Source organism: Microbulbifer maximicatervae (SeqCode) (genome assembly GCF_052467825.1).
This window is the reverse complement of the sequence record NZ_CP174327.1, coordinates 4171173-5093918: the sequence shown is the minus strand read 5'-3', so window position 1 is coordinate 5093918 and position 922746 is coordinate 4171173. Positions and strand designations below refer to the sequence as shown.

At 47.9% G+C, this 922746-nt stretch carries 735 protein-coding genes, 12 tRNA genes, 4 pseudogenes and 2 riboswitches (1 of these 753 cut by a window edge); of the genes and pseudogenes, 475 read left to right on the top strand and 276 right to left on the bottom strand.

Annotation, left to right across the window (positions count from 1 at the left end; genetic code table 11):
• Positions 1-336, top strand: partial view of a protein YgfX gene (locus tag ACJJII_RS22305; protein WP_444917779.1) — the 3' portion only. It extends 117 nt beyond the left edge of the window; 336 of the gene's 453 nt are visible here — the last part of the coding sequence; its start codon lies off the left edge, out of view; the stop codon is at positions 334-336.
• A gap of 46 nt (positions 337-382) precedes the next feature.
• On the opposite strand, the gene nadB is transcribed toward ACJJII_RS22305, so the two are convergent.
• A complete protein-coding gene (nadB, locus tag ACJJII_RS22300; RefSeq protein ID WP_413662753.1) occupies positions 383-1990 on the bottom strand; it encodes an L-aspartate oxidase in 1608 nt (535 codons plus the stop codon).
• A 178-nt stretch (positions 1991-2168) separates the two neighbouring features.
• Here nadB and rpoE point away from each other — a divergent pair, with 178 nt between their 5' ends.
• The 5 genes from rpoE to ycjG all read left to right on the top strand — a co-directional run bounded on the left by rpoE (position 2169) and on the right by ycjG (position 6339).
• Positions 2169-2783: an RNA polymerase sigma factor RpoE gene (gene rpoE / locus ACJJII_RS22295; protein ID WP_282931954.1), complete on the top strand. Its 615-nt coding sequence runs from the start codon at positions 2169-2171 to the stop codon at positions 2781-2783.
• A 118-nt stretch (positions 2784-2901) separates the two neighbouring features.
• Positions 2902-3606 (top strand): sigma-E factor negative regulatory protein, encoded by a 705-nt coding sequence (locus ACJJII_RS22290; RefSeq protein WP_444898008.1) that lies wholly within the window; start codon positions 2902-2904, stop codon positions 3604-3606.
• Between the two features lies 1 nt (position 3607).
• Positions 3608-4846, top strand: a complete 1239-nt coding sequence (locus ACJJII_RS22285; RefSeq protein WP_444917778.1) for a MucB/RseB family sigma factor regulatory protein — start codon at positions 3608-3610, stop codon at positions 4844-4846.
• Between the two features lie 12 nt (positions 4847-4858).
• Positions 4859-5308, top strand: a complete 450-nt coding sequence (locus ACJJII_RS22280; RefSeq protein WP_282931957.1) for a SoxR reducing system RseC family protein — start codon at positions 4859-4861, stop codon at positions 5306-5308.
• Between the two features lie 83 nt (positions 5309-5391).
• On the top strand, positions 5392-6339 hold the full coding sequence (gene ycjG / locus ACJJII_RS22275; RefSeq protein WP_444917777.1) for an L-Ala-D/L-Glu epimerase: 948 nt from the start codon (positions 5392-5394) through the stop codon (positions 6337-6339).
• Here ycjG and mpaA read toward each other — a convergent pair.
• Positions 6327-7031, bottom strand: coding sequence for a murein tripeptide amidase MpaA (gene mpaA / locus ACJJII_RS22270; RefSeq protein ID WP_444917776.1), 705 nt, complete (start codon positions 7029-7031; stop codon positions 6327-6329). The genes ycjG and mpaA overlap by 13 nt on opposite strands.
• A gap of 171 nt (positions 7032-7202) precedes the next feature.
• On the opposite strand from mpaA, the gene ACJJII_RS22265 reads away from it, so the two are divergent.
• From ACJJII_RS22265 to acpS, 8 genes are all read left to right on the top strand, one after another.
• Entirely contained in the window at positions 7203-8597 is a 1395-nt protein-coding gene (locus ACJJII_RS22265; RefSeq protein ID WP_413662747.1) for a Do family serine endopeptidase, read from the top strand.
• A gap of 134 nt (positions 8598-8731) precedes the next feature.
• Positions 8732-10537 carry a translation elongation factor 4 gene (gene lepA, locus ACJJII_RS22260; RefSeq protein ID WP_413662746.1) on the top strand — a complete coding sequence of 602 codons (1806 nt, stop codon included), beginning with the start codon at positions 8732-8734 and terminating at the stop codon, positions 10535-10537.
• A 50-nt stretch (positions 10538-10587) separates the two neighbouring features.
• Positions 10588-11355, top strand: a complete 768-nt coding sequence (gene lepB / locus ACJJII_RS22255) for a signal peptidase I (protein ID WP_413662745.1) — start codon at positions 10588-10590, stop codon at positions 11353-11355.
• Between the two features lie 53 nt (positions 11356-11408).
• Positions 11409-11849, top strand: coding sequence for a DUF4845 domain-containing protein (locus ACJJII_RS22250; RefSeq protein WP_444917775.1), 441 nt, complete (start codon positions 11409-11411; stop codon positions 11847-11849).
• A complete protein-coding gene (gene rnc / locus ACJJII_RS22245; protein ID WP_282931964.1) occupies positions 11842-12522 on the top strand; it encodes a ribonuclease III in 681 nt (226 codons plus the stop codon). The genes ACJJII_RS22250 and rnc overlap by 8 nt, the downstream gene beginning before the upstream one ends.
• A 123-nt stretch (positions 12523-12645) precedes the next feature.
• The gene (gene era, locus ACJJII_RS22240; protein WP_444917774.1) at positions 12646-13545 is read left to right on the top strand and encodes a GTPase Era; all 900 of its coding nucleotides are present in this window, start codon (positions 12646-12648) and stop codon (positions 13543-13545) included.
• A gap of 26 nt (positions 13546-13571) precedes the next feature.
• Positions 13572-14324 (top strand): DNA repair protein RecO, encoded by a 753-nt coding sequence (gene recO, locus ACJJII_RS22235; protein ID WP_444917773.1) that lies wholly within the window; start codon positions 13572-13574, stop codon positions 14322-14324.
• Positions 14321-14707 carry a holo-ACP synthase gene (gene acpS / locus ACJJII_RS22230; RefSeq protein WP_413662741.1) on the top strand — a complete coding sequence of 129 codons (387 nt, stop codon included), beginning with the start codon at positions 14321-14323 and terminating at the stop codon, positions 14705-14707. Before recO ends, acpS begins: the two co-directional genes overlap by 4 nt.
• Here acpS and ACJJII_RS22225 read toward each other — a convergent pair.
• On the bottom strand, positions 14704-17535 hold the full coding sequence (locus ACJJII_RS22225) for a response regulator (protein WP_444917772.1): 2832 nt from the start codon (positions 17533-17535) through the stop codon (positions 14704-14706). The genes acpS and ACJJII_RS22225 overlap by 4 nt on opposite strands.
• A 298-nt stretch (positions 17536-17833) precedes the next feature.
• Between ACJJII_RS22225 and cysM the strand changes: the two genes are divergently transcribed.
• The 10 genes from cysM to ACJJII_RS22175 all read left to right on the top strand — a co-directional run bounded on the left by cysM (position 17834) and on the right by ACJJII_RS22175 (position 29272).
• Positions 17834-18730, top strand: a complete 897-nt coding sequence (gene cysM, locus ACJJII_RS22220; RefSeq protein WP_444898001.1) for a cysteine synthase CysM — start codon at positions 17834-17836, stop codon at positions 18728-18730.
• Positions 18731-19369: 639 nt separating this feature from the next.
• Positions 19370-21616: a GTP diphosphokinase gene (gene relA / locus ACJJII_RS22215; RefSeq protein ID WP_444898000.1), complete on the top strand. Its 2247-nt coding sequence runs from the start codon at positions 19370-19372 to the stop codon at positions 21614-21616.
• A 19-nt stretch (positions 21617-21635) separates the two neighbouring features.
• The gene (gene mazG / locus ACJJII_RS22210) at positions 21636-22463 is read left to right on the top strand and encodes a nucleoside triphosphate pyrophosphohydrolase (protein ID WP_444897999.1); all 828 of its coding nucleotides are present in this window, start codon (positions 21636-21638) and stop codon (positions 22461-22463) included.
• A gap of 176 nt (positions 22464-22639) precedes the next feature.
• Positions 22640-23293 carry an adenylate kinase gene (gene adk, locus ACJJII_RS22205; protein ID WP_282931972.1) on the top strand — a complete coding sequence of 218 codons (654 nt, stop codon included), beginning with the start codon at positions 22640-22642 and terminating at the stop codon, positions 23291-23293.
• 169 nt (positions 23294-23462) lie between these two features.
• A complete protein-coding gene (hemH, locus tag ACJJII_RS22200; RefSeq protein ID WP_444917771.1) occupies positions 23463-24461 on the top strand; it encodes a ferrochelatase in 999 nt (332 codons plus the stop codon).
• Positions 24462-24727: 266 nt separating this feature from the next.
• Complete coding sequence (locus ACJJII_RS22195) at positions 24728-25525, top strand: hypothetical protein (protein WP_444897997.1); 798 nt, start codon at positions 24728-24730, stop codon at positions 25523-25525.
• 160 nt (positions 25526-25685) lie between these two features.
• Positions 25686-26384 carry a tRNA (adenosine(37)-N6)-threonylcarbamoyltransferase complex dimerization subunit type 1 TsaB gene (tsaB, locus tag ACJJII_RS22190; protein ID WP_444897996.1) on the top strand — a complete coding sequence of 233 codons (699 nt, stop codon included), beginning with the start codon at positions 25686-25688 and terminating at the stop codon, positions 26382-26384.
• Positions 26385-26390: 6 nt separating this feature from the next.
• Positions 26391-27188, top strand: a complete 798-nt coding sequence (locus ACJJII_RS22185) for an undecaprenyl-diphosphate phosphatase (protein ID WP_282931976.1) — start codon at positions 26391-26393, stop codon at positions 27186-27188.
• A 5-nt stretch (positions 27189-27193) separates the two neighbouring features.
• Entirely contained in the window at positions 27194-28075 is an 882-nt protein-coding gene (locus ACJJII_RS22180; protein ID WP_444917770.1) for an NAD(P)-dependent oxidoreductase, read from the top strand.
• Positions 28076-28141: 66 nt separating this feature from the next.
• Entirely contained in the window at positions 28142-29272 is a 1131-nt protein-coding gene (locus tag ACJJII_RS22175; RefSeq protein ID WP_444911197.1) for a tRNA-queuosine alpha-mannosyltransferase domain-containing protein, read from the top strand.
• Positions 29273-29377: 105 nt separating this feature from the next.
• On the opposite strand, the gene ACJJII_RS22170 is transcribed toward ACJJII_RS22175, so the two are convergent.
• Positions 29378-32401 carry a cellulose binding domain-containing protein gene (locus ACJJII_RS22170; protein ID WP_444917769.1) on the bottom strand — a complete coding sequence of 1008 codons (3024 nt, stop codon included), beginning with the start codon at positions 32399-32401 and terminating at the stop codon, positions 29378-29380.
• A 757-nt stretch (positions 32402-33158) separates the two neighbouring features.
• On the opposite strand from ACJJII_RS22170, the gene ACJJII_RS22165 reads away from it, so the two are divergent.
• From ACJJII_RS22165 to ACJJII_RS22120, 10 genes are all read left to right on the top strand, one after another.
• Positions 33159-35240, top strand: coding sequence for a neutral/alkaline ceramidase (locus ACJJII_RS22165; protein ID WP_444917768.1), 2082 nt, complete (start codon positions 33159-33161; stop codon positions 35238-35240).
• Between the two features lie 857 nt (positions 35241-36097).
• Positions 36098-40090 (top strand): DUF6531 domain-containing protein, encoded by a 3993-nt coding sequence (locus ACJJII_RS22160; RefSeq protein WP_444917767.1) that lies wholly within the window; start codon positions 36098-36100, stop codon positions 40088-40090.
• A 1296-nt stretch (positions 40091-41386) separates the two neighbouring features.
• Positions 41387-42358, top strand: coding sequence for a GlxA family transcriptional regulator (locus ACJJII_RS22155; protein WP_444917766.1), 972 nt, complete (start codon positions 41387-41389; stop codon positions 42356-42358).
• A 1088-nt stretch (positions 42359-43446) separates the two neighbouring features.
• Complete coding sequence (locus ACJJII_RS22150; protein WP_444911193.1) at positions 43447-43932, top strand: hotdog fold domain-containing protein; 486 nt, start codon at positions 43447-43449, stop codon at positions 43930-43932.
• 167 nt (positions 43933-44099) lie between these two features.
• Positions 44100-44567, top strand: a complete 468-nt coding sequence (locus tag ACJJII_RS22145) for a hypothetical protein (protein ID WP_444917765.1) — start codon at positions 44100-44102, stop codon at positions 44565-44567.
• 103 nt (positions 44568-44670) lie between these two features.
• Positions 44671-45069: an MAPEG family protein gene (locus ACJJII_RS22140; RefSeq protein ID WP_444911191.1), complete on the top strand. Its 399-nt coding sequence runs from the start codon at positions 44671-44673 to the stop codon at positions 45067-45069.
• A 215-nt stretch (positions 45070-45284) separates the two neighbouring features.
• Entirely contained in the window at positions 45285-45683 is a 399-nt protein-coding gene (locus ACJJII_RS22135) for a BlaI/MecI/CopY family transcriptional regulator (RefSeq protein WP_444911190.1), read from the top strand.
• A 3-nt stretch (positions 45684-45686) separates the two neighbouring features.
• Complete coding sequence (locus ACJJII_RS22130) at positions 45687-47174, top strand: M56 family metallopeptidase (RefSeq protein WP_444917764.1); 1488 nt, start codon at positions 45687-45689, stop codon at positions 47172-47174.
• Positions 47175-47183: 9 nt separating this feature from the next.
• Complete coding sequence (locus ACJJII_RS22125; RefSeq protein WP_444917763.1) at positions 47184-48563, top strand: M23 family metallopeptidase; 1380 nt, start codon at positions 47184-47186, stop codon at positions 48561-48563.
• Positions 48564-48692: 129 nt separating this feature from the next.
• Positions 48693-49562, top strand: a complete 870-nt coding sequence (locus ACJJII_RS22120) for an alpha/beta hydrolase (protein ID WP_444917762.1) — start codon at positions 48693-48695, stop codon at positions 49560-49562.
• Positions 49563-49630: 68 nt separating this feature from the next.
• On the opposite strand, the gene ACJJII_RS22115 is transcribed toward ACJJII_RS22120, so the two are convergent.
• From ACJJII_RS22115 to ACJJII_RS22095, 5 genes are all read right to left on the bottom strand, one after another.
• A complete protein-coding gene (locus tag ACJJII_RS22115; RefSeq protein ID WP_444917761.1) occupies positions 49631-50218 on the bottom strand; it encodes an endonuclease dU in 588 nt (195 codons plus the stop codon).
• On the bottom strand, positions 50218-50778 hold the full coding sequence (locus ACJJII_RS22110; RefSeq protein WP_413662718.1) for a DUF1415 domain-containing protein: 561 nt from the start codon (positions 50776-50778) through the stop codon (positions 50218-50220). The genes ACJJII_RS22115 and ACJJII_RS22110 overlap by 1 nt, the downstream gene beginning before the upstream one ends.
• A gap of 8 nt (positions 50779-50786) precedes the next feature.
• Positions 50787-51320, bottom strand: a complete 534-nt coding sequence (locus ACJJII_RS22105) for a DUF2058 domain-containing protein (RefSeq protein WP_444917760.1) — start codon at positions 51318-51320, stop codon at positions 50787-50789.
• A gap of 134 nt (positions 51321-51454) precedes the next feature.
• The gene (locus ACJJII_RS22100; protein ID WP_413662716.1) at positions 51455-52549 is read right to left on the bottom strand and encodes a PaaI family thioesterase; all 1095 of its coding nucleotides are present in this window, start codon (positions 52547-52549) and stop codon (positions 51455-51457) included.
• Positions 52550-52672: 123 nt separating this feature from the next.
• Positions 52673-54142, bottom strand: coding sequence for an alpha/beta hydrolase (locus ACJJII_RS22095; protein ID WP_444917759.1), 1470 nt, complete (start codon positions 54140-54142; stop codon positions 52673-52675).
• Between the two features lie 2317 nt (positions 54143-56459).
• Here ACJJII_RS22095 and ACJJII_RS22090 point away from each other — a divergent pair.
• From ACJJII_RS22090 to gnd, 3 genes are all read left to right on the top strand, one after another.
• On the top strand, positions 56460-56975 hold the full coding sequence (locus tag ACJJII_RS22090; RefSeq protein WP_444907717.1) for an RNA polymerase sigma factor: 516 nt from the start codon (positions 56460-56462) through the stop codon (positions 56973-56975).
• A 317-nt stretch (positions 56976-57292) separates the two neighbouring features.
• Positions 57293-60280 (top strand): TonB-dependent receptor, encoded by a 2988-nt coding sequence (locus ACJJII_RS22085; RefSeq protein WP_444917758.1) that lies wholly within the window; start codon positions 57293-57295, stop codon positions 60278-60280.
• A 1275-nt stretch (positions 60281-61555) separates the two neighbouring features.
• Positions 61556-63076, top strand: coding sequence for an NADP-dependent phosphogluconate dehydrogenase (gene gnd / locus ACJJII_RS22080; protein WP_282932002.1), 1521 nt, complete (start codon positions 61556-61558; stop codon positions 63074-63076).
• Positions 63077-63136: 60 nt separating this feature from the next.
• Here the strand turns inward: gnd and rdgC are convergent, their stop codons facing one another.
• Complete coding sequence (rdgC, locus tag ACJJII_RS22075) at positions 63137-64129, bottom strand: recombination-associated protein RdgC (RefSeq protein WP_444907720.1); 993 nt, start codon at positions 64127-64129, stop codon at positions 63137-63139.
• Between the two features lie 1589 nt (positions 64130-65718).
• On the opposite strand from rdgC, the gene ACJJII_RS22070 reads away from it, so the two are divergent.
• Positions 65719-72105: an RHS repeat-associated core domain-containing protein gene (locus ACJJII_RS22070; RefSeq protein WP_444917757.1), complete on the top strand. Its 6387-nt coding sequence runs from the start codon at positions 65719-65721 to the stop codon at positions 72103-72105.
• A complete protein-coding gene (locus ACJJII_RS22065; RefSeq protein WP_444917756.1) occupies positions 72099-72494 on the top strand; it encodes a hypothetical protein in 396 nt (131 codons plus the stop codon). The genes ACJJII_RS22070 and ACJJII_RS22065 overlap by 7 nt, the downstream gene beginning before the upstream one ends.
• A 680-nt stretch (positions 72495-73174) precedes the next feature.
• Here ACJJII_RS22065 and ACJJII_RS22060 read toward each other — a convergent pair.
• The 7 genes from ACJJII_RS22060 to ACJJII_RS22030 all read right to left on the bottom strand — a co-directional run bounded on the left by ACJJII_RS22060 (position 73175) and on the right by ACJJII_RS22030 (position 81232).
• Positions 73175-74161: a transposase gene (locus ACJJII_RS22060; protein ID WP_444917755.1), complete on the bottom strand. Its 987-nt coding sequence runs from the start codon at positions 74159-74161 to the stop codon at positions 73175-73177.
• Between the two features lie 243 nt (positions 74162-74404).
• Positions 74405-75529: an alkaline phosphatase family protein gene (locus ACJJII_RS22055; RefSeq protein ID WP_444917754.1), complete on the bottom strand. Its 1125-nt coding sequence runs from the start codon at positions 75527-75529 to the stop codon at positions 74405-74407.
• Positions 75530-75701: 172 nt separating this feature from the next.
• Entirely contained in the window at positions 75702-78059 is a 2358-nt protein-coding gene (locus ACJJII_RS22050; RefSeq protein ID WP_444917753.1) for a TonB-dependent receptor domain-containing protein, read from the bottom strand.
• Between the two features lie 284 nt (positions 78060-78343).
• Positions 78344-78682 carry a hypothetical protein gene (locus ACJJII_RS22045; protein WP_413662708.1) on the bottom strand — a complete coding sequence of 113 codons (339 nt, stop codon included), beginning with the start codon at positions 78680-78682 and terminating at the stop codon, positions 78344-78346.
• A gap of 10 nt (positions 78683-78692) precedes the next feature.
• Positions 78693-79214 (bottom strand): hypothetical protein, encoded by a 522-nt coding sequence (locus ACJJII_RS22040; protein ID WP_444917752.1) that lies wholly within the window; start codon positions 79212-79214, stop codon positions 78693-78695.
• Positions 79215-79303: 89 nt separating this feature from the next.
• Positions 79304-80398 (bottom strand): alpha/beta hydrolase family protein, encoded by a 1095-nt coding sequence (locus tag ACJJII_RS22035; protein ID WP_444917751.1) that lies wholly within the window; start codon positions 80396-80398, stop codon positions 79304-79306.
• A 435-nt stretch (positions 80399-80833) separates the two neighbouring features.
• Positions 80834-81232, bottom strand: a complete 399-nt coding sequence (locus tag ACJJII_RS22030) for a VOC family protein (RefSeq protein ID WP_444917750.1) — start codon at positions 81230-81232, stop codon at positions 80834-80836.
• Between the two features lie 363 nt (positions 81233-81595).
• On the opposite strand from ACJJII_RS22030, the gene ACJJII_RS22025 reads away from it, so the two are divergent.
• From ACJJII_RS22025 to ACJJII_RS22015, 3 genes are read left to right on the top strand one after another with little or no spacing between them, the layout of a single operon-like run.
• Entirely contained in the window at positions 81596-82672 is a 1077-nt protein-coding gene (locus ACJJII_RS22025; RefSeq protein ID WP_444917749.1) for a bile salt hydrolase, read from the top strand.
• 31 nt (positions 82673-82703) lie between these two features.
• The gene (locus ACJJII_RS22020; protein ID WP_444917748.1) at positions 82704-83576 is read left to right on the top strand and encodes a GNAT family N-acetyltransferase; all 873 of its coding nucleotides are present in this window, start codon (positions 82704-82706) and stop codon (positions 83574-83576) included.
• Positions 83576-84475: a polysaccharide deacetylase family protein gene (locus ACJJII_RS22015; protein WP_444914291.1), complete on the top strand. Its 900-nt coding sequence runs from the start codon at positions 83576-83578 to the stop codon at positions 84473-84475. The genes ACJJII_RS22020 and ACJJII_RS22015 overlap by 1 nt, the downstream gene beginning before the upstream one ends.
• Here ACJJII_RS22015 and ACJJII_RS22010 read toward each other — a convergent pair.
• The 3 genes from ACJJII_RS22010 to ACJJII_RS22000 form a co-directional block, all read right to left on the bottom strand.
• Positions 84468-85265 (bottom strand): class I SAM-dependent methyltransferase, encoded by a 798-nt coding sequence (locus ACJJII_RS22010; protein WP_444917747.1) that lies wholly within the window; start codon positions 85263-85265, stop codon positions 84468-84470. The two genes, ACJJII_RS22015 and ACJJII_RS22010, sit on opposite strands and share 8 nt — an antisense overlap.
• Positions 85266-85435: 170 nt before the next feature.
• Positions 85436-86908, bottom strand: a complete 1473-nt coding sequence (locus ACJJII_RS22005; RefSeq protein ID WP_444917746.1) for an aminoacyl-histidine dipeptidase — start codon at positions 86906-86908, stop codon at positions 85436-85438.
• A 124-nt stretch (positions 86909-87032) separates the two neighbouring features.
• Entirely contained in the window at positions 87033-89000 is a 1968-nt protein-coding gene (locus ACJJII_RS22000; RefSeq protein WP_444917745.1) for a VacB/RNase II family 3'-5' exoribonuclease, read from the bottom strand.
• Positions 89001-89519: 519 nt separating this feature from the next.
• Between ACJJII_RS22000 and ACJJII_RS21995 the strand changes: the two genes are divergently transcribed.
• Complete coding sequence (locus ACJJII_RS21995) at positions 89520-90608, top strand: Glu/Leu/Phe/Val dehydrogenase dimerization domain-containing protein (protein ID WP_413662699.1); 1089 nt, start codon at positions 89520-89522, stop codon at positions 90606-90608.
• A 218-nt stretch (positions 90609-90826) separates the two neighbouring features.
• Positions 90827-93643 (top strand): M16 family metallopeptidase, encoded by a 2817-nt coding sequence (locus ACJJII_RS21990; RefSeq protein WP_444917744.1) that lies wholly within the window; start codon positions 90827-90829, stop codon positions 93641-93643.
• 42 nt (positions 93644-93685) lie between these two features.
• On the opposite strand, the gene ACJJII_RS21985 is transcribed toward ACJJII_RS21990, so the two are convergent.
• Positions 93686-94297: a glutathione S-transferase family protein gene (locus ACJJII_RS21985; RefSeq protein WP_444897963.1), complete on the bottom strand. Its 612-nt coding sequence runs from the start codon at positions 94295-94297 to the stop codon at positions 93686-93688.
• A 90-nt stretch (positions 94298-94387) separates the two neighbouring features.
• Between ACJJII_RS21985 and ACJJII_RS21980 the strand changes: the two genes are divergently transcribed.
• Positions 94388-95752 carry a metal-dependent hydrolase family protein gene (locus ACJJII_RS21980; protein WP_282932018.1) on the top strand — a complete coding sequence of 455 codons (1365 nt, stop codon included), beginning with the start codon at positions 94388-94390 and terminating at the stop codon, positions 95750-95752.
• 184 nt (positions 95753-95936) lie between these two features.
• Here the strand turns inward: ACJJII_RS21980 and ACJJII_RS21975 are convergent, their stop codons facing one another.
• Together ACJJII_RS21975 and ACJJII_RS21970 are read right to left on the bottom strand one after the other, a co-directional pair.
• Positions 95937-96647 carry an SIMPL domain-containing protein gene (locus ACJJII_RS21975; protein ID WP_444917743.1) on the bottom strand — a complete coding sequence of 237 codons (711 nt, stop codon included), beginning with the start codon at positions 96645-96647 and terminating at the stop codon, positions 95937-95939.
• A gap of 161 nt (positions 96648-96808) precedes the next feature.
• Complete coding sequence (locus ACJJII_RS21970) at positions 96809-97975, bottom strand: aminotransferase class V-fold PLP-dependent enzyme (protein WP_444914284.1); 1167 nt, start codon at positions 97973-97975, stop codon at positions 96809-96811.
• Positions 97976-98050: 75 nt separating this feature from the next.
• On the opposite strand from ACJJII_RS21970, the gene ACJJII_RS21965 reads away from it, so the two are divergent.
• The 8 genes from ACJJII_RS21965 (at position 98051) to ACJJII_RS21930 (ending at position 107090) form a co-directional block, all read left to right on the top strand.
• Complete coding sequence (locus ACJJII_RS21965) at positions 98051-98491, top strand: VOC family protein (RefSeq protein WP_444893272.1); 441 nt, start codon at positions 98051-98053, stop codon at positions 98489-98491.
• Positions 98492-98547: 56 nt separating this feature from the next.
• Positions 98548-99651, top strand: a complete 1104-nt coding sequence (locus ACJJII_RS21960; protein ID WP_444917742.1) for a hypothetical protein — start codon at positions 98548-98550, stop codon at positions 99649-99651.
• 2 nt (positions 99652-99653) lie between these two features.
• Positions 99654-100319, top strand: a complete 666-nt coding sequence (locus ACJJII_RS21955; protein ID WP_282932023.1) for a GntR family transcriptional regulator — start codon at positions 99654-99656, stop codon at positions 100317-100319.
• 210 nt (positions 100320-100529) lie between these two features.
• Positions 100530-101879, top strand: coding sequence for an aspartate aminotransferase family protein (locus ACJJII_RS21950; protein WP_282932024.1), 1350 nt, complete (start codon positions 100530-100532; stop codon positions 101877-101879).
• Positions 101880-101995: 116 nt separating this feature from the next.
• The gene (locus ACJJII_RS21945) at positions 101996-103381 is read left to right on the top strand and encodes a glutamine synthetase family protein (RefSeq protein WP_413662690.1); all 1386 of its coding nucleotides are present in this window, start codon (positions 101996-101998) and stop codon (positions 103379-103381) included.
• 462 nt (positions 103382-103843) lie between these two features.
• Entirely contained in the window at positions 103844-105220 is a 1377-nt protein-coding gene (locus ACJJII_RS21940; RefSeq protein ID WP_444917741.1) for a glycosyltransferase family 4 protein, read from the top strand.
• The gene (locus ACJJII_RS21935) at positions 105220-105981 is read left to right on the top strand and encodes a class I SAM-dependent methyltransferase (RefSeq protein WP_444917740.1); all 762 of its coding nucleotides are present in this window, start codon (positions 105220-105222) and stop codon (positions 105979-105981) included. The genes ACJJII_RS21940 and ACJJII_RS21935 overlap by 1 nt, the downstream gene beginning before the upstream one ends.
• Complete coding sequence (locus ACJJII_RS21930; RefSeq protein ID WP_444917739.1) at positions 105978-107090, top strand: prenyltransferase/squalene oxidase repeat-containing protein; 1113 nt, start codon at positions 105978-105980, stop codon at positions 107088-107090. Before ACJJII_RS21935 ends, ACJJII_RS21930 begins: the two co-directional genes overlap by 4 nt.
• Here ACJJII_RS21930 and ACJJII_RS21925 read toward each other — a convergent pair.
• On the bottom strand, positions 107019-107636 hold the full coding sequence (locus ACJJII_RS21925; RefSeq protein ID WP_282932028.1) for a class I SAM-dependent methyltransferase: 618 nt from the start codon (positions 107634-107636) through the stop codon (positions 107019-107021). The genes ACJJII_RS21930 and ACJJII_RS21925 overlap by 72 nt on opposite strands.
• 116 nt (positions 107637-107752) lie before the next feature.
• Here ACJJII_RS21925 and ACJJII_RS21920 point away from each other — a divergent pair, with 116 nt between their 5' ends.
• Positions 107753-108475, top strand: a complete 723-nt coding sequence (locus tag ACJJII_RS21920) for an acyltransferase (RefSeq protein ID WP_444917738.1) — start codon at positions 107753-107755, stop codon at positions 108473-108475.
• 19 nt (positions 108476-108494) lie between these two features.
• Complete coding sequence (locus ACJJII_RS21915; protein ID WP_444907744.1) at positions 108495-109010, top strand: shikimate kinase; 516 nt, start codon at positions 108495-108497, stop codon at positions 109008-109010.
• A 63-nt stretch (positions 109011-109073) separates the two neighbouring features.
• On the opposite strand, the gene ACJJII_RS21910 is transcribed toward ACJJII_RS21915, so the two are convergent.
• Entirely contained in the window at positions 109074-109544 is a 471-nt protein-coding gene (locus ACJJII_RS21910) for an Lrp/AsnC family transcriptional regulator (protein ID WP_020413378.1), read from the bottom strand.
• Positions 109545-109821: 277 nt separating this feature from the next.
• Between ACJJII_RS21910 and ACJJII_RS21905 the strand changes: the two genes are divergently transcribed.
• Positions 109822-113379, top strand: a complete 3558-nt coding sequence (locus ACJJII_RS21905) for an indolepyruvate ferredoxin oxidoreductase family protein (RefSeq protein WP_444917737.1) — start codon at positions 109822-109824, stop codon at positions 113377-113379.
• A gap of 53 nt (positions 113380-113432) precedes the next feature.
• Here the strand turns inward: ACJJII_RS21905 and ACJJII_RS21900 are convergent, their stop codons facing one another.
• Both ACJJII_RS21900 and ACJJII_RS21895 read right to left on the bottom strand, forming a co-directional pair.
• Complete coding sequence (locus ACJJII_RS21900) at positions 113433-114707, bottom strand: OprO/OprP family phosphate-selective porin (RefSeq protein WP_444917736.1); 1275 nt, start codon at positions 114705-114707, stop codon at positions 113433-113435.
• A gap of 134 nt (positions 114708-114841) precedes the next feature.
• A complete protein-coding gene (locus ACJJII_RS21895; RefSeq protein ID WP_444917735.1) occupies positions 114842-115732 on the bottom strand; it encodes a TraB/GumN family protein in 891 nt (296 codons plus the stop codon).
• Between the two features lie 170 nt (positions 115733-115902).
• Between ACJJII_RS21895 and ACJJII_RS21890 the strand changes: the two genes are divergently transcribed.
• Positions 115903-117000 carry a glycosyltransferase gene (locus tag ACJJII_RS21890; RefSeq protein ID WP_444917734.1) on the top strand — a complete coding sequence of 366 codons (1098 nt, stop codon included), beginning with the start codon at positions 115903-115905 and terminating at the stop codon, positions 116998-117000.
• 54 nt (positions 117001-117054) lie between these two features.
• Here ACJJII_RS21890 and ACJJII_RS21885 read toward each other — a convergent pair whose 3' ends face one another.
• From ACJJII_RS21885 to ACJJII_RS21875, 3 genes are all read right to left on the bottom strand, one after another.
• The gene (locus ACJJII_RS21885) at positions 117055-117639 is read right to left on the bottom strand and encodes an acyloxyacyl hydrolase (RefSeq protein WP_444917733.1); all 585 of its coding nucleotides are present in this window, start codon (positions 117637-117639) and stop codon (positions 117055-117057) included.
• A 99-nt stretch (positions 117640-117738) separates the two neighbouring features.
• Positions 117739-118887, bottom strand: coding sequence for a sigma-70 family RNA polymerase sigma factor (locus ACJJII_RS21880; RefSeq protein ID WP_444917732.1), 1149 nt, complete (start codon positions 118885-118887; stop codon positions 117739-117741).
• A 204-nt stretch (positions 118888-119091) separates the two neighbouring features.
• Entirely contained in the window at positions 119092-119514 is a 423-nt protein-coding gene (locus ACJJII_RS21875) for a hypothetical protein (protein WP_444917731.1), read from the bottom strand.
• 240 nt (positions 119515-119754) lie between these two features.
• Here ACJJII_RS21875 and ACJJII_RS21870 point away from each other — a divergent pair, with 240 nt between their 5' ends.
• Complete coding sequence (locus ACJJII_RS21870) at positions 119755-120054, top strand: hypothetical protein (protein ID WP_444917730.1); 300 nt, start codon at positions 119755-119757, stop codon at positions 120052-120054.
• Between the two features lie 82 nt (positions 120055-120136).
• On the opposite strand, the gene ACJJII_RS21865 is transcribed toward ACJJII_RS21870, so the two are convergent.
• From ACJJII_RS21865 to ACJJII_RS21850, 4 genes are all read right to left on the bottom strand, one after another.
• Positions 120137-120895: a YciK family oxidoreductase gene (locus ACJJII_RS21865; RefSeq protein ID WP_444917729.1), complete on the bottom strand. Its 759-nt coding sequence runs from the start codon at positions 120893-120895 to the stop codon at positions 120137-120139.
• Positions 120896-120947: 52 nt separating this feature from the next.
• A complete protein-coding gene (locus tag ACJJII_RS21860; protein ID WP_413662676.1) occupies positions 120948-121607 on the bottom strand; it encodes an HAD family hydrolase in 660 nt (219 codons plus the stop codon).
• A 12-nt stretch (positions 121608-121619) separates the two neighbouring features.
• Positions 121620-122321 (bottom strand): bifunctional 2-polyprenyl-6-hydroxyphenol methylase/3-demethylubiquinol 3-O-methyltransferase UbiG, encoded by a 702-nt coding sequence (gene ubiG, locus ACJJII_RS21855; RefSeq protein ID WP_444917728.1) that lies wholly within the window; start codon positions 122319-122321, stop codon positions 121620-121622.
• 66 nt (positions 122322-122387) lie between these two features.
• Entirely contained in the window at positions 122388-123713 is a 1326-nt protein-coding gene (locus ACJJII_RS21850; RefSeq protein ID WP_444917727.1) for a TRZ/ATZ family hydrolase, read from the bottom strand.
• A 192-nt stretch (positions 123714-123905) separates the two neighbouring features.
• On the opposite strand from ACJJII_RS21850, the gene gyrA reads away from it, so the two are divergent.
• The 13 genes from gyrA (at position 123906) to ACJJII_RS21785 (ending at position 140302) form a co-directional block, all read left to right on the top strand.
• Positions 123906-126467, top strand: a complete 2562-nt coding sequence (gyrA, locus tag ACJJII_RS21845; protein ID WP_108733855.1) for a DNA gyrase subunit A — start codon at positions 123906-123908, stop codon at positions 126465-126467.
• 167 nt (positions 126468-126634) lie between these two features.
• Positions 126635-127714, top strand: coding sequence for a 3-phosphoserine/phosphohydroxythreonine transaminase (gene serC / locus ACJJII_RS21840; protein ID WP_444917726.1), 1080 nt, complete (start codon positions 126635-126637; stop codon positions 127712-127714).
• 46 nt (positions 127715-127760) lie between these two features.
• On the top strand, positions 127761-128864 hold the full coding sequence (pheA, locus tag ACJJII_RS21835) for a prephenate dehydratase (RefSeq protein WP_282932042.1): 1104 nt from the start codon (positions 127761-127763) through the stop codon (positions 128862-128864).
• Positions 128864-131095 carry a bifunctional prephenate dehydrogenase/3-phosphoshikimate 1-carboxyvinyltransferase gene (locus ACJJII_RS21830; RefSeq protein ID WP_444917725.1) on the top strand — a complete coding sequence of 744 codons (2232 nt, stop codon included), beginning with the start codon at positions 128864-128866 and terminating at the stop codon, positions 131093-131095. Before pheA ends, ACJJII_RS21830 begins: the two co-directional genes overlap by 1 nt.
• 74 nt (positions 131096-131169) lie before the next feature.
• Complete coding sequence (cmk, locus tag ACJJII_RS21825; protein ID WP_444893290.1) at positions 131170-131859, top strand: (d)CMP kinase; 690 nt, start codon at positions 131170-131172, stop codon at positions 131857-131859.
• Between the two features lie 168 nt (positions 131860-132027).
• A complete protein-coding gene (rpsA, locus tag ACJJII_RS21820) occupies positions 132028-133707 on the top strand; it encodes a 30S ribosomal protein S1 (RefSeq protein WP_444917724.1) in 1680 nt (559 codons plus the stop codon).
• A gap of 141 nt (positions 133708-133848) precedes the next feature.
• The gene (gene ihfB / locus ACJJII_RS21815) at positions 133849-134157 is read left to right on the top strand and encodes an integration host factor subunit beta (RefSeq protein ID WP_282932044.1); all 309 of its coding nucleotides are present in this window, start codon (positions 133849-133851) and stop codon (positions 134155-134157) included.
• Between the two features lie 93 nt (positions 134158-134250).
• Complete coding sequence (locus tag ACJJII_RS21810) at positions 134251-134559, top strand: lipopolysaccharide assembly protein LapA domain-containing protein (RefSeq protein ID WP_413662669.1); 309 nt, start codon at positions 134251-134253, stop codon at positions 134557-134559.
• A gap of 1 nt (position 134560) precedes the next feature.
• A complete protein-coding gene (gene lapB / locus ACJJII_RS21805) occupies positions 134561-135754 on the top strand; it encodes a lipopolysaccharide assembly protein LapB (RefSeq protein ID WP_413662668.1) in 1194 nt (397 codons plus the stop codon).
• A gap of 70 nt (positions 135755-135824) precedes the next feature.
• The gene (pyrF, locus tag ACJJII_RS21800; RefSeq protein WP_444917723.1) at positions 135825-136532 is read left to right on the top strand and encodes an orotidine-5'-phosphate decarboxylase; all 708 of its coding nucleotides are present in this window, start codon (positions 135825-135827) and stop codon (positions 136530-136532) included.
• 141 nt (positions 136533-136673) lie between these two features.
• Positions 136674-136982, top strand: a complete 309-nt coding sequence (locus ACJJII_RS21795; protein ID WP_444917722.1) for a ComEA family DNA-binding protein — start codon at positions 136674-136676, stop codon at positions 136980-136982.
• 408 nt (positions 136983-137390) lie between these two features.
• The gene (locus ACJJII_RS21790) at positions 137391-138275 is read left to right on the top strand and encodes an MraY family glycosyltransferase (RefSeq protein ID WP_444917721.1); all 885 of its coding nucleotides are present in this window, start codon (positions 137391-137393) and stop codon (positions 138273-138275) included.
• A gap of 62 nt (positions 138276-138337) precedes the next feature.
• Positions 138338-140302 carry a polysaccharide biosynthesis protein gene (locus ACJJII_RS21785; RefSeq protein ID WP_444917720.1) on the top strand — a complete coding sequence of 655 codons (1965 nt, stop codon included), beginning with the start codon at positions 138338-138340 and terminating at the stop codon, positions 140300-140302.
• A gap of 71 nt (positions 140303-140373) precedes the next feature.
• Here ACJJII_RS21785 and ACJJII_RS21780 read toward each other — a convergent pair.
• Positions 140374-140449 (bottom strand) — tRNA-Asn (locus tag ACJJII_RS21780).
• 46 nt (positions 140450-140495) lie between these two features.
• Positions 140496-140571, bottom strand: a tRNA-Asn gene (locus ACJJII_RS21775).
• 241 nt (positions 140572-140812) lie between these two features.
• Here ACJJII_RS21775 and uvrB point away from each other — a divergent pair.
• From uvrB to ACJJII_RS21710, 13 genes are all read left to right on the top strand, one after another.
• A complete protein-coding gene (gene uvrB / locus ACJJII_RS21770) occupies positions 140813-142822 on the top strand; it encodes an excinuclease ABC subunit UvrB (protein ID WP_444917719.1) in 2010 nt (669 codons plus the stop codon).
• A 176-nt stretch (positions 142823-142998) separates the two neighbouring features.
• A tRNA-Val gene (locus ACJJII_RS21765) sits at positions 142999-143075 on the top strand.
• Positions 143076-143173: 98 nt separating this feature from the next.
• Positions 143174-145102: a threonine--tRNA ligase gene (gene thrS, locus ACJJII_RS21760; RefSeq protein ID WP_444917718.1), complete on the top strand. Its 1929-nt coding sequence runs from the start codon at positions 143174-143176 to the stop codon at positions 145100-145102.
• Positions 145103-145123: 21 nt separating this feature from the next.
• Positions 145124-145669 (top strand): translation initiation factor IF-3, encoded by a 546-nt coding sequence (gene infC, locus ACJJII_RS21755; RefSeq protein WP_444898242.1) that lies wholly within the window; start codon positions 145124-145126, stop codon positions 145667-145669.
• Positions 145670-145815: 146 nt separating this feature from the next.
• Positions 145816-146010: a 50S ribosomal protein L35 gene (gene rpmI, locus ACJJII_RS21750; protein WP_020413351.1), complete on the top strand. Its 195-nt coding sequence runs from the start codon at positions 145816-145818 to the stop codon at positions 146008-146010.
• Positions 146011-146046: 36 nt separating this feature from the next.
• Entirely contained in the window at positions 146047-146406 is a 360-nt protein-coding gene (gene rplT, locus ACJJII_RS21745; protein WP_108733840.1) for a 50S ribosomal protein L20, read from the top strand.
• A 193-nt stretch (positions 146407-146599) separates the two neighbouring features.
• The gene (gene pheS, locus ACJJII_RS21740; RefSeq protein ID WP_108733839.1) at positions 146600-147613 is read left to right on the top strand and encodes a phenylalanine--tRNA ligase subunit alpha; all 1014 of its coding nucleotides are present in this window, start codon (positions 146600-146602) and stop codon (positions 147611-147613) included.
• 129 nt (positions 147614-147742) lie between these two features.
• Entirely contained in the window at positions 147743-150118 is a 2376-nt protein-coding gene (gene pheT / locus ACJJII_RS21735) for a phenylalanine--tRNA ligase subunit beta (protein ID WP_444917717.1), read from the top strand.
• Positions 150119-150247: 129 nt separating this feature from the next.
• Complete coding sequence (gene ihfA / locus ACJJII_RS21730; protein WP_108733837.1) at positions 150248-150553, top strand: integration host factor subunit alpha; 306 nt, start codon at positions 150248-150250, stop codon at positions 150551-150553.
• Positions 150534-150902: a MerR family transcriptional regulator gene (locus ACJJII_RS21725; RefSeq protein WP_108733836.1), complete on the top strand. Its 369-nt coding sequence runs from the start codon at positions 150534-150536 to the stop codon at positions 150900-150902. Before ihfA ends, ACJJII_RS21725 begins: the two co-directional genes overlap by 20 nt.
• A 114-nt stretch (positions 150903-151016) precedes the next feature.
• Positions 151017-151093, top strand: a tRNA-Pro gene (locus ACJJII_RS21720).
• Between the two features lie 588 nt (positions 151094-151681).
• Positions 151682-154234 carry a DUF8727 domain-containing protein gene (locus ACJJII_RS21715; protein ID WP_444917716.1) on the top strand — a complete coding sequence of 851 codons (2553 nt, stop codon included), beginning with the start codon at positions 151682-151684 and terminating at the stop codon, positions 154232-154234.
• A gap of 14 nt (positions 154235-154248) precedes the next feature.
• Positions 154249-156108, top strand: coding sequence for a hypothetical protein (locus ACJJII_RS21710; protein WP_444917715.1), 1860 nt, complete (start codon positions 154249-154251; stop codon positions 156106-156108).
• A gap of 914 nt (positions 156109-157022) precedes the next feature.
• Here the strand turns inward: ACJJII_RS21710 and ACJJII_RS21705 are convergent.
• Positions 157023-157346 carry a hypothetical protein gene (locus ACJJII_RS21705; protein ID WP_444917714.1) on the bottom strand — a complete coding sequence of 108 codons (324 nt, stop codon included), beginning with the start codon at positions 157344-157346 and terminating at the stop codon, positions 157023-157025.
• A 487-nt stretch (positions 157347-157833) separates the two neighbouring features.
• On the opposite strand from ACJJII_RS21705, the gene ACJJII_RS21700 reads away from it, so the two are divergent.
• The 4 genes from ACJJII_RS21700 (at position 157834) to ACJJII_RS21685 (ending at position 162099) form a co-directional block, all read left to right on the top strand.
• Positions 157834-158457: an IQM protein middle domain-containing protein gene (locus ACJJII_RS21700; protein WP_444917713.1), complete on the top strand. Its 624-nt coding sequence runs from the start codon at positions 157834-157836 to the stop codon at positions 158455-158457.
• Positions 158458-159808: 1351 nt separating this feature from the next.
• Positions 159809-159988 (top strand): carbon storage regulator CsrA, encoded by a 180-nt coding sequence (gene csrA, locus ACJJII_RS21695; RefSeq protein ID WP_444893306.1) that lies wholly within the window; start codon positions 159809-159811, stop codon positions 159986-159988.
• A gap of 870 nt (positions 159989-160858) precedes the next feature.
• Positions 160859-161212, top strand: coding sequence for a hypothetical protein (locus ACJJII_RS21690; protein WP_444917712.1), 354 nt, complete (start codon positions 160859-160861; stop codon positions 161210-161212).
• Between the two features lie 344 nt (positions 161213-161556).
• Entirely contained in the window at positions 161557-162099 is a 543-nt protein-coding gene (locus tag ACJJII_RS21685) for a hypothetical protein (RefSeq protein WP_444917711.1), read from the top strand.
• A gap of 1407 nt (positions 162100-163506) precedes the next feature.
• Here the strand turns inward: ACJJII_RS21685 and ACJJII_RS21680 are convergent.
• Entirely contained in the window at positions 163507-164370 is an 864-nt protein-coding gene (locus tag ACJJII_RS21680) for a LysR family transcriptional regulator (protein ID WP_444917710.1), read from the bottom strand.
• Positions 164371-164545: 175 nt separating this feature from the next.
• On the opposite strand from ACJJII_RS21680, the gene ACJJII_RS21675 reads away from it, so the two are divergent.
• The 4 genes from ACJJII_RS21675 to ACJJII_RS21660 all read left to right on the top strand — a co-directional run bounded on the left by ACJJII_RS21675 (position 164546) and on the right by ACJJII_RS21660 (position 169291).
• Positions 164546-165967 (top strand): aromatic amino acid lyase, encoded by a 1422-nt coding sequence (locus ACJJII_RS21675; protein ID WP_444917709.1) that lies wholly within the window; start codon positions 164546-164548, stop codon positions 165965-165967.
• The gene (locus ACJJII_RS21670) at positions 165964-166821 is read left to right on the top strand and encodes a TauD/TfdA dioxygenase family protein (protein ID WP_444917708.1); all 858 of its coding nucleotides are present in this window, start codon (positions 165964-165966) and stop codon (positions 166819-166821) included. Before ACJJII_RS21675 ends, ACJJII_RS21670 begins: the two co-directional genes overlap by 4 nt.
• Positions 166822-166840: 19 nt before the next feature.
• Positions 166841-168163, top strand: coding sequence for a phenylacetate--CoA ligase family protein (locus ACJJII_RS21665; RefSeq protein WP_444917707.1), 1323 nt, complete (start codon positions 166841-166843; stop codon positions 168161-168163).
• A 258-nt stretch (positions 168164-168421) separates the two neighbouring features.
• The gene (locus ACJJII_RS21660) at positions 168422-169291 is read left to right on the top strand and encodes a hypothetical protein (protein WP_444917706.1); all 870 of its coding nucleotides are present in this window, start codon (positions 168422-168424) and stop codon (positions 169289-169291) included.
• Between the two features lie 540 nt (positions 169292-169831).
• Here ACJJII_RS21660 and ACJJII_RS21655 read toward each other — a convergent pair.
• A complete protein-coding gene (locus tag ACJJII_RS21655; protein WP_444917705.1) occupies positions 169832-170419 on the bottom strand; it encodes a hypothetical protein in 588 nt (195 codons plus the stop codon).
• Positions 170420-171451: 1032 nt separating this feature from the next.
• On the opposite strand from ACJJII_RS21655, the gene ACJJII_RS21650 reads away from it, so the two are divergent.
• Positions 171452-172567, top strand: a complete 1116-nt coding sequence (locus tag ACJJII_RS21650; RefSeq protein ID WP_444917704.1) for a manganese-dependent inorganic pyrophosphatase — start codon at positions 171452-171454, stop codon at positions 172565-172567.
• A gap of 361 nt (positions 172568-172928) precedes the next feature.
• Here the strand turns inward: ACJJII_RS21650 and ACJJII_RS21645 are convergent, their stop codons facing one another.
• The 3 genes from ACJJII_RS21645 to ACJJII_RS21635 all read right to left on the bottom strand — a co-directional run bounded on the left by ACJJII_RS21645 (position 172929) and on the right by ACJJII_RS21635 (position 176581).
• The gene (locus tag ACJJII_RS21645; RefSeq protein WP_444917703.1) at positions 172929-173150 is read right to left on the bottom strand and encodes a hypothetical protein; all 222 of its coding nucleotides are present in this window, start codon (positions 173148-173150) and stop codon (positions 172929-172931) included.
• Positions 173151-173254: 104 nt separating this feature from the next.
• Positions 173255-174232 (bottom strand): trypsin-like serine peptidase, encoded by a 978-nt coding sequence (locus tag ACJJII_RS21640; RefSeq protein ID WP_444917702.1) that lies wholly within the window; start codon positions 174230-174232, stop codon positions 173255-173257.
• Between the two features lie 771 nt (positions 174233-175003).
• Entirely contained in the window at positions 175004-176581 is a 1578-nt protein-coding gene (locus ACJJII_RS21635; protein ID WP_444917701.1) for a phytoene desaturase family protein, read from the bottom strand.
• Positions 176582-176783: 202 nt separating this feature from the next.
• Here ACJJII_RS21635 and ACJJII_RS21630 point away from each other — a divergent pair.
• Positions 176784-177311 (top strand): annotated as a pseudogene (locus tag ACJJII_RS21630) (serine hydrolase); the annotation flags it as partial.
• A 127-nt stretch (positions 177312-177438) separates the two neighbouring features.
• On the opposite strand, the gene ACJJII_RS21625 reads toward ACJJII_RS21630, so the two are convergent.
• Positions 177439-178548: an NADH:flavin oxidoreductase gene (locus tag ACJJII_RS21625; RefSeq protein ID WP_444917700.1), complete on the bottom strand. Its 1110-nt coding sequence runs from the start codon at positions 178546-178548 to the stop codon at positions 177439-177441.
• A 100-nt stretch (positions 178549-178648) separates the two neighbouring features.
• On the opposite strand from ACJJII_RS21625, the gene ACJJII_RS21620 reads away from it, so the two are divergent.
• A complete protein-coding gene (locus tag ACJJII_RS21620) occupies positions 178649-179545 on the top strand; it encodes a LysR family transcriptional regulator (RefSeq protein ID WP_444917699.1) in 897 nt (298 codons plus the stop codon).
• 108 nt (positions 179546-179653) lie between these two features.
• On the opposite strand, the gene ACJJII_RS21615 is transcribed toward ACJJII_RS21620, so the two are convergent.
• From ACJJII_RS21615 to ACJJII_RS21600, 4 genes are read right to left on the bottom strand one after another with little or no spacing between them, the layout of a single operon-like run.
• On the bottom strand, positions 179654-180262 hold the full coding sequence (locus ACJJII_RS21615; protein ID WP_444917698.1) for a DNA-3-methyladenine glycosylase I: 609 nt from the start codon (positions 180260-180262) through the stop codon (positions 179654-179656).
• Positions 180263-180267: 5 nt separating this feature from the next.
• Positions 180268-180573 (bottom strand): YciI family protein, encoded by a 306-nt coding sequence (locus tag ACJJII_RS21610; protein ID WP_444917697.1) that lies wholly within the window; start codon positions 180571-180573, stop codon positions 180268-180270.
• A gap of 26 nt (positions 180574-180599) precedes the next feature.
• Positions 180600-181172 carry a TetR/AcrR family transcriptional regulator gene (locus tag ACJJII_RS21605; RefSeq protein WP_444917696.1) on the bottom strand — a complete coding sequence of 191 codons (573 nt, stop codon included), beginning with the start codon at positions 181170-181172 and terminating at the stop codon, positions 180600-180602.
• Positions 181173-181182: 10 nt separating this feature from the next.
• Positions 181183-182268 carry an alkene reductase gene (locus ACJJII_RS21600; RefSeq protein ID WP_444917695.1) on the bottom strand — a complete coding sequence of 362 codons (1086 nt, stop codon included), beginning with the start codon at positions 182266-182268 and terminating at the stop codon, positions 181183-181185.
• A 174-nt stretch (positions 182269-182442) separates the two neighbouring features.
• Between ACJJII_RS21600 and ACJJII_RS21595 the strand changes: the two genes are divergently transcribed.
• The 3 genes from ACJJII_RS21595 (at position 182443) to ACJJII_RS21585 (ending at position 186368) form a co-directional block, all read left to right on the top strand.
• Complete coding sequence (locus tag ACJJII_RS21595; RefSeq protein ID WP_444917694.1) at positions 182443-183150, top strand: alpha/beta hydrolase; 708 nt, start codon at positions 182443-182445, stop codon at positions 183148-183150.
• Between the two features lie 286 nt (positions 183151-183436).
• Complete coding sequence (locus ACJJII_RS21590) at positions 183437-184600, top strand: serine hydrolase domain-containing protein (RefSeq protein ID WP_444917693.1); 1164 nt, start codon at positions 183437-183439, stop codon at positions 184598-184600.
• Between the two features lie 283 nt (positions 184601-184883).
• Positions 184884-186368: an APC family permease gene (locus tag ACJJII_RS21585; RefSeq protein ID WP_444917692.1), complete on the top strand. Its 1485-nt coding sequence runs from the start codon at positions 184884-184886 to the stop codon at positions 186366-186368.
• Between the two features lie 401 nt (positions 186369-186769).
• Here the strand turns inward: ACJJII_RS21585 and ACJJII_RS21580 are convergent, their stop codons facing one another.
• From ACJJII_RS21580 to ACJJII_RS21545, 8 genes are all read right to left on the bottom strand, one after another.
• A complete protein-coding gene (locus ACJJII_RS21580; protein WP_444917691.1) occupies positions 186770-187417 on the bottom strand; it encodes an MOSC domain-containing protein in 648 nt (215 codons plus the stop codon).
• A gap of 586 nt (positions 187418-188003) precedes the next feature.
• Entirely contained in the window at positions 188004-189164 is a 1161-nt protein-coding gene (locus ACJJII_RS21575; protein ID WP_444917690.1) for a patatin-like phospholipase family protein, read from the bottom strand.
• Between the two features lie 622 nt (positions 189165-189786).
• On the bottom strand, positions 189787-190317 hold the full coding sequence (locus ACJJII_RS21570) for a hypothetical protein (RefSeq protein ID WP_444897854.1): 531 nt from the start codon (positions 190315-190317) through the stop codon (positions 189787-189789).
• 11 nt (positions 190318-190328) lie between these two features.
• On the bottom strand, positions 190329-190643 hold the full coding sequence (locus ACJJII_RS21565; protein ID WP_413662626.1) for a hypothetical protein: 315 nt from the start codon (positions 190641-190643) through the stop codon (positions 190329-190331).
• 155 nt (positions 190644-190798) lie between these two features.
• A complete protein-coding gene (locus tag ACJJII_RS21560) occupies positions 190799-191782 on the bottom strand; it encodes a right-handed parallel beta-helix repeat-containing protein (RefSeq protein ID WP_444917689.1) in 984 nt (327 codons plus the stop codon).
• A 119-nt stretch (positions 191783-191901) separates the two neighbouring features.
• Positions 191902-191978, bottom strand: a tRNA-Arg gene (locus ACJJII_RS21555).
• 435 nt (positions 191979-192413) lie between these two features.
• Positions 192414-192668: a hypothetical protein gene (locus tag ACJJII_RS21550; RefSeq protein ID WP_444917688.1), complete on the bottom strand. Its 255-nt coding sequence runs from the start codon at positions 192666-192668 to the stop codon at positions 192414-192416.
• A gap of 64 nt (positions 192669-192732) precedes the next feature.
• A complete protein-coding gene (locus ACJJII_RS21545) occupies positions 192733-193530 on the bottom strand; it encodes a potassium channel family protein (RefSeq protein WP_444917687.1) in 798 nt (265 codons plus the stop codon).
• A gap of 337 nt (positions 193531-193867) precedes the next feature.
• On the opposite strand from ACJJII_RS21545, the gene ACJJII_RS21540 reads away from it, so the two are divergent.
• The gene (locus ACJJII_RS21540; RefSeq protein ID WP_444917686.1) at positions 193868-194062 is read left to right on the top strand and encodes a hypothetical protein; all 195 of its coding nucleotides are present in this window, start codon (positions 193868-193870) and stop codon (positions 194060-194062) included.
• A gap of 274 nt (positions 194063-194336) precedes the next feature.
• On the opposite strand, the gene ACJJII_RS21535 is transcribed toward ACJJII_RS21540, so the two are convergent.
• From ACJJII_RS21535 to ACJJII_RS21500, 8 genes are all read right to left on the bottom strand, one after another.
• Positions 194337-194413 (bottom strand) — tRNA-Arg (locus ACJJII_RS21535).
• Positions 194414-194664: 251 nt separating this feature from the next.
• Positions 194665-195306 carry an outer membrane beta-barrel protein gene (locus tag ACJJII_RS21530; RefSeq protein WP_444917685.1) on the bottom strand — a complete coding sequence of 214 codons (642 nt, stop codon included), beginning with the start codon at positions 195304-195306 and terminating at the stop codon, positions 194665-194667.
• Between the two features lie 209 nt (positions 195307-195515).
• Positions 195516-196004 carry a DUF1993 family protein gene (locus ACJJII_RS21525; protein WP_444917684.1) on the bottom strand — a complete coding sequence of 163 codons (489 nt, stop codon included), beginning with the start codon at positions 196002-196004 and terminating at the stop codon, positions 195516-195518.
• Between the two features lie 62 nt (positions 196005-196066).
• Positions 196067-198286: an ATP-dependent helicase gene (locus ACJJII_RS21520; protein WP_444917683.1), complete on the bottom strand. Its 2220-nt coding sequence runs from the start codon at positions 198284-198286 to the stop codon at positions 196067-196069.
• 66 nt (positions 198287-198352) lie between these two features.
• Positions 198353-200083 (bottom strand): SulP family inorganic anion transporter, encoded by a 1731-nt coding sequence (locus ACJJII_RS21515; RefSeq protein WP_444917682.1) that lies wholly within the window; start codon positions 200081-200083, stop codon positions 198353-198355.
• Positions 200084-200178: 95 nt separating this feature from the next.
• Positions 200179-200613 carry a DUF6691 family protein gene (locus ACJJII_RS21510; RefSeq protein WP_444917681.1) on the bottom strand — a complete coding sequence of 145 codons (435 nt, stop codon included), beginning with the start codon at positions 200611-200613 and terminating at the stop codon, positions 200179-200181.
• On the bottom strand, positions 200613-201056 hold the full coding sequence (locus ACJJII_RS21505) for a YeeE/YedE family protein (protein ID WP_444917680.1): 444 nt from the start codon (positions 201054-201056) through the stop codon (positions 200613-200615). The genes ACJJII_RS21510 and ACJJII_RS21505 overlap by 1 nt, the downstream gene beginning before the upstream one ends.
• 4 nt (positions 201057-201060) lie before the next feature.
• Positions 201061-201375, bottom strand: coding sequence for an ArsR/SmtB family transcription factor (locus ACJJII_RS21500; RefSeq protein WP_282932131.1), 315 nt, complete (start codon positions 201373-201375; stop codon positions 201061-201063).
• Between the two features lie 92 nt (positions 201376-201467).
• On the opposite strand from ACJJII_RS21500, the gene ACJJII_RS21495 reads away from it, so the two are divergent.
• The 3 genes from ACJJII_RS21495 to ACJJII_RS21485 all read left to right on the top strand — a co-directional run bounded on the left by ACJJII_RS21495 (position 201468) and on the right by ACJJII_RS21485 (position 204640).
• Positions 201468-202346, top strand: a complete 879-nt coding sequence (locus ACJJII_RS21495) for an MBL fold metallo-hydrolase (RefSeq protein ID WP_444897842.1) — start codon at positions 201468-201470, stop codon at positions 202344-202346.
• 55 nt (positions 202347-202401) lie between these two features.
• On the top strand, positions 202402-202815 hold the full coding sequence (locus ACJJII_RS21490; protein ID WP_444917679.1) for a protein tyrosine phosphatase family protein: 414 nt from the start codon (positions 202402-202404) through the stop codon (positions 202813-202815).
• A 91-nt stretch (positions 202816-202906) separates the two neighbouring features.
• Entirely contained in the window at positions 202907-204640 is a 1734-nt protein-coding gene (locus ACJJII_RS21485) for a SulP family inorganic anion transporter (RefSeq protein ID WP_444917678.1), read from the top strand.
• A gap of 50 nt (positions 204641-204690) precedes the next feature.
• Here ACJJII_RS21485 and ACJJII_RS21480 read toward each other — a convergent pair whose 3' ends face one another.
• From ACJJII_RS21480 to ACJJII_RS21470, 3 genes are all read right to left on the bottom strand, one after another.
• The gene (locus ACJJII_RS21480) at positions 204691-205932 is read right to left on the bottom strand and encodes a patatin-like phospholipase family protein (RefSeq protein WP_444917677.1); all 1242 of its coding nucleotides are present in this window, start codon (positions 205930-205932) and stop codon (positions 204691-204693) included.
• A gap of 810 nt (positions 205933-206742) precedes the next feature.
• Complete coding sequence (locus ACJJII_RS21475; RefSeq protein WP_444917676.1) at positions 206743-208026, bottom strand: phthiocerol/phthiodiolone dimycocerosyl transferase family protein; 1284 nt, start codon at positions 208024-208026, stop codon at positions 206743-206745.
• Positions 208027-208143: 117 nt separating this feature from the next.
• On the bottom strand, positions 208144-208647 hold the full coding sequence (locus ACJJII_RS21470) for an ester cyclase (RefSeq protein ID WP_444917675.1): 504 nt from the start codon (positions 208645-208647) through the stop codon (positions 208144-208146).
• 1056 nt (positions 208648-209703) lie between these two features.
• On the opposite strand from ACJJII_RS21470, the gene ACJJII_RS21465 reads away from it, so the two are divergent.
• Complete coding sequence (locus ACJJII_RS21465; RefSeq protein WP_444917674.1) at positions 209704-211077, top strand: MFS transporter; 1374 nt, start codon at positions 209704-209706, stop codon at positions 211075-211077.
• A gap of 246 nt (positions 211078-211323) precedes the next feature.
• A complete protein-coding gene (locus ACJJII_RS21460; protein WP_444917673.1) occupies positions 211324-213102 on the top strand; it encodes a sulfatase-like hydrolase/transferase in 1779 nt (592 codons plus the stop codon).
• 180 nt (positions 213103-213282) lie between these two features.
• Here ACJJII_RS21460 and ACJJII_RS21455 read toward each other — a convergent pair whose 3' ends face one another.
• From ACJJII_RS21455 to ACJJII_RS21445, 3 genes are all read right to left on the bottom strand, one after another.
• Positions 213283-214371: a hypothetical protein gene (locus ACJJII_RS21455; RefSeq protein ID WP_444917672.1), complete on the bottom strand. Its 1089-nt coding sequence runs from the start codon at positions 214369-214371 to the stop codon at positions 213283-213285.
• A 487-nt stretch (positions 214372-214858) separates the two neighbouring features.
• Positions 214859-216082 carry a hypothetical protein gene (locus ACJJII_RS21450; RefSeq protein WP_444897801.1) on the bottom strand — a complete coding sequence of 408 codons (1224 nt, stop codon included), beginning with the start codon at positions 216080-216082 and terminating at the stop codon, positions 214859-214861.
• Positions 216083-216279: 197 nt separating this feature from the next.
• Complete coding sequence (locus ACJJII_RS21445) at positions 216280-216750, bottom strand: hypothetical protein (RefSeq protein ID WP_444917671.1); 471 nt, start codon at positions 216748-216750, stop codon at positions 216280-216282.
• A gap of 199 nt (positions 216751-216949) precedes the next feature.
• Here ACJJII_RS21445 and ACJJII_RS21440 point away from each other — a divergent pair, with 199 nt between their 5' ends.
• Genes ACJJII_RS21440 through ACJJII_RS21430 form a run of 3 tightly spaced genes read left to right on the top strand, consistent with a single transcriptional unit; the run spans position 216950 to position 221181 of the window.
• A complete protein-coding gene (locus ACJJII_RS21440) occupies positions 216950-218335 on the top strand; it encodes an MFS transporter (RefSeq protein ID WP_444917670.1) in 1386 nt (461 codons plus the stop codon).
• Positions 218336-218375: 40 nt separating this feature from the next.
• Positions 218376-219755 (top strand): MFS transporter, encoded by a 1380-nt coding sequence (locus ACJJII_RS21435; protein ID WP_444917669.1) that lies wholly within the window; start codon positions 218376-218378, stop codon positions 219753-219755.
• Between the two features lie 52 nt (positions 219756-219807).
• On the top strand, positions 219808-221181 hold the full coding sequence (locus tag ACJJII_RS21430) for an MFS transporter (protein ID WP_444917668.1): 1374 nt from the start codon (positions 219808-219810) through the stop codon (positions 221179-221181).
• Between the two features lie 28 nt (positions 221182-221209).
• Here the strand turns inward: ACJJII_RS21430 and ACJJII_RS21425 are convergent, their stop codons facing one another.
• From ACJJII_RS21425 to acnB, 3 genes are all read right to left on the bottom strand, one after another.
• Positions 221210-223009 (bottom strand): alginate lyase family protein, encoded by a 1800-nt coding sequence (locus tag ACJJII_RS21425; protein WP_444917667.1) that lies wholly within the window; start codon positions 223007-223009, stop codon positions 221210-221212.
• Between the two features lie 758 nt (positions 223010-223767).
• Positions 223768-224574: a sulfotransferase family 2 domain-containing protein gene (locus ACJJII_RS21420; RefSeq protein WP_444917666.1), complete on the bottom strand. Its 807-nt coding sequence runs from the start codon at positions 224572-224574 to the stop codon at positions 223768-223770.
• Between the two features lie 124 nt (positions 224575-224698).
• A complete protein-coding gene (gene acnB, locus ACJJII_RS21415; protein WP_413662548.1) occupies positions 224699-227314 on the bottom strand; it encodes a bifunctional aconitate hydratase 2/2-methylisocitrate dehydratase in 2616 nt (871 codons plus the stop codon).
• 304 nt (positions 227315-227618) lie between these two features.
• Between acnB and ACJJII_RS21410 the strand changes: the two genes are divergently transcribed.
• On the top strand, positions 227619-228068 hold the full coding sequence (locus tag ACJJII_RS21410) for a DUF1289 domain-containing protein (RefSeq protein WP_413662547.1): 450 nt from the start codon (positions 227619-227621) through the stop codon (positions 228066-228068).
• Between the two features lie 43 nt (positions 228069-228111).
• Here ACJJII_RS21410 and ACJJII_RS21405 read toward each other — a convergent pair whose 3' ends face one another.
• Positions 228112-229047: a hypothetical protein gene (locus ACJJII_RS21405; RefSeq protein WP_444917665.1), complete on the bottom strand. Its 936-nt coding sequence runs from the start codon at positions 229045-229047 to the stop codon at positions 228112-228114.
• Positions 229048-229267: 220 nt separating this feature from the next.
• On the opposite strand from ACJJII_RS21405, the gene ACJJII_RS21400 reads away from it, so the two are divergent.
• Together ACJJII_RS21400 and ACJJII_RS21395 are read left to right on the top strand one after the other, a co-directional pair.
• Complete coding sequence (locus ACJJII_RS21400) at positions 229268-229894, top strand: MiaE family protein (protein ID WP_413662545.1); 627 nt, start codon at positions 229268-229270, stop codon at positions 229892-229894.
• Between the two features lie 1879 nt (positions 229895-231773).
• Positions 231774-231992, top strand: a complete 219-nt coding sequence (locus ACJJII_RS21395; protein WP_444917664.1) for a hypothetical protein — start codon at positions 231774-231776, stop codon at positions 231990-231992.
• Between the two features lie 293 nt (positions 231993-232285).
• On the opposite strand, the gene ACJJII_RS21390 is transcribed toward ACJJII_RS21395, so the two are convergent.
• Positions 232286-232546 (bottom strand): DUF3081 family protein, encoded by a 261-nt coding sequence (locus ACJJII_RS21390; RefSeq protein ID WP_413662543.1) that lies wholly within the window; start codon positions 232544-232546, stop codon positions 232286-232288.
• Between the two features lie 70 nt (positions 232547-232616).
• Here ACJJII_RS21390 and ACJJII_RS21385 point away from each other — a divergent pair, with 70 nt between their 5' ends.
• From ACJJII_RS21385 to ACJJII_RS21375, 3 genes are all read left to right on the top strand, one after another.
• The gene (locus ACJJII_RS21385) at positions 232617-233081 is read left to right on the top strand and encodes a DUF3429 domain-containing protein (protein ID WP_444917663.1); all 465 of its coding nucleotides are present in this window, start codon (positions 232617-232619) and stop codon (positions 233079-233081) included.
• 54 nt (positions 233082-233135) lie between these two features.
• Positions 233136-233765, top strand: a complete 630-nt coding sequence (locus ACJJII_RS21380; protein WP_444917662.1) for a malonic semialdehyde reductase — start codon at positions 233136-233138, stop codon at positions 233763-233765.
• Positions 233766-233840: 75 nt separating this feature from the next.
• Positions 233841-234821 (top strand): hypothetical protein, encoded by a 981-nt coding sequence (locus tag ACJJII_RS21375; RefSeq protein WP_413662540.1) that lies wholly within the window; start codon positions 233841-233843, stop codon positions 234819-234821.
• 17 nt (positions 234822-234838) lie between these two features.
• Here ACJJII_RS21375 and ACJJII_RS21370 read toward each other — a convergent pair whose 3' ends face one another.
• Positions 234839-235294 (bottom strand): DUF2269 family protein, encoded by a 456-nt coding sequence (locus ACJJII_RS21370; protein WP_444917661.1) that lies wholly within the window; start codon positions 235292-235294, stop codon positions 234839-234841.
• Positions 235295-235423: 129 nt separating this feature from the next.
• Here ACJJII_RS21370 and ACJJII_RS21365 point away from each other — a divergent pair, with 129 nt between their 5' ends.
• On the top strand, positions 235424-235894 hold the full coding sequence (locus tag ACJJII_RS21365; protein WP_444917660.1) for a YpsA SLOG family protein: 471 nt from the start codon (positions 235424-235426) through the stop codon (positions 235892-235894).
• 390 nt (positions 235895-236284) lie between these two features.
• On the opposite strand, the gene ACJJII_RS21360 is transcribed toward ACJJII_RS21365, so the two are convergent.
• The 8 genes from ACJJII_RS21360 to ACJJII_RS21325 all read right to left on the bottom strand — a co-directional run bounded on the left by ACJJII_RS21360 (position 236285) and on the right by ACJJII_RS21325 (position 251355).
• The gene (locus tag ACJJII_RS21360; RefSeq protein ID WP_444917659.1) at positions 236285-238213 is read right to left on the bottom strand and encodes an FG-GAP repeat protein; all 1929 of its coding nucleotides are present in this window, start codon (positions 238211-238213) and stop codon (positions 236285-236287) included.
• A 341-nt stretch (positions 238214-238554) separates the two neighbouring features.
• Positions 238555-240465, bottom strand: coding sequence for an FG-GAP repeat protein (locus tag ACJJII_RS21355; protein ID WP_444917658.1), 1911 nt, complete (start codon positions 240463-240465; stop codon positions 238555-238557).
• A 313-nt stretch (positions 240466-240778) separates the two neighbouring features.
• Positions 240779-242707 (bottom strand): FG-GAP repeat protein, encoded by a 1929-nt coding sequence (locus ACJJII_RS21350; protein WP_444917657.1) that lies wholly within the window; start codon positions 242705-242707, stop codon positions 240779-240781.
• A 133-nt stretch (positions 242708-242840) separates the two neighbouring features.
• Complete coding sequence (adiC, locus tag ACJJII_RS21345) at positions 242841-244322, bottom strand: arginine/agmatine antiporter (RefSeq protein ID WP_444919293.1); 1482 nt, start codon at positions 244320-244322, stop codon at positions 242841-242843.
• Between the two features lie 8 nt (positions 244323-244330).
• Positions 244331-246634 carry an Orn/Lys/Arg family decarboxylase gene (locus tag ACJJII_RS21340; protein WP_444917656.1) on the bottom strand — a complete coding sequence of 768 codons (2304 nt, stop codon included), beginning with the start codon at positions 246632-246634 and terminating at the stop codon, positions 244331-244333.
• A gap of 41 nt (positions 246635-246675) precedes the next feature.
• Entirely contained in the window at positions 246676-248388 is a 1713-nt protein-coding gene (locus ACJJII_RS21335) for a thiamine pyrophosphate-dependent enzyme (protein WP_444917655.1), read from the bottom strand.
• 25 nt (positions 248389-248413) lie between these two features.
• The gene (locus ACJJII_RS21330; RefSeq protein ID WP_282932184.1) at positions 248414-250096 is read right to left on the bottom strand and encodes an FMN-binding glutamate synthase family protein; all 1683 of its coding nucleotides are present in this window, start codon (positions 250094-250096) and stop codon (positions 248414-248416) included.
• 98 nt (positions 250097-250194) lie between these two features.
• Positions 250195-251355, bottom strand: a complete 1161-nt coding sequence (locus tag ACJJII_RS21325) for a saccharopine dehydrogenase family protein (RefSeq protein ID WP_444917654.1) — start codon at positions 251353-251355, stop codon at positions 250195-250197.
• A 210-nt stretch (positions 251356-251565) separates the two neighbouring features.
• On the opposite strand from ACJJII_RS21325, the gene ACJJII_RS21320 reads away from it, so the two are divergent.
• Genes ACJJII_RS21320 through ACJJII_RS21310 form a run of 3 tightly spaced genes read left to right on the top strand, consistent with a single transcriptional unit; the run spans position 251566 to position 254671 of the window.
• Complete coding sequence (locus tag ACJJII_RS21320) at positions 251566-252870, top strand: condensation domain-containing protein (protein WP_444917653.1); 1305 nt, start codon at positions 251566-251568, stop codon at positions 252868-252870.
• Between the two features lie 34 nt (positions 252871-252904).
• Complete coding sequence (locus ACJJII_RS21315; protein ID WP_444917652.1) at positions 252905-253705, top strand: glycosyltransferase; 801 nt, start codon at positions 252905-252907, stop codon at positions 253703-253705.
• A gap of 24 nt (positions 253706-253729) precedes the next feature.
• Positions 253730-254671, top strand: a complete 942-nt coding sequence (locus tag ACJJII_RS21310) for an NAD-dependent epimerase/dehydratase family protein (RefSeq protein ID WP_444917651.1) — start codon at positions 253730-253732, stop codon at positions 254669-254671.
• Here ACJJII_RS21310 and ACJJII_RS21305 read toward each other — a convergent pair.
• Entirely contained in the window at positions 254668-255393 is a 726-nt protein-coding gene (locus ACJJII_RS21305) for a UDP-2,3-diacylglucosamine diphosphatase (RefSeq protein WP_444917650.1), read from the bottom strand. The two genes, ACJJII_RS21310 and ACJJII_RS21305, sit on opposite strands and share 4 nt — an antisense overlap.
• 35 nt (positions 255394-255428) lie before the next feature.
• The gene (locus ACJJII_RS21300) at positions 255429-255938 is read right to left on the bottom strand and encodes a peptidylprolyl isomerase (protein WP_108733726.1); all 510 of its coding nucleotides are present in this window, start codon (positions 255936-255938) and stop codon (positions 255429-255431) included.
• 213 nt (positions 255939-256151) lie between these two features.
• Between ACJJII_RS21300 and ACJJII_RS21295 the strand changes: the two genes are divergently transcribed.
• The 11 genes from ACJJII_RS21295 to ACJJII_RS21245 all read left to right on the top strand — a co-directional run bounded on the left by ACJJII_RS21295 (position 256152) and on the right by ACJJII_RS21245 (position 269402).
• Complete coding sequence (locus ACJJII_RS21295) at positions 256152-257825, top strand: glutamine--tRNA ligase/YqeY domain fusion protein (protein ID WP_444893394.1); 1674 nt, start codon at positions 256152-256154, stop codon at positions 257823-257825.
• Between the two features lie 87 nt (positions 257826-257912).
• The gene (gene cysS / locus ACJJII_RS21290) at positions 257913-259289 is read left to right on the top strand and encodes a cysteine--tRNA ligase (protein ID WP_444893395.1); all 1377 of its coding nucleotides are present in this window, start codon (positions 257913-257915) and stop codon (positions 259287-259289) included.
• Positions 259290-259403: 114 nt separating this feature from the next.
• Positions 259404-259592 (top strand): DUF3012 domain-containing protein, encoded by a 189-nt coding sequence (locus ACJJII_RS21285; protein ID WP_108733723.1) that lies wholly within the window; start codon positions 259404-259406, stop codon positions 259590-259592.
• Between the two features lie 15 nt (positions 259593-259607).
• The gene (locus tag ACJJII_RS21280) at positions 259608-261035 is read left to right on the top strand and encodes a Wadjet anti-phage system protein JetA family protein (protein WP_444886516.1); all 1428 of its coding nucleotides are present in this window, start codon (positions 259608-259610) and stop codon (positions 261033-261035) included.
• Entirely contained in the window at positions 261028-261792 is a 765-nt protein-coding gene (locus ACJJII_RS21275; RefSeq protein WP_444917649.1) for a DUF4194 domain-containing protein, read from the top strand. Before ACJJII_RS21280 ends, ACJJII_RS21275 begins: the two co-directional genes overlap by 8 nt.
• A gap of 154 nt (positions 261793-261946) precedes the next feature.
• Positions 261947-265594 carry an ATP-binding protein gene (locus tag ACJJII_RS21270; protein WP_444917648.1) on the top strand — a complete coding sequence of 1216 codons (3648 nt, stop codon included), beginning with the start codon at positions 261947-261949 and terminating at the stop codon, positions 265592-265594.
• Between the two features lie 42 nt (positions 265595-265636).
• Positions 265637-266839 (top strand): Wadjet anti-phage system protein JetD domain-containing protein, encoded by a 1203-nt coding sequence (locus ACJJII_RS21265; protein WP_413662524.1) that lies wholly within the window; start codon positions 265637-265639, stop codon positions 266837-266839.
• 168 nt (positions 266840-267007) lie between these two features.
• Entirely contained in the window at positions 267008-267469 is a 462-nt protein-coding gene (locus ACJJII_RS21260) for a hypothetical protein (RefSeq protein WP_108735279.1), read from the top strand.
• A gap of 131 nt (positions 267470-267600) precedes the next feature.
• The gene (gene msrC / locus ACJJII_RS21255) at positions 267601-268074 is read left to right on the top strand and encodes a free L-methionine (R)-S-oxide reductase MsrC (RefSeq protein WP_413662523.1); all 474 of its coding nucleotides are present in this window, start codon (positions 267601-267603) and stop codon (positions 268072-268074) included.
• Positions 268074-268820, top strand: a complete 747-nt coding sequence (locus ACJJII_RS21250) for a spermidine synthase (protein WP_413662522.1) — start codon at positions 268074-268076, stop codon at positions 268818-268820. The genes msrC and ACJJII_RS21250 overlap by 1 nt, the downstream gene beginning before the upstream one ends.
• Positions 268821-268946: 126 nt before the next feature.
• A complete protein-coding gene (locus ACJJII_RS21245) occupies positions 268947-269402 on the top strand; it encodes a hypothetical protein (protein WP_282932198.1) in 456 nt (151 codons plus the stop codon).
• A 49-nt stretch (positions 269403-269451) separates the two neighbouring features.
• Here ACJJII_RS21245 and ACJJII_RS21240 read toward each other — a convergent pair whose 3' ends face one another.
• The 3 genes from ACJJII_RS21240 to folD are packed head-to-tail and all read right to left on the bottom strand — an operon-like array spanning position 269452 to position 272019.
• Entirely contained in the window at positions 269452-270468 is a 1017-nt protein-coding gene (locus ACJJII_RS21240; RefSeq protein ID WP_444917647.1) for a class I SAM-dependent methyltransferase, read from the bottom strand.
• Between the two features lie 8 nt (positions 270469-270476).
• The gene (gene rsuA / locus ACJJII_RS21235; protein WP_282932200.1) at positions 270477-271181 is read right to left on the bottom strand and encodes a 16S rRNA pseudouridine(516) synthase RsuA; all 705 of its coding nucleotides are present in this window, start codon (positions 271179-271181) and stop codon (positions 270477-270479) included.
• Entirely contained in the window at positions 271174-272019 is an 846-nt protein-coding gene (gene folD, locus ACJJII_RS21230) for a bifunctional methylenetetrahydrofolate dehydrogenase/methenyltetrahydrofolate cyclohydrolase FolD (protein WP_282932201.1), read from the bottom strand. The genes rsuA and folD overlap by 8 nt, the downstream gene beginning before the upstream one ends.
• Before the next feature lie 340 nt (positions 272020-272359).
• Between folD and ACJJII_RS21225 the strand changes: the two genes are divergently transcribed.
• The 5 genes from ACJJII_RS21225 to ACJJII_RS21205 all read left to right on the top strand — a co-directional run bounded on the left by ACJJII_RS21225 (position 272360) and on the right by ACJJII_RS21205 (position 275119).
• A tRNA-Pro gene (locus tag ACJJII_RS21225) sits at positions 272360-272436 on the top strand.
• An 18-nt stretch (positions 272437-272454) separates the two neighbouring features.
• A tRNA-Arg gene (locus ACJJII_RS21220) sits at positions 272455-272531 on the top strand.
• Between the two features lie 115 nt (positions 272532-272646).
• Positions 272647-272722, top strand: a tRNA-His gene (locus tag ACJJII_RS21215).
• Positions 272723-272917: 195 nt separating this feature from the next.
• Positions 272918-273379 (top strand): hypothetical protein, encoded by a 462-nt coding sequence (locus ACJJII_RS21210; protein WP_444917646.1) that lies wholly within the window; start codon positions 272918-272920, stop codon positions 273377-273379.
• Between the two features lie 774 nt (positions 273380-274153).
• Positions 274154-275119, top strand: coding sequence for a hypothetical protein (locus tag ACJJII_RS21205; protein ID WP_444917645.1), 966 nt, complete (start codon positions 274154-274156; stop codon positions 275117-275119).
• A gap of 38 nt (positions 275120-275157) precedes the next feature.
• Here ACJJII_RS21205 and ACJJII_RS21200 read toward each other — a convergent pair.
• Both ACJJII_RS21200 and ACJJII_RS21195 read right to left on the bottom strand, forming a co-directional pair.
• Positions 275158-275280, bottom strand: a pseudogene (locus ACJJII_RS21200) (helix-turn-helix domain-containing protein); the annotation flags it as partial.
• Positions 275281-275434: 154 nt separating this feature from the next.
• Positions 275435-275791, bottom strand: coding sequence for a site-specific integrase (locus ACJJII_RS21195; RefSeq protein WP_444917644.1), 357 nt, complete (start codon positions 275789-275791; stop codon positions 275435-275437).
• Between the two features lie 33 nt (positions 275792-275824).
• Between ACJJII_RS21195 and ACJJII_RS21190 the strand changes: the two genes are divergently transcribed.
• The 9 genes from ACJJII_RS21190 to ACJJII_RS21150 all read left to right on the top strand — a co-directional run bounded on the left by ACJJII_RS21190 (position 275825) and on the right by ACJJII_RS21150 (position 283780).
• Complete coding sequence (locus ACJJII_RS21190; protein WP_444917643.1) at positions 275825-276004, top strand: hypothetical protein; 180 nt, start codon at positions 275825-275827, stop codon at positions 276002-276004.
• Positions 276001-276288, top strand: coding sequence for a nuclease domain-containing protein (locus ACJJII_RS21185; RefSeq protein WP_444917642.1), 288 nt, complete (start codon positions 276001-276003; stop codon positions 276286-276288). Before ACJJII_RS21190 ends, ACJJII_RS21185 begins: the two co-directional genes overlap by 4 nt.
• A gap of 215 nt (positions 276289-276503) precedes the next feature.
• On the top strand, positions 276504-277154 hold the full coding sequence (locus tag ACJJII_RS21180; RefSeq protein ID WP_444917641.1) for a hypothetical protein: 651 nt from the start codon (positions 276504-276506) through the stop codon (positions 277152-277154).
• 392 nt (positions 277155-277546) lie between these two features.
• Complete coding sequence (locus ACJJII_RS21175) at positions 277547-279709, top strand: winged helix DNA-binding protein (RefSeq protein ID WP_444917640.1); 2163 nt, start codon at positions 277547-277549, stop codon at positions 279707-279709.
• 376 nt (positions 279710-280085) lie between these two features.
• Positions 280086-281042, top strand: coding sequence for an alpha/beta hydrolase (locus ACJJII_RS21170; protein ID WP_444917639.1), 957 nt, complete (start codon positions 280086-280088; stop codon positions 281040-281042).
• A 757-nt stretch (positions 281043-281799) separates the two neighbouring features.
• Positions 281800-282660: a hypothetical protein gene (locus ACJJII_RS21165; protein ID WP_444917638.1), complete on the top strand. Its 861-nt coding sequence runs from the start codon at positions 281800-281802 to the stop codon at positions 282658-282660.
• Positions 282661-282840: 180 nt separating this feature from the next.
• Positions 282841-283218 (top strand): D-Ala-D-Ala carboxypeptidase family metallohydrolase, encoded by a 378-nt coding sequence (locus tag ACJJII_RS21160; RefSeq protein WP_444917637.1) that lies wholly within the window; start codon positions 282841-282843, stop codon positions 283216-283218.
• 107 nt (positions 283219-283325) lie between these two features.
• Positions 283326-283586 (top strand): 3TM-type holin, encoded by a 261-nt coding sequence (locus tag ACJJII_RS21155; protein WP_444917636.1) that lies wholly within the window; start codon positions 283326-283328, stop codon positions 283584-283586.
• Positions 283583-283780 carry a phage holin family protein gene (locus ACJJII_RS21150; RefSeq protein WP_444917635.1) on the top strand — a complete coding sequence of 66 codons (198 nt, stop codon included), beginning with the start codon at positions 283583-283585 and terminating at the stop codon, positions 283778-283780. Before ACJJII_RS21155 ends, ACJJII_RS21150 begins: the two co-directional genes overlap by 4 nt.
• A 110-nt stretch (positions 283781-283890) precedes the next feature.
• On the opposite strand, the gene ACJJII_RS21145 is transcribed toward ACJJII_RS21150, so the two are convergent.
• Positions 283891-284058: a hypothetical protein gene (locus ACJJII_RS21145; RefSeq protein ID WP_444917634.1), complete on the bottom strand. Its 168-nt coding sequence runs from the start codon at positions 284056-284058 to the stop codon at positions 283891-283893.
• A gap of 310 nt (positions 284059-284368) precedes the next feature.
• Between ACJJII_RS21145 and ACJJII_RS21140 the strand changes: the two genes are divergently transcribed.
• The 10 genes from ACJJII_RS21140 (at position 284369) to ACJJII_RS21095 (ending at position 290454) form a co-directional block, all read left to right on the top strand.
• Positions 284369-284935 carry a terminase small subunit gene (locus tag ACJJII_RS21140; protein WP_444917633.1) on the top strand — a complete coding sequence of 189 codons (567 nt, stop codon included), beginning with the start codon at positions 284369-284371 and terminating at the stop codon, positions 284933-284935.
• Complete coding sequence (locus ACJJII_RS21135) at positions 284919-285542, top strand: hypothetical protein (RefSeq protein ID WP_444917632.1); 624 nt, start codon at positions 284919-284921, stop codon at positions 285540-285542. Before ACJJII_RS21140 ends, ACJJII_RS21135 begins: the two co-directional genes overlap by 17 nt.
• 68 nt (positions 285543-285610) lie before the next feature.
• Complete coding sequence (locus ACJJII_RS21130; RefSeq protein WP_444917631.1) at positions 285611-286411, top strand: terminase large subunit domain-containing protein; 801 nt, start codon at positions 285611-285613, stop codon at positions 286409-286411.
• Positions 286411-286671: a hypothetical protein gene (locus ACJJII_RS21125; protein ID WP_444917630.1), complete on the top strand. Its 261-nt coding sequence runs from the start codon at positions 286411-286413 to the stop codon at positions 286669-286671. Before ACJJII_RS21130 ends, ACJJII_RS21125 begins: the two co-directional genes overlap by 1 nt.
• Positions 286638-287831, top strand: a complete 1194-nt coding sequence (locus ACJJII_RS21120; RefSeq protein ID WP_444917629.1) for a DUF4055 domain-containing protein — start codon at positions 286638-286640, stop codon at positions 287829-287831. The genes ACJJII_RS21125 and ACJJII_RS21120 overlap by 34 nt, the downstream gene beginning before the upstream one ends.
• The gene (locus ACJJII_RS21115) at positions 287824-288381 is read left to right on the top strand and encodes a hypothetical protein (RefSeq protein ID WP_444917628.1); all 558 of its coding nucleotides are present in this window, start codon (positions 287824-287826) and stop codon (positions 288379-288381) included. Before ACJJII_RS21120 ends, ACJJII_RS21115 begins: the two co-directional genes overlap by 8 nt.
• The gene (locus tag ACJJII_RS21110) at positions 288336-288734 is read left to right on the top strand and encodes a hypothetical protein (RefSeq protein ID WP_444917627.1); all 399 of its coding nucleotides are present in this window, start codon (positions 288336-288338) and stop codon (positions 288732-288734) included. The genes ACJJII_RS21115 and ACJJII_RS21110 overlap by 46 nt, the downstream gene beginning before the upstream one ends.
• Positions 288735-288753: 19 nt before the next feature.
• Entirely contained in the window at positions 288754-289146 is a 393-nt protein-coding gene (locus tag ACJJII_RS21105) for a hypothetical protein (protein WP_444917626.1), read from the top strand.
• A 298-nt stretch (positions 289147-289444) separates the two neighbouring features.
• Entirely contained in the window at positions 289445-289669 is a 225-nt protein-coding gene (locus tag ACJJII_RS21100; protein ID WP_444917625.1) for a hypothetical protein, read from the top strand.
• Positions 289670-289854: 185 nt separating this feature from the next.
• A complete protein-coding gene (locus tag ACJJII_RS21095; protein ID WP_444917624.1) occupies positions 289855-290454 on the top strand; it encodes a hypothetical protein in 600 nt (199 codons plus the stop codon).
• A gap of 191 nt (positions 290455-290645) precedes the next feature.
• Here ACJJII_RS21095 and ACJJII_RS21090 read toward each other — a convergent pair whose 3' ends face one another.
• Positions 290646-292010 (bottom strand): IS4 family transposase, encoded by a 1365-nt coding sequence (locus ACJJII_RS21090; protein WP_475708115.1) that lies wholly within the window; start codon positions 292008-292010, stop codon positions 290646-290648.
• A gap of 546 nt (positions 292011-292556) precedes the next feature.
• Here ACJJII_RS21090 and ACJJII_RS21085 point away from each other — a divergent pair.
• Together ACJJII_RS21085 and ACJJII_RS21080 are read left to right on the top strand one after the other, a co-directional pair.
• A complete protein-coding gene (locus ACJJII_RS21085) occupies positions 292557-293384 on the top strand; it encodes a hypothetical protein (RefSeq protein ID WP_444917622.1) in 828 nt (275 codons plus the stop codon).
• A 475-nt stretch (positions 293385-293859) separates the two neighbouring features.
• Complete coding sequence (locus ACJJII_RS21080; RefSeq protein WP_444917621.1) at positions 293860-294303, top strand: HNH endonuclease family protein; 444 nt, start codon at positions 293860-293862, stop codon at positions 294301-294303.
• A gap of 140 nt (positions 294304-294443) precedes the next feature.
• Here ACJJII_RS21080 and ACJJII_RS21075 read toward each other — a convergent pair whose 3' ends face one another.
• The 3 genes from ACJJII_RS21075 to ACJJII_RS21065 all read right to left on the bottom strand — a co-directional run bounded on the left by ACJJII_RS21075 (position 294444) and on the right by ACJJII_RS21065 (position 296367).
• Positions 294444-294725, bottom strand: a complete 282-nt coding sequence (locus ACJJII_RS21075; protein ID WP_444917620.1) for a hypothetical protein — start codon at positions 294723-294725, stop codon at positions 294444-294446.
• 664 nt (positions 294726-295389) lie between these two features.
• Positions 295390-295584, bottom strand: coding sequence for an imm11 family protein (locus ACJJII_RS21070; protein WP_444917619.1), 195 nt, complete (start codon positions 295582-295584; stop codon positions 295390-295392).
• A gap of 504 nt (positions 295585-296088) precedes the next feature.
• Positions 296089-296367 (bottom strand): hypothetical protein, encoded by a 279-nt coding sequence (locus ACJJII_RS21065; RefSeq protein ID WP_444917618.1) that lies wholly within the window; start codon positions 296365-296367, stop codon positions 296089-296091.
• Between the two features lie 802 nt (positions 296368-297169).
• Between ACJJII_RS21065 and ACJJII_RS21060 the strand changes: the two genes are divergently transcribed.
• Positions 297170-298000: a glycerophosphodiester phosphodiesterase family protein gene (locus tag ACJJII_RS21060; protein WP_444917617.1), complete on the top strand. Its 831-nt coding sequence runs from the start codon at positions 297170-297172 to the stop codon at positions 297998-298000.
• Positions 298001-299727: 1727 nt separating this feature from the next.
• Complete coding sequence (locus tag ACJJII_RS21055) at positions 299728-300123, top strand: universal stress protein (RefSeq protein WP_444917616.1); 396 nt, start codon at positions 299728-299730, stop codon at positions 300121-300123.
• Between the two features lie 117 nt (positions 300124-300240).
• Here the strand turns inward: ACJJII_RS21055 and nhaA are convergent, their stop codons facing one another.
• A complete protein-coding gene (nhaA, locus tag ACJJII_RS21050) occupies positions 300241-301671 on the bottom strand; it encodes a Na+/H+ antiporter NhaA (RefSeq protein ID WP_444917615.1) in 1431 nt (476 codons plus the stop codon).
• A gap of 2209 nt (positions 301672-303880) precedes the next feature.
• Here nhaA and ACJJII_RS21045 point away from each other — a divergent pair.
• The 4 genes from ACJJII_RS21045 to ACJJII_RS21030 all read left to right on the top strand — a co-directional run bounded on the left by ACJJII_RS21045 (position 303881) and on the right by ACJJII_RS21030 (position 307657).
• Complete coding sequence (locus ACJJII_RS21045) at positions 303881-304804, top strand: haloalkane dehalogenase (protein ID WP_444917614.1); 924 nt, start codon at positions 303881-303883, stop codon at positions 304802-304804.
• 147 nt (positions 304805-304951) lie between these two features.
• Positions 304952-305404, top strand: coding sequence for a GFA family protein (locus tag ACJJII_RS21040; RefSeq protein WP_444917613.1), 453 nt, complete (start codon positions 304952-304954; stop codon positions 305402-305404).
• 42 nt (positions 305405-305446) lie between these two features.
• Complete coding sequence (locus ACJJII_RS21035; RefSeq protein ID WP_444917612.1) at positions 305447-306610, top strand: alpha/beta hydrolase; 1164 nt, start codon at positions 305447-305449, stop codon at positions 306608-306610.
• A gap of 123 nt (positions 306611-306733) precedes the next feature.
• Entirely contained in the window at positions 306734-307657 is a 924-nt protein-coding gene (locus ACJJII_RS21030) for a DMT family transporter (RefSeq protein ID WP_444917611.1), read from the top strand.
• Positions 307658-307787: 130 nt separating this feature from the next.
• On the opposite strand, the gene ACJJII_RS21025 is transcribed toward ACJJII_RS21030, so the two are convergent.
• On the bottom strand, positions 307788-308711 hold the full coding sequence (locus tag ACJJII_RS21025; RefSeq protein ID WP_444917610.1) for an alpha/beta fold hydrolase: 924 nt from the start codon (positions 308709-308711) through the stop codon (positions 307788-307790).
• 182 nt (positions 308712-308893) lie between these two features.
• Between ACJJII_RS21025 and ACJJII_RS21020 the strand changes: the two genes are divergently transcribed.
• The 6 genes from ACJJII_RS21020 (at position 308894) to ACJJII_RS20995 (ending at position 314430) form a co-directional block, all read left to right on the top strand.
• Positions 308894-309244, top strand: a complete 351-nt coding sequence (locus ACJJII_RS21020; protein WP_282933302.1) for a winged helix-turn-helix transcriptional regulator — start codon at positions 308894-308896, stop codon at positions 309242-309244.
• A 271-nt stretch (positions 309245-309515) separates the two neighbouring features.
• Entirely contained in the window at positions 309516-310289 is a 774-nt protein-coding gene (locus tag ACJJII_RS21015) for a class I SAM-dependent methyltransferase (RefSeq protein WP_444917609.1), read from the top strand.
• Between the two features lie 314 nt (positions 310290-310603).
• Positions 310604-311410: a right-handed parallel beta-helix repeat-containing protein gene (locus ACJJII_RS21010; RefSeq protein ID WP_444917608.1), complete on the top strand. Its 807-nt coding sequence runs from the start codon at positions 310604-310606 to the stop codon at positions 311408-311410.
• 170 nt (positions 311411-311580) lie between these two features.
• Complete coding sequence (locus ACJJII_RS21005; RefSeq protein ID WP_444917607.1) at positions 311581-312033, top strand: cupin domain-containing protein; 453 nt, start codon at positions 311581-311583, stop codon at positions 312031-312033.
• Between the two features lie 348 nt (positions 312034-312381).
• Entirely contained in the window at positions 312382-313239 is an 858-nt protein-coding gene (locus ACJJII_RS21000; RefSeq protein ID WP_444917606.1) for a hypothetical protein, read from the top strand.
• A gap of 324 nt (positions 313240-313563) precedes the next feature.
• The gene (locus ACJJII_RS20995; protein WP_444917605.1) at positions 313564-314430 is read left to right on the top strand and encodes a NosD domain-containing protein; all 867 of its coding nucleotides are present in this window, start codon (positions 313564-313566) and stop codon (positions 314428-314430) included.
• Between the two features lie 179 nt (positions 314431-314609).
• Here the strand turns inward: ACJJII_RS20995 and pgmB are convergent, their stop codons facing one another.
• Both pgmB and ACJJII_RS20985 read right to left on the bottom strand, forming a co-directional pair.
• Entirely contained in the window at positions 314610-315308 is a 699-nt protein-coding gene (pgmB, locus tag ACJJII_RS20990) for a beta-phosphoglucomutase (RefSeq protein WP_444917604.1), read from the bottom strand.
• Positions 315308-317725: a glycoside hydrolase family 65 protein gene (locus ACJJII_RS20985; RefSeq protein ID WP_444917603.1), complete on the bottom strand. Its 2418-nt coding sequence runs from the start codon at positions 317723-317725 to the stop codon at positions 315308-315310. The genes pgmB and ACJJII_RS20985 overlap by 1 nt, the downstream gene beginning before the upstream one ends.
• Before the next feature lie 362 nt (positions 317726-318087).
• On the opposite strand from ACJJII_RS20985, the gene ACJJII_RS20980 reads away from it, so the two are divergent.
• The 3 genes from ACJJII_RS20980 to ACJJII_RS20970 all read left to right on the top strand — a co-directional run bounded on the left by ACJJII_RS20980 (position 318088) and on the right by ACJJII_RS20970 (position 322007).
• A complete protein-coding gene (locus ACJJII_RS20980) occupies positions 318088-319347 on the top strand; it encodes an MFS transporter (protein WP_444917602.1) in 1260 nt (419 codons plus the stop codon).
• 71 nt (positions 319348-319418) lie between these two features.
• Entirely contained in the window at positions 319419-320498 is a 1080-nt protein-coding gene (locus ACJJII_RS20975; protein WP_444917601.1) for a LacI family DNA-binding transcriptional regulator, read from the top strand.
• A 111-nt stretch (positions 320499-320609) separates the two neighbouring features.
• On the top strand, positions 320610-322007 hold the full coding sequence (locus ACJJII_RS20970) for an MFS transporter (RefSeq protein ID WP_444917600.1): 1398 nt from the start codon (positions 320610-320612) through the stop codon (positions 322005-322007).
• A gap of 1 nt (position 322008) precedes the next feature.
• Here ACJJII_RS20970 and ACJJII_RS20965 read toward each other — a convergent pair whose 3' ends face one another.
• The 7 genes from ACJJII_RS20965 to ACJJII_RS20935 form a co-directional block, all read right to left on the bottom strand.
• A complete protein-coding gene (locus ACJJII_RS20965) occupies positions 322009-322665 on the bottom strand; it encodes a hypothetical protein (protein ID WP_444917599.1) in 657 nt (218 codons plus the stop codon).
• A gap of 194 nt (positions 322666-322859) precedes the next feature.
• The gene (locus tag ACJJII_RS20960; RefSeq protein WP_444917598.1) at positions 322860-323621 is read right to left on the bottom strand and encodes an amidohydrolase family protein; all 762 of its coding nucleotides are present in this window, start codon (positions 323619-323621) and stop codon (positions 322860-322862) included.
• Between the two features lie 21 nt (positions 323622-323642).
• Positions 323643-324593, bottom strand: a complete 951-nt coding sequence (locus ACJJII_RS20955) for an alpha/beta hydrolase (protein WP_444917597.1) — start codon at positions 324591-324593, stop codon at positions 323643-323645.
• A gap of 99 nt (positions 324594-324692) precedes the next feature.
• Positions 324693-325415, bottom strand: a complete 723-nt coding sequence (gene arsH / locus ACJJII_RS20950; protein WP_444917596.1) for an arsenical resistance protein ArsH — start codon at positions 325413-325415, stop codon at positions 324693-324695.
• 254 nt (positions 325416-325669) lie between these two features.
• Positions 325670-326170: a P-loop nucleotide/nucleoside kinase family protein gene (locus ACJJII_RS20945; RefSeq protein ID WP_444917595.1), complete on the bottom strand. Its 501-nt coding sequence runs from the start codon at positions 326168-326170 to the stop codon at positions 325670-325672.
• Between the two features lie 273 nt (positions 326171-326443).
• Positions 326444-327004 (bottom strand): hypothetical protein, encoded by a 561-nt coding sequence (locus ACJJII_RS20940; protein WP_444917594.1) that lies wholly within the window; start codon positions 327002-327004, stop codon positions 326444-326446.
• A gap of 311 nt (positions 327005-327315) precedes the next feature.
• Positions 327316-327999: a hypothetical protein gene (locus ACJJII_RS20935; protein WP_444896816.1), complete on the bottom strand. Its 684-nt coding sequence runs from the start codon at positions 327997-327999 to the stop codon at positions 327316-327318.
• Positions 328000-328755: 756 nt separating this feature from the next.
• Here ACJJII_RS20935 and ACJJII_RS20930 point away from each other — a divergent pair.
• Both ACJJII_RS20930 and ACJJII_RS20925 read left to right on the top strand, forming a co-directional pair.
• Entirely contained in the window at positions 328756-330924 is a 2169-nt protein-coding gene (locus tag ACJJII_RS20930; protein ID WP_444917593.1) for a jacalin-like lectin, read from the top strand.
• A 146-nt stretch (positions 330925-331070) separates the two neighbouring features.
• Positions 331071-331520: a phosphate-starvation-inducible PsiE family protein gene (locus ACJJII_RS20925; protein WP_413665304.1), complete on the top strand. Its 450-nt coding sequence runs from the start codon at positions 331071-331073 to the stop codon at positions 331518-331520.
• Positions 331521-331645: 125 nt separating this feature from the next.
• On the opposite strand, the gene ACJJII_RS20920 is transcribed toward ACJJII_RS20925, so the two are convergent.
• Entirely contained in the window at positions 331646-332731 is a 1086-nt protein-coding gene (locus tag ACJJII_RS20920; RefSeq protein WP_444917592.1) for an NAD(P)/FAD-dependent oxidoreductase, read from the bottom strand.
• 135 nt (positions 332732-332866) lie between these two features.
• On the opposite strand from ACJJII_RS20920, the gene ACJJII_RS20915 reads away from it, so the two are divergent.
• Positions 332867-333727: a LysR family transcriptional regulator gene (locus ACJJII_RS20915; RefSeq protein WP_444917591.1), complete on the top strand. Its 861-nt coding sequence runs from the start codon at positions 332867-332869 to the stop codon at positions 333725-333727.
• On the opposite strand, the gene ACJJII_RS20910 is transcribed toward ACJJII_RS20915, so the two are convergent.
• Positions 333658-334569: an EamA family transporter gene (locus ACJJII_RS20910; protein ID WP_444917590.1), complete on the bottom strand. Its 912-nt coding sequence runs from the start codon at positions 334567-334569 to the stop codon at positions 333658-333660. The genes ACJJII_RS20915 and ACJJII_RS20910 overlap by 70 nt on opposite strands.
• Before the next feature lie 119 nt (positions 334570-334688).
• On the opposite strand from ACJJII_RS20910, the gene ACJJII_RS20905 reads away from it, so the two are divergent.
• Together ACJJII_RS20905 and ACJJII_RS20900 are read left to right on the top strand one after the other, a co-directional pair.
• On the top strand, positions 334689-336089 hold the full coding sequence (locus ACJJII_RS20905) for an aminotransferase-like domain-containing protein (RefSeq protein ID WP_444917589.1): 1401 nt from the start codon (positions 334689-334691) through the stop codon (positions 336087-336089).
• 135 nt (positions 336090-336224) lie between these two features.
• On the top strand, positions 336225-336995 hold the full coding sequence (locus ACJJII_RS20900; RefSeq protein ID WP_444917588.1) for a hypothetical protein: 771 nt from the start codon (positions 336225-336227) through the stop codon (positions 336993-336995).
• Between the two features lie 65 nt (positions 336996-337060).
• Here the strand turns inward: ACJJII_RS20900 and ACJJII_RS20895 are convergent, their stop codons facing one another.
• A complete protein-coding gene (locus ACJJII_RS20895; RefSeq protein ID WP_413665310.1) occupies positions 337061-337441 on the bottom strand; it encodes a VOC family protein in 381 nt (126 codons plus the stop codon).
• 571 nt (positions 337442-338012) lie between these two features.
• Here ACJJII_RS20895 and ACJJII_RS20890 point away from each other — a divergent pair.
• The 9 genes from ACJJII_RS20890 (at position 338013) to ACJJII_RS20850 (ending at position 348640) form a co-directional block, all read left to right on the top strand.
• Positions 338013-339881, top strand: coding sequence for a carotenoid oxygenase family protein (locus ACJJII_RS20890; RefSeq protein ID WP_444917587.1), 1869 nt, complete (start codon positions 338013-338015; stop codon positions 339879-339881).
• 118 nt (positions 339882-339999) lie between these two features.
• On the top strand, positions 340000-341583 hold the full coding sequence (locus tag ACJJII_RS20885; RefSeq protein ID WP_444917586.1) for a D-arabinono-1,4-lactone oxidase: 1584 nt from the start codon (positions 340000-340002) through the stop codon (positions 341581-341583).
• Between the two features lie 450 nt (positions 341584-342033).
• Positions 342034-342663: an adenylyl-sulfate kinase gene (gene cysC / locus ACJJII_RS20880; protein ID WP_444917585.1), complete on the top strand. Its 630-nt coding sequence runs from the start codon at positions 342034-342036 to the stop codon at positions 342661-342663.
• A gap of 195 nt (positions 342664-342858) precedes the next feature.
• The gene (locus ACJJII_RS20875) at positions 342859-345225 is read left to right on the top strand and encodes a DUF6351 family protein (RefSeq protein WP_444917584.1); all 2367 of its coding nucleotides are present in this window, start codon (positions 342859-342861) and stop codon (positions 345223-345225) included.
• A 100-nt stretch (positions 345226-345325) separates the two neighbouring features.
• A tRNA-Val gene (locus ACJJII_RS20870) sits at positions 345326-345401 on the top strand.
• Between the two features lie 27 nt (positions 345402-345428).
• A tRNA-Asp gene (locus ACJJII_RS20865) sits at positions 345429-345505 on the top strand.
• A gap of 406 nt (positions 345506-345911) precedes the next feature.
• On the top strand, positions 345912-346889 hold the full coding sequence (locus ACJJII_RS20860) for a 1-aminocyclopropane-1-carboxylate deaminase/D-cysteine desulfhydrase (protein ID WP_444917583.1): 978 nt from the start codon (positions 345912-345914) through the stop codon (positions 346887-346889).
• A gap of 180 nt (positions 346890-347069) precedes the next feature.
• Positions 347070-347939, top strand: coding sequence for an NAD(+) kinase (locus ACJJII_RS20855; protein ID WP_444917582.1), 870 nt, complete (start codon positions 347070-347072; stop codon positions 347937-347939).
• A gap of 401 nt (positions 347940-348340) precedes the next feature.
• A complete protein-coding gene (locus tag ACJJII_RS20850; protein ID WP_444917581.1) occupies positions 348341-348640 on the top strand; it encodes a hypothetical protein in 300 nt (99 codons plus the stop codon).
• Between the two features lie 463 nt (positions 348641-349103).
• Here the strand turns inward: ACJJII_RS20850 and ACJJII_RS20845 are convergent, their stop codons facing one another.
• Genes ACJJII_RS20845 through ACJJII_RS20815 form a run of 7 tightly spaced genes read right to left on the bottom strand, consistent with a single transcriptional unit; the run spans position 349104 to position 356548 of the window.
• Positions 349104-350252, bottom strand: coding sequence for a hypothetical protein (locus tag ACJJII_RS20845; RefSeq protein ID WP_444917580.1), 1149 nt, complete (start codon positions 350250-350252; stop codon positions 349104-349106).
• A 1-nt stretch (position 350253) separates the two neighbouring features.
• Positions 350254-352035 (bottom strand): glycosyltransferase family 2 protein, encoded by a 1782-nt coding sequence (locus tag ACJJII_RS20840; RefSeq protein WP_444917579.1) that lies wholly within the window; start codon positions 352033-352035, stop codon positions 350254-350256.
• 13 nt (positions 352036-352048) lie between these two features.
• Positions 352049-353164 (bottom strand): UDP-galactopyranose mutase, encoded by a 1116-nt coding sequence (glf, locus tag ACJJII_RS20835; RefSeq protein WP_444917578.1) that lies wholly within the window; start codon positions 353162-353164, stop codon positions 352049-352051.
• Positions 353161-354096 carry a glycosyltransferase family 2 protein gene (locus tag ACJJII_RS20830; protein WP_444917577.1) on the bottom strand — a complete coding sequence of 312 codons (936 nt, stop codon included), beginning with the start codon at positions 354094-354096 and terminating at the stop codon, positions 353161-353163. The genes glf and ACJJII_RS20830 overlap by 4 nt, the downstream gene beginning before the upstream one ends.
• 42 nt (positions 354097-354138) lie before the next feature.
• The gene (locus ACJJII_RS20825) at positions 354139-355149 is read right to left on the bottom strand and encodes a hypothetical protein (protein WP_444917576.1); all 1011 of its coding nucleotides are present in this window, start codon (positions 355147-355149) and stop codon (positions 354139-354141) included.
• Positions 355146-355844, bottom strand: a complete 699-nt coding sequence (locus ACJJII_RS20820; RefSeq protein ID WP_444917575.1) for an ABC transporter ATP-binding protein — start codon at positions 355842-355844, stop codon at positions 355146-355148. The genes ACJJII_RS20825 and ACJJII_RS20820 overlap by 4 nt, the downstream gene beginning before the upstream one ends.
• The gene (locus tag ACJJII_RS20815; protein WP_444919292.1) at positions 355841-356548 is read right to left on the bottom strand and encodes an ABC transporter permease; all 708 of its coding nucleotides are present in this window, start codon (positions 356546-356548) and stop codon (positions 355841-355843) included. The genes ACJJII_RS20820 and ACJJII_RS20815 overlap by 4 nt, the downstream gene beginning before the upstream one ends.
• A 278-nt stretch (positions 356549-356826) precedes the next feature.
• Between ACJJII_RS20815 and ACJJII_RS20810 the strand changes: the two genes are divergently transcribed.
• From ACJJII_RS20810 to ACJJII_RS20785, 6 genes are all read left to right on the top strand, one after another.
• Complete coding sequence (locus tag ACJJII_RS20810) at positions 356827-357885, top strand: glycosyltransferase (RefSeq protein ID WP_444917574.1); 1059 nt, start codon at positions 356827-356829, stop codon at positions 357883-357885.
• Positions 357878-358969, top strand: a complete 1092-nt coding sequence (locus tag ACJJII_RS20805; protein ID WP_444917573.1) for a glycosyltransferase family 4 protein — start codon at positions 357878-357880, stop codon at positions 358967-358969. The genes ACJJII_RS20810 and ACJJII_RS20805 overlap by 8 nt, the downstream gene beginning before the upstream one ends.
• A gap of 359 nt (positions 358970-359328) precedes the next feature.
• Positions 359329-360195: a glycosyltransferase family 2 protein gene (locus ACJJII_RS20800; protein ID WP_444917572.1), complete on the top strand. Its 867-nt coding sequence runs from the start codon at positions 359329-359331 to the stop codon at positions 360193-360195.
• Between the two features lie 77 nt (positions 360196-360272).
• Positions 360273-361388, top strand: coding sequence for a GDP-mannose 4,6-dehydratase (gene gmd / locus ACJJII_RS20795; protein WP_444917571.1), 1116 nt, complete (start codon positions 360273-360275; stop codon positions 361386-361388).
• Between the two features lie 3 nt (positions 361389-361391).
• Complete coding sequence (locus tag ACJJII_RS20790) at positions 361392-362348, top strand: GDP-L-fucose synthase family protein (RefSeq protein WP_444917570.1); 957 nt, start codon at positions 361392-361394, stop codon at positions 362346-362348.
• An 81-nt stretch (positions 362349-362429) separates the two neighbouring features.
• Entirely contained in the window at positions 362430-363200 is a 771-nt protein-coding gene (locus ACJJII_RS20785) for a glycosyltransferase family 2 protein (protein WP_444917569.1), read from the top strand.
• A 38-nt stretch (positions 363201-363238) separates the two neighbouring features.
• Here ACJJII_RS20785 and ACJJII_RS20780 read toward each other — a convergent pair whose 3' ends face one another.
• From ACJJII_RS20780 to ACJJII_RS20755, 6 genes are all read right to left on the bottom strand, one after another.
• Positions 363239-365008 carry a BatD family protein gene (locus ACJJII_RS20780; protein WP_444917568.1) on the bottom strand — a complete coding sequence of 590 codons (1770 nt, stop codon included), beginning with the start codon at positions 365006-365008 and terminating at the stop codon, positions 363239-363241.
• Positions 365002-366882, bottom strand: a complete 1881-nt coding sequence (locus tag ACJJII_RS20775) for a vWA domain-containing protein (protein WP_444919291.1) — start codon at positions 366880-366882, stop codon at positions 365002-365004. Before ACJJII_RS20775 ends, ACJJII_RS20780 begins: the two co-directional genes overlap by 7 nt.
• Before the next feature lie 2 nt (positions 366883-366884).
• On the bottom strand, positions 366885-367925 hold the full coding sequence (locus tag ACJJII_RS20770) for a vWA domain-containing protein (RefSeq protein ID WP_444917567.1): 1041 nt from the start codon (positions 367923-367925) through the stop codon (positions 366885-366887).
• The gene (locus ACJJII_RS20765) at positions 367918-368463 is read right to left on the bottom strand and encodes a DUF4381 domain-containing protein (protein ID WP_444917566.1); all 546 of its coding nucleotides are present in this window, start codon (positions 368461-368463) and stop codon (positions 367918-367920) included. The genes ACJJII_RS20770 and ACJJII_RS20765 overlap by 8 nt, the downstream gene beginning before the upstream one ends.
• 127 nt (positions 368464-368590) lie before the next feature.
• Complete coding sequence (locus ACJJII_RS20760; RefSeq protein ID WP_444917565.1) at positions 368591-369568, bottom strand: DUF58 domain-containing protein; 978 nt, start codon at positions 369566-369568, stop codon at positions 368591-368593.
• Positions 369568-370539 carry an AAA family ATPase gene (locus ACJJII_RS20755; RefSeq protein ID WP_282932305.1) on the bottom strand — a complete coding sequence of 324 codons (972 nt, stop codon included), beginning with the start codon at positions 370537-370539 and terminating at the stop codon, positions 369568-369570. Before ACJJII_RS20755 ends, ACJJII_RS20760 begins: the two co-directional genes overlap by 1 nt.
• Before the next feature lie 315 nt (positions 370540-370854).
• On the opposite strand from ACJJII_RS20755, the gene ACJJII_RS20750 reads away from it, so the two are divergent.
• On the top strand, positions 370855-375744 hold the full coding sequence (locus ACJJII_RS20750) for an NAD-glutamate dehydrogenase (protein ID WP_444919290.1): 4890 nt from the start codon (positions 370855-370857) through the stop codon (positions 375742-375744).
• A gap of 104 nt (positions 375745-375848) precedes the next feature.
• Complete coding sequence (locus tag ACJJII_RS20745; RefSeq protein ID WP_444911035.1) at positions 375849-376886, top strand: quinone-dependent dihydroorotate dehydrogenase; 1038 nt, start codon at positions 375849-375851, stop codon at positions 376884-376886.
• A gap of 64 nt (positions 376887-376950) precedes the next feature.
• Here ACJJII_RS20745 and rmf read toward each other — a convergent pair whose 3' ends face one another.
• On the bottom strand, positions 376951-377202 hold the full coding sequence (rmf, locus tag ACJJII_RS20740; RefSeq protein ID WP_108733677.1) for a ribosome modulation factor: 252 nt from the start codon (positions 377200-377202) through the stop codon (positions 376951-376953).
• 434 nt (positions 377203-377636) lie between these two features.
• On the opposite strand from rmf, the gene rlmKL reads away from it, so the two are divergent.
• Positions 377637-379835: a bifunctional 23S rRNA (guanine(2069)-N(7))-methyltransferase RlmK/23S rRNA (guanine(2445)-N(2))-methyltransferase RlmL gene (rlmKL, locus tag ACJJII_RS20735; protein WP_413662443.1), complete on the top strand. Its 2199-nt coding sequence runs from the start codon at positions 377637-377639 to the stop codon at positions 379833-379835.
• A gap of 260 nt (positions 379836-380095) precedes the next feature.
• Here the strand turns inward: rlmKL and ACJJII_RS20730 are convergent, their stop codons facing one another.
• A complete protein-coding gene (locus tag ACJJII_RS20730) occupies positions 380096-382486 on the bottom strand; it encodes a bifunctional serine/threonine-protein kinase/formylglycine-generating enzyme family protein (RefSeq protein ID WP_413662442.1) in 2391 nt (796 codons plus the stop codon).
• Between the two features lie 17 nt (positions 382487-382503).
• On the bottom strand, positions 382504-383421 hold the full coding sequence (locus ACJJII_RS20725; protein ID WP_413662441.1) for a PP2C family protein-serine/threonine phosphatase: 918 nt from the start codon (positions 383419-383421) through the stop codon (positions 382504-382506).
• A 319-nt stretch (positions 383422-383740) separates the two neighbouring features.
• Between ACJJII_RS20725 and ACJJII_RS20720 the strand changes: the two genes are divergently transcribed.
• Both ACJJII_RS20720 and ACJJII_RS20715 read left to right on the top strand, forming a co-directional pair.
• Positions 383741-384601, top strand: a complete 861-nt coding sequence (locus ACJJII_RS20720) for an FHA domain-containing protein (protein WP_413662440.1) — start codon at positions 383741-383743, stop codon at positions 384599-384601.
• Positions 384598-384852, top strand: a complete 255-nt coding sequence (locus tag ACJJII_RS20715) for a glutaredoxin family protein (protein ID WP_413662439.1) — start codon at positions 384598-384600, stop codon at positions 384850-384852. The genes ACJJII_RS20720 and ACJJII_RS20715 overlap by 4 nt, the downstream gene beginning before the upstream one ends.
• 1 nt (position 384853) lies before the next feature.
• Here ACJJII_RS20715 and ACJJII_RS20710 read toward each other — a convergent pair whose 3' ends face one another.
• Positions 384854-386860, bottom strand: coding sequence for a transglycosylase SLT domain-containing protein (locus ACJJII_RS20710; RefSeq protein ID WP_413662438.1), 2007 nt, complete (start codon positions 386858-386860; stop codon positions 384854-384856).
• Between the two features lie 156 nt (positions 386861-387016).
• On the opposite strand from ACJJII_RS20710, the gene ACJJII_RS20705 reads away from it, so the two are divergent.
• Complete coding sequence (locus tag ACJJII_RS20705) at positions 387017-388882, top strand: ATP-binding cassette domain-containing protein (protein ID WP_413662437.1); 1866 nt, start codon at positions 387017-387019, stop codon at positions 388880-388882.
• Positions 388883-388935: 53 nt separating this feature from the next.
• Here ACJJII_RS20705 and ACJJII_RS20700 read toward each other — a convergent pair whose 3' ends face one another.
• The gene (locus ACJJII_RS20700; RefSeq protein WP_282932316.1) at positions 388936-389379 is read right to left on the bottom strand and encodes a universal stress protein; all 444 of its coding nucleotides are present in this window, start codon (positions 389377-389379) and stop codon (positions 388936-388938) included.
• Between the two features lie 145 nt (positions 389380-389524).
• On the opposite strand from ACJJII_RS20700, the gene ACJJII_RS20695 reads away from it, so the two are divergent.
• From ACJJII_RS20695 to ACJJII_RS20680, 4 genes are all read left to right on the top strand, one after another.
• Positions 389525-390055 (top strand): hypothetical protein, encoded by a 531-nt coding sequence (locus ACJJII_RS20695; protein WP_413662436.1) that lies wholly within the window; start codon positions 389525-389527, stop codon positions 390053-390055.
• Between the two features lie 207 nt (positions 390056-390262).
• Positions 390263-392950 (top strand): type I DNA topoisomerase, encoded by a 2688-nt coding sequence (gene topA, locus ACJJII_RS20690; RefSeq protein ID WP_444917564.1) that lies wholly within the window; start codon positions 390263-390265, stop codon positions 392948-392950.
• A 3-nt stretch (positions 392951-392953) separates the two neighbouring features.
• Positions 392954-393445, top strand: coding sequence for a DUF6586 family protein (locus tag ACJJII_RS20685; RefSeq protein ID WP_282932319.1), 492 nt, complete (start codon positions 392954-392956; stop codon positions 393443-393445).
• 354 nt (positions 393446-393799) lie between these two features.
• Positions 393800-394057, top strand: coding sequence for a hypothetical protein (locus ACJJII_RS20680; protein WP_282932320.1), 258 nt, complete (start codon positions 393800-393802; stop codon positions 394055-394057).
• A gap of 63 nt (positions 394058-394120) precedes the next feature.
• Here the strand turns inward: ACJJII_RS20680 and lexA are convergent, their stop codons facing one another.
• Positions 394121-394726, bottom strand: a complete 606-nt coding sequence (lexA, locus tag ACJJII_RS20675) for a transcriptional repressor LexA (RefSeq protein WP_413662434.1) — start codon at positions 394724-394726, stop codon at positions 394121-394123.
• Positions 394727-394886: 160 nt separating this feature from the next.
• Here lexA and ACJJII_RS20670 point away from each other — a divergent pair, with 160 nt between their 5' ends.
• The 5 genes from ACJJII_RS20670 (at position 394887) to ACJJII_RS20650 (ending at position 399191) form a co-directional block, all read left to right on the top strand.
• Positions 394887-395525 (top strand): LOG family protein, encoded by a 639-nt coding sequence (locus ACJJII_RS20670; RefSeq protein WP_282932322.1) that lies wholly within the window; start codon positions 394887-394889, stop codon positions 395523-395525.
• Positions 395526-395808: 283 nt separating this feature from the next.
• Positions 395809-396438 (top strand): TetR/AcrR family transcriptional regulator, encoded by a 630-nt coding sequence (locus ACJJII_RS20665; protein ID WP_282932323.1) that lies wholly within the window; start codon positions 395809-395811, stop codon positions 396436-396438.
• 33 nt (positions 396439-396471) lie between these two features.
• On the top strand, positions 396472-397488 hold the full coding sequence (gene nagZ / locus ACJJII_RS20660) for a beta-N-acetylhexosaminidase (protein ID WP_444917563.1): 1017 nt from the start codon (positions 396472-396474) through the stop codon (positions 397486-397488).
• Between the two features lie 81 nt (positions 397489-397569).
• On the top strand, positions 397570-398676 hold the full coding sequence (locus ACJJII_RS20655) for a mechanosensitive ion channel family protein (protein ID WP_413662432.1): 1107 nt from the start codon (positions 397570-397572) through the stop codon (positions 398674-398676).
• 299 nt (positions 398677-398975) lie between these two features.
• Complete coding sequence (locus ACJJII_RS20650) at positions 398976-399191, top strand: cold-shock protein (protein WP_020413094.1); 216 nt, start codon at positions 398976-398978, stop codon at positions 399189-399191.
• A gap of 514 nt (positions 399192-399705) precedes the next feature.
• Here the strand turns inward: ACJJII_RS20650 and ACJJII_RS20645 are convergent.
• Together ACJJII_RS20645 and mfd are read right to left on the bottom strand one after the other, a co-directional pair.
• Positions 399706-400701, bottom strand: coding sequence for a CsiV family protein (locus ACJJII_RS20645; RefSeq protein WP_444917562.1), 996 nt, complete (start codon positions 400699-400701; stop codon positions 399706-399708).
• Between the two features lie 123 nt (positions 400702-400824).
• A complete protein-coding gene (gene mfd, locus ACJJII_RS20640) occupies positions 400825-404304 on the bottom strand; it encodes a transcription-repair coupling factor (protein ID WP_444917561.1) in 3480 nt (1159 codons plus the stop codon).
• A 304-nt stretch (positions 404305-404608) separates the two neighbouring features.
• Here mfd and ACJJII_RS20635 point away from each other — a divergent pair, with 304 nt between their 5' ends.
• The 14 genes from ACJJII_RS20635 (at position 404609) to ACJJII_RS20570 (ending at position 420052) form a co-directional block, all read left to right on the top strand.
• Positions 404609-406069, top strand: coding sequence for a glyceraldehyde-3-phosphate dehydrogenase (locus ACJJII_RS20635; protein ID WP_444916215.1), 1461 nt, complete (start codon positions 404609-404611; stop codon positions 406067-406069).
• A gap of 374 nt (positions 406070-406443) precedes the next feature.
• Positions 406444-407784, top strand: a complete 1341-nt coding sequence (locus tag ACJJII_RS20630) for a Na(+)-translocating NADH-quinone reductase subunit A (RefSeq protein WP_444917560.1) — start codon at positions 406444-406446, stop codon at positions 407782-407784.
• Positions 407785-407786: 2 nt separating this feature from the next.
• Positions 407787-408998 carry an NADH:ubiquinone reductase (Na(+)-transporting) subunit B gene (locus tag ACJJII_RS20625; protein WP_444917559.1) on the top strand — a complete coding sequence of 404 codons (1212 nt, stop codon included), beginning with the start codon at positions 407787-407789 and terminating at the stop codon, positions 408996-408998.
• Complete coding sequence (locus ACJJII_RS20620; RefSeq protein ID WP_282932330.1) at positions 408991-409773, top strand: Na(+)-translocating NADH-quinone reductase subunit C; 783 nt, start codon at positions 408991-408993, stop codon at positions 409771-409773. The genes ACJJII_RS20625 and ACJJII_RS20620 overlap by 8 nt, the downstream gene beginning before the upstream one ends.
• 2 nt (positions 409774-409775) lie before the next feature.
• The gene (locus ACJJII_RS20615) at positions 409776-410432 is read left to right on the top strand and encodes an NADH:ubiquinone reductase (Na(+)-transporting) subunit D (RefSeq protein ID WP_282932331.1); all 657 of its coding nucleotides are present in this window, start codon (positions 409776-409778) and stop codon (positions 410430-410432) included.
• Positions 410433-410435: 3 nt separating this feature from the next.
• Complete coding sequence (gene nqrE, locus ACJJII_RS20610) at positions 410436-411044, top strand: NADH:ubiquinone reductase (Na(+)-transporting) subunit E (RefSeq protein ID WP_020413086.1); 609 nt, start codon at positions 410436-410438, stop codon at positions 411042-411044.
• Between the two features lie 17 nt (positions 411045-411061).
• Positions 411062-412285, top strand: a complete 1224-nt coding sequence (gene nqrF / locus ACJJII_RS20605) for an NADH:ubiquinone reductase (Na(+)-transporting) subunit F (RefSeq protein WP_108733652.1) — start codon at positions 411062-411064, stop codon at positions 412283-412285.
• A 14-nt stretch (positions 412286-412299) separates the two neighbouring features.
• Positions 412300-413361: an FAD:protein FMN transferase gene (locus ACJJII_RS20600; RefSeq protein ID WP_444917558.1), complete on the top strand. Its 1062-nt coding sequence runs from the start codon at positions 412300-412302 to the stop codon at positions 413359-413361.
• Complete coding sequence (nqrM, locus tag ACJJII_RS20595; protein ID WP_282932334.1) at positions 413358-413600, top strand: (Na+)-NQR maturation NqrM; 243 nt, start codon at positions 413358-413360, stop codon at positions 413598-413600. The genes ACJJII_RS20600 and nqrM overlap by 4 nt, the downstream gene beginning before the upstream one ends.
• A 147-nt stretch (positions 413601-413747) precedes the next feature.
• A complete protein-coding gene (sthA, locus tag ACJJII_RS20590; protein ID WP_108733649.1) occupies positions 413748-415145 on the top strand; it encodes a Si-specific NAD(P)(+) transhydrogenase in 1398 nt (465 codons plus the stop codon).
• Positions 415142-415606: a thioesterase family protein gene (locus ACJJII_RS20585; RefSeq protein WP_282932335.1), complete on the top strand. Its 465-nt coding sequence runs from the start codon at positions 415142-415144 to the stop codon at positions 415604-415606. The genes sthA and ACJJII_RS20585 overlap by 4 nt, the downstream gene beginning before the upstream one ends.
• A gap of 96 nt (positions 415607-415702) precedes the next feature.
• On the top strand, positions 415703-416341 hold the full coding sequence (locus ACJJII_RS20580; protein WP_444917557.1) for a LysE family translocator: 639 nt from the start codon (positions 415703-415705) through the stop codon (positions 416339-416341).
• A 765-nt stretch (positions 416342-417106) separates the two neighbouring features.
• Positions 417107-417808, top strand: a complete 702-nt coding sequence (locus ACJJII_RS20575; RefSeq protein WP_444897692.1) for a YopT-type cysteine protease domain-containing protein — start codon at positions 417107-417109, stop codon at positions 417806-417808.
• 660 nt (positions 417809-418468) lie between these two features.
• Positions 418469-420052, top strand: coding sequence for a bifunctional AfsR/SARP family transcriptional regulator/alpha/beta hydrolase (locus ACJJII_RS20570; RefSeq protein WP_444917556.1), 1584 nt, complete (start codon positions 418469-418471; stop codon positions 420050-420052).
• A 99-nt stretch (positions 420053-420151) separates the two neighbouring features.
• Here ACJJII_RS20570 and ACJJII_RS20565 read toward each other — a convergent pair whose 3' ends face one another.
• Positions 420152-420487, bottom strand: a complete 336-nt coding sequence (locus ACJJII_RS20565; RefSeq protein WP_444917555.1) for a hypothetical protein — start codon at positions 420485-420487, stop codon at positions 420152-420154.
• A gap of 1046 nt (positions 420488-421533) precedes the next feature.
• Here ACJJII_RS20565 and ACJJII_RS20560 point away from each other — a divergent pair.
• Both ACJJII_RS20560 and ACJJII_RS20555 read left to right on the top strand, forming a co-directional pair.
• A complete protein-coding gene (locus tag ACJJII_RS20560) occupies positions 421534-422487 on the top strand; it encodes a helix-turn-helix transcriptional regulator (RefSeq protein WP_444917554.1) in 954 nt (317 codons plus the stop codon).
• A gap of 104 nt (positions 422488-422591) precedes the next feature.
• Positions 422592-423041, top strand: a complete 450-nt coding sequence (locus tag ACJJII_RS20555) for a GyrI-like domain-containing protein (protein ID WP_413662422.1) — start codon at positions 422592-422594, stop codon at positions 423039-423041.
• A gap of 32 nt (positions 423042-423073) precedes the next feature.
• On the opposite strand, the gene ACJJII_RS20550 is transcribed toward ACJJII_RS20555, so the two are convergent.
• On the bottom strand, positions 423074-425041 hold the full coding sequence (locus ACJJII_RS20550) for a DUF3604 domain-containing protein (protein WP_444917553.1): 1968 nt from the start codon (positions 425039-425041) through the stop codon (positions 423074-423076).
• 282 nt (positions 425042-425323) lie between these two features.
• On the opposite strand from ACJJII_RS20550, the gene ACJJII_RS20545 reads away from it, so the two are divergent.
• The gene (locus ACJJII_RS20545) at positions 425324-427003 is read left to right on the top strand and encodes an NAD-dependent malic enzyme (protein ID WP_444917552.1); all 1680 of its coding nucleotides are present in this window, start codon (positions 425324-425326) and stop codon (positions 427001-427003) included.
• Positions 427004-427047: 44 nt separating this feature from the next.
• Here ACJJII_RS20545 and ACJJII_RS20540 read toward each other — a convergent pair whose 3' ends face one another.
• The 3 genes from ACJJII_RS20540 to ACJJII_RS20530 all read right to left on the bottom strand — a co-directional run bounded on the left by ACJJII_RS20540 (position 427048) and on the right by ACJJII_RS20530 (position 432600).
• Positions 427048-428352: a patatin-like phospholipase family protein gene (locus ACJJII_RS20540; protein WP_444893513.1), complete on the bottom strand. Its 1305-nt coding sequence runs from the start codon at positions 428350-428352 to the stop codon at positions 427048-427050.
• Between the two features lie 529 nt (positions 428353-428881).
• A complete protein-coding gene (locus ACJJII_RS20535) occupies positions 428882-429502 on the bottom strand; it encodes an NHL repeat-containing protein (RefSeq protein ID WP_444917551.1) in 621 nt (206 codons plus the stop codon).
• 962 nt (positions 429503-430464) lie between these two features.
• On the bottom strand, positions 430465-432600 hold the full coding sequence (locus ACJJII_RS20530) for an acylphosphatase (RefSeq protein WP_444917550.1): 2136 nt from the start codon (positions 432598-432600) through the stop codon (positions 430465-430467).
• Between the two features lie 522 nt (positions 432601-433122).
• On the opposite strand from ACJJII_RS20530, the gene ACJJII_RS20525 reads away from it, so the two are divergent.
• On the top strand, positions 433123-433326 hold the full coding sequence (locus ACJJII_RS20525) for a hypothetical protein (RefSeq protein ID WP_444917549.1): 204 nt from the start codon (positions 433123-433125) through the stop codon (positions 433324-433326).
• A 499-nt stretch (positions 433327-433825) separates the two neighbouring features.
• Here ACJJII_RS20525 and ACJJII_RS20520 read toward each other — a convergent pair whose 3' ends face one another.
• Entirely contained in the window at positions 433826-434071 is a 246-nt protein-coding gene (locus ACJJII_RS20520; protein ID WP_444917548.1) for a hypothetical protein, read from the bottom strand.
• Positions 434072-434463: 392 nt separating this feature from the next.
• On the opposite strand from ACJJII_RS20520, the gene ACJJII_RS20515 reads away from it, so the two are divergent.
• Positions 434464-435033, top strand: a complete 570-nt coding sequence (locus ACJJII_RS20515; RefSeq protein WP_444917547.1) for a hypothetical protein — start codon at positions 434464-434466, stop codon at positions 435031-435033.
• A gap of 46 nt (positions 435034-435079) precedes the next feature.
• Here ACJJII_RS20515 and ACJJII_RS20510 read toward each other — a convergent pair whose 3' ends face one another.
• The 3 genes from ACJJII_RS20510 to ACJJII_RS20500 form a co-directional block, all read right to left on the bottom strand.
• Positions 435080-435826 carry a siderophore-interacting protein gene (locus ACJJII_RS20510; RefSeq protein WP_444917546.1) on the bottom strand — a complete coding sequence of 249 codons (747 nt, stop codon included), beginning with the start codon at positions 435824-435826 and terminating at the stop codon, positions 435080-435082.
• Between the two features lie 5 nt (positions 435827-435831).
• Positions 435832-436281: a MarR family winged helix-turn-helix transcriptional regulator gene (locus ACJJII_RS20505; RefSeq protein WP_444917545.1), complete on the bottom strand. Its 450-nt coding sequence runs from the start codon at positions 436279-436281 to the stop codon at positions 435832-435834.
• A gap of 168 nt (positions 436282-436449) precedes the next feature.
• Complete coding sequence (locus tag ACJJII_RS20500) at positions 436450-438174, bottom strand: hypothetical protein (RefSeq protein ID WP_444917544.1); 1725 nt, start codon at positions 438172-438174, stop codon at positions 436450-436452.
• A 438-nt stretch (positions 438175-438612) separates the two neighbouring features.
• On the opposite strand from ACJJII_RS20500, the gene ACJJII_RS20495 reads away from it, so the two are divergent.
• The 4 genes from ACJJII_RS20495 to ACJJII_RS20480 all read left to right on the top strand — a co-directional run bounded on the left by ACJJII_RS20495 (position 438613) and on the right by ACJJII_RS20480 (position 442056).
• On the top strand, positions 438613-439005 hold the full coding sequence (locus ACJJII_RS20495; RefSeq protein ID WP_444917543.1) for a hypothetical protein: 393 nt from the start codon (positions 438613-438615) through the stop codon (positions 439003-439005).
• Positions 439006-439190: 185 nt separating this feature from the next.
• Positions 439191-439964 (top strand): type 1 glutamine amidotransferase domain-containing protein, encoded by a 774-nt coding sequence (locus ACJJII_RS20490; protein WP_444917542.1) that lies wholly within the window; start codon positions 439191-439193, stop codon positions 439962-439964.
• 933 nt (positions 439965-440897) lie between these two features.
• Positions 440898-441263 (top strand): hypothetical protein, encoded by a 366-nt coding sequence (locus ACJJII_RS20485; protein WP_444917541.1) that lies wholly within the window; start codon positions 440898-440900, stop codon positions 441261-441263.
• A gap of 358 nt (positions 441264-441621) precedes the next feature.
• Positions 441622-442056: a hypothetical protein gene (locus ACJJII_RS20480; RefSeq protein WP_282932369.1), complete on the top strand. Its 435-nt coding sequence runs from the start codon at positions 441622-441624 to the stop codon at positions 442054-442056.
• An 82-nt stretch (positions 442057-442138) separates the two neighbouring features.
• On the opposite strand, the gene greB is transcribed toward ACJJII_RS20480, so the two are convergent.
• Both greB and ACJJII_RS20470 read right to left on the bottom strand, forming a co-directional pair.
• Complete coding sequence (gene greB, locus ACJJII_RS20475) at positions 442139-442639, bottom strand: transcription elongation factor GreB (RefSeq protein ID WP_444893530.1); 501 nt, start codon at positions 442637-442639, stop codon at positions 442139-442141.
• A 38-nt stretch (positions 442640-442677) separates the two neighbouring features.
• Positions 442678-444624 carry a S9 family peptidase gene (locus tag ACJJII_RS20470; RefSeq protein WP_444917540.1) on the bottom strand — a complete coding sequence of 649 codons (1947 nt, stop codon included), beginning with the start codon at positions 444622-444624 and terminating at the stop codon, positions 442678-442680.
• Positions 444625-444887: 263 nt separating this feature from the next.
• Between ACJJII_RS20470 and ACJJII_RS20465 the strand changes: the two genes are divergently transcribed.
• Together ACJJII_RS20465 and ACJJII_RS20460 are read left to right on the top strand one after the other, a co-directional pair.
• A complete protein-coding gene (locus ACJJII_RS20465) occupies positions 444888-445742 on the top strand; it encodes a beta-keto acid cleavage family enzyme (RefSeq protein WP_444917539.1) in 855 nt (284 codons plus the stop codon).
• Between the two features lie 247 nt (positions 445743-445989).
• Positions 445990-447456 carry an alanine/glycine:cation symporter family protein gene (locus ACJJII_RS20460; RefSeq protein WP_444917538.1) on the top strand — a complete coding sequence of 489 codons (1467 nt, stop codon included), beginning with the start codon at positions 445990-445992 and terminating at the stop codon, positions 447454-447456.
• 43 nt (positions 447457-447499) lie between these two features.
• Here ACJJII_RS20460 and ACJJII_RS20455 read toward each other — a convergent pair whose 3' ends face one another.
• Both ACJJII_RS20455 and ACJJII_RS20450 read right to left on the bottom strand, forming a co-directional pair.
• The gene (locus ACJJII_RS20455; protein WP_444917537.1) at positions 447500-447874 is read right to left on the bottom strand and encodes a SirB2 family protein; all 375 of its coding nucleotides are present in this window, start codon (positions 447872-447874) and stop codon (positions 447500-447502) included.
• 257 nt (positions 447875-448131) lie between these two features.
• Positions 448132-449004 (bottom strand): M91 family zinc metallopeptidase, encoded by an 873-nt coding sequence (locus tag ACJJII_RS20450; protein WP_444917536.1) that lies wholly within the window; start codon positions 449002-449004, stop codon positions 448132-448134.
• 544 nt (positions 449005-449548) lie between these two features.
• On the opposite strand from ACJJII_RS20450, the gene ACJJII_RS20445 reads away from it, so the two are divergent.
• The 5 genes from ACJJII_RS20445 to ACJJII_RS20425 all read left to right on the top strand — a co-directional run bounded on the left by ACJJII_RS20445 (position 449549) and on the right by ACJJII_RS20425 (position 453760).
• Positions 449549-449710 carry a hypothetical protein gene (locus ACJJII_RS20445; RefSeq protein ID WP_444917535.1) on the top strand — a complete coding sequence of 54 codons (162 nt, stop codon included), beginning with the start codon at positions 449549-449551 and terminating at the stop codon, positions 449708-449710.
• A 65-nt stretch (positions 449711-449775) separates the two neighbouring features.
• Positions 449776-450201: a hypothetical protein gene (locus ACJJII_RS20440; protein WP_444917534.1), complete on the top strand. Its 426-nt coding sequence runs from the start codon at positions 449776-449778 to the stop codon at positions 450199-450201.
• A 270-nt stretch (positions 450202-450471) separates the two neighbouring features.
• The gene (locus ACJJII_RS20435; protein WP_444897661.1) at positions 450472-451467 is read left to right on the top strand and encodes a zinc-dependent alcohol dehydrogenase family protein; all 996 of its coding nucleotides are present in this window, start codon (positions 450472-450474) and stop codon (positions 451465-451467) included.
• Between the two features lie 250 nt (positions 451468-451717).
• On the top strand, positions 451718-452674 hold the full coding sequence (locus ACJJII_RS20430; protein ID WP_413662399.1) for an antibiotic biosynthesis monooxygenase: 957 nt from the start codon (positions 451718-451720) through the stop codon (positions 452672-452674).
• Positions 452675-452812: 138 nt separating this feature from the next.
• Positions 452813-453760 (top strand): DUF5996 family protein, encoded by a 948-nt coding sequence (locus ACJJII_RS20425; RefSeq protein WP_444917533.1) that lies wholly within the window; start codon positions 452813-452815, stop codon positions 453758-453760.
• Positions 453761-453778: 18 nt separating this feature from the next.
• On the opposite strand, the gene ACJJII_RS20420 is transcribed toward ACJJII_RS20425, so the two are convergent.
• The 4 genes from ACJJII_RS20420 to ACJJII_RS20405 form a co-directional block, all read right to left on the bottom strand.
• Positions 453779-454258, bottom strand: coding sequence for a low molecular weight protein-tyrosine-phosphatase (locus ACJJII_RS20420; RefSeq protein WP_444917532.1), 480 nt, complete (start codon positions 454256-454258; stop codon positions 453779-453781).
• A gap of 41 nt (positions 454259-454299) precedes the next feature.
• Complete coding sequence (locus ACJJII_RS20415; RefSeq protein WP_444913355.1) at positions 454300-454926, bottom strand: hypothetical protein; 627 nt, start codon at positions 454924-454926, stop codon at positions 454300-454302.
• Between the two features lie 126 nt (positions 454927-455052).
• Positions 455053-455721, bottom strand: a complete 669-nt coding sequence (locus tag ACJJII_RS20410; RefSeq protein ID WP_444917531.1) for a class I SAM-dependent methyltransferase — start codon at positions 455719-455721, stop codon at positions 455053-455055.
• A gap of 212 nt (positions 455722-455933) precedes the next feature.
• On the bottom strand, positions 455934-456845 hold the full coding sequence (locus tag ACJJII_RS20405) for a LysR family transcriptional regulator (protein WP_444893545.1): 912 nt from the start codon (positions 456843-456845) through the stop codon (positions 455934-455936).
• A gap of 106 nt (positions 456846-456951) precedes the next feature.
• On the opposite strand from ACJJII_RS20405, the gene ACJJII_RS20400 reads away from it, so the two are divergent.
• A complete protein-coding gene (locus tag ACJJII_RS20400) occupies positions 456952-457251 on the top strand; it encodes a GFA family protein (RefSeq protein WP_444917530.1) in 300 nt (99 codons plus the stop codon).
• A 67-nt stretch (positions 457252-457318) separates the two neighbouring features.
• On the opposite strand, the gene ACJJII_RS20395 is transcribed toward ACJJII_RS20400, so the two are convergent.
• The 6 genes from ACJJII_RS20395 to ACJJII_RS20370 all read right to left on the bottom strand — a co-directional run bounded on the left by ACJJII_RS20395 (position 457319) and on the right by ACJJII_RS20370 (position 462556).
• The gene (locus ACJJII_RS20395) at positions 457319-457762 is read right to left on the bottom strand and encodes a YtoQ family protein (protein WP_444917529.1); all 444 of its coding nucleotides are present in this window, start codon (positions 457760-457762) and stop codon (positions 457319-457321) included.
• Positions 457763-457918: 156 nt separating this feature from the next.
• The gene (locus tag ACJJII_RS20390) at positions 457919-458386 is read right to left on the bottom strand and encodes a nuclear transport factor 2 family protein (protein ID WP_282932387.1); all 468 of its coding nucleotides are present in this window, start codon (positions 458384-458386) and stop codon (positions 457919-457921) included.
• Positions 458387-458552: 166 nt separating this feature from the next.
• Positions 458553-459434 carry a phosphotransferase gene (locus ACJJII_RS20385; RefSeq protein ID WP_444917528.1) on the bottom strand — a complete coding sequence of 294 codons (882 nt, stop codon included), beginning with the start codon at positions 459432-459434 and terminating at the stop codon, positions 458553-458555.
• 9 nt (positions 459435-459443) lie between these two features.
• On the bottom strand, positions 459444-460097 hold the full coding sequence (pnuC, locus tag ACJJII_RS20380) for a nicotinamide riboside transporter PnuC (RefSeq protein ID WP_444917527.1): 654 nt from the start codon (positions 460095-460097) through the stop codon (positions 459444-459446).
• Positions 460090-460353: a hypothetical protein gene (locus tag ACJJII_RS20375; RefSeq protein WP_444917526.1), complete on the bottom strand. Its 264-nt coding sequence runs from the start codon at positions 460351-460353 to the stop codon at positions 460090-460092. The genes pnuC and ACJJII_RS20375 overlap by 8 nt, the downstream gene beginning before the upstream one ends.
• Before the next feature lie 61 nt (positions 460354-460414).
• On the bottom strand, positions 460415-462556 hold the full coding sequence (locus ACJJII_RS20370; RefSeq protein WP_444917525.1) for a TonB-dependent receptor: 2142 nt from the start codon (positions 462554-462556) through the stop codon (positions 460415-460417).
• Between the two features lie 55 nt (positions 462557-462611).
• Positions 462612-462727, bottom strand: a riboswitch (TPP riboswitch).
• Positions 462728-462788: 61 nt separating this feature from the next.
• Here ACJJII_RS20370 and ACJJII_RS20365 point away from each other — a divergent pair.
• From ACJJII_RS20365 to ACJJII_RS20355, 3 genes are all read left to right on the top strand, one after another.
• Complete coding sequence (locus tag ACJJII_RS20365; protein WP_444913351.1) at positions 462789-463625, top strand: SDR family NAD(P)-dependent oxidoreductase; 837 nt, start codon at positions 462789-462791, stop codon at positions 463623-463625.
• Positions 463626-463658: 33 nt separating this feature from the next.
• Positions 463659-463952 (top strand): hypothetical protein, encoded by a 294-nt coding sequence (locus ACJJII_RS20360; RefSeq protein WP_413662386.1) that lies wholly within the window; start codon positions 463659-463661, stop codon positions 463950-463952.
• A 427-nt stretch (positions 463953-464379) separates the two neighbouring features.
• The gene (locus ACJJII_RS20355; protein WP_282932393.1) at positions 464380-465330 is read left to right on the top strand and encodes a DUF2608 domain-containing protein; all 951 of its coding nucleotides are present in this window, start codon (positions 464380-464382) and stop codon (positions 465328-465330) included.
• A gap of 425 nt (positions 465331-465755) precedes the next feature.
• Here the strand turns inward: ACJJII_RS20355 and ACJJII_RS20350 are convergent, their stop codons facing one another.
• Both ACJJII_RS20350 and trmA read right to left on the bottom strand, forming a co-directional pair.
• Positions 465756-468521: a di-heme oxidoredictase family protein gene (locus ACJJII_RS20350; RefSeq protein ID WP_444917524.1), complete on the bottom strand. Its 2766-nt coding sequence runs from the start codon at positions 468519-468521 to the stop codon at positions 465756-465758.
• A 994-nt stretch (positions 468522-469515) separates the two neighbouring features.
• Complete coding sequence (gene trmA, locus ACJJII_RS20345) at positions 469516-470604, bottom strand: tRNA (uridine(54)-C5)-methyltransferase TrmA (protein ID WP_444917523.1); 1089 nt, start codon at positions 470602-470604, stop codon at positions 469516-469518.
• 53 nt (positions 470605-470657) lie between these two features.
• Between trmA and ACJJII_RS20340 the strand changes: the two genes are divergently transcribed.
• Entirely contained in the window at positions 470658-471062 is a 405-nt protein-coding gene (locus ACJJII_RS20340; protein ID WP_444917522.1) for a secondary thiamine-phosphate synthase enzyme YjbQ, read from the top strand.
• Between the two features lie 27 nt (positions 471063-471089).
• On the opposite strand, the gene ACJJII_RS20335 is transcribed toward ACJJII_RS20340, so the two are convergent.
• Positions 471090-472115 (bottom strand): Gfo/Idh/MocA family protein, encoded by a 1026-nt coding sequence (locus ACJJII_RS20335; RefSeq protein WP_444917521.1) that lies wholly within the window; start codon positions 472113-472115, stop codon positions 471090-471092.
• 1658 nt (positions 472116-473773) lie between these two features.
• On the opposite strand from ACJJII_RS20335, the gene ACJJII_RS20330 reads away from it, so the two are divergent.
• The 6 genes from ACJJII_RS20330 to ACJJII_RS20305 all read left to right on the top strand — a co-directional run bounded on the left by ACJJII_RS20330 (position 473774) and on the right by ACJJII_RS20305 (position 527770).
• Positions 473774-512026, top strand: a complete 38253-nt coding sequence (locus ACJJII_RS20330; RefSeq protein WP_444917520.1) for an Ig-like domain-containing protein — start codon at positions 473774-473776, stop codon at positions 512024-512026.
• A gap of 375 nt (positions 512027-512401) precedes the next feature.
• Positions 512402-513256, top strand: a complete 855-nt coding sequence (locus ACJJII_RS20325; RefSeq protein ID WP_444917519.1) for a peptidylprolyl isomerase — start codon at positions 512402-512404, stop codon at positions 513254-513256.
• Positions 513257-513267: 11 nt separating this feature from the next.
• Positions 513268-514161 carry a peptidylprolyl isomerase gene (locus tag ACJJII_RS20320; RefSeq protein ID WP_444917518.1) on the top strand — a complete coding sequence of 298 codons (894 nt, stop codon included), beginning with the start codon at positions 513268-513270 and terminating at the stop codon, positions 514159-514161.
• 68 nt (positions 514162-514229) lie between these two features.
• The gene (locus tag ACJJII_RS20315; protein WP_444917517.1) at positions 514230-520079 is read left to right on the top strand and encodes a fibronectin type III domain-containing protein; all 5850 of its coding nucleotides are present in this window, start codon (positions 514230-514232) and stop codon (positions 520077-520079) included.
• A 184-nt stretch (positions 520080-520263) separates the two neighbouring features.
• Positions 520264-526716: an Ig-like domain-containing protein gene (locus ACJJII_RS20310; RefSeq protein ID WP_444917516.1), complete on the top strand. Its 6453-nt coding sequence runs from the start codon at positions 520264-520266 to the stop codon at positions 526714-526716.
• The gene (locus ACJJII_RS20305; protein WP_444917515.1) at positions 526706-527770 is read left to right on the top strand and encodes a hypothetical protein; all 1065 of its coding nucleotides are present in this window, start codon (positions 526706-526708) and stop codon (positions 527768-527770) included. The genes ACJJII_RS20310 and ACJJII_RS20305 overlap by 11 nt, the downstream gene beginning before the upstream one ends.
• A gap of 283 nt (positions 527771-528053) precedes the next feature.
• Here ACJJII_RS20305 and ACJJII_RS20300 read toward each other — a convergent pair whose 3' ends face one another.
• Together ACJJII_RS20300 and ACJJII_RS20295 are read right to left on the bottom strand one after the other, a co-directional pair.
• Positions 528054-528491 carry a S26 family signal peptidase gene (locus tag ACJJII_RS20300; protein ID WP_444917514.1) on the bottom strand — a complete coding sequence of 146 codons (438 nt, stop codon included), beginning with the start codon at positions 528489-528491 and terminating at the stop codon, positions 528054-528056.
• Positions 528492-529074: 583 nt separating this feature from the next.
• The gene (locus tag ACJJII_RS20295; protein ID WP_444917513.1) at positions 529075-530061 is read right to left on the bottom strand and encodes a transposase; all 987 of its coding nucleotides are present in this window, start codon (positions 530059-530061) and stop codon (positions 529075-529077) included.
• 211 nt (positions 530062-530272) lie between these two features.
• Between ACJJII_RS20295 and ACJJII_RS20290 the strand changes: the two genes are divergently transcribed.
• Positions 530273-531742 carry a YncE family protein gene (locus ACJJII_RS20290; protein ID WP_444917512.1) on the top strand — a complete coding sequence of 490 codons (1470 nt, stop codon included), beginning with the start codon at positions 530273-530275 and terminating at the stop codon, positions 531740-531742.
• Between the two features lie 175 nt (positions 531743-531917).
• Here ACJJII_RS20290 and ACJJII_RS20285 read toward each other — a convergent pair whose 3' ends face one another.
• From ACJJII_RS20285 to ACJJII_RS20275, 3 genes are all read right to left on the bottom strand, one after another.
• Entirely contained in the window at positions 531918-532559 is a 642-nt protein-coding gene (locus ACJJII_RS20285; RefSeq protein WP_444919289.1) for a S26 family signal peptidase, read from the bottom strand.
• Positions 532560-532957: 398 nt separating this feature from the next.
• Positions 532958-533236 (bottom strand): hypothetical protein, encoded by a 279-nt coding sequence (locus ACJJII_RS20280; protein ID WP_444917511.1) that lies wholly within the window; start codon positions 533234-533236, stop codon positions 532958-532960.
• Between the two features lie 99 nt (positions 533237-533335).
• Positions 533336-534451 (bottom strand): agmatine deiminase family protein, encoded by a 1116-nt coding sequence (locus ACJJII_RS20275; protein WP_444917510.1) that lies wholly within the window; start codon positions 534449-534451, stop codon positions 533336-533338.
• A 1037-nt stretch (positions 534452-535488) separates the two neighbouring features.
• Between ACJJII_RS20275 and ACJJII_RS20270 the strand changes: the two genes are divergently transcribed.
• The 4 genes from ACJJII_RS20270 to ACJJII_RS20255 all read left to right on the top strand — a co-directional run bounded on the left by ACJJII_RS20270 (position 535489) and on the right by ACJJII_RS20255 (position 537968).
• On the top strand, positions 535489-536292 hold the full coding sequence (locus ACJJII_RS20270; protein ID WP_444917509.1) for a hypothetical protein: 804 nt from the start codon (positions 535489-535491) through the stop codon (positions 536290-536292).
• Positions 536293-536303: 11 nt separating this feature from the next.
• Positions 536304-536777 (top strand): hypothetical protein, encoded by a 474-nt coding sequence (locus tag ACJJII_RS20265; RefSeq protein ID WP_444917508.1) that lies wholly within the window; start codon positions 536304-536306, stop codon positions 536775-536777.
• Between the two features lie 89 nt (positions 536778-536866).
• Positions 536867-537631: a hypothetical protein gene (locus ACJJII_RS20260; RefSeq protein ID WP_444917507.1), complete on the top strand. Its 765-nt coding sequence runs from the start codon at positions 536867-536869 to the stop codon at positions 537629-537631.
• On the top strand, positions 537624-537968 hold the full coding sequence (locus ACJJII_RS20255; protein WP_444917506.1) for a hypothetical protein: 345 nt from the start codon (positions 537624-537626) through the stop codon (positions 537966-537968). Before ACJJII_RS20260 ends, ACJJII_RS20255 begins: the two co-directional genes overlap by 8 nt.
• A gap of 258 nt (positions 537969-538226) precedes the next feature.
• On the opposite strand, the gene ACJJII_RS20250 is transcribed toward ACJJII_RS20255, so the two are convergent.
• From ACJJII_RS20250 to ACJJII_RS20210, 9 genes are all read right to left on the bottom strand, one after another.
• Positions 538227-538562, bottom strand: a complete 336-nt coding sequence (locus ACJJII_RS20250; RefSeq protein WP_444907987.1) for a TusE/DsrC/DsvC family sulfur relay protein — start codon at positions 538560-538562, stop codon at positions 538227-538229.
• A 6-nt stretch (positions 538563-538568) separates the two neighbouring features.
• Complete coding sequence (tusB, locus tag ACJJII_RS20245) at positions 538569-538862, bottom strand: sulfurtransferase complex subunit TusB (RefSeq protein ID WP_444917505.1); 294 nt, start codon at positions 538860-538862, stop codon at positions 538569-538571.
• A gap of 1 nt (position 538863) precedes the next feature.
• Positions 538864-539226 carry a sulfurtransferase complex subunit TusC gene (gene tusC / locus ACJJII_RS20240; RefSeq protein WP_444917504.1) on the bottom strand — a complete coding sequence of 121 codons (363 nt, stop codon included), beginning with the start codon at positions 539224-539226 and terminating at the stop codon, positions 538864-538866.
• A gap of 2 nt (positions 539227-539228) precedes the next feature.
• Positions 539229-539621 carry a sulfurtransferase complex subunit TusD gene (tusD, locus tag ACJJII_RS20235; protein WP_444917503.1) on the bottom strand — a complete coding sequence of 131 codons (393 nt, stop codon included), beginning with the start codon at positions 539619-539621 and terminating at the stop codon, positions 539229-539231.
• 65 nt (positions 539622-539686) lie between these two features.
• Positions 539687-540367 carry a Bax inhibitor-1/YccA family protein gene (locus ACJJII_RS20230; RefSeq protein ID WP_413662363.1) on the bottom strand — a complete coding sequence of 227 codons (681 nt, stop codon included), beginning with the start codon at positions 540365-540367 and terminating at the stop codon, positions 539687-539689.
• Between the two features lie 239 nt (positions 540368-540606).
• A complete protein-coding gene (locus ACJJII_RS20225; RefSeq protein ID WP_444917502.1) occupies positions 540607-543036 on the bottom strand; it encodes an endonuclease/exonuclease/phosphatase family protein in 2430 nt (809 codons plus the stop codon).
• Between the two features lie 10 nt (positions 543037-543046).
• A complete protein-coding gene (locus ACJJII_RS20220) occupies positions 543047-544321 on the bottom strand; it encodes a glycosyltransferase (protein ID WP_444917501.1) in 1275 nt (424 codons plus the stop codon).
• Positions 544318-546561, bottom strand: coding sequence for a glucosidase family protein (locus tag ACJJII_RS20215; RefSeq protein WP_444917500.1), 2244 nt, complete (start codon positions 546559-546561; stop codon positions 544318-544320). The genes ACJJII_RS20220 and ACJJII_RS20215 overlap by 4 nt, the downstream gene beginning before the upstream one ends.
• Complete coding sequence (locus ACJJII_RS20210) at positions 546561-547268, bottom strand: TVP38/TMEM64 family protein (RefSeq protein WP_444917499.1); 708 nt, start codon at positions 547266-547268, stop codon at positions 546561-546563. The genes ACJJII_RS20215 and ACJJII_RS20210 overlap by 1 nt, the downstream gene beginning before the upstream one ends.
• Before the next feature lie 367 nt (positions 547269-547635).
• Here ACJJII_RS20210 and ACJJII_RS20205 point away from each other — a divergent pair, with 367 nt between their 5' ends.
• The 8 genes and pseudogenes from ACJJII_RS20205 (at position 547636) to ACJJII_RS20170 (ending at position 557109) form a co-directional block, all read left to right on the top strand.
• On the top strand, positions 547636-548958 hold the full coding sequence (locus tag ACJJII_RS20205) for a TolC family protein (protein WP_444917498.1): 1323 nt from the start codon (positions 547636-547638) through the stop codon (positions 548956-548958).
• A 3-nt stretch (positions 548959-548961) separates the two neighbouring features.
• Positions 548962-550071: an efflux RND transporter periplasmic adaptor subunit gene (locus ACJJII_RS20200; RefSeq protein ID WP_444917497.1), complete on the top strand. Its 1110-nt coding sequence runs from the start codon at positions 548962-548964 to the stop codon at positions 550069-550071.
• A gap of 10 nt (positions 550072-550081) precedes the next feature.
• A pseudogene (locus ACJJII_RS20195) lies at positions 550082-550654 on the top strand (efflux RND transporter permease subunit); the annotation flags it as partial.
• Between the two features lie 36 nt (positions 550655-550690).
• Entirely contained in the window at positions 550691-553762 is a 3072-nt protein-coding gene (locus ACJJII_RS20190; RefSeq protein WP_444919288.1) for an efflux RND transporter permease subunit, read from the top strand.
• 215 nt (positions 553763-553977) lie between these two features.
• Positions 553978-554256: a hypothetical protein gene (locus ACJJII_RS20185; protein WP_444917496.1), complete on the top strand. Its 279-nt coding sequence runs from the start codon at positions 553978-553980 to the stop codon at positions 554254-554256.
• Between the two features lie 202 nt (positions 554257-554458).
• Positions 554459-555349: an AEC family transporter gene (locus tag ACJJII_RS20180; RefSeq protein WP_444917495.1), complete on the top strand. Its 891-nt coding sequence runs from the start codon at positions 554459-554461 to the stop codon at positions 555347-555349.
• Between the two features lie 139 nt (positions 555350-555488).
• Positions 555489-556013, top strand: a complete 525-nt coding sequence (locus ACJJII_RS20175) for a hypothetical protein (protein ID WP_444917494.1) — start codon at positions 555489-555491, stop codon at positions 556011-556013.
• A gap of 127 nt (positions 556014-556140) precedes the next feature.
• Positions 556141-557109, top strand: coding sequence for a UDP-glucose 4-epimerase family protein (locus ACJJII_RS20170; RefSeq protein WP_444917493.1), 969 nt, complete (start codon positions 556141-556143; stop codon positions 557107-557109).
• A gap of 30 nt (positions 557110-557139) precedes the next feature.
• Here ACJJII_RS20170 and ACJJII_RS20165 read toward each other — a convergent pair whose 3' ends face one another.
• On the bottom strand, positions 557140-557691 hold the full coding sequence (locus ACJJII_RS20165) for a hypothetical protein (protein WP_444917492.1): 552 nt from the start codon (positions 557689-557691) through the stop codon (positions 557140-557142).
• A 274-nt stretch (positions 557692-557965) separates the two neighbouring features.
• Positions 557966-558631 carry a class I SAM-dependent methyltransferase gene (locus ACJJII_RS20160; protein ID WP_444917491.1) on the bottom strand — a complete coding sequence of 222 codons (666 nt, stop codon included), beginning with the start codon at positions 558629-558631 and terminating at the stop codon, positions 557966-557968.
• 509 nt (positions 558632-559140) lie between these two features.
• On the opposite strand from ACJJII_RS20160, the gene ACJJII_RS20155 reads away from it, so the two are divergent.
• Positions 559141-559650, top strand: coding sequence for a hypothetical protein (locus tag ACJJII_RS20155; RefSeq protein ID WP_444917490.1), 510 nt, complete (start codon positions 559141-559143; stop codon positions 559648-559650).
• Positions 559651-559726: 76 nt separating this feature from the next.
• Here the strand turns inward: ACJJII_RS20155 and ACJJII_RS20150 are convergent, their stop codons facing one another.
• Positions 559727-560140 (bottom strand): MFS transporter, encoded by a 414-nt coding sequence (locus tag ACJJII_RS20150; RefSeq protein ID WP_444917489.1) that lies wholly within the window; start codon positions 560138-560140, stop codon positions 559727-559729.
• Between the two features lie 562 nt (positions 560141-560702).
• Between ACJJII_RS20150 and ACJJII_RS20145 the strand changes: the two genes are divergently transcribed.
• Complete coding sequence (locus tag ACJJII_RS20145; RefSeq protein ID WP_444917488.1) at positions 560703-561068, top strand: DUF2793 domain-containing protein; 366 nt, start codon at positions 560703-560705, stop codon at positions 561066-561068.
• Between the two features lie 70 nt (positions 561069-561138).
• Here ACJJII_RS20145 and ACJJII_RS20140 read toward each other — a convergent pair whose 3' ends face one another.
• Positions 561139-561723, bottom strand: coding sequence for a hypothetical protein (locus ACJJII_RS20140; protein ID WP_444917487.1), 585 nt, complete (start codon positions 561721-561723; stop codon positions 561139-561141).
• A 95-nt stretch (positions 561724-561818) separates the two neighbouring features.
• On the opposite strand from ACJJII_RS20140, the gene ACJJII_RS20135 reads away from it, so the two are divergent.
• The 5 genes from ACJJII_RS20135 to ACJJII_RS20115 all read left to right on the top strand — a co-directional run bounded on the left by ACJJII_RS20135 (position 561819) and on the right by ACJJII_RS20115 (position 563927).
• A complete protein-coding gene (locus tag ACJJII_RS20135; protein ID WP_444917486.1) occupies positions 561819-562001 on the top strand; it encodes a hypothetical protein in 183 nt (60 codons plus the stop codon).
• Positions 562002-562017: 16 nt separating this feature from the next.
• The gene (locus tag ACJJII_RS20130; RefSeq protein WP_444917485.1) at positions 562018-562458 is read left to right on the top strand and encodes a DUF2793 domain-containing protein; all 441 of its coding nucleotides are present in this window, start codon (positions 562018-562020) and stop codon (positions 562456-562458) included.
• Between the two features lie 120 nt (positions 562459-562578).
• A complete protein-coding gene (locus tag ACJJII_RS20125) occupies positions 562579-563088 on the top strand; it encodes a hypothetical protein (protein ID WP_444917484.1) in 510 nt (169 codons plus the stop codon).
• A gap of 83 nt (positions 563089-563171) precedes the next feature.
• Positions 563172-563462 carry a hypothetical protein gene (locus ACJJII_RS20120; protein ID WP_444917483.1) on the top strand — a complete coding sequence of 97 codons (291 nt, stop codon included), beginning with the start codon at positions 563172-563174 and terminating at the stop codon, positions 563460-563462.
• A 117-nt stretch (positions 563463-563579) separates the two neighbouring features.
• Positions 563580-563927: a hypothetical protein gene (locus tag ACJJII_RS20115; RefSeq protein ID WP_444917482.1), complete on the top strand. Its 348-nt coding sequence runs from the start codon at positions 563580-563582 to the stop codon at positions 563925-563927.
• A gap of 111 nt (positions 563928-564038) precedes the next feature.
• Here the strand turns inward: ACJJII_RS20115 and ACJJII_RS20110 are convergent, their stop codons facing one another.
• Positions 564039-564989 (bottom strand): IS5 family transposase, encoded by a 951-nt coding sequence (locus ACJJII_RS20110; RefSeq protein ID WP_444917481.1) that lies wholly within the window; start codon positions 564987-564989, stop codon positions 564039-564041.
• Between the two features lie 305 nt (positions 564990-565294).
• Here ACJJII_RS20110 and ACJJII_RS20105 point away from each other — a divergent pair, with 305 nt between their 5' ends.
• From ACJJII_RS20105 to ACJJII_RS20095, 3 genes are all read left to right on the top strand, one after another.
• Positions 565295-565567 carry a hypothetical protein gene (locus ACJJII_RS20105; RefSeq protein WP_413662294.1) on the top strand — a complete coding sequence of 91 codons (273 nt, stop codon included), beginning with the start codon at positions 565295-565297 and terminating at the stop codon, positions 565565-565567.
• Positions 565568-565695: 128 nt separating this feature from the next.
• The gene (locus ACJJII_RS20100) at positions 565696-566148 is read left to right on the top strand and encodes a hypothetical protein (protein ID WP_444917480.1); all 453 of its coding nucleotides are present in this window, start codon (positions 565696-565698) and stop codon (positions 566146-566148) included.
• Between the two features lie 462 nt (positions 566149-566610).
• Entirely contained in the window at positions 566611-566925 is a 315-nt protein-coding gene (locus tag ACJJII_RS20095; protein WP_444917479.1) for a hypothetical protein, read from the top strand.
• A gap of 88 nt (positions 566926-567013) precedes the next feature.
• Here ACJJII_RS20095 and ACJJII_RS20090 read toward each other — a convergent pair whose 3' ends face one another.
• A complete protein-coding gene (locus ACJJII_RS20090; RefSeq protein ID WP_444917478.1) occupies positions 567014-567331 on the bottom strand; it encodes a helix-turn-helix domain-containing protein in 318 nt (105 codons plus the stop codon).
• A gap of 221 nt (positions 567332-567552) precedes the next feature.
• Here ACJJII_RS20090 and ACJJII_RS20085 point away from each other — a divergent pair, with 221 nt between their 5' ends.
• From ACJJII_RS20085 to ACJJII_RS20075, 3 genes are all read left to right on the top strand, one after another.
• Complete coding sequence (locus ACJJII_RS20085) at positions 567553-567750, top strand: hypothetical protein (RefSeq protein ID WP_444917477.1); 198 nt, start codon at positions 567553-567555, stop codon at positions 567748-567750.
• Between the two features lie 100 nt (positions 567751-567850).
• The gene (locus ACJJII_RS20080; protein ID WP_444917476.1) at positions 567851-568240 is read left to right on the top strand and encodes a LexA family protein; all 390 of its coding nucleotides are present in this window, start codon (positions 567851-567853) and stop codon (positions 568238-568240) included.
• Positions 568240-569493, top strand: coding sequence for a Y-family DNA polymerase (locus ACJJII_RS20075; RefSeq protein ID WP_444917475.1), 1254 nt, complete (start codon positions 568240-568242; stop codon positions 569491-569493). Before ACJJII_RS20080 ends, ACJJII_RS20075 begins: the two co-directional genes overlap by 1 nt.
• A 258-nt stretch (positions 569494-569751) precedes the next feature.
• Here ACJJII_RS20075 and ACJJII_RS20070 read toward each other — a convergent pair.
• Together ACJJII_RS20070 and rne are read right to left on the bottom strand one after the other, a co-directional pair.
• Positions 569752-569839: transfer RNA gene (locus ACJJII_RS20070), tRNA-Ser, on the bottom strand.
• 165 nt (positions 569840-570004) lie between these two features.
• Positions 570005-572971 (bottom strand): ribonuclease E, encoded by a 2967-nt coding sequence (rne, locus tag ACJJII_RS20065; RefSeq protein WP_444917474.1) that lies wholly within the window; start codon positions 572969-572971, stop codon positions 570005-570007.
• A 784-nt stretch (positions 572972-573755) separates the two neighbouring features.
• Between rne and rluC the strand changes: the two genes are divergently transcribed.
• Positions 573756-574751, top strand: a complete 996-nt coding sequence (gene rluC / locus ACJJII_RS20060) for a 23S rRNA pseudouridine(955/2504/2580) synthase RluC (protein ID WP_444896969.1) — start codon at positions 573756-573758, stop codon at positions 574749-574751.
• A 14-nt stretch (positions 574752-574765) separates the two neighbouring features.
• Positions 574766-575407: an HAD-IA family hydrolase gene (locus tag ACJJII_RS20055; protein WP_444917473.1), complete on the top strand. Its 642-nt coding sequence runs from the start codon at positions 574766-574768 to the stop codon at positions 575405-575407.
• Here ACJJII_RS20055 and ACJJII_RS20050 read toward each other — a convergent pair.
• On the bottom strand, positions 575404-576000 hold the full coding sequence (locus tag ACJJII_RS20050) for a Maf family protein (RefSeq protein WP_444917472.1): 597 nt from the start codon (positions 575998-576000) through the stop codon (positions 575404-575406). The two genes, ACJJII_RS20055 and ACJJII_RS20050, sit on opposite strands and share 4 nt — an antisense overlap.
• Before the next feature lie 106 nt (positions 576001-576106).
• On the opposite strand from ACJJII_RS20050, the gene ACJJII_RS20045 reads away from it, so the two are divergent.
• From ACJJII_RS20045 to ACJJII_RS19945, 21 genes are all read left to right on the top strand, one after another.
• Positions 576107-576649: a YceD family protein gene (locus ACJJII_RS20045; protein ID WP_444896972.1), complete on the top strand. Its 543-nt coding sequence runs from the start codon at positions 576107-576109 to the stop codon at positions 576647-576649.
• Positions 576650-576722: 73 nt separating this feature from the next.
• Positions 576723-576917, top strand: a complete 195-nt coding sequence (rpmF, locus tag ACJJII_RS20040) for a 50S ribosomal protein L32 (protein ID WP_108733564.1) — start codon at positions 576723-576725, stop codon at positions 576915-576917.
• 3 nt (positions 576918-576920) lie between these two features.
• Positions 576921-577979, top strand: coding sequence for a phosphate acyltransferase PlsX (gene plsX / locus ACJJII_RS20035; protein ID WP_282932473.1), 1059 nt, complete (start codon positions 576921-576923; stop codon positions 577977-577979).
• Positions 577980-578030: 51 nt separating this feature from the next.
• Positions 578031-578975 carry an ACP S-malonyltransferase gene (fabD, locus tag ACJJII_RS20030; RefSeq protein WP_444917471.1) on the top strand — a complete coding sequence of 315 codons (945 nt, stop codon included), beginning with the start codon at positions 578031-578033 and terminating at the stop codon, positions 578973-578975.
• A 56-nt stretch (positions 578976-579031) separates the two neighbouring features.
• The gene (gene fabG, locus ACJJII_RS20025) at positions 579032-579775 is read left to right on the top strand and encodes a 3-oxoacyl-ACP reductase FabG (RefSeq protein WP_282934677.1); all 744 of its coding nucleotides are present in this window, start codon (positions 579032-579034) and stop codon (positions 579773-579775) included.
• A 225-nt stretch (positions 579776-580000) separates the two neighbouring features.
• Positions 580001-580237, top strand: a complete 237-nt coding sequence (acpP, locus tag ACJJII_RS20020) for an acyl carrier protein (RefSeq protein ID WP_020415205.1) — start codon at positions 580001-580003, stop codon at positions 580235-580237.
• A 191-nt stretch (positions 580238-580428) separates the two neighbouring features.
• Complete coding sequence (fabF, locus tag ACJJII_RS20015) at positions 580429-581670, top strand: beta-ketoacyl-ACP synthase II (RefSeq protein ID WP_413662282.1); 1242 nt, start codon at positions 580429-580431, stop codon at positions 581668-581670.
• Positions 581671-581715: 45 nt separating this feature from the next.
• Complete coding sequence (locus ACJJII_RS20010) at positions 581716-582486, top strand: aminotransferase class IV (RefSeq protein WP_444896975.1); 771 nt, start codon at positions 581716-581718, stop codon at positions 582484-582486.
• Between the two features lie 29 nt (positions 582487-582515).
• Positions 582516-583547 (top strand): endolytic transglycosylase MltG, encoded by a 1032-nt coding sequence (gene mltG / locus ACJJII_RS20005; RefSeq protein ID WP_444919287.1) that lies wholly within the window; start codon positions 582516-582518, stop codon positions 583545-583547.
• Positions 583547-584167: a dTMP kinase gene (gene tmk / locus ACJJII_RS20000; protein WP_282932477.1), complete on the top strand. Its 621-nt coding sequence runs from the start codon at positions 583547-583549 to the stop codon at positions 584165-584167. The genes mltG and tmk overlap by 1 nt, the downstream gene beginning before the upstream one ends.
• A gap of 47 nt (positions 584168-584214) precedes the next feature.
• Positions 584215-585240, top strand: coding sequence for a DNA polymerase III subunit delta' (locus ACJJII_RS19995; protein WP_444917470.1), 1026 nt, complete (start codon positions 584215-584217; stop codon positions 585238-585240).
• 104 nt (positions 585241-585344) lie between these two features.
• Positions 585345-585698 carry a PilZ domain-containing protein gene (locus tag ACJJII_RS19990; protein WP_413662279.1) on the top strand — a complete coding sequence of 118 codons (354 nt, stop codon included), beginning with the start codon at positions 585345-585347 and terminating at the stop codon, positions 585696-585698.
• Positions 585699-585705: 7 nt separating this feature from the next.
• Positions 585706-586482 carry a TatD family hydrolase gene (locus ACJJII_RS19985; protein WP_444917469.1) on the top strand — a complete coding sequence of 259 codons (777 nt, stop codon included), beginning with the start codon at positions 585706-585708 and terminating at the stop codon, positions 586480-586482.
• 27 nt (positions 586483-586509) lie between these two features.
• Positions 586510-587133: a dUTP diphosphatase gene (locus tag ACJJII_RS19980; RefSeq protein WP_444919286.1), complete on the top strand. Its 624-nt coding sequence runs from the start codon at positions 586510-586512 to the stop codon at positions 587131-587133.
• 133 nt (positions 587134-587266) lie between these two features.
• A complete protein-coding gene (locus ACJJII_RS19975; protein WP_282932481.1) occupies positions 587267-588247 on the top strand; it encodes a malate dehydrogenase in 981 nt (326 codons plus the stop codon).
• A gap of 72 nt (positions 588248-588319) precedes the next feature.
• Positions 588320-588958, top strand: coding sequence for a DUF2244 domain-containing protein (locus ACJJII_RS19970; RefSeq protein ID WP_413662277.1), 639 nt, complete (start codon positions 588320-588322; stop codon positions 588956-588958).
• Between the two features lie 83 nt (positions 588959-589041).
• Positions 589042-589518 (top strand): thioredoxin-dependent thiol peroxidase, encoded by a 477-nt coding sequence (gene bcp / locus ACJJII_RS19965; protein ID WP_282932483.1) that lies wholly within the window; start codon positions 589042-589044, stop codon positions 589516-589518.
• 416 nt (positions 589519-589934) lie between these two features.
• Positions 589935-590381 (top strand): helix-turn-helix domain-containing protein, encoded by a 447-nt coding sequence (locus tag ACJJII_RS19960; RefSeq protein ID WP_020415217.1) that lies wholly within the window; start codon positions 589935-589937, stop codon positions 590379-590381.
• Between the two features lie 111 nt (positions 590382-590492).
• On the top strand, positions 590493-590825 hold the full coding sequence (gene yajC / locus ACJJII_RS19955; protein WP_282932486.1) for a preprotein translocase subunit YajC: 333 nt from the start codon (positions 590493-590495) through the stop codon (positions 590823-590825).
• Positions 590826-591188: 363 nt separating this feature from the next.
• Positions 591189-592214, top strand: a complete 1026-nt coding sequence (locus ACJJII_RS19950; protein ID WP_444917468.1) for a D-cysteine desulfhydrase family protein — start codon at positions 591189-591191, stop codon at positions 592212-592214.
• Between the two features lie 109 nt (positions 592215-592323).
• Positions 592324-593982, top strand: coding sequence for an alanine/glycine:cation symporter family protein (locus ACJJII_RS19945; protein ID WP_413662275.1), 1659 nt, complete (start codon positions 592324-592326; stop codon positions 593980-593982).
• Between the two features lie 132 nt (positions 593983-594114).
• Here the strand turns inward: ACJJII_RS19945 and ACJJII_RS19940 are convergent, their stop codons facing one another.
• Together ACJJII_RS19940 and ACJJII_RS19935 are read right to left on the bottom strand one after the other, a co-directional pair.
• Positions 594115-596271 (bottom strand): M4 family metallopeptidase, encoded by a 2157-nt coding sequence (locus tag ACJJII_RS19940; RefSeq protein WP_444917467.1) that lies wholly within the window; start codon positions 596269-596271, stop codon positions 594115-594117.
• Positions 596272-596692: 421 nt separating this feature from the next.
• Positions 596693-598027, bottom strand: a complete 1335-nt coding sequence (locus ACJJII_RS19935) for a glutamine synthetase family protein (protein ID WP_444917466.1) — start codon at positions 598025-598027, stop codon at positions 596693-596695.
• Between the two features lie 168 nt (positions 598028-598195).
• Between ACJJII_RS19935 and ACJJII_RS19930 the strand changes: the two genes are divergently transcribed.
• Complete coding sequence (locus ACJJII_RS19930; RefSeq protein WP_444919285.1) at positions 598196-599485, top strand: NAD(P)/FAD-dependent oxidoreductase; 1290 nt, start codon at positions 598196-598198, stop codon at positions 599483-599485.
• 60 nt (positions 599486-599545) lie between these two features.
• Here the strand turns inward: ACJJII_RS19930 and ACJJII_RS19925 are convergent, their stop codons facing one another.
• Entirely contained in the window at positions 599546-601351 is a 1806-nt protein-coding gene (locus tag ACJJII_RS19925; RefSeq protein ID WP_444917465.1) for a M4 family metallopeptidase, read from the bottom strand.
• Positions 601352-602210: 859 nt separating this feature from the next.
• On the opposite strand from ACJJII_RS19925, the gene ACJJII_RS19920 reads away from it, so the two are divergent.
• Together ACJJII_RS19920 and cysB are read left to right on the top strand one after the other, a co-directional pair.
• Entirely contained in the window at positions 602211-603113 is a 903-nt protein-coding gene (locus tag ACJJII_RS19920) for a 5'-nucleotidase (protein ID WP_413662270.1), read from the top strand.
• A 313-nt stretch (positions 603114-603426) separates the two neighbouring features.
• Positions 603427-604398, top strand: a complete 972-nt coding sequence (gene cysB / locus ACJJII_RS19915; RefSeq protein ID WP_282932493.1) for an HTH-type transcriptional regulator CysB — start codon at positions 603427-603429, stop codon at positions 604396-604398.
• A 45-nt stretch (positions 604399-604443) separates the two neighbouring features.
• Here cysB and ACJJII_RS19910 read toward each other — a convergent pair whose 3' ends face one another.
• The 3 genes from ACJJII_RS19910 to ppsR form a co-directional block, all read right to left on the bottom strand.
• On the bottom strand, positions 604444-604737 hold the full coding sequence (locus tag ACJJII_RS19910; protein ID WP_444896984.1) for a hypothetical protein: 294 nt from the start codon (positions 604735-604737) through the stop codon (positions 604444-604446).
• A 175-nt stretch (positions 604738-604912) separates the two neighbouring features.
• Positions 604913-606244: an aminodeoxychorismate synthase component I gene (pabB, locus tag ACJJII_RS19905; protein ID WP_444917464.1), complete on the bottom strand. Its 1332-nt coding sequence runs from the start codon at positions 606242-606244 to the stop codon at positions 604913-604915.
• 73 nt (positions 606245-606317) lie between these two features.
• A complete protein-coding gene (gene ppsR, locus ACJJII_RS19900; RefSeq protein WP_282932497.1) occupies positions 606318-607145 on the bottom strand; it encodes a phosphoenolpyruvate synthetase regulatory kinase/phosphorylase PpsR in 828 nt (275 codons plus the stop codon).
• 189 nt (positions 607146-607334) lie between these two features.
• On the opposite strand from ppsR, the gene ppsA reads away from it, so the two are divergent.
• From ppsA to rraA, 3 genes are all read left to right on the top strand, one after another.
• Positions 607335-609698, top strand: a complete 2364-nt coding sequence (gene ppsA, locus ACJJII_RS19895; protein ID WP_282932498.1) for a phosphoenolpyruvate synthase — start codon at positions 607335-607337, stop codon at positions 609696-609698.
• A 430-nt stretch (positions 609699-610128) separates the two neighbouring features.
• Positions 610129-610698, top strand: a complete 570-nt coding sequence (locus ACJJII_RS19890; protein ID WP_444914000.1) for a L,D-transpeptidase family protein — start codon at positions 610129-610131, stop codon at positions 610696-610698.
• Between the two features lie 135 nt (positions 610699-610833).
• Positions 610834-611313, top strand: a complete 480-nt coding sequence (gene rraA, locus ACJJII_RS19885; protein ID WP_413662263.1) for a ribonuclease E activity regulator RraA — start codon at positions 610834-610836, stop codon at positions 611311-611313.
• A 69-nt stretch (positions 611314-611382) separates the two neighbouring features.
• Here the strand turns inward: rraA and ACJJII_RS19880 are convergent, their stop codons facing one another.
• Complete coding sequence (locus tag ACJJII_RS19880; RefSeq protein ID WP_444917463.1) at positions 611383-612822, bottom strand: di-heme oxidoredictase family protein; 1440 nt, start codon at positions 612820-612822, stop codon at positions 611383-611385.
• 154 nt (positions 612823-612976) lie between these two features.
• Here ACJJII_RS19880 and ACJJII_RS19875 point away from each other — a divergent pair, with 154 nt between their 5' ends.
• From ACJJII_RS19875 to ACJJII_RS19865, 3 genes are read left to right on the top strand one after another with little or no spacing between them, the layout of a single operon-like run.
• Positions 612977-613216 (top strand): hypothetical protein, encoded by a 240-nt coding sequence (locus ACJJII_RS19875; protein WP_444917462.1) that lies wholly within the window; start codon positions 612977-612979, stop codon positions 613214-613216.
• Positions 613164-615398, top strand: coding sequence for an acyl-CoA dehydrogenase (locus ACJJII_RS19870; protein WP_444917461.1), 2235 nt, complete (start codon positions 613164-613166; stop codon positions 615396-615398). The genes ACJJII_RS19875 and ACJJII_RS19870 overlap by 53 nt, the downstream gene beginning before the upstream one ends.
• A gap of 22 nt (positions 615399-615420) precedes the next feature.
• Positions 615421-617628 (top strand): acetyl-CoA hydrolase/transferase C-terminal domain-containing protein, encoded by a 2208-nt coding sequence (locus ACJJII_RS19865; protein WP_444917460.1) that lies wholly within the window; start codon positions 615421-615423, stop codon positions 617626-617628.
• A 6-nt stretch (positions 617629-617634) separates the two neighbouring features.
• On the opposite strand, the gene pta is transcribed toward ACJJII_RS19865, so the two are convergent.
• The 3 genes from pta to ACJJII_RS19850 form a co-directional block, all read right to left on the bottom strand.
• Positions 617635-619809 (bottom strand): phosphate acetyltransferase, encoded by a 2175-nt coding sequence (gene pta / locus ACJJII_RS19860; RefSeq protein ID WP_444917459.1) that lies wholly within the window; start codon positions 619807-619809, stop codon positions 617635-617637.
• A 2-nt stretch (positions 619810-619811) separates the two neighbouring features.
• A complete protein-coding gene (locus ACJJII_RS19855) occupies positions 619812-621014 on the bottom strand; it encodes an acetate/propionate family kinase (protein ID WP_444917458.1) in 1203 nt (400 codons plus the stop codon).
• 235 nt (positions 621015-621249) lie between these two features.
• Complete coding sequence (locus ACJJII_RS19850) at positions 621250-622848, bottom strand: isocitrate lyase (RefSeq protein ID WP_282932507.1); 1599 nt, start codon at positions 622846-622848, stop codon at positions 621250-621252.
• A 114-nt stretch (positions 622849-622962) separates the two neighbouring features.
• On the opposite strand from ACJJII_RS19850, the gene ACJJII_RS19845 reads away from it, so the two are divergent.
• The 11 genes from ACJJII_RS19845 (at position 622963) to asnB (ending at position 637653) form a co-directional block, all read left to right on the top strand.
• The gene (locus ACJJII_RS19845; RefSeq protein ID WP_108733532.1) at positions 622963-623898 is read left to right on the top strand and encodes a LysR family transcriptional regulator; all 936 of its coding nucleotides are present in this window, start codon (positions 622963-622965) and stop codon (positions 623896-623898) included.
• A gap of 176 nt (positions 623899-624074) precedes the next feature.
• Complete coding sequence (locus ACJJII_RS19840; RefSeq protein WP_444917457.1) at positions 624075-626249, top strand: malate synthase G; 2175 nt, start codon at positions 624075-624077, stop codon at positions 626247-626249.
• Positions 626250-626501: 252 nt separating this feature from the next.
• A complete protein-coding gene (locus tag ACJJII_RS19835; RefSeq protein WP_444917456.1) occupies positions 626502-627038 on the top strand; it encodes a Rieske (2Fe-2S) protein in 537 nt (178 codons plus the stop codon).
• Between the two features lie 225 nt (positions 627039-627263).
• Positions 627264-628112: a right-handed parallel beta-helix repeat-containing protein gene (locus ACJJII_RS19830; RefSeq protein ID WP_444917455.1), complete on the top strand. Its 849-nt coding sequence runs from the start codon at positions 627264-627266 to the stop codon at positions 628110-628112.
• 86 nt (positions 628113-628198) lie between these two features.
• Positions 628199-629047, top strand: a complete 849-nt coding sequence (locus ACJJII_RS19825; protein WP_444917454.1) for a NosD domain-containing protein — start codon at positions 628199-628201, stop codon at positions 629045-629047.
• 325 nt (positions 629048-629372) lie between these two features.
• Complete coding sequence (locus ACJJII_RS19820) at positions 629373-631553, top strand: FUSC family protein (protein WP_444917453.1); 2181 nt, start codon at positions 629373-629375, stop codon at positions 631551-631553.
• 17 nt (positions 631554-631570) lie between these two features.
• Positions 631571-631783 (top strand): DUF1656 domain-containing protein, encoded by a 213-nt coding sequence (locus ACJJII_RS19815; RefSeq protein WP_353057030.1) that lies wholly within the window; start codon positions 631571-631573, stop codon positions 631781-631783.
• 2 nt (positions 631784-631785) lie between these two features.
• The gene (locus ACJJII_RS19810) at positions 631786-632907 is read left to right on the top strand and encodes an HlyD family secretion protein (RefSeq protein ID WP_444917452.1); all 1122 of its coding nucleotides are present in this window, start codon (positions 631786-631788) and stop codon (positions 632905-632907) included.
• A 40-nt stretch (positions 632908-632947) separates the two neighbouring features.
• Entirely contained in the window at positions 632948-634408 is a 1461-nt protein-coding gene (locus ACJJII_RS19805) for an efflux transporter outer membrane subunit (RefSeq protein WP_444917451.1), read from the top strand.
• Between the two features lie 133 nt (positions 634409-634541).
• On the top strand, positions 634542-635582 hold the full coding sequence (locus tag ACJJII_RS19800; RefSeq protein WP_444917450.1) for an aspartate/ornithine carbamoyltransferase family protein: 1041 nt from the start codon (positions 634542-634544) through the stop codon (positions 635580-635582).
• A gap of 31 nt (positions 635583-635613) precedes the next feature.
• Complete coding sequence (gene asnB, locus ACJJII_RS19795; protein ID WP_444917449.1) at positions 635614-637653, top strand: asparagine synthase (glutamine-hydrolyzing); 2040 nt, start codon at positions 635614-635616, stop codon at positions 637651-637653.
• 252 nt (positions 637654-637905) lie between these two features.
• On the opposite strand, the gene ACJJII_RS19790 is transcribed toward asnB, so the two are convergent.
• Positions 637906-639081 carry an alpha-hydroxy acid oxidase gene (locus ACJJII_RS19790; RefSeq protein WP_444917448.1) on the bottom strand — a complete coding sequence of 392 codons (1176 nt, stop codon included), beginning with the start codon at positions 639079-639081 and terminating at the stop codon, positions 637906-637908.
• Positions 639082-639353: 272 nt separating this feature from the next.
• On the opposite strand from ACJJII_RS19790, the gene ACJJII_RS19785 reads away from it, so the two are divergent.
• Complete coding sequence (locus tag ACJJII_RS19785) at positions 639354-639680, top strand: hypothetical protein (protein WP_444917447.1); 327 nt, start codon at positions 639354-639356, stop codon at positions 639678-639680.
• A 95-nt stretch (positions 639681-639775) separates the two neighbouring features.
• Positions 639776-640279 carry a GNAT family N-acetyltransferase gene (locus ACJJII_RS19780; protein WP_444913316.1) on the top strand — a complete coding sequence of 168 codons (504 nt, stop codon included), beginning with the start codon at positions 639776-639778 and terminating at the stop codon, positions 640277-640279.
• 82 nt (positions 640280-640361) lie between these two features.
• On the opposite strand, the gene ACJJII_RS19775 is transcribed toward ACJJII_RS19780, so the two are convergent.
• Positions 640362-640790 (bottom strand): Rrf2 family transcriptional regulator, encoded by a 429-nt coding sequence (locus tag ACJJII_RS19775; protein ID WP_444917446.1) that lies wholly within the window; start codon positions 640788-640790, stop codon positions 640362-640364.
• 116 nt (positions 640791-640906) lie between these two features.
• Here ACJJII_RS19775 and ACJJII_RS19770 point away from each other — a divergent pair, with 116 nt between their 5' ends.
• Positions 640907-641806 (top strand): NAD(P)/FAD-dependent oxidoreductase, encoded by a 900-nt coding sequence (locus ACJJII_RS19770; protein WP_444917445.1) that lies wholly within the window; start codon positions 640907-640909, stop codon positions 641804-641806.
• Between the two features lie 107 nt (positions 641807-641913).
• Here the strand turns inward: ACJJII_RS19770 and ACJJII_RS19765 are convergent, their stop codons facing one another.
• From ACJJII_RS19765 to ACJJII_RS19750, 4 genes are all read right to left on the bottom strand, one after another.
• Entirely contained in the window at positions 641914-643299 is a 1386-nt protein-coding gene (locus ACJJII_RS19765) for an L-serine ammonia-lyase (protein WP_444917444.1), read from the bottom strand.
• A 188-nt stretch (positions 643300-643487) separates the two neighbouring features.
• Positions 643488-644465 (bottom strand): tRNA 5-methoxyuridine(34)/uridine 5-oxyacetic acid(34) synthase CmoB, encoded by a 978-nt coding sequence (gene cmoB / locus ACJJII_RS19760; protein WP_444917443.1) that lies wholly within the window; start codon positions 644463-644465, stop codon positions 643488-643490.
• Between the two features lie 7 nt (positions 644466-644472).
• The gene (cmoA, locus tag ACJJII_RS19755) at positions 644473-645216 is read right to left on the bottom strand and encodes a carboxy-S-adenosyl-L-methionine synthase CmoA (RefSeq protein ID WP_444917442.1); all 744 of its coding nucleotides are present in this window, start codon (positions 645214-645216) and stop codon (positions 644473-644475) included.
• Between the two features lie 100 nt (positions 645217-645316).
• Positions 645317-648226, bottom strand: coding sequence for an insulinase family protein (locus ACJJII_RS19750; protein WP_444917441.1), 2910 nt, complete (start codon positions 648224-648226; stop codon positions 645317-645319).
• A 177-nt stretch (positions 648227-648403) separates the two neighbouring features.
• Here ACJJII_RS19750 and ACJJII_RS19745 point away from each other — a divergent pair, with 177 nt between their 5' ends.
• The 3 genes from ACJJII_RS19745 to ACJJII_RS19735 are packed head-to-tail and all read left to right on the top strand — an operon-like array spanning position 648404 to position 650241.
• A complete protein-coding gene (locus tag ACJJII_RS19745) occupies positions 648404-649135 on the top strand; it encodes a DUF599 domain-containing protein (protein ID WP_108733516.1) in 732 nt (243 codons plus the stop codon).
• Entirely contained in the window at positions 649122-649457 is a 336-nt protein-coding gene (locus ACJJII_RS19740; RefSeq protein ID WP_444917440.1) for a nucleotide pyrophosphohydrolase, read from the top strand. The genes ACJJII_RS19745 and ACJJII_RS19740 overlap by 14 nt, the downstream gene beginning before the upstream one ends.
• A complete protein-coding gene (locus ACJJII_RS19735; RefSeq protein WP_444917439.1) occupies positions 649450-650241 on the top strand; it encodes a methyltransferase in 792 nt (263 codons plus the stop codon). Before ACJJII_RS19740 ends, ACJJII_RS19735 begins: the two co-directional genes overlap by 8 nt.
• On the opposite strand, the gene ACJJII_RS19730 is transcribed toward ACJJII_RS19735, so the two are convergent.
• On the bottom strand, positions 650238-650747 hold the full coding sequence (locus ACJJII_RS19730; RefSeq protein WP_444917438.1) for a DnaJ domain-containing protein: 510 nt from the start codon (positions 650745-650747) through the stop codon (positions 650238-650240). The genes ACJJII_RS19735 and ACJJII_RS19730 overlap by 4 nt on opposite strands.
• A gap of 348 nt (positions 650748-651095) precedes the next feature.
• Between ACJJII_RS19730 and msrA the strand changes: the two genes are divergently transcribed.
• The 8 genes from msrA to ACJJII_RS19690 all read left to right on the top strand — a co-directional run bounded on the left by msrA (position 651096) and on the right by ACJJII_RS19690 (position 663092).
• Positions 651096-651719, top strand: a complete 624-nt coding sequence (msrA, locus tag ACJJII_RS19725; protein ID WP_282932528.1) for a peptide-methionine (S)-S-oxide reductase MsrA — start codon at positions 651096-651098, stop codon at positions 651717-651719.
• A 328-nt stretch (positions 651720-652047) separates the two neighbouring features.
• Positions 652048-652722 (top strand): YopT-type cysteine protease domain-containing protein, encoded by a 675-nt coding sequence (locus ACJJII_RS19720; RefSeq protein ID WP_444917437.1) that lies wholly within the window; start codon positions 652048-652050, stop codon positions 652720-652722.
• Positions 652723-653267: 545 nt separating this feature from the next.
• Positions 653268-654044, top strand: a complete 777-nt coding sequence (locus ACJJII_RS19715; protein ID WP_444917436.1) for a hypothetical protein — start codon at positions 653268-653270, stop codon at positions 654042-654044.
• A 1036-nt stretch (positions 654045-655080) separates the two neighbouring features.
• Positions 655081-656451 (top strand): DUF1254 domain-containing protein, encoded by a 1371-nt coding sequence (locus ACJJII_RS19710; protein WP_444917435.1) that lies wholly within the window; start codon positions 655081-655083, stop codon positions 656449-656451.
• Positions 656452-657349: 898 nt separating this feature from the next.
• Positions 657350-658129: a hypothetical protein gene (locus tag ACJJII_RS19705; RefSeq protein ID WP_444917434.1), complete on the top strand. Its 780-nt coding sequence runs from the start codon at positions 657350-657352 to the stop codon at positions 658127-658129.
• Positions 658130-659386: 1257 nt separating this feature from the next.
• Positions 659387-660223, top strand: coding sequence for a hypothetical protein (locus tag ACJJII_RS19700; RefSeq protein ID WP_444917433.1), 837 nt, complete (start codon positions 659387-659389; stop codon positions 660221-660223).
• Positions 660224-660749: 526 nt separating this feature from the next.
• Entirely contained in the window at positions 660750-661277 is a 528-nt protein-coding gene (locus ACJJII_RS19695; protein ID WP_444917432.1) for a hypothetical protein, read from the top strand.
• A gap of 951 nt (positions 661278-662228) precedes the next feature.
• Positions 662229-663092: a hypothetical protein gene (locus ACJJII_RS19690; protein ID WP_444917431.1), complete on the top strand. Its 864-nt coding sequence runs from the start codon at positions 662229-662231 to the stop codon at positions 663090-663092.
• A gap of 280 nt (positions 663093-663372) precedes the next feature.
• On the opposite strand, the gene ACJJII_RS19685 is transcribed toward ACJJII_RS19690, so the two are convergent.
• Both ACJJII_RS19685 and ACJJII_RS19680 read right to left on the bottom strand, forming a co-directional pair.
• Entirely contained in the window at positions 663373-663981 is a 609-nt protein-coding gene (locus ACJJII_RS19685) for a YopT-type cysteine protease domain-containing protein (protein ID WP_444917430.1), read from the bottom strand.
• Between the two features lie 885 nt (positions 663982-664866).
• Complete coding sequence (locus ACJJII_RS19680) at positions 664867-665376, bottom strand: hypothetical protein (RefSeq protein WP_444917429.1); 510 nt, start codon at positions 665374-665376, stop codon at positions 664867-664869.
• Between the two features lie 1259 nt (positions 665377-666635).
• Between ACJJII_RS19680 and ACJJII_RS19675 the strand changes: the two genes are divergently transcribed.
• The 4 genes from ACJJII_RS19675 to ACJJII_RS19660 all read left to right on the top strand — a co-directional run bounded on the left by ACJJII_RS19675 (position 666636) and on the right by ACJJII_RS19660 (position 672860).
• A complete protein-coding gene (locus tag ACJJII_RS19675) occupies positions 666636-668555 on the top strand; it encodes a VCBS domain-containing protein (RefSeq protein ID WP_444917428.1) in 1920 nt (639 codons plus the stop codon).
• A 37-nt stretch (positions 668556-668592) separates the two neighbouring features.
• Positions 668593-668898: a hypothetical protein gene (locus ACJJII_RS19670; RefSeq protein WP_444917427.1), complete on the top strand. Its 306-nt coding sequence runs from the start codon at positions 668593-668595 to the stop codon at positions 668896-668898.
• A 407-nt stretch (positions 668899-669305) separates the two neighbouring features.
• Positions 669306-671201, top strand: coding sequence for a histidine kinase (locus ACJJII_RS19665; protein WP_444917426.1), 1896 nt, complete (start codon positions 669306-669308; stop codon positions 671199-671201).
• Positions 671202-672251: 1050 nt separating this feature from the next.
• Positions 672252-672860, top strand: a complete 609-nt coding sequence (locus ACJJII_RS19660) for a hypothetical protein (RefSeq protein ID WP_444917425.1) — start codon at positions 672252-672254, stop codon at positions 672858-672860.
• Between the two features lie 403 nt (positions 672861-673263).
• Here the strand turns inward: ACJJII_RS19660 and ACJJII_RS19655 are convergent, their stop codons facing one another.
• The 4 genes from ACJJII_RS19655 to ACJJII_RS19640 all read right to left on the bottom strand — a co-directional run bounded on the left by ACJJII_RS19655 (position 673264) and on the right by ACJJII_RS19640 (position 678876).
• Complete coding sequence (locus tag ACJJII_RS19655) at positions 673264-674181, bottom strand: helix-turn-helix transcriptional regulator (RefSeq protein WP_444917424.1); 918 nt, start codon at positions 674179-674181, stop codon at positions 673264-673266.
• Between the two features lie 1465 nt (positions 674182-675646).
• A complete protein-coding gene (locus ACJJII_RS19650) occupies positions 675647-676036 on the bottom strand; it encodes a hypothetical protein (RefSeq protein ID WP_444917423.1) in 390 nt (129 codons plus the stop codon).
• A gap of 597 nt (positions 676037-676633) precedes the next feature.
• Positions 676634-677764 carry a hypothetical protein gene (locus tag ACJJII_RS19645; RefSeq protein ID WP_444917422.1) on the bottom strand — a complete coding sequence of 377 codons (1131 nt, stop codon included), beginning with the start codon at positions 677762-677764 and terminating at the stop codon, positions 676634-676636.
• A gap of 623 nt (positions 677765-678387) precedes the next feature.
• Entirely contained in the window at positions 678388-678876 is a 489-nt protein-coding gene (locus ACJJII_RS19640; RefSeq protein WP_444917421.1) for a hypothetical protein, read from the bottom strand.
• A gap of 1331 nt (positions 678877-680207) precedes the next feature.
• On the opposite strand from ACJJII_RS19640, the gene ACJJII_RS19635 reads away from it, so the two are divergent.
• On the top strand, positions 680208-681788 hold the full coding sequence (locus tag ACJJII_RS19635; RefSeq protein WP_444917420.1) for a bifunctional AfsR/SARP family transcriptional regulator/alpha/beta hydrolase: 1581 nt from the start codon (positions 680208-680210) through the stop codon (positions 681786-681788).
• 185 nt (positions 681789-681973) lie between these two features.
• Here ACJJII_RS19635 and ACJJII_RS19630 read toward each other — a convergent pair whose 3' ends face one another.
• Positions 681974-682306, bottom strand: coding sequence for a hypothetical protein (locus tag ACJJII_RS19630; RefSeq protein WP_444917419.1), 333 nt, complete (start codon positions 682304-682306; stop codon positions 681974-681976).
• A gap of 1162 nt (positions 682307-683468) precedes the next feature.
• Between ACJJII_RS19630 and ACJJII_RS19625 the strand changes: the two genes are divergently transcribed.
• From ACJJII_RS19625 to ACJJII_RS19595, 7 genes are all read left to right on the top strand, one after another.
• Positions 683469-683660 (top strand): hypothetical protein, encoded by a 192-nt coding sequence (locus ACJJII_RS19625; RefSeq protein ID WP_444917418.1) that lies wholly within the window; start codon positions 683469-683471, stop codon positions 683658-683660.
• Positions 683661-684501: 841 nt separating this feature from the next.
• A complete protein-coding gene (locus ACJJII_RS19620; protein ID WP_444917417.1) occupies positions 684502-684864 on the top strand; it encodes a hypothetical protein in 363 nt (120 codons plus the stop codon).
• 86 nt (positions 684865-684950) lie between these two features.
• Positions 684951-685859 (top strand): hypothetical protein, encoded by a 909-nt coding sequence (locus tag ACJJII_RS19615; protein ID WP_444917416.1) that lies wholly within the window; start codon positions 684951-684953, stop codon positions 685857-685859.
• 146 nt (positions 685860-686005) lie between these two features.
• Positions 686006-686350, top strand: a complete 345-nt coding sequence (locus ACJJII_RS19610; RefSeq protein ID WP_444917415.1) for an OTU domain-containing protein — start codon at positions 686006-686008, stop codon at positions 686348-686350.
• Positions 686351-686538: 188 nt separating this feature from the next.
• A complete protein-coding gene (locus tag ACJJII_RS19605; protein ID WP_444917414.1) occupies positions 686539-687174 on the top strand; it encodes a hypothetical protein in 636 nt (211 codons plus the stop codon).
• A 321-nt stretch (positions 687175-687495) separates the two neighbouring features.
• Positions 687496-688308 (top strand): hypothetical protein, encoded by an 813-nt coding sequence (locus ACJJII_RS19600; protein WP_444917413.1) that lies wholly within the window; start codon positions 687496-687498, stop codon positions 688306-688308.
• Between the two features lie 540 nt (positions 688309-688848).
• Positions 688849-689241, top strand: a complete 393-nt coding sequence (locus tag ACJJII_RS19595; protein ID WP_444917412.1) for a hypothetical protein — start codon at positions 688849-688851, stop codon at positions 689239-689241.
• 432 nt (positions 689242-689673) lie between these two features.
• Here ACJJII_RS19595 and ACJJII_RS19590 read toward each other — a convergent pair whose 3' ends face one another.
• Positions 689674-689814, bottom strand: coding sequence for a hypothetical protein (locus ACJJII_RS19590; RefSeq protein WP_444917411.1), 141 nt, complete (start codon positions 689812-689814; stop codon positions 689674-689676).
• Positions 689815-690412: 598 nt separating this feature from the next.
• Between ACJJII_RS19590 and ACJJII_RS19585 the strand changes: the two genes are divergently transcribed.
• The 29 genes from ACJJII_RS19585 to sctL all read left to right on the top strand — a co-directional run bounded on the left by ACJJII_RS19585 (position 690413) and on the right by sctL (position 716528).
• The gene (locus ACJJII_RS19585) at positions 690413-691672 is read left to right on the top strand and encodes a hypothetical protein (RefSeq protein ID WP_444917410.1); all 1260 of its coding nucleotides are present in this window, start codon (positions 690413-690415) and stop codon (positions 691670-691672) included.
• A gap of 59 nt (positions 691673-691731) precedes the next feature.
• Complete coding sequence (locus ACJJII_RS19580) at positions 691732-692010, top strand: hypothetical protein (RefSeq protein WP_444917409.1); 279 nt, start codon at positions 691732-691734, stop codon at positions 692008-692010.
• 12 nt (positions 692011-692022) lie between these two features.
• The gene (locus ACJJII_RS19575) at positions 692023-692553 is read left to right on the top strand and encodes a SycD/LcrH family type III secretion system chaperone (protein WP_444917408.1); all 531 of its coding nucleotides are present in this window, start codon (positions 692023-692025) and stop codon (positions 692551-692553) included.
• On the top strand, positions 692540-693724 hold the full coding sequence (sctE, locus tag ACJJII_RS19570; RefSeq protein WP_444917407.1) for a type III secretion system translocon subunit SseC family protein: 1185 nt from the start codon (positions 692540-692542) through the stop codon (positions 693722-693724). Before ACJJII_RS19575 ends, sctE begins: the two co-directional genes overlap by 14 nt.
• Before the next feature lie 46 nt (positions 693725-693770).
• A complete protein-coding gene (locus ACJJII_RS19565; RefSeq protein WP_444917406.1) occupies positions 693771-694517 on the top strand; it encodes a hypothetical protein in 747 nt (248 codons plus the stop codon).
• 72 nt (positions 694518-694589) lie between these two features.
• On the top strand, positions 694590-695486 hold the full coding sequence (locus tag ACJJII_RS19560) for a helix-turn-helix transcriptional regulator (RefSeq protein ID WP_444917405.1): 897 nt from the start codon (positions 694590-694592) through the stop codon (positions 695484-695486).
• Positions 695477-696262: a hypothetical protein gene (locus tag ACJJII_RS19555; protein ID WP_444917404.1), complete on the top strand. Its 786-nt coding sequence runs from the start codon at positions 695477-695479 to the stop codon at positions 696260-696262. The genes ACJJII_RS19560 and ACJJII_RS19555 overlap by 10 nt, the downstream gene beginning before the upstream one ends.
• 35 nt (positions 696263-696297) lie before the next feature.
• Positions 696298-697416 carry a TyeA family type III secretion system gatekeeper subunit gene (locus ACJJII_RS19550; RefSeq protein WP_444917403.1) on the top strand — a complete coding sequence of 373 codons (1119 nt, stop codon included), beginning with the start codon at positions 696298-696300 and terminating at the stop codon, positions 697414-697416.
• Entirely contained in the window at positions 697409-697786 is a 378-nt protein-coding gene (locus ACJJII_RS19545; protein WP_444917402.1) for a hypothetical protein, read from the top strand. The genes ACJJII_RS19550 and ACJJII_RS19545 overlap by 8 nt, the downstream gene beginning before the upstream one ends.
• Positions 697787-697789: 3 nt before the next feature.
• On the top strand, positions 697790-698185 hold the full coding sequence (locus ACJJII_RS19540) for a hypothetical protein (protein WP_444917401.1): 396 nt from the start codon (positions 697790-697792) through the stop codon (positions 698183-698185).
• Positions 698186-698554: 369 nt separating this feature from the next.
• On the top strand, positions 698555-700678 hold the full coding sequence (gene sctV, locus ACJJII_RS19535) for a type III secretion system export apparatus subunit SctV (protein WP_444917400.1): 2124 nt from the start codon (positions 698555-698557) through the stop codon (positions 700676-700678).
• Between the two features lie 11 nt (positions 700679-700689).
• Entirely contained in the window at positions 700690-702099 is a 1410-nt protein-coding gene (sctN, locus tag ACJJII_RS19530) for a type III secretion system ATPase SctN (RefSeq protein ID WP_444917399.1), read from the top strand.
• Between the two features lie 143 nt (positions 702100-702242).
• Positions 702243-702710: a type III secretion system stalk subunit SctO gene (gene sctO / locus ACJJII_RS19525; RefSeq protein ID WP_444917398.1), complete on the top strand. Its 468-nt coding sequence runs from the start codon at positions 702243-702245 to the stop codon at positions 702708-702710.
• Positions 702711-702718: 8 nt separating this feature from the next.
• Positions 702719-704467, top strand: a complete 1749-nt coding sequence (locus tag ACJJII_RS19520) for a hypothetical protein (protein ID WP_444917397.1) — start codon at positions 702719-702721, stop codon at positions 704465-704467.
• The gene (gene sctQ, locus ACJJII_RS19515) at positions 704464-705516 is read left to right on the top strand and encodes a type III secretion system cytoplasmic ring protein SctQ (RefSeq protein ID WP_444917396.1); all 1053 of its coding nucleotides are present in this window, start codon (positions 704464-704466) and stop codon (positions 705514-705516) included. The genes ACJJII_RS19520 and sctQ overlap by 4 nt, the downstream gene beginning before the upstream one ends.
• A complete protein-coding gene (gene sctR / locus ACJJII_RS19510; protein ID WP_444917395.1) occupies positions 705506-706168 on the top strand; it encodes a type III secretion system export apparatus subunit SctR in 663 nt (220 codons plus the stop codon). Before sctQ ends, sctR begins: the two co-directional genes overlap by 11 nt.
• 51 nt (positions 706169-706219) lie before the next feature.
• Positions 706220-706474, top strand: coding sequence for a type III secretion system export apparatus subunit SctS (gene sctS / locus ACJJII_RS19505; protein ID WP_444917394.1), 255 nt, complete (start codon positions 706220-706222; stop codon positions 706472-706474).
• Position 706475: 1 nt separating this feature from the next.
• Entirely contained in the window at positions 706476-707276 is an 801-nt protein-coding gene (gene sctT, locus ACJJII_RS19500; protein WP_444917393.1) for a type III secretion system export apparatus subunit SctT, read from the top strand.
• Positions 707273-708331: a type III secretion system export apparatus subunit SctU gene (gene sctU, locus ACJJII_RS19495; RefSeq protein ID WP_444917392.1), complete on the top strand. Its 1059-nt coding sequence runs from the start codon at positions 707273-707275 to the stop codon at positions 708329-708331. The genes sctT and sctU overlap by 4 nt, the downstream gene beginning before the upstream one ends.
• 25 nt (positions 708332-708356) lie before the next feature.
• Positions 708357-708821, top strand: a complete 465-nt coding sequence (locus ACJJII_RS19490; RefSeq protein ID WP_444917391.1) for a type III secretion system chaperone — start codon at positions 708357-708359, stop codon at positions 708819-708821.
• A 1249-nt stretch (positions 708822-710070) separates the two neighbouring features.
• Entirely contained in the window at positions 710071-711912 is a 1842-nt protein-coding gene (gene sctC / locus ACJJII_RS19485; RefSeq protein WP_444917390.1) for a type III secretion system outer membrane ring subunit SctC, read from the top strand.
• A 19-nt stretch (positions 711913-711931) separates the two neighbouring features.
• Positions 711932-713362 carry a type III secretion system inner membrane ring subunit SctD gene (gene sctD / locus ACJJII_RS19480; RefSeq protein WP_444917389.1) on the top strand — a complete coding sequence of 477 codons (1431 nt, stop codon included), beginning with the start codon at positions 711932-711934 and terminating at the stop codon, positions 713360-713362.
• Between the two features lie 13 nt (positions 713363-713375).
• Positions 713376-713591, top strand: a complete 216-nt coding sequence (locus ACJJII_RS19475; RefSeq protein ID WP_444917388.1) for an EscE/YscE/SsaE family type III secretion system needle protein co-chaperone — start codon at positions 713376-713378, stop codon at positions 713589-713591.
• Between the two features lie 45 nt (positions 713592-713636).
• Positions 713637-713885 (top strand): EscF/YscF/HrpA family type III secretion system needle major subunit, encoded by a 249-nt coding sequence (locus ACJJII_RS19470; protein ID WP_444917387.1) that lies wholly within the window; start codon positions 713637-713639, stop codon positions 713883-713885.
• Positions 713886-713893: 8 nt separating this feature from the next.
• The gene (locus tag ACJJII_RS19465; RefSeq protein ID WP_444917386.1) at positions 713894-714259 is read left to right on the top strand and encodes a hypothetical protein; all 366 of its coding nucleotides are present in this window, start codon (positions 713894-713896) and stop codon (positions 714257-714259) included.
• Positions 714260-714269: 10 nt separating this feature from the next.
• Positions 714270-714593, top strand: a complete 324-nt coding sequence (gene sctI / locus ACJJII_RS19460) for a type III secretion system inner rod subunit SctI (RefSeq protein ID WP_444917385.1) — start codon at positions 714270-714272, stop codon at positions 714591-714593.
• Positions 714593-715195: a type III secretion system inner membrane ring lipoprotein SctJ gene (gene sctJ, locus ACJJII_RS19455; RefSeq protein ID WP_444917384.1), complete on the top strand. Its 603-nt coding sequence runs from the start codon at positions 714593-714595 to the stop codon at positions 715193-715195. Before sctI ends, sctJ begins: the two co-directional genes overlap by 1 nt.
• Positions 715196-715230: 35 nt before the next feature.
• Entirely contained in the window at positions 715231-715929 is a 699-nt protein-coding gene (locus ACJJII_RS19450) for a hypothetical protein (RefSeq protein WP_444917383.1), read from the top strand.
• Complete coding sequence (gene sctL / locus ACJJII_RS19445; RefSeq protein ID WP_444917382.1) at positions 715908-716528, top strand: type III secretion system stator protein SctL; 621 nt, start codon at positions 715908-715910, stop codon at positions 716526-716528. The genes ACJJII_RS19450 and sctL overlap by 22 nt, the downstream gene beginning before the upstream one ends.
• Before the next feature lie 360 nt (positions 716529-716888).
• Here sctL and ACJJII_RS19440 read toward each other — a convergent pair whose 3' ends face one another.
• The 3 genes from ACJJII_RS19440 to ACJJII_RS19430 are packed head-to-tail and all read right to left on the bottom strand — an operon-like array spanning position 716889 to position 720109.
• Entirely contained in the window at positions 716889-717719 is an 831-nt protein-coding gene (locus tag ACJJII_RS19440; protein WP_444917381.1) for a sulfurtransferase, read from the bottom strand.
• 59 nt (positions 717720-717778) lie between these two features.
• Entirely contained in the window at positions 717779-719431 is a 1653-nt protein-coding gene (locus ACJJII_RS19435) for an alpha/beta fold hydrolase (RefSeq protein WP_444917380.1), read from the bottom strand.
• A 60-nt stretch (positions 719432-719491) separates the two neighbouring features.
• On the bottom strand, positions 719492-720109 hold the full coding sequence (locus tag ACJJII_RS19430; RefSeq protein WP_444917379.1) for a trimeric intracellular cation channel family protein: 618 nt from the start codon (positions 720107-720109) through the stop codon (positions 719492-719494).
• Between the two features lie 215 nt (positions 720110-720324).
• Between ACJJII_RS19430 and ACJJII_RS19425 the strand changes: the two genes are divergently transcribed.
• On the top strand, positions 720325-721224 hold the full coding sequence (locus ACJJII_RS19425) for an EamA family transporter (protein WP_413662327.1): 900 nt from the start codon (positions 720325-720327) through the stop codon (positions 721222-721224).
• Positions 721225-721634: 410 nt separating this feature from the next.
• Here ACJJII_RS19425 and ACJJII_RS19420 read toward each other — a convergent pair whose 3' ends face one another.
• Positions 721635-722819 carry an acyl-CoA dehydrogenase gene (locus tag ACJJII_RS19420; protein WP_282932536.1) on the bottom strand — a complete coding sequence of 395 codons (1185 nt, stop codon included), beginning with the start codon at positions 722817-722819 and terminating at the stop codon, positions 721635-721637.
• A gap of 320 nt (positions 722820-723139) precedes the next feature.
• Between ACJJII_RS19420 and ACJJII_RS19415 the strand changes: the two genes are divergently transcribed.
• The 4 genes from ACJJII_RS19415 to ACJJII_RS19400 all read left to right on the top strand — a co-directional run bounded on the left by ACJJII_RS19415 (position 723140) and on the right by ACJJII_RS19400 (position 732933).
• Positions 723140-724576, top strand: coding sequence for an efflux transporter outer membrane subunit (locus ACJJII_RS19415; RefSeq protein WP_444917378.1), 1437 nt, complete (start codon positions 723140-723142; stop codon positions 724574-724576).
• On the top strand, positions 724576-725814 hold the full coding sequence (locus ACJJII_RS19410) for an efflux RND transporter periplasmic adaptor subunit (RefSeq protein WP_444917377.1): 1239 nt from the start codon (positions 724576-724578) through the stop codon (positions 725812-725814). Before ACJJII_RS19415 ends, ACJJII_RS19410 begins: the two co-directional genes overlap by 1 nt.
• Positions 725807-728965: an efflux RND transporter permease subunit gene (locus ACJJII_RS19405; RefSeq protein ID WP_444917376.1), complete on the top strand. Its 3159-nt coding sequence runs from the start codon at positions 725807-725809 to the stop codon at positions 728963-728965. The genes ACJJII_RS19410 and ACJJII_RS19405 overlap by 8 nt, the downstream gene beginning before the upstream one ends.
• Positions 728966-729381: 416 nt before the next feature.
• Positions 729382-732933: an amino acid adenylation domain-containing protein gene (locus ACJJII_RS19400; RefSeq protein WP_444917375.1), complete on the top strand. Its 3552-nt coding sequence runs from the start codon at positions 729382-729384 to the stop codon at positions 732931-732933.
• A 105-nt stretch (positions 732934-733038) separates the two neighbouring features.
• On the opposite strand, the gene ACJJII_RS19395 is transcribed toward ACJJII_RS19400, so the two are convergent.
• Entirely contained in the window at positions 733039-734274 is a 1236-nt protein-coding gene (locus tag ACJJII_RS19395; RefSeq protein WP_444917374.1) for an MFS transporter, read from the bottom strand.
• Positions 734275-734712: 438 nt separating this feature from the next.
• Between ACJJII_RS19395 and ACJJII_RS19390 the strand changes: the two are divergent.
• The 3 genes and pseudogenes from ACJJII_RS19390 to ACJJII_RS19380 all read left to right on the top strand — a co-directional run.
• Positions 734713-735006, top strand: a pseudogene (locus ACJJII_RS19390) (helix-turn-helix domain-containing protein); the annotation flags it as partial.
• 438 nt (positions 735007-735444) lie between these two features.
• Positions 735445-736170 (top strand): hypothetical protein, encoded by a 726-nt coding sequence (locus ACJJII_RS19385; protein ID WP_444917373.1) that lies wholly within the window; start codon positions 735445-735447, stop codon positions 736168-736170.
• A 1312-nt stretch (positions 736171-737482) separates the two neighbouring features.
• On the top strand, positions 737483-738232 hold the full coding sequence (locus ACJJII_RS19380; protein ID WP_444917372.1) for a sporulation protein: 750 nt from the start codon (positions 737483-737485) through the stop codon (positions 738230-738232).
• Between the two features lie 195 nt (positions 738233-738427).
• Here ACJJII_RS19380 and ACJJII_RS19375 read toward each other — a convergent pair whose 3' ends face one another.
• Positions 738428-738787, bottom strand: a complete 360-nt coding sequence (locus tag ACJJII_RS19375; protein ID WP_444917371.1) for a winged helix-turn-helix transcriptional regulator — start codon at positions 738785-738787, stop codon at positions 738428-738430.
• Between the two features lie 110 nt (positions 738788-738897).
• Between ACJJII_RS19375 and ACJJII_RS19370 the strand changes: the two genes are divergently transcribed.
• A complete protein-coding gene (locus ACJJII_RS19370; protein WP_444917370.1) occupies positions 738898-739308 on the top strand; it encodes a GFA family protein in 411 nt (136 codons plus the stop codon).
• Positions 739309-739721: 413 nt separating this feature from the next.
• On the opposite strand, the gene ACJJII_RS19365 is transcribed toward ACJJII_RS19370, so the two are convergent.
• The gene (locus tag ACJJII_RS19365) at positions 739722-740051 is read right to left on the bottom strand and encodes a winged helix-turn-helix transcriptional regulator (RefSeq protein WP_444913541.1); all 330 of its coding nucleotides are present in this window, start codon (positions 740049-740051) and stop codon (positions 739722-739724) included.
• An 87-nt stretch (positions 740052-740138) separates the two neighbouring features.
• Between ACJJII_RS19365 and ACJJII_RS19360 the strand changes: the two genes are divergently transcribed.
• Positions 740139-740438, top strand: a complete 300-nt coding sequence (locus tag ACJJII_RS19360) for a YciI family protein (RefSeq protein ID WP_444917369.1) — start codon at positions 740139-740141, stop codon at positions 740436-740438.
• Positions 740439-740819: 381 nt separating this feature from the next.
• Positions 740820-741113 (top strand): YciI family protein, encoded by a 294-nt coding sequence (locus tag ACJJII_RS19355; RefSeq protein WP_413665500.1) that lies wholly within the window; start codon positions 740820-740822, stop codon positions 741111-741113.
• Between the two features lie 54 nt (positions 741114-741167).
• Here ACJJII_RS19355 and ACJJII_RS19350 read toward each other — a convergent pair whose 3' ends face one another.
• Positions 741168-741902, bottom strand: coding sequence for an SDR family oxidoreductase (locus ACJJII_RS19350; RefSeq protein ID WP_444917368.1), 735 nt, complete (start codon positions 741900-741902; stop codon positions 741168-741170).
• Between the two features lie 108 nt (positions 741903-742010).
• On the opposite strand from ACJJII_RS19350, the gene ACJJII_RS19345 reads away from it, so the two are divergent.
• Entirely contained in the window at positions 742011-742613 is a 603-nt protein-coding gene (locus ACJJII_RS19345) for a TetR/AcrR family transcriptional regulator (RefSeq protein WP_413665502.1), read from the top strand.
• A gap of 49 nt (positions 742614-742662) precedes the next feature.
• Here the strand turns inward: ACJJII_RS19345 and ACJJII_RS19340 are convergent, their stop codons facing one another.
• Together ACJJII_RS19340 and ACJJII_RS19335 are read right to left on the bottom strand one after the other, a co-directional pair.
• Positions 742663-743211 (bottom strand): DUF934 domain-containing protein, encoded by a 549-nt coding sequence (locus ACJJII_RS19340; RefSeq protein WP_413665503.1) that lies wholly within the window; start codon positions 743209-743211, stop codon positions 742663-742665.
• Positions 743195-744856, bottom strand: a complete 1662-nt coding sequence (locus ACJJII_RS19335) for a nitrite/sulfite reductase (RefSeq protein WP_444917367.1) — start codon at positions 744854-744856, stop codon at positions 743195-743197. Before ACJJII_RS19335 ends, ACJJII_RS19340 begins: the two co-directional genes overlap by 17 nt.
• A 1500-nt stretch (positions 744857-746356) precedes the next feature.
• Between ACJJII_RS19335 and ACJJII_RS19330 the strand changes: the two genes are divergently transcribed.
• Complete coding sequence (locus ACJJII_RS19330) at positions 746357-747319, top strand: hypothetical protein (protein WP_444917366.1); 963 nt, start codon at positions 746357-746359, stop codon at positions 747317-747319.
• Between the two features lie 618 nt (positions 747320-747937).
• On the opposite strand, the gene ACJJII_RS19325 is transcribed toward ACJJII_RS19330, so the two are convergent.
• Both ACJJII_RS19325 and metH read right to left on the bottom strand, forming a co-directional pair.
• The gene (locus tag ACJJII_RS19325; protein WP_444913547.1) at positions 747938-748156 is read right to left on the bottom strand and encodes a DUF2970 domain-containing protein; all 219 of its coding nucleotides are present in this window, start codon (positions 748154-748156) and stop codon (positions 747938-747940) included.
• Between the two features lie 4 nt (positions 748157-748160).
• Positions 748161-751856, bottom strand: coding sequence for a methionine synthase (metH, locus tag ACJJII_RS19320; RefSeq protein ID WP_444913548.1), 3696 nt, complete (start codon positions 751854-751856; stop codon positions 748161-748163).
• A 220-nt stretch (positions 751857-752076) separates the two neighbouring features.
• Between metH and ACJJII_RS19315 the strand changes: the two genes are divergently transcribed.
• The 8 genes from ACJJII_RS19315 to ACJJII_RS19280 all read left to right on the top strand — a co-directional run bounded on the left by ACJJII_RS19315 (position 752077) and on the right by ACJJII_RS19280 (position 759079).
• A complete protein-coding gene (locus ACJJII_RS19315; RefSeq protein ID WP_444912856.1) occupies positions 752077-752667 on the top strand; it encodes a TetR/AcrR family transcriptional regulator in 591 nt (196 codons plus the stop codon).
• A gap of 119 nt (positions 752668-752786) precedes the next feature.
• Positions 752787-753818: an NADPH-dependent curcumin/dihydrocurcumin reductase gene (curA, locus tag ACJJII_RS19310; RefSeq protein ID WP_444897568.1), complete on the top strand. Its 1032-nt coding sequence runs from the start codon at positions 752787-752789 to the stop codon at positions 753816-753818.
• Between the two features lie 33 nt (positions 753819-753851).
• Positions 753852-754532 (top strand): type 1 glutamine amidotransferase domain-containing protein, encoded by a 681-nt coding sequence (locus ACJJII_RS19305; RefSeq protein ID WP_444913550.1) that lies wholly within the window; start codon positions 753852-753854, stop codon positions 754530-754532.
• A 108-nt stretch (positions 754533-754640) separates the two neighbouring features.
• The gene (gene nfuA / locus ACJJII_RS19300; protein ID WP_282933143.1) at positions 754641-755231 is read left to right on the top strand and encodes a Fe-S biogenesis protein NfuA; all 591 of its coding nucleotides are present in this window, start codon (positions 754641-754643) and stop codon (positions 755229-755231) included.
• A gap of 256 nt (positions 755232-755487) precedes the next feature.
• Positions 755488-756360 carry a patatin-like phospholipase family protein gene (locus ACJJII_RS19295; RefSeq protein WP_444897566.1) on the top strand — a complete coding sequence of 291 codons (873 nt, stop codon included), beginning with the start codon at positions 755488-755490 and terminating at the stop codon, positions 756358-756360.
• A gap of 316 nt (positions 756361-756676) precedes the next feature.
• Positions 756677-757546 (top strand): patatin-like phospholipase family protein, encoded by an 870-nt coding sequence (locus ACJJII_RS19290; protein WP_413665511.1) that lies wholly within the window; start codon positions 756677-756679, stop codon positions 757544-757546.
• Positions 757547-757785: 239 nt separating this feature from the next.
• Complete coding sequence (locus tag ACJJII_RS19285; protein WP_413665512.1) at positions 757786-758661, top strand: patatin-like phospholipase family protein; 876 nt, start codon at positions 757786-757788, stop codon at positions 758659-758661.
• Positions 758645-759079 carry a nuclear transport factor 2 family protein gene (locus ACJJII_RS19280; RefSeq protein ID WP_413665513.1) on the top strand — a complete coding sequence of 145 codons (435 nt, stop codon included), beginning with the start codon at positions 758645-758647 and terminating at the stop codon, positions 759077-759079. The genes ACJJII_RS19285 and ACJJII_RS19280 overlap by 17 nt, the downstream gene beginning before the upstream one ends.
• Positions 759080-759112: 33 nt before the next feature.
• Here the strand turns inward: ACJJII_RS19280 and ACJJII_RS19275 are convergent, their stop codons facing one another.
• Both ACJJII_RS19275 and hrpB read right to left on the bottom strand, forming a co-directional pair.
• Positions 759113-760108: an endo alpha-1,4 polygalactosaminidase gene (locus tag ACJJII_RS19275; RefSeq protein WP_444917365.1), complete on the bottom strand. Its 996-nt coding sequence runs from the start codon at positions 760106-760108 to the stop codon at positions 759113-759115.
• A 202-nt stretch (positions 760109-760310) separates the two neighbouring features.
• Positions 760311-762875, bottom strand: a complete 2565-nt coding sequence (gene hrpB / locus ACJJII_RS19270) for an ATP-dependent helicase HrpB (protein ID WP_444917364.1) — start codon at positions 762873-762875, stop codon at positions 760311-760313.
• Between the two features lie 125 nt (positions 762876-763000).
• Here hrpB and ACJJII_RS19265 point away from each other — a divergent pair, with 125 nt between their 5' ends.
• The gene (locus tag ACJJII_RS19265; protein WP_444897561.1) at positions 763001-763465 is read left to right on the top strand and encodes a cupin domain-containing protein; all 465 of its coding nucleotides are present in this window, start codon (positions 763001-763003) and stop codon (positions 763463-763465) included.
• A 200-nt stretch (positions 763466-763665) separates the two neighbouring features.
• Complete coding sequence (locus ACJJII_RS19260; protein WP_444917363.1) at positions 763666-764616, top strand: D-alanine--D-alanine ligase family protein; 951 nt, start codon at positions 763666-763668, stop codon at positions 764614-764616.
• 152 nt (positions 764617-764768) lie between these two features.
• Here ACJJII_RS19260 and ACJJII_RS19255 read toward each other — a convergent pair whose 3' ends face one another.
• Positions 764769-765887: a KamA family radical SAM protein gene (locus ACJJII_RS19255; RefSeq protein ID WP_444917362.1), complete on the bottom strand. Its 1119-nt coding sequence runs from the start codon at positions 765885-765887 to the stop codon at positions 764769-764771.
• 997 nt (positions 765888-766884) lie between these two features.
• On the opposite strand from ACJJII_RS19255, the gene ACJJII_RS19250 reads away from it, so the two are divergent.
• From ACJJII_RS19250 to ACJJII_RS19235, 4 genes are all read left to right on the top strand, one after another.
• Entirely contained in the window at positions 766885-767214 is a 330-nt protein-coding gene (locus ACJJII_RS19250; protein ID WP_413665519.1) for a DMT family transporter, read from the top strand.
• A gap of 315 nt (positions 767215-767529) precedes the next feature.
• Positions 767530-768036 (top strand): DoxX family protein, encoded by a 507-nt coding sequence (locus ACJJII_RS19245; RefSeq protein ID WP_444905513.1) that lies wholly within the window; start codon positions 767530-767532, stop codon positions 768034-768036.
• A 94-nt stretch (positions 768037-768130) separates the two neighbouring features.
• Positions 768131-768568: a cupin domain-containing protein gene (locus ACJJII_RS19240; RefSeq protein ID WP_444917361.1), complete on the top strand. Its 438-nt coding sequence runs from the start codon at positions 768131-768133 to the stop codon at positions 768566-768568.
• A gap of 174 nt (positions 768569-768742) precedes the next feature.
• Positions 768743-769489, top strand: a complete 747-nt coding sequence (locus ACJJII_RS19235) for a putative adhesin (protein ID WP_413665522.1) — start codon at positions 768743-768745, stop codon at positions 769487-769489.
• Between the two features lie 174 nt (positions 769490-769663).
• On the opposite strand, the gene pcp is transcribed toward ACJJII_RS19235, so the two are convergent.
• Positions 769664-770332, bottom strand: coding sequence for a pyroglutamyl-peptidase I (gene pcp / locus ACJJII_RS19230; RefSeq protein WP_444913559.1), 669 nt, complete (start codon positions 770330-770332; stop codon positions 769664-769666).
• Positions 770333-770427: 95 nt separating this feature from the next.
• Positions 770428-770847 (bottom strand): ester cyclase, encoded by a 420-nt coding sequence (locus ACJJII_RS19225; RefSeq protein ID WP_444913560.1) that lies wholly within the window; start codon positions 770845-770847, stop codon positions 770428-770430.
• Positions 770848-771124: 277 nt separating this feature from the next.
• Between ACJJII_RS19225 and ACJJII_RS19220 the strand changes: the two genes are divergently transcribed.
• From ACJJII_RS19220 to ACJJII_RS19210, 3 genes are all read left to right on the top strand, one after another.
• On the top strand, positions 771125-772492 hold the full coding sequence (locus tag ACJJII_RS19220) for an efflux RND transporter periplasmic adaptor subunit (RefSeq protein ID WP_444917360.1): 1368 nt from the start codon (positions 771125-771127) through the stop codon (positions 772490-772492).
• Positions 772489-775614 (top strand): efflux RND transporter permease subunit, encoded by a 3126-nt coding sequence (locus ACJJII_RS19215; protein ID WP_444917359.1) that lies wholly within the window; start codon positions 772489-772491, stop codon positions 775612-775614. The genes ACJJII_RS19220 and ACJJII_RS19215 overlap by 4 nt, the downstream gene beginning before the upstream one ends.
• Positions 775615-775918: 304 nt before the next feature.
• Positions 775919-776365, top strand: coding sequence for a GNAT family N-acetyltransferase (locus ACJJII_RS19210; protein ID WP_444897554.1), 447 nt, complete (start codon positions 775919-775921; stop codon positions 776363-776365).
• 28 nt (positions 776366-776393) lie between these two features.
• Here ACJJII_RS19210 and ACJJII_RS19205 read toward each other — a convergent pair whose 3' ends face one another.
• The gene (locus ACJJII_RS19205) at positions 776394-777290 is read right to left on the bottom strand and encodes a LysR family transcriptional regulator (protein ID WP_444897553.1); all 897 of its coding nucleotides are present in this window, start codon (positions 777288-777290) and stop codon (positions 776394-776396) included.
• Between the two features lie 117 nt (positions 777291-777407).
• Here ACJJII_RS19205 and ACJJII_RS19200 point away from each other — a divergent pair, with 117 nt between their 5' ends.
• Both ACJJII_RS19200 and ACJJII_RS19195 read left to right on the top strand, forming a co-directional pair.
• Positions 777408-778349, top strand: a complete 942-nt coding sequence (locus ACJJII_RS19200) for a peptidyl-alpha-hydroxyglycine alpha-amidating lyase family protein (RefSeq protein ID WP_444917358.1) — start codon at positions 777408-777410, stop codon at positions 778347-778349.
• A gap of 31 nt (positions 778350-778380) precedes the next feature.
• The gene (locus ACJJII_RS19195) at positions 778381-778737 is read left to right on the top strand and encodes a 5-carboxymethyl-2-hydroxymuconate Delta-isomerase (RefSeq protein WP_444917357.1); all 357 of its coding nucleotides are present in this window, start codon (positions 778381-778383) and stop codon (positions 778735-778737) included.
• A 111-nt stretch (positions 778738-778848) separates the two neighbouring features.
• Here ACJJII_RS19195 and ACJJII_RS19190 read toward each other — a convergent pair whose 3' ends face one another.
• A complete protein-coding gene (locus ACJJII_RS19190) occupies positions 778849-779613 on the bottom strand; it encodes an SDR family NAD(P)-dependent oxidoreductase (RefSeq protein ID WP_444917356.1) in 765 nt (254 codons plus the stop codon).
• Between the two features lie 139 nt (positions 779614-779752).
• Between ACJJII_RS19190 and ACJJII_RS19185 the strand changes: the two genes are divergently transcribed.
• Both ACJJII_RS19185 and ACJJII_RS19180 read left to right on the top strand, forming a co-directional pair.
• Positions 779753-780673, top strand: coding sequence for a LysR family transcriptional regulator (locus ACJJII_RS19185; protein ID WP_444917355.1), 921 nt, complete (start codon positions 779753-779755; stop codon positions 780671-780673).
• A 319-nt stretch (positions 780674-780992) separates the two neighbouring features.
• Positions 780993-781367, top strand: coding sequence for a potassium channel family protein (locus ACJJII_RS19180; protein WP_444917354.1), 375 nt, complete (start codon positions 780993-780995; stop codon positions 781365-781367).
• A 54-nt stretch (positions 781368-781421) separates the two neighbouring features.
• On the opposite strand, the gene ACJJII_RS19175 is transcribed toward ACJJII_RS19180, so the two are convergent.
• The 3 genes from ACJJII_RS19175 to ACJJII_RS19165 form a co-directional block, all read right to left on the bottom strand.
• Positions 781422-782030 (bottom strand): OsmC-related (seleno)protein, encoded by a 609-nt coding sequence (locus ACJJII_RS19175; RefSeq protein WP_444917353.1) that lies wholly within the window; start codon positions 782028-782030, stop codon positions 781422-781424.
• Positions 782031-782180: 150 nt separating this feature from the next.
• Positions 782181-782636 (bottom strand): hypothetical protein, encoded by a 456-nt coding sequence (locus ACJJII_RS19170; protein ID WP_444913570.1) that lies wholly within the window; start codon positions 782634-782636, stop codon positions 782181-782183.
• A gap of 248 nt (positions 782637-782884) precedes the next feature.
• A complete protein-coding gene (locus ACJJII_RS19165; RefSeq protein WP_444913571.1) occupies positions 782885-783958 on the bottom strand; it encodes a 3-deoxy-7-phosphoheptulonate synthase in 1074 nt (357 codons plus the stop codon).
• Between the two features lie 1606 nt (positions 783959-785564).
• On the opposite strand from ACJJII_RS19165, the gene ACJJII_RS19160 reads away from it, so the two are divergent.
• On the top strand, positions 785565-789137 hold the full coding sequence (locus ACJJII_RS19160; RefSeq protein ID WP_444917352.1) for a sialate O-acetylesterase: 3573 nt from the start codon (positions 785565-785567) through the stop codon (positions 789135-789137).
• A gap of 425 nt (positions 789138-789562) precedes the next feature.
• On the top strand, positions 789563-790318 hold the full coding sequence (locus ACJJII_RS19155) for an aspartate/glutamate racemase family protein (RefSeq protein ID WP_444917351.1): 756 nt from the start codon (positions 789563-789565) through the stop codon (positions 790316-790318).
• Positions 790319-790517: 199 nt separating this feature from the next.
• On the opposite strand, the gene ACJJII_RS19150 is transcribed toward ACJJII_RS19155, so the two are convergent.
• Positions 790518-791414, bottom strand: coding sequence for a fatty acid desaturase family protein (locus ACJJII_RS19150; protein WP_444917350.1), 897 nt, complete (start codon positions 791412-791414; stop codon positions 790518-790520).
• Between the two features lie 23 nt (positions 791415-791437).
• The gene (locus tag ACJJII_RS19145; protein WP_444897538.1) at positions 791438-792241 is read right to left on the bottom strand and encodes a hypothetical protein; all 804 of its coding nucleotides are present in this window, start codon (positions 792239-792241) and stop codon (positions 791438-791440) included.
• A 461-nt stretch (positions 792242-792702) separates the two neighbouring features.
• On the opposite strand from ACJJII_RS19145, the gene ACJJII_RS19140 reads away from it, so the two are divergent.
• Both ACJJII_RS19140 and ACJJII_RS19135 read left to right on the top strand, forming a co-directional pair.
• A complete protein-coding gene (locus tag ACJJII_RS19140) occupies positions 792703-793173 on the top strand; it encodes a hypothetical protein (RefSeq protein WP_444917349.1) in 471 nt (156 codons plus the stop codon).
• 126 nt (positions 793174-793299) lie between these two features.
• Positions 793300-793524: a hypothetical protein gene (locus ACJJII_RS19135; RefSeq protein ID WP_444917348.1), complete on the top strand. Its 225-nt coding sequence runs from the start codon at positions 793300-793302 to the stop codon at positions 793522-793524.
• A 398-nt stretch (positions 793525-793922) separates the two neighbouring features.
• Here ACJJII_RS19135 and ACJJII_RS19130 read toward each other — a convergent pair whose 3' ends face one another.
• The 5 genes from ACJJII_RS19130 to ACJJII_RS19110 form a co-directional block, all read right to left on the bottom strand.
• Positions 793923-794372: a PaaI family thioesterase gene (locus ACJJII_RS19130; RefSeq protein ID WP_444917347.1), complete on the bottom strand. Its 450-nt coding sequence runs from the start codon at positions 794370-794372 to the stop codon at positions 793923-793925.
• Between the two features lie 24 nt (positions 794373-794396).
• Positions 794397-795326 (bottom strand): DMT family transporter, encoded by a 930-nt coding sequence (locus tag ACJJII_RS19125; protein WP_444917346.1) that lies wholly within the window; start codon positions 795324-795326, stop codon positions 794397-794399.
• Positions 795327-795408: 82 nt separating this feature from the next.
• On the bottom strand, positions 795409-797511 hold the full coding sequence (locus ACJJII_RS19120; protein WP_444917345.1) for a 3-hydroxyacyl-CoA dehydrogenase NAD-binding domain-containing protein: 2103 nt from the start codon (positions 797509-797511) through the stop codon (positions 795409-795411).
• A gap of 62 nt (positions 797512-797573) precedes the next feature.
• Positions 797574-798776 carry a 3-oxoadipyl-CoA thiolase gene (locus tag ACJJII_RS19115; RefSeq protein ID WP_444917344.1) on the bottom strand — a complete coding sequence of 401 codons (1203 nt, stop codon included), beginning with the start codon at positions 798774-798776 and terminating at the stop codon, positions 797574-797576.
• Positions 798777-798831: 55 nt separating this feature from the next.
• Complete coding sequence (locus ACJJII_RS19110; RefSeq protein ID WP_444917343.1) at positions 798832-800709, bottom strand: acyl-CoA synthetase; 1878 nt, start codon at positions 800707-800709, stop codon at positions 798832-798834.
• Between the two features lie 468 nt (positions 800710-801177).
• Here ACJJII_RS19110 and ACJJII_RS19105 point away from each other — a divergent pair, with 468 nt between their 5' ends.
• From ACJJII_RS19105 to ACJJII_RS19095, 3 genes are all read left to right on the top strand, one after another.
• A complete protein-coding gene (locus tag ACJJII_RS19105) occupies positions 801178-802377 on the top strand; it encodes an acyl-CoA dehydrogenase family protein (protein ID WP_444917342.1) in 1200 nt (399 codons plus the stop codon).
• Positions 802378-802404: 27 nt separating this feature from the next.
• Complete coding sequence (locus ACJJII_RS19100) at positions 802405-803532, top strand: acyl-CoA dehydrogenase family protein (protein ID WP_444894078.1); 1128 nt, start codon at positions 802405-802407, stop codon at positions 803530-803532.
• Positions 803533-803596: 64 nt separating this feature from the next.
• Complete coding sequence (locus ACJJII_RS19095) at positions 803597-805027, top strand: coniferyl aldehyde dehydrogenase (protein ID WP_444917341.1); 1431 nt, start codon at positions 803597-803599, stop codon at positions 805025-805027.
• A 35-nt stretch (positions 805028-805062) separates the two neighbouring features.
• Here the strand turns inward: ACJJII_RS19095 and ACJJII_RS19090 are convergent, their stop codons facing one another.
• Positions 805063-805863, bottom strand: coding sequence for an IclR family transcriptional regulator (locus ACJJII_RS19090; RefSeq protein WP_444908087.1), 801 nt, complete (start codon positions 805861-805863; stop codon positions 805063-805065).
• Between the two features lie 330 nt (positions 805864-806193).
• Here ACJJII_RS19090 and ACJJII_RS19085 point away from each other — a divergent pair, with 330 nt between their 5' ends.
• Positions 806194-806907, top strand: coding sequence for a hypothetical protein (locus ACJJII_RS19085; protein ID WP_444917340.1), 714 nt, complete (start codon positions 806194-806196; stop codon positions 806905-806907).
• Between the two features lie 166 nt (positions 806908-807073).
• Here ACJJII_RS19085 and ACJJII_RS19080 read toward each other — a convergent pair whose 3' ends face one another.
• The gene (locus tag ACJJII_RS19080; RefSeq protein ID WP_444917339.1) at positions 807074-808030 is read right to left on the bottom strand and encodes an MBL fold metallo-hydrolase; all 957 of its coding nucleotides are present in this window, start codon (positions 808028-808030) and stop codon (positions 807074-807076) included.
• 192 nt (positions 808031-808222) lie between these two features.
• Between ACJJII_RS19080 and ACJJII_RS19075 the strand changes: the two genes are divergently transcribed.
• Positions 808223-809068 carry an arylamine N-acetyltransferase family protein gene (locus tag ACJJII_RS19075; RefSeq protein ID WP_444917338.1) on the top strand — a complete coding sequence of 282 codons (846 nt, stop codon included), beginning with the start codon at positions 808223-808225 and terminating at the stop codon, positions 809066-809068.
• Positions 809065-809652 carry a flavodoxin family protein gene (locus tag ACJJII_RS19070; protein WP_444908091.1) on the top strand — a complete coding sequence of 196 codons (588 nt, stop codon included), beginning with the start codon at positions 809065-809067 and terminating at the stop codon, positions 809650-809652. Before ACJJII_RS19075 ends, ACJJII_RS19070 begins: the two co-directional genes overlap by 4 nt.
• Here ACJJII_RS19070 and ACJJII_RS19065 read toward each other — a convergent pair.
• Positions 809614-810942 (bottom strand): MFS transporter, encoded by a 1329-nt coding sequence (locus tag ACJJII_RS19065; RefSeq protein ID WP_444917337.1) that lies wholly within the window; start codon positions 810940-810942, stop codon positions 809614-809616. The two genes, ACJJII_RS19070 and ACJJII_RS19065, sit on opposite strands and share 39 nt — an antisense overlap.
• Before the next feature lie 461 nt (positions 810943-811403).
• Between ACJJII_RS19065 and ACJJII_RS19060 the strand changes: the two genes are divergently transcribed.
• Positions 811404-812009: a TMEM175 family protein gene (locus tag ACJJII_RS19060; RefSeq protein WP_444897520.1), complete on the top strand. Its 606-nt coding sequence runs from the start codon at positions 811404-811406 to the stop codon at positions 812007-812009.
• 49 nt (positions 812010-812058) lie between these two features.
• On the opposite strand, the gene ACJJII_RS19055 is transcribed toward ACJJII_RS19060, so the two are convergent.
• The 6 genes from ACJJII_RS19055 to ACJJII_RS19030 form a co-directional block, all read right to left on the bottom strand.
• Positions 812059-812481 carry a GNAT family N-acetyltransferase gene (locus tag ACJJII_RS19055; RefSeq protein WP_444917336.1) on the bottom strand — a complete coding sequence of 141 codons (423 nt, stop codon included), beginning with the start codon at positions 812479-812481 and terminating at the stop codon, positions 812059-812061.
• Position 812482: 1 nt separating this feature from the next.
• Positions 812483-813637, bottom strand: coding sequence for a JmjC domain-containing protein (locus ACJJII_RS19050; RefSeq protein WP_444917335.1), 1155 nt, complete (start codon positions 813635-813637; stop codon positions 812483-812485).
• A gap of 129 nt (positions 813638-813766) precedes the next feature.
• The gene (purB, locus tag ACJJII_RS19045; RefSeq protein WP_444917334.1) at positions 813767-815140 is read right to left on the bottom strand and encodes an adenylosuccinate lyase; all 1374 of its coding nucleotides are present in this window, start codon (positions 815138-815140) and stop codon (positions 813767-813769) included.
• A gap of 15 nt (positions 815141-815155) precedes the next feature.
• Positions 815156-815794, bottom strand: coding sequence for a high frequency lysogenization protein HflD (gene hflD / locus ACJJII_RS19040; RefSeq protein ID WP_413665869.1), 639 nt, complete (start codon positions 815792-815794; stop codon positions 815156-815158).
• A gap of 6 nt (positions 815795-815800) precedes the next feature.
• Positions 815801-816946 carry a tRNA 2-thiouridine(34) synthase MnmA gene (gene mnmA, locus ACJJII_RS19035; protein ID WP_444913223.1) on the bottom strand — a complete coding sequence of 382 codons (1146 nt, stop codon included), beginning with the start codon at positions 816944-816946 and terminating at the stop codon, positions 815801-815803.
• A gap of 97 nt (positions 816947-817043) precedes the next feature.
• Entirely contained in the window at positions 817044-817646 is a 603-nt protein-coding gene (locus ACJJII_RS19030; protein ID WP_444917333.1) for a pseudouridine synthase, read from the bottom strand.
• Positions 817647-817795: 149 nt separating this feature from the next.
• Here ACJJII_RS19030 and icd point away from each other — a divergent pair, with 149 nt between their 5' ends.
• Positions 817796-819046, top strand: a complete 1251-nt coding sequence (gene icd / locus ACJJII_RS19025) for an NADP-dependent isocitrate dehydrogenase (protein WP_020415259.1) — start codon at positions 817796-817798, stop codon at positions 819044-819046.
• 104 nt (positions 819047-819150) lie between these two features.
• Here the strand turns inward: icd and cspD are convergent, their stop codons facing one another.
• Entirely contained in the window at positions 819151-819450 is a 300-nt protein-coding gene (gene cspD / locus ACJJII_RS19020; RefSeq protein WP_413662225.1) for a cold shock domain-containing protein CspD, read from the bottom strand.
• 265 nt (positions 819451-819715) lie between these two features.
• Here cspD and clpS point away from each other — a divergent pair, with 265 nt between their 5' ends.
• Both clpS and clpA read left to right on the top strand, forming a co-directional pair.
• Complete coding sequence (gene clpS, locus ACJJII_RS19015; RefSeq protein WP_413662224.1) at positions 819716-820096, top strand: ATP-dependent Clp protease adapter ClpS; 381 nt, start codon at positions 819716-819718, stop codon at positions 820094-820096.
• A gap of 134 nt (positions 820097-820230) precedes the next feature.
• Positions 820231-822510, top strand: a complete 2280-nt coding sequence (clpA, locus tag ACJJII_RS19010; protein WP_413662223.1) for an ATP-dependent Clp protease ATP-binding subunit ClpA — start codon at positions 820231-820233, stop codon at positions 822508-822510.
• Positions 822511-822606: 96 nt separating this feature from the next.
• Here clpA and infA read toward each other — a convergent pair whose 3' ends face one another.
• The 4 genes from infA to trxB form a co-directional block, all read right to left on the bottom strand.
• Entirely contained in the window at positions 822607-822825 is a 219-nt protein-coding gene (gene infA, locus ACJJII_RS19005; protein WP_010130378.1) for a translation initiation factor IF-1, read from the bottom strand.
• A gap of 125 nt (positions 822826-822950) precedes the next feature.
• Complete coding sequence (locus ACJJII_RS19000; protein WP_413662222.1) at positions 822951-823670, bottom strand: arginyltransferase; 720 nt, start codon at positions 823668-823670, stop codon at positions 822951-822953.
• Positions 823663-824355, bottom strand: coding sequence for a leucyl/phenylalanyl-tRNA--protein transferase (aat, locus tag ACJJII_RS18995; RefSeq protein ID WP_444919284.1), 693 nt, complete (start codon positions 824353-824355; stop codon positions 823663-823665). The genes ACJJII_RS19000 and aat overlap by 8 nt, the downstream gene beginning before the upstream one ends.
• Positions 824356-824443: 88 nt before the next feature.
• Positions 824444-825391 carry a thioredoxin-disulfide reductase gene (gene trxB, locus ACJJII_RS18990; protein WP_444917332.1) on the bottom strand — a complete coding sequence of 316 codons (948 nt, stop codon included), beginning with the start codon at positions 825389-825391 and terminating at the stop codon, positions 824444-824446.
• A 409-nt stretch (positions 825392-825800) separates the two neighbouring features.
• Here trxB and ACJJII_RS18985 point away from each other — a divergent pair, with 409 nt between their 5' ends.
• The 8 genes from ACJJII_RS18985 to ACJJII_RS18950 all read left to right on the top strand — a co-directional run bounded on the left by ACJJII_RS18985 (position 825801) and on the right by ACJJII_RS18950 (position 835023).
• Positions 825801-826856 (top strand): methyltransferase domain-containing protein, encoded by a 1056-nt coding sequence (locus ACJJII_RS18985; RefSeq protein ID WP_282933071.1) that lies wholly within the window; start codon positions 825801-825803, stop codon positions 826854-826856.
• 225 nt (positions 826857-827081) lie between these two features.
• Positions 827082-829424, top strand: a complete 2343-nt coding sequence (locus ACJJII_RS18980) for a DNA translocase FtsK (protein WP_444917331.1) — start codon at positions 827082-827084, stop codon at positions 829422-829424.
• Between the two features lie 93 nt (positions 829425-829517).
• On the top strand, positions 829518-830129 hold the full coding sequence (gene lolA / locus ACJJII_RS18975) for an outer membrane lipoprotein periplasmic chaperone LolA (RefSeq protein WP_444917330.1): 612 nt from the start codon (positions 829518-829520) through the stop codon (positions 830127-830129).
• Positions 830122-831465: a replication-associated recombination protein A gene (locus ACJJII_RS18970; RefSeq protein ID WP_444917329.1), complete on the top strand. Its 1344-nt coding sequence runs from the start codon at positions 830122-830124 to the stop codon at positions 831463-831465. The genes lolA and ACJJII_RS18970 overlap by 8 nt, the downstream gene beginning before the upstream one ends.
• Before the next feature lie 23 nt (positions 831466-831488).
• Entirely contained in the window at positions 831489-831863 is a 375-nt protein-coding gene (crcB, locus tag ACJJII_RS18965; RefSeq protein WP_444908098.1) for a fluoride efflux transporter CrcB, read from the top strand.
• Positions 831864-831910: 47 nt separating this feature from the next.
• Positions 831911-833194 (top strand): serine--tRNA ligase, encoded by a 1284-nt coding sequence (serS, locus tag ACJJII_RS18960; RefSeq protein WP_282933066.1) that lies wholly within the window; start codon positions 831911-831913, stop codon positions 833192-833194.
• 92 nt (positions 833195-833286) lie between these two features.
• Entirely contained in the window at positions 833287-834681 is a 1395-nt protein-coding gene (cysG, locus tag ACJJII_RS18955) for a siroheme synthase CysG (RefSeq protein ID WP_444917328.1), read from the top strand.
• Positions 834682-834759: 78 nt separating this feature from the next.
• Positions 834760-835023 (top strand): hypothetical protein, encoded by a 264-nt coding sequence (locus ACJJII_RS18950; protein ID WP_444908100.1) that lies wholly within the window; start codon positions 834760-834762, stop codon positions 835021-835023.
• A 22-nt stretch (positions 835024-835045) separates the two neighbouring features.
• On the opposite strand, the gene ACJJII_RS18945 is transcribed toward ACJJII_RS18950, so the two are convergent.
• Positions 835046-837373 (bottom strand): penicillin acylase family protein, encoded by a 2328-nt coding sequence (locus ACJJII_RS18945; RefSeq protein ID WP_444917327.1) that lies wholly within the window; start codon positions 837371-837373, stop codon positions 835046-835048.
• Positions 837374-837698: 325 nt separating this feature from the next.
• On the opposite strand from ACJJII_RS18945, the gene ACJJII_RS18940 reads away from it, so the two are divergent.
• The 4 genes from ACJJII_RS18940 (at position 837699) to ACJJII_RS18925 (ending at position 843365) form a co-directional block, all read left to right on the top strand.
• Complete coding sequence (locus tag ACJJII_RS18940; RefSeq protein WP_444917326.1) at positions 837699-840248, top strand: TonB-dependent receptor; 2550 nt, start codon at positions 837699-837701, stop codon at positions 840246-840248.
• Positions 840249-840611: 363 nt separating this feature from the next.
• Positions 840612-841916: an ergothioneine biosynthesis protein EgtB gene (gene egtB / locus ACJJII_RS18935; protein ID WP_444917325.1), complete on the top strand. Its 1305-nt coding sequence runs from the start codon at positions 840612-840614 to the stop codon at positions 841914-841916.
• 2 nt (positions 841917-841918) lie between these two features.
• Positions 841919-842887, top strand: a complete 969-nt coding sequence (gene egtD / locus ACJJII_RS18930) for an L-histidine N(alpha)-methyltransferase (protein WP_444917324.1) — start codon at positions 841919-841921, stop codon at positions 842885-842887.
• Between the two features lie 28 nt (positions 842888-842915).
• Positions 842916-843365 (top strand): DUF411 domain-containing protein, encoded by a 450-nt coding sequence (locus tag ACJJII_RS18925; RefSeq protein ID WP_444919283.1) that lies wholly within the window; start codon positions 842916-842918, stop codon positions 843363-843365.
• Positions 843366-843374: 9 nt separating this feature from the next.
• Here ACJJII_RS18925 and ACJJII_RS18920 read toward each other — a convergent pair whose 3' ends face one another.
• On the bottom strand, positions 843375-844622 hold the full coding sequence (locus ACJJII_RS18920; protein ID WP_444917323.1) for an ArsB/NhaD family transporter: 1248 nt from the start codon (positions 844620-844622) through the stop codon (positions 843375-843377).
• A gap of 77 nt (positions 844623-844699) precedes the next feature.
• On the opposite strand from ACJJII_RS18920, the gene ACJJII_RS18915 reads away from it, so the two are divergent.
• Together ACJJII_RS18915 and ACJJII_RS18910 are read left to right on the top strand one after the other, a co-directional pair.
• Complete coding sequence (locus ACJJII_RS18915; RefSeq protein WP_413662210.1) at positions 844700-845953, top strand: MFS transporter; 1254 nt, start codon at positions 844700-844702, stop codon at positions 845951-845953.
• Between the two features lie 34 nt (positions 845954-845987).
• The gene (locus ACJJII_RS18910; RefSeq protein ID WP_444897503.1) at positions 845988-846980 is read left to right on the top strand and encodes a hydrolase; all 993 of its coding nucleotides are present in this window, start codon (positions 845988-845990) and stop codon (positions 846978-846980) included.
• Between the two features lie 25 nt (positions 846981-847005).
• Here ACJJII_RS18910 and ACJJII_RS18905 read toward each other — a convergent pair whose 3' ends face one another.
• Positions 847006-848052, bottom strand: a complete 1047-nt coding sequence (locus tag ACJJII_RS18905; RefSeq protein WP_444913969.1) for a methyltransferase domain-containing protein — start codon at positions 848050-848052, stop codon at positions 847006-847008.
• A 403-nt stretch (positions 848053-848455) separates the two neighbouring features.
• Here ACJJII_RS18905 and ACJJII_RS18900 point away from each other — a divergent pair, with 403 nt between their 5' ends.
• Positions 848456-849073: an RNA polymerase factor sigma-70 gene (locus ACJJII_RS18900; RefSeq protein ID WP_282933052.1), complete on the top strand. Its 618-nt coding sequence runs from the start codon at positions 848456-848458 to the stop codon at positions 849071-849073.
• Positions 849074-849075: 2 nt separating this feature from the next.
• On the top strand, positions 849076-849279 hold the full coding sequence (locus ACJJII_RS18895) for a zf-HC2 domain-containing protein (protein WP_282933051.1): 204 nt from the start codon (positions 849076-849078) through the stop codon (positions 849277-849279).
• 39 nt (positions 849280-849318) lie between these two features.
• Here ACJJII_RS18895 and ACJJII_RS18890 read toward each other — a convergent pair whose 3' ends face one another.
• Both ACJJII_RS18890 and ACJJII_RS18885 read right to left on the bottom strand, forming a co-directional pair.
• On the bottom strand, positions 849319-849807 hold the full coding sequence (locus ACJJII_RS18890; RefSeq protein ID WP_413662207.1) for a hypothetical protein: 489 nt from the start codon (positions 849805-849807) through the stop codon (positions 849319-849321).
• Complete coding sequence (locus tag ACJJII_RS18885; RefSeq protein WP_444917322.1) at positions 849804-850736, bottom strand: DUF2092 domain-containing protein; 933 nt, start codon at positions 850734-850736, stop codon at positions 849804-849806. The genes ACJJII_RS18890 and ACJJII_RS18885 overlap by 4 nt, the downstream gene beginning before the upstream one ends.
• A gap of 222 nt (positions 850737-850958) precedes the next feature.
• Here ACJJII_RS18885 and ACJJII_RS18880 point away from each other — a divergent pair, with 222 nt between their 5' ends.
• The 4 genes from ACJJII_RS18880 (at position 850959) to ACJJII_RS18865 (ending at position 857210) form a co-directional block, all read left to right on the top strand.
• The gene (locus ACJJII_RS18880; RefSeq protein WP_444917321.1) at positions 850959-851351 is read left to right on the top strand and encodes a hypothetical protein; all 393 of its coding nucleotides are present in this window, start codon (positions 850959-850961) and stop codon (positions 851349-851351) included.
• 84 nt (positions 851352-851435) lie between these two features.
• The gene (locus ACJJII_RS18875; protein ID WP_444917320.1) at positions 851436-852800 is read left to right on the top strand and encodes a TolC family protein; all 1365 of its coding nucleotides are present in this window, start codon (positions 851436-851438) and stop codon (positions 852798-852800) included.
• 8 nt (positions 852801-852808) lie between these two features.
• A complete protein-coding gene (locus tag ACJJII_RS18870; protein ID WP_444917319.1) occupies positions 852809-854050 on the top strand; it encodes an efflux RND transporter periplasmic adaptor subunit in 1242 nt (413 codons plus the stop codon).
• 13 nt (positions 854051-854063) lie between these two features.
• Positions 854064-857210, top strand: a complete 3147-nt coding sequence (locus tag ACJJII_RS18865) for an efflux RND transporter permease subunit (protein ID WP_444917318.1) — start codon at positions 854064-854066, stop codon at positions 857208-857210.
• Positions 857211-857499: 289 nt separating this feature from the next.
• Here ACJJII_RS18865 and ACJJII_RS18860 read toward each other — a convergent pair whose 3' ends face one another.
• Positions 857500-858774, bottom strand: coding sequence for a hypothetical protein (locus tag ACJJII_RS18860; protein ID WP_444917317.1), 1275 nt, complete (start codon positions 858772-858774; stop codon positions 857500-857502).
• A 546-nt stretch (positions 858775-859320) separates the two neighbouring features.
• Positions 859321-860607: a hypothetical protein gene (locus ACJJII_RS18855; protein WP_444917316.1), complete on the bottom strand. Its 1287-nt coding sequence runs from the start codon at positions 860605-860607 to the stop codon at positions 859321-859323.
• A gap of 447 nt (positions 860608-861054) precedes the next feature.
• On the opposite strand from ACJJII_RS18855, the gene ACJJII_RS18850 reads away from it, so the two are divergent.
• The 3 genes from ACJJII_RS18850 to ACJJII_RS18840 all read left to right on the top strand — a co-directional run bounded on the left by ACJJII_RS18850 (position 861055) and on the right by ACJJII_RS18840 (position 864121).
• Positions 861055-861990: an SPFH domain-containing protein gene (locus ACJJII_RS18850; protein WP_444917315.1), complete on the top strand. Its 936-nt coding sequence runs from the start codon at positions 861055-861057 to the stop codon at positions 861988-861990.
• 918 nt (positions 861991-862908) lie between these two features.
• The gene (locus ACJJII_RS18845) at positions 862909-863661 is read left to right on the top strand and encodes a class I SAM-dependent methyltransferase (protein ID WP_444917314.1); all 753 of its coding nucleotides are present in this window, start codon (positions 862909-862911) and stop codon (positions 863659-863661) included.
• Positions 863662-863767: 106 nt separating this feature from the next.
• Positions 863768-864121 (top strand): DUF1428 domain-containing protein, encoded by a 354-nt coding sequence (locus ACJJII_RS18840; RefSeq protein WP_444917313.1) that lies wholly within the window; start codon positions 863768-863770, stop codon positions 864119-864121.
• A gap of 217 nt (positions 864122-864338) precedes the next feature.
• Here the strand turns inward: ACJJII_RS18840 and ACJJII_RS18835 are convergent, their stop codons facing one another.
• A complete protein-coding gene (locus ACJJII_RS18835) occupies positions 864339-864707 on the bottom strand; it encodes a hypothetical protein (protein ID WP_444913958.1) in 369 nt (122 codons plus the stop codon).
• A gap of 562 nt (positions 864708-865269) precedes the next feature.
• Here ACJJII_RS18835 and ACJJII_RS18830 point away from each other — a divergent pair.
• Entirely contained in the window at positions 865270-865896 is a 627-nt protein-coding gene (locus ACJJII_RS18830) for a LysE family translocator (RefSeq protein WP_444917312.1), read from the top strand.
• A gap of 188 nt (positions 865897-866084) precedes the next feature.
• On the top strand, positions 866085-866726 hold the full coding sequence (locus ACJJII_RS18825; protein WP_444917311.1) for an SMI1/KNR4 family protein: 642 nt from the start codon (positions 866085-866087) through the stop codon (positions 866724-866726).
• A 185-nt stretch (positions 866727-866911) separates the two neighbouring features.
• Here the strand turns inward: ACJJII_RS18825 and ACJJII_RS18820 are convergent, their stop codons facing one another.
• Together ACJJII_RS18820 and ACJJII_RS18815 are read right to left on the bottom strand one after the other, a co-directional pair.
• Entirely contained in the window at positions 866912-868123 is a 1212-nt protein-coding gene (locus tag ACJJII_RS18820) for a M56 family metallopeptidase (protein WP_444917310.1), read from the bottom strand.
• Positions 868116-868487: a BlaI/MecI/CopY family transcriptional regulator gene (locus ACJJII_RS18815; protein WP_444917309.1), complete on the bottom strand. Its 372-nt coding sequence runs from the start codon at positions 868485-868487 to the stop codon at positions 868116-868118. Before ACJJII_RS18815 ends, ACJJII_RS18820 begins: the two co-directional genes overlap by 8 nt.
• A gap of 552 nt (positions 868488-869039) precedes the next feature.
• Positions 869040-869187: riboswitch (cobalamin riboswitch) on the top strand.
• 103 nt (positions 869188-869290) lie between these two features.
• Here ACJJII_RS18815 and ACJJII_RS18810 point away from each other — a divergent pair.
• From ACJJII_RS18810 to ACJJII_RS18760, 11 genes are all read left to right on the top strand, one after another.
• On the top strand, positions 869291-871147 hold the full coding sequence (locus ACJJII_RS18810; protein ID WP_444917308.1) for a TonB-dependent receptor plug domain-containing protein: 1857 nt from the start codon (positions 869291-869293) through the stop codon (positions 871145-871147).
• 36 nt (positions 871148-871183) lie between these two features.
• The gene (gene cobO, locus ACJJII_RS18805) at positions 871184-871798 is read left to right on the top strand and encodes a cob(I)yrinic acid a,c-diamide adenosyltransferase (RefSeq protein ID WP_444917307.1); all 615 of its coding nucleotides are present in this window, start codon (positions 871184-871186) and stop codon (positions 871796-871798) included.
• 12 nt (positions 871799-871810) lie between these two features.
• Positions 871811-873319 carry a cobyric acid synthase gene (locus ACJJII_RS18800; RefSeq protein WP_444917306.1) on the top strand — a complete coding sequence of 503 codons (1509 nt, stop codon included), beginning with the start codon at positions 871811-871813 and terminating at the stop codon, positions 873317-873319.
• Positions 873316-874338, top strand: a complete 1023-nt coding sequence (locus ACJJII_RS18795) for a FecCD family ABC transporter permease (protein ID WP_444917305.1) — start codon at positions 873316-873318, stop codon at positions 874336-874338. Before ACJJII_RS18800 ends, ACJJII_RS18795 begins: the two co-directional genes overlap by 4 nt.
• Positions 874338-875120: a heme ABC transporter ATP-binding protein gene (locus tag ACJJII_RS18790; RefSeq protein ID WP_444917304.1), complete on the top strand. Its 783-nt coding sequence runs from the start codon at positions 874338-874340 to the stop codon at positions 875118-875120. The genes ACJJII_RS18795 and ACJJII_RS18790 overlap by 1 nt, the downstream gene beginning before the upstream one ends.
• The gene (gene cobU, locus ACJJII_RS18785; protein ID WP_444917303.1) at positions 875113-875661 is read left to right on the top strand and encodes a bifunctional adenosylcobinamide kinase/adenosylcobinamide-phosphate guanylyltransferase; all 549 of its coding nucleotides are present in this window, start codon (positions 875113-875115) and stop codon (positions 875659-875661) included. The genes ACJJII_RS18790 and cobU overlap by 8 nt, the downstream gene beginning before the upstream one ends.
• Before the next feature lie 287 nt (positions 875662-875948).
• Positions 875949-876995, top strand: coding sequence for a nicotinate-nucleotide--dimethylbenzimidazole phosphoribosyltransferase (gene cobT, locus ACJJII_RS18780; protein ID WP_444917302.1), 1047 nt, complete (start codon positions 875949-875951; stop codon positions 876993-876995).
• Positions 876985-877590 (top strand): histidine phosphatase family protein, encoded by a 606-nt coding sequence (locus tag ACJJII_RS18775; RefSeq protein ID WP_444917301.1) that lies wholly within the window; start codon positions 876985-876987, stop codon positions 877588-877590. Before cobT ends, ACJJII_RS18775 begins: the two co-directional genes overlap by 11 nt.
• On the top strand, positions 877574-878407 hold the full coding sequence (gene cobS, locus ACJJII_RS18770; protein WP_444917300.1) for an adenosylcobinamide-GDP ribazoletransferase: 834 nt from the start codon (positions 877574-877576) through the stop codon (positions 878405-878407). The genes ACJJII_RS18775 and cobS overlap by 17 nt, the downstream gene beginning before the upstream one ends.
• A 30-nt stretch (positions 878408-878437) precedes the next feature.
• The gene (locus tag ACJJII_RS18765) at positions 878438-879361 is read left to right on the top strand and encodes a cobalamin-binding protein (RefSeq protein WP_444917299.1); all 924 of its coding nucleotides are present in this window, start codon (positions 878438-878440) and stop codon (positions 879359-879361) included.
• 186 nt (positions 879362-879547) lie between these two features.
• A complete protein-coding gene (locus ACJJII_RS18760) occupies positions 879548-879985 on the top strand; it encodes a hypothetical protein (protein WP_444917298.1) in 438 nt (145 codons plus the stop codon).
• Between the two features lie 69 nt (positions 879986-880054).
• Here the strand turns inward: ACJJII_RS18760 and ACJJII_RS18755 are convergent, their stop codons facing one another.
• A complete protein-coding gene (locus tag ACJJII_RS18755) occupies positions 880055-880960 on the bottom strand; it encodes an AraC family transcriptional regulator (RefSeq protein ID WP_444913199.1) in 906 nt (301 codons plus the stop codon).
• 169 nt (positions 880961-881129) lie between these two features.
• Between ACJJII_RS18755 and ACJJII_RS18750 the strand changes: the two genes are divergently transcribed.
• From ACJJII_RS18750 to ACJJII_RS18710, 9 genes are all read left to right on the top strand, one after another.
• On the top strand, positions 881130-881876 hold the full coding sequence (locus ACJJII_RS18750) for a cysteine hydrolase family protein (protein ID WP_413662181.1): 747 nt from the start codon (positions 881130-881132) through the stop codon (positions 881874-881876).
• A gap of 434 nt (positions 881877-882310) precedes the next feature.
• Positions 882311-882694: a BlaI/MecI/CopY family transcriptional regulator gene (locus ACJJII_RS18745; RefSeq protein WP_444917297.1), complete on the top strand. Its 384-nt coding sequence runs from the start codon at positions 882311-882313 to the stop codon at positions 882692-882694.
• Positions 882694-883647: a M56 family metallopeptidase gene (locus ACJJII_RS18740; protein WP_444917296.1), complete on the top strand. Its 954-nt coding sequence runs from the start codon at positions 882694-882696 to the stop codon at positions 883645-883647. The genes ACJJII_RS18745 and ACJJII_RS18740 overlap by 1 nt, the downstream gene beginning before the upstream one ends.
• Before the next feature lie 10 nt (positions 883648-883657).
• Positions 883658-884971 carry a TolC family protein gene (locus ACJJII_RS18735; RefSeq protein WP_444917295.1) on the top strand — a complete coding sequence of 438 codons (1314 nt, stop codon included), beginning with the start codon at positions 883658-883660 and terminating at the stop codon, positions 884969-884971.
• Positions 884968-886197, top strand: a complete 1230-nt coding sequence (locus tag ACJJII_RS18730; protein WP_444917294.1) for an efflux RND transporter periplasmic adaptor subunit — start codon at positions 884968-884970, stop codon at positions 886195-886197. The genes ACJJII_RS18735 and ACJJII_RS18730 overlap by 4 nt, the downstream gene beginning before the upstream one ends.
• Before the next feature lie 9 nt (positions 886198-886206).
• Positions 886207-889362, top strand: coding sequence for an efflux RND transporter permease subunit (locus ACJJII_RS18725; protein ID WP_444917293.1), 3156 nt, complete (start codon positions 886207-886209; stop codon positions 889360-889362).
• Between the two features lie 62 nt (positions 889363-889424).
• Complete coding sequence (locus tag ACJJII_RS18720) at positions 889425-890120, top strand: HupE/UreJ family protein (RefSeq protein ID WP_444917292.1); 696 nt, start codon at positions 889425-889427, stop codon at positions 890118-890120.
• Between the two features lie 64 nt (positions 890121-890184).
• Positions 890185-890733 carry a hypothetical protein gene (locus ACJJII_RS18715; RefSeq protein WP_282933020.1) on the top strand — a complete coding sequence of 183 codons (549 nt, stop codon included), beginning with the start codon at positions 890185-890187 and terminating at the stop codon, positions 890731-890733.
• 45 nt (positions 890734-890778) lie between these two features.
• Positions 890779-891114 carry a DUF6488 family protein gene (locus ACJJII_RS18710; protein ID WP_444917291.1) on the top strand — a complete coding sequence of 112 codons (336 nt, stop codon included), beginning with the start codon at positions 890779-890781 and terminating at the stop codon, positions 891112-891114.
• A 189-nt stretch (positions 891115-891303) separates the two neighbouring features.
• Here the strand turns inward: ACJJII_RS18710 and ACJJII_RS18705 are convergent, their stop codons facing one another.
• Both ACJJII_RS18705 and ACJJII_RS18700 read right to left on the bottom strand, forming a co-directional pair.
• Positions 891304-891717: an SRPBCC family protein gene (locus tag ACJJII_RS18705; protein ID WP_444913190.1), complete on the bottom strand. Its 414-nt coding sequence runs from the start codon at positions 891715-891717 to the stop codon at positions 891304-891306.
• Positions 891718-891729: 12 nt separating this feature from the next.
• Positions 891730-892743: an aldo/keto reductase gene (locus ACJJII_RS18700; RefSeq protein ID WP_444913189.1), complete on the bottom strand. Its 1014-nt coding sequence runs from the start codon at positions 892741-892743 to the stop codon at positions 891730-891732.
• Positions 892744-892973: 230 nt separating this feature from the next.
• Here ACJJII_RS18700 and ACJJII_RS18695 point away from each other — a divergent pair, with 230 nt between their 5' ends.
• On the top strand, positions 892974-893879 hold the full coding sequence (locus ACJJII_RS18695) for a LysR substrate-binding domain-containing protein (protein ID WP_444913188.1): 906 nt from the start codon (positions 892974-892976) through the stop codon (positions 893877-893879).
• Between the two features lie 323 nt (positions 893880-894202).
• On the opposite strand, the gene ACJJII_RS18690 is transcribed toward ACJJII_RS18695, so the two are convergent.
• Positions 894203-894835 (bottom strand): hypothetical protein, encoded by a 633-nt coding sequence (locus ACJJII_RS18690; protein ID WP_444917290.1) that lies wholly within the window; start codon positions 894833-894835, stop codon positions 894203-894205.
• Between the two features lie 1515 nt (positions 894836-896350).
• Between ACJJII_RS18690 and ACJJII_RS18685 the strand changes: the two genes are divergently transcribed.
• The 3 genes from ACJJII_RS18685 to ACJJII_RS18675 are packed head-to-tail and all read left to right on the top strand — an operon-like array spanning position 896351 to position 898830.
• Complete coding sequence (locus ACJJII_RS18685; RefSeq protein ID WP_444917289.1) at positions 896351-897154, top strand: iron-containing redox enzyme family protein; 804 nt, start codon at positions 896351-896353, stop codon at positions 897152-897154.
• Entirely contained in the window at positions 897132-897902 is a 771-nt protein-coding gene (locus tag ACJJII_RS18680; RefSeq protein ID WP_444913185.1) for a class I SAM-dependent DNA methyltransferase, read from the top strand. Before ACJJII_RS18685 ends, ACJJII_RS18680 begins: the two co-directional genes overlap by 23 nt.
• Positions 897895-898830: a TauD/TfdA family dioxygenase gene (locus ACJJII_RS18675; RefSeq protein ID WP_444917288.1), complete on the top strand. Its 936-nt coding sequence runs from the start codon at positions 897895-897897 to the stop codon at positions 898828-898830. The genes ACJJII_RS18680 and ACJJII_RS18675 overlap by 8 nt, the downstream gene beginning before the upstream one ends.
• Positions 898831-899055: 225 nt before the next feature.
• Here ACJJII_RS18675 and ACJJII_RS18670 read toward each other — a convergent pair whose 3' ends face one another.
• Positions 899056-899940 (bottom strand): SDR family oxidoreductase, encoded by an 885-nt coding sequence (locus ACJJII_RS18670; protein ID WP_444913183.1) that lies wholly within the window; start codon positions 899938-899940, stop codon positions 899056-899058.
• A 35-nt stretch (positions 899941-899975) separates the two neighbouring features.
• Positions 899976-901010 carry an alkene reductase gene (locus ACJJII_RS18665; protein WP_444917287.1) on the bottom strand — a complete coding sequence of 345 codons (1035 nt, stop codon included), beginning with the start codon at positions 901008-901010 and terminating at the stop codon, positions 899976-899978.
• Between ACJJII_RS18665 and ACJJII_RS18660 the strand changes: the two genes are divergently transcribed.
• On the top strand, positions 900988-902031 hold the full coding sequence (locus ACJJII_RS18660) for a LysR family transcriptional regulator (protein WP_444917286.1): 1044 nt from the start codon (positions 900988-900990) through the stop codon (positions 902029-902031). The genes ACJJII_RS18665 and ACJJII_RS18660 overlap by 23 nt on opposite strands.
• A 263-nt stretch (positions 902032-902294) precedes the next feature.
• Here ACJJII_RS18660 and ACJJII_RS18655 read toward each other — a convergent pair whose 3' ends face one another.
• The 4 genes from ACJJII_RS18655 to ACJJII_RS18640 form a co-directional block, all read right to left on the bottom strand.
• Positions 902295-903287: a zinc-dependent alcohol dehydrogenase family protein gene (locus tag ACJJII_RS18655; protein WP_444917285.1), complete on the bottom strand. Its 993-nt coding sequence runs from the start codon at positions 903285-903287 to the stop codon at positions 902295-902297.
• Between the two features lie 101 nt (positions 903288-903388).
• On the bottom strand, positions 903389-904234 hold the full coding sequence (locus ACJJII_RS18650; protein ID WP_444917284.1) for an enoyl-CoA hydratase/isomerase family protein: 846 nt from the start codon (positions 904232-904234) through the stop codon (positions 903389-903391).
• Between the two features lie 33 nt (positions 904235-904267).
• Positions 904268-905086 carry an SDR family NAD(P)-dependent oxidoreductase gene (locus ACJJII_RS18645; RefSeq protein ID WP_444917283.1) on the bottom strand — a complete coding sequence of 273 codons (819 nt, stop codon included), beginning with the start codon at positions 905084-905086 and terminating at the stop codon, positions 904268-904270.
• Positions 905087-905089: 3 nt separating this feature from the next.
• On the bottom strand, positions 905090-906058 hold the full coding sequence (locus ACJJII_RS18640; protein WP_444917282.1) for an LLM class oxidoreductase: 969 nt from the start codon (positions 906056-906058) through the stop codon (positions 905090-905092).
• Between the two features lie 258 nt (positions 906059-906316).
• Here ACJJII_RS18640 and ACJJII_RS18635 point away from each other — a divergent pair, with 258 nt between their 5' ends.
• Complete coding sequence (locus tag ACJJII_RS18635; protein WP_444908138.1) at positions 906317-907225, top strand: LysR family transcriptional regulator; 909 nt, start codon at positions 906317-906319, stop codon at positions 907223-907225.
• 124 nt (positions 907226-907349) lie between these two features.
• On the opposite strand, the gene ACJJII_RS18630 is transcribed toward ACJJII_RS18635, so the two are convergent.
• Positions 907350-908093 (bottom strand): glutathione S-transferase family protein, encoded by a 744-nt coding sequence (locus ACJJII_RS18630; protein WP_444908139.1) that lies wholly within the window; start codon positions 908091-908093, stop codon positions 907350-907352.
• Between the two features lie 706 nt (positions 908094-908799).
• Here ACJJII_RS18630 and ACJJII_RS18625 point away from each other — a divergent pair.
• Entirely contained in the window at positions 908800-910050 is a 1251-nt protein-coding gene (locus ACJJII_RS18625) for an anthrax toxin-like adenylyl cyclase domain-containing protein (RefSeq protein ID WP_444917281.1), read from the top strand.
• Positions 910051-910444: 394 nt separating this feature from the next.
• Here ACJJII_RS18625 and ACJJII_RS18620 read toward each other — a convergent pair whose 3' ends face one another.
• The 4 genes from ACJJII_RS18620 to ACJJII_RS18605 form a co-directional block, all read right to left on the bottom strand.
• Positions 910445-910867, bottom strand: coding sequence for a hypothetical protein (locus tag ACJJII_RS18620; protein ID WP_444917280.1), 423 nt, complete (start codon positions 910865-910867; stop codon positions 910445-910447).
• On the bottom strand, positions 910868-911431 hold the full coding sequence (locus ACJJII_RS18615; protein ID WP_444917279.1) for an alpha/beta hydrolase: 564 nt from the start codon (positions 911429-911431) through the stop codon (positions 910868-910870).
• Positions 911406-911561 carry a hypothetical protein gene (locus ACJJII_RS18610; protein WP_282933011.1) on the bottom strand — a complete coding sequence of 52 codons (156 nt, stop codon included), beginning with the start codon at positions 911559-911561 and terminating at the stop codon, positions 911406-911408. Before ACJJII_RS18610 ends, ACJJII_RS18615 begins: the two co-directional genes overlap by 26 nt.
• Positions 911562-911876: 315 nt before the next feature.
• On the bottom strand, positions 911877-912296 hold the full coding sequence (locus tag ACJJII_RS18605; RefSeq protein ID WP_444913174.1) for a TraR/DksA family transcriptional regulator: 420 nt from the start codon (positions 912294-912296) through the stop codon (positions 911877-911879).
• 124 nt (positions 912297-912420) lie between these two features.
• Here ACJJII_RS18605 and ACJJII_RS18600 point away from each other — a divergent pair, with 124 nt between their 5' ends.
• The 6 genes from ACJJII_RS18600 (at position 912421) to ACJJII_RS18575 (ending at position 917891) form a co-directional block, all read left to right on the top strand.
• The gene (locus ACJJII_RS18600) at positions 912421-912783 is read left to right on the top strand and encodes a MerC family mercury resistance protein (protein WP_413662162.1); all 363 of its coding nucleotides are present in this window, start codon (positions 912421-912423) and stop codon (positions 912781-912783) included.
• 9 nt (positions 912784-912792) lie between these two features.
• Complete coding sequence (locus tag ACJJII_RS18595; RefSeq protein WP_444913173.1) at positions 912793-913302, top strand: ZrgA family zinc uptake protein; 510 nt, start codon at positions 912793-912795, stop codon at positions 913300-913302.
• A gap of 3 nt (positions 913303-913305) precedes the next feature.
• Positions 913306-913773 carry a Fur family transcriptional regulator gene (locus tag ACJJII_RS18590; protein WP_282933007.1) on the top strand — a complete coding sequence of 156 codons (468 nt, stop codon included), beginning with the start codon at positions 913306-913308 and terminating at the stop codon, positions 913771-913773.
• Positions 913773-914813 carry a CobW family GTP-binding protein gene (locus ACJJII_RS18585; protein WP_282933006.1) on the top strand — a complete coding sequence of 347 codons (1041 nt, stop codon included), beginning with the start codon at positions 913773-913775 and terminating at the stop codon, positions 914811-914813. Before ACJJII_RS18590 ends, ACJJII_RS18585 begins: the two co-directional genes overlap by 1 nt.
• 121 nt (positions 914814-914934) lie before the next feature.
• Entirely contained in the window at positions 914935-917298 is a 2364-nt protein-coding gene (locus ACJJII_RS18580; RefSeq protein ID WP_444917278.1) for a M1 family metallopeptidase, read from the top strand.
• A gap of 107 nt (positions 917299-917405) precedes the next feature.
• Complete coding sequence (locus tag ACJJII_RS18575; protein WP_444917277.1) at positions 917406-917891, top strand: DUF6702 family protein; 486 nt, start codon at positions 917406-917408, stop codon at positions 917889-917891.
• Between the two features lie 158 nt (positions 917892-918049).
• Here the strand turns inward: ACJJII_RS18575 and ACJJII_RS18570 are convergent, their stop codons facing one another.
• From ACJJII_RS18570 to ACJJII_RS18555, 4 genes are all read right to left on the bottom strand, one after another.
• The gene (locus ACJJII_RS18570; protein ID WP_444913169.1) at positions 918050-918607 is read right to left on the bottom strand and encodes a hypothetical protein; all 558 of its coding nucleotides are present in this window, start codon (positions 918605-918607) and stop codon (positions 918050-918052) included.
• Between the two features lie 530 nt (positions 918608-919137).
• Positions 919138-919353, bottom strand: a complete 216-nt coding sequence (locus ACJJII_RS18565; RefSeq protein ID WP_413662157.1) for a hypothetical protein — start codon at positions 919351-919353, stop codon at positions 919138-919140.
• A gap of 165 nt (positions 919354-919518) precedes the next feature.
• Positions 919519-921831 carry a TonB-dependent receptor gene (locus tag ACJJII_RS18560; protein WP_444917276.1) on the bottom strand — a complete coding sequence of 771 codons (2313 nt, stop codon included), beginning with the start codon at positions 921829-921831 and terminating at the stop codon, positions 919519-919521.
• 42 nt (positions 921832-921873) lie between these two features.
• Complete coding sequence (locus ACJJII_RS18555) at positions 921874-922596, bottom strand: DUF1826 domain-containing protein (protein ID WP_444917275.1); 723 nt, start codon at positions 922594-922596, stop codon at positions 921874-921876.
• Positions 922597-922746 lie beyond the last annotated feature (150 nt).

The following is a 922746-nucleotide window of genomic DNA, read 5'->3' as shown; positions in this document are numbered from 1 at the left end:
TTCCTGGCGATCTTACTGGTCTGGTTGTGTAACCTGCCTTTAGTGTTATCAGGGCTGGCGAGCCTTTTTGTTATGGTTTACGCCGGGATAGAGTGGCGCCGGGTGAAAACTGTGAGCGGCCATTTATCGACCCGCGAGCGAAGGTGGTTTTGGCAGCCTGATGGCGCAGATCGTCGCGAATTCCAGTTTGTAAGTGAGCTGGTGTTGTGGTCTTGGTTGGTGGTGATAAATGGTCGGGACAGGGCTGGGCGCCGGCTCCGTTTGGTGTTGGCCAAGGATATGCTGGCGCCGCAGGATTGGCGTAGGCTACAAGTGGCACTGCGCTATTCCCGCTAGTTAGCTGGGTTGCCGTGGCGGGCCCAGTTGACTAAAAATTGGTCGGTTAAATAAATTGGCGTTGGCCGGCAAAGTTCTCTGGCACCAAAATCGTGTCCATAGCAAGTTCACGCAGTTGGGGGTAGTCGAGGGAGTAGTGCAGCCCCCGGCTCTCGCGGCGATCCAGGGCCGAACGAATAATCAATTCCGATACCAGGGAGAGATTGCGCAGTTCAACCAGGTCACTGCTGATGCGGTAATTGGCGTAGAACTCGCGAATTTCTTTCTGCAGCAACGTTACTCGGTGTTGTGCGCGCAAGAGTCGCTTGCGGGTGCGCACAATGCCCACGTAGTCCCACATAAACCGGCGCAGCTCATCCCAGTTATGGGAAATCACTACATCTTCATCGGAATCAGTGACGCGCGATGCATCCCAGTCAGGAGATGGGCGGGGCGCCTGTACCATACCCAGGTGCTCATCGATATGCAGGGCTGCTGAGCGAGCGTAAACCAGACACTCTAACAGCGAGTTACTGGCAAGGCGGTTGGCGCCGTGTAAGCCGGTAAATGTCGTTTCGCCAATGGCGTAGAGCTGGTCCAGATCTGTGCGCCCATGGCGATCGACCATAATGCCTCCACAGGTATAGTGAGCTGCAGGCACCACTGGAATAGGCTCTCGGGTGATATCAATGCCATATCGAAGGCAATTGTTATAAACCGTTGGGAAGTGATCGCGGACAAACTGTGGATCTTTGTGGGAAATGTCCAGATAGAGGCAATCTGCCCCCAGCCGTTTCATCTCGTGGTCGATAGCGCGGGCGACGATATCCCGTGGCGCCAACTCTCCTCGCTTGTCGAAGCGGTCCATAAACCGGCTGCCGTCGGGAAGCTTGAGTACAGCGCCTTCACCGCGCAAAGCCTCTGTTACCAGCAGGGCTTTGGCCTTGGGATGGTAAAGGCAAGTGGGGTGAAATTGATTGAACTCCATATTGGCCACGCGGCACCCGGCGCGCCAAGCCATTGCGATTCCATCGCCGCTGGCACCGTCCGGGTTACTGGTATAAAGGTAGGCCTTGCTGGCCCCCCCGGTGGCCAGGACGACGGCTTTAGCCTGGATCAGCTCGACCTCATCGTTGCTCTTGTTGAGTACATAGGCGCCGGCACAGCGAAATCGGCCTTTATCTGGATCCGGCTGGCGGATTAGATCGATGGCAACGTGGTGTTCGAAACAGTCGATATTGGGGCTGTTTAGCACCTTGGTGATCAGGGTGCTGTGTACCGCTTGGCCGGTGGCATCGGCGCTATGAATAATGCGCCTGTGACTGTGCCCCCCCTCTTTAGTGAGGTGGTAGCCCTGCTCCTCGCGGGTGAAGTCCACCCCTTGATCGATTAACCAGCTGATCGCAGCAGTGCTCTCCTCTACGGTAAAGCGCACTGAAGCGGGGTGGCAGAGTCCTGCACCCGCGTCTAATGTGTCTGCAATATGCGACTCAACCGAATCCATCTCATCCAGCACTGCAGCGATGCCTCCCTGGGCGAACCAGGTAGAGCCATCTTGCAATCTCTGTTTGGAGAGCAGGGCCACGCGATACTGGGAGGCGAGATGCAGGGCCAGTGTAAGGCCTGCTGCACCGCTTCCAATTACGAGAACGTCGTAGTTTGCCTGGGCATTCATAGATTTCAATTATGTTTAAGGGTCGCGTAGTATAGCGCCTCCTGATTATTCGTCGATTTGACGTGGAACTTATGTCCTATTGTCATTGTCATCAACACAGTAAAAGAAACGCCTGCGCCGGTGGCCCCGCAGTTAAATTTTGTGGCGCCCGCAGTGTGGCTGGATATGGGAGTTGGGGATGACAGCGCATCAGGCGTCAACGAGTGACCGTGAGCTGGTAGAACGAGTACAAAAAGGGGACAAACGCGCTTTTGATCTTCTTGTACTCAAGTACCAGCACAAAATTGTTGCTGTAGTGAGTCGGTTCATTAAGGACCACAGTGAAGTACAGGATGTAACCCAAGAAGCTTTTATTAAGGCTTATCGTGCTCTTGCCAATTTTCGCGGCGAGAGTGCTTTTTACACCTGGATGTATCGGATTGCGATCAATACCGCCAAGAATCACCTGGTTTCCCGCAGTCGTCGGCCGCCATCTTCCGATGTTGAACTGGAAGATGCTGAGTTTTACTCGGGCGCTGACCTGCTGCGTGACAACGAGACACCTGAAAGTCAGATGTTTCGCGACCAGCTGGAAGCGGCGGTGCATCGCGCTATTCGCGCACTGCCAGAGGATCTGCGCTCAGCGGTAACGCTGAGAGAGCTTGAGGGACTGAGCTACGAGGAAATCGCCGAGGTTATGGGATGCCCGGTGGGAACTGTGCGCTCTAGAATATTTCGCGCACGGGAGGCGATAGACCGGACAGTCCAGGCCGTGATGGCCGGCGAGCCGGAAACACTGGGTGACAGGGGTTAAAATTGCGGAAAATTTTCCCAGTCGGGGAAACCAACCGCTCAGACTCCGGTCATAACATGTAACCAAATATGGTGCTTGTGGGCACCGAATAAATGATTGCACAAGAGGGTTAACCCCTATGTCCCACGGGAATCATCAGGAACGTCTTAACGAGTCGCTCTCGGCGCTCATGGATGGCGAAGTCAGCGAACTGGAGCTGCAACGGCTTCTGAAGGCCAGCGCGGCCTCTGAAGAGTTCGGTGAGCGCTGGTCGCGTTACCAACTTGCGGCGAGTGTTATGCGCCGCGAACAGGTCGCGCCGGTCGACATCGGCCTTGCAGCGAGTATTTCTGCCGCCATCGATGAGGAAGAGCCTCTGTCGCAAAACGGCAATGGGGGATCTGCGGTTGCTGGCAATTTGGTCAACAATCGCTGGTGGCGTCCGCTGTCCCGTGGTGCTGTTGCTGCGACGGTGGCCTTTGCTGCCATTTTGGGTGTGCAGCAAATGACAGATTCTCCACAGAGCGCTATTCAGGGGGCAAACCAGCCGGTAGCTTCGGTAGAACGGGAGGCTCAGCCGGTCGTTCAGTCTGCACCGCAGCCTTCCGGTTTCTATGTGCCCGCCCCTTCCACGCGCTCAGTGAGCACTGCGGCTCCCCGCTTTGTGCCGGAACAACGCACCGGTGTTGTGGGGCAGGCCGTAATTCAGCAGGCCCCGACTCCCGAGTTGATGCGCCACCTGAATCGCGTAATGATTCAGCACTCAGAACAAGCCGCTCATGTGGGCAGTCAGGGCATGGTTCCCTTTGCTCGCGCCACTTACGGCGAACAGGTTGGAATGTAGTGTGACGAAAGTCGAAACCAGGGGGCGCCGAATTTTCAGCGGGATTCTCAAGGCCAACGGTCTACTGTTGGCCTCCTCGTTGTTGGCACCCATGTCATTTGCCCAGGTTGACACTGGGGTCGAACCCAGTGTCCCCACCACCATCAATCTCGATATGAGTACTGCTCCCGCAGCAGCCCCAGCTGTAGTGGAAATTGCTATGACAGACGGGGGCTCGGCTGAGGTGGAAAGTCCTGCCGCAGTACCGGCCGATCCTGCAACTGCAGCCCCGGAAGGCGCTGTTGGTACCGTGCCGGCGCAAGAGGCGGTGACATCTGGTGTAGTTAATCTCAATCCTGCGAATCTCAACCCTGCAGCGCAGAGCGGCCTGGTAAGCCCGGGTGTAGTGAGTAGCAACGAGGTTGAGCATTGGCTAGCCAAGTTGGCAAAAGCAGTAACTGAGCTTGAATACAGTGGTCTGGTGACCTTTGAGCATGCGGGCCTCCTGGAGACCTTGCAGGTGGTTCACGCGGTTCGAGAAGGTGAGCAGGTAGAGCGCGTGCGCTACCTCAGTGGTGAGCCTAGAGAGTTGATCAGCCACGGCAGTGCCGGAAATTGCGATGTCAGTGCTTCGCCAAGAAATCGTGCTACAACATGGAACTCGGCGGGCCAACAACAGGCTCAGCGCGCCTACCAATTTATTTTGCGGGGTGAGGAGCGAATCGCGGATCGCGATGCTGTTGTGATTGAGGCGCGACCGAGGGATCGCTATCGCCTGGGCTTGGTAGTGAGTCTCGATAAACAGACTGGGCTGCCGTTGAAGACCATGCTGGTTAGCACCCAGGGCCGCGTACTGGAGCGTTACCAGTTTGTACAACTGGATCTCTCCCCTGTAGAGGATGCCGCACTACAGGCGGTCTCCAATAATGCCCGGCGCATCGATAATCGGAATGAGTGTACGGCTTCACAGAGCCGCTGGCAGGTGGGCTGGTTGCCCGACGGTTTCCGGGTAGTGTCCGTCAAGCCCTTATCTGATGGCGATATGATGGTGTTTAGCGACGGGCTGGGAGTGTTTTCTGTATTTGTCCAGCGCCTCGGTCCAGAACTTGAGGGCTTTAAAGGTCGCGCAATCCGCGGAGCTACAACAGCCTATATGGACCGTCTGGAAATTGAAGGCGTTGCTTACACTGTAACAGTGGTGGGTGAAATCCCCGAAACTACAGCGCGCCGTGTCGCCAGCTCAATTACCGCAAAGAGCTAAGTGAGCATATAGGTGCTTCAAGAGCGTGGCCGGGTGGTGGCCATAGAGTCTGATGCTATCTGGGTGGAGACCACCCAGAGTAGCGCCTGTAATGGCTGTTCTACCAAGTCCAGCTGTGGGACTGGATTGCTGGGCGATCTGTTTTCTTCTTCGACCCGCGTTAAAGTAGCTCTCAACGGTTTTTCTGCTGATAAAATCCACCTCGATGATGTGGCAGTAATTGGTATTACCGAGAATGCCCTGACCAGTAGTGCCTTGCTGGTTTACCTCGTCCCCTTGATGTCCCTGGTGCTAGTTGCACTGATTGGGGATTCGCTCTTCGCTGAGCCCGGTGCTGTAATCGGGGCCTTGATCGGTCTGGTCTTCGGTGCTTTGGGAGTTCGCTGGTACAGTAGGTCCCAGTCGCAAAACCCCACCTACACCCCTGTACTTCTGCAGATTGAGCCCTCCCAAAAGAAATAGTCCGTCGCCTCCGCCTTCGCCAGCTAGCCCTCGTCTCCCTGACCTAAACTGAGAGTTCCTTTTATTGCCTGGAGGCTCTGCCAATGAGGGCTCGCTGTTTTGATGAGCGCTGGCCTCTACGTACTGCATTTGTCATCTCTCGTGGCGCGCGCACTGAGGCTCAGGTTGTGGTGGTGGAGCTTAGTGATGGTGAAGTCTCTGGCGTCGGTGAGTGCACGCCTTATGCTCGCTATGGAGAAAGTGCTGCCTCTGTTTTGCACCAGCTGCAGCCGATGCTCAAAGAGGTGAGCGATGGGTTGACCCGAGAGCAATTACAGCTGCGTATGCCTGCCGGAGCGGCGCGAAATGCATTGGATTGTGCGCTGGCAGATTGGGAGGCTAGAAAAGCGGGGCGTTTACATCCGGCTCCGGATTTTCTCCCTACCGTACAGACATTAGTTGTTGATAGTCCCGAGGCAATGGCAAGTGCTGCGAAAATTGCTGTGACTGCGGGAGCTGATGTTCTTAAGTTGAAACTTGATGACCAACATGTGCAAGAAAGGGTGTCGGCAGTACGCTCAGCAGCACCGGATGCCAGGTTGGTGATTGATGCCAATGAGGCATGGCGAAAAGAGACCTTGTTGCAGAGATGTCATGATTTAAGCAAGTTGGGGGTGGCGATGCTTGAGCAGCCACTTCCAGCGAGTGAAGATGAATTTTTGGAGAGCTTTGAGCACCCGCTGACGATTTGTGCGGACGAGAGTTGCCATACTCGGGAGGATCTGCCGAAGTTGCTTAAACGCTATGAGATGGTCAATATCAAGTTGGACAAAACTGGCGGGATTACCGAGGCCCTGGCACTGGCAGATGAAGCGACTGGTCTCGGCCTGGAAATTATGCTGGGATGTATGCTGTGTACCTCTCGGGCTATCCGCGCAGCCTGGCCCTTGGGAAGTCGAGCTAGCTTTCTGGACCTGGATGGGCCCACCTGGCTGGCTAGCGATGTGGAGCCCCCTCTGCGTTTCAAGGCGGGTAGAGTTTATTGGTCGTAAGTCAGCAGATCGATTAGCGCTTGCAGATAGTCTTCACTTGCCGCATCAGCTGATATTGGGGGGAATTCAAGGGTAATACAGGGCAGTGTTTGCTCGGCACACCAGGTGCCGAATGATCCTGGGGTCTGGTAACCCACATCCCCAACCAGAGGCAGCTTGAAATCACTGGCAAGCTGCATGCCCAGAGGGCTGTTGCTGGGATCCTCGACACAGGCAAGGGGCTCGTGAATGGAAACGGTCCAGGTCGGTCCCAGCTTTGCAAACAGCTGGCAAAGTGCAGAGGTCTCGGGTTCAGAGGCGGCGCTATCACCTGTACTTAACCTAACATCGCGTTTTTTCGCAGCACTGTTCCACCGGTAGACATTGCCGCTGCCATCCCAATTTGCAGTGGCAAAGTTGCGGTTGAGATCTACGCCGCGCGCGTTGGCCCTGGTGCCCAGCTGGCAGCCATCCGGATTGACAGCGAGGATTACGTGATGTCTCAATGAATTGGTGGCGAGGGCCCGCAACGCGCAGGATAGAGCGACGACTGCGGCGACTTCATCTCCGTGGGTGCCGGCCATTATGAGGCCGTGGTGGGTGCCGGTTTGCGCGGGAAAATAGAGTAGGGGGGCGCCCAAAACACTTTGGCCGTAGAGCTCGGTGGGCAGGTGAAACTGACCGCGTTCTGGGCGCGGGCGCATTTCGGACATCGTTAACTCTTTACACAGTTTTACAGTCTGTTGTAGAACTTTGGTGACTAGATCGCCACTAAGTCGTTACTGAGAGTCCCTAAGGGGCTGGACAAGCCAAGGCTCGCCCTTGAAAGGACTCGAAAATCCAATGGTTTCATATTAGAAGGGATCACTAGGGGTAACAAACCTATGGTTAAACGTTGTACACAATATCTACTGGTTCTTTGTCTGTTGGTTTCCGGGGCTGCCAGTGCCCGCGGACTGCCCGAACTTACGGAATTAATCGAAGATAACTCTCCGGCAGTCGTCAAAATCAACACGGTTGATCGCAACCGCACTAGTCGCAGTAGCCAGCCGCAGCTTCAACAGGAAATTCCCGATATCTTCCGCCACCTTTTCGAGCCGCGCCAGCGCCAGCAGCGCCCGGTAGCGAGTATGGGGTCCGGCTTTATCATCTCTGAAGACGGTTATATCGTAACCAATAATCACGTGGTCGATGGTGCAGACCAGGTAACCGTTACATTGACTGATCGTCGCGAATACGAGGCGCAGGTTATCGGCAAGGATGTGCGCTCCGACCTGGCCCTGTTAAAGATCGACGCGGAAGACCTGTCGTCAGTACGCTGGGGGGATTCCGAAGAACTGCAGGTGGGAGAATGGGTTGTCGCTATTGGTTCTCCCTTCGGCTTGGACTACTCCGCAAGCGCCGGGATCGTCAGTGCGATGGGGCGCAGTATCCCCAATGAGAGCCGCGAGAATTACGTTCCTTTTATCCAGACAGATGTTGCAATTAACCCCGGAAATTCCGGAGGCCCGCTGTTTAACCTGGATGGGGAAGTAGTGGGTATCAACTCTCAGATCTATACCCGCAGTGGCGGATCTATCGGGCTCTCCTTCGCTATTCCCGCGAGCCTTGCCCAGGATGTGGTTGCCCAGTTAAAGGAAAAAGGGCGGGTGGATCGCGGATGGCTCGGAGTGGGAATCAGTAATGTCGACCGCAATATGGCGGAAGCCATGGGCCTTGGTAAGCCCGCCGGGGCCCTGATCGATCAGGTGAGCCCTGGGTCGCCCGCGGCTCAAGCGGGAATTATGCCTGGTGATATCATTTTGCGCTTCCATGGTCAGAAGATAGGAGTTTTTGGTGACCTGCCGCACGTTGTAGGCCAGATTCGACCGGGTACACAGGCCCAGGTGGAGTTGATCCGCAATCGTAAACCCGAGCGCCTGAGTGTTACTGTCGGCACCCTGCCGGGTTCTGAAGATGAAGCGAGGCAAGTGGCAGCCAATCCCAGCTCTGGAGTGGGTGGGCGCCTGGGTGTCGTGGTTGAGGAAATTCCCGATATCCTGAAGCAACGCTGGAATGTGGAAACTGGGGTGCTGGTGAAGCAAGTGATTCCAGGCAAGCCCGGTGCCAAAGCAGGTTTGCGCAGTGGCGATATCATCGCGCAACTTGGTTTTGAAGAAGTTGGCGACATTAGTGACTACAAAACTGTCGTCAAGGATCTGCCGGAGGATGAGCTATTGCCGATTCGCTTCTTCCGGGCCGGGCAGTCCACTTTCCGTACAATTAAGATCGAAAGCTAGCCGCTTTCCAGCGATTGGTGGCCCATTGGGCCACCTAGCTCTCACCTCTGTCCATGAGTTCTGTTAGACTTGCGCCACACAGTTGGCACTATAGCCAGCTAATCATTTGATTTTGCAAGGGTTTTTATTCCGCAGTGGCCACAGATCTCTCTCATATCCGCAATTTCTCCATTATTGCCCATATCGACCACGGGAAATCTACCCTGGCTGACCGCTTTATCCAGGACTGTGGTGGCCTCTCCGATCGGGAGATGGCTGAACAGGTGCTGGACAGCATGGAGCTCGAGCGCGAGCGTGGGATTACCATCAAGGCGCAGAGTGTGACGCTCGACTATGAAGCGCGCGATGGTAAGACCTATCAGCTGAACTTTATTGATACCCCCGGACACGTGGATTTCTCCTATGAGGTGTCCCGTTCTCTGGCAGCTTGTGAAGGCGCGCTACTGGTGGTAGATGCCGCCCAGGGCGTTGAGGCCCAGTCGGTTGCCAACTGCTATACAGCCATTGAACAGGGGTTGGAAGTTATCCCTGTCTTGAACAAGATGGACTTGCCCCAGGCAGACCCTGAAAAGGTTGCCGAAGAAATTGAAGATATTATCGGTATCGATGCCGCCGAAGCGACTCGTTGCAGCGCTAAGTCTGGCCTCGGTGTTGAGGATGTACTGGAAGATCTGGTGCGCTTGGTACCACCGCCTGAAGGCGATGTCGATGCTCCTCTACAGGCGCTGATTATCGACTCATGGTTTGACAGTTACCTGGGTGTTGTTTCCTTGGTGCGTGTTGTACAGGGCACCCTGAAAACCAAAGAAAAGATTGTCACCAAATCTATCGGTCGTGCCCATGTTGTGGACAGCGTGGGAATCTTTACACCCAAACGCCACGAAACCGGTGTACTTCGCGCAGGTGAAGTGGGCTTTGTGGTGGCAGGGATCAAGGATATTCATGGCGCTCCTGTGGGCGATACGCTGACCCATGCTAAGGGCGCTGATGACATTGATATGCTGCCGGGCTTCCAGAAGGTTAAGCCCCAGGTTTATGCAGGCTTGTTCCCGGTTAGTTCAGACGATTATGAGGCTTTCCGGGATGCGCTGGAGAAGCTGTCGCTGAACGATGCCTCCCTGTTCTACGAACCAGAAACATCCGATGCCCTGGGCTTTGGTTTCCGTTGTGGCTTCCTCGGCATGCTGCATATGGAAATTATCCAGGAGCGTCTGGAGCGGGAATACGACCTGGATCTGATTACCACAGCGCCGACCGTGGTTTATGAAGTTGAGCAGTCAGACGGTGAGATAGTGATGGTAGATAATCCATCGCGCTTACCCGATGTAGGCTCCATCGAAGAGATGAGGGAGCCGATTGCCGAGGTGAATATTCTTGTACCTCAGGAGTATTTGGGCAACGTCATCACTTTGTGTGTGGAAAAACGCGGTATTCAAAAGGACATGCAATACGTAGGTTCACAAGTGTCCCTGCGCTATGAGCTGCCGATGAGCGAAGTGGTTATGGACTTCTTCGACCGTCTCAAATCCGTAAGCCGCGGCTTTGCCTCTTTGGATTACAGCTTTGTCCGCTTTGAAGCGGCCAAGTTGGTGCGACTGGATATCCTGATTAATGGTGACCGGGTGGATGCTCTGGCGCTGATTGTCCACCGCGATAATGCGCAGCAGAAAGGCCGCGCAATGGCGGAAAAGATGAAAGAGCTGATTCCCCGTCAGATGTTTGATGTGGCGATCCAGGCGGCTATTGGTGGTCAGGTGGTTTCGAGAACCACGGTGAAGGCGCTGCGCAAAAACGTGACGGCCAAATGTTACGGTGGTGATGTTACTCGTAAGAAGAAGCTGCTGGAGAAGCAGAAAGCGGGTAAGCGCAGAATGAAGCAGTTGGGCCGTGTTGAAGTGCCGCAGGAGGCATTCCTGGCGGTACTGAAGGTGGATCAGTAAGGCTTCGGCCCTGCGCCACGACGAAAAATAAGGGATAGTAGAGAAAAGTAATGGATATAAATTTACCTCTGATTCTGCTGTGGTTGGTTGTGATTAGTGGCGGAATCTGGTTAGTTGACAGTCTGTTTTTCGCCCGTCAACGCAAGAAAAATGTCGGGGACCAGCAAGAAGATCCGATCGTTGTCGAGTACGCGAAGTCTTTCTTCCCGATTCTGGCGATCGTATTTGTTCTGCGCTCTTTTATTGTCGAGCCCTTCCAGATTCCTTCAGGTTCAATGATTCCAACATTGGAAGTCGGGGATTTTATTCTGGTCAACAAGTATGCCTACGGTGTGCGCTTGCCAGTGTCCCGAACCAAGGTAATGGATGTGGGTGAGCCCAAGCGCGGCGATGTCATGGTGTTCTTTCCACCCCACAATAACGATACTTACTACATCAAGCGGGTGATTGGGTTACCCGGTGACAAGATAGAGCTGAAGAACAATGTGCTCTATGTCAACGGTGAGATGGCTCGCCAAGAATTGATCCGGGCCATCCCGCCGAGTAACCCGCAAACAGAAGTCATGTGGGAAGATCTCGATGGCTATCGCCACGAGATGCAGAAAAGTGTCCGCCCCCGGCAGTACAGTAACTTTAGTGGTGTAGTGCCGGAAGGGCATTATTTTATGATGGGCGATAACCGCGATAACAGCCTCGATAGCCGGGAGTGGGGCTTTGTCCCAGAGAAGGATATCGTCGGCAAAGCTTTCGCCATTTGGATGCACTGGGACAAGTTGCTCAGTTTGCCCAGCTTTAAGCGTGTAGGCTCAATCCAATAAAGAAACCAGCCGGGCGTTAGCCCGGTTATTTATAAAGGATAGAGGGCATAATTATGAGGAGTAAACTCAACCTTTCACTCCAGCAGCAGCGCGGTATGAGTTACTGGGGTTGGATACTAGTTATTGCATTGGCTGGTTTTACTTTGACTTGTGTTTCAAAAATGGCGCCGGCCTACGTAGATGCTCGTTACGTTAACGAAGGGCTAAAAACCCTGGGTCAAAACCCAAACCTGGAAGATATGACCACGGGTCAAATTAAAAAAGAGCTAGGCCGTTTTTTCCTGATTAATAATGTTCGGGGTGAGCCTACTAAATCTGTGCAGGTAGTTCGCGGCGCAAAGGGTTCTGTGGTGAGCATCAATTACGAGCTGCGCCAGCCGCTGATATACAACGTAGATGTTGTGATGAAGTTTAATAAGCAGCTCGACACAGCAAAGCCGGAGCTTTGCTGTGATGCGCTGATCGATCTGGAGCAATTCCGCAAACGTGACTGATCTTTTATTGGAACGCCTTTGCAAGCGCCTCGGCCATGATTTTGATCAGGCCGAGCTGCTTGAGTTGGCTCTTACTCACCGATCCCACGGGAGTCGTAATAATGAGCGCCTGGAGTTTCTTGGCGACTCGATACTCGGGTTCACTATCGGCGCGGCACTTTACGAGCAGTTTCCCAACGGGCGCGAGGGGCAGTTGAGCCGCTTGAGGGCACAATTGGTTAGCGGTGAAACCCTGGCAAAACTTGCGCGGGAGTTGGAAATTGGCGATTGCCTGCGCCTCGGTGAAGGTGAAATGAAAAGTGGTGGCTTTCGTCGGGCATCGATTCTGGCCGATGCCGTAGAGGCTCTTATTGGGGCCATCTATCTGGATGCCGGTTTGGAGGCTGCGCGCGCCCGGGTACTTGAGTGGTTTGCATTGCGCTTGCAGGGCCTATCATTAGAGACCGTGAAGGATCCCAAAACTCGCTTGCAGGAGTGGCTGCAGGCTCGAAAAAAACCTCTGCCGGAATATAAAGTCGTAGATGTTTCTGGCGCTGAACACGCACAGCATTTTGTAGTGGAGTGCCGTGTCAGTGGCCTTACGCAGCCCGTAAAAGGCGAAGCCAGCAGTCGCCGTAATGCTGAAAAGACTGCGGCGGTGGAAGCTTATAAGCTCCTCACCGGGCAGGACTAACCTTACAATAGAAACGACGCGCCGGATCCATTTCCCGCATCGTAATGACAGCCCCCTGTATCACTGGGGGCGCTTCTGGCTCCGGGGCTTCCCGGAGACCTCCAACTCTTTCGGAGAAATTTCTTGAGTGAACAACCTTCTCGCTGTGGCTATGTCGCGATTGTCGGCCGCCCCAATGTGGGAAAATCCACACTGTTGAACCACCTGCTGGGGCAGAAACTCGCGATTACTTCGCGCAAGCCGCAGACCACCCGCCACAATATGCTCGGTATTAAAACCGAAGGTCCAAACCAGATTATTTTTGTCGATACACCGGGTCTGCACTCCGATCAAGAAAAAGCGATTAACCGCTATATGAATCGAGCTGCCGCCAGTGCTGCGCGGGATGTGGATGTAGTGGTGTTTGTTGTAGAGCGCACTCGCTGGAGTGAGGCAGACCAGTTGGTGGCAGATAAGCTGCGCGGTATTAAATGCCCATTAATTATCGCCGTGAACAAGGTGGATCAGCTCGAGGATAAAGCTGATCTACTGCCCCAGCTACAAGCCCTGGCTGAGGAGCATCCAAAAGCTGAAATTGTTCCCATATCAGCCTTGCGCAACGTAAATCTGGATACTTTGGAAGAGGTTATTCTGAAGCACTTGCCTGAGGGGCAGCATTTCTTCCCCGAAGATCAAGTGACTGACCGCAGCTCGCGCTTTCTCGCAGCAGAAATTGTTCGCGAAAAGATTATGCGTCAATTGGGTGCCGAGGTTCCCTACCAAGTTACTGTGGAGGTAGAGGAGTTTGCCCAAGAGGGTAAGGTCTTGCATATCAGCGCTGCTATTTTGGTTGAGCGGGCAGGCCAAAAACGTATCATTATTGGAAATAAGGGCGAGCGAATCAAACAGATTGGCAGCCAGGCTAGAGAAGATATGGAGCGCATGTTTGATAGCAAGATAATGCTCAATTTGTGGGTGAAGGTGAAATCTGGTTGGTCTGATGATGAGCGGGCTTTGCGCAGTCTTGGTTATAGAGACGAGTAATCATCAGGGTAATTTCCCCTGAACCTATGAAAACGCCTCAACCGCCTCAACCCGCGTATATCCTCCATTCGCGGCCCTACAAAGACTCCAGCTTGATCCTGGAGCTTTTCACTCCCGATTACGGTCGACTGGGCTGTGTCGCCCGTGGGGCCCGCCGTGACAAGCAACGCCGCCAACAAGCGTTGCAGCCCTTCACCCCGTTGCTTGTCACATTGATGGGAGCGGGTTCACTTAAAACGCTCGGTCCAGTCGAAAATGTTGGTGTACCACTATGGCTCAAGAGCCGAGCGGTTTATGCGGGCCTTTATGCCAATGAACTGATGGTAAGGCTCCTTCCCGAGGGCGAGGCGCATTACACGCTGTTTGCAGCTTATCAGAGCCTGCTGGAATCTCTGTCTCAGCTGGAGGGACTCTCCAACGCTGAACTGGAAGGTCCGCTTCGTCGCTTTGAGTTACAACTGCTCCTGGAGCTCGGTACCTGCCCGTCCCTCAATATTAGCGGCCCGCGAGGAGACCCTGTAAGTGAAGATGGGGTTTATCGCCTGGATGATGAGTGGGGTTTAATTCCTGTTCACCGCTCCAAAGATGAGAGTCTGGGAGAGTGTTTTTTTTCAGGTGCCGAACTATTGGGGATGGACAGCGCTATGAATGGGGGTGGCTGGTCAGGTGAGGCTTTAGCACCTGCAAAGCGTCTTACACGTTTATTGTTGAGGAAAGTATTGGGGGATAAGCTTTTGCAGAGCAGAGAGCTTTTTCGGCAGGTTTACGGAAAAAAATGATTGTTAGTATTGGCACCGATATTTGTAACTACGACCGTATTGAGGTGGCGTGGCAGCGCTTTGGTGATCGCTTTGTTGAGCGTGTTCTTAGCAGTGCGGAAAGGAAGGACTTTTATGCTATGGCTGAGCCTATCCGCGCTGCATATCTGTGCAAGCGATTTGCGGCGAAGGAGGCTGTAGCCAAGGCCTTGGGCACAGGGATTGGTGAGGGGGTTTCCTGGCAAGACATCGATGTCCGTCGCCGCAAGGGCGCTGCACCGCAGGTGGTACTGGCGGGCGCAGCTGAGGAGAGGGCCGAAAAACTTGGTGTGGACAGAATCCACCTCAGCCTGTCTGATGAAAAAGACTCGGCCCTGGCATTTGTCGTATTTGAATCCTGCTAGGCAACTACCTCCAGGCCAAAGAGCGCATCCAAGTCTTGTTCAGAAGCCCACTCGCGCAGGGCCCGGATCTCCCTGAGAACAGCATTGAGTTTGCGCTGGTCAAAGGCTTGGGCATCGGAGCCTTGGATAGTGCGCAATGCCTCTTGTAACACGCAAGTTGATTCTCTCAAGCGTGAAACTCCGCAATAGCAGCAGCCACCGTGCATGCGATGAGTGAGTTCGAACATGCCCTTGTAATCTCCAAGGTTGTACAACCTTTCCAGTTCTCTCTCATCTGAACTGAGACCGTCAATCAACATGCGCAGCATGTCCCTGGCCAGCTTGGCATCGCCGTTGGCGAGGGTCAGGCATTCGCCAATGTCTACCAGGCGCATCTCCTCAATCTTCACTTTTTCTGCGGCCTGGGGAGTGATGATCTTAAGCCAGCGCTTGATCATATGGGAGAGCTGGGCCTCGCTAACAGGCTTGCTTAAGTAGTCGTCTAGTCCCGCAGACAGCAGGCGTGCTTTTTCTTCGGCGCCGGCGTGGGCGGTGAGGGCAATGATTGGAGTACGGCGGCCGGTCTCCTGCTCACGAATCAGACGTGTAGCTTCGATACCATCCATCTCGGGCATTTGAATATCCATAAATACCAAGTCGAAAGCTCCCTGCTGCCAGAGCTGTAGAGCTTCTTCGCCGCTTGCTGCAATAACGACTTCTACATCTTGTGCTCGCAGAAGTTCGCCGACCAGTCGGCGGTTTGCCGCGTGGTCATCCACTGCCAGCACGCGCGGTGGTGCGGGCCACGGTAGCGCCTGTACCCCGCCACTAACCCGCTGTTGCCCCTGCTGTGGTACTGCTCGTTTCAGGGATCGCAGCAAATTGTCTCGGGTGACGGGCTTGCTAAGGAAAGTGAGAGTGCGGGTGCGCAGTTGGTCGTAGCAGCGACGCAATTCAGCGGGTGGGCCCAGTACGATCACGCGGCACTGATAGGTATCAACCAGCGACTGCACTTTGCTACTGAAACTATCAAAACCACCTTTAGCAGTAGCTGTATCGATAATAACAGCATCCGGTAAGGCATCGTGCCGCCACATTTGCTCGATTGCCGGTTGCAGAGTATCGGTATCGCCGAGTTCTATGGGCTCCACTTGCCATTGGCTGAGTAGCTGGGCTACCTGGGTCCGTGTAACTGGGTTGGGGTCTGCAAGTAAAATTCGGCAGCCAGGATATTGAATACGCGGATACATGCCTCGATTACGTTCAGCCTGGAGGGAAATTTGCACCCAACAGGTGTTGCCGTCATTGGCTGTTTCTTCAATACCTGTGCAGCCGCTCATCCTCTCAACTAGGCTGCGGGCTATAGACATCCCTAAACCATTTGCGCTGATTTGTTGGGTGAGCTGTGGGGACTTGCTGGTGAGAATGTTCTCAATTTCTCGGCGACCAGCCTCGTCAATACGGTTACCCAGGCCGGTAACCGAAATACGGAGTACAAGTTCTGAGTTATTAATGCTATGTACTGACAAGCGCACGGGGATATTGCCATTTGCTGAGCTGCGCACCGCGTTACCCACCAAGTTTGTAAGTATTTGCTTAATTCGCAACGGGTCTCCGATTAAAGTGGGAGGGAGTTGAGAATCGATCAAGGGCACCAGTTCCAGATGGTGCTCATAGGCGTTTGGGGCCAGTATTTGCAGGGTCTCTTCAAGTAGTAAGCCAAGGTCCATAGGGATATGGTCAAGGACCAGATTGCCGGACTCAATGCGGGAAAAGTCCAGGATGTCGTTGATGGTAGTCAACAGGTTTTCCGATGAACGTAAAATGGTTTGCAGGTAATCCTGCTGTAGCTCATCAATTCCAGTTTTTAACAACAGGTTGGTAAAACCGATAATGCCATTTAAAGGTGTGCGAATCTCGTGACTGGTATTGGCTAGGAACGTCGATTTAATCCTGCTTGCTTCCTGCGCCCTTTTACGTGCTAAGTCCAGCTCAATATTTTGTTCTTCCATACTGTCCAGGGATTGGCGCAGGTCATCCATAGACTGGAGTAAGTTGGCTTTGTATTCCTGTTGGTAACTGGACAGGTTTTCAGCCATCTCGTTAATTTGGTTTCCCAGTTGAGCGAGTTCTCGATTCTCCGTTTCATGGGTGCGTCGATCAAATTCACCTCTGCCAATCGCCTCCAGAGTATGCCCCATTCTAATCAGGCTGTGAGCAAAGCGCTCAGACATGATGACCGACCAGGCCAGCGCGGCTAGGGTACAGAGAATCAACCCCACCAAGCCTACGAGTAAAACTTGGTAAGTTCCCACCAGGAAATAGGGGCGATGTAGCTCAATACTTATCCAGCAGGTGGTGATATCGCCTTTCAGTGGCTGTAAAACCTGAAGAGTCTCATCATCTTCAAAAATAAAGGGTTCGCGCTTGTTAAGGGTGTCCCTGCTAATGGGGGTGCGTGGACGCGGCCCGACACTGGCCAGCAAGCTGAGTCCGGTGCTGGGGTTGAGGGTTAGCTTGGGGCTGGGTTCGGTGGAGTAGACATGAACAGATCTGACCATATCTTTTTCCAGCATAAGCGCCAGCAAACTTTTACGCAGCCATTCCATTCTAAGTTCAGCTGGATGGCCCCCGCTCATCTCAATTAGTTCAGCTAGCTGTTCGGCGCTGGCTCGACCGTGGCTTAATAGTAATTGGCGACGATCGTGCATTTGCTGCAGGGTGAAAACGAGAGCGAGGAGCAAGGACAGAATTAGTGCGGGTGCTACAGTAAGGCGAAATACCAGGGTTCGTAAGGATCGAGGTTGCTCTGGTTCCTCGATTGAGAGAATAGGGTTGCCTGGGGCCATGTTAAGAGGGGCCTTGTACGATTATTTTTCCCTCATTTTACCGTTATGTACATCTGAGCGCACTCATTCACTTATCAGAAAACGCTTCTTTTTTGTCACAATATGCGCGTTTTAGAGGCTCAAAGATTCACTTTGCCAAGATTAGATAGCGCGGCATAGCCATCTGAATAATACCGCTTCAGGTATATCTCCCTTAATAACCTGGGTAGGGAGTAGACCAAAGTAGACGGTATTTAGTGCATAGTACCGCTTGCTGTACACTTGGACCCCGCGAGATTTTTCTGGAATTTATTGCATTATGGATTATCCAACAATTGCTGACTGCGTAGGCAATACCCCGCTGATTAAACTACAGCGCCTGCCAGGTGATACCAGTAATACTGTTTTGCTCAAGCTGGAAGGCAATAACCCTGCGGGTTCGGTAAAAGACCGCCCGGCACTTTCAATGATCAACCATGCGGAAGCTGCAGGATATATTTCTCCAGGAGATACCCTGATTGAAGCGACCAGCGGTAATACGGGAATTGCCCTGGCAATGGCTGCAGCGATTAAGGGCTATCAAATGATATTGATTATGCCCGACAGTGCTACCGAGGAGCGCAAGGCTTCAATGACAGCTTATGGCGCTGAGTTGATATTGGTTAGCGCTGAAGAAGGTATGGAGGGTGCGCGGGACTTAGCTTTGCAAATGCAAGAGGATAAAAAAGGATTGGTACTGAACCAGTTTGCCAATAGCGATAATCCCCTGGCTCACTATGAGGGAACCGGTCCGGAGATTTGGCAGCAGACCTCTGGAACGGTGACTCACTTTGTCTCCTCAATGGGTACAACCGGTACCATTATGGGATGCGGGCGTTACTTGAAGGAGCAAAATCCCGATATTCAAATCGTTGGATTGCAGCCAACTGAAGGCTCCAGTATTCCGGGGATTCGCCGTTGGCCGGAGGCATACTTACCTAAGATTTTTGTTCCTGAGCAAGTGGATATGGTCATGGATATGGACCAGCGAGAAGCTGAGGATATGACTCGCAGGCTAGCGAAGGAAGAGGGTATTTTTTGTGGCGTTTCCTCTGGAGGGGCGGTAGCCGGTGCTTTAAGGCTGTCTGCGCAGCTAGAAAATGCGACGATTGTTGCAATTGTCTGTGATCGTGGAGATCGTTATTTATCTTCAGGACTTTTTGCCTCCCCAAAATAGTTCTTACTTTTATTCTCTAATTTATCTTATTTTATTGATCAATGCTGGAAATAAAGTGCTTTAACTCCAGCATTGTGCCTGATATCTACTAGCAAAAACTTTGTGAGATTCGCAGCTTTGTAAAGTGATTCGCCAATCAATCTACAATCATCTCTCTTGCCCCTTTTTTTGGGGGGAGCCTCTAATCCTCCTGCTATATGTGCATTGCCAGTTAAAAAAGCAATAACTAAGCCGGTAAATACAAAAAAACTGATAGTTTGTAAAGTTCGGTAAAGCCTTGTTTTGTGTTCATGTAGAGGTGGAGAAATTCACTTTTAAGTAACAAATGCAACCTGTTCACTTCTCTCGATATTCCCCAATATCACAATTTTAGTTTTCTATAGGCATTGGTTTTGCAGGTTTACTGTTGGTTAAAAGGTCAACAAGCTGGACAAGACTTATACCTTCCCACTCAAATTGGTACGAAAAACTGCTGAATTTCGCGCAGCTTATTGAAATGTATACAGAAAATCATGGACTTTGGTGAGTTCAAACCTATGATAGAGAAGCGCTTAATCCAGCATGAGCACTGAGTAAATGTGCTGCTAAGCCAGGTAACGACAAAATTATGCCAATAACACAAATGACTCTTGTTAAAAGATGGTTCAAGTAAGAAAGCATCATTCCTTTGGTGGAGAAGGTGAACTCGACCTTGAATCCTGGTTGCGCCATGTACAGAAGCTCGCGGGCCTGGATGGTTCTGCGATAGTAACTTTGCGGCGCGCAGCTGAGGTGAGTGCCGAAGCAGAACAGCGCGCAATTGAGGCGGAAAATATCTGGGCTGAGGGCGCTAGCAGTTTTGCCTCAGGCCTTGAGATGGCTGAGATTCTCGCCGACTTACAAATAGACTCAGAAGCACTTGTCGCGGCGGTGCTGTACCGTGCCGTACGTGAAAAACGCCTGCCACTGCAAGCTGTGGAAAAAGAATTTGGTGAGCGAGTTGCCAAGTTGATTCGTGGTGTTTTGCGTATGGCTGCGATTCGCAGTCGCAGCGCAGATACCGGAGAAGAGAGCCCGAGTGGTGCGGTAGAGGAACATTCAGAGAATATCCGGCGTATGCTGGTGGCATTGGTCGACGACGTGCGAGTCGCTTTGATCAAACTCGCTGAGCGCACCTGTGCCATTCGTGCTGCAAAAAACTCAGAGCCGGCTAAACGCCAGAGAGTTGCTCGTGAAGTGGCCGATGTTTATGCACCCCTTGCCCATCGCCTGGGAATTGGTCATATCAAATGGGAATTGGAAGACCTATCATTTCGCTATCTTGAGCCGGAAGATTACAAGCAGATTGCTCGCTTGCTGGATGAGAAAAGACTGGCTCGGCAGCAGTATATTGATGAGGTATTGGAGCTATTGCGCTCTGAACTCGAGCGCGCCCATATTGAAGGTGATGTCTACGGGCGAGCAAAGCATATCTATAGTATCTGGCGGAAAATGCGCCGGAAAAATATCGGCTTCTCCCAGGTTTATGATATTCGCGCAGTGCGTATTCTTGTCCCAACAGTAAGGGATTGCTATGCGGTTCTGGGTATAGTGCACAACCTCTGGCGCAACATACCGAATGAATTCGATGATTATATCGCCTCCCCCAAAGAAAACGGTTATCGCTCTCTGCACACGGCTGTAATTGGCCCCGAGCGAAAGGTGCTTGAGGTTCAGATCCGAACTTTTGCTATGCATGAAGAGGCGGAATACGGTGTTTGTGCTCACTGGCGTTACAAGGGCACTGATCTTAAGAGCGAGAGTAAAGATAGCTACGAGCAAAAAATATCCTGGTTGCGTCAGGTGCTCGACTGGCATGAAGAGGTGGGAGGTAACCCACTACAAGATGATTTACGCTCCAGTGAGGCAGATTCACGTATTTATGTATTTACCCCCGGCGGTCATGTTGTAGACCTGCCTCGGGGTGCAACACCATTAGATTTTGCCTACAAGATCCATACAGAAATTGGTCACCGTTGTCGCGGGGCTAAAGTAGATGGCCGAATCGTGCCGCTCAACCACCGGTTGGAGACAGCCAATCAGGTTGAAATCCTCACAGGAAAACTCGAAGCGCCGAGTCGCGATTGGCTCTCTTCGGGCATGGCCTATATCACTACCTCCCGTGCCCGAGCCAAGATTATTCACTGGTTTAAGCAGCAGGCTCGGGATCAGAATATCGCCGATGGCCGCAGTATTCTCGACCGGGAATTTAAGCAGCTGGCGCTGAGTGATTTCGATTTCGATAAGTTGGCAGCCAAGCTCAACATGCATTCCCTAGAGGACCTCTATGCGGCAGTGGGTGCCGGTGATATAGGCGTGGGTCAGGTTCTCAACGCAGCCCAGCGAATGGTGAAGGTCGACAATGTGCCTCGGGTACCATCGCTGACGGCTCCAGTTGCCCGGGGAGAAGGCAAGGCAGATGTCTATATCGACGGAGTGGGTAATTTGCTCACCCACATTGCCGGCTGTTGTAACCCCGTTCCAGGCGATGAAATTATGGGGTATATCACCCTTGGGCGCGGGGTTTCTATACATCGTAAAGACTGCGCAAATATGCTGCGTATGCAGGTTGAGGAGTCTGAAAGGGTACTCCAGGTAAGTTGGGCGGAAAAACCCCGCGAACTTTACGCCGTTGAAATTATGATCGAAGCCTACGATCGCCAGGGCCTGTTGCGGGATGTCACGGTGATGCTGGACAGTCAGAAAATTAATATTACCGCTATGCAAACCCGCTCTAATAAGAACAAGCATACGGTAGAAATGATCGTGACTGCTGAGATCCACAACTTTGAAGAGTTGAGCCAAGTTTTACATCGGATCAATCAACTGCCCAATGTGGCAGCGGCAAAGCGGCGAATTCTGCGCTGAACGTTGAGTAAGGAATACCGTGGAAAAGAATTACTCTGTGGAGGACCTCCTCCACTTGATGGCTCAGCTTCGCAGCCCTGAGGGCGGTTGCCCTTGGGACCTGAAACAGGACTTTGCCAGTATTGTCCCCTCTACGATTGAAGAGGCCTATGAGGTAGCAGAGGCTATTGAGCAGGAAGACTTTGAGCACCTGCACGAAGAGCTTGGAGATCTGCTCTTCCAAGTCATTTTTTATGCCCAGTTAGGGCGTGAGAAAGACCACTTTGATTTCCCCCAGATTGTTGACACTTTGGTACGCAAACTAGTGCGCAGGCATCCCCATGTCTTTCCAAGTGGAACCCTCTACGGCGACCGCTCTGCCGAAGCTCTTGATGAAGCTGAAGTAAAGAGGAATTGGGAGGCGATTAAAGAGGCCGAACGCACTGCCAAAGGGGATGCAGGAACCCTGGCAGGAGTAGCTGTGGGTCTTCCGGCTTTGACGCGTGCGGCCAAATTACAGAAGCGCGCCTCCCGTGTCGGTTTTGACTGGCCCAATATTGATGGTGTCCTCGATAAGATTGAGGAAGAGGTTGCAGAGTTGCGGGAGGCCGTGACAAATGGGGATACGGAGCATGCAAAGGAGGAGCTGGGGGATCTGCTTTTCTCTTGTGTGAATGCATCCCGCCACCTGAAGGTTGATCCTGAGGCAGCTTTGCGGGGGTGTAGCAGGAAATTTGAGCGGCGTTTTGGTTATGTTGAGTCCAGTTTACACAGTGAAGGTCGGCAAGTATCAGAGGCAACGCTGGAGGAACTGGACAGACTTTGGGACAAGGCCAAAGTTCAGCGGAAGCCCGGTGCTGATAGCTAGGGATCTTAACAGGCTTACATAGAGCGGAGCTTTAAGCCCCTTTTAGTACTCTGTGGTTTGTATGGATTGTGGGGGTATCGGTAGCAATCTTGCCCAATCTGAGGTGTGAGTGTAAGGTAGCGCTCTTTTAGCGCGGCGGCTTTTGGTTCGTCGATAGTATTGGAGGCTTACTGAACATGCGAATTATTCTCTTGGGCGCGCCGGGAGCCGGCAAGGGCACTCAGGCTCAATTCATAACAGAGAAGTTCGGCATTCCGCAGATCTCCACCGGCGATATGCTTCGCGCTGCGGTGAAGGCGGGTACCCCTCTTGGCCTACAGGCCAAGGATGTTATGGACGCGGGAAAATTGGTTTCTGACGACCTGATCATTGCGTTAGTTAAAGAGCGCATTGCCCAGGAAGACTGCGCTAAAGGGTTCCTGTTCGATGGTTTCCCTCGCACCATTCCTCAGGCTGAAGCCCTTCTGGAAGCCGATGTACATATCGATCATGTTCTGGAGATCGCTGTTGACGATGAAGAAATCGTAAAGCGTCTCTCGGGCCGCCGGGTTCATGAAAACTCTGGTCGCGTCTATCACATCGTATACAACCCGCCCAAGGCTGAGGGTGTCGATGATGTGACTGGCGAGGCACTGATCCAGCGTACAGATGATACTGAAGAAACTGTTCGCAACCGTTTGGCGGTTTATCACGAGCAGACGGCACCGCTGGTAGGCTTCTATCGCGAGCTGGAAGCACGCTCTCCTGAAGCGGCTCCCAAGTACAGCAAGGTAATGGGTGTTGGCGGTATGGATGAGATTCGCGAGAAAGTGTTGGAAGCTCTCAGCTGAGATCATCGCTAACATTTTTTAAAAGCCCCCACTTGGGGGCTTTTTTGTATCTCCAGAAGTGATATAGAGCGAGTTGATCACGGCGGTATTGGCCTGGCAGTATGCGCTCTTCCCTGCCCGATAACTGGCAGGATTTCTTGAAAGGATAAGATTTCTAACGGGGCGGTTTATGTCTACGGCAATAATTTTGATGAATTTAGGTACTCCAGCTGAGCCTACACCTACAGCAGTAAGAAGTTTTTTGCGGGAATTCCTTTCAGATCCGAGGGTTGTCGAGATACCGCGGCCAATCTGGCTGACCATATTGAACTGCTTGGTACTGCCTTTTCGTCCACAACGTATTGCCCCTGCCTATGCGGAAATATGGAATAGCAGTGCAGATGAAACAAAAGTGGAAGGATCGCCGCTTCTCTACTATACGCAGAAGCAAGCAGAGCTGTTGCAGCAGTGTTTAAAAGTAAAAGGTTGCGATGTCGCTGTTGAATATGCCATGACTTATGGTGAGCCCCGCCTCGACAACACCATAGAAACTCTGCGCAAGAAAGGTTTTGAGTCTTTTATGGTGCTTCCCCTATATCCCCAATATTCGGCTACCACAACTGCAGCAATTTATGATCAGGTGGCGCAAATTTTTCGCAATAGTCGCGATATTCCGGATATTTCTCTGATTCGAGATTATTACCAAAATCCCCTCTACATAAAATCCCTGGCCAATTCAGTAAAAGAACACTGGGAAAAAGCAGGGCCAGCGGAAAAATTGTTACTTTCATTTCACGGTATCCCAAAAGCCAATGTTGATAAGGGGGACCCCTATTATCGCCATTGCATGGAAACCGCACGGTTATTAGCGGATGAACTAGAAATCAGTGAGGATAAGTGGCAAGTCACATTTCAATCGCGCTTTGGTAAGGCAGAGTGGTTGCAGCCATACACCGATAAGACCCTTATTGAATGGGGTAAAACAGGAGTTAGTAGTGTCGATGTAATTTGCCCGGCTTTTTCTGCGGATTGCCTGGAAACATTGGAAGAAATTTCGGTAGAGAATCGCGCTAATTTTATTGATGCTGGGGGCAGTGACTACCGATATATTCCTGCATTAAATTTGCGTGAGGATCATATAGAGGCGCTTGCGGGAATTGTGCAAACTAAGCTCAATGGGACAAAATAATTTCTACCAAAGTGCTAAAACGGGACCCAAAAGTGAAAATTGATAAGAAAAATATACTTTTTTTATAAAAAGTTTCTCATTTTTCGCTTTTTTACTTGCAATGCCGGGTATTTTTATTAACTTTGATAAAGTTGTATCGAAATAGGCGGTGCGGCGCTCTGCATAAGTAATAAAAACGGCCGATTCCAGTTTTTATTCGATAGCTAAAAGGCAATGCTGCCGGCACACTTTTGGATGTACTTCTTCTTTCAGTGAGGAGACAAGGGATGGCAAGAGTAGTAAAAAAAGGTACACGCGCGAAACGAGCAACTAGTGCGACCGCAGCGTCGCCAGCGGTCGTGAAAGCGCAGAAGGCGGTAGATTCAGCGACCAAATCGCTGGATGCGCAAATGGACCGTGTTGCTAAGGCTAAGGCTCGAGCGCAGAAAAGTAATGCGGCAACAGCGAAAACTTCGCTGGCCAGTGCCAATAGTAAGGCAAAGGATTTACGCGCCAAGCTGGCAGCGGCAAAGATGGATCTTGCCAAAGCTAAGGCTATGGATGCCGTACATATGGCTGAAGCTGCTGCAAAAGAAAAGGTGGAAAGTCTCTCTAAGAGCCTCTCCAGCAAAGCAGATAAAGAGTTAGCTGCCGCACTCAAGGCATTTGAAACACGCTGGGTAAAAACCAAAGAAAAGGCTCATGCCAAGAAATTGAAGGCTGCTGAGAAGAAGGCTGAAGCTAAGGTTAAAGCAGCTGCAAAGAAAGCTGCCGCTAAAGTTAAAGAGTTAGAGAAGAAGGCTAAAGCCAAATTAAAAGCCGAAACTCAAAAGGCCAAGAAGAAACCTGCAGCCAAGGCCACAGCAGCGAAAAAGCCCGGACGCCCCAAGAAGGCCGCTACAGCGACGGCGAAAAAAGCCGGCCGTCCAAAGAAGGCAACTTCAGCGGCTAAGCCAGCAAAAAGAGTCGGACGACCCAAGAAAGCGACTGCGACAGCAGCTGCTAAGAAGGCTCCAGCCCGTCGCGGCCGTCCACCGAAGGCTGGTGCTGCCCGTCGAGGTCGGCCACCGAAAAAGGCCGCCTAGGGTCATATATATGGGCTCAACGATGTGAACTTTGGCAGGCTCCTCATAAACCCCGGTTAGTCCGGGGTTTTTTAGTTGCGGGTTGCGATATTGGGCATGACTCCCCTCCGCTCCCGTGCCACAATTCCCTCCCTTTTTTATGACCAGGATTAAGAACGCTGTGAAAATACTTGCCCTGGATACAACGTCGGGCGCCTGTTCTGTTGCTCTCATATCTGATGGCCAGCTGATTGAGCGTTTTGTACAGGCAGAGCGCGATCACACCCGTCGCCTTTTGCCAATGGTGGATGACGTTCTCGCAGAAGCCGGCATAAAGCTGGCAGGCCTGGATGCTCTTGCTGTCAGCCGCGGGCCGGGGTCATTTACTGGTCTCCGTATAGCAATTAGTAGTGTGCAGGGGTTGGCTTATGCTGCAGATCTACCAGTGGTTCCGGTTTCCAGCCTCGCAGCCCTAGCACTTGGAGCTCGGCGATCGCACCCGGACTGGGGACAGTCACCGGTCGTGGCAATGCTGGATGCTCGTATGCAACAAGTATATTGGGGGGTTTACTCCAGTGACTCTCCCTGCGATAGCTTGATCCCGGAGGCGGTACAGAACCCGGAGGAGGTTCTGCTGTCTTTAGAGAAATCGGAGATTTGTACTCCGATCTATGGGGCGGGCCCGGGATTACATTATGAGGCTTTTGAAGGGGCGTTATTGGCTGCCGTTGATCAAGCCAGTCTCATTCACGCTCGGGATATAGCGCAGCTGGCAGTACCACTATGGGAGCAGGGTCATACAGTGACCGCTGAAGAGCTTGAGCCTGTTTATTTGCGCAATGAAGTGACTTGGAAGAAAAGACAAAAAATCCGATCTTAATAACACATGGAAACATTTCAGATTGTAATTTTGGCCCTGATACAGGGGCTGACAGAGTTTCTGCCCATCTCCAGTTCCGCGCACTTGATCTTACCTTCTGAGGTATTGGGTTGGCAGGACCAGGGGCTGGCCTTCGATGTTGCTGTTCATTTTGGCTCTTTACTGGCAGTAGTTTTCTATTTCCGCAAAGATATTTGGGTGCTGATTAGGGATGGTCTAGGAGGATTTACGGATAAACAATTTACCGATGAGGGGCGGCTGGCCTGGTTAATTGTTCTCGCCACTATACCTGTGGGACTGATAGGCCTGGTATTCAAAGGGTTCATAGAAACTCACCTGCGTTCAGCCGGTGTTATCGCTGCTACGACTATTGGCTTTGGTATTTTACTGTGGTGGGCTGATGCAAAGGGGCGCAGGGTCGAATCTCTAGCCCAGTTAAATTGGAAAAAAGCACTTCTGATTGGCTTATCACAGGTGTTGGCCCTAATCCCTGGCACCTCCCGCTCTGGTATCACAATGACTGCTGGTTTGATGCTTGGCATGAAGAGAGAGGCTGCAGCGCGCTTTTCGTTCCTGATGTCTATTCCTGTTATTGCCCTCAGCGCTATTTTGTTAACGATTGAATTACTTGCGCTGGAAAGTGTTCCATGGAATGACTTGCTGCTTGGTACCGTTTTATCTTGTATTAGTGCTTATTTGTGTATTCATTTTTTCCTTCAATTTATTAGCCGCATTGGGATGGCTCCATTCGCGATTTATCGCTTGGTTCTCGGTGTAATACTTATTTGGATGGTATGGGGGTAGAGGAAATGGCAACAGTTGCATTTATTGGCTTGGGGGTGATGGGATATCCCATGGCGGGGCATCTTTCTAATGCTGGCCACATGGTGCGAATTTACAATCGCACTGTTAGCCGTGCGGATCAATGGCTACAAGAATATGATGGAGAGAGCTTTGCAACGCCCGCTGAAGCCGCAAAGGGCGCGGAGGTTGTTTTTGCCTGTGTAGGCAATGACAACGATCTCCGCCAGGTGGTGACAGGAGAGCAGGGGGCATTCACGAGTATGGGTGACGGGGCTTTGTTTGTAGATCATACAACAGCCTCTGCCGATGTTGCTCGGGAATTGGCAGTTGCAGCTGGCGAAAAGGGAATCGGTTTTCTGGATGCCCCTGTCTCTGGAGGCCAGGCCGGCGCTGAGAATGGTGCTTTAACGGTTATGTTTGGGGGAGATAAGGCAGACTTTGATAAAGTGCAACCTCTTATCGACTGTTATGCGCGGGCGAGCAACCTGATGGGGCCAGTAGGTAGCGGCCAGCTGTGTAAAATGGTCAATCAAATTTGTATCGCGGGTGTCGTTCAGGGGCTTGCTGAAGGTTTACATTTTGCCAAGGCAGCTGGCCTCGATGGAGAGCAGGTTGTCAATGTGATATCCAAGGGGGCGGCACAGAGCTGGCAAATGGAAAACCGCTCAAAAACTATGTTAGCTGGCGAGTATGACCACGGTTTTGCTGTGGACTGGATGCGTAAGGATTTGGCTATAGTCCTTCAAGAGGCACAACATAACGGAGCTTTACTGCCCGTAACTGCCCTGGTAGACCAGTTTTATAGTGAGGTACAAGCTATTGGTGGTGCTCGTTGGGATACTTCCAGCTTGTTTGCACGATTAATGAATGTGCGCTCTTTCGATTAACCCCTCCGATCAATAGCTACCGGGGTTAAGTTTGATCCCGGTGCCGCTTCTTCTTGTTACTATTTAATGAAAGTTTTATTACTCTCCGCTTATGATGCGGACAGTCACAAGCGATGGCGTAAAGGGCTGGTAGCGGCATTTTCTGATTGGCAATGGACCGTACTAACCTTACCACCGCGATACTTTAGCTGGCGAATTCGCGGTAATAGCCTTTCCTGGGGCCGTGGGGAAACTGCGCAAATATTGAAGCAGCGTTGGGACCTTATTGTTACAACCTCAATGACCGATCTAAGTGCCTTGTGCGGTTTAGTTCCTGAAATCGTTAGGGTGCCTACAGTTGTATATTTTCATGAGAATCAATTTGCTTACCCAGTGAGCTCTGATGCGTTTCGATCGGTAGAACCCCAGTTGTTGAATATTTACACGGCCTTGTCCGGTGATCTGGTCTTGTTCAACTCTGAATACAACCGCAGTACCTTGTTAGGAGGAGTAAAGAAATTACTCAAGCGCTTTCCTGATTGTGTTCCTCCCGGAATTTGTGAGGAGATTGAGGAAAAGTCGCGAGTTCTTCCTGTGCCAATAGAAGACATCGTTTTTGATAGTGCGAAAACTGAAGAGGCCTTTTCCTGGAGCTCCTGCGCAGAGAGCATTTATGGGGGCGAGATAGGTCAAGATACTTTGATTATCAGTTGGGCGGCCCGTTGGGAATATGACAAAGGCGCGGACCGATTGCTGGATATCCTTCGGGGCTTGAAAGCCAGAAATGTTAAGTTTCTTGTTAATCTAATGGGGCAGTCATTTCGTAATAGCCCTGCTGAGTTTGCTCAAATACAAGAAGAGTTTGCCGACCATTTATTGGTACTCGGGTATCTCGAAAGCGCTAAAGACTATCGTCAAGTACTGCGACATAGCCATATATTCCTTTCTACGGCTTACCATGAATTCCAGGGGCTGGCGGTGATGGAAGCAGCTATTCTCGGTGCGACTCCACTGGTGCCAGATGAACAGTGCTACCCAGAGTTCTATTCCGAGAACTTCTGTTATTCAGACTGTAATGATGCAGTAAAAAAGCTGGAATCAATGTTTTTGTCAATTCTATCGGGTTCAAAATTAAAAAAAGTTGATTTAAGTAATTTCTCAGGGAAAGTGATTTGGGCAGAATATAGGAAGCAGTTCTTAAATCTGGTTCAGAGTTAGGCCGGCTACTATAGAAGGCGGGTTTATAAAGGCTCCCAAAGTTATTGGTGAGTAAAAGCAGCGCCCTGAAAATTTTTAATCAGGGCCTGTTAAGCGAAATCCTAGCTAATTGGATACATGATCTATTGCTTTCAATAGCCCTTTATCTGGGATGTTACTGGGAAGAATACAAGAAGGAATATCTGAATGGCCAAGATTTTTACCATAAAGTAAGTTGCAAGCCATAATCTTGTGGCCCTCAGTTGTAGGGTGTACCGGGTCTCCAGTTGGGACAATATTTTCTTGGTCTGCTAAGAAAATATTTTTGGTATTGGAGGCCTCTGATAGTGACTTCCTGATTTTTTGATTATAAAAGTCCGTACAGTAATTTTTCGGATCTTGTCCGTCTAAATCACTTCGGCGAGGGATAGTTGAAATTACGAATGCAATTTTCTCTGTTGGAATATCTATGCTCTCAAAGTAATTTTGTATTCTATCTGTTATTGATATGCCTTGAATATTATTGGGTGATGATATTATCTTACTAACGACCATATTTAGCTTCTGGGCGGATTCACTATTTTCTTCTATAGGAAGGCTACAATCAATCGCATTATTCATGCTAAGGAAGGTGATGTCGTTAGTCCCGAGCTGTATAGGTATGACAACGCTATCCTCAGAGGTTATATCCCGCGTTAAATTGCAGGCTTGATTAGTGAGCCAGCCAGAACTAGTTTCGCCCTCCATGCACATTTCGCTGAGAAATTGATTGAAGTTCTTGATGGAATTGAGGCAGTTGGTGAAATTGTAGCCTGGGGTGATTTGATGGCCTATCGGATCAAGATAGCAAAGTAAATCGCTGGTTGTAGCTCCAGGTATCCCAGAGTGCCAGTAATTCTTGGTCTGTTGAGACATATCATCAGGGCCTGTTGGTCCAGTGATAGTGCCAATCGTTTCTAGTTGTTTTCCATTGTATTTTAGAATTAGCTGCTCACTGGTAGATTCTTGATCTATAGGAAAGATTGAGTTGCCATCGGCCGCTTTGGCAAGATAGTCCCAGATCTGGCTACGAAATCCGTTTGAATTATAAGGGAGTGTTGTCATGCCGTAAGTAATCGAATCACCAATAAACCATAGCTTAATACTGCTATTATCTGAATGTTCATTGGGCTGATTGGGGGGCTGACTAGGTTGTGAAGGTTCAGTTGTGAGTGTACCCGTGCAGTTGCCAATTATAATTGGTGGGATGTTTTCTCCAGAGTAATCTGCATTAAACCCAAAAGCCTGGGCCTCTCCTGGCGGAATAGATGATTCACTAGTAACAGTTATTGTCCCGTTACTTTCTGCGATTTGTGCATTCCAGAAGTGTGTGATTGATTGGTTACCTTGCCAGTTCCACTGTAGCTGCCATTTATCAAGAGAAGTCTTTCCTTTATTATAAATAACCACATTTGCCATAAAACCATTCCCCCAATCGTTTTGAACTGTATATTCCACATTACACTGGCCTGAAGGTTCACCGGGTTCTTCCGGTACAGTAGGGGGAGTGTCAGGTTTGGGCTGTGGTGGTGGGGTTTTCGATGATTCAAACCATTTTAAGGCATAGGCTCGAAATTCACTTTCTGACGGAAGGGAGGAGTTTTCCATATAATAGTTATCTAAGAATGCTCTCGCATCCTTATAGTACTCTTGGTGAGTCTTATAAATCTCCTTTTTATTACCATCCTTGTCAATCAGCCAGTAGCCAGTGAATTCACTGATCCAGCTATCATATTCATTGTCATACATTTGCCAGTACAAAATAAATGGAGCACCCCACTGGAGCGCCGTTTTTATTACATTGCGTGATAGCAAATCCTGGGCTTCGCCAGAGCGGGCTCCCCAATCCTTAAACCAGGACTCTCCGTAACCATATTCGCCAATGAAAACCCGCTTTTCAAATGGCAGCCCAGATTTTTTGGGAAGATTTGAGTTGATAAATTCTAGAGCTGAAGTCAACTCACTATGTAGAGTGGCAAAATCTGAATGCTTTTCTTTGGTAGTGAGATCGTAAGCTGAATAAGACACTAAATCTACATTAGTATGGGGAAGTACGGCATTGGTTATCCGTTCTTTGCCCTGTATTGCAGATTCAACCCTATTGACCTCAATATAGTGATATAAGTTAACGTCAGAGTGGGTGATATTTGCTTTGGCATCGTCAATGGCTTTTTGTCGAATATTGATCCAGTCAATTAGACCCTGTAAACGCTTAGGAGGGATAGTTTCCTGACTGTCATCTCTAGTACCATCAGTTTTTTGAACCAGGTTCCAATCGCCTTCCCAATGCCCGATCATGAATGTCTTACCGGAGCCGTTATATTCAGTTAGTAAATATTCAGCCAACGAATAAATTTTGTCATATTGCCAGTTTAGCTCTTCTTCACTCATTCCTTTGTTATCCATCCAGGAACCTGAGTCCTCAACCCAAAACATGTAGATGGAGAAATCCATTTCCAAGACTTGCTGAAATTCTGGTATTTCTTTCAGTATTCGCTTGAATTGATAGTCGAGTCCAGAGTTACTTAGCTCGCTATATAGGCTCGGAGAAAGGGCAATCTTGAGTAAGTTAGAGCCCATTGAGTAAATGGCTTCAGCACTTTCAACAAGTGATCCCTTATCTGTAAATGTATACCTAGGGTTTATCGTTTGAGTGCCTAAAATTAAATTGTATTGTGAAAGGGGGTCTAGCAGGTCTTGTGAAGGTGGGGTCGGATCTGGTTTATTGATGGTGTTGTTGCAACTAGCGTTAATATGAGTAGGCGTCTTTTCACCACCCGAGTAGCGAATATTAAAACCAAAAGATTGGGCTTGGCCAACGGGTACTCTTACATAGCCTTGTTTTCCAACTACAGAGATCAGGTTTTCATCCTGGGCTGAAGTAGCATTCCATATATGTGTGACTTCTTGGTCTGAGGGCCATTGCCATGAAAGTTCCCAGTCACTTATTGGCTCGGTACCTGTATTACGTACAACCACTGAAGCCATATATCCGTCTTCCCATTCGCTCTGTATCGTCATTTGTACATCGCACTTTTGACCGGCCAGGGATGGTAGGGATAAGAAGGTCAATATGGAAAAAACTGAGAGGGGGAGAAGTTTAGCGTGCATTATTTATGTATCTATATGGATTACTGCAGAGTAATCAGATATTGATAGCTACATAAAGTTCACATATTTATAGTCAGGGGCGTCAAATGCTAAAAGGGCCGATTATCAATGTTATCCAACTTCCACCTTATTTCCTGTCAAGACAACTTTGAATGTTAAGTACAGATGTTTGCCTAATTAATTGTTAATTTAATTGTTTTTGTGAACAAGAGGTCAATCTATAGAATATAATTGGAAACTGGTTGAGTGCTAATTTTGAATAACGAAAGTTTTTTACATTTCCTCTCTAAACGCAATTCAAATCCCCTAATCTATCCTTTCTTTACAGTCATTTTTAGATTGTGCTTGCTTAAATTGTAAATATTTAGGTTTGCCGCAGTTCAGAAAATCTTCGCATATTTAAAATTATTTTACTTTCGAATCTAAATTAACGGATTTATGGCGGGCAATTACTCTGCGGGTGCTACCAAATACAGCCAGTTAGGGTATTCTGAACATGCGTACTAGAGCTGTACTCTCAGTTCCAGTGTGCTGACAGCAAGGAGGTTATGGCTACTATGTGTTTTTTTAGAATAATAAAGCCGCTTTTCAGGATGAGATAATAAAAGCCAAGATTACATTGGCTAACTATCTAGAGAGCCGCGTCCGAGTCGATCGGAAGTGGCTTATTCAGGTATCAATTTTCAACGAAAAGGATACGCCTTCACTTCTGTGAACTGGCGAATGTACTCCTGCGTGTATAGATTCTGGAGAAAAAATGAAAAAAATAATTAATGGTTACGTCATTGCTTTAATAGTATTTATTGGAGCTTCTTCCACTGTTAAAGCATCTGACTGGCGTGTTGGTGTTGGTAAGTATGATATAACTGGCCCGGCAGCAGATGTTGGAATGGTAGGATATGGAGAAACGGGGCAGACAACCAAGGGAATTCATACCCGTTTATGGTCCCGCGCATTCATAATTTCTGATAGCTCTGAAAATGAGCGTTTGGTATTCGTATCAGCAGATCTGCAAGGTATTCCGCAGGGCGTGAAGCAGGGTGTCGTTGATAAATTAAAAAATCTCTATGGTAATAGTAAGTACACCGAAAAGAATGTGATGCTGACTGCTACACATACCCATGTAGGTCCTGGCGGGTATGATCATTATGTCATGTTGAATATGAGTGCTCTCGGGTATGCGGAAGATAACTATGACGCGATTGTTGATGGTATTTTTCAGTCAATCGTTGAAGCAGATAGTGGACTAACTCCAGGTGATATCTTTATTGAGCAGGGGATACTACTCGATACCAGTATCAATCGAAACCCATACCCTTATTCAGAAAATACTGATGCAAGCGACCATCAATACGATACCAATAAAACCATGACCCAACTCAAGTTGGTTGATGCCAACAACAAAGCACTGGGGGTTATTAATTGGTTTGCAGTACACAATGTCTCTTTAGGGACAGGGCAGCGGCAACTTAGCGGGGATAATAAGGGGGCGGCGAGTCAATTGCTGGAGTCTTGGGCTGCCGAGCAGGGTGCTGCAAGTCAATTTACTGCGGCATTTGCCAATAGTAATTTAGGTGATGCGTCTCCGAATATTTGTGGCCCTAGGGATGGATGCGGAAATTCTGAGTATGAAAGTTTACTTTTATCTGCTGAAAAGCAAGTTGCAAAAGCTCAGTCTCTTTACCAATCAGCTACTGTGAAACTTGAAGGTGGATTAGATTATCGACATCAACATATCTATTTCCCTGGCTATACTGTAGCAGATGAATTTACCGGTGAGGGGCAAATAGATATTTGTGAAGGTGCTGTTGGCTGGTCATTTACTGCAGGATCAAGTTGGGACGGTCCCAGCAATATTGATGGTATTTTTGAGGGAATGTCTGTTGAAAATGAGGGGGTGGATTGGGATAGAGATGTGGGACTATTCGAATCAGCGATTAATGGTTATCCACTTTTTGGCCTGATGAGTGCATTCTCTGCAGCCGCTGTATATGAGGATACTCAGGATGACCCCTGCCAGTACCCCAAACCTACATTTGTAGAGCGTGAGGTAATAGGCCAAGCACTTTATACCCCTTACCTACCTTTCCAAATGTTTCGCATAGGCTCACTTGCTTTGGTCGCCGCGCCGGGTGAAATGACGACTATGGCAGGCCGACGTCTTGAAGCAGAAGTCTTGTCAGCTTTTGAAGGAAGCGGTGTAAACACTGTGGTGATTGCCGGTTTGGCAAATGCCTATTCCGGTTACATAACTACCCCTGAAGAGTTTGATAGGCAGCACTATGAGGGAGCACATACTATATACGGCCCCAATACCCTTGCAGCCTATAGACAGATTTATACCGAAATGACACATGCTATGGTCAATGGCGTAGATATTGCTGCAGGGCCTACTCCGAAAGATCTGTCTGATGACCAAATCATTAATGTAATTGGGGTTGTTTATGATGACAAACGCCTGTGGGAGTCTTTTGGTCAAGTCTGGGATGATGTAGGTACCAGCTACAGTGCTGGCGATACTGTATCTGTCACTTTCCGTTCTGGCCATCCCCGTAATGACCTGAAGACTGAGAGTACGTTCATTGAAGTACAGCGTAAAGTTAACGGTAGTTGGGAAACTTATCTTACCGATGATGATTTGGATACACGCTTTATTTGGACACGAGATACGGCTATTGATTGTATGGCCTGTTCATTTTCTGAAGGGCAGTGGATCATCGGAGAGGATACACCATCAGGCACTTACCGAATAAAGCACTTTGGTAACTGGAAGAGTGGTTGGACTGGGAAGATTTCCGGCTATTCAGGTAAGTCGAGTAGTTTTACTGTTAGCAATTAGTGCTCATTACGGATCGGTTGGATAATCCAGCCGATCTATTATGTCTATACCCATAACAGACGTACCTTTATATATAAATATTCGACTGCTGAATCGTTATCAATTTTGTATTATATTATTTGAGCGAATACTATAATTTACGCTGACAATTTAATGGGACTCAAGTGCTCTCTTTGAGATTAGTTTACCATCCATAACTTTAAACTATATTTAATGTCGCTAAATGGTACTTTTTTGTCAGAATATGCTGCCATATATCGCTTGACTGTGATTTTCTTTCTTTGACCCTAGTCAAATTTAATTGCACTATATGCAGTGTACTCTCCTGTAATCGTTTTTTCCTATCGCAACAATACAAATTAAGTTAGCTTTCACCTAATTTCTAGTTACTCCGAAAGACGGTGGTATGTTAGGTATCTTGGAGGATTGGCTTAGTAGCTATTAGATAGGAATTATAACTATTTCGTTTAGATCATTTGAAAAGTCTTTAGATGTGGATGAATTATGGTTTTCCTATTGGTATAGCTTTTGATGTTGCTATTTTGACTTTTAATATTTTGCTTGTGATAGTGAAGACTTGAATGTGAATCGAGAGCTTATTGTTCCCGGCTTTGAAACCCGCACTACTAAACTTCACACTCATTGTCAAAATTTTGGACGTAGAAACTGTTCTTGGTTCAGCCGATTTTTTAAAACCGATGTAAGAAGGCTGAAATATATTTCTTTGTCCTTTGAAAGAAAAATCGTCCCAGTAGAAATGATTATGTCGAAGTTGAGCACCTAGTTTAGGTGCTTTGAATGGATTCGTTTTTTGATGACCGCAGAATAGTCGGTCAGCGGTTGATAGGATTTAACTTTTGATACAGCTCTATATCGAAAACTCTCAGGGCTCTCGTTATACGGTGCGGCCTGGATGGATATGCCAGACGGGTCCCTCTAGAAAGATTGATGCTGCTGAATTATTGAGGATGTTCGATACTAACACTCTTCAGTTAGTATATGACCAGTACCTTGGCTTATACACAACCTTTGCGCCAGATATAGACCCTGAGCAAGAGCGTCCCCCATCTCAATCGCGATTAAGTAATGTGCCTGGCTATCTTAATGAGCGGGATAAAGCCATTTATCGGGCATTGGCTCAGAATCAACTGATTATTGAAGAGGCCCCATTGCCATATTCGGCATTGGGGGATCTACAAACAGAGTTGGTTGCTAAGATTCGTATGGGCTTGCAGAAAATTATTACGCAGGAAGTTGCAGATAAGGCTTTTATTAGCCAGCAAACTGATTGGAGTTGGGTGAAGCGTGTAACAACTGCAAAAAAGAAAGTAAAAGAAACTGACAGCTCTGTGTGGCGCTTATCGATTTGGTCAAAGAGTGCTGTTGATGTTGAGAAGATAGTAAGTCCAGCACGTCAATCATTTGAGTTTAGCTCTGCAGCAATCAATTATGTCTTATATGAAGAAACTCCAGAAGAAGAAGCTGATGAATGTGTAACCTCCCTGTATCGAGGTGTGATTGATGTACTAGGCTTTAATCCCAGTTCTGTTTCAAAAAAGCAGCTCCGCTTGAGTTTCAACATAGCCGAGGTTATTTATAGTGACCCAACTCTTCGGGGAGCAGTTTTTCATTTTGCCCAGGACTACATCAAAACACAACATAGCTTGCAGCACACAAACTTAACTGCAAGTGGTACTTTTGAGATCATTTTGACTATAGCACTTGCGGCATTGACTGAGGGAGATGTAGCTATAACATCCTTAACTAAGAATAAGCGCTTAGTGAATGCTTTCCGTAATATTGGCGATTTAATGTTTGATTTTGCTAGGACAAAAAAGCAAAGGAAAATACTTGCTAAAAATTCAGGATATTCGACAGTAGGCAAAAGCACTGCTGTATCCGGAAAGAAAACCCCCAAAATAGCTGCACCCCGAAAAAATAGTCGAAATTTAGTGCAAGTCAAAGTGGGTAACGAGCTGCGAGAAAATAAAAGGGGTAGTGAACAAGCTTTCACAGTGCCCCATGATGTAAAGTCTGAATTTTATAAGATAAATTGTGTCAGGGATTATTCATATGATACTGATAACCACATTAGCGAAGTAGGTGAAAATTATAACTCCGATATATGTCAGAGCGATAATGTTACTGGTGAAGTAACTAGGTCTGTAAATCTAAAAACTGGAGAGGTTCAGTTTACTTTAGAAGATTTGGTATTGGAGGGGGCACTACCCTTATCGGTAACTCGTACCTATCGCAGTAGTAATTCAAGAAATTTCGGATTGGGTTGTGGTTGGACTCATACATTTAGCGAGCGCTTGGTTTGGCGTCCAGGCAAACCCATACTCTTCTTTGATTCTGAAGGTAGAATAATTAGCTTGCCAGCTCCCGGAAATAGCTCGCGCAGTCATAATATTTATGAGAGATTAACTCTCACGCGAGTAAACGATGAGCATTGGATCATTACGACATATGGAATTTCCAATGGAGTACAAAGACATTTTAAAGCTACTGGTGAAACTGGTGCGTTAAAGCTCGCTGAGATTCGGGATGATAACGATAACTTTTATTTATTCAACTACTCAGGGGAGTATTTAAGATCGGTCGAGAGTAGTTCCGGTGAAATTTTATACATTAGCTCGCTTGATGAATCTCCTGAAAGTCACCTTATAAATACTTTGACAAAAGAAAATAATTCGGGAAGTTCTGAAGTAGTAGCTCAATATGTCTTTGATAGTGAAAATAATCTGACTGAAGCTGTAGACAGTGTTGGCAATAATGAAAAGTATGTTTATCACAAAGGCCTTATTAAACAAAGAACTTTAAAAACTGGTTATAGTTTCTATTTTCAGTGGGATGCTGAGGGTAGTTCAGCGCATTGTATACGGCAGTGGGGGGACCCTATTGACGAAAAAGCTGCTTACAGTTATCAATTTATCTGGGAGGAAAGTGGTCACGGAGCAACGATGTGTGACACGAGAGGGGGGCGGCAACGTTTTCACTTCAATAATCGCGGATTACTCACGTTCCATCAAGATGCTGAAGGTGGAGAAACGTGGTATGAATACAGCGATCTAGGTCACGTTACAAAAGTACGGCTACCCAGTACTGATGGGACTATACGTGAGGAGTTATTCCGATATGACAATCAGGGTCGCTTGACCGAGAAGATAGATGTGGCCGGTAATAATTATCAAATTGAATATAACAATGAAGGTCTCGCCACAAAGTATACTGATCCATCAGATAGCAGTTGGCAGTATAGTTACAACAAAAAAAGACAGCTGGTGCTAGCTGAAGACCCGCTCGGCAATCAAGTGAAATATGACTATACCTCTGCTGGCATGATTAATTCTATTAGTGACTCATTAGGTAATGTTACGAGTTATCTGTGGGGAAGCAGCAATAATCTATTAAGAATAAGTTGCCCCTTCGGACGATCTATTGATTGTAGATATGATGTTGATATTCGCACGGAATTGTTAACGCCTGCTGAGACGAAAGAGGCTTCTTGCAAGAATGAGGATCAGGGTCGGATCAATGTTAAGGTTGCTCAAAAAGATACAGATATTCAGTGCAGATTTAACCAGCATGGATTAGTTTCAGAAATATTAGATAAGGATGGGAGTTATACGCGTTATTCTTATAACGCACTCCATCAAATAAAGAGCAAGACTAGTTCCAGTGGCAGTCAATTAGAATATCATTATGATGGAGAGGGCAATTTAATTTGCCTTATAAATGAAAAGGGTGAGTGTTATCGGCTGAAATATGATCTCAATAACCGATTAATAGAAGAGGAGGATTTCTATGGTCGTGTTACCCACTATGCATATAATGTTGCTGGCCACTTAGTAAATTCTACGAAAGTAATTGCTTCTCAATCAGGCATTGGTACCGATATCTACTTTGAACGTGATTTGCTGGGCCAATTAATAAAAGAAACTACGCTAGAGGGCGCTAATAGCTTTAGATATAATTGCCTAGGGCAACTGATCGAAGCTAAAAATAATTACTGTAGTCTGAAGTGGGAATATGATGCTAGTGGTCGTATTGTAGCGGAATGGCAAGATGATAGTAAGCTCAGTTATAAGTATGATATTTTAGGTAATCTTACGGCAACTTCACTATCCAGAAAAGAAGATGTTAAATTTATCTTTGATCATTTTGTGGAATCTGAGAATTCACCCTTCTCCTCAGTAAATGGAAATTTCAATTCTTTGTTGATAAAAACAACCGAAGGGTTGAAACCTCTGGACAATTATGATCCTCAGGTTTATGTGCAAGGCTTTATTGTTAGTAAGTTTGAAAGGCCAATTGATACAGTTACAAATATTTTGAATTTATTGCCGAATAGTAGCTGTTCACTTGCCAGAGTTAATCATTCCGGCAAGGTTAATAAAAATATCTTTAATGTTCATAACTTTTGTAATAGTGATTCAGATCAGTTTCTTGCCTTCTTAATTTATGACCCCGCTGATAGTCTCCTAGGTAAGCTTAACTCGACGAGTAAGCTTGATAGTCAGATTCCTGGCAAAGAAGTTATTGAGAATAGAATCGTTGATAATGGCAATATATCCCGTGGTTATACCTCTTCTACAGGTCGTGTTGAAGAAGTTGGAGGGGAGGGGGCACAGAGGATTCGATACCATTATAATTGTCAGCAAAAGTTGATTAAAATAGAAAATCTAAAAGTAGAAAAAGGTGTAGAGAAATTTCAGGATGTGATTCGGTATCAATACGACCCCTTGGGGCGATGTGTAAGAAAGGAAAATTATGATGGTTGTGTCAGATTCTTTTGGTCTGGTGATACGCTTATTCAACAGCTTAAGAATGACGATCAAAGTAAATGAAGTATTATTTCGTAAAGGCTTATAAGTTGTCTGTGATATAGGGGGTTAACTCGATAGCTTGAATACGTTAATTTGCGTAAGTTTTTACAGCAGTATTGCATTTTGAGATAAATCATATTCAGTGCTTCTTTACATGAAGACAAGTTGCTGTCCTTTTTAGCTTATATAAGTCTATGCGGGTTAAATTGCTAGATAGGGCTTTCGGCAACATAAAGGGCAATAGCTTTAGTGTGTTATTTTCCATAAATAATGAAAACTCACTTTCTGAAGTCTTGGCTATCCTGCCAAGGTTGTCGGTAGTCATTGCTTATCCGCCCTGGAAGTAGCAGATTACCATGCGTAGCCTGAAGCCTATCTATATTTAATAACCCTCGAAAGTCCCAGCTATGGGGTTCAGCACCCAACCGACTGTAAGAATATGTTAGAGAGCTTGCTAAGCCTGAGGTTATTTGAGTCGATAAATTATTTAAATTTCTATGAGATCATCAATATTTTGATGCTCATATGAGCGAATAAGTAAGTGGTACGGCGGTGCACTTCTTGCGGGCTTTTAGGTCGTTATACGATAGAGCGAAGGCTTTAGGCGATAAATGTGAGTTTCTTTTGTTTCTTGCCTTGAATCAATTCATATTATCTGAGATGAATAGGAGTTTAGATATTTACAGCTCCTTTTATTAGGAATGATTATCTTTTTCCTTTAATGGCGTTAGGTCTTTGAAGCGGCTCTTCTGTTGATGTGGCTGGGTAGTGTTTCTTTGTTGTAATTATTGGCCGCAATCAAAGTTTATTTGGCAGGATGCAGGGCTGTTTCATATACGACTATATATTCCGAAAAAAAATATCGTTATTACTTTACAGAATAGAAAAAGCTGGTACCTTAGGGTCAGGATTGCTTAATTATACAGGATTAACAGTTTGTGATATTGGTTCTGAAGGTGCCTTATTAAATAGCATTTTTATGTATATGGATGATGAGAGTATGGCTGATGGATAGTGTGTTTGCCTGTAGTCTCTAATTGGGGTAAGAATCATCGTGTGATCAATTCTCACTATTGGGTAGTAGCCACCTGGTATATTACTCAGATCAAGTGAAGAATTAACTTATTAGTAGTGTTTCCAGTTAATCTGGATTTTATTTAGGTTTTATTCAGCTTCCGCTATGGCGTTTTTTCACCTTCCTCTGAGGTGGTTGGGCTACCCAAGATAGTATTCCTGAAGTTTCTTTTAATAAGTTAGTAATCCGCACAGTGATTTTTGAGTTTGGTATATAGTTTTACGCTTATTCTGTAATTTAAAATGAACTGTAAAAAGAAAGTATCTATCGTATTTTACCCTGGGGCACACTCATTAGATGTAATGGGGCCCGCAGAAGTGTTTTCGCTGGCAAATCAGCAGCTAAAGGATAGGGGCTTTAGTTGTGATGATCAGTATGAGGTTGAATTCTTAGCCGAAGATGGAGATACCAAGGAAATCTCATCAGGTTTAAGGATATGCTCAGATAGATGTTTTACTGATTCAAGAGGAATTCATACTCTCCTTGTGAGCGGTAATCTTAATGCTGCTGATGATTTGAATATCAGTGAATGTTTGAGTAGATGGCTTTCTCTTCAGTCTAGTTTAGTTAAGCGTATAGGCTCTATTGGCAATGGAGCTCTGATTCTCGCAAAAGTAGGTTTGCTAAATGGTCGGCGTGCCACTACCCATTGGAGATATATTGATCAGCTGAAGAGATTCCCAGAAGTGGATGTCGATTCAGAATCTGTATTTGTCAAAGATGATCATATATATACTTCTGCAGGTGTTAGTGCGGGGGTTGATATGGCTTTGGCAATGGTAGAGGATGATTTTGGTCGGGGTATTGCTTTAGCTGTTGCTCAATTAATGGTCTTATATCTCAAGAGAGATGGAGACCATAAACAGAGTAGCACTTATCTTATGAGCCAGTTAAAGAGTGATCGTTTTTTAGAGCTGGTGCAATGGATTCATAGTAATTTGGATAAAACTTTATGCGTTAATAGTCTCGCGGAAAAGACATCTATGAGCCCGAGAAACTTTGCTCGCTGCTTTACTCGGGATATGGGAGTAACTCCAGGTCGATTCGTTGAGAAAATTCGCATTGAAAAGGTTTGCCAGCTTTTAGCAACTCAAGCGTTAACTCAGGAGCGTATAGCTACTATCTGTGGTTTTAAGTCTCAAGAGCAGCTTAGAAGGGCATTTCGCCGAAATAAGGGTATGTTGCCGAGGGAATACCGTCGAAAGTTGTCGTGAAATAATTTATGGGACAGTCTATTCGGTAGGGCTGTCTCATTTTCAGAAAAGATATTTTTATCCTTGGATGCAAATATAAATAACATTTTCTGTTAGAGATTTTTGTTCTTCTTACCTAATTCTTGCTTGTCTTTCCTTTTGTAGATGCCTCCACTAGATTTACATCTGGGAAAAAATCTTTTAGCTGGCTTTTTATTCTTACTCGATAATTCACACAGCTTGATTCTCTCCATTATATAATCTTGCTAGGGTTGATTGAGTCGCTCCCATGAATAGGAATTAATTTGTTGTGTTAACTAGAAGCTCCAATTTTCACCGGTAGACTGCGAGCTTCTCGGTCTCTATTAGGACCAGGCCGGTAGCAATTGGTAAGTGATATAGCATAAAATCATATCCCGATATATATAGGTGTGGCGAAAAAATAGTGATAGATTTGCGGCTAAATAAAATTAGACCCATGAACGGAAGCCCTTTAGTGGTGTAGATATTCTGGGAATCTAATATTGTTGGTGCGTTGTGGGAGTCGCGATCATACCCTTCGCAATATTAAATTTCTGAAAAATTTATAATGTACCCTTAATTATGGTGGATATATTGAAAGTTAGATGTCTTAGAAATGGGAAAAGCAGGTGCTGCAGCGAGAAGTATAGTTAGAATTTAATCTAAGATTTCTGGCCTGACAATTTCCGATATCTAATCTTCAGTATTAATTGACATATAATTAGCTACTCAGTCTAAGCTTTTCTATAAAAGATTGTCTGAGAGAATTTTTTGGACATCAAAAACAATCTTTCAAGGTGTGCAGTAGCGATTGCCATTTAGTATGCCTCTCAGCTTGCAGATATACTTACTTTACCTATTAATGAATATGCTTTTAAGGAATACAAATTATTAGCTCTAGCCTTATTAGTTGCACTCGCTTATGAACCAAACCTCCTCTTGGGCATTTCTGCACTTGGAATAGCCTATGTCAATAAAACTGATAGATCTTATTATCCTGGACTACCGGAGGTTGATATATAGTGGCCTAAATAGGTTAAGACCGCCCATATAGAGTGGCGGTTCGATGTATAGGATGGAGAGGTAAGATGGACTATCAATCTTCTAAAAGCCCGGTACTTAATCTTTGGGGGCGATTTGGCGGCTCGGCATTGGGCCGCTGGCTGGTGTCTAAATTAGTGGCACTTAAGGCACCGTATTTTCGTTCAATCAAGCCGCGTTTCCTGGAATTATCACCGGGTAAAGTGGAGGTTTTACTGAATAAGCGTTGGAGCGTGACAAATCATATCGGTACTGTACATGCTATCGCTATGTGTAACGCCGCTGAATTAGCTGGCGGTGTTTGTTTGGATGTGTCTTTGGATCGACGCTTTCGCTGGATACCAGTAGGGATGGAAGTCAAGTACTTAAAAATGGCGAAGACTAATCTACGAGCCGTTTGTGAGTATCCAGGGTTTAAAACCATTGAGGCTGGCGATGTTGTTATGCCTGTGAGCGTTATTGATACTAATGGAGAGGAAGTATTTCATGCCGATATTACCATGCGTGTATCAGAGCGCCCCGACGCGAAGTAGTAGAGTTGTCATTTGAGGTCAACTCTTGGAGTATTTTCAAGGGGAATTGCCTTACTTTGAGCTTGAATATGGAGAAGAGTATGCAAGCTGGGAGGGGATGAAGTGTGCTCTACTCATAAATCTCGTAGAATATTTCTTTGTTCAGTCTTGATGTATTTGGAGGGTTTATGAGATTGGCTTGGCAGATAGAAAAGTCGACATGCCTCTTTGGTGGTGAAAATAAAACTGCTACGGAGCATGAGTTACACCGATCGGAAAGTACTGCCTTGGCGAATGATGATATTTATCAGGACCTTTCCGAGGTATTACAGCTCGCAATTTCCAAGCTTGATGAAAATGTAAGTGATACTTCTCTGTACTTCCTGATTAGTTGGGAGTCTGTATCTGCTTCTATGACGGTATCTGTAGTTGATGATAGCCGAAGCAATGACTCTAAAGTAGTTGTGCACTGTCACTTTGCTGGACTGGCTTCCCAATATGATGCTGAGCCGAAGAGGCAGGAAGCTTTGGTTAAATGGTCGGATGAACTTAGGTTTTGGTGTAAAGAGTATCTATCTACTGATCAAGGTTTTTCACAGTTTTCTCTGGTTGCATTGTTCGCGACAGGCTCCAGAGCTACTGCTCTGATTCTTTAAAATGTATCTGAAAACGATGCTTATATAGTGTGAACAACTAGGGCGGGGAGGCGAGGCTTAAAATGCCCTCCCTGTACAAATAACATAGGAAATGGAGATTTCTATGAATGTTTACTATTTGTGTATTGGGCTCTTAGCGGCATTATCCTTTCTGCTCGGCGCCTTGGTTACTGTTGGGCGCGGTAAGTATGAGGTTTTAGTTGGGCATTCTTTCGACCCCGATAATACCCTGCACAAATGGGTAAGGGCCCATGCAAATACAGCAGAATATGCTCCCCTTTTGATGGTACTTATTTACTTAGTGAGCTTAGGGCAGTCTTCTACCTGGGTTTGGTGGTTTGTTATTCTGCTGACCGCTTGTCGATTTCTTTTTGTTGCAGGCATCTTATTTCCCTCCACTATGGCAAAGCCTAACCCAATGCGCTTCTTGGGTGCCGTAGGCACTTATATCTTTGGATTGGGGCTTTGCTTGGCGCTGGTGCAGCAAGCCCTGAGGCTTTGAGTTGGTTGCAAGCGCTTTCAAACCTTATATTGGTTGGTGCTTAAACTGATCAAAATCGATTGGTCTATCGATAGCTTTTAACTTTTTGCCAGCCGGCAAGAACTGTTTACGATCCTTGCTGTATAAAAAACAACCTAACAAGTTTCCCTGCAGGGTGGTTGACCGAATGCGACACTTGTCGCACACTAGCCCTGACTGTCACACGGGAAGATAAAATGAAAAAGGTAAAACCGTCCCCATCAGAACTTGCGCTGTTGAAAGCCCTTTGGAGGCGAGAACCGCTGAGTGCCAGAGAGTTACATGATCGGGTGGGACCTGAATTGGGTTGGTCATACTCCTCTACTCGAAAGACACTAGATCGGATGCGGGATAAGTCGTTTGTGGCTCAATCTGAGATCCATGGAATCCATGTTTATAGGCCTGCGATTGAGAAGGTGGAAACTTTGGCGTCATATGCAAAAGATTTCGCTGAAAGAGTATTAGAGCTTGATGGCCCCCTTCCTGTGTCGATGTTTGCCGGCAGTAAGTTAATGAGTGATAAAGATATCGAGGAGCTTCAGGCAGTACTCGATTCCTGGCCTGACTCTGAGCCGGTCAGCAAGGATGGTGAATAGACTATGGCCGAGATAGTCTCTACAGTTCTACCATTTGCACTGGATTTTCTAGCTACTTCTTTCTTCTCAATATTGTGGGCGGGGTTGGTTTTTATTGTTATTTGGCTGGCAACAGCTAGAAATAAAGACAGTTTTAATGCGATATACCATTGGCGAAGTTTCTGGTTGTGTGCAATGGTCGCTGCCGGTTCCCCATTTTTTCTTGCGCAATTGAGCGACCAGTTAACGTTGGGTATTGCTCCAGATCTGGATTTTGAATTACCGCCAGCTTATGAGGCTACCTCTATACCACCAATTAACATAGTTCTGCATGAGTATGTATCTACCTCTTTGAGTTCTGTTGAATTACTGGCTTTTCTTTGGTTGCTTATATATCTGTGCGGGGTGTTTTTTACCTTATCTAAAACGGTAGTGAGTCAGTTTTTCTATGGCAAGAAATTGAGTTTAATAGCAAATAATAAGCTTTCTGTTGTTAAATTTGACCAGTTTTTTACTTCATCTCAAAGTGATTTTCTAATCAGAAGTAAAACTCAGGTATTTATAACACACTCAACGATTACACCATTTGTGATACAGCTATTCAGTCGCAAATTAGTGCTTCCCTCCTATATTTTATCAATGAATGAAACGGAGCGTCATCTAATCATTGAGCATGAAATTATGCACTTGAAAAGGCTTGACCCCTTGTTGATTCTGATTGTGCATATATTTACTTGCATCCTATGGTTCAATCCCTTCTTAGGGTGGATGAAGTCTCGATTCAGTTGGGCGATAGAGTTGGGGTGCGATCGCGAAGTTCTAAAGTCATGTAAGCGAGAATTGCACCGTGTTTATGCACAAGCAATGATTGACACTCTTCGACGGAACTCTTCACAAAGAACAAGTGACTGGGTTGTAGCTTTCTCTTTCTCTGGTGGTACGAGTCAGGCTCCTTTTTTCCGACGCAGACTTTTGAATATTATGGAAGCCTCAAGGGCGGGGGCTAATAATGGCGAATTAGGTGTCTATTTACGCGCTATGTTGTTCTGCAGTTTTTCGACCATTTTAATACTCGGAGGGCTACTGTTAAAACCGGGATTAACAATGGCTTCAGTGGAGGTTACCAAATTGACAGTCCCGGTTGAGAGTGCCCGTATTAGTAGCCCTTTTGGTGATTTCAGTAAAATTCGCAAAAAACCCCATGAAGGTACTGACTTTGCGGCACCGATTGGTACTCCGGTGGTTTCAGCTGAAAGAGGTGTTGTAATAGTCTCTACTGATGATTATAAGCATAAAAATTATGGGAAAATCATAATTATTGATCATGGTAATAATACGAAAACTCTGTACTCCCATTTAAATGAGCGGGAGGTTGAGGCAGGGCAGTCAGTACGTGCCGGCCAGGCGATAGGAACTGTGGGTATATCAGGGCGTGTAACAGGGCCACATCTTCACTTTGAACTTATCAAAGAAGGCAAGCGAATCAACCCAGACACTTTGCTTGCGAAGTAAGGGGGGAGTGTGATTTATTACTTAAGAAAAGTAGGGTTATCTGTGAGGCGATTAACTATTTTCTTTCTGATCGATATCTGGAGGATGGCTTTTTTGCTGGTTCTTTTGTCGGTTCAATCACTGGCGATAGCAGGGCCGTTGTTGGAAAACCATTCCAATGTTAAATCGGTACAATATGATTTATCTTTTACATTGCCCCTACTCAATGATCTATCCCTGGTGCATCAAGATGAAGGGATGCAGCGTAGGGAGGTGGCCCCTCCATATAGAGTTGAGGAAGAATATCTAGAGCGCACAAAAAAAGTTCAACTAGCTAAAAACCAAGGGGTTTTATCACTACTGGTGGATAGTGGAGTCGATCGTGCAGAAGCGTATAAAATAATTCAGGCTTTGTCGGAACATGTCAATGTCAGTATCCTACCAGTTGGTAAGGAATTTAACTTAACAATAGATACCACTGGAAAGCTTAATAAGCTTACCTTGGTTGTTGGCTTTGCAGAGAGTTTGGAGTTGGTTAGACATGGAGACAATTATAGAACTAATCAATTTGAATCTCCTGTCGATGCCAGGAAATACTACGTTAAAGGTGAAATTTCGGGCAGTTTATACCAAAGTGGAAAAGAGTCTGGCCTATCTAATTCTGTGCTCACAAAACTAAATGAAATATTTAGTTATTCCGTAGATTTTCAACGGCAGATTCGAGCAGGTGATCAATTCTCTGTTTTCTATGATACCTTGTTCAATAGCCAAACTGGAAAGGAAAAACTAAATAGAATTTTATTTGCTGAGCTTATTCTTAGTGGAGAAAAGATAAGTTTATATCGGTTTTCTACTGAGGGACCTCAGGGGGTGGATTATTTTTACCCTGATGGCCAAGGCTCTAGAGGGTTTCTAATGCGTACTCCGTTAGAGAATGCAAGGTTGTCATCTTATTTTGGGCGCCGCAAGCACCCAGTCCTAGGGTATACCCGAGTACATAAAGGTTTGGACTTTGGAGCCCCTTTGGGCACGCCGATATTGGCTGCAGGTGATGGTATTATTGAGCGAGCTTCTTATTTTGGTAGTTTCGGCAACTATATTCGTATTCGCCATGGCTCCGGGATAAAGACTATTTATGCGCACCTTAAGGGGTACGCGAAAGGAATTAGTAAAGGGGGAAGAGTAAAACAAGGGCAGGTAATCGGTTACCTTGGCGCTACAGGTCGTGTGCAGGGGCGTCACTTGCACTATGAGATTCATAAAAATGGTACGGCTGTTGATCCATTAAGGCTTGACCTCCCTATTAGTAAGGGGCTGGTAGGAGATTCTTTAAATCAATTTTCTCAACAGGTTCAAAAGATTCAAGATGAATTGATAAAGTACGCTCAACCAAATCAGTTTGATTCATAATTAAGCTTTTCTTTATCTTTTTTATTTCTCTCTCACCTTATTATATTCGGGGTTTAACTGACTTACATTTTGTTGGTGGCAAATTTTTTCTTAAAGCAATATTGAGTATAAAATTAAACTAGGTTAAATATGATTAGAGCTATTCTGCTGATAGCCATTCTGGTGCTGTCTAATTCACTAATTGCAAAGCCCCTCATTACCAAGGTTTCTGAATCTTTTGAGTTAAGTGGATCTAAAATATACACAGTTGACTCTGATATTCTCAAACGCAAATACGACTTGTACGTGAAGTTACCATCAGGTTACTCGAACGATGACAATAAAAATAAGACCTACCCGATAATTTACCTTAATGATGGGCCTCATACATTTAAGGTTGCCTCGGGTGTTACACACTTTAAGGATATGGATAAAGCCATCGTAGTTGCTATTTCATTCGCTCACGGAGAAAACGGGCAGTATAGTCGAGTTCGAGATCTCACGCCCGTAGTCGATAGTGGGTGGAAGCGTTATACAACTGGTGGAGCCAGTAAGTACTTACAGTTTATTGAAAAAGAAGTAATGCCCTTTATTGAGGGGAGCTTTAGGGGGGATCCCACACGTAGGATTCTTTCAGGTCATTCACTGGGTGGATCTTTTGGTGCTTGGGTATTACTTACCAATCCACAGTTGTTTTCCACTTATATCCTGACAAGTCCTTCTCTTTGGTTTAAGGGTGAAATGATCTTTGATTTGGAGAATAAATATGCAAGCCATAACAACACACTGCCTGTAAACGTCTATATTGCCACTGGCGCTTTGGAGACAATACAAAAGAGCCACATGCGTAATGATATGGTAGATGGGCATAAGAGATTTCTTGCTAAATTACAGTCGCGTAATTATCGTGGATTAAAGCTTAGTGGAGAGGTGGTGAGCGGTACGGACCACTATTCCACTTTCCCGGTGGGGTTGGCAAAAGGTTTAAGGTGGGTATATCAGGATTTGTGGGCAATATAATAATTCTCGCGGTAAAAGAAGAGCTATAGCTGCCCGTGACAAATGGTAGATCTGTTATGCTATTGGAATTATGCGCGTTTGCCACTTTGTCCGGTCATTACTGCCGCGCCAATCATATGGGCTAAACGTAGAGCTTCAGGGACATACCCAGTGTCAGTGGTTTGCTCTAACACCTGGGCGGCAATCTCCGGTTTACATCCCTGCACTTGAAAATGGAAGTTATTGTAGTTATGGATACTCCCAGCTTTCATCAGGGTTTCTTTACGCAGTAGATAGTCAGGAAAATTTTGCAGCGCTTTATCAATGGCTTGAATGTCTGGTGGTTTTCGCATTAACGCGATACAAGGGCGCTGTAAGATATCGGCCAGCTTGGGTAGATCAATAATATTGAAACCACCTACTGCTACTCCATCGGTCAATACGGCATTTACCTGGCTGTAGAATTTACTTTCTTTCAGCAGTGTGGCAAGTGTTTCTGTAGCTTCCATCCCATCTTTGCTTACCTGCCCCCAAAGCATTCCCTCAAAGCGAGTTTTGGTGCAGACAATACCGCTTACTTTTACCGGCGCGCCCCTTCGTTTTTCAAAAGGGGCGTCATCAAAACCGATAACTCGGATCTGCTTCCTTAATCGTAATAATTCTGCCAGAGGCTTCATTATTTCTTGTTGCCCTGAAGAAATAAGTAGGGAAATAACTTTAGTTTTTCCTCATGGCTTAATGATTCCATACGACGGATATTATTTTCTGGAATACTCTCTGGATCTGGATATAGATCAATCATTTTTTCCAGGTTTTCTTCTCTCAGCAGGTGTAAGATAGGATAGGGTGCGCGATTAGTTAGGTTTTCTGCATCGGCGGCTGCAGTGCCAGCAAATTGATAATCTGGGTGGAAGCTGGCTAATTGATAGGTGCCTACATAGTCGTTGCGTTCCAGTAACCACTCTGCTAAATCCAGGAACTGGTTGTAGTCGCTGAATTTCCCTAGGTGATTAGGGATAATCAATAAGGTGGTAAGCAATTCAGATTCCGAAGTGGTATCGAGCCGACGTAATTCCGACAATAGATCACTGAGTAGCGCCTCGTCTCCTGTGGCAGGACTCACCTTGAGTCGAATTTGCCCTGCACGCAGAGGTTTGCGTGCGAAAGGGCAGAGGTTGAGACCGACAACCACATCAGTAAGCCATTGTTCTACCGCCTGAGTAACAGCTTTTTCCATTTGACTGCTTACCACATAAGATCATCGGGGATCTGAAAGTCTGCATAGGGATCATCTTCATCTACCACTGCTGAACTTTCAGCAGGCCTGATTACGATATCGCTATTGCGCTCCGCAATTTTCTCGGCAATAACCCGTGGAACCAACTCAAATTGTTCTCCCTGGGCAACAATCATCAGGCGCCCCGCAATCAAGTGATCCCTTAATTCTTCGCTGACATAGATGGTTTTGATTTTTTTGTCGAAAGTGAAGTTATAAGTAATTTCACCAGAATAAGGTTGGCGATTTTTTTCCACCAATTGCTTGATTTGCGCGGCAATAGCTTTCTGCTGTGCAGCCGCATCGCGCTCAGCATTGAGGGCGCGATCACGAGCGGCTTTCTCTGCTTGAGCCTTTTGTGCTGCTAGCTTTGTTTCATCAATCTGGGGTTGTGAAGACTTCTTCGCAACTTTCTGTTGCTTCCGTTTATCTTTGCTGATTTGTTTGGCTTTCTTTTTATCGACAAGTCCTGCTTGGAGTAGTTGGTCTTGCAATGAGGCCATAGTCTCTTCCCCGTGAAAGTCTAAAGTTTCGGCAGCCTTTACAGGTATGCCTGATCAAATTTTCACCAACCATATGGGTTGATAGTTTGTGAGGGTATTTTACCTGAAGATGGTCCAACTACCGCTAAAGATTTTTATGGTGTCCAAGGCTTACCGGAGGTAGCAGTTGCGATGATTTCATCGGGTTCCTTGCCGTCACTCAGCATTTGAGCGCCCCCTGGAATTACCAGGGCTGAGCCAGTAGCAATAGCCACCCGCTTGCCACTGGGAGTATCAATGTTGCAAGAGGATACCCTCAGCTGCCGGCCGCGGTGGAGTACCTGCGCCTCCAGAATCAAGTCGCCACTGTTGAGCTTGGCTGGGCGAGCAAAGCGGATATGCATGTCCAGAGTAGCGAATATAGATCCTGCAGGCAGTGTGGAGTAGACCGCGCCTCCCATGGTGAAATCTGCGGCCCATGCCAAAAGTCCACCATATATAGAAAGGGTCCCATTGGAGAACCAGGGAGAGGAGGGCATAGTCGAGATACAGCGACCATTTTCAACCTCTATTGCGCGGTAACCTGTGAGCATCCAGATAGGGTGAGTTCGCCCCTCACTAATCGTGGTTCTCTGCAATTCGATAGGGACTTGCTCCGGTAAGTGTGCCATGTCGCAAAAGAACGTTTTTGGAGGAGGGCGAAGATAAGGGTCAGGTGTATCTGTTGGTCCTAGGTCGGGAATTGGAAGCTCCTGATCTGGGTTGACTGGAAAGTCGGCAATAAGACAGCGAGTGCTACCGAAAGCGAGGGTTCTCCCCTCCTGATCGTTAATCTGAATACTTGAGAGCCCCACCTGGTTGCCTGAATGAACGGTCGTAGCTCTACCAACAATATTTTGTGTACTGCTAGTGATGGGTCGAATAAAGCACATATTTAATTCTGATGTGCTCAAGACTTTACCAGCGGGTAAGGTTGTCCATATTGCGGAGGCCAAGGGGGCGTCTGCAAACATGGCATAGATCCCCCCCCAATAGATCCCGGTCCCATCAGCTAGCCACGGCGTAATAGGCATAGAATAGGTGGCCTTACCAAGGCCGGCCTCGGTGGGAGTCATACCCGTTAGTCGCCAAAAAGGGGGCCCGGGTAAGCTGCCGCGAATGTAACGTTTAAAGGTGTCGAGACCAGGTTGCTGCAACGCCCTGAGGTCACAGATGGCACCACGATGGACTTCGTCGGTGATATTGGTCATCCCCCAGCCTCCAGTTGCTTCTAGGACAAGGGTAATGTGAGGGTTTGTTGGATGCGAAAAAGGGAGAAAGCTGCGGAAGAGTCTTTTACCCTAACAGCGCAGCTATCGATCGGCGGATACTGGTTATGGAGCTAAGTTGGGTAGTTTGGCTACGATATGGGTATTCGGGATAGGCTGCCCTTCCATAAATAGGTTTATCGCATCCTGGACTTCAGGGGAAGCCATTAATAAATTATGCCCTGCATTTTCGACTGTTATTTTAGTGGCGTTTTTGAACCCTGAAATGGCTTCATATTGACCTTCCAGGTAAGTTCTTCCGTCCAAGGTCCCGCTAAATAGTAATACCGGAATATTGCTGACTGGCTTTTCCCGAAATTTATCCCCAAGATCCAACTCTGGCGCTAAATTATCGTAGTGCAGAGAGAAATTTAGGTAGTCTTTCAGTAGAGATTTTTGTGCCTGCTCTACAACCTGTGCTTTACGCTTCATATCAATTCCAGAGGCTATATCCATCGCCGTAGGCATCGGGCGCAGGGATATGGGTATGCCTGGTTGCAGAAATTCATCGGGGAAGTAACGTCTGGGCACCTTGTCGAAACTAAATGTAGCTCCTTGGTCCAAATCGCGATAAAACCTGAGTAGATGGCTGACACTTTTAGGGTCCGCAATGAATGCCGAGGCTAGTTGTTGCATATCCCTACGCTGTAGGAGGGATTCGACTTCCCTGCCATCCCGTTGAGGGATTTTAATTTTCAATGGTTGTGACTCAAGTTTTTTATGGACTCGGCTTATAAGTGCTTTAATATCTGGATAGGCTTTTTTTGCTGCGGGTTGCTGATTGATTGCCTGTTGTAGACGGTTTAGATAGTAATCTGTTCGGGCGGGCAGCTTGATGGTTTGGTCCAAACCCTCTGCACTGGATAAAATTAGCTTATCAATAGAACCTTCGATCTCCTTTACCGCTGCCAAAGAGAGATGGCTTCCATAAGATGTTCCCCACAATACTATTTTCTCTGCACCCAAATGGCTCCGTATGGCATCAAGATCTCGGGCATTTTCGCGAGTATTATAGGCATTTAGGTTTACACCAGTAAGCTCCCAAAAGTGTAAGCACTCTTTTAGGGCTTTGCGGTGGTAGTTGATATACTGGGTATCGGTGATTGGTTCAAGGGAAGGTACAATTTGCTTGGATTCACAATTGGGAAGGTCATTGGAACGGCCGCTACCACGTTGATCTAATGCGATAACATCACCAAATTGTCGCAACGCCATAAACATATCAAAGCGATAGTTAACGGCCGTAATTCCTGAGCCACCAGGGCCGCCTGCCAGGTAGATTATTGGTGGGCCCACTTTCTTTCCAGTTGCAGGAAACCTTACATATTGGAGGGTGATATTACGGCTATCTTTCTTAGTGCGATCTTCTGGTACCTCAATAAAGCCTTGATAGCCCTCTGCAGTTTGTTTGCTCCATGTAGTAAAGGTGTGCGGTTTTTCATTGTTAATGGACTTTGCTGATCCGCTGACAGGGCTCAGTGATAGCATTATTATTAGCGGAGCGAGAAGATGTGCTTTTTTGGTATTATTTTTCATTGTTTCGATACTTCCTTATTGTCGAACTTAGGCGAATGTTATTGTTTTAGATTGGGCTCTTATTTTCAAGTGGATAAAAAGTTTATTCGAGAACTCATGGGACTTTTCTCGATATAGATACCCCGTGAATATCGGTAATATAAGCTATTAACCTCTCACTAGGGATTTCGGTTTAATTAGGCTGTCAGACAGAAGTCCGAAAAATAGTAGGTGGATGTTTAAACCCCAGTACTAATGGGTTTATGGGGCCCGTGCAAGGTTATAATTATTGATAGGCAACATTGCTACTCTATGAAAGCTAGCTTTCCTTAAATTCACTATATAGCAATTAAGCTCTTGCTCTAAAATAACTAAAAAATGGTTCTACGCCTGGGGTGGCAAGTGTTCAGGTATTATGGGTTGTTATATAAAATCATTATGCTCAGATTCATGGGGCGCCTCTGATGTAGATATTTTACCTGAAGTAGGGGGTCTGAGAGCGAATCGTATGGCGATTTGAAATTCATCATCCCTAGATAATAGCTTTGGTAAAGTGAGGTTATAGTGTCAATGAAAAAATGCCAGCTATAACAATAAAGATAGCCTTTTTATCTTTGGTTTGTTCATCACGCCTATGAGATTTTTATAAATTTTAGTGGTTGTATATCGTTGATATAAAAGACCTTTGTATTGATAAAACTGTCATCTAGTAGCTCATATTTTTATTGCTCTTACATTCTCGTTATGTATAGCAAGCCAAGTCCTAAATGGCAGTAGTTGGGAATGAAGTGCCATGATTTGCTTCTGGAATAATGAGCAGTCGGGAGCTTACCTCTAGCCTTCTTCAATGATTAATTTTCTTTAGGGCTGTCTCGCTCCCCTTACCATGTCGTTGCGAGTTTGGCTTTTTTCTGGAGATTCTATGGCACCAACTCCAATAAACACCTTTCGGTGATTAAAGCTGGGAGTAGCTTTCACATTAAGGATTCTTGCACGATCGTGCCGCACTGATATCCTGCTGAGGATATAGTTATCAAAGCCGCTTAGCCTGGTAAGCAACATATATGTGCCAAATAGCCCGCCTAGAGAGTGCTCTATGAAGGTGTGTCCAATGTCAGATAGGCGATGTGATCTTGCTAGGAGGGGCAAAATGACGTCATGAATAAAAGTGGCATGCTCATAGGCCTTGCCAGTTAAATATTTCCAGTTTTTATCGCTGATGGGGGTAAAGTCCCGAATACGGCTGGCATGATTTTTGACCCTTTTGAGTAAGATAGTCCAACTAAAATGACTTCCTGCAGTTTGCCAAAATCCATCGGCACTTGAGTTGTACCTGAAGTGGCCTGAAAGGCTGAGTCTGCATCTGTCATAAGCACTAAAGGATATCGTTAGTCGAGGGTACTTTCGTAACTCTTAGGTAACTTAACGTAAAGTGAATAGGACCTAGTACTGATAGGATCTTTAACTCCAGGCTGCTGCTTCGAGGAATTTGGAACGGTGAGATGTCTGCGTTCACTGAAAGTGGAGGGACTGAACAAAGGCTGAGGGTGCAAAACAAGGTTGCTTAGGACCCTATCAGGGCTTTAGCACGGATAAAACGCTTGTACTTTTTGTATAGTGGCTTGACAGGCTCTATAAACGAAAGTGTCATTTTCTTTCCCAGTTGCGACTATGCCGGCGTGAACAAAAAGTCAGGAAAGTACTCTAGCATATAGAAATGATTCATCTTGAAAACTGTTCGCATAAGTTTTATTCAAAAGATAGCAATTTTTTTTGTAATAAGATAAAGAGTATGAAGCTCTCAATGTTTCTGTGGAAGTGTAAAAATCTACTTTACTACTACAAAAACGGAAGAAGTAAGTAATTCTATTTTTATATTTCGTAATGTAACTTTTTCATATCTACAATTATCCAAGTACTTGTTCCATTTTTCCCTCTTTTATTTTCCCTCCTTTTGAAGGTTAATAGTCTACGATTTGATTAGCCTTTAGGCGCTGAAGTTCATAGTAATACCTCTCCATGCTTGTAATTTAGGCGTTACTTTTTTCCAGCCGCTGGAGGTGGTCGTTTATCGTATGTTTTTTGTCTACTCTCTGTGTTTTTAGGGGAAGTTAACTTTAGTAAAACTAAAGACTTATATCGATTTAGCTAGTTGATACTCGATTTTGAAAAGAAGGCTAGTTTTGTACTACAAAAATAATTTGACCAAAAAATAATTGATCGATGGTTTGTTTTGTTCATTCTCTCTAGAGAGCCTCTGTAAGTTGTACTAAGTATTGCAAAATTTTCCAGAAGCTCAGGGAAACCGGTCGGTCACACGAGATGGTTTACTAGAAAAATGGAAAACTTTTATCAGGATGATGTGACGCAGTGGGTTGGTGAGTATGGATTGGATTTGAAACGTTACTTTTCTTCCCGAGTTAATCTATCTGATGTTGATGATCTAGTTCAGGAGGTTTTTATTCAGTTATATATTCGTATCAAAAAGTATGGAGGGCAAATCGAAAATCCAAGAATTTACATTTATGCCATGGCAAGAAATCTTTTGATTAGTCATGGTAGGCGTCAAAAGTCTAGGTGTGGAGGGTTACATGACTCTATTGATCACAAAGTCGATATCCCTTACATGATTAGTCCGGAACGGACGGTGATGGGAATACAGGCTTATACCCGAGTTCTGGAAGCTATTTTAGGATTGCCGCCAAGAGCTGGTACAGCTTTTCGCTATCATCGCTTTGAGGGAATGACTTATCAAGCAATTGCGGAGCAAATGGGAATCTCTAAGGATTCGGTTAAAGAGTTAATACAGCGTGCTTTGACCAAGGTTAGGCAGGTGGCAGAGGAAGCTCCTTGATGGCGCAAAATAGGTCATATTGTGCTGTAGGTTGTGACCTTTTTCGAGTAGATGTCTAACGGGACAACAAGCTCAACTAGAAATTTTTTGGTGAGTGATTCTGCTAGCGCTACGCCAGAGGTTTGGCTTTTTAGCTCTAACTGTTGCAGCTTTCTAAATATTTAGTTAATAATTCTGCTTTAGTCCCCCAAAAATCAAGTTTATTTTTTATCCCCCCTTTCTTTTAGCTCTCGCGTCTTAAATGTTGTTGAGCCTGAAATAGGTTTGTATCAGGTCAATAACCCAATAATACCGACAATAAAGAGAGACGTAGTGTGATGATGAAACCTGTCAAAAAGAAAACATTGATTGCACAAGCGATTTATCAATCTGGACATTCATGCCAAATTACTCCCTGGTACAGCTCCATTGTTGCCTCTTTGGCATTTGCAGTTGTTCCTACCATTTCCAGTGCCCAGGAGAGTGAAGAAGGTAAACACCCAAGACAGGTGATTGAGGAGATCACGGTTACTGCGCAGAAGATTGAAGAGAGTATTCAAGATGTGCCCATTGCAGTATCTGCACTCAGTGGTGACAGTATGGATGACCTTAAAATTGAGCGGGGGGAAGAGTTGCTACGAGCTGTCCCAAATGCCAATTTTTCTAAATCTAACTTCAGCACCTATAACTTCTCTATTCGCGGTATAGGCACTAAAGCTGTTTCTGCTGCTTCAGACCCGGCGGTTGCTGTGAGCTTCAACAATACTCCTTTAATTCGCAATCGATTATTTGAGCAAGAATTCTTTGATGTGCAACGGGTTGAAGTCTTGCGTGGCCCCCAAGGTACACTTTATGGCCGCAACGCGACAGCTGGCGTAGTTAATATGTTGCCAATTATGCCTGGAGATGAGTTTGCCTCTGAGATCAAGGCGGAGGTGGGCAGTTATAACACCAAGCGCGCCAGCGGAATGTTTAATATGCCATTGGGGGAGACCATGGCGTTGCGTTTCTCCGGGGCCATGACTAAGCGTGATGGTTTTGATTACAACACTTATACCGGTAACGATGTTAATGACCGCGATCTATATTCTACTCGTGCAATCTTTGAGTGGGAGCCCAGTGAATCCTTTAGTGCCAATTTAATATGGCAGCACTTTGAAGAAGATGATCGGCGCTCACGCACGGGCAAGCAACTTTGTACAAAAGATCCAGGCCGAACACATATTGGTGATACTGAACTAACAGGCTTTACGCCAGTGTTTTTTAGTCAGGGTTGTCTGCCTAGCTCGATTTATAGTGATGACGCTTACAGCGCACCCAATGCCCAGGGTTTTGCGAGCGTCTTGGCTACCGGATTAATTATCACTAGCTATGGTCAGGTAATTGACTGGTTTACTGACCCTTATGCGAATTCAACACAGTCGCGTGATCTTCGTAAAATTGAAACCAGTTATGATCCGGTATTTCGCGCAGAGAATGACTTAGTGCAACTGAACTTCGAATGGGGCCTGACAGACTCTCTCACATTTTACTCTCAGTCGACTTATGCTAAGGACGATTACTATTCATCCCAAGATTATAATCGTTATGTTTCAGATCCCATCTTTAATGATGGGGGTAATTTAGAACCTACACCGGGGGGAGTTTTTACTGATCCACAGTTGGGGCCCTCTGAAGGACTGTTGGCGGTTGATATTAGTCGATCAGATAATAAACAGTGGAGCCAGGAATTCCGATTGCAGACATCTTTCGATGGTCCTTGGAATTTTTCAGTGGGCACAAACTATTTAGACTTTAAAACCCAAGATGACTATTTTGTATTCAATAATATATTTAGTATGGTGGCGCAATATCTATATAATGCCGACCGCGATGAAAATTTCAACTTAGTATTTCAAAACTGTACTGATCCAGAAGTAAATGTTGGTTCAGATTGTATTTATGTTGACCCTAACTCGATAGAAAACATTGATGAGGAAGGACATAACTATTTCTTGAGCCGAAATTTGGTGGAAGTTAATTCTTGGGCATTATTTGGTGAAACTTATTGGCAAATTAATGATGATGTAAAGCTAACTACCGGCCTTCGCTATACAAATGATCGCAAGCGCTCTACTCCGGTACCCAGTCAGCTATTGTTAGGTACTTTTTATGATCCGGTAACGGGGGAAGTCTCCTCCGGTGAAGTCTCCGGGGGGCTTGTCCATCGAGGCTATCCGGAAGGTGATCCGGTTACGCAGAACTGGAAGGAGTACACCGGGCGCGCAGTTTTGGACTGGAGGACGGATCTGCCTTTTACGGATGAAACTATGCTCTATATGTCCTTTGCCCACGGCTACAAAGGGGGTGGTACTAACCCTCCCCGAGCCGAGGTTGATCCAGCAATAGTACAGTTTCAGCCTCTGGAAGATTCTTTTGAGCCGGAGTTTGTCAACGCAATTGAGTTTGGCAGTAAGAACATTCTTTTCGATGGTAGCTTATCGCTTAATGCTAGTGCCTTTTACTACGATTATACTGACTATCAAGTCTCTCAAATTGTTGACAGAATTTCTCTCAATGAGAATTTTGATGCGGAAACTATGGGGCTTGAGCTTGAGCTGGCTTGGCAGCTTACAGATGCAACACGAATAGATATGAATTTAGGGTACCTAAAAACCCGAATTGCAGATGGAGAGGAGTCTGTTGACGTGATGGATCGTACTCAGGGCAATGAAGATTGGGTACTGGTTCGTCCTAGCATCCAGGTGCCGTCTAACTGTATTGCACCTGTGGATTTAGTTGAAACGGTTATGGCTGCGCCTAATATTTTCGCTATTTGGTCGCTTTGTGCAGGTTCCGCCCAGTATGGTTCATTCTCTCCAGAAATCGAAGTCTCGGATGCATTGCGCCATGATATCAATTATGGAGTCGATCCCTACAACCCGCTAACCGATGCACCTAATGGGGGGCGTGGTTTTGCTGCTGATTTAAGTGGAAATGAGTTACCCAACGCACCACGTTTCACCGTTAATTTCGGAGTGGAACATACGATTCCTATTGAGAATTGGGATTTAACTCTACGAGCAGATTACTACCGCCAGTCGGAAAGTTATGCTCGTGTATATAATACTGAGTATGATCGTTTGAAGGCTTGGAGTAATCTCAATGCTTCAGTTAGCCTCAGCAATCCTGACTCTGATCTATATATGCAGCTCTACGTGAAGAATATTTTTGATGATGCGCCTATCACTGATATGTTCACTAATAGTGATGATTCAGGTCTTACTACTAATGTGTTTACATTAGAGCCTCGTATTGTTGGCTTAAGTGTTAGCAAAGGGTTTTGATTAATCCGGTGGAATCTGTGATTCATTGTTTAGATTTGATTGAATGAATATCTAGGTTGGTGAGAGGATTTCTTGCCAACCTATTTTTGCATTTTTATAGATGACTTCTGAAGTCTAGCGGTCTTGACTTTAGGGGCGCTGCCAGTTTTTGTACTACATATGAGTTTTGGGTTACAAAAATAGTCATTGATTATTATTGGCAGGTATATAAATTAACTGTTTCCGTAATGCTAGTGTTGTTAGCATCTAGGGCTATTAATTAAGGCGGGATAGACTTAGAGGCTGTATAGGTGAAATGAGAGCTTGTTGAAGTTACACTATTAATTTCCCTCTAGCTGTCTGACCCTGTGCTGGGAGTTTTGGTGCTGTTGAAGGTAGTTTTCCATTTGGCTGATTCAATGGTCTTATGAGGTCTCCAGTATATTCACCGGCTGTCGTCTTAATAAGTCTATTTTTAATGACCATGGTATTGCTCATGTACTTATAGGATAAATCGTGAGGATCCATCTTGCTGAAAAAATCAATTTATTTTCATCGTTTACTTCTTGCTTTCAGTAAGGTTAAGAGCTTTTATTTTACGCTTTGCTGTAGTGAAGCGAATATTGAAATGCCAGTATCGAGGTATCGGCGATAAATCCTGGAAGGCCAAATAATGGATTGATTGTATTTTATGGTTTATTTTATTGTTGGCTTTCATTTGTTAGTAAGCTCAGTTAAGTAGGGTGTCCAAGGTCATCCCTCTCAGTCAAATTTCCAAAGAATATGGGTTTTACTTTATTAAAATTCACATGCCTTGATTTAGTTAAAAATTCAATTTAATCGATAAAATGGATTTATAGGCAGATTAAGTAGTTGTGATGGAGGATTATGGGTTAGTAATGATAGTGCCACTTACGGTACATGGGGAAACCGGCTGCGTTATCGTTAGGAAACTCAGCCTCATCGGAAGCGATTTCCCCAATTAGCGTATTGGGCGGATATGTCCTTGCTCTTACAGTTCGTTATCAGCTTTTCTTATTAAGCATCATAGACTTGAAATAATTTATGGAGCTCTGGTGTCGGGGCAATTGAATTGCCAGCTGGCACCAAAAGATAAGATGCGCCAGGTCGGGAGTATTTGCCCATAGCGGACCACCTGCTATCGGCTTCTACACCTTGTAGGCTGTATTTGCTGCCCTCTGGGCAATTTTGTTTGGTTTTTGCTCTCCCTGCTCCAGATTCATATTGCTATACTCCGCGCCCTTGAAAGCCCCCTGTCTTTATATGGAGAACTTGATGTCTGATTCACAGTGCGATATTGGCTTTATCGGCGCCGGTGTGATGGGTAAGAACCTGATCCTGAACCTGGCCGACAATGGCTATAGGGTCTGTGCCTTTGATTTGGATCACAACCGGCTGAATGCGCTGCTGGAGCAGGACAAGAAAGAGCGTGGAGACCTGCCTGCGCGTGTTGAAGCCTGCAACTCTTACACAGAGCTGTTGGCGAAGGTTAAAGCCCCGCACTTGATTATTCTCTCGGTTCCGGCTGGAGCCCCCGTTGATGACGTATGCAGCAAGCTGCTCGATGCGGGCTTGAAGGCTGACGACATCGTTGTTGATACTGGTAACAGCCTGTGGACCGACTCTGTAGAGCGGGCTAAACGGTATGAAGGCAAATTGATTTTCTTCACCACCGCAGTATCCGGTGGCGAAGTGGGTGCTCGTTTTGGGCCATCCCTCATGCCCAGCGGCGACCGTTATGCCTGGAGTCGTATTGAGCCAGTTTGGCATGCTATTGCCGCCAAAGTGGATAAAGCCAGCGGCCAGCCGATTGAGCGCTTTGAGCCTGGCAACCCGGTTCGCGAAGGTGAGCCCTGTGCGGCTTATATCGGCCCGATAGGCTCAGGCCACTATGTGAAGATGGTGCATAACGGTATTGAATATGCCGATATGCAGATGATCTGTGAGGCCTACCATGTGATGCGCACGGCGCTGGGTATGGCCCCAGAGGAAATTGCAGAAGTATTCCGCGAGTGGAACCGAGGCCCGCTGAACAGCTATCTGATCAATATCAGTGCGGAAGTGCTCTCTACTTTGGACTCCGTGACAGAACAGCCGCTGGTAGACGTTATCCTCGACCGTGCAGGGCAAAAAGGTACTGGTCTCTGGACAGCCATGAGCAGCCTGGAAGTGGGCTGTCCGGCCCCGAGTATTGCCGAAGCGGTTTACGCCCGTTCATTATCTACCCGGAAGGTATTGCGCACCCGCGCAGCGAAGAAGCTGCAAGGGCCTGAGTTGACACCAGTGGCTCCAGAGCAACGGGAAGAGGTGATTGCACAGCTGCACGACGCTCTCTACTGCGCAAAAATCTGTGTTTACGCCCAGGGCTTCGATTTGATGAAGTTGGCTGCGCGAGAGCAGGGATGGCAGTTGAACTTCTCTGAAATTGCCAGAATTTGGCGTGCAGGTTGCATCATTCGAGCAGTGTTCCTGCAATCTATCAGCGATGCTTACGATCGAGATTCCAAGCTTTCCAACTTGCTACTGGATGATTTCTTCACCCAGCAGATTGCCGATCACCAGGCCAACTGGCGCCAAGCGGTGGCGAGCGCCACTCTGAATGGTATTCCGGTGCCGGCCCTGTCATCGGCGCTCAATTACTACGATGCCTTCCGCACCGAGTCGCTGCCGGCGAACCTGCTACAAGGACAGCGTGATTTCTTTGGAGCCCATACCTTTGCGCGTGTGGACCAGCCTGAGCAGCGCAAGTACCACGTCCAGTGGACCGAACCTGGCCGCCCAATGGTTGAGATCTGATTGGTGGGGTAGGGGGCAGGTGATACGTGCCTTTCAGGTACGCATCACAATGTGAGTTCCCTAAAGAACGACCTCTTCTACCTCTTTGGCCAGGGCCTCCGCCTCTTGGCGGCTGGCTTTGGCGACCAGTTCCTCAACGCTAGCCGACTCGGTGTTTACGCCACCGAAGGCGGAGAGCAAGTCTTTGGTCAGGGCTGAGATCTCCAGAGTCATCACCGCAAAATCTGCATCAAATCTCTGGGCTGCACTTTCTGCATCGGCACTATCGGCCTTCTCCAGAAGCTCGTCACTGAACTTGATACGCTTTAGGGACAACTGGTCATCCACCAGGAATTCAACGCCCCCACGCCAGGTCAGCCCCAGCTTGTGCACTTGTAGTCCCGCCACCAAGTGATTGTGAATTTCCTCTGCACAGAGGTCCTGGTTTTTACAGCGGATAACACTGCCGCTGTCTTTGGGATCGCGCAACTCGCATTCGTGGCCAAAATCAAACTGATGCGGTGCTTCAGGGGCACTGAGCCAGTGGGTCATCGTTTGCTGTGGCAGGTTCTTAGCGGAGAGTGGTACCACGGCAAGGCTACTGATAGCCTCGCGGAGGTTCTCCAGCAGTTCCTCGGCGGCGGAGGCAGAAGAGGCGTCAACCACTACCCAACCATCCTGAGGTGCAATATAGGCATATTGCAGACGGGAGCGAGCGAATGCCTTGGGGCGCATTTCAAGGAGAATCTCGTCTTTAAGGTTTTGCCGCTCCTTGCGACCTACCTGCCTGGCTTCTTTTTCAGAAATAGCTTGTGCCAGCTCTTCAACTTTCTCATTGACTACCGCAGCAGGAATCACTTTTTCTTGCTTCTTAGCACAGACCATTAGGTAGCCATTCGTTGCGTGCACCAACTGGCTGCCGTGGCGCCCTAGTGGAGGCACCCACCCATAGCGAGTGCTGTCCTGACTGCCACAGGGAACAAATGCATGGGGCTCCAGCAATTCGTTCAATTTTTCAGCATCCAGGGAAAATTCTTTCGTCAAACGATAAATACGGAGGTTTTTAAACCACATACATCAGGCCATCTGTTTTCAGTTGCGAGTGCGGCCTGCATTATGCGGAAACCGGGGCGGGGCAGCTAGAGCCTGTTAACACTAAATTGAAGGGATTTTTAATTTGTTATTAAGTACCAGGACACCCTCCCCTAACAATGCGATTAAAATTTGTTCGATCGATAATGGTAGATTTAGTTAACGGGGACTGCTTGAGAATATCGTCGAGTGCTTGACTACAGCTAGCTGGGTAAGGATTTAGCGATGTTACCAGGTTCCGGGTCGAAGCTAATGGTTAAATTGGTATTGTTCCAGTGTTGAGTTGGTGGTTGGAGTGTTTGGCTGAGGTCCGCGAGTATTATTTACAGGCGACTGTGCACCGCCAATAATGTTAAACTCAGTGCTTCCTGAAATGACTATACTCAGGGCGGGTGCGTAAAGGGCTTTTCTTAAAATTAATTAGATACTCCGTAGAGTCGGGCTAGAATTTTCTTGGTTGACAATCTAATTAATGCTTCTAATTATAATTTCACGATAATACTGGCATTTTGTTTTGGATTTGGTCTCTGTGCCAGATTGCACTGTAAATATAATTGCAAGGGATGGTGATGATAGGTTCTTATCTAAAACATAGGGTCGGTTTGGTTGGTATTTAAATTCAGTGGATATCGGTATGACATTGTGAAAATTGAGCTATTTTTAATAGCTGATTAATTGCGGTTGAGTTAGATTTAATAGTGGTTTTGCAGTATCTATATCGTCAATGCCGGCTATTAACCAGCTGGCCGAGTTTGTCTTTATAGTCAATAATCACTTGGTTTTTTAGGTTCGGTTACAGGTTTCGAATGTTCTTAGTTCTAGTGATTTTGAGTTTATTATCTTAATTATTGTTTTTAGAGTCTCGAAATTAGCCTTGATTGATGTTGTTTTGGTTTCTTGAATCAACCTATTCATTTTGTGAGTGGTTGCTTGTTTTTTGTTCGCCTTTTTAGTTTGGTTGGTATTCGTGTCTGTGAAATTTGGGGGTGTGGTTCGAAAGGATACTAGTGTAAGTCACGTAATTATTGTCTCGACATGTGTAGTACTAGATTTATTTCAGTAGGATCTAAATGTCTTGCAAGAATATGGATTTGGATTAAAAGCCACACACTCTCAAGTTTCTATGGGAGTGTTCCTTCCTATTTGAGTTATTCATGGATTGATAAGAGGTTTCATATATTCACAAATTATTGAATTCCGTCAAATATTTCGCAGAGTAAGGTTTGACAGTTTGGTTGGTTTTGTCAGGCTAAAATTTGAGTGTTAATTGTTCATGTGAGCTTAAGAGCAAAGTTAATTTATTCGATATTTATTATGTTTTTGTAAAATGATAGAGTGGGTTAATTGATTTTCTGTTCATGGATTGAATAATGTTTACAAGGAAAGGCTGGTTTTTTTTATTTTTAGTGGGACTTTCACAGTTTTCGTTTGCTAGTGTTAGTGGGTCAAATTCTAACAATAATGGAAGCTATTCTGTCAGCTATACCGTTGATCTACCTTTTACCTTTTTAAGGGAAATTGATGTAGTTAAAATTATAGAACGGAAAAATGGGTCATTTACTAGACAGTTTGTGTTTCCAAATGATGATGATGCTGGTTCTGAATCAATAACGGTATCCTCCAATGGTGTTTACACCTATGAGTTACAGGTTGTTCAGAGGGAATGTTATAGCTTAAGCGAAAGTTTTCCGATTAAATGTGAGCCTTGGGGATGGAAACCTCAAGAAACTATTAGCGATGGAACTCATACCGTTAACGTTGCTTTTCTACCTAACCCCTCCAGTTCCGTCAACTTTAAATCTAGTACGACTGACTCATCGATATTAGATCGTGATGGAGCTTTTACAGTTCAATGGGGGGCTTCGAGTTCTTCCACATCTAAGATTACCGGTTATCAGTGGTGTCAAAAAACTAATGGTTCTTGGCAGAGTATAAGTTCTTGTCCCTATGTGGGAACTGGTACCCTTTCAAGAGATAAAAGCGGTCTGTCTGATGCTTCATACCAGTACAGGGTGAGGGCTTATTCCAAGACGGGGAGTTATTATCAATATAGTGGCTGGGAGTATTCGCCGACTATCACGGTAGCCAAGCCACCTGCCAATGTAGCCACGATTTATGACCCAAGTGTTCCTCAGCCAGTTAATAGCAGCTTCTATTTACAATGGTCCTCTGTGTCGGGGGCGACTCATTATGAGTTTCAATGTTTGCCCCCCGGTGGCCAGTGGGGAGACTCTGCTTGTAGTAACAGCAGTGTTTCGTCTGCATCCCAGCTTATAGAACTTGAAGAAGGGGATAGTGGAAATTATAAGTTTCGTGTACGCGCCTGTATTACGGGGGCAAAAGGCTGCAGCATAGGTTGGGCAGAAAAAGAGATTGTCGTAAATGTCCCTCTCACTCCGCCTGCTGCACCCGAGATTACTGCTCCGGCGCGTGCAGAAAAACTCGACTATGAGATTAGTTGGAATACGCCCGTGGGGGCGACCAGTTATGAGCTTAAGCGTGCACGTTATAGCGGAAAGGAGGCTAACTGTACCCAAGAAAGCGACGGCTTTTGCTGGGTCAACGTTCCACTCTCTCAAACTAGCAAATATCGGCATCAAGGTGGGGAGCCGGACAAATACAAGTATAAACTCCGGGCGTATAAGCAGAATGTACCTTCAATCTGGTCTGAAAGTAACTGGATTGATGTTCACAATCTGAATGGTATTGACCAACCAGCAGCTGTTTCTACAGTTCTAGCGACTCAACCCGGTAGTATTCCCTATAGTGCGCATGTGAGTCCACAGGGGGACGCTATTGTTAGGGTTCCCCTTCAGGTAGCCCCAGGTATTAATGGATTAGTACCAAACCTATCTATTCTTTATTCCGGTGCTCGCTATCGTCAGAGGCATAATCAATCTCTACCCGAAGATACAATGGGATATGGATGGCGTCTGGGTGGTTTGAGTTCAATCCGCCGTTGCGTAACTGGGCGCCCCGATACCGATAAGATCTCACTAAATGCCAGTGACTCCATCTGTTTGGATGGAGAACCTCTTGTGTTGCTATCTGGGACTCACTGGGAAGCCGGCGCCAGGTATCGCACTCTACGAGACAGCTTTAAGCTGATTGAACTGAAAGAAACCGCTGATGACAAGCTCTGGTTTGAAGTGAAGGCCCCGGATGGTCGCACTAGTCAATATGGATTCAATTCTGATAGTCGCTTAAAAGCAGGTCAATTAGGTACGTTTTCTCCACATTTCGGCTGGTCGCTCTCAAAGGTTACCGACGCTTTTGGCAACCAAATGGAGTACAAATACCACCGGGATACGGTGCAGGGGATTAACTACCTTCTCGAAATTCTCTACGGAAACAATGGTGATGCCAAAATTGAATTTCAATATGGCACGCGCACAGACGCACCGCCGATACCTCTCAAGACTGATGAGATTGAGCAGGAACAGCTAGTACTTTTGCACCATATCCGGGTACATCTCGATAATATCCTGCAACGGGAATATTTACTGATTTCTGAAGAGGAGCCAGCAAATTCCGATGGTAGCTCTCACTACCGCCGTTTAAATCAAATTCAACTATGCGGTTATGATCTATATGGCAATAGTCGAGATTGTTTAAACCCCCTAGAGTTTGATTGGTCTGATTCGGAAAGTAATGATGGTATTACTGCGGCAACAGGTGTCAGCAAAGTCGTTGATGGTGTTGGTCAGAATGTTCACTTCAGATATGCAAAACTTAGTGAAACCGACCTTTTTGATGAGCTGCCATTTGGCCAGCCGATAGCACCTGATGTATCGGAAGCGGAGGAACTTCCTGACGAAGAGGGTAATGATCGCATTCTGGTTAGTGAGCTCCATAGAACCAATGGCCTCAGTGGACGCTGTACAGCCTTAAACGACTTCGGGTGTCATATAACCCGCTACGGTTATTCCGGGCGTGGTTTTGTTAGTAACAAGCACTGGGGGTTTCTTGGTTATTACGCGCAACGAGCCTACGACACTGCTTCTGATATAACGACTTACCGTCAGTATCGCCTGGATTTCCCTTATTTCGGCTCGGTTGCCCGTCTGTATCAGTACAAGGGTCACTTCCCCTCTCATAGTGAAAAGCTGACAGAGCAGGCCTTTGAATATGATACCGCGTCTATTGCACTCAATGGCAACAGCACGCTTTACCCTTACCTCAAAGCTAGCCTGGACACTGTCCTTGAAGGTGGGCAGAGCATTGGTTATCAGTACGCCACCAGCAATTATTCCTGGTTACCATATAACCAGTCTGGCAGTGGCAATGTGGGGGAGTTGATTGAAAGTGTTGAATCTTTGCAGCAGGCGGTAACTTCCGCGTCGGTTAACTCGAGCCAAAGTGTTTGGGGCGACTTACAGGTTACTGCCGGTGGAGCCCAGCGCAGCACCAGATCTCTTAGGAGTTTTTATCATCGTCCGGATGCTTGGCTAATTGGTTTTGTGGAGGCTGAAGAGGTAAGCCAATATAAAGGGGGTATCACGGCTTCACCGGAAAGGGTGAAAACCGTAATTGCCGCACCTTATGGCTCAAGCAATAAGGCCGGGGTGATCACTCAATATCCAGACGACAATCAATATGAGTTAACCATTACCCGCTCGTATGATGCCAACGGTAATTTGTCGGAAGAGACGGTCAGTGCACCGGACCAGGCAGATGATCGCTTGGATATCTCCAGCCGCAGTTTTTCAGTATCCAACTTTATTGATAAGCGTTACCCTCAGTCATTAACCAACGAGATTAATCACATAGTCACTGTGGATTATGATCCTCGCTTTGGTGCTGTGAGTAGTGTGACCGATACTAATGGTCGTAACGCGTCCATGACTTATGATGCATTTGGTCGTGAGACTAAATCCGTTAATGCAGACAATGTAACCTTTAATACCGACTACGGTTTCTGTGGCGCTGGTAGCTGCCCCGTGAGCGGAGATATGGAAGCTGGGTACTGGATAAAAACCAGTTCATTAATCACACCAACCTCGACACAGTACTACGACTTATTGGGCCGACTGATCCAACAAGATACAGAATCTTTTGATGGAGCTGAGGTATCGCGCCAGCAGTATAAATACGATGAGCGCGGTTTACTTTTCTCTGTTACTGAGCCCTTCTTCTATCCCAGCGGCATTGGTTACTTGACCCAGTATCAGTATGACGAAAGAAATCGGGTTAAGACCATTACCAAGCCCGATACCAGTATTGTCAAAGTAGATTATGTGCCTAAAGCAACGGATCGCCAGGTAATGGTGCAAGTGACTGACCACGTGGCAGATAGCCTCGGCAATCCAGCGGCTACCCATGTAACTCAGAGTTACTACGGCCTCACAGGGGATCTGGAAAAAACAATTGATGATGCAACTGGAGAAAGGGTGCATAGCCGATTTACCTATGATGGTAGCGGCTTGCTAAAGAGTGTGATTCTCGGCAGTAATGGTCTTGACGATCCCAGTACTGAGTCCACGTACCAGAAGGATCGTGCTGGTTATCGCACCAGTATGACCGACCCCAATCTAGGTACCGTACATAGCCTTTACAATGCTCTGGGGCAGTTGGTGTGGCAGAAGGATAATAAGGGTCAGGAGACAACCCTTGAATATGACAAACTGGGTCGCTTATTAAAGCAGGTAGACGAAGAAGGTACGGCGGAATGGGAATACGATGCGGCCAATGCCAAGGGGTTCCTGAAAAGCCGCACTTATAGTGAATATGGCGAGGTGGTATTTTCCGAATCCTACATTTATGCCAGCGACAGTAAATTGGAAACTATCACCACCAACCTCATCGCCGGTGGTGAGAGCAGGCAATTCAAACATCAGTATGGTTATGACGGACAGGGGCGTTTACAGCGGGTTACCTATCCTAATGGCATTGCCACTTATCATCAGTTCAATAGTCAGGGCTATATCTCCAGCCTAAGTGACAATGCCGCAGGCAATAATCCATTTAAGCGCTTTGACACCGTCAATGCACGTGGACAGGCCGAAGTTGAGATCTATGGCAATGGTCTTGTTACCAGTCGCACCTATGATCCCAAAACTGGCAGCCTGCAGGTAATCAATACCGATAGCGGTCGCATTCAAAACAATGAATATACCTGGAGAAGTAACGGCGCCCTGGAGAGCCGCCTGACCATGAATAGTGCTGGAGTTATTGAGAAGCATGAGGAGTTTAGCTATGACAACCTCAATCGCCTCACTGATGCGAGCCTGACAGTGGGTGGCAGTCGGGTATTGAGGACTCAGTATGATGACCTGGGTAATATCCTTGCTAAAACCTCATCAAATAGTGGTGATAGACAGGTGTCGGATTACCAGTATGGCGAGTTTGGTAATGCCGGCCCCAATGCAGTGAGCACCGTCAACATTAATGGTGTGGCCCACAGCCTGCACTATGACCTGAATGGTGCTATCGAATACTACGATGCCACTAGTGGCGACGATAAATGGATCAGCTGGAACGCCCGGCAACTACCAACTGAGATCGTGCTAGGCAGCACTCAGGGCGATGCCACACCCACTGCCAAAGATCGCTTCAGGTATGGCCCGAATGGTCAACGCTTCTATCGCGAATCCAGCTGGATGGAGGATGGGCAGCTAAAAACCGAAAAGGTTTTCATTGTTGGTGGATTTGAAGAAACCCTGCCACTGCACGATGCTTCAATCCAGAAAATCCAGCGGGTTAGCCTAGATAGTGCGGTCCAGCATGTGGCCATTACAGACCTCAGCGGTACCTTCGGCGAATTTCAATATTTGCACCGAGATCACCAGGGCTCTATTGAAAAGATTACCGATGCCGAAGGTATCGTCATCCTGAATATGGGCTTTGATCCGCATGGCAGTCGCAGGAAGGTGGATTGGAACGGGGATATTACCCAGGACCAACTAGCGGAGCTGCTCCTGCTCCAGGGTTACAGCACCAAGCGCGGTTACACCGGCCACGAGCACCTGGACAGAACCGGCTTGATCCATATGAACGGGCGCATCTATGATCCGACTTTGGGGCGTTTTCTTAGCCCCGACCCCATAGTGCAGGCACCGAGCAACAGCCAGAGCTGGAACCGCTACAGCTATGTATTTAATAATCCACTGCAATATACGGATCCTACGGGATTTGTTGCGAGTGATGATGCCCCTCCTTGTGAAGCAGATTGTGGCACTGGTAGCAGTACTTATGAATCTGAAGTGGAAGTTGTTGGCAACCCCCTTACTGCCACTGAAGGTTGGACGTTGTTGTCTTGGGGTGAGCCTCATAGTTGGGGGACGACCGTAATTAATGGAAATACTTATGTATGGAATGCGCGTAACCTAGTCCGTATTCCTAGCGTTATAGATCAGATATGGGCCGATATAGCTTCTGGGGCAACAGAGTTTGAACCGATTAAGCCCCTTATGCTGCCCTTTGGGAACCCGACAAGCCTTACACCTGGAGGCATTAAGCTTGGGAAACCTAAGATTGGTGCACAAAAGAGCCCATGGGGTGGGTTTCAGAAAGGTGTTTCTATTGCAGATCCTACGATTGGCGCCGCACAGCTATTTGGAGTGGCTGCAATTACCTCACTCGTGAATAGAAGTGGTGTAAATGGTATCGATGATATTAGAGCACAAAAATGGACGCCATTTCCTGTTGCAAATGCATTAGATACTTCTAAAAGTCTCCAAGCACTAAAACATGCGGGTGCAGGACTTTTTTATGTCAGTACTGCTATTTCACTTTGGAATGGTAGTCAGGCCTTAAGTAATGGGAATGGCTTTGGTGTATTTAATGCAGGCGTTGACTTAGCGTTTGGTATAGCAGGGTTTGCAGGGGGCACTGTGGGTGCAGTTGGTGCTGTTAGCTATGGTGGAACATCAGCAGCTATTAAATATATTCCTGGAGTGCATGATTATATTGTCAAACCTGGGACAGATTTCTTGTGCTGGTATACTGAGAATTGTTAGATCAAAATATGCTTAATTCTTTTTATTTTAAATTTTTTGCTCTATCCCAAAAAATCAATGGTGTGGGCAGGCATAATCATTACTATGCCTGCCTGTCCCTCTCTTTCTTTGAGATCGCCCTTTTTATAAACGGAGTTTTGCTTGCTCATATTTTTTTAGGGATAGGAGAGGTTTTTTCTGGTGTTACCAAATTTTCGGCAGTATTAATTTCCATTGCTGTTTTTTTGGTAAATTATATACTTTTTTCTATTCGAAGTCGCAGTAAGGTTTTTTTAGCTGAGAAAAAGGTTGTTCTCTGTAAACCCTCTGGATATGTGGGTGGAATGCTGAGCTTATTGGTTCCTGTAATTTGTATGTTTTCTCTAGCATACTTCTTGATTGAAAGGTGAGCTGCTGCACAAAAGAGCCCATGGAAGAACAAATCAGGGCACCCAAAGATTGGGTAGAAGTGCAAGTAATAATGCAGGTGTTTTCCCTGGCGGCTATTTTTCTTGACTTGATGCTAGAGCGTAATAAATGAGTCAAGAATTCAGCTTTGGATTTAAAAATTGTGATTTTAGGGAAAGCTGGGGGGAATGATGGTGCTGAAGGGCGGAATTAGTAGGGTGTCACAGAAAGGTAGCGTCGACAGTCGCTTATGCCGTGTACCCAGCGTTTATCTAGCTGGCTGCAAGCGTGTCGTACGGCCTCTGCAGACCCTACTAACCCTTTAAAGCGGCTTTCAAAATTTCGATTGAGATAGAGCCAGTGCTTTGGTGAGATTCCCAGTCGCTCGAGAATAGGAGGGGTGTTGTCAGGAATGGCACCGCACTTTTTAGGATCTAAATGTCGACCACTCCAGTCCACTAGTTCTAAATAGTGATCCAGCCGAAAGGGAAGCCCTTTAAGAGTAAATCAGGACACCCAAAGATTGGGTAGAAGTGCAAGTAATAATGCCGGTGTTTTCCCTGGCGGCTATTTTTCTTGACTTGATGCTAGAGCGTAATGAATGAGTCAAGAATTCAGCTTTGGATTTAAAAATTGTAATTTTAGGGAAAGCTGGGGGGAATGATGGTGCTGAAGGGCGGAATTAGTAGGGTGTCACAGAAAGGTAGCGTCGACAGTCGCTTATGCCATGTACCCAGCGTTTATCTAGCTGGCTGCAAGCGTGTCGTACGGCCTCTGCAGACCCTACTAACCCTTTAAAGCGGCTTTCAAAATTTCGATTGAGATAGAGCCAGTGCTTTGGTGAGATTCCCAGTCGCTCGAGAATAGGAGGGGTGTTGTCAGGAATGGCTCCGCGCTTTTTAGGATCTAAGTGTCGACCACTCCAGTCTACTAGTTCTAAATAGTGATCCAGCCGAAAGGGAAGCCCTTTAGGCATATTCAGTCGCTCACCGCCTACAAGTGGCAGTAGCTCTTTGGGCTGCTCGCCTGAGATTGCAGCACAAATACGCTGTTGAATGGAGGTGTGATCAGAGTCTTCTGGGGATTTTGCCATATTGGCGCGGATGGGGTTGAGATCAACATAGGCCATACAGGCAGCTAGGGCCTTTTCATCCAATAAAGCCTGGGATTTAAAGCGGCCTTCCCAGAAGCGGCCTGTACAATTGTCTTCCGCATTAGCCTGACGAGCAATAGATTCATTTAAGCAGCGCATAAACCAGCTGATATCCGTTAATCGTTCTCGCCATAGGCCGAGCAATTCTCTTAGTTTTTCCTTTTCACTGTGGTCAAGCGAGAGGCCCTGAATGAAACGCTGAGCCAGATTAGGGATTCTAAATAGCTCTTTCCAGCGGAAAATGACCTCGGAATCCGGCCAACTCAAAGCCGCCTCTTTATCGATAAAGAGTACGATGTGGTAGTGATTGCTCATTACTGCATAGGCAGCGATATCCAGCGCAAATATTCCAGCCAGCTTATGCATCCGAGACTTAATCCACTCGCGGCGATACTCATAGTCAATACCAGATTTCATATCTCTACCGCACAGAAATGCCCTGCGTACACAGCGGGTGACACAATGGTAATAGGGTGTGGCATCCAGAGAAACCTGGGCTTTGCGCGGTATGGTCATTGCCGGTTGTTATCTGTATTTATATACAGTATTTGATCTCGATATCTTAATTGTGTCAATATCCTTGGCGTTTATTGCTACGGCTTTTATGGGTATCCAGAATATATCGGGGGCGGGGCAGCTAGAGCCTGTTAACACTTAATTGATGGGTTCTTTAAGTTGTTATCAAGCTCCGGAATATTACTGGTCCAAGGCGGTGAAAATTTGTTCAGTCGAACTTGTCAGGCCTGGCTGAACAAAGGTTTATTTGAGAATACTGTCTATTGCTTTGCCACTATCCTGCGAGAACTCTTCTGACTTATGGCCGAGCAGTTGTAGTGCGGTTGCGGCTATCTGATCCTGAAAAACGGCTTCTCCCCTGGATACTTCTCCCAAGGCCTTAATGTCTGGGCCCAGTGCGGCAATCCAGATTTCATTGGAGCCGGGTATACCCGCTTTGTGGGGGTGGTCTTCTTTACCGAAGTATTGGGTCAGTGCAGGGCCACTGGCGTGGTGGGGCCAGGATTCAGCGGTGTTGCCACGCCCGTGGTCAACGGTAATGAGTAGGTTGGTATTGTCTCGGTATTGATCAAGAGATTGCAGTGTCTGCCAGAGTTTGGCGAGTATCATGTCGCTCCGATGTGCGGAGTGGAGATACTGGTGATATTCCTCATCATGGGCAAAATCGTCGGTTTCACCCAAGGCAATGTACATTACCTTGGGCTTTTTGCTAATTAAGTACTCTTTTGCAAATCCATAGGTAAATGCATCGGGCCGTACGTTCTCCCAAAAAACCGGCAGTTGCCCCTGCAACTCATTGAGAAACTCTGCTCTTTGGCTCAATTTTGGCCAATCGGCAGCTTCCAGGCCGGCGTTAATGTAAATACCACTGCGATCACGATTAAGTATCGAGGAGAATACTCCCCAGCTACCGAATGCAGCGATTTGGCCTTTGTACTCAGATTTGCTGTTTAGCCACTCGAGAAAGGTAATATTGGCATTGGGAGTTGGGTCGTTACTATTGATTTTGGGGTCGGCGGAGCCGGTTAAAATCTCATTGTAACCGGGATAGGAAAACCACCAGCTATTGGTAACTTGTGCTTTAGACCCCTTGTCGCGATTGCCAATTAAAACCCCTTCTTTAGCCACTGTTTGCCAGATAAAAGGCAATAATTTTTGACGTTTTTCGGTGAGTGAATCGCCGTGAAAGTGATTGATAAGGTCTTGTTTATTTTCAGTGAACTCTGTGTGGTTGAGAAGTTCAGGGTCATAACCGGAGAACACTTCCTGCCAGCGCAAGCCGTCGATAGTAACTAATACGAGGTTGTCTGCGGCAAGGGATTGAGTAGAAAGAAACAGGGCCAGGATTGCTGTAGTCAATCTGTTCATTGAAAGAGCTCTTTGCATACTTTTGGATTATTTATATTTGTCGCAAATAATCAAAATTATTTTTCGACTATATTTATTATTTATTGCACTTTATTGTTGAATCTACTGCTTGACTAAACATACGCACAATCGGCTAGCATTTCCAGCCGATTGTGTGGCTGCCAAAAAAATCTTAGAAATCAATAGTTGCAGAGAGTGAGGCTGTCCGTGGAGCACCAATCCAGGCACCGCCAGAAACGACAGTTCCTAAGTAATCCTCATCCAGTAAATTATTTATCACTAAATTCAGGTTGGCTCCCCGTAGTGCCGGGCTAAATTCTCCTAGATTCATGCCCAGGTAGGCATCGACAACTATATAAGAGTCAGCTGTCCAGCTATTGTCTAAGTCGACAAAACGATCTCCGGTAAACTTACTGGAGATGCCGCCGTAAAATATTTCAGAATTCCAATCCAGGCCAATCACATAGAGTTGATCAGCTATTCCGACTACGTCATTCCCTGGTGTTATTCCTTGAGTTTCATCTACTGCTGAGTTTCCTGAGCCAATATAGGTAGTGTCCAGCAGGGTATAGGATGTATAGAGATTTAGAGTTTCTGATAAATCGTAGTCCAGGAAAAGTTCCAGACCATCAGATTCGATTCCGCCGGCATTAAAATAGGTCCCATTGGTACCTATCAAATAGTTATTACCTGCGGAAGTATTGTTATCCAGGAAAATGATCCGGTTTTCAAAATCATTTTGAAAATAGGTGGCAGTTGCCGAGAAATTATCGGCGGTATAGCGAAGCCCTAGCTCTGTGGTCTCTGAGGTTTCCGGTTCGATATTGTCGAGATCTGAATCGGGCCGCTCTAATACGCTGTCTCCAATCGCCTTAAAGTTTTCAGCGTAGCCTGCGAACAGCTCTGCACCTTCCAGGGGTGTTTCCCAAATCAAACCGGCGGAGAGCAGGATATCTGAATCAGAGTCAACACTTGCATCGGAAGACTCCTGAAACAGATCTTCCCTTTCAACATCGACAAAGAACTGCTTGGCGCCCAGTGTCAAAGTGAGAGTGTCGATGGTCAGGGAGTTCTGTAAATACCACTTTGTGCTGGTGGAGGGGTAACTGCGGTCGTATTGCACCCAATAGGGTGTTGAATTGAAACTGGCACCTTGAGTTGCATCAGTGATTTTGTGCCAATCGCGGTGTTCGTCACGGGTGGAGTCTTCATACCAGAGGCCGCCTCGCAGCTCATTGTCTAACCCGGCGATGGTGGTAGCGTATGTAAAGTCTAGAGTCAGTCCGGCACGCTCTTTCTCATAATGAGTGTGCCGATAAGACATCGTGGGTATGGCGCCCTCTGCATAGCAATCTGGATTGTAGGCCGGTCCTGAATCGCCATAGATATTGGTGACTGACGCTGTACATGTTTCATCATAAGTAAGGGCATTGCCATTGGCGTCAACAAAATAAATGATGCCCGACTGGCTACCGCCGTAGGCAGTTGAGCCGCCGAGGAACTCGGACTCGCCCTGTTCACTGTCATCTGTAATATCAACCAGGTAAGGGGGCACCCAGTCCCCGCGGCCTTCGTTGCTGTGGTAATAGAGTCCGGCCTGTAGATTGAATGAATCTGTCAGGTCAAAATCGAACTGGGTGTAGGCTAGCAGGTTCTCACGCAAGGTAGACCAGCCACGGCGATAAAGTTGATCGATATAAGGAATACCGGACCAGTTGCCGGTAAGAAAATCGTTTTCAGGGTACGCTTCAAATTGGGCGTCCGAATAGACTCGTTGATAGTTATCTTCGTGGATATCGTCGTAAGATAGGTAGGCCTTAATGGTACCAGCTTCCAGGTTGGTCACTAGTTTTGCTGCGATGTGCTCTCGTTCATTCTCAGCGGTTTCAGTAATCCAGTCGGTCGCTTCCTGGTTAGAGTATGAGATCCAGGCTTTGCTGTTCCCGGCAAAAATACCAGTGTCATAGCGAAAATATACTCTCTGTGCATCAAACTCGCCTGCGGACAGTTCTATTCGACTGCGCTGTGTATCCAAAGGATCATCAGTACGATAATCAATAGTGCCTCCCAAGGCTTCGTGGGAACGTGAGGCGATATCTGAAGTACCCTGTGATACTTCTACTGAACCGATATTACCCGGATCAACAAAGCGGTTTGCTTTTGAGCCTCCACCGTAATTCGAACCGCCATTGGGAATACCATCGATGGTGGTGCCAATTTGCTGTTCATCTAAGCTGTTAGTAAATCCGCGAATACTGATATTGGTTGACCAGTCGTCAAAGCCGTAAGTATCTCCTTCATTGACTGAGACACCGGGGAGGTTATCGATCAATGCATTAACGCTGGTGATAGAGGACTGTTGCTTGCGCATTGCCTCAGATACTTCGCTGCTGTTAAAAGTGCTACCGGAGCCCAGAACCATTACTTCTTCAATTTGTGCGTTGCTGAGGTCTTCAGCGGTCACGGGACTGGCACTCATTATTGTGGCCACTGAAATGGCGGCTGCCAGGTAGGTCTTTTTAGTATTCATCGGGATACCCCAGTTTGTAGTGATTCAGCAAGTGTTAACCAGCCTGGTTAGTGGCTTGGGTTATTTGCGCGCGTACATTGACGCGTCTTGATGAATAATTCTTTACAGGGGGGTTAAACTCTTTTTACCCGTTGGTGAATGCTCAATAAATCCTGAGAGTCAGAGACATGAGCTGTTTCAGACTGACTGAATAGTGTCCTTGGTAGTGGGGGTGATCCGGTGAGTAATCTTGATTGAGTGCAGGGGGGGAGGGCTGAGTTACCCCAGCCCAATTTAAATAGAAATCAGATAGCAGCTTTCAAAGAAATGCCGGTGCAAGCTTCAATTGTTCCCCAGAGAACTCCCAAAACTGCATTCCAGACTTTCTCAATGGTGACTAACAGGAGTCCACGTAAAGTGTTGGCGAAGTTCTTGGCCATATCCTCCAGGGAGTCGAGAAAGTAATCTTGCAGATCGCCAGATATTTCATCAGATGCAATTGCTTTAGCAATCATTTTTGTTTGCTGAGCCATTGCGGATAACTGGCGCTCGGAAAATCCCCTGAGTTCAGAAATATCACTGTTAATTACCGCAGAAGCTGCCCCTTTGATATCTGCAACGAGTTGGTTAACGTCAATAGACATAGTAATTTCCTCAGCGATTCAGAAAAGACTCATAGGTGAGTGCTTGGTCCATGGAAACAACAATTTCATTTTTGAATAGAGAAACAGCAGTTGCGTTTAGGCCCTTATCTTCATCTACCGTGCGCATCATGTTCAAACTCTCTGAAATTTTCTCCAGTGACGCAACACTGGGGGGTTCCCGCTCAAAGCTAATATTCCTGCCGGAGGATTCCAAATAGTTGTTAATCTTTTTGAGTAGTTTACTTTCAGGTGCGGGGCGGGTTTTCGATTGCATTGCCAGCGCATCTACTTTGCCGATCAATGCATGGTATCTCTCATCTCTTTTTGAGTAAGAATCTTTGTTAGTTCCACTGGAAACTGAAGAGAAAAATTCCATTATCTCTACATTGACAGTGGTTAAATCTGAGTATAGCGCGGCATCATAGCGCGGCGCCATTTGTGAGCATCCGCTAACTAGAATTGTAAGAAAGGCTAAAACTGCAAAGATTGCTATTGGCTGCCTTATCATGATCGCTCCCTCTTTAATTTTCATTTTAATAGTCCTGCTCGGCCCTCTCCAGTCGCCGGAAGGGGCTGAGGTATAGATACATTTATTTCCGATTTGGTCGTCTGGGTACCCCTTTATACCGGTTCCAAAATCTCGTGCGAGGTTGGCGAAATACTGGGATCATTTTGCTTTTCAAAGTAAGTCAGCAGTAAGCGAACAGCCTCCTGATTATCGAAATATCGGGAGTGAACTCGGGCTGCCAGTTTGTCCGGAAAAGTACCGTAAGACCCAATAATTCTCTCATAACAGTGGTGGCGTGCTGGGACCGCAGAACCACTGGCAAACCAGTCTGAGTGAGACTTGATATCAATCCACTCGATTAGATCTTTTCTTTGTGACAGTTGCTCTACTTCATTCTGCAGCCAAGGAGCCTGCTTACCCAGAACTTCGATTAGGGACCCCATTGTTAGGATACGGATTGGTTTACCGATTGGCGGAAGATCGGCAAAAAGGTCTACAGTAACAACACTGCCAAAACTATGTCCGACAATTGTTACGGAATCGTAGTCGTATAGTTTAATACTGTTTTCGAGCTGTTCTCTGACCCGTCGGATAATCTCAAAGCGGACTGCAGGCTTGCCCTTGGCGGCCGGCTCGTTGGTGAGATAGCGCTTACAAAAGTCAGAAATATCTACTAGTAAGGCAACCGGCATCACGGCAACTACGGCAGTCGCAATCAGCCAGATCCGCCAACCCCCTATATACTCAACACCTTGCTTGAGCTGTTGTACTGCGGGATAAAACGGACTGTCGCTGGTGGGCTCAACAGCTTCGACAAACAAGATAATGGTACCTATGTACCAAACGATAAAGGCTAATGCTGAAAGGGTTAGACCAAAAGTCAGGTACTTTCGTTTAAGCACCCCTTTCCAAATATGGAGGTTGGCCAGCCAGAACCAGATTAGGGAGAAGCCTCGGGCTAAGCGGACTTTCAGGCTCTGCTGGGTAATGCTAGGAACCAAGTCGTTCCAGTAAGCTTCAACCAGATCAAGCTCCTGTTTATCGTTGACCCTCAGGCGGTTGATGCCGGCGGGGACGGTAGGATCAGAAATCTGAGTGAGAGGCATACGCTCACTGGCTGCGATCATTCCCTCGGTGAACTCTGACAGTTGGGCGGTGCTGGTGACTCGTGTCAGTCCGGGCACCAGCATAATTAAGCTTCTTCTCATTGTTATTCCAATTGGCTCTATTCTGGAGATATAACCTTCTGCCGAGGTTTGCTCCGGCCTTTGTTTTTTCTGTGTGAAAATCGTTTCAGTAAGTGAGTATTTCCATATATAAGTACGCGAGCCAGTAGCTAGCAGTGGTGTATCTCAGTGGTGAAATTTTGTGCGATAGTCAGCTTTACACTAATCGAAGGACATTGGACATAGAGACATGTCAACTGAGTGTTACTCGATTTATATGTGATACAAAACGAGATGTAAATATAGAAAAGAAAAAGATTTATTGATTGGAAGGGGGAAAGCCGCTTCGTGGCTCTTTCCTTAAATTGCTTATCGGAAGTTATCCCATCGCGGCTAAGGGGGTAGACCGGCGAGGGTGAAGATCTGTCGCTGCTTACACCGCACGCTATGGGAGCATCAGAAGCGACAGGTTAAAATTTACTCTACGGTTTCTTTTTGTAGTTCAACTAAAATAAATTCGTTGCCGTAGAGATCTTCAAAGTGGGCAAACTCTGCATCCCCTTCAGAAGTAGGTGGCTTGCTGAAGTGAACGCCATTTTTTGCAAGTTTTTTATACTCTCTTTCAAAATTATCTGTATAAATAACGGCACAAGGCTGCCCTGCAGTTTGTGCTCCCACTTTCTTTTGCTGGTTTTCAGAAGTTGCCTGAAGTAGCCATATACCCATATCTTTTTGTGCCGGAAGTCGAATATGAACAAATCGATGCGGTGCTGCTTGAGAGTCAATAAATACTTCAAACCCCAATTTGTCACGATAAAAGGCAATAGCTTCTTCATAGTTGTTGACTAGGATTACCAGTCTGCCAATTGAGTTCATTAGGGGCTCCGTGATTGGCCTTATTGCTACTTCGAAAAGAGGGATTAATTCTTTTTGGTTAATAGGTGTACAGTTTTCAAATGGTTTTTATTTGAGCAGCCTATACCAAAATGAATGCTTTTAGCGTGAAGCTGATTAGCTGTAAAAGTTTACTGAAGTTACAAGATATTTGAACTGTACATGTTGAAAGCGGTGTCAGTTTCTGGACCTTTACGCCAAGGTTGCCAAGTATTGGAATGAAAGACAGTCTCACCATTGTTGGCCATCTATGATGGAAACCGGACTTTCTATTGTTTATAGCCGATTACAGTGACTGTAAACGATCAGTATATTAATTAATGATTTCGAGGGATGGTTGGCAAAGTGAAAAGGATTTCATGTTTTTCTAAAGCTATAAACTCCGTTATGGTTTTTGTTGTTGTAGTGCTGTGCCTACTCGAGCCCAGGTCTTCGATTGCTTGTACCCGAATACTCTATGAAACTGGTGATAAGACCTATATTACTGCCCGTAGTATGGACTGGAGTGATACCGATGCAGCTATGGCATTTTGGGTTTTCCCTCAGGGGATGAAGCGCAATGGTGGCTTGGGCCCAAAATCTATTACTTGGACATCGAAGTTTGGCTCAATTGTTATCAGTATTTACGATGCGGCTACAACTGATGGGCTCAATGAAAAGGGCCTCGTAGGCAACCTTTTATACTTGGCTGAGGCAGATTATGGGAGTGCTGCCGATAGGGATAAGCCGACTATCTCTGTTGGGGCCTGGTTGCAATACATCCTGGATAACTACGCAACAGTTGATGCTGCGGTAAAGGGGTTAAAGAGTGACCCATTCACTGTGGTTGGCGCAGATCTTCCCAATGGGAGACCGGCAAGTACACATATTGCAATTTCAGACCCCAGTGGTGATTCCGCTATTTTTGAATATCTTGATGGTGTGCTAAAGATCCATCACGGTAAGCAGTTTACGGTAATGACTAATTCTCCTCCTTATGATCAGCAACTGGCAATCAATTCCTATTGGAATTCAATTGGAGGCCAAAACTTTCTACCGGGTACAATTAGTGCGGCGGACAGATTTGTACGGGCGAGTTATGCTTTAAAAACATCACCAGAATATAAAAAGTATCGCGATGCATTGGCATCCGCATTCTCCCAAATTCGTGCCGTCAGTGTGCCGCTGGGAATGGATGATCCCGATAAACCCAATATAGCCTCAACATTGTGGCGGTCAGTTATTGATCAAAAAAATAGCCGCTACTATTTCGATTCTGTTATTAATCCATCAGTAATCTGGCTGGATATGGATAGTGTTTCTATCGAGCCGGGATCTAAAGTAATGACAATGAAATTAGATACTCCAATGGATACTGGTGGGGAAGTGGCATCTAAGTTGAGTCCTTCAGAACCCTTTAAGTTCCTCGCTCCAGGTAGCTGAATAAATACGATAACGAGAAGAGTCTAAGTCAATGCATGAATCATTTACTGTTCGGGAGATGACACGTAAAGAAGTGGATTTACTGGTTGACTGGGCTGCACTTGAAGGCTGGAATCCGGGGTTGCACGATGCAGAAATTTTCTGGAAAACAGATCCAGAAGCTTACATTGCGGCGGAAGTTCGGGGTGATTTGATCGGTGGAGGGGCAATTACTGCGTACGGTGATGATTTCGGTTTTATGGGATTCTTTATCGTTAGGCCTGAATTCAGAGGTCATGGGTTTGGTAATAGACTTTGGTATATCCGACGGGACCGCTTAAAAACCCGGTTGAGGCCTGATGCAAGCATCGGTATGGATGGGGTATTTGCGATGCAGGATTACTATGCCCGCGGCGGTTTTAACTTCTCCCATCGGAATCTCCGTTATCGAGTCGAGCTTTCTGCTTTTGAGGGTGTGAGTACTCAATGCCCTGATGAAGTTATCCAGCTTAGTGAAGTTTCTTTCGATCAAATAATTGCTTACGACAGGACCTGCTTTCCCGCAAGTAGACGGGTATTTCTGAAAGGATGGCTTTCCCAGCCAGAGGCTCTGAGTTTGGGCTATGTCCAATTTGGGAGTCTTTGTGGCTATGGTGTAATCAGGCGTTGCCGCAATGGATGTAAAGTAGGTCCTCTGTTTGCAAATAGCTATAAAGTGGCAGATACGTTGCTGAAGCGACTGGTCTCATTTGCAGATGATGGGCCTATCTTTCTGGATGTGCCGGAAAATAATCCTGCGGCTATGTCGCTGGCCAAGCACTATGGAATGGAGGAAGTTTTTGGCTGCGCAAGGATGTACCTGGGGCCAATGCCAGATATTGCGCGGGACCGAATTTTTGGTGTAACGACATTTGAGCTGGGTTGATGCACAAGAGAAATCTGGAGGGTTACGCTGGGCGTCCGCCTCATCCCCGCTGGCCTGATCAGGCCCGCATTGCAATTCAGTTTGTCTTGAATTTAGAGGAGGGGTCAGAATCCACCAAGCTAAACGGCGATACCCAATCTGAATCTTACCTGCATGAACTTCCTGGCAGGCCTGCACGGGTTGGAGGGCGGGATTTCAGTGTAGAGAGTATGTATGAGTATGGTTCTCGCGCTGGTGTCTGGCGGCTTCTCGATATCTTTAATACTTACAACGTACCTTTAACAGTTTTTGCTACCGGTCAGGCGTTAGAGCTTAATCCGATTTTAGCGCTAGCCCTGGTTGAAGCGGGACATGAGATTGCTGGCCATGGATACCGGTGGATTGATTATAAAGATACTCCTAAGGGTCGAGAAAAACACGATATTCAGCTCACTGTTAAGATAATCGAGCAGTTAACCGCTAGGCCTCCGTTTGGGTGGTATACAGGCCGGGTAAGCTCCCATACTAAATCATTGGTACGAGAAATTGATGGATTACTGTATACGTCAGATTCCTACAGTGATGATTTGCCATTCTGGGAACAGAAATCAGATTCATTGGTGGTGATTCCCTACACCTTGGTGAATAACGATATTCAGTACCTGCTGCCCAGTGGGTGCACGACTGCCGATGATTTCTTTTTATTGCTAAAAGGCGCTTTCGATCAGCTTTGGCGGGAAGGGAGCGTGAGTCCTAAGTTGATGAGTGTTGGACTACATGGGCGAGTCAGCGGCCACCCTGCCAGGGCTGCTGGAGTTTATCGTTTCTTGAAATATATCCAGCGATTTGAACCCATTTGGATTTGTCGCCGCAACGAGGTAGCGCAACATTGGATCTCCAATTTCTCTACCGCTAGATAACTTGGGCGGTAGCTTTCCAAAGCGTTTGTGTGTGGAAAGTGTGTGCGGTAACTATACCGGCCTCTTGTTGTGCAGATTTCCATTCTTCAGGGGTGATTTTGCTCTGTGCAATTAACTCTGCGGATACAGGCTCTATAAGTCCAATGATATTTTCCAGTAAGTTTTTACACCTAATCCCGTCACTTTTTCCATTGGCATTGATCACATGGGGTGAAACTACAACTTCGCTGATCTTTAGGGAGGATAGTACTGGAAAAAGATTAACGGCTATTTCAGGAGAACCGCGCCCATTGCCGTAGGCCAGCGTATTACGTGCACGGAAGCATTTCATTAGGTTGAACTTGTCGGGGCCAGTGTAATAGGTTGCGTCGTAAGGCTCGTGAATAATAAGTCTGCCACCGGGGCGTACAACGCGAATCATTTCTTGCAGCATGGTTTTTGGGTTTGGAAGATGTATCAAAACCAAGCGTGCAAAAGCTGCATCTACCGATGAATTTGCTAACCCTGATTTTTCTGCATTACAGAGCTTAAATTCTGTGTTGCAAAGCCCCAACATTTGGGCTGTTTGCTCGGCTTTGTTTAACTGGGCAGGCTGGATATCGAGGCCAATATAACTACCAGCGGATACCTCTTGCGCAATCCAGAGATTGGCGCCTGCACCACAACCAAACTCTGCTACTTGATAGTTTGAAGGAAAATGTATGTCTTCTGTATCCCCGTAGATTTTCCTCTGTAACAGCAGGCGTTTCTGCTCTGAGGCTTTTGCACCAAGTGAATAACTCTCCTTCATTTTCCCGGGGCACCTGTGGAGTTAAGAAATATTAAAATAGCCCAGTGGCTCTCTAACAATAGCTAGAAAGCAGTTTTTAGTGTGGTTGATGCGTTGGGTGTAGTAATTGGAGGGCGGTGTGGAAAGGCAAGGTGTCGGGCCTCGGGGTAACCCGAGGCCCGATTGGGCGATTAGTCGCGAGTGGGAATTGCCTGGACCACTTTAATAAAGTAATCCCAGAAATTGGCGACACTCTGGATATGTACCTTCTCTTCAGGAGAGTGAGCGCGGCGAATGGTTGGGCCAAAGGAAACCATATCCCAGTTGGGGTAGGGTTTGGCCAGCAATCCGCACTCCAGGCCGGCGTGAATAACTTTTACTTCAGCTTCCTCGCCAGTCATCTCTTTGTAGACATCCTTCATCATCGCCAGCAGCGTTGATTCGGGATTTGGTGTCCAGCCAGGGTAGTCGTTGTCCAGTGTTGTTTCTGCACCTGCCAGCTGGAAGGTGGCGGCGACATTGAGGCCGTGTTGGTCGCGGGCACTGTCAGAGAGGCTGCGTACAAGACATTGGATTTTTACTCGATGCTCACCGTTCTCCTCCATTGTTACAACACGGGCCAGATTGTTGGATGATTCAGCAATGCCTTCGAGAGCAGTGCTCATTCGCTCAACACCATTGGGGCAGCAGCGGATTGCGCGAATAAGGGTCAACTGGCTATCTGCGTCGAGGGTGTTGGCTGGAGTTTCGGCAGCTTCCAGGGTGATGTCCAGTGCCGCTTCATTGTCCAGTTCACGGGCAACTTGAGCGCTTTCGCTTTTTACAATTTCCTGTACTTTATCGACCGCTACTGAAGGCACGACCAGGGTTGTGAAGGATTCGCGGGGAATCGCATTGCGCAGGCTACCGCCATCCAGGCTGGCAATACGCAGCTCGGGGACCTGGGTTAGAACGGCATGGATAATGCGGTTTGCGATCTTGTTGGCATTGCCTCGGCCTTTGTCGATATCCAAGCCTGAATGCCCGCCACGGAGGCCGCGAACAGAGAGTTTTACTGCTTCGGCACCGGGCAGGACCGCTTCTGGCGTATAGGGCAGGCTGACATTGACGTCGACACCGCCGGCGCAGCCGATATACAGCTCGCCTTCATCTTCAGTATCCAGGTTGAGGAGCAGGTCAGCTTCAAAATAGCCAGGCTTAAGATTCTTGGCGCCGGTCATGCCCGCTTCTTCATCGATTGTCAGCAGGGCTTCCAAGGCGGGGTGGGGAATATCAGTAGATTCCATCAGGGCCAGGATTGCGGCAACGCCAATACCATTGTCTGCGCCGAGTGTGGTGCCTTCCGCAGTTACCCAGTCTCCATCCACGTAGGGTTTGATTGAGTCAGTGAGAAAGTCGTGCTCAGTGTCGGCATTCTTCTGCGGCACCATATCCACATGGCTCTGCAGGGCCAGTGTCTTGCGGTTTTCCATACCAGGAGTGGCCGGCTTCTTGATAACAATATTGCCGATTTCATCCAGCTGAACGCCTAGGCCGCGTGCTTTAGCGAAGTTAACGATATGCTCCACTACGCGGTCTTCATGCTTGGATGGGCGTGGAATTTCACAGAGCTTGGAAAAGTGTGCCCACAGTGGAGTTGGGTTCAATTCAGCAATATTGCTCATGAGTGGCCTCGATTTATTCTATTGGTGCCGGAGCTATAAGCTAGCTGGCCGATCAAAGGCGGTGGGCTTTGGCCCCCGGCAGGAAAGCCCGGCGAGCGCCGGGCTTGGGTAAATGTGCAGGAATTTATTTCTGGGCCGCGTCGGCAGCCTCAGTTTTTTCAGCGTTCAGTTCAAAGGCGATGCGTCGTTTGTCTACATCGACAGACGCTACTTTAACTGAAACTTCCTGTTCTAGGTGGAAGCGTTTTTCATTGTGTGTAAGAACCAGGTGCTTGCCATCGAAGGTGGGCAGGTTCTTCTTATCGCCATTCATGCGCACAAAGCCGTCAATACCAAAGTCGTCGAGTCGCACGCCGATGCCTGCGCCGTTTACCAGGGTAATTTTCCCTGTAAATTCCTGGCCAACTTTCTTCTCGATAAATTGAGCGTAGAGCCATTGCTCCAGGGCTCGGTTGGCCTGGCGACCGCGAATCAGGCTTTCCTGCAGGGATTCAACTTTATCATCGGCCAGTGTGGAGGCTTTCTCTCCCTGCGCAGCAGCGCGCAGAACGCGGTGGTTGTGCAGGTCGTTGTACTTGCGAATTGGAGAGGTGACGGTGGCGTAGGCCTCGAGGCCCAGTCCCAGGTGAGCCCCTACCTTGTTATCGAGCTGGCCCGGGCGCAGCATACGCTTGAGCACGGCGAGCAGGTTGTTCATCTGCGGCTCTTCATGGTTTTCCAGGTGCTTAACCAGTGCAAGGTAATGCTCCAGTTGCCCCAGATCGGCCTCTGCATGCTCAGGCAGCAGTTCTTTCAGCAGGCTGCGAACTTCTCCCATGCGCTCTTCGCGGAAGCCCAAGTGAACAGAGAAGCAGCCCTGCTCAATCTCGGCGAGTTTGCCACCCATGCTGATATTGGTAGCGAGCATGGCTTCCTCGACCATTCGCTGAGCGATATTGCGTTCCTGCTTTTCGATACGCTCGATCTTGCGCTGATCGTTCAAGCGGATTTCATAGTCCGGGCGATCTTCCATTGCCAGTGAGTGGCTGGCACGGTATGCGGCGCGCGCTTCGTAGATCGCCGCCAAATTACGCAGACTGTCCTGTTGCTCCTGGGGCACGGCGGAGTCGTCACCCTCAATAAAGCGGCTGACTTGTTCATAGCTCAGTTTGTGCTGGGAGCGAATAGCGGCAAATTCATAGCGGCTATTGCCAATGGTGCCATCGCTATCGATATCGATATGGATAACCAGGGCGGGGCGCAGCTCGCCGGGAACCAGGGAGAGTAGGTTCTCACACAGGTTGCGCGGCAGCATAGGTAGGGTTTCGCCTGGTAAATACTGGCTGTGGGCCCGATTAAACGCCTCTTTATCCAGGGGGCTGTTCTCATCAATTAGCGACGATGGGTCTGCAATAGCAATGTGCAGGGTCCAGCCCCCGTCACGGCTGCTTACGGCCAGAGCATCGTCCATATCGCGAGTGGTTTCTGCATCGATAGTTGCGAAGCCCAGCTCGGAAAGTTCGGTGCGCTCACCGGTAACTGTTGTCAGTTTCTCCGCAATAGTGTCCGCCTGCTTTTGTGCAGCGGCACCAAATTGCTCAGGCAGCTTGAATTGGGCGACAACATAGGCGTGTTCGATACCGGGCATATCGGGCTTGCCGATAACGGTTTCCACCTTGGCCTGGGCTCTGCCGTCTTTAAATGGATGGCGGTTTACTTTGCAGGCAATAAACTCTCCCGGCTGGGCCTTGCCGCGAGCCTTGGGAGGGAGAAAAATCCAGCGGGACAGGCCATTTTGCGTGGGCTGGATAAAGTGGCCCTGGCCGCGCTGTACATACTGGCCAACAAGGTAGTCGAGCTGGCTGTCGATCAATGCATCGAGCTCTGCCGCGAGTTTACCCTTGTTCTCTTCGGAGAGACTTACTCGAACCCGGTCACCGGGAAATACACGCTCCATTTCATTGGGAGGCAGGAAGGCTTCCCTCCCGTCATCCAACTCAACGAAGCCAAACTTGCCGTTACTGCCGCGAACCCGGCCTTCGGCAAACTCCTTACTGGAGCGAATATCTGTTTTCAGTTGCGAAAGTTGTTTTAGAGCGTCGGCATTCAGCATCGAGTTTATCTCTATGGGTCGATTTGGGCGCGGATTCTACCAGACCATACGCAGAGGATGTAACGCGCTTAGGCGGTGGAAATGATCTTAGTTGTCAGTGTTGTGAGGTTTTCAAAATTTTTTGAAAAAGTAGACATATTAAGGAAGGCTTCAAAAGGTGGTTCTTTGCCAGAAGATTTATACAGGAATCGTGTTCTCTTTAGGGGCAGTTATAGGAAATTTATAAGAGAGCCGCCAGCGGTAAGAGAGGGTCCGGTATTCAATGCCAATTAATGGAGAAATAAGAGCGTAGAGCTAGCCGCCTAGATTAATGACTGGGCGGCCCAAGTTATTCTGAGGCAAACGAATATCCTAAAAATGATATTTTGGTGTGATGTTTTAGCTATTCTGATACTCATGTGTGCAAAATATGCAAACTTTGTCTGTGGGAGCTGGATATAATCTTATTCCAGATAAAAACAGATAAGGGCTGTGGTTGTTCCCCAGCTGTAGAACCGGCCTTCCGGAGAGGAACAGTTAATGAGTATTTTTTCCCATTCCGCCTACGATAAACACGAACAAGTGGCGTTTTACCAAGATGCAAAGAGTGGCTTGAAGGCCATTATCGCGGTACACAATACGAATTTGGGTCCCTCACTGGGTGGCTGCCGTATGTGGCCCTACGCCGACGATGGCGAGGCCCTGAATGATGTTCTCCGTCTTTCCCGGGGTATGACTTACAAGTCCGCAATGGCCGGCCTCAAGCTGGGCGGTGGCAAATCCGTAATTATTGGTGACCCGCGCAAGGAAAAGACGCCTGAGTTACTGCGCGCTATGGGTGAATTTATTAATACCTTGGGTGGCCGTTATATCACTGCTGAAGATTCTGGCACGAGCGTGGCGGATATGAGTGTTATCGGTGAGACAACCGAGTTTGTCTCCGGCCTGTTCGCGGGCTCCGAGTATGGTGGTGATCCTTCCCCTTCGACTGCTTACGGTGTGTTTGTTGGCCTGAAAGCTGCGGTAGAACACCGCTGGGGCAAGACTGACCTGACCGGCTTAAAAGTCTCTATTCAAGGCGTGGGCAACGTCGGTTTCCGCCTGGGTAAACTATTGAAGGATGCCGGTGCGGAACTGTTTGTCACCGATATTTTCCAAGACAATATCGATCGTGCGGTTACAGAGCTTGGTGCCATAGCCGTAACTGCCGACGAAATCTTTGACCTGGACGTAGATCTGTTTGCTCCCTGTGCGATGGGTGCAATTCTCAACGATGACACCATCAGCCGTTTGAAGGTTCAGGCGATCGCTGGCGCGGCTAACAACCAGTTGGCGGAAGAACGCCATGCTGAAGTGCTTCGCGAGAAAGGTATTTTGTACGCACCGGACTATGTCATTAATGCTGGCGGTATTATCGATGTTTACTACCAGCAGAAAGGCGATTACGACGCTGCAGAAGTGCGCGCTCATATCGAAGAGATTGGCAACACTATGAAAGAAGTGTTCGAGCGTGCCGATGAAACCGGCCAGACCACCGCTCACGTAGCGGACCGGGTTGCCGAGGAGCGCTTTGGTCACCATACGGTTGTAGGCGAGGCCGAAGACAAGTCTGGTACTGTGGCAGCGTAATGTTTTCAGCGCAGGAGTAGAGCTGGTGACCTGATTCCTTGGGCGATTGTCATCTCGCTTCTCTCTGTGATGTATTGATTTGGGCACTTCGGTGCCCATTTTTTTGCCTGGAATATTTGCTAAATTGCGGTTGGTAAAAGGTTTTGCTGACACTCTGGAGGAAAGCTGGCCTAAACTTGCCATCCTGAAATTGCGGTTTTTTAAAAGGGAGTGACAATATGGACTTGCGTCCGCTACTTATCAGCGTTGCCATCGCTATTACTGGCCTTACCGCTTGCGGAAAGTCTACCGATGATACGCCTCATGCGCTTTCGGTGGATAAGGAAGCAGCAGCCAGTAGTAAGGCTGCTGCATCCGATAAAGAGGCGTATGTCCCGCCACCCAAGTTGGAGATTCCTTTCCATAAGGAAGTATTGCCCAATGGCCTGACGGTGATTGTGCATGAAGACCACAAAGCCCCCGTTGTTTCTACCAATCTTTGGTACAAAGTAGGCTCTAAGGACGAGCCGCCAGGTAAAACCGGATTTGCTCATTTATTTGAGCACTTGATGTTTAACGGTAGCGAAAACTTCCCAGGGGAATATTTCGAACCCTTCCAGCGCTCTGGGGCCACCGATATGAATGGCACCACCAGCAATGACCGCACCAATTATTTTGTCACCGTGCCCAAAGGCGCCCTGGATATGGCGCTGTGGATGGAGTCCGACCGAATGGGGCATTTTAAAGGTGCAATTACCCAGGAGGTTTTGGATGAGCAGCGCGGTGTTGTAAAGAATGAAAAGCGCCAGGGGGAGAATGCACCTTATGGCAAAGCGTTCGATATTATTGCCAAGAGCACCTTCCCCAAAGGGCACCCCTATTCGTGGACGCCGATTGGCTCGATGGAGGACCTGGATAACGCCAGTCTTGAGGATGTCAAAAAATGGTTTGAGGACCATTATCAGCCCGCTAATGCAGTTTTGGTAATTGCGGGTGATGTTACGGTCAAAGATGCGATGGCCAAGGTACGCAAGTATTTTGGTGATATCCCGAGCACTGGAGTGCAACCGCGCATTAAGAATTGGGAACTACCCACCCAAGTGAAAAAGAGGGAGGTGGTTTACGACCAGGTGCCCCAAACGCGAATTTACAAGGTTTGGAATGTGCCCGCAGTGGGTAGCGAAGTGGAAGACGCGCTGGAATTAATGACTTCCCTTCTCGCCAATAGAAAAAACTCTCTTCTTTACCGCCGTTTGGTTCGTGATGAGCAAGTGGCTACCAGCGTCAGCGCTTTTTATTACGGCCGTCAGCTTGCAGGGCAGTTGATGATTATTGTCGACGTGAAACCGGGGCAGTCTGTAGAAAAAGTTGAAGACTTACTGAATAAAGAGTTAAAGCAATTCGCAAAAAATGGTGTGAATGCGGATGAGCTGCGCCGGGTTAAACAGAGTGAGTTTGCCGGGCTGGTAAAGGGGTTGGAAAAAACCGGTGGTTTTGGTGGTAAGAGTGACATCCTTGCCCAGTCGGAGTTTTATTTTGGCGATCCCGGAGCCTTGATCGAAGGCGTAGAGGATTATGCAAAAGTATCCGCTCTCGAAGTTCAAGAAGTGGCTGAGCAGTGGTTGAAAGAGGACTCCTACACCTTGATTATGGAGCCGAAGCAGAAGTATACGGCAGCGGCGGAGGGTGCTGACCGCAGCAAGCTCCCCGAGGTAGACAAAAATGTAGAGCTGGAACTGCCAAAACAAAAAGAATTTACCCTCAAAAATGGATTAAAGGTTGTTCTGGCCGAACGCCACGATACTCCCGTGGTACTGATGAATCTGCAATTTCGCAGTGGCGCTTCCGCAGATAGAAATAAGCCGGGTCTGGCTTCAGTTGCGGCGCAAATGCTGAACGAAGGTGCGGGTGATCTGGATAGCCTGGAATTTAGCTCCCGCTCAGAAGAGCTTGGTGTAAATATTGGTGGTGGTAGCGGCCTTGATTATAACAATATCAGCATGAGTGCCCTTAAGACGCAGCTGGAGCCATCGCTGGAGCTATTTGAGAAGGTGGTTACTGAACCTCGTTTCCCCGAGTCCGACCTGGAGCGGGTTAAGTCCAATCGCCTGGATGCAATAGCCCAGGAAAAAGCCCAGCCTCAGGGCTTGGCTATGCGTGAACTGCCGCCGCTGCTATTTGGAGAAAACCACCCTTATGGCTCTCCCTTGACGGGGTCGGGTACTCCTGAGGGAATTAAGTCCATAACCCGTGAGGATCTGGTTAATTTCCAAAAGACCTGGGTGCGTCCGGATAATGCAACCCTGACGATCGTGGGGGATGTTACTGAAAAAGAAATAGAGCCTCTGCTGAATGAAACACTCGGAAAGTGGACTGCTCCTAAATCAGAGCTTCCCAAAATTGAAGTTGCCAAGGTGCCCCGTCCGGAAAAGGCTCGAGTTTATTTGCTCGACCGCCCCGGCGCACAACAGAGTTATATCATGGCGGGTTTGCTGATGCCGCCTTGGCAGCCGCAGGGAGCTGAAGCTTTTGATGCGATGACGAATATTATTGCCGGAAAGTTCACTTCCCGGGTCAATATGAATCTTCGTGAGAACAAGCATTGGTCCTATGGTGCCCGCGCGGTTTCCCTCGATACAGAAGGGCAGCGTCCTTATATCCTCTTTGCTCCTGTGCAAACTGATAAAACAGCTCCAGCGATTAAGGAATTAGTAAAAGAGTATGAGGAATACTTAGGAGAGCGTCCTATTACTGCAAAAGAGCTTGAGGACTACCAAAATGACGAAGTCCTGAAGCAAAGTGCTCGATTCCAGACCAAAGGGCAATTACTTTCCAGTATTAATTGGCAGGTGGAGAAGGGGCTTCCAGAGGAATATATTGCCGAATATCCACAGCGGGTTTCAGCACTGAATAAGGAAAAAGTGGAGGCCTCCGCGAAGGAGTATCTTGCGCCAGATCAATTCACCTGGGTGATTGTTGGGGACCTGAGTAAGATTAAAGGCGAGGTTGAAGCCTTGGATATTGGCCCCGTTGAGGTGCTTCCTGCAAAGGACTGATTGGAATTATTTCCCCGCCCTGTTTGGGCGGGGAAATAGGGTTTAAGCTTTAAAACTGGGGCGCTCTTTAAGTTGTTCACGCCACCTGATTAGGTGAGAGTGCTTGGATGGATCGGGTCGAAGGTTTTGCACTTTGCCAAAATCCAGTCCGCAAACCATGCTGATATCGGCCACTGAAAAATAGTCACCAACCAGGTATTCATGGTCTGAAAAGTGGTTGTCGAGGGTATCCATAAACTTCAGGGCCCGCTTGCCTGAATCCTCACCAAAATCGGGATAAACATTCATCCGGTCCTTAAAGAAACCGGAAACGTGCTGGAAACACATCCCGACAGGAAACATAAGGTTAAAGTCGGCACGGCGATTCCACATTTCCACCAGTGCTTTTTCCTTGGGGGTGCGGCCGAAGAGTGGTGGCTCTGGGTGTAGCTCCTCAAAATAACGCTGAATGGCCACTGATTCCGCAATGTAAGTGCCGTCATCCAGCTCCATTACGGGTACTTTTTTATTGATATCTTTGCTTCGAAACTCTGAGCTAAGATTTTCCCCTTTTGTAATATCTATTCCGACATATTCTGCATCTAACCCCTTTTCTGCCATAAACATGCGAACACGTCGACAGTTTGGTGCTGCTGCGAACTCATAGATTTTCATAGAGGCTTCCTCTCGCCTGGGTAATTGCGTAGATTGTGCGATCTTGGTAAAGGACGTTGAGAATCTAAAAGAGATCTACTGGGGACGACAATGACAACAAAGACCAACCGAAGCTACTTTGTCAACCGCGCAGCCGCCGTGGCTTTGTCCGTATTTGCCGGGCTTTTTAGTTTACAGGCTGGGGCCGAGAGCATCGCAATTTACGCTGGCAAATTATTTGATAGCAGTAATGGAAAATTATTGGAAGACCGCACCATTCATATTGTCGATGGACGGGTTGAGTCAGTGCAGAAAGGGTTTGCCAAGCGCGATCGAGAGCGCTTGGTCGACTTGAGAGAATATACGGTATTACCGGGATTGATGGATATGCACAGCCATCTCACTTACGAGTTTGGGCCGCGTGCTTATATGGAGTCTTTCAGCTGGAATACTGCCGATTTTACCTTGCGCGGCGTGGATGCTGCTCATCGCACTCTACAGGCTGGATTTACCACGATTCGAAATCTTGGTGATCACGACAACGTGACCGTGAGTTTACGTAATGCAATCAACAAAGGCCTGGTGGAAGGTCCGCGTATTTATACGGCGGCAAAGACAATCGCAACTACCGGTGGGCACGCTGACCCCACCAATGGGCTCAGGCAGGACTTGATGGGGAACCCTGGCCCGGTGGATGGTGTTATTGATGGGCCGATCAGCGCGCGCAAAGCGATTCGTCAGCGCTATAAGGACGGCGCTGACCTGATCAAGATCACCGCGACTGGTGGAGTCTTGAGTGTGGCAAAGAGCGGCCAGAACCCTCAATTTATGCAGGATGAGTTGGAGGCAATTGTTGAGGCTGCTAAGGACTATGGTTTCACGGTTGCAGTACATGCCCACGGTAAGGAGGGAATGATCCGCGCAATTCGTGCTGGAGTGGACTCCATTGAGCACGGCACCTATATGGATAATGAAGTGATGGACCTGATGCGTCGTAACAACACCTGGTTTGTGCCGACTCTAATGGCTGGCGAGTGGGTGACAGAAAAATCGGCGATTGAAGGCTTCCTGCCGGACCTGGTGCGCCCGAAAGCCGCGACTATGGGGCCTTTAATGCAGGATACTTTTAGCCGCGCTCACAAGCGCGGAGTAAAAATTGCATTTGGAACCGATACCGGTGTTACCCGTCACGGCGATAATGCCCGTGAATTCTTATTGATGGTGCAGGGTGGAATGAGCCCGGCAGATGCACTGCGTTCAGCGACTTGGAACGCGGCCCAACTACTGCAAGTACAGGATGAGCTGGGCAGCATTAGCGAGGGCAAGATAGCCGATATTATCGCTGTGGCTGGAAATCCCCTGGAAGATATTTCGGAAATGCAACGGGTTCTGTTTGTAATGAAAGAAGGCGTTATTTACAAAGAGTCCAGCGAGCTGCCAAGTGATGTGTTTCTTGAGCAAGATATCAGCGGTTAGCCGGTAGAGAAGAATGGCAGTGAAACAGCAAGGCTGTTGGTGCTGTTTCACTGCTGACAAGACATTAGCTACTACGGGGCAGCAGGGAAGAATCGAAATGCTCTGTGAGTATATTCAAGCCCCGAATGGCCCCAAGCGCCGTGTATCCTTCCTGCCCCCGTATGTGAGTAGCTATTGCTCCGTATTAGTCCTCGAGTTCGTATACCAGATCCAGATTGACGGTAAGTGTGGTTTCTCCCGGTGAAATGGGGGTGGAAGCGCTGTCTTTCATGGCCGCCATTTCAGTGCGGTACATGGGGCGTGGCATACCGCCGTTGCCATTTTCTGAAATACTGACAATGCGACGCACTTTTGTACCCAGCGCTTTTGCGTACATTTCTGCACGTTCCTGGGCGTCTTCAAGGGCTTTCTCCCGGGCTTTGGCTTGAACTGGAGCAGGTTCACCAATTTCGAAGCTCGGACCGTTGATCTGGTTGGCGCCAGCGGCAGTAAGATTGTCCAAGACCTTGCCGAGTTCATCCAATTTGCGAACCTTCACGCTGACGGTATTTCGCGCGGTGTAACCAGTGATTCGGGGTTTTTTGTTTTGCTGGTACTGGTAGCGCGGAGACAGGTTAACGCCTGTGGTTTGAATATCTTTCTTGTTGATACCCGATTTTTTGATAGCGGTCATTAAAGACTCCATCTGATTGGCGTTATCGCGCATTGCCTGTTTGCTGTCCTCTGACTCGGTTACCACTCCGACAGAAATTTTTGCGATATCAGGAACCTGACTTGCCTCCCCCCGTGCAGCGATGGATACCATGGTCCCCCGGTCTTCTGGAGCCCGCTCGTTACCACAGGCGGTGGCGAGCAGGGCGAGAAGGGAAATTACTGAAATTTTTACTGCTTTCATAACGCTTCCTTATCCATTGAGTGCTGATTGTTGCGACGAAAATGGCGCCATTATTTTATAGATTGAATCCTGAACCGCAGCTGAGCCCGTGTGCCTTTTAGGTGTTAAATATGCTCTAGCGGCGGTGGTAAAAATCACTCTGTCCTCTTAGCTCTGAAGCTTTAAGAGTTAAAAACCTGCTGGTAAGTTTCATCCTTATCGTGATAGATGGCGAATCCCAGCCTGAGAAACTGTTGTCGGCGATCACACAGAACTGCTCGAGCCTTGAGTTCTTCCTGAACCCTCTGTGAGATTTCTGGTTGTGAGCAGTTAAATGTGAAAAAGTGGCCGTGACCTTCTTCCAGATCATGACAAATCAAGTTGTTGCGATTCAAGATGGGATGGTCTGAGTTATCCATGCTATTCAGGAATCGGGTTTGCGCATTGAGAACATAGCTGTGTATTTTCTCGATGGTAATGCCTTCGCGATGGAATAAATCGAAAATAGCCAGGGCTTTGTAGAGTGTTGAATAGTCCATGGTCGCCCCGGCAAAGCGCAGCCAATTGTCGCTATATCCGACTTCTCCCGAGCGATTCTCCAGCTCAGCCATTTCTGCGAACCAGCCGGTATTTACAGGGCGCAGTGTACAGTTCGCAGGAATTGTCATAAAACACAGGCCTTCACCGGCGCCTAGGTACTTATATGATCCTGCCGTAAAGAAAACCTTGTCTGCAACGGTTGAAAGATCGATTGGGCGAGCAAAAAAACCGTGATATCCATCGATAACGAATTGTGTGTCGTGCGGTTTCTGTGCCGCAACCTCCAGCAGCCGGGGAAATACCACACCGGAGTCAAAAAATACCAGGCTGGCATAGGCCAGATGGTATTCATTTTTATGTAGTTCGGTTTCAAATCTTTCTGCCAGGGTGGCGTAGGGTTCTTTGGCAACTCTCGTTACCTCTACTTGAGGAAGCTCTTCCAGACGTTGTAATTGGCGAGTAAAACTGTAGAACTCTCCGTCTGTAGTGAGAATGCGCAATGGTTTACTGGGATCGAATGAACTCAGTAGTCGATACACTAGTTCATGGGTATTTGGGGCTATAGCGATCAAGTCTGCCCTGGGTAGGTTGAGGGATTTTGCGATCGCCGCTTGCCATGAGGGTATCTTCTCCTCAAAAATTGGCCCCCATTTTTCATCGGCCAGAAGTGCTGAATCGCGCCAGTACTGCTGTACTGCATCAAGGGTAACATCGGGCCAGTAGTGGTGGGAGTGGCAAGCCATGTGCAGCATGGAAGAGGGACTGCCACTGGGCGCCTGAAGGAACTCGCGATAGAATTTTTTATACATATGCGTTTAGCTTTAAAAAGCCGATTTATTTGTTATGGGCTGATTGTAGAGCTTGGCAACAAGAAGGAGTAGAGGGTGAAGTACTTACACACCATGGTTCGCGTAACCAATCTGGATGAATCTCTGGCGTTTTACTGTGAAAAGCTGGGCCTGCAGGTCGTTAGTCGAAATGATTATGATAAAGGGCGTTTCACCCTAGTGTATCTCGCAGCTCCCGAGGATCTTGAAGCGGCCAGGGAGAATAAGGCCCCGACATTGGAACTCACTTACAATTGGGACCCGGAAAGCTACACTGGCGGGCGGAATTTCGGACACCTGGCATATCGGGTAAATGATATTTACGGGGTGTGCCAACGCATGATGGATCAGGGAGTGGTTATCAACAGGCCCCCGAGAGACGGCCACATGGCATTTCTTCGCTCCCCAGATGGGATTTCCATTGAGTTGCTGCAAAGTGGAGAGCCTCTCCCACCACAGGAGCCCTGGATGTCTATGGAAAATCAGGGTGAGTGGTAGTCCGGGATAGTTGAAACCTGAGATAAATTTTGACGGCCAAGAAAAAGAGTAAGTGAGTGAAAAATACCAGTTGTATTCTACTGGCCGGAGAGACGGCTGCGCGGCGCATACGTGAAGAGGGATTGTCCCAGAGACAATTTTCGACGCTGGTCGGCGCTTCCGGCGGTCCCAAGTGGCTGGTGATTAGCCAGTTGGATCGGGTATTGATGGGGGAGTTCTTCAAGGAGCGGAGCGAGCCAATTGTCACCTTGGGATCATCTATCGGTAGTTTTCGCAACATGTGTTACGCAATGGCAGAGCCGCTGTCAGCACTTGAACGATTAGAGCATCACTACATCTACCAAGCCTATTCTGACAAGCCCTCACCAGAGGAGATTACTGCCGGCGGTCGCAAGATGCTGCAGGCAGTGTTGGGTGCTGAAGGTGCGCGCGAGGTAGTGGAAAATCCCATTTGGCACAGCCACTTTGTGGCGGTCAGGGGCAGGGGGCCACTGGCCAGTGAAAACAAGGCGCTGTTGGCGCCGGCATTACTTGCCTCGGCACTGGCAAATGCTGTATCTCGCAACAGCCTGAGCGCTTTTTGGGAGCGGGTGGTTTTTCATTCGCAAGAGTCGGCAGGCATTCACTTCCAGAATCTGAGCACCGAAAATATTCCGCTTACCGAGCAAAATACCTGTGCTGCTGTACTGGCCAGTGGCTGTATCCCTTTGGTAATGACAGGGGTGCAGACACCGGAGGGAGCTCCACAGGGTAATTATCGCGATGGCGGTATCACCGATTACCACTTTGATCTGCGCTTCCGCCACCCCCAGGGCCTAGTGCTCTACCCGCACTTTTTCCCCTATATGGTGCCCGGCTGGTTTGATAAAGGGCTCTCCTGGCGACGGGTTCGCGGAGATGCCATGCAATCCACTCTGGTTGTGGCTCCCTCGCCCAAATTTGTTGCCTCCTTGCCCTATGGAAAAATTCCAGACCGCAATGATTTCTACAAGCTCGACCGTGAAGACCGTTTGAAGTACTGGGGGCGGGTGGTTGATCTCAGTCGCCGGGTGGCAGATGATTTTTATGAAATTTGGCAAAGTGGCCGAGCGGCTGAGCATTTAATTGAGGTGGGTGCGGAGGATGTCCCTCATATGTTGGAGCAGGTCAGGGCAGCATAGGTATGGTGCAGGAATTTAACAGTCCCCAGGAAGAGTACCGCACAACCCAGGAGAGGGTTTATTTTCAGGTGCGGGATGCCATTCTGCGGGGAAAGTTTTTGCCGGGTAGGGCGATTACTATCCGGGGTCTGGCCTCGGAACTTAATTGCAGTCCAATGCCGGTTCGCGAAGCGTTGCGTCGCCTGACCTCGGAGCGGGCCCTTGAGCTGTCAGATACCCGCCGGGTCAGAGTGCCGACAATGACCCCGGAAAAACTGGCAGAGATCTGTGCCGCTCGTGTGGCCCTGGAGTGTCAGGCCGCTGAACAGGCCCTGCCATTGGTAGGGGATGCTGAATTAGCGCAACTTCGGGAGCTGGATGAACGTGTAACAGAAGCTCTCGCTCAGAAAGACATCGAGCGCTATGTAACCACTAATCTGGAATTTCACTTCACCCTTTATCGCCTGGGGCAGCCCCATATCATCCTGTCCCTGATCGAGAGCCTGTGGCTACAGACAGCTCCCCTCCAGCACTTGGTTTTCCAGCGCTTTGGCGTGCAAGAGTTGCCAGACCGGCATCAAGATCTGCTCGAAGCTATTGCCAGTAAAGATGAGTTGAAGGTGCGCAAAGCCATTCAGCAGGATATTGAAGAGGGGCTCGGCTCTATCTCTGCAGAGGAGCTGCTGTAGCGGCTCCTCCCCCCCCAGTTGACTATTTAGTTCCCTTTTTTCTCCTCGCACTGGCGCAATTCGACCTTATGTTTTCGGTAAGGGCAGATAGACCTTGCGCTTCTGTCGATGGCCCCACTAGAATGTGATCACAAATTAGTGGTAACGATTTGGCCTTTTGAGCCCGATTGGTGGGCGCTGAGCAAGGCCTGTGAAAGCCAGGAGAGAAATATGAACAAGACTGAGCTGCAGCAACACGACCGTGAGCACCTGCTACACCCATTTACTGACTTCCATGACTTGGGCCAGCAGGGGACCCGTGTGATTACCAGCGCCGAGGGCGCTTACATCACCGATATTGATGGCAACAAAATGCTTGATGGCATGTCAGGCCTCTGGTGTTGCAACCTCGGCTACAGCCGCAAAGAAATCAGCAATGCGATCTACGAGCAGCTGAATACCCTGCCTTTCTATAACAGCTTCTTCCAGTGCACTACGGTGCCCTCGATTGAACTGGCCGACGCCCTGGCTGAAGTGACCCCGGCGCATATGAACAATGTGTTCTTCACGGGTTCCGGTTCCGAGGCAAATGATACTAACCTGCGCCTGATCCGCCGTTTCTGGGATATCCAGGAAAAGCCGGAGAAGCGCATAGTTATTTCCCGTAAGAATGGCTATCACGGCTCTACCATTGCCGGTGCCAGCCTGGGTGGTATGAGCGGTATGCACAAGCAATTCCAGCCGCTCGACTACATTGAGTACGTACAGCAGCCCTACTGGTTTGGTGAGGGCGGCGATATGTCTCCAGAGGAGTTTGGTATCCAAGCGGCTCGCAGCCTGGATGAGAAAATCCAGGAGCTGGGCCCGGATAATGTTGCGGCGTTTATCGCTGAGCCAATCCAGGGTGCTGGCGGCGTAATTATCCCGCCGGAAACCTACTGGCCGGAAGTCAAGAAGGTGCTGGACCAGTACGACATCCTGCTGGTGATGGATGAAGTGATTTTTGGTTTCGGTCGTACCGGTGAGTGGTTCGGTGCCGACTATTACGGCATGAAGCCCGACCTGATGACTTTCGCCAAAGCAGTAACCAATGGTTACTTTCCCCTGGGCGGTACCATGGTGAGTGATCGTGTCGCTGAGGTGATCAAAACCAAAGGTGGCGAGTTTACCCACGGTTACACCTACTCCGCGCACCCGGCTGCCTGTATGGCAGGTCTGGCCACTATCAATATTCTGCGCAACGAGAAGATTATTGAGAATGTCCGCGATGTAACCGGCCCCTACCTGTCCAAGCGCTGGGCTGAACTGGCGGAGCATCCGATCGTTGGTGAAACCCGCAGTTTGGGTATGGTCGGTGCCTTAGAGCTGGTAAAAGATAAGGCCAGCCGAGCTCGTTTTGATGATGACTGCACCGCTGGTGCGGTATGTCGTGACCTGAGTATCAAGCACGGTTTAGTGATGCGCGCCGTTGGCGATGCCATGGTTATCGCACCACCGCTGATTATGACCACTGAACAGGTCGATGAGCTGGTAGAAAAAGCGCACCGCGCCCTGGACGACACTGCTAAAGCACTGGCGTAACATAGCGGCAAGATACTCTGTTGCAGAGGCGGTCTGATACCCCGTTTTCCATGATTTGAATGGAAAAGGGATGCTGGGCCGTCTCTGCGTTTAGATTGGATCACCCCAGGCACCTTATGTCTCAAGAAAAAGAATTCACTGCCCAGCCCGATCTGCTGGAGCAGTCGCAAAAATTCCTGGCAGAGCACTCGGACCTAAAGTGGATCGAAGGCTTTATGTTCGATATTAATGGCGTGCCGCGAGGGAAGTGGTTGCCGGCAGAAGCTGCGGAGAAATTGCTCAAGGGCAGTCTGCAAATGCCGCGTAGCGCGGTCAGTCTCGATATCTGGGGGCGGGATATCGAAGACAGCCCGCTGGTATTTGCCAGTGGAGACAGCGACGGCGTTTGTCTGCCGGTTTCGCCTATTAGCCTGGCGCCCTGGCATCGCGAGTCCACTGCCCAGCTGCATATGCAGTTGCATGAGGCAGATGGCTCCTCTCTCTATGCCGATCCCCGCAGCCAGTTGCAACGCGTGGTAGAGCGTCTCGGCAAACTGGGTTATACCGCCGTGTGTGCGACCGAGCTGGAATTCTATCTGCTCCGCGATGAGGTGGATCATCTGGCGCGTCCGCGCCCGGTTAGCGATAACGACGCCGAGCTGGTGCCTTCCACCGACGTTTACGATCTGTCCGAGCTCAATGCACAGCGACACTTCTTTGCCGATGTGCGAGCTGCTTGCGAGGCCCAGGGTATTCCCGCAGATTCAGTATTGTCGGAGTGTGCGCCGGGACAGTTTGAAATCAACCTGTTGCACAGTGCCGATCCCGTTAAAGTAGCAGACCAAACATTACTATTTAAGCGCTTGTTAAAAGGGGTGGCGCGCAGTCACGGCTTCCGCGTGAGTACCATGGCCAAGCCTTTCGGGGATCAGGCGGGTAACGGAATGCACGTGCATATGAGTTTGATCGACGCCAATGGAAAGAACGTTTTTGATGACGGTTCTGACACTGGCTCCGATTTACTGCGTTATGCCGCAGCAGGAATGCTGGCGACTGCCAACGATGCGATGGCGTTTTTCGCACCTCACAGCAATTCCTATCGCCGCTTCCAGGAGAGCTCTCACGCACCGCTGAATCTCTGCTGGGGCTACGATAATCGCACTACAACTTTGCGTGTGCCCGCCAGTGATCCTGTGGCACGGCGTATCGAGCACCGCATTGCCGGGGCGGATGTAAACCCCTATCTGGTGTTAGCTGCGATTCTCACTGGTGTGTGTCATGGCATTGAGAACCAGATGGAAGCGCCTGCACCTGTGGAAGGCGATGCTTATCAGGTGGAGAGTGAGAAGCTGATCAATACCTGGAGTGGTGCACTGGAGCGCTTTGAGCAGAGCCCTTTGTGGCGCGAGTATCTTGATCCGCGCTTTGTGGAATTGTTCTCTCTGTTGAAAAGACAGGAGCAAGCAGAGATAGCTGCCCGCGTTACCGATGTTGAATACCAGAGTTATCTGCATCGGGTATAAAGATTGGCGGTGTGCTTTAGCGCCGATTGCCGTTTTAGTGAACGGCTTTCACGACAGGAGAGTCAGTGGGGGTATTTCCTCTGCTATACCTAAATTTAAGTGCGTAATGTGCTTGAAACTCTCCTCCTGAAAGTGTGTTCGAGAAATCTGGCCCGCCTTTTGGCGGGCATTTTTTTATTCTCGATTGACTTATTTTCACTTCCTGTTCGTGTTAATCCCTTCTTTTAAAGTCGCCATGGCTTGAGTGTATCGAATGACACGGTGTGCGGTTGCTGGGCTTTTGTTGCTATTTTGGCTTGCGAGCACACATCCTTGGGCCAGGATACCAAGAGTGTGGACCGCTTCCGCCTAGCAGTCATTTCTCCGCCAGTGTATTCTTCCGCTTTACCAGCGAGACACCCCAGACGGTCGGCTTTTAGACGTTGGCATTCGCAGAATGTCTGTGCGAGAGCGGATAATGTTATGGGGTATAAGAATATTGCAGATGGGGAAACTATGACCGCCTTGGGAAATTGTGCAGACGGTCCAACGGCTGGCGAGACGCAGCCACTAAAAATATGCCTTTTGGGGTATCGCAGCAATCCACACAGTGGTGGTCAGGGCATCTACCTGCGCTACCTGAGTAAAGCACTGGTTGATGCTGGTCACTCCGTGGATGTTATTTCTGGCCAGCCCTACCCAGAACTCGATGAGCGCGTAAAACTCATCAAAATGCCAGGGTTGAACCTCTATGAAGTTGAGCGTCCAGCGCGGGCCTTGAAACCTCGCCACCTGCTGTCGTGGGCGGATTTTTTTGAATGGTGGAGTAAGCTTACCGGCGGTTTTGCCGAGCCTTATACCTTTGGCCGTCGGGTAAATAAATACCTGCGCAAGCACGGCAAACAATACGACATTGTTCACGATAACCAATCACTGTGTTACGGCTTGCTGGATATCGAGAAAAATGGATTGCCTGTTGTCGCGACAATTCATCACCCCATTACCCGGGATCGTCAACTGGCATTAGATGCCGCCCCCGATTGGCGTTTTCGTTTGCTGGTACGTCGCTGGCATAATTTTTTGAATATGCAGATTAAGGTATCGCGGAAGCTTCGCCATATCGTGACAGTTTCCAGGCAATCTGAGCGGGATATTATCGAGCAGTTTGGCGTAGCTCCCGAGCAGATTCACCTGATTTACAACGGTATTGATACCGAATTATTCAACCCAGGGGCAGAGAATAAGCGCTTGCCTCTGCGAATTATGACCACCGCATCGGCAGACCAGCCGCTTAAAGGTCTGCGCTTTTTATTACAGGCGTTGGCGGAATTACGCCAGGAATATGAAAACATAGAGTTGTTGGTCGTTGGCAAATTACGCGAAGGTGGCGCCACGGAACACTTGCTTCACGATCTGGATCTTCAGGATAGGGTTCAGTTTGTCTCCGGTATTTCTAACGAAGAACTGGTCGATAATTACCGCAAGGCTACAGCGGTAGTTTGCCCATCGCTCTACGAAGGATTTGGTTTACCTGCCGGAGAGGCAATGGCATGTGGTGCTCCGGTAGTATCCAGTGACGGGGGTGCTTTGCCTGAGGTGGTTGGGGATGCAGGAATCGTGGTCCCTGCAGGAAATCACGAAGCTTTGGCCAATGCCCTACGCCAGGTTTTATCCAGCGAAGCGCTGCGAATAGAACTCAGTGAGAAAGGTCGCCAGCGCATTGAAAATAAATTTTCCTGGAAAATCGCTGCAGAGAGTTTGGTGAAATATTACCGGGAAATTCTCGGACATACATTGGCGGAACAGCCCAGTAGTCATGAAATAGAAACTCCGAATATGCGCAGTGCGGAGGCGGCTTGATGATTACTGTAGATCCCCAGCATTTAAATCTTCGCCCTGGCCAAAAAGTCCTCGACTTGGGGTGCGGTGAAGGGCGCCATTCCATTCACTTGATGATCACCGATGAGGTTGATGTTTACGGCATTGACCTGTGTTTTGATGATGTGCGCACTGCCAGTGAGCGAGCGGAACCTTTCCGCTCTCCCGAGCATTCAAAGGGTCGCTTGCAGTTCGGAGTTGCCAATGGCTTGCAACTACCATTTGCCGATGGGAGTTTTGATGTGGTTATCTGCTCAGAGGTACTTGAGCATATCCCCGATTACAAGTCTGTCCTGGCTGAGATTAACCGGGTATTAAAGCCCTCTGGTATTTTTGCCGCGACAGTACCGGCATTTTTTCCTGAGTGGGTGTGTTGGAAACTCAGCGATGAATACCATCAGGTTGAGGGTGGGCATATCCGGATATTCCGCGAGCGCGAGCTGCGAGAGGATATTGAAAAGCTGGGGCACCACTATTTTGCCCGGCATAAGGCCCATGCGTTACATGCACCTTATTGGTGGTTAAAGTGTTTGTTTTGGGACAAGCCCGATTCCCGCTTGGTCTCTGCCTATCACCGCCTGTTGGTGTGGGATCTGATGAAGAAACCAGCCTTTACCCGTATTCTCGAAAAACTATTGAACCCGCTGTTGGGAAAAAGTATTGCTCTCTATTTTGTGAAACCTGTCGGGTCGACACAACGAGTGGATGCGCCCCTCTCCCTGCCTGAGGGAGCTGAGGCATGAGTAAAATTTCTGTGCCGGCAAAAGCTTCTGGTCTTTTCCCTGAAGGATTTATCCAGGATAGCGCCGCCTATATTCTCTCCCAGCAACTCCCCGATGGCTCAATTCCCTGGTTTAAAGGGGGCTATGCCGACCCCTGGGATCATGTTGAGGCCGCTATGGGGCTCGCCATTGCCGGAGAGTTCAGAGCTGCTGAAAACGCCTATTGCTGGTTGGCTGAGATTCAGCTGGAGGACGGCAGCTGGTGGGCCGCTTATAAAGATGGCGATATTGACAACCGGGAGCGCCGTGAAACCAATTTTGTTGCCTATGTGGCAACAGGAATTTGGCAGTACTTCCTGATCAGTAGAGACACACTGTTTTTACAGCGCTATTGGCCGATGGTTGAGCGTGCAATCGAGTTTGTATTGCGCTTACAAACAGAATTTGGCGAAATTCATTGGGCGGTAGATTCAGAGGGCGCCCCTATGGAAGATGCCCTGATCACCGGTTGTTCTTCCATTTATAAAAGTCTGGAATGCGCAATTAATATTGCCCACCAGCTGGGGGTTGCTCGCCCCCAATGGATACTTGCCCGGGAAGCTCTGGGCGATGCGCTGCGCAATAAACCGGAGCGCTTTGATCGCACCTGGGAAAGCAAGGCGCGCTTTTCAATGGACTGGTTTTATCCCGTATTAACCGGTGCCTTTTCTGGTGAGGCAGCGCAGTTGCGGCTTCAGCAGCGCTGGGATGAGTTTGTCGTGGCTGGGTTGGGATGTCGTTGCGTCAGCGATGAGCCCTGGGTGACGGTGGCTGAGTCCTGCGAACTCACCATGTCCCTAATCGCTGCTGGCCAGCGTTCGCGGGCGGAAATTTTGTATCGCGGCTTGCACCGCTGGCAGGATAAAGATGGGGGCTACTGGACCGGTTATGTCTACCGGGATGAGGCCATCTGGCCGGAGGAAAAAACCACCTGGACTGTAGGAGCCATGCTTCTGGCTGCCGATGCGCTCGCCGGATTAACGCCAGCGAGCGAGCTGTTTACATCGGTGTGCCTGCCCTTAAATGCGGCGCAGGATTCCCAGGGTGTCGACAGTTTCGACGAGCTCGAATTGAGCGGAAGCCAGGGCTAGCTTGTAAATATCGTAGGGCGCCTGGCCGCCATCGGCGGGGTCCGGGAAAATATCGTGGATCGCCAGATAGCCGCCGGGCACGATATGGCGGGACCAGCTGCGATAATCGGTCATGGCCGCTTCCAGGGAGTGGCCGCCGTCAATAAATACGAGACCCAAAGGGGTATTCCAGCAGCGTGCAGCTGTTGCGGAGGGGGCGACGACGGGAACAACCCAGTCATCCAATTCAGCCGCGCGAATATTCGCGCGGAAAGTGCGAAAACTGTCCATTAAATTGGCCTGGCCATCAAACAGTTCGGGATCGTGATACTCCTCTCCGGGCTGGTGCTCTTCAGATCCTCGATGGTGGTCCACGGCGAACAGGACGTTATCGGTCAGCTTACAGGCACTGGCCAGGTAAATTGATGATTTGCCGCAGTAGCTGCCCACTTCAAGACAGGGACCCAGTGAGCTGGCTTCAGCTGCCAGGTGGTAGAGAGCTTCCCCTTCATGGGCGGCGAGGAAACCTTTAATTGCTCGAATATCAATAGGTAGATTTAGGGACATGGGTAAACGCTTGCTATTTTTCGTGGCCGAAACACTAAACTGCCACTAATACAAAAGCAATTGGGTTTTAACTCAGGGCTCCGTAAATCCCATAAAATATAAGTAGAAATTAAAATATGCGTAAGGATCACAGGCCCTATTGGCTCAAGCGACTGCAGCTGCGTTGGCGCAAATGGCGAACAGAGTATTTCCTTCTGCCACAATTCGATGCGGTTGGGGTTGAGCCGGAAGTGATGGACCCGGGTTCTGTCCATGTTTTTGGCGAAAATGTTCGGCTTGGAAATTACCCTCACTTAATCTCCAACAACGAGAAATGTATTCGCTTTACCACTTTTGGACACAAGGGGGGAGAAGCATTTATTACTATTGGGGATTTCGTATTGATATCTCCAGGGGTGCGTATTTCTGCGGCTCAATCTATTGAGATTGGCGATGCCTGTATGATCGCAGCCAATGTGTATATTTCCGATTCTGATTGGCACGGGCTCTACAATCGCACGCGGCCCTTCCGGTGTACCTCCCCGGTGCGCCTGGGTAACAATGTTTGGATTGGAGATAGTGCAACCATCTGCAAAGGTGTCACTATCGGTGATAATTCTGTAGTGGGAGCCGGCAGTATCGTCACCAAGGATGTCCCCGCAAATACGGTTGTTGCAGGCAATCCGGCAAAAACCATTAAATCAATTAATCCCAAGCGGCGAATGATTACCCGCGAGGCATTATTTGCCGATGCCTTTCGCCAAGCGCATAATCTGGATGAATTGGATAAGATGATGTTGGGTGGGAACACCTTATTGGGCTGGTTGCGCTCGGTATTCTTTCCCCGCCGTAGCGATTGAATGTGCAAGTATTAATAAAATGAAAAAAAGAAAAAGTATTGTCCTGATTGGAATGCCCGGCGCCGGTAAAAGTACGCTGGGGGTGTTGTTGGCAAAGGAGTTAGCACTGGGGTTTACAGATACTGATGTTCTGATCCAGTCCAGAGAGGGCAAGACTTTGCAGCAAATTATGGCTGAAAGTGACTATCTTAATCTCCGCGCCATTGAAGGGGAGGTATTAGCTGAGGCCACCCTCCCCAGTGATGTTATTGCCACTGGCGGAAGCGCAGTCTATAGCGATGAGGGTATGGCGAATCTACGCAGTCAGGGTGTGGTAGTGTTTCTTCAGTGTTCAGCGGAGGAACTGCGCCGGCGTATCCACAATTATGAAAGCCGTGGCATAGCGAAGGCGCCCGGGCAGTCTTTTGCGGACTTATTTGAAGAGCGACAGGCCCTTTACCGGCAATATGCAGAAATAACGGTGGATTGTGACAGTAAATCACTGCAGGAAACGCTTGATCATTTACTTAATGCGCTGCGGGAGCTTGCAGAGTAACCGAAATTTTCTCAGTAAGCCCCATGCGTTAAAGCAAGGGGCTTTACTTTTCACACTTTTGGCTTAAAGTGGCAGTTGGGTGGTGTACTTCACCTGCTTGAGGGCAAAGGTGGAGTTGACTGAGGCCACGTTTGGCAGGTGTACCAGAGAGCGCTTCAGTAATTGCTCATAGTGTTCCACACTATCCACTACAACGCGCAGGACATAGTCTTTGTCTCCGCTGGTGGAATAGCACTCTACTACCTCCTGGACATCCTGAACTGCTGATTCAAAGTTGTTCAGGGATTCCTCATCGTGATTGTGGATGGTAACGTAGCAGTATACGGTGACACCCAGATCCAATTTGCGTGGGTCCAGCAAGGTAACACGGCCACGGATAATACCTTCGGCTTCCAACCGCTTGATTCTGCGCCAGCAGGGAGTGTGCGAAAGACCGACTTTATCGCCCAGCTCTGCCATGGAGTAATCTGCGTTCTCCTGCAGCGCTCGCAGAATCTTACGGTCAAAATCATCCAGGTCTGTCGAACGCTTCATAAAGACTCCTATCCTATAAAAATTATCTATATCGAAACTTCTATCACAAATTTACGCATATTTGCGTGAATAAAGCAATGCTCTATTGCGCTTAACGAACTAGTATGACCTGACTAAACCGTTTCGGGATAGGTGCAGTGTGCCCTCAGCCGCTCTGGGACTTTGCGGCAAATATAAAAACAGGCGCATCTGACCACTGAAAACGGACTATTCGGAAGAATAATGACTAATAACTCGAACCGGGTTTCGAGAAGAATAATTAACCGGAAGTAGGTGTATGACTGAAAAAGTAACCAGTCCTCAAAGTACGGCGGATTCCCAAGTAAAAAAACAGGTTTCATTGGACGACCGCTACACCATGCTCAAGGGCCGTGTGCTCCTTTCAGGTATCCAGGCCCTTGTGCGCTTACCCATAGACCAGATGCGAATGGACCGGGATCGCGATCTCAATACCGCGACGTTTATCTCCGGTTATCGTGGGTCGCCCTTGGGTGGCTACGACCTGCAGTTATCCAGGGCGAAAAAACTGCTGGGAGAGTACAACATCCGTTTCCAGCCTGGCGTCAATGAAGAGTTGGCGGCTACGGCAGTTTGGGGTTCCCAACAGGTGGGCTTGTTCCAGGGCGCAGAAGTGGATGGCGTTTGCGGGATTTGGTATGGCAAGACACCGGGTGTCGACCGCTCCTGCGATGCATTTCGCCATGCCAACGCCGCTGGCTCCTCTCCTAAAGGTGGCGCGCTGATCGTTGCCGGCGATGACCACGGCTGTAAGTCATCCTCCTATCCCGGGCAATCTGAATTTGCCTTTGTAGATATGCATATTCCAGTACTTAACCCCGCCACCGTGCAGGAAGTGTTGGATTATGGTCACTATGGGCTGGAGCTGTCTCGCTTTAGCGGCTGCTGGGTGGCAATGATCACCCTGGCAGAAAATATGGATAGCTCTGCGACCGTGGAAGTGGACCCTGAGCGGGTCAAATTCCACTACCCGGATATTGAACGTCCCGAGGGCGGCCTGAATATTCGCAAGCAGGATAACCCTCTCGAGCAGGAAGAGCGCCTGTGGCGCTACAAGCGCCCTGCTGCGCTGGCTTTTGCCCGCGCCAATAAACTCAACAAGGTTGTACTGGAAAATCCTGAGGCGAGCCTCGGCATCGTCACCACCGGTAAGGCCCATCTGGACTTGATGCAGGCCTTCGAAGACATGGGTATCGATGAGCAGAAGGCCAAGCAGCTCGGTATCCGAATCCTTAAAGTGGGTATGACCTACCCGTTGGATGTGCCGGGTATCCAAGAGTTTGCCCGTGGCTTGGATACGCTGCTGGTGCTTGAGGAAAAACGTAGTTTGATGGAAGTACAGCTGAAAGAAGAGCTGTACAACGTCCATGTGAAGGACCCAAATTTCCCGCGTATTCTTGGTAAAGTGGACGATAGTGATCAGCCGCTGATGCCCGCTTATGGCGAGCTGTCGCCAGCGATTATTGCCCAGGTATTGGGTTTTGTTTTGGGTGAGGACAAGTTGGATGAAGGCGGCAAGCACCGCTTGATGCGCCTCAATGCCCTGGCTGAACGTATTTCCCAGCAGACGGGCTCAAGTGTGTCTCGCTTGCCTATGTTCTGTGCCGGCTGCCCCCACAACCGCTCCACCAAGGTGCCAGAAGGAAGCCGAGCCTTAGCAGGTATTGGTTGTCACTATATGGCTCAGTGGTTGGATAGGGAGACTTATACCTTCACCCAAATGGGTGCCGAAGGGGTCAACTGGGTAGGGCAGGCGCCGTTTACCAGTGAAAAGCATGTCTTTGTAAACCTGGGTGATGGTACCTATTTCCACTCCGGTATTTTGGCGATTCGCGCTTCCGTGGCTGCCAAGGTCAATATCACTTACAAGATCCTGTTTAACGATGCAGTCGCCATGACCGGCGGCCAGCCCCACGATGGTGAGTTGGCTCCAGATATGATCTGTCGCCAAGTTTTGGCGGAAGGGGTTCAGAAAGTTGTCCTGGTGATGGATAACCCGGATAAATACAAGGGTGCGCTGTCCTTCCCCAGTGAAGTTGAAATTCATCACCGGGATTACTTGCCTGTTGTAATGGATGAGTTGCGTGAGGTTGAAGGTTGTACCGTTATTATTTACGACCAGACCTGTGCCACTGAACTGCGCCGCAAACGCAAGCGCGGGCTACTGCCTAAAGCCGAGGGGCGCCCCTTCATTAACGAGCTGGTGTGTGAAGGCTGTGGGGACTGCGTCCAGCAGTCGAGCTGTATCGCTGTTGAGAAAGTGGAAACGGCGCTGGGCGATAAACGCAGGGTGAACCAAACCGGCTGCAACCAGGATATGTCCTGCGTTAACGGCTTCTGCCCCTCATTTGTCACGGTGAAGGGTGGCAATATTGCCAAGGGCGCCGGGGTAGGTGACGTGTTGCGAACTGAAGCGGCCAAGTTGCCTTCGCCACAGCTTCCGGGCTTACAGCAGCCGTATAACTTCCTGGTTACCGGCGTTGGCGGTACGGGTGTAGTGACCATTGGCGCCTTGCTAGCGATGGCGGCACATATCGAGGACAAAGCGTGCAGCACCCTTGATCAGACGGGATTGGCTCAGAAGGGCGGAGCGGTTTACTCCCATATTCGCTTTGCGGCTGCGCCCGAGTCTTTGCAGGCGGTACGTATTTCCGACGGTCGTGCCGATGCCTTAATGGCCTGTGACCTGATTGCAGCCGGCAATGTGGCAGCTTGTTTGGTTAAACTGGATAAATCGCACAGTCGCGCGGTAGTGAATACCCACTTGAGCCCAACGGCGGCAACGGTTCTCGGGCGTGAGGATGTCCACTCACCGCAAGCGGTATTGGATACGGTGAGTGGCGCGGTTAATGAGCTCAGCTCTGTAGAAGCGCATCGCCTGACCAAGGCAGCTCTGGGAGATACGCTTGCCGCCAACATTTTTATGCTCGGCTACGCCTGGCAGAAAGGGTTGATTCCGCTAACTGAAGCCTCCCTACTGGAAGCGATCCGCTTAAACGGTGTCGCTGTGGAAGGTAATCTGCAGGGATTTGCTGCAGGGCGGTTGGCGGCAGAAAATCGCAACGCTCTGGACAAACTGTTAACCCACGAAAAAGTTGCAGTAGAAGTACCACAAACTCTTGAAGCGATCGTGGCTCACCGGGTGGGGCACCTCACCGGTTATCAAAATGCGGACCTTGCCGAGCGTTACCGCAGTTTGGTCGATACGGTGAAATCTGCTGAGATCTTAAAAGTGCCCGGGAACGTGCAGTTGGCTGAGGTGGTTGCGCGCAATTATGCAAAGTTGCTTGCCTATAAGGATGAGTACGAGGTGGCCCGCCTATACACCGATAGCCGCTTTATCGAATCGCTAAAAGAGAACTTCAGTGGTGACTTTACCCTGGAGTTCAATTTGGCTCCCCCGTTATTGGCGCGCTTCGATAAAGGCTTGGGGCGTCCCCGCAAAATGAAATTTGGCGGTTGGATGTACAAGGCATTTGGTGTTTTGGCGAAGCTGAAGTTCTTGCGCGGATCGGCGCTTGATATTTTTGGCTATACAGCTGAGCGAAAAATGGAGAGGGCACTGATTAGCGAATATGAAGAATTGGTTAAGAAAGTTCTGGGCCAATTAAATTCGCAGAATCACGCTGCTGCTGTTGAGCTACTTCAATACCCGGATATCATCCGGGGCTACGGCCCGGTGAAGGAGGCCAATATTGAGAAAGCGAAAGAACAGCGAAATATCGCATTAAATCGATTTGAACACCCGGTTCGGGATATAAAACTATCAGCTGAGGTTGAGGTTTTTGACCCAGCTAAGGCACAGCAAGTAGGTTAATTGCCCGTTTGATAAAGTGGCTCAAGGACTGTCTTGAGCCACTTTATAATCCCCTACCAAACCCCTTGTAGTCGTATGGCGAATTGGTTGGTTTTGTCTCCAGTAAAATCGTTGTCGCCTAGGGTGATGTTCATCATTACCCGAACTTTGGGGTTGAAGTAATAGTTTACCCCTAACGTGAGATTACTTGCTCGTAGCTGGTGGAAATTGCGGTTTTCTATAGTTTGGTATCTTGCGGCAACTTCCCATGCGCCTTCTGGGGGGGATGGTTTAATTGACTTAAAAACCCCTTTCTTGTCGTCATATGGTTTGTGCTGCCCGGTAATTGCCCAGCTTCCCAAAATGTACCAGGAGTGAACATCCTGCCCGCCAATAAAGCACCCGGTGATAGGGTCACAGAAAAAATTCGGAGGCAAACCGAAAAACTCTTCATAGACCAATTCTGAGAGATATATTTTTCCTGAAAAGTGCCCGTAGGCGTATTCCGCCTGACCAAATAAGGGACCGTAGGTTGCAGCCAGCTCGAAACCGGTAATATTGACCCGCCCCCCACCGTCGCCGAGAAAAAATTCATCGTCACCAAAATCGCCAAAAAAATTAACTGATCCACCAGGTGAGATGGCTATAAGTTGCTCTGGCCCCCGCCGGCCCGCATAGGCGACCTCAGCAATAATATCAGGTGTATCTTGGTTAGCTTTTTCGTAACTACGGGATACACCCAGGTGAACGGTTGATATGGAGTCGCTGATTGGAGCCCAGGTTAATCGAGTTGCGGCGCCAAACCCCGAATTGCGTGGGTCACCGGGGTTTCGCAAGTTGAACAGGGTAAAACCGAAGGTATGGCAGCACCATTGTTTATCCCATTTGATCCCCTGTAAGTAGCCTCGTCCGTCGTAAATACCTGCAGAGCTGGAAAATGCTCGCTCCATAAGTACGAGGTCGTTTGAGCTGGTTAGTTGACTCATTGATCGACTGGGTTTGAAATTGCCAATAGTCAACTTTCCTGTATAGAACTTTGTACTTAAATAAACGTCACGCAACCCTGCGGTTCCACTAGTGGCAAAGTCTCTCTGAAGTTTGTATTCCCATTCCCAGATTTTGCCCCTCATTGTCAACCTAACCCGACGGAAGTCTGTTGTATTGACCGGATCTTCTAGGTCTTTGTCAAAAATGTATGTATCGAAGTGAATCCTTCCGCCGAGTTGTGCGGAGAAATCCCCATCGTCAGAGACAATTTTCAGTCCGCCCTTTGTCTCGGCTTCATCAGCAATAGCCGGGAAGCTAAATAAAAGAATTGATATGGCACAGTATGCTCCCCAGCATTTCATCGGACGCCTCTAGTTGAGAGTTGTCATTGGTCACGGGAAAAGTGCTATTCGAGTTTAGCAATAGAAAAGACTTTGGACGGGGAGGGGGGATGGGACGGCGCAGAAAATCTGCGCCGAGGGTTACTGGGCAGTGATTAAAGGCGTTCTAATTTGTAACCAGTGTCGCCTAGAAACTCGATAACACTGCGTTCGCCCACCAAGTGGCCAGCGCCGACAATGACAAACAGAGACTGGTAGTTTGGCCCCTTAAGGGCAATTTTCTCAGCCATCCTTTCATTGCGATTAAAAAAAAGTGTGTCATAGAGCGGCTTATATTCAGGGTTTTCAGTTAGGCCGTCGAGGATAATAAGGCGATTCAAAGCTTCTTCATCTCCTCGCTTCCATGCGCTGGTAAGTTTGGGTAAAAAGGTTGAAATATCCCCGATTTGCTCAAGGGTTTGCTGGAAGAGGAGCGCTGGGTTGTCGAGGTCATTTAACATCTTGAATTGTTGCAAGACACCTTCCAACTCCAGAACGGATTTCCCATCCTTTTTTGCTTTTTGTAAAAAGTGCCGATCAATGCCTAGTTCTGGATTGAGGCCGTGGGCTTGCATCTCAATCATGCTCATAGAGATCATGGCTATGGCGGGACGCTGCCGGATAAACATAGCCTCGGGCATACTACGCTTGTGCATCCACGACTTTAGTTGGCTGTATATCGCGGGTGGAAGTTCGTCTTTTAAAGTTCGCTCACCTTGGTAGATAGACTCCATCATGATTCGCTGCTGTAACAGGCTGTCGCCTTCTGCAGCGAGAATGTCAGCCTCGACGGCAATAGCATCACTATTGGAGTAGGCTTGTTCAATTTTTGATCTTAGAGGGTAGAAGTCCTCAGTTGCCAAGTGAATCGAGCCTAATAAGTAAACGGTTTTATTATCTTTAGTTGCTTTCCAGAAGATGCCTTTATCACTCTCAGCGGCTGAAGCTCCTATTGTTAGTAGAAGCAGTGTAAAGGCGAGAAAGTAACTTATTTGTCGCTGAAGCATTGTCGGGTCCCTGAGTAATTTGCCTTTGCAAATACTATCACTAACACCTTCAGGTGCCAGAGGGGCTTTTAGGCATCAAGTCACTGACTTGTAAATTAGTGATGATTTACTGGGAAATTATCCTATAGGAAGTCAAAATAGACCTTTTGGTCTGTTTCACGGAAGTCAAATTGAAAGTTGTACAGTTTTTGCCCAGCCTAGAGCCTGGGATCACAGCAACTCTTGCGCTTGAGTTTGCAAATGAACTGGTCAAAAAAGGCCACGAGTCCCTGGTGATTTCTACTGATGGACCATTGGAGGCGCGGTTTCGTTTGCACGGTAGTGACTTTATCAGCTTTCCAAAAATCAGTGAGTCAATCTGGTCTTTGCGGCACAAATCCCGCCTACGTAAGATTCTCGCAAGGTTGCAACCGGATATTGTCTATACCCATGGTCGCTCAACGGCTTTTCTAGCTTGGCGCGCCTTAAAGAGTGATCCAGCTACAAGTCGCCCTAAGCTGGTGCCGCTCGTAGATCAAGATTTTCCCAACAGTTATTTTAATAAAGGTATGCTGTCAGGAGATGGAATTATCGCAAGCTCCCGAGGGGTTGCAGAGAACCTGAAGAAGTCCTCCCCCAAAACTGCAGAAGACTCGATAGAGGTTATTTATCACGGTATCAATATTCGCGAGTTTGATCGCGAAAAACCGGTAGCGAGCCAGTGGCAACTGAAGCTTTTGAATAGCTATCCCCAGCTGGAAGGGAAAAACTGGTGGTTAATGCCTAGCGAAATCTCTGCAAATGGCGGGCAGGAAGAATTTCTACATATGTTGGCCCAGGCTGCGGTACAAAGAGATGATATTCACGGAGTGATTGTAGGAACTTTAGTCGAAAATGATTTGCGCTATCTGAAAAAGCTGGAAGGGCTCGCGCAAGAATTGGATCTCGGTGGCAAGGTAACTTTTCTCGGTGAACGCCGCGATATGCGTGAGTTATATGCGACTTCCCAGTTAGTTTTTCAACTCGCCAGCGAGAAGGATGAGAATGCAAAGTATTCCAAGGAAGCAATGGCGATGGGGCGCCCGGTAGTCGCTTATTCTGGAGGCTGCACGGGTGAGGTTTTACAGAATTATTTTCCTGAAGGATTGGTGGAGCGAGGTGATATTAAATCTTTAATAGAAACAAGTTTGAATTTGGCGAACAAGCCAAATAACTCGAACCCTCAAGAGTTTAGTTATGCAGCTTCAGCAGGAAAAACCATAGACTTTTTTCAGGGCCTGCTTAATTAAATTTAAAGTAATCTTAGTCGTTAGCAATCTGGAAAGTATTGAAAGATTACACCTCTAAAAGTTAAGGTGCCCGTTCAAAGAGGCGAAATCAAAACCGGGGTTGGGTGTATTGGTTCTAGCGTTCGAAAAATGACTGTACCTTAAAGATAGGACATGGCCTCTGGAAAAACGGTACCCAAGAGCAAAGTGCAGGGCAAAATTTAGTTTGGTGCTCAATCCGATATCACCGAAGTTCTTTTGGCTTAAGTAGGATGCCCCTGCACCTGCTTCAGCAAATCCACCCTGCAAATCACTCCGGGGGTACCAGCGCAAAATAGGTTTAATTTCGAAAATATTTTGCTGCTGTTTCTCACTTTGATGCTCAATTCGCATATGGGAGTAACTGCCTTGCCCCCACCATTGAAGTGAATTATTGCCGAGACTAAATGAAAGCAGTAAATGGGAGTAGCTAAATCCAGCCATTTCTGAGGCTGAGATAGAGCGATACTGCATCAACTCATTCCCAAGTCCTTTACCTGCACTTGCAATGAATTCGGATTCTGCATGGGTGGGCGGAGTAAGGAAGAGTCCGCCGGCAAAAAAATAGGCACAGTATTTAAAAACACTGCACTTATCGTTAAAAACCACTGGTTTACGCATATCTTCGCGGTACTAACTGATAGAGCTGTTTTAAAGACTAGTGGGAAAGGCTTCGATGGCAAGCTCTCCAAAGAGGCTTGCCATCGACTTCTTCCTTTTCTAGCGCCACTGCCGCTTCAGTTGTCGAAGTGCGTCAGAATGCAGTTGTCTCGCGCGCTCCTGGCTAAGCCCCAATTGCTCCCCAATAACTCGAAAAGAGCAGTCCTTGTCAGAAATTAATCCATACCTCAAGTTGAGGACTGTCCTTTGTCGTGCAGGGAGGCGGGCAACAGCTTCACGGAGACGTTGAGCTAGCTCTTGGTTGGTTACAAGCTCATCCGTATTGTAAAGCTCATCAGCAGGTGCGTAGTCCAGTCTGGTGCTGCTCTGGTCATCTGCAACCGGGTCATCGAGAGACCCTGTTGGTCCTGGGAGTTTTAATAAGCTTTGGATTCTCTCAATATCTAGTCCTGTGTGGCGGGCTAGATTGTCATCGGATGCAGGTTGTCCCTGAGCGCGGACTTCACCAATGGCTCTGTAAATCGCTCTTAAATCATCCTGGACATTGGCTGGTTGTCGGACAAGATCTTCGTTGCGTCTTAAGGCTAACTGAATCTCTTGCTGGATCCACCAGTAGGCATAGGTGGAAAAGCGGTATCCCATTTGCGGCTTGAACCGCTCAATAGCTTTCATTAATCCAACATTGCCTTCTTGAATTAAATCGATAAAGGGAACGGATGGATTGCGAAAGCGTTTTGCGATGGCAATAACCAGGCGCAGATTACATTGGATTAGTTTTTTCCTCTGTTTTTGAAAGCGCTGTAGGAGCCCGGTCAGCCTGCTGCGACCGCGCCTATCTAGGAAATTGCTGGTAAGCAGGATTTCGGTGTGGGCAATTATAAGTCCATGGTCGTAGGCGCCTGTACTTCCGCGCTGCTCCACTCCTTCGCTGCGTAGTTGGACCAACTCGGTGCCGCTCTCCTGAAGGTTGGAAATGAGCTTTTCTTCCAGGTCGCGCAATAGACAGGTGGTGCTGTGCTCCTCCTCCGGAGTTAATAGCTCAAGCCTGTAAAGGTGCTTGAGATAGCTCTGCATTGGGGTGGTACCGCTCTCGGAGAGGGTGTCACCCGCTGCGTGAATCTCTTCCGTGTCAGGGTCTCGCTCGACTTGAGGGTCGGGCTCGCTGGCGCCCTGGCAGGAGTCAGAGAGTGGTTCGCCTGTATCCTTCAGCCATTCTTCATCCCTTGAGTAAAAATGTTCTCGGGACAAGTGCTTAAACCTTTGTTGGCTGTGTAAGTGCTACACGCTATTGAAAGCTCTTCAGGCGTTGGTGGCGCCTATTACCTCTTCACTATAGATGAGTGCTGAGAAAACCGCTGGGATCAGGTGTGACTGGAAGGTTGCATAATGCTTGTAAGGGGCGACTGGAGGGGGGGGGGGTACTAGAGTTGTACCCGCCATAAATACGACTGTTTATTTAATGCGCTTTACCCGGAGTTTGCGGCCTCCGTCAGCAGGCTTCATAAAGAAGGAGCCCAGTAAGGCTCTCTCTATGATTACTGAGTCACCGACTTTCCAAAATACTCTACTTGAATCATTCTGTTTCCACAGTTGACCATTATCGAGTGTAATGAATCTCTTTTCGTGGGCACCGATATGAATATCTACTATCTTGGCGTCAATTTTTTGGGGTGCCTCTTCACTTATAAGCTTTTGCTCGTATCCAAACGCTACAGCTGCCTGGTGTTCTAAAGAGGCTGCGACTTGATCATAACAAGCGAGGCGGTTATCCCGGGGTTCAATCCCTGCACATGATTTGATTTGATTTGTGATTGACTCCGCGAACACGGAGGGAGCAAGGAGTACAAAGATGACAAAAATAAATGGTACTTTCATAGCTCGAAACGTTGACTTATTTACTAGTTATGAAATGGATTCTGCCATTGAAGTTGCAACTGGACAAATAGATTTGAGGAATAGCTCACACTTTTCTAATGGGCAAAATGAAAAAATTTGTGGCGAAATGTGTTTTGCCTAGATGTGGAGATATCTGGGAGTAGGGCGCTAAGAAAGTGAAATACATAAAACTATCAATTTTATAGTAACTATAGGCTTAGGCTATCTGGGGGTGGAAAAATGAAGGGGTTGCTAACACCTGCAGCACTGTTTGCTGTTGTGGTTGGGTACGAGGGGATAAGCCTTGCGGTATCTGATCGATCTGCAGCTTATGCTGTGGGGGTCGCGCTTAGTGAGCGGGATGAACAGTCCGTTGACTACAACCAGTACTCGGGAGATGCTCAAGATATAGAGCTGTTTGATGGCTCCAATATGATGGAGTTTGAAGGCGATGTATTTGCCGATGCTCCCGAGCATATGCCTCCAATTGGAGAGGGGGCGGACTCAAAAGACAGTGATGACAAGGGCTTCGGTGAGTAGCTATCAAGTGCAATGCCAATAAGGCTTACATGGACAAGTACCCGAGACCGAAGCCCGGATTCTTGTCCAGGAGACGGGGTCTCTATTTCTTCTGGGCGCTAAAATGCTTCCCGCTTACGCCGTTACTGTCTCTACCCATTAAATAGAGGTAGGTGGGCATAATATCTTCTGCAGAGGTTACCGACTGTGGGTTTTCTGCTGGGTAGGCAGTTGCTCGCATTGTTGTACGGGTTGCCCCTGGGTTTAGGGAGTTGACCCGGGTATTGGAAACCCCTTCCAGTTCATCGGCGAGTACCTGCATCAATCCTTCAGTGGCAAACTTCGATACTGAATAGGCCCCCCAATAGGCTCTCCCTTTAACCCCAACGCTGGAGCTTGTAAAGACAACAGAGCCTGCTTCTGATTCCTCTAGCAGAGGCAGCATTGCTTTTGTTAGCCCAAACGCTGCATTAACATTCACCTGCATTACTTGTTGCCAAGTGTTGAAATTGTAATTGCCTATAGGGGTGCGTTGCCCGAGTAGGCCGGCATTGTGCAGGAGTCCATCCAGGCGGCCAAACTCGTTGCGAATAGCTTCTGCGAGGCTCTCGAAATCCTCTATTTTTGCCGCACCCAGGTCCATGGGGAAAATAGCCGGCTGTGGTCCGCCGGCAGTCTCGATTTCGTCATAGACCGCTTCTAGCTTGGGGGTTGTACGGCCTAGCAAAATTACTGTCGCCCCGTGAGCAGCAAAAGTCTTTGCTGCAGTTTTACCTATGCCATCTCCGGCACCGGTGATAAGAATAATTTTGCTCTTTAATAGGTCGGAGGGCGCTTGATAGTCGCCAACAAAGTCTGACATGAAATATCCCGATACTGTCACCGGGCTTGGGTGCCCGGTATTACTTCAAGTTTCAAAAATAGTGTTGTTCTAGAAGGGGCCAAATTTCATTGGCGGAATTTACCAGGTGGTCTGCCCCCCAATTGGCGGGGTTATCTGTAGAGTCAATATAACCATACCCGCAAGCGATAGTCGGCATACCAGCCTTTTGTCCGGCGATGATATCGCGCTTGTGGTCGCCGATATAAATTGCTTCAGCGGGCGCGCAACCAATCTGGCTGCAGGCTAAAAATAGGGGCTCGGGGTCCGGCTTGGATTTGCTGACGTGGTCAGGGCAAACAATTGCAGAGGCTGGCGGTAGATGGGTAAAGGCTTCCATCAGAGGAGTGGTGTAGGCCTCCGGTTTATTGGTGACAATCCCCCAGGGAAGGTTTTTTTCAACCAGGTTGTCGAGCAGGTTGTCGATACCGGGGAAAGTGGTCGTCTTCTCTGCAAGATGTGCCAGGTAGAGGTCCAGTAACCTTTGCAGTAATCCTGGGAAGGCGGGGTCACCTTCTTCTTTGTTAAACCCCAATGTGACCAGCGCCCTGGAACCATTGGATACAGTTCCCCGGATCGTCTCGTCAGGCAGTGGAGGTAACTGTTCCTGTTGGCGCAGTTGATTTAATACAACAATAAAATCTGGCGCTGTATCAAGCAGGGTACCATCCAGGTCAAATAAAACGGCTTTCATTTTGCAGTTCACTTATTCTGGTTTGCTGGCATACATCAAATAATTGACGTCGACATCCCGGGGGGTCAATTTGTAGCTTCGGGTAACCGGGTTATAAGTCATACCGGTTATATCGTGCGCTTCCAGGGACTCATCGCGCAGCCAGGCGCCCATTTCTGAGGGGCGGATAAACTTACTGTATTCATGAGTGCCCTTGGGCAGTAAGCGTAGGACATATTCTGCTCCGACTACGGCAAACAGCCACCCTTTGGGGGTGCGGTTGATCGTAGAGAAAAATAGCTTGCCGCCAGGTTTTACAAGTTTCGCGCAGGCGCGAATGACAGAGGACGGGTCTGGTACATGCTCAAGCATCTCCAGGCAGGTAACAATATCAAAGCTCTCGGGCGCTTCTTCTGCCAGTTCCTCTACTGCCACTTTGCGATAATTGACGCTGACGCCACTTTCTAGGGCGTGGAGTTTGGCGACATTGAGTGGGGCTTCCCCTAGATCGATACCAGTGACATCGGCTCCCCTCTGCGCCATGGCTTCAGCCAGGATGCCGCCACCGCAGCCCACATCGAGGAGCTTCTTACCGGCAACCGGAGCATACCCGTCAATGTAATTTGCACGCAGTGGATTGATTTCGTGTAGTGGTTTGAACTCGCCTTCCTTGTCCCACCAGCGGCTGGCAAGTTGCTCAAATTTGGCGATTTCTGAGGGATCTACATTGCTCATGAACTTCTCTGCAAACTCCGTCGCTCGTAACCGGCATTTTTCAGTGATTGGGCCGGAATCAGTTATCTAGCGTAAATTTCCGCTGATTCTATCACGCCATATTTGCGCCCGCTGGATAACCTCAGTTTCGTTTAAGGTTTGTAGCTGGCGCTCCTTTAAAAGTTGTCGCCCGGCGACCCAGACATCGCTGACATTGTGTCCTCCGTTGGCATAAATCAACTGGGACACTGGGTCATGCAAAGGCTGCTGTTCTAGACCGCCGAGATTGATAGCTGCAATGTCTGCGCTTTTACCTACCTCCAGGCTTCCGGTTATATCTTCAATTCCCAGTGCTTTGGCTCCGTTGATGGTCGCCATGCTCAGTGTCTGATGCGCGGGTAGGGCTGTTGCGTTCCCGCTAACAGCTTTTGCCAGTAGTGCGGCTGTGTTGGCTTCGGAGAACAGGTCTTGGGTGTTATTGCTCGCAGCGCCATCGGTGCCAAGGGATACGTTGATGCCCGCTTCCAGCATGTCATAGGCTGGGCAAAAGCCTGAGGCGAGCTTGAGATTAGATGATGGGCAGTGAGAAACATGGGCGCCACTTGAACTCACTAGCTCAATGTCTCGTTGATTAGTGGCCACCATATGTACACAAAGTGTCTGCGGCCCCAGCAGCCCAAGGCGGAATAGCCGTTCGGTGGGCCGCTCTCCATTAGCGTTCAGGGCGCTTTCAACTTCAGCGTGGGTCTCGTGGAGGTGCATCTGCATGGGGATCTGCGCTTCGGCAGAGCAGACTGCAATTTTCTCCAGTGTTTTATCCCCCACGGTGTAGGGGGCGTGGGGTGCAAATACCACCTCAATTCGATCGTGCGCACGGTAATCATCGCGTAACGCCAATCCTTTGTGTAGGGCCTCGTCGCTATTGCGGCTCCAGGGGGTTGGGGCATCCAGCACGGGGAAGGCGATATGGGCCCTGATTCCGCTCTCCCGCGCAGCAATGGCGACGGCTTCCGGGAAGAAGTACTGATCAGAAAAAGTAGTAGTACCTGAGCGCAGCATCTCGGCAATCGCTTGCCGGCTGCCGTCAGCTACAAATTGCGGACCGACCCAGCGTTGCTCTGTCGGCCAGATGTGCTGCTCCAGCCATTCTTTAAGGGGGCGGTCATCAGCGTAGCCGCGTAATAGCGTCATGGGCGCATGGTTGTGAGTATTAATTAACCCTGGAATTAGTGCGTGTTGCCCCAGGTCGACTTCATCTGTTGCCTGAAAACGAATTGAGGCCTCAGCTGTGGGTACCAGGGCAGAGATTTTGCCCTTTTCTATTGCGAGCGAACAATTTTCGTACACTTTTTTCTCGGGTACGACGGGTATGATCCAGCGTGCGTGGATCAGGGTATCGACAGCTTGTTGCATGAGGACTTATCTGGTGGCTGCTGTGGGGGTGTTTTACTGTAGCCGCAGTCAATGGGGGCGACAACTGTGGTTTGTGCCGCAGTTGGATATCTCCGAGTCCTGCGGCTCCAAACATCTCAAACTATGGTAGAATCGCCCGCTTATCCCGGGCACAGTACGTACGCCCGCGCTATAAAAGGAACGCCGTAAGCCATGGGCGAATTAGCCAAAGAAATCTCTCCGATTAATATCGAAGAAGAACTCAAGCAGTCTTATCTCGACTATGCCATGAGCGTGATTGTCGGGCGCGCACTGCCGGATGTACGCGATGGCCTCAAGCCGGTACACCGCCGCGTGCTTTACGCGATGAGCGAGCTTAAAAACGACTGGAATAAACCTTACAAGAAATCAGCGCGTGTCGTTGGTGATGTAATCGGTAAGTATCACCCGCACGGAGACACTGCGGTCTACGACACTATTGTGCGTATGGCGCAGCCGTTTTCTATGCGTTACACCTTGGTAGATGGCCAGGGTAACTTCGGTTCTATCGATGGTGACAGTCCAGCTGCCATGCGATACACCGAAATTCGTATGGATAAGTTGGCCCACGAGCTGCTGTCCGATCTCGATAAAGAAACTGTTAATTTTGTCGATAACTACGATGGTTCCGAGCAAATGCCGGAGGTGTTGCCTTCGCGTGTGCCGAACCTCTTGGTCAATGGTTCCTCCGGTATTGCGGTGGGCATGGCCACCAATATCCCTCCCCATAACCTGGGTGAGGTGATCAAGGCTTGTCTGGCTCTGATCAATAATTCCGAGTTGACCGTCGACGACCTGATGGAGTACATCCCCGGGCCGGACTTCCCCACGGGCGCCATCATCAATGGCCGCGCCGGTATTCTCCTTGCTTACCGCACTGGCCGTGGGCGCATTTATGTCCGTGCCAAAGCAGATGTGATCCGCGATGACAAGACCAATCGCGAAACCATCATCATTACTGAGATCCCCTTCCAGTTGAATAAAGCGCGCTTGATCGAGCGTATTGCCGAACTGGTGAAAGAGAAAAAGATCGAGGGTATCTCTGAGCTGCGCGACGAGTCCGACAAAGACGGCTTGCGCGTAGTGATTGAGCTTAAGCGGGGAGAGCTGGGTGATGTGGTTCTGAATAACCTCTATTCCCAGACCCAGCTGGAAAGCGTCTTCGGTATCAATATGGTGGCCCTGGTCGATGGCCAGCCCAAGGTATTGAACCTCAAAGAGCTGCTCGAGCACTTTATTCGCCACCGCCAGGAAGTCGTTACCCGCCGTACGGTCTACCTGTTGCGCAAAGCCCGCGAGCGCGGTCATATTCTGGAAGGTCTGGCGATTGCCATCGCCAATATCGATCCGGTAATCGAGCTGATCAAATCTTCCGCCACACCGGCAGATGCCCGCGAGGCGTTGCTGGCTAAAGGCTGGCCTGTGGGCAATGTACAGCAGTTCCTGGAGCGGGCTGGTGCTGATGCCTGCCGTCCAGATGATCTGCCGCAAGAATTTGGTTTGCGCGACGATTCTTACTACTTGTCCCCGGCCCAGGCTCAGGCAATTCTCGAATTGCGCCTGCACCGCCTGACGGGCATGGAGCACGACAAGCTGCTGGCAGAATACCAGGATCGACTGGAGCAGATTGCTGAATATCTGCATATCCTCGGCAGCTTCGAGCGTCTGATGGAAGTGATCCGTGAAGAGTTAGAGCAGCTGTCAAAGGACTTTAACGATGAGCGTCGTACCGATATCGTTGCGTCTCGCCAGGATCTGACTGTTGAAGACCTGATTACCCCGGAAGACAAGGTAGTAACTATCTCCCACGGCGGTTACGCCAAGAGCCAGCCTCTGACCGATTACCAGGCCCAGCGCCGTGGTGGTATGGGTAAATCTGCGACCCAGGTAAAAGACGAGGACTTCGTCGAGCATCTATTGATCGCCAACTCCCATGACACCCTTCTGTGCTTCTCCAATAAGGGCAAGGTGTACTGGCTGAAAGTCTACGAAGTGCCCACCGCTGGCCGAGCCTCCCGTGGTCGCCCAATGGTTAATATGCTGCCCCTGGAAGAGGGTGAACGTATCAGCAGCATGATGCCGGTGTCCGAGTACGACGAAAATCACTTTATCTTCTTCACCACTGCCAATGGCACCGTGAAGAAAACCCCCCTCACCGCTTTTGCCCGCCCCCGCAGTGTTGGTTTGCGTGCAATTGAGCTGGAGGAGGGCGATCGCCTGGTAGCCACTGCGATTACCGATGGTGAGCGCGATGTAGCGCTGTTTACCAGCGCCGGTAAGGCAGCGCGCTTCTCCGAGTCCAATGTGCGCTCTATGGGCCGTGTTTCCCGTGGTGTTCGCGGTATTCGTATGCAGGAAGGTCAGCAGGTTATCGCTATGGTTATCCCTGAAGAGGGTGGCTCTGTGATGATGGCTACTGAGAATGGTTACGGTAAGCGCACAGCTATCAGCGAATTCCCCACCAAGGGACGCGGTACCCAGGGTGTTATTGCGATCGCGGAAAGTGAACGTAACGGTGCTTTGGTTGGGGCCTGTCAGGTGCACCCAGGTGAGGAGATGATGTTGATCTCCGACCAGGGCACTCTGGTGCGTACCCGTGTTGATGAAGTGTCTGTACTTGGGCGCAACACGCAGGGGGTGCGAGTGATTCGCCTGAAGACTGGCGAGAAGTTGGTTGGTCTCGGTCGCATTGAAGAGACCGAGGATGACGGTGAAGAAAACGGTGGGGAAGAGTGACCCACCGCTCCAGACGACTAAGAAAGGCTGCGTTTATCGCGGCCTTTCTTGCCTTTGGCTCCCACGAAAAACGCTAAAGGCGCGATATCTATCCCTATGAATGGCAATTTGTGCGTAGACACATCTAGTTGTATTTGAAACCTTTTTTGTATTGTGGAAATCAGCTCATGAGGAAGTTTAATTTCTGTGCAGGCCCTGCCGCTTTACCGCAGCCCGTACTGGAGCAGGCGCAAAGGGAGTTGCTCGATTGGCAAGGGCTCGGTTGCTCTGTAATGGAGGTCAGCCACCGCTCTCCAGAGTTTGTTGAGGTAGCTGAGCGGGCCGAACAGGACCTCCGCGATCTGCTCAGTGTGCCGAGCAACTACAAAGTGTTGTTTCTTCAGGGCGGGGCAACTGGGCAGTTCAGTGCTGTGCCCTGGAATCTTCTCGGTGCTGGCTCTACCAAAGCTGAATTCATTCATTCCGGTAGTTGGGCGGCCAAGGCGATCAAAGAAGCTCGTCGTTACGGTGAAGTAAATGTGGTCGCATCCAGTGAGGATCGAAACTTCAGCTATGCACCTGCAGCAGACAGCTGGCAGTCGAGTGGGGATGCGGCTTATTTCCACTATACCCCTAACGAGACGATTGGCGGTGTTGAGTTTGGCTATGTGCCGGAAGTGGAGTGCCCGCTAGTGGCGGATATGTCCTCAACTATTTTGTCTCAACCGATTGAGGTGGAAAAGTTCGGCGTTATCTATGCCGGTGCGCAGAAAAATATTGGCCCCTCAGGTATCGCTGTAGCTTTGATTCGAGATGATTTACTCGATCGCTCACTGGAAAATGTTCCTCGCAGTTTGAGCTGGAAGGTGGCGGCAGAAGCGGGCTCTATGGATAACACGCCACCTACTTTCGCTTGGTACTTATCTGGTCTTGTCTTCCAGTGGTTGAAAGATCAGGGGGGTGTTGATGCGATGGCTGAGCAGGCCGATGCTAAATCTAAAATGCTGTACGACTTCCTCGACAGCAGTGACTTTTTCTCCAGTCCGGTTGAGGAGGGAAGTCGCTCCCGCATGAATGTGCCCTTTGTGTTGGCTGACGACCGCTTGGATAAGCAGTTTTTGATTGAGTCAGAAGAAGCGGGTTTGTTGAGCTTAAAGGGGCACCGCTCTGTGGGTGGTATGCGGGCGTCGCTATATAACGCCGTTCCCATGGAGGCAGTGGAAGCGCTTGTGGCATTTATGGCGGATTTTGAAGCGCGTAAGGCTTAGGTGGTTAATTTAATCTTGATGATTTCTAGAGAAAGTAGATAAACGAATGGCAGAGGAAACTGTGAGTGGCGACCAGCGACTGCTGGAGCTGCGCAATCAGATCGACAGTATTGATGGAGAGATTGCTCGCTTAATTAGTGAGCGGGCTCGCTGCGCCCTGGAGGTTGCAGAGGTTAAGAAAGCTACTGGCGAGGATGCTCTCTATTATCGGCCGGAGCGTGAAGCACAAGTGCTGCGCAAGGCTATGGAGCGCAATAATGGTCCGCTGACTGATGAAGAGATGGCGCGACTGTTTCGCGAAATTATGTCGGCCTGCCTGGCCTTGGAAGAGCCTGTCAAGGTGGCCTACCTGGGCCCTGAGGGTACCTTTACCCAGCAGGCGGCATTAAAGCACTTCGGCAACTCTGCCCAGAGCCGGCCGCTGGCGGCAATTGATGAAGTTTTCCGTGAGGTAGAAGCAGGTGCCGTCAGTTACGGTGTAGTGCCGGTAGAAAACTCTACCGAAGGGGTGATCAATCACACCCTGGATAACTTTATGCACTCTAACCTGAGTATCTGCGGTGAGGTGGAGCTGCGTATCCATCATCACTTGATGATCTCAGATGTAACGCGCCCAGAGTCAATCACTCGTATTTATTCCCATGCGCAGAGTCTGGCGCAGTGCCGCAAATGGCTTGATGCTCATTATCCCAATGTGGAGCGTGTTGCAGTTGCCAGCAATGCGGATGCGGCCAAGCGCGTTAAGGGTGAGTGGAATGCTGCGGCGATAGCTGGCGATATGGCAGCGGAACTCTACGGGTTGAAGGTGCTGTCGGAGAAAATAGAAGATCGCCCGGATAATTCCACCCGCTTCTTGATTATTGGTACCCAGCAAGTGCCTGCGAGTGGGGATGATAAGACCTCATTGATGGTATCAATGCGCAATGAGCCAGGTGCTCTGCACGATCTCCTGGAGCCGTTTCGTCGCTACAGTGTCGATTTGACTCGGGTAGAGACCCGGCCATCGCAGTCTGGCAATTGGACCTATGTGTTCTTTATCGATTTTAGCGGCCACCGCGATACCCAGGGAATTGCCGAGGCGCTAAAAGAGGTTGGAGGCTGTGCCTCAGATCTGAAAGTGCTGGGTTCCTACCCTCGCGGAGTGCTGTGATGGCGCAAGCTCAAATTGGCCGACTGCTGGTTGTTGGGATCGGTTTAATTGGGGGGAGTTTTGCCCTTGCACTGAAAGCTGCTAGGGCTTGCCGAGAGGTTATCGGGGTCGCTCTGGAAGAGAGTGTCTGCGATGAAGCCAGGGCGCTCGGTATTGTTGATCGGGCCAGCACCAGTCTAGAGCTGGTATTGCCGCAGCTGGAGCCGGGCGATTTGGTGTTTGTGGCTGTGCCGACACTGGCGATTGAGTCTGTATTCGCGCAGCTTAAAGAACACCTGCCGGCGGGAGTCACTGTGACAGATGGCGCCAGCGTAAAAGGTAGCGTGGTGGCAGCGGCAGAAAAAGTGTGGGGAAGTGCTCCAGATTTTTTGGTGCCAGGGCATCCAATCGCTGGCTCTGAAAAAAGTGGTGTTACCGCGGCGAGAGATGACCTCTATAGGGATCACCGCATTATCCTGACGCCGCTTGCGAATACAGGGGCTGCTCATTTGCAGCTCGTGGAGCGAGCATGGCAGGCCGTGGGAGCTGAGCCCCTGACAATGTCAGTGGAGGAGCACGACGAGGTTCTGGCTGCTACGAGCCATCTTCCCCATGTCATCGCTTTTAGCCTTGTGGACACTTTGGCCCACGATGCGGAAAACGAAAATATCTTCCGTTATGCGGCGGGAGGCTTCCGTGACTTTACTCGTATCGCTTCCAGTGACCCGGTTATGTGGCGAGATATTATGCTCGCCAATCGGGATGCCATCTTAAAGGCCATCGACCTATACAGCCTCAACCTTTCTTCCCTGCGCGACGCTATTGCCTCGGGTGATAGCGCTGCCCTGATGGGGGTTTTTACTCGCGCCAAAGCGGCACGGGATCACTTTACCAAAATGTTGGCAAAACAAGCGTATTCGGAACCTATGCAAGAACAAGAGATTACTTTTATCGTGCAGCCGGGCGAGGCTGTAAATGGCAAGCTCAGGGTGCCGGGGGACAAATCCATGTCGCACCGCTCAATTATGCTGGGCTCCCTGGCCGAGGGAGTTACAGAAGTTGAGGGCTTTCTGGAGGGGGAGGATGCACTGGCAACCCTGCAGGCTTTCCGCGATATGGGGGTCGTAATTGAGGGGCCGGACAATGGTCGGGTTGTAATTCATGGCGTAGGACTTAATGGCTTGCAGGCACCGCCCGGACCGCTATATCTCGGTAACTCCGGGACCTCCATGCGCCTGTTGGCTGGATTGCTTGCCGGGCAGGATTTCGACGTAACACTCACTGGTGATGATTCCCTGTCAAAACGCCCGATGAATCGCGTGGCTAACCCCCTGCGTGAGATGGGTGCAAATATTGAGACTGGCCCGGAAGGTCGTCCGCCGCTTTTGATTAAGGGTAGTAGTGCGTTGAAAGGGATCGATTACCCGCTGCCGATGGCTAGTGCTCAAGTGAAATCAGCGGTATTGCTGGCTGGGCTCTATAGTGAGGGTCAAACGTCTACCGTTGAGCCGGCGCCCACTAGAGATCATACCGAGCGCATGTTGCAGGGCTTTGGTTATAAGGTGGAGCGGGATGGTGCTCAGGCTAAGTTGGTGGGCGGTGGCTCACTGAAATCCTGTCGCATCGATGTGCCTGCCGATATTTCTTCAGCCGCATTCTTTATGGTTGCTGCCGCTATCTCTCCCGGTTCCGATGTTGTGCTGGAGCATGTGGGGATCAACCCCACCCGCGATGGGGTTATCAATATCCTCCGTGCAATGGGCGGCAATGTTGAATTGCTGAATATGCGCGAAGTGGGCGGTGAGCCGGTGGCGGATATTCGTGTTCGCTATGCGCCCTTGAAGGGAATTCGCATCCCTGAGGATCAGGTGCCCCTGGCGATTGATGAGTTTCCCGCATTGTTTGTTGCGGCAGCTTGTGCAGAAGGTGAGACCGTCCTGACTGGTGCGGAGGAGTTGCGGGTCAAGGAAAGTGACCGGATTCAGGCGATGGCAAATGGCTTGATTGCACTTGGGGTAAAAGCTGAGCCAACACCGGACGGTATCGTGATCCAGGGCTGCAAAGAGGGTGTGGTATTTTCTGGAGGCACCGTCGATAGCTTGGGGGATCACCGTATTGCTATGGCGTTTGCAGTGTCATCGCTGCGCGCAAAGGATACAATCCGCATCCTTCGCTGCGCCAATGTGGCGACCTCATTCCCGAACTTTGCCGAACTGGCAACGGGCGCGGGTCTCAAGTTGCAGTTGGCGTGACACGGGCATTCAGGTTTGGGCGGTTGTGGTTCGCTTGAGTGCATCCGCCAGAGATGTTGAGTTGTAAAGAAAATATGAGTGATACAAACGGGTTGCCACCAGTAGTTACCATTGATGGTCCCAGTGGTTCGGGTAAGGGAACCATTGCAAAGCTTTTGGCTGATCGCTTGAGCTTTTCCTTGTTGGACTCCGGGGCCCTTTATCGGGCTGCCGCTTTGGCCGCACTTAATAAGGAGGTTGACCTCTCCAATGACAAGTTGCTGACTGAATTGGCGAAAGACCTCGATGTACGCTTTACCGTGAGTGCCGGTCAGTTGCAGGTGTGGCTGGAAGAGAGTGATGTCACCGCAGATATCCGTATGGAGCGGGTAAGCATGGCCGCGTCCAAGGTCGCGGCAATTCCCGGAGTGCGGGCAGCGCTGCTGCAGCGCCAGCGGGACTTCCGTCAAGCCCCCGGCTTGGTTGCCGATGGTCGGGATATGGGCACTACCGTGTTTCCCGACGCGCCGGTCAAGGTTTACCTAACCGCCAGCGCCGAGGAGCGCGCTAACAGGCGTTTCGCTCAGTTGCAGGATAAGGGGGTTTCTGTTAGCCTCCGCGACCTGCTGGAGGACATCCGTGCCCGAGATGCACAGGATATGAACAGAAAAGCCTCCCCCCTGGCTCCCGCTGAGGATGCGGTTGAGCTGGATAGTACGGGGGTGAGTATCGATGAAGTCCTCCGAAAAGTGCTCGATTTAGTTCAGGACCGTATTTCACCCTGAAGTTCGGGCAGTAAATAGTTTTCTAACGACAGCGGCCGGGATCAGCCAGAATCGCCCGGCCGTTATCGTAATCCGACCCGCGTGCTGGCAGCGCGGTTGGGGTCGCGGCTGGCGGTTGACTAGACTTAACAGTTACCAACGGCTGGACCCAGCACTATAGGTAATGTAATGAGCGAGAGCTTTGCTGATCTATTTGAAGAGAGCCTGAAAAGCGTTGAAATGGCACCGGGCGCAATTGTTACTGGTGTTGTAATCGACGTAGATAAAGACTGGGTTACCGTTCACGCGGGCCTGAAGTCTGAAGGCGTTATCCCTGCTGCACAATTCGCCAACGATAAAGGTGAAGTTGAGCTGCAGGTGGGCGACGAAGTGCAGGTTGCCCTGGAAGCTGTAGAAGACGGTTTCGGTGAAACCCGTCTGTCCCGCGAAAAAGCCAAGCGCGCTGAAGCCTGGAAAATCCTCGACGCAGCTCACGCAGCTGACGAAGTGGTTAAAGGTGTTATCAGCGGTAAGGTTAAAGGTGGCTTTACTGTTGATGTTGCCAATATCCGTGCGTTCCTGCCCGGCTCTCTGGTTGACGTTCGTCCGGTTCGCGACACTGCGCACCTGGAAGGTAAAGAGCTCGAGTTCAAAGTTATCAAGCTGGACTCCAAGCGCAACAACGTAGTTGTTTCCCGCCGCGCCGTTATGGAAGCTGCCACCTCCGAAGAGCGTGAAGCTCTGCTGGAAAGCCTGCAGGAAGGTATGAGCGTCAAGGGTATCGTGAAGAACCTGACCGACTACGGTGCTTTCGTAGACCTGGGCGGTATCGACGGCCTGCTGCACATCACCGATATGGCTTGGAAGCGCATCAAGCACCCGAGCGAGATCGTGAACGTTGGCGACGAGATCGAAGTAAAAGTACTGAAGTTCGACCGCGAGCGCAGCCGTGTATCCCTTGGCCTGAAGCAGTTGGGCGAAGATCCTTGGGTATCCATCAAGCAGCGTTACCCAGAGAACAGCCGCGTGAAGGCGGTTGTAACCAACCTGACCGACTACGGCTGCTTTGCCGAGCTGGAAGAAGGTGTGGAAGGTCTGGTACACGTTTCCGAAATGGATTGGACCAACAAGAACATTCACCCGTCCAAAGTTGTCCAGGTTGGCGACGAGGTAGAGGTGATGATCCTGGATATCGACGAAGAGCGTCGTCGTATCTCCCTGGGTATCAAGCAGTGCCAGGAAAATCCGTGGGATGCCTTCGCGCGTAAATTCGCTAAGGGCGACAAGATCTCCGGTAAGATCAAGTCCATTACTGACTTCGGTATCTTCATTGGTCTCGACGGCAGCATCGACGGTCTGGTCCACCTGTCCGACATCTCCTGGAACGAAGCTGGCGAAGAAGCTGTTCGCAAGTTCAAGAAAGGCGACGAAATCGAAACTGTTATCCTGGGCATCGATTCCGAGCGTGAGCGTATCTCCCTGGGCATCAAGCAGTTGGAGTCCGATCCGTTCTCCGACTACGTTACCACCAGCGATCGCGGCAGCATCGTTGTAGGTACTGTTAAGGAAGTTGACGCTAAGCAAGCAGTAATCACCCTGGCGGGCGAAGTAGAAGGCGTACTGCGCGCTTCTGAAATCAGCCGCGACAAGGTTGAAGATGCTCGCAACGTTCTGAAAGAAGGCGAAGAAGTAGAAGCTAAGATCACCAGCGTGGATCGCAAGAACCGCGTGATCAGCCTGTCTATCAAAGCCAAAGACCAGGACGACGAGAAGCAAGCTATCAAGGATCACAGCAAGAAGCAGTCTGAACAAGTTCAGCCTGCTACTATCGGTGACCTGATTAAGGCACAAATGAACAACAAAGACTAATTGTCTTTGAGTGTTCACAGCTCCAAATGGATCATTTGGAGCGACCCGAAAGCCGGACTGGGGTTGCCCAGTCCGGCTTTCTATTAGATGATTGGTGCTCTACTCCAGAATAATCAATGACTTACAAAGGTTGCGGAGCGCATGACCAAGTCCGAACTGATCGAAAGGATTGCGTTGAGGTTGGATCAGCTGCCAGTTAAGGATGTAGAGCTGGCGGTAAAAGTGGTGCTCGACACCATGTCAGATGCCCTGTCCCAGGGTGAGCGTATAGAGATACGCGGCTTTGGTAGCTTTTCTCTTCACTATCGAGCCCCGCGTACGGGTCGGAATCCCAAAACTGGGGACGCGGTTGATCTCGCCGGGAAATATGTCCCGCATTTCAAGCCTGGCAAAGAGTTGCGCGACAGAGTGAATCGAAGTATGCACGATGAGGCAAGTATCGAAGTATGATTAGACTCCCTGGCAGCAGTGTGGATACTGCCATTAATCGGGGTGAGCTTCGTCGTTAATCGATAAAGTTTTTTGTGGAACGTGGAGGTTCCCTTGTCATTTTTGCGTTGGCTGACACGCATCGTCTATGGGGTCGTCGCCCTGCTTTGCATCGCTTTGGGGATTTATTTCGCAGTTGCCAATCCGGAGACTATCAAGCCAAATATTGTAGGCTATCAACTGCCGGCGGGAAGTGTAGGCTTTTGGTTGATTGGTTTCTTGTTGCTGGGGTTGTTGCTTGGTTTTGTCGTTAGTCTGCAGCCTGTTTATGCCAAGCGTCGCCAAGTGCGGTCGCTCGAGAAGCAATTGAAGAAAATGGAGCGGGAATTACACACCGCCCACCGCAAGGCTTCTGGAGACTGATTTGCTCGATTTTACCTATTTCTTTTTCCTGCTTGCGGCAATCGCGATCGGCTGGGTGCTGGGGCGAGGCAGCGCCAAAAAGAAAGTGGCGGATTATAGTGAGCAAGAGCATGCGCTGGTGAGGTCTTACGCCCAGGGCTTAAACTATTTATTGAGTGAGCGCCACGACGATACCATCGATAAATTTATTGACTCTCTGGAAGTAAGTCAGGCTACTTTTGACACCCACCTGGCTCTTGGAAGTCTGTTGCGCCGAAGAGGAGAGTACGATCAGGCGATTCGAGTCCATCAAAATTTACTCGGGCGCCCGAGCTTGTCCAGGGTTAGTCAAAACAAAGCTCAACTTGAACTTGCCTGTGACTATATTTCTGCTGGCTGGCTGGATAGAGCTGAACGTCTGCTACAAGAGCTGGTTGAGACCTCTCAGGAGTTAAAGGCTGTTAGCCTGGAGCGTCTGATTGAAGTCTACCGGGATGAAAGGGAGTGGGCTAAAGCGATCCATGCTGTAAACCTGTTGCATGGTCGACGGTTCAAGCGCCTCTCGGCTGACTGGGCCCCGGTTCAGGCTCATTTTTGCTGCGAATTGGCAGAGGAGTCAATAGCGGCAAAGGATTACCTAAGTGCGAGGAAGCATATCGATTCTGCCTTGAGTTATGAGCGCAGCTCAGTGCGGGCAAATTTGCTGTGGGGTCGCCTCGAATATCTGCTTGGCAAGCCGAGAGAGGCCATTAAGGTTTTACAGCGGATCCCCAAGCAGAGTCCGGACTATATTCCTGAAATCCTTGAGTTGTTGATTACTTGTTATGGGGATTTAGGGGATGGCAAGGGGTTGGATCGCTATCTTGAATCCCTTTTGAAAGAGCACCCCTCTAATAGCGTATTGATTGCCCTGACTGAGCGTATTCAGCAGCAGGATAGTGAGGCTGCAGCGGCTGCATTTATGGGGAAGCAGCTGGCGCTGCGCCCGTCTTTGAGGGGATTGGGACGCTTTCTCGATCTGCATATAGATAGTACAGAGGGTAGGGCGAGAGAGAATCTCTCCCTACTCAAGACATTAATCGACCAGCTTATAGCGAGCCGCCCTCACTACCGGTGTAGCAATTGTGGGTTTTCGGGCAATCAGTTGCACTGGTTGTGTCCGAGCTGCAAGCACTGGGATTCGGTACGCTCCGTTAAGGGGATTGAGGGCGAGTAAAGTAATGACTGTCCTGTACATCGGGCTGACGGCCTGGTCGGGGCGGCTTTTGAAATGAATGAGGTTTTTCTTGCAGTCTAAAGTTTCTTCTCCGGTTATCGTTGCTCTGGATTACGACAATGCTGAGTCTGCACTGGCAATGGCAGATCAGCTCGATCCGTCGCTGTGTCGGGTCAAAGTTGGTAAGGAGCTGTTTACTGCCGCTGGTCCAGACTTGGTGAAAACGCTGGTTGACCGGGGCTTCCAGGTATTTCTGGACCTTAAATTTCACGATATCCCGAATACTGTTGCAAAGGCCGTTAAAGCTGCTGCGAAATTGGGGGTATGGATGGTTAATGTTCACGCAAGTGGTGGTGAGCGGATGATGTCGGCTGCCGCCGAGGCCCTGCGGGAATTTGGCGAGGATAAGCCTCTATTAATTGCGGTTACTGTACTTACCAGCACAACTGCAGAGGAGCTGGCTGCAGTTGGCGTGGCTGCTCCGCTGGAAAAGCAGGTGTTGCACTTGGCCTCTCAAGCTAAATCCTGTGGTCTCGACGGTGTAGTCTGCTCCGCACGGGAGGCTCAACTGCTGCGCAGTGAATGTGGGGTCGACTTTTCCCTGGTGACGCCGGGAATTCGTCCTGCGGGCTCTGATGCTGGGGATCAAAGACGAACACTCACCCCGTCCCAAGCGCTGCTTCAAGGTGCGGACTACCTGGTTATAGGGCGGCCTATTACAGGGTCTAAAAAGCCTATCGAGTCTCTTAAGACGATTCTGTCAGATATTGCTAGTTAGAACGGTTGTGTTGCTTAGCGGGGTGTAATGTTGTGTAATTAGGCCTGAGCCGACAGAAAGTAGCTGATTGGTATCATGGAGTGGCTTGGGGGAGGTACTTGCAGTCCCAAAGTGAACCTGATAATTCACTTGGAGCTAACCATGAAATTGACCTATCGATTACTTTCCGTTGTTTTTGCTTTAGCTTTTTCGCTCTTTCTGTCTCCCTACATAAATGCGGGGGAGCTAGAAAGTAGCAGTGCCACAGAGGTAGTATTGTCAGTTAATGTCAATAGTGCTTCGGCTACCGAGCTTGCTGATAAGTTGGGTGGTATTGGTAAAACGCGTGCTCAATTGATTGTTGAGTATCGCGAAGAGCATGGCCCATTCACTTCTATAGAGCAGTTGTTGAATGTAAAAGGAATAGGCGCGGCAACCCTGGAAAAAAACAGGGACATTATTCGGCTCTGAAGGTTTAGGGGCCCAACTGGCAGCTTTTATTGTTGTCAGTTGGGGTTTCAAGCTAATGAGCAAGAGTGCCCGAAGTGATGGTTTTTTCTACTGATAGTCATCGAATTACGCATAGTAAGCGTTATCCTCAAGTTCTTCGAAACAAAAGTGCACCTCCCCTCCTGAGGCTGCATATATCAAAACATTCTTTTGTATGCCCTCTTGCTCCTTGTGCAAGGCTCTTCATTTGCATCGCGTCGTAAGGTTGGTTTCTTGATGAAATCAGCCTTTTTTACTATTTGACGGTTGTGACTTTAATCCGGTGGGACTTTAGTTGGTTTTTGAAGGTCTTGCGGTTGGTATTTGTAGTGGTTCACTGGCGGGAGCTGGAGTAGTTGATATGATCACTTTTGTTGAAGGTTTAGTTGGTTGAGTGGGTTGACCTGGGAGTGGTTGGCGCCTCTATTTTTGGCTGTCGCTTTGAGCTTAGGTGCAAATTTTATATTTGCGCTGAAAATGCGAAATTTTGCTCTCGATCTACCCAATAATAGGTCAATGCATTCGGTGCCGGTTCCTCGCACCGGTGGGTGGGCGTTGCTAATTGGGTTGTCAGCCGCCTTGTTAGTCAGCCCTTTTACATTGTCACCTTTGATAACTGTTTCATTCATGTTGGTGTTAGCGGTATCGGCGCTAGATGATCTTCGAGATGTGCCTGCGCATTTTCGGCTAATTGCTCATGTGCTTGCTGTGATTCTGTTACTGCTTGCTTTACCGGTGAGGATGGATTGGTGGTATTACCCGATTGCTATATTGCTTGGAGTGTGGACTGTGAATCTCTACAACTTCATGGACGGTATAGATGGTTTGGCAGGCTCAATGACTGTTATTGGTTTTGGCTCTTTAGCTGGAGTCTGTTTTTTGGGGGGAGATGGCGAGCTGGCGTGGGTTTGTGGTTTATTTGTGATTTGCGCATTAATTTTTCTGATTTTTAACTGGCCATCAGCAAAAATATTTTTGGGGGATGCTGGTTCGGTTGGTCTAGGTTTGGCGGTAGTTGCTGTCAGTTTGTTTGGCTGGCAGCGAGGGGCTTTTGAGTTGTGGGTGCCGGGAATAATATTTATCCCGTTCTGGCTAGATGCAACTTGTACTTTGGCAAAAAGGGTGCTTGCCCGTCAGCGCTGGTGGGAGGCTCATCAAGAGCATTTCTATCAAAGGTGTGCTTTACGGATAGGAGTTAAAAATACTCTCTATCTGCAGTTGACCATGATGATTCTTGCAGCTTGTGCTGTGTTCGCAATTATTTTTTTGGGTTAGCGGTCAGTTAAGTTTGCTGTATTGGAGTTGACTGTGTTTGGTGGGTAATCTTGGAGAGCAGCGTGACAAGAATTTGGCTAAATTTAAAGAAGGCCCATAAGCCAGCGCTGATGTTGGCATTTGATATGTTAATGCTAAGCCTTGCTTTTTTGCTGGCTATGGCAATTCGACTCAATGGGGTTTCGGAATTCCTTGATTGGCAATTGTTTGCTTGTTTGGCGCTAACGCTTGGAGTTACCAGTTTTATTTTTCTGCGGCTTGGCTTGTACCGCACAATTATCCGCTACATGGGGCAAAAAGCCATTATTGCAGTTTTGCAGGGAGTAACCTTATCCGCAGGGGCGCTGGCGCTAGCTTCTTACTTGACTACGGCAGGTGTTCCTCGCTCAGTGCCAGTGATTTATTGGTGTTTTGCTTTTATTTCTGTGGGTGGGTCTCGTTGGTTGGTTCGCATTTACTACCAGACTGCATTGGAAATTCATAAAACCCGCGTAGCTATTTATGGTGCGGGCACAGCTGGTTTGCAAATGTATAAGGCGCTAGTGCATGGGCAACTATATAAGCCTGTTGCCTTCTTTGATGATAACACCTCAAAGCAAATGACCTTTATTGATGGCTTATTTGTGTATAACCCAGCTGATGTATTAGATGTCGTTGCAGATAAGGATATTGCTGAAGTTCTCCTGGCGATGCCAGGAGTGCCCAGGCGGCGACGCAGGGAAATTGCAAGGACACTTAGGGAGCGAGGTCTGTTAGTTAAGGCGATACCCGGAGTGGAAGAGTTGCTAAATGGAGTTGGGGATGCTGAAGATATTTCAAAGGCTTATGAGAATATTTTGGGGAGGGAGCCTGTTGAGCCAAAGAGGGATTTAATTTCAGGATCTATTAGCGGGAAGGTGGTGCTGGTTACAGGGGCTGGAGGCTCGATAGGTTCGGAGCTCTGCAGGCAGATTTCACAGTGGGAGCCGGCTCACTTGGTTGTGGTTGAGTCCTCTGAGTACGCGTTGTACCAAATTGAGCGTGAATTAATGCAGCAGCGCCAAGATGAGGGGGTTCAGTTTGAGGTGACGGCACTTCTTGGCGATGTTCGTGATAATGAGCGGATGAAGGAGATTATCACTGGTTTCTCTGTGCGTACGATATACCATGCCGCAGCTTATAAACATGTCCCGTTGGTAGAGCAGAACGTGGTCACAGGGGCAGATAACAATGTATTGGGCACGCTATCTATTCTTGAGGCGGCAGAAAGTTGCGGAGTGGAGCAGTTTGTTCTTATTTCCACAGATAAAGCCGTTCGCCCAACAAACGTCATGGGGGCAACTAAGAGATTCGCTGAGTTAATTTGCCAGGACTTCGGGCGGCGTTTTAGCAAAATGCGGGTTTGCATGGTTCGATTTGGCAACGTAATTGGTTCATCTGGTTCTGTAATCCCTTTATTTACGGCTCAAGTTAATGCCGGCGGTCCCGTGACTGTAACTCACCCAAAAGTCACGAGATACTTTATGACTATCCCGGAAGCGGCTCAACTGGTGCTACAGGCTGGAAATATGGGGCAAAATGGAGATGTATTTGTGTTGGATATGGGGGAGCCCGTACGGATTTATGACTTGGCGGAGCGCTTGATTCGTATTATGGGGCATTCGGTAAAAGATGAGGAAAATCCTGATGGAGATATTGAGATTAGCCTGACAGGGTTGCGCCCGGGTGAAAAATTATATGAAGAATTGCTGCTGGGGGATAATGTGCTTGGTACTGAGCACCCGATGATTATGCGAGCAGAGGAGGAGCGAATAGATAGTCGCACATTACAGGTTTTGCTTGGGGAGCTTAAATGGGCCTGCAAGTCCCGTGACTGCGAAAAGGTTCGGGAGATTTTGTGCCGTGCTGTCAAAGATTATACCCCCAGAAAAAAAATGGCCGATGTGGTCTGGGGGCGGCTAGAGGTAGAAAGGAGCTGCACTCAAAGGGAGGGGGATGTGAGGGCGCTGTCTCTGGTTGGCGGTGGAGATGCTAATCGAGCACCTTAATGTAGTTACGGCAGCCCTATCAAGCAGAAAAGAAAAAGCCCGGATAGATGGAATCTATCCGGGCTTTTGTTTGGCTCCGCCTGCTGGGCTCGAACCAGCGACCCAATGATTAACAGTCATTTGCTCTACCAACTGAGCTAAGGCGGAATTTAATCTAATTTATAGAGCGCAAATTAAGCTGCGCTTTGAAATTTGGCTCCGCCTGCTGGGCTCGAACCAGCGACCCAATGATTAACAGTCATTTGCTCTACCAACTGAGCTAAGGCGGAATATCTTTTCGGCTGTGCCGTTGAGATGGCGCGTATATTATAGAGCACTTCCGAACAGGTCAACCCCTTTTTTCATCTTTAACTAATTGATTTGTCAGGAAATTATTTTTTGGGGTCATGCGCAAAATGCCGCAGGTCAGAGTTGGGAAGGGTAGGACGCTATTCTCTTGTAATTGTGGGTCGTATGACGACAGCCTACAATCCTGTGTTGCATGAATGATTAAGCGGTTGGGGGAAGTGTATGGAGTCGCGACCTTTTAAGGTGGAATCCAAGTATCAGCCAGCGGGCGATCAGCCTCTGGCGATAGAGCAGTTGTCAGAAGGAATTGATGATGGTTTGAGCCATCAAACGCTGCTAGGTGTTACCGGTTCGGGTAAGACCTTCACTATGGCGAATATTATTGAGCGCCTGCAGCGGCCGGCCATTGTGATGGCTCACAATAAAACGCTGGCGGCCCAGCTCTACGGTGAGTTTAAAGAGTTTTTCCCGAAGAATGCGGTGGAATATTTTGTTTCTTACTACGACTACTACCAGCCGGAGGCTTACGTTCCCTCTTCGGACACTTTTATCGAAAAGGATGCATCCGTAAACGAACACATCGAGCAGATGCGCCTCTCGGCCACCAAGGCACTTATTGAGCGGCGCGACGTGGTTGTGGTCGCCACAGTTTCGGCAATTTACGGCTTGGGTGACCCCGACAAGTATTTGAAGATGGTGCTTCATCTGGATCGCGGTGATCTCGTTGACCAGCGCACTATCCTCAGGCGCCTGGCGGAGCTGCAATATACCCGCAATGATGCAGATTTCCGTCGCGCTACTTACCGGGTACGCGGCGATATTATCGATATCTACCCGGCAGACTCCGATTTGGAAGCGGTGCGCCTGTCTCTTTTTGATGAAGAGATCGAAGAGATCACCATATTTGACCCGCTCACTGGAGAGCAGCTCAAGAAGGTGCCTAGGGTTACTATTTTCCCCAAGAGTCACTATGTGACGCCGCGAGAGACCATCGTCAGTGCTATCGATGAAATCAAAGATGAGCTACGAGGGCGCCTCGAGCAACTGCATGGTAACAACAAGCTGGTCGAAGCGCAGCGGCTAGATCAGCGTACCCGCTACGATGTGGAGATGATGCAGGAGCTTGGCTACTGCAATGGGGTGGAGAACTATTCCCGCTATCTCTCTGGTCGCGAATCTGGCCAGCCGCCCCCCACGCTTTTTGATTACCTGCCCAATGATGCACTGTTATTTATCGATGAGAGTCACGTGACAGTGCCGCAAATCGGCGGTATGTATCGTGGAGACCGGTCGCGCAAGGAAACTTTGGTGGAGTATGGCTTTCGTCTGCCATCGGCCCTGGACAATCGTCCTCTCAAGTTTGAAGAGTGGGAGGGGTTGGCACCCCAGACGGTTTTTGTGTCCGCAACCCCAGGGGCCTATGAGCAAGAGAATGCAGGGCAAGTGGTCGAGCAGGTGGTTCGCCCGACAGGGTTGGTGGACCCGGAAGTCGAAGTTCGCCCAGCATTGACCCAGGTAGATGATGCCCTGTCTGAAATTCATCGCTGTGTGGACGCCGACCAGCGGGTGCTGATCACCGTATTGACCAAGCGGATGGCGGAAGACCTGACTGAATATCTCTCCGAAAGTGGTGTTCGTGTCCGTTACTTACACTCCGATATTGATACCGTCGAGCGGGTAGAGATTATCCGGGACCTGCGTATCGGCGAGTTTGACGTGCTAGTTGGTATTAACTTGCTGCGAGAAGGCCTGGATATGCCGGAAGTTGCCCTGGTGGCAATTTTCGATGCCGATAAAGAGGGCTTCCTCCGTTCCGATCGTTCGCTGATCCAGACCATTGGGCGGGCTGCTCGAAACCTGGAGGGGAGGGCGATTCTCTACGCGGACAAAGTCACCGGTTCAATGGAGCGAGCACTCGAAGAGACTCGTCGCCGCCGCGAGAAGCAGTTGGCCTTTAACGAGGAGCACGGCATTACTCCAAAAGGTATCCGCAAGAGTGTGGCGGATATTCTGGAGGGAGCGGTGGCCCCCGGTGTGCCCAAGAAAGGGCGCCGCAAAGTTGCCGAGGGTAAAGGTGAGTACAAGGTGGATGTTGAGGCCCTTACCGATAAGCAGCGCTGGGCCCGAATTGCCGAGCTGGAAGAGCAAATGTACCAGCATGCGAAGAACCTGGAATTTGAAGCGGCAGCAAAATTGCGCGATGAGATTACCCACTTAAAAGGTGTGGAATAATCCTTGCTGAAGGGCGGGACTTGGATCTACATTTTGATAGTCCCGCACTGCCTTGTTGGTGCTTGGTCGCTCTTAAAAAATTTCACACAAAAGTTCAGTAAGTTGTTGAAAACACTGAAAAGCGGTGCTAAAGTTCGCGCTCTTCACAGCACAGGGTTCCCCCGCTGTAGAGCTTTAGACCCGTAGCTCAGTTGGTTAGAGCGCTGCCTTGACATGGCAGAGGTCGGCGGTTCAAATCCGCCCGGGTCTACCACCTTTCAAAAGGATGGATAGCCCATCCAGATCAACAGTTTCATGAATGATTTCATGCGGTCTTTGGTAGGGATCGCCACTGAGAACAAAGGATAAACAATGCCCGTTGTTACTCTCCCCGATGGTTCCCGTCGAGAATTTTCTGCTCCGGTTTCCGTACACGATGTAGCCGCTGATATCGGCCCAGGTTTGGCAAAAGCCGCACTTGCTGGCGTTGTAGACGGCAAGGAAGTCGATACCAGTTACGTTATTGATACCGACGTAAATCTGGCAATTATTACTGATCGTCAGCCCGAAGGCTTGGAAGTGATCCGTCACTCCACAGCGCACTTGCTGGCACAAGCAGTTAAGCAGCTGTACCCGACAGCCCAGGTCACCATTGGCCCGGTTATCGAAAACGGCTTCTATTACGATTTCGCCTACGAGCGCCAGTTTACGCCGGAAGATCTCGAGAAGATCGAAAAGCGTATGGAAGTGCTGGCCAAAGAAGACATCACTGTCAGCCGCCGCCTGATGCCGCGCAAAGAAGCGGTGAAATATTTCCGCGAAATGGGCGAAGAGTACAAGGCTGAGATTATCGACAGCATCCCCAGCGATGAAGATATTTCTCTCTACCGCCAGGGCGACTTTGAAGACTTGTGTCGCGGTCCCCACGTACCTTCCACTGGCAGGTTGAAAGCGTTCAAGCTGACCAAAGTGGCCGGTGCCTACTGGCGTGGCGATTCCAGCAATGAAATGTTGACCCGTGTTTACGGCACTGCCTGGGCCAACAAAAAAGAATTGAAAGCTTACCTGCGTCGTATCGAAGAGGCAGAAAAGCGCGATCACCGCAAGCTGGCGAAGAAATTTGACCTTTTCCATATCCAGGAAGAGGCCCCCGGCATGGTGTTCTGGCACCCGAACGGCTGGACCATCTACAGCACTATCGAGCAGTACATGCGTCGGCGCCAGCGCGAATTCGGCTACAAAGAAATCAAGACTCCACAGCTGGTAGATTTCAGTCTGTGGCGTAAGTCCGGTCATGCCGATAAGTTCGGCGATGACATGTTCACTCTGACCAGTGAAGAGCGTCAGTTCGCCATTAAGCCGATGAACTGCCCTTGTCACGTACAGGTATTCAACCAGGGCCTGCGCAGCTACCGCGACCTGCCGTTGCGTCTGGCGGAGTTTGGCTCCTGTCACCGCAGCGAGCCCTCCGGTTCCCTGCACGGCCTGATGCGCGTGCGCGGCTTTGTGCAGGATGATGGCCATATCTTCTGTAGCGAAGACCAGATCCAGTCAGAAGTTTCTGACTTTATGGATCTGCTGCACTCCGTTTATAAGGATTTCGGTTTCCAGGACGTTATCTACCGTCTCTCCACTCGCCCGGAGAAGCGCGTAGGTTCCGATGAGAGCTGGGATAAGGCTGAGAAAGCCCTGGCCGACGCACTGGATGCCGCTGGCCTGCCGTGGGAAGAGCTGCCGGGTGAAGGCGCCTTCTACGGACCGAAGATCGAATTCTCCCTGAAAGACTGTCTCGGCCGTGTATGGCAGTGCGGTACCATTCAGGTGGATTTCTCCATGCCGGGCCGTCTGGATGCCCAGTTTGTAGCGGAAGATGGCTCGCGCCAGTCCCCGGTAATGCTGCACCGTGCAGCCCTGGGTTCCTTCGAGCGCTTTATCGGAATCCTGATCGAGCACTACGAAGGCGCGTTCCCCACCTGGCTCGCGCCGCAGCAGGTGGCGATCATGAATATCACCGATCGCCAGGCCGAATATTGTCGCAATTTGCAAGATCGTTTGGGTGAGCTGCAATACCGCGCCACAGCTGACTTGAGAAACGAGAAGATCGGCTTTAAAATCCGCGAGCACACGCTTCAGCGTGTTCCTTATCTATTGGTAATTGGCGATAAGGAAGTAGAAAGTCAAACCGTGGCAGTACGTACCCGTAGCGGTGAGGATCTTGGTACAATGACGTATGAGTCATTCCTCGAGATCCTCGAGCAAGACGTGAATCGTCGCGGTCGTTTGACAGAAGATAATGCATAACAACTTGGCAACTGGGAGACCATAGCTATTAAACGAGACACTAAGGGACGGTCCAAAAAGGCCCGCATAAACGATCAGATTGAAGCGTCAGAAATCCGCCTGATAGGCGCTGATGGCGAACAGGTAGGCATTGTCTCCCTGGATGAAGCGCTGGAAGCTGCACAGAAAGCTAGCTTGGATCTCGTTGAAATTGCCTCGGACTCCACGCCGATAGTCTGTAAGATCATGGACTACGGCAAGCACGTATTCGAAGCTAAAAAAGCTAAGAATGCCGCCAAGAAGAAGCAGAAGCAGCAGCAGATCAAGGAAATGAAATTCCGCCCGGGCACCGATGTCGGTGACTACCAGATCAAGCTGCGCAACCTGGCCCGCTTCCTGGAAGCGGGTGACAAGGCCAAAGTATCCCTGCGTTTCCGTGGCCGCGAAATGGCTCACCAAGAGCTGGGCATGGAAATGATGCAGCGCATCGAAAAGGACCTTGAAGAGCTGGGCACCGTAGAGCAGCGACCGAAAATGGAAGGTCGTCAAATGCTGATGGTGATTGCTCCGCTCAAAAAGAAAAAGTGAGGTCTGGGGAAGTCATTCCCGGGATCTCCTTTGAGAAGTGGTTGGGCGACGGCTGCCTCCCCACTCTCGCAGTGCCGGTAACTTCGGTTGTCGGCAGTTACTAAAGGTGCCTGTTTTACAGGCGAATATTAACTTTGGAGTACAAAATGCCGAAAGCAAAGACTCATAGTGGCGCTGCCAAGCGCTTCAAGAAGACGGCTGCGGGCTACAAGCACAAGCACGCTAACAAGAGCCACATCCTCACCAAGATGACCACCAAGCGCAAGCGTCAGCTGCGTGGCACCCAGACTATGAACAAGTCTGATGCTGGTCTGGTCGATCGTATGCTGCGCGCCAAGTAATTGGCCCAAATCGCAAAGGTTTAAGAGGATAGAAGTATGGCCCGTGTAAAACGTGGTGTAGAGGCGCGTCGTCGTCACAAGAAGATTCTGAAGCAGGCTAAAGGTTACTACGGTGCGCGTTCACGCGTATTCCGCGTTGCCAAGCAGGCAGTAATTAAAGCTGGTCAGTACGCATACCGTGACCGTCGCGTTAAAAAACGTAACTTCCGCGCTCTGTGGATTACTCGTATTAACGCCCAGTCCCGTGCTGAAGGCCTGAGCTACAGCCGCCTGATCGCAGGTCTGAAAAAAGCGGACATCGCACTGGATCGCCGTGTACTGGCTGATCTGGCTGTTTACGATAAAGTCGCTTTTGCTGCCGTAGTTGAAAAAGCTAAGGCAGCCCTGGCAGCGTAAGCTGTCACTTCAGTTGTAAAACTGAATACTCAAAATAGGGAAGGGCTGTAGTGGCCCTTCCCTATTTTTTTATGGAGTTTCCGCTATTTTTTACCGGTGGCGGTGCCTGGGGAAATTCCCTCCGGTACAGAAAGTACCGGCCGAACAAAGCAGAAAAAATTAATCGAAGTTGGATTCAAACGGGAACAGTTCGATGCAAGATTTGCAGTCCCTCACCGAGCAGGCTATGGAGCTGGTGGAGAAGGCCGATGGCCTCGCCGCGCTGGATCAGGTGCGTGTTGATTACCTGGGCAAAAAGGGCCAGCTGACGGCACTGCTGAAAGGCCTTGGCAAGCTGTCGGCTGAGGAGCGTCCGGCGGCGGGTGCCAAGATCAACGAAGCCAAGCAGCAGGTTCAGGAAAAAATTAACGCGCGCCGCAATATGCTGGAGCAGGCCGCCATCAATGCGAAGTTGGCCGAAGAGACCATTGATGTCACTTTGCCGGGACGCGGCGAAGAGCAGGGCAATGCCCACCCCATTACGCGCACCTTAAAGCGCGTGGAAGAATTCTTTGCGAGCATTGGCTTCTCTGTTGAGAACGGCCCGGAAGTCGAACAGGACTACTACAACTTCGAAGCGTTGAATATTCCCGCGCACCACCCCGCGCGCGCGATGCACGACACCTTCTACGTGGACCCCACCACCGTACTGAGAACCCACACCTCCTCAGTGCAGATCCGCACCATGGAGAAAAAGTCTCCACCGCTGCGTATTATCTGCCCGGGCCGCGTATACCGCTGCGACTCCGATGTCACCCACTCGCCTATGTTCCACCAGGTAGAAGGCCTGGTAATCGGCGAGAACATCAGCTTCGCCCACCTGAAAGGCACCATCGACCAATTCCTGCGCGCCTTCTTCGAAGCGGAAGTACCGGTGCGTTTCCGTCCGTCTTACTTCCCGTTCACCGAGCCTTCCGCAGAAGCGGACATCCAGTGTACCGCCTGTTCCGGTGAAGGCTGCCGCGTATGTTCCGGCACCGGCTGGCTGGAAATTCTCGGCTGCGGCATGGTGCACCCGAACGTCTTCGCCGCCTGCGATATCGACAGCGAAAAATACTCCGGCTTTGCCTTCGGTATTGGTATCGAGCGCCTCGCCATGCTGCGCTACGGCGTCAACGACCTGCGCTTGTTCTTCGATAACGATCTGCGCTTCTTGAAACAGTTCTAAGCCAAGTGACAGCGCGAATGGCAATGGCCCTTCGCAACAGCAGTCGAATTGTGGAGGCCTGGGAGGCGAAATAGCCCCAGGCGAAATGCGCACCAAGTTGCGCTGACGGAATACAGAAAGAGATCAACTATGAAAATCAGCAACTCCTGGTTGCGGGAATGGGTAAACCCGGAACTCACCACGCAGGAACTGGCCGATCAAATCACCATGGCCGGCCTGGAAGTGGACGGAATAGAAAAAGTTGCGGGCGATTTCTCCGGAGTGGTTGTCGGTGAGATTGTCGCCTGTGAACAGCACCCGGATGCGGACAAGCTGCGCGTGTGTAAAGTCGCTGGCCACCCCGACGGTGAAATGCAGGTTGTGTGCGGTGCTCCCAATGCGCGTACCGGAATCAAAATTCCTTTTGCCCTGGTAGGCGCCAAGCTGCCGGGCGATTTTAAAATCAAGAAAGCCAAGCTCCGTGGTGTAGAGAGCTTCGGTATGCTCTGCGCACAGACCGAACTGGAACTGGGCGAAGACAAAGACGGTATCTGGGAACTGCCAGAAGACGCACCCACCGGTACCGATCTGCGCGAATACTTGCAGCTGGACGATGAGACCATCGAAGTGGATCTCACTCCGAACCGTTCCGACTGCCTCGGTGTTGCCGGTATCGCTCGCGAAGTGGGTGTACTGAATCGCTGCGCCGTTCAGGGCCCGGAAGTTGCTCCGGTACCCCAGCAGATCGACGAGAGCATGCCCGTATCCCTGCTGGCCGAAGCCGCCTGCCCGCGCTACGTAGGTCGTGTTATTCGCAATATCGATATCAAAGCGGTAACACCTCTGTGGATGCAAGAGCGCCTGCGTCGCAGCGGCCTGCGCAGTATCGACCCGGTAGTAGATGTTACCAACTATGTTTTGCTGGAACTGGGCCAGCCCATGCACGCCTTCGACCTGGAGAAACTCTCCGGCGGCATCAAAGTGCGTATGGCAGAAGCCGGTGAAGAGCTGACCCTGCTGGACGGCCAGCAAGTCAAACTGAAAGAGGGCACCCTGGTAATTGCCGATGAGGAAAAACCTCTGGCGATGGCCGGTATTATGGGTGGCCTGGATTCCTCCGTGACAGCGGGCACCCAGCATATCTTCCTGGAGAGCGCCTTCTTTAGCCCGCTGGCCATTGCCGGCAAGGCTCGCTCTTACGGCCTGCACACCGACTCCTCCCACCGCTTCGAGCGCGGCGTGGACTACCACCTGCAAGAGAAAGCGGTGGAGCGCGCTACCCAGTTGCTGCTGGATATTGTCGGCGGTGAACCCGGCCCGGTACACGTGCGTGAGCTGACTGAGATTATGCCCGCCGAGCGCCACATTACCCTGCGCCGTGCGAAAGTAGAGTTAGGCCTGGGCATCAAACTGGCCGATGACGAAATCGTCGATATTCTCACCCGTCTGGGCCTGGAAAAAATCGACCAGAACGACGAAGGCTGGACCTTCCTCGCCCCCAGCTTTCGTTTCGATATCGCCATCGAAGCAGACCTGCTGGAAGAGCTGGCCCGTGTATACGGCTACAACCGTATCCCCAGCGAAAGCTTTACTGCCGAACTGGAAATCGCCCCGCGCCCGGAGAGCACTATTGCCCAGGACAACCTGGAGCAAACCCTGCTGAGCCGTGGCTACTACGAAGCGATTACCTTCAGCTTTATCGATAGCGACAGCGCCGCGCTGTTTGATCCGAAAGCCGATCCGGTGGCCCTGCAAAACCCGATCAGCGCTGAGCTGGCGGTTATGCGCACCACCTTATTGCCGGGCCTGTGCAAAGCGTTGCAGTACAACCTGAATCGCCAGCAAAACCGCGTGCGCCTGTTTGAAACCGGCCTGCGCTTTGTACCGGGTGCCGAATTGCACCAGGAGCAAATGATTGCCGGTCTCGCCTACGGCAACCGTTACGCAGAAAACTGGACTGGCAGCAAAGACGCCGTGGACTTCTTCGACGTGAAAGCCGATGTAGAAGCCCTGTTGGCTCGCACCGGTGTAGCCGATGAGTTCCGCTTTGTCGCTGGCCAACACCCCGCGCTGCACCCCGGTCAAACCGCCAGGATTATGCGCGGCGACCGCGAAGTAGGGGTTATTGGAGCCCTGCACCCGCAGTTGCAGAAGAAGTTGGATCTGGCCAAGCCCGCGTTCGTATTTGAACTGAGCCTGGAAGCGATCGGCGAGGGCAAAACCCCCGCTTTCCGTCCGCTGTCCAAGTTCCCGGAAGTACGCCGCGATCTGGCCCTGTTGATTGATGCAGAGGTTCCTGCCGCCAGTCTGGTGGAAACTGCTGTCGAAGTTGCAGGTGAAACCTTGACGGACCTCAAGATATTTGATGTCTACCAAGGCAAAGGTATTGATTTAAATAGAAAAAGTGTCGCTTTGGGGTTGACGTTTCAGCATTCGTCACGCACCCTTAATGACGACGAAATCAATGCCGCTGTAGATGCGGTGGTCGGAAAACTAGAAGAAAAATATAACGCTAGTCTGCGCTAGTAGAGCATGATGCTCTCGGGTGCAGGCTGAATTGCACCCCGAGAGCGTCTGCTACCGGGTTGAAAGCCGCCGCGGTTTGGGCCGCTTCCGATCTGGAGTCGACGCCTCTGAATCAATTGGTAGGATCCAATGACAGAGGCACTGACCAAGGCCGGGCTCGCCGAGAAACTGTACGAAGAGCTGGGCTTTAACAAGCGCGAAGCGAAAGAGATCGTCGAATATTTCTTCGAGGAGATCCGCAATGCGTTGGAAAGTAACGAGCAGGTCAAGCTCTCCGGCTTTGGCAATTTCGACCTGCGCGATAAAAGCCAGCGTCCCGGTCGCAACCCCAAGACCGGCGAGGAAATCCCCATCTCGGCCCGCAGGGTAGTCACTTTTAAACCCGGGCAAAAACTCAAGACACGAGTAGAAGAGCATGCTGGAACCGAGCAATAACGCTCAGCTGCCTGCAATCCCCGGTAAGCGCTATTTCACCATTGGTGAAGTGAGTGAACTGTGCGCCGTTAAACCCCATGTCCTGCGTTACTGGGAGCAGGAATTCCCCCAGCTGAAACCCGTCAAGCGTCGCGGCAACCGCCGTTACTACCAGCACCAAGATGTCATCATGATCCGCCAGATCCGTGCGCTCCTGTACGAAGAGGGCTATACCATTGGTGGAGCCCGCCAGCAGATCGAAACCGGCAGCGAGCGGGCAGAGGTGGTACAGCTACAGCAAGTACTACCCGAAGTGATCGCAGAACTAAAGGACGTAGTGGCCCTGTTGGAAGGGAAAAATAATTTATAAAAAACTGTAAACCTGGGCTTGCAATCCAGCCGCACTCAGGTATGATTCACGCCACATCGAGACACGATGTCTTTAAAAATCAATCACTTAGCGAAGTGAGCGATTTTTCAAAATCGGAGCGTAGCGCAGCCTGGTAGCGCACCACACTGGGGGTGTGGTGGTCGTCGGTTCAAATCCGGCCGCTCCGACCATATATATCGTTGCACAGCAACGGCCAAGAAACCCGCTTTTTAGCGGGTTTTTTTGTGGGTAAAATTAAATAATGAGATAGAAGCAGTAATCAGCTAACTCTGGTTTAATTTCAGATAAGACTGTTGGCTTATTGAATTACTAGCCCACCCCTTTCTTTTCCAAAACCAACTAGGCCCGGTGCCTGCGATACCTGGGATTTTGAAGCATGTTACCTTAGTTGAAGTTCGGACTGGTCTTTAGATGATTGAGGGGCTGGACATTTCGATTGCATAGAGGTTGAGATATAAGGGGTCAACCTTTCCGATCCTAATCAATAGGGGGCTAGATTCGAATATAAGGTTAGCAGTCGTTAATGTGAAATTTCTCTAAGCATGCGTTATTAGCGATTATTTTCTGTATAAAGAGTAACTTGTTCATGTGTATGTTGCTCAGAAAACTGGTGGCCTTACTTTGGGGAAAGCATATTTGTGGAGTTGACAATAATACTTTGTAATAGAGTGTGAAGCTCGCTTATTATTGATAGCCATTCGACAAGGAAATAGCAGTTTTTTTGACTATGTACGTATCATTATATTTACGGGGGTGGTATGTCTAAAGAACGTGAGTTGATAGTTGCTAAAGGTGGTCAAGCTAAAAACCCAGACATGGGTTCTTTGAAAATAGTTTTCGTTATTTCAGAAAACAATAGTGTAGATCAGCCAGATCAAAGTGAATTTCCGACAGCTGGGATATGGATAAGTAAGGGGTATCAAGAACTAGAAGCCCGTTTCAAGGAGGGAGAGCTCTTTCGATTAACCCGTTGGAATTTGCAAGATTCAGATAGATTAAGTGCCACTCCAGTTGGCGTTTTACAAAAGCATCGACATTGGGCTTTTGGGTCTTCGGTTAAGACTATCGATAACTCTGAATTTCTACCTATATTCCGTTGTCCTCCACCAGATAAAAATACTGGGCTAATGGAAGAAACTGTAGCCACCCACAACAAGCCATTTTTTGTTAATCATAACGGTTTTGTTTACGGTCCTTTCACGATAGCGGCGTATGAAGAAGATAAGGGGCTAAAAGTAGCTCCGTATCAACAATCTTTGTTCAGTCTTAAAAATCAATATGTTTTTAAGGTGGAATATTCTGCGTTAGATAATGCTCGTTCAGTTGCTAAAGCTCTTGGTTCAGACGGGCTAGGTTCCTATGAATACCTGATATCATTCAAGCGACTAAATGAACTGAGTGAAAATAGCTTAGAGCAAGAAGATTTTATTTCAGATGAACAGTTGATCTCATATTTTTCCAAGGCAAAGATTGGAAAGAAAAATGGAATTCTGAGTAGAAGGGAAGCCGAAAAGCTCAAAGCTGGCATTGCTGATTTGCTCAAGAAAAATCAGATCCAATCTAATAAGGAACGGACGAAGAGATTGTCGGAGTTGCTTGACCGTTATTTGTCTGATTCGGATGTTGGCGAGGAGATAGTAAGTGACTTTCTAACAAGCTCTATAGGGAAGTCATTTTTAAAGGGTTATGTTGATAAAAACCCAGCATTATTGGATCGATTTTTAGGTGAAGCAAAAAAGAAGGCGACGGAAGAAAAAGAAAGGCTTGATACCGAAATAGCTGAGCTTGAGGATAAAATTGAGACGTTGCGGGATCAGGCTTCTGCTCAGAAGACCCGGGTTGAAGAAGAGAAGAGAAAAGCTACCGAGGAGATTGAGGAGGTAAGGGTAGTTTCCAAGGCGCAAATTGAAAAAATTAGGGCGCAATCAAAAGAAGAGCTTGAAGAAGAACGAAAAATTCGATCAGGCCAATTGGAAACAGAGCTTTCAAATGCTCAAGAAAAATTGGCTGATGTAAAAGTTGATCTTGAAGAAAAATATAAAGAAATAAATGATGTAAAGTCCTATCAAGAGATCAAGCAAAAGATAGACTATTTAAAGCAGCATGAATACGAAACAAAAAAAGCTGTTGAAACTCAACAGCAGCTGTTGAATTCTACAAGTCTTGGGGAAAAAGCAACTGAAGTAAAAACAATTATCGATATTCTGAGGGGGCGCTCGATTGATGGTGCTGATGAAGAGAAGTATTCATTTACGCCGCCAAAGATGGCTGCAACAGTGCCAGTGAATGGTGAAGAATATATACAAACTCTAGTGGACTTGCTGGATGATGATTCTCACACACTATCATTCGCAGAACTATCTAATTTGTTAATTTGTATTCAGCAATCATTCCTTACGGTCCTGTCAGGACCCCCGGGGTCAGGAAAAACGTCTAGCATTCTTAAAATTGCTGAACACTCGGGACTAAGGGCTGGTACAGAGGATTGCTTTCTTAATGTTCCTGTGTCTAGAGGTTGGGTTTCGTCAAGGGATTTTATAGGCTTTAATAATTCATTGAAGGGAGTGTACCAGCCCGCAAAAACTGGTTTGTATCAATTTCTAAGACGGGGAGAGGATGAGGAGGCAAATAGCTACTTAAGACTAATACTTTTGGATGAGGCTAACCTAAGTTCTATAGAGCATTATTGGTCTGAGTTCTTATCGCTTTGTGATAAAGAAGGGCGATCACGTCCGATTGATACAGGAATCGTTGGCGATAAGCGTCTATTGAGGGTTCCGGATGGTGTGAGGTTCACCGCAACAATCAATAATGATAGTACAACAGAGGCGTTATCCCCTAGGCTGTGTGACCGTGTTCCGGTTATTTCAATGGCTGCTCCGCACTTTAGCAATATACAGCAAGTGGCATCCGGCACGCTCGATGGTGTGGTGAGTTATGCACAGCTAGAAAAGTGGTTTAATAGAGATGATTTTGAAGAAGCCCCCTCTCTTATAAACGATTTCATAGAAAGAATGGAGCGCCTCGATAGGGAGTTTGGTGGTGCTGTACGAATTAGCCCAAGGAAAAGAAATGCTATCAGTAAATATTATAGTGTTGCCTCCGGTTATTTGGGCCACCTGGGGGCAGTAGATTTTGCTATTTCTCAATATTTGCTTCCTTTGATATCGGGGCATGGAAAGCCATTTAGTAGGAGGTTGGAATCCTTATTGGAGTTGTCAGTAAGAAATGAATTGAAGCGAAGTGAATCAATAATAGATAACATTCTCAAAAGTGGTGAAATGTACGTAGATAGCTACAGCTTCTTTTGATCAGAGAGGTTGATTTGTTACTTATCATTAAGTTTCTTTCCGGTGAAAGGACGGGAAAAGAAATTCTCCTCGACAGCGGTGCTGCTAAGACAGGAGAATCAATTCCGTATATTCTAGAAACAGAGGCACTTCAGCTTAACTTTAGTTCTGAGGAGCTACTTGAGGACGTTAAACTACTTTTTGATGGGGTTGAATACGAATTCAGCTTGAAAGCTAGTGATGATTCCACTGGATATATATATTACCTGATGCCGAAAGTTCGACGTGGAGGTAAGGGATTTGAGGCTCTATTTTATAACTACTTCGGTGTAGCCAATTTCCAACTCAGTTTTTCTTCTGAAGGTTGTGCGAATAGCATCACTTTCCCCCCAGTTGAAATTCTTGCTCGAAAATTAACAGCTATACAAGCTGAAAATATGATCGAGTATATTTTTACAGAGGGCGATGGAAAGGTTTTTAGCTGTTTTAGTCCATCGAGTATGGGGTCTCGCTTTTGCCCTGGTGGAAATGAGCCTAAGTTCATTGAGAGGAAAGTCAACCAGCTACTGAATATTTTGGATGAAGTTCTGCCCTATATATTTGCGTCACCTATTACTAGGGTACTATCAGATACGCGAGTTGTTAGGGGGGCGGAATCTGAAGAGGTAGGTGAGCAAGGTATAGGCTGGTTAGTTGAAAATCTATCTGTACTCGAGCCATCATATGACCAAGAGATTTATCACTTAGAATATGATGATGAACGTTATTATGCTAACGAAATTCAAACTTCAATCACATTGGAAAAAAGTGATGTTTATGAAAATCGTGTGATTCACGGTTTCCTCCAGACATTGCAGGTTTATATTAATGAGCTGGCCGAGATAGCCTCTTCTGTAGAGCAAAGGTGCTCAGGAAATTCACATCAAGGGTATGTCAGTTTTTTCTCGGCGATGAATCGCTGGGTTGATGAAGGAGTTTTTAATGGCGGGATCAATTCCGCTAGCCTGCTAAGTCGTGTTGGAGCATTTATTTCCCTTGCAAGGCAGAGGATTCCTGTCACAAAAGTCGAAACGGGCCTTCCTGTAGTTACTCAAAAGGCAAAAGGAAATCGAGCATATATTACTGTGTTTAGAGCAGTTGCAGAGTGGTATAAGAATAACCGAATTGATTGGACTGTGAAAGATTTTCTACTTTCCATCAGAAGTATCCCGAAGTTATTTGAATATTATTCTGTGCTGAAAATTAAGAAGGCTCTATCGAGTTTGTGTATGCGGGTAAATGAAGACCTTGAGGGGCACTCAACTTTGTTCGCGGGAAAATATAAAAGTATTGACATTTCTATGCTCTATGAGCCTGACTACTGGATGTATGCCCATGATCAGCAATCCGGAAGTATTTTTAATTCAGAAATAAGAAGATTTGAGAAGGCTCTCAGGTCTAATGAGTATTCCCCACCTAATCATAAATTCTCTAAGCGAGTACCTGATATTGTGATTTCTCTAGAATATCAAGGGGAAAATTTCCTGGTTATTCTTGATGCAAAATACTCATCGCCGAAGACGTCTTTTGAGAAATACCTTCCGGAATGCACCAAAAAATACGTGCACGGGTTGAGTGCTGAAGGATACTCCCCAACACTAGCTCTTGTACTAATTTCACCATTCAGTCAAGACGCATTCGCCGATTTTCACGTGCCTCCATTTGGACTTATGGAGCATTCCACGGCTTTTCCTATACTTGGCGTGCATGGGGTTAAGATTGACGCGACAAATGTGTATGCTGGTAGCTATTCAACTCTTGAAATAATTCGAGAATTGCTTGATTCCTGTATGAGTCATCTAGGCATTCCACTAGAAGATCCGAGGATTACGCCTGAAATGCTACATGCTATTTAGTTGGCGGGACGGTTCTGAATACCCAATGCTATCCGTTAGGCTTGCCACCTAAGCTCTAGAGACTCTAAATCTCTGATTTAGAGGTGAGGGGGGAAATCAGCAAGCCTGGACACCCAAATGTCAGAGCAGGGGTGCTAGTTATGCGATGGACAGCCCATTAAGCACCCGTAGATCAGCCAGCGGAGTGGAAACACTAAGATATAAGTAAAGTTTGTACGTCACCATTCGGCAGGTGCTATATCAACTCCAATACAGATAGTGACTCGGTGCAGATAGCTTGGGTTTTTGAATAATTGAGAGATAGGTTTGGAGTGCCGCTATTCGCGAAAATGCTTTAGTCATCGTCGAGTGGATTTTCGGCTATTTAACTTGAAGCGGTGCTAAGATAAGTTGGTAATCTCCCAGTCCATGTGTCTAGCGCTTATTCTGCTGGGTACAGACCTGTCGTACCAATTCCGCCGAGTCTACTAAGCACTTAGAGCAGCTCTCAAAGTTGCGGTTTAGATAGAACCGGTGTATTGCTGGTATTCCCAACCGTTTAAGAATTGCAGGGATATTTTCATCAATAGCTTCCTGTTTCTGTGAGTTGAGTTGTCAGCCACTCCAGTTTATTGGTTCGAGATAGTGATTCGGCTGAAAGGGCAGCCCCTTGGGTATTACTTTGCGTTCACCGCCGAGCATCGGCAATAGATTGTCGGGCTGCTTACCATTAGCCACTGCGTTAACTCGCTGCCGGAACGAAGTGAAATTCGACCCCTCCGGAGTTTTGACTATTTTGGCTCGGATAGAATTTAAATCCACTCAGCCTGACAGAGCCCGCTTATCCAAGCAAGCTTGAGATTTGAATGCCTCCTTCCAAAAGTGGCGACCCTACCTCCCCTCATAGCAGTTAGGTGGAAGTTTGTTATGAAGCTCTACTCACTATGGTATTTGTCATAGCCCTCTGACCATTCTTGCTGATAGCCTTGCTTTTTGAAGTAACCTCTAAATATATGAAGTGCTTTTTCTAGCCAAGACTGAATATCTGAAATGCCCTCAATCATCTTGCAGTCTTTTTCGTCATCAACCGCTTGATCTGTCATTTCCCAGAAAAAGTCAGCCAAAGACTCTGCTTCCTCTTTACTATCTAAATAGGAGTTTCCAGAAACAACTGATCGAGCGATTTCGGAGTTTAGTTGTTTCGCGTAATGCAGAACTAATGTCTTCGCTGGTTGATTATATTCATTGAAATTCATCATGCTTTATGGGCCTCTAGTGGCACGTCATTCATTATGGCCATTCTTTAAGCTCATGGAGCTTTTCTATTTCGCTAGAATCGAGAGTGTACCCTTGAAGATAGCGTTGAGTTAGCACGGAAGTTCTAAAAACTCTTGCCAGCGAGTAATGACCTCGATGTCGGACCAAATTTTGACGGCTTCTGCGTCGATATAGAGCAGAATACAGTAGTGGTTTCTTATTACAGCATAGGCTGCAATATCGAGTGCAATGATACCGGCTAGCTTTTGCTTCCTACCCTCAATACACTGACGCCGATGCTCATAATCTCTTCCGGGTTGGGTATCTTTCCCACAAAGAAAAGCCTTGCGTATGTAACCGGAAACGCAATGATTTACATTGGATTCAAACTTACGAATGGAGATAGAAATACTCTTGAAATAGTTGTCAATATTACTAGCTATTATTGATGGATATCTATTAAGCGAATTTATAAAGGAGATAACTGCCATGCCATACAAAGAACTTGGAATGCTAAAAGATAGCGGTTTAAGTAAAGATACTTATAGTGGAGTTGCTGTGCCCTATATGAGTGAAGCTGAACGAGAAAAATATCAGGTTACTATACAAGATGGGCTTCTGTTTTGGCGCGGAGAGAGACTTAATACCAATCCTGGCGGATCTTGGGCATTTGTTATGGACAAAAATGGACGTATCTTTTGTGGTAACAAAAATGGTGACATTCAGCACCATTCAGCATTTTTTTCGGGGCGTCCAGTTGCTGCGGCTGGGCATATCTCTGTGGTAGGTGGAATAATAGAGCATATTAACAATTTCAGTGGCCACTACCAGCCCACTAGCGATTATATGGAGCAGTTTAAAGAAGAACTGGAAAAAAATAATGTTGACTTAAGTGAAACCGAAATGGATTTTGGGATTTCGTCAAAAACCTGTAAGTTGCGCTTAAAAAATTTTCAAGATCGTAATTATACAGGCAAATGGTATCAACGTTTTCGCGGTACTGTTGTTAAAGAGACTGTCGATGGGAGCGAGGATACTTATACCGGCCGTACACATATTCAAGGGCAAAGGTTAAGGCTTTATCCTGATGGCCCCAGGTGGCAGTGGCTTTGATGTAAATAGCCATGAGAGCTTTTTGCAGACTCTCCATCTCTGACATAGTGGCAAGGGAAGTGGAATACCAGAATTGGCGTTCAGGCTTTGGGAAGGCTGATTTGAGGTTAGGCCAGATTATAAGGAATACTGAGAGGAAGCTACTGGCAGTCACCTACAAACTTTAATCTGCTTTCAAAATATGGTTGCTACATAGCCAGTAGAGAGGTGAGGTATCAAGTATCTCGGATAGGAGGGCTGATACAGCACATCCTACCTCGTTTTTAAGGATCTAAATACCGGCCACTCCAGTTACTGGCTCGAAATAGCGTTCCAACTGAAAGGGGAGTGCTTTAGCTTCCTTCAAGCGCTCACCACCAATAAATAAAGTAGAGCTTTGGGTTGCTCACTAGATACGACCGTGCGAATGCGCTGTTGAGTACAAGTGTAATCAGAGTCTTCAATGTCTTGGCAATACTGGTAAGGAGAGAGCTAAGCCTGGAATTTAAAATGACCTTACTAGCGGCTACTTGTACGGTTGGTTTTAACCCAAAATAACCAAGCAATAGCACTAATGTGGAGAGGTGACTTGCAAGGTGGTAACTCCATGCTGAACTCAATATTTATCCCTACAACGGAATCCCGTTCTTCCAGTATTTAGCAATGGAGTGCGGATACGAGTATAAAACTAATGAGCCAATTAAATTATTAGTGAACTTTCACATTCCCCGGTTTTGCCTTTAGTTAGCTGTATGATTGAGAGCATTACTCTTTAATCTTTTAAGGAAAGCATGGGATGAATTTCAATGTAAATTGAGTTTTCCAATGGTTGATTGACATTTCCTCAGTCGAAATAACTAAAATATAGGCGCGGAAATAATCCTATTGAAATTTATTCAGTTTGTTTCGATCTCAAAGCTGCGTAAAATCGATAGATATTTTGGGTATTTTGGCCGTAATTGAGCGAGCCAACTATAAACGCTTCAGAAGTATAAAAGATTTTGAAAACTTCGAGAGAGCCAAGAGTTTTCCAAAAGACCCATCCCCTCAAAGGAGAACGGTAGCGTGACGTAAGAGTAAGTAAAAGGCGCTGACCCAAGGTGCTAGGAACACCCGGGGCCAGCTGACCAAATTGATAAGTACAGTATCAAAGTGGCTATATGGATAATACGCTAGAAACCCGCTCGTCTTCAATAAAGTGGAGTACATTCAGCGGCTTGGGGCCTGTTCCCAAGCTCTGGAAGCCTAGCGCCCGCCTTTTCCTCTTCTCTGCCTACCGCCCCCGCGCACCACCCCGCATTTCCTCCAAACGTTAAGCCCAAGCTTCCCCATCTCGGAAGCGCCCAAACTTTGACCATCGAAGGAAATAAGTATGTTGATCTTAAAGCGACGGACAGGTGAACTTCTAAGGATTGGAGCAAATGTCTCAGTCACAGTGCTGGAGGTTAAAGGCAATCAAGTGAAGATAGGCATAAGCGCACCCAAATCACTCCCCATCCACCGTGAAGAAATCTATGTGCGGATCAAAAAGCAGCAGAGAGCAAAGGCCTGAATATCCTAGGAGAGTGGAGCGGTTCTTGGCTCTCACAGATTGAGAAAGCGGGTTCTGAGTATGAACTTTGGAGCCGTTGTCTAGCAGACTACATACGGCTCTAATTCGAATTGGTAACAGAAGGCTCTTTCGAAGCTGGTGGAGCGTTAGATGGCCGGATCAATATCGTCATACTGGCCCCTGAAGGTGGCTAGTTAGCGGGGTGAAGGAGGGCAAAGAAGCCTGGCGGCCCCATAACCCGAGCATTGCTATATATCAATCAGTTGTATAAATTTCACTCATTCCGCCAAGTGTTTAAAGCTACAGTCTGAGGGGTAATCTAGGTAGATGCAGCTCCTTTTCGGAATACCCCCTACTGTCAATGGCTAGAGGAACTTTACCGTCAACCGTTCCTTGTCATATAGCGAAGTGACCTGATAGCCAAATTGGCTGCCAGATTACGGAAGCAAAATAGCCGATGAATCCAGTAGAAAAAAGTCAAAGCAATCCAACGTGCTACTGCATACGATTTTTTGAGATAAGAAATTTCTACATTGAAAGATTAGGCTAGTGATAGGTGATACTGAACACATCGTAGGTAAGCTATGTTCCCTCGACAAATTTGGCGAGCTTGATTTACTGAGAGCTCTCATTAATTGGAAATACAGTGAAGTTAAATTGGCTGCACCTAAGCTAAAAAAACAAAGGAAAGACACCTAAAGCCAAAGTTGATGATTCGTTATGGTTTTGCAACAAGTACCTTAAGCGTTATAATAAGAACAAGGTTCAAAATAATTTTTTATTTTACCCTTCGATGACTTAACAATGGTAGAAAACCAGAACAAGCAAGAATAGGAAGACGACCACCTGATTGGTTTTATCTACCGGTCTATGGTTGACAGTATTCATGAACCCTTGATTTCTGCACGAATGGATGACAGCGTAGGTATTACCAAGAGCGGCAAGCAAGAAATAGCAGGAGTATATTTTTACATGCCTTGCGGTGATAAAGAAGAGATTCAGTTCTCAGTAGCGAATACATTCGGCCCCCTTAATACTATCTCGTATTTAAGGAAAAACTCTTCAGATCGTGGCGAAGGATGGAAAATCCTGAAATTAGAGATGTATCCAGATCAAACGCAAAGCTTAATACTTGGCGATCCCTTAAAGTCAGGTGCAAGACTGTATGGTTGTGTCGCTCGGGCAGCAACAGTGTGTTTTGATTCCTCGTGTACACGTCGTTAGAAACTTAAAAAGCTTAACTATTAATGAGATGATTAAAAAACTAATTCTTTTGCCTTCCTTGTTCTTGATGGGCTGCGTATCAAATAGAGAGTGCTTAATTTATGAAGTTGAGCAGGAAACGACCTACCACGAGAAAAAATGTGATGGAATAAGGGCTGCGGGTGGTCCTTGTGTCTTTAATACTTTTGTAAAAGAGCAGCCTGTGCATAGATGTTTAATTTACAAGTAATGTGATCCATTAACCCAGCTTCTAAAAATTGTGGACAAAAAATTTCATGTGCTTGGGACCTGCAACAGGCTGCTTGCATATGCGGTGGCCATTATAAAAATATGATGAATAATTTATGAGAATATCTGCGCTGGCGATTTGTTTAGCTTTAATTTCATGTGCATCAATTGAAGTAAAGAAAATTGAAAAAGAAGATACTGTTATTGCACGAAACGATATTTTCGACGTCCATTCAATAAGAGCTTTACCGAATGATATGGGGTATCGAGTCTTCGTTAAGTACTTTATAAATGACTTTGACCCAATTAACAATAAATATGTTTGTTCTTACAAGCAGCTATATGATGGAGAGAGGAGTATTGTTAACCGAAACTGGAACTGTGAATTTGAAACTTCAGAAGGAACAATATTCTTTGATTGGAAGCCGGAAACAAAATATAGGAAGCTAAGTATTGTTCGTGTGGTCAAAGATGGTTCATACGTAACGCCGCCATACGAGATCTTAGATGTTGATCCTCCCTTTGAAATTCAGGTTCTATTAATGAGAACACCAAATAAGGAAACTTGTTGGAAAACAAGTATGAAAACTGGCGAACAGTATTGGGGTTGTGGTTATGGCCCATTAGCTGAATCCAGCCTGGCTAAGGCAGGGAGATAATCTGATTAGTTTTCCTATGTAAGGGCGCCAGAAGCGTAACGTACCCTTGATAGCAACTTTGAAGCAGTTTTCAAAGTTGTGACTTAAGAAGAGCCAGTGATTGGTGGAAATTCGGAATCTGTGCAATATGGGTGGAGTGTCGGTAGCAATAGCTCTACTTTTTCTTAGGTCTAAGTGCCATCCACCCAAATCAGCCATTTTTTAATAGTGATCTAACTGAAGTGGGGGTAGATATACCTTTCCGCTCGGCGTGTAATTGGCAGCAGCCCACTGCCGCTAGACCAATCTGCTGTATGCTAACCTGCTGAATCAATGCCATCCGGCCTGCCAAGTGCTTAAAGCTTCAGTCAAGGGGGAGCTAGGTAGATCCAGTGCCCTTTTGGTGTACCCATGCGGTCAAAGACTAGAGGAAGGACGCCGCCAATTGATCCTTGCCAGTTATAGAGGTCAATTAGTTCCAATTTGGCCCCCAGACTGCCCTAGATCTGATTTCAGGTAACGTATTGGAACCGCTGTAATAGCGTCAAGCAATGGGGCAAACAAGATCTTTTACCGTGTACTAATCGCTATGGCAGTTATCATAGCCCTCTGACCACTCTTGCTGATAACCTTGTTTTTTGAAGTAACCTCTAAATATATGAAGCGCTTTTTCTAGCCAGATTGAATGTCAGTAATGCCCTCAACCATCTTGCATTCCTTTTGGTCATCAACTGCTTGATCTGTCATTTCCCAGAAAAAGTAGGCCAGGGATTTTGCCTCTTCTTTACTGCCTAAATTAGAGTTTCCAGAAACAATAGACTCCGCGATTTCAGATCTTAGCTGTTTCGCATAATGTAGTACTAATGTCTTTGCGGGTTGATTAGCTTAATTGAAATTCATCATGCTTTTTAGGCCTCAAATTTGTACTCAGACTTTGTAACACTTTGTTTTTAAGCGAAGAGCAGTATCTATGAGTGGATATCTTGAACTTTTTCTCTAGTGGGTGTCCTGAAATCTCAGTGTTTGGTAGAACATTGCTGGAATATTGTTGAGTGCTTATTGTTCAATTTCTCTATAGAGCGATTGTTTTCAATTTTATCTTTCCATAGATCTGGTTTTATTGCTCTTCTGAAAATTGATAGGTATCTATCAAATGTGCAATGTTTAGCTGAGTAAAAAAGGCAAGATTGATTGTGGTATTTATACCGCGGAGCTAATATTTGACTGAAACTGTGGCTTGGGATGATTAATATCATCTCGGGAATATCTCGCTTGTGAGCGTAAACTATTCTTGTATTAAATGGATAAAACCCTTTATATTTTTACAATTGAAAGGCTGCTTAAATTACATGGATATTAACCAGCAGTGCTCTGCAGCTCAAAATATTATTGATAATTTTATGGTTTTGAGTTTTATTTCAATTGTATCTAATAGAAATTTTTCCCATAGTTGGTAAGTTTAAATTCTTCAATTAATTTCTTTGCACCCATGCTATGAGTTATCTCGCGCCGATATACAAGACATATTTCATCTTTAAAGCCTGGTTGGTCTTTATTAACCCATTCTAGCTGATTTCTTCCATGTGTCTGTGCAACTCGACCAGGAATAATACCAACCCCAAATCCCTCTAATGTCATTTTTGTGATTAGCTCGTGACTTGAAGACCTTATATATTGCTTATATCTATTGCTTTCAGATATGGTTTTCAGCAGCCAGTTCGTCTGCATCAGTGCTGGATCATATATTAGTACGTCTCTAGATTGAATTTTCTTAGGATTATGCCAAAAACTAACCACATCGTGACAAAGGTGCTTGATTACTAAGTCAGGATGAGATACAGGATTTACGACAATACCGATATCGATTTTCCAGCTGATCACGGCCTCTACAATTTCACGAGAAAGTGCATGCTGGAAGCTCAATTCAATACCTGGGTTTTGTGCGATAAAAGCAGGAAGGCTATCAGGTAGCATATGTAGTGAAATCGAGCTGTGACATCCAATGGTGAAATGACCAACGGCCTCTTTATTTTCTCGCAGCGCAGAATACTTAACCTCATCCCAATCATCTAATAGCTGCTGAGCGCTCTTTAGCAGCCTAAGACCAGCACGTGAAAGCTGAACACCAGTTTTTTCTCGTATTATTATTTCAGTCCCTAGCTGTCTTTCTAGCCTCTTGATAGCAGCGCTCAGACTCGGCTGCCTAATCCCCAATCTTTCTGCTGCCCTGGATATGTTTTTTGTTTTTGCAACTTCAATAAAGTAATTAAGTTCATCAGCGTGTGGAAACATAGAGCCTAACTTATTTAGCGACTTAATTTAAAAGCAGCTATCGAGTCTACATCGACATACTCTTGGTTGCCATAGATATTGTCTATGGCAACCAGCGCCGACTTCTATTTTTCATGTTTTTATACTCATGTTAATTTCTTTACTCCCTATTTATTCAAAAAGTTTTGGAGTTAGAGTGTCTAGGTCATCTCTCAGCTATCCCGTACCAGCGAATAGTAATGCAGTATCCTCTGATGCTAATTTTAGTTTAGCTTTAACTTTTCCTTTGCAGACTTGGTATGAGTGGGGATATCTACCCAACCCAATTCTCGCGAGTGACAAAGACATTTCCAGAGTTAAACGCTCCTATGCATTACTTCAAGATCAGATCGACGATACTGACAACCCCATTTATGGCCTACACACTAGCTATGGTGAGAATGAGCGAAATTCCTTAGATCCAAATCAATGGAAAAATACCCAAGTCAACTTATTGGAATATTTACAAGTTGGCATCGGTACTCCTCTGCCGAAGTCGGTCGTCAGACGCGCTTTGAAACTACAAGCTCGGAAAACGGCCTATGGCTTATCTGGCATCCATCCTTCCACTTATCAAGCACTTCTTAACCTGGCAAACAGTGAAGCTCTTCCCAGAGTTCCCCGAAAAGGTAGCTTGGGAGCCAGTGGTGACTTAATTTCTATGGCCCATGCCATATCTCCCCTATTCGAGGATGGACCAAAAGGCCCTCGCGACGTAATTGGTCTAGTAAATACCAATGCCATGATGGCTTCATGGGCTATCGAACATGATTATCAATTAAGGAAGGTATTAAGGGACTGTTTTAAATCTGTTGCGCTTATGTCCCTGGCGATAGGCACCGGAGATGAACATTTCTCGGAAGGTTTGCATTATGGGGAGGTACACACCAGCTACGCTCGGGCAGGTAACCTACTGACACAACTACGACGTGACTATTTAAAATCGCCGAAGATTGTCGAAGGCAAGAAAACTTTGTTACAAGCTCGTTATTCTGTTCGGTGTGCTCCTCAGATACTTGGACACTGCCTTGATTTATTGGATTACTCCGAAGCTAAAATTCGTTCCGAAGCTCTAGCCGTCGCTGACAACCCCCTAATTCTTGAGTCTGGTCCCTGGCATGGCGGACTCTTTTATGCGATTGGGCTGGCAGCTTCTGCTGAATTTATGCTGGAAATTATCCATCGTCTATCTGAAATGCTTGATCGACAAATATTGATTTTAATGGATCATCGCCTTAACGGAGGTTTGCCAGATAATTTAAGTGTTGAATCTTTCAATCACTGTAAAGGAATTCACCAGTTAACGTCGGCTTTGTTCCAGGAAATAAAGGCCAGGTCGACACCGGTGCGCCAGATGAGTTTCTCATGTGAAGGCAATAATCAGGACCTCGTGCCCTGTGGAATGGCCGCTCTTAACAATGTTAACGATCAGCTGGATACGTTAAAAGAAATTGTTCGCGCAGCAACTTTTTGTTCAGCTAGAGCCGCAATGATGCGCTCAACGGGTGGTTTACCCGAAGCATTAAAATTGTCGAACTGGTCACAATTCACAACAACTGAGATCGAGAGCATTTTATGAATTTTAACTATTTAACTGGTAATTTCGGGATTGAGATTCCAGCTAAAGAGCTGGCGGATTTGGATCAAAGTACAGGACTAACATTGCAAAACCTATGGCATGAGTATGAGCTATTGGTTATCAGGGATATGGACCTGGATACAAAAGCATTTGTCAATTTCTGCGGCTTATTTGGAGAACTTCAAAAAAATTATTTCTTCTTTCAAGGTCACTCTGAGGAGTACCCACAAGTTGCTAGGATTATCAAAGAGATCGGTGAAAAGCAAAATACTGGTGGGATCTGGCATCATGATCAGGGATATTATTCCAAGCCGGTAAAAGGTATAGCTTTGTATGGTATTGATATTCCCAACAGAGGAGGCGATACCCTTTTTACAAGTTCAACACTTGCTTACGAGAGCCTTTCAACTGCAATACAGCAAGTAGTTAAATCCCTCAATGTGATACATACCACAGAGCTAATGCTCAAAAAACAACCATCATCAAAGTTAATGGAAAGTTCAGGTGAGAGTAGCTCTGGTATAGAGCGGGCACTAAAATTAATGCCACTGGAGTCTGCAGTACACCCGGCAGTTTGTAGAAACCCTGTAACTGGTAAGCCTTTTCTCTACTTGAATCGGACTACCACCTCGCATTTTGAGGGTATGACACTTGATGAAAGTTCGGGGCTGCTAAATTATCTATTTAAACACATCGAAAAACCTGAGTTTAATTGCCGAGTGCAATGGCGCCCCGGCACACTAGTGCTTTGGAATAATCACCAAGTCTTACACTATGCAGTAAATGACTACAATCAACGACGGGAATTACACCGTGTGCATTTTTCTGCAGAACGACCAATTAAATATCTATAAATAGATTACTAGTGTATTTATGAACTATAGTGAACTACTGGCAGATTTTTTGCACCAAAACAGTCAGTCTAGAACTGAACAGCAGGCATTCAAAAATAATCAACTCAGGTGGCTGCTCAGTAAGGCTTTTGCAAAGTCTAACTACTATCGTGAATTACTTGAACAAAACAATGTTGATATAGAGGCAATTCAAAGCTATAAAGATTTACAACAACTGCCGATTATAAGTTCAGAAATATTTTCAAAGCCAATGACAACAGTGAGTATGGCTTTTGACGATATTATTCGCTACTGCCACACATCAGGTAGCACTGGTACTCCCAAACACGTACCTTATACCCGAAAAGATATTAATAATGCAATAATCTCACAAGCACGCAGTTTCTTATTTACAGGTGTCGAGCCGTCTCATAAGTGTTTGTGCGCAATGACTTATGGTCCCTGGCCCAGTGGTATGATTTGTCATGCTGCCGCTGAAATATTTGGCCTCACTATTCCTGCAGATTCATTTCTTGGGGTAGACCATCAGCTACAGAGCCTACAAAGGTATCAGCTGGATTATATAGTTTGCCTTCCCTCTTTATTACCTAGGCTGGAACGTCACTGCCTGGAGAAGCATATACCTCTAGCGTCCTTAAATATACGCAATATATTTATGGTGGGTGAACTATTCTCTGAAGAATTTCGGAGCCACTATGAGATGCTATTCAACGCCAGGTTGATTAATATGTATGCAAACACTGAGCTTGGGCTGATAGCAAGTGAATGCCAACATCATAATTTACATGTGTGGGAAGACTTCTTTCATGCAGAAGTTATTGACCCTGATACAGGAGAACCATGTGAAGATGGTGCTACTGGAGAATTAGTTATAACCGCTCTGCAACGTGAAGCCCTTCCACTGATTCGCTATAACACTCATGATCTGGTGGAGATGCACAAAGGCCCTTGCGAATGCGGCCATCCCGGGACCTATTTGGGTCCCATTAAGGGGCGTATTGATAATATGTTCACAATCAATGGTGGGAATGTCTATCCAATTGCGCTAGAAAAAGCTATCACTGCCGTCACGGGTCTTAGCTCATTTTACCACTGTATCATCGAAAAAGTTGATGGACACGATCATTTGGCATTTGAAATTGAAGCAAGAGAATCTGTCGATAATCGAGATAAAGATCATTTATCACGACAGTGTTATAAGAATCTCACCAGTTCAGATGTAACCCTTCGTATGATTTTCCTTGGACTCGAAGCAGCCTCAAGAATCAATATAGAAATTTTACAACCTGGAGAAATAAGTAACAAACTTGGTAAAGTAAAAAAAATTATTGATCGCAGATAGGTATTCCGACTACTGAGCGAGGCTTGTAGGTGGTTATGGCGACTCCTGTTAGTTTAACTAATTGTGCTTGTGGGAGTTGTATTAATGTCTAGATTTTTATAGCTGGCCTATTGAGCGGTGAAAGGAATTCGTGTCCGACTATGCCGATATAAATGTTAGCATTGCCTTGAATGATGTTTGAATAGAATTAAATGGGGGATTTTAAAAGTATTTAAAGTCACTGTGAAAGAAGTATAAGTTCAATTAAAAAGGATGATTATGAAACTTGATGCGATTTGCAGCCAACTTAAACTCCCAGAGGGCGCACTTGACTATGCAGCGCTTCGCTTGGGGATAAATAGGGAAAAACATATAACACGTTATGATCTTGACAGAATTTCCTCTTTCTTAGAGGTATATGGAGGTTATTCTAAAGCTGGTCTAGAGGCAATAAGATATTTCTTCAATATCGGAGATGTATTTTGGGATAGGGCTAATGAAGCTAAACAAACAGACAACAGTGAGATAAAAAGTATTCGTATCTCAACCTCTGGGTTCTCTTATCGAGTAGCCGGTGTGAAATATTTTAAAGCAACAACAAATGACGGAAAAAGATTTACTATAGAAGGAAGAGATGACCAGTGCGATGAATACCGAATTGGGGTGTACTGGCTTCCTTACGAAGCTAATAAAGTCACGCATACAAATCGCAGAGTTTATGAATCTTTACGGGATGTCAACTTCTTTTTAACCATGGAACTTTCCGGGTGCCGATTCACTATGACTGATCAATCCGTATGCCATGTTGCTTTCGACGCAGGGACGTCAACGTATCAAACACCAACCCCGAGCACCAGAGATGTTGCAGAGAATGCCGTCTTAAAAAGTAATAGTGATAAAAAATTGAAAATACGCAGATTGTCTATTGGGGGAGATGATAGCAATTCATATGGTTATGCTTTCTTTGGCCATGAAAAAAATAGAGCTACCGTTATTGGTGTACGGCAGAACAATCAAAAATGGGTATACAAAGCCTTTATGTACCATCGCGATTCACATTTATCGCAAAATACTACTAATACTCTTGTGCACATTCTTGATAACGTAAAATATTCAAGTAATAATTATTGGGCAGAAAACTTTTTATAAAGAATATCTAATTAAGCAGTTCCTGCTCATTATCAAAAATAGATGTAGAGATGATTCAGAACAGCCAAAGACTGAAGGTAGAAGTCAGTTATGCGACAAGAAACAGATTCTGCTGAATCTTCACTCTAATTTAGAATCAAAGGGTGTGAAATGATACGAGTTTGTGCCCAGACTCTAGAGAACTTGTCTATTGGATAGACATAAGGCGATTGTGGCGTGAAGTGTTTGGAGTAGGGCTTGATTAGTGAGAGGAAGCGCCGAAAGTCGCGTTTGCTGTACACCCAAAATATATTGATTTGGAGCTTGCTAAGACCGAAAGTGTTTCGCCAAGACTATAGTTTACAGAGGCTTCTTTACGTCTATGAACTAAAAGTCTCGGATGCTGGACGAGCCTAACTCAAAATTAGAATCTAGCACTATGGCAGCAGGCGATCCGCTTTCCAGATCGCCTGGAGATATACAAAAGCCTATAGGTGTTTGGCTGATACAGAGTTTTGAACACCCTTGCAGGTGTCTACAGTAACCTTTGGCTAATAACTATTAAGAAAAGGTCACCGCACGCTCATTCAAATCATAATACTTGGTATTAACCTTAATCTTGACAGAACTGCTAGTAGCGTCAAACCAACCAAGGTACCCAGTAACCTCTAGGCTTGTATGGGTAGTGGCCATCGCCTCACGTAAACGCTGCGCCCAGGGCCTTAACCTTTCACCGTCATAACCTGACCCACAAGCACAGAGATGCAGGTCAACAAAACTACCAGGCAAACCCTCTTTAACCAGGGTAGCTGCTAGCTGTGTCGGAGTATAGGTTTTCCATTCACCACCCTTCCACGACTCTACGCCCCTCTCGAAAACTTTGGTTTGTTTATTTTTACCGTTATTGCGTTGAGCACCAATTTGCTCAGCATCACCAGCGCCAGTACCATGAGAAACAATATAAAGAGTATCACCAGATTTGAGGCTACTGAGACACTTATCAATCCAGCGGTACATAGACTTACCAATACCAGATGTGACCTTGTTGGCAAGAATATGATTCTTCGGAATACTCCATGCGCTCGCCATATTCTCCGCAAACTCTAGCATTTCTTCACTGTTTACGGGGAGGTAAATATACTTTGCCATTTTTACACCTTGTTATTATCACAATACGAAAATTATAACACTAAGCGCCTTTCAGAAAGAATTATTAAGGACATCCAAAGATTTGAGTGAGGTATCAGTACTGGACAGGCATAAGTCATGAAGGCTGTCCATCTCTGATTTGGTTGTTAGGGCCGTGAAATACCGGTAAGCGGCCCCACATTCGCTTCAAACTTTAAGGTCCAAGCTACCAGCACCAATGGTGTTCAAACTTTGATCATTTAAGAAAGCGAGCATGTTGGTTTTAAAGTGACGGGCAGGAGAAAACTTAAGAAATTGTACTTGTGTCTCATCTGCAATACTGAGGGTTAAGGAGAGCCAAGTTATGATAAGTTTAAGCGCACCCAATTCATGGTGTAGAAGCTTATGTATGAGTCAAAAGTCACCGAAAGAGAAAGCTTGAATATGCTAAGAGAGCGCAACAACTCTGAGCTTCGGTAGTAAAAAGTCAGATTTTAAACAAGAGTATTTTTGCTCTTTTAAAATACATGACTTTAGATAGAGGCGGCGCGTTAGCGAGATATAGAACCCTTTGCTGATAAGAAGGCCATTCAGAGATATTGCATCAAGAGACTTCTTGGGGGTTCACGGTAGGGTTTCAGTCAATCATATTTATTTGTATAACTACCTAACGCTCTGCAAGATTCTTTTCATTTGTCAATAGGGCTGGCGGCTTATACTTAATATTCATAGGTAACTGATGTCCTTAGCGCGTATTTAGTTAAGAGTAGAATTGAATTATTAGGCAAAGCTTGTGAAGGAATATGCTTAGTTGTAGCCGCATGCGACAAATTGCAGCGGTATAGCAGGCATATAGCTGGCCCGTCCGTTAAATACTTGCACCTTGTCTATATTACGAACTGCCTACCTGTTTATTTAGAAAGGATTAATAATTTTACGATCTACTTAATATGTAGCCGGATGAGGAAATGGTATGGCTGGAGGCTGGTTGCAACATCGGCTATCTATCAAAGTTTCTATTTCACTGCCGGTAGATGACTGTGGAGGATGCCAATGAGATTTTTGATTTTATGTCTGGCGACATTAGGTAAGTACGGACCAAAGGGTTTTCCCAATCTGCTTTTGAGAGTCATATTTTCACTTAGCTTAGCTGTGGGTGTCACATCAAACGCGCAGGAATCCAGTTCTTCAGAGCTGGAGGGCGATAAGTTGTCTACTGCTGACTATTTGAGGAAGGAGTTAAAAAGCAGCCAGAATTTAGTTTGGATCGGGCATAAAGTTCCCGATACTGATTCTGTTAGCGGGAGCTTACTAGCAGCCTTTATTTATGGTGGTAAGCCTGGGACACCCAGTAAAGTTAATCCTGAAACTCGCTTTGCAATTGATCAATGTGGTGCTGATGAGCTAAAAATAATCGAAGATTTTTCAGGAAAGACTGTTGGCTTAGTTGATTTTAATCAAAGCACACAATTGCCAACTGGAATTGACCCAGACTCGATTGTAGCAATAATCGACCATCATGCGATTGGCGGATCACCAATTAATATTCCGAATGTAATTAGTATAGAGATAAGGCCCTGGGGATCGACCGCCACGATTTTGACTGACCATGCACGCATGTTTGACATTGAACTGCCGATTCATCTGGCGTGTATGGGGTTGGCCGCAGTTCTTTCGGATACGGTTAACCTGACATCACCTACCACAACTGAATACGACAGAGCTTATGTTCAAATACTGGCCAAGAGAGCTGGCATAGATGATATCAATAAATTCGCAGAGCGTATGTTGATGGCAAAATCTGATTTGGGTGGCTTTTCGGCTAAGGATATCATTTTACTCGACTATAAGGACTTTGAATTTGGGGGAAAAGAAGTTGGCATCGGTGTTGCTGAAACGCTGATAGCCCAGCCGTTGATTAATAGGAGATACGAGCTGCAATCTGCTATGGGCGAGATAAAGAAAGAGAAAAGTATCGATCATTTGATCTTCGCAATCGTTGACACTCGTGAAAATCGATCTTATCTGCTTTGGAGTGATGGCCAAGATAAGGCTGTTGTTATCTCGGCATTTGGAGATCATGTAGTCGATGACATGGTTGTTGCTGAGGGGGTGATCTCACGGAAGCGCCAACTTGGTCCTGCGATTCAACGAGCCCTAGAGAAGTAAAAAGGGAGATCAGAGAAATGAGAGTGGCTGGGCCTGTGTTAGTTGCGCGACTTCACTACTATCCCTCCTAAAAGAGCTATAGCAAACAGTAGGGACTATCACTTGACCGGACGATCTCGGGTTAGTGTTTCGAGCTGCATATGCTCTTATTGCTAGCTGAGGAGTAGATTTCTGTTTAAAGCTCATTATTCCTTGATTGGTGGAGCACTGCTATGATCGGAAAAAACCTGAGCTAGAATAACAAGGAGGAAAGGTCGTTAGATTAATTTCGGTGTTTTGGAACTATAATCTGCTGTGGCGGGTTTTTACTATTAACACGAACCTATAAAAAATTATCATTCGCGCGTAGGTAAAGAGAAAACTAGTGAGATGAACTATATTTATTTGACAGGGACTTCAGCTTCTCGGCTGTCTCAAAATCGGAACTAAACCATATCTGTAATGGATAGGACTCAAGAATAACTACATCTTTTACCTTTCCTAATTCTTCCAGACGCTGTACTTCCTGTAAAACTGGATCAGGTGTATTTAGGCTGCCTCTCACCATTATTCGCTGCCATTCGGGTTCATCATCTGCCATCATTCCACATGCACTTAGAAAAAATATTAAAGAAATTAACGTTCTCATACTTTTAAAAAAGGCGCCCAAGGGCGCCTTATTCTAAATTTGGGTGAATTAATTTTACTTTATGGGTAATTTTCAATCCAATCCTGCAAAGTGTTATAGACGGAACTGGTTATACGCGTTCCGCAGTTTTGCGAGGATGATCCAGTTGTGTGGATTCCGCGAACACTGTTGGACGTATCCTTAATCCCACTGCCACTCTGACCGCCAGCTGTATCTAATGTGTAACACACTCTGTATGTACTTGAAGACGTGCTACCGGAATCTGTCCACATAGTAGCAAATGGCTTATCTCCAGGGTATCCAGTAACACTATGAGTGCCGCCAGAATAGACACCCCATCCGGAATATCCATTGTGTGGTGGTTCCGCTAACACAATAATTGCATAGTCATAGTTCGTATCTGAATTATTATGCCAAGCACTGGTAGTCACAGCATTTGTCCAGGATTCACTCCCCCAGGGCTCATAATTACCAGATTGAGCCACTGTAAAATCAAGAGAACTATACCAGTTGCCGGAGCCATCAGAAACACAATGTCCTGCCGTTAGCACATGCTTTGCGGTAATCAATGTACCGGTACAGCCTACATCAATGCGGCCATTGTACCAGTGAGGATTTTGCACGGTATTAGTGATTTGAACTCTATCGTCGGTACCAATTACAACTGTGGGGAGCAGTTGTTCCTCACCACGAATCATGGTGGGCGCCTGTCCTTTTGATGAAAAAATCCTTGAATCCAAACCATGAGATTCAATAATTGCTATCGCTTGCTCCAATAGCGATAAGGATTCTTGATCTACTTCTGCAGTATATTGCCTACCGTCTGGAGTAACCGAAACAGCACTTAAAGAAGAGGTGCGTTCCATTAACGTATATTCTTTTCTTACTGCGGCATCATTGACTACCGGTTGTTTTGCAACATTATGACCGCTTATAAAACTTGCGGTTTGGTCTATCTCAACAAAGTTGTAAAGGGGGGCTGCATGGGATGCCCCTGAGAGCACTACCAATGAAAGAAAAATATGACTTCTGTTCATATCTGATCCCTCTAAATTAATAGGTTGGAAGTAGTGGTACAACCATTTTTGTTTTTGCACTTAATTTATGTGCGGGCGCATAATATAGTACCCTCGTACACGTTTACAACTCGATGATAGTTAATTTTAAAATAACCGGCGCCAGTTTTTATGCGAGAGAAGGCAGAAAATATTTGTCTAAAAGATTATATTAATTGCTTTAGGTGTTGAGGGTTTTGTGGTTGCTAATATTTGTTAAAGTATTGAGTGAATAAGCTAAGATTTTTTAGTATGCGAATATTAAATTAATTGGTTCATAGTGAGGTCTATGTCATTTATCCAATGTTTCTCGCAGCTGAAGATTATCACTTGCTCAGCTTATGGCTGCATATAATCTTGGTTATTATTTAAATATAAAGTGTTTATGTAAGAGATATAGAGATCGGAAGTGTAGGAACCAACAAGATAAATAAACTGTTATAGAAGTGCTGTTTTCTAAATCAGCTGCGGCGGCAGATACCCGTTAAAATCGTGAAGAACCTTGATGGCTATAAATGGTAGAGGGCGATAATCAAAATAAAGGTTTTTGTGGCGCTGGGCACTAGATATTCAATCATCCTCAAAGGAAATAACTGTTTGCCACTCATATATTTTGTAGCGTCAGAGGAATCTGTGAAGTGTTCGAAATAGGTGTTCCAACTATTTAAAATAGCAGAATCTTTAGAGCTACTAGTTGGAATCAAAGCTAATTGGTAGTAAAGCGATAAAGGGCCCGCATACTGCAGGCCACTCTTATCTATCTCTGAGAATCTCCATAGCAGCATTATGCCCAGGTACTCCAGTAACTCCGCCTCCCGGGTGGCTACCCGAGCCACAGAGATAAAGATCCTGTATCGGTGTGCGGTAATCTGCAAAGCCCATAAAGGGGCGATTACTCCACAGTTGGTCCAGTCCTAGGGCACCATGGAATATATCACCTCCCATGAGGCCAAATTTGCGCTCTAAATCTAGCGGTGAGTGAATTTGTTGGGCGATTACCGCATCACGAAAATTGGGGGCATAGTGGGTGACAGTATCGATAATTGTTTTTGCAGCTTGGTCACGATAGTCGTCCCAGCTTTTTCCTTGCGGAAGTTCTGGAGCGAATTGCTGGCAAAATAGGCTGGCGACATGTTTGCCTTCTGGAGCAAGAGTAGGATCGATGGTGGAGGGGATCAATATTTCTACAATGGGGTGTGTTGACCAGCCGTATTGAGTTGCATCGACAAAGGCCTGCTCCAAGTAGCTCATTGTTGGACCAATGACTATCCCAGATTGATGATGCTGTTGTAGGTGAGTTCCAGGCTTACAGATGAAGTCTGGGAGTTCAGACAGTGCTACATTCATACGGAAAGTACCGGAACCTACCCTGAATCCACGTACGCGGCGGCGGAACTCTGGCTCTAGGTGTTGTTCGTCAATCATCCGGGAGTAAAGCAGCTTGGGACCGACATTGGCGATTACTTTGTCGGCCGTAATAGTTTTTCCACTGCTAAGCCGTACGCCGTTGGTACGACTACGGTCTACCAGAACTTCTTTGACTTCCGCATCTGTACGAATATTGACCCCAAGGCGCTCAGCTTCTTTTCGCATGGCTTGAGTGATAGCGCCCATACCGCCCATAGCATGTCCCCAAGCGCCTTTCTCACCGTTAGCCTCGCCAAATACATGGTGTAACAGCACGTAGGCAGAGCCAGGAGTGCTGGGAGCTGCATAATTTCCGACTATAGAGTCGAAAGCAAATGCAGCTTTGACATGGCCATTTTCAAACCAGGCATCCAATACACTTGAAGCACTCTTGGTGAACAGGTCAAGTGCATCGCGACGAGATGACATACTTAACTTTTTCGCTCTTAAGCCAAAGCCCCCAGCACGAACTAAATCCACAAAGCCACCGCCCACATTAGGGGGAGAGCGGAGTAATTCCTCGCGCAAAATATCTGCTACGGTTTCCAGCATGGCATAAAAGTCAGGTAGGGTGGCTGCGTCCTTTTCTGAGAAACGTGCAATCTCAGCTTGTGTATCCAAGATATTTTTATGGAAAGAGAGACTTTCACTATTTGAAAGTGGAAAGAAGTTAGCTTGTGGCCGTAACTTGATTTCCAAGCCATGTTCACGGAGATTGAGATCTTCGATGATTTTCGGGTTGAGCAAACTTACTGTGTAGCTTGCTACAGAATTTCTAAAACCTGGGTAGAACTCTTCAGTTACTGCTGCCCCCCCGACTATAGACCGGCGTTCAAGGATCGTTACTTTTTTCCCTGCTTTTGCTAAATAACAAGCGCAGACCAGGCCGTTATGACCACCACCAATAATCACATAATCCTTCATTATTATTCTCTATATGGATAAGGACTAGTATGAATATTTACAGAAAACTATCAAAAGATAAAGAGGGTTTTTGGAGCTATAACTCTAGCCACTATCTATCTGTGTTACGGTGCTGGAGAAGCGGAATTTAAATGCCCAAACACCAGATAATTCTGCATCAGGAACTGAATTTAAGAAGTTAGCTTAAGAGGAAGCATTTGATCCTTTGAACCCCAAAAATAGTACTTTTGATGAAAACTCTCCCATAATTTCCCACAGGCAAAGAGCTTATTCTTACTGGGGAGGAAGTCTAATCAACTCTCCAGAAGTAAATAGTAGCTATAAATATGCCGGCGGAGGTATGCTCTCTACACCAAGTGACCTGGTTAGGTTTGCTATGTCACATCTTGATAGTGGCTATCTGAGTGATGAATCGCTTTCTGAGCTTTTTAGCCCAGGAACTCTAACAAGTGGTGAGGAAGTTAGCTACGGTATTGGTTGGATTGTTGACTTTATCAGCTTAAGCAATTGGTATGATCCGGAGGAGGATGCGGAGCTGATTAGCGTTATCGAGGAGCATCCAAACATTAAATTGATGAGCGGTGAAGGAGTTGGCGGAAGAACCATGCTAATGCTTTGTCCTGATCATGCCCGCTCCATAAGCGTTGTCAAGAATGTAGATAGTGATCAAACGGCTGACTTGATAGAGCTATCTCTGAAAACATTAGATATTTTCCATAATAAAAACTAATCAATTTAAGGTGTCAGAAAGCTAAAGTTGCTAATTTTAAGATTACCCTTCACTCGCTTAGAGCCATTGCCTGGTCTACAAAGAGGGGAAGGGTAATTAAATTCCTCCGCCGTCCTCAGGTAACTATTTAGCTGTTTCTTTGAAAATAATCGCGAGCACATTCCAGTGTCGCATGGGGTGAAAGCATATCAAAAGTGAAGTTCTTTGGGGACTGATTTCGTTTTATGGTATTGGGCCAGTCCTGATTGGCTAGGGCCGTTTTACCAAGCGAGATGATATCTGCTTCATTGTTTTTTAGGACCTGAGCTGCGAGTTTTGGGTCTGTAATTCCGCCGTTGGCAATAACCGGTAGAGTACTATATTTCCTTGCCAGACTTGCTAATGAGTTACTGTTTTCAAAGGCGGGAGTGTCTATTTTTGGTTCGGTGGTATGAATATAGTCGGCACCACATTGCTTCATTAGCTCGAAAACTTCAGCAGCTCCAGCTTCGCCTTCAGGCCAAATATAGTTGGTATCGTTCACTTTTTTCTGAGAGAAACGAACGCCCACTACAAAGTCCTTTCCGACCGCTGTCCTTACTGATTCAAGTGTTTCCTTGTAAATACGTAAACGGTTAGTGAGTACTCCTCCATAACAGTCTTTTCGTTTGTTGGTATAGGTGGTTAAAAATTGGTCTAACAAGTAGCCATTGGCACCGTGTATCTCAACACCGTCAAAGCCGGCAAGTTGTGCCAGGCGGGCAGCCTGAGCGAAGCCCTCAACAACCATTGCAATATCTCGCTGTGTCATGGCTTCCGGCATGGGATAGAGGCCTTCTCCATAGTAGAAGGGCATTTGACTTCCCTGGGGACGAACCATAGAGGGGCCAGCATTTTGATTGGTATAAGGGTTATATTGCGAAAGGGCGCCGGCATGCATCAATTGGGCATATATCCGGGCTCCTTGCCTATGAACTCTTGAGATAATCGGCTTCCAGCTCTGTGCATGATCGTGGCAGGTCATACCAGGTTGATACTTGTAACCCTGACTATAAAGTCTGTCAGTATATAATCCCTCGGTAATAATCAGCCCAAACCCTCCATGGGCAAATCCCTCATAGTACTCCTCCATCAATGGACCAACGCGACCATCCAGCCCGGCGCTGACCCGTGTCATAGGTGCGACTGCGAGCCTGTTGGGCATACGTAAGTTACCGATTTCAACGGTGTTGAATAGATTTTGATATTTGATAGCCATAAATATTTCTTACCCATTAAGATTTTTCATATTTTGACAATTAACGAATTTTTGTGTAAATCAGACATTAGGTAATTACAGTTTCAACTATTTATTGAATATGGCAGGAATTAATCAATTAGAGAGCTTGAGGGTTTTCAGTACGGTCGTGGAGTGTGGAAGCTTTACTAGCGCTGCAAAACGTTTGGGTGTGTCTGCAGCTTGGGTTTCTAAGTCGGTAGAGCGATTGGAATCTCGCCTGGGAACCACGCTTTTGCGCCGCAGTACTCGGCATATGCAGGTGACTAGCTCCGGGGAACGGTGTTACATGCGGGCACTTGAAGTGCTCAGCAAGTGGGATGCTTTAGAGGATGACTTGTGTGAATCCAATGAAAGCCCTAGAGGAAAGTTACGGATTGGCGTCCCGATGTCTTGGGGGTTATCCAAGTTCGGTTCCATTTTGAATATGTTTATGGATCGGTACCCGGAAATCCTTCTAGATATTCAAATGGGAGATCATTATGTGAATGTGCTAGAAGAGAAGTTTGATCTTGTGCTACGGCTAACTAATGAGCTAGCTGATAGCGCCTTGTTATGCCGAAAAATTACCAGTTATCATCGAGTTGCTTGTGCGGCGCCTGAGTACCTTAAACAATATGGGGAGCCAGGCCACCCCCGTGAGTTAAGTGAGCATCACTGTTTGGTATATACCTTACCGGGTAAACCCAGTGTGTGGCAGTTTAAAGATAAAGGTAAATGGCTCGATATTTATCTGGAACCTAGGTTGACTTCTAATAACAGTAAATTACTCCATTGTGCTTTATTAGAGGGGAAGGGCATTGCACTGATCCCCCATTTTATTATTGATGATGATCTTAGAGAGGGGCGATTAGTTCCGATTTTGACAGGCTTCCAAACTGCTGAGCTAAACCTTTATTCACTTAGGCCTGGGGACCGTATGTCCTCCTATCGGTTAAAATTACTATACAATTTTATATGTGAGCAGCTTGGTGAATAAGATAGGGGATGTATCAGAGGTAATATCTTTTACCTTGGGTTCATCCCCTATCAAGCTCTACCCTTTTATAGATTACCTATTATCGTGCGGGTTAGTTCTAGTCAAGCATCAGGGTTTTACAAACCTATTTTTTGCACTCTCTACCTTAGATCGCGTTACACATCCCTCTAGATGGTCATTAATTAATCCCATTGCTTGCATAAAGGCATAGACAGTTGTTGGACCTACAAATTTCCAGCCTAACTTTTTCAAATCTTTCGATAGTGTGATCGATTCGTTTGAGGTAGACATGGACTGAGGCTTGCCAAGCATCTCTTTTTTAGGTTCGTATCTCCAGAGAAATGATGCAAGAGATCCTTCGTTCTTTACGATTTCCCTGGCACATTTGGCATTATTAATAACGGCTTCGATTTTACCTCGGTGTCGGACTATTCCCTCATTTAATAGCAGCTTTTCCACATTTGTATTGGTAAAACGGGCTATTTTATTAAAATTAAATCCATAAAAAGCTTCCCGAAAATTTTCTCTTTTGGCAAGAATTGTACGCCAGCTTAAACCAGACTGAAAACCTTCCAGGCATAGCTTTTCAAATAGGCGAAAATCGTCACTAACTGGAAAGCCCCATTCGTTGTCATGGTACTCCAGGAAATCTGGTGCAGAAGCGCACCAGTTACAACGGTATTTACCATCATGGCTTTGAATAAGTTGCGCGGCCATACCAATTACCTAACCGTTGCCTCGGGTCTTAATAAGAATTTAAGCTGCGGACTAGCTTTGGATGAATTAATTTCTATGACATCGGCACTAACCACTTTTTCAGATACGAAAGGGTCTTGTTCGATGCGTATTAGCAATTCTTCATAAGTGGTGTTAAATGCTAGGATACCTCCACCAATTCCAGGTTTTATACTTCCAGACAGTATAAAAACTCCATCATCGAAACCTTTCTGTAACCACTCTCTGTGGCCAGTCATATATTTTGCTGCTTGTGATTTTTTTTCTGAAAATTTTAACAAAATAACAAACATATACTCACAGTTCCTTGTAAATAGCGCTAAGCTTTCGCCTTGTATGTGTCAACCCAAGAGCACATTTTATTGACTTCGTACTCAACATAGTCCTTGTCCTGAAAAGCATTTGCTAAGGTTGCAACACCCTGGCTCCAAGAGAGAACCTGTAGAGCTAGTTTATCGGTATCAGTGTTGGGATTTAGTTGTGTAAATTGTGTTTTTAGCCATTCCCGAAACAGACTGAAAATTTTATTGGCATCCTCTCGCCCTACATGGTTCAACTTGGCAAGTTCATTGGAGAGAGTACCTACGGGACAGCCGAAATCTCTGATCTTATCCCAGTTGGCAATGACAATACGGATATAACATTTTATCCGTTGCTCAGATGTATTCCCTTGTGTTTCCCATTCTTCCAGCATTGCTTGGGTTTTTTGCAATCTTCTCTCTATAACACCAGATAGAATTTGATCTTTAGTCTTGAAATGGTGGTAGAAGTTTCCGCGAGAAATATTTAAAAGATTAGCGATATCCTTGAATGAGGTATGCTCAAAACCCTGTTGATAAAATAAGTCATCTGCTATTGCGATGATTCGCTCGCGGGTGTCTAGTTTTTCCATATCGATTACTTTACTGAATTTCTATTTGGGTTGAGGCAAATGGGTAGTCAGTGTAGCCTTTTTCATCTCCACCGTAAAAAGTTGAGTGGTCGGCTTGATTGAGTGATATGCCTTGTTTTAGTCGGTAAACTAAATCAGGGTTGGCTAAAAATGGTGTTCCAAATGCAATTAGATCGGCATTATTACTTTTCAGGGATTTTTGGGCCAGTTCGAGATTATAGCCATTATTCGCGATATACACACCCTTAAAGCATTCGCGTAAAGCTGGATAATTTACGGCTCTCTCTTTTTTCATCATATCGCCTTCCAGAATATGAACGTAGGCAATATTCCGGTTACTTAGCTGCTCTAAAACATACTCGAAATTTTCTTGTGGGTTAGAGTCAGACATTGAGTTAAAACTATTCTCTGGTGTTAGACGCACGCCTATACGGTTTGAAGGCCAAGTTTCCATCACGGAATCAATTATTTCGTTTAAAAGACGCATGCGATTCTCTATATTTCCACCATAGAGGTCATTGCGATGATTAGTCCCGTCACGCAGAAATTGATCAATCAGATACCCGTTAGCGCCGTGAACTTCAACTCCATCAAAGCCGGCCTCTTTAGCCATTTGTGCAGCAAAGCCAAATTGCTCCACGATTTTTGGAATCTCACTAGTTTCTAGTGCACGAGGAAGAGCAAAGTCCTTATGCCCCTCGTAGGTAACCGCTTGCCCAATTGGTTTAATTGCAGATGCGCTCACGGGAGCCTTTTTATCTGGTTGTAGGTCGGGATGGGAAATGCGCCCGCAATGTTGCAGCTGTATAAAAATTTTCCCACTAGCTTGATGTACTGCATGGGTTAACTTCCTCCAACCATCAACTTGATCAGCGGTGTATATACCTGGCGTGTAAGGGTATCCCACACCTTGCGTAGAGATAGGAGATGATTCAGCGATAATTAGGCCAGCGCTTGCCCGCTGTTGGTAGTGCGTAACCATCATGGGTGTTACGACTCCATTTTTGTCCGCTCGATTTCGCGTCATCGGCGCCATAACCATGCGGTTTGTAAGTCGAAGACCTGATAAATCGAAGGATTGAAATAGATTTGCCATGCTGTACTTCCTCTTTAACTAGCATTACAGGGTCTAGGACGCTTGACCTAGAATCAATAATGCTAGGTCAAGCGTCCTAGACCTGTCAACCGTTTATCATTTGGGATGGGGGTGGAAGCTAAAAGTGGCGATAATTCATACAGGTGGAGTGCCTGGTCGTGGGGTTAAGTCTTTATGGCAACATTTGTTCTGGTACACGGTGCTTGGCAGGGAGGCTGGTGTTGGAAGCGGGTATCAGCGTTTCTTAGGCGGTACGGCCATGAGGTTTATAGCCCAACTATGACGGGGCTCGGAGAAAGGGCGCACCTTTTAGATGGCACAATCAACCTGGATACGCATATACAAGACATTCTGGGTGTTATCGCATGTGAAGAGTTAACGGATATTGTCTTGTGTGGCCACAGTTATGGTGGAGTGGTAATAACCGGTGTGGCTGATAAGGTGCACCAGCATATACGATCCCTTGTCTATCTTGATGCCTTAGTTCCAGAGGATGGGCAAAACGTCTTAGATCTTTTGCCTGTAGAGGTCGGGTTGAATTTTCAGGATATTGCCAGAACTCAGGGTGATGGATTTCGCGTAGCGCCAAGTCCTGCAATAGATTTCGGGGTTAACATTCAAGATCAGGCGTGGGTGGATCGGCGCTGTGTCGACCATCCTCTGGGATCATTTGAGCAACCGATTCAACTACAGGGCTTATGGAAGCAAGTAGCTCGGCACCGATACATCTATGCGTCGGGGTGGGCACCAGGAATTGGTAGGCCGTTCTTTGAGAGAGCCCAGAGAGAACTTGGTTGGGAGACGATAAACCTTCCCTGTGGTCATGATGTGATGCTAGATATGCCGAAAGAACTTACCCAAATTTTGATAGCCTCGATATAGCGATAGCCGCGCTACTTTAGCAACTTATATGGGGCCCCCCTTATGGATGCTCCAATGAGAGATGAGTCAAGTATGTCTCTGTATAATTAAAGTGCGTGTCGATATAAAAATTAATTTATCTATTGAATCCAAGTTCAGTATTGATTGCGTCTAATTAAACTGTAACTGATTAAGTGTGATCCCCTTTTTCTTGGCTGAAGATGGAGGCTTTACTAGGTAGTAGATCAGCTATTATTTACGAATTTATGATCCCCAGAATTATTATAGTGAATTTGAAGTGAGAAAAATGTTAAGAAGTTATTTGCTATTTGGTTTAATGGTGCTCTTCGTAGGGCTTCCTAAGGAAGCCTCAGCAGCCGAGAATAATTTTTCTAAAGTTATGACTGAGGTTGCAGAATTAAAGAAGGAGTACAATCTACCATCTTTATCCGTTGCGATAGGGTTGGATAATCGTGTGGCTTTTGCGCAAGCGGTAGGTCTTGCTGATATTGAAAAGGGTTTGGAAGCCGATACAAGTACACAGTATTCAGTTGGTAGTTTGGCTAAACCGATGACGGGATTAGCTGTAGCTCGGCTAGTTACTAAAGGTAAACTCGATCTGCAATATCCGGTTAGTAAGTATGTAGAGAGGCCCCATTATACTCGGCTATTCAGTGTTGCTGAACTTGCCGCACATACCGCTGGTGTGCCACATGATACACCGGAAAGAGATTTGGCTGAGTTTTCCAATATAAAAGATCATCAACACCCACTTGATGCATTTTACGTATTTGATAAGCACCCTCTGCTATTTGAACCTGGAACAGAATATCGTTATTCATCGAATGGTTATATTTTGCTATCCGCTGTTGTAGAGCAGGCTTCGCAAAAAGGGTACGTTGATTATCTCAGTTCCGAATTCTGGGCTTACCTGGGAATGAAAGCCACAGAGTTGGACACTTCTTTTGCAGGGCACGAAAATGAAGCGGCCTATTATTCAAGTACCAGTAAAGAGAGTGTGCATGTTAAATCAACGACCAAGCGAGATAGGAGTTTCCTTTTTGGAGGTGGAGGATTTATATCAACACCCTCTGATCTGGTAAGAATGGCTCAAGCTACCTATGAAAATGGATTTTTGTCTACAGATGCCCTACAAGCGCTTTCTGTGCCATTGAAATTACGCAATGGCGAAATCAACAAGGAAAAATATTCCCTTGGTTGGCGGGTGGGTGGCATAAATCTAGGGGAGCAAGATAAGCCATGGTTGGTACTGCATCACGGTGGCGTGACTGATGATGCGGCTACGGCTTACCTTTTAGTTGTTCCTGAATGTAAGGCCTCTATAGCTTTTGCGACTAACTATGTGCCAGAAAAATTCTGGCGGATGCGGGGGCGTATGGCGTCAATCTTGAAAGAACACCTTGATGTTGAAAGATGCAACCGCTGGGATTTCCTTCAGCCCTCTGTATAGTCGCGTTAACTTTCATTCCTGCATATGTTGAACGTGCCTTCCGGCAGGCAGCCCTAAGCTTTTGGAAAGGCGAGTTGATGCTCATGTCAAATTTCTATAAGGCCTTTAAAGGCTTCTATACAATATCTCCATTTTTAATTTTGACTTATACCTGAAGTAGAAAGAGATAACTTACTGTTTTTGGTTGAAATGAACTGGGCTGGCTAAACTAAAGATATTAGTAGCAGGAGCTATCAGATTAAATAGAGAAGACGCCTGCATAACACTCTAGAAAACGGTCGATATGGGTTGTGCCAAAGGCGGAAAAAAACGCGTTTCTCTGTTGAGTGCTACGCTGCTTAGTGCCACCTGTATGATAGGTTCGGGCTGGTTGTTTAGTGCGCAGCTTACGGCAAACTATGCAGGTAATTGGGCTTTTGGAGCTTGGATATTAGCAGCACTTTTGGTCTTGATGGTTGGCTTGTGCCTAAGCCGTGTCGTTGCATTCTACCCAGTCCGAGGAGCCCTCGCTCAATCCAGTGCATTGTCGCACAATAGTATTTTTGGAATGCCATTTGCGTTTGCTAACTGGTTTGGCACATTAATGGTTGTTGCGACCGAGGCGCAGGCAACTACCCAATACCTCTCATCTGCTATAGATTCCTCTTTGTTAATTGACAATCACACCTTGACTCCGTGGGGGAAGGTTCTCGCGTTAAGTATTCTTTTTGTATATTTGCTGATTAACTATTATGGAATACGGTTTCTTGCCAAGATCAATAATGTTGTCACTGTTCTAAAGATATTTACTCCCACCTTTGCAATAGTTGTATTACTTATAGTTGTATTTAGTAGTGATACAAGTGGGTCAAATTTTTCAATTGACTCTAATCAGGAGTTTGGGTTTGGAAGCGCTTTTTCCGCTGTTATTGGGGCAGGTCTAATATATTCGTTTAATGGCTTTCAGATCAGCGTTGCCTTTGCAAGTGAGATAAAACATCCCAAGCGTAATATTCCTTTGGCCGTTACTTTATCAATAACAATAATGACGCTTGTTTATCTTGCATTGCAATATGCTTTTATGGCCTCAGTGCCGAACGATCTTCTGGTGGAAAATGGTGGTTGGCAAGGGATTAATTTTGACTCGCCGCTTTTGGACTTGGCGACACTGCTTGGCTTGCACTTTCTTGCAATGATACTACTCGCAGACAGTGTGATAAGTCCCTCGGCATCTGGATATACTTATTTGGGGGCCTCGTCAAGAATTCTATTTGCAATGGCCTCTGTAGGGCAAATGCCGCGATGGTTAGCTGTTTTAGATCCTGTACATAATTTATCAAGGCGCTCGATGCTTACTAATTGGTTGATAGCAGCAGTTGTACTTGCTCATGCTGATAGTTGGGCAGCACTTATGGTGATCGTATCTGGCTATCATATAGTTGGATATATGGCCGCCCCCATTAGCATGGGAGCACTTGAACCTGGCACGAGATACTTTGGGGCTGCTGTTTTTGCTGTACTGGGGGTGCTCATGATTACCATAACTTCATCATCCCTTTTGTTGGTGTGCGCCTCTTTGTCAGTACTTATCTGTATTTATGCATCGTTGCATATTGCCAGTATTGGGGTTAAGAAATTATCTGTGTTAGTTCTGCCGTTTATTATATATTTATGGGTTTTATATTTTATTCAGTACACTGGGGTGGTAATTATTTTTTCAGTTGCTTTTTATTTGTTAATATCTTCGAAGCCCTATGTTAAATTTTGCAGGGTGTATAATAAGCTGTAGCTTGATGTAAGGTTTTGAATGGTTGGTGTCTGTGATATTAGCAAAAGATTCTTGGGTATTGGGCGTATCCAAGTATATGAATGAACCCTTTTGCCAAGGCCAATTCTGACAGGATCCGTTTAAGTTGTTGAATGCTTGATAATAGCTATCATTTTATCCGCAAATATATTGGTAGATGGCAATAGGGGGTGTTCGAGCATAGCTCGCGCAGTAATATCAACTTGAGGAAGCCTATTAATTCTTGTCTGTTTAATAAGTTAGTACTTTTCTCTAAAAAACTACGATTAACACATTTAAATCCGGGGTAATGCCGGGTTTTAACTTTTGCTATATAGCCCTCCTGGAGGCTCACTTTCGGAGGGAACATAGTTAGTAGGCTGATGTGATAAATTACTCAATTGTCAGAGTTTAGAGAGCCGCCTTACAGCTTTCTCTCTCCATTCTTTGGATAAGGGTTGTAGCTGACTTGCAGCCTGGAGTACTTGCTTGGTATTGGGAAATTGCTTATCAAAAAAAGCTCTGAACATAGATCGTATGTCGATTGAGTTTGGAGCTTCAGCTATCTTACAAATCGAATCCCCTTCTTTTATATGCCCCTCTTTAACAACCCTAAAATATACACCGCAATTAAAGCTGCTAGTGAGAATCTTGGCTGCAGCGTCATTATCAAGGGCCATGCTTAGCTTAAAGCAGGGTATTCTGGGTTGACTTACCTCAAGGATACAACTGCCTATGCGGAATTGGTCTCCAACAAAGATATTTTGTTCTCGAAGCCCTTCTACCGTTAAATTCTCACCAAATGCGCCATACTTAAGGCTCTTTCTGCCTAACAGGTCTTCCCAGTAAGGGTAGTGGTCATTAGAAAACGCATATATTGCCATATCTTTGCCGCCATGATTTTTTAAGTCTGCCTGCTCATCTCCTTCCAAATTATTCTTTCCAACAAAAACTTTTCCTTGGACTGGCTTCTTGAAGATCCCCGTTGTTACAGTTTTACCCTTGTATTCGCAATCTATTTTTTTGGATACGTTTATAGAGAGGAGTTTCATATTTTCTTATTGGTAGATAATTCATGCAGGACCTGGATCTTAGCAAAATATACGCTTAATGCACAGCTATCCTATGTTGCTTTGATGTCCTATAGGACGGCTTACATATATCTGCTTATTGGTTAATGGTTGGAAGATTTATCCCGATACCAGCGCCAGCGATCTTCTTCGTACTCATAGCATATATTATCGCAGTGGATCTTCTTCTCTACGCACCAGTCTTGATTTTCATTATCTCTAATGCAGTCATAGTAGCTATTCTTACAGGTTTTTATACACCTGTTTCGAGCCTCACGATCATGAAGCTCTCCAGCTCTTACATTCACAAAGAGGCAAGAAGTCAGTGTAATTAGAATTGTGATTAGATAGCGAAGCTTTGGCATGGTTAAACGCCGTTTGATTTTGCTCCTGAAGAGTAATGTCACTAGCGATAAATCAGTAAAATATTTGTTGGTTGGTTTGCTGGCAGGCGGGTGAGAGGATGTTGGGTGCTAAGCGTGTATTTTCTGATAGAGTGAATGCCACTGTCCTTAGATTAGGCGGCAACCGTTTTGTTGAGTTGCCGCCTTACATCGTGATGAGATTTTTATCCGTTGGCAGTGGCCAATTGGTCAATTACCTGTTGTATTTTCTGTTTATTGTTTTTAATGAGTCGATCTGAGTGAATCTTGAGTGAATCGATATTGTCGTATTCAAATAGACCGACATGGGGTTCAGTTACCTCTACATTGAGATAGTCATATTTGATCTTTACATTGTTGGAGAGTAATGAAGCAATTTCCAGGGCGTGCAATTGCTGCTCATCCATTGATCTTTGAACACTTGAGATAGCATCTCGTGCCCACTGTAGTATGCCCCAGTTTTTCAGGTCTTTATATTTCACCTGCGAACTGGTTAGCGGGGAGGTGCCGGACCCAAGAATCAGCACATAGTAGTTCTTGTGAGGGAACTCTTTGATGATATCCAGGAGCGCAACACTTGCAGGGTTGTTGGCAGAAATACCTGCGTCGGCAAAGTATTTATGGCCCACTTCTTTGGTGTCAGCCATAAAGCCAACTGGGGGAAATAGTGAAACCCCACTAACTGCAGCTGTGACCAGTTGGTATAGGCTGTTGGTAGGAAGCTCACTGGTATCTCCTCCTCGGTTTTTGAAGAGGTGAAGTTCACCAGTATTCACACTGAGTGAGGGGATAATCACATAATTTTTCAAATCGGTGAAGTTAAGCTCTGGTGTATAGTGCTTCTCCATTACTTTGTGAAGGCGGCGACCCAAATATTTTGGAGAAAAAAGACCGGATGCCGTAAGCAGTTTATGATACCAAGGGGTTGAAAACAGATAATTACTTTTCGACTTGTATAAGTTAATAAGCAAGTCTGTTTTTGAATCGACATTGGCATAGTTTTTAGCCAGGTGAGATGAGCGGACATTCAACCCGGTAACAATGACAGCGCCCGTCGAGACACCACTAAACACATCGAAAATCTCGTCAACTGGTTGCCCCAGTGCTTTTTCCAAGTGCTTAATGACATATAGTGGTATGAGTCCACGGATACCACCACCGTCAATGACAAGTATGTTGATCGTATCTTTATCATTGAGATGATTGCGTATCGCAGTCTCATCCTCTTGCACTGGTGAGCGATAAAATGTTGCGCTTGCTGTAAGGATGTAGTTGTACAGATAGGCGCAGGCAGTGAAAATCACGATGATCACTGTACATATAATAAGGATATAACTGAGTTCCATTTCTGCACCTATAAGGTATTTACGTCGCAAGGATATAGACACCGAATCTTTGATATTGACTAAATGGAGAGAGCGGGTTTTGTCGGGTAAGAAGGGGGGCGGAAAAAGCGTATGATATTACTTTTTATGGGTTGAACGGTCCGTAGTTTTTTCTCGGTTGTAAGGGATTTCGGTGAGAAAAAAGTGCGATTTATAGATCTGTGCGTCTTATTTTCAGTTTTCTGGTAATGATTATTTCGTATATCGATTTTTTCGAAATTATCGATATATCGACGATGACCGAATGGTTTAACATGAACTGAAGATGACTATTTAGTTAAATATCAATAGTTTGATGCTGGATGGAGTGCTGTCCTAATTTGGGATATTAAACATTCCAAAAAATAAGTGTATTTCTGTATTAACCCATTGATTTTTCAGTGCTTTTTGCTTGACTGAAAATTCCGCCTTTAGTTACTTTTCACGCATAGAATCTTGAGTGTCCACAGAGTCCAGCCTTATTGGCTGACTCCCAGCAGGATTGATATCAGCGCTTGGCGTACTGGCTGGTATCAAAGTTTGCCCTTGATAGCGCTTGCCATGCATATAGCTGAAAAGCTCTCGGTGGCTGAAAAAGAGGGGCTCAGCAAGGGGAGGAATGCTTTTTAAAGGTATTGAGCAGGGTTTTGGCTTCTTTAAGGCTTAGCAAATGTGCCCTGAATGAATTGGCCCCGGCATTTACTCCCAGAGAGATCAATTTCATCACTACATTGAACGCGAGTTCTGATTTTAGGTAGGGGGTAAATGCCAGAAAGGCATTAAATATAGACTGATGAACTCTGTTTAGTAACTCTTGTATATCTGGATTGCTGGTTGATATCTTCTCGGCCTTTTTCTCAAAGGCTTTTAGCTGATTGACATACTCTGAAAATAACCTGAGATTAAACACAACCGTTCTGTGCTCTTTATAGCCGGCAATGATGGTGCTGAGTGCATCATTGATCTTGCGTAAGGCTATGTAATCATTTCTTGATAGGTCGGTATAAGAATCGGAGAGATAGCTGATCGTATCTCTCCGCAGCTGACAAAACTCAAATAAGTGTTGATCATGCTTCTTTACTTCCAGAAGCTGATACATTTTCGCGAAAATGAAGACAAGAGCAATTGCCGGCAATAGATAGAGCACTACTCAAACTCCTTTTCATTAATTGGCTTCTTGGGCGCGTTTTTCCTAGTGGGAGGTGAATAAGAGAAGGCGTTGTCCATCAGCTTTAAAAACCTGTCCCTATATTCTTTATTATCTGCCGCAAGCCGGTCAATTTCAACTTGTCGGTCCTTCAGGCGCCCACTGTACATCCAGAAGAGGAGGTAATGCGCAAAGATGAAAAATATGACAAAGAGGCCATTCTTAAGCCCCACATTCTGTACGAACTGAAGTATATCTTTGAGGATATCAGTCATGTAGTCCCTTACTTCTGATTTTGACAGCTCCTCATGCATTTTTAACTATTGAGACTCTTGATTCAACTTGGTTTAACTTTGAACAGTAATTTTGGTACCTGAGTCTTATTTGCTTCTGTTTAAATCCCGGATATAGCCTTCGTGAGACTGGAGGTGCCCGCCCTTGCAGCGCAAGCCACTTCTCTTTTGGGTGGTCAGTCTAAGCATGCGGGGTCTGAAGTAGTGAACTGGTTTCCACTCCAGAGGTTTTTCTCATTGCAGCCGGGGTCAAAGGGATCTGCGAGGTCAAATTGCTGATTGCCGTTTAGGATATTCCCGGTAATACGGTTGTTTAAGCTGTTCGAGTCAGTAACGATAATACCGCCATTGCTTGATAGTATCGATAGCCCATTATTGGATACCCTGTTGCTTGCAATCGAATTGCTTGAGCCGCCACTTAGATTAATGCCCACCTGCCCATTATCCGCCACATTGTTACTTGCTATGTTGTTGAAATTACCGTTTATCAGGATTCCAGCTTCACCGTTATTCTCAATGATGCTGTTAGATACAAATGTGAAGTTGCCATCAATCTCGAAGCCGTCCTCGCTAAACCCGGAAACGGTAGTAAAGGAGATATTGTTATAGTTTCCCAGGATTTCAATGCCTTCGTCTCCGCCTCCTAGTACCTTACTGCGACTAATGGTGTTGTAATCGCCAAAAACCTCAATACCATCAGAGATGGTTGAAGAAGCAGGACCTGTAATATCGACGTTGGTGATGGTATTGCCGTTGCCGAATAGCAAAATTGCATTTCTTACAGCGCTATTTATTTCCATATTGGAGATGGAGTGGAAGCCTGAGCTGGAGGTGATGACACCATTGGTGCAGTTGGTTAGTTGGCCGTTGCTGAGAGATGCTGCGGTGCCCTGGAGGTCTATTGCGTAGAAATCTGTTTGGGTTGGGTCTAGAGATACGCAGCTAAGCTCAAACCCCGCCATATTCAGGCTCCCTGATGGGCCTACAATGGTGAGCGCTACAGGATTGGTGATACTCAACTCGCAATTCAGACCCTGAGATAGAGTGGTGGGCTCAGATATAGTGTCGCCGCATTCAATGGCTAATGCGGCCGTAGATAGGGAAAAGACTGCGGCTGACAAACCTAGCTGCTTAAGTACATTCAGAGTCGTGATATCCATGGCGCTACCCCCTGAAAACTTCTCCTTGTTTCCATAATCCAAAGCCTAGCTGTGCTTTGGTGTTGAGGTTATCGCAATAAAAAAGGGGCTTACGTCAAAAAACGTAAGCCCCTTGAAAGTGGCGCGCTCGGGAGGATTCGAACCTCCGACCGCCTGGTTCGTAGCCAGGTACTCTATCCAGCTGAGCTACGAGCGCGTCGAGGAGGCGCACAATATAGATTGGTGTAGGTAGAGTCAAGCACTTTTTTCATATGAAGTACTTTTTTGGTGTTTGGTGACCGCAAAGCCTGTATGCCTGTTTCTGCTTTCGCACAAAGGGGTTTGGCTCAGGAGCCGTGGGTAGGGCTTTCTAGAGGTTATAAGAGGCTTTTGAGGCTCTACGGCGACTACTGACTGATCGTTCCGCTATTGCTTGTTCCCAGCTGGGTCACATTGGTAAGTTGTGAGGTTCCACCTTGGCTAGCTGTGAGGCTGTTCAGAGTCCCGTTTTGAAGGGATGTTAAAGTGTGGTTCATTCCGCTTTGATTCGGCATTACAGAGTTCTCCATGCCGCTTTGGGTGTTCCATGAGCTAATTTTTGAGCCTGTCTGAAACAGTGTTTGTGAATTTTGCATGCCTTGCTGGCTTATATTTAATTGGCTAACACGGTATTTAGCTCACCAACTTGATCTCCAATAGCAAAATTATTACCGCCTGCATTCTGACCAAGGCTGAATATATTTCCAGTGCCAAATTGTGTAGAGCTGGCAAAATCAGAAATGCTTAAGCTGTGAGATATTCCACTCTCATTTTGATCCCCGATTTGTAAAATTTGAACGGTACCCAGTGAGCTTTCAATCTGTATAGATTCTCCGACATTGTTAGTGCCATTCTGAATCATATTCATGAAATTATCGGTGCTATCTATTTGGGTGAGCAAGGTAGTATTAGAATCACCTTTTGGTGGTCTGTTAGCCTTGGCTAACGTGCGACTCTAGTGAATTGATATAACCCAAATATATGTCACGGTCACGCCTGCCTCCATTTGCATCGACTCCTGCCATAATGTCATTGATTAGATTGAATAGAGTTTCTGATAATGTCTCTGATGCTTCACTCACAGCTTCAAGTCGGACAGACTGGCTTATATGGGTGTAGAAGAAGTCCAATAGCCTTGTATCGTGGAGGTTTATTGTTGAGCAAGCCAGTTCTATTTGTCGGGCATATATTTTGTATTCCGTCATGACCATTGCTCTGAACTTGTAGTCATGAGGGAGGGCTTCCTTAAGGATATTTGCATTTCTATTATTGTTGTTCTCCAAATATTCTCTAAAACCCATCATGTCATAGGATGCTGGGGCTTGTTCTTTGTGGGTTATGGTGCTGATAGCCGCGGCACAAAAGTCGGCCATATGAACTCGAAAATAATGGTATGCATTTTTTAATTGTTCGACTCTTTTTTCTTGTCTTAATTTTTCTTGTCGGTTTGATTGGTATTTTGTAAATTCATTCAAAAGTAACCCAAATGTTGCAATTCCCGTCAGTGTTTCAATGGAGGTTAGTAGATAGCCGAGTTCATTGATAGGGTGAATTTCTCCATAGCCCAAAGTTGTAATTGTTACAATGCTGAAGTAGATGCTTTTTGTGAAGTCGAGATTTTCATTTATACAGGAGTCACATCCACTATATATGGCAGCAAAGATGAAGATTACTGAAAAATAGCCGACAAGTATTTTTTTCCATGTCAGAAAAGATAGAAAACGCGTCATGTTCTGTGCTCATTAACTATAAGCGATATAATTTATGCCTGCGTCATTCCTTTTGGGGTAATTACGATCGCGCCTGCAAGTGAAAAAGGGGGCTGCTTACAATCAGCCAATATGAATTATGGTGACTGTTTTGATCTTACGTTCCTATTAGCATAGTAACGTTAGCTAAGTTGTGAATTATTGAGTCGATACTACAAGGTTTATTGCTTATCGGTTGGTGGTGATGTTGAGAGCATCATTTACATTCATGAGTTGATGTGGAAGAGGTGGGTTATATCATCGAGAAGCTCGCCCCTCAATTTATCTAGCATCTAAAATGGTCTGTACGCGAGGGGGTATGATTATTGCTCTTCAGCAGAGAGTGCTGATGCGTAATTCTATTACACCTGATAATGGCTTTTCGTTGGCTATTTGTCGACTGGGGTTCGCCCACTTACTTGTTGCTAGTGGAGCTCAGTTAAAATCTAGTGCTTACCCAATCGCTGGCTTTCTTCTTGGGAAAGAGGAACTGGCTCAGCCCCTGCTTGTATAAATTTATCTGTATCACCGGCAATTTATGTTTCTGGCAGTGACCCGCCAATTCCATCACTAGCTCCCAGCAATGGGTTCAGGGTGAGGAATACTTCCTAGAAGTTCTTGTGTTGCGGCCCGGTGACGGATGCCTAGTGGTGGAGTTCTGGGGGAGTTGATAGCGGTGGGGCCGACTCAGGCATAAAGGTAGTGCTGGCGGTGATATATGCATGCGGGTTTTACCGCACTATAACAAAAAAGGGCTTACGCCATTAAGCATAAGCCCTTCGTTTGTATGGCGCGCTCGGGAGGATTCGAACCTCCGACCGCCTGGTTCGTAGCCAGGTACTCTATCCAGCTGAGCTACGAGCGCGTTACGGATGCGGATATTATAGATGCCCCTGGTGCAAGTCAACCTAAAGAATGAAAAAATCCTTAAAAATCATTATGTTGGCTAAAGATTAGGCATTTTGGGGGTATTTAGTGCAAGCCGAGATTTTCTTGGTTGCCGATTGGCTCCCGGCTACCTCTAGGTGGCCCAGAGGCATTTGATTGTTTTTAACTTTAGTGAGCGAAGGGAGCTGCAGCTGCTTTCTCTGTAGCCCCTCCTGTTTGCAAGGTGGATTAGAAGCGGGCTTCCAGTGATAGGTCAAACCCGTTAACGGCTACGATATCGTTATCGATTGTCTTCCACTGAAGCTTTCCTGAGAACTTATCGGTAAAGTCATAGGTAGCACCAAGGCCGTATGTTAGATCCACATCTTTTTCACTGTACCTCTCAATTGGAGATATGAGTGACCACCAAGTGGATACAGGTCTGAACTCACTGTCGACCCTGGTGTAGGAAATACCGAGATTCGCACTCAAGGTCAGTTTTTCGAGAACCGGGTAGTGAGCGACACCGCTCAACTGAAAACTGCTGACTTCAAGTGTTTCGTCATCCGCGATGTAGGCATGTTTGTACTCTTCTTCCCATTCGTCATAATAGTTAACTGAGGCGATATATTCGTCGTAGGCACTGCCAAAATTGCTGTATCCAGCTTCCAAAGAGAAGTGCGGGTTAAATTTATATCCGAGATAAATATTTAAAGAATTTGTTTGATCGCCAAAGCGCTGGCCATCAAGGTAATGATCAGACTGAGCCTTCTGGCCATCAAAGTCATAGTAGCCCAGGCCAAACCCTATATAGAATGGCTTCTCTTCGGCTAAAGAGGCATTAGAAATTGTTATAGTTAAGGAGAGTAAAAATAGTTTAGAGATTTTCATACCGGTTATTTCCATTCCATGAAAAATTTTCGCGTGAATATTTAGTTATGTCGTGTTTATGTTTTTTTTGATAGAGCTGGTCAATTGACTTTAAGTGATATGGATTTTTTTAAATTTGAACTTTAGTATTATAGTAATAATTGCGGTTTATATTGAGGTGCATTTTTAATGCTGTGAGGGGTAAGGTTTAGTGAAGTATTTTGATGATTTCAAATAAAGCCAAATTCAATCGGATAACTATGAAATCCATCAAAATCGCCCTTGCTAAGGGTTACACCGCAGTGGCGTGCAATTGCATAAACCATGCTTATATGGAATAGTAAGTTTGGAAGTATATATTGATGGATATATTGTGGTTGTGGGAGATCCACAGTTGTAAAACCCGCTTTATCATTGATTCTTCTACTGCTGTCCAGATCGGTTACTTCGGGTAAAGAATCTAAATAATTTAGTGTTTTCTGGATAGTTCTCAGAATACTTTCTTTTGTATTCCTATCTTCTTCAAATGTTACAATTTTCTGATCAACGAGCGGGCAGTATCCGCGAAGAGAAAAGTTGGCTGCAATTTTTGCATTCTCGGCTAAGCTGAACATGTCAGGTGCCAGCTGCCTGTGAAATATTTCCTGCGGAATTTTAGTCGCAATGGAAAGCAGTTGGGAAAGATGATTGTGAAGAAGGCTCTTGATAGATATTTGCACTAGGTAACCTGATAACAGCGGAGTGAATTAATTTTTTTTGGTACACACGTTCCTGGGTATTGCTACATCAGATATTGTGACAAAGTCTCCCAATCAAACCGCCGAGCTTTTCCATCGCTAAATAAAACTTCGATACGCTTGTCCTCCCATCCCAAAACCCTTCCATAGCCAAGTTTTCGATGTCGCAGTCCCTCTCCAGGTTCGGGTTTTCGCATGGGTGCCCGGGGTGCACTGATATTGGGGTTGTAATCGCAAGCTTCTAAATAGTGGAGTGCTTGACGCGATACCGGTACATCAGTATCGATTTTTTCCGGGCGCTCCTTAAGGGAGTCTGCCATCAATTTACTTAAAGGAAGCTGCATTTCATTAATAAATAATGAAGGCTGCGAAGCCTCGGGATCATTCTTTTTGGGGTCTTCTGCAGGGGCCAACAAGAAGAGTTTTGACTTGGCGCGGGTCATCGCCACGTACATCAAGCGGCGTTCGCTCTCCAGTGACGCGGGTGTGCTGAAGTCCCGTTGGGGCTGATAGGGCATATTGTGCTGGGTGAGGGTGGGGATAATCACTTGTTCCCACTCCAAACCTTTAGCCTGGTGCATAGTCGTTATCTGTATAGCATCCGCTTCGGTTTGTTCGCCCTCCCGGTGTTGGCGTTGCAGCTCTTGTAGATGTGCCAGGGCTTCAGCGGGCGGCTGCTTCAGAGTGTCCAGGTATTTGCAGAAAGCGAGGATGGTTTGTTGTCTCTCCTCCCCTTGTTGGCGGGTGAAGGCGTCGTCAGCGATTCCGCTGAGAAGTTCCAGTTCACCGATATGGCGACGCAGTAGCTCTCCGGCGTGACCGCGCCAGTTCTCAATCTGGGTAAGCAGGTCTGCCCGTTGGCGCAAGCGCTTGGTCTGGGGCTTGCTCAGGTTTTCAGGTAGTAGGGCAATTAGCTTCTTGCCCCAGCCTTTGTCCAGCGCTGCCAGAGAAGAACAGGTGGGCTCCAGGACTTTGCGCGGAATACGCACATGGGGAGAGGTCAGCCATTCGTAAAGTCCCTGCTGGCGACGCTTGGGAGGAAGTTCGGCGAATCGACCGGAGGCAATATTTAAACTCCAAAATAAGGGGCGCAGCTCCCGGCGCGAAAGGACGGTGTTGCGGCTTGCTGAACGGTAGGGAATATTATTGGCCAGCAGTGCCAGTTCAATAGGAGCGGCGATAGACCACAGCCGCACCAATACGGCGACATCCCTGAGTGACTGACCTTGCTTTTGACATCGGCGCAGGTGCTCTACAAGCCAGCGCCCCTCCTTATCGGTTTTTACCAGCTCGATTTCTGTTTGCTGATCTTCATTGGCAGAAACACAGAATATATCGGCGCGATCGCGATTGTTCTCAATAAAGTGGTTGGCGGCCAGGGATAGCTGGTGGCCGTAACGGAAAGTGCGGCTCAGGTGATAAATATTCGAGGGGGGAAAATCCCCATCGAAAAATGTGAGCAGGAAATCCGGTTTGGAGCCTCGCCATTCGTAAATTGTTTGGTCTGGGTCGCCAATCGCGATGACGTTGCCAGATTTTCCGTAGAGAACTCGCAATAAAAAGTGTTGTATCTCATTGATATCCTGGTATTCATCCACCAGGATATCTTCGTAATAACTACCGTACTGCTCGGCCATCTCCTCATCCATGCTGAGCAGCATGGCTGGGTCATAAATCAGATCGGCGTAGGTAACCGCATTTTGGCTGCGACGCCAAGCTTCAAAAGTGCGAAATACCTGTAAGAAATACATATATTCATCGCCGAGCTTTAATTCCTGAAATGCGCTGAGATCTCCCGATAGAATCGTTTTGGTGTAGTCGATAAAAAATTCAGCGGCCTCAATCTCAGATTGCTTCCGTGCTCTAATCTCTTCGAGTTCGTGGGTAGGCGCGCACTCTTCAATGGCCTTCCAGATTTGTAATTGGATTGTGGATTGAGGCAGGGGGGATAGGTTGGCAGCAGCGATATGATCATTGGCGATCATGCGTTGGTATAAACGATATCCAACACTGTGAAAGGTATGTACCGCTGGTATCGAGCCTTCAGCCAACTGCCGTAAGCGGCGGTCGAAGTCTTCCCGAGCACTGCGGTTGTACATTAATACCAGCAGTCGTTCGGGGGCGATACCTGCATCAAGGCGGTTCTTTATATAGTGCAACAGAGCAGTGGTTTTGCCGGAGCCGGCAACGGCAATGATCTTGGCGTGACCACCGGCGTGATCTGCAATTGCCTGCTGTTCAGAGGTAAGGTTATTTCCGCCCATCGCGCTCTTTGCTCAAATACTGGATATTTTGCCAGTGTTTAATGCTGTCTTACAAGTCGCGCAACCTTATTCGGATGGTTTGTCGCTATCGGAGATTTGATGGTGGCGCAGGGCAAGCTCAGCGATGTAGGGAGAGAGGAACACGCGGCCGCTCAATTCCTGCAGTAACTTGGAGTGGCCCAGGCGATCCAGTACAGCCCCTTTTACTTCAGCCAGATGTAGCTGGATATTCCGACTTTGTAAATCCCGGTTTACTTGTAACAGACGCTCTATTGCTGTGCTGTCGATCCGGTTAACAGACGATAAAATCAGCACCATATGGCGGGTATTGCGATGTCGCTTTATCTCTACAAAAAGTCGCTCCTCAATCGCATTGATGTTGCTAAAGAACAGGTTCTCATCAATACGCAGGAACAAAATTTCAGAGTCGGTTTTCACTGTATAGCGAAGCACATTGCGGAACTGCTCGGTGCCCGGTACACGCCCCACGACAGCTATATGTGGCCGGCTGGCTCGCCAGATCAATGTGGCGAATGAGAGCCCCACGCCCAGGGCAATCCCGGTCTCCACACCAAAAAACACTACCCCGAGAAATGTGCCGGCCATAGCCAGTCCATCGGTGCGGTCGTAGCGCCAGTGGTGGGCCATACCCTGGAAGTTGATCAGGTTTGCGGCTGCAACAATGATGGTGGCAGCTAGCACGCAGATTGGCAGTTCGGTAAAGACTTTGGTGGCATACAGAAGTAGCAGGGCGATTAGCACTGCGGCTATCACGCCGCTGAGGGGGGTTTTTGCTCCACTCTCATCATTAACGGCTGTCCGTGCAAAGCTGCCGGTTACCGCAAACCCTCCTGAAAATGCGCTGAGAAGGTTGGAGGCGCCCAGCCCCCGCAGTTCCGCATTAGTGTTGAGCTTCTCGCCGCGCCGCTGGGCGATAGAGTGAGCAATAGATAAGCTTTCGACAAAGCCGAGTAGGGCAATAATCAGGGCGGGCAAAAGCAGTTTGTAAATCAGCCCCGGGTTAATAGAGGGGATACTTAGGTGCGGTAGGCCAGCGGGAATAACTCCCACAACGGGTAACTCCTTCTCCCAGTGAAAAATAGCGGTGAGCACAATGGCAATCACCACGATAAGCATGGGCGCCAACCGCGAAAGCAACTTGGATCGTGCTGGGCCGACCCCGATTTTCCTGAGCAGGAAGGGCAAACCTAGTCGGGCGGCAATTAAGCTGGCCAGTGCAATGAGCCCCAGCAGAGCTGCTTCCCGATCGGTTTCGGGCAGATGGTTAAAGGTGCTGATCAATATCTCGAGAACCGTATCGCCATTGCTTGATATTCCCAGTAAGGGGGCAATCTGCCCGGCAATAATCAGCAGCGCGGCGCCGGAGACAAAACCGTCGACAACCGGAAGGCTCAAGAGGTTGGCGAGGCTGCCGAGGCCAAGAAACCCCATTAATAGCAGGATTGCTCCACTCAAGAGTGCTAATAATATGGCGCCGGAAATGTACTCGGGACTTCCCGGTGAGGCTATGGGGGTCAGAGCTGAAGCGGTCATTAGGGCGAGCACGGCCACCGGGCCGACGGACAGCACTGAGCTGGAGCCAAACAGTGCGTATCCTATTAATGGGAGCAGCCCAGCGTAGAGCCCTAGATATGGGGGCAGGCCGGCAAGTGCGGCATAGGCGAGGGCCTGTGGGATCAGCATCATGCTGGCCAGGAGGGCGGCAACACTATCTCCCACCAGCCACTTGGGCTGGTAGCGTCGAAGCCATGGAGGGATTAGGTGGAGTAGCCGCATCCTTACACTTGTTTCCGCTCTCTTCCTGCCGCAATTGTGTGAACTGCTCAAACAAGATAGACGGCGGTTGCCTCACCGTTGTGCTTGAGCGCAAGTTACTCCACTGCGGCAGTGCGCTTGATCCCGAAGAGTTGGAATATCCCCATACCCGTGAGCATGGCGAGTACAAAAATTACTGCTTTAAGTTGTCCCGCCCCGGTAGCGACAATCGCCGGTCCGGGGCAAAACCCCGCCAGCCCCCAGCCGGCGCCAAATAGAAGGCTGCCCAATACCAAGCGGCGATCAACCTGGTTACTTGCCGGCAGGTGAAGCGGTTGCTTCCAGATAGACAGTCCTCGCCGTCTGATGAAATGGAATAGTGGCAGGCCCACAGCGATAGCGCCAAACATCACCAGTCCCAGAGAGGGGTCCCAGGCGCCGGCTAGATCGAGGAAGCCGATGACTTTCTCCGGGTTGGCCATACCGGAGAGCAATAAACCCAGGCCGAAAGTGAGCCCGGCCAAAAGTGCGCTGATATTGGTTTTCATCATCATTGCCCCAGCTGGCCGATCAGGAGGTGTCGCATTAGAAACACGGTTGCGAAGCCCGCGGCCATAAATATCAGGGTGGCGGTTAGCGAGCGAGTGGAGAGTCGGGACAAGCCGCAAACACCATGGCCACTGGTACAACCGGAAGCCATCCGCGTGCCCAGGCCCACCAGTAATCCCGCTGCAATTAAGGTGGGATAACCTGCCTGGATATCAATGTCGGGCACTGCTGCAAAGATTTTCCAGGCAAGAGGGCTTATCAATAGCCCCCCGATAAAGGCCAGGCGCCATAGGGAGCCCTGGATTTGGTCAAGCAGTCCGCCAATGATGCCAGAGATACCTGCGATACGACCGTTAAAGGCGAGTAAAGCGGCACTGGCAAGGCCAATCAGCAGCCCCCCGGCGAGTGAAGTGCCCGGGGTGAAAGCGGTCCAATCGATGGTCATGGGATTACTCCGCACAGTAGAGCTGGTAAAGGGTTTGCAGCAGGGCGAGTACTCGCGGGTCTGCAACCCGGTAGAAGACGTTTTTTCCCTCGCGGCGTGTTTCGACCAGGCCTTCGCGTCGGAGGACACCCAGTTGTTGGGACAGGCTTGGTTGATGAATACCCAGGCGCTCTTCCAATTCGCCTACATTTAACTCTTCCTGGCTGAGCTGACATAGAAGTAGCAAGCGGTCCTGATTGGCCAGGGAGCGCAGCATCGCTGCCGCCTGGCCAGCGGAATCGCGCATTTTGTTGAGATCGAGATGTTCAGTATCAGGCATAGGAACTAAATCAATTTACACAATTACAATATATTGTTTTATATAATATCACATTGTATATTGTTGGTGTAGTGAATACGGGAGAGCAGAAGATGGCTCATGAAGAACACTGTGCCCGAGTACAGCCGTTCCTGGATCGGGATACAGAAACCTGGAGCTATGTGGTGTACGACAGGGAAGGGGGTTCCGCCGCTATTGTGGACTCTGTGCTGAATTTTGATTCAGCCTCGGGTCGCACCAGTAGCCGAGGTGCTGAGGAGCTGGTGTCATTTATTCAAGAGAAAGACCTGACTCTGGAGTGGATACTGGAGACTCATGCCCATGCTGACCACTTATCAGCGGCACCGTTTTTACGCCAGCAATTGGGTGGACGTATCGGAATCGGTGAACACATTTGCCAGGTGCAGAAAATCTTCCGCGATGTATTTAACCTTGAGCGGGAGTTCCTGGCAGATGGCAGTCAGTTTGATCATCTCTTTAAGGATGGTGAGACTTTCCAGGTGGGTAAGCTGACAGCGAAAGTGATTTACAGTCCCGGCCACACCCCCGCAGATATGGCCTGGCTAATCGGCGATGCGCTTTTTGTTGGCGATACCTTATTTATGCCGGATGTTGGCAGTGCGCGATGTGACTTCCCCGGCGGCGATGCGTCAGAGCTGTATCGCTCAGTGCGTAAGATCTTGTCCCTTCCCGACCAAACCCGCATGTTTATGTGTCACGACTACCCGCCTAAAGGTAAGCGGGGCTATCAGTGTGAGACCAGCGTGGGAGAGCAACGCAGGGAGAATATTCATTTGCGCGATGGGGTTGCCGAGGAAGATTTTGTCGCGGTGCGCCGCAAGCGCGATGCCACTTTATCTGTGCCGCGGCTGATAGTACCGTCTGTGCAGGTGAATATTCGAGCGGGGCAAATGCCCCCGGCAGAATCGAATGGTACGGTTTATTTGAAAGTGCCGCTTAATCAGCTTTAGACGAAATTATTGATCGATATATTTATTCAGTTGAATGCATAGAACTGAGGTGACAATGAATATTAAACAATTAGATGAACAGGTGAGCGTTTCTGAGCATATAGCCTGTGAAAGTATGGTGCCATTGGCTCAGAGTGGGGTACAAGTTGTAGTATGCAATTGCCCGGAAGGTGAGAGTGAAACTCACCCCTCCTACGTGGAAATGGAGCAGGCCGCATTGGCGGTGGGCATTAAATTTGTGGCTATTCCTTTTACTCGCGGACGTATGATGCGAAATCACTGCGAGGCATTTCGTGATGTTTTACAGGAAGGAGACAAAGTGCACGCGTTTTGCCGGACGGGTAATCGTTCCAGCCAGGTATGGGCCGGCGCTAAGGTCCTGATGGGGGCAGATAAAAAGCAGCTCAAGTCCCAGGCCCAGGCCGCAGGATTCGATATTGGTGCAGTGCTGATATCGATTGAACCCTAGCTCTAAAATGCAGCACTTTCGGTGCTGCAATTCAAACCCTTCTTTTAAGGTGATAGAACTCAGGCCGTAAGGCCAGAGCGGAAAACAGATCATGGCGATGCAGCATCTCACCAGATGGTTTCCCATTCTGGCAACTATTCACTCCTATAATCGGCAGCTGCTAACCCAGGACCTACTGGCGGCTTCAATTGTTACCGTGCTCCTTATTCCCCAGTCCCTTGCTTACGCTTTGCTTGCAGGATTGCCACCTGAGGTGGGCCTCTATGCGAGTATTGTTCCGCTGCTAGTCTATGGCCTGTTAGGCAGCAGTCAAACACTATCCGTAGGACCTGTAGCGGTAATCTCCTTAATGAGCGCCGCTGCTCTTGGAAAGGTAACAGCGAGCGGTGAGGTAGACTACCTCACTGCAGCAGCGATATTGGCGCTCTTGTCCGGGGGAATTCTCACCGTATTAGGTATATTAAAGTTAGGTTTTCTCGCTAACTTTTTATCACACCCGGTAATCTCTGGCTTTATAACTGCCTCTGCATTATTAATTGCACTTAATCAGGTTACCCAATTGCTGGGGCTATCGGTTCATGGAGATACAATATTAGAGCTGTTGCCTGGCTTGTTTGAAAACTTGGGTGGCTATAATCAGTTGACCTTGTTAGTCGGTTTGGGGGTGGTGCTATTTCTATACCTATCTAGAGCTTGTGCGGCAAAACTATTGCAAAGATTAGGAATTACAGCTGATACCGCTAATCTTCTGTCTAAGTCATCCCCCGCAGTAGCAGTGCTGATAACCGTGTACTTCTCATATACTTTTAACCTTGAAGCATGGGGAGTAGCCCTTGTTGGCAGTGTTCCTTCGGGGCTGCCTCAATTTACCTTGCCAAAGCTGTCGCTTTCCCTATTTGAGTCACTTGCGTTACCTGCGCTAATGATTGCTATCATCGGCTATGTAGAATCGATATCCGTAGCAAAGACTTTAGCCACAAAACGTAGACAAAGAATTGATTCCAACCAAGAGCTAGTGGCTTTAGGATTTGCAAATGTTGGGGCAGGTTTTTCTGGCGGATTTCCGGTAAGTGGCGGCTTCTCACGCTCAGTTGTAAATGCTGACGCGGGAGCACAAACACAGTTTGCCAGCCTATTTACCGCAATGGTCATTGGATTCACGGCTCTTTTTCTAACGTCACCACTATATTTTCTTCCGAAAGCTACTCTCGCTGCCACTATTATTGTTGCAGTACTTTCACTGGTAGATTTTTCTATCTTGCGTAAAACTTGGCAATTTTCCAAGGCGGATTTTCTTGCTGTAGCGGTGACAATCTTCGTTACTCTATTATTTGGCGTTGAGTCGGGCGTGCTCTGTGGAGTGGGGGCATCGCTACTATTATTCATTTGGCGCGCATCAAAGCCTCATATTGCAGAGGTAGGATTAATCGAAGGCACTGAGCATTTCCGCAATATAGATCGACACCCAGTTAAAACTGCTTCTGAGATTCTTACTTTTAGAGTAGATGGCCGTCTGATGTTCTCTAATATAAGTACATTGGAAGAGCGTATTTATAGCCGTCTAGGAGGTAATTCCCAGGTCAGGCATGTTATCCTGATGTGTAGTGCCGTTAATGAAATTGATTGGAGTGCCTTGGAAGTACTGGAAAGTATAAACAGTAACTTGCTTAATAGAGGTGTTCGACTTCATCTTTCTGAAGTTAAAGGTCCGGTGATGGACCGTTTGGAGAGAAGTAGCTTTTTACAAAAGCTCTCTGGCGAAGTATTTTTAAGTCAGTACCAGGCATTTGTAAATATACAGGTAGGGCAAGGAGGTAACACATAGATGCCTGGAAACCTTCTAGGTTTCCCCCATGTTGATTTAAGAGTCACCTGTCAAGACTTATCACTTGAATTTTTAATGCTCTCACTTTTTAAATGGTCGATAATTAGATCGATTTGGGCCTGATTGTCTTTGATTAGTTGGTCCGAATAGTCCTTTAACTTTGGGAGCTTCTTATGCTCAAATATGCCGATAAAAGGCTCTCGAATTTCGATATTTAGATAGTCGTATTCTATCCTCCCTTCTTCAGATAAAGACTTTGCAATTTCCAGTGTATGGAGCTGGTGTGTATCCATTGAGCGCTGCATATTTGTTAATGCATCTCGAAACCAGTTTATTTGTCCCCAGTTTTTCAATGTGTCGTAGTTTGTTGTTGAGCTAAGGAGTCGAGGGCTGCCAGCACCTAATACCAGGATGTAGTAATTTTTATCGGGAAATTCGTTGATAACATCTCGAAGAATCATACTGGCCGGGTTGTTCATAGCTATAGCTGCATCTGCAAACACACATTGGGATTCGTTTTCCGATTCTGCAAATTCAGGCTCGCAATGCTGGATACCTTCATCTTCCGAATAATTGAATACGACAGGTGGAAAAGCAGTTTCAGCACTTACCGCGGCTGTCATTAATTGATAAAGCCGATCGGTGGGGAGATAATTAACCGTCTCACCTTTGTTCTTGAAAAGATGTATCTGTCCGTCCTTTAAGTTTAAAGAAGGAATGATTACGTAGTTCTCAAGTTCAGTAAAATTAAGGTCTTTAGTATAATGTTTTTCCATTACCTCATGTAATCGGCTGCCAAAATAAGAGGGTGAAAACAGACCGCCTGCGGTTAGGAACTTGTGATACCAAGGAGGAGAGAAAAGGTAATTTACTTCGTTCTCATAGATATCAACCAGATAGTCGAGATGGGAAAGCTTTTGCCCGTTTCTGGTGGGAATAGCTTCATCAGGAATATTGACGCCTGTTGCGATAATTGCTCCAGTGGAAACCCCTGAAAAAACGTCGAATACCTGATCAAGGGGCTTTCCCAATTTATCTTCAATGTACTGCAATACATGTAGAGGAATTAAGCCTCTGACTCCTCCGCCTGCTACGACGAGGATATTAATCGTGTCTTTTTGCTGGAGATAATCGGTATTGTGAGTAAGATCATACGTGACCGACTCTCGAGGGAATGTGGTTGTTTGCGTAAAAAAATTGTTATAAACGTAGGCGAAAAAAGCATAACCAACAGCAATATACACAAGTGCAATAATAGTCTTTTTGAAAGAGGCGTTGAACTTACTTGCCATGTTGTACCCAAAACCATCCGCTCCTCATGGGTTTTGCCTTTTTAAAGACAAACCCCCAAGTGTATATTAACTTTTATTTTGTACCTTCAAAGACTGAATGGTGATAAATCAAAATCTATAAGTAATATAGTAAGGAGTTTATGCGGAGCTTAAGTAGAAAGTGTAATTATTATAGTTGGCAGTGACTTGTCTCGAAATCCAACGCTGGTAAACCCCGCCTTTCTATTGATATAGCATGTGCAATGATATCTAGCGGAAGTAATGCGGCTAGATTATGTATCTTGGTTTTTGAAATTAATGTGTTTGGATTGTAACAACTAATTCGTACGGTCTTGCCGCAAATGAAACAGCGTAGTAGTGGAGCTGTTATCCACAAGTCAAGTGTTTAGGGGAGGGTTCGAATTACCTTTTATTGGCTCATATAATGCTACCAAGCACGCGATAGAGGGAATCGCAGAAAACTACCGCGTAGAGTTGGCTCAATTTGGCATTCAGTCTCTGATTGTTCAGCCTGGTTAACATTCATTTAGAACAACTGTTGATGGTACAGGATTAAATTCCACCATTGGGAAAATCAACAAAGTCACAGAAGAGATGATGCAAAAAAATTATTCAGCTTATGGGATGAGCAATATTTTCCAGGTTAAGTAGCTTTGCTAATATAAATAGTTGCTTGGCAATTCAAAAAAACAAGTTGATTTTTAGCGAGTTTGCGAGGTGCTTATTTGTATAAGAGTTAATTTTTTAATGGATGCTTTCAGGGTTTCCATTTTAGGGTTGTTTGCTTAAAGTATTTGCTTGTATGGAATGCTATTCCAAAATAAGGCCATTTAATATACGCATATATTCATTAACAAATAAATCAATACTATATCTGCTAATCAATGGTTCACAATACCCAAAAACAAAGACTGAATTACGGTAAGTGGTAAAGGTAGCAGCCATTAATGGGTTAATACCGTTAGTTAGAGTGATCATCGGCATTTGAATTTCAAAATACTCCATTTCATCGGCTAAAAGAGGTATGCTGCCTGCATTGGATACAATAATCCCTGCTGGAAAGGACTTCTGTTGGGCTGTTATCTCTGAAGCCATATGAGTTATATCGCTCATCGTATAGTCTGAACTGAGATTTTTTGTCATAGGCCTCTGCTTGAGCAGTACCGAAAAGATTTGCTTTTGTAGAATTTTGGCAACATCAATAACATTGGCAGACTCTATATTTGGGGGGAGCTTCAAGCTAGCGGTTTCGGAAAAGGCTCCAATATGCCCTATGGGAATGTTCGGGGAGCATAGCCCTCTGGCATCCATCGATAAAATTACTTCTGTTAATTTTTTGTCAATAGGTACTGCTCGTGCAGCAATAGATGCAATGGCACAGTAGATTGCAGTAATTTTTATGCCGTTACTCTTGCCCCAATTAGCGAGTTTTTTAGTTCTTTCTGGCGACATAAGATATGAAATTGCACATGACTTGCGCTCATTGGGAGCGGCTTGCTTTTCTACCGGCCAGATGAAATCGTCAATGTTCTTATGTTCAACTCCCTTTTCTCCAAAATATCCAGCTGACTCTAGCTGGCTCGCAATGCTTTCTTGTAGTGGTAGTGACTTGGCCTGTTCAAGTGTTTCGTTAGATCGCAGAAATTTGTCTAAATCTGAAAATATAGTCATTACTGACCTGCCATCAAATGCCGCATGAATATTGATGACAGAAATCCACTCTACGAGACCTTCTTTATTAAGGTAGAGCTTTATGCTGTATACATATTTTTCACTGTCCAGGCAGTTTATGCCGTGAACTCTAAACTCATCCTCTAAATTGAGAGTATCACCAACTTGGCATATATTTAATGGAATATCATTGAAGTCAACGTCGCAAATCCAGCGAAGTTTTTCCCCTCTTTGGATACGAGCGCGTAGAAGAGGGTGGCGTTTGTGTAGGTACTCTAATCCTGTGCGTAAAGTGTCAACACTTAACGATTTGCAGACTCTAATAAAAGAAACAAATTGTAAGCCACCATAGGAGAGCCTTGTCATCTCTATAAACAAGGCTTCTTGGGGACCAAGTTCTCGAGATGGAGTTTCTAAACTCATAAAAGACACCGACCAAAATATCGACGATCTTGATTGTTTGGGTTCAGAGCAGCATGAATGCCGTATTCGGGAATGTATCCTGACTTGCTGTCAAGGATAGTATTGCTCCGCAATTGACTACTTCAGTGCACCAAGCTGCTTTAGGAATCCATATTTATCCCAAGTGACCCAAGCTTCGACTATTTTTCCGTCTTGAATCTTGGAGAATTCTACGGCATCCCAGGTGATTGTTTTTTTGGTTGGAGTTTCCCCCATAAACGAGCCGACATGATTAGCACTGACAGTAACATGGGTTGCGACTAAATCTCCTTCAGCTACTTGCTTGGTACTGACCGCCTTGATGTCTTTGAAAGCTTTGTGAAACATAGCCACCTCTTCTTCAAATTGTTTGAGGTTACGCTTTTGTGGGCCTGCGCTATCCGTCGTTGCAGAATCCAGGTTGTTTATATAGTTAGGAGATAAAATTGTCATGGGATCTATCTTATTGCCGCTTAGCCATAACCCCACAGCTTGCATTGCGAGTTTTTTATTCTCTTCTAGGTTATTTGGCTGTGCTACCACCAAATTGGTGATACTGAATAAAAGGGCTGTTAAAACCAAACAGGAAGCTCGTTTGAACATTTGATAGATTCCTTTCTACATAAATTAGGGTGTGTTTCAGGACGTCTTGTAAACGACATTGAAAATGAGTAAAGAATTGTGTCATCTCCTATTATGGACACATATTCAATAAGGTGAATCGATATTCAGGTAGTTTGGCAAGCTGTCCATCTTTAAATTTTAAGCGATTAAAAATCCGTCGCTAATTTTTTCATTCAAGATTGGTAGTTTCGAAGTTTTACACGGTGAGCGTTTCGAGGTCGCTTGTCACTCTAATACTTGTCAGCAGTTGCACCGTGGGGCTCTAATCTCAGTATTTTACATAGTCGAGTGGCGAGACAACTTGAGGTCTCTATTTGATTCTAAACAATCCTCGTCATAAATAATCTGCTGTTAACTAATGGTTTAATACCCCTAAAGAAATGTAGGTTTGTGATATTTTGACGACTACCAAAAAAAGTTAAAGCGATGTTTAATTTGGGTAACGATTAACAGGTTAACAGCTCGTTGTTATCGAAGAGTACTTTAGCCTAAATTTCGCAGGAGTCTATATGGTGAGTGTGTCCCAACCATGTAGGCTCGAAATATCACCAATCTTTGATAAGGATATGGTTTTAATATTTTGGTGGCTCGAACATCGATTCATATTCGCATTGGCAGTTTTGCATATTTTTTCATTTTATTGCTTTCTGTAGCTCGATATTTGTAAGTTGCGATATAACAAAAATATCCCAGTTTTCTTTGATGTTTCCATTTCGAGTATTTAGCTAGATTTGATGTGTATATAAAAATATATAGACGGTCACAGACGGCAGGTGTTAAACATGTCCAAATGAATCTGTATTATCTGTTGTTTGTTGGCCTCTCAAATGACAATAAGACGTGTTGTCCATGCATACTTAAATCGTTACTTTTTGTCAATAACTAACCTGTAGATTAACTTGTTAAAAAGTGAAGCCAAATCAATTTACACATATTTCTTTGTTTAAGGTTAGAATTATATGGGGAGGCGGATCTATTGCGCCTGTGTGTCGAGAAGATATTCTCCTATGTTAATTCGGAAACTGTATAGTATAAATGATGAGCATAAGGGCTATCTCTTCGAGTCAATATTGGGGACTGTTTGTTCTCTTTTTATCAGTATTTTTGATCGCCAGCGATTTCACCGCCTTTTCACCAGCTCTCCCCGCTATCGCCAAAGACTTTTCTGTCCGCATATCATTTGTGCATTGGGTAGTGAATGCCTATGCCCTGGCGTATGGAGTCATTATTGTGACCAGTGGGCGTTTCGCGGATATCTACGGGCGTGAAAAGATTTTTTTGATAGGTATTTTTATCTTTTCTTTCTCATCTCTCCTGGGAGGTCTTGCCAATGAAGTTAAGATGCTGTTAATCGCCAGAGCATTGATGGGACTAGGGGGTGCATTGGCCTGGTCGGCAATGCTGGGGATGGCTTACACATTGTTGCCATCAGATCGCGCTGGATTTGTTGGGGGATTTATTTTGGCTGCGCTAGGCGTGGCTACAGCTTGCGGCCCTGTTATAGGTGGGATGTTGTCAGATTTTTTGAGCTGGCGCTGGATTTTATTTATAAATATCCCCATTGCTATCTTTGTGGTCGTTTTTTACGTATTGAAGTACCCGTCAGAGCAGTTTGAAAAAAAAGACGAACGAATTGATTACTTGGGCGTGTTAACTCTCTCCGTATCCCTTTTCCTGTTTTTGTTGGCTCTTGACTTAATGACTCAGACCGGTATTTCTCGACTCTTGGTTTTCTGTCTTCTGGCAATATCTTTATTGGCTGCGATAACTTTTGCTTTTGTTGAAGCTAGAATGGAAGATGATGCTCTTATTCCAGAGGGCTTGGTGAGAAATCGTGTGTTTATGGCATCAGGAGTTAGTGTGTTTTTTGTCGCTATCGCCTTCTTTGCAACCCTTGTCTATATCCCTTTGCTTTTTATTAGCGTGCATCATTATTCTGCATTTCAGGCCGGATTGGCTTTGTTGCCAGCTATGGTCTCTTCTGGCGTTTTTGCATTTGTATCTGGAGCAATTCATGAGCGGTTTGGCCCCAAATTACTGCTCTGTTCAGGCGCCCTGGCGATGAGTCTGGGGCTTTTCATGCTTTCGGTTCACGGTAATCATATTGTCTACCCAGTCTTTGTACCGGGTATGTTATTGATTGGTAGTGGCTTGGGTATATTTAGCCCTGCCGCTGTGACCGCTGCAATTACCTCTGTGGAGGCCTGTAAATCCAGTTTATCTGGTGCTGTTGTCTATATGTTCCGTTTTTTAGGTGGTGCTGTGGGTTTGGGGATCAATTCAGCCATATTGGCGTCAGCGCCGGATATTGCCACCGGTGTGAACCGGGCACTACTGGTAGATGGATTTATTGTCCTTATAGGGTTCTTGATTGCAATTTTCTTCTTTCAGGAGCCCCAGAGAAGGTAATTGACGCGCTGCTTAGATTCCTCTTAGGCAATACGGTTTCTTATCGGTATTTAGGAGCGTGTTTCCTATTTTCATTCTCTCTAAATGTTGACTGCAAGGGATAAGGCGAGTGGTCGGGGCTATCCTTCAACAAGTATTAGCGATGTTAACTCGTATGGGTTGTTAGCCGTTTAATATTGGCGGCTCAGGAAGGGCTGAGTTCTTAGAGATTGCTAATAGTAAATTTATACGAAATGGATCTCGGATATGAAATTGTCTTGGTTGCGGTTCTTGGCTGATAATTCTCTTGTTGTATCTCTTGCTGTAATCTTGATGGTGTCAGGCCCCATTGCTCTGGCAGAGAATTTACGGGGAAGTACCACGGGGCCAACTTCTGCACCAGGATACAGCCATCCGGATCAATTTCTGCATTTAAAGCCTGTAAAGCTGGCTGACAATATGTATCCCGTAATCCAGCATCCGCAAGAGGAAAAGCAAGCTAGACAGAAGCTGGCTCTTCTGGAGGAGAAGTTTGGCAAAAAGCCTAACATATTGATTTTCTTACTTGATGATGTGGGCTGGATGGATGTTGGTTTTAACGGAGGAGGAATTGCTGTCGGCAATGCCACACCCACCATGGATAAATTGGCGAATGAGGGGCTTATTTTAACCTCTGCCTATTCAACACCTTCATGCTCGCCAACACGGGCTACTATTCATACCGGCCAAAATCCGCTACACCATGGAATCCTACGCCCCCCTATGTACGGTGAGGCTGGTGGCTTGGACGGAGCGGTAACTATGCCGGCGGTACTCAAAAAGTTAGGCTACGTGACCCAGGGGGTCGGTAAATGGCATATGGGAGAGAATAAGGGCTCACTACCGCAGAATGTTGGTTATGACGATTACCGAGGGTTTCTCGGTGTATCAGATATGTATACGGAATGGCGGGACGTTTATTTCAATCCAGAAGTGGCGCTGTCTCCAGAGCGCTTTGCCATGATGCAGAAGGAGCCATTTAGTCATAGTGAGGTTCATTGCACGCCGCAGGACACGGAACGGTGTGAAGATCTCCATCTGATTGACCTGGACACTATCAAGGTGCTCGATGACCAGTGGATGGATTACAGTGTAAATTTCATTAGGCAAATGAAAAGCTCTGAAAAGCCATTCTTTTTGTATCACGCCCCCCGAGGTTGCCACTTTGATAATTATCCATCTGATACGTGGGCAGGGAAATCGCGAGCTCGTACAGTATATAGCGACTGTATGGTACATATGGATTATGTACTTGCACAGCTATTTAGTGCTTTGCAGGAAACAAACCAGCTGGATAACACTCTGATTTTCTTCACCTCGGATAATGGCCCCGAGTGCGAGGTTCCCCCTTATGGCCGAACCCCTTTCCGGGGTTGTAAAGGTACGAGCTGGGAGGGTGGAGTAAGAGTGCCGACATTTGCCTATTGGAAGGGGATGATAGAGCCGCGCCGAACTGAAGGGTTGTTTGATCTGGCTGATCTCTTTAACACAGCAATTTCAATAGCGGGCAAGCCCGGTAGGGAGGTGGCAAGTTTTGTTAGTGAAGATCGATATATCGATGGTATCGATCAAACGGGAATGCTGTTGGCGGATAATGGCCAGTCTGCACGCCGTAGTCGGCCCTATACGATGAATCAGTATTTTTCTGCCATGCGTATTGATGAGTTCAAATATGTATGGACGGCAGAAATCGAAAATGGTGTCGTACAGAGGGGAAACTGGGGCGGGTTCAGTGGTCCCATTTTTGTTGAGAGTGGCGGGGCAATATTATTTAACCTTTATTCCAATCCTCAGGAAGATGTCAGTATCGGTGTGCGTCATTTGCCAATGCTTGTACCAGTGATGACATCGGCGGGAGACTATATGAAAGAACTCATTAAGTATCCCCCACAATTCAAGATCGGTTTTATATCCAATAATCCGCCAATCTATGACCTTTTACCTCAGGCTAAAGAGAAGTTGGAGCAGTTTGAGAAAGAGGGTACTGGTAAGTATCCCTGGCCTTAGAGTTGAATCTTGAAATACAACTTTAACTCTATGAGTGGATTTATGCTTGAGCCGTATAAGTATGTAATATTTTGACGGCTATTAAATAGGGTGGCGGGAGTCTTTCTCTTGAGATACAGGCCTCGATAGATCAAACAAAATGGCCGGCCTCGCTCGTGTTTCTGGAGGCCGGCCTGTGGACTACTGCAAGATTGTGCCGGTGTTACTGGTTCCCACTTGCGTAGCGGTTGCAGAGTTCCCAGATGTTGCCTGGGTGGTATCATGGGTGTTTGTTGTGCCCATTTGCATAATGTTGGCGGTATTCATTGTCATTGATTGGTTAATCGTAACCGTATTGGAATCTCCAATCTGTTCCACATCGGCAACCAGTAAATCTCCAAGCTGGAATAGCGTAGAGGAATTGCTTAAGCCATCCTGTTCGATCTCAGCATCGTTACTGTCACCAAATTGAATGGCAAAAACCATATTGGTTGTACCCAGTTGTTCGGCAAAAAGGTTATTACCGAGGCCGTCCTGCTGCCCAAGATCAGCATCGTTTGAATCGCCATCCTGTATTAGCTCAGCAGTACCACCGGTAGATGTAAATTGTGTTATGAGTGAGGTATTACCTGTCCCTAACTGGATTGTGCTCTGAATATTCCCCGATCCGTTGGCGACCTGAAAAAAGGTAGCCATATTTGATGTTCCATCCTGAAATATGGTGGCGGTGCTAGAAGTTTCACTTGACTGGGTACCGCCTACGTCATTAGTCGTTCCCAGTTGGATGACAACAAGTCCATTCCCCGAAGAGTTTGATTGAATAATAGAGCCGGTGTTTGAATCACCATTCTGGGTGATTGTGGCAGTATCGAGGGAGGAATTGAGTTGTGTTGTGGTGAATTGGTTGGAAGTGCCAATTTGTGTGGTTGTCGAAGTTACCGATGTGGTATTGGTTTGAGTGGCATCGAATAAATTAGTTTGACCACTTTGGAGTACAGTAATTGTCGATGTGGTCGCATTATCTTGCTCAATCGTCGAAACGGTATTGTTGTCGCCAATTTGGGTACTGTTGATAACACTATTTGTAGAGTTGGTTATCTGTGATGTGGTTGATGAATTGTTGTCGCCGGTTTGAGTGAATATCGCGAAGTTGCCCGACGTGGTGGGGTCAGCTTGGTTGGCTGTTGCTGTATTTCCGGTGCCATTTTGATTGACAATCGTGGTATTGGCGACAGCATGCGCGCTGATTGCTAAAGCAAGTGCCGAAGCAATATAGGTGTAAGCTTTCATATCTACTTCCTTACAAATCAACATATTAATCTTTATCAAGCGGATTACCGCCTGTTTGTCGATTTGGGACTCTGCGGAACATCTGGTTAGGCAAAGACGGCTCTCAAATCCCTGGGTAATTACTTGAATTATTCCCATCCAAAGTTACTGCTCACACCCAAGATACTATCGTTAAAATGATATTGGGTAATGATGTAGGATGACCTAACGATTTTCGGTCAGGTGAGCAGTATTTTCCTTGGGATTTAACTATCAATCTACTGAGAAGAAATCCCTAAAGAGGTAGTTGCAGGCCTGTATTGCAGTTTGTCTTGCATAAAAAAGAAGTGACTAATGACGTTAGTCATTTCTTTTATGCATTTAAAATAGGGGAGGGTAAAGCTTGGAAGCTTTAATTGTTGAAAGATTTACTATAGCAAATTAAATGTCACTATATCATTAGGTATGGCCGGCTCCAGATTGAGTTTCACAGGAGCCGGCCGATAAATTACTGCAAGATGGTACCTGTATTACTGGTACCTAGCTGGGTAGCAGTTGCTGAGTTTCCACTTGTTGCCTGGGTGGTGTCATGGGTGTTGGCGAAACCCATCTGCATAGTACTGGCATTATTGTTGGTTGATGTTTGGGTAATTGTTGCAGTATTCGAAGTCTGGATTTGTTCTATATAGGCTACGAGCAAGTCGCCATCCTGTGATAGATCTGCTGAGTTACTTAATCCATCCTGGAGGATTTCACCATCGTTACCCGCACCAGTTTGAAAGGTCATGACCGTATTGGTGGTGCCTAGTTGTTCAGCGTAGAGACTATTGCCCGCGCCTAAATCTTGTTCAATATCTGCATCGTTTGAATCACCTTCCTGTATTAATTCAGCAGAATCTCCGACACTGGTAAATTGAAGAACTAATGAGGTGTTACTCGTTCCCACCTGGGTTGTACTTTGAGTATTCCCTGTTCCGAGAGATTGTGTACTTCCCGACATATTTGATGTGCCATCTTGAAGTACCGTGATGGTGCCGGAAGTCTCAGTTGATTGAGCTGCTCCTGCGGTATTAGTTGTTCCAAGCTGGGTAATAAAAAGCCCATTCCCAGAGGAGGATGACTGAACCATGGAACCCATGTTGGAGTCACCATTCTGGGTGATTACGGTGTTATCCAAAGATGAGTTAGTTTGTACGGTGGTATATTGATTGGAGGTGCCAGTTTGTGTCGTTGTTGAAGTGCTTGAAGTAGTGCTAATTTGAAGCGCATTAAACAAATTGGTTTGGCCATTTTGCAGTACGGTAACAGTTGATGTAGTAGCGTCGCTTTGATCAATCGATGAAACAGTGTTGTTGTCGCCAAGTTGAGTGCTGTTAATAACACTATTCGTAGTGTTGACTACCTGAGATGTGGTCGATGAGTTGTTGTCACCGATTTGTGTGAATATCGCAAAGTTACCTGACGTGGATGGGTCAACCTGGTTGGACAGGGCTGAATTCCCGACGCCATTTTGATTGACAATGGTAGTATTGGCGGCAGCGTGCCCACTGATGGCTATAGCGACTGCCGCAGCAATGGAGGCGTAAGTTTTCATATCTATTTCCTTACAAATCAACATATTAAGTTCTATCAAGCGGATTACTGCCTGTTTGTCGATTTGGGACTCTGCTGAATAGCTGGTTAGGCAAAGACGGCTCTCAAATCCCTGGGTAATTACTTGAATTATTTTCACCCAAAGCTACCACTGACATCCAAAGCACTATCGTTAAAATGATATTGGATGACGTTATAGGATGACCCTCCGATTTTTGATTATGGGCCGGGTGTTTTCCCTGGGAATTAACTATCAATATTCTGAGAAGAAATTCCCAAAGGTGATCGGAGGCTCTTAATTCTTCGTCTGAGGGAGGGGGGAAGAGGCAGGTTCCTTTAAGCGCTCTTTACATCTTTGCCAGATTTTTCAACAAAATAATGGCATAAAAAGGCAATGGGAATTGAGTATAAAGCGATAATAAATGCGAGACCGAAGAAACCTGATTCTGTTGTTGCTATTCCTGCACAGCAAAGGAGAATGCTTGGAAGAGCACCACCCAACATCATAGAAACTCGGTTGTATCTCTGCATCTTTAACAGGAAGTGCTCAATAAGCTTCCCGTAGGTTAGGGTGGCGATTAAAGATATCAGGGTGGTCATCAGATAGAATGTCAGCATGGGGACTGTGCCACTAAGAATCTGAATTCCGGAAGTACCTGGCAAGGAAAAAACCGCAATAATAGTTGGCAATACGACACAGGTTAGCGCAGTAGCTTTAAGGGCAATAAGGAAGGATATAGTTTTGGGCGAAGGAGTGGTTTTACTTTCCAGGTTGGCCTTAGGCGCTTTGTAATAATTTGTAGGCATGTACTTATTGATGAAGCTCGTTTAAATCTGTTTTTTCAAGTGGAATGTAGCTTAATTAATGGTAATCATTAGCTGTTGTCATGTAAATGTGATAGTGGCTCGAATTATATTGATTTTTGATTACGAATTGAGGCTTTGCTGGGGTGGGTGTTGGAACAAATACACCATACTGGATATAAAGTACCTGTAGATTTAATCGATGGCATCCAATGAAAGCTCTTTAACTCCCACTCACTACTGGGGGCTCTTTGCCCTGCTACTGGCGGCATTTCTTCTTGCCAATGATTATACGGCATTTTCGCCGGCACTCCCGGCAATTCAAAAGACATTCAATGTCGATATCACCACCATTCATTGGGTCGTTAATGCCTATACCCTGGTGTATGGCGTTTTGATTGTGTCTACTGGCAGGATGGCTGATATCTATGGTCGCCGGCGAATGTTTATTACCGGCATCTATATCTTTACTGCATCTTCCCTTGTTGGTGGGTTTGCGGAAAATATAGGGACGTTATTATTCGCCCGTGCTGGGATGGGGTTGGGAGGCGCCTTGGCCTGGGCTGCGATCCTGGGCATGGTCTTTTCCCTCTTGCCCAGGGAAAAGGCCGGGCTGGCCGGAGGATTGATTCTCACTACAACGGGGTTGGCCAATGCCAGTGGCCCAGTGATTGGTGGCCTGTTGGCTGATTTTGTTAGCTGGCGCTGGATATTATTTATCAATATTCCCATTGCTCTGCTGGTTATTCTTCTGTGCTTGAGAAAATATCCTCCAGCTAATACGCAGAGAAGCACTAAGAAAATTGATTATTGGGGTGTTATTACCCTCTGTGGGTCTTTATTTAGTTTCCTCCTGGCTATGGATCTGGTGGTTCAGTATGGCTTGTCCCACATCTATGTGTGGGGTCTATTAGTACTTTCCATATTTCTCATGATAGTTTTTGCTGTTGTTGAAACTGTTGATCCGAATAACGCACTAATTCCCGGTGAGTTGATAAAGAATAGAGGCTTTATCGCCGCTGGACTCAGTATGTTCTTTGTTGCTATCGCATTCTTTGCAACCCTGGTTTATATCCCGCAGCTATTTATCAAGGTGAAGGGCTTTTCTGCCTTTGGGGCTGGGTTGGCGTTGTTACCATTAATGGTCTGCTCTGGTGTTGTAGCCTATATTTCTGGCGCTTTATACGAGCGGTTGGGCGCCAAGATTTTGATTTGTGCTGGCGCTTTGGGTATGTGTGTAGGGCTGTTTCTACTGTCGGCTGTTGAGCCCCAGGCATCTTATATTCGCTTCCTTCCCGGGCTTTTGATAGTTGGCAGCAGTATTGGCATATATAGTCCTACGATTGTTACAGCGGCAATTAGCGTAGTTGGGCCCAGTGATTCCAGTTTGGCAGGGTCGATTATCTATATGTTTAAATTTGTGGGCGGGGCCCTTGGGTTGGGAGTTAATGCGACTTTACTGGCTATGGCTCCCAACATCGCTGTTGGGATTGAGCGGGCCTTTGTGGTTGATGCTTATCTGGCACTACTTGGGTTCTTGATTTCCATGATTTTCTTTTCTGGTCTTTCTACAAAAACGATTCGTTAATGGCAGCTATTTTCACTGAGAACTAGCCGAGTTTTTAGGTATGGTTGATAAAAAGGCCTCGGTGAAAAGTAATCTATATCTTGGTCTAGGCGCGCTGTCCCTGGCCATCTTTCTTGTGGCCAATGATTTCACTGCATTTTCGCCGGCATTGCCTGTGGTTGAACAAGAGTTCCAGTCAGATCTTACTACGAGTCAATGGGTAATTAGTGCTTACGCATTGGTTTGCGGTGTGTTGATAGTTTCAGGAGGTCGTCTGGCTGATATGTATGGTAGGAGGCGAACATTTATTGTCGGGTTATTAATTTTCATGTTTTTCTCGTTTTTGGGCGGTATTGCTGGAAGTATGGGAATGCTATTGGTTTCCCGTGCATTTATGGGGGCGGGGAGTGCGCTGATTTGGCCGTCTGTTTTGGGGATGATGTACAGTCTGATGACACCGAAGAATGCAGGGTTGGCCGGTGGACTGATTATTACGATATGCGGTATAGCAAATTCTGTAGGGCCATTAGTGGGAGGTTTCCTGGCTGACTATATCAGCTGGAGATGGATTCTATTTATTAATTTACCACTTTCTCTAGTGGTTCTTTATCTTTGCTTCAGAGTGATTCCACCAGATTCGTTAAATGTGCCTAAAGATAAGTTAGATTATCGAGGAGTTGCTCTACTGTCATCGGCACTATTCTCTCTTCTGCTTGCTTTCGACTTTGTAGTCGATGTGGGGTTTAAAAACTATCTGGTGTTTGGACTGTTTATGGCTTTTTTTCTCTTGTTTTGCCTCTTTATATTGGTTGAGGGGAGAGCAGCTGAGGGGGCATTAATCCCTCCAGATGTAGCAGGAAACAAGTCTTTTGTCACTGCAGCCTGTGTCGCTTTGTTAATTGCCCAGTTCTTCTATGCGGGGTTCTTTTTTATCCCGCAATATTTAAGTAAAGTCCATGGAGCTTCTGCAACAATAGCAGGTCTGGGATTGGTTCCACTTATGTTGGCATTTAGTGTATTTGGTTTTGTTGCTGGTAATGTCTATAAGGTGCTGGGAGCCAAGCTAATTGTCTCCATAGCAACACTATTAATGGCTTTAGGTTTATATATGCTGTCTCATATCTATCAGGACTGTCAATATATTCGCTTGGTTCCTGGGTTGTTAATTTTGGGGGCGGGTATTGGCTTATTCAATTCTACTATAATCACGTTTGCAATATCGGTTGTTGATCCGCGCCGAGCAAGTTTGGCCGGAGCAATAATCTTTATGATTCAAATAGCGGGTGGTGCAGTGGGGTTGGGCCTGAATACCACAATAGTCGCAATGGCTGGTGATATATCTTATGGGATTAGTCAGGCATTTACATTAAACGCATACTTGGCGATGTTATCTTTTATTATTTGCGTTTTATTTATAGGGTCTAAGGAAGAAAAAGCTTAACGTCATTTTGTATGTCAATTGGTTTATGTATATGTAAGTACAGGTTTACGCAATGGAAAGACAAGAGGGTCTCTTAGATAAGAATTTATACCTTGGAATGTTGGCTCTGTCTCTTGCCATTTTCCTTGTCGCCAATGATTTTACGGCCTTTTCTCCCGCGCTGCCGGCAATGGAGCACGAGTTCCACTCTGACCTTACAACGACCCAGTGGGTCATTAATGGTTACGCCTTAGTCTTTGGAGTACTGATTATTTCAGGTGGTCGCCTTGCCGATATGTATGGCAGGAGGAGGGTATTCTTTATTGGAACCCTGCTATTTATGGCGTTCTCACTTATCGGTGGGATTGCAGTTAATATGGGAATGTTATTGATATCCCGGGCACTGATGGGGATTGGAGGGGCTATGATGTGGCCGTCGATCCTGGGTATGACCTATGGCCTGATGACTGAAAAGCGAGCGGGTTTGGCTGGAGGGCTGGTGATTACTGTTTGCGGTATTGCCAATTCAGTTGGACCACTGTTGGGTGGTGCGCTGGCAGATTATGCCAGTTGGAGATGGATTTTCTTTATTAACCTGCCGGTATCAGCAGTTGCCTTATATGTTTGCTGGAGAGTGATTCCTGATGACTCTCCAGAAGCTTGTGATGAACGTATTGACTATGCCGGAATCACTTCGCTGTCGATGGCTCTATTTGCCTTGCTGTTGGCATTTGATCTTGTGGTTGATGTCGGTTTCAAAAGCCCATTGGTCCTCGGCCTTATCGCTGCCTTTTTCTTACTTATATGCTTGTTTAGTCTCGTTGAGAAGCGAGTTGGGGCTCAGGCGTTGATTCCACCGGATGTGGCTGGGAATAAACGGTTTGTTTTCGCCTCTATTGCTACGTTATTGATTTCAGCACTTTTCTTTGCGGGATTGTTTTTTATTCCCCAATTCTTAACCCATGTTCGAGGTACCTCGGCGATGAAGGCGGGGATGGGGTTGATCCCTATGATGCTCTCCTTTAGCGTTTTCGGCTTTCTGGCAGGGAAGCTATATGATGTGATTGGAGCAAAGAAGATAGTATCGGCAGCTACTTTATTGATGACGCTGGGAATGTATCTTCTATCTCATATCCACAAGGATACTCAATATATGTCTTTGGTTCCTGGCCTGGTGATATTAGGTGCTGGTATTGGTTTGTTCAATTCCACCATTACCACTGTGGCTATAACGGTTGTTGATAACAGTAGAGCGAGTTTGGCGGGTGCAATCATTTTTATGTTTCAAATAGCGGGTGGTGCCGTAGGATTAGGGTTGAATACAACGATAGTGGCGATGGCCACTGACATGCCATCGGGTATTGAATATGCATTTACTGTAAACGCCTATCTCGCCATGTTTGCTTTTATTATTTGCATTTTATTTGTTGGGGATAAAAAAGCCTGAGGTTTGATTTTAATAACCTATCCGTTGTCTATCTTTCCGCTTCAGTTGTTAATTGATCGGCAGCCTTTAAAGGCAAAGTTTGTGCTTCTTTGCCAAAGTTCCAAAATGGGAAAATTCCCGTTTCGATTGGGAAAACAGGTTTGCATTGGCTGATTAGTACGGCATTAAGTTTTATTTTTAGCTCTCCATAATATTGTCTGTAGGCATAGGCTATTGGGATCAGTCTCTGCCGGTCGAAATACTTGGGGCCCTTGTGGTTTTCGAACGCTTGTAGAAAATTATCTATTCCCTGCTGGATGCCAGTCCCATTTCTTGCTGTGAAGTTCCAGAGATTTTCATCAATTGTTTCTGCGAGACTGGCAAGATAAATCCATGATTGAAGATTGAGGCATTCATAATGAACACTATTTTTACTCTTGGTTTTCGATACTTGGTTATCTGAGTGATCAAACTGCTCTAATATTCGGAAGCGGGAGTCCCTAAGAGTTTTTCTGGCAGTTTGTATTTGATTGAGATAGAGCGCTAAAGCTACAACTTGTAAATCATACTGTGTGCCAAGATGCCCAAGTTTTGGACGCATTGATTGCCCGCGATGACTATCTATCAACCAGCTGAGGTATTGCTCCAGATGGTAGTCTAATCGCTCAACTCCTATCAGGCGAATCTGCTGTTCTTGTTTAAGTTCTCTTAAAGTAGAAAGGGTGTGGGCCAGTAGGTTGGGATTTACAGATTGTAATTGTTTACTGTATTTCGTTTCATTTTTGTCGGGGAATAGCTTGATGAGGCTATTGTCGATAAATTGAATGAATTGTGGCTTCGAGCAGTGGGATTGCGCAAGGGCGACAATGGTCAAATCCTGAAGCAAGCTGTTAATCGAACTGGGCCGCGACCTCTGTTTTGCTTTTACCGATCTTTGCCTGGCCTCTCTTAATAGCATTAGATAGGGAAGGTCGCACCTGTCTGCTGCGGCCAACTTGCTGCCAGGGGCGCTTGTATCGGCGGAAAAGCTGGAATCATCGAGTTGATCCAGCATGGCAAGGATAGCTTCAGAGCGAGTTGTTCCTCGATCCCGGCTGGACTGCTGATCTGTTCGCTCCAGGTGTGGCTTTCCGGAAAATAGTCTGGCTACCCAGCCTCCCTGAGTATAGTGACCTGCGGCTTCCGAGTAATCCGGGCAGGGGAGATCCCATGGGAAAATCGCCCACTCATCCCATTTCCCCGATACGCCTAGCCGCCATAAAAGTTCTACCTTGGGGCGCCTGCCGTAGCAGTAGCGGCTATCAAAAACCTCTGTACTATCAGATCGAAATACTATTTGTGGCTCTTCAGTGGGAGTTGGTTTGAAGTTCTCGCATAGAATGGATTGGTTATCCAGCAGTCTTGTCATTGGAATAACATGGTAGGGGTAAGTGTTGTTGTTGAGTACTTGTTGCTTTATTGCTTGCCAGGCTTTTGGTGTTACGAAGCAATTGCCATCCCAAGGTAAAATCCAGTCGGCTTTTGATTTGCCGTCCTGGAGGGCGAGATTTCTGGCCCCATTATTGTTCATTACATAATTATTTTTATAGCGGTAAAGGCTCAGCTCTGCCTGAGTCGCTAAGTCCTGACGTAATCGTAGCCCTTTTAATTTATAGGGGGCATAGCTGATGGGATGTTCGAGAATGTTCCACTCTATTTTTCGGTAGTCGTCCCAACTAAAGGGGATTCTGATGAAAGTTTGTTGATGGTCGTCGAGCAGTTTAATGATGGCTGCTTCTTCATTAGGGTCGACTATTCGATTGAGGATAAATACTTTTTCGCAGTTGTCGAGTACAGACTCATGCTTCAAAATAAATTCCAGATTCTTGCGGGACTGTCCCACACTATGCCGGGGAGCTAAGTCGTTGCCAATGATTCTGTAGAGGATAAAGGTCTGGATATTATTTGATGTGTTTAGGTAGGTATTGATTGGTGTGGTTTTAGGGTAGGATGGGCGGTTGTAAGGAAAGTAAAAGGTTGGGAAGAAACGATTTCTGTGAATGATGATACGGATTAGAGTTCTGGAGAATTTTAGTGTTTTTCTTTTGAGTTTACGAGTGAAAAATATCCAGCGATTCTGCCACTGTACCCAAAAGGTCTCCTTGTGGGCGGCTATTATCCTTTGTTTAGGCTTGGTGGGTTTCTGCATATATAGATATGTCTTTTGGTTCAGTTCGAGGGCTTTTAATGGTTACTGGCAAGTATAATAAATGCCTTTAATATCAATTTATCCGTGTGAATATGGGCTTAATATAGCAGGTTTGATTTTTGATTGGGATTTCGGGGCTATAAAATACGCCAATTAACGACTAAACCGTAAATAAAGATATCTCCAATTGACTAAGGTGAGGACGTTAACGTATTGAACTCTAACCTGAGTCAGGCTTCCACTTAAACCTTCTCTTCTTTAGTGAAGTACAACTCTCTTTGCGGTGGATAGGATGGTTAGTTTATGCTTATTAATTGAGGCGAGAAGCTGATTGGGTTTACTGGGGTTTGGCCAAGGTGGGCGGGATTTGTATTTTTTTGACTAAGTCGATTTTACTCCCGCTCTTGCTCTTTTGTTTTCTACTGACGATTTTCTTTTGCTGAAAATATTGACCCATGCTTTTCTGTAAATCGTTCGAATATTTCTATATCGTATTTGCAGATATCTTCGATCTTTTTAATGGTTTTGAGGTCGGATTTTATTTCTTGAGCCAGTTTATTGTTGGGGTTTTTGTTGATTTCAGGGATGTTTAACTGTATATCAAAATCCTCTTCGATCTGCTGTGTTAGTAGATCAAGGTGGCCAGTTGTGCCTACAATGGAAAACTGTTGGAGGTTATCCAGGGCCTCTGCAATATGTTCTGATGGATTTCGATTATTAAAGTTAGAAAAATATTGAAGATACTCTTGTCCAGCGTTAATCCCAGTTTTGGAGTCTAAGTATTCATTTAGAGAGAGTGTATTTTTATCCCACTGACTTTTCTTGTAAGTATTGTAGGTATAGAGAGATATCCATCTATCAACAGGATTCCTCAGTACCGTCAAAAAGTTCCACTCGCCGGAGAAATTTTTGACGACATTTGGGCGGCAATATGAATGACCTCGGCCGTAATAGTTCGATTTTATTGATAAGTTGTGGACCATTACGGTTTCTCGAACCGACATCATTGAGATTTTTAATATGTCTGCTGTACGTTTACTTACCGCTCGTTTGATACCAAAACTGTCTAGTTTGTTGGGTTCATAGTATTGAGAGCTAATGGCTGAGTGTAATGAGGAACCGGCACATTTGGGTACGTGACAAAAGAAAATTTTAGGCGGGGAGGTTAATTTTATAGGGAGTTTAGAGAATGATGGGCGAGCCAACTTTTTTAATATTCTTTTCATTTAATGAGGTGCTGCTAAGTTTTTGAAAGGCTTAGTTCAAAGCATTGGAAAGGTTAGTTTAATACATTGTACGGAAACTAAAAAACCCGCCTTTAGGCGGGTTTTTTTGGGGGCTAGTCCGTACTTAAACGGTAACTTCCTGGATCTCAGTCGCAGCGATGCGCTTGCCTTCTTCGGCAGACTTCTGGAAGTCTTCAATCTGATCGAAGTTCAGGTAGCGGTAGATCTCGCTGGACATGGAGTCCAGGTTCTGTGCGTATTCCTGGTACTCAGCCGGAGTCGGCAGTTTACCCAGGATGGCGCCTACAGAAGCCAGCTCAGCGGAGGTCAGGTACACGTTGGCACCATCGCCCAGACGGTTGGGGAAGTTACGGGTAGAGGTGGACAGTACGGTGGCGTTCGGTGCCACACGTGCCTGGTTACCCATACACAGGGAACATCCGGGCATCTCGGTGCGGGCACCGGCAGAACCGTAGATGTTGTAGTAACCCTCTTCCATCAACTGGTGCTCGTCCATCTTGGTGGGCGGGGAAATCCACATGCGAGTGGAGATGCCACCTTTGTGTTCTTGCAGCAGTTTACCGGCAGCGCGGAAGTGACCGATGTTGGTCATACAGGAGCCGATAAACACTTCATCTACCTTGTCGCCAGCAACGTCGGACAGCAGGCGAGCGTCGTCCGGATCGTTAGGAGCACATACGATCGGCTCTTTGATCTCGGCCAGGTCGATCTCGATCACTTCCAGGTACTCGGCGTCGGCGTCCGCTTCCATCAGTTTCGGGTTGGCCAGCCACTCTTCCATGGCGCGCGCGCGGCGCTCCAGGGTACGCTTGGAGCCGTAACCTTCAGCGATCATCCAGCGCAACAGGGTTACGTTGGAGCGCAGGTACTCAGACATGGTGTCTTCGGACAGCTTGATGGTACAGCCAGCAGCGGAGCGCTCGGCGGAGGCGTCGGACAGTTCGAATGCCTGCTCTACAGTCAGGTCTTCCAGGCCTTCGATCTCGAGGATGCGGCCGGAGAAGATGTTCTTCTTGCCTTTCTTCTCAACGGTCAGCAGGCCTTGCTTGATGGCGTAGAGAGGAATGGAGTGCACCAGGTCGCGCAGGGTGATGCCGGGCTGCATTTTGCCCTTGAAGCGCACCAGTACGGACTCAGGCATATCCAGCGGCATAACACCGGTAGCGGCGGCGAAAGCTACCAGACCGGAACCTGCCGGGAAGGAGATACCCATGGGGAAGCGGGTGTGGGAGTCACCACCGGTACCTACGGTGTCCGGCAGCAGCATGCGGTTCAGCCAGCTGTGGATGATGCCGTCAGCCGGGCGCAGGGAAACACCGCCACGGTTCATAATGAAGTCCGGCAGGGTGTGCTGGGTACTGATATCAACGGGCTTGGGATAGGCCGCAGTGTGACAGAAAGACTGCATTACCAGGTCGGCGGAGAAGCCGAGGCAGGCCAGGTCTTTCAGTTCGTCACGGGTCATGGGGCCAGTGGTGTCCTGGGAGCCCACAGTGGTCATTTTCGGCTCGCAGTAGGTGCCCGGACGGATACCTTCAACGCCACAAGCTTTACCAACCATCTTCTGCGCCAGAGTGTAACCTTTGCCGGTGTCGGCAGGTTGCTCAGGCTTGCGGAACAGCTCGGAAGGCGCCAGGCCCAGGGCTTCACGGGCTTTGCCGGTCAGGCCGCGACCGATGATCAGGTTGATACGACCGCCAGCCTGAACTTCGTCCAGCAGTACGTCGGACTTCAGTTGGAATTCAGACAGGACTTTGCCGTCTTCGGCCAGGATCTTGCCGTCGTAAGGGCGGATCTCGATAACGTCGCCCATGCCCAGCTCGTCAACTGGGGCTTCGAATACTAGTGCACCGGCATCTTCCATGGTGTTGTAGAAGATCGGGGCAACTTTACCGCCGATACAAATACCGCCACCTTTCTTGTTGGGCACGCCAGGCATTTCTTCACCGAAGTACCACAGCACGGAGTTGGTGGCGGACTTACGGGAAGAACCGGTACCTACTACGTCGCCAACAAAAGCAACGGGCAGGCCCTTGGCTTTAACTTCTTCGATCTGCTTCAGCGGACCGGTAACACCTGCTTCTTCTGGCTCCAGGCCGTCGCGCTTCATTTTGTACATGGCCAGCGCGTGCAGGGGAATGTCCGGACGGGACCAGGCATCCGGTGCCGGAGACAGGTCGTCAGTGTTGGTTTCGCCAGTTACCTTGAATACGGCAACTTTGATGCTCTCGGGTACTTTGTTGCGCTTGGTGAACCACTCGGCGTCTGCCCAGGATTGCATTACCGCTTTGGCGAATTCGTTGCCGGCTTTGGCTTTCTCTTCCACATCGTGGAAGGCGTCAAACATCAACAGAGTGCCTTTCAGCTGCTCGGCAGCCAGTTCGGCCAGATCTTTGTCGTCCAGCAGCTCGACCAGGGTGGAGATGTTGTAACCGCCCAGCATTTGGCCCAGCAGTTCTACAGCGTGTTTGCGATCGATCAGCGGGGATTCTGCTTCACCTTTGATAATGGCGGACAGGAAACCTGCTTTAACATAAGCGGCTTCGTCAACGCCCGGCGGAACGCGTTGGGTGAGCAGGTCAACCAGTTCCTGTTCTTCGCCTTTTGGCGGATTTTTCAGCAATTCAACCAGGCCGGCGACTTGCTCGGCGTCCAATGGCTTTGGCGGAATGCCTTGTTCGGCGCGCTCGGCGACGTGTTTGCGATAGGCTTCAAGCACTGATAAGTCCCTCTTGGTGTGTGGGGTGGCACCTACAGCGGGTGGAATTCCCGGTCTATTAACTGTCAGCCGGGATTTTTTTTTCGAGGCCGCTGATGGCGGGGGGCGAATACTACAGGAAAGCCCTACTGCTGTTAAGTTTATCGAAAAATCAATAATTTAAGTGAATTATCACTATTTGCTAGGTGAATTTTAGTAGTTTGGCAGCTGGTACTTCCCCCCTTTTCTTGGCGGCGGAAACAAAATAGGCTACGCGCAATTTGAAGGCCGCGCGGGCGGCATAAATAGGTTGGTCGGATAGTTAATGTATAAGAAGGTTCGCACGCCCTGTATCGGTGTTTGTTCCACGGGAATTGGCGATGATGTTTGCCGTGGCTGCAAGCGTTTTGCGCACGAGGTGATTGATTGGAATGCCTACAGTGAAGAGCAGCGCCGGGTAATTGCCGAGCGCCGAGAAGGGTATTTGGTGAATGCGGTGCGCAGCCAGTTGGAGATCGTGGATCGCGAGCTGCTATTGGAGCAGCTTCATCACCAGCGGGTCCGTTTTGATGAAAGTCAAAATCCCTACTGTTGGGTGTTCGAACTGTTGAGGGCAGGGGCCAGCCAGATATCAGACCTCAAGGCTTTTGGGTTGCAACTCACTGCACAGGCGCGCGGCGTCCCACTGGTGGAAATTCGCCGCCTTATCGATGAGGATTTTTACGCACTGTCTGTCGCCTATTACCAGCGCTATGTGGCGCCTGGTATTACATAGGAAGGTTCAAAAGTTGATGGCAGCTCCATTTGAGAGCCTGGGTTTAGCGTTGCTGGCGCAAAAATACTCTGAGCGCCGGTAGAAAGGGCTCACTGGCGATTGCCAGATCCCGCCGCTGGCGCCGCCGACTCAAGCTCGGTTGGTGGTCAACTCGGGTGAATTCAGGCAGCTGCCCAGCCTCATTGGCCTCTACCAGAATCGGCATGGAGGAATAGCCGACCTGATGATATTCCTCTTCCTCACCTAGCTCGTGCCCATAGAAGATTTCCGCTACCTGGAGATTAGGGCGACTCTGTACCTGCACCTGGCGTAAATCCTCCTGCTGGCTTTTGTGTAGCCCGGCGAGTAGCTGGCGCTGATATTGGATACCGGGATCGGACCCTTGAGGGTCGAGCTGCACCAACTTCTTTTCACACCATTTCACCGTGACCTTGCGAATAGATTTACGCGCCTTAATCCATGAAAGGGTGATGGCATCGGGCCGCTTCGGGCACATCAACACCAGGCGGTAGCATTGGCGTAGATGTGCGCGGGGGTACCCGGCATCCGCAAGGGTTTCCCGCACAGTGCGATCCTGCTCTGCTACTGGCCGCTCCGCCAGGGCGCTGCGAAGTTCGGCGATAGCCTTGGCAAAGATCTCTTTGTGGTTATTGAGTTGTTGAGCAAACTCAAGGGCTTTGGTCGGCACCGCCAATAAACCCGGTACCTGTAAAGTAGCGCGGGCATCTCCTCCGGCACTAATGGGCTCCAGGTAGTCGAGTTGAGAGTATAGAGCGCCTGATAGTGAATAGGGGCGTTCAAAGCTCTGATTGAGACTGAGTGCGGCATCCTGTGCGAAAGGGGGCTGAAGTAGATAGTGCTGCCAGGGTTTCTCGGCATTTTGCAGTAACTCCAGGGATTCTCTCAGAGCTTGGGCGGCGCCATGGATATTTTCTAATAGCGGCGGGATAGCTTTTGCCTGGGTTCTGTAGTCATTCATCAGATATGCCGGATAAAAAGTGACTTTTATATTAATGCACTTAATAAATCGTTATCAAGTTGAGTGTATTTATCACTAGGGACCTTCCTAGATAATTGCAGACCCGGTTTGTCAGTCGGGGGAGTAGTGCCCGCTGGTGGTTTAAAAGCGGGCGTTTGTGGCTTGAGGCCGCTATAATCCCGCGCCAAGTTATTTTGCTCCGGTTAAGTTTGTTCGTCCTATGAATGCTCAAGTCCCAGATCTGTCCGCTATCAATGAATTCCTGCTGTGTCCCACGCCCGATGCCTGGGTGGAGGCGGCATTGAAGGAGCCGGAAATGATGCTGATCGATCATGCCAACTGCGAGAAAAAAGCGGCGGGTACTGCCCTGAACCTGATGTTTCGGTATCTGAATGACTTTGAGCTGCTGAACAAAATGTCGCGTCTGGCTCGCGAAGAGCTGCGTCACTTTGAGCAGGTGCTGGCGATTATGGAGAAGCGCGGTATCGCCTATCCTCACGTTAGTGCCTCTCGCTACGCGGCGGGCCTTCGTGCCGAAGTCCGCAGCGCAGAGCCGGGGCGACTGATCGACACGCTGATTTGTGGCGCTATTATCGAAGCGCGCTCCTGCGAGCGCTTTGCACGGATTGCGCCTCAGTTAGATGATGAGTTGCAGAAGTTTTATCTCTCCCTGCTTAAATCTGAGGCGCGTCACTTCCGCGATTACCTGCACCTTGCCCAGAAGGCTTCCTGTGAAGATATTCAACCTAGGGTTCAGGTGCTGCTGCAGAAAGAAAAGGAATTAGTGGAAGGTAGTGATGGACAGTTCCGTTTTCACAGTGGTGTGCCGGAGAATGCCGGGCAGTAATTCTAGCCCGGCCTGCTAAGTTGGCTCAGATTTTCAGGAAGCTTTCGAATTGATGTTTATTAGCTACAAGCTTCCTGATTCTTTAGTGATAACACCAGAATTCTTGCTGCCTAAGCTCACTATATGGGGTCATACCGGCAGTAGCGCTAATCGTTGGTTATGGAATTATCGTAGGGCTGCTTGGTAGTTCTGTTACCTTTACCCGACCCGACCCGACCCGACCCGACCCGACCCGACCTGACCTGACTCTACGTTTGTGCCCTAAAAATCAGCACAGGTCTCTTTGGGATCTCGCCGGTACAAGTCGATATCGACCGATCGAACGCTATAAGTAAGCGGGGTGAGTAGTTATAAACTAATACTAAAAGGTATTTGTAAGCTGTACCATCGTAAGCACGCTAGAAGATTAAACTCGTACACTAGTGCCTGTTCAGCAATGCCTTGTTGGCCAATCTTGAAAAACTTACGTACTGTACAGTGGATTTCTACTGACCATCCTTCCGTAAAAATTATAATTTAGAGCCAATGTGTGGAAGTACAGTTTTTTAGTGCCGCCTTTTGAAGGTTTACGTGCCGTTTCTTAATCAGCTTTTTATTTTTAATCAGTTATTCTGTAATCAGAAAGCATAAGTGGTTTATGGGCATCTTTGTCTGAGTGATTCAAGGAAGACGAAAGTGGCTCGTTGGATGCTTTTTTGTAGTGCATTAAGGGTTAATGAAACTGCTTAAAGACATATTAAGAGAGGGACACTAGGCAACGGGCTAATTTCAGGAAGTTTTAGGCTGCCTGAGAAATGCACCAAAACGGGGAAGCCTGGGGCGGTATACCTATTGGTGTTACTGCAGGGGCCGCATTCGACGATCTTGGAGCACTGAAGATTGAGGAGCGTAATGATCAGTCAGGATGATTGTTATGGTGAGTTTGTACCAGGTAGCCCAGTATTTCTTCCCTCCTCCCCCAGAAAATGTAAATAATGGAAAAACTATCTTTCATTTCCAAGAAATATACAGATGCTGAGAGAAGCACAGAGGCAAGGCTGTCCCGTGCTTTACTCAATAATTTTGCACAAGATCTCATAAAGCAAAACGGTATTCACGGTGGGGTTGATCACTTAGACGCCGTAGTATTTTAGTTTGCAGAAAATATAAAGATCTTGGGGCGCTCTCCAGTAGATATGATCATGATTTACATTTATCCTTGGCGAGAAGGTTGTATCAATAAAGCCATTAAAGAGTTCTGTTAGGGTGTGAGGCTATTTGGCCTTCCTCGAGAAGGACTGAAAAAAAGACATGGCAAGCTTCCAACTTTACTCTGGCGAAAAAGGTTATATTTTGCCGTTTGAACATCAATATAGCTAACTCTGAATCAGTATTGGTGCTCAAGATGATCTTTTGTGTGACCAATGATGTTGCTAAGAGCAAGCTATTTCAAAGCTGTAATTGTTTATTGGCTCCTGAGGATGTTAAAAAATATTTGCATGCAATGAAATGTAAAGGTTGATATTAAAGGGAGGCTGGGGAGATGGTGTTATTTGGGACTGGTGTTTGACGAAATATCTGGTTATGGATAACCAGATATTGGATTTTTTAAACACAATTCCACCATGTTGGCAGGTGGTGGTCCTATGCTTTTAGACTTGGTAGAAAAGTACTAGGCGCGTATCCCAGTGATAACTCTGAACCTTTTGGAGGTGTTGATGCCTTTTAGGTTTTAGGGAGTTTGAATATGATTCAGAGGATATTGGCAGCCGCAGGTTTAATCTAATAGGTTTGAAGGCTGTTCAAATATGCATTAATGTGGATACTCCAAAAATAGGGAGGTTTTTGGAGGATGGGACGATAGGAAGATGGATAACTTGATCAATTAGGAAGAATATTAATGAAAGTTATATATAAATTGTTTTTTATGGTTTTAACCGTCAGCGTATGTTTTGCTGGGTCAATACATGAGGATGTGATTCACTCTCAGGCATCTGAAGAAGGGAAAACCTTTTCAGTAGACATGTTAACGGCTGAAAGTGATGTGTCTGGTGCAGTGACAGATAATGTTGCTAATATTCTTGGGGCAATAATTAAAATTCTACTGGGAGAGGTTTAACATTTAGCCCAGCGGACTTTGGGTGAAATGATGGGGTAATGTTTCGCTGGGCTTCAAAACTCTGTGCCAGCTGTATAAGTCCATAAGGTGATCAATTTATCTGGAAGATAACTGCGGTAGTATTAGGCTGTAATTTTAAACCGGATGCGTTTGGTTTTTTAAGTTTGGTGGCGGATAGTGTCTCCATTCGTGCTTGCGGTGTTCTTTTAGTGAATATCGAAGAGTTACTCTCAACGTGTCTCATTTCGGTGTTTAAAATTTATCTCTGCTTGAGGTTCCAAGGCTCTTTTCTCTTATCCTGAATCAAGCTTTTTCAATAGCCGAATAAACTCTTCAAGCTCTTTACTGCTGGTGGAATCCACAGAAAATTTATTGTGAAAAAATATGGTGAGTTTCACTTTGGGGGAATTGATGAAAACCGTATAGCCGTCAAAGTCAGTGCTGACTGCCAGCCCCTGGTAATGCCATTCGTTACCTTCCTTGCGCCCCTCCTTTGTCGCCCTATCAAACACCCGCAGCGCTTGTTTGACGTCAATCTTCTGTTCGGCATCCATTGCTGCTTGCTCCTGCCGCTAAGCTTGTTGTTTGAGACGAAACTGTCTTTGACTTGGAAGCTTAGACGACATGGACACTGACATCCATCACTACCCACCAGTCGATACGCGGCTGTTTGACTGGCTGGCTTACCTTGGTTTGATTCCATTTGTCGCAGGAATCATTATGCAGTGGTTAGGGTTTTCTCTTTGGGGAGTGACTCCGCGCCTACTGTTCACCGCCTACAGCGCCGTGATTCTGAGTTTTCTTTGCGGTGTTTGGTGGGGTGCTGCACTCAATCAAGTGGGGCATCCGCATAGGATGATTTTAGCGCTACTGAGTAACCTGGTGACGTTGGTGGGGTGGGTGGCGCTGCTGATGTTTCGCACCACTTGGGCGCTACCGGTATTACTAGTTGCTTTCGGTTTTGTTGTCTGGGCCGAGGCCCGGTTGAACCCCAATCTGCCCGGGCGGGATCAGTATTTCCGCACCCGCAGCATCGTGACCTACCTAGTGATGGCCTGCCATCTTCTAATGATTCTGCTGCTCCTTTGAAATGTCTGGCGCAAACTAAACTGTTACCAGCGAAGTTATTTTGGGGTAGCTCTTATGCAACCTGTTTCCTCTGAGGTGCTCGACCAGCTATTCAACAAAGCCCGAACCCATAGTCATTGGCAGGATAAGCCGGTTTCAAAAGAGGTTTTGAAACAGCTTTACGACTTGGTCAAATTCGGACCCACCAGTGCTAATTGTTGCCCTATGCGATTGGTGTTTGTTGTAAGTAAGGAGGCTAAGGAGCGGCTAAAGCCAGCGCTTAATGAGGGAAATATTGAAAAAACTATGCGGGCTCCGGTGACTGCCATTGTTGCTTACGATATGCACTTTTATGAACACCTTCCGGAGCTCTATCCCCAGACTCCTGCGCGGGAATGGTTTGCCGATAGCCCCGAATATGCCGAGGTTACCGCATTTCGTAATGGTTCCTTACAAGGAGGCTACTTTATTTTAGCGGCGAGGGCCCTGGGGCTCGATTGCGGCCCAATGTCGGGGTTTGATAACGCATTAGTTGATGAGGAATTCTTCAGTGACAAATGCTCAGCACCGGCTTTTCTGCCGGAGCACTTTCCTGATTGTCATATTAAGTCCAATTTCTTGTGCAATCTTGGCTATGGCGAAACCGACAAATTATATCCGCGCAACCCTCGGTTGGATTTCGATGAAGTGTGCAGAACTCTGTAAATTGTTGTGTTTAACATAATTCGTATTTTTTAATGCGGGTTAATGGCAGTGGATCAAGAATTTAGGTGTGATTAAGTGGTTCTTAAACGATCTCAGCGGTTGATTGACCCGGAAGAATATTTTTTACCTCGGCAAGAGGACGCGCTTTATGAGTTGTTTGGCCGGGACATTAGCCGGGCTGTGGTTGAGCGATTTTTGTCGATGCAAGATGAGGAATACTTCCGCTGTGTCAGTTCGGGAAATTTCGGTATCTATGCCGCAGACCAACTATTGATAGATTGCTATGCAAAAAAAATTAATGAGCAGGCAATCCTCGATGAAAAGTTGTTGTTTAGTCGAGAAGAGCTGGAGCCGATTATTCAGGCATATAGAGCGGAAACACTTTATATGAACCTGGCAATGGACAACGCAGCGCTGCCACACGATGTAATTACCACCGAGGAATTTGTCTTACATCTACAGGCGACCATTCTTAAGGCGTTGGAGAAAAAGCGGGATGCTGATGATTTTATCGTGGTTATCCCGACCACCAGCTACAAAGGGGAGCTCATTCCCAAGGCCATTTGCAGTAAAGCCAAGTTGAATGATGAAACCTTTGAGCGTCAATTCCAGTTGGGGCTTGTTCGCAATCAACACCTGCAATATGTCTTAAGTAAATCCTACTTGTGGACCCTGGCACATGCCTGGCCCTTTATAACGGGTTCGGAAGTGGGGGAGGGGTTGTTCAAAGGGGTGGTATTTCGGCAGTTTGATCTAGGTTTTGGCACTATAGCCTCGGATCTAGACAGTGATACCAATGTATTTGTGATTACAGATGCAAGTTGTACTGGTGGTGAGGCAGAGCATATTCGCAGCCGTCTGTTGAGAATGGATAGGCATGAACGCTCGGCGATTATTGTTCCTTTATGTAAGAAGGAAGCGATACATCGTTTGGATAAAAGTGCGGAAGGTAATGCAGAAATTGTGTCTGGGGTAGTCCTGGATGACTTCAAGCGGCAGTGGAAAGATGTTGGCCATCGAGCGAGCTATAAGACCCTCAGGGGGGCGAAGAGGTGATGGCCTGGCATGAGTCCTTATAATGCCGGCTTAGACACCATCAGATAGACAATGGCAACGGTCATGGGAAATGCGATAGCCCCGAGCAGGCACCAAGCCATCATTAGCTTGCGCATTTTGTCTATATTACCGTCTTCTTTGGCATGTTTACGCAGCTGGTACTGAAGGTAAACAACCGGCAGCCACAACAAGAACACGGTTGCGCTGAGCCCGGCGGCTAATTGCAGCCAGGCTTGTAGCATCCAGCTTGGATTAATCAGTAGCATACCCACCGCACTACCGAATAGACCAATTACCGCCGATCCGGTAAATATCCAGTCTGCCTGTACCGTTTCCCGGCTAACCCACTGCATAACTTGGGCATTTCCGGACAGCCAGCCCCTCAGGGTGTACCAAGCGATGCCGGTCCCTGTGCCGAGTACGATTATGGCGCAGAGGATATGCAGTGTTTTCAGTATCAGATAGTAATTCACAGCGCTGCCGGCCAGACTAAAGTTGGAGATAAATTAGTGGCTGCGGTCGTTAATTTCAATGCCAATTATCGCTGCCTTGATATCTGCTAGCTCGAGCTAGTAGGACGATAAACGATATGGGGGAGAAAAGTGATCTTCCGACCGGAGAAAATTATCAGTGGTGGTCAGACGGGGGCGGATACCGGTGGCCTGCTGGCGGGGCAGCGCCTGGGAATTGCCACCGGTGGCACAGCACCGCAGGGTTACTGGACTGAGATCGGTGATCGGCCGGATTTTCTGAAAGGGCTTGGGCTGGTTGAAAACACGTCCCCGGATCTGGAAGAGCGTACTCGTGAGAATATCCGCAACTCTGATGCCACTGTTATCTTCACAACCAATCCCAGTAGTGATGGCACCCTGTTTACTATTGAGTTCTGCCAAGCATCGGGGAAACCACACTTGGTAGTCAATCCGACTGATGCCGATCGAGTACAATTGGTGCGTGACTTTATCCTCAAGAATCGTCCGCAGACGCTCAATGTGGCGGGTAACCGTGAATCCAACTCCCAAGGGATTACTGAAATTACCGCAGAGACAATCCAGAAAGCGCTAACTGGTTGAGGCCTGAGTATCCACATCAGGTGTTGCCTATTAGCCCTAAAATCCCTCACCTTTAAGGTATCTAGGGATTTTTAGGGTAGCGTGAGAGGCCGTTAGTAGATGCAGACAGCACCAGCCCCCGATAGGGCTCTGACGACTAAGGTCGCAGAGTGCAAATGCAGTGCGCCTGGAGTTGAGTTGGTATTTCAATGTAGCGGGTGTAGCCCTGGAAAAAGCGTTTGGAGGGAGTGCTTGAAGGGTCGCTACAGGGGAGTGGACGAAGGCAGCTTCTTGCTGAAAAGCTGAGGATATTATGAATTTCAGTAGCTTGCAATCACCCTACAGCTATCCGATGGATACTAATACCCCCCGCTTTAAAGGCAGGGGGAGGGTTAGGGTGTGCAAAAGTAATCAGTAAATATAGACTGCGCCGGAGCTTGGGCCGCTATTATCACTCTGATCGCCATTAATCCCGCTGCTTTCCCCCATAGCACCCACTACCAGGGTGTGGCCATCGGCACTGAGGCTGACAGAGCTACCGAAGAAGTCATAGGCCTCGGTATTACTGGATTTGAGATAGGCTTGTTGTTGCCAGGTGTTGGCCTCACGCACAAACAGGTAAACCGTGCCAGAACCAAAAGCCCCATTGTTGAGCTGATCGCCATCGACACCCTGGGCGCTGCTTTCTTCAAGAGAAGCGCCAACGGCCAGGGTGTGGCCATCGGCACTGAGGCTGACAGAAGTACCGAAGCTGTCATCGGCACCGGAATTACTGGCCTTGAGGTAGGCCTGCTGTGCCCAGGTATCGCCCTCCCGTACAAATAGGTAAACCGCGCCAGAATGCATAGCTTCATTGTTTAATTGATCGCCATCGATACCCTGGGCGTTGCTGCTTTCAAAAGAAACGCCGACGGCCAGAGTGTGGCCATCGGCACTGAGGCTGACAGAGCTACCGAATAAGTCAAAGGCATCGGTATTGCTGGCCTTGAGGTAGGCTTGTTGCGCCCAGGAGTCGCCCTCCCTTGCAAATAGGTAAACCGCGCCAGAAAGTGAAGTGTCATTGTGGAGCTGATCGCCATTAACACCCTGAGCGTTACTGCCCTCATTGGGGGCACCGACGGCCAGGGTATGGCCGTCGGCACTGAGGCTGACAGAGCTACCGAAGATGTCAAAGGCATCGGCATTACTGGCTTTGAGGTAGGCCTGTTGCGTCCAGGTATCGTCTTCCCGCACAAACAGGTAGACTGCGCCAGTTTCTCCAGCTTCATTGTTGAGCTGGTCGCCATCAATACCCTGGGCGCTGCTACCCTCACCAGCAGAACCGACAGCCAGGGTGTGGCCATCGGCACTGAGGCTGACAGAAAACCCGAAGCTGTCATCGGCATCGGTATTGCTGGCCTTTAAGTAGGCCTGTTGCTTCCAGATGTCGCCGTCCCTTACAAAGATGTACACCGCGCCAGAAGTGGTTGCTTCTTCGTTTTGCTGATTGCTATTGATACCAATCGCGTTGCTGTCCTCGCCAAAAGCACCGACGGCCAGGGTGTGGCCATCGGCACTGAGGCTGACAGACCTACCGAATAAGTCTAAGGCATCGGTATTGCTTGCTTTGAGGTAGGCCTGCTGCACCCAGGCGTTGCCCTCTTTTGCAAACAGGTAGACTGCACCAGAAGATGAAGCTTCATTGTTGAGCTGGTCGCCATTGATACCCTGGGCGCTGCTGTCCTCGCCAGCAGCGCCAACGGCCAGGGTGTGGCCATTGGCACTGAGGCTGATAGAAGTACCGAAGTAGTCATAAGTGCCGGCATTACTGGCCTTGAGGTAACCAATGGCAGCAACCAGGGTGTCGCTTACGGCGATAAGGTCTGAGTTGGTGCACTGCTCCTGTTCTCCCTCCCCATTACAAGCTTGTAGCAGGTACTGGGCATTTGCCCGTGCGTAGAGCGGGACTTCCAGCGCTATGGTTTCACTCCCCTGGGGGATATTCTCAGCGACAGGGGTAAAGCCGGAGAGCCCATCGGGGTTCTCCAGTAAGTGGTAATGACTGGCGTTGCCGGAGTCAGTCCAATTAAAGCGGAACAGCTTAACGGGCTCAAAGCTCAGGGTGAAACCCTGTGGTGCATCGGGTGTATCAGGAGTATCAGGAGTATCAGGAGTATCAGGAGTATCAGGAGTATCAGGAGTATCAGGAGTATCAGGAGTATCAGGAGTATCAGGAGTATTCGGTACGACAGGTGTCTCTTCGTTGTTGCTTGTGTCGCTACCGGACCCTCCACCGCTGCAAGCGGTAAGGAAGGAGAGGATAATCATCATAAAGATGGCTTTAAAGAACTGCGGGGGCATAGCGATAGGGTCTCTAGGCTTTTAAATACAACCACTTAATTATTCATATCGCCCATGTTGTTTCTTTAGGTTTTGGGCATTTTTTATAGGTCGCAGAGTGCAAATGCAGTGCGCCTGGAGTTGAGTTGGTATTTCAATGTAGCGGGTGTGGCCCTGGAAAAAGCGTTTGGAGGGAGTGCTTGAAGGGTCGCTACTGGGGACTGGATGAAGGCAGCTTCTTGCTGAAAAGCCGGGGGTATTATGAATTTCAGTAGCTTGCAATCACCCTACAGCTATCCGATGGATACTAATACCCCCCGCTTTAAAGGCAGGGGGAGGGTTAGGGTGGTATGCAAAAGCAGTCAGTAAATATAGACCGCGCCGGCACTTGGGGCGCTATTGTCACTCTGACCGCCATTAATCCCGCTGCTGTCCTCCCTAGTTGCACCCACTACCAGGGTGTGGCCATCGGCACTGAGGCTGACAGAGCTGCCGAAGAAGTCAAAGGCATCGGTATTACTGGGCTTGAGATAGGCCTGCTGCGCCCAGATATCGCCCTCCCTGACAAATAGGTAGACCGCGCCAGCATCTGTAGCTTCATTATTTAGCTGGTCGCCATTAATACCCCGGGCGTTACTGTCCTCGCCATAAGTACCGACGGCCAGGGTGTGGCCATCGGCACTGAGGCTGATAGAAATACCGAAAATGTCATCGGCATCGGTATTACTGGACTTGAGATAGGCCTGCTGCGCCCAGATATCGCCCTCCCTGACAAACAGGTAGACCGCGCCAGCATTTTCAGCTTCATTGTTAAGCTGATCGCCATTGATACCCCGGGCGTTACTGTCCTCGTAATAAGTGCCGACGGCCAGGGAATGGCCATCGGCACTGAGGCTGATAGAAGTGCCGAAGAGGTCATCGGCATCGGTATTACTGGACTTGAGATAGGCCTGCTGTGCCCAGATGTCGCCCTCCCTGACAAACAGGTAGACTGCGCCAGCATTTTCAGCTTCATTATCGAGCTGGTCGCCATCGATACCCTGGGCGCTGCTATCCTCGCCATTGGCACCGACGGCCAGGGTGTGGCCATCCGTACTGAGGCTGACAGAGCTACCGAAGATGTCAAAGGCATCAGCATTACTGGCTTTGAGATAGGCCTGCTGCGCCCAGGTATCGTCTTCCCGCACAAACAGATAGACTGCGCCAGCTCCAGGGGCTTCATTATTGAGCTGGGCGCCATCAATACCCTGGGCGCTGCTGTCCTCACCATCAGCACCGACGGCCAGGGTGTGGCCATCGGCACTGAGGCTGACAGAATCCCCGAAGTTGTCAAAGGCACCGGCATTACTGGCCTTGATGTAGGCCTGCTGCGCCCAAGTGTCGCCTTCCCGTACAAACAGATAGGCTGCGCCAGCTCCAGGGGCTTCATTATCGAGCTGGTCGCCATCGATACCCTGGGCGCTGCTATCCTCGCCATTGGCACCGACGGCCAGGGTGTGGCCATCCGCACTGAGGCTGACAGAATTACCGAAGAAGTCAAAGGCACCGGCATTACCGGCTTTGAGGCAGGCTTGCTGTACCCAGGCGTTGTCTTCCTGCACAAATAGGTAGACCGCGCCAGCATCTGTTATAGCTTCATTGTTGAGCTGATCAACACCAATAATACCCTGGGCGCTGCTGTCCTCCCTACTTGCACCGACAGCCAGGGTCTGGCCATCGGCACTGAGGCTGACAGAAAAGCCGAAGAAGTCATCGGCATCGGCATTACTGGCCTTGAGGTAACCAATGGCAGCAACCAGAGTGTCGCTTACAGCGATAAGGTCTGAGTTGGTGCACTGCTCCTGTTCTCCCTCCCCATTACAAGCTTGTAGCAGGTACTGGGCATTTGCCCGTGCGTAGAGCGGGACTTCCAGTGCTATGGTTTCACTCCCCTGAGGGATATTCTCAGCGACAGGGGTAAAGCCGGAGAGCCCATCGGGGTTCTCCAGTAAGTGGTAATGACTGGCGTTGCCGGAGTCAGTCCAATTAAAGCGGAACAGCTTAATGGGCTCAAAGCTCAGGGTGAAACCCTGTGGTGCATCGGGTGTATCAGGAGTATCAGGAGTATCGGGAGTATCGGGAGTATCAGGAGTATCAGGAGTATCGGGTGTATTCGGTACGACAGGTGTCTCTTCGTTGTTGCTTGTGTCGCTACCGGACCCTCCACCGCTGCAAGCGGTAAGGAAGGAGAGGATAATCATCATAAAGATGGCTTTAAAGAACTGCGGGGGCATAGCGATAGGGTCTCTAGGCTTTTAAATACAACCACTTAATTATTCATATCGCCCATGTTGTTTCTTTAGGTTTTGGGCATTTTTTATAGGTCGCAGAGTGCAAATGCAGTGCGCCTGGAGTTGAGTTGGTATTTCAATGTAGCGGGTGTGGCCCTGGAAAAAGCGTTTGGAGGGAGTGCTTGAAGGGTCGCTACTGGGGACTGGATGAAGGCAGCTTCTTGCTGAAAAGCCGGGGATATTATGAATTTCAGCAGCTTGCTAATCCCCCCCGCTTTAAAGGCAGGGGGAGGGTTAGGGTGGCATGCAAAAGCAATCAGTAAATATAGACTGCGCCGGCGCCTGGGGCGCTATTGTCATTCTGGTCGCCTGTAATCCCGCTGTCCTCGCCAGCGGCACCGATGGCCACGGTGTGGCCATCGGCACTGAGGCTGACAGAGCTGCCGAAAAAGTCACCTGTATCGGTATCGGCCTCGGTATTACTGGCTTTGATGTAGGCCTGCTGTGCCCAGATATCGCCCTCCCTGACAAACAGGTAGGCCGCGCCAGTTTCTCCAGCTTCATTGTTGAGCTGGTCGCCATTGATACCCTGGGCGCTACTGTCCTCCCAAGTTGCACCGACGGCCAGGGTGTGGCCATCGGCACTGAGGCTGACAGAAGTACCGAAGCTGTCATCGGCATTGGTATTGCTGGCTTTGAGGTAGGCCTGCTGTACCCAGGTGTCAGTCTCCCGTACAAATAGGTAAACCGCGCCAGAAGTAGAAGCTTCATTGTTTAACTGATCGCCATCGATACCCTGGGCGTTGCTGCCTTCAAAAGAAACGCCGACGGCCAGGGTGTGGCCATCGGCACTGAGGCTGACAGACCTACCGAATAAATCAAAGGCATCGGTATTGCTTGCTTTGAGGTAGGCCTGCTGTACCCAAGAGCTGCCTTCCCGCACAAACAGGTAGACCGCTCCAGCATTTGTAGATTCATTGTTGAGCTGGTCGCCATCAATACCTTGGGCGTTGCTATCCTCATAGAGTGCGCCAACGGCCAGGGTGTGGCCATCGGCACTGAGGCTGACAGAAGTACCGAAGAAGTCAGCGGTCCCAGCATTACTCGCCTTGAGGTAGGCCTGTTGCACCCAGGCGTTGCCTTCCTGCACAAATAGGTAGACCGCGCCAGCATCTGTTATAGCTTCATTGTTGAGCTGATTGACACCAATAATACCCTGGGCGCTGCTGTCCTCCCTAGTTGCACCGACAGCCAGGGTGTGGCCATCGGCACTGAGGCTGACAGAAGTGCCGAAGAGGTCACCTTGTTCAGCATTGCTTGCTTTGAGGTAGGCCTGCTGCACCCAGGCGCTGCCTTCCTTTGCAAACAGGTAGACTGCACCAGAATCTGAAGCCCCATTGTTGAGCTGGTCGCCATTGATACCCTGGGCGTTACTGCCCTCATTGGGGGCACCGACGGCCAGGGTGTGGCCATCGGCACTGAGGCTGATAGAAGTACCGAAGTAGTCATAAGTGCCGGCATTACTGGCCTTGAGGTAGGCCTGCTGCACCCAGGCGTTGCCTTCCCTTACAAACAGATAGACCGCACCAGAAGACAAAGCTTCATTGTTGAACTGGTCGCCATTGATACCCTGGGCGCTGCTGTCCTCCCACGTTGCACCGACAGCCAGGGTGTGGCCATCGGCACTGAGGCTGACAGACCTACCGAATATGTCATCGGCATCGGCATTACTGGCCTTGAGGTAACCAATGGCAGCAACCAGAGTGTTGCTTACAGCGATAAGGTCTGAGTTGGTGCACTGCTCTTCTTCTCCCTCCCCATTACAAGCTTGTAGCAGGTACTGGGCATTTGCCCGTGCGTAGAGCGGGACTTCCAGCGCTATGGTTTCACTCCCCTGGGGGATATTTTCAGCGACAGGGGTAAAGCCGGAGAGTCCATCGGGGTTCTCCAGTAAGTGGTAATGACTGGCGTTGCCGGAGTCAGTCCAATTAAAGCGGAACAGCTTAATGGGCTCAAAGCTCAGGGTGAAACCCTGTGGAGTATCAGGAGTATCAGGAGTATCAGGAGTATCAGGAGTATCAGGAGTATCAGGAGTATCAGGAGTATCAGGAGTATCGGGTGTATTCGGTACGACAGGTGTCTCTTCGTTGTTGCTTGTGTCGCTACCGGACCCTCCACCGCTGCAAGCGGTAAGGAAGGAGAGGATAATCATCATAAAGATGGCTTTAAAGAACTGCGGGGGCATAGTGATAGGGTCTCTAGGCTTTTTAATACAACCACTTAATTATTCATATCGCCCATGTTGTTTCTTTAGGTTTTGGGCATTTTTTATAGGTCACAGAGCTCAAAACTATTGTGAGAGCACTGATCAGTGGGGCCTAGGATCCAATATGCTTCTCAAGATGATGACCCGAGGGGTTGGGTGCGCGCAGGCGCAATTCCAAGTCCGGGTATTGCCCTACGGAAAACCAGAAGAACAGGCACAGGGCAGCAATTGTGGCAAAGAGAGTGAAGTAGTGAACCCAGGCTGGTTCTGGCCCACCGGGTAGAAAGTGCTTTTCTTCAACGCTGCGACGGCGATTTAAAATTAGCGCATAAAAAATGACTGTCGCAATCACAAAGATCAGGGACCAGCGGGTTTGTTGCCCGTCAGATCCCACCAGGGCCACAAGGCAGTACACCGCTGCAATCAGCAAAATCACGGTAAACAGTCCGTACTGCTGAGGCGGCATTTTGCCGTAGGCCAAAACCCGCAAAGCTACCGCAGAATAGATATAGGGCATCAGTGTCATAATCACAGCGACAGAGGCGATTTTGCCAAACTGCTGGCTGGCCGTTGGCGATATGGTGGTGAGTATCAATACAGACATCAACACGGCCACCAGGGTTAATCCGCCGGTAGGCACGCCTTTGTTATTGGTGCGGGCAAATAGCGCTGCAAACAGGCCATCATCTGCCGCGGCCTTGGCAGACTGCCCCACCAGCAGTATCCAGCCGCCTAATGAACCGATACAGCCAATAGCGGCGCACAGGGCTACGACATTGGCCGCAGTATTTCCCAGTGCCAGGCGAGCAGCATCGGCAAAGGGAGCGGAGGAGCTGATTAATTCCTGGTTCGGCAGCATCCCCATAATGACCGATGAGCTGAGTACATAGGCGATAGAAGCCAGGATAACTCCCCCAACCGTTGCGATTGGGACGTTCTTGGTGGGGTCTTTTACCACTGCGGCGGATACAGAGGCGGTTTCCACCCCAATAAAGGCCCAGAGCGTGAAGGTAAGGCTGGCCATAATGGCACTGGGGTCGCTCTTGCCTGAGACATTCCAGCTGCTGGTAAAGTTTTGCTGGTCGAACCAGAACCAGCCAAAAATAGCGGTGCCGAGGATTGGAAGTAAAACCAGGCCGGTGGTGAGGGATTGGATGCGACCGACGGTGCGCGGGCCCAGTACATTGGCGTAAGTCAGCAGCCAGACCATGGCAACCTGGGCCATGGCAAAAGTCAGTGGGTCTTTTAACGGTGGAAAAAAATGGGTCAGATAGCCCAGGCCTGCAGTAATCAGCGCAACATTACCGATTACATTGGCCAGCCAGTAAACCAGGTTGGTTTGGTAGCCAATGTAATCGCCAAAAGCGCGGCGGGCATAGGCATAGGGGCCGCCGGCTGCGGGATAGATAGCTGCGAGCTTGGCAAATACCAGGGCCAGGGAGATAGCGCCGACGATGGTTATCAACCAGCCGATCAAAGAAATACTGCCGACTGCAGCGAGATTGGCGGGGAGCATAAAAACCCCGGAGCCCATCATATTGCCTGCAACCATCAGGGTTGCGGGGACCAGGCCTATTTTATGCTCCTCTTTGATAGGCGAGCCTATGGCGAGTCTCCCCGCAGGGCGTAAATATGATAGTGGCCGTCCCGCACCTCTACTCCGTGGTTATCGTGGGTAAAGCCTGGAAATTGCTGGTCGAAGGCTTCCAGAGTTCTCAAGTAAATCAATGCCGGACTATCTTCATCGCCAAAATTTTCGCCGGGCATTAGCAGAGGAATACCTGGAGGGTAGGGTACAACGCCTGTGGCTGCGGTACGTCCCGGTAACTTGCTTAGCGGAAGCATTTCCACATCGCCGCGAACCAGGGTTTCATAAGCTTGTACCGGACTGCAGTCAGCTCTAGGTAAGGCTGAAAATCCTGCAGACATTTGCACTGTGGTTTGCAATTTTTTCATGGAAGCAAACATATTGTCTGCAAGGTCGCGCAGCCCGATATTGCGATAGGCTGGGGACTTTTTTATAAGGTTTGGCAGGCATTCACTTAAAGGCCGGTTGGCATCGAAGTCGCGCTTAAAGGCCAGTAAAGCATTTATGAGAGTGCCCCACTTACCCTTGGTAATACCGATAGAAAACAGGAACAAAATCGTAAAATCGGTAGTTTTCTCCACGATAATGCCAAGGTTGTCCAGGTATTTACTGACGATGTTGGCAGGTATTCCAGATGCAGACAGTTTGCCATCAGGGTTTATCCCCGGGGTGGTAATCGATACTTTAATCGGGTCCAACATGCAGTAATCAGGCTCAATATCACCAAATCCATGCCATGATTCGCCGGGGTCTAATAACCAGCAGCTGGGCTCATGGCACAGGAGTTCTGCTGGGGCGCTGTGAAAAGCGTAGTTGTGCCCGTTATTGGGATCGGTGACATGCTCAGGCTGCCAACCTCCGAAGAACCACTCTTCTTTATCGCGATACTCCTGTTGCAAACGGGCCAATACTTGTCGGAACGCTACGGCCTCAGCAATTGACTCCTCTGTTAATGCTTTTCCACCCGGTCCATCCATCATTGCTGCGCTCACATCATTGGAGGCCATGATGGAATAAAGTGGGGAGGTTGAGGCATGCATCATAAAGGCTTCATTAAAGCGCCCATGCTCAATGGGTTTATGCCCGTCGCGAATGTGAATCATCGATGCCTGGGACAATGCGGCGAGTAATTTATGTGTTGACTGAGTGGCAAATTTGCTCGGGCCATTTTTCGTGTCGGCTTCTCCCAGATCGTACATTGCGAAGCGATCTCGATAGATAGGATTAAATCGAGCATATGAGTACCAGGCTTCGTCAAAGTGCAGGCGATCAACGGACTCGCCGAGAAGTTCTTCCACTCTGCGCACGTTGTAACAGAGACCGTCGTAGGTGGAATTAGTAATGACTGCGTGAACGGCACGGGAATTTTTGGCGTGCTTGGATAAAGGGTTTTGCCGAATAGCATTGGCAACAGAGCTGGCCGTCAACTGTTGGGGAGGGACAGGGCCTATGAGACCGTAGTTGTTGCGTAGGGGAATCAGGTAGGTTGGAACTGCACCTGACATGGTGATAGCGTGTTCAACGGATTTATGGCAGTTTCGATCGCACAGAGCCAGTTGCCCCCGGGTAACCGATGCCATCAATATCACTCTATTCGATGTCGAAGAGCCATTGGTTACATAGTAAGTGCGATCCGCACCAAATACTTTTGCTGCATATTGCTCTCCCTTGGCAATGGGGCCCGAGTGATCCAAAAGCGATCCCAGCTCTGTTACAGAAACAGACAGGTCCGAGCGCAACATATTTTCCCCAAAGAAATCGTAAAAAGCGCGACCCGCAGGGGATTTGAGAAAAGCTGTTCCCCCAGTGTGGCCGGGTGTGTGCCATGAATATTCATGGACCCGGGCAAAGTGGGTCAGGGCGCGAAACATGGGGGGAAGAATGGCGTGGCGGTATCTTTCAATCGCGCTCTGGATGCGACCGCCGATAAAGGTCGGGGTATCTTCCAGCATCCAGATAAAATCGTTGGCTAATTCCAGGGCCCGTCGCGGCATGGTGCTGACAGTCTGCTGATCTGCCAGAAGGAATACCGGCATTTGGGGATTGCGGGCGCGTAGCTCCTCCAATACAACCAGGGCGGGGCATTCCGCTTCACCGGGCAGGGTCCAATTAATCAGCAGGCATTGGATCGCGGTGTTAGTACTCAGTATGGCGCAGGCATCACTACCGCTGGTGGTTGTTATTACGTCAATTTTTCGCTCTGATAACTCAGCCTGTAGCCTCATGGCGGCGCGGCCGGGAGCGCTGTTGTCGTCGACTTCACTGCTGGCGATCAGGGCCAGCATGCTGTTATGGCGTTGCTGTCCGAAATGATGCATGAGTGCCGCACAAACCTTTTGTTGTGGCCTGCTAAAAAGTCTCAGCGCAGAAAATTGTCTCGCAAAAGATCTACCACCTCATCTGCGCGGCCGTTGAGTATTGCCTTAAGCCCGAACAGTGCGGTGGAGGTGACTTGCTGCGCCGTCACTTCCGGCGGCATCACCAGTTCCACGCGGTTCGTCGGTACGCTGAGTAGTGCCGGCCCGTCAGTGGTGAGCCAGCGCTTCATGCTGTCCTCAAGCTGATCCGCACTCTCGATACTGGCGCCGCTGATGCCACAAGCTTCGGCAACGCGGCCGAAGTCCGGGTTGTGTAAGTCGGTATAGCTGTCGAGTAGCCCCTCAATACGCTGCTCCATCTCTACGAAGCCGAGGGAGTTATTGTTAAATACCAGGACTTTTAACGGGATTTTTTCTTGCACCAGTGTCAGCAAGTCTCCCATTAACATGGTCATACCACCGTCGCCGCACATAGCGATGACCTGGCGCCCGGGATAGGCTTTGGCCATGCCCAGGGCTTGGGGGTAGGCGTTGGCCATGGTGCCGTGGGAAAGGCTGGTGAGAAATGAGCGCTTGCCGTTCGCAGTGAGGTCGCGGAGCATCCAAACCATACAGGCGCCGCCATCGGCGGTGAATACGGCATCCTCATCGGCCAGCTTGTTGAGCGTCTGGGCGACAAATTGAGGGTGGATCAGGCTGGGGTCTTTCTCTTTGCCGCGGCTCTTCATCTCTTCCCGATCTTTTTTGTATCGTTCGAGAAGATCATCGAGGAAGGTACTGTCGGTGCGGGCCTTTAATCGGGGCAAGAGGGCTTCAATGGTGGGACCCACATGCCCTACCAGGCCCATATCCACAGGAGCGCGTCGCCCCAGGTGCGGCGCTTCCGCATCAATTTGAATAATGGTGGCTTTTTCCGGGTAGAACTGGGTGTAGGCAAAATCGGTACCCAGGCACAGTAACAGGTCACAAGTCTCCATGGCCCGGTAGCCTGCGGGATTGCCGAGAATCCCGGTCATGCCCACATGGCAGGGGTTGTCGTATTCGAGAAACTCTTTCGACTTGGTGGTGTGGGCAATAGGGGCGGCCAGGTGTTGTCCCAGTTTTACTACTTCATCGTGAGCGTGACGGCAGCCGATACCGCCGTAAATAGTGATATTTTTTGCGGCGTTGATTTTCTTTGCCAGGGCGTCGAGCTCAGAGTCAGACGGACGCGCTAGCCATTCAGGGCGATGTACCGACCAGGGCAGACTGTCTTTGCTCTTCTCCTTGAACAAGTCGCCGCTAATTTGCACCACCGCGACACCACCGCGAGTAAGTGCAGTTTGTGCAGCCTGCACAATCATTCGACGGGCTTGTTCCGGGTGGGTCATGGTTTCACAGAAGACTGAACACTGTTCGTAGAGTTTTTGCTGGTCCACTTCCTGTGGATAGCCGAACCCCTGTTCCGCACGGTCGATTCGAGAGGCAATCAGTACCACCGGGGCGCCATTGCGATGGCTTTCAAAAATGCCGTTGATAAAGTGCAGGCTGCCGGGCCCGGCAGTTCCGGCGCAGACGCTCAACTCACCGGTAAGGTAAGACTCACCCCCAGCGGCGAAAGCGCCCACTTCCTCATGGCGCACATGTATCCACTCCAAGTCGGAAGTGCGCACCGCTGATGTGAAGTGGTTGATGGTATCGCCGACAATGCCGTAACACCGTTTGGCGCCGGCCTTAACCAGTGTATCGACGATAATTTCTGAAACGGTCTGCATAGCAGTCTCCACAGATTGGGTGGGGCTAGCGGTTAATAGCGCGGCGGATTGACGCGTACTTGCCTTCTTCGAGCTTGATCGCAGGCTGAAAACTGTCTGCCTGTGCGGCCAGCCACCAGTGCCAGTAGGGCGTATCTTCCGGTGCGTCGATTAGGGAGTTGGTGTCGAGAAAATGCCAGATACGGTCTATCGGCCTGGATTCAGCGCCATTAATTCGGTGAACCAGGTGGTAGGGTTTCAGGTCCCGGGGATCGGTAAGCCCTGCACCGGCGACTATATCCCCCAGAGCTTCGAGAGTTTTTGCCTGGAAAGCAGCCGCCCTTTTACTCTGCACATCCACCACCAGCCCGCGCTGGCGCCGAGGATCCTGGGTGGTAACACCAGTTGGGCAGGTATCCGTATGGCAGCGCTGGGACTGGATGCAGCCCACGGAAAACATAAATGCCCGCGCGGCATTGCACCAGTCAGCGCCAATGGCCAGGCATTGTGCCAGGCCGGACGCGGAATAAACCTTGCCGCTGGCAGCCAACTTCACTTTGTCTTTCAGGCCCGCCCCTACCAGGGCATTGCGCACGATAATCAACCCTTCCAGCAGCGGCATGCCCACGTGGTTGGACAGCTCCAGCGGCGCTGCGCCGGTGCCGCCTTCGGCGCCATCCACAACAATAAAGTCCACCAGTTTCCCGGTCTCGTGCATGGCCTTCATAATGGCCATCACTTCGTAGATATGCCCTACGCAGAGTTTTATGCCTACCGGTTTGCCGCCGGAGAGTTCGCGCATCTGCTCGGCGAATTCAAGCATTTCAATGGGGGTGGAGAACATGGAGTGCGCGCGAGGGGAGACGCAGTTCTGCCCGGGTGTAACCTTGCGGGTGGAAGCGATCTCCTGGGTAACTTTGGCGCCGGGTAAAACCCCACCATGCCCGGGTTTGGCGCCTTGGCTCAATTTAATTTCCGTCATTTTGACCTGGTCGTTGCAGGCCTCGCGGAATAGATCCGGGTTAAAGCTGCCGTCATCGTTGCGCGCACCGAAATAACCGGTACCCAATTCCCACACTAGGTCGCCGCCGTGCTTGCGGTGATAGGGGCTGATACCTCCCTCACCGGTATCGTGATAGAAGCCGCCAATTGAGGCTCCCTTATTCAAGGCTTCTACTGCGGCAGCGGACAGAGCGCCAAAGCTCATGGCAGAGATATTTAACAGGGCGGCGGAGTAGGGCTGTTTGCAGCGGCCCGTGCCCACTTCAGTACGGCAGGAAGTGTCTGCATTTTTTTCGGGCTTCACTGAGTGAGTGAGCCAGGTATATTCCTCACTCTGCACATCTTTTTCAGTGCCGAACGGATGCATATCGGAAAAACCTTCAGAGCGGGCGTACACCAGTCGTCGGGCTTCAATGCTGTAAGGGCGCCCCTCTTCATCACCCTCGACCATATAGGCGCGGAAATAGGGACGCAGATTCAGAAATATCCAGCGAATGCGGCCGGCAACCGGGAAGTTCCGCGTAATGCTCCAGTGGGGTTGGAGCATATCGTAGATTCCCAGTAGTACCAGTGAAACGCTAATCAGTAGAGCCACCAGCCACCAGGCGCTATCTGTAAACGTGAGCACCAAGAAGAATGGGGTCAGGATAAGAGCGGTAATGGGGATAATTGCGCGCTTTATACCATTCCGGCCGGAATAGGCGCACCAGGGGTTGGAGCTACTCATAAAATCAGGTTCAGCATCGTTACATAAAGTTCCGATACTGAACCTAGATCATTTGTAAGGGTTCTGCCTTGATAAGGTCAACTAAAGGGCTTTTTCCCCTAGCTCGCCGCCAACGCAGGCAGTGAATTTTGCTCTGCAGGTAAAAACTCGATGGCAGTGACGATGGAGTAATCCTTCAGTTCATCCAGAATTTCATCCAGCGTCAATAGTTGCCAGCATGCGCGCGCGCCACTGTCTGAAATCTCACCGCGAAGGAATTTTCTCGCTAAAGCTACTGCGGGTGCTGCAGGAATCCAGACGCCATCGCCATCCATTCCAAGTATTTGCCACTGCCTACCAGCTGTCCTACCGTCAGCATCTTCACCCAGTGCGCGGACAATCATGCCGCCATGAGAGCTGCCACCAGGCCAGCGGGCACTCAATTTATGGGCAACCTGTGCGATGCGGGAGCTTGTAGCGGGCAAATTTAGGCGCGAGAGCTGGGTGCACAAAGACAGGCCGGCCTGGAGAATCAGGGGCTCTGTCCCCGTGGAAAATAGTGCTGTGTTTAAATCTGGCAGGTACCTGGGGCACAACTCCAGGTCGGGTACTTCAAAGTCGCACAGCCAGCGTTTTCCCACAGGGTGGGCAAGACTTACCGAGCGCAGGTGATTGCCGGCAAATGATTCTCTCCAGCGCCCATCCCGCAATTGGGGGAAGCTCTCCCCCAGTGCTTCAAAACCGGAGCGCACGGTGGCGAGACCGCGCTCTACCTTGTGTGCTGGAGCAATTGCCGCCTGCACGGAGCGAATGACCGGCAGCTCTTTCTGGATCTCAGCTATGGCTGCTGAACTGAGGCCGGGCAGGCTGCTGGCACCGGATACCATGGCGATACCGGCGGCCTCGGCAGCCGGGGAGAGACGGTGAAAATCACATACAAAGCGGCGCGCATCTGAAATATCGATGTAGGGTGTGCGGGCTTCAATGCAGGCTTTGGCCACCCGGTAATCGGTTTCTCTCTGGTAGGGGCCAGCGCAGTGGATTAATAAATCCAGGTGCAAGGCTTTCAGTTGCGCAGTCAAGTTGATGGAGTCCCTCTCCAATCGTAACCCCTCGGCGAGGCCACCGAGTGATTGGGCGCAGCGGTCTGCCCGTGTCTTGTTATGGCCGGCAATAATCAGCTGGATATTGGGCTCAGAACTCAGCATTTGTGCAATACGTGCACCGAAATTGCCGTAGCCGCCGAGAATCAATACGCGTTTATTCAGGTTATTGATCACCTGGATGGAACTCCTGCCCCTTATAGTTTGTAGAGATCATGCATCGTGCCGGTGACTTAAATCAAGAGAATCTTGTCTGCGCCTTCAGCATGCCGCCGTTGTCATTTCACTGTTTTGTATATTCTAAAAGTAACGTTCCCGATGATCTTGTGCAGTTTTATCAGACTCATTAGTGATCTTGTGTCGGGCAAATGATTTTTGGAGACCAGAATGGCCGGTTGGAGTTTATCGACTCAGGTCCCCCTATCGATCACTGAGCAGCGTATTTATGATTTGCATCACCGCAAGGATCTGGTTGACCTGATTACCCGCGCCATGGTTTTCAAAGGAGAATTCGATGTTGAACTGTTTAAGAAGTCTATTTCAGAGGTGGTAAACACCTATCCGATTTTTCGCTGTCGTTATAGCGGGGAACCGGCTGTTCGCTCCTTTGTAGATATTGAACTGGACTATATCGACATCCGCCACTTAAGTGATGCTCACTTCGAGAGCTTTTTGCGTCAATTTGGTAGCTCGCCAATGGATTTGACGCAGGACCAATTGTTGGGACTCAGTGTTCTTCGCAGTGGAGAGGATGAATACATTTTTTTGACCAAGTGTCACCACATCATTGCCGATGGGATTAGCTTGTCACTCCTCTGGTCTGAATCCTTGACTCACTATTTGGATAGTGTGAAGGGTAAGGATTATCAACCCAGGGTGGAAACTGCAGACTTTGCTGATTATGTGAATTATGAAAATACCTATCTGAGATCGCCGAGGGGGGATAAGGCGCGAAATCTTTGGCAGCAAAAGTTGCAATCCCAAAAAGATGAGATAGAGCAGTTGCCCCAATCGGAAGAGACCTCGGTTATTTGTAGTGAAGTAATCCAGCACATAGATGAGATTGAGCTGGAGCAGATAAAGGCATTGGCCAGCTCGGAGAATGTAAGCCTCTTCGCCTATCTGACAGCAGCATTTCAGCAGGTTTTATGTGAATTCATACCTCACTCTTTTTGGATGAATGGCAATTTATCCCTTCGGCTAAAGAGAGAGTATCGGGAAGTGTTTGGCCCCATGTGCCGGTATGTCAACCTGATGGTTTGTAGGGATGAATCCTGGCAGGAGAAGCTCACGCGCCTGTCTGCGGAGATAAAGTATGCCATGCGCACGGTTTATGCTGCTGATGCAATTGGGCCTCACGGCTTGATTGGCCATCACCTCGATGCATCCCATTGCTACTTGGTGACTTTCTTGCAAACAGAAGAACATCGGGAAGGTTTTTTTGCGGTCTATACCGGTGAAACTTCTGACTGGGTCAAATTGAGTGACCACTTGAAGATTCGCATTGTCCCCTTGGTGACGCGCTTAACGCCATATGGCATCTATCTATCTATTACCGTCTCTGGGAAGCAGTTGCGCTCGAGCTTTATCTACAATGAAAATTGCTTTGAACAAAAACAAGTAGAAGCAATGGTAAGTCGCTGGTGTGACAGATTATTGTGCGGACCTGAAGATATTCTACCGCCGCTGTAAATAACGCTGTATAGGGACTCTAGAGCCAATTGTTATGTCAAGATGTGCCTTTGTGACCCTGGTTAATAGTCCTGATTATGTGATAGGTGCGCAGGCACTGAAACACTCATTGGATCGTACGGCCAGTGCCTATCCGTTAATTTGTATGGTGCCACCGAACAGTTGTGATCCGGCGCCATTGGAAGCGGCGGGCTGTAAGATAAAAGAAGTTTATACGCCTCGCTTTTCCGATGAGTTTATCCATCGCCATAAACGCGATTCTTTGCACCGGCGCGCGCCCTTTGACAAAGGTAGTAAGCCTGCTTTCCATGACCCACTAAATAACTTTTGCAAATTGGCACTGTGGCAATTGACCCAATTCGATAAGCTTGTTTTCCTGGATGCGGACACCCTGGTATTGCGCAATATTGATCACTTGATGAATTATCCGGAATTTTGCGCAGCGCCCAATCTTTACGAAAACTTGGATGGATTTCATCGTATGAATTCGGGATTGTTTACTGCGGTGCCGAGTGAAGCGACTTACCAAAAAATGCTTGAGCAGCTGGATCGACCAGGGGTTTTCTGGCGGCGTACAGACCAGACATTTTTACAGTCCTTTTTCCCTCGTTGGCACGGTCTGCCTTATATCTATAACGCCTTGCAATACCTCTACCTGAATTTACCCCAGCTGTGGCAGTGGGACAGTATTCATGTCATTCACTACCAATATGAAAAACCCTGGCAAAAACAGCACTCAAAAGTTGAAAAGCTCAAACCCCTGATCGACTTGTGGTGGGCGGTTTACGAAGGGCGAGATATTGCCGTTGATCTGGATGAGCTGGCCCGTGCTTAGAAAATAAAATCGAGAGAGGGAATTGTGAGAATAGGGATTACTGGCGCCAGTGGCTATGTGGGGCAATTTCTGGTCAGGCATTTTTTACGGCAGGGCTATGAAGTACGAGCATTACTGCGCAGGGAGGAAAGTGTAGCTCTTTTTCACAGTATTGCTTCACCCAGATTGGCGTGGAGCATCGGGGATATTACTTCTGATACAACTCTACAGACATTCGCCAGCAATCTGGATGTGGTAGTGCATGCAGCTTTCGAGCATCTTCCCGGGCGCTATCGAAAAGGGGAGGGGGACGATCTCGAGGGTTTTCTACATGTAAATCTCAGTCAAACCCTGGCATTAATCCGATTCGCCTATGCGGCGAAGGTAAAAAAATTTGTGTTTATTTCCAGTCGTGCCGTTTATGCCACTGGAAAGTTGAGCGGTTCTTTACGTGAGGAGCAGGTTGTTCAGCCGGATACTTTCTACGGCGGCTATAAAGCGGCTGTGGAAGCCATGCTGTCTGCTTGGGCGCATCAGCGCAGTTGGCATGCGGTTTCATTGCGCTTAACTGGAGTTTACGGGCTGGTGAGTCCGCTAAGTCGCAGCAAGTGGTATGACATCGCTCGAGCCGTGATATCTGGGGAAGCCTATTTAAATTCCCGGCTTTCAACGGAAGTGCACGGAGAAGATGTGGCGCGGGCGGTAGAGCTTTTACTGGAGCACGAGGATGCCCGGGGGCGGGCTGTAAACTGCAGTGATTGCCTGGTTAGCAGTCGCGAGTTGGTGAAGATTCTAAGATCGATATCCGGACAACAGGGACCGCTACCTCCCCAGCCACAAGTGAAACCGCCGGCAGTGATGGATTGCGCTTATTTACAGGGGAAAGGTTTTCAATTTGGGGGTGTGCAGCGTTTGCGGGAGACGCTTGAGGAATTGGTAGAGGCTGTGCAGCAACAGCAGAGCCTCATCCAAAACGCCGGTTCCTAGCCAATTGGCCAGTGAATCAATTCCAGTGAGTCATTGTCCGCTTTCAGGCACCAGGCATTCTTATCCCAGTCTCCCAGCACAATACGCTCCGCCGGTTCACCGTTGATCGTCAACGCGTGGCGGGCGGGCCTGTGGGTGTGGCCGTGGATCAGTCGAAGCACATTGTGCTCAAGCATCACCCGCTCCACTTCTTCCTGGGTTACATCCATTATGTCTTCGGCCTTGCGGCTGTTCATACTCTTGGATGCCATACGAATCTGCGCGGCAATAGCGCGGCGTTCCTGTAGGGACTTGGCCAATAGCTCTTGTTGCCACTTGGGGTCCCGGGCCTGGCGGCGGAACGCCATATACTCTTTGTCGAGGGTGCAAAGGCTGTCGCCGTGCATAAGCAACACGCGCTCATTACCGAGGGACAACGCAGTCGGGTCCTGAAGTAAAGTGGCTCCCGCGCGCTGGGCGAAGTCGCTACCCAACAGGAAATCCCGATTGCCGTGCATCAGGTACAACTCTACGCCGGTACCGCTATAGCGACTTAGCTCGCCAATCACTTCGCGGGCCAGCGGGGCATCGTCGTCGTCGCCAACCCACGCCTCAAAAAAGTCGCCGAGAATATATAGCGCCTCAGCACCGGCAGCTCGCCCGTGCAGAAAATCAAAAAACGCCCGGGTAATATCCGGGCGTTTTTCGTCGAGGTGCAAGTCAGAAATAAAATAAGTAGACAATGTCCCCGCCTTAGAGTCGGTACTGACCCGTGGAATTACTTATCGGCGTAGGCGTCAGAGATGCTGATACCAGTGATTTCGATAGTCTCCAGGGGTACGTCCTGGTGGAAGCCTTTGCTGCCGGTTTTAACGTCTTTGATTTTATTGACCACGTCCATGCCGTCGACAACCTTACCAAATACGCAGTAACCCCAACCCTGAGAGTCTTCGCTGCGGAAGTTCAGGAAATCGTTGTCCTTAACATTGATAAAGAACTGGGAGCTGGCGGAATGCGGGTCCATAGTGCGGGCCATGGCCAGGGTGCCAGTGTCGTTCTTCAAGCCGTTGTTGGCTTCGTTTTCGATGGAATCGCGGGTTTCCTTCTGCTGCATGTCCGGAGTCATGCCGCCACCTTGGATCATAAAGTTGTTGATCACCCGGTGGAAGACAGTGCCGGTATAGAAATCGTCACGGCAGTACTGCAAAAAGTTGGCAGCAGTCTTGGGTGCCTTTTCGAAATCCAATTCGATGGCTATATCTCCATGGGTTGTGTGAAGGGTGATCATAAAATGTCCTATGAGGGTTGATTTGGGGCGGCATGATACCTTGTAGTCTGTAGCTGTAAAATGCTGTGTCGGAATATCTGTGTCAATTGCACAAAAATCAAACGCTTGCAGTGAATTTCTATGAAAAGCGTTCCTTCAAATTCGATATTCTGTCTCTCAAGTAGGTTATAATTCGCCGTTTACGTTCGCACAGCTGTAAATTAAGAGAATCCTATGACATCCGAGAGCAAGCCAGCTCACTTTTTACAGAACCTTATCCGTGAAGATCTGACTGAGGGCCGGGTTACGCAGATCGCGACCCGCTTCCCGCCGGAGCCCAACGGCTACCTGCATATTGGCCACGCCAAGTCCATCTGTCTGAATTTTGGTCTGGCGCAGGAATTCGGTGGCACCTGTAATTTACGCTTTGACGACACCAACCCGGCCAAGGAAGAAGAAGAGTTTGTCGATGCGATTAAGCGCGATGTCTCCTGGCTCGGTTTTGAGTGGAATGGCGAGGCGAAGTACTCCTCGGATAATTTTGATCAATTGTACGAGTGGGCGCTGCACCTGATTAAAGATGGCAAGGCCTACGTCTGCGACCTGTCCGCAGAAGAAGCGCGTCACTATCGTGGCACGCTGAAAGAGCCGGGCAAAAACAGCCCCTTCCGCGATCGCTCTGTCGAGGAAAACCTGGCGCTGTTTGAAAAGATGCGCAACGGTGAAATGGAAGAGGGCCAGTGCAGCTTGCGCGCCAAGATCGATATGGCCGCGCCGAATATCAACCTGCGCGACCCGATCATCTACCGCATCAAAAAGATGGCCCACCACCAGACTGGTGATAAGTGGTGCATTTACCCCAGCTATGATTTCGCTCACGGACAGTGTGATGCGATTGAGGGTATCAGCCACTCCATCTGTACCCTGGAGTTTGAAGATCACAAGCCGCTGTACGATTGGCTGATTGAGAACCTGCCGGTGCCTTCGCGCCCGCGTCAGTATGAATTTGCACGCCTGCACCTCAACTACACCGTGGTGTCCAAGCGCAAGCTCAAGCAGCTGGTAGACGAAGGCCATGTGGACGGCTGGGATGATCCCCGCATGCCGACCCTGTCCGGTATGCGCCGTCGCGGCTTTACCCCGGCTTCCATTCGCAACTTCTGCGAGATGATCGGTGTAACCCGCTCCGACTCAGTTGTCGATGTGGGCATGCTGGAATACAGCATTCGCGACGATCTGGATAAAAATGCACCGCGCGCCATGTGCGTGATGGAGCCTTTGAAGATTACCCTGAAAAATTACCCGGAAGGCCAGGAAGAGATGCTGTCAGCACCCGGCCACCCGGTGCGCGATGATCTGCCGGCTCGTGAACTTCCTTTTGGCCGCACTCTCTATATTGAGAAAGAGGATTTCCGCGAAGAGGCCAACAAGAAGTACAAGCGTCTGGTGCTGGGCAAAAAAGTTCGCCTGCGCAACGCCTATGTGATCTTTGCTGAAGAAGTCGTGAAGAACGATGCCGGTGAAATTATTGAGGTGATCTGCTCGGTTGATCTGGACACCCTGGGCAAAGATCCGGCCGACGGCGTTAAACCGAAGGGCGTTATTCACTGGGTATCTGCGGACAACAATGTCGATTGCGAAGTGCGCCTCTACGATCGCCTGTTCAATGATGCGGCGCCGGATGCCGGCGGTAAGAACTTCCTCGACTGCGTAAACCCGGACAACCTGCAAATCCTAAAAGGCTGTAAGGCGGAAATCGGCCTAGCCAAAGCGGAGCCGGAGCAGGGTTACCAGTTCGAACGCAACGGCTACTTCTGTCGCGACAGCAAGTACGGCAGCGCAGAAGCGCCGGTGTTTAACCGCACCATTGGTCTGCGCGACAGCTGGGCCAAAGAGCAAAACAAATAGTAAAGCGGAGGACTGCCCGAGCGGCAGTTTTCGCGGCTGGGTCAATGACTGGCCCAGCCACACAGCAAAAAGAATTCGAGAGAAAAGATGTCTCTACAGGTCTACAACACGTTTTCCGGGAAGAAAGAACCCTTCGTACCAATGGTGGAAGATCAGGTGCGCATGTATGTGTGTGGCCCCACCGTGTACAACCGCGTGCATATTGGCAATGCCCGCCCTGTGGTGGTGTTCGACACCCTGTACCGGGTACTGAAAAGAAATTTCAGCGATGTGATTTACGCGCGCAATATCACCGATATTGACGACAAAATCATGAAGACCGCGCGGGACAACGGCGAGGAAATCGGCGTGCTGTCGGCGCGCTATGCCCAGGCCTACTACGAGGATATGGCCGCGCTCAATAACCTGGAGCCGGATATTGTCCCCTACGCCACCCAGCACCTGCCGGAAATGATCGCGATGATCGAAAGCCTGCTGGAGAAAGGCCACGCCTACGCCGCCGAAGGCCATGTGCTGTTCGCCGTGGAATCCATGCAGGAGTACGGCCAGCTGTCCAAGCGCTCCCTCGACGATATGCTCGCCGGTGCGCGGGTGGAAGTAGCGCCTTACAAAAAGTACGCCGGCGACTTCGTACTGTGGAAGCCGTCCGCCGATGACGAGCCCGGCTGGGACAGCCCCTGGGGCCGTGGGCGCCCGGGTTGGCACCTGGAGTGCTCGGCCATGATCAAGAAGCACCTGGGCGATACCATCGATATCCATGGCGGCGGTCGCGACCTGACCTTCCCCCACCATGAGAACGAGCGCGCCCAGAGCTGCTGCGCCAACGGTGTGGACTTTGTGCGCTACTGGATGCACAACGGCTACGTGAATATCAATGGCGAAAAGATGTCCAAATCCCTGGGCAACTTCCGCATGGTCAAAGACCTGCTCAGCCAATACCCCGGTGAAGTGCTGCGTTTTGCACTGCTGTCTGCCCACTACCGCTCAGAGCTGAATTTCAGTGCTGATTTGCTGGATCAGGCATGGCGCACCCTGGATACTCTCTATGGCGCACTGCGTGAAACGGAAGCGGTTGAGGCTGAAGCGGCAGATCTTAACGACACCGCCTTTATCAAGGCGTTGGAAGACGATCTGAATACGCCGATCGCCATCAGCGAGTTGCACCAGATTGCCCGCGACCTGAACAAAGCCGATGAGGCCGATAAAGCACGCCTGAAAGGTTTGCTGCTGGCCGCTGCAGATATGCTGGGCATTCTCCAGCAAGACCCGGAAGCCTGGTTCAAACAGGCCCGTGGTGGAGATGAAGGCATTTCTGCCGAAGAAGTTGAAGCACTGATCGAAGAGCGCGCACAAAGCAAGAAGAACCGTGACTTTGCCCGCGCCGATGAGATTCGCGAAGAGTTAAAATCCAAAGGTGTGGTGCTTGAGGATAGCCGCGAAGGGACCAAGTGGCGCCGCGAATAGCGCGGTCCCACCCCGAGACACGGATAGACTTGAGACACCGATAGATTTTCCCTGGCTTGGCACATTGCGGCTGCCGGGGAAGTGAAATTCGAATTTCATTTGTAGAAGCGAACCATGAAAAAAGTATTTGTCCTGACCAGCGCTGTGATCGCCCTTATCGCACTGACCGGCTGTGAGCCCAAACGGGGTTCCGATGCCTGGTGCGAGAAAATGGATGGCATTCCCAAAGGGCAGTGGACTTTTGACGATACCCGCGACTACACAAAATATTGTGTCTTCAACCAAAAGCCGGAAGAGGAATAAGCGGGCCTATAGTCGTTGTTCTTCGTCGATTCCTACCAACACTTCTTCCGCCCGCTGACCGGTAAATATCGCGAGCAGGTGGTTGAGTGCTTGCGTCTTTTGTATGAGCGTCTGTACACCGCCAAGGCTGACTACGGTGAGTCTTTGCTGCGCGAGCAGATCCTGGAAATTTTTGCCGAGGCCCTGACCCGCGCGCCCCAACTCGATAGTGAAGATGGAGTGCAGGACCCCGAGGGCCGCTTCCGCAACCTGCGCGATCAGGCCGTCTGGGTACTGAACAGCCTGGTGGAGTTCGGTTGGCTGGAGAAGCAGGTAGACAGCGCCACGCTCACTGCCACCTATCCGTTTAGCCGCCGGGGCCGCCTTTTCACTCAGCCGCTGGTTGAAGTGAACGGCACTCGCGTGCGCACCCGCCACCGCAATACCCGCAACACCTTAAATGCCCTGGAAGCCTTTGCCAGCCGAGGTGAAATCCACGACTTGATCGATGCCTGGGAATACTCCGAGCGTATCGTGGCGGATTTCACCGATATGATCGCCGAGCTGGAAGAGCGCAAGCGGGAAATGGTGCGGGAAGTGGAGGCCCAATTGCTGGTGCAGCAGGCCACCGATGAGTTTTTCTCCTTTATGGAGAGCCGTTTCCAGCCGGACCTGGCTATCCGTCTGTCTGCGGACAGCGTGGAAAAGCATCGCGATTCCATCAACCGGGTGATTGACTGCATTCGCCGCAAGGAGGATATGCAGAAAGCGGAGTGGGAGAAGCGCCTGCGCCAGCTGCTGCCGGAGTTGGTACAACCGGGCCAATCCCTGTTGTGGCTGATGCTCGATACCATCGAGGACCGCATGCGCCGCGCCTGCGAGGTAAAACTGCCCGCTTTGCGCCGTGCACTACAGGGCTTTACCAAGCGTGCCGATATTATTATCCGCCAGCTCAGCTACCTGCACAGCCAGGCCGAAGGTGAATTTGCCGACCTGTGCCAGCGCCTCGGCGAGAGCCAGCAAAAAACACAAATTCTCGAGCAGCTGGGCGAACAGCTAGGTGGCTTCCAGCTGCGCCTGTTTGACCCCAAACAAACCCAGCTGTGGCAGCGCAATCGCCGCCAGCCGGTGAATACCCGGGTCGAAGATGAAACCCCCATCGGTGAAGAAAACCGCCGCGAGATCGAGCTGCAACAACTGCTCGACCAGGCGTTTAATTTCAACAACAGTAACCTGCGCGATTATCTGAGTGATGCCCTCGGCACCGGCCGCCAGATCAACAGCCGCAACCTGCCATTGCGCGATGCGCGTGATCTGCTCGCTATGAGCCATGTGATCGAAGCGGCGGCGGTGAACCAGAGCGGCGCCGCCGACCTGCAGGTGAAATTTACCGGTGAAATCGCCAGCAATGATTATTTCACCGAATTTGACGAATATATCCTGGAGCTGAAAAACAGTGATTGAACAGGCTTTGGAAGAGGTCCTGGCGCAGTGTCGCCTGAACCGCAGCGAATTTTCCGAGCTGTTGGTGCGCCTGTTGGATTACGGCGTTATCTGCCGGGATGAAAGCGTAATTGAGACCACCCTTTACGATCGCTTCCAGCGCTGCGAGCAGCTGGTGCGCGAGTGGTTGGCCCCGCTGGGGTTGCGTTTGCAGCACGACAGCCGTTTCCAGTTTATCCGCGTGTATCCGCCCGGCGCCGAAGTGCCGGGACTGCCGGATCAGGAAGAGCCGCACCACGGCGGCTTCCGCGCCCGCCTCAGCCAGCAGGAAGTGGCCGCGATTCTCGCCTTGCGAGTGGAATACGATAAAGCGCTGCGGGAAGGGCAGGTGGATGAGAGTGGTTGCGCCGCGCTATCGATGGAAGCCCTGGAACTGGGCATGCGCAATCTGCTGAAAATGTCCCTGCCGGATAAGCACGCCGAGCGCAAAAACCTGCTGAAGAAATTGCGCCAGCTGCGTTTGGTGCAGTTCAGCAGCGAAGAGGTGGAGACCAGTGCGGAAGTCTGGCTGCGGGTGCGACCGACCATCGCCCACTTTGTCAGCGAGTCGGTATTGCACCAGCTGATCGACAGCGAAGCCCCGCCCGCAGTGGAGAGCGAGGCCGCTCAAGCTCATGAGGTTGGCGAGGTTGAAGAGGCGGAAGAAGAGCAAGCGCTCGAACGCATCACTCCAGAAGTCGAAGATAACAGCCTGTTTGAGAGTGAAGCCGCTTCCTAGTTGAAAATAGAGGCCGCAGTAGCGGCTATAAAAAATCGAAAACATTCGACCGCCCGGGTTTGCGTAAATTGCGCTCGGGAGCCTCGGAGAGGGGTGTCGGCTTCCCGCCTGCAAAAGACCCTGCTTTTGAAAAGACCGTTTTTTTGAAAAGACTATGTTCCTAAAAAAACTGATCCTGATTAACTGGGGCAATATCCCGCAGTTGGAATATGATTTCGGCCCGATCAACTTGTTTTCCGGTGGCAATGGTTCCGGTAAAACCACGGCGGCCGATGCTATCCAGACATTGATGACAGCCGCCCACGACACCCTGTTTACTTTTAACCCGGGGCAGGATGAAACCACCCAGCGCGGGCGCGGTGGCAAGCAGGTGCGGACGCTAGCTTCCTATGTACTGGGTTGTGACGACGGCAGTTACGCCCGTGTAGAGCCTACCGACTGTTACATCGCCGGTATTTTCCATCCCACCAGCGGTGAAGACGATGCTGAGCCCTTTACCGCAGTGATGGGGATTCGCGCGCACCTGGATAACAGCAGCAAACCCGCCCAGGCCCGCCAAAGTGATTTGCGCTTTTTCGTATTCCCCGGCGAGCAGTTGGTGATGGGGGATTTTGTCCGGGATTACACTGATGGCAAACACCTGCTGCCGCTGGATAAGTTCAACCAGGTCCTAAGCAAGCAGTTCGAAAAAGTAGAGCAGTACGACAAGAAAAAGGCCTACCTGCGCCGCCTTTACGGTGCCCTGCGCGGACGCCGCGATGCGGTCTCCGATCGCGAGGCCATGCACGCCGCGCGCACCTTTGCCAATTTTATGGCCTACAAGCCGGTAAAAAGCATCAACGATTTTGTCGCCCAGGAAGTGTTGGAAAAACGCGATCTGGGTGATGCCATCCGCTCCGTTTCCGAGCTGATGAAAACCATTCACAGCATGGAGCAGGAAGCCCGCCAGATTGTGGAGCGGGTCAGTTCCCTGGAGGCCATCTCCCAGTCGGTAGAGCTCTACCGGGAGCAGTGGTTGCAGTTGCGAGTGCAGGAATATTTGTGCGCACGCCACCGCCAGCAGCGGGTGCAAAAGAGTTATCTGAGCGGTAAGAACGACCAGAAAAAACTGCGCAGTGATCTGGACAACAATGAGCGCGAAGTGCGCGTCGCTTCCGAGCGCGTCGAGCAGCTCAATGGCCAGCTGGTAGAGCTTCAAGCCCAGCGCCTGGGTATCGATGCGCTGCGCAATAAGGACGAATTGGAACAGCGCATTAACAATGCCTTGAGCCTTCTGTCCCAGCAGCACACCCCCATGTCTGCCGAAGAGGCCCGCTGGCGCGAGAACCGCGAGGCCGCCGAAGAATTATTAAACCTGCTCAACTCCACCTCCGCCGAGCTGGAAATTCCCGCCTTCGCCGATAAGGCACTGGTGCAGGCGATCAAGCAGGTAGCCCGGGAGGAAGACCTGCCGGATTTGCACAAGTTGCTGGGCAAGGACTGGATCGATCTGGCTGCATTGGAGCCACTGCGCGAGCGCGCTGCCAGCAGTGAGGCCCTACAGAACCGCCTCTTCGACCTGCTGGATAGCAGTGGCAAAGCTGGCGTCAGTGATGAGGTTTCCCCCAAAGAGCAGATTGCCCAGCAGGCCTCCCGCTGGGAGCAAAAAGTGCAGCAACTGCAAAAGCAGCTGCGCACCCAGGAGAGTCGCATTCAGCATCTCCAGGCCAACCGCGTGCGCTACCCCCAATCGGTAGAAGTGGCCCTGGCCGCAATTCGCGAGCAGTGCCCTGAAGCGGAGCCCCGTGTCCTGTGTGATTATGTGGAAGTGCTGGATGAGCGCTGGCAGATGGCGATTGAAGGCTATCTGGGCGGCGCGCGCTTCTCGATTATTGTGGAGCCGGAACACGAGGCTCGCGCGATTCGCATAGTGCGCAGCTTGCCCGGGCGCAACAACCGCGCCCGCGTGATCCAGGGGGATAAAGCCCGCCGCGATGCGGAGCGCCTGGATACGCCGTCGGGCTCCATTATCGAACTGATGGAGTTCACCCATAAAACTGCCGAGCACTATTTGCGCGCCTCCTACGGTGCTGTGGTACAGGTGGAGGATGAACACGAGCTGCGTGGTACTCGCCGGGGCCTGACTGCCGACGGTATGGCCAGTGGCAACTACAGCATGTGGCGTTGCGATATGGACGATGCCGAGTTGGTATTCGGCCAGGGCGCCCGCGCTCGCGCACTGGCGGCGCAGCAGCGCGCTATGGAGCAGTTGCTGGAAGAGGCCGCCCACGTCAACGAGCGCCACCAGCTCTACCGCCGCGTTACCAACGCGGTGCGCGGACTGGCGAATATCAAGCTGTTGTCCATTGTGGATTCCGCCCTGGCGGCCCAGCGAGAATGGCGCAGTGCCGAGCGCGCCCTGGAAAACCTGGACCTAAAGGACTTCGAGCAGTTCGAGCAGCAGGTCGATGAACTCAAGGCCCAGCTCAAAGATCAGCAAAAGCAGCTGTCGGACCTTCAGCGCAAGCATGGCTCTCTGGAGACCAAGCTAAGAAGCAACGAAAAACTCTTATACGCGCTGTCTGGCGAGCTGGAGTCCCTGGACGATGCCGCCAGTGACAGCGAGGAAATGGTAAGGCGTATTATCGCCATCGATCCGACTTTCGATGCCGAGCAAGTGCTGGTTACTGCCGACGAGCAGGTAGAGCGCGCTGCCGACAGCTTCGACTTCTCAGCGGATATCGAAAGTTGGCAGGGGCAGCTGGAGAAATACAGTCGCCAGCTCGATCGCGCGGTGATGGAGTACAACGCCACCTGTGCCAGCGTCGATACCCTGGTGTTTGAGCCAGACTTGAGTGGCGGCCATAAAGATGGCCTGTTCAAGTTGATCAGCGGTCTCGGCGATCAGGTAGAGACCCTGCGCAACCGCCTGAAGAACAACCTGCTGGTGGAGCGCCACGATCAATTGCTGGGATTGAAAAAATCCTTTAACACCACTTTTGTAACCCACTTGTGCCACGCTATTTACCAATCCATTAACGATGGTAAGCGCGTGTTGGATGATCTGAACAAAGAGCTGGAACACCATCGCTTTGGCGCCGACCGCGAGCGCTTCCGTTTCGACTACCAGTGGGTGGCGGAATTCAAGGAGTACTGGAGCTTCTTTAAGGCGGTAATTGAACTGCCGAATCTGGGTGAAGAGCAGAGCCTGTTCGACACGGACTTGGCGCCCAAGCACCGCAAGGTGCGGGATCGCCTGTTGAGTATGCTGTTGAGTGAAGACGAGCAGGTAGCGCGGCGCGAGCTGGATCGAATCAGCGACTATCGCAACTACCGCAGCTATGAGATCTATAAGGAACCGGAAGGCAAGGAGCCGATTGCGCTCAGCCAGTACGGCACCGGTTCCGGCGGTCAGTTGGAAACGCCGGCTTATATTATCCGCTCCGCAGCGGTCACTTCGGCCTTCCGCTTTGGTGAAAGCGGCAGCCATTTGCAAATGGTGCTGGTGGATGAGGCCTTCTCCAAAATGGATGAGTCCCGCTCCAAGGAAGTGATCCGTTACCTGACTGAAACCCTGGGGCTACAGCTGCTGTTTATTATGCCCAGCAGTAAATCCGGGCCTTTTATGGATCTGATCTCGAATCAGTTTGTATTCAGCAAGTGCCCCAGTACCAAGCCCATCGGCCAGCTGAATACCCGAGTGTATGTCGATCGCAAGGTGTGCAACCAGGAGCGTATCGCCGAACTCTGGGCCAACCACCGCCGCACGATTCGCCAACAGGCATCGCTGGATTTTATGGACCTGGTAGAAGTAGAGGGATAGGTATTTTCGGGGGAAACCCCTCCATTGGCAGGGAGGCAACCGATGGAAAAGACATTGCCCTATTGGGTAGAGGAAAACCCGCTGTTAATCGGCATCCTGAATTTTATTCTGGATCGGCGGGACAGCCAGCTGGAACGCGGCAAGGAAGCCCGCATTAGTTTCAGGTTGGATTTGCGCGCTGGCAGCAAGCGCTGGTTGGAAGTGTTGGAGCCCCTCAGGGACCCCGACCAAGACGAGCAGGAGCTGTGGAATGAATTGCAGCACTTTGCGCGGGAATACCAGTGTTTTACGGTAAAACCGAATCCGAAAAGGCGGCCGGGTATTGCCGAGTGGCAGGGGGCCCAATTGATTTTTCGGGATGCCAGCGAGGAACAGCTACGGCTGTGGCTCAATCGCCCATCCCCTACCGTTCGCCAATCCGCCTGGACCAGCCTGCTGGAACCCTATGTCGATCGCTTTGAAAATCCCGCCGCTTTTCCCCTCGAAGGCTTGGAGCTCCAACCGGGGTTTGATTCCGTCGAAGAAATTATTGCTTGCTGGGTTTCCGTCGGCAAAGAGCTGATCTTTGCCGATAAAATTTCCTGGCGACAATTAGCTGCACGCTGCTTTAAAGGGGATTCCAAATACCTGGAAATACCCAGCCGTCAATCTCTGGTGCGCAATCTCTATCCTGACCTGAGCCGTAAAATCCAGGAGCGCCAGCTTTTACTCCACGCCTACCTGCCCAGGCAATTTGAGCAGGTCATTTTTATCGAAAACCAGGACACTTTTATTAGCTTGGCGGAGCTGCAACCCAGTCGTGCTGCGCTGGTTTATAGCGAGGGCTACCAGGGCGGTGCAGAACGGATTCGCAATGGGGAGAGGGTGCGCTTCAGCACTATTAATGTGGTTAGTGAAAATATCCGGCAACAATTCCTAAGCTGGTGGCACGATGGGGAATCCCGAACTGTTCCAACATTTTTCTGGGGGGATCTGGACTATGAGGGATTGCGGATTGCCGCAGCGCTGAGAAAGAGCTTTCCCGACTTGCAGTGCTGGCGCCCGGGCTACGATCTGTTACTGCATTTTTTGCGCACGGGAAAAGCCCATGCTCCGGAGCAGGCGGAAAAGGTGGGGCAAAAGCTGGTGCAAGCGATTGGTTGCCAATACGCAGACAGCACTCTGCTGCCAGCAATTTCAGACAGCAATCGCTATGTGGATCAGGAGGCGGTTGAGATTGGGGAGTTGGCTGGGACATTAGTGTGAATATGTCGCTATTCGATAAATTTTAATTGTTCGTTTTTATGGAATGGTGACTATCAAGGTGTCGGCGGGCGTTTGAACTTGTTTTTTATGCGCAATTTCTCGGAAGATAGAAAAAATATGCTGTAAAAATGCCCCTCAGAATAACAAGTGCAGTTTCCGGAGTTTGCTATGCGTCAGTTTTCCATCCTGGTCATTTTTGCGTTGGCCTTTGGCGGCGCCGCCGTGATGTACGAGAAGGAAAGCCGTAAAGTAAAAGGCGTGTTGACCCAGATTACTGAACTTCAAGCGCAGATGGGTGATTTACAGGCGGAGATCAACCGCCTGAACAGTGAATTGGAAGCCGTGAAGCTTGCGGAGCGCCGCCGCCCTAATCTCAGTGCTATGGCTAACCGCATTCGCCGCGAAGGTAGCGGCAACTCCGCACAAGTTGCGCCCAAGCCGAAAGTGGAAGACCGCTTTGAAAAGTCGCGCAACCTGATGCAGTCAGACGTTACCAGCGCGCCGCCAGCTATCCAGTCGAACACTCGTAGCAACAATGATGAAAGCGAGTGGTCTCGCCCAACTGTAGATGCCGATGAGTATCGTGGTGAGACCGGTGAAGAACCCGCAGTGGTCGATCCCTACCAGTAATTTTGCACTCTGCATATTGATTCCCTCGCCAAAGCCCGCAAAATACCTGCCTCCCGCAGGATACTGTTTTGCGGGTTTGCCAGTTTTAGCTGACACGATTTGAAATTATAAGTGGGCAAGGGGCGCTAGGTATGTCGCTGAACAAGTTTTACACCACCTTAAATGGGCAGCTGGAAGGATTGCTTTCTGGAGAGCGAGACTGGCTGGCCAACACCGCCAATGCCAGTGCGCTGTTGTTTATGGAGTTGGAAGATATCAACTGGGCCGGTTTCTATTTCCTCTACGGTGATGAATTGCGTTTGGGGCCCTTCCAGGGCAAGCCTGCCTGTACCCGGATTCCAGTGGGCGCCGGTGTTTGCGGCACTGCTGTTTCGACCGGTGAATCCCAATTGGTAGACGATGTGCATCAGTTCCCCGGCCACATCGCCTGCGATGCTGTGTCGGCCTCAGAGGTGGTGGTGCCACTGTATGATGACGCGGGTCGTTGCCTGGGAGTGTTGGATATCGATAGCCCCAGTGTGGCGCGCTTTAGCGAGGAAGACCTGGCGGGCCTACAGGAATTTGCCCGGGTATTGCTCAAGTCCTCAGACCTCCCGGCGAGCTGATGGCGCTGCTTTGGCAAAAGCAGGTTGGCGATACCTGTTACCAGGTGCGCAACCATGGCGCCAGTGTGCGCCTCTACAGCAATGGGGTTTTCCACTCTCAGTGGAATCCCCGCGACCCCCTCAAGGGCTCCCTTTGGGAGTTATTGCTGCTACCGGCATTCTTCCTCCCTGAAGAGCGCTTGAATTCGGTATTGGTACTCGGCGTCGGTGGCGGTGCCCTGATTCGCCTTTTGCAGGCGTTCACCTCGGCCAAGCGTATTGTCGGCGTAGATTTGGACCCGGTGCACCTGGATATTGCCCGTCGCTTTTTTGGCGTACGTGATGTTGAGCTGGTGTGTGCGGATGCCTGTGACTTTGTACGCGACCACTTGAAGCGACCCTCTCACAGCACTTTCGACCTGGTGATCGACGACTTATTTGGGCACTGCGACGGCGTAGCGCAGCGAGCGGTACCCGCCGATAAGTCCTGGTGCTCCAGTCTGATGCGCCTGCTCCATAAGGATGGCGTGCTGGTCAGTAACTTCGGGGATAGGCCCGAGCTACAGAACAGCGCTTGGCGCGACAAAGCTATGCGCGATCGACTCGGCGGTGCCTGGATGGCCTATATGCCCCAGTACGAGAATCATATCCTGGCAGTGAGCAGAGGAACTCTGCGCAAAGGTGAGCTGGCGGCCAGGGCCCCAGAAAAGATCAATCCCGCCAACCCCAATCGGCGCCTGGATTTCCGCATGAGCCAGCTTCGCTGATCTCGACAGCCCTCACAGAGGCCGGCTCCTAAAATCCTTGTCACTTTAATAGTGATATTCATTGGCGCCCTTTGTCACCTCGTGACTATACTCAAGGTGAGCGAAGTGTTCTGCCGGGATCGATTGATGCGGTACAAAACTGTTGAGGAAGTGATTCAGGAAGGAAGGGATTTTCATGCCAAGTTGGCGCTGCAATACGAAGAGTATGAGCAGCTTGCCACCAATGAACGGGTCGAGTTGCTGCTGGATCAGCTGCGACGACGGGAAGATTCCATGAAGCACTCACTGGAAAACTTCCATGCAGACCTGCCCCCTGGAGCCCTACATACCTGGGTGCAATTTGCCCCGGAAGGGCGAGAGAAAGAATTTTTGCAGCGCTTGCGCGGCATTGATATTGAAGACTTGGAGCAGATTGCCAAGTTGGCCATGGATATCGAGATCTACCTGGCCGATCAATATCGGGATCTAGCCCAAGGCGCTGAAACCCCGTCGGCACGCGATGCATTCGAACGATTGCGACAACTCGAAGAGTTGGAAGAGCATACGCTGTCGATGAACTTGTTTAATCTGCGCGATTACTAGCCTTTAATCCTGTTTCCAGGCGACTGCTGCCGGCCTGCGCCCCCAGCTCTTAGGGGCGCAGACGGTATACGCAAAATCCTTGCTCTTTGGTGATCAAATCCACCTGGGAAAAATAGCGGGGTCCTTTTTTCGCAAGGGGAATAAATTCATTCACCACAAAAATCGCAGCGCCGGAATCTTTGAGAATCCGCGCACTCTGTTGCAGAAAGCGATCGGTCAAATCTCCCTCCACCTGAAAGCCCTGGTGGAAAGGTGGGTTGCACAGCACCAGATCGGCGATTTCACTCTCCAGTTCAGAGCCTGCATCAGAGGGCACAACGATGCCTTCGATTCCCTGTTCGGTAAAATTCTTGCGGCAGGCCAATAGAGCAGCGGCGTTATTATCCGTAGCGGTAAAATGATATTTACCCAAAGCGGCTAATTGCATGCTCAGGTAGCCATAACCACAACCGAGATCAACAATACGAGAACTGTCCTGTGGCAACTCCGTCGTTAATTGCTGGGCGAGTAGGGCACTGCCTTTATCGATTTTGTTCCAGCCGAACAATCCCGGCTTGGAGTAGAGGTCGCCAAGCTCGGGCAGCTTTTGTAACTGGGCGTACTGAAGCTCACTAATTGGATTGCCGGTGTCCTCGTGAGCGACAACATTACTACTCAGGTAGTCGTTGCCGTTTTTTTGCAAGTGCTTGGCAGTGCCTAGGCGCTCGGCCACTTTGGCGGCGTAGCTTTTGATTCCGCTTTGCTTTTCACCCAGCAGAACCAACTCGCCACCTTCACCGAGGAAGTGGGGTGCGCAATCAATAATATGGTGAACTACGGCCTTCTCTTTCGAAACGGCGTAGACAATACGGCGGTATTTGCGGTCCAGTTCTTCAAAGTGGAAATCATTGAAGAAGCTCCGCTTCACCGTATTTTCGGCGAGTTCGGCAATATCCCAGCGGTTACTGATTAAATCCCCGGCAAAATGAAACCCCTCCTGGTGTAAGAGGGGCTTGCTGTTTTCATCGGCGATCCACAGGGTTTCCTCTGGGGCCTGGATAAGTTCCTGATATAGAAGGGCTGACATATCTTTTTTTAATTGATAGAGGCAATTTCTTCAGGGGTCAGGAGGCGGTAATCACCTTCCTGAAGTTCTTCATCCAAGATGATTTCGCCGATCTTTTCCCGGTGCAACTCCAATACCTTGTTGCCCAGGGCCGCAAACATACGCTTCACCTGATGATAGCGCCCTTCACCGATGGTGATGCGCACTTCGTTGGCAAAGAGGATCTCCAGCTTGGCGGGCTTGGTTCTCTTCTTTTCGTTATTGAGCCAGACACCCTTGGCAAGCTTGGCCACGGCATCTTCCTCAATTTTCTCGGCCAACAGAGCGTAGTAGGTCTTGTCGCAATGGTGGTTGGGGGAGGTCACTTTGTGGGACCACTGGCCGTCATCGGTAAGCAGCACCAGGCCGGTGGTATCAATATCCAGGCGCCCGGCAATATGCAGCTTTTCCTTGTTAGGCTCATCAATCAGGTCCAGCACTGTAGGGTGCTCGCCATCTTTGGTGGCACTGACATAGCCCAGGGGCTTGTTCAACATAATGTAGCGGGGCCCCGGCTCGTGCAGGGGCTCATCATCCAGGCACAACTCATCACTGACTTGTATTTTGGTAGCCGCATTGGTGACCACCTCACCATTGACGGTAATGCGCCCCGCCCAAGCGGCGCGCTTTACATCAGTGCGGGAGAGGTCGGTGACCTGGCTGACCGCTTTATCCAGACGAATCAGGTTAGCCAATTTTACGCTCACCGGAATCGACAGATTGATAGATCAGGGTATTGATGGTCATGGGACCAACACCGCCGGGTACCGGGGTGTAAGCGGCAGCGCGCTCAGTCAGCGGGCCCAGCTCGATATCGCCGACACCGCCGGGGTGGTAACCGGCATCCACAACCACCGCGCCATCCTTAATCCACTCAGCCTTGATAAACTCAGGCTTGCCCACGGCGCCCACTACGATATCGGCGCGGCGGATATGTTCGGCCAGGTCTTGGGTGCGGGAGTGGCAGATAGTCACGGTGGCATTGGCATTCAACAACATGGCCGCCATCGGCTTACCCAAAATGGGGCTGCGACCCACAACCACAGCGTGCTTGCCTTCCAATTCAATATTGTAGGCCTCCAACAGGCGCATAATTCCTTTAGGAGTCGCGCAGCCGTAAGCCTCTTCTCCCATTGCCATACGGCCAAAGCCCAGGCAGGTTACACCGTCTACATCTTTTTCCAGGCTGATCGCATCAAAACAAGCGCGCTCATCGATCTGCGCCGGTACCGGGTGCTGGAGTAAAATGCCGTGGACGTTGGGGTTGGAGTTGAGTTCTTCGATCTTGGCGAGCAGCTGCTCAGTGGTGGTGGAGGAGGGCAGTTCCACCTGGAGGGAGTCCATGCCGATTCGGCGGCAGGCATTGCCCTTCATCTTTACGTAAGTGGCGGAGGCGGGGTCATCACCTACCAGAATGGTCGCCAGGATTGGCGTTTGGCCACCACTCTTTTCCTTTAGTACGGCTACCCGAGCCGAGAGTTCCTCTTCAGTTTTCTGTGCCAGGGCCTTGCCGTCCAGAACCAGTGCAGACATAGATACTATCTCTAACAGTAAAAAATCGATGGCTAATAGACCGGAATCTGCTTCAGCACCTACTTTATATAGAAGGGCGGAAGCCGGCGATTTTTAAAAACGCTTACTTTTTATCCGGTCGGATTCGCGAAGTGCGCCATTTTCGCACAGGTTGGAAATAATTTCGCCACTTCTGGGCCCAGATAGGCAAAAGGATAAACTTCTTTAAAAATAATAGCTTAGAAGCGTTGACATGGGCCGGGGGTATCATTACTATGCACGCACTTCGCAGCTACAGCGACTTACACAACCACCTACGGGGCGGTTAACAGGGTCAAAGAGGTGCGAATGATTGGAAAAACGGGGCATAGCGCAGTCTGGTAGCGCGCCTGCTTTGGGAGCAGGATGTCGGGGGTTCGAATCCCTCTGCCCCGACCAATTTTCCGGGTTCACCTTGCGCCCGTAGCTCAGCTGGATAGAGCATCCGCCTTCTAAGCGGATGGTCGCAGGTTCGAGTCCTGCCGGGCGTGCCATCTTCACAAGATGGTGCTGGTTTGGCAAAAAGGACTTAGTCTGAAGCCAGATTGGCTGCAAGAGGTATCCGGCAATCAGTACTGCCACAAGGTGCTGAAGTATATCACTTTTATGGTGGCCGTAGCTCAGTTGGTAGAGCACAGGATTGTGGCTCCTGAGGTCGCGGGTTCGATCCCCGTCGGCCACCCCAGATTCTTCCTTGTTTATCAAGGACTTAAAACCCCGCCGAGTGCGGGGTTTTTTAGTTTTGGGCCTCAGTGTACGAATTCGGTGTACGAATTCCCGCCTCAATCTATGTTGAGGTTTGGATTTGGCCGGTCGTTAGTCATGCCTATTTGGCGATTCCCCCCCTATTGAAATCACTAAGAAGTAGCTTGGAGCTGTAATGAAGTATCTGCTGTCCGTATTTTTCCTAACTTGTTCTGCTTTCGCCTCTGCGGCTGGGGACTCAAACTTTTCATTAGGTGTGGGTGGGGATCATGGTGGGCTAGGAGCAAAGTACTCGATTAACCGCGGTAAAGATAAGTACTTCGGCTCTTTGGGTTGGAAGGGCTTTTCCGATGATGCTGGTTCAGTCACGGGTTACGGATTGGGTTGGGAGCGACTTGTAGCTTCCGATAGCCATTCTTTAGGCGCTTTCCTGGGGCTGGTAGAGGTTCACTATAGTGGAAGTGAAGCAGCGCGCTATAACGGGATTGCTTTGCTTTACAATTATTACTTTTCAGGATTTTCTGAATCCTCATTTGTTCTTGGTACCGCTGTTCATGCGGGAACCAGATCAGGTGATAGGCCGTATTTTGATGAGCATACTACTGGTGCAAGTGTAAAGTTTGCTTATCAGTGGTAGCGTAGGTGGTGGATCTTTAGGTTTGGCTCCGCTCGCCCACCTCAGATTCTTCCTTGTTTTTCAAGGGCTTAAAACCTCGCCTAGTGCGGGGTTTTTTCGTTTCTGATTCCAGCGTGGTAATTTGGTGTGGTAATTATGGCCTCAATCTCGGTTGAGGTTTAATAAGCTCGTATTTATTGCTACATACCATCTAAGCGCGACTAATTTTTGCGATCAAGTGCATGGTTGTGTCCTATGGTTCTCAGCGTAACTTTTTCGAGTGATCTGCCAAGTACCCCTGTGACACATTAATCTACCTCGATACTGTTTGATTCTTCACAGGCTCTCTGTCCCGAGTTAAAAGATCTTCTTGAGTACTCTCTTGCCATTGTTGCGTTAACTTTCCTTAAATAATTATGTGAGTTTTTTAGCATGATACTCCCGTCTTCGTAAGTTCGAGAGTCTTTATCGGGTGATATTTTTTTGTATCAAAAAAGCGTCTGGCTGCATTTAATTTCTTAAATATGTCCGTATATCTAATTTAACTTTCTCTTTTTCCTGGTGTGGAATGTTTGCGGTATCAATAACAGTTCCCGTAAGATATTTTTTTATTTGGACGTTCAAAAATAATTTTTCTGATATATTTACATTGAGCTTGATTGTTATTCACCATCTTTGATAGTTTCAAGGGGTTATTTAATATGTTTTAAGTTTTTTTGTGGAAAGTTTTTTGTAGCTGCACTGGGTGTTATTACTTGTAATTCTTATGCGGACGGGGGCGAGGATGTAACGTTCTTGGGTAATGTTGGGATAGGGCATTCAGCTATTGAGAATAACTCGCTTTTAGTTAGATCGGGATCACCTAATGAGGATGAAGACTCCATTAGCACTACCGTGCAGATACAGAAATACTCTCATGCTGGGGACAATCAATACGTAAACCCAAAAGCTCTGCGGGTTGTTAATCAGGTTCAAGCTGGTGTGTCAGCTACTGAGTGGGCGATTAGTGGTGAGTTGGATAGTTATACAGAATTAAGTTCCCTGGGGAATACGGCCACTTCTGGTGTAGCAAGAAAGTATAATAAGGGACAGGTGTTTGGCGGACATTTCCAGGCAAAGGATTTAACTGGTCAAAGTTCTAATTCTGATCTGGGTGGATCAATCGTTGGGGCGGAAATAAATCTAAGTGCAACGGGTGATGATGATTATACGACTCCTAATGGTTATCCGGGTATTCGTATAGGTCTTGATATGCCAGCCCACACGGAAAGCAATGGTGAAGATTGCGGAAAATATGCTGCTGGAATTCGTGTGCGAAATTCAACTGATGGTGGCGTATGGAAGAAAGGAGTGCATATTTATGATCATTATATCGGTGATTTCGGTGCTGAGCCGATGAGTGTGGGGTTGGAGGTAACCACTAGCGGTTCTGATTCAGTTTTAATTAACGGTACTCCAGTCTCAGGTTTAACAGTTGATACAGATGGGGCTTATGGTGCAATTATTGAGGGAGATCATTCATTGGTTGATCTTTATGTGGTTGGTGGAGATAGTAATAAGTACGGGATAGTTGTTAGTGGAAAGCATTCAAATGCGGCAATACAAATTCCTGAAGAGCAATATATTTCTTTGGAGTCGACGAATCAGGTCAAGTTTAGGTATGAAGTGTTTGAAGGGGAAGGAAGAATACAGTTTTATGTTGGTGAAAGAAAGATAGGATATTTGGCGACATCGGCTAGTGAAAATAAAAGGTTGAATTAATCATTGGGGAGGAGGGAGTGCCCAAGTGCCTGGGTGCTCTTTAGCAAAGTGTCTCTCGATACGCCCAGCATCTTGCAAGCTTTGGATATATTGCCGAGTTCTTCTGCCGGATTTAATAATCCAGTCTTGTGTTTGATAATGCGATCATTAGTATTGATCATGGGGTTTATCCTGGGTTTTGCTTTTAGGTTTAGGCACCTTCATCAAAACCGGTAACCCCTTCTTTTTCAAGAGAATGTGTCAGATTTGGTCTGAACTAATCCAACTAAAGAGAATGTAGAGTAAAGGCAAACTAAATTATTTACCTTTCTTTGATCACTTCCGGTCTAGGCTGACAACTTTATCTGCTGTTCGATTGTATCGCTCTGCCATAGAGCGGGTTTTATGTTCGATAAATTTCTGCACGTCACCGTCAAAATCACTGGTGGCTTTAATTTTCAAATCGTGAAACCGAAACTGCGCCTTAGTAACTCCCGCTTCAAGCGCAGCTCGCTGCTCTCTTAGCCAAGTGGCATTAAAGCCCATGCGGGTGAAGAGTCGCCCGATGCGGCTGCGAATAATATGAGCTGTTTGAATTTGTGCATCAACATTACTCAGCAGCTTGAGGGTGCAGGAATAGTTATCTCTTGCGATGACGGGACTGAAATTCCATACACCCAGGATGTTCTCCACAGGTGGTTTTTTGGGAAAAGTTTCGAATTGTACGTGAGTGCCAAATTAAGGGGGCGGACTTTCTACGAGTTCGAGAGCACGGCCACCATGAATCGGGCTCGGTTTGCTGAGTATGTCGAGCAAGTGCGCGGGATTGTTTGCCAGTACTGGAAGATCACCATTCCTAACCCCGTTAACGGCTACTTCAAAACTCTTATGGAGGAGCTGCGGTGACAAAGTTGCGCAAATCAGCGCGCGGTGAGGAATGCACCTTGAGGTTGTTTCCTCACTGCAACAGCAACCCTGAAACCGTAGTGCTTTGCCACCTGCCCAGCAATGCAGGTCTAGCCCGCAAGTCTCCTGATTGGTGGGGTGTATATGGCTGTAGCAGCTGCCATGACGTTATTGATGGCCGGAGCAAGACGGACATCTCAAGGGCTGAGGTGGAGCGCAGCAAGCTTAGAGCGCTATACGAAACCCAAAGCAAGATGCGGGAAAAGGGATTGATAAAGGAATAACCAATGCCTAGCTGGGGAAATACAGAACTAACTCGCAACCAGCAGAGCGCCTTGTTCGAGCCATCTCCGTGCGATGCGTGTAAGCAAAGGGATAGGTGTGCAGTCGAAGAGCTCGCTTGCAGTGATTACCTACGCTGGCAAGACACAGGGAAAGTGAGGTATCGAGATAGAGAACCCACATCAAAGATATTCCGGAAAATCTTCAAGGTGAATCAATGAATTTTCACTCAGCTCGACAGGCTTGGCATGATGCGTTCGATACAGCCACTCAGCAATCTGATTATGCGGCAATGCTGGGTGGGCAGACGGTACGGAGTCGAGGTCCTAAGCATTACATCGATGAGATTCGGAATGAGAATGGAAAAATTACTGCACGTTTGGCAGGTCAGACCGTTTATGCAACTGAAACCAGGGTGGGGAAGGGTAGTAGCGGGCGAACAATAGATGCTTGTGAAAAGGGATTGGTACAACATGCCATTGCAAAGTTGAGAGAAACTGATGAGCTGGCTTACTGTTGGGGGATGGCTGCTTATGCACCGCCGGGGAATCGGTATAAGGAGCGGGCTTTTCTTTTGAGTTACATGATGAAGCGATTTTATAGTTGGGGTGAGCCTCATGACCCATTGAAAGTTGGGCAGCTGGCCCTATTTTGTATTCAATCTTTTGCTTTACGTGATGTAACAGGGAGGCGAATTGATCTTAGTCAAGCACGACAATTACTAAGGTGTAGTAAAAAGCAGTGGGATCGAGATTGGCGTAGGGTTTGGGCCCGACTAGAAAGGCTACTTAACTCCCTACCAGTTCGTGCACTTGAGCCACTAGGAAGAGTGCCTCCCCTTTCAAAGAAACACCCTCATGAGGGCTAGGCGTTCAATATCCGAGCTAATTAAAGATGTTTGCAAGTGGCCTTCGTAAGTGTTGAATAGGAATCTTAATGGCTATAGAAAAAAATGAGTGAAAATACCAATTTTAAATCGTCAAAGGTTCTAACTCTGTCAGCACTGGGCCAGGCTTCCCGTCCGGAGGCGATTGATGCACAATAGAGCATTAGCAAAATGTCTGGTTTTTACTAAGCAGGAATATACGATCAGAGGCATTGGAGTGCTTCAATTTAAAATTCTGTTGAATAGCATTGTGACTTTTAGTAGGCGATAAATTGCTGTGAGTCACCATAAGGTTTCCTCATTTACTTTTTAGAGTAACCTCTGTTTTTAACAAATATTGATCCATTGCTGGGAAATGGAAGAAGCGAGTATTTATGGATTTAGTAAAGTTTTCAAAGATAACCGAATCGCTACGGCAATATCGAAGAGCCTCACTGAAGGATTTTGAGTCTGATATAGGGAGTCAGCCGGTTGATCGGTTGTATGTTGATCCTTTACCAGGTGGAGCTATACAGCAAGCTGTATTGTCAAGCAATACAACTTTTATTCTAGGCCGGAAAGGGACCGGCAAAAGTACTGTTTTTGCAAGGGCTCAGTCCGAGCTGAGAAATCGTAAAGATGTAATATCTATTTATATTGATGTGAAGGCTTTATATGATGTTCTCGACACGAAAGGTATACCTGATACTGAGCTAACTGATGTGGAGGTATCTCGTGACGCCTATAAGTCCCACATGCTGCGAAAAATTACTCTCGGAAAAGTTATCTCTGAACTTGTAAGTGAGATTAAAGAGTGTTGCGAAAAATTAACGCTTGCTGATCGTTTGCCTTGGTTTGGAAAGAAAAAGAAATATAGCGAATTGATGGTTTCGCTGAGTGATATCCAGGATAGAGTTGCTAGCTTAAATTTAGAAAAGGACGAAATTCCTGTTCTGCAAAAAATTACAACTCAAATAAGGCAGAAAAGTCAGCAAGAGTCATCTCACAAATCATCAGCAGATGCTAAGGGCACTTCTAAAGTAAAACCTTCAGGTGTAGAAGCTAAGCTGCAGGCAGGTGTATCTTTAACAGATTTTGATAAAACATTAGAAGATAATGACATCTATAATGAGTATTCGGATGTCGTTTTGAAGTCTTTTCCTTTTTCTGAGATTTTGAGTGAGGTTCAACTTATAGTCTCAGAGGCAGGGCTTGCAAGAATAGTGGTTTTCTTTGATGATTTTTCAGAATTAGCTTTTCTTGATCAGAGGCTTTTTGTTGATGTTGTATTGTCGCCTCTAAATAATTCAAGTAATGAAGCAGTTAAGTTGAAAATTGCTGGTTATCCTGGTCGTGTTTACTATGGGAAAATTGATCCGGGCAAGGTTGATACTATTTACTTAGATTTCTATGACTTATATGAGTCTAATGAAATTCAGGAAATGGAAAGAAATGCATCAGACTATGCGCGAAGGCTTTTAGAAAAAAGGTTTGAGGCCTTTGGGAGTAAGCTGGAGGACTATTTTGATGTGACAGCCTCTGTCAGTTTGGATAATTACATGAAGATGGTATTCAGGTCTTCATATAATGTCCCCAGGATTATGGGCTACATACTGCATCAATGTTATTTGGATAAAGTCTCTAAAGGGCAGAAAATAACTATCGCATCACTTAGGCTGGCATCTAGGAAGTATTATGAGAATACAATGCGGAAGTATTTTGATAGGTTAAATAGGTATGCTCAAGAGCCTTATGAAAATAAGTTGGATCGACATAATCAACAGCAGTTGTTGGAGAATATTGTTGGTGAGGCTAGAAATGTTAGAAAGAGAATAGTAGACAGGGAGGTTGGGGGAAAGTACTTTGAGAAGCTGGGAGGTAATCCTCATACAAGTCATTTCATGGTTGCCCCTGATCTTGTTGATATTTTTTCTTCTTTGGAGTCAAACTTCTTTTTGTCTCGCTATAAGAAAACCCGTGATAAGCACGGAAAGGATGTTTTGGTTTATGCCTTATTTTTAGGGTTGTGTGAGAGTGAGAGGATGAATTGGGGGTATCCGGAGGGGCGGGAATATCGAAATTACTTTGTTCAGCGTTGTTTTGAATACACTCCTGTTGTTCATCTGTACCTTTCTAAATGTAAGACTATTAGATGCCAGAGATGTGGGTTTTGCCATCCCATGGAAAACAGGCAAAGCATTGAGCTGTATAGGTGGCGCTGTCCGGAATGTATGGAGGGGATCTGTTCCATAGTTAATCTTTCTAATGACTTTAAGGATGAAGTAGATAAGTTAAGTCGTGAAATTATGTTGGATCCGATAGAGCTTGAAATTGTAACAGTTCTTAATGACGAACAACGACAAATGAGAGCAGGTGAAATAGCTGCGCTGATAGACACCACTCACCAAATGGTTGGTAGAAGAACAAATAAACTACAAGAAATGGGGTTGATCAAAAAGGAGAGAAGTGGAGAGGACGGTAAAATGCGTAGTGAAGTTACAGAAAAATGCAAATTGACCTATTTTCACTTAAATAATGAAGAGTTTTCTGGGTTATAGTATTACTAATGCGATTTAGCTGGAGTAACCTCAATTTTCTATTTATTAAGCTGGCAAAACCCTTGACTTTCTCTGTGTCAGAACTGTATAAAAACCCCATGCTGGGATAAATATGCAGATTCCTAGCGAAACACCCTGAAGCCCGCTCAATGCGGGCTTTCTTATTTATAATCACAGTCATAAATTTCGTAGTGCAATTAGAAGGCAAATTGACATTGGTCAAGATTTCTGGTTGGTAGGCTGGGTGAGGGTGTTAACTATTCCCCATGGTTGTTTCGAACTCTATTTCTAATTGAATTCTATTGGTGGTTTTAAGGCTTGTTTTATATCTTTATTTGATCGGCTATGTTTTTTGAAGCAGTAAAGGGCCTAAGATATGCTTATTATTACGAATCGGAATATAAGGTGGAAAGAATTTAAGAATGGCGTGGGTAGTTATAGAGCTTTTGGGAATAAGTTAAATCGCAAAGGGGCAAATGAAATTAGGATTGCGAATGCTGATATGGAAGGGGGTGAATGGCGGATTAGGTTGGTTAAGGAACCAAAGAAAATAACAAAGTCAAATTTGCCTTCAGAAAAAATATTTAACTCCTTAAGGAGTGAGCTTATTAGGGATAAGCTTGACTGTGTTTTCTTTATCCATGGATTTGACAAGCCTTTTGTGGACACTTTAAGGCAGGCCCGTCGTGTGGAGTGGATGTATGGAGTAAAAGTTATTCTATTTTCTTGGCCGTCTAACCCTGGCGGGATCATATTTGAGGAGTATCCGGATGCAAGCAAGATTGCGTTAGCTTCTGCTGGGGCTCTAGCTTCTGCTTTGGGTAAAGTCAATCACTATATGAAAAAATCATTAAGAAGTGATTCTGCAGGGAAGTGTAATATAAGGTTTTCGCTTTTTACATATAGTCTTGGTAGTCGACTTCTTTACAGTTATATGGGTGGATCTTCTGATAGTGAAAAAGAAGAAATGTTTGATAACGTCATACTATGTCAATCTGATGTTGACCGCTTATGTCATGAGGACTGGATTGATAGAATATCAATTGGCAAGAGAGTTTATATTACGATTAACGAATATGATAAAATCTTAAAAGTGTCAGAGATTTGGAATGGAAGAGAGAGGCTAGGGCGAGCGTCAGGCCATTTATATTCAGAGGATGCATTGTATTTTGATTTCACCGGTGGCCCTAATGTGGGTCGTAAGCATGGGCTTTTTTATAAAAAAACAAATAAAGTGATCAGGAACATTTTTCATGAATTTATGCATGGTAGGAGGGGTGAGAGCGTATCGGGTATGACCTATAATCCAAGAACCAACTCGTACAAATTCTAAGAGTTATAGTTGGCAAATTATATCCTGGAGTACGAATCATATAGACGTCGTACAGATACGAGATTTAATTCATTAGTTGTTTTTTTGCAGAGAGGTATTTTTTGGGTGAAGCTAGACATTTTTAGGGTGATTTAGAGCTTTCATTCAAAACCCTTGACTTTCTCTGTGTCAGAATTGTATTAAAACCTCATGCTGGGATAAATATGCAGATTCCTAGCGAAACGCCCTAAAGCCCGCCCAATGCGGGCTTTTTTGTGCCAGATTGTCAGAATGGCGTGCAAATTCGCACTACTGAATATATATACAACTGTATATATTGACAGTATTTGTGTCCGAGAGTAGTATGTTCACAGCTGCTTTGGTTTTCATGCAGCGACCATCCTTTCTTAAGCCGGCCCCCAAGCCGGTTTTTTTATTCAGAGAGCTTTGATGTACGTCGGGTTGATATCTTTTATTGCCTCCACTTTTATTGCGATTTTTTACTGGTAGTTGTTGCAGGTAAATTATGGTGGTTGTTAGATGTGGATGTTATGGGGTTGACTAAGTGAATCAATATTTGTGCCTGCTTTTAGAAAGTTCTATATGGCTGTTTAGTAAGTGTTAATTAAAGGTCAATTTGCCTCGAATGTCTCGAATGTCTAGGTTGAATGGGGTTTAGAGCTTATTTATTGTGATTATAAGTATATTTATTTTTTAAGTCTGGCGTGCTAGTGTTTTGCCGCATTTAAATGGTTTTAATCTATAGAGGGATTTTTTCATGATTAAAGATAGATTTTTTGGTGTTTTTTTTGCTCTCAGTATTATGCTATTGGCTATGAGTTCTAACGCGCTTTCCTTGTTAGAGCCAAAAGTCTATACATGTAATGACTGTACCAGTTTCTCCCGTTTGGCGGAGCAGAAAGCCAGTCAAAATGTTGATAATCGTTTTTATATTATAGATGTTGAGAATGGAATTGTTAAAGCTTACATCGGGGTGACTCAAATTGTTGATTTTGAGATTGTAGGTGCGGTTGCGCTACAAATAACGGTGGATGCTGAGTTTCAAACAAAATTTGATAATCTGGTGGATGCCCGCCGTGAAGTTATAGCTTACATTAATAATACAAGTGGCGAAGTTGACGTTCCTTCATATATTGCTGGTAGTGCATGGGACCTTAGTGGTAGTACTAGAGTCCAGAATAATATTGGAGATCTAATTTATGAGAATTTGGAACTCAGGAGTAAGATAAGCGCATTTGTATGGGCATCCGTAGATGTTTCTCCTGCATTGGATTTGGGTGAGTTTTACATAACTGTAAGATTTGATGATGGCTCATCATCGCTATACAAATTAACAGGGCAAGAGCTTCAAGGTGACGGCTCTTGGAAACTTACCTTTGAGTATGAAAAGGGTTCTGGTAGAGATGTAAACAATAATACTGTAGCTGACAGTAAATCCCAATTCGCAGGTGAATTTATATTTGGCACTGAAAATGAAGTGTTGCCGTTTTTAGATGCACTCTCACGGTTCGGTATAGAGGTGGAAATTTTTGGTGTGATTAGTTGCGGGCCAATTACGACGACCTGTGTAGGAGAAGGGCCAGATATGGTATGTGAGACAAAGAGTATAAGTTGCTAGCTGGTTTTTATGCTTTATATAAGTTTTCTTGGGGTGATTTTCCTTAAATTATGAATAGAGTGTTTATTTGATGGGTTACTTATCAAGATATCTACCCTAAAAGAAAGGGTTGATATAAATTTCTTATTTTATTGGATAATAAGCCCGCTACGAGCGGGCTTATTTGTATCTGGTGATTTCATGTTAAACAATGATTACTTTCAAAAATGTGAACTGAGTTGTCATTGTTGTGGCAATAATCATTTTAAAGATGAAACGCTAAAGCGCCTGATTAGAGTTAGAGAGCGCTTCGGCAAGCCAATGATTATTAACTCTGGCTATCGCTGCCCAGCACATAACGCCCGGTTAAATGCCACTATGACCCATACCACTGGGCAGGCTGTTGATGTTCAGGTGGCCTTGGGTCGAGCCTATCGGTTAATCCAAATCGCCCAAGAGGAAGGGTTTACCGGTATAGGGGTAAAGCAGAAGGGCCCAATAGGTAAGCGATTCCTCCACCTGGATGACCTTGAAGTAATACCTGGCGAACTAACCCGGCCCACTGTTTGGAGCTACTAATGATTTCAGCCATATCAAATCTACTCGGCAAGGTCATAGACAAAGCATTCCCAGATAAGACAGAAGCCAACCGCCTAAAAGCTCAGGTTGATTCATAGCTGATTTCAATGGACTTGGAAGAGCTAAAGGCGGCAACCCAGGTAATCACGGCAGAAGCCTCGGGGGAGTCATGGCTACAGAGAAACTGGCGGCCTGTAACAATGCTTACATTTGTCGGGCTGATTGTTGCCCATTGGGTAGGGTGGACAGCCGAAAACCTAAGCGAGGACCAAACTCTGGCCCTGTTGGAGATAGTAAAAATCGGCCTCGGTGGTTATGTCGTGGGGCGCAGCGCTGAGAAAGCGATGAAGGCTTGGAAGCAATCATGACCCTACACGATGCAATGCGGGAGATACCCGATAAGGCCAGTTATATGACAGCTGTAGGTGCGGGCACTTTTGCCGGTTGGCTCGCTGATAACTGGCTTGGTCTTGTTGGTGTAGCGATAGCTGCATTAGGCCTGGCGGTGAATTGGTATTACTCACACCAGCGGCACAAGTTGATGAAAGAGCAGCAAGAATGATAAGGGTGACACCAAAATGATTATAACCCTTATCATTCTTAAGTGAGAGTTATACGGATTGTTGAACAATCAGTGTTAACTTCTATAAGCTTCAGTTTCTGTATTGCTTATTATGTCTCACAAATTATTTCTCCATTATCTTGATTAAACCAGTCTGAACAAAATCCCAGCGTAGGTAGGTTAAATATGTCGCCCCAGGAAAAGGATGAATCGGCAGATGCAGAGCTTGAAAAAACTGATATAGCAAAAATGGCAGCTGCCAGTTTTAATTTTTTCATGTTTTAGTTCTCGAAATAATTTAAATTTGTTTAGCTTTTTTGTTGTTTAAAAGCTTATTCAAGAATCATCAAAAAATAAATTACTGTCAACAGAAAACTCATATTTTCTTATGTTTATTAGGGACTATGGTTTCATGAGGTCAGTTTTTATAGGTGCAAGTTTGATTGGGTGTTTAGTTTGTCAGAATTCTGCAGAGCTTAATTTTTTAATACCACCGTTCCAAATAGAAGGCAGACTCCAGTTAGTGCAGGTCAATTATACGAGTTATTTTTTAAGGTTTTAGTGAAATATAATTAATTTGAGATCGTTATGGCCAGGCGAAATCACAATAACCTAACTGATAAGTGGCAAGTGTTCGCTGATGCCTACCTTGCTGATAAAGAGCTAAACGCAACTAAAGCTTATAAGGCTGCATACCCTAAAGCCTCCCAGCGTACAGCTGAGGTTAACGGTGCAGAATTACTGAGAAATACTGAGGTGGCGAAATACATCGGGAAAGCACAACGAGCCCGCCCTGAGCGCACCCAAATCAATGCCGATTATGTGCTGAATCGCTTAGTTGAAATCGACCAGATGGATGTTCTGGATATTCTGCAGGATGACGGCTCTCTAAAGCCTATAAGCGAGTGGCCCAAGGTTTGGCGGCAATATCTGGCAGGCATGGACCTCGCTGAACTCTGGGAGGGTCGTGGTGATGAGCGCGAAGTGATAGGTGTCCTCAAGAAAATCAAATGGCCAGACAAACTCAAAAACCTGGAACTTCTTGGCAAGCACGTTGGAGTCCAAGCATTCCGCGATAGAGTGAATCATGAGGGAGGGCTAGTTGATGAAATGGCAACCCTTATGAAGCAAATCAGCGATGGCGCTACCACATGAACTGGTCAACAACCTTACGAATAGAGACTGGCGATTAAATAATCTCTATTGGATTAAGGATAAGCGGGGCAAAAAAGTTAAGTTCCGGATGAACCCGGAACAGCGCGACTACTATGAGAACCACCACACTCGGAACATCATCCTTAAGGCACGGCAGCTTCGGTTCACTACTGAGCAGTGCATTATCCAACTTGATTGCGCCCTGTTTGAGTCTGGCGCCTGTGCACTGATAGCGCACAACCTGGATGATGCAAAGCGGCTATTCCGCGAGAAAGTTAAATACGCATATGACCAGTTGCCGGATGTTATCAAGGCGGCCAACCCAGCCAGAAGCGACAGGGCAGGCGAGCTGGTTTTCCATAATGGCGGCTCGGTAACCGTCAGCACCTCATTTCGGGGTGGCACGATCCGTAAGTTGCACGTCTCTGAATTCGGAAAGATATGCGCTAAGTATCCGGACAAGGCTCGAGAGATTGTCACGGGTGCATTTGAAGCCGTTTCCATTGATTGCGATGTCACTATCGAATCGACCGCAGAAGGCCGCAGGGGTATTTCTTCGACTACTGCCAGTCATCGGAGAAGTTACATAACCAAGGGGCAAGCCTAACCGCGCTGGACTGGAAGTTCTTTTTCTACCCTTGGTGGAAAAACCCTGAATATTCACTTTCGGGGGCCTTGTCTGTCCCTGAACGATTCGAAAAGTACTTTGCCGAACTCGAAAGCAAGCAGGGCATCAACCTAACCGATGCGCAAAAGCTCTGGTACATCACTAAAGAGAAAACGCTAGGTGATGACATCAAGCGGGAGTACCCATCATTCCCCGCTGAGGCCTTCCAGCAGTCTATCCAAGGTGCTTACTACTCACGGCAGTTCCAGCGGCTCTACAAAGAGGGGCGGATTCGCTCGTTGCCTGATGACTCACATTTACCGGTTTACACATTCTGGGATATCGGGGTTGGTGATTCGACCTCTATTTGGTTTGTGCGCGTGGTGGGTGATGAGTACCACGTGATTGATTACTACGAGAACAGCGGCGAAGGCATAGCTCACTACATGAAGGTGCTGAAAGAGCGCGGCTACAACTATGCCGAACACTGGGCGCCTCACGATATAGATAACCGGGATTTCAGTGGCAATGGTAAATCTCGTAGAGAAATGGCTCGCGAGGGTTACGAGATAGACGGTGAGACATACAGCCTGAACTTCAATGTTGCACCACATGGTAGCGTCGACGGCGGTATTGAGTCGGTTCGTGAGGTTCTGCCTAAGTGTGTCTTCGATCAAGAGAAGTGCGACCAGGGTATCAAGTGCTTGGAGAGCTACCGCAAAGAGTGGGATGACAAGAACGGTTGCTGGAAAGATCGACCGCTGCATGACTGGTCTAGCCACGGCGCAGACGCATTCCGCTATTTCGCAGTTTCAGTGAAGAACATCCGCACTATGGCAATGAGTATCAACATGGGAATGTCCTACTAATGGCAAATTACGTTACTTACCAGCGCGACGACTTCACCAAGGCGCTGCCAGACTGGACGCTGGTTGATGATATCTGTGCGGGTGAGCGGGTCACTAAGTCTAAGGGCACCACCTATTTGCCCATGCCCAACCCAAAGGACCAGAGTGAAGCAAATAGAGCTCGCTATCAGCAGTATACAGACAGGGCGGTTTTCTATAACGCAACCGGTCGCACGTTGCAGGCCTGGTGGGTGCCGTATTTCGTCGAGCGCCAACGGTAGATATCCCGGCAGGTCTGGAATACCTGGCTTCAGATGCTAATGGCAATGGAGTGAGTATCTATCAGCAGTTCCAGTCTGTGGTTGCTGCGGTGCTTAAGTCTGGCCGGCGCGGCCTATTGGTGGATTACCCCAAAACTGAAAGGCAAACCTCTAAGGCCGAACAGCAAGCCGGCCTAGTACGTGCCTCGATAGTGAGCTATCCCGCTAATCAGATTATCAACTGGCGGACCATCAAGGTTGGCGGTGTGCATCGGCTGGGGCTGGTTGTTATCCGTGAGAGCTATGAAGAAACCACCTCAGATGGTTTTGGCATAGAAGAGAAAACTCAGTACCGCGCACTTAAGCTGATTGATGGTCGCTATACAGTGGAGATATGGCGCAGTGGCAACACTGGCACCTGGGTTATTCACGACACTTACACACCGTTAGATGGAGTAGGGAAGGCCTGGGACATTATCCCGTTTACCTTTGTTGGTGCCGAGAACAATGATTCGGGTATCGACCGGTCTCCATTGTTAGACCTGGCAAACCTCAACAAAGCCCATTACCGCAACTCAGCAGACTATGAGGATTCAGCGTTTTTCGTCGGTCAGGCGCAGCCTTGGATTTCTGGATTAACTGAGAACTGGCGTGACCATATGGAGAAGCAGGGCATTTATATTGGCTCCCGCTCTCCAATTTTGCTCCCCGTTGGCGGAGCCTTTGGATTTGCTCAAGTTGAACCTAATACCCTGGTCAAAGAAGCAATGGACCAGAAAGAAAAGCAAATGGTCGCCTTGGGTGCTCGATTGATTGAGCGGGGTTCAGCAGTAAAGACGGCCACTGAAGCCCAAGCCGAAAACGAATCAGAGCACTCTGTTCTATCCCTAGTCGCCGAGAATGTTAGCGAGGCTTACACCCAGGCTATTCAATGGGTGGCCCAATTCCAGAATGTACAGGCTGCTACAGAGTACAAACTCAACCAGGACTTTGCTGAATCCAACCTTGATGCGCAGATGCTTAGCGCCCTGGTGAAGGCTTGGCAGTCTGGGCGTTTACCGAGTTCTGACCTTTGGGCGAACCTGCGGAAGCATGGCGTTATTAATACTGAGAAGACTGACGAGGCAATTCGCGAAGAGTTGGATAGCGAGGAGCCTGAGCCGGGCTTAAACGATGAGTGAAGCTCTCGCCACTTCAAGCACTCGTCATGCTGTCTACCTGGAGCGATTAAAGTCTGGTGAAGTAAATCAGTTTGCGGCATTCCTGCAGCAGATAGACCGCTCCATAAAGCAACGTCTTTCAAGCCACGATTTAACTGAGTTCTCCCGGACAAGGCTGGAGCGGTTGCTTGCTGCAGTTGATAGCGATCTATCCGAGATATTCAGTAAGTATTACGACCTGCTGGATCTGGCCGAGTATGAATCGGAATTTGAGGTCCGCAACCTGCAGGCCGCATTGATTGCTGGGGTAGAGGCTGTAATTCCTGCACCGGCTCAAGTTCGCGCAGCTGCTCTGTCCACTCCACTCTCTGTACGTGGTCCCGATGGCGGGCAGTTGATTGAGCCATTTATCAAGGACTGGACTAACAGCGAGAGAAAGCGGGTTACGGGGGCAATCCGGCAGGGTTTCTTCGAGGGGCAAACAACCTTCCAGATTTTCCCTACTGCATTGCCGCCGGTACCTACTTGCGCGATGACCTATTGGCAGACGATTGCCGCCCCGGCGATTTGATTCACTGCTGGGATCTTGGCGACAGTGATACCCATCTAGCCCCGATAGAAGCGGTTAAGCCCGAAGATAAGGTGCTTTGCGTACTGCTCACCATGAAGAGTGGCGCACAGGTTATTTGCAGTCGAGAAACTCCAGTGACGGATAGTGCAGGGCGTGTCTACTTAGCTCAGGACTGCCATGGCGTAGAGCTGGGAGTGCTACATGGCGACGAGCCTATGACTTGGGAAACGGTCGTCAGCGTCAAATGCGCAGGCCCCCGCACCGTCTACAAAATCTCCGTCGGCAATATCAGCTATGCCGCCGGTGTTGATCCACAGCACCGAGTAATCACCCATAACGCCTACAAGCCTTAATTGATTAGGAGCATCAGGAATGCCTCGCTTTTCTCCAATAACGGTGCCGGACTTAGCGGCCTGGCAGTTTGCCTACATCATCGACGACGGACACAGTGTCGGCACGATTGTACGGGCTGTAATCACTCAAAAGCCCGAGCCGGCAAGCGCCGAAGCCCAAGCTGTCGCTGTGCTTAAGTGCGTGATCGCCGTGATCGCCGTGATTGACGACCAGAACAGCGTGCAGACCGATGCCGCAGGAGACCCGATGGATAAGGTCTACGTCACCACAAAAACACTTACCACAGATGCAGGGCAGGCAGTCAATGTGGTTGACGAAGCAGCTGGCCTTGTTTCTGACTGTATTGGTGAAGTGGCGAATCGCCTGGCCGTACATAGTTCTATTGCGGCTATGGCGATTCCGAGTGGGTAATACAGGCCACCGTTAACTAAGATGAGCTGGTTTATATGAATGATGGTAACAGTCCGGTTTTGAGTGTTGAGCTGTTAAATCGCGCGGCGATGCTGTCGGTGATTAGTGGAAATACTTCAGCGTATGTGGCGGGGTGGTTGCGTAGATACTGGGGGGCTGGATAGAGATTTCTGGGGCATCGAAATTATTTAAACTTCAACTCACTAAATGCTAAGTACTTCGCACTTTGGTGGTTTCAGATACTGTTATATTTGAAGTTCAAAATGATCTGGCTTTATTAACGTTAAAGGATACAGTTATGGAGTGGGCATTTACTTTGGAAGGACAACCTTCGAACGAAACAATTTTTGTAAGAGTTCCTGATGGCACTACTCCTCCTAATGTTGGAGAGAAGGTCACTGCAGACGGAATGTTAGCGGGAATTTATTATGTTAAAGAAAGGGAGTTTATGGCTTCATTTCCATATGAGAATGCTGGAAATTTAAAATTCGGTTGGACATTTGTGCTTAAATCTAAACCATAAAGCTAAGACTGAGAGATCTTATCCTGTTGGTTGCGAAGAGTATTAACTATCGGAGTGGCAGGATATCCTATTATCTTTAAGAGCCTGTATTCATCCTTCCGTGGCTTGCGGTAGTGTATCGTGCTGAGTTTAGTTGGGGAGGGGTATTAGTTTTTGCAAATTCTGATGTTTACTAAGGAAGGGATATGAGAGACTTTGTAGTTCAAAAATTTCATCATTTTGAAGGGGGTGATTTTGTCCCAGGTGAAAGTCTGAAGGAGGCAATTACTATATTTTTTGCTTGGGCTGTCCCAGCTTTTTTGTTTGTCCTTTGGGTAAATAGATTTTACCCAGAAGTCGAATTTTATCAAGCTGCAATTAGGGAGGGTATTGGTCCAAATCTTTGGAATGCGATCGGAGCCTTCGGCATGTTTTCATTCGCGGTGGCAGTTATGCTTCCCCAGTTTTCCACTCCCACTTTGGTTTCAAGGCAGATACTGTCAAATACATATGCAATTGGCTGTCTTACGTTCGGGCTATTGCTGGGTCAATGGTTCACACTTTTATCGACAGATAGCTTGATTTGGTGGCAACGTGGTCTATTTGGTATTACTTCCGGCGTCATACTAATTGTAGTTTTCTTGCTTAACCTGTTTGTTTGGTATTTGAGTTTTTTGCTTAAAGATGATGCTGGCAAGAAATCGGTTTTTTTGAGAAGGATGGAGCAATTGTATTGGCTATTTAGAATACCATTAAGCTTATCCTTTGCGGCTTTAATGATAGTGATTTTTCTATCTGAAAGATGAGTTTCGATATGCTTCGCCGCATTTGTCCGGCTTGTTTATCTCTAGCGTGATCTCTAACTGTCCTCCAATTCGTGGTTCTATCTTTTTCCTGACATGATCAGATGCTCACCTTGATTTGAGTGGCCCATGTAGTCTTGAACCTTTAAATGGTACTGTCGTTTCCTTGGCGCATTACCTGTGTTTTATACACATTATTTAAGTCCATTTAGAGCTTCTGCTGCCTCTATATAATGAAGTAGCTTGGTGTATCCCTGCCAAACGGTTCTAACCCCTGGCTCGCCATCCCCTTTACGCCCCAAAAAACCTCCTAGACCTGCCAACATACGGGTTATCTCCCTCATGCTTGGGGGTTCATTTGGTGGAGTAGTTTTATCTCGCATCATCCATATTATACGCCATTCTTTTTCAGAGTAGGCACTTGTACACGGTGTGTCAGGAACTCTTCGTGCATGCGTAGTTATCGAATGTAGCCGCCATCCAATAATCATATAGATCGCAATGCAGTTCAACATTCGCTGCTCTGTTCTAAAACGATTACTTTCTATCTGACATCCGCCTTTCACCACCCGAAAATAGGTTTCAATTTCCCATCGGCTTCGATACCATTCAATGATGACCCTTGCCTGCTTAAAGTCTTCAACTGGCAGATCCGTCAACAACATCCACTCAATGCCTTTCTCACCCTCTGGTGGGGTTAATTCTTTAGCCAATACAGCATAGAGAGAATGTGGTCGTTTAGATTTTCCTTTTCCTAGCAACCGTATCTCAGTAGTGGATACGTTGACCTTGGCTTTTCTTCCAGGCTCTCCATTCCGTTTGGGAATATCTACCGTGTATAGACCGACAGATTTCTGCTCATTCATATGATCCCAAAGCAAAACTGTTTCTTCTCCATCGAGCTCTAAAGTGCGATTGGCCTTAGCTCGAACGATATAGCTCGCCCGCCGCTGTTCACTTTGTTCTTCAGCCTGCTGAAACCACTCATGAATATCACCCTCTCTATCAGCAATACTCACAATTGTGCTTTCAGGGCACCGCTCTTGTATCTGACAAGCCGTTTCGTAATGGTCTAGCCAGCGTCGACTCTCCTTATCCTTTATCGACTTTGTATAGCGGGAATTAGAACTTGATTCCTTATCTCTCTGCCACATACTACCTTCAACAACACCCAAATTAATTCTGGATGGTGTTATCGCGATGGAGGTGTGCAAGAGTTGTTGGTTGGTCTCTTTACGCCTAAGTGTTCCCATCTCTTTACTTTCTAGGTCAGTGGCAAAATTTAGAAAAGTAGTATCTTGTGGGATAAGAACAACAGGGTGCGCCTTGATTCTCTCAAGAGTTGCCGATTTATGGCCGCTCATAATAGAGTCAAAATTGACTTTATCATTTTCGATAAAGCGATAAGCTGCAAACGTTTCTGCCCAAGTTTTGTTTGCGCAAGGAATGCTATTCTTTGGGTCGGAACTTAAATTACTGAGAATATTAGACAAGCGCTTATTCAAGCGTGTATCACCCATAACCTGATTTTTTACTTCGTCCATGACCCAGTCCTGCATAATAATCCAATCAAACCTATAATTCTTACTAGGCCAAACTGTAACTTATTGATTTACATAATAAAACTGAAAAAACTTGTGTATAAAACTTAGCGCATTACTGAGGGGTACCCCTGACCCTCTGGGGTGAAGCCTGTTTTATTGCTGAGTGAAGATGACGAGCCTCGTAACTAGATAGTCCTGACCATAAAATCAAAAACCTAGGACCTAAGCGCAAGGCTTTGTGTCTCACAGGATGCGTGGTTAGGTCCCCTTATTTTTTCACCTGGGCCTCTAACTTTTATCCAGCATGATTAAGAGTTTTGCCAATGGGTTCTAGTACCTATTTTAGAGACATTACAGTGAGGAGAGTTGTTAAATCATGTCGTCAGGTATGGATCTATTGCGGCTGCTCTCAAATAACTAAATAGTCAGGTTTGGGAATCTGTTTCTGTGAGTTCAATTTTGCTTTGTTATCTTAAGTTCTATTTGCATGAAAGTTGATTTATCATTGCTTCGCCGTTGGTTATTGGCGGCATACGCTAGTTTTTAAGAAAAAGGATTTCCATGAAACAAATTTTTTTATTTGCATTTTTCTCTGCAGTCTTGTGGGTGTCATCAGCAAGTGCTGCTTCTGATGTTTTCCTATGTGACAACTGTACCAGTTTTTCGGGTGCAGCAGACGCTAACCTTATAAATGCTTCACCTCGCTCAAAATTTTATATTGCTGACCTCAAAAGTGGTGTTATTAAGGCGTATATGCCTGTACTCATAGATCCCACTAAATTTACCCCGGATAATTTCCGTGCTCAGGAAGTTTCTGTAGACTCAAGTGTGCAGACTTTATTTGATAAAGCTTCAGGGGCGACGTATGCCCTCTATGCGGGGAATGACACAGCAACAGTAAATGTTAGAGTTCCTGAGAGTACTTTAGGTAGTGCGTGGGGTATGTCTGGTAGTTCTGCTAATACAAAGGCAGTAGAGGATTTGATTTTTGATCACCTTGAAGGCCTGGATGTATTATACGCATATGAATCTGCAGTAGTCCAGCTGATAGGCAAATTGGTTGGCCTCCAAGCTGTTGCTAATGTTGTTTTTGCAGACGGATCTACAGCGTTATTTAAAATTTCCGGGGCTCAACGTGATGGTACTCTAACCTTTTCTTATGTTCCTGGTAGTGCTTATGATGAAAATGGTAACAAGATCCCAGATAATCTAAATCAGTTTTCTGGAACCTACGAGATGTCACCAAAAATGTTTGAAGATTTCAGGGACGCAATAGAGCGCTGGGGAGGTAATTTTGACATGCTTCAAAATTGTGAAGGCGGAGAAACGATCTGTGAAGTGCATGGAAACGATTTACACTGTGTTTACTTTCCTGGAAGCTGTGACTAAATGATTTGTAAGAGCTCCTCTGTTTATTAGTCTAAATTCCACGTAAATCATATGAATGCGAGCGTATGTATATTAGTCTATATAAAGCTCATATTATATTTTGGGTGTATTTTGCTTCCTGTATGCTGGTTGTAACCTTACTGTGCAGATGGAAGTTGAATAACCCGGTTCCAGGAATTTTATTCGGTGGGGCTCTTGCTTTATTTCCACCATTCGTTTTTATTTATATTATCTATCTGGCTTTGAAAAATAAGAATGGACGTTGAGTTTCTCTTTTGTGAGAGTCTTGATATGTCACCATGCTGCATGTTCCGTGCTTGCTCCACAGGCTTACCTCTTATACGATCCCTTAAACAATAAAGAGGGGTCGTCATGCGTCTATTGCTACCAATTATCCTATCCACCGCTCTGTCTGGTTGTTTTGAGGCTGTAGCCAATACCAACGAATACGGACCGCCACGAATGGCTACCTCGTTTGTCTGATACTGATAGAGACTGCCAGAGCACACGCCATGAGCTACTGGTTCAGTTCTCCCTAGCTCCAGTAACCTTCACTAATGAAAAGCAATGCACTGTAGACCCCGGCCTCTGGCTGGACCCGTACACGGGCCAATTTTTCAATCTGGCCTCTGACCTGGATGTTGAACACATCGTGCCGCTGTCCTGGGTTCACGGGCACGGTAGTGCCAACTGGACTGTAGAGCTAAAGCGTCAATTTGCAGAAGACCCAGAGAATCTATGGCTGGTCGATGATGGCCGGAACCAAAGTAAGGGTGACAAAGGCCCCGATGAGTGGATGCCACCTTATGAACCCGTCCAGGCTATCTACGTGCAGCGATTCATGGCGATAGTGGAGAGGTATGGGCTGAAATTATCACAGGAAGAGTCAGCCCAGATTCTAGCTTTATTGGAGGGCTAAACTGCCCTCTTGGATGGAATCATTAGTAGTTCACTCTACTTCTTCACTCTTAGGAGATGGCTCCTTTCTAGTGGAAGGGGAGGAGGCTGGACTGGAGGTCAGTCCAGCCTGATACATTGATAAGAAGTATCGTAACTCTTTCACTCGCTCAGGGGGGCTGGTACTACAGTTGCTATTTGATAAATGAGGTAACCAAAAACACCGAGGCCAAACACTGTAAGAAATGCTGGGACAACTGACATTGTCTTTGCAATAGTTGCGAGTAAGGCAATCATTAATGCTGCTATATATTTAGCTAAAATTTTAGCATATGTTCCTGACGACTCAATTAAATTTTCATATGCTTCTAGGGTATCCTTTATATTCTCAAAGTCTTTCTTGCCAATATTTTTTTCCTTATTTTTGATCTGAATTTTAGACATCGAAGTTTCCTGGTGCCAAACTTTTTCAGGGGTTTTTCGCTATGCCCCAATTCTGATTGCGTCCTCGCTACATACTTATCTCTTGCAAGCAGGAGAGCGATTATTGATAAACATTCGAAAAGTAAAATTGAAGCTGCCCAGAGCCCATTTGTTTCTAAAGCTGTTTTTATAGGGGCGGGGATCGTAGGTATCATTATGAAATAACCAACCAAGCTTGCACTGAACAGTAAAGAAAAAATTACAAATGAAAATGTGTAAGCCACTCCTGCAGAAAAGAAAATATCTTTTAAGATCTGCCTTCTTGTACACTCTTTAGAGTGAGTTTCCTCAATAAATTGACATATATCCATTATTTTTTCCCTTTGTGCTAGTTAGTACATTTCCGGATATATCAAGCTCCTTTAATACGCCCCAATAGGGCTTTCTTTCTGAAAGCATAAGGTTTTCCTTGCTCTGAAATTGTTTCTTGGCTGCTCTCTATTGAACAGACTAGCTAGGTTACTCTGTCTCAGGAGGGAGTGTGGCTGAGCGTAGCCTCTAAAGGGGGTGCTCAGTACCTACGTATTAAGAAGGTATTTTAAAGTGTCAAGATTACATGATCGAATTTCAACTATACCATGCTTGTAGGAAAGAGGAGCCCCTGCACATGCCAGGGGCTGTTTAATTAATACTGGGTTAGATTTTTACTGAAGAACAAGCCATCAAGCGATGACGCTTCGACCATTTCTTTGAAGGCCTCGGCGCAGTAGATGCTGACGCTGGATTCTTTTGTCCTGAATACCGGTATTTCTTTCAGCTTATCTTCATCGAACTCAATGGCTGATATTAGATCATCGTCTCGTGTAACAGATCCAGGCACTATCGCATTAAGATCTTCGGCAATTGTTAGGGGATTAAATAGGTAAAACTTGGCCCCTTGGTGTGTGTAAGGAAGGAACTCGCCGAAAGAACCCAGTGTACCTTCGAGAGCCTGGTATGCAGCTTCATGTGATACAAGTGACTATGGTTGCTCATTTTTTTAAACCATACCGTCGTTCCAGTAGGTGTTGCTTTTAACCACGGTTTTAGGGACGTTAGCCGCCCTCTCGTAAAAGTAGTCATAGCGATCTTTTTAGTTTTATCAGAATTAGCTAGACGATTGTACAAGGGCTTTAACTTGTGGTGACATTGTATTGACAGCACATTGGAAGTAAATAGTGCTGTGAATACATTATGTCTTCCACCTCGAATATAACTCATTCTCTGGAGGCTGACACTATCACGGTATCATTGGAATGATACCTACAAGTGTACTCCCCTTACTGTCCAATTCTCTTCTCAAGGGCCCGCTCCTAGCGAGCCCATATGTTATGATGCTGTCCGTTCAGCTAAGTTCGGTTACGGCTTTCATCAGTGATTCTGCAGGCTGACTGGAGAAACTGCAGATCTTATTCTCAATTACTTCCCTGTTAATAATATTAAAAACTCTTACCTTGTCAGTTTTTTTGTCGAAAATCTGTGCCCAATGAGTAAAAGGATCAGTCATTGCAATTTGCTCTATCGCTTTGTAGGCATCCTCCTCATTGTGAAACGAATATTTTAGATCCCTTATTCCACCCATAAGCAGGTTATAAGTGCCGGTGAGTAATGCATATCTTTTCATGGGGTTCTCCAAATTTACAAATCTGAGCCCCGAACTTACAGCCATGGTTAGTCAGTGCTGGCCGAATACACCGAGGCGCGGTTTAGGCAGTTACGTGGCTAGACGCATGTCATATGTTTTTACCATGCACCTTAAGTTAACCTCAGTGTTTATGTACTGGAGCTTAATGTGGATTTATTTTTTTTGTAAATTGCTGTCGCGACTTTCATTTTAGTTCTTGATGTTCAAGTTAATTCTATTTTTGCTCTTTTTTTTGTAAAAAAAGAGTTGGCTTTTAACGTGTTGTGGTTTATTTGCCTGATGGCTTTAGATGTTGCGCTTAAGGTAGGGGTTTCTGATTTAGGAGTTTGGATGAATATACGATGAATTATTAGTGGAATTTCCTGATTGATAAGTTAGGTTGCGATTTTTTTTTATTTGGTGTTAATATTTTTAGCTAGTGATATTAACCTAGTTGTTAAGGTGAATTTAATGTTAACTACAATAAAGTTGTAGGTGGGGTTGGCGTGGAAATTCTTAACTTTTGGACTTTTTGTGAATGATCAGAGCAAATCTTGTGCCATCAGTTTATTTGGTGAGGGTGGTTGTGAAAAAAGCAATATTGCAATTTTCCGCTACCTTTCAGTGGTTTGTCTTGTGGGTATGGTAAGAGTTTCTTGTTTCGCATTGCGATAGGCAAATGCATACTTTGTATGAGGTGAAAAAACATACTTGATACCATAAATCTGAAGTGTCCACTTCTTTAGTGTGTTTATAGTTATCTCTAGGTAATCGTTTTTTTTAAAATAAAAGGAATTTTTAAATGAACAGTATATTCAAGACTTTTGTTGGTGCTGCCTTTTTGATGATGGTTTACAGTCAGGTTTGGGCCACTCATATCCTAGCTCATAGAGGAGCTTCAGGTGAATTTCCCCAGAGTACTGCCTTGGCTTTTGATGTGGCATTGGAGCAAGGGGCGGACATTTTGGAGTTGGATGTACATTTGTCTAAAGATCAAAACATTATTATCAATCACGATGCAGATCTTGAAAAGAATGCAGGTGTTTTGGATAAGATCGAAGATTTAACTTTAGGGGAGATTAAGGCATTGGATGCTGGGTATCAGTTTACTCTAGATAATGGTAATAGCTATCCGTACCGAAACCAAGGGCACACTTTCTTAACACTAAATGAGCTATTTGAACGCTATCCTAATACGATATTCAATATAGAAATCAAGCCAAATAATAAAGTCTTATCAGAAAAACTATGGCAAGTAATCGTTGATTATAGAATGGAGAAGCAAGTTACCGTAGCTAGCCAGCACAGGAAAGCTATGATTCATTTCCGTGATATTAGCGGGGGAGAAATTAGAACGAGCGCAACAATCGGAGAACTTATTGAGGCCAGTCTTGCCTGGAGTTCGGGCTTTGGATGGGCTTTCAAGCCAGATTTCGATGTTGCGCAACTGCCATATAGTATTACTACTAAACCTTATGTCCGCTTTTTTCAAAATAAAGGAGTGGCAGTTGATATTTGGACAGTTAACGACATGAAGGATATTGAGCGTTGTATATCTCTTGGTGTGGACGGGATTATAGGTGACTACCCTGATCGGATTTTTCAGGCTCTTGAAAATGTAGGCGAACGCTAGCAACTTTATGAAAGTACTCCTCTTTAGTCTGTCGAAATACCGGCCTATTGCCGGTTTGGTATGGATGGCCTAAAGCTTAAGTAAAAAGTATCGGATGGAGCATGGATGTTTTGGTATTGGAGTTTGAAATGATAATATTGTAAAGCTCAAAATTTATATAAGCATCACTGGCAAGCGTTTAGACTCAATTGTAATCTCTGAGCGAGTAAATGAATGCCTGTGGAAAGTACAGTCGTACAACAAAAAGCTTAACTAATTGAGAGTTGATAAGTAGTTTATATTTATAAGAAATTTTGAATCCTTTGTTTGAGGTGTACTTTTCAAAAGACATTTTAATCAGTTGGGGAGGTGGCAGAACATTCCATTCTGCCTCATTTTTTATCTCAAGTTTATTAGCTTATAATTGCACAGGTTATAATTTAATCGAAATCAAATTGGTTATGTGCAAAATCATCCTAAAGGTACATAAAATGGCCCGCTGTTAAATTGAATCACAAGTCTTCGAACGAAAGTTTTGATGTGACTAGCTTCATAGGTAAACTATATTAATTGGGTAAGAGCGAACAATGAACCCTTTACTTCCATGATCTTCCAGTTTAGAACTTAGAAGCTTTTGGTAATTCCGTTCTGGCCGTTAGATTGCGGCTAACAATCGTTTTCACCGAATGTTGAAGGGCAGGAACCTAGTCGTATGCCCAGCATCGAAGGCTAAAGCTGCTATACCCCTGCGTTGGCTAACGTGGTAAATAGTTTAAGGGATAGTTAACTCCTATTTGAAGAGTGGCTGTGTAACTATAAGATGTATATTTGATTAGGCTTTGAAATAGAGTATGAGTTGATCAATTACTGTAGTGGGCCGCACAACTGATGTTGTGATTCTTGATATTCATGCAGTAGATGATAAGGCTGTTCGTAGAAGACGTGTTGCACCTCTGGGATGTAGGCTGGAATTCCAATAGCGATGAGGGGGGGGCAGTGAAAAACCTAGAGCTTTTAACTCTCGGTAATGCAGTAAAAAGGATTGAGGGTTCACCTCTAAAAATTTGAATATATAGATATAGTGCTTGCTTAGCTCATACAGAAAATATAATGCACTCATCTCTCGAAGAGATATAGAGGCACTTGAAGAGTTGAAAGCAAATGGTTTTCCCTCTTTAACGTTCCTGAGCAAAGAGTTTTTATTTCGGTTGGTGATGTGTGAGAAATTTTGGGAGAAGCGCTACACTAGAGGATGTAGAGATCATCTAGGATCCTTGCCGAATACATGATAGAAGTCCATGATAAAGGGATATATAGATTAGGCTAGTAATAGGGATGGCTCAAAAATTCCAACAAGGCAATGGAGAAGCTTATATCACAACAGATAAACCTTGAAGTTAAGCAAATAATATTTTTGAGTAGTATCCACCTAGCCATCATCTGGCAGATGAAGCTTGACGTAATATTGAAATGAATACTGATGATTTAATATGACTCAAGGCTACCCCGGGTATTGCACCGTTGGCAGGTGGGCCGGTAACGGGTGCAGTGAAGCTTGCGATATCGTTGAATACATTTGTGAAGTGTACATAGGAAGAATATCGTATTAATTAAAAGTTGCTGTGGGTTATCACATAATGAAATTTCTATTTAGATGTAAACTTTTCATGCCTTATTCCCTTTAATTTGTAGTAGGGTTAATATATAACCCGTTTAGGTATTTTTTAGCCAATTACTGGAGGGGGAATATGTACAACACTATCCTTTGCGCTATAGAGGCATCACAAGAAGGTCGACTGGTATTATCTAAGGCTGTAGAGCTTGCTGAGAAGTTCGATAGTAAGTTAGTGGTTTTAAATGTGTTACCTTATAGCTTTTTGCCCAAGGATTATCAAAAAGAACTGAAAGAGACTGCAATTCCTAAATTTGAAGAAATTACTGACGAGTTTGGAGTTTCCAAAAGAAATCGAGCCCTTAAGGTTGGAAAGCCTTATGAGATTATTTGCAAGGAAGCTGACAAAAGAAAGGCAGATTTAATTGTGCTTGGAACCCATTCTAAGAAAGGTTTGAGCTCCCTAATTGGTTCTACAGCGAATAGTATAGTGAACTATGCGCATTGTGATGTAACTTTGGTTCGGATCTAGGATATAGAGCTATAGTAACCTTAAAGTTTAGCTGCTTCCGATAGCAATCATTCGGGGTGATGCCTTTAAAAGCCGAGCAACTAGTAAGTTGTCCGGCTTATTTTGATTTTTAGAAAATTAGCTAGAGGTCGCTTGCGGTGGATAATCTGAGTCCTTGCCCTTGACCACATCGTCTTCTGAAGCTGGTGCGCTGCGCAGCACCAGGAAACCAGCGGTTCCTGCGATAACTGATGCTAGCAAAATCCCGGCTTTGGCTTGGACCAGCAGCTCATTTTGCGCGCTGAATGCGAGTTCAGCAATGAAAATAGACATGGTGAATCCGATACCTGCGAGCAATGCTACACCGATAATATGCTGAAAATTTGCCGCTTTGGGTAATTCTCCCCAACCCAACTTCCAACCTATCCAGGTTGCCCCTACAATCCCGAGTAATTTACCGACCACCAGGCCAAAGATAACCCCGAGAGTAACCGGATTGAGAACTGCTTCAGGGCTGCTGAAACTATCGACTGGAATTCCAGCGTTTGCTAGTGCGAAGATTGGTATTACAACAAATCCAACTGGAATATGTAAGCGGGTCTCCATACGTTGTAGAGGAGACTGAGCCAAGTTTACGCCATTACCTAGGCCCATTACGCGAGCCCGTAAGTCGTCGTTAGCGATAATCTTGTCACCCGGGCGGAAGCAGCGGTCAAAGCTGCGAATGATATCTTTCACGAAGGTGCTAAATGCGACGGGATCGTACTTCGGCTTGGCAGGTAATGCCATGGCGGTAATGACACCGGCGAGAGTTGCGTGAACGCCGGCTGAGTGGAGCCCATACCACAACAGGCCTCCAATAAAGACATAGGCTGCGGATTTACGGATTCCCGCGGCATTGAGCAGTCCCAATACTACGACAAGGCCACCTGATGTGATGAGCGCAGTCATGTTTACCTGTTCTGTGTACCAGATGGCAATAACGAGAATTGCTCCCAAGTCGTCTACGATAGCCAGCGCGACCAAAAAGGTCACTACTGCCCGTGGTACTCGGTTACCAAGTAGCGCTATACAACCTACGGCAAATGCAATATCTGTTGCCATGGGGATACCCCAGCCTGGGCTGGCCTCGGTACCTGAATTCAGGGAGCTGTAAAGTAAAGCTGGCACTACCATTCCACCGATAGCGGCCATCACGGGTAGGACTGCCTGGCGGAGATCTGAGAGCTCTCCTACAAGAAACTCTCGCTTTAACTCTAAGCCAACCAAAAAGAAAAAGACAGCCATTAGGCCGTCATTAATCCAGTGATGCAGGGAAAGGGAAAAAGTCCAATCTCCAGCTCCTATTGCAATAGGCATATGAAGTAGGTGCTTATAAGCCTCTTGTAGAGGTGAGTTGGCAACAATGAGCGCGATAAGCGCAGATAGCATTAACAAAATACCACTGCTGCTTTGGCGATGAATAAATTCCTCAAAGGGAGTGACTAGACGGCCAAATGCCTCTTCTAGCGGGGCTTCGAAAATTTTTCCTTTGCGAATTTTAAATCTATTCAAAACGCCTTTGCTCATCGGTGGGCATCCTCCTTTATTAATAGATCAACCCTACGAAACTTAAGGTTAATCTTTCACTTACTTGAGCGGTAGATTATCACGGAACTAGTATTGCGAACTAGATTAAAGCATCTTATTTCGCGGCTGGTTAGAAATATATCTAATAGAGAAACCGTATGTAAGATAGGGGGTAAGTTGCCAGTTGCTTAGGGCTAGAAAGGCTCCGTTAGGAAATAGTAATTTCACATAGTGCGAAGAAGTCAATACCTATCATTGATTTTTGGCAATAGACGCCACTGGTTGATCCCCCCCCTAACTTGAAGCTGCGAGACAGTAAGATTTTTAATCCCTAAGTAGACGAGCGGTGCATAACTCTATATTGGGTTAGGATGAGTATGTTTGTTGTGCGAACCATACTGCTGATATCCTATTCAAGCCGTGAGTCCGGCTTAAGTTTACTTCTCATTGGAGGGGGGCGATTATACCTATTCAACAACAAGCGGGGTGAGTCGAATTAATGGATTCAGCAAGCTATTAGTTTTTTTAGGGGGGCACCTAGTTCTTAAGTAAAAGGAGTCCTGTTAATTTAGAATGTAAAATTACAAAAGTGATTTTCCGAGAATAAAATCACTTTGCTTTTGTGTAGCTTATTGGGGGTATTGCGCAGACTGTTGATTATGTTAAGTGCGCCGTTTCTTAGATATTATAGAACACGGCTTAAGATTTTATCTGTTTAAAATATAAAATCAAAAGTGACTGATGTTTATTGTGTAGCCTGTATATTAACCTCGTATGAGCGGGGCTTTAGAGATCCCTGAAAGATGGAATCCGTGAAGCATAAGGCAGTGAATGGAACGAGAAAATCCTAAGTATATTACTAGGCAAGTTGGCGCTTGATATGTACATTCTATATAAAGTGGTGATTAATTTTTTGGTTGCGAATTAGGTTTAGGGAAAGTGTTGATTTTCATTTCTGTGTTTATTTATGAGTTATACGGTTGTACTTTGCGAGCTAGGGTTTAATATTGTTGCACACAATGATACCTAAGGTGGTATAGAATTATGTGAATTACGTGGTATGCAATTTTTATGATAGATAAAAAATCAATGGCTTATTGGCCGTATATGGTTGGGCTCTATTTAGTATGGTTTTTTTCTTCGACCTCTTTTTTGAACTTCCTCTTTCCGTGTGGTCGTTCTGTAATTTATATTATTATGAATAACTGTGCTTTTAGCGCCCATAATATGGAAACCTTTTACTTTATAATTGTGGAGCTAGGCTTATGCTGCTTGACCTGAAGTGCCCCTTTTCCATAAGGTTTCTGCTGGAGGTTCTATAGTTGTCTATGGGCTATTGGGTTTTCTGTTACTATTTTTCTTGCAATAGTTTCAGTTATCTTTTCATTCATTTACGTAGGGGACAAAATTTTTCATATCCATCGGCGGGTGCTTGATGTAAGGGAATTTGTTAGTCATGCACGATATTTTTAATTTATGCTTTATGGTTCACTGATGGGAATGTGTAACAATATTGGTGGGAAGCTCGGGTTTACTGTCTGTAGTAATGTACCTGATATCGCCTACGGAGAAGTTGGCTACTCATTTGAAATCTTGTTTAAAGATAGATTCTCAAACAGACCAGGGTTTTATAATTTTTGAAATTAAGTTGATCCAGATAATCTACTCTTTAACCACCGAGTGAGAAATCTATACTCTTATTTTCAGTCTATACGATTTTTAAAGGTTGCAGCTTAGAGATCTGGTGTTCTATAGAAAGGCGGAGAATGTATTCATTGCACACGTTGCTTTGGTTATCGTTGATGATGGTAGAGATTGTAAAATTATGGGGTCGGCGTCAAAGACCTTATTTTCCTGAGAAGTAGGTGTGAATTCTACGGGGGAAAGAGGATGGATTTTTGCTAGATTCGGCAAGGTGTACTGAAAGTATGCTAGCCCCAAGGAATTACTAACGTCGATCGCTCGAGCCTTTATATTTTTAAGGTTGGCACGTAATAGGTCTTAAAAATACACAAATTAGAGATCATGCCATGTTTTAGGAGCATATTTATCCTTATTATCTAGTAGGATAATAGTTATTTTTCTACAGTTATCTTTCAGATATGAAGCACCGATAAAAGCGCCACAATGGATGATCTCTGGATTCCCACTGATCTAGCTTTTCAGAAGCAAGGCGCTAACTTAACTTTCAACTAAAAGAGGGTTGCCGATGTCTATTGAACGATTGAGAACTCCTGAGGAGCGTTTTTCTTTACTACCGGGTTTTCCGTATACTCCTAACTATATTGATAGCCTGGAAGGCTATGATTCTATGCGTATGGCATATATCGATGAGGGGGAGAAGGATTCGGATACCACCTTTCTTTGTCTCCATGGGGAGCCCAGTTGGGGTTACTTATATCGAAAAATGATCCCAGTTTTTGTTGAGGCAGGACACCGGGTAATTGCTCCAGATTTGTTTGGATTTGGTCGCTCAGATAAGCCCGTCAATGAAGATGTGTACACTTTTAACTTCCATCGTAACAGCCTGATGCGTTTGATTGAGCATTTGGACCTTAAGAATATTACGCTGGTTTGTCAGGATTGGGGTGGACTTCTGGGATTGACACTTCCAATGGATATGCCGGATAGATTTACCCGATTACTGGTTATGAATACGGCTATCGCAGCAGGAGATGGTGCATCTGAGGGGTTCTACCACTGGCGGAATTTCTCTGTCAATGTACCTGAAATCCCTGTGGGAGGGCTCATTGCCAATGATGCTCAATCTGAGGTCAATTTATTCGATATAGTAGCCTATGATGCGCCTTTTCCAGACAACCGCTATAAGGCTGGCGTTCGTCGATTCCCGTCAATTGTACCGGTTGACCCCGGTATGGAGGGAGCAGAGCTAGGGGTAAGGGCTCGAGAATTCTGGTCTAGGAACTGGGGTGGTGAGAGCTTTATGGCGATTGGAATGAGGGACTTTGTACTTGGTGAAAAAGTGATGGAGTTGCTGAGGGGAACCATCAAAAACTGCCCCGAGCCTCTCAAAATAGCGGAGGCGGGCCACTTTGTGCAGGAATATGGTAAAGAAATTGCTGAAAAGGCTCTCAGCCACTTCAAGCTTTCCTCTACAGTAACTGAAAATTAAGAGCGTACTAGTGCCGGGATAAGTTAGATCCTGGCGCTTTATTCCTGTGCAGCCTAAGAGGTTTAGGTTGCTCTCATCTTTCATAGCTAATTTACTACTGGGGCTCTATTTACCGTAGTCTTGTTATCAAACTTCAGTGTGCTCAAAATGGGGCTTTTATCGATAACTATTACCTTTTATAAGGTTAATGGTAATCTGCACAGCTCGAATAGATACCTTAAGCCATTATTTCAATTTGTAGTTAATGAGAAATCACTGGATGTTCGCAAGTGTTATTGTGAAACATGTAGAAAGCTAAGTGGGGCTGATTATTCAGTGGTAGCATTGGTGAATAAGAGTCAGTTTAAGATTATTAGTTCTCCCCAGAAGCTTCTACAATATATTTCTAAACCAGGAAAAACTCGGCACTATTGTCCCACTTGTTTTGCTCCGGTTTTTGTTGAGGTAGAATCCCAATCTAATCTCTGCCGGATTCGTCTGGGATTACTTGATGATAATCCTGAAGTTAATGTATCTGGTCACATGTGGGTTAGTGAGATGCCCTCTTGGTGTAGTATTAGCGATAATCTTCCGGTATTCACTCACGATTACTCTGAATGATAAGACAGAGTTAGAAACTGTGGGCTGGTAAGTTGAGTTGTAATGAAAGGGTATTTGAATGAGAAGTATATTTGTTTATTTTTGTTCTTTTCGCTTAATATCGTAGGGGAGGTAGCACATTTTCGTATAGATTCAGAGATCCTGGGAGAGGAGGTTACAGCTCGCGTATCTTTACCGGATACCTATCACCATTCTGAGAGTTTTTCTTATCCTCTACTAGTGATATTGGATGGCTCAACGCAATTTAATCATATGGCGTCTAGTGTACATTTTTATAGTACCTATGCTGTTATACCTGAAATGATAGTGGTCGGTATCAGCACTCAGGATCGGCTCGCATATTTTACTCCCACTGAGCTCGAAGCCTACGCGGGGCGCTCAGGCAAAGCTGACAAACTAACAAAATTCTTGGAAGACGAATTCTCAGGAATCTTGAGTGAGAAATATCGAATTTCTCCATATTCTATTATCTCAGGTCACTCACTTTCTGGGTTATATACTAGTTGCTTGGCAATTAATAATGAATCTATGTTTGATGCAGCAATTTCAATTAGTCCCAGTTTATGGTGGGATGATTCATCTCTTATAGATGATTATAAGGGTAGCCATGCACGTAAGGAGAATAAGCCTTTTAGATGGTTTCTGAGTATGGCAAATGAGCCAAATGAAATGCCGGCGGCTTTTAACGGTATGCTTCAAGCATTAAATGATATGCCAAGATCAGGATTGTACTTCTCTTATGCACGATTCCCCAATGAAACACATGACAGTACACCCTTAGTAGGCAATACAAAAGGGTTGCAAGCAGTTTTCTCCGGTTGGAATGCTGTGCCTGAAATTGATGTTATGTCTTTAAATGAATTAAAAGATTTTTATAGTTCTAAAGTTGGTGAATATGGCTATTTATTTCCACTTTCTGCACATCAATATAATGTCTACGGGCTTAAAGCGACCTATGAAGGTAAGACTGATTGGGGGATTGAGATCCTAGAGCAGGGAGCTAGGGAATTTCCCGATTCTGAGATTTTATGGGATAGTTTGGCAACTGCCTATAAGTTGGACGGAAAACTAAAGAGTGCGATGAGTTCTTCAGATCGAGCCGTTAAGTTAGCAGCAGAGACCAACTCAATCTTTCTCAGCGAAATAAATACTCAAAATGCTCAGCTTAGAGCCACGCAGGTAGAAGGTTCTTTGGGAGATATGTAAGAGGGGGGGGCTAGGGTAGTACGAGCACAAGATTACAGTAGGATTTTGGGGCGATAAACTTGGTATACACATTGGAAATTTCATACTTCAATAGAATCTGTAGTCTTTATTAGAGAGTTTAAAGTGAAGTTTAAAGACAGTCGTGGAATTATTCTGACTATTTTGGCAATGCTCTGTTTGGCTGGCATGGATGCAACAGGTAAGTTACTTGTTCAGAACTATTCTATCGTTCAAATAATGGCGATTCGTTTCACGATATTTTTCTTCATCGTTCTTAGTTTGGCGAGACTCAAAGGGAGCTTAGTTATAGTACGAAGTAAAATATTTGGCACTCAATTAGCCCGCTCTATTGTTCTCGCTCTTGAGGTTTCAGTATTTATTTTTGCTTTTAGTATGATGTCTTTGGCTGATGTGCATGCTATAGCTGCGACAGCCCCATTATTCGCAATATTAATGGCTGGATGGTTTTTAGGGGAGAGGGTAGATACAAGGAGCTGGGTAAGTGTTGCGGCTGGATTTATAGGTGCCCTTATTATCATTAGGCCTGGAATGGGAATGATGGGTTGGCAAACCTTGATCCCCATCTTGGGAGCTATCCTATGGGCCGCATATCAAGTGCTTTCACGCCGTGTTTCACACTTTGATAGTGCCGATACAACCGTTTTCTATACCGCGATTATGGGTCTTATTATTTTTGGAAGCTTAGCACCATTTTATTGGGTAGAGCCGACAGTATCAGGGTGGCAATTGTTGATTTTAAATGGGCTCTTAGGTGCAATGGGCCACTATTTACTGATTAAGGCATTGGCACTTACTCCAGCTTCTATTTTGCAGCCCTTTAGTTACGCTTTACTATTTTGGGCTATTGTTATTGGCTTTGTAATCTTCGGAGATCTGCCTGATGGAATCACATTATTTGGCGCCTTCGTAATATTGGCTGCGGGATTTTATGCCTCAGACCTAGGCCGCGCATTGATTGGTGTTTCACAGGTTAAGGCCAAAAAGGGGAAGGATGATGCTGAATCAGAGTCAAAGTTAATGAGTTAAAAAACCAATTTGATAAAGGGTGCTCTAATGATGGTAGTTGAGCCCCATTAATATATCGGTGGCGAAATTGTTTAACGCCACCTTGAATTCAGTTAGTGATTAGGTATCTGTTCTTAGAATATTTAAAAACTCATGCGTCACGATGCTCAAGGAAGCCGCCATCTACCCAATTGATTATCAAGTCAACATACTCTTGTCCAGCATCTTCCGATGAGAAGTGAGATGCGTTGTCAAATATAACTAGCTTGCTATTGGGGATATGCTTGGATAAGGCAGTGGCATTATCTACTAAAACAAATGGATCTCTCTTGCCCCAAGTGATCAATGTCGGAACTTTAATACCATTTAGTTTTCTCTCAATCCATGGAAGCTCTTTCGAATAGCTTCCAAAGAAACTGATGGCGCACTTGTGACTATCACTATTAAAGGCTATGTCATAGTACTCTTGGATAGCTCGTTTGCTGGGTTTGTAGTTGTGATAGCCGTCTTTGACGGCAGTCAGGAAGTTGGTTTTCATTACTGACTTCTTGTTTAAGCCTTTTGCTACCCAGCGAACCATTCGGGATCTGACAACGGCCATAAGAATAGGAGAGAGTTTTGGAGGGAAGGTGCCTGGGCCGTCAAAGATATTGAGACTCAAGAATCGTTGAGGGTGGTTAATAACGGCCGCTAAAGCAATAGGCACACCCACATCCGGCCCTACCAAGTGGGCCTGCTTGATGCCAAAATGGTTCATTATTTGAACAAGGGCTTCGCTCAGGCTGCTTGGAGACATATCTCCTTCCTCCGCTTTTGATAAGCCAAATCCTGGGATATCAAAGGCTAGCACATCAAACTTTTCACTAAATGCTTCAATGGATGACTCCCACATGCGAATACTTTGGGGTAGACCATTCAGCAGTAGTAGGCTGGGAGCCTGAGGTTTTTCCTTGCGTAGAAAGCGAATGTTAAATTTCCCTACAGAGACAAACTGCGGTGTAAATATATCGTCAGCGGTTGAGGGTCTATTGGAGGCGTATTGGGTGAGGGCCTTGTCTAAGAGAGCTTGGGTCATAACAGGGTATATATCTATATGGGTCTATAGGTGATTTCGGGTTAAGTTACTTATTTATACTAGGTTACTCACTTGAGGGTTGGTTGCCAATAAGGCACTATTAAGTGGTTAAGTTACTTTTTGATAACCTATGGAGTGGAAGGGTGGGGACGCAGAATAAAAATAGTGAGAGGCGCGTGTTTGTGAATGATGATGAATGTCCCGTTCGTAATGTAGTAGCTCAAATTGGTGACAAGTGGTCCATCCTGATATTGTTTGCCCTTGTTGATGGTCCAGATCGCTTCAACTCCCTGAAGTCGCGTATTGAAGGGATTTCACAGCGAATGTTGACGCAAACCCTGCGTGACTTAGAGCGCGATGGTTTTGTACTCCGTACTGTCTTTGCGCAGGTTCCAGTTAAAGTGGAGTATGAATTAACTGACCTGGGAAGGGGGTTATCTGCAGCTGTGTGGAAGTTAGTCTCTTGGGCAGATGAACATCATCCCGAGATTCGTAAAGCGCGCCTAAGATATGATGAGGATAATCAATCGTAGATTGAGGATTCTATCTTCTATTGTCCCCATTTAGGGCTTTTCTCAAAGATTCTTGGCCTGCTTTATAGTAAATCATGATTTGTACTTGCAATTTAGTTCAATAGAGCCTTTTGTAGCTGAAGCATTACTGTAAATATATAGTTAGAATGATTGGCAATCTTAGTTTTCTTGAACTTGAGGCATAACGGAATAGGACTTACAAGTAAATTTAAATTTCTTACCCTTGATAATTGAATAGAATCGATAAATATAAGTAATTAGAAGGTGAGTCATGGATTTTTTTGAAATTAACCGACACTCCTGGGATAGCCGTACCCGTATTCATGTTAAGTCTGAATTTTATAATATTGATGGATTTCTAAGCGGAAAATCTACTTTAAATGAAGTCGAGCTTTCAGATATAGGTAGTGTGTCTGGAAAAAGTTTACTTCACTTACAGTGTCACTTTGGCTTGGATACCTTATCTTGGGCTCGATTGGGGGCGAAGGTGACGGGAGTTGATATTTCTTCTGTAGCTATTACTGAAGCACAGGCTCTTTCTGACCGCTCAGGTTTACATGGAGAGTTTATCTGCAATGATATCTACAGTTTTGGAGAGTCAAACAATAAAGAATTTGATGTCGTCTTTACTTCCTACGGCGCACTCTGTTGGTTGCCGGATATTGAACGATGGGCATCAGTTGTTGCTCAATGCTTAAAGCCGGGGGGGACTTTCTACATCGCAGAATTTCATCCATTTTATGATATTTTCTCTGGTTACACATACTTTCATCGAGCCGATCCAGATATTGAAGAGCAGGGTACCTATACAGAGAATGATCGGGGTGACAAGTCTACCCTAGCCACCTGGTCACATCCGATTAGCGATGTTGTGAGTGCATTATTAAAATATGGTATTCAAATCGCTCAACTAAAAGAATACCCGTATAGTCCTTACAACTGTTTTGATGGCATGGAGGAGCGTGAGAAGGGGAAATACTACCTGTCTTTTAAAGGACATGAGATTCCGCTAATTTATACTATTAAAGGTGTCAAAGTTACTTGAGACAAAGAGCAATAATAGTAATCAGGCTGGCAGTAGATTTGCGCAGATTTTTTTTAGGGGAGGGAAAAGGAGGGTAATGAGTGCCGCCCCCTTAAACTTCCCATGTAAAGGCCCTCTGGCTTCATATCCAACACTGCTTTCTTGCGTTTTGTCTAATTGGCGTAGATAGCCACTAATTACCATTCACAGATGTTTAGATTCCGTACTTAGTTGCCATTTCTTTAAGAGAAATTTCTTATAGCCCTTTTAGCAAGCTGGATCACACTCTGTTCAGGAGTAGGTCATTATTAACTGATTTTGTAGAGGGTAGTAAGATGGCTATATGGCAATTACAAGGTATGAAGTGTACTTTATCTGTATTTGCAGGTGCTTTTTGCTTGCTAATATCCGGGCTTGCATCGGCGGTTGATTGTGGAGATACCATTTACACTAGAGAAGTTTTGGATGATGATTTGGTATGTACAGATAATATCGCGATAACCATTGTTGGTCCAACTGGTGGCCTGGATATGAATGGTCATACCATTACTTGTGACAATAATTCTGCAATAGGCATAGATGTTGTCGGTCTTGTGGGGTATTTGGAGGGCGCAGGTACTATATCATTCTGCCAGACGGGCGTTAGATTGGCTGGTGATGGATTTCATAATGTAACCAATATTTCTGCTAACAATAATGACTTTGTAGGGTTGGCGGTATCGAGCGACTTCAATCTAATTACTAATTCAAGTGCTAATGGTAATGGTAATACTGGTATATTAGTTACGGGGCTAAGAAATACCTTGATCTCAAATATTATCGAAAGTAACTTACTAGATGGGATTCAGTTGGATGGTGATGCCCCAAATTTAACCCAAAATTATATATATGATAATAATCGATATGGAATTTATATTGCTGATTCCAGCTTCGGGAACTATAGCCAGAACACCTCTGAGATGAATGGTTCAGTGGGTATCTATATGGAAGCGGATAATCAGTTTTTTAATTATATTCTCAACAATACATCTGAGAGTAACACGAATTTTGACTTGGAAGAACTAAATGCAAATGCGTGTAGTAATACCAATGTTTGGCTTGGAAATACTTTTACTACTGCTAACCCCAGCTGCTTAAATTAGAGCTGCCTGCAAGGCTCATCCTAAAGTAATCTGGGTGAGCCTGTGTTCAATTCGTATCCGCTCAACCATTTTGCTTGTTGTTCTATAAGGATTAAATTTCACTGATGCATTATGTGGTAATGTAATATCAGACATATTTATAACTCTGATTACAAGGTGCTGATTATTCCATGACTCCAGATAATTTAATCGATCATCCTGAAGGCGGGAAGTTTCTTCAGGTGTTTAAGTCGAACTCAATAGTAACAAGAGAGGATGGGCAGAGGCGAAGTGCATTGACGCATATTTACTTCTCCCTACAGAAAGGTGAAGTGTCGAAATTTCACCGGGTCGAATCTGATGAGATTTGGAACTTATATAAGGGGGGCGGCTTATATCTCTATATTTGGACTGAGGAGGATAGCTGTTTGCAAAAGGTTGAAATTTCTGCAGAAAATAATACATTTTGCCATGTTGTTCCTGCTGGCGCTTGGCAGGCTGCAGAGCCAATTTCAGGCCCCGTGCTTGTGGGCTGTTCGGTGGGGCCTGGGTTCGAATTTTGTGACTTTAAATTGATAGATGTTGATGATCCAATAACGGATTTTATCCGAAAGATAGATTCCTCCCTGGCAAGATTTATTTAGCAATAGCCTTTTGCTGAACCGCTTTTAGATTGCCTAACAGTATTGAGCCCTCTCCTATAGTTGTGGAAGGTATAAATTTATCTTTCCCCTATTTGAAATCCTGCTTGGAAATATAAGTGGAGTTTTTAATGAGGGTTATACTGATTGGCGGAGCTGAATGTTGTTGTGATGTCAAGCTGTTCAATTGTTATTAATGATGCTGATACTTGGTTATTTAAACGTAATGCCTTTTTGCTTGATAGTTTTTACGTTAAGAATAATTTCTCATGGCTGATTGTTAAAATTGAGCCAATATGGGGTAAGTCTATTTTGTAGGTGGACGTTTATAATACTGTTGAAGGGGATTGTATGAAAACTAGTAATACCAAACAGCCTTTAGGCTTGATTGGTTTGTTATTGGCAGGATCCATTTTGGCAACATCTTATGGTGTAAATGCAGATGTCTCCTGCGGGGATACTATAACTACAGCGGAGATTCTGACTGAGGACTTATTTTGTGAAAGCGGATTGATAATCCAGGGTCCCTCTGGAAGCCTTAACTTGAATGGATATTCATATGAGTGTAATGAGGCGGCAATTATCCTGAATGGTAAGGGGGGCGTATTATCTGATAATGCTTCTTTGGGTGGTAATCTGAATTCGTGTATCGTCGTGGCAGAGGGGGATGGAGGGCATACTATCACAGGGATAACGATGACTGTTAATGGGAGTGAGGGGGTTGTTTTTGTGTCTGATAATAATACGCTCTCTAATTCAACAGTTAATGTTGTTTCAGGTCCTTATGCAGTGATAATTGCGGGGGCGAATGGAAGTATTGTAAGTAATCTCATACAGGCTGAGAATAATATTGTTACTGGAGATGGCATTTTGTTGGGGGATGATGCCGATAATACAGTTTTATTCTTTAATACGGTAACTGATTTCGCCTTTAATGGTATGCAAATCTGCAGTGATAATAATTTGATTGCCCAAAATATTGTTGAGGGTAATGGCAGTATAGTTAATACTTTTGGCATTGAATTGCCTTATCTGGAATCGCCTTGCTCTAACTCTAACTTAGAAGGGCAAAGTGGCAATGTAATTGTTGGTAATGTGGCGACATATAATAATACTGCTGATCTGGCAGATTTCAATCCTGAACCTTGTCTTAATACTTGGGTTGGAAATACGGCTGATGTTGTTGAGGGCGCATGTATTGACCCATAAGGTGAATTTTAAATTACTTGGCTTTTTAAGTGGGAGTTATAACTCTTGAAGGTTGCAAGTAATTCATCTTGTAGCCTATTTTGTTGAAGTGTAATTTCTTTAAATGTAACCCTTATATTGTTTTTTGGTTTTTTATTGCTCTTACACCTGGTATTAGAGTGATTTTATAGGCTGTGATGCAGTCCTTACCCTTGCTATTAATGTTAAAAGTGACAGCCATTCTAATGAGAGTAATTTCTCATGGACCTTTCTCTAATCCAGACCAGTATAGATTTTGTCGAATTCTGTTCGGGAAGTTATAAGCTGGCTTTTTAAGGATATTCTATGAAATCTCATTTTGTTAGAAGGTGTTTTTATTTGTTGTATTGTTTGGCGGTTAGCACTTTGGTGGCGATGCCGACTGGCGCAAAGGCTGATGTCTCCTGTGGTGATGTCATTACTACAGCCGAAGTTCTCACTGAGGATTTGTCTTGTTCATCAGCGTTTGACCTTGCACTGACGGTCGTCGGACCTGGTGGTTATCTTGATTTAAATGGATTTACTATTGAGTGTGATTTTGATGTTGATGGGATATTTCTAGATGGCACTGGAGCTGTTGTCACTGGGGGAGCTTTATCAGATGGCAAGGTGCAAGGTTGTGGGTTCGGTGTAGAGGCAATAGGAAGCGGGGCGCATACGGTGACAGGTATAGCCTTTGAGGGTAATGCCGTTTCAGTGGCTTTTGTGTCAGACAATAATACATTGTCTAACTCGGTAATCTCTGAAACTACGGAAATTGGAGTAGCTATAAACGGCAGTAATTCTACACTTATTGCAAATGAAGTATCTACATCTACCAGTGCTAGTGGAGCCTGGGGGGTAATTCTTCAAGTGGGTGCGGACAGCTCTTATATTTTGTCGAATATGGTATCTGGTTTTGATCAGTATGGAGTGATTGTTTGTAGTGATAGGAATGTTATCTCGCAAAATGTTGTAGAAGGCAATGGAGTGGAAATTACTAATACTGCAACTGGTGTTTATTTACCAGGAGATACTTTTGTTTGCGATGACGGTCAAGAAGGTAATACCATCGTTAGTAATGAAGCGACTAACAATAATAATGCGGACCTTGGCGATAACAACTTCCCATGTGTGAACTCTTGGGTTGGGAATACGGCTGATGTTGTCGAGGGCGCTTGCTTTGAAAATTAGAGGTTGAATGTCTCTAATCGGTATGGCTGCTACTTTTTACATCTCCATAGTAATATGTAAGTTGTAGAGAAGTAGCAGCCTTTAGCTATTAATAATGGAATAGCAATTTGGTAGAAAGACTCTATCGGGGCTAAATGCTTGCTCTATAAATAGGCTTTCACTCTTGTGCTTATCTCACTTTATTCGTTAACAGCTAAGTCTTTATTTTGGCGCATACCCGATTCTGCTAGTACTGATAGAAAGAAATCATTTGGCACAAATTGTTCCAAACTGTCCAGCGTATAGTCAGCGTCTTTTAACGAATCTGGATTACCTATGCCTACAGCTGTCATGCCATCAGCGGACTTAATTGCACTGACTCCAGCGGTCGCATCCTCAAAAGCAATGCAAAACTCTGGATCAATTCCGAGACCTTTGGCGGCGGCTAGGAATATATCTGGTGCAGGTTTAGGTGCAGATTTTTCCGGGTCTGCAATAACAGAAAAGCAACGGGATATTCCCAGGGCTTCCAATACCGCCGGTGCGTTTTTACTCGCTGAGGCGAGGCCGACCGGAATATGCTGAGAATTTAACCATGCGAGCAGTTCACCGGCGCCCGGTAACAGGTCTGCGGGAGAGAGGCTGCGGATTAATTCCTGGTAGCGGCTGTTTTTCCTTGCAGCCAGTGCGATTTTTGCTTCTTCAGTGTAATTGCTGCTTTTTTCCCCGAGAATCACCTCAAGGGAAGCCATTCTTTCCAGGCCCTTTAAGCGCTCTTCAGTATCCGCTGTCCAGGGAAGGTTGAGCCCTTCAGCCAGCTGTTGCCATGCGATCAGGTGGAGACGTGCGGTGTCTGCAATAACGCCGTCGAGATCAAAAATTGCTGCACGATAGATCATCAGGATACCTCCTCCATCGGTGCTATTTGAATGGTTTCTGTTTGCCCTGGTGTCTCCAGGAATAGAATTTGCTTGCCGTGATGAAGACTGAGTGCTTCACCTTTCACCAAGGTGTACCTGGCGCTGTAAGAATCGACATCGACTGCGATCGTGCGGCCACGGAATTGCAACCGGAAACGATAGCCGTCCATTCCATTGGGCAGATATGGATTGAAGCTGAGTTCATTGCCGTGCAGGCGCATTCCTGCAAATCCCTGGACCATACACATCCAGGTACCCCCCATGCAGGCAGTGTGTATGCCGTGCTGGGTATTGTTGTGGTGGTTATCCAGATCCATTCGCGCAACTTGCTGGAAATAGTTCAGCGCTTTATCCGGATACCCAACTTCACTGGCAATAATGCTGTGAATACAAGCGGATAAAGTGGAATCGTGCGTGGTGAGCGGTTCATAGAAGTCGAAATCCCGACGCTTCTGCTCAATTGAAAATTCTGAACTCTCCAGTAACAGGCCAAGAACGACATCCGCCTGCTTACAAACTTGGTGTCGATAGATCACCAGGGGATGATAGTGAAGTAACAGCGGGAATTGATCGGCAGGCGTTTCGGCAATATTCCAGCGGGGTTTGTTTAGAAAACTATCGTCTTGAGAATGTATACCCTGCTTTTCATCGTAGGGCAGATACATGCTTTCTGCGGCCTTGGCCCAGTTATCAATTTCCTGTATGCCGAGTTGAATACGCTGGGTTAACTCATCGCACGCTGCAGGATCGAATGATTTTAACCACTGTAATACTTCAACAGCATATTCAAGATGGGCCTTGGCCATCAGGTTTGTGTAGAAATTATTGTCAACCAGGGCGGTGTATTCGTCTGGTCCGGTAACTTCATTGATACAGAATTGGTTGTCGCGAAGTGCGTTGAAGTGGCCAATCTCCAACCACATACGCGCGCCTTCTATCACGACTTCTGCGCCCTTGTTGCACAGAAAATCGACATCACCGGTAACCCGGTAGTAATGTCGTACGGCGTAGGCAATGTCCGCATTGATATGGTATTGCGCAGTGCCTGCCGGGTAATAGGCTGAGCACTCCTCACCGCCGATGGTGCGCCAGGGAAACAGTGCTCCCTTTTGAATCGACATCTCCCTCGCTCTTTTTCGTGCGGCATCGAGGATTGAGTAGCGGTATTCCAGTAGGCCGCGCGCTAATTCGGGTTGGGTGTAGAGGAAAAACGGTAGTACATAGATTTCTGTATCCCAGAAATAGTGGCCGTCATAGCCGTCACCGGAAAGTCCTTTGGCTGCAATATTGGTATTGCCATCCCGACCTAGGGATTGGAACAAGTGGTACTGGTTGAAACGTACTCCCTGCTGCAGGGCATCATTTCCACTGACCTGAATATCGGACTCAAGCCAGAAATTGTCCATTTGTATACGCTGGGTTTCGATATGGTCCGCAAAACTTTTAGCCGCACAGCGCTCCAGGTAATGATGCAATTCGCCTGCTGATATCGGCTCAGCATTTTGCTGTGCAAAGTAAGCGACGTACTTGGTTAGGCGAATAGGGGTGTTGCGGCGGGCAGCAAAGCGATAGTCAATCGAGACGCAGTCTTCACTGCGGAGATTATTGGACGTGTAATCGCTGTCACTCTCACAAAGGTGCAGGGCTGCGCATCGTATAGAGAAGCCACTGCTCTTAACGGATAGAGGCAGGGCCAAATAACCATCTTCAGCTGTATTTTCCAGCCATTCGATATCTCCCCGGTCAATAGGGGAGGCTAGGCGTGGGTCCTCACTGCGTTCTGCTTGGGCAAGGTCACCATCAAGGCAGGATTGCAGGTGTACCTCTCCGTCAAAATTGATGGGTGTGAGTTCCAGTTGCAGAGCTAACAGGTTTTTCTCACTGAGGGAAACCAGGCGCTGCACTTTGAGTTCAATGGTTTTTCCTTTTGGGGAGCGCCAAGTGAGTTTTCTCTCGCTGATCCCCGCGGCCATGTCCAGGCGACGCTCGTAGTTGAGCAGCTCGCCTTGGGCGAGATTAAAGCGTTCTCCATCCAAGCTGATATAAATGGTCTTACCGTCGGGAACCGTCAACATCCTCTGGTTGTTGCGCGCGTAGCCATAAGCAGACTCACCATAGGTGATAGGTTCGCTGGCGTAGACTCCATTTAGGTAGCAACCATCTGTAAAGGGTTCTGGATCGAAACCCTCCTCAAAGGTACCGCGTAAGCCGATATAGCCATTACCGAGGGAGAATAGGGTGGCATTGAGGCTGTAATCTTCGGGCTGGAAGGTGTCCTCCACCAAGTCCCAGGGGTGGATCTTGTGTTTGATTTGTTGTTTTTGCTTCATACCACTTTCACTGGATTGGAGATTGGGTCCTAGGGCCGGGCCTACTGGGCCTTCGGCAACTGGCATTCAGTCTATCCGTAGTTGATGTCTTTTTGCAATCGATTGCAAGTCTAAGATTAAGCCTGGCTGTTACTGGAAGATAGACCTGATTTTTATCTCCGAAAAGTCTGTAAGATACTGAAAAATATGGATTATTTTTTGACCCAGGGTCAATCGCCAGTTGTTTTGTGACTGATCGGCATAAGGCATTCCCAAATTTTCATTGGTTTTTATGCAAACGATTGCAAATTTTTGTCTGACTGATACATACTGGGTATCTACAGGCATTGGGGCGGAGTCGCCTTTCTCCACAAAGTCTGGGTAAAAAATGTACAATAACAGGTTGGTACGGCTGACTGCCTAAACCATAGAGCCAGATAGAATCCACTATGAAGAATCAGCGCATACTCTTATCTCTATTCGCTATCTACTTTGTCTTTGCCATTTTGTTGAACAGCGTAGGCACGGTGATCCTGCAGGTAATCAATACCTATGGGGTAAGTAAATCTGCTGCGAGTGTGCTCGAGGGGTTCAAGGATATCCCCATCGGTATAGTGTCTTTCCTGATTGCCTCCCAGCTTCCCCGACTGGGGTTTAAGCGGGCGATGCTGGCGGGGTTGGCAATTGTCACCCTGGCTTGTACAGCTATGCCCCTGTTACCCGGGTTTTGGACGGCGAAGTTACTGTTCTTGTCCGTGGGTGTTGCGTTCGCATTGGTAAAGGTTGCCGCATACTCCACCGTGGGATTGTTAGCGCAGGGCCGCAGCGCACATGCGAGCCTTCTAAACACCCTGGAGGGGGTGTTTATGGTGGGGGTTCTCAGTGGCTACTGGCTATTTAGCGCTTTTATTGATTCATCGAACCAAGGGTCGACTGCCTGGCTCAATGTGTATTGGGTGCTGGCGGTGGTCTGTGTGATTGCATTTGTATTGCTCTGGTGCACAGAGCTGGATGAATCCGGGGCGCGAATCGAAGAGGCTAGCCCGAAACAGGACTTTATCGCGATGATAAAGTTGATGGCCAAACCTCTGGTATACATCTACGTGATCTCCGTATTTTTCTATGTATTGATTGAGCAGGGGATAGGAAGTTGGTTGCCGACCTTTAATAATGAAATTCTTAAGCTGCCCGCTGCGATGAGTGTTCAGGCTGCAAGTATCTTTGCCGCAGGGCTGGCGTTGGGGCGACTTGGTGCCGGTGTGATGATGCGCAAAGTACACTGGTACCCGATGCTTAATGTGTGCTTAGTTGCGATGGGATTACTGGTGGTCGTTAGCCTGCCCCTGGCGAGTAATATTGTGGCGAATCCCGATGTAAACTGGCTTAGTGCCCCAGTGGCGGCTTTTGTTTTACCGCTGATTGGCTTGTTTATGGCACCTGTGTATCCAGCTATCAATTCTGTGATGCTCAGTTCATTGCCCACCCACCAGCACTCTGCAATGACAGGTTTACTGGTAATTTTTTCTGCGCTGGGCGGTACAACTGGCTCACTGATTACCGGGTCGGTTTTCGAGGCCTTTGATGGCCAGGTGGCTTTCTACTTATCCTTGGTACCCATCACAGTGATTCTGATTACCCTGTTCTTTTTCCGTCGCGCTGTAGAGCGGGGGGATGAGACGCTTGAGGCCTCAGCCCCCCTGGCTGGGTAGCAGGGTGGTTTTACAAACTTGGGCGACGGGCCTAAGATGGCATTTTTCCCGCGAACAAGGTGAAGTACGCCATGCCCAAGGGGTCCTCCTCTCCCGTTTCCATGTCTGATATTGCTCGGTTGGCGGGAGTTTCTGAATCTACTGTTTCGCGAGCGCTGAACGATAATCCATTGATTAACGAAAAGACTCGCGAACGTATTCAAAAAATCGCGAGCTCCATGAATTACAAAATCAATGAGAGCGCGCGAAACTTACGCCTGCAACGCAGCCATACAATTTCGGTTGTGATTAATACGGGGCGCAGTGGCGGCCAGACATTTTCTGATCCATTTATGATCGATATGATTGGTTCAATTGCCGATCGCCTCGCAGTGCATAAATACGATTTACTGTTTTCCAGCAGTATCGCCAGCCGCTCGGATTGGCATTCTTATCTGATGAGTTCCAGGCGGGCTGATGGCGTTATTGTGATTGGCCAGGGGGTGGACGATACCCCACTTCGTGATCTGCAGCAGCAGGGCGACCCTCTTGTTGTCTGGGGAGGGACCTCAAGGCAGGGGGCCGAATATTGTATCGTCAGTAGTGACAATCAAATGGGTGGGCGTCAGGCCACCGAGCACTTAATGAACTTGGGGCGGCGGCGAATTCTCTTTCTCGGTGACACAGCTCACCCGGAGGTCAATGGGCGCTTTGAAGGTTACTGTGCCGCGCTCAATGAGGCTGATCTGTCTGGCACGACCAGGCAGTTGGCTGCAGGCTTCTCCAGTGAAAGTGGTTATCAATCCATTATCGACCTGGTTGCGCAGGAAGGGCTTAGTTTTGATGGCATTTTCGCCGCCAGTGACAGTATCGCTATGGGAGCGATAAAAGCGCTACAGGCCCGTGGCTATAAGGTGCCGGAAGATGTTGGCATAGTGGGTTTTGACGATATCCCAATCGCGCCGTTTTTTACCCCTCCTCTGACAACCGTGCGCCAGAACATCCACCGAGGTGGCGAATTGATGGTGGAGAAAATGATGGAGCTTCTCTCTGGAAAACCGGCGATGCCAGATGTACTACCTACCGAGTTGGTAGTGCGGGGTTCTTGTGGTGCCAATCCGGATTACCAGCCTGTAGAGGGGTTCTTTCAAGACACTTCAGGTGAGCGTTAGTCGCAGGCCCTCACCATTTTGTTTGCCAGCAGGGGCCATAGTTAGTGTCCCTGCCGTTTCCCGAGTTTGAGCCACACTTGTAAAACCGAACTCTGTGGCTGGACTCGAAACATGGCAGATGAGAAAACTAAACTGACCAGAATTCAGGTACTGGGACTGTTTGCCCTAAGCTTGGCAATTTTTCTGATCGGAAATGACCTCACTGCGTTTTCCGTAGCAATTCCAGCTATCGAAAAAGACTTCAACTCCAATATCACCACCACCCAATGGATTATCAACGGCTATACATTGGCTTTTGGGGTGCTGCTGATATCGGGCGGGCGTTTGGCGGATATGTTTGGCCGGCGCAAAATCTTTTTCATCGGCATGGCCGCCTTTGCATTTTTCTCCCTCCTCGGTGGCATAGCTACCAATATTCCAATGCTGTTGGCGGCGCGGGGATTGATGGGGATCGGTAGTGCCCTTATGTGGCCGGCAATCCTGGGGCTGATCTACGGGATGTTACCGGAGGACCGCTCGGGCTTTGCCGGGGGTTTGGTGATGGGCATGTGTGCCGCTGCGAATGCAATTGGTCCGGTATTGGGGGGCATTCTTACAGACTTATTGAGCTGGCGCTGGATTTTCTTTATCAACTTGCCGGTGGCTGCATTGGCATTTTGGGTCTGCTGGAAGGTTATCCCGGATGACACACCGGAAAATGTCACTGAGCGTATTGATTACGGTGGTGTAATCACCCTGACCACATCGCTGTTTTGCCTTCTGCTGGCGCTGGATTTAGTCGTGGATATCGGCTTTAAGAGCCCGGTGATTATTGTCTTGGCACTAGCCACCTTACTGTTTATGGGGGCGTTTATCCTGGTTGAGCGCCATGTGGGCAGAGATGCGTTAATTCCCGTAGATGTAGCAACGAATCACGGTTTCTTTGCCGCAGGTATAGCTACCTTGTTGCTGTCTGTGGTGTTCTTTGCCGCCCTTGTATACGTTCCCCAATACTTGAGTAAGGTCCATAATCACTCGGCGATGTATTCGGGAATGGGGCTACTTCCTATGATGGTCTCATTTGGTTTGGTGTCTTTTATTGCCGGTGGGCTCTACGAAACGCTCGGTGCAAAAACGATTGTCTCAGCGGGCACCATTGCCATGTGTATCGGTATGTTTATGCTTTCTCATTTGCATAAAGAAACAACTTTTTTGCAAATGGTACCGGGACTGGTGGTTCTCGGGGCGGGTATTGGCCTGTTTTACTCTGCTATTACTACTGCCGCAATTACGGTTGTAGCGCCGGAGCGAGCGAGCTTGGCGGGAGCAATTCTCTATATGTTCCAGATTGGTGGGGGAGCAATAGGCTTGGGTATGAATACCACAATTGTGGCAATGGCTCCCGATATCTCTACGGGGATTGATCGCGCTTTTACGGTTAATGCCTATCTGGCGATGGTGGGGCTGGTAGTGTGCCTTTTGTTTGTTTCAGGGAAGCCAGCAGATAAGGCTCCCCTGTCTGAGAAATGATTTATTGCTCGCTTAAATTTCTATTGCCTAATTCTGCAAAATTTACGTTCGTGATGATGCCATCAGTATTGTAACTGAGAATCAATACTTTTTGATAAGAGGCCGGTTGGAAAATAGCCTTATTGGTTTGGCTATACATATATACTTTGGCTTTCTCGGATTTATTGCTAATCAGTGGATACTGATATTCGCCGGAGGGTTTGCCCAATAAATCCAGAGCTTCGAGAATACTGGTTTGGCCTTCGCTGATAAGTGGTACTTTTGACTCATCAAAATCGGTGGAATCTTCAGCGAGAGAGCTGACAAAATCCTGCCCAACCAATTTATCGTTATAAAAGTAGAAACCCTGGTTACGGGTACCGCTAATATTTTCGCTAACCGCCTTTTTGCCAGTAGTGGGGTAAGCATAAGCGAGTGTTAAAATTTGTTGGTTGTTTTTTACAAACATGCCTTTTTCATAAGGCTTACCGAGCTTCTCTTTAATGGATTGCTCAGTATCTACGCCTAACGCTATCTCTTTTTCTCCCAGGGGTTTTGTGCCAATGCCGGTACATCCGGATAGCACAAATAGGGAAAAAATAACCGTTACCAGTCCTTTCACTACAACCTCCTGCACTGTATCTTCCAGGTTCCCTGTGGCCTGAAATATTCGGCGCATCCTACAATTCGCATGTTTTAATTGCCAGTGATTTATAAAGATGATCGATGACCCGAGATTACACTGCTGTAGCATGAATTGAGTGGGTATAGAGAAGTGCGCGAATTTAGGCATGTCGTGCGCTTTTAGAAAATACAGCGTAGTGAATGACAGCAGAATAAGAGCTCAGTTCCTGATACTGCCCCATCATTCCATTATTTTTTTAAATAAAATTGATAGGCATTTTTTACCAGGACATTTTCTGCTTGTGCTTCATCGAGAGTGTCGCGAATTAACAAAATATCTTCAGGTTTGAAGGGGCGAGGTGCCCTGGTAGAGGGAAGATCGGAGCCAAACATCAGGCAATGTGGGTTGGCCTGATAGAGGTCGACAATTGCCGCTGCGGGGTCGAAATCCAGGCGGCCAAAGCCGCTCGCTTTTACCTTTACCCCTTTTTCTGCCAGTTTGAGCAAGATGGGAAAACCCTGCTTAGTGATTCCCATGTGATCGATAGATGCGGCTGGTAACGCGATCAATTTATTATAGAGAGGGGTCAATGCAGAGGCTTCAACGTATAGTTCGACATGCCAGCCTGCCAAGTCAAAAACTCGCCGGGCAAGAGTATCGATAAAATCGATCTGTTCCGAGCCGCCCCGTACCAAATTAAAGCGCAGGGCTCTGACTCCATGCTTGTGGAGTGACAAAATGGTGGTGTCGGGAGTATTGGCGGATAGCTGTGTAACCCCAACATAGCTTTTGCCCAGCTTTTCCAGGGCATCAATAAGGTAGGTTTGATCCAGCTTCTGGAATGAGCCGGAAACTACAGCTCCCCCCACTAGCTGGTAGTTTTGTAACTTGAGTAGATAGTCATCCACGGTAAATGTTGGCGGCAAGTAGCCGTGATTTGGGAATAGGGGGAACTTGGGATTTATGATGTGGAAGTGACTATCAAATAGTCTCTGTTTTTGCTTTTCCATAGTCAGATACACCGTGCTCGCTTAGATTTCCTGGATGACTCTCACTCGATCTGCAAGAGCGCGCTGTGAGACGGGAATGTCCGGGGCGAATAGCTCCCAAGAGTGAATCACGCCAGGTCGAACGTGGAGCTCCGTGCTAACACCGGCATCGGTGAGTAATTGGGCGTATTGCATGTCCTCATCGCGAAAAATATCTAGTTCGCCAACATCGATAAATGCTGGCGGTAGACCCTTGGCATTTTGCAGGCGGGCAGGGGCAGCATGAGGACTGACCGCAGGGCTGCCCACTTGATTACCCAGGTAAGCGGTCCAGCCGGTGAGATTATCTTCATAGGTCCAGATAATAAATGGCAATAACTCGGGATCGGGAGTAACCGTCCTGTCGTCCAGCATTGGGTATAACAATATCTGCCGTGCCAGGGACGGGCCTTTTTTGTCACGGGCGACAATTGTCAGGGCTGCAGCCAGCCCCCCTCCGGCACTATCTCCCATGATGCCAATTCGCGAGGGATCAATGGAGAGTTCCTGTGAGTGCTGCACCAGCCAAATGAATGCCCGATAGCAATCATCAATCGGTATAGGGTAGGGGAACTCTGGAGCTTTTCGGTAATTTACTGATAAAAATGGCACGCCGCTGGCAGCTACGTATTTGGCGATGACCAAGTCGTACCGTGAGATATCGTGGCAGATGAGCCCACCGCCATGAATGTAGAGAATGGCGGAGCCTGGCTTGCTATTCTCCTTTTGGTACCAGCGTAACTGGATCTCCTCTTGGTCTGAACTCTTTAGGGTAAAGTCCCGAAAGGAAACATCTGATGGAAAACTGCGACCCTGAAATAGTGCTTGGGTGACCACGGCTCCATTCTTACGGCGAGTATCCACATCCCCAATAGGCGCTTCTGCCAAGGTATCCAGCAAGTCGCCAAACTTGCCAAGGGCGCTTGAAAAGTCCGGGTCCAGGGAAAAGCTCATTGACGAGTATCCTTATCGGAGTTCCTATCAGCTAGTGGTCCATAGCTAGATATGGACCTTTGCTAAATGTGGACCTTCGGCAGCGAAATGCCAGTACTTTTAGCTGGGTTCTACGACACCGCTTTCAGCCACCAAGGTCTGAATAGATGTTGTCGAAGCTGACTGCACCTCTGATTTGTTCTCGCTGTACCGCTCGGTCAGATAGTTACCCTGGCCACGCAACAAAATGGTGGTTTTTACCAGCTCTTCCAGAACGTCAATCACCCGGTCCCGGAATGGGGAATCTTTGAGGTGCCCTTGTTCATCGAATTCCTGCCAGGCCTTGGCAATAGAGGATTGGTTGGGAATCGTAAACATGCGCATCCAGCGGCCGAGAACCCTCAAATTGTTGACGGTATTGAATGACTGTGAGCCACCGGAAATCTGCATGACCGCCAGGGTTTTTCCCTGGGTTGCCCGGCTTGCAGATTGGTCCAGTGGTAGCCAGTCGATCTGATTCTTGAAAACAGCCGAGACATTTCCGTGTATTTCCGGGCTAATCCACACTTGACCCTGGCTCCAGGCAGACCACTCGCGCAGTTGCTGCACCTTGGGGTGATCCTGGCTGGTGCCGTCGTAAAGAGGGAGGTCGACAGGGTCAAACAAGCGAACCTCAGCACCAAAATGCTGCAATATTTCAACAACCTGGTTGGCCAATAGACGCGAAAATGAGTTGGGTCTCAGGGATCCGTACAACACCAGAATCCTGGTAGGGTCACCATTGGGAGGGGAGTCCACCAGGCGATTAAGAATATTGATGGGGGTGTGATTCGGTAGCATCATGAGTTACCTCAAAATTTCTATATTTCTATAATAATCGAAATATTAGGTAAAGCAAAGGTGCATCAGTCTCAGTCGGGCCTTTCTGAATCCGCTTGGAACCGGCTAGTCGAATAACGGGTTCACAGGGAGTCAAAATACTGAGCCAGCATCGAGACTTAGGCTTCCTTTAGTTTCTCCAACACTGGAGGAGATAGCGCAAACGGAAAGAGAGTCCAGCAGAGGTTGCTCCCAATTATTAGATGGAGTGGGTACGTTTAAATGCCTCCCTGATGGACTACTTCAATATTGAATCCCTCTGATTGGCTAGGTTCTTCAAAGTACTTATTAACTTGTTTGAAGGTCTCAGGGGTATCAAAGGCGGCTCGTTCCGGATGTGATTTTTGCCTTTGGGCGATTTGCCGTAAACATAATTTATCATCGGCTTTAAGATAGATTAATTGATGGGGAAAGAGGTTATCCAGAAATATCTCTTTGAACCAGGATCTTTGTTTTCTTGTATTGCCGGGAAAATCCAGTACTACCGAGATGCCACTCCTTAAAATATCCTGAGTATGTGACTTGATCATTGGTTTTAATCTTGCAGAATACTCTATGTAAGTGGAGAGCGAAGAGATCTCATGGGGATATAAATTAGATAGCCACTCATCTTCGGAAATAAGAATAGCTCCTGTAGTTTGTGCTATCTCCACAGCTTTTGTACTTTTTCCTGCGCCCATCTTTCCACAAAATAGAAAGAGCATTCCGTTTTTTTTCACAGTTCTTCCCGTTAATCCGATTAGAGAAAATTTCGACTATGGGAAAATAATGCCTGAAACTTTATGCTTGGTAAATAGTGGCAAAGGGAGCTCATGAAGTGGCGATTTAGCCAAGTATCAGGGAAATACCAGACTTGCGGTGGCCGAATATGCTTGAGGCCATCTAGATGGCTAGTATTTAAGTCGTGGGAATCTTTACTGTCTTAGATGCTTATATTCAGCCCAAAGGTGAGCCTGATATAGGTATTTCGTCTCTATGCAACAAGATACCGATTAACTGCGGCATTTGACAAACACCATTGAGTTTAACCAGCTTTGATCCGCATCAAAATCTTTTATCAGGGGGGCTTCAGTAACGCCTGTAAATTTTCTTAACCCATGGGAAATCATATAGCTTGGTATATAGGATGGCGGCTTTGCGGCTGTCAAATAGTTACAAACTTCCAGCTTCCTTGCGCCGCCCTGATCAAGAGAGTTAATGCTGGCGAATAGTTTTTTTCGATCTCCCTCTGGCATCGAATTAAATTTTTTATTGAAAATCACTCTTAATACATTGTGCCCGGTTTTGTCGCTAACCCTCTGTGTGTCGAAATAAGCAAAGGCACTGGCAACCATTAACAACTCAGCTGCCTCATCAAATTTGGATTGTTCGGTACATGTTTTGGCGGCAGCAGTAATATCTGTCGGTGTATGGGTAGATAGTACTGATGTGGCACTGATACATCCGAGAGGCGAAGTGGCTTGACTGTCCTTACTGACATAGTTGTTGGCCTGCGCGCCTACAACAAATGCGGCGAGTAGAAGAGCAAGAATTGGAGGCAGGATTTTGCTCATGATTCAAATTTCCTTTCCTAAGTGCCTCCTTAATCATAGACGCCGAAGTACCAGTATTATCTCAAGTACTTGAGAAATTTATTCGCCAGTTGGAGTGGGTTTTAGTGAAATTTGTTTAAAAATATGAATTGGAGATGTCCAGGGCTAATCTCCTGCCAATAGGGGAAGAAGTGTGCTTTCATGCCGTTGAAGTACAGGAGGCTTCAGTTAAAGCGTGCCGCTTGCAATTCTCTGGTGCTAAGCGGCACCTAGTAGCCATCAGCTCTTACAGAGTCGGATTTGTCGCAATTGCTATTAAGTTAGTTGAGAAATTACTCTGTGTTGGGTTGTGATTCCTGAGAAGCTTGGAATAGTGATTTTATCAGATTCTTGGTGATTTCTTTTTGGTGTTCAGCTCTCAGGTTCTTCATGTACGCAGACTCGTCGGGAACAACTATTTCAGGCAGTATTTCTTTCACTGCTGAGTCGCCATTCCATTCTACGGTCGCTCTGCTGTCGAAGCTGGTTCTGAACTTAATATATTTATCCTTATCGACAAATACATAGCTATTTGAGAAGTATTCAGCATCGTTTCTATTGGTAAGTGTGAAAGATGACTTTTTTCCAGAATATAGCTTTTCACCGATTTTAAAACTGAAGTTTTCAATAGTCTCTGGTGATCTTGACTTGTAATGCCCTTGCTCTATAGCAAAGTCAACTTCATCTATAATATCGCCCATTTCAATGGAGATGATTTCATCTGTATTTTCCCATGTGATGCTATCGATAGGGTATACATAGACATTGATAATATCGGTAGGATACTGCTTATTATCGTACTTTAGGGCAATTCCCAGCATGGGTTCATCGAAGGTGCTGCTTTCGGTGAGTACAAAGTTATCTGTTTCTTCTGGGGTGATCAGGTCTTGCTGATAATTGCTTGCATTTTGCGGTCGCATAGATCCACATGAGGCAATAAGAATACTACTCAGTATGATAAGTGCCTTGCTTTTCATTCTCTCTCCTTGATAAGGCTGCTTTCCTGGGGCGGAAATTATAAGTTTCTATTTGTTCTATGAATGTAATCTTTCAATAAGCCTACCACTCCTTGGGTGCTCAATTCATTGTTTGGTAAGTATAAATATCTAAGTTGTACTCTTCTTATATCCTGAATCCGGCTTAGCTTTAAATCAACTCTACGCCTTAAGGAGAAGATTTCTTGTCGTCTATTTTTTTATCGATGTTAGCTGAAGAGTGTGATGTCGACTCTTTTAAGGCTTGTCCCAATTATATTTTGAAACTATCAATAATCTGAAAAGATGAATTAGATGCCCAAACTCTGCTCCTAAGCCAGAAGATTTAGCGTGCGTGATATTACTTCCAAGATTGTGATTGAACCCTAAATACTGGAGGGACATTTGGCCTGTCATTTATGTTGGCCCTGTTACAAATGGGCAGATGTTTACATAACTACCTTAAGCTCGTAACTGATTGGTCATGCTCTGTAGCTACTATTTTGCGCCCCCCGCTAGCGGATAGTTTTATGAATGTTTAATTCGGAGATGGATGTTTGTCAGTACTGAAAAGTGCGCAAATTATGAAAATGTAAAGTAGGGTAAATGACTAAAATTGACCAGTCAGTACTGTTGTAATTTAGCGGTTCATGACAGGCGTGTACGCTTGTTCCAATTGGTCAATTCAACTGAGGGGAAATACTTACTGGGATTTTTATTTTAGCGGTAACTATCAGGATACTTATCAGGAAAAGAATAATGCATAAAACAATTGGTTTGGTATCAAGTTTGCTTTTGAGTTTTTCGATGTCTGTTGTCGGCGAAATTGATGCTAGCGATGATAAAGTGAAGCGCCTGGATTTACAGGGGCAGATTGATACAAAGGCTCCCTTATCAAAGACCTTGTGGGCGGGAGCGCATAATGCCTATGCATCCTATCAGTGGGATCAGGGTGTATATACCGATGTAAACCAGTGGTACGCGCCGGAGAAATTATTCAGTCGGGGAATACGTCTGGTCGAATATGATACTTACCCCGCTTCCAATTTCAGCTCAACACCGCACCTGTGTCATATGGGCCTGGAAGAGGCCACTATGTGTATTTATATGTTTGGTACAGCTGCAACGCTGGGGGATGGGCTGGATGAGATTAAGGATTTTCTTGAAGATAATAACGATGAAGTCATATTCCTAAAGTTTGAGGCTTACGATTCTGATTACCACCAGAACTTCCGCAATAAGATTGGTGAGAAAATTGAAAGCAGGTTGGGGGATCTGGTATTTAAGCCTACCGACTGGGGCTATACAGAAGATGATTGCGCCTCCCTGCCGGCGCAAACACTGACTAAACAGGATGTGTTGGATGCGGGACGCAACGTTATCCTATTTATTCAGGTGCCCAGAGAGTATCCGCACACTGGTGATAACAATCTGTGTGATTACCATGACGAGGCAAACACATCGAAATTCAGACGCAATGTCTGGATCGGTGTGGATGAGATGGATGCATCTGGAAACCTCACTTCCAATGAGCCACTTGCACAAAATTCCAGCCAGTTAACAGCAGATATCGACGGTAATGCTAGCGCAACCAGCCACTACAACAATGGGAATTTAAGTGTCGCCCTGGATGCAACAACGGAATATAACAAGGATGACATCAAGTATTCAGGCAGTGAGATCCTGGAGAAAGCAGTATCTGGGTATAACATGCTTGAGTTGGCGCTGGTGGAGGCCAATGCGACCACTATAGGTGCTTCTAAAGCACCCCAGATTGAAGATTTTACGTGGTCTTGGCGGAATGACTCTCCCAGTGGTAACAATAGTTGCGCCTGGTTAAGTAATGACGGTGAAATTCGCGACTATAGCTGTAGTACGGAGCGAGTGTTTGCCTGTGTAGACGATGAGCGAAACTGGCACATCAGCAGTGCATCGGGAGCCTGGAGTGAAGGTTATTCCGCCTGTGAAGCCGATGGCTATCGCTATGGAATGCCTTATAACGCTTTGGAAAATGCCGCTCTCTATGCCAAGAGGAATTCAGAAGGTGTAACTACCTCGGTTTGGGTGAATTACTACGAACCATTTGATGGGTTCTGGATCGCCAACCAAGATAGTTACTCGGATTTTGGCTACATCAAAAAAGATGCCGTGGGTGGTACCGGAGGTGATGCGTTTGATTCAATTGACCTGGTAAAACGCAAACTGCTCGGCAGCGGCACTATGAATCTGAAATCTGTCCAGATTCGTTCCGGTGGCCGAATTGATGGTTTTAAAGCTTGCTATGAATTTAAGCAATCCCTAAGTCATGCCACAGCCAGTGATCATGAATACTGTATTGAATATGGTGATGGAGATGGGGGCTCGATGGGGAGTGTACTGAGTTTCAACTCCGCCAGCAGCGAGTATTTGGATGACGTTAAAATTTGTGTCGACGATGAAAAGCATGAAACGGGTAGTGTTTACTACCTTAAATTGACGTCGAGCAATGGCTCATCTATTTCCGGGGGGACTCAGCAGGGGACTTGTACAACTTATTCTTCCACTTCATCCCAGCAAATTTTTGCTTTCCACGGGCGCCACGGTGATGAAATCGATGCTTTGGGCGTGCACAAGTTGTCCAACAGCTTGGTAAATCCAGGGTACTACGCAACCGAGTGGCTGGACCTGGATGATCCCTCCTCAGGTGGCATTGATTATGAGAGCTTTAACGAACACAAGTCAGCAGGAAATATCAGCAATAGCTGTGCTGTCAGTGATGTTGCTGGTATTGAGGCAAGGGTTGTTGATACGAAGTTGGATTATTCCTTAACCGGCGAAAGCATGCATATAGGCGATATCGGCACTAATTACCGCTTCTTTTGTGCAACAGAGGATTGTAGTGACTACGAAGTAAAGTATTTCTTCTCTAACGCAGCCTGCCTACCTTAACGACTCACAATATCCCGGCGGTGAATATGCTGCCGGGATTCCTTTTACTACTCACTCACTAAAGGAAGCTCTCTCGGCTGAATACGGGGATTTCGCCTATAGTCGAACTCAAGCAATGTGCGGTATCAATCGGCAGAGCGAAGCCCATGAAATATGACGAGATACATGAGGATCATGCTGATCCCCTGATCAACCAATTACATCGAGCAATAAAATATGCCGTTAAATTTCTCGCCATTCTTATGGTGTTGGTCATATTCTGGACCATTGCGGATGTCGTCTATGTGCTTTATGAAAGGCTTATGGAGACGCCATTCCTATTGCTGGATATGGAAGATATCCTCGAGACTTTTGGGGCCTTTCTCGCCGTTCTTATTGCCATTGAAATTTTCACCAATATCCGACTCTACCTGGGTACAAATGTGATACCGGTACAATTGGTATTGGCTACAGCCTTAATGGCTGTAGCTCGGAAGGTTATTGTGCTCGACTTGAAATTTGTTAATGCGGAGCAAATAGTCGGTATTGCCCTGGTGACTATCGCCCTGGGAGTTTCCTACTGGCTGGTGAGGGAGAAAAGCAATAAACCTGGTTAGTACTTGTGATTTTTTGTCCTTGATAATGCTCACTTTATGATTTTATTTTTTGTATTTATACAGTTGGCCAAAATAGAATCATATCGTTAACTGCATTAATAGCTACTTACAATGGTTAGCCCGAACTAAGAGAGCTGGGCATTTGGCTGAGTGCCAAACCCACGATAAACCTTATTAATGAATAGGTCTTTCTGCTTCAACCGCACGAGGTGGTTGCAGGTTGTTACTGCGAAAGGTAGCTGCACTAATCCTTGCTTCTGGCCAATGGGAACTAGTGCCATTAGTGGGTTTCGTTTATAGCTTTTGGTACTTTTTCCTTTTCTATTTCTGGCGATGGCCTTTGCCAGGTATTCACCTTGCTGAGAGGCGAGGTAGCCCAGTTTGGCCTCACCAATATCGGCAATGTCTCCGAGTGCATACAAGCTTGGTTCGTCAATAACTTGAAGTCTGTTATCGACTTTCACAAATCCCTGCTCATTAAGGATATGCGCTAAGTGCGGTTTTAGGTAATCATTGTTGGGCAGCGCACCAATTGCTTCAAAAACCAGGTCTGCATCGCTGGCTTGGCCATTGTTGAGATTTATATAGCGGCCATTTTGATTTTGGTAGCGGCTGTTAAACTGAATTTCTACACCTAAATTCTCTAATTGTCTCTGGGCTTTGATCTGTGCTTTAGGCTTGAAGTTGTCCAATAAGACCTCTTTATTGTGTGTCAGAATTACGTGAGTGCTCGGCATAGCGTGCGCGATCTCTCCTGCCAATTCGACACCAACGACCCCTCCACCTATCACCATGACTTTCCTTGCTTGTTTCAGTCGCTGATGCTCGTTCAACAGTTCTTGGTTCCGAGATTGAATATCCATTGCGCAAAGGGATTTGGCCATTGGCATACTCGGATATCGGGTGCCGGAGGCGAGTATGGCACTGTTGAAATGTAACTCTGTTCCATCTGCCAAACGCGCTGATTTCGCAGACATTTCCATTACATCCCCCTGGATGAAGCGGCCATAGAAAAAATCCCGATAGTACTTGCGCGCTTGATTCCCGGTACTGGATGGATCGGTTACATTGCGCAAGGTGGCAAAAGTGACTTCAAAATAATCTTTTTTGTCTACCAGAATGGTATGGAGCCCATGTCTTTCCAGTGCTTGCGCGACAGACACACCGGCGAAACCACCGCCTACTATCAATACTTCCGCTTTAATTACCATATTTTTCAACCATTAGAGGGTGTACAGGTCATTTGAATCCATTTTATGGTGTAGCGAATATGCTGTGAATGTGTGATTATGAGACTCTGATGTGCATATTTGCACATGTTGAGCATGGGGGGCTTGAGGTAAATAATGGATAAATGGACTGAGTTAAGGACCGCTTATAAGCTGGCCAAGCTGGGCACTCTGAGTGCAACGGCCCAGGAGATTGGTATTCATAGGTCCACCGTGATGCGCCATATTAATGTACTGGAGGAGAGCCTTGGGGTTGTACTATTTCAGCGCAATGACAAAGGCTATATTCCAACGGAGGCGGGGCTGGAGGTTATGCGACTGGGGGAGGTGACGGACAGCCATTTTTCCCAGTTGTCCTCGCGGTTACAAAGCAAAGAGCAGAATTTGCAAGGCAACCTCACCATCACCTCTGTCGGCGAAATGGTAGACCTGTTGATGCCGCTCATTAGGCAGTACCAGACCCAGCACCCAGGGATGCTCGTAAATTTAATCGGGGACCTGCGCAATTTTAACCTGGAGTACGGTGAAGCTGATATTGCGATTCGTGTCGGCGAGAAACCAACGACACCCGATAATATCGTGCTGCCATTTTTCACTACAGAATTCGTTTTCTATGCACACAAATCCTATATTGAAGAGTATGGGCTTCCCGATAAAAGTAATCTCCAAGAGCACAGGTTTCTGGCTCTAGGTGATCGCCCGTTACACTTTGGCTGGAATGAATGGATTTATAATCATATTCCCGATCAAAAGATTGTGCTGACTGCTTCCAGTCAGCAAATTCTTAACCAGGCAGTGCTTTCAGGCTGCGGTATTGGCGCCATGCCGAGAATCCTGGCTAAAAAATTTGAAGACATTATTGAGATTCCTACGCCTGAAAGCTGGCAAGTCTCAACTTGGATACTTGTTCATCGCGATATGTTTAACATGCCAAAAATCCGTGAGTTTCTTAGCATCTTAAAGCTCTGGCGAAAATGAACAATACCAAGCGCCAGCCCAGAGAAAATCATAATAGCGGCCATTAACTTTTCGGGGCCAATCGATTCACCAGTTAATAACCAGCTGAAAAAGAGTCCAAAAACGGGGCAGAGTAAACCTAAAGGTGCAACAGTAGACAGCGGGTACTTAACGATTAACCGGTTCCAGAACCAGTATCCCAGCAGAGTGGTTGGGTAGGCCTGAAATAATATGGAGAAAATCAACTTTCCACTAAGGTTGTTTTGAATTTCATAAAATACATCCGCACCATCTTGAATATAGGTAGCAGCGAACAGTGGTAACGGTGCAAATAATAGCCCCCAGACAATAAAGCTAAATACTTGCTGTGTGCCACTGGCCTTTACAATGAGCCCACTGATGCTCCAGCTGGTAGCCGCTATTAAGATAAGTGCAATACTGATCAGGGGCACAGTGCCATCTTCAACCATCAAACTTAGCAGCAGCCCTCCCAAGGCAAGTAGAGCCCCAAGAGCTTTCTGCGGGATAATCTTTTCTTTCAGGAATACCCAGCCGAATAGTAAGCTAATCGCAACATTTACTTGCAAAAGAAGTGAGGCCATTCCCGCAGAGAGTCCGCTAGAGATTGCCCAGGTGGCCATCCCCCAAACCCCACAGCCAAAAGTCAGGCTGTAGGCCAGAACGTACTTCCAGCTGACTGTCGGCCTGGAAACGAAAAGCACTGCCGGAAAGGCGGCCAAAGAAAAGCGTAAAGCCACCAGAAGGAGTGGGTCCAGATCTTCCGTTCCCATCTGAATAACAATGAAGTTGAATCCCCACATTGCCATTAGTAGCACACCAAGTAATAAATCCGAGTACCGCATCAGCCCCTCCAATTTGTCTCGGGGCTAACTATCCAAGAAATGAAAAAAGGTATACAGATGCAATTTTTGTATAAAATAGGTATACAGTTTGGGCGGAGACGGAATCGGAGAGGGGATAGGTGCGGTATAAAGAGCTTGCCGAACGCTGTATTGAGGATATTCAGTCAGGGAGAATACCAAGCGGTCATAAACTACCGTCCCTCAGGCGGTTCGCTGCACAAAACGAAGTGAGCCTGACAACAGCCCAAAGCACCTACTACTTGCTGGAGGAGCTGGGCTGGGCGAAGGTTCGACCGCAATCTGGATTCTTTGCCTCAGTTCCTCCCAGCAGTAACCCGCCTCCCATAATGCCCGCATTTACCTGCCGAACAACAGATCCAGTAAGTCACGATTACTATTTCCGTGGGTTGGGAACAGGGCCATTGGGTGTTGCGTCTTTATCCCCAGATCTATTGCCGTTGGATTCCCTGGAGCGCAGTATGCGGCGGGCAACCCGAGAGGCTGGCGCCAGTATGCATGGCTATCCGGTTTCCTCAGGGGAGCCGCTTTTGCGCAGTGCGCTTAGCGCACACTTTGCCAGTTATGATTTGCATTTCTCTGCCAATGAATTAGTAGTGACGAATGGTTGTATGGATGCCGTCCGCACAGCGATTGCCATTACGACTAAGCCCGGTGAAGCGGTTGCGATCAGTTCTCCTTGTTACAACGGTCTTCTTAATCTGTTGGCTTTGATGGGGCGAAAAGTTGTTGAGATACCGACTGTTGAAAACGGCTTAGACCTTGCACAGCTAGAGCGCTATATGCAGCAGGGATTGGTCCAAGCGGGTCTTTTTAGCAGCAGTCATATGAATCCTACGGGCGTGTCCCTGAGTTCAGAGCAGAAAGAGAACCTGGCCGCACTGGCTGGTAAATATCGGGTTCCAATTATCGAGGATGATGTGTATTTGGAACTCGGATTTCAAAGAAGTCTGCCCATGCCCGTTCGCTACTGGGACCGGAGCGGGTATGTGCTTTGGTGTGGCTCTATCTCCAAGACATTAAGCGCAGGCTATCGACTGGGGTGGTGCTTACCAGGAAGGTATCGAAAACAATATGAACGCTATCTATTTACCGAAAGTTTCGGTGTGAACTTGCCCGTCCAATTAGCGGTAGCTGATTTCATCGGTACCAATCAATACTCCCGTCATGTGCAGGGGCTCAGGCAAAAGCTTGCCTTCCAGGTCGCATCCTATCGCAACTACTTAAGTTCAAACTTGCCCGATGAATCGCGCATCAGTGATCCCCATGGAGGAATGGTGATTTGGTTGCAGATCCCAGGGTTGGATAGCCGGAGTCTTTGCCGTATGGCTTCCGAAGAAAATATAGCCTTGTTGGGCGGTGCAGATTTTAGCACGCTTGATCTCTACGGTGATTGTGTGCGGGTGAATTGTGGTTGGCCGCTTGAAGGTAAAGATGGAGGGAAGGCTGAGGCCGGATTTCAGTTGGAACGTTTTATCGAGTTAACTCACTCATGCCGATAATTAATATTATTCAGATATTCACAACCTTGGAAGAAGGTACCTGAACTTTCATATCGTTACACCGCTTTTGATAGTTATTTTTCCTCTGCTAGAATCCGCGTCCCTTTTAGGATGATTGTTCACGGAGGACATCTCATGAAAACTCTTGCCACTTTTACAGCAGCGATTGCTATTGCCGGTGCGGTTCCCGCTCAAGCAGAACAGACTTTTGAACTGCCTAAGTTTAGTCAGTGTTCTGTAGCAGCTTCTGCAAGCAATACTAATGATCGCGAGGTTTATCGCATCTTTTCAGATTTCTATTATGAAATAGAAGACTCTCGAGAGTATGCAGTTAAGGCTGTGCAATACTGGGCTGAAAGCTTTGCAGAAGACTGTGCCGGGGAGACAACTAAAGTCAGCCTGGATATGGTTCAGTGTGATAATTTTATTGGCGGTGCACCGGTTTGCAGAATAGAAAGTGATGAAGGTGATTACGTCATTGTGAAAGACTATGTTGATTCAACCAACGTAGTACTCTCTCAACATGATCAACAGAACTGGCCAGGAATACATTCTTCGAATGATCAGGAAACTCTGTGGATGGCCAGACCTGAACTCTGCTATAGCGAGCTTCTGGAAGGGGGTATTGATTCCCAGGCATATTACCTGGATGCCTATAACTATCGCTACTTTGGTGATTACCGCTATGTATTGGCAAGGAGCAGCCGCGATTTAGTGCAAACTCTTGACAGCCAATACAGTCAGTGTGAATACGATACTTCGGGAATTGAAGCCTACAAAATGCAGTGTTCTGAGACTTCCCAGGGGACGAAGGTGTGCGCAACTGCACATACTGGCGCCGGCTATTTCGTATTCGTGAGTGACGATCATCACGGCATGCACGTTATTTTCAACCGCTGGGACTGATTGCTCTATTAGTCCAATTCTAAAGCGCCTCCCTGTAAAGGGAGGCACCTGATTGCGAACCCTAATTAGCTTGCTCTATACAGTGCGCAGAGCTTATTGCCAGCAGGGTCTCGTAAGTAGGCGAGGTAGATTGGGCCTACGGCGCTATCCCGCACGCCTGGGGGCTCTTCGCAGCTGGTACCACCGTTGGCAATACCCGCAGCATGCCAGGCATCAACTTCTTCAGAACTGTTTACTGTAAAGCCAATAGTGCTGCCGTTGCCATGGCTTGCGGGCTCCCCATTGATGGGTTTGGTGATGGCAAAAATACCGTTGTCATTAAAATAGAAGCAGCGGCCACGATCATCAATAGTGCCGGGTTTGTAACCCAATATTCCAAAAGTGGAATCGTAAAATACCTTTGATTCCTCGATATCGTTGGCCCCGACCATAATATGACTAAACATTGATGTCACCTTAAATTAATTTTAGGGTAGTTGTGCGTGAAAGATTGTATACCAATACTATTAAACATCAATGAATAATCATTCACTCATTGCCTAATAGAATTGTTCGTATATCCGTTACCTCCAGGCTGTACCTCTCAGGGTGTGTGGACTGGTGCAGCTTTCTATCTATTGCGGTTTATATATGAGATGCCTCACAGATATATTAAATATTGTGCGATTCAATGATTATTAATATTTATTTTAAATTCTGTTGTTGATACTAATGTGGTGGCTAATTCGGGTGATATCGGATTTCTTATCGATATTTTTTTTGCTTGACTGGCTGGTATTTATTTTTTGTTCTGTTTGATAGATTTTATTTTCTGATTTGGTTTATTTTTGTTGTGGTATATAGGTTGATAGTGTGAATTTTAAGGGGTTAAAATTCTGGAGGTTTGATTTGATAAAAAATAATAAACGGTTTTCGCTTAAAGGTTTACTTTGGGTGTAAATTGCGCCAATTATTTCATTAAAAAATTTAATTTTATGGTCAGGTTAAGCTGTCGGCCGTATTTTTTAGGGATAAAAAATGAAGCGTCGAGATCTATTGAAGGCTGCAGGTGTAATGTCTGCATCACCGCTTATGGGAGTGGCATCAGCTAAGGCTGGAACAAGTAATGCTTTGGATGGCTCTAGTTTCCCAGAGTCAATAATGGTTGGTGATCTATCAGATTCCTCCGGAGTGCTCAGTGTAATACATGGAATCTTACCTGATGATGTTATTGGCCATCTTCTTATGGCTGAGGGTATTCCTCTGGCGTCCAACCATCTTACACCTAATGGAAAGGGAGCTTTGACCCGGCTCGACTTTACTGGGCGGAGCAATAACAGTGAAGTTCCCTATACCCGAAAAATGATACGTACCGCGTCTGCGATAATGCAGGAGCAGGATTTAACAGGTTTTGATAAATTCAATTTGTTAGGTGGGACAATATACTCAAGCCCGAATCTGGGATTTATGAACTACTGCAATACGGCCCCCAACTACATGGGAGATAACCGTTTTGCAATGAGCTATGAAGGGGGTATGCCCTATGAGTTTGATGCTACAACTCTAGAGATGGTAACCCCTATTGGAGAAGTGGATGAATGGAAATCGAGCTTACCTCCGCTGCTTGAAAATCTAACCCCAGAAAAGTGGCTATTTCCCCAGGTTCGGACCACCGGTCACCCTTTCTTTGATCTGGAAACAGGTAACTGTATCACCATCAACTATGGTGGAAATATTGGTGATTCTGGTAGCTCAGGATTTATTCGATTAATTCGCTGGGATCGAGAGGGTACATTTGAAAGTTGGAACATTCGGGATCGTCAGGGTAACAACGCCTATATTGCTGCAAGCTCACACTCTCTTGGCGTAACGCGAAATCATATCATTGTCTTTGAAACTGCAGCGAGAGTTGAATCTACCCGAATTATTGGAACAAGAATAGTTCTGCCTCAAGAACACCGGACCCGGTGTTGGGTTATTCGGAAGGCCGATATGGTGCCGGGTGCTGATACTATTATCGCAGATTACCTGGAGCTCGGCTTTGATACGTCGGACATTGTCTGCAACTACGATGACAATGCGGGTGAGATTACCCTGTATGGCCAATATATGGGGGCAATGGATAAATCTGAGCAGTTATTCCGCTTTGAAATCCTGCAGAAGGGAGGTTTGGTGCCCAAGTGGTTGTCCGGATTCCCTGCAGCACCGCTGGATGTTGGAGGTTTGGTACGTGCCCGGATTCGAGTCAACTCAAATTCAGCTATTGAGATAAAAGAAGATTACCGGGTTATTCGGGATGATGCGCTTTCCTGGGATATGAATGATCCGGCTTACCGTGGGCACTTCCAGTTCCCTGATACCTTTGAGCACCTTTATTGGGCTGCTGTGGGTTACAGGCCTGACCATATATCTATGCGGGTTTCCTGGGCATATCGCGATTATCCTGAGCGCCACTACGGCTATTGGAATATGCCTGAAGAAAGTCGTCCCTCTGCCTTGATTCATATGGACTGCGTCAATATGAAAATTGCGGATGCCTTTCAGTTCCCAGAAGATTGCGTAATGCGTACACCGCAATTTATGGCCCGCCCGGGCTCCACGGCCCAGAACGACGGTTATGTGATTGCAGCAGTTGTACGCAAATATCCAACGACATCCGATTCCAATGGTAAAGAGTTTTGGATTTTTGATGCGGCACGTCTCAGCGGTGGGCCAATTTGTATCCTAGCTAACAGATCACTGGAATTTGCAACCACGAATCATGCACTGTGGGTGCCATCCATTGGTCGTCGCCCTTTATCAGCCTACCGGTCAAATTATGCTGATTTTCTTCGCAGTAAAGCGCCTGATCACAGCAGTAATGTTCGGGACATTATCGAAGGGGAGCTGCTTCCCCGTTTTGGTTGATTTATCCAGTCTACGTTAATGCAATAAAGGGAGTTTAGGTATGTGTGCAGAAATAATAACCAAATCCAAGCATTTATTGAGGTGGTGTAGAAAAGCTCTTTGTATAGCAGGCGTTTTCATGGCTGCTACAAGTGTTGCAGAACAGCTACCGCCGCCAATTGAAGTGCCTGAGGTATTAAAAAACTACCAGGATACACAGGATTGTTTCCCTGGTGTTATCCATGATCCGACCAGTATTGATGAAGTTCAGCAGATAGTACGTGATGCAGCGGATCAAGGCCGTAAAGTGATGACAGGGAGTCGCCGATTCAATAGTCAGATTGATGCGGCCTGTGCAGGAAATGGAGAGGTGCAAATCACTCTGGAAAATATGGATCAGGTCGTTAGCCTGGACAAAGATAACCTGTTGGTTACTGTCCAGGCTGGTATGAGATTCCGGGATTTGACCGCCTATCTTCGAGAGCATGAACTAAGTGTGCCCATGGTGACAGAGCTGGCTATATTCACGATAGGCGGTATGCTGGGAAGCGGTACTCACGGTTCAACTTTTACACAAAAAAGCAGCATGATCTCTGATTATGTCACCGAATTGAAGTTGGTTGATGGCAATGGGGACTTACGAGTAATCAATGGTGAGATGCTCAATGCCGCCAGGGTAAACCTAGGTGTTTTGGGCGTAGTTGTTGAAGTGACCATAGAGGTTGAGCCTGGCTATAAGGTACAAGCAAAAGTAAAGGGGTATCACAGCGATGACGAGCTGGAGGAGGTTGTTCTTGATTTAGCTCGAGATAATCATTCAGCTAATGTTGCCTGGTTCCCGGGATTAGGGCGCTATACTGTAACAACTTACAACAAGGTACCTTTGTCGACTAAGGGTAATGCCTACAATGCTCAGGCAGATGTATCGGACTTTTCCGAATATTTATTCGGACTGATATTTGATAGCCTTCATGAAGCCGATAGTGCCGCATTGCAGTGTTTTGCAGCTTCTCTTCGCCATACTGCTCGCTCCAGTTCCTATTTCAGGGACGTTGATTCAGGCTTGAAAAAGTTTATTAAGCCCACTGGACATGCGGACCTGATGCAACATTTCGTATGTAAAGAGCCAGACAAATGTGTCTGGGATAACCTTCCAATTGCACTTCAGGAAGTCGCGATTCCATTTGAAGAACTGCCCAACTGGATTGCGGATGTCCGCCAGATTATTGCAAATAGTGAAAAAACCTGTTTTCCGCTGAATGGTATTTATTTCCGTTTTGGCAAGGCTTCCGATAGCTATTTAGGGATGACAGCAGGCCGTGACACAGCGTTTGTGGGGATTGAGTATACCCTTCGTCAACGAGGTGAAGCTGTGCCAAAGAACTACTTTGTCAATTTGGAAATTGAGCAGATGTCTCTCCGGAAGTATGGAGCCAGACCTCATTGGGGTAAGAATTCAGTCGCTATTTTTGAGGACATGGCTGAGCGTTTCCCCAAGTGGTCCCAGTTTATGGATGTTAAAGAAGAGTTGGACCCAAACAATATATTTTCCAACCCCTTTTGGAATCGGGTAAGTGGGGCTGATCCTTTGGAAAACTATTTAACCCCTGGCTGCAATCCCGATGGTCAGTGCTATTGTCAAACAGATGAACACTGTGAGGAGGGTGCTAGCTGCCAAGCGGGAGTTTGGTATTCAGACGCAAGGATTTGTAAAGCTGATTAAGCTAAAAAAAAGGGGGGGCACCCCCTCACCTCCGATTAGAGTCTTTTTCTGGAATTATTTGATTGTGGTTAAGCCACAAGCTGTAAACTGCAAATACTAGCTTTACGTTGGTTAGATAGTTGACAGAAATAGGCTTAAATATCTTATTTGTAAAAGATAGCACTACAGGTCCGCTGCTTAGTGAATCGATGTATTGGAATTAGAGTACGAGTTTAGTAAGTTAGAATTTTAATTTGTTGGCATACTCGTCTCAGGTTTTAATTCTCCTACCAGTACCCTAAATGAATCACCTCTCACATAGCTTTATCCTCATAGATTAGTAAGGAGTTAAACGTTATACTGGGAGATTAATTACATTAGTGGATAAAGCTCTGTTGCATCGAATGTGTCTGGTTTCAAGACTATTGAATCCGAGATGTTCAGAGCGTTTTCCAGGACTTGGAGTGATCAGTGACAACTACAGTTGAAAAAAAAGCGACCAATGTACATTGGCATGAGGGTGATGTCACCCGTGAGAACCGAGCGAGCATCCTTGGCCATAAAGGTGTGACCCTTTGGTTCACTGGTCTGTCGGGCTCTGGAAAGAGTACTGTAGCGGTTGCTGTCGAGAGGGCTCTAGCTAGTCGCGGAGTACTGAGCTACCGACTTGATGGAGATAACATTCGCCTGGGTATCAACTCTAACCTTGGCTTCTCAGCTGAGGACCGCCAGGAAAATATCCGCCGTGTAGGCGAAATTTCCAAGTTATTTGCAGATACTGGGGTTGTTGTTCTATCTAGCTTTATTAGTCCGTATCGTGAAGATCGCGACATGGTAAGGAAAATGCACGAGGCTGGCGACCTGCCTTATATGGAAGTGTTCGTAGACTGCCCGCTGAAAGAGGCTGAGGCACGCGACCCCAAAGGCTTGTATAAGAAAGCTCGCGCAGGTGAGATCAAAGGTTTTACCGGTATTGATGATCCCTATGAGGCACCTGTTTCACCGGAGTTGCACCTGAATACTGCTGAAATGACTCTTGAGGAGGAAGTAGAAGTGATTCTCTCCACTCTCCAGGAGAAAGGTATTATCGCTAAAGACTAGTCGGTACTGCTTTCGAAAAGGGGATCATTAGATCCCCTTTTTTTGTTTTTGTCCTAAAGATATTTGCGCTTCTGCGCACCGCTCTACAAGTCCTGCCTCTCTTTAAGTCTTCCTCGGCGCCAACTGCCAGTAGCCTTGGACATCCGTTCATATACTCAAGCAGTACAGAAAGTGATGTTTCCTGTGGAGGCGCTTATGTCCGTTAGGAGAGGCTGGATACTCTCTATTTTGCTCTTAGTGCTAGTGGGCCTGGGGGCAGCAGCTTGGTATGGGTATAACCAGCTGCCAAAAGTCCACGGGAGCGTAAATGCTCCGGTGTTAAAGGTTCCTGAAGGGGTGCTGGACTATCAACCTGCGCCAGCTTATTCCGGCCCTCATCCCCGAATGATGTCCCGCCCGCCTGAATACTTCCCATTTCCTATTGGCTTGGGAGAAGTGGGGCCTGTAGAGACGCTATTCAGTGGTCCAGCCAGGTACCCTTTATATTGCGGGAAAAACAATATTACCAATAAGCAGCCCTTGGTAGACAATCAGGATGGGGAAGGGGTGCCTATCTTTGCTCTAAATGATAAGGGCAGGAAGACAAAAGAGGTTATTGGGTATAGCCGGGATTGCAGCCACGCTACAGAGGTTACCTATTTTTACCGTAGTACCACTGATGGTCAGTTTCACTATATGCATGAGGCCAGAAATGATATCGATAAGATGACGGTAAACGGGAAGCAGGTAGATTTTATTGTTCGTGTAGAGACAGGCACGATCAACCGTCACTTTTATGCAATAGCAGTATTAAGGGGAGAGGGTGAGTCTGCAGGTAGGCCAAGTGGTAGTAACTGGAATAAGCGGCTGATCTATCAGTTTCGTGGTGGCGTAGGCATTGGAGGGCGCCAGGGAAAAATCAACAAAGGAGATATCACCACGCGGCGAATGGATGAGCTTGCGCGCGGTTATGCGATTGTCTATTCGACTGCCAATCAGACTAGAAACCACTATAACATGTGGCTGGCAGAAGACACTGCTCGTAGGGTGAAAAAGCAATTTGTTTCGTTATATGGGGAGCCAATGTACACCGTTGGTATTGGGGGGTCAGGCGGAGCGATCCAGCAGTATCTATTTGCGCAGAATGCACCGGGCCTCTTAGATGCCGCTATCCCCTTGTATTCCTACCCAGATATGGTGTCCCAAACGATCTATGCCTTCGACTGTGAGCCACTGGAGTACTTCTTTGACATTGTGGATAGGCAGAATCAGCGCTGGAAAAAAGCAGAGGAGCGCACGGTTATCCAGGGGTTAGCTGCCAGTGAGAATGGTTCAAGTAAATTTGGAGTGTTGAGCTTTTTTGCTGGGATTTTTGATAGTCGCTACCGAGATAGGATGCAGGGAACTACTGAATGCGTCGAAGGGTGGCGAGGCTTAGTACCGTTGGTTAATAACCCTAACTTTGTTCACTTTGCTAAGAGTTTCGCTGCTGAGGTTGTCCCAAAAGTGCATTGGACGCACTGGGAGGACCTTCGCAAGTTTTATGGTGCAAACGCATCAGGGTACGCAAATAGTTCTTGGGATAATGAGGGGGTTCAGTACGGCCTGAAAGCCCTGGTGAACGGCGAAATCAATATAGATACATTTTTACGAGTCAATGCTGCTGTAGGTGGCTGGAAAGCGCCAGAAGACCAGAGTCAAGAGCAGTTGTGGTTTATGAATGGGAATATGTTTCCGGTTCGCTTGTCCCTTTGGAGCGAGCAAAACCTCAATATGGGAACACTCCAAAAGCCGGCGAAGCGCAGCCGCGCAAGTCTAGAGGCTATTAATGGAATATATCGTTCCGGGCACGTTTTCCTGGGGGATGTAGAGATTCCTATTATTGATTTGCGGCACTACCTCGATAAAGAGCCTGATATGCACCACAGCTCTGCCTCTTTTTCTGCACGCGAGCGTATTCGGCGTGCCCGTGGACATGCGGAGAATCAACTGATTTGGATGAGTGACAAAGGCTACAACCCGCTGCATGAGGCGCTGGATTTAGTTGACCGTTGGATGCAGAGCATCATAGAAAACCCTGGTAAAGGTGTAGTGGAAAACCGCCCGGATGACGCCAATGATCGATGCTTTGACAAGGAAGGAAATTTGCTAGCGTCTGGAGACAAGGTCTGGAATGGCCCCTGGAATAGCCAGGCTCCCGGGAAGTGTATGAGGGTATACCCGATTCATAGTACATCAAGGCAAGTGGCGGGGGCACCGGTGACCGATGATGTCTTTAAGTGCGCTCTACAGCCGGTTGAGCGGGCGCTGGCGAAGGGGATCTACGGTCCATTCACTGAGGAAATTTCCAGTCGTGTGGCAGATCTAAAGAGAATATTTCCTACCGGTGTGTGTAATTACAACGAGCAAGACTTGGCCCGCCCAAAAGAGCAGCTGATACCGAGGGGGATCCCTGTAAAGATAGCTGGGCACCTGCTAGACCCAGACTATCGGCAGGGTAAGGTCTTGCAGGGGGCAAGTACTGAAGAGGCGGAAATAAGGGGGGTCCCTGTCTCATTACCAGACGAATCGGATGGAAATTAATCAGACATGATTATTTGGCGCGAAAATTGTTGACAGAAATCTACAGTCGGGTAATATGCGCCTCGCTCAAGGGGGCACGGCCCCTAAAATAAAGAGCACCGGGTGGTTAGCTCAGTTGGGAGAGCGACGGCCTTACAAGCCGTAGGTCACAGGTTCGACCCCTGTACCACCCACCAACTTCCATAGAGGAAGTTTTCTACCGAGGACCGGTAGTTCAGTTGGTTAGAATGCCGGCCTGTCACGCCGGAGGTCGCGGGTTCGAGTCCCGTCCGGTCCGCCAGACACAAAAAAGCCCTCACATGTGAGGGCTTTTTTGTGTCTGGCTGTTGTTGGTTTAGTGTTATTGCTGAATCTTGTGATTGGCGCAGATTTTTATGGGCAACAGGTTCGTGTAGGGCTTGGGTTAGTGCTCTCTATGTAGGTAGTCCATTCTTCTTGTTTGGCTCAAGCTTTTCTTTCATTTTTTCGAAAAGGCTATGAGCATCATTTCTATCATTTTCGCGAAAGTTTCCGACCTCTATGATGAGGGGTATCCTAGGAATCTCTGGACAACTCTGAAATATCTCCGCGGGTTTTGAATGTCCGTGAGGCTTGTAGGGGCGCGTTTCCCAGGCTTGATGTTTGTATATGTTATGCGATACACAGTTATCATTCTTTTCTAGTTAATAGTCTTGCGTGGTAGCTCAATGCGTTCTGGTTTCTTGTCTTGTTTGAATGTCGATGCTTTTACAAAGGCTGCGTTGGAAGTTCCTTATCAGTTGGTGAGGAGTAATCTATTTCCTGGGATAGAGCTTTGGGTGAGAAGAGATGACCTTCTTGACCCGCTAATCTCTGGTAATAAAGCCTATAAACTTCTTTATAACCTGTTGGAGTTAGAGGCTCGTCAATTGAAGACCGTTGTAACTTGCGGTGGTGCTTGGTCGAATCATGTTCATGCCGTTGCAGCTGCAGGGGCTCGTTTTGGCTTTGATACTGTGGGTGTAATTCGGGGGGAGCGAGCGCGGAACTTAAGTGCAACTTTACAGGATGCAGAGCGCTTTGGAATGAAGTTAATTTTTGTAACCAGAGAGCAATATCGTCGAAGAGGGGATGCAGGCTTCATTAGTGAAATTGGGGTGGACGAGGAGTTGGCGTTATTTGTGCCCGAGGGAGGCTCTAACTATGCAGGCGTGAGGGGGGCAAGGGTTCTAGGTGAAATAATTTTAAAGAGTGCTCCAGTCAGATTTAATCAGGTTTGGACGGCTTGCGGTACTGGAGCGACTTTCGCGGGGCTAGCCTCAGGCCTCAAGGGTATTTCGACAGTGGGTGTTGAAGTGCTAAAGGCGGGAGGCAGTATAGCGAGAGGTGCTGCTATGTGGTTGCCGCAGGAGGGAGAAATCGCACGTCTTAACGCAACTCATGAGGCTCTTGTGGGCGAAGCAGGCAGTATTCATCACTGGCTGCTTTCGGGGTTTCATTGTGGAGGTTATGCGAAATACCCTGAGATGTTACGGCGGTTTCAGGATGAGTTTGAAGTTGAGACGGGTATTCCACTAGACCCAGTTTATACGGTCAAGTTGCTATTAGCGTTATCGAACAGTACAAAAAATAAGCGGCTTCGAAACGGTAGTAAGATACTGGTGATCCACTCAGGAGGGTTGCAAGGTCGGCGTGGTTTCGCTTGAGCTTCTGCTGTTTTTCGTAAGCTAGCTGATCAATGTAAATACGACGTTCGACTCATCTATAGGCCTACGGCATAATAGCCAGTTCTGTGCTGGCAGGCCTTACTCGGTGCTGAAGGTACTATTGGAACGCTGTGTTGTTGTGGCCTAAAAGGCTAATTGGAGTGCCGAAAGGGAGGGGTTGTGTCGGAATTTCAGAATATAGGGCTGATTGGACGAACAGAAAGTAAAAACGCGGTTTCGTCTCTAAAGCGCTTGATAGCTTATCTTGAGAGAGAAGGTTACTGCGTGGTATTAGAGGAAGGCACAGCTTCCTGTGTTTCATCCCATGGCGCGCGGGTGTCTAACAGAGATAAACTGGGCGAGCTGTGCGATCTTGTTATTGTTGTTGGAGGAGATGGTAGCCTTTTAGGTGCGGCCAGATCCCTGGCGCGCTTTAGCGTTCCACTTCTGGGCATTAATCGTGGCCGCCTAGGTTTCCTTACAGATATCACACCCGACCAGGTAGAGCAAAAGGTCGGTGAAGTCTTGTCCGGTAAATACATGGCAGAGAGCCGGTTTTTACTAGATATGTCAGTCACGCGTGACGGTAGGCCTGTTGGGAAGGGCTCGGCATTAAATGACGTGGTTCTTCACCCGGGTGAATTTATAAGGATGATAGAGTTTGATCTCTATATCGATGGCCAGTTTGTGTATACGCAGCGATCAGACGGCCTAATTATTTCGACCCCAACGGGTTCTACCGCATATGCGCTCTCCGGGGGGGGGCCCATTATGCATCCTAAGTTAGATGCAATAGTTCTGGTTCCCCTAAACCCTCACACTTTAAGCAGTCGCCCGATTGTTGTGGAAGGTAGTAGCGAATTCAAGTTGATCGTGGGGGAGCAAAATGTAGCAAAGCCCTACATTACTTGTGATGGACATGATCAGGTGGTAACGGAGCCTGGAGATGTTATTCGAGTCCATAAGAAGCCGCATCGCCTTACATTGATTCACCCTATTGATCATAATTTTTATGAAACTTGTAGGTCTAAGCTGGGGTGGGCTGAATGAAGTTTCTTTTTTTACTAACAATTTTCGCAGTTGTAATATTGCCCCGATGTATTTTTATCAAAAAAATATATCAAAAATAACCGAGATTCCCATAACAACTGACACACTTGGCAATAGTAAAGGGGGTTAGCTGACTGTAGGCTGGTTAGCTTCCACACAAACAAGCCAGAAACCTCAAGGGAACTTATACCAACCAGTTGACCTTGAAAGAACGATACCAGATCGAAGTCCTCAATAGACAGAGCTATTCGGCTTGAGCCACCGCACTACAACTCAATCGCTCCAACAAAACTATCTCGCGAGAGCTTAATCGCTTTCATCCTTACTGTGCTGAAAGCGCTCATCTCCAGGCGTTACAGAGGCGATACGGGGCTCGTAAGTACACTAAATTTGATTTCGTCATGAAGGTGCAAATCGACCATCAGCTAAAAAACGCTAGCCCCGAACAAGTTGCCGGTCGGATGAAGCTTGAGAAATGTGAGAAAATGGTCAGTTGTTTTACTGTTTATCGCTGGATGGCTCAGCTTGGTTGGAGGCTGCTGCTTCCACGAAAAGGCAAAGCCTACCGAAAGCGTACAGGCCCTAAGGCAGGAGTAAAGCTCATTCCGGAGCGTATTGATGTTGAAGAACGGCCTACGATTGTTGATGGAAATACCGAGCTCGGCCACTGGGAGGGGCGATACGGTTTACGGCCAAGATAGCTATCTTGTGACTTTAGTTGAGTGAGCCTCTAAATTGTTGCTCACTCGTAGGGTGCCCAATAAGAGTAAGAGGATAGTAAGTCGGGCAATCAAGCAGATGTTGAAGTCATATCAGGTAATATGTAAAACAATAACCTTCGATAACGGAGGGGAGTTTGCTGGTAATCAATCGATTGCACAGAAACTGGAGTGCAAAATATATTTTGCAAAGCCTTATCACTCTTAGGAGCGTGGATTAAACGAAAACACGAATGATCTACTGAGACGTTTCTTTCCGAAGGGTATGAAAATTGGCAAGATACTAAAAGTCGTATTGACGAAGCAGTGTTTCGAATAAATACTTGCCCAAGAAAAATTCTAAATTACTTGAGCCCACTAGAATCTCTAGTGGGCAGGCGTGTGTCACTTATTTTGGCAATCTAGGGATAATCTGCTTTTTCATCTGAAGTTCAGTTGATTAAATTCAACTATTAAAAAGCTTGCTATAATCGAAAAGCCGCTTGATTAGCGGCCCTGAAGGGCGTAAGCGATGCGCTTCTTCTATAAACTTGTGGGCAGACAGGTCGTCCCTTCCCGTGGTTAAGTAAAATAGTTCGCGGTAAATGTCAGCCATTTCTGTGCATTTAATAAAATTATCGGGGTTGATTGACAGAGGCAATTTCGCCGAAGAGGGCTGATTAAGCTTGCTTTCAATTTCAAAAATACTATCTATCGTCAAGTTGTTGATGTCATTTAGTTTTAGGTGAGATGTCAATGATGAATAATCCTCTATTGCCGCCTCAAGATGTGCTTCTAGTTGGTTGTAATCGGCTGAGTTCTTTCTAAGAGAATTATGGATAGTATTATATGCTAAATGTGGATCTATTATCTTGTTAAGACATTTTATCCGTCTGAGGGCTTCAGCCTCCCCAAAAGGTTTGCTTTTATTTTCTATTATTTTGCTCGCCGCAGGGGAGTCTATTTCTTGGTATGGAATGTGAAGAAAGTCGCAAAAATTTTCTAGATGTTTATCTTTATGTTTGTCATATGAAAAAATATGGATATTTTCTTTCCCCAAAGACCTTGACCAAAGGTCAATAGTTTTTTTGTGATTTATTTGATATTCGGGTTGCCTGGCTGTGAAGATTGAAAATTTGGGGGTGGGGTGCTCTTTGCTAACTTGCAAATACCAAGATGTTAGATAGCTGAGTGGGTCGCGAAGGTAGCATATTGCAGAGATATTATGATTGTACGCAGCATTGGCTATGTCAGAAATTAATCTTTCTGATGAGCTGTCAAAAGAGAAGTGCACAAACTCTTCTGAGGAAATTAATATATCTTTATCTTCATTCTGATCTGAAATCTTGGATATTTCAGATAGGCAGGCAGAGAAACTCTCCGCCATATTTCTTGAAGACCTGGAGAACCAAAGGGGCAGTGCAAGTCCCTTTTCTCTCATTGCTGATAGGGAGAGAAGCCCGTGGTTGGTCTCGTTGTTCTCTGGCCTAAATTGACTCGGATACAAGATTCCTGAGTTTGAAAGCAGTGATGTATTGTCACTGCAGAACCTCTGGATTGTACTTGTTCCAGTTTTGAAGTAGCCAATATGAATAAATAAATTTTTCTTTTTCATGCTAGTTTTTGGCGCGGTCTAAGTAGGATAGCCAAAAGGCTTTTGTATTTAGCTTGTCGCAGTTTCTAAGATTCTCTTTGGCTGATAAAAATTTCTTTCTGGAGTTAAGGGAGAATAGTGCAAATCTATATATAAGTAGCATAAACTTCAGGCGACTTCTTTCGGCAATAAAACCATTTTTTCCATCACCAGTAACAAATACGGCTTTTCGCGCTCTCAGTAAAACCGGGTGTTGCAATTCAAGAGTTGAAGCGTATACCGTGCCTGGTGAAGTTGGAGATGTTCCTTTTCTGAGGGCAATAGATGGTAGTAAGTGTCCATTTAAGGTTAATTTTGCCAGAAGCCATTTTAGTCGTGAAGTAGAATAATGGGGGGTATGTATGGACTGCATTAAGTTGTATTTCTTTGGGAGTTCACCGGTTTTTTCAGTTTGGCTCTTTAATAAATCTTGATGAAATTTATCCGGACGAATTTCTGAGAAATGAGATTCCCCTTCTAGCGCATTATTGTATGCGTCTAAAATCATATTTGCTGTTTCGTATCGAAACATTAGCGCATGATGGAAGACTTTGATCTTTGCTCGGCGCAGGAATTTTTTATAGGTAAAGTCTTTATCCCTTTGCGATCTGGCAAGAAAGCAATTTCGCTCTTCGTAATAAATTGAGCTGGAAGCATATTTGTGTTCAAAAGGATCGTGCCAAACTCCAATACCATTAAGATCAATAATGCTAGCCCCTTTTTCTTTCAGTCGAAGGGAGAATTCAGCATCGTCCCAACGGAAAAAGATAGGGTTCGGATATCCAGCATCGGATAATTCCTTGATTGGCCAAGCAAAACACCACCAAGCAGCATAGTCTCGAGCTGTTTCAGTGTCGTTGATCTTTAAATTACTTGGGAAGTTTAAATCTAGGTTATGCTTTATGGGGATGAATAGATAGTCATCACTTAAAAGCGCCCCATTTTCATGTTGTATGCTTGGGCGATCTGATCTAAGCATGGATCCGCCAATCGAGAGCTTGGGATCATTAGCATATTCGAAAACAGTTATTATGCGAGATATCACAATAGGGTCTAAAGTGATATCATCATCGCAAAATAAAACATGAGTTTTATTTAATTCCTGAGCTCTAATTAGGCCCCTTGCAAATCCACCTGCACCACCATAGTTGGGGTTGGGGATTAGCTCAACAGATTCTTCGGCAAATTCATTTAATGTTGACCCATTGTCAACAATAATTGTTTCAACCTTATTTCTTGGGTGGGCCAAGGAAGCTTGATGAATTGATTTTGCTATTTTCTTAACATAACTTTCACGTTTGTAAGTGGGTACTACTATACCCAGCTCAACCTCGTTAATTGGGTTTTTGTTTGTTAAAAGGCTAAATGAGTGGAAGGAGCTTCCTTTTGAGGCAGTTATGGATAGGCAGATGTTTGAAGAGTTAGTATAAGCCTCTGAGATATCGATTGTTTTCGCGTCGTTAGTTAGGCTTTTTTGCTTGAGGAGCTTTCTTGAATTATCTTCAAGAACATCATGTAATTCAACAACTATCTCGCCCGAAAATTTCAACTCAAGAAAGAGAGATTTTATATTAGTATATTTTTTGAATTTTGCGCTGCTAAAAAAGTTAAAGTAAGTATCAAAGCTGACAGTACTTCTTTCAAGAAATAGAATGTCTGAACTTTCGTAGTTGTATTGTGTTGCCTTTGGGTCTCTTCTGAAATAAAGGTGTTCTTCAGAACAGATCCCAATTTTGGGGAGCGCACACTTGAATATGTAATTCATGTTCATAATCTGTTTAGTCTTCGAGGAATTTCTTTGCAGTATCGAGAGCTTCGCGGATGGTAATATCCATATCTAAATATCTGTAAGTCCCTAGTCGCCCAACAAAAGTTACATCACTGATGCTATCTGCTGCTTTTTCATACGTTTCTAACATTTCAACCTCCCCAGCTAAGCGAATAGGATAGTAGGGGATATCATCTTCTTCACATAAACGTGAATACTCGTGATAAATTACAGTTTTTTCGTGATTTTCCCACGGGGCAAAGTGCTTGTGCTCAGTTATACGGGTGTAGGGAACTTTCTCTTCAGTGTAATTAATTACCGCATTTCCTTGTGCATCACCATCTTGCGTACTGGGTTCAAAATCCAGTGTTCTATAGCCAAGTCGGCCATATTTATAATTAAAGAAAGCATCAAGAGGACCTGACCAAAAAGTATGCTTGTAATTCTTCCGCTCATCTGGATCGAAGGGGGTGCTTAGGTGGACGGTAATATTTTCATGCGTAAGGATCTTGGCTACGACCTCGGTATAACCATCCTTAGGCATACCCTGGTAAGGGTGATTGAAGTAATTGTCGTCATAGTTAAAGCGTACTGGGAGGCGCTTAAGGATGGAGGCAGGAAGCTCCGATGGGTGAAGCCCCCACTGTTTTTCAGTGTAACCTTTGAAGAAGGCTTCATATAGATCTTTCCCGACAAAACGGAGTGCCTGCTCCTCAAATGTTTTAGGCTTTTCGATGGAGAGGTCTGCCTGAGATTCAATCCAAGATTTGGCCTCGCTAGGGGAAAAGGTTTTCCCGAAAAATTGGTTTATTGTATGCAAGTTAATAGGCAGGCTGTATACATTACCTTTATAAATTGCCTTGACGCGGTTCTTATAGGGCATCATCTCAGCATACTTGTTGATGTAGTCCCAAACTTCTTGATCTGCAGTGTGAAAAATATGTGGCCCATACTTGTGGACCATTACACCGGTCTCAGTATCGCGTTCCGTATGGCAGTTTCCGGCAATGTGTTCGCGTGCCTCAAAAATATCTACTTTATATCCCGATTGCGCAAGTTCTCGGCCGATAACTGCCCCTGAAAAACCAGCACCAACTATGGCGATAGAGCTGTTTCTTGAATTCATTGCATTCTGCCTTGAGTCTTAGTTGTGAAATCTAAAAGGGCTTTTAGTATTTCCAGGCTTTCCTTTCTTGTACTTGGGGTTAAGCTGGAGATAATTGCCTTAGTTAAGAATCTAAAAAATAGATAGAGGGTGGCTAATTTGTAGTGCTTCGCTGATACATACAAAAAATTTCTAACGTCGTAGTACTTAATGCCGTGGCGATACTCACCCCTCTTAACTGGGTGAGCTACTCGCGCTTTGGGCTCGATAAATATTGGGTATCCAGCTTTATGGGCCCTGAGGCACCATTCGACATCATCAAAATGAAGGAAAAAATTTTCAAAGCCGCCAAGTTTTTTTGCTGCACTAATGGGGATAAGCATACATGCTGCAGAAGCATATTCACTCAAAAAGGGAGCGCTTGGAAGTTGACTTGTGTTTTTACCGCTATGAAGTAGTTCTTGTCGTGCTCCCCACCATCGCACTTTAGCTCCGGCTTCTGTCACTATATTGGTGTCGGATTGGTCTAAGATGACTCCTCCAATGATGCACTTACCTTTTTTCACTTCTGCTGCATCAACCAGATAACTCAGCGTGTCAGATCGAGGAGTTGCGTCATCATCAAGTAGCCATAAGTAGTTGGCCGTATTTTTTGATATAGCCTCATTTATGCCTGTACTAAAACCACCTGAGCCACCTTGATTTGTGGGAAGGTTGAGCAGCCTAATATTTGGGTGTGAGTTGGTGCCAGACTCAATAAAATTATGGATGGCTGAGGCTGTGTTATCGCTACTGTTGTTATTAATAATAGTGATACTATAAGATGCCTTAGGGTAGTCCAAAAGTAGCAGTTGCTTTAATTGAGAAAGTACATCTGATTCTCGATTGTAAGTTACAATTATAATTTCGACCAATGGCATATTGGTTGTCTTATTTTCTATGTCAAGGTTCATTTTGAAAAACTCCTTCACTAAATATAAGCCATGGCGAAATATTTATTTTTGCGTGGTTAAATTTCTAGACTGGTAACTGTCTAATCGCTGCCTTAGGTTAGCTCTTCTTGCATTCATTTCAGCTAATTGGTTCGCAATAATATTTTCTGCTGTAGTTATCACTTCAGTTAATCTAGGGAGGCCAATAGACTTGGGGGGGAGGTCCGAGGAAAAAGTTATTCCGTGGGGGCGAACTTTAAGATAGTTAAATGCTTTGGAGATTATATGTGCAGTTGTTCGCTTGCTTCTACTCAGAAGTGCCCCCTTTTTTTGTCGAGTAGGGTCTTTTGTGAAAGCTTGAGCCATCTGCCAGCGTAGCCCATAAAGCTTATTTCGTGTAAGTATAGAGATTGCATAGATGCTAGCTATGTCTAGAGTTACGTTTTGATTGAGGCTTTCTGATTTGATACAATCTTGAACTTTGTGCAAATTAAGATGAGCAAAAAAATCTTCTATTAAATCATAATTTTTCCATTGCTTTTTTTCATAAGGGCGAATTTTAATTTCGCCTGAAAATACTTTATTCCATTTGTTGATAAATTTTGCTTTAAAGGCTGCGGTGTAAACGTATGGGTCCAATATTGCTGGAACATATTTTGCTATCAGATACCTTCGTGTAAACTCTTTTAGTGACTTTGCGGTTTTTAGCCTTTGCAGTGTCCCTGATTCGAGGTATTCGTCTGCCCTGCGAAGGTATGCGATAACACATATGTTGGAGTGATTAAGCCAGGCCTTAAGGCGAGTTATTTCAGCGCTATTTAAAGTGCACAGAGCTTCTGCACTTATTATGAGATGTGGAGGATTAGATGCGATAACTTTTCCTAATGCCCTCCATGAGTCCCCTTTCTCCCCTAATCGTAGTTCCCGGACTAAGGATTCATGATGCGGTTCATTTTTTAGCAGCTTTGGATATTCAATTCCTAGAGTCTTCAGTTTAATTCGATTTTGAAAGAGAGCATTTTGTATTGCAGTAGAGCCAGTCTTATCCGATCCAATATGTAGATAAATTTTCATGTTGGCGGCACCTCGACCTCATACATCCTGATAATCTCTTGGGCTTTCCCAATTTCTTTAATGGTGGAGTTCTCAATCCAAAGTATACGGTCACATAGGTTACTTAAGGTTTGAGTTGAGTGTGACACCAAAACTACAGTTTGGTTTGATCGAACTTTATCTTTCAGTATTTTCGCTGACTTTTGCCTAAAGTCTTTATCTCCCACCCCGAGGATTTCATCGAGTAATAGCACGTCTGGTGTTGCGTGTATGGCTGTGGCGAAGCCTAAGCGCGCTTTTTGGCCTGCTGAGAAGGTGCCAACAGGCTCCTTAATTGTCTCACCTAGGCCAGAAAACTCTTTAACCACTGGAATCAGGTCTCTAGCTTGGCGAATACTGCTTCCTTGAGTTACAAGCCCCATCAAGGCATTATCAATGCCGCTTAAATTTTTGTTGAAACCCAGGCCTAGGGATAGTAGTTGTGACTTGATAAGAGGTTGGCGTCGAATTTCCCCTTCGTTAGGCGAGATAATATCGGCCAATAACTTTAGTAAACTAGATTTGCCTGCACCATTTCGCCCGATAACGCCAAGTGTTTCTCCGGGGAAAAGTTCAAAAGAAATATCTCTTAAGACCCACTTTGGTTTTCTAAACAGGCTTAATCTTCCACGGTAGGCAAGGCCAACCTTGGAGAAACTTAATATTGGCGAACTCATAGCAAAACTCGTGGGTATGTTCTGTCTAGTGCCTTGATTAGAGCAAGTGCTGAGCAGAGTGATAGGACGCCCACACAGAGTGGATATAGAAGGTCATTAATTGTTGGTATTTGGTTTTCTAAAAGTACTTTCCTGTAGTTGTCAAAAATTTCAGAAAAGGGATTGAGTAGTAGAAGCTCCTGAAGTTCTGCAGGGCGGCTACTGATATCAAAGAAAATGCCAGAAGTAAAAAGTACGCCTGTTATGCATAAGGGGATAAGGTGTCGCAGATCGGGTACCAAGGGAACTACAGCTGCAGCCAGGAGACTCAGGCCTAGGTTAATGATAAGTTGAGATAAAATAATTGGGGCAAGCCCAAACCATGACATCGTTGGGGAGAAACCTAAAAGCCATAGTGCGGCGATTAGTATTGGTAAGATGCACAAGAACCTCAATAGCATAGATAGGTTTATCGAGCATGGAAAAATCCATTTGGGTAAGTAGAACTGCCCCAATATCCCTTTATTGTTGACTATAGATTCGGCACTGTTGCTAACGCAAGAAGCGAACCACTTAAAGGGGAGCATGCCGCAGAGTAAGAATGCAAGAAATTCTGCCCCGGCTTGATTACCACGAAAACCAGAAGAAAATGCTAAATAGAGTAGCCCAGTGAGGAGCAATGGCTCTATTACCCACCAGATAGTTCCTAAGTAAGTATTTTCCATATCGGCTTTGAGGGCATTTATTCCTCTGAGCCAGACAATATTGAGATAGTTTTTCAGCATTAAGTTGATGTGATTAAGTTTTGATCAATTTATTATAATTACACGTTAAATTCAAATATATAGTACAGTCATAGTTTTCTAAATTGCATCTTGTATGCTGTAAAGAAACGTACGGGAATTGTAAAGGCCATACTTTGGTACAAAAAGTAACTGCTGCTCATTGTTATAGAACATTTCTTCCAGAAACTCAGGGTGGGCTGGAACAAGCCATATTTCAGATGGCCCGATCGGGAGGTGAAGTGCTAGCACTCTCTTCCAAGCCAGGCTCCTATGAGATTGAGCCGAGTTTGGAAGTTCGGGCAAGTCGCCGTTGGTTTTCTTTTAAATCAATGTGCTTTGGACCTGGTTTACTACTGGATGTATGGCGCACTAAGGCGAAAGTGCTGCACTTGCACTTCCCTTGGCCTTTTGGTGATCTCGCTTATCTCTTCGCAGGCAAGCGGCGCCCCTTAGTGGTCACTTACCATTCAGATGTGGTGAGGCAGAAATGGCTGCTTAAGCTTTATACCCCTCTTATGAATCGTTTCTTTGCCAAAGCGGATCGTATCGTAGCTACTTCAGAGCGGTATGTGGCAACAAGCCCTGTTTTGCAGCGCTGGAAGCATAAGGTCTCTGTGATTCCCTTGGGGGTTGATGAGGATACCTTGCCGCCCCCGCGTGAAGACGACTTGAAGTGTATTGAGGGCACCTATGGCCGGGGTTTCATGCTTTTTGTTGGTGTTCTTCGTTACTATAAAGGTCTTGAATATCTGGTTCGCGCAGCTGAGGGGACTGGCTGTCGCATATTGATTGCGGGGGCGGGACCGGAGGAGGGGCGTATGCGCGCTCTTGTTTCTAAGCTAGGCCTGAATAACGTTGAATTTCTGGGGTTTGTATCCGATGAAGAAAAGACAGCATTGTATAGACTATGTGGTGCTGTAGTTTTTCCTTCCCATCTGCGTTCTGAAGCCTTCGGGGTCACCTTGATTGAAGGGCTTATGGCCGGTAAGCCGCTGATAAGTTGTGAGATAGGCACCGGTACAAGCTTTGTAAATGAGAATGGTGTAACTGGCCACGTGATACCTCCAGCGGATAGCTCCGCGCTCCGGGCGGCTATGAATGACCTCAGCTCCAACCCTGAAAGAGCCAAGATAATGGGGGCTGCAGCCCGCCAGCGTTATGAGACCCTGTTCACGGGCGAAAAGATGCGAGAATCGTATCAAGAACTTTATCGGGAAGTTCTAGGGGCCGATGTTGGTGGCGAGGTGATTGACTCCGACCGGAGTTCCTGTGCTTAGGATTGGTGTTGATGCCAGGCCATTGTCAGTTGTCACTACAGGTATTGGTCGTTACACGGAAGCCCTCATTGAGCGAATGGTAAAAAGTGGGCATGAATGGTTCCTTTATAGTGATGCGCCGCTCCCTGAGAGGTTCTGTGAGGCAGCTAATGTGGTTGTACGGACAGGGAAGGTTGGGCGTAAATCATTGGGTACTCTTTTTGCTCAAGCCCGCTTCATATCTTGGGCTAGGCATGATGACTTGCAGGTATTCTGGTCCCCAAGGCATCATTTACCACTGATGATGCCGTCTTCGATAAGCCGGGTTGTGACGATTCACGACGTGGTTTGGGCGCGCTTTCCTGAAACTATGTCAGTATTTGGTAAATATCTCGAACGGGGGTTGATGCCTCCGTCTGTGAGTTCGGCGCAAGCGGTTATTGCGGTATCAGCATTTACTGCCGATGAACTCATAGAACTAATGCCAAAGTCTGTGAGTAAGACCGTTGTTATTCCTGAAGCACCTTTCTTGGAAAATACTGACGACCGCATTGATGGGGAGTATTTCCTTTTCGTCGGTACCCTGGAGCCCCGGAAAAATTTGGAGCGCCTGCTGGCCGCATATCGAGCTTACTTGGATATGGCTACTCAAGGAGCATTGCCGCTTTATATTTGCGGTGGGCAAGGATGGGGGCTGCCTCGATTAAGTGAAGTTATTGAGGGGTTGGGTTTAGGAGAAATGGTAAAGGTGCGGGGTTATGTGCCTGACCACGAGTTGCGTGGCTTGTATCATAATGCCAGAGCTTTGCTTATCCCCTCGATTTATGAGGGGTTTGGGCTGCCTATTGTTGAGGCGTTTTCGCAGAATACGCCGGTTTTGACCTCTAATACTGGAGCTATGCGGGAGGTGGCTGGAGGTGGAGCTATTTTAGTCGACCCTCTTTCGGTTTCTAGCATGGCTAATGGTATCCATCAGCTGCATTCAGATTTGGATTTGGTCCATAGCCTTCAGGAATCTGCATGCGCTCGGGTAAAAGAGTTTTCTTGGGATCGAGCAGCGGAAGCCACCTTGAAGGTGTTGGAGGAGGCTGCTATCAACGGGTAGCTGGCTTTGGTTCATCTTTTTATAGCGCTAGCTTCTACATCATTCTCTTTTCGGGCGGGTCTCTGGCTATTCTCTGAAGTATGTTTGTGTTCTGCGGTTTCAAGGTTGTGGGGCTTTAAGCCGTATCCAAATTTATTTTCTCATTGATTGTTTCGGTCTTCCCTTAAGGTTGTCAGGTTCTAACTGCCCTGGCTGCTGTCGAACTTCCCATCTATCTCTCTCCTGATCCAGTTGTTGAAATCCCCGCCCATCCTGTTTGTTGGCCAATGTTGTAGGTTGCTAATTCCAAGTGTTGTGCTAATCGTTTAGTCAGTGCGTGATGATTCAAATGTCTAACAATATCTGCAATTGGTGCTGCTATGCGGGCTAAATTTTCCGTGATTGTTCCGGTCTATCAGCAGTGGCACTTCATTGAGGAGCTGATTTGTTGCTTGGAGTCTCAGGTCATTTCAAAAGACCTTTTTGAGCTTGTACTGATATCAAACGACGGGAATTCTCCATCCTTTTTAGGGGGGGGGGTTAAGATCAAGAGAGGAAAGTGCAAAAAGCCTGGATCTTATGCGGCAAGAAACAAAGGGGCAGAATTAGCTGAAGGTGATTGGCTTATTTTTACGGATGCTGATTGCCTGCCGGATTCAAAGTGGATAGCTGGAATTGATAGGGCGATTGGGTGTTGGGGAGGGAGTATGAAGTTGTTTGGCGGTGATGTGCGAAGCCAAAAGCAATATGGATTTTCTAACATCTATGAAGTCTATGACTTTATGAAGGGGATACCACAAGAGGTTTACGTATCTGCAGGAGTAGCGGCTACAGCAAATATGGTAGTGGATCGGTTTTTGTTCTTGAAGTTTGGCGGATTTAGTGAGAATTCCTTTTCGAGTGGTGATTTTGAGTTTTGCAAAAGGTTGAGGGCGAGAGGGCACCAAGTTTTATTTCTGAAGTCTGCTTTTGTCCATCATCGAGTTAGATGTTCCTGGCAATCTGTAGCGACAAAAACAAGGCGGATAAAGGGAGGGCAGTTTTCTCTCTCTCAAGGGGCAGGGAGGTTTAAGTTGATCCTATATACCCTTCTTCCGCCGGTAAGGTCGGTCGTATTTTTTTGGCGGAAAAGGGAAATTTATCTCGGTTATAGATTGTTGGCAACTTTCGTTCAGATAAGGTTGTGGGGGGTTGAAATACGGGAGATGGCTCGCTTGATGTTAGGGGCGAAACCTGAGCGACATTGATCTTTGTAAATGTTTGGATGGTATTGGATGTGGAGAGGTGGTGCGCTTGTATACCACTAATTCTAACAGGCTGAGACATGAAAAAAGCATTAATAACCGGTGTAACAGGCCAGGATGGTTCTTATTTAGCTGAATTTTTATTGGCGAAAGGGTACGAGGTTCATGGGGTTAAAAGAAGGTCCTCTTCATTTAATACGAGCCGCATAGATCACTTGTACCAAGGGCCGCAAGATGATAGTAGAAGATTTTTTCTTCACTATGGAGACCTTACCGATACGAGCAATTTGACCCGAATTCTTCAGGAGGTGCGGCCTGATGAAATCTATAATTTGGGTGCTCAGTCACATGTTGCGGTCAGTTTTGAATGCCCTGAATATACTGCAAATGTGAACGGGCTTGGAACCCTCAGAATACTTGAGGGGATGCGTCTTCTGGGGTTGGATAAAACCAGGTTTTACCAAGCCTCAACATCGGAGCTTTACGGTGCTGCCAAAGCTTCCCCTCAGAATGAAAACACTCCTTTCTATCCTCGCTCTCCATACTCAATTGCAAAATTGTTTGCTTATTGGACTGTGGTCAATTTCCGCGAGGCCTATGGCTTATATTCTTGCAATGGAATCTTATTTAATCACGAGTCATCACGGCGTGGTGAAACTTTTGTTACTCGAAAGATAACCCGGGGTTTGGCAAATGTTGCCCAAGGTTTAGAGCGTTGCCTGTATTTGGGGGAGCTGAATGCACTGAGGGACTGGGGCCATGCTAGAGACTATGTTGAAATGCAATGGTTGATGTTGCAGCAAGAAAGTCCTAAGGATTTTATCATATCTACAGGGCTGCAATACTCCGTTCGGGATTTTGTTCGTAATTGTGCTCAAGAGTTGGGGATAGCGATAGAGTTTCATGGAGAGGGGCAGAAAGAGGTAGGTGTTGTTGCTTCAATTGTGGGAGAAGATGCTCCAGCAGTTAAATGTGGAGATATAATTATTAAAGTGGACTCTCGTTATTTTCGCCCCACAGAGGTGGTATCACTAGTAGGTGACGCCTCATTGGCGCGGCAAGAGCTGGGGTGGACACCTAAAACAACCTTGAAAGATTTGATTGGAGAGATGGTTAAGTATGACTTGAGGGAAGCGAAGCGGAATTTGTTGTTGGCTGGGAATGGTTATCGCACTGAGCCTATTTTTGAGGAGTAGTTAGTGAAATACTCCCAGAGAGTTTTTGTCGCAGGTCATCGGGGCATGGTTGGTTCGGCATTAATTCGGAGGTTGAGACCGGTAAAAAACTGTGAAGTCATTACTTGCCCACGAGATTCACTGGATTTGACAGATGCTACTGCTGTTTCTGATTTTTTTAATTCGGAATCGATTGATACTGTTTATTTGGCTGCGGCAAAGGTGGGGGGCATATTGGCGAATAGCAAACTACCAGCTGATTTTATTTACCAGAATCTGATGATTCAGTGCAATGTAATTCATGAGGCGCATAAGGCTGATATCCAAAATTTGCTGTTTATTGGGTCGTCTTGTATTTATCCAAGGAATTCCCCCCAGCCGATACGGGAGCGGGACTTGCTTGGTGGTAGTCTGGAGCCGACTAACGAGCCTTATGCTATTGCCAAGATTGCCGGAATTAAGTTGTGCGAATCGTACTCAAGGCAGTATGGACGTAACTATCGCAGTGTTATGCCGACAAACCTTTATGGTCCACATGACAACTTTGACTCTGCAAATTCACACGTTATCCCTGCATTAATATATCGTTTCCATAAGGCCAAAAATGAAGGGCTGCAGAATGTCAGGATTTGGGGGAGTGGTGATGCTCGACGGGAATTTCTGTATGTAGAGGATATGGTTGATGCGTTGGTGTTTGTAATGGGTTTGGAAGATCGAGTTTATCGATCCGTGACAGAGCCTATGTGCTCCCACCTAAATGTGGGTACTGGGGTGGATTGCACTGTCAAGGAGCTGGCTTATTTAATCGCCGAGATCACTGGGTTTGAGGGAAGTATTACATTTGACAGGTCAATGCCTGATGGTGTGCCGCGGAAGTTGCTAGACACCTCAAAGCTATCGAAGTTGGGGTGGGATTCCCAGACTTCCTTGGGGGTAGGGTTAAAGAAAACGTACGACTGGTATAGAAGTATTTTACGTTGATCGAATGTCAGATATTGTAATTTGTACTAAAGTTCTCAAGAGAGGTTTTACTTTTCACGAAACGACAACTTGAGACTTTTTGTGATAAAAATAAGCCTGATAACGGTTTGTCTAAATAGTGCTGACACCATTCGCGACACAATACTATCCGTGTTGGCTCAAGATTATGTAAATATTGAGCATATAATTATTGATGGTGGCTCTACTGATGGCACGCTAGAGATAATATCTGAGTTTAAAGACCAAGTCGCGGCAGTTGTGTCTGAAAAAGACTCGGGTATTTATGATGCTATGAATAAAGGCATATGCATGGCGTCTGGCGATATAGTCGGCACTATTAACTCTGATGATGTCTATTCTGATAGTCGTGTAATTTCAAATGTTGTTAATGAATTTTTAGTTTCGGGAGCCCAATCTGTCTATGCAGACCTGGAGATTGTGGCTCGCAATAACTTAAGCCAAAGAGTGCGTTTTTATGGCTCCAGTAAATTTAGGGTGTCTAAATTTCGCTGGGGCTGGATGCCACCCCACCCTACATTTTTTGTACGGCGTGACTGTTATAAAAAGCTAGGTTTATATAAAACCAACTACCGTGTTGCAGCAGATTTTGAATTGCTAGCTCGTTTTCTTCATCGGGATAAAATCAGCTTCAGGCGCTTGCCAAAATGTATTGTGAAAATGCGTGAAGGGGGTGTTAGTTCCCAGGGTGTTTGGGGGCGGATTCATCAAAATCTGGAAATTGTTAGGGCTTGCAAAGAAAATCATATCTACACAAACTTTTTTCTGATTCTATTTAAAGTACCTCTTAAACTGCTCGAATACACAGGAATTGGCCTTACCCATAGACGGTGAAGGCCAACCTTTCCCTGTTTGATTTGAAGTGGCTCCTGTTAAGAGAACAGTGAGGGCAGGGCGCTATCTGCTTCACGGGGTTCACTTTCAGGTTTCGCGTTCAGTAGTAAGTCGACTATTGCTTTCACCTTATTGATGTCCAAAGGACTAGCTGGTGACTTGTAAATAGCGGCGTCCAGAACTGCTTGGAGCTGACCCAGCTCAGGGATGTGCAGTTGCCTCGCGGTTTCAGCCAAGCTCTTCCCATTTACTTGCGGCCACTTTGCAGCAAGCCACTTTAAAGTGGCTTGCTGCATATGGATGGGGTTCTCACTCTCCAGAGCTTTTTTAAGGGCACGGGTTTCACGTTGTAAGTCGGGAGCCTGGGTGTGGTTGCTAGGTATTTGCTGGGCGGGTTTGCGCCTCTGAAAGAAAAAGTACAGCACCCACAGTAAGTGAGAGGCAATCGCGATGATAGCCAGGTTGCGCCAAAAATGGCTCACAGTACCGACTTGTTCGGTGGGTGTAGCTGACTGAGGTACTTTAGCACTGGTTTCATTGTCGCTGGTTACTGCAGCAGCAGTACCGGAAACTGAGAAGCGGAATGCCGGTAGTTGAGTGGTGCGTTGTCGTTGGCTTTTTGTATCCCACCAGGTCACAGTGACGGGAGGAAGCTCGTAGTCCCCGGGTTGTGTAGCCACAATCGCGGTTGTCTCAATACGGCTTCCGGTAACGCCGTTGGGCCCAACCTGGTCTTCTTGTTGCGGTTGATCGGGGTAAGTTTTAAGGCCATCCACGTTGAGTTTGGGAAGTGGGGGCAACTGTGCGGCCCTGAGCCCTTCGGCACGTACGGTAAGAATTCGGGTAATAGGTTCGCCTACGGCAAAGGTGTCCGGGTCCTGGCTCCAGCTTTGAACAATGCCGAGACTGGCAGCGGGCAGCCATTGGCTGCCAGAGTGGTCAGCGGGTTTTGGCAGCACTTCAATAGACTTCTCTTGGGAGCGAAGTCGAAGCCTTTGGCTGTTGCGATTAAATAGGGAGAAGGGGTCCCTGCGCCCAGCGATGGCCACGTAGGTTAGTGCGGGAATGCTGAGCTTGCCCGAGCTATCTGGGAAAACGGCGTAGGTAACTTCGTAAACCGCATGGCTCACATCATTGAGCTTGCGCTCATATCGCTGCTCATCGACTTTTTCTGCATGAGCGCCGGCAACCTTGAGAGGCTCTGTTGCGATATCGTGTAAGCCGATAGTGGTGTACAGGCGAATTTTTACCAGCAGTTGCTCTTGGACATAGACCTTTTCCTTGTCGAGTGTTACTTCCAGAAAAGCCTGCTTTTCACCGCCGTTAGGTCCACTTTGCGCCTCGGTGACCGTGACGGGAACCGCATCGGAAACCTCTCCTTGATAGTTAAAAGAGGGGATAAACAGTTTGCCTTCCCGTTTGGGGGCTAGCGCCAGTACCCACTCGACAAAACTCTCTGCACGGCCATTGATAACGCGATACTGGTTGGACTGTTGGCGCGAGAGAATATCGAAATCCTGTTCCAACAAGTCAAAGTCCGGTTGTCCACCACTTTTGTCTCCTGAATAGCGCACACGTAAATTGACTGTCTCATCAATTCCAATCTTATCTCTATCGACCGTTGCGCTAAGATCGCTTGCTAAAACCGGTGTCGACAGACAAAGTGCTATTGCAAGAAGTAGCAAAGCGAAGGCGTGGCTGAGTGGGAGGCTCCAAAGTTTTATTCGGTTGTTAATGATTGCGTCCATAGGCATTTTTGAAATCAGTGTCCTTGAATCCAGCGACATTGCTCTACTGTTCTTTACCATCTTTGTGTCGCCCCATTTTCCGGTGGCTCCCACTCTCCGCTGCGATAGGCACGGCGCCTTTGCAGGCTCTCGTATTTGAACTTCTCGCGCATCAGACCGGCTGGATCATCGGGAATTTGACGGAGCCATTGGTCCAGGGCTTGTTGGGTTTCCTGGTCGAGTGGGCTTTCTTCAGCGCCAGTAGGTTGCGATTCCCCTTGCTGCGGCTGTTTTTCACCCTGTTGTTCGCCTTGCTGTTGTTGTTCGCTCTCCTGCTCTTCCTGGCCCTTTTCTTGGGAGCCCTGCTGCTCCTCACCTTGAGGCTGTTGCTCAGAGGACTCTGGTGAACCAGAGGGCTGTTGATTATTGCCCTGTTGCTGCTCGCTGGACTGCTGTTCGTTGTTCTTAGCTTGCTGCTCTTGGTTTTGCTGTTGTTCCTGGCTCTGCTGCTGGCCCTGCTGGTTCTGTTCCTGCTCGCTTTGCTGCTGTTCACCGGACTGCTGTTGGGATTGCTGCTGTTTTTCTTGCAGCTCTTTCAGCTTTTCAGCAATCTCCCGATTGTGCTCGGCATCGGCAAACTCGGGCTGCTTTAGCAGGGCTTCATCGTAGGCTTCGATAGCTTTATCGTAGTCCCCCTGTTGCACCAGGCTGTTGCCAAGATTGTACAGACTCTGTGAATTATTACTTTGGGCGAAATTTTCCTGGGCCTCTGCGTAATTGCCTGCGCGATAGTTGGCAGTGCCTTTCCATTCGGGGTTGTGAAATTCTTGCGCGGCCTCTGCCGGCTGTCCCTCTTCTAATAGGCGCTGGCCCTGCTGGTCTTTGCGTTGCCATAAATCCTGCCACTCAATAGCCTGGCTTTCACTTGAAATTCCAGTTAGTAACAGTAAGGGCAGGGCGCATGCCAGAGCTCCCCGACGGAAGAGTAGGGCTGCAAAAGGTAGTATTAAAAGCAGCAATAGCGGCCCTTCATCCCGCCATTGGTCGAACTCCCTTTCTGTGAGCTGCGCTTGTTGCGGGCTGTCAGTTTGAGGCAGTAAATAGTCGATATCGCTGTCATTTACCGTAATTTTGGCAAAACGCCCTCCGCTGGACTGGGCGAGCTGGCGAAGCTCACTGGCATCGAAATTGGAGATGACGATGGCCCCTTTACTATCGGTCACAAATCCACCGGTATTCCCCCGTGGGATGGGGCTGCCCTCGCCGCTGCCCACGGCGAGTATGCTCATCTCAACTTTTGCGTTGGACAGAGCTTTGGTGACCTCATCGGCGGCCATTGAGTCTATGCCGTCGGTAACGGCAAGTAATTGTCCGCGTCCTGCGGCTCCATCCTTTAACAGGCGAATCCCGGTATCGACGGCCATTTCGATATTGCTGCCGGGGACTGGCATGATTGAGGGCGATAACGCGGGTACCAGATTGGCGATAGTAGCCGTGTCCTCGGTAAGAGGGGTGACGACATGGGCTTCTCCAGCATAGGCGACGAGTGCGGTGAGGCCGTCTTTTCTCTGGCGCAAAATATCCAAAATTTTAAGGCGGGCGCGGGTTAGTCGATTGGGTGATAGATCTGTCGCCATCATGGACGGTGACAAGTCTAGCAGTATGACCAGGGCATCCTGGTTGCTGTACACCGGGGTTGGCAGCTTGCGCCAGGCAGGGCCGGCCAGAGCGATAATCATCGCGACCAGCAGCGCAAATATTAATGCGAATAACCAGGGTCTTTTACTGCCACCGCGCAGTAGAAGGTGGGGCAGCAGATCTGGGTCTATGACCTTTTGCAGTTGAGCGCTGTTGAGCACCATCTTTGCCAATCCCCAACAGAGTAGTGCTGCGGGAATTAGCAGCCACAGAACCCCAGGGCGCAGGAAGTGGAAGGATTGGATTAGGTCGAGCATATTCACTGGGCTTGACCTCCATTGTTACGACTTATCTCTTCTCGTCTGGCAGGGAGCTGAAAATTGCTCACCAGGGGAATCAAGGCCCAAATTCCAGCCAGTAGTAGGGCGATGCTAAGGGGCCAGGTGAACAGGGACCTCATGGGGCGGTAACTTTCCGCTTCTTGTTCGACAGGCTCTAACTTATCCAGTTCGGCATAGATTTCTGCCAGCTCCTGCGGGTTGTGGGCGCGGAAATAGCGGCCCCCGGTTTTATCGGCGATTTCCTTGAGTGTCTTGCTGTCGAGGTCTCGCGAAGGGTTAATTCTGCGGCTGCCAAAACGGCTCCCCAGAAGGCCGGGTTGAACCATTTCGTCGGCACCAACACCGATGGTGTAAACGGTAATGCCCGCTTGCTGTGCCAGTTCGGCAGCTTTGAGTGGGGAGACTTCCCCCGCAGTGTTGGCGCCATCGGTGAGGAGTATCAGCACGCGTTGCTCTGCGGGGCGTTGGGTCAGGCGTTTGACCGATAGCCCAATGGCATCGCCGATGGCAGTTCCCTGTCCAGCAAAGCCGATCTGGGCCTCTTTTAGTAGAGTTTCTACCGTCTCCCTGTCGTAAGTGAGTGGGGCTTGCAGGTAGGCGCGAGTACCAAACAGTACCAGCCCCAAACGGTCACCTTTGCGCCGTTCAACAAAGTCACCAACCACTTGTTTTACTGCATTGATACGCATCGCCGGTCGGCCATTAATTACCATATCGGGCGTTTCCATACTGCCTGAAATATCTACGGCAATAAGGAGGTCCCTTGCGCTGCTGGGTTGAGATATCGGCTCCCCATACCACCGGGGGCGGGCTGCGGCGCTAATTAAAAGCAGCCAGATCAGAATCAACAAAAACAGATTGAGCAGATTGCTTTGTTCACCGCCGCCACGTTGGGATAGCTCCGAATAAAATGGCACCTTCAGGGCGCTGCTCATGGGTTTGGAGCGGGGTAGCAGCCAGCGAGCGAGTAGCGGGAGTGGGGCTAAAAAGAAAACCCATGGCCAGGCGAATTCAAACATGCGCGGCCTCCCCGCCCTGGTGTTGTGGGCTGTTTTTGGTGGGTTGTCCGTGCTGCTTCACCCATAAAATGGCATATTCCTGTAGCGCTCGGTTTTTGTCTGGGTCACAGCTGCCGCGATAGAGGTTTTCAATGAGTGCTTGTTGCGCATCAGAGGGGCACTCGAGTGGGGCTGACTTTTTCAGGAATTCGACCCATGCTGTGCCGATAAGATTGCCGCACTCTGTACGGCTATAGGTTGTAACTGCCACTCGCTTAAGTATTTCATTAATTTCTGGTACTGCATCCGCCTCCTCAGTATTTACTGCAGCGAGCAGTGAAGCTGCTTCGACACGATAGCGATTGCGTTCAATTTTTTTGCGCCGCTGCCGCCACCATAGGGCAGCGGCGGCCACACAGACAAGAATTAATACGGCCAACATCCACCAGCCTGGAGCGGGTGGCCACCAATTAACCGCATTGGGCTCTTGTATATCGCGGAGTTGCGATAACAATTCCTGGGCCTCGGGCGAAGGCGCTTGCGGTGTTGGGGATTGCATTTGTTTTGCCAGAAGACTTCCTTTTATCACGACTGGCCCTCAATTAAATTGCCAGTGCGTTTTGCCTTCGCTCCTTGGTTCGCCAAAACATTGGCGACTAGCTTTTTCTGCACTTTCAAACTCATTACTACTTGGGCCTTCTCGTATTTTGCCAGCCATTATTTCTTTGCCGCGAGCCGTAGACGGACATCAGTGCTGGAATAAGCGGTTGGGTGTTATCAAAGTCCAGCAACGGCAGCCGATAACGCCGGCACAGTTGTTCAACCTCGGCGCGGGCTCGGGCTTGCTTTTCGGCAAAATGTTCGTGAACCGGCCGATTGCCGGCATGAAGGAATGTGCGCTGGCGACCGTCAGATATAGTGAGGGATTGGCCGGGCAGATGTTGCTCCAGCGGGTCCGATACCCTCAGCACCTGCAGGTCGGCATGACGGGATAAAAGGTAGAGTGGCTGCGAGCAGCTCTCGTCGAGATCATGGCAATCACTGATTAAAAAGAGCGCACTTCCAGGGCGTGCGATTCTTCGCGCTTCCTCCAGCAATGTTTTTAGTGTTTGGCTGCCCTGTTCGGGGACGGGGCTGCTCAGTTCCGCAGCGCGGGCAACCGTACTGTGAATCATCGAAAGTACGGCGTGGTGGCTGCGGCGCGGACGCACTGTGTCTATTTCCCGGTCGGAGAAAAGTAGCGCCCCGATCCGATCGCTGTGCTGTAAACCAGCCCAACCCAGCGCTGCAGCAATGCCGCTGGCCGTCACCGATTTAAATGCCCTTTGGCTGCCAAAAAACATCGGCGAGCGCAAATCCAACAGGATAACTACCGGGCGTTCGCGCTCCTCTTGGTAAAGTTTGGTGTGGGTTTGGCCGGTTCGAGCTGTTACGCGCCAGTCAATGGAGCGTACATCATCGCCGGCCTGGTAGTTCCGCACTTCCTCAAAATTCATGCCGCGGCCGCGGTGGCGAGTGAGCAGGCTGCCGGCCTGATCACTGCGGGCCAGGCGCGGTTTGAATAATTGCAACTGCCGTGCGGCGTAGCGCATTTGTACCAACGGCGTTACTTCGGGATAAGCCCCGCGCAGTTCGAGCTCAGTTGGGGATGCTTCAGCGGACATCAGATCGCAGGCACCTGTTGAAGTAATCGCTCAATTACCTGGTCGGTAGTAATTCCCGCCGCTTCCGCCTCAAAACTCAACAGGAGTCGGTGGCGTAAAATATCGGGAGCGACATTCATTACATCATCTGGGGTGACGTAGTCGCGCCCAGCGAGCCAGGCGTGAGCGCGCGCGCAGCGATCCAATGCAATTGTTGCTCTCGGACTTGCACCAAAATCTAGCCATGACGCCAGCTCGCTGTCATACTTCGCCGGCTCGCGAGTAGCAATGACAAGTTGGACAGTATAGGTTTCCACGGCCTCAACCATCTGCATTTCCAGAATTTGGTTGCGCGCCTGAAGAATGGTCTCTTGGCTGATAATTTCAGTGGGGCGATTTTCGCCAAGGCTAGCCTCGGATCTGGCCAGGCGCAGGATTTTTGCTTCCGCCTCCGCATTGGGATAGGCAAGATTTACCTGCATTAGGAATCTATCTAATTGTGCCTCTGGCAGAGGATAAGTCCCTTCCTGCTCAATAGGGTTTTGGGTAGCCATTACCAAAAATAACTGGGGAAGGGGATAAGTTTTTCGGCCGACACTGATCTGCCGTTCTGCCATAGCTTCGAGCAGCGCCGACTGAACTTTGGCTGGCGCACGGTTAATCTCATCGGCCAGTATCAGGTTGTGAAACACTGGACCTGGTTGAAAATGGAACTCTCCGGTTTCCGGCCGGTAAATGTCGGTGCCGGTAATATCCGCCGGAAGCAGATCTGGCGTAAATTGAACGCGATGGAAGTCACCCTCAATAGCTTCGCCCAGTGTTTTAATGGCCTTGGTTTTGGCCAGGCCTGGCGCTCCCTCCACCAAAAGGTGGCCATCGGCCAGCATGGCGATCAGCAATCGGTTAACCAATCTCTCTTGACCGATAATCTGCTCTTCCAACCAATCGCCCAAAGCGGCGATATGATCCCTAATAGTCTGGTTTGCTTCCATAGTATCTCTTCTTCTGAGAATTTAGCCGCCGCACGGACCTGGCTGGCTTTCTACCATCTATATATAGTCGCCGCCGAGAAGGTGGCGACTGATGATTTTAGCGGCACCAAATGAAGAGGCAACTCTTGAGACGTAGGCCTCTGCCGAGCCGACTAGATTCTGAGGTGGAATGGACTTCTCCTCACTGTCTGACTGAAAGTGTAATTTTTAGGGCTCGACCCTGCAGCTGCGTATGGGCTGAGATGATGACCTTTTCGGATCTACAGTGTTTGGATTCGATGTGACAAAAATGAGATTGGGAGGTTCCCCGTGAATATGGCGACGGTTATTACCGACAGCCGTGAAGAATTAGTTGCGCAGATTTGCGAGCTGATTCGTGACAAGCTGACCAGCGAAGCCGAACCCGTTGTGGCTTTTGCCCAGCAGTTCCTCAATCAGTACCCATTAGAGGATCTGGCCGGTCGTCGTCTTGTTGACGTCTATGGCTGCATATACACCTGGTGGAACTTTATTCAACAGCGCCCGGGCGGCCTACCCAAGGTGAAGGTCTTTAACCCCCGCCTCGAAGACGATGGTTGGGAGTGCTCGCATACGGTCATTGGTGTGCTGCAGCGGGATATGCCATTTCTGGTGGATTCCATTCGCATGGAGATCAATCGCCGAAATACAGTGACTCATTCGATAAAGAGTACGGTAGTTCGAGTCGAGCGCGATGCCAAGGGGAAACTGACTCGCCTGTTGCCACCAGAGGAAGAGTTGCTGGGTGAAAAGCCGCAGGCAAAAGGGAAGCGCATTACGAACGAAGCGATGATTTATGTCGAGATTAATCACGACACTTCATCTGAGTTCGCTTCAGGCATGATGACTGGCTTAAAAGACGTACTCGGCGATGTGGAGCTGGTAGTGGACGACTATGTCCCGATGCTGGAAACCTGCAGCGCAATGGAGGGACAGTTACAGGCGGGGCTTCCAGACGAAGACACCAACCTATTGGAAGCCAGTGCATTTTTACAGTGGATGCGCGACGGTAACTTCACCTTCCTGGGATATCGCGAATACGAGTTCAGTGTTGTCGGGGATAAAAAAATCCTCAATGAAGTTGAAGACCGTAGGCTCGGTATTTTCAAAAAGCTGGAAGAAGCCGCGCCGATGCTGGAAACCTCTTTTAGTGAGGGCAAGCAGCGTTTCTACCAGGGGCCCAATTACCTGACATTTGCCAAGTCCTCCGTTAAGTCCCGGGTGCACCGCACGGCCTATTCGGACTACGTGATGATTAAGCGCTACAACACCAATGGTGAGGTAATTGGTGAAGCGGCGTTTATGGGGCTTTATACCTCGCCGGTTTACACCGAGAGCCCGGCGAAAATTCCGATTATTCGCCGCAAGATGGCCTCGATCATCGAGTCTAGTGGTCTCTCCGGGCAGGGGCACGATGGCAAAGCCCTGCGCCGGATTCTCGATACCTTCCCAAGGGATGAACTTTTCCAGGGCAGCACCAAAGAGCTGTTTGACGTGGTAATGGGTGTGCTGCAGTTAAATGAGCGGGCTCACCTTCGCCTGTTTATGCGTCGCGACCCCTTTGGTAAATTCGTCACTGCCACCGTATACGTTCCCCGTGAGCTGTTTAACAGTGATGTGCGCGAGGTGATTTGCGCGCATATTGCCAAAGCGATTAATGCGAAGGACTCGGACTTCACCACTTTCTTCTCCGAATCCATTCTCGCGCGGGTTCATTTTGTTTTCCGCGTGTCCCCCGATGAGCCTGTTGATTTTGATGTCGCGCTGCTGGAGGCGCAAATTGTGGATATTACCCGCTCCTGGGAAGATGTTTTCCAAAGATCACTAATTGAAAATAGCGGGGAAGAAGAGGGCAGTCGTCTCTATCGTACTTTTGGCCGCGCCTTCCCGGCGGGGTACCGTGAAGACTTTGAGCCTCGTATTGCGGTGCAGGATGTAGCAGCCGTTCAGAGCCTCAGTGAAGATAACCGGGTGGCAATGAGCTTCTACCAGCCGGTGGGGGCCGCTCAGGGCAGTCTGCGGTTCAAGGTATTCAACTGGGGCAGCGGCCTGACGCTCTCCGACGTGATTCCCGTGCTGGAAAACCTGGGCTTGCGGGTTATTGGTGAATTCCCCTATACGATTCGCCCCCGTGGCTATACCGATGTGTGGATGCACGAATTCCATCTGGAATTTGGTCTGCCCACCAAAATTGATGCGCAAGCATCCCGTGGCCTGTTCCAGGATGCGTTCGCGGCGATCTGGAATCACACGGCGGAAAGCGATGCCTTCAATCGCCTGGTGCTGGCCGCCCGCCTTAACTGGCGCGAAGTATCCATGCTTCGTGCCTACGCCCGTTACCTGAAGCAAACCAAGTCCGGTGCCAGCCAGAGCTATATTGCCGCTACCCTGGCCAGCCACGTGGATATCACCCGCAACCTGGTAGCCTTGTTTAGGGCGATGTTCGATCCCCGTTTAAGCACTGGTAAGCAGGAGCAGCCCCGTGTCGAGCGCTTGATCGCTAAAATTCACGATGGTTTGGATACGGTTGATAACCTGAATGAAGATTTGGTTCTGCGCCGTTATTTGGAATTAATCCTGGCGACCCTGCGCACTAACTTCTTCCAGGTGAATGATGAAGGGCAGCCCAAGGATTATATTTCGATCAAATTCAGTCCCCGGGATATTCCCGGCATTCCCGAACCCCGCCCGGAGTTTGAGATTTTTGTTTACTCCCCTCGCGTGGAAGGTGTGCACTTGCGCGGCAGTAAAGTCGCTCGCGGCGGCCTGCGTTGGTCTGACCGACTGGAAGATTTCCGCACAGAAGTTCTGGGCCTGGTAAAAGCCCAAGCGGTGAAAAATGCGGTTATTGTACCCAGTGGTGCAAAAGGTGGATTTGTCGTTCGACGTCCGCCTACCGATGGCAGTCGCGAAGCCATGATGGAAGAGGGAATCTCCTGCTACAAAACCTTTATTCGCGGCCTTTTGGATATCACCGACAATCTGAAAGATGGAGAAGTTGTACCGCCCAAATATGTTGTTCGCCGGGATGAGGATGACCCCTACCTGGTAGTGGCTGCGGATAAAGGGACGGCGACTTTCTCAGATATCGCCAACGGCATTGCCGGGGAGTATGGCTTCTGGATGGGCGACGCTTTCGCCTCCGGTGGCAGCCAGGGATACGACCATAAGAAAATGGGTATTACAGCCCGTGGAGCCTGGGTATCGGTGCAGCGCCACTTCCGTGAGATGGGGGTGGATGTCCAGAAAGAAAACTTCTCTGTTGTCGGCATTGGCGATATGGGTGGAGATGTTTTTGGTAACGGCATGTTGCTGTCTGAGCATATCTGCCTGAAAGCGGCCTTTAACCACCTGCATATTTTTGTGGACCCCAATCCGGATGCAGAATCCAGCTTTAAAGAGCGCCAGCGTTTGTTCGCGTTGCCCCGTTCGAGCTGGAGAGATTACGAGCGCAAATTAATTTCCAAAGGTGGTGGTATCTTCGAGCGTCGCGCCAAGGCCATTGCTATTACGCCCGAAATGAAAGAAGCGTTTGATATCAAACAGGATCAACTGAACCCCAACGAGCTGATTAGTGCCTTGCTCAGAGCGCCGGTGGATCTGATCTGGAATGGCGGTATTGGCACTTATGTTAAGGCTACTACCGAGACGGACTCCGAAGTTGGTGACAAGTCCAATGATCACTTGCGCGTTGATGGTCGGGAGTTGCGTGCCAAAGTCTTTGGCGAGGGCGGCAACCTGGGTATGACCCAGCGTGGACGTATTGAGTTTGCTCTCAATGGCGGGCGTTGTAACACCGACTTTATCGATAATGCGGCCGGTGTGGATTGTTCTGACCACGAGGTAAATATCAAGATCCTTCTGGATAAAGTCGTTGCTCAGGGTGATTTGACTGAAAAGCAGCGCAATGAGCTACTGGATGGGATGACCGATGCTGTCGGTGAATTGGTGCTGCACAATAACTATGAGCAAACTTTTGCCCTCAGTGTGGCGGAATATCAGGTTGCCAAGCGCCTGGACGAGTACCGCAGAACTATCAACACTTTGGAAGACGACGGCCGATTGAACCGCGCGCTGGAGTTTATTCCTGACAACGAGCAGATTTCTGAGCGCGAGCACAAAGGGCAGTCCCTGACCCGCCCCGAATTATCGGTTCTAATTTCATACGTTAAGGTCAAGTTGAAAGAAGAGCTGCAAAATGCACAAATCACCGACAATGAGCGGGTGCGTTTTGCGGTTGAGTCTGCATTCCCGGAAAAATTGGTCGAGCGTTATCGCGACCAAGTCTATGACCATCCGCTGTTGCGCCAGATCGTGGCTACCCAGGTCGCCAATGAGATGGTTAACAGTATGGGTATCACCTTCTACAACCGTATCGGTACAGCTACTGGCGCCGATGTGAATGATGTAACTGCTGCTTACGTCAGCGCTCGCGATGTGTACGAGATGCACGACTTCCAGGAGCAGCTGGCTGCGCTGGACTACAAGGTGCCAGCGGAGCTGCAAACGGAACTGCTGAACTCGATGATAGGCCGTGTGCGCCGGGCAACCCGGTGGTTCCTGCGCAATCGCCGCAATGAGTTGGAGCCAGCTACCAACTGCGAGCTGTTCCAGGAGCCGGTACAGCGGGTTATTACAGCGTTGCCGCAGGTCTTGAGTGGCGAGCCCCTTAACGAATGGGAGCAGCGCTACCAGAAACTCCTGGAAGCAGGGGTACCAGAGGCCCTGGCCCTGCTGTCGGCGTCGCCCACCTACCTCTACTCGGCACTGGGTATTTCCGAGTCGGCGCGAGCTAGCGATACTCCCGTAGAGGAAGTTGCCACGGTTTACTTCAGGCTGTCGGATGAGTTGAACCTGCATTGGTTTGGCAATCTGATCGTCGATTTGCCGGTAGACAGCTTCTGGCAGGCGCAGGCCCGGGAGACCAGTATGGATGACCTGGACAGCCAGTTGTCGACACTGGCGGTGAACATCCTCCGCTTGGGCAAGGCTGAAAATCTTGATGTAGAGGGTGCAATGTCCCGCTGGAGCGCTATCATGGCGCCCGCAATTCAACGCTGGCACAATATGATTGCCGAGTTGAAGTCTACTTCTGTCGGTGACTTTGCCATGTTCACTGTGGCTTTGCGCGAGCTAATGTATCTCGCCCACGCCACTGCGGACCGGGAAACCCTGGCAGAACAGTAGCGGAATAGAGCCCAGGGGCCGCTCAAAGGTCCCTGTAGTATCGTCATCACAAGATAGAGCCCTTCGTTTTTCTGAAGGGTTCGCCTCCCCACGTAAGGAAAGGTATGTATTCAACACTGCGTAAAGCCTTGTTTGCGCTTGACCCTGAGCGGGCCCACCATTTGTCGATTGATGCCATTGGCGCTGCAGAGCGTCTCGGTTTGATGTCCCTGTACAAAAAGTCGGTGCCGGATGATCCGGTCGAGTTGATGGGGCTCACTCTACCCAACCCAGTTGGTTTGGCCGCTGGTCTGGATAAGAATGCGCAGGCCTTTAATGGTTTCGGAGCCCTGGGATTCGGGTTTGTTGAAGTGGGCACCGTGACACCGCGTCCCCAACCCGGCAATCCGCTGCCAAGGCTGTTTAGGGTGGAAGAGGCCGATGCGATTATTAACCGTATGGGTTTTAACAACCTCGGTGTTGACTACCTGATTGAAAGAGTGAAAAAGCGCCGTTATAGCGGTGTTTTGGGGATTAATGTGGGTAAGAACTTAGATACTCCAGTGGAAAAGGCCGCCGATGACTACTGCCTGTGTATGGAGAAGGTGTACCGCTACGCCGACTACATCACTGCCAACGTTTCTTCTCCCAATACCAAAGGGCTACGTGACCTCCAGTTTGGTGACAGTCTCAATCGCTTGCTGGGCAGCATCAAAGACAAGCAGATGGAGCTGGCTCAAAAGAGTGATCGCTACGTCCCTGTTGCCGTCAAGATTGCCCCGGATATGGAAGGCGATGCGGTGGCGCAGATAGCTGAGGCGCTGTGTGAGTACGATATCGATGGCGTGATCGCTACCAATACGACGATCGATAAGTCTTCAGTCGCCAAGCTGCCCCATGGTAGCGAAGAGGGCGGTTTGAGCGGAAAACCCCTGAGAGCGCAATCCACCAAGGTCATCGAGCTGTTATCGAAAGAGTTGAGCAAGCAGATCCCGATTATTGGGGTTGGCGGTATTTTTGATGGTGACAGTGCGGCTGAAAAGATTCGTGCTGGGGCGACTGCCGTACAGATGTATACCGGTTTCATCTATCGGGGGCCTGAATTGATTCGTGAGGCGGCAGAGGCAATTGCTTTGGAGCGCCGCCGAACAGGGCAAGGGTAAGCTGTATCAGTCGCTGACTTCTAGGAAAAGGGGGGCTTTTGACGATAAGCCCCACTTGCCATCGCTAAATGGTGCTCCACCCGTCAGGGTATTGGATGTCGGTAGAAACGGCGCCATAAATCTCCAGTTTTTGCGCCTTGGTCACTCTGTCGAAGCCATTCCAGTAATCTTCCCGCCCCTCACGCCAACCATTGATCCACTCCTGATGAGGATCCTCTTCGACAAATGGGCAGCTATCCATAGACTTGTTGTTCAGGGCTGCCAAATAGCCCTTGTAAAATGCCCTGTCGGCGTGATTTCGTTTTTGGCGTTTCATCGTATACGGCACCTCTACTTTGTCGGTCTGTGGACAGTTTGTCGGCAGGTTCGCAAACGGCTCTATTTGGGGTGTCTCTCAATGAATTTTAGTGAAGGAAATAAGTCTGTGAACGGACCGACCCAATCCACCTTATTAGTAAGAGTAAAGTGGCTGCGTGGGAATCGGAAAATATCTCTAGATGACAGTATGACTTATGGGGCAGGTAGTAATTAATGGCAGGGCGTATTCTCTTCTGCCACAAAATGGGATAATCGTCCTCTTTTGGGGCAAGGCGATAGCGCTCAATTTCCCTAGTTGGGGACTGTAAAGGTTTTGCCTCCAAGTTTTATTTGTGCGTACTGGCGGCGCAGACTTTGCCGGCAGCTTTAAGTGGGCAGTCTTCATTGACGCACAAAACTTCCTCCGCAGGAGGAGCTTAATGAGTAAGTATTTTGACAGATTTACAAACTGAAGAATTTGAGTTTACGGCTACGTGTCCCAAGGGAATAGAGGGACTGCTCGCTAATGAATTACGCGACCTGGGTGCAGGGTCTGTAAGGGAGCAGCCGGCGGCAGTGTATTTTTCCGGCTCCCTGAAGCTGGCTTACCGCTGCTGTCTGTGGAGTCGCTTGGCAAACCGCATTATGTTGCGTTTGGCGCAGGTGCATGTAGCCACCGCTGAAGACCTCTACCAAGCAGTTGCCGAGCAACCCTGGGAACTCCACATTCGCCCCTCGGGCAAACTGTGGATGCAATTCTCTGGGACCAATCGAGAGATCCGCAATAGTCAGTTCGGTGCTCAAAAAGCAAAAGATGCCATTGTCGACCGCCTTCGCCGCCAGTCGGGAGCCCGTCCAAGTATTGATAAACATCATCCAGATTTGACGGTTGCCCTGCGCTTGCATCGGGATAAGTTGGATATCGCCATCGATCTAAGCGGTGACAGCTTGCATCGCCGTGGCTACCGAACCCATATCGGTGCAGCCCCACTGAAAGAGAACCTTGCGGCAGCACTGTTGCTGCGAGCCGGCTGGCCAAAGATTGCTGAGCAGGGTGGAGCCTTGCTCGACCCGATGTGTGGCTCGGGCACTATTCTGGTGGAGGCGGCGATGATCGCTGCGGATATGGCACCGGGATTAATGCGGGATAGCTTTGGTTTTGAGCGCTGGCTGAACCATCAAAGCGATATTTGGAATGAGCTTCGCGAGGAGGCATTGCAGCGTCAAGGCGTTGGCCTGGCGCGCGAACTGCCAGAGATTCGCGGTTACGATGCCGATGCGAAAGTCTTGTTTGCGGCTGAGGCTAATATTGCCCGGGCCGGTCTGGAGCGCCAGGTGCGAGTGAGTTGCCGCCCAGTAGCAGGGTTTAGGGTACCGAGCCATAGAGAAGTCAAAGCGGGATTGGTTTTGACAAACCCGCCCTACGGTGAGCGCTTGGGTGAGCAGGAAGCTCTGCGGGAGACCTATTTTGAACTGGGGCGGCAGTTAAAGGCGGAGTTCCCGGGCTGGTTGGTCGGTGTGTTTACCGGCAATCCGGAACTGGGTTATGCCACCGGTTTACGCTCTCACAAGCAGTACCAGCTATACAATGGCAGTATCCCCAGTCAGTTGCTGATGTTTGAGGTTCGTGCGCAAAGTGGGGCGGCGGCGAGTGAAGCTGCTGGGCCGAAGTTGTCACCCCAGGCGGAGATGGTAGCAAATCGCTTGCGCAAAAATCTGCGCACTACGGGTAAATGGGCCGCGAGGAGTGGCGTGGATTGTTACCGCCTCTACGATGCGGACTTGCCTGAGTATGCTGCGGCGATCGATATCTATAAAACCCTAGATGGCGCCGTGTACGCGCATTTGCAGGAGTATCGTCCGCCGGCCACTATCGAGGAAGAGAAGGCTCGGGGGCGCTTGCGCGATTTGTTAAGGGCCCTTCAGTCCGTGCTCGAATTGCCTCGCGCGAATATCAGTATTAAAGAACGCCGTCGCCACAGCCACAAGGGCGGAGGTAAGGGTGGCAGTCAGTACCAGAAGCAGACGGAATCCAGAAAGGAGCTCTGGGTTGGGGAGTATGGTGCTGAGTTGGCGGTAGATCTGTGGAGCTACCTGGATACAGGGCTTTTCCTCGATCATCGCCCGGTGCGCAAATATCTACGAGAGATTTCTGCCGGTAAAACATTCCTAAACCTTTTCTGCTATACAGCCAGTGCGACGGTCCAAGCGGCTCTGGGTGGTTGCAAGCAAAGCACTAGTGTCGATATGTCGCGAACCTATCAAAACTGGGCGGGACAAAATTTCCGTGCTAATAACATGGATCCTTATCGCCATCAGTTGGTCGAGGCCGATTGTTTACAGTGGCTTGAATCTGCTCAACAGAACAGGAAAGGCCATTACGATTTAATATTCATGGACCCCCCGAGTTTCTCCAATTCCGCGAAGATGAGCGGGGTATTAGATATTCAGAGGGACCACGGGAAATTGATTCGTCAGTGTATGTCCCTGTTGTCGCCTCAAGGTCGCTTGGTGTTTTCCAACAACTTGCGCAGCTTTAAGATGGACGAGGACGTTTCCAGTGAATATTCGGTAGAGAAGCTGAACCTTTTGGATAAGGACTTTCAGCGCAACCCAAAAATTCACAATGTTTGGGAGCTCCGGCTGAAGTAGGGTGGTACTAACGCTTTAGTGATTTATGGCCGGCTTGATTTAATAGCCGGCCTAAGATACCTAAGGTCTAATAGGTTTTGACCATTGAAATTGAGGGATTTTACAAGCTGGAGGTAAATCGCCGTCCAGTGTCAATTTACTTGTAATTCAATTCTAGGTTAATTTGGGCCAGCGGCTTTCAGCTAGAACTTTGCATAAATAAAAAGATAGCGAAAGTTGACGGTACAACCACAGAAACCCGATTCGCTGTGAGCTCGGATCTATTCATTCAGATCCATTACAACCCGTATCCCCACATCCTTTGAGCGCGCGGTTTCATTGAGGCCTTTTCGGTAGTCAGAAGAAATCTTACTAGAGGTATCACGCATTGAGCCGCCCCTTACAGAATGAAGTTGGCAGCCGTTAATCTTTATAGGCGCTGAAGTAGTTTTTGTTGGGTTGTATCCAGCTTGGTAGCAGTCTTCCACCCACTCAGCCACGTTCCCTGCAGTGTCAAAAAGGCCAAAAGGATTCGCCTGGTAATGCCCTACGGGAGCTGTACTGATACTGAACAGCTTTGTAAATTCGCTAGAGCAACCCCTGCGGCAATTCGCTTTTCCCCGGACGTCGCTGGAAGCCCACCAGTATTGGTGGGAACTACCTCCCCGGGCTGCGTACTCCCACTCGGCTTCACTGGCCAGCCGATACTGCTTACCAGACTCCTTTGACAGCCACTTCACATACCTTTGTGCGTCCCGCCAGGTCACATTAATTACCGGTCTATCGCCGCGCCCCCAGCCTGCATCGCTGGGTTTAGCACTGCCGGTGGCCTCGGCGAAACGATCGTATTCGGCAAAGGTGACCTCATAGATGGATATAGCAAAGTCCTGCTCTACATTTACCCTGTGCGCAGGGCTGGCCAATCGCCGCTGGTTATTGCCCATGGTAAAGCTGCCTGCTCCCACTGCGACCATTTTCGGGCCCAAGCCACCAGAGGATAATTCAGATTGAAATCGCTTGCCGATAAAGTAGGCAGGTTCCAGCTCGATCGCCACTTCGAGGTTTTGTTCTTCCAGCAAGACCCACTGGCGAACTTTACTGAAGCCCCGTTTACTCACTTCCACATCATATTTGCCTGGGCTCAATTCAAGCCCCGGCTGGTAGCGGGGGGCTATGTTCATAATCCGCACACGGGCATCAGACGGCTTTGTGTTAATCGTTAGGCTGTACAGCTTGGGTTGGTTCTCTGCTCTTGGCTCTGCAGGCTCAGGCGTGAGAACTTTTGGGGGCTCAATATTACTCCTGGCAATCAGTGCCTGATTACCACTGAGGGGTAGTTGTGCATCTGCATTGAGCGAGGAAGGTAGATTTAGCTGGGTAACTTGTACCTGTGAGTCTAGGGCATCTGCTGCTGATTCAGTTGGCGCAGACTCTGTATTTGAATTTGGAGCAATATTGGCAGGCTGCTCCGCGGTACCTAGTAGGGTGGCAGCTGTAAAATCGGCAGCGCCGTCCAATATAGGTAGTCCAAGTTGCCAGCCGGCCTTGTGATCAACGATGCTATACAGGCCCCAGGTTGAGGTAAGGCCAACAGCGATAAAGCTGCTCATAAGCCAGGAGCGCTTGTGTTTTGTTGGCTCAGCGAGGAACTGCCGCAGGCGTACAACAGTATCCTGCTCCTTACGCTCTGGCTTCTCGGGCGTTTCCTTCCGTTTCCAACTGGAAGCAACTCTCCCGAGTTGGTCTGCCACACTGCCGTAAATGGTCAGTACAAGTGCTTTTGCCAAGCTGGAAGTTTTTAAAGTTGAATTGTTGAGCTGGCTGATTTGGTTGGCCGGCTTTCCGGCGAGGGCTGCAACCAAATCATCTGCGGCATCGGCGATATCCAGGCCGCGTTGAAATCGCTTATCCGGATCTTTGGCCAGGAAGTGATCAAGTAGAGGCTGATAAAGTGCGTATCGGGCTGGCAATCGCGGTATTGGGTCGGTGAGGTGCTTTATTGCAATGGCGACGGCTTCGTCTGCCTGATAGGGCACGGCTCCTGTGAGCATTTCATAGAAAACAACTCCCAGGCTATACAGGTCGGCACGACCGTCAACCGCTGCTCCGCGAGCTTGTTCCGGGCTCATATAGTGAGGGGTTCCCACAACCATCCCGCTGTTAGTCATACGGGTGGTTCTCGCGATAGCCCGGGCAACCCCAAAATCACTGAGTACGGCCGATCCGTCTTCGCGAAACAGGATATTCTCCGGTTTCAGGTCTCGGTGTACATAGCCCTTGCTGTGGGAGTGGTCTAGGGCCATGGCTATCTGGCGCACAACATTAAGCGCCTCAAGAGGCTCAAGCCCACCTTTGCTTAAACGCTCTGCGACCGAGCCCCCAGGCATGTAGTCCATGGCGATATAGTTCAGGCTGCGGTAGCGGCCAATATCGTGAATACCGACGATATTTGGGTGTGACAGCTGCCCAACGATATTTGCTTCCCGCTGGAACCGCTCACTGAATATTGGATCAGCGTTCAATACTGGCGACATAACTTTTAGTGCCACCTGCCGGCCCACACTGCGCTGTATAGCCAGGTAGACTGAGGACATTCCCCCCTGATTGATCTTCTTGAGGATGCGGTAGCCCGGTATCTGCAGTGAAGAGGTGCCGCTATTGACGACTTCCATGAAGTGCTTTCCCTATCTTAAAGCAGAGTTGAAAGTCCGTAGGCAACTGCGGTGGCTAAGGCGACTGTGAAGAGGAGAATGAAGGGGCGATACTTTCTGAGTGTGGAGCCGGGCAGGGTGGGCTCGCTAATTGGGTTGAGGGATGCGGTAGAAGAAGGTTGCGCTGTGGATGGGGCATCTATGACCTGAACAGTGACGTTATCTTTGCCTCCTGCATCCAATGCTGCAGCGATTAGAAGTTCTGTTGCTCTGTGTGTATCACTGTTTTCTGTCAATATCTGGCTGATTGAATTTGCTGGTACTTCCGAACTAAGTCCATCGCTGCAGATGAGTAGTCTCTGTCCTGCTGCCCAGCGATAGGAGACTCGGTCCACTTCGAGTTTGGGGTTGGTACTACCGCCGATACATCGGGTAATTACATGCCGGTTGGGGTGAATTGCGGCTTCTTCGGAGTTGATAGCGCCTGAATCCATCAACATCTGTACGTAGGAGTGGTCGCTGGTTAGTTGGGTGAGCTTCCCTGTTGTGCCTTCGGGAGCCCAGAGGTAAGCGCGGCTGTCTCCAACCCAGTAGATATGAAAGTAGTCACCCTCTTCAGCAACAACGACCGCAGTAGAGCCCATATTGGCTGTGGTTTGTTCATCGCCCAGTAAAAGGGCGTGCGCTTTTTGCAAGGCACGCTCGTAGTGCTTGTCAGTTTCCGCTGACTTTTGGATTTCTTCAACAACAGTTTTGCTCGCGAGTTCACCAGCGTGGTGACCGCCAAGGCCATCGGCTACAACCCAGATACCTTTGTCTTCCGCAGCCCAATAGGCATCTTCGTTCTGTTCACGCTTATAGCCGGTATGGGTTGCGCCGGCACTGCGTGTAGCGTCTTTGCTTTGCTGAACTATCCCGCTGTGCCGTGATACTTCGCGTACTTTGGCTTCACTCACTGGCGTGCAACTACCTGTAATTTATTTAATCTTTCTAACGGTGATAACCCTCCGGTAATCACACGCCTCTTCCCTGTTGTGCTCTCGGCTTATTCAAGTTGCCGATCACTTTGTAGGTCATCGCTGAATCTGTTAAATACTAGACCTTTGGGCCATTTTAAGCTGCAAACCGAATCACACGCTAATGATATCGCCCATGATAAACTCAACTTTATCAATAAAAGTGAGTGTTTCGGCTGCTTTTTAACATTAGTTAAGCTCACTGTCTTCAATAATTGGCCAATTTCACACGGCCATTTTGGCTTTAGGAGCGATTTCGATGCTCAAACTTTGTGATGTCAATGATCTCAGCCAGAGCGTATGGCTGGTATCGCCGGGAGTAACTGTGGGGCGGGCGCAGAGTAGTGACTTGTGTATTGCCGATGATTCCGTAGCGAAGTCGCACCTTAAAATTGCGGTTAATGGCGATGTTCTGACTTTGCACAATTTGTCGGGCGCGGCCCGTGTCTTGCTTAATGGTCAGCCAACTGGTACGCCGTGCCAGTTAAAAATAAACGATCAGGTCAAAGTGGGCAGCCGTTTACTCCAGGTAATCGACCCTAAGGTAACTAAGCTTAAGTCTGGCCCCCCTAAGGCTGCTTCGAATCAGGGCGTTGCCTGGGCGCTAAGAGCCAATCACCGGGCTATTGCAGGAAAGGTGTTCCCTGTGAAAGAGAGTGCGGTAATTGGGCGCTCCGATGAGTGTGATATAACTTTTTCGCTTTCTCATCTTTCGCGTAGGCACGCTCGTCTCGAAGTAAGGGAGGGCTTACTGTTCGTTATTGACTTAGGTTCGGCAAATGGGACTTTTGTCAATAATAGAAAGGTTAGTGAGAGTCGGGTGCGCAGGGGAGATGAGCTCCGGCTCGACACTTTAAGTTTTTCAATTGTCGGCCCAGCTGACGATAACAACCGCACGGCTGTACGCCCGGCTTTGCCGGAGTTCGAATTGCCCAGTTCTACCTCTGTCTCTGGAGAAGCCGATACAGTCCCCTACGCAGTGCAACCCAGTTTGTCCGAGGAGGTACCTGAGGAAGTCGATAAGCCAAAGGCTAAAAGTAAAACGTGGCTTTTAATAGTGGGGCTTGCGCTAAGTGTTGCGGGATATCTCTGGGGCAGCAGCCAGGGGGTTTTTGGATGAGCGATATAAAAGAGCTTTTGCTCTACACCACTTTGGGTTGCGGCCTGTGCGAAAAAGCCAAAATTGAAATTTGGCCTGCCCTGGAAAAATTCAACTTGCGTCTTCGCGAGGTGGATATCGCCGAGGATGAAGCGTTAATGGAGCGCTTTTCTATCCGCATTCCGGTGGTTGGCCTTGGAGACCCCGACGATGTTTGCGGTTGGCCGTTTGACCAGGTCCAATTGCAAGATTGGCTGAAGGAGAGGCTTTAAATTACAGCCGGCTCGCAGCTTCACTCTCCCTTAATAGTTGCAGCTTGGTGCCGCTTCGGTAGGCGTAAATTACAGAATAGGCGAGTACATTTTGCACATAATTACGCGTTTCCCGGAATGGAATGGTTTCAATCCACACATCATAGGGCAGCTGTTTTCGGGTCTCTTTTAGCCATCCCGCTACGCGGGTTGGCCCGGCATTATAGGCGGCGGCTGCCAGAAAGCGGTTATTGTCAAAGCGGTTAAGTAAGCTACTTAAGTAAAAGCTGCCCAGCGCAATGTTAGTATTGGGGCTCAAAAGGTCCCAGCTGCGTCGATAGCGCACCCCCGCTCTGCGTGCAGTAGCTTTTGCCGTGGATGGGAGCAATTGCATAAGTCCCAGGGCCCCGGAGCTGGATTTTGCATCGTGGCTAAAGTGGCTCTCTTGTCGTGCCACAGCGTAAATCAGATATGGCTCTAGTGCCGAGCTCTGGGCACCAACCTGTTTGCTCACATCGTGAACAATATCGGAAAAAGCGAGTGGGAATCGCAGCTCCAAGTCGTCGAGGTAGTCAGCCGCAAGCACTGACTGGATTGATTTATGGTACCAACCCCAGGCGCTAGCTACTTTGCCAGCCGCAAGTAATTCCTGGTGGTCCATAGCTCTTGTGGCATAGCTCCATTCCCTTCGGGCATGGAAGAGTTCGCCTATCGCTTGTAATTCTCGGGCCCTCAGCAGTTCGGGGCGCTTTGCCATCTCCTGCACTTGAATGGGGGTGATTGGTGCCGGCCGGTGCTCAAAGCTGTACTGTTGCCCCAAGGTATCAGCGGCAAGGAAACCGTAGTAACTGCGATTGCGGGCGGCTTTGCGGTAAAGGTGGGAGGAAGCTTCGGAACTTTCTGTGCCATAAAGTTCTTCCAGTGAGCGGGCTTTCCAATATATCCACCGGTCGAGTTGTTGTTTCTCCTCTGGCAGGCGGTCAATCCAGAACGCGACCTGTTGCCAATTTAATTCACGTAGGGATTGTCTGGCTAGCCACTCGATGGTACGGCCATCGGTCACTGTGTGATGTTCAACCAGCTGTTGCAAGCGCTGCATATTATCCTGGCGAGCAAATTGACGCGCCAAGTGCTTGAACATGGCTTCTTGTTGGGCATCGGAAAACAAGTAGCTGGCCTGATAGCGGTGCCACGCAGTTTCAGCTTTGATCGCGTCTTTTTTCGCCAATTGGTGCAATCCGTGCAACACGATATCGCGATATTCCAGTGGGTTGTAGGCGAACTTGGTGTCAGTGAGAAGCTTCTGTGGGTTGCGATGGACCGAGCGTAAAAGTTTGGCTTTCTCTGCTTGTGCTGGCGTCATTTTTTTGGCGATATAACGTGCCAAATCGAGATTGCCTTCTTCGACTGCCAGCAGGTGCCGCTTCCAAGCGAGTTCCTGCGTCAAGCCGCCGTTTTTCATCCAGCGGGCAAAAACGGGGTCGCACTCCTCGACTTGGGACCGCCCAACAAGCCAGAGTTCTGATATCAACTGCTGTGTTTCTGCCTGATAGCCGTCTCGGCGCGATAGGGCATCGGCGTAATAGCAGTGGAGGGAGGTGCGACTGTGTTGCGAAGGTTGGTAATAGCGCAGGTAAGTCGAGAACTTTTTTTGACTACCGAGTTGGCGCAACAACCTGACCATCATCCAGTCGCCAATAGCCGTGCCTCTGTTGCTCTCCAGGAATTGATCAACTTCTTTTAAGGGCAGTTGGTGCAGTTTTTCACTGAGCGCCCAATAGTCAATATAAGCAGCGAGGGGATAATCTTTGAGCTCAGCTTTAAGTGCTCGAAGTTGCCGTCGATCCTTGTATTTTATCGCCTGCCGGGCCTGGCGCAGCTTTTCTCTCTGCGCCGCACGATTATCTTCGGATACTTCCGGTGCGATAGCGGTTGACTGAACAGATTGTGCATTAGTGGGCACGGCTGTGCAGAGACAGGTGATGATTAGGGCAGAAAGAAGCGCGATTCCTTTTGCGTCAGCTGACATCTCAATTACCTCAGTTGGACGTGTGTTTCCAGCTATGACTGACTATACGGTAAAAACGCGTAAAATAGCTGATTTTTCACAGAACCCGAAAGAGCCGGCTTCGCTTCTTTCATCAGCGGGATTGAGGTTCGGGTTTGATAATTGTAGTGCCTATTTATGTTGCTTCTATTGGATGGGGTCAGTCTTCGTTACGGGACCCAGGTACTGGCAGACAATGTCAGCGCAAAAGTTGAGCGTGGAGATCGTATATGCCTTGTGGGGCGTAATGGGGAGGGGAAATCCAGCCTGTTGCGCTTGATAGCGGGGCAAGTTGACGCGGATAGCGGCGAGATTGTTCGTGCCAGCGGTATGGTTCAAGCGGTTTTGGAGCAGGAGTTACCTGCCGATTGCCCCGATTCTGTCTACGGATATGTGGCTATGGGTTTGGGCGAAATAGGCGCTGTTTTGTCGGCGTACAGGGACTCCCCCACAGCAGAGCTACAAGCCAAAATCGAAGCGGCTCACGGTTGGGAGCTGCTGCCGAAAGTGGACAGTGTATTAGATCGTTTGGGGCTCGATGCAGACGAAAAGGTTGCCGACCTTTCCGGTGGCTGGCAGCGCCGTGCTGCTCTGGCTCGCGCTTTGGTGGTGGAGCCTGATCTGCTGATACTGGATGAGCCAACCAACCACCTGGATATTGCTGCAGTCGAATGGCTTGAGAATTTCCTCGCCAGCTATCGTGGCGCTCTTTTGTTTGTGAGCCATGATCGTGCATTGGCACAACGTTTGGCCACCAGCGTATGGGATTTGGATCGTGGACACCTGCGGACATTTCGCTGCAAGTTCGACCGTTACCAGGAAGAAAAAGAGAAGCTTCTTGAAGAAGAGGCAAAAAATGAAGCTCTTTTCGACAAGAAGTTGGCACAGGAAGAGGCCTGGATTCGCCAGGGCATCAAGGCTCGCCGAACCCGTAATGAGGGACGGGTAAGAGCGCTTCAAGCACTGCGTCGCCAAAGGGAAGCGCGCCGGTCCCAGCAGGGTATAGCCAAGATGGCACTGGATAGCGGTGAGATGTCCGGCAAATTGGTTGCTGAGTTGAAGGGCGTCACTTTTGCGTATCCCGATGAGCAACCGTTGATTAGGGATTTATCATTCACGCTGATGCGCGGAGACCGCGTTGGCCTAATAGGCCCCAATGGTGTCGGCAAAAGTACCCTGATCAAATTGCTGCTGGGAGAGCTAAAGTCCCAGGGGGGGAGTGTGCGCCTGGGTACCAAGCAGCAAGTGGCCTATTTCGATCAGCGCCGGGATCAGCTGAATCCCGATTTGACTGTGCTCGATAATGTTGCCGAAGGGCGCGACTCAGTGACTATTGGTGGTAAAAGCCGCCACGTAATGTCTTATTTGGCCGATTTTCTTTTTAGTGGTGTTAAAGCCCGTACTAAAGTCAGCGCCTTGAGTGGTGGAGAGCGAAATCGCGCCTTGCTGGCAAAATTGTTTAGCCAGCCCGCCAATATTTTGGTGCTCGACGAGCCCACCAATGACCTGGATGTAGAAACCCTGGAGCTGCTTGAACAGTTACTCCTGGACTTTGGCGGAACGGTTCTGCTGGTGAGCCATGACCGTGCTTTCCTGGATAATGTGGTGGGCTCATGCCTCGCATTTGAGGGGGATGGCCGCATCCGTGAATACGTGGGTGGTTATGGAGATTTTGTGCGCCAAGGTGGCAGCTTTGTCGCTGAGCTGAAAGAAGTTAAGCCAGCTGCTAGTAAACCAAAGGAAAAGCCCCAGTCCCAGGAGGCGGCTCCGGCGAAGAAAAAGAAACTGAGCTATAAGCTTCAAAGAGAGCTGGATAGCCTGCCCGCCTTGATTGAGTCTTTGGAAGAAGAGATAGGGGGTATTGAGCAAGAGGTTGCCGACCCCAGTTTTTATCAGCAGGAGCAGGCGTTGGTGCAGGCTAAGCTGAACACCCTGACGGAAAGACAAGCCCAGCTCGAAGAGGCATTTGAACGCTGGTCAGAGCTGGAGGGGGGAGACGACTAAGTTGAAGGGGAAGCTGCAATTATTGCTGCTTCCCCCTCCCCAATTTTGAAGGATTATTCGTCTTCCATATGTACCCGAATCGCCAGAACATCGCATTTGGCGCCATGGAGAACGCCGTTGGCGGTAGAGCCGAGTAGTAGTGCTAAGCCGTGACGACCGTGGCTGCCAATAATGATTAAGTCAGCTTCGATATCTTTGGCTAAGCGATGAATCTCAGTAGATGGCTGGCCGAGTATTACGTGCTGGCGATCTGCGGGGATATCCAGCCGATCGGCGGCTTTTTGCAATTGCTCCTTGGCCTGGGATTGTAGTTGGTCCTGTACCTCGGAGAGGTCCATTGGGATGTCGCCGCCATAGGCAAAAGTCAGGGGCTCAATGGCGTGAAGTAAGCTTAACTCCGCACCAAATGCTTCAGCCATATCAGCGGCCCTATCAAGCACCTGGGAAGATTCTTTTGACAGGTCCAAGCCCACGAGGATGTGTCGGTATTTCGCCATAATTTACCTGCTCCTATCCCTTTTATTGACTGTGAAAAACACCCTTGTGACACCTATTTTGAGTCTACCGCAAAAAAAACCGATTGACATAGATCACGCGGAACACCGCACAATAGTCACTTTTTTCCACTGATGAGGAGTGGTTATGTCTGATTGGTTGCCGGTGATTATCGTCGGATTTGCCATCGCTTTGGTGCTGGGGCCGGTGATGTGGCTAAAGCCCAATGCCCGTGACAGCCGTCTTGCAGATTTGCGTAGCCGGGCGGCCCAGGCTGGCATTACCGTGCAAATCCAAGCGTTGCCTGCGGCTTTGGGTGATGGGACTGCGGCTGTCTATTATCACCGCTGGCAGAACCGCAAAGGCCTGAGTGTGGGGTGGGTTTTGGATAAGCAACGGATTGAGCACGAACTCAATTTTTCCGGTGTTTGGGATTGGGCTGATGGCCAGCCAGCTCCGCAAGGGGCATGGAAATATTTGCGCGAGCTACTGGGAAAAATCCCTCGGGACGCCTGTGCGATTACTGCAACACCAGTGGGTCTCGGTATTCAGTGGCCGGAGTCAGGAGGCAATCAAGCCTTCCAGAAACTGATGGCGTCGCTTGATGAGTACACCCCCTTAATAGAAGAAGCTATTCGAAAAGTGAGTTCGCGCGCGGCGACTGAGGGGCTGTCCTGATTGCCGTATTAGCGGTGTAAAAGAGCGTCTACTGAGTCGCATTTAGGCGGACTGCCCAGTGCCAAATTTGGTGACTGTGAGTGGAAAATTGTCAGCTTTGCTTGACCGCGCTTGAAGTGAGGCTTATATATTCGCGCAGCACAAGCCCGATAAGAGGGCTTGAAAGACTTGCAATAGCAGTAAATTTTCATTTGAAATCAAAGGCTTATGGGTAAATCACTGGTCATCGTCGAATCACCGGCCAAAGCGAAAACCATCAATAAATATCTCGGCAAGGACTTTGTTGTGAAGTCCAGTGTCGGCCATATTCGCGATTTGCCCACAGGTGGGGGCAATAAACAGCCGGTTGACGCAAAGGAGCGCGCCCGTCGTGCAGCGGAAACACGCAAGCTTTCCCCCGAGGCGAAAGAGGCTTACAAGCGGAAGAAAAACCGCGATCAGCTGATTAAGCGTATGGGGATAGACCCGGATCACGAGTGGCAAGCCCACTACGAGATACTGCCGGGTAAAGAGAAAGTGGTGAGTGAGTTACAAAAACTCGCCGAAGGCGCCGATCATATCTATCTCGCAACGGACTTGGATCGCGAGGGAGAGGCAATTGCCTGGCATTTGCGTGAAGCAATTGGTGGCGATAACGATCGCTACCGCCGAGTAGTGTTTAATGAAATTACCAAGTCTGCGATTCAGGAGGCCTTTAAAGATCCCGGCCGTCTGAATATTAATCGGGTAAACGCCCAGCAAGCGCGCCGTTTCCTCGATCGAATCGTTGGCTATATGGTGTCCCCTCTACTGTGGGAAAAAGTGGCCAGAGGCTTGTCTGCGGGGCGTGTGCAATCTGTTGCGGTCCGTCTCGTAGTTGAGCGGGAGCGGGAGATTCGCGCGTTTATTCCGGAAGAGTACTGGACCCTGTTTGCCGATACGGCGACGGCAAAGGCTTCCAAGCTGCGCCTCGAGGTGAAAAAGCAGGCTGGTGAGGCTTTCCGTCCTACCAACGAAGAGCTGGCAATGAGTGCTGCCAAGCAGCTTCAGTCCAGTGAGTTTGTTGTTTCCGCCCGTGACGATAAGCCAACCAGCTCCAAGCCCAGCGCACCATTTATTACTTCCACTTTGCAGCAGGCGGCCAGTAACCGCCTCGGCTTCAGTGTGAAGAAGACCATGACCCTGGCCCAGCGCTTGTATGAAGCCGGTCATATCACCTACATGCGTACAGATTCCACCAACCTCAGTAAAGAAGCTGTGGAATCTGCACGGGATTATATTGCCGAGAATTACGGCGATAAGTATCTTCCAGAAAGCTCCAATAGCTACAGCAGTAAAGAGGGCGCTCAAGAGGCGCACGAAGCGATTCGCCCGTCCGATGTTCGTATCGCCCCAAATATGTTGTCCGGGGTTGAGCGGGATGCGGAGAGGTTATACAACCTGATTTGGCAGCAGTTCGTGGCCTGTCAGATGACGCCCGCCCAATTTACTTCCTCTTCAATCGTGGTCAGCGCAGGTGACTTTGAATTGCGTGCGCGGGGTCGAGTAATTCGTTTCGATGGTTTCCTGAAAGTTGCGCCACCGAGCGGCAAAAAAGATGAAGATCTGGTGCTTCCAGATGTGAAGGTAGGCGAAAAGCTATCCCTGCAACAGCTGGATCCCAAACAGCACTTTACCAAGCCGCCTGCGCGGTTTAGTGAAGCGGCCCTGGTTAAGGAACTGGAGAAGCGCGGTATCGGACGCCCCTCCACCTATGCTTCCATTATTTCCACGATCCAGGATCGTGGTTATGTCCGCCTGGAAAACCGTCGTTTTTACGCTGAGAAAATGGGGGATATTGTTACCGACCGTCTCAGCGAAAGTTTCAAGAACCTGATGGACTACGGATTTACCGCAAACCTGGAGGAATCCCTGGATGCGGTTGCCGACGGCGATAAGGGTTGGAAGCAACTGCTCGATGAGTTTTATCAGGACTTTTCCGGGCGCCTGGAAAAAGCCCAGTCTGCCGATGCAGGTATGCGTCGCAATACGCCGACAGACACGGATATCGAGTGCACCAAATGTGGCCGCCATATGCAGATCCGCACTGGCTCCACCGGTGTATTCCTGGGGTGCTCTGGATATGCACTGCCGCCAAAAGAGCGTTGTACCAATACCATGAACCTGGTTTCTGGTGATGAGGCGGTCGATGCGGATAAGGACGAGGAAGCTGAATCCAGGTTGCTGCGGGAGAAGCGCCGCTGCGGCAAGTGCGGCACGGCTATGGATAGCTACCTGTTAGATGAGCAGCGTAAATTGCATATCTGTGGCAATAACCCGGATTGCAATGGCTACGAGATTGAGCAGGGCACTTTTAAAATTAAAGGTTATGACGGCCCCATTATTGAGTGCGATAAGTGTGGCAGTGATATGCAGTTGAAGTCTGGTCGCTTCGGCAAGTACTTCGGCTGTACCAATGAAGACTGTAAAAACACCCGCAAGCTACTGAAAAATGGGCAGCCGGCGCCACCGAAAATGGACCCGGTTCCCATGCCGGAATTGGCCTGTATCAAAGTTGAGGATCACTATATCCTGCGCGATGGTGCCTCGGGTCTATTCCTGGCTGCCAGCCAGTTCCCGAAAAATCGTGAGACCCGTGCGCCCCTGGTTAAAGAGCTGCTGCCTCACCAGAGTGAGATCGATCCAAAGTACAGTTTCCTATTCTCTGCGCCGACGCAAGATGATAGTGGGCGGGATACCGTAGTTCGATTTAGCCGCAAAACCCAGGAGCAATATGTTCAATCTGAGGAAGAGGGCAAAGCGACCGGTTGGCGTGCTTTTTATCGTGATGGTGGTTGGAAAGTAGAGGCCTCCACCAAGAGCACTGCCGCCAAGCGCAAGAAACCGGCAGCTAAAAAGACAGCGGCAAAGAAGTAGGTAATGAGTAACTCTTACACGATTCATGTCACTTCGGCTCTACGCAAGAGCCAGCTGTTGCTGCAACAGCCGTGGGATTTGCCTCTCCAGCGCGATGCGCTGGAAGAGGCAGCGTTGATGCAGTTGTGCAAGGCCTATCGGGCCTTTCTGGCAGAGCAGGCAGCCCAGCTTCAGTTGGGGTTCGAACCGGAGTCTCCGCAGTTGATCATTGATGCGCTGGGCGTTCAGGGTAGGGCTAGTGCAGAGGCCAATGAGCTGTCCGGCCTGGTCGGCGACCCGCAGAGTTGGTTATCCCATATGCTTTACGCCTGGGAAGAGCAGCAGAAAATATCTGTGGGTGCTGATGAAAAACAGCAACAGGTTAATTTAATCCCGCTACACAACGAAGTTGCCAAGCCCGAGTTTGCACCTTTGTCCAAAGAGTTGCTGCTTCAGTGGCATCGCTCGCTGAATGAATTGGTGGTGAGGCAGCGCGCTCACTTGGATGAGTGTTAACTAATACGCATATTCGACTTCGGTGAACTTCTGAATAGGTTCGTAATATTTCTGCGAATTTTGAAGGTTGTTGATATTAGGCGCACTTCTGCGGGAAACTCCGCTGTCCTTTGAGTGAGTCACAATAGAGTAGTTGTGGCCCACTCGACATAACCCGCAACCGGTGCAACGTGCAAAGCAATTCACTCTTCTCTTGTGATCTCTTGAGTGGTTTAGGTAATTCTTTGATATAGCGTACTGGTAATAGACTGCCTCGAAAGTCAGGAGCCAGAAGCCCTCAAATTGGATGAATGAAACTTATCGCAAGCCTGTGGTACACTGGGCGCAAACTGTTGTGCCGTGAAGGAAAAGCGAATGTCCTCCGAAACTTTTGAAATAATTGAGCTGGCTAATGGCGATGTAGCCTTGCGTCGTGCTGGCCACAAAGAGGACCCTTTGGTGAGCATTTCTTTTTCTGCGGAAAGCCTTCAGTTTTTGCGCAAGAACAAGGTTGCTGTGGCAAGGGCTATGTTGGAAGCGGGCATTGAAGCCGTACAAAATCTAGACGATCTTGAGGCTGGTTACTTCGAGGAAGAAGATGATTTAATGCCGGTAAATCATACTATCCACTAACGTCAGCGTTAGTTTGAGTTTTATCAACAGCGGCCAATGGCCGCTGTTGTCGTTTTTAGGGGTTTAAGGCGCTTGGCGAATGACCCCTACGGCTAATCCCTCAATCACAAAGTTCTTATCTCTCATATCGACTTGAATTAACTCAAAGTCATCATTTTCAGGTAGCAACTGAACGGTTGCCTGATTTCCCTTGCGGCGAAAGCGTTTCACAGTGACTTCGTCATCGATACGGGCAACGACGATTTGGCCATTGCGTACTTGCTCGGTCTTTTGCACTGCCAGCAAGTCTCCATCGAGAATGCCCGCATCTCGCATACTCATACCATGCACCCTCAACAGATAATCTGCGGGGGGGTGGAAGAAGCTCGCGGGCAAGTCGCAGTAATCTTCAATATGTTCGCTGGCGAGTATGGGATTCCCCGCAGCTACTCTACCCACAATCGGCAAGCCGGATTGGTGATCCGGAATTCGAATGCCTCGGGAAGCGCCGGCAACCATCTCAATGGCGCCTTTTCTGGCGAGCGCTTTCAGGTGTTCCTCGGCGGCATTGGGCGAGCGGAAGCCGAGCTCCTGGGCAATTTCTGCCCGCGTTGGCGGGTAGCCTGTTTCATCCAGGTAGGACTTGATCAGGTCGAGAACCTGGGACTGACGAGCGGTGAGATTGGTCATAGATTTACCTAGTTTTCTGTATTTATATACAGTTGCTGGAATTATATACAGATTTATTGTTCGCGCAATCCTCAGGTTTTAGTCTTTGTGAGCTGCTACATTGATGGAGAAAGCAAGGAGAGAAGAAAGCGTTGAAGGAACTGACAAAGAGGGAAAAATAATGTTGGATGCAAAAATGCCGGAAGCCTGGAGAGTGCTTCGCATTCAGTCTGAATTGGTAGATGGGATAGAGCGGCTGATAGCGTTAGGTGGTGCAGTGACAGTGTTTGGAGGGGCGAGATTTACAGAGGACAGTCCTGAATATCAACAGGGGGTAAAGTTGGGAGAGTTGCTCGCGGCTGAAGGGATCCCCGTGATTACCGGTGGTGGGCCGGGGCTGATGGAGGCTTGTAACCGAGGGGCTTTCGGGCAGCCCGGCGCATCAATTGGGTTAAACATAGAGCTGCCTTTTGAACAGGCGGCAAATCCATATCAGGACATCAGTTTGAACTTCCGATACTTTTTTGTACGGAAATTTATGTTTGTAAAACACGCACTTGGATTCGTTGGACTTCCCGGTGGCTACGGCACGTTGGATGAGTTGTTTGAAGCTCTTACCTTGGTGCAAACGCAGAAAGTGCGGCGTTTCCCAATTGTGTTGGTAGGTAAGCGTTACTGGAGTGGGCTGTACGATTGGTTGGTAGATACAGTGTTAGAGCGCGATTGTATCGATGCCAGTGATCTCGACCTTTTTCATATCGTTGATAGTGTGGAGGAGGCTGCGGCCCTGATTATGAAATATATGCAGGTGAAAGAATAATTATTCGGGTGATCTTAAAATACCGAAAAAATTTTCAAAGTTATTTTTGTTAAAGCTGCCCCCGGACTAAAAGGCTATGTCGGCTGGTGGGGTGGCGTACTTGCTCAAGTTGGCGGAAGATCAACTCCAGCAGTATTGATCTTACCGCCTGACATACTTTTCCCTGTTATTTTTACTCTTGTACTTTGCTGAGTGGAGAGCTTAGCTGGCGGGCTCTAGATCAATGAGAATGTGCTACTCTGGCGTCGATTAAACGTATGTTTTAAATGGTGGTTTGATACTTATGAGCCAGATAGATACGGTCAGCCGGATACTCGATGCAGCGGAAGTGCTGTTTGCCGAACGGGGTTTTCCTGAAACCTCATTGAGAACAATTACCAGCACGGCCGGGGTTAATCTGGCGGCAGTTAACTACCATTTCGGCTCCAAGAAAGAATTGATACAGGCGGTATTTGAACGCTTTTTAACGCCTTTCACTAACGCTCTGGAAGAAGAGCTTGATCGCCGTATTGCCCTGGGGCAGCCCCTGGGGGTGGAGGAGCTGATCGAATGCCTGTATCGAGTTGGGTTGGGAAGCCTTGGGCTGGAGGGAAAGGATCCACAGCGATTTATGCGTCTTTTAGGATTGGCCTATACCCAGTTCCAGGGGCATTTGCGTCGATTTATCGTATCTCGATACGGGGATACTTACCGCCGTTTTGCCGGACTGCTGGCTGAAGCGTTACCGGGCTTGGACCCAGAAACTTTCTATTGGCGCCTCTACTTTATGCTGGGAGCGACCATTTTCACACTGTCGAGCCACGATGCGATTGAGGCTATCCTACGGGAGGATTTCGGTTCTGACAGTACCCTGACCCAGACTCTTGAGCGATTGGTACCCGCTGCTTCGGCCATGTTGAAGGTAGATAATTAGTGGGCGCACTCTTAAATCGATAAGGAACTTAATATGTCTTTACCACCCGGACCGGTCATGGTGGATATCGAGGGGCTTGAACTCACCGAGGAAGACTGTGATTTACTTCGGCATCCGATGGTGGGCGGGCTGATCTTTTTTGCGAGAAACTATCGGGATCGCCAGCAGCTTATTCAATTGGTTAACTCCATCCGTGCGGTGCGACCAGAGATCCTACTAGCGGTAGATCAGGAGGGTGGTAGGGTTCAGCGGTTTCGCGATGACTTTACGCGAATACCTTCAATGCAGGCTCTCAGTGCTGTCGCCAGTAACGAGCAGTTGCAGGATGTGGGGTGGCTGCTGGCCACAGAGTTGCTGGCTGTAGGAGTGGATTTTAGCTTCGCGCCGGTTTTGGATGCGGATGACAGTCACAGCAGGGTGATCGGCGATCGGAGTTTTTGTCCCGACCCCGCCCAATTAACCGCACTGGCTCGCCCCTTTATCCAAGGGATGCGCGAAGCGGGAATGGCCACGACAGGCAAGCATTTTCCGGGGCATGGCCACGTGCTGGAAGACAGTCATGTGGAGTTGCCAGAGGATAAGCGCTCGTTGGATCAGGTCATGGCAACCGATGCACTTCCGTTTATCGATTGTATTGGAACCCAGGAACTTACCGCGGTGATGCCGGCCCATATCCGCTTCATCAACATTGATAGCCAGTCGGTGGGATTCTCCCGCTATTGGCTGCAGGATGTATTGCGGCGACAGCTGGGATTCAATGGAGTGATTTTCAGTGATGATCTGTCTATGGAAGGGGCGGGTGCGGCTGGAGGCTATGGCGATAGGATTCGCGCAGCCCTGGAAGCCGGTTGTGATATGGGTATCGTATGCAACAATCGTGTCGGCGCTTTTGAGGCGCTGGCGGCACTGGATACCTTTGTGCCCAGACCGGAGTCCACTCATCGGTTGTCGGCCATGGGTGGCAGGCCGGTGATCGGCTCCTGGGAGGAGCTTGAGAAGAGTGCGCGTTGGCACAGAACCAGGGAGTGGTTAGCTTCCATAATGCGCTGAGATAAGTTATTGAGATCCGTCGTCTATTGAGAAGGCGCTATAGGGATATTACTGATTGTTGGTTAAAGCGGAGGGGTTCGAGTGGAGTCCGTTGAGAGCGTGCTGTTGTCCTGGCTTGGTGAGAATCGGGTCTGGATAGTTTCTGTTTTCCTGATAGTACTTGCGTCTGGGGTGTTGGCCTGGTTATTTGGCCGGTTTGTGCAGCGCATGGCCATTAAGGCGGAAAAGACGGTTAATCCCTGGGATGATGCTTTGGTTGGGGCGCTCTCCCCTCCAGGGCAGGTACTGGTATGGCTGCTGGGCTTGACTGTCGCTGCCCAGCGAGCGGGGGACGCCACTGGTGCCGAGATATTCTCCCTGGCTGCACCGACGCGGGAAATAGGCTTGATCCTGGTGATGGCCTGGTTTGCCTGGCGATTCTCACACAGCGTGGAACACAATCTGTGCGATCCGCGCTATATGGGCAAGCCGATGGATGCCACTACGGTACGTGCGATCGGCAAACTGGTCAGGGCCTCAATCGTGATCACGGCGGGAATTGTGGTCATGCAGTTCCTGGGTTACAGCGTCAGCGGTGTTTTGGCATTTGGTGGTATTGGCGGACTGGCTGTCGGTTTTGCGGCCAAGGACCTGCTGGCAAACTTTTTCGGTGGCCTGATGATCTATCTGGATCGGCCCTTTGCGGTGGGCGACTGGATTCGCTCCCCCGATAAGGAGATTGAGGGGACCGTGGAAGATATCGGTTGGCGCCTGACTAGAATCCGCACTTTTGATATGCGACCCGTCTATGTTCCCAATGGCATCTTCACCCAGATTGCGGTAGAAAATCCTTCCCGTATGTTAAATCGTAGGATTTTTGAAACGATTGGTATTCGTTATGAAGATGCCCATCATATGGCGGCAATCGTGGCGGATGTTAAAAATATGTTACAGGAACATCCGGAAATTGATTCTAATCGTACGCTTATTGTTAATTTTAATAGTTTTGCTTCCTCTTCTTTGGATTTCTTTATATATACGTTTACCCGTACTACCGATTGGGTTCGTTATCATGAAGTAAAACAGGATGTTCTATTAACGATTCTTAAAATAATTGAGGGATATGGGGCATCCTGTGCATTCCCAACCTCAACATTACATATTGCCGATATACCTTCATTAACGCGAGAGGCCGCGTTAGACAGTTGAGGAATGGGAGTGCAATAAGGTACAAATGATTAGTTTCTAATTGAGCACTATTGAAGATTTTGACGGTTAATTACGCATATTGGGAAAAACGTAGTATTTATTTCACATAGAAAACTAGACACTGGCGCTGTTTTATCTAAGAATCAGGGTACGTCCTTTGGGTATATGCTCATCGGATTAAGCAAGATAGCATTCTGCATGGAGCAGTTTGTTAACAATGGGGTGGCGTTTGCCCCTCTTGCCGAATTGAGCAGTGAGGTAAAAGAGGTAGGCGCAATAACAATAATGAGGTTTTCTCAATGAGTGATCGCGTTACAGGTACAGTGAAGTGGTTTAATAACGCACGGGGTTATGGCTTCATCACCTGTGGAGAAGGAACTGAAGATATTTTCGTTCACTATCGCAGCATTCGCGGCGAGGGCTACAAAACCCTTAATGAGGGGCAGGCGGTAGAGTTCGAAATGCAACAAGGTGACAAAGGACTGCTGGCGGAAGATGTTGTTCCCTGTGAGTGATTTATAGATCACTCGTTGAAAGAACTGTTGTCGTGTAGGGTCCTGCGGCTCAATTGACGCCGGCCCTGTCAGCGCCTCTGAAAAGCGGATCTTTATGATCCGCTTTTTTGTTTGCTACTTTGCAGTGGATATAGGCTCTTCTTCTTTGAGTTGTATTTGTGTCCCTCTTTGTTGATTTGGTCATATCCCGCCCCACCTAAAGTCCCCAATGTAATTGTGTGTATATGAGAGAGTTTATTGTGCTCAATACCGCTTTGCTAATTATTACTTTAATACTCTTGGAATATTGCCCCACTGATTGCGATTTTTTGTTGTTGTGGGGTGGCGGTATTTGCTTGTTTGCTGGCTGTATTTTGATTAAAGATAAATTGATTAAATATCGGCTGGGTGGGGTGTGCTTGCAGTGATGGTGAAATTAATTCGTTTGAGGTGAAGAGTTTTAAAGGTATATTTAAAATAATAGCCCCTGCAAGATTTGCAGGGGCTATTGGCGAAAGTCGATTATTTAAATAAATTAACTTTCTGCGCGGTTATCTTTTTCTTGGTCGGAATTAGGTATATCCATATTTTGCGAGTCTTCTTTGGGTTTGGCTACAGTGCGCACTTCAATAAGAATGCCAAATGCAGGGTGGTCGATATAATGAAGTTGTCCGCTACGCAAACGTCTCTCGTGTTGCAGTCTTGCAGCATGGGCTACATATAATGGCTCTTCTTTTATAAATTCCGGCTCGCCCAGTGTGAGAGGCTCAGTTGTGTTAATTGCGCCCTGACTATTTTCGATATCAAACCCGTTATTTTGTGAATATGAATTTTCAATATCACTGTAATTGCCGGTTAGGATTTGTAGCGGCTTTTCGATTTTATTTTGTGGGCGTTGAGGAAGAAGAATACTGTGTTCCCCGGGTTGCGTATAAAAATCGCTGAGCCACAAATTAGTACTGATATGTAAATAGCGAGCGACACTCAGGGTGATAGATCCCTCAAGCTGGCTGTGGCCGCTGAGCTGGCTGCCGCCATCAATCAGAATGGCCGGAGAGTTTCTCTTGGTTTTTAAAACCTGGCGCCAGGCCTTGTGAAACAGGACCCTGTCACCAGCCCTGGAAATTGCGGCGGCTTTGTTGTCCAGCAGCCTGGGTACAGGTCTTAGCAGCAAGTTTCTTGGTGCTTGCTCAGAGTTCTGCAAACTAGTAGATGCGTCGCCCTCAAGTTCCGATGATTCAATATCGGCTGGGCCGCTCGTTTCTGGGCTCGAAATGATGTCTTCAAGCGATAACACCTCATCCTCTGTTGGCTGAGTTGGAGTGCGCAGGGTGTCAAAGTCGATCCACTTTGATGGATACTGAAGACGAGGTGCCGTCGGCCAGGTCTCTGCGGTTCTTTCCATCCCCTGGGGGCGCTCGAATACGATCATTTCTATTTCGAAAGTATTGCCAGCGTAGTTGACGGCCTGGGCACTGGTTGCTGCCAGCGTGAGCGCCAGGGTTGAGCAGAGGCTAATTATCCTTTTCATGGGTTTACCACTTAAACAATTCTATTTGGGTGCCGAGGGTGTCATTGCCGACAGGCCGTTTAAGCGGGAGTAGGAGACTAATTAGTTTTGCCGCCAGCTCCCGCTGCTGCCTGCCGGATGGTATCACTGTGCAAGCTTTTCCAGAACTTCGTTAATTTCCTGGAGCTTGCGATCAGTACCCTCCTCATCGAGACTGAAATTCAGTTGGTTTGCGCCGGCCAGCTGGTAGCGTCCCGGCTGGGTTTGCACCATCTTAACCAAAGTGAGCGGATCTACACGGGTATTCTCCGCAAATTCGATACGCCCTCTTGCCGCAGAGGCCTCAAGTTTGCGGATGCCCATATTCTCGGCCTTTAACTTGATCTCCGTGGTGCGGAACAAGTGTTTTACCGATTCCGGCAGTAGCCCGAAACGGTCGATCATCTCTACCTGAAGTTCTTTCAGTTGCTGCCCGTCGGTGGCATTGGCAATGCGTTTGTACATGATCAGACGGCCGTGGACATCGGGCAGGTAGTCCTCGGGAATCAGCGCAGCAACCCGCAGATTGACGTCCACCGCAGGGGATTCGAGGGGTTCGTCAATATTCGGTGTGCGGCCCTCGCGAATGGCCTTCACTGCCTTGTCGAGCATCTCCATATACAAATTGAAGCCAACACTCTGAATCTGCCCGCTTTGTTCCTCACCTAGCAGTTCGCCTGCACCGCGAATTTCCAGGTCGTGGGTAGCCAGGGTAAAGCCTGCACCTAAATCCTGGGCCTCGCTAATTGCTTCCAGGCGCTTCACGGCGTCATTGGTCATGGAGCGCTTTTTGGGAGTCAGTAGGTAGGCGTAGGCCTGGTGGTGCGAGCGTCCCACGCGACCGCGCAACTGGTGAAGCTGGGCCAGGCCGAACTTGTCTGCGCGCTCGATCAGTATCGTGTTGGCTGTGGGGACGTCGATACCGGTTTCGATAATGGTGGTACAGACCAGGACATTAAAGCGCTTGTGATAGAAGTCACTCATTACCTGTTCCAGCTCCCGTTCGCGCATCTGGCCGTGGCCTATGCCGATACGGGCCTCGGGAATCATCTCCTGTAGCTCCCGCGCGATTCGCTCAATGCTTTTGACTTCGTTGTGCAGGAAATACACCTGACCACCGCGCAAGATCTCCCGTAGGATAGCCTCTTTTACCAAGGCATCATCGCGCTCGCGCACGAAGGTTTTCACAGAGAGGCGCCGTGCTGGTGGGGTGGCGATCACCGATAGATCGCGAATACCGGCCATGGCCATATTCAGGGTGCGGGGAATAGGGGTGGCGGTAAGGTTGAGGATATCCACCTCGGAGCGCAGGCTCTTCAGGCGCTCCTTCTGTCGGACGCCAAAGCGGTGTTCTTCGTCGATAATCAGCAGGCCGAGATTTTTAAAGTCCAGATCGCTTTGCAACAGCTTGTGGGTACCAACCAGGATATCCACCTTGCCACTGGCAACCTTCTCTTTCACGCTGTCCACTTCCTTGCCGGAGCGGAAGCGGGAAATCACCTCGATATTGATCGGCCAATCGGCAAAGCGATCCTGGAAGGATTGATAGTGTTGCTGGGCCAACAGGGTGGTGGGAACCAGCATGGCCACTTGCATACCTGCGTGGGCCGAGACAAATGCAGCCCGCATGGCCACTTCTGTCTTACCGAATCCCACGTCGCCGCAAACCAGTCGGTCCATCGGCTTATCTGAGAGCATATCCCCCAGAACTGCCTCGATGGCTTGTTGTTGATCTGGAGTTTCCTCGAAGGGGAAACCTGCGGAAAACTCCCGGTAGGCCAGTTGAGGGTTATCGAAGGCATGGCCAATACGGGCTTCGCGGCGGGCGTAGATATCCAGCAGCTCCGCAGCTGCATCGCGGACTTTCTCGGCGGCTTTGCGTTTGGCTTTTTGCCACTGTTCACTGCCCATTCTGTGCAGCGGGGCCAGGGCTTCATCGGCACCGGAGTAGCGGCTGATCAAGTGCAGGCTGGCTACCGGTACGTAGAGTTTGGCATCGTCGGCATATTCAAGGGTCAGGAATTCTGCCGGTTGCCCGTCGATCTCCAGGTGCTGTAGGCCGCGATAACGACCTACGCCGTGATCAATGTGAACGACGGGAGTGCCTATGCGCAGTTCAGCCAGGTTTTTAACCGCGTTGTCCGCTTCATCTTTGGCTTTTTTACGGCGGCGTTGCTGCAGTACCCGCTCACCAAATAACTGCGGTTCCGCGATCAGGTTGATTTGCGGGTCCTTAAGCAGCAGTCCTTGATCGATGGGGGCTACGGTAATCCCGATAGTGTCCTTTGCGGCGAGGAAGTCCTGCCAACTTTGGAAGCTGGGAGGGCTGAGCCGTATGCCCTTTAATAGCTCCAGCAGCGCTTCACGACGCCCGCTACTTTCAGCACAAAATAGCACCCGACCGGAGTATTCCATCAGGTAGCTTTCCAGTGCAGCCAGGGGTTGTTCGGACTTGCCATCTACTGGCAGTGAGGGGGGTACGGAAGTGTCAAAATTACAGTTGCCCTGGGCTTCCGGAAGACTCTCCGCAGAGAAGATTGCCCGAGGCATGGACTTCAGGGCACCGTTAAGCTCATCAATTTCCAGTAAAATCTGGCGCGGTGGCAATATGGGGCGGGTCAGGTCGCCGCGACGACTTTCATAGCGGTTGCTGACTTCGCGCCAGAAATTGTCCAGCGGCTGTTGGATATCTCCCTGTAAAAATGCCTGGCTGCCCTCGGGCAGGTAGTCGAACAGGCTTGAGCAGTTGCCATCGAAAAACAGGGGCAGGTAGTACTCAATGCCCGCCGGGGCAATTCCTGCACTGATATCCTGGTAAATTGGCACTTGGCTGGGATCGCTATCGAATTCACCGTGCCAATTTTGCAGGAATCCTGACAAGGCAGCCTTGTGCAAAGGGAATTCCCGCGCAGGTAAAAGGTGAATGGTTTTCACCTTGTCGATGGTGCGTTGGGTTTCCGGGTCAAAGGTGCGCAGGGATTCAATTTCATCGTCGAACAGATCGATGCGGTAGGGCAGGGGGCTGCCCATTGGGAAAATATCCATCAGTGAGCCGCGCACAGCGAATTCGCCGTGTTCGTAGACGGTGTCTACGCAGTGGTAGCCGGCCTGCTCCAGCAGTCTCCGCTGGATATCGATATCAAACTGCTGCCCCTCCTCCAATATCAGCGCATTGCCGGCAATATAATTGCAGGGTGGTAGCCGGTGCATCAGGGTGCTGACTGGGATTATGACGATCCCGGCCCCCATTTTCGGCAGCTGGTAAAGGGTGGCGAGGCGATCCGAGATGATGTCCTGGTGGGGGGAGAAGGTGTCGTAGGGGAGAATTTCCCAGTCGGGAAAATGGAAAATTTCCAGCTCCCCGTTTTCCTCCTTATCTCGCCGCGCTTTGTTAAAAAATTTCAATTGCACCTCTAAACGGTGCGCTTCGAGACTGTCCTTTGTGATTAACAGGGTGGGCGCTTTGTTATTGCGTGCCGCGTTGAGGATGGCGAGCGCGGCAGCTGCGCCATGCAGTTGTCCCCAAAATTGTCGGTCACTGGAGGAGCGAAACTTCGGTGGGGTCAGGGGCTGTATTTCTGTCATCTTTCCTTATATATCCGCGCATTCATTCGAGATGTCTTCGAGGTCGGCTATTGTAGCCGCGAACAGTTTTGCTTGCAGGGAATGTTAACCCTGCCTGTGTTTCCAGTCGGGAACAACTACGCTTTTTTATAGATTGCGCAATGTCGCTCGGGTGGACTACAAAAAGGTAGTTTTACTACATTTTTTTGGCTCTTTTTTGCTCAGTTGCGCAGTGTAAAGCGAACACTATAATGCGCAGCCATGCGGTCCTGAGTGGTTTCAAGGCCGTATTTCTTGCCTACTAAATACATTGCAGAGGTGTCCGATAGTGACTCAGAAGCGACCGAAGCCCGCGGACTTTTTCAAGGACTGGAAACAGCGTGAAGCACTGGCTGAATCCATGATCCCGATGATTGGAAAGCTCAACCGTGAGAGCAACGTCGGTATTTATATGTACGGCCGCAACCTGGTTAATCGCTCAGTGCTGAGCATTATGAAAGCGCACCGTTTCGTGCGTCAGGTTGAGGAAAATGAACTCTCCGAGTTTGAAACCTTCCCTGTATTGGAAGCCATCTGCAAGATGGAGCTGGGTCCCGTACATATCGACCTGGGAACCATGACCAACAAGTACATGCGCGACGATCGCGGCTTGTCTGTGGACGAGTTTGTACGTGAAGAGCTGTCCGACGCAGCGGGTGCCGGCAAGCCTCTGCCCGAATCCAAAGATGTTGTGATCTACGGTTTTGGTCGTATCGGCCGTCTGGTTGCCCGCCTGCTGATTGACAAGGCTGGTAGTGGTGATGTTCTGCGTCTGCGCGCTATCGTACTGCGCAAGGGCAAGGCCCCCAACGATTTGGTGAAGCGCGCTTCTCTGCTGCGTCGCGACTCCGTACATGGCGCCTTCCAGGGAACTATCCGTGTGGACGAGGAGACCAACTCCCTGATCTGTAACGGTAACGAAATCAAGATCATCTACGCCAACTCCCCTCAGGAAGTGGATTACACCCAGCACGGTATCGACGATGCGATTATCGTTGACAGCACCGGTGTATGGCGCGATGAAGAAGGTCTGAGCCAGCACCTACAGAGTCCAGGCGCTTCCAAGGTGCTGCTGACTGCACCGGGCAAGGGCGATATCAAGAATATCGTTTACGGTATCAACAGCAGCGACATCAAGCCGGAAGACAAGGTGCTGTCCGCCGCTTCCTGTACCACTAACGCCATCGTGCCTGTCCTGAAAGCGATGATGGATGGCTACGGCGTTGAGCACGGCCACGTAGAAACTGTACACGCCTACACCAACGACCAGAACCTGATCGACAACTACCACAAAGGTGAGCGTCGCGGTCGCGCAGCAGCGCTGAATATGGTTCTGACTGAAACCGGTGCTGCCAAGGCGGTTGCCAAAGCGTTGCCCGAGCTGAAAGGTAAGCTCACCGGCAACGCAATTCGCGTTCCGACTCCTAATGTTTCCATGGCGATCCTTAACCTGAACCTGGGTAAAGAGACCACCAAGGAAGAGCTGAACGAATATATGCGCGATGTGGCACTGCACTCGCCGCTGCGTCAGCAGATCGATTTCACCAACTCCCCGGAAGTGGTGTCCAGCGATTTTGTTGGCTCCCGCGTTGCCTGCGTATTCGATTCCACTGCGACTATCGTGGATGGCAAGAACGCTGTGCTCTACTGCTGGTACGACAACGAGTTTGGTTATAGCTGTCAGGTAGTTCGCTGCCTGGAAGATATGGCTGGCGTTCGTTATAAGCAGTTCCCCAAAGAAGACTAAGGCGTCAAGCCACCTCGCCGCAGTCGGTACCCAGATCCGACTGCGGGGTTTCGGCGACTGTTCCAGTCGCCGCACCATATCTCCCCAAATCCCTGTTTTTTCAACAGAAATTTCCAATCTTAGTGCCACTTAAAGACTTTCCAGACTGGTAATGACTCTGGCCCATCTTTATAATGCGCGCGATTTTGCGGGGCGGCCGTGCGCCGAGAAGTTAGCGCGCACATCCTTTTTAGTTAGCTTCCTTCCTCCCGGTTCACGGGTGATACGGCATAAGCCCTCGCAGCACGGAATTCCACAATAGGACCCGTCATCCCAGGCATGGGACGGTGGGTCCTATTGCAATTTTTTTAAACTAGAAACTTAGGCATAGGCGTATGAGAAAGATCCGTCGGGGATTGGACTTACCCATATCCGGCGCGCCCGAGCAGGTCATTCAAAAAGGACCTGCGATCAAGACCGTTGCTGTTCTCGGCCCCGATTATCACGGGATGAAGCCGACAATGGCAGTGGCTGTAGGGGATCGCGTCAATCTTGGTCAGCTGTTGTTTAGCGACAAAAAAACTGAAGGCGTGCGCTACACAGCGCCTGCTGCCGGTCGTGTTGTTGCGATTAACCGTGGCGCTCGTCGTGTTCTGCAATCCGTCGTGATTGGCATAGACGGCGATGCAGCGGAACAGTTCCAAAGCTACAGCGCAGATAAACTGTCTGGTCTGACTCGCGAACAGGTCGTTGAAAACCTGGTTGAGTCCGGCATGTGGACCGCACTGCGCACCCGCCCGTTCAGCCGCGTTCCCGCCCTGGATGCTGAGCCGGTAGCGGTGTTTATCAATGCGATGGACACCAACCCTCTGGCAGCCAATCCAGAAGTTGTGATTGCTGAGAATCCCAAAGCCTTCTCCCAGGGCGTTGAGATTCTTTCCAAGCTGGCAGAAACCACTTACGTCTGTACTGCTCCGGATGCGGATATTCCAGTACCGAGCGCAGCGAATATTCGCCGCGAAACCTTTGCCGGCCCCCATCCGGCAGGCTTGTCCGGTACCCACATCCACTACCTGAAGCCAGTTTCTGGCAACCGCAGTGTATTTACCATTAATTACCAGGATGTGATCGCCGTAGGCAAACTGTTTACCACCGGTAAGCTGTTTACCGATCGCGTCGTTTCCCTGGCAGGCCCTCAGGTCAAGCAGCCACGTCTGCTGCGCACCCGTCTCGGTGCCAGTCTGGAAACCCTGACTTCTGATGAGCTGAAAGGCGATAACGATCGCATTATCTCCGGCTCAGTATTCGGTGGCCGTACAGCTGAAGGTCCACTGGGTTACTTGGGGCGCTACCACAACCAGATTTCTGTACTGGAAGAGGGCGATGAGCGTCCGTTCCTGCACTATCTGCGTGCGGGTAATAAGCGTTTCTCTGTATTCCCGATTTATCTGTCGCGCCTGGTGAAGAACAAGCTGTTCAACTTCACCACCAGCACCAACGGTTCTGAGCGTGCCATGGTACCCGTCGGTAGTTATGAGAAAGTCATGCCGCTGGATGTACTACCCACTCAGTTGCTGCGCTCCCTGATCGTTGGCGATACTGCAATGGCTCAGAAGCTGGGCGCACTGGAGCTGGACGAAGAAGATCTGGCGTTGTGCACCTTTGTGTGTCCGGGCAAGTACGAGTACGGCCCCATTTTGCGGGACAACCTGACCCGTATTGAGAAGGAGGGGTAAGTATGTTGCGTAAATTCCTCGATTCGATCGAACCCAAGTTTCACAAAGGCGGTAAGTTCGAAAAGTTCTACGCCCTGTTTGAAGCGATTGACACCGGTCTGTTCCAGCCGGCAGACAAGACCAAAACCACTGCTCACGTGCGCGACGGTATCGACCTGAAGCGTATTATGATCACCGTTTGGGCTTGTGCCATGATCCCGGCGTTCTACGGTATGTGGAATATCGGTTTCCAGTCCAACACCATTCTGGAAGGTATGACCAACCCGGATCTGTCCGGCTGGCGTCACGCCATTATCGGCGCTCTGACTTCCTACAACCCAGCTAGCCTGTGGGACAACTTTGTCTACGGCGCTATGTACTTCCTGCCTATTTATGCGGTCACTTTTATTGTGGGCGGTATCTGGGAAGTCCTGTTTGCTGCGGTGCGCGGTCACGAAGTCAACGAAGGCTTCTTTGTAACCTCCATCCTGTTCGCCTTGACCTGTCCGCCGGATCTGCCTCTGTGGATGGTGGCTATGGGCATCAGCTTCGGTGTGGTTATCGGCAAGGAAGTATTCGGTGGTACCGGCAAGAACTTCCTAAACCCGGCACTTACCGGCCGCGCCTTCGTATTCTTTGCCTACCCGGCAGCGATGTCTGGCGATGCGGTTTGGACTGCGGTTGACGGTTACACCGGTGCTACCGCGCTGTCTGTTATGGCAAGCGAAGGCATCCAGAACGGTATCGTCAATGCTGCTGTTGGCCAGGTAACCTGGTTCGACGCCTTCTTCGGCCAGATCCATGGCTCCATTGGTGAAACCTCTACCCTGGCTATCCTGATTGCCGGCGTAATCCTGATGGGCATGAAGATCGCCAGCTGGCGCATCGTAGCTGGCACCCTGCTGGGTATGATGGCCACTGCTTTCATGTTCAACATGATCGGCTCCGAGACCAACCCGATGTTCCAGGTTCCCTGGTACTGGCACCTGGTAGTGGGCGGTTTTGCCTTCGGTCTGATCTTTATGACTACGGACCCTGTATCCGCTGCGATGACCAACACCGGTCGCTGGTGGTACGGCATCCTGATCGGGGTGATGGTTGTCCTGATTCGTGTGGTGAACCCGGCCTTCCCGGAAGGCATGATGCTGGCGATTCTGTTCGCCAACCTGTTCGCTCCGCTGTTTGACCACTTTGTGGTGCAGTCCAATATCAAACGGAGGTTGGCACGTGGCTAATAAAGATTCCGTAACCGGTACTCTGATTGTCGCGCTGGTAATGTGCCTGGTGTGCTCCGTAGTGGTATCCACCGCTGCGGTAATGCTGAAGCCTGCCCAGCAGGCGAATGCCGAGCTGGACATGAAGCGCAACGTACTGATGGCTGGCGGCCTGTTGAAAGACTCTCACGCTGATAAAGCGGAAGTCGAAAAGGCCTTCGCCGACGTAAAAATCAAATACGTCGACCTGAATACCGGTAAGTTTACCGATCAGGCTCCGGCTGGTGGCAGTGGTCGCGCTGCTGCCAAGATCCCGTCTGACAGTGAAAAACTGCCGGCTGACGAGGACACTGCCAAAATTATCCGCCGGGAAAATACCAAAGAGGTATACCTGGTAGAGAAAGACGGCAAGCTGGACAAGATCATTCTGCCGATTCGCGGTTATGGCCTGTGGGGCACCCTGTACGGCTTCCTCGCTCTGGAGAGCAACCTCGACACCGTAGCGGGCCTCGGCTTCTACGAGCACAAGGAAACTCCGGGACTGGGTGGTGAAGTTGACAACCCCAACTGGAAAGCCCAGTGGATTGGTAAGAAAGTCTTCAACAACCAGGGCGACGTGGATATCGCAGTGATCAAGGGTCAGGTTAACCCCAACAGCCCAGACGCGATTCACGAAGTAGATGGCCTGTCTGGTGCAACTCTGACCAGTAAGGGCGTTAGCAACCTGGTGAACTTCTGGTTGGGTAACCAGGGTTATGGTCCCTTCCTGAAAAACCTGAAAGCAGGGGAGGCATAAGCATGAAAATCAAAGATACTCTGCTAGAGCCGATTTTTAACAACAACCCGATCGCGCTGCAGATCCTGGGTATCTGTTCTGCACTGGCTGTTACCAGCTCGCTGCAGGTTACCCTGGTAATGTGTATCGCACTGACCTCGGTTGTGGCCTGTTCCAATGTTGCGGTATCCCTGATCCGCAAACAGATCCCGAACAGCATCCGTATCATTGTACAGATGACCGTGATTGCCTCTTTGGTAATCCTGGTAGACCAGCTGATCAAGGCCCTGGCTTACGACATCTCCAAGCAGCTGTCTGTATTCGTTGGTCTGATCATTACCAACTGTATCGTTATGGGCCGTGCGGAAGCCTTCGCTATGAAGAACCCGCCGCTGCCCAGCTTCTTCGACGGTCTTGGTAACGGTCTGGGATACAGTGTGATCCTGATCGGTCTCGCGGTGGTTCGTGAACTCTTCGGTGCCGGCAAACTGTTCGGTGTAGATATCTTGACTACCGTGAGCAACGGCGGTTGGTATATCCCCAACGGCCTGCTGCTGTTGCCGCCGAGTGCATTCTTCCTGATCGGCCTGTTCATCTGGGCGATCCGTGCCTGGAAACCGGCACAGGTGGAAGAAGATGAGTTCAAGATTGCGCCTAATTCCCAAGCGCAGGAGGCCTAATCCGTGGAACATTATATTTCTTTGATTATCCGCGCCGTTTTCGTTGAAAACATGGCGCTGGCCTTCTTCCTCGGTATGTGTACCTTCCTGGCGGTATCGAAGAAGATCGAGGCCGCTATTGGGCTGGGTGTTGCGGTTATCGTGGTGCTGACTCTGACAGTACCGGTGAATAACCTGATCTACACCTACCTGCTGAAAGACGGTGCACTGGCCTGGGCCGGTTATCCCGATGTGGACTTGAGCTTCCTCGGCCTGTTGTCCTACATCGGTGTAATTGCGGCACTGGTACAGATCCTGGAGATGTTCCTGGATAAATACGTACCGGCTCTCTACAACGCGCTGGGTGTATTTCTGCCGCTGATTACCGTGAACTGCGCCATCATGGGTGCTTCCTTGTTCATGGTTGAGCGCGAGTACGCGTTTGGCGAGAGTGTTGCCTATGGCTTCGGTGCCGGCCTCGGCTGGGCACTGGCGATTACCGCTCTGGCCGGTATTCGTGAAAAGCTGAAGTACAGTGACGTTCCGGATGGCCTGAAAGGTCTGGGTATCACCTTCGTAACTGTTGGTCTGATGTCCCTGGGCTTCATGTCCTTCGGCGGCATCGATATCTAAGCGGGGAAAACAATAGAATGAGTATTGAAATTATCCTCGGCGTAGCGATGTTTACCGTCATCGTTTTGGCGCTGGTAGCGGTGATCCTTGCGGCCCGCTCGCGCCTGGTAAACACCGGCAACGTCAACATCCTGGTTAACGGTGAGAAGACTCTCACCGTACCGGCCGGCGGCAAGTTGCTGCAAACCCTGGCTGCCAACAACCTGTTCCTGGCCTCCGCCTGTGGCGGCGGCGGCAGCTGTGCGCAGTGTATCTGTAAGGTGAATTCCGGTGGTGGCGATATGCTGCCGACTGAAGCGGCTCACTTTACCCCGCGCGATGCAAAAGAAGGCAAGCGTCTTTCCTGTCAGGTTGCGGTTAAGCAAGACATGGAAATCGAAGTGCCGGAAGAGGTGTTTGGTGTTAAGCAGTGGGAGTGCACTGTGGAATCCAACCCGAACGTGGCCACCTTTATTAAAGAGCTGACCCTGCGTCTGCCCGAAGGTGAAAACGTTGACTTCCGCGCTGGCGGTTACGTACAGCTGGAAGCTCCGGCTCATCATGTCAAGTTTGCCGACTTCGATGTCGAAGAGCAGTACCGTGGCGACTGGGAGCACTTTGGCTTCTTCAAGCTGGAGTCCAAAGTGACCGAGCCAGTGGTTCGCGCTTACTCCATGGCTAACTACCCGGAAGAGAAAGGTGTTGTTAAGTTCAACATCCGTATCGCGACTCCGCCGCCCCGCACTGAGGGCATCCCGCCGGGTCAGATGTCTTCCTACGTTTTCAGCCTAAAGGCAGGTGACAAGATTAAGGTGTACGGTCCCTTCGGTGAGTTCTTCGCCAAGGAAACTGATAACGAAATGGTATTTATCGGCGGTGGTGCCGGTATGGCGCCAATGCGTTCACACATCTTTGATCAGCTCAAGCGCCTGAATTCCACCCGTAAGATCAGCTTCTGGTACGGCGCGCGCTCCCTGCGCGAGATGTTCTACGAAGATGACTACAACGGTCTGGCTTCCGAGTTCGATAACTTCCAGTGGCATGTGGCTCTGTCCGATCCACAGCCGGAAGACAATTGGACGGGTTACACCGGATTCATTCACAACGTGGTATATGAAAACTACCTGAAGGACCACCCGGCTCCGGAAGATTGTGAGTACTACATGTGTGGGCCGCCCATGATGAACGCGGCAGTCATCAATATGCTCAAGGACTTGGGTGTAGAAGATGAAAATATCCTGCTGGATGACTTCGGCGGATAATTGGAGGGCTTAGCTTGCTAAAAGCAATCACAGGCCCGACAAACTCAAAAACAGGGCCCGTCTTTACGGCCCTGTTTTTGCTTTGGGCGGCTGTAATTTTATCGGCTTGCGCTCCTTCGCCGGAGTCCTGGCAGTTGGCTGGCCGCACCATGGGAACCAGCTATCACATCACCGTCGTTCAGGTGCCCTCTGGGCTGGAGCAGGGTGAGTTGCAGCAGTTGATCGACGATGAGTTGCAGCAGGTCAACCAGGAGATGTCGACCTATATCGACGACTCTGAGTTAATGCGCTTTAACCAAAGCCCGGTAGGGCAGGCGATCCCGGTTAGCCAACACTTGGCAGATGTACTGGAAATGTCCCTGGATATTTATCGCCGCAGTGAGGGCGCTTTCGAGGTGACGGTCGGCCCTCTGGTCAACTTGTGGGGTTTTGGTCCCCAGCCCGAACCGGAGCATATCCCCTCAGATAAAGACATTGCCGATCTGCTAACCGTCGTCGGTTCCGATGCGTTAACCCTGACCCGTAAGCCAGACACTGTTATTAAGAGCCGCCCCGTTGAGGTGGATCTTTCAGCGATTGCCAAGGGCCATGGCGTTGATCGGGTTGCCGAGCTATTGGAAGACCTGGGTATTCGAAACTACTTGGTCGAAATTGGCGGTGAACTGCGAACTAAGGGTGTGAATCCAAAGGGTAAGACCTGGGTAATTGGCATTGAAGTACCCAGCGTGGCAGGGCAGATGGTGCAGGAGCCAATTGCGGTGAGTGGGAAGGCAGTAGCTACGAGTGGAGACTATCGCAACTACTACGAAAGGGATGGTGTTCGTTACTCCCATAGCATTGACCCACGCTCCGGGCGGTCCATTAAGCACAAATTGGCATCGGTAACCGTGATTGCCGACACCTGTGCAGAAGCCGATGGTCTGGCTACCGCGATCAATGTCCTCGGTGCTGATGCCGGCATGGCGCTGGCAGAAAGAGATAATCTAGCCGTCTTTATGGTGGTGAAAACTGATTCAGGTTTCGAAGAGCGTTCTAGCTCTGGCTTTAAACCTTATGTAGAGAGGTCTGAGAAGTGACAATTTTCATATTTGCCTTTGTGGCCATGTTGCTCGTTGTTGCCGGTATGGCGATCGGGGCCATGGTTCAGAACAAACCGTTAAAAGGAACTTGTGGCGGGCTCAACAATATCGGCATGAAGCAGGATTGCACAGTCTGTGGTGGCGATGACGATGAGTGTGAAAAGGAACAGGAGAGGCAAAGACAGCAGCAGATGACTGCCGAAGATCTCGCTTACGACGCATCTAAACGCAAGTAAGCTTTCCTTCTCCAACAAGCCCGTGATCAACGGGCTTGTTGTTTTATGTCATTGGCACAAGTGGTGTCGATAACCGTATATTTAGTATTGAGTAAATGGTGTTAGCGCGCTGTGGACTCCGTTTGGAAAATAGAATTAGAGCATTTAATGGCAGAGCAAAAGTTTGACCTGGTAGTAATTGGTTCTGGCCCGGCTGGAGAGGCCGCCGCAATGAGCGCAGCAAAAAAGGGCATGCGCGTTGCGGTTATTGAAAAGCGCCAAGTGGTTGGTGGTAATTGTACTCACAAAGGTACCATTCCCTCCAAGGCGCTGCGCCACTCTGTCAAACAGTTGATGCGTTATAACACCCAGAGCGTTTTTCGCGCATTGGGTGAACCCCGCCGCCTTACTTTCCCCCAGGTAATGCAGACGGTGAATAAAGTCATTTCCTATCAGGTGGAAATGCACACTTCATTTTATGCCCGCAACCGGGTTGAGCTGATCGTCGGCGAAGCTAAGTTCCGCGATGAACATACTGTCGAGGTGCTTATGCCCGATGGTGCGGCGGAAACTATTACAGCGAAGAAATTTATTATTGCTACTGGCTCACGCCCTTATCGCCCCGCCGATGTAGACTTTGATCACGAACGGGTCTACGACAGCGATATGATCCTGGACATGCAGCACACCCCTCACTCCATTATGATCTATGGTGCTGGTGTTATCGGCTGTGAATACGCGTCTATCTTCGCTGGCCTCGGCGTTAAGGTGGATTTGATTAATACCCGTAACAGCCTGCTGGAATTTCTTGATGATGAGATTTCTGATGCACTGAGCTATCACCTGCGCGATATGGGCGTGACTGTTCGCCACCAGGAGGAGTATGCGCGGGTACTGCCCAATGAGCAGGGCGTAATTATGGAGATGCAGTCTGGCAAACGTATTCATGCGGATGCACTGCTCTGGTGTAATGGCCGTACTGGCAACACCAGCTCCCTCGGCCTGGAGAATGTCGGCCTGGAAGCGAACCATCGCGGACAATTGAGCGTTGACGATCACTACTGTACCGAAATTGAAAATATCTTTGCGGTAGGTGATGTGATTGGGTGGCCGAGCCTTGCCAGTGCCTCTTATGACCAGGGGCGTGCGGTTGCAGCAGCGATTGCGGGCCGTGGCCATCGAGTAATTGAAGATGCGCCTACCGGGATTTATACCCTTCCAGAGATTTCCTCTGTAGGTAAAACCGAATCAGAGCTAACCGCAGCCAAAGTACCCTACGAAGTGGGCCGCGCACTGTTCAAGCACACTGCGCGGGCGCAGATTTCTGGTGAGCGCGTAGGCATGCTCAAGATTTTGTTCCATATCGAGACTCACGAAATCCTGGGCATTCACTGCTTTGGGGCAGAGGCAGCTGAGATTGTGCATATTGGCCAGGCCATTATGAAACAGCCAGCACCGAATAATTCAATCGATTATTTCGTTAATACCACCTTTAACTACCCCACCATGGCAGAGGCATATCGCAGTGCTGCGCTGGATGGGCTCAACCGGGTTGCCCGCCTATGACAGAACCCTCACCCAGTGAGTTTCAGGCGTTGGTAAAGGAGTTTTTTGAGCAGATTCCTTTTAATCAACAAATTGGACTTGAGATGCGCGACCTGGACCTGGAGGCGCTCACACTTTCCGCAGGCTTTGAACTGAACCCACAGTTGATCGGCAATGTGTGGAAGAACATCCTGCACGGTGGCGTAATTGCCACCGCCCTGGATACGGTTGGTGGTTTGACCGCAATGGTCGCCGCCTACCAGCATCTGGGAGATGTGCACTGGAAAGAAAAAGTGGACCGCCTATTAAAGCTGGGTACGGTCGACATGCGTGTTGACTACCTAAAGCCGGGCAGGGGAGAACACTTTCTCTGCCATGGCTCAATTCTGCGCACCGGTAACAAGCTGGTTGTAACGAGAATGGAGTTGATTAACGACACGGATGAATTGATTGCTACGGGTACGGCAACTTACCTGTATTGACCTTAGTCCGAGCCAACCCTTGGCTCGGAGACCTCCTTAGATATACCCCTTAGATGTACCCCTTATCCACTGGCTTTCTTTAAGGTGTTTATTGTTATGAGTGAAATCCTCGCATTTGCTGCAATCTCTCTTTTGTTGGTTATTTCACCAGGGCCGAACAGCGTCCTGATTCTTAAAACAGTAGCTAGTAGGGGGCTGAGGCCGGGAGTAGAGAATATTTTTGGGCTGGTTTCAGCAACATTTGCCCATGGTGCCATTTCAATTTTGGGCTTGTCGGCGATTATATTGCAGTCGTCTGAGCTTTATACAATTATCAAATATCTTGGGGCTGCCTACCTGGTTTATTTGGGTGTGAAAACGATATTAGCCACGCTGTCAAAATCTTCCGTGAAGGATACAGGGGATGAATTGTTACCAATTACAGCAGCTCCTGGGAACTCATACCGAAATTTTGGCGAGGGCTTTCTAACCCAGATTCTTAACCCCAAGGTATCGATGTTTTATCTTGCGGCCTTTCCGCAGTTTATCTCAGTTGGCAGCTCTAGTTACTATGAGGCTTTCCTGCTGGTCTCACTTCATGCATCAATAATATTTCTGTGGTTTCTGGCACTTGCGACTATGTTGTCGAAGTGGAAAGTGGCTTCCATTGGTGGGAATATGCAAAGATGGGTTCAGCGTTTTAGTGGTGGCCTATTGATTGGTTTTGGCAGTTTAGTGGTTCGCCAGGATACTTAAGATTCTCTCGTGTAACTGATGTTGTTTCCAGGGCTTCCAGTATTTATTCTTTCCGCCCTAGGTTAAAACTTCCCCTGGCAGGTATGGAGCACAACAATAGCAATATCCCTCCGTGACAAAAAAGAGCCACGATGTAGTGGCTCTTTAGTCTTTTTGATCCAAGTTCATTGATTCTTTCTTCTGATCGTTTGTTTATGTCTCTTTTGAGTACGTTATGCGGTGTAGCGAAAGTTACTGATTGGTGCCTGTTTACCGAGGGTAATTAAATCAATGTATTGATTTAAAATTAACTGGGTGTTTAGTCAAATTGCTGTACTGATAAGTATATTTAAAACCAGTCTCTATTTAGGTAAACCGAAATACCTTGTTACCTGTAGTGAATTTTAAATAACAATAATTATTTTGTGGTTGTTTTGCCTGATGGTGACATTGATCGCTTGTCGTGGACTTGTAGTCTGTAAAAATATAGCATGTTGAAAACGCTATATTTTCGACCATTCAAACTAATATAGTCATTGCTAAGCTGCGTTTTAATTTTAAGGTTCCCTTAAAGGTGGGTGATACCTCAGTGTTTTGTTTGTCACTTTCTTGTGATGAGTTGATCGGTTGAGGTGCAGTCTTTGAATTTTTGTCGTGGTTTTTAAAGGAAGTGTTCGGGTGATATTTTTTCTAATAATAATTAATCACTAAATTTGCACATTGCTTGCATAAAGCCCGGATAATATAAATAAAGCCGAATGTTCGGTTGTGATGTGAGGATAAAAAATGCCAAGTTTACTGAATAGTGATGCAAGTGCGTCCAATTACGGTGGGCAGTTAACCTGGAAGTTCAGTCAGGGAAGCTATTCAAAAATCACCAAAAAGCATCCACATACCAAGGGTGGGATTTGTGAGGCTCTGTCAGTTAGTTGGATCAGTAAAGCCCTTCAGTCGGGGCTTCAGGATGCCCTAACGACTGGTAATAGTATCGATGAGACAAAAATAGCGGTGGTCGCCCAGCGCTTCGCCTCTATGTATCGATTTAAGTTTGCAAATGGAAGTGAGGGTAGGCCTAGCACATCTCATGAGATGATTAAGGAGACTAAACAATATTTGGAGTCTCAGGGATTTCGCAATATTGGGCAGGCGGGTAGCGGTATTGCACAGAAAAAGAAAAGTCCTTCGTTGAACGATCAGTTCGCAGCATCTTTTGATGTTCTTGAATCCAAAGACTGCTTCAAGCAGCAGTCCAATACTATCCACTGCGTCTTAAGGACGGCTGGTACTGGTTGGGGACATGCGATGGCATTTCGTGTTGAGCCATCTGCTGATAAAGTAAGTTATTTTTTTGATCCTAATAAGGGTGAGTTTAAATTTCTTAAATATTCACAATTTAGAAAGTGGTATGAGCACTATCATAGTGATTCGAGGTTATATAGAACTTCAAGGGCTTTGGGGTTTGATATCTTTGTGCATAGCGACAGATAAATTAGGGCTTGTGAGTTAGCGCTTGCGCATTTGAAGAGCACTTTGGATAGTTGGGTAGGGTGTCTACGGGTTGTAAACCTAGAGGAGCCGCTCTCCCTTCTACTTTAGGTTCATATAGTTTTTATTGTTGACCTTCCGTTTTTCGAGCGTGTTTTAGCATAAACTTTGAAGGGCCTTTGTGAGCCAAAACTCTGGCTACTCGCTTAAATTATAAGTCTCGCGCTGACATAGTTTTTGAGTTTGTAAAAATAGGTTTTCAGCTCACTTTCAATATGTTCACTTGGCCTCTCAATACTCTTTTCTACTTTTTACAATTGCCGATGATATGTTCGCTTGGCTCGGAGGTGTTCAGCCCTTTTCTTGGGTCTATTCTTGGCGTTCTCAGTATCTCTTGCTAAGGCTATCGGATTAGACCAATTCTTCGATTTCAGTCTAGCCCTTCAAAGAAACCTTGCGGAGTGCGCTTTTAGGGGTAGGGATAAGCTTAACTGCTGGGTTTATACTGTCATTGCTAAGCGGCTTGGAACAAGCGGTTTTGGCAGAGGGTTTCACATCTTTCGCGAGCGGTGTTTGCAGCTAACAATTATCCTTGAGAAAATCACCGGCGCCTTTCTCTGAGAACTGCTAGTACCTTACATTTCAGGGGTTAATAACTTATCAATGGGAATCTCAATCCAAATGCTGGGCGACCTGCTGGTCTCCCGAGATGGCAGCCCAGTTAATCTACCACCTTCAAGAAAAACTCGAGCACTTTTGGCTTTCTTACTGTTGGCTGCGAGACCTCACAGGAGAGATCGCTTATGTGAGATATTTTGGGAGCTGCCCGATGATCCGCGTGCCTCGCTGCGCTGGTCTTTGAGTAAAATTCGATCCATTGTCAACGACCCAGAAATAGAGCGCCTCATTGCTGATAGAGAGCGTGTCAGCTTGGATACGGAAGGCATTTGTATTGATGTTGCCGAAATAGCACTTAAGCTTGATTCCCCCGGCGTTCTGGCAGCAGAGCTGGAAGATATCCATCGACAGCTGCAGGAACCTTTCCTGGATGGGATCGATCTGCCCGATCAAGAACTATTTCAACGGTGGTTGATGTCTGAACGTCAAGAGATTGTTCAATTGGAAGGGAGGGTGCTGTCCCGCTTGTCCTCTCACCCGGGCGTCCCTATACCGGACCAGTTAACTTGGGCCCGCAGCTGGGTGGCATTGGAGCCCTATAACCCAAACGCTGCAACGCAGTTACTGCATTTGTTGAGCTCATTGGGATTGAGTAGTGAAGTGGAGTTTGAACGGACAAGGCTTGCTGAAAGATTCCGCAAAGCAGGCATTACATGGTCGCCCTGCAGGCTTGGTGAGTCGGTAGTTCAGGAGTCCGGTGATGATTTAGCTACGGGGCGTAAACTGCTAACTCAACAGAAGGTTGAGTTTTGTACGGCCAGCGATGGTGTGCGTATTGCCTATGCCAAGATGGGAGAGGGGCTTCCAATAGTTAAAGCCGCAAACTGGTTGAGTCATTTAGAGCATGACTGGGACTCTCCGATATGGAGTCCATTGTTTCGGGAGCTTTCTGTAGACCACCAGTTTATTCGTTACGATGAGCGTGGGAATGGCCTGTCGGATTGGGAGGTTGAAAATATCTCTTTTGAGTCGTTTGTTACAGACCTTGAAACTGTTGTCGATGCCTGTGAAGTTGATAACTTTACTTTGCTAGGTATATCGCAAGGAGCGGCAGTATCTATTGAATATGCAGTAAGACACCCAGAGCGAGTTAGGCAGCTGATTTTGTTTGGGGGTTATCACGCAGGTTGGCGAATAGGTGCCAGTGAGGCCACGGTAAAAGAGCGCGAAGCAGTAATGACCCTGACAGCGACGGGCTGGGGGCAGGATAACCCTGCTTATCGGCAGATTTTTTCCACGACATTTATGCCAAGCGCGAATGCCAGGGAATTAGAGTGGTTTAATGAGTTTCAGCGGCTGACTACTTCGCCAGAAAATGCTGTCCGCTTCCTGTCGGTTTTTGGCAGTATTGATGTGCGGGACAAGCTTAAAGAGATTAATGTGCCCACTTTAGTGATCCATTCACTAGGGGACCAGCGTATTCCTGTTCAAACGGGCTGTGAAATTGCTTCTGCTATACCTGGCGCTCGATTTGTTGGTCTTAATAGCGACGGTCACTTACTCCTGGGGCGTGAGCCTGCCTCCAATGTATTTGTGGAGGAAGTTCGTCAATTTATATCAAAGCATTAATCGCCGATAGTGTGACCTATAAAAATAATAAGAGGGAGGGCGGTTCTGCAGTGCAGCCACCCTGCTCAAAAACCAACAACTAAAGCTCTCGAGGGTTGGCTATAGGTAAACAGCCAGTTCTTTAGCTGAAAGATAGCGAATAGATGCTTCTGGAAATTTTCGAATGATATCGAGGGCGGCAGAGCGGGCATCGGCCTCATCGGCATATATATTGGGGAGCTTAACATTGGAGGTTGTTCTACCAGATATATAGCGCATTACCACGATATATCGCCCTTTCCATTTGCCCCAAAAAACGTCATTAGGAGCGTTGTTGACTGAGGGCTTTTCAGGAGCTGCTTCTTTCTCTTCCTGGGGCTTAAGCTCCAACTCCGCTTCTTGCTCCCACATAAGTTGGGCAAGCCGATTCAATTCTTTAGAGTAACTAGTTGACATAAATCTCAAAGGCTTAAGAGTTTATTGGTTTAGGGTGTTTTGCTGATTGCTAATATTGGCAAATTAAAGAGTTAACAGAAAAGATCTTGATAAATACTAACCTATAGTTGAAATATAGAAGTTAAGTATGGGTATGATCTTATCCGCTTGCATAGTTTATATATAAAACTTCTCTCAATTTATCAATAAATATTCCGCTTGGTTCCATGGCACCTATTTGGTGCAGAGTCTGTCATGAAGAGCCGAGGGGTATTGTTAAGGGGTATTTTCCCACATTTTAGAAAAAAATCATACCTGGTACAAATCAAATGTTTATTAAGTTTAAAGATAGTTAAGTTAACAGCTGCATTACCCGGCAGTATCTTTGTGATTACCTAGCGGTTCTTGGGTGATTACACCAGAGTGAGGGACTTAATCAGGCAAATTGTTTGGGTTTTCCATAATTTACAAGGCCTGTAGATGGTTATGGGGTCTGCTTTAGATATCTTTTGCCAAATACCTGAGGTCTCTCATTACCGGGCTACTAGTGAATACTTAGAGTTTTTAAGTCAGTAATTTTCATATGGTGACACTATTTCTAATAGAATAGGCGATGCTTAAACCTCACAATCCCTCACTCTCAGAGACTCTTCTTGTTCCGTTTAAGGTAGTGTAAATAAATGTAAAGGGTGCACTGGGGTGTCTACTTGCTTTGTCGTGCATGAAGAATAATTGAATTTTTCGGAAGGGCCCGGTAAGTAGTGCAGGATTGTATGCTCCTGTTTATAGGTTAATTTACGAGACTTCCCCCTTATCCTGGCTAATAAAGTTGCCCTTCCCAAAGAGGTTGGCACTTTAGTCCTGCAAATAGTTTCGCTGTATCCGCCTTTCAAATGATTCTTCAAACGCTCAATTCAACGATTGTGAGTTTTAATGGCTGAACTCGAAAGCGGCTTTGTCTCCCCCTTGGTGACCACACACCCCGTGCACGGATCTCTTGATGAGTGCTCCCTGAGCACAGTGGAAACAAAAGTGTCGTGATCGGAGCATGGCTTCAGCTGAGTCAGGTGAAGCGTAAAGATACAGAAGAAGTAAATTTAGTGGTGAATTCCATGATTGCCCCTCGCCAAAAGGATTTGGACACTCACATAAGGCAAAATGTCTTATTTGAAAGTCAGTATTTAGGTGACTTATTTCGGTTTCAAAAGATACTTGTTTCACCAAATGGAAATGTTTCAATTGGGTTTTCTTCAGATTTTAATCTGACAATGGTGATTTCAGGTGTTGCTGATATCAATAGTGATGCTTGCGAATTCCCTATGGCTTCGGGGGAGATCTGGCTATCGAGTGAAATGAGCCATGTTACAGTTGATAATTTGTCTGAGAGAGAAGACCTAATAATCATCTGTGCGAGTATCAGCCCGGTCATGCTGACACGATTTTATGAGCGACACACTCGCGTACTGATTAAAGCAAAGAATGCTCTTGCACCCAGCGTGACAACGCTCCCCAAAAGCGGGCCTTTTGTTTTTCCAGAGTGTGATCTCACGCGCTTTACTTTGGATTCACTGAGTGCATTTAGCAAGTTAAATGACGAGAGTTTGAATTATTTAAAGCTGGAAGAATTACTTCTCTTAAAGCTGAAGGGTGCTTGCGGTTGTCGCTTAGCTGACGAGCTGCTTCGGCAGGTTAATCCGGTGAATGAGCGTTTCCGTCGATTTATGGAGGAAAATGCTACTCAGCACTGGCCTGTAGCAAATTATGCTAAACAGATTGGGATGAGTCTCACATCATTCAAGAATAAGTTTGGCCAAGTCTTTAAAGCTGAGTCACCAAAGGCTTGGATTAACGAACGTAGGTTACAACATGCTGATATTCAGTTGAAGACTACCAATAAGCGTTTAGTCGATATAGCTCTGGAGAGCGGATTCTCAAGTCAATCTTATTTTACCCAGCTTTATAAATCGATGTATGGGTACCCCCCTTCAGAGGTAAGGCAGAAATCCGTAAAGTCAGCTTGAAAAGGTACTTGTGATTTCTTGTGACCGTGTGCGCCTGGCCAGTTCCCGGAGAGCTGTTATAGTATTCGGCACTCTACGAATAACTAAATAATTGGTCCATAGAAATGGAAGTTAGAGAATTAGAAGGCCTGGAATTAGTGGGTTTTTATACCCGCACTAAGAACGCTAATGAGTCTGACCCAAAAACAGCAAAGATAACGCCAATGTGGGAGCGCTTCGGCGCAGAGGCTGCCCCCAAATTAAGGGGCAACCCTAAGGTATTTGGTGTTTACTCCAACTACGAATCTGACCATACCGGCTTTTTTGATGTGTATGCATGTTCAGATATGTTGTCGAAGGATATGTCTGAGGATTTCAAGTCGATTCAAATACTGCCCGGCAAATACCTGATGTTTTCCGCTAAAGGGGAAATGCCTCAGGTCGCCATTGATTTGTGGGGCGAGGTTTGGAGTTACTTCGCTGCGGAGGATTGCCCCCATCAGCGAGCTTTCACCACAGATTTTGAACAGTATGTGGATGGAAACGAGGTTCAGATAGCCATATCCATCAAGTAATTGAATCGCGTATATATACGGGCTATTTGACTCTAGGGTGAATACCAAATTGGCGAGCTGAATGCTCGCCCCTGCTGGGTAAGGGGTACTTTTTCATCCATTTCAATACCGAAGCGTACCTTGTCAAATAGAGTCCATCGGGGAGTGGGTATCTCCAGGGCGCGCAGGTAGTAGACGGCTCTTTCCTTGGGGTTAAAGTCGGGATCTTTGAATACCGCGACTAGCTGAGGGGAGCCGATGGAGTTGGTGTATTCCGCCGTCTTCATATCCACAGTAGTCCCAACCGGGGGTAGTTTCCCCTCGGTATCCAGTTTACGGCTTCCAGACCACTTCACATTAAAGATCTTCTCCCGGGTGAGTCCGCTGCTATCCAACCAGCCCTTGATGATTTGAATACGGTCCAGGTTGGCGCCCTCAGGGTCTTTCAGTGCTGCGATAAGGAATGTCGGTGCCTGTCCCTCACTGGCTTGAGGTAGCTTCCCGCCCATTGGCACGCCTTTTTTATAGCCATTGGCGACCAGATCACCGTGAATATCCTCATCGTTATAGTCATAGCCTCCAAAGAAGCGAACTGAGATCCGGGGGCCTGTGGTGGCGAAAGTCTCTTTGCGGTACATCGCATCCCATATTGCCTCCCGGGTATTCTCGTTGGCCCAGACTCCCGTAATGCCTGAGGCAGCTTGTTCCCAGCCGAAGTACTCTCCACCAACTCCCTTGAGCAGGGGAAATGCCCAGCGCTCCTTGTTGCTGGGTTCCAGGGTCTTGAACTTGCCAAAGAAGTTGTCCTGGTCCGGTGTAGAAAGCCCGGTATGGGTGTCGGTGGCTGCGTTTGCGCCTAGTACGAAAGGGTTGGTGCCCAGCTTCTCCTCCAGGCGTAGGCCAGACTTCAGTGCCTCCCTCCAGTACTCGTATTGCAGGGCACCGGGGGGCTTGGGCTTTAAGATCAGGTTGCCTCTATCCCACAGATCCCAGTTGGCAAATTCATCTTCCGGGGAGAGGGCAGGGTGGGACTCACTTTGTCCCTTTACCTGCACCAGCTCATAAAGGGGTTCATAGCGGGCGCGCATTTGTGCCCACTCTGGAGTGAGTTCGGAGCCATCAAACTGCCGCTCGATAAACATACGGCCATTAGACATATTGCCGTTGTGGGGGATGGCGAGCACCCGGCCGCCGGTTTTGTCTTCGTAGGCCTTCATCCACTCCCAGAGTTTTACCGGGTTTTCGGTATCAAACGTGGTTAGGGGGAGCAGGGTCTTAGTGCGGTCTGCGCCATCACGAAAAATAATATTGCGGTGCAGGTTGTCTCCACCATCGGCGTTAACTGTCCACTCAAAGGCAATAAAGGTAGAAAACTCTCCGGGTTTGTAATATTTCTCTGCGGCTTCAACGGTTTTTTCCCAGGCGGATTTCATCCATTTGGGATCCATTACCTGCTCGGGCAGTTTGCCTTCTGATTGAAGCACGATGACTTCACTTTTTGCTTCATTGGTCGCTTCTTCGCTGCCTGAAATTAATGCCTCGTGCCATTTCTTCAAGGTGGCATTGGACATCATTTCCGGATTGCCATCGACGATCTCGCTGATAACTCCCATACCGTCTGAATGATCGGTGATCATGAACCAGTCGTAAGGGCGGCTGAGCTTGGCTTTCAGTCCGCTGTTGGAGGTAACAGTTTCTCCGAGGGCAAATCGATAGGCGTCATCGGGAGTAAGAATTGCGCCATCCAACCCCGCATCTACCGACCAGCCAGTATGGACATGTGTATCGCCAAAATAGACATTGCGAGCGATGCGTTTATCGCTGTCCCGTTGGGCTTCCAGCTCCGCTTCTATCTCCGGTGCCATCGCCGTGAGCGGCCGTTGTTTTTCTGGAGTGGCGCCCTCAGTCTGTCGGGCGTTTGAATTTGTATTTTTATCTCCGTTGGACTTTTTACTGCAACTATAAAGGCTGAGTACAAGAATAAAGAGGAGCAGGGTTAATCCAGCTTTGCTCTTGTGCATCGATGGCGGCTCCATTTCCTGAATGTGTCGGATCGCTTTTTAACTTAAAAGAATTCGTTGCGAAGAGAAGATAAATTACAGCTAGCATAGTTGAGCGACTCTGTTTATTCGCGAATTGGGCCACACCGGGGGCCTTGTTATCTATCGGCACAATAGATAGTCTTCGGCTCAAGTTGAGTTAGCACATTTATGCAACTTCAAGAACATGGTTGGCTAATTCAGTCATATTGAAATATGGCTACGCAATAATCATCGCTTCGGGCGATAGGCAAAAGCAGGCATATGAGTAACAACGAAAAGCGTCCACTTTACATCCCCCATGCAGGCCCCTCCCTACTGGAAATACCACTGCTCAATAAAGGCAGCGCATTTAGCTTGGAAGAGCGTCTCGAGTTTAATTTGGTCGGTCTTCTGCCGAATACCGTTGAGACGATTGAAGAGCAGGCCAAACGCGCTTACCTCCAATTCCAGCAGTGTAAGACTGGCCTGGAAAAACATATCTACCTGAGGGGAATCCAGGACGACAACGAGACGTTGTTTTTCTATCTGATCGAACATCATACGGAAGAGATGCTGCCGATTATCTACACCCCCACTGTAGGTGCAGCTTGTGAAGAGTTTTCCAGTATTTATCGCAACCACCGGGGATTATTTGTCTCCTATCCGGACCGGGAATACATCGACGATATTCTGCGCAGCGCCACTAAAGAGAACGTCAAAGTCATTGTGGTGACCGATGGCGAGCGGATACTCGGGTTGGGTGATCAGGGTATCGGCGGCATGGGTATCCCTATTGGCAAGCTCTCTCTGTATACCGCCTGTGGCGGCATCAGTCCGGCTTATACCTTGCCTGTCACCTTGGATGTTGGCACCAATAACCGCACTTTGCTGAATGATCCCATGTATATGGGGTGGCGCCATGAGCGGATTTCCCAGGAAGAGTACGATGAATTTCTGGAGCAATTTATTGAAGCGGTAAAGCGTCGCTGGCCCAAGGTATTGGTTCAGTTTGAGGATTTTGCCCAAACCAATGCCACACCGTTGTTAGAGCGCTATCGCGACCGGCTGTGCTGTTTTAATGATGATATTCAGGGCACGGCGTCTGTAGCACTGGGTACTATTCTGGCTGCCTGCAAGACCTGGCAAGAGACCCTCGCCGCGCAAAAGGTGACGATCGTGGGTGCCGGCTCAGCCGGGTGTGGTATTGCCGAGCAAATCGTCAGTGCAAAAGTGCAGGCCGGTCTATCCGATGCAGAGGCTCGTGAACAGATCTTTATGTTCGATCGCTACGGGCTTGTGACTTCCGATATGAAAGGACTGCACGACTTCCAGGCAGCCTTAGCCCAGGACCCAAGCAGGTGCGATGGGGTTTCCAGCTGGGATCTTGAGACGCTGATCGGCAATGTCGAGCCCAGTATCCTGATTGGTGTGTCGGGGCAGGGGGGCCTGTTTACCCAGCCTGTAATCGAAGCGCTGCATAAAGGGCATCGCCGTCCTTTGGTGATGCCACTGTCAAACCCCACTTCCCGTGCTGAAGCGACTCCAACTGAGATATTCAGCTGGACCAAGGGCGAGGCTTTGGTAGCTACCGGCAGCCCCTTTGCAGCAGTAGAAATCGATGGTCATCACTATGCGGTAGCGCAGTGTAACAATGTCTACATATTCCCGGGCATTGGCCTCGGCGTGATTGCTTCCGGTGCTTCCAAAGTGACTGACGGTATGTTGATGGCAGCATCCAACGCCTTGGCAGAGCAGGCGCCGGTGGTGAAAGATGGTGAAGGCGCCTTATTGCCACACCTGAATGATATTCGCGATGTGAGCATGCATATTGCTCGGGCAGTGGCTGCCCAAGCGCAATTGGATGGCGTTGCGCCCAAGGTGAGCCGCGAGCATTTAGAGCGTTTGCTAGAGCGTAACTTCTGGCGTGCAGATTACCGCTCTTATCGTCGTCGCTCTTTCTAAATAAGAGCGCTGGGCCCGTTGCGACTATCGCTTCGGGCCTGTCTCTAAGCCAGCTTTTCCCCGGTATAGAAGGAGTCCGGCTGGCGCAACACCAAGTAATCCTCCCAGTGGAATCCCTGATTCAAAAACTCAATTGCTGCATTGACGCCAGATAGGAACAGGTGTTCGCAGTGGTGGTCCGGCATGGAAAAATCCAGCCAGTGCGGGTTTTCTCCGGTATCGGTGGGGTTGATGGGGATTTCTTTTACCAGCGCATGGTATTCCGCGTTCAAGCTCGCGCGTACATGGTTGTCGAGCATATTGCGACAAGTGCTGATCAGCCCCATCGCAAACCTTCCTACCTTATCTGATTTTGGCTGGTACAGGTCCACTTCCAACTTGATCCCAAAGGTTGGCAATTTGGGGGTGCCGATGGGTTTATGGAAGATATCGAAAGGGAAGTTGGAGACAAGGCCGCCGTCAACAAATTCAATATCTTTGGGAAAGCCAGCGCGGAAAAAACGTTTGGGATCACCGATGCCTTTAATGCTGCGCCAATTCTCGGCGACAGTATTGCACTCACTTAATTGGGGGATGCCCTTTACGGTGTAGGGCTTAAAGAAACCGGGTACCGACATGGAGGCACGCACGAACTCTGCCGGATTTACTGCGCTCGGATTATCGAAGTAGAGCGGCGCCTTGGCTGGAAACACCGCGCGGGTCTCGGTAGTGATATCCGCTGCCACCAGGGCAACCTCGCCGCTACCTATCAAGTGATCTGGTGTGCCGCGGTACAGGAGCTGTGGGAACTGGTTAATTCTCTGGTTGAGCTGTGCGGTGTTGGTAATGCCCAGCTGTTTCAACTCCGTTTGTAACCACTGGGTAAAGGTATCTCCCGGATTTAGCCCCTTATGTCTGAGCAGGTGCCGCAAGGTGCGGATAGAATCGAAGGGGTGCAATGCCAAACTACTCATCAAGCCTTTGCCCTTGAGCAGGCGCTGTACCGTTTTGCGCGCATAGCGCTCGCCATCTTCAAAACTGGCAAAGTCCGCATTGGCCAGGATACCCAAGAGCTTTTCGCTCTTGCCAGTGCTCGGTGTACCGGCCGCTGCCAAGAAGAGCGCATTGATGGCACCCGCTGAGGTTCCAGCAATTTTGCGAAACCGAATTCCCGCCTTTTCCAGAATGTAGGTATATCCGACCAGGGCGATCCCCAGCATACCGCCACCTTCCATCACGATATCGACATACTGAAGGCCCTGGTTGTCCTGTACATCACTGAATACTTTTCCTTCAATGGTGGACTTGGATGCCTGCCAGTGTGCATCCGCTTTTGCAATGGCGTTTTCAACCCATGGCGATTTTTGCATGTCGGCTTTCCGTACTGTGACAGCGATCTACAAGAGAATTTAGACAATTTATCCGCTTGTAGGTGAAAAAGGCAGGGTATCACCCAGAATCAAATTCGTCATAGCATCTAGTCGTCTTTATTTGCTTTCCCGCTTGAATACTACTTGACTCATTAAACGATGAAATATCTCGCTGTGGCTGTGTTTGGATATATAGCGGGATTCGTACTTGCTGGCATGGTCGATGCAATGGCGTGGTGCTTACCTGATGGAGACTGAGGGTGAGTTGTTCAGGAGGACGATGTCATTTGCGAGAACAGCTTCCCTTCACTGCGAAATGGGAGGTCCACTTGTCCAGCCCTTGAAACCCACTGAGAGCTCCATTTATTGGCTGGGAAATGGTTTGGTCAGGAGAGTATCTAGTTGTTGGACTATTTACCTGATAAGTGCCGCGCCCCACCCAAAAAGGTCCAGAGGAGCACTTTTGGGGTGGGGCAACGAAATAGCTTGAAAATAATGAATATTATTCAGCAGATAAAGTTATTGCCTATTAAATTGAGACACCCATATTGCCTTCAGTACCGACACAGTACCCAAATATTTCATGGAAATAGAGACTTTTACATTCAAAATTCGATGCGATATGGAAAGTGTCATTCGGAAATTTGGGGTCATAGAGTCCCAGGTTCCCCTTGGTTCCCACGCAGTAGATATCACCTCTTGGGTCACCGGGTCTAAAGGCAATCCAATCCAGTTTCCAGCCGCCAAGATCCCCCTGATTATCCCACTTGTTGTCAATTGGGTTCCACTTGCCTACATTGCCCTCAGTGCCAACACACCACATTTCCCCAGTGTTATCGAAGGCAATCATTTTTAGATCCCAGGGCTTTTCAATGTCTGGTTCCTCCCAGGCTCCAGTAGTGGTATTCCACTTGGCAAGATTACCTTTAGTCCCAACACCCCACATTGCATTTGACTTGTCAAATGCAATCATTTTGGAATCCCAGGATTGGTTGTACTCTTTTTTGTCAACGAGGCCAAAAGTTCTTGAATTCCACTTTCCGATATTATTTGAAGTTCCAACGCACCACAGGTTATCTTCTCTATCAAAGGTGACCATATTTAAATGCCACGTTGAGAGAAATCCTCTATCTTTAAAGTTCATTTCCATGATAAACCTCCTTAGGGTTTTTGGATTAGGGCTTTCTGATACCCTGGGGTGTCAAAATTTTAAGGCTTAAAGTGAATTCATTTGAAAGCTAATAAATAATTCAGTTGGAGCTTTGGTTACATTTTGTTGACAGTTTTCAGACAAAAAGTAGGCGCAGCCTTTTGAAAGAAAAGATGTTTTAGATGCGCTTAGCACTTTCCAGCAAAGACTTATATTGTGCTGGCCTATTTATTTTCCATTCGCCGGCTGTGGTCTATCCAATGGCGGCTATTACTGCAAAAAGTGAGATTGTAGCTTTGTGGATAATTATTTTTCTATTCACTAAAAGGCTGAGTTAAATAATAGAGCTGGCCACTCGGCTTGATAAAAACCTCCTAATCAGTTGTTTCAAGCGATCTTAAAACAAAGGGCTGTGGTTTAAAATCCTCCTCGACTAAAAGGGCGGGGATTGCTACAGGTGGTTGCTGCCTTTTGGTAGTAGTTAGTCAATATAAGGCCGATTAGCGCTACCAAATAGCGCGGGCTAGTTGGATTGATTTTTATAGGTTTCCACCTCGGCGCGTTTATCAAATAATCCTGACTTGTGGGATAGAATTTCTGTCAGATTTTCTCAGTGCTGTAGCAGCTTCGAAACCCTTAGGTAAACAGCTTCGCTCGAGCGGCGGGTATTTATTTATTGCATTTTCTGAGAGGTTTCTTCAGGCAGGAAACAGCTGTTACTAAAAGCGGAGAGTGAAAGAAATACACGGCGCTCATGCTTTCTACTGCTGCTACAGGAACAAGGGGGCGCTGAGGATTGTGATGATTTTCTGAGAAGCCAGGTGATGACGGTCTCCCCGGTTGATTTGAGTCCCGGGAAAGAAGCTCTCTATACGGCGAGGCTACGCGACATAGCGTCGGTCTGTGGGGGATACATACGCCAGCTTTATTGTATTGAGTAATGGTTGACGGTCATTGGAACTTCACTCCTTTGACGAAGTTCCAGGATGTGCGGCAGTACTTGAGTGATCAATCCGAAAGCCTTGATATTCGGTAATGGGGAGAGGTTCCAGATCGATATCGAAGCTTGGCTTTTCATGTGGGCCATATGCACATTGGTCAAGTAACGCGGCAAGGGCGGTATGAGAGCCCTGCGCCCATATCTCTACACTTTTGTCAGGTCTATTCAATACCTTTCCGACGATGCCCTTACTAAATGCTGAACGTTGAACCCACTTTCGATATCCAATACCTTGAACTTTTCCTTTGACCCTGATTCTCCAGTGTTGCAATTGAATTATGGTTTGTTCCAACTTGGGAAAGAGTTGCAGTAGCAATGCTGAGGCGACATCGCGCCCAACACCATAAGTGGGAAAGTAATGCCAATCTAGCGAAGGGCTACATGTGATTTGGCTTACCATCCAGTACTGAGAGGGTAATGGCCGACTAATGTCTTCTGCGACTATGTCGACTCCCGCAATTAGTGGATTAAATAGCGCCTCTACAGATTGGGTCGCAATTGATGCGAAATCTGCATGCAATATTTCACTGACGTCGCGAAAAAATTCTCCGAAGCGCTGTTGATGAGTCTCAATGTTATTACTTTCATAATTGCGGATTGGCTCTATCCCTCTTTCCAATGCGGCAACAACCTGTCCGCCAATGGTTAGGGCGCGAAATTTTCGGAGCCGAGAAGGTACTTTACCAGGATCATGGGTGGATGAAGTCAAGCTCGTATTGATCCCTGCTTCGTTTAGCCTCTTGTTTCGTAATACACGGTTTAGGCAGGCACGACGCGCTACTTGAGGCACAAGATCGGGGGTCGATTGATGAAACAAGACATGTTTGTCGCCGTATACGACACCAGAGATACTGGTGCTGATGTTGTAGGGCTTCAAATCGTATTTATATGCAGCCAAGCTGATCAGCGCGTTTTGTCGGTTTCGGAATCTTGGTGTGTAGAATGGATAGTTCCATGGTGCCGCTAGTCTGATAGGGTGGAGCCCAGGACAATACTGGCCTTTCTCGGCGTGCTGAATGGTGCGGGCTGGCCCGGAGGCACTGAATAGATATTCCAGAAGTAGCCTTGGGAGGTCGATCGGTTTACCAAAATCAGGAAAAACTGGTGTTGAGGTTGCAGAGTTTGTATTGACTTCGATCACATAGGGAGAGCTGGCTGTCTCGGAGGAGTTGTCAGGGACAATAATATCCACTCCAACATAGTAAATCCCAGGAAATGCACTGGCTGCACGCTCTGCAACCTGAATGACCTCAGTGTCGAGCCTGTCCAATAATTGAATACTTTCTCCTCCCGCAGAAATATTTGCTACGCCCGCCAACCAGACGCGTTCTCCTTCAGCAGGCACATATTCACGGGAGATACCATTCACATCCAGCAGTTCTGTTCTGAGTATGTAGTCCGAGTCCACTCGATACTTTGGATTGCGTTTGCTTTTATTGTTTTTTTTCTCCGAGATTAGTTCGTTGATGTTATGCCTTCCATCTCCAATGACGTTGGGTGCAATTCTCAGGCAGGCAGACACCGCGCATCCCCCGATAACATTCACTCTCAAGTCGCAGCCACTGATATGGCGCTCGATGATTATTTTATTTGATTTGGCGCTGGCGGTTTTCCAGGCATCTTGCAATGCATTGACCGATGTGATCCCCGTGGTAATACCTCGGCCATGACTACCTGTAACTGGCTTGATGACCACAGGGTAGTGAAGTGTTGAGAAATAGTCTGTTGCAGCTTTAATATCGTCGAAGACCCGACCTGTTGCCACGGGGACACCATTCCTAGCAAGCAAGTCTTTCGTCAGATGCTTCTGTTGAGCGCAAGCACGATAGGCCTCAGATACCAGTGCAGAGTTTCCGCAAAAGAGTACATATTTTTCTTGATATGTAATCTTGTATAAATCTTTGGAGTAATAGTCGACCTGCATTCCCATATCTTTGGCTGTTTCAGTAATCAACAGCTGATTAATTTCTCCTTTCATTCCGAAATACTTCGAATCGAGATAGCTATTTTCACGCTCAAAGAGGTCGCTTTTTAGCAGGTTATCTAAGGAGAAAGAGGGTGATTGCTTGGCATTGACGTTTTCAACAATTTGGGGCATGGCTGAACACTATTCACTGCATTGATGGGAGATTTGAACTGAGAAGCGCAATCAAAAAGGCAAGTATCCTGCCGAGAGTCAGGCCGCTCGTCATAGTATCTGAGACCACTTCGCAAGAATTGGGTGATGGCAAGCTTGCTAACATTTTGGCGTCGATAAGATTGAACAGCGAAATGCAGGATGATTCTTGCAGAGCCTTAGCCAGATTCTCTCAATTGGATATCGGCAGGCGCAGTATGATTGTAGTCAATGGGATGCTGTTGAAAGCTCGCTTCTACAATGAAGGGGAAATTGTGACACTTGGCTCGGAGCTTTTACCCTGCTTGATATGAAAACAAGGTTCAAAAAAATGAAGATGACTACCCTTGCGATACAGAAGCTCAATCTGGTTAGAGTTAGTTGGTTATATGCTCGTGTAAGATAGTTCTTCTCTATGGCGGTGAGTAAGAGGGTATTCTTGGTTTATAGGTGCGATTTATTGATCGGCGCCTCTTTTACTGATCGAAGGCTGGAACTTGTCCTTTGTTTACTATGGGGGCGCTGGGAACCTGCCAGATTCAGCTTGCGCTAATTGTCTACGATATTGATTTAGCTGCCGGATGGTATCAAGGGTTGGGGCGGGCTCGCCTCGCTAAGGTCCAATTGCTCGTCAATCTTGTAGAAGTGGGGTTCGCAGTTGCCATTGGTGTTATTGGTTATATGAATAATGTCGGTGGCTACAAATAAATAGCTGTAAGTACTGAAGTGCCCATACCTGCCGGGGCCGTGTAGTTCGCCTTTTGCGATAAGAAAATGACTGCACCAGTCTGCAACCTCAATATCTGGTTGCGAACTGAACCAAATAGATTTGGGTTCGATTACTCTATCAGTTTGAGCTTGTAGAAGCTGGATGTTACAGGGCTCAAAGGTGTTCATTTCTGGCGCTATGACTAAGTTGCCTCTGAAGTACCCAATTAGTTTTCTATCTGTTTGATCAGTACATGTTTCGACGAGGGAAAGGGTGGTAGGAAAGTCCTGGTCTGGGGTGCGCTGGTATTCTAAGCCGCAGTCTCTACTTTTCTCAATAGTCTGTTGCGGTAAGTTATAGCCATCGAATCGCTCTCCCGCACGGCTGGATAGCAGTGGCATCGCTACTAGAAGTACGCGCCTAAAAATTTCATGTTGAAATACTACCCTAAAGATCATTAGGGTGTATTTAATTGTGGGCACAATTATTTTGTACTGTTTATTCTCCCTTTTTGGCTATTGGCATCCAGCCTAAATAGGTGCGGGCATTTTCATAATGATCCATACCCACTTCCCAGGTGGTATTGGTGTTTCCATTAATAGATCTCGTTGATTTCCATATTACCCGTACATAGCCGCGGCTGGTGGCATCCCCTTTATGGGGCAGGCGTTCGCGGCAACTGATCCACTGTGGGAGTTCTGGAGTGGCCACTTTGTCTGTTATTGAGGGGGAGTGATTGATCAAATGATTACTCCTTTTGAAAACAGGGTTTTTATTGGAATTTTCTAAACCAGCTTTCTAGCTCGGCAGCTTCTGCTCACTGCCTAATCGCTTCGGATGAGTATAGTTGCTGTTCGTGATTTCTGCCGCCTGATAAGCTCGGTTACTACGGAAAGTAAAGGTTAGTTTGTAAAGCGCTAGAGGGCGCCATACTAAAGTTGTTAACACCCTTGGATCTGGCACTTGAATAGTGCGGGCGGAACTTACTACTAGGTGGAAGGAAAGAATACACCGCACTCGAGACACGCTGTGAATACATCCCTGTAAGCTCCTAATCGGCATCCATGCCTCATAGGGTCCCAAGCGCGGTGTATTCTTTCCTTCTCCCTTTTTAGTAAGTGGCAGGTAAACCCTTTATGGAACGGACTGGGATGATGCTAAAAGTGGCTGCTCTAGTCGTGAGTATTTTTGCGCTGTTATGGATATTGATCGCTGCGGTTAACTCTGAAGTAAGTAGCGCTGGAGGGGGCAAGCTATCCACCAACCCCTTTGAATATTGCGCGGCAGTAGTGAATGACGATAACCCAGTTAAGACTTTTACTGGACCGGCTATGCCACAGTCAATTGTTGATGGTATCAGAAGAGCGGCCAATCTCGGTGCAGAAGCGCCCGAAGATTGGGTCGCGAGGGGGACCTATTGGCGATGTATGGATGGAAGTGTCTATGCCTGCTTTGTTGGAGTTAATCTCCCCTGTGATGAGAGGGCTGACACCAGTCGGGAGCCGAGTAGTGCCATGCTTTCCTATTGCAAAGATAATCAAAGTTCCGGGATTATCCCTGCGGTAGTGGCTGGCCGTGCCTCTATGTTCGAATGGCGCTGCAAGTTGGGTGCCCCGGAAATTATCAGGCAGATTTCTAAACTCGATGCCCGGGGCTTTTTGTCTAATTACTGGTATCGGTTAGATAGGCCCGTTTCTGTTGAGTAGGGAAAGCCTATAATCAGAACGCTTTCTCTTCCCGCCTATCTATAAGTTATCCCTGTCCTTCCATCTTTTCATTGTCCATGCGCTTGGCGAGTTTGTGGCCTTCGTCCGACTGCCCGATTTTCCAGTAACTGGAGATATAAATATGGGTTTTGGGGATTACTCTTTCCTGCTTAAAGAATTGCCGTAGGGTACGCATGCTGTCGAACTCACAGGCGGCCCATACGGAGGCCTGTCCATCGAGCCAGGTTAGTGCCTGTAATTTTTCCAGTAGTTTCTCGCCGGATGGAGCCGGATTGATAATCCAGTGGATTTGCAGGTTCTCTGGGTGTTCCAGCTCCTGAATGTCAGCTTCACTGGAGACCTCAATTAATGCGTAACCCTTTGCATCCTTGGGTAGCTCTGCAAGGTTTACGCTGATGGCTGGCAGTGCAGTCATGTCCCCCAATAGTAAAAACCAGTCTGCCTCGGGATTGGTCATTTTTTTGGGGCCGGGGCCGTGGGTTAAGATCGTATCACCAGGCTGCGTTTTAAGTGCCCAGCTTAGAGCGGGCCCTTCGTGTTCATGCAGGGCGAAGTCGATATCAATTTCAGTTTCACGCTGGTGTCTGATGGTATAGCTTCGCAATAGCGGACGCTCGCTTCCAGCTTGTGGAAACAGAAATTTGATATAGGCGCTTTCCTGGTTGGGGGCGAGAGTTTTTAGATCATCGCCACCGAGGGTGATGCGCAGCATATTTTCAGTAATTTGTGTCCTGCGAATAACGACCAATTCTCTGGTAACTTTCTCGGCCATAGGGTTTAGCTCCTTTCGTCAGGGGTGGAGTGCTCTTTCATATTGGCGACCATAACGCTGGCAATGCGGGCGAAGTTTTCAAGCTCTTCAGTACTCAAGTTGCGAGTCATTTGTCTGGCCACTTCAGCTTCTTGTCCGCTTACTTTTTCCAGCGTGCTTATTCCGTCTGTAGTTAGTGTCAAAAACTGGCTGCGCCGATCATTGGGGTTGTCGGTCTTTTCGATTAGCCCCGAGTGCACCAGGTCGTTTAGCACTCGTGTTACTTGGGCTTTATCCAAATTCATCCGCTGGGCAATTGACCGGGCAGTACTCAGTGGAAATTTAAAGACACCTTTGAGTACCCGTATATGACTCACCGGCAAGCCAATTCGCTGCTCCTGTATGCCAGCTCGCAAACGCCGTTTGTAGGCGTGAATAAGCTGGTGGAGGGATTCATTGATTGCGGTATCTTTCATGGCGCCATGCTAACTGGTTGATAGTGTCAACTTTATTCATATTGGTTGACACTGTCAACTAAGCTCGGATGGAAGGAGGTTGGGTTGATAGCCTGTGGAGGGTAATTTGGATGGGGGTGCAGGGAGGCTGGGAAGGGGGTATCCCCTTCCCGTGAGCTTAATTAGGTGCTACCAAGTCAAGCTGATATCGGTTCCATCAAACTTTACATCTGAATCGTACACATACTTCAAGGTGCCTTTCCAGAAGGAGCCGTGCCATTCCCAGTCGGCATCGTAACTGACTTCATTGAGCACCTTCTGTCTAAAGGCATCAAAGCTCCCGTAGCGCTCTTCACTTCCCATAATGACGACCCAGGTCTGCTCGTTCCAATCACAGGTCACAGTGTTGGAGTCACCATTGCCACAGGGGTAGCGGACGGCTACGTATCCATCGTCTTCCCTACCAAACTTCCAGTTACCGCTGCGGGACTCCTCCTCGAACTCTTCGGGCCACTGTAGTGCGACATCGGAGCCGCCGGAGTGAAACAGTTCTATCTCCGGGTAGGGGTTGTATTGGATCACGGCAACATTGTTTACCTGCTTTATTTTCGGCAGGTGGTCATTTTGCATGGTGCTATTGCCGTCGCCGACTTTTGCCCAGATAGACTGGGAACCGGTGGTGGCTATCCAGGGGGTTTGTTGGTAGCCCTGGCGGCCTCCCCAATAATTCTGGATGGAGTGCATCATAACTCCGCCATCTTTGTACATGGAAAAGTTGGCCGAGGAGAGTACGGAGCTGCGGCTGAATACAGCCCCCGCCTTGGCGGCCGCAGGGGCGGCTGCTTCGGATAGTCCCAGGAACTGGTCAAATGCTTTGAGCCCCTCATAACCTTCGAGTTGGTATTTGCTGGCGAACCAGGCGGTATCCGCTGCGACATCGGGGTGGAAGTAGGCTCCCTGGCTCCAATAGAAGGGTACGCGCTCTTCCCGGGGAAAGTCTGCATAGATCTCGTTTCTGGCATCTCCCAGCGAATGGCCGACTGAATAATTTATGTTGAGATCTTTACCGAAATATTCGAAAACCTCATCGGTGATTTCCAAACCTGATGTGGCGAGCATTACGCCGGCGGGACTGGGGGTGCGTACTGACTCTTTGCCCAGACCTGTCAGGAGGTAGATAATCCGGTTGATATTCCCTCCGGACCCATTGCGGCGGTAGCCGTCATTACTACGCCCGGCTGCGGCGAAGTTGATCCCCTGGTCGTTGGTCACCAATAAAATATCTTGCAGCAAGCGATGAGCAGCGCCGATTGCAAGTTCACGGATTTCCTCATCCTCTGCAAAGTCTACGAGGTTTAGCAGTGCCGAGAGGGTATAGGGGTAGTAAACAGGGGAGTAGAACTCATAGAAACCATATTGGTTCTTAACTTCCAGATAGCGCTTTAGGCGCTTATAAGTTCTGTCGTCCTCAAATGCCCCATATTTCTCCTGGAGGAGATATTGGGCAGAGGTGTACATGATCATATGGTTTTCTGAAGCAAAGACATGGTCACCCGTCCCGCCTTCTTTAAACCAGAAGTGATAGCCGTCGAGTGCGGCAAAGAGTTCGTCTTTTATTTCGGGGCGGAAGAATAAGATGCGAATTAGGCGGGTGAGAGTGAAGTCAGAATTTTTCTTGCCGCCGTTGCGGAGTACATCCAGGTTCTTATTTAGCGCATCCCAGTTGAGATCATCACCGGTGTATGCCTGAAGTACGACGGCAGTATCGTTGGTAGAGGTGACTCCTTCCTCAATATATTGCAGCTGCCTGTCAATATAGGCGTTCTCATCAAAGGACTGGGCTTGAGACGTCGCTGACTGGATCGCCAATCCTAATAAAATCGGGTACAGCACTCCTGCTGATGGCACTTTCATAAGTACTAGTTCCTATTTGGTTTTAATTGATTTATAAAATAAATACAAACGTACCACTTATCTATTACATAAATTTGGCGCTTGAGAAGCTAGTTATTTTCTTTCGGGATTAGTTGCAAAAACGATCAGCGGATATTGCTGGTTCTCAAATTGAAAATATTTTTTAAGTAGTCATTCTTGAGAGGTAGGGGGCTAGTGCTTTATCTAATTTTTCTGGCGTTTCTGCTGTGTCTAATTGGTACGCAGACGTACTCAAGATAAATCTGGTTTATGCTCTGTATTATTGGGTAGGTAAAGTAGAAAAGTTACTCTGTAATCTCGGGTGGGGCTGTGATTCGTGCGTTAGGCTATTTTCCGTTGAGTGACGATGGTTCTTCTATATTGTGGTGTGATTCGCCAGTAAATATTGCAGTGGCCCTACAACTCTAGGAGAGGGAGATGAAAAACCTACTAATATTCTTCGCAGCCGGAAGTCTCGGTGCTTTGGCAAACAGTATTGCGGTGTGGCTATTTGGCCAGTTGGGGATTAATGCCGCTTTTGGCGTGTCAATTTCCCCTCCTCTATCTCCTGAGTGGCTTTATCCTCGTATTGTTTGGGGTGGCTTGTGGGGACTGCTATTTATTCTTCCATTCTGGTCATCAAAGTTACTTTTAAAAGGAGCTCTTCTTAGTTTGTTTCCCTCTGTATTTCAATTGTTTGTAGTTTTCCCTGTGATGGCGGGGAAGGGTGTTGCCGGATTTGAGTTGGGAGTCTTAACACCAGTCCTGGTGTTGTTTTTCAATTGGATTTGGGGTGTTGTTACTGCCCTAACTATTAAGGCTGCTCGGTAATAGAGTGTTAACTTTGTGGTGGTAGGCTTGGCGCTATAGAAATGTTGGCCGTTGTTACTTCAGGGGCAGTTTGACCTCGCTATATCGCTTTTCTCCTGCAAACTATCGATCTTATGTCAAGGTTGTACGTTACTCATGTAATCTATCTATTTCGTATCAAAGTTATTCGAATGGGGAAGTTGAACGTGGGAAAAACGGCAAAAATCTGTAGCCTTATCTGCTCTATGATAATTCTTGTGATGGGCTTTATTATACCTTCACAAGCAGCTGAGACTAAGCGGATACTAATCGTTGCTTCTAATCTTCAGGATATGGGTGATCCAGAGAAACACGATGCAAGAAATAATTTGTGGGAGTACGCTCCGCCTTACCATATTTTTGTTTCCCATGGGTATGACGTGGACTTTGTTTCGCCAAAAGGTGGGGTGGTCCCGTTTATGATGGATCCACTGGGGATTAGTAGTTACACCATCAAACATGAAGGTTTTTTAGAGCGGGCAAATAGTTCACTAAAGCCTGAGCAAGTAGTTATAGAGAATTATGCAGCTGTTTATATCGGTGGAGGCTATGGAACCTTGTTTGATGTGGCATCTAATCGTGAGCTGCTAAATATTATGGGAGGGATTTACCAGAAAGGGGGAGTTGTGGGCAGCTGTGGCCATGGGGCAGGTGCGTTTGCAGATGTGAAACTGAAAGATGGCCATTATATGGTAAAGGGCAAGAAGGTTGCCGGTTTCCCAGACTCTACAGAAAAAGAGAAGTCTTGGGCTAAGCAGGGTACTTTATTACCGTTCTTGGTAGAGGAACGCCTTCGAGAGAATGGAGCCATTATTATTAATAAGGGTAATGTTGCTGATAAGCATGATGTAATATCTGATCAGCGTATAGTTTCTACAATGTTTTTACCTTCTTCTGCGCTGGTTGCAAAAGAAATGCTGGGTTTAATCGAGAGCAACTAAATTGCTCCAGTACTTTATTGTGTATTTTCTCTATCGTTAGGCAGTCATTCTGCGGGTCAAGCTCTAACGAGTTTGGCTTCAATGCGACCAATCTCTACCTGTTAGTCTAAATATGCTATAACGCGGGTAACTAACTCGGGATCACTCGATCGCCCTGTAGCTAAATCTTGCCTCTGCATATTTATCTACCATTCTTTCTAAAGGGAACTGGAATCGGCGGCAGTGAATATGCGTCCATTTATTGTATTAATAATATCGGTAACTTTGGGGAAGCTGGCCTATGTGTTTAGCCCCTCTCTGGGGAACAATGTAATAGTGGCCTTATTGGCTCTATTGGGTGCAGTTCCCTATTTGTTAATGCCGATTAGATCCGAGTTTTTCAAGGCGCAAATTCTTCAATGGGCTAAACAGAATGATATTGGCGTTTTGAGACTCGAGAGCAGGGGGTTTTCCAAAGGACGATTGTTTTGGCGTGTATCTGATGCGCAAAGCGTCTTCTGTGTTACCTCAAGAGAAGCCACTTACTGGGTGGCCTGCGGCTCATGGCTGCTGGGTTCTTATAGTCGGAAGCTAATCATATATAAAGAGGTTGGGGGTGCCTTGGATTTGATTGCAGCATTTGACGGAGATAGTTGCCAGGCTGAGTGATTCTGATCAGTGCTTACTGGACTAGAAGGTTTGATTTGATATCAGCAATGTGAATATAAATGTATTTTTGTTTGCGATTCATTATAAGAAGCAACCTATCTCGACAATTCTGTAAAGGATTCCCTGGCTGACGAGCAGAAAGTTGCTGATCTAAAGCAGGATATCAAGAATTTACAGGCAGATATTAAACCCCTGAATGCCAGCATCGTTGCGCTGGGTATTGCTGATGCCACTGCTATCTCTCTGGGCACGGTTGCTTCTATCGTGGCTTTTCCGGAGGGCTTGTTGACCTGGTTTGTGATAGGGCCGGCGGTTGCAGCAAAAATTGCTGCCGATCAAAAGAGTATTCAGGATAAACAGGCAGAGATGGACCTGATCACTGCTGATGTATCCACTTTACAAATACTGTCTCAGAGCTTTGGACAGCTAGCAGAAGAAACCCAGCAAGTTGAAGATTATTTACAGGTCGTATTGCAAGAGTGGCAAACACTTGAAAGTAATGTTTCCGGTGCGATAAGTGATATTCAAACTGTGATCTCTGATGAAGAGGGGGCAAACTATACAGCAGTTATTATTGACCTCAGTGAGGCGGTGGTCGAGTGGAATATGCTTATTTCCAAATGGGAAGCCTTTTTATTGAGCTCAACGTGAACAATGCAGATTTGAAATTTGGGATGAGTTCAGAACAGGTTAAATCTGATTTTTCTGCTGGAAGCACTGTTGGTGTGAATCAATATTATAATACTCTATAAGAAGTATTTTTTAGTTTTACTGAAGGCTTACCTAAAAGGTAAGCCTTTTTTGGCTTTTGATAGGGGGTACAGGTTCGCTTTCTAAGGTGGTTACAGAATGGCCATCGATTTTTATCTGGGGCTCACGCCATTTCTATGGGCACATTTCAAATCGTGTATTTGTAAGCGATTCTAAATTGTTCATCTAATGTTTTTGAAAGCGCTGAACTGAGATACTATAGTCGCACTTCTGCAGCCCCTGAAAGCGTACAAGCCACATGAGTGATATTTATAAAGCCCCTAAAAGTGAATTAAATACAAGTAAGTACCACTCTTTGATTGAGAGGTTACTGAAAGAACAGAGTATGCCCCTCGCGATATTTGCGGTGTTGTTAGGTACTTTGGGTACGCTCGTTTTGCTCTCATTTGCCCGCGGTATTATCCCTTTGTATGTTTATGTGATCCCTGGATTTATTGCCGGCATCCTCGTTAAGTTTATGGGGCGGCCTGTTACAGCATCCTACCGTGTGATTCCTGGGTTATTGAGTGGGGTGATCGTCTCTATCTGGGTGAGCTTAGGGGGGATTTCTATTTATACATTTTTACTTCCACTACTAAACATCTTGTGTTGCTTGGCTGTGTCAAGGCGCCGATTAAACTATGAGGAGGAGAAAGCGTTGTATAAGTATCGGCATGGATTGGTAAAGTTGTGATAATGATTATCTCAGCTTGGTTGTTTAGAGGTCGTATTTAGTTCTATAAGTACGACCTCTTCAAAGGCTCTGGAGGCCGAAACTACTCCTTGTAACGAATGTCAGTAATATAAAAAGTCTGCCACTTTTCCCCCTGGCGGATATCCACTTCATCATCGAGCTTGCGCCCTAATAAGGCACGGGCAACGGGGGAGTCCATGGATATCAAGCCTGCTTTTACATCGAATTCATCGGGTCCCACAATGCGGTAGCAAACACTCTCACCCTCATCATCTTCAAGCGTTACCCAGGCTCCAAAAAAAACCTTTTCTTTATCGTCCGGTATTCGATCTACAACAGTAATCTCTTCGAGGCGCTTAGTGAGAAAACGCACGCGGCTGTCGATTTCCCGCAGTCTTTTTTTACCGTAGATATAGTCTGCGTTTTCCGAGCGATCTCCCAGCTTGGCGGCGTCGCTAACTGCCTGGGTTACCCGAGGGCGCTCCTCCTCCCAGAGGCGCTTAACTTCGGCGCGCATACGCTGCGCGCCCTCTGCGGTGATGTAGCGGGAGCCGCGTGGACGCGGCGGTCTCCATCTTCCCATAGTATTTTTTTAACTCTTTTTAATTCAATATTATTTAATTATAGGTTTTCGATGGTAATTCCCGGGCCGGGTTCCGCGAGCGGGAAATTAAATATGCGGCTGTAGAATTCAAGCTCTCCCTCCAGGGCCAACTTGATACTGTCGCCACTGCGGAACCCATGCCCCTCATTGGCAAATGTAATATAGGACACCGGAATACCTCGCTCCCTCAGGGCACCCACCATGGTTTCGGCTTGGTTGGGTGGCACTACCTTGTCCTCCATGCCCTGGAAGAAAATCACGGGGCAATTCAGCTTTTCCACATCGTTAATGGGGGAGCGCTGAAGGTAGACTTTTTCTGCGGAAGGCCAGGGCCCTACCAGTTTATCTAGGTAGCGGGACTCAAACTTGTGGGTGTCTTTGGCGAGGCTGCTCAACTCTCCAATTCCATAATGGCTGGCTCCCGCTTTAAAGGTATCGTGGTAGGTCAACGCTGCCAGGACTGTGTAACCGCCAGCACTACCACCTTTGATCAGCAGGCGATTGGGGTCGGCGAGCCCATCTTCTACCAGGTATTCTGCACCAGCGCAGACATCTTCCACGTCATAGATGCCCCATTTATCGGCGAGGCGGTCCCGATACTCGCGGCCATAGCCGGTACTGCCGGAGTAGTTTACGTCAAGAATGGCGAATCCCCGGCTTGTCCAGTATTGAACTTTCAGGCTGAGGCCTGCTGATGTAGCGCCGGTGGGGCCCCCATGACTAAATACAATCAGCGGTGGCTTATCGTCACTAGGTGCTTGGAAGTTGGGGTTGTGGGGTGGGTAATAAAACCCGTGTACCGCACGATCATCCACTTGGAAAGTGACGGCTTGAGCGATGGAGAACAAATCGGTTGGCAGCGAGCTGCTATTGCTACTGGCAATCTGTTCCGTTTTACCCGTCTTCTGGTTAAAGCTAATAACAGCGGGAAAGCTCTCTGCACCTGCGGCAATCATCACCCCGCTGCCATTTTCACAGTGCAGGCAATCGATATCACAATAAGGCTGCGGAAGAGTTTGATGCTCTCCACTCTTTATATCGACCTTGCCAAGGTGCCAAGTGCCATTCTGGGTGTAAGTACAGAGGATTTCCGTGGAGCTAATGAAGCCGTAAGTGGACATCCCAAATACCCACTGCGGAGTGGCAAATTCTGCTTCTTTTTTCCACAAGGATTCGCTTTGTCCCAGCCTATATAGGTTCCACCAGTTGTTGCGATCGGAGACATAGCAGAGTTCGCCTTCAGGAGACCACTGAGGCTGAAAGACGGATTCATTCTCACCGCCTGCTACTTGGGTAACTTCACCGATATCCCCCGCCTGATCGAGTTTGGCGATACAGAGCTCTGTCGCGTCCCAGGGGAGGTTAGGGTGGTGCCAGCGCAGAAATGCGAGTCGATCACCGGCCGGATTCAGGGTTGGGTTCGAATAAAAGTCTGCCCCTTCTTGAAGGATTATCGGTGGATTAGCCAGTGGATTGTCTAGATCTACAGCGATAATGCGTGCACGGGGCTCCTCGCCCTGCTGGTGGCCACTGGTATCCTCCTCGACACAAATTAATCGATTTCTCAGGGGATCGATAATCAGATCGGCGTAGCGGGAGCTATTTTCTGCAGTGATTGCTTCGGGGATCGCATTGTCGAGCTTCATACGATAAATGCGCTGATCTTCTGCCAGTACAAAATAGACGGTGTCACCGTATACAAGATAACTGCCGCCTCCGTATTCATGGGCTTTGGTGCGTACGGCGATTGGGGCGGGGGTGAGATCTCTGCGCCCACTCTTTGGGCAATATTGCACCAGTACATTCCTGCCTTTTTCAGACGGGCGGGACTCCAGCCAGTAATAGCGGCCATCTACTAAATTGGCTTCTGCCAGGCGAACGCTGCCCTCCACGAGAAGTTCTGCGTTGACTGCAGATTTCCAGCTGCCGTAAGGGGCGATGGTTGGAGTGATAGTCTCGCTCATGAGGTACTTACTTCCTTATTGGGTTATTTCGCATTCTGCCGAGATGAATCCGGGGAAACAAGGTGCCTTGGCGGGGTCCCTATGATAGTCTCGTAAAACCAAGCAAGCGCTTGGTGCTGTATTTTGTCGATGCACTATCCAGAATCAGCTCTTCCACTCGCCCTGGTCCTCTTACGATCAGTTGGTGTTGTAGGAGCAACGCGCACACGCTGGATAGCCCTGTAAACAGCGGCCTTAACAAAGATAATTCAGGAGAGCCAGCGATGTCTGATGAAGTGGTGATTACTTGCGCCCTAACCGGAGTGCTTACCAACCCCCAGCAGCACCCGGTCCCGGTAACCCCCAAGGAAATGGCGGAGTCCGCCCGTGAAGCCTACGATGCGGGGGCTTCCGTTATGCATGTTCATTTCCGCGCGCAAGAGGAAAACAAAGGCCATTTACCCACCTGGGACCCGCAAATAGCCTTGGAAATTGCCGATGCAATTCGCGATAAATGCCCTGGCGTTATTCTAAATTTTTCAACTGGCACTATCGGACGGGATCAGCAAGGTCCTTTGAGTTGTGTGCGTGCCGGTAAGCCGGAAATTGCCGCCTGTAATGCGGGAAGCCTGAACTATTTAAAGGCGCGATCCAACGGCACCTGGGCTTGGCCACCCATGGTATTTGATAACCCAGTCGATAAGGTAGAAGAGCTGTTGGCAGTTTGTCGGGAGACCGGTACCCGCCCGGAATTTGAGTGCTTTGATATCGGTATCGTTCGCTCTGTGGGAATGTATGCGGATGTAGGGATGGTGGATGTGCCCAACTACAACCTGGTGATGGGAGTGGCTTCAGGTATGCCTGCCGATCCCGATTTGCTGGAAATTATTCCAAAATATATGAAGCCCGGCAGCTTATGGCAGAGCACAGTGATCGGCCGTGAGGAAATCTGGCCGGTGCATCGCAAGACTGCAGAATTGGGCGGCCATTTGCGCACTGGAGTTGAAGATACCTTTTACTTGCCGGGAGGAGAGCGGACTTCAGGGAATGGTCAATTGATTGAGGCTCTTGCGGCTGTAGCTGAAGAGACTGGGCGAAAGGTGGTGTCACCGAGTCGGGCGCGAGAGATTTTCTGCTAAAAGCAGCATGCGCCAATGATTGCGTCCGGCCCCTTGCTGCGGAATTACTTTCCGAGGCTGTAGACTGTCAGCTATTACTTTTCTTCCTTTTGGGCCGCATCAGAATACTGATGCGGCTCTGTTATATGGAGCCGATGGGCTCTGTTTTTCCAGCATTAACTCCAAGGTGACTAGTAGATTGGCCTGCTAGTCTTAGAGCCAAATAACAGATTTGTTTAATAACGATAAGTTGTCCTGGGAGTGGTCAATGCAAGGGTTTCTGGATCATTTCACTACCTTGATCGAGTGGGCAAACCTGCTTGCCTGGGGTGGCGTCGGTGGCATCTGGTGGCTTGGAATCTTGATTTTAGGATTGCTGCCGGCGGGGCTCTACTTTTCTATTCGGACTCGCTTTATACAATTTCGTCACTTTGGTCATATGGTCAAAGTCATGATTCGTGGCATCCATAAGGAAAATGAAAATTCAGTAACCGCATTTCAGGCATTTGCCACTAGCGCAGCTGCGAGAATCGGCACCGGAAATATTGCTGGTGTGGCTGTGGCTATAACCGCTGGCGGGCCCGGAGCGGTGTTTTGGATGTGGCTGGTGGCCTTGCTGGGGATGGCCACCAGTTTGGTGGAGAATACTCTCGCGCAAACTTACAAAGAGCGCGGTGATGTTCCCGGAGCATTTCGTGGAGGGCCTGCCTATTACATTGAAAAGGGGCTGGGACCACAGTGGAAATGGCTGTCCCTGACTTTTTCAGTTTTTCTCATGATTTGTTACGGATTTACCTTTAATGCTGTGCAGTCAAATACGATGGCTGCCGCATTGTATGGAGCTTGGGGTGTAAGCCCTTTATGGGTGGGTTTTTTTATTGCGCTCTTTGCCGGGGTTATTGTTTTTGGCGGTATTCGTTCAATTGCGCGCTTTGCCGGTATTGTTGTCCCTTTTATGGCAATTGGTTACTTGTTGGTAGCTTTCTATGTGTTGGTCGCCAATATTGCTGAATTACCTGGGGTGCTGTTGGAAATTCTGGCAAATGCCTTCGGGTTTCAGGAGGCTGGGGCGGGGGCCTTTGGTGCGGCGGTGGCCAATGGAATCAAGCGGGGCTTGTTTTCCAATGAAGCTGGACTTGGCTCCTCGCCCAATGTCGCTGCTGCTGCAGATGTAAAACACCCAATGGTGCAGGGATACGTGCAAATGGCATCGGTATTTCTCGATACCATTATTATCTGTACTTCCACGGCAGCAATTATCTTGGTGGCAGATGTCTTTATGGTCGGTAATTTGGAAGGGGTTGAGTTAGTTCAAGACGCACTGGCGAGTGAGGTGGGTACCTGGGGAAGTAGTTTTATTGCTACTGCATTGATGTTTTTTGCCTTTACATCAATTATTGGTAACTACTATTACGGTGAAACCAATATTTATTACCTTTACCACACCCGAACATCCATCTTATGTTATCGGCTATTGTTTTTAATGTTCGTGCTTTTTGGGGCTTGGGTGGCAGATACGGGAAGTGCGGAAAACTTTGTCTTTCTTTGGCGTATGGCCGATGTCTCGATGGGTTTTATGGCATCGGCAAACCTTATAGCTATCTTACTTTTGTCTGGTGTGGCCTTTAAGGTAATGGCAGATTACGAGAGTCAGTTGTCTTCCGGGGTGCGTGAGCCGGTGTTCAATGGAAGTAAATTTAAAATAAAAGGCATTGAGCACGATGTTTGGGGTTGATACCAGTTTGAGGTTGATACCAAGAGTACTCAATGCCATCCAGTTACAAGCTGGGCTTGTGCATCGCCAGATAGAAAATAGCGACTACTTGCAGGAAGGCAAGTACACAGGCAGTGATTCTAATTGGATTGGAAAAGTTGGGGCGCAGAGCAAAGACGCCAGCAATAATGTAGCCAAATACCAGGGCTACTTTCGCACCTAGCCAGGGCGATGTGCCCGGGTTCCAGCTGCCGAGAATCACCAGTCCGGCAGCCGCAGCTAACAGCAAAGTGTCGTTGAGGTGTGGCACCCAGCGCAGAGGGCCATTTCGCCAGCCCGTGTTGTGGCTGAACTCCAATCCCACTCTGATGGTAAACAGCAGGATACTGAGCGCTGCGGCGGTCATGTGGACGTGTTTTATAAGGGCATAATCAATCATGGTTATGATCTGGCTGTATGTTGACCAAGGTGTTCTGTGTACCTTCCAGACAAAGGGAAGGTGTGATTCTAGCCGCCAAAGCATAACGACATGCTGTGGTCGGATGCAATATGCAAAGCGGGGAAGGCAATAAACCTACTGATAGCGATATCTCATAAGTTAATACTGCTAGCAGTAGGTACACAGATCATATCTGTCAGTTTGCTTTGGTGGGCCGGCCTCAGGTTTTGGTGCTGGCGGGGCCCATATGCGCGGGATTAGTTCAGGTTTCTGATCTGGCCATACTTCATCCGTTGGGCTACGCCATGTTCAGCCCGAATCATATTTTCGTTAATGGCTAGCGGGTCAGTAGGTACATTACCGTCATCGTCACTGAGCCCGACAGTGGCGATCTCCTCACGCAATTCCATGGAGCCACCTACCCAAATCCAGCCGCTAGTTCTGGTTGAGATCAGGTTGTTGCGGTTCGGGATAGTTATATTGTTATAAACAATATTTAGACCGCCATTGGCAATACGGGCCATGGTTAAGGGAGCGTTTTGCTGGCGGAGCACTCTACCCATGGGTGCCTGGCGTTCATCCGCCAGGAAAGTGGAGTTTGCGCTGCCCGACAGGTATCGCCCGCGATTACAGCGGTCGGCGTGAACCAATTCATGGGCCAGGGTGATATAGCTTGGGCAATTCCCCATTGCTACGGTGCCGTTGTTGGCCAGGTTGGCGGTTTGCAGGGCTGTATTGTTCCACATTACAACGCCGCTGGAGCCGCTGCTCATCACTTTGGCCATAAAGCCTCTGTCCGGGCTTACTAGTGGGAGGTAGCTCTTAAAGCCGCTCCATACCTGATCCATCAGCCACTGGTCGGGACGAAATCCGAGAGCGTGGTGCTCAGTAATTCTGGTGTCGTGGCGGCTGGTAATTAGTCGGCGTAGCAGAGTGGTGCTGTTTGCCCTCAAGCCAGCTGCAGTCAAAATACCAATTCCCTCTGTAATTCGCAGCACATGTCGCCCCCCGGTTCGGTATCGCTCCTGTGTATAGGTAAGAGCGGTACCGACACCGCCGACAAGAGTATTCAGGGCAGCCCTTACTTGTGTGATAAACGTGATATTACTGGAGTCAATGCAGAGTCCCATTGTTATTCTCCTGTCCTGCTCGCAATACGAATTATCGTGGCTGAGAAAAGCTGTGACTTTTTGAAGTTTCTTAAATGGAAATTAATACGTAAGCAGCATAAAGCTAAAGATATTAATCGATATGATTTTGATAATAGTGTTCTGTACTTGCCTAGAATTTTTGAACTGAAAAGTTCTCTTTGGTCAGGTTGTATATTTTGTAAGCGAGGCAGGATGGATTCCTGGAAAATTAAAATTTTTTTTGTAATTTTTTTGAAATACATCTTGTAACTATCTAAATGATTATTTTAGGGATGCCTCTACGACTCTACTCCCAACTGGTACGTTTTGCTATATATTTTATTTTCCATGATGATTATTTTAATAAATTTAAATAATTGCTTGTTGAGCAGTGTTGGAGTGCGCTATTTGGTAACTAATGTGCTTGTCTGCTTTTGGGTACTGCGAATTGCTAAGTTTGACTTGCATTGTGTGTTTTCTTGGTTCTGCTTGGGTCTCAAAGGATGTGGCTGTGACGTATTAAGGAAGGTGTTTAGGGTGAGGTGTGGGGTTAACCATTAAATTAGCGCTGGTGTTATCTGTTGTTGCGGTTTTGATTCTGGTATATGCAACTGTTTCCTATAAAAAATATAAATGGGTAGCGATTGAGTATCCTGTTGATGTTACAAAAAAGGGGAGAGTGAATTTAACTTCCGATCGCAACTAAGTGTGCCCTACGAGCTGGAGTTGCGGACAGAAAGGGTACTTGATTTTCGCGAGCAAAATTGTCGGTTGAGTATTCAATTTCTTGATAAGGAAAAGTATAAAGATCATTCTGAAACGCTGGCTATCGATTGGGCAATTCTAGAGGAGGGGGTCGAGGTTGCAATGGGTAAGAGCGGTGATAAGGCCTCAGGATTTTGGGGGTCAACAATGGGAAAAACACTGCATGTATTCGAAACAATAAAGGGCAGGAATTATACCATTCTAGCTTCTGTGATAGAGCCTGACCCTGCACTTGCTGTTACGGACCCGGTGCTTAAGGTGGTAATTGATCAGATAGAACACAAAAGTGCCGTTATTTACTTCGGCCTGCTTAATTTAACTTCTTTTCTGCTTATTGTTATCGCTGCTGCAATTTGCTTCATTGGACTTACTACTGGGGTGGAAGGAAAGAATACACCGCACTCGAGACACGCTGTGAATACATCCCTGTAAGCTCCTAATCGGCATCCATGCCTCATTGGGTCCCAAGCGCGGTGTATTCTTCCCTTTTCCCTTTTTAGTATCTTCAAGTGGCTGACTTGAAATTGCTAGCTTGAACCACACATAAGTAGATCCAAATGGCGATTTGTAAATGGGTTTGATTTATCAGGAGGAATCTAAATGGCCCCACTGTTAATAAGCGTCAAACTCTAGTGTTCATGGTACATTTTGTACAGAGTGAAGGTCGTTGTTCATAATCAATCGAAAAAAGGATACGGCGATATGTTAAAGGCGGAATATCAAGAGCGCGGACCAGTGCCGCAGGATGTTATTGAGGCGGTGTCCTTTGATACCCCTGAACTTCAAGAGGGGCAGGTGTTGCTGGAGATGCTGGCAGCTCCAATTAACCCTTCAGATGTTCTGACCCTGACGGGCGATTATGGGATGTTGCCTCCTCTTCCTGCGGTTGGAGGCAATGAAGGTGTTGCTAAGGTCGTCAAACATGGACCTAATGTTACCGCGCCAGCCATTGGCCAGGTCGTTCTCCTGCCGGTAGGAAGCGGCACCTGGGCTACACATATGGTGGCCAATGCCCAGGGGCTGATTCCGCTCCCGAATAATGTAGACCCTCTACAGCTTTCCATGATAACGATTAATCCGCCAACAGCTTACTTGCTGTTGAGCGAATTTGTAGATCTCAAGGAGGGGGATTGGGTTATTCAGAATGCCGCAAATTCCGGTGTGGGGTCTTATCTGACAACCCTGGCCAAGTTGCGGGGCCTGAAAGTGATCAATGTTGTCCGCCGTGAGTCTTTGATTGAGCCGATGAAGGCCGCAGGCGCTGATGTGGTTCTCGTGGATGGTGAGCACCTGGGTAAGCGAGTGGCTGAGGCTACTGGTGGTGCTGAGATCAAGCTAGGCATTGATGCTGTTGGTGGAATGGCAACTGCTCGCATGGGCGAAGCTCTGTCAAATGGCGCAACCTTAGTGAATTATGGCGCGCTTAGTGGGGAACCCTGCGTTATCGCACCGGGTATGATCATCTTTAAAGATATCACCGTGCGCGGGTTCTGGTTGGCCAAATGGTTCGGCTCGGCATCCCCAGAGCGGCAACAGGAAGTTTTTGGCACTATCACAAAGCTTGTAGCGGAAGGTAAGTTATCTGCACCAGTTCATGGCACATACCCTCTGTCTGAAATTAAAGAAGCGGTACGAATAGCTGCGGCAGGCGGGCGTGACGGCAAAGTACTGGTTGTTAGTGAAAGCCTGACTAGCTGATTGCTCGCGCATTTATTTTTCTAGCGGAAGTGTCACCCAAATAGGCGACACTTCTGCAGACCGCTCCGTCATTCGTACGGAGCGTTACTTCCCAAATGCTACCCTTGATGTCAGTCCTGACATTTCGTCTAAGTTTGTTTGTTGCGATAGTTTTCAGCAAAAGCATTCGTTCGCAAAAATGAACACAAATACATTCTGCTTGCATAATACTTTGATCTTTAGTTCATCCGCCGGAGGCTGCTGCCAGATAATGGAAGAGGGTTCCAGTGCTTGTCTTGTATTGTCTCAGGAGGTGCCAAAGTACCTGGGGGATGAGTATCGATCATGGCATCAGAAGCTGGTGGATGTTGCGCTAGATTGTGATGGGCTGCTCGAGGTGAATTTGTTAGAGCCCGTTTCTAATATCCAAAATGAGTGGGTGCAAATATTTCAATTTGATACGGTTGCTCACCTTGAAACGTTTCTTGGAAATAACTTACTTAAAGATCTAATTGCTTTTTTAGAGAAGAAATTCTCGGTTGAAGTAGTATCTCAAGTTATCGCTGGTGCAGATCAACTAACAGTGCCCGTAACGATTGTGATATCCAAAAAAGTGAAGCCTGAATTTTTTCGTGAATATATGCAGTGGCAGAAAGAAATTGATAAAGCACTTAAAAAATATCCAGGCTTCTTGGGTGCTGGTCTAACTAAGCCAATAAAGGGGGTTCAAGAGGAGTGGGTTGCAATATTTCGATTTGACTCCAATAAGCATTTAGATAACTGGCTTAATTCTGATGAACATAAGCGATTGGTAAAACGTGGTGAAGGGTTTTTTGAAGATGTAAAAATAAAGCGGATAGGGCATGGCTTTGAGGATTGGTTTTCTCGGGCTCGTGGCCGAGCTCAAGACACCGCGCCCTCGCAGTGGAAAATGGCCATGCTCATTTTATTGATGTTATATCCGATAGTTATGGTTATTACGATGTGGTTGCTACCTTTGGTAGAGAGTTGGCCCTTTGCGACGACTAACTTCTTTATCAACTTATTAATTGTTGCGTCGCTTACTTGGGTGGCGATGCCGCTGATCACTAGAGCTTTTAATATTTGGTTGTCTGACAAGTCAGGACAGCTAACAAAAATCAACACTATCGGAACCCTTATCATTATTGTTCTCTATGGGGTCTCGATAATGCTTGTTGCTTGGCTGTCGAGCCTGAGTTTTAAGTAGTCTTTCATGATGATCAAAAGAGAGCTGTTTATCTGTTTTTAGTTTTTTTCGGACGGGGTATTTTTAGTGGTCTAAGCTTGGCGGTTAACAGAAGGCACTAGGTATCGAGCGAGTCAAAGGATAGATGGAGCACGTATAGTGAGCAACTTAAAGAATCGGTCTGAGAGTAAAGACTGGCCAGAGTTACCCTACGCGGAGTCGGTAAATACGATTGCCACCCTGCATATGTGGATGCAGGTTATTGGCAAGATTCGCCTGGTACAAACTCCTTGGATCAATCACTCCTGGCATGTTCCTTTATATATTACCGCCAGAGGGCTGGAGACATCTCTTATCCCTTATGGAGGGCGGTCGTTTTCTATTAGCTTTGATTTCTATCATCACGTACTGAAGCTGTTGACCACTGAGGGGGGAGAATGGGTATTACCTTTGGAGTCCCGCACAGTTTCTGATTTCTACTGGGAAGTGATGGCTGCACTCAAGCAGCTAGGTATACCGGTTGAGATTAACACTATGCCATCCGAAGTGGCGGATGCGATACCCTTTGAAAGGGATCAGGATAACTACGAGTATGATCCGGATTATGCTAGACAGCTTTGGCAGGCGTTGGTGCAAATTCATCGGGTTTTCACTGAATTTCGCAGTCGTTTTATTGGCAAGTGCAGTCCAATTCATTTTTTTTGGGGAAGTTTTGATTTAGCACTTACCCGTTTTTCTGGCAGGGAGGCGCCTCCACACCCTGGAGGCGTTCCACACTTTCCCGATTGGGTGGCCAGGGAAGCCTACTCCCATGAAGTTAGCAGTGCCGGTTTTTGGCCTGGTGGCGGTGGTGTAGATGGCGCTTGCTTCTATTCATATACTTACCCAGAGCCCCAAGGAGTTTCCGAAGCAAGGGTGGCGCCCGCCTCAGCTTACTACTCTAAAGATTTGGGTGAGTTCTTGCTGCCCTATGATGCGGTGAGAGCTTCACGTTCCCCTGATGAGGCACTGTTTGATTTTTTGCAGAGTACTTATGAAGCTGCAGCCGATAAAGGAATGTGGGATAGGTCTGCCTTGGAGGAAAGTTTCCCCCCACAAGCCCGGTAGAATTTGTGGGGGCTTTGCTTATTCTCTGCTTTTAAGCTGCTCGATAAATGCATCAGATGCTTGTTCTATAAGCTGGAGAATATTTTGAAACCCTTCAATACCACCATAGTAAGGATCGGGTACTTCAGCTAAATCACTATCTTGCAACACTGATAAAAATAACCCTAGTTGGGCCTCTGATGAGTCAGGCTGCAAGGATTGCAGTGCTTCCAGGTTATCTTTGTCCATCGCAAAGATATGATCATATTTTGTAAAGTCGGTAGTGGCTACCTGGCGAGCGTAGCTATTTTCAAACGAATAGCCATTTTCTTCACCAATAGCCAAAGTTCGGGGGTCTGGTCGCTTACCTGCGTGGTAGCTGATGATGCCCGCGGAGTCGACGGAAACAGGAATACCCGCCTGCTGTGCCTTGGTGCGGAAAACGGCTTCGGCTAAGGGAGAACGACAAATATTACCGAGGCAGACAAATAATATCGAGAGACCTGAATTAGCTGTCAAAATAGCTCCAAGATACTTTGGGTAAATTAAAGAGGGGTATTTTAATCAAAATATCGAATGTTTACACGCTGGCTATCAGGGGCAATAGAAAGTACAGCTTTAGTCTCAATATAAAACGGCTGGTGTTTACTTGAAAGGTAGTTGGGATTAAGCTGCTTTTTAATAAAAGAGACCGTATTTTCTGTCGTCCAGTAAACTTGGTCTGGTCCCCAGTTTTCAGGCTTTAGCTCGTATAGTAAGTCCAAAGAATTTGCAGATAAGCTGTAAACTTGTAAGGCATTTTCATTAAAACCGGCGTCCAGGTCTTGTTCGGCAACAAAAAGATATCCGCCTTGCGGAGACAGCAAAGGGTAGCCGGCAAGAGAATATTCATGGCCGTTTCTCAAGTCTAGCAAAATATAGGAATGTGCTTCCCAGAGCTGTTGATGAATCAGTAGCAGGTTATCAGTTATTTGCTCAATTGCAGAGTAGGCTATATGTTCTGCGGGATTATTAGCGGGAAGGATGTCTGTGTACGTCAGTAATTTCCCGCTATTCAGGGCTATAGTCAGGTGCCCTGGTTGCGTCCGCTGGATATGGTTGACCTGATCACTCAATCCACTTTCGATTGACCGTGCACAGTTTAGAGAATTGTGAATATCAATGCACTCAAATTTATCTTCAAACACACTGAAATGCAGGCCCAGGCAATAAGTGGGAGCTACTGCTAAAGCTAACAAGGTAAGGAATATCAGTGGACTATTCAGCCCCAACTTAAACGAGAACTTCATCCTCATAAGTGCCCTATAGATACTCTAGCCAGTGATTTTGTACCGCGCACTGAATAGTGCTACACACCCGCGAACCTCTATTTTGTACTCCTTAAATCGACTGGCAAGGAATGTATTGAGGTCCTCTTCACAATCCTGGGTATTAGAAAATATCCCTTTCTTATTGTAGATAGCCATTAATTTCTTGGCAGCTCCACTTTTCGGTACGCCTTCGGACAGGATGGTGGAACCAAATACGGTGCCTGAATCCGATAGCAGGGTTGCGACATTATCCAGCGCAACCAGTTTTTCTGACAGCTTGCCGGGAAGGCAGTGAAATAGGTAATTTAAGGAGATTGAATCAAAAACTTCAGTCTCTAAAGTAATTTTATCCAGGACATTGCAGCGGAACTGTGTTGGATTATACCGAGCCACTCTTTGCGCTGAGATATCCAGGCTGTTTTGATTCAGGTCCATCAGGGCGAGGCGGACTTTGTCGGAGGGGAAATGGCACTTGTCCATAAAGTAGCCCGTTCCAACACCTACATCCAAGTGGTTGGAAGATATATTTCGATTGAAGTGCTCTAGTATTCCAGGAGTTGGGCACTTCCAAATAAAGCGGTTTGATATGCCCAGAACCCACATATCATAAAGCCAAAGTACGGGTTTGGAATAGACAGCTTGGCCTTGTTCGACCTCTTTAGTGATTGTCACTTCAAGCTCCAATGTATGACTGTTGTGCGGCTTTACCAATAAAGGAGAGGGGATGTATCTACAGTGTATTTCGAGAGTATTGTTTTCACTCTCTTCAGCCCCAGTAGCAAGCCGCTTATTATTGTTCTATGGTACCACCTAATGTGGTGCTAAACAGCTGAGTGTTTCACAGAGGATCTCTAATCGCTGCAGAGTTCTTTAGTGGCACATTCTCACTCATCAAACAGGCTAAAGTCATACTCCTGCAAGCGCTCTTGTGCAAAGTTCAAAAAAACGTCAATTTTCTTTGAATCTTTTCGCTTTACTTTATAGATAGCACCTACAGTTTTATCTTTTCGCTCCAGGTCAGGGAGTACCTCTACCAGTCGCCCCTTTTTGATGTCCCGTTGGCAAAAATAGGAGGGAAGCTTGGCAATGCCATTCCCGTTTAATGCGGCTGCTCGGGTATGGAAAGTTTTGTTAGATATTAAATTTCCATTGAATTGATAGAACTTCCCATCAATTGACCAGCCATCTTCCAGGCCGTCAAGGCGGGTTAGCATGATGTTGTGTTGGCTGAGCTCGGCAATGGATTTGGGGCAGCCGTGTTCTTCCAGATAGGTCGGTGCGGCAATAAAAATAGGGCGGATACTAAATAGGGGCTGGGCGTAAAACTGGCAATCGGGCAGGGTTTCCCAGACGCGAAAAGCAATGTCGATATCGTCCTCGATTAAATCCAGGTGATAGGGGCTGAAGATAAGCTCCAAGCTGAAATCGGGGAATGCTTTCTGGAAATCATTGCAGATATGACTGAATACTTTTAAGCCGAGGGTTTCCGGAAAAGTGATTTTTAATTTTCCTCGGGTGAGCGTTGCCGCCTCTGCAATCTGGTCTTCCAGCTCGGTGAATGAGCTGATTATTTTTTGCCCTTTCTGGTAAGCAATCCTTCCGGCGTCTGTGACAGCGATTGCCCGGGTGGTGCGATTGAGTAATACCTGGCCAAGGGCCTGTTCAAGTTGGGCGAGAGTCTTGCTTACGGTGGGCGTAGACAGGCCCAAGTGCTTGGCAGCTTTGCTTAAGGAACCGTGATCAACAACACTGCAAAAAACGTTGATCAAGTGGTATTTGTCGTACTCTCTGCGCACAGACTGTTTCCTTAAAGCTAAAAGATCTTTTCAATATATCCCCTTTGTTAAATTAAAGTAAATAGTAAACTGCTTCCCCATACTAATCGACCAGGGAGATAAGGCTATGAATCCGTTAACTTGTCATTGTGGAGCGATTCATTTCAACAAGCTTATAGATGCCCTGTTTGTACCAGCGGGCCAAAGGGGGCACGCTGATACTGAAGTCGCTAACCATATCAGCGATCCTGAAAACTCACTGCGCAAATATCACTTTAAAGAGGGGGCTTTGCGGGAGAAGGCATTCTGCAAGCACTGCGGTGCGGAAATCTATGCGATCAATCGTAGCGGCGAGCTAGTGCACAACCTATCAGCAGAGGCAGCCTCTCGGCCGAACTATGCCGGTGTCCTTAATTACGGCTTTTAGCTGGCAGCACCTATTGATTGTGCAGTTTTGTCAGTAGATGCCTGCCGGCTTGCTATCCAGAAGCTTTTTAGGCCTGAGTGGTTAAGTACTTCAGGATATCGACAACCTGTGCGGGGGTCTGTGCCCAGGCCTGGGCGGCACCGTCCACTTCCTTGAGTGCGTGCACCAAGGATTCATCGTGAAGTGTGATATAGGACTTGCCTAAGGCTGCACAAAAGCCGGCATCAAATGCGGCGTTCCATTGTTTGTATTTCTCGCCAAATCGAATCACCGCCAAATCACAGTCTTCAATCAGGTGCTTGATTCGGATTGCGTTAACTTTGGCAGATTTGTGATCCCGCCAGAAAGCGTTCTGCTCCTCACCCAGGCCATCACCGGCGGCATCGCTGGCGTCGTGGTTGGTGACTGCGGAAGAGAAGGAGATATCCAGCCCTTCTTTTTGGCAACCTTCGATAATTTGCGCACGCCAATCGGAGTGGATTTCGCCGGAGAGGTAAACATTAAGCTTCATTGAGTGGCCCTTTAGAACTGGAGACTAATATGCAATTTAGAGTCACATACTAGCACTTGGAAGCTTTGAAATCCGGTAGTTGTTCCAGTTGGGAGGGACCTGAGAGAGATCAAATGGACATAGGCCCTGTGCGATCAGGGCCTGTAAGGCATTTTATTATAGGACTTGCTGCTCAAACTGGACATCTTTGGGGAATTTCTCTGCGGGCAGGCGGGTTGAGTGCAATTGGGCTACTAGCCACTTGCCATCGATTTTCTTAACAATGGCGCTTTCCAACCACACCGCTTCTTTATTGCCATCCTCGGATTTAAAAATGGACTTGGTCCAGTAGTTGATGGTCAGCAGGTTCTCACGCTCTTCAAAATTGATAATGCTGAAGTAGTTGATTCTTTCCAGCTTTGAGGGCTTGGGCTTCATTACGGCGATAAGGTCTTCAATATCCCAGACTTCACCGTGCTCAAGGAGTATAAAATCGTCGCTGACGCCGTCTCGCATAGCCTGGTGGTCCAGGTTTGAAAGCGCAGCAAACAGCCCGTCTATCGTTTTAAAACCCTCGGGTTTCTCTACTGCTTGTGCGTTGATTGCGATCAAGGTAAGTAGTATTGCAAAAAATGATCTGATCACAGGAGTACCTCTGTGGTTATTTTAGGGGTGTGAAAAAAGGGGAGTATTTTAGCCGAGTCGGGCCCTAGTTGAATTACTTCGGTAGCAACCACGAAAGCAACTTGGATTGCGCCGCAGTGACTGAAAGTCGCTTCTTAGGGACTGGGCCTATTCTAGCAGGGATTACTCAGCTGAGGCTGTGAGCCGATAGGCCTTTCAATAACTGTTGGGCTTTTTTCCCGATATATCTCCCTTGCTCCGGGGACCTTTGGGTTTGGTTACTCCATTGTACCCCGTGCCAGAGAATACAAAGGTAACCGTAGATCAGCCGCCATAACCCCAAGCGCTGATTGTCTTCAGGTGACACAGTGCGATTAAGATAGCACTCCAGTAAACTATTTTGCTCTCGCTGATTCAAGTTGTGTTCCTCTACCAAAACAGCGAGGTCATAGAATTTATCCCCCATTGCTGCGTACTCCCAGTCGATAGCGTATAGCTTGTCAGAGGGAGCCCAGATCAGGTTGCCAACCGTTAGATCGTTGTGACACAGGCAAAATTCGTCGCCCATCCGATAAGCAGCGTCAATTAATTGCGGAAGTTTCTCTTGCAGTGTGTCGAGCAAGTGGAAATAACTGGCTCGCTTGTCGATAAACTGCCTGTAACTAGAGATTTTCTCACCGATGTTTAATTGGGCATCAATTGCAGGGGAGCCGTGTATACGGCGCAGCAGATCGGCAAGTTTTTCCAAACTGTGGGCGACATTTTTATCCCAGGGAGTGCCTTCAATATAGCGGGTCAGCAAATATCGGTAATGCGGGTCACAGTAAACCAAAGGGGCACAACTATCGGAATATGTGGCAGCTTGCAGCGCCTGCTGTTCAGCAGCCCTGTCGAGATTGAGCTGATCGCTGATGCTGGAGTTTATCCGCAGCACCATCCGCTGATCGGCGGACTCAACCAGAAAGGCGTTATTGGTCAGCCCCCCAGCCAGGGCCCTGACCACCGTGGGCCGGGCCTTGCTCCAATGATGCCAATCGTTGGGGATGATGTTGCTCAAGTCCTGGCTCATATCAGTTGTTCACTGTGCCGCTGCCATTGTTTGAGGAGCGCTATCGGGTTGTTGTTTCTCTTTTCGGAAAATGGCCAACCACTGGAAATAGCCAATCACAACCAGCACCAGGTACAGCATAAACAATACGGCAGTAAGGTAGAGTTCTCTGTCCAGGTAGAGATAGATTGAAGCTCCGTCTACGACAATCCAGTAAAGCCAGTTCTCCAGTACCTTCCGGGTGACCATATAGGTGGTGACGATTGCCCCCAGAGTCGTGAATGAATCCAGGTAGGGGAGGGCGGCACTGGTGTTGTGATCCAGCAGGTAGCCGATCAGTAAAGTCAGTATCAGGGTAGCGCCAATAACTATCGAGTGGGTTTTTCCGCTCCAGCGGTGGATTTTCAGATCGTCCTGCTGGTTTCGGTGATTTCGCCATTGCCACCAGCCATAAACTGCCATCAGCAGATAGAAAACCTGTAGTGCAGACTCCATTAACAGGCTGACATCCCAAAACAGAAACAAGTAGATCGTCGTACTGACAAAGGCGGCATACCAGCAGCTGATTTTCTCTCTCATGGCCAGAAGTAAATAAGCCAGAGCCAGTATTACAGCGGCTACCTCCCAGAGGGACATGGCCGCAATCGAAGCGCTGATTGCGGTGCTGATATCCTGGTCAAACATGCGCTTCTCCCGGGACCAGGTCGCCGTCAATAAACTTGCATACAAAAATGGCGCGGCCAAACTGCTCGTAGGATTTGCGCATTTCCAACTTGAGCACATCCATCAATAGATCGTAATTCCCAAACACCTGAGTACTCATTGTATTGGTGATTACCTTGAGTTCTGGATGGCTGTTTAACTGTGCGATAAACGCTTGAATAGCCGGGATGTACTCGTCCTTTAACGGATACATACTGATTTCGACAGAGAGCTGCATAATTTCCCTCTTGATAGAGAGTTTTGGAGCAGCGAAACGCTGCCCCAAAGTCACTGAGTGATTAGAAGGTGTAGGTGCCTGTTACCCCGGCAATCCGGGGCTCACCATACTGATAGTAGGGCTCGGGTGCGTAGCCGTTGGCCGGGTTGTTGCCATATTGGTTACTGAAGTAAAACCCGCGCACATAGTAATCTTCATCAGTCAGGTTTCTTCCCCACAGGGCAACATCCCAGTTATCTCCCTGGTAGGTCAGGCGAGCATTGACCAGTTCGTAGGCTGTGGATTTTTCGTCGTGGCTGTTTGAGAAGTAGAATTCGTCTTTACCCTCAAGCTCCAATCGCAAGATCAGGTTGGGAAGCAGATCGATTTCTGTACCGGTGAAGAACTGGTAGTTGGGGGCGTGAGCGATATCGCGGCCATCCAGATCAACCGCAGCCAACACCGTTCCTGCGTAGTCATCGCGGGCATCGACGTGGGAACTGCTTTCGTAGTCTTCGAATTCTGCATTCAGCCAGCCAGCAGAGGCGAAAAAGCGCAGGGCGTCGGTAGCCTGATAGTTCAGTTCCACCTCCAGACCAGTAGTACTTCCGCCGGCTGCATTGGCAAGGTAGTCACTAAATGAGTAGTCGGCAGGGTTAAAGATAGAAACCTTGGCCTGAACGTCATCCCGGTCCTGGTAGAAAGCGGCAACCTGGGCTTGCAAACGATTCTCCAGCCAACTGCCCTTAATACCTAATTCATAGTTGAGCAGTTGTTCGGTATCGAACTCGAACATGTCACTGTTGATCTCAGTGTTGCTTGTTGATTCTGAGATGATTCTGCCGTTTACACCGCCGGCTTTATAGCCCCGGGAAACCGTAGCGTAGAGCAGGGTGTTGCCGGTGTAATGGTATTGCAGGGAGATATTGCCGCCCCACAGATTTTCACCATTATCTGCATCGATGTTATAGGAGTCAGAGTAATCGGCTTCGCGTCTTTCCAGTCTAAGACCGGTGATCAAGTTGATCGCTGGGGTGATTTCCGTAGAGAGCTGGCCGTAGATGGCAGAGTTTTCAGTATCAAAAGTGCTGCGGAAGCTCTGGTTGCGATTCAGGTCCTCGCGCTCCGTGCGGCCATAAAGGCCCACAACCCAGTGGCTGCGATCCCAGAATAACTTGGACTCTTCGGTAGAGAGTGCGCGAAGGTCAATGCTGATATTGTCTTTATCGCGCTGGTAATTATCCGTGGAGCTGTATTCCCAGGGATGAAAGCCGACATAGCTCCAATCCTCATCGTAGCCATATTCTGTATCTGAATCGGCGAGGCTGAGGGTGCCTTCTAGGGTAAAGTTCTCGTTACCAGACCATTGAGCAGTCAATGCGCCGGCAAAGGTTTCCTGGCGATCCCAGCCGGGCTGGTCAGATTGGGTTTCGCGAGTGTTATAGAGAGAGAAAGCATCGTAGCCGTTATCAACGTCGATATAGAAGAGGGTAATGCCCAGCTTTAAATCGTCGGACGGGGAGTAGGCCAGCTTACCGCGCAGTACAGACTCATCAATATTGCTGGTGTCATCGCGGTTGAGATACACATTCTCGGTATAGCCGTCGGATTTGCGTTTGCTGGCAGCCAATCGATAGCCAAGAGCATCGCTCAAAGAACCACTGGTAGCCGCGGACAGACTCTGTCCATTGTACTCACTTAGCTCGGCGGACACCTTGGTGGTCGACTCACTGGTGGGCGCTGCACTGGTCATGTTGATCAGGCCGGCCAGGGCATTAGCGCCGTACACGGTGCCCTGTGGGCCCCGCAGGATTTCCACTTGATCGATATCCAGGGTGCTGGCTGCGAGCCCCAGGCCAGTATAGTCGATACCGTCGATGATCAGGCCAACTGAGGGGTTTACTGGGTCGATAAACTGGCTGCGCTCACCAATTCCGCGAATCTGTACAAATCGTCCCCTGGAGGCGCCGGAGGAAAAATTCACATTGGGCGCCATGTTCAAAAGCTGGTCCAGATTGGCCGCGCCCCGCGCATCGATCGCGCTTTCATCCAGCACGGTAACACTGGAAGGAAGCTCCAGAAGGTTGGTTTCCCGTAGCTGTGCCGTAACCACCACTTCCTCAAGCCCTGTCTCTGCGGTATTAGCGGTGGCGATACCAGCGAACAGGCTGCTGGCAAGGCTGACAGACCAGGCAATAGGGTGGGTGGGAAACTGTTTTTTCATGGTTCTCTCTCGAATAGCGGCAGTGAAAGAGACCCGGAGTGCGACGTGGGGAGGTTTTGCTTTGTCTACCTATTCCTACGCCGGTATTAACCGGATCAGGTTCAAGGGTTTGTCGCGACAGACCAATTTGATCCCCGGACATCTCAGGCAAGGCCACCCCTTAGGTTTTGCGGGCGCGATGATAGCAGAAACTGGGGTATAAAGTGGTAAAAGCAAGGAAGGGAAAGCGCTTATGGATCAGGTATCTTACTTTAGTGGCAAGACGGCACTGATTACCGGTGGTGCTTCTGGAATCGGTGCGGCCTTGGCCTGTCGACTGGCAGCACTTGGGGCTCAAGTCATTATCGCGGATATCCAGCGGGACCTGGCTACGCAGGTTGTCAGCCAAATACAGGAGTCCGGTGGGAGAGCATCGTTTGTTCACTTGGATGTTCGTAATTTTGATCAATTTTTTCAGGTCATTAGTGAAATATCTCCGTTAGATTTCCTTTTTAACAATGCTGGTATAGGAGTGGGTGGATATTTTTCCGATCATAATCTTGAAGATTGGAAAGCGGCGATTGATATCAATTTGTTTGGCGTTATTCATGGGCTCCAATGTGGTTTCCAGGCCATGAAGCGCCAGGGCTCTGGCCATATTATCAATACTGCCTCAATGGCGGCTTTAGTTCCGTCGCCAGCAATGGCCGCCTACTCAGCCTCCAAGAGTGCTGTGGTGGCAATATCAAAGGCTATTCGCCCTGAGGCTGAGTCCTGCGGTGTACGAGTGAGTGTTTTGTGTCCCGGGGCAGTATCAACGCCGATTTTGCAGGGAGGTGGCGTCAGTGGGCGGATGCCAACCCCCATTCCACTTCAACAGCAGGCAGAGATGTTCGAGCCTCTGGGGCCAATATCTGCTGATGCTTTTGCAGAAAAGGCTTTGTTTCAAATTGCAAAGAACAAAGAAATCATTGTTGTGCCAGCAAAACTTAAGTTGCTGTGGTGGCTGGAAAGATTATTTCCTTCTTTGCTGTGTCGCCTTTCCTTTAAGCAGATGGAGAAAATACTTCAGCCTTTGGGACTAAAATAATTGTATCTTTGGAAAGGCGGAGTAAATTGGGAAATGATGATTTCCTGTGACCACTGTGGTGAAGTTTGGGAGTTTGCTGATAAGGCCCTGCCGAACATTCAAAAAATTACGCGGAATTTTTCTGAGGGGCGTATTAGCGTAAGTTTGATAAAAGCGCTGAGCGGTGAACTTAAATTGCCTATGCTCTACAGCAAAAAATTGGCTGTTCATATAACGGTAAGATCTGGGCACTGCTTTTACTGCCAGGAGCCCCTGGGCATAGAAGAAGCGTTTATAAAACACTGTCAGGGCTGTGGTGCCTTGAATTTGGATCGCAGATTCGCTTAATGGGAAGTAGCTTATTTAGAAGCACCCGGCGTGCCGAATTATCAGCATGCCGAGTTGGGGGAGGGGCAACTTTATGCCGCTAATAGCAGAATCTAATATCCGGGTTTGGGAAAAGTATATCTTTTAAGGGGCTGGTGGTTGTATTGTACGACAACAATATGAAGCTCTGTTCAAATTATTCACAGATTAAGTATTATTTCTTTGCTAATAGAGCTGGCGGCTTACGCTTCCTATTTGGTACCCCCTCAGAACTTGATTCGATTTTCTGTTTTTTTGGCTCTGAATGATAAATTGCTATTTTTCAGGGGCACAAGTTAAGTACTATCTAGTCTAGGCATTATGCCAGTACAGTCTCTGTCTCCAGCTACGCCAAAACCATTCACTTTTTTGTGTTAATAATCAGGGTAAGTAAAAAGGAATTTATTTTATGAGCAAGTTTAATTCTCTACTGTATTCGATTGTTTTAATTGTGGCTTCTCATTGTGTGTCTGCCGGTGCTATTAAGAAAGAGGTGAACAGCTTTGAGGACGTCCAGAATATAATTGAAGAGTCAGCCACCCCAATAAATACGTTACTGGTTATGGATAATGATGACACCTTGAGTATGATGCCTTGCGCTGAAAAGTCTCAATGTCAATATCTTGGTGGCGCAGCTTGGTACTCATGGCAAGAAACTTTATTGGAAACCGATCCTAATTCAGGTTTCCTTGTGGCAAAAACAAAAGAGGAGTTGATTAATATATCCGGTTTGCTCTTCTCTGTGAGCAATATGGTTTATACAGATGACAATATTGTGCCGGTACTTGACAGTTTGAGGCAAAGTGGGGTGCGATTGATGGTTGAAACTGCAAGGGGCGATGCAGATGTTTCAGCTACCGAGAGACAGTTCAAACGCTTGCCAACCCCGAATACGTCCTACCAAAATTTATTAGAGCTTATTCGGTCAAATACTCTCAACTTCAGTCCAAATAATCAATTTAGCCTTGCAAGTCCGTTTAAGCCCTGTGATTTAAGTGAGGCAAGGCCAGTAAGCTATCGGCAAGGTATTATGTACTTAGCCGGGCAAGATAAAGGTTTTATGCTTGACTGCTTGCTGCGATCCTACAATTCTTCGGCTAATAGTAGTGAGCACTACCTAATTTCCAACATTATCTTCATTGATGACAGTTTTGAGAATGTCGAAAGTGTTTACCAGGCATTCAAGGACAATAAGAAATATGAGGTAATAGCCCTGCACTACACCCGTCTAAGTAAGCACAAGCAGGATTTTATGGACGGGCCTCAGAAAAAAGCATTACAAGAAACTGCGAAAAAGAGATGGGAAACCATCATGGCGAGTCTTAATAGTGCGCTATTAATGCCGGCTGTTGAAAACTAGTTTAACTTCCTTGTAACTAAGCTCAACGGCTCCATTTCTAAACTGTCATCCAAGTAAAAAGGGAAGTGTATACGTCTACCTCTAATGTTTAATCGATTTTGGAGGTGCAGAGCACTCAGAAGAGATGGTAGTCGTTGTATAACGATTAATCGGTTATAACTCAGTTGAAGAGGGAGGAGCATTAACCGGCTGTAATTTCGCGAGCCACGCGCCTAGGTCTTTTTAGCGGAGTGCAGGCTTGCCGCACCATTGCTACTGAATCGATTTTTTAAGTTTTGATAAAAATAGAGCACGTTATTTGCGGATGGACGTTTCTGTAAAAGCTTTGAATTTTTCCAGTGAACAATAACGTATATCTCCACCAGAAAGGTATCCAGCAAGCTATGACCTTAGCTGGATACCCTTGTGATTGGTTAGGTTATGGTTTACAGCGACTGTAAGAACTTGAGTAGCGAGTTTCGCTCTGAAGCCGACAGATCAATATAGTTCTGTTGGCTCTCAGCAGCTTCTCCCCCGTGCCAGAGAATGGCTTCTTCAATAGACCGGGCGCGACCATCATGCAACAAATTACTGTGACCATTCACTGCGCTATTAACACCCAATCCCCATAAGGGAGGCGTTCTCCACTCGCGGTTGTACTCCGCGCTAATCGTCAAGTTGTCTGCCAAACCTTCGCCCATATCATGCAGGAGTAAGTCTGTATAGGGGCGAATGACCTTGCCTCTCAACTCCTCAAGAGGGTGAGCGTGATTGGTGTTCATCTCTGGCCGGTGACAGGATGAGCAGTTGATCGATTCAAATAGAGCTTCACCCTGAGCCACGATGGATTCATTGATTAAATCGGGATTTCTGGGCGGTGCGCCCAGTGCCTGAAGATAAGTAGTTAGGTCGTCCAGGTGAGAATCAGTGAGCTCTTCGTTGTGATTACTGTGCTTTTTACATTCCAGCTGTTCGATACCACAGTTTGCATTGGGTTCCAGTGCTGTGTTCACGCCAATATCATTGTTCAACGCATCTGCTGAGAAGCTGCGCAAGCTCGGTTGGGTAGCCTTCCAGCCAAAGCGTCCTACCTGGGGAAGAGGTGTTGAGCCCGTATCGACCAGTGATACTCGCCCAGAGATACCATCGCTATTGGAATCGTTAGGGTCGTGCCACTCAAGGATTTCTGTTTCGTCAACCGCCTCAAGTAAGCCCAAGCCAGTGATGTTTTGTGGCATACGTGGCGAAAAGTAATCAGCGGATGTGTTTTCACCTTCATTGGTTGTTACTACATAAGTGGGGGACTGTAGGGTGTAGCTATCCCCATTGGCATAGCTACCTTGAATGGGGCTATAGGTGACTTGAATAGATCCTTCTGGGGCTATGTCACTATTGAGTGAATGGGTTTGGAGGACAGGGCCAAAGTAGTGGTTTGGCAGGGGTTGTCCTGCTTGGGTTATTGCACCGGACGACAGCTTAAAGACCATCGAATTGGGAACACTAGCCTCTGAGGGGGCCGGGCCCCGGCCGTTATTGATATGGCACGCCAGACATGATTGCTCAATGGTTAAGCCTGCTGATAGGTTTGCCATATGGTTGAAGTCTGGGTTCCCGAGTTCCTCGTGCTCTCCGGTATTAAACCGGGTGTGGAATATCCTGCGACCATCTAGAAACTCGTTGTGCGTCTCCCACTGGATGTTGAGGGCTTCTCTGAAATAGGCTGTCCAGTCGGCGATTCCGCTATCCACGATGTAAGTATCATAGACATCAATACCATCCAGTATTGGGTAGGTGACTTCAACGGCATCAGCGTCGGAAGCCGTTGCCCATTTACCATCGCTGCCTGCATAGTAGGTAAGAGTATTATCGTCAGTATTTACTGAAATGACTTCTGAAGCGGGTACCGGGTCAGTAGCCCTGATGTATGCTGCGGTTGCTTCACCGGCACTTTCAACAGCGGTCTCAGTTTCCAGGTCTGCAACCATATGAATACCGGGTTGGCCTAGGAGAATGCGGTAGGTGTCTGTGTAGTAAACTGTCTGCCCACTGACATTCTCATCGCCCTCCTCAATGCCAATGAATTGCTGAAACTCCACCTCCATCCATTCGCCGACTTCCAGCTGCCCGTCATCACCATCGTGAGCATCGTAGGTGATACGACATACCCAGACTTGGCCTCTCCCATCTTCATCAGCTTCCCGGAAAGGGGTTTCATCAAATCTGGCGTTGCTATTAAAGTCAGCGCGGTGTTCATTTGAATAAGAGGAGCGGCATTCGGGTGGCCGATAAAGCGCGTATTCGGCAGAGTAAAAGATCTCAATCAGGTTCTCACCGGCGGGCGTATGGTCGTGAATCTCTATGCCAAAGGTTCTGTGTTCAAAGTAGAAGGTCGGGAACTCGTAAAAACTATCCTCGGATTCATGTCGCAGACGTGCTCGGCCACTTGCCAGTGTTACAATGGTGCCATCTTCCTGAATATACCAGTGTTGGGGCTCCTCTTCTGGCTGCTCAGTATCAAATAGAGGGGTATATTCTATGGACACGGTTTGATTAATTTCCTCTGCCGCACGATCAAAAACCATCAGTTCCCACAAACTATATTGCGAACTCCCCTCACTGAGTTCAGTTCCGTTTAGCTGGACATAGCGATACTCTCCACCAATTAGGTGAGAATCAATGCGTTGGCCATATTCTCCTGAATCAGCTGTTGCCAGGGTGGTCCATGTTGTGCCGTCGCTTGAGCCCAGTACCTCGTAAGATTTTGCGTTGTGATCGCCCCAGTCTATGACCACTTTGCTGAGCAAGTGTGTAGATTTAAGGTCAAGGGTGAGGCTTGATGTGCTGGCAGTATCACCACTTTCCCAAAGTGTCCTTCTTAAGTCATCAATGGCAAGGACCCCGTTGCCAGAACTGGAAGAGATAGTTCCACTACCTGCAATATTTTGTCCAACCTCTTTATCGGACTCAGCTGGATCACTGTTTGAATTTGGTGTCTCTTCGTCGGACTCATCCGGGTCACCGCTTGAAGTCGGTGTTTCATCAGTGGAGCCGTTGCCCTGAGAGTTGGGGGTAGCTTCTGTGGGGTCTTCATCAGAGCTATTATCCCCGCCTCCACCACCACATCCGGACAATACCATTATGAATAAGGCGAAAAATGCTGTTAAATAGATTTTTGCCAGTGGATTGATTGTTTTCTTGAAATACGGATCCATATATTTCTCGTTTTATCAACAGCTATATATAGTAATAGTGATGAAATGAACTTTTTCTTTAATTTAAAAGGAGAATTTCAAAATTTTTGTTAAGTGTGCTTGGTTCGGGGTAAAAATAATTTAACTATTATTTTTAGTGTGTGTCCTTTTGTTTGCATGTGCTGCTGTTTTTTGGTGATGATTGCTCTTGGCTAATGTTGGGAATGAATTTTCTAGCTTGATTTGTAGGGCGACATAATAGTTATATTTTTTATGTTCATCGTTATGCTGCGCCCAGAGGGGATGAATTTAAGTTAAGAAGGAAAGCGATATGAACTTGTTCTCAGCTTCCTGTTTTACTTCGCATGATGAATACGACAGGGTTCACCTTATGTCTGTGATTTAGATTGGTTTATTTAATAGGTCTGGCTTATAGATTGATATCGTGTGTCAGTTGTGATGCTGAGTGCGTTAAAAAGTTAATCTTTAGTCTTGTGTAAGATTTGACACGGCTAAAAATAGTTATTTAAAGATTGGTATTTAGTTTTCTACCCACAGTTACCTTTATTCCCATGGGTGTTTTTTATTAATTAACAAGCTCACCAACACTAGGTGTCACGCTCTAAGTCTCGATAATTCATTTTTTATACGTGAAGGTATTATGTATATTGAAAGGTGGGCCTTACTTTTTTATGAGTGGTTATCGAACATTGAACATCGCTTAATCGAGCCTGATTCTTATAAAAAGTCCAAGCTTACTGGAGTGGTTGGTTTTAGCTATTGATTAATACAGCAATGACTTGAGCAGGGTGTGTAGATTATTTAATGGTGCTCATCGTTTGGAAAGTAAGTTGAAATCTCTTCGGCTCAGATAATATCGAGAAATGAGTATAGTTTTTAAAAGCTACTTGTATTGCTGAGCTTTGAATCTTTATGGTGATTTTATAAATGGACTTAGGAAGGCCTCCAGCGTTCAATAGGATCAGAATGCTGGAGGCCTTCAGCTAGTGAGGCACTACTTCCTCACTAGCAATAACCCGGTTTCCGTATGATCTGTATAAGGGAACTGATCAAACAGAGCAAATCGTTCAATGCGATGGGTTTTGGTCAGCGACTCCAGGTTTTCCAATTGGGTTTCCGGATTGCAGGAGATATACAGGATTCTCGGGAAGCGGGCGACCATCGCACAGGTGTCTTCATCCAAGCCCGCTCGGGGAGGATCAACCAGGACGGTGGAGAAATCGTAGCTATCCAGATCTATATCCTTAAGGCGGCGAAAGGGGCGTACCTTATCAATGGCCTGGGTAAACTCTTCACTGGACAGGCGTACGATATCCAGATTGGTGATCTGGTTGTTGGCGATATTCTCCTGGGCGGAATTTACCGATACCTTGGAGATTTCAGTGGCCAGGACCTTGCGGAATTTCTCACTGAGCGGGATGGTGAAATTGCCATTGCCACAGTAGAGCTCCAGCAGATCGCTATCACTATCTCCGCAGGCACTTCTCGCCCACTGGATCATGGAGCGACAGATCTCTCCATTGGGTTGGGTGAAGCTACCTTCCACCTGTTTGTACTGGTAAGTTTTCCCATCGATATCCAGTTTCTCGGTAACGAAATCACGCTCCAAAACCACTTTTTGCTTGCGTGAGCGCCCCAAAATCGGGAATCCTAGCTGTGCCTGGAGTGCTTTGGCTTCCTGCTCCCAGGTCTCATCCAGTTTCTTGTGGTAGATCAGCGTAATCAGCGCATCACCATTCAGCGTGGTAAGAAACTCGGCGGAGAACAGGCGCTTGCGCAGGACTTCGCTATTATTGACAGCAGCCAGCACCTTCGGCATCAACTGATTCATCAGCTCAGAGCCGACGGTAAATTCATCGATGATAAAGGGCTTCTTGTACTCACCCTGGCGGTACATGGCGTAATTGGCTACACCTCCCTCATGCCACACCTTGAATTCGGCGCGCAGGCGGTAGTGAATGGGCGGGGAGGGGAAGAGTTCCGGCTCCAGGTCAGTGAACTTGCTGTAAGCCTCTTGCAGGCGCTCGGCCTTGTCTTGAAGCTGTTGTGGGTAGTCGTCAGTATTAACGCGGTACAGTGCCATATTACAATGCGGTGTCAGTACAAAAAGCGGGCGCGAATTATATAGGAAACCGTATGGCAATAGGTGAGATAAAAATTCCGGTTCATGGGCAGGGGCTTCACGAGTTTACCGGCAGTGTAGTTGATTGGGTCAGTGAACAGGCTCCCGATGAGGGTCTGTGTACACTTTTCATACAGCACACCTCTGCAAGCTTACTGATCCAGGAGAATGCCGACCCCAGCGCGCGCCGTGACCTTGAGAGCTGGCTTAATCGACTGGTGCCGGAAAATGACTCGCTTTACACTCATACCCTTGAAGGGCCAGATGATATGCCGGCTCATATCAAGTGCAGCCTTACCGCGACCAGCTTGTCCATTCCAGTGCAAAAGGGGCGTTTGATGCTGGGTACCTGGCAGGGGATCTACCTTTGGGAGCACCGCCATCACCACGGGGCTCGGCACGTTATCCTGCATATCTGATTCAATACGGCGCGTTGGTGGCGATAGCTAGACGGCTACGCCAACTGCCTGGCAGTACTGGTCGATCAATGACTGGGTTGCGCGGGCCCTCTCGATAGCCTGGATACGATCAACTTTATTATCTGGGGTTGTTAAGTGGCAGAAGTCTTCGATCATCTGTACCGCCTGCGATCGCTCTATTGGCACTTGCTGGTGCTCGAACTCGTCTGGGGATGCCTCCCCCCGGCGAATCACAAATTCTGGCGTATATTCAGGGTTGTAAAAGACTGCGCTGTCTCTCCAGTCGAGCACAAAGTTATCCAGTTGGATCAGGCCGTTTTCACCCAGAATATCCAGGTCCATTTGCCAAACGCCTGAGTCATAGCCGAAGTCAAAAGTTGAAGTTTGTCCGCTGGCAAATTCAATCAGGCCCGCACCGCTAATAATGGTCCCTGTTTGCGAGTCCCGCTTTATCGCTCCTGAAATTGTCTTTATTGCTCCTGTAGGGCGCATATATTCGACGATTGCACGCATGTTGTACCAGCCGATATCCCCGATTGCGCCAGTGGGTTCTTTTTGTGAATTGAAGCGAATATTGTCGCGGTCCATCATTGGGATAAAAAAGGCGCTGTGAACTCTATTAACTTGGCCCAGATAATTTTTTTGCCGCTGAATAATCTTGGCAGTGCGGGGGTGATGGGTGAAATGTGTGGCATCCATAAATGCCAATCCTTCAGACTGAGCCTTGGCGGCAATTTTGTCGACCGAGGCAGTATTGAGAAAAGGTTTTTCGCAGAGAAGATGCTTATGGTTGGCCAGTGCCGCGAGGCAGATTTCCTCGCGGCTGGTGGTGGGGCTGGCGACATAAATGGCATCCGAATCTTGCGCCTCTACCAGTGACCTCCAATCCGGGTAGACATTGGGTATCCCGTGTTCGTGGGCGAACTCTTTGGCTGCTGCATGCCGCCTGCTGGTGACGGAGGAAAGACTGGTGTTGCCAGCCTGGCTGATGGCTCGGGCGGTAAAGTCAGCAATATTGCCTGTGCCAACGATCCCGAAATGCAATTTTGACATTGGGTGACATCTCGAAGTGGGTTGGGGCTCCCGGGCGCCGGTCTGGTGGTATTTAGATTAGATGATAGAGAGAAGCTTTTGCTTAAAATCTTCGATGGTATTGTGAGGGTAAGTCGAGCCCAAGCAAGAAATTTGGCCAGAAGGTGAGAGTTTAATAATAAGCCTTTTTAGGTGGCTGATAATTATTCCCGTAGCAGCTATTAGTTTTTGGACGGTAGCTTTATCAATTAAGCAAGTATTCTTTTCCACTCTCGAAGTGCTGATCTATTTATGTTAATGAGGTATATGTTAGGGGCTGCCTAAAAGTGGGGGTATCTATTCGTTTTATCCGCTGGAAGGGAAGAGGGTGTAGTGCAAGGCAAATGGAAAGTGAGAATAGTTGTTTCAAGAGTGGTGGGGTTAGCTTGAATATAGTAGTTCAACCAGAAGATACATTTCGTATATACCCATGCAGCAGCCGGTTCTATTTCTTGTCGGCGTTGTCCTGAGTAGTGATGCAAACCCAACACTCTTGTTGTAGATTTTTCAAGGTTGCTCATACATGGTGCATGTTGAAAGTGGATGGCAAAGTGATCGTGTCACATTTTCACTGCTGTAGTTAAATATTTTTCCTCCAATAAGAAATTGTTTATTCGGTACATGTTCAAGGCTGCGATAGCTACATGTTTTCAGTGTTAACTGCGTCACAATTCTGCCAAATTATGTTCGCTCAGTATTGTTATTCATGTGATTCCGGCTTTTTCTTTAGCTTAAAAAATAGGTAATGGGTATAAGAGAGGGTGATAATCTCATTGGTGTGCTTATTGAAAGGCTTGCATTTCCTGTTCCTTTTCAAGTTTAACTAAAAGTCAATCGATGGGGCTTTGCTAAAACTTCTAGTGTTTTCATTTTGTGATTGAGGTAAGCGAGGGCTCACTCGTCATTTTCTAACATCAGTTCTTGCGAATAATTTTCCCTGCCAACTTCGGGAGTTATTGATTTTCACGATGGCATATTTTTCCTGCTGTTTGTTTGGTTCTTGATTTGTCGATTTAAACTTAAGTAGCAGTGCCTTATTTTCTTCTTCTGGAAGTGCGAAACCTTGTGGCTAAAAAGTAGTGTATGAACCTCCAATTATGTGCAGCAGACTTTCGAAAACCTCTTTGTGGTTTGTCTTTTTGTTTGTGTCAACCATAAAGTCAGTTTCAACTTGATTAAAATTAATCTTCGCGTGTGTATTTTAAATGCTGAAGTCTAGTGGGCGCATAACGTTTCTCTTTGCTGGATTAAATAGATTCTATTGGCTTGATTGCTTGCAGGTTGAAGAAATTTTCCGGGATTTTTCAAAGCTCAGGGGGGATTTGTGAGGGGATTTGTTAGGGAAAATTGACGTTTAAGCAGTATCAATGTTTTTTGATTTCGGGTAAGGTGCCTCGCCGCAAAAGGCAGTAAATGATTTTTGTTTTTTACTTATCCTGATTTATCGAAACTTGTGACGTTCGTGCAGGATTTGTGGGGCGGCTACAGGCCGTTGACGTTTTGGATATGACTTGTTGTTTAAATATTTTTTGCTAATAGTTGGTCGCAAAAATATTAAGCAGTCTGAAAGCTGATTGAAAAATAGTTGGTTGTGGAAGGGAAGACTTTCGATGGGTAAGGTAGGAAAGGGATGCTGGATCATGTCAGTTGCTTTTATTTTAGCATTGACATCGATGAGTTTTGCCGCGTCGAGTGCTCAACCAACATTAGATTTTCGCAGTAATAAGAATCTTTCAAATCAAGGTGTGGCTTCCTATACGCTGGCTGTAGACAACTGTAGTCAGTTGGCCGAGCTGCGGTATAGCTCCGGTGAGCAGAGCGTTTCGCTGACTGCCAGCGATGCCAATCCTAACCCACAATCACCGCTCGGCTGCCAATTCCCGATCGAATTATCCGGAGCGCAAAACCTAAACCCCAGCGTTTCTGTCACACTGATTGATGGTACAGAGTTTAACTACCAAGAACAGTTTATCGCTGAAAATATTCGTCCAGATCTCCAGTTTCATGAAGTGGCTGTAGAATCTACACCGCAGGGCCAGTATCTGGTTACGTCGGTCGTAGCTTCTGATGATACTGATATCAGTTATATCGGTTTTTCTGTCTCTGGTATACGCGCTTCAGATTTGCGCAATGCCGGTGGTATTGTCAACAAGGCTAAACAGAGCGCATTTGCACAAACCGAGGGGGTAGAGCGCGTATACCCGGTGGATGACAATCAGTCTGTCTTCTCTCTCTCCCTACCCCTGGACGGTATCCTCAACGACGCGGAAATCGCACGAGATGCATTGGTTTTGGCCGATGTTTATGCAGTTGATGCGTTTGGTAATCAAACCAGTTTTTCTAAGATAGCGTTTACCGGAGACTCGATTGAAGAGCAGGTACTGGGTATTACTGCAGTGCCGGAAAACATTATCTTCAGTAACTCCCTGGAGACAGCCGTTGTAGTACCTACGGTGAGTTTCGAGTTTAGGGGGCTTGTGCCGATGCCGGGTGTGGGCACCGGTGTCAATTACAGCTCTTCTCACCCGGATCTGGTCGCGGTGACTGCCGGAGGAGTGGTATATCCGCTGCGTGAAACAGGGCAAGAGTCAGTCACGATATCGGTGAACTATCGGGGCCTTGATCCTCTCACCATTCCGGTGGAAGTGGATTTTACCAAAACGATCGTCAGCCTAAAGCCTAAAGACATTGCCGAGGGGCAGCCGCTTGCCCTTCAGGCACTCAACACACCGGTAGACTTCCCGGAGTTTCTCGCCGTTTTTGATGATGGCTCTGAGGCTGATATTGGCCAGCAGCTCGCGCTTCAAACGATCATCAGTGACGATCTAAAAGATATCATTATCGTGGATGGTTACCGCAAAACCATCAAGTCACAGGCTGTTATCCCTGAGGATGCCCCCGCTTTAATTGAGGTGCGCCTCAAAGACCTGCCGGATATTTCTCTAGACTTGGGTATCACAGCAAGGGATGCAGTGCCGACTGTAGAGCTGAATCTGCCCGCAAGAGTCAATGTTGGGGACTCCCTGGTTGTCAAGGCGCTGGCTGACGATGATGTGAGTGTTGAAGGAGTCCGCTTTTACCTCAATGGTTCTGTGCTCGGTGAAAGAGAGGCATCGCCCTACGAGATAACCTTGCCAATTAATGAAGCTATGACAGGGCAGATGCTCACCCTGTACGCCGAAGCGATTGATACGGTTGGCCAGAAAGGAGTCAGCCAATCTCAATCGGTAACAGTTTCCAAAGAGTACAAAGGTTATATCCCCGCCTATGAATTCGAGTACCCAGTCAATAACCAGCGGTTTGTAGAGAAAAGCCGCATACTTTACCAAATATCCCATCGCCTGGGGATTTTAACAGAGCTGTATGGCAATACTCGCTCGGGTATCGAGCGAGTCGAGTACTTCTCCGATGATTTAAAAGTTGCAGAAAGTTTGTTTGCCGGCTTTGAAATCCGCGAAGAAAAGGTGGGTGATACTGAAGAAAAAGTACTCTATGAGGTGTGGCGCGCCGAAAGTAACGCTAAAGATATTGCCGTAGCGGAAACTTCAGCCGCGATTACCGCAACTATTCATGTGCAGAATAACAGCGCGGATGCGCCCTCGAAACTGATTCGCATCATTGCCAACCAAGAACCCAGTGTCAGAATCATTGCACCGGTGGTGGGGGGTATTGCTACCGTTAAAAATGAGCTGCCCATTCGTGTAGAAGTAACTGACGATACGCTGGATGCGGGCACCACTATTGAAGTCTATGTAAACGATGAGCAGGTAGACTCCTTCTTCCATCGCGGGAGTGGTGTTGGTCAGGATGTGGATATTTCCACAGACAGTGTACAGCGGGACTTCACATATTTTGTCGCCGCCGAATTGCTAGGCGAGACCCTGGATATCGAAGCCCGTGCTGTTGATTATCATCAGGATATCGGTGTTTCGCAAAATCTACGCATCCCCGTAAAAGCTGATCAACTGCCGACGGTTGCCATCTCCCACCCCACCGAAGGGGCTTCGTTTGTCTCTGGCCTGCCGATGGAGCTGCGGGCATCGGCCAGTGACGATATCGGCATCGAAAAGGTCGACTTCTACGTGGATGAAGTCTTTGTGGGTGCCGATACCAAAGCGCCGTTCTCCGTTGTCTACGAAACACCAATTATGGAGCACGGTGAGCGCCAGTTAAGTATTCATGCAGTTGCTTTTGACTCAATTGAGCAGTCGGCAAGCAGCCAAACTGTGCAGGTGACTCTGGGGCAGGATGAAGAGCGCCCCGTTATCAATGTTGTCTCTCCGGTGTTGGAAAACCTTGATGGCGAGCAGGCAATTGCCACCGTTGCTGAGCAAACCGAAGTGGTTTTCAAGGTGGCGGGCTATGACAATGTAGCGGTCACTGAGCTTGAACTCAAAGGCTTCCGGCTCGATGGTGAACGTTTAATCTTAACCGGCAAAGATACGGATATCGTACCCAGTGAGAGTTTCAAGCCAGAAGCGATTCCCGGTGGCTTTAACGGCTTCAGCGCATTTCGGATTGCCGATATACCGGCATTCTTAGCCAGCCAAAATTCCGAGTTTGACGATTACACCGTCTCGGTGGCAGCGCTGGATGAAGTGGGCAATAGAAGTGAAGCGGTAGTTACTTTCCGGGTGGTTCCCGATGGTAAGCCCCTCGTTAAGCAGGTTGATTTTGATAGCGCTTTGTATTATGTGCGCGATCAGATCGATGTGAATGTATTCGCTGAAGATGATAAAACGGTCGACCGGGTAGAAATCGAATTTGATTTACCCGGCCAAACCTTGAGTAAACAGACTAATGCTGCGGTTAAAAGTGCCCTGGTGGACGCCGAGTTTACTGTTGACCTTGCCAGCCTTGATCTCACCAATATCGATCAAACATTGACTCTGACAGTCACTGCTTATGACAGCCTAGACCAGGCTTCCGACAGTGTGGTCAAGCAAGTGCTGATCAGCAAAGACGAAAAGTCCCCGGTAGTGGTTATCGATACTCCGAGTGTTGGGCAGGCCCTATACCAAGGGGGGCAGGTCAACTTTGATGCTACCGCTCGGGATAACTCTTATCTACAAAGTGCTGCTGTAAAAATCAATGGTCAGTTAGTTACTACACCTGCGGTAGACAGTAAAGTCGCGCCGCTGAGCTTTTCTCACACCGTTGCGGCTAATGCGACTGAGGTAGCCGTGGAGATAACCCTTACCGATGAATTCTCCAATCAGACCGTCGAAGTATTTACCTATGATGTAGAGGCGGAGCAGCCACCCCGCATACTAATACGCACACCGGCCCCTGGTTCAAGACTGTATGAAGGTGAACAGTTCAGCGTAGCGGCATTTATTGAGGACGATAAGCAGCTTAGCAACGTTGATTTTTATGCGAAGCAGGGCGATAACGAAGTCATTCTGAAAAATTACAGTGGCCGGGAACTGGAAAATATCGATATCACTGATGGCCACACCTTCAGCTTAAACACGCGGGTGCCAAACCTTGATGCCAGTGAACCCTGGGAGATTGGAGTCAGGGCTACTGACAATACCAGCTTAACCACGACCGAAATCGTTGAACTGGATATCCTCGATGATGAGGAAGCGCCTTTCGTGACAATGGAAAAGCCTGGTCAGCCGTTGTCTGTATTGCCCAGCTACAGTTTTGAGGTCAAAGGTGAAGCCAACGATAACTTCTATATTGACGCACTGACGCCGGTACTGATCGCTGAAAATGGAGAGGAGATAACACTCAGTTGGAAAAAACTGACCCGCAAAGATCGCATAGACAGTGTTGAAATCCCTGATCCGATCACCGTTGGCACAATCATCGCGGCTGAACGTTTTTACACCAGCTTTGAAGGTAAGGTGGTTGTCGACGAGTCCCTTCTGGCGCGCACTGGCGAGACATTTAAGTTCTTAATCAGAGCGGCTGACAAAGGTATCAATAAGACGGATTCCAACGCCCAGAATCTCACGATCAAGGCCGATACCGATAAGCCGGAAATCAGCTTTATAAGCCCGGTAAAAGATCTGGTGGAACGCCAAAGCGTTGCCGTTATCGCGGAACTCAGCGATAACCTGGGTGTGGAAAGCTACAGCCTTTATATTGCCGGTAATGAAGCCTCTCCTCTGGTCGCAGCTTCGGCACTGAATGCACGCAACCTGACCCTCGGGCGTTCACCAGATACCGACCAAATTATGCTGGATCTGTCGCAGTTTGCGGATATTCCCGCCGAGGGGCTGTCCGTAAGCCTGGTGCTCGAAGCGACAGACACTTCTGGTAATGAGGCAGTGGCAACCCATGTATTGCATATCCTGCCTGATCAACCGCCGTTAGTCGGGGTGCAGAACTTCTCGTCAAGTGAGTGGTTGCGCGGTGGGGCAGGTTTCCACCAGTTTACTCTTAGCGATGACTATATAACCCATGATGCGGAGTTTGATTTCCTGGCGGTTTACACCAGCTTCTCCCAGATGATACCGACGGAGCAGCCGGCAGAGCGCGCTCCCCGTATGGAGGTGGAGAGTGTCAATGCGTCATATAATCGGCCATACCTGAAATTTAATTACCCGGAAGCTCAAGGTGTCAACGGTAATATCTCTATCGACGGGGATGTATTGCTGGCGATTACCGATGATGCGATTGAAGTTAATGGGCTTAATTACTATTACACTAGCAATAGCGGTGATAACGAACTCAAGCTGGACTTCGGTAGCGACATTGATGTTACCTACAAAATAACCGGCTACAGTGATGACGCCTGTATAGAGCCCGTATTGGAGACGACCTGGGACAATGCCGTCTTGCCTCTCTACACGGTACTCGCACCCAATGTCATGGTTCTGGAAATCACTCCCGTATTTTCCAGTAATACCGCAGCGCTGCCTGATTATGTAAAGAAAATCCGTGTCGATCTTAATAACCAAAAAAATAGTAGAAACTATAAGTCTGAGTCTGGAAGCTCTCACAGCGTTAGTACAAAAGCATTCCGGATTTCAACCTACCTGAGCGATACCAATAGCAGTCAAGGTCAAAGTTATATTGCCACAGGGCGACGCTATCACTTCAGTAACTCAGGCAGTAGCACCGATGGTGATAACGCATTTAGCGCTAAATTTGGCAACTTACTGTTACTACCCGATGCACGGGATATCGAAGCGACATTAATTTTCGGTTTGGCGGCTGACCGGCTATCGGGAGAGCGCGAGCCTCAGACTTTGATGCCCCTGGCATTGCGCCCTCACAGCGAAGACACGATTGCACCGGTTGTTAAAATCACTTATCCCGTCGTCGGTGAAAATGTGGTGCCGGCCCAGCGCCTCGAAGTGGATTTTACAGTGACGGATAATAGTGATTACATCAAGCGCGCATCACTGCTGATCAACGGTCAGATTGTCCATACTATCGGTGGGGCTGTGGGAATTTCCGATTACCATATGACCTACGATGTACCCACATATTTTAATCCCGGAAGTGATTTTGAGCTTTCTGTCGTTGTGGAAGACGCAATGGGTAACACCCACAGTGACAGCCGTGTATTACTGGTGGACACCAATGAAGCGCCTACAGTCGAACTGGAGAAGTTCACTTCCGGCGGGCGCTCAATTACTAGTCGCGAGCGTTTGAGCTTTGGCGAATTCTGGGTGCGGTCAAACTCTTCCATGGTGTTTGAATCAACCCTGGGAGATGACGCGGGATTAAAATCCTATCAATTCGTCCAGGTACTGCCCAATGGTGGGCGATCCGTCGTTTATGAAAAAAACTACAACTCGGTTTGCCCCAATGTACATACGTTGCGCGACAAAGTATCCGTCAGCCATGTATTTGATGCTGGTGTGCCTGTTGAATATGAATCCATCGTCACCGATAACCTGGATCAGCAGACCGTCCGCCGCTTTTTAGTACATCCTCAACAAAATGTTACACCGGCAGTGCGAATTACTTCGCCAGCGGATAACCAATCTATTGTTGCGGGCACTTTTACCCTTGCGGTAGGCATAGTGCGGGCTGATGATCGGCCCCTAAGCAGCTCTGCCGTAGAGTTTTATGCAAATAATATCAACGTCAGTGGGTACTCGCGCAGTGGCGTCGCTGATTTGGGGGGCAGTGACGAAGCGAGGGCCCAGGCATTCGCCTCAATTTACGATGAGTTTGAGCAAAAGTACGGGCAAATGGTAGCGAGGGAGTTTGCCTACGACGGAGCACCCAATAGCATAAAGTCAACCTGGCAGTTGAAATTCCCAACCAGCCTGATTGATGTCGATGGCCGGGTTTCTCTGGTGGCCAAAATTACGGATGCCGATGGGGCTGTTGGCACTCACAAAATTTCCGTCATCGGCGTAGCCGATACTATTTATCCAGAGGTATTGGTTACTGAGCCTGAGGCTTCCTACACCCCGATTGAAGCGGCTACATTTGATGTGCACTATCGAGGTTACGACAATGTCAAAGTGGACAACATTGCCCTGTTTGCCACCTATGGTGCACGTAAAGACGATGGAGAGTATATAAAACTTCCCTACGGTGATCCGGTAAAACACAATCAGTCCATTGCGGATAAGGATCACGAGACAATTACCACCGTCAATATTGATACGCCGATTTACAAAACCCGTATCGCGGTTGACCGGCTCGGTGAAATTGCCAATCAGTTCGCGGGTCAGCGACTGGAGGAAAACCCCAACTTTGATATTTGGCTAAAGGTCGTCGCTCAGGATGCTCAGGGTCTTGAAAATGTGCGTGAAGTTAAATATCGCATTCGAGAAGATGAGCGCCCGGTAGTAGATATTGTCAAACCGCTCGACGGTGACAATGTGGTGGAGAACAACCAGATTCCCATTCAGGTTACCGCTTTTGACGATGTGGGTATCCAACAGGTGAGGTTGATTGCCCGCGATGCCAATAATGTCGAGTTGACCAACATCAAGCTCAACCAGGCACCCTACAATTTTGCTGTCACCTTGCCTGACTACCAGGCCACTGGCGACAACCGCATTACGATCACTGTGGAGGCCATGGATACCTATGGTGCCGCCTATGGTGACCTCGATGTGCACCAGGCTGAAGAAACCATCACTGTCAATGTCGTAGAAGACCAGCCGCCGGTTATCAGCATTGCTTTGCCTACCGATGGTGAAGAGCGCATTGAAGGTGAAAAAGTATTGGTGCAGGTCAATGCTATTGATGATGTGGGTATTGATCGAGTTATTCTCAACGCGAGTGGTTTGATTAGCGGTGATAAGAGTTTTTCTGACTCACGCGCACCTTTTGAGTTTCTTCTCGACTTGCCTTACGGCCAAGCCGGAAAAGATATTGTCTTGAGCGCGACAGTCACCGAGCATCGCTTAAAAGGTGAGCCCCGTGTGATCAGCACAGTGAAGCCGGTTACTGTGCATGTACAGCAGGATACTGCCGCGCCTGAACTGGTGGTCAGCGCACCGCTCAGTGGTGCCACGGTGGTGGAGAAGCGTATCTTACCCTTCAGTATCAATGCTGAAGACAATGTTAAAGTCAATTACGTGCGCGTATCCCTGGGTTATGACCGCAACCAGAACACAGTTCTGGAAACCAGTGAAATCATTAACGATCAATACCTGATGAGCGCCCCCTACGCGGGTGCGTTGGCACTGGGTACGCTTGAGACTTACCTCGGCGTTGAAGCCGCTAACGATAGTGAAATTGATCTTAAACTGCTCGTCTCCGCCTTCGACGGTGCTGGCAACGTAAGTACAGAAACTCTGCCGGTCACCCTCAGACGCAATTCAGCGCCCACCGTTACCGGAATTCGCATTCTCGATTACAAGGGCAACCTGTTGGTGGACCAAAACTCTGTCACCCAGGGTCGGGAGATTCTGGTTGAAGTGATTGCCAGCGACAATGAGGCGGGTGTTGAGATGGCCAGCCTTTATCAGGCCATTGATGTCGGTGCGGGCAATGGGGACGATTACCAATTACACAGTCAGGATGGCGCTTCGCCATTCCAATTTGTATTGCGCGCACCACAACAAGTGGGTGCCCAGGTTAAGTTAAAGGCAAAAGCTACCGACGTAGACGGCTATCAAAGTGCGCTTTCCGATTTAACTCAAGTGTTGGAAGTGGTGGAAGACCTGCCGCCGGAAGTTACCATCGTACAGCCGGCCAATGACGAGTCGGTGATTATCGACGGTGAACCCATCGAGGTATTTGTAGAGGCTATCGACGACCTGGGAGAGTTGGGCATAGATCGCGTGGTGGTTTATGTAAACTCCCAGCCAATGGCCACACTGTATAACTCTTACAGTGAAACCGGTGGTGCTTTTGGCCAAGACTCCATTTATCAAGCGGTGATTTATCCACCGGCTGGTGTCAGTGGATTTTTAGTGCAGGCGGTGGCTTACGATATCGCCGGGCACAGCGCCTCCTCCCAAGTGGTGCGCATCGGTAAAATAGAAGATACCGTGCGGCCCAAGCTGCGTGTGTTGCAACCCTTTAACCAGGAAATCCTCACCACTGCAGAAACTGTTCTCAGCGCTGTCAGTATCGAAGATATAGGCGATGAAGCCGAGCGCAGTGTTACCCAGACCTGGTATCGAGAATACCAGACCGTGTCCGGTGACTACTCTGTATTGGCTCAATTTGAAGCTAACCTATTCAAAGATGACAGTCGTGATGAGAGCACCGCCAGTCTGCCGTTGAGTGAGCCAGATAATCACTACTACATCTACTGGGCCAAAATCACCGACGGCAATATTCTGCAGCGTACCACTGCCCGCAATGAGCGGGTGCGCGTGGTTACTACGGTGACGACCCAAAGTCACGAAGTGATTGAAGAGACAGTTTACGAGATTGGACTGCCTATCGCGGAAAGACGTTTCTGGTCGGCTGCGGCAACGCCTTCCTCTGCAGATGAATCGGTCTATTTTTCATCGGTACAACGTTATCAAAGTGATACCCGTGATGGGGCCATGGTAGGTGCTTGGTCTGTACACAGCCCGTTCTTGCCGGAAGGTATTACCACTGATTCCTGGGCAGCCCCGTACACCGGCTATACCGGAATTTTTCTCGCCGATGCGGTGGATGAAACTGAGCCCACCAATGACGGCAAACGCTATATTTTCTCGTCACTGCTAAATGGTGCGGCAGAAATTTTCCGGGGCACTATTACTGATATCCATGCCGACGGCGATTTTGTTTTAGCCTCTAAAGCCAGTTCACCCTGTTTGGCGGAGTGCGATGAATCGTCTGCGTATGTGAATAAGCTGCGTAGTACGATTGCCAGCAATCCCGACACCGGCGCCGTTTACGAAGAAGAGGGCGCGGAGCTGCTGCTGTTTAACAAGCGCAATGAAGAGGGCGAGTTCGGCCTGCCTTATATGCTCAGTGGCCGTTTCAGTCTACCTTACCCGGAAGCCTTAGGTGTTGCCCGCAAAGATAATCTGGCCTTTATTGCTAACGGGCGCGGTGGCGTGCTGGTGGTTGACATCAGTGATCTCAGTGCTCCTTATCGCGTGGCTTACATTAAACCTAATGGCGAAGCCCGCGACGTACTGATAGACGGGAATTACGCTTATATCGCCGCAGGCCTCGAAGGGGTGGTGGTCGTTGATGTTAAAGATCCCGCGATGCCCATCGTGGGGCGTGCCGATACTTTTGGCATTGCCAATCGTATCGCCAAGCAGGGCAATCAGTTATGGGTGGCAAATCTCGCTCACAACTCTCGCGGTGCAACAGGGGCGGAAATTACTGCGATCGATGTCACCAATCCATTGAGCCCAGTGGTGGAAACCTCCCTGGAACTCACGCCTAACCGCGGTGATAGAAATAACGCTGGGGTCTTTGACGTCTCCGTTATTGGCAATAAGGTTTATGCCAATGTTTACCATGTCGACGAAGAGGGCACAGCCACCGACGGTATTATTGAAATTATCGACATAGCCGCCTTAGGCAGCGGAGATGATTTTACCGTGCCTGTGGTTACCCACCGTCCCGCCAGTGAAAAATTGCCCGGCGGCAGGGACTTGCTCGTTGCCCGAGGCCAGCTACACACCGCCGGAGGGCAGCAGGGACTGCAGGCAATAGATTTCCCAGTACTGACGGTGATTGGTCACACACCGGCGTCTGACAGTATTCAAATCAGTACAGATACTGCCAAAGTGGAAGTTGAGCTGTCTGCCGCACTGGACTCATCAGTTGTACTCAGTGATTACTTCGCCATTTATAAAGGCTTTACCCAGGCTGGCGCCGAAGTCATTATGGGTGAAGATGTCAGCAGTGAATTTACCATCGCCTTTGCCACTCGCAATGATCAGCCACACCACCGTATTGTGGAGCTGGTGTCCAGCGGTGAGCTCAGCGAGGACAGTACGTATATTGTCGAGGTGAAAAAGGGGCTACAGCCACTGACAGGCTATGGTCTGGTAAATGATTACCGCTTTGAATTTTCAACGGTTGCTATCGCCGGTACAGAAGCACCGGTTTACCACTCCATTACTCCTAATAGAGGGGATATTGCCGGTGGGACCCCGGTAGTCATTCGCGGAGAGCATCTGGGTAACACGCCACAGGTCTATCTAGGTGGCCAGCTGATTAATATTGTCGCCGTTGAAGCGGCAACACCCGAAGATCCCTATGAGAAAATTATTGCCCGCACCGTGCCGAACTATGCAGGCCCAGCGGCACTCACACTGATCAATGATGCAGGGCTATCCACTAATGCCATCGGTGTGTTCACTTATATCGATCAACTACAGCTTTCCTTTGTCACACCGGGGGTCGTGGATGTTTCCCAGCGGGGCGAGAACGATCAGGTTGATATTATCGGCTACGGCTTCAGTCCTGAGATTACTCTCCGAGCCTACCCCGCTGGCCGTCGCGAGCAGCTGGTAACCGACAGCGTTGACGGCGATCGCCTGGTACTGCAGAGCGCTGAGCGGATGAGCTGGACTACGGCTGATTTCGGTTCCTATCGCGGTTTTGTCGATTTGGAAATTGAAGACCAGCGCGGAGAGGTAGCGATATTGCCACGGGCGCTGTTCTACGGGCAGCTCTCGGTTGATCGCCAGATACCGACGGCGAGGCAAGCGGGTAATTATACTCCCGACCCCGGCACTCTACCGCCGGGTAATATTATCGATCTTTTTGTCGACAGTTCCCGCCAGTTGATTTACGTGTTGGGTGAGGCGAAGGACAGCTCGCTGGAACGAGCGGCGATGTTTAGTCGCGATCAAATCCAGTCCTCCATGGCCCCGGCGTGGATGAGTTTGATCAGCTATGATCGACACGACTTGCCAAATGCGGCGCCCATGCACCAACTGGGTTACTACAACCTGCCACAGGATGTCACCGCCCGCGGTTTTTGGCTCAGTGACACCCATGTGTATGTGAGCGTTATCGGTGAACACTTCCCCAATGTAGACACCGACTACGAAGATAAAACCTGGCTGTTTATTTACGATCGGGAAACCCGTGATCCGGATGCGGTAACGGAAAAAGATCGCGGTATTATCGCCCAGCTTCCCATGCCTTTCGTCAAGGCGCCCAGCTTTATTTTGGGCCGCGATAACTTCTTGATTGTCGCTTCTCGCGATGAAGGGGTGGCGCTGTTCGATATCAGCGAGCCCACCGCTCCACAAATGGTAGCGCGTGTTAAAGATGTCGTGATAAATGGCACGGTGGAACAAGCTAAGATTGCTGATCTTTCACTGCGGGGCTCCCAATTGCACTGGATCCAGCAAACCAATGGTTTCAGTGGCTACAGCTACGCCCGGGTTATTCTGGATCTTACCGAGCCCACACTCGCGCAGATTGCCCAGTATGGCCATGACTCCTTTACGGACAACACACTGACCAATGAGATTGTCACGGCCAAGCAACAACAGAGTCTGGCGCTTTGGACCCAAACGAACAGCGATAACCTGATCAATCTGGGTAAGTGGTCCGCCAACGGATTTGATCTGCGCGGCAATAACTACAGCCTGATGGCGCAGGGGACGCTGGCCGTCAGCCACCTTAGCTACCAGACGAAATATGAGTGCGAGAACTACTGGCCGATTTTTGATACCAGTCGAGCGGACAATATCTATTTACTCGACGTAATCAGCTCGAATTGTGCTTCTTTCCGCACCATGCCTGAGCGTTCCAGTAACAAACAGACCCTGCTGAGCGACGACGGTATTTTGCTGGCCGTAGAAAATTCCCTGGATTACAACCGCGGAAATTACACCTACGACTCGCGCTTAATGTTAACCGACCTGCTGACACTCGATCTGGTTGAGACTCAACCGCAGGCCGGAGATCAACAAGTTTCCACGGATACCGCCCTAACGCTCACCTTTAATCAAGCGCTGGTGATCCCCGACGGTGAGACTGAGCAATCCTATCTGGAGACGTATCTCACGCTGATTGAAGACAATGGCTCCGATCAAGGGATAGAGAAAGCCTTTAGCGTAGCGATCGACCAGATTGACGCGAACAAAGTCGTTATTACACCGACGCAGTCTTTGTCCCAAAATACCTCATACCGCATTGAACTCAGCGATGTGCGCGATAGCCGTCGCACCCAGGGGTTGGTTAATGCCACCATCGCCTTTACCACGGCCGGTTCAGGCCTGCCCATTGAGATTGTCGATGTTTCTCCCAATACGGTGAGCATCAACGGAGAGCAGATCGATGTCAGTTTGAAAGAAGCTGTAGATCCGCAATTCACAATCTCAGGAAAGGCAGCGGTCATAATCAGCAGTGAAACGTCTGGTGATATAACCACTTATCGCATTCAGGCACCGGCCAATGCCGCCGGCCCGGCGACCTTAAGCGTTACAGATTCGCGGGGCTTTAAAGCGGAAAAAATTGCGGCCATTCGCTATGTAGAGCCTTTGACCTTAGTAGGCATTAGTCCAAATAGCGGCCCTGCTGGGGGTGGCAATAGAGTCCGTGTGCAAGGTTTTGGTTTCTACGGGCAGTCGGATACGGTGAAGGTAACGGTTGGCGGCGCCCTGCTCGAACCCCATGCGATCCAGGTCGTCGACAGTAATACCCTGGATCTCACCATGCCCGCCGGACGCATTGGTAAAATTGATATCCAGGTAGAGTTGGCCGATGGCAAAGTGGGCGTGCTCAAGGATGTCTATGAATATTTACAGCCCAATCAATCAGAAATAGCCCTGGATGCAATAAAGTTCGATCGCATCAACGATGCGGTACTCGACCCGAGTGGGCGCTACTTGTTTGCCGCGCAGGGTTCCTCGGGTGTGGTGGTTTACAATATCGACGCCTCCACCTGGACCAACGGCCAGAGCGGTGCTCAAAGCCAGCTCGATCCTGAAGACCTATTGCAGTTAATTGATTTTGACGGTGATGATCTCGATGATCGTGTGCTGGTGAAAGTGGGATTGCCAAATAATTACCGCGCCCTCGGCATCGACAGCTATTTCGAACAGGGCAACGATCGCGTATTTGTCAGTGCCGCGAAGATGGATTCCAGTGGCCGTATTCAGCAGGGAACGGCAAGGCTGTTTGTGATTTCATTCGATGATTTTGATATCACAGAAACCACTATCGTCAATGAGACAGAGCTGCCCGCCGACTTTGCCCGCGGTATTGACGCGGTGAATAAAAAAGTGGTGATGGCCCTGGGACAGACGGGGCTGGGATTACTCGATGCCCACCTGCACACCAAACTTTATTTGGCCGAAACCCTCGCCGTTGACAGCAGTGGTGTCGCTGGTGGCCATGACAGTGTTATTGACATCATCGCCCTAGACAACGGTGATGCCAGTGGAAGTGCAGAAGCCTATGCCCTGGCCAGCGGTAATTATAACTTTGCCACGCTCAGTCTTGAGTCCGCGGACACCGACGGCAGTATTGCTATCGTTGAGCGCACTGATGCCGGTCTCGCTGTGGTTGGCCGTGTTGAGCAGCGGGCATCCAAGCTGCAGCACAAAGACGGTATTGTGTATGCCGCAGCCGGTGAGCAGGGGCTGTTGGTCATCGATATCCGCGATAGAGCCAACCCGCAAATTCTCCAGCGCATTACCAGTCTGGGAAGTGTTTATGATATTGCCGCACAAGGTCATATGCTCTATGCGGTGCGTGGCACCCAAGGTATCAGCGCGATTGATATCAGCGACGCTGCCAATCCTCTGGTTATCGAAGGCTTTGGTGTTAATCAGAATTATCACCTGGATCAGGCGATTGCCACACCTTACGGCGTTGTGGGTATTGGCTATCACACCGCCAGCCTTGCGCGAATCATTCAGGTATTCCCCGATGCGGTATTAAAAATCCACAGTGTCGACCCGGTAGACAGCATTGTTTCTCTCGATAGCAATGATGAGCGAAAAATTCGCCTGCGCTTTAACAAAGCTATCGATCAATGGCCCGACAACCTCAACTATTTTGATATCAGGGATGCCAATTACCAGCGCCTGGATTTCAGTACCGAGATCATCAATAACGATGCCATTCTCACACTGACTAACCCCGAACAATTGAGCGATGGGGCGCAACTCTTTGTGACGGTGCGCAAAGGGCTGGCCAATGTGAAACAGCTCACCGGCAACGTCCACACGGTGCTGTATGAATTAGCACGGGATGTCGCCTTGAATTTTGTTTATCGCGAAACCGATGAACAAATTGCCAGACTTGATAGCGTTGTTCCCCGCCGTATCCGGACCAATGAACCACAGATACTGACGCTCTCCGGCATCGGCCTGGTGGAAAATGTCGACCAGCTGCGTGTCTATGTCGGTAGCTATGAAGCGCAGATCGAAAGTATTCAGACCGATCCCAGTGATGCCCGTGTAGCAATTTTGTATATCAGTGTGCCCGGCATCAGTACACCGGGTTTACTGGATGTTCAGGTGGAAGTCAGCCAGGGCACTGTTACCCAGTACGCCAGTATCCGCGGTGCGGTCATGGTTGATGCACCGATTACACTGGCAGACAGCACGCCGCTGTGGGGGCCGGTAAAAGGTGGCACTGTGCTGACAGTCAGTGGCAGTGGTTTTGAGCCCGGCAATACGGTTATGGACGGCACTCAGGTATTTATTGGTGATGCCCCGGCCAGAGATGTGGAGATTTTATCCACCGAGTTGATGCGGGTGACCACTCCGGCAGGTATTTCCGGGCGTCACGCTGTGCGCGCAGTTAACCGCTATGGAGAGAAATCGGAACTGTCGCAAGAGCGTGGATTCGGTTACGGCATGAAGCTATTGGGGCAGACCAAGGCCGATACCGTTGCGCCGACCGATATTGAAATTGATTACACCACCGGTGTGGCACTGACCAGCGGTGGTTACTTCTTCGACACCTTCGACACCATTGTCTATCAGAACGAGATTTTGCCGGAATCGAACCGGGCAGCGAGTTTTGATATTCAGGAAGCCGCCAACCCGCTACTGGTGGGCGGAGCGCCGGCGCTACTGTCCGGCCCCGAGGCCGACAGTGTCTATAAAGACCTGCCGTTGTATCTGCGTTTGAGCCGCCTCGAATTCCCCACCGTAGAAGAGCAGGAGTTGCTCGACTCGCTCAGCGATCAGGTGATCCCCAACAGTCTGGACTCTCTGCAGGTTAAGCTGCTGACCGAGAAAGAAGGCCTGGATGAGCAAAATCTGGTGGAGCGCAAACGCCTGTATGTGGCCAATGGTCTCGATGGTGTTGCACGCCTCAATGTGGACGAGCAAAACGGTCTGCAATTGTTGGCCACCGCATTTGAAGAGGGCGAGTTAATCACCCGCTTTATCAAATCCGGTAACGCACTTTATGCAATCGCCGGTAAAGGCGTGGCGGACTTGGATTTGGAAGGTGCCTGTGCCCACGCCAACGATAAAACGGCGGAGAGTGAATTAAAGCTCGCCTACTGGGGCGATTACAGTGACCCCATCACGCTGGAGTCACAATTTGAACTGCAGGGTGCCCACGGATTCTATCGCGATGATCAATGGCTCTACGCCGGTGGCGATTACCGTGGCCATCAATGGGTCGCCGCTGAAGAGTGCATTAACTTCTCGGGTCTAACGGCCGGAAAACCCTATGACTCCGGGCCCAGCAAAATCAAGGCGCAACACCTGTTCGACTCGGCACTGACCCGCGAATATGCCTTCGATCACAACGTGATGGATATTGCCAGCTTCGGTGACTACTTGATTGTGGCGCTGAACAACGGCGGTGTAATTATTTTGCACAAGTCCTATCCCGAGGAACGCGCGCATATTGCCATTGATGAAAATATTCAATCCAACGCCATCACGCCCTATAGCGTCGATGTCTTTGGCTCGACTTTGTTTGTTTCCGGTTACTACGGCGGTGTCTTGGTTTATGACATCTCTGAACCGCTCGATCCGCAATTGATCTCAGCCGGTAACCGAGAGCGAATCGAAGCCCTCAGTTACTACAAAGAACGACTGGTGGCGGCGTCGGGTCGATCTGGTTTGACCACGCTCGAACTGCCCGGCGCCATAGTGGTGAGCAGCAGCGTTGAACGCGGCGGATTTGTGCTGCCGAATGAAAGTTTCACGGTCACCTTCAATGAATCCATGGCTGCCGACTCTCTCTCAGCTCCAGGTGCTGTGGTAGTCACCCACCTGTCCGATCAATCCGAGGAAGCGGTGACGGTTACACCGGTTGGTGAAATCAGCAATGGCAATGTTGAGTTTGAAATCAGCTTCAACAAGGTTGCCGGTGAGCGCTATCAGTTGAGTGTGCTCAGTGGGGATAACCTCCGCGGCGGCAGTCTGTGGGCACCGTTTAATGTAGTCTTCGGTGTGGCGCAAGCTGCAACCCTGCGCCCACAGATTGATACAGTGAGCGGCGGCGCTTTCCACCGCAATAGCGATGCGCTAGTCACCATTAAGGGCTCCGGTTTCGATAGTGCCAATACCAAAGTGTCGGTGGATAATTTCCAGGTGCCCTTCACCTGGGTTGATAGCGAGACCTTAACGGTTTCCACAGTATCTATCGGGCAATTGCCGATTGATGCGGGTATGTATAGCCTGCGGGTGGAATCGGGAGAATTTGCTGACAGCTATCTGGGGGCCATTTATTTGGCCGATACCCTCGATAGCGATACGCGCTTTACCTTGAGTGAAGAGTCCGGCCCTGCCAGCGGCGGCGCCAGGCTGAAAATTTCTGCCAGTGCCAGTGTGATGCTGCCCGGCGCGAAAGTGCTGATGCGCTCGAAGAATAACTACGAGCTGGCTACCCAGCGGATCGATGAAACCACTTACAGCTTGAACCTGTTTGACAATGTTGTCTCACCGCGGAAATTCGAATTCCGCGTGCCGGGTATTGTCAATTCGGAGCTGATGGACAACAACGATTTACTGTTTGATGTCTACATGGTGATGGACGGCGAGGAAATCCCGGTAGGGCAGTACGTCTATGTGTATGACTTGGGCCATCGAGCAGATCTTCCCAACTATCCACCAATGGTTATGGGCGCCATGCAGGCGCAAGGGGAGACCCTGTTTATCGGCGTGCGCGATGGTATCGACGGTCCCTACACCATGCGTTACGGGCTCGATATTTTAGATACCCATGTGCTGGATAATGTAGATCGCCTGGGTTACCTGCGCCTCAGCTCGCCGGTATTCGGTATAGAGCTGCAAGATCAGCTCGCCTACCTGGCCAATGGTGAGAGCGGATTGACCATCGTTGATATCGCCGATAAGTCAGCGCCGTTTGCCGTACAAAGTATGGCCTTGACGGGCTATTCCGCCAACGATGTGGCTCTCGATCGCGGCGCCAATGTATTGGCTGTAGCCGCTGCCAGTGAACTCGGCGATGGCTTTATCCGCTTCTTTGATGTGGCCACTCCGACCTTCACACAGCCGGAAGGCTACGCCACCCTCGTCTTTAGTGAAGGCGACCTCGAAGGTAAACCCCTGCAGGTCAGCTTCTGGAATGAAAAACTCTACGTCGTATTTGCCCGTAACCAGCAGTTGATGCTGGCGGTATTCGACGATCCAAAAGACGGCTCGCAATATCACGTGCAGGCGATTGATCGAGGTGAGAGCGAGGATATCTACAGCGTGTCCCTGCTGGTGCAGCAGGGCCAGATTCTGCTGACCACGGATCGCGAGTACCTGATGCTGCAGGCCGATCAGGATGGCCACTACCAGACCACCTACTGGCAGAGTGTTGAGGCTGATACCGTATTGTCGGTGCTTGATGGCGGTGTCATGTTTGGGGATAGCCAGGGCCTCACCCGAGTGAGCTCTGGCAACCTGACCGTTGCCGATGTCAGACCGGGCAGCGGTGCCAAGGTATCTGCCAATGAGTCCATCGAAGTTATCTTTAACGATCATATCAATACCGATGCTGTCTCTCTCGGCGATATCAGCCTGAAAGACAACAGTGATACCGAATGGTCGGCAGAATTACAGCTGGAAGCAATTAACACCATTACCGGTGGCAAGATCGTGCTGACCCTGCCCGCAGAGGGCGTAATTGGGGCCGGTGAGCTGACCTTGAGCGTGGACAACATTGTCGGGCTCAGTGGCCGCACCATGATCTCGGCTTACACCACCCGACTGGAGATGCTCGCCAGCGCCAAGCCCAGTGTCGATGAGGTCTCGCGTCTGTCCCAGGGCGATGAATTAATGGGCCGCTTTATCCACGGTGATGGCAGTGAGCGCGCAAAAATAATCGGTGCTGGTTTTGGCAGCGTTAAGGCGGACCTGCAAATTTCCATTGGTGGGCAACTGCTGTCCACAGAAAATATTCTCGCACTGAGCGACAGGGAAATTACCGTTGAGATTCCGACGCTGTTTACCGGGTCAACGGTGGCGCCCCTGAGTGTGACTGTCACTCGCGACGAGGCGAAGGGACAGCTGATCGGTGCCCTGGTGATATTGCCACGAGCGGAAATTGACGATATCTATCCGCTGATTGGTCCGCCGGCCGGTGGTAATAGCGTGGATATTTTCGGCTACGGCTTTAACCCCACAACCAAAGTCTATGTCGACGGCCTGCTGGCTAATGATATCGACGTGATCGCATCCCACAAAATAACCGTGAAGATGCCCTCAGGCGCTTTCGGTTACGCGCGAGTGACTGTGGTCAACGAGCAGTTCCTGGATGAAGTGGCGGTCTCGCCGGTGGAATATTTCTATGCCGGCCAGCCCACCGGAGCACTAGCGCTGGACAATGAGTCCGCAAGCCCCGTGTCGGCACTCGCATTACACACTGATGTGCGGGAGCAATCGGACCAGAGCGGTACGCAATTACTCTACATCGCCACCGGTGGCGAATATGAAGCCTTCGATGTGAAGGGCAACGTCAAAGGCAACCTCAGTACATCGACAGCGAAGTTGATGGTGGTGGATGTCTCCGATCCGGTTAATCCTATTGCCGTAGAGAAATTTACCGATAACGGCGACTTCCCGTACTTCTATAAGTCCGCGGTGAATCCGGCCGGCTTCAGTGATCTTGAAATCGACGGCAACCACCTATTGGTTGCTGGCGGCGCACGCATACTGCATTTTGATATTAGTCTGGCCAGCGATCCGTTCTTGCTTGAGACTTACTTAATGCAGCACTCAGTCATTGCCATGACTGCGGAGCGGGGGCTGCTGTACGTAGCTCATACCGGCGGCATTACCATATACCGCTACGACGCACAGCAAACGCTGGAGGCGCTGCACACCATCGACAGTGCTGACCTGGGCGGCCAAGTGCAGCAACTGCGTGTGAACGGGCAGCATCTGTGGGCGATCAATAACGAAACCCACGAGGTAGTGGCTATCGAGTTAACCAGTGGTCGCTTCGCCATTGAACAGCGCATTGCCCTGCGAGATGCGGGAGCCAATACCGTTTACGCTGAAGACCTGTTGGTAATCGATAACTACCTGCTGGTTTCCACTGGCAGTAACGCCACTGTCCAGGTTTATGATCTGAGTGAAGCCGAGCCTCGTGCCCGCGCCGACCTGCGTTTAGTGTACCTGCAGAAAAACGGCAACAGCTTTGCAGGCAACATAATGCTGTTCGGGCAGACACTTTATGTGTCGGCGGGTCACGGCGATGTGCAGATATTTGATATCTCTCCCTGGTTGCATGAACAGTTCAACCAGCCGGTGGAAATCGATCACTACTTCTCTGTCACCGGAGCCGTTACCGACCTCGCATTTGAAGGCAGTGCGCTGTACGCCGGCACAGGGTTTGTTTATGTGGACGATCAACCCGCGGAGAGCCCACTCAACACCGAGGACGAATTCAGCGGGCTTGGGGGTGGGGTCAATACCATCGTTAACGACCGTGTCACGATTGTGGACCATGTGCCGAGTGCCAATGGTCTGCTGCCCTATGGTCAGAATATTGAAGTGCAGTTCAATCGCATCCTCGATTCCGGGCAAATACAATCTCTCGGTGAGCAGCTGCTCGAAGTATCTGCCAATGGTGTCAAACTCAGTGGCACGGTTTCCTCTACAGTCAATAATCAGGGTACCCGCCTGCACTTTATCAGTGACAGCGCACTGGTTGATGGCGAGACCTACTGGGTGAGATTGTCCGCGGGAATTCGCGATCTTCACGGTGATACTCTGGGTAGTGAATACCGCTATCGATTTATTGCCACCGATGATATCGCCCCACAGATTACCCATATTGAACCGAATATCGGCTCCTGGCGCGGTGGTACAGAGGTCACCGTGCTGGGAAGTGGTTTTGACAGCAACACTCTGGTTGAAATTGGCGGTGTGCCAGTAACGCTGCTCAATGTACTCAACGACGGTGAGCTGAGCTTTACTGTGCCGGCGCTCGCTGTGCAGCCCGAGACCAATCAAGCAGCAGCCCTCGAAGTTACCAATGGCAAATTAGGTGATTTCTGGCCAGCGCAGTTTACGTTTGTGGCCGATCCCCGTATCGATAATATCGGTGCTTACGACCATATCAATAATCAATACCAGTTGAGCCAGAAGCACTTCCACTTTAACAGCGATGCCTTTATTGCAATCGAAGGTAAAGGGCTCAACCGATTCACCAAGGTAGAGGTCAACGGTGAAAGTGCCGTTGACCTTCGCCTGCTCGATGATCGTCACCTGGGACTACGCTTACCCGCTAACACGGTTGGGCCTTTGACGGTGGAAGTTTACAACGATCCCGAGCGTGCCGATGTGGTAGCGGATCAGTCGCTGTCGGTGGGATTGAACTCTGCCGTGCAATGGAAAGGGGTAGAAGCCATCGCCCAAGCCGGGGATTTCCAGGCGATGATCGATGGAAAAGTGCTGACCCTGTTGCTGGCCAGTAACAGCGCCCAGCCGACCAAGCTTGCCAGCCTTAGTCTTGAGGAAGAAGGCACAGGTGTTGCCATCAGTGAGCAGTTTATCGCCGTCCTACACAGCGATGGTGATATCACCATTGTCGATTACTCCAACCCATACCTGCTGCAAGAAGCCAATCGAATTCGAAATGCCGAGCGCCGCAATTACAAGGCCCTGGTGTTGAGTGACGATGTATTGGTGGTTACCGATGGCAATTTTGCTAGCCGCGGCAGCGTGTACACCGGGCAGGTTTTCGCATCACAGCTCAGCGACAGCGGCACCGATGCAAATGCCATTGTCGCCCACCGCCACCTCGTCTTTGTGTTGAATAATTCTGATCTATCTGTGTATAACGGCGAGGACTTCTCGACCGCGCTGGCCAGTGCGACAACCCTGAGCGCTGCAGACAAGTTGGTCGTTGCCGATCAGCGCCTGCTGGTGGGCAGCCAATCCCAAGTACAGGCCTTTAGCTTCAGCGGCAACGAACAATTTGCCGCGCTGACCAGCCTCGGTGTTGCTGAATTTGCCGGCGCCCTGGCTGCCACCTCTGGCAGTGTGCGCGCACTGGCGGTCAGTGGCGAACTGATGGCTATCTTTGCCGATGAAAACCATATTGTTGACCTGGGCCGTGCGAGTAACGATGAGCTGTCCTTGCGACCCATCGCCGCCTTTACCGGCGGTTCCGAGCTGTCGACGGATACGGTGATCTTCCGCGGTGAACAGCTGAGCTGGATTGAAAACGACACCCTGGTAAATGCCGTTGTTCCCATGGCAAACCTATGGGCGCTGGAGCCGGGCATTGTGTTGCAAAACCAGAGCCTGGTGCAGGGACGCGTCAGCGGAGCGCTGGAGGCCTGGCGTAATGTGGTGTTTAGCGTTACCGACAGCGTTAACCAGGAGTTGGACGGTTACACCCAGCTCAACGGCGATAACTTGCTATACCAGGTGACTGGTAGCGGCTTTGCGATGGCAGCGGGATACGATATCGCGCTGTTTAATGAGCCGAGAAAATCGGTAGATGGCGGCCGGGTAATCTTTGATCTACCCTGGCGACTCGCCAGTGCGCCTTTCTTCGACAGTGAAACTACCGAGCTCAGTCGTCTGTCGCCGTCCCATGTGGTGGCAGGGGTCAGTCAGGATTATGTGCTCTATGGTCAACAGCTCAATCGCATTAGTGAGATCAAACTCGGCACAGTAACTCTGTCTCCCGCCGACTGGACCCTCAACAGCGCCAACAGTGAGCTGAGTTTTGCCGCTAATCTCGACCAGGCCGGTGTTTATAACCTGGTTGTCACCATTGGCTCGGGCGATAGCGCCGAGGTGCAGCAGCTGCCCGGCGCCATTTTGGCGACGCCTGCGTTGTTGATTAATAACCTGAGCAGTGACAACCCCGCCGGGCCGACGTTTGTCAGCGACAGCGGGCAGGACACTATTTCCGTGACCGGCATTGGTTTAAGCGGCCAGGTGAATGTGCATTTCTTCGAAGCAAATGCCGGGTATGTGGCTGATGCGAGCAATCGCCTGAGCTATGAATTAATTGCAGATGGGGTGTCCTTTGTCAGCCCGGCGACTCAACCGGGCAGGCAATATCAGGTGGTGGTAGTGTCGACCGGCTCGGGCGAATCTGTGGCGGCCACTCAGTTGTTGAGCGCTATTGATGACACCCGTCCCCAGCTGACCAATACCCAAGCCCTGAGCGAGAGCCGGGATCTGGTGTTGCGCTTTAACGAAAATATTGCCGTGGGTGGCTATCAGGTGACCGCCAAGGATAAATCCTATCAGGCGCAGCCCGATAGCGATGTCAGTGGCCAGTTTGATTTGGTGGTGGTTGAAAACTCACTGCGCCTGGGCTTCAAGCCGGGCTTTGGTTTTATCGACAACACCCAGTATGAAATAACCCTGTCCGGCCTGACGGATCTGGTGGGCAATACGGTTATTAGTAGCGGTGCCATTGCTGGGGGCGTATATAGCCAGACATTGAGTACCCCCGATACGCTGCAGCCGCGAAATATTGCCATTACACGCTTGAATGACAACCAAGTACTGAGTGGTGCCAGTCAGTTGGTGCGCGGGAAAACCTATCGGATCAGCATCGATGCCGAGGACAATGCCGATAGTAGTTTGAAGTACCGTGTGCGTGTGTCACTCAATGGTGGTGTCAGCTTTAGCAGTTGGAATACGGTTTACAGCCAGTATCAATTCAATGTGGCTGAAAGTGCCGACAGTACTCTGGTCATCCGTACAGAAGTGACCGATAGCGCTAACAATGCCATCACCGAAGACCTGAGTGTTGCAGTGGTGGACCCGGTGCTGAATGTCTCGCGCATCTCACCTCTCGTAGCAGAAGAGATAGCGTCTACGGAAATGAGCTTTACCATCAGTGGTGAGGTGGACTTAATTACCGGCGCTAAGATCAATATCAATAATCAGTGGCTCGACGCCGCAATGCAGTTGACTGATTCCCAGTCGTTGAAGGTCAGCACTCAGTACCTGCAGCCTAAGTTAAGCGATATTGCTCCGAGCACCAGCATTGATGTGCAGTTGCGTCTAACTTACGCACAAACCGGTATTAAGTTAATTGATGACAGCTATGACCTGACTCAGGATGTCACCAAGCCCGAGGTCAGCATTGTCTCGCCCCAGGACGGCGACACCATTGTCTTGAACGATGAGACTCGGGTGGCAATCCAGAGCTTCGACCGCTTTGGTATCAAGAGTGTCTCGGTATCCCGCGATGGCGGTGCCTTTGAATTGCTGACCAATGTTGCCGAATACCGATTTACAGCAACTACTGAAAACCCTGTCACTCTGCAGGCTAAAGCCGTTGACCAGAATGACAACGAGCAGCTCTCAAGTTTGGTTACGCTCAAGCCTTACGATCCCGAAGGCGAAGAGCCGCGTTTAGTGATACTGAATCCGGTTCAGGGTGCAACCCTGCGCGAGAATCAAACGCTTGAGTTTGAAGTCTTGATGCAGCGCGTCAACGACGCCTACCTGCACCTTGAACTCGGTGGCCAGGCTGACAGCTCTCCTGTGCATCTCACGCGGGGTGACAATGATCCTGAACGCTTCAGTGTTGCTGTGACACTGCCGCAGGTCACCACCGACAGCGTCGTACTGCTGAAACTTACCGACGGTACACTGGTTCATCGCTCGCTGATTAATGTGCAAAATGACACGGGCATTGATGAAAATATCGAGCTTGCTATCAGTCCGGCTACTTCGGTTCTTTCTGGCACAGGTATCTGGGTTGAGGCTTATCAACCGGAGCAGATGCAAGACTTTGATCTGTCTTCTCAGGTAAGTGTTACTGACGGTGCAGATACCACTGTTCTACCTATGGCAGAGACTTCGGCAAGGGTAGCGATTAACAGTGCTGATAACTCTGTTGATGTCACCGCCAACTTGGTGGACCTGTCTCAAAATGTTAAGCAGGTTGTCGAGTCGTTGAGCAAGCGACCTTACCTGACCGGCACTTCCACCACGTTGGTGTCTACCAATAGCGTCGATGAACGCATTGTTGATACAGCCCAGTGGCCTGGGCGCGGACTGGTAGTTGCCGTTAACCAGCCGCAAGGCTTCCGCCTGGCGACTGCCACTGAAACACTGCTAACCCAAGGCTCCGGTTATCTGGAATCACTGGACTACACCGGTAGTGGGCTTGTAGCTGTAATTGTTGAATCAGGCAATCGTTATCTTCACTTCTGGGATCACGCACTGACCCCGGCAACACCGACGCGTTTGTGGGGGGATTACCTGGGAGCAAACGGTCGTGATGTATTTGTGCAAATGGGGCAGAGCTTCTCGGTGTCCCGTTTGGAGCAGGGGCAGTGGCACAGTGTCATGGGCGTTAGCCACGGTGAACCTGTGCTTGCCGCCCGTGTACAAGACAACCGCTTGTTTGTTCTTTCAAACAGTGGTCTGACCCTGTATGAGAACACTCAAAACCTTGATGCCCGCTTGTTGAAAGTGGCAATGACGGCAGTGAGCGCCGATGATTTTGCGGTTAACGGTGAGCAGATTATTTACTGGAAAAACCGCGACCTCACGTTTGGCCGTTGGTTATCTGATAATAATCTCGCCATCGATCATCACTACCCAGAGTTTGGTGAAATTGAACAGCTCAATACGGCCAGCGCTATTAGTGATGATTCTCGAGTATTGGTGAAACTGTCTAAGCAAGGGCAGGGACAATACTGGGCTGTGTTCGAAAGTGGACAGCTGGGCGGCTGGCTCAGTGGAGAGTCTGCCGAGGGTAAATCCCTTGAGATGCGTTCGGCGTTGGATGGTTTGCTGTCCATTTATTCTGACCGGGTGGATGCAAATTCCTTTGCCGATCCACAAACCAGTGTGACTCTCAGTGCAACCCTCACTGAACACCCGGGTGTACTGCTGATTGAAGTGGGCAATATGCCCGAAGATCACCACTTCCGCGCGGTGAGAATCTACGACGAGAACAGCAATCCAGTTGAGTTCTCCAGGCGTTGGGTTGACGGCAAACAACTGCTTGCGGTTGAGCGCCGAAACCTTACAGCCACGACTCTGACCATCGAGGTGATGACACCGTCAACAAATTACACGACTAATGTTGCTGTACCTGCGGCAGCTATTGCGATGCCTTTGGTTACGCCGGAGTCCAATATCGCCGTGGTTAAAGGTGCGCTGATACCGATGACGGCAAGTTGGGCTGAGGCAATGACTGTGCGAGCAACGTCAGCGGATCTCGACTCTAACCCTCTGGTATTACGCGCCACCGATAAGGGGCTGGCGGGATGGCTGACTCTGCCGGAAGCAACATCGTTAAGTGTGCTGACTACGACGGTGGAAAGTGAAACACCGCTGCTAAGCAGTCTTAACCTGGTGGATAATGATTTCACTCAGGGAAGTCTGACCATTGTTTCGCCGCAAAATAACCAGCAGTTCTTTGAAGGTGAAACCCTAAGAGTAGATTTCCACGCGTTATTTACCCAGCCTCAGATCGCAGATGACTTTAAGTACACTGAAGTTGCGCTGTTTGATTTCGATGGCAACCTGGTGACTCGCACTCTGCTGCAAAACGCCGCCGGTCAACTTGATCTGCGACTCTTTGCCGTGGCCGAGCAGGATAACTACACCTTGCGAGTGCGCGCATACTGGGGTGATCGATTCGATTATGTCGAGGATGAGATCGGCCTGCGAATCCTGCCGAAAGAAGTCAGCCTGCCCTTGGCCCTGAGTGGTATGGGGCCAACGGTTCTGGGTGGTGCTCAACTAAATCTGCGTATTGTTAGTGACATTGCTCTCGGCGCAAGCACAGAAATCAATGTTTACGATCACAACCAGGTATTGATTGCGAGCGGGAGCGAGAGTCTCGAGTTTACAGTGCCTCAAAGTGCTGAAAGCCTAACCGTGAAAGCGGCTATCGATGACGGTCTGGGTAATTCCACCGATGTTGAGCATAAGGCTGTAGTTGTAACCCCCGCACAGTTTAGTTTGGGTGGTGTTGACCAGAGCTTTGATCTGTTCTTAAACGGAGTGGGTCGCAGCTACTACACGCGCAATCATCAGCTCTTTGATCAGAGTGGCGCACTGGTGAAGCAGTTTGATGCCAAAGTGACGGCCATTAGCTTTATCGATGATCGTATACTGGTTGCCCTCGACAATATCGGTGTGATGTTTGTTGATCCGGAGCAAAACTTTATTCGACTCGGCGATCACGCTATTACTGGGCACATTGATCACTTGGCTTACTTTGCCGATCAACTGATCGCAGTGCAGGGCAATCGTGTGACACTCTTTGAAGTCACAGGCAATGCACTGGAAGCTATAACCGATACGGTGGTTTCCGGGGATATTGTGGATGTGATTCACCGCGATGGTCACTGGTATGTGTTGAGTGATGCTGAGCTGGTTTCCTTTACCAGCAGTCTCAGCACCCATAAAACCTGGCTGCGCAATCATTCCCTCAGTGCTATGGCTGTTACACCCCAGGGTATTTATATCGCCGAGCAAGCCGGACAATTGTGGCTGGTGAACGATGGGAATATTGAAAAAGTTGGTGAGCTGGAAGCAACTGCTTTACCTGTCGATCGCCTTTTGGGGCTGCCGAATCAGTTATTGGCGCTTTCAACGGCGGATCAGTCTATCCAGTGGATTGATATTACCAAACCGCAACAGGCCTATGTCTTAGGTAAAACCCACCATGCACTGGGCTCTCAATTGCAACGCAGCGTGCTGCATGCAGGACAATTGCGTCTTGCGGAAGCTGATGATTTATTGCTCTCGACGGCGACTAAGCCTGCTTACAGTTATTACGCGCCGACCTTAAAAGGTGGTCGTGTAGTAGATATCGGTATCTACGAAGGTATGTTTAGTGCTGGTGCTGAAGATTATGGATTAATCTGGGGAGCTGAACTTAACAATAGTACGGTTGAGTCTGTTTATCCGTCGCCCTATGTGGCTAACACCACAAAAACACAGTGGTATAACGGAAAGCTTTACGCCTTGCAGGCATCGCAAAAACGTATTATCGAAGTGCAGCCTGAGATTGATCAATCCGCTCGTTTGGTACAGCCCAAAACACTGTTTAGCGGTGCTGAATTCGATCAATTTATTGTGGCGCAAGATATTATTGTCGCTTCCAGCGGTGAGTCTATTTTCTGGCGCGCCCTGGACGGTGGTTCTTCTCAATCAATGGCGGTGGGTGAAGGGGATACCGTTACCGCGCTTGCCCTGATTAATGACAATTTATTTGTTGCCACCAGTGGTGGGCGTTTGCTGCAGTTAGCTGGGTTTAACCAGGCAGTCAACGCTGTTGATCTTGAGCCGGAGACTCGTTTGAGCACCGCTTCAGAATTGCGTTTACTGGCGGCTAATGAAGATTATCTTGTCTATGCGGTAGCCAGTGAGCTTTATCGCTATGATCTGGGTCGCAATCAGACCGCGCAGTTGAGCGCGCCTGCCGTCATTCAGGCCCTGGCAGTGGAAGGTGATCGAGTCTTTATTACCCATGGTGTAACTGTGGCAGAAGTTTCTCTGTCTCAGTGGCAATCAATCACTACCATTGCGACGCTGCCTTTCAACATCACTGCGATGGCGGTGAACAATCAGCAGATGATTGTGGGTATGGAGCGCAATGGTTATCAGTTGTTGCAACTGGATAATCGTTATCCGTGGAGTTCTCCAGCGGTGGTAACCCCGCAGCACAATGGTGTATTTGAACCAGGGGATAAATTAAATATTGCCCTTGCTGATACCCGCGGTGTCAGTGCGGTTGCCTATACCATTAATGGGGAATTGGTAGCGGAAGTTAATGAAGCACCATTTAATGCCAATATTCTGGTTCCGGCCAACCTGCCTAACGGTAATGCCTTCGAGTTACTAGCCCAGATTGAGACTTATTCCGGGCAGACAGTAACTTCGGCGGTACGTACTTTGTGGCTGCAGGGAACCGATATTCCTGTTAACAGTTTCTTCGCTGAAATCGAAGCCGATGAAATTTCCTTTGTACCCAAGCCCCTGACTATCCGCGCCCATGTGCGAGGCAGTGACCATCCGGTACAGCAAGTGGAGTTTTATCAGTCCTCTAACTACGACCCACAGTCACCGGAGACTGCGCAGTTTGAGTTGATCGGCAAGCACTATGGCCCAGACTATGTCATCTACAAGAACTATCAGGTAGAAGATTCTGGATTGCATTTGAAGATTCGCGCTGTTGATGTGTTCGGCAATAAAACAGAATCCAACGTGGTTGAAATGAAACGCTTCGTGGATGAATTGCCGCCGAGTGTCTCTATGGATATCGAAGGCGAGTGGCTGGCCGAAAACATTGTGCCACCCGCACGACCTATCACTGTGCGCTTGAGTGTTGCTGATTCAGGTAGTGGAATCGACTTCGTCACACTTACACGCAATGGTTATGTTGTTGCTGCGCAGTTCGAAGCCGGAGAGCTGGTTTATACCGAAGCTTCTCCTGAGCTGAACACAACCTATGTGTTTGAAGCAGTGGCTACAGATAATGTGGGTCGAACAGAGGTTGTGCAGAAATCTATTTCCACAACCCTGGATACGAAACCAGTAATGGATAATCTGGTAACGCCTACACAACTCGTTGAACGAGCGGATCTCGATCTTACTGTGGCCGCCAACGATGACCTGGGAATATCAGCCGTTGAAGTTGAGTTGGAAGGTTCCTTCAAACGCTTTGAGTTTGACGGAGTCACCGCTATCAATGAGCAATTGACGGTATCCACACAATCGGCTGTGACACGATTGAGCCAATCTTTGGCAACTGATGTAAAAGTGACGTTGGTAGACAGCTTTGATCAACGCACGACTATCACCCGTCCAATTACGCTGTTACCTGATACAGCCCCGGTATTGGACGGCCTCAACGTTGTTGTTGCGGATAACTCTTTCTACGGCGATTTGTTAAAGCTGTCTCTCAACGGATTGGAGACAGTGGATGATCGTGGTTTGTACGGACTGCAGGTTGACCTGATGGTTCGCGGCAACGGTGGTGATCAATGGCAAAATCTGTGCAGAGAAGGCTTCAACCAACAGTGCCCGGCGCAACTTAACCATGTGGTAGAAGTGCCAAGCCTGGCTCTGCCGAACGATATTTTGTTCCTCAAACTTCGCGTTACTGATGCGATGGGACAAAGTGCTGAAGGTGAATTAATCTCTGTTGTGCTGACACAGCAACCGAACCTACTGGTATTTGATAATTCGGGTACAACCCATATCAACCCCAGTGTGTTCAGTCTGCAAGACGGAGCTACTCACCAGGTGCGTGTTGAAGACGCCGCGGGCAGACCCGTAAGCGGGCAATCAGTGGTGTGGACAATTAACACCGCCGACGGTGAGTCTATTACTGCGGATACTGTGATTACAGATGCACAGGGCCTTGCACCTTTCTCCTGGTATGGTTTCACCAAGTCCGGGCAGGTTGAATTGCAGGCAAGCCTGCAGGATCACTCTTATATCAGTGCTGCCCGCCAATGGGTGGAAGTTCTGGCCGCCGATGCCCACTACCTGGATGTGGATTATCTGCCACCGGTTCAGGCATCTGACCTATTTGATATCAAGCTTACTGCGCGAGATACCTACGGCAATATCGTTGCCCACGACAGTGAGCGCCAAGTGCGTGTGCACCTCCCGGGAGATGGTTTCCACTTTGCCATTGCTGAAGGTGTTACGGTGGAAAGCTGGCTCGATAGTGATAACAACTTCCTCGGCGAGCAGGCCACGGTAACGCTTTATCACGGTCGATCTACGCTGGAAGTGAGCGCCGGTATTAGCGCTGGAACTTACCCGGCTCAATTGAGCTACCCCCAAGATGATCGCCTTGCACTGACCAGTCGTTACGATCACGACGCCAATGAGGCCAGCGATCCCGTGGCGATTAACAGTGTGCCTGTAATCGTGATTAATGGTGAAGCAACTGCGTGGAGATTCGTACAGGTCGGTGTGGAAGATATCTACAACGGTTATATGGATAAGCTTGAGCAGGGCGAAAAAGCGATTGTGCGCTTGGAACTCGTGGATAGTTACGGTAACCGTGTGCCCACACTGGATGTTAATAACACGACCGTAGCAGCCAGCTACAAAGTTACTGTAACAGTTGATGGTTCAGCAGCCTTTGCCAACAGCACCCAGAGTATGGAGTTGGATGTCGTTAATGGTGTGGCTGAATTCACCTTGAGTGATGCTATCGCTGAAACGGTTACCCTGACTATGGGCGCTATTACACCGGCGGACACTCAACCGGCGGCAGCCTTCGCTGTGGAAACCTATGATGTGGTCTTCGCCAGAACACCGCCGCATATTGTTGCCAGTGAGTTTGAGAAGGTGCACGAGTCCCTCGATATTCCTCTGGTGATGAACCTGAGCGAAGAGATGGTGGCAACCAACCGCAGCAAGTTTGCGTTGACTTTACTTGATGCCGAAACTCGTACGGTAGTCAGTGGGCAGGCATTGCTGGAGGAGCCGGGCCGTATTGTGTTCTACGCGCAAGACCCGCTGAGCTTTAACCACTGCTATATCATCGATTCTAATGACTCAAATCTTGAGCGTATTGATGACGGCGAAGTGTTGTTACCGCGTGAAGAAATCATTTGTACACCGCATATCGCTATGGATGAGTTCGATCAGAGCTACGCCATGGAAGATAGTCTGGTGGAATTCAACCTGTTGCCGTCAAGCAGCGAGTTTGACTACCAGCAGATTTCCGACGGCTTTGTACAAATTGATGATGACACTTTTGTACTGGATTACCTGAAGCCCACGATGGTTATGCCTCACCATTCCGATACGGGGCTTGATGATGGCACTTACGTCATGATCCAGCTGGGTGGTACTTTGCCTGAAGGCGACCTGCAAGTTGCTAACACCCGCGCTATTCAAGTGTTGCAGTACGGCAAAGACTACGACCAGGATGGTATTGCCAACGAGATCGAAGCTGGTATCAATGGTCTCGACCCACTGTCGAGTGATTCGGATAACAATGGTATTCCGGACGGAGCGGAAGATTTCGATAGCGACGGCCTCGACAATGCGACTGAAGCAAGTCTCGGAACCGATCTTGAAAAGTATGGTAATGACAGCGACGGTGATGGTATCGATGATGCCCAGGAAGTCAGCGACGGCACTGATCCCACTCAGTGGGACAGTGATGGCGATGGCATATCTGATCTAGCGGAAAGGAATGCAGGTAGCGACCCCAATGACAGTGCGTCTCGGGCCCTCAATGCCGATGATATTTCCGGTTTGCGCTTTGCCAGTAGCGAACTGCGCATTGATCTAAATGCACCGGTATCTGCGCCTCAGTATCAGCTGGAAGCCGTCTTCTATATCGACGGTAAGTTGAAAAGTGCTGATGTTACTGATGTAGCCTTGTTCGGTATTGATTTAAGTATTGCCGATGGAGCGGTTGCAGTACTGAATAGTGGTGTTGTAAGTCCAGTCAGTGTGGGTAGCACCGAAATGACTGCGACCTTCGGCTCGCGCTCTGCATCAATAGATATTCTTGTCTACAACGTAGTGGATATGGGCGATATCGTTTGGGAAAACGAAACCGTTAATCTCACTACGGCAATCATTGCCGACAGCATCACCATCCTCGGTAATGTAACTGTCGATAGTACCTTTGATATTTATGTTGATGGCAATGTCTCCGTTCAGGGCACTAACAATACTATCGAGGCCAATGAACTTGCGATCACGGGCGACTTGAGTATTACCGGTGCGCCAGAGGACAGCGATACTGACTTTAATCTCTCGCTTGGATTACAAGAGCCGCTGATGGTGGGCGGTAATATTGATCTCACTCAGGCGACGCTTACGGTGCCCAATACGGATATCAATCCGGCCAGTGACAGAGAAGACTATCCACTGTTGTTAGAGGTACTCGGAGAGATCAATGTCGATATTGACTCTTTGATCGATCTCACGGGCAAAGGTTGGGATTACTCTGGGGCAGATCGCGGTTCCTACGGTTGTTACGGCGGAATGAGTTCCATACGTTTATCCTCCATGATCAGCGATAGCGATGATGACGGTCATGATTGTATCCAGGGTTCTTACTTTGATGTAAGCCGGCCTGGAATTGGTTACGACCTGGGTGACGGTGGTGGCTTAATCAGCATCAATGCTGCAACCTTGAACCTCGCCGGCCGCATCGAAGCCAATGGTCGTACTTTCTATGACAAATACGATTATCCTGGTTCAGGAGGTGGTATTCGCATTGAAGTGGCAACACTGAGCGGCACTGGATCACTGTCGGTTCAAGGGGGCTTTAATACCTACAACGATATCGACAAGCTTCACAGTGGTGCCGGTGGCCGTATCGCCATCTTTAGTGCCAATACCACAGGCTTTGTCAGCGACCTGAGCCAGTGGGCAGCAAGAGCTCAACTTGGCAGTGGGGCTGAAGGTCATATTGCCGGTGCGGGAACCCTTTATATCGCCAGCGATTCAAACCCAGATACTCACGGGTTATTGATTACCGATAACGGCGGTCGCGAAGTGATTCTGCCCTCTACGCCCATGGATGCTATCGGTGAACATGAGATCGATCAGATCACGATTGATACCGATAAACCCGTGGAATTTGTAGATACCCAGGCAATCAATCATTGGGTAATTAAGCTGAAAAATACCACTATCGATTCTTCCGGATTTGAAGGGCGTTGGATCAGCCTGGAGCCAGAAAACGATAGCGCGACTTTGTTCAAAATTGTCGAGCACACTTCCAAATCCATTACCGTGGCTACCAGCACCCACTTGTCACGCTGGTTTGCCAATCGCCCGCTGGATCAGCGTCGCTTGGTGGGTGTACACAGCTTTGACAGTGTGCGGGTAACTGGCGGTGCGCATCTGGATTTTGCCGACGATAAGATTCGCGTGAACAATTTGGCTGATGCGATTGTTGATGAAGTGAGTGCGATTACTTTGTCGCCACGCTCTCTAGGAATGGTTGCTGCGTTTAATAACGTCAACGATCAAAATCATCGCGGCAGTGTGTTGCTGAATGATGCTGGAGCCCAGTATCTCTCCGGAATAAACCTGACAATCGACGGTGATCTAACGGTTAATGGCAATACGCAACTGGCCCTGGATGTCTACGAGAGTGTTACTGTCAACGGTAACGTGAGTATTGGCAACGGTGCTTCACTAACTGCGGCTATTCGCGGCCCCTGGCAAATCAATGGTGACCTCACCATTGCCAGCGGCGCGGTACTCAGTGCAGAACCTGCCGATCAAAACAGTTCCCACCGTTATGTGTTCGGGTTGGACTTGATTGTCTCCGGTAAAGTTACTGTCGAGACCGACGGTTTGATTGATCTCGAAGGTAAAGGTGCGCCTGCATCCTACAACTTCCAGATGTCTGGTACTTCTAATCGCTATAGCCACGGTGGTGTGAATAGTTCCGGCACCAACACCAGTTACGGACGCTTTGAACGTGCGACTCAGCCTGGCAGTGGTGGTGAAGGCAGTGCCTCGAGTGCGACGTTGCAAAGCGCCGGTGGTGGCCTGCTCACTTTGAGTGCGGCGGAGATGACCTTAAATGGTGTAATCAACGCTAATGGTAAGGCCTCAAGTTCGGCGAGCTATCTCGGTGGCGCTGGCGGCGGTGTGCATATTGATGTACCGGTTATTTCCGGAACAGGTTCCATTGAGGCCAAGGGGGCAGGTTTCGATCTCAACTCCCAGACCAATGAAATCTCCGGCGGTGGCCGTATCAGTATCTGGACCAACAACTCCGCAGTGATTGATTGGCAGCAGCCGGGCAGTGGAATTTTTGTCTCCACTACCAGCGACTTCGCCAACAACAGTGCAGTGGTTGCCGGTGCCGGTACGGTATTTATCAAAACACCCGCAGAAAGTTATGGACACTTGATTGTTGATAACGGAAGTACTCGGGCTCATAAACCGGGTGTCTATGCTCGCTCTGTGGGCGAGGCAACTATTACCGCTGTCGATGCGGTGGGTGGTGAAGACAATGCGTGGAAAATCAGTGTTGATACTTACAGTTGGAGCACTAATTCCCACGATGATTTCTGGACCTTCTCCATTGCGGGAACTTATGTGACTCTCGATGCCGATGATGCAGATGCGCCGGTGTATCGTGTTCTGCGCGGTGAGTATCAAAGCCTTGTGATTGAATCCACCGATGATCTTTCTGCACTGAATTTAAGTGGCAAACGCCTGTTAGGTGTGCGCCGCTTGGATCGCTTAAGTGTAGTTAACGGAGCCTACGTGAGCTTTGGTGATGATCGACTGGAAATTCTCGATACGGCTAACTCTATTCTGGGCGAGTTAAGTGGTATTGATGCCTCTGCAAGCTCAACGGCGACAGAGCTTTGGTTACAGGCCAACCCTTATGTGTATACCTACAATGGGCTGACCTACGCCGGTGCCATTACTGTGCCGGAAAATAGTAGTGGCTCTCTATCCGTACAGAGTATCGATGTCGACGGGGATATCACCATCGGTGCCAATGCCAGCTACGAAATACTCGGTGATCAGGCGCTGAATATTAACGGTGATTTAACCTTGAGTCCGGCTTCCACGCTGATGCTGACCGGTGAAAGTGTTGTGATCACCGGTGATCTCACCGTGAGCGATGCCAAACTGAGCCTAGGTATTAATACAACGATTGTTGTACAGGGGAATTTGTTGCTGGAAGGCAATGCCACCCTGACCACGCCCACAGAACCAAATCCGATGTCTTCTTACCTGGAGGCTTACCCACTGCGCATTACCGTAGCGGGGACAGCCACTATCGGTGAGAACGCGGTGGTGGACCTGGCTGGCCTCGGCAACGATGGCAGTGGTTCCGACTCCAGCCGCAAGGGTTGTCACGCCGGTGCGCGTTCCAATGTAGAAACGGTAGCCTGCAGTTACGGTTCTTACGAATACGCTGCGCAACCGGGGGCCGGATACAGCAGTGCCCGCGGTGGCGGTGTGCTGACACTGCAGGCCCCATCCGTACAGCTCGACGGCTTGATTGATGTCGATGGTGGCCAGGCGAGCAGCAGTTCCTATCCCGGTGGTGCTGGCGGTTCGGTGCATATCGAGACAGCTTCGCTGCAGGGGCAGGGGCGTATTACTGCGAGAGGTACCGGCTACTCGTTGAGCTCCACCAGCAACCGTATTTCTGGCGGTGGACGTATTTCAATCATTACGCCATTTATCGATGCGGTAACCCTGGATCAAACCGATACCAGTCGCATCACGGTGGATGTGGCCAGCCAATACCAGGGCGATGTCGGCGGTGCGGGCACGGTGTTTGTGAAATCACCCGCCCAGAGCAGCGGGCACCTGTGGGTGGACAATGGCGGCCATCTGCAAACCGGCAAACGTGTGGCCAATACCGGCGTGCCCTCTGTCGGTGAGCACGAGATAACTGCGGTTGAGAAACTGAGCGAGGACAACCGCTACCGTATCTCTATCGCCAACAATGTGTGGTCCAGTGCAAATGGGGAAAATGGTGCGGGTATCGTTGGGCGCCTGGTGCGCTTGGATGCCGAAGACGATCAAGCCCCGTTATTGCGTGTCCTGACCAACACCGGTTCGAGCTTTGAAGTGGAGAGTGCCGATGACTTAACCCAGGCGAACTTGGTCGGTAACAAGTTAATAGGGGTGCACAATCTGGCCACGCTCAACATCATCGATGGCGGACACCTATCGTTTGGTGACGATCTAGTGAATGTTGATGATCTTCCCGGCTCGACATTCGATGATTCAACTGGAGTGGTTCTGTCTGAACGCGCCACCGCGCTTATCGACTACCTAGGGCTGAATAGTGACTGGGTTGTTATCAACCATGTGCTCTATACCCCCGAATTGAGCTTCACCGATGCACAGGCTCACTCCCTGCATGCAGAGGGTATTGTGATAACCGGTGATCTTGAGATTGGTGGCACGAGTACAGCGCTCACTCTTGAAGCCGATGACACCATTACCGTGCTGGGACGACTCTATGTCGCAGACAGTGCAGAGTTGGATTTGATTGGCCAAAGTGTTCATATCGAAGCCAACCTGGAAGCGGTCGTTGGAGCCGAAATCCGTGCAGGCCTTGAAGATACGCTCTTTGTGGGTGGTGATTTAATCCTCTCCGGTGACAGTCACCTCCGTTCCCGCGATGGTAGTAACTGGAATGCGCTGCGCCTAAATGTCATAGGTGATGTGTCCATCGACAACACCTCCAGTATTGATGTGGAGGCGCTTGGCCATCTTAATAAGGATGCTGGACCCTATGGTGACAACATCAGCAGCCGCTTCGGATGTCATGGAGGAATGTCATCGGGGGCGACAACGGATTGCACCTATGGTGACTACCGCTATGCCCTATTTGCGGGGTCAGCTTCTACTTTGTCAACTTCTCGCGGTGGGGGTGCCATCTCACTGGTGGCCAATAAACTCACACTCGATGGTGTGATCAACGCTGATGCAAAAGCAATAAACTATTCCGCCGGCGGCAGTATTCATCTCGATGTGAAACATTTTGATGGTGCTGCTACAGGGGAACTGCGTATTCGCGGTGGAGCGAGTGATTTTGTCAATGATAATACGGCAGTGGGTGGCGGTGGCCGTGCCAGTGTTTACGTTAGCGATAGTTTCACCTTCCAAGGGTCCTACCTGACCGGCAGCGTCTTCCCGGGCGATGTTTCCGGAGCGGGGAGCGTCTATCTCAAAAAGCCCGGTGACCAGTATGGTGACTTAATCGTCGATAACGAAAATAAAATAGATGATAGTGGACGCACACCGATTCGCAGCGTGGGCTATTTCGAGATTATTGGTGTAGTTGCCCTAAATACCACTCCGGGTTCCAAAGAGTGGGAGCTGCATGTCAGCGATGCAAATTGGATAGCCACAGATAATGATCTTGCATTCGGGTTGCAAGGTATCGAAGTAGTATTGGATGCCGATGAATATATCGACCAGGATGATCAATCAGTGCCGCGCTTACTGATTGAGAGCAATAGCCAGAATGCGATAGTGGTGAAATCTGAACTGGATCTGACTGCTTACCTCAATAAAAAGTTGGTTGGTCTGCATCAGTTTAATCAGATCAGTATTACCAAAGGCGCCCATGTGAGCTTTGGTGATGACGTAGTCATAGTGCATGACAGTAGTGGCTTATCTGTTGATGCTAATAGTCAGTTAACAGCGAAGAAAATAATTGCGCAGTGAGGCAGAACAATTTTAATAATTGAGTTCTCAATATGATTTAGCCCTCAAGGAAGAGGGGATTAAAAATTAACTGGATCTGGCATGTGGAGACGATACGGATATATATGGACGTTACAGTAACTATAGGGCAATAGATTTGTAAAATAGTCCCAAGTACCGCGGGGTAATAGGTGTTTTTAAAAACAATAAGTGCATTAAATCAGCAATTATGTATTGCGTGTTGATTATTCACGCTATGACTTTACACTGCCCGCCAAAATGAAGTTTCTGCCATCCGTTTTTATACGTGAAAAAAACGTAATTAAAAAAAATTGGCTAGCGTGACTGTTTGTTAAGTCGTGCGGTGGCTTAGTAGATAGAGTATGGAGTAAGAGAATGAATAGACATGTCTGGGGTATGACGCTTAAAAAATGTGCATTGCTTGCATTGGTTATAGCAACTGCAAGTTGTGGCCAAGGTGACTCCGAAGTCGTAATTGCGACTGTGGGAGATAAAAAAATTACTCAACAGCAATTTGATGATTACCTGACCTTAAAAAGAGTAGATAAGAACCGCACAGATGTCGTGGAGCGTCACAAGGAAGAGTTTTTACGTCGCGAAGCATTGGCACAGGCCATTGAGCAGCATGCGGCGGCAGGAAAAAACAACCTGAATATGCAAAAGATAAATGCAGAGCTGAATGAGTCTCGCAAAGATCTATTAATGGGTAGGTATTTTGAGGAGTACCTCAACGAGCAGGTCAGTGAAGAGGCAGTGGGTAATTACTACACGGCCAATGCTGAAAAATATGAGAGTAAAAAAGTAAAAGTATCTCATATTCTGGTCCGCGTAAAAGGGCAGGCTACAGAGCAGGAACGCCAGGCTAAGTACACACTTGCCCACCAAATTCACAGTGAATTGGAGAGCGGAGAGAGCTTTGAGTCTCTGGTGGAAAAATACTCCGAAGATGCAATTTCTAAGAAGCGGGCGGGAAGCCTGGGCTGGATTTCTGAGGGCGCTATTGGCCCTGAGTTTGCCAAACAAGCCTTTGAGGTTTTAAAAGCGGGACAGACCAGTGAGCCGGTGATGACACAATTTGGTTACCATCTGGTTCGGCTAGATGAAGGTCCGGCTGTCATTAAAAGCCATTTTAACAAGGTTAAAGGCGATATTCGTTACCAGCTGCGCAAAAACGCCAAAGACGCTGAAATAGAGCGACTGTTAAAAGCTGTCCCTGTTGCGCAGAAATGAGTAGAAGTGTGATGAATAAAACGGTAATTGCCTCAGCGCTTTCGTTGAGCTTGCTGGCAGGATGTGGCGGTGAAGCAGAAAAAGCCAAAGTGGAAAATTCCAGCACCGCAAATCCTGATGTCTTGGTCAGTGTGGAAGGTCACTCTATTACTGAGCTTGATCTGGATTTAGCGGTTGAACGTACCACCGGCAGTGCCGGGCTATTTCAAATAGACGAAAAGGCACGTGAAAAAATACTTGAAAGCCTGGTGATGTCCAAAGCTCTCGGGCTTGCTAAAGAAAGAGAACTCAGCGAACAAGAGTTAGTCACCTTGGATCATCAAGTGGCAGCTTACCGGGATGAACTGCTGGCGAAGAAATATCTGGAAGAAAACGTTGCTCCCGAGCCTGTCACCGAGGCAATGGTGGAGGCCTACTATCAGGATAACCAGGATCAATATGGTGCTAAGGTCCAAAAGCGTTACGAAATTCTGAGAGCCAAAGGCAATATCAGCAGTGCCGAGCGCACCCGCATTATGGCCCAGCTCACACTCGCCGCAAACAGTGAAGTAGAAACCCAGGATTGGCAGGCTTTTGCCAAGCTATTGGAGGCGAAGAAACTCCCGGTAGCCTATTCGGCGGGTGCCTTTGTACAGGGCACTATGGCAGCGGAGTTTGAGCGCGTGATCAACCCACTTTCTGAGGGGGATGTATCCAAAGTCTTTTTTATGCGCAAAGCCCCTGCAGTCGTGAGGGTCACTGAAGTGGTTACAAGCAAACCTAAGCCCCTCGCGCAGGTTAGAAGTGAAATAAGAAAACAATTAGCCCCCGTACAACTTCGCAAGGCTATTAAAAAAGCGGCCGAGGAAGCCATGGCAGAGATGGAGATTCAATATCAACCATCGGCCGGCGAACAAAATCAATAACGGATATAACAACCTGGTCGGCTGTGGCCCGGATTATTTTTCTTTAGGGTGTTTTTGTGGATACGTTCATGCGTCGTAATAGACAAATAGGAATGTTGTTGGGGTTACTTTGTTGTATGTTTGCCTCGGCGCTAGCGCTTGATGCTGAGGCAGCAAAATATAGGTACGAATACCATGAAGGAAGCTTCACTGACATTCCTGACTTATCCACATTGGTTCCAAAAAAAGCGGGGACACTTAATGGTTTATCGCTGTCATCGAGAGAAGTGACACAGGGCTATGCTTACCATTTCAAAACAGAGGTGATAGTTGATACATCTGATGCCTATTACTTTCAGATTGGGGTGAGGGGAAAGGCTCGGGTTTCTCTATTGAATTATGATCACTCTGTAGTTGTTGAAGACACAGATGTAAATACATTACACGCTATTTATTCCGATGCTTATACAAGGTATCCAGCTAACTTAGATCTCACTATTGAATTCTTAGATAATGTGGGTAATGGTGATATCAAGTTGGTTTACTCCACTATTAATGGTGGGCACAGCGAGGCGTCATTGGATGATCTCACCTTTTATGAAGATGAGTTTCCCGGTGTTAAATATCAGTACTTTGAATATATATCGACCCCCCCATATCTACCGAATTTAAGTACTTTAACCCCTAATGCTAGTGGTGATCTTACTACTATTGAAGTTCCAACGGGTGCTACTGCCGACGAGTTCGGCATTCGCTATCAGGGACACCTTTCCCTTACTGAGGCTGGTAATTACCAGATTGTGACAACTTACGAGGGTGCTACAGATGAAGAAGTTTGGGCTGGTAACAATTTAGATTTTAAGTATACACAATCAGGTGGGACCGAAGTTCATACGAGTAAAGTTATATCAATTGGTTCCGGAACTTACCCTTTTAGTATAGATTTTCATAAATTCACTGGGACCCCCTCTATTGATATTCAGGTGATCACTCCCTCGGGCACTAAACCCCTGGCAGATTTGCTATTTAAAGAGTCATCTGAACCCGACCCCGACCCCGACCCCGACCCCGACCCCGACCCCGACCTTGATTCTGACAATGACGGGGTGCCGGATGTAGATGATGATTTCCCTAATGACCCTAATGAAACCACAGACTCAGATAATGACAATGTGGGCGATAATGCAGATGTCTATCCCAACGATCCATCGCGCTCGGAATTGGAGTCAGTGACGAACCTGAGTGCTAAGCTCAGCGATGGTTCTGTCGAATTGTTATGGGTAGTAGTTCCAGCTAACGATACCTTAGTGGACTCCTACAATATTTTCAGCGGTATCCCCGCCAACGATTTTATAGACTATAGCCAGCTAGATAATGTTGATCGTGGAGTTTCGGTTTATACGGACACCTCAGTAATACAGGGTAATACCTATAGCTATTATATCGAGTCCAAGACAGTCGACGGCAGCAGTGTATCTACGGGAGTAACTATTGCGGTTACTATTCCGGCAAGTTTTCCGAGTGTTAGCAACCTTGCTGGAATAAGCGGTCAAAACGGCGTGAATTTAAGCTGGAGCGCAACTAATATTGATTCAGAAAGCCGGTTTGTAATTGCTCGTTCCGTCGATGGTGGGGCTTATTCAACGATTGCCACTTTAGCCAGTACTGAAAATACTTTTCTTGATACGGAAGCTGCGGCTAATTCCAATATCAATTACCAGGTATTTAACGCTCAAAAAATGATTGATGGCAGTTCTGGCAGTGCTTACGAAATTTTAAGCAACACTGAAACTGCCATGGTCACTACCGCCGATAATGTATCAGTCCCCCAAAGCGGTGCGGTAGATTATAAGTATTACGAAGGTAGCTTCATCCCTTTCCCGAACTTTGCTTCTTTGGTGCCGTTAGATCTCGGCAAGATGAATAGCCTGGATTTAATCCCGGCTCCAGATGTAAGTAGTGCTAACTATGGCATCACTTACAGGGGCACTTTGCATATTACTGAAGCTGGTTATTACACCATGTATGCCGAAGTATTTAATGCTGCGATGCGTATGATTGTGACTAAAAACAACGCTAATACACAATTATTTAGTATTACTGGGCTTAGTCAAACAACCATAGGTGGCGCTCGGCATACCAGCTACTGGGCGCTTGGTGAATATCCTTTTGAAGTCGAAATGCTTGCTGAATACTCTAGTCCATCAATGAGTTTCACCTTTGATATCGACGGTGGTTCTCGCCAACCGATCACTAATATACTTGGGCTTGACTCCGATGAAGATGGTGTAATTGATGTACTGGATGCTTACCCCAGTGATCCTAATCGTACTGAGTTGGAGAAGCTGATAAACCTGAATGCCCAGGTAGCCGATGAGGCTATTGTTATTGACTGGACAGCATTGGATATCGTCAATAGCAATGTAGACAGCATCGAGTTAATGCGACGGGAATACGGCAGTAATACTTATACGACGCTTACGAGCTTGCCTGCCACTGCAACTGAATACACCGATTCCTCGGTACTTAATGGCAAAGCGTATGAGTATATTGCGGTTAACCAAACGGCTTCAGGTATTACTAGTGAGCCGTCAGATAACAGTGCGGTGTTTATTGCCTATAACAGTAACACAGTGGATTCTTTCAGCGCAGTGCAAGAGCCTTCTGGAGTGCGCCTGACATGGAGCTCCCCCCATAGCGGAGAATTTGTGGTTTTGCGTGGACTCTCCGGCGGGGAACTAAGCGAGTTAATTGTTACTACAGATAAAACGTACTTTGATGATTCGGTGCAGCTGGGTAGCTCTTATGATTACGTGGTCCGAACTCGTCAGGACTTCACGAATCCCATTAACTCTATAACGGTTACACACGACGGACCAAACACGGCACGTGAAACCATTACTATGCCTAATGCCCTGGCGATGGCATTAACAAATATGCAAGAAGTTGGTGAGGGGCTGTACCAAATACTTAGCGGACCAAATGCTCCTCCCTCAATTGTAGTTGAAGGTAGTTTCGAAAACGCCTTGGGTATTGTGACGATTAAGGCTGTTCTGGATACCCAGGAAATAGCCGCTGATGTAGACGGACAGAATTTTACGGTTACTCTGCCTAAGCCGACAAAGACAAGTACTTGGCAGATTATTGGTAGTGCTATCAGTGGAAATATTCAACAGCAAGCAGCGGTTAGCCTTGAATTCTTATGGGATGATCAATCTCCTTCTGTTGTGATTAATGGAGATAATCCGTTGGTGACTGCGGAGGATTTAATTACTGTCACTGGCACAGTAAGTGATGCTCAAGGTGTGCAATCAATGGTGGTTTCTACTGACCGTCATCCAGGGCAGAGCTTCAGTGTTTTTGTTGATCAGGATGGAAGCTTTAGCGCTAGTGTACCTATCGAGTTCGACGAAAACCGAGTGAAGGTGAGTGCAACGGACATCGTTGATAACACGGATTATGCGGTGCTTGTTGTACAGCGAGCGAATGTCAATCGTCCGGTTATTTTAGTCTCAAGCCATATCAATGGACAGATCGTCAATGTTGATCAGGTGAACCTGACAGGGGAACTGACTACCGTATTGAGCCTGGCGGAGACCTCTTTGCTGGTCAACGGCCAATCGATCGGTCTGATAGAGGAAGCACAGGGACGTTACAGTTTTGCCCTTACCGATGTAAGCCTGGTAGAGGGTGATAATAAGTTTAGCTTCGTGGCCAGTGCCGGGGGTGAACAATCTGAACTTGCTTTTACACTGCGATATGAAAAAGACGGTGTGCTCAATCCACCAGTGCTGGAGTCTCTGAGCCCCACCCCAGGTGCGTTTATTAGCAGCGACTCCTTTATGGTCGCCGGTACGGTCAGTGCCGATTACCCTCTGACTAATGTGAGTATCAATGGGCAACCTGTGTCCATCTATGAAGGCTCGACCTATGTTAACTTCAGCAATCTAATCGATTTCTCCGGTCAGCCTTCTGTGGATGTAGTGATTGAAGCACAGTCCTTGAATGGACAAAGCTTGACTGAATCTAACACCTACTATTTTGATGACCAGCCACCGGTCATTGAAACCAGTTTGACGGAAGACGGTTATTGGAGGGTTTTTGATAACCCTTTCGAATTGGCAGGTTTGGTAACTGATACCAACTTCTCAACATTAACTGTTAACGGTCAGGTAGTAGATGTTTATCCCGGTGAACAGGAAAATCAATTTATCTTCCAGGCGATAATAGACCTTTCCACACAAAGTCAGGGTGATTTAACGCCCATCGAAGTCAAGGCATTTGATCAGGCAGGCAATATCTCGGTTAAAAACTATCTTTTAAAGCCTATGCGTGATACAGAGATTGATATAATCGCTCCTCGTATCAATAGTGAGTTTTTAGTAGATGATACACACTATGATCTGCAGATTCTGGCGCGTGTAAAAAATCTTCCTGATAATCCCTATGTGTTCGGTCGTGTGCGCAAAGTTTCGGAAATGGATGAGGATGAAATTACAGAGCCCGTAGTCACTATAATCTGGAATGATGTGACTTATATGACCCTGCACGATAATGGCGTGGTCACTGGTGAAATTGAAATACCCGCAGATTCTGCAAACTATGTTTTACAGCTCTTTGTTTCTTCTGGATTTGAAGAGCTTGAATCTATGAGCTTTGCCAATCGGGCCTTTGTAGTTGAAAACCGTTATACCGCACCGCTCGAGCTGTTACGCACAGAGCCGGTTAATTTGGCTACCGGTATAGAGCCTAACGAACCTGTTATTCTCTATTTCAATAAAGGTTTTAACCCTGAAAAAATGACACTAACCGTGACAGAAACGGCTCACGGGAAAACCTATGTCAATAATGATCCTTTGGGAACTAATTTCCTTATGGCCAAAGGGTCCGTTCTTCAAGAAGTCCACCGCCAACAGTCAATCGTACCTGGTGGGCTATCCCAGCTGCCCGGCGATAATATCTATGCGTTTTACCCTGAGCGAGACTTTGCCTATGACGGCCAAGTACAGGTAGAAGTAAAGTACCGCGGTGTAGATATTTACGGACGGGACGAAGAGGAAAAAATCAATCAGTTCCAGTTCCAGATCAGGCCTCTGCCCACCATGATTGAGGGCATGGTTTTCGATCAATTTAGTCAACCGGTTGAAAATGTGAAGGTCCGTATCGATGAACTAAACCGCGATACTGTTACTGACAGTGAGGGGGCTTTCAGCTTTGGCTACGGTGATAACGCTACTAATGCCATAAAGGGCGGGCTCTATCGATTGAGTATTAACCCTAATCTAGCGGATCGTCGTTTTGGTGAAATTAGCAGGCAGGTCAATGTTGCCAATGGCGAGCTAAACAGTGCAGGGGTGATTAAACTTGCTGCACTCAACAAATCGATGCCATTTCAGAATCTTGTCAGCGGCAGTTCGGCAGTATTGGCGAACGGAGAACTGACCATAGACTTAACCAACAGTTCTATCAGGTTCCCAAGTGGCGCGGAGGAGGGTAGCGTGCATGTGAACATGCTACGGGCTCAGGATTTGACCTTGCCAGCCATTGGCGGCCTGCAACCTAACTGGGCCTTTGGCCTGCAGCCTCAGGGCATTACCACGGAGGGAGCTCTGGGGCTCAGTTTCAAAGCGCCCTCACTCAATGGCAGCTATGACTATTTGCCGGAGAATGGAAAACTTGTGTTGTTGATGGCGAAAGAAGCCGATCAGGACATGATGATTCCTGTGGGTGTCGGTCAAATCAATAATAAAACCATCGAAAGCCTCGCGCCCATAGATGTCCCCGTGCTTGACTACCTGGCCTATGTCCTCGTGCCGGACTCGGCACAGGACAAGCTGCAAAGGTATGCCGACGGAGAGATCAGCTACACCGTATTGGCCACACTGCTGCAGACAGATGATTCACAAGGTGGTGGTGTATCCCAGGAATCAGGCCTGTGATTGCTGCGTCGATTTCACGCTTAACCCCTACAGGCCATGATTTCCTGTAGGGGTTGAGGCTCAAGAAATTTACTGCCATTTTGCGTCCAGTGGCATCCTTGAGCCCAACGTCGACGAAATGCTCGTCGGTTGTTGTTTAACAGAGAAAGAAAAAACCGACGCAGTCAATTTACCAGTGATTTAAATGGTTTTAACCCCATACACCGGTTGGTACTTGCCTTCCCCTGAAACGAGAGATGATTTTCAAGGGAATGCGAGTAACGGCATATTAGAGAACCGAGAGTTAACAGGAGCAAGTAGAGCAGTGTTTGCAGGAAGTGATCGCATGCTTAGAGTAAAGAAATCGCAAAGCAAATGGTATTTTGCATTGTTAACCCTCGTGTTTAGCCTGGGGTGTATGCCCAGCGCCCATGGTTTTTTCGGGCTCAATCCCTATTGGGCTCTGGGTGGCTTCGATGTTGTACGTTGGCGTTCGGGCCATGTGATGGCTCGATCTGTGATTCTCACTGACAATGGCTATCCGACTTACGTGGAGTTTGATGAGGCAGGGGAGGAGGCACGGGAGATCGCCGAGGCCTCGGGTAAGTACCTCGATGCGAGCCTGATGTCGGGGTACCGCTACCGCGATATTGTTAAAAACTTCAATAAAGTGGATGAAGACTACGGGGAGACGATTGCACGTGGTGCCTATGTACTCAGTCGTGATGCCTATCAGTCCATGCAGTTTACTACGCGTGATGGAAAGCCTCTAAGCAATGTGCCCCAGCTACAGGAGTCTACCCTGTCAGTATTGGTGCGGCATCAAGATCAAATCCTGATTGAAAATATCAGTCCGGTGTTGTTTGAAGCACCTGTTGATTTGTCTGACCCACAAGATGTACCAGAAGAGATAAATTCACTGCTTATCAGCAAAGAAGGCCGTGTACTGGATCAGGCGGAGGGTACCATCGGGTTTAAGTCTGGTTACTTTAAAGGTGATGAAGATGGTTTTTACTGGTCTAAATCCTTGAAGGATAACGAGGTCTACAGCGGTATTCCGAATGTAACAATTGAAATCCCTGCGGGAAATATCCACGGTTATGGTGTGACGGATGAAGACGGCTTTTATCACACTGTCTTTTTATTGGTGCCGTGCCCGGGTTTTTATTTTGATTATACCGTGCCTATTTACGCAAAGATGCGTTATCGGATGTTCAATCCTCGCTCGGCCCGCCATAACAACTTTCATATGGTGGCACCAAGTTATGATGCCTGCAATGGTTACAGCATAGGTCGCTCAGTTTTCCCAAACACCAGAACAAATTTTTTAGTGGATACGGCTATGTTGTCAGGGCAGGGGTATCTGGCTAATCCGGCTCCGGGCACTATTAACACTGAAGGGGAGCCAGTACCTATCGGCGCTAGCACGGCCTATGAGTTCGAAGAGCCGGAACTGAAAAAAGTTGTTCAGGAAAATTATGATTTCGACGGTGATGATGAACCTGACCGCAGCGTCCTGGGTAAACTTGAAGAGATACAGGTACCCGATGGGCAGGGCAGTTATACGACCGAGGAACGCTTCGTTCGCGATGATGAAGGTTCTTTACAAGGTGTTTATTTAAGCTCCGGTAATAACAATCCGGATCTGCCGGTAACCGATGAGGGCAGTCAGCCGGATTTTGTGCGCCTGGCTGATCGAGAGCAGGATTACAATCACCAAGGCCTTTTGGAAACCATTTCCGAAGAAGATTATAAAGATACCGATCTCTATGTATTCCGTCAGTCCAACGGTATGCTGATCACTCACCGGCGCGGCCTTCGTGACAATGAGTTTGCGATTCGCAGCAATGACGGCGTGGATACCGATGAAGAAAAAATATTCTATCAAATGCTGGTGCGCGGCCCAAAAACTAGAAACGGCCCAGCACTATTATCGTCATTGTATTTAAACTTCAGTGAATTCCAAAGCCGTGCAGATATGAATCCAGCGCTGCACGCCCGCGAAGCAGACCATCTGCGCCCGGAAGAACCGATTTCCATTATCGCGATAAACCGCAAAACCGGATATATCGGCCGTGTAGACACCGCTTTTATGGATTACAGCCAGCCGGGATTGATTTCTATCGATATCGATCAGCTTGTAATGCGCCCGCCCAATCTAAAAGTAAAAGCAGAGCGGCAATACACTGTTGATGCAGGCCTGACAAAGGGTGATGAGAATGAATACCTTATTGGCTACGAAGGCGCTGCCACCACCAGCGATACTATTATCACGATAACGACCGAGTGGTTTGATCACGATGGATCACCGTTACCCGAAGAGTTGGGTGAATATGGCTACACTGGCCGATTAGCAAAAATTACTGGCAACAAAACAGTATCCACCGACGGCGGCCAGTTGGCCCAGTTCCCCATTAAACCCGGCCAGCATTTACAAACTGTGCGCTTAAAAGGGGACTACGCCTCCTCAGAGCATTTTTATGTTCAGATCAATGGCGAGCCGGAAAACGAAAACCCTGACTTTAGTACTACTGGTGCTGCAGAAGACGGGCCATTAATGTACCGGCCCAAACATTATGTGCCTTTCCTTGTGCCGCTTTTGGATGAAGATTCCACTATTCGTCAGTACAACGAATACCGCAAATTAAAGCGCGATGAAAATGTCGATAACAGTACGCTCTACGAGCAGGAGCCTATTTATCAGTGGTTCTATCGCCCGGAGATGCAGTTCAGTTTATACGACCTGGAAATGGAAAATATTTATCGTATCGCTGATGAAGAAACCAACGATGCGATTGATATCCTCCCTGAGGAAACGCCTACGATTGCGAGTAGCGATGATATCGTGAGACTTGCCTACAGCATGGTAGAGCAGCAATTTGAAGCGATGCCATTTTTGGGTTCTGGCCAGCAATTGGTATTTGCCTTTGGTGAGGAGGAGATCGAGGCGACTCTCGATAGTAATGCCAATATTGTGTTTACTAATCTTGAGCATTTTGCTGCTCTCGACCCGGAGGACTTCTTAAGTATTCGGCTTTACTCTAATAATGATTCGGCTAATGTGCTTTGGGAGTATGCTTTTGGTGTTGATGCCATTCCACTTATCGATACTTTAGAAATCAGCGTTGATGAAGAAACGATGGATTTCTCTGTGTTCTTCCCGTTGCTGGAAGACGACGAAGAACTAACGCTACGCTGGCGTGCAAATGGGACGCAAAGTACAGCAATGGAGAAGTCAACAACTTCAGAGGCTTCTGCTATTCACAGCAATGTTCTCAAGCTCGGCACCGAAGCTGACACGCTGGTGATGATTGAAGTTGACGTACTTCGTTCTAGCAGTAAATCCTATCAGCAAGGTGCCAAATGGTCGTTTGGTCCCTATAAAACGCTACCAGGAGAGCCTAAATCAATGACTACTTCTCCACAAATTGGAGAAGAAGCTGCAACTGTCCCTGCAGACACCGTATCTCAAATAGAGTTATCAGCAACTTTACGTGATCAATTTGGCAACCTTGTTTTAGAAGGGACACCAGTAAGCTGGTCATTGGATGACAGTGCTGAGTTAAAGAATGTTGTTAGTGAAACAGATGCTGAAGGCGTCGTTACTGCACTTTACATTGTAGATGAACAGGCCAGTACCGCATCGGTGGATATAACCTCCGGCGATGCTACAGGTTATATTGAAGTAACCAAGACCCCATTAACAATTCAATTAAGTGCTAGTCAATCGTCGGTTCAAAGTGGTGGTGAACAATTTATCACCTTAACAGCCACTATCACAGGCTCAACAGAGCTAGAGGGCATACCTGTTAGTTGGACAAGTACTGATGGCAGCCTGTCTGCATACAGTACGGCCATTACTGGGAATACGGCAACAGTCTATCTTTATTCGTCGATTGCTCCAGGTTCAGCCACTGTGAGTGCTAGCATTCCTGGTTTTGCCTCTGAGATTAGCGTGAACTTTACGCCATCTGACCTGGCGGTGGCGGAGCTTGAGTTGCCGTCAATCGTGAATGCGCCGATGGATGGCATTGTCACTGTTGAAACTTTGAAAGGTCAAGCGAGTCATTCATTTGTAACAAGCACTGACTTGATTATTTATGGTGAACCTGGACGTACTATGAGCATAAGTCCTGGTTCAATTTATGCCCCGAATGGCCGTCAGACTCATAGCTTCTCTCTATCAGATTTATTGCCGTCAGATGAGAATAGTAGCTCTCCATATATTCAAGACAACACTGGTTCTATCATCGCTAAGTCATTTGGGAGTGTTGAATTAGAAATCCCGGATGAACACACAGGGTTGTCACAAAGTTATGAAGGCTCAGGTAGCAGTGTCGCTTTCAACGGTGGTTATTTTAAAGCTGATGATGTCAGCGTAATGCACCTACAAAATGATTTGTTTCTAAATGTACGCTTTTATCCAGAAAGTATTGGAGATAATCAGACCCTAATCCAAAAGGTGGGCGGTAATGGTGCAACCTACAAGTTAGAGTTGGTCACCGATTTAACAGGCGTCATGTTCCTTGAGGCTATGGTAACCACAGACGAGGATACATACAGTCTGCGTTCTGAGGTGCCGATAGATGCGAAAGAGTGGTACATAGGAGGTATTCAGTTAAAGGACGGAGTATTAACGTTAGCTTTGGATGATGAGCGCTACACTTTGGAGGTCGCTGGTACGCTACAACATAATGGAGATGATCTTTATATTGGTAGCTCTGGCTTCCGTGGTTATATGGATGATATACGTTTAGGCTCGGTAGCAGATGAGCACCAATTGTTGTCAATGTCACAAAGTAATGTGGTGATAGGTTCTGATGGTACCGGCCGTGTCAGGATGCAGGCGATTGGTAATGCCGCACAAGCTGGGCAAAAGGTAGGCTTCACTGTAACTGAGGACTCTGGCCTTACTGGTGGCGGCAGCTATGAATTAAAACTCTATCAGCCATTGCCCGACCGCATTCGCCAGGGTGAAGAAGTAGCTCCTATGCAGAAGATGTTGGCGTTCTTGGGTATTTCTTCGGCTCATGCCTCAATACATGATCCTCGTGGTTGTAACCGTAGAGTTGCTTGTAGACAGGCACGTGAAAGTGGTGTTCTGCTGACTAATGAAGATACTTGGGGCTCGGTTAGAGAAGTTATAGCAAAAAGGCTGTTGAATGATCAAATTGTTGATGCTGTCAAGAAAACTTCACAATTTATCTTTGAGCTGACGTCTATCAATGATGTCTGGATCATCATACGCTCTCTTTATCATTTGGGTACGGGACAGCTTGATAAGATTGAAGGCTTTGAACTAACCTTCGCTGTGATAGGTGTGGGCGTGACGATCTTTGCCGTGGTCTCGTCAGGTGGCGCTGCATTACTACCTATGAAGGCTGCGTTAACGAGTTTTAAAGGCTTACTGAAAGCCTTCTGGGTTGATATTGGTGGGGCGATGCTTACTAAGGGGTTAGTTAGCTCCGCTAAATATATGTGGACGAATATTAAACTCTTCGTCAATGGGCAGCGTACCTTAGCAAGTGAGAATATGGCTGACTTTGCATTGGCAATGGGTAAGATGATTAATAATGCTTCGCGTTTAATCGGGCCATTCTTCCGTAATGTCCGTAGTGTTGACGACTTAGTCTTTTTTATTAAATTTGCTAAAAAAGATACTTGTTTAAGTGCCCCGGCATTGTCAGGGGATTTGATTTCAGTTGAAACATCAATAGCTAGTAGTTGGAGTTTCTCGTTTTTTCCAAATGCATATGCCGCACCTGACTGTTTCAGTAAGTTGAATGCTTTAGCTAACATTGCCTCCGATACTGTTAAATATGGTGAGTATGCACATGATGTTGAAAAAGCAGTTTTTTCATTGGCTAAAAGTGAAAAGTTAGAAACTATGACTGTGGAAGAGTTTAATGGTTTGGCACAGGTAGCATATCAGCATGTATTAAGAAGGCCGCTAGATAAATTTGCTTCACGGGCGAATAAAGGTGTGAAGTTTTTTGATGAAGATGTACTTAAGAAAGGTCTTAGAGGTATAAATGGGCTAGCTTTAGACAACTTGAACAGACCAGCCACTGCAAAAATTCCAGGATATGAGGGATTTGTTTCTAAGTTTGCCACACTGCAGCGTTATCAAAACGATCCGATAGGAACCTTACATGCCGTCAGAAGCCTTGAAAATCTTGGATTTAACAATGTTCTGGCTTTTGAGCGAAAAATGAAGGATATCTTTCCTGAAATTAATCCTATTAACACTAAAGCTGATGGAACAGGTGTTGATAAATTTAGAAGGGTAGATGCGCATGTTAAGGACGATAAGAATCTTGAGTTTAAAGGTAGCGCTAAGGATTCAGGTAGCTACCGCATGTCTAAATCTGAAGAACTCGAGTTTTTAAATGATGCAATTTATTTTTCACGCGCAGGGCAAGAGTTTGAGTGGCAGATCGCAAGACAGCTCGATATTAAGGGGGCTGAAAATAGAATGAAGGAACTGTTAGGTGATGGAGATATACCTGACGGTCTTGATGATAGACTATATGCTTATGTTAAAGAGTTGCGCAAGAATGATGAGGTGGCAGCTGATGCTATGGAAATAGAGCTAGCGAAGCTGTATAAAAAGTTGAGTAACGGTGAAATCATAAGGCAGGCCGAGTATGTCGATTAATATTGAGGAAATAAACGGGATAGTTAATTACGTATCTCGAAGTAAGATTTTTGTTAATATTGAAAGTGACGGGGTCTTGAGTCAGCTTGGCGTTAAAGATTTAGTATCTAGATTAAAAGTGGGCGTGAATTTTGAGGTGGCATTTATTTATGCGTGTGATAAATGTGCTATATATCAGGCCGTTGGGCGTGGAGCTCGAGAGTTGTACTCTTGGGATTTTGAAAGTAATGTGATTTCGCATATATGCAAGTTTGATGGCGATTTATCTTTTGTTGATAGAATTGATGACTATCTAATCTTGAAGTCAAATAAAAAATATTTGGTCAAGCTGGGATTGGCCGACTTGGAAGTAGAGTTATACAGGGACGGAAAGGTGTTCGGCAAAGTTTTGCCTTTCCAAGAGGGTTTGGTGTTTTTTAATCCTATAAGTGAAGAAATTGGTCTGGTGAATTTAGAGGGCGAATCCTTAATTTCGTTGCCGATATTAGATCTGCTGCCTGGAGAGAGCATTCTTAAGTTGTCCCATCAGGATTTTTTTACTTTTGAAGATTGGGTCATTTTAGGTGGAGTTAATGGGCCACTATTCTGTATTGATGTTCTAACCCGCACGTTGCTTTGGAGGGTAGATTACTGTTTGGGTAAGAGGTGGACCTTAGATGCTGAAGGTAAAATTTATTCAGTTTACAACGGCAATCTAAAAATTATAGAAGTCAAAACTGGTGATGTGTTACTGGACAGGCTTATTAATGCTGATTGGGTGCAAGCCAAAAAAGATACGCTTAACTTATTTCAGGTAAGTGTATCTAAAACACATCTCTGGTGCGGTTTTCTGGGGCGTGGTTTATGTGCGATCAATCTTAAGACGGCCGAAGTCGATTGGCATGAGTTCGATGGCAGAACCTGCAACCGAAATCCAATTATCAAAAATAATCGAATCTATGTACAAATAATGGGTGGAGGTATTGGGCTGGATAATGAGGGCACTAAAGAGTATGTTCTAGAAGGTGAAGGCGGTTATATAGAGAATTCTGATAACGAATTTATAGTATTCTAACGAGCACAATTCCCATTATTCCGCACTAGCCATTGGAGTAGGACAGCCAGTGCGCCGAGATAAATCGGCAAAAGATTGGAGGTGAAAGCCCTCTACCCGGTAAGGTTTAGCAAACCGCTGGGGCTCCGAGTATAAATTCTGGACACCCATAGATTAAGGAAAGTGTCATAATAAGTGCAGTGAACGCACTTATGCTTGGAATACTTGAAGAGTGTGAGTTTGTTGAATAGGTCAAAGGAGGGTAGGTTGGCCCCGAAACCCCTGAAAGTGTTAATCGTATGTGCTAACGCACCACCCGCAAGGTGTCGTCTGACAATAACTGATGCTGGTGATCAATAGTTAGTAGTACTAGTTTAACCTGCCCCGCAAGTTGCTCGATGTGAATCCCTCCAAAGTATCGGCTATCATGGCTGGCACCTTGATTATCGCCTAATACATACCATAAACCCTCGTGCTGCAGCTTGCCATCTGGCCATAGGGCTACACGTTTGACAAGCCTGAGACTTTTATTTCCCCTTTGAAATACCACCACATCATCGGGTTGGGGTGCTCTGTCCTGATATATCCAGGTATCCAATACAATGAACTGCCCCGGTTTTAGTGTTGGGTACATGGACATGCTCGGTACATAGTTTATATGTATACCCAGCCAGAGATCTTTGTAAAGAAATCCCGCAGTAAGACCGAGTAGGCAAGCGAATGTGAATATACTAGTGTGCAAAAACTGGCGAATAAGCCTATTTGAAGGGGAGGTGGGTATACTGAGACACAAGCCAGTAGAAGCTAAATAGACCAGTCCTGCCAGAGTAAGACATATTACAATCCCAATGGGTTCAAAGACCCATCGAGACCAGAAATCAATTTAGGATGAAATCAATTTAGGACACCCATTAATCAATTTAGGAAGAAATTAATTTAGGACACCCATAGATTGGAGAAAGGCGTTAACAGTGTTGCTAGCGCTAGCCCCAGTATCTGTTTCTTTCTGTTTGCTAGTTAAGTTGAGATGAAGTGCTGAAGATCAATGCTGGCCTTAGAAAAACTGCGGTTATGGGTAAGCATGGAAAACAGTATCGAGAGAATCGGAGGGGGCTAGCAGGGTGTTGCAGAAAGATATGATAATCAATTTAGGACACCCATAGATTGGAGAAAGGCGTTAACAGAGTTGCTAGCGCTAGCCCCAGTATCTGTTTCTTTCTGTTTGCTAGTTAAGTTGAGATGAAGTGCTGAAGATCAATGCTGGCCTTAGAAAAACTGCGGTTATGGGTAAGCATGGAAAACAGTATCGAGAGAATCGGAGGGGATTAGCAGGGTGTTGCAGAAAGATATCGTCGACAATCATTTATGCCGTGTACCCAGCGTTTATTCAGCTGATTGCAAGCGCTTCGTACGGCCTCAGCAGACCCTACCAAACCTTTAAAGCGGCTTTCAAAGTTTCGATTGAGATAAAGCCAGTGTTCAGATGAAATTCCCAGCCGTTCGAGGATAGGTGGGATATTTTCGGCAATAACTCCGCGCTTTCTGGGGTCTAGATGCCGGCCACTCCAGTCCACTAACTCCAAATAGTGCTCTAACTGAAAGGGCAGCCCCTTCGGCATATTTTGACGCTCGTCACCCACAAGCGGCAGCAAACTTTTGGGCTGCTCACCTGAGATTGCTACACGAATACGTCGTTGGATAGAGGTGTAATCAGAGTTCTCAGGCGTTTTGGCGATATTAGCACGGATAGGGTTGAGGTCTACATAGGCCATACAAGCGGCGAGGGCTCTTTCGTCCAGCAAAGCCTGGGACTTAAACCGACCCTCCCAAAAGTGGCCTGTACACTTGTCTTCAGCATTGGCCTGGCGAGCGATAGACTCATTTAAACAGCGCATAAACCAGCTGATATCCGTTAAGCGTTCTCGCCATATCGAAGCGACATCTTCTAGTGCCTTAAGCTCGCAGCGATCAAGAGTATCGCCTCTAAGATAGCGCTGAGCCAAATTAGAGGCTTTGAATAGTTTTTGCCAGCGATCAATCACTTCTAAAAGTGACCACTTATCAGCAGATTTCTTGTCAATGTAGAGAACCACATGGTAGTGATTGCTCATTACGGCATAGGCAGCAATATCAAGGGCAAAAACCTCAGCCAAATTAAGCATACGGTTTTCAATCCACTCACGCCGATGCTCATAGTCTTTCCCGGATTCAGTATCCCGACCGCAAAGGAATGCTCGCCGTACACAGCGGGATACGCAGTGATAATAGGGTGTTGCGTCAAGAGATATCTGGCTGCTCCGCGGTAGAGTCATTGGTTGTGTATGTGTTTGCTGGATGAATGTCCAGTATTTTGTAGGTTTACACTCTTTTGCCAATGGTGTTGGCGGTTTATACTTCTTCTTTAATGGATGTCCAGAATTTGTTTACTGATCTTTTTGCCGCGCTGGATGGTAAGGGCCCTGATGGGCAAAAGTTTGTTGAGATATATGAGTATAAAAATATTATTAAAGCGGAGGGGTAGGAGTGAAGATATATAGTTTCTGTGAGCCGGCTTTTGTCCACTGTCACCCAAGCTCAATTGACCCCCTGTATGTTTTGGCGGGCGAGGGTGGAAGTTTTAAGTTGATCGATGGGAAAGTAATTTATGAGGGATATTTGAGTGATTATACGTGCTTGAATTTCTATCTGATCCATGGAGAGGTGTATAGAAAGTATTTAAGGTTTGATGAAGTCATATTTTCAAATGATTCTGGGAAAAGGTTAGATTTGCCACAGGAGTTTTTGGATGTAGTTCGCCCCTATGACCCTTTTGTTGGTGAGGAGAGTAAATTTTTAGCAACTATCTTGAATTACCCGGAAAAGTTTAGAAATAGTTTAGGTCTTTTTGATGTTTGCTCTAAGACTTTTGTTTCAAAGGAAATGCGTTCTATTTCTAGTGTTTTGATCAATGGGTTTGCATATGGCTTTGATGCTGAGGAAAAGTATTTCTTTAAGTGTGATTCTGCTTTGCAAAAGGTCTGGGCTTATAGCCCGAGTTTTGCATCTAAGAAGGCCAAGACTCCATTACTAATTGACAACATAATCATCACTTTCATAGGGCCTGAGGTCGAGTCTCGCCAGCTGGTTAAAGGTCGTAGTCATTGTGTTTTCGGTGGTGGTGTGTTGGTTGGGCTAAACGATGAAGATGGCAGCTTGATATGGAAGTATGAAGTATCCAATGCGGTGGACAGCTATCAATTATTTGGCGGTGTGCTTTATGTAGTATCGTTAAATGAGATCTTATTGATTAACACTGCTAATGGGGAACTGATCAATAGTATTGATACAGAAACCTCAGTACCTGTTGATCGTTTCTTTGGTCCATCCCTTTACATAGACAACTCTACTATTTATTACAGTCATTATGACGATGGTGTGATTCTGGTTTTCGATAGAGGAAGTTTAGCCTTACTGCGTCGTATAGAAATGCCCTCTGGTTATCATGTTCGAGGCCATGACTTCCATGATAGAGCCTCAGGTAAGCAGTATTTTTCTCTGGTTACTCACACACAGTATGTCGCTCAAGGCCCAGTATTGGAAGTTGACCCTCAACATTTAGATGAGGTGCTGGAGTTTGAATCGAAGCCTGACATGGATATCAAGTTAGACTACTCGCCAGATAATGCCGCTGAGAAAGAACTTGTTATCAGGATTACCTGCGACAGTCTGGATGACGCTCTACGTTTTGGTGAAATCTATACTCGTGATGAAGCCCAGCGTTATAGTTTCAACTATATGGAGATGAGGTTTCAGGATAGGCCCTTTACTCCTGAGCCGAGTTTTAATGGCATTATCCGATTTCAATATTCAGGCTGTAGCCAATCGAAGGAGTTGGTTGAAGAGCATCTGAGCGTTATGGAAAAACGTTTTTCAAAATGGGCTGAAGATAGAGGTTTTTATTCGTGTACGGATAAAAATCAGCTGACTCAACTTAAAGCAGAGTATGTTGCTTAGCATAGATTAGGGGTATCCACAGATTAAGAAAGATATCAAAATAAGTGCAATGAAAGTGCTTATGCCAGAGGTGTTTGAGGAGTGTGAGTTTGTAGAATAGATCAAAACTGTGTGAGCCAAGGTCAAAGCAGGGGGAGGTTGGTCCCGCCCCCCCAGAAAGAGTTAATCTTGTACGCTAACGCACCACCTGCAAGGTGTCGCCTGACAATAACTGATGCTGGTGATCAATGGTGAGTAGTACTAGTTTAACCTGCCCCGCAAGCTGCTCGGTGTGAATCCCTCCAAAGTATCGGCTATCATGGCTGGCACCTTGATTATCGCCTAATACATACCATAAACCCTCGTGCTGCAGCTTGCCATCTGGCCATAGGGCTACACGTTTGACAAGCCTGAGACCTTTATTTCCCCTTTGAAATACCACCACGTCATCTGGTTGGGGTGCTCTGTCCTGATATATCCAGGTATCCAATACAATGAACTGCCCCGGTTTTAGTGTTGGGTACATGGACATGCTCGGTACATAGTTTATATGTATACCCAGCCAACGATCTTTGTAAAGAAATCCCGCAGTGAGACCGAGTAGGCAAGCGAATGTGAATATACTAGTGTGCAAAAACTGGCGAATAGGCCTATTTGAAGGGGAGGTGGGTATACTGAGACACAAGCCAGTAGAAGCTAAATAGACCAGTCCCGCCAGAGTAAGACATATTACAATTCCAGTGGGTTCAAAGGCCCATCGAGACCAGCATAGAGTAACGATTAGAGTAATGAGCGCAGCTTGGGTAAATAGTGCTGCTTGCCAACGCCCGATCAGCATTAGGCCTGCACCAGGAACAATCACATTAAGAAGTACTGCAAATAATTGTAGAGAGCGAACTCGTAAAAGCCCTTTTAACATGCTTGAATCTTTACCTGTTTAATGGAGAGGGAGTACTGGGGCGTATTGCTTTCTAGTGAGCGCTTAGTTACACGACTAGTGTAACATTTTGATAGAGTTGAGGTCGATATAGGCCATGTAGGCAGCGAGAGCGCCTTGATCCAGCTTAAATCGACCTTTTCAAAAGCGACCTGTGCACTTGTCTTCAGTGTTAGCTTGGCGAGCGGCAGGCTTATTTAAGCAGCGCATAAACCAGCTGATATCCGTTAAGCGTTCTCGCCATATTAAAGCGACATTTTTTAGTGCCGTAAGCTCGCAGGGATCAAGAGCATCACCGTTTAGATAGCGTTGGGCCAAATTAGAGGCTTTGAATATTTTTTGTCAATATAGAGTACCATATGGAAGTGATTGCTCATTACGGCATAGGTGGCAATATCCAGGGAAAAAACTTCAGCCAACTTATGTATACGGTTTTCAATCCACTCACGCCGATAATCATAATCTTTTCCAGATACACTATCCCGGCCGCAAAGGAATGTTCGTCGTACACAGCGGGGTACGCAGTGGTAATAGGTTGTTTCATCAAGAGATATCTGGGTGCTTCGCGGTAGAGTCATCGGCTGTGCGAGTATTAGTGTTTTGCAGATTTGTGCACCTTTACCAATAATGTTGGCGATCTATACGTTATGCTTGAAGAGTGCCTGGTAACTTGATGCTTAAATAATTATTTCTTGTTGTGTAGAACAATGAATACTGCCACCACCAGAGGCAATTCCATCAACTGCTATTTGCTCAATATTATGATTTGGAAAGGCGCCTTGTAAAATAGCTCTGGCTTTCGCGTCTGCGTTTTTATCACCAAATTTTTGAGAGATTATTGCACCGTTACAAATATAGTAACCAATATAGCCTGCGGCAAAGTCTCTAGTGCCAAATCTTTCGTTAATAATTTCTGGCGTATCCAAAATGTGTAGTTTAAGTGGGTTTTCATCTGCGTCGACACTATTGCTTAATGTTTTGATGTTTTCACGAGTAACCCAATAGTCATAGGAGGATTGATAATTATCTCGGCTAACTATCACTTCACCTGGCTTAATAAAGCGTGCATAAAAATCGGTATGGCCATCTGTGATATCCTTGCCCTTAATACCTTTGAGCCAAATAATCTTCCGTAAACCGAGTAGTACCTTGAGTTCCTCCTCAATATCAGACTTTGACCATCCTGGATTGCGATTCTCATTGAGAATACAGCTCTCAGTCATTATGGCGGTGCCATTGCCGTCGACCTCAAAGCATCCACCCTCCAGTACGATATTTGCTCTCTCATGGATTGCTCCAGATCGATTAGCGATATACTTGGCGACTTGCTTGTCTAGTGAGTGCTCCTGTTTGTTGCCCCAACCATTGAAATTAAAGTTTAAAGCGACTTTTTCTCCATGGCTGGATCTTACAAAGATGGGGGCAGTGTCACGGAGCCACAAGTCATCGATTTCAAAAGTGTGTAGCTCAATTTCATAATTTGAACTATCTAAATCCAGTAGTGTTTTCGCTTCATGTAAGTCCTTTCTGCTCACCAGGATAGATACAGGCTCATAATTGGCAATTGTATTTGCAATTAATGCCAGATTTCTTTTCACCTCAGGAATTTGCTTGTGTGACCAAATGTAATTGTTTGCAACAAAAGCCATCCATGTTTTTTTGTGTTGGCCACTTTCATCAGGCATGTGAAGCGAGCTATAGGCTAAGCTCTGTGTGGCTAATGTTTTTTTTGCGAATAAGGAGCTGCCGAACAAAAGGGAACTCATCTTAATGAATAGTCGTCGGTCAATCATGGTGGCTTGCTGCTATTTTGAATAGTTGCTTTTCTGAGGTTGATGGGGTCCAAGTCTAATGTCATTTTGCATTTAAGGCTATAAGTTAATGTGAAGTTTGCAGTCTATTTTCTATATAAAAATTATATTAAAATATATTTTCTTTTTAAGTGGGATTGACGTATGTTTGGAGAGGGTTTGTCCTGTTTGAGTGCGTTCTAGAGAGTCTTACTCTATCTGGTTGTTTAAAAGTATAATTAACTAATATTATATTAAATAATTTATTTATATTAAGGGCACCCGGTTAGTGTTGGGCGATATGATCTGCAGGGAGATTGTTGGGGGAGGCTTTACTGGCTAAGGCTCCAGCGACCCGTGCACTTGTCTTCAGCATTAGCTTGGTAAGCGATAGGCTCGTTTAAACAGCGCATGAACCGGCTGACACCTGTTAAGCGTTCTCGCCATATCGAAGCGACATGATCTAGTGTCTTAAGCTTGTAGCGTTCAATACTATGGCCGTTTATATAGCGCCGGGCCAAATTAGAAGCCTTGAATATTTTTGCCAGCGATCAATCACCTCGAAAAGAGACAACTTATCGGCAGAGTTTTGTCAATGTAGAGTGCCACATGGTAGTGGTTGCTCATTACTGCATAGGTGGCAAGATCCAGGGCAAAAACCTTAGCCAAACTATGTATACGATTTTCAATCCACTTGCGTCGATGCTCGAAATCTTTCCTGGATACACTATCCCGACCACAGAGGAATGCTCGCTGTATATAGCGGGATAGGCAGTGGTAATAAGGCGTTGCGCCAAGAGATATTTGGGTGCTTCGCGGTAGAGATATCGACTGCAAACGCATTGATATGGGGGAATATCCAGTATTTTGTGGACTTGCGCTCTTTTGTCAATGGTGTTGGCGGTTTATACTTTATGTTTGATGGGTGTCCCAAAATGTTGTTTGCCACTGCAGTTTTGATGCCGTTCAAGGGGTGCTCGAAGACGTAGGCTCTGAATTAATATAAGAAGCATCTGAAGAATTTATCTTAGAAGGCTAAAATGTTCGAGAATTACCAGTTTAAAACCGAAAGAAATGCTCAGTGGGAAAGAATTGAGGTCTCTGAGCGGGAAGATGGAAGAGCGGAAGTTTATAATCAAAAAGATAAGGCGTTTTTCTATAACGGATTTGATGAAACTGATTGGCGTAAAGTTGAGCCTCATCATGTTGGCAACCTTGCGCTGTATCCAAAGAAGACGATTGCCGGCTGGAAAGACTACTTTAGTTATTTTAAAGACAAGCCATTAAAGCCTTACCAGGTTACTGACTTGCAACAAGCTTTATTGGAGGGGAGGGTTGGGGAGTATGCTCACCCTCAAGATGATGCCTATTATGTTTGGAATTTTTGGGGTGATACTTGGCTCCCAGATTCAATTATAGACATAGAGATCCCGATAAAAGAACCGATAGTCCCGCTTGACGCAAGCTTTGCCTATAGTTGTGCTATGCGAAACCTTACGAGCTGGTTAAAAGATACGGGCAATAACAGTGTTGGAAGCTATTTAGAATATCTACCGCGTTTTATGGATGCCATGCCGCCATTATTGGACGCCCGGTTATTTGATTTCAAGAATTATAAGATCAGGCAGACACTATCCCCTGAGTTGCCAGTGCGTATTGGGCCGGCTAAATCCCGTATGAAACAATTAATCCGGAATGCCCATGGTCTGATAGATCCGGCCGATAAAAAACGTGATTATAAAGTGACAGTGGCTAAAAACTTTTTTGACGTATTTGATGCTCATAGTGACAAGCTGGGTGAAGATTTCCCGCGCTTTATCGCCGAAGCCTTGGAAGAAGAGTAGGGGGTTAGGTTGTGGAAGCTGATGGAACGCTGTTAATACTGAATCCTAAAGTGGTTTTACCCAAGCTATTGGTAACTTTCAATTGTATTAGCTGGTTAGCGCTGACCGAGCTTTATCAATTAGCGGGGTTTAAAGAACCGTTAGAAGAATTAGACTATTCCCTCCTCGTTAATGAACCGCTGCCTACGCAGGGTGCCGAGGAGGTACTGGGTGGCGTGGTGATTTATAGCCTGTCCGATGCCTGGATGTACTTTGCCAAAAAGCTTGTGGAGCAGGGGAAAGGTATAGAGCTTTTTGGCGTGATTGAGCGGGATGGCGGCAATATTGAATACTATGCCGTGCGAGATGGCCTGCGTTTTGTTGGGGAGTTTAGCCGGGAAGGTGATGATGAAAATACCGCTTTGGCTGAATGGTTAGCTGTATTGCCAAATGACGTGCGGGAGTATTTTTTAACTCAGGTTTTGGTGGGATGTGAAGAAGACTAATGCCAGGTTTTATCGAACGAAGTGATCAGTAGTTTAGCCTGTCTAGGCTTTGATGAAATTGCTGATGTGACCGTTGCAGAGGATTAGATATGTTGATTTCGCCCGATTTGGAATTTACAAAAGACCCTCAATGGATATCTCAGCGCTTAGAGCGTTGGAAGCCCATTGAAGCATTCTTAAAAGAGGACAATCGCCGAGAAAGGGTTTTAAAAATAAAAAATGCTTTTTTAACTGGGGTATGTGAAGATTTTGGGTTGGCCCGTGGAGGATCTATTGTCTTATATTTTCCTCTGCAAGAAGCAGAGGGCTGGGACTTTGCTTTTATGGATGAAAGGGTAAAACCTGAGGCATTTAAGCGGTATTTTTACAATAGTCTAACAAGTGATTATGAAGATTTTTTTTGGGATCAGGAGTCACGGTTAAGATTCTTTGATTATTTTCACCCTAAAAGCTATCAGTCAGTAATTAAAAGCCGGGTTCCTATAGGTCGTAATCAGAAAATTATAGAGTTAAAAATTGATCTATATGATTTATTGGCTAAGCAGTTATCTGGGTTAATCTTATATGTTGAAGATGGTTTTTATACTCCTATCATTGATCGACAAGCTTATTTTTTCTCCTGCATAGATCAAGTGGGTGATGTTGGACCTCATGCGGCAGAGCCGGCACTAAGGTGCGGGAAAATTATAAAGTGTTTATTAAAGGCTAGATTTCAATTGCTTGGCCAAAAGGTGGGTGAAAAAGAAGATAAAAAACTTGAGTTTTTAGATGAGCTGTACAGTCATATTGCTAATAACCCCGTAGACCCTAGTATTAAAAAAATCTGGCAAGAAGTGGTTGCTGAGTATGAGTGACAATCAATTTGCTATTGATATTAATGTCCCACAGGCCCAATTGTCAGACTGGGTAGTTTTAATTCAAGGTTTGTGTGATGGACAGCTGGGCGCTTACCTCGAAGAGCGGTTGGAAGCTCTTAACCCAGACTCCCTGGCTTTGATGGATAAAGTGCTGGACGACTGGTGTAACTATAGTCGTCCTACTTTTTATGAATTTGAACAGCAGGGTAATCGGCTACGCTGTCACGCTGAGGGCCCAACCGGATTTCACCGCGATCTTGAAGTTTTTCGTGAGGCTTTGGTGCTTTGTGGGGCAACAGTTAACGTGGAGGATAAGAGTTTGTTGGAGCTTTAGGGATACACGGTTTGGACACCCCGTGCGCCGAGTTAAATCGGCAAAAGATTGGAGATGGAAGCCCTCTGCCCGGTAAGGTTTAGCAAACCGCTGGGACCCTGAGTCATGGGCGTTGTTTGCAGCACATATGGATTTGAGCCTTAGAGGCAAAGAACTCGCAAATAAGCACTGACCTTATATGGTGATTAGATAAAATCCATTTAGGTGGTCTGCCGGCCAGGTTGTTTCTAGCTTACCTGGCCAAGTGTTGCGAGGGGATTACAAGCAGTTGGTCGGCTTAGGTAAGCCGGCAATTTTACTGGCCACTTTAGCTGGGCTTGGGGGGAAGAGCTGCATCAAGTAAATACTGCGGCCTTTTTCTGCGCCGAGATGCTGGCCAATATATTTCACCAGCGGGCGCATAGCGGGGGAGAGTTCAAATTCGCGGTAGAATTCTTGTAACAGCTCAATAACTTGCCAGTGTTCCTCGGTTAACTCGATGTCTTCAGCCTTGGCTAACTGAAGGGCGGCATCCCGATTCCAGTCGCTAAGGTTGCGCAGGTAACCCTCTTTGTCTAAAGGGATTTCCTGGCCATTGACTACTAGGTTGCTCATTTTTTGTTACCGAAACCAGCTGACTATGGGTTGATGCTCGGTACAGAGCTGTACCCAGCGCGCATCATCGATCATTTCCACTCTATCCATGTTTATTGCAAGTTGCTGTTGGCCACGGGCAGCGGCGTCTGCTTCAAGGCAGAAAATTTGGGTACTTGGCACCGTTTCCAGAGCCTCGTGCCTCAGCGCATAGACACCATCTTCAATAAGCAGGAGCGAGTCACCCTGGGCAAAAGCACCCAAGCATTCCTTAAGGGCGCTGCTGGTATAAGGGGATTTACTGACAATATGCAAAGTCATATCAGAAGCTCAATACAGTGGGATAGGCGCTGATCAGTGAGCCGGTATCTTTAACGGCTTTAGTCTCGGCGCCGGCAACCTGGATCTGCTCCAGGGTGATATTGCGTTCAGCAAGGCTTTTCTCACAAACGAAAAACTGCTCAATGCCAAACATCGGCAGAGCCTGCAAATTGCGTCGCAGGCTTTTCTGGCCGATATCCGCAGGTGATTGCTGGTCCAGCAACTGGAATACCCCATCGCCGAGAAATAGCAGGTCCATGTCCTGTTCCATCGCCGCCGCTGCCAGTACGGCTTCGATACCTTCTCGCGCCAGGGCATTGCCGTAGGGGGCGGTGCGGCATAGGGCCAATGATTTAGTGCTCATGCTCAGCCTCCAAAGGTAATCAGGCGATCGGAATTGGCGACAGCGTCGGTGAGTTGGCCGAGGCCAGCCAGCTCAAAACCCTCTGCCAAGTTGGCGGCGGGTCTTTCCAGACGCTCGGCCTCTCTCTGATTCAGCACGCCGCGACGTTGGGCAGCGGCAATACAAACTACCAGGTCCAATTGGTGCTGGTGGCCCAGTGCCTGCCACTCTGAAGTCAGATCAGTTTCGTCCTGGGGAGGTGCGGCAATGGCATTGCTGTTTTGCACGCCGTCGCAGTAGAAAAACACTCGATAAATTTCGTGGCCTTGCTTTAGGAGGGCTTTGGCAAACCGGAGTGCACTGGATGAAGACTGGGTGCTGTGGGGGGCTGAGTAGATGGCTAGGGAAAACTTCATAGGGGGCCAAATAGTAAAATGCCCCGCGGTGCGGGGCATTGTGACTTGCTCAACAAGGCTGTTGCTTAGTCGTCTGAAGCAAATCCAAAGATATGCAGCAGGCTGGTGAACAGGTTGAGGATATTCAGGTACAGGGAGGCAGTCGCCATCAGGTAGTTGGTCTCGCCACCATTGATGATTTGGCTGGTGTTGTAGAGAATGAAACCAGACATCAGTAGGGCGATTACGCCGCTCAGGGCAACACTAAACAGCGGCATGTGGATGCCGAAGAAGCCAGCGATGACTACACCCAGGATACATACCAGTACCGCGATCAGGCCAACAGCCAGGAAACCGCCCATAAAGCTGAAGTCTTTGCGGGTAGTCAACACATAGGCAGACAGTGCAAAGAAGATCACTGCAGTGGTGCCCAGGGCTTGCATAATGATCTGACCGCCGCCAGGAATGCTTAAGTAGTGGTTAAGCATTGGGCCAAGTGAGGCGCCTAGCAGGCCAGTAAATGCGAATACAACACCAACGCCTGCGGCGGAATTTGCTGTGCGCGGTAATACGAACCAGATGAGGGCCAGGGCTCCCAGGGAGCAGACCAGGCTCATGCCACGACCCATGCCAATAGACATGGAAATACCGGCGGTAATGGCACTGAAGAGAACGGTCATTGCCAGTAGGGCATAGGTATTGCGCAACACCTTCGCCGATTCCGAGCGATCCAGTGCGCGGGTTTGAGTATAAGCTTGCGGTTGCATTTAGCGACTCCTGCTATTAAGTGATAGAAGAATCATATAGCTCGCAGTGGGGACCTTCAAGTCGGGAAAACCCTTTTAGCGTCCGTCTGCCAGTCTCTATGAATTCACAAAAACCCTATATTTTTAAAGGATTTATTCAAATATTCTCCGCTTATTGTGGGGGCTGTGGGGCATTTTTCAAGTGTTATCGCTCGGGTTGGAGGGTGCGAAGAGTGTGGGGCTCGATAAACCGAGATCGATTACTTTCCACCCTTGATGGGTAGGTCGATATCCACGATCAATGGCAGGTGATCTGAGGCTTGGCGGGTCAGCGATGTCCTGGGCACCCGTACCCGTTTCACATTGAGTCCCGCACTTAGGAACATGTGATCGATACGGACCTTGAGGAAGGTCCCTTTGGGGTTGTGGCGGGGCGCCTGTTCCTGGGCATCCCTGAGATAGCCTCCGAGTCGCTTGCACTCGGCAGAGTTGGGTAGCGCGTTGAAGTCCCCCAGCAGCACTCGCTCTCCGGTGCAGCGGGGATTGCTAAGCCATTCGGGGCCGAGAAGGGCATCTACCTGACGCAGCCGCTCTGCACGGGATAGCCCCAGGTGGGTGTTGATAATCTGGATAGGTTTGCCATTGGCCTCGATTTCCACCCAAACTGCTCCACGCGGTTCGTCTGCAGCGGGGTTAAAAAGTCCCCCTTTGCCGGAGGGAGGGCCGGGCAAAATCCCTTTCTTGATGAGCCGGGCCGGGAGATGGGTGAGGATCGCATCACCGTAGCGCTCCTCTTTCATATTTATGGTGGGCTGGAAGTGCAGGTCCATTGCCAGCAGGCGAGCAAGTCTTTCGGCCTGGTCGAGGCCTCCGGTGCGTTTGCGCATGACATCCAGTTCTTGTAATGCCACCACATCCGGGCGATAGCGGGCAATTACCCGGGCAATTCGCTGCGGGGAGAGCTTGCCATCCAGCCCTCGGCAACTGTGCACGTTGTAGGTCATGATGCGCAAAACAGTTTTTGGCATCCTGTGGTTATCTACCTTCATGGGGCGGGCGCCACGGAGGTAGGCGCGGGCTGTGGAGCGCAGGTCCTGCGGGCGCCAATAGCCCCGACTGGGATCTGGGGGCTGGATATCCTCTGGCATCAGGGCGAAGGCATGGGTTTCATTGGGGCCAGAGCCGCCGTGACTGCCATTCTCCATGGCGAAAGTCATGGGTTGCCGCATACCGGCACACCAGCCGTACATCATAAAGTCGCCAGAGTCCGGGTGCCGGCACAGGCTGGCCATATCCTCTGAGGCTTCAACCGGGTAGGGATGTTCGTCCCCCATCAATTTGCGGCCGTCTTCAGGAAGCTTGATGGGGCCATCTTTCCACCACCCATGCACTGGTGAGGAAGCGGGGGAGGATGGGTCTTCCAGATAGAGTACTAGGGGCACTTTGGCTTGCTCCACCATTCTTTTGGCGGCATCTGCCCGGCTGGTACCGTTCAGATCAATGTTGTACAGCATCGCGATTGGGCCCAGGGCCGCTATGGCAGTAGGCGTTCTATCGCCCTCTTGCGTGGATTCCTCCTCGATGCTGCTTTTGTCCATCCATTCACTGCCGAACAGTCGAGCTCGCTCGAAACGGACTTTTTTGGGGATAGTGGTAGATTTGATCTGCGGCGCTGAAGGTAAATTGGATAGAGCTTCCGAAAGGGCATCGCCAAGACTGCGCCCATTGACCTCTTCATAGGCCACTGTTTGTTCCTGCCCGTGGTCTGAAAAAATCCATACGTCGTAGTGCCGTCGCTCAGAGCTGTGAGCGGCCTTCCAGATTTTGGCTATCGCACTGTCTATCCCCTTCAATACCCAGTGGGCAAAGGCCGATTGCGGCCCACGCCGGTGGGACTGCTCATCGTAACCGAGCAGGTTGATATAAATAACCGGCAGGCCGCGGGTGATATCAACTTTCACCCCCATGGTGCACAGCTCTCTAGTGAGAATGGTGATGGCGACCCGTGTGGGAATAAACATCAATTCCTTAATCAGGTTTTGGCCACCGATTATCCCGCGTACGCAGTCGACTAGAGATAAAACCAGCTCGATCAAAATTAACGCGGTAGTGCGAACAAGGCTCCAAATATTGGTGACAATCAGAATGGCGATTGCCATGGGGCTGGCTTCGCGCAGTGCCGGGCCCCATCCCTGGTCGGCGGGGCAGAAGTGCGCTTCACCGGTTTTTGTTCCGGCTTTAAATAGGCTGAGATAACAGCTGCCCCCACGCAACAGTGGATCGCGGTGTTGAGTCTTAATTCTTTTTTCGACCAGGGCGGCAACCTCAGGATCGTACATCCGTCCGAGTTTTTGCGTTTCGTGGACGAGGAAGCCAAATGCAGGTACGGCCTGGCGCACTCCATAAAAAAGTTCGGCCTGTACTGCAGGAGTTGTCGATGGGACTCCCGGATACATATGCTCCAGGCGATAGTGCTCTTTTCTGATTAGCCGCTTCAGAAATGGCATTCGCCCTCGGGCCAGTGCTTTGAGAAGTTCGGGGTAGGCCAGTCCGTCAATCTGGATCAAAATTAGCCCCGGAGCATGGGGGCTATTTGGGTTGGTGGATAGTCCGAGCAAGCGAGTAATCCACTCGCTGCGACTGAGTCGGCGGCGCCAGCGTCTGATTGATAGTCCGATACGGCTTAACATAATTTCTGGACTAACGCTTGGGTGGTTGATTCAAGGCTGCGCCTGCGGCTTCTGTGAAGCCCTCGAAAATCTCCCACTGTATGGTGATTAATTTTCCAGTGCGTATACATCGCGCATAAATAGAGTTATCAAGCGGCCAGTTGTAGTGCACGAGGGGTTGATAGAGATCCAGTGCTCGCTGGGCACAGCTATTCATGGAAAAATCCTGGGCCGTTATTCTGGCTTCCTTAATCATCTGCTGGCGGTGGTCGTTAGACAGGTTGTGGAACCAGCGTATCGCCGCCACAAAATCATTCAGCGATTCTTTGGTTACCAGGCAGCCGTTAATACCTTGCTTCAATATATCTCTCGATCCATTGGCTTCCAGGGCGATCACGGGAACTCCAGAGGCCATCGCCTCAGACAGCACTAGACCTTGGGTTTCAGTAGTGGAAGTAAATAGGAAGGTGTCCATCGCGCTATAGACATCCCGGCGGGCATCACCAATGACTTTCCCTGGCATATGTACACGTTGCATTAATTTTTTGTCGGTAAAAAACTGCTGGAGCTGATCTTCCAATGGGCCGCTGCCAGCGAGAAGAAAGTGTGCGGATGGATACTCCTGTAAAAATTTGGCGACGGCCTGACAAAGAAAAACCAGGTTTTTTTCCTTCCCGAAGCGGCCCAGATGTCCCAACAAGAATGCTGATGCAGGTATTTTCAGTTTTTTCCTGAGCTTATTTCCTTTTCCATGGGCGTATTGCTCTGGGTGCACTCCCGTAGGGACTTCCGCGATTGGAGTTTGTACCCCTCGCTCCCGGAGAAGTCTCACAATACTCAGGCTTGGGGCTAAGACCAGATTTGCTTTATTGGCAAAGCGGGTGGCAACTTCCATTACAAAGCGTTTGAGCGCTTGTGAATCTCCCATCAAGTTGTGGGTGTAGTGCTCGTACAATGTGTGATGGGTAAAAACGAGCGGTAGCTCGCGCTCTCGCGAAATACGTAGGGCAGTCAGCCCCAGGAGAAAAGGGTGGTGGGCATGGAGGATATCCGGACGGAATTTATCCAGGGCATCATTCAATACGCCTGAGAATGGCAGTGCCATGGAAAAGTCGGTGCCATTAAAATTCTGGATTGAGTGAATTCTCAGAACATGTTCTTCATCGTCAGATTTTTGCGGGAACTCGGGTGCGATAACCAGTACTTTGTGCCCACGTTTGCGATATTCCTCACTAAAAGCGGCGACGGAGTGCGCAACGCCGCCCACGTGAGGTAAGTAGGTGTTGGTGAGCATCACGATATTCACTTGGGGCTCAACTCCACACTCTGTGATTCGTCGGTGATCAGCACTGGCCGGAAGCCGATGGCCTTAATGGCGATAGGTGGGGGCTTACCATGCCAATCGGCAGCCCAAGAGACCGTTGGCGTGGAGCCTGGTTGAATCTCCAGGGTGACCGAGCCAAACCGGGTTGGCGCGGGCCCAAAGCGGATGGGCTGATCTGAGTCAGTACCTTTGAGCCACTCGGGGGGAAGCCCGGAGATGAGAACCAGAGCGTCCTGCTCTTCGCGGACAAAGCAATTGCGTTGCATCGCCACCCACTCAGCCGCTGCCCAGGCGTGCTGTCCATCCCCCATGCATCCGCCGAGAGAATGGGGGTGGATGGCTTCCGGCCATTGCCCTGTTGGCGATGCCAGTTCTGCGACACTGCGCATAAGGTCAATACAGCGGGCATCTCCAGCGCGAAGCAATACCTGGGCAATGTGGAGAGTGAGGTAGGCGTTAATGCCGGAATGGATCATGTCCTGGAAAAACCCGCCGCTCACAAAGCACTTTTCCATCAGGTATTCCGCCAGGTCTACCAACCTCGGGTCCTCTGGTGGGTAGAGTTGCAAGGGATAGCCTGCGGCGATCGACCCTACGGCACCGGCATCCAGGCGCCGGTTTGGTGAGGCTGGCATCGCGGGGCGGCCCAGGCGGTCCTGTGCATCCTGCAAGCTTTGATCAATAGTGCGCTGGAAGTCGCTGGCCGCGGTATTGAAGCGATGGGCGTTGTCATCCATACCTTCGCGCGTGCAAATACTGGCGGCACTCTGCAGACCGGCGACACCCCAGAAATCGTCCCAGTAGTAGCAGTCGTTGGGGCCCAGGTGTTCTGCACTGAATCCCGCTGGTAGCAGCCCCCCACAGGGGCTGCCATCATTCGGCAGGCGCTTGTTGATAATCCATTTGGCACCCCTGACGACAGGCTCGCACCACGGCTGCTTTAAGGGTTTGCCGGTTAATTCACAATAGAGATTGAAGATCCAAAGGGCTTCACCATTGGAGTCCCATTCGCCGTCCTGGGAGTGAAAAAAACCATCCCGTTTTTGCCGGTGGGGAAATTGCTCCAGAGCTCTTTCTGCGCGGTTTGTCAGTCCGGCATAAAGCAGCGATTGAATCATAAATGCCGCGTCCCGAAACCAAAACCGTTTGTAGGTGTAAGGACCCGGGTAGACATCTTTGGGAGAGTGGAGAATAAGGGTGCGTATTGCTGAGTCGTAGAGAAACTGAAACTTTTCGTCGGGAACGGTCAGGGCGCAGTGGCCTTCCAGGACATGTTCCCAGCAAAGGGGAGAGCGCTGTTTACTCTCCTCTGTGACCAGGGGAATAGCAACCTCAATCTTGCGGGATTTTCGGTCTTCGATGCGAAACATAGCGGCAGCGGAGGCCATGCCAATATCGCAGAGCCCCTCGCGATTGCTCTCTTTGTCTCGGAGATGGAGGTAGATATCGCCGCGCTTGTAATTGGATGCCAGGTGTTTGTCTACCGGCTGGCTGAACTCTACGGCGGCCTTGTCTTCAATAAGCCAATTGCGCCCGCTATCGCCCAGGCGAACCTTGTGAACAAAGCTGACGCCTTCAGGGTTGCAGGGTCGCAAGACCACCATTAGCCAGCCGCCTCCCGGGCATTGGGCATTGAGTTCAAGCACACAGCGAGAGTGGCCTTGGAGCAGGCTTGCTGAGGCCCTATTGTGCAACTTAAGGCCCCGACGATGGGATTCGGTAACTATTGCAATATCATCTCCCAGCTCCTGGCGCTGATTGCAGAAGCCGAGGGTGGAAGGCATTAGCTCTTCACCGCTATCACTGATGACCCAGACATCGATAGACCAGCCATCGTAGTGGGGCGTAAGCAGGCCTCGGGGGTCGACAATCGGCAGTTCTTCGCAGTCGGGTATACCTACAGCAGTCCAGTTGCGGTGGCTCAAATTACAGTGGCTAATGGAAAAAGCCCGGGGGATAAACGACTTGTCATAGGGATCGAACTGGCGCTGAATCCAGTAGGGCCACACCCAGTCCAAGTTGTGTTGTATGACTTTACTGTTGATCAGTGCTCGAGCGTGAAATACCGCCCCTGCGCGTAGCAGCTCGATGGGTTCACTCACCTCTGAAGGCTCGGCAAAGCGCTGTAGATGCGCCATCAATGTGAGTGGATCAAGGAAACCGTGAGCGGTGGCAAAGCGGCGTACGAAGAAGCGCCAAGGCAGCCATTTCATCCAAGGCATCAGAGGTCCTCTTCTTTAATAATTCTTTTCAATGCACGACGAGCCATTCGAGTGAGCCCGATTAGTGCGATGACGGCCAGGGCGAATCCGGCAATATAAAATCCCCACTGAACCGGAGTGCGTTCCTCAACCTTGCCCAGGGAGGTGAGATCTGCTGCGATGGAGCCGATATAAACGTTGTGCAAGGTAAGGGGGATAATTCCCAGGGCATTTCCGATTACAAAGTCACGCAGTCGAACTGGAGTCAGTCCAAAGAAGTAGTTCGACAACTTGAAGGGAAATAGGGGAACCAGTCGGGTCAACATAATCATTTGCCAGCCCTCGCGACGAATCACTTCGCCAACAGTCGCGGGCTTGATATGAGACATAACCCACCGAGAGGGCTTCTCGCCGAGAAGGTAGCGGGCGATAAGAAATGCGAGGGTTGCCCCAAGTACGGTGCCGGCAATAACCAGTAGAGTTCCTTTTATAACGCCAAATACAAACCCCGCCCCCATGGTAAAAATTACGCCAGGGAGTAAAAAGACGATTGCTGCGGCCACAATTAAGATAAATAGCAAACTTGTCTGCCAGCCCTGCTCATTGAGCCACTGCATCAGCTCAATAATCTGATCATCCAGGTCAAAATAAACCAATAAGCTCAACACCCCAGCCACGGCGATAGTGCAAACCGCGAGAATCAATAGAGGAATAAACTTCACCGCCATAGGGTTTTCCACGGAACCAAAGAAATACGGTTTTGATTGCCGCCATTAACTAGCCTAGCTAAAGGATCGCGACAGGTGCTGCTTCTTTATGGCGTCTACACAGTTTCTGTTCGGAAAACTGATGGGTGGGGGTTATCCGCTCTAAGAGGTGCTGGTGTTTTCGAAAATGAATCTCTAGTCGCGAGTCGGTGGAATATAAATTCATTAAGTTATTAAAAATATGAATATTATCCAAGGGGATAAATAGGAATCCGCCAGTCTGGGGCCAGCAGTCCGGCCAGTGGCTGTCAACAGATATACTTACTCGATCCTAAATTTATTTGCGCAGTGAGCAGATTTAAATTGTTGCTGGAAATAGAGGTGGCCGTTGTTCGAGTGCGCGCTCGCAATACTGCTGACTGGCGGCGGAGCCTGGAGCTATGCCAGCGAGCCTGTTTTGACCCTGGAAGATGCCGTCGATTTGGCAGTGACAGCTAATTTACGGGTTCAGGCGGCTGCGCTTGAAGTTAATGAGGTTTGGGATGACGTCGAGGCATTAAAAACAAAGCGCTATCCCCGGCTGGAAATGAATGCAGGGATAATCGATAACTTAACACGCCAGAGGTACACCTTTGATCGTGGCGTTTTTGTGCAGAATTCTCCGATAGGCCCTATCCCTCCTAGGGATATAGAGATCACATCAGAGGAAGGTGTGACCAAGACCTTCTCTGTCAGCGCGACCCAACCTATCACACAGCTATACACAATAGAGCTAGAGATTTGTGAGGGCTACGTTGTCACTGAAATGGCGGAGGAAAAGGTTCGCTTGGTGCAGCAGGATATAGGCTACCTCACCAAGATCCAGTATTTTGAAATTGGCAGAATCCTTGGTGATTTACAGGCCGTGGATGAAGCCATTATCTTCCTGACTTCTTTGAGTGAACTTGTAGGGAATTATGTTGCACAACAAGTTGCCCTCGAGTATGAACTTTTGGATGTGCGAGCACGCCTGGCCCAGCGCAGGCTGGAGCGCCAGCGCCTTATCGATGAGATGGCGACAGCGAAGGAGCGTCTCAATGCGTTGATGGCCCGGGATGTTGAAACGCCCTTCAATATTCAGAGTCTACCAAACCCACATCATTTAGCGTTCGATGTCGAAACCTCTTTAGGACTTGCCTTTGAGCAGCGTCCAGATCTCGCTGAATCAGAGCTGTCGATTGAGCGGGCTGAATATAGTTACGATGTGAAGAAGTCCGAGTATATCCCCGAAGTAGATTTGAATATTGAATACCTAAAGCTTTATGACGTCAGTTTAATACCCGATGCTGAAGCTTTCATTGCCCTGGAGATGCGCTGGGAATTTTTTGATTGGGGGCGGAAACGGGATGAACTTTCCAGTCGTGCCAATAAAATTCTCGAAGCGGAAAAAAAGTCTGAAGAGGTTCGAAATCGAATAGAAATAGAGGTTCGTGAAAGCTTGCGTCGCTTGCGCACTTCTCAAGAGTCTGTAGGGGTTGCGCGGGAATTACAAGCCGCTTATCGGGAAAAAGTACGGGTAATGACAAATCGTTACCGCGAACAAGCTGCCGTCCTGAGTGATGTCCTGGAGGCGGAGAAGCAGCTTTTTCGTGCGAATAGCGACTACAATCGAGCGGTACTGTCTGTATGGGGAACACTGGCTGAATATGAACGGTCGGTGGGGGAGGTGTGATAAATGCGTGTTATCAGCCTCTGCATTATCGCTTTATTAGTGGTCGTCGGTGGTTGCCACCGCCAACCACCGGAGAGAAAGCCCACACCGGTGGAAGTTTTTGTTGCCCGCTCGCAAGACGCAGCAGCTGGTTATCCTTACTCCGCAGTCGTCAATCCTTATACGCAAGTTGATGTAGCATTCCGTACAGAGGGCTATGTACGTGTAATACCCTCGCGAAAGGCGCTCGGGCAGACTCGTTTGCTGCAAGGAGGGGATTACGTTAAACGCCATGAAGTATTGGCGAAGATTGATGACGAGCAATATAGAGATCGCGTGGTGGAATCCGCTGCAAATGTGAGTAAAGCAGAAGCAGAGAGGCGTAAAGCTGACCTCAATTACAAACGGGCAACTGCGCTTTTTGCCACTGCCAGTATTACCGCGCCTGATTATGATTCAGCCAGGGAAGAGTATGAAATTGCGCAGGCAGCAGTAGTTGGCAGTAAGGCCCATTTAGACAGGGCAGAGGAAGAGTTACGAGATACAGTACTGCGCTCTCCGCTGACTGGAATTATCCTGCAACGTAACATTGAGGTGGGCACATTGGTTCACTCGCAGTCGGTTGGCTTCGTTGTGGCTGATATTTCCCGTGTTAAGGTTGTATTTTCCGTACCGGACATCGTGTTGAGTTATGCTCCACTGGGCAGTGTGGTGTCATTGCGTACAGAGTCTTTACCAGACCTTACATTCAAGGGCATGATCACTGAAGTTTCGCCCATGGCTGATCCCCGCACCAGAGTTTTCGCAATTACGGTCACTGTTGACAATCCAAAAGCGCAATTACGGGTAGGAATGATTATGTCTTTGGCCCTGGATAAAATACCGATACCTCCAGATAGGGTCGTTATACCTCTCTCATGTTTAGTAGCTCATCCTGGTAAATCTAAAGGATTCGCTGTATTTGTGCTGGAAAGAGACAAGGAATTATTGCGAGCAAAACTAAGAAAAGTGCTCCCGGGGCAAGTGGTTGGCAATGATATTGTAATTATCCAGGGGTTAACAGAGGGCGAGGAGGTTGTATCAACTGGTGCTGCCCAGCTCAGAGATGGGGAAGCTATAATTGTCGTGCCTTGAGGGTTAGGGAATGACAGATCAGGAAGAAAAAAGACAGGCAGAAATTATTGAGGCGGAAAGTCACCACCGTTTCAATACTGCTCGTTTTTTTGTAGACAACCCGAGTATTTCCGCTGCATTGCTGGTCACTATCCTGGTATGGGGGGTGGTTGCTTATCTCTTTATGCCGAAAAGCAAAGATCCAGATATTCCTGTGCGTATTGCTGTAGCAACAACTCATTGGCGTGGACAATCTGCAGTAAGAGTTGAAGAGTTGGTAACTCGGAAAGTTGAAGAGGCGATAGCGCAGAGTGAATATCTTCACGAGCCAGACTCAAGGACCTTTGCAATAAAGTCCCTTACATTAAATGGTGTCTCTATCGTACAAGCGCAGTTGGCACCGAAAACCGATGTTACCAAGGCATTTAATGATCTTAATCTGAAGCTGATTGATGCTCAGCAGCAATTGCCATCTGGAGCTAGCAAAATTTCTCTGAACTCGGAGTTTGGTGATACTGCAGCTATATTACTCAGTGTTGCTAGCCCCCGTGCAGGGCCAACTGAAATTACATTACGTGCGGAGGATATTAGGGAAGGTATTTCAGAGGTTCGAGGGCAAGAGTCAAATAGTAAGGGACGGGTGAGTATTGTTGTTGCCCTTCCTTTGTCTTTAGCAGATACGTACTCTGCTACAGGCCTATGGATTTTTGCTAACTGGCTGGAGGCCCAAGGATACGGAACGAATTTTGAAGTATTAAATGGGGCTGGCTACCTTGGGGTGGATTTTTTATCTGATAAAAGTAACAGTGAAATACTAGCGGCTACCAAGCTCTACCTATCCGATAGGCTAAGTGCCCAGCGCTTTTTTCCCGATGCTTGGGACCCTTTCGTAGTTCGTAATCTAGCCAATACTCGTGACAATTTAATGAAAGTGGCAGGTGCGAAATATAGCTATCGTCAACTTGATGATTTCTCTGATCTTATTGCAGCAAATATAAGAGCCATTCCTGAAGTGAAAAGGGTGTTAAGAACTGGTGTGCTGACTCAGGAAGTGAAACTTCTGTATTCGCAGGAGAGGTTGGCCTCCTATGGGCTGCGACCGGATATGATTGCCCCTGTTCTCAATGCCCGCAATACAACTATTCCCGGCGGCACCATTATTTCGGATGATCTGGGTATCGCGATTATGCCCAGTGGTGAATTTAATAACCATGAAGAAATTGCCAATGTCCCGGTAGCTTTGAGTGATACAGGAACGCCGGTATATTTGCGAGGAATTGTCGATATTATTATGGGGTATCAAGCACCACCGCCCCTGTTAAATTACTACGTAAATAAAGATGAAAATGGAGACTGGCAGCGTAGTCGCAGCATTAACCTCTCTGTGCAGATGCTGGATGGAAAACAAATAGGCGAGCTTGGTCGCAATGTTAGCACAGTCTTGGAAAAGGTTAAGGTTGATTTACCAAAAGACCTTATTATTGAAAGAGTTTCTGATCAGCCGCGTCAAGTGCGAGAGAGTGTAAGCCTCTTTCTAGAAGCTTTGATAGAGGCGATTATTTTAGTTGTGATAATTGCGTTTATCGGGTTTTCAGATTGGAGATCTGCTGTACTGTTAATGATATCTATACCAGTAACACTGACAATGACCTTTGGATTTATGCAGCTGCTGGGGATAGATATTCAACAGGTGTCAATTGCTGCGTTGATAATAGCTCTGGGCCTTTTGGTAGATGATCCAGTAGTGGCGAGTGACGCGATTAAACGACAAATGGCATCCGGTAAACCCTCAATTATTGCTGCTTGGTTGGGCCCAACTTTGCTGGCTAAGGCGATTTTTTTTGCGACATTGACAAATATTGTTGCGTATTTGCCGTTTTTATTGCTAACGGGTAACCAGGGAGATTTTCTACATAGTCTTCCTGTTGTGATGGTTTGTGCTTTGGTTGCATCCCGCATTGTTTCCATGACATTTATCCCTTTTCTTGGGAATACGTTATTACGCCCGCCGGATCAAACGGAGCGCAGTTTGGAGGTGCGGCGGAAAGAGGGGCTTACCGGGCACTACTACCGAACAGCAGATTGGGCTATTAGTAACAGAAAGATTGTTATATTAATTGCTTTAGGCATCCTTGTATTGGGTGTTGTTATAAAAAGCCAGTTGAGGAATGCATTCTTTCCCGCTGATGTTCAGTATTTATTTTATGTTGATATCTGGTTGCAAAATGATGCGAGTATTGATGCAACGGATAATGTAGCAAAGGTCGCAGAGGAAATAATTAGAGAAACTATCGAAGAGTATCAGCGGGAGCATGTAAAAAATAGTGACGGACCCATATTGGAGGGGATTAGCAGCACTTTAGGTGGTGGAGCGCCACGTTTTTGGTACACCTCCAATCCTCAACAAAAGCAATCCAATTATGGGCAGATTATCGTTCGATTAAGTGATAAGTATCTGACACCTATTCTGGTTCCAATTATCCAGGCTGCTCTTTCTGAACGAATTCCTGGAGCGGAGTTAGATGTTCGCCAGCTACAAACAAGTACAGTTGATCACCCTGTTGAGATAAGAGTTTCTGGGCGAGTTGCTGTTGGGTCTTTGGAGGAGGAGAAGGATATAGCACTTCTGCGAGAATATGCTGAAAAAGTTAAAGAGATTATTGAGAAATCTCCCTATGCTCGCGTGGTTCGCGCTGATTGGGCAGGAAAAAGTCTAGTAATGAATATGAATGTGCTAGAAGATCGAGCTGAGATGTCGGGCGTAACCAATGCTGATATCGCTCTGGCATCGTCTTCAGGTTTTACTGGGTCTACAGTGGATACCTTGCGTCAGGGAGATAAGGAAATACCTATTGTTGCTCAGCTTCGATTGGCGGAACGTGGACAGTTGGAGGATGTCAATAATCTATATGTATTCGCATCTGATAGCGATATTCATATTCCATTGCGACAAGTGGCAACCACTTCCATTCTCTTTTCGACAGAGCGAATCTATCGATTGGAGAAGTTTCGAACGATTACGGTATATGCATTTCCATATGCCGGTTTTATTTCATCAGATATTATGGCTAATATTAAAGATGAGTTGAAAGAATTCTCTGAATCGCTTCCTGCGGGATATCAACTGCAAATATCTGGAGATGCGGCCAGTACAAAACATGGATTTTTGCAGTTGCTAATGATTATGGCCGTCTCTTCCAGTGCAATTTTTTTAGCTTTGGTATTTCAATTTAGCAGTTTGATAAAGCCCTTGGTCGTATTTGCCACTGTGCCATTGGGTATGGTTGGTGCTTTGATGGCCCTATATATATCCGGCCAGCCATTTGGTTTTATGGCGTTTTTAGGAATAGTGAGCCTAATAGGAGTCATTGTCAGCCATATTATTGTTCTGTTTGATTTTATTGAGATGCGTCATGCTGCAGGAGATTCGCTTCGTCAGGCATTACTTGACGCAGGTATTCTTAGGCTACGACCCATTTTAATCACTATTGCGGCGACTACCTGCGCCTTGATCCCCTTAGCTATTCATGGAGGCCCTCTCTGGCGGCCATTATGTTTTGCACAAATTGGCGGCCTTATCCTGGCTACTTTTGGAACACTATTCTTAGTGCCGGTAATCTATACAACCATGGTAGAGGACTTAAAGTGGATTAAGTGGGTTGAGCGTAAGTCAAAGAAGGGTAGAGATCCCAGTGATTTGGTGACTACCTAAAGTGTGGCTGCTCTCCCTTGGGTCATGCTGCTGAGCTGAGTCTTGAATATTCTTGCAGGTAATAATCCTATTGGCAGGAAGGAAATGGCTACTTACTGAATATCAGTTGTAAATTACCACTGATATACTCTGAGAATTGTCACTTAATTCAGCGCAGCTGGATAGTGAAAAGGCTATGTTTTGATCCTATAACCTTGACAACAGCCAGGATCAAAATGCGCCTATTAATGAAACTCCTGATACCGGCAAAGGCCGGCAATAAGTCCATTGCTGATGATAGTATGTCTGTGGCGATGAATGATTTTATCGCCTCAGCCAATCCTGAGGCTTCTTACTTCTTTTTGGAGCAAGGAAAGCGGGCAGCAATTTTTATCTTTGAGGAGAACTGTCAAGATCAGCTGATGACCTATAATGAAAAATTTTTTGCGGCCTTTGATGCTGAAATATGGATCACTCCGACCTTAAACCTTAAGGAGTTGCAGCTGAATTTATAGGCATTTTTTACGGTTGCTGTTTCTCACTTGAAATTCCGTCAGAGTATCGCAATTTTGCCTGCGTAATTCTGTGGGGTATTTAAAGGTAAATATATTATCGAATTTTTTGTGTGTTCTGTGGGCTCTAGTGGGGCTGTCAGCGTATTAAAGGGGTGCTTGTTACGCAGTGCTGAGAAGTAGGGCAGAGGGAGTTTGATGTTCGATGAGAACCCTATTTGAGAACATATTTGAAGTTATTATTCCTGTATTTATCTGTGTTCTTATTGGATACCTATTTGCGGCAAGTAAGCAAGAACTAAATTCCAAAATGGTATCCAAATTAATGGCCCATATTGGTTATCCGGCGCTGATATTGGATCATATGCTGGGCCAGAAGATAGTATTGGGTAAGTTTCTATGGATGCTGCTGGCCGCCTTCCTGATGTATTCGTTGATGTCAGTGCTAGCCCTTCTACTCTTATCTTTATTTAGGCAAAATATACGTACTTACTTTTCTTGTATAAGTATGAATAATGTAGGCAATATAGGCCTTGCAGTGTGTGCGTTAGCATTTGGACATGCGGGAGTTCTATACGGAATTGCTTTTGTTGTTGTGGGAATGATCTTTTTCTTTGTTGTTGCCCCTGGAGTAACATCGGGTAGCTGGTCGGCTAAGGAAATTATGCTTAGCCCAGCAATTTACAGTGTGGTTTTTTCTATAGTCGCATTGATTTTCAATATAAGTTTACCAAAGCCCGTTATGTCATCTCTTAATATTTTGGGCGGTATGGCAATCCCTCTAATGTTATTAACCCTAGGACATAGCTTGGCCCAAATTAAGCTGGGTGATACTAAGATTGGATTGGTCTTTGCTATTGGACATATAATTCTCGGTGGCGCCGTCGCGCTTATTTTGACAAATCTGTTTAACTTTACTGGTGCTATGCGAGGGGTGCTTATTCTGCAATCCCTTATGCCATGTGCTGTTAGTACTTACCTCTGGATATCTATTTATCGCCCCCAAGATACCCCCAAGATATCCGGTATTATTTTCCTCTCAACTATTATGAGCATTTTTATTTTGCCTGTTGTGTTGACTTATTGGGTACAGTAGTTCACAGCCAGTGTTGTAGCTCCAGGCTGATTTGGGAGTGATAAGGTGGTTCACTAAACTTCTGTGTGTTGTTCATTTGGCCTTCACAATGCGTAATTCACTGCCGTAGGTAGATAATTTAGGGAGGCTTCATACTTCAATGCCAACACAGACCTCGACTGGGCGGCCATTTTGGTTGCTGTTGACTTTGCTACTTTTCCTGCTGGCAATGCCCCCCCTTGTTCTTGCGACCCCCCATCCCTTAGGGCTATCAACCAGCTCCGGTCGTGATCAGTATGCTATTAAAGAGTATTTGTTTGTTACATCTTTTCGCGTGCTCTACCTGGATAGTGCTGCGGATAAGCAGGTTGGCCTGGATAGGAAAGTGCAAGCTCCACCGATCCGCCACTTTGAAGGTGCTACTGCCAAGAACTTTCAGGAAAAGATAGCCCATAAAAAATACCACCAGATTTGTGATCGTCAGTCACCCAAAGGGTTGTCTCTTTGCGAGGAGGCGAACTGGAAGTACAAGCAAGCGAAAGCCTGTTTACAAGCCAGGGAAGCCTGGGAGGCCCGTTGGGGCAGGCCGGATACTCAAGCTCCACATGGGAGAGCCCTGAAGAATGTCCGGGCTCGGCTTAAAAATGCTATTACTGATAAAGAACGCCTTTGTGGTATTGAATAGACTTCTAATAGACAGCGATGCTTTGATAGCTTGTCATGTTCGCTATGTAGTTGACGAGATAAAGGTGTGTCGAAAAAGTGGTCCGTGTAAACTAACGTGAATTCTACAGCTGAGAAATAGGCCTCCATTGAAAGGACGTATATTACTAACCGGCGCTAGTGGCTTTGTGGGAACCGCACTCTTGCCGCAGCTTCGCAAAGACGGTTACCAGGTTTTGCCGGTGTATCGCCGGGAAGTTGAGGGCGGCTTTCAGATCGGTGACCTGTCAAGCAATACGGATTGGGCTCAGGGGCTTGTTGATATAGATACAGTCATTCACACCGCAGCACGTGTCCATGTAATGACGGAGACATCTGCTAACCCTCTGGAGGAATTCCGTCGGGTGAATGTCGGGGGCACTATCAAGCTGGCACAGCAGGCGGCTTCATCTGGTGTTAGACGTTTTATTTATCTTAGTTCTATTAAGGTTAACGGGGAGTCTACCGACAACCGCTTACCATTTAATGCGGATGAACAATGTGATCCTACGGATCCCTATGGGATTTCAAAGAAGGAGGCCGAAGACGCACTGCTTGAGCTGGCTGAGTCAACAGAGATGGAAGTCGTTATTATCCGCCCACCTCTGGTCTATGGCCCTGGGGTCAAGGCGAACTTCCAAGTGATGATGCGTTGGCTTACCAAGGGAATCCCACTGCCACTTGGGGCTATTAATAATCGCCGAAGCTTGGTATCTATCGGTAATTTGATCGACTTGATCCGCGTTTGCATTTCTCACCCCAATGCGGCAAACCAGGTATTTCTGGTATCTGATGATATGGATGTATCGGTAACAGATTTGTTGCGTGGTTTATCCCATGCCATGGGATGTGATGCTCGACTATTGCCTCTTCCCCAATTCGCACTCACCAGTGCGCTGAAGCTAATAGGAAGGGGGGCAGTTGCCGAGCGCTTGTGCGGTTCACTACAAGTGGATATCACTAAAACCAAAGAGTTGCTTGACTGGACCCCCCCGGTGGCCTTAGGTGAAGGTCTGGCGGAGACTGCACAGGCATATTGCCAGGCAGGAAACTCTCAGTCCCCACAAAAGAGCACTTAGTCAACATTTATTGCCTACGGAGAGGGGTAGTCACCCCTCGTAATTGGCAACCGCAGCGTAAAAACCAAGCAAGTAGGTTGCTGGAACCTCAATGGTAGAGCTGTGCCCGGATCTTGCTCTCAGTTTAAGTTTGAGTTTATCTCGATTGCGCACCGAAGCCTGTATTTGTTCCTCAGTGAGAGCAATATCCAGAATCTCTTCAAGCATACATTCATTACCACTTACGCATTGAAGGACATTTTTGTTAATAGGGGCCGTCTCTACTGGTTGTCCGCCATTTAACTCCGCAGACTCATAGTGACGCCACGCCTTGCGATAGGTGATATGGATCTGTAGATGGTACTTCGTTGGCTCGTTAGCAGCGGGTTCAAATGCGCGGAGGTTGTAGTAGTAGAGGTTCAGGTCAGAGCCATCAGTAGTGGCCTGTAATTTCGGTCCTGAGAACTGAGTACCAGAATTTTCCCCACTAGCTTGGATAGATACGGCCTGCCTGATTTCCCCTGCCGTTTTTTCCGAGAGCTGAGTGACTGAGCTACAGCCAACCAATAAAATCGCTACCAGAGTTAGTGTGAATTTGGTCATGGGTCTTCCCTGTTTTCTTTTCACTTCTTTTGGGGTGAAAGTATCGCATAGTTGGGGTGCTGGCTGAAATTTTACGTAAATCTTTATACTCTAGGAGGGCAGTGGCATCAATTGACAACTTCGGAGGGAGCTTTTTAGTTGCAAATAATAGGGCGTATCAGAGGGTAATTGGCCGTCTATTCAGTATTCTAGATTTTGAAAATAGGAACATCAAAAGGCGGTATCTACCTTGCGATACTTTACGAGATACCGCCTTTGCAGTTGAGCTTGTATTTCACGCTGTGTAGATGGATTTTTTCCCAACAATGATAACCGAATCAGCTGGTACAGTTGTATTTTCAAAAGGAATTTGTTCTTCGTCAAAGTAATAGGACTCTACGGTATCAAAGCCCGCATTTTTCATAAGAGATTTAATTTCTTCCGTAGAGCGTATATGAAATTTAAATTGAGTGAAGGGTATTTTTTTGAGCGATTTATCTGAACGAATCCCGAAAACTGCTCGCCCTCCAGGTGAAAGCCAGTTGCTAATATGACTGAAAAAGCTTAATAAATCGTCGATAAAGTACAGAATATTAACTCCGATAACACCGTCAACGCTTCCATCTTTAAGCTGGACTTCCAGGCAGTCACCACAAATTACTTCCGCTGCACACTGGCTGCCTCTTAGTGTTTCTCGAAGTTCACTGGCCATAACTTCTGACATTTCAATACCTAAATAGTGGCCATTAATGCCTAACCCGCTCAATATCGGTAGCGACAGCGACCCATTACCTGGTCCGATTTCGACGATTGACTCATCTTTTTGCGGCGATAACTTTTGAATGGTTTGATTGGTAATAAGCTGATTGAGCATACTCATTTTGTTGCCCATTTCAATGCCAGCCTCTCCCTCAGGGCATGAAAGCTGGTTTGCGATAGATTCTAGATCTTGGTTTTCCATTAGTAATTTCTTTGTTGTCGGTCTCAGTTATATTGCCAGGAGTATAACCCTGAAGTTTAAATAGTGTTTCCTTTTCTTAGTAGGGCTTTAGATTCACAAGAAATTGTGCCGAATGCCTGAGCCCCATTCACAGTTATACCCAAGAATAGTGATTGTGTGTTATTCCGCCTTAAAGGCAGGAGTGGACCCGGTAAAATTAAGCGATAGATTCTCAAGTGAGAAGCCTGAGGGGCGGAGTATAGCTCTGACGCTCCAGCTGATAATTGAGAGGTGTCATAGGTATGGGGGGCGCTTTCTTTTCTGTAACACTTTGCGGAAAAATGCTAGTTAACAGGCTGGGATGTGGTTTCAACACTGCTTTTCTCCGTACATTTATTGAACTGGTAGTGCAGAATCTTGCCAGGCAAGCTTGTTGAAACATTACTCAGGAAAGAATGCTGCTTATAATGGATTTTGGTGGACGACTTAAGTGTCGTTTTTATGTTATCAAGAGTAGATATAGGTCGCAAATGGGTCGAGATATACATTTATATGTAGAAACAAGCTTTGGTCATAAAGAGCATTTTTCGGATGTAGCATATATGCGAGCTTTTGCTGAGGGAGGTAGTATTGATATTGCGAGAAATAGAGAGCTGTTCGGGCTGCTTTATTCAAATAAAGGATTGCCAAATATATTGTCTGATGAGATTTGCCGGGAATTCTATAACTATGTACGAGAGCCGGATGAAAATTTAAGAACTCTGGATTATATCGATAGGAAAGATGCAGATAAAATTATTGCAGAGGGGCGAGGACACTATAGAAGTCTGTATGGCCAGGAAAATAAATGGATATCTGAAACCGATTGGCATAGCCCATCCTATTTAACTTTAGCTGAAGTCCTACAAACAGTAGAAACTACTGGTTTTCACTTCAATAGACTGCCGGCTGATTTTAGAGTTGTTATAAAGTTACTTGAGGCTTTGGAGGGTGAATATGATACCGTTTGCGCACGGATAGTATTTTGGTTTGATAATTGATTTCAATAGTACAGAGAATCCGAAAAGTGACACAGTAATTTTGGGATTAAGGACTTCTAGGGTTCGATTCGATCTTTTAAAACCATTGATAACCTTTACTATTACTACCTGGACAATAGGCTGGTTTCCCGCAGTAAAAGCCGCTGATCACTCGCTCTAGAATAAGAAGCCATAGACTATTGCTTAGCAAAGAGAGAACAGTGATCGCGTACCCGGCAATAGCCCCCACCAAACACAGCACCATGGCAGTTTTGCGTCCAATGCTGTCAGGTAGCTTGGCGATATATATGGACCCAACAAACCACGCCAGAAAGAAGCTGCCGATCACATCTCCATAGTACAAGTGCCGAGTTGATTGTGGCGTATCAGTAGGTAGGAATAGGAGTTTTGTCGACATAACCAGTTCATTGATGATCGGGAACAGCAATCCCTGAGCCATCAGATCTACAAAAACTACTGCCAAAAGGGCCAAACGGCACATGACAGACATAACCACTTCCTCCCCCAGCTTCAGCTTTGCTGCTTAAAGCAAGATAGCAGGTGATGAATAGGTGACAGAGCCGTAACTGCGCAGTGTAAATTAGGTGAGGGTGATAGAGCGGATGGGTTAATTGGAGCTTTGGAATATCTTTAATTCCCGCTTGATGGGTAATTCGCTTTGATTATGCATGAAGTGATGATCGGGAAGCAGCGCAGCGAGATAGATATAACTTTATCTCGCAATTATCTGGGGTTCACAGCGGGTGCCATGGTGCTATTTCAGGGGGGACGCTGCCGTATTGATAGAGTGAATATTGATTGAGGCGAGCAAAAATACAAACTGATCCACGATTGTAAGAGACCTATTAAAGCCTGGTTTTAGGGGTGGCCCCGATGGCCGTGCCGCCTACGATCAGAGTTAGTTCTTTTCCGGCTAGCGGTGAATGGCGATAGCACCGATACCAGTGCCACTAGACTGATCATCGCTGCCACTATTTAAGTGAGCCTAATCAGTAGCATTACCGGTGTCGGCCCGGCTGCGGAAATAACAATATAAACAGGATAAAAGGACCATGAGTAAGACACCCAACAACGCCATACCCTATGCCGCAGGGAGAACCCTGGACCCAGCCGCAAGCCTTAACCAAGCTCTGGATACCATCGACGCGCTTTTACAGATCGAAGTGCTGGGGATCCAATACGTTCCCCCGGCCAGTGCGACTGATGGAGCTCGCTATATCGTCGACACAGGTAGCGGCGACAGGCAAATTAAAATAGCCAGCTGGCCCGCCGCCCCCTGCTGCTGGAAATTTCTCCCCGCCAAAGTCGCGCTGAATCAAGCGGATGGCCTGCTGTATATCAACCGCCCGGCGATTTTGCCGCAGATCACTGGGGATACTTCGGGAGTGGTTGGGCAGATGTTGGGTGCTTTGGGATAATCAGGTGGGTTAGATTGCTTTCTATGTCATGAATTGAGAGCAACCATGTCTGACTATTCCTGTTTTTTTACTACTCAAAAAGCGCCTCTTTCGATCTCTGCTTACGCAGTTTCTCCAACCCTTGCTGCCAAGTTGCAACCTGCAAGACCAGATAGTCCAGATTCTTTTCGTCCAGGGCGAAGACACTGCGAACCTGCTCCGGTCCACTGCGGAAGCTCACAATAAGAAAATTGACGTTACCCTCTTCTTGGGCATCAAAAAGCATACCTATCTGATTGCTTTGAACGCTCACGCCCGCCTCATTGCAGTCGCCGGTGGGGTCATCACCAATACAGGCCAGTGGCTTCGTCATCTCGGTTTTGTGTTTACGGGCGATATCACCCCAACGCTGTGCCTTTTGCAGGGCTTGGTGAAGATCCTCGGCCGCACTGATCGGGAGGCTCAGTTTCCTATCACTTTTGAAATGCTGCGCACTCAGCCAAATGGCCTCGCCAAATTTATCGCTGAATATCCTTATGGTCAGGTTGTCAATTCCATCGTCTTTAGTGACTGGAATCACTTTCATGCCTTCTACCAGGGTCAACGACCCTCCCGCCTGTATCTGAAACGCCAGTAGTGCCAAACACAACCCAAAACCCCATCTTTTGACTGTCATTATTAAGTCCCTCCCTGGTTGATAATGCATCAGTATAAACTGCAGTTGCAGCCAGCTCACCATCGAATGGGTTGGGGCGGGGCGCTTAGGTAGCCGTGCCGCCTACGATCAAAGCCAGTTATTTACCGGCTACCGGCTACCGGGTAGCGGTGAGTGGCGATAGCACCGACACCAGCGCCACTAGCCTGACAATCGCCGACCTGGGGGCTGCCACTATCCAAGTTGCCCAAGTTAACAGCATCACTGGCGCAGGCCCGGCCGCGGAAATCACGGTATAAACAGGATAAAAGGGCCATGAGCAACACACTCAACAACGCCATACCCTACGCCGACGAAGGCACACTGGACCAAGCCGCCAGCCTAAACCAAGCCCTGGATATCATCGACGCGCTTTTGCAGATTGAAGTGCTGGGGATACAGAACGATCCCCCCGGCTCCCCCAGCGATGGCGACCGCCACCTAGTTGCCGCCGGTAGCAATGAGTGGGCAAACCAAAACGGTCAGCTGGCCCGCTACGTGGCCGATCGCGGCTACTGGCAATTTTTCCCGGCAAAGGTCGCACTGAATCAGGCGGACAGTTTGCTGTATATCAATGGCAGCAGTGGCTGGCAGGTGGCCAACCGCCTGGCAACTTTGCCACAGATTACTCGGGATGCTTCAGTGGATTTAGCCGGGATGGTTGGGCAGATGCTGGCATTGCTAAACAATATTTATTTGAATAACGAAGTCACCTAGCCTGCTTTGTATATCTGGGATCAAAAGCATTCTCATCTATGCACAGGAAAAAACGTGTTAACTTTCTGACTTTTAAGGTGTTTCCAAAAAGATATATACCACTCAAAATGCCTGGATATAATGCAGCTGCAATATACCCATTTGTATACACTGGTGCCAACTGTCGATAGGTTAATGTTACTTAAAGGCTTTTTATATCGTGGCCGAAGGAATTTTGTTGATATAGAGGTGGCTGATATATTGCAGCTGCTTTTGAATACACTGTTAAGCGTTCAAGGACGAGCATTAAAGATAGCCACCATATTAGCACTAGTAATAATTAGTAATCCTGTTTGGGGGAATAGTCTTAATACAGTCAAGAAAATACAGGAAAGTATTTCTGCTAATCTATCGCAAGGCGATAGTAAGGAAGTAGTTGAAGAATATTTAGCCTCAGCTAAGATTGTGTATTCTTACGATAAGTATTCTTTTAGATATCAGGCCGTAGTACGAGAAAATGAGGCTGGCTGTAACTTTGAATCTATATTTCTTTGGCTATTCTATGAATCTGCCATTCAAATATATATCAACTTAGATGAGCGAGGGGACTACAAAGATCATGAGGTTTTCCAAACTTATTCTGGCTTATAGCGTTGCAATGCTTAACAAGTACAAGCAGGTTGCTACGGGCTTTCGGCCGCCCCTGTTGTAGTCGTTAGGCAGTAAACGAATCTATGACTTCTCTAGATAAAGCGATAAGTAATCTTGGAATTAAACGCACCATAAAATTCTCTGGCAAGCAGATTAAACTAGCCTGCTTATTTCGGGAAGAGGATAGGCGCCCCTTACAAGCAGACTGGTGGAAAGGTAAGCAATCAACCCTGATCGGAGTTGATGATAATGGCAATTTTTTGGTCAGGCATTGTGGTGGCTATGTATTCTATTGGTGCCATCAGGCACAAACCGAAGAGGTAATCGCAAAGAGCGAGGGTGAATTCCTCAAATTAATCGAGTTCGGAGAGTAGCCCATGCCTAACAAATGCAGTAAGCAACACCCAAGCAAGCTTGGGTTGGACCTACATTCCGCGGCTTCGCGGCTACATTTCGGCCGCTTCTGCAGGTATTATATTTCAAGGAAGGTTATGAACAAGATTCTTTTAGCTTTACTCTTTATCAGTCAATTGGCTTTTGGAGAATCTCCAAGCCCAAAACTGATAATGGCCACATCCGCATACGACACACCCATTAATTGGGCTGGTGAGATAATTGACTCCAAGATAAAAGAGAATGGAGAAAAAGTATCAGTTTACTGGCTTGTAAAGCACCATTTTGAAAAAGCCCCGCTTACCGATAAGCCATATAAGTTAAAGAAAACGGGTGACGGCTACTTTGTTATTCATCTAGTTATTTCGTCAACAGTAGAAGACGCCAAATTGTTAACTGAGCAAACTAAGGACCCTCTGATCAACGAAGCATTTTTCCAGAATTAAGCTGAGCTGCTTGAAAATTCACTTTATTACGCACAAATGTGTAATTTTCGCGTAATAGTCCCCTAATTTTCATCTGAAACCCTCAATAGGCGGGTTTCAGGCGAACCACCCCTAGGCAGCCAAGTATTTTCTCCCTATTAATAAGTTGGTAAAGCCTGCCAGTAAGCACAGCCTCTCAGTATTCTTTAGCAGTCCCCGATAGCGGACCTTGTCATAGCCAAATATCCGTTTGATGTAGCGGAAGGGGTGCTCGACCTTCGCTCTTATCTGCGCCTTGATCTTTTCCGCTTTACGAAGTGCATCACGCCCTGGAAGAGTTTTTAGCTTGCTCGGCTTCATTGCTATATACCAATCCGCCTCCCGCTCTTTCAACTCTTCACGTTTCTCCGCACCAATGTACCCAGAGTCTCCCCAGATTCTTTTCTCCTCCCCGTGGAGAACTCGCTCTGTAGTTGTGGCATCATGCGAATTCGCTGCTGTTGTATCTATGCTATGTATTACTCCGAGCACATCATCAACCCCGATATGCATTTTCATCCCAAAATGCCACTGATTGCCTTTCTTTGTTTGATGCATTTCCGGATCACGTTCTTTCTTTTCATTCTTAGTTGAAGTTGGCGCAGAGATAATAGTGGCATCTACAATCGTGCCTTCACGCAGTACCATGCCATTCTCAGCAAGATGTTTGTTGATTTCATCAAAAAGAGCTGCACCTAGCTGATTGAGCTCCAGTAAGTGGCGAAAGTTAAGAATCGTTGTTTCATCGGGAATTGGGTTACTCAAAGTCAATCCAGCAAAACTACGCATGGATTCAATTTCATACAGTGCATCTTCCATAGCGGGATCACTGAGATTGTAAAATAGTTGCATGCAATGAATACGAAGCATGACACTCAATGGATATGGCTGTCGGCCAAGTTTGCCTTGTGGGTAACAAGGAGTGATCTGAGCCTCTAGTCGCTGCCATGGGATGAGGGTTTCCATTTGAGAAAGAAACTTCTCTCGGCGAGTTATACGGTGCTTTAGCTTATATTCTGCTTCGGCAAAGGTGACTTGGTGCATGATTCATCGTAGTCTTGATGGGTAGGTGAATATTACCAAATTGACTCAGAATTATTCAGAGGTTCCCTAAAGGCTCCGGCTCATTTGCTGTAGTCAAAGGCATTGCCCTCAGCCAAGTTCAGTTTAGTGGGCACACTGCAGTCGCCATTGAAACAGAAACGATGGACATCACCAGTGAAATTGAAATATAAAAAGTATAGGTAGGTTGCTGCGGGCCTTTGGCCCTTCACGGGACAGCCTAAGCTACGCCCCGGCCGCCCCTGTTGTAGTCGTTAAATGTCTAAATGATTTCAGGAATTGAGCCAATGGGCATTTTTATTGTTTTAGCCTTGCTTCTTTGCTGGCTTTCAATTTTATGGGGGCCAGCAATTTATAGCTTTAGGAGAAAGGGGTTCCCAATAAAGTCAAAACTAGTGATGGCTACACTCGTAGGGCAAGTTATATTGGTAGTTCTCTTGGTAGTATTGGCTGAAGTTGTAGGCCTCTTAAATCCGGGCGGGCTAATTTTAGCATTTACCATAGCTGTTTCAGTTGGCGGCTTTTTTATAATAAGGTGGCTTTGTGCCAAAAACATTTAACAAGTTTATCAGCCATCGCCACTTCGTGGTAGGACAGTCAAACTGCTGGCCTTTTTGTACGTTTTTTACGCAAATTATCGCACAAAAACCCCATCACTTTGCCTGCCGGTTATTGAGGCGCTAAACATATGAAATTCATCACGCTAATATTTCTCCTAATACCCCTACAAAGCTACGCATGCTCATGCTGGCATATAGGAGAAGTTGACAAGAGTAAGTCATTCCTCGTAATGCCTATAGAGGGCGAAGCGATCTACCCCGTAAGCGAAGAAGAAGGAAAAAAACTTATGGAGGCGGGTGAGGTTATAACAATACTTGAAGTTTTCGACCCACTAAACAGCGGCCTCACAAAAGGCAGCAGGATTACCTTCAAACAAAGATATAGTATGTGCACCGCATTTCTCTTGCCCAATGGTGTGTATAGAATTGACTCTCCACCAGAAAGTAAGTTCATCACAGGATCAAGGTGTAGCATACACCTCGAAGATGTAGGCAAAGTGCCCGAGAGCGTAGACCCAGAGCTTGTAGATTTAATTAAGCAAGTAAATGAATTGGATCAAATTAGGCCTTATGCCAAGTAATTGTTTAATAAAACGCGCAAGCGGGGCAAAGTGCTGCGTACTTCGCTTGGCATTATGTCTAAGGAAGTGATTAAGGGAAACTTGAGTAGAATAATCTTTTTCCTTTTGGGGATAATGATTTCATATGGCATTTCAGTTGTCTGGTGGAATGCGTGGATGTATAAAGAGGTAGTTGGTCCAGTTCCTTTCTTGAATTGGATGTTCTCGATTGATGGTGAAGCTTCATATTTTCTAACGGAGCTGGAAATGTTTGCGCACATATTATTCCTGTATTTAATTGGCTATTCCTTTTACTTCTTCGTAATCCTTAAGAAAGGTAGGTAATATATGCCTGTGAAACACATAACAAATTGCTGCATTCGACCACCTACACTCCACTCGCTTTGTACTGTACGCTAAGCTAGCACAATGCGGCTCTATTCCGGTGACGGCTGAGCAAGGCATTAACCAAAAAGATGAAGCATGATTTCTGAGAGAGAAAATACGATTATTGCGGCGGCATTTGAATACTGGATCGAAAAGTGGGGCTCGGAATGTCCGGCTTTGTTTGGTTTTGAGAAAGAAACGCTGGAATCGATAAGCGCCGCTTGGCCACAAAGTATATCGGAGTGCTCATATGAGTGCGCATTAGCCATAAATAGTTCATTCGGTGAAATCTTGTATGGAGCTTCTGCGCTAAACTTAACTAAGTTCCATTCTATCTTGGGTTTTGAGCGTAATGAGATTGAGGTGTTGTTTAAAGCCCTTCGGCCAGAATTGGAGCGTAAAATTGGTTAACAAGGCCAAGTAGCATCGACCCTCCGGGGCTGGACCTCGCTATGCTCGGCCACTATTGGGAGCGTTATCCCAACCTCTTCCAGAGTTGCTAGCTACTCTCAATGACCGGATGAATATGCTTGCGAAAATTCTCCGGTAGTTGCGAATAAAGTCGAGCAATAAAAGGTGGAAATGGAATCTGTGCAAAGTGGTGCAGGTTCTCTACCCCGTACACCTCCGCCAAAGTAATCCCAACCGTCTCACACCATACCGGCAGCAGGTCCGCCGGAATTCTTTGTGCGCCCGTTTCCATTTTCGAAATTTGAGATAACACAAGCCCCTGCTGCCTTGCCAGCTGTGCAATCGTCATCCTCTCCCGTTTCCGTGCGTTGCGCAGGTGATCGCCTAGTGATCCGGCCTCAAACATTGAGCCGCGTTATACACACTCATAAAATCACAGTATTTCGAAAATCAAACACAAACACTGCTGCATTTCACCGTACAAAATCAGAAAGCTTTCAGCACAACTGTTCATGAAGCGTGAATTTGGCAGTAGCGTTTGGCGACTTGTCGTCACAAGGCAATAAAGATAACCGGTGTTAGGTGACACAAGATTGAGATAGGACTAGCAGTTACAAGGAGCTGAGCATGCCTATGAAAGCGCAAATGGATCAATTACAGAGGGTCGCAAGTCTGTGTGTGGCCCTGGAGCGGGTAACAGGTTGCCCCGATTTAGCGGGAAGGGATGCCGTATTAAAGCTGATAGGTGAGGAAGTGAGCACCACTATCCAGGGGGTGATCTATTCGGTTGAGTCAAAAGGAGGTGGCGGCCCCGAGATGGCTTGAGCACAAAATACCTGTGAGGCCCTGGAGTCACACTGGCTACTTGTCTTTAGTGGGTGCTCGCTAATAAACTGTATAAAGATACAGTATATTGCTAGAGCACATGAAACTTTCCCCTCTATACGCCAGTGGTGTCAGCTGCGGCTTTCCTTCACCAGCGGATGACCATAAAGAAGCAGCGCTGAGCCTGGATCAACACCTGATAACCAGCCCGGCGGCGACATTCCTTGCCCGCGCCAACGGCGACTCTATGCAGAACCTCGGCATCTTTGACCGGGATCTGCTGGTAGTCGACCGATCATTAACGCCAATCCACGGAGATGTGGTAGTGGTTGCCCTGGATGGGCAGTTAACGTGCAAGGTGCTCGACCGCCAACAGGGCCGCCTGCTATCAGCCAATGACAAATACGCACCGATTCCCATTTGGGAGGGGCAGGAATTGATTGTTGAGGGAGTGGTCAAGGCTTCTGTTCGGTACCACCGGTCCTGCTGATGTTGGCACTGGTTGATTGCAACAGCTGCTATGCCAGCTGCGAACAGATATTCCGCCCCGATCTGCGCGGGCTTCCGGTGGTAGTCCTTTCCAATAATGATGGTTGCGTGGTGGCTCGCTCGAAAGAAGCCAAAGTGTTAGGTATTCCCGATTTGCAGCCGTTCTTCAAGATCGAGCATCTGTTGCGAAAGCACGGGGTAAAGATCTTCTCGAGTAATTACGCCCTGTACGGCGATATTTCCCACCGGGTAATGATAACGCTGAAGCAGTACAGTCCAGAGGTTGAAGTCTATAGCATCGATGAGATGTTTCTGGATCTGCATGGGTTGCAAGAGTGTCTGCTGGATTACGGCCAGCAAATAAGGCAAACCCTCTGGCGGGATGTTCGCATGCCGGTGGGCGTTGGCATTGCTCCCAGTAAAACCCTGGCCAAGCTGGCAAATAGAGTCGCCAAGAAGATCCCCAAGTGTCAGGGCGTCTGCTTCTTAGACTCCCCCGCAAAGTGGCAATGGCTGCAGCGACGCACTGAAGTGGGTGATGTGTGGGGTGTAGGCAGGCGTCTATCAAAGCGACTTGGGCATCTGGGTATCAAGACTGCCTATGACCTGGCGCAAGCCAACCCGAAAATTCTACGCAGCCATACGAATGTAAATATTGAGCGCACGATAGAAGAGCTAAATGGCATTAGTTGCTTAAGCCTGGAAGAGCAGCCACCAGCCAAGAAGCAGATCTATTGCACACGCTCATTCGGCGAAAAGCTCACCGATCTGCAGCCGATACTACAGGCCGTTACCTTGTACGCGAGCAGGGCGGCGGAGAAGCTGCGGGCCCAGGACTCCCTGGTAAAGTCTATCCATGTCTTCCTGCATACCTCACCCCATGAGCCGCTCTACTACAGCCGCAGCACCGTGGTACAAACCCCATACCCCACGGATGACACACGGCTGATAGTGCAGCTGGTAAAGCGCGCCATTACAGAGCTGTTCCTGCAGGGACATAGATTCCTGAAAGCGGGGGTAGGGCTGGTAGAGCTTATTCCCCGCTCATTGGGCCAAGGTGACATGTTTACTGCGGGCCAGCCAATACGATCAGGCGAGACCATGCAGGCCATCGATCAGATCAATCAGCGGTTTGGTCGAGGCACCTTGTTCCTTGGGGCTGAAGGTATCGACAAGAAGTGGAAGATGCGGCAGGAGCATCGATCGCCAGCCTATACGACTCAGTGGGACCAGCTTCCAGAGGTTGCGGTCTAGCGTCTGCGTAAGCGTGTGTGGTTTTTGTAAAGTTAATGGGCTGGCTCTCGTGGAGCCTGTAAAAGAGCTAATTCGACCTAATGTCCATGTGAAAGGGCAGATGGTAAAGACGTTGTGCGCTGCCGCAGTTGGCGCGTATAGAGTTTGCGTCGTCTGAAGCGTTACGGGCTAGCAAAAGATAAGAGGGGGACTGAGTGGGGGACCACAAAAAGCAGAAACAAAAAAGCCCTGAAAAATCAGGGCCTTCTGTATGAATAATGGCGGTGGGGCAGGGATTCGAACCCTGGGACCTGTTACAGTCAACGGTTTTCAAGACCGCCGCTTTCGACCACTCAGCCACCCCACCAAATTGTGCTGCGCATTATACATAGCTTCTCGGGATGTACAAGCGCCATTTTGATTTTTTTTATATAGTTCAATAAGTTAGGTGATTTATTGACCAGCTTAAGGCTTGCTGTCAGGTTGATAAGGCCGCCCCGGCCATTGGCTGGGGCGGCTTGGCAGCTATCGCTTAGCTCGCTTCTGCAGAGTCGCGATCGATATCTGCGTTGGCATCAACTTCCACGGCCTTGCGGCTGATACGCGGGTCGTTGGCCGGGCGGGCGAGGGCGCGTGGATTGTGCTCAATCGCTGCCGGCTGCGCGGTATCCAGAGGCTGCTGGGAGCCCACTTCACGGCGCTCAGTAACAATTGAGAACTCACCCAGTGGTTTGGGGTTGATGCGCGGATCATTTACTGCGCGTCCCTGGTTGGGTGCGGTCGGTCCCTCTTCGGAAGCTGCCTGCTCGGCGGCAACAATTTCTTCCTGAGCTTCCGGTTCACTGGCGCCTGCCTGTTCCTGCAAAGCTTCAGCCGCAGCTTGTGCTTCCTCAAGCACGATTTCCTCTGCTGCTTCTACTTCTGGTTTGGCAAGAGTGGCCTCAGCTTTGGGGGTAGCCGGAACTTCTGCCGTGGTGGCTTTTTGTTCTGGCGCTTGCTCTACAGGCTTGGCCGGCTCGGCAGCTGGCGCAGCTGCTTTTTCTACCGGGGTAGCTTTGGGCTTGGGCTGAGTAGGCTGCTGTTGCTGCTCGGAGGCGGCTGCTTTGGCTGCCTGCGGGGCGCTTTGCGGTTGGGCTGCAGGCTTCTGGGTCTCTCGTGCTTCAGATTTTTCCTCGTGAGCAGTTCGCACCGGCATTGTGATGGCGGGCTGAGCTGCTTGCTTGGGGGCTCTCTGAGGCTTGTGAGAGTCTTTCGCTTTTGGCTTGGGCGCCTCGGTACGAGCCTCTTTTACGACTTCCTTGGTCTTGCGGGCTTCGCTTTCAGCTTCGTCGATTGCTTCGTGAACTTCGCGATTCAGCTCTTCCTGGCTGTGAGCTACCGCGGTTGCTGCGGTGTTCTCACTGCGGCGTCCGCCGCGACGGCGCGCCTGAGGGCGGCCGCGCACATTGCTTGGGCGGCGTGCTGGGCGTTGCTGATCGGAAGTGTCTCCAGCCTGTTCGTTGGTATCAACGGTATTTTGGGCTTCAGTAGTTTGAGTGCGGTTGTCGCTGCGGCGGTTGTCGTTGCGGCGACGGCGACGTCTGCGCTGACCTTCACCCTGGCGATCGGAGGCGCTGTCATGCTCGTCCAGCTTGGTGCTGCGCTTATCTTCGCGTTGGTCGTCGCGTTTATTGTCTTCGCGGCGATCATCCTTGCGGCGCGCGGGGCGGCCGCTGCGGTTGTTGCGATTTCCGCGCTGGTTGCGATTGCGGTTGCGCTGCTGGTAGTCCTTGCCACGGCCTTTGGACTTTTGATGCTTCTTCGGCTCTTCCTCTTCTGCGGTGAAGAAGGAGGCGATAGCGCTAATCAATCGGCTGAAGAGACCAGGCTCTTCCTTTTTCTCCGGAGTGGGTGCTGGAGCGGTGTGGGCAATTTGCTGCACGGCCGCTTGCACTGGAGCTGGACGCTGTGGCTTTTCCTCTTTCTTGGTCACTGTCTCTTCGGCAGTGCCAGAAATCTTGTAGGAAGTTTCCAGGGTGGCAGTGTCATCGTCACGGAGGCGCTGAACTTCAAAGTGCGGCGTTTCCATTTCCGCGCTGGGTACAACTACTACGCGAGTGGAATTGCGGGACTCGATCTGGGAGATCGTTTTGCGCTTTTCGTTCAGCAGGTAGGTCGCGACATTCACCGGAGTGATTGCACGGATCTCGGCGCTGCGCTCTTTCTTCGCTTCCTCTTCTACCAGGCGGAGAATGGAGAGGGCCAGAGACTTGGTGCCGCGAATAGTGCCTTGACCGCTACAGCGGGGGCAAACGCGGAAGGTGGTTTCACCCAGGGATGGGCGCAGGCGCTGGCGGGACATTTCCAATAGTCCGAAGCGGGAGATGCGGCCAACCTGAACGCGGGCGCGGTCCATGCTGAGGGCCTTCTCCATGCGCTTTTCAACTTCGCGCTGGTTGGACTTGCTCTGCATGTCGATAAAGTCGATTACAACCAGTCCGCCCATATCGCGCAGGCGCAGCTGGCGAGCGATTTCGTCGGCGGCTTCCAGGTTGATATTGCGCGCGGTCTCTTCGATATCGCCGCCCTTGGTTGCGCGGGAGGAGTTGATATCGATAGATACCAGAGCCTCTGTCACATCGATAACGATGGAGCCACCGGAGGGGAGCTTCACTTCGCGCTCGAACGCTGTCTCAATCTGGCTTTCAATTTGATAGCGATTGAACAGCGGGATGGCGTCTTCGTAGTACTTCACCTTATTGGCGTAGTGGGGCATTACCTGGCGGGCAAACTCTGCGGCCAGCTCAAAGGCACCTTTGTCGTCGACTATAACTTCGCCGATATCATCGCGCATGTAGTCGCGGATGGCGCGGATAATGACGTTGCTTTCCTGGAACAGGAAGTGTGGCGCTTTGGAGGTATCAGCTTCTTCTTTGATGGCGTTCCAAAGTTGCAGCAGGTAGTTGAGGTCCCATTGCAGCTCGTCACCGCTGCGGCCAACGCCGGCGGTGCGCACGATGATGCCCATGCCTGAGGGGACGTCTACACTGGCCAGTGCGTCGCGGAGCTCGGAGCGCTCATCACCTTCAATGCGGCGGGAAATGCCACCGGCACGAGGGTTGTTGGGCATTAACACCAGGTAGCGGCCGGCGAGGCTGACAAAGGTGGTGAGGGCGGCGCCTTTGTTGCCGCGCTCTTCTTTGTCCACCTGGACAATAACTTCCATGCCTTCTTTGACAACATCTTTGATTTTGATGCGGCCTTCGATGTCTTTGGGCTGCTTGAGGAAGTACTCGCGAGAGATTTCTTTCAGGGGGAGGAACCCGTGGCGCTCTTCGCCGTAGTCGACGAATGCAGCTTCGAGGGAGGGTTCTACACGGGTAATCTTACCTTTGTAGATGTTCGCTTTTTTCTGCTGGCGGGTTCGGTTCTCAATATCTAAATCATAGAGCCACTGGCCGTCGACCAGGGCAACACGCAACTCTTCAGGTTGGGTTGCGTTGATTAGCATTCTTTTCATGCGTGTCGTTTTCCTTGCGTTGCGCAAAGGTGTGACACCGCTACTCACAGGCTTGCTTGTTGGCTGCCAGGTGGAGAGGACCACCAGGCAGGGCAGGGAAAATAAGGTATGCCAGCTCTACCGCGCCATGGATCTATGCGGCTTGTTGAGACTGGTATTTGCCTATTATTCGCTCTGCAAAAACTCCGGATACGCGCTGTTATTGTGCTATCCGTTGGTACCTTTAATACCTTTTGTTAGTACTGCCCTGTACCTGTGCTGCAGGCTTCTGCAGCAGGGTTGGGCGCCGCCCCTTGGTTTGTTTCATGCTGGGCGGCAAGGTTTGCGTCAATCATCAGAGGTTCTGCAGTTCAGCTTTTGGCTGATACCCATTCTTCTTAATTTTTTTACCAGGCTTGCGGAAGCTGTGCTGCCCTGGTTGCCAGTTCGGTTGCTGGCTCGTCGTATTCTGCAAAACCGGACGCAAGTTTGAGTCGTCCTTTCAAGCGCTGCGGGTCACGGCCCGTCTTACCTTCGCGATAATTACCCGCATAACCGCGGGCTGTTGTTGCCGGTGAGCTCCCCTCTGGTTCTGGTAATTGGGGGACATCTCAACGGCTAAGTTTTATCAATGACGCGGCATCCCCGCGCACCGACCGAATGGGGTATTTTCGTTGGGGTCACGGCTATCTCTTCATGTGGGAAGTCGCCTTTGACCGAAAATACGCCGAATTCAGGCCGGCCGAATATAGCATGGGCAGGGAGGTGCTTCAATTGTATCCCTGGCAACGCTATGATGCGCGTCATGCGAAGTATACCCCACCCTAAGAAGGCTCCGGCCGAGACCCCATCAAAGACCTCGAATCCATCTGGCGGCGTGCAGCTTTTAACTGTGCCTGAAGAGCTGGCGGGACAGAGGATCGACAATTTCCTCCAGGCGCGCCTCAAGGGTGTGCCGCGTTCACGTATATACCGAATCCTGCGTAAGGGTGAGGTAAGAGTAAATAAAGGACGAATAAAGGCTGAATACAAGTTAAAGGCGGGCGATGTGGTGCGAGTGCCGCCAATTCGTGTTGCCGAGCAGGCTGAGGCCCCTCTCGCTGGTGAATCTCTGCGCCAGCTGATCCAAGAGTCCATACTTTATGACAAGCACGGGCTTATGGTGATCAATAAACCGTCGGGCCTTGCGGTCCATGGCGGCAGCGGTGTCAGATTGGGCCTGATTGAAGTTTTGCGCCAGATGTTTCCGCAAAGCCCGTTTATTGAGTTGGTGCACCGCCTGGACCGGGATACCAGTGGCGCCATCATGGTGGCCCGCAAGCGCGCGGTATTGCAGCATGTTCAGTCGGAGTTGCGGGCGGGAAAGATCGGTAAATCGTATCAGGCATTGGCGGTGGGCAAGTGGCCCCGAGGTCGCCGCGTTGTTGAGGCACCTTTGCGCAAGAACACTTTGAAAAGCGGCGAGAGAATGGTGTCCGTGCACCCTGAGGGCAAGCCTTCAGAGACTCGCTTTAAGTTGATTGAGAGGTTTAAGGCGGCGACTCTGCTTTCCGCAGAGCCGGTCACCGGGCGAACACACCAAATTCGAGTTCATGCTCAGTTTGTTGGTTGTCCTCTGGCGGGCGACAACAAGTACACCTCGGACGAAGTCAATCGTGAATTTCGTGGTCGCGGTCTGAAGCGTCTCTTTTTGCACTCGGCTTCAGTGCGCTGCTCTTTGCCAGATGGCTCCAAGGTTGAGGTGGAGGCTCCACTCCCTGCGGAGCTGAGTGCAGTGCTGAATAGGTTAAGGGAAGAGTAGGGCGTTCTTTTGTTATGTTGGTAATCCTCGATTGGGACGGGACGGTTTGTAATTCTGAGGCGCGTATCGTCGATTGTATGTTGCGGGCAGCAGATAGAGCCGGTTTGCCGGTGCTTGCCCCGGAAGCGGTTAGCAACATTATCGGGCTTGGTCTGCCGGAGGCGATATCCTCTCTGTTTCCAGAGGCTGCCAGTGAGGAAAGGCTCACGTTGCGCCAACTCTACTTTGATGAGTGGATGGCGGCCCGGGTTGAACCCCTGCCTTTATTTGAGGGGGTTCTGGATACCCTGGACCAGTTGCTGTGCGGTGGTCACCAGTTGGCGGTAGCGACTGGGAAGAGTCGGCAGGGGCTCAATCGGGAATTTGAGGAGCATGGCCTCGGCCACTTGTTTGCCGCCAGTCGTTGTGCAGATGAGACCGCCTCCAAGCCTGACCCGCTGATGCTGAATGAGTTGCTACATGAGACCGGCACCGGTCCGGACCAGGCGGTAATGGTAGGGGATACCGTATATGACCTGGAAATGGCGGCGGCGATCGGTATGCCCTCTATCGGGGTGAGCTATGGCGCTCATTGCCCAACCCGGTTGCAGGGGTGTGGCCCCAAGGTTGTTATCGATCGTTTCTCCGAGCTGCTCCGCTGGCCGCCACTCCTTTAAGTGGCCTGCGGGTCCAGCGGATCTATGCCAAAGTGGTTCAGCATATCGGTAAGGCGGATTAGTGGCAGCCCAACCAGGGTGTTGAGATCTGCCCCTTCAAGCCTCTCAAACAGGGCGATACCTAGCCCTTCCACCTTAAAAGAGCCGGCGCAATCGTAAGGTTGTTCCAGCTCTACATATCGTTCAATTTGCTCTGTGCTCAACTGCCGAAAGTAGACGGTGAAGGTTTCCGTATCGCCCAACTGCTCTCCGCTTGCGCTATTCAGCAGGCTCAAGCCGGTGTGGAATATCACTTTTTTGCCGTTGCAGGCTTGCAGCTGGGCGATGGCGCGCTCCCTGCTGCCTGGCTTGCCAAGTATTTGACCGTCGCAAGAGGCAACCTGGTCCGAACCGATAATCAGTGATTTCGGGTGGCGGCCTGCCAGGGTGCGCGCTTTCTCTGTGGCGAGGCGTAGGGCGAGTGCGGCTGGCGCTTCCCCCGCCTGCGGTGCTTCATCTATATGGGGCGAATCCTGCTGAAAGGGGATGCCAAGCTGTTGTAGTAGGGTTCTGCGGTAAGGAGAGCTGGAGGCTAGTATCAGAGGGTGGGGCATTCTGGTGGATTTTCCGCTGGGTCGAATAGTGGTTTGTGACCGGGCGATACTGCAATGCCTGATTTGTTTTGACAAGGCTAAGGTGAGTCCATAGAATTGCGCGCTTATGTCGATAGCCCCCTCTAAATCAGTATTGCCAAAGAGCATTGATGCTCGGAAATTGGTACAGCGAGAGCAGTTGCTCGATGGTGTTTTGCCGTTGGAGTCCCTGCCTCGGGTTGGTAGCGCAGTTGAGTCTGTCCACGGAGAGATTTCTGCTGAATTGCAGTTTGAGCGAGACTTGCAAGGTCACCAAACGGTGAGCGGCAAGGTTCAACTTGCAGTTGACCTCTTGTGTCAGCGCTGTTTGTCACCGGTCCATGAGCAGATCGAGGCACAGTTTAGCTGGGGTATCGTATGGACTGAGGAGCAGGGTAAGGCCCTGCCCAAAGATCTGGACCCGGTGATCCAGGACGGCGATGAGCTGGACTTGCACCAGATCCTTGAAGATGAAATTTTGCTCAATTTGCCAATGGTGGCTTATCACCAGGAAGAATGTGTCTCCAAGGAGAGCTTTCATTTTGGTGATGAGGTTGCCGAGGCGGATGAGCAACAGGCAAACCCCTTTAAAGTGCTGGAGCAGTTGAAGGGTTCGTCGGGTAAATCCTAGGTTTCCCGATGAGTTTGGGCTCGCCGGTAGGCGCCCCGGTTCCAGCGAAATTTGTTTATTTTAGGAGCTAGCAATGGCTGTTCAACAAAACAAGAAGACTCGTTCCCGTCGCGGTATGCGCCGTTCCCACGATGCGCTGGGCGCAGGTGCTACCCTTTCCGTCGACCCGACTACCGGTGAAAAGCACCGTCGCCACCACGTGACCAAAGACGGTTTCTACCGTGGTCGCAAAGTGATCGAAGTTAGCGGCGGCTCTGAAGAAGAGTAAGCTTTGTCCAGCCAATTGCGATTGGCCGTGGATGCAATGGGCGGGGACTTAGGTCCCCGCTCTGTCGTTCCGGCATGTATTAGATTTCTTCAAAACTTCCCTGAAGCGCAGCTAAAGCTATTTGGCCCGCGCGCAGAGCTTCAAGCTCTGGTTCATCAAGAGCTGCAGCGCCATCGCCGCCGCGTTACCCGCCGTCTCGAAATTATCCATTGCGAGCAAGTCATCACTCAAGAGTGCAATCCGTTGCAGGCTGTTCGCCATAAGCGCGATTCAACCATGGCGATGGCCTTGAAGAGTGTTGCATCGGGAGATGTGCAAGCTGCAGTTACCTCCGGCAATACCGGCGCCTTGTTGGCGTTGAGTCGCAGTATTCTCGGTAATATCCAAGGTGTTAGGAAGCCGGCGCTCGGTAAGTCTGTACCTTCGGGTATGGGTTCCTGCTATCTTTTGGACCTTGGTGCCAATGTGGATTGCAGTGCTGAGGATTTGCTTCAGTTCGCCCGTATGGGGATTGAGGCTCAGCGGATTCATACTGCCCGCAAGAGTGTGAAGGATATAAAAGTGGCGCTGCTCAATATTGGAGCGGAAGCACATAAGGGTAGCGCCGAAATACGCCGTGCAGCGGAACTGCTCGATGCGGACCCCGGGGTCAATTATGTTGGCTTTGTTGAGGGGCATGATATTTTTACCGGCTCGGTAGATGTGGTTGTTTGCGACGGCCTGATGGGTAATGTCGCGATGAAATCTGCCGAGGGTGTGATTCGACTAATGGGTCAAAAAGCGTTCACAATCGAGAAAAGAGGGTGTTTCAAGCGTTTTTTTGGCCAATTGGCCATAAAGCTGTTGCGAAAATGGCGTACACAGGTGGAACCTGCTCGCTATAATGGCGCCAGCTTTGTAGGGGTAAAGGGCAACGTGATCAAGAGTCACGGCGGTGCCAGCAGCGAAGCTTTTTATCGGGCGATGGTTACGGCGAAGGAGTGTGCCGATGCTGACCTGGCAGCCAGGGTCGATGCCGCTATGGCACAATCCGGCGAAAGACGCTCCATGGATGAAGGGTAAAAAGCAGTTTTCCCTTACTGAAATCAGCCACATTTAGGTTAAGGATATCTTATGACCAATGCCGCACTCGCATTTGTCTTTCCGGGGCAGGGTTCCCAGAAAATAGGTATGCTCTCTGAGATTGCCCAAGAGGCGCCTGAAATTCAGGCCACTTTTGCCGAAGCATCCAATGTGCTCGGCTATGACCTCTGGGACCTGTGCCAGAATGGCGAGCAGGAAGCCATTAATCTCACCCAGCGTACCCAGCCTCTCTTACTGACTTCCAGTGTTGCCCTTTATCGCATGTGGCGCTCTCGCGGCGGTGCCCAGCCTGCATTCATGGCCGGTCACAGTTTGGGCGAGTGGTCAGCACTGGTGTGCTCTGGCGTTCTGGCATTTAAAGATGCGGTTCATTTGGTTCGCGAGCGCGGCCGCTTGATGCAGGAGGCGGTTCCCGTAGGGGAGGGCGCCATGGCTGCCATCATCGGTCTTGATGATGCAGCTGTCGAAGAAGCTTGTGCTGCTTCTGCTGAGGGTGAAATAGTCGCTGCGGTGAATTACAACTCTCCCGGCCAGATTGTTATTGCGGGAAGTAGCGCGGCGGTGCAGCGCGCCATCGAAGCCTGTAAAGCTGCCGGTGCAAAGAAGGCTATGCCTCTTCCGGTCAGTGCCCCATTCCACACTGAGCTGATGCGTCCCGCGGCGGAAAAGCTGACCCCTCAAATAGAGACGACAGAATTTAACGCGCCAGAAATACCCATCGTGCACAATGTCCACGCTGAGCTTGAAGCGGAACCGGAAAAAATTAAGTCCCTGATGATCGAGCAGATTTATCGCCCGGTTCGCTGGACTGCTTGCGCACAAAAAATTATTGGCTCCGGAGTGGAGCAAATGGTTGAGTGTGGTCCGGGTAAGGTTTTGTCTGGCCTGATCAAACGTGTCGATCGAAGTGTTTCCTGTCACGCAATCAATAGCCCCAGTAACTTTAATGAAGCTCTGCGAGCTACAGCGGTATAAATCGCTCAAAAAGTAGTCCAGTAGTCGAATAAGGATAAGTGAGAATGACCTTACAGATGTCCCTTGAGGGTAAAGTTGCCTTGGTGACAGGTGCAAGTCGCGGTATTGGTGCGGCAATTGCAGATATGCTCGGTGGAATGGGTGCCACAGTTATTGGTACTGCCACCAGCGAATCCGGCGCTGAAAAAATAAGCGCCCGCTTCGCAGAAGCCGGTATCGCAGGTGCCGGTAAAGTTCTGGATGTGGGCAATGCGGAAAGCATTTCCGAGCTTCATGCAGCGATAAAAAATGAGTTTGGTGCTCCTGCGATATTGGTTAATAATGCTGGCATCACCAAGGACAACTTGTTGATGCGCATGAAGGATGACGAGTGGGATTCAGTCGTCAATACGAATTTGACCGCGGTCTATCGCATGAGTAAGGCTTGCCTGCGCGATATGACCAAGGCGCGATGGGGGCGGATTATTAATATCAGCTCCGTCGTAGGTAGTATGGGTAATGCCGGTCAGAGCAATTATGCGGCGACCAAAGCTGGTGTGGGAGGGTTTGCCCGCTCCCTGGCTTCAGAGGTGGGCTCCCGAGGAATCACGGTTAATACCGTAGCCCCCGGCTTTATTGATACTGATATGACAAAAGTCTTGCCTGAAGCGCAACGCGAGTTGCTTCTGGGTAAGATTCCTCTCGCGAGGCTCGGGAAGCCGGAAGAAATTGCTTCGGTGGTTTCCTTCCTGGCGAGTGATGCGGGAGGCTATGTCACCGGCGAGACAATTCATGTCAATGGCGGTATGTACATGGCGTAGTTTGTGTTTCAGAATGTCTCTTTAACTTATTGATTTTAGAGATATTTATGTTTTTGCTGATGGTGTTGAGGGGCCGCACATTACATCCCGAAAAACTTGGGGTACAATGGCCTCTGAATTATCCAAAAGCTGTGTGAGCCGGTCGTTATCACCAACAACATTGGATACGGTGAAAAACAATAGCGACTAAAACAGATTTTTACCCACTAGGAGTTAAATTGAATCATGAGCAGCATTGAAGAGCGCGTTAAAAAGATCGTTGCTGAACAACTGGGCGTTAAGGAAGAAGACGTTAAGCCTGAAGCCTCTTTTGTTGAAGATCTGGGCGCTGACTCACTCGACACAGTTGAGCTGGTTATGGCTTTGGAAGAGGAATTCGAAACTGAAATTCCCGATGAAGAAGCTGAAAAAATCACTACTGTTCAGCTGGCAATGGATTACATCAAGGATAACCTTGGTTAATTCCTGCTGGGTAGTTTAGGCACGGGCAGCTCAATATGCTGTACCTAGCCGAGCGATTCTGAAAGCCGTTCTATGTTTCATAGCGCGGCTTTCTTGTTATTGGTACTACGGAATTGTGACTGCTGACCGGATGTTGTTCTTTTAACTACATTGGTGAAGGACGGTAGCAGAAAATTTCAGGGGGGAGCGCAGTGTCGCAAAGAAGAGTTGTTGTAACCGGAATGGGAGTCGTTAGCCCATTAGGTAACACCCTAGAGGATACTTGGTCTGGGGTACTACAGGGAGCTAATGGTGCTGCTCCGATTGAGACATTTGATGTCTCGGCTTTTTCAACCCGCTTCGCCGCTACTGTAAAGGATTTTGATCCCACGCCATACATGCCCGCAAAAGAAGCGCGCAAGATGGATACTTTCTTGCAGTACGGACTGGTTGCCGGTATTCAGGCTATGCAAGATAGCGGCCTGGAGGTAACCGAAGAGCTGGGTCCGCGCGTGGGTACCTGTATTGGCTCTGGTATGGGCGGTATCCTGGCTATCGAAGATAATTCATTGCTGATTGCCGAAAAAGGCCCTCGCCGTGTATCACCTTTCTTTGTACCTGGCGCCATCATTAATATGGTTGCGGGTAACCTCTCGATTAAATATGGCCTCAAAGGCCCCAATCTGGCAGTGACAACAGCCTGTACCACAGGAACCCATGCGATTGGTCTCGGAGTTCGTGCGATTCAGCACGGTGATGCCGATGTAATGGTATGTGGTGGTGCAGAAATGGTTACCACCCCGGTAGGGCTCGGCGGTTTCTGTGCGGCAAGAGCGCTGTCCACCCGCAATGATGATCCGCAATCAGCAAGCCGCCCCTGGGATAAAGACCGTGATGGTTTTGTGCTGGGCGAAGGGTCTGCGGTACTCGTTTTGGAAGAGTACGAAAATGCAATCGCTCGCGGAGCCAAGATTTATGCAGAAGTAGCTGGCTTTGGTATGAGCGGTGATGCCCACCACATGACCTCTCCTCCGGAGGATGGCGCTGGCGCTGCTCTCTCAATGGAAAATGCCCTGAGAGATTCTGGTATGAGCCCAAGTGATATCCAGTATATCAATGCTCATGGTACTTCTACTCTGCTGGGAGACACAGCTGAGATCCTGGCGGTTAAAAAAGTATTCGCGGGGGTGACGGACTCCCTCGCTGTGAGTTCTACCAAGTCGATGACCGGTCACCTGCTGGGGGCTGCCGGCGCTATTGAAGCCGTTTTCTCGGTATTGTCATTGCGCGACCAGGTTGCGCCCCCCACTATCAATCTCTTTTCCCCGGATGAGGCCTGTGCCGGTATTAACCTGGTGCCCCAAGAGGCCCAGCCGATGGCAATCAATGCAGTCCTATCCAATTCCTTTGGTTTCGGTGGCACCAATGGGTCACTGATATTCAAGCGAGTCTGATTCCCGTGCCCACCGCGAGGTGGGCGCACCTGCCTTGGGAGCTCCATGTACCAGTTACCTCAAATGTACTTTCGGGGGCTGGCCGTTGATCAGTTACCAGATGATGCTGACTACTCGGGTGGAATCCTCGAAACAATGCGCTGTCACAACAAAGGTCTACCGCTTTGGTCTTTCCACCGCGCTCGCCTGGAGCGTTCCGGGGTGTTGGATGAGGCCTGTCTGGGAGAAATTGAGCAGTCGACGTTAAAATTGACAGCCGGCTGTCGCTGGCCTGAGGCGATTGCGCGCCTGCGTGTTGGCAGTGTGCGCGGGCAGCAATGTTGGGATTTGGTGCTGCGGCCGCTGATTGAAACTGCTGAGGGGCAGGTGGGCACTAGCCTTTTCCCTTGTTCGACGAGCTTGCCGATCGGTAGTAATTCGAACCAGGGCTGCAAAACTTTACTCCGTAACCGATATAATGCGGCAAAAGCAGAGCTGCCGGTGGGTCAATTTCTCGATGGATTGATGCTGGATTCGGCGGGAAGGGTCATCGAAACCCTGCGCTGTAATATCCTGGCCCGATTTGGTGGGAAGTGGATGACTCCATCCCTGCACCGGTGTGGTGTTCATGGTGTGATGCGGCAGTGGCTCTCGAGCCATATCCACTGGCAAGAGGAAGACATGGAGCTTTCCGAACTCTGTGAGGCCGATGAGCTGGCTCTCTGCAACAGTGTTCGAGGTGTATTACCGGTGGTAGAGGTAATCGGTTACAAAAATTGGCCTGTGGGTGTCGAGACCCGCAAGCTACAGAAGCTGATATTGGATAAATTGTGGTGAAGAAAAAGCAAGCGAGTTTCGCTTGGAGAGTGTTGAAGCTGTTATTTGGTGGGCTGGTATTGGCCTGCTTGGTTGCAGTTGCCTCTCTATACGTAGCAAAGGAAGCCTTGGAATCCCCCCTGCCGATTGCACAAGATGGGCTTACGCTTCAGGTGGAAAAGGGCGGAAGTTTGTCCCGGACGCTGCGAAGCTTGCAGGGCGAAGGGATAATCCAGTGGCCGCAAATACTCCTCGCCTATGCCTACTGGGAGGGCACAACAGAAATCCATTCCGGCGAGTATTTAGTTCCCTTTGGCAGTAACGCGCGGGACTTGATTGCGCGCCTGAATCGCGGTGAAGTTACCCGCTATCGCATTACGCTATTAGAGGGCTGGACCTTTCGCCAGGCCCTGCGACAAATCCGCTCCGGTGAAAGAATCGTTCAGTCCGAAGAGGGGAGCAATGTCAGTGCCGCTGCCCAGGCCCTGGGCCTAAAGGAAGATGAAGTCGAGGGTTGGATTTTCCCGGATACTTACGTCTACCGGTCCGGTACCACAGATATTGAGCTGCTGCGTCAGGCCTATGATCGGATGCAGAAGGTACTGGATGAGGAGTGGCAATCAAAAGGGGATGATCTGCCCTATAAGTCGCCCTATGAAGCCTTAATCATGGCTTCAATTATCGAGAAAGAGACAGGGCAGCCATCTGAGCGCAGTGAAATAGCTGGTGTTTTTGTACGCAGGCTGAATAAAGGTATGCGCTTGCAGACAGACCCCACCGTAATTTACGGCTTGGGTGAGGACTTTGACGGAAATCTGACCCGTACACACCTGCGCCAGGCAACACCTTATAATACTTATGTTATTAATGGCCTTCCCCCTACGCCGATTGCCCTACCTGGGCGAGCGGCAATTCGGGCCGCTTTAAATCCAAAGCCCGGCAAGAGCTTGTATTTTGTTGGCAAAGGGGATGGATCTCATCATTTCTCAGCGACTCTGACAGAGCACAACCGTGCGGTGCGGGAGTATCAGCTGAAAAGGCGCGCGGATTACCGCTCGAGTCCGGCAAAAGGAAAGAATTAGTGTCGCACGGCAAGTTCATCACCCTCGAGGGTGTAGAGGGGGTGGGGAAATCTACCAATTTACTCTTCATCACCGAGTGGCTCAAAAAGCACAATATTAACTTTATCCAAACTCGGGAGCCGGGAGGCACCCCGTTGGCAGAACAGCTGCGCGAGCTGTTATTGGCCAAGCGGGATGAATCCGTTGATCCCACGGCGGAATTATTGATGGTGTTTGCCGCCCGCGCGCAACATCTGTCTCAGGTTATACTGCCCGCCTTAAAACGTGGGGATTGGGTGATCTGTGATCGCTTCACCGATGCTACCTATGCCTACCAAGGCGGTGGTCGCAGACTGGATCGACAATTGATCGAGCAGTTGGAGCAGACAGTTCAAGGGGATTTGCGCCCAGATAAAGTGCTTTTATTGGATCTCGACCCAGAAGTGGGGCTACAGCGAGCTGCACGCACTGGGGAAGCGGATCGGTTTGAGAGTGAGCACCTGGAGTTCTTCCAGCGGGTGCGTGCGGCTTATCGCGATCGAGCTGAAGCTGCGCCTGCCCGTTACGCGGTTGTGGATGCCGGCCAATCTCTGGAACAGGTGCAGATGGATCTAGCCAAGCAATTGGAGCTGTTGCTTTAAGCTATCTTGCCCCAGAATCTATTTTTAAATGATAAGAATTGTGGCTGATGTCTGTGCCTGAAACTTTTGAGTATAAATCGATACCGGTACCTCTTCCCTGGCACTCCGAGCAATGGCAGCGGTTGGGGTTGCAGTTGCAGGCGGGTCGCTGCCCGCACGCTTTGCTGCTGACTGGCCCGGAGGGGTTGGGAAAGCGACAATTCGCGGCTGCTTTTACCGCGTTGGCCCTATGTGAACAACCGAGGGCAGGTCAGGCCTGTGGAGAGTGTAAGGATTGTCGGTTGTGGATGGCTGGCTCGCATCCTGATTTCCTGCAAGTTGAACCTGAAAAGCCCGGTGGCCCGCTGAAAGTGGAACAGATCCGTCAGCTGGGCAACTTTGTTTCCCGCACCAGTGGGCGGGGCGGGGCGCGTCTGGTTTGTTTGTCACCGGCGGAGGCGATGAATGTCAACGCAGCCAATGCCTTGTTGAAAAACCTGGAAGAGCCGGCACCCTCCGTTATCTTTGTGTTGATCACCGATGCCCCCACAGGCCTTTTGCCAACCATTCGAAGTCGCTGTCAATCTATAGCTTTTCCGCCCCCAACTGGAGAGGTGGCGCTACAGTGGCTATACAGCAATGGGCTGGAAGAGCCGCTGGCACAGCGTGTCTTAACTCTGGCAGGCGGGGCACCATTATTGGCGGCGGAGCTGGCCGAGCCCAAGTCGAGAGAAGTACGTGAGCAGTTTTTTAAAGATTTGGTTGCTGTAGCTCAGGGTACGGCAAGTTCAGTCTCTACAGCGGGCCGTTGGGAAACACCGGCCGAGGGTATTGAATTGGTTCAACTACTGCTTTTTTGGCAGCACTGGTTAACCCAGATGGTGCAGATTCGCAGTTGTGATCTCAGTGGAGATGCCCAGCTAATGGTTCTTTTGCAGAGGTTGCCAGGGTCGAGTGAGCAAAGCTTGCAGCCAGTATTTGCGTTCTACGATCATTTGCTTCAGGCGCGGAAAGGGTTACTGGGCACAGCTAACCCCAATCGTCGTTTGCTGCTGGAAGAATTATTTATTCGTTGGGCGAAGCTTTTTGCTTAGGCGCCTTGCGCAAGTCGGGTAGGGTAATTGACGTTGTCTGGACACAGGCAGCGGGCTTAGATAAGTTAGCGCATCATTTAGAAATATAAACATTGAGGTTGTCCATGAAAGCCATGGGAGGCGGTGCCCGCAACGGCATCCTGTCACTGAAAATCCAGGATAAATCTGTGCTCTATGCGGCCTATATGCCCTTCGTAAAGAATGGTGGCTTGTTTATCAGTACGGATAAATCGTACAACCTTGGCGATGAGGTTTTTCTGCTTCTGAGCTTAATGGATGAGCCGGAAAAGATTCCGGTTGCCGGTAAGGTGATCTGGATTACCCCCAATGGTGCTCAAGGCAACCGCACTCCCGGAATCGGAGTTCAATTTGGCGATAAGGACAATATCGCGCAAAACAAGATTGAAACCCACTTGGCGGGAACCTTAGAATCCAGCCGCCCAACCCATACGTTGTAACTCTCTAATGCTTGTTGATTCTCACTGTCACCTGGACAGACTTAAGCTCGATAAATTTGATGGCGATCTGGATACTGTATTGGACCTGGCCCGCAGTCGCGGTGTTGGCAAGTTCCTCTGTGTCGGTATCAGTTTGGAAAACGCCGATGCGGTTGTTGAAATCGCATCCCGCTACGAGGACGTAGTCTGTTCCGTTGGTGTGCACCCGTTGGATGTCGACTCTGGCATGGCGGATGTTGAGCGACTGGTAGAAATGGCTAACCAGCCCAATGTTGTTGCATTGGGGGAGACAGGTCTGGATTACTACTACAGCACTGACACCCAGGAAATCCAGCAGCAGAGCTTTATTGCACACCTGCAAGCGGCGGGGCAGGCAGAGCTTCCGGTTATTGTGCATACGAGAGATGCGCGGGAAGATACTATCGCTCTCATTAAAGAGCACGGTAATACTAATACCGCAGGTGTTCTGCACTGTTTTACCGAGAGCTGGGATATGGCCAAGGCTGCCCTGGATCTCAATTATTATATTTCTTTGTCCGGCATCGTGACCTTTAAAAATGCCGAGGAGCTGCGGGATGTCGCCCGCAGGCTGCCTTTGGATCGGTTGCTCGTTGAGACTGACTCCCCTTATTTGGCTCCAGTGCCCTATCGGGGTAAGCCCAATATTCCGGCCTATGTGCGTGAAGTGGCAGAATTTATCGCTGATTTACGCGGTATTCCCTACGAAGAGCTGGCCGAAATCACCTCAGAAAACTTTTTCAGATTATTCCCCCGGGCAGTTTGATCCGGGTCTATTGGATGTTCCCCTATGATGAAGCAGCAGTTGCAAGTCATGCTGACTCTGCAAGACCAGATTAATACAGTAGTAAATGAAAACTGGCGTGAGCAAAACTTTGCCTGGTACCGCGCTATTTGGGTAGAAAGTGCAGAGTTGTTAGACCATTACGGTTGGAAGTGGTGGAAGAAGCAACTTCCAGAAATGGATCAGGTGAAGCTTGAATTGGTGGATATCTGGCATTTCGGTTTGAGCCTTGAATTGCAAAAAGGCTCTCCGCAGGAAGTGGCTGAGACCATGCTGAAGGAGTTTGCCGGTTCCGAGCGTACGGCGGGTGATTTCCGTGAAAATCTCGAGTCTTTCACCTTGAACACCCTGGCCACCAAACAGTTTGATGTTGCTGGCTTTGTTCAACTATTGGCCGATGCAGAAATGTCTTTTGCTGAGTTGTACCAGCGATATGTTGGTAAAAATGTACTCAACCGATTCCGTCAGGATAACGGCTACAAAGATGGCAGCTATGTAAAAAACTGGGCGGGCCGTGAAGACAATGAACACCTAGCGGAAATTGCCGGACTTTTGGACTCATCTACTGCTGATTACAGTGACCAGGTTTACAAGGCACTGCAGGCGCGTTACCGGGAATTGGCGCTGACATAAACACTCGCAAAGAGTGTCCAATACAGTCTGAGAGATTTTGTCATACAAATTGAGCCGCTATTTCGCTTGTGTAAGATGAAATTTACTCGCGAGGCCCTATAATGCGGCCGCTTACAAACGAGGGAGAACTATCGTGAAAGCACCTGTACGTGTTGCTGTTACCGGCGCTGCCGGTCAGATTAGCTATTCGTTGCTGTTCCGCATCGCCTCTGGCGAAATGCTGGGCAAAGATCAGCCGGTTATTCTGCAATTGCTGGAAATCACTCCGGCATTGGAAGCGCTGAAAGGCGTTGCTATGGAGCTTGAAGACTGCGCTTTCCCGCTGCTCGCGGGTATCGTTCAGTCCGATGATGCTACTGTTGCGTTCAAAGATGCAGATTACGCTTTGCTGGTAGGCGCGCGTCCCCGTGGACCGGGTATGGAGCGTAAGGACCTGCTGGAAGCTAACGCTGCTATCTTCTCTGCACAGGGTAAAGCCCTGAACGACGTTGCTTCTCGTAACGTAAAAGTACTGGTTGTTGGCAACCCGGCTAACACCAATGCCCTGATCGCTCAGCGCAATGCGCCAGACCTGGACCCGCGTAACTTCACCGCGATGACCCGTCTGGATCACAACCGCGCTCTGTCTCAGCTGGCAAACAAAACTGATTCCAGCGTTAACGACATCACCCATATGACCATTTGGGGCAACCACTCTTCCACTCAGTACCCAGACCTGCACCAAGTGAAGGTTTCCGGTGCTGCAGCCATGGATAAAGTGGAGCAGGAGTGGTACGAAAACGACTTCATCCCGACTGTTCAACAGCGCGGTGCAGCTATCATCAAGGCGCGTGGTGCTTCCTCTGCGGCTTCCGCTGCCAACGCTGCCATCGACCATATGCGCGATTGGGCTCTGGGTACCGCTGAAGGTGACTGGACCAGCATGGCTGTATTCAGCGATGGTTCTTACGGTATTCAGGAAGGCCTGATTTACTCTTTCCCTTGCACTTGCAAAGATGGCGACTGGGAAATTGTTCAAGGCGTCGACATCAACGACTTCTCCCGCGAGAAAATGTCTGCTACCGAGCAGGAGCTGGCGGAAGAGCGTGATGCAGTAGCACACCTGCTGCCGTAATAGGGAGTGACAGGTCCCAGGCCTTGGCCGCAGGCCTCTCCCAAAAACCCACACTGAGGTGTGGGTTTTTTTATGCCTGAATTTTGTAAACCCCGGCCCGGACCAGGAAACTTTCCCGGTCAGTATCTTCGTGTGAGCTGCCGCCATCGGCACTACACTGATTTTATATATCTGCCGGATGTCCCTGCTATGGTCACTGAAGTTGGCCGCAACACCGCCCGTTGCGCCTGTATCCTGCTGCAGCCTAACCAGTCCCTGTCCCTCTCCGGCAATCTATGGGTGTTTTTCTCCCTGGTTGGGGTATCCCTTGGAATCAGCCTCGCTTTTGCGATGGCGGGAGCCTGGATGATTCTTCCCTTTGCCGGGCTTGAAATGATCCTGCTGGGCATCCTGTTTACCTACGTGTACCTCGAAGGGACCCGCAGAGAAGTAATACGCATCAATGAGGAGTTGGTAATTCTGGATTGCTGTAAGGGGTTCAGGCAGCAAACGGTGTATCACCGGGAGTTCGCCCGCGATAAGTTGGCAGTACTCGTAAGGATGGGGAGCAGTGCTACCGAAATGGCTTCGGTAAACTTTAGTGGTCCTGAGGGGTGCCTTGAAGTCGGGGAGTTCCTCACCGAGGCTGAAAAGGCGGAGCTGGTGCAGAAGTTAGGTCGTTTTGGCATTTGTGCCAGGAAAGAGAAAGAGTTTCGTCTGCAGCAGTTCTGATTTCTCTATAGAACTGGCGTCTCGTTTGTTTCTTTTCGCTATAATCCCCGCTTTACTCTTAACTGTTCCACAGGGGATATCAGATGGCTTTTCCGAAGATCGGTAATTTGGCTCCGGCTTTTACGCTGACCAACCAAAGTGGCGAGAAAGTGTCACTTAAGGATTTTCGTGACAAAAGTAATGTCGTCCTCTACTTTTACCCGAAAGCACTTACCCCCGGTTGTACCACTCAGGCATGTGGGATTCGCGATAGTGCGGCTGAATTTAAAAAAGCCAATACTGTTGTGTTGGGGGTGAGCCCGGATCCAGAAGCAAAGTTGCAGCGCTTTATCGACAAGCACGAACTGAATTTTGATTTGCTATCTGATGAAGAACACAAGATCGCTGATAAATATGGTTGCTGGGGCTTGAAGAAATTTATGGGCAAGGAGTACATGGGGCTTCTGCGAACAACTTTTATTATCGATAAGAGTGGGCGCCTTCGCCATATTATCGACAAAGTTAAAACCAAGACCCATGACACTGATGTTTTGAATTGGATTGGCGAGAACCTGGATTAATTGCCAGACTCTGAGGGGCGGGGCTGGACTGGTGCTTGGTCTGCTGTAGCCCCTACCTTTCGGACTCAAAGGCGACACGTGGGTACCGAAAGTAAGTATTTTTGGCCCTTGGTACACAATAAGATGAAAAAAAGCACTGTCGCCCCTTGCTTTCTTAATTCTTGGTCTATACTGGCAGTTGTAAAGGAAAGGTGCGCCGGCTAGAGAGAGTCTCTCTGCGGGAATTGCCGGAGCGGTTAGTTTAAAAATTGTACATCTCTGTGAAGGATTCGATGTCTGTTTTTTGGTGCATCCCGCATCACGTAGTCGTCCGCCGAAGTTGATGTTGTGTTGGTGTGGGCAGGGGCAACCGGGATTCGCTGGATGCGGACATAGAAAAATAACTGCGGCTCACGGAACTCAATAGGAGCAGCTCGATGAACCATACTCAGCCCGACCAGACTTCGCTCTCTGAAGACAAATCACTTCAGCAGGCCAGAATATCCGGAGACCCGAATATTCTCGACCAGCTGCTGGCCCCCCCCGAAGCAACCAGTTTTGGTATTGCCGCACGGGTAATAGATGTGCTGGAGCAGCGTATCGGTAAGGCCTCTCTCGCTATTCGCCCGGTAGCGTCCGACCTAAGTATGTCCACCCGGACTCTGCAACGCCGGTTGCAGGAACACAACCTCAGTTTTGCATCTTTACGTGACCATGTTCGTTTTCGTCACGCGGTGCATTTCCTTAAAGATACTGCGCTGAGCGTTGATGGAATCTCACGAATTCTCGATTTCTCTGATCGAACCAGTTTTACCAGCGCGTTCAAACGCTGGACCGGGATGTCTCCCACTGGCTACCGCCGGCAGGTCCGCCAGAGGTTCTGAGTGTGGATTGGTTTGGCCGGTCTCTACGGGATCGGCCCAATCCGTTGCCTCGGCGGGGCAAACCCGTTAGAGTTGGCGGCAATTTAATAGGCTGACTCTTTGAGGTTTTGCATGAGCTTTTTTATCCCCTCCGCCATGGCACAGGAAGCGGCGCCGGCAGCACAGGGTAATCCGATGATAACCCTGCTGATGTTTGCGGGTTTGTTTGCATTCATGTGGTTTTTCATTATTCGCCCACAGCGCAAGCGCCAGAAAGAGCACCAAGAGCTGGTTGGCGCTCTGAAAAAGGGTGACGAAGTTGTAATGAGCAGCGGGATGCTGGGCCGCGTCGACAAGGTCGATGAGGACTACATCGTATTGGAAGTTGCAGACAGCATGTCTTTGAAGTTCCAAAAAGTAGCTGTGCACGCAGTATTACCCAAAGGTACGATAAAAAAGATCTAATCCTATTCAGGGTTTATCTTTGAATGTCGTCACTAAAAAAGCCTGGCAATTGCCGGGCTTTTTTTTGGTTACTATTTTTGCGCGGGCAGTATTTATTGTGCCTTGAAAGCCCACAGAAAAATTGCGGAATTAATCAAAGGCTGGACTAATTTGTCTGATTAATTTTTCAATAAAAAAACAGGTTAGGCAAAAAGCAATAAATAGCACTGAAAGGCATGCTTATGTTCATTTTTCAAAGCTAGTCCTCTATCCGCTTACTCAGCAAGCTTGGTTCTATCTCTGCGGAAACTTTTTGCTAGAGGTGTCCTCTTACTGAGTCACATCGATAAAACTAATAATTAGACATAACAGGTTTAATTCACCGTGCTTAAGAGCCTGCCAATAGAGTTGCCTAAGCGGTTGCGCCTGGCGAACCTGCCCACACCTCTGCAGTCGTTAGACCGAATCAGTGATCTTTACTCCCTTCCTTATGGAGGGCCCAGGATTTGGATAAAGAGAGATGATCTTACCGAGTCCGGCATGTCGGGAAATAAACTGCGCAAGCTAGAGTTTGTTGCCGCTGAGGCCCGGGCCCAAGGGGCTCAGGTTTTGATCACTTGTGGCGGAGTGCAATCCAATCATTGCCGCACCACTGCATTGGTGGGGGCTCGATTGGGGTTTAAGGTTCAGTTGATTTTGCGTGGCGAGCGCATTGCAATCCCTGATGGCAACCTTTTACTGGATGAGTTGGCAGGTGCTGAAATTGCGGTTTACTCACCGGAAGAATACTCCCGGAATTTACAGAGCCTCTTTGACAGCTGGGCTGCTGAGTATCTGTCCAGAGGGCAGAAGTCTTTCTGTATCCCCACTGGTGCCAGCGACGGTTTAGGCATCTGGGGTTATATCTCGGCCTCTCAGGAATTATTGACAGACTGTGCAGATAGGGGCTTCACGCCTGATCATATTTTATGCGCTACTGGCAGTGGTGGGACCCAAGCGGGTTTGACCTTGGGGTGCCAATTGCTGGAAGCCGGTACGAAAGTTACGGGTTTCGCCGTTTGCGACAGTGCTAATTATTTCCAAGAGAAAGTGTGTGAAGATATTTCGCAGTGGATGGCACAGTCTGGTGTATCGCTTGATTTGGAGTCCCTCAAGATTTTGGTTAATGCCGACTATAAAGGCCCCGCTTACGGGGTGGCGGAGCCAGAGGTATACCAAACTATTAAAGAGTTGGCTTGCTTGGAGGGTATTCTTCTCGATCCTGTCTACACCGGCAAAGCATTTCATGGTCTGCTACAGGAGTTAAAAAAAGGAAATTACCGGGGCTCAGACAACCTGGTTTTTATTCATACCGGAGGGCAATTTGGCCTCTTCCCCCACCGAGCCCACTTCTTCCCAGTGGCCGAATAATACGACATTACTGTTCTCGTGCCGCGTAAGCTGCTAACCTGCGCAACAAATTACAGTTGTATCTGTATATAAAACAAACAGAAATAAGTCAGAGTAGTGGGGGGTTAGTTTGGATTCCTTTAACAATCTGCTGTTGTTAATAGACGGCATGCTCGGCTCAGCACCTTGGTTCCCCTGGGTGTTACTTGGAGTCGGTTTCTTTTTCACCATTTATCTTGGTTTTCCGCAGCTTCGTTATTTTGGGCATGCGATCAAGATTGTGCGCGGTAAGTACGACAAGCCCGGAGACCCGGGTGATACCTCCCACTTCCAGGCATTGGCCACGGCACTGTCGGGTACCGTAGGTACCGGTAATATCGGTGGCGTTGGCTTGGCTATTTTCCTCGGCGGTCCGGCTGCGCTGTTTTGGATGTGGATGACCGCATTCCTAGGTATGACCACAAAGTTTGTGGAAGTGACCCTGTCACACAAATACCGTATTAAAGCAGCGGATGGTTACTACGCGGGTGGCCCCATGTTTTACATGGAGCGTCGCTTGAATATGAAATGGCTTGCGGTGCTCTTTGCAATCGCGACCGTTATCTGTTCATTCGGTACCGGCAGCTTGCCCCAGGTCAACAACATTGCCCAGGCAATGCACGATTCTTTTGGTGTTGAGAAGGCTCTGACGGGTGGCATCCTGGCGATTTTGCTGGGCATGGTGATTATTGGCGGTATTACCCGAATCGCTAAAGTGACCTCCACCATTGTTCCCACCATGGCAGTTATCTACGTAATAGGTGCCTTGGGCGTTATCATCTACAACTACGAAAATATTCTGCCGTCCTTTGGGGCTGTTTTCCGCGATGCCTTCACCGGTAGTGCGGCTGTAGGTGGATTCCTGGGTGCGAGCTTTGCCTATGCCTTTAACCGTGGTGTGAACCGCGGCCTCTTCTCGAACGAAGCGGGTCAGGGCTCTGCACCTATTGCTCACGCCGCCGCTCGCGCAGACGAGCCGGTTTCTGAAGGTATGGTTTCCCTGCTGGAACCCTTTATCGACACCATTATCATTTGTACCTTAACCGGACTTGTGATTCTTTCTTCTGGTGTTTGGACTGAGAAACACGAGAACCTGTTTGAAGGTGCAGATACTTACGTTGTAGCGGGTAGCTACGATGAGAAGAATACCCAGGATGTTGAGCAGCTGTTCAAGTATTTGAGCGGTCAGGAGAGTGATGTTAAGGCCTATAACGGCTCCATTGTTGTGACTGACGGCCACCCGCTGAACAGCCAGGACTTTACCCTCATCCACGCCCGTTCTATTGCTGAAGACCTGGACTTCCGTGTGGGGGATGACAGCTTCAGCGGTGTTCTGGATGTGAAAGATGGTAAGTTTGCCAATGAAGATGTGGATATTTGGGGTAAGTCCCTGGTGCACTCTGTGGCCCTGACCAATCTTGCCTTCCAGCGCGGTTACTTTGGTGAATACGGTGGTCTGATTGTAACTCTGGGGATTCTGCTGTTTGCTTTCTCTACAGCAATTGCCTGGTCATACTACGGCGACCGCTCAATGATTTACCTTTTCGGCCCCAAGGCAGTAATGCCTTACCGAATAGTTTACGTTATTGCATTCTTCTGGGCTGCGATTGAGGACACCACAGTTATTTGGAACCTCTCTGCGGTGGCCATTGTGATAATGACCTTGCCCAACCTGTTTGGTATTACTGTGTTGGCCAAGGAGATGAAAGATACCGTGAAGGACTACTGGAAAGACCCAAGCCATAAATAATTTGTCTGGGTTTGATTAAAAATAAAAAAGGCGGCCAATATGGCCGCCTTTTTTATTTGTGCACCACCGATCCTTTGATCGATCTAGAGCTTGCCCACCCAGCAGAGACCTGCTGGGTGGAAATCAGCTCAATTACTCAGTGCTTGCACTCAGGGTAACGCCAGAGTAGGCAGAGTAAGCGCGGATACTGATATACCAGGTTCCAGCATCCGGATTACTGATGGTGCAGCTTTCGTCATTGCCCCACTGGTAGGGGCGGCAGTCGTACGCTGTACGGGTAGGCTCTTGGCTGTGGCGGACATAGAGATCTGCATCTCCGCTGCCACCTTCCATTACGGCGCTCAGGGTAGAAGCTCCAGCGTCAACCTCAATGGTGAAGTGCTGCCAGCTGTTGCGGGAACCAGAAAGGTTGGTTTCTTCCCAGCTGTCGCTACCGCCACCACCACCACCGGTGTAACTGCCTACCAGGGTGACATCGGAGAAGGAGGAGTAGCCGCGCACCATGACGTAATAGGTTCCGCCCTGTAGGTCAGCGTCAGCGATATCACAAGTTTCATTGTTGCCTGAAGTGTACGGACGGCAATCATAAGTGCTGGTGGTTGGAGCATTGCCGAAGCGAACATAGAGGTCGGCATCACCGCTTCCGCCTGACATTGCAAAAGACAGGCCTGTGGCATCTGCGGGTACATCCAGGGTGAAGTGAACTTCATCACCACTGCTGCCCTCAATATCGGTCTCGGTAACCCCATTTTCGAGTTCTCCGCCTTCATTACCACCACCGCCACCACCACCGCCGCCACCGCAGCTGCTGGTGGAAACGCCTACCGTGGAGAATGCGGCAACAACGTCATCAGTGTCGTAGCCTAAATCTGATGCTGCAGAGAAAACACCACAGGCACCATCTTCAAAATCAGTATTGGCACTCCAATACATCTGGTTGGCAAGAACAAAGGGGTCGAATGCTGTGCGGGTATTCCAGCCGCTGGTATTCGCCAGTAGGTAGAAGGCCCGGTTAAAGACGCCGGAGCTGTAGTGCACGTCCATGCCGTTGTAGTAATCATCGGCATGACCGATGGAGCTGCCATCGTCAGTTGGATCTTCAAAGTAGCGGAGTGCTCCGCTGGACTTAAAGATTTCGGCCCCTACCAACCAGTCATTGCTGCCGCGCATATAGTACTCGGCAGCTTCACCGGCAATATCAGAGAAGGCTTCATTGATACCGCCGGACTGATTGTAGTAATTCAAGTCCGAATTTTGCTCGGTAAAGCCGTGGCTGACTTCGTGAGCGGAAACATCGAGGCTAACCAGTGGATAGAAGTAGCTCTGGCCATCACCAAATGTCATCTGGCTGCCATCCCAGAAGGCATTCTCGTAGTTGTTGCTGTAATGCACCCGCATTCTCAGTTTTTGTGTGAGAGGGGATGTGTTGTACCAGTCGCTATAGAGATCAAAGACCACACCGCCAAAGAAGTGTGCGTCATTGAGTGGTGAGTAAGCGCCGTTGATTGACTTATAGTCATTGTCCGGGCAAGTGAACGAGTGGATGCTACCGCCATTCGTGCTGTGGTTCATATCAACGGTTTCTACATTGTCCGTATCCATGGCACAGCTGTCGTCAACAATCATGTGGGGGTAATCAGTACCGTACTCGTAGCGCCCGGTCTTTGAATTGCCCCCTGGGCCTGTCGCATTTTGTGCAAAGTTCAAGCCGTCCCAATGCTTGAGAACTTCGCCAGTCATTGCATCGATAAAGTAGAAGGGGCGTGTGGGTTCATCGCCGTACTCAACCCAGTTGACCAGGTAAGCCAAGCGGGCATTGTCTTGCTCATCGATATAGACGTAGAGTTTCTTTTTGGGGTTATGTGCTTCCAGCTTCAAAGCCTGAACTGACAAAGCTCCCTGGATAACGCCCTGCTGCGTGCGCCAGTTGATCTGGTGGTCCATTGCCCGCTCAATAGCATTATCTTCATTGATAAATGCTTTGATATTGGGTACTTCCAGTTCCAGCCCAGTGATGACATTGCCGCGAACCTCAGTAATCAGACCCTGCCCGGAGCTGGTTACTGTTTGGCCGTAGACAGGAATGCCTTTGTGAGTCTGTTGGTAGCGGGCTACGGTTTTGCCGTTGACGAGAGTGCGCTCACGAACTTTTTCGAGCGCCATATCCGATCCGCCGGTGGCAGCTAAAGTTTGTGGTGAGAGCATGTCCGCCGTGGCGGGGACGCGCTCAACAGCATGTGCACTAATAGCCAAGGCTAAAGTGCAGCTTAGTCCTACAAAATGCTTCATTGCTAGCTTTCCCTTTTATAGCTTTTTTATATATGAATCCGCCGGTATACAGCCGTATTTCCCTTGTGGGGACCGTATTAAATCTGGTTGGCCAATACAGGCTGGATTTTTATGTGGTAAGACAGCAGAAGATAACCGTCGCCAGGAAGGGACCGCGGTAGCGGCAGTGGCGTTCGCTTTCTCAAACCGGTTGCCCTAATTAATTGGGCAACTTGAGATTACCCTGCATACGCATCTAGGCAACAAAAAGGTGATGGCAAACTAATATATTTGAATTGTTTTCGATATTTTTGCTCGGATGGTCACAAATCAGGAAGTGATGTTCTGCCTCTGGGGAGGGAAAGATGAGTTGTTTTTTCCGAAAAAATAAATTTGGCGATAACAGTTTATTATTTCTGTTAGCTTTTAGTGGAACGGTTATTTATACATTTAATAATAGAAATTCCCTCTCCCACGAACTGATCACACGATTAAACTCCTCATATTCATTTCTCTTAATTGCGCTCCAGGCTTTTACGAATTTTCTGCCAAACATTTCTGTTGCTTCATCACAATCTGATAGGAGTGTCAGGGCATGTTCCTGGGTGCGGGGAAGTGTAATTGACTCTTTGGAGCAGTCGCCCTGATAAGGTGCGCTCGGTGCGACTTTATTGGTCATTCCTAAATACCCGCAGGCAAGAGAAGCTGCTATGGCAAGGTAGGGATTACAGTCTGCTCCGGGAAAACGATTTTCAAGACGTTTACTTTGTGGCGAGCTGTCGGGAACCCGAAGGCCTGTTGTTCGGTTGTCGTAACCCCAGTGGAGACTGGTGGGTGCGGCCATTTCAGGTGTAAAGCGGCGATAGGAGTTTACATTTGGAGCAAAAAAACTAATAAAACCGGGGGTGTATTTCTGCATGCCGCCAATAAAATGCAAGAAATTATTGCTCTCTTTTCCTGTATTATCGACAAAAATATTTTCACCAGTTTTTCTATCCGCCACACTCTGGTGTAAGTGCAGAGCGCTTCCAGGTTCGTCTTCCATCGGTTTTGCCATGAAGGTTGCATAAATACCGTGGCGCAGAGCCGTTTCGCGCACTGTGCGTTTAAAGGTAAAGACCTGGTCAGCTAAATGAAGTGGATCTCCATGTAGAAAGTTAATTTCCATCTGGGCAGTGCCTGATTCGTGGATCAGTGTGTCGACATCAAGCCCCTGAGCTTCACAAAAATCATACATGTCTTCAATGATGGGCTCGTATTCATTGGCTGCATCAATGCTGTAGGATTGTCGGGTTTTTTCTGTGCGTCCCGATCTTCCCACAGGCGCGGATAGCTTTTCATCCGGATCCAGGTTTCTTTTTACAAGATAAAACTCTACCTCAGGGGCGACAATAGGCTTCCATCCTCTGTCTGCATATTTTTCGAGGACAAATTTTAAAATATTACGGGTGCTGATAGGGTGAGGGTCCCCATCTCGAGAATGGCAGTCATGAATGATTTGTGCTGTCGGATCATTGGCCCAAGGGTTTAGGCGCACTGAGTTGGGGTCAGGGATTAGGAGCATGTCGGTGTCTGCTGGATCAACAAGCTCATTGTGTTCGTCGACATAATCCCCCGTGACAGTTTGCACCAAAATGCTTTCCGGTAAACGGCTGTCTTGAGTTAAGAACTTATCGGTGGGGGTGAACTTTCCTCTGGCGTTACCTGACATGTCGGGAACAAGGCATTCAACTTCTGCAATATTGTGATTTGCCAGCCAGTTTGTAATTTTATCCATTGGATAGCCATTGCTTACTTTTTCTTCCTGAGTGAAATTCTATGATCAGTGCTGGAAAGCGTTGCGCTGAAAATAATTCCTCCTGTGTAGAGGAACTATATACTGCTGATTGGAACAGGGCCGTTTATTTAAATGGCATTGAGGGTATCTGGTAGAAATATGAAGGTGATGAATAGGCTGGATGAGCACACGGAATCCTATTATGCCGCTACAGCTAACGACCTTCAGGAGTATCCATGCCTGGAAGGTAACGTGGAGGCAGATGTTTGCATCATTGGTGGTGGTTATACGGGACTTTCCAGTGCTTTGCACTTGGCAAAGCGCGGCTACTGTGTGGTGCTTCTGGAGGCTAATAGGATTGGTTGGGGCGCATCAGGAAGGAATGGAGGACATGTTGGTGTTGGACAAAGGCGAAGTCAGGGTGATCTGGAAGCCATGTTCGGATTCGACACCGCTAAGCAGCTCTGGGATTTGAGTATCAACGCTGTTCAACTGGTGGAAAGTCTTATAGTCAGGCACCAGATTCAATGTGATTTAAAACGCGGGATCATGCATCTTGCAGCAAAATCCAGTCACGATAAATATCTGCAGGATGAAACTGAAGAACTCAGAGAGAAGTATGATTACACGCAAGTTGAGTATATAGAGAGAGAAGAAGTTCGACAGCTTATAAGTAGCAAACGATATCTCGGCGCACAGCTGGATTTTGGTTCGCTACATCTTCATCCTCTCAATTTTGCATTAGGTCTTGCCCGCGTAGCAGTTTCGGCTGGTGCCAGGTTTTTTGAGTGTAGTGGTGTGCAAGGGTATTCGAGCTCTTCTCCCTTTACGGTGAAAACTGCACGAGGAAAGGTGAAGGCCGAAAAGTTAATTTTAGCTTGCAATGGTTATTTGAAAGATCTTGAGCCTCGCTTAGCGGGGCGCATAATGCCAATAAATAATTTTGTGCTAGCAACAGAGCCCTTACCGGAGGGGCTCGCTAGGAAAATCATAGCCAATGACTTCGCACTACAAGATACTCTATTTGTTATAAATTATTGGAAATTATCTGGCGATAACCGCTTAATTTTTGGGGGAGGGGAAAATTACACCAGGCGTTTCCCTAAAGATATTCGCAGTTTCGTCCGCAAGTATATGTTGAGGGTTTACCCGCAGCTGGAAAATATTGCTATTGATTTCGGCTGGGGGGGTACGCTGGCCATTACTATGAATCGAATGCCCTGTATAGGACAGTTGCAGTCGGGCCTATATTACAGTCAGGGGTATTCTGGACATGGAGTGCCTACGGCAACTTTTGCCGGCAAGCTCCTAGCTGATGCAATTTATGGGGAGAGTGAGGGTTACAACGTGTTTTCTTCTCTTCCTAGAGTAGAGTTTCCAGGTGGCACTTTATTGAGGTGGCCGGGGTTGGTGTTGGGGATGCTTTACCACAGTTTGTTAGATAGGTTTGGAAGCTAGTCTTTGAATGATGTGATAGAGAATGCCGACACACTAATGTGTCGGCACCGGCCTTAAATATTACTGGCTCTGGGCGGAAAGAGTTACGCCTCTGTATGAAATATAGCCTTGCACACTGATGTGCCAAGTACCTGCAGCTGGATTGCTAAAGCTACAGAATTCATTATTGCCGTTTACGTAAGGGCGACAATCCCAGCTGTCGGTGGTTGGGGTGGCACCATAACGGACGTGCAAATCGGCATCGCCATTGCCGCCGAGCATTTCGACGGTCAAAGATGATGAGCCTGATGGTACATCCAGGGTGAAGTGCTGCCAGCTATTTCGGCGGCCTGATAAGTTGGTTTCTTCCCAGCCTTCTGAGTTTGAACCACCATCATCGCCACAGTTGCTGGTAGATACCCCTACGGTGTCGAACGCTGCGATTACTGTTGCAGTATCGTATCCGAGATCTTCAGTAGCCGACAGGGCTCCGCAAGCACCTTCAATGTAATCAGTGCTTTGATTCCAATAAGTTTGGTTAGCAAGCACAAAGATATCGAAAGCAGTTTGGGTGTTCCAGCCGCTTGAGTTGGCAATCAGGTAGAAAGCCCGGTTGAATACGCCGGAGCTGTAGTGCACATCCATGCCGCTATAGTAGTCGGAGGCATGGCCAATGGATCTGCCATCTTTGGTGGGGTCATCCATATAGCGAAGAGCGCCATCAGCCTTGTATATATCGGCCCCCACCATCCAGTCGTTAGTGCCCTTCATGTAGAATTCGGCAGCTTCACCGGCCATATCAGAGAAGGCTTCGTTGATGCCGCCGGATTGGTTGGCGTAGGTCAGGTTGGAGTTTTGTTCAGTAAAGCCATGGCTCACCTCATGAGAGGATACATCCAAGCTGACAAGAGGGTGGAAGGTTGTGAAGCCATCACCAAATGTCATTTGGCTGCCATCCCAGAAGGCGTTCTCGTAGTTGTTGCTGTAGTGAACTCGCATTCTCAATTTTTGTGTGAGCGGCGATGTTCCATACCAGTCACTGTACATATTGAAAACGACATTGCCAAAGAAGTGAGCATCATTCAACGGGGAATAAGCACCATTGATTTCTTTGTAATCATTTTCCGGACAGGTGAAGGAGAAAACGCTACCTCCGCTTGTACCGTGATTCAAATCCACGGTTTCTACGTTAGCAGTGTTCATGGAGCAGTTATTGTCAACTTCGAGGGCAGGGAAGTCTGTTCCATATTCATACCGCCCGGTTTTTTCATTGCCACCGGGGCCTGTGGCATCCTGGAAGGCAAGGCCGTCCCATTGCTTGATAACTTCGCCAGTAAGTGCGTCTACAAAATAGAACGGTCTGCTCGGCTCATCTCCGTATTCGACCCAGTTAACCAAATAAGCTAATCGCGCCTGGTCGTTTTCATCGACATAGACATAGAGCTCTTTTTTCTGGTTTTGTGCGTTGAAGCGCATGGACGACATTGAGAGAGCTTTTTTACTGTCACCATCCTGAGTGCGCAGATTCAGCTGATGGTTCATGGCTCGATCAATAGCATTATCAGCATCAATCGTTGCGCGGGCGGTAGGTACCTCCAGCTCTAGGCCTGAGAGTACGTGGCCTCTCACTTTTTCAGTTAAGCCTTGCCTGGAACTGGTTATGGTTCTCCCCCAAACGGGTATGCCTTTGTGAGTTTGCCGATATCGGGCAACCGTTCTCCCATTGGCAAGCGTACGCTCGCGAACCTTTTCCAGCTTCATATCTGAGCCAGCGATTGAGGCTAGGGATTGATTGGAAAGTAACTCTGGTGTGACATTAATACGCTCCGCCGCTTGGGCGCTAATAGCGAGTGCGAGTGTGCTAGCGGCTCCTAACAAATATTTCATTAAGTAATTCTCTTTATGATTATAATTTAATGGCCATAGTTAACCGGGAGCATAAATTAAACGCTCAGTAGTTAATGCTGTCTGGTTAAGCGGCCAATTGAATCACACCCCAAGAATATCTCGCGCTATGAGCTGAGAGCTGTATGGAGTTTATGTGCAAAATTTTCTTGGGGGTTGTTTGCCGTTGTCAGGCGAAATAACGATATCCCTTGTTGTTATTCCTGACAATAATTTTTTTGTAGTGGATGTAAACTTGAAAGGTCAAATTGTTTTTTTGATGTGTATGTCACGAATTCAGATATTTGCAACTTTGGTTATTTGAGGGGTTTTAATTGGTTAGTTTATAGCTTTTTTCTGAGTGGTAAACTTTTTTTGAATTATATTTAAACGGTTTAGCTTTCTATTGTTTTGTTGTTTTTGTTTATTTCTGGTGCGGAATTCCTCAATTTAATTCAATTTGTATGAAGGCGGTGCTATATGTTTGTTAAGTTTGATGGAGTATATTAATCTGGGTTCTTTAAGGGGTTGTCAAACTAAAGAATTAAAGTATTAATCCTTTCTAGGTTTGACGGGGATGGATGTTAACTCTATCAATACATTACTGAAGAAAAATGCACGCGGTAGTTTGGAGCGGTTTCAATTTTGAAACGTTTTGCTCCATCGTCTTAACCCCGCAGTCAAACAACTTTGACTCCCTGGACACTTGTGCGGCGCTACGGAAGCAACATCAGTAAGGGTTGGCATTCTTATCTGTACATATCGCTCAATTTGTGGAATATAAGTTTGAGATTTGTCGTAGACTCTCACTGCCCTCAGTGAAGCTGCGGTGTCGGTGGATTAATGATGTAGAGGCTCTCTAATGGCTGTGCGTCCAGATAAGTTAGTAATCGCTATTTCCTCTCGCGCTCTGTTTAACCTTAGCGATAGCCACAAGGTATTTGAGGAGCAGGGATTGCACGCCTTTTCTCATTATCAAGTTGAGCGTGAGAACGATGTTCTGGAAAAAGGGGACGCATTCCCTCTGGTTGAGAAGTTTCTAAAGATCAATGAGCTTCTTGGCGGTGAGCCACGGGTGGAGGTGATCCTGCTATCAAGGAATAGTGCCGATACCGGATTAAGGGTATTTAACTCGATAGAGCACTATGGACTCAATATTACTCGTGCGGCCTTCTGTAATGGTGGGAGCCCCTACCGTTATATTGGCCCATTTGGATGCAACCTGTTTTTGTCTGCTGATGGCGTAGATGTCCGTCAAGCGTTGGAGCAGGGGGTTGCTGCGGCAACCTTGGTTGCCGGAGGAAATCGCGAATATCGTGATGATGTGTTGCGATTTGCCTTTGACGGCGATGCGGTAATCTTCTCTGATGAGGCTGAGCGAGTCTACAAAACGGAAGGCCTGGCTGCTTTTACTGAGGCGGAGCGTGCCTCAGCACAGAAGCCACTGGGGGGAGGGCCCTTTAAGGGGTTCCTTGAGGCTTTGCAAAGACTGCAGGCTGAATTTGAGATGGATACCTGCCCGATACGAACGGCTTTGGTAACGGCACGTTCCGCACCGGCCCATGAGCGGGTCATCAGGACATTGCGCGCCTGGGATATTAGAGTGGATGAGTCAGTTTTTCTCGGCGGGCTTCCTAAAGGTGAGTTCCTGCGGGCTTTTGGCGCCGATGTCTTCTTTGATGATCAGCCTAGTCACTGTGTTTCTGCAGGTGAGCATGTGGCTACGGGCCATGTTCCTCATGGAATCGCAAATGCAGAGGTATAAAAAGTTCAAAAGTGATAAAGATGTACGTTATCACTCAGTGCTCTCTATGCCGATAATGTTCGAACTTTTCCCGGTCCTCATCCGAGAGGCTTAGCTCTAATCAATAGTAAATAAAGCCGACAGAAAGTCCGGGATCCCCCAAAGTTGATTGACACTTTCGTCTCTACCACGGATATTCAACCGTCCATTGGCCCTGGCTTTGATTCACTGCTATTCTTTTCTCGTATAACTCAAGATAGTTTTTATAACTATCGATCAAAAAATGGTATTACTCGCTCTCGGCCATGAGCGAACTTAATGAAAGGGAGGATCTATGAAGCTGCAGCAGTTGAGATATATCTGGGAAGTGGCACATCACGACCTCAATGTTTCTGCTACAGCGCAGAGCCTCTATACCTCCCAGCCGGGAATCAGTAAGCAAATCCGACTTTTGGAGGATGAGCTTGGCGTAGAAATCTTCGCGCGCAGCGGCAAGCATCTCACAAGGGTAACCCCGGCAGGGGAGGCAATCTTAAAGACTGCCGGCGAAATTATGCGCAAAGTGGAGAATATCAAACAGGTTGCGCAAGAGTTCAGCAATGATAAAAAAGGTAGTCTCGCTGTAGCTACCACTCACACTCAGGCGCGCTATGCCTTGCCCCCGATTATTAAGCTGTTTATAGGCCGTTATCCGGAGGTTTCCCTGCATATGCACCAGGGAACCCCTATGCAAATTTCTGAGATGGCGGCAGATGGCACTGCAGATTTTGCTATCGCTACCGAAGCTCTGGAGCTTTTCAGCGATTTGGTGATGATGCCTGTCTACCGCTGGAACCGCTGCATTCTGGTACCGAAAGATCACCCGCTTTGCCAAGTGAGCAAGCTATCCCTTGAGGACGTGGCGAAGTACCCGATAGTTACTTATGTATTTGGGTTTACCGGCCGCTCCAAGTTAGATGAAGCTTTCTTGGAGAAAGGGTTGTCACCTAAGGTAGTCTTTACCGCCGCCGATGCTGATGTAATCAAAACTTACGTGCGTCTGGGATTGGGAATTGGCATTGTGGCTGATATGGCCGTTGATGGCGAAGATGAGGACCTTGTGGCTCTCGATGCCAGTGATCTATTTGAATCGAGTGTTACGAAAATTGGCTTCCGTAAGGGGATTTTCCTGCGGGGCTTTATGTATGAGTTTATCCAGCAATTTGCCCCCCATCTCAGCCGTGAGCTGATTGACCAGGCGGCACAGGCGACATCCCGTTCTGAGGTCGATGCGCTGTTCGCCGATATGGAGTTGCCGGTTTACTAGAGGTGCTGCTGAATGGAAGTGCCGAATAAAGCTAAGGGATGGAGGCTATGAAGCCTCCATCTCGATCAGGGGGCGCAGCACTTCTTTGGCGAACTTGAAGTAAACAGTGAAAATCTCTGCTTCCTTACCTTCGCGCTCTACGACAAAGAAGGGCGCTCGCTCTACCTTGTACTGCTGAGCCAGCTGTAAGCCCGGGCTTTGCGGGTCACGCACGTCGGCGATAAGTGTCTGGTCGATAAATTGCATTTGGCCATTTTCTTCCAGCTTTTCTTCAACGTCGCGACACTTGGCGCAGGGCGAGCCGTCGGCGAGAATTTTCTTGACCAGTGTGATCTTCACGATAATTTCCTTGATCCAGTGCAATGCCATTAAAGGCAAGATGGACTGAATCTATCAGAACCCCTAATAACTTTGAAATATCAATCGCCGATACCTTTATAACTGAAATTTGTAGTGATGCTACAAAAGGCGCCAAAATAGGCTATTTTTTGGTCGTTTTTCGGCGATTTGATGCCTACTGCAAAAATTGTTCAGTAGTTTCCAGTAGTAAGCGCACCTTGGCCAAGCACTCCTGATGCTCTGAAGTGGGATCGGAATCTGCAACGATCCCACCACCTGCCGCGCAGGTTAGATGTCCATCGTTGGCACTGAAGGTCCGGATGGCGATATTGGTGTCAGCGCGGCCACAGCTGCTGATGTAGCCAATACTGCCGCAATAAATCCCCCGGGGGCTGGATTCCAGCTCCCGGATCACTTCCATGGAGCGTCGCTTTGGAGCACCTGTGATAGACCCTCCAGGGAAACAAGCTTCGAGTAATTCGCTGTAGACCGACTCTTCGGGTAGCTCGCCAGTTACTACGCTGACCAAGTGGTGGACATTGGCAAAGCTTGCCAATTGGAATAGCTCGGGAACACGTACGGTGCCACTGCGACACAGCTTGCTCAAATCATTGCGCAGTAAATCGACGATCATCAGGTTTTCCGCCCTGTCCTTGGGGCTTCTCTGCAACGAGAAGGCGGCGCGCTGATCTGCCATCTTGTCAGCGTGTCTTGCAGCAGTGCCTTTAATAGGTTCCGTGCGCAAGCTGGCGCCATCAGCTCGGATAAATCGCTCCGGCGACATACTGAGCAGGCTGCCATGGGGCAGGGCCATATAAGCAGAAAAGGGACCGGCAGCTTGAGAGCGCAATGCCAGGTAAGCTGTTAGCAGATCGCCGCTATAAGGGGCCCTGAAACGCTGGGTAAAGTTTGCCTGATAGATATCGCCAGCGGCGATATATTCCAGTATCTGCTCAATTTGTGCCCGATATTCATCTGCACTCAGTTCGTGCTCAAATGGTGAATGCAGCCGGAAGTCCCCGGGCGTAAGCGTGGTCTCCCAGTTGATAGCTTTAAATCGCTGTATCAATTCGCGAACTTGCTGGGGGGGGCAGGCGGGGTGGAAAACCAGGTGATTGCTGCCCAGTTGGTGGTCGGCAATAAAGGCCCATGTGTAGAGCCCAAAAAAGCCTGCGGGCAAGTCCGTAGGGCGCATATCTGCCGGTAGATAATTGCCCTCCACACCGAGTTCATAGCCAGCGTAACCAATAACCCCGCCGCAAAAAGGCAGTTGTGAGTCCCTGTCCTGAGGGCAGAGTTCGCACACCAGGTCATCCAGCCGGGCAAATGGCTCGGGCGTGTCGGCACTTAACTCGAGGGTATTTATCGGGTCGGCACTAATGATGTCATAGCGCCCACCCTCCGCGAGAGGTCGACCGCTGTCGAGCCAAACGGGGATAGGTAAATCCGCTATCGCCGCAAATGCGGCGGGCGTGTTTAATGAGTAGGGCAGAGAGACAATTTGCATATCAAGCTACAGCAGTCCGGAAGACGGCGCACACTACACATTTTGCGGCGGCAATTAAAGGGTGTGTGGCTCTTTAGTCAATCCTGCGCTCAATACCGGCCTGAGACATCAGGCGGGTGGCGAGTTCCTCCACCGAAAGTTGGGTTGCATTGAGGAAAGGCACCTGGGCCCGCCTCAGCATTTGCTCAACTTGGCGCACCTCGAATTCACATTGTTCCTTAGAAGCGTAGCGGCTGTTGGCGCGCCTTTCCTGTCTAATTTGCATCAGGCGCTCGGGCTCGATTGTCAGGCCAAACAGCTTGTTGCGAAACGGGCGCAGGATCTTGGGCAGGGTGGTGGAGTCCATATCCTCTTCGGTGATGGGGTAGTTTGCCGCGCGCAGGCCAAACTGGAGTGCCAGGTACAAGCAGGTAGGCGTTTTGCCGGAGCGGGAAACGCCCAGCAGGATTACATCGGCTTGCTGGAATTCGCTGACTCTGCGGCCATCGTCATTGTCCATGGCGAAGTGCACTGCATCAATCCGGTCGGTGTAGCGGCGGTTGTCGTCAATGCCGTGAGAGACGTTGACCATCTGTGCCGGATCCCGGTTAAACAGATTGGCCAGTGGCGTGAGGTAGTTCTCGAAGATATCGAGCATCAGCGCAGAGCTTTGGTGCAGCTGTTCCCGGATCTTGTCAGAAACAATGCTGGTAATAATGATCGGCTGTAAACCGGACTCATCGGCTGCTTTTTCTATGCGTTGCAGGGCCTGTTTAACTTTTTCGGTGGAGTCTATATAGGGAAGCGTAACCTGCTCAACTTGTTGATCGCGGAACTGTGCGAGTAGGCTGTGGCCAATCGCTTCGACGGTGAGACCGGTTCCGTCGGAGATAAAAAAAGCCGTGCGCTTGTCTTTTGCCATGTTTGTTCTCAGTTTGTCGGCGTGAGGGGGCTATTGTAGGGGAGGAATGGGGCAAAGGTCTTTTATTCTGGCGTTTTGCAATTTTTGTAGAAAATTTACAACATTTTGGCCAATTTTTACGGGCTATTTTTTACAAAACTCATCCTTATAATCTGCCGCCACTCAACCTGAATTTTAGAGGGCCTTCACTTGACGAACTTCACGATCGACTTCGCAAAACTGGGCATGGCCGATGTCGACAAAGTCGGCGGCAAGAACGCATCACTGGGCGAGATGATCTCCTCTCTCGCCGGTGCCGGCGTGAGCGTACCCGGTGGCTTCGCTACCACCGCAGAAGCCTTTAGGGCTTTCCTGGCTCACGAACAGCTGGAGCAGCGTATAGCCGAGCGTTTGCAAGGATTGGATGTTGGTAATGTCACCGAGCTGGCCCAGGCGGGAGATGAAATCCGCAACTGGATTTTACAGACTCCGTTCCCCGAGCAGCTGGAAAAAGAGATTCGCGAGGGCTATGAGGCCCTGGGTGGTGCGGAAACTGCTGTTGCAGTTCGCTCCTCTGCAACCGCCGAAGACTTGCCGGATGCGTCCTTCGCCGGTCAGCAGGAGACCTTCCTGAATATCCGCGGTATCGACGCTGTATTGAAGGCAGTAAAAGAAGTTTTTGCTTCCCTCTACAACGACCGTGCTATCGCCTACCGCGTGCACACCGGTTATGCGGATGTGGGCGTTGCCCTGTCTGCCGGTATCCAGCACATGGTGCGCAGTGAGACTGGCGCAGCGGGTGTGATGTTTACCCTGGACACCGAGAGTGGCTTCCGCGATGTGATCTTTATCACCGCCGCCTTTGGTTTGGGCGAAACCGTTGTTCAAGGTGCGGTTAACCCGGACGAATTTTACCTCTACAAGCCAGCCCTGGATGCGGGCCGTCCTGCGATTCTGCGCCGCAATCGCGGCAGTAAAGCGATCAAGATGGTTTACGACGAGAGCGGTGAATGTGGTCGTTCCGTAAAAACTATCCCGGTGGCAGACGAAGACCGCCAGCGCTTTGCCCTCAACGATGCGGAGCTGACAGACCTGGCAATCCAGGCCCGTAAAATTGAAGAGCACTACGGTCGCCCGATGGATATCGAGTGGGCCAAAGACGGCGACAGCGGTAAGTTGTTTATCGTACAGGCACGCCCGGAAACTGTACGCTCCCGCGATCAGGGCACCAGCATCGAGCGCTACAGCTTGCAGGAGCGCAGTGACGTACTGTGTGAAGGCCGCGCAATCGGCCAGCGCATTGGCGCGGGCCCCGTTCGCAAGCTTGAATCCGTAGAAGATATGGCGCTGATGCAGGATGGTGAAGTCCTGGTTACCGACATGACCGACCCGGATTGGGAGCCGGTCCTGAAAAAAGCGAGTGCTATTGTTACCAATCGCGGCGGCCGTACTTGTCACGCGGCAATTATCGCTCGTGAACTGGGCATCCCCGCAGTAGTAGGTTGTGGTAATGCAACCGAGCTGCTGGAAACCGGCACTCCGGTGACTGTTTCCTGTGCGGAAGGCGATACCGGTTTTGTAATGGCTGGTGAACTGGAATTCCAGCGCGAGGAAACTGAAGTTGCGGAAATGCCGGAGCTGCCGTTCAAAATTATGTTGAACGTGGGCAACCCGGATCGCGCATTCGCTTTCAGCCATCTGCCTAACCAGGGCGTTGGCCTTGCGCGCCTTGAGTTTATCCTCAACCGCATGATCGGTATTCACCCGAAAGCACTGCTCGAACTGGATAACCTGCCGGAAGATCTGCAGCAGAATATTCGCGAGCGTATCGGTGGATACGATTCTCCAGAAGACTTTATTGTCGAAAAACTGGTGGAAGGCATCGCTACCTTGGCTGCAGCCTTCGCACCGAATCGTGTCATCGTACGCTTGTCCGACTTTAAATCTAATGAGTATGCGCACCTTGTGGGTGGCCAGTTGTACGAGCCAAGCGAAGAAAACCCAATGCTTGGCTTCCGTGGTGCAGCTCGCTATCGCTCCGAAGATTTCCGCCAGTGCTTTGCCCTGGAGTGCCGTGCACTGAAGAAAGTCCGCGATGAAATGGGACTGACCAATGTGGAAATCATGGTGCCCTTCGTCCGCACCCCGGAAGAAGCTGAGGAAGTAGTCGGTCTGCTGGCTGAAAACGGCCTGCGCCGTGGAGAAGGTGGCCTCAAGGTCATTATGATGTGCGAACTGCCGTCCAACGCTTTGCTGGCGGAAGACTTCCTGCAGCACTTTGATGGTTTCTCCATCGGTTCCAATGACCTGACCCAGCTAACGCTTGGTCTGGACCGCGACTCCGGCCTGGTTGCCGATTTGTTTGATGAGCGCAACCCAGCGGTCAAGGCACTGCTTTCCAGGGCGATCCAAGCCTGTAAGAAAGCGGGTAAATATGTAGGTATTTGTGGTCAGGGTCCTTCTGACCATAAAGACTTCGCCCGCTGGTTGATGGATGAGGGGATCGACAGTGTGTCCCTGAACCCGGATACCGCAGTAGATACCTGGCTATTCCTGGCCAACGAGGAAGGTTAATTTTCCTCCTAAAGCGGCCCAACTGTGGGCCGCTTTCCCAATTATTCCCCCGCTATATTTAACTGTAATTTTTCTGCTGAAGCGGTGTTTGCCTTGGTGGAAAATGAGTCCGTTGTTGCAGTTAAATCCGGAAACACCTGATTTTGTTCTGCTAATTGTGTTTGAAAAATTTAAACGACACATTACCCAAAAAATACAAACCTCTATCAGCTGATCCACACAGAAGAATTCATTCTAAATCTTTCCGCTCGCCTCAATAGAATCGGAAGAGTCCTAAGGTTGCGTGTAAATCGAAAAACAGATTGCGCAATGTGCTCCGTAAAAATGTTCGCCGTGGGCCCTGGCCCCACTGGCGCGCACCTGAAAATTACCGACAGACTGTTTATCTGTTGGATTCAGGGCAGGGTACCCAGACTCGGTGAGGTGAGCTATGCAAACGAGTAGACAGTTTCAAATCCCCATACTTCATGTCTTTTTGATGATGTGCCTTATGGCTTTAATGGCATCGCCACCGGCAGATGCAAAGCCACGCGCATCTAATTGGTTTGATGATCGCGCCGCAGCCAGGGGTGGTAGTCCATCAATTAGAATTGATTTAAGTGAGCAGCGCGCATATCTGTATAAAGGTGGGAAATTAGTTGGTGTCTCCCGTATTTCTTCGGGGAAGCGCGGTTACAGCACACGCCCCGGACATTTTCGTGTGTTGTCCAAACACCCTTATCACCGCTCGTCTATTTATGGCAGTTTTGTTGATAGACGCACTGGCAGAGTCGTGAGATCGAATGTAAATACTCGAAAGCATCGTCGCCCTGCGGGTACTGTGTATCGTGGAGCAAAAATGAATAACTACATTCGTTTTAATGGCGGTATCGGTCTGCATGCCTCTGGCCACGTGCCCGGCTACCCCGCTTCTCATGGCTGTGTGCGTATGCCCCCACATATGGCGAGAAAGTTCTATCAGCATGTGCGTGTAGGCACGCCGGTTCGTGTAACACACTAGTTTCAATTTCGTGGCAGCGAAGGCTTGGCCGGGTATTATCCATCGTGGTGATACCCGGTATTTATTTGCCTCTTAGCTCTTCTACTTTTTTCCCGCTATTATCCTTCTCTTCCATAGATTGCTGCGAGAATATTGATGCTCAAGTCAACCCCCGATTTATGTGATGCCTACCCTGATGAGGTGCGAGTAGTTGATCCTATGTTTATCAATTACGGCGGCCGAGATCGTTTTGGTGGGCAGATTGTCACTATCAAATGTTTTGAAGATAACTCCCTGGTGCGAGAACTGGTGGCTGAACCGGGGCAGGGCAAGGTTTTGGTAGTGGATGCCGGTGGATCTATGCGGCGGGCTTGTCTTGGCGATATGCTGGCAGAAAAGGCGGTTGCCAACGGTTGGGAAGGTATCCTGATGTATGGCTGCATTCGCGATGTAGATGAAATCGCGGAACTGGATCTGGGGGTGCAGGCACTTGGTAGCCATCCAATGAAAACAGAAAAAAAGGGAATTGGTGAAAGAGGCCTGGCGGTTAGCTTTGCCGGTGTGGATTTCCGCCCGGGGGAGTACCTCTACGCGGATAACAACGGTGTAATTGTGGCGGGTAAGGCACTGACCTAAAAACGCCAGTAAGTCCATTAGGTCTGGAAACTGGCAGCCCAAAAGCGCTGCCAGTTGTTGAGAATCAACTCAGCGGGGATCAATTAGATCATCAGCGGGGTTCTCCGGCATTCTCAGGGACATCAAAAATGCCAAGATCTTATTCTGATCATTTTCACTTAAATACTTGAAATTCTGTGCTGCGTTACTGGCCTCGCTTCCGGGGTTGTCGTGGAGAAAAATGGCTTCTGCCAACGTAGTGGCTCTGCCGTCGTGTAAATAGGGCGCGGTATCGGCCACTCCCCAAAGGCGTGCGGTAATAAACTCACGGTTTTGCTGGTCCGTTTGGAAGAAGGCGTTCTCAGCCAGCCCCTCGCCCATATCGTGGCGCTTGAGATCAGAGAACATTGCGACCTCTATTCCGCCATTGCGGGTTTGGCGAAAATTTGTCGGTTGCTTGGTGAGGTCCACTTCGTAAAAAATGTCTTCAAAGGGAGTTTCTGGAGAGCCGGTAAGTTTATAAGGGAGGGTCCTTCTCTGGGTGACCATCGTTGGGCGGTGGCAGTCGGCGCAGCCAATATCGGAGAAAAGCCTCCGGCCGTCACGGTGTTCTCTGTCATCGACATCGAATGGTGGTTCCAGGGTGGTAATAAAGATACTCAGTGCGGATAAGTCCCCAACGGTGATTTCATTGACGACTCCGTCATTATCAGCATCTGCTGTTGCTCCGCCAAAGGCTTCCGAGGCCTGCATCCCCATATGAAATGCCAGGGCGGAGACATCGAACTCCCTGACTGAGGCGTTGTCACCTTTTCGACCAAATGGCCTGACAACCAAATCGTGCTCGACGCCTTCGACATTGGTTGTATCCAAATTGCCGTACTCGTCGGCAATGATGCTCCCAAAACTGACTGATTTTGTTTCCAGTTCAACGATGGTGCCGGGGTTGTTGAGGGCGTGTTGTTTAAGATTTTGTAATTCATGGGTCATCTCACGACCAACCAATTCAATCCCCCCAGCGCCAAATAAAAATACCGGATTAATCAGCCGCCCATCAAACTCTGCGATACCGTCAAAGTTTTCATCGATAACATCGATATTGGCGGGACGGAATAATACGCTGGTTCCGAATCCTCCACCTCCGCCAATGCCCAATCTGGGTGGCGTTGTTCGATTGCTGATAACGGTGTGGCACTCCAGGCAATTTTGCGCATCGAGGCCATTGACCCGTAAAAATGTGCCATTACCTTGCAGGGTGGGCCTGTTACCTCCGGTGGGGGAGTGGTTGTCCGGTTCAGAAAAATCGTGGGGGCCATCACCAAAGCCGTCGTAACGATTGAAAGGCGTGCTGAAAATAATCAGCCCCGCTTCACGTATTTCGTCGAGGTGAAGTTGTCCTTGGGAAATTTCATCCTGGCTAATCCTATCTGCTGGGTCTAAGCGCGGTGCTTCGCCGATAAGATCGGCGTAAATTAATGAAGGGAGCATCAGGCTGATGCTGGTGAGAGATATTGCCGTTAATCGCTTCATGTCAAAATCCTTGTTTATTTTTCTTTCCCTTTCAAAAAGTTATAAGGCCAAGTCCCTGGAAAAAATGGTTATTTAATTGAAAGGGGGTGAGGGGGTCTCACAATACGAATTGCTGTGGACGGAGTGAGAAAAAGCTAATCTCAATAACTTTTCAATGGCCCTAAAAAAAACAACGCCGGTTTTGTTGAAAAATAAAATGTCTATCCGGGTAGGGGCATGGATTTCTTCTGTGAATTCTTACCTGCAATCAAACGTCTCCTATTATTGTGCATTGATGACTCTCTCGACCCTGCGGGAATTAGCAGTGTTTGTTGCAACGGCTGCCGCTATGGAAGGTGAAAATGAGCGAATTGCGCAAAAAATTCTTTACCGCGCCTCTTTTGAAAATTATTAAACGGGTACTTCCGCCAATTTCTGAAACAGAAAGGGAGGCGATGGAAGCGGGTGAAGTTTGGTGGGATGCTGAGTTATTGTCAGGTAAACCACATTGGGATCAATTGTTGGGGATGGGGCCACCTGCGCTCAATGAAGAGGAGCAGGCTTTCCTGGAGGGGCCAGTCGAAGAGCTGTGCCGAATGATCAACGATTGGCAAATTAGCTATGTGGATCGCAATATTCCGGAGCATGTTTGGGATTTCCTTCGGAAAAATCGCTTTTTTGGCATTATTATTCCCAAGAAATATGGCGGCCTTGGCTTTTCCCCGACAGCTCATGCGGAGATAGTGACCAAAATTACCACCCGCAGTACCTGTGTGGGTGTCACAGTAATGGTGCCTAACTCATTGGGCCCGGGAGAGCTGTTACTGGCTCACGGTACGCAAGAGCAAAAGGACTACTATTTGCCACGTCTGGCAGATGGCACTGATATTCCCTGCTTTGCGCTGACCAGTCCGGAGGCCGGATCTGATGCGGCATCCATGATTGACCGTGGCGTAGTCTGTTACGGCGAATATCAAGGCGAAAAGGCCCTTGGTATGCGTGTTAATTGGCACAAGCGCTATATCACCTTGGGCCCGATAGCCACGGTGTTAGGTTTGGCCTTCAAGCTCTATGACCCGGACCATATTCTCGGCGATGAAGAAGAGCTGGGTATTACGGTTGCCCTGGTTCCCACAGATACACCGGGAGTTTCCATTGGTCAGAGGCATCTCCCAGCGCTGCAAGCATTTCAGAATGGGCCCAACTGGGGAAAAGATGTTTTTATGCCGATGGATTGGATTATTGGCGGCGAGGAGAATGTCGGCAAAGGTTGGGAGATGCTGATGAGTGCCCTTGCCGCAGGCCGAGGAATTTCTCTGCCATCCCTGTCTACCGGTGGGGCAAAAATGGCCGCGCGCATGACCGGCGCTTACGCCCGGGTTCGAGAGCAATTTAATGTGCCTGTTGGCCGCTTTGAAGGCGTGCAACGCCGCTTGGCTGAAATTGCTTCTATCGCCTTTGTATTGGACAGCGCCCATAAAACGACTACTCGTGCCCTGGATGAGGGGCGAAAGCCAGCGGTGATCACCGCAATTATGAAAGCCAATGCTACTTGTGGTCTACGCCAGGCCATTATTGATGCAATGGACATTCATGCTGGCAAGGCCATTATGGATGGTCCATTAAATTACCTGGGTAATGTTTATCGAGCGATACCGGTAGCAATTACGGTAGAGGGGGCCAATCTTCTCACTCGCAGTTTGATGATCTTTGGTCAGGGCGCAATTCGCTGTCATCCCTATATCTTGCAGGAAATGTTGGCGGCAGAAAATCCGGATCATGAAGCGGGTTTGGACGAACTGGATAAGCTGTTGCCCAAACATATGTGGTTTCAATTCAAAACCCTCTGTCGGGGTATTTTTCACGGCTGGACGGTGGGCTTGTTTGCCAGCAGCCCTCGCAACGTAGGGCACGCTGCCAAGTACTACCGGCAACTGAATCGGTATTCGGCGGTGCTATCTCTGGTCACCGAATTTTCCTTGATGACTCTGGGAGGAGAACTCAAGCGAAAAGAATTAATTTCTTCCCGATTGGGCGATGTCTTGAGTCAGCTGTATCTGCTCAGCTGCACCCTGAAGCGCTTTTATGATGATGGCAACCCTAAGGATGACCTCCCTCTGCTGGAATTTGCCATGCGAGATGGGTTGCATAAGATCGAAGTCAACTTGTTGGAGGTGTTTCAAAATTTCCCCCGGCCATTTATTGGCCAAGTAATGCACTTCCTCACCATGCCTTGGGGTCACAGTGTCCACACCGCATCGGATCGGCAAGCCAAGGCCTGTGCGGAATTACTGTTGACGCCGTCGGCGACTCGCGATCGGCTGACCAGTGGGGTCTTTCTCGGAACTCCCGGGGATGGAGTAGATATTGTTGAGCAGGCGTTTGATCGGGTATGCGCTTCAGAGCGGGCTCGTGATAAATTAAAAAAAGGCGGTATTCGCAACCTGAGCAGGGATAGCGTGGAAGAAGGGTTAAAGAAAAATCTAATCAGCGATGAAGAGGCTGAGATACTCTACGATGCAGCGGATGCTGTGGAGAAGGCAATTCAGGTGGATCACTTCGAGCACTTGGGTGGGTGTGCGGGCACAGTCCAATAAGGTTTGAGGAAAGCTACCTCCGATGGAATCTGCGCACAAGAATGCTCCAGAGAGCTTTACCAGTGCCGAGGAGTGTGTCGATAAGCTCTTAGAAGTTGTCGGCAAGAAAATAGTTCTGGCATTACCGCTGGGGCTTGGTAAGGCAAACCATTTCGCTAATACGCTATACGCTCGAGCGGCAGAAGATCATACGATTTCACTGACGATATTTACGGCCCTGACGCTGGAGCGCCCCCGTGGGGATAGTGATATTTCCCGGCGCTTTATCCAGCCACTTCTGGATACCCATTACAGTCAATACCAAGACCTTGCTTATGTTCCCGCGAGGAGGAAAGGGCACCTGCCAGGTAATATCCAGGTAATTGAATTCTTTATGGAGCCCGGTTCGCTGCTCGGCAACAACTATGCGCAGCAACACTACGTTAGTGCAAATTATACCCAGGTACCCGGTGAGCTGATCAGTCGGGGGGTTAACGTTATTGCGCAAATGGTGGCGCCTTCAGAGTGTGGAGATAAGTTCAGTTTAAGTTGCAATCCAGACCTGACACTGCCTGTTCTAAAGCTGGCTGCTCAGCGCAAGGATTACCCCCTGTTTTTATTAGGTGAAGTAAATACACAGCTGCCCTATATCCATGGAAGCAGTGAGCTACCGGCCAGTGCTTTTGACTTTTTGCTGAAAGGCGAAACTTTTGATACGCCGCTGTTTGCGGCTCCGGCCCTGCCAGTAACCTTTACCGAATACAGCATCGCCTACCATATCGCCAGTCTGGTTGAAGATGGAGGAACCCTTCAAGTAGGTATCGGCGCCCTGGGGGATGCAGTTTGCCATGTACTGCGCTTGAGGCATAAGGAAAACGCCCTCTTTTGCCGGATTCTGGATGACTTGGTGGAAGAGGATGCTAAGCGCTACCGAGAGGAACTGCCTCTATGTACTGGCACCTTTAAGCGGGGCCTTTATGGGGCCAGTGAAATGGTGCCCCACGGTTTTCTCCATTTGCGCAGAGCGGGGGTTCTGACCCGTAGAGTCTACGCTGATGCGACAATTCAACATCTGCTCGATAGCGATCAGATTACTGATACTGTGCAGGAAGAAACGCTGCTGGCACTAAAAAATGCTGGCCGTATCAGTTGCCCTTTAACCGTGGCAGATACAGATTTTTTACAGCAGCTTGGCATTGTGGACCCCAGCTACAGTTGGCGGGGCCATAAGTTGCTGACTCCTGATGGTGAAGAAGAGGAGTGTGATCTTCACAGCGAACATGGGCGCCGCCGTCTAATTGGTAGTTGCCTGAATAAAAAGATCGCTGGGGGGATCTGGTTACATGGCGGCTTCTATCTGGGGCCGGAACTTATGTATCGAGAGTTGCGGGATTTGGACCCTAGGGAGGGTGCAGGTCTCGATATGATTGACATCAGCTTTACCAATGACCTCCAATCCCAAAGAGACCTAAAGCTGGCGCAGCGACAGCATGCGCGCTTTGTAAATTCGGCCATGATGGTGACACTTGGAGGGGCGGTTGTCTCGGATGCCTTGGTGGATAACCACGTGGTGAGTGGGGTGGGGGGGCAATATAACTTTGTCGCCCAGGCTTGGGACTTGCCAGGGGCCCGATCCATTATTGCACTCCCCAGTGTGCGAATGCGCGATGGTATCTGCGAGAGTAATATTGTGTGGGAATATCCTCACACGACAATTCCCCGGCATTTGCGCGATGTGGTTGTGACGGAATATGGCGCAGTCGATTTGCGTGGTAAAACAGACCGGGATGTAATGGTGGCTATGCTCAGTATCTGTGATACCCGCTTTCAAGCTGTATTGCTAGAGCAGGCCAAGCACGCGGGGAAGATAGAAAAAAGCTTTTCGATTCCTGAGAGTTTTAATAAAAACACACCTGAACATCTCGCCAGTGTATTCAATGACGAAAAATGCCTGGCGGAACTGCCTCACTATCCACTGGGTACTGATTTCTCTGATGAGGAAGCCCTGCTAGCGGTGGCCCTACAGCACTTGCGCTCCGCTGATAAAAGTTGGTGGAAAGTGTTGGCCAATATTTTTAAAGGCCGCCGGGTCTGGCACGATAAATCCTCAAGTGCCGACTATATCCAAAGCTGCTTACAGCGAATGGGGTACGATCATACAGAGACCTACGAGCACAGGCTGGAAGCCTATATCGTTGCGGCCGCGTTACATGAGTATATCGACCAGCGCAGGCCCCTGCGCCGTGAGTAAATAAAATTAGTGAAGTTTGCCCTGGGCCTGGATGGCGGTGAGGGCAATGGTATACACAATATCATCCACGAGTGCGCCCCGTGATAGGTCGTTAACCGGCTTGCGCAATCCCTGCAACATTGGCCCAATACTCACTAAGTCAGCGCTGCGTTGAACGGCTTTGTAGGTAGTGTTGCCGGTATTCAGGTCGGGAAAGATAAAAACTGTGGCCCTGCCGGCCACGGGACTGTGCGGGGCTTTTTGGGCAGCGACATTGCGGATTAAGGCGGCATCGTATTGAAGGGGGCCATCAATAATTAGCTGCGGTCTCTTCTGTTTGGCCAGCTGGGTGGCCTTGCGGACTTTATCGACATCGCTGCCGCTGCCGGATGTGCCGGTGGAGTAACTGATCATTGCGACTCGGGGTTCTATACCAAATGCCGCTGCGGAATCTGCTGATTGAATGGCTATAGCGGCGAGTTGCTGTGCATCGGGATCGGGATTGATCGCGCAATCTCCGTAGACCAGTACCTGTTCAGGGAGCAGCATAAAAAATATCGAGGAAACCAGCTCTTCATCCGGGGCGGTTTTGATCAGTTGCAGGGCGGGCCGAATGGTATTGGCTGTTGTGTGAATAGCGCCGGACACCAGTCCATCCACTTCACCCAATGCCAACATCATGGTTCCGAGAACCACATTATCCTGTAGCTGCTCAAGTGCCACTACTTGAGTAAGTCCCTTGTTTTTACGCAGGGCAACCATGGGCTCCACATAGTGTGCCCTCACCGCCTTGGGATCGACAATTTCCAACTTTTTATTGAGCTTTAACCCCTGCTGATCAGCAATTTTGAAAATATCTTTTTCTTCGCCCAGTAAAACCGGGTGTGCAATCTCTCTCTCCAGGCAGAGCTGGGCGGCGCGAATGGTGCGGGGTTCGGTTCCTTCGGGTAGGACAATCCGCATAGTGCGGCGCCGGGCCAGTTCCGTGAGGTGGTAGCGGAATGCCGGGGGTGAAAGGCGTTTGGGGATTTCACTTTGTTGGCTCAGTGATTCCACCCACTCCTCATCCAGGCGACTGGCGAAAAATTCTTGTACCCGATCCACGCGATTTCTGTCATCTGATGGGGTGCGCAAATTAAAAGTCTGCAGTGACATCACCGTGTGCCAGGTATTGGATGGCACCAGTAAAATGGGTAGGCCTGTTTCCATGGCCGGGGTGCACAGTTTCAAAATGGCTTTGTCCAAATGGTAGCCGCCGGTTAATAGCAGGCATCCAATTTTGACTCCATTCATCACGGCTAAACATGCGCCCACAACCACATCGGGCCTATCGGCAGAAGTTACCAGCATGGCCCCAGGCTTAAATCTTCTCAACATATTGGGCAGTGAGCGGGAGCAGAAAGTGACGGTATGCAGCCTGCGTGTTTCCAGCTCTCCTTTATTGAGTACCTTTGCATTAAAGTGCCGCGCCAGGTCGAGTGCACGGGGAGAGAGCAGTTCTGCATTCCAGGGAATAAAACCGACAATACGCAGTGGAATCTGCTTTGAAAGTATCTCAGGGGTCAGGCTAGGGGGGCTTTCTTTACTAGATTCCAGTTGTGAATGCAGTCCAATTAAATGAGCTCCGGGAGTATCCATAATTTCCGCTGGCAGACCCACTTTATTGATGATGCAGCCCACTACGCGCTTTGCATCCTCGCCGCCATAGAGACGTACGGCAAATTCCAGTCTCTCGCGAATTTGCTTGATTGAATCGCTGGCACCGGGAGATGGGCAGGCAACGAGTACCACTTCCGCATCAAGGGTTTTGGCAATTTGATAATTCAGTTGGTTAGTCACGGGGTTGTCGCGGCTGGGTAGCACGCCTTCGATTACATTAACTTCAGCCTTCGCCGAGATTTGTCTGAAGCGGGCGAGAATCTCTTCCAGTAAATCCGCCATTTTTCCGGTGGATACCATCGAGTCCGCATATTCGGCACTCAGCGAGCTGGGGATGGCCAGGTTGGATGTTTGCCGCAAGATTTCGGTGGTGCGCTCTATAGTGCCGTCTGGTGGCGGGGGCTCGGCGACGGGCTTAAAAAATTGAAGCTCAATACTTTTTCGGTCTAGCGCCCGAATTAAACCCAGGCTCACGGAGGTGATGCCGGCTCCCGCTTCCAGGGGAACCAGCATTAGGGTTCTGGCATTGCTGTGTCGCAGCATGTTTAAGACTGCACCAAGCGCGATGTATCCCGGGCAATAATCCAGTCTTCCTTAGTGGGGATTACCAGGATGTTGGGAGTTTCCTGCGCAGAGATTAACCCCTCTACTTGCGACTTGGTTTTCTGATTGGCTTCGGGGTTGAGTTGGTAGCCTAAGGGCTTGAGCCATTCGATGGTCCGGCTTCGCACCCCGGAGGAGTTCTCCCCGATACCGCCTGTGAATACCAAAGCATCGACGCTACCCAAGGGGATGGTGTAAGCAGCAATATATTTGGCCAGGCGGTAACAGAATATTTCCAGGGCGAGTTTGGCTCCCTGATGATCTTTCTCGGCAGCTTGCTCCAGTGCGCGGCAATCACTGCTCAGGGTGGATATGCCCAACATACCGCTTTCTCTATTTAGCAGCTGCTCAAGTGAGGCTTGGGTATATCCCAGCGATTGCTGTAAGTAGAGGAGTATTCCCGGGTCCAGATCACCGCAGCGACTCCCCATTACCAGTCCTTCAAGAGGTGTAAGCCCCATGCTTGTATCTACACTGCGCCCCTGTTTGATGGCGCAAATAGAGGCGCCGCCACCAAGGTGAGCAGCAATAATATTGAGTTCAGCCGTCTGTTTTCCCAGTAGTTCGGCGCACCGCTCGCCAATGTACTGATAGCTACTGCCATGCATGCCATAGCGGCGGATCTTGTGCTCTTCGTACAGTGGGTAGGGGAGTCCGTATAGATACGCATACTTCGGCATTTGCTGATGAAAGGCGGTATCAAAGACGGCGACTTGGGGTAGTTGGGGGAAGGCATCGAGGGAGGCGTAGATCCCCTTGAGAGCTGCGGGGTTATGCAAAGGGGCCAAGTCACAACACTCTTCGATACAGGCCATCACCTTCTGATTGATCAGAACGGAGCTGGAGAAATGTTCGCCGCCATGGACGACTCGGTGACCTATCGCTTTTAACCCGTCCTGTAAATCTGACCAAGCCTTGTCAAACTGAGTCACCAGCTCATTAATTACCGCCGCGTGGTCGCTATCCAGCGCGAGCCGATGGGAGTCTTCTGTTCCTTGATAGTGCCACTCCAGTTTGGCTTTGGGGGTGCCGAGTGCTTCCGCGATACCGGCAAGATGTTCTGCACCCGAATCCGGGTCCAGCACGGAAAACTTCACTGACGAGCTGCCGCAATTGAATATCAGAATTAAATTTTGATCGCTCATGGTGCGCGAATTTCAACGAGGGTGCTTTAAGGCTAGCCGAGGAGTTGTCTTTGCGAGGGAAAGAACCGGGGTAGTTCAGTTTCGGAATAAAAAAGGGCCGCAGTAGCGGCCCAAGTAATAAAAATTGCAGAGATCAAAGCGTAGGCAAACTTGCGGTGCTTTGAGATGAACCCAATGGGTTCAAAAAAAGAGGCGGCAAGTGCCGCCTCAAATTTACTGAAACCGTACCGGTCGATTAACCGAACTGGTTCATGGTGTTGTCTTTACCACCAGCCTTCAGGGCAGCATCACCAGCAAAGTATTCTTTGTGGTCGTCGCCGATGTCGGAACCAGCCATGTTCTGGTGCTTAACGCAGGCGATGCTCTGACGGATCTCTTTGCGCTGTACGCCTTTCACATAGCCCAGCATACCTTGCTCACCGAAGTACTCTTTGGCCAGGTTGTCGGTAGACAGGGCCGCAGTGTGGTAAGTCGGCAGAGTGATCAGGTGGTGGAAGATACCAGCTTCGCGAGCCGCGTCGGCCTGGAAGGTACGGATCTTCTCGTCGGCCGCTGCAGACAGCTCAGAGTCGTCGTACTCGGCGCTCATCAGGTTGGCGCGGTCGTACGCGGATACGTCTTTACCCTCTTCAGACCAAGCATCGAATACCTGCTGACGGAAGTTCAGGGTCCAGTTGAAGGACGGGCTGTTGTTGTAAACCAGCTTCGCATCGGGAACGACTTTGCGGATTTCGTCCATCATGCCGCCGATCTGGCGAACGTGAGGCTTCTCGGTTTCGATCCAGATCAGGTCTGCACCGTTCTGCAAAGAGGTGATGCTGTCCAGGATGCAGCGCGCTTCGCCAGTGCCCTTGCGGAACTGGAACAGGTTGGAAGCCAGACGCTTAGGACGCAGCAGCTTGCCTTCGCGGTTGATGATTACGTCGCCGTTGGCCAGCTCGGAAGCATCGATTTCTTCGCAATCCAGGAAGGAGTTGTACTGGTCACCCAGGTCACCCGGCTTATTGGTTACAGCGATTTGCTTGGTCAGGCCAGCGCCCAGGGAGTCGGTACGGGCAACGATAACACCGTTGTCTACGCCCAGTTCCAGGAACGCGTAGCGAACTGCGCGGATCTTGGCCAGGAAGTCTTCGTGAGGAACGGTTACTTTACCGTCCTGGTGACCACACTGCTTCTCGTCAGAAACCTGGTTTTCGATTTGGATACAGCAAGCACCCGCTTCGATCATTTTCTTGGCCAGCAGGTAAGTTGCTTCGGCGTTACCAAAACCTGCATCGATGTCGGCGATGATCGGTACAATGTGAGTCTTGTGGTTGTCGATCTTGTCCTGGGCAGCTTTCTCAGCTTCTTTATCGCCAGCTTCGCGAGCGGCGTCCACTTCGCGGAACAGGTCGTTCAATTCGCGGGCATCAGCCTGGCGCAGGAAGGTGTAGAGCTCTTCGATCAGAGCAGCTACGGAAGTTTTTTCGTGCATGGACTGGTCGGGCAGAGGACCGAATTCGCTGCGCAGAGCGGCGACCATCCAGCCGGACAGGTACAGGTAGCGGCGGTCAGTGTTGCCTTCGAAGTGCTTCTTAATAGAAATCATCTTCTGCTGACCGATGAAACCGTGCCAGCAACCCAGGGACTGGGTGTACTTGGACGTGTCCTTGTCGTAGTTTTCCATGTCGGCGCGCATGATATCAGCGGTGTACTTGGCGATATCCAGGCCGTGCTTGAATTTGTTCTGGGCACGCATACGGGCAACAGATTCGGGATCGATGGCGTCCCAGGAGCTGCCATGACTTTCACGGAGCTTTGCTACCGCGTCGATGTCTTGAGTGTAAGTGGACATGACTGTAAATCCTTAAACGGTGACTGCGATTAGGTGTTGAGTATCTTAGGAGGAGTGGCATAATTTGCCTAATTTATTGATTTTATTTTCACTATCGATTTGGCGAATAGATGTATGCAACTGGAAAGAGCTGACCTGAACCTGCTGGTTTACCTCGATGTGCTACTGCGCGAACGCAATGTGACCCGTGCAGCCAATTACCTGGGACTGTCCCAGCCGGCCATGAGTAATGGCCTGAAGCGTCTGCGGGAACTGTTTGACGATCCGTTGCTGGTGCGCACCCGTGAGGGCATGATGCCCACGGAAAGGGCTTTGGAATTGCAGCCGATGGTGCGCGAAGCACTCTCTTCCATTGATCGGGTTATCCAGCCAAATCGGGATTTTGACCCCGCCAATACCCGCCGCACCTTCCGCATCATGGCCAGTGACTACGCCGAGTCCACCCTGATACCGCCGCTGTTAAAGCAGCTGCGGGATGACGCCCCGGGTATCAGTCTGGATATCATGACGCCCAGTGATGTGAGCTTTGTGGATGTAGAGCAGGGCAAAGTGGATATGGTGATCAACCGCTTTGACAGTATGCCGCAGAGCTTTCACCAGGCCACCGTATGGCGCGATAGCTTCTCCTGTGTGATGCGCGCTGATAACCCGATACTCCGGGATTACAATCTGCAGAGTTATCTGGAAGCCCAGCATATCTGGGTGAGCAAGACCGGTATGGGGGTGGGTGTCGGGGTTAACCCGGAAGATGTACAGCGCTTGGGCTGGGTAGATGAGGCCATAGGTCGTTTGGGAGAGAAGCGGGATATCTCCGTTTTCACCCGTCACTACCAGGTAGCTATGCTGCTGGCTGAACAGAGCGATCTGATCGTAACGGTGCCCACTCGCCTGGCTCAATTGGCCAGTGATAATCCCCGCGTGGTGAGGCGTGACCCGCCCCTGGATATTCCCAATTTGGAGTTGAAAATGGCTTGGAGCCCACTGTTGCAACAGAGCGCCCCGCACCGCTGGCTGCGCCGTTTAATTCTCGATATTGGCCGCGCTTTGTAACGATGTTGCAGGTGGGCGCTGTGTCTGCGCGGTTCTGTCCGGGCAAACACACATCAACTGCTTTGTCATAAAAATTCGATCTATGAATAGTGGGAATTGTGTCTATAAATTAGCGGTATGTGGAAATGGCTGTTTAGAATGCCGCTATTCCAACAATCTGATGAGAGGCCCTGGGTATGACGGAACGAGTCCAAATCGGCGATCTGCAAATCGCACCAGAACTTTACAACCTGGTTTGCGAGGAGGTGATTCCAGGAACTGGAGTTAGCGCCGAAGCTTTCTGGGCCAAATTGGAATCTATTGTCCACGATCTGGCCCCGGTAAATCGCGCCTTGCTGGAAAAACGCGATGAACTGCAGGAGACCCTGGATCGCTGGCACACGGACAACCCCGAGGGTTTCCGCGATCTGGAAGGCTACCAGACTTTCCTGCGAGAGATCGGCTACCTCGCCGACGAGCCTGCTGAATTTAGCGCAACTACCGAAAATGTCGATGAAGAGATCGCCATCCTGGCGGGACCTCAGCTGGTTGTGCCGGTAATGAACGCACGCTACGCCCTCAATGCGGCAAACGCGCGCTGGGGCAGCCTTTACGACGCACTCTACGGTACAGATGTGATCAGTGAAGAGGGTGGCGCGGAAAAAGGTACGGAATACAACCCGGTTCGCGGCGCTAAAGTGATCGAATATGCACGCAACTTCCTCGATCAGTCAGCCCCGCTTACCTGCGGTAGTCACGCTGAGGCGGTGCAATACCGCATCAATGGTTCACTGCTGGAAGTGGTACAGGCCAATGGCGACATCGCCACCTTGAAAGATGCCAAGCAGTTTGTTGGTTATTTGGGTGACAGCGAAGAGCCTTCCAGCATCCTGCTGAAGCAGCATGGTTTGCACTTTGAGATCCAGGTGGATCGCGAGAGCCCCATCGGCAAAACCGATGATGCCGGTGTTAAAGATGTGCTAATGGAATCCGCGCTGACCACCATTATGGATTGCGAGGATTCGGTAGCGGCTGTCGATGCTGAAGATAAGGTAGTGGTTTACCGCAACTGGCTCGGTCTGATGAAAGGCGACCTGAAGGAAACCATTAGCAAAGGCGGCAAGTCCTTTGAGCGCAAGCTCAATGCAGATCGTGAGTACACCTCCCCGAATGGCAACCAGGTTACCTTGCCGGGGCGCAGTCTGATGTTTGTGCGCAATGTCGGCCACCTGATGACCAACGATGCAGTGCTGTTCGGCGATGGCCAGGAAATCCCCGAAGGGATTCTCGACGGCATGATCACCAGCTTGATCGCTTTGCATGACCTTCGTGGTGAGAGCCCGATCAAGAATTCCCGTGAAGGCAGTATCTATATCGTAAAACCAAAGATGCACGGCCCGGAGGAAGTGGCTTTCGCCAATACTCTGTTTAACCGAATTGAAGATGCGCTCGATCTGCCCCGTTACACAGTAAAAATGGGCATTATGGACGAAGAGCGTCGCACCACTGTGAACCTCAAAGCCTGTATTGCCGAAGCGAAAGAGCGTGTAGTCTTTATTAATACTGGCTTTCTGGACCGCACCGGTGACGAGATCCATACTTCCATGCTTGCGGGCCCCATGATTCGCAAGGGTGATATGAAGCAATCCACATGGATTAACGCCTACGAAGAATGGAATGTGGATGTTGGCCTGAACAGCGGCCTGAAGGGTAGGGCGCAAATAGGTAAAGGCATGTGGCCAATTCCAGACCAGATGTCAGCCATGATGCACGCTAAGTTGGCCCACCCAATGGCCGGTGCCAATACGGCGTGGGTACCGTCGCCCACGGCTGCTACCTTGCACGCCTTGCACTACCACAAAGTGGATGTGAATCGCCGCCAGGAAGAGATTCAACATCGCCATCACGCTAAGCTGGAAGATATTCTGACAGTTCCGGTGGCGGCCGAAACAAACTGGAGTGCTAAAGATATCCAGCTTGAGTTGGACAACAATGCTCAAGGTATTCTCGGCTATGTAGTGCGCTGGGTAGAGCAGGGCGTGGGTTGCTCCAAGGTGCCGGATATCAATGATGTTGGCCTGATGGAAGACCGTGCAACCCTGAGAATTTCCTCTCAGCATATTGCCAACTGGCTCAAGCAGGGTATCGTTAGCGAAAAACAAGTGCGTGAAACCATGGAGCGTATGGCTGCTGTGGTAGACCGCCAGAATGCCGGCGACTCCAACTATAACGATATGGCACCGAACTTTGATAAGAGCGTTGCCTTCCAGGCTGCTTGTGAGCTGGTATTCGAAGGTTGTGCCCAGCCGAATGGTTATACCGAGCCGGTTCTGCACCGCCGTAGACGCGAGTTTAAAGCTCTTAATGCATAATTGCTGAGCTAATTGAGATTGAAAAGGCCCCAATGGGGCCTTTTTTATTTTGGGGTATCTGCATCAGCTATTAATCGGTTTTAGCTCTATTACCCTGCGCTAATCCAGATTGTCGCAGGTAATTTTGTGGGGGAGCCTCTGACTCTTAAGTTGTATTATGGGGCTTCGGTTTGCGCAACTTGCCATCTTTAATATTCATTATTGAAGTGGGTGGCTGAGGCAAAATTAGGTAGTGCATCTTAGGGAATTGTGATGAGCAAAAGGAAAATTCTTGTTCGGTGTGTCTGGGGCTTGGCTTGTGTCGGCTTAATATTTTCTTTATACCCCTTTGTTGAAAGCTTGAAACCATCTGCTGCAACGGATGGGCCTTTGACTGTTAGTGTTTATTCAATCCCTAAAGGCAAGATGAAAATCTATGAATATGAGGGTAGGCCTTTAGCAATTTATCGGCCTACAGAAAAATATTTGAAAGAGCTTGTTGCTAATAATAAATTGACAAATGGCCCCTACTATAGCGAAGGGACTATCCCAGACTTTTTTGTTTATTATCCGCTGAGTACCCATAAAGGGTGTTTTCTTTACGATTCTTCAGAGTTTGCGGGAGATATACCGCTGCAAGGCCTATTTGACCCTTGTCATATGGGGTTTTGGGATTATTCGGGCAGATTTATTAAAGGAATCAATATGCCTGATGAGGTTCAGCTAAAGAATCTTGAGGTAGAAGACAGTTATCGATTGGAAAGCGACGGTGTTATACGGTTTCCTAAAAAGAAAATCGTGAGTCACTAATTTTTAATCTCGGGTTGTTCACTGATCGCATGGCTTCTAATAAGTTGGGACAGTATTTTAGGTTTGTAGGGGGGCGGTCGTTGCCAGCACGTTGACGCTAATATTTTAAATTGTAGCCATGAGATATATTAATAACACCTCAGTAAGGATGGGAATATATTCTTATGGCAGATTGCTCCTTATGGTTCGACACTGTGATTTTAATTTCATGTCGAGATTCCAATTATGTTTAATCCTCCGAACAAGCTACATCTAGCAGGATTAATAGTGTTGCTGTCGGGCTTTTCTTCTTTTGTTACAGCAGATGTTCAATGTGGGGATACTATTACTGATGCGCAGATTCTTACTGTCGCGCTTTCTTGCAGTGAAGATCCAGCGATTAGGGTTGAAGGTCCTAATGGTAGTCTTACTATGTCAGGCAACGGTGCTGTTGAATGTACGACTGATGGTATAGGAATCCATATGCTGGGGAAGTCTGGGATTGTCATGGGAGGGCTTGTCACTAATTGTGATTTAGGGTTGTTGCTGGATGGAGATGGTTCCCATAAAGTGATTGGTGTAACAGTTGAAGAATCCTCTAGCGCAGCAATTTTTGCACAAAGTGACGGTAATCTAATTCGTCAAAGCACGGTGTCGAACACTACTAACGTAATAGCATCTGGTTTGGAGCTAGATGGTGAGAGAAATGTTGCCGTTGGTAATAATGTGTCTGGATTTTTAGAATATGGAATAGCTGGCTTTGGTTTCTATTCATATATTGGAAATAATTATGTAGAGAATAGTGAGTTGGGGATTATATTGGGTGCATTAGTAGTTGATGGAGAGAGTATAGGTGCTTCGTATTGCGTAATTGAAAGTAATACAGTGGTAGGCAGTCTACGTACGGGGATTGGAATAGGCGCACCCTATACATATCCTAACATGGATAATTTAGTGACAGGGAATACTGTAACTGGAAGTGGTAATGATGATATTTTGGATGATAATGAAGAGTCAGATTGCAGTGATGGTTTAAATGTGTGGTCTAACAATGCTGCTGATACATCATTTCCATCCTGCCTTAAAAATCTTTAGAAGTTAAGAAAATATTCCTATAGTGGGTTGATCGTAAAGAGGCGACACTTTGGTGAAGCTATACTCTACTTGCTGAGGTTCCATAAATGTCCTTCTCTCCAAAAACACTCCTTGCTCCTGGGGTGGTGATGTCAACTCTATACTTTTCTTCAGTCTGCATTGCAGATGTTGAATGTGGCGATACTATTACTGACGCGCAGACTCTTACTGGTGAGCTTTCTTGCAGCGAAGATCCAGCAATAACGGTTGAAGGTCCTGACGGTAGTCTTGTAATGTCTGGTGAAGGCGCAATTGAATGCACTACCGATGGGGTTGGGGTACTTATGTTGGGAACTTCAGGAGTTGTGACGGGTGGAGTTGTTAGTAATTGTGAAACTGGATTGGAGTTGGCGGGGAGTGGCCTACATAAAGTATTCAGTGTAACCGTCGAGGAATCCAGTGGCGCAGGCGTTTTTGCAGAAAGTGATAGTAACCTTATCCGACAGAATACCTTGTCAAACACCACTAATGTTCAGGCATCGGGTATTGTGCTGGAAGGGGTTGCTAATGTTGCAATTGGAAATAGTGTCTCTGGTTTTTTTGAAAATGGAATAGGTGGCTTTGGTTTCTTTTCTTATATTGGGAATAATTATTTAGAAGGTAATGCTGTTGCTATAAGCCTGGGAGCAAGAATAATTGATGGTGTGACTGTAGGTGCTTCTTTTTGTGTTATTGCCAGTAATAATGTCCAGAATAATGAAATTTGGGGCATAGCGATTGGAGGTCCATATGTCATTCAGAATATGGACAATGTAGTTAGTGGAAATACAGTAGCAGGCAGTGGTTTTGATGACCTTTTAGATGACAACGAGGCTTCAGATTGTGGTTCTGGGACCAATATTTGGTCTGGCAATACAGCAAATACTTCGTTCCCTTCATGCCTTAAAGATTTATAAGTAGTGTATTTTGGGTGTGGCTCAGTTAGTCATAATCTTGATCTTTAGGCTTGCAGAAAGGAAAAGTCTATAAGGATGTACCTGCATGTTTGGGGGATTTAGGCGTTTATTTTTATTGTTTGTCAGCTTTTATATTTCATATTATTTGGATTGATTCTTAGATCTGGGGCTGGTTTAGAGAAGCTCGCCGATAGCGAATTTCTTTAGCTCTTGGTATGCCATACTTCCTTTTGGTTATCCAGTATATATTCGGGGTGAATATATATTGCTGTGTCATAGATCAAAATGACGAATTAATAGTATGTAGAAATGGTCGGAGAAAGCTTTGCAGTTGTCTCGTAATGTTAAAGAGTCGATTAAGCTAGCAACAGCTTTAGTGATCGTTTATGCCATTGCCTTGGGCCTGAATTGGGAAAAACCTTTTTGGGGTGGATTTGCTGTTATTGTTTGCAGCCAGGCAAATCTTGGGCAGTCGCTAAATCGAGCTATTTTGTGGATTTTAGGGACGCTATTTGCCTTGCTAGCTGGCTGGTTAATCGTCGCGTTATTTCCACAAGATCGCTGGTTGTTTATGATCGCCCTATCTATTTGGGTGTCTATCTGTGTTTATTTTTTACAGAGATCGAACTACCAGTACTTTTGGCTTACAAGTGGTTATGTCATCTTTTTATTGTGGGATGTGACCGGTGGTGACTTTTCTATCTCCTACAAGGCTGGGGTATTACGTATTCAGGAGTCCCTGCTCGGAATAATTGTCTACGGATTGGTAGCCGTTTTGATCTGGCCTAACTGTAGTCGTGGTGAGTTAAGAAGAGCATCTTTGGATTTATTGAGAGAACATCGTCGATTTGCGGACAATTGTTTTTCCCGGGTTAGAAGTGGCGAAAAAATAGAGATTAGGCGTAAAAAGCGTGTTGCTCTTTTAGAGCTTGATACGCGCTTACAAACAGCCATTGGCGATGCGAGCTCAGATAGTTATGAGGTGTGGGAATGTCGAAAGCAGTGGGGTCACTTTGGTCAATCTGCGACAGCCGTCACGCAATCCCTCTTGAAGTTGGAAGAAAGCTTAGCCCTCTCTGGTGATCTGGGTATATCGAAATTCCTTATTGGTGTCGACGAATACATGCCCGACATTGAGGGGCGTCTCGCGCAAGTGGAAAGCGCCCTTTCAGAGGAAATGCCTGTAGATAGTGCCAATGGGAGAGTGGTTCGAGGAAATATTGAAGAAGTAAAGAGGTTGTCAACCTTTGAAACCGCTGCTTTAGCCGTTACTAGAAAATCCTTAAATGACTTGGAGGTAGAAACCCGATCTCTGATTGATTCAGTAAACGATATACAAACCCGGGGTGACTCCTATTCGAGACAGGTAAGTAGTGATGGTATAGGCTGGCTTGGAGCTTTGATGCCCGATCCGGACAGGTTGACTAATATTGTCCGTGTTCAGATGGGAATGTGGATCGCTTATCTGGCATATCTTTTTATCCCTGACATGATTGGTGGATTGCTGGTTATATTACTGATAACAGTAATAGGTATTCTCGCCTCAATGACCCCCAAAATTCAATTGTTTGAAACCTGTGTTTTTACGATTTTAGTGTGCATATTATCGGCACCTATATATTTCTTTCTAATGCCGAAACTGCACGGATTTTATTCGTTGGCTGTCGTGATTTTTGTATGGACGTTTGTAGTAAGCTTTTCCTCAAATAAGGTCTTTGGACCCCAGTCGATGATTCGAACCCTGGTTCTTATCTTTCCCCAGATTATTTTTAATTTTAACAACTCTCAAGAGTATAGTTTTGTTGTTTACACAAATTATCTATTTGTGTTGGCAATAATTTTTTGTATTTTGGCCGTTTCAAGAAATATCCCCTTCACTGCCCACCCAGAAATAAACCTGAAGAGAAGTATTGACAGGGTTCTCAATAGTGCCGCATGGCTGGTGGTGGAGGGCGATATTCCGAAAAAGAAGAGGAAATCATTGTTTTTCCGGTTATATATATTGTACCACCTGAATATTATTATGATCTCAAGGAAGAGAGTGTTCTATTGGGTGGAGGGTATTTCTGATAAAAAAATGCGGGGTATGACCAGAAGCCAGATGCAAAGCCTTATAGGTTTGGCCATGTTGATATCCAACCAAGTTAAGCTGTTATATAAGATAGATAAGAAGAAAATCAATTTTGTGGCTCCTAAAAGATTACTTCGCGAGGCATTCATATGGAGGCGGCTTGCAAGCAAAATACTTATCTATTTTTCTGGTGGCAACCAAAAGGTTGATATTGAATCCCTGCGAAGAGGTTATAGGAGGATATTTGAAAGGGCAAATATTGATGTCGGTGAGTTGATGGAGCTAAGGGAATGTAGTGAAAAATCCAGAGAGGGTGTAACAAACTTTCTTTATTTCTTGGGTGTTACCCACTGCATCAATAATTATCTGGTAGAGTTTCGTCGCGTTTCAGAATCTGTGGATTGGAAGGCTTTCTGTGAGGAAAGGTGTCTTTAATGTCTGTAGGGTTTTAAATGGAAAGAGTACCGCACGATATATCAATAGGCAGTTTCTATCTATCACCAATATTGGTGATAGCTTTGTTTGGTGTTGTTGCGGCCTTGTTAACCGCTAGGCTTTTGGATCGGTATCGTTTATCCCGATATTTTGCTAATCCACCGGTTGTTATTATCTCCCTCAGTGTAATTTATTCAATTTTTATAGGAAGGATATTCTTGGGAATATAGTAGTGGCTAGGTATAGAAAATATATTTTTACTGGAACAATAGCGCTTGTAGCACTGCTGTTACTTATTATCCAGTTCTGGAGATATCTCAATAATCCCTGGACCAGGGATGGAAAAGTGCAGGCGGACATTATTCAAGTGACTCCCAGGGTAACTGGACAGGTAGTTGAGTTGCCTATTAAGAATAATCAGTTTATTAAAGCAGGGGAACTACTGTTTCAGATTGATCCGAGAATATATGAAGCAGCCTTGGAAGAGGCCAAGGCAGAGTACGAGGAAGCTCTCGATACATACCGAGCACAAAACAAGAATGTTCTCGCCTATGAGGCCAGGATTAGGGAGTCAATAGCAAATATTGATCTGGCAAAAAGTAATATCGGGGCGCTTGATGCGGAAATCGCAAGAACCAAAGCTGAATATGATCGGCAGAGAGAACTGCTACCCCAGAGAGCGACATCAGTAAGGGCATTGCAAGCGGCTCAGGCTGAGTATGAATCCACAATTGAGTATCGAGCGGGTGCAGAAGCCAGCTTGGTAGAATCTATGGCTGCTTTGGAGCAATCCCAAGCGGAGCTGGAGCAGGTTAGAGCACAATTGGGAGCGCTTGGAGCCGATAACCCGGGCGTTCGTGCGGCTTTTGCGCTGCTGGAGCAGGCGCGGCTTAATCTCGAATACACAACAGTTGTTGCTCCGGTTACTGGTTATGTCACCAATATAGATTTTCGTTACGGTGATCAGGCTGTCGCCAACCAACCTGCACTTTCTGTAGTTGATATAAGCACTTTTCGCATTGATGGTTTTTTTCGCGAAACTTTTGTTCGTCGGATCGCTCCGGGGGATAAAGCGTTTATGAAGTTGATGGCTTATCCTCATCTAGAATTGGAAGGATATGTTGAAAGTATTGGCTGGGGTATTGCTCGCAAAGATGGAACTGCGGGTAATGACTTGTTGCCAATGGTAGATCCCACATTTGACTGGATTCGCCTTGCACAGCGTATTCCTGTCAGGATTCATCTGACAGAAGTCCCCGAATCTGTGAAGCTTCGTGTTGGATTTACCAGCTCAGTGCTAGTAATGAGCAATTCTGCGGGCACCGAGCAAGATGAACCGGTGCAATCTCAATAGTTTCAGGAAAGGGTTAATACGGAGCCTACAGGGGTGTCTGTTGGCATTGCTGCTCACCCTCGGCAGTAGTTGTATGCTGGGGCCAGATTACCATCCCCCACCGGTAGAGGTCGAAAGTGAGTGGATCTATCAAACCAGCTCAAAACTGGATACTTTGGAAGCCGTTAACCCATTGTGGTGGCAGTGGGCATTTTCAGATGTGACGCTGGACGAATTAGTTTCACTTGCGATTGAGAATAACCTGGAGCTGCGTTCTGCGGCTCTTAGGGCCCTCCAGGCCCAGCAACAGCTAGCCATTGCAATAGGCAACCAGTATCCCCAAACACAGCAGCTTGAGGGACTTATTGATCGTTCAAAGTATGTTCGATCGGGGATTACCGGCAATCTGCAGACTGAATACTACCCGAACTTCAACTTAACTTGGGAATTAGATACCTGGGGACAGTTAAGAAGGCTGGTTAATTCGGCCGCAGCAGATTTTGAAGCCAGCATAGCTGACTATGATGGTGTGCTGGTTTCTATTATTGCCCAGGTGGCGCAAACCTATATCAATATTCGCACAACGAAACGCAGGCTAGAAGTTGCCAGGGAAAACATTCGCGTACAACGTGAGGGTTTAAGGATCGCGAGAGTCAAATTTCGTGCAGGAGAGGTCAGTGCACTGGATGCGGAGCAAGCGCAGGCTTTGCTCAGTAACACAGAAGCCAGCGTGCCGGGACTGGAGATAAGCTTACAGCAGTTTGAAAATGCCCTGGCAGTCCTTCTGGGAATACCTCCTAATAGTTTGAGGTACATCGTCTCTTTTCCCTCATCCATTCCTATGATTCCCACAGTCGTTACTGTTGGTATGCCTCAGGATCTACTAAGGCAGCGACCTGATATCCGTGCAGCAGAGCGACGGCTGGCAGCTCAAGGTGAATTAATAGGCGTTGCGAGGGCGGAACTCTATCCAAATTTTAGTATCGGTGGGGAGATAGGGGCTATCGATATCAATGGCGGTCAACTTAATGGCAGCAGTAGTGCCTGGGACCTTTTTATTGAATTTGATTGGAACCTCTTTAACTACGGAAGACTTCGGAGCAATGTCAGGTTACAGGATGCGATTTTTCAGCAGTTGGTGTCTGACTATCAGCAAATAGTTCTGTTGGCGCAAGCTGATGTGGAGAACGCTATTGTCGCTTATATAAAATCTCAAAGGCAATTAGTTCACTATGAGGTGGCTGCCCAGGCCTCCCAGCGATCTGTCGATATTTCCCTGTCTCAATATACTAATGGCCAAGTGGAATTTGATACTGTGATAACTACGCTGATATCAGATGTTCAGCAGCAGGATATTTTGGCAATAGCGCGAGGTGCCGTGGCAGCGAATCTGGTGCAGGTGTATCTATCGCTCGGAGGTGGATGGCAGATACAGCAGGGAATTCCACCATTTCAACTTCTTCCAGAAGACATTCAGCAGGAAATGTTAGAAAGAACACCGTATTGGAATAAGGTTGAATAAAATTGGTTGAAGCTTCTTAGTTTGATGGTGGTACTAGATATATGAATTTAAGTAACCGTATTGTAAGTGCTTTATCTGCACACAGATTATTCAAGCGATAATTGTCCCGTCAAATTCTATTTAGGTTTTGGTTATGATGACCAGCGCTCCGATCGACAAAGATATAAATTTGATGACAAAAGCTCTGGTAGAGACTATCCCAGAGCGGGGTAGATACTTAGAGTCCCTGACTGGTAAAAGCCTTATATCGAGCAGTCAGCTTAATAGAGATGGAATATTGCAGTTACTCAGACTTGCTGCTCGCTGTGAGCTGGATAACAGAAAATTCTCATGTCATTTAAACAATAAAATCTTAATCAGCGCATTCTTTGAGTCGAGCACCAGGACGAGGCTATCTTTTGAAAGCGCCTGGCTGCGACTTGGAGGGAGCACTGTTTCAATTACAGATAAAGGGACAACACGTATTGGTGTCGGAGAGAGCTTAAGAGATGTTGCAGAGATGGTAAGTAATTATGGTGATTGTGTAGTTTTGAGGGATTCTTCTGAGGATTCAGTGAAAATTATGTCTAATAATTTAAGTATACCAATCATCAATGCTGGTAACGGGATAGATGAGCACCCCACGCAATCCCTTATCGATCTATATGCACTTCTTAAGTGGAACCCTTCCATTCTGTCAGGAAAAAGTCGAAAACTCTCCATTGGCTTAATTGGAGCGCCAGCTCGAATGCGAGCGGCGAGAAGCCTCTTGATACTCATGAGCTGTTTTCCTGAGTTTTTCTCAGAGGTTTTTGTGCTTTGTGATGAGGAAGAACAAGAACCGTTTAGGCAAGCGCAATTATCAATGCTTCAGGAAAAAGGTTTAAAAATAAGGTTAACGGATAAGATTGGAGATATTCTTCCCCGACTCGATGTGGTCTATATGAATGCTATATCCCTAAAAACAGCGGGGCATAGAGATTTTGGGTCTGGATATTTTATAGATAATAATTCTCCTTTGAAAAAACAAGCTATCGTGCTGCATCCTTTACCCCGAATGGGGGAGCTTGATAGTAATCTGGATGATACGCCCCATAATTGGTATTTCATACAGGCAAAAGGTGGTGTGTACGTCAGAATGGCTTTGGCAATGGCTATTTGTGGCCGCCCTAGTGAGATCGTGGACATTATCTAGCCCGAAATGAACCCAATAAAAGGTATCGTCTATGTGTGGAATAGCTGGGATTCTTCATAGTGCGCGTACAATGCCTGTCGATGGTCAACTCCTTCTAAATATGGCTGCTATCCAGTTCCACCGTGGCCCGGATGGTGTAGGTTTTACAAACCCTCCAAGTCTAGGATTTGGGATGAGTCATGTGCGCTTATCGATCAATGACCTGAGTGATGAGCGCGCTTCTCAGCCTTATGTATCAGAAGATGGTCGTTACTATTTGGTTCATAATGGTGAAATCTATGATTATCAGCGAATAAGAGCCAGACTGAGGGCCTCTGGAGTTTATTTTTTAAGTAAAAGTGATTCCGAAACTATCTTGCATCTTATTGCGGAGTTAGGTCTTGTTCGGGCTATTAAACATCTTCGAGGAGAATTTGCATTTGCCGTTTACGATCAAATGGAGGACTGCCTCTATTTGGTTAGAGATCGGTTTGGAGTGAAGCCACTTTATTGGGCAAGAATCAAAAAAGGTTTAGTATTTGGTTCTGAAATTAAAAGTTTGTTTGCCCACCCTGATGTCCAAAGAAGACTAACAGCGCATGGAGTGTATCACCAGCTTATTCAGGTATCGATTCCTGGAACAACCGCTTTTGAAGGGGTTTTCCAGGTTGAACCTGGGTGCATTACAAAAGTTAAGCGAGACAACACTGAACTGGCTGTTACTCAACATAAATATTGGGACATCGATTTTTTGATTTCAGATGAGTATGCTCGTGACAAGTCTGATGAGTATTATATTGAGGGTTTGCGGGAACAAATTATAGACTCCGTGTCTTTGAGGCTTCAAGCTGATGTCCCAGTAACCTATTATCTTTCAGGTGGTGTTGATTCGGGTAGCTTGCTTGGAGTAGGGCAGTCGCTTTCGCAGCAGGATCTCACCGCCTTTACGATAGCGTTTGAAAATCCGGATTACGATGAGTCTCATATCGCAAAGGAAGCCGCGAGTGAGATTGGTGTCAGCCAATTCATAGTAAAAGTAACTGATGAAGAAATATATGAAAATTATTCAGAAACCATCTGGCATACCGAAAGGACATTTTACAATACATTATCAGTAGCTAAATTTTTGCTCAGTAAAGCTGTTAAGTCTAATGGCTACAAGGTTGCAATTACTGGGGAGGGGGCAGATGAGCTATTTTCTGGGTATCCTGCATTTAAAAAAGATTTTTACTTGTATGGCACATCTGAAGCTGAGTTGAATAAACGAAGAACCTGGCAGCAACATCTAGAAAGGAGCAATAGCTTATTTAAGGGAGCTATGCTGCCAATTGATAGTTATCGATCAGAGGGGATGGAACGGACTTTAGGATTCACCCCTACATGCTTGCAATCTTGGTTAAGCTGTCATCATCAAGCAGAAAAATTGCTTAACAAAGAGTGGCGTAAAGAAATATCTGGTTATGATGCCGGGAAGGCAATTGTTGATACGCTAGATTTATCACAACTCGAAGATAGACATCCGCTGGATGTTGCTCAGTATGTTTGGATTAAAACTATGTTTGAGACCCAGATATTGGGCTGGGTAAGTGATCGAGTAGATATGGCGCACTCCATTGAAACCCGTCCGGCCTTTCTCGATCATCACCTGGCAGCGTTTGCTATACAAATCCCACCATCGGTCCGGATTAGCGGAACTACAGAAAAGTATGTTCTTCGCGAAGCGATGAAGGGAGTTCTTCCGGATGTTCTATATAAAAAGCAAAAATTTGCATTCATGGCTCCTCCGGTAGAGACAGCTACCGGAGCTTGGACTTGGGTGCAACGAGTTATTGAGAAATTTCTCAGCCCAAAGGAGGTTAATTTAGCTGGATTGCTGCGATATTCGGAAATAGATACTTTAATTCAAGAGTATAAGTTACCGACCTTGCATCGATCAAAAAAAGTTCAATTGGATGCGGTGCTCAATCATATCTTGGGAGTGCAAATATTATATAAGCGTTTTATTGAAGCTGATCTGCCATTGTTGGCGCAAGAAAAATCCTTTCTTCTTGGTTGGAGTTTGGATCGTATGGTTAAGTATCGTAAAAGTTAGAAAACAATAGGAAGTGAGATTTTTTAAGTGCCTATAATGTTTAATTATCTTCGTATGTAAGAAGTGGATAAGTGATCCTATGGCGCCTACTCAGGTTGGTTTACGGTCAGTCTACTTAATATGAAAAGTTGCTAGAAATTTTGTTTTAGCTCGCTGTAACTTTTGTTGTTCTGCATACAGGTGAGCTTGCGATAACTCAACTCTAATTTGTTAGCCTAAAATTAGCGTTAGGATAAATAGCGCTATGCACCATCATAGAGGTCTTGGAGTTATAGAGAGTTCTACCTTTCCACAAAGATCTTTAAGCGTATTAGCCCCAACTTGTTGCATCACCTGCATCATTTGAGCTTTTAATAGGTAGATCGCATGATTACCTCCTTCATTGCCAAGGGCACAGACGCTATACATAAAAAACCTTCCCAGAAAGCAAAAGTTTGCCCCTAGAGCACAAGCGCTTGCGATATCCACACCGGATCTGATTCCACTATCGATAGCCAAGGAGATCCTATCCTGATAGCTGGAAAACCTTTCTAGTAAAGGGAGAGTTGCTTCGCCTAAATCAAGTTGCCGTGCACCGTGATTGGATAAAATGACCCCATCTGCTCCGAGTTTAATCGCTTTTTGAAGATCGGGTTCACTCATTATCCCTTTAATAATAAGTGTATGGGGCCATAGATCTCGTATACGTTTTACACTGTCAAAATCCAGTGGGCCCATAGTAGTGGTGTTCATAAACTCAGTTAGTTCAAGTTTTTTGTTATCAGTATCAATGTAAGGCTCTAGATTTTTAAATTTAGGGAGACCGTATCGCAATGTGGATAGGCTCCAATTTGGTTTGAGTATCGCTTGCCAGATGTTTTTTACATTCAATTTCGGTGGCATTGCCAATCCGTTGTGGAAGTCTCTGGGGCGTAAGCCAAATGTAGGAACATCAATGGTAATGACTAAATGTTGATATTGGGCAGAGGTTAGTCGGGATAGCAGGTCAGAAAGAATGGCTGGGTCTGTTGGGTTGTAGAGTTGGTACCAGGCTGTTCCCTGTGAGACTTCAGAAATTCGCTCCAGTGATTCAGAAGATACAGTACTGAGGATGAACGGGATCTTGTGCTCATATGAAGCTCTGGCAAGTATTACGGGCGCATTTGGCCACATAAGCCCCTGTAGCCCAATGGGCGCTATGCCAAATGGAGCACTGTATAGCTTCCCAAAAAGTTCACACTTTAAGCTCGGTGTGGAGTTTGGTCGGATATATTGAGGGGTGAACTTTACAGAATCGAATGCCTGGCGATTTCGGCATAAACCAATATCGTCCATACAGCCTTCTATTAGGTATTCATAGGAAAATTTTGGAACTCTCTGCTTTGCTCGATTTTTAAGCCGTTCTGAACTTGCGAAGTGACGGTTAAATAGGCTGTTGTAATTGGTCATACCCCCCCCTTTCTGAGTACCTTAGAGATTAGACTAGTCTAGTTATGTAGAAGGTGCCGCCTGGAGCAGAAGTGACAATACACATGGGTTGTTGTGGTTCTTTCAAATATTGAATTCATTACTACGTACTAATTGGTTGTGGGGTGAGTGTTTCCTTGAGTTGTATTCTGGCTTAAAGAGTTACTTCTGTATTGCGTGCCTGTTATCTGGGATTTTGCAGGGATACGGTAGGGTGTTATTCTCGAAATATTAAAGGGGGAAGAGGGTTGATAGTGCGTAATACCTTTTGGGTTTTTATTTTATTGATGTTGGCCGGTTGTGCAAAACCACTTCCTGAAGACAAGTTAGATTACGCTGGCACTTGGATTGGTAGCCAAATAAGTTTGATCATAACAACTGATGGCCGGGTCTTGTATGAACGGGTTGAAGGGAGCGTTACAACTTCTATAGAGGGGCCGATAAAAGAGTTCAACGGAGATGATTTCAGTGTTGGATTTTTATTTTTGACTGCAAATTTTCATGTTTCCAATCCCCCTTATGAAAAGGATGGGATTTGGCAGATGACAGTGGATGATGCTCGGCTAACACGGGTTGATTGATCAGTTCGTGCTTTAAATTAGTATCTGGTGTATATGGAGTAAAGAGAACAATAGAAGTACTTTCTATTGTTTTCGATATCCCTTAAGGAGTTCCGTTGAATATAAAAATCAGACACCTAGAAGAATCCGATAATAAGGATTTGTTCGAGATTCATAGTTTTGCCTCAGTAAATGAAAATACCTCTCAACTACTTTTCCTAAGCTCTGATAAAGTCGCTAATCTTTTTTCTGATCCGAATAATTATACCTTGGTCGCTGAATTGGATACCAAGGTCGTTGGGTATGTCACTCTGTTCTTAACCAATAAAATCCGGGATAGACATAGTGCTGTGCTGGCAATTGCGGTACATCCTGAATTTCACGGTCGGGGAGTTGGCCGGATGTTAATGGAAGAGGCGCTTAATCAGGCGGATAATTGGCTCAATCTAATACGATTGGAGCTGGAAGTTCATGTTGATAATGGTACTGCAATAGCACTTTATGAGGGCTCGGGCTTTCAGGTGGAGGGAACCAAGCGGCTTGGCAGGTTTAAGGCGGGTCGTTATATAGACGTTTTGTTGATGGCGAGAATACACCCTGAGTACCAAGCTAAAGCATAGGGTGTACCTGGCAATCGCAAAATGGACCTGGATATCAGGGAAGCTCAGAATTGAAATTTGGAACTCTCTAGGGCGAGGCGAATTATTCCGAAGTCTCTATGTGTGTAAATTCTCCACCGAGCTGATCCAGAGTGATCTCTCCAAATCGCGCGAGTAAAATACTCTCCGCCTCATCCATTGCATCCTTTAGGGCGGTATTTACTGCGTGCTCAATGATACAGTTAGTGTGTTCGTCTGTGAGGCCAATGGTAAAAACTGAGCTGTCTCCCAGCGCTTTATGGATATCCAGAAGCGTAATTTCACTCAAGGGTTTCGCGAGTGACCAGCCCCCATTGTGCCCTTTACTGGAGCGTACGTACCCCTGATCCCGCAATAGCGCCATAGTTCTGCGAGCCACCACAGGATTGGTGAGGAGCATAGCTGCCATCTTGTCTGAAGTAACCGGCTTATCAGTCATGTTCAAATGGATAAGGACATGAAGCGCCCGGGATAATCGGCTGTCTTTGCGCATAATTCACCTAAGTTTTCGATCCTGCAGTTTATCACGAAACTTTTGCTGTTACGTGTGTTGTACGGCTTTGAATTTTTGTGTAACAATAAAAGTTACATGATATCGGAGGGGTTGCTATGGGTATGGATGTATTGATTATCGGTGGAAGTTTTGCCGGTCTGTCTGCGGCGATGCAGCTGGTTCGCGGCAGGCGTAAGGTCGTTGTACTGGATGCTAGAAGACCTAGAAACCGCTTTGCAAAAGCGTCCCATGGAGTGTTTTGCCTGGATGGTAAGACGCCCGAGGAAATTCGTAGCACGGCGCTTTCCCAGCTACAGGCTTACTCGAGCTTCCAGGTGGTTGAAGACACTGCGGATACTGTGGATGTTCATGAAGAGGGGTTTGCTGTTGCTGCACAAGGAGGTACCACTTTTAAAGCGAAGAGGCTAATTCTTGCAACCGGCATTACGGACCAGCTACCGGATATCCTTGGCGTGAAAGAGCGCTGGGGTAGGAGCGTGATTCACTGTCCCTATTGCCACGGTTATGAGCTGAGTGATCGCCCATTAGGTGTGCTGGCTACCAGCGAGCTGTCTTTCCACCAGGCGGCAATGATTCCCGATTGGGGAGCAACTACCTTGTTTACCCAGGGCCAGTTCAATCCGCAGGGGGAAGTGCTCGATCATCTGCTGGCTCGGGGAGTAATGCTGGAAGAAGCCCCGATTACGCAGTTGGAGGGAGAGGGGGATAGTTTACGTGAAGTTGTTTTAGCGGATGGCCGCAAGTTGCCACTGGAGGGGCTCTACGTGAGCCCCAAAGCGGAATTGACCTCTCCGTTTATCGATCAATTGGGGTTGGAGCTGGAGGAGTCTATTACCGGGCGGATTGTGAAGGTGGATGGCTTTAAGGAAACTTCTGTAAAGGGAGTCTTTGCTGCTGGGGATTTATCCAACCCGATGCAAAGCGGAACCTTTGCGATTGCATCCGGCACCATGGCGGGTGTTGGAGCTCATCGCTCGTTGATATTTAACCAGTGACTTTTAAAGACCGCTGGGGGTTCGTTGGAGATATACGACAAAAAGAATTTGGTATCTTCCGGGCTAAGTAAGCGGCAGGAGCAGATTTGTGCTCCTGCCGAAAAATATCAGCAGTTCACAGCGTTTACTGCGAGCCCGCCGAGAGAGGTCTCTTTGTATTTGCTCTGCATATCGATACCGGTTTGACGCATCGTCTCGATAACGCTGTCCAGCGGTACGATATGAGCGCCATCACCGCGCAGGGCCAGGCGTGCGCCGTTAATGGCTTTTACGGCACCCATGGTGTTGCGCTCGATACAGGGGACCTGCACCAACCCGCCGATTGGATCGCAGGTAAGGCCGAGGTTGTGTTCCATACCAATTTCAGCAGCGTTTTCAATCTGCTGGTTGGTGCCGCCCTCTACGGCGGCCAAGCCGGCGGAAGCCATGGAGCAGGCTACGCCGATTTCTCCCTGGCAGCCCACCTCAGCGGCAGAAATAGAGGCATTTTTTTTAAACAGCATACCGATAGCGCCGGCGGTGAGCAGGAATTTCACTACCTGGTCTTTCAATTCACCGTGAATTTTGCTGTCGTGTACAAATTCCACGTAGTAGGCGATAACGGCGGGAATCACACCGGCAGCACCGTTGGTGGGCGCGGTGACGATGCGCCCGCGCGCGGCATTTTCCTCATTTACGGCGAGGGCAAAAAGACTAACCCAGTCGAGAATGGCGAGGCCGTGGTTGCGTTCTTCCGGACTCTGTTTGCTCAACTCCCGGTAGAGTTCAGCAGCGCGGCGGCGAACATTGAGGCCGCCGGGCAAGATGCCATTCTGGTGGCAGCCTCGCTCAATAGAGGCATCCATTACTTTCCAGATATTCCACAAACGGTCTTTGACTTCCTGCTCGCTGCGGAAGGCTTTTTCGTTTTCCATGGCCAGCTCGGCAATAGTCCAACCGTGATGATCACAGATCTTCATCAGCTGTTCTGCATTGCTGAAGTCATAGGGCAGAAGGGTTGCGATTTCCTCTTTGTGAGCGAAATCTTCTTCGGAGAGCACAAAGCCGCCGCCGATGGAGAAGTAGCTGCGCTCGAACAGCAGCTCTTCGCCAGCGTATGCCTGGCAGGTCATTCCGTTGGAGTGCTGGGGAAGAAATTCCTCCATATGGAAAACCAGGTCGCGCTCGCGAATAAACTCGATATCCTGGTCACTATTTAATAACAGGCGGCGCTCGCTCTGGATTTGCGCCATTTTCTCGTCAATCGAGTCGACATCAATGGTGTCTGGAGATTGACCCAATAGCCCCATCAGAACTGCCATATCGGTGCCGTGACCAACCCCGGTCAGGGCCAGTGAGCCGTATAAATGGACTTGTACGCGGTCTGTGCGGGGCAGTTGGTCCCGGTCTTGTAAATCCTGCACGAATTGGCGGGCAGCGACCATGGGGCCCACCGTGTGGGAGCTGGAAGGGCCAACCCCAATTTTGAAAAGCTCAAAAACGCTAATACTCATAAATATTCTCTGCGCCGGGCTGCATCCTGCGGCAGCCCTCCCTAAAGGATATAGTTGCACTATTTAGGGGCGCACTTTGCCTTATGAGTCGCAACAATCAAGATGGTGCTCCCCATTCCGTACAAAATTCTATTAGCAGCAAATTTTGCGGAATTTATGAGTTCCCAGACCTGAAGCGTATAGACAAGCTACGGCGCTTCTGCGACCAAAACCGCTCTCTTGGGCGCGGGGTGACCTTCCACGGTTTTGTCTGGCGATTCCGGGTCGAGAAAATCTGCCAGGGATTCGAAGTGCATCCAGTCGGTGCGCCGCTGTTCCTCCAGGCTGGTGGTGTTCAAATCCACGGTCCTGGGGTTGCGGAAACCGCACTTGCGCAGCCAGCTCTCCAGGGTGGCGCAGCTGGGGAAAAACCACACATTGCGCATCTTTGCATAGCGGTCTTCGGGTACCAGGCAATCGCCGAGTCCTCCGTCGATAACCAATGTCTCTAATACAAGCTGGCCGCCGGGGCGGAGGGTCTCGCGCAATTCGCGCAGGTGATCCATGGGTGAACGGCGGTGATAGAGTACCCCCATGGAAAAAGTGGTATCGAAAGCGCGCAAGTTTGCCGGGAGCGCTTCAATACCCAGGGGTAACAAATCCACCGGTGCTTCCTGGCCCAGGTATTTTTTCAGCGCGTAAAATTGCGCGACAAATTTGGCGGAAGGATCAATACCGATTACGCGGCGCGCGCCGGCACCGTAGGAACGCCAGCAGTGGTACCCATTGCCACAGCCCACATCGAGCACCAGTCGATTTTTCAGTGGTGCCAAGTGCGGAAGTACCCGATCCCATTTCCAATCGGAGCGCCACTCAGTATCAATATTTAGTCCAAATAACTCCCAGGGGCCTTTGCGCCAGGGGTGTAATTTGCGCAGCTCCCGCTCCAGGGCTTCGAGTTGTTCTGAGCTGGCATCGGCGGCAGTGCCCGCGCTGACCTTGCTGTTCAGTTCGATAGCGGAGGGCGTGATTTCCGGTAGGGCTTCCACCGCTGCGCGCCAATCGGGCAGGTCGCCCCAGCGATGAGGACTCAGGTTTTCAGCCACCTGTGTTGGCAGCTGGGCCAGCCAGGTGCGCAGGGCGGGAACGTGTTGCAGGCCTTGATAGAGTTGGGTGTAGTCGATCACGGGGTACTTACTTTTCCGGCGCGCCTTTGATGGCGATTAAAGAGGCAAAATTAAAACACTGGAACCAGACATCGACACTGGTAAAGCCGACATTTTTCAGTCGTGTGCGGTGGGTATCCAGGGTTTCCGGAATTAATACATTCTCCAGGGCAGAGCGCTTCTGTGCGATTTCCAGCGCGCTGTAACCGTTGGCGGCTTTAAAGGAGTGATGCAGTTCGATCATTAACTCGTTATGGGCTTTATCGGCGAAGTCCACTTTCTCGGAAATAATCAGAATGCCGCCGGGGCGCAAACCATCGTGGATTTTCTGCAGGATTTCTTCGCGCTCTTCCACCGGAATAAATTGCAGGGTGAAGTTGAGCACTACCACCGAGGCATTTTCGATAGCAACGTTTTGCAGGTTGTCGCAGGTAAGTTGAACGGGAACCTCGCCGCTATCGGCTTCGAGGACCGTGCGCGCCTGATCAACCATGGCTTGCGAATTGTCTACAGCGACGATCTCACAGTCGGCAGCGGGAATGCGATGGCGCATGGCCAGGGTTGCCGCGCACAGGGAGCTGCCCAGGTCATAGCAGCGGCTTCCAGCTTGGGCGTAGCGCTCTGCCAGGGTGCCGATCATGGCTACGATCGTGGTGTAGCCGGGCACGGAGCGCTTGATCATATCGGGAAAAACTTGCACCACCTGGCGATCGAACTCGAAGCCGGCTACCTGGCCCAGTGGGTTTGCATAAATATTGTCGTGTTTACTCATTGGAACTTCGCTAGAGGATAACGGCGATAGATCGGCGCCGGTTTTGGCCGGCGCCGCAGAGCATCCCCGGACAAATTGCCGGGGAATCGTCGAGCTCCAGTTAGAGCTTTTCTTCCTTCAGGTTGAGTTTGGCTGCCGCTTCGCTACCTTGGGGACCGGTAACAATGGCGGTACTGGCCTTGCTCGGGTCCAGATAGGTGGCTCCGACGCGTTGCAGGTCTTCCAGGGTAACTTCCGTAACCTGCTTGCGGAATTGTTGGCGCGTCTCGTGGGTGCGACCGTAAAGGCCCGAGTGGAAGTTCTTCTTGGCTTCACCAGCGGGGGAGCCGGGTTTATCCAGACCGCCGACGACGCCGAGGATCGCTTCCTCAACCTGTTCTTCCTTGTGCTTCTCTTCGGCCAACCACTTAAGGGATGCGTCGAAGTCCTCCAGGGTTTCACCCATACGCGGATCGCGGTAGGAGTAGAAGCGGAATACGCCAATATTGCTGTCGTGGCCGGCTCCGCCGCCGTAGGCGCCGCCCTGTTCGCGGATGGTGCGATGCAGGAAGCCGTTGCGCAGGAAGCCGCTCAAAACGGACAGCGGTGCCGCATCCGGGTGGGACATAGGCACAGTGGCATAGGCCTTGGCACAGAAGTTCACCTGGCTGTTGGCAACCCAGAGTTCCTCGATTTGTTTGCGTTCGAAAGGTGCAGAGGGATTGGCTGCGGCGATGCTGGAAGTCGAGGTCAGCGGCATCAGTGTCTGGCTGAAATCGCCAATTTTCTCCTCTTCACCCACCAGCAGGAACTGGCGCGGTGCTGCGAGGATTTTCTGGTGGATAGCCTGGAATTGGGTGGAAAGGTCTTGCAGGCCTTCCTCTTTTTCCAGTCCGGCAACCAGGGCTCTCAGGTTGCGCAATCCCAGCAGACCACCGCTGGCATGGCTCTCCCAGGCGGCGCGGTTGTAGCCGGCACTGGCGGCAGCCATGGCGAGGGCATGGCCGTTGCCGACAACACCCTGTTCGCGGCGGGCGAGAGTTTGCAGTAGCAATTCCTTGATGCGGGCGTGCTCGTCAAAACGCACCTGCTCCATAGTGGCTTGCATCAGTTCGGTCAGGCCACCCTGATTGCGAGCCAGCGCTTTACCGGACAGGATAAAGTGGCCGGACAAGTGATCCAGGTTGTCGATGGCAGTGCGGCTGCTGGTGAAACCGTGCAGGGCGCCTACCACGCTGGTCTGCCACTGCTGGACTTCCAGGTAGTCTTTTTCACCCAGGCCAACTTCGCTCAGTACCTGGCAGTAGTAAGGCAGCAGCTGTTTTTCGGTTTCGGTGAATTCCGGCAGCGCGCAGACCATTTGTTGGTAAACCAGGCCGTTGGTGCCCGCGCTGTAGCGGGTCAACTTCTGTGGGCCCAAGTCTATTGCTTCGCCTTCGACATCCGGAAGCTCTGCGGGAATATCTTCCACGCCGACCTTGGGAAGGATAGAAGCGTCGTCCTCGCGGTTTTGTCGATCGGCCAGGGCTTTGGCGGTTTCGACAATCTGTGCTTTTTCTTTTTCGCTGAGAGCGGCTTTGATTTCCGCCAGCTGGTCTTTCTCCGCTTGCTCGCGGCGCGCAGCCAACTGCTCATCGGGACTCAGTACCATACGTACGCGGTGCTGGTTCTCCAGCAGAAGTTCACGGGCTTTATTGGCGATAAACTTTGGATCTTTGATCTGCTCGCGCAGACGCTCCAGGGTGGCATCGATATTCAGCAGGCCGATGGCATCGCCACGGTGAGTGGCGCCGGTCAATGCGGTGAGAATCAATTGCAGGCCGAAGGGGTAGCCGTCGCCACCAATTTCCCGCTGTTGCAATTCCAGCTGGTGCAAGCTGGCTTCTACCTGTTCGTAGGGGATGCCGTTTTCCGCCACGTCCCTCAGCACGTCGAGAACTTGTTGCTCAAGCTCGTCGGCACTTTCGCGTTCGCTGCCTTCAATACCGCAGACAAACACCAGTTCGCGTTGGGAATCGTCCAGGCCAACCAGCGGAGAAGGGGAAGTGCCAAGGTCGGTGGTTTCCAGCAGCTTCATCAGCGGTGAGGCGCTGTTATCCAGCAGTACACCGGCGAGCAGGTGTGCGGTCAGGGCCTCTTCAAGATCGGTGACATCACCCAGCAGCCAGCTCAATACGATATGGGTCTTGGCCTTCAGAGGTTCGCCATTTAACGGGTAGTGTTCTTCAACTTTCAGCGGCGCCTGGTAGCGGTCTTCGCGCCCAACGGAAATAGTCTTGTCGAGTTTCTCGAACTTGTGCAGCGCTTTTTCTTCAAACGCGGCCTGGTGTTCCGCTGCGGGAATATCACCGAAAGTCATAAAGGTGGCGTTGCTGGGGTGGTAGTGGCTGCGGTAGAAGGCAACCAGCTGCTCGTAACTCAGCTTTGGAATATCAGTAGGTTCGCCACCGGAGTTGTAGTGATAGGTGGTGGTGGGGAACAGATATTTGCTCAGGGTGTGCCACAGCTGCGAGGTGACGGAGCTCATGGCGCCTTTCATCTCATTGAACACGACACCTTTGTAGACGAGCTCGCTGCTCGCATTATCCGCCTCGGCAAATTCCAGGCGGTGGCCTTCCTGGGCAAAGTCCAGCGGGTCCAGGCGCGCAAAAAATACCGCATCCAGGTAGACGTCGAGAAGGTTGTCAAAATCCTTTCGATTCTGGCTGGCAAACGGGTAGGCGGTCCAATCTGAACTGGTGAAGGCGTTCATAAAGGTATTGAGTGAGCGCCGGATCATCATAAAGAAAGGATCGCGCACCGGGTACTTGTCACTGCCGCACAGGGCGGTGTGTTCAAGAATATGGGCGACACCGGTGGAGTCTTCAGGCACGGTGCGCAGGGCGACAAGGAAAACATTTTCCGAGTTGTCTGCGGCGATGTGCAGGTGCTGGGCACCGGTCGTAATGTGTCGGTATTCCTCGACGCGCACGCCGAGAGAATCAATATCTGCGCTGGTAACCAGTTCAAATGCAGGATGTGAGTTGCTCAAAAGACAGCTCCCTGGAGTTATATGAATTTTCTGGCCGGCCACTGCTGCCGGCGAAAGGGCGCTATTCTACCGCTTGCACACATCGGAAAGACAGTGTTGACAAGGATGCCAGTAGGGCGAAGACTTCGCTTGCCGAAGCTACGGCATAAATGTAGACGAACACGGAGATATTAGAGGTTGTCCTGGTTGGATATTGCCAGTGTCATTGGCTTTTTTATCACATGGGTGGGTTACACCGTTTTTGCGCGAAAAAAAGCCAAAGAAACCTGGTGTCTTACTTCATCGCTTCAGTGGTACCGCGTTGAATGGATGATGCGTATGCTCGATAGGGATATGCGCATGGCGGATACCGCTATTCTCAGTAACCTGGAGCGGGTCATTGGTTTTTTTGCCTCCACCAGTATTCTTATCCTGGCGGGTTTAGTGACGGCTTTGACGGCGAACAAGGCCGCCATCGAAGTGCTTACCAGTTTGCCTTTTGCGGAGCCCACCACCGTTGAGCAGTTTGAGCTCAAGGTGATGTTGTTGATCCTGATTTTTATCTTCGCCTTTTTCAATTTTACCTGGTCACTGCGCCAGTACTCCTTCGCCAATGTACTTATTGGCGCAGCACCGCCGCCGGAAACCGGTGATCTATCTGAGGAAGAGCGACGCCGATTTGCCATCAGTACAGCCAAGGTGATTGACCATGCGGGCCACAGTTACAACTACGGTCTGCGCTCTTATTATTTCTCAATGTCAGTGCTGGGCTGGTTTATCCACCCAATCCTGTTTGTTGCCGGCTATCTGTTTGTTGTCTGTGTTTTATACAGGCGTGAGTTTTTGTCCCGCGCACTGAATTCAATTTTGGCGGCCCGGGAGGGCGGGCTGGAGCGCCAGCAGAGGAAAAAATTCGATGAAAGACCGTGAAATCCTGGCGGCTTTTGATGAAGTCGCTGAAATGCGCGGCTGGCAGTCACTGCATACCCCAAAAAACCTGGCCATGGCGCTATCTGTGGAAGTTGCAGAGTTAGGGCGACACTTTCAATGGTGCAGTGATAAAGATATCCAGGATCTAATGGCAGGCGACAAGGCCGAGCAAGTTGCCGCTGAACTGGCGGATATTCAGATGTACTTGAGCAAACTGGCCGCTGTACTGGGGGTTGATATGGAAGAGGCGCTACAGCGCAAATTCGCCGAGAACCGCCGCCGTTGCAATGAGGCTTTGCAAGGTGAGGGCTCCGATGGGTGACAGCCTGCGTAAAGATCGAAACTTTGACGATCTCGCTCACCGTTTTCGCAACCGTATCTATGGCGGCCTTAAAGGGGATATCCGCTTGGCAGTGCTCAACCGGGATCTGGCGCCGCTGTTGGGGAGCGAGCAGCGCATTCTAAAAATCGTTGACGCTGGGGGCGGCCAGGGCCACTTTGCCATGGATCTGGCTGAGGCTGGGCACGAGGTTTTTCTCGCAGATATTTCTGCGCAGATGCTTGAACTCGCGGATGCGGAAATTCGCCAGCGCCATTTGCAAAAGCAAATGACCTTGCTGCATAAACCCCTGCAAGAACTGCCGCAAGTAGAAGCGTTAAAGGACGCCGACCTGGTAATTTGCCACGCTGTGTTGGAATGGTTGGAGCAGCCGCAACAGGCGTTGCAGCAGCTGCGCAGCCTGTTAAAGCCTGGTGGGCATCTTTCGCTCACTTTCTACAATCGACGTGCCCTTGAGTTCCGTCTATTACAGCGGGGCAGCTTTCGCCAGTTGGACCGCAATATTGAAGGGGATAACTGGGGTGGCCACCCTGGCAGCCTCACACCACAGAATCCACTGCTGCCGGAATGGGTGGAAGACTGGCTGACCGAAGCGGGCTTTTCTGTGGCTTGTCACAGCGGCATCCGCTGCTTCCACGATTTTATGACGCCATCAATCCGGGAAAAGTTGCCCGCGTCGGCCATTGTGGAAAAGGAGCTTGAATACTCCCAGGTGGACCCCTATCGGCAATTGGCCAGGTATATCCACCTGCTTTGTAAGGTTTAACCAAGAATGCTCAGTAGTAACTCCTTAGCGGCGTTGATACGCGATGCCAGGTAATCGTTGCCGCCGCGATCTGGGTGGAGTTTTTGGATCAATTTGCGGTGTGCACTAATGATTTCATCTCTGCCAGCATCGGCGTCAACGCCAAGGATTCGGCGCGCTTCGTGTTCCGAGAGTGGCGGGCCCTCGGCGTTGTGTGGCGGCGGATGTTGAGTGGCCCCTGGATTTGGGCGCCTGCTTGAATACTTTTCAAACAATGGCATCAACCAAGGTAAATAACGGGAGAGCTGACTGAGTAAACGGCCCAACACAGGAAGAATGAGCACGAGCGCTGCTCCTACCCAATGCAGGCGCCCGGTGATAGCCAGCACAACCACTATTACGGCGACACCGGCGATACAGGCCATAAATATCTGCTTGCGCCGCTCCTGCGGTGAGCTAGATTTGATTTTTTGCCAGAGATACCAGGCACCGATGGCGATTAAAATCAGTAAGATTAAGCGCGCCAATGACGACTCCTTATAGTGTTGATCTGCCAATGTTTGTTCTGCGTATCATAGAGTCCTCTTAACTACTTGATTCGCGGATTAATATAGTAAGGAAGCCTCTGAATAATTCCGTAAGGTCTCTGCGGGTCTTGAAGGCTGCAAAGCTTATGCACAGCTCGCCAGCGAATGGCCAAGAGCTGCAAGGTAGCAGCTGTGGCCTTCAAGACCCGCCCTACGGGGCTTTCAGAGCGATTCACACTCTGAAAGCCAGAGGCACCACGGAATTATCCAGAGGCTCCCTGGATCTGGGAGGATAAGCGCCTTCGAGCTATCCTGACAAAAGAAAATACCTGCACTTGAGAAAACAGTATGCAATACGACAAATTTCAGATACCCGATGCGGACCAGGTGCTGCCCGGCCGGCCCCAGCCGATGGAGATCAGTGGCACCCACTTTGTAAATGGCAACACCATTAAAGAACCATTCCCCGAGCACCTGGAAGTCGCCATTTTTGGTATGGGATGCTTCTGGGGCGCAGAGCATGTGTTCTGGGATACGGATGGTGTGTTTGCCACTGCCGTTGGCTACACCGATGGCGCCACTGAAAACCCGAACTACGATGAAGTCTGCACCGGCCGTACCGGGCACGCAGAGGTGGTGAAAGTAATCTTTGATCCCAAAAAGGTGAGCTACGCAGAGCTCCTGCGGATCTTTTGGGATCACCATGACCCAACCCAGGGTATGCGCCAGGGTAATGATATCGGCTCCCAGTACCGTTCCTGTGTTTTCTGTCTGAACGAAGGCCAGAAACAGGAGGCGGAAGCGAGCAGGGCGGCTGTGCAGGAAGCGTTGGACGCCAAAGATCGTGGGTCAATCACCACCGAAATTAGCATGGCTCAACCGTTCTACTACGCCGAGGAGTACCACCAGCAATATATGGCTAAGAATGAAGACGCGGTTTGCCCAATTCTTCGCAACCCAATGCATGACTAAGAATTGATAGATTGCAGAAGCAGGCGACACAGCGGATGTCGCCTGTTTTCGCCATCCAGAACACGGCTACATCCCCCCTTAGCTTTCCCATTCTTCTAGATGCTCCCTGTATTTGGCTGTTATTAAATTATGGCCAAAATCTAAAAATTCCCACCCATTATCTAAAGTTCTGCCTAATTTTTGCCCGTAAGCTTATCACTTCTAACACGCTGCACTTGAGATTTCAGCAAGAGTCAATTTGAAGGGAAAAGAGCGTAAATGATATCCCTGCGTAAGAACTGTGTGCGTTTATTGCACTAACAACAAATTATTTGAGTAGTAGTAAAATATGTTTAATAGTGTTTATGATTTGGCTAGACAGCTTAACGGAGTGTGTACTTGGGATTTAAACCAAGCAGGGTCTGGAACGAGTGTCGGGTTTTGGCTTGGTTTTAATAGTATGTCCCAGTCCTTTTCTGCCGATTGGATCAAGCATCATGCTTATGACGACCATTTGGTTAATACCCTTGGCGGTGTCAAAGGTTGGAGTGGAGCGTATATTCCATTCAATGTTCATGCTTATTTACGAATAAAGAGTAGGCAAGATGAATGGAGTAAGTCAGGTGACTGGGAAAAGTATTACCAAAGGTGGCTAAGTCTAAATGGGCTGAAGGTATTGTCTTGGGGGAAAAATAAAGGCAAAGAGTTTGGTTATGCACGACTAGAACTGGCAAAAATCAATGGTGCATATGCATCGATCCTATTAAGTTATTCGAGTATGAGGCGCCCAAATGAAAGAGTCGCCGATGCACACTCAATGGCCGCATGGGTAGGGGCTCCGACATTTAATCAGTTGCAGCAAGATGCACTTTTCTTTGATCCAAATTTTGGTGAATTTTGGTTTCAGGACCGAGAGCATTTTTTCCTATTTTTTAATATATTGCTTACTCGATACTACAGGCCCAAGTTTGGTTATGACTCCTGCCTTATTGATAGAGTTTGGAAAAGTAGTTCTTGTAGGTGATATATTTCGTTTAACTCTAAAAATATTGAGAAGGAACTAATTTAGGGGATTGCTAATGGCCTAGTAAGTGGACTTGCAACTTTGAACCAAAAGGCCGGCTTTTAATTTAAAAAAGGTACCTCTATATCCCGTGGATTTAGACCTGTTTGAGTCCCATGGAGGTACCTTGATTATAAAATAGTCTCTGTAGGTAACCATACAATCGTCAGTAAGCTATGGAAGGTTGTACTTGATACCTGCGTAGGTATTAATGGTAGCAATATATTTAATGTCGATATTAAAAGGAGGTTAAAGGGTAATTAGTACTATATCTACCAGGGAGGGCTAACCTGTAGTTGAGCAATCTAGCCAATCAAACACCCTAGATGTCATGCAGGCGGAAATCCTTAGCATAAAATCCTCAAGGGCTGGGATCCAATAGGTCGCAGTTGATATATACGGTTCTCGTGGAAAAGGTGGCTAATAGTAGATGGTGTGTGATACCTGAAAGCTTCAGATTTTCGTAGATGTAAATAAATTAATGCTTGAAAAAAGGATTTGAATTTATGCACATTGATCGAATTGCGAGGATGTACGGTGGAGTAAAAACTTGGGCGTTTACACAGACTACAACACGATTGCGTGTTTACCCATGGTATGCAATCCATAGTCCAAAGGGAATTTGTGAAGGCCTATCGGCGAACTGGGTTAAGACGAATGCCCTGGATGAAACAAGCTTACCTGCTCAATTGGGGTTGTATCCGAAGCGAGTAAAGCTTGGACCGTTTACATATATAAGGTACCAGTCCTTAAATATAACTCATCTAATGAAAGTAGCAAAACAGTTTAAGGCCTGGAGAGCGACCGGTCGTCAATCTGAAGAAATTAAGGAATGGTTGATATGGCACGGCCTTGAATACAAGTTGGCTTGGAGTGATTCCTCTGTAGATAGAATGGCTGCTAATAGGGTTGAGATTATACCGGGACAGCCCCGGCCTGCACTAAGACGGGAGCCCCCAAATAATATTGCTTTATCATTGCAGCTACGCAATTTATATGATGCATATGCAATGATAACTTTCGGAGGGCGCATTAAAATGGGGATGTTTTCGATGGGAGCGGCGCACAGTGTGGCCGCTTGGCTGTCTAACCCCAATGTCCCGTGGCGTACGGAGGTGGGAGCACTATTTTTTGATCCCAATTACGGTGAGTATCGTTTTTCAACCAGAGATGATTTCTTCCGCTTTTTTGAAAGCTATTATCGGACTGCTTATATGTCTGGGGGGAGTCAATACACGGGCTACTGGGCAGTTGATGCTTACGTAAAAAGGTATGTTGGATGACGTTATGTAAAGATTTTTGTAATGACAAATAAGCTATGTGAAAGATGCCAGCCGCTAACTGGCTGGTATCGGCTGCTATTTAGTTGCGTATTTACGTTGTTTCTGAGGGTGTCAGTCTATATTTTACTTTGTAAATTTGTGTGAAATGTAATTGGTTATAAGATCCGTACGCCATAGCTATAAGTCTGTATGTTTAAATTGACGTTTGATTATCCGTAGTATTGGTGTGTCCCTTTCAAATCGTAAAAGCGATTGAATATTGTCTCTAGAATTCCCACATTTGTAATTGGCGTCTCACAACCAGTGGCTCTGCTCAAAAGTTATCATTTGCTTCCGGTTAGCTCGTCATCAGGAGAATCCACTTTAAGATGGGTGCACTGTGAGAGATTGTGCGCAGAAGTAACCCAGGAGAACAATGGTTACATACAGCTTCATACAACTCATAATTAAAGCTATTGTTTCGCCGGAAGGTGTTTTCTTGAAGCGTTTAGGTTGGTTGGTATAGATAATATTTCTGAATTAACCGTATGGACGAGCAACTTTGTATTTTGGTAGTTATTTTGTGTGTTTATTTGTTGGGTAGGATTATTTCTTTGCTTTTTTATGTTTGGGGTGGGAGTTATAGATACTCTACTGGAATATAGGTTTGCGAATAAGTGCGTTATACGACATCAAGGTAGATGGTGCTTGAAACTGTAAATTCTATACGTTTTTGGGATAGGTTTTGTGGTCTGCGGAGTTAAATCTTGGTGGACTTTATAGGTTGCAAGTTTCCGCAGATAGATGCTTGCGCCTGTTAGTAATTGTGATAATGTATATTGATGGATTGAAAGGTTGCGAAAATGTGGCCTTTAGATGCAATATTGGGTGTGCAGCTACAAATGCTTCACCTAAGAAAATAATAAAAATTAATCGAGTAGTGAAAAATCTGGAGCCTAATTTCGGCCTAATTCAGGTGGCTATTTTTTGTTGTCTTATGTGTATCGCTAGCGTTATAGGGGCATAATTTTATTCAATAACAAGTACATAATAATCTATGAATAAATTTACTGGTGTCTTGGTGGTTGCAGTTTTTCTAGGGGCGATCATTGGCTGGTATAGTTTTAAGATTCTCAAACAAGGGGCTAACGCCTACTTGTTTGCTTACCCTTTGGTAGTGATGGAGGCTACCCGTCAAAGTATGGCTGTCGATTTCGTATCCGGAAGGGAATCTAATCACCTATACCATATGCACAGTTTTCCGGATCATACCTTTCGAAATGTGGTAAGACCCAATAATGATACGCTTTACAGCGTAGTATGGTTTGATCTTACTGATGGTCCCATGGTTATTTCTGTGCCAGCGATGGAGCGCTATTACATACTGCCATTTATGGATGCTTGGACCAATGTTTTTGGTAGCATAGGTACTTCCTCTAATAATGGTGAATCGGGTGAATATTTATTGGTTGGGCCCGAGTGGAGTGGTTCAGTACCGGATGATCTTGAGGTTATTCGTTCTCCTACTTTAATGGTGTGGATGATAGGCCGCATTGAAATCTATAGTTATGAGGATGTAGCCAATGTAGCTACCATCCAAGAGGGGTTTGCAATTACCCCCTTGTCTCGCTGGCCTGACGGTGAATCGTTTCCATCAACGGTAATTAGCGAGAGCCGGATTAATCAGCATGATAACCCCAAGGCTTTTGTCGACAAGCTTTCTGTCGACGAGTTTTTTCAGCAATTTGTTAGCTTGTTGCGAAAACAGGCCATCGTGCCCAAGGACCCGCTTGCATTAAAAAATTTAATGCGCTTTGATTTGCTGACTAAAAATGATTTCTCGCTGGATAGGCTGCCTTGGTGGCGGCGTGTGGCTCTCACTATGGGATCCAATATTGCTAACCAACGTCTTCATGAGGCAACTGAAAGCAGGCGACAAGATAACCTTGAAAATGGTTGGAGAGTCTGGCGGGATACGATTGGTGAGTATGGCACCAATTATGCCACTCGTGCGGGCGTTGCCATGGCGGGCCTTGGTGCGCTAAAACCGGATGAAGCAGTATACCCAACGACTTACGTGGATAGTCGGGGAGAATTTCTCGATGGAGAAAACAGCTATCGACTGGTATTTCCATCAGCACCACCAGGTAATGCCTTTTGGTCCCTGACGCTCTATGATGTTGATGGCTATCTGGTAAATAATCCGATAAATCGCTACCTTCTCAGCAGCCGAGACCCTCTGATCGTTGGCCCGGATGGGGCCTTAAGTATTTTGATCGCCAATAAGGCACCGAAAGGGAACATTACAAACTGGCTGCCCTCCCCAAAAGGTGAGTTCAGCTTAACTCTTCGTATCTACAATCCATCGGATACCTTTTTGAATGGCAAATGGATAATGCCGGGAGTCGAGAAGCTCCATCATTACTGAGCGATGAATGCAGTATGGTTTAAATCGCACTTCTTAATAAATTCTTACTCAACAATTCAAACTCTCGGTGCCTAACTGATTTTAGTGATGGGCTAGTTGCTGAATAATCCCACGATGCCTCTACGGAACTTAAAGGCTACAGAGGCTAGGCCGCACTCGCTGCGGATAAACCTACCATTGTAAGAGCTGCAACGTGTTACCGTTAAGCCTAGCGCTATGGAGTTTTCATGGAGATTCACACCCCGTATTGCGACCTGTTGAAAGGTCTAGGCCTTCTTACAAGGTCGTGCATAGATTTTGGCCTGCTCTGAAGTCTGGATGCATCATGGAATTACTCACAGCCGCCCTGACCCAGATCTACCAACACGCAGATCTTTAATATGCTTGCATAAACAACGAGTACAGGCTGATATAGGGATAGGAGGCAACCTTTGCTGAAGTAACTGACTTTCAGGTGTTTACTAAATTATTTTATGGTAAAAGCTTTAGAAATGTTTGGACGGGCAGTACTTGTTATAGTGAAGAACTTGAGAGTATATTGAGGGTGGAGGGCTATGGAAGCAGATTCCTTAAAAAAAGAATAAAATAACAGTAAATACTATTTGACGCGACTGTGAAAACACCGGCTATCAATATTTTAGGGTAAGCTTGACCTTCTAATTAAGGGTCAGCAATAAAAAGGACGTTAATGGTCCTCGGCTTCATCTTCGAGTATATAGAAGCGCACTACAGCTTGCTTTCGCAATTTAATTATCGGCAGCATATTTTTATGCTTTGGGTTGTTTTTTTCAATATTGGACATATTTTTATTAAGGCGTTGAGTTGCAGAGATCTTTTAAGGTATAAGAAATATCAACTTTGATTAAATGGGACTTGATTTCAAGTATTAAGTGACTCTATGACAAACTTAAGAATATCTACAGGAATTTCTCAAAAAAAGCCTTCAGAATCCTTGCAGAGAAATAAAGACGAGAGGGTAGTTGTAAAAGATAGGAGGTTGAAATTTTCTAGGTTGATTGGCTATGGATTATCTTACAATAATTATAGTTTGCGTTTTCCAAATGCTTTTAAGGCTGTTGCCAGTCAAATACAGGCACGAAATAAGTCTGAAAAAATTCCGCCGACAGATGCTGCTGATGAAGAAATTGCGGAGATTATGGCCGATTGTAATACGAAGCAAGCTACTGGCTTGAATGTGATTTTTAAGCCTATCCTTGAAAGCCGCATAAGAGAGCTTGAAGATAATGTAGGTGGGTTGGTTAACTTCAATTTGGCCGGCAAGCAAATAACTGCTCAAAGTGTACCTACCTCCAAATATAAAACGGTTAACCCGGAGCAGGTTAGTCATCTTTGTTCCTCGTCTTTTGCTCCTTGTACTCCCGTGGTTGTATTTGATAAGAATGGTCAATGTACCCTTGCTCACTATCTTGGCATTATAGTATCTAGAGATGGTGGGCTTAGCACGGATATTTTAAATATAGAAAGTGGTAGTGAGGTATTTATTGTTAGAAGACCGGGATCAAAAAGAAATTATGTTAGAGCCTCCGCGATAGCTAAAGCAATTGAAAAGACAGGAAGGAATGTTAACATTATCGATCTGGATAATTCAGCAACGAATGTAAGCGTTTTGTTAAATACTAAAAATAGAACTTTGTTGGTCTATGGTTTGCCGGGGTGACCTGGGAAGGATTAGGGATTCCTAGGTTCGATTAGTTTAGACCTGATAGTTACCGATTTCTTATAAGGTGTTCTGTCAGGTCTAATTCAGTTTGTGAAATTATCTTTCCGGATGCTTTTACCCTCTGCAAGGGTTGTCGTCGGTGTGCGCTCACAATACTCTGTTCCTGCCGAGTGTGATCATTATGGCAATATACTAGCTATTTCCCCAAATCCTTTTGAAGCTCTTCTATTAACCCATAGATCTATCGTCGTAATGAAGGCTGCTAGAGTTCTTATAAAATGTTTTTTGCGGCGTGAACGGATGTATATTCGCTTGTGGATGTTTTATTCCATTAATACTTAAGTACAACTGATAATTATGCTGCCCCAGCGTTCCGCAATATCCAGTACTCTGGCCAGATAGGGTATGCAGTACCGGCAGGTTATTTATGATGGGAAACGACAATACTCGATTGTTCAAAGAAGTTACTGCCGTGATTTGTGCCTTAGTGGTGCACAGATAGCAATGGGTAACCTTTGCATGGGTATTGACAAACGACGCGTTGATAAACACGTTCAAGATCCTTAAGTGTCCCCTGCGAGCTTGGATGGCTGGGGCGTTAAGCATCAATTTCACTTGAGGTTGCAGTCACGCTGCATTCTTTCCAAAGCTTGAATCTGCGATTCCACTAGGCTCACCCCCTTCTCAACTACCTTGGCTTTAAGCGCTTTTGATCGCAGTTTGAATTTGGCTTGGTTATGTTCAAGCCTGTTGCGTCGAACACAGCTGGGAGCCGCAAGTAGGCCACGCTTGCGTAGTTCATCTCAGTTTCGAATCTGCCCACGAGCAGGCTCTTGAAGGGCAGATGACGTCAATCTTGTCCAATCGACGGATACCTCCTCAAAGGCTCTTTTAGTGAGAGTGGGCTCCCTATTAGGGGGGGCGGAATATTGGTTGTGGTGATGAAGGGGATGGCTATCTCTATTTTGTGGTTAGTTCCAGTCGGACGTGTCATTAAGCACAGCTTTTAAACTAGATAGAGGTTCAACCTCAGCCTTGATTCGCTGAGCGTCCGAGCTGCCCGCACCTAAAAATCGGTGCCAGGGAACTCATTTAAGCTCAAAATTTAAAAATTTAGGGCCGTTTGTGAAAGATCCAGAAAGTTGAATAGGGGTAAAATTCAGCTTGAGCAAAGGGTTGATGTTAAGCCCTTCAGGTTAAAGTGGCCTATCTGACATCCTTTCCAGTAAAAATGAACTGTATATGGAGTGAAAAATGCCCCCAGAATTACCCATTGGTAGCGCCACAAAAAAGCAGGCTGTAACGAGTGCGCCTGGCGATAATGATCGCGGCCAGGCTCGTCATTCACAGAATAGAGTGGCGGATAGAAGGCGTGAAGCGCAGGCTGAGTTAGGGAAACAGCTCAATAATGCGGGGCAGCCTCAGGGGGGAAATAAAGAAATAGAGCCTAAAAATCCTATACTTGTGTCCGCTTCCGATAGTATAAGATCAGCTAATGTAGCCCCTCCCAGCAACCCTCGGGCGCAAATATTAAAATCTATAGGCTTTCTAAGAGAGTCCTTTGGCAATGGTCCGCATCTTCGAGGGTGCTGTGGACCTTTTAGTGAGCTTATTGCGAACAAGCTTAATGAGCAGTTCCAAGATGTGTCAGCAAAAGTCTATCAATTGGCAGATGCCTTGCCCGGCAATAACGCTAGGCATGCGATATGTATAGTCCGGGATAAAAAGAATCCGAATAAATTATATTTAGTTGATGCAACAGTTAAACAATTTGATTCACGTAAATCGGATCGATCGCCGACTCCTGTTAAAGGTGGAGGCTTCACGGATGAGATTAATAAGAAAATTGAGGAGTTGCGTGAGCTGGGTTTCACTAGATTAACGGATGAATTTGCAAAAATTTATGCAGATTTTTTTAATTCCAATGATAAGAAGTGGCATGAGCGGGATAGTGCAAAGTTGCCAAGGTCGTCAGAATTTATTATTAATAGGTTGGCGACTCAAGGTAAGTTCGTTAGAAATTTATTTGAAGGGGATGAGGCTGCAGCGGACAGGTGGAGAAAAAAGGCGGTTGATATATTTTTAACTTGATGTGTTTCTTTAATGGTAGGGTGTTACACAGTGGTTTTTAAGGGAGGTGAAAGTGCTGGCATGTATGTAAATAATAAATCCAGGTATCGACCACCTCTAACATTTAATAGTAACAAATAGTTTGGTTGAACGGGGCGTGCTTTCGGTGGTTTCAGGCATTCAATATGTAAAGGTAATGGACTTTGGGTCGATTTCTACTGGCTATTGAGCATAGCTGACATACTTGGTGTGTGGCGTAAAGAGTCAGCATAGTCGGATGTCTCATTAAGTGTAGTTTTTAAATTAGATGGAAGTTAAATTTTCTGGCCTGGCTTACTGCGTACCAGAACTGCCCGCACCTAAAAATCGGTGCCAGGGAACTCATTTAAGCTCAAAATTTAAAAATTTAGGGCCGTTTGTGAAAGATCCAGAAAGTTGAATAGGGGTAGAATTCAGTTTGAGCAAAGGGTTGATGTTAAGCCCTTCAGGTTAAAGTGGCCTATCTGACATCCTTTCCAGCAAAAATAAACTGTATATGGAGTGAAAAATGCCCCCAGAATTACCCATTGGTAGCGCCACAAAAAAGCAGGCGGTAACGAGTGCGCCCGGCGATAATGATCGAGGCCAGGCTCGTCATTCACAGAATAGAGTGGCGGATAGAAGGCGTGAAGCGCAGGCTGAGTTAGGGAAACAGCTCAATAATGCGGGGCAGCCTCAGGGGGGAAATAAAGAAATAGAGCCTAAAAATCCTACATCGGTTACTGCTGTCGATAAAAGAGAAGAGGTGTCTTCTCTTGCCAAAAATAAAGAGAAAGAAAGTGGGCTGCCGGAGAACCCACCCTCTACTGAGAAATCTTTAAAGAATTGGGATAATTTCACGAAGGATGAAAAAAGTGAGAAGGTGGAAGAGCTTGCTAAGGAGTATAAAGCGAAATTCGAGAGGCCTCAAAAAATTGTGGCGTTCGATTTAGTGTATGAATCTGACTATGACTCCGATTGTAGCTCTGAGGCGGAGGTTAATCTCTTTAATGAGAATGGTGAGGCTGGAGAAGATGCGTTCACCTATTTACGTTAGCGTTAGCCCCGGCAAAACCCAATATTCTTGGCGTTAGCAAAGGGGGATAGCTTGTGCTGGCTTCGGCCCCAAGCAATCCCCCAAGCACATTGACAATAATGCTGTGATGGCTGATAAGTCTTCATTGTTAATGAGGCCTATCTGACAACTCTTTCTAATCAATATGTACTGTATGTGGAGTGAAAGAGGCTCCTTAACTATCGGAAGTGGCAAAAAAACAGGCGGTAACGGGTGCGACTTCTGATAATAATTGAGGTCAGGTCCAGAATTCACGGCTTAATCTGCTAGAGCAAAAATAAGAAAAGCTGGATAAGCTGAAAAAGCAATTTCTTAATGTGAGCCAGCTCCCCGAAAAAAGTAAAGAAAGGGATGCTAAAAATCCTGTATCTATTCCCTTTGCCAGTAAGATTTCTGCCTCTAAGCGATAATTGCTGTTTAAAACAGATGCAGAGCGCAAAAACAAATATGAGGGGGCGCAAGCAATTTTTTCAAAGCATAAAGAATCAGATAAGGCTCGATTGAATGTTCATTCAGTAGCGGTAGAGGTGCAAAGTCCGAATAAGCCCGCCCCTGAATAGGAGGCTTTTAATTTTAATCCGACACCAATTTATATGTCGCCTGTCCTGCAACCTACTGTGATTGCGGAGCGGAAGGCAATGGAAGAATTCATTAAAAGCTTCAATCATGAAAAAATATAACACTTGAGGAGTGCTCAAAAGGATTCAGAATGGATCTCCTTGAAACCCTGAAAAGGAAGGTGAACCGGCTAAAAATTTGGAGCCCTCAGGCACCAAGTATTGCTTAGATGAGCTGTATTGGGCTATGGAAGAAACGAAAAATGATCCCAGCTCCTTTAAGGCAAGCATTGGGGTTATTGATACTATTAAGTCTATATTTTTAATTTAACAATCAGATATCACTATTAGATTGGCATTGTAGCCAAGGAAAAAAATGAGCTATCCATTTTCAAAAGTCAATAGTAAGCAAACCGCTCCCGCTAATAGAGTAGAAGCCCATGCAACAAGAAGGTTAACAAGGCCTGGAAGGTTTAGGCAGGCAAGGGAAGCGCTATTCTCCAGGATGGGTTTAGTAAGCAAAAAGCCACTCGCAATGACTAAGGCTCCATCAGCGATAACATCAAAGAGTGTCAGCGCAGAAGAGGAGGTTTCTTCTTCCTTAAAAAACGATAAAGAGCAGATGGGGGCGGCTATACAGCTTAAAAAATATTCGGCTGAAGATAAAGAGAAATCCACAAAGGCAGAGGCACTTTTTTTCTCAAAGTACCAAGAGTTAAAAGTCAAGATGGTGGATATTATGAGTGCTCTTGTGGAGTGTGATAGTTCGGATGGAGGCGTTGAGGAGTCAGCGCTTGAAACGGTTGGATTTGAAGAGGTTATCCTTAGCTTGAATGGCCTTCCGGAGGAGGATCGCTTAAATATAGCGCCAGACTTCTATAAAGCAAAGGCGGCCCTTTTGACAAGCTTTTATTATAAAGAGGATGCAAATGTCTTCGATTATTCATCGGAATTTAGGTCTAAAGTTATTGACGACCTTCTAGAGAAATTTAACAGTTCGGACAGTGAATATCATAAATATCACATTGGCTCGCTGATATGGGCTAAACAGAATATCAACGAGCTTGCTTTTTTTGAGAAGACCATTGGTATTATTGATGAGGCACAGAGTAGAATTAGACATGAGCTAACTCCAAAACAGCAAATGCAGCGAGGAGTAATCGACGTAGTGACGGCTGAACTAAAAAGAATGAATTGTCGACCCAATCAGTCTCTTTACGAGCTGTATCATAGGATATAAATTGTTCTGTAAATATTGTTACCTTCAGGGTTAGTGGAATTTGTAGTCAGGCCTTCCGGATAATCCTCTCCTTCAATAGCAGGAATGCCGGACGGTTTTTACCGAAACACTTCAAGGCCAATTATGATTGTTCTCGTTGATTCAACAGGATTGATTCTTGCTTGGCCTTGTAGTCGCTTGTTTTCCAGGAGGCGTTCTGTCAGGTCGGGCCCGAACTAATCGGGTTAAATTGCTAGGGTTCGCTGGAGTTTCTAGCGAGCATGCGTCCAGCGACCCGCTTTCACCTATTTCTTACCCAGCAAATTTTCCATGAGTCATATTCAACATCAGTGTTATATATGGTGCTAATCAGCAGATGAAGGAAAGTAGAAAATTTATCTCCAGACCCAAACTGGAGTTCACCAATATTGGGGTCGAAGAAAAACAGTCCATCATCACCGGAGAGCCATGCGGAGGCCGTATGGGGAGTACTTTTATCCTTTTTTGAGTAAAAGACGATTATCGCACAGCAACTATTTGCCGTTGATATAGTCTCTGGTAGGGTACCCAGTTCCCCGCCTTTCCACTCAAGATGCAGGTTGTTCAATCCCAGTAGTTGCAAATAATGGTCCCAAGAGCTGGGCCCTAGCTGTGAATGGACATCTAAATGTGTAATATAACTATAAAAATTGTCATTGAATGAAATATATTCTCCTTTATCAAAATAACCGCCCAGCCTATGGTGTAAATGCTTACCATCGGAACGATATTTAACCCAATGGGCACTTAAGCATACACAGGCGCTAAACTCCTTTTTTACACCCAGCACAGGTAGACCCTGATCAAAATCCCATGCAAGCCTGCCTTGAAACTTACGCGCCAGCTTAAGCGCACACCCTCTACCAGTCATCACTTAACCCTTTAATTGCTAATGCCACTATCAACACCTGCTCTCTCCAAATGCAAAATCTAAGGTGCCTCTGAAAGCCCCGTAGAGGTATTGCGGAATTTTTCAGAGGCTCCGTAGGTTCTTAGAATTAACTTAAAACCATACCCTCATGTACACTGCGGCTTGACGCCGTTAAAAAACATAACGTGACACGACAGGTCCATCCAAGGGGGGCAAATAACTCCGTGATACCACTAAAATAATATCGGGCTAGCTGTCCCTGAAGAAAAAATGTGTACCCTACATTCCTTAAATGGGAATATCTTTTGATATTGGACTGATATTTTTATATTTTGGACATTTATTTGATCGCTCCCCGGCCAACGGTTTTGTTGGTGGTGTAAGGCTTTGGTGTAATTGTTTGAATTGAACAGTGGGATTGAGCAGTCGGGTCGAGTGATATCAGCACTTGATACCGCCGCTTCAGCGTGGCTGGCAGACGGGGGCTATACTTTCGGCTTGTTTTGCGGCGGGACATCAGGCCTGGATACCTTAGCTATCGCCAGGTGTGAGGGGTGTTCCAGGGGCGGGGAGTCTCCGAATAATTCTGCGTTATCTCTGTCTTTCGGTGCGGTTTATAATCAGGATAAGACTTTACAGGAGCCTATGGATTTTTAAGTGGTGCAACGCTGGGCGTAAACCGATCAAAAAGTCCCCGAATGACACCTTGTAGATTGTATCTGCTGCATTGCTCCTTGTAAGAAGGACTGCGAGCCGGGCCTAATATCGTTAACCTTCAAGGTTCGCAGGCGGGGGCGAAAGCTCTCACGGCCTCCTCATTCAGGTTATCATTCATGACTTCACTTGAATAGAGTGCAAAATAGCCCGGTTCCTGATTGACACTATTCAAAAATCATCCCAGGTTAAATGTACTCTCTGGGTACGGGGAAATCCATCAGGTGCTTGCAAATTATAGGAGCTGAAATCATCCCAATATAGAGATGTAGAATCGGGCTTGGATATAACTGATGGGGTCAATGGATCCGATTCTCTCAAGTCCGCATTAAAGTGCGGATACTTTCCTTTGCAAGGAGCCTCTTTAGCTTTGTCTGGAGTGGTACTTTTTAAGGGTGGGTTCTCAAGTGACTTAGTTTTTAGCGTGCTGTTTATTTTCTTAAAGTCACTTGAAAATAATATCCTTGATTTCGTAAGTGTACTTTTACATAAGACTATTTTCTTTGGAAGGTTGAAAGCTATCTTCTTGGGACTCAACAGTTGCGTGGAGGCAAAAGCAATTTTCTTACACTTGCTAACTGCTTTTGCGAAATTACTCGTATGTTCACGATAGGTATTTCGCGCCTGGCCCACCTGTTTTAGTGGGCCAGGCTTCGTGGCTGTTAAGCTTTTTATGGGCATATGTCGCTCCGCGCGATTGGTTCCTGAGGGGCTGCCGTTTAGGTCTATCAATAAAGTTTTAGTAGGGCAATTACGCAGCACCTATAATAACCAAGTTTTTATTTTTGTTGTACCTTTTAGTGGATCTTAGTGGATCTTTTTAGGGCTTAGGTGTGGTTTCGGTTTGAGTCTAAATTTGTTAGGGAGCCTCTGAATAACTCCGTGATATCTCTGGCATGCAGAGCGGTTCACAATCAAGGCGCGGCTTCGCAGGAATGTCTAGACCTTTCAAGAAGTCGCAACGCGGAGTGTGCATCGCTCTGCAAGCCCCGAAGGGCGGGCCTTGAAGGCCACAGCTGCTGCGTTGCAGCTCTTGCAAAGGGCTACGGCCATTCACGGCGAGCTGCGCCTAACATCTGCAGCCTTCAAGACCCGCAGAGGCATTACGGAGTTATTCAGAGGCTCCTTAGCTAAGTCCAATAGTTCGCAGGCTGAGGGGGGGGGATTTGCTTGGTTCCCAGGAGTTCTTAATCCCGGGGTGCAATTTCTGAACCCGCCTGGGCTTACACAGAGTTGTAACGCCTTAAAGGTGTCACCTTTAAGGATGTAAAGCTCGTATCTATGTAGATATAGAAGCTACAGTCTGTCGCGAGCGACTTAAAATAGGTATGGCCAGAGTCCCGCCTAGAAAAGCCATTATCGAGCCCGCTTTAAATACCATGGGAGATTTTTGTGGGCGAGGGAGCTTAGAAAATACAGCAATTGCGACCCTAATTTCTCAAAATCCAGCTAGTAGGCGCAGCTAATTCAGTCAGTAATGCATAGCGTCTGCACATTGTTGCCTGTGACTTATGGATTGGAACTTATACATGACTCGATTTTAATGCTCTCGCGCCAGAGGTGTATAGAAAGTTGCTACGTTAGGGTAATTAACCTATTGCAAGATCTCGATCCGATATCGCTTTGCCATGATAGCTTGCTAGTGCGGGAGTCAACCGGCCCGCATTAGCAATTGAATAGAGAATCTTGCTTTTATCAAAAAAAGTCCAAAAACTAAAATAACCGCATCAAAACCTAAAGCGCTTGACGCCAAATGAATAAATAATGGCAGCCTGTAAGGTGATGTAGAACGCTCTATAGAAATGAATAGAGTTTCTAATTATAGCTAGTATTGGATACGGCTAAACATATTCCGTACGCTAATAACAAAACTGGTCAACATTTTCAGGCCGTATCCTTACTTGTTCACGGGCTCCTTATAGTTTAATCGAGGGAAAGGCATGGTGAAAAATCTTAGGCTTGCTTCAGCATTTATTATTTGTGTTTTATTGGCCTCTTGTGGTGGAGGTGGTAGTTCTGGGTCAGAGGCCACAGGCTCAGACAGTGCTTCATCAAGTGGTTCGGGCTCAGGCGGCTCAGGCGGCTCAGGCGGCTCAGGCGGTTCAGGCGGTTCGGGTTCAGGCGATTCAGGCGGGGATGGCACAGGTTCAGATGATAGTGGAAGTTCATACACTATAGATGGTGGATCAGGCAGTATTAAAGAGGATTTGGAAGAGGAGATTACAGGGGAACTCAAAGACGTAAATGGTAAGGATGTGACATTTGATTCAGGTACTTTCCAAGGTGATTATGGAGAGTTTTCGGTCGATTCGAGTGGGCGCTGGATCTATACTATTGACGAAGAGTTGTCTAACCCCATTGCTGGGGGGGAAACTGCTAAAGACTCTTTTCAGGTGGGAATAGTTGGAACTGATGATACGACTACTGTTTCTATTAGTGTGTTAGGGTTTGATGATCCTTACGCGTTGAACATTAAAAGCCCCCTGGCAACCCTGTACGTAGAAAAGGTAGAATTTTCTTCTGGTAATCTCACTATAGATGACGTTGATGGTAATACGCCCAATTTTACAGAAGAAAAAGTTCGGGGGGTATATGGTGACCTCGAAATTTTCAGTAACGGATATTGGGAGTATTCTCTCACAGAAGCCTCCCAAAGTTTAGAGGTCGGCGAGTCGGTCCAGGATATCGTTGATATTAAACTGAGTGATGGTGCCTCTCACCCTGTAGTGTTTGAAATAAAAACGGTAGAAAATACGGAGCGTAGCGTCGTATTTATTTATATGGAGTTTGATGATAAGTCGGCACTGGAAACCTACAGTATACCTGATTTGGCTGATTTGTTTTTCAATAATGATGACTCCATATCTACGATATTTTCAAATAATTCTCTGGGCCAATATGAATTTATTCGGCACCGTGTAAATGATAAGTCCCTGGATAATTATTGTTATGGGAACCCTGGCCAAGAGAAGAGCTCATTAGACTGTATTGTTTATCAAGTCCCTGACAAAATTAATGGCGATGCGCTCAGTTATAAGGAGCTATATGAGCGTGAGCACTTGGGTGGTGAGTATACAGATGGAGGATTGACGTTCAGCAAGGAAGCCGCTGCATGGGCTAAAGCTACTTATGTCGATGAAAACAATGAGCCATTGGACTTAAATAAATGGGACCATTTGGTTTACCTTTTTCCTGAGTCTATATTTGGACTTGCGGTTTTAGGTACCGCCTCTAATGGCGGTAACTGGACAATGGTGGGGCTGCAAAATGGTTCTTCGGAAATAACCAAGCTCACTTTTATGCATGAGATAGGCCATAATATGCGATTTGGCCATTCTGGTGTAGACCGTAACAATGACGGCCAAGTGGATGTTGGCGCAAATTACTCTGGAACCGGTGAGATAATGGGAAACACCTGGAGCCAGGTGTTTGGCAGCGGCCATCGAGACTTACTGGGCTGGTATGACCTGTTTCCAGAATACACGCAAACAATAACGCCGGTTGCGGGTATGGTCCAGACGGTTGAGCTGCAGGCAATACAGCTTCCATTAAATGAGCTATCAAAAGAATTGCCGCAACAAGTGAAGATTAGCAGCGCGAACAACAACCATGGGAATGACAACTATTATATTAGTTATCATATCGAACACGATATCATGAATTCAAATCTCTGGAATGTTGGCCATATAACCATTAGCTACTTACCCAACAATGATTTCTCGCCAGTATATACGCGTGTTTCTACTCTGAAGGAGTTTGGAGATGATTTTATTGATTACAATAATGGGCTTAAAATAAAGTTTGAAGCAAAAGATATCAGTAAAAATACTGCAACGATATCAATAACTTATAACGACTAGACAGATTCGGAAAGTTCAAGATAGGGAGTCTAATATTATGCGCACACTGCTTTTTACTATTGGGTTGGCACTTTCAATAATCGCCCATGCAGGGGAGCACTTTAGCGGAATCGTTGAGGAAGAAATAGTTTTCGACACAATAGATATTGATAAGTCGGAGTACTTTTTTTCTATTAAAGATGAAAGCTCAGGTAGTTACTACTTGATAAATTCTGGGCAGGCAAGGAATAAAGGCGTAGGCATAGGAGATCGCGTTACTTTTTATGGTACGGCTAAAGGTAACCGTATTGATAATATAGAAAGTGTAAAAGTGCTGAAAAAACATGATCGGGATGATCTTTAAGGCGGCTAGTATTTAGTGAAGATAAGGGGCCCTAGAAAGGCAAGGTGATCGACACACGTTTGTCTACCGCAGCTTTAGTGGGCTCCAGCAAACTCAATTTTCTTTGCGGCCTGGTATTAATGTGAAATACCATATTGTTAATCTGTCTTTTTGGCAGTTTGTTGATTTTTATCAATTTCACAAGGTAACAGTTTATTAGTACGTTATTGATTTCGCTGATGCTTCGCACTTGCAGAATATTGCTACTTGTATATAGAAATACCTTTTTTGCCAGGGGCTCTTTCGTAAAGGCCGGCAGTATTGCATTGATATTTCACTGACAATTACAAAGTGCAACAAAATTAAAGGACCATAAAGAAAAGTTTGGATACTCCTCCGGTGATAATAGAACAATACGTTAGGTAAATATGACCAGCCAATATTTAAAAGCCATTGTTATAGCAGTACTTCTTTCTTTCCTGGCGGCCTGTAGCGGCGGGGGATCGGGTAGCGATGATTCGGCCACTGAAACGCCAGCTGTCGAAGACCCACCGACTGAAGACCCACCGGCTGAAGACCCACCGGCTGAAGACCCACCGGCTGAAGACCCACCGGCTGAAGATCCACCGGCTGAAGACCCGCCCGCTGAAGATCCACCAGCTGAAGATCCGCCGGCCACATCAAATGCCGTGCGGGATTTTGCGCTCGACTTTGAACCGATAAAGGTGTTCCGTTTCACCTGGACTGATGCTGCGAACGCCAGCCATTACCACCTATTGGAAAACCCCGACGGGCTCTCCGGTTTTACCCGGGTTGCAGAGGATATTCCGCAGGGGAGTGAAACCTTGGCACTGGAGGTGCCGCTCTATGCGCGGACCAATGCGCAATACTTGATTCAGGCATGTAGTGGGCAGGGTGACCAGGAGCGGTGCACCGACTCAGAGCCGCTGTCGGTTAGTGATTCTTTGGATTCTGCGGTGGGTTATTTTAAAGCCAGCAATACCAATGGATATGATTTCTTTGGAGGCTCTGTCAGTCTCAGCGCTGATGCTAACACCCTGGCAGTAGGGGCGCCTGGTGAGGGCAGTGGTGCCTCGGGAGTCGATGGCGATCAGGACAATAATGAGTTTCCGCTTTCTGGTGCGGTTTATATGTTTGCGCGACAGGATGCTCGCTGGGTGCAGCAGGCCTACCTCAAGGCCAGTAATCCCCCGGTTTCGGGCAGCTTTGGTAATTCTGTCAGTCTCAGCGCCGATGGTTCCAGCTTGGCAGTCGGTACTCGACCACAAGGCGCCAGTTCCTCTTGGGACGGCCCTGCAGCAGTGTATATTTTTATACGTCAGGATAATAGCTGGGCGCAACAAGCCTATTTGGAGGGTGATAGCGATACCAATAACTCCTTTGGTTTGTCAGTTAGTCTCAGTGCCGATGGCAACACCTTGGCGGTGGGTGCACCTTATGAAATAGCTAGTGCCAATGAGGATCAGGAGGATCAGGAGGATCAGGAGGATAGCGAGGCCGAAACTGCTGGCGCAGTTTATTTATTTACACGGCGGGACGACAGCTGGGAGCGGCAGGCGTACCTGAGCGCCGCTAATGCTGATACAAGTAAGCACTTTGGTTGGTCTGTCAGTCTCAGTGCTGATGGCAACACCCTGGCGGTGGGAACCCGCTATGAGGGGGGGGCGGTATATTTGTTTGCCCGCCAGAGTGATGCATGGATTCAGGAAACCTACCTGAAGGCTAACAGTATCGATGAAGTTGACGAGAGAGGTGTTTCAGTCAGCCTCAATGCTGATGGCAATGTTCTGGCGGTGGGGATGCCCAGTGATGCCAGTGGTGCTACAGGTGTCGGTGGTATCCAGGGCAGCATTGGAGCGGAAGATTCGGGCGCAGTTTACCTGTTTGTACGGCAGGGAGCTGGCTGGATGCAGCAGGCCTATCTCAAGGCCAGTAATGCCGAAGCGGGCGATTTCTTCGGCAGGTCGGTAAGCCTTAGTGCCGATGGCAATACCCTGGCGGTAGGCGCCGACAATGAGCATAGCAAGAGTCGGGGGGTTAATGGAGAGCAGTACAATAACCAATTAGAGGGCGCGGGCGCGGTTTATGTGTTTACCCGGCAGGGGGCCAGCTGGACGCAGCAGGCTTATGTAAAGGCAAGCAATACAGATTTACATGCATTTTTTGGTATATCTGTAAATCTCAGCGCCGATGGCGCTACCCTGGCGGTGGGCGCTTATGGTGAGTCCAGTAATGCCACCGGGATCAATGGTGACCAGCGCAATATTGACGCCACCTCTGCTGGTGCAGTCTATATTTATTAATTACCGCTCGGCCTTGTAAGGCCATCCCCCGCCGCTTTGGGTGGGGGCTCGAATAGCGGGTATTACCCACCGTTTAAAAATGATAGTGTCCTGGCTTTTTGCCTGGCCAGCAGAGCCTTGTTGGCTATTGGAACCTTGATTAATTTTCCTTCTCCGAGGCAATAGGGTTTCAGCAGTTCGACACCGTTTTTATAGTTCCCGCACCCGCAGAAACTAAGGAGCCTCTGAATAACTCCGTAATGCCTCTGCGGGTCTTGAAGGCTGCAGATGTTAGGCGCAGCTCGCCGTGAATGGCCGTAGTCCTTTGCAAGAGCTGCAACGCAGCAGCTGTGGCCTTCAAGGCCCGCCCTTCGGGGCTTGCAAAGCGATGCACACTCCGCGTTGCGACTTCTTGAAAGGTCTAGACATTCCTGCGAAGCCGCGCCTTGATTGTGAACCGCTCTGCATGCCAGAGATATCACGGAGTTATTCAGAGGCTCCCTAAGAAGGTTCATATGCGGGCCCGGTAACTTTGTGGATTTTTTAAGGCTATGGAGAGTCGTACTTACTGCTGCTAATAGGAGGGCGAAGTAAACCAGTCATCTCTGTGTCGGTCTCTATGGCTGAAAAGGTCTGATGCAATGTCTGCGCTCTCCACCGCTCGCTCTTCGGGATTCCCCGGGGCTTCCTGGATATTTCGTTTTAGAATGCCAGCGCATTCAAGTTGAGTGTTAGTGTTTATGTGGGCGGGGCAACCATTACCTACTGATTGGGCTTAGACAATCCTGCCTGTTGGGACCTGGCCCTGGTGTTATTCTCCCTGGAAAGCGCAGGGTGGAGTGCCTTATTCGCATGGACACCAATCTGGCGGCAGTACCCTTCGCTACCGAAGGCGTTTATCAGTTGGCCGAAAAGACTACAATCTAAAAAAACAAATTAAATCTGAAAGATTTAATTGGCCAATGGTCCCTACAATTGGATGTATCTATCTCGATATGCCTGTGCTTACTAATCAAAAGCGCTCATCTGGCAGATCCGATAATTATTACCGTTGACAAAGAAGGTACACTGATGGCCGGTCCACGCATTAGCCACAAAAAACCACAATTGAGATCTAGTGAGGGGGCGCCCGATACTGGGCAGAGCAAAAAAAAGGAAAGCTATTTTTCAAAGTTGAAAGAAAGAATCCTGAAATCCATGGGGGGCTTGAGAAGGGCACCTAATTCTAAAGGGGGGCAGCCAAAAAGTCCGTTAAAAATACAGCCGGTTAATCTCGGGAAAGAAGAGGGTGAGAAAGATATGAATCCCTCGGAAAAAAGCAAGCACTCACTAATGACCAGTAAAGGCCTTGAATTTAAAAAAACGGCCATTGGCGAAACGCCAGGGGAGGCTACAAGTCAGGATTCCAGGCTAAAAGAAAAAATACTGGCACTTCCAGGTAGTGATTCTGATTCTTTATCATCGGATGCCGAAGATCTTCCACCGCCTCTAAAAGAAGCTTCGAAAGCTGATGAGCTTGAAGATGCTTTGAAAGATTATGAGCTTGATCAGCTGGATGACCCTGATGAACTAATTGAAGAAATTCTAAATGGCGAGACTGACTCTGACTCTTCTTCACAAGCTTCTGGTTTTAGCTACCGCTATAAGAACTTCCTGGTGCCTTCGGGGCATAGAATATAAACCCATACGACAATTTTGATGATCTTACGCTCGTATCCTGGCGGGAGACACTGACTCTTCAAAGCTGAGCGATGTAGGAACCCTAGCGAAGTAACAACCGGAGAGGGGGGATATAGGTGGCACTACTAAAGCTCTATCATAGTGGGATACTAAAAAGCGTGCGAACATCGGGAGCTTCAAAAGCAGCAAGGCACAGGTTTAAGACTGATCTTCAACAATAGCGAACAACGCCTAACACATATAACCTTCAGGCTAGGCAGGGAGACTGTAGATTTATTTACAGGCTCTTTAGTAATTCTAAGCTGCCTGGGGAAGCCGTAGTTTTTCTGGTTCTGGTTCGCAGTCGAGTATCGCTAGGCTAATGATACTCGACACTCTATTTGCCATTAAATAGGCCGAAATATCACGCTTTTTGGGCGATTTGTTTTGCCTCGGTAGGCGTGAAGCCATATTTAGCTTTGTAAGTCTGTGTGAAATATGACTGGCTGGAAAAGCCTGATTCCTCGGCAATATCTACGAGCCGCATATTGGTGGTGCGCAATTTAAAGTCTGCGTGACGAAGACGCTGCTCAATGAGCCACAATTTAGGAGAGATGCCATTAAATACCAGCCTAAATTTTCTCCTAAATAAGGTTAGGCACATTCCAATATTTTCGGCATACATAGCTACGGTCCAGCACTTGGTGGCATTTTCCTCCATATAGCGTTTAAAGCTATGGATCTCAGGATTTGCCCTGTCAAGGAGTTCGCCTGCAAGAATTTGGCCGTGTGTACTGCTTAATTTTAAGAGTAACAATTCTTCCAGCTTTAATGCACTCAGTTGATTGTCGCCAAGCTGCTTAACCAGCTTAAAGGATGACAAAGTCAGGTCAGTTAAATGGCAGTTGGGGAATATAATTGGCGTACTCCCTTCAGGGAACATTGGTTTTTCGACGGTGATCCTGTGTTTCTCGCTGTGCAACGAATGGTTATATCTTTTGCAGAAGCGGTTGAGCATGGTTTCCCGGATGCCGACAGCCACGATAACCGCTTGTTGGCCGCTACTGGTGTTGCTGAGTTTACAGCTGTGTCCTGAACCCGCTAGCCAAACCTGCCCTTTTGAAAGCTCAAAGGGGCTATTGCGAGAGGTGACCTTCGCATAGCCGGTGTCCATGATGATCAGGTTTAAAAAAGGGGAAAGACTTAACTCAATAGATTTTCCGGGTGGAACCAGTAGCGTCTGTATCTCAAATAAATCCCCACAATGTTGACATTCGACAACTATCTCCGTGGCCGTCAGTTTGCTCAGCCTCTCGTAAGAGGAGTATTCAATGCTTTTCACTTCTTAGTATTAAACCACTTTCTGATTAAGTCTTTGGGGATGGGTTTTGCTGCTTTAATTGGCAATTAACCCGGGCTGTTCAGGGTTTACTGGTGCAGGGGTTGGGTGTAGGGCTGCGCACAGGTTGGAATGACTCCAGCCTGAAGGGGGGCCCTGAATCCATTGTGGCAACACTCAATAATGGCTATTGTATTCGGGGCTTGGAGCCATGTTTTGTGTAATTGTTCGACATTCATCCCATACTATCCCTACTGTCACTCAGTACTGGCCGGTCTAGCCCTAATGTTACGTTTTCTAATGCTGAACGCTTTAGGTTTCGCGTTGACTTCTTTTGATCTCGGTCTTTTTGATGGTGCTTAAAGGGCACTACAGCCAAGCATCACCACTAAACAACGGTTTAAGGGAGCTCGAAAAGTTCCACACGGGTATTGCAGCGTTGTTCAGCTGGAAGCCATGCTGCGATTAGGCCAATTCGAGCCGCCCGATAACGGGATTGAAACTTTCATCTCCCAGGGGGGGGCTTCATTGGCATAAAGTTCCGACTTGATAACTTGGGGAAAGTATCGTTACTGGCGGCCCAAGCCTGGTCTTGCCGCCAGCACCTTCCCCTGTACCTGAGAGGCACAAGAACACCGATCCTAGCGGACTATCGTTTGAACCAGCGTTGAAATTTCACCTCCAATCATTCTTTATCCCGGTAAAATTGATTTGGATCAAGTTGGGGTTTGGGGATTTAAGGGCGTTTGATTTTCGAAATGTTATATAAGCAGTATGGCTGGCATTAAGGAGCCTCTGAATAATTCCGTAATATCTCTGCGGGCCTTGAAGGCTGCAGATGATAGGCGCAGCTCGCCGCGAATGGCCATAGCCCTTTGCAAGAGTTGCAGCGCAGCAGCTGTGGCCTTCAAGGCCCGCCCTATGGGGCTTTCAGAGCGATTCACACTCCGCGTTGCAACTTCTTGAAAGGTCTAGACATTCCTGCGAAGTCGCGCCTTGATTGTGAACCGCTCTGCAAGCCAGAGACATCACGGAATTATTCAGAGGCTCCCTAAATTTAGAGGCTTTTCAGTGATACATACTATGTCGGTGAATTTTTCAATGATCGGTTTGCTGGATTCTCGCAACAGTCGATACAATTGGACGGTATTTCCTGGGCACAGGGGCGTGAGGTTGCATCAAGATTAGATTGTTGCTGGGGGAAAGTAACGGTAGAGCCCGTGTTTGCCAGGGCCGCCCTCTATAGAAAAGACCGGAATCGATTCCATCTTTATAGTACAAATGGCCATTTCAGCCCTGAACCGTATGCAGGAGCCTGAAGCGCGGTCTTGATAAGGCCGCGCTTACAGCTTAACCAGCAATTTTTACTGGCAGTAAATTTCAATCTCGCCCTGAGGAGATGGCTAGCTCACCTTTCGTGATCGCTAACTATCGGGCGATAATTTACCGTATTGATATAGATGGCGCTTTAAGTTATTGGAAGTTCACAATTACTACTTCCATCGGATTTTCGTAGCTCATAGTCATCACATTTATCGAATCTTCTGACTGCTGCAACTAAGGGAATTCTTCCTGCTCCTCTATTGTCCCTCTCGGAATCCTTAACGAGGTACTCTGAACCTCTAAATTCTTGTACATATGATTGTTTAGGCAGGTTGCATGTTCTTCGGCTATGGAATCCATACTTCTCTCTAAAGCGGTTTACTGCGGAAAAGAAACTTTTCTTTACGCCCGCTAGCAGCTTGGAAAAGCTGCTTTTATTCCCATCCTGTTCGTTTGTTGCGGGGGCGCCGCCATTGACTGCATCCATACTTGTTGTGGAAACTGCTCTGCTATTTGCTTGACCTACTCCAGCCATTCTTATACTCCTGGCATAACTTAAATTAGGTGTTGAGATTTAGTGGATGAGCTAGGTTTGATTAAGATCATTACCGCTGCATCATTCAGGTTAAATATTATGGAAATTTATCGATTAAGTCTTTTAGATTTGACCTGGAATTTTAGTTTCTGGACATATTTTGAATGGTTGCCAATGGCTTGAGTGGTTGGTCGATTCCAGTGTTTTCGGGCTAAGGAGCCTCTGAATAACTTCGTGATACCTCTGGCATGCAGAGCGGTTCACAATCAAGGCGCGGTTTGGCAGGAATGTCTAGACCTTTCAAGAAGTCGCAATTCGGAGTGTGAATCACTCTGCAAGCCCTAAAGGGTGGCTCTTGAAGACCACAACGGCTGCGTTGTAGCTCTTGCTAAGGATTAAGGATATTCGCGGTGAACTGCGCCTAACCTCTGCAGACTTCAAGACCTGCAGAGGTACTGCGGAGTTATTCAGAGCTTTCTTTGTTCTCGTTAACGATGGTTATTTATCCGGCCGTCGAAGAAAGCTCTGCGGCTCCATTACCCTATCGTGGCAGGCAATGGGTACCGGAAGGGTTTATTGAGTGGCCCAGGCTAATGCTCAATCTCCGACATAGACTACGCTATCGAAATCCTCGATCATAGGTTCTACGTAGTTTTCAATTTTCTCTTTATTATTTTCCAACTGACAGTGGACTTGGTTTAAGTAGTCCTCCGCAAGGGCGAGTAATGTAGAAAAGTCTCCTTTTGCTTTGCCCGTATCTTCTCCCTGGCCGGGATATACTGCGCCGCCTTTAATTATGGTTGTTTGAGGCGCACCCGTATGTACTCTTTGTAAAAGATCACTTAACTTTTTCCCCTGGTTGGCAATGTTTTGTGGGAGGTTGTTGTTTAGGGTCTGTATCTGTTCACGCTCATAGTCTAGTGTGCCCGTGTCATCTATATCGACTAATTGTTTAAGGGCTACATCGTAAGTAGTAATCGCCTTCTTAATTTGGTCAATATTGCTATGCCAGTGAGGGAGGTCCAAGGGCTTCTTTCCCTCTAACTGAGAATAAATCATTGCGATGGGGGTTTTATAATCCGATTTTAATAGTGAATCGATTTTATCCTTGAGGGAGATGTTTTGTTGTCCCAGTGCTAGTTTTCTGAGGGGATCTTGTTGGCGGGCTTGTGTGGGGCGCACGCGACGAAAATAATCACCCCTTTTCGGCTTTAGCTTTCCGCCTCTTGGCATCAGTGCTTTTTTCCGGTTTTGTTTCAGTTGCTCCTTGGGTGAGAGGTCTGCCTCACTCTCGGCGGCCTTTGCTTGGCAGGCCATTTCCTGCTTAACGTGCAGTTGCAGTTGCTTATCATCCATTTTTTGGAGCTCTTCCAGATATTTGGCAGTCTCTTTCTGGGAATTGCGATATTTTCGCTCAAGCACTTTGTCTCCCCCCAAAGGTTTTTTCAGAGATTCCAAACTATTTTTTGTGAGTTGAAATCTTTCAAATCCCTTTGCAAAAGCAGATTTCTTTTGGACTTGGTGCTTCCTGGTGGAAAAAGTAGATGAAGGTCCACCCTGTTTGCCGCTGGTATCAGCATTTCGACGCTCGTTATTGGGGCGGCTGGATTGGGCGTTGGGTTTGCGTGATTTAGTGATGCACATACAGATTCCTTGCTTATACCGGCGTTGTGAAGATGGTTGATAGCCAGGATAATAATTGACCTGCACTGTGTCTTTCGAATTCATTGAGGATTTTTAGGTTTCGGTCAAATTTCCACATTGTGTGGAGTGAGACTGGGGGTTTACCAATAATGCCAAAATATTCGATCACTCCCTGCCTGTTGGTGGCAATATTTAGGGAGTAATTAACCTCTGAACAACAAAGCTGGATAGTCTACTGAGTATTATTTCCAGGTTGTATGGATCGCTAGGCAGTGGCTAATTATATCGAGGGCGGGTTGGTATTAGGAGTCGCTGACTATAGTGAGTATTTGCCAGGGCTGCACCATATAGCAAAAATAGCGCTCTCCACTCCGGGCTAAAAAAATAGTTGCTTACCCTTGTGTCTGATATTTGTAGCTTAGCCTTTAATTTAACTGGCGGGAAGCAGCTGCTTCACTCTTTGTAAATAAATGGCTTTAAATTGCGCTTCCGCCAGTGATAACAAATATGTTACCAATTAAAGGGGAGTCATTTGGTTGGGTTAAATATTTAGTCATTGGGCGGTTATTTCTTTATTCTGTCGAATGCAGGCTATGAATTTGTAGAAGAATTTTATTTGTTGGATGTTTCCTTTTATATGGCAAGCCTGCCACCGGGAATGCCTGGACCAGAAAAGCTATCCAGGCTGCCCGCCTTAACGGATATATTTAGTCTCCATTGGTAGCGAGGAGAAACTCTCCCGCTACGGGGAGAGCATTTTTTTCTTCATCCGGTACATCTTCTATTTTAGTGGCATCCGGAACCTCGAAGGATGTAGGGTCATGTTCCGGTACCAAAGGGTATGCTTTGTTTGGGTCCTCAATTGTTATCTCAGATGCTTCTGCGGTATATTCGGCTGAATCATGTGTAATTCGGGAGTTTACACTTCTTTGAGTTACGCCTTCATTGATTTGTGATTCGTACTGCGCCTGGTAAAGTGAAGAGCGATGATTGAGTGCCCTTTCTGGGCGTTGAAGCCCTATCATGCGCTTCAAGGCGTTTACTGCGGAAGCGAACCATTTTTTTGCGCTCTCTAGTAGCTTTGAAAATGTGCCTCTATTCCCGCCTGCTCTGTTTCTGCTAGGGTCATTTTGAATTTCCGGTACAGTGCCTGATACGTGCGCTGATCTATGTGAAAGTTGACCTACTCCGGGCATGTTGCACTCCTGGTGAAATTTAAGATAAGTACTGAGGTTTAACGGATGGGCCAAGCTGGGCTGGAGCCATTGCTATAGCTTCATTCAGGTTGGATCTTATATTAATTTTATCGGGTAAGTCTTTTGAGTTTGACCGTAATTTTTAGTTTATGGGCATAATTTGAGTTGCTGCCAGGGATTGAGAGGGTGGGTCGAATTCAGTAGCTATCAGCTTGAGCGTGCGGTGTTCTCGGGGGAGCTGGAATTGTCGCTATTACCATAATACAGAGCGTCTTATGGTGGCGTTTGATTTTTTTGCAGTCACTGGAGATACCTGCGGGCTTCTTGTGTTTTTCACTAAAACCGAAATACTAAAAATAGGACGAAATCCGGAAGGCGATTGAATTATAGAGAAGTGAGTTTTCCCTGATAGGTAGCGTTACTTGCGCGCCTGACTTGAAAGTTTGATTGTAAAGAAATGTATATGCCCCAGCCCGAGTGAAAGTACCGTTTTGGTGGTACTTGATATTTCATGTAAGGGGGGATCTCAAACCTACCTGAAAGCGACTTATAGCAGGATTATCACCATTGATAAGGAGGTGCAAATTTGGTGCGCCACGACAGGCATATGGAACCCCTTGCATAAGTTCGGCACCTGCGCTGGCTGAAGAAGAATTTCCGGCTCCCATGTATTTCGGGTGAAGTCTGTGAGTCCGGCAGAACAAAAGAGGGGGTAGTAGCCAGGTTTTCGAGATAGTTGCCCAGCCTGGTTGAGGGTATAAAGAATTTTTTCCCTGACTCAAAAGTACCAATATCGATAGGCTCTTTGGGGGTACTCCCAAGTATCCCAATAGAGCCCAAACTTAAAGTTGCCCGGCTCATTCCGTATCAACATTTTGTAAAGTATAATGCCGCTATTGTATCAAGCCTCAGTTCTGCCCGCGTGACCTGCTGCCTAGACTGAATAGTCAATTCCATATTTTAGTATCCGCACTGTTGCACGGGCTCCCTGCTTATAGACCCTGCAAGGCAGGGAAATAACGACTGGGGCTCCTTCAGGACCTGATACCCTATTTAAGGAAGAGGTTGGTTCTCTGAATAGTTCCACGCTCTCTGTGTGTCTCTAAGGCCCACCTTGGGGTTTTTCTAAGCTGCGTTGTGGCTCCTTACCTGCGGCCTGGTAGCGACTGCTCTGAAAGCAATGAGCACTACGGAATTATTCAGAAGCGCCCTGGGAGTTGTTTTGATGTATTTGGAGTGTTAATGCGCGCTTTCTCACCCGCTTCTATAAGGCTAATTTTACATTTAGCTGATACCACTGAACCTATGGAGGGGCTTCTGCGGTTATGTGTATGACGGTCAAAATGCTCGGAGAGCTGACGATTTACTGTGATGGAGAGCTGCTCAATTTGCCGAAGTCCAGAAGGACAAGGGCACTTTTGGCCTTTTTGATTATGGCCGCTCGGCCACACCGTCGCGATCGGCTGTGTGAAGTCTTTTGGAAAATGCCTGATGATCCAAGGGCATCGCTGCGGTGGTCATTAAGTAAAATACGGTCGGTTGTTAATCATCCTGGTGCCGAGCGCCTAATTGCGGATCGGGAAAGAGTCAATTTAAAAGGGGATGATTTTCTGGTTGATATCAGCGTTATCGCAACGCAGCTGGAATCACCAGGATTATCAGCCGGCAAACTCAAAGCCATTTATACTGATCTAAAAGAGCCGTTTCTAGAGGGGATGGATTTGCCGGACCAGCCGTTATTCCAGGAGTGGCTGCGCGGCGAGCGGGAGGAAGTAGGGCGTCTGCGTGGTAGTGTTCTGTCACGCCTGTCTGTGCATCCAGATATACCAATACCCGATCAGTTGAGATGGGCGCGAGCCTGGGAGGCTCTTGAGCCGTTTAACCCCCAGGCAGCGACAAACCTGCTCAAGTGTTTGGATAAGCTGGACCTAAAGCGTGAGCAGGCAAGGCTGCGCCCCGCTTTGGTGGACAGGTTTCGCAAGGCTGGATTAGCCTGGACCCCATTTGTGTCAAGTGCCATCACGGGCAACCGGGAGACCGCTGGCAATCCAGTTCTGGAGCGTAAACTTCTCACGGAGCAGGAAGTTAAATTTTGTACGGCTTCCGATGGTGTGCGCATTGCGTATGCGACCTTGGGCAAGGGGCCGTCCATTGTGAAGGCTGCTAACTGGTTGAGCCATTTGGAGTATGACTGGGACTCACCGATCTGGAGCCCGCTATTTAAGGAGCTGTCGATAGATCACCAGTTTACGCGCTATGATGAGCGCGGCAATGGTCTTTCAGACTGGAATGTCGGTGATATATCTTTTGAATCTTTCGTAACGGATCTTGAGACGGTTGTTGAGGCCTGTGGTGCGGATGATTTTACCCTGCTGGGTATCTCTCAGGGGGTGGCTGTTTCTATTGAGTATGCGATACGGCATCCAGAAAAAGTAAAGCGGCTTATTTTGTTTGGCGGTTATGCAGCGGGCTGGCGGATAGGGGCTACAGAAGCTGTTGTCAAAGAAAGGGAAGCGGTAATGACTCTCACGGGGGCTGGTTGGGGCAAAGATAATCCCGCTTATCGGCAAATATTCTCCTCAACCTTTATGCCAAGTGCTAATGCTAGCGAACTGGCTTGGTTTAATGAGTTTCAGCGCCTGACAACCTCCCCGGAAAATGCAGTGCGCTTCCTGTCGGTGTTTAGCAGTATTGATGTTCGTTCTCGATTGAGCAAGGTAACTGTTCCTACGCTGGTTCTTCATTCTCTGGGAGATCAACGTATTCCGGTAAAGACAGGCTACGATATTGCATCAAGTATTCCAAATTCGAAGTTTATTAGTTTGAACAGTGATGGGCACTTGTTACTGGGGCGAGAACCGGCCTCAAAAGTATTTGTGGAGGAAGTTCGGAGGTTTATATCCAGCACTTAACCTGAGCCTCTAATAGGGCATCTTCCATGCTGGATCGCCGGGCTTGTAAATAGCTGCACACAGTGGTTGTGCCCAGGCATGTGCGATCAATGGCAGGGTAGTATTATAGGCTATACTAATTATCATCGAGTGAAGGGGGGTATCCGGGAAAGATGCCCCCCAACCGTTATATATTGCTTTCAATATCACAAAAGATATACCGATAGCTCTCTAGTGGATAGATAGCGAATATCAGCCTGTGGATACTTTCGAATAATCTCCAGTGCTGCCAGGCTTGCAGAGTCTTTATCAGGGTATCGTTCCGGTTGTTTAATATTTGATATCCTTCTGCCGGACATAAAGCGGACAACAATAATATAATGCCCTCCCCATTTCCCCCAAAGTACTTTGCTCGGGTACTCAGTGGGGGGCGATTGCTCTGGTGGCTTTTCCTTTTTTTTAAAGGATAACTCCGTCTCACGTTGATGCATTAATTCAGCGAGTTGATTGAGCTGTTGACTATAATCTTTGATTACCATTTTTCCTTAGTGCCAGTAAAGTCCTTTCCCATCAATTCGCAGTCAAAGCGCGATTCGCAAGGGGCTATTGTTATGATTAATTATTATGCGGAAGTTTTATAAACACAGGCACAGCGCCTTCCGCTTTTACTGCACCCTGGGATATTGCCGCCCGGAGGCGTTTAGCGTTTAAAGCGCGCTGCTTATTTGTGGTGACTTGTATAGTTGCATTGAGTTTTTATTCACTTCCTTAAGGGTAGCAATTGTATGATCTTTAGTAGATAAGGTGATCTCTCCCTGGCCTGGAAACAGGGGCTGCACTTGCTGGGAGGTAGCGGGAATAAACTGGATTATGCTCAGCTGTCCTCATTTTTGAGCGGCCTGCCTTACGCCTTGGTGCCGCTAAATTATCGTCTGGCGTTACCACTAGTTTGGCGGAGCACTACCTGCCTGTGTTGAGGCGGCAGTATTGGCTGTTTTCACGCTACATACTGCATATTTCAATAAGCGAGGTTGGGTAGGCGAATTGAACCTGCTAAAAAAGAGCAGTGCAAAACCTTAAGCAGATTAAATTTTATTACAATTTAATCCTCGAGTCTCTTAAATTTTGCTATTAGATTTTAGATTTTAGATTTTAGATTTTAGATTTTAGATTTTAGATTTTAGATTTTAGATTTTAGATTTTAGATTTTAGATTTTAGATTTTAGGTTTTGGGCTTTAATGGGTGTTCCAAGGTTTCGGTACATATAAGAAGCTTTGTTGGCTGCTACTATTCCCCTTCCGCCAAAGAGGAACCTTTCCGGAATTTAGGTGCTGAGCACCTGGTGGTGCCTCGATCCAATCCCGTATCCGGCCCGCTGGACATAGCTTCCCAGGAATTACTTGCTTGCCGGCTCGGCGTGACAGCTGCGGCCTTGGGGTGCACTGGTGATTGTAAAGTACAGGCCTCGGATTGGGGCCTGGGGGCAGGTAAATATGGACAATGGTCGTTGCGAGCTTGGCGCTACGCAGGTGCAATACAAGATTGAAAGTCAATCTGTCAGGGTTCTTTCGGGGGCATAGAATGATTGGAAAAACCAATTTCTAAAAAAATAAGTCCAAAGTTGAAAGATTAATCAGCGCCGGGCAATTACCATTAGTGCCAGAAGATGTGATATTTGTTACCGGAAGTTGAGGTATAAAATGAGCAGCGAATTTGAAATCCCCTGGATTGACTGCCGTGAGAGAGTGCCCACAAATGAAGATGCCACAAGACGTGGTATGGTTGAGGTGGTTTGGTTTGATGTAGAGGCTGGCCCGGTGCAGATCAGCTGGAAAACAGGCATTGATCACTTTGAAAAAGCCAAGAGTTATGCCGGCTGGCGCCCTCTATAATCCGCAAAGGTGGTGACTACATCTAATTTGTGGGTCTAGAGTGAGCGCGACAGGCTCGTGTGGCCCTGCTTGGTGTCATGAGGTCTGGAGAGGGTGTAATAGTCACCAGCCCTGGAGGGTGCGGCAGGGGGCTGATGCCTTGGCTTCCAAATCCTATGCTGATCCTGCTGCCCGGCCCTGGCTTTAAGGGTGGGCAGCATATTTGAGCTTGCGAGCTAAATCTTAAGCCCCCAATCAATCCCTGCGGAGTCAAGCGTGGCCGGCAGCCAGGCGGGAAGCCTTTGCGCTGCCTCGTAGTGCCTGCCAATGGTTCAGGTGCAGCCCGTTGACGTCTTTAAGGGGTTGGAGTACCTGGGAGGCAAGCCCTCTTTTTGGGGGCAGTCGTCGTACTTAAAAGTAGTTCCCGGCGCTTTAACTTTAATCGGGTATCACGGAGTTATTCAGGGGCTCCCTAAGTCGCAAGGAGCCAAGGAATCCTTGCCATATATCCGTCTGTGATGGGCGATGCCTCCTATCGGGCGGCTGCCTGCCTGGAGCTCTTCAGGGTGAACTTGGTTGGGACCCCTCAAAAATGACCAAAAGTCACAACTACATCAGGAAAACCTAAAGAAAAAGCGTTTTAGGTTGGGTAATCTTAGATAGTGTCACTTAGTCTTCCCGCTGGGAAGGGAAATTATTAATTGGGTGGTTCTATTAATGCTGCATCAATTGGAGCGAAAGAGTTGGACGCACTGTGTGAGGCTAAAGTTGGTCTCTGTAAGGCAGCTGCACCCTTCAGGACCAGGTGTGAGCTGGAAACCCTGCCTCTATAGCAACCATTTAATCGAGAGCCTATTTTATTATGTCAAATAGTATAAAGTTAAATGGAGCCCACACTGCCCCGGGGGCTCGCATAGATGGTTGTGGTGCTGCCCCCTTAAGCCAGGATGCACAAAAGGTCCCTAGTACCTTTGCAAAAAATCGCCAGACAGAGGTTGTGGCCGATGTTGCCCCCTCTCAGAGCCAGCCTTTCTCCAGTCCCAGGTCTATCGATAAGGTGGATGCGCACACTGTCCCCGGGGGGGAGAAAAAAGTTTTACGTGACCTCTTTCGCGGCATGAACGATATAGTTTCGATCGATAATTCTTCGAGTCCGGCGGAGAAAGTTAAGCAGCTAAAAGACATTATACAAGTGGCTGATAAAAAACTTGCCGGGGGCGATTGATAGCTCAATTGCTGGGAGCGCAAGCCCACTGCTTTTTGTTGAATTGAATTTTAATTACCTCTAGATAACTTGGGGAGAGATCGCGTATGGGCCTACATCTGCCTTCAATTTCGGGACTGACTTCCGCCATTAAAACCGACCCGGCACTACTTAAGCAAGTGGAAAGCATGAGTAGCGTTCAAAAGCTAAGGATTGGCGCACAGCTGATTTTTAAGGGTCTTACCAGTTGGGCATCTCCGCCCCGGGGCAAAGACAGGGATGAAGAACCTGCTGCCCCAAAAGAAATTAGAGCTGAAACTTCAAATGTAGATCAGCAGTTGACGGAGCTTTTGACTGTAATTAGACAGTTGGCAGTTCAGCTTGGAAAGGTGATTGATAAAATCGATCCACAAAAGGGCGGATCTAGTAGCTTGCCCCAGCTTCAAGGTGAAGATGCTGCCTCGCAGAGGCAGGCGAGCGAATTGAAAGCACCAGGAAGCGCACAAGGTAAGTCTACGGTTGGGGCTCGCCATGCGCCGTTTACACTTGGAGACCTTAACAATCAGATAGGAAAGCTTAAACAAACAGAGAAGCGGGAAAGAGCACAAGGAAAGCCCCCTACTAACGGTAACCGCCTTGCTTTGACGCCTGAACTCTTAGGAGGGGCAATAGAAAACCTAAAAAAAACAAGGATGCAGGAGTTTGCGCCAATAGAGAAGACTAAACCAGCCATGGCTGGGCAGCCTACTAGCGGTAAGCGCTTTGTGATGACACGTGATGTCTTAGGGGAGGCATTACAAAGCCTAAAAAAAACAAAGGAGCGCGCGCCAATAGCGAAGTCTGAGTCAACCCCGCTTGAGCAATTCCAACAGAAGATATTTGAAATAAGAAAAGATATAGCTCCGGAAGAGTCGGGTGATAATTTGGATGATAATTGGAGTGATTTTGAGGGTGGTAGCAAGGCGGCCTCCCCCAAGGCAATGGACGACCTGAGCGATTCGCAAAAAAAAAAATAGAAGAGCTGATTGCGTTTATTAAAAAGGATCGTCAGTGGAATTCAGAAATCGGGGACTCGCTGCCTGGTTTAATTAGCGCGCATCTTAAAAGAACAATTTATGTTGTGAGTCCTAATGGTAGGGGAGGGGGCAAAAATGTAAAGAATATGCAGTGCATTCAGGTGGATGTGAAGTACCCAGGGAAAGAGCCGATATTCCTTTATCTCGATAAGCGCAAGCAGCATTACCAGCCTATGCTAAAAAAATTAAATCATCAAGGGCGGGAATCTTTCAGCTTTGCAGGCAAAGCAGGAAAGGGGGATCTTAAAACCATTCCTGTCAAGCCTGACGGGAACTGCATGTTTAATTCTGTAGCGATCGCTCTTAATCGTGAAGATAAACGCGAAGTTTGTAATAATAATTTGCTCCGCAATAGGCTGGCTGACTGGATTAGGGAAAACCCCGGACACCGCGCTGTTCAGTTTTATCTTGAAACAGATGGCTTAAAATAAGGTAAAGTTGCGAGGTCGCTTAGTGGCCTGGGGCAGTGCGGCTAAAATTCGCGTGTAACGGGCTTTGAGTTGGAGGTTAAGGGGTATTTGTTGAACCAATTTTTATAAATATCCTATTCTGAGATTGGTTAGAACTTTTAGGGAAAAGGCTTCCTAGGTATATTGTTAAAAATAAGAAGGTTAGATATATGTCGGATTTAAATGGTAGCACTCTCAGCGTTAGAGGCTCACATAGCCAAAAAGTCAACTCCCCTAATGATAATCAGGGTGCAACTCCCGCACGTGCACAACGGCAAGGGGTGTTTAGGCGAATTCGCAGCGCGCTAAGCGCTATTTTTTACAGAATGGTGTGTGTAAAAAATAGGGTTGCCCATTCCCGGCCGCAACAGATCACTGTAGAAAAGCACCCCGATAGTTCCCGGCATACACCACTAACTCCTGAGAGTTCTCATTATCGAGTGAGAGGCGAGTTCAATGGGGTTAAAGTGAATTTTAATGCAATCCCAGGTTCTTCTGAGAGCAAGGTGAATGGCGACAAGCCGGACTATACAAAAATTGATGATAGGAATTTAAGTAATATTTTTGGGCATCGTGAGGTTGGCAAGCTGGCGGTAGTTGGAGATTCCAGTAAGTGGATTGACATATTTGAAGAAGAAGCGATGGCTGCGCCGAAGGTGTCGTCGCAACCCAAAAGGCAGCCCAGTGTGCTACTCGACAGCGCAAAAGATTCCATTGATGCTTGGTTCGATAAAGCTCCTCCTGGTGCAGAGGCGGAGAAGCGGGAAGTTGGCATTACCGGTAGTCTTCCGAGCGTACTGAAATAAGGGCGCGGAAAGCTCCAAGGAGTGTGTGAGAAGTGGAAAAGTAAATGTGCGGACTATGTTTGAGTGAAGATAGATAACGCCACTACTTGTTTTCAATAAAGCAGTCGGTAGATTATTTCTTCGGATACATATGCGCGCATATATTTCCCTTTGTATAGCGGTATCTCCAGCATACGAATTTGTAACAGTGAGGCTTATGCAGTAAGGGCTTTACTGGGAACAGTGTAATCAATTACAGCAGGTTTAATTACCCTCCCTGCTGCCAATAATTATTTTGGAAACTGAGGGGGTTTAAACAATAATTTTTTGGAGGGTGATATTTTGCCAGGAACTGTAAACAGTGCTAGCAGTAAACAATCTGTAGGAAAGGCTAGTCAATTGGAAGATGCCGGTTTAAACCGGGATAATCTGCGGTCTAAGAAGTTGTTTAGCTTTAAAACCCTTAGGGCGGGCGTAAGCAAACTCTTTTCATCAATGGCAAAGATGAAAAAAACGGTATTGTCGATGCCGAAATTTATGCGTCCAAAGTTTGTGGGGGCGAGTAATGGTGGAAAACCAAATGAAGGCCTGGAGGAATTCAGGGAAAATATGCTTAAGGATCCTATAGATCCTAATAAACGCTCTGTATTTTTATCGAAGACGTTTGGTGGTCGTAAATCTTTGTTTTTATCAGCGAAGTATAATGATCAAAAGCTTCTCCCTGAGAAGCCCGATACAAAGACGGATACCCTAGGGTTAGCGGCGAAGGTGGACTCTCGGACAGCGCCACCGCCACCGCAAAAGACACCCGCTGCGCCAGTCTTATCGCCAATTGTAGCCTCTGCTGATTTCCCTAGTGATCCTGACCTTCGGCAATTGTTTAGATATGGGCTTGGGCCGGAGGTAACACCAGCCTCTGCTGATACAAGCAAGGGTGTGGATGTCGGAGATGCTCCTGATAGCGTAACAGATTTCGATGCGCAAACATTAGTAACCGAAGAGTTCACGTCCGACTGGTGGGACGACGTTCGTGACAAGTCGGAGGCCGCTAGTGAAGGCTATGTGCGAGGGCGCGGTCGTGAAGTACCGAAGGGTTATGCAGCGGAGGTCACAAAAAACGCAATTAAAGATATCGAAAAGGAAATATTCGGATGACTATCATTTGATGATGCTCTTCCTAAAGAAGTCACTAAAAATTGAAAGGTCTATCGCTTCGGTATCTTTAGTGCAGCGTTTAAAAACAAGTGTCAGGCCCTCAGTCCGGTAACAAGGGGGATGCCGAAAGCCTTGGATTAATTGCGAGCAGTAGTGAAGCCGTAGGTTGCTACCGTTGAAAACTGGAAAGCGGCACGTTTCCCTTAATGATAGCTTGCAAAGCTGAAGCCCTGGGGCAAAGGCTTTGCGAGGAAAAGTGCAATTACCACAGGTTTAATTGCCCCGGGCGCCAATAATTGTTTTGGAAGCCTGGGGCTTAAATAATGGTTTTTTAAAGAGATATAGTTTGCCAGGAAGTGTAAAAAGCGCTAGCGGTAAGCAGGCAGTAGATACGGCCAGCAACCAGAAAGCGGCAGGTGTAAACCAGGAAAATCCGCGGCCTAAGAAGTCGTTTGGCTTTAAAAGGCTTAGGGAGAACGCAAGCAAACCGTTTTCATCATTGGCAAGGATGAAAAAACGGTATTGTCTACAGGAAAATTTATGCGTCCACAGGAGGGGGCGAGTTGCAGTGATGATTCGTTTTTCGAAAAATATTCTGACTCTATAGAGTTGGCCTTAGCGCTTCGTGATGGAAAAACAACCCGTAAGGCTCTTCATCGGCGCTGGGGGCAGTTCAAGGAGCTAGGAGATTCCAAGTCCGTGGGGAGAAGATTGCCGGGCAGAGAGCCTCATCCGGTAGAAGTTGCCTACGATAAACTAGGGCCTATCTCTTGGCAAAAGGATGAGGAGGCGGGTGTCGATAATTCCAAGCTCGATGCGAGAACATTGCCGGACGTAATATCCTGCTGTGGTTGGGAGTGCGATTCAGAGAAGGAAGGTGAGCTTGTAGTGGACGACTATTTACGGGCAGCACGTTTACAGAAAGAAAGTTAAGTTTTTTCTTCCGCTTTTGCGGGCGAAGTTCGGGGTGCGGTTCATGGGGAACTCCTGATGCTGTATAAGATACTTAACTCATGGCTTGGCCTGAAGATCTCCAGGCCGGCCATGAGTAAAGCCTTCTGCGTCTTTTCCGGTGCGCAAGGGGGGGGGTATGCCGGAAGCCCCTACGCGCACTTGCGGTCATACATCCCGGTTGATATTTATCAATTCTGCAAGCCGGTGGAGCACTATAGTGATGGCCGTGGCTTGTTGTTGGGGTGCGGTTTTTCTGGAGGTAACCCTAACTTTTGCAGGATCTCGATGCGGAGCACGAAGTGTTCTGCAGTCTTCAGCTGGCGATTGTTAAAGACTACAGCATCTGCGTTACAGGTCACGCTATTGCCCACCAACTTGAGGTCTGGCTGGATATTGTGGTGTTACTCAGGGTTATCCTCCCGTCATTAACCTGTAGTCCCAATCCCAATCCCAATCCCAATCCCAATCCCAATCCCAATCGCGCCCAAAATTCACCAGCGCTCCTCCTGCTGCCGCACTCGGGTAGTGACAAATTTCAACGGTGGTTTCCACGGTGGTTTCCACGATAGCTTCAATGGTCTCCGGGGATAATGCCTAATTAACCTAGATGGCTTGCATTCACTCCGCTTGCAGTCCCGCTCTCCAGGCCCACTCTTTACCCCTGTAGAAATACAGCGATGGCGAGATTTTATTTTGCTACTCGCCAGTTCCGCAGGAGGACAAATGGTGAAACTAAACTTTGACCGTTTTTAGGTGGGAGGTATTTCCCCAGCTGTACTTTGGGAGGTTTAGAAGTGAGGAGGGGAGCGTTAGGGCTAACCCCGATTGAGTAGGCGCTAACTTGTTTTTGGTAGAGCCTGGATAGTGGCAAGCACGCTTGGGTGTCGATGAATATTAAAGGAGCGGGCTTGTGGTGAGTGAGGTATTGAGCAGCCGGGCAGCTCCAGTGGCGAATTAAATATTTCGTGAAAAAAAACTGAAATCTAAAAAAAAAATACCAGAAATCTAAAGCGGCGATTTTTGGGCGACGTATGATGGTACTGAATGTTGGGTCAGGTAGGGCTTCTGTGCCGACTGACAGTAACGTGATTGATAACGGCAAGCGCTCATACCTCAGTTTAGCTTGCAAGGCTTGGAGATAGGGGGATCTATGGTTGACAGTGTCACGCAAGTAAAGGTGGCGAGTACCGACAGTGTCTCGCAAAGCGGTTCAACATCTGCGGCAGAAGCCGAATCTGTTTCGGCAGAGTCCAGCGGGGATCTGTGGTTCTTTGGCTCCTCCAAATTTCGCATGGATGGCAATGGCGATGTGCGCCTGGCAAGCTCGGAAGAAATCCTTGGGGAAACCAAAAGCTCTCCATCGGCCATGGTGGATGTGCTTTCTACCGGCGCCGACCTGCTGCGCTTCGATGCTAACGGCTATTACCAGGATGATGTAGATGCGATCGCCGCCCTTCATGCCCAAGCCGATAAAACGACCGAGGAAATCGCTGAAGAAGTCCAGCAAGCAACGGTCGATTTGCGCAATAAGATGAGGGCGGATATTGAAGCCGGTGTCTTTACTGTTGATGACGCCGGCCAGGTTTACCACAACGGCGTGGCAATTCCGCCGGAAAGTGTCGGCTTTGAATTAAACGCCCTTCTGATTGAATCCCTGACGAATCAGGTATCTGAGCTCAACCAATTAAAAAGTGACATAGTTGCTGTCGATGGGTGGGTACAGGCAGAGCTTGAAGAAAGTGAAGAGGATCATGTGGTTGCTCTCTATGATATTGATCAAAGGTGCTATATCGAAAAAAAGAGGGCCTATAGTGGAGGGTCAGCTATGATCGGCGCCAGTTGGGGAAGATCAGGTTATAACGATGAGTATGACTTTTGTAAGTGGCACGAGGTAGAAGGCCACGAATCAGACTTCGATAAATTTGCTGCGGAAACCTTCCCGGAGATGGAATCTGAAAAGGGTAAGGAGGGCGATGTACTCATGGACTCTATTCGCAGCGATTACGACCGCCTGATGGAAGGCTCCGGCCTCACCACCCCCGAGTGGGGAGAGGAGATGCCTAATAAGGAATACGATACAAAAGGCCCGATGTCGGGTGAAGGCCTTTCACAGAAGTCAGAAATCGCCACTCGAGATTTTAACTGGGAAAATAGCACCGGAGCGGCGGGGGGGAATAAATATCGAGGCACTGACCAAGCGAAAGAAACCAATAGAGTCGCCTTCGATACAACCACATTCACGTCTGCCAAGGAAAATATCAATGCCCGGGTATCCACACTGTCTACGGTGACTGAGCAGCTGGGCACCAACCTAAACGTGGATAATAGTCGCTATAACAACCTGATCGAAGCAATGAACAACTACAACAAGTCAGTATTGGATTCACTGAAAAGGTTTTCCATCTACTAATTCCGTTGGCAAATGTTACTACTTGCTGGATGCTAATTTTTTCAGGAATGGTGCAGGGTATGTTTATTGATACTGAAGAAGCTGCTAAACGCTGCCAAAACACGCTGGATCGAGCCAATCGCGCAATACGGCAAAGCGAAAAGCGAGAGGCTGAGCTGACTCGCGCCCTCGGGTGCTCGCGGCAGCAATGGGTAAATCAGGTAAAGCAGCAATTTGGGGAGGCAGGAGTGCAGGAACAATTTATGGCCAGAAAGTTGTTGGACGAAACCCTGTATAAGAAAGAGCAGATCGATTTGTCGCCCGTAAAAAAACCCTTTTTTGTGATGAACCCGGTATAGCGAGGGGCAAGTATGTCGAAAGTAGATAGTGTGCCCTCCCTGACTGATGATATTGATGAAAATGACTGGATTAATTTCCTGGAAAAAGGCGGAACCTTGGCGGAGGCTCTGGATGTTAATGCCGAGGAGCTGGAGGCCATATATACATTAGCCTATAAAAAATATGAAAGCTGCAATTACAAGGAAGCCTTATCATTATTTCAGCTGTTGTGTCAGTGTGATCACTATGAAGCCAAGTATATGCTGGGGTTGGGTGCGACCAGGCAAGCGTTGAGTGAACATCAATTGGCTGGAGAGACTTTTAGTTTTGCAGCTATTGTCCACCCGCACGACCCACGATTTCCATATTATGCTGCCGAGTGCCACCTGGCATTAGGTGATTGGCGTAGCGCTGGAAGCGGTTTTGAGATGACCATGCTTAGGTGCGAAGGAAAGCCAGAGTTTCAAACCCTAAATGAAAAAGCCACTGCTCAGTTTGAAAGGCTAAAAGCCAAACTGGACAGGGAACAGCAAATTAAGGACAAAAGCAATGACGACGGTTAATGGGAATCAACCCCCCTCAATCTTTACTAACACCCTACAAGTCCTCCCTGAGCTTTCACAGGAGAGCCTGGAAATTGCACAGCGAGAGCAGTTAAAGGCCGAAGCAGGTAATGCTGGCCTGGCCAGTTTGAACAAAGAGGTTAAGAGTGCGCAAAGGGCCGAGTTGCAAGTTCCTTCTGCAGATACTGAGACGGGTGATTTTTACGAAACAATCACACTTGCGCTGTCTAAAATGGCAGGGCTTATGGGTGACATGGCGGACACTATTCAGGTAGAGCTGCAATTTAAACAGTATGAAATCAAACAGCTGCTCAAAGATAAATTAAAGACAATTGAAGAAAATCAGGAGCGCCTCGAAGAGCAGGTAGAGGCTCGCAAAGCCTTTGAAAATCAGAAAAGGCGCTCAGGGGTTTTTGGCAGCGTGATGAATTTTACATTTGCGGCTGCGGAAATTGTTAGTGGGGCGCTGTTAGTTGTGGGAGGGGTGGTTTCAGGTAACCCCGCACTTATAGCCGGCGGCACCTGCCTAATAGCTGCCGGGTCATTGGAAATTGCAGCTGAAGTCGTAAAGCTGACGGGTGGCAGCGCTGAACTTGAAGGGAAGCTTAGAGACGCCGCATTGGGATTAATGATTGCCGGTATAGTCATGGGTACCTGCGGTGCGGGCACCGGCTTGGCTGGGGGGGCTGCTGCGGCAAAAGCAGGCGCTAAAGAGGGAGCAGAGCGGGCACTCAGGGAGGGGGTCGAGGAGGGCGCCGAGCGTGCGGCAAGGGAAGGTGCAGAAGCCTCTGCTGAGAGAGGGGCGAAGGAAGGCGCAAAAGCAACGACTTCAAAATCCACTAAATATGTAAAATCATCAACGGGTACCTTTGTCGCTTCAGCCACCGTCCAAAATGCAGGAAATGCAGGGATGAAGATCTATGATGCAAAAATACAGCGGGATTACGATAGGCGTGAAGCAGAGCTTGAATTTGACATCCAACGTTTGCAAGCACGACTGGAAGCCGTTATAGCCAAGCAGGAATTCGTCAATCAATTGATACAGCTTTTAAAAGAGCAGTGGTGTCGGGCGATTGTTAGCCCTGTGGAAAGTGCAATAAAAGTGCTTAATGGTGCAATTCAGGATCGTGGCGCTGCCAATACACGCATAGCCGCCAGTTTCAGTGTTTAAATATTGCCGTTGATATTAATCGTAGAGAGTATAAAGGGATAGTATTGTGCCTACCTTATCAGAGAATAATTTGGGAATTAGTTCCAATTCACTTAACCGCGCTGAAAAAATGGAGCTGGACAACACCAATCCAGCAGGAAAGGGCGGGCCGAAACCTTCAATTATTAGTGCCGAGGATGCGCCTAGCTCCTACCGGGCTTTAGATAGCGAATCAGAGGATGTGCAGAACTTCTTGAAGGCTTTCGCCCACAACAATCATATCTACGGCCTAATCAATACGTTAAATAATAATTTGAAGGCGGTGTATAGAGATATGCGGGAGGGGGAAATCTCTATCCGTGTTAATAAATATATCGATCAATTTGACACCGCACTGGAAAAGCGGGATGAAATTATTAAATATGCGGGTGAGATCTATGACACGCGTATGAGAGCTGCGAACATGAAGATGGGCATAGGCATAATGCACGGCGCATTGGGGCTTGGCAGTCTGAGTGGCGGTGGCGGCTCCGGTGGCGGCTCTCCAGTTGGCTCCTTCGCTCAGGCGGCGCAATATAACATCGAAGCTAAAATTGATAGGTTAAATGCAGAAGCTGAAAGGCTTAATTCGATGTTACAGGCTAGGCAGGTAGAGTTAGATGCGGAAATTAACCTGGATAAACAGGATGCAGAGTTAGCTGGTGCCCATATTAGTTTAATCGACAACCTGACCAGTACGTTTTCATCAATGATTAATGATCTTCATTCACATCATAGCGCAACAGTTAACGCACTATCAAAATCAATAGTGTAGATAGATTTACACTCGCTATTTGTAAATGTTAGGTACGGATAAATCGTTATTTAATTACGAGTTATGATAGAAATGAACAATCTTTCCTACAGGGAGCAGGAGAGTAACAGGGAAGTGATTGTCGAGAGCCAATTTAGTGGAGAGCTCTTTGAATTAACAACGTTTTTAATGCCAAGTGGAAAATCTATCGTACCTACATTTTCACCCTTTGTTAATTTGGTGATGATGGTAGCTGGCTCTGCCCATGTTACATCGGAGAATTTGGACTTTGATCTCGTAATGGGGCAAGTTTGGCTTGTGTCTTCTGGTGAAGAGTATGAGCTAAGCAACGATCATGCGCAGGAAGATATAGTTGTTATCTGCGTGGGCATTACTGCAGCAATGCTCGCAAGGTTTTACGACAGGTATGACAATGATCTTTTGCAGAAAAAGTATCCAGTTAACTCTTTTGAGTCATATGCCCCTAAAGGAAAGATGCCAATCATATTTCCTGCCTGCGAACTAACGAAGATATCACTAGATTCACTGCGCCTGTTCAGCCAGATGGGGCATGATGGATTGAATGCATTAAAGTTAGAAGAGTTACTGCTACTAAAGTTAAATAGTGAAAATGGACAAACCCTTGCAAATGAGTTCCTCGATCGGGTGGATCCCGCGCATGAGAAGTTTAGGTTGTTCATGGAGGAAAATATCGCCAAAAATTGGTCCGTTGCAGATTATGCAAAGAATGTTGGTATGAGCCTCACCTCATTTAAGAAAATGTTTGCGCAAGTTTTTAAAAATTGTTCCCCAAAATCATGGATCAATGAAAGGCGGCTTCGAGCTGCTGACTTCCAGTTGCGTACAACCGACAAGAGACTTGTTGATATTGCGATAGAGAGTGGGTTTTCCAGTCAGTCATACTTCACACAACTGTATAAATCCAAGTATGGTGTCTCACCATCAGAGGCGCGTCAAAAGTGTATTTGAGAGCAATTCTTATTTGCCTGGTTTCTTCCATAATGGTGGCTGGATGTGCGGCTCAGCATGGGAATGATCAGGATATATTACCTACGATTAATGTCGGGGTTCAATTAGACAGCCCTATCTCTACTAAAGCAGCAGATATATTATTTTCTGGGGATGCAGCTTCAGGAAATAGTCCATCTTCTGTGAAATCACTACCGGTGCAGGCACTTCAAAGGGAACTTTCATTGGGGAACTGTGATGTGGTGATTGGCTCTTTGAGCAAAATAGGGAATGACCCGAATCTCACTGATTGGGAGTCTTATGTAATTGGGGCCTTGTCATTCAATTATATTGCCTTAAAGGGGAGCGATCATATCTTAAGAGCCGCAGATCAATATACTTTTTTTTCCCAGGTTAAGTCCGTTGGGTATGTAACCGAAGGGACGCGTATAAGTATTGATACCTCTATTTTGAATTTGCACCCTTTTGCCAGTTCTTTTGTAGAGTGCGGGCCACTAAATCAGTGCCTTATGATGCTGAAAAATGGTGATATTGATGCGCTTTCTATTCCAGATATAGATTCCCGCCATCTGCAAAACTACATCCTAACCAAATATGATTTGGAGCTTGTCAGGGCGAAACACACTGAGCGTGCCATTTTCTCAATTGGCCTCAATGCTCGTAGCCTTACGTTGCAGGAAAGACGTGCGCTTACTGTATCATTAAAAAAGCTATTTAAAACCCAGGTTTCCACTGTTTTAGATGTACAAACAAACAATGATCGTAATAAAGCCTAGCCATCAATGAGTTATATTACTTCTAAGGTAGTCTTATGAGTTCTCCAAACGGTCAGCCTTTAGGGGTTAGTCGTACTATAGAAAAACCTACGGCTATCGATAGTGCGCATAGGCAAGTACAGCCCGCTCATTCCGGGAAGACCATGCTTGAGCTGGCAAGTGATCAACTGGAAGAGGCCGGTTCCTATTTACATAAATATAGGAACTTAAATCGTAGTAGAGCCAAAGAGTCCCGTAAAGATTTTGATAGTTCAGAAATAAAGAAGCTTACAAATGCTGCACTTAATCAGCATCAGGTAGGTAAAATCACTGAGCTGGCCGGTGGGATTAAGCAGGGGCGGTATAACAAATCCGAAATACTGGATCAAATTAGACAATTTTCACAGCAATTCTCTTCTGATTCTACACAGCGAGCGCTGGCCCTGCTTTCACTTAAGTCACAGATTGCAGATGCCCCTGAGCCTGTCCAAAATCTCAGTGAGATAAATTCCGAAATCGATGCGGAGTTAGAGCCTATATCAAACTCTTTGGAGTTTAAAGCGGGTATTCTGGCTTATAGCGCTTCAGATTTGGCGGAGCAGGGTGGGCTGGACAAGTACCAGCTCCAACAGGCAACCCAGCCATCATATGCCGTCGACTTTGGTAATATCTACCAGGTGGTATGTGATTTAAGGGAGAAGTTTGGAGAGAGGTATCTTGCACTAGGAGCAGCGGAACTATGCAAGCAATTATCAGCGCAATACCATGAGGGTGGGCGGAATATTGATAGCTCAGAACTTATATCCCTGATGAGGAATATGAGTGAGCTTAAAGTTCTGTTGGCGTTATTTGATGCTTGTGGCGATACCGCTAGACTATTGGTTACACCTGCCACAGATTTAAATAAAAAGAATGAGTTGACCAGCAACCTGTTAAGTGAAGTCTTATCTCTTCAAAAAAAGAACTGGGTAGAGAGTTCGGATATTACTCAAATAGCCACTAAGTTAGAAGTTAGCGATTTGGCACAGATGAATATCCTGGCAGTGCAGATTAAACATATCGTAGGTCTTGTGCCTGATCATATATATGGTGATCCAATGCAAAAACGTCAGTGCATTGATGCAATATTTAAATGTACAGATATGTTTGCTAAAAGAGAGAGTGCCAGTGCCTAATTGGGTTGAAGCGATATTAATCCGGGTTTTTTCTCGTCGTAATATTGAGGTCGATCAATGGCAGCTTAGCCAGGAATACTTGCAAGTAGATGTGCCAGATCTTGGCAATCTTGAGCTAAATTACTTATCTCAGGATGAAGCGTTATTAGTTTCCCTTAGGTTGGGCCATCGGGTTGATGATGACATATTAAAAGTGATGCTGGAATTGAACTCCTATTGCAATCAAAGTTTATTATCCCCTACGTGCCATTTGTTCTCGGATCATATTGTTCTTAGGTTGTTGATTCACAGGGAAAACTTAGATGTTGTCAGTTTTGAGGCTGCGCTAAACAATTTGTATCAAGTTAATCAATCTGTAGTTGGGTTTTAGGTAATGTTATCTGCCAAATCTAAGGATGTGCTTAATTTTCATGGTGGAATCTCCGGTGTTTCTTATTTAGAGCAGCAACCTACTACGCGAGACTTGCCCTCTGCTAAGCGAATAATCTATTACAACAATAATACATCTCCTTCACATCTGTCAGAACTATTTAAGCGCTCAAATGGGCAGCAACTGTTGAATAAGGTGTGTGTCCCTGATCGAAGTGACATCCAGCCATCAGCACGCTATGAGGGTGAGAAAAAAGCGCTTTACGCACTTGAATGGATTAGGGGGCTGGATTGCAATTTGACCGCAGAAATAAGAGATAAATCTGAGCAGATTTTTATGGAGTTGGCTGAGCTAGAGCTGAAAGATCAGGTGCAGAGAAACCTGCTCTGTAAAGTTTAAATGATTTAATTGAGTTTGTTAGGTCCAATTAAATATCATGAGAGAATGGATAGTTGCGCAGGCAGAGTTACAGTTAAATTATGCCAGTGTAGATAAAGCCGTTACCCTGTTGCTCTTGGTTGAGGAAATATACGGTGGCAGTTTGTCCACTGGGCTAATGCTGTGTAAGGCATGGGCGTCATTGCAAAATCTAGAAAATCTTGAACATAAGTCAAGTGAACTTATAGCTACATATAACTTGGACCGTGAACAGTCAGCTGCCTTGTATTATTGCTTGAGTACAACCAAGTGGAAGGCTGGACTATATGATTCCGCAAAAATTGATCATGAAAATTACCTAAGACTGACATGTGAGGATGTTTCGAGCATATGAAAAACCTGATACTGGCATTCAGTCGACGCGCTGATCTTGCATTAGCGATTTTATTGGTTGCTATCATATTTATGATGATACTGCCAATGCCCACCAGTGTAGTTGATGCTTTAATAGCAGTAAATTTTGCTATTGCAGTACTTTTAATGATGCTATCTGTCTATATTAAGTCTGCTTTAGAATTTAGTGCATTTCCAGCTGTGCTACTTATTAGTACTCTATTTCGATTAGCGCTATCGGTTACTACCACTCGCCTGATTCTTATGAATGGTGATGCCGGTGACATCATTACAACGTTTGGTAATTTTGTAGTGGGCGGTAATTTAGTCGTGGGTCTGGTGATTTTTCTAATCATTACCATTGTACAGTTCTTAGTTATTACCAAAGGTGCTGAACGTGTAGCTGAGGTCAGTGCGCGATTCTCTCTCGACGCATTGCCAGGCAAGCAGATGAGTATTGATGGTGATATGCGCGCTGGAATGCTTGACATGGAGGAGGCACGGGATCGCAGGGAATCATTGAACCGAGAGAGCCAGCTCTTTGGTTCGATGGATGGTGCAATGAAATTCGTAAAAGGGGATGCGATTGCCGGCCTTATCATTATTTGTGTCAACATCATTGGTGGAATTTTAATCGGCACCACTCAGCATGGGATGACTACAGGTGATGCACTGGAAATGTATTCCATTCTCACCATTGGCGATGGGCTTATAGCTCAGATTCCTGCTCTATTTATTTCCATGACGGCGGGGATGATCGTTACTCGTGTGGCCTCCACGGAGGATGAGCTGGAGAGTAAAGACATCAACCTAGGCACAGTAATTGGTTCGCAAATTACTGCACATCCACGTGCACTTTATATGTCTTCTGCTCTTTTGTTTGGCCTGGCTGCGATCCCTGGCTTCCCTACAGAAATTTTTATTGCCCTGGCTCTAGTTATTGGTGGGGGCGGATTCTTTTTGGCAAGGCTCGCTAAAAAGCATCAATCACGAGGTGAAAACTTACCTGCTATATTGGCAAAGGACGGCGGTTCAGCTGCTACTGCATCCCCCGAATCCAAGAAGTTGGCTGCAAGAGCAGCGAGTAGTGGTAGAGATGACTTCTCTATCACGGTACCACTATTGGTTGACGTATCAACTGATTTAGAAGGTATATTGGATGGCGAGGAGCTAAACGCTGAGTTAAGCCGTGTAAGGAGAGCACTATACCTGGATTTGGGGGTCCCCTTTCCTGGTGTACATCTACGATTCAATGAGAATCTCCCTGATCACGAGTACCATATTCTTAACCAGGAGGTTCCCGTTGGTCATGGAAAGTTGGTACCTGATAGCATCCTGGTAACGGAACCAAAGGATCAGCTATCTATAGCAGACATTGAGTTCAAGCAAGAAGACGAATTCTTACCGAATATAGATAGCCTATGGGTCCAAAGATCACAACTAGAGACACTGGAAAGCAACAATCTATCCTATTTCTCTTTTAATCGTATTATTACATACCATTTGGCCTATATCTTAAGGCGATATGCAGAGGAATTTATAGGAATACAGGAAACGCGGTATCTGCTAGAGAAGGTAGAGCCCCATTTTGGCGAGCTTGTAAAGGAAGTTGAACGTGTAATGCCGATACAGCGCCTTAGTGATGTATTCCAAAGATTGGTCTCTGAAGATATTTCTATTCGAAACTTAAGGGTGATACTCGAGGCTTTGGTTGAGTGGGGCCAAAAAGAAAAAGATGTGGTCCAGCTGACTGAATACGTAAGGAGCAGTTTAAAGCGCCAGATTTGTTTTAAGTATTCAGCCGGAAGTAGTACGCTCCCCTGTTATTTGCTGGATCAGGAGCTGGAAGATAGTGTTCGCGGGGCTATCCGGCAGACTTCAGCAGGATATTACTTGGCTCTGGACCCTTCGGTGGCAAAGCGATTTACCGATAACTTGGCAATTTATACGAAAGATAGTTTGCAGATGGAGCGAAAGCCCGTTCTGTTAATTGCCATGGATATACGCCGGTATGTTCGCAAGCTGATTGAAAATGAATTTTATGAGCTTCCCGTCCTGTCTTTTCAGGAGTTGACCAAGGATATAAATGTTCAACCAATTGCCCGTATATCTATTAGCTGAAGACACTGACTGTGAAGAAAGCACAACCGAAAGAGCAACCGGCTGTTGATGTTCAGTTGGAGTTAAAGTCTTACCTTTCTCAAGTTGAGGAAACGTGGGGCGACAATAAGCATAAAATATACCATGCAATTGCTGAATGTAATTGTATGCGGATGCGAGGCTGGGTCCAAAATGTATCCGGTACGATTATCAAGGCCCAGGTTCCAGATGTTCAAATTGGTGAATTGTGTCGACTGGTTTCCCCTGGAGTCGAAAAACCTCTGTTAGCTGAAGTGGTGGGGTTAGAAAAGAGCATTGCATTATTATCCCCCCTGGGTGAACTCGCGGGAATATCGAATAAAACAGAAGTATTGCCCACAGGTCGCAGTCATCAGATAGAAGTGGGTGAGTTTTTACTGGGGAGTGTGCTTGATGGTTTGGGGAACCCGTTAAAAAAGGGCAGCCGCTATGATGGTGATTCCGCAACAAGAGAGAGAGTTCAGGTTATAGCTGACGCTCCGGATGCCATGGAGCGGCAGTTAATCGATAGACCGGTGTCACTAGGCATAAAAGCTATTGATAGTATCCTTACCTGTGGAGAGGGGCAGAGGATTGGTATCTTTGCTGCTGCTGGCGGGGGTAAAAGTACATTACTGTCTATGATTATCCGCAATGCGGAAGTCGATGTTATCGTTATTGCGCTAATTGGAGAGCGAGGGCGCGAGGTCCGCGAATTTATTGATCATGATTTAGGAGCTGATGGTCTAGCGAGGGCCGTTCTTGTTGTAGCAACATCAGATAGGCCTGCTATGGAGCGCGCTAAGGCCGCATTGGTCGCGACAGCAATTGCAGAGCACTTCAGGGAAAAGGGACAAAAAGTCTTGTTACTGATGGATTCCGTAACACGATATGCCAGGTCGTTGCGGGAGATTGGACTTGCTGCCGGAGAGCCCCCAACACGCCGGGGCTACCCTCCATCTGTATTCGCTGCGCTACCACAGCTAATGGAGCGTAGTGGAAACTCCGCCAAAGGGTCAATCACGGCTTGTTATACCGTTCTCGTTGAAGGTGATGATATGACAGAGCCTGTTGCAGACGAAACGAGATCTATCCTAGATGGCCACATAATACTTTCTCGTGCCTTGGGAGCAGCTGCACATTACCCAGCGATCGATGTGCTGCAAAGCGCAAGCAGGGTAATGAATAATTTTGTGGCACCGGAACACAAATTGGCGGCCATGAAGATACAGAATCTATTGGCAAAGTATAAAGAAGTAGAGCTGTTAGTGCGTATCGGTGAGTATCAACGCGGCAATGATCCGGTCACCGATGAGGCTGTAGATAGAATTGATGAGATAAATTCATTCCTGAAACAGGGTACCCACGAATTGATACCGTTTGATGCTAGTGTGACGCAACTTTTAAAGATGTTTCCTTCGTAGTGTCAGGGATAAGGCGTGGAGCTGACCTATCTAGCACTTTCCTGCAATAAATGGCCTAAATCTAAAAAAAACAAACCAAATTATAAAGAGAATATTTAGGCCATCAATATAATACCAAAAGCTCCGTGTGGTGGTGGCGATGCATGGTTAGTCTAGACCGTATTTTAACAGTAAAGACACTTAAGCTGGATGCTGCGAAAAAGGAGTTTCAGCGGGCAACTGAATTACTACGCCAGAGAACGACGCAGCTTGAGTTAGCGCAGAAAGAGTTTGAAAACCACAGGTTGTGGCGAATCTCTGAAGAGGCCAGGCAATACAAAGCCATCATGGGACAACCTCTTCAAACAGCACAGCTAGATAAATTTAGATCCTCTATGGCAGCGATGCACGAAGATGAGGCATCGCTTAAATTGAAGGCCATCGAGTCGGAAAAGCTACTTCAGGATGCCATAGACAACAAAGAAAGCTGTCATAGGCAACTTCAGCATTGTTTGAAGGGAGTCGAGAAGTACGAGCAGCTTATAAAAGAGCTGCATAACATGGAAAGAGCCATAGAGGAGCGGCTTAGTGAAGAAACGCTGGATGAATTTTTAATTACCTCTACTAGGTAGAAATATTGATGTCAATAGAATTAGAACGTATTAAGGTGAGCGGAAAAGCACCCTTGGAATCGACCCAATGGACATCAAGTATTTTTTCTAGCAAGAAGGATTCAGGTATCAGTTTTGATGCCGATACCAGTGCAGCTAAATTCCAGCAACGAGCTCAAGTGAAAGAGAGTCATGGTAATGAAGCCGTAAGCTATCAGGACTTCCTTCAGGACTTCGAACGTGAACTGACTTCCCTAGTCGGGTTTTTCGAGCGCCATACCGATAGAGTCCCTATGGATAATGGGCCTGAAAGGCAATCTATGCCGGAGCTGTCAAGAAAAAAGGTCAATGGGGATCAGTATCAAACTGTGCGTGTTAGTGCAGGAATGATTGATGATCATAAATCATCTAGCCAACAAGCGGAGACCTCCACAGGCTATCTCCATGAAGCTGCCATGGATAATAGATCGCAGGGGCATCAAAGTACAGATTCCGTAGATAATGGACTTGCCAAGCCATCTATGCAGGCTCCCCAAAAAATCGATGTTAACGGGACTCAATACCGAAAAGACCGCATTTATTCAGCGGCGGGTGGCGATATTGGATCGCAGGGGCATCAAAGAGCAACTACCGTAGATAATGGACTTGCCAAGCCATCTATGCAGGCTCCCCAAAAAATCGATGTTGATGGGACTCAACACCGAAAAGACCGTATTTATTCAGTGGCGGGTGTCGATATTGGATTGCAGGGGCATCAAAGAGCAACTTCCGTAGATAATGGACTTGCCAAGCCGTCTATGCAGGAGCCCCCAAAAGTCGATGTCGATCGGGCTCTACACCCAAAAGATCATATTCTTTCTGCAGCGGGTGGTGATAATGGGTTGCAGGGGCATCATAGAGCAGCTTCCGTAGATAATGGACTTGCCAAGCCATCTATGCAGGAACCTTCAAAAATCGATGTCGATCGGACTCAACACCGAAAAGAGCGTATTTATTCAGCGGCGGGTGACGATATTGGATCGCAGGGGCATCAAAGAGCAACTTCTGTGGATAATGGACTTGCCAGGCCGTCTATCCAGCCTCCCCAAAATATCGATGTCGATGGGACTCAGCACTTAAAAGACTGGTTTTTTTCAGCAGCTAGTGGTGGTCATAAGTCACTAGATCATCAAATGGGTACCTACGCCAACACCCCGGTTAATAACCTCAAAAGCTTATTGTCTGATGAGCAGGCCGGACAATTGATTTTGAATTTGGAGGGTGTCGAATATCTAGAAGAAGGTGAGGTTATTTATGTAGCGCAATCCGCACTTTCTGCAATTGATCGTTTGTATTTATCACAGGTAAGTAAATGCAGTGAAGTGAAATCGGATGTTGGCTTGCTGTCCAATTTGCAGGGGGCCGGGCTAGAGACTATATCAATCAGTAAGAAAGTTATTCGCGCTGAGGTGGTGTGTAGGGCGCTCTCGGATACTAGGGTTACTGTTGAATTGCAAGATGGAAAATTGTCAGTGCATTTTGATATACAAAATCAAGACTTGGGCGTAGCTGGTACCTCTATGCTCACCGAGCTTCGGGCAATGCTTGACCATAAATACGCACAATTTCATGTGTCGGTAACTACGAGCAGCGCTGATCAGGTCGAAGTAGAGAGCAGTGCAAGTGATAACTCAAAGAAGCGGGATGGGAATAGTTCGGGTGATGATGGTAATCAACGTGACGCCCCTTCCGAAGAGAAGTGGGAAATAGATTACTTGCTTGGTGGTCTAACTAAATGAATATAAATAAGCTTGCATTGCTAAAAACGACCATGCAAGAAGTGGCGTTAAAAAATTTCCTCATTTGTAACAAGCTGGATATTGAGCTGGGTTCGCCAGACAAAGAGATCCCGCCGCTATTGCACATCAGATCAGTCGGCTGTACCAGTAAATTGCCAGAAAGGGCGCTTTACTTTGAGTTAAGTGGAGGGGGGGGCGATACACACTGGAAATTCTACGTTTCCTTGAGTGAGGCCAGTACTCTGCTGTCTTGCTATTTTCAAGGTGTATGTATTTCAGGCTTGCCCTGCGAATTGATTGAGGCAGCATGTGAATTATGGTTTGAACATATTGCTGAGGCGAATCAAGGGTTGAGAGATTATCACCTTGGTGGAGTTCAAATTGTCACAACAAGCGAGTCAAGTTCTTCAGCTAATCTGGCTTGCAAACTGCGGGTTTCTGAGCAGAAAAATTGTATCAATGTTTTCTGTGTGATCCCAAGATCAGGCTTTGAGCTGCCAATAAGCAGCTGTGTTAGCAAAAGACGGCACCCTCTGCCAGCTGCGCTGCCCATTAGGTTTGTTATTGGCACTACCCACCTGGATATCCATGAGTTAGAAGGTATTGAAGCCGGTGATATTATCCTAATAAAGAAATCATATCTATCACAGCAGCATTGTTTAGTAATGTTTTGCCGCCAGCTAATCTGGTTAGCAGAATGCGATATGAAAAGTATTACACTTAAATATCCTTGGAGTGAACAAATGGATAATGAGTATAGCGAAGCTGATGATTCACTAGGGGAGCTTGATGAAGCCTCTGATGCAGCGGAAGTAACTCGAAAACTACAAGATGTTTCTTTGACTCTCAGTTTTGCTTTGCCCGGAGTAGAAATGACGATCGAGGATGTTCAGGCATTATCAGAGGGATATACATTTCAATTGGTTGACTCGGCTTCAACTCAAATCGCCATTATTGTAAATGGGTCTGTAATAGGTAAAGGGCAATTGGTGAACATAGAAGGTCAGTTGGGCGTACAGGTCTCGAAGTGGGGTAAAAATGGGGATTAGTTTTCTAGGCGGCCAGCTTGACCATATATCGATAATATTAGCGCTTGGTGCTCTAGCATTAGTCCCGTTTCTGGCGGTAATGGGAACCTCCTTTGTTAAGATTGTTATTGTTTTTTCACTGCTCCGTAATGCCTTGGGAGTTCAGCAGACACCACCTAATATGGCGTTGTATGGCGTGGCTTTGATTCTGACGCTATATATAATGGCTCCGGTGGGGTTTGATATACAAGAATATGTTGAGGCTAATAGTCATTTAACGGAATCTTCTGAGAATTATAAAGAGTTATTTTCAGGGGCAGTTAAACCCTATGCCGCATTCTTACAAAACAATACGACCGAAATAGAAAAAAACTATTTTCTGGATACTGCCAGGGAAATTTGGCCTGAGCGCCACGCAGATAAAGTAACGGATGATAGCTTATTGGTCTTGTTGCCAGCGTTTACCGTTAGTCAGGTTACTGAAGCGTTTAAGATTGGGTTTTTAATCTATTTACCCTTCTTGGTAATTGACCTCATTGTTTCAAACATACTTCTTGCTATGGGTATGATGATGGTATCTCCAATGACAATCTCGCTTCCATTTAAATTATTGTTGTTTGTTGTGTTAGATGGATGGACAACCCTTACTCATAGTCTGGTCATGGCCTACTAGTGAGAGAAAAACACCATATTATATTTACCTTTTGGTCGCGAGAGTAGAGTTGTGGATGTAGGTGAGATGATGAGGTTGGCACAGGAGGCAATGATGTTAGTGTTGATACTTTCTCTTCCTGCTATTGTAGCTGCCTCGATAGTAGGCACTCTGGTGAGCCTCATCCAGGCATTGACCCAAATTCAGGAACAAACGCTAGGGTTTGTATTAAAACTGGTTGCGGTTATCTTTGCATTGATTGGTACGGGCAGCTGGATGGGGGCTGAGTTAGTCGCTCTTGGTGCGACTGCTTTCAACAGCATATAAAATGGATCTTGATTTAAATAACCTAGAAGCAATGATTCAGGCCTATATTTTATCATTGCCGCGCGTGTATTTGGTATTTACAGTTCTACCAATGATGAGTAGAGGGTTTTTAGGTAGCTCAATGGTGCGCAACGGTATTCTATTGAGTTTGTCTCTATTTATATTTCCGCTTACGGAAGGTAGTTTGCCTCCGGACCTGGGAAAGCTTGGGTATATTTCAATACTCCTTAAAGAATCTGCCATTGGATTGATCATTGGAGTGGTCGTGGCAATCCCATTTTGGATTGCCGAGGGGGTTGGTTTTTTAATTGACAATCAGAGAGGGGCCACTATGGCGAATATTGTCAACCCATTGCTGGGGGACGAGACTTCGCCACTAGGTATTTATCTCAGTCATTTATTGAACACCTTCTTTATTCTTAGCGGAGCGTTTCTGCTGATGATGGGAGTAATCTACGAGAGCTACATATTTTGGCCAATTAATGAAATGTTTCCCCGAAATTTGGCTGGTGCGGATATCTATATTTTTTCACAGCTGGATTTTTTAAGTAAATCCATTGTTGTCTTTTCCGCACCAATTGTCATTGCGATGTTTTTGGCAGAGTTTACCCTTGCGCTGATTAGCAGGTTCTCACCACAATTAAACGTTTTCTTTATGGCAATGCCAGTTAAAAGTGCTATCGGCATATTTGTTTTGGTTGTATATATCCACGCCCTATTAGGCCATATCGATAGTGTTGTTACTGATACTTTTGAAGGGATGCATCACTTTATGCGAAACACTCTTGGTGGTGTAATGTGAGTTCATCATCAAAAACGGAGCCCCCAACGCCCAAGAAAATACGAGACTCCAGGGAAAAAGGCCAGGTAGCAAAAAGTAAAGAGGTGGTATCCCTGGTTCTGCTTGTGTCTGTAACCGGGTATTTCTGGCTATTTGGTGAAAGTATTTTTTTCCAGATTAAAGGTCTTTTTTATGATCTTTCGAGGCATATAGATCTTCCGGTTGGTCAATTGTTTTTAAATGCCTCGGTTGAGGCGTTCTATATAGCGGCAAAAATATTATTGCCAATACTGGCTGTGGTTTTTGTTTTTGCAATTATATCAAACGTTATGCAGATCGGATGGATATTTAGTGGGGAGACGGTCAAGCTAAAGTTTGAAAATATAGGCCTGGTGAATGGTGCAAAGAAAATATTCAGCGCGCAAAATGCCATGGAGTTTGTTAAATCCCTTATCAAGATCGTGGTCCTTAGCTATGTTTCATGGTATGTATTAAAAAATAATCTTGCGCTGATTATGGAGATACCCACTTGTGGTGCTGATTGCGCCATCTATATAACCGGATCATTAATGATGAAGTTAATCCTATATTGCCTTGCGGCATTTGTCTTCTTGGCTGGGGCTGACTTTGGGCTCGAACGTTTTTTGTACTTCAAGAAACTCCGCATGTCTATTGATGAGGTGAGAAGGGAGTATAAAGAGACTGAGGGTGATCCGGAGATTAAGGGGCGCAGAAAAGAGCTGCATCGCGAACTTATGAGTGAGGAGGTGGTTCAAAAGAGGGTGTCACAAGCAGACGTTTTGATTACCAACCCAATACACTTTGCGGTAGGAATTCGGTATGATCAAACAGTTTCCCAGCTACCTTTTGTTACAATCAAAGGTGAAATGTTATTTGCACAAAAATTAAGGCATATAGCACAAAAAAATGAAATCCCGGTTATCGAGAGCGTGGCTCTCGCAAGAGGTCTTTACGCAAAAATAGATATAGACCAAAAAATTACGGATGAATTTGTAGAACCGGTGGCGGATGTTATCCGCTGGTTGCGTGAGCAAAAAACACCCCATACTGACTGAGACGTATAGACATTGGAGTTTGATTATGAATCTTGATTTTCCCAGGCTGATTCAAGAGTTAGCAGTAAACTTGCAGCAACCGCTTATGGAGCCCGTTGAAGACGCTTGCCGTATCTCTTGGGATGAGGTTGATATGCATATTTACCTGCATGAGGAAGATGGCAAAGAGCTGGTTATTGTCACTTTGGATATTGGTGAGATTCCAAATGGGCAGGAGGAGCATATCTGTAAGTTAATGCTCCAAGGTAACTACCTTTGGGTAGCCAGTGAGTATGCAACACTGTCCTTACATCCTGAGTCGCAGATGATAGTTTTATGCGATAAAGAGCGTGCAGAAGTAGTAGAGATTGAGTCCTTCACTCAAAGAGTAAAAGCTTTGTACCAAACGGCAGTCTACTGGCAGGAAATAATATCGGTTAACGGTGGAGATGCTTCCGTTGAAACGAATGGGGCTCCTGTGTTGAACCATGACTTTGGGATAAAAGTGTAACTATAGGTATAGGCCTTTATTAGATAGACCTTCTAAGAATAGATTGGCTGGCAATGTAGAAGCTTAATATAGGAATCATTGTCAGTCTTGTTTCCTGCACCACTTGACCATCACCCGTTTTACGAATGGTATTTAGCCGATTATTTTAAGCAATTGCATTCATGGAGTTGGAACAGTCGAGTGGCCACTTATATCACTACTATAATTGAAGCCATTTTTGACGGGGCTGATGAATTGCACGGGGTATGTTCGGCTTAAAGTCGTAACGCTAGGCGTCAACTATTTAAGTGGTGGGGCTAAATCCGAACTGTAAATATAGACCAGGCCATTTTGCGGCGGACTGATTGCTGTATTTATCCCTATCACAGCGTTAGTTGATCAGCAAATGTATGATCAACTAATGTACCCATTGGTTTTTCAGTGTAATGTCTATGGAATGTACTCGTCAGAACTTTATAGGGCTGGCCAGTATTAGGGCGATGTAAATTACAAGCGCAGAACTCTACCATTACCGTGCTAATTTGTAGCCTTGCGAGTGTCAGGGTCGCTTGCGGTATATTTAAACAGGAAGGTGTTTTGATACGTCTTAGGGGGGAGCAAAGCTTGGACTTGATAGCCTATCTTGGTCACCGAACACCCAATATTCTGTGTGTCCGTGTTATAGCTATTTAATCCCGGCTTATCCAGAGCGGAGTTGACATTTTTAATATTCCGCTGTGGCTTAAATTTATTGAGCATAAGTCCCACTTGCGGGCCTAAAAATGACCTTTATCTAAAAAAATGCGATCAATTCTTAAAGAAGGTTTCCTTGATCGCTGATATAGTAAAAAAATAAATATTGCCAATATTCGGGTTACTATGACGCTTCAGGCTAAAATTTCTGCTTTATGCTCAGAAGTATTCTTACCTATGCCGAGGATTGGTAGTGATGGCTCTTATACCTTGAGTTTTGATTCGAAGTTCAATGTGAAATTTATCGAGCATCAGAATAGATACATTCTTTGCACAAATGAGCTCGGCTTGATTTCTGACAAGCAAAATCTTCTGGATGCAATGCATAGGAGTTATGCTTGGAAGGGGTTGAAGCTGTCTGTGGTATCAGATATTTCCGACAACTTTGGGGTTCAAAGTACTATGCCCAGTAGCATACCGTATGATGAATTTTTCGACGTTGTCAATCATCATTGTGGATATTGTGAGGTTCTATTAAGGCAAGTGGCTATTAGTCAAGTAAACGAGTTGCGGTATCATGAATTTATTACGCCATAGTATCCCTTTGTGTTTGATTGCAATTGTAATATTGCCTTTTGCTAAGGTTCACAGCCAAACTCTTAATGGAGATCCTTTTGAGTTTTATGGCGAGGAGCAGCCACTGGTTGATGTACTTACCTCGATAGCAACACATTCACGTCTAGGTGTAGAGGTGAATGAAGAAATCGATAGCAACTTTAGTGGATATTTGATGAAACGAGATAGTGAGGAAGCACTAAACTTTCTCGCTGGGGCGTTTGATCTTGTATGGTACTTTGACGGCGCAACCATCTATGTTGACCCTATCAGTTCAATGGATAGCAAGCTGTTCTTGCTCGAAACAATTAATTCTGAGCTTCTTAAGCAGACAATGAAGGATCTATCAATTTGGGATGATAGGTTCGAATGGCGTTCATTGGGAGTAAGTGGAATTGCGATGATATCGGGCCCGCCTAGGTATCTCGATTTGGTGGATCAAACAGTAGAGATGTTGAAGTTGCGCGCAGCTGCCGCGAACAATGATACGCTAGCCATTCAAATTTATAAGTTGAAATATGCATCTGCAGCTGATCGTAGAGTGAATGTTAGAGATGAAGAGGTGGTACTGCCGGGTGTTGCGACACTATTAAAAGGTCTTCTTAGTTCAGGTTCAATATCTGAACATGCCCAGATTTTTCCTGATCTAGATAATACTCAAGCTGAGGGAACACAGCTTGATGAGATATTACTGCCTGGAGCCGAGTCTAAAAATAGAGCGAATACTATTGACCAGTTGGGATATTCTAGTGGTGCCTCGCATCCTAATGCGGCGGTTTATCCTGACCCAAGTACGAATTCAGTAATTATACAAGACTACAACTCTAGACTACTTCTCTATGAAAACTTGATTGGGCAATTGGACCAGCAGAGACAACAGCTTGAAATTAGCTTGGTGATTATTGATCTAACAACTAACTCATTACGTGAGATCGGCGTCAACTGGAATGTTGACTCGGTTGCACGTGGAGGCGGTCTTTTGGATTTAGTCTTGCCTGGAAGTACGCTCGTGGATGCTGATTTTTTTGCCCAAACGAATGTAGATTTCCTAGCAACAGTGAGAGCGCTCGAATCTGAAGGCAAGGCTCGTGTTACTTCCAGACCGGCTGTCGTTACTGAAGATGGAATGGAAGCTTTGTTAGATAATAATGAATCCTTTTTTGTGCGTGTGGAGGGAGAGCGAGTAGCAAGCTTAGAGCAAATTACATACGGTACGCTATTAAAAGTTGTTCCTCGTATTGTTGATGATTCGTCTGAGTTAGGAGAGGTCTCGGTCATCAATCTTGATGTTCAGATTGAGGATGCAAATCGCCTGAATGATGGTGGGGTTGATTCTATCCCATCGATTAGGAATACCTTAATCAACACTCGTTCATCTGTCCCGAATGGTGGTTCCCTACTTATTGGTGGATATTATCGTGAAGCAACCACTAGTAATGTGGAGGGAGTACCAATGTTAGGGCGAATTCCAATTTTTGGAAGCTTCTTTCGGCGTGATGATGATAGCCAATCTCAACTGGTTAGACTGTTTATGTTAAGCCCAAGAATCTTGTCAGAATCACTATTTGAATCTCAGTTATCACATAGCGATAGTCATCTTAAAAACCAGTATATTCCAGGTAAATTCTCCGATGTTTCTAATTATAATCCGAACATTCATGAACTGGAATCGGTGGGGTTTTGTGAGCCTGCTCACAAGGCGAGACAGCGGCGTAATAATTTGATGGCTGCAAATATATCGACACGTATTCTGCCATGTAATGAAGATACGGTTGATGCTTATCGTGTGGTAACTTCAAATTAATCGTCAATGGTATAATCCAATGAAACGATGGAAGCTTAAAGTATTAAATAGCGAACATTATGGTGCCGAAGTACCGCTTCATAGCAATATGGTGTTAGGCAGTGACGAAGAGCTGGCGGATTTGGTGCTTAGCTCTACTATAGTTTCCGCGCAATACATAACCTTTGATTCGGATGAAGATGGTGTAAAAGTTGAACTTCTCGAGGAGGATATTTCACTTGAATCAGATGGTGAAATTATCTCTTCCGATGACTACTTGCCTACTCAAAAAGCTATTACTGCAGGTAGATTGTGCTTTGCATTGCGTTTAGAAACTGAAGAGTGGGTTGAAGAGCTGCAAAGTTCCAGTCCTTCTATCTCTGTAAATCCAAAAGGGCGACCGGAACCCATTGATAGGGATGCGAAGGATACAAGCACAGATTCTAAAAATAGATTAACCTCCATTGCAGCTATGCCTGCTACAAAATGGGTTGTAGTGGCTGTTGGAGTAGGAATAACATCTTTTTATAGTTACTTTATGTATAAAGCAAAGGATAGTATTCCTGCTGAGCCGGCTGTAGAGGAGGTGGTGAGTCATGGAGAACCCGAAAAGGTAAGCTCGCAGGTAGATTCAGAGAGGTTAGGGAATAGTAAGTTATCTGAACTTCTTTCGCAGGCGAAGTATCAAGATCTTAATGTGAGCGCCGATGAGAAATCTGAAAGTATTTTGGTGTCTGGTTATGTCCAAGATGATATTTCTTTACATATTTTAAAGCAGCAGATTGAAGCAATCTCTACTGCTATTTCTATTAATGTTTATAGTGTAGAAAAGATGGAGCAGTCTGCGCGGTTAATTTTAGCAAACTTGGGGCTGGTGCCGGAGAAGATTGAGCGTGGTAGTAAGCCAGGTCATTTAGTAGCTGTTACGGATGGAGATTTTTCGAGGACTTGGGATAAGGCCGAAAAGGTATTGCTCTCTGATATTCCTGGGTTACTGATTTGGGAAGTATCTTCCAGTAAAGAGGTGAGTCCGCTTAAAAGGCTGACATCAATGATTGCAGAGTATAGTTTTTCTACGCAATTGTCTTTCAAGGAGAGGAAAGATAGGATTGAAATCATTGGGAGTCTTGCTTCACCGGAAAAGCGTCAATTAAATGAAATTATGTCTGAATTTAGGGGAAGGGTTGGTGATACACCGCGCTTGATACACATTACTCCCAGAGTTCATAAAGTCCCTAAAACGCTTTCGGACTTCGGAATTGCGGCTGTTCGATCTGGGGATACCCCCTATGTCACATTTAAAAACGGTAATCGTTATTTGGTTGGCGCTAGGTTACCAAATGGTGTCAATTTGCAGGCGCTCTCTGACGGTGAAATTACTTTAATACGCGGCCTTCAATCGTATACTTTACGTTATGAAGATTTGAAGCCGAGCAATGAGAGCCCTAAATTTAGCTTTTTAGTGAATTAGTTGAGCCTTTACGATGATGGACTCGAATTTACTCCCTTTCGTTAAAACATCGAAGAATAGCGTTCTAAATTATTTGGATGAACAGTATTTCAATTGTAAGAACGAGTTACGGTTGCCACAGGCACCATCTACTTTCCAGGCCCTTACCAAACGCTTGGAGGCGCTGGAGAGCGCACAAGCGATTGTCAGGAAATTAGGGATAGATAAATTATCACAACAGGCCCTCTAAAAAGTTTAGAGGGCTCTTAAATTATACATAAACGAGGACGTATAAATGGCTTATACATCAATTGATAGTAGTTTCTCTATCGAATCAGCTTCGGCAGTGCTATCTCCTGCTGCCAGTGAAGTCAGTACGGAAATGAATGAGCAGTCTGCCATATTGGCTGCTAACCCTGATGATCCCGCGGCATTGGCCAATTTCAATGCGTCTGTAGCGAAGTGGTCGGTTGTTATGAATGTTGTATCAACAATCAACAAAGTGGTTAAAGATGCATCTATGTCGATCGTTCAAAAAATGTAAAGATAGTTATGGACTTAAATAAGGCGCTAGCAGAAATTGCAATTAGTGGTCTTGCAGAAGGCATGATAGACGAAGCAGAAAGCATAATCTCTATGCTTGAGGCTGAGTCTATCAGCAACGTCTCGAAAATAACATTGCGGGCGTTGTTGCTGGTTTATAGTGATAAACCCGAATCAGCAATTGAAGTACTTGAGCCTTGGTGCAATCAGAATATGGACCAGCTTGATACGCCACACGCATATTTGGCATTGGCTTTGTGGCGGTCGGGCAGAATTAATGCTTCTAAGGAGTTGTGTTGTAAATTAATGGCATCCTCGATTGATTGCACAATAAAAAATATGGTGAAAGAAGTCTACTCTCAGACATTAGTTTAGAGGTTATATTATGGAAACAATATCAGGCGCACAGCCGGTTGCTTTTGATTCTCCGCTTTCAGGTCAGAGCGGGTTTCTCACTGGAGAAGACCAGTTTTCTGCTTCGGAGGCCACTCTGGGGGATAAATTTTTCCAGATTATTTCGGACACCAAGGAGGAGATTGGAGCAAAAACGACAGAAATTGAATCAGCACTAAGTGTTGATGAAATAGCGCCTGTAGACCTGCTTAGGTTACAGTTCGAAATCGCAGAGATCACCATTCAGCAAGAATTGATTAGTAAGGGGATCTCAAAAAGTACACAAAATGTTGATACTTTACTCAAGGCGCAGTAATGTTTAATGCCCGATTTTTATTAGTTCTTTTTATTGTTGTTTTGACTGGATGTAAAGTAGAGCTATATACCGGCCTGGAAGAGCAGGAGGGTAATGAGATGCTCGCTCTGTTATTATCTGAGGGAGTGTCTGCTGGAAAAGAGCCGGGTAAGGGTGGAAGCATAACATTGGTGGTTGAAGAGTCTCAGCTTACAAGTGCAATTGAAATCTTGTCTAGACATTCTTATCCAAGAAAGAAATATGCAACATTAAATGAAATTTTCCCTCAGGGTGGATTGATACAATCGCCAATGGCAGATAGTGCTCGTTACACTTTTGCTATGTCACAAGATATCGCGTCTACTTTATCAAATATTGACGGAGTGTTAACAGCTAAGGTTCACTTGGTGCTGCCAGCAGAAGAAAGCAAGAAGGCGGCGAAGAGTGTTTCTAAGACGACTGTTGTTAAAGCGTCTGTATTCATAAAATATGATAGTAGAGCACCAATGAAATCCTATATTCCTCAGATAAAGGCGATGGTTTCAAATTCGGTGGACCAACTTGACTATGAAAATGTAGCAGTAGTTATTTTCCCTGGAATTTCTAATTACGCCGATAACTGATGAATAAGGTAATTAGAGATGAATGCAAGAGAAACTTGAGTGATCCGATCTTTTTGTGCTGGCTCAGGATGACACATTACCCTGCTAAATGGATTCACAAAAGTTATTTAGAGGGTTGTTTTGATGGGATCCCGGTTGAATTGCTTAATATGCCTTCTTCACAGAAGCTTATTAGGCGTCGACTCGAACTGGAGGGCTTGGATTGGTTTTTCTTTAGTGTTTCTCCTGCTAAACTCCTTTTTGCTCCTCCGCTGATCCAAAAGCGTATTATGTTAATGATAGGCTACTTGTGTCTTGATGTAAAAATGGATCGCGTTATACAAAAATCATGCAGGCAAGATTTATTTGCAGTGCTGCCACAGGTTACTTTGAAGAATATTGAGGGGCTTGGCCCCTTTCTGCTTAGCTCTCGCCCCTTCATTTTCGATGAAATACAAAAGAAAGCCGCTGAGTTTAAATTGGAAGCGTTTAGCTCTAAAGTTTTGATTGAGGTCGGGGAGCTTGTATTTTTTGAAACCCTGTCATATCTGGTTCGGCAGGCAAAAAGCGACCTCATAACAAAAGATATGCTGGATTTATGGAAAACTTACTATGAATTTCAGTATCCGGAATGTAAAGATAGCAGCTTGCCTCAAAAGTTGATAGTTGAAGCGGTCAACGATAGCCGAACATATGTTTTAATACGTAAGCTGGTAAAATATATGGAGCCAGAATGGGAAATTTTGTTGAGATAGTTCCTCAAGCTGTTGCCTTGTCTCCCGAGAGTAAGGTGGTGAAGTTAAATGAGTATAATACTTATCTTCAAGCGCAAGATATTCTCGCTCTTGCCGAGGCAGATGCAGCCGAAATTGTTGCCGGCTCTAAGGCATCAATTAAAGAAGGTTACGATCAGGGCTATGCGGATGGTGTTCAAGCGGGTTTGAGCGATCAAAGTGAAGCTCTGTTGACGACGCTCCAGCTCTGCCAGCAGTTCTTGAAAGGGCAGCAGCAAGAGGTGGTTAGCCTTGTTAAGGTAATATTGCAGAAGTTAATTGGTGAAATTGAAACCGATACTCAGCTTTTGAAGCAGATAGAAAGAGCTGTGTCAATCCATTATAATGTTGATAGTGCCAAATTGTTTGTATCACCATGTCAGTATAGGCCGGCAAGTGAAAAAATTGCTGAGCTTTTAGCGGATTATCCTACCTTGAAAAATTTTGAGGTAGTTTCTGATGATAAAGTGGCTCCAGGTAGCTGCATTCTCGAAACCCCAATCGGTATTTTAAATTTATCCTTAGAGGCACAACTTTCTGCAATAGAGCGTTCGATCGGCGCTCATGTGGAGGGTGGGTAAAGTGGGCAGGGAAGGTTTGCTTTGTCAGTGGTTGTTTATATTTGTTGAGTTTGATTAATGTTCAGGCTAAAAATGGGGTGTTGTATGAGTGTAAATATCGATTACACTCAGCAAGCACATATGGCAATTTTGTCTTGATCTGAAAATTAATTTTTAGAATACTCCTGTCAAGTTTGGCCTGTGGTAGTTGTGTCTAATTAGGTGTTACCTAAGTGCATTTTATGGGTAATATTTAAATTCGAAGCTTATGTCTTTTTTAACCTCCTTACCTCATAGTCATATGGTTTGTGCAAACACACTATATCTACTTAAATGAATCCCTTGACAGTTGTGTGTGCTAAGGATTTCTGATTTTTTCTTTTACTGATGTGCACACCAATCACTCCAGCTCCCAGGATAAAGTAGTGAGTCGTGGCGACCAGCTAAATATTGAGCATAGAAATTAACGCAGGCAGTAACTCCGGAGCCGCAGTAGTTGAGAAGTGGTTTACCATCTGCCAAGTTGCCAAACTGTGATTTAAGTTCGGCAATGGATTTCACTTTGCCATTGTTTTTGTCTGTTATGTTTTGCCAGGGCTGATTGATGGCTGTGGGTATATGTCCGGTAATCGGGTCGATAGGCTCTTCAATTCCTTCAAAGCGCTGCCTGTCCCGGGCGTCTACTAACTGCCAGGGTGCTTTACCCAGGTTTTGTTTGATGTTCTCGTAATGAACCAAAAGATTTTCTTTTGGTTGTGCGCTGAAGTTTCCTTGCTTGGATAGAGTGGGCTCGCTTGTGTCCAATGCCTCCCCTGCATCGAGCCAGGCTTTTAGACCGCCATTCAGAATGCTGATTTTCTTGTGGCCAAAGAAGAAAAACAGGAACCAAGCACGAGCAGCGAAACCCAGGCGGTTGTCGTCGTAGACGATTACCTGTGTGTCACTATCGACTCCCAGATTGCGAGCGTAGTCCTGGAACTGTGCAGCACTCGGCATTGGGTGGCGGCCGCCGTAGCGTTGCACAGGGGCAGAGAGGTCACGGTGCAGGCAGGCGTAATGGGCATCGGGAATATGGCCAGCCCGATAGTCCCGCTCACCACTATCGTGATCCGCCAGGCTATAGCGGCAGTCCAATATTACGGGTTCGCCGGTCTTTTTGAGTCCTACCAAATCAGCAACTTCAATCAGGGCAGGGTTGTTGTTGCTCTCCATCGGCCTCTCCTCAATCCTTGATACCGCTTTTGTCGTGTAACTTCAGCTGTTGTCTTTGGTTATTGGCCGCTTTCCGGGGCTGGGACTTCTGCTGCTTGGGGTTCAACGGCCTGTTGTTCGGCTTCTTGCTGGGACTCAGACTCTTCTTCGGTAGAATTCTGGTCTGCCAGCTCTGCTTTGCGGCAAGTCATGGTGGTTTCGGTTTGATCTTCGGCAGGGTTGTCGAGAAAGCGCGCAACTGCCCGCTCCGCGCAGTTGCTTGCGGAAATAATATCGTGAGCCAGGTTGGGAAATAGCAGCCATTGGTGATTCGGTAGCTCTTTGCGTGCGATATCGACATCATCTGCAGCCAGTACCGGATCCAGGCCGCCGTGTAACACTATCACTGGAACTGGGGTGGAGATGGCTTCTGACTCAGTGAGAGGAGCAGAGGGGATTGCCCAGATGCGACACTGTAGCTGCAACAAATTTAAATCTGATCGCACGGCCCCGCCGAGAATGCCGGTGTCTGCAGCATTGGCCCTGGCCTGATCAAAATCGACAAAGGGGGCCTCTTCATAGCAGAAGTGGCTAACGCCGGCTGCATCCCCAAAGTAGGGGTCCAGTACGATCTCCATAAAGTGTGCGATGGCATCCTGGGCCGGCTGTAGCCCTTCATCGCCCTCATTTTCCAGGCCCTCGATCATCTTGGGCAGTTCACTGTAGAAGTTTTCGTTATACAGCGCCTGGAATAGAACTCTCAGCAAGCGCTGTCCAGTAAGCACAAAGGGATAGCTTTGCTTTGAGTAGCGGTGCTTGATCGGAATGGTGCGCGGCTCTTCGTCTAAGGTCTGGATCAGGTTTTCCAATCTGCGGCGCAAATTGGGATAGCGACTGTTACATTTCTCGTCTTCGATGCAATGCTTCAGGCCGCGTTCGTAGGCCGCCAGGGAGTCCTGTGGGAGCTGCTGCGTGTAGACAATATTGGGGAAGACCGCACTGTTAAGCACCAGGGTGCGCACTGACTCTGGGAAGTCGCGGGCCACAGTCAGGGCGTAGCGGGAGGAGTAGGACACCCCGTAGAGATCGAATTTATCAAGTTTGAGGGTTTTTCTCAGCTCTTCTACATCCCTGGCGATCACAGAACTGTTGTACTGGGCCAAGTCGGCACTTTTGCTCAGGCGACTGTAACAGCGCTCCATACTGAAAGAGAAAACACGGGCCTCTTCTTCCGGAGACAGGTTGCGCCGGAAAGCGGTATCGGCATCTTCGATAAACTCGCTGCAAGTGAGGCGTGGCTGGGCCATACCGGTGCCCCTGGGATCTATAACAAAGAGATCCCGGCCGTCTTCTACTGTCATGGCGGCATAGTTAAGCCACAACCAATCGCTGGCGTTCTCGGGCTCTAACCCCATGCTGGCTCCGGGGCCTCCGGCGCCTAGGTGGAGTAGGGGGATTTTCTTGGGATCGGGGTTTGTGGCGCGGAAGCGCACGACCGGAAAGCGGATTTTACGCTTTTCTGGGTGGGCATAATTCTCCGGCACCTCCATCATGAAACACTGGGTGAAAGGCCAGGTTTCATCGGTTTTGAACCAGCAGGGCTTTGCGACCAGGCGAGCGTATTGTTTTTGCGGGGATTGACCGGTTTGGACAGAGTTTGTCGAGCGCTCACAGGCTCCAATCACCATGGAAAAGAGAATGATGAGGAGTATGCGCAATCGGGCTTTTTGCACTTAGATTATTCCTGTGACTGCTACTAAATAGTGGTTTATGGTTCCAGACCTTTGAGCGGGTCAGTGCCTGCCGAAGCGTGCCACTGGCGCGGAGATATTCCAGCGCAATGCCGCGAGGCGAATCGCTAGGGTCACAAATACGGCAATAGCCACCACCAGCTCATGGGGTAGCCACCCTACATTGTCCAAGGCAACGAGTATGGCCGTACCGGTAAGGGCAGCGGTGGCATAGATCTCTCGCCGGAGTAAAAGTGGAATGTCACCGGACAGCACATCCCGAATCACCCCGCCAAAAGTACCGGTCATTACGCCGAGCACGATTGCGATGGTCGCGGAATAGCCCAGTTCAAGTACTTTCTGGGTTCCGAGCACCACAAAAACGGCGAGTCCAATGGCATCTGCCACCATTAGCAGGCGCATAGGGACCTTTAGATAGCGTATCAGGTAAAAGCTTACTACACCGGTAATTGAGGCGATCCACAGGTAATAGGTGTGCTCAAGCCAGAATACAGGGACGTTGAGAATAATGTCCCGGGCGGTGCCGCCGCCAATAGAGGTGACGCAGGCGAGTACCACGGCACCAAATAAATCCATCTGTTTGTGGCCGGCGGCGAGTACGCCGCTGAAGGCAAAGACCGCGATACCGATCAATTCAAACCAGTGCAGCAGCTCATCCATATCATCGTTACATCCAGAGATTGGCGGGCAGGGGAGAATAGCACTTCTGTCTACGCAAAGGGAATTGAGCAACGATCTACTGGTGAGAAGTGTGAGGCGCCGCAATAGATGGGTACCAGGGAGCTATTGAAACAATTACAAAGGGCCCATTAGGCGCAGAAGAGTAATGGAGGCTGCTACCCTTTGGTTACGTCCATTGTTCACTGGCTGTAGAGATGCCGTATAGAAGCATACTGTTGGCTTTGCTGGCAGTCTCAATTTTTGGACTGAATTACCCGATAACCAAGGTGGCGCTGGCCGACTTCCCGCCAATGTTATTGGCTTCGGTTCGCTTCACCCTCGTCGCTGTTCCTCTGGTTTTCTTTTGTCCATTCCCCAAGACCTCGATCCTCAATGTTGTTGCGCTCGGCTTCTTCTTAGAGTTTCTCTCTCTGGGGTTGATGTACTACGCCATGAAGGCCGATATTCAAGCGGGTGTAGCGTCACTGCTTATGCAGTCGCAGGTGCCATTCACCCTATTGTTATTCGCAATGCTGTTTGGCGATAAGATAAATATGCAGCAGTGCTTGGGTTTGGTAATAGCGGCTGTAGGGTTCTCTGTATTCTTCTACTATGCCGATAAAGGTGGGTCGACAACGATAGTGGGATTTATCCTTATCATGGGGGCGGGGCTGTCTTGGGCGATAGCGAATATCGTATTCCGCAGGATGCCAGGAGTTAACTTACTTCATTTAATGGTTTGGGCTTCATTGGTGCCGCCGGTACCTCTTTTGGTCTTGTCGATATTTTATGAGAGCCATACTCCCTGGGTTTTCTTTTTTCAGGCGCATACGGCCAGTTGGTTTTCAATTGTTTACCAAGTGTGCATGGTGACATTGGTTGGTTATATTTTATGGGGTGATTTAATTCGTCGCTATTCCTCTGCCTGCGTTTCACCATTTGGGTTGCTGGTTCCTATTGTGGGAATAATCGGCTCATCAATTATCCTCGGTGAATATCTTACATTTGTCGAGTGGGTAGCGACTTTTGTTGTGTTGCTGGGTATTGCTCTTTGTGTAGTGAAATTGAATGATCGAAATCCGGGGCAGGAGATTGTTGATGTGGAGGGAAGTTAGGGGAGGGGTAAAATTTTATTTAGCTTATTGGGTTCTCTGTTTGGGCTTTCCGCGGTTCCCAAAACTTCCTTTTTATACCTTTATTGAGAGTTTAATAATTGCTGAGGGCTGTCTTTACTTGTTTCGCGGTTCGATGATGCGTAAATGGTCACAGTGAGTTTTGGCCTGCTCTCAAATTATTTTTACTTTAAATCCAAACGTTTTTTTCGGTGCAGTACTTTGCTTGGTGTGGGTAATAATTTAATACTGCTCCACAGTCTATGCGCCGCCTTTTTGCGTGATTATTCCGAACTTTAGTTTAATGCTTTTGTGCTACCAACCTGGGGGCGAGGTAGAAGTAAGGAGATAAGAAATGATGGGATAAGGGCGATGCCCACGGAAAATACCGTGAGCATCGAACTAGATGTGTTTTACACGAATGCTTGCAGGCCGGTCTGGGCGCGGCCGAGGATCAATGCGTGTACGTCGTGGGTACCTTCGTAGGTATTTACAGCTTCCAGGTTCATCACGTGGCGAATTACGTGGAATTCGTCGGAGATGCCGTTGCCGCCGTGCATATCGCGAGCAATACGCGCGATATCCAGTGCTTTACCACAGTTGTTGCGCTTCACCAGGGAGATCATGGTGGGGTCGAACTGCTTGTTCTCATCCATGATGCGACCTACGCGCAGGGAGGCTTGCAGGCCCAGGGTAATTTCGGTCTGCATATCCGCCAGTTTCTTCTGGAACAGCTGGGTTTGAGCCAGAGGGCGATTGAACTGGGTGCGGTCCAGGCCGTACTGGCGAGCGGCGTGCCAGCAGAACTCGCCGGCACCCATGGCGCCCCAGGAGATACCGTAGCGAGCGCGGTTCAGGCAGCCGAAGGGGCCGCGCAGTCCGCCAATTTCCGGGAATTTGTTTTCTTCCGGAACGAACACATTGTCCATCACGATCTCGCCGGTAATGGAGGCGCGCAGTGAGAACTTGCCTTCGATTTTCGGTGCGGAGAGGCCTTCCATACCCTTGTCCAGCACGAAGCCGCGAATAATATCGTCGTCATCTTTCGCCCAAACAACGAAAACGTCGGCGATTGGGCTGTTGGTGATCCACATCTTGGAACCGCTGATGCGGTAGCCGCCATCGACTTTCTTGGCGCGGGTTTTCATGCCGCCGGGATCGGAACCCGCATCGGGCTCGGTCAGGCCGAAACAGCCAACCCATTCGCCGGATGCCAGCTTAGGCAGGTACTTCTGCTTCTGCTCTTCGCTGCCGTAAGCGTAAATCGGGTGCATAACCAGGCTGGACTGAACGCTCATGGCGGAGCGGTAGCCGGAGTCAACGCGTTCAACTTCGCGCGCCACCAGGCCATAGGAAACGTAGTTGAGACCGGCACAGCCGTAGCCTTCGATGGTGGAACCGAGCAGGCCCAATTCACCCATCTCGTTCATGATTTCACGATCGAAGATTTCGTGGCGGTTACCCTCGAGAACTCTGGGCATCAGTTTGCTTTGGCAGTACTCACGTGCCGTGTCGCGCACCATGCGCTCTTCGTCGGTCAGCTGTTGGTCCAGCAGCAAAATATCGTCCCAATGGGCGAGTGGCTGATGTTTACTCATGGTTTGTCTCTTCTACTTCCGTTATTAATTCCACCGGAGCGTCCAAGGGGGCCGGCTGAAGAAGGCCGAGCACCTTTGTACAGAGGGGAGACTTTTTGGATAAGCTCCGCGTCAAACCCCGATGACTATTCAGTTTAGTGTGCCGCATCATACCGAAGTAGTCGGTTTTCGGCACTCCTGCGGGCAGCAATTTTTTGCCTGATTTTACGTATGCTTTGTAAACAAGAGTAAAACGCATTGCGAGCGATTTTGGGGGGCGGATAATGCACGCAATAAATCTCTACTTTTTACGATTAAACGTTTAATTTCGGTGATATTCCTTGTCCTTTTACCGTATTTTGGCAATTTGTGTTCCGCTGCTTGCCAGCTGTAGTTCGCAGCCAATTGAGACCGTTCAACCCGATGAAAACTTGGGATTACCAGAATCTTTTCGTGCATCGGGTACCGTCGCACCGAGTTTGCGCTGGTGGCGAGATTTGCAAGATCCACAGTTGGATAATTTGGTACAGCTGGCACTGAAAGATAATCCGGATATTCAAGCTACCTATTGGCGATTGGAGCAGGCAGCAGCCACCGCGCGGGGAGCGCGATCGGGCCTTTGGCCAAGATTGACTGCCAGTATTGAAAATACTGAGCAGCGCTACTCTTCCGGCGAGTTCACCGATCCCTCTGCGGAGGGCAATAGTTGGAGTACCCGTATCGCCGCCAGCTACGAAGTGGACCTTTGGGGGCGAGTTCGTGCCGGTGCCAGTGCAGCAGAGGCGGCTTACCTGGCCCAGGAACAGAATTTACAGACGGCAGCTCTGACCCTGGCGAGCGAGGTGGCAGCTACCTGGTTGGAGTTGCGGGAGCAGTGGGGGCAGCGGGATTTGCTGCAACAACAGCTGGAGATCAATCGCAAAAGCCTGAAGGTTCTGGAACTGCGCTTTGGTCGCGGCGTCTCAGGTGCAGCCGATGTTTTGCAGCAACAGCAGCTGGTCCAGCAGTCACAGCAGGAACTGGATGAGGCGGAAGCGGATGCCGAAACTCTAAAAGTACAGTTAGCGGTGCTCTTGGGTATCAATGTCGAGGAACTTAGCAGCATTATTCACGAACAGGCCGGGTTGCCGGCCTTACCAGCCCTGCCAGAGACCGGCGTGCCATCGCAATTGTTATTGCGCCGCCCGGATGTTGTTGAGGCACAGCGAGACCTGTTACAGGGCTATCACTTAGCCGATGAGGCCTGGGCCGATCGACTGCCCGTGTTTAGTTTGTCTGCGGTAGCCAGCAATGGCACCAGTTTAATTAGTGACGTGACCGAAAACTGGCTTTTGGCCATCGCAGCCTCTATTGAGGGGGTGATTTTTGATGGCGGCGCCCTGGCATCAGCCCGGGAGCAACAGGACGCCGTTCTGCAGGAGCGCTGGGCGCTCTACCGCAGTGCAGTTAATGAAGCCTTGTCTGAAGTAGAGCAGGCCTTGATTCGAGAAAGCCTGATCGAGCAGAGACTCAACCATCTACGTGAGCGTGAGCGTCTCGCAGACCTTTTGGTTCTGCGCCAAAGCCGCGCCTATGCGCGGGGGACCATCGACTTCCTCAATGTGTTGACCGCGACGAGTGAACAACAGAGTTTGGCGCGACAAATCTTGTCTGCCGAGCGCGAACTGATTGAAAACCGAGTAGTACTTTACCGCGCGCTTTCCGGCGGGATCCCTCAGGCGGATCTCCCAGCCCCCGAGCCAGTGGATTTGGAGTTGTACCTGGAGGGAAATAACTGATGTTGCAGAAACTCAATTGGCGCCTGCTGATCCCCATAATTTTGGTGGTGTTGGCATTCCTGGCCTTCAACTGGATGATGCGGGAAAAACCGTCGGTCAGTCGCGGTGAGCGCAAATCGCCACCGCCGACAGTCGATATAGCCGTTGCTGAGCAGGGTCGTTTTCCTGTAACCCTGAGCGCGCTGGGTAAAGTGAGTGCCCGAGAGTTAGCGGAGTTGGAGCCCCAGGTACAGGGGCAGGTGCAATGGCTCGACTATGATCTGGGCCCCGGAGCCGTAATGCCAAAAGGGCAGGTGCTGTTGCGTATTGACCAGGAGCCCTACCAGTTGGCCCTGATGACTGCCCAGAGTGCCCTCGCCGAACGCCGTGCTGAATTGCAGCAGGAGCAAGGACAACAGCAAGTTGCTCAAGAGGAGTACGAGCTTCTCGGTACAGCCCTGTCTGGAACGGATAAGGCTCTGGTGTTGCGCGAGCCTCAGAGAGCAGCAGCAGAGGCGGCAGTAAAATCCGCAGAGGCAAATGTGGCCTTGGCAAAACGCGATCTTCGGCTTACCGAGATTCGCGCCCCATTTGATGCCCTGGTAGTTGAGCGTGATGCCGATGTCGGTGATCGCGTCTCTCCGGGCGATACTCTCTACAGCCTTGCTAGTGCCGACCGTTTCCAGATTGCCGTAGAGATTCCCGCGTCACAACTGCACCGGCTTGGACGCGGTGATGTTGAAGTTCGAATTTACGGCAGCCAGTGGCCGCAGGGCGTCTACCGCCGCGGTGAGTTTGTCCGGGTTATCCCGGTACTGGAAGAGCAGGGTCGTCTCGCCAGTGTGTTGGTAGAGCTGGAAGACCCGCTTTCCGTCCAGGATCCGTCCCAGCCGCAGCTGCTTCTCAACGATCTGGCGAAAGTAGAGATTGTTTCCCAAAGTGAGGATGAGCGCGTGCGTATCCCCCTCACTGCATTGCAAGACGGCAACAATGTGTGGGTGGTTCGCGAGAACCGCACCACGGTTCTGTCGGTAGAAGTGGCCTATATGAGCGGCGACTTTGCAGTCCTGGAGCAGGGGCTCAGCGGTGGAGAAGCCTTAGTGACGACCCGGTTGGTAACCGTTACTGAGGGTATGCCGGTGCGAATTGCCGGAGACAGTAATCGCCAGCAGCGCCCGCCGATAGATGCGGCTGCCTCTGCGGAACGCCCGCCAAGACGCGGCCCCGGTGGACCCAACGCAGGGGGCGCAGATGACTGAACAGAATAGATCCAAAGATAAGGTCGATACCCGCACGGGCGCCATCGCCTGGATGGCGCGCAACCACGTAACTGCCAATTTGTTGATGTTAGTCTTCTTGATTGGTGGTTTGATTTTTTCGACCATCGTTAAAAAGGAAGTCTTCCCGGAATTCAGCCTGGATACTGTGAGCGTGTCCATCTCCTATCCCGGTGCCAGCCCTGAGGAAGTCGAGCGCGGTGTACTGGTGGCTGCCGAGCAGGCGGTGCAGGGCTTGGTAGGTATCAAAGAGATGACCGCGAGGGCCAATGAGGGTAGTGCCTCTTTGACCCTGGAGCTGGAAGGCGATGCTGATGCTGCCCTGGTGTACCAGAATATTCAGCAGGCTATCGATTCTGTTACCACCTTCCCCACAGATATTGAGCAGCCCCAGGTCAGTCTGGCCGAGCGCAAACGGGATGTGCTGGATCTCGTATTACACGGCGATCTTACCGAGCAAAACCTGCGCGCGTTGGCGATGCAGGTTTACGATAAGCTCGAAGCGCTCAGTGGTATTACCCAGCTGGAAGCGCGGGGGATGCGGGACTTGCAAGTGGCGATCGAGATTCGCCGCGATGACCTGCGTCGCTATGGGCTTACCCTGCTGGAAGTGGCAAACATCGTAGAAAATGCAGCGGTAGATATTCCCAGCGGCAGTGTTAAGTCTGATGCGGGGGAGATATTGGTCCGGGTGACCGAGCGCCGCGATTGGGCTCGGGAGTTTGGTGATATTGTTATTGCCCAAGGTATTGGTGGCGGTGCCGTTTATTTAAAGGATGTTGCCAATATCAGCGATGCGCTTGAGGAAGAAGCGCGCAATATGGTGTTTAACGGCGAGCCAGCTATCAGCATCAAGATCTACCGAGTGGGCGACCAGACACCAATGAGTGTCAGTGAGGCTGCCCATGAAGTCGTTGATGAGGTCAGGGCAAGCCTGCCCCCGGGGGTGACCCTGACAGTTCGCGATGACGATTCGGAAATTTTCAAAGCGCGTCTGACACTGCTGCTGAAGAACGGTTTTATCGGGCTCTTATTAGTATTTGTTGTACTCGGAGCCTTTCTGGAATTGCGGTTGGCTTTTTGGGTAACACTGGGCATTCCTACCAGCTTCCTGGGGGCATTGCTATTCCTGCCTGGGCTCGATATTTCCATCAGCATGGTAAGTATGTTTGCCTTTATTATCGCCCTTGGAATAGTGGTGGATGATGCAATTATTGCCGGTGAGAATATCCACGAGTGGCGACAAAAAGGCTACAGCAATCTGGAGGCTGCCGTTGCCGGTGCCCGGCAGGTATCGGTGCCGCTCACATTTGCAATCCTGACCAACATTGTCGCCTTCTTTCCATTGATGGCCTTACCCGGCTTTATGGGCAAGATCTTTGGTGTAATTCCCTTTGTGGTGGGCTCGGTATTTATTATTTCCTGGGTGGAAGCCCTGTTTATTTTGCCCGGTCACTTGGCCCACTCTCGTCGCGGTTATAAAAGTCGCCGGGCGCGCCGCTTTGCTGCGCGGCAGAAAATGCTGGCGCGGGGATTGGATCGTTTTGTACAGCAGCGCTTTAGACCCTTCCTTGATATATGTATCAAGCACCGCTACACCACTATTGCCGTGGCGGTAGCGGCGCTGCTGGTGGTTGGCGGCTATGCGGCTAGCGGCCGTATGGGCTTCACCTTGATGCCCAGGGTGGAGCGTGACTCCGGTCGCTTTGCCGTCACCTTTCCCACCGGAACGGCCCAATCCCAGCTGGAAAAAGCGCGCTCGCAGATTATTACTGCTGCCGATAAGGTGCTCGAGCAATACGATAAAGAAAAGGTCTTCCTGGGGATTCGCGGTTTGATGGGCGATGATGCGATTATGGTGGACGCTTTCTTTGTTCCCGCAGATGAGCGTCCTTTTTCCACCAGTGAGTTTATTCGCGCCTGGCGCCAGGAAGTGGGACCCATTGCCGGTGCTCTAAGCGCGACAACAGCTTCTGACCGTGGCGGTCCCGGCGCTGGCTCTTCGTTAACCGTGGAGCTTCGCCATACCGACACGGATACCTTGGAGCAAGCTGCGATACGTTTAGGGGATGAGTTGGAGAAATTCCCCAATGTCAGTGATATCGATCCCGGTATTTCCCTCGGTAAAACCCAGTTGGACCTTACGCTGACTGAAACGGCCAAAAGTCTGGGCATGTCTGCGGAGGATATTGGTCGCCAGTTGAGGGCAGCGCTGTACGGGGCTGAGGCCCTGCGCCAACAGCGCGGCCGGGATCAGGTGAAGGTCATGGTGCGTTTGCCTGAGGATGAGCGGGCCAATATCAATGATGTGAATAGCATTATGATCCGGGCCAGCAATGGACTTTGGATGCCCCTGCCTGATCTGGTAAAAATTGATAAAGGGCGCGCCTATGCCACGATTAATCGCCGGGCAGGCCGCAGGGTTACAACAATTACCGCCAATGTGGAGCCCAGTGACCAAGCGACGCTTGTGATTAATGAGCTGAATGAAAGTGTGGTCCCCCAATTGAAAGCCGAATTCCCCGGCCTAAGTGTTTCCTATGAGGGACGCCAAGCGGAGGAGCGAGAGGGACTGGCAAGCCTGGCGATGACCTTTGCCCTTGCGATGGCGGTGCTGTACTTGCTATTGGCAATTCCCTTAAAGAGTTACGTACAGCCGTTGATCGTAATGGTGGCGATACCCTTTGGTGTGATCGGTGCGTTACTTGGTCACTTGGGCATGGGGTATGGACTCAGTATGGTGAGTCTGCTGGGTATGGTAGCACTGGCCGGAGTTGTGATTAACGATACTCTGGTAATGATTGAGTACAGCAATCGTCTCCGAAATGATGGCGCTGATTTGGAAAGCGCTATCAAGGGAGCGGCAGCGCGGCGTTTTCGCCCGATCGTATTGACCACCATAACAACTTTCTGCGGCTTAATGCCGATGATCTTTGAAAGCTCGGTGCAAGCGCGCTTTATGATTCCAATGGCGATCTCGCTGGGCTATGGAATACTCGCTGCCACAGCGATCTCATTGTTATTGGTACCCTGCCTCTATTTAATGATGGGTAAAGATATCCCCCAGTTGTTTACAAGGTTGAAAAATATCATCGCTCGCCTCGGTAGTAGCGGTGCAATCACACAGAAATAAATTCAACGGTAGCCGGTATCTTCTTACCGGCTTTTTTCCTCAGAAATTTAATTTTATGACTGATGTTTAACTATCAGTTTCCAAATTACGTTTCTGTCTTCCTGAATACCACCTTCATTTAAATTTCCTTTATGACCTGGAACTGCGGTAGCTGAAATACTGCTCCAGTTCAATGTTATGAAATTATTTCCCGGCATACTTCCAATATAGCAACTGATTTTCAAGTAATTCAAATAACAGAAAATTTTGACCAAATTTGAAAGACAGAGAAATGAATTGAAAGTTAGTTTTCAGATTTTAATAAGTATAAAAGGTAATGTTCAGTGTGCAGCTCAATAAACAAACATAACGCCCAGTCCTTAGATTTTGAATCGGGAGAAATGGGCGCTGTATCATCAGGAGATACAGTTTGCGATTTGATCGAAAGACAAAAGCTAAAGAATCCTGATCTGGTCGTTATTATCGATGGCAACACAGAAATAAATTTCACTCGCCTGATGAAACGGGTTGATGGGATTGCCGCTGAGCTGGTAAATCGAGGGGTTGAGCCTGGTTCCTTGGTTGGAGTCTGTATGAGTCGATCCTGGGAGCTGGTCGCGGCTCTACTTGGCGTAATGCGCGCAGGTTGTGCTTATGTCCCACTGGACCCGACTTATCCGCTAGAGCGGGTGCGATATATGCTCGAGCACTCCAGAGCTGCCGCAGCAATTGTCGACTGTGACGATAACGCAAACTTGTGCCTTGGCGTGAAAGAACTGTTATGGGTCGATGAGTTGCGAGAGCAGGCACCGGAGTTTCTACTGGAACATACCAGGCCGCAAACGAGTGATTTAGCCTATGTAATCTACACATCCGGCTCTACTGGAAGCCCGAAAGGGGTTGCTATCGAACACCGAAGCCTTATCGCTCTCAGTAAGTCTATGAGTGAGCTGTTGAGCGATGGAGAGCTAGGAGGCGTTTTGGCTTCGACCTCAGTTTGCTTTGACCCCTCGGTGATGGAAATTATCGGGACTCTCTCTCTGGGCGGCCGAGTTATATTGTCGAAGAATATTTTGGAGCTGCCAAAACTTCCTTTTCGAGAGCAAGTGCGAACTTGTATCACCGTTCCATCTGCGGTTCAGGCTTTACTTTCGATAGACAAATTGCCTCAGGGAGTGCGTTGCCTGATTTTTGGGGGTGAAGTACTTAAGCAATCCCTGGTCGAGCAAATATATGCGGGGGCTGAACAATTGCGGATAGTTAATGTTTATGGCCCCACAGAGGACACGGTTTACTCAACTTATACAGAAGTTAGCCCCGATAGCGACCAGATTACGATTGGAAGGGCGGTTTCAAGTTCACGCGCATATATTTTGGATGAGAGATTACAGCCAGTTGCTCCCGGCGGGGAGGGTGAGTTGTATTTGTCTGGTGACAAGCTAGCTCGGGGCTATTTAAATGATGAGCATCTGACCGAGGAACGTTTTATACAGCCTGCCTCCAACCCCCGAATTTCCGATCAGCGCTTGTATAAAACGGGAGACCTGTGCCGATGGACAGCAAATGGAGAAATAGAATACTTGAGGCGCGCCGATTGCCAGGTGAAGATTAGGGGCTATCGTATTGAACTTGAAGAAATAGAATCGGCAATTGAGTCTATACCGGGCGTTGATGCTGCCGCTACTACCGTTATAGATGGCGGGGCCGGGCAGAAGATTCTGGTGGCCTATATTGTTGCTAGCGAAAAGACAATCACCGAGGTAGCAGTAAAAGAGTTTCTTGAACAGCGCCTTCCTAAATATATGGTCCCCCAGTTTGTCAAGCATCTGCAAGAGTTACCCCTGCTACCCAACAATAAGCTGGATCGCAAACGATTAGCCCTCCTTGAAGCGGAGCTTGTCGTCCCAACTGAGAGCAGTTTGGCTGCAAACGATGATATTAATCGAAGCAGTGGAATGGGCGAGCACTTCGCAGGTTTATCAGTAGACAGCGAGGCAATTTTTACTTCGATTATCCGCGGTGAGATGGCTTCCATCATGAACCACCCAGATCCGGAGGTTGTGCTCCCAGAGATAGCATTCGACAAGCAGGGCCTGGATTCGCTGACAACATTAGAATTGGCCAGCCGGTTGAGTCATTGCATTGGACACCCCCTATCTGCGCAAACAATCTTCGATTATCCCACGCCGAAGCTATTGGCTGGCTATATGCTTGATTTGACGGAAGGTAGGATCAGTAGTGAGTCAGCTAATGAGGTTGCTAAATCTGAAATTGATGCGCTGGCTAATTTCCAGTCCCAGCTCCAGTTGAGCCACCCAACTTTCCAGGCTGCAAAGGCATCATCCTGGTCTGCATCTGACAAAAGTAAGTTGGTGCAGGCGGTGATAGCCATGGCAAACAATCAGAAGAGGAATCCTTACAGTAAAGTTTTACGTACAGGTAGTGGGACGCACGGCACTGTTACCGATGTTTATAACGATGATACCCAGGATGCAATTATTTGGACGACCAATCTCTACCTTGGCCTGAATAGAGATCAAGAAGTTATCGAACAGGCTTCATCCGCTGTACAGCTTTTCGGAACAGGAATGGGCACTTCAGCGGCGGCATCGGGCCTGACGGATCTTCACCTCCAGTTTGAAACGGAGTTTGCTGATTTGGTAGGCAAGTCTGGAGCCTGCTTGTTTCCAACGGGTTATACGGCCAATGTCGGGGTGGTGGCAGGAATATTAGGTAAAGATGATGTTGTGGTTATAGACCAACTTTGCCATGCCTCAATTGTTGACGGTGCCCGTCTTAGTGGTGCCAAAATTAGAACTTTCCAACACAATAATGCCTCTGATCTGGAGTCAGTGCTGGAATCTGAAGCATCTCCCTACCGAACAACGCTAGTGGTTCTCGAGGGCGTTTACAGTATGGGGGAAGGTGCTGCACCGGTAGCTGAAATCGTGCGTGCAGCCAAGAAATACAATGCCTTGACCTTAGTTGATGAGGCACACTCATTCGGTTTTTATGGTGAGCGTGGTGCCGGTATCTGTGCGGCTCAAGGTATTACTGATCAAGTTGACTTTATTATGACAACACTCAGTAAGTCGCTCGGTAGCCTTGGGGGGGTGGTTGCTGCGAGTAAGGAGTACGTTGACTTGCTGAGGTCCTCAGCAAGGGCATATATCTTTCAGGCTTCTATCAGTCCTGCAGATATTGCAGCCGCATTGACTGCCTTGCGTCGGATTAAATCTGACGATGGGCTGCGTGATCGATTGTGGGATACGACCCGCTATATGCGCCGGAAATTTGAGCTGGCCGGATACGACTTGGGAACAGGTGATGGGCCTATTATCACGCCCCATTTTAAGGATAAAGATAAACTATATGGGATAGTCCAAGCGCTTTATCAGCGCGGTATTCAAACCTCGGCTGTCACATACCCGATAGTCGAGAGCGGCCGTGGCCGCCTGAGGTTGATCTGCTCGGCAGCTCACACCAGGGAGGATGTTGATAGGACCGTAGAAGCTCTTATTGAGGCTGAAAAAGAGGTTGATGCTCAATCCCAGGGAGCGAAAGAGGAAGCTATGGATTTGGGGCAAGCCCTCGCTGAAATTGGTGAGTGGGCAAATACCTTTTCTAACTTCCTGCAGGAATATATCAATCGACTATCCAGCCCTGTGCCCAACTTGTGCTTGTCTGTGAGTGTTACTGAACAGTTTGAGCCGGTGAGAATTTTAATTGATGGCGGCAAAGTAACCTTGAGTGACCTCTCAGCCAACGACGTTCCTTTTTGCTCAGTAACGCTAAGAAACCAGAGGTCTGTCACGGCCTTGCGGCTTCACGATGTTCAGTCGCTGCTTGATGATATTTGTACAGGTAGCTGCACCTTAAGCGGTCAGGTTGAGCCATTTATATGGTGGATCGCCCGTATTCTAGATTTAAGTGTGGAGGTAAATAACCCTGTAGACTGTGGATTAGCTAGAGAGCAGGCGATTCATTAACTAATGAGGGGCGAGGTATAAAGTGATGGGCCTTTCAGCTTATCCTGAAGGGCCCATGTCTGGTATTACTGGCAGAGCAAGTCAGTTACTTATTTACCCCGTATTTCACTTTGCTACGCCAGGGAGCTTGCGCCAGCTCCACCGGATTAAAACAAATACTAATATCGATGCAGCTGCTGTAATGTAAAACGGTAAGCGGATATCAACTTCCATTGCCATGCCCCCCGCGAGCGAAATCAAGCTTGCTACCAGCGTGAAGCCCGCAGTAGCTATTCCCATTACCCAACCCTGTTCCGTTTCATCGACACTATTGGCGAATATATTCAAGAGGGCGGGGTAAGCGAGGCCAAAGCAAAGGTACGCGAAGAACACACTGAGATAACATAGCCAAATATGGCTGCTGAATACGAAGACTAACGCGCTCGCTCCCATCACTAAGGCGGAAACTGTAACTACCAGGGGTTTAGTCCAGCGGGACAAAACAGGCTTGACCATAAAGAGGCTGGAAATTGCCACCGCAATACCCATAGTCAGCATGGCCATACTGGTTATTAGCAGGCCGGCTTGGAATCTACTGCTTAAATAGTTTGTGATAAATATATAAAAGCTGAGATGCACCAGCATGAAACAGAGATAGGCAGGGCAAAGTCGGACGACCCGAGGGCGGTCCTTCAGATGTATAAACTGAGTAAATAGATCCAGAAAACGAAGCCTAAGCTGCATCGGGGCTTGGCGCGTATCGTGATAAAAGGTCAGGATCAAAAACAAAGTAATAGCGACAAGTACCAGTGCAAAGTAGAAGGGCAGTTGGATACTGGCTATGTTCCCCAATAGCTCCCTGTCTGCCAGGACTCCTGCCATAATCGGTCCAGCTACAGCCCCAGCACTCATTCCTGCTACCAATAACCCTAGGTTCTTGGAGGCCTCCAGCTCACTTTGGCTGGCATCAATCATTGCTGCTTGAGCAATAGGTTGGTTTCCCGCAGTAAAGCCGCTGATCACTCGTCCGAGAATAAGAAGCCAAAGACTATTGCTTAGCAAAGAGAGAACAGTGATAGCGTATCCGGCCATAGCTCCCACCAAACACAGCACCATGGCAGTTTTGCGTCCAATGCTGTCAGATAGTTTGGCGATATATACGGACCCAACAAACCACGCCAGAAAGAAGCTACCGATCACAACTCCATAGTACAAGTGCCGAGTTGATTGTGGCGTGTCAGTAGGTAAAAACTGGAATTTTGTCGACATAACCAGCTCATTGATGATCGGGAATAGCAATCCCTGACCCATCAGATCTACAAAAACTACTGCCAAAAGGGCTAAACGGCACATGACAGACATAACCACTTCTTCCCCCAGCTTCAGCTTTGCTGCTTAAAGCAAGATAGCAGGTGGTGAATAGGTGACAGAGACATAATTGAATAGCGTATGTTAGGTAAGAGCGATCGAGCGAATGGGTTGGAGCTGTAGAACCTCTTTAGTACACGGTCTTCTGTCCGAGAGCAGAGGCAGTTATGGCAGTGGAGACTTGCTATATATCAGAATTCATGAGTAGCTTAACCTATTTGCAGGCGAACACTGATAACTTGTTAATTTATTGGTAGCTCCCAAAGAAATAGATAGCAGTGAAGGTATAGAGAAAAAGGAGCTGCATTTTATTTCTATCTGTGCGTATGTATCATTTGGATTAGCTCAGGCCAAATCTGATATACCCTCTTGAAAAGGAGGGGGTTACCGGTTTTGATGAAGGTGCCTAAAAGTAACACCAAGGATAAACCCATGTCCCATACTTATGACCTCATCATCAAATACCGGAACGGATTACTAAACTTAGTAGAAGAACTCGGCAATATACCCTAATCTTGAAAAATGCTGGGTGTATCGAGAGACACTTTTTATCGGTATAAGGAAGCCGTTTCAAGTGGAGGCGTGGACGCCCTTCTTGAGAAGAGCTGGCGTGTACTCAACCACATGAATCGTATTGAAGAGGCAGTGTTAACTTATATCCTCTAAGAGCCTGCCCATGGGCAGGTTCGAGTTTCTAATGAACTGCGTAAACGCGGTGTACTTATACTCTATTAGCACTCTTTTAGATTTAAGAGACTGTAGTTACTTAATACTCTTTTTATCATTGGTAATACTAAAGAATTGGTCAGTAGGCCTTATGCAAATATCGAGTTATTTACTACTGATATCGATACTGACATTGATCTCTTGAGGTTCCATAAGATAAGCTATCTCCACATTGCTATTCTGGCTCGAGGCACACATAACAGTTCGAGTTCTGTCTTAAGAGTCTCTGTCACATGCTTATTTGTTATGGCCTTGTTGATCCGGTAATTAGACGAACTGTGGCAACAAAGTATGCAGAGGCCGCCGAAGGCGGGTCTCGATTTATCCGTTGCTGAAAGGGATTTTCAATATCAGAATTGGGCAAGAACAATCTTATTAGCCAATGTAGTGCGGTAGATTGAAGTGACAGGCCCTCACAATTCATAACAAGGAATAATAATGACAAAGGTAGTTTTTCTAGTTTTTAGTTTCTCAGTGGCGCTTTTTGCGAGAGCATCTGAAAATCAACCTCTATGGCTGCAATACTCAGACCAGCTGGTGTTGAAATATCACCTTTCGAGCATGAAGCATTTTCCTTCAGTCGATGATCTGGTAGTTGACCTGAAGAATTCAAGTCCAGAATTTCAAACCTTAGTTGATGGTTATAAGCGAGAAAGGGATGCTTTCAAGAAAAAGGAGCTGTCAAATGCAATTGCAGAAAAATTGTACAGTACAGCTTTACCTGAAAGTAATGGAAAAATTGCCTACTTCAGCAGAATTTATTTAAGTGAATATAACTTTGAAAAAGAGGGATTCGATCTTTGTTTCAATAAAAATTGCGATCCTAGGCCAGCTAAAGTCTCAGAAAAATTCGGGGCAAGAAAATACGAGCTGTTAGTTTCAAATGTAGGAACAAAAATTTTTATTTCACCAGAAGAGGAGGTCGCAAAAAAAATGGAGGCATTGGCGGCTAAAGGAACGGGGTGGAACTATAGGTTATTGCCGGCTGTTATTGTTGTTGAGCCAAATGGTACTAATGATAGTAAAAAGTGGTCTGATGGGACTTCATATAAAGTCCTTGAAACAAACCTTACAGGTATATATATACTAAATGATGAAAACTTTAATCGAAAGATACTACCAGAAGATAGTGAAATCGCCACTTATCTAGAATATAGGAAATAACCTAAACAGTTTGTCAATAGCCCATGTTTTGTTATATAGCGCTTTGCTACGAAGACGTGCATGTTGCGAGGCGTTAGCGGGGTTTGTGAGCATATGGATAAGCTAGGGAGTACCAATTCCCAGATCGTGGGTTTACTTGATTCTGTAAGCTACAATTCAGAGATGCCATGATTGGATTTTTTGTTAATTCAGGACTGGAAGATTGGTAGTCCAGAAATTGACCATTTTTCAAAAATTTTTTTGGATTCTGCCAAGATGTTATTGATATTGAAGGCCAGCAGGTGTAATCAAATTTGCAGGCTTAGCTCTAAAGTTATCAAAAGCTTATACTGTTATGCTCTCAATTTAACAATTGCAGCAAATAGCTCAAATTAAATGCAGGTTAGTATTTGGAGTGATGTCGTATAGCTTACATGGCGGAAGGAAACAGAATCCCCCGTATGTGATGCTCTCTATCTCGGATATATTTCTCTCTAGAAGCAGCTGCCATTACGGTTCACCGGGGCGATACATGCAAGTGCATAGGATTCTCTACGGTTCAATTTTCCTAATTAAGGATGTTCGCTCATAAATGTATAGGCCTATATACTCTCGACTCCTTTGGGACTCAACAATAGGTTTCGTCTTCGTCGATACCCAGAAACACTGTTAACAAGTTCATTTCGTTGTTTGACGGTCTTTTTGTATTGTGTTAATCGTCAAGCGCCATATTCTTACAGTTAGATATCTGCTGATATTCTCAGTTTTTGTGGCTTTCTCGGCCGTATTTATTAGAGTTATGACATTTACCCAAATGGGCCATATAAATTAAATCCAATTTATCAGGGGTGGTTAGGAGTCTTCCGGGCTTAGTGGAACTCTCTATCTGAGATGGTATGCCAGGAGCAATAGGTTCCCCTACTTTGGTTGCAAGTTTTACACGCTGCAGTCCCTAAAATATTTATTTATCAATGTTGAGTGAAGATGGTTTAGTTTAAATGCAAGGTGATTGAATGAAGCTGTTTAAGATGAGAAGAAGCTAGCTAATCTAAAAAAGTCATCTCAAGTAATAAAATTAGATAAAAACCAAAGCCTATGGCGCTTAATCTTTGTGAAGCGTAGATGGAAATTAACTTTAAATATATGTACATGCCGATATTGGTTTTTCAGGTATCAGGGAGAGTAAGTGAATATGATGTATTGCGGTTTTAGTGTCTAGTTTAATGTAACCTGATGAATAATTATGCTAATCTTTGTTTTTACTTTTGCGGCCAAAATTAGACTGAAATCTATATTTAAGGTCAAGTTACTTAGTTTGTCGGGTTTCCTGCGTATGTCTATGTTTCAAAAACTCAAAGCGTCAATAGGTATTGGTGCAGCTAAAGTTGATACAGTTCTACAAAACTCTGAGCAAGTTCAGGGTGGAATCATTGAAGGGGCTATCCATATCATTGGTGGTGATATCGACCAGCAGGTGGATGCTATAAGTTTAAAGCTCTGCACCGAGATCAAGGTGGAGACCGATGAAGGGGTAAGCCATGAGCGTTTTGTACTGAATGAATTACAGGTACAGGACCCTTTCACTATTGGCGCTGGAGAGAGCCGGGAAGTTCCTTTTCAGTTGGCGTTGCATGAAGAGACGCCAGTTACTGTTTTAAACACCCGTAAAAATAAAAGCTATGTATGGCTGGAAACCTCCCTGGATATTGATTTTGCGCTGGATCCGAAAGACAGGGATCCCTTGCGGATAAGACCTTTACCTGTTGTAGAGAAGGTACTTTCCATGATCGAGGAAAGTGGCTATAAAATGGTAAAAGCGGATGTTGAAAAGGGGCATTTGCGTGGAAGCAATTTTGTCTCCCGGTCTGGTTGCTACCAGGAGATAGAGTTTAAGAGTAGTGGCTTGTTGACTTCAAAAGAGATTGAACTCTCCTTTATCGTTGAAGGTGAGCAGGTGCACTGTTTGGCAGAAGTTGATCGAAGATTTGGCCTGCGGGGCGATGAATATCATTCGTTTTCATTAGCGCATGATGCGAGTGATAATGAGGTTGTCGCAGCGGTTAAGTCCATTTTGTCTCTATAGTTGAGCTGATCCATAGAGTCTGGTGGCACTGAGCTGCCGGGCCCTTAGGGGCAAAAGTGTTCAAGTAAAATAGTATACTCTTAGTATCAACTGCCGCCAGGTTCCTTAGTGATTCAGGAGGGTTTCTTAATGAGATTGGGGGGGAGCATAACAGGCAGAATCAATATCATAAGCTTCTGGCCCCGAATTTAAGGGTTAGGTTTCCATAAACCACTTCGGGGGAATCCATGAGCCTTCAAAATATGTATTTCCCCATTTGGCGATTGCCTGAAGAATCGGTAAGACATCCTTGCCTTTCTGTGTTAGCAGGTACTTATATCGCTTAGGCTTTGATTGATATTGTTCCCTCACCAACATTCCCTCTGCTTCTAGCATTTTTAATCTTTCTGCTAGTCTATTGGTTGGTATTTTCTCTGGTGAGTCAGCTAGCTCGCTATAGGTCTCTTTACCACACAGTAAGTCTCTTAGAATAACTAATGTCCATTTATCGCCGAATACGTCCAGTCCGTTCACGATAGGGCATCTCGAACGCATAAATTGATTATCAGGACTCATGCTCACACTCTTACTGCCAGAAAATGAAATACTAGCCTAGTTACTTGCGAAGTTGAAGTTATTGATTTAGGCTAAGGTTACTTCAACTTCGTAAGTAACAGGGAAAATTTATGTCTAAAATATCTGGAGAATGCCTGTGCGGTTATATTAGTTATTCTTGCTCTGAAGAGCCGGTAATGGCGGGTCATTGCCAATGTACAGATTGTCAGAAAATTAGTGGGGCTGGACACATCGCTAACATTGCTATTCCTCGCGGAAGCTTAGCCATTAGCGGCGATCTTGCATTTCATGAGAAGCAGACAGATAGCGGCAATTCAGTAAGGAGAGGTTTTTGCCCTCGCTGCGGTTCGCATATTTATGCGGAAAATAGCGGTATGCCGCAGTTTGAATTTATCCGCGCAGGAAGTCTTCATGACCTGGAGCAATTCAACCCGACAATGGTGGTATATGCTGGTAGTGGTGCATCTTGGGACTATATGGACCCGAAATTACAAAAATTTGAAAAAATGCCAGAAATGTGACCTTAACAATCAAAAGTAGGGGATGCAGCGCACAGCTGTTATTGGGTTAAGAGAACTTCTGAAAATCACATTTCGCTCAATTTATCTCCCTGCAATCCCCATGACTCGCTACTTACGGGCACAAAAAGGTAACTCATAAGAGTGCCCTTGGGAGCAGTGGTTTGTTGACTTCTAAAGAGATTGAACCCTCATTTACCCTTGATGGTGAGCAGGTGCATTGTTTGGCAGAATTATTCGTAGATTTGATTTGCGCGGCGATAAGTATTATTCGTTTTCGCTAGCGCATGATGCGAGTGATAATGAGACTGCCCCATCGGTTCAGTCCATTTTGTCGCGATAGTTGGCCTGCCTCTAAGAACCCAGCGGCCTCTAGGCTGCAAGGCTCTTGGGTTTTGGCTTTTACAGAGTGTCTATTAGGCCTTGAGGGATTCCTCCCAGTTATTAGCCCATTCCCTCAGCGGATCAAGGGTTTCCATTAACGAAACTCCCAGATCTGTCAGTTGATATCCATTCGTACACTTATTAATCAATTTAGCTTCGCTCAACTGCTTGATTCTTGTATTTAGTACCGAAGGGGACATGGCATCACACTGGGCTTGGAGCTCCCTGAAGCTCCGGGGTGTGTTCCTCAGTTCCCACAGTATTCTCATATTCCATTTTCGCCCGAGCAGATCGAATACAGCCATAATGGCTATGCCGCTAGTCGAGCCTCTGACAGTTTTTTTCGGTAGAGGAGTTGTCATGGTTCTTTCGCTTCTAAATTAGTAGCGTTACAGTTGCTACGAAATCAGTAGCAATCTTATAGTGTTTTTAGAGAAGAGGGAATGGGTATGTTTTTAGTGGATATGCATTTTAAGGATATGAAAAAGCTAACCCCAGAACTGACTGCGGAGCATAGGGTTTATCTGGAAGGAGAGTATAAGTCTGGAAGTTTGCTCTTTGGAGGAAGGAAAAATCCCAGGACTGGAGGGGTTATTGTTTCTCGCCACAACAGTGAAGAAGCATTGCGGAGAGTGCTTGATGAGGACCCTTTTATAAAAAGTGGAGTTGCAGTTTATTCGCTAACCGAATTTGAGCCTGTTATGGCCTCTGAACAGTTTTTACACCTTCTAAAGATGAGTTCGCATTAACAGTCTTAAGAGTGAGCGCAAAGACGGAGTGCCATCTCATTAATCCCTAAATGTTTTGAGGGGAGTTTGGTATGTGGCTTTGAGGGGGATACCATAGCCTGGAAGGCAGATGAAGCTCTTCAGGCCACATGTAACTTGATTAATCTTAAGTATCGTCTAGTTAGCACTATTGCCTGAAGAAAGGTACTTGATGGCACCATTAAATTAAATGATGCCCGATCATCAATCTCCGATGGTTTCCATTTAAACTACTGCTTGGGGATTATCCTCTATCGCCAAGGTGGAAAGATTTGCTATCTATTAGATTGGTGGAGGCTATTTCTGCAAGCTTAAAGTGGTGTAAAGAGTTGATATATAGCCCCTAAGGAGGGGGGAGACGTTATGTTTTTAGTGAACTTGAATTTCCCGGATCTTAAAAAACTGACCCCAGAGTTAATGGCGGAGCATGTGAGCTACCTGGAGGGGCACTATAAATCGGGAGACCTGCTTTTTGGGGGAGCGAAAGAGCCTAGAACTGGCGCGATAATTATTTCACGTCACCCCTCTGAGGAGGTGCTGAGAAAGGTTCTGGAAGAAGACCCTTTTACAAAACATGGGGCGTCGACTTTTACGATCACTGAGTTTGTACCCGTTATGGCTTCAGAGGAATTTTCCAGCCTCTTGAAAGAACCCTAGACCGGGTTCCTTCGAGGCTTGTGTTACTTCTTACTCAGACAATCTTCGGCCGTGTTATTCGCTAAGGTCTGCGGTGATCACCGAATCAGAGAAGCTCTGATAAGCGGCTTCAAAAGTCTGCGACATGGCATCCGGGAAGAGGTGAAAATCCCCATTTTTTAACGCGCCAACAATTTCTTCAGCCACTGCGCTGGGGGATTCCCCGTCCTCCAGTCCAGCCTGTTTGGCCATATCGGTTTTGATGGGGCCGGGGTGAACACTCAAAACTTGTACGCCTCGCTCCTGAAGCGTTTCTCGAAGTGCCTGGGTAATTGCATAGCTGGCGGCTTTGGATGCGGAATAGGTGCTAACGTGTGGGAAGGTACGCAAAGATACTACCGAATTCATTTGTACTAGGGCGCCTTTGCTCTTTTCCAAATGGGGGGTGAATGCCTTGGCTACACGGACAAGCCCAAAGGTATTCACCTCCAGTTCCTGCTTAAGTGAGTCCTCCACATGGTCGCTAAGCGGGTCTGCGGGCGCAAGTACCCCGGCATTGTTCACCAGAATATCCAATTCCTGAATCGCCTTTGCCGCCGCCCCTACACTTTGGGCTTTTGCCACATCGAGTTCCAATGTGATTACTCTGTCGCCATATTTTTCTGTCAGTTCTGTCGTTGTCTCCGGGTTGCGAACGGCCAGATAGACTTTTTTTGCGCCACCGTCGAGAAAGCGCTCGACAATTGCCTTGCCAATTCCGCGGTTTGCTCCAGTGACAAGGGCAGTTTTTCCTTCGATTGAAATGCTCAATTCTGTTCTCCTGTGAAGGGTTGATCAATATTGTACCGATCGGTAGGGTTTGAGCTAAGTCTTACCGATCGGTACAATATTGTCAAAACAATTTTTGGGAGATTGCCAATGGCGGGACGCAAGCCGGAGTTTGATAAGGCGCATGCGTTGGAATCAGCAACGAAAGTCTTTTGGAAAAAGGGCTATGTGGGTGCCTCAATGGCGGACCTGACCAAGGCTATGGGGATTAACAAGCCAAGTCTGTATTCTTCCTTTGGCAATAAAGAGAAACTGTTTGTTCTTTCATTGGGGCAATACCTGGATAGATATGCCAAAGATCGTATGCAGTTCCTGACGGAAGAGGGAGTGCCGTTGCGGCAGCGATTGCATAGTTATTTGCTGGCTACCGTTAAAGGACAGGCCGGGGAGGGAACCCCGAGGGGTTGTTATCTGGCGTTTGGATTATCGGAAACTGCCGGTGATGCTTTGCCTTCTGATGCCATTGACGCTTTAAAAGCTGCTGACGCAGAAGCGGTAAAGCAACTGGTTGACTTGTTTCGTTTTGATAAAGAGTCCCAGGCTATAGGGCTGGATCGCCGTGCCGAGGAGTGCGCTATGTATCTGATTACCTTGTTGCATGGCACAGCATCGGTATTGCGATCCGGGCGAGAACTCAAGGAGGTGGAACCCTCTTTGGAGTTTGCGCTCAATGGATTGGGGTTGGAGGCGTGATAGAAGTGGAAATTTAGACCTCTGAGTATTCAGAGGTCTAAATTGAGCTTTAGAAGCGGCGACGGAACATGGGCAGCGGTTGGTCTACCCCTGTTTGGTAGCTATCGCCAAAATCGCTCATCGAGTCTTTAAGGCTAGCCAGAGGCTGCTCGCCTTCAAATGCGTAGGCATTGAAGCCGCAGCGTTGTAAATAGGTCAGCTGGTCTCGCATAAACCCGCCTACTGCGCGTAACTCTCCGGTAAAGCTGTAGCGCTCGCGCAGCATACGGCCGGCGGTAAAGCCCCGACCGTCGGCAAATGCTGGGAAGTGCACGGCAATTACCGGCAATTTGGCGGCTTTTTCCGCAATCTGCTCGGCACCTTCTTCACTGTCCAGCCAAACACCGACTTCGTCACTGCGGGATGACAGCGCATCGCGATGTGCCAGCCACTGTCGCAATGGCAGGATAATTTTGCCGGAGGGCAGGGTGCTTGGGTCCAACTCCTCTCCAGCTTCCAGTTGGGGTACCAGCTGCCATTCGTTGGTCTTTACTTCACCATCGATGATCAGTTCTGCGGGGTTGCCCGGCTGTGGGCCCAGTTTAGCTGGCTTTGGCATAAACTCTCTCCTTGAAGGGCTGAAGGCCGATGCGGTTGTAGGTGTCGATAAAGGGCTCTTCCGCTTGGCGTTGCTCGACATAGAGGTCGAGGATTTTGCTGATCACGTCTGGCACTTCAGCGCGGGAGAAACTGGGGCCCAATACTTTGGCCAGGCTGGCTTCGTTGGATGCACTGCCGCCCAGCTGAATCTGGTAGAACTCTTCGCCTTTTTTGTCGACGCCGAGGATGCCGATATGTCCCACGTGGTGGTGGCCACAGGCATTCATACAGCCAGAGATATTGAGGTTGAGGTCACCCAGGTCGTACAGGTAGTCCATATCGTCAAAGCGACGCTGGATGGCTTCGGCTACCGGGATGGACTTGGCGTTGGCAAGTGAGCAGTAGTCACCGCCGGGGCAGCAAATCATATCGGTCAGGGTGCCGATATTCGGTGTGGCGAAGCCGTGCTTGCGGGCCTGTTGCCAGAGTTCAAACAGTTTGTCCTGTTCGACGTCTGCGAGTACCACATTCTGGTCGTGAGTTACCCGAGCTTCACCAAAGCTAAAAGTATCGGCGAGATCGGCAATAGCCTCTAATTGGGCATCGGTTACATCACCTGGGGGTACACCAGTGGGTTTGGTGGACAACTTAATCGCGCGATAACCGGGTACCCGGTGCGGGTAGGTGTTGCGTTCAAGCCAGCGGGCAAAGGCTTTGTCGCTGTCAGCTTGTTGTTGCAGCGCAGCTTCAGCAACTGATCCGTCAAACTCGCGATATTCCGGGGCTGTGAAGAAGGATTTAGCCCAATCCAATGCTTCCTGGGTTAACTTTTCAGCGCCGTCTTTAATGTGTTGCCACTCTTCTTCCACGCGGCGGCCGAACTCTTCCGGGCCGAGGGCCTTGACCAGAATTTTAATGCGCGCTTTGTACTTGTTGTCGCGACGACCCAGCTGGTTGTAAACGCGGACAATCGCTTCAAGGTAAGAGAGCAGGTCTTCCTCCGGCAGGAAGTCGCGGATGGTCTCGGCAATAACCGGTGTGCGGCCCTGACCGCCACCTACCAAAACCTGGAAGCCAATTTCTTCATCGCGCTTGACGATCTGTACACCGATATCGTGTACACGGATGGCCGCGCGGTCCTGTTCTGAACCACTGACGGCGATCTTGAACTTGCGCGGCAAGAAAGCGAATTCCGGGTGGAATGTAGACCATTGGCGAATCAGCTCGCAGTAGGGGCGCGGGTCCGCAATCTCGTCGAGCGCAATGCCGGCGTAGGGGTCCGAGGTGGTATTTCGGATACAGTTGCCGCTGGTTTGTACCGCGTGCATTTCCACTTCCGCCAGCTCATCGAGAATAGCGGGTACATCTTCCAGCTGCGGCCAGTTGTACTGGAGGTTCTGGCGCGTAGTGAAGTGGGCGTAGCCTTTATCGTAGTCGCGGCTTACGCGGGCGAGACGGCGTAACTGGGCACTGTTGAGCAGGCCGTAGGGAACGGCAATACGCAACATGGGGGCCAGTCGCTGAATATAGAGGCCATTTTGCAGGCGCAGCGGCAGGAATTGCTCCTCGCTCAACTCGCCGGCAAGGTAACGTTCCGTTTGGCCGCGGAACTGGGCTACGCGATCGTTGATGATGGCGCGGTCCCGGTCGTCGTATCGATACATAACAGCTTGATTCCATTGCCTTTGTGCGCTGATGGTGGAGAAAGGGGCAGGCCCCGGACGATTCTCCGCTGGCGCATAACATACCAGCGCTCTTATGCAATAAATAACAATATTTTCCGCTATATCTGTAACCAATAGTTATAAGGGGTACTTTCTGTGGCGCGGGTTTGTGGTGTCGGGTGTTTAGAGGTGGCCACCTTTTGCTCAATTTAATTTTGATCACAGGTCTGTATGTTGACTATAGCGGCTTTGTTTTTCGGTGCTGTGAGTTGTGATCCCTTAGTTTGTCTTGGCAACTGTTGAGATGTACTCGTAGCGATGAGTTGACTAAGGTTCTCATCTGAGAGCTTACTGATGGTGTTTATATACTAACAACTGGGGTCTCTGGCGTAGGCAAAAGTGATTTCTCTGAGCTGGGCATCACTTACATCGCAATTTTAGTTGCTTAGTCTTCATGCTCTTCGTGACTTGGCCCAAAACTTGTGGGCTTTGTGTCTTTCTTTGATAAGTCACATGAGTGACTATGAAGCCTACTTAACTCTTGATGGAAATAGGACCTGGCTAGAACCAGATGCCCGTTTCAATATTATGGAGAAGCGCCGTAATTAGGGGCTGAATTAACTGCTACCTCCGATGATGAGCCTCAATTAAAAAAGAATAGTTTTATTCAGATGATTAAGAACCACGCTGCTTTCGACAACGTAAGGTTGACTCTTTGCTAATTGCTGATGCTATGGTGCTTTACAAGCCTGTTGGGTCCTACATCGCTAAGCTAGATTTTTATTTGAGCAAATGGAAGCTTGTCAAAATATTTGCTGTTATTTTTGCTCTTTGTTGCCACTGTCCTCTTGCGAGAGAAAACGCCACTTGCCCATAGAAATTTATTACCTATTGAAATCCCTATTTCAATTATATGTCGCACTTTAACATTTCCTTTGGTCGTTTTAAGTGATTATGCCTGCCAGCACAAAAGTTTGTAATGCTCTACTCTCGCTACGAGTTATCATTGAAATTTAGATGAATCTTCTAGTTTTTAATTGATTCCCTCTCTTTAAGCGTAAAACTTCGCTGTCAAACCTGTGGGCAATTGATTTCCTGTGTATTAGGTGCTGTAATTTGATCTTTGTGTGAATATAAATGATAGTCATCTGAGGGTGTCAACTTTAAGTATATTTACCCATGGCTAGGGCTAATAGGTGCATATCCCATGTGCGCTTGAAAATATGAGCAGTATTTTTGCAAGGATTAAACTGTGGAAGAAGTGCTTACAATGGAGGCTGGTTTGCAGTGATTGGTTTCTTACTTCGGTCAAAATTAGGCGCTTAAGTGGTGCTGATGTGCTAGTTGCTTTCCGTGTTAGTTGTTTGCAAAGCTTGGTCTTGGAACGTTATATTAAAAAAGAGTTCTTAGGTGATCTCAATGTGTTTTTGGGTTTCAAAATTGAGAAAGGCGGTTGTCTCAAAAAATCGTCGTATAGATATTGTTATTGTGGTTGTTTGAATGATATATAAGAAAAAATTATTAATTTTGCTGTGTTTTCTTGTGCCGTCTATGGGGTTGGCTAGTGGAGATGGCGAGAAATTTAATAATGGATACGTGGTTAATAACCTGGCGGATGATTTTTACGATTTATACAATTCATCAGAAGGGATGGATGGTGAAGCTAGAGCATTTTTAATTGCTAAAGAACTGAGCGATCGATTTCCTGAGTACTATAAAGATGGTGGTGAGATAGAGGAGGGGGGTAAATACTCTCTTAAAAATAGAGTTTTTAGTGCAGTTTCAAATTTTCCAGACATCGAAAGGAAGTATCTTTCAAAGGAGAGATCCCTAAATATAAGTCTGGAGGATAACTTGAAATCTTTCTCCAATACCTTTTCAGATATGGCTATGGATGTTCCTATCTATATGCTTCATTCTTTTGGGGAATTTAATGGTACTTATCGCAAGCTGGATGGGCAGGGATATTTAATGTTCGGGCTGGATATGATGGCTGAGTATCATTCGTGGGAGGTGGATTCCTCCTTTTTTCATCATGAGTTGTTCCATGTTTACCATGAAAAATATTTTTCGGGTTGTGAGCAGTTATGGTGCGATATTTGGGCTGAAGGATTGGCTACTTATATTTCTCACGAGCTTAATCCAAGTGCTGATTATAATGAGCTAATGCTTAACATACCTGCAGGCATGGTGCCTGATATAAATGCCCGATTGCTGTTTGCATTGAATGATCTAAAAGTAAAGTTTCACTCTGAAGACCCTGCAATAAAATCTTCATTTAATAACTTCGCAGCTGATGATACAGGTTTGCCTGTTCGGAGGGGTTATTATTTTGGTTATATTTTGTCCAAAAGTCTGGCGAAAAAATACTCATATGTTGAGCTGGCTAGGATGAGTAATGGTCAGGTTGAGAGACTTTTACTGTCTGAGCTAAATAAGTTGATACAGGCCTACAGCTCTTAAATATTAGAAAATTACTATTGATCTGATGGTGCCGCTCCTCCACTGGCTGTTCTATCAGATCAACTTCAGTTTCATTATCTCTTAGTATTGCATAGTTACAGTACTTCTCACTATGTCGGACGTGAGTGCATTGCGATAAGATGTTGGCCAAGTGTAAAAGTCACTTTCTGTTATCGCGGTTTATGACGCAGGATAGGATGTAACCCTAGTTGAATTTATTCGTATGCTCGGGATCTGTGACAGCGGAGCAGTGGTGTATTGCAAAAAAGACTTGGTCGCTAACTCTACCGCCGTTTTAGAGCCAGTCTTGCAACTGCGGGCTCAATTTGCTCTACTTGAGTGGCCGTTTATGACGGCCCAACTACTTTAAATAACAATAAAGAACAATCGGAGAGATTCGATGAATGATGAAGTAGCTGTAGTTTCTGAAGACGATAATGTAGTGGATGCAATTGCTGCTGTAGCACTGGTCGCAATTTTCGTAGCCACCTGTATTTTTTGGGTGGCCACGCGCTAGCCCGCCGCTGGCCCGGAGTTGTGTAGTCCCGGGCATTAGCGATAGACATTTCGCTCGGCTTATTTGTGTAGCTGCTAGTTGATGAAAAGCACTTTGCGATCTTAGCCCATATTGCCGAGTACTATTTTCACAATAAGAGCCAATCCGATTACAAATACGGCGGTAAAAACAACGCCGGCAATAACGTACGTCATAATACTGCCGCCTTGAAAATCCCTTTCGCGGTTTTTATCACTCTGCACGCCAATTGCGGCGGCCAGGGTACTGACTACCACCTGGCCGAAATTGGGCTTTTTCGCTTTCTTATTATTATCTTCCACAGGCTCACTCCTCGAGGTTGGGACGTAGCCAGCGCTCCAATTCCGGTTCGCTGACCCCTTTTCGTTTAGCCAGGCTTTGCAGCTGATCCCTGCCGATCTTGCCCACATTGAAGTACTTTGCCTGGGGGTGGGCGAAGTACCAACCGCTCACCGCAGCTGCGGGCATCATGGCAAAGTGCTCGGTAAGGCTGACGCCTGCATTTTGCTCCGCTTGTAGCAATTTGAACAGGGTAGCTTTTTCCGAATGATCGGGGCAGGCGGGATAGCCCGGGGCTGGGCGGATGCCCTGGTAGGCTTCCTTGATCAGCTCCTCATTGCTCAGAGTTTCGTCTTCGGCATAGCCCCAATATTCTTTTCGCACCAAACGGTGCAGTGTTTCAGCAAAGGACTCTGCCATACGGTCTGCCAGGGCCTTTACCATAATGGCGTTGTAATCGTCGTGCTTGGCTTCGTAGGTGTCTGCTAACTCGTCTGCGCCGATGCCAGTGGTAACCGCGAAGCCGCCCACATAGTCTATTTGGCCGGACTCAAGCGGCGCGACGAAATCTGCCAGGGAGCGGCAAAGGCCATCACCACCGCGTTTCTGTACCTGCTGGCGCATATGGTGAAGGCGAGCCAGCTCCTCACTGCGGCTTTCATCCTTGTAGACGATGATATCGTCGCCGACGCTATTGGCTGGCCATAGGCCGAATACGGCCCGTGCGCGCAATAGCTTTTTATCGATAATCTCTTTCAACATGCGCTGGGCGTTGTCGTAGAGATCGGTTGCGGCTTCTCCCACAATTTCGTCTTCAAGGATTGCCGGGAATTTACCCGCCAAATCCCAGGAAATAAAGAAAGGCGTCCAGTCCATAGTGTCGAGCAGTTTCTCCAGAGGGAAATCGTCGATCACGGTGAGGCCCAGCTTGTTGGGTCGTGCTGGCTGGTAGTTTTTCCAATCAAATTCCGGAGCGGTATCCCGCGCTTCCTCGTAGGTTAAGCGGGTGTCATTGCGCTTGCGGTTGGCGGTGCGGGTGCGCACCTTTTCATACTCGGCCTGGATTTTTTCCACAAAGGCTGGGCGCAGCTCATTGGAAATCAGGCTGCTGGCCACGCCTACGGCGCGGGATGCATCGGCTACATACACCACCTGGTTGCGATGGAATTGGGGATCAATTTTTACGGCGGTATGGGCTTTGGAGGTGGTGGCTCCGCCGATCAATAATGGGATATCAAACCCCTGGCGCTCCATCTCGGCGGCTACGTGAACCATTTCATCCAGGGATGGGGTGATCAGGCCGGACAGGCCGATAATGTCACACTCCTTTTCCTTTGCTGTTTGCAGAATAGTTTCCGCTGGCACCATCACGCCGAGGTCGATCACTTCATAGTTGTTGCAGGCCAGCACCACGCCCACGATATTTTTGCCAATATCGTGCACATCCCCTTTAACAGTGGCCATCAGGATACGGCCGTTGGAGCGGCTGTCTTCGGTTTTTTCCGCTTCAATATAGGGTTGCAGGTAGGCTACCGCCTGTTTCATAACCCGGGCGGATTTCACTACCTGGGGCAAGAACATTTTCCCTTCGCCAAACAGGTCGCCAACGATATTCATACCGTCCATCAGTGGACCTTCGATCACATCCAGTGGGCGTGAGGAACTTGCGCGGGCCTCTTCAGTATCTTCCTCGATATAGTTGTTAATGCCTTTCACAAGGGAGTGTGCCAAGCGTTCCTTCACGGGCAATTTGCGCCAGCTCAGGTCCTCTTTGCGCGCGGCCCCACCGCCATCCCCTTGGTATTTGGGGGCAATGTCCAATAGGGCTTCAGTGGCATCCGGGCTGCGGTTGAGGATCACATCCTCAACTTTTTCCCGCAGCTCCTCTGGGAGTTCGTCGTAAACCGCCAGCTGTCCGGCGTTCACGATACCCATATTCAGGCCGGCTTTAATAGCGTGAAACAGGAATACTGAATGAATGGCTTCACGTACTGGATTGTTGCCCCGGAAAGAGAAGGAAACATTGGAGACGCCGCCACTGATCTGGGCACCGGGCAGGTTTGCGCGAATCCAGCGGCACGCCTCGATAAAGTCCACCGCGTAATTATTGTGTTCCTCAATACCGGTGGCGACAGCAAAAATATTCGGGTCGAAAATAATATCGGTGGGATCGAAGCCGACTTCATCGACCAGCACATCGTAGCTGCGCTTGCAGATCTCAATTTTGCGCTCGAAAGTATCCGCCTGGCCATCTTCATCAAAAGCCATTACCACTACAGCCGCACCGTAGCGCAGGCACAGTTGGGCCTTTTCGATAAACTCCTCTTTGCCTTCCTTGAGGCTGATGGAGTTCACAATGGGCTTGCCCTGGATGCATTGCAGGCCGGCCTCGATCACCTCCCACTTGGAGGAGTCCACCATAAATGGCACCTTGGCGATATCCGGTTCGGTAGCGGCAAGGTTGAGGAAGCGGCGCATAGCGGCGAGTGCATCCAGCATCGCCTCATCCATATTGAAGTCGATTACCTGCGCCCCATCCTCTACCTGGGCGGCAGCCACTTGCAGGGCGGTGTCGTAGTCCTCTTCAAGGATCAGGCGCTTAAATCGGGCGGAGCCAGTGACGTTGCAACGCTCGCCCACATTGACGAATAAGGCGTTTTCATCGGCGACAAATGGCTCCAGTCCGGACAGGCGCAGAGCAGGTTTTATTTCCGGCTGCTGTCGTGGGGGTATATCGGCCACTGCGTCGGCAATTGCACGAATATGATCGGGGGTGGTGCCACAACAGCCACCGAGGATATTAATAAATCCGCTGCGGGCAAATTCCGCTACGATTGCGGCGGTCTGCTCAGGGGTTTCGTCGTATTCGCCAAACTCATTGGGCAACCCCGCATTGGGGTGGGCGGAGACATTAGAGGTACAGGCGCCCGATAAGGCTTCCACATAAGGGCGCAATTCGGTGGCGCCCAGGGCACAGTTAAGCCCGACAGATATTGGCTTTGCGTGGGCAACGGAATAGTAAAAAGCTTCGGTCGTTTGGCCGGAAAGGGTGCGGCCGGAGGCATCGGTAATGGTGCCGGAAATCATAATTGGCAGTTCGAAACCCTGCTCCTCAAAGAGCTGCTGCATGGCATAGATAGCGGCCTTGGCATTGAGGGTGTCAAAAATGGTCTCGATTAAGATCAGGTCGCTGCCGCCTTCGACCAAAGCGCGGCCCGCTTCTACATAGTTTTCTACCAGTTCATCGAAAGTGACATTGCGTGCCCCTGGGTCATTGACGTCTGGTGAAATACTGGCGGTGCGGGAAGTGGGGCCGATGACCCCGGCTACCCAGCGCGGGCGCTCTGGGGTAGAGAGTGCATCTGCTGCACGGCGCGCGATCTCTGCGGAGGCCCGGTTGATCTCTACCACCAGGTGTTCCATATCGTAATCAGATTGGGACAGCTGGGTCGCGTTAAAAGTATTGGTTTCGATAATGTCCGCGCCCGCCTCAAGGTACTCCCGGTGAATCTTTTCGATTAGCTCCGGGCGGGTCAGGCTGAGCAGGTCGTTATTGCCTTTCAAATCGCGTGGGAAGTCGGCGAAGCGCTCACCCCGGTAATCGGCCTCTTCCAGCTTCTCCCTCTGGATCATCGTCCCCATAGCGCCATCCAGGATCAGGATACGCTGCGCAAGCGCGGCATTAATTTGCTCGAGACGTTGGTCGCGGGACTGCTGGGACATTTACCAATCCTTATGTTGTCGATCTTTTGCCGATGGTGGGAATGGCGCCAATCTTAGCACAGTCACGCCCACTCACTGGCTGCGACTTACGCCTTTTTGGTTGATCCACCACAATAACAGAGCAGTTTTGATTAAAGTTGAGCAATTTATAGATACTTCACAGCGCCTAATCACTATAAATCCCTAGACGACCGGTCTAGTTTTGCGTAGAGTGCTAGGCATGAAAAGCAGCTATGAAGATACTCGCCAACATTTGTTGGATACCGGTTATACCGTGATGGCCGTAAAAGGTTTCTCCGGTGTGGGTTTGAGTGAAATTCTCAAAACCGCCGGTGTGCCAAAGGGATCCTTTTATCACTACTTTAAGTCCAAGGAGCAATTTGGCGAGGCTCTGCTGGAAGATTATTTTCGCAGCTACCTGGAACAGATGGACGTTGGCTTTTCCTCCCGGGATCAATCTGCCGCCGATAATTTATTGGCCTATTTTGATGCTTGGCAGAAGAGTAGTGGGGAGCGTTACGATGCACACCGCTGCCTGGTGGTTAAGCTTAGCGCTGAGGTGGCAGACCTGTCTGAATCGATGCGGATTATCCTCAGAGATGGGACTGAGCATATTATTCAGAAGCTCCAGAATTGTATCGAGTTGGCAGGGGAAGACGGTTCTCTGCCTAGCACCCTCAATGCCCGTGCCACCGCAGCTTCCCTGTACCAGCTGTGGCTGGGAGCCAGCCTGTTGGCCAAGTTAAACCGCAACGATACGCCAATGGCAGAGGCGATGCTGGCGACCCAGGAGATACTGGGAAAACACTGAGTTTTTTACTGAGCCCGCGAGGGGAAAACCGTTGCGGGTATTTTTATGGCGCCATTCTAGACGACCGGTCTAATTTGGCGACTTTGACTTCCGTCTTATGAAGTTATGGAGAATAGAGAATGCAATCGAGCGATATAAACCGCCGCCTGGTATTGGCATCCCGCCCTGAAGGTGCCCCGACAACAGATAACTTCCGCCTGGAGCATGCCCCTGTGGTCAAGCCGGAGGTCGGCGAGGTGCTGTTGCGCACAGTATTCCTATCGCTCGATCCCTATATGAGAGGGCGAATGAGTGATGCGAAGTCCTACGCAGAGCCTGTTTCACTGGGAGAGACCATGGTTGGAGGGACGGTGAGCCGTGTGGTTGAGTCCCGATTGAATGGCTTCGAGGAGGGGGATTGGATACTCGGTTATAGCGGCTGGCAGGACTACGCCATTTCTGATGGTACCGGGTTGATTAATTTGGGTAAAAATCCGGATTACCCCTCCTTCTCCCTGGGAGTGCTGGGTATGCCGGGAATCACCGCCTACTTTGGTTTGCTAGAAATTGGGGAGCCAAAAGAAGGGGAGACTCTGGTAGTTGCAGCTGCTACCGGTCCTGTGGGGGCAACAGTTGGACAAATCGGCAAGTTGCAAGGGTGCCGGGTAATCGGTGTTGCTGGAGGTGAGGAAAAGTGTCGCTATGCGGTAGAGGAGTTGGGCTTCGACCTGTGCCTGGATCACCGCGCCGAAGATTTTGTCGATCAATTGGCTGCGGCTTGCCCTGACGGTATCGATATCTATTTTGAAAGTGTTGGTGGCAAGGTCTTTGATGCGGTGCAACCGCTATTAAATGATTTTGCGCGGATTCCTGTATGTGGGCTTATCTCTCAGTACAACGCAACCTCATTGCCGCAAGGCCCGGATCGGACCAGTTTGTTAATGCGGGATGTGCTGACCAAACGCTTGAAAATCCAAGGCTTTATTATTTTCGATTACTACGAACGTTTTCATGAAGCGGTACGTACATTAAGTCAGTGGGTTGCGGAAGGCAGTATTAAATATCTTGAGGATATGGTCGAAGGGTTGGAAGAAACACCCAATGCATTTATCGGGCTTCTGGAAGGAAAGAACTTCGGCAAGTTAGTTGTGCGCATAGGAAATGATGATTGAAGCAAAGCTGACAAAGTTTATAAGGACAGAAATATGAAAATACTGATGGTTTTGACTTCCCACGATGAACTGGGGAATACCGGCAAGAAAACGGGGTTTTGGCTGGAGGAGTTTGCCGCACCTTACTACATCTTCAAGGACGCCGGTGCTGAAGTGACCCTGGCCTCTCCAAAAGGCGGGCAGCCGCCTCTCGATCCCAAGAGTGATGAGCCAGATTTTCAGACGGAGGCGACTCATCGCTTTCAGGCTGACGCCGATGCTCAGCAGGTTCTGGCCAATACCCACAAATTGGCTGATATGAATGAGTCTGATTTTGATGCAGTCTTTTATCCCGGTGGCCATGGTCCCTTGTGGGATCTTGCGGAAGATCCGGTCTCAATTGCACTGATTGAGAACTTTTTTGCCGCAGACAAGCCGATCGGTGCTGTGTGCCATGCTCCGGGCATTTTCCGTCATACACGCCGCCAGGATGGCGCTTACCTGGTGTCGGGAAAAGGTGTGACCGGGTTTGCCAACTCGGAAGAGGCTGCGGTTGAACTGGTGGATGTCGTGCCTTTCCTGGTTGAGGATATGCTCAAGGGAAATGGTGGAAACTACTCCAAAAGTGGTGATTGGGCACCCTACGTAGTGGTAGACGGCAAACTGGTAACTGGTCAAAATCCGGCCTCTTCAGAGGAAACCGCCCAGACTCTTATGGGATTTATCCCCACCTAGGAGAGTGGTGAGGCTGGTCGGTCGAAAGGGTTCCAACTGACCGGTTTCCCTTGAGTCTTTCTGAGAGTAGAATACCCGACAAAGAAGCTTGGTTATTTGAGAGCCTATATGTCTGATTTGAATGTCACTATTACTGAACCCGCTCAGGAATACCTGAAAGAGCTGTTGGCCAAACAGGACTGTGAGGGAATTGCCATTCGCATGTTTGTTTCCAGTCCCGGCACGCCTAACGCCGAGACTTGTATCGCCTACTGCCGCCCGGGAGAGGAGGAAGAAGGTGATGTGATGTTGGAAATGAACGGTCTCAAAGCTTACTTCGAAGGGCGCAGCGTTCCCTATCTGGATGATGCTCGGGTCGATTACTCTTCGGACAAGATGGGCGGGCAGTTGACGATTCGCGCGCCCAACTCCCGTATGCCGAAAATTACTGACGACAGCCCTATCCAGGATCGTATTAACTATGTTTTGTACAACGAGGTTAATCCGGGCCTGGCAGCTCACGGTGGCCAGGTAAGCCTGGTAGAAGTGACCGAGGATATGTTTGCTGTGTTGAAGTTTGGTGGCGGCTGTCAGGGTTGTGGCATGGTTGATATGACCTTAAAGGAAGGCGTGGAAAAGACTCTCAAAGAGAAAATCCCCGAATTAGCAGGCGTGAAAGATATTACTGACCACACCGACAAGTCCCAGGCTTACTACTGAGTTCCTGAGACCATTCTGAGTCGGCCAAGTGGCTCAAAAGAAAAAGGCGAACCTTGTGTTCGCCTTTTTTATTGCAGTGAACCTCTCAGGTTAGATCCCGCGTAAGCCTCCCTACGAACTACTCCCACACTGTATATATTTGAAATATTCCTCGGTGCTTTTGAGGCGCTGGGGCAATGTAAAGTGCCGGTGCAGCGATCCAGTGATTGGTCATGCTTGTGATTGCTTGTGCGCCAACTCCAGGGAAGAACAATCTATGTTTGACCAAGTGGTGTTTGCCGGTGGCGGCGTGCGCTGTACCTGGCAGATCGGCTTTTGGGAGTCGGTTGCAAAGGAAATTGATCTGGCACCTCGGGTGGTCAGTGCAGTATCCGCTGGCTCCCTGGTTGCCAGCCTGGTTCTGATGGACAGGTCACTCGACGGGGTGGATTACTTCGTTTCGGCATTTAAGTCCAATGGGAAAAATATCCATTGGGGCAATATGTTTCGCAAGGACCCAGTATTCCCGCACTATACAATTTATCGGCGAGCATTAAGCGACTTATTTTCTGGAGGCTTTGATCAACTTAGGGAAGCCGCAGACCTACGTATAGGAGTCAGTACTTCGCCGAAATGGCTGCCTGGTCCAATCGCATTAATGATTGGAGCTGCGATTGATTACTCTGATACTTATATTTTCCCGAACCTTCACCCCACTACTGCACTTAAATTGGGCTTCCGCCAATCTTTTTATAAAGTTCGTCACTGTTCAGATCCGTCCCAGTTAGAGAAGCTGGTTATTACTTCATCCTGCACGCCACCTCTGACACCGCGTCTGAAGCAGGGCGGTGCAGAGGTATTGGATGGAGGGGTTGTAGATAGTGTGCCTATTGGTGGGCTGGATACTGGTGAAGGACGGGTGCTTATTTTGCTAACCCGACGTTTCCCGCAGCTGCCGGACCGTTTTACGGTACAAAAATTTAACCAGGAATGGACATATGTTCAGCCCTCTGGACATGTTCCACTTAACGTTTGGGATTTTGCCAGTCCGGAAGAGGTGAAAGATACTTTCCGTATGGGGATTGCAGATGGCCGTGCATTTTTAGCGGCACTGAGCGGCGAAGGGCGGTTAATTGAGAGTCCTCCCTGATGTGACTGGGGATATCTTGAATTACTGATTGGAAGGTTACGATCTTAAAGTTACTCATAGGTTTGCACTGAGTGTTGAGATAAAGACACCTTTAGTCTCAATGCCTAGTTGGTTTGAAAAGTGAAGCCTTTTTTATATCTATTTGTATCAAGGTGGTTGGCAGGTTTGCTGATTGTGATGCGTAATAGTTGGGAGAGAGCCATTAACTGTGATCTCGCTTTAACGCTTGGTGGCGATAGAGACAAAAACTCCTGCCTAAAATTAAAATCAAAAATACCCGTATCTATTTCGATAGCCTTTTTTAGAGGGTGTCGTCATGTTTGATCAAATGGTTTTTGGTGGCGGTGGAAGCCGTTGCACTTGGCAGCTTGGTTTTTTGTTATCCCTAAGTCGCGAATTACCGATCCGGCCGAAAGTTGTTTGTGCTGCATCCGGAGGCAGCATGGTAGCGGCACTCATGCTTACGGATCGCTGCCGTGAGGGTGTTAATTACTTTCACTCTGTTTGCAAAAAAAATGAAAGGAATTTCTACTGGAATAATTCATTCCGCAAAGAACCAATTTTTCCGCACTTTGAGATCTATCGCAAAGGGGTACATGAATTTTTTCACGATAGTCTTGAGCCTCTGCGTCAATCTGCCGACCTCAGAATTGCAGTGACTTATCCCCCGGAATGGTTGCCTGTGCCTCTCGCTCTAACGCTGGGGCTGGCAATTTTCTACTCTAACAAACACATCTTTCACGACTTGCATCCAAATACAGCGTTACATCTTGGGTTCCGCCAAATGTTTCACCCCGTGAGTAAATGCAAAGATGGGACAGATCTTGAGCAGCTTATTTTGAGTTCCTGCTGCGCCCCCCCCATATCCCCAAGGTTGTCGCTTGATGGTGCAGAGGTGCTGGATGGAGCTCTGGTAGGTAATGCTCCGGTCGCCGGATTGGATGCTAGCAAAGGGCGGGTTCTGATTTTGGATACAGGGAGCTTTCCACACCTACCGAACAGTTTCAGTGTGCAAAGGGGGGATCAGGTGTGGACTTATGTTCAGCCTTCCAGTCCGTTGCCCATCGGGATGTGGAATTTTGCTGACCCCAGTGCGATGAGGCACACCTTGAAAATTGGGGTTGCAGACGGTTATGCCTTTCTCGATGCGCTGGTGTCCGGTAAAGAACGCCTGGTGGAAATTTGAGTATTCAGTGAGTTCAGGATCAAGACGATCAGTTGCACAATGCTTGTGATTCGATTAGCTTATGCAATTAGTTGCATATTGTTGTCGTCATCAATATGTCATCATGAAGGCTGAAACTAATTGGTCAAAAGTGTCGGCGGTAACGCAAAGAGCGGCCTGAAACTGCACTTGAGAGGATGTAAAACACAGAATGGACTCAGGAAGTTCCAGCCGGAAGGCTGCTGCAGGGAAGCGCGATCATGTTTGACCAAGTTGTTTTTGCCGGTGGTGGTGGGCGATGTACCTGGCAGATTGGCTTTTGGGAGTCCATAGCCAACGAAATTAGTCTTTCCCCGAAGGTGGTTACTGCGGTTTCGGCAGGGGGCCTAATGTCGAGCCTGGTGCTGATGGGTAAGACGGAGGAGGCTCGAGAGCATTTTTGGACCGCATTCGAGACTAATGAAAAAAATGCTTATTGGGGAAACCTTTTTGGTAAAGAACCTGTGTTCCCCCAATATGGAATCTACCGCAATGCGATGTTAGAACTGTTTCGCGATGGACTGGAGACCCTTCAGCAGGGCGCAGAGTTGCGAATTGCGGTTGTTCACCCACCAAAAGGTCTATCTGGAGGTTTGGCTTTTGGAGTGGGGGCCATGGCCTACTATGCTGATAAGCATTTTTTACGCAGTCTTCACCCCAAGATCGCCCAGCGCTTAGGTTTTAAGCAGCAATTTTATCGAGCCCGGGATTGTTCCAGTATTGAGGAGTTGGTGGACCTGATTTTGTGCTCCTCCTGTACGCCGCCATTCACGCCAAGACTTAAGTTGCGGGGGCGAACAGCACTCGATGGTGGGGTGGTAGATAATATCCCGGTGGCAGGATTGGATGATGGAAAGGGAAGGGTGCTGGTGTTGTTGACCCGTCGTTACGACCAGTTCCCAGACATATTTACACAGCGCAAAGGCGATCAGGATTGGACTTATGTCCAGCCCTCGAAACCGCCATTCATCAGTGTTTGGGATTACACAAATCCTGAGCTAGCCCAAAAAACTTACGAGTTGGGGTGTGCTGATGGGAGAGAATTTTTACAAAAACAAGTGAGTGAAGAGGAAGTCTCCAATGAACAATTCCAATAATAAAATAGCGGAATCTATTGCCCTATGGCACGAGATGGTCGCTGCGCGAGATCTGAGTCGCTTACCAGCGATCGTTGCAGAAGATGCTGTTTTTCGTTCACCGGCATTTTTTAAGCCCTACCACAGCTCCGCTGCTGTGTGCCTGATTCTCAATACGGTGATGCAGGTTTTTGAGAGCTTTGAATACGACCGTGAATTTACTACCGAATCGGGACACGATCTGGCACTTGAATTCGCAGCCTCCATCGGTGATAAGAGTCTGAAGGGATTGGATATTATCCGCTTTAATGATGAAGGCAAGATTATTGAGTTTGAGGTGATGATACGCCCGCTCAACGCCCTGCAAAAATTGGCAGAGGAAATGTCCGGGCGGCTTTCCCAGTATGTGACTCAATATAAGGAAACTCAGCAGGCCTGATGCCTGCTGAGTTAAAGCGTTGGGGCCTAATGATTACTCATCGTCGGAATCGAAGTATTCAAATGCATCGATTCCATCCATATAGGCCCCATCGAATCCTGCATCAACGATCATATAAATATAAGAATCATCGTTGCCGAAGATAATTTTTTGCCAGCCCTCCTGCCAGTACTTCACGTAGTAATTACCTGGCTCGTCGGATATTTCCCCCAGTAGCCATTCGGGAGGGGTGTTGTACCAATACGATTTCCAGTAATAGCGATCGTCTTGTGCCTCGCCGACATTGACATAGGCCAGCACTAAGCGGCGCCCACCATTTTCTTTTTCCCTGAGCTGCTCAATTTGTTCTTCTGTGTAAGGTTGACCGTTAAAGAAGAAATCGATAATGAGTACGTCGTAATCGGTTTCACTCAGGGCATCAACAAAAGCTTGGGGTGTTGAAAAGTCAAGTGGGTCGGTGATATTAATAAAGTTACTGGCTTCTTCGAGGTCATCAATATCCCGGGAGTTGACGTTGAAGGGCTCATCTGGGTAAAGGGGGATACTGTCTAGATTTTCCTCGTCTGCGGCGAAAGAAATATACTCAGCCTCCTCGTTTTTCTCATATGACTCATCAATATCCCGCTCAATATTGGTGAAGTCCGTGATTAGGATTGTATCCCCTTCATCTTTCGCCAAGTCCAGGTAAGTTTGGAGGCGCTTGGTTTCTGACTCGCTGGTGGGCTCGTTGACAACACCATTTGCGCCAAAGAAGAGGGCCTCCTGTGCAATGCCGTCTGTAGCATCCAGGTAGGCTTCATCGACTGGACCAGTGGTAGTGGTTGTCGTAGTAATCAACTCAACCCCATTCTGGGGTACGATGAGAAAGTGACGGTTGATGCCCTTGGCGTAGGCGCTGATATCCTCTACCAGGTAACGCATTTCCTTATCGTACTTGATAGTTGACTGATTCAAATCATCGGGAAGATCATCGAGGCTACAGCCAAATATCAGTAATGGGCTGAGAGCTGCTAAGAGTATTCGGCGCAAAATACATCTCCATTGCTACGAGTTAGAGTTTGTTCTGGTTTTGGGGCGTCGCTGCGGGCCAAAATAATTCAGACTATCTCTATTGGCGCGAGTTCCTATCCCTTGCGGCAGCTTATGCTATCCGGTTGTTGCTGAATGTTAACTTAACCGCCGCCCAGAAAGTAATTTTGCTGCCTCAGAGGCAGTGAATCTAAAAAAAGAACTACCGTCCCATATCCATTCTCTTCTTCGTTTTAGTAGTAGCCTCAGCCGTCAGGGGATCATCGGGCCAATAGTGTTTCTGGTATTTGATACGCAGCTCCTTCTTTACCTCTTGGTAAGTATTGGCCCAGAAATTCACCAGGTCACGGGTAATTTGAACGGGGCGCCGTGCCGGAGAGAGCAAATGAATCATCAATGGATAGCGGTTTTTTAGAATTGTTGGAGTTTGTGCCAATCCAAATAGCTCCTGCAGGCGCACAGCCAAAACAGGTGGGGTTTCTCCGTAGTCGATTCTTATCCGGGAGCCACTGGGAACCAGGTAGTGACTGGGGGCCAAGTCATCGAGTTTTTGTTGCAGGTCCCACTCAAGCTGTCCGCGCAAGATGCTTTGCAAGTCAAGCTGCCCTAGCTGCTCAAGTTTGCTGAACCCCTGCAAATGAGGTAACAGCCAATCCTCCATGGTCTCCAATAGAGCCTCATCACTCCAGTTTGGTACTCGAGTGTCGCCAAGAAAATCCCCGCACTCTTCACTTTGGCGCAAAAATTCCACTCGAAAACGTAACTGGTTAGCTTCTGTGTTCCAGGGGAGGGAGGAGAGACCTTTCTTTCGTACGGCTTCTAATAATGCGCGACTGAGGGTCTCCGGTGGAATATCTGCTGCAGGCCGCTGGTGTAAAACCAGCGCCCCCAATTGCGTTTGCTGTAGGGCGACAGCGCGGCCGGTAGTCTCGTCCCAGCGAACTGAAATCTCTTCTTTGATCTGGGCGGCGAAATGCGACTTCAAAGCGGGCAGGGAAATCTCTGCTGCCAGCTGGATACTTGCATCTCGGCCCTGGCCATCCAGTTCGGCAATGACCAGGTATTCGCTTAAAGCTAGGGCGTCATCATGGGAGAAATGTGCGCCTCGGCCACTGGAGAGTAGAAACCGGCGGCCGGTATCACTGCGCGATTTCGCAATACGGTCTGGGTAGGCGAGTCCAAGCAGGGCACCAGTTTCATCGGAGTGATCGATACTCTGTGGTGCAGGACTTGAACTTGACTCAAATTTCTTTAATTGAGAGAGCCAGGTTTTAGACTGCTGGCGTACTCTGTGAGCAGTACCGCGATCTACCCGCCGATCGTTGCCTTGGGACTGCAGAGCCTGAATCCGTTTGCTAATGTCCCTATCCCATCGGGCTTCGCCACGAAAAATATCCCGTTCAGATAGTAGCGCTGCTAGCAGGCAGGCCTGTTCCTGCAATCCCCAGCTGACACTGGCAACTAACATATGTGCGAGGCGAGGGTGGGCGCCAAAAGCCAGCATGGTATTCCCGTGAGGGGTAATACGCAGTTTGTCATCCAGTGCCCCCAGTTGCTGCAAGAGCTGTTGGGCCTGGGCCATAGGTCCTGGGGGTGGTGTGTCGAGCCAGTTGAGCTCGCTGACATCGGTAACCCCCCATTTGGCTAATTCAAGTGCCAGGGGAGCCAGATCACTGCGGGTGATTTCCGCTGTATTATTGGTGCTCAATGACCGTTGCCGGCCCTCACTCCAGAGTCGCAGACAGTAGCCGGCGCTGAGGCGCCCGGCACGCCCTGTGCGCTGGTTAGCTGAGGCCTGGGAAATCGAGCTTGTCACCAAACGATTCATGCCACAGTTGGGATTAAAGCGCGATTCACGCATTAATCCTGAGTCGATAACTATTCGGATGCCCTCAATCGTCAGGCTGGTCTCGGCCACATTTGTAGCCAGTACGATTTTTCTCGTGCCTGGTGCCGTTGGTGCTATCGCCTGATCCTGCTGCTCACGGCTCAGATCCCCAAAAAGCGGTGCAATAATAATGCGGCCCTTTTCGGTTTCCTCAGATAGTCGCTCCCCCAATAAGCTCTCAACCTGTTTGATTTCGGCGACACCAGGAAGGAAGGCGAGAACACTACCTTCTTGTTTGCCTAAGGATGCGACAACTTTACTTGCCATCAAAGCTGGGATTTGTCGTTTGTCCTCGGGCTCTTCTCGTTGGTTTAAGTATTCAATATCGACGGGATAGCTGCGTCCTTCACTGGATATGATGGGTGCGTTATTTAGTAGTGAGGAGATGCCGCTGGTATCCAGGGTGGCAGACATCACCAGAATCTTGAGATCCTCGCGAAGATACTCCTGGGACTGAAGACATAAGGCGAGGGAGAGGTCGGCTTGCAGGCTGCGCTCATGAAATTCATCGAATATGACCAGAGCACTGGATGCCAATTCAGGGTCAGCCTGTAAGAGGCGCGTGAGAATTCCCTCGGTTACAACCAGGATGCGAGTCTTCTTGCTTGACTTCCGCTCGCCCCGGACCTGAAATCCAACGGTATCACCAACTTTCTCACCCAGCTGGTTAGCCATGCGCGCCGCTGCCGTTCTAGCGGCCAAACGTCGCGGCTCCAGCATAATAATATTCTTTCCGCTCAACCAAGGCTCATCTATTAATGCCAGTGGTACGGCGGTCGTTTTACCCGCTCCGGGGGGTGCCTGGAGCACGACATTACTATGCCCTCTCAAGGCCTGGAGCAGTTCGGGGAGGATACTGTGAATAGGTAACTCAGACATGGGCGCGATTATAGTGATTTCGCAACATCGGTGATACCAGCACTGTCCGGTAAGCTGGCTAGCTGCTGGCTGAACTATATTCTCCCGTAACTAGATGGTTGCTTCCCAGGAGAGAGGAGAGTGCGATGAGTGTGAATGTCCGGCGAGTTGTTACAGGGCACGACCCAGAGGGAAAGCCAGTAGTGCTCATAGATGATCAGGGTTTGCATACCAGTAGTTGGCGGCCTCATATGGTTCAGCAGCAGTTATGGACTACCCAGGACTTGCCCGTAGAGCTTTGTGAAGATGGTAGAGACAACGGCGGGAGAAAATTTGATGGAACTACGATTCCGGGAGGCTCGGTTTTTAAGGTCGTAGAATTTGGGCCGGGAGTTACGCCACGATCTCACCAAACTGACAGCATTGATTATGCGGTAGTGATGTCTGGGAATATCGAGATGGAAATGGGAGATGAGGTTGTTGTGAAGCTGTCTGCGGGAGATGCACTTGTCCAGCGGGGGACAGTTCATAATTGGGTCAATCGAGGTGAAGAACCTTGCGTGATAGCTTTTGTGCTAATTAGCTCTACGGGCAATACGGCATTTGGTTAGTTGTCTTTATTAATGGTTACTTGCAAGTACTTTCGACTTCAACCCTATCCAAAACTCAGTACTAATGAAGGTTATTAACTTCTTTTTTACGTTCACTTTTCCGGGTAGGGGCTGGGGGGCGTTAAAGTGAAAATCAGTTGCGTAGCTAATATTCCAGTCCAGCATTCGATAGATTGTGTAGTGGCAGCGGAGCATGATTGATGCGTATCGGTATAGTCTACGACCTTCGTGATGATTATCTCGGGATGGGGTTTAGTGAAGAGGACGTCGCTGAACTTGATTACCTGGAGACGATAGATGCGATTCACGATGCGCTTACCTGCGCAGGCCACCATATCGAACGGGTCGGCAATATTCACAGGTTGGCGCAGCAACTGGTTGAAGGTAACACCTGGGATCTGGTGTTCAATGTTGCCGAGGGGATGTATGGAACGGGGCGCGAAGCTCAGGTTCCCGCTTTGTTGGACGCCTGGAAGATACCGTACACATTTTCTGATCCATTTGCCAACACAGTGACCCTTAATAAGGAGATGACCAAACGCATATTGCGGGATATGGGTATACCAACGGCACAGTTTGCAGTTGTTCGAAGCGTTACAGATGTCAATCGAGTGGAGCTTGAATACCCTTTGATGACAAAGCCGCTCAGGGAGGGAACCAGTAAGGGGGTATCGCCTGAGTCCAAAGTTATCGACAAGGCAGCTTTGAAAAACCGATGTGAATACCTTTTGAATCGGTTTAATCAGCCAGTATTGGTTGAAACATTCCTACCTGGCCGAGAGTTTACTGTGGGCTTTTTGGGGACGGGTGCAACTGCCGAGTGCATTGGGGTGATGGAAAAGTTATTGGGCGATGAACCTGTGTATTACAAGTATGATGGAGCTTTCCCCGGCCGGCTGGTTGATGATGATCAGGCGCTAAAGGTCCGAGCAATTGCCCAGAAGACTTGGGAAGTACTTGAGTGTCGTGATGGCGGTCGAGTTGATATTCGCTATGATGCACAGGGGGCCCCCATGGTTATGGAGGTCAATGTCCTACCCGGTTTGCGGCCTGAAGTTTCTGAACTGCCCGTGATGTGTGAATTGGCGGGTATTCAGTATGGAGCCATGATCAACCGCATTGTGGAATCAGCTATAAGCAGTCATCTATAGATATCCTGGGTTCCGAAAAATTCTGCGATATATTGCGGTGCATACTGCCGTTGCCAAATACTTGGTGTTTTGGATATCTCAGGAACATCCAAAAGGCATCAGCGCAATTAATCTGTGACTTATGATTGCCTTCTCTGGTAGTTAGCACTTTGTTACTCCAGATATATACCCGTTTGCCCTCTGAAATTTCGAATGTGCCATTCGCCTTCGATATCGCTTTGTTTTACATATTCGTAGGGCATGACCGGGTTTTTGCCCAGCTCGGTAGTAAGTACATATTGAGGGACCGCAAAACCCGTGATGTGCCCCTGCAATGACTCATAAATCGCCTGCCCTTCCTTCAAGCTTGTCATAAAGTGAGAGACGCCGACCACATTATCGCAGTGATAGAGGTAATAGGGCCTAACTCGTATTTTTACCAGAGCGAGCATCAATTGGCGCATAACATCCGGTGAGTTATTCACGCCTTTTAAAAGCACTGTTTGATTTCCTACCGGAATGCCTGCTCTCAACAAGTGGTCGCATGCAGCGGCGGCTTCTTCAGTGACTTCTTTGGGGTGATTAAAGTGTGTGTTCAGCCACACCGGATGAAATGATGCGAGCATTTCGCACAATTCGTCGGTGATACGTTGGGGGGCCAGTACGGGAAAGCGTGAGCCAATACGAATAATTTCCACATGATTTATTGCCCTCAGCTTCTCCAATAGTCTGGCCAAGCGGTCGTTGGAATACATTAGTGGGTCGCCGCCGGTGAGTAATACATCGCGAATCTGTGGATGTGATTCTATGTAAGCAATATCCTCATCCCAGCTGGTTGCTTCGCCTTGTTCGAAATAACTTTCCGGGCCCACCGTTGTGGTGTGAAATTTCCTTGTGCAATGACGGCAATAAACAGGGCAAACAGACGTTACCAGAAAGATGACGCGATCCGGGTACTTATGTACGACGCGGTTGGTTTTACGAAAGTACTGATCACCTACAGGGTCAACGTCTGCACTGTCGGGTACGATGGTTTCCTCTAGTGAGGGAACTGCCTGCAATCTAATTGGACAATTAGGGTCGTCAGGGTCCATTAAAGAGGCGTAGTAGGGTGTAATACTCCACCGATAAATTCCCTTGAGCTGTTCGATAGCGTCGGATTCAGAAGTAGAAACATTGATCCATCGCTTCAGGCCATCTAATGTACTGATGCGATTGCGCATCTGCCAACGCCAATCAGACCAGGCGTCGTCAGAGTTTCCCGTTACGGAACGGACTATAATATTGCGCATAAGTATTGCCGCTTTGTTGTGCATTCATTTGTTGCTGATGGTCTGCCTCGATATCCGAGATTGTCTGTAAGGGGCTTGAACATGGATTGCCTGTGAAGCAATCATTATGTGTAATGAAATCTGTGGAAGGATTTGATGTTCGTAATGCCTCAAATCTCTGTAGGACTTTCTGCGATATTTTGAGCAGCCAACTTCTGAGCAACCAATTCCAGTGCATTTTGAGACCATACTACTTAGTTTCTTCAATACCCTTGTGAAGTAGGGGGGCTGTGTTTTATCTGCCGCCTTTCTAATAAAAAAAGAAGATGCGATTTTCAGCTGGTAGGTACGAAGAATACTGTTCTGTCGATAGCTTGGGAGAGAAGTGTTTTGCGCTCTAAACGCTAAATCGAGAAATTTGTAATCATCGCGATTGTATGCCTGTAGTAACACAGGTCTAAAAAGGGGTACGTCATTGGCGATATAGGGTGTAACCACACAAATTATACCAAGTATCGGTTTCACGATATTTCAATCCTATATCCCAAATATCGTTTAGTTGTTGCTCTATGCAACTTGCCTGCTACGTGAGGTAGATGTTATTTGGTCCGCACTCCTCTGTTTAATAAATATTTGCACACATTGAGTATTTTTCAACAAGTCAGTAATCGCTGGTATGGGGCCAATATGAGTGTAAAATTAGTCACGATTGTTTCTGGAGGAGTATAAAAAACAGCTGTAATACTACAATTAGATCTATTGGTATCGATAGGCTAGGTAGTTGTCGGGGCTGAAATCTAGCTCTTCTTTTATTGCTGATTTGTCAATGGGAAGACATGAGTTATCTTGGGTAGCCAGAGGGCTGACTGCTGACTGTAAAGTCCAGCATTGTATTTCGTACAGCCGCATAGTAAATAGCAGAATCCCCGCTATTTTCCAATAGCGCTATTCGTCATAAATTTGATAGTATCTAGCTGATCAAGTGATTTGACTACAATAAATTCTAATGGAGTAGAACTTGACCTATTTGTTTTTATTTTTTGCAATCATTACCGAAGTTACAGCTACCCTACTACTTAAGGCTTCCAACGGTTGGGAAAAGTGGTGGCTGGGAATGGCCTCTATCTTTTTTTATTCTCTGGCGAGTCTATTTCTTGCGTTTGTACTAAAAAATATGAATGTGGGAATGACTTATGCCATCTGGTCAGGCGTCGGTATTGCTCTTGTTTGTGCAGCTTCTGTGGTTATTTGGCAGCAAAAGTTTGACGTATACGCTGTGAGTGGAGTTGCTTTGATATTTATGGGTACGGCTCTAATTACTATAAAATCCACTGTGTTTGAGCAGTAGCTTTTTCCTACAGCTTTTATAGGGCGGCTTTACTCAGAGAAAGGCCGGTGAGATTGGATTTACGGTGTAAATGCATCAATGAATTGCTGGCCTCCTCCGAAGAATAGGTTTGGGGCATTCTTTGAAGTGCCTCTTTTGTCATTTAGGTAAACCTGGTTTACCGCAATAATATATATGGTGTTGCGAATTAGGCAATTTTTGCGGTTCAACGGGGTGGGCTTGGCCTATTATTATAGATGACTGTAAACCCTTTTATGATATCTCTTAAAAAGGAAGGTATGGCTGTGGTTGAGTTGTGTGTTAAGGAAGTGTTATATGAAGCAGAGCACGCACGAAAGCTATGAGACTGCAGCTGATTTACAGTTGGCCTTGATTCGAATTTATATCGGGCTCAATTTTACCCATCATTTTGCTGAGAAGTTTGGTCTGCTGGGCGCAGACGCTTACAATTTTGTTGTTCATTATTTTGAGGGGATTGGATACTCATCCTCTATGGTGATTATCTCTGGTATTTGTGCGTTCTCTGCATTTGTTGGATTTACTTTCGGTTTGTTTACGCGGTTTGCCGCTGTTGGGACTGCTCTTTATTTGATGATTGCATTATTTGAAGGGCGGCATTATCTCGCAGGTTTTTCATGGGCAAGTCATGTCAGTGGTATAGATATTAGTGGAAATATACAAACCGTTTATGGTGGGTGGGAATACCCTCTTTTTTGGGCTTTTATTTGCTTATCTTTCGTGTTAACTGGTGGCAGAAAGTGGTCTGTAGATCAATATTTGAGGAAGACAAATTCTTCGGTGTTACAGTTTCTAAGTAGGTGATCTGGATTGTCTGAAACTAGGGTAACCTATGGATAATTAGTGATTTATCGATGAGGCAATTTTTAGCTTTTGCTGATGAGGTGAGATACTCGTAGTGCAAGAAGAAATCGTTCGCCAAGATTTTTATCATCTTTGGTATGATAAAAGAGGAAGGTCAAGAACCACTGTAGGACATTTTTCAGATTTTGAATTGATTCAATACTCCAATCCTGTGCCCGAATATCACTATCGTGATTTGCCTAAAGTTATTCGATGTGAGTTTGCAATTTTGCCTCCTGGGTGGAAAAGCGATTTTCACTCTACTCCGAACCCTCAATGGGTTATTACATTATCTGGCTGTTGGCGTACGACAACTCGGGACGGTGTTGAGGTGACATATAGGCCTGGAGATGTTCATTTTGGGGGAGATACGCCTGTTAATGGTATAGCTATTGACCAGCAGGGGCATTGTACGATTAATCCCTCCAAAACAGATCCCGCGAAATTACTTATATTAACTGTCGACTCTTTGCTTCCTACTCCTGAAGAGTGAGTATCTAATGGTTTGCCTGATAGACTCCGGATCATATTTCCTGTAGCTATTGAAAGCTATTTTTGATTAAAAAATCGCATATTTTAAACATTTACTTTGGCTGTTGGGTGGAATACGATTTTTCTCGAGATAATTCTATTTGTTAACTTAGGCTTTGAAAGCTGGGGAGGGTTTATGCCTGCAAAGGAGTTTTTCAGTAATGTCAAAAGTGCATTAAAGGATTATTTTGGTAATAAGGCAACAGCGCTTTGGCATACCTTTGATGATTCTGAAGTGGCGGTGGCAGGGAACTATCAGTGTATAGATCTTGATGGTCGTGCTTGGTTGTGGACTCCTCGTGGAATGACAACGAACCGATTAATTGTAACTGCTCACGGGTATCGCAGAACCACATCCAGTTTCAAAATAGAGCACAATGTTAACCTGCATTTTTACTCGCGTGATAAATTCAGTGTGAATGATCCTGGACTTGGGAGGTTTTATGATCGGGGGGCCAATTCTGTTGAAGATTTAGGTTTAAATGATACTTGTTTTAACTACATCCTGACGAAGTATACCAGTAGCGCTACTAATAGACACAATACTAACAATGAAACTTATACTTCGATTAATGCGATTATGTCTCACAATGATAGTGATAGTCGAAGACGCAGAATTCAGAATGCTAATAATATCGGAATGGTTGCCAAGGCAAATAGCATTCAGTCCTTTCAGCCGCCCAGTATTCTAACCATAAGAAATAGACAGTTTATGGCAGCTGTAAACCTGAAGTGGGTTTTGGATACCTTGGCGAAAAAGGGGCATCACTTTAATGACATTGATTGTCTCTTCTGTAGAAATACTCTTTGGACTGGCACAGTAGCTGTGATGTCGGGTCTGTCTGGAGGAGATAAATATAGTGATGATGTTGCTATAAATTAGTAGTACTAGAAGGGGTTGTTTTATAGTGTCGATATGGCCTTTTTTTTGCGGTAAGAGCATTTATTGATCTACTTGGTGCTTTGAATTATCTCGTTGATATTTCCTTCTTTGTATGTTGATTGCATAAAAATTACTAGCAGGAAGAATATGACCTTACTAAACAGTTCAATTTGATTAGATTTGTAAGTGAGAAGGGATCGGATCGTCAGTGTCCCGCGGGTTAGCTAGTGCGGCTTCAATGGCAGCCTGTATCCCAAGGGCGGCAGTTTCTTTTGACATGCTGGGATTGCCGATATTTTCGGGTAGTGCGGCAATCTGGGGTAGCTGAGGAAGGTGTATCCAGCCGGCGGGGATATTCAGCTGATTAGTTGCGATATAGTGAAGCGCGCCATACATCATATGGTTGCAACAAAAAGTACCCGCAGTATCAGAAATGTCGGCAGGAATACCAATATTGCGCATTGCCATAACCATTGCGCGGATAGGGAGTGTGCTGTGATAAGCGACAGGACCATTTTGTACAGTCGGCTCACCCTGCATTTCAACTCCCCGGTTATCTTTCAGGTTATATCTGGTGGAGTCATTATAATTTTGTGCAATTCGCTCAGCCGTAATGATTGCACGGCCACTGTACTCTCCTAACATCACCACTAATTGCGGTTCTATTTCTTCAATAGCATCTGTGACAACTTCAATGCTTTCAAAGAAATTGTTGGGTATCAAAAGACCATGAATATCACCATTGGCTATTCGTGTTCCGTCCAGCATACGCATAACTGACTCAGCTGGATTTATCGGTGTGTTACCAAAGGGCTCAAAGCCAGTCAATAAAACTTTTGCCATAGAGATATTATCGTAAGTAGATACAGAAAGATTGATATATTGTTAGTTGTCAAAGATAGCGTTGTGCAGGCTACCTTTGACTGGTTCGTGGTCGGCTATTCAACTAAACCTAATTGCTCCAGAAAAGTGTATTTATCCCAGTCCACCCAGCTTTCCACCATTTTTCCATCTTTATATCTATCGGTATGCACGCCAGTCCAACTGCTGGTTTTTCCTGTTGCGTCATACTGTAGGAATTTTCCCGTATGGGTGGCGGTTATCCTCCAGCGGGTGCAGACGTAATCGCCCTCAGAAATTTGCAGCAGAATTTCTAACTTTGTATTGGAGAATCCCTGGTGAAAATCTGCGACAAGTTGCTGCCATCCTTGTACTGTTAGCGCTGAAGTGTCGCCTCCAGCATAAGGCATTTGGTGATTTTTATAATCCGGTGATAAATAATCTGTCGCTTTGTCGGGGAAGTTGTCCCCCCACAATTCCAGTATCGCTTTTGATGTCTCTTTGTGATTGTTTGCCATTTTTGTCCCACTGTCAGTTAGGTCGGAATTTGGTAGCCCAAGCATAGTTCAGTGAATTTAAGGGGGGAGCGAATCGAAGTGGGATTAGATTCAATATTGATAGTCGATTGATATGAGTTGGCGCAGATTACATGATAAATAAATACATTGAGTAACTACTTTAAGCTTTATAGGGTGTTGTGCGTTCTGCGAACTTTAATAGAGTATTCAACTGCTGAGTTTTAGTGGAACTAGGCTTTTTAAGGTCTGGTTCGGCCAGTTCTTTATGGGTAAAACTATGACAAGTAGCGCAATCAAAGCCTTACTAAAGCGTCGTCGAATGCTACCCGTTTTGATACTTGGTGGAATTTTAATGGCAATGTCGCTGGTGGCCAGTAGACAGAAACCACTAAGATACGAAGGGCAAGTTCCGGAGCTGCTGGTGGAAGCCATCGAAGTGAAGCGAATGCCTATTCGAGCTGAAACTGTTGCTTTTGGAGAGGTGATGCCGAGCCTTATCCTTGAGGCAAACTCTGAAGTTGGTGGTCGAGTGGTTTCAGTGTCGGCTGATTTGGAACCTGGCGCAATAATATCTGCCGGGGCACCAATCCTAAATATTGACGAAACCAGCTATCAATTGGCCGTTGCTCAAGCGGAGAGTGACTTGGCTGTTTATCGCGCAAAATTGCAAGAACTGGAGGTTGAAAAGGCTAATAGCCAGCGTTCGTTGGAAATAGCTCAGAGGACACTGGAATTAGGGGAACAGGAATTACAGCGAAAAGAGCAGTTGGCGGTTAAGGGGATTGTTTCTCGCTCAGCGGCTGATGCGGAGGAGCAACGGGTATTGAAGTTGCGACAAGAAGTTGAACTTCAAAAGGGTAATCTCTCCCTATTTCTCACTCGTAGGCAGGTGATAAAGGCCCAGATAAGTCGTGCTGAAGCGCTGCTTGGTGAAAGTCGCTACCAGTTATCGCGAACCCGGATAAGCCTGCCCTATAACGTGCGGATCGGTGATGTCTATGTGGAGGCTGGCCAGTCTGTTGCCCATGGGACACCGCTTTTTGTCGCTTATGGGATGGATCAGGTGGAGGTTTCAGCCGAACTGACGATGGCTCAAATAGTGCCTCTTTTTCGGAGTATTGAATCTCCCAGTGATCAAACTCTCTCGCCTGACGACTTCTCAGATGCCTTATTGGGATTGGAGGCCAGGGTTGGATTGGTAGGTGGTATTAAACCGGTGGAATGGCGAGGCAGGGTAGTGAGAGTTGGAGGTACCATGGATACCACAAGCAGAACTCTATCCGTAGTGGTCGCAGTGGATAACCCTTATCGAAATATAGTAGCCGAGGGTCGGCCGCCCCTATTTCGTGGTATGTATGCCCGGATTAAGCTTATTGCACCTCCTTCGCCAGCTTTGGTTATCCCTCGCAGAGCCATGCATGAAGGGCGGGTCTACTTGGCTGAAAATAATCAATTGAAGATTCGTACCATAACGGTGGACTACTACCAGGGTGATCTAGCTGTTGTGCGCTCTGGCTTGGTGCCTGGAGATCAGGTGATAACTACTGATGTTATCCCAGCAATCAGCGGGACGGCAGTATCTGTCATCGATGTCAAAAAGGGAGTTTCAGACCTAGCCGTGGCAGCAGAGGAAGTTGGCGAGTGATTCGCTTTTTTGCGATCCACCCAACTGCTGCCAATTTGCTTATGGTGGGTTTAATGCTGGCTGGCTTTTTCGTATTACCGACGATGAAGCGAGAGACTATGCCGGAAATCGACAAGTTCGAAGTACAAGTCTCAGTATTTTATCCTGGTGCAGCTACCGCTGAGGTCGAAGACAGTATCTGTCTCCCCCTCGAAGAGGCAACGGATGGCATCCCATTTATTGATGAGCGCCGTTGTGAAGCTGCAGACAATCTTGGCGTGATGAAACTGAAAATGCAGGAAGCAGGTGATATGGGGCAGTTTCTTGCCGACATTGAATCTGCAGTAGATGCGATAGACTCCCTTCCTGCTGAGAGCGAAAGGCCAGTAATAGAAGAGCTGGGACGTACCCAGCCGGTGGTGAGTGTTGCCCTAAGCGCAGATTTGCCTTTGATCCAGCTCAACCAATTGGCCGAGCACTATCGCCGAGAGTTACTTCGTCATCCGTTGGTGCCCATTGTCAAAATTTCCGGTTTTTCAGACCATCAATTGCAAGTGGAAATTTCAGATTACAATTTGCGACAGTATGGATTGAGTGTTGCCGATCTTGCCGCAATTATCGATAAGCAGGCAATTGATATGCCCGCCGGTAAGGTAACTGCACCTGATCGGGAGTATCAGGTTCGTTTTACCGAAAAGCGGCGCACCGCAGCAGAGCTTGAAGAACTTATTGTTGTCAAAGGAGTGTCTGGCGCAGAGGTGCGATTGGGCGATATTGCCACTATCCACGACAGTTTTGAAAAGGAGGAGGACAAAATCACTTTTGATGGGCAGCGAGCCGCATTGCTTGTTGTTCAGAAAAACAGCGTGGATGACAGTTTGAGGGTGTTGGAAGCGGTTCGCGAATTTGTCCAGGCGGAAAATGCCCGTTTGCCGGAAGAAATGCGGTTGATTCTTACTCAGGATAGCGCCTCAATTGTTGCTGATCGTTTAAGGATGATTATTACCAACGCCTGGCAAGGGCTTATTCTTGTTGCGCTGACCCTTTATTTGTTTTTCAGTGGGCGATATGTGTTTTGGGTGGTGATGGGCTTGCCCGTTTCATTTCTCGGCGCCTTTGCTGTGATTACTGCTTTGGGTATCTCCATCAATATGATCAGCTTGGTGGGGTTGCTGATTGCAATTGGCATCTTGATGGATGATGCCATTGTGCTTTCGGAAAGTATCGCTACCGAATACCGGGATGGCCGTAAACCTCTTCAGGCGGTGGTTATCGGAACCAAGCGTGTTGCAAGGGGAGTTATCTCCTCATTTGTTACTACCGTGATCGTTTTTTCTGGATTAGCTTTTATCAAAGGGGATATGGGACAGGTCCTCAAAGTTTTGCCAGTTGTTTTGATCTCTGTACTAGTGGTTAGCCTGATTGAAGCCTTTCTTATTCTCCCCGCCCATTTGCGTCATGCTCTTTTGTACAAGGAAAACCCACCAGCCTGGAAAATCGCTTTTGCTCAGCGATTTGAGTTGTGGAGAGAGTATGTAGGGCGTGTCGCTGATAAAGCGGTGGAATATAGATATGCTTTTGTCGGCGGCGTAGTGGGACTATTTTTTGTTACGGTGAGTCTACTTCCTGCGGGGTTAGTTAAATTCCAAGGGTTTCCTACACTGGAGGGAGATTTACTACAGGCCCGAATTCTAATGCCCCAAGGAACCTCCCTCGTAGAAATGGAAAATCTGGTGGCGTATCAGAAGAAGGCCCTGTATTTAGCTGCTGAAAACCTCTCAGGGAAAGAGGTAGCGCCTCTTATCGAGCACATTAGTGTTACTTACGGGGTGAATGGCGATGCTTTTGAGAGTGGAGCTCATGTAGCCACAATAAATGTCGACCTACTGGCTGCAGAAGTTCGCCATACAAGTATCAGTGAGTTACGTCAGGCCTGGAGTAAGGCTGCTGGCGATATACCTGGTGCGATCGCGATTTTGTATAAGGAGCCATCGCCTGGTCCAGCTGGACGAGCTATTTACCTTCGCTTGGCCGGGCTGGATATTGATCAGCTAAAAGGAATATCTATACGTCTACAAAACTGGCTGCGCAGTTACGAAGGAGTGGTGAATGTACTGGATGACCTGCGTCCTGGTAAGCCACAGCTGACGGTCCGAATGCGGGAGGGGGTTTATGCTTCTGGTATTGATGCCAGTGTTGTGGCCACTCAATTGAGAGCTGCCTATCAGGGCACAGAGATTGATGAAGTGCAGTATCAGGGAGAGACCTACGAAATTCGTGTTCGAATGGATGAGCCATCTCGCAGTGCGCTGTCACGATTTGATGAGCTTGTCATTATTCACCCTGAGACAAGACAGCGTGTACCTTTGATGGCAATTGCCGATATTGAAATGCACCGGGACTATGCGCGTATCCAGAGAATTAATGGTGAGCGTGTTGTTACGGTCTTTGCAGATGTTTTTACAGAGAGGGCCAATGCCAGTGAAATCCTGCTGGATACCCAACAGAACTTTTTTGCACCATTGGAGCAGGAATTTCCGGGCCTAAGGGTAACCATGAAGGGAGAGATTGAAAATAGTCTCATTACAGGTCTATCGATGGGTAAGGCCTTGTTGATCGGGGCAATAGGAATCTATTTACTACTGTCGCTTCAATTTCGTAGTTATACCGAACCTGTAATTGTGATGATGGCGATTCCCCTGGCTTTAATAGGTGTAGTCTGGGGACATATTATTATGGGGCAGAATATGACGATGCCCAGCATGATGGGATTTGTCTCTCTCACTGGAATTGTGGTGAATGATTCAATCCTGTTAGTAGAGTTTGTGAAGCTTCGCGTCCGAAAGGGAATGGACGTTCACACGGCGGCAAGTCAAGCCAGTCGCGACCGGTTCAGGGCTATTTTTCTTACCTCACTGACAACAGTAGCCGGCTTGCTGCCACTGATGTTCGAAACCAGTCTTCAAGCCCAGATACTGATTCCACTGGTAACCAGTATTGTATTTGGGATAAGTAGTTCAACCGTTTTGATTCTGTTAGTCCTGCCAGCCCTTTATGGCATTCTCAAGGACTTTGGCTTAACTGAGCGAATTCAGGAGCCGCTAGATCGATTACCTGAAGATATCGCCGCTTCTACGACCTAAAGCACCCAGATAATCTTGGTTGTTGAAGTGAAAAAGTAGCCGAAATGAGTGGTAGAAGAAGGAAGACAAAAGAGAAGGCAGTGGTAATACTTTGAGCTCCAGGAAGAATTATTCATCAATTCTTAATTAGCGCACTTGTACGAGTATCCAACATAGGGTTTCGGAGTTGTTTTAATAAGTAGTCGAATGTTTCATGTACGTCACGGAATAAGTAGCGAATAGTCCTTGTTGTCCCCCGTACTTCAACTGATAATCAGGAAGATAAATTTGAACTTGCCTTCTTTTGTACAGATTCACTCTCAAAATGATTAGAAAATACAATAAAAATGACTATCCAAGTGTGCTGGATATATATGCCCGTTCAAAACTCGATGAGCTACGGTTTGAAAACCGGAGTTTCAATCTGCTGCCGCTGGATAAAGATCAAAAACGTTTGGCCCAGCTGATGGAGTCGGATATTTATGTGTACGAAAAAGGTGATGTTCTTGGCTATGGTGCGCGATATAAGAATGAGATTCGTGCACTGTTTGTGCATCCTTCGTTTAGAGGTCAGGGGGTAGGGCGGGAGTTGCTGGAGTACCTGTTAGGGGAAATCAGTGGCGCTGTACACCTGCAGGTTGCCAAAACCAACGACCCGGTGAAAAACCTGTATCGCAAATATGGTTTTGTGGTGACCAGGGAGCTGCAAACTACCTACAGTGGGGTCCCTGTACTTGCCAATGAGATGGTTCGCCCCCCCAGCGCCAACTAAATACACAAACACCTATGCTACAGGAGTGTCAGCAGGCGTTGTTCTCAAAACATTCCTCCAGAAACCTCCAAAAGGCATCCAGCTTGGCGGAGGCGGCTCTTCTCTGCTGATACACCGCAAAAAGTGGTCTGCTTGATTGCTGCCAATCCGGCAGAACCTGAACCAAGTTACCCGCCGTAATATCCCGCTCTACCAAATAATCGTAAAGGCAAGCTATACCGGCGCCAGACTGGGCTGCTTGGTAGAGGGAATAGTAGTTATTACTTGAAAAGTAGGGCTTGGGGGCAATCGTGATCGATTCCTGCCCCTTTTGAAAGGTCCAGGAAAGTGGATCGCGGCTGTATTTGTAACACAGTAGTTGGAATTTATTGAGTTGGTCCGGGGAGGAAAAAGACTTAATCCTTGCCAGGTACTCAGGAGATGCTACCAGGAGCCGATCGTGCCGGCCGATTTGATGAGAGTAGAGCGTTGATTGGGGCTGCGCAGGTTGGGAGCGCAATGCCAGGTCAAACCCTTCACCGGTAAGATCCCGAAGCTGATCATCCAGAATCAGATCCAAACGGATATCTGGGTGCTCAGTTGTAAACTTCGGGAGCCTAGGTGCCAGCCAGAACTGCCCCAGAGCCGTTGGGGCGGTAATCCGCAACAGTCCAGAGGGCTGCCCTTTGGAGCTGGTTAGGCGCTCTTCCACTTCCCTAAGATCATTAAGGACACGCTCTGTGGTTTCCAGGTAGTCCCGCCCCGCATCCGTAAGGCTTTGGGATCGGGTAGTACGGTGAATTAGCCGAGTACCCAGTCGCTGCTCAAGCTGTTGGATGGCCTTGCTCACAGCAGACACCGTGGACCCCAATTCCCGGGCGGCACGGGTAAATGACCCCAATCGCGCCACCGTAGTGAACACCTGAATTAAGTGGAAACGGTCCAAAGGAGCCTCCAATAATTTCCTGGCAGGAAAAAGTGAATATCAAATTTATGCTATTAACGCATTTATAGGAAAAAGTCACAATATCTTGGCAGATCGACAAGTTAAGAAGGGTTTCTGATGAGAGTGATTGTATTGCTATGCCTGATTTTGGTTCCCAGCGCCTTTACGCTGGCCGAGGCACCGCCAAACAGCCAGCCATTTCACGTCAAGGGGGGTGATTTTAAGTTGCCAGTGGGTTGGCACTTTGGGGAGGTTGCGGGGGTGGTCCGCAGGGAGAATGGCCACTTTGTTGTGTTTCACCGAGGGTCTCATTCGCTGTTGGAGTTCGATGGACAGCGGCGCTTTGTTCGCGAAATCGGTGCGGGATTGTTTGAGAATCCACATGGTCTTCGTATAGACCATAAAGGCAATATTTGGACTACCGATACTGCCACGCACCTGGTATTGAAATTTGCACCTGATGGCGAAGTAGCCATGGTATTGGGGAAGCGAGGTGCAGCCAGTCAAGGCTGGTTTGATCGCGACTACAACTTGGTGCTGTTCGATCAGCCCCAAGATGTTGCGGTGGATAGAAATGGATTTATTTATGTGGTGGATAAAGGCAACAGCCGCATCGTAAAGCTGGATAAGAATGGCCTTTTGGTAACCACCTGGGGTGGTCAGGGGGAGGCCCCTGGAGAGTTTAATTTCCCTCACTCCATTGTGATTGATTCTGAGGGGCAGTTATATATTGCTGATCGTGAAAATCGCAGGGTACAGATCTTTGATTCAAAGGGTAAATATTTAACTCAATGGAGTGGAATAGGTTACCCCTATGTTCTGTTTCTCAAAGGTGATGCTTTGTGGATGACAGATGCACGGGCCGAGGAAGTGCGACAGTACGACCTGTCTGGTGATCTCAAGATGCGCTATCAAGGCCAGCCTGGACGGGGGCAGAAGCAGTTTGGCTTTGTGCATGGGATCTATGTGGATGACGACGGGCTTTGGGTGTCCCATATCTTGAATTGGAGCATTAATCGCTTACTGCCAGCGGATACATTACCCGCACCGGTCATGTAGCTTTTCTTTCAAAATTTACCTGGGAGTATTTATGCCTCACTGTGTTATCCAGTGTCCTTCTAACCTACTTGAGTCGGTAGATGTTGATAGCTTACTGACTTCTATCCATGCCGCTGCAGATCAGTCTGCACTCTTTGAGCCGGGGGATATTAAAGTTCGTTTGTTACCTGTCGAGCACTATTTGGTTGGACCTGAACCAGCACCGTTTGTACACCTGGAATGCAGTCTGCTTTCTGGTAGAAGTATTGAGCAGCGACAAAACTTGGCTCATTTACTAGCCAAGGCACTGTGTGCAGCCGTACCCGATGTGGAGATGGTTTCTGTAGAGGTCCGCGAGATTGTGCGGGCTACATATTGTAATCGCGCTGCATTGGAGCTTGCAGTGTAGCTTATTTCCCGTGTTTAAGAGTGCCGGGGTGAACTACAAGAAAGCTTCGGCAAAAGGTACTCATTCGCACAAGTGGAGGGCTTGGCCCCCACTTGTGCACTTTCAAGCCGGTTAGAGGCAGTAGCCCCCATCAACCTTCAGGTGTGCATTTCGCATACCGACTGAGTGATCTGTGGCCAGGTAGTGGATTGCTGGCACTATGTCATCTACCTCAAGTGCCCGGCCCAGTGGCGTTACCATCATACTCTCTGAGAGACTTTGAATGTCTGATTGGCTCATGCCGGCTTTTTCCTGGATTTCGGTCAGGGTGATTCCGGGGCGTACGCTATTTATACGAATTCCCCTCACCGCTAACTCCGCATTCAGGACCTGGGCATAACCTTCAATGGCAGACTTACTCGCGCTATAAGCGGAAGTTCCCGAAAAGGTTTTCTCTACGGCAATACTTGAAAGCAAAACCACGCTGGAGGGGTTATTCATCACCGGTAGTAATTTTTGCAGCGTGAAAAAAGGTCCCTTCACATTGATATCAAAAGTGTGATCGAAGAGGGCTTCATCGGTTTCCTCAAATATCCCAGGCTTGAAAATACCGGCATTCAAGATAAGGGCATCCAGTTTAACCTCATCGCTTTGTAATTTTTTTCCCAGTTGCTCAATTTGATTGAGTTTTCCGCTATCACATAGGTGGCAGGTCAGCTGGCCGCTGCTCCCAAAGAGGCCCGAGATATCCTCGGCTGTTTGTTCCAGCTTTTCAGCATTTCGGCCCGTGATGATGACTTGCCAGCCCTCGGATAAAAAGTGCTTAGCTGTTGCGAGCCCAATACCGGCAGTGCCACCAGTGATTGCGATGGTTTTTGTTCTCTGCTGGTGTCCCATAGATCCTCTCTTGCAATTGTAATGGTGCAATGAATGGCAGTTGCCAAGATTAGGCTTAGGAGGATATGTTGTTAGACCGGTATCAATAAGGCACCACTAGGGAAACACTTTGGTTCTAATTTGGAAGCAATGAGGCAGAATGCAGCATCTACATCAATACTTGGGACATTTGTACGTCTTCCGGTTAGTCATTGAGCAAGGCAGTTTTCAGGGGGCTGCTAATCAGCTGGGCTTACCTCGCTCATCAGTCAGCAAGAAGCTGGCACAGCTGGAGGGGTTTGTTGATCAGCGTCTATTGCATAGAAGTACGCGGCAATTGCGCCTTACGGATGCCGGTGCTGCTTTGTTGGAAGCAACGGAGACTATGGCTCAGCTAATGAGCAATACCGAACACCTGATCCTCTCCCACCAGGATGAAGCTGTTGGTAGAGTTAAGATAAGTTGTTCTACCTTAATGGGGCAGCGGTACTTATTGCCATCCATACCATTACTAAAGCAACGTTTTCCAAAAATTACTTTTCAAGTGAACTTAAGCGATAGGGTTGTGAACTTACTGGATGAAGGCGTTGATATTGCCATTCGCACGGGGCACTTGCCGGACTCTTCATTGGTAGCGCGCCGAATAGGTGAAAAGCGTTGGGGGTGGTTTGCCAGCCCGGATTATTTGGCGAGTTGGGGGGAGCCTAATTCTCCAGATGATTTAAGCCAGCATCAATGCTTAGTGTTTAGTAACCAAACAACAACCATTGATCACTGGCACTTTTCTAACGAGGGTAACGAAATAAAGACCATTGCCATTGATCCGGCGATGGTGGTCGATGATGGCCGTACATTGGTTGAATTAGCTACAATGGGGCAAGGTATAGTTATGATTGATCCTCTTCTGGTGCGCAAGGAATTAGCGGAGGGCAAGTTGATGTCTATCTTTCAGCAATGGAGAAGCCCTGAGTTGCAACCGATCCATCTGGTGTGCTTGGGAAGGTCTATAAGAAGTAAAGCGGTAGAGGTAGTTTGGCAGGCATTGGTTGAGAGCTTGCAGAGGGATTTAATTCACCCTTAAAAGCAAATATGGTAGGGTTTTACGTATCATCTCTTTTTTTTTGAATTTCCTGAAGCTTCTTTCTTTTCAATTCTCCTTTCTCTTGGTAGTAGCGCTTGTCGACATATCTAAGCAGTAGCCATAAGACAAGCGCAGCATCAATACCAAACAGGTATCCTTTTCCCTACATGCTATGTGCGACCCGCTGCTGGCCAGATTGATACTCTATTCAACCAATCTGGCCTTTTTAGAAACCTGATTATTAGTAGGCAAAATAGGGTAGGTAGGAACTCCAGTCGGTCCATACGAGCCGCTGTACAGTTCTATTCACACCATTGGTTTGCATGTAAAAGTTCCATTGGCCGGCTATAGCAAGGCAGTTGCTCGATTTAGCCGTGCATTTAGTATGGTTAAAGAAGAACTGGTATTGTTTGGAGTAACAGCTCTGATCTTGCTTTATTTGTCATCTGTAGGTATCTATTATTTTGAGAGCGCTGCTCAGCCGGAACAATTTAAATCTATCTTTCACAGTTTGTGGTGGGCAGTTACAACCTTAACCACTGTGGGTTATGGTGACATGTATCCAGTTACTCTCGGTGGGAGAATATTTACTTTCTTTGTGCCTTTGATTGGTTTGGGGGTGGTTGCAATTCCGACAGGTCTTGTCGCTTCTGCCTTATCTAAAGCCCGGATTGAGGATGTAGAAAACGATTAGTAACAAGCGCTATTAGGCTATGGCCTCTTCGTCTGTGAGGCCATCCCAGGATATTTAATTGAACTCAACCGCTTTACTATTGATAAAGAGCTGGGTATCAACGGGTGTTGCACTGGAAACGGTTTGAAGTGACATACAGGCCTGCCGGCAACAATGCATAAATTTTACAAGTTCTTCTTCTGGCTCATCACTTTCAACAATCAAATGTATTTCCACTCTGTCCCCCTTGCCAAAGACTTCTTTCGGTTTGATACCCCCAAAATTCAAAGTGGTTGAGAACTCAGTTTTTTGCTCTAGCCTTACACTTTTTAATTTGATCCCGCCAAGTTTAGCCAGCATTTCGATGTGAGACATCATGCAAAGGGCTAGTCCTGCAGAGAAGTACATAATTGGAGATGGGGCGCTGCCTCTACCGCCGACGGCTGTGCCTTCATCACAGATAAGCTCCCATGTTCCACCATTAGGAACGTTGGAAAATATGGTGGCTTTTTTTAGGTGATGCCCCTCAGGCATTTGTTCGACATTAATATGAGCGTGAAACTTCAGCAGCTCGCCTTGTTTCACCTTATCGAGGTGAGGGGGAGGGAAGGTTACTTGGTGTGCATCCTCGTCCAACTTGCGAATGATGGTAGAACTCGACATTTCCCATTGAATTGGGTCCATTTTGAGGCTCCTCTGTTTTTGTGTCTCGACTGGAGGGTCGAGTAGAGTTGATTTGTGCACCCCTACGGAGTTGGGTGGCAACAGCTTTAACAAAGGAGGTTAGGGTGAGAAGGGCTATATCCCCACTTGTGCCTTAAGAGTACTGGCTCTTTAGTCCAGTAGGGGGAGCGCTGTAAAGAGCGCGAGTTCATGCGCGTAGGCCAGCGCATCATTCTTGGAGTGGAAGGCCTGCGCCTGGATACTATTGCTACCGTTATTTTGGCGGGGGACCAACATTACCTGCCAGCTGGAGTGGCTACTTTTACGGTCTGTGGTATGGGATGAGTAGGAGACAACCTTAACCCCCTTGAACGCCGCTAGCGATTGCCTCTCGGTCCAGCTATGCCAGAGGGCTTGTCTCTTGGAAACATAGCTTTTTGATTCTCCATCGATGTAATGTGTTGCCCGAAAGGAGAATGTGATTACCGCGAGAAGAGTGCAGAGAGCGGTGGCCAGCCAGGAGATGGTGGAGCCTCCATCGAGAGCAAAACTTAGGCTGACAAGTAGCCAGGTCAGAGTAAACCCACCAAAGATATAGATTGGTACTTTGTTGGACTGCAGTTCCATATGTGCTGCTTTCCTATTTCCCATAAATGTAAAATTAGGTGCCAGATTTCGACCTCAGTTAGTAAGCCGCTTATTTTTATTTAGCTGATTGAAGGAAGCATACGACAGCTATCTGTTACGGCAGGGCAAAAGTACTCTTTTTGTAGGGTCTTTATCAAGTGGATAGCGTAATTTGTAGGGAGATCAAGCTGTGGCGGTTATCTTTTCGGTAGGAAAGAGGCCCGCTATGGGCCTCTCCAGGGGGAGGTCTAAGGGGAGCGTACTTTAAGGGGCTCGCGTAGCTGTTCGGCCATGCCTAACAGCAGGGACTCGGTAGTTTCCCAATCAATACATTTATCGGTTACCGAAACGCCATACTCCATATCGCTCAGGTTTGGCAGAATTTTCTGGTTGCCGGCTTTCAGGTTACTTTCCACCATAATGCCAATAATCGACTGATTGCCATCGAGGATTTGGTGAGTCACATTGTCGACCACCAGGGGCTGTAATTCGTGGTTTTTATTGGAGTTGGCATGACTGCAGTCGACCATAATGTTTGGCACGATATTGGACTTACGCAGCTCCTGCTCGCACATTGCAACACTCACTGAGTCGTAATTTGGCTTGTCATTGCCCCCGCGAAGTACAACGTGACCGTATGGGTTGCCTGCGGTGTGGATAATCGCAACTTGACCGTGCTTATTGATGCCGAGGAAGCGATGGGGGTTGGCGACCGATTGTAGGGCATTGATAGCCACCTCCAGGCCACCATCGGTACCATTCTTGAAGCCAACGGCAGAGGAGAGGCCGCTGGCCATTTCCCGGTGAGTCTGTGACTCTGTGGTTCGCGCGCCAATGGCAGACCATGAAATTAGGTCCTGCAGGTACTGAGGGGAGATTGGGTCTAGGGCTTCTGTTGCAGTAGGCAGCCCTAGCTCGGCAACATCCAATAGCAGCTTGCGGCCAATATGCAGCCCCTCCTCAATCTTGAAGGAGTCGTTCAAGTGAGGGTCGTTGATCAAGCCCTTCCAGCCAACAGTGGTGCGGGGCTTCTCAAAATAGACGCGCATTACAATTAGCAGGGTATCGGAAACCTTGTCCGCAATCGCCTTCAAGCGCTTGGCATAATCCATTGCGGCGTTCACATCGTGAACGGAGCATGGCCCGATTACCACCATCAGGCGGTGGTCTTTGCGATCTAGAATGTCGCGCACGGCGGCGCGTCCTCCAGCGACAGTCGCCTCGGCGGCATCGCTAATGGGGAGTTCTGCTTTCAGCGTCTCCGGGCTGATCAGTACTTCCTGGGAGACAACATTTAAGTCGTCGAACTGCTGTGTGGTCATGGCGTCTTCTGGTTTCTCTATTCCTTAGTGCCGCGCTGCACCTGCAGGCGGAGTACCTATCCTACTTTGCCATCAAGAATAGGGCGAGGGTTTCATTTGCAACCAAATAGTTGGCCTTCTTTTGGGATGGCCATTTACTAGCGCCCCTTAGACTGGTTGGTGCAATGCGTTAGTAGAGAGTGCCCATTGCCGCCATCTTTAGCAGCCAAATGGTGGCAGATGGCATTAGCGCTTCTATGGAGTATGCAGTCAGAAGCGCAGTATTCAGAGGGCTCCTTACAGAGTAATAGCTGAAAACAATTCGCGAGTGCCAGGAGTAGGTGGCACTCGAGACAAGCCGCGGATAATTTTGATTAAGGATGCTCGATAGTTAACGTCACCGGGCGGTATTTGAATTAGCTACAAGGGCGCTGAAATTGGCGGGCAAGCTGTCTGTGAATCCCTGGATTATATCTGTGTAGTTTGCGAAGCTAGTGCTCGAGAACAGAGCCGGCTATTGCCTCCTATATGAGTCTCAAAGCTTCCCCATAAAACGAAATAATAAACTGATCGGCTATGTCTTGCATTTCAAAAAGGGCTCGCAAGTCTTTTCAACTAATTTTGTAGTGATCGCAAACATCCATGTGAACAGCAATTATCATTTCTGAGCATTACAGATGCTAATTTGATGAGAATCTTCTCTGCTAGACATAAAGGTGTTCTTATATCAAATTGGGCTTTTTGTAGGAGCTACAGTGTAGTCAAGTTGATGATTGTTGCGAATAAATTTTCTTTTTTCGGTGCGGATCGATTTCTACAAAATGTAGAAAATTGGCTTGCCTTTTCTTTGTAAGGGGTTAGGGTTTCGTATTGTGCAAAAATAGGAGTATTAATTTTTGTGGACACTCACCTCTATCCATGTGATCAATAATTACTTTTTGATTGCGGGTGAAAAGAGCATAATTATATTTTCAATCTTATGAAGCTGGGGTTGTGTCTTTTTCCTGTATTGGGTAAGCAAAATTTATACCTTCTTACTTTTAATTGACTAGGCTGTGTTGTGAATAACTAGAGAAGTTATGCCCAACGCTTTGCAAAAGATTTACTGCAAGAGCCTTGTTTATAATGCTGTGATATGGTCTGCAAAACCTGAGAGATAAAGAAGCGTTTTTTTAAGTGCGACTTGGTTAACCGTCTAACCTGTCTTGTCGTACTCTTTCTGATATCAAATATATTTCCAACATTGGCAGCAAGCTTAGGGTCCAGTGTCTTGGTAGATGTTGAAATACTCAAGGTATGCCTTAATTGCCTGATGAATGAGCATGGGAAGCTAACTCAAGGGAAGGCTAAGTTAAGTGCACTTATAACGCCTTGCTTTCGTTACATAGCTAGTTATCAAGCCTCAAGAGAAGACTGATAATTTTCTATGTTCTATAAATAGCCAATAGATTTGTAAGCCTTAGTAGTCAAAAAGAGCCGTCGTGGAAAAGTTAAGTAAGTCAATAAATTTTAGTGGTGGCTTTAATTTTAAGTCAGGGTGACTCAATCAAAGAACTGGTTCACGGTACCCGCGAGGAGATACGGATAAGCTTCGTTTGTTAATTTCAGTATTTCTAAATGACAAGTAATGTTTATACGTATCAGCAAAACAAATCGCTCCGAAAAGGCATTTAAGGCCCCCCTCGTATTATTATTAAGCGCACTACTTTTTGGCTGTGGTGGCGGAGGTAGTAGTAACGATGAGACGACACCGCAAGAGAACACTGGCGGTGATAACTCGGGTGGTGGAAATTCAGGCGGTGGAAATTCGGGTGGGGGAGTGGTAGATACCCCGGATGAAGGTGATGATTCTAACACGCTGCCCATTGCCAATGATCAGTTGGTACAGATGGCCGCACACGGCCGACTTGCAAAATCTATATTTCTTGCTGCGTATGATGAAGATCTGGATTCTCTAGAATATTCTATTCAGTCGGAGCCGGCGCATGGCACTTTAACAGGAAGTGGGCGTCGCTGGGAGTACCTCCCTGCAACAGACTTTACGGGTACTGATAGCTTCTCATATCTAGCGTCAGATAGTAGTGGTGCTAGTAATATTGCGACAGTTACTATTGAAGTTGCGGCAAATGATTGTGCCAGCGATTTCCTGGATGGACCAGCTGACAGCCTTCTGGTGCATGTCCCGTCTCACTTGGAATTCCGTGATGTAGCGGGTGGAAATTCTGTGATTGTTGAGGGTACTGCGCTAACAGAAAGTGCATCTTCGGATCCAGATGTAGAAGGGCGCACAATGTTTGTCAGTCGCAACGACTTTAATAATGCAGACATGACGGTGGCTCTTCCTGAGAAAGATGGCCTCGCGCATTTTAGCTTGTCTTTTAAGTTCATCCCGGATAGTACTGAAGACGATGAAGTGATGGTGAGATCAATTGCCGATACTAATGGTGATAATAACTCCGGCAGCTTTTATATAGGCATCAGTGATGAGGTTGTTGTAGGGCAATTGGGCGGCCAAGACAGCCAGCAGTTTTCTAACGCAGAAAGTACTTTAAAAACCCGTAGCTGTAATCATGTCGCAGTTACGGTCGACAATGGCACGCTAACCGTGTACGTAAACGGTGAGGCTTCTACTTCGATATCTGTTGATGGTGATAGCTATCCTTACTTGGGCGACATGCTGCAATTTGGGCCCTTTGCGGGAAAAATCTGGGATGCGCGACTCTATGAGCGTGTGCTGACATACGATGAAGTCATGGACCTGGGTGGCAGTAAGTGCAATGAATCCATGATTGCTACCAGCCCCTATGATGGTTACAACAACTATCTTTGTTCAACGTACCAGTGCCAATGGTGGTCGGATGATACCGACAAAACCATGGCTAATTTTGAGCATTATATTGTGGCTCAAGAGCGGGTATGGGAGAGGAATATCTTTGAAGCCGGCATGTATGGAAAAGGCGAGCTTTGCACTTACTTCAGTGATGAAGGTTCCACCCGTGATTTAGAACTCAATGACTCAATTAGTAATACGTTCGTTAAGAATTACACCCTGGAGGATAACCCGCTTACCCAGTCTAACGCCCAGCACTGGATGCATGAGAACTTCCACTCCTATCAGGGTAAGCTAAACAGGGTTACAGGTGAGTCCAGTGGTAAGTACACCCTGGAATCCTCCGCAAGCTGGGGCGCGGATCACAATATCCCGGGCGTTAAAGATAGCTTGCTGGGTTACTACACCCTCCACCCACATATTACCCTTTGGGCCATTCAAGACTCTCCCGTCGATCACCAATATGGTTATGACTTTAAAGGCGGGCATCAGTACGGTGCATATATTTTCTGGTCTTGGCTGACTAATTATGCTGTGAGTAAGGATCTGATGGGAGGTGTATTCCGTGACTCCAGGGATGGGCTCAACGACCTGGAAGCAGCGGATGCCTATCTAACAGCACAAGGGCACGATATGAAGGCCCTATTTGCAGATTTTGCCGCACAAATCACGACCTGGGATATGGTTGAGAGTGAGGCCTACCAGGTATCGGAGGCAGCCTCTTTGAGTCGGATGTTGAGTGAGCACCCTGATGCCAGCACCCACGATAATAAGTACACTCAAACATTTGATCAGGAGGGGACGGGTAACAGCTGGACTGATATGGATACCGGTTTTGTACCAGGCTCTTGGGCTTTTAATGCCTTTAAGGTAGAAGGTATTACTGAAGACAGTAACTACACCATTGCGGTTAGGGTTGATGCTGAAAATAACCCAGCTCATGCGGACTTCCGTGGTCGTGCAGTGGTTTACAACCCATCTACTGGCTCTCGTAGCTATTATCCATTTGATATTGATAGCTCCGGGGAAGATTCAAGTACCGTAGTACCGGTACCTGCCAATCATGAACTCTATGCTCTCGTAGTCACAACTCCTGACACCTTCAGGGATTTTGAGTTTTATGATTATGATTTTGCTATCTATCCATCTGGTGGTGACGTAAATACCGATCCAGTGGGTGATACTTCATATGAGGATGTTGTAAAAGTTGTGGTTATGGCAGGCCAGTCCAATATGGAAGGCAACAACACCCGGTTAGATCGCTTGCAAGAGCTGATTTGTCATGCCAATGCAGATTACACCTACGGCGATGTCGACTGTGGTTCTACGGCGATTAGTGATGACCAGATAACAGAGCAGTTTATCAATAATAGTGATTCGCTAGCCGATTATAACCAGAGACTTAGCGATGATAACGAAGACCCTGTGGTGCAGAAGCTCGGGCAATTCCTCTGCCGTGCAGGCAGTCTCGACTCTCATACAGGTGAAACCTGTGATAGCCGTAACTTTGATCTGACTGACCGACTCTTTGCCACCATCAGTAGATATTACTTCTCCTCTAGCGATGGCTCCTATGGGTACAACTACGATGCCTGGATGCAAATGAGTACTGCTATGGAGGTAGCTGAAATTTATACTGATGGTCACCTGGACGCAGCTCTTGAAGGTACACGAGACGATATTACTGTACTGCAGTATCAGGGTTCATCGAATGATACCGGTTCTCTCTCCTTCTCTGAGCGCCATGGTGAATTGTTCCCCAATTACGGCGTGTCTACTAACCGCTATGGACCAGAGCTCACTTTAGGGCACTACCTCGGTGACGAGACTGAGAACGATCTGTTGCTTTTAAAAGTGGTTCAGGGTGGTACTGACCTGAGAGTTGACTGGAAGGTCCCTGGCTGCCATGACTCCGCCGCTAATGAGTGGACCCAAGATGAGGAAAATCAGGAGTCTCTTTACACTGCGATGTTGGAGAAGATTGAGGCCTTGCGCGACCCTGAAGTCTTGGCTGGTTACTTTCCGCAGTATGAAAATAAGTCGATTGAAATCGATAGTTTTATCTGGTTCCAGGGTTGGAATGATGGAGGGCAAACTGTAAATGAAAACAACTATGAGGCGAATTTGACCTGTCTGGTGAATGGCCTACGGGAAGCGCTAAATGATTATGACTTGCCCATTGTTATTGCTAAAAGCCACTATGGTGATGCCAGTGGAGCTATCCAGTCTGCCCAACAGTCTGTTGCAGACAACATCTACAATGTTGAGGCTCATGAAACAGATGATCTCTCAGGTTATTACCATTTTGATCCAGCGGCGCATTTAGCGATAGGTAAGCGCATGAAGGAAGAGAGAGACAACTTGCGCTGATTAAAAATTATACTCGATAGCAAGTGCGTAGATAAGGCCTCCCTGCTGAAAGTCTTATCTACGCTCACCTAGCCCACAAAGCCAAAAAACAAGTATTATCCCTTCCGTTTATCTTGTCAGATTTTTCAAACCATACTGTATCTCGCTCTAATAGCGTGATATCAATAGCACTATACTCAAGTAGTTTGCCCCATCAAAAGGTGCGTACTTTGGCGTTTGAGATAGGCGTTACATTGATTACCTGTGTCTTCAAAATTACTTTTGCTGAAAAAAATATGTGAAGGGAATATTGATATCGGAAGAGGTGTAGCCTTTGGGTTTTAAGTTTAGTTACTCTAAGGTGAGTATCGATAGTAGTGCGTATCATAAGGGACCGCCACGATTCTAAGTAGCGGATTAATTCTAATAGATAGAAGTTTAGTAACATGAAAACCTTGCCAAAACATATAGGTATAGTTGGATGCTCCGCAGAAGGGGCCGCCCTTTGCTACAGAACAATATGTACTGAAAGCCCCAAAATTTTGGGGGAGTATGCGCACCCGGAAATCTCCATGCATACTCACTCTTTGGCAGACTATGTGGATCGATTGAATAACAGCGATTTGTTGGGTGTTGGTGACCTAATGCTTTCTTCAGCTAAAAAGCTCAAAGCTCAAAGCTCAAAGCTCAAAGCTCAAAGCTCAAAGCTCAAAGCGCAGGGTGCTGATTTCTTAATTTGTCCAGATAATACCATTCATCAGGCGTTTGAGTATGTAAAAGAATTATCACCGCTACCTTGGCTCCATATTGCTGAAGTTGTAGCAGAGAGTGCGAAATCTCGCGGTTATCAAAAGCTTGGTATTTTAGGCACCAAATGGCTGGTGGAAAGTGATGTTTACCCAAAGAAAATTGAAGGGCAGAACCTTGGTTGGCTGCGACCTACAAATGAGCAGGTACACAATATAGACCGCTTAATTATGGAAGAATTGGTCTGTGGTGTCTCGGCGCCAGATTCAGTAACTTACTTTCAAGAGGTAATTCAAAGTTTGAAGGCTAATGGTTGTGATGCCGTTATACTTGGGTGTACAGAAATACCACTAATAATTAGTGACTCCAACTCTCCTCTGCCTACCTTGAACTCCAATCATTTATTAGCGGAGGCAGCAATTAGGTTGGCTATTGGGCGTGCAGAATATTCCTAGTAAGCGCAATAGTGGGGGCTCGATCGGCATTTATCACATATAAAGCGAAGCCCTAATGTATGGATTTAGATGGCAGCAAAGCAAAAAACCATTTCACGGATAGGTTATTATGGCTTTTGCTGCTGCCTGTATGGAAAATACGGCGTAAGAATCATACTTATCTTAAGCTGTATTGCCGCGAAGTATTCAGTTTCAGTTGCTATCTTAACACCTGCCTTAACACGCCAAGGTAGTTATCGGCCAGCTCTACGTCATCATAGTACCCGCGAGCCTTAAGAAACTTATGGAGTGCTCTTAAGTTATAGGTGGGCACACCCATAAAAGCGTGATGCTCACAATGGTAGCTTAATCCATCGGTGGGGCTGACAAAGAGTAAGCCTAAAATTCCCCTTGGAACCGATCGTGTATTATATTTTGGTTCCAGATGATAGAGATCTTTAACCCCGGCATGCTCAGCGATTTGACGCATTCGAATGATTGCCATATAGACTGTAAAGTAGGCTATCACCCATAGGATATACAACTGCGGAAAGCCAGAGGCCCACAACCCCGCAAACATGATACCGTTAACAAACAGGCCCCGTGTCAACTGATAATTAACTCTCTTATTTCTGCTCAACAAATCTCGACCGCTTAAAAAAAGATATAGGTTTGCCTTTAAACCAGTGATTCCCAAAAAATCTCTAATGAATTTTCTCGCTAGACTCCTTTTACTTACAGGATAGTCTTTGTAGTTCTTCAGATCCGGATCTTTATCTGTGCCAGCATTTCGATGATGTTTTAGATGGCTCTTAATATAGGTATCACCATCCATCAATAAAAATGGTGAAGATAACCACTTGGCAACGAATTTATTATAGGCCCGGGTTGCGAAAAGCGTTTTATGACTGGCTTCATGCATGATTGCAGCTAAGGCCTGTTGACGCCCAGCAAGCAAGAATACTGCTGCAATATATACGTACCAATACGGTAATAGTGCTGCAATAACAAAAATACTAACGATGCCAATCCAAGCGCTTGCTACTATCCACCAAGCTCTGGCATCACTACGCTGCAGAAAAGGCTTTAGTTCTTCTTTGCTAATTGGGATATTCATTGAGGAGTACCTTGTTGTGATTATTAGTCAACACCTAACTTCTTCAACTGTTCCAGCCAAATGTTACGGCCAACACGATCGTACTTACGCACGATATTCTTCAATTCTTGGTACTTCTCTTGCGGTCTTATTATCTTTGGGAGTAGAGGATCAATCGCTAGGCGATGAATGGCCTCACCACCCAACCGGCATGTTTCTGATAATGTTGTATAAATAGGTTTATTTGACAGAGTCTTAAGGCTGTTCTCAAGGGACCGTACGAGATCGTCATATTCGCTATCAAGCCTTCCGATATCCCATAGCTGGTGAGCCCATTGAGAGACTAATGAATCGGGAACCTCATGCAATACAAAACAGTTCGCCCCTACCTCAAGTCCAAGAGTATCTAATGAAGCGATTATTTCAGAATGGGCGAGTTTTAGATTGTTGGGTCGTACCCACAGGTGGTCGAGGCCTACGGAAAAACCATACCATTGGAGAACCGATAATGACTTTCTACGAACCGTACGTGATATTCCTTTAGGTAAGTGACAAGTAAGCCAACTACCGTCCCAAGTTTCATAATGAAAAGTATCATGTTGCCAGCGGTTGATAAAAGCACGTTTGGCGATCGCTTTTTCTGTTAAACGGTACACCCCCCGCCCATCATGGCTGACCAATTCGGTACTTACCAATCTATTTAATGTTACTCGTAGACTATTGATAGAAATGTCAAATGCATCAGATATAAAGCTGAGCTGACTGGTTCCAAGCTCGTGTCGCTTGTTAACGCCCATCAGGTCCAGTAGGACATTTTTGGGGGTAGGCTCATACGTAAACTGATACATAGTGATTTTACTGACAATAATCCTGGTATTTGTTTCACGTGATATTACAGAGTAGAGCACAACTTGCAAGACATTGTAATCTTTGGGTTAAACAAATAGACGCTTAAATCCACGGTAATGCCATCTACTGCTATCCGATATCCTTATCACCGTGAGAGAAATCAATTGGGGAGGATTATATTCAAGTGCTTCTAGGTGCTCGGCAGGCTCTTCGCGCGAGGATGAGCTTGATAATCTTAAACTTTGTGGTAAGGCAATTTACGCAGTAGAGCATCGGCTTTAGGAGTTATAGTTTCGTGGGCTTAGCGAACAGTGGGCTCCTTGGTGCAGTAGTCAGTTCTGTGAAGCTATATGGTACGATTAAGGATAGAGCTAATTTGATGACTGCAGCAATATAAGTTGTGATGGCAATAGAGAATTCCGGTGGTTCCTAAGTTATGGCGTATAGAGGCAATTAACTTATGAAATGTTCTTTATTTTTAATGACAATATTAGTTTTAACTAGGCCAGTTATTGCAGAAGATAAAGAGTTTCGAGATTTGATTGCCTCGCATGAAGCCAATCTCGCTTTTATGTACGACCTTCTTGAAAAAGGTATAGATCCAAATAGAGAGGCACAGCTATACACTACCTTACTAGTTGGTTGGGTTTCTTTTGCTTCTGTTGCAGTTAAATACAACATTCAATCAGATATGCTAACACCTCGTAGAGTGTGCGAAATGACTCAGCTGATGGATATGACGTATCCAAAGTTATTGAATTCCCCAAAAAGCGCATATCCGATACAAATGGTTTCTTATGCACATAAATCCGCTACATCTGCGATGAAGTTGGTCGCTTCAGAATACCGAATCGATTGCGAGGAATACTTCAAAATAAAACAAAATCTTAAAGGGCGATTGGGAGAGCTTAAGAAACATGGAGATTCTTGATTGGGCTTTAATTCGAATAACGAAGATGTAGAAAAACTCAGCCCTCTTTTCGTACTGTGCTTCTACGTGAAAAATAGCCCACTCATCAGTGAAAGCTAGATCAGAATGCACGTAGAACCACCATTTATGATTAATATTCAATCACATCTAAGAAAGCAAAGACATAAATTAGTTTTTCTACAGCCTGAACGTGTACAAAAGGGAAGTTTAAGAGAAACAGAAGCACAGAGAGAGCTTCGTTTGGCTGGTGATCTTGAGGGTTACTACAAAGCACGAGCCGCTGCCGCCTATGCAGCCAGAGCGTTAATGGTCGTAAAAGTGAGTATGAATGTTGTTCAGCGGAGGAGCTAGACAAAAGTAAAACAGCTTTTATTAAGGTTGTTGAAGTTTCTACACGGAATATACAGCTACGGTTAATGAATGCTCATGCAGACTTTGTTGCTAACGATAATTAAGGTGTCCCAGGTCTTCTTAACCTTCGATAAATAGCAGTGTATTACCATCAGGTTTTTGGGCAGCTGTAGCAGGTTACGCTTTCAACGATAGCAATTGGAGCTCCCTGCAGATCAGTGACCTGATTGGGGCAGAGTCTACATGCTGATAGATAGCCTGAAAGAGATTACCGCTCATGGCTTTAGCCGCACAGGTTCTAAGAGCTGCTGCAAATAACCTGTGACGCGGGATAATAGAGTAAAATCAAGAAGAGAGTGGTGTGAGATTAGATTTGATCGCAACAATGCTTTGAATACCTACTCAGAAACTTCGAAAGTGTTTTCATCAATCAGTTCACCATCCAATGTTTCACTGCCACCACGATAGCGCATAGTCATTTGGCCAGTAGCAATTAAAGTTCCTTCACTGTCGTATACCTCTGTATATGAATAGAATATCTTTCGTCCAGTACTCGTTAGCTTACCTATCGCAGTGAGTTGATTAGTCTTGGCCTGACCGGTGAAATTTGCTGTTAAAGACAGTGTAAAGGCTCTACGACGGCGGTTGGGGTGGGGGCAGTAGAGGCCGCAGTAAGAGCCAGCGATATCGATTAATGTTGTAATAAAACCACCGTGGGGTACACCGTGGGTATTCAGGTGTTCCGGTTGTACTTCTACGCTGATTGCAACATGGCCTTCCTGCCAATTATCTATGGTTATACCTAGATGGTCATTGAACGGGGGTTGTTTCTTGTTCTGCCAATTCATCCAATTTCACCTTAGAAAGTAAGTTTATGATGGGTCGCTACAATTTGTTTTCTGAGTTGAAAGGTAGACTGTGAGCAATCCTGCACTGATAACGATCAGCGTCCCCACCAGTGCAATAGTATTAGGTAAGTGCTGCCAAATGAGCCAACCTAGAAGTCCGGCAATAACCACACCAAAGTAACTGATTGGCGACACCACACTGGGTTTTGCATAGCTATATGCTTTGGTGTACAGCCAGATAGCCAAGAGTACAGAGACACCGTTAAAAAAAAGATAGGGGAGTGTCCATAAAGGTATTGGCTCCCAATAATAGATACCCAGGGGCAGGCTGCACGCGAACGAGATTAATACGTAGTAAAACAATATAAGGCTGGGCCGGTCGGTACGGGACAAAATTCGTGTTCCGACCATAGAGGCAGCCAGGGTAAGCCCTGAAATCAGGCCGAAGGCATGGCCGCTACTAATACCGTCCACGTTGGGTTGAAGAATCAAGCTGATCCCCAATAAGCCCAGTAAGATTGGTAGCCAGTGGGTTATGGGGATCTGTGCTCGAGACCAAAGCCAGGCAATAAGGGGAACAAAAATGGGAGCTGCATTACGCAATAACCCTGCTTCCATTAGTGAAATTTTGCTTAGGGCAGAAAAATATGTGAAAAAGCATAACCACCCTGCAAAACCGCGTATTAGGTGGGTTCTCCAGTGTTGGGTGGTAAGGTGTCGAGGCGTTTGTCGCACTAGCCATGGGGTTAGCAGTATCAGGCAGATACTGTATTGGCTGAGCGTAATTAATGGCACGGGGACAGCGGTAGACACCCATTTGCTGGCTGCGGCCGCTGTACTTGCTACCAGCGCGGTAGCCAATGCAAAACCAATGCCCTTCCAGTTTTGGATATCCGTGCGGAGTGGCTGACTTGGTGGGGATTGTACTTCGACTAAGGCATCAGGCCTACTCATGGTGACACAACTTCTTTATTTGGCCGCAGCGGGTAAAGTGGGAAGCCAGTAGTCATACTCACTTCCCCTATAGTTTACAAGCTTAGATTTTGCCATCAGCCCATTGCGCAAATGTTTTTCCCTCTTGGGCTAGCCGTTCCAGTAAAGGGGCTGGAGTCCAGTAGGTATCTCCATGCTGCTGGCGGAAAGTACATATTTTTTCGTAGATTTCCTTCAAGCCGATACTGTCGGCATAGTGCATAGGTCCTCCACGATGGGGCGGAAAGCCATAACCGTAAACATATACAACGTCTATATCACTCGGACGTTGGGCTATACCTTCCTCCAGGACTTTGGCTCCTTCATTAATCAGCGCGAAAGTTAGGCGGTTTAGAATCTCCTCGTCGGAAATTTCCCGCCTTACAACCCCTTGACTTTTAGCTTGGGCTTCAATGACTTTCAGCACTTCCGGGTCGCTGCTGCGAGCGCGAGTTTCGGGATCGTAGCGATAGTAGCCGGCTCCACTTTTCTGCCCCAGGCGGCCCATTTCAACCAGGGCATCTGCAATACAGTAGGTTTTTGGTTCTCCTCTTTCTGATTCGCTCAGGCCCTGGCGGGCCTTGTAACCGATATCCAGTCCCGCTAGATCTCCAACGGCGATAGGGCCCATAGCCATCCCCCAAGACTGCATAACCGAATCAATCTGCTCCGGGGTTGAGCCCTCGATTAAACACAGCTGCGATTCTCTGCCATAGGGGCGCAACATACGATTGCCAATAAAGCCGTAACAGTTTCCCGCTAGTACGGGAACTTTCTTGATCGTTTTAGCGAGCTGCATGGCAGTGGCAATTACATCGTCAGCACTTTGCGAGCCGCGAACCACTTCGAGTAGTTTCATTACATTGGCTGGGCTGAAAAAATGCATCCCTATAACGTCTTGAGGCCTGTTGGTTGCAGCCGCGATTTGATCAATATCCTGGTAGGAAGTGTTGGTTGCAAGGATGGTACCGGGTTTGCAGGAGCGATCCAATTTGGCAAAAATTTCCTGTTTGAGCTCCATATTTTCAAATACGGCCTCAATGACCAGGTCTACGTCTGCTAGGTCTGCGTAGTCAGTTGTGCCGGAAATCAATGAGAGACATTGTGTTTTTTGACCTTCGGTGAGTTTCCCTTTCTGCATGCTGATAGTGTAATTCTTGTCGATCACTGCTAGCCCTCGATTTATCGCAGCTTGATCGATTTCTACCAGTTTGACTGGAATACCGACATTGGCAAAGTTCATGGCGATGCCTCCGCCCATAGTGCCTCCACCGATAATGCCCACGCTCTTTATCTCCCTGGTGGGTAGGTCTTTTGGTAAACCTGTGACCTTGGTTGCAGTGCGCTCGGCAAAAAACAAATGCCTGAGTGCGGCCGATTGACTGGAGAGCAGGCATTCGATAAACAGGTCGAGCTCTTTAGCAAGTCCTTGATCAAAAGGCTGATGAACTGCGGCCTCTATACAGGTAACAATATGTTGCGGTGCAAGCTGACCTCGTGATCTCTTTTCAAGGCGCTTGCGGAAATCATCAAATAACCCTTCAGGAATGCTGTCAGGATCTATTGCGATGTCTCTGACTCGGCGCAGAGGAGCTTCATTTGTTATCAATTCACGGGTAAAGGCGAGGGCTCCCTCTAACAAGTCATCATCGATAACCCGGTCTATCAACTTCATACTTTTGGCTTTAGAGGCCGGTATTGGACTGCCTTTTGTGATTAATTCCAGTGCAGCGGCAACACCAGACAAGCGTGGGGTGCGCTGGGTGCCACCGGCCCCTGGCAGTAATCCCAGTTTGACTTCTGGAAGCCCCACTTTGGCCGATGCTATTGCACAGCGGTAATGGCAGGCTAGAGCGACTTCGAATCCACCGCCGAGTGCCGTGCCGTGAATGGCGGCGATCACTGGTTTACAGGAGTTTTCTATTTCCTCAATCACTTCTGATAGGGCGGGCGCCTGTGGTGGCTTGCCAAATTCCGTAATGTCCGCACCAGCGATAAAAGTTCGGCCTTCACACACTACCACCAGGGCTTTAGATGCATCGCCTTGAGCGTTCTTAATCGCTCCCCAAATGCCTTCACGCAAGCCGTGAGAGAGGGCGTTCACAGGAGGGTTGTTCAATCGAATTACACCGATATCGCCAATGAGTTCATAACTTACACTAGACATTGCTATCTCCAGATCTTAAGTGACAACTGTTCGGTCTCGGTTTTATTTACATCTAATCAGGTTTATATGCGTTCTATGATTACGGCGATCCCCTGGCCAATCCCGATACACATGGTGGCTAGTGCATAGCGCCCACCCGTACGTTCCAGCTGGCGCAATGCTGTCAGCAAAATACGGGCACCACTGGCCCCCAGGGGGTGACCAACGGCGATGGCACCACCATTGGGATTTACCCGTGGGTCCGCATAATCAATTTCGAGCATTTTGAGGCAGCCCATAGCCTGTACCGCAAAAGCTTCGTTGAACTCCATTACATCCATATCCCCAAGCTCCAAGCCCGCCCGGGCAAGGGCTTTACGGGTAGCCGGTACCGGGCCCAACCCCATCACTCGCGGCTCTACTCCTGCAATGGCGCTGGCGAGAATACGTGCCCTTGGCTTTAGATCTGCTGCTTGGCCTGCTTCGGCGCTACCAACAATGAGTGCCGCCGCGCCATCGTTGATGCCGGAAGCGTTGCCGGCAGTAACCACTCCATCTTCGAAAAGCGCGGGTAGGGCTTGAAGTCGCTCCAAAGTTGCATTGGGACGGGGATGTTCATCCGTATCGATAAGAAGCGCTGGCTTCTTGCGACCTTGGGGTACTTCGATGGGAATAATTTCATCGACAAAGAAGCCATCGGTACGTGCCGACTCGTATTTTGTTTGTGATGCCAATGCAAATGTATCGCACTCTTCCCGGCAAATATTCAGGTCTGATGCAATATTGTCTGCGGTCTGAGGCATGGTGTGGCTTCCATACTCAGCAACAATGTTTGGGTTGGTGAAGCGGGGTCCTAGGGTCGTATCTGCCAATACCTGATTGCGATCAAAGGCACTGTTGGCTTTGGAGAGAACCAGGGGGGCGCGACTCATTGATTCGACACCTCCTGCGATAAATAGCTCTCCTTCTGAAGCGCGAATGCAGCGAGCGGCATCTGCTATAGCGGACAAGCCGGAACCACAAAGGCGATTTACCGTTATGCCGCCAGTGGATATGGGCAATCCTGCTAGCAGGCCTGAAAATCGGGCAACGTTGCGACTGTCTTCTCCCGCCTGATTGGTATTGCCCGCAATAACATCCTCAAAATGTTGAGGGTTAAAATTATTTCTTTCAGTCAGGGTCCAGATGACATGGGCAAGCAGGTTGTCGGGCCGGATACTGGAAAGGCTGCCCCTGTGGCGGCCAAAAACACTGCGGCCGCCGTCATAAATATAGGCATGTGACATAGTGAAATTTCCGATATTGGAGTTCTAAGTGCATTGAGTCATACGGTAATTTCTTTTATTCAAACTCCAAAGCCACGGGTAAATTTTCCAGGGCTTCCTCTACAGCGGCTTTGCTGGAGGCTTGTTCAAGTTGAACTTTTGCTACCTGGCCAAGGGATGCATCGAAGTGGGCGGAAAACTTAGCGGTAATACTTTTTTCCTCTAATGCCTGGCCTACGACATATTCGGTAGCGCGATTGCGCAGAGCCGGTTTGAATACTTTGGCTACAGCAGTGAGTGGAATCTCATCAATAATTTCCACGCGCTTAGGAATGGCTGCACGCTCAGAAATTTGGCTGCGGCAATAGTCAATGAGTTGTTCTTCTGTGGGCGGGTTAGTGGATGGAAACAGGGTAACGTAAGCTACTGGAACTTCTCCGGCATAAGCATCTGGTTGACCAACTGCAACGGCAATAGCAACGGCAGGGTGGCGGGATAATGGTTCTTCGATCAGAGCCGGATCTATATTGTGGCCGCCGCGAATAATTAAATCCTTGGCCCGCCCGGTTAAGAACAGGTTACCATCTCCATCGAGATATCCCATATCGCCGGTATTAAACCAGGACTTATCGACCCAGGCTTTAGCATTATCCTCTTCTGATAAGTAGCCAGAGAAAATATGTGGCCCGCGCGCGAGTACTATGCCCACCTCTCCTGTATTGCAGGTTCTAACCAGTCGGGTACCGTCTACTTCGGCAATTTTCATTTCCATATAAGGCAATCGCCGGCCGACGCTGCCTTCAGGGGCTTGCATATCGGTAGGAGGGCGAGCTAAAAGGCAGCTGGACTCCGTCATGCCGTAGCCATTACTGACAAGGACATTGAACTTCTCCTCAAAGGCATTCTTCAACCCCGTTGGCAGGGTGGAGGCTCCACAGCCAATATCTGTCAGACAGCTGATGTCATTGTCACCCACGGGAATTTGCAGCAATACACCGAGGATGGTGGGGACGGCGGCAAAGCCCTTCACCTGAAAACGCGCAACATGATGCCACCAATTTGGTAGGACATTGGGTGAGCGAAAACCAGAGGGTGTCATGATAACAATTGTGCGTCCGGCCAATAGGGTGCCAATACCCGCAACAACCGTACCGAAAATATGAAACAGCGGAAGTCCGCTCAGGGTGGCGAAGCGCCCTTTACTGGATGACGTATCAGCACTTAATTGAGCGACGAAGGCAATATTGCTGTGAGTTAAGCGGGCTATTTTAGGTCTTCCAGTAGTGCCCCCGGTGTGGAAATAACTAGCGGTTTCACTCCCCTGGATATAACGTTCACTCTTTAGATGATCGTCCGGCTGTTGGGATATAGCCGAGACAAAATTATCCGCGTGAATACCCGCTGGAACTGGAGTATTGCTAATTGGCTTTTTACTGATTAGTAACAGAGTTTTTAATGTGGGAACTTGCTCGAGAATTTGCGTTACTTTATCCCATATTTCCTCGCTAAGATCTTGGCCAAGAGTGACCAGGACTTTAGCCCTGGTGGTATTCATAATTTCGATTATATGTTCGGGTTCCAGCAAAGGATTAATAGGGCTGGTAATACCTGCTGCCTGGCCTCCCCAAAGTGCAAAATGGGTTTCTGGCAAATTGGGTAGTAGTAAAGTCACTGTATCGGTTGGCTCAACACCGATGGAGTGAAGAAGATTGGCAGTCTGGTGCACTCGCTGGGATAACTCGGAGAAACTTACTTTAACCGTGTCTTCGTCAGGTGCGGCCGTTGGCAGGAATTCAATGGCCGAGTCATGTTGGTAGAGGCGGGCAGATTGCCGGATTAAATCAAAAGTGCTTTCCCAGGGGTATCGCTGCGAAAGGGGGACTTTTTCATATTCCTGAATTTCAGCAAGTGACTGCAACATTGTATCGGAGGATTGAATGGGCGTGATCGACATGGGGGCTTCTCTCACTTTGGTTATTATGGTGACGACCATAGCAAAAGTGAATACAGCATTCCACTCTGCGGAATAAGGTGTTAGTGTTTTACCTATTAAGAAGTGCCCAATGCATTTTTTAATGGAAAATGGCGCAAAAAAACTTATTAAAAATAAAAAGGCGCCATGTTGTTGAGGTTTTTTCTGTTTTATTTTTTGAGCGGTTGATTTGTGTGCCTATCTGGAATTGATTGGCGCTAGAAATGCTCGGTTTTTTATTTCGATAAAGGCATTTTACGCCAATAATTTAAATCGTTGGGATCGATTCAAAGGCAATTAAGTAACTTGTCGAGGTGAAGCTGTTAAACACTAGTTCCGCCTGTAGCGGGGATCTTTCAAAAGATTGCGTATTTTTGCTGCGCAAGATTGTGATAGAAGCAGTTTGTAGGAGCTGCTGTTCAATGCGCCGACTAATAAAGGAGCAGGCGAATGAATATAGATTTTTCTCCCGAAGAGTTAGCTTTTCAGCAGGAGGTCCAGCAGTTTCTCCAAGAGAAACTTCCTGAAGATATTAGAGAGAAAACCCTGAAGGAAATCCCGCTGGAGAAAGAGGATTTTATTCGCTGGCAAAAAATACTCTATGAGCAAGGGTGGGCAGCTACGAATTGGCCGGTTGAATATGGAGGTACCGGTTGGACACCTACTCAGAAACACATTTGGGCAGACGAATGTGCTAACTATGGTGTACCAGAGTTGATTCCTTTCGGCTTAAAAATGGTTGCTCCAGTGATCTTTACCTACGGTAGTGAAGAACAAAAGCAACGATTTCTGCCTGACATCCTGGCAAGTAATGTCTGGTGGTGTCAGGGGTATTCAGAACCAAATGCTGGCTCAGATTTAGCTTCCTTAAAAACAACAGCTGTCCGTGATGGCGATGAGTATATTGTCAACGGCACCAAGACCTGGAATACCTTGGGTCACTTTGCAGACTGGATATTTTGTTTGGTTCGTACTGGTGGGCCTCAAGTAAAGAACCAGGCTGCTATCAGCTTCTTGCTAATTGATATGAAACACCCGGGTATTACGGTTTCGCCAATTATGACCTTGGGTGGTCACCATGAAGTAAATGAAGTCCATTTCAATAATGTGAGGGTGCCGGTAGAAAACCGTATTGGCGAGGAGGGGCAAGGGTGGACTTACGCCAAGGTTTTGCTAACCCATGAACGCACCGGTATTGCGCGGGTGGCAAAATCCAAGAAACGCTTACAAACGTTAAAGGATTTAGCCAAAGAGACCTGCGATGGAGAAAATAGTCTACTTGAGAACCCGGCTTTTGCCCAAAAACTGGCCGAAGTTGAAATTGATCTCTTGGCCCTGGAGTTTACTGAACTACGCACGCTTGCGGCGGTAAGTACAGGTGGTGCCCCAGGAGCGGAATCTTCCATCCTTAAAATCAAAGGAACCGAAGTCGCTCAACTTATCGATGAACTGTATATGGAGATGGCGGGTTACTACGGAATGCCGTTTGTGAGAGAGCAGTTTAGGAGCGGGTTTGACGGAGAATGGGTGGGCCCCGGTGTTATTGCCAGCAGTGTGCCTCGTTACTTAAATAACCGTAAATCCTCAATTTATGGCGGAAGTAATGAGATCCAGAAAAATATTATCAGTAAATGGGTACTTGGCCTGTAAGTGCAGCATCTAAAGAGGACTTGAGCGATGGATTTTTCCTACAGCGAAGAGCAGCGGATGCTGCAAAGCAGTGTGAGCAAGTTTATCCAGCAGGATTATGACTTTGACCGTCGTTGTAAAATAGTGAGTAACGATATTGGCTTCAGTAAGGAAAATTGGAAGCTATTTGCGGAACTCGGCTGGTTAATGGTGCCGTTTGGAAAGGATGATGGAGGCCTAGGAGGCTCCGCCGTAGACTTGATGGTGGTTATGGAGGAGTTCGGCCGAGGTTTAGTGGTTGAGCCTTTCCTGGCCAGTGTTGTTCTCAGTGGTGGTCTTATCGCTGACTGCGCTAGTGAGGTGCAAAAGCGAGAACTCCTGGGAATGTTAATGGAAGGCCAATTGCAATTGGCATTCGCTTTTACTGAGTCACAGAGTCGCTATAACCTTACTGATATAGCCATGACTGCGGTAAAGGATGGAGACAATTACCTTCTGAATGGACATAAAGCTGTCGTTCTAAATGGTGACGTAGCAGATAAATTCTTAGTTGCTGTGCGGACGAGCGGAGCACAGCGAGATCGTGAGGGGATCACCTTACTACTTGTCGATCCTAATACAGAAGGGCTTCAGCGGCATGGATATGCCACTGTGGATGCACACCGTGCCGCCGAAATTAAATTCAATAACGTGAAAGTACCCATAGCTAATCTGATAGGGGAAGAGGGGGCGGCTTTAGGAGCTATAGAAAAGGCTGTTGATAGAGCGACGTTGGCATTGTGTGCAGAAGCTGTTGGAGCTATGGAAAGGATCTATAAGAAGACAGTTGAGTACACTAAGACGCGGGAGCAGTTTGGTGTTCCTATTGGCAAGTTCCAGGCACTACAGCACCGCATGGTGGATATGTTTACTGAGTATGAGCAAGCGCGCTCAATATTGTTGATGGCTGCGCTACAGCTTGATAGCAATAACGGAGTTGCGCCTAAGGCGATATCCGCTGCAAAAAGCCGTATTGGTAAAGCTGCGCGGTTTATCGGCCAAGAGGCGATACAATTACATGGCGGTATAGGGGTTACTGAGGAGTTAGATGTAAGTCACTACTTTAAGCGTCTAACAACAACTCAGTACCTATTTGGCAGTACTGATTACCACACTTTACGATTTGCCAAGCTGTAAATCATAAAGTACTGACTATACGGCCAAACTCACTCTCTACTTGCCACTTTGCGAGGGCACACACATGGAAAAAGTTGTCGAGCACACCAGATCTGTGAGCATAGGTAAAGTAGAGAGTGTTTTTAAACTTCAAAAGGATGCATTTAATAGGAACCCCTACCCGAGTCTTCAGGAGCGTCTGGAAAGTTTAAAAAAATTAGAGCAATTAATCCTGGAAAACCAGAAATCCATAGCAAAGGCAATAAGCGAGGATTTTGGTAATCGTGCCATCCAGGAAACTAAAATTGCAGAGATCTATGGGTGCATCGAGGAGATTCGTTACACTCGTAAGCGCTTAAAAAGGTGGATGAAAATTCAGAAGCGTCATGTGCCTTTGCTACTTCGAGGAGTAAAAAATCGCGTATTACCTCAACCAAAAGGGGTGGTTGCTATTGTTACCCCCTGGAATTACCCACTACTTCTATCTGTTGGGCCCTTGGTGAGTGCGATATCCGCAGGAAATCGCTGTATGATCAAGATGGCTGCTAACTCGCGTGCCCTTTCTACATTATTACATCAGTTATTTAATAGATTCTTTTCAGAGGATCTGATAGCTATTCTTCCTGGAGTGAGCGCTACGGAGTTTACAGCCCAGGCATATGATCACATGATTTTTACTGGATCTGGCAAAGTAGGAAAAGTGGTAATGCGGAGAGCTGCGGATCACCTAACTCCTGTGACACTAGAACTGGGGGGCAAGTCGCCAGCCATAATATGTGGAGACTTTGATGAAAATATTGCTGCGGAACGTATTTTGAGCTCAAAATTCTTCAATGCTGGCCAAACTTGTGTAGCTCCAGATTATTTATTGATTCCTGAAGAAAAACTTTCAGGATTCTTGGAATCGGCTAAGAGACTTGTACCTAAATGGTATCCATCTTTAAATTCAGAAGATTATACTTCGATTGTTGATGAAAAGGCGTTTAATAGGCTGAATACTTGTCTAACGGATGCTCTGGAGAAAGGGGCTACAGTTCTGCCGTTATTAGATGTTGAAAACAATAAGGGTTTGCAAAAAATTGCTCCCACCTTAGTGTTAAACCCGACAGAAGACATGAGTCTGCTACGCGAGGAGATATTTGGCCCTATTTTACCTATTCTTACGTATAGGAATCTGTCTGATACGATAGATTACATAAATAGTAAAGATAGGCCTTTAGCATTATATATTTTCAGTTCTAGCGGAGATGTTCAGGAAAAGATTATCAAAAGCACAATGTCTGGAGGTGTTTGTATCAATGACTGCGCGATGCATGTCTCCCAGGCAGACTTGCCCTTTGGTGGTATTGGGGCGAGTGGCATGGGGCAATATCACGCTTATGAGGGTTTTTTGGAATTCTCAAAATTACGACCGATCTTTACACAAGCCAAAAAGTCAGCGGCGGTGCCTTTACGACCACCTTACGGCCAAAGATTTGACAAAATTTTCAACTTTCTACTGCGTTTCAAGCTGTAGCTGTACTGGTTGAGAAGATCTGGAGTTTGAGTCGACTAATATCGGATTAACATAGCTTCGATATTGCCTACCAGGTTTTTCAACAGAGGAGCTACTTCATTTTCTAAGTATTCCGGGTTAAGTCTAAAAGCAGGTCCGCCAGCATTAAAAGTGTAAATATGACCTTGGCTTAAAGAGAGAGGTACTGCGATACCGTTGACATCGCGATTCCACTCGCCAAAAGAGCAGCAGAAGCCGCGCTGCTGGTAGCTGTTGACCGCTTCTTCAATACCGGCTTTGATCGTTGGCCATTGATCACCAGCTTTTTTCTCCAGGTAGCCATAAAAATATTCCCGTTCTTCTTGAGGGAGTGCTGCCAAAAAAGCTCGCCCGGAGCCGCTGGAAGCTATGGGTACGCGATTACCGATTTCATGGCGGAAAGTTGTGACATTTGCAGGAGCACAGAACTCAACAAAAATCATATCCAGCCGGTCCCGATCAGAGAGACCAACAGCGGTACCGGTAGAATTGGCCAGATCCTGCATTAAAGGCTTGGCTACCTGTCTGACTGTGAGATTTGAGACAAAAGCATAACCAAGAGCCAGGACGCCACTACCCAGCTGATATTTCTCCATTCGATCAGAGTAGGTCAGATAGCCTAATTTGGTCAGAGTATAAGTCAGTCTGGAAACACTGGAGCGGGGCAGGCCAGTACGCTGGGCGATCTCCAAATTACCCAGGAAGCCATCACCAGGTTGAAAAGCTCGGAGCACATCCAGACCACGAGCTAGAGCCTCAATAAATTTTCGATCTGGTTCGGTATCTTTTTTTCTGGGAAGGTCACTTAGGGAAACCATTGGCTTAGTCCTACTTATTAATTAATAAGTATACAGATGTTCCCTCTCAAGCTGAAGGGAGATATATTAATCCTGTATGAGAAATCTATTTTACTGGAACATGTTGGGGAAGGTGATAGTAAAAGTGGATGAGTAAATATCGCCTGGTTAAACAGTTTGTTGGGTATATAACTATAATTGGTGCGAGAAAATGTCAGTTTCTCAATCAAATAGTACCTAGTGCATTATTAATCACTATACTGATTTGCTGAATTTTGGATGAGCTATAATTTCAAGCTAGTTTCAGTTGGGTAGGATAGCTCCCCTTCTAATAAACCCTGGGAAATTTCTATGAAAACGCATTACGCTATAGGGAATGATAAGCTAGCGAAAGGTTTTCTGCGTACGGTTAAAAGCGGCAGTTCAAAAATCAAACAGTATTTACTTAATCGTGTAGGGTTGGCATCTCATGAAATAAGAGTAGGTATTAACTCTGATTCTCCTTTCGCATTTGGAAAATTAGTTTGGAATAAAGATCATAGAGATTATCAGTATTACGATAGGCCCTTTGGATCTTCGTTTATATATTTGTTAAATATATCGAAGACGGTTCCGGTAATCACTTCGTTTGGTGTTATTGTTGTTCTTCCTAAGGATTCTCCTCTCAGGTTTCGAGATCCCCGCATTGCGGATGATAGTGATGACCTTTCAATGTTTTGGCAGCATGACTTCATTGATACTGAAGATGAAAAGGAAATTGCTTTACGTGAAATACCAACTTTGCCTCAGGGACGTTACCTCAATTTTCCAGAGCATAAATTTCTCACTAATGTCTGGTGGCCCGACATTATCGAAACTTATGGCTACCATGAGTGGATAGATAAGCAAGATATACCTAAAAGTCTTGGCGAGGAGATGGAGGCAAATATTAAACGTACTATTAAAAATATGGAAGTGTGGCTTTATGTTATTTTAGATAGTGATGAGCTTCTGCCTTTTAAATGGAGTTATCAAGATAAGACCTTTATGCCAGGATTTTGGACCGATGGCACTGTGGTAAAATAGTTGTTCTGGCGATATGGTTAAAGGTGTTAATCAAGTGAACCCTGTTATCTCCTCTAGTGTTTAATAGTCTATTTGGCTGATCTGAGCACATATGCTATGTAAAAAAATGAAATATGCTCTCAAAGAATTCGTTTATGAATGCTGTCTGTTCTTTGGGTATAGTTGCCTACTGTTTTTGGACGAGTTGCCCAGATTTTTCTAGAAAAAGATGCATAAAATCCTCAGCTAAATATAGTTGTCCCTTATAAATCAACTGCGCTTCCTTTCTGATAGTATCAATTGAACAGCTCGCCTTGCTATCTTTTTGGTAGCGTGTGCTGAAATGTGTGAGAACCAGGTTGGGAATTGAAAGGCCCTCGGCAAAAGAGGCTATTTGGGTGGAATAGCTGTGCCCTACATGCCCCGCTTTCTGAGCCAAATCTTTTGCATAAGTCGATTCATGCACTAAGACATTGCAGTTGGCACAGGTATCTTTTAAAAACTCAGGGTTATCATTGTCTCCGCAAATTATAATATTACGTGGAGGCCTCGGCTTTAGAATAAAGTCCGTTGCAGTGTATATTTTACCGTGATGAACGACATCGATACCGTTCTTTATCTTCCCCCATTGCGGTCCTTTAGGGATACCGGTGACAAGTAAACTTTGTGTATCTAATGTAACCTCAACATATCTTTCTGTAAAACTATACGCATAAGAGGGGACCCTGTGGGAAAGTTGTATAGTGGTTGTGGTGAACTGTCCCATTTCTATTTGGGGTAAATCTTCAACAGGAATGAAGTTGACTTCAAATGGAAGATAGAGTTCTGTGATTGTTTGAGTTGATAGAAGCCAATCATAGACGGCCCCAGGAGTAACAAGTGTCAGTGGTCTTGTCCTTCGTTGCATTCCTGAGCTACCAAGTAGACCAGGGAGTCCGTAGCAGTGATCGCCGTGCTTATGGGTGATAAAGATTGCACTTAGCCTGTTTAGTGATAAGTTTGTATGTAGAATCTGCTGCTGGGTACCTTCCCCACAGTCGATCAAATACCAGTTCTTTCCCAGGCTTTCTATTAGCCCAATACCAGAAACATTCCTCTGCTTGGTCGGAGTGCCTGATGATGTCCCCAAAAACAGTATTTCCACTTAGTCGCTACCTGATTGTTTAGCAATATTGAAGATTACGCTGGCTAGGGGTCTTCCTGAGCTTTGGCTTTGATTAACTTCTGATTGATAAGCAGTGTAGAAGATGAAAAAAAGCTATTGACCTCAAGTTAGGTTTAGGTATTAAGCTCCCGTCTATTGTTTATGAGCCCGGATTTTGAGGAGACAATCGAGATGGGTACCCCTGGTATTAACTTGCAGCAATATTTAGACCGTATTAATTTTGATGGAGCCCCGGGTGCTAACTTGCAGTGTCTACAGCAGTTGTTGACCCAGCACGTCCGTACGATTCCATTTGAGAACGTCACTTCATTTTTGGGAAGCCCCGTGGATATTGAGTTGGAATCTATTGAGGCCAAGTTGGTACAACAAAAACGTGGAGGTTATTGTTACGAGCAAAATGCCTTATTAGGGGTAGTGTTAGGGCAAATCGGTTTTAAAGTTACGAACCTCGCCGCACGGATACTGTGGCAAATGCCGATAGGGCATCAACCCGCTCAGTCGCATATGATTTTGATGGTGGAGCTTGAGGGTACACGCTTCCTGATAGATGCGGGATTTGGAAGTAACACTTTGACTGCACCACTCAATTTAGACTCCAGTGATCGTCAGAGCACACCGCACGGTGTTTACCGCTTTACTTTAATAGATGATGAGTACCTGTTAGAGGTTACAACCGATAGTGGTTGGCAACCTATGTACAGCTTTGACTTGAAACCTAAAACTCATGGCGATTATAAAATTGGTAGTTGGTATTGTTCAACGCACCCTAAATCCAGGTTTGTAGAGCACTTGATTGTTGCTCGGTCTTTCCCAGAGGGGCGGCATACACTTTTCAATAGACAGTTAAGCTATCAACCACTTTTAGGCTCCAAGAGTGTTGTCATGTTAGCGGATGTTGATGAGCTTCGGGCTACTTTACTGGATATCTTTGGGATAGAAGTGCCGTCTGGCAGAGAAATTGATCAAAAGTTAGGCCGGATATTTGAGTCAGACGGCATAGCGGAGCGAGTCATATGAAGAGGGTAGGTGTTGTTTACCATTCTGTATCTGGTTGCAGTAAAGTTCTTGCGGAGTCCGTGGTGGAGGGGGTTAACACGCTAGAGAAGTGTATTGGTGTTGCCCTTGAGATTCAGGGAGAGAGCATTCTTCACGGACGTTATGAAGATCAGTCATTATTAGCTCAGTTGGATCAATGTGAAGCCATAGTAATGGGTTCGCCGACCTTTATGGGTACTGTCTCCGCTCAATTCAAAGCATTTATGGATGCAGCAAGTGAGCGCTATGGAGATCGGTGCTGGCTGGATAAGTTAGCTGCAGGATTTACTGTTGGTAGTAATTTTAGTGGTGATCAGCTAGGTACCATCAGGACTCTACAGGTCTTTGCTGCACAAATGGGCATGTTGTGGGTTCCCCTGGATATTCTACCGAGTCAAGATTCCCTGGGTAGAAACCGGGGTGGTTGTCAGTCGGGCTTGGTAGCTGTCGCTGAAGGAGCTGGTGAAATTCATGAGTTGGACCGACTTACAGCCGTACATTTAGGGCGTCGAATCGCAGGCTTAGCACTACGAACTTCCGATTTTAGGACCACGTTTCTTGACTAGCTTTTTGCTGCTCAAAAGTAGGCTGCTGATGCAGCCTACGATGACGATAATCCCGATTAGCTGAAATCCTGCTTGGTAATTGTAGAAATTCTGTGTTGGTTGTGGAGCAAAGTCAAAAAGTCTGGCTAATAAATCGCTGAGGGAGCGGATATAAGCGAACTCTATATCTTGATCAAGTGAGAGCCCTATAAGGGTTTGAATTACCCCTCCTAAGACAAAGCCCCCAGTTACAATAAGGGCAGAGGCAATGGCGTGCGCCTTTTCAGGGAGTTCAGATTGCACTATCGAGAGAGATAGAATTGAGCTGCTGAGGCCAAATCCTAAGAGAAAATTTGCCGTCAAAGTCCAGGAGTCCGACAAGTGAATACTCAGTAAAGCTGTGACAGAAATAATTGAGAGGAAACTAAAAGTTCTCGCTGGAATTACATAATCTCCCCGATAATGAGACCAAGCACCGACAATAAAGCTGCCGATAATGATGCCCATTGAAATCATCGCATTGAGTAGGGCGCTTTCCCTAGATGTTTCACGAAAAAAATCAACTTGGAACTGTATATTCCATAAATCAGAATAGGCGATAATTACGCCGAAAAGGCAGGAGTAGAAAGTGAGAGCTAGCCAAAAAGCTCTTGATTTGAAGCATGAATTTAGCTTGTCAAATTGAATAGCTTTTTTTACGGAGAGTTCATGGGAAGAGTTTTGATTACTGCCAATAAAAATAAATAGCAGTACAGCAAGGCAAATAAAAAATAGCGCTGCGATGAAGTAGGGTCCCCGGAATGAGACCTCGGTATCGAACAAACCGATAAGTAACGAGAGTGAAGCTGCTGCGAAGTTAGCTAATCCTTGGCTAACAGCGGCCATTAGTGAAAACTTTTTAGGTAAATCCCGTCCGATAACATAGATAACTCCCAAGAAGCTATTGGATAATCCAAGTGCGACTAATAGCTGCCCGGTAAGGGCTGTTTCGAAAGAATGACTGCTGGCAAAAATTACACAGCCGCTAGCGGCGAGGGCGGCTGAGATACCCAGTAAATACCGTGGACTTATAGGGCCCAATAGTGAGCCAAGTGTCAGTTGACCAATAGAATAGGCGACAAAGTAATATCCTCCCAGCATTCCTAAGCTTTGATGGTTGAGATTGAGTTCTTGAGTGAGGCTAGGTGATAGCAGGGCAAATAGGATTGAGTTGGTTACGCTGGCGCTGAAAAATATGACTGCAATTGTCCAAGACGCGTAGCGGAAGTGTTTCCGCCCCATAGGCTTTTCTTTACCGGTGTCTATTGCCACGCCTCGGCCTTGGGCTTCACTCCTCAGCTCCTGCTTATGATTGCAGCGGCCAATAGGGATTAAGCGTTAGGGTTTTAATGGATGTGAAACAAGTCGCATTAGATAGATCTTAGAGCAATTAATGGCCGTAGCCCGAACACAAGGAGTTGATTGTAAACGGGATGGAAATCGATCGGGCAGCTAGGTTTGATCAAAGTATCGCCAACGGCTGTTGAAGTTGAATGCTATTTGCTAGGCGGTGCCGTATTGAGGAGCTTTAATAGCCCCTTCATTTAAAAGAATACACTTACAAAGTCGTTATCATATAATTTCATCTCCCCAATAGAAACATTCCGTGGCTCGTTATCAGGAGGAAGGATGTGAGTGGTGTGAACGCTGTTGGCATCTTGAAACTAGAGGTGAGATCCTGCTTCGGGACTGGGCTTTAATGAGTATGCAACCTTGGCAATCGATGGTGGCCCATGCGTCGAAAGTCTTTCTTGGCTAGCCGTATTAATGCCGTCAGTGATGGCGTTTTTGCCATTGCTATGACGCTGCTGGTTTTTAATATCCAGATTCCCGATCTGGAGGATATAAAGCCGGGCGAGGATTTCCACAGCAATATTCTTCAGCAGTTGCCCCATTTTTTTTCCTGGATACTGAGCTTTGCGATTCTCTGTCGGCTGTGGCTTACCCACAATCATCTGATGTCGGATCACCAATTTAAATCGGTTGCCTTTACCAGTTTTAACTTTTTGCTATTGGGGGCGGTGGCGTTCATTCCCTTTCCAGCAAGTTTGATGGGGGAATATCCAGACCAGGTTTGGTCAGTGATCTTATTGTCAGCCAGCTATGCGGTGGCCGCTATAGCAATTGCGGGTATGTGGTGTGTCGCTGCGAACCGAACGAACGTATCCGCACACCGTGTACTAGTGGTCAGCATGGTGATGTTGTGTACCAGTATCCTGGCGTGCTTGTTGACCCTTTTCAATCCCTATTGGGGGCTTGGGCTTTGGATAGTGTATGTGTTGGGGATAGCGCCTTTGGCTCACTTTGTCGAGAAGCGCTATGCCCCAGTAGAGAGTTGAGATGGGGCCGGGCCTGCCATATGGTTGCTGGTGGCAGGCCTCAAAATAGTCAAATCAGGCTGCGCACCATTTTGATATGGGGAATTCCCGCTTCGTAAAATACGTCGCCTTCCACCTCAAACCCAGCCTGCAAGTAAAACCCCTCAGCATGTTGCTGTGCATGTAAATGGACTTGCTGAAAGTTTTGTTCCTTCGCCCGCTCACAGATGGCCTGCAATAGCCGGGCCCCGATACCGCACCCACGTGAAGACTTCTGCACGGCCATACGACCAATTTTTCCGCCTTGGGTGAGGCGTCCGGTGGCAACCGGAGTTGTTTCGCGGTAGGCGAGGAAGTGCTGGGATGTTTCCTCTTGATCATCCCATTCCAGATCCGCAGGTACCTGTTGTTCCTGCACAAAAACGGCCTCGCGTATTGAGCGAATTGCCTCTCGGTCAGTATCCCAATCCGCTAGGCGTATAGCTACTGGCATCTCAGAAATCCTCAGGAGGGTAGATCAGGGTGCCCTGTGCAACCAGCTGATCGAGAAGGCCGCTGTCTTCCGCTATTTCCGGGAAGGCTTCGATATCATCCCAGGAAATTTCATGGGATTCAGCAAACTGCTCGGCAAACGCCAAGGGGCAGGGGAAGGCTTCACCATCAACAAACAAAGTGGCTGGCTCGCGGCAAAAGGCGGTGCGGGAAGCGGGATTTAAAACCAGTTTTGCTCCCTGGGGCATTTGTTCGCGCCAGTCTGCAGCGTCGTCAGCGTCCAGTGCGACAGTATCTGGGTATTTTGCTTCGGTCATAATCGCGCCAAACCACTGGGCGATTTTCTCCGGCTGCTGCAGCCACTCGCCGAGCTGTTGTTGCAGGCGGGTAACAGAGGCGGGGTCAATTTCCGCTGGGTTTTTCGCCACTTCTGCACCGGCATCGGTGTAGCGCTGGCTGTCCGGAAAATCCATAGCGATTTCAGCGGCGAGATCTTCGAGGATCGCTGCGGCGGAAGGGGCGCGGAAACCAATAGAGATCGTGGTGCACCCACCTTCGGCTATTCCCCAATGGCTGTATTGGGGCGGCAAGTAGAGCATATCGCCGGGCTCCAGTACCCAGCTGTTTTCTGCTTCGAATTCTTTCAGGATATTGAGGGGGGTTCCTTCGAGGCGGGGATTGCTTTCATCCACTTTGGGGCCTTGCTGCCACAAGCGTTTGCCTTCGGCCTGGAGAAGAAACACATCGTAGTGATCGTAGTGGGGGCCAACGCTGCCCTTATCGGCGGCGTAACTGATCATCACATCATCCAGGCGCCAGTCGGGGATAAAGCGGAAGAAATCTCTTAGTTCAGCAATTTCTGACATCCACTGATCGACAGCTTGTACCAGCAGGGTCCAGTGGGTTTTAGGGAGGGAGAGAAAATCCTCTTCAGTGAATGGACCGGTGCGCAGCTCCCAGGGGCCGCTTTCACCATTTTCCAATACCAAGCGAGACTCGACCGCTTCCTCCAGGGCCATACCTGCGAGTTCTTCACCCGAGATGGGTGATTCAAAGTTGGCGAAAGCATTGCGTATCAGCAGGGGTTTCTGCTGCCAATAGTCACGCATAAAAACTTCGATGGGCATGTCGCCAAGATGGGTAAGGGGGCTGGCCACGGTAACTCTCACTGTCAGAAGGCTGGGGTTTGTATCTGGATATTCTGAGGTTCGGAAACTATCCAGCGTACTTTTGTATTTTTTAAAAGATGACCAGCCGCACTGGGTGCGGCTGGTAGCTGGGCTCGGTTAAATTTTGCGAGCCTGTTCCACTGCGTTACCGATATAGGATGCCGGAGTCATTTCCAGCAGATCGCTCTTGGCCTCTGCGGGAATCTCCAGATTCTCGATAAATACTTTCAGGGTTTCACGGGTGATGCCCTGGCCACGGGTAAGGGCCTTCAGTTTTTCGTAAGGCTCTTCAATGTTGTAGCGACGCATAACCGTTTGGATCGGCTCTGCCAATACTTCCCATGAATTATCCAGGTCTTCTGCCAGGCGCTCGCGGTTGATTTCCAGCTTGCCCAGGCCTTTCATGGTGGCGGCATAGGCAATGGCAGAGTAGCCCGCACCCACCCCCATATTGCGCAGCACGGTGGAGTCTGTCAGGTCGCGCTGCCAGCGGGATACTGGAAGTTTGGCGGCCAAGTGCTGGAATACGGCGTTGGCGATACCCAGGTTCCCTTCGGAGTTTTCGAAGTCAATGGGGTTAACTTTGTGCGGCATAGTGGAGGAGCCAACTTCACCGGCTACGACTTTTTGCTTGAAGTAACCCAGGGAGATATAGCCCCATACATCGCGGTCAAAATCGATCAGGATGGTGTTAAAGCGGGCAACAGCGTCGAACAGCTCAGCAATGTAGTCGTGCGGTTCGATCTGGGTGGTGTAGGGGTTCCAGCTAAGGCCCAGAGAAGAAATGAATTCTTCAGCATTTTGCTCCCAATCAATATTGGGATAGGCGGACAGGTGAGCGTTGTAATTACCTACCGCACCGTTAATTTTACCCAGCAGCGGTACCGCTTTAATCTGGGCTACCTGGCGGCGTAGGCGCGCGGCCACGTTGGCAAGTTCTTTACCAACAGTAGACGGGCTGGCTGTCTGGCCGTGAGTACGGGACAGCATGGGTACGTCGGCAAAGTCCTGGGCCAGGCCTACGATAGCGTCAATCAGGGCTTCCATCGCAGGCAACATGACGTTGTCGCGGCCGGCGCGAAGCATCAGGGCGTGGGACAGGTTATTGATGTCCTCAGAGGTGCAGGCAAAGTGTACGAATTCACTCACTTTTGCCAGCTGGGCATTGCTGCTGATTTTATCCTTGAGGAAGTATTCAACCGCTTTTACATCGTGGTTGGTGGTGCGCTCGATTTCCTTGATGCGCTCAGCATCTTCCAGGGAGAAGTCGGCCACAATGCTGTCGAGCAGCTTGTTGGCAGCTTCGTCGAACTGCTCAATTTCGGCGATCTCTTTATGTGCGGAAAGTTTTTGCAGCCAGCGTACTTCCACTTCAACGCGGGCGCGGATCAGGCCGTATTCACTGAAAATTTCACGCAGGGGGGCAGTCTTGCTCTCGTAGCGACCATCAATAGGGGATACCGCTGTGAGTGCGGAAAGCTCAACTGTCATAGTAAATCTCCGGGATTAGTGTTCTATAGATTCGATATGTGCGATCAATTCGTTGGTCGCATTCAAAAGCTTTTTGCGCTGGAACAGAAGGTGCAGGCGACGCCCACCCAGCTGTCGCCATAGGGTTGCCGAGCGGATGCCGGCAAATAGCATGGAGCGAATTTGATTGGCAATACGCTGCTGTTGCAGGTAATTGAAGTCACCCAGTACTTGAATCCGGAAGCGGAAGGTACCTAGCGTATCGCTGTAGATGCTGGCGAGGTTGGAAAATACATTCTCGTGAGTCAGTTCGAAGTGCTCTGCTTGAGTCTTGGCCTTATCCAATCGGCTGCCAATGATTGATAGCAGGTCATTATTCTTGCTGAGTTGTCGCTGCAGGTAGATCACCGAGAGGGCGTAGCGTAGACCGTCGGTATATTCCGGGTGTTGCCGGGTCTTTAGTATTTGCTGCGATACTTTTAAGCCGGGCAGCAGCTTGTCTGCACCGGCGAATATATCTTCAGTGCGATCAGGGTTTAGTTGGAAGAGGCTATATACCCCGGTTTCCAGCTGTTCCTGCGGTGCAGAGCCTGTTTTGGCCAGGCGCTCCACCAGTGTTGCGGATTGGAATATTCCTGCCAGTGCCAGTGCCTGATCCCGCCAGTTATTCAAAATTACTCCTTAATCTTTCTTGTATTTTTCCGGTACTGCGGCGCCAACTCCCGTGGCTTTCTCGATCACCGCACCACCTAGACAGGTTTCTCCATCGTACAGTACCAGAGATTGTCCCGGTGTGATTGCGCGTTGTGGCTCGTCGAACTCTACAACCAAATCGCCATTGTCCTGCAGGTGCACGGTGCAATCCTGATCTGGTTGGCGATAGCGGGTCTTGGCCTGGCAGCGGAAAGTTTTGTCCGGTGCTGCGCCATTAATCCAGTGGGTTTGTGTTGCTTCCAGCCCCGTTGCGTAAAGCAGGGGGTGGTGTGCACCCTGGGCCACAATCAATACATTGCGCTCCAGGTTTTTTCCGACAACGTACCAGGGCTGTTCGCCTGCACCTTTGACGCCGCCAATACCGAGCCCCTGGCGCTGGCCAATGGTGTGGTACATCAGGCCCGCGTGGCGCCCCATGACTTCACCCTCTGGGGTTTCCATATCGCCGGGCTGGGCGGGCAGGTACTGCTCGAGGAAATCCTTGAAGCGGCGCTCGCCGATAAAGCAGATGCCGGTGCTGTCTTTCTTGTTGTGGGTGATAAAGCCGTTTTCTTCAGCGATACGGCGAACCTCGGGCTTCTCCAGCTCCCCTAAGGGAAAGAGCGAGCGGGCAAATTCGGCTTCTCCCACCGCGTGCAGGAAGTAGCTCTGGTCTTTGTTGCCGTCGAGGCCCTTCAATAAATAGGTGCGTCCATCGATATCGCGGCGACGGGTATAGTGCCCGGTGGCTATTGCATCGGCACCCAGCACTTCGGCGTACTCAAGAAAGACCTTAAATTTGATTTCCCGGTTACAGAGGATGTCCGGGTTGGGAGTGCGCCCGGCTTTATACTCTGCCAGGAAGTACTCGAATACGTGATCCCAGTACTCCGCAGCAAAGTTGGCGGTGTGCAACTTGATACCCAACTTCTTACAAACTGCCTGGGCATCCGCGAGGTCCGCCTTGGCAGTACAGTATTCTGTGCCGTCGTCTTCATCCCAGTTTTTCATAAACAGGCCTTCCACTTGATAGCCCTGCTGGATCAGCAGGTGTGCGGCTACAGAGGAATCCACACCGCCGGACATACCGACGATGACGCGCTTTGGCTGTTTGTTGTGGGTGGAATCAGGCATAAGAAGGACAGTCACTACTTCACTGGTATGAAAGGGGGGCGAATTTTACCTGCGAACGCCCCGTTTGACCAAGACCGCTTTGATCTTCCGTTATAGATTATCGCTTTCGACGCGGTCGATTGCGGTTGTGTGCCGGCTTTGTTCGGGGCTTGGGAGCGCTAAAAACCTCTTCCGTCCGATACTCGCCAGGCTTTAATGAGTCGAGCTTCCAGCTGCCTATCGCCACCCGGATTAGCCGCAGGGTAGGGAAGCCGACCGCCGCAGTCATCCGCCTTACCTGGCGATTCCGCCCCTCAGAGATAGTCAGCTCCAGCCAGCTGGTTGGGATCGATTTGCGTTCGCGAATTGGCGGCGTGCGGGGCCAGGGCTCCATATCAGGTAGGCGCTTGGCCTTGGCAGGTGCGGTTCGGCCATCCTTCAGGTCGACCCCTTGCCTGAGCATATAAAGGGCATCATCAGTAATTTCACCCTCCACCTGGGCCCAATAGGTTTTGGGCATTTTCCGCTTGGGGTGACTGATTTGATGTTGTAGCGCTCCATCATCAGTCAGAAGTAGTAATCCTTCAGAGTCGTAGTCCAGGCGGCCCGCCGCATAGAATCCCTTGTGCTGGATAAAGTTAGCCAAAGTGGCGCGATCCTGATCATCTGTAAATTGGCTTAATACGCCAAAAGGCTTGTTGAGGAGAATAATCTTTGCCATAAGAAAAATTGAGTATTGTAATCCAACTACAAAAATTAGCCGAGGCTGCTATAATCCCGCCGTTTTTCATCCCCGCCCTAAGGTCCCGGGGGAGCGGTGCAAGCAACGCTGGACCTAAAAAGTCATAGAATTTTGGGAGTTTACGCAATATGGGTCATATCCAAGTGCCGGCAGACGGCGAAAAAGTTACAGTCAATTCCGACGGTTCGCTGAATGTTCCGAATCGCCCGGTTATTCCTTTCATCGAGGGTGACGGCATCGGTGTGGATATCACCCCGGTAATGCGCAAGGTGATCGACGCGTCTGTAGAAAAAGCTTTCGGCGGCGAAAAGAAAATCGAGTGGATGGAAATCTACTGCGGTGAGAAAGCGGCAGAGACTTACGCTGGCGACTGGTTCCCGGCTGAAACTCTGGAAGCGATCAAAGACTACGTTGTTAGCATCAAAGGCCCCCTGACCACTCCAGTAGGCGGCGGCTTCCGTTCCTTGAACGTAGCCCTGCGTCAGGAGCTGGATCTGTACGTATGTCAGCGCCCGGTGCGCTGGTTCAGCGGTGTACCTTCTCCGGTTAAAGAGCCGAACAAGGTAGACATGGTTATCTTCCGTGAAAACTCCGAAGATATCTACGCTGGTATCGAGTGGAAAGCTGACACTGACGAAGCTAAGAAAGTTATCAAGTTCCTGCAGGACGAGATGGGTGTTAAGAAGATCCGTTTCCCTGAGAACTGTGGTATCGGTGTTAAGCCGGTTTCTGCAGAAGGTACCAAGCGTCTAGTGCGCAAGGCTATCCAGTACGCTGTGGACCAGGATCGCGATTCTGTAACCCTGGTACACAAAGGCAACATCATGAAGTTCACCGAAGGTGCCTTCGCTGATTGGGGTTACGAGCTGGCTCGCGACGAGTTTGGCGCTCAGCCGCTGGACGGCGGCCCCTGGCACAGCTTCAAGAACCCGAAGACTGGCAAGGAAATCGTTGTTAAGGACGTAATTGCTGACGCTATGCTGCAGCAGATCCTGCTGCGTCCGGCTGAGTACGACGTAATTGCTACCCTGAACCTGAACGGTGACTACCTGTCTGACGCACTGGCTGCACAGGTTGGTGGTATCGGTATCGCTCCGGGCGCAAACCTGTCCGACGACGTTGCCCTGTTCGAAGCAACCCACGGTACTGCGCCTAAGTACGCTGGTCAGGACAAGGTTAACCCGGGCTCCCTGATTCTTTCCGCTGAGATGATGCTGCGTCACCTGGGCTGGAACGAAGCTGCTGACCTGGTAATCAAGGGTATGGAAGGTGCTATTGAAGCCAAAACCGTAACCTACGATTTCGAGCGTCTGATGGACGGTGCTGAGCTGAAGTCTTGCTCTGCGTTTGGTGACGAAGTTATCAAGCACATGGCTTAAGCTACATCCGTGAGGCCGGGCTGGCTTTAAGTTGGCCAGAGTCCCATGAAAAAAGCCCTTCACATTGGTGAAGGGCTTTTTTATTGTCTGTTTGCTGGGCTCGCTTAGCCGACAGCTTCCGCTTCCTTCTCCCTCGACTTTTCTGTGTGTACTGCATCAGATTCGCTTTTGCTCGAAGTGTTGGGTGAAGTGGTTTCGGAGGTCAATGCGGAGATATTTGCAGCGTGGTAGCCCTTGTCTCCTCGAATAATATCGAAGGTGACTTGCTGGCCGGCCTTCAGGGTTCGGTAGCCTTCCATCTGAATTGCGGAATAGTGCGCGAACAGATCCTCCCCTCCCTCATCTGCAAGAATAAACCCATATCCCTTAGCGTTGTTGAACCACTTTACAGTACCGGTAGGCATAACGATTCCCTCTAATTGCCTGAGTGGCCCCTGGCCACCTTACAGAGTTTTTATATTTATTTGACCTGCTGGTTAGTCGGCTGCGATCCTATCTGCGACTAACGTTTGATGTAGCGGTCACTACCTCTTGTAGTCAACAGCAGGGGGATTGTCAAGGTTCCCCGCTGACCGCTGTGTCAAAGGTCAAATAAGGTTACAATGTCACGTCATTGAAGGTTGCATTGGGTGCAATTTTCAGGCTCGATAGAATTCATTGATAATTGTTATGAGTACTTCGCGAATCATTAAACTAAGCTCCAGTGACTCCGATGGAGACAACCCGTACTTCGATGATTTCGATGGTGGGTTGGCCCTTGAGGAGGCGCCGCCGCAGCTGAAGCGGCCGCCGATGTATAAAGTCGTTATGCTCAATGATGACTACACCCCCATGGATTTTGTTGTTGAGACTTTGGAGTTGTTTTTTTCAGTAAACCGGGAGCGCGCCACACAGTTAATGTTGCAGGTTCACACACGGGGAAAAGCAGTGTGTGGTGTCTATACTCGGGATATAGCGGAGACAAAGGCCGCACAGGTCAATCAGTTCGCTCAAGAGAATGAGCATCCCCTGTTATGTGAAATTGAAGCGGACGAAAGCAAAGAGGATTGATTCTGACAAAAACTGCTTTGAACAAAGGGTCCCGTCACCTGAAGGGAATCAGCCAGGATATAAACGCCGGCGAAGGGTGCGCGCCTACCAGCGGAGTCGGCGGGAAATATTGGCGATTAGGGTTTGAGGTTTAGATGCTCAGCAAGGACTTAGAGGTAACGCTTAATCTAGCGTTCAAAGGTGCTCGAGCGAAACGGCATGAATTCATGACCGTTGAGCACCTATTGCTGGCGCTCTTGGATAACGAATCCGCAGCAGATGTTCTACATGCGTGCGGGGCGGATTTAAGTGCATTGCGCCGTGAACTCCTGGAGTTTGTGGACTCCACAACACCGTTGATCCCGGAGGCCGATACAGATCGAGAAACCCAGCCGACATTGGGTTTCCAGAGGGTCCTGCAGAGGGCCGTATTCCATGTCCAGTCATCCGGTAAAAAGGAAGTTACAGGGGCTAATGTCCTGGTCGCCATTTTTTGTGAGCAGGAGAGCCAGGCTGTTTACTACTTGAAGCAGCAGAGTGTTGCCCGGATAGACGTAGTTAACTACATCACCCACGGAATTTCCCGCGTTGGCTCCAGTGGTAATAATCACCATCACGGTTCCGATACTGCACCTGAGCAGGTAGATGAGGAAATTAGTGGGGGCGCTGAGCCAGGTGGTTCCGACCCCCTGGAAAGCTACGCCACCAACCTCAATCAAGAGGCAATTCTTGGCCGTATTGATCCGCTTGTGGGGCGTGCACCTGAGGTGGAGCGTGTCACGCAGGTTCTCGCTCGTCGCCGCAAGAACAATCCACTGTTGGTGGGTGAGTCCGGTGTCGGCAAGACGGCAATTGCTGAGGGGTTGGCACGGCGTATTGTTGATGAGGATATCCCCGAACCTTTGAAAGAGAGCACTATTTACTCTCTGGATCTCGGCTCCCTGCTGGCGGGAACCAAGTATCGCGGTGATTTTGAGAAGCGCTTTAAGGCGCTGCTAGCGGAGCTCAAGAAGCGTGAGCACGCCGTACTGTTTATCGATGAGATCCACACCATCATCGGGGCCGGCGCCGCTTCAGGAGGCGTCATGGATGCCTCGAACCTACTTAAGCCGCTACTTTCCAGCGGTCAATTGCGCTGTATAGGTTCCACAACTTTTACTGAATATCGCGGTATCTTTGAAAAAGATCGCGCGCTGTCGCGCCGTTTTCAAAAGATCGATGTCAGTGAGCCCTCAGTGGAAGAGACCGTGCAAATATTGCAGGGGCTCAGAAGCTGCTTTGAGGATCACCACAAGGTCCGCTTTACCGATGGAGCTTTGGATGCTGCTGCGCAGCTATCCAGTCGTCACATCACCGAGCGATTCCTCCCAGATAAGGCCATTGATGTAATCGATGAGGCGGGAGCCTACCAATCTTTGCTGCCTGAAGAGGACCGCAAAGAGGTTATTGGGGTCTGTGAAATTGAGATGGTTATCGCCAAGATGGCGAGAATACCTGCCAAGAGCGTGTCTGCTTCTGACAAGGAGCAGTTATCACGCCTGGATGACAATCTCAAAATGGTGGTGTTTGGGCAGGACAGCGCGATTGATGCCCTGGGTACGGCGATTAAGCTGAGTCGCGCCGGCCTGGGTTCTGAAGAGAAACCCATCGGCTCCTTCCTGTTTTCGGGTCCCACCGGAGTCGGCAAGACAGAGCTCTGCCGCCAGTTGGCGAAGGTGATGGGTATCGAGCTGATTCGTTTCGATATGTCTGAGTATATGGAGCGCCATACGGTTTCCCGCCTGATCGGCGCGCCCCCTGGGTATGTAGGTTTTGACCAGGGTGGTTTACTGACAGACTCGGTTACCAAGCACCCCCACAGTGTTGTGCTGCTCGATGAAATTGAGAAGGCGCACCCCGAAGTATTCAATCTGCTTTTGCAGGTGATGGATCACGGCACCCTAACTGATAACAACGGCCGCAAAGCGGATTTCCGCAATGTTATTCTGATTATGACTACCAATGCGGGCGCTGAGGTGATGAGCCGTCGTTCAATCGGGTTCTCCCATCAAGATCACTCCACCGATGGAATGGAGGAGATCAAGAAGATGTTTACCCCGGAGTTCCGCAATCGCCTCGATAATATTATTCAATTCCGTTCTCTGCCTCTGGATGTCGTGAAGACGGTGGTGGATAAGTTTATCGTTGAGTTGCAGGCCCAGTTGGATGACTCCAAGGTGACACTGGTCGTTGATGATGAGGCTCGAGAGTGGCTGGCGGTGCGGGGTTATGACGAGAAGATGGGTGCGAGGCCTATGTCCCGCCTGATTCGCGACAAGCTGCGCAAGCCTTTGGCAGAAGCCGTGCTCTTTGGTGAGTTGGCAGAAGAGGGTGGGCGTGTTTGCGTCACCATTGAAGATGATGAGCTGGCGATTAAAACGGCGGTGCCCGCCTAAAGTAAATTAGCTTCAGCCAAGTAATAAAAAAGCCACCGAGAGGTGGCTTTTTTATTTCAGGTCAAATTGCCTTGCGGAATTTGGCCTCTGAGCGAATTAGCGCGCGCGGTACGTAATGCGGCCCTTGCTCAGGTCGTATGGAGTCAGCTCCACTTTCACCTTGTCGCCGGTGAGAATGCGAATGTAGTTTTTACGCATCTTTCCAGAGATATGCGCAATTACCACGTGTCCGTTTTCCAGTTTTACGCGGAAAGTGGTGTTCGGCAGGGTGTCGATCACCTCGCCTTCCATTTCAATATAATCGTCTTTTGCCATGCGGCAGCAACCTTACAATAACTTGATCAGACCTTTACCCCGGAGGCTCTTTGGCCTAGCCGCGGCTTGACGGGCGAGCATTTTGCACGAAAAGGCAAGATAGAGCAAAGGGAGAGTGTGTTGAACTAGAGCGATTTAAGGCTCCAGCGGTTTTCTTTTAACATTTCGATGGGGCGAAATTGGCTTTTATAGGCCATTTTGTGGCACTTCTCAATCCAGTACCCCAGGTAGAGATTAGGTAGCCCCAAGCGCCGGGCCCATTCGATCTGGTAGAGGATGCAGTAACTGCCTAGGCTCCGTTTGTCCTCATCGGGATCGAAGAAAGTATAGATCGCCGATAACCCGGCAGTCAGGATATCTGTTACAGCCACTGCCACCAACTTGCCACGGGCTCTCAGCTCAATATAGCGAGTAGACCCCCAAGCCTGACTCAGGAAGCTGCGGTATTGTTCCCGGCTGGGCGGGTACATCTCCCCATCGGCGTGGCGCTGCTCGATATAACGGGCGTAGAGTTCGTAATGCTCATCTGTATCGATGGACTCGATATGGAATATGTCCAGGTCCTTGTTGCGCTTCCAACAGCGTCTCTGGTTGCGGTCGGGGACAAACAGGCTCACGGGTACGCGAGCCGGTATACAGGCGCGACAGGTCGCGCACTGGGGGCGATAGAGGTAGGCACCACTGCGCCGGAATCCCAGCTCTGACAGGCGGTTGTACAGACGCTGATCCACTTCTGTTTGTGGATCGACAAACACCGTTGTTGCCTCCCGATCCGGCAGGTAACCGCAGGGGTGGGGCAGGGTGGCCAATAGGCGCACTGAATCCAGCTGAGAGTATTTACCCATAAGTCCACGAAAGCTTCCAGGGCTGCGGGAAAGGCGGCTGCTTAATGCCGTCTGCCAGCAGTTGTTCGAAATCCTTACGACACATTTCCACCGCCCCAAGGCTGCTGAGATGAGGATTGCTCACCTGGCAGTCAATCAGTGGGCAGCCCCACAATTCTAATTGCCGAACGAGGTGGACAAAAGCGACTTTTGAAGCGTCTGTCTCCCGGTGAAACATCGACTCCCCAAAGAACACTCGCCCCAGCGCAATACCATAGAGTCCGCCAACGAGTTGACCGTCGCGCCAAACCTCCACTGAGTGGGCAAACCCCTGATGGTGCATGTCGATATAGGCATCGCACATCTCATCGGTGATCCATGTGCCGGTTTCATCCGCTCGGGGGGCACGGCAGGCCTCAATTACCTCGGGAAAGGCTTGGTCGAAGGTGACCGAAAAGGTTCCTCGGCGCAATACTTTGCGCAAAGTGCGGCCAATACGAAAGTTTTGCGGGATAACCACGCAGCGAGGGGAGGGGCTCCACCACAAGATCGGCTGGTCATCTGAATACCAGGGGAAGACCCCCCTTTGATAGGCTTCAACCAGCCACTCGGGAGTCAGATCTCCTCCGGCCGCCAGCAAGCCATTGGGGTCATCCAGTGCGAATTCAGTTGGGGGAAAGTCTACAACGGTGTGGTCGAGCCACATCAGGCGGCTTTGGGTGTTCCCTGCCACGATCTGACTCCTGTCGGTTGAGGGGGATACCGGGCAGAAAAGCTCTGCCCGGGGATTTGACTTACTTCTCGGCGTCGAGGAAGCGCTCGGCGTCCAGGGCGGCCATACAGCCGGTACCCGCAGAAGTTACCGCCTGGCGGTAAATATGGTCGGATACGTCACCTGCGGCAAATACACCGGGAACAGAAGTCTGGGTGGCATTGCCGTTCAGGCCGCTCTCCACAATGAGGTAACCACCATTCATTTCAAGCTGGCCTTCAAAGATACCGGTATTCGGTTTGTGACCGATAGCAATAAACACACCGGAAACGTCCAGCTCTGAAGTGGTGTCGTCTTGGGTGTTGCGCAGGCGTAGCCCAGTTACACCGTTGTCGTCACCGAGCACTTCGTCCAGGGTGTTGTGCCAGCAGACATTGATATTGCCGTTTTCCACTTTATCCATCAGGCGGTCCTGAAGGATTTTTTCTGCGCGAAGCTCGTCGCGGCGGTGAATTAGGGTCACTTCACTGGCGATATTGGAGAGGTACAAGGCCTCCTCTACGGCGGTGTTGCCACCACCGACAACAGCAACTTTCTGATCGCGATAGAAGAATCCGTCACAGGTCGCACAGGCGCTGACACCGCGCCCCTGGAAGGCTTCCTCAGAAGGCAAGCCCAGGTACTGAGCTGAGGCGCCAGTGGCGATAATCAGCGAGTCACAGGTGTAAGTTTCATTGCCTTTCAAGGTGAAAGGACGCTGTTTCAGATCAACAGATTCGATGTGATCGAAGATGATTTCTGTCTCGAAGCGCTCTGCGTGCTGCTGCATTTGCACCATCAGGTCCGGACCTTGAAGCTCCGGAATACCGCCCGGCCAGTTCTCGACTTCAGTGGTGGTGGTTAGCTGCCCACCCTGCTGCATACCAGTGATAACAACCGGGTTCAGGTTTGCCCGTGCAGCGTAGATAGCCGCGGTGTAGCCGGCAGGGCCTGAGCCGAGGATGATCAGTCGATGATGGTTATTGCTCATGAAGTACTCTTAAAACTCTCAATTTGCGAAGTTTACCCAATGGGCTGGGAGTCCATATGCCCGTCCATTTTTTGATCAGGCGAGACTATTAAATTGGGCGATATAATAGGCGATATTTACCATTCGGCGAAATAGTTTGCCTTAATTTGTTCGATTGATCGTACCTATTCAACTCTCTTTGACCTTGCTAGAGGTTTGGCTCAAATCGGAGTTTGCGCCAAAGCTGGCCGTAAGAGCTGGAAAAATGTAAAAAAGTTCCAATCTGAAACAACTGCTGCTGGCTTTGCTAGGGGGAGAATGGGGTGTCACAAATTAGAATTACGGATTGTTAGATGTATTGAGTGTGTGAGCGTCGTAGGGGCCAGTGACTTCGAGTAAGTGCCCAAACCCCAGTGGGTTGAGGATCGTTATGCGCTACAAAAGAAAGTTCATACCCTTAAACCTGAAGCGAGAGCAGTTGGGGCATCCTAAAACTTTTCTGACCCTTAGTGAGGAGGCCCAGGCTTTCGTAGCCGAAATTATCGACGATAGTTATTCGTTGCGTTTTTCCATTGATCTGGAGCCCGATGGCGATCACCGGGCAAGCTTACATGGCCCACCCCACCTGCTGGATCTATTTACCGCGCTCAACTTGCAAATACGCTGTGAAATTGTCTCTGATGGATATGGTGATACAGGAGGTGGGGCGGTTACTTGCGCGGGCGAGCCAGAAGAACTTGAGAAGTTTGCTATGGCGCTGGGCCTCAGCAATGGTTGTCGAGTTCTCGACTTGATGTGTGGCAGGGGAGTCCTGAGTAGCTACCTGCTTAAGTTTGCCAAAGCTCATGGGGTTATTATTCAATGTAGCTTGTGCGATTCCCACCCTTCGCAGCTTGAAAACCTTGACCCAAATATTCAATTGCTAGCTGCCGATATCACTATAGGTGATGGAAGAAACTTGCCATATCCCAGTGAATTATTTGATGCTGTGGCAATCAGAATGGGTCTGCACGAAGTGCCTTATAAAGATCAGCCCCTGGTTCTCCAGGAGTGTTATCGGGTTTTGAAGCCGGGAGGTCCGCTGTTGGTTTGGGACTTGATGCCGGCGTCTGCCGGGGTCCAAGATTTACTGTGTGCCCAAAAGCGAAAACTGTCAGCGCTGACACACCGTGAATCGTTGCTCTTGGATCGGTTCTTTTTGCGGGAAGACCAGTTGTTACAATTGCTCAGCGATGCAGGCTTTTCGCAAGCAGAGCGGGTATCCAGAACCTATTACCGGGATAGTACTCAAGACAAATTAAAAACAGAGTTGGGCGGGGATCAATACAAATTGGAAATTCTGAATAGTTACCTCCGCGAGAGAGTTACCCAGGCGATTATTGATGAGGTTTGCTGGGAGGATTCAGGGCAAGATATCTCGATGATGATTCCAAATTGCATCTATCGCACGTACAAACCGATAAATTTAGAAGAGAATACTGGCTAGGAAGCGCTCCAGGTTTTTCGATACTGCCGCCAAACAAAAAAAACTACTTGGTGTCAGGGATCGTAAGGCGCAATCTGAAAGCGTAGATTGTAAAATAGCCTGATTGAGTTGCTTTCTTTTGTAAGCAATACAGAATTTTATCAGGCGGCTTGGGGGTTCAGGTCCCAGGTAGGCACCGCCAAGTTCATGTGGACATAAAAAGTACAGCATTATTGAGGTAAGCCATTGAAGGCCGAAAGCGCAACTGAAAAAAGCCCTGCAGAGAGCAATGCATTGCCAGACTCATTGATCGCCCGACTCGTTCGCGAGGGGGCCCTGATCAGTTTGCTGGCTGGTGCCCTGTTGCTCGCCATTAGCCTGTTAAGCTTTAGCGCAGAAGATCCGGGCTGGTCGCAAACTGGCAGTACCCAACAAGTGCACAATGCCATTGGGCCAGCCGGTGCTTGGCTGGCAGATGTGTGTTTGTCTTTGCTCGGATGGATGGCTTACCTGTTCCCCTTGCTGATTGGTCTGCGGGCCTATCACATTCTTCGCGATCGCAATGCCCGCTTCCATTTGCCGCTATTTGCTTTGAGAGTATTTGGCTTGCTGCTGGTTCTTGTCAGCGGGGCGGCAATGGCGACTCTTTGTTTTGATCCCGCAGAAAATCCATTGCCGTTTACCAATGGAGGCATCATCGGCAGTGCGATGGCGTCTGCCCTGGGTTCTAGCCTCGGCTATGTAGGGGCAACCATTTTACTGCTGGCGATATTTGCTATCGGTGTCACTGTTTTTACGGGGTTGTCGTGGCTCAAATTGGCAGAGGCAATCGGCAAGAATGTGCTCGGCTTTTTTGCCTTGCTGGGCAGTTTCTATCAACGCTGGCGCCAAAAGAGCAATGAGCGGAGGGTGGCCAGAGAGGCGATCGTCGTGCGCAAGGCCGCTGTGGAGGAAGAGAAACAGCGAGTTGCCAAACGAATTCCCCCGAAGATTGAGCCCGCTGCCCCCAAACCGAAGCAGAGTCCTCGGGCTGCGAAGGAAAAACAGCGAGAGCTTTTCAAAAGTGGCCCGGTTACTGGAACCCTGCCGCCGCTGGGGCTTCTCGATCCAGCAGATCAAAACAAGAAGGCCGGTTTCTCCCGGGAATCCCTGGAAGCGCTGTCGCGCCTGCTGGAACTTAAGCTGAAAGACTTCGGCGTTGTTGCCGAAGTGGTATCTGTGCTGCCGGGACCGGTAGTAACCCGCTTTGAAATTCAGCCTGCTCCCGGCGTAAAGGTGAGCAAGATTTCCAATCTGGCAAAAGACCTGGCGCGCTCACTGGCGGTGATCAGTGTGCGTGTGGTTGAGGTAATCCCAGGCAAGTCGGTTGTGGGTATCGAAATCCCTAACGAAAATCGACAGATGGTACGTCTCAGTGAAGTGTTGTCGGCAGATGTCTACGATAATGCCAAATCGCCGCTGACTCTGGCGCTCGGTCACGATATTTCCGGTCAGCCGGTGGTGGCCGATCTGGCCAAGATGCCTCACTTGCTGGTAGCGGGTACCACCGGTTCGGGTAAATCCGTGGGTATCAACGTTATGTTGTTGAGCCTGCTGTACAAATCCACGCCCGATGAGGTCCGCCTGATCCTGGTGGACCCCAAAATGCTGGAGCTCTCGGTGTACGAGGGCATTCCGCATTTGTTGACCCCGGTCATCACCGATATGAACGATGCCGCCAATGGTTTGCGTTGGTGTGTTGGAGAAATGGAGCGCCGCTACAAGTTGATGGCGGCAATGGGGGTGAGAAACCTCGCAGGCTTTAACCGCAAAGTGAAAGAAGCTGAAGAGGCCGGAGAGCCGCTGATCGATCCTATCTGGCAGCCAGATCCCGCCTCCAGCGTGCCGGAAGATGAACAAACCGCACCGGCCCTGAAAGCACTGCCTGCCATTGTTGTCGTGATTGATGAATTTGCCGACATGATGATGATCGTCGGTAAAAAGGTCGAACAGCTGATCGCGCGAATCGCACAAAAAGCCCGTGCAGCTGGCATCCACTTACTGCTTGCAACCCAGCGTCCGTCGGTGGATGTTATTACCGGCTTGATTAAAGCCAACGTACCTACTCGAATCGGTTTCCAGGTTTCGTCCAAGGTGGATTCCCGCACAATCCTCGACCAGGGCGGCGCGGAGCAGCTGCTCGGTCATGGTGACATGTTGTACTTACCGCCTGGAAGTGGTGTTCCCGTTCGTGTCCACGGCGCTTTCGTCGACGATCACGAAGTGCATAAAGTTGTCGCGGATTGGGGCCGTCGCGGTGAGCCTGATTATATCGATGGTATTGTCGACGATAGTAATAACAGTATTCCCGTGCCTGGATTACAGTCTGAAGGCGGTGAGGATGAAGACCCTGAAGCCGATGCGCTCTACGACGAAGCCGTAGCTTTCGTCACTAAAACCCGCAAGGCGTCAATTTCCTCTGTGCAGCGTCAGCTGCGGATTGGTTACAATCGCGCGGCTCGAATTATTGACGCCATGGAGGCTGCCGGGGTGATATCTGCGGCGGGCCACAACGGCAATCGAGAGGTGCTGGCACCGCCGCCAGCCTGATACGAGTTTGGCCCTTGGAGCAGTGGCGGGTTAAGCCACTGTTCACTTAGTCGGGGTTAATCTTTAAGGAAATCAATACGTTGGGACTCCACTATGAAAAGAATTCTGCAGGGTCTGCTGCTTTCAATCAGTGTTACCGCCAGCGCGGCCTGGGCTGATGCCACCGATGACCTGAGCGATTTACTCAAGCCGTTGGAAGCGATTTCGGGTAATTTCAAACAGACATTGATCGACGAGCGCGGTGAGGTCACACAAAGGAGCAATGGTAGCTTTTCTGTGCAGCGCCCGGGCAAATTGCGCTGGAAAACCGGTGAGCCTTATCCGCAGTTACTGGTGACAAACAACAAGACGCTCTGGCTGTACGATCCGGACCTGGAGCAGGTGACAGTTCGCCCAGTGGATGCCCGTATTAAGGATACCCCAGCCCTATTACTGGGGGGCAAAGTAGAGGAAATTCGAGGCTCGTTTAATGTGAGCCAGAAAGAAGGGGTTTATCACCTGACCCCCAAGAACCCCTCGGCCCCTTTTAAAGCCATGGAAATTCGATTTGCCAAAAATGGCTTGCCGTCGGCAATGACCGTGCGCGATGGTATGGGACAAACCACTGAAATTCAGTTCAGTGGTATGGAAGCGAACCCAAAACTATCCGCTTCTATATTTGATTTTAAGCCCCCGGCCGGTACTGACATTATTAAAGATGAGTGATCTGTTCGATACTCCCAAAACCCACCAACCCCTCGCGGCCCGTATGCGGCCGAATTCCCTGGCCCACTATGTGGGCCAGTCGCATTTATTGGGGGAGGGCAAACCTCTGCGGGAGGCCGTAGAGCGCGGCCAACTGCACTCAATGATTTTGTGGGGCCCACCCGGTGTGGGCAAAACCACTTTTGCGCGGTTGTTAGCTGAAGAGTGCGATGCTCGATTTGCCACACTGTCTGCGGTACTCGCCGGAGTGAAAGATATTCGCCAGGCGGTGGCCGAAGCTGAACAGCACCGGATACAGTCGGGCCGACACACTATTTTATTTGTCGATGAAGTGCATCGGTTTAATAAAGCTCAGCAGGATGCCTTCCTTCCCTACGTGGAGGAGGGGACTGTGACTTTTGTCGGGGCGACTACTGAGAACCCCGCTTTTGAGTTGAACAATGCGCTCCTGTCCCGGTGTCGGGTCTATCTTTTGCGCAGTATTCCCGAAGAGGAATTGTTGGGGTTACTGCGCTATGCCCTGCAAACCGACCTGCAGTTGCGCGAGCGGAGCGTCAACATTCCCGAGGAAGTGTTGGGCAAGATTGCCCGGGCTGCCGATGGGGATGCCCGCAGTGCTTTGAACTTGCTGGAAGTGGCATGCGATCTGGCCAAAGAGGAGGCCGGGCGACTGATTGTCGATGAAGACGTGCTCGCCGAGGTGCTCAGTGCCGATGTTCGCCGTTTTGATAAAGGCGGCGATTATTTTTACGATCAGATTTCCGCCATGCATAAATCAGTGCGGGGGTCTGACCCGGATGCGGCGCTCTACTGGTTTGTGCGGATGCTGGATGGAGGCTGCGACCCGCTATATATCGCTCGCCGTGTCGTGCGTATGGCTAGTGAAGATATCGGCAATGCGGACCCGAGGGCTTTGCAGTTGTCGCTGAATGCCTGGGATGTGCAGGAGCGCCTGGGGAGTCCCGAGGGCGAGTTGGCAATTGCCCAAGCCATTACTTACCTGGCGGTTGCGGCAAAAAGCAATGCAGTTTACTCCGCTTACAATCGTGCCGTGGCGGATGTTCGTCGCGAGCCCAGTTATGAAGTGCCAGTGCATTTGCGCAATGCCCCTACCAAACTGGCAAAAAGCTTGTCCCACGGTGCGGAGTATCGCTACGCCCACGACGAACCCGATGCTTTTGCTGCGGGAGAGAATTACTTCCCCGAAGAGATTGCCGAGCGTGAGTACTACCAACCGGTTCCCCGAGGGCTGGAGTTAAAAATTTCAGAAAAATTGCAGACTCTGCGCCGACTAAATCGCGAGAGTGACAGGCAGCGTTACAGAAACTCTAAATAAATAGATAGAAAGGAAGCAGCTAAATGCAGTGGCTGGCAGTCGCCCTGGGCGGCGCACTTGGGGCAATTCTTCGCCACCTGGTGAGTATTTGGAGCTTTCCGGTATTTGAGGGCCGGTTTCCGCTAGGAACCATCATTGTCAATTTAACGGGCTCTTTTTTGATCGGTATTGTTTATGTACTGATCGCTCACCGCGCCATGTTGGGGGAGGAATGGCGTCTTCTGTTGATGACCGGTATGTTTGGCGCACTGACAACCTTTTCCACTTTCTCCCTCGAAAGCCTGATACTGTGGCACAATGGCCAGCCGCTGGTGGCCCTTGGCTATATTGTCGGCAGCCTTGTTGGTTGTTTGTTGGCCACCGCTGCTGCTGTCGCTTTGGCGACACGGTATTTTTAATTTAACTTCTCTGTTGTAGGAGCCTGATAACAGGCGAACTGGAAACGATGCTCGATCCCAAACTGATTCGCACGGATATGGACCAGGTGGCCGCTGCCCTGAAAAAGCGCGGTGTAGAACTGGATACTGCCAAACTTGAAGCCCTTGAAGAACGCCGCAAAGAATTGCAGGTGCGCACCGAGAGTTTGCAAAACGAGCGCAATAGCAAGTCGAAAAATATCGGCCGTGCCAAGGCGAATGGTGAAGATATTGCTCCGCTTTTGAAAGAAGTGGAGTCCCTCGGTGGTGAGTTGCAAGATGCCAAACATGCACTGACAGAATTGCAGGGAGAGTTGGATGCAATCTTGTCTGCGATTCCCAACTTGCCGGATGCCTCAGTGCCTGAAGGCGAGAGTGAAGACGATAATGTAGAGGTTCGCCGCTGGGGCCAGCCGCGTACTTTTGACTTTGAAGTTAAAGACCACGTAGACCTGGGCACACACCTTGGTGGCCTCGACTTCGAGATGGCAGTGAAGCTCACCGGTTCCCGCTTTGCGGTAATGAGCGGTGATGTTGCGCGTCTGCATCGCGCGTTGGCACAGTTTATGCTGGATACTCACACCGAAGAGCATGGTTACCAGGAAACCAATGTGCCGGTTGTTGTGAATGCTGATTCCCTGTACGGCACTTCCCAGCTGCCTAAATTTGAGGAAGACCTGTTTAAGCTCGAAGATGATCGTGGTTTCTACCTGATCCCGACTGCGGAAGTGCCCCTCACCAATATGTATCGCGATCATATTGTTGAAGACAGTGCTAGCCTGCCGCATAAATTGGTTGCTCACACTACCTGCTTCCGCTCTGAAGCTGGCTCTCACGGCCGCGACACTCGTGGCATGATTCGCCAGCACCAGTTTGAAAAGGTAGAACTGGTTTGGGTGGCGCGCCCGGATCAGTCTGAAGAGGCATTGGAAACCCTGACGCAAAATGCGGAGACCATTTTGCAGAAGCTGAACCTGCCATACCGCACAGTGATTCTCTGCGGTGGCGATATCGGTTTCTCTGCTCGAAAGACATACGATATTGAAGTTTGGATTCCGTCCCAGGATAAGTACCGCGAGATATCCTCTTGCTCCCTGGTAGGTGACTTCCAGGCGCGCCGAATGAAGGCGCGCTGGCGCAACCCGGAAACCAATAAGCCCGAATTGGTGCATACACTGAATGGCTCCGGCCTTGCCGTGGGTCGTACCCTCATCGCTGTTCTGGAAAATTACCAGCGCGAGGATGGCAGTATTGAGGTGCCGGAAGTATTGCGGCCCTATATGCGAGGCCAGGAAGTGATCTCAGCTTCCTGAGCGTAGCACTCCAAAAGGGCGAGCGTAGAGTTCGCCCTTTTTTGTTTGTAGTAATGAGTTTCACTTTGCCCGCTATTTGATGGAATAAGAAGTTGCGTTATTTACCCCTCGCATTTGATGTCAAAGATCATCCCTGCTTGATTGTTGGAGGCGGCTCCATTGCCACCCGTAAAGCTCGCTTATTGCACAAAGCGGGTGCACGGATATTGGTGGTATCCCCGGAAATTACCGATGAGCTTCAGCAAATGGTGACTGATTCTGGTGGGGAATGGTTTCAATCAGTTTATTCGAGCGAGTATTTACAGAAAGCGGGGCTGGTCGTTGCTGCATCTGATAGTGAGTCCGTGAATGCACAGGTTTCAGCCGATGCCCAGGCTCAGCGCCTACCTGTCAATGCGGTGGACGCGCCAGAGTTGTGCACGTTTACTTTCCCGGCCATTGTGGAGCGGGGAGATCTATCGATCGGCATCAGCAGTGGTGGCGCGGCTCCAGTACTGGCGCGCAGAATCAGGGCCCAGCTCGAAGCCCTGCTATCGCCGGGGCTGGGACCGCTGGTAACTTTGGCGGCACGGATGCGCGATAGGGTTAAGGCAGCGCTTCCAGAGTCTCGGCGCAAGAATTTTTGGGAGTGGGTTTTTGCCGGCCCCGTTGCCAACCGCATGGAGGCCGGGCAACCAGCAGATGCCGAGCAGGCGCTGGTGGATGCGCTTCAAGACTGGCAGGGGAGCCCGAATCCGGTGGGTGAGGTTTACCTGGTAGGTGGAGGTCCGGGAGATCCAGACCTGCTGACTTTTCGCGCACTGCGCTTGATGCAGCAGGCGGATGTGGTGCTCTACGATCGGCTGGTTTCACCGGAAGTGATGGAGTTGGTGCGCCGGGATGCAGAGCGGATCTATGTGGGTAAGCGCAAGGCTTTCCACGCGGTGCCACAGGACGATATCAATCAGCTGTTGGTAGATCTGGCCAGCCAAGGTAAAAAGGTTTTGCGGCTTAAGGGAGGCGATCCCTTTATTTTTGGTCGAGGCGGTGAGGAAATAGATAAATTGTCAGAGGCGGGGATTCCCTTTCAGGTGGTGCCGGGAATAACAGCGGCCTCTGGATGTGCCAGTTACGCTGGTATCCCACTGACTCACCGGGATCACGCTCAATCTGTGCGCTTTATTACCGGGCACTTGAAAGAGGGTGAGTTGGACCTCCCTTGGCAAGAACTTGCGGGCCCAGCGCAAACCCTGGTTTTCTATATGGGGCTTACGGGGTTACAAACTATTTGTGCTGAATTGATTAAACACGGGCTCGATGCGAATACGCCGGCTGCCTTGGTTGAAAAGGGCACTACGCGAGACCAGCGAGTAGTTGTCGGTGACTTGAGCAGCTTGCCGGCCCTTGCTGAAAACAGTGAAGTTCGCGCGCCGACCCTCACCATTATTGGCGGGGTAGTGAGCTTGCATGAAAAGCTTCATTGGTACCAGCCAAACCGAGAGGGTTAGAGCGGGCACCGATGACGCCGAGAACACCTATGCTGAGAGTACCTATACTGAAAAGGTACTCTCAGAGTGGTGTTCAATATGCTGCTTGCATTTATTCGCTTTTATTGCACCAATGCTGTGCGCTTTTTTCTCCCACCGGTCCGTGAAATAGCAATTCCTGCACAGCTAGACAGTCACACCCGGCGCTACACCTACCACTACCAGCAAAAGAAGAGTTGGGTGAGAAATCTCTGGATTACATCGGCGGCACTGATGTTGTGCTTTCCAGTGCTGCCTTTCGTTGTGAGTCTTGCCTTCTTCACCACGTTTCTGTCTTTTGCAATTCTCGATGAGACTGCCTGACTTTAGCGTCCCCGCGGTACCTCTAATTTAACGTGAGCCGGTAGCGAGGCTCGCGTTCAACAAATGATGAAGTGTTTCCCTTTACCCAATCCTGATGACCGTTGCCGAAAAATGGTGAGAGTGGATGAGCACTCTGACCTGTGGCCATATGGAAAATACCGTCTGCATCCCGGCCTGGTGAAACCACTAAGCGCTGGGATGCGCCATGAGTGGGAGACTGGAAGCGGGGCATATGGGTATCTCCTGCGAGAGGCTCCGCAGGCATTGCCAGGAACCAGTTCAGCGGTGGTATTGCTTTGCCCAGTGGATGCTGGATCTTTGCCGTATTTTCAGCACCCCAGGATTGACGCTTAAGGGGCAGATTGCTGCGGTTCATTTTTTCCAGTACTTGATCCAGGGCAGCGAGCTTTATCGCGTTCCAGGATTCAAAATCCGGGTTGAGAAGCTGTTTTGGCTCTTGCTGAGCCATTTCCCAAAGTGGGTATTCAAATTGGCGCTTGAGTTGGCCGAAAGAAAACTTGGGCTGATAGCGGCGCATGTAAGTCAAAATGGGCGCTGTCGTAAGCTCCATCAACTTCAGGCGATAGTTGCGAACGATGCGATAGCCTACAGAGTCGATGGCGGCTCGGCCTCCCCAATTTTGAATCTGTATATATACCTCGCGGTAGTCTTGCTGATCTTCAAGTAAGGTGAGGAGGTGTTGCTGCCACCGCTCGAGAAAAACTGCCTGATCGTCGAGCTGGATATTTAAAAGGTCCTGCTCATTGAATTTTTCTTGAGCGAAAAGCCGTTCGCGAATTTGTTGCTGACGTGCGCCGAGCGCATAGCCGTGGTTGCCCATGAGTTTGAGATAGTCCCCATCAACGATTCGAGCGTTGGCACTCCAGATTCGGCCGGACTCCGGGTTATACAGGCGGGGGTGCTCCTGGGGGCTTAAATAGCCGTCCCAATAGGCACTACCATCTGCCCAGCTGACTGATCGACTGCCATCAAACCCGACTCGCTTGGGAATAGCGCCAGCCACAGTCCAACCAATATTGCCGTTACTATCGCCAACCACTAGGTTCTGGTGGGGGATGCCTATGGTGGGGCCAAGCTCCAGAGCTTCTTCGGCGGTACGGACAACTTCCATATCAATCAAGTTCATATTGCCGCCCAGAGTGTCGTGAGCAACCCAGCGGAATGCGAGAGGAACGCCATCGTGGTTTGTACCGATAACGGGACCCCAGATAGTTGTGCGAACTTCTATGGTTTTTGGGTCGCTGCCTTTGACGGCGATAGATTCTGTTTCATAGGCAAAATTCCTCCAGCCTTCAGGCGTTTTATATTGATTGCCGTCTTCGCTGAGTTCCAGTGGAATCAGGTCACTCCAGTCGCCCCCGGTGTTGGTAAATCCCCAGGCAACTAATTCGTTGCTTCCGGCAACCAAAATTGGGCCGCCTGGAAGGGTTACGCCACGGACAAATCGGTTGGTGCCAGGTATGCTCCAGCCTGCTCGGAACCAGATATTGGGAACACTCAGCCCGAGGTGCATATCGTTGGCAAGAATGGCTCCACCGTGCGCTGTCAAATTACCGCCGACCACCCAGTTATTACTGCCGTAAATTTTGTCATCACTCTCCATCGCCTGATAAACGATAGTGTCCTGTTCATCTAAAAGCGCAGAAATCGGCGTTTCTGGGAGGCTGACTTTTTCTCGTGCTTCGCCAAATAGTGGTGCGTCCCATCGCCCGCCTTGGGGAAAATAGAAAGCGTAGAGATCTGCTGGAAGCAATTCGGCTAAAGCGGTGTCGCGAAGTTCATAACTACCGCGTTCACTTTGTAGCGTCAGGTACATGCTGTAGATCGTTAACAGGCTGTCGGCAGAATTCCAGGGGCGCGGTTCCTGACCCAATAACAAATACTCCCAGGGTTTTGCGGGAAGCTGGTTGAGGCCAAAATTAATACCGTTGATATATTGATCCAGAAGGGCCTTTTGTTCCGCCGGCATCGCAGCAATGTTTCGCTCTGCTCGCTGGCGAAATTGATGCAAACGTACCTTTTGATCGTGTTTTATAGTGGATGCGCCCAGTAATTCTGATAATTCCCCAGCAGAACTTCTCCGCAACAGATCCATTTGGAAAAAACGTTCCTGCGCGTGTAAAAAGCCCAATGCGAAGGCCGAACTGTTTCGGTTTTCAGAATGAATTAATGGCACTCCCTGTGAATCGCGCTCGATAACAACCGGGTCTTTTAATTCACCCGTGGTAATGGTTCCATCGAGAGAAGGCAAGCTCTGTCGGAGCCAGATCCAGGAGCCAATTAAAAATATAATTATCAAACCCAATAGGCTGATAATTAGTGCTGGCATATACCGCTTGAGAAATGGGAATGTTGTCATTGTGGTGGCCGCAAAATCTCTGAGTTAATGTCGGTAGCACTTTATTGTGCAATTTTAATTTCACTCGCAAAGTTACTAAGCGATACAAAGAGTAACTTTTAGTGACAAAACCCAAGCTTTAAATTATAGGATTTTCCTGTCATTCACTGCTATTTCTCGAAGAACTGACTGGTCACAAGAAAAAAGTCATCGCAGGGTTTTCAATATGAAAACGCAACCGTAAGATGGCGTGCAATAACAAAAACAACAAGAAATCGAAAACATCAGGCTGTATAACAATAAACGCGAGGACGCGATGATGCACGATGTTGGTAGAGATGTAACAAACCGTAGATTCAATCTTTCCATTCTCTCTGGAACCATTGCTTTCCTCACCGCTGTTGGCTCTCACGTTCACGCTGCGGAAATTGAGGAGGTTGTCGTTACTGCGCAGAAGCGAGCGGAAAACCTACAGGATGTACCTATCGCGATTTCCGCCTTCACCGGGGAAAATATAAAAGAAGCCGGTGTCAAAAATTTGACTGATTTGGGGAAATATACGCCGGGCGTGGAAATGCACAATGATACCGCCCTGCAACCAACGTACAGTATTCGCGGCGTGCAAACTAATGACTGGACCATAGGCTCTGATCCAGCAGTGGCGGTCTATGTGGATGGGGTTTATACCGGCCGAAGTGCAGGTGCCGAGATACCGCTGACCGATATTGAGAGGGTTGAAGTCCTCAAAGGGCCGCAGGGTACACTATTCGGCCGCAACGCTACCGGTGGTGCGATCCACATTATTACCACCAAACCGCAGGCGGATGAATCTACGGAATTAAATCTAACTGCCGGTAATTATGGGCGCCAGTCGTCGGATCTTTTGGTTAATCGCCAGATTAGTGACAACCTGTATGGCCGTTTTTCGGCGTCAACAAATCGTCGCGATCCATTTGCCGATAATTTAGCAAATGGATTCTCTGTAGGGGATCAGGATACTCAGACCTACCGCGCCTCTGTGTTGTGGGAGCCGGCGACGGATACCGAGGTGCTGTGGCGTGCCAATTACGGGATTATGGATCAAGGCAGCGCTTTGCGAACAACCATAGTGCCCAGCCTTAAAGATGAAACGGATGTTTTTGGCGACTACGCCCTGGATACCCCGACCATTGAGGATCGTGATTCCTTTGGCACATCACTGACAATTACCAAAGATTTCGATAATTTCACTTTTACTTCGATTACTGCCTACAGCGAATTCGATGCCCACCTGCAGCAGGATGAGGATGGTACCGCCAACCCGGACTATATGTTTGGGTCGGCTAATACTGATGATCAAAGCCAGTTTTCTCAAGAATTCCGTCTCAATGGTGCTACAGATACTATCAAATGGACTCTGGGAGCTTCTTACTCCGAAGAAGAGGTGGATCACACCACTTATGCCAATTTCACTACCGGATCGGTGGAATCCTTCGCCGTTTATGAAGGGGTAAAGGCTGCCTATCCAGACCTGACCCAAACCGAGCAAGAGGACTTAGCGGTTATCACCCGTGCGCAGCTACAGCAGGCAGGGTTGGAGGGAATTGCCAGCGCTTCCTTTGTCTATGACCTAATGCTGCAAACAGGCCAGGTGGATGCGTTACTCGCTCAGTTAGGGGCCACTGGTATAACTGGCGATATGCTCTATGCGGAAGATGTAGTCGGACAGATGATGGCGGGCTTCAATCCCTGGATAGCCTCGGATGCACATTGGGGGGAGAGTGTTCGCAACACAGGTGATTACCGTTCCAGTGCTATTTACGGTGATATGACCTGGAGCCTTACCGATAAGATGGACCTGACTGTCGGTGCTCGTTATACATACGATCAAAAAGATTTCACCATCCAGACGGCTTATGGCAACAGTATTCCTCTGTCACTATCCGGCGGAGATGTGCGCTTGGTTGACGGAGATGGCAACGTAATCGGCACTGTAACCCTGCCTGAGGTCGATTTGGGGTCCCAGTTGTTTGGTATTGTGTTTTTCAACAATGGCCAGCCGGTTTTGGACTCCAAATTGAGTGATAGCTGGAGCGACCTTTCCGGTCGTATAGTGCTGGATTACCGCTGGAATGACGATGTGATGACCTATGTCTCCCTGGCGGATGGTTTTAAAGCCGGTGGATTCAATAGCCTTAACTTTGGTCCCGGGGTTGAGTCGTCTTTCGATCAGGAAGATGTTGTTAACCTGGAGGTTGGTCTTAAGAGCAGCCTGTTCGACAACCGAGTACGCTTGAATACCTCTATTTACACCTACGAATACAACAATTTGCAGGAGCTGGATCTGGTGGGTACTCCTATTCCCAGTTATAACCTGCGGAATTCGGATGCGGAGGGTACTGGGGCGGAGATCGAAGTACAGTGGGCAGTAACAGAGAGCTTGTTTATTGCCGGTAATTACTCCTACCTGGATACAGAGTTTACTGACTACCAGATCATCGAAGCCATTGGTGAGACTGAAGAGGACTCGAAAGTAGGTCAGTCTCGGGTATCAACGCCAGAGAATAAATTCAACCTAATGGCTGAATACACAGTGGACCTTGCATCTGGCGGGGAGTTTATTTTCCGTGGCGATTACAACTGGACAGATGAGCGAATTGGTTCGATTACTGACCGGACACGTATCGTGGAAGACTATCAGTTATTCAACCTGCGGGCGGCCTGGAACAGCCCTTCAGATAGTTATTCATTAGCGCTCTGGATACAAAATTTGACGGATGAAGAAATCGCTGGCGGCTATGGTGGTACCGGTGCAGCCATTGGTGCCAGTCCCGCTTGGCGCTTTATGCCGAGAATGTACGGTGCGGATTTAACTGTCCGATTTTAATTAACCCATGGGTTAATACGGCACAGGGATGTGCTGTTGTCGACCTTGGGAGGGCATTTAAAGGCTACAAGGGTATTGTGGGATTATTTAGAACCCCTTATTCCGGCAGTAGTCTATAAAAAAACGTTTAGACTGTGAAAATTGCGTCTAAATTTTGAAATAAATAGTACATAAAACAATTTTTGCTCTATTTTATTAAGTTATTCCTGTCAGCATGACGAGAGAGTGGGCCGGTTTATCCGGCCCTTTTTTTTATTGACCCTTCAAGAGAAAAATAAACTGGCGCATATACCCTTCTGTTGAATAGCTAGCCTCTAGGTTTACACCTAAAACTGCGTATGATGATTTCAATAGAGAAGAAATGTGTCGCAGTTGATTACTAATATGGCAATACACGTCGGTGAAGTAACTTTAGAGGAAGTACAACATCAACTTCTCAGTGATTACCAGAAAGTTCGTGCAGAGACAGAGAATCTTGCGTTGCCGTTATCCCCGGAGGATATGCAGCTACAGTCTATGCCGGATGCCAGTCCTACCAAATGGCATTTAGCACATACGAGCTGGTTCTTTGAGACCTTTATCCTTGCCAACCGGTTGCGGGGATATCAAACATTTAACCCACACTTCAACCACCTGTTCAACTCTTACTACAACAGTTTGGGTACCCCCTTTGCACGCCCTAACAGGGGGCTAATTTCGCGTCCGGATAGTGCCCAGGTTTATGAATATCGAAAGTTTATCGATGACTCCATGCACCGGTTGCTCAGTGAGTACCCGATTCCTGAAAATTTGGCCGCGTTGGTCCAGCTGGGGTTGAATCATGAGCAGCAGCACCAGGAATTGATATTGACCGATATCAAGCATGCTCTATCAACTAATCCCATGACACCAGCTTACCGGGATATGTTTCCTGAAGATGAAGACGGGGCACTGGAACCACTGCGTTGGTTGAGCATACCCAAGGACTTCTATGGGATTGGGAGTAATGGCGATGCTTTCTGCTTTGATAATGAAGGGCCTGAGCATCAGCAGTTTATCGATGACTTTGTTATTGCCTCCCGACTGGTTACTAATGGGGAGTACCTTGAATTTATAGAGGATGGTGGCTATGAACAGCATCGTCTGTGGCTTTCGGATGGATGGCTGCATTTGCAGAAAAATCAGCAAAAGCACCCATTCTATTGGCGGCTGAATAGTGATGGTTGGTATCAGTACTCCCTCTATGGGTTGCTACCCTTAAATCCAGCTGAGCCTGTCTGTCATCTTTCTTTTTATGAGGCAGATGCTTTCGCAACCTGGGCTGGAAAACGATTGCCTACCGAATTTGAGTGGGAGGCAGCTGCTTGCCATTTACGCCAGCCGAATCAGATGGCATCAGCTAATTTCCTGGAAAAACGCCACTTCAGGCCATTGCAGGCGCAGCGGGGACAAACGCAGTTCTTAGGGGATTTGTGGGAGTGGACTTCCAGCGCTTACTTACCTTATCGGGGCTTCAGAGCCCGGGAGGATGCAGTCGGGGAGTACAACGGAAAGTTTATGTGTAACCAAAAGGTTCTTCGCGGTGGGTCTTTTGCAACCCCGGCTGACCATATCCGGATCAGTTACCGCAACTTCTTTTATCCACACCAGTCGTGGCAATTTACCGGTATCCGTTTGGCAGGAGACTAAATGTGAAAGCAGCCGTATCATCGATGCAGGAAAGTTCACAACAAGACCATGAATTTCTCAATGATGTGTTACGGGGGTTGGCCGGAGATCAGAAAACACTACCGTGTAAATACCTATACGACGAACTTGGTTCTCAGTTATTCGAGAAAATATGTGATGTAGACGATTATTATTTAACCCGTACTGAGGCTAAGATATTCAATCAGTATCTACCGGATATTGCTGAGGAAATTGGCCCAGGGGCGCTACTGGTGGAGCCCGGTGCAGGCAACTGCGAAAAAGTAGAGGGCCTACTGCATCTTTTAAAAAGCCCTAGCGGATACTATCCCATCGATATTTCCCCGGAGATTCTCTATTTGGCGGGGCAACGAATTAAAAAAGGCTTACCTCATATTTCTATCTGGCCGGAAGTGGGTGACTTTACTCAAGCCGAAGTATGGGACAATCTGTCAAATATTGAGTCAAAAAAACGTGTGGTGTTTTTTCCTGGTTCGACAATTGGAAACTTTGAGCCGGATAGGGCGGAGCAGTTGCTGGAGACGTTTGCGGCGAATTTGAGAGCGGGAGACGGCCTGCTTATCGGAACTGATTTAGTTAAAGATTCCGTTGTACTGGAGAGGGCGTATCACGATAGTGAGCATATTACGGAGCAGTTTAACAAGAACCTCCTGCAACGAATTAACAGTGAGTTGGGAGGCAACTTTGATTTGTCATCTTTCTCTCATCGCGCTTTCTATCAACCATTACGACAACGCGTAGAAATGCATTTAGTTAGCCTCCGGGATCAGAGCGTCGCAATCGCCGGGGAACAGATCATCTTTTCGGAAGGGGAGACTATTCATACCGAGAATAGCCATAAATATAAAGTGAGTAGTTTTAATACCCTGTTGATGAAAGGCGGCTTTAAGCCTGTTCGCCACTGGACTGATTCCTCTGAATCTTATGCTATTCACTATGCCCAGGCTATCTAGGGAGGTTTTAGCTCTCCTTTTCTCATTGGTGATATTGACCGCACCAGTAAGTTTTGCTGGTGCGGAGGAAAAAAAACAGTGGGATGCCGATGGTTTTATTGTATATAAACACCCGCTTTGCTTCTGTTGTAACAAGTGGGTGGATTATCTACGGGGTAACGACATTGCTGTATCTACCAGTTCTGAGCTGAATATGGCAAAAATTCGGCAGCAATGGGGGGTTCCTCGGGGGATGGAGGGTTGCCATACGGCGGTGTGGCACAACAAATATGTTTTTGAAGGCCATGTTCCCGTCAAACATATCCTGCAATTTATTTCCTCTCCTCCAGAGGATGGAATTGGTCTATTAGTTCCCGGGATGCCAGTTGGCAGCCCTGGAATGGAAGTGGATGGGAAGTTTGAACCTTACAATATTTATCTGCTGCTGGAAGGGGGAGATTACCGCCCCTTTGTCCGAGTCGAGAAGCCCCAGAGTTAGCTCTTGTTTTTAGGTCTGTAGAGAGCTGTACCATATAATATAGAGATAACTCGCTGCCACACTGATAACACTTACCGGCAACATCAATAAAAAGAACTGCCAGAAGTTAAATGGTTGCACACCAAATTTTTCAGCCTGCTGCAGCACTATTACATTGCTGGCCGCGCTGATGATAAATAGGTTACCGGCAACTGTAGATATGGCTGATAGCATCATAAGTGTCTGAGTGTCGTGTTCATGTAGCAGATTCAGGTAGATTTCCACTACGGGAACATTGGAAAACAGTTGGCTGGCAAAAAAACTGACAAAAGTTACGGTTTCAGGTTCAGCCAGATTAATCTCGCTCTTGTGCAGAAAAAACTGTAGTGATCCGGACTTGAGTAGTGAGCCGGTCACAATAAACATGGAAATAAAGAAAAAGAGGGTGGGCCAGTCTACTTCTCTCAGTATTCTTCTTCTTTCATGACTCGCCAGATAAATGGGTGAGCAGGCGACCAAGCCTATTTGACCCAAGGTTGGGTGGTAAATACCCTCTACGTTATGAAGTACACTGCCTAACGCTATTAGAATTACCAGAAGGGCTGCCGACAATAGAGGTGGCCATTTTTGTGCTATCTCATCGTCTTCTCGAGGCTGAATGCCTACATTGTGACTGGGTTCGTCAACTTTAAGAAACCTTTTTAACCAAAGAATCGACAGCAGCATGGTGATTGCTGCCGGGATAAAGATCCACTCGGCAAATACCAGAAACATATTGTCAAACTGCCCTGCGTTGGCAATCAAGATATTTTGTGGGTTGCCGACTGGGGAGATCATGCTGCCGATCGTTACGGTGGCGCAAAGTAAAATAAGTAGGGGTACAACACCCCAGTTCATATCCCTAGCCATCAATAGAGCGATGGGTACACCAATCACTGCTGCAGCATCATTGGTGAGAAGGGCGGCGCAGACGGCCATGATCAGGACATAGCTTGCCAGTATGGTATTGGGATTTTTACGGGAGAGTATTCGCCTGCTGATTTGTGCTGAAATCCCTGTGTCGTATAGAGCGGATGCAATCGAAAATACAGAGAATAAGTAGAGGATTAAATCCCAATCCACAGCAAAAAATGCGTCTTTAAGTGTGATTTGTCTCAAGGCCAAAAGTGCTACTGCGCCAAGGGTCATGATGTGCCAGATACGAACGGCAGATGGTAGCCATTGGCGCACGGCTATTAGGATAAAGATGATTGCCGAGACGGTTAAGCTGATAGACATCTATCGTTATCCGAGTGTCGCTAGTCCCAACTGCTACTCTGGTTTTCAGCATTGCTATTTTTCTGAGGCTCTATCCAGTGCAGCAGAGTGCCAACAAGGCCATTCATAAGAGTTTAAACAAACCTCTTCTCTTTACGAATTTCTTTGCTGGAGATGTGGTTGCGGGTTTGGGACCATACCTGGCGATTTACCTGCTCTCAGCCATGCACTGGAAGCCGGGAGATATTGGGGTTGTCCTGGCAATTGGCGGGGTAACCACTGTACTGCTGCAGACACCTGCTGGCGCATTTATCGATAGTACTCGCTTTAAGAGAGGACTTATTGCCACTTGCGGGATCATTATCGGTATTGTTTCTATCACTATTGTGGAATTTACCAGCCACAAGCCATTGATTTATCTCTCCCAGGTTTTGATGGGAGGCGCAATTGCCTTCGTGGCTCCCTCTATTGCGGCAATCACACTCGGGGTTACCAGCGATAAAAACTTTACCTATCAAACCAGTGCCAACCAGGCCTCCAATCATGCGGGCAATGTCTTTGCTGCTGGACTCGCAGCGATTCTCGCCTTGACTATTTCCGGGCAGGGGGTGTTCTGGTTGATGGCGGTTATGGGTGCCCTTATGGCGATCTCGGTAGCCTTTATTCCGGGAAAATCTATCGATCATATCCGTGCTCGGGGCGGAGAGCACAAGGATCTAGAGGGCAAAGCGCAGCCGTCAGGCTTTAAGTCACTGCTGTCTGACCGGCGCCTGGTCGCTTTGGCTGTCAGCGTGTTTCTATTCCACTTTGGCAATGCCGCGATGTTGCCCTTGGTGAGTCAGAAACTGTCGATTAACTCGAATGCCGATATAGCTATTGCCTTTACATCAGCTTGTATCATCGCCGCCCAGTTTATGATGATGCTGATGTCCTTTCTGTGTGCGGCCAAAGCGGATACCTGGGGGCGCAAGCTAATCTTCCTTATCGGTTTTTTTATCAATCCGGTACGGGCGCTGTTGTTTATGTCTACGGACAATCCGTACTTCCTGGTAGCAATTCAATCCCTGGATGGCGTGGCTAATGGTATATTTGGCGTCATTATTATTTTAATGTGTGCCGACCTGACACGTGGTACGGGCCGTTTCAATGTTACTCAGGGCGCTATGGCCGCCTTGGTGGGAATTGGTTCGGCATGTAGTAATTTTTCTGCGGAATATATTGTTCAGTATTTTGGCTATGGCGTTGCTTTTCTTACTTTGGGAGCTATTGCTCTGATCGCCGGTACATTTTTTCTGATTTTTGTCCCAGAAACGAAAGGGGCAACAATCCCTAAACCATCAGCAGGAAACTGATAGCCCCGGTTGTTTCGACTATTGATAGAAATCTATGGTTAATTCTTTTTCTCCAGCCCCAGGCCTTGGCAATCGACATATTCAGACCGTATTCAGTCGTTTTCACCGCGCCACCCCCTGGATTGAGACAGATTGCCGCTGGTACGAAACGCCTGATGGCGATCGCCTTTCTTTGCATTTTCCCAGGCCGCTACGCAATGATCCCGATTATCCTCTGGTATTGATACTTCACGGTTTGGGAGGTTCGGTAGAGTCGCCCTATGTGCAGGGGCTGATGGAAACCCTTCTGGCATACCATTATCAGGTCGCTGTAATGCATTTTCGAGGTTGTGGTGGTGTGCCTAACAAGTTGCCGAGGGCCTATCACAGTGGTGACACTGAAGATCCTCGCTGGCTGGTTAGTGAACTTAAGAAGCAGTTTCCATTAATGACGATTGCCGTGGTTGGCTTCTCATTGGGCGGAAATGTTGTTCTGAAAATGTTAGGTGAAGATGGTGGCCGCGGGCAGGTAGCCGCTGGGATTGCTGTTTCGGCGCCAATGGACCTCCATGCCTGTAGTCGCTACATCAACACTGGTATATCCCACCTTTATGAGCGCCACCTGATTAGCGGGCTTCGTTTGAGCCTGCTTCATAAGGCGAAAGACCCACAGTTGGCTGCGGCCTTACCCGATCTCAATTGCAGTGAGGACTTTGTCGATTTCAGGCATTTCGACAATGCTTTCACTGCGCCGTTACATGGTTTTCGTGATGTGGATGAGTATTACACCCAGGCATCCAGTAAGCCTTTACTCAAAGATATTCGCACGCCGACTTTGATTATCAACGCCGTTGATGATCCTTTTATTTGTCCATCAGCGATACCTGTAACCAGCGAAGTTAGTTCTGCTGTCGATTTGGCGGTGAGTGATCGAGGGGGGCATGTAGGGTTTATAGATGGGACGGTATGGAGCCCCAGTTATTGGCTGGAGAAAAAAATACCCTACTTTTTGGGGGCAGTCGTTGGGTTTCCAAAGGGAGCCCGTTAGGGGGCTCCCATTTCCAGGCTCAGGGTTAACAGCACTGGGTACTCGATTGATCCGCTTCGGGAGTGTCGCTGGCAAATGGCATTTCCTTGCCGCAGCCGGGAAACAGGCCAAAGTGCCGCGAAAAATCGCCAATAAACTCGAAGTGGGGTGCGAGACGGGTCTCTGCGAGCATTCTCCAAGTATTACCGCACACAGGGAATACTCGTCCGGTCTCAATAATGTGGTGTCCATCGAGAACGAATTGATCGGCAGAGCCCGGTAGTGTGCCTTTGTAAATCACTGCTTGGCCGTAATCCTCACAGTCTTTTTCCAGTTGCGCTAATTTGAACAAGCGATAAGTGGCGGAAAAAAATCGAATTGAACCACAGCGCTGGGCCAGGGTTGGGTTGGTGATAAGTAATGGCCGGCTCTCCACAAGGCGTGGATCGCGGAAGCCGCTGCCCTGAGCAATTTCCAGAAAGTCATTCCAGTAGAGTGCGCCCCCAAGACACTCGCCGAATAGTTCGGGGTCAGAGCTAATTGCGGGGGGAATGCGACGGTCGGCATAGACATCGGAGAAATAAAATTCTCCCCCTTGTTTCAGCAGCCGGAACAAGCCTTTGAGTACAGCATCTTTGTCTGTGGAGAGGTTAACCACACAATTGGAAATGATCACATCAAAGCTTTCAGGCTCTAATTCCAGTTCCTCCAGCTTTTCGATGTAGCCGTGCAGGAAGCGGACATTGTCATAGCCAAACTTGTCGGCGTGATGGGCTTGGTGCTGCCTGGCCACAGCCAACTGCTCTTCCGTCATATCGACACCTACTACTTCACCTTTTGGACCTACCAACTGGGAGAGCAAGTAAATATCCCGGCCTGAGCCACAGCCAAGATCCAGTACCCGGCAGCCTTCCAAAAGTGGAGGGCAGACAAGTCCGCAGCCGTAATAGCGGGATAGGACATCGGGATGAATATTGGACAGCAATGGTTTTAGCCACTCTGGCATATCGCTGGGATCACAACAGGCATTGGTCTTCAGGTCTGAAGAGTTCTTTAGTTGGCGTCCGTAGTAGTCCTGTACTAAATCGTGCATTGGCTCTTTACCTATTGCGGGGGTTAACCAAAAAGGCGCAGTTGCGCCGGTATTGGCGCTCTTTGTAATTTTGTTGAGGAAGTGTAACAAGTCTGCGGTTCCCGCGACTAAAAACCAGAGGAATCACGGAAGAGTTGAGGAGTTAGAGGTTCTTCTGGCCAAAGGTTTCCGCTTTCGAATCTGATGCAGAGCTCTATACTGGCATGATATTTCACTCATTCTGGCTCGAGAGGCGGGGTAAAGCAGAAAAGTCTCAATTGGCACAAAAATACCAGCATGATGCACTAGATATTTCAGAATCAGCAAAATTGCCTTTTGGCGCCAGTGGGAATTGGTTTGTAGAGAATCGCATTATTTTCGTTAATATCGACTCTCTCCGCTTCGATATTATGAGGGAACGTAATTGAGCGATCACCTAGCTCCCAGTGCTTCGACAGAGTCCGCCGAGGATTCCTTACAGAATTCGCAGTTCCTGGTGGATTTGCGCCAGCAGATGCTGCGTTTTGCCAGTTTGCAGTTGCAGGATACACAGCTGGCTGAGGATGCTGTTCAGGAAGCATTGATGGGTGCCCTAAAGAACTCGCGCAGCTTTTCCGGTCGCTCGGCTTTGAAGACCTGGGTCTTCGCCATTCTCAAGAACAAGATTGCCGACATATTGCGACAGAGACAGCGCTTCGTAGATGCGGATCAATTGGTTCGTGGGGACAGGGAAGAATATGATCACGATGAACTGTTTGATCAGACGGGGCACTGGCAGAAGGATGAAAAGCCCAAACGCTGGGCTGATCCTGAGTCGGCAATTCACGACAAGCATTTTTGGCGGATCTTCGAGGCCTGTCTCAGCCATCTTCCCTCGCGCCAAGCGCAGATCTTTATGATGAGGGAATTTATTGAGCTGGAAAGCCATGAGATCTGTGCTGCCATGGAGATTACCGTTAGCAACTTAAATGTCACATTGCACAGGGCGCGCCTTCGCTTGCGCGAGTGTCTGGAAGATAACTGGTTTGGTGTGGAGAAGTGACAATGATGAAGACCTGCCGGGAAGCCACGAGGCTGATGTCTGAGTCCCAGGAGAGGGACCTGCTCATTTCCGAGAAGGCGAGCCTGAAGTTACATCTGGCGGTTTGCACACCTTGTCGCAATTTCGGCAAGCAGATGAAGACCCTCAGGCATATCACCAAATCCTATGCTCAGGGTGGCCCCGAAAAAGCTGACAACGAAAAATAGCATTTCGCACTTGGGGCCACTTATCCAATATTGGCGTTCCTAGCGGGGAGGGCGAACCGGGCGGTAGGCGATATGGCCACCGACAAAGTGCGGTTCATACCAGTAGGACCCGCAGTGCTCATAGGTAACGTTACCAACAGTTACTGCAACACAGCTGCGAGGCAACGTATATAACCACCCGCCGACACCTACGGCTGCTGCCGTACCCCAAAATGCTGGTCCCGGGTAGGGCCAGTAGTGGGGGCGCCAAGGGGGCGGTGGGTAGGGTGGATGATGGGGGTGAAATGGGGGGTGATTGGGAAAGCGCCTTGCAAACTCCCCCGGGGCATAGCCACCGTGGAAGCCTCCACCCATCGGACGCATCCCATTAAAATGTCCCCCAATATTGAAATGAGCCCCACCACCACCAAACCGACCAAAGGCTTCGGCTGAGGGACTGGCCAATGCAGTCAGTAGTGCCCCCGTGACCAGGGCAGGCACAACCAGTTGTGCAAGGAAACCCGTCTTTTGACCGTTGCGATGCATCATGGTGTGGCCTCCTTATTGGGTTCCGCCTTCTTAAACTGGATTTGCTTGAGCTTGTCGGTGGAAGGGGTAAATTGCCCGGCGGCACCAGGTTTGGCTTCCATCCATTTCAAGGTGGCAATAAAGCGCGGCTTGGCGGGGTCGCGGGTATTCACTGTTGAAATACGCAGGGGCAGGGGCTTGTCACCAGCCTTAATCCAGATTTCCCAGTCCAGGTTTTCAGAGCGAAATGCCCAGTGCTCGGTTTTTTGGCCGTCAACCATAGGCCGGTTTACCAGAAAGCCTTCTTTGATACCGGACCAAACATTTTCCTTCCTTCCCCATTCGAGGAGGTCGGCAAAAGGAATCTCAATGCCGTAATCTTTGGCGGCTTTGGTCAAAACTTCCGCTGTAGGCTGGGGTGCTTCCATTTCTGCGAAGTAACCATCGCGGGGAGCAATCACGGTGAACTTGTCGCCATTATGAATAAACTGTCGGGTGATAGAATCTGTTTTCAGGTCTACACGCAGTTGCTTCGGTGGCATTGCCATATATTTGACGGTACCGCCAATCAGGAGCTTTTCCTGATTTTCCAGAACGACTTCTGTGAATATATCGGCGTTAAACATCATCATTTTGAGGCTGGCGAGGTAGTCACCCATTCGTTTCAAGGTTGCCATCGCCTTGGGGTCTAGGGGCTCGTTTGATTCCATGGCCCCCATTTGGCCTTGAGGAGGTTTGCCTTGCTGCATTTGCCCTGGTGGCTGGGGGGGATTGCTGTCATCGGTCGATTGAGTGGGGTGCCCTGGTGGCGGGGTTTGGCCTTGGGAGCCAGTGCTATCGGGTTGCGGGGGTGGTGTCGGGTTTTGAGCGACAATCACAGGGGCTAATGCCACCGTCGCTGCAAGAATCAGCGCCCTAGCCAAGCCACCAAAGGGTTGAAAAGCAAGCATTTACCGGTACCTCCCAATACATAGCCATAGTTGTGGCATCTGAATCAGTGTAGAGGAGAACTTTCGCGCCTGCTGTTGCGTAAAAACGAGTATTGAAACGAGACTGGCTATCCAGAATTGCTGGTCAATAAGCTGTTGTTTTACAAAACTTTTGCCGTATTCAATTGAGGCTCTGGGTTATGTTTGCTAGAGTCGGTCCATTATTGATACTAGCCTGCTCCTATGAATGTGGTTCGTCTGTCATTTTTACTGATTGCGCTGCTGATTTTCCAGACAGCTGGCGCCTTCTATGACAGTCATGATGAGCTAGAAGATATCACCATCCACTTCTCTTCAAATCATATTGATCAACTCCCGGGAGTAGCTCCTACTGACGAGCCTGATGGGGGTTCCGTCACTTTCTCGCTGCCTTCCTCCGGTGATGGGCAATCTACACCAACGTTGGATTTCTGTAATCACTGTTGCCATTGTCACGGAATTAATGCAACCGGGCTTTTGGGGCAGTCTTATCAACCTCTTCTTCGGGGCACTATCAGTTACAGTGACACAATCAGTGCAGCTGCGCCCTCAGGTTATTTTTCTCCACTTTTACGCCCACCTATAACCCAAGTCTGATTAGTTAAATACTGCGTGTGCCGCTATAGAAGTATGTAGCTTTTGCTCGCACACGATGATCGAGTTGTGACTTGGGAGAATTCCATGGATTTTTTTTCCACGCTCTCGCTGAGCGTGATTGGTCGTGCATCCTTTAGATTTTTGTTGACGACCGCTCTACTTATATCTGCGCAAGCTACCTCTGCGCAGAAGGGAGAAGTATTGACGTTGCCAGAGGCAATACAGAAAACTCTGGCACAAAATCCCCAGATTGCAGTTTTTCCACTCCAGCAATGGGCATTGGATGGTGCTGAGTTCACAGCCGGCCTACGTCCTGCATGGGATTTTGGTTTCGAAGCTGAGTATGCGGTATACGGAGATGATGGTTCATCAAGCTCAAGCTCCCCCGGCCGGCCCGGTCCGCCAAGTGACGACGATGATGATGATGACAAGGAACTTGAGCTGACTGCTTCTTTGTCATCAGTTATTGAGTTGGGGGGCAAACGCCAGGCTCGAATTGATGTTGTCAATGCTCAGCGGGATCTCTTAATTGCCGATGAGCAAGCGACAGCACTGGATGTCTTGGCCGAGGTGGTTCGTGGTTATGCGCAAGTACTCGCCGCCGCAGAATTATTGATTCTGGAAAAAGAGAAGGTCTCGCTGGCGCAAGAAGCGTTGGACGCTGTAATTACAAGGGTCAATGCTGCTGCGTCCCCCATAGCTGAACGTATGCGGGCTGAGTCTGCACTGGCGAATGCCATTTTGGCCGCCGAGGCACAGGAGCGAATGCTGAGCTACTACAAGTACGCACTATCCGCGCTGTGGGGGCAACCTACTCAGGACTTTGCAGTTGACTCCAGCGTGCTCTTCCGATTTGAGCCAAATGCCAGCTTTGATGTTCTGTACGAGCGGGCTCAGGAAAACCCTTCTATTGCCCGTTTTGCCTCTGAAGAGCGCTTGCGCGCATCTCACCTGCATCTGACACAAGCGAAATCGACCCCCGATATTGGTTGGTATGCAGGCTATCGGAACGACAAAGAAGATGATGAGAATGCTGTCGTTGTTGGCTTTAACGTGCCGCTTTTTACCGGGCGGCGTAATCGGGGTAAAGAGATTTCTGCAATGGCTGAGCTGGAACAGGTTCAGTTGGATAGAGAAGCGGCATTGCTAAAGCTCTATCCCCAGCTTTTCTTGGCGGTAACGAGCCGTGAACAAGCGCTGGCCATTGTTGACGAAATGCAAAATACCGTTATTCCCACATTGCGCAAGGCGCTTTCTGAGGTTGACCGGGCCTATCGCCGGGGGCGCTATTCCTATGTTGAGTTGATCTCTGCCCGCGAGGAATTGCTCGATGCTGAGCGCTCGAGAATTGTGGCGGCACGTTCTGTTCATGTGTATGGAGCGGAAATTGAGAGATTAACTGCCCGGCCATTAGGTGTCGTGGCTGTTGAAAGCAGTAGAAGAAATTGAGTTTAAAAATGAGCAGATTAAATAGAACTTTAAAGCTAGCGATGCTGTTCCTATTCCTTTTGGTACCTTTAGGGTGGGTGGCAAATTTTAGTTATGCCAGTGGCTCCCACGGTGGAGATCATCATCAAGAAGAAAGTAAAGGGCCACATGGGGGCCGCCTCTTAGAGCAGGGGGATCTCGTGGTTGAGCTGGCTCTGGTAGAGCGGAGTGGTGGCGCTGAGTTTCGCGCATGGGTTCAGGAAGACGGAAAAGCGCTAGACAATGCAGAATTGACCCTAACTCTGGTTCGACTAGGGGGAGAGTCACAACATATTGCCTTACACCGCGATACAAATATTGATTACTGGCGCAGCCAAGAAAATCTGGCTGAACCTCATTCATTCGACATTGAACTCTCTTTGACTCACAAGCGAGGCCGTGCCAAATGGCAGTTTGAATCATATGAAGGAAGAGTAAAAATAGATGAAAATACAGCGGAAAAGGCCGGTATTAAAACTGCTATAGCTGCCCCTGGTGTCATTCAAGAGCGCATTACCCTTTACGGTAAAACTACTATTGATCATCGCAGTCTCAGTCATGTTCGTGCTCGTTATCCTGGCACAGTTGTCACGATTGAGAAAGCGCTGGGGGATTCAATACAGAAAGGAGAAAAGCTGGCAACAATTGAGTCCAATGACAGCTTGCAAACTTATTCCTTGATAGCGCCTATCAGCGGCCAGATTATCGATAAGCAGGCCAGTCGAGGGGAGTTTAGCGGTGACCGGGTACTGTTTACGATTGCGAACTACAAGCAAATATGGGCAGAGCTTCAAGTATTCCCCACTCGCCGGGGACAAATTGCTCGCGGGCAAAAAGTTTCTATTACCGCCGATGGGCTCTCATTTGATTCGACAATTGTCAGCTTGGCACCGGGGGGCAATGGCACGCCTTTCGCAATAGCCCGCGCAATGATTGAGAATCCAGAGGACATTTGGACAACAGACCTGATGGTTCAAGGAGATGTGGTTACCCATGAGAGTCCCGCACCTTTAGTGGTGGAAAATCAAGCGCTACAACCCTTCCGCGATTGGACCGTTGTGTTTGTAAAAGTAGGGGATGCTTATGAGATTCGCCCACTGGAACTTGGGCGGACCGATGGCAGGGTTACAGAAGTATTAAGTGGACTCAATCCTGGAGACCGCTACGTCACTGAAAACAGTTACTTAATCAAGGCGGATATAGAGAAATCCGGCGCTGCTCACCACCATTAATTGAGGCCAGAAGATGATTGAAAGCATCCTGCGCTTCTCTATTGAGCGGCGTTATTTCGTATTGTCCCTAATTTTTATTCTGGTGGGGCTCGGGGTTTGGAGTTACCAGAAACTCCCTATTGATGCGGTCCCCGATATCACCAATGTTCAGGTGCAGATTAATACTGAAGCACCTGGTTACTCGCCTTTAGAAGCTGAACAGAGAATCACCTATCCGGTAGAGGCGGCACTTGCCGGACTTCCCAACTTGGAGTACACCCGTTCGATTTCGCGCTACGGGCTATCCCAAGTGACCGTGGTTTTCAAAGAGGGGACAGATCTTTATTTTGCGCGAAACTTGATAAACAGTCGTCTGGGTACCATCGAGAGCAATCTGCCCCCGGGGTTGGAGCCAGAAATGGGGCCCATTGCCACCGGGCTCGGTGAGATCTTTATGTATACCGTGGAGGCTCTGCCCGGAGCAACCCAGCCCAATGGCCAGCCCTACGACGCCACTGCACTGCGGGAGATTCAGGATTGGATTATTAAACCGCAATTGTCTCTCGTTCCGGGGGTTACGGAACTAAATACTATCGGTGGCTATAACAAGCAGTATCACGTAACACCGGACTCCCGCCAGATGCTTAACTTCGGCGTATCGATGGAGGATATTGCTGAGGCTTTGCGTCGCAACAACGAAAGTCGAGGTGCTGGCTATCTGGAAAATAATGGACGCCAACTGTTAGTGCGTTCACCGGGACAACTACAGAATATCGGAGAAATTGAAGACGTAGTAATTACCAGCCGATCCGGGGTGCCGGTTAAAATTTCTGATGTTGCAGAAGTGGCTATTGGTAAAGAGCTGCGTACCGGTGCTGCTACGCGAGATGGTGAAGAAACCGTATTGGGCACCGCTATGATGCTGGTGGGGGAAAACTCCCGCGAGGTGGCGCGCAATGTGGCGGAAGCTTTGGAGCAAGTAAAATCCACTGTACCTGAAGGTGTAAAGGTGGAAGCGGTTTACGATCGCACGACGCTCGTGGACAAAGCCATCGCTACCGTGCAGAAAAACCTTATTGAAGGTGCGTTGCTGGTAGTCGTCGTGCTGTTCTTGCTGCTTGGAAATATTCGGGCTGCCTTTATTACAGCTGCTGTAATCCCGCTGTCCATGCTCGCCACTATATTTGGTATGGTGCAAACCGGTGTTTCTGCCAACCTGATGAGTCTCGGTGCGCTCGATTTCGGTCTGATTGTCGATGGGGCTGTAATTATCGTAGAAAATGCGATTCGCAGGCTCGCCGAAGCCCAACAGCGCAAGGGCGGTAAGTTACCTCTGCAAGAGCGACTGGAGCTGGTATTCCAGGCCACCAATGAAGTGATTCGCCCGAGCCTTTTTGGAGTGTTGATTATCACGGTGGTGTATATTCCTTTGTTCACACTGACTGGTGTCGAAGGAAAGATGTTTCACCCTATGGCCGCTACTGTGGTTATGGCGTTATTGGCTGCATTGGTTCTTTCTCTCACCGTAGTACCTGCAGCAGTTGCTGTTTTTCTCACCGGGAAAGTCAGTGAAAAAGAAAATAAGGTGATTGTTGCTACTAAGTCACTGTACAAGCCGCTTTTAATTGCCGCAATGAAAGTGCGTTGGCTGGTACTATCAGGGGCTCTTGCTTTAGTACTGTTTTGTAGTTGGCTAGCAACTACTCTCGGTTCTGAGTTTATCCCCCAGCTTAATGAGGGCGATATTGCACTACACGCTTTACGTATTCCGGGGACTGGCCTCGAGCAGTCGGTGGAAATGCAGCGTCTACTGGAGCAGCGCATTAAGGAGTTCCCCCAGGTAGACAAGGTATTTGCAAAAATTGGTACTCCAGAGGTGGCTACAGATCCAATGCCTCCGAATGTGGCTGATAACTTTGTGATCCTGAAACCCAGAAATCAATGGCCCGATCCAAAACTGCCTCAAGAGCAATTAGTGGCAGAAATCGAAGCAGCCGTTCGAGAGCTTCCAGGTAATAATTACGAATTTACCCAGCCAATCCAGATGCGTTTCAACGAGTTGATTTCTGGTGTGCGTGCAGATCTGGGCATCAAAGTATTTGGTGATGACCTGGACCAGCTGGTTGCATCGTCTAATCAAATCCTGGGTGTGTTAAATGGGATTGAGGGTGTAGCCGATGCTCGAGTAGAGCAGGTTGAAGGTCTGCCAGTTCTCTCTGTAGTCCCCAAGCGTATAGCGCTTGCCCGCTATGGTATCGACCTGAAAACCCTACAGGACTTGGTATCAACCGCAATTGGTGGGGAATCTACAGGGCTGATTTATGAGGGTGACCGCCGCTTCCAATTGGTAGTAAGGCTGCCGGAAGGGCTGCGCCGGGACTATGAAAACCTTGGTGACTTACCTGTACCTTTACCCGCTGGTAGCCCGCTAGGTAATTATGTGCCCTTGTCTGAAGTAGCCAATCTTGAAATGACACCGGCTCCCAATCAGGTCAGTCGTGAAAATGGCAAGCGCCGTGTAGTGGTAACCGCGAATGTACGCGATCGCGATTTAGGATCTTTTGTAGAGGAGGCAAAAGCCCGAATCCAACAACAGGTGTCTTTGCCTGCCGGTTACTGGTTGGTATATGGAGGTACATTTGAACAACTGGAATCTGCAAGTACGCGTCTTTCTATCGTTGTCCCGCTGACGCTTTTGGTAATCCTCGGTCTTCTAGTAATGGCTTTCGGCTCATTCAAAGATGCCTTGATCATTTTTACAGGAGTTCCCTTAGCGCTAACTGGCGGGGTGCTAGCTCTATGGCTGCGCGGTATGCCTCTATCGATTTCTGCAGGGGTTGGGTTTATTGCCCTTTCTGGTGTTGCGGTTTTAAACGGCCTGGTAATGCTGTCATTTATTCGTCAGCTGCGGCAACAGGGCGGTGAGCTTTTGGTTTCGATTATTGACGGAGCAATGATTCGTCTTCGTCCTGTGCTGATGACCGCTCTGGTCGCCAGCTTGGGGTTCGTGCCTATGGCATTGAATGTGGGTACCGGCGCAGAGGTACAAAGGCCCCTGGCCACGGTTGTGATTGGGGGGATTATTTCTTCCACACTTCTAACTCTGTTTGTACTTCCGTTACTTTATCGGATTGTGCATGGCAGGGGAGGAGACGAGATGGCGAAAAAATTTATAAAGTAGATGTTTCTGCCTGCTTCACCTCATAAAAGAGGTGAAGTAGGTGGAGAACCAATGAGGCAAGATTCAGTTAATTTATTGACTCCTAGTGACGCTCTGAACAAAAGGTATGTGTGCAGGTCATTCGGCTTCCTAATAAACTCCCCTATGAGCCTGTAAGATAATCTTAGTGTTTAATATACAGACTGCGTATGGTTTAAATGCATTGCTTTTATGGCACTGTGTTTTTTGGGAGTGGTACATGCTGAAAGTGATTCGATAGCTTGAGATGCCTAGTTTATGTGCAGCTGATTCATATCAAATTCTTTAGAGTGTTGATATATTTTTCAGCAAAATTTAAAGCGTTATTTCTTTTTGTCAGTGGCTCACAGTATGAAAAGACAAAAACGGAACTTTTTTCTGTTGAATAAGTGCTCAATGATATTGGATGGGCGCCGTGAGTTTGGAGTGAGGTACCTATGATAGGTTCAAAAAAATTCATGTGCACACCCAGGGATTCCAGGTTGCCCAAGTTGGATACGCATAATCCTTCAAGAAAGTAGGGATTGTTGGTTTCGTATTTTTCAACCCACTCAATAATATTCCCTAAATCATAGTTCTTGTGAAAGTTAAACTTACAATATTCGCCGGACACAGCCTGCCGATCAAGTTCAATCTGTAAGTGCTTTGCCAGCTCCCAGGTGTTCTCGATATCGATATCTGGTGTAACCTCAAGAGTGGTAACTGCAGAAAAGGTACCAATAACGCTTAACTCGATTCCGGTGCCGCATAGGTCGCGGACATCCATGGGTAATAAGATTTTGATCCATTCTCTGTGATTTGGCAGTATGTTTGATGCCTGGATGGCAATAGCACAAAAAAGCGCACTAGGTCTTACTTTGTGTTTTCTGCCAATAGTTGCAACGTGAGAGAGTTCCTCCATAGGAAATTTGCGATATAAAATATGGCCCTCCCGTTCAGTAACAAAAGCGGCTTCTTCTACTGGCCATTTAAATAAATTTTCTTTAATTCCAGATGTTTGCTGGTTGGAGAAATGCTTGCTTGAATCAAAGTAGGTCTCAACAGGGTCGTATAACGGCTGTCTATCTAACCTGAATCTTCCTTGATCCAAAAAATACAAATCTAAAATGTAGAATATGATCCCGGCAGACCGGCCGTCCAATGCAGCATGATTGCTGACCATAGATATGTAGTCGACTTTACCTAGTGTATTTAGATAGAAGGAAAGAGTATATGTGCATGCTTCAACGTTGAGTCCTGTTTTACCTCTGCTAGTATATTCGTATTCAATATTAATGGGTTTTGAAAGCTCCCTTATCTCTAAAGGGATATCCTCAAAGGGTACGTCGCAATACCAGCGCAGTTGCTCACCTGACTCAACACGAGCCTGTAGAAGGGGGTAAATTTTATGGATTAAAGAAAAGGCAGTTTTAAGTTGCTCAACACTCAGTGGAATTAGAACTTTATAAAAGGAAACCAGCAAGGTTCCCCCGCAAGTTCTCCTGGCTAGCTCGGTAAATAATGCTTCTTCAGGCCCCAGCACCCTGGAGAACTCTCGGCTGGACATAGGTGCTCTTTCCAAGAACAGATTGACTTAATGTCAAACTTAATAAAATAGAAGTTAAGATGCAAAAATATTGATACCTAAATATTGCTTGCTTATCTATATATACATGTTCGGAATACACAAGTGTTGGCTAAGATTTGTCGTGGCTTGATCTAATGTTGACTGGTTTGAAGTGCATTACTTGAGTGGGGGTATGGGGCAATAGCTCCTTTGGAATACATGTATGCCTTTCAATAAAGCTAGTAACGTCGCCTCCTTTGGGTAGGTTACATTAAAAAAACAAGTACTGAATTTTATATGGTTTGTTGGCTTAAGGTTGATGTTTGGTGAAATCTGTGAGGTGTATATGATATGACAGGCTGTACTTGGTTGGCGTTGCCAATATTTCCTTGCATTGATTTTTGGTGGTCACTTGCAGTGATCAATTGATTTTTTGTTGGAGAATCGTACATAAGGTGAAATTGTTTTGGGGTAGCCCCGGCTGATTAGGGAGTAGTGGGCGCCTTTGCTTTACTTTTGCTTTTGTTCGTTTTTTCAAGTCAAGGGTTAGTTCTCAGGTTCTAAAAGCCTCTTGATAGTGTTGATGAATTTTTCTGCAAAATTCAAAACGCTATCTCGTTTTGTGAGTGGATCACAGTACGAAAATATAAATACAGAATTACGTACCGTTGAATAGGTTAGTAGTGAGACAGGGTGAGCCCCATGTGTTTGAAATGGAATTGCCGTGATGATTTCAAAGTACTTCATTGCCGTGCCAAGCGCTTTCATGCTGCCTACATTAGATATACACATTCCTTCAGAAAAGACAGATTTCTTTTCCTCATAATCCTGAGCCCATTCAATAATATCCTCGAGTTTATATTCCTTGGGGAACATGAACTTAAACGGTTCTCCTTCTTCCGCCTGTTTATCAAGCTCAATCTGTAAGTGGCGCGCTAGCTGCCAAGTATCTTCTATATCTATGTTGGGCATGATTTCAAGAGTGGTTGCTGATGAAAAAGCACCTACTGCACTTAATCCAATTTCAGTGCCGCAGAGTTCACGAACATCCATGGGTAGTAAAATTTTTATCCAATCTTTATGGTTGGGTAATATTTTGGATGCTTGAATCGCAATGGCGCAAAACAGGGCGCTTGGCCTTACCTTGTGACTTTTCCCTATTTTTACCAGTTGTGAAATTTCTGCAATCGGAAATTGCCGATATATAGCATGACCTTCACGTTCTGATACAAAAGCAGGTTCCTCTACGGGCCAATTAAAAAGTTCATCTTTTTGAGAAGATGGTTTTTCATGGGCAAAGTATTTAGAGGAGCTAAAGTAGCTTTCGACAGCTTCGTAAAGTGGTTGTCCGCCCAGCCTGAATGTTCCTTCATCTTTAAAGAATATGTCCAAAATACAGAATAAAGTCATCACTGATCGGCCATCCAAAGCTGCGTGGCTGCTGACTAGTGAGATCCATTCAACTTCGTCATGGGAATTAATATAGAAAGAAAGTGTATATGTGCATTTTTCAACATCAAGGCCCGTCTTCCCCCGGCGATTGAATTCAGCCTCGAAATCAAGAGGCCCCTTCAATTTTCGAACCTCAATTGGAATTGACTCGAATGGTACGTCGCACCGCCATCGAAGCATGTTGCCGGGCTCAACTCTTGCCTGTAAAAGTGGGTAGATTTTATGTGCCGATGCGAAACCACTTATCAATTTTTCAACGCTAAGAGTAGTGAGTACTTTGATAAAGGAGATTACTAATGTCCCCCCGCAAGTTCGCCTTGCCAACTCGGTGAACATAGCCTCCTCTGCACCTAATACTCTGGAGAGCTCTGTAGCCGGCACAAAGTACCTCCTTTTTTAAGCCCATCCATATCATGTAAAGTAACTTGAATAGGCTTGAATCGCAAAAAACAGTTGCTTAAAGATAAATGGCTGTAGATTTGATTTTGGATACTTTGTTGCAGAAGAATAGTTAAGTGATGGTAAGTTGTACTAACAATAGTTTTATTGGTGCGGATTTTAATTTAAGGGTTTTTCCAGGAAAATTTTTGTTTATTGGTCTGTAACGGGTTTAGTGAAGTTCTTTACATTTGCTTTTACCCTACTGGGGGAAAGTGGACTTACAGTTGGGTTTAGGACAGTAGTTTTGTGGCCAGCATGTTGTAGTTGATGTAAGCTGTGGGTGAGTGCTCTTAGTGGGGGGGATATTTGCTCATACACTGGTTGCCCCTTGCTGAGTAAGATAATTTACACATCTTATATAATTTATTCTGACTGGGCTTTTAAAATATGCCGGAACAACTCTTTACACTTTTACCTTTTTGGCCTGTGATACTTGGAGCTGTAGTACTTTTTTTGCTGGCTAAATCCATCGTGATAGTGGAGCCAAAGCAGTACCACTTCGTGCTATTTCTTGGTAAGTACTGGAAAACTGCCACCCCTGGTTTCAACTTGATTATTCCCTACCTTTCCTGGGTAGACAAAAAAGCCTCAACGGCTCTACACGAAACCCCTGTTGAGTTGAGTCTAAAGACCAGTAATCATGTCACATTTGGCTTGATTCTAAAGGTTCAGCATCAGGTGTCGTCGGATGTGCAGCTTGCATACAAAGCTCTCTATGATCTAGAGAATTACCAGGCACAGCTGAAGTCGTTTGCAACAGATGCAGCTATTCCTGTTGCCAATGGCATTGAGCTGGAAGACGTTTATAACAAAAAAGAACATATAGCTGACAAGGCTAAGGAGCGCCTTCGCCAATTTTTCCACGACTTTGGTGTAGAGATTGTCGATGTATTATCAGATGAGCCGCGGCTTCCCAAGTCGGTAGAAGTTCAGGCTAACAAAGTTATGGAAATGCAGCGGGAGAAGCAGGCCGCTACCTACGAGGCTGAGGCGATCCGGGAGCGCGAAGTGGGTAAGGCTAAAGCTGATGGCGAGTCCGTAAAGATTCGTATGGAGAAAATGGGGGAGGCACGACGGGTATATGCACAAAGTGCAGCCGAGGCTATTAAGGTTCTCACCAGCGCTGGTACCAGTGCAGACGAAGCGTTGCGCTTTATGACTGCCATTGCAGATAATGATGCGCTGGTAACCGCTGCACGTCACGGTAGTACTGTGGTAATGGCTACCAGCCAGGCGCAGCAAGTACCTGTCGCTTTGCCGTTACCTGATAAGTCGGCTGCGGTAGCAAAACAACGGCCGCTGAGAGAGTCCGAGCCTGTCTAGTAAGGTCATCCGAGGGGTAAGCCTATGGGCTTATCCTTTGGTAGCTTCGGGGTATCTTGATAGTACTTTACTCCGATAGTTGATGTCGTACTGCTCAGCGCTACAGTACTTGATATTCTAAGTGGTACAACTACAACATTTTTCATGCTCCTGGCGCTGCTTATATTGCTTTATCAGTTGTCCTTGGTCGTAATTTGAGTCAATGGGCCGATATGATCTTTGCTAGGCATTTTACCGGCGAGTCCAAGCCGGCTAGTCCCGACTATGGTTGGCCCAAGTTAAGGTATGAATTGATTGTATTTATAAAAACACTGTTAGCCTGCGTAATCACCCTAGCTCTCATTCGAGCAATGACATGAATGATCGGTAATCTAGATAAATCATTTGCACTTTATATGTGGGATGATATTTTCAAAGCACTCTTATTTTTTTGGCTTATTTTTGGCCCTGGATGGAGGACTATGTTTCGCCTGTTTAGAAGGCCGTTGAAGCAAAGCTCTTAGAGTATTTTGTGCTATTGCTGTTTCGAAGTTCTATTATGACTCCTAGTGTGTATTTGGTCTGCATAGCTAGTGGCGGAAAATCATACGTGATATCGAAGCTGTCAAGTTTTTACCTGGAAGATGATGCTCGTATTATGTCTCGGAAGGGCAAGGTATCGCTATTTTGTAGTTTGTTGGTATTGGGCAGGAGTATTGATGTCCACTATCGCGCCAGTATTGGTCTCACATGAATTGTTGCATCTCAAGAAGTTATTGGTAGGGTAATGCTTGGAGGAGGTCCCAGCTGCTAATAAATAAGAATAATATGGTTTTTTTGATTTTGACTTAAGAGCTAGGGTAAGAGGTGCAGCTATAGTAGCTCATATATATTATCTTGCCGCGGCTGCTTAAAGAACCTTATTTGTCGGGGGCAGAAATGCACCATCACAAATTATTCAGTGACAAGAGTGAGCTTTATAAGACTGCTAGGCCAACCTATCCTCCAGAGCTTTATAAGTGTCTCTCAAGCTTGGCCCCATCAAATAAACTTGCCTGGGATTGTGCTTGCGGTAGTGGTCAGGCAGCGATAGGATTGGCGAAACTATTTAGTAGTGTGTACGCAACTGATATTAGCGCCGAGCAAATAAAAGCGGCTAAAGCTCACCCTAATATTCACTATCAAGTAGGACTTGCTGAGCAGTGTGACCTGGCAAATGAGAGTTGTGATTTGGTTTGTGTAGCCCAGGCGTTGCATTGGTTTGACTATGATGATTTTTGGCCCGAAGTTCTAAGGGTTTTGAAGCCAAAAGGTATTTTTTCAGCTTGGGGCTATAACTGGCCAGTCTTAGTTGGAGAACTGGCTCAAATATTCAATGAACTTATTTTGGGTCCAATAGAAACGTACTGGGCTCCACAAAACAAATTGCTCTGGAATCATTTTAAGGTTATAGACTTTCCTTTTAGTTCTATACAGGTTTCGAAGCCAGCTATGGAAGCAGTCTGGGACCTGAATGAGTTTTTTAATTTTATACATACTTTTTCGGCCGTGCGGAGATGTATAGATGGCATGGGTGGTGAATTTATGGAGCGGGCCTACCGTAAGGCTAAGGAGATTTGGAAAATACCTCAAGAGAAAAGAGTGATAGCATTTGATTTTGTGCTCTATGTAGGGTGTAAGAAAGGTTGGTGATAGAGGGATATCGCTATCACTAGATCAGGGCAGTAGAAGTGCTTTGCAAGTCTGTATTTAATTTCAATAGTAACTTATCAAATTAGAAAATGTCGGGGAGTTAAAAATGTCTTATGCAGATGGATTTGTAGCAGCTGTACCCTCAAATAACAAAGAAGAATATATTAAGCATGCAAAAATTGCTGCAGAGGTATTTAAAGAGCAGGGGGCTCTAAAGGTTGTTGAAACTTGGGGTGATGATGTTCCAGAAGGCGAATTAACCTCTTTTCCTTTGGCCGTAAAGTGTGCTAGCAATGAAACTGTAGTGTTCTCCTGGGTCCTCTGGCCTTCTAAAGAGGTTCGAGACTCTGGATGGCAGGCGGTTATGGATGATCCGAGGATGAACCCAGATCAAAACCCCATGCCATTTGATGGTAAGAGATTAATCTATGGTGGCTTTAATATTATTCTTGATAAATAAAGTTTATCTATAGTTTGATTGTGTGTCGATAAGGACTGTTTGTTGAATTTTGACCCTATATAAGTACGGAGTCAGATTATATTGAGGATGCTTTTAAGGCTAGGTGGTCATGTCGGGGAAAAGTAGTATTGGTTAGTAATGTGTACTTTCTTTCTTCTGCAACTATAAAAAAGGGCATAGTTCAAGTATGCCCTTTTTGTTAATTTTAAATTATCACTTAGCTTCCATCTTCAAATGAGGCGATAGCAGATGCTGTGTCCCATGAACCATCTTGATAAAGTATTGTTGCCTTAGCGGTATATGCCCTAAATGCACGAATCGTAAAAGAACAATACCTGTCAGAAGTGGTTCCACAACTATGAGCATCATCTGACCAAATTACGGAACTAATTACTTTGCTTGTATCTTCTTCTATTCTAAATGCCGCAGTTGCTGTATTCGCACCCCATACTAATGCGAAACAAACATTTGGTCTGTATGTATCAAACTTAATGGTGTCGACATAGCACTCCATTGTTGCAGCTGTTGTGTGAGAGCTGATAAAAAAGAGGGCTGCTATGATTCCTGTGCCCAGTAATCTTTTCATAAATGTTCCCTATAAATGATTTCTTAATTTTTGTGAGGGTATTCCAAATTACTTACCACGATTGAATGGTATACGCATAATTTTTCAATATACAAGTATTTTGTTTGATGGTTTTTCTTGTTATGTGATGGCGTTTATATATTTAAGGGCTTGTAGAGTACTGCTGGTAAATATTTTGTTATTCAGGTTGTACGTAGGTTCCAATTTGTGGCTGGTTGTTAGGTTTGTAGATATTTTCTGCCAATTTCTTATGGTTGCATTGGTAAATACCGGCCGTATAAAGAATAATGCGCCGCCAGACGAAAAATGGCTGATAAAATTTGAAGGGTATGTAAAGAGAGCTTTTAGTGGCCGGGTAAGGATAATTGAGTGATCTCTATTGTTTCCTATAAAGTTAGTGCTCTTTATCTTTTCAGTTTTGGAGGTGGGGTATTTAGACTGGTTTATAATAGCTAGCTCCTTCGGTCTTTCTTGGTTGCTTATATAGCATATGGTAGGTAAGGTTAGTCCTGTCAGTGATTTCCATTTCCTTGAGATAGTAATAGTTGCTAGGGTGAGTTAAATGGCGTTTGAAAATTGGTTGGCCTTTTGCGCAATCGCACTCTTGGCAACTGCTACCCCTGGCCCAGCGGCACTACTGGTCTCTATCAATACTCTATCGAATGGTGTTAGAGGAGGTGTGTTCACGGCATTGGGCAATATATCTGGCTTGTTTGTTATGTCCGGGCTTTCAGTTATTGGGTTGAGTGTACTTGTCCTTAACTCTTCTTTGGCGTTTACTGTGGTAAAGGTGGTTGGGGCTGGATATCTGATTTATATGGGAGTTAAGCTTTGGAAAAATGGAATAGGAAGAGTGGATTCTTCTGAGGTAACTTGTAATGCTAGGCGAGGTGCATTGAGTTTGTATATTCAAGGGGGCTTAATTGCCTTAACGAACCCTAAAGCGATAATATTTACAACCGCGCTTTTCCCACAATTTATTTCATTGTCCGACCCACTATTACCTCAGTTTTCCTTACTGGTCTTCACTTTTATGGCATTATCTTTTAGCTGTTTATTTTGTTATACCTTATTAGCTTTCGGTACCAAGAAATGGTCAAGGAGTATGGCTTCAAGTCGATTTCTCGGTCGGATATTTGGTTCCACTTTTGTTGGTGCTGGTTGTATTTTAGTTGGCACATCAAAATAGGAAGATGTATGTAAGAATATACAAAAATCTATTTTGGGTGCTTCTGTAAAATATACAGTGTTCCTCATGCTGTCAGAAGCGAGGTGGTAAGTAGGTAGCAGCTAGATGAGTAGGGTAAGCCGCACCCTTTGCTTAATATGTACCCCCCCCAAAAAAAATACAGCAAGTAGTTTCGCGAGTTACGTAGTATGGATATTAAAGATTATATTGAGTTGATCCATAGTTTTTCAAAGACAGATTTTGAACTTCAGGGAGGTGGAAACTCTATCTGTTTTCGGTTGCAAAAGGAAAGGGATTTTGTTTTTCCGAAAGAGTTTCAAGAGTATATAGTTCACTATGCGCCTGCCCACAGCCAATATCTTGATGGCGTGGGCAATCCAATTGATCTTTATAGTGCCAGGCGCTTGTCATGGGTGATGAATGGATATAACTACAACCCGGTTGATAATCAGCCAATACCCGGTTGGGATAAAACTTGGTTTTTATTCGCCGATGAGGGTGCAGATCCAATCATTGTAGACTTGGCCGAAAGCAACCGAAATTCAAATGTATATCGTGCCATGCATGGGGCTAGGGGGTGGGATTTTAGGCCTATCGCCGATTCAATAGGGCAATTTCTACTATGCGCTTCAGCTCTACATCATGCGCTCTCCGGAATAGTTGACAAAGATGTACTTGTTGATGATGGATGTGGGTTTAATCTTCATGAAAGAAGTGCATTTTGGTGTTTCCATTCTTTCGTCAATATGCGGATAAATATTACACAGATTGGCTTGCAGTATTTGATAATAGTTAGAGAGGTAAATGCTCCGCTTTGGTACTACAGTTAATGATTTATAGCGTCAAATTTTGTAAAACATTTTGTCTAAAGCTGATGGCTTCTCATTCATGGAATGTGACCACGACATGAGTAGGTATGGTTAGTGTTTCAGACAGGGAAAGTACGCCTGACTCGCGAGTGAATATACTCAGGGGTACTATTTATTAATCTGATTGCTAAAAATAGTTGCCTGGTTTATCCGAGTTCTGAACTAACGCAGGTTTGAGGTGAATCGTGAAAATCAATATTTGAAAATTCTTGAATTATAGCGTAATGATTGTCGCGTTGCTCCATTTTGAATCCATAACACCTTAATAAAATGTTTGCCGCATGGTAGGGCCTTACGGAATCAATTTTGATTGTAACTTTTTGATTTGATAGTTGTTCAATGCCGACAACGTCTTGTTGGGCGAAGTTGAAAATCATTCTAGTCATTTCGCTTAGCGGGATCTCCTCAAAGTTAAGTTGCATGGTTTCCTTTGGCCAAGATGAGTCATCAGCTACTACATGTGGTGTTTGGGTTAGGCCAATAAACCCTATAGTAAGAACAAAGAGGCCACCTAATGTTGTTTTTACTGTTGAGTTGTGGTGTTTTTCAAGCATGATAAATCTCTCTTTTTGGTTTAATAGAAATGCCATAGTGGCGGGGAGGATGTTCACGTATAAACGTTTTGTTAATGCGCGACCATATTCTAAGCGTTCAATGTTATTGCTATTTTTTAGGGTTCGATGATCACATGCCAGTTCCTGGTCTTCTCGGATTATTGGTGCGATTATATGAGTTAGTGGATTGAACCAAAATACAGCACGGACGATTTCATAGATCAATTGAATCCATAAATCCTTGCATTCTATGTGGGAGAGTTCATGGGCAAGAATATAGCGTTGCTGAATTTTATTATATCGTGAATAGAAATCATCCGGTAAGTATACTGCAGGCTTTAATAGGCCTGTAACAAATGGAGCGGAAGGTATGTGTGTTTTATATATGGTGTGGGCTTTCAGTGCTAATGGTTCATGAATTTTGATGATCTCTTCTACCGGAATAGATTGTCGATTTTTGATTAAATGATTTTTAAGTGCGTATATAGAAAAAAGTCTATAGATCACCCAGGCAGAGAATCCGATCAACCAGACCCAGATTAAATAAAAGTCGGGAGTAAGTACCGTAACATTTGGATTAGGAAATATCTTTATAGAAATGTTATCAGCCGAAAAGGCCTGGTACTCAATAAGTGCAATGCCGACTTCTGGTTTTTGCCACATAAAGCACCTAGCCAAAGGAATTAGCCAGAGTAGGAATGCTATCTGTGCACCCAAATAACGCCGGACCAAACCTTTTATCAGTAGAACTAAACCAATTAGTAAAGTGATTTCAACTGATGTTTGATATAACCACTCAATCATTTTTCTTCTTCAGCTTGTCTAAAACTTCTTCAATTTCTTTTAACTCTTGAGTTGATATCTTTTTATGCTGGGCGAAGTGTGCAAGCAGGGGAGCCATTTTGCCATTGAAAAAACGTGACAGGAGTCCGTTAGTTTCCTCATCAACAACTTCATCCCTCGAAATAGCGGGAGAGTAAAAATAGCGTTTGCCATCTTTGCTTCTCTCAAGAGTTCCCTTGGTTACCAGCCTGCTCAGCATCGTTTTTATAGTATTTGGATGCCAGTCAGAAGTTTCTTGTACCCGCTCAATAATCTGCCCCACTGTTAGGGGGTGATCCCTCCAAAGCACTTCTAGGATTACTTGCTCTGAAGCTGAAATAACCATGTCGATGACCTTTTAACTACGTTGTTAGCCTCAAAGACTACAGGTGTAGTTTTGTGTGGTCAAGTATAACTTGGTTTGTGGTGACACTAAGGCTTTGCGCTTTGTGCTCTTGGAGTGAGTGATAATGAATATTTATTAAACTAATAGGTTTGGTTCAATGGTGGGATAGGCTGACGTGATTTTTATATTTTTGTAGGAAAGGGACTGATAGGTACGAGTTTGAGTGCTGAATAATGGCTATTTTACGATCATGCTTGAAAGTATTTGCTTAGGCAGCGGATAAAATTTTTTATCACCCTGAGTAATAATCGTGCTTGGAACGAAAAACCTCTCACATTTCTGTCTGTATCCTCCTTGCTCCGTGGGTAAATTGTTATTGAGTGTTATCTCAAAAAAACTTGCTGATGGTTAAATAACCCGAATAAGGCGATGTATCTAAAATAGGAGGAACTGACCTCCGCGAGTGGCTCCAGAGCCAGGTGTCTGATGACTTATGACGCGAAAGGTAGTCTTTTTTGGCTTCTGTTGACTTTCCGGTACCTTTCCACTAGTTTCGCGACCACGATTAGAGGTGCCTTCTGCCCTGAATTGGCTGAGAAGGTTAAACGGGAAGTCCGGAAATCCGGCGCTGCCCCCGCAACGGTGATCCACCTGTATTCTGAGTGGTAAGCCCGATACCGGCCTCTTTTCTAAACACGATGGAGCGGAGGGCTACCATCTTGCAATACGATCTTTCGCGCTTCGGCGTGCCGCATTGCTATTCCTCCCTCGATCCCATGTGCTTTTGTCTTAGGGGTTGAAACTTGAAAAAATCTATATTGAGCCTGGCTATACTGTCAGCCGTGAGCGCGCCGTCTTTTGCTGAATCCACTGTTAGCGAATCTTCAATTCCAGACCTGGAAACCGTGGTTGTTGTGAGCTCCCGTCAGGGCGAGCCGCTGCGCCAGGTAGCTACTTCAGTAACTGTATTGGATGAAGAGCAGCTAAAAGAGCGGGGATTGGTGTCCCTTGCCGATGTTTTGCGCAGTGTGCCTTCCGTGTCTGTTACCAATACAGGGGGTATGGGCAAGACAACCTCCTTAAGGGTACGTGGAGAGTCCGGTTTCAGAACCTTGGTCCAGATAGATGGTATCGACATTTCTGACCCAACCGGCCTTCAGGCCGGTGCTCATATTGAACATATTATGAGCAGTAATTTACAGCGTGTGGAACTGCTGCGTGGCCCGCAGGGAATGCTCTACGGGGCCGATGCCGGTGGAGTGCTGGATATCTCAACTCGTCGCGAAGATCAAGGACAGCGCTTTGAGCTGTCTGCTGAGGGAGGTAGCTTCGATACTGAACGCTACAATGCCAGCGCTAGCGGAGCCAATGAAACATTGGATTATTTTGTTTCTGCAGCAGTGGCAGAAACCGATGGTTTTAATACTAGTAGTTATGACACCGAACTGAAAGATGACGACGGTTATGATAATGAAACCTTGCATGGCCGTGTAGGCTGGAATATCTCTGAGCAGTGGCGACTTGAGGCCGTAGCGCGGGATACCGATGCCTCAGGTGAATATGATCGCTGCGGTTGGTTTCTTCTTCATGACGATTGCAACTTTGATTTTAGTCAGGAAAGTGCTCGCGTTAGCTTGGCTCACAAAGGTGAGTACAGCCAACAGGAATTAGCCTATACACGATCTGAATTGCAGCGTACCTATATCGATGAAGGTGTGACTTCCTATGAAGCAGAAGGTGATATCGAAAAGTTAAACCTAATGGGCTCCCACGGGTTTAGCCGCGAACATGGGGTAGTCTACGGGGTAGAGCATCGTGAAGATACTGCGGGAGATCTGGATCGGGATCAGTGGGCAATTTATTCCGAATATCAGGGAAGCTATGCTGATAAGGCTTATATCACCCTTGGCCTTCGTCATGACAACAACTCCGATTTTGGCGGTTACAATAGCTTCCGCGCCAGTTCAGCCTATTTGTTCGAAGGTGTTGCCAACGGTACCGTAAAGATAAAAAGTAGTTATGGGACTGGCTTCCGTGCCCCAAGCCTGTATGAAGTTAACCATAACGCGACTGCATTTGATTGGTTAACTTTTACCCCATTAGAGTTGCCGTCCCTTAAGCCGGAAGAGAGTCAGGGTCTGGATCTTGGTGTCGAGTACTTCAATGAAGATGCACTGTATCTCGAATTTGTGCTGTTTGACCAAGTTATTGAAAATGAAATTGGCTGGAATGGGGATGCATTTGGTTATTTGCAAAGTAGTGGAACAAGCAAATCTCGTGGAGTCGAATTGGTTGCTGAAACACAGGTAACTGATACCTTGCTGTTATCAGCCAACTACACCTACACCGACGCCGAAGAAGCCGATGATTCTCCCAGAGCCCGCAGTCCCAAGCACTTGGCGAATCTCGGCTTCGCTTATAAGCCTACCAGTGACTTGAGCCTTATTATGAACCTGCGTTCCAGTGCGGATGTGGTAGATAGCGATGGCTCTTCGCTGGATGATTATCAAGTGCTGGATGCCAGTGTCCGTTATCAGCTGAATAACTCAACGACGGTATTTGTTCGCGGTGAAAACCTTACCGACGAAGATTATGTGGAAGTCACTGGCTATAACACTGCAGGCCTCGCCGGTTATGCTGGTGTGGAATTCAGCTTCTAAAGCACTTTCTTTTATAGGTTCTTGAACGAGGTGGCCATGTCGGAAGACGAGCAAAAACGAAATGTCAAGCACAAGCAGGCAATGCAAAAACACAAGGAGAAGGTTGATGCCAACATTGCAGCAGCCGATATCCAGCGTGGAGTTGCTGTCCTGCTCACCGGAAATGGCAAAGGGAAGTCGAGCTCAGCTTTCGGCATGGTGATACGCGCACTGGGTTACGGGCAGAAAGTGGGCGTTGTGCAATTTATTAAAGGCGCACAGCAATCTGGGGAAGAGCTTTTCCTTAAAAACCATTGCCCGGAAGTTACTCTCTATCAAATGGGTACTGGCTTTACCTGGAATACTCAGGATCGCACCAGTGATATTGCTGCTGCAGAGAGAACCTGGGCAGAGGCAGAAAAAATGCTCACCGATACCACCTATGACTTAGTGGTGTTGGACGAACTCACTTATATGCTCGCTTACAAATACTTAGATGAGTCCAAAGTATTGGAGACTCTGGCCCAGCGGCCACAGGAACAGAGTTTGGTGGTAACTGGTCGAGGTGGTGGTAGTGCGCTACAGGAGCTAGTGGATACGGTATCTGAAGTGAAAGATGTTAAGCATGCTTTTAAAGCGGGCATCAAAGCCCGCAAAGGCGTAGATTACTAGGTTGTTTTCACTATGTCCGTGTTGATGGTTCAGGGCACGACTTCCGATGCTGGCAAGAGTACTTTGGTGGCCGGGCTCGCTCGTTACTTTTCCCAGCGCGGAGTCAGTGTCGCACCTTTTAAGCCGCAAAATATGGCACTCAATAGTGCCGTTTCGGTGGATGGTGGTGAGATAGGGCGGGCACAAGCGCTGCAAGCCCAGGCCTGTGGGATCGACCCCCACAGCGATATGAACCCGGTGTTACTTAAGCCCGCTTCAGATACCGGGGCTCAGGTTATTATCCAGGGTAAAGTGTTGGGGAATATGCAGGCGCTGGATTACCACCACTATAAAGCTACCGCGCAAAATGCAGTGCTGGACTCCTTCGCACGGCTCGAAGATCAATATGAGCTGGTGTTAGTTGAAGGGGCTGGCAGCCCGGCAGAAATTAACCTGCGGGAAAACGATATTGCCAATATGGGCTTTGCCGAGGCCGTTGATTGCCCGGTTGTACTGATTGCTGATATCGATCGCGGAGGTGTGTTCGCCCACTTGGTAGGCACCCTCGAATTGCTGTCTTCCTCAGAGCGAGAGCGTGTCGTCGGTTTTGTGATCAACCGCTTTCGTGGCGAGCTGCAATTACTTCAGCCCGGGCTCGACTGGTTAGAGGAATATACCGGCAAGCCAGTTCTCGGAGTCTTACCTTATCTCCATGACCTCTACCTTGACGCGGAGGATGCCATTAGCACCCAACAGAGCGGCGCTGATGCTCGATTGAAAGTGGTAGTGCCGGTATTGCCGCGCATTAGTAACCATACCGATTTCGATGTATTGAGGTTGCATCCGGATATCGATCTGCAATTTGTCAGTGTCCGCGAACCAGTCCCTCAGTGCGACTGGATTATTCTTCCTGGCAGTAAAAATGTACGGGCAGACTTGGCCTACTTAAAAGAAAACGATTGGCCTGCACAGTTGGATCGGCATCTGCGTTACGGCGGCAAACTCGTGGGTATTTGCGGTGGTTTGCAAATGCTGGGGAGCGAGGTACAGGACCCGGATGGGGTAGAGGATACCCCGGGTAACGAACCGGGCTTGGGTTATCTGGATTTTACAACTCGCTTGCAGCCAGTCAAAGCACTGAAAAATATTACCGGCTTTTTAGCTTTGGAAAATGAAGTAAAAGAAGCTACTCCTGTTCATGGCTATGAAATCCACTGTGGTATAACAGAAGGTGTAGCTCTGCAAACTCCAGCGGTATATATCTGTGATAAAGACGGAAATTCCAGGCCTGATGGTGCAATAAGTGCTGATGGACAGGTATTCGCGACCTACGTGCATGGGCTGTTCGATTCACCCGAAGCGCTGAGCGCACTTTTTGCCTGGGGTGGGTTGAAAGACTCTACGCCGCTGGATGTGGGTGAACAGCGGCAGCAACAATTGGACAGGCTGGCTGAGACTATTGCTGAGAATATCCAGGGAAACTGGCTCGAGCAATTTGAGGGAACCAGGGAGACGGCAGCGTTGCAAGAGGATACCCTGTGACTGTTGCCCGTATAAAAGCATTAAATATTGCCTGGTGGTTACTGCCTGCAGCACTTGCCCTTAGTTTTTCTGCTGCCGTTGCCATAGGAGCAGTGTATCTCTCACCCTCACAATTATTTGCCGCGATCAGTGGCCAGGGCGATGGTGGACTCGCTGGGGATATTGTTCAGGTAATACGATTACCGAGAGCCATGTTGGCGGCTGGAGTGGGTGCTGTGCTCGCTATCTGCGGGGCAATGTTACAAGGCTTATTTCGAAACCCTCTAGCTGACCCATCCCTGATTGGTGTTACCGCAGGGGCTTCTCTCGGTGCTTGTTTGGCCATCCTGCTAGGAGCGGAGGTTGCCGCTGCGTTTGGGAGTTTGCCCGTTGTATCCATAGCTGCTTTTTTCAGCGGCCTTTTAGCGGTGACACTGGTCTACAAAGTGGCGAAAAGTATTAATGGCACTTCCGTGGCCACCATGTTGCTAATGGGGATTGCCGTTACCGCTTTTTCCGCAAGCCTGATCGGGCTAATGGAGTACTTTGCTGATAATGACACCCTGCGCCGTATGAGCCTGTGGCTTATGGGAGGGCTGGATGCAGCGAGCTATCCTCGCGCTTTTCTGGTTTTGGCCGTGCTGGGCGCTTTGCTTGCCAGTATGTCCCGTTTCGGCACCTCACTAAATGTTCTTTTATTGGGAGAATCCCAGGCGCGCCATCTCGGTATTGATGTGGAGCGGGTAAAAACCCGTTTGATAGTGCTCGTCGCGGCTGGAGTGGGCACTTCGGTTGCTGTAGCCGGCAGTATTGCTTTTGTGGGGCTGGTAGTGCCCCATATAGTGCGTTTGTGGGTAGGACCTGATCACCGGCAGCTGCTGCCGCTTTCTGCCCTGGCTGGAGCTAGTTTATTGCTAGTTTCCGATACCCTGGCACGAACCATTATTGCCCCGGTGGAGATCCCGGTAGGGCTGATCACCGCACTGATTGGGGTGCCTTTTTTTGTTTCCTTGTTGCGTAAAAGCAGGGGGGCAATTTAATGGCCCTGCTGCAGGTGGAGGGAGTTGCGGTTAGTGTCGATAATCGGCCGCTATTGCAAGATATCAACCTGGAGGTAGATGTCGGCGAGCTGGTTTGTGTGATTGGCCCCAATGGCGCTGGTAAGTCGACCCTGCTGCGTGCCCTTTGCGGTGAAGTCAGGATGGATGCCGGGCAGGTCCACTTTAAAGGCAGCCCTTTTGCAAAGTTGTCCGCCCGCAATCGAGCCAGGCAAGTTGCCGTTCTGCCGCAAAATAACCCGCTGACATTTGCCTTTACTGGGCTGGAACTGGTCGCCCTCAGTCGAACTCCGCATTCCACTGGCACTGACCGGGACCGAGAAATCTGCCTGGAAGCCATGGCTGCCCTGGATGTTAGTCATTTGTCTGAGCGCCTGTACCCAACATTATCCGGCGGCGAGCAGCAGCGCTTGCAATTGGCTCGGGTGATGGCCCAGATCTGGCGGGCAGAGGATGGTGGAAAGCGGCTCCTCTTATTAGATGAGCCCGCTGCCAGCCTGGATATTGCACACCAATATGGAATGATGAGAGCGGTAAGAGACTTCGCGCGAAGTGGCGTAGCTGTGGTAATGACGGTCCATGATCTGGCCCATGCCAGCGGCTATAGCGACAGAATCCTCGCCTTAAAGCAGGGGCGCAGTATGGCCTACGGAAATCCAGAGGATGTATTGACTGCGGAGAATATGCAGCAGCTTTACGGCTACAGTGTCACGGTGATGCCACACCCCGTAACCGGTAAATCCCTGGTGATTGCCGATGTCTAGTGCCAGTGGTGTACATCTGGTACTAGGAGGCGCACGCAGCGGAAAAAGCCGGCTCGCGCAACAGCGCGCGGAGCAGTGGCTAAGCAGCAGTAGCGATGGTGGACTTACCTACCTGGCAACGGCTACGGCGGGCGATCAAGAAATGTCTACCCGTATTGCTCGACATCGGGAAGACCGGGATCATCGCTGGCAGACCCTGGAAGAGCCTATTGCATTGGCAGAGGCTCTGGTTACAGCTGCTGAGTCCCACTGTGTACTGGTGGACTGCCTCACTTTGTGGTTGAGCAACTGTCTTCATCAGGGCGTTTGGGAGCGTGAGCAAGAGGCGCTTCTGCAATGTATTGATCAGAGGCGTACTCTCGCTAACGGTAATACCCCACCTTGGATTTTTGTCAGTAATGAAGTCGGTTCGGGTATTGTGCCCCTTGGGCAGTTATCACGGGAATTTGTGGATGCGGCAGGCTGGCTTCATCAGGCATTAGCCGAGCGAGCTGATAGCGTCACCTTGGCAATTGCTGGTTTGCCGCTCACTGTAAAGTAAAGGAGCCTCTGAATAACTCCGTAATGCCTCTGCGAGTCTTGAAGGCTGCAGATGTTAGGCGCAGCTCGCCGCGAATGGCCGTAGCCCTTTGCAAGAGCTGCAACGCAGCAGGTGCGGCCTTCAAGGCTCGCCCTTCGGGGCTTGCAGAGCGATTCACACTCCGCGTTGCGACTTCTTGAAAGGTCTAGACATTCCTGCGAAGCCGCGCCTTGATTGTGAACCGCTCTGCAAGCCAGAGGTATCACGGAGTTATTCATAGGCTCCTAAAGAATCACCTGAAACTGATAATGATGACAGATGAACTCAGTTGGCTCGATAAGCCTGCACCAACCCCGGACCAGAGTGCTCGCAATGCCGCGATTGCCCGCCAGGAGCAATTGATTAAGCCGCAAGGCGCGCTCGGTCGGCTCGAGAGCATTGCCGTGGATTTCGCCGGATTCCAGGGGAGGGAGCAACCCCTACTGAATAATTTGTCGGTGCGCGTATTCGGTGCTGATCACGGTGTTGCAGCCCAGGGAACTTCCCGATTTCCTCAGGCAGTCACTTCTGTAATGCTAAAACTATTTTGCGAGGGTGGGGCGGCTATTAATGTGTTGAGCCGCGAGCAGAATGCTGACTTTGCCGCAATTAATCTGGGTTGTGTGGTCCCCGCTGAACACCCCGACCTGATTGATGAAGTTATAGCTCCCTCTACTGCGGACTTCTCCCAGGGGAATCCCGCTATGACCCAAGCGCAGCTGGCTCTTGCTCTTGATGCCGGTCGCCGCCAGTCTACCGATGCAGATTGTTTTATTGGCGGAGATATGGGTATTGGCAATACCACTTCCGCTGCTGCCATGTTTGCCGCCCTTTTTGAACTAGAGGTTGGCATCATTACGGGGCGAGGAACAGGTATCGACGATGCAGTGCTCGCCCGCAAGGTGGAACTGATCGAATCTGCCTTGGAGCAGCATTGGGCAGCGCTGGGCTCGCCACTTGCTATTCTGCAAACTTTTGGTGGCTTTGAGATTGCAGCCTTAACGGGAGCGTTTGTCGCCAGTGCCCAGCGAGGTGTCCCTGTATTGGTTGATGGTTTTATGGCGACTGCCGCGGCAGCTATTGCCGGTGCTATTAATCCATCAGTGAAACCCTGGTTGCTCTACGCCCATCTCTCTGACGAGTCTGGTCACAAACTGGCCCTCGAGTGCCTGGGGGTGAAGCCATTACTGAGCTTCAATATGCGCCTTGGCGAAGGCACAGGTGCAGTGTTGGCCATCAGTATTATCAAGCAAGCGCTGAACCTGCATAACAAAATGTTCACTTTCAGTGAGGCAGGAGTGCCAGTTGCGGATTGATCTTTTACGACACGGTGCCTGCGAAGGTGGAAATATTTTTCGCGGGCAGATCGATGTGCCCCTAACCAGTGAGGGTAGGGAGCAGATGTTGCGAGGGCTTGCCGAGCTCGATGACTCCTGGGACCGGATTGTTACTTCACCCTTACAACGCTGCCAACGGTTTGCTGCTCAGCTTGCCGGAGAGAAAAAGCTGCCGATAACTGAAGTTCCTGATATCCGGGAAATTGGTTTCGGGGACTGGGAGGGGCAGTCAGTCGATAAGATCTGGACTGAGCAACGAGCACTGTGTGAAGCCTGGGGGCGTGACCCGGAAAAGCACGCACCGCCGGGAGGCGAGCCCTTTCCCACATTTCGATCCAGAGTTCTTCAAGCTATTGATAATCTAGCCCAGCAATACTCAGGAGAGTCCCTGCTGCTTATTACTCACGGTGGCGTTATCAAGTTGTTGCTCGCATATGCGAATAACTGGCTTCCAGTCAAAATGATTTCACTGCAAGTTAATTACGGGTTTGCCGCATCGCTGAGATACGACTCGGACAATAAGACCTTTATCGTTTCCTACCCAGAGCAGTCAGCTTATGTTTATTGCCCGTAAGTTGTACAGCCTATCCCAAGCATTTCTGTATGCGCTGGTATTTCTTACCCGGCTGCCGGTGGCGGGCTTGCTGCGGGAGGTGGACAAGGAAACGGTGAAGCGGTCGATATATTTTTACCCCCTGGTTGGAGTGGTGATTGGTGTACTGTTATCCGGAGCCGCCTACCTTCTGGCTCCTTTAGGTGCCCAGTTGCAAGCTGCAATACTATTGGGTTTCTGGGTGGTCCTGACAGGTGCACTACACCTCGACGGCCTTGCTGACTGTACTGATGCCTACTTTGCTGGACATAAGTGTGCGGATCCTGAAGAACAACGTCAGCATATTCTGAGAGTAATGCACGATCCCCACTGCGGCTCTATTGCGGTAGCGGCTGTTGTTGTTTTCCTACTGATAAAGTTCGCTGCAATAGCAACCCTGCTAGAGCTAATAAACCCGGTAACAAAAGATGCTTGGGTCTATCTGCCGTTAGTGCTCTCACCTATGTTAGCCAGGGCTGCGGCCCTGGCTTTAATGGGAGTTTCACAATACGCACGTGTTGAAGGCCATGTACCGCCCGCTGGCTCTGAGCGCCGATGGGACCTATTGCCGGTAGTTGCAATCGTAGTTGCTATTGGATGTTTAGCGGCGCCAATACCCATTGCCATAGGCATCGTCTGTAGTTTGATTGCCCTGGTCTTATTCTGGCGTCGCCTGTGGGATAAGACTATTGGTGGTTATACCGGCGATTGTTTGGGCGGTTTGGTCGAGATAAGTGAATTGTCGATATTGATATTATGGGTGGCAGTTGCTGCCAATGTGGGTTACGGAGCTGTTTAGAAGCTCCTTAGTTATAGTCGAGTTAAAGAGATGTCTCGAAGCAGTATTGTCCGTGTTGTTTTAACCTTGAATCTGTTATTGGTGAGTAATACTTGGGCGGATGATTCCGTGCGGGTAAAAGATGCCCGTGGCCAATGGGTTGAACTGCCTGCACCTGCAGAGCGTATTGTTGCGCTAGCGCCAAATATTGTGGAGAACTTTTACAGTGCCGGGGCAGGGGATAAGCTAATTGCTGCGGTAAGCTACAGTGACTACCCCGAGCAAGCCAAGCAATTACCGGAGATAGGTAACTATAAAGCGGTAAATTATGAAAGTTTACTATTGCTAAATCCCGACTTGATTGTTGCCTGGGGGTCGGGAAATGGCGATCAGATGATTAATAAACTGGAGGATCTCGGTTTTACAGTTTTCGTATCTGAATCTAATGCTCTTGAAGATATCGCTGCGAATGTAAAGCGCTTCGGTAAACTTGCAGGCACAAGTGACTATGCAGATAAATCTGCCGGAGAGTGGCTTGAGCGACTGAATCAAATACAGCATAGCCACAAGGACCTGGATTCAGTCAGTGTTTTTTATCAGGTTTGGAATGAGCCACTGCAAACACTTAATGGCGACCACCTGATTAGCGATGTTATTGAAACCTGTGGCGGCCGTAATATATTTGCCGATGCATTGGTATTAGCACCGAAGATTAGTATTGAGTCTGTACTCGATAGAGACCCGAGAGTAATTATCGCCAGCGGAATGGGGGAGGAGCGGCCAGATTGGTTGGATGCCTGGGCAGCTTACCCAAGAATTAATGCAGTTAAAGAGGGAAACCTGTTTCATGTACCACCGGATATCATTCAGCGACATACTTTTCGGGTGCTGGATGGTATGGAGATGGTTTGTGATTATCTGAACAATGCGCGAATGAAGGTTGATGCAGGTGCTACAGCTAAAAATGGTCTGTAATTCTCGATGACGTAGGAAAAATAAAATATCCCCAGGTACATTAAAGCAATTCATATATAAGGCTGTGATGAAATTCAGTTTAAGGAAGGAGGAGTATGCTGGAAACAGTATCGGGGATTATAGTTTTCTTAGTGATCATTGGTGGGTTGCTAGCTATTCCTTATGGGATGGTTAAATTAACTAATTTTGAGAAGGATAGAAAAAAATCGTTGGTCAATTTTTTGGCATCATTTCTCTAAAGATATAGCTGCGGGAAAGGTGGTCTTTGCAAGCCCTTTTTTAGCGCTGTTTGCCTATTATGGATTCTATCACTCCTTGAAAGTTGGAGGTGATTTATTTGACACTTCAGTAACTACTTCGTGTGCTGCAATAGGGTTTTTTCTCATTTGTCATTCAGGCTTGATTGATCGTAGCTTCTTGAAGCTCCATATAGAAAATCTAAAGTTGCTGGCTGTGAGTGCAATATCTTTGGTTCTCGTTGAATTCAATGCTTCACTTTCGCTTACGACATTTATTGGTGCTATGGCCATGATGATCTGCGCAGTAAAGTATCCTGTAGAGCAGGTGATTCTTGAGGCTGAGCGAGCTAGAGCCAAAGAAGAGAGGAAATCACGTAAAACCTAGCTTAGTTCTCTTTTATGGAGCCTGTTAGGCTGTAGAAGCTGCTGAGTTATTAAAAAATAACTGGAAATGTCAAGATTCGATGCCTTTCCTTCTTGCTGCTCCAGGGCCATAGCCAAAGTGTTTTTTAAATGCTTTACTAAAGCTGGCCTCGGATTGATAGCCAAACTGATGGGCGACTTGAGCAGTTGAATTTTTCTTTTCATAAAACTCTTGGTGAGCACGCTGCATTCTCCAATTGGTAACATACTGCATCGGTGTTTTTTTCACTAAAAGCAGGAATTTTTCAGAGAATGATGATCGAGACATAGCAGCAAGTTTGGATAATTTATCAACTGTCCACGAGTACCCTGGATCAGAATGGATAGACTGTAAAACTTTTCCCAGCTTGGGGTCCGCGAGTGCTTTAATGTATCCATCGGTAAATTGTGAGCTTTTCATATGAGCGCGCACAATATAAATGAATAATATTTCGGACAAGCGATCAATAGCAATTTTCTCGCCAGGCAAATTGTTTTCTATCTCAAATGTTATAAAGCGAGTCACCGTTTCAATTAGTGCAGCACCTTCAGCCAAATCATTCTGAACGATTAAAACCTCAGGTAAATCTTCATGAAGAGGATTCCAGCTAAAGTGATCGAGCTCAAAATAACCACATATTAAACTTGTCGCAGCCCTACCTAAAGCCTGTCCCTCTTCGTTAGGTTGGTTAAGTTCCAGTTTAGGATCTGGTGTGTCCTGACTATGGGTTATTGTATGAATAGCATCATGAGGAAATACCACCAAGTCACCGGCCCTTAATGGTATTGGAACATCCTGAGAGGGTAAATGTAACCAGCAAACACCACGAGTAACAAGATGAAAGGTGGCCTTTTGCTCTCCGGAGGTGTCTACCCGCCACGCGCCATAAAATTGGCTGTGTAAAAAAACATGTGCTTTTAAGTGGAAAACCCTGAGCAAATCACTTAACACGTCCATAACGACAAATACCTAAAAACCATACAGTCATACGATTTGACATAAAATACATATTTTAAAGCATTTATCGTACAGATTGTGAGGATATTATACGTTCCAGGTTGAGTGCTAGCAATATCCTGCTTACTTACCCTACATAACTTAAGAGCTTTGGATAGGAAAATAGCTGATGAACTTTTTAAATAATCTAGTAGCGCCAGTTGTGGCACTAGGGCTTATCTCTTTCTCATTAAATAGCTTTGCCGATCAAGTCGAGCCTGGTATGAAGATTGATCCAGAGCGGACGGCAATCGTAATAACCGACCCGCAGAATGATTTCTTAAGCCCTAATGGTGTAACCTGGGGTGTAGTGGGGGAAAGTGTAGAAAAAAATAATACAGTTCAGAACCTCGAAAGGTTAATGAAAGTTGCAGGGAAAAAGGATGTGCCTTTATTTATTTCCCCACACTATTACTACCCTCATGATCATAAGTGGAAGTTTGAGGGGAACCTCGAAGTGGTAATGCACAAACTTGGTATGTTCAATCGAGAAGACCCTCTAAGCTTAAATGGGTTTGAAAACTCTGGAGCTGATTGGTTGGAGCAATATAAGCCATATATAAATAATGGTAAGACTGTTGTGACCGGCCCGCATAAAATTTACGGCCCTGAGACAAATGATTTAGTACTCCAGCTGAGAAAACAGGGGATTGATAAAGTAATTCTTGCAGGGATGTCTGCAAATCTATGCACAGAATCTCATATGCGCGAATTATTAGAACAGGGATTTGAAGTGGCTGTTGTAACCGATGCAACAGCTGGTGCAAATTTGCCTGAGGGCAATGGCTACGAAGCAGCAATGATTAACTTCAAGTATATGGCTAATGATATACTTACCACAAAAGAAGCGGTTAAATTGATTAAAAAGGAATTCTAAATAAGTAAACGTAGGCATAATCAAATTCACTGTAAATCTGGTTTATAGTGAGTGGTTATGCCTACAAAGGATATCTGCAGACATTTGATAGATAGGCTCTTTGACTATCTGGACTTGGGTCTGAGGTATAAAAGAGTCTCCGAATTTATGAGTAGTACAGGCGATTTGAAGAAGCAGATCATTATTGGCTTTATGGAATAATAGTGGGCTTGATATCCAAGGATCATGCTTAGGATTGTTATTGGAGAGAGCAAGGGTAATGTATAACGCTCTGTTGTTAATGTGAGCGGGGGTATCTTGGCCTCACTACTCTCTTAACAATTTCACTTTGAATTTCTAAGCTCGGGGAAGCCTGACATAAAACCTATTGACGATCGGTTTTTGACGTTCTACCATCAGTCAAAGAAATATTTTCACTGTTGGAATAATGGTCTATGCGACTTGGCGATCTTGAGAAACAGGTGCTCCAACATCTTTGGGATAGAAAATCTGCGGATGCCAAACAGGTCCACTCTGACTTGAGCAGGGCCCGTGGAGGTTCTCTCAATACGATCCAGAGCACGCTGGATCGCCTCTACAAGAAAGGTTTGCTGTCTCGGGAGAAGCAGGGGCATGCATTCCAATACAGCCCGGCAGTGGAGCGCTACGAGTTTGTTGGACAGCTGATTCAAGATGTTACTCGTGAGTTCGTTGATGATGAGAACGGGTTGGTAGCCGCATTTACCTCCATCTCATCGGAGTTGAGCGAAAGCCAATTGGAGCAGCTGGAGCAGTTGATCGAAAGCCAGAAGATTAAGCGCCAGCAGGGTGATCGCTAATGATTTTGGGGCAGGTTGCACTCTGGCTAAACCTGCTGACTATTGCAGCGCTTGGCCTGTTTGTCGGTATTTTACTGGTATCAGCTGCCTGCCTTTCTGCTTCCCGGCATTCACTTAGCTTGTCTGTCAGTAGCCGGCGTTTACTGCTGTGGAGTGCGGTATTGCTGCCGTGGTTTGCGGCTTCCACTGCCGCTGTTATCCTGGCTTTCCCCAGCCTTTTGGGAGGCGTTGCATCACTGGCGCACTGGCACCATATCAATGCTTTTAACCTCTACAGTTGGCACGGTGTTTTTACTATTGCGTTTCTTTTCTTTAGCGGTTTTTTGGCGTTTCAAAGTTTTAAACGAGCTCATCGCCATTTGGCGCAGCTCCGTTTGTTAATGCAACTTTGCGAAAGGGATAAGTCTGACCAAAGTATTATCCAGGCAAAGGGGCCCCAGGCTTTCACCAGTGGTCTGCTCCGTCCGCAAGGGTTTTATACCAGCGGTCTGCGAGACCAGTTAACAGCGGAAGAATTTGAGGTGGTGCACCTGCATGAGGAAGCCCATGCGCAAAAATTTGATCCTCTGAAGAAATTAATATTCGCTTTATTTGCCAGCTTTTTCCCTACGCGTTTGGGGAATTACCTGAATCGGCAGATGGCGCTGTGTATGGAGCAGCGTGCAGATGCTTATGCCCATAGGCAGGGGTGGAGTGAGACTTTTATCGCCCAAACCCTACTTAAAGTAACCCGTATCTCCAATGGGTTGCATCCCAAAGAGAGAAGTTCAGCAATGGTCTGTTATTTCGCTCTTGACCAATTGGATGCTCGTATTCGTTACTTGCTGTCTGATGATAAGGGGCGCAACTTACCCCCCTTGTTATTAGCTGGAATGTTTGTGGCTCTTACAGGCACTTGCCTTGTTTCGGTGGATGCGCTCCACCACACCGTCGAAACCCTTTTCTCCCACTAAGGAAGCCGAAGTGTTTAATTGTTTGCGTTTAGTCATAACTAAAAAACCGATTGTTGATCGGTTTTTTGTGGCCGGAGCCGTGTTCTTTTTAGTCGCATTAAGTGGACCCCTTAGGGCAGAACAGGGCGAGGAGTTATCGGGACTTACTTATGAACAGGCAATTCTTAAAAGCTTGCAAAATCACCCTGAACTGGCGGGTTACCGATATCAGTTTGAGGCTGTGGATGCTTTATCCAAGCACGCCAAGCTTGGACCACGTCCGGAGCTTAGTGTTGCCGCCGAGGGGGTGGGGGAGGAAAAGGACAGCGATGGCAACGGCAGTTCCCAGGTAACAGTAGGCATCAGTTGGCTATTACAGGGTGATCTCGCAGAAAAACGTGTATTGGCTACACGCAGTAAGACTTCCGTGATTGAGGCCGAAAAGCAGGTTCTTGAGTTAGAAGTTGCCGCTAATACTGCGCGTTACTTTTTCCAGGTCATGGCTCAGCAGGAACGCCTGGAAATTGCTAAAAGATCAGTCGACCTGGCTCGCAGGATATCCGCCGAAATTAATCGCCAAGTTAGTGTTGGCAGAACGAATGAAGCCGATGCTTTTCGGGCGGAAGTCGACTTACAGCGTCGACTCTTAGCTGTGGAGGATGTCGAACACGAGCTGGATATTGCCAAATATCAATTAGCTGCCCAGTGGGGCTCCAGAGAGCCAAGTTTTCGTGCAGTGGTTGGTTCTCTTTCCAGTGTCCTTCCAGAAGTTGATTTATCTAGATTGCGAAGCTTGGTGGCGAGCAACCCAAATTTGGAAATATTCATGAGCCGCGAGCGCGTGGCGCAGGCGGAAATTGATTTGGCACGTGCAGAAGCTGGTATTCAGTGGAGGATTGATACCGGAATTCGTCGCAACGAAGCGAGCGGAGATTATGGGTTGGTGGCAGGGTTCGCAATCCCACTAGGTAAGGGTGACCGTAATCGCGGCAAGGTATCTGCTTTGAGGGCAGAACAAAATCGTTTCCGAGCAGAAAGAAATGCGAAAGAGATTGAGTTGGATACACAGCTCTTTGTGATGACCCAAAGGCTACAGCATCACCGGCACGTAGCTACCGCCTTGAATGAAAAGATGATTCCCAGTTTGGATAAAGCGCTCATCGCTACGCAAAAAGCCTATCGACGTGGCCGCTATAACTACTCGGAGTTGGCTCTAGCCCAACAGGGGCTTAGCGATGCGCAGCTTTCACTATTACAGGCGCAGTACAACGCACACCTTAGCCTGATTGAAATTGAAAAATTGACAGGCCTGTCACTGGCACAGATAAGCGAGAGCGAGATATGAGATCCGCAGTTTTTTCCAGCCTGATATTCGGTGCTTTACTTTCCTTGTTCCTAAGTGGCAGCGGCAGTGTGTATGCGGCCGGAGCTGTCGCAGAGGCAGAACCGGAAAAAGGGCCCAATCGTGGGCGCATGTTGAGAGAAGGTAATTTCGCCGTTGAGCTAAGTATTTATGAAACTGGTGTTCCCCCGGAGTTTCGGGTTTGGGTGAGTAACGATGGAGAGCTGGTTAATCCTCGGCAGGTTGATCTTAAAGTGGTTCTTACAAGGCTTGGAGATGGAGAGGATCACATCGAGTTCAGGCCTGAGGGGAATTATCTGCGTGGCGATATGGTGATCTATGAGCCCCACTCATTTGTTGTGACTCTAACAGCCAAGTACCAGGGGCACGAATACCGTTGGCAATACGATAGTTTTGAGGGGCGAACCCGTATCGAATCCGGTATTGCTGAATCCATGGAAATTGATACGGAAACCGTCGGCCCCGCCAGGATGAGTGAGACCAACCGCGCTTATGGCAGACTTATTGTAGATCCAGAACAGGTACGTGAAATCCGTGCGCGTTTCGATGGATTTGTAGAAACTGTGTATGTGGGATTGGGAGAGCGCGTTAAAAAAGGGCAACCCCTAATCGCAGTTAACAGCGATCAAAACCTGAAAACTTACAGTATTAAATCCCCCATTTCCGGTGTGGTAATTCAGCGCAATGTAAACCCTGGTGAACAGACCGCAGGTAGAGCTTTATTAACGGTTGCCGATGATACTGCTTTATTGGCAGAGCTGGATGTTTTTCCCTCGACACGCCCCCAGATTCGCCAAGGCGCGCCCGTTTCCGTAAATATCAAGTCCCTGGAAACTCCTCTACTCGGGGTAGTTAAACAAATTGATACTTTGATGAAGCCCAACCAGGCCACTGCCGTTCGAGTGTCACTGCAAGATATTCCCTCAGGCCTCGCACCAGGTTCTTTTGTAAGCGGCGATATCCAAGTTGCTGAATATGAGGTGCCTCTCGCCGTCAAGCGTTCCGGTTTACAAGCGTTCCGCGATTTTACTGTCGTTTATGCCAAGGTGGGCGATCAATATGAAGTGCGCATGTTGGAGCTGGGGCGTGAAGCAGGCGACTGGGTTGAAGTGCTGGGGGGGATTCGACCGGGAATCGAATATGTCACCGGTAACAGCTACATCATTAAAGCGGACATTGAAAAGTCCGGTGCATCCCACGATCACTGAGGGTTCGACATGCTTGAGTACTTGATAAGAACCTCAATTCAAAATCGCGGGCTGGTTATTACCTTTGTGCTTTTACTGTGCGGTTTGGGCATTTGGAATTTCACCCGGCTGCCCATTGATGCGGTACCGGATATCACCAATATCCAGGTGGTTATTAATACGGAGGCACCGGGGTATACCCCTAAAGAAGTTGAGCAACGGGTTACATACCCAGTGGAAAATGCAATGGCTGGTTTGCCGAGCCTTGCTTATACACGCTCCGTTTCGCGATATGGGCTGTCTCAGGTTACGGTGATTTTTGAAGATGGCACCGATATTTATTTTGCCCGCCAGTTAGTGAATGAACGGCTCACTAGTGTACGTGGTGCACTGCCTGCTGGTTTGGAGCCAGAGCTTGGACCCATCGCCACAGGTCTTGGCGAAATCTTTATGTTTACAGTGGACTCCGAACCCGGAGCTACCAATGCTGATGGCAGTGCAGTAACACCCAAAGACTTGCGTTCGGTGCATGACTGGATTGTGCGCCCGCAGTTATTGCGTGTACCAGGTGTGGTGGAAGTCAATCCGATTGGCGGATTCAAGAGAGAAATTCTGATTGCTATAGAGCCAGAGAAACTGCTGGCATTTGGCCTGACCCAGGAAGACCTGATTCTCTCGATCGAGGAGAACAATCGTAACCGCGGTGTAGGCTTTATTGAACACAGTGGCGCCCAGTGGTTGTTGCGGGTTCCGGGGCAGGCAAGCTCGTTAGAGACACTGAAGGATTTCCTGGTAGCGGAAGTGAATGGCGTTGCTGTTCGCCTTGGCGACTTGGCCAAGATCGAAGAGGGGCGCGAAATGCGCACCGGGGCGGCTACTCAGAACGGCAGGGAAGTGGTGATGAGTACCGTTTTCATGCTGGTTGGCGAAAATAGTCGCACCGTTGCAGGTGCAGTTGGTGAAAAGTTAGAGGATATCAAACAGAGTCTACCACCAGGTATCACATTGACTGCGGTTTATGATCGTACCGGTCTGGTTGACCAGACATTGCGCACTGTACAAACCAATCTTATGGAAGGTGCGCTGTTGGTTATCGCGGTTCTTTTCCTGCTGTTGGGCAATGTTCGAGCAGCAATTCTCACTGCGCTGGTAATTCCGGTAGCCATGTTAATGACCATCACCGGCATGGTTCAGGCCCGCGTAAGTGCAAACCTGATGAGTCTGGGGGCGCTGGACTTTGGCCTGTTGGTGGATGGGGGCATCATTATTGTCGAGAACTGTCTGCGACGCCTCAGCGAATCCGCCCGCGAGCGTGGCCAGTTAGATCTAAAAGAACGGCTTACCCTGGTATTCCAATCGACGCGGGAAGTGATTCGCCCGGCCATGTTTGGTGTGTTCGTTATCACAGCAGTGTATTTACCCATTTTTGCCCTGACTGGAGTGGAGGGCAAGATGTTCCATCCAATGGCTATAACCGTGGTGATTGCGCTGCTTTCTGCGATGTTTCTTTCCATCACTTTGGTGCCAGCCGGCATAGCGCTGCTATTCCGCAAACCGGTGATCGAAAAGAAAAATCCTGCACTTGAGAAGCTGAATAGAATTTATCGCCCGGCCTTGGAGTTTGCACTGCGCCAGCGTGGCATGGTTGTCGCTATTGCTGCGCTACTGGTGTTGGTTTCCGGCTATACGGCAAGCAGAATGGGTAGAGAATTTGTGCCGAATCTGGATGAAGGCGATATTGCCATGCACGCCTTGCGTATTCCCGGCACATCCCTGGAACAAGCGATTGCACTGCAAAAATCCCTGGAGGAGCGGATTAAAGAGTTGCCCGAAGTGGAGCGTGTATTCGCCAAAATTGGTACTGCGGAAGTGGCTACCGATGCCGTTCCCCCAAGTGTTGCCGATAACTTTATTATCCTGAAACCCAGGTCTCAGTGGCCAGATCCGGATAAGCCGAAAGAGCAATTGGTAGAAGAGCTGGCAAAGCTGGTAGAACCAATTCCCGGCAACCGCTATGAATTTCTCCAGCCAATCCAGATGCGCTTTAACGAGCTTTTAGCGGGGGTACGCGCGGAATTGGCGATCAAAGTCTTTGGCGATGACTTCGAGCAATTAGAGCGTTTGGGCAGTGAAATTGAAGCGGCTATCGGCAGTGTAGAAGGCGTTGCTGATATACAGATGGAGCAAACCAGCGGTTTACCGGTTCTCGCCATTGTTCCTGACCAGGCCGCGCTAACACAGTATGGGCTGGCCATTAGCCAGGTACAGGAGCAGCTGGCAACCGCCCTGGGAGGTACGGTTGCTGGCCGCTTTTATGAAGGGGACCGCCGCACCGATATTGTTGTGCGTTTGCCAGAGGTATTGCGCCAGGATTTGGATGCGCTAAAGAAACTGCCGATTCATCGATCCAATGGCAACTATGTGCCCCTGGAGGAAATTGCCAGCTTGGAACTCACTGCCGGTATCAATCAGGTTTTCCGCGAGAACGGTAAACGCAGGGTAGTGGTAACGGCCAATGTGCGGGGTAGGGACTTGGGTAGCTTTGTTGCTGATGTGCAGCAGTCCGTTTCCGAGAAAGTGGAAATACCACCCGGTTACTGGGTTGAATACGGCGGAACTTATCAAGCGCTACAGTCTGCTACTGAACGCTTATCGATTGTAGTGCCGCTGACTCTTGTGTTGATTATGGGGCTTCTCCTGCTGGCGCTTCGCTCCATAAAAGATGCGGCAATTATCTTTACCGGTATACCCCTCGCATTAACCGGCGGTGTGCTCTCTTTAATGTTGCGGGATATCCCGTTCTCCATTTCCGCAGCCGTTGGTTTTATCGCACTTTCCGGGATTGCCATCCTTAACGGCCTGGTGATGGTTTCCTTTATTCGCGATCTGCGTGACCAAGGTTACAGCATAGAAAATGCCATTATTGAGGGCGCCCTGATCCGATTACGTCCGGTCATTAGTACCGCACTGGTTGCCTCACTCGGTTTTGTGCCCATGGCCCTGAATACTGGTATTGGCTCTGAGGTACAGCGCCCACTGGCTACGGTGGTTATTGGCGGTATTGTCTCATCAACAATCCTGACACTTTTAGTGTTGCCGGCACTCTACAGAATTTTACATGGCAGGAATGCCAAGTCGGAAAGCTTACAAGATAACCCTGAAGTGGCTCTGGCTGGAGCCAGTTAACTGGGCCTGTGTACGCTTTGGTTCACAAGAATTTAGAACTTTAATAACGGGAGATAGTAACGTTGCACAATAGTTTAAAAACAGTTTTCGGTTTGATGGCGCTGATAGCAGGTATGGTGATATCTATGCCACTATTTGCCCATGGAGTGGACGATGCTACCAAGACTTTTCTTGCCGGCAACGAAGGGGTATCTATTATTCCCTTTCTATATATTGGCGCCAAGCATATGGTGACTGGCTATGACCATCTGCTGTTCCTGGTGGGAGTCATTTTCTTTTTATATCGATCAAAAGATGTTCTCATCTACGTAAGCTTCTTTACGCTCGGTCATAGCTTGACCCTTTTATTTGGAGTGCTAAACGACACCCATGTGAATGCCTATTTGATCGATGCCATTATTGGATTATCCATTGTCTATAAAGGCTTCGATAATCTCGGCGGCTTCAAACGGGTTTTTGGCTTCCAGCCTAATACCAAGGCTGCCGTACTGATTTTTGGGCTCTTCCACGGTTTTGGTTTGGCAACCAAATTACAGGAATTCAAGCTGTCCAGCGATGGGTTGGTGGAGAATATCCTGGCCTTTAATGTCGGAGTAGAAATTGGTCAGTTTGTTGCGTTGCTGTTTATTCTTCTCGCCATCAATTATTGGCGTCGCTTTGACAGTTTCCTGCGCTTTTCCACCATGACAAATATCTTGCTAGTGAGTGGTGGACTGATGTTGGTGGGTTACCAGATGACAGGCTACTTCGTAGGTTAGATAGCCAGAAAGTGACTTTATAAAGTTAATTGAACAGAAAGAACACAGATTTAGAGCTTACAGAATGAATACAACTGAAATGCCAGTGCAGACTGCACAAACGCTGATTAAATCCACACTTGCTGCTGGTGTGCTTGCAGCCATTATGTTGACCACAGTAATCCTGCCAGCTGAATACAATATAGATCCTACTGGAATTGGCAGTGCACTGGGGCTGACTGAATTAAACAGTCAAGAGCAGGAAGTTGCGGTACCAGAAGTAGTGCAGCGTGGCGAGCAGTCCTTTGCTTATCGGACTGACACTACAACTATTGAAGTGCCCGCTGGCCATGGAATTGAATACAAATTTCAATTGGATAAATACGGTCATTTGGAATATGAGTGGGTAACGGAGAGTGGTGAACTTTACTTTGATTTTCACGGCGAACCCACAGGCGATACTACCGGCTACTTTGAGAGCTTTGCTATTGCTACCGCAAATAAAATGAGTGGCTCTCTCACTACGCCTTTTGATGGTTCCCATGGCTGGTATTGGAAGAATAACGGTCAGGAATCTGTGAAGATCACTCTAAAAACAAAGGGGTTCTACGAGGTTATTGGACTCAAACAGTAACGTTTTTTATCAACATTCGCTAAAACTGAGAAGAAAGAGAGCATTATGAACAAACTTATTCGAGTCATCTGTGTATCAGTTACCTTAGGCTTCGCAAATCTTGCTTTCGCCCATGGTGATCACGAGAGAGACAATTTTGCTACCATATCGATGGCTGAAGCTAAGGGCATCGCCAGCCAGGAAGTGGCTCGCCTAATCAAAGAGGGCAAGCTCAACAAGTCCTGGGCCGACATGCCACTCAATGCTGCAATACAGCGTGTTGATAACCAGCGACAGTGGGTTGTTAGCACCGAGGACCAGAATGGCAACCTGGATAAAATATTAAAAATCTTCTTATCAACGGAAGGCTACTTTCTGACTTTTAAGGTGATTGATCGTTAATGATTTAATCATGTTCCTGCGCTGATGCTCAAAAGCATTGGCGCAGCTGCTACATCTTGAGGTGTTGGCGTGTGTTAGTTAAGTAGTACTCTCTTCTTGGAGGCCTGAGTTACTAAAAATTGATTAGGCTAAACCTGGAGTGTTACTTAAAGAAGTATTCCCAGGTTTAACCTAATCACCATACTTTATTTAACCATAATGCTTTCTTAGAGCACTCAGACCATTTTCATAAATTTCTTGAAATAGGCTTGAAGCTTCTTCCTCTGATACTCCAACTGGCGTAAACTCTCCAAACCACTCAACACGAGAAACACCGCTAGTATCAGTATCCTTTACACGCAATGTTGAATAGTAATCGGCTACAGGGAAGGGCGCTTGCAGGATATGGTAACTATAGCTTCGCTTTTTCTCATCAAAAGCTATCAGTCTCTCTATAATGATCCCGCCATCTGGGTTTTCAAGGTAACGAACTCGCCCTCCCTCACCGAGCTCCGACTTAGGTATATATGGAAGCCAGTCTGGCAGGGAGTTGAATCCACCAATCAGTTGCCACACCTCGTCACTACTGGCTTGGATTTCGGTGAATGTAGAAGCTTTAGCCATTGCAGTTACTCCTTATTTCTCAATCGGTAGGGGGGCGAATTCATCGACAAGGTGTTCTTGGCGTAGCTCCTGCCATAGTGCATCTGGAATATTGGTTTCCAGAGCCGCAACATCTTCTTTGATTCTACTCGGTTTACTCGCACCTGGAATTACTGCAGCGATAGCTGGATTGGCTAATACAAATTGCAAGCCAATAGCTTTAGTGCTAACTCCATACTTATCGCCAATCGCTTTGATTTTGGAAACTTTTTGCAGCACGGATTCTGATGCTGGCACATACTCAAAATTAGGCCCTCCAACCAGCGCTCCAGAACTATAGGGGCCTCCAGCTACGATACCGAGGTCACGTTCTAAGATCTGTGGTATTACTCTCTGAAGGGCTCGAGAGTGATCCAGCAAGCTGTAGCGACCAGCAAGTAGGAAACCATCGGGGCGAGGTTCCTCAAGATCAAGGAGTATTTCAATGGGTTCCACTCGGTTTACTCCCAGGCCCCAGGCTTGGATCACGCCTTCATCACGCAGTTTGTCAAGAGCCTTGAAAGCGCCTTTGCGAGCACTTTCGAATATGCTAAGCCATTCGTCACCATAAAAATCTTGGGCAACATCGTGAACCCATGCAATTTCAATTCGATCGGTCTTTAACCGCTTGAGGCTATCTTCAATTGAACGCATTGTCGCATCATAGGAGTAGTCATTTACTATCTTATTGGGTCGTCCATACTTGAAAATGTCGCTTTTATCTCCAAGGTCTCGATCACTGGTATTTTCAACTTCATCCAGGATCAAGCGGCCTACCTTAGTGCTGATTACATAGTCTTCCCGTGGGTATCTGGACAGCGCCTCGCCCATACGAATTTCTGCGAGACCAGCTCCGTAGAACGGGGCATTATCAAAGTACCGGATACCACTGTCCCAGGCCGCCTCTACTGTTGCTTGGGCTTCCTCATCCGGAATTTCACGAAACATATTTCCGAGAGGTGCGGTACCAAAACCGAGTTTACTGGGGAAAAGATTTTTCAATTTCACTTTGAACTCCTAAATGAAGCATGCAACTCATAAAATATTGACTATTCAGTCTGCTTATTTATAGCGTCAGAGTAGCCAGTCATTGCCCGCTATCACTAATACTACTGTAGGGAATCTGCAGAATGATGCGTCTGTGATCAGGGGCAGTGGGTCAACGCAGGCAGTTTGCTTTAGTTGCTTTTGACGAAAAAGCCGTCTATAAGCAAATGACAATTGACTTGGAATCAATAATGCAGATTACCCTTCAGGAACTACAGGTGTTTATTACCGTGGTGGATACTTCCTCAATCACTTCGGCGGCTGAACGCTTAGAGCAGACCGTTTCCGGGGTCAGTCGTGCACTGGCCAGGTTGGAAGATAAGCTTCAAACTACCCTTCTACAACGCACTACAAGGCGACTGGAGTTAACCGAAGAGGGCCGGGCTTTTCTGAGTTATGCAAGAGGTATCCTCAGATCGGTAGAAGAGGCTGAGGAACAGATGGCTGCTCGCCAAAAGTATCCCTCGGGTTTGCTGCGCATAGACGCCGCCACGCCATTTATGCTGCATGTAATTACGCCGCTGGTAAAAAGTTTCCGAACCCGATATCCACAGATAGAGCTTGAGCTAAACAGTAACGAGGGAATTACCGACTTGATAGAGAAGCGTACTGATGTGGCATTTCGCATTGGGAAGCTTGAGGATTCAACATTACATGCCAGGCCGATAGGTTCTAGTAAAGTTCGAATACTAGCCAGCCCTGGTTACTTACAACAACATGGGACTCCAAAGAGTGTGGAGCAGCTTGTCCAGCACACATTGCTGGGTTTCACAAAGCCTGAACTTCTCAACAAGTGGCCCGTGCAAGGACACGATGGGGAGATGTTGCACATTAAGCCTACGGTCACTTCATCCAGCGGAGAGACTTTGCTCCAATTAGCTCTTTCGGATGTAGGGATCACCTGCTTATCAGACTTTATGACCCAGAGAGAGTGTCATGCTGGGCGATTGGTGCAACTATTTCCAGAGCAAACTGTAGAAGTAAATCAATCCATTAATGCGGTTTACTACCGAAATACTGCACTTTCATCACGTATCAACAGTTTTATTAATCACATTATTGAGGAACTGGGTGAACGGCCATTTGATGTTCCTTAGGTAGAGAGTTGTCTTATTGTTTTTGTTTATTCCCTGCCAAGCAGTTTAACTTCAATATAAAACGGGACAATAAAATTTGTAATAGCAGGCCCTGTCAAAAAGCTATAAAGAAAGACTTTATTTAGCTTGCGTAGCACTTTCTCTGGAAAGCTAGGTAAGCGATCTTACCTAGCAGTGAGTCAGGATTCTATTTGAGGAACTCAAGTTGGGGGTGAGTGGCCAGTCATCGAAGTTCAAAAGCCAAACAAAAGATATTCTGATGCTGCAGCGGCACATCACAACCAGGGATTGCTTATTAAGTCCGAACTACCACAATTTACCTGCTAGGTGATTTCGATTGCAATACCACTCCAAACGTAACTATGCGCCCCACTATTTTGATAACGCAACGTTCGCCATCCAACATCATTCCTCCAAACTGGTTGGCTTTCATTCGGGTTATAATATTTGACTGTGTTCCCATCCTTGGCAATCAGGATATTATGGAAACCCATCTCTTGAGCAGACACAGGGGAAGGGCCTCGAAACATCATAAAAGCGCAATTGTAAAAGGTGTCGGCACGCAAGTTCCTCGGCATTCCCCCGTTACTAGCTGGCTGAATGAGATTTGTAAACAGCGCATTATAATCAGCTCTATTGGTCGCCTGCGCGAGTTGAAGGCACACGTCTTTCTGCGCCGCATCGTATAGAATCCGACCGGTGCGCCCAGGCTGTGCATTCACGTAGTTTCGCACACGTATCGGCGAACTATTGTTGGCCGCCACTAAGGGGTGGTTACCACCGAGTGGAACCGGAGGTAGGTCAGCATTCTGCCATTTGATGGTGTTCCACAGAGTCCCTTCCACAAATGCCTGTGGCCTTGGCGCACGGATATCGAATCCTGACACTGCGATCTCGGTGCAGTGAGCAGCACAAGAATTACCGGCCTGGCTGGGTAAAGTTTTTAGATGCAACATCAAAGTTTCCTTTTTTCAACAGATTTATTTGAAAGCGATAGAGACAGCTTTTTTCTAAATATGTTCTTAATGATGGTCCTTTTAAGATGTGTAAATTTGATTACATCAAAGTTTTAGTCGGTGTAGCTTTCAATTTGTTACATATAAAAAGCTGAATTTATCAATACGTGAAGTTTGAGTAGAAATATCAAAGATTTTGAGGCTAAAAACATGCCGAATACGCAAAAAACATCACGAAAATATTTAATTAAAATTGAATAAAGGGGGGTGAATTTTATAGATTCTTCATGTCGAATCTTAGGTTTCTAGGTGGCGCAGCATCTGCTTATTTGGATTAGTTAAGACAAAGCCCATTTGAGGATTCAATAATACGTACTAGGTAGATCGGTTCTAGCAGAGTTCGAATTCTAGCCAGTCCTGACTACTTACAACAACATGGTAGCCCGGAGGGTGTTGAGCAACTTGTCCAACACACCTCACTTGGTTTTACAAAACCAGAATGATTCAACATATGTCCGCTGTATGAGCAGAGTGGGGACATACTGGACATCAAGCCAACGATTACTTCATCTAGTGCTGAGACTTTACTGCAACTAGCACTATCAGATGCAGGAATCGTATTTTTATCAGGCTTTAAAACCAATAGAGAGTCAAACCGGGCGGTTGGTGCAATTATTTCCAGAGCAGACTGTAGAGGTAAATCAACCTATTTATGTGATTTGCTACCGAAACACTGCGTAGTCAACACGTATCACCAGTTTTATCAATCACATTATTGAGGATCTGGGTGAGCGGTCCTTTGATGCTCCTTAGGAAAGGAGTTGTCTTATTGTTTTAGTTTATGCCTAGCCAAGCTGATTAACTTCAAAATAGGATAAGCTAAGAGAAGATGCAATAGGATACCCTCACACATTATCTACAAAAAAACTTTATTTAGCTTGTGCAGAATTTTCTGTGGAGAGCTCGTTATGTGAGTCTTCTTCATTTATTGGTTGTTCCGGCTATCTCTGTGTTGTTTGACCGTGGCATGGATTAATCGATCCATTTACGCTGTGAGCCCTCCGCCTTAATCCTTATTTCTAATTGCTATGTTCTGAATCTTTCTAAGAAGAAATTTATTCAGCGGAAACTGTAAGAATATTCGGTTCACCTTCGACTGATATTTAGGTGGCATATGTCAGGCTTGATATTGTCGCCAATCTAAATATTAACTTTTTAGGAAGGGAGGTAAGTGGTGTCAGAGTCAAATTTAAAATTTTGGTTTTGAGGTGAGGAATAACCTCGCAACAGGTAAAAATAATTAATTATGTTGACCTGTTGAGTAGAGTTGTTGGAGGTTGGTGAATGAATATTTATCAATTTACAGGAGGTATAACCATGTATCTATTTCGCTAGTTGCTGAAGAAAATTTAAGTAATAAGCCGTATTTATAGTTTTATACATTTATAGATGCGTAAATATTTACTTAGTTAAAGTTATTCAACCCCGAATCAGTGTTTAATGCTGGAGATTTTTATGTGCCTTCAAAAAAAAGCTTGGTTAAAAAAGCTTTCAAAGGAAGCTCTTGAGCATAGAGCTGTAAACCATCCATATCTTGTGCAGTTTTCCAATGGTACTCTACCAAACTTTAGGTTTGCAGTAGCTGACTTTGCCCAGCAGTATGGATTTTACTCTTCCCGTTTTATCAATATGTTGGCTGCAGTAATTGCAAGGTTACCATCAAAGAAACATCGAAATGTACTTCTGGGAAACCTTCATGAGGAGTCAGGGCATTATGAAGAAGCGGAGCTTAATCAACTGGAGCAATACGGGATTAAAAAAAATTGGGTCCATGATATTCCGCATACAGAATTATTCGAAAATTTTAGGTTGCGAGTAACAGATGGTATCCCGCAGATACCCCTATCTGAGGAGGCATTAGTTTGGTATGAAATGCTATCTGGTGTCCTACTTCATGGCCCTACAGAGGAGGCGGTAGGGGCTTTAGGGTTGGGGACTGAGCACATTGTAAGCTCTATTTATCCATATATAGAGAGAGGGTTGCAATCTCTGCCTGATCTAGGTGTGGCTGATTACTGTTTTTTCCCAGTACATACACTCGTTGACGACAATCATACAGAGAGCCTTAATCAAGTCGCCCTGGATTTTGCTAACACTGATGAAGAAAGAAGGCGCCTGCGCCATGGTGTCATGAAGGCTTTAAATCTTAGAGCTGCGTTTTGGGATGGTTTGCTGGAAAGAGCAATAAAGGGGCCTGAGAGTAGTTTCATCAATAATGCACAGGAAGGAGTCCGTAATGATTCACTCTCCATCAACTGAAGAAATATATAATTCTCAGGCGACTAATTGGCATCGGTCGGAAAAGGTGATGCTTAGTGACTATACAGCCAGACCTCTAGTTTTAGAGGCGCTGGGTAATGTCTCCGGTCAGCACATTTTAGATATTGGCTGTGGGGAAGGCTATATGTCTAGAATAATTATGGAATCTGGTGCTGGCTCAATATTTGGGGTTGACTCATCTTTAAAAATGATTGGTCAAGCAAAGTCAATGTCGGTTGAGCTTGGGTTGCATAAGGCTAATTATGAAGTTGGAAACGCGGTAAGCTTTAATCAATACCCAAGGACTGAATTTGATCAAGCAATAGCAGTCTTTCTGTTCAATTACTTAACCATTGAGGAGATGGTACAGGTAATGACTAGGGTGAGATCACTACTCAGCTCTAATGGAACCTTCATATTTACAGTCCCACACCCCTGTCTACCCTATATGCGAGATGAGATCCCGCCATTTTACTTTGAACATAGAGGGAGAAAATATTTAGAGGGAGTTGATGAAACTTTTGAAGGAAAGATATGGCGTAGAGATGGTATTGCTGTATCTGTGCGATGTGTACATAAAAACTTTACTCATTACTTTGAGGCTCTTAGATTGGCAGGGTTTACCAGGTTACCATCAGTTAAGGAACTTGCAGTAACTGAAGATCATTTGTCACTTGATACTAATTTCTTTGGCCCTCTTAAGGGCTATCCACTTCATGTTCTATTTAGGGTTCAAGCAAATGACTGAATTGGCCCCATCACCCTTGGTTCGTGCTCAGGCCTGGGATGCGGTGTATATGGAGAAAAACTCTTCCTGGAAGTTTGCCTTGCCTAAAGGATGGCGCGCTGAAGCACACGCCTTGGCAGAGTGGGCTTCCAAGCAGACTAACCCTGTTGAAGTGCTTGAAAATAACTCTGTGTCTACTCCTCAAATTGGCAGCCTGTCTCAGGGTATTAAGCGAGAATTACATCAAGGGACTGGTGTAGCATGGATACGAGGTGTAACCGATCTTGATCATCAGGTACTTAATCTATTTTTCTTGAAACTCAGTCTTGCATTGGGTAATACCATTGATACTTACGGTAGACTCTATGGTGTTCAGAATGCCGGGATGGACTATAAAACGGAGCCCATTCCAATCTCTCAAACCAATGAAGCTACCAGTGTTCATACTGATAGCTCGCAGAAATTGATTCAACCAAGGATAGTTGGACTTTGCTGTTTAACGCCTGCGGTATCTGGTGGTATATCTAAGGTAGTATCTGCTGCACAAGTTCATGAGAGAGTAAGGGCGTCATCGCCTGAAGACCTTCTTCTTCTGTATAAGAGTTATATTCGAGACCTGGTTACTCCAGATAGTAAAAAAAATGTGGAACATTTGCTTGGTAACCAATTTCCTATTTTTAGCTATATTAATAGTAAATTATCTATTCGTTACATGCGCTATTGGATTGAAAAAGGTCATGAAAGGGTAGGTAAAGTATTGTCCAAGGATGTTTGTCAATCTTTTGATCTATTGGATCAAGAGTTAAATAATAAAGAAAATGTAGTTAGTTTTTCGATGAAATCTGGAGATTTACTCTTTCTTGACAATACCAGAGTGCTCCATGATAGAGAAAAGTTCACTGATACATTAAGCCAAAGGCGAAAATTTACCCGAGTATGGATTGAATAGCTCCTGATATATGACTAGATGGTGGCCTTTAAGTATTTCTTATTAGCGCCTTTGCTAACTCTATAAGGTTGATAGGATGGCATAGAATGCTATGGCAAGCTAAATAGTTTAAGCGTTCATTGATGACGGTAAATGGTATAAGTACTAAATATGTAATTAAACTTGATCTGACAGTCATGCACCCTCCAGATCCTGCACTGTCAGATCAAGTGTCTGTATTTATATTTAAATGATTGCTTTATTAAATTTCTGAGTCTCCTGTCGGAAAAAATCTTCAAGCGTAGTTGGTTTCCTTCCCAATAGCTCTTCCACATGACTAGAGGGTTCAATGGTATGGCCCCACTCGCGGGTTACTGGCCACAGCTGGGCAAGAGCATCAGCCGATTTCTTTTGGATTCCGGCATTTAACAATCCTAACTTTGCTGCTTCATCGCTTATAGGTAAATATGTGATTTTTCTATCTAATACTTTGGATAAAACATCTGCAATATCGCTATAAGTTAATTTTTCTGATCCAGTGAGTACATATTTCTTTCCAGTATACATGCCTGGGTCCACTAATATTTTTGCTGCTACATCTCCGATGTCCTGATGATCGGCTGTAACAACAGTAGCGCCTGGTGCAGAGCCAAAAGGTGCACTAATAGTATTTTGTGTGGCAATTTCACTGGCTGAGGCGAGAAAATTGCTGTTAAAACCAGCAGGCTGCAGAATAGTCCAGTTTAAACTTGACTGGGTAAGATAATTTTCTGCTTCTCCTAACCATCTGGCTATATCAATCGATGAATTGGTATCTGCCCCTAAACCTGAGAGCTGTACAATATGTTTAAGACCAGCCTGTTCAGCTATACGGATAAAAGCAGCATGTTTTTGAGGGAATGAGGGTTCGAATGCAGTAACTAGAAAGGCTGATTCAATGCCATCCAACGCTTCTAATAGAGAGTGTTCATCTTCGTAGTCTCCTCTCACATAGTTGATGTTATCTGCCTTGATTGGGGCACTTGAAATATCTCGTAACATAGCTCTAACAGGTATATCAGTTTTGGCGAGATTTTTAAGAACGGCTTTGCCATTGTTGCCAGTGCCGCCAGTGATCAGAATTTTTTCCATGGTTATATCCATTACAAAGTTAAGAGGTCTATCAATTAAGCACTTTCTTCAGTTAGAGATGGGTAATCTACATACCCTCGCTCATCACCCGCAAAAAATGAGGACATATCTTCTTCGTTATAGGGCCCATTAGTTGCCAGGCGTTCTACAAGGTCCGGGTTGGATATAAATAAACGCCCAAAGGAAACGTAGTCGGCTGATCCTTTAGCAATAGCGTTTTTTGCGGACTCCAGATCATACATACCATTGGCAACGTAGCGGCCGTTATATGCATCGCGTAGCTGGATGTGATCAATGGCTGGTTGCTCATCTCTATCCCAGGCTCGCTCCATCATTTGCATATAAGCTAGGTTGTACCTATTCAGCTGGTTAACAACATATAAATAGGTTTCTTGAGCACTGCTGTCCGTCAAGCTAATTTCCGGAGATAGCTTGATTCCAACTCTATTTGATCCCCACACTTCACTCAGCGCGGATATTACTTCAAAGATAAAGCGAGCTCTGTTTTCTACGCTGCCGCCATAGGCATCAGTACGATGGTTGCTACTATCGTGAAGAAATTGCGCGGGTAGGTAGGGTCCTGCGGCGTGGAGTTCAACTCCATCAAAGCCGGCTTTTAGCGCATTCTTAGCTGCTTGTTTGTAATCTGAGATAATGCCTTGAATCTCATCACATGTTAATGCTCGTGGAACTGCATAGGGCTTCTTTCCCTCATAAGTATGTGCTTCTCCTTCCGCAGCTATTGGCGAGGGCGCAACAGGCGCTTCACCTCCGATAAGGTCGGGGTGTACTTCTCTGCCCATGTGCCAAAGTTGGATAAAAATCTTCCCACCACGGCGATGTACAGCATCGGTAACCTCTCGCCAGCCCTCGATTTGTTCTTCCGTAAAAATGCCAGGGGTGTCCACCCATCCGAGCCCTTGTGGTGAAATCGCGGTAGCCTCTGTGATGATCATCGCTGCGCTGGCCCGTTGAGCGTAATACTTGGCGTTGACGCTTGTTGGTACACCATCTCGACCTATCCTTGCACGTGTCAAGGCGGCCATGATGATACGGTTACTAGTTTCCATAGATCCAAGCTTTCCGTTGGAAAAAAGGCTTGTATTGTCTTGTTTCTTAGTCATATCTATTGGCTCTGCTTGTTTCGATCGGGTGCAGATTAGCCATGTTGACGATAAAATAATAATGGTATATATAGATCAAGATGATAAGTTTTATGTATCAGGTTCTAGTATGACCCAAGAGCAACTCAAGATGTTTATTGCCGTAGTGGAGCAGGGAAGCTTTCGCGGTGCGGCCAAGGCGATTTTCAAAACCCAGCCGACGATTAGTAATGCGGTTAAGAAGCTTGAGGAGGAATTTGGCTTTCCTTTATTTGATAGAGATAGTTATAGACCGAACCTCACAAAGCAGGGAAAGGCTTTTTACCAGCAGACTAAGCGAGTTATGCAAAGCCTTGAACAGCTCTCTGTAATGGGGCACCAGCTTGGAGCGGGAATAGAGCCCAAGTTTACCGTGGTCATCAGCGGTATTGTTGAGCTATCACCCTTGTTAAAACAGATCAAGCCTATAGTTTTGTCATTTCCCAATACGGATTTCAGTATTAGCACTGAACTACTGTCGGGCGTAATGGAGCGTATAGATGACAATGAAGCTGATCTGGCATTTGCTACTTTATTCGGTGTTGAGAGTAAACATGAGTGGAAGAAAATAGGGCAGGTTGAATTAGTTAATGTTGCGGCTCCTGACATTTTTCCTGGCGATGAGATTTCACAATTGGAAGCGGCACAACTACCCCAAATTGTCGTGAGGGATACGGGCCGCTCAGAAAATAAGGGAAATATCAACTTGCTGGAAGTTGGACGCAGATGGTTTGTTAATGACTACCATACAAAAAAAGAGCTGACCCTTGCTGGACTTGGTTGGGGTCGGATACCAAAACATTTCATAAAGAGTGAGCTGGAGCGAGGTTTACTTGTACCCATTAGTGTTGAGGGGATTGAAGCATTTAGCAGTTTTGATCTATGTATTATTCGTAATAGAGAACGCTCTTTGGGACCAATTGCTGGTAGATTTTGGGACTCTTTTTAAGGTTGGTATATTTTTAATACATTTACAACTATAAGGGATTAAAGCCGCCTTACAAATTTGAGTGGAGAAATTGTTCTTCAAATAAGATGTCTATTTTAAAAAATATGTTGATAAATTAATGTGAGCTGGTTGAAACAGTTCAGACCTAAAATGAAGTTTTCTGAGTAACCGAAGGCTATCAAATCAGGCCTGAACATCTACATTTTTAGCGATATTCCCATCAATAATGGAGATTTGCGAGTTGAAATCTCTATTAGTCAGACTTAGGGTTCGATATCCACAACAACTTTCCCCATAGCTTGCCCACTTGCCAGCCGTTCATGGGCCTTGCCAATATCAGGCAAACTATAGGAACTTTCATCAAGCACAGGTTTGAGATCGCCTGCTTCAGTAATGGCTTTTAGTGCTTTTAAAATATGTCCGTGTTCCTCACGATGATAATTGTGTAGCATTGGAATTAACATAAAAATGACATGCAAAGACAAGCCTTTAAAGTGAGCAGGCGTCAGGTCAAGTTCTACCATGGAAACGGTAGTAGCTACTTGGCCGTTGAGTTTTGCTGCCTCAAAAGAGTTCGTTATATTTGCACCACCGACTGAGTCGAATACTATATCGAAGCCTGCTCCGTTGGTGTACTTCAGTACATAAGACTCAACTGATTCAGTCCGGTAGTTAATCGGCGTTGCCCCCAGTTTTTTAATCATTGCCAGTTGAGGATCTCCGGAGCCTGTTGAGTAAACATCAGCACCAAAGTGACGAGCCAGCTGTACAGCTATATGACCCACACCGCCCGAGCCACCGTGAACAAGAACACTTTGTCCAGGCTTAACCCCCGCACGCTGTAACCCTTCGTAGGCGGTTATGCCTACTAAGGGCAAAGCTGCTGCTTCCCGCATGGTCAGGTTCTCGGGTTTCAGGGCAATTAAGTTCGCGTCTGCAACAATATATTCGGCTAATGTTCCCGGCAAGTCAGCCAGTCCACCTGCGCAGCCATAGACTTCATCGCCCACTTGATAATCGGTTACACCTTCGCCAATCTCTTCAACAACACCAGCGAAATCCATACCCAATATCGCCGGGGCTTTCGGTGAAAGGGGTAATGCAGGTCCCATTTGGCGAATCATGGTATCTACGGTATTGACGCTGGTTGCTGATATTTTAATCCGCACATGGCCAGCTTTGGTGGTCGGCTTGGGTACTTCAGCAGCTTCAAATACGTCTGGGCCGCCAAAGGTATTTACAATCATTGCTCTCATTTTGATTCCCAAAAAGTGTACTTTCTGTAGAGTTTTGTCTAAGTGTCCGAAGTAAGTAGGGCATCGCAGTCTGTAAATCATCGAATGCCCAATTGCTACTGCTAGTTTATTTTTTGTACATCCATAACCAGTTGGTTCCAGTTCCGCTGATTTTCAATATCGTGTTCCAACCCTTGTTCATCTGCGATAGAGAAGCGTTTTAGGGCAGGTGTTTTACTGGTTGCTTGATACAGCCAATAGGCCTCCGCTTTTAGCGCTTCACCGATAGGTTTATCGATTGACTCATAGACCGCCTGCTTACAGGCATTGATTGATTCTGCTGGAAATTGAGCAATTCTCTTCGCTAGGCTATCGACATACTCGCCAATTTCATCTGGCTCTAGTGCTTTGTTGATTGTGCCGAGGCTTTCCGCTTCGTCAGCATCGAAATCACGGGCGCTGAGAATAATCTCCAGCGCTTTACCCAGTCCTGTCTGTCGAGCCATCCTTGATGCGCCTCCCCCACAGGGGAGGATTCCCATACCCACTTCCATTTGCATGAATTTATATTTTCCTCGGGCTGCGAAACGCATATCGAGTGCCAAGGCCAGTTCATGGCCACCACCTCTAGCGAAGCCTTCTAGTTTGGCGATCGTTGCTTGGGGCACCTTACTGATGCGTTCACAGATAGCCTGTAAATCCAATAGTTGGGCTTCTTCGCGAGATACAGCTTCGTCAGACATATCTTTCAGTAACTCAGTATCGTAATGACATACCCAAACTTCCGGATTTGCCGACTGAAACACAACGACTTTGGTTTCTCGATCCCGTTCCAGGCGCATTGCCAGGCTGTTTAAGTCGGCCAGCATTTCTTGCCCTTGGACATTCACGGGACCAAAGTCAAATGTCACAGTTAGGATTCCGTCATCTTGCTTCGCCGAGAATGTGGTAAAACTTTCATATTTCATGGTGAATTCCTTTTAATTGATTGCGTTAACGTCTTAGGTATTTTTAATGCTGAGTTTGTCGAGAGTGTTCTCAATTTCTCCAATAAGTACCTTTCTTTTTTTCTCATCTAGCGCGTCTGGGTGTGGCTGGGACCAGTTGCCTATGTCATTGTCAAAGTATTTACCGCTAGCGTTTGAGAACTCATCATCGAGTGCCGCCCGTACCAATATATTGGCGCCGATACTTAAGTCTTTTCCTTGAGTTCCGTAAGCATCTTTCACCATTTTGCTACCCAGAAATGAGGCGGGATTGATTGCGATAAATTGCGGGGCCTTGTCGCCAAGTGAGCGGGCTAGTTGAAAGGTCCACATGGTGAGAGTCAATTTACTTTGGGCATAAGCGTCGCTGTCGGATAGTTGATGGTGACCTTTCAGCGCTTCGATGTTCACAGTTGCTTGCGCTGCAGAGGATAGATTAATAATGCGGCCATTGGCGCTAAACAGCGGCAATAGCTGTGTCGTTAACAAGTAGGGGGCAATAGCATTTACGATAAAACGAACATCGTAACCCGTGTCGGTTATTGGATTCTGTACCTTAAAAACACCGGCATTATTGATAAGAACATCAATACTTGAATATTGATCTTTTACCTTTGAAGCTAGTGCTAGCACCTCAGGTATATTGGATAAATCTGCTCGGAATGTATCTATATGGGCCTTGGGATAGCTTTGCTTTATTGCTTCTTTTGCACTTTCTAGTTTTGTATCGCTGCGGCCATGTAAGAGCAAAGTATGATCCTTTGCTGCCAGTATTTTTGCAGTTTCTAATCCGATACCGTCAGTACCGCCTGTCAACAAAATGGTCTTTCGCACTTGTTATTCCTTTTCATTAAAATGTGGGAGAATTAATTCCGAAATTGTTCCAAGTATTTCTTCAATATTTACCCGGTTAAATCGGAGGTTAAGAGCAACATGGTTAACTCCGATCTCTTCTCGCGATTTGAGGTATTGATATAATTGGTTAATTCCCAGTCGATATCCCAAGTGTATGGGGTGTGGTAGGGCATCCGGAGTTTCAGTTATATCAATATAGAGAGGTTCCATCACTGGCTTGTTAATGGCAGAGTTATCTCTCAATTGGCCAATAAATTGTTTTTGCGCGATATGTGGACGAGGATAGGTGATCCAACCATCCCCGTTGTTAAAGAGCCAGTCTGGGGACTGCTGAGAGGAGCCCGTTATCAATAAAGGCAGCTTTGTTTTTTCTGGTTTGGGCAATATGTCTAGCTCGCCCGAAATTGCTCCAAAGTAACTCTGAAGTTGGGGGTAGGGCTCTGCTACACGGCGAATATATTTATAGCTCTCCCGGAACAGTTTGCCTCGCTCCTGATACGAAACATTCATCGCAGGATATTCTTCCGGACGATCGCCACTGGCGATCCCTAGAATTAAGCGCCCGCCTGAGATTTGATCAACAGAGGCAGCAGCTTTTGCGATATGCGCTGGGTGACGTAAGGGCAAAATGATGCTGGCTACGCCGAGGGCAATTTTCGATGTCTGGCCTGAGAGCAGCCCAAGGTAGACGAATGGGTCAAAAGTTTGACCCGCATCGCCAAAAGAAGGCACATTGAAGGGGACATCTCTAAGCCAAATCGCACTAAACCCCAGTTCTTCCGCAAGCCGAACCTTTTCAACATGATTAAGCATTGTTGGAACCGGATTCGTGGCGTAATTCTCTATGGGAACCACAAGTCCCACCGTGAGCTTACCTGGCCTAAATACAGCGTTGTAACCGGCATTGATACTAGCAAAAGAGCCACCTTGAGCTTGGTGTTGAGAGTGCACTGAGGTAGCTCCTATGCTTCTCGGTTAGGAGAGGCTTGGCGGCCAAAGGTGCTAACTAGATCACTATCAGCGGCTTGGACCTGGCCATTTTTTGCGCCGCCGTTCATAAGCACTCTTACACTCATCTTTTACCTCCCAGAAAGCCTAGGCCAGTCATCGATCGACGCTGGCTCGATCTGTGATTAAAGGCTAAAGCATTGGAATCTATGTATAAACGGCGTATAAATAGAATCAGAATTCGGTTTTTGGAGATAATAAGTGGATACAAATGGGGTTCGGCTATTCGTACTGGCTGCGGAGATGCTGAATATAAGCTCTGCGGGGCGGAGGCTTGGATTGGCTCCCTCTGTTGCCAGTGCCCGCTTGTCGAAGCTTGAAGTTCATTTGGGGGCGGACCTATTTCATCGATCTACCCGCAAGGTCTCTCTGTCGATAGAGGGGGAGGAGTTCCTGCCTTTTGCTCGGGAGATCATCGCACAAGAGGATGCGGCTTTTGCTGCGCTGGGGCGTGGAAATTCCTCCGTGAGCGGAACGCTCAGGTTTGCGGCATCGAGCACTTTCGTTCAGCGCTTTATCGCGCCTATCCTGCCTGAATTCCTGGAAAGGTATCCTGGAGTCAACATAGAGCTGAAGCTCTCAGACACACAAGTCAGCCTTATCGAGGGCGGCTTTGATTTGGCACTACGCAATTATGCGGTTGAAGACAGCAGTTTAATTGGTAGGAAGCTGGCGGATGATAAACGAGTTCTATGCGCTTCTCCCAGTTATTTGGATAAATACGGCATTCCTGAAAAACCACAAGACCTTGTTGCGCATCAGCTGTTGGCCTTTATTAATTCAAAGCCAAGAAAACTGATATCAATGAGTGATCGGAGCACTTATGAATTCCCCCCCTCTAACAGTAAACCCCGAGTGATTTGTGATGATGGCGCCAGTATGCGTATAGCTGCAAAATTCGGGGTAGGGATTTGTATGAGTTCTTTTTGGAATATTAAGGCCGAACTTAATGAGGGTTCCTTGGTGAGAGTACTCCCTGGATATCATATAAGTGATCAATCGGCAATTTGGCTCGTTTACCCCAAATCCAATGTTCTAACATCCAAAGTGCGAGTATTTATTGATTTTCTCATTGAAAAAATCGGAAATCCTCCGATCTGGGGGCGATAAACTGGCTGATTAAAGAATGAGGAAGCTAGAGAAAATTAGACTTCCTCACTTGGGCTACAACTTTATTCTGATCTATATCGGTAAGCTTTGAGTGTTATCTATAGAATTCAGAGGGTATGTAAGGCTAATTCAATAAATCTTTTTCTAATTTGTTGCAAATGTCTTCCAAGAAAAATCCCCCTTGTTTTTCCAGCCCCCTGGAAAGCTCTAATAGCGAATCTGGGTATTGATCGACATAGTTTTGCTGAGTAATGCTATCTCTCGTTTTAAACCTTTTATACCAGGCATTGAGCTTCTTGAAACGACGGGGCAGCCTTACATCATAAAATTCATCCAGGAACATGATTAAAGGGAATGTGACACAGTCGGCAATAGTGGGGGAGTTCCCGTAAATAAATTCGTGACTTTCATTGATAGCGGTCTCTAATACATCCAGTCGTTTAATGAAATAGTAGGCTCCACTATATCCGGCATCTTTAAACTGTAGTTCTCGCTCCTGAAATACCGGGCTGATGTTATGGTTCCAGATTGCCAAAATTGTGTTGGCTTCATCTGCCATGGTGGTTAACCTAATAACGTTGGCATAGTCGATCGCATTTTCCCCGATCATGCTTGGGTTTGGGAATACTTTCTCTAGATAGTGAATGATCGCGAGGGATTCTGTAATTGAATTTTCATTATCTATTTTAAGGATTGGAAGTTTGCCATAGGGATTCAGTTCCAGTACCTCCGGCGGGGGCCATTTCTTCTCGACTTTGGGGTCATATTCCCTTGATTTGATATCCAACCCTTTCTCGGAAAGGTAGATATGTATCCTGCGCGGATAGAGCGCCCAGGAAAAGTTATATATCTCTAAATTGTCAGTCATTTGCAGCACCTTTGGTAACGTAAAGCGTCAGAGACTAATTTTGCAAACCCAACCTCTAGAAACATTAAAAGTTACATGAGTGAAGGCGTTCATGCAACCTTTAATGTTACGTAATGGCATCTGCTTTTGCAGTGAGAAGAATTACCGGGCAGAGGCTCTCTAGGTATAAGCTGCCGGTGGCTACGAGTTTTTAGGCTTCCTGCGCCGAGCAATCCACGCGCGTCTTTTCTCTACATGCCTATATTTAAAAGACCAAAATCTAAAAATGTCTGACCAAATTCTAAAGCCGAGAAAGTGGAATCTATGTAACTTTTAAACTGAGAGGCTATTGGGGCTTGGAGCTCATTTGGGGTAATAGATAATGATGCTTTGGCCGTGTATTTGTACATACAGGATAGGGCATAGAAAGAGTCCGGAAATCGAAATGCTTAAGTTTTTAAAGCTCGCAAGTCTGGTTCAGTTTAAGTTCACGGATATTGGTTTATAAATAGATACAGGTTTAAAAAGGTGGCCATGGAGTTTTAACCCTTCGTCTTTATTAATGAAAGTTAGAATTCCAGTATTGAGGGTAGGCCAGAATAATTTCTTAGGATTCTTGCCCATTAATTTATTGCTTTCACAAAGCTCCCCAAATTTATCCGGTGACTTATGTTTGTGTAACTTAATTAGACTCAAGTGTAAGCCCCCCAAAAAAGGAAGTTGATATATGGATCTTATATTTAACAATGCTGCATTACGCCAAAACCTCATAGGTTGCCCTGTAACTCATGCTGATGCATTTAAGTCAACGGCCGCTTCTCATCGTTGCGTTATCATCGTTCGCGCAACAGGGCCAACGTGTACTCAATTACTTGAGCAGGGATATGATACAAAGGGCTTTAGGATTCATGGGAAGTCATGTGATTGGGGGCCGATGGCTGGTTTTGTTTTACGAGACCCCCGGTTAAATAAACACGGGATGAGAAAAGCGGCCTATAACCGCGCCCAGCATCAAGAGGCATTCACTGATAACAACTCTGGCGCGGGATGGACTGCATCAACAACACCGCTTCGCTTGCATCAGGAACGGGTTGATTGGCTGATTCAGAACGGAAAGATCAATGTTACAAGAAAAACTCAAGATCGTTACGAAGGTATAGCCAGCCACCCCAGTGGCATTACTTTTCACTATTCTCTTATCAGGGTTAACACATGCTTGGGAGATATGTGGGGTGTTTATGTTGATAAGGAAAAGAGCAGACAGTCAGGTTTTATCCAGGAGCGGGGTAATATCGTTGTTCAGTATGACACTAAGTACAAAGACATGTATGAGCCGCTACTGGCGATGACCAATCCAGTGGAGCATCGTCATTTTCGAAATGAGCACCCTCTGAATGCCATTACCGGGGATTACGACTTATTTGCTATTTGGCCATTTAAGCAGGGGGCAAAGAGGTTTGATCGATATGGAGATGATCGCCGTATTCTCGGCACTGCTCAAGCTTGGTCGCAGCGCCAGTATATCGAAAATCAATTGGAGAGAAATTTCACTACTCACAGGCAAGGCACCAAGCTGGGTAATATAACTAATCGGATTTATGAAGTAAGTCAGACTCTCAATTCCACTATCGGTGGTATCCGCAGCCCGAGAGCTGGAGCTGGCCAGTGGGGGCCATTCCCCAGAAGAAATGTACTATGGCACAGTGATGAAGCCGCACGCCCATATGTGAACGATATAGATTTACCCCTTATTGCATTTACTCCTGCTCGCAGTGAAGTGGTTATTCAAACTTTGCAGGCTTTTAGAGAATTTATCGCAATGTGTAGAATACATGGTGTCCATGTCACTTTGGCAGAGGGTTGGGCAATGAACCCTACCAATAATAAGCCCGACCGATTGGGGCAAGGGTATGGAAGATTTGTACCTCGCGACTGGCACTTTGGTCAGTGGATCGTTCCACCTTGGTACAATGCTTAATAGAGTTATTATGTCGATGTCTGTGGTTACTTGAAAAGTAGCCACTACTTCTCCGGAGGCTGGTTGTTAACAGCGTTTTTTGGAGCGGTCCTTTTAGGTAAAGTAGATGATTCTGTATATATTTGAGGTGTTCAATATACACAGAGAGAAGGTGTGTGCGGAAATAAATACATTTACCTAGGCGGCAGTCAAGTGAGGTGCTCCAATCTAGCCAAGCTCACCATAAGCTTGTGGAGCAAATCATAGAGCATCAACCTACTTGGAAGTCTGATAAGGGGTTTCTACTTCAGGTGGTAGCTCTCGTGGGATGCGCAAGGTTGTAAGGGGGGCGACGGAATAGTACTAAACTGACATCAAAGATAAAATAGGAATTTGTTCTCAATTTTTTGTGTAACTAACTTTGAGTGCTGTTAAGCCATTTAATAATTTCTTTATGTTCGACTTCTCCTATTGTATTCATGCTTGGGTGATATCTGCCAGTAATTTTAATTAACGTTACATTGTCTTTTTTCAAGTTTTCATAATCCACATAAGGAGATATTTGGTCTGAATCTGAGAGTATTAGTAGTGTTGGAACCTTGGAGGACTTTAGGAGTGGTATTATCTTCGTGTCATCCAGATTGATTTTGGCTTTCTCTAGAGCCAGAATTGCACCCTTGCGAAAGTCTTTTTCAGGGATAATTTTGCTAAGTAGTGGGTGGTCACGTTTTGCATAATTGTACACAGCTTCATCAAATGATGGCATTGGGGCCGAAAGGATAATTCCACTAATGTCTTGTCGTTGGAAAGAAATATGGGCTGCCGTTAATGCACCCATCTAATTTCCCAGAATATAAATATCCTCATCTTTAATGACGCCCTCTTTAATTAAATTGTCAATGAGGTGGTTAATATAATTGCTGTCATCCACTCCGTATTTTTTATTGCCACCTGAATCACCATGACCGAGAAGATCTGGAACAACAGCCTGAAACCCAAGAAAACGGAAGTATAAAGCTGAATTGATCATAAAATCTTTGGAGGTGCGAAATCCATGCAATAAGATTACGGTACCATCGTAACTCCGCTCCATAGAGTTTCTGGTTAAATCGATTTTAACATTGTTCTCTTTGTCGCCTTCTCCATGCTTTACGGAGTACTGAAGTTTGTTATCGGTTAAAGGTGGACCATAGTAATAGCTAATACAGTTCTTTTTTTGCAGTGGGCAATATTTGTCTTTTTTGAAGTCTAATTCTTTAATTTGATCGGCAGTTATTCTGTTGTTAAAAGAATAATCTTCAGCATTGTCTATAAAGCTTGCGATCCTTTGGGAGCAGGCTGAAGTAGCTAAGCATGTTAAGGTAATGGCGAGTACTTCAATTAGAGATACTTTGGTTTTCATGGTTTTTGACTTTAGGAGGTTGCGGTAATTTACTCGCAGGATTATTCGTTTTTCTCTTGCCTTTGATATGTGCCATATAGGCAACCAGTTCTTCTGCCTGCAAACCTGCTGTGAGGGGGACTTCGTTCATAATTTAGGGCTTTTCCAACTTTTGCCCTTGTTTTGCGAAGGGAGCTTAGGAGTCTGCTGAGGTATTGTGTTTCGAACCAGCGTACGCCTAAGATGAGTACTAATTACTTGAGCCGGCTTGTACTTCTTCTAGGCTAGCGTGTGCCACTTATGTTGGGAGTCTAGGGTTTTGCCGAATAACTAAAGTGACCACTAAACCCCTTCTTTGGTTGAGAGGGCTGTCGGCTATCCTCTAAGGCAGCATGAAAACCTCCATTCCTCAAGGTGCTACGGTGTTATATCTAGTCACAGCAAAGCGTGAGGCCGAGTATGGTGCTTACCTTTGCTTGCTGTAGTTGCGTTCCAGCATTTCCTGGCGACTTTTTTCTTCAAAAGAGAGTTCTGCAGTGGGCCTTAATAGCAGTCGCTGCAAACCGATCGGATCCCCACTTATCTCACAGTACCCGTAAGTGCCATCTTTAATCTTCTCTAATGCCCGCTGGATCTTGCGCAGAAGTAGATGCTTGCGGCCGGTAAAGCGTAGGTGTTGCTGGTTCTCCTGCTCTGCGGCCGCTCGGTCCAGGTCATCAGCTAAGGCAAGGTTCGTGGTTGCAATAGCCTGCTGTCCCTGTTCAACCTCTGCCATTAGGTCGCTTTTCAATTCCATTAGACGATGCTGGAAGAAGAATAGTTGTTTTTCGTTCATATAGTCTGAGGCGGGCATCCCCAGCAGTTCTTGCTCACTGATTTTTGGCATTCCATGAATCCCCTGTTCCATAGCTCACGTTGACTTGAAATATTAAATTGATGATATAACATATCATCATGTTGGCTGAAGTGTATGTGGTTGTCTTGGGTTCTCGTAGATTAAAAGGATTGTTGTGAGAGATACTTTAGGAATTTTGGCTTCTGGGCTTTGCTTGCTGCACTGTCTTTTGACTCCTTTGTTACCGGTATTGGGAGGTTTGGGGATATTGGGTGCTTTACAAGAGGACCAGTTTCTCCATTTGCTGTTGCTTGTACCCGTGGTAATTCTGGCCTTGGCCAGCTTCCCAGCCTCTTGCCGACGCCATCAGCGCTACGCGGTAATGATTGTTGGTTTCTCCGGGGCATTGCTATTGGTTGGTGCGCTATATATCGAGGGGGTATGGGAGCTAGTTGCCAGTGTTCTTGGTGCAGGCTTATTGATTGTTGCCCACTGGGTAAATCAGCGCTTGATTTATCGGGGCGCTCTTGTCGAATAGGTGAAGATCATGAGGCTTGCAGGAGCATTGTTCGTTGTGTTTTTTTGGGCTGGCCCGGTGGCCGCAGAGGTGGGAAGCCATGTTCACGGTAAGGCGATGATGTACCTGGTGGCCGAAGCAGACAGAATCAGTGTCGAGCTGGAGTCGCCCACAGTCGACCTGGTGGGATTTGAGCATGCGCCACGTAGCGATGTTCAAAAGCAGCGGTTAGAGCAGGTTGCTCACGAGCTATCCAAGCCAGATCATTTTCTTGAGTTTGTCGGTGCCCAGTGCAAACCCTTAAGTGTGGAAGTTAAGGCGCCATATAGCGCAGAAGTTACCAGTGACAACTCAGTGCACAGTGGTTTCCGTGCTAGTTACCAATTCAAGTGTGATAATCTGGCAGAGTTCAACAGTGTCATTGTTACCCTGTTTGAGAGGTTTCCCGGTATTCATGGGATTGCAGTGCAATGGATCAGCTCCGGTCGTCAGGGGGCTGAACTGCTCACTGGTAAAGACAACAAATTGCAAATGAAATAGGCTATGAAAGCATCCCAAATCAAACAGACCCTGAGTGTGGCGGAACAAACCTGTCGCAGTTCAGGTGCCCGCCTGACTGAAAAGCGTAAGAACGTTCTTACCGTGTTGTTGCGGTCAAAAACTCCGCTCTCTGCCTATGAAATAGCGGAGCATTACAATGGTGACTTTGGCGACTCAATTCCCGCCATGTCAGTCTATCGAATGCTGGACTTCCTGGCAGCAGAGAACCTGGTTCACAAACTCAATTCAGAAAACAAGTACCTGGCCTGTGCTCATATTGCCTGTGACCACAGCCATCAGACTCCACAGTTTTTAATCTGCAATCGCTGCAGCAAAGTGCGGGAAATTGGCATTAGGCCCGAAGTCATTGATGCATTGCGGGATACGGTTGAAAGTGCTGGATATCATCTCCAGACATCCCAATTGGAGCTGGATTGTGTTTGTGATGAGTGCAGCCGGGATGCAGCTTAGTGGCAGCTAGTCAGTTAATACGCGGGGTACCTGCCAACGTTATCACTGGTTTTTTGGGCGTCGGCAAGACAACGGCTATCCGGCATCTCCTGGAAAGTAAGCCCGCTGATGAGCGCTGGGCTGTTCTGGTCAATGAGTTTGGAGAAGTGGGCGTTGATGGCGCACTTTTTGAACCAGAACAGGAAGGCAATATTTATATTCGAGAGGTACCTGGCGGTTGTATGTGCTGTGCTGCTGGTTTGCCGATGCAGGTAGCTTTAAACCAGTTACTGGCTAAGGCCAGGCCCCATCGATTAATAATTGAGCCGACGGGCCTGGGGCACCCTAGAGAGGTGCTGGCGGCTTTGTCTGATGCAGTGCGCGGCGGTGTGTTGGACCTTCGCGGTACGCTAACTTTGGTCGATGCTCGCTGTATTGAAGACGACCGCTACTTACGCAGTGAGACTTTTCGGCAGCAATTAGAAGTTGCTGATCTGGTAGTGGCTAATAAGTCTGATCTCTACGGCCCCGAAGACTTGCAAAACCTTCAGCGATTTCTCTCGTTCTTAGGTGAGGGCGCTGAAAAACCGCTGCAAGTGGTGGAGCAGGGGCGTATCGAATTGGATTGGCTCCAACTGCCCTGCAGTTTTCAGGTCTCGTCGGGGAGTGACCACCACCACCCAGTAACTCAGGCGGCGGATGAGATTGAGCTATTGCCGGAGTGTGGCTATCTCCGCTCAGAGAATAGCGGAGAGGGTTACTACAGCTGTGGCTGGCGTTTTAGCCCTGAATTTATATTTGATTATGATGCGCTCTTTTCACTATTCAGTGGCACTGACGCTGAGAGAATCAAGGGGGTATTTATTACCGAGCAAGGTGTATTTGGATTTAATAAGGCTGACAAAGTGCTTACAGTTTTAGAGCTGGATGACACATTGGAAAGCCGGGTAGAGGCGATTAACCAGGCGCGTTTGGATTGGGATGCAATGGAGAGCTCCTGGATCGCTGCCCTGGCGGATAACCAGGGTACCGAAACAAAAGTGTTTTACGAATCCAAATAGCTATATGGCCAGGTATTCAAATCTGGCCTGGCTTATTAGAAATTTTTGCATAAATTCGGTCATTTTTTCGCGGCCGTATTCCGTAAAGTTTTAATCTGACGTAAATCTCTGAAGTAAACCAATGAATATAAAATTACTCGGCCGCTTAACTGTGGCATGGCTTGCTATGTCCGGAACCTCGGGCAGCTTTGCCGCAGATCCCCTAAATGTAACCGGTGATAAGTTCCGCCAGCTGGAGGAACTGCTGCCGACACCGAATAGCTACCGAACAGCGTCGGGAGCCCCTGGTCATGCCTATTGGCAGCAGCAGGCGGACTACGATATCAAGGTTTCACTAGACGATGATAAGCAACTGATCACTGCTTCAGAGACCATCACTTACACCAATAATTCGCCGGATACCCTGCGTTATTTGTGGGTGCAACTGGATCAAAATCGCTTCAAGCCAAATTCCTCTGGTAATTTGGCGACGCCGGTTGATATGGAGGCGATTTCTCAAGATACCATTCCATTCAAAAGCTTTCGTCGTGCCGTCGTATCCAACGAATTTCCTGGCGGATACCAGATTACCAAGGTGGCTGACACTCGGGGTAGGGAGCTTCGCCATACTATTGTCGATACCGGGATGCGAATTGACTTGCCCCAGCCTCTGGCCCCAGGTTCCAGCGTGAGTTTCCAGATTGACTGGGCTTACAAGGTTATTGAGCAGAAAGCACTGGGTGGGCGTTCCGGTTATGAATATTTTGAGCGCGACGATAACTACTTATACGAGATAGCCCAATGGTTCCCTCGTATGGCTGCATATAACGATGTTAGCGGCTGGCAAAACAAGCAGTTCCTGGGACGCGGCGAATTTGCGCTGGAGTTTGGGGATTATCGCGTTGCTATTGAAGTGCCAGCAGATCATATCGTTGCTGCAACCGGTGTTCTTCAAAACCCGAAGGATGTGTTGACCTCCAAGCAGCGTGAGCGCTTGCGAAAGGCCCGTACTGCAAGTAAGCCAGTGATGATTGTCACAAAGAGTGAGGCTCTGGAAAATGAGAAAAGCCGCTCTTCAAAGCGCAAGACCTGGGTTTTTGAAGCGGAAAATGTCCGTGACTTTTCCTGGGCATCTTCGCGTAAGTTCTTGTGGGATGCACAGGGTTATAAAAAGGGGGGCACCGACACAATGGCGATGTCCTTTTACCCGGAAGAGGGTACTCCGCTATGGGATAAGTACTCGACAGAATCCATTATTCATACAATAGATGTCTATAACCGCTACAGTTTTGACTATCCCTACCCGGTATCTATTTCAGTTAACGGCCCTGTGGGGGGAATGGAATACCCCATGATCACCTTTAATGGCCCGCGACCGGAAATAGATGAGGAGGACCGCAGCAAGCGCACTTATTCCCGTCGCACCAAGTATGGGCTTATCTCGGTGATCATTCATGAAGTAGGGCATAACTACTATCCTATGATCATCAATTCTGATGAGCGCCAGTGGACCTGGATGGATGAGGGGCTGAACACTTTCGTACAGTTCCTGGCTGAGCAGGAATGGGAAGAGAAGTACCCATCCCGCCGTGGCGATGCACGGAAAATTGTCGAGTATATGAAGAGTGAGAACCAGGTTCCGATTATGACGAACTCGGAATCTGTGCTTCAGCTTGGTAACAATGCCTACGGCAAGCCGGCGGCTGCACTGAATATCCTGCGTGAATCCATTATGGGGCGTGAGTTGTTTGACTTCGCCTTTCGCGAATACGCTCAGCGCTGGAAGTTCAAGCGCCCTATGCCAGCAGATTTTTTCCGCACTATGGAAGATGCATCAGGTATGGACCTGGATTGGTTCTGGCGCGGATGGTTCTACACCACTGATAATGTCGATATCAGCCTTGATGCGGTCCATCATTACACAGTAGGCACCAAGAACCCTGAAGTGGAAGGTCCCTGGAAACGGGCCCAGCATGAAAATGAGCCAGACACTATCACTGTAATTGAAAACCGCGAACGAAAGCTGACTCGCATCGTTGATGGTAAGCCGGAGCTGGAAGACTTCTACAACAAGCACGATGAATTTGATGTCTCCAATGCGGACCGCAATAGCTACCAAAGCCAACTTGAAGGGCTTGAGGACTGGGAAAAGGACATGCTCAAAGTAGAGAGCAATGTCTATGTAATGGACTTTAGCAATATTGGCGGCCTGGTAATGCCGTTACTCCTGCGCCTGGAATATGAAGATGGAAGTATTGAGGACTTACGTATCCCTGCGGAAATCTGGACTCGCAATGCTAAGAAAACTTCCAAAATGCTGGTGCGGGACAAGAGCAAGGTACTCAAGTCTGTAGTGCTCGATCCCCATTGGGAAACAGCGGATGTTAATGTGGAGAACAATTTCTACCCACGCCGAATTATCAAGTCACGCCTGGAACTATTTAAGGATGAGAAGCCGCGTAACTTGATGAAGGATTGGGACGTAGAGCTTGAAGAGGAAGATTAAGCCTTGGAAGAAGTGCAGCTCTGCGGCAGTGGGCCTGGAGAGCTGCACTTAGTGCTCTTTACTTAACGTATCCACCTGAAACATTCATTGTGTTGTGGTAGTAATTGATGAAAGTTTTATTTTCCTTCTTATTGATAGTAACGACCTCGATATTTACACTCCAGGCAAATGCACATCGCTATCATTTTGGTTTGACCGACCTCTCCGTAAACGAGCGCACTCAAACACTGGAGGTCTCCCATCGTTTTTTTGTTGCTGATATTGAAAAGGCCTTATCAATAAGTGCCAGTAAAGAGTTGAATGAAGCACAAAGACAGATGGAGAGCTATGTCAATTCAAGATTTCAGATTAGCCAAGAAAATGGTGAGGTGGTGAAGCTTAATTGGGTAGGTATGGAAGCCGACGTTCATGACATTTGGATATATCAGGAAGTGCCTATGGTAGATATTTCCAGTAAAAAATTGAACGTTAAACAATCAATGCTGATGGAGATAGAGCGGGACCAGGTGAACACATTGAATGTCAATAATGGCAGGGGAACTCAAAGCTACACCTTAAAGCCCGGTGAGAGTAAGGTAGGGTTCACTTTATGAGCTGGAAACTTGTCAGATAGTATCTAATTCTGTAGTTGATCGTTCAGGGTTGACCTGACAGAAGACCTTTTGAAAACCGGTAACTGTCAGATCAAATCTGAACTGATGCAGTCAAAAGCAGAATAGCTCAATAGGCTATACGTCACTCTTGAGAAAAGTTAAATTACTTGCCCCGTTACCGGCATATATATCATGGTTGTATGGGAATTGCCGTTATGATTACTATCTTTACCAAAAAAATGAGCCATATCTAGTAGCTCCCAACCGCCTATATTTCCATCAGTAAAAACACAGTCACTTTTATTGCCTGCTCCATGACCATTTGAGGTATGAATCATTACATGTCTCATAACTCCTAAATTTGATAGAAAACCAACGAAGCAGCCCTCCGGCAAGGTCATTAAATCGTGCAGAGTATTAACTGATCGGGTTCTGGGGGTGGCTCCAAAAATTCTATTGTAGTTATTGTTACCAGTAACATTATAGTTTTTGTTGTCCATGGTTACACTTGGGCAGTTTACACCCTTGGCGCTCCAGGCACAGTAGAGCGCAGCGTCCCAGCATTGCAAACTACTTAGTTTTGTATAAAGGGAAAGCTCTGGTCCTGTCAGAGTGCCGTTCATGAAAGCGGGTTTCGCATTTCCCATCGCCTCAGCTAACAGACGCGTTCTTCTACCTGGTGTTTGCCCCTCAGGGATTAAGGTCATTAGTGGCATTTTTGTTCCTTATTTTTATGCTTAGAAGTTGTTTTCTAAATGTTAATGCACCAAATGAATCGCATTGAAGCCATGATAAATGAATGGCGGACCTAACTGTTAGAAAAAAGTGCTATTTGTAATGCTGTGTTTTAGTCGGCTAATGGCAATCTCTAGATGCGACTCTTTATTTTATATTTTTTGATTAAATGGCCGTGCTTTGTGGGCGGCAAGTCGTAAAACCCTACTTGGTATCAGGGGTTTCATTTTCGTAATTTCCGTTTCAGATCTTTAGTTTGAGTAACTGTGATCTCTGGTATCAATTTCTGGATGTTATTAACGGCTTCATGTTGCTTGTAAAGGCAGTTGAGTTGAGGTCGCTATGGTTGTTTTAGCTTGGAGTAATAGCTAGATGTAAATCTTTCTTAAATTATCCGCATCGATGGGTAGGGTGTTTGGATTTCCTTATAAAACTATTAATCTGGAGTCACATAATGCCAGTCGAGGCTATTGTGTCCTTTGTTTTTGGTGGTTTTTGGTTGTCTCCGGGGTTATATTCCTTCACGTACTTGTTTAAACCAGCTGAGTACTTTCTGGTGGTGTTCTTGCCCGTATAAGAGAATAAAATTACGGGTGTGGTAATTCTTGTTGTCCTGCAGTGCATTGATGCGCTCATCAACAAATTCTGGTGTTAGTTCGATGCCGCACTCTACCGTAATGCAATGTAGCCAAGCGTTGAAATTCTCTGGTACTACTGGCTGGGTCATAATAACTCCTAATTATTTTCTTGGTGCCTACGGGCCCTAAGGGAAGTTCTTGTGAAAACGCAGGGATTTATCTAAGTTCTTATTGAGGGCAATTTATAAAATGGAAAAACCACCGGCAATGATTACTGCTGGTGGTTTGATTGATTGACTAAAGCCTTTCCCTGACTAAAACATGCCTCGCAATCCAACACTAAAGTTCCGCCCCGGCAGTGGAGCAAGTTCCTTTAGGAAGGATGAATGCACGTAAGCTAACTCGTCAGTTAGATTGTTAGCCTTCAGGTAAACGGTGAGGTCGTGTTGGCTTCCTTGAAAAGTGTATGCAAGCTCAGTATTCAAAAGTGTGTAAGCAGCGGTGCTGGTTTCCAGTTCTGATACTTTGTTTTGCTCAAACGCGTGCGTAATCTCAATTCCTGCATCCCATCCATTGGAGCTATAACTTAACATACTGCCCAATCGTGCAGGTGGAATGCGAGGCAGGTTACCTCCGTCATCTAACTTTCCACGAACAGTGTCTCCCCACAGTGTTAATGTGAGTGGCTTGGATATTTGCCAGGCAAATTCAGCTTCTAGCCCGTAGAGTGTCGAATCAGCTTGATCGAAGACATAAACGGGTAATTCGCCATGATCGTGACTCTCTTCTTCCTCATCGTGACCATGCTCTTCAATATCTTCGCTGGTGTAGCCCGTATTTCGCTCGTAGTAGAAATTATCAACCTGGTTGTAGAATAGATTCAGCACCCAGCCGATATTTCCGGAATGCCGGCGAAAACTGAGGTCAATGTTGTTGGAAACCTCTTCCTCAACATTGTTCTCGTAGTAAAAATAGGGCTCTTCTGTGTCATCCAGTCTAAATAGTGCGCCGACTTCGAAGGTGCTGGTGCCAATATGGGGACCATAAGAAAAAAGTTCAGCGGCACTGGGTGCTCGCTGGGCGTGGGTAAAAGAGATGCCGGCATTGTAATTAGCGGCAATGTCCCAGACCAAGCCGGCAGAAAAACTATAGGGTGTGAAAGCTAACTTATCGAGATTTCCCCCCTCCCAGTCATCATCGGTGGCTTCGATAGTGACTCTTTCGATTCGGGCTCCTAACTGCCATAGGAACTCTCCCGTGTGCTTTTCCTGTATTAGCCCAATCGCTGAGCTTTCCGTTGTGCTCGGCGGAGTGAACGCCTCTTCGCCTATTGCTTCAAAATCGGTGGTTTTGCTTTCCAGGGTTATTGCACCACGCCAGCCGGCCATATCTTGCAGCAGCAGGTTGACCCGTGCTTGCAGTGTTTGATTACTGAATGTCGTACCGATAGCGTTGTTTTCGATCTCAGAATGTTCGTAGTCTGTGTAGCCAATTCTGGCATCCAGGCCGCTCAACCATGGGTTATCCAGGGACAGTTCACTGACCAACTGCCATCGGTCCTGTTTCAAATCAGAAACTACTTCTATTTCTTCTTCATGTTCATCATGATGCTCTGATTCATCATCTTCGTGTTCATCAGAGTGACCGTGCCCAGGAATACCATTAACTCGCTCCAGGCGTCCATAGGCAAGGCCGATAGATCCATTATCTAAAAACCAGTTTCCACCAATGTTGAACCCGTTGCTTTCTGAATCGCTGTTCTCTAAGACCCCACTGGAATGTTCGTCATGATTATTTGAGGAGGGGATTTCATAGTCATCACCTTTGCGCCAGAAACTGTCCACGTGGTATGCCAGCTGGTCATTACCGCCGGTATGGGCCAGTGAGGCTTCGCGTTCATTTGCAACAGTATTGCTTCCCAGCGAATAAGCAGTCCTGTTTTCACTAGAGGTGGGTATTCTCTCGTCTACCACATTGACGACACCACCAATGGCTCCGGACCCATAAAACAGGGTGGCGGGGCCTCGCAGGATTTCTATCTGCTCTGCGGTAATTGTCTCTGTGGCGACGATATGGTCTGGGCCAACCCGGGAGGCATCAGCGCTATCGAGTCCATTTTGGGTAATCAGGACCCGGGGGCCGTTGAGCCCCCGGATGATTGGACTACTGGCTACTGGTCCAAAGTAGCTGGAATGAACTCCCACTTCATTTTTGAGGGTTTCTCCCAGAGTGGAGGCTTGTTTTCGACGTAGCTCTTCGCCAGCGACTACGGTTACAGGTTGTGCCGACTCAATAGTGGAGGCATGTAATGGTGTGGCTGTTACATCGATTTGTTCGATAACGGTGTGTTGCAGGGTAACCTTGAGAGGCTCATCCTGACCGGCTTGTAAAACTATTGTTTTGTGGCTGTGCCCTGGGGCATTGATGTGGATTTCGCGGAGTTGAGAAGTATTCACCTCAAGTAAAAATCGGCCCTGGGCATCTGTTTGGGTCTGTAGTCGACTTCCCGCGACTTCAATACTGGCGCCATAGATGGGCTCTCCAGAAGTATCTAATACCTGTCCGGAAATTCCATGGGCCAAGTTTGAAAGAGTCATCAGTGCGAAAAGGTTCGCGGTAAATTTCATGGGTTATTCCTAATAAGAGTTTTACGTCCCAGTAAGCGCTCCTCACTCGTCGGCGGACCCGAAATCGAAAGTGAGTAGCAGTCGCAGTTGGCCGGGCTCGACACTCGGCGAGCGGTGGATTAGACCTGCCCCTTCATTGCCCTCCCAGAGTTCGCCTTTGAGAAGGGCAACCGAGCCGCATGCCAGGTGATTGATGGAAGTTGGAGGGAATTCCTGGTTAGCCTTTAAGTCGAGCGTATTTGGGTCAATAGAGTCTGGTGCCAGCCACTCTGTACCCGTACCTAAATATGTCGTAATCAATCGGCAGGGCACCCGATCTACATGAAACTTGGGGCACATTGCACCGTTCAGGGTTGTTAAACGAATACCGACTCCACTTAGCTCAAATAGGTAACTGAACATATCTGCCAGTAGCTGGATATCAGCACACAAGTACGGGTAGGGAGCAAGCTCTGGCAATGCTTCACCGAGGCGCTCGATCTTGGAGGTGGGTAATAGAATCCTGCGGTTGGGGTGTACACAACTATTTAAGAGGGTGCGGCAATCACTGACTATGCTACTGGGCAGTTCCCGTTGCCAGATGGCCATATTGATATCAGCTTGGAAAATATCTGCTAAAACTTCTCCATTATCTGCAGATATGGCCCGACGGGTATTTGGCAGGTCTGCCTCTGACAGTCCTTCCTCTTTCGGAGCCAGTTCAGCACTTGGAGTTTGTGTGATAAATGTCTCATGGCTTCTTTCTGTAAAGTCGGTCAGGCTCAAGCTAATCTCCAATTAAGTAACTTCGGCTAATAAACACTATTTTCAGAGGCTGTAATTGCTTTGCTCTCTGCTGTGGCGGGTGCTGCAATACCTAAATTCCTCACTCGCACTACCCACCTCCCAATGCAGGCTATGATATAACATATCATA

What these genes read in the sequence shown, in the direction of transcription:
- ACJJII_RS19290 (WP_413665511.1), top strand. Translation starts at nt 756,677, where the DNA reads ATGTTTGATCAAATGGTTTTTGGTGGCGGTGGAAGCCGTTGCACTTGG.
- ACJJII_RS21870 (WP_444917730.1), top strand. Translation starts at nt 119,755, where the DNA reads ATGAAGGGGTTGCTAACACCTGCAGCACTGTTTGCTGTTGTGGTTGGG.
- ACJJII_RS20270 (WP_444917509.1), top strand. Translation starts at nt 535,489, where the DNA reads ATGTTCGAGAATTACCAGTTTAAAACCGAAAGAAATGCTCAGTGGGAA.
- ACJJII_RS20550 (WP_444917553.1), bottom strand. Translation starts at nt 425,041, where the DNA reads ATGCACAAGAGCAAAGCTGGATTAACCCTGCTCCTCTTTATTCTTGTA.
- ACJJII_RS18570 (WP_444913169.1), bottom strand. Translation starts at nt 918,607, where the DNA reads ATGCCACTAATGACCTTAATCCCTGAGGGGCAAACACCAGGTAGAAGA.
- ACJJII_RS20575 (WP_444897692.1), top strand. Translation starts at nt 417,107, where the DNA reads ATGCCAAGTTTACTGAATAGTGATGCAAGTGCGTCCAATTACGGTGGG.
- ACJJII_RS20165 (WP_444917492.1), bottom strand. Translation starts at nt 557,691, where the DNA reads ATGACCAAATTCACACTAACTCTGGTAGCGATTTTATTGGTTGGCTGT.
- ACJJII_RS18680 (WP_444913185.1), top strand. Translation starts at nt 897,132, where the DNA reads ATGATTCACTCTCCATCAACTGAAGAAATATATAATTCTCAGGCGACT.
- ACJJII_RS21505 (WP_444917680.1), bottom strand. Translation starts at nt 201,056, where the DNA reads ATGACCATCGATTGGACCGCTTTCACCCCGGGCACTTCACTCGCCGGG.
- ACJJII_RS22165 (WP_444917768.1), top strand. Translation starts at nt 33,159, where the DNA reads ATGAAAAAAATAATTAATGGTTACGTCATTGCTTTAATAGTATTTATT.
- ACJJII_RS20925 (WP_413665304.1), top strand. Translation starts at nt 331,071, where the DNA reads ATGAAATATGACGAGATACATGAGGATCATGCTGATCCCCTGATCAAC.
- ACJJII_RS21715 (WP_444917716.1), top strand. Translation starts at nt 151,682, where the DNA reads ATGTCTAAAGAACGTGAGTTGATAGTTGCTAAAGGTGGTCAAGCTAAA.
- ACJJII_RS21405 (WP_444917665.1), bottom strand. Translation starts at nt 229,047, where the DNA reads ATGAATGACTACAGAACCCAGGCAAAAGCTATCCCGCCGCTATTAGAA.
- ACJJII_RS19140 (WP_444917349.1), top strand. Translation starts at nt 792,703, where the DNA reads ATGAAATGTTCTTTATTTTTAATGACAATATTAGTTTTAACTAGGCCA.
- ACJJII_RS20075 (WP_444917475.1), top strand. Translation starts at nt 568,240, where the DNA reads ATGTTGGCACTGGTTGATTGCAACAGCTGCTATGCCAGCTGCGAACAG.
- ACJJII_RS21540 (WP_444917686.1), top strand. Translation starts at nt 193,868, where the DNA reads ATGATTATTGCTCTTCAGCAGAGAGTGCTGATGCGTAATTCTATTACA.
- ACJJII_RS21105 (WP_444917626.1), top strand. Translation starts at nt 288,754, where the DNA reads ATGCCTCGCTTTTCTCCAATAACGGTGCCGGACTTAGCGGCCTGGCAG.
- msrA (WP_282932528.1), top strand. Translation starts at nt 651,096, where the DNA reads ATGCAATACGACAAATTTCAGATACCCGATGCGGACCAGGTGCTGCCC.
- recO (WP_444917773.1), top strand. Translation starts at nt 13,572, where the DNA reads ATGAAAACGCCTCAACCGCCTCAACCCGCGTATATCCTCCATTCGCGG.
- ACJJII_RS20970 (WP_444917600.1), top strand. Translation starts at nt 320,610, where the DNA reads ATGGCAGATGAGAAAACTAAACTGACCAGAATTCAGGTACTGGGACTG.
- ACJJII_RS21470 (WP_444917675.1), bottom strand. Translation starts at nt 208,647, where the DNA reads ATGTTCAAACGAGCTTCCTGTTTGGTTTTAACAGCCCTTTTATTCAGT.
- ACJJII_RS21660 (WP_444917706.1), top strand. Translation starts at nt 168,422, where the DNA reads ATGAAACTTGATGCGATTTGCAGCCAACTTAAACTCCCAGAGGGCGCA.
- ACJJII_RS22120 (WP_444917762.1), top strand. Translation starts at nt 48,693, where the DNA reads ATGATTAGAGCTATTCTGCTGATAGCCATTCTGGTGCTGTCTAATTCA.
- ACJJII_RS18740 (WP_444917296.1), top strand. Translation starts at nt 882,694, where the DNA reads ATGATTTTGGGGCAGGTTGCACTCTGGCTAAACCTGCTGACTATTGCA.
- ACJJII_RS19475 (WP_444917388.1), top strand. Translation starts at nt 713,376, where the DNA reads ATGATGGACTCGAATTTACTCCCTTTCGTTAAAACATCGAAGAATAGC.
- ACJJII_RS20760 (WP_444917565.1), bottom strand. Translation starts at nt 369,568, where the DNA reads ATGTCCGCTGAAGCATCCCCAACTGAGCTCGAACTGCGCGGGGCTTAT.
- ACJJII_RS19980 (WP_444919286.1), top strand. Translation starts at nt 586,510, where the DNA reads ATGAAGCAGCAGTTGCAAGTCATGCTGACTCTGCAAGACCAGATTAAT.
- ACJJII_RS18790 (WP_444917304.1), top strand. Translation starts at nt 874,338, where the DNA reads ATGGCCCTGCTGCAGGTGGAGGGAGTTGCGGTTAGTGTCGATAATCGG.
- ACJJII_RS21690 (WP_444917712.1), top strand. Translation starts at nt 160,859, where the DNA reads ATGGTTGACAGTATTCATGAACCCTTGATTTCTGCACGAATGGATGAC.
- ACJJII_RS21165 (WP_444917638.1), top strand. Translation starts at nt 281,800, where the DNA reads ATGATTAAAGATAGATTTTTTGGTGTTTTTTTTGCTCTCAGTATTATG.
- ACJJII_RS19255 (WP_444917362.1), bottom strand. Translation starts at nt 765,887, where the DNA reads ATGCGCAATATTATAGTCCGTTCCGTAACGGGAAACTCTGACGACGCC.
- ACJJII_RS21605 (WP_444917696.1), bottom strand. Translation starts at nt 181,172, where the DNA reads ATGGAAAAACTAGACACCCGCGAGCGAATCATCGCAATAGCAGATGAC.
- ACJJII_RS19285 (WP_413665512.1), top strand. Translation starts at nt 757,786, where the DNA reads ATGTTTGACCAAGTTGTTTTTGCCGGTGGTGGTGGGCGATGTACCTGG.
- ACJJII_RS22195 (WP_444897997.1), top strand. Translation starts at nt 24,728, where the DNA reads ATGGCAAGAGTAGTAAAAAAAGGTACACGCGCGAAACGAGCAACTAGT.
- ACJJII_RS21510 (WP_444917681.1), bottom strand. Translation starts at nt 200,613, where the DNA reads ATGATGAAAACCAATATCAGCGCACTTTTGGCCGGGCTCACTTTCGGC.
- ACJJII_RS20385 (WP_444917528.1), bottom strand. Translation starts at nt 459,434, where the DNA reads ATGAGCCAGGACTTGAGCAACATCATCCCCAACGATTGGCATCATTGG.
- ACJJII_RS20700 (WP_282932316.1), bottom strand. Translation starts at nt 389,379, where the DNA reads ATGGCGAAATACCGACACATCCTCGTGGGCTTGGACCTGTCAAAAGAA.
- ACJJII_RS19170 (WP_444913570.1), bottom strand. Translation starts at nt 782,636, where the DNA reads ATGGAACTGCAGTCCAACAAAGTACCAATCTATATCTTTGGTGGGTTT.
- ACJJII_RS21490 (WP_444917679.1), top strand. Translation starts at nt 202,402, where the DNA reads ATGAATATTAAACAATTAGATGAACAGGTGAGCGTTTCTGAGCATATA.
- ACJJII_RS21175 (WP_444917640.1), top strand. Translation starts at nt 277,547, where the DNA reads ATGGATTTAGTAAAGTTTTCAAAGATAACCGAATCGCTACGGCAATAT.
- ACJJII_RS19090 (WP_444908087.1), bottom strand. Translation starts at nt 805,863, where the DNA reads ATGGTTTCCCTAAGTGACCTTCCCAGAAAAAAAGATACCGAACCAGAT.
- ACJJII_RS19110 (WP_444917343.1), bottom strand. Translation starts at nt 800,709, where the DNA reads ATGTCGATCACGCCCATTCAATCCTCCGATACAATGTTGCAGTCACTT.
- ACJJII_RS19855 (WP_444917458.1), bottom strand. Translation starts at nt 621,014, where the DNA reads ATGAGCGATCAAAATTTAATTCTGATATTCAATTGCGGCAGCTCGTCA.
- ACJJII_RS21545 (WP_444917687.1), bottom strand. Translation starts at nt 193,530, where the DNA reads ATGACGCGTTTTCTATCTTTTCTGACATGGAAAAAAATACTTGTCGGC.
- ACJJII_RS21635 (WP_444917701.1), bottom strand. Translation starts at nt 176,581, where the DNA reads ATGAAGGATTATGTGATTATTGGTGGTGGTCATAACGGCCTGGTCTGC.
- ACJJII_RS20130 (WP_444917485.1), top strand. Translation starts at nt 562,018, where the DNA reads ATGAGCAACACACTCAACAACGCCATACCCTACGCCGACGAAGGCACA.
- ACJJII_RS21930 (WP_444917739.1), top strand. Translation starts at nt 105,978, where the DNA reads ATGAGTAAAATTTCTGTGCCGGCAAAAGCTTCTGGTCTTTTCCCTGAA.
- ACJJII_RS20125 (WP_444917484.1), top strand. Translation starts at nt 562,579, where the DNA reads ATGCAGCTGCAATATACCCATTTGTATACACTGGTGCCAACTGTCGAT.
- ACJJII_RS20630 (WP_444917560.1), top strand. Translation starts at nt 406,444, where the DNA reads ATGAGAAAGATCCGTCGGGGATTGGACTTACCCATATCCGGCGCGCCC.
- ACJJII_RS20450 (WP_444917536.1), bottom strand. Translation starts at nt 449,004, where the DNA reads ATGGGACTCTGCATTGACTCCAGTAATATCACGTTTATCACACAAGTA.
- ACJJII_RS21210 (WP_444917646.1), top strand. Translation starts at nt 272,918, where the DNA reads ATGAAGTATCTGCTGTCCGTATTTTTCCTAACTTGTTCTGCTTTCGCC.
- ACJJII_RS18865 (WP_444917318.1), top strand. Translation starts at nt 854,064, where the DNA reads ATGATTGAAAGCATCCTGCGCTTCTCTATTGAGCGGCGTTATTTCGTA.
- ACJJII_RS19625 (WP_444917418.1), top strand. Translation starts at nt 683,469, where the DNA reads ATGAGCAGCGAATTTGAAATCCCCTGGATTGACTGCCGTGAGAGAGTG.
- ACJJII_RS20335 (WP_444917521.1), bottom strand. Translation starts at nt 472,115, where the DNA reads ATGTCAAAATTGCATTTCGGGATCGTTGGCACAGGCAATATTGCTGAC.
- ACJJII_RS19840 (WP_444917457.1), top strand. Translation starts at nt 624,075, where the DNA reads ATGACGGAACGAGTCCAAATCGGCGATCTGCAAATCGCACCAGAACTT.
- ACJJII_RS22175 (WP_444911197.1), top strand. Translation starts at nt 28,142, where the DNA reads ATGAAAGTTTTATTACTCTCCGCTTATGATGCGGACAGTCACAAGCGA.
- ACJJII_RS21940 (WP_444917741.1), top strand. Translation starts at nt 103,844, where the DNA reads ATGGGGTATAAGAATATTGCAGATGGGGAAACTATGACCGCCTTGGGA.
- asnB (WP_444917449.1), top strand. Translation starts at nt 635,614, where the DNA reads ATGTGTGGAATAGCTGGGATTCTTCATAGTGCGCGTACAATGCCTGTC.
- ACJJII_RS19385 (WP_444917373.1), top strand. Translation starts at nt 735,445, where the DNA reads ATGACAAAGGTAGTTTTTCTAGTTTTTAGTTTCTCAGTGGCGCTTTTT.
- ACJJII_RS19425 (WP_413662327.1), top strand. Translation starts at nt 720,325, where the DNA reads ATGCCGTATAGAAGCATACTGTTGGCTTTGCTGGCAGTCTCAATTTTT.
- greB (WP_444893530.1), bottom strand. Translation starts at nt 442,639, where the DNA reads ATGGGAAGATGGAGACCGCCGCGTCCACGCGGCTCCCGCTACATCACC.
- ACJJII_RS22085 (WP_444917758.1), top strand. Translation starts at nt 57,293, where the DNA reads ATGATGAAACCTGTCAAAAAGAAAACATTGATTGCACAAGCGATTTAT.
- ACJJII_RS18725 (WP_444917293.1), top strand. Translation starts at nt 886,207, where the DNA reads ATGCTTGAGTACTTGATAAGAACCTCAATTCAAAATCGCGGGCTGGTT.
- ACJJII_RS21155 (WP_444917636.1), top strand. Translation starts at nt 283,326, where the DNA reads ATGGACTTGGAAGAGCTAAAGGCGGCAACCCAGGTAATCACGGCAGAA.
- purB (WP_444917334.1), bottom strand. Translation starts at nt 815,140, where the DNA reads ATGACAGTTGAGCTTTCCGCACTCACAGCGGTATCCCCTATTGATGGT.
- hrpB (WP_444917364.1), bottom strand. Translation starts at nt 762,875, where the DNA reads ATGTCTGAGTTACCTATTCACAGTATCCTCCCCGAACTGCTCCAGGCC.
- ACJJII_RS20840 (WP_444917579.1), bottom strand. Translation starts at nt 352,035, where the DNA reads ATGAATTACATATTCAAGTGTGCGCTCCCCAAAATTGGGATCTGTTCT.
- ACJJII_RS20930 (WP_444917593.1), top strand. Translation starts at nt 328,756, where the DNA reads ATGCATAAAACAATTGGTTTGGTATCAAGTTTGCTTTTGAGTTTTTCG.
- ACJJII_RS19575 (WP_444917408.1), top strand. Translation starts at nt 692,023, where the DNA reads ATGTCGAAAGTAGATAGTGTGCCCTCCCTGACTGATGATATTGATGAA.
- ACJJII_RS18950 (WP_444908100.1), top strand. Translation starts at nt 834,760, where the DNA reads ATGCTGCTTGCATTTATTCGCTTTTATTGCACCAATGCTGTGCGCTTT.
- ACJJII_RS19550 (WP_444917403.1), top strand. Translation starts at nt 696,298, where the DNA reads ATGAGTTCTCCAAACGGTCAGCCTTTAGGGGTTAGTCGTACTATAGAA.
- ACJJII_RS19185 (WP_444917355.1), top strand. Translation starts at nt 779,753, where the DNA reads ATGCAGCATCTACATCAATACTTGGGACATTTGTACGTCTTCCGGTTA.
- ACJJII_RS19160 (WP_444917352.1), top strand. Translation starts at nt 785,565, where the DNA reads ATGTTTATACGTATCAGCAAAACAAATCGCTCCGAAAAGGCATTTAAG.
- ACJJII_RS18800 (WP_444917306.1), top strand. Translation starts at nt 871,811, where the DNA reads ATGTCCGTGTTGATGGTTCAGGGCACGACTTCCGATGCTGGCAAGAGT.
- ACJJII_RS20915 (WP_444917591.1), top strand. Translation starts at nt 332,867, where the DNA reads ATGGATAAATGGACTGAGTTAAGGACCGCTTATAAGCTGGCCAAGCTG.
- rplT (WP_108733840.1), top strand. Translation starts at nt 146,047, where the DNA reads ATGGCCCGTGTAAAACGTGGTGTAGAGGCGCGTCGTCGTCACAAGAAG.
- ACJJII_RS22005 (WP_444917746.1), bottom strand. Translation starts at nt 86,908, where the DNA reads ATGAGCAATATTGCTGAATTGAACCCAACTCCACTGTGGGCACACTTT.
- ACJJII_RS21645 (WP_444917703.1), bottom strand. Translation starts at nt 173,150, where the DNA reads ATGATGGCAGATGATGAACCCGAATGGCAGCGAATAATGGTGAGAGGC.
- ACJJII_RS19560 (WP_444917405.1), top strand. Translation starts at nt 694,590, where the DNA reads ATGAACAATCTTTCCTACAGGGAGCAGGAGAGTAACAGGGAAGTGATT.
- rdgC (WP_444907720.1), bottom strand. Translation starts at nt 64,129, where the DNA reads ATGTGGTTTAAAAACCTCCGTATTTATCGTTTGACGAAAGAATTTTCC.
- ACJJII_RS19705 (WP_444917434.1), top strand. Translation starts at nt 657,350, where the DNA reads ATGACAAACTTAAGAATATCTACAGGAATTTCTCAAAAAAAGCCTTCA.
- ACJJII_RS19845 (WP_108733532.1), top strand. Translation starts at nt 622,963, where the DNA reads ATGCAACTGGAAAGAGCTGACCTGAACCTGCTGGTTTACCTCGATGTG.
- ACJJII_RS19245 (WP_444905513.1), top strand. Translation starts at nt 767,530, where the DNA reads ATGAAGCAGAGCACGCACGAAAGCTATGAGACTGCAGCTGATTTACAG.
- ACJJII_RS19150 (WP_444917350.1), bottom strand. Translation starts at nt 791,414, where the DNA reads ATGAATATCCCAATTAGCAAAGAAGAACTAAAGCCTTTTCTGCAGCGT.
- ACJJII_RS21135 (WP_444917632.1), top strand. Translation starts at nt 284,919, where the DNA reads ATGGCGCTACCACATGAACTGGTCAACAACCTTACGAATAGAGACTGG.
- ACJJII_RS20325 (WP_444917519.1), top strand. Translation starts at nt 512,402, where the DNA reads ATGAATAGACATGTCTGGGGTATGACGCTTAAAAAATGTGCATTGCTT.
- ACJJII_RS22015 (WP_444914291.1), top strand. Translation starts at nt 83,576, where the DNA reads ATGCACAAGAGAAATCTGGAGGGTTACGCTGGGCGTCCGCCTCATCCC.
- topA (WP_444917564.1), top strand. Translation starts at nt 390,263, where the DNA reads ATGGGTAAATCACTGGTCATCGTCGAATCACCGGCCAAAGCGAAAACC.
- ACJJII_RS19395 (WP_444917374.1), bottom strand. Translation starts at nt 734,274, where the DNA reads ATGTCTGTCATGTGCCGTTTAGCCCTTTTGGCAGTAGTTTTTGTAGAT.
- ACJJII_RS18840 (WP_444917313.1), top strand. Translation starts at nt 863,768, where the DNA reads ATGTCTTATGCAGATGGATTTGTAGCAGCTGTACCCTCAAATAACAAA.
- tusB (WP_444917505.1), bottom strand. Translation starts at nt 538,862, where the DNA reads ATGACTTTGCATATTGTCAGTAAATCCCCTTATACCAGCAGCGCCCTT.
- ACJJII_RS19815 (WP_353057030.1), top strand. Translation starts at nt 631,571, where the DNA reads ATGGAAAGAGTACCGCACGATATATCAATAGGCAGTTTCTATCTATCA.
- ACJJII_RS19295 (WP_444897566.1), top strand. Translation starts at nt 755,488, where the DNA reads ATGTTTGACCAAGTGGTGTTTGCCGGTGGCGGCGTGCGCTGTACCTGG.
- ppsR (WP_282932497.1), bottom strand. Translation starts at nt 607,145, where the DNA reads ATGGCAAAAGACAAGCGCACGGCTTTTTTTATCTCCGACGGAACCGGT.
- ACJJII_RS19465 (WP_444917386.1), top strand. Translation starts at nt 713,894, where the DNA reads ATGGACTTAAATAAGGCGCTAGCAGAAATTGCAATTAGTGGTCTTGCA.
- ACJJII_RS19405 (WP_444917376.1), top strand. Translation starts at nt 725,807, where the DNA reads ATGACTGAACAGAATAGATCCAAAGATAAGGTCGATACCCGCACGGGC.
- csrA (WP_444893306.1), top strand. Translation starts at nt 159,809, where the DNA reads ATGTTGATCTTAAAGCGACGGACAGGTGAACTTCTAAGGATTGGAGCA.
- lexA (WP_413662434.1), bottom strand. Translation starts at nt 394,726, where the DNA reads ATGACCAATCTCACCGCTCGTCAGTCCCAGGTTCTCGACCTGATCAAG.
- ACJJII_RS19120 (WP_444917345.1), bottom strand. Translation starts at nt 797,511, where the DNA reads ATGTCTAGTGTAAGTTATGAACTCATTGGCGATATCGGTGTAATTCGA.
- ACJJII_RS21575 (WP_444917690.1), bottom strand. Translation starts at nt 189,164, where the DNA reads ATGGAACTCAGTTATATCCTTATTATATGTACAGTGATCATCGTGATT.
- ACJJII_RS19440 (WP_444917381.1), bottom strand. Translation starts at nt 717,719, where the DNA reads ATGGAGAGCAACAACAACCCTGCCCTGATTGAAGTTGCTGATTTGGTA.
- ACJJII_RS21465 (WP_444917674.1), top strand. Translation starts at nt 209,704, where the DNA reads ATGATGAGCATAAGGGCTATCTCTTCGAGTCAATATTGGGGACTGTTT.
- adk (WP_282931972.1), top strand. Translation starts at nt 22,640, where the DNA reads ATGCGAATTATTCTCTTGGGCGCGCCGGGAGCCGGCAAGGGCACTCAG.
- ACJJII_RS18715 (WP_282933020.1), top strand. Translation starts at nt 890,185, where the DNA reads ATGAATACAACTGAAATGCCAGTGCAGACTGCACAAACGCTGATTAAA.
- ACJJII_RS20585 (WP_282932335.1), top strand. Translation starts at nt 415,142, where the DNA reads ATGACAGAACCCTCACCCAGTGAGTTTCAGGCGTTGGTAAAGGAGTTT.
- ACJJII_RS19315 (WP_444912856.1), top strand. Translation starts at nt 752,077, where the DNA reads ATGAAAAGCAGCTATGAAGATACTCGCCAACATTTGTTGGATACCGGT.
- ACJJII_RS21430 (WP_444917668.1), top strand. Translation starts at nt 219,808, where the DNA reads ATGGAAAGACAAGAGGGTCTCTTAGATAAGAATTTATACCTTGGAATG.
- ACJJII_RS20080 (WP_444917476.1), top strand. Translation starts at nt 567,851, where the DNA reads ATGAAACTTTCCCCTCTATACGCCAGTGGTGTCAGCTGCGGCTTTCCT.
- ACJJII_RS19765 (WP_444917444.1), bottom strand. Translation starts at nt 643,299, where the DNA reads ATGAGTATTAGCGTTTTTGAGCTTTTCAAAATTGGGGTTGGCCCTTCC.
- ACJJII_RS22180 (WP_444917770.1), top strand. Translation starts at nt 27,194, where the DNA reads ATGGCAACAGTTGCATTTATTGGCTTGGGGGTGATGGGATATCCCATG.
- infA (WP_010130378.1), bottom strand. Translation starts at nt 822,825, where the DNA reads ATGGCAAAAGACGATTATATTGAAATGGAAGGCGAGGTGATCGACACC.
- ACJJII_RS18940 (WP_444917326.1), top strand. Translation starts at nt 837,699, where the DNA reads ATGATGCACGATGTTGGTAGAGATGTAACAAACCGTAGATTCAATCTT.
- ACJJII_RS19645 (WP_444917422.1), bottom strand. Translation starts at nt 677,764, where the DNA reads ATGAATTCGAAAGACACAGTGCAGGTCAATTATTATCCTGGCTATCAA.
- ACJJII_RS20105 (WP_413662294.1), top strand. Translation starts at nt 565,295, where the DNA reads ATGGGCATTTTTATTGTTTTAGCCTTGCTTCTTTGCTGGCTTTCAATT.
- ACJJII_RS20680 (WP_282932320.1), top strand. Translation starts at nt 393,800, where the DNA reads ATGTCCTCCGAAACTTTTGAAATAATTGAGCTGGCTAATGGCGATGTA.
- yajC (WP_282932486.1), top strand. Translation starts at nt 590,493, where the DNA reads ATGAGCTTTTTTATCCCCTCCGCCATGGCACAGGAAGCGGCGCCGGCA.
- ACJJII_RS18665 (WP_444917287.1), bottom strand. Translation starts at nt 901,010, where the DNA reads ATGGAAACTAGTAACCGTATCATCATGGCCGCCTTGACACGTGCAAGG.
- serC (WP_444917726.1), top strand. Translation starts at nt 126,635, where the DNA reads ATGAGGAAGTTTAATTTCTGTGCAGGCCCTGCCGCTTTACCGCAGCCC.
- ACJJII_RS20435 (WP_444897661.1), top strand. Translation starts at nt 450,472, where the DNA reads ATGTTAAAGGCGGAATATCAAGAGCGCGGACCAGTGCCGCAGGATGTT.
- ACJJII_RS20900 (WP_444917588.1), top strand. Translation starts at nt 336,225, where the DNA reads ATGAAAACTCTTGCCACTTTTACAGCAGCGATTGCTATTGCCGGTGCG.
- ACJJII_RS18985 (WP_282933071.1), top strand. Translation starts at nt 825,801, where the DNA reads ATGCGCTACAAAAGAAAGTTCATACCCTTAAACCTGAAGCGAGAGCAG.
- gmd (WP_444917571.1), top strand. Translation starts at nt 360,273, where the DNA reads ATGAAAAAAGCATTAATAACCGGTGTAACAGGCCAGGATGGTTCTTAT.
- ACJJII_RS21530 (WP_444917685.1), bottom strand. Translation starts at nt 195,306, where the DNA reads ATGAAAATCTCTAAACTATTTTTACTCTCCTTAACTATAACAATTTCT.
- ACJJII_RS21265 (WP_413662524.1), top strand. Translation starts at nt 265,637, where the DNA reads ATGGAAAAGACATTGCCCTATTGGGTAGAGGAAAACCCGCTGTTAATC.
- ACJJII_RS19835 (WP_444917456.1), top strand. Translation starts at nt 626,502, where the DNA reads ATGAGCAAAAGGAAAATTCTTGTTCGGTGTGTCTGGGGCTTGGCTTGT.
- ACJJII_RS21100 (WP_444917625.1), top strand. Translation starts at nt 289,445, where the DNA reads ATGGAGTGGGCATTTACTTTGGAAGGACAACCTTCGAACGAAACAATT.
- ACJJII_RS20935 (WP_444896816.1), bottom strand. Translation starts at nt 327,999, where the DNA reads ATGAAAAGCAAGGCACTTATCATACTGAGTAGTATTCTTATTGCCTCA.
- ACJJII_RS18595 (WP_444913173.1), top strand. Translation starts at nt 912,793, where the DNA reads ATGAGGCTTGCAGGAGCATTGTTCGTTGTGTTTTTTTGGGCTGGCCCG.
- ACJJII_RS22100 (WP_413662716.1), bottom strand. Translation starts at nt 52,549, where the DNA reads ATGACCAATATCACCGACGAAGTCCATCGTGGTGCCATCTGTGACCTC.
- ACJJII_RS20155 (WP_444917490.1), top strand. Translation starts at nt 559,141, where the DNA reads ATGGGTCGAGATATACATTTATATGTAGAAACAAGCTTTGGTCATAAA.
- hemH (WP_444917771.1), top strand. Translation starts at nt 23,463, where the DNA reads ATGTCTACGGCAATAATTTTGATGAATTTAGGTACTCCAGCTGAGCCT.
- ACJJII_RS20375 (WP_444917526.1), bottom strand. Translation starts at nt 460,353, where the DNA reads ATGCAGCTCTCTGTCGAAATCAGTATGTATCCGTTAAAGGACGAGTAC.
- ACJJII_RS22055 (WP_444917754.1), bottom strand. Translation starts at nt 75,529, where the DNA reads ATGAACAGATTGACTACAGCAATCCTGGCCCTGTTTCTTTCTACTCAA.
- nhaA (WP_444917615.1), bottom strand. Translation starts at nt 301,671, where the DNA reads ATGAGCAAAGGCGTTTTGAATAGATTTAAAATTCGCAAAGGAAAAATT.
- ACJJII_RS20730 (WP_413662442.1), bottom strand. Translation starts at nt 382,486, where the DNA reads ATGGAAGTCGTCAATAGCGGCACCTCTTCACTGCAGATACCGGGCTAC.
- ACJJII_RS18565 (WP_413662157.1), bottom strand. Translation starts at nt 919,353, where the DNA reads ATGACCCAGCCAGTAGTACCAGAGAATTTCAACGCTTGGCTACATTGC.
- ACJJII_RS21435 (WP_444917669.1), top strand. Translation starts at nt 218,376, where the DNA reads ATGGTTGATAAAAAGGCCTCGGTGAAAAGTAATCTATATCTTGGTCTA.
- pheS (WP_108733839.1), top strand. Translation starts at nt 146,600, where the DNA reads ATGCAAGATTTGCAGTCCCTCACCGAGCAGGCTATGGAGCTGGTGGAG.
- ACJJII_RS20615 (WP_282932331.1), top strand. Translation starts at nt 409,776, where the DNA reads ATGAAAATCAAAGATACTCTGCTAGAGCCGATTTTTAACAACAACCCG.
- ubiG (WP_444917728.1), bottom strand. Translation starts at nt 122,321, where the DNA reads ATGAGCAATGTAGATCCCTCAGAAATCGCCAAATTTGAGCAACTTGCC.
- ACJJII_RS19960 (WP_020415217.1), top strand. Translation starts at nt 589,935, where the DNA reads ATGAACCATACTCAGCCCGACCAGACTTCGCTCTCTGAAGACAAATCA.
- ACJJII_RS19220 (WP_444917360.1), top strand. Translation starts at nt 771,125, where the DNA reads ATGACAAGTAGCGCAATCAAAGCCTTACTAAAGCGTCGTCGAATGCTA.
- ACJJII_RS18820 (WP_444917310.1), bottom strand. Translation starts at nt 868,123, where the DNA reads ATGATTGAGTGGTTATATCAAACATCAGTTGAAATCACTTTACTAATT.
- cysB (WP_282932493.1), top strand. Translation starts at nt 603,427, where the DNA reads ATGAAGCTGCAGCAGTTGAGATATATCTGGGAAGTGGCACATCACGAC.
- ACJJII_RS19585 (WP_444917410.1), top strand. Translation starts at nt 690,413, where the DNA reads ATGGTTGACAGTGTCACGCAAGTAAAGGTGGCGAGTACCGACAGTGTC.
- ACJJII_RS21270 (WP_444917648.1), top strand. Translation starts at nt 261,947, where the DNA reads ATGTTCCTAAAAAAACTGATCCTGATTAACTGGGGCAATATCCCGCAG.
- ACJJII_RS21320 (WP_444917653.1), top strand. Translation starts at nt 251,566, where the DNA reads ATGGCCGGTTGGAGTTTATCGACTCAGGTCCCCCTATCGATCACTGAG.
- ACJJII_RS20280 (WP_444917511.1), bottom strand. Translation starts at nt 533,236, where the DNA reads ATGACTCTACCGCGAAGCACCCAGATATCTCTTGATGAAACAACCTAT.
- ACJJII_RS20355 (WP_282932393.1), top strand. Translation starts at nt 464,380, where the DNA reads ATGAGCAAGTTTAATTCTCTACTGTATTCGATTGTTTTAATTGTGGCT.
- ACJJII_RS21995 (WP_413662699.1), top strand. Translation starts at nt 89,520, where the DNA reads ATGAGTATTTTTTCCCATTCCGCCTACGATAAACACGAACAAGTGGCG.
- ACJJII_RS21400 (WP_413662545.1), top strand. Translation starts at nt 229,268, where the DNA reads ATGAATGCTCAAGTCCCAGATCTGTCCGCTATCAATGAATTCCTGCTG.
- ACJJII_RS20755 (WP_282932305.1), bottom strand. Translation starts at nt 370,539, where the DNA reads ATGGAAGCAAACCAGACTATTAGGGATCATATCGCCGCTTTGGGCGAT.
- nqrF (WP_108733652.1), top strand. Translation starts at nt 411,062, where the DNA reads ATGAGTATTGAAATTATCCTCGGCGTAGCGATGTTTACCGTCATCGTT.
- ACJJII_RS18620 (WP_444917280.1), bottom strand. Translation starts at nt 910,867, where the DNA reads ATGGGTGCATTAACGGCAGCCCATATTTCTTTCCAACGACAAGACATT.
- ACJJII_RS20825 (WP_444917576.1), bottom strand. Translation starts at nt 355,149, where the DNA reads ATGAAAATTTATCTACATATTGGATCGGATAAGACTGGCTCTACTGCA.
- ACJJII_RS20535 (WP_444917551.1), bottom strand. Translation starts at nt 429,502, where the DNA reads ATGGAAATGAACTTTAAAGATAGAGGATTTCTCTCAACGTGGCATTTA.
- ACJJII_RS19105 (WP_444917342.1), top strand. Translation starts at nt 801,178, where the DNA reads ATGAATATAGATTTTTCTCCCGAAGAGTTAGCTTTTCAGCAGGAGGTC.
- ACJJII_RS20095 (WP_444917479.1), top strand. Translation starts at nt 566,611, where the DNA reads ATGATTTCTGAGAGAGAAAATACGATTATTGCGGCGGCATTTGAATAC.
- ACJJII_RS20340 (WP_444917522.1), top strand. Translation starts at nt 470,658, where the DNA reads ATGGCAATAGGTGAGATAAAAATTCCGGTTCATGGGCAGGGGCTTCAC.
- ACJJII_RS20250 (WP_444907987.1), bottom strand. Translation starts at nt 538,562, where the DNA reads ATGAGCAACCTAGTAGTCAATGGCCAGGAAATCCCTTTAGACAAAGAG.
- mpaA (WP_444917776.1), bottom strand. Translation starts at nt 7,031, where the DNA reads ATGTCCGAAATGCGCCCGCGCCCAGAACGCGGTCAGTTTCACCTGCCC.
- ACJJII_RS20365 (WP_444913351.1), top strand. Translation starts at nt 462,789, where the DNA reads ATGGATCAGGTATCTTACTTTAGTGGCAAGACGGCACTGATTACCGGT.
- ACJJII_RS20665 (WP_282932323.1), top strand. Translation starts at nt 395,809, where the DNA reads ATGAGCCAGATAGATACGGTCAGCCGGATACTCGATGCAGCGGAAGTG.
- ACJJII_RS21245 (WP_282932198.1), top strand. Translation starts at nt 268,947, where the DNA reads ATGCGGTACAAAACTGTTGAGGAAGTGATTCAGGAAGGAAGGGATTTT.
- ACJJII_RS19650 (WP_444917423.1), bottom strand. Translation starts at nt 676,036, where the DNA reads ATGGCTGGAGTAGGTCAAGCAAATAGCAGAGCAGTTTCCACAACAAGT.
- ACJJII_RS20255 (WP_444917506.1), top strand. Translation starts at nt 537,624, where the DNA reads ATGAGTGACAATCAATTTGCTATTGATATTAATGTCCCACAGGCCCAA.
- ACJJII_RS19000 (WP_413662222.1), bottom strand. Translation starts at nt 823,670, where the DNA reads ATGGGTAAATACTCTCAGCTGGATTCAGTGCGCCTATTGGCCACCCTG.
- uvrB (WP_444917719.1), top strand. Translation starts at nt 140,813, where the DNA reads ATGGAGTCGCGACCTTTTAAGGTGGAATCCAAGTATCAGCCAGCGGGC.
- ACJJII_RS20920 (WP_444917592.1), bottom strand. Translation starts at nt 332,731, where the DNA reads ATGGTAATTAAAGCGGAAGTATTGATAGTAGGCGGTGGTTTCGCCGGT.
- ACJJII_RS19740 (WP_444917440.1), top strand. Translation starts at nt 649,122, where the DNA reads ATGAAAGACCGTGAAATCCTGGCGGCTTTTGATGAAGTCGCTGAAATG.
- ACJJII_RS19265 (WP_444897561.1), top strand. Translation starts at nt 763,001, where the DNA reads ATGAGTGTGAATGTCCGGCGAGTTGTTACAGGGCACGACCCAGAGGGA.
- ACJJII_RS19665 (WP_444917426.1), top strand. Translation starts at nt 669,306, where the DNA reads ATGACCAGCCAATATTTAAAAGCCATTGTTATAGCAGTACTTCTTTCT.
- sctD (WP_444917389.1), top strand. Translation starts at nt 711,932, where the DNA reads ATGAAACGATGGAAGCTTAAAGTATTAAATAGCGAACATTATGGTGCC.
- ACJJII_RS22290 (WP_444898008.1), top strand. Translation starts at nt 2,902, where the DNA reads ATGTCCCACGGGAATCATCAGGAACGTCTTAACGAGTCGCTCTCGGCG.
- ACJJII_RS21985 (WP_444897963.1), bottom strand. Translation starts at nt 94,297, where the DNA reads ATGAAAATCTATGAGTTCGCAGCAGCACCAAACTGTCGACGTGTTCGC.
- ACJJII_RS21300 (WP_108733726.1), bottom strand. Translation starts at nt 255,938, where the DNA reads ATGATCACCCTTCACACAACCCATGGAGATATAGCCATCGAATTGGAT.
- ACJJII_RS20495 (WP_444917543.1), top strand. Translation starts at nt 438,613, where the DNA reads ATGAAAAACCTACTAATATTCTTCGCAGCCGGAAGTCTCGGTGCTTTG.
- ACJJII_RS18850 (WP_444917315.1), top strand. Translation starts at nt 861,055, where the DNA reads ATGCCGGAACAACTCTTTACACTTTTACCTTTTTGGCCTGTGATACTT.
- ACJJII_RS21360 (WP_444917659.1), bottom strand. Translation starts at nt 238,213, where the DNA reads ATGCCCCCGCAGTTCTTTAAAGCCATCTTTATGATGATTATCCTCTCC.
- ACJJII_RS19360 (WP_444917369.1), top strand. Translation starts at nt 740,139, where the DNA reads ATGTTTTTAGTGGATATGCATTTTAAGGATATGAAAAAGCTAACCCCA.
- ACJJII_RS21795 (WP_444917722.1), top strand. Translation starts at nt 136,674, where the DNA reads ATGAAATTGACCTATCGATTACTTTCCGTTGTTTTTGCTTTAGCTTTT.
- ACJJII_RS19675 (WP_444917428.1), top strand. Translation starts at nt 666,636, where the DNA reads ATGGTGAAAAATCTTAGGCTTGCTTCAGCATTTATTATTTGTGTTTTA.
- ACJJII_RS19055 (WP_444917336.1), bottom strand. Translation starts at nt 812,481, where the DNA reads ATGCCAGTAGCTATACGCCTAGCGGATTGGGATACTGACCGAGAGGCA.
- ACJJII_RS21620 (WP_444917699.1), top strand. Translation starts at nt 178,649, where the DNA reads ATGGCAGGAATTAATCAATTAGAGAGCTTGAGGGTTTTCAGTACGGTC.
- ACJJII_RS21515 (WP_444917682.1), bottom strand. Translation starts at nt 200,083, where the DNA reads ATGCGGCTACTCCACCTAATCCCTCCATGGCTTCGACGCTACCAGCCC.
- trxB (WP_444917332.1), bottom strand. Translation starts at nt 825,391, where the DNA reads ATGAGCAATAACCATCATCGACTGATCATCCTCGGCTCAGGCCCTGCC.
- ACJJII_RS21395 (WP_444917664.1), top strand. Translation starts at nt 231,774, where the DNA reads ATGAAAGTTATATATAAATTGTTTTTTATGGTTTTAACCGTCAGCGTA.
- cmk (WP_444893290.1), top strand. Translation starts at nt 131,170, where the DNA reads ATGAGTGATACAAACGGGTTGCCACCAGTAGTTACCATTGATGGTCCC.
- ACJJII_RS22060 (WP_444917755.1), bottom strand. Translation starts at nt 74,161, where the DNA reads ATGACCATACCGCGCAAAGCCCAGGTTTCTCTGGATGCCACACCCTAT.
- cmoA (WP_444917442.1), bottom strand. Translation starts at nt 645,216, where the DNA reads ATGAGTAAACACGACAATATTTATGCAAACCCACTGGGCCAGGTAGCC.
- cobS (WP_444917300.1), top strand. Translation starts at nt 877,574, where the DNA reads ATGTTTATTGCCCGTAAGTTGTACAGCCTATCCCAAGCATTTCTGTAT.
- ACJJII_RS19305 (WP_444913550.1), top strand. Translation starts at nt 753,852, where the DNA reads ATGAAAATACTGATGGTTTTGACTTCCCACGATGAACTGGGGAATACC.
- fabD (WP_444917471.1), top strand. Translation starts at nt 578,031, where the DNA reads ATGACCAATGCCGCACTCGCATTTGTCTTTCCGGGGCAGGGTTCCCAG.
- ACJJII_RS21025 (WP_444917610.1), bottom strand. Translation starts at nt 308,711, where the DNA reads ATGACCCAAGCTCTCTTAGACAAGGCCCTCACCCAATACGCCTCCAAT.
- ACJJII_RS20960 (WP_444917598.1), bottom strand. Translation starts at nt 323,621, where the DNA reads ATGGAAAAGCAAAAACAGAGACTATTTGATAGTCACTTCCACATCATA.
- ACJJII_RS20555 (WP_413662422.1), top strand. Translation starts at nt 422,592, where the DNA reads ATGGAAGTTAGAGAATTAGAAGGCCTGGAATTAGTGGGTTTTTATACC.
- ACJJII_RS20305 (WP_444917515.1), top strand. Translation starts at nt 526,706, where the DNA reads ATGTCGATTAATATTGAGGAAATAAACGGGATAGTTAATTACGTATCT.
- ACJJII_RS19200 (WP_444917358.1), top strand. Translation starts at nt 777,408, where the DNA reads ATGAGAGTGATTGTATTGCTATGCCTGATTTTGGTTCCCAGCGCCTTT.
- tusC (WP_444917504.1), bottom strand. Translation starts at nt 539,226, where the DNA reads ATGAGCACTAAATCATTGGCCCTATGCCGCACCGCCCCCTACGGCAAT.
- ACJJII_RS21160 (WP_444917637.1), top strand. Translation starts at nt 282,841, where the DNA reads ATGTTAAACAATGATTACTTTCAAAAATGTGAACTGAGTTGTCATTGT.
- ACJJII_RS19410 (WP_444917377.1), top strand. Translation starts at nt 724,576, where the DNA reads ATGTTGCAGAAACTCAATTGGCGCCTGCTGATCCCCATAATTTTGGTG.
- ACJJII_RS21560 (WP_444917689.1), bottom strand. Translation starts at nt 191,782, where the DNA reads ATGGATATCACGACTCTGAATGTACTTAAGCAGCTAGGTTTGTCAGCC.
- ACJJII_RS22140 (WP_444911191.1), top strand. Translation starts at nt 44,671, where the DNA reads ATGAATGTTTACTATTTGTGTATTGGGCTCTTAGCGGCATTATCCTTT.
- pheT (WP_444917717.1), top strand. Translation starts at nt 147,743, where the DNA reads ATGAAAATCAGCAACTCCTGGTTGCGGGAATGGGTAAACCCGGAACTC.
- ACJJII_RS20470 (WP_444917540.1), bottom strand. Translation starts at nt 444,624, where the DNA reads ATGAGCGAGACTATCACTCCAACCATCGCCCCTTACGGCAGCTGGAAA.
- ACJJII_RS19700 (WP_444917433.1), top strand. Translation starts at nt 659,387, where the DNA reads ATGCCCCCAGAATTACCCATTGGTAGCGCCACAAAAAAGCAGGCTGTA.
- ACJJII_RS21330 (WP_282932184.1), bottom strand. Translation starts at nt 250,096, where the DNA reads ATGAGTAGCTCCAACCCCTGGTGCGCCTATTCCGGCCGGAATGGTATA.
- ACJJII_RS19155 (WP_444917351.1), top strand. Translation starts at nt 789,563, where the DNA reads ATGAAAACCTTGCCAAAACATATAGGTATAGTTGGATGCTCCGCAGAA.
- ACJJII_RS18945 (WP_444917327.1), bottom strand. Translation starts at nt 837,373, where the DNA reads ATGCCAGCACTAATTATCAGCCTATTGGGTTTGATAATTATATTTTTA.
- ACJJII_RS19345 (WP_413665502.1), top strand. Translation starts at nt 742,011, where the DNA reads ATGGCGGGACGCAAGCCGGAGTTTGATAAGGCGCATGCGTTGGAATCA.
- rpmI (WP_020413351.1), top strand. Translation starts at nt 145,816, where the DNA reads ATGCCGAAAGCAAAGACTCATAGTGGCGCTGCCAAGCGCTTCAAGAAG.
- rraA (WP_413662263.1), top strand. Translation starts at nt 610,834, where the DNA reads ATGCTCAAGTCAACCCCCGATTTATGTGATGCCTACCCTGATGAGGTG.
- ACJJII_RS21240 (WP_444917647.1), bottom strand. Translation starts at nt 270,468, where the DNA reads ATGTCAGCCCTTCTATATCAGGAACTTATCCAGGCCCCAGAGGAAACC.
- ACJJII_RS18685 (WP_444917289.1), top strand. Translation starts at nt 896,351, where the DNA reads ATGTGCCTTCAAAAAAAAGCTTGGTTAAAAAAGCTTTCAAAGGAAGCT.
- ACJJII_RS19790 (WP_444917448.1), bottom strand. Translation starts at nt 639,081, where the DNA reads ATGACCAATTACAACAGCCTATTTAACCGTCACTTCGCAAGTTCAGAA.
- sthA (WP_108733649.1), top strand. Translation starts at nt 413,748, where the DNA reads ATGGCAGAGCAAAAGTTTGACCTGGTAGTAATTGGTTCTGGCCCGGCT.
- ACJJII_RS21145 (WP_444917634.1), bottom strand. Translation starts at nt 284,058, where the DNA reads ATGAAAAAATTAAAACTGGCAGCTGCCATTTTTGCTATATCAGTTTTT.
- ACJJII_RS20480 (WP_282932369.1), top strand. Translation starts at nt 441,622, where the DNA reads ATGAGTGATATTTATAAAGCCCCTAAAAGTGAATTAAATACAAGTAAG.
- ACJJII_RS21095 (WP_444917624.1), top strand. Translation starts at nt 289,855, where the DNA reads ATGAGAGACTTTGTAGTTCAAAAATTTCATCATTTTGAAGGGGGTGAT.
- ACJJII_RS21685 (WP_444917711.1), top strand. Translation starts at nt 161,557, where the DNA reads ATGAGAATATCTGCGCTGGCGATTTGTTTAGCTTTAATTTCATGTGCA.
- ACJJII_RS20895 (WP_413665310.1), bottom strand. Translation starts at nt 337,441, where the DNA reads ATGTTTAGTCATATTATGGTCGGGGCCAACGATATCGAGGAATCAAAG.
- ACJJII_RS19775 (WP_444917446.1), bottom strand. Translation starts at nt 640,790, where the DNA reads ATGCGCAAAGACAGCCGATTATCCCGGGCGCTTCATGTCCTTATCCAT.
- ACJJII_RS18745 (WP_444917297.1), top strand. Translation starts at nt 882,311, where the DNA reads ATGCGACTTGGCGATCTTGAGAAACAGGTGCTCCAACATCTTTGGGAT.
- ACJJII_RS20510 (WP_444917546.1), bottom strand. Translation starts at nt 435,826, where the DNA reads ATGGCCGAGAAAGTTACCAGAGAATTGGTCGTTATTCGCAGGACACAA.
- ACJJII_RS20225 (WP_444917502.1), bottom strand. Translation starts at nt 543,036, where the DNA reads ATGTTAAGCCGTATCGGACTATCAATCAGACGCTGGCGCCGCCGACTC.
- ACJJII_RS21725 (WP_108733836.1), top strand. Translation starts at nt 150,534, where the DNA reads ATGCTGGAACCGAGCAATAACGCTCAGCTGCCTGCAATCCCCGGTAAG.
- ACJJII_RS20860 (WP_444917583.1), top strand. Translation starts at nt 345,912, where the DNA reads ATGCGTTCTGGTTTCTTGTCTTGTTTGAATGTCGATGCTTTTACAAAG.
- ACJJII_RS20055 (WP_444917473.1), top strand. Translation starts at nt 574,766, where the DNA reads ATGTTGGTAATCCTCGATTGGGACGGGACGGTTTGTAATTCTGAGGCG.
- ACJJII_RS19640 (WP_444917421.1), bottom strand. Translation starts at nt 678,876, where the DNA reads ATGCCCGGAGTAGGTCAACTTTCACATAGATCAGCGCACGTATCAGGC.
- ACJJII_RS20045 (WP_444896972.1), top strand. Translation starts at nt 576,107, where the DNA reads ATGTCGATAGCCCCCTCTAAATCAGTATTGCCAAAGAGCATTGATGCT.
- ACJJII_RS22250 (WP_444917775.1), top strand. Translation starts at nt 11,409, where the DNA reads ATGAGGAGTAAACTCAACCTTTCACTCCAGCAGCAGCGCGGTATGAGT.
- ACJJII_RS20150 (WP_444917489.1), bottom strand. Translation starts at nt 560,140, where the DNA reads ATGTCTGTCATGTGCCGTTTGGCCCTTTTGGCAGTAGTTTTTGTAGAT.
- ACJJII_RS20100 (WP_444917480.1), top strand. Translation starts at nt 565,696, where the DNA reads ATGAAATTCATCACGCTAATATTTCTCCTAATACCCCTACAAAGCTAC.
- trmA (WP_444917523.1), bottom strand. Translation starts at nt 470,604, where the DNA reads ATGGCACTGTACCGCGTTAATACTGACGACTACCCACAACAGCTTCAA.
- ACJJII_RS19225 (WP_444913560.1), bottom strand. Translation starts at nt 770,847, where the DNA reads ATGGCAAACAATCACAAAGAGACATCAAAAGCGATACTGGAATTGTGG.
- ACJJII_RS20120 (WP_444917483.1), top strand. Translation starts at nt 563,172, where the DNA reads ATGACTTCTCTAGATAAAGCGATAAGTAATCTTGGAATTAAACGCACC.
- ACJJII_RS21335 (WP_444917655.1), bottom strand. Translation starts at nt 248,388, where the DNA reads ATGCAGACCGTTTCAGAAATTATCGTCGATACACTGGTTAAGGCCGGC.
- ACJJII_RS19365 (WP_444913541.1), bottom strand. Translation starts at nt 740,051, where the DNA reads ATGACAACTCCTCTACCGAAAAAAACTGTCAGAGGCTCGACTAGCGGC.
- rne (WP_444917474.1), bottom strand. Translation starts at nt 572,971, where the DNA reads ATGAAAAGAATGCTAATCAACGCAACCCAACCTGAAGAGTTGCGTGTT.
- pta (WP_444917459.1), bottom strand. Translation starts at nt 619,809, where the DNA reads ATGCTGCGACACAGCAATGCCAGAACCCTAATGCTGGTTCCCCTGGAA.
- ACJJII_RS19580 (WP_444917409.1), top strand. Translation starts at nt 691,732, where the DNA reads ATGTTTATTGATACTGAAGAAGCTGCTAAACGCTGCCAAAACACGCTG.
- ACJJII_RS20320 (WP_444917518.1), top strand. Translation starts at nt 513,268, where the DNA reads ATGAATAAAACGGTAATTGCCTCAGCGCTTTCGTTGAGCTTGCTGGCA.
- ACJJII_RS20985 (WP_444917603.1), bottom strand. Translation starts at nt 317,725, where the DNA reads ATGCCAGTTGCCGAAGGCCCAGTAGGCCCGGCCCTAGGACCCAATCTC.
- sctJ (WP_444917384.1), top strand. Translation starts at nt 714,593, where the DNA reads ATGTTTAATGCCCGATTTTTATTAGTTCTTTTTATTGTTGTTTTGACT.
- ACJJII_RS19100 (WP_444894078.1), top strand. Translation starts at nt 802,405, where the DNA reads ATGGATTTTTCCTACAGCGAAGAGCAGCGGATGCTGCAAAGCAGTGTG.
- mfd (WP_444917561.1), bottom strand. Translation starts at nt 404,304, where the DNA reads ATGACAGAAATACAGCCCCTGACCCCACCGAAGTTTCGCTCCTCCAGT.
- ACJJII_RS21055 (WP_444917616.1), top strand. Translation starts at nt 299,728, where the DNA reads ATGTACAACACTATCCTTTGCGCTATAGAGGCATCACAAGAAGGTCGA.
- ACJJII_RS19685 (WP_444917430.1), bottom strand. Translation starts at nt 663,981, where the DNA reads ATGACTGGTAGAGGGTGTGCGCTTAAGCTGGCGCGTAAGTTTCAAGGC.
- ACJJII_RS21860 (WP_413662676.1), bottom strand. Translation starts at nt 121,607, where the DNA reads ATGAAAGCCGTTTTATTTGACCTGGATGGTACCCTGCTTGATACAGCG.
- tusD (WP_444917503.1), bottom strand. Translation starts at nt 539,621, where the DNA reads ATGAAGTTTTCCCTAGCCATCTACTCAGCCCCCCACAGCACCCAGTCT.
- ACJJII_RS20285 (WP_444919289.1), bottom strand. Translation starts at nt 532,559, where the DNA reads ATGCTGATCGGGCGTTGGCAAGCAGCACTATTTACCCAAGCTGCGCTC.
- pcp (WP_444913559.1), bottom strand. Translation starts at nt 770,332, where the DNA reads ATGGCAAAAGTTTTATTGACTGGCTTTGAGCCCTTTGGTAACACACCG.
- ACJJII_RS20010 (WP_444896975.1), top strand. Translation starts at nt 581,716, where the DNA reads ATGTACCAGTTACCTCAAATGTACTTTCGGGGGCTGGCCGTTGATCAG.
- ACJJII_RS19095 (WP_444917341.1), top strand. Translation starts at nt 803,597, where the DNA reads ATGGAAAAAGTTGTCGAGCACACCAGATCTGTGAGCATAGGTAAAGTA.
- sctE (WP_444917407.1), top strand. Translation starts at nt 692,540, where the DNA reads ATGACGACGGTTAATGGGAATCAACCCCCCTCAATCTTTACTAACACC.
- ACJJII_RS20370 (WP_444917525.1), bottom strand. Translation starts at nt 462,556, where the DNA reads ATGAAAAAACAGTTTCCCACCCACCCTATTGCCTGGTCTGTCAGCCTT.
- ACJJII_RS19130 (WP_444917347.1), bottom strand. Translation starts at nt 794,372, where the DNA reads ATGAATTGGCAGAACAAGAAACAACCCCCGTTCAATGACCATCTAGGT.
- ACJJII_RS20910 (WP_444917590.1), bottom strand. Translation starts at nt 334,569, where the DNA reads ATGCGGTACTCGGATTTATTACTTGGTGTGCTACTAATGGCAATGTGG.
- ACJJII_RS20765 (WP_444917566.1), bottom strand. Translation starts at nt 368,463, where the DNA reads ATGCAATCCCCAACACCGCAAGCGCCTTCGCCCGAGGCCCAGGAATTG.
- ACJJII_RS21035 (WP_444917612.1), top strand. Translation starts at nt 305,447, where the DNA reads ATGAAAGGGTATTTGAATGAGAAGTATATTTGTTTATTTTTGTTCTTT.
- ACJJII_RS22095 (WP_444917759.1), bottom strand. Translation starts at nt 54,142, where the DNA reads ATGAAAAATAATACCAAAAAAGCACATCTTCTCGCTCCGCTAATAATA.
- cobT (WP_444917302.1), top strand. Translation starts at nt 875,949, where the DNA reads ATGATGACAGATGAACTCAGTTGGCTCGATAAGCCTGCACCAACCCCG.
- ycjG (WP_444917777.1), top strand. Translation starts at nt 5,392, where the DNA reads ATGAGGGCTCGCTGTTTTGATGAGCGCTGGCCTCTACGTACTGCATTT.
- ACJJII_RS22185 (WP_282931976.1), top strand. Translation starts at nt 26,391, where the DNA reads ATGGAAACATTTCAGATTGTAATTTTGGCCCTGATACAGGGGCTGACA.
- clpA (WP_413662223.1), top strand. Translation starts at nt 820,231, where the DNA reads ATGCTCAGCAAGGACTTAGAGGTAACGCTTAATCTAGCGTTCAAAGGT.
- ACJJII_RS21925 (WP_282932028.1), bottom strand. Translation starts at nt 107,636, where the DNA reads ATGTCCCTAAATCTACCTATTGATATTCGAGCAATTAAAGGTTTCCTC.
- curA (WP_444897568.1), top strand. Translation starts at nt 752,787, where the DNA reads ATGCAATCGAGCGATATAAACCGCCGCCTGGTATTGGCATCCCGCCCT.
- ACJJII_RS18910 (WP_444897503.1), top strand. Translation starts at nt 845,988, where the DNA reads ATGGTTAATTCTTTTTCTCCAGCCCCAGGCCTTGGCAATCGACATATT.
- ACJJII_RS19195 (WP_444917357.1), top strand. Translation starts at nt 778,381, where the DNA reads ATGCCTCACTGTGTTATCCAGTGTCCTTCTAACCTACTTGAGTCGGTA.
- ACJJII_RS18610 (WP_282933011.1), bottom strand. Translation starts at nt 911,561, where the DNA reads ATGAACGAAGTCCCCCTCACAGCAGGTTTGCAGGCAGAAGAACTGGTT.
- ACJJII_RS20770 (WP_444917567.1), bottom strand. Translation starts at nt 367,925, where the DNA reads ATGTTTGAATTCGCCTGGCCATGGGTTTTCTTTTTAGCCCCACTCCCG.
- ACJJII_RS20775 (WP_444919291.1), bottom strand. Translation starts at nt 366,882, where the DNA reads ATGCTCGACCTAATCCAATCCTTCCACTTCCTGCGCCCTGGGGTTCTG.
- ACJJII_RS19825 (WP_444917454.1), top strand. Translation starts at nt 628,199, where the DNA reads ATGTCCTTCTCTCCAAAAACACTCCTTGCTCCTGGGGTGGTGATGTCA.
- cobO (WP_444917307.1), top strand. Translation starts at nt 871,184, where the DNA reads ATGTCGGAAGACGAGCAAAAACGAAATGTCAAGCACAAGCAGGCAATG.
- ACJJII_RS21955 (WP_282932023.1), top strand. Translation starts at nt 99,654, where the DNA reads ATGGTGCAGGAATTTAACAGTCCCCAGGAAGAGTACCGCACAACCCAG.
- ACJJII_RS20295 (WP_444917513.1), bottom strand. Translation starts at nt 530,061, where the DNA reads ATGACTCTACCGCGGAGCAGCCAGATATCTCTTGACGCAACACCCTAT.
- ACJJII_RS20515 (WP_444917547.1), top strand. Translation starts at nt 434,464, where the DNA reads ATGGAACGGACTGGGATGATGCTAAAAGTGGCTGCTCTAGTCGTGAGT.
- ACJJII_RS20955 (WP_444917597.1), bottom strand. Translation starts at nt 324,593, where the DNA reads ATGAGCTTTTCCCTGGACCCGGACTTTTCAAGCGCCCTTGGCAAGTTT.
- ACJJII_RS20890 (WP_444917587.1), top strand. Translation starts at nt 338,013, where the DNA reads ATGAAGCGTCGAGATCTATTGAAGGCTGCAGGTGTAATGTCTGCATCA.
- ACJJII_RS22040 (WP_444917752.1), bottom strand. Translation starts at nt 79,214, where the DNA reads ATGAAAATTAAAGAGGGAGCGATCATGATAAGGCAGCCAATAGCAATC.
- ACJJII_RS18860 (WP_444917317.1), bottom strand. Translation starts at nt 858,774, where the DNA reads ATGTCCAGCCGAGAGTTCTCCAGGGTGCTGGGGCCTGAAGAAGCATTA.
- ACJJII_RS20350 (WP_444917524.1), bottom strand. Translation starts at nt 468,521, where the DNA reads ATGGATCCGTATTTCAAGAAAACAATCAATCCACTGGCAAAAATCTAT.
- ACJJII_RS20315 (WP_444917517.1), top strand. Translation starts at nt 514,230, where the DNA reads ATGCGTCGTAATAGACAAATAGGAATGTTGTTGGGGTTACTTTGTTGT.
- ACJJII_RS19925 (WP_444917465.1), bottom strand. Translation starts at nt 601,351, where the DNA reads ATGAAATATTTGTTAGGAGCCGCTAGCACACTCGCACTCGCTATTAGC.
- sctT (WP_444917393.1), top strand. Translation starts at nt 706,476, where the DNA reads ATGGATCTTGATTTAAATAACCTAGAAGCAATGATTCAGGCCTATATT.
- ACJJII_RS22135 (WP_444911190.1), top strand. Translation starts at nt 45,285, where the DNA reads ATGAAAAAGGTAAAACCGTCCCCATCAGAACTTGCGCTGTTGAAAGCC.
- fabG (WP_282934677.1), top strand. Translation starts at nt 579,032, where the DNA reads ATGTCCCTTGAGGGTAAAGTTGCCTTGGTGACAGGTGCAAGTCGCGGT.
- ACJJII_RS19715 (WP_444917436.1), top strand. Translation starts at nt 653,268, where the DNA reads ATGCACATTGATCGAATTGCGAGGATGTACGGTGGAGTAAAAACTTGG.
- folD (WP_282932201.1), bottom strand. Translation starts at nt 272,019, where the DNA reads ATGTCTGCACTGGTTCTGGACGGCAAGGCCCTGGCACAGAAAACTGAA.
- ACJJII_RS20810 (WP_444917574.1), top strand. Translation starts at nt 356,827, where the DNA reads ATGGCCCGATCGGGAGGTGAAGTGCTAGCACTCTCTTCCAAGCCAGGC.
- ACJJII_RS22010 (WP_444917747.1), bottom strand. Translation starts at nt 85,265, where the DNA reads ATGAAGGAGAGTTATTCACTTGGTGCAAAAGCCTCAGAGCAGAAACGC.
- ACJJII_RS18660 (WP_444917286.1), top strand. Translation starts at nt 900,988, where the DNA reads ATGATACGGTTACTAGTTTCCATAGATCCAAGCTTTCCGTTGGAAAAA.
- ACJJII_RS21085 (WP_444917622.1), top strand. Translation starts at nt 292,557, where the DNA reads ATGAAACAAATTTTTTTATTTGCATTTTTCTCTGCAGTCTTGTGGGTG.
- nadB (WP_413662753.1), bottom strand. Translation starts at nt 1,990, where the DNA reads ATGAATGCCCAGGCAAACTACGACGTTCTCGTAATTGGAAGCGGTGCA.
- lepB (WP_413662745.1), top strand. Translation starts at nt 10,588, where the DNA reads ATGGATATAAATTTACCTCTGATTCTGCTGTGGTTGGTTGTGATTAGT.
- arsH (WP_444917596.1), bottom strand. Translation starts at nt 325,415, where the DNA reads ATGATGCTACCGAATCACACCCCCATCAATATTCTTAATCGCCTGGTG.
- ACJJII_RS22030 (WP_444917750.1), bottom strand. Translation starts at nt 81,232, where the DNA reads ATGAACTCAATTGGCAGACTGGTAATCCTAGTCAACAACTATGAAGAA.
- ACJJII_RS20650 (WP_020413094.1), top strand. Translation starts at nt 398,976, where the DNA reads ATGAGTGATCGCGTTACAGGTACAGTGAAGTGGTTTAATAACGCACGG.
- ACJJII_RS22170 (WP_444917769.1), bottom strand. Translation starts at nt 32,401, where the DNA reads ATGCACGCTAAACTTCTCCCCCTCTCAGTTTTTTCCATATTGACCTTC.
- ACJJII_RS21315 (WP_444917652.1), top strand. Translation starts at nt 252,905, where the DNA reads ATGTCAAGATGTGCCTTTGTGACCCTGGTTAATAGTCCTGATTATGTG.
- ACJJII_RS21905 (WP_444917737.1), top strand. Translation starts at nt 109,822, where the DNA reads ATGACTGAAAAAGTAACCAGTCCTCAAAGTACGGCGGATTCCCAAGTA.
- ACJJII_RS20940 (WP_444917594.1), bottom strand. Translation starts at nt 327,004, where the DNA reads ATGAGCAAAATCCTGCCTCCAATTCTTGCTCTTCTACTCGCCGCATTT.
- ACJJII_RS20780 (WP_444917568.1), bottom strand. Translation starts at nt 365,008, where the DNA reads ATGGTAAAGAACAGTAGAGCAATGTCGCTGGATTCAAGGACACTGATT.
- ACJJII_RS20050 (WP_444917472.1), bottom strand. Translation starts at nt 576,000, where the DNA reads ATGCCCCACCCTCTGATACTAGCCTCCAGCTCTCCTTACCGCAGAACC.
- ACJJII_RS18815 (WP_444917309.1), bottom strand. Translation starts at nt 868,487, where the DNA reads ATGGTTATTTCAGCTTCAGAGCAAGTAATCCTAGAAGTGCTTTGGAGG.
- ACJJII_RS19335 (WP_444917367.1), bottom strand. Translation starts at nt 744,856, where the DNA reads ATGTATCGATACGACGACCGGGACCGCGCCATCATCAACGATCGCGTA.
- ACJJII_RS19235 (WP_413665522.1), top strand. Translation starts at nt 768,743, where the DNA reads ATGCCTGCAAAGGAGTTTTTCAGTAATGTCAAAAGTGCATTAAAGGAT.
- ACJJII_RS19615 (WP_444917416.1), top strand. Translation starts at nt 684,951, where the DNA reads ATGGGCCTACATCTGCCTTCAATTTCGGGACTGACTTCCGCCATTAAA.
- clpS (WP_413662224.1), top strand. Translation starts at nt 819,716, where the DNA reads ATGAGTACTTCGCGAATCATTAAACTAAGCTCCAGTGACTCCGATGGA.
- ACJJII_RS20695 (WP_413662436.1), top strand. Translation starts at nt 389,525, where the DNA reads ATGTCTGATTGGTTGCCGGTGATTATCGTCGGATTTGCCATCGCTTTG.
- ACJJII_RS19865 (WP_444917460.1), top strand. Translation starts at nt 615,421, where the DNA reads ATGGAATCTGCGCACAAGAATGCTCCAGAGAGCTTTACCAGTGCCGAG.
- ACJJII_RS20530 (WP_444917550.1), bottom strand. Translation starts at nt 432,600, where the DNA reads ATGCCCCAAATTGTTGAAAACGTCAATGCCAAGCAATCACCCTCTTTC.
- ACJJII_RS20500 (WP_444917544.1), bottom strand. Translation starts at nt 438,174, where the DNA reads ATGAAAGTGCCATCAGCAGGAGTGCTGTACCCGATTTTATTAGGATTG.
- ACJJII_RS18625 (WP_444917281.1), top strand. Translation starts at nt 908,800, where the DNA reads ATGGATCTTATATTTAACAATGCTGCATTACGCCAAAACCTCATAGGT.
- ACJJII_RS20160 (WP_444917491.1), bottom strand. Translation starts at nt 558,631, where the DNA reads ATGGAAAACCAAGATCTAGAATCTATCGCAAACCAGCTTTCATGCCCT.
- ACJJII_RS19260 (WP_444917363.1), top strand. Translation starts at nt 763,666, where the DNA reads ATGCGTATCGGTATAGTCTACGACCTTCGTGATGATTATCTCGGGATG.
- sctO (WP_444917398.1), top strand. Translation starts at nt 702,243, where the DNA reads ATGGTTAGTCTAGACCGTATTTTAACAGTAAAGACACTTAAGCTGGAT.
- ACJJII_RS21180 (WP_444917641.1), top strand. Translation starts at nt 276,504, where the DNA reads ATGAATTTTCACTCAGCTCGACAGGCTTGGCATGATGCGTTCGATACA.
- ACJJII_RS19540 (WP_444917401.1), top strand. Translation starts at nt 697,790, where the DNA reads ATGTTATCTGCCAAATCTAAGGATGTGCTTAATTTTCATGGTGGAATC.
- ACJJII_RS21420 (WP_444917666.1), bottom strand. Translation starts at nt 224,574, where the DNA reads ATGAAAAGAATATTAAAAAAGTTGGCTCGCCCATCATTCTCTAAACTC.
- ACJJII_RS21005 (WP_444917607.1), top strand. Translation starts at nt 311,581, where the DNA reads ATGACTCCAGATAATTTAATCGATCATCCTGAAGGCGGGAAGTTTCTT.
- ACJJII_RS21920 (WP_444917738.1), top strand. Translation starts at nt 107,753, where the DNA reads ATGCGTAAGGATCACAGGCCCTATTGGCTCAAGCGACTGCAGCTGCGT.
- acpP (WP_020415205.1), top strand. Translation starts at nt 580,001, where the DNA reads ATGAGCAGCATTGAAGAGCGCGTTAAAAAGATCGTTGCTGAACAACTG.
- cysM (WP_444898001.1), top strand. Translation starts at nt 17,834, where the DNA reads ATGGATTATCCAACAATTGCTGACTGCGTAGGCAATACCCCGCTGATT.
- ACJJII_RS20140 (WP_444917487.1), bottom strand. Translation starts at nt 561,723, where the DNA reads ATGACAGTCAAAAGATGGGGTTTTGGGTTGTGTTTGGCACTACTGGCG.
- ACJJII_RS20395 (WP_444917529.1), bottom strand. Translation starts at nt 457,762, where the DNA reads ATGAAGCTTAATGTTTACCTCTCCGGCGAAATCCACTCCGATTGGCGT.
- ACJJII_RS18590 (WP_282933007.1), top strand. Translation starts at nt 913,306, where the DNA reads ATGAAAGCATCCCAAATCAAACAGACCCTGAGTGTGGCGGAACAAACC.
- ACJJII_RS22045 (WP_413662708.1), bottom strand. Translation starts at nt 78,682, where the DNA reads ATGTCTATTGACGTTAACCAACTCGTTGCAGATATCAAAGGGGCAGCT.
- ACJJII_RS22130 (WP_444917764.1), top strand. Translation starts at nt 45,687, where the DNA reads ATGGCCGAGATAGTCTCTACAGTTCTACCATTTGCACTGGATTTTCTA.
- ACJJII_RS20645 (WP_444917562.1), bottom strand. Translation starts at nt 400,701, where the DNA reads ATGAAAAGGATAATTAGCCTCTGCTCAACCCTGGCGCTCACGCTGGCA.
- ACJJII_RS18970 (WP_444917329.1), top strand. Translation starts at nt 830,122, where the DNA reads ATGAGTGATCTGTTCGATACTCCCAAAACCCACCAACCCCTCGCGGCC.
- ACJJII_RS19430 (WP_444917379.1), bottom strand. Translation starts at nt 720,109, where the DNA reads ATGGATGAGCTGCTGCACTGGTTTGAATTGATCGGTATCGCGGTCTTT.
- sctC (WP_444917390.1), top strand. Translation starts at nt 710,071, where the DNA reads ATGAATTTATTACGCCATAGTATCCCTTTGTGTTTGATTGCAATTGTA.
- ACJJII_RS18870 (WP_444917319.1), top strand. Translation starts at nt 852,809, where the DNA reads ATGAGCAGATTAAATAGAACTTTAAAGCTAGCGATGCTGTTCCTATTC.
- ACJJII_RS19695 (WP_444917432.1), top strand. Translation starts at nt 660,750, where the DNA reads ATGCCCCCAGAATTACCCATTGGTAGCGCCACAAAAAAGCAGGCGGTA.
- ACJJII_RS20745 (WP_444911035.1), top strand. Translation starts at nt 375,849, where the DNA reads ATGTATTCAACACTGCGTAAAGCCTTGTTTGCGCTTGACCCTGAGCGG.
- ACJJII_RS20685 (WP_282932319.1), top strand. Translation starts at nt 392,954, where the DNA reads ATGAGTAACTCTTACACGATTCATGTCACTTCGGCTCTACGCAAGAGC.
- ACJJII_RS21060 (WP_444917617.1), top strand. Translation starts at nt 297,170, where the DNA reads ATGAACAGTATATTCAAGACTTTTGTTGGTGCTGCCTTTTTGATGATG.
- ACJJII_RS21705 (WP_444917714.1), bottom strand. Translation starts at nt 157,346, where the DNA reads ATGATGAATTTCAATGAATATAATCAACCAGCGAAGACATTAGTTCTG.
- pabB (WP_444917464.1), bottom strand. Translation starts at nt 606,244, where the DNA reads ATGCAAATTGTCTCTCTGCCCTACTCATTAAACACGCCCGCCGCATTT.
- ACJJII_RS21980 (WP_282932018.1), top strand. Translation starts at nt 94,388, where the DNA reads ATGACAACAAAGACCAACCGAAGCTACTTTGTCAACCGCGCAGCCGCC.
- ACJJII_RS18710 (WP_444917291.1), top strand. Translation starts at nt 890,779, where the DNA reads ATGAACAAACTTATTCGAGTCATCTGTGTATCAGTTACCTTAGGCTTC.
- ACJJII_RS19720 (WP_444917437.1), top strand. Translation starts at nt 652,048, where the DNA reads ATGTTTAATAGTGTTTATGATTTGGCTAGACAGCTTAACGGAGTGTGT.
- ACJJII_RS20705 (WP_413662437.1), top strand. Translation starts at nt 387,017, where the DNA reads ATGTTGCTTCTATTGGATGGGGTCAGTCTTCGTTACGGGACCCAGGTA.
- ACJJII_RS21625 (WP_444917700.1), bottom strand. Translation starts at nt 178,548, where the DNA reads ATGGCTATCAAATATCAAAATCTATTCAACACCGTTGAAATCGGTAAC.
- ACJJII_RS19630 (WP_444917419.1), bottom strand. Translation starts at nt 682,306, where the DNA reads ATGGTAATCAAAGATTATAGTCAACAGCTCAATCAACTCGCTGAATTA.
- ACJJII_RS20965 (WP_444917599.1), bottom strand. Translation starts at nt 322,665, where the DNA reads ATGCGCCGAATATTTCAGGCCACAGGGAACCTGGAAGATACAGTGCAG.
- ACJJII_RS19710 (WP_444917435.1), top strand. Translation starts at nt 655,081, where the DNA reads ATGAATAAATTTACTGGTGTCTTGGTGGTTGCAGTTTTTCTAGGGGCG.
- ACJJII_RS21445 (WP_444917671.1), bottom strand. Translation starts at nt 216,750, where the DNA reads ATGCCTACAAATTATTACAAAGCGCCTAAGGCCAACCTGGAAAGTAAA.
- ACJJII_RS21640 (WP_444917702.1), bottom strand. Translation starts at nt 174,232, where the DNA reads ATGAACAGAAGTCATATTTTTCTTTCATTGGTAGTGCTCTCAGGGGCA.
- ACJJII_RS21440 (WP_444917670.1), top strand. Translation starts at nt 216,950, where the DNA reads ATGGCATCCAATGAAAGCTCTTTAACTCCCACTCACTACTGGGGGCTC.
- ACJJII_RS20085 (WP_444917477.1), top strand. Translation starts at nt 567,553, where the DNA reads ATGCCTATGAAAGCGCAAATGGATCAATTACAGAGGGTCGCAAGTCTG.
- ACJJII_RS21065 (WP_444917618.1), bottom strand. Translation starts at nt 296,367, where the DNA reads ATGAAAAGATATGCATTACTCACCGGCACTTATAACCTGCTTATGGGT.
- ACJJII_RS21040 (WP_444917613.1), top strand. Translation starts at nt 304,952, where the DNA reads ATGGGGCTTTTATCGATAACTATTACCTTTTATAAGGTTAATGGTAAT.
- ACJJII_RS20175 (WP_444917494.1), top strand. Translation starts at nt 555,489, where the DNA reads ATGCCAACACAGACCTCGACTGGGCGGCCATTTTGGTTGCTGTTGACT.
- ACJJII_RS19605 (WP_444917414.1), top strand. Translation starts at nt 686,539, where the DNA reads ATGTCGGATTTAAATGGTAGCACTCTCAGCGTTAGAGGCTCACATAGC.
- thrS (WP_444917718.1), top strand. Translation starts at nt 143,174, where the DNA reads ATGCCCGTTGTTACTCTCCCCGATGGTTCCCGTCGAGAATTTTCTGCT.
- ACJJII_RS21600 (WP_444917695.1), bottom strand. Translation starts at nt 182,268, where the DNA reads ATGGCAAATCTATTTCAATCCTTCGATTTATCAGGTCTTCGACTTACA.
- ACJJII_RS20275 (WP_444917510.1), bottom strand. Translation starts at nt 534,451, where the DNA reads ATGATTGACCGACGACTATTCATTAAGATGAGTTCCCTTTTGTTCGGC.
- ACJJII_RS22020 (WP_444917748.1), top strand. Translation starts at nt 82,704, where the DNA reads ATGCATGAATCATTTACTGTTCGGGAGATGACACGTAAAGAAGTGGAT.
- glf (WP_444917578.1), bottom strand. Translation starts at nt 353,164, where the DNA reads ATGAATTCAAGAAACAGCTCTATCGCCATAGTTGGTGCTGGTTTTTCA.
- ACJJII_RS21885 (WP_444917733.1), bottom strand. Translation starts at nt 117,639, where the DNA reads ATGCGTAAACCAGTGGTTTTTAACGATAAGTGCAGTGTTTTTAAATAC.
- ACJJII_RS19380 (WP_444917372.1), top strand. Translation starts at nt 737,483, where the DNA reads ATGTCTATGTTTCAAAAACTCAAAGCGTCAATAGGTATTGGTGCAGCT.
- ACJJII_RS19085 (WP_444917340.1), top strand. Translation starts at nt 806,194, where the DNA reads ATGAAAACGCATTACGCTATAGGGAATGATAAGCTAGCGAAAGGTTTT.
- rpoE (WP_282931954.1), top strand. Translation starts at nt 2,169, where the DNA reads ATGACAGCGCATCAGGCGTCAACGAGTGACCGTGAGCTGGTAGAACGA.
- ACJJII_RS18705 (WP_444913190.1), bottom strand. Translation starts at nt 891,717, where the DNA reads ATGGCTAAAGCTTCTACATTCACCGAAATCCAAGCCAGTAGTGACGAG.
- ACJJII_RS19125 (WP_444917346.1), bottom strand. Translation starts at nt 795,326, where the DNA reads ATGAGTAGGCCTGATGCCTTAGTCGAAGTACAATCCCCACCAAGTCAG.
- ACJJII_RS19735 (WP_444917439.1), top strand. Translation starts at nt 649,450, where the DNA reads ATGGGTGACAGCCTGCGTAAAGATCGAAACTTTGACGATCTCGCTCAC.
- ACJJII_RS20185 (WP_444917496.1), top strand. Translation starts at nt 553,978, where the DNA reads ATGCGCCTATTAATGAAACTCCTGATACCGGCAAAGGCCGGCAATAAG.
- ACJJII_RS19930 (WP_444919285.1), top strand. Translation starts at nt 598,196, where the DNA reads ATGAATAGGCTGGATGAGCACACGGAATCCTATTATGCCGCTACAGCT.
- ACJJII_RS20750 (WP_444919290.1), top strand. Translation starts at nt 370,855, where the DNA reads ATGGCGACGGTTATTACCGACAGCCGTGAAGAATTAGTTGCGCAGATT.
- ACJJII_RS22265 (WP_413662747.1), top strand. Translation starts at nt 7,203, where the DNA reads ATGGTTAAACGTTGTACACAATATCTACTGGTTCTTTGTCTGTTGGTT.
- ACJJII_RS18830 (WP_444917312.1), top strand. Translation starts at nt 865,270, where the DNA reads ATGGCGTTTGAAAATTGGTTGGCCTTTTGCGCAATCGCACTCTTGGCA.
- ACJJII_RS20330 (WP_444917520.1), top strand. Translation starts at nt 473,774, where the DNA reads ATGTCAGTTGCTTTTATTTTAGCATTGACATCGATGAGTTTTGCCGCG.
- ACJJII_RS20565 (WP_444917555.1), bottom strand. Translation starts at nt 420,487, where the DNA reads ATGTCAACTAGTTACTCTAAAGAATTGAATCGGCTTGCCCAACTTATG.
- ACJJII_RS19075 (WP_444917338.1), top strand. Translation starts at nt 808,223, where the DNA reads ATGGGTACCCCTGGTATTAACTTGCAGCAATATTTAGACCGTATTAAT.
- ACJJII_RS19370 (WP_444917370.1), top strand. Translation starts at nt 738,898, where the DNA reads ATGTCTAAAATATCTGGAGAATGCCTGTGCGGTTATATTAGTTATTCT.
- rpmF (WP_108733564.1), top strand. Translation starts at nt 576,723, where the DNA reads ATGGCTGTTCAACAAAACAAGAAGACTCGTTCCCGTCGCGGTATGCGC.
- ACJJII_RS20545 (WP_444917552.1), top strand. Translation starts at nt 425,324, where the DNA reads ATGAGTAACAACGAAAAGCGTCCACTTTACATCCCCCATGCAGGCCCC.
- ACJJII_RS19030 (WP_444917333.1), bottom strand. Translation starts at nt 817,646, where the DNA reads ATGGCAAAGATTATTCTCCTCAACAAGCCTTTTGGCGTATTAAGCCAA.
- ACJJII_RS19830 (WP_444917455.1), top strand. Translation starts at nt 627,264, where the DNA reads ATGTTTAATCCTCCGAACAAGCTACATCTAGCAGGATTAATAGTGTTG.
- sctI (WP_444917385.1), top strand. Translation starts at nt 714,270, where the DNA reads ATGGAAACAATATCAGGCGCACAGCCGGTTGCTTTTGATTCTCCGCTT.
- cobU (WP_444917303.1), top strand. Translation starts at nt 875,113, where the DNA reads ATGTCTAGTGCCAGTGGTGTACATCTGGTACTAGGAGGCGCACGCAGC.
- ACJJII_RS20230 (WP_413662363.1), bottom strand. Translation starts at nt 540,367, where the DNA reads ATGCAACCGCAAGCTTATACTCAAACCCGCGCACTGGATCGCTCGGAA.
- ACJJII_RS21480 (WP_444917677.1), bottom strand. Translation starts at nt 205,932, where the DNA reads ATGGCAAGTAAGTTCAACGCCTCTTTCAAAAAGACTATTATTGCACTT.
- ihfB (WP_282932044.1), top strand. Translation starts at nt 133,849, where the DNA reads ATGACCAAGTCCGAACTGATCGAAAGGATTGCGTTGAGGTTGGATCAG.
- ACJJII_RS21850 (WP_444917727.1), bottom strand. Translation starts at nt 123,713, where the DNA reads ATGCAACAAGCTGTCGATACCCTGATCCACGCACGCTGGATCATACCC.
- ACJJII_RS18580 (WP_444917278.1), top strand. Translation starts at nt 914,935, where the DNA reads ATGAATATAAAATTACTCGGCCGCTTAACTGTGGCATGGCTTGCTATG.
- ACJJII_RS18605 (WP_444913174.1), bottom strand. Translation starts at nt 912,296, where the DNA reads ATGCCAAAAATCAGTGAGCAAGAACTGCTGGGGATGCCCGCCTCAGAC.
- ACJJII_RS21350 (WP_444917657.1), bottom strand. Translation starts at nt 242,707, where the DNA reads ATGCCCCCGCAGTTCTTTAAAGCCATCTTTATGATGATTATCCTCTCC.
- ACJJII_RS22090 (WP_444907717.1), top strand. Translation starts at nt 56,460, where the DNA reads ATGGAAAACTTTTATCAGGATGATGTGACGCAGTGGGTTGGTGAGTAT.
- ACJJII_RS19070 (WP_444908091.1), top strand. Translation starts at nt 809,065, where the DNA reads ATGAAGAGGGTAGGTGTTGTTTACCATTCTGTATCTGGTTGCAGTAAA.
- ACJJII_RS19670 (WP_444917427.1), top strand. Translation starts at nt 668,593, where the DNA reads ATGCGCACACTGCTTTTTACTATTGGGTTGGCACTTTCAATAATCGCC.
- ACJJII_RS20720 (WP_413662440.1), top strand. Translation starts at nt 383,741, where the DNA reads ATGCTCAAACTTTGTGATGTCAATGATCTCAGCCAGAGCGTATGGCTG.
- ACJJII_RS19115 (WP_444917344.1), bottom strand. Translation starts at nt 798,776, where the DNA reads ATGTCACATGCCTATATTTATGACGGCGGCCGCAGTGTTTTTGGCCGC.
- ACJJII_RS21700 (WP_444917713.1), top strand. Translation starts at nt 157,834, where the DNA reads ATGCCATACAAAGAACTTGGAATGCTAAAAGATAGCGGTTTAAGTAAA.
- sctL (WP_444917382.1), top strand. Translation starts at nt 715,908, where the DNA reads ATGGGAAATTTTGTTGAGATAGTTCCTCAAGCTGTTGCCTTGTCTCCC.
- serS (WP_282933066.1), top strand. Translation starts at nt 831,911, where the DNA reads ATGCTCGATCCCAAACTGATTCGCACGGATATGGACCAGGTGGCCGCT.
- ACJJII_RS22105 (WP_444917760.1), bottom strand. Translation starts at nt 51,320, where the DNA reads ATGGCCTCATTGCAAGACCAACTACTCCAAGCAGGACTTGTCGATAAA.
- ACJJII_RS19470 (WP_444917387.1), top strand. Translation starts at nt 713,637, where the DNA reads ATGGCTTATACATCAATTGATAGTAGTTTCTCTATCGAATCAGCTTCG.
- ACJJII_RS18695 (WP_444913188.1), top strand. Translation starts at nt 892,974, where the DNA reads ATGCAGATTACCCTTCAGGAACTACAGGTGTTTATTACCGTGGTGGAT.
- ACJJII_RS20110 (WP_444917481.1), bottom strand. Translation starts at nt 564,989, where the DNA reads ATGCACCAAGTCACCTTTGCCGAAGCAGAATATAAGCTAAAGCACCGT.
- ACJJII_RS18920 (WP_444917323.1), bottom strand. Translation starts at nt 844,622, where the DNA reads ATGTCTATCAGCTTAACCGTCTCGGCAATCATCTTTATCCTAATAGCC.
- ACJJII_RS21385 (WP_444917663.1), top strand. Translation starts at nt 232,617, where the DNA reads ATGGACACTGACATCCATCACTACCCACCAGTCGATACGCGGCTGTTT.
- ACJJII_RS18845 (WP_444917314.1), top strand. Translation starts at nt 862,909, where the DNA reads ATGCACCATCACAAATTATTCAGTGACAAGAGTGAGCTTTATAAGACT.
- ACJJII_RS19330 (WP_444917366.1), top strand. Translation starts at nt 746,357, where the DNA reads ATGATATATAAGAAAAAATTATTAATTTTGCTGTGTTTTCTTGTGCCG.
- ACJJII_RS18575 (WP_444917277.1), top strand. Translation starts at nt 917,406, where the DNA reads ATGAAAGTTTTATTTTCCTTCTTATTGATAGTAACGACCTCGATATTT.
- ACJJII_RS18730 (WP_444917294.1), top strand. Translation starts at nt 884,968, where the DNA reads ATGAGATCCGCAGTTTTTTCCAGCCTGATATTCGGTGCTTTACTTTCC.
- ACJJII_RS20310 (WP_444917516.1), top strand. Translation starts at nt 520,264, where the DNA reads ATGGTTTTAACCCCATACACCGGTTGGTACTTGCCTTCCCCTGAAACG.
- mnmA (WP_444913223.1), bottom strand. Translation starts at nt 816,946, where the DNA reads ATGCCTGATTCCACCCACAACAAACAGCCAAAGCGCGTCATCGTCGGT.
- ACJJII_RS19355 (WP_413665500.1), top strand. Translation starts at nt 740,820, where the DNA reads ATGTTTTTAGTGAACTTGAATTTCCCGGATCTTAAAAAACTGACCCCA.
- ACJJII_RS21340 (WP_444917656.1), bottom strand. Translation starts at nt 246,634, where the DNA reads ATGCATCATTTCGGACAGCAACGCCATAACAGCATGCTGGCCCTGATC.
- ACJJII_RS18650 (WP_444917284.1), bottom strand. Translation starts at nt 904,234, where the DNA reads ATGAAATATGAAAGTTTTACCACATTCTCGGCGAAGCAAGATGACGGA.
- ACJJII_RS22145 (WP_444917765.1), top strand. Translation starts at nt 44,100, where the DNA reads ATGAGATTGGCTTGGCAGATAGAAAAGTCGACATGCCTCTTTGGTGGT.
- ACJJII_RS19190 (WP_444917356.1), bottom strand. Translation starts at nt 779,613, where the DNA reads ATGGGACACCAGCAGAGAACAAAAACCATCGCAATCACTGGTGGCACT.
- ACJJII_RS21390 (WP_413662543.1), bottom strand. Translation starts at nt 232,546, where the DNA reads ATGGATGCCGAACAGAAGATTGACGTCAAACAAGCGCTGCGGGTGTTT.
- ACJJII_RS19970 (WP_413662277.1), top strand. Translation starts at nt 588,320, where the DNA reads ATGCCTGAATTTTGTAAACCCCGGCCCGGACCAGGAAACTTTCCCGGT.
- rmf (WP_108733677.1), bottom strand. Translation starts at nt 377,202, where the DNA reads ATGAAACGCCAAAAACGAAATCACGCCGACAGGGCATTTTACAAGGGC.
- ACJJII_RS20400 (WP_444917530.1), top strand. Translation starts at nt 456,952, where the DNA reads ATGAATCCGTTAACTTGTCATTGTGGAGCGATTCATTTCAACAAGCTT.
- ACJJII_RS20995 (WP_444917605.1), top strand. Translation starts at nt 313,564, where the DNA reads ATGAAATCTCATTTTGTTAGAAGGTGTTTTTATTTGTTGTATTGTTTG.
- cspD (WP_413662225.1), bottom strand. Translation starts at nt 819,450, where the DNA reads ATGCCTACCGGTACTGTAAAGTGGTTCAACAACGCTAAGGGATATGGG.
- ACJJII_RS19800 (WP_444917450.1), top strand. Translation starts at nt 634,542, where the DNA reads ATGATGACCAGCGCTCCGATCGACAAAGATATAAATTTGATGACAAAA.
- gyrA (WP_108733855.1), top strand. Translation starts at nt 123,906, where the DNA reads ATGGGCGAATTAGCCAAAGAAATCTCTCCGATTAATATCGAAGAAGAA.
- ACJJII_RS19850 (WP_282932507.1), bottom strand. Translation starts at nt 622,848, where the DNA reads ATGTCCACTTACACTCAAGACATCGACGCGGTAGCAAAGCTCCGTGAA.
- ACJJII_RS21455 (WP_444917672.1), bottom strand. Translation starts at nt 214,371, where the DNA reads ATGAAAGCTTACACCTATATTGCTTCGGCACTTGCTTTAGCAATCAGC.
- ACJJII_RS20465 (WP_444917539.1), top strand. Translation starts at nt 444,888, where the DNA reads ATGTCTGATGAAGTGGTGATTACTTGCGCCCTAACCGGAGTGCTTACC.
- ACJJII_RS21970 (WP_444914284.1), bottom strand. Translation starts at nt 97,975, where the DNA reads ATGTATAAAAAATTCTATCGCGAGTTCCTTCAGGCGCCCAGTGGCAGT.
- ACJJII_RS20115 (WP_444917482.1), top strand. Translation starts at nt 563,580, where the DNA reads ATGAACAAGATTCTTTTAGCTTTACTCTTTATCAGTCAATTGGCTTTT.
- ACJJII_RS19990 (WP_413662279.1), top strand. Translation starts at nt 585,345, where the DNA reads ATGAAAGCCATGGGAGGCGGTGCCCGCAACGGCATCCTGTCACTGAAA.
- ACJJII_RS19280 (WP_413665513.1), top strand. Translation starts at nt 758,645, where the DNA reads ATGAACAATTCCAATAATAAAATAGCGGAATCTATTGCCCTATGGCAC.
- ACJJII_RS21580 (WP_444917691.1), bottom strand. Translation starts at nt 187,417, where the DNA reads ATGAAACTCCTCTCTATAAACGTATCCAAAAAAATAGATTGCGAATAC.
- ACJJII_RS20875 (WP_444917584.1), top strand. Translation starts at nt 342,859, where the DNA reads ATGTCCGTTAGGAGAGGCTGGATACTCTCTATTTTGCTCTTAGTGCTA.
- ACJJII_RS18755 (WP_444913199.1), bottom strand. Translation starts at nt 880,960, where the DNA reads ATGGACGTGTTAAGTGATTTGCTCAGGGTTTTCCACTTAAAAGCACAT.
- ACJJII_RS20570 (WP_444917556.1), top strand. Translation starts at nt 418,469, where the DNA reads ATGGGAATCTCAATCCAAATGCTGGGCGACCTGCTGGTCTCCCGAGAT.
- ACJJII_RS20455 (WP_444917537.1), bottom strand. Translation starts at nt 447,874, where the DNA reads ATGATTGATTATGCCCTTATAAAACACGTCCACATGACCGCCGCAGCG.
- bcp (WP_282932483.1), top strand. Translation starts at nt 589,042, where the DNA reads ATGGCTTTTCCGAAGATCGGTAATTTGGCTCCGGCTTTTACGCTGACC.
- ACJJII_RS20210 (WP_444917499.1), bottom strand. Translation starts at nt 547,268, where the DNA reads ATGGCGGTGAAGTTTATTCCTCTATTGATTCTCGCGGTTTGCACTATC.
- ACJJII_RS21285 (WP_108733723.1), top strand. Translation starts at nt 259,404, where the DNA reads ATGAAAAAAGTATTTGTCCTGACCAGCGCTGTGATCGCCCTTATCGCA.
- rpsA (WP_444917724.1), top strand. Translation starts at nt 132,028, where the DNA reads ATGAGCGAGAGCTTTGCTGATCTATTTGAAGAGAGCCTGAAAAGCGTT.
- ACJJII_RS19135 (WP_444917348.1), top strand. Translation starts at nt 793,300, where the DNA reads ATGATTAATATTCAATCACATCTAAGAAAGCAAAGACATAAATTAGTT.
- ACJJII_RS21010 (WP_444917608.1), top strand. Translation starts at nt 310,604, where the DNA reads ATGGCTATATGGCAATTACAAGGTATGAAGTGTACTTTATCTGTATTT.
- ACJJII_RS21550 (WP_444917688.1), bottom strand. Translation starts at nt 192,668, where the DNA reads ATGAATATGATTCAGAATGGCACTAACAATGTCGGAGAATCTATACAG.
- ACJJII_RS21115 (WP_444917628.1), top strand. Translation starts at nt 287,824, where the DNA reads ATGAGTGAAGCTCTCGCCACTTCAAGCACTCGTCATGCTGTCTACCTG.
- ACJJII_RS18895 (WP_282933051.1), top strand. Translation starts at nt 849,076, where the DNA reads ATGATGAAGACCTGCCGGGAAGCCACGAGGCTGATGTCTGAGTCCCAG.
- ACJJII_RS20260 (WP_444917507.1), top strand. Translation starts at nt 536,867, where the DNA reads ATGTTGATTTCGCCCGATTTGGAATTTACAAAAGACCCTCAATGGATA.
- ACJJII_RS19060 (WP_444897520.1), top strand. Translation starts at nt 811,404, where the DNA reads ATGCGTCGAAAGTCTTTCTTGGCTAGCCGTATTAATGCCGTCAGTGAT.
- ACJJII_RS21875 (WP_444917731.1), bottom strand. Translation starts at nt 119,514, where the DNA reads ATGAAAGTACCATTTATTTTTGTCATCTTTGTACTCCTTGCTCCCTCC.
- ACJJII_RS21865 (WP_444917729.1), bottom strand. Translation starts at nt 120,895, where the DNA reads ATGTCAGACTTTGTTGGCGACTATCAAGCGCCCTCCGACCTATTAAAG.
- nagZ (WP_444917563.1), top strand. Translation starts at nt 396,472, where the DNA reads ATGTCTTTACCACCCGGACCGGTCATGGTGGATATCGAGGGGCTTGAA.
- ACJJII_RS18655 (WP_444917285.1), bottom strand. Translation starts at nt 903,287, where the DNA reads ATGAGAGCAATGATTGTAAATACCTTTGGCGGCCCAGACGTATTTGAA.
- ACJJII_RS21650 (WP_444917704.1), top strand. Translation starts at nt 171,452, where the DNA reads ATGAGATTTTTGATTTTATGTCTGGCGACATTAGGTAAGTACGGACCA.
- ACJJII_RS21895 (WP_444917735.1), bottom strand. Translation starts at nt 115,732, where the DNA reads ATGCTTCAGCGACAAATAAGTTACTTTCTCGCCTTTACACTGCTTCTA.
- ACJJII_RS21090 (WP_475708115.1), bottom strand. Translation starts at nt 292,010, where the DNA reads ATGCAGGACTGGGTCATGGACGAAGTAAAAAATCAGGTTATGGGTGAT.
- rluC (WP_444896969.1), top strand. Translation starts at nt 573,756, where the DNA reads ATGCGAAGTATACCCCACCCTAAGAAGGCTCCGGCCGAGACCCCATCA.
- ACJJII_RS21500 (WP_282932131.1), bottom strand. Translation starts at nt 201,375, where the DNA reads ATGCCTGATACTGAACATCTCGATCTCAACAAAATGCGCGATTCCGCT.
- ACJJII_RS21945 (WP_413662690.1), top strand. Translation starts at nt 101,996, where the DNA reads ATGTCTCAAGAAAAAGAATTCACTGCCCAGCCCGATCTGCTGGAGCAG.
- ACJJII_RS20885 (WP_444917586.1), top strand. Translation starts at nt 340,000, where the DNA reads ATGGCTGCTACAAGTGTTGCAGAACAGCTACCGCCGCCAATTGAAGTG.
- cysS (WP_444893395.1), top strand. Translation starts at nt 257,913, where the DNA reads ATGTCTCTACAGGTCTACAACACGTTTTCCGGGAAGAAAGAACCCTTC.
- ACJJII_RS21655 (WP_444917705.1), bottom strand. Translation starts at nt 170,419, where the DNA reads ATGGCAAAGTATATTTACCTCCCCGTAAACAGTGAAGAAATGCTAGAG.
- ACJJII_RS22150 (WP_444911193.1), top strand. Translation starts at nt 43,447, where the DNA reads ATGGACTATCAATCTTCTAAAAGCCCGGTACTTAATCTTTGGGGGCGA.
- ACJJII_RS21680 (WP_444917710.1), bottom strand. Translation starts at nt 164,370, where the DNA reads ATGTTTCCACACGCTGATGAACTTAATTACTTTATTGAAGTTGCAAAA.
- ACJJII_RS20625 (WP_444917559.1), top strand. Translation starts at nt 407,787, where the DNA reads ATGTTGCGTAAATTCCTCGATTCGATCGAACCCAAGTTTCACAAAGGC.
- ACJJII_RS21910 (WP_020413378.1), bottom strand. Translation starts at nt 109,544, where the DNA reads ATGAAGCGTTCGACAGACCTGGATGATTTTGACCGTAAGATTCTGCGA.
- pnuC (WP_444917527.1), bottom strand. Translation starts at nt 460,097, where the DNA reads ATGTTTGACCAGGATATCAGCACCGCAATCAGCGCTTCGATTGCGGCC.
- sctR (WP_444917395.1), top strand. Translation starts at nt 705,506, where the DNA reads ATGGGGATTAGTTTTCTAGGCGGCCAGCTTGACCATATATCGATAATA.
- ACJJII_RS21000 (WP_444917606.1), top strand. Translation starts at nt 312,382, where the DNA reads ATGAAAACTAGTAATACCAAACAGCCTTTAGGCTTGATTGGTTTGTTA.
- ACJJII_RS19935 (WP_444917466.1), bottom strand. Translation starts at nt 598,027, where the DNA reads ATGGATAAAATTACAAACTGGCTGGCAAATCACAATATTGCAGAAGTT.
- ACJJII_RS21475 (WP_444917676.1), bottom strand. Translation starts at nt 208,026, where the DNA reads ATGAGTTTAGAAACTCCATCTCGAGAACTTGGTCCCCAAGAAGCCTTG.
- ACJJII_RS21595 (WP_444917694.1), top strand. Translation starts at nt 182,443, where the DNA reads ATGGCAACATTTGTTCTGGTACACGGTGCTTGGCAGGGAGGCTGGTGT.
- ACJJII_RS21495 (WP_444897842.1), top strand. Translation starts at nt 201,468, where the DNA reads ATGGCTCATGAAGAACACTGTGCCCGAGTACAGCCGTTCCTGGATCGG.
- ihfA (WP_108733837.1), top strand. Translation starts at nt 150,248, where the DNA reads ATGACAGAGGCACTGACCAAGGCCGGGCTCGCCGAGAAACTGTACGAA.
- ACJJII_RS20850 (WP_444917581.1), top strand. Translation starts at nt 348,341, where the DNA reads ATGAAGGTGCAAATCGACCATCAGCTAAAAAACGCTAGCCCCGAACAA.
- ACJJII_RS19375 (WP_444917371.1), bottom strand. Translation starts at nt 738,787, where the DNA reads ATGAGTCCTGATAATCAATTTATGCGTTCGAGATGCCCTATCGTGAAC.
- ACJJII_RS21260 (WP_108735279.1), top strand. Translation starts at nt 267,008, where the DNA reads ATGCGTCAGTTTTCCATCCTGGTCATTTTTGCGTTGGCCTTTGGCGGC.
- lolA (WP_444917330.1), top strand. Translation starts at nt 829,518, where the DNA reads ATGAAAAGAATTCTGCAGGGTCTGCTGCTTTCAATCAGTGTTACCGCC.
- ACJJII_RS21125 (WP_444917630.1), top strand. Translation starts at nt 286,411, where the DNA reads ATGGCAAATTACGTTACTTACCAGCGCGACGACTTCACCAAGGCGCTG.
- ACJJII_RS18905 (WP_444913969.1), bottom strand. Translation starts at nt 848,052, where the DNA reads ATGCACGATTTAGTACAGGACTACTACGGACGCCAACTAAAGAACTCT.
- ACJJII_RS20505 (WP_444917545.1), bottom strand. Translation starts at nt 436,281, where the DNA reads ATGAAAGATACCGCAATCAATGAATCCCTCCACCAGCTTATTCACGCC.
- ACJJII_RS20090 (WP_444917478.1), bottom strand. Translation starts at nt 567,331, where the DNA reads ATGTTTGAGGCCGGATCACTAGGCGATCACCTGCGCAACGCACGGAAA.
- ACJJII_RS21355 (WP_444917658.1), bottom strand. Translation starts at nt 240,465, where the DNA reads ATGCCCCCGCAGTTCTTTAAAGCCATCTTTATGATGATTATCCTCTCC.
- ACJJII_RS20975 (WP_444917601.1), top strand. Translation starts at nt 319,419, where the DNA reads ATGCCCAAGGGGTCCTCCTCTCCCGTTTCCATGTCTGATATTGCTCGG.
- ACJJII_RS22155 (WP_444917766.1), top strand. Translation starts at nt 41,387, where the DNA reads ATGAACTGTAAAAAGAAAGTATCTATCGTATTTTACCCTGGGGCACAC.
- ACJJII_RS21585 (WP_444917692.1), top strand. Translation starts at nt 184,884, where the DNA reads ATGGGTTGTGCCAAAGGCGGAAAAAAACGCGTTTCTCTGTTGAGTGCT.
- ACJJII_RS20540 (WP_444893513.1), bottom strand. Translation starts at nt 428,352, where the DNA reads ATGCAAAAATCGCCATGGGTTGAAAACGCCATTGCAAAAGCGGATGCA.
- ACJJII_RS19870 (WP_444917461.1), top strand. Translation starts at nt 613,164, where the DNA reads ATGAGCGAATTGCGCAAAAAATTCTTTACCGCGCCTCTTTTGAAAATT.
- ACJJII_RS21990 (WP_444917744.1), top strand. Translation starts at nt 90,827, where the DNA reads ATGGACTTGCGTCCGCTACTTATCAGCGTTGCCATCGCTATTACTGGC.
- ACJJII_RS18880 (WP_444917321.1), top strand. Translation starts at nt 850,959, where the DNA reads ATGAATGTGGTTCGTCTGTCATTTTTACTGATTGCGCTGCTGATTTTC.
- ACJJII_RS19165 (WP_444913571.1), bottom strand. Translation starts at nt 783,958, where the DNA reads ATGACCACACAGCAGTTCGACGACTTAAATGTTGTCTCCCAGGAAGTA.
- ACJJII_RS20430 (WP_413662399.1), top strand. Translation starts at nt 451,718, where the DNA reads ATGGAAGAGGGTTCCAGTGCTTGTCTTGTATTGTCTCAGGAGGTGCCA.
- crcB (WP_444908098.1), top strand. Translation starts at nt 831,489, where the DNA reads ATGCAGTGGCTGGCAGTCGCCCTGGGCGGCGCACTTGGGGCAATTCTT.
- ACJJII_RS21295 (WP_444893394.1), top strand. Translation starts at nt 256,152, where the DNA reads ATGACATCCGAGAGCAAGCCAGCTCACTTTTTACAGAACCTTATCCGT.
- ACJJII_RS19595 (WP_444917412.1), top strand. Translation starts at nt 688,849, where the DNA reads ATGCGTCCACAGGAGGGGGCGAGTTGCAGTGATGATTCGTTTTTCGAA.
- ACJJII_RS21075 (WP_444917620.1), bottom strand. Translation starts at nt 294,725, where the DNA reads ATGTCTAAAATTCAGATCAAAAATAAGGAAAAAAATATTGGCAAGAAA.
- ACJJII_RS21610 (WP_444917697.1), bottom strand. Translation starts at nt 180,573, where the DNA reads ATGTTTGTTATTTTGTTAAAATTTTCAGAAAAAAAATCACAAGCAGCA.
- ACJJII_RS18560 (WP_444917276.1), bottom strand. Translation starts at nt 921,831, where the DNA reads ATGAAATTTACCGCGAACCTTTTCGCACTGATGACTCTTTCAAACTTG.
- ACJJII_RS22115 (WP_444917761.1), bottom strand. Translation starts at nt 50,218, where the DNA reads ATGAAGCCTCTGGCAGAATTATTACGATTAAGGAAGCAGATCCGAGTT.
- ACJJII_RS21150 (WP_444917635.1), top strand. Translation starts at nt 283,583, where the DNA reads ATGACCCTACACGATGCAATGCGGGAGATACCCGATAAGGCCAGTTAT.
- ACJJII_RS19875 (WP_444917462.1), top strand. Translation starts at nt 612,977, where the DNA reads ATGGCCCTAAAAAAAACAACGCCGGTTTTGTTGAAAAATAAAATGTCT.
- ACJJII_RS21565 (WP_413662626.1), bottom strand. Translation starts at nt 190,643, where the DNA reads ATGCATGAGGAGCTGTCAAAATCAGAAGTAAGGGACTACATGACTGAT.
- ACJJII_RS22050 (WP_444917753.1), bottom strand. Translation starts at nt 78,059, where the DNA reads ATGAATACTAAAAAGACCTACCTGGCAGCCGCCATTTCAGTGGCCACA.
- ACJJII_RS19420 (WP_282932536.1), bottom strand. Translation starts at nt 722,819, where the DNA reads ATGAGTAAACATCAGCCACTCGCCCATTGGGACGATATTTTGCTGCTG.
- ACJJII_RS19340 (WP_413665503.1), bottom strand. Translation starts at nt 743,211, where the DNA reads ATGCCAAAGCCAGCTAAACTGGGCCCACAGCCGGGCAACCCCGCAGAA.
- ACJJII_RS20200 (WP_444917497.1), top strand. Translation starts at nt 548,962, where the DNA reads ATGCGTGTTATCAGCCTCTGCATTATCGCTTTATTAGTGGTCGTCGGT.
- ACJJII_RS20800 (WP_444917572.1), top strand. Translation starts at nt 359,329, where the DNA reads ATGCGGGCTAAATTTTCCGTGATTGTTCCGGTCTATCAGCAGTGGCAC.
- ACJJII_RS21935 (WP_444917740.1), top strand. Translation starts at nt 105,220, where the DNA reads ATGATTACTGTAGATCCCCAGCATTTAAATCTTCGCCCTGGCCAAAAA.
- ACJJII_RS19175 (WP_444917353.1), bottom strand. Translation starts at nt 782,030, where the DNA reads ATGGACCCAATTCAATGGGAAATGTCGAGTTCTACCATCATTCGCAAG.
- ACJJII_RS19660 (WP_444917425.1), top strand. Translation starts at nt 672,252, where the DNA reads ATGGCCGGTCCACGCATTAGCCACAAAAAACCACAATTGAGATCTAGT.
- ACJJII_RS19210 (WP_444897554.1), top strand. Translation starts at nt 775,919, where the DNA reads ATGATTAGAAAATACAATAAAAATGACTATCCAAGTGTGCTGGATATA.
- ACJJII_RS19940 (WP_444917467.1), bottom strand. Translation starts at nt 596,271, where the DNA reads ATGAAGCATTTTGTAGGACTAAGCTGCACTTTAGCCTTGGCTATTAGT.
- pheA (WP_282932042.1), top strand. Translation starts at nt 127,761, where the DNA reads ATGGCAGAGGAAACTGTGAGTGGCGACCAGCGACTGCTGGAGCTGCGC.
- ACJJII_RS19880 (WP_444917463.1), bottom strand. Translation starts at nt 612,822, where the DNA reads ATGAAGCGATTAACGGCAATATCTCTCACCAGCATCAGCCTGATGCTC.
- ACJJII_RS20715 (WP_413662439.1), top strand. Translation starts at nt 384,598, where the DNA reads ATGAGCGATATAAAAGAGCTTTTGCTCTACACCACTTTGGGTTGCGGC.
- ACJJII_RS21915 (WP_444907744.1), top strand. Translation starts at nt 108,495, where the DNA reads ATGAAAAAAAGAAAAAGTATTGTCCTGATTGGAATGCCCGGCGCCGGT.
- ACJJII_RS20830 (WP_444917577.1), bottom strand. Translation starts at nt 354,096, where the DNA reads ATGAACCTTGACATAGAAAATAAGACAACCAATATGCCATTGGTCGAA.
- ACJJII_RS20820 (WP_444917575.1), bottom strand. Translation starts at nt 355,844, where the DNA reads ATGAGTTCGCCAATATTAAGTTTCTCCAAGGTTGGCCTTGCCTACCGT.
- pgmB (WP_444917604.1), bottom strand. Translation starts at nt 315,308, where the DNA reads ATGATCTATCGTGCAGCAATTTTTGATCTCGACGGCGTTATTGCAGAC.
- ACJJII_RS21045 (WP_444917614.1), top strand. Translation starts at nt 303,881, where the DNA reads ATGTCTATTGAACGATTGAGAACTCCTGAGGAGCGTTTTTCTTTACTA.
- ACJJII_RS19995 (WP_444917470.1), top strand. Translation starts at nt 584,215, where the DNA reads ATGTCTGTGCCTGAAACTTTTGAGTATAAATCGATACCGGTACCTCTT.
- ACJJII_RS18750 (WP_413662181.1), top strand. Translation starts at nt 881,130, where the DNA reads ATGAACTTTTTAAATAATCTAGTAGCGCCAGTTGTGGCACTAGGGCTT.
- ACJJII_RS20980 (WP_444917602.1), top strand. Translation starts at nt 318,088, where the DNA reads ATGAAGAATCAGCGCATACTCTTATCTCTATTCGCTATCTACTTTGTC.
- ACJJII_RS19690 (WP_444917431.1), top strand. Translation starts at nt 662,229, where the DNA reads ATGAGCTATCCATTTTCAAAAGTCAATAGTAAGCAAACCGCTCCCGCT.
- ACJJII_RS21975 (WP_444917743.1), bottom strand. Translation starts at nt 96,647, where the DNA reads ATGAAAGCAGTAAAAATTTCAGTAATTTCCCTTCTCGCCCTGCTCGCC.
- relA (WP_444898000.1), top strand. Translation starts at nt 19,370, where the DNA reads ATGGTTCAAGTAAGAAAGCATCATTCCTTTGGTGGAGAAGGTGAACTC.
- ACJJII_RS22035 (WP_444917751.1), bottom strand. Translation starts at nt 80,398, where the DNA reads ATGAGAAGAAGCTTAATTATGCTGGTGCCCGGACTGACACGAGTCACC.
- nfuA (WP_282933143.1), top strand. Translation starts at nt 754,641, where the DNA reads ATGTCTGATTTGAATGTCACTATTACTGAACCCGCTCAGGAATACCTG.
- acpS (WP_413662741.1), top strand. Translation starts at nt 14,321, where the DNA reads ATGATTGTTAGTATTGGCACCGATATTTGTAACTACGACCGTATTGAG.
- ACJJII_RS18875 (WP_444917320.1), top strand. Translation starts at nt 851,436, where the DNA reads ATGGATTTTTTTTCCACGCTCTCGCTGAGCGTGATTGGTCGTGCATCC.
- aat (WP_444919284.1), bottom strand. Translation starts at nt 824,355, where the DNA reads ATGTGGCTCGACCACACCGTTGTAGACTTTCCCCCAACTGAATTCGCA.
- ACJJII_RS21900 (WP_444917736.1), bottom strand. Translation starts at nt 114,707, where the DNA reads ATGAAATGCTGGGGAGCATACTGTGCCATATCAATTCTTTTATTTAGC.
- ACJJII_RS21380 (WP_444917662.1), top strand. Translation starts at nt 233,136, where the DNA reads ATGCAACCTGTTTCCTCTGAGGTGCTCGACCAGCTATTCAACAAAGCC.
- ACJJII_RS20460 (WP_444917538.1), top strand. Translation starts at nt 445,990, where the DNA reads ATGCAAGGGTTTCTGGATCATTTCACTACCTTGATCGAGTGGGCAAAC.
- ACJJII_RS19635 (WP_444917420.1), top strand. Translation starts at nt 680,208, where the DNA reads ATGACGGTCAAAATGCTCGGAGAGCTGACGATTTACTGTGATGGAGAG.
- ACJJII_RS21670 (WP_444917708.1), top strand. Translation starts at nt 165,964, where the DNA reads ATGAATTTTAACTATTTAACTGGTAATTTCGGGATTGAGATTCCAGCT.
- ACJJII_RS19145 (WP_444897538.1), bottom strand. Translation starts at nt 792,241, where the DNA reads ATGTATCAGTTTACGTATGAGCCTACCCCCAAAAATGTCCTACTGGAC.
- metH (WP_444913548.1), bottom strand. Translation starts at nt 751,856, where the DNA reads ATGTCCCAGCAGTCCCGCGACCAACGTCTCGAGCAAATTAATGCCGCG.
- ACJJII_RS21250 (WP_413662522.1), top strand. Translation starts at nt 268,074, where the DNA reads ATGGCGCTGCTTTGGCAAAAGCAGGTTGGCGATACCTGTTACCAGGTG.
- ACJJII_RS19620 (WP_444917417.1), top strand. Translation starts at nt 684,502, where the DNA reads ATGTCAAATAGTATAAAGTTAAATGGAGCCCACACTGCCCCGGGGGCT.
- ACJJII_RS19610 (WP_444917415.1), top strand. Translation starts at nt 686,006, where the DNA reads ATGCAGTGCATTCAGGTGGATGTGAAGTACCCAGGGAAAGAGCCGATA.
- ACJJII_RS20145 (WP_444917488.1), top strand. Translation starts at nt 560,703, where the DNA reads ATGAGTAAGACACCCAACAACGCCATACCCTATGCCGCAGGGAGAACC.
- ACJJII_RS20670 (WP_282932322.1), top strand. Translation starts at nt 394,887, where the DNA reads ATGTTGGATGCAAAAATGCCGGAAGCCTGGAGAGTGCTTCGCATTCAG.
- ACJJII_RS20580 (WP_444917557.1), top strand. Translation starts at nt 415,703, where the DNA reads ATGAGTGAAATCCTCGCATTTGCTGCAATCTCTCTTTTGTTGGTTATT.
- ACJJII_RS21830 (WP_444917725.1), top strand. Translation starts at nt 128,864, where the DNA reads ATGGCGCAAGCTCAAATTGGCCGACTGCTGGTTGTTGGGATCGGTTTA.
- sctV (WP_444917400.1), top strand. Translation starts at nt 698,555, where the DNA reads ATGAAAAACCTGATACTGGCATTCAGTCGACGCGCTGATCTTGCATTA.
- ACJJII_RS21665 (WP_444917707.1), top strand. Translation starts at nt 166,841, where the DNA reads ATGAACTATAGTGAACTACTGGCAGATTTTTTGCACCAAAACAGTCAG.
- ACJJII_RS20710 (WP_413662438.1), bottom strand. Translation starts at nt 386,860, where the DNA reads ATGTCAGCTGACGCAAAAGGAATCGCGCTTCTTTCTGCCCTAATCATC.
- ACJJII_RS19890 (WP_444914000.1), top strand. Translation starts at nt 610,129, where the DNA reads ATGCAAACGAGTAGACAGTTTCAAATCCCCATACTTCATGTCTTTTTG.
- ACJJII_RS18630 (WP_444908139.1), bottom strand. Translation starts at nt 908,093, where the DNA reads ATGACTGACAATTTAGAGATATATAACTTTTCCTGGGCGCTCTATCCG.
- ACJJII_RS21520 (WP_444917683.1), bottom strand. Translation starts at nt 198,286, where the DNA reads ATGGGCGGAAATAACCTTACCTCTGAACAGCAGGCAATTGCAGATCAC.
- ACJJII_RS18825 (WP_444917311.1), top strand. Translation starts at nt 866,085, where the DNA reads ATGGATATTAAAGATTATATTGAGTTGATCCATAGTTTTTCAAAGACA.
- ACJJII_RS21485 (WP_444917678.1), top strand. Translation starts at nt 202,907, where the DNA reads ATGGCGATGCAGCATCTCACCAGATGGTTTCCCATTCTGGCAACTATT.
- ACJJII_RS18890 (WP_413662207.1), bottom strand. Translation starts at nt 849,807, where the DNA reads ATGATGCATCGCAACGGTCAAAAGACGGGTTTCCTTGCACAACTGGTT.
- ACJJII_RS18765 (WP_444917299.1), top strand. Translation starts at nt 878,438, where the DNA reads ATGTCTCGAAGCAGTATTGTCCGTGTTGTTTTAACCTTGAATCTGTTA.
- ACJJII_RS20180 (WP_444917495.1), top strand. Translation starts at nt 554,459, where the DNA reads ATGAGAACCCTATTTGAGAACATATTTGAAGTTATTATTCCTGTATTT.
- ACJJII_RS21410 (WP_413662547.1), top strand. Translation starts at nt 227,619, where the DNA reads ATGTATAAGAAGGTTCGCACGCCCTGTATCGGTGTTTGTTCCACGGGA.
- ACJJII_RS21950 (WP_282932024.1), top strand. Translation starts at nt 100,530, where the DNA reads ATGAACAAGACTGAGCTGCAGCAACACGACCGTGAGCACCTGCTACAC.
- gnd (WP_282932002.1), top strand. Translation starts at nt 61,556, where the DNA reads ATGTCTGATTCACAGTGCGATATTGGCTTTATCGGCGCCGGTGTGATG.
- ACJJII_RS18690 (WP_444917290.1), bottom strand. Translation starts at nt 894,835, where the DNA reads ATGTTGCATCTAAAAACTTTACCCAGCCAGGCCGGTAATTCTTGTGCT.
- ACJJII_RS18835 (WP_444913958.1), bottom strand. Translation starts at nt 864,707, where the DNA reads ATGAAAAGATTACTGGGCACAGGAATCATAGCAGCCCTCTTTTTTATC.
- ACJJII_RS18675 (WP_444917288.1), top strand. Translation starts at nt 897,895, where the DNA reads ATGACTGAATTGGCCCCATCACCCTTGGTTCGTGCTCAGGCCTGGGAT.
- ACJJII_RS19985 (WP_444917469.1), top strand. Translation starts at nt 585,706, where the DNA reads ATGCTTGTTGATTCTCACTGTCACCTGGACAGACTTAAGCTCGATAAA.
- ACJJII_RS21615 (WP_444917698.1), bottom strand. Translation starts at nt 180,262, where the DNA reads ATGGCCGCGCAACTTATTCAAAGCCATGATGGTAAATACCGTTGTAAC.
- ACJJII_RS19680 (WP_444917429.1), bottom strand. Translation starts at nt 665,376, where the DNA reads ATGCCCATAAAAAGCTTAACAGCCACGAAGCCTGGCCCACTAAAACAG.
- ACJJII_RS20360 (WP_413662386.1), top strand. Translation starts at nt 463,659, where the DNA reads ATGATGATTTCCTGTGACCACTGTGGTGAAGTTTGGGAGTTTGCTGAT.
- icd (WP_020415259.1), top strand. Translation starts at nt 817,796, where the DNA reads ATGGGTCATATCCAAGTGCCGGCAGACGGCGAAAAAGTTACAGTCAAT.
- ACJJII_RS20815 (WP_444919292.1), bottom strand. Translation starts at nt 356,548, where the DNA reads ATGGAAAATACTTACTTAGGAACTATCTGGTGGGTAATAGAGCCATTG.
- ACJJII_RS18615 (WP_444917279.1), bottom strand. Translation starts at nt 911,431, where the DNA reads ATGAAAACCAAAGTATCTCTAATTGAAGTACTCGCCATTACCTTAACA.
- ACJJII_RS22225 (WP_444917772.1), bottom strand. Translation starts at nt 17,535, where the DNA reads ATGGCCCCAGGCAACCCTATTCTCTCAATCGAGGAACCAGAGCAACCT.
- ACJJII_RS18885 (WP_444917322.1), bottom strand. Translation starts at nt 850,736, where the DNA reads ATGCTTGCTTTTCAACCCTTTGGTGGCTTGGCTAGGGCGCTGATTCTT.
- ACJJII_RS19520 (WP_444917397.1), top strand. Translation starts at nt 702,719, where the DNA reads ATGTCAATAGAATTAGAACGTATTAAGGTGAGCGGAAAAGCACCCTTG.
- ACJJII_RS19920 (WP_413662270.1), top strand. Translation starts at nt 602,211, where the DNA reads ATGGCTGTGCGTCCAGATAAGTTAGTAATCGCTATTTCCTCTCGCGCT.
- ACJJII_RS19770 (WP_444917445.1), top strand. Translation starts at nt 640,907, where the DNA reads ATGGGTATGGATGTATTGATTATCGGTGGAAGTTTTGCCGGTCTGTCT.
- ACJJII_RS21590 (WP_444917693.1), top strand. Translation starts at nt 183,437, where the DNA reads ATGTTAAGAAGTTATTTGCTATTTGGTTTAATGGTGCTCTTCGTAGGG.
- ACJJII_RS22000 (WP_444917745.1), bottom strand. Translation starts at nt 89,000, where the DNA reads ATGCTGAATGCCGACGCTCTAAAACAACTTTCGCAACTGAAAACAGAT.
- ACJJII_RS21460 (WP_444917673.1), top strand. Translation starts at nt 211,324, where the DNA reads ATGAAATTGTCTTGGTTGCGGTTCTTGGCTGATAATTCTCTTGTTGTA.
- ACJJII_RS20845 (WP_444917580.1), bottom strand. Translation starts at nt 350,252, where the DNA reads ATGAAAAAGAAAAATTTATTTATTCATATTGGCTACTTCAAAACTGGA.
- ACJJII_RS21015 (WP_444917609.1), top strand. Translation starts at nt 309,516, where the DNA reads ATGGATTTTTTTGAAATTAACCGACACTCCTGGGATAGCCGTACCCGT.
- msrC (WP_413662523.1), top strand. Translation starts at nt 267,601, where the DNA reads ATGTCGCTGAACAAGTTTTACACCACCTTAAATGGGCAGCTGGAAGGA.
- ACJJII_RS21140 (WP_444917633.1), top strand. Translation starts at nt 284,369, where the DNA reads ATGGCCAGGCGAAATCACAATAACCTAACTGATAAGTGGCAAGTGTTC.
- ACJJII_RS21170 (WP_444917639.1), top strand. Translation starts at nt 280,086, where the DNA reads ATGCTTATTATTACGAATCGGAATATAAGGTGGAAAGAATTTAAGAAT.
- ACJJII_RS20215 (WP_444917500.1), bottom strand. Translation starts at nt 546,561, where the DNA reads ATGCCTTGGATGAAATGGCTGCCTTGGCGCTTCTTCGTACGCCGCTTT.
- ACJJII_RS22110 (WP_413662718.1), bottom strand. Translation starts at nt 50,778, where the DNA reads ATGGAAAAAGCTGTTACTCAGGCGGTAGAACAATGGCTTACTGATGTG.
- ACJJII_RS19490 (WP_444917391.1), top strand. Translation starts at nt 708,357, where the DNA reads ATGAATCTTGATTTTCCCAGGCTGATTCAAGAGTTAGCAGTAAACTTG.
- sctQ (WP_444917396.1), top strand. Translation starts at nt 704,464, where the DNA reads ATGAATATAAATAAGCTTGCATTGCTAAAAACGACCATGCAAGAAGTG.
- ACJJII_RS18670 (WP_444913183.1), bottom strand. Translation starts at nt 899,940, where the DNA reads ATGGAAAAAATTCTGATCACTGGCGGCACTGGCAACAATGGCAAAGCC.